This is a genomic window from Pseudomonas entomophila (genome assembly GCF_018417595.1).
GTDB lineage: Bacteria > Pseudomonadota > Gammaproteobacteria > Pseudomonadales > Pseudomonadaceae > Aquipseudomonas > Aquipseudomonas entomophila_C.
Window position 1 is genome coordinate 3,952,672 of the sequence record NZ_CP070982.1, and the last position, 922,746, is coordinate 4,875,417.

Here is a 922,746-nt window from a genome sequence, read left to right on the forward strand (position 1 = left end):
GGGAACTGGGCGTTGAGGAACACCGACTGCAACAGCCAGGCGACCATGGGCATGAACAGGTAAGCCAGCAGCACCGCCCAGCCGACCACGAAGCCGCACCCGGGGCCGAGCAGGCGTTTGGCGTAGTAGTAGGCCGAGCCGGACACCGGGAACAGGCGCGACAGCTTGGCGTAGCTCAGGGCCGACAGCAGCATGGCGCCGGTGGCCAGCAGGAAGGCGCTGGGGGCGATGCCGTCGCTGCGCTCGGAGATCACGCCGAAGATCACCATGGCCAGGCTCGGGCACATGTAGGCCAGGCCGAAGACCGTCAGGGAGGTCAGGGAGAGTTTTGCGGGGGTGGCGTCAGGCATGGGTGGCCTCCTGGCGCGCAGGGGCGATGCCACGGGCCGGGCCGTGAGCGAAATGAGCCATGGGTCATCCTCTTGTGATTGTTCTAGGAAATTGCCCAGCCGGTCTGGCTGCATGGGGGCGCAGGGACGGCGTGCACAGCAAGTTACTCGGGGGATGGCACCGGCTTTGCCGGTGATCGCGGGGCAAGCCCGCGCCTACAAGGTGCAGGGCCAGTATGCGGATCCCGGTGCGGATTCCTATAACGTCGAATGATTAACCCGGGGGTAATGGCGCAGGGGAATCACGGCGCCGGTTGCAGGCTGGCAAGGTCTTCGCCGGCCAAAAACAGCAGCGAGAACAGCTCGGTCTGGGAGTTCACATCCAGCTTGCGGTACACGTTGCGGCGATGGACCTTCACCGTCTCGGCCGACAGCTTGAGCTTGATGGCCGTCTCCTTGTTCGAATGCCCCGACAGGATCAGCCGCACCACATCCAGCTCCCGCGCCGTGAGCACCGACTCCAGCTGCCGCCGTGCTTCGTCGCGCCCCTGGGCCAGGCCCAGCGCGGGCTTGGCCGGTGCGCATTCGGGCAGTTGCTCGAAGTGCAGGCGCTGGCGCAACAGGCCGATCAGCCAGGGGCGCACCAGCTCCAGCTGGGCGATGGCCTGAGCGTCGAAACGTGAGCGCCCGCCCAGCGACAGGCACAGTGTGCGCCCATCGCCCAGGGCCAGGTTGAACTGCACCTCGTCGGCGACCACGTTGTGGGTGAAGTACAGGCGGTAGTAGTCGGTCTGCTGGAACTGCTCCGGGGCCACGTCGGCCAGGCGCACCAGGCCGGTCAGCGGCCGCTCGCGGCTGCTGATGTAGAACGGGTCGAGCAGGTACAGGCCGTTGGCGTACTCGCTCACCAGCGGGTCGATGCCCTCGCGCTCGTAGGGGCTCTGGTCGAAGATCAGCGGCTTGTCGTGGCTGAACAGCAGCGCCACCCAGGTATCCACCTCGACGAAGTCGCCGAGCAGCGTCGCCAGTGTGCGCCAGAAGCTCGGCCGGTCGAGGTGCTCGATGCATTGGCCCACACCCTGGTGCCACGAAAGATCCTGCAGGCTCAAGCCCATGACTACCCCCGGGTTAACCCGTCGAAGTGATTGTTTTGCCAGTGATTGTTTTCATACTTGCACCACCCTTCGCAAATGTCACTCGCCCGCGGAAGGGTCGGGCCCAGCGAGACGGATTGCCCATGAAGATCGAAGTGGTACAGACGACAACCCGCGACGGCGACACCGCCCACAACCTGCGTGGCATCCTCGAGGCCCTGGCCCAGTGCGCGCCGGACACCGATATCCTGCTGTTCCCCGAGTCGCACCTGACCGGTTTTCTCACAGCAGATGACGTCGGCATGCTGTCCGAAGCCATCGACGGCGATGCCGTGCAGGCAGTGGTCGCGGCAGCGCGCCAGCGTAATGTCGCGGTGGTTTTGGGGCTGTACGAGAACAACGGCGGCACCTTCTACAACACCACCCTGTTCATCGCCCCCGAAGGCATCCTGCTCACCTACCGCAAGACCCACCTGTGGTTGCCGGAGCACGGCATCGTCGTGCCGGGCGACCGCTTCGCCACCGTCGAATGGCGCGGCGTGCGCCTGGGCCTGTTGATCTGCTACGACAGCGAATTCCCCGAGACGGCGCGGGCACTGAAGGCCCTGGGCGCGCAGTTGATGCTGATCACCGATGGCCTGGCCGAACCGGAGGATCATGTGCACCGGGTGTCGGTGATGGCCCGGGCGATGGAGAACCAGGTGTTCGCCGTGGTCGCCAACCGCGTGGGCGAAGGGCCGGATGGCTGCGTGTTCGTGGGGGCGAGCCTGGCGGTGGACCCGTATGGCCAAACGCTGTTCGAGGCCGGGCGTGGCGAGTCGCGGCATAGCGTGACCCTGGACCTGTCACTGATCGGCAAGGCCCGCGCCTTCCATGACTACAGCGCCAACCAGCGCATCCAGTTGCCGGGTGAGCGGATCGAGCATGCCAACGGGGTGCGGGAGTTGATCATCGGCTAGCCATCGGTATTGATGACCCTAGGCTTATCCCGGGTTACTCCCGGCCAGTAATTATTGGCCGGGAGTAACCCTGTCCAAACCCCGCCCCTGACAGCTGCAGCACACGCAACCACTGATCAGCGGCTGGTCGGGATCGCCCTCAAGAAAAGTCACCCTGACCTCCATTCCCTTCCGAGGCGGCGTGCTCTCGCAATGCCAGTCGGAGACCAACCGCAGCCAGCAACTGCGCGTGTCGCCCACTCGTTCTTCGCGATCCCACGGGAACTCGACCTTGACCCTGGCCAGGCGCCGATCACTGCGCACCGCCTCGTCCTCCACGGCAACGACCACCGCCGTCTGGTTGCCGGGCACCTGGGGCTTCCTGTGAGCCAACGGCGGACGATAGCTCGCGTGCCACGCATACCCCGTGAAGCGGTTACGGTAACCCTGAAAAAAATCGCCTTCGTTGCCAGTGACGAGGTGTTCACCGGACAACTGTGGCTGCCGCCCTTCATGGACAACCTGGGTCAGCAACCAGGGAGCATTCCACGCGCTGTGCGGATGGCCCGTGATTTCCAGCACATGACCACTGGCCAAGCGGGGCTGGTCGCTGTGCCCTTCCGTTCGGCGACAAGCCGCATGATGACGCTCCATCAGGTGCTTGATCACCGGCGCGTCGGCGACGCTGTCGGGCGCTTGCCTGTAGGTGGTCGGGATGCCACTTCTGGTAAAGGCCGACTGATGATCGCCCAGTACCAGCACATGCCCCCGCGCACTGTGTTGAAAGTGGAAGTGGATACCCTCCTCTTCGCACAGGCGCTGGACAAAATGCAGGTCGGTTTCGTCGTACTGGGTGCAGATATCGCGCGCACGGTAGTTCGCCCGCAGCTCAAGCCGATAAGCGCCGCCCACTATCCCGTGCTCTTCCAATATCAAGGCAACGATTTCCGGTGCCGACAGGCGTTGATAGATCCGTTGGTTGATGCGATGGCGCAGGTAGGACAACTGCGGCACCAGGGCCAACTTGTAGCGTGGCGCATCACCGCATTGGGCAACGTGGTAGACGCGCCCGTGCACACCGTTGCCCTCGGTGTCGAAGGCCAGGAAAGCCTCGCGGTCGATCAGGCTGTCGAGGTCCAGGTCAGCCGGTTCGCCGACCAGTTCCACATTGAAGAAGTACGGCCTGCTGATGGCCTCTTCACCGCTGAACGCGAGTACGTGAAGGCCATGTTCGACACCGTCGATGGTCAAGCTGAAATGGGTCTGCCGGGTTGGGTTGAACATCCGCTGTTCCCTCTCTACATAAGCCAAGGATGAGGCGCACGAAGCCACCGCCTCCATGAACACGGAGGCAGGCACCGGGCTGCAGGCGAAACGTCAGGTCAGGTCAAACGCCACTTTTCACTTTGGTCCAGACCCGGGTGCGGATTCGTTCGAGTTTCAACGGCAGGGGCTCGAGTGGAATCAGCGTGGCGACCGTCTTCTTGTCGGGATAGATCCAGGGGTTGTCCCGCAGCGCCTGTTCGACGAACTGGGTGGCGTCCTTGTTGGCGTTGGGGTACAGCGTGTGGTTCGAGGTCTTGGCGATCACTTCCGGGCGCATCATGTAGTTGATGAACGCCAGGCCCTCCTTGGGGTGGGGCGCATCTTTAAGCAACACCAGGTTTTCCGACCACACCAGCGCGCCTTCGCGAGGCAGGCTGTAGGTGATGCGGCGCCCGGTGTTGTTCTTCTCGTTGATCGCCTGCGCGGCCAGGGCGCCGTTGGCCCAACCGACCACCGCGCAGATATTGCCGTCGGCCATGTCGGTGTCGATGCGCGACGAGTCGAAATACAGCACGTACGGGCGGATTTTCATCAGCAGGTCTTGCGCCTTCTGGTAATCCGCCGGGTTGCTGCTGTTGCTGGGCAGCCCCAGGTAGTTCAAGGCGATCGAGATGATCTCGCTGGGCGAGTCGAGCATCGCCACGCCGCACGCCTTCAGCTTGCTGATGTTCTCTTCCTTGAAGATCAGGTCCCAGCTGTTCACCGGCGCCTGATCACCCAAGGCCGCCTTGACCTTGTCGATGTCGTAGCCAATGCCGGTGGTGCCCCACAGGTAGGGCACCGCGTAGCGATTGCCGGGGTCGTTGACCGCCAGCTGGGCGAGGATGTCCGGGTCGATATGGGCGAGGTTGCCCAGTTGCGCACGGTCCAACGGCTGCAGCACGCCCGCCGCGATCAGCGTGGGCAGCACATTGGAAGTGGCCACCACCACGTCATACCCGGTGCGCCCGGCCATGACCTTGCTCTGCATGATGTCGGCGCTGTCGAATGCGTCCATGTGCACGCGGGTGCCGGTTTCCTGCTCGAAGGCCTTCGGGGTCTCCGGCGCCAGCAGCCCGAACCAGTTGTACAGGTGCACGCCAGGCTCGGCGGCCGCCACCGAGGTGCTGATCGCCGCGCAGAGCAGCGAGGCCGAAAAAAGGGTTCGCAAACGTGACGTTCTCATGCAACATCCTTGTCCAGACGATTGTTGTCTCATGGCCATCCCAAGCCTTGGCACCGACTATACCGGGCACACCCGGAGAGTAAATACCTCGAAATACTTACCTCTGGCCTACGCATCCTTAACCCAAAAGGGGTAGAAAATGCCGTTCGACCTCCATGGACTGGCGTGGCACCGAACCATCGGCAAGCTGATCATGCAACTGAACCGGCCGGAGTTCTGGAGTTCGCTGGTACGGGTGTTGAATGAATACGTGCAGATCGATAATTGGGTGGTGTTGATTTTCGGCAGCCAGCACGTGGAAGTGGTGAGCCTGCCTGAAGTGGCGGACGCAGAAGAAGTGGATGCGTTCATCCATCGCTATGTGACGGAGCTGTATCTGCTGGACCCGTTCTACATCGCCAATCGAGAAAACCCCCAGAGCGGTTTCTTCCACCTGCTGGATATCGCGCCGGAGTACTTTCTCGAGACCGAGTACTACCACCAGTACTTTGCCCAGTACATCTCGGTGGATGAAGCGCAGTACAACGTGCAGCTCGACGCCGACAGGACGCTGTGCATTTCCATTGGTAGCAAGGTGCGCTTCAGCCAAGAGCAAATCACCATTCTCGACATCATCAAGCCCTGGGTCACGGCCTTGATGCACCAGCGCATGTGCTTTGAAAGCGATGCCGAGAAAAGCCTTGCCGAGCCACCGCCCCGGCAAGAAACGCTGGCCCAGCTGGGTGCGCAGTTGACGACGCGGGAAAGCGATGTGCTCAGGCTGCTGTTGAGCGGTTTCTCCAACAAGGAGATAGCGGGCAAGCTGGCGCTCTCGGCGGAAACGATCAAGGTTCACCGCCGCAATATCTACGCCAAGCTGAATATCAAGTCGCAGTCTGAGTTGTTTACCCGGTTCTTCATGCCCCGCGCCTACCCGACAGCCCCTTGACCACGATGTACAGCAACGGCCCGATCGATACGAATACTGCCGTCAGCAGCAGGTAGGGCAATACAGCAACCAGGGAAGCACTGGCCAATCCTGACCTGGCACAACGCCTACGTGGCTTGCCCGCCCCACCCGCACTGGCGGCGGACATGCCGCAGTCACCTGTGGTGCTGACCCGCGTGCGCGCCGGTGCGGGTGAGTTGCGCTTCCTGTCCACCTTCACCACCTTCGGCATGCCGCTGGACATCACGGTGGCTTCGCTGCGGATCGAGCACCTGATACCCGCCGACGGCGAAACGTGGCGAACGATGACGGCGGCATATGATGAATACCTGGCTCGGCATCACCCGCGTTGACTCAGGCCAAGAATGATGGCGTTTAGCCACAAAATCCTTCCTCCGACAGTGCCTAACCGCTAAGCTCCCGCGCGCCGGCCGTACGCTAGCCGGTGTAATCAGGACGACCTAACTGCTCAGGAGCCCCCATGACCGTTCTCAAAGCCACTGTCGCCGCCCTCACCCTCGCTTCGCTGGTGGGCTGTGCGACCAATCGTTCCGAAGTGGACGTCACCGGCCCAACGCCGCTAGCCATGGGAGCCGGCCAAGGCCAGCTGGTATACATCAGCGCCGTGGATGAGCGGGTGTTCCAGATCGACCCACGCCAGGCCGATATCCCCTCCCTGAAAAACGATGAAATCACCGACACCCGCATCACCGAACGCGCCATCGGCCGTAAGCGCAACGGTTTCGGCAAGGGCTTGGGCGATGTGGTGCTGCCTTCGGGCCGAACCGTATCGCAACTGGTCGGCAACGCCGTGGCCACGGCCTACCAGCAAGCGGGCTACCAGGTAGTGAGCACGCCCACGCCGAATGCCGCGGCGGTGAATGTGCACATCATCGAATACTGGTCGTGGTTCTCGCCCGGTGCCTTCACCGTGGCGGTCAACAACAAGGCCCAGCTGAAGATCGACCACCCGGGCGCGGCGCCGCTGAAGGTGGTGACAGAGGCACGGGACAGCATGCAGGTGGCAACGGACAGCGACTGGAAGAAGATCAACGAACAAGGCCTGAGCGCCATCGTGACCGAAACCGGTAAGCAACTGGGCAAAGCCAAGCCATAAACCCATGGCGAACATGCGGCGCATCCAGCCACCTCTGGCTGGATGATCCGCAGCCCCCAGCCCGGTGACGTTGAGCGCATCGAAAGCGAGCTCACCCGGCCCCCCCATCCGCAGACCAACAAAACGCGCCTGTTGCTCGAGTGCACCTTGGCATCGACCTGCTCGAAGGCTGCGTTCATGTGAGGCCATGGGAGTTGTCGCGCCACGGGGCTTAAAGCACCGAACCGCCTTGGGTCCGCAAGTAGCACACAGCTAGCTTGCCCTCTGTTGTACGATCGTCGCCTCGATAACAGGAGGTTGCGATGAGCCAAGGCGACGGAATGCGGGTGATCGTGGTGGGTGCCGGCATTGTCGGCGCGTCAATCGCCTACCACCTGGCCCGCAAAGGGGCACGGGTTACGGTGGTGGAAGCCAGCGAGATCGCCTCGGGCGTGACCGGCCGCTCGTTCGCCTGGATCAACACCTGCGCTGCCGGGCCCGAAGCCATCGCGCCGCTGCGCAATGCCGCGATCGATGACTACCGCCGTCTCGAGCGCGAGCTGCCTGGCCTGGTCGTGCGCTGGACGGGCTCGCTGTGCTACGCGCAGCCTTCCCTTGCTGAGCCGGACACCTCGTCCACAGTGGTGGTTTCCCGGCAACGGATCCGCGACCTGGAGCCCAACCTCCGGCATCCGCCCGAGCAGGCCATGCATGCGCCACAGGAAGGCGCGTTGGACGCCGTGGCCGCCACCCATGCATTGATCGCAGGCGCCAAGGCCCATGGCGCCACGGTGCTGACGCAGACCCAGGTGCTCGGTATGAGGTTCGACGGCGGCACCCTGTCGGGCGTGAACACCTCCCAAGGCCCCCTGGCAGCCGATCGGGTGGTGCTGGCTGCCGGCAATGGCTGCGCGACGCTGGCAGGTGCGCTGGGGGTGCCACTTGCCATCGGGCCCTCTCCTGCCCTCTTCATCCGCTACCGCGCCCGGCCCGGGCTGGTGCGCGGCATCATTTCGAACGCGGCCATGGAAGTCAGGCAAGGGGCGGAAGGTTGGCTGTTGGCGGCCGAGGATTATCTGGGCGATGGCCCGGAGCATCAGCCAGAGGTGGTGGCACGGCGCACGGCCGAGGCCATTTGCGGCGAACTCGAAGGCGTGGGCGCTCTTGAACTTGAAACGGCATGTGTTGGCTGGCGACCGATGCCTGAAAACGGTATTCCGCTGATTGGCGATGTGCCCGGGGTGTCGGGGGTTTACCTATGCGTGATGCACCCGGGCGTGACGCTGGCGGCGGTGGTGGGCAGGCTGGTCAGCGAAGAGATTGTCGATGGCAAGACACATACCCACCTGGTGCCTTGCCGTCCGGTGTAACGCATGCGCGCCTTGGGAGGGTGTCAGAAATTTTGTGTTCGGGCATAACATGAGTAAGAGGTGCATGTATGCCAACCAAAAAGAAACCCTTGCGTGACCTGCCCACAATCCCCAAAGAGCTGCTGGAGCAGTTCGGTGAGGGCCTGATGACTGCAGAAGCTATCGAGGATGCCTCCGCGGCGTTCAAGAAGGCCCTGATCGAACGCGCTCTGCATGCCGAGCTTGGCCACCACCTGGGCTATCCGCCAGGCGCGCAGCGCCCAGAGGATGAAACCAACCAGCGTAACGGCAAGAGTGGCAAGACGGTTTTAACGGGGGATGGCCCGCTGCGGCTGGAAATTCCTCGCGATCGAGACGGCAGTTTTTCGCCCATTCTGATCCCCAAGCACGAGCGGCGGTACACCGGTTTCGATGACAAGATCATCGCCATGTACGCCCGTGGAATGACGGTCAGAGAGATCCGAGCCTTTTTGTCCGAGCAGTATGGAACAGAGGTCTCACCCGACTTCATCAGCTCTGTGACAGACGAGGTCATGGATGAGATTGGCGCGTGGCAACAGCGGCCACTGGAGCCGATGTACCCGGTCATTTTCTTCGATGCACTGCGGGTGAAGATCCGCGAAGAGGGCCTGGTGCGCAACAAGGCCATTTACCTGGCCCTGGGCGTCCTCCCCGACGGGACGCGGGATATCCTGGGCATCTGGATTGAGAACACCGAGGGCGCGAAGTTTTGGATGAAGGTCTTTAACGATCTCAAGACGCGCGGTGTCGAAGATGTGCTGATTGCCGTGACCGATGGCCTCAAAGGTATGCCAGAGGCTCTCAGGGCCGTGTTTCCAGAGACGACGTTGCAAACGTGCATCGTGCACCTGATCCGCAACAGCCTCGACTTCGCGGCCTGGGACAAGCGGCGGGCTCTGGCCAAGGAGCTGAAGCCGATTTACCAAGCCATCAATGCCGAAGCGGCTGAGCAAGCACTCGATGAGTTTGAGAACGGACCGTGGGGCGAGAAATATCCAACGGTGGTGGCTGCCTGGAGACGCGCCTGGGATCGAGTGATTCCATTTTTCGTCTTCCCACCGGCCATCAGAAAGGTGATTTACACCACCAACGCCATCGAGAGCATCAACGCCCAGCTACGCAAGGTCATCAAGACTCGCGGGCATTTCCCGAATGATGACGCAGCGACCAAACTGATTTGGCTGGGATTGCGCAACATAACAGCCAATTGGGGAAAACCGGCCCATGATTGGAAAAGCGCGATGAATCAATTTGCGATTCTGTACGGAGATCGGTTCATCAGGCCGACCTGGTGAAATCAAGGCCTGCCTGGCGGCAGGCCGTTACCGGCCCGCACACAAAAAAACTGACACTCCCCTAAATGAAGGAAACTTCCAGCACTACCGATATTCAATAAACACAATTGGCACTTTTGCTCCGACACGATCTGGCCACCACCCCGATAGGCGTGTACTCTCTTGCCCACTCGTATTGCCGTGGCTGCTGAACCCGGTTAACCACGAGAAATCACCCATGGAACGATCACGCGCCTGGCGACGCGCCCAGGCCCGCAAGCATGCTGAATACTTCGCGGTACGCCCGCTGGTGTTCAAGCCGGAAAAAAACTGGAAGCTGCTCTACACCCGCGCCTCGAAGCTGGCGAGGGCACGCCAGCTCGGCTTCAGCTACCCCATCCGCACCACTCGCCAACTGTTGGACCAAGCGTGACCAACCTCCTGTTCATCTGCAGCCGCAACCAGTGGCGCAGCCCCACCGCCGAGATGATCTGGCGCCGTCGCCCGGGCTTTGACGCCCGGTCGGCGGGTACCAGCCCGAATGCGCGCAAGCCTGTCAGCCCAGCGGACATTCGCTGGGCCGACGTCATCCTGGTGATGGAGCGCAAACACCAGCAACGCTTGCTGGCCCAGTTCGCACGCTTGCTCGAACACAAACGGCTGCATGTGCTCGACATCCCCGACGACTACCACTACATGGACCCTGAGCTTGTGCTCATCCTGGAAGCCGCAGTGGCACCGCACCTGGCGCAGGAACCGTAGCCACCGCTCAGAACACCACCGAGCGGCGATGCTCGGCCGTCGCCACCACCCTCCCACGCTTGAGTACCGCCAACCGCGCCGGCAGGTCGAGGATCACATCGCTGACGCGCTGGGTATCCACCAGCACCAGGTCCGCATCCTTGCCCACGGCCAGCCCATGGTCGCGCAAGCCCAAGGCCCTGGCCGGGTTCGTCGTGAGCATCGCCAACACCGTGGCCTGGTCATCCGCCCCGCCCAGGTGGCAGGCGGGGATGGCCAGTTGCGCGATGTTCAGCAGGTCACCCGTGCCATAGGGGGTGAATGCGTTGCGGATGTTGTTGGTGGCCAGGCACACGTTCACTCCGCCATCGCGCAAGGCTCGCACCGGTGTCAGGGTGCGGCGCACGTTGTGGCTGTCGCCACGGGCGCCCAGGTGCAGGTCGGTGGCCGGCAGGCACATCACGCTGATACCGGCCTCGCGCAGCAGCGCAACGATACGCGCCTGCCGCTCGGGCTCGACCGCTGCCAGGCTGGTCAGGTGGCCGACGCACACCCGCCCCTGGTAACCCTCGGCGAGGGTCCGGCGGGCCACGTATTCGATGGTCATCTGCTCGGCGTCATCGGCGAAGTCCTGGTGCAGGTCGATGCCCTTGTCGTAGCGCCTGGCCAGGTCGAAGACGAAATCGATGTGTTCGAGGGGCGATACATCGTTGTAGGGAATGCCGCCGACCACATCGGCGCCCTTCTCCATCGCCTCGACCATCATCGCCTTCATGCCGGGCAACTTGAGGATGCCTTCCTGGGGGAAGGCGACCACCTGGATATCGATGACATCGCGGAATGTTTCACGCAGCTCCAGCACCACATCCAGGCCAGTGAAACCCTGGGCGGGGTCGAACTCGGCGTGGGCGCGTACATGGGTGGTGCCGGCCTGCACCAGTGCACGCAACACCTGGGTCGAGCGCGCGCGGATGTCTTCGCGGGTGAGTGTGGGCTTGAGCTCGGCGGTGACGGCGATCGCTTCTTTCAAGGTGCCGGAGCGGTTGGCCTTGCGCTGCATGACGTTGGCTTTTTCAAGGTGCAGGTGGCCTTCGACGAAACCTGGGATCAGGACGTTACCGTTGCCTTGGATTTCCTGGGTGGCCGTTGCGGTGATCGTCGGGGCGATTTCAGTGATCTTGCCGTTGTGCACGGCCACATCCATCAAGGGTTTTGCATCGTCGATGCGGACATTTCTGATGATCAGGTCCATGCCGTCGTTTCTCCTCATCAGGCATTGCAGCCCGCTCTCATGGAACAAACCGTAAGTCATTGATTTAGCTGGACCCTGTGGGAGCGGCCTTGCGTCGCGAAAGGGGCGCGCAGCGGCCCCAGATTACGAGCCCCCATCGAAATTGCTGGGGGCTGCTGCGCAGCCCTTTCGCGACGCAAGGCCGCTCCCACAGGGGACAGTTCCCTGCGTGACAGCGTGACCAAAGGACTGAGCGATCTCCTACAAGGATCAATAGCGTCCGAGGGCATGGCCCGGCCACCCTGTGGTGGTCGGGCCATGTCCCTACGAGCGAATCAGAACGGCTTGGTCGGCAGGTACTTGCCATCCAGGGTGATCACGGCGCGGGAACCGCCTTCCGGATCGTCGACCTTCTTCACGTCCAGCTTGAAGTTGATGGCGCTGATGATGCCGTCACCGAACTTCTCGTGGACCAGCGCCTTGAGCGTGGTGCCGTACACCTGCAGCATCTCGTAGAAGCGGTAGATGGTCGGGTCGGTCGGTATGCCGCCTTCGATGCTGCCGCGCAGCGGAATGGTCTGCAGCAGGGCGATGCCGTCGGCGTCGAGGCCGAGCTTGTCGCCCACCACCTGGGCGGCACTGGCCGGCAGCGGGTGCTGGCCCAGCAGCGCGGCGGTGACGAAAGCTTCGGACAGGCCGGTGCCCTCGGTGATCTGGGCGAACGACAGGTCCTTGCGGGCCTTGGCCAGGAGGATGGCTTCGCTCAGGGCAAGGCGGGCGTTCTGGCTGATTTGCGACTGGATCATGGGGTGTCTCCTTGGGTTGAAAAACGGGTTCAGGCAACGTGCCGGGAAGGTTGGGAAACAGCACGGACTTCAGGGTTGTCCGCCAGGGATACGAACTGGCCGGTGCGCCCGTCGAAGGCGTCGATGCGGCCGCTCTCGATGTCGTAGATCCAGCCGTGCAGGGCCACGCGGCCCTCTTCCAGGGCCAGGCGCACCGAGGGGTGGGTTTGAATGTTGGCCAGCTGGGCGATCACGTTCTCGCGCACCATGGCCTCGACCTTGGCGTGGGGGGTTTGATGCTGGCGGGCTTCGTTCACCACCCGGGCCGAATCGGCGTAGCGCAGCCAGCCGGCCACGGCGGGCATGTGGTCCAGGCACTTGCAGGTGGCGATGGCGGTCATGGCGCCGCAGTCGGAGTGGCCACAGATGACGATGTCGGCCACTTGCAACGCGGCGACGGCGTACTCGACCGAGGCCGACACCCCGCCGGGTTCAGGGCCGTAGGACGGCACGATGTTGCCGGCGTTGCGGATGACGAACAGGTCGCCCGGTTCGCGCTGGGTGACCAGTTCGGGCACCAGGCGGCTGTCGGAGCAGGAGATGAACAGCGCCCGTGGGCTTTGCTGGGTGGCCAGGTCCTTGAACAGCTTGACCCGCTCAGGGAAGGCGTCGCGCTGGAACTTCAGGAAGCCGTCGATGATGTCTTGCATGGCTGATGCCTCAGTGTCGCGGTGTGTGAGGCAAAGGTTAGGCGGCGCGTTACATAAGGTAAAAGTCTCATTTATGATGTATGCCATCAGATTATCTTATGGAGCGTGAAATGCTCGCCCGGCACATCCAGTACTTTCTCGCAGTCGCGCAACACCACAGCTTCACCCGGGCGGCGGCAGCCCTGCACGTCTCCCAGCCCGCGCTTTCACAGCAGGTCAGGCAACTGGAGGAAAGCCTCGGGGCACAGCTGTTCGATCGCTCGGGGCGTGCGACACGGCTGACCGATGCCGGCGAGGTCTATCTGCGCTATGCGAAACGGGCCTCGCAGGAACTGCAGGAGGCCAGGCGCGCGATCCATGACGTGAGTGACCTCAGCCGCGGCTCATTGCGAGTGGCGGTGACGCCAACCTTTACCCGCTATCTGGTCGGCCCCCTGGTCGAGGCCTTCCACAGCCGATACCCGAATATCACCCTGAACTTGCGCGAAATCGCCCAGGAACGCATTGAGGAACTGCTGTTGGCGGACGAACTGGATGTCGGTATCGCTTTCGACGAGCTCCACGCCCAGGACATCGACACCTACCCGCTGCTGGTCGAAACCCTGGCGCTGGTGGTCGGCAGCCGGCACCCGTTGGCCCATGCGAGGGCCATCGGGCCGCAGGCTTTGAACGATGAGTCGATGATCCTGCTCAGCGCCGAATTCGCCACCCGCGAGCAGATCGAGCGCTACTGCCGACAACACGGCATACGCCCGCAGGTACGGATGGAGGCCAACGCCATCGGCGCGGTGATCGAGGTGGTGCGCAGGACGACGCTGTCGACCTTGCTGCCTGCCACCCTCGCCCTGGCGCATGACGACCTGGCCGCCATCGCCCTCGATCCGTTGCGCCTGCAACGCACGGCCGTGCTCATGCAGCGCAGGGGTGTCTACCAGACGGCGGCGGCGCAGGCCTTCCTGGCGCTGGCCAAGGAGGTGGCCGCGCAGTTGGAACGCAGCTGAGGCTCAGCTCAACTGCGCAATCAGCACCGCATTGGTGTAGATCAGGCTGCCATCGCTGGCCCGATGCCCGACCAGGTGGAACTGGCCACGCGCGTCGTTGCTCAGGTAGACGCGCAGACGGCAGTCGGACAGCGGGCCGTAGCCTTCGGGCAAGACCAGGTTCAGCGTGTCCATGTCGACATCCACCATCGCTTCGGGCTCGTGGCTTTGCTGCAGGCGCTCTTCGGCCTGCTCCAACGCCGTGTGGGCCGAGCCCTGGATGTCGAAGTGGATATCGCCCACCGGGGTGGATCGGCGATCGCCATTGCTTTTGCACCAGCCTTCGATCGTCAGGGTACTCATGGCCAATCCTCGTTTGATCACTGTCAAAGGGGTTGACTTCAGCGCTCCCGGAATCGTTCCAACTGGCTTCAGGGTGGCCTCATACGCCTACCGCCAATGCGCGCGCCATCTCCCTGGCCTGCACCCGAAGCGCCTGACAGAACGGTTCCAGCACCGCCGACGCCGGGCGCAGTTCAGGTCGGATCAGCATCACCTGATACGGCACCGACAGACTCAATCGCCGCATGGGCAGCCCGCCCTGCCCTGCCTCCAGCCCGCTCAGCGGGTTGATGATTGCCACGCCCAGCCCCTGGCGGACCATGGCGCATACCGAGGCGGCGCTGGTGGTTTCGATTACCGTGCGCCGGTTCACCCCAGCCTCGCGGAAGTGCCGGTCCAGCTGTTGCCGGTAGCTGTCCAGGCTGGCCAGGTTGATGAAGTCGATCTCATGGAAGTCGTGCAGCTCGAGCACCGGCTTGGCCAGCAACGGATGATGCTCGGGCAACACGCAGACCATGTCGGCACTGAACAGCAGTTCCCCGACCGCGCCCCTTGGCACCTGCGCGGTTTCGGTCAGGCCGAAGTCGTGCTGCTGGGCCACCAGTGATTCTTCCAGCAGCGGCGATTCCTGCGCGGTGATGCTCACGCTCACGCCCGGGTGTTGCTGGTGGAACGCCTTGCAGGCCTTGGGCAGCAGGGTTTGCGAGAACAGCGGCAGGCAGGTGATGGCCAGCCGGCCCTGTTCGAAATTGCGGATGGCCTGGGCGAAACGGTCGATGCGTTCCAGGCCGACGAAGGCCCGATCGACTTCCTCGATCAGCAGCAGGGCTTGGGCCGTGGCTACCAGCCGCCCGCCTTCGCGCTCGAACAAGGTCAGGCCGGTGACCTGCTCCATGCGCGCCAGCTCGCGGCTGACGGTGGGCTGCGAGGTGAACAGCAGGCGGGCGGCGCCGGTGACGCTGCCGGCGGCCATGATGGCGCGGAACACTTCGATGTGGCGGATGGTGAGTTTCATGAAGGTACGCAGGCTCTCTGGGGGCTCGCAGTCACTTGTGGGGCAAGTGACAGGGGAATGGCACCGGCATAGCCGGTGTTCGCGGGTAAACCCGCTCCTACAGGGATAGCGATGTATATCAGATATGAATCGAGATAAGAAAAATAGCTATTTTTCTGGATCAAGTAACTCCCTCACCATCGGTGTATCCATTACAAGGAACACCACCATGACCACCACCCTCCTGGCCCAGGCCGTCCGCCAGCACGGCTCCCCGCTGTGGGCCTACGACGCCCAGACCCTCCACCAGCGTATCGACCAGCTCCTGCAGCACTTCGACACGGTGCGTTTCGCGCAGAAGGCCAACCCCAACCTGCACGTCCTGCGCCTGATGCGCGAGCGTGGCCTGGTGCTCGATGCCGTGTCGCTGGGCGAGATGGAGCGGGCCTTCGCGGCCGGGGCAGTGGTGGACGGCGAACCGGCCGGCGTCGTGCTGACCTGCGACGTGCTGGACCAACCGACCCTGGCGCGGGTGGTCGACACGAAGATCGAGGTGAACGCCGGCTCCATCGATATGCTCCGCCAGCTGGGTGAGCGTTCCCCCGGGCACCGCGTATGGCTGCGTATCAACCCCGGTTTCGGCCACGGCCACAGCCGCAAGACCAACACCGGTGGCGAGAACAGCAAGCACGGTATCTGGCACGAGCAGTTGCCCGAGGCGCTGGCCTGCGTGAAGCAGTTCGGCTTGCACCTGGTGGGCGTGCACATGCATATCGGTTCGGGGGTCGACTACCAGCACCTGGAACAGGTGGCCGGCGCCATGGTCGGGCTGATCGGCAAGCTGGGCATGGACATCGAAGCCTTCTCCATCGGCGGTGGGTTGTCCACGCCCTACCGCAGCGACGACCAGCCGGTGGACCTGCAACGCTACGCCCGCACCTGGGCGGTGGCGCGGGCGGAGATCGAAGCGATGCTCGGCCATGCCGTGCGCATGGAGATCGAGCCGGGCCGCTACCTGGTGGCGGAGTCGGGCTACCTGGTGGCCGAGGTGCGCGCTGTCAAGCAGATGGGCGGCAAGCACTACATCCTGGTCGATGCGGGCTTCAACGACCTGATGCGCCCGGCCATGTATGGGGCGTATCACCGCATGAGTCTGTTCGATGCCGTGGGCCGGCCAGTGAGTCGCCCGCTACAACCGACCGTGGTGGCCGGGCCGCTGTGCGAGTCAGGCGATGTCTTCACCCAGAACGATGAAGAACTGACGCCTCAGGAGCTGCCCCAGGCCAAGGTAGGCGACCTGCTGGTGATTCACGATGCGGGGGCTTATGGCGCGTCCATGTCCTCGAACTACAACAGCCGGCCGCTGTTGCCTGAGTTTCTGGTCGAGAACGACAGCTTGCGCATGATCCGTCGACGGCAGACCGTGCAAGAGCTGCTGGCCCTGGAGCTGGATCTGTAAGGCTGGCTCCTAGGTAGAGGGTGCCACCAGCCGGTACCCCACGCCTGCCTCGGTGATGATGTACCTGGGCGCCGTGGGGTCATCCCCCAGCTTCTGGCGCAAATGCCCCACCACGATCCGCAGGTAGTGGGTGTCATCCACATGGGTTGGCCCCCAGATATCCTTGAGCAACTGCTGCTGGGTGATCACCCGCCCCGGGTGCCCGGCCAGCTGCGCCAGCAGCGCATATTCCTTGCGCGTCAGCGCGACTTCGACGCCCTCCAGCGTCACCTTGCGGAAGGCGAAATCCACCACCAGCGGCCCGAAGCTCGCGGCAGACGTCGCGCTGCCGACCTGCGGCGCCTGGCGCAGCAAGGCCCGCACCCGGGCCAGGAACTCCTGGATGCCGAACGGCTTGGTCACATAGTCGTTGGCCCCGCCATCCAGCGCATCGACCTTCTGCACCTCGCTGGCACGCACCGACAACACCATCACCGGCACCGTGCTCCACTCGCGCAGCTCGCGCAGCACCTGCTGGCCGTCCATGTCCGGCAAGCCCAGGTCGAGCACCACCAGGTCGGGTTTGTTCAGGGCAGCCTGGGCCAGGCCTTCAGTGCCGGTGGCGGCCTCTAGCACCTTGTAGCCTTGAGATGCCAGGCTTATACGCAGGAACTTGCGGATCTGCGGCTCGTCATCGATGACCAGCAGGGTAGCGGCTTGGCTCATGGGGCTTCACTTTCGCTGTCGGGTTGAGTGGGCAGCGGCAAGCATAGAGTGATGCAGGTGCCGTGGCCATCGAGGCCGTCGCCGACCAGGATGCGCCCGCCATGGGCGCCGATCATGCCCTGGCAGATCGCCAGGCCCAGGCCGGTGCCCTGCCCGCCCCGATCGCCGCGGGCGGCGGTGTAGAACATGTCGAAGATCTTCTCGCGCTCGTCCTGGGGGATGCCGGGGCCTTCGTCGGCGACGGCGAAGCACAGTTGCTCGTCGCGCACCGAAACCTGCAGCTCAAGACGGCCCTGTGGTGGCGAGAAGCGGGCGGCGTTCTCCAGCACGTTGATCAGTGCCTGCTCGATCAACGCCGCATGCACGAACAGCAGCGGCAGCTCGGGCGGGACTTCGGTATGCACGCGCAAAGGCGCCAGCACCACGCGCAGGCGGTTGAGGGCGCTGCCGACGATATCGGCCGGAGCCACCCAATCGCGAGCCAGCTTGAGCGTGCCGTGGCCCAGGCGGGTCATGTCCAGCAGGTTCTGGATATAGCGGTCCAGGCGCTCGGCCTCGTTGCGGGTGCCTTCGAGCAGTTCGCGGCGGTCGTCCGGGGGGATGGCGTCGCCCAGGGCCAGCAGGCTGTCGATGCTGCCGCGCATGGAAGTCAGCGGCGTGCGCAGGTCGTGGGACACCGAGGCGAGCAAGGCGCTGCGCAACTGCTCGGTCTCGCCGTGCAGGCGCGCCGCTTCCAGCTGCTCGCCCAGGCGGGCGCGGGCCAGGGCCTGGGCCAGGGGTTGCGCCAGGGCCATGAGCAGGCGACGCCGCTGGGCGCTCAACGGTTCGCCGTTGCGTGGGCGTATGCCGAGCAGCGCCAGGGGCTGCTCTTCCACGGCCAGCGGCCACCACCACCAACGACCGTGGGGCAAGGTGTCGCTGCCGAAGCCGGCGGCCTGGCCGTGTTGCCAGGCCCATTCGGCGGCGGCGCGTTCATTGTCGGTGAAGGCGTGACTGCCACCACTGGCGACTTGCAGCAGGCCGTCGGTGCTGCGCTCCATCAGGCACACCTGCACGTCCTGCCAGCCATCCATGTGCTGGCCGGCGGCGCTGAACACGGCCTGGCGGTCAGTGGCTACCGTGAGGCGGCGCGACAGGTCGAGCAACTGGTTGGTCTGCGCCTGGGTTTCGCGCAGGGCCTGCAGCTGGCGGCGCTGGCGGGCGGCGAGGTTGCCGGTGAGCGCGGCCATCAACAGGAAGAACACCAGGGTCAGCACGTCCTCTTCGCGCTGGATGGCGAAGGAGAAGTTCGGCGGGATGAACAGGAAGTCGTAGGTGAGGAACGACAGCGCCGCGCAGGCCAGCGCCGGGCCCAGGCTGCTGCGCACCGCCACCAGCAGCACGGCGGCGAGGAACACCAGGGAGATGTTGGGCAATGCCAGTACGCTCGACACCGCCCAGGCGAGGCCTGCGGCCAGCACCGTGGCGACCAGCGCCAGCAGGTAGTGGCGCCATACCCACACGCGCTGGACCGCCGCCCGGGCCGGTTGCGGCTGGGCGTCGCGGTCGAGCACGTTGATTTCCAGGCCGTGGCTCTCGCGCAGCAGGCGGGCGGCGACGCCGGCACCAAAGAAGCGCCGGCGCAGCAGATCGCGGGACTGGCCCACCAGTACCAGGCTGGCGCGGCGTTCGGCGGCATGCTGGATCAGCGTGCGCGCCACTTCGCCGGCGCGCAACAACACCACCTCACCGCCAAGGCGCTCGGCCAGTTGCTGGGCGGCCTGCAGGCGATGGCGGGCGGTTTCGTCGCGCAAGCGGCCGTTGTCGACATGGACAACGCTCCACGGCAGATGACGGCGCTGGGCGACACGGCTGGCATGGCGCACCAGCCGCTCGGCCTGGTCGTCGCCATCGATGCCCACCAGCAGGCGACCGCGCAGGGCCGGCGCTTCCTGGCCGCGCTGGCGGTAGCCGCTGGCAAGGTCCGCATCCACCTGGGCGGCGGCGGTCTGCATGGCCAGCTCGCGCAGGGCGGTAAGGTTGGTCTGGGAGAAATAGGCCTCGATGGCCGCCCTCGCCTGCTCGGGCACATAGACCTTGCCCTCGCGCAGGCGCTCGAGCAGTTCGCGCGGCGGCAGGTCGATCAGCACCAGCTCGAACGCCTCTTGCAGCACCCAGTCCGGCAGCGTCTCGCGCACCAGCACGCCGGTGATATCGCGCACTTTGTCGTTGAGGCTTTCCAGGTGCTGGACGTTGACCGTGGTGTACACGTCGATACCAGCGGCGAGCAACTCCTGCACGTCCTGCCAGCGTTTGGCGTGGCGGCTGCCAGGGGCGTTGGTGTGGGCCAGTTCGTCGACCAGCACCAGCGGCGGCGTGGCCTTGAGCAGGCCGTCGAGGTCCATTTCCTCGAGCATCACGCCGCGGTATTCGCTGCGCAGCAGCGGTTGCTGGGTCAGGCCACCGAGCAAGGCCTCGGTCTCGGCGCGGCCATGGGTTTCGACCACCCCGGCCACCACGCGCACGCCCTGGCGTTGCTGGGCATGGGCGGCTTGCAGCATGGAGAAGGTCTTGCCGACCCCGGGCGCGGCGCCGAGGAACACCTTGAGCCTGCCCCGGCCTTCCCGGGGCAGGCCGGCCAACAGCGCGTCGGCGCGGGCGGAGTCACTCATGTTTCATCCTTCACAAGTAGCGAATCTGGGCCTGCTGCGCAGGCCATCGCGGGGGGGGGCGCCCCCCCCCCCCGGGGGGGGGGGGCCCGGGGGGGGGGGGGGGGCGGGGTCGCAAAGCGACCCCCGGCATCAATGGCTCGGTGCGAGGTGCTCAAGCGCCTGGTTCAGCGCCAGCACATTGACCACCGGCGGCCCGATCAGTGGACGCAGGGTGGCGTCATTCACCAGCACTTGCAAGCGCTCCTGCGCGACCTGTCGCGCCGCCGCCACACGCGGCAGCTGGTAGGCGATCGCCTCGGGCGGCAGGTGCGGGTCCAGGCCGCTGCCGGAAGTGGTCAACAGCGCCTGGGGCACCGGCCCCAACTGCGCCTGATACTGCGCGGCAGCATCGCCCTTGACCCGCTCGGCCAGCGCCGGGTTGCTCGGCGCCAGGTTGCTCGCGCCGCTGGCCACGGTGGCATAGGCGCCCGCCGAAGGCCGCGCCTGGAACCAGGCGTCGCCCTTGAATTCCTGGGCGATCAGCGCCGAACCGCGCACCTCGCCCCGGTCATCGCGCACCAGGCTGCCATTGGCCTGCTCAGGGAAGGCGACCTGGGCAATGCCGGTCACCGCCAGGGGGTACAGCGCGCCGGTGACCACGGTCATCAGCAGGACCAGGCTCAGGGCCGGGCGTACATAAGCAGTCATGTCAGTCTCTCCTCAGACCAGGTGCAGCACGTTGAGCAGCATGTCGATCAGCTTGATCCCGGCGAACGGCACGATGATGCCGCCCAGGCCGTAGATCAGCAGGTTGCGCCGCAGCAGGTGGGCGGCACTGGCGGCTTGCACCCGCACCCCGCGCAGGGCCAGGGGGATCAGCACGATGATGATCAGCGCGTTGAACACGATGGCCGAAAGGATCGCGCTCTGCGGGCTGGCCAGGTGCATCAGGTTGAGCACGCCCAGCTGCGGGTAGATGGCGGCGAACAGCGCCGGCAGGATGGCGAAGTACTTGGCCACGTCGTTGGCGATGGAGAAAGTGGTCAGCGCGCCACGGGTCACCAGCAGTTCCTTGCCCACCTGCACCACGTCCAGCAGTTTGGTCGGGTCGCTGTCCAGGTCGACCATGTTGGCCGCCTCGCGGGCAGCCTGGGTGCCGTCGTTCATGGCCATGCCCACGTCGGCCTGGGCCAGCGCCGGGGCGTCGTTGGCGCCGTCGCCGCACATTGCGACCAGGCGGCCGTCGTTCTGCTCCTGGCGGATGCGCGCCAGCTTCTTCTCCGGGGTGGCTTCGGCGAGCACGTCGTCCACGCCGGCCTCGGCGGCGATGGCGGCGGCAGTCAGCGGGTTGTCGCCGGTGACCATCACGGTGCGGATGCCGAGCTTGCGCAGTTCGGCGAAACGCTCGCGGATGCCGGGCTTGACCACGTCCTTGAGGTGGATCACGCCAAGCAGGCGCTTGTCGACGCACACCAGCAGCGGCGTGCCACCGCTCTGGGCGATGCGTTCCACTTCACGGGCCAGGGCGGCGGGCAGCTCCAGGCGTTGCAGGCCGCAGAAGGCCAGCACCGCATCAACGGCGCCCTTGCGGTAGCGACGCTGCTGGAAGTCGATACCCGACAGGCGAGTCTCGGCACTGAAGGGGATGGCTTCGTACTGGGTGCTCGACGGCTCGTCGAAGTCGTGCAACTGGCGCAGGTACTCGACGATCGACTTGCCTTCGGCGGTGTCATCGGCCAGCGAGGCGAGCAAGGCGCCCTCCCCCAGCTCCTTGGCGGTCACGCCCGAGGCTGCGTGCAGGGCGCTGCAGCGGCGGTTGCCGAAAGTGATGGTGCCGGTCTTGTCGAGCATCAGAGTGTGCACGTCACCGGCAGCCTCCACCGCACGACCGGAACGGGCGATCACGTTGAGGCGTACCAGGCGGTCCATGCCGGCGATGCCAATGGCCGAGAGCAGGCCGCCGATGGTGGTGGGGATCAGTGTCACCAACAGCGCGGCGAGGAAGATCAGCGGCAACTCACCACCGGCGAAGCGGGCGAACGGCTGCAGCGTGACCACCACGATCAGGAAGATCAGGGTGAGGCCGATCAGCAGGATGTCCAGGGCGATTTCGTTGGGGGTTTTCTGCCGCTTGGCGCCTTCGACCAGGGCGATCATGCGGTCCAGGGTCGACTCACCTGGGTTGCTGGTGATGCGGATCAGCAACCAGTCGGAGACCAACCGGGTGTTACCGGTGACGGCCGAGCGGTCGCCGCCGGACTCGCGGATCACCGGCGCGGACTCGCCGGTAATGGCGGCTTCGTTGACGGCGGCGATGCCCTCGAGCACTTCGCCGTCACCGGGGATCATCTCGCCAGCCACGACGCGCACCACATCGTCTTTGCGCAGTTTGGTGGCAGCGACGGTTTCGAAGCTGCCATCGCTCTTGCGACGTTTGGCGGTCAAGCCCTGGCTACCCGCCTTGAGGCTGTCGGCGCGGGCCTTGCCACGGCCTTCGGCCAGGGCTTCGGCGAAGTTGGCGAACAGCACGGTGAACCACAGCCAGACGGCGATCTGCACCGCCACGCCGATGCTCACGCCGCTGCCGGGGGCGAAGCACAGCACGGTGGTCAGCACGGCGGTGAGGGCCACCACCAACATCACCGGCGAGCGCTTGAGCTGGCGCGGGTCGAGCTTGACGAAAGCCTGCACCAGGGCCGGGCGCCACAGGGCGGCGAAGCGGGTCTGGTCCTTGGCGCTCTGGCGCGCCTTCACTTCAGGAATGGGCATGTTCATGGTGTATTCCTCAGAAACCCAGGCTCAGGTGTTCGGCGATCGGCCCGAGGGCCAGGGTCGGCAGGAAGGTCAGGCCACCGACCAGCAGGATGGTCACCAGCAGCAGCGTGGTGAACAGCGGGCCGTGGGTGGGGAAGCTGTTGAGGCCTTGCGGCGCGCTCTTCTTCGCCGCCAGGCTGCCTGCCAGGGCCAGCACCGGCAGGATGTAGCCGAAGCGGCCGATGAGCATGGCCAGGCCGATCATCACGTTGTGGAACGTGGTGTTGGCGCCGAAGCCGGCGAAGGCCGAGCCGTTGTTGGCGGTGCCGGAGGTGTAGGCGTACAGCAACTGGCTGAAACCGTGGGCACCGGGGTTGGTCACCGCGCCGGCCGGCCCAGGCAGGCTGGCGGCGATGGCACCGAGGATCAGCACACCCACCGGCATCACCAGCAGGGTGGCCACCAGCAACTGCACTTCACGGGCCTGGAGCTTCTTGCCCAGGTATTCCGGGGTGCGGCCGATCATCAGGCCGGCCAGGAACACGGCGATCAGCACGAACAGCAGCATGCCGTACAGGCCGGCGCCGACACCGCCGAAAATCACCTCACCCAGCATCATGTTGACCATCGCCACCATGCCGGTCAGCGGGTTGAGGCTGTCGTGCATGGCGTTGACCGAACCGTTGGAGGCGGAGGTGGTGGTCACCGTCCACAGCACGGAACCGGTGGTGCCGAAGCGGCTCTCCTTGCCTTCCAGTGGCGCGCTTTGCTGCACCTGGGCGCTTTCCAAGGCTGGGTTGGGCTGGTGTTCCGACCACAGCGCGGTACTGCCGCCGATCAGGAACAGCGCCAGCATGCAGGCGATGATTGCGCGGCTCTGGCGCAGGTCCTTCACGTAATGGCCAAAGGTGAACACCAGGGCCACCGGGATCAGGATGATCGAAGCCACCTCGAACAGGTTGCTCCAGGCCGTGGGGTTCTCGAACGGGTGCGCCGAGTTGACGCCGAAGAAGCCGCCACCGTTGGTGCCCAACTGCTTGATGGCGATCTGGCTGGCGGCCGGGCCGAGCGGGATGGTCTGGTCGGTGCCTTGCAGGGTCACGGCGTGGACGTAGTCGGCGAAGGTCTGTGGCACACCCTGCCACACCAGCAGCAGCGCCAGTACCAGGCAAAGCGGCAGCAGGCCATAGAGGGTGGCGCGGGTCAGGTCGACCCAGAAGTTGCCCAGGGTGCCGGCCGAGCGGCGGGCGATACCGCGGCTCAAGGCGACCAGCACGGCCAGGCCGGTGGCGGCGCTGACGAAGTTCTGCACGGTCAGGCCGATCATCTGGGTCAGGTAGCTGACCGAGGCCTCACCGCTGTAGGACTGCCAGTTGGTGTTGGTCATGAAGCTGACCGCGGTGTTGAACGCCAGCGACCACTCCTGGCCGGGCAGGTGCTGCGGGTTGAGCGGCAGCGAGCCTTGCAGCTGCAATACGGCGAACAGCAGCAGGAAGCCGGCCAGGTTGAAGGCCAGCAGGGCCAGGGTGTACTGCTTCCAGTTCTGCTCCTGGTCGGCGTTCACGCCTGACAGGCGATAGCAGCCCCGCTCCACCGGGCCGAGGATCGGCGACAGCCAGGTACGCTGGCCTTCCATCACCTTGTAGTAGAAGCGCCCGAGCCATGGCGCCGGCAGCAGCACGATGGCGAAGAACGCCAGCAGCAACAGGTAATCGTAACTGTGCATGGTCGCCCCTTAGCCGCGATCGGCGCGCAGCAGCGCCACCAGCAGGTAAACCGCCAACGCCACCGCCAGAAGCAGTGACAGCCCGTCGAGCATGTACATGAGTGAATCTCCCCTGATTGCGGCGTGAGGGCCGCTTTGGGGAAATTGTCCGAGCGTGGGGCGTAAAGGGGCGAGACCAGGGGTGGGGCCGGGGCATAAAGAATGCGTAAAGATCAGGTATTGCGGTGCCTGTACCGGCCTGTTCGCCGGCAAGCCGGCTCCTGCGGGGTGAACAATGCAGGAGCCGGCTTGCCGGCGAACCGGACTTCAATGCTGCGGCGATTGCTGCCCGGAGTTGCGGCTCCAGTCCAGCAGCAGGCTGTACCCCACCGCCAGCAAGGTCGGCCCGATGAACAGCCCGATAAAGCCGAATGCGATCAGGCCGCCGAACACCCCCAGCAGCACGATCACCAGCGGCAGGTTGCCACCCCGGCTGATGAGATAAGGCTTGAGCACGTTGTCCACGCCACTGATGACGAAGGTGCCCCAGATGCCCAGGAACACCGCCATGCCATAGTCGCCCTTCGATACCAGCCACGCCGTGGCCGGTATCCAGGCCAGCGGCGGCCCCATGGGGATCAGGCTGAGCATGAAGGTCACCAGGCCCAGCACGATGGCTCCCGGCACGCCGGCGATCAGGAAGCCGATCAGCGCCAGCAGCGCTTGCGCGGCGGCGGTACCGATCACGCCGTTGACCACCCGCTGCACGGTACCGGCGACCAGGTCGACGTAGTATTCGGCGCGCTCACCCACCAGCCGGTGCAGCAGCCGGTGCACGAACGCCGCCAGGCGCGGGCCGTCGCGGTAGAAGAAGAACACGAACACCAGGCTGAGCGTGAGCTCCAGCACCCCACTGCCGATCTGCGCGCTGCGCGCCAGCAACCAGTTGCCCACCTGGCCGAGATACGGCTTGGCGGAGGCCAGCAAGGCCGCCCCCTGCTGGTCGAGGGACTCCCACCAGCTGACCAGGCGCCCGCCGACGAAGGGAATGCTGCCCACCCACGCCGGCGCGTCAGGCAGGCCGTCGACCTGCACGTCACGCACAAAGGCGGTAGCGTCGCGAATATGGTCGGCCAGGTTGAAGCCCAGCCACACCAGCGGCAACGCGACCAGCAGGATCCACACCGTGGTCAGCAGGCTCGCGGCCAGCGTCTCGCGCCCGCCGAGCAGGCGGGTGAGCAGGCGCATCAACGGCCAGCTGGCGAAGGCGAGAATCGCGCCCCACAGCAATGCCGAGATGAACGGGGCCATCACCCACAGCGCCGCGCCAAGCAGCGCGAGCAGCAGGATCTGGATCAACAGGCGGTCATTGTTGGCCATGGCGCTCACTCAACGGATCAGTTCCAGGTGCAAGCCTTCGGTCGGTGCATCGCCCACTTCCAGCCGGGCGCTGCGCACGCCGGCCTGGACCAACTGCTCGCGCCAGGCCTCGGCGCCACTGCCGCTGAGGCTGGCGCGTAGCGTGCTGTCGAGGTTGAGGCTGCGCGCCAGCAAGGCGGCCCAGGTGGCCTGGGGCTTGGCCAGGTCAGGGTAGTCGAGTTTGCCGGTGTCGCGCAGTTCGCGCAGCACCGTGGCGGGGGTGGGCAGCAGTTCGCCCAGCGGGCTGGCGGCGACGAATTCCTCGACATGCAGGTAGGCGCGGCGGTTGCCGCGGGTCACGCTGTACAGCGCCACCAATGTATCGGCTTCTTCAGCGGAGCGGCGCAGGAGGATGAACGCCTGCTGTTCGTCGCCCCCATTGAGACGGGCATTGGCGAACACGTCGTTGGCCCACAGGCTGGCCTCGCCGCAGTCGCGCCCCTGGCACCAGAACAGTGGATAGCCGCCGTCGTGCTGCAGCGCTTCGCGGGCACTGGTGAAAGCCTCGCGGGCGCTGCGCTCGACCGGCAGTTCATAGGTGACCGAACTGACCTGGCCGCGGCTTTCGACCTTGTCATCTACTCGCAGGCGGCCGCTGATCTTGCGTAGCGGGCCCATCGGGTAGACCCGCTCCTGCTCCACGGCTGGGCGTTGGTCGACCACTTTGGCATCGACGGGGACTGGCAGGTTACCCGCAAACAGCAGCGGGCTGACGGCGGCGAGGCAGGCGGCGAGGGCGCCGCGAATGAAAACAGGCGCGCTCATCGGCCGCCCTCGCGGGGGCCGGGGCAAAGCGCGTGAATGTCTGGCAAGTACATGGTTGTCTCCCTTTCAACCCGTCAAGCCTCGACACTTGCCTGGTGCAAGTCAAGGAATGCCAAAGAAGCGATTGAAACAGTCTGCGACAAGGGTCGCGCCCTCGGCGTCGTTCAGGTGCAGGTGATGCCCGCCTGGCAGGGTCGCCTGCTCGAAGGGTAGCTGCTCCAGAAGCTCCGTGTGGCGCGCCAGCATGCCGTCGGCCGCGACCACCAGGCAGGCCGGGCAGGCGACGCGCTGGACGAAGGCCATGGCCTGGGCCTGGTTCAGGCGTGTTGGCGAGGGCAGCGTCAGGCGGCTGTCACTGCGCCAGCTGTAACCGCCGGGCACCGGCATCAGCCCGCGCTGGGCCAGCAGTTCGGCGGCCTCGCGGCTGACCGCGACCATGCCTTTCATGCGCGCCTCGACACCCTCCTCCAGGGTCGCGTACACCATCTTGCGCTTGCCCTCCAGGCGCAATTGCGCCTGCAACGCCATCCCCAGGCGCTCGGCGGCGTCCTGCTCGGCAATCGTGGGCGGAATGACACCGTCGATGAGCGCGAGATGGCTGATACGCTCTGGCAAGGCCCCGGCCAGTTGCACCGAGATGATCGCGCCCAGCGAGTGGCCGAGCAGGCCGAAACGCTGCCAGCCCAGCTGTTCGGCGACCCGCAGCACGTCATGGGCATAGTCGGCCAGGGCGTAGCCGGCGCCGATTGGGCGATGTTCCGAGTAACCGTGCCCGGCCAAGTCCAGGGCGACGATGCGCAACCCTTTCAATTGCGGCGCCAGGCGGGCGAAGCTGTTGGCGTTGTCCAGCCAGCCATGCAGGGCGATCACCGGCAGGCCATCGGCCGGCCCGAACAGGTGCGCGGCCAGCTCGATATGACCGAGCGCCAGGCGCACTTCCTCGACTTGCGCGCTCATGGCTGCTGGCTCCAGCGGTCGAACAGGCCCTTGATCAGGCTCGCGGTGTCACAGGGGCGCTCCAACGGGAACATGTGCCCGCCCGGCAGGCTGTGGTACTCGCCCTTGGCCATGGTGCGTACCGCCAGCCCATGGTGCTTGCGGATCACCCGGCTCTGGGCGCCGCGCACCATGGCCAGCGGCACCTGTAACTGGCGGGGTGGCGCCGGGCTGACGTGGGGGATGCTGCGGTAGATGCTGATCTCGGTGGCGGGGTCGAAACGCAGGCGCAGGCCGCCCTCGGTACTCACCAGGCCGTGTTCGAGATACGCCTCGAGGCATTCAGGGTCGAAATGGCGGAACAGGGTCTTGCCCGAGAAATACCGGCGAGCGCTGTCCCGGTCGGGAAACGCCTCACGTCGCCCCAACGTACGCCCGGCCGGGGTGATGCGGTCGATGAAACCCAGGCGTTTGGCTGCCTGGATGAGCCATTCGTCGACACGGGTCAGCACCGGTGAGTCGAGCATCACCACCCCCCGGTAGTACTCAGGATGGCGCAGCGCCGCATGCAAGTGCAGCACGCCACCCAGCGAGTGCCCGACACCCCAGACCGGGGCTGGCTGTTGCTCCAGATGGTGGAGCAGTTCATCGACCAGGCTCTGCCAGTTCTCGTTCACCGGAAAGCGTGGGTCATGGGCATGCTGCGCCAGGTGCCGAACTTCGTAGTCCGGTGCCAGCGCGGCGAACAGCTTGCCGTAGGTGGCCGACGGGAAGCCGTTGGCGTGGGCGAAGAAGATCTGCTGCGACATGGCCGCCTGCTCTGCACGGTGAAGGTTGGGCCATTGTCGACAATGGTGCCGGTTGCCGGCAACGTCCGGAAAGGTCATCGCCAAGGGCGATCAGGTCATTCAGAACTCGCCGAAGCTCTGCATCGAGCGGCGCAGGCAGGCTTGCACGTAGGCCAGTTGCTGCTTCAGGGCATCACGCGCGAGGCGCTTGTCCTGGGCCCCCAGGCCCAGTCTGCGCAAGGCCAGGCAGCTGCTTTGCAGCAGGTGCGCCATGCGGATGCTGGCATCCTGCAGGCGCCGCAGGTCTTCTTCACCCTCGAACATCGAACCCTGATCGACGCCCCGTGCCTTACGCACCTTGCCCATCAACTGGTAGAGCTTGGCATCGGCCGACTCACGCAAAAGGCTGTATTCGGCAAAATCCAGCACGCTGTCCCGCTGCACCTTTTCCAGTGTGGGCTGCAGATCAACCGAACACACCAGCTCCAGCCTTCGGCCTTTCATCCCACACTCCCGGGTCTTGCCGCACGTTCACATCCTGGCGACGACCCTAGCAAGCGCTCGGAGCGCGCAACAACTGGCAAAAATGCCAGTTGCCGGCATCACATTGGATGATGAAGCCCACGCAGGGTCATCAGCCCTGCCAGCGGCCAGTCGCCTTCCAGCTCAGCCAGGCAGGCAGTGCTCATGGGCGCAGGCTGCTGATGGCCGTGCTCGAGCAGACTGACCAGAGTGCCCACCAGCGGCTGGTGGCTGACCAGCAGGACATGTTCGAGGCCCAGCCGCTCGATTTCACCTATCACCGCCTGTGCATCGCTGTCCGGAGTGAGCCATGGCTCGGTGCGCACCGGCTCGGCGAATCCAAGGCTCTCGTGCACCAGGGCCGCGGTCTGTTGCGCCCGCACGTAGGGGCTGGCGATGATCGCCTGCAACGGCTGGCCCAGCAGCCGGGCGGCGCTGCGTAGCACCTGCTCGCGACCATGGGCGGTCAGGCACCGCTCGGCATCGCTGTTCGCGCGAGGTTCGGCCTCGCCATGGCGCAGTACCCAAAGCTTCACAGCTTGGGTTCCTCGTCACGCACCGGGTGCGGTGCCGGGGCCACGGCGTGGGGCGCTTCACCTTCAGGCGCACGCGGCGCCGGCCAGTCGGCGAACGGCCAGGGCTTGCTGTCGGTGTGGAAGCTGCCGAAACGGCCGATCTGCGCCAGGTACTGGCTGAGGCTGTCGCCGAAATTCATCAGGCTGGCGCTGGGGGCGCCGTAGATCAGCCGGTAGATCAGCTGGACCAGCACCAGGCCGCCCAACAGCAGTTCGGCCAACTGCCAGACCACCAGGAACACCAACATCCACAGCACTCGCAGGATGATCGATTCGCGCTGGGCGCGCTCCGGGGTATCGTTCATAGGTCGCTCCTTCAATCAATTGAAACCACTGGTGGAAATGAAATCGACATCGGTCTTGGGCTCGGCGCGCATCAGGTGCTCAATCACCTGGTTGAGCGTGCGGCCCTCGAACAGGATGGCGTGCAGGCCCGCCACCAGCGGCATGTACACCTGCACTTCCTGGGCCTTGGCCTTGAGCACCTTCAGCGTGTTGACCCCTTCGGCCACCTCGCCCAAACGGCTGACCGCCTCCTCGAGGGTCAGGCCCTGGCCCAGGGCATGGCCGACCTGATAGTTGCGGCTCTTGGGCGAGGAACAGGTGACGATCAGGTCACCGACACCGGCCAGGCCCAGGAAGGTCATGGGGTTGGCACCTTGGCTCACGGCGAAGCGGGTCATCTCCGCCAGGGCACGGGTGATCAGCATGCTTTTCGTGTTCTCACCCATCCCCAGCGCCACAGCCATGCCGGCGATGATGGCGTAGACGTTCTTCAGCGCGCCGCCCAGCTCGACACCGAAGCGATCGGCGCTGGCATAGACACGGAACGTGCGGCCATGCAGCACTTCCTGCACCTGCCTGCACAGTGCTTCGTCCTCGCTGGCCACCACGGTGGCGGTCAGCGCATGCTCGGCGATTTCGCGTGCCAGGTTGGGGCCCGACAGCACACCGATACGTGCCTCGGGCGCGATCTCTTCGAGGATCTGGCTCATCAGCTTGAAGGTGTGCGCCTCGATACCTTTCGTGAGGCTGACCAGGCCCTTGCCGCGCAGCAGCTCGGCGTGGGGCGCCAGCACGCTGCGCAAGGCGCTGGAAGGCAAGGCGACGAAGATCAGTTCGCAGCCCTGTAGCGTGGCGAGCAGGTCGTTGACCGGCTGTACGCCTTCATGCAGGCGGATACCCTTGAGATAGCGCGGATTCTCGCGATTGACGCGCATCGCCTCGGCCTGGGCCGGGTCGCGCATCCACTGGTGAACCGGATGGCCGTTCTCCGCCAGCAGGTTCGCCACGGCAGTGCCAAAGCTGCCGCCTCCAAGAACTGCAACAGGTTGCTGTTCAGTCATATCCAATCCGTTAACCAATAAAGTAAAGGGCGACCTGCGCATTATACGGGGCACATGCGACAGAACCAGTGTCGCGTCGCAAGGCGTGGGAGCGGGCTTGCCGCGCGATGCGGCAATTCGCCAGCCGTCGATCACTGGCAAAAGCCACGCGGTCGGTTAACATGCCTGATTCATCTCTGAAACAAGGCCGTTTCGTGTTCCCTGGCACGCCCCCTTACCCACGCCTGTTGCTGCTGACCGCCCTGCTCGGCGGCCCGGCCATGGCCGACGATCTGTTCATCGACAACCAGGACCTGCCCCAGGTTCTGACCGCAACACGCCTCAAGCAATCCCCGGCGGCGGTGCCGGGCAGCATGACCGTGCTCGACAGCGCGCTGATCCGCGCCAGTGGTGCCCGTGATATCCCCGAGCTGCTGCGCCTGGTCCCCGGCATGATGATCGGCTACGGCGCCGGCAACCAGCCGACGGTCAACTACCACGGCAGCAACGTCAGCGACGCCCGGCGCATGCAGGTGCTGATCGACGGCCGCTCGGTGTACCGCGCGGGCCTGGCCACGGTGGACTGGAGCGACATCCCCGTGGCCATGGAAGACATCGAGCGCATCGAAGTGTTCCGTGGCCCCAACACGGTCAGCTACGGTGCCAACGCGCTGATGGCGGTGGTCAACATCCTCACCCGCAACCCCGCCGACAGCCATGGCACCCGCGTGAAAATGACCCGGGGCCAGGATGGCATCAACGACTACTACGCCAGCCAGGGCTTTGGCTGGGACAGTGGCGACCTGCGCTTGTCGCTGTCGGGCCAGCAGGACGACGGCTTCGACGAAGACCAGTTCGGCCGCGACTACCGCGACAGCCGCCGGGCCAACCGCATCAACATCAATGCCGTGCACAGCCTGGCACCGAACCAGACGCTGGATTGGCAGCTGGCGGCGAAGGAAGGCAGCAACCAGCGGCCGTATACCTATCAACCGGTGTTCGGCAACTACCGGGCCGGCAACAATGCCGACGTCAACGCCAAGGACTATGCCGGCTCGGTGCGCTGGAACATTGACTTTGACCCGGAGCACAGCCTGTACATCCAAGGCTCGGCCCAGCACTTCGACCGCCAACAGGTGTGGGGGGCCTGCGATGCCGCCATCGCCTTCAGCCCGGAGCTGACCCAGATGTGGCGACTGGACCCCAACTTCACGGAAAAGGTCGCACGCAACCTGCACACCGGCAACCTGCCCACCACCAGCGACCCGACGCTCGCCACGCTGATGGGCCAAGTGCGGGACCAGTGGTCCAACGGCGGTCGCAACACCATCTGCGGCGACGTCGACCAGAGCACCCGCGAGACCCGCTACGACCTGGAGATCCAGGACACCCTGAGCCTGACCGACAGCCTGCGCCTGGTCAGCGGCCTGAACTACCGCTATGACCGCGCCGACTCGCAGACCTACTTCAACGGCAGCCTCGATGACCAGACCTGGCGCCTGTTCGGCCAGCTCGAATGGCGCGCCGACGAACACTGGATCCTCCAGGGCGGGGCGATGTACGAGCACTCCCAGCTGTCGGGCAACTCGCTCACCCCACGGGTCGCGGTGAACTACCTGATCACACCGCGCCACGGTTTGCGCGCGGTGTACTCCGAGGCGATCCGCTCGCCGGACATGTTCGAGAACAATGTCAACTGGAGCTACACGGTCAAGAACCTCACCCCCAACCTCTACGGCCTGCAAAACGGCGAATACTTCGTCAAGACCCGTGGCCCCGGCAACCTGGACCAGGAACGCATGCGCTCGCGCGAACTGGGCTACAACGGCAATTTCACCGACCTCGACCTGAGCATGGACGTGAAGCTGTTCTACGACGAGATCACCGGGATGATCAGCGAGCCGTTGAAGAACAACCAGTTCATCGCCAGCAACGCCAACAAGGCACGCTTCACCGGCAGCGAAGCGCAGTTCGACTGGCGCGCCACCCAGCGCGACCGCCTGCGCGTCACCTACGCCTACGTCGATGCCTGGGCCAGCAACCCCAACGACCGGCGCCTGAGCGCACGCAACAGCGGCTCGGCCGGCTGGCTGCGCGAATGGGGTCAGGGTTGGTCCAGCGCGCTGTTCTATTACGGCGACGACGCACTCAACCAGTACCGCTACGAGCGTGTCGACCTGCGTCTGGCCAAGCGCTTCAAGGTCCAGGGCAGCAACCTGGAGCTGGCTGCCCTTTGGCAACAGCGCCTGGATGACGAGCCGGTCACGCTGGAGCAGAACCGCTACGACAGTCGCCACCGCCTGAGCGTCAGCGCGGAGCTGGAGTTCTGATGATCGGCTTGCTGCGCTTGCTGCTGCTCTGCCTGCTGCCACTGGGGTCGCTGTCCGCCAGCGAGATCCTGCTGGTGGGCGCGGAAGATCAGCCTGGCATCCGCAGCTTTGCCGCGGCCCTGGAAAAGCGCCGGCCGCAGGACCAGGTACGCTTCCAGACCGTGGCACAGGTGCCACGCCCAGGCCAATTGAAGGGCGACACCCGGCTGATCCTGCTTGACGGCTCGGCACTGGAGTGGCGCCTGGGTGAAAGCGCCGGGCCGCCTGCGCTGGCCCTGCGGGTCAGCCGGGTTCAGGCCGAACAACGCCTGGGAGCCTCACGCCCGGCATTCCTCAGCCTGCTGTGGAGCGATCCGCCGCTGTCGCGGCAACTGCGCCTGGCCCGATACCTGTTGCCGCAAGCGCAGCGGGTCGGTGTGCTGTACGGTGAACACAGCCGCTTCCTGCTCGATGAGCTGCGCCAGGCCGCCTCGGCGCAAGGGTTGGAGATCGTCGCCCAAGACTGGCCCGACCTGCGCGACAGTCGCCCGCTGCAGCACCTGCTGGGCAACAGCGATGTCCTGCTCGGGCTCGACGACCCTGAACTCTACAATTCAAAATCCGCGAAGAACGTGCTGCTCAGCAGCTATGCACGGCAGATGGCCTTGATCGGCCCCAATGTAGGCTTCGTGCGCGCCGGCGCCCTGGCCAGCACCTTCAGCGACCAGGATGACTGGTTGACCGTGCTCGGGCACCTGCTCGACCAACCGCCGGCCCGCTGGCCGCGCAGCCTCTACCCCACCCACTTCGGCGTCAGCGGCAACCAGCAGGTCGCCCGCGCCCTTGGCCTGGAAGCGATCGACCCGGACGCCGCCGCCCTGGCCGTGGCCGAAGGAGAAACCACGCCATGAGCAAACGCCTGAGCTGGGACATTCATACCCGCACCCAGATCATCAGCTTGGGCCCTGCCCTGCTGCTCACCTTGCTGCTGATCAGCTTCTTTACCTTTGTGCGCATCCAGGATTTGCGCCAGGAGCTCAACCACACCGGGCAACTGATCGCCAACCAGTTGGCCCCTGCCTCCGAATATGGGGTGATCTCGGGCAACAACGAAGTGCTCGACAGCCTGATGCGCGCCACCCTGAGCATCCCCCATGTGCGCTTCCTCGAAGTGCAGGACAGCCGCAATCACATCCTGGTGTACGTGGAACAGCCGGATGAAAGCCTCAATCGCGCGCAACGGGTGGAGGTGTTCCAGGCCCCCATCCGCCTGCAGCAGATTCGCCTGGACAACGACTTCCTGCTAGGCAAGGCACCACCACCGACCATCGGTGATGATTACCTGGGACGGGTGATCGTCGGGATGTCCGATGACGCCTTCAGTCAACGCCAGCAGGAAATCGTGATCAAGGCCGCGATCCTGGCGCTGTTCGCGCTGTTGTTCACCTTCCTGCTCGCCCGGCGCCTGGCCATGAGCCTGTCGAAGCCGATCAGCGACATGGGGCACGCGGTACGGGCGATCCAGCAGGGTGACTTCAATGCGCCGCTGCCGGTGGTCGACGACAGCGAACTGGGCCACCTGGCGCGGCACATCAACAACCTTGCCAGCGCCCTGGACCAGGCCGCCCACGAACAACAACAAGCCATGGGCCAGTTGATCCAGGCCCGCGAGGAAGCCGAGCAGGCCAACCGCGCCAAGTCGGACTTCCTGGCCATGATGAGTCATGAGCTGCGCACGCCCATGAACGGCGTGCTGGGCATGCTGCAACTGCTTGAGACCACCCAGCTTACCAGCGAGCAGACCGAATACACCGCGGTCGCCAGCGAGTCCACCGGGCACCTGCTCAAGGTGATCAACGACATCCTGGACTTCTCGCGGATCGAGCGCACCACGCTGGAGCTCGAACATATCGACTTCAACCTGGCCGAGCTGATCAGCAGCAGCGTCCAGTCGTTCCAGCACACCGCCCAGCAACGCGGCCTGGACCTGCACCTGCAACTGCCAGCGGGCATCGACCACCTGCAGGTGGTGGGTGACCCGACGCGAATCCGCCAGATCCTGCTGAACCTTGTAGGCAACGCCCTTAAGTTCACGGAGCGTGGCGAAGTGGCGGTGGAGGCCCGCTGGCAAGTACTCGACCGCCAGTTGCTGTGGTTTACCTGCACCGTGCGCGACACCGGCATCGGCATCGACAGCAATCGCCTGGAAATGATGTTCGTCGCCTTCCAGCAGGCCGACAGTTCGATCTCGCGGCGCTATGGCGGCACCGGCCTGGGCCTGTCGATCGCCCGCACCCTGGCCGAGCGCATGGGCGGCCAGTTGCGCGGCGAAAGTCGCGAAGGGCTTGGCTCTACGTTCACCCTGGAAATGCCATTGGCGCTGGCCGCCGTGCCGGCCAGCCTGCTGCCCGGCGCGGTGCTGGATGCGCCCTGCGGCATTGCAGGTGGACGGATCCTGCTGGTGGAGGACAATCCGGTCAATCAGAGCGTCATCGAAGCCATGTTGCGCAGCCTGGGCTACGAGGTCAGCCTGGCCATCGATGGCGCCCAGGCGGTCGAGCAGGTAGGCCAGCAACGTTTTGTCGCAGTACTGATGGATTGCCGCCTGCCGCACGTGGATGGCTACGAGGCGACCCGGCGCATCCGCCTGTTACCGCAACATGCCGACCTGCCGATCATCGCCCTGACTGCCAGCGCCCAGCAGGGCGACCGCGAACGTTGCCTGGCGGCGGGCATGAACGATTACCTGAGCAAGCCGTTCAAACGCACCGACCTGCAGCGCATCCTGCGTCGCTGGTTGCCCGGTCAGACAGCCGCGACTGGCGATAAATGCTAAAGTGCGGCAGTCTTAGGGACTGGACAGGACCGCCGCTGGGCCTGAAAATAACATTTCAGTGCACACCTGTACTCTTTTTGCCAGGTGCGCTGTGACTTTCACCACAACGCAATAGTCTACCTGTAGGCTGCCGCCTCGAATGCAAAGCGCTTCGGGCCGGCCGGGAAGATTCATCCCCTGCCACAGGGGGTTATTGAGGAGCTCGCATGACCAAACAAAACGCCTTTACCCGGGAAGACCTGCTGCGCTGCAGTCGCGGTGAGCTGTTCGGCCCCGGTAACGCGCAACTGCCCGCCCCGAACATGCTGATGGTCGATCGCATCACTCACATCAGCGAGGAAGGCGGCAAGTTCGGCAAAGGTGAATTGGTCGCCGAGCTGGATATCAATCCGGACCTGTGGTTCTTCGCCTGCCACTTCGAAGGCGACCCGGTGATGCCGGGCTGCCTGGGCCTTGACGCCATGTGGCAGTTGGTCGGTTTCTTCCTCGGCTGGCAAGGCCTGCCGGGCCGTGGCCGGGCGCTGGGTTCGGGCGAAGTGAAATTCTTCGGCCAGGTACTACCCTCCGCCAAGAAAGTCACCTACAACATTCACATCAAGCGCGTCCTGAAGGGCAAGCTGAACATGGCCATCGCCGATGGCTCGGTCAGCGTCGACGGTCGCGAGATCTACACCGCCGAAGGCCTGCGGGTCGGCGTGTTCACCTCCACTGACAATTTCTAAGGGTTATTCGCATGCGCCGCGTCGTGATCACTGGTCTGGGCATCGTATCGTGCCTGGGCAATGACAAAGCTACCGTCACCGAAAACCTGCGCAACAGCCGTCCGGGTATCCGTTACAACCCGGAATACAAGGAAATGGGGCTGCGTAGCCAGGTTTCCGGCTCCATCGACCTGAATCTGGAAGAGCTGATCGACCGCAAGGTCTATCGCTTCGTCGGCCACGCCGCCGCCTACGCGTATCTCGCCATGCAGGACGCGATCAAGGACGCCGGCCTGACCGAAGAGCAGATCTCCAACCCACGGACCGGCCTGGTCGCCGGTTCCGGTGGCGCCTCCACGCTGAACCAGATGGAAGCCCTGGACACCCTGCGCGAGAAAGGCGTCAAGCGTGTCGGCCCGTACCGTGTCACCCGCACCATGGGCAGCACCGTGTCGGCGTGCCTGGCCACCCCGTTCAAGATCAAGGGCATCAACTACTCGATTTCGTCGGCCTGTGCCACTTCCGCACACTGCATCGGCACCGCCCTGGAGCAGATCCAGTGGGGCAAGCAGGACATCGTCTTCGCCGGTGGCGGCGAAGAAGAGCACTGGAGCCAGTCGTTCCTGTTCGACGCCATGGGCGCCCTGTCGACCAAGCGCAACGAAACCCCGGAGCTGGCCTCGCGCGCCTACGACGCCGACCGTGATGGCTTCGTCATCGCCGGCGGCGGCGGCATGGTGGTGGTCGAGGAGCTGGAACACGCCCTGGCCCGTGGCGCCAAGATCTATGCCGAGATCGTCGGCTACGGCGCAACCTCCGACGGCTACGACATGGTCGCACCAAGCGGCGAAGGCGCGATCCGTTGCATGCAGCAGGCGCTGTCCACCGTCGACACCCCGATCGACTACCTGAACACCCACGGCACCTCCACGCCCGTCGGCGACGTCGCTGAGATGAAAGGCGTGCGTGAAGTGTTCGGCGACAAGGCACCGAAGATCAGCTCGACCAAGAGCCTCTCGGGCCACTCGCTGGGCGCCGCGGGCGTGCACGAGGCGATCTACTGCCTGCTGATGATGGAAAACAACTTCATCGCCGGCTCCGCCAACATCGACGAGCTGGACCCGGAAGTGGCCGACCTGCCGATCGTGCGCAAGACCGAAGACGCCAAGCTCACCACCGTGATGAGCAACAGCTTCGGCTTCGGTGGCACCAACGCCACCCTGGTGCTCAAGCGCTGGGAAGGCAAGTGATCGGTTGACCCGCTGAACAAAAACGCCCGGACTTGAGTCCGGGCGTTTTTGTTTTTGCCATCAGACAATGCAATGGTCTCTGCAGGAGCGGCACAAGGCCGCTCCTACACCGAGAACCGCTGCACCAGGGTGTTGAGGTCCACCGCCAGCCGCGACAGCGCCTGGCTGGCCGCCGAGGTCTCCTCGGCCCCCGCCGACGATTGGTGCGCCAGGTCACGGATGGTGGTCAGGTTGCGGTCCACCTCCCGCGCCACCTGAGCCTGTTGCTCCGACGCGCTGGCGATCACCAGGTTGCGCTCGTTGATCTGGCCGATGGCGCCAGCAATGGCCTCCAGCGCCGCTCCCGCCGCATGGGCGCCGTCGAGCGTAGAGCGGGCCTGGGCATCGCTCTGCTGCATTCCCTGCACCGCACGTTCGGCGCCACCACGAATGGCAACGATCATCTGTTCTATTTCATGGGTGGAGGTCTGCGTGCGGTGAGCCAGCGCGCGCACTTCGTCAGCGACCACGGCGAACCCGCGCCCGGCCTCGCCGGCCCGGGCCGCTTCGATGGCCGCATTGAGCGCCAACAGGTTGGTCTGCTCGGCGATCGAGCCGATCACATCCAGCACCTTGCTGATGTCGTGTACTTGCTGAGCCAGCCGACCGACCTCCTCGGCATTGCCCGCCACGCCACTGGCCAGCGTCTCGATGGCGATCACTGTCGCCTGGACCTGCTGGCGCCCCTCCCGGGCGATGCGATCGGATGCCTGGGACGCCTCGGACGTCGCCACGGCATTGCTGGCCACCTCCTCCACCGCGGCAGTCATCTGGTTGACGGCAGTCGCCGCCTGCTCGATCTCCTGGCTCTGCTGCTGCAAGCCACGCGTGGCATCTTCGGTCACCGCGCTGAGTTCCTCGGACGCCGAGGCCAGTTGGCTGGCCGAATCGGAAATCTGCCCGATGGTACTGCGCAGGCTTTGTTGCATGCTCTTGAGCGCTGCCAGCAGCCGCGCGGGCTCGTCATCCCCCTGCACGACGATCTGTGGCGTAAGGTCACCCGTGGCCACTGTCTCGGCCACCTGCAGCGATTGCCCCAGCGGGCGCACGATACTGCGGGTCAGGGCCAGGGCCAGCACCACCGTGAGGGTCAGGGCAATCACCAGCAGCACCCCGACCCAGACCTTCGCACCGTTGTACACCGCCTCGGCGAGGTCGGTGGCGGTGTTGGCATGGTGGTTGTTCAGCTCGATCAGCTCGTTGAGCGCCGCGGTCATCTGGTCGGCGATCTGGTTGATCTCGCCATTGACCAGTGTGGCCGCCGCGTCGATACGGCCTTCGGTGGCCAACTGCACCACCTGGCCCTGCAGGGTCATGTATTGGCGCTCCAGCCCCTGGTAGCGGTCGAACAGCGCACGCTCTTCAGGCAGCACGATCAACGCGTCGTAACGCTGCTGAGCCTGCACCAGACCGGTCTTGATCTCGTCGATGCGGGCACGGTTCTGCTGTTGCGCGACCGGGTCGGTGTTGACCAGCAGCCTCAGGGTGAGGGCACGGATACGCAGCATGTCCTGGGTCATCCGGCCGACCGAGATCACGCTGGGCAGCCAGTTGTCGTCCACCTGCTCGGACTGCTGGCGCATGCTGGTCATCTGCTGCAGCGCGAAACCGCCCAGCGCCACCACCAGCAAAGCCATCAGGCCAAAGCCCAGGCCCGCGCGGGGGGCGATGTTCAAGCGTCTAAGGCTCATTCCAGGCTCCTTCCCGAAGTGTGTAGATCCGTCGCCTATAGAAGGTATCGGGCCGCCGTGAATTTGCGTAAGACAAAAACGCGATATCAAAGCGCCATATCACGTGTATTCGCACTATTTTGTGACTTTTTGCTGCACTGCAAGGAAATTGCCCAACAACTTGCCACTCAGAGGTGCCGCAGGCCATACAGCGCTCACCAGAGGTTCAGTGCCTACCTGTGAACCGTTATGCTTGGAGCACCCTCCCCTCGCCGTTCGGAGTTTCTTCATGAGCAGCCCCTTGGTCATCCGTCCACGCGCCGAATCGGTCGAGGGCCAGCCGATCCTGCGCCCGTTACCAGCGGCTCAATGCCGTAGCGTCGGCCCGTTCGTATTCTTCGACCATATGCTCGAGACCGAATACGCCCCCGGCAGCGGCATGGATATTCGCCAGCACCCGCACATCGGCCTGTCGACCCTCACCTATCTGTTCGAGGGCGAGATCCAGCACAAGGACAGCCTGGGGTCGGACCAGCGCGTTCGACCGGGCGAAGTCAGCTGGATGACTGCGGGCGCCGGCGTGGCTCATGTGGAGCGCACGCCCGCCGACGTGCTGCGCAAGGGCTCGCGCCTGCATGGGCTGCAGGTCTGGTTGGCCTCGCCCCGCGAGCACGAGCAGGGTATGCCGAGCTACAGCCATCATCCGGCGGCGAGCCTGCCGGTCAGTGACAGCCTCGGCGTGCAGATCCGCATGATTGCCGGCAATGGTTTTTGCCTGGAGTCGCCAGTACCGGTGCTCTCCCCTACCCTGTATGCCCACGTGCACATGCAATCGGCCACGACGCTGGTGGTGCCCGACGAACATGTGCAGCGAGCACTGTATCTGCTGGACGGTGAGCTGCTCATGAACGGCGAGCAGGTCGAAGCCTGCAGCATGATCGTACTGCCGGAAGGGGAAGAGGTGACGCTGTATGCCGAGGAAGAATGCCAGATGGTGCTGATTGGCGGCGCGCCGCTGGATGGGCCGCGGCGGATGAACTGGAATTTTGTGGCCAGTGATGCGCAGCTGATCGAGCGAGCGCGGGCCAAGTGGGCTGCGGGGGATTGGCCGACGGTGCCGGGGGAAACTTCCAGAATCGAGTTGCCTCGCTGAATTGGGGCTGCGTTGCAGCCCTTTCGCGGCACAAGGCCGCTCCTACAGAAATACGCGTCCCCCTGTAGGAGCGGCCTTGTGCCGCGAAAGGGCCGCAAAGCGGCCCCTTGCGGTATCAGCGCTGGAACACTTCCTTGAGCAGGTTATGCATCGCGCGGAATGCCCGCTCCGATGTGCGTCGGTCGTACTGCATCTTGCCCGGCACGTTGGCATTCGGGTCGGTGAACGAGTGCACCGCACCGCCGTAGCTGAGCAACTGCCAGTCGACTTTGGCGGCGTTCATCTCCTCCTCGAAGGCCGGTAGCTGCTCTTTGGGCACCAGCGGGTCGGAGGCGCCATGAAGGACCAGCACCGAACCCTTGATGCGCTTGGCATCCTCCGGGTTTGGCGTGTCCAGGGTGCCATGGAATGAAACCGCAGCCTTCAGGTCAGCACCGGTGCGGGCCAGCTCCAGAGCACAACAGCCGCCGAAGCAGAAGCCGAAGGTAGCCACCTTGCCGGGCTCCAGCAAAGCCTTCGACTGCCCCACCAGTTGCGCCAGCGCCTCCTGCATGCGCTTGCGCAGTTCGCCGCGGTCGTTCTTCAGCGGCATCATCGCCGCGCCTGCCTCGTCAGCATTGGAGGGGCGCACCGACTGCCCGTAGAGGTCGGCGATCAGCACCACATAGCCTTGCTCGGCTACTTCCTTGGCGATACGTTCGGCACCCTCGCCGATACCCATCCAGTTCGGCGCCATCACCAGGCCCGGCTGCGGCAGCGCGCCCGGGGCGTAGACCAGGCGGCTTTCATAAGCCTTGCCAGACAGGTGATAGACCAGCGACTCGACGATGACCTTGCTCATTCAGCTCTCCTTGGGCTTGCACGGGAAAACATGAGGCCTGATTTTGCACAAGACCTGTAGGAGCGGGTTTACCCGCGAACACCGGCGAAGCCGGTGCCATGCACCGTAGCGCAGGCTTCGCGGGTAAACCCGCTCCCACAGGAAACAGACAAACCCCCTCAATAAAAAAAAGCCCGCCGAAGCGGGCTTTGTTTGCATCAACTCAAGCAGACAGCTCGACCAACAGCTTGTTCAGCCGACGAACGTAGGCTGCCGGGTCCTTCAGGCTGTCACCGGCCGCCAGCGCCGCCTGGTCGAACAGGATATGCGAAAGCTCCGCGAAGCGGTCTTCGCTCTGCTCGCCATCGAGTTTCTCGATCAGCGGGTGGGTCGGGTTGAACTCGAAGATCGGCTTCGAATCCGGCACCTTCTGCCCGCTGGCCTCAAGGATCTGACGCATCTGCAGGCCCAGGTCCTGCTCGCCGATGGCCAGGATCGCCGGGGAGTCGGTCAGACGGTGCGACACGCGCACTTCAGCGACGCTGTCACCCAGTGCGCCCTTCAGGCGCTCGACGAGGCCCTCTTTGTCCTTGGCGACTTCTTCCTGGGCTTTCTTGTCCTCTTCAGAATCCAGCTTGCCCAGGTCCAGGTCGCCACGGGCGACATCGACGAAAGCCTTGCCATCGAACTCGTTGAGGTAGCTCATCAGCCACTCGTCGATGCGGTCGGTCAGCAGCAGCACTTCGATGCCTTTCTTGCGGAAGACTTCCAGGTGCGGGCTGTTCTTGACCTGGGCATGGGATTCGCCCGTCAGGAAGTAGATCTTGTCCTGGCCTTCCTTGGCGCGCGCCAGGTAGTCGGCCAGGGCGACGCTCTGCTCGCCGCTGTCGTCCTGGGTGGAGGCGAAGCGCAGCAGGCCGGCAATCTTCTCCTTGTTGGCGAAGTCTTCGGCCGGGCCTTCTTTCATGACTTGGCCGAAGTTCTTCCAGAAGCCCTTGTATTCCTCGGGCTTGTCCTTCGCCAGCTTCTCCAGCATGTCCAGCACACGCTTGGTCAGCGCATTCTTCATCGAGTCGATGATCGGGTCTTTTTGCAGGATCTCGCGGGAGACGTTCAGCGACAGGTCGTTGGAATCGACAACACCCTTGATGAAGCGCAGGTACAGCGGCAGGAACGACTCGGCCTGGTCCATGATGAACACACGCTGCACATACAGCTTCAGACCACGTGGTGCTTCGCGCTGGTACAGGTCGAACGGCGCACGGGCCGGCACGTACAGCAACGAGCTGTACTCAAGCTTGCCTTCGACCTTGTTGTGGCTCCAGGACAGCGGGTTCTCGAAGTCATGGCCGATGTGCTTGTAGAACTCCTGGTACTCCTCGTCCTTCACTTCGGTGCGCGGACGGGTCCACAGGGCGCTGGCGCGGTTGACGGTTTCCCACTCCTGCGCCGGCTGCTCCTCGCCTTCGGCGGCCGCAGGCTGCTCCTTCGGCAGTTCGATCGGCAGGGCGATGTGGTCGGAGTACTTCTTGACGATGTTGCGCAGGCGCCAGCCATCGGCGAACTCGTCCTCGCCCTTTTTCAGGTGCAGGACGATGCGGGTACCGCGCTCTGGCTTGTCGACGGTGGCGACTTCGAACTCGCCCTCGCCTTTCGACGACCAGTGCACGCCCTCAGCAGCCGGCAGGCCGGCGCGACGGCTGAACACGTCGACCTTGTCGGCGACGATGAACGCGGAGTAGAAGCCCACGCCGAACTGGCCGATCAGGTGCGAATCCTTCTTCTGGTCACCGGTGAGGTTCTTCATGAAGTCGGCGGTGCCGGACTTGGCGATGGTGCCCAGGTGCGCGATGACGTCTTCGCGGCTCATGCCGATGCCGTTATCCTCGAGGGTCACGGTATTGGCGGCCTTGTCGAAGCTCACGCGAATCTTCAGCTCGGCGTCGCCTTCGAGCAGCTCGGGCTTGGCCAGGGCCTCGAAGCGCAGCTTGTCGGCGGCGTCGGAGGCGTTGGAGATCAGCTCGCGCAGGAAGATCTCCTTGTTCGAATACAGGGAATGGATCATGAGGTGCAGCAGTTGCTTCACCTCGGTCTGGAAGCCCAGGGTTTCTTTTTGAGTCTCCACACTCATGGTCTTCAAACTCCAATCTGTTGGTTGGTGACGCCTGGCGGACAAAAAAGGCCTGCTTTCAATGGCGGATGACCAGCAGATGGGGGCATGGCCGACTATTTCAAGGGCTTTTCAGGTTCTATCTTGAAATGCGCCCGCGCCGTGGCGATGGGGGCCTCGCGATCCCCCTGCCAGGCGGTGATGGCGACATTGGTCACGCGTCGGCCCTGGCGCCACAACTGGCACTGGGCATAGGTGTCGCGAAAGTGCCCGGCACGCAGGTAGTCGATGGAGAAATCGATGATCTTGGGAATGCTTGCGCTTTCGCTGTAGATCAACAGGTACAGCGCCGCGGACAGCTCCATGAAACCGGCGATCACGCCACCATGAATGGCCGGCAGCAACGGGTTGCCGATGTTGTCCGGGTTGGCCGGCAGGCGGAACAACAGGTCGTCGCCCTGGCGCTCGCACTCGATGCCGATCAACCCGGCATAGGGAATCAGCGCCAGCAAGGGCCGGTAGTCGCCGCGCGCATGGGCGGCGTTCAATTGCTGGCGGACGTCTGCGGGGATCATTCGCGCGGCTCCTTCAGGCTGTTGCCGAACCGAATGCCACCCTTGACCTCCGCCCCCAGGCGCATGAAGGTGCCGACCACCTGGCAAATGGGTTGATCAGGGTCGTCCTGGTAGGCGCTGCCACGGGTGAAGATCACATCGCGGGTGACCCGATAGCACTGGGCGTGGCCATAGATGTCCTTGCCCGCTTCGGCCGGGTGCATGTAGTCGATGCGCAGGTCCAGGGTCGGGCACACCTCGAAGCGCGGCAGCGCGCACAGGGTGGCCATGCCGCAGGTGGTGTCCATCAGGGTGGTCAAGGCGCCCCCATGCACCGCCCCGGTCTGCGGGTTGCCGACAATGGCCGGCGACCAGGGCAGCACCAGGGTCATGCCCTGCGCGTCGGCATGGTGCACGCGCATCTGCAGTAACTGGCAATGTTTCAAGGCTGAGAGAAAACGCTCGGCCATTGCCGTCAATGGGGTCTCGTTCATTGTCCACCGCTGCATAAATTCGGTAAAAAGTCTATATAGGTCGGGCAGTTATATATCTGTAACCTTTGTGGAACTTATTCACCCGGGGTGAACTCGAAGGAACAAGTAAAGTTATTCCACCCAGGAGATACACCCCATGCGTAAACCTTTTGCTTTTGCTCTGATGCTGGCCGCTGCCATGGGCCTGGCTGCTTGCGACAAGGCGAGCGAAGACAAAGCCCAGGACGCACAGCAACACGCCGAGCAAGCCCAGGAAAAAATGGGCGAAGCTCAGGATAAGATGAACGAAGCCGCCAAGGAAAACGCCGAAGCCGCCAAAGATCAGGCCGAAGCGCAGCAGAAGGCCGCCGAGGAAGCCGCTCCGGCCGCGCCAACTGCTCCAGCCGAGCCGGCCAAGCAGTAATCGACCAGAACGGAAAAACCCGACTCACGTCGGGTTTTTTTATGCCTGTCACTTTTGCTTGAAACGTTTCAGTTGGGCGCCCCCGAAGTTTCCCTGGGCAACTCGGTGGGGACATTTTCCGTTGGCGTGAACACCATGACTTCCAGCACATGGGAATGGAATTCGCGGCGATAAAGAATAAACACCACGGCCACGCTCATGACCATGAACAACCAGGGGCTGATGAACCAGCACAACATGACCATGCCGAAGTAATAGGAACGCAGCCCAAGGTTGAACTGGTTGGCCGCCAGCGATAGCACCCGCGCCGCTCGCGAGGCGAATGCCCTGCGCTCCTGCTCGCTGACCTGACGTTCGCCGATCATCGGCGCCGACCCTACCAGCACCGCGGCGAAGTTGTATTGGCGCATGCACCAGCTGAAGGTAAAGAAGGCATAGACGAAGACCATCGCCAGGCACAGCAGCTTGATCTCCGACATGCCCTGGGAGGCCTGCTGCACCAACGGCAGGTCGGCCAGCAGCGACAAGGCGCGATCGGACGCTCCGAGCACGGTGAGAATGCCGGCCAGGATGATCAGCGTGCTGGAGGCGAAGAACGAGGCATTGCGCTCGAGGTTGCCGATCACGCTGGCATCGGCGATGCGGTTGTCGCGCAGCAGCATGCGGCGCATCCAGTCCTCGCGGTACAGGTGCAGCACGCTGGCCAGGCAGGCCGTGTCGCGGCCCTTCCAGATGGCGTAGCGGGTGTAGCCACCCCAGCAGATGGCGAACCACAACGCGGCCAGCAGGTTGCCCAGGTTGTTTTGGATGAAGGTCATGCAAGCATCCCATAGAAAGAGAAACAGACCGGTTTTCGACGCCTGGTAGCGGTAAAAGACACGCTATCGAATAAAAATCGCAGGGCAAGCCTGCGGCAGTATCGCTACAGGCAACAAAAAACCCCGCTCCTTCACGGAAGCGGGGTTTCGATATCCACCAGTGGCGGACGCCCTTCGGCTTGTGGCCGGCGCCCACCCTTCGGGCTTCAATCCATCAAGCCAGCGCCTCGCGCGGCTTGCCGAGCATGCGGTCGCAGACCACGGCCAGGCCCAGGGTGATGACCGAAGGCACCAGCCAGGCCAGGCCCTGATCGCTCAGCGGCAGGTGGGCCATGGCGTCCGGCAGCATGTGCGCCAGGCTGCTGCCCTTGATGGCGTCGACCATGCCGAACACCAGCGACACCAGCATGACCGGGGCCAGGATACGCACTGGCGAATTCCACAGGTCCTTGACGAAGCTCAAGCCCACCACCACGATGCATGGCGGGTAGATGGCCGTCAGCACAGGGATCGAGAACATGATCAGCTTGGTCAGGCCAAGGTTGGAGATCAGCAGCGAGAAGCCGGCGAGGATCACCACCAGGGCACGGTACGACAGCGGCAGGATCTGGCTGAAGTACTCGGCGCAAGCACAGGTCAGACCGACCGCAGTCACCAGGCAAGCCAACGCGATCAGCACGGCGAGGAAACCACTGCCGAGCGAGCCGAAAGTATGCTGCACGTAGGCATGCAACACCGCGGCACCGTTGGTGGCGCCCATGGCGATTTCATGGCTGCCAGCCCCCAGGCGGAACAGGCTGACATACACCAGGGCCAGGCCGACACCGGCGATCAGGCCGGCGATGATGGCGTAGCGGGTGATCAGCTTCGGCGACTCCACGCCACGCGAGCGGATGGCGTTGACGATGACGATACCGAAGACCAGCGCACCCAAGGTGTCCATGGTCAGGTAGCCATTGATGAAGCCTTGCGAGAACGGCGCAGCAACATACTGCGGCTGGGCCTCGCCGATGGTACCGGCAGGCAGCGCGAAGGCGGCGATACCCAGCACGGCCAGGGCGATGATCTTCAGCGGCGCGAGGAAGCGGCCAACGGTATCGAGCAACTTGCCCGGATACATCGACACTGCCAGCACCACCAGGAAGTAGACCAGGCTGTAGATGAACAACGCCAGCGGGCTCTCACCCGTCAGCGGCGCCACGCCCACTTCGAACGAGACGGTCGCGGTGCGCGGGGTGGCGAACAGCGGGCCGACCGAGAGGTAGCACACGGCTGCCAGCAGGCCACCGAAGAACTTGCCGATCGGGCTGCTCAGGGCGTCCATGCCGCCACCGACCTTGGCCAGGGCGACCACGGTGATGACCGGCAGGCCCACGGCGGTGACCAGGAAGCCAAGCGCGGCCATCCACACGTGCGGACCGGATTGCAGGCCGACGATGGGCGGGAAGATGATGTTGCCGGCGCCTACGAAAAGCGCAAACGTCATAAAGCCAAGCGCCAGGATATCCTGGCCTTTTAACACTTTCATTTAAGGAAATACCACACTGCTGAAATCGGGAGTCGGAAGGGATTTCCCACAGGATTAAGGGAAATGCTGCCCGGCTTGGTGAGCCAGACCCGTTTAGCGTGTCGTTCCCTTTTGGGGTACGGGCACAGAGTGAACGCGTAGCCTACCTGTTTTACCCGACAAACGCACTGGCACAGTGCTGCTTGTCCGATGTGCGTATGTGTTTGTCGTCTGGTTGAACGTGTTGGACGAGAATTTATTGCTCATTTGGGTAGATGTCTGGTTGAAAACCCTGATAGCAGTGATCGGATATTCCGAAACCGCCGAGCCGCTCCTACAACAACGACAAAGGCCACCCGAAGGTGGCCTTTGTGCGCGTGGGGGGTACTACGTGTTACTTACTTCTTGACTTCCCAGCCAGTCAGCTCGGCCAGGGCCTTGCCGATGTCAGCCAGGGAACGCACGGTTTTCACACCAGCGTCCTGCAGGGCGGCGAACTTCTCGTCCGCAGTGCCCTTGCCACCAGAGATGATGGCGCCAGCGTGGCCCATGCGCTTGCCCGCAGGTGCGGTAACACCGGCGATGTAAGAGACGACAGGCTTGGTCACGTTGGCCTTGATGTAGGCCGCGGCTTCTTCTTCAGCGGAACCGCCGATCTCACCGATCATGACGATCGCTTCGGTCTTCGGGTCTTCCTGGAACAGCTTCAGGATGTCGATGAAGTTGGAGCCCGGGATCGGGTCACCGCCGATGCCGACGCAGGTCGACTGGCCGAAACCGGCGTCGGTGGTCTGCTTCACAGCTTCGTAAGTGAGGGTGCCGGAACGCGAAACGATACCGACCTTGCCTGGCAGGTGGATGTGACCTGGCATGATGCCGATCTTGCACTCGCCCGGAGTGATGACACCTGGGCAGTTAGGGCCGATGAGCGTTACACCCAGCTCGTCGCACTTGACCTTGGCGTCCAGCATGTCGAGGGTAGGGATACCCTCGGTGATGCAGACGATCAGCTTGATGCCACCGAAGGCGGCTTCCAGGATGGAGTCCTTGCAGAAAGGAGCCGGTACGTAGATGACCGACGCGTCAGCGCCGGTGGCTTCCACGGCTTCTTTCACGGTGTTGAACACCGGCAGGCCCAGGTGGGTGGTGCCACCCTTGCCTGGGGTGACGCCGCCGACCATCTTGGTGCCGTAGGCGATGGCTTGTTCGGAGTGGAAAGTACCCTGCGAGCCGGTGAAGCCCTGGCAGATGACTTTGGTGTCTTTATTGATCAGGACGCTCATTACTTGCCCTCCGCAGCTTTGACAACTTGTTGAGCAGCGTCGGTCAGGCTGGTTGCCGCAATGATGTTCAAACCGCTTTCTGCCAGTACTTTAGCGCCCAGTTCGGCGTTGTTGCCTTCGAGGCGAACGACGACCGGTACTTTGACGCCGACTTCTTTCACTGCACCGATGATGCCTTCGGCAATCATGTCGCAGCGAACGATGCCGCCGAAGATGTTGACCAGGACGGCCGCGACATTGCTGTCGGACAGAATGATCTTGAACGCTTCGGTAACGCGCTCTTTGGTAGCGCCGCCGCCGACGTCGAGGAAGTTGGCTGGCTTGCCGCCGTGCAGGTTGACGATGTCCATGGTACCCATGGCCAGGCCGGCACCATTGACCATGCAGCCGATGTTGCCTTCCAGCGCCACGTAGTTCAGTTCGAACTTGGCGGCGTGGGCTTCACGGGCGTCGTCCTGCGACGGGTCGTGGAAGGTCTTCAGCTTCGGTTGACGGTACATGGCGTTGGCGTCGATGTTGATCTTGGCATCGAGGCAGTGCAGGTCGCCGTCAGCCTTGATCACCAGCGGGTTCACTTCCAGCAGGGCCAGATCGTGATCCTTGAACAGCTTGGCCAGGCCTACGAAGATCTTGGCGAACTGTTGCACTTGCTTGCCTTCCAGACCCAGCTGGAACGCCAGTTCACGACCTTGGAACGGCTGAGCGCCGACCAGCGGATCGATGGTGGCCTTGAGGATCTTCTCAGGAGTCTCGTGAGCGACTTTCTCGATGTCCACGCCACCTTCGGTGGAAGCCATGAACACGATGCGGCGGCTCGAACGGTCCACTACAGCGCCCAGGTACAGCTCTTTGGCGATGTCAGTGCAGGATTCGACCAGGATCTTGGAAACTGGCTGACCATTGGCGTCGGTCTGGTAGGTTACCAGGTTCTTGCCCAGCCACTGTGCAGCGAACGCCTTGGCGTCTTCCTTGCTGCGAACCAGCTTTACGCCGCCCGCTTTGCCGCGACCACCGGCGTGGACCTGGGCTTTGACGACCCACTCCGAACCGCCGATCTTGTCGCAGGCTTCTGCCGCTTGCTCAGGGGTATCGACTGCGAAACCCTTGGAAACTGGCAGGCCGTATTCAGCGAACAGCTGCTTACCCTGATACTCGTGAAGATTCATGCTTTTTACCGTCTTCGTTAGGTACTGCGCTTCGGCGCTGCGCCATTACTGGCGCCGCACCACCTGTGACCGTTGACCCCGGGTTTTCCCGTGTGATCCGGTCCGGCGGACGTTCCGCGGTGAGTCTTGCACGCAAGACCCACGACGGGCAGCCCGCCGTGGTTTCTTATAATTAACGCTTCTTACGGTTGGCGACGTGAATGGCACCGCCATTCACCGCCAGCGCTGCTTCATGCAGCGCTTCGGACAGGGTCGGATGGCTGAAGACCATCATGCCCAGGTCCTCGGCACTGGTGCCGAATTCCATTGCGATCGCGCCCTGCTGCACCAGCTCCGCAGCCGATGGGCCGATCACGTGAACACCCAGTACGCGGTCGGTCTTGGCGTCGGCGATGACCTTGACGAAACCGCCGGTATCGTTGGCTGCCATCGCACGGCCGCTGGCCGCGAACGGGAAGGTGCCCACGTTAACCTCAACGCCTTCGGCTTTCAACGCCTGTTCGGTCTTGCCGACCCACGCGATTTCCGGGTGGGTGTAGATGACCGACGGGATCAGGTCGTAGTTCATCTGGGCTTTGTGGCCCTTGATGCGCTCGACGACCATGATGCCCTCTTCCGAGGCCTTGTGCGCCAGCATCATGCCGCGCACCACGTCACCGATGGCGTAGACGCCCGGTACGCTGGTAGCGCAGTGATCGTCGACGAAGATGTAGCCGCGCTCGTCGATGGTCACGCCGCTGTCGGCGGCCAGCAGGTCGGTGGTCACCGGACGACGGCCGACCGCGACGATCAGCTTGTCGAAGGTGATCTTCTGCTCGCCTTCGGCGTTGGTGTAGGTGACTTCGACTTCGTTGCCGTTGACTTTCGAGCCGGTGACGCGAGCGCCCAGCTTGATGTCCAGGCCTTGCTTGGTCAGGGTTTTCTGGGCTTCTTTCGACACGGCGGTGTCGGCAGCCATCAGGAAGGTGTCCAGGGCTTCCAGGACAGTGACTTCGGCACCCAGGCGAGCCCAGACCGAACCCAGCTCCAGGCCGATCACGCCAGCGCCGATGACGCCCAGGCGCTTGGGAACCGATTGGAATTCCAGGGCGCCGGTGGAGTCGACGATGACGTTCTGGTCGACCGGAGCCGGCGGAATGTCGATCGGACGCGAGCCGGAGGCCAGGATCACGTTCTCGGCTTCGATGATTTCAGTGGTGCCGTCAGCCTTGGTGACTTCGACCTTCTTGCCGGCCAGCAGCTTGCCGTGGCCCTGGATCGAAGTGACGCCGTTGGCCTTGAACAGGGTGGCGACGCCACCGGTCAGGTTCTTGACGATGCCAGCCTTGCGGCCGACCATCGCGGCAACGTCCATCTTCACTTCGCCAGTGGAGATGCCGTGCACGTTGAAGCTCTCTTTGGCTTCCTTGTACTTCCAGGAGCTGTCCAGCAGAGCCTTGGAAGGAATGCAACCCACGTTCAGGCAGGTACCGCCCAGGGCCAGCTTGCCCTCGGCGTCGGTGTATTTCTCGATGCAGGCGGTGCTGAAGCCGAGCTGTGCGGCCTTGATCGCGGCCACGTAGCCGCCAGGACCTGCACCAATCACTACCACGTCGAATTTCTGGGTCATAAAAGATTCCTTTTTAGCTTCAAGCAGCAAGCTGCAAGCTGCAAGACGAGCACGCTTCTACTTGAAGCTTGCCGCTTGCAGCTTGCAACTGAGCGTTAGATGTCCAGCAGCAGGCGAGACGGATCTTCCAGCAGGTTCTTGATAGTTACCAGGAAGGTTACCGCTTCCTTGCCGTCGATCAGGCGGTGGTCGTAGGACAGCGCGAGATACATCATCGGGCGGATCACCACTTGGCCATTGATGGCCATCGGGCGCTGGATGATGTTGTGCATGCCCAGGATCGCGGCCTGCGGCGGGTTGACGATCGGGGTCGACATCATCGAGCCGAAGGTACCACCGTTGGTGATGGTGAAGGTACCGCCAGTCATCTCTTCGATGGCCAGCTTGCCGTCACGGGCCTTCTTGCCGAAGGTGGCGATGCCGTTCTCGATCTCGGCCAGCGACATCGATTCGGCGTTGCGCAGTACCGGAACCACCAGGCCGCGGTCGCTGGAAACAGCGACGCCGACGTCAGCGAAACCGTGGTAGACGATGTCGTTGCCGTCGATCGAGGCGTTGACCGCCGGGAAGCGCTTCAGCGCTTCAGTAGCCGCCTTGACGAAGAACGACATGAAGCCCAGGCGCACGCCGTTGTGGGTCTTCTCGAACAGGTCCTTGTACTTCGAACGCAGGGCCATGACTTCGGTCATGTCGACTTCGTTGAAGGTGGTCAGCATGGCCATGTTCGACTGTGCTTCGACCAGACGCTCGGCGATCTTGGCGCGCAAGCGGGTCATCGGTACGCGCTTCTCGGTGCGGTCGCCAGCGGCAACGACAACCGGAGCAGCGGCGGCAGCGGCAGGCTTGGCGGCTGGAGCCGGGGCCGACTTTTTATTGGAGACAGCGGCAACCACGTCTTCCTTGGTGATACGACCGCCTTTGCCGGTGCCGGCAACGGTAGCCAGGTCGATACCGTTCTCTTCAGCCAGCTTGCGCGCGGCTGGAGCGGCGACCGGGTCGTCTTCGCCAGCGTCGGCGGCAGCGGCAGCCGGAGCAGCAGCGGCCGCAGCGGCCGGAGCGGCTGCGGTGGCAGCACCACCTTCAACGATCGAGCCCAGGACTTCGTCGGACAGGACGGTGTCGCCCTCGCCCTTGACGATGGCGCCCAGCACGCCGTCGGCGGTGGCCAGGACTTCCAGGACGACCTTGTCGGTCTCGATGTCGACGATCAGCTCGTCACGCTTGACGGCGTCGCCCGGCTGCTTGTGCCAGGTGGCAACGGTGCCATCGGCAACCGATTCCGGGAAGGTTGGGGCTTTGATCTCGATAGCCATTATCTGTGTTTCCTTAAATTCGGTTTCAGGTGCGCGAAAGCGTTAGACAGTGAACGCGTCTTGCAGCAGTTTTTCCTGCTGTTCGGCGTGCTTCGATGCGTAACCACAGGCAGGCGCGGCGGAAGCGTCGCGGCCGGCGTATTCCAGGACCAGCGCCTTGTTGTGGCGGCCCAGGATACGGCGCATGTGGTGCTGGCTGCTGTACCAGGCACCCTGGTTCATCGGCTCTTCCTGACACCAGACCGCATGCTTGAGGTTGGTGTAAGGGGCGAGGATTTCGACCAGGTCGTCCTCAGGGAACGGATACAGCTGCTCGATACGCACGATGGCGATGTCTTCGCGGCCTTCGGCACGGCGTTTTTCCAGCAGGTCGTAGTAGACCTTGCCGCTGGCCAGCACCAGGCGCTCGACCTTGGCCGGATCGAGGGTGTCGATTTCCGGGATCACGGTCTGGAACGAGCCTTCGGCCAGGTCTTCCAAGGTCGAGATGGCCAGCTTGTGGCGCAGCAGCGATTTCGGTGTCAGCACGATCAGCGGCTTGCGCAGCGGACGGATGACCTGACGACGCAGCAGGTGGTAGATCTGTGCCGGGGTGGTCGGTACGCAAACCTGGATGTTGTGCTCGGCGCACAGCTGCAGGTAGCGCTCCAGGCGCGCGGACGAGTGCTCAGGGCCCTGGCCTTCGTAGCCGTGCGGCAGCAGCATGGTCAGCCCGCACAGACGGCCCCACTTGTGCTCGCCACTGGTGATGAACTGGTCGATCACTACTTGCGCACCGTTGGCGAAGTCGCCGAACTGGGCTTCCCAGATCACCAGCGCGTTCGGCGTGGTGGTCGAGTAGCCGTATTCGAAGGCCAGCACGGCTTCTTCCGAGAGGAAGGAGTCGTACAGCTCGAACTTCGGTTGGCCCGGGAACAGGTTCTGCAGCGGGATGTAGGTGCTGGCGTCCTTCTGGTTGTGCAGCACCGCGTGACGGTGCGAGAAGGTGCCACGGCCGATGTCCTGGCCGGTCATGCGGATCGGGTGACCTTCGAACTGCAGCGTGGCGTAGGCCATGGTCTCCGCGTAGCCCCAGTTGATCGGCAAGCCACCGGCCTGCATCTTCTGGCGGTCTTCGTAGATCTTCGCCACCTGGCGCTGGACGACGAAGCCTTCCGGCAGTTCCAGCAGCTTGGCCGACAGGTCCTGAAGGGTCTTGAGGTCGAAGCGGGTGTCGTGACGCGCGGTCCAGGCATGGCCCAGGTACGGACGCCAGTCGACGAACAGCTCGCGGTTGGGTTCCTTGACCAGGCTCTTCACTACGTGCAGGCCGTTGTCCAGCGCGTTGCGGTACTCGTCGATCTTGGCCTGGGCGCGCTCGGCATCGATGCGGCCGGCCTGGATCAGCGCGTCGGCGTACAGTTCACGGGTGGTGCGCTGCTTGCTGATCTGCTGGTACATCAGTGGCTGGGTGCCGTTGGGTTCGTCGGCCTCGTTGTGGCCGCGACGACGGTAGCAGACCAGGTCGATGACCACGTCACGCTTGAACTGCATGCGGTAGTCGACGGCCAGCTGAGTGACGAACAGCACCGCTTCCGGATCGTCGCCGTTCACGTGCAGGATCGGCGCCTGGATCATCTTGGCAACGTCGGTGGCGTACTCGGTGGAACGCGAGTCCAGCGGGTTGCTGATGGTGAAACCAACCTGGTTGTTGATCACGATGTGCACGGTACCGCCGGTCTTGAAACCGCGGGTCTGCGACATCTGGAAGGTTTCCATGACCACGCCCTGGCCGGCGAACGCAGCATCACCGTGGATCGAGATCGGCAGGACCTTGTCACCCACGGTGTCGTTGCGACGGTCCTGACGGGCGCGAACCGAACCTTCCACCACTGGCGAGACGATTTCCAGGTGAGAGGGGTTGAACGCCATGGCCAGGTGGACTTCGCCACCGGGGGTCATCACGTTGGAGGAGAAGCCCTGGTGATACTTCACGTCACCGGAGCCCAGCTCGTTCATCTTCTTGCCTTCGAACTCGTCGAACAGCTCGCGCGGGTTCTTGCCGAAGGTGTTGACGAGCACGTTCAGGCGGCCACGGTGGGCCATGCCGATCACGACTTCCTTGGTGCCGTAGGAGCCGGAACGCTGGATCATTTCGTCCAGCATCGGGATCAGGCTTTCGCCACCCTCGAGGCCGAAGCGCTTGGTGCCCGGGTACTTGGTGCCCAGGTACTTCTCCAGGCCCTCACCGGCCGTGACGCGCTCGAGCAGATGGGTCTGCACATCGGCGGAGAATTCCGGACGACCACGTACGCTTTCCAGGCGCTGCTGGAACCAGCTGCGCTGCTCGGAATCGACGATGTGGGTGAACTCGGCGCCAATGGTGCGACAATATGTCTTCTGCAGCGCTTCGAAGATTTCGCGTAGGCTCGCTTCCTCTTTGCCGATGAACAGGTCGCCGGCACGGAAGGTCGTATCAAGATCGGCATTGGTCAAGCCGTAGTGATTGATCGACAGGTCTACGGGCGCAGGACGCTGCCACAACCCCAACGGGTCGAGCTTGGCAGCCTGATGGCCGCGCATACGATAGGCCTGGATCAGTCGCAGCACTTCAACCTGCTTCTTCTCGTGTTCACTGCTCACGCTCCCGGCGGAAACCGGTTGGGCGCGGCGCTGGTTCTTTGCCAGCAGTACGAAATGGTCGCGGATCGTCGAGTGCGATACATCGGTAGCGGTGCTGCCGTCGGCGGGCAACTTCTGGAAGTAAGTGCGCCACTCTTCTGGCACAGCGTTAGGGTCGTGCAGGTAGAGCTCATAAAGCTCTTCCACATATGCAGCGTTACCACCTGAAAGGTGGGCGCTATCCCACATGCGCTGCATCACGCTTTCTTGCATGCTTGGTCACCCTCGGTTAGGGGACTGATCGGCGAGAGCCACAGCAAACCTGGAAAAGTCCGAACACAGCGACTGAACCACGCCACCTGGATCCTGCTGATTTTCCGGGTACCAGCCCGGAAGCCCCTGCTGGTCTCATATCTTCATAGGTAATGAGCGCGGGCTTTGTGGGCCCTTGCTCGGGTTTACCTCAGTGCGGGCGCGGCGCCCGCACCGAGGTTTACTGCAGGTACAACGTTTGAATCAGGTGCCGCTTTGCAGCAGCATGTTACGTACGTGGCCGATCGCCTTGGTCGGGTTCAGACCCTTCGGGCAGACGTTCACGCAGTTCATGATCCCGCGGCAGCGGAATACGCTGAACGGGTCATCCAGGGACGCCAGGCGCTCCTGGGTCTTGGTGTCACGGCTGTCGGCCAGGAAGCGATAGGCCTGCAGCAGGGCGGCGGGGCCCAGGAACTTGTCCGGGTTCCACCAGAACGATGGGCAGGAAGTCGAGCAGCAGGCGCACAGGATGCACTCGTACAGACCGTCCAGCTTGTCGCGATCTTCCGGCGACTGCAGACGCTCGATGGCCGGGGCCGGGGTGTCGTTCTGCAGGAACGGCTTCACCTTCTCGTACTGCTTGTAGAAGATGCTCATATCGACGACCAGGTCACGGATAACCGGCAGACCTGGCAGCGGGCGCAGGATCAACTTGTTACCTTTTACGACAGCGGACAGCGGCGTGATGCACGCCAGGCCGTTCTTGCCGTTGATGTTCATGCCGTCGGAACCGCACACGCCTTCACGGCAGGAGCGACGGTACGAGAAGCCCTCGTCCTGCTCCTTGATCAGCGCCAGCACGTCCAGGACCATCAGATCCTTGCCGCCGGTGTCGACCTGGAAGGTCTGCATCTTGGGGGCCGAATCGGTGTCCGGGTTGTAACGATAAACTTCGACTTGCAACATAGCGGCCACCCTTAGTAAGTCCGGACTTTTGGTTCGAAGGCAGGAACTGTCTTCGGCGCAAAGTTGACGCCACGCTTGGCGACGCGCTTCTCACCCGGGTAGTACAGGGTGTGGCACAGCCAGTTCTCGTCGTCACGGTCTTCGAAGTCTTCACGGGCGTGCGCGCCGCGGGATTCTTTACGGGCTTCAGCGGCAATCGCGGTCGCTTCGGCGACTTCCAGCAGGTTCTGCAGCTCCAGCGCTTCGATACGCGCGGTGTTGAAGGCCTGGGACTTGTCGTTGATCTTGACGTTGGCGATGCGGTCACGCAGGCCGGCCAGCTGCTCGATACCCTTCTGCATGTATTCGCCGGTACGGAATACACCGAAGTAGTTCTGCATGCAGCTCTGCAGCTCGCGCTTGAGGCTGGCGACGTCTTCGCCGGTGGTGCGCTCGTTGAGCTTGTTCAGGCGGTTCAGGGCCACTTCGACGTCGGTGTCGCTGGCGTCGCGGTACTCGACGCCGTCGCTCAGCGCCTTCTCCAGGTGCAGGCCGGCGGCACGGCCGAAGACCACCAGGTCGAGCAGCGAGTTGCCGCCCAGGCGGTTGGCACCGTGGACCGATACGCACGCCACTTCACCCACGGCGAACAGACCCGGGATGATGTGGTCGTTGCCTTCGGCGTCCATGGTGATGGCCTGGCCATGAATGTTGGTGGCAACGCCGCCCATCATGTAGTGGCAGGTCGGGATGACCGGTACCGGCGCGACCACTGGGTCGACGTGGGCGAAGGTCTTCGACAGCTCGCAGATACCTGGCAGGCGGCTGTGCAGCACTTCCTCGCCCAGGTGGTCCAGCTTCAGCAGTACGTGGTCCTTGTTCGGGCCCACGCCGTTGCCGGCGATGATCTCTTTGACCATGGAACGGGCAACCACGTCGCGGCCGGCCAGGTCTTTCGCGTTTGGCGCGTAACGCTCCATGAAGCGCTCGCCATGGGCGTTGATCAGGTAGCCACCCTCACCGCGGCAGCCCTCGGTAACCAGTACACCGGCGCCGGCGATACCGGTCGGGTGGAACTGCCACATCTCGATGTCCTGCACCGGCACGCCGGCACGCAGGGCCATGCCGACACCGTCGCCGGTGTTGATCAGGGCGTTGGTGGTGGAGGCGTAGATACGGCCGGCACCGCCAGTGGCCAGTACGGTGGCCTTCGACTTGATGTACATGGTTTCGCCGGTTTCGATGCAGATCGCGATCACACCGACGAAGGCGCCGTCCTGGTTCTTCACCAGGTCAACGGCGTAGTACTCGTTGAGGAAGGTGGTGCCTGCCTTCAGGTTGCCCTGGTACAGGGTGTGCAGCAGCGCGTGACCGGTACGGTCGGAGGCTGCGCAGGTACGGGCGGCCTGGCCACCTTTACCGAAGTCCTTGGACTGGCCACCGAACGGACGCTGGTAGATACGGCCGGTTTCGGTACGCGAGAACGGCAGGCCCATGTGGTCCAGCTCGAAGACCGCGGCCGGGCCTTCCTGACACATGTATTCGATAGCGTCCTGGTCACCGATGTAGTCGGAACCCTTGACGGTATCGTACATGTGCCAGCGCCAGTCGTCGTTCGGGTCGGCCGAAGCGATGGCGCAGGTGATGCCGCCCTGGGCGGAAACGGTGTGCGAACGGGTCGGGAACACCTTGGTGACTACGGCAGTCTTGTGGCCGCCTTGAGCCAGTTGCAGCGCTGCGCGCATGCCTGCCCCGCCGCCACCGATGATGATGGCGTCGAAGGAAATGGTTGGAATGTTAGCCATGAATCAGATACCCCAGAGAATCTGCACACCCCAGACGAAGTAAGCGAACATCGCTACGCCGCATACCGCCTGGAACAGGAAACGAATCGCAGTCGCCGACTTGCCGAACGACATCGGCGTCAGGTAGTCGGTGGCAATGGTCCACATGCCGACCCAGGCGTGGGCGCCCAGGGCAACGAGGGCCAGCAGACTGAAGATACGCATCGCGTTGTTGGAGAACAGGCCGTGCCACTGGGCATAGTCGATGCCCGGGTGTGCGGCGAGGTAGCCGATCAGGAAAATGAAGTAAGCCGCGAGAACGACCGCCGAGACGCGCTGCGCCATCCAGTCGTAGAGGCCCGAACGCGAGAGGTTCGTGACGTTAGTTACCATACCCAAACTCCTGCCAGAACGATCAGCACCACGGAGATGACGATCACGATTTTCGAGCCCAGCTTGCCGCCTTCCAGCGTCTCACCGATGCCCATGTCCATGATCAGGTGGCGCACACCTGCCACGAGGTGATACAGCAGGCCGGACAGCAGGCCCCAGGTCACCAGTTTGGCCAGCGGACTGGTCAGACACGCCTTCACCTCGGCAAAGCCTTCCTCGCTACCCAGCGACTTGCCCAATGCGTACAGCATGATGGCAAGGCCGAGGAACAGGATGACGCCGGAGATACGGTGAAGAATGGACGTGTACGCGGTGATCGGGAGTTTGATGGTCCTTAGGTCTAGGTTTACAGGTCGTTGGCTTTTCACGGCTTTTTTCACACTGAAGAGCCCCTAGCTAACAGGGCAAAGTTGTTGGTAAGTGTACTGGTCAGGTACCCACCACCCAGGAGAGCGACGACACCCAGCAGGACGGGCTTGAAAGCCCCTGGGAGTCGGCTGCCGAGTATAGACAGTTAGGCTGCTCATGACAACGTGAGGGACTCGCCCGAATAGCGCATTGCCTTTAATGAACAAAAGGCGTAAACGGGCGGGAATTTCGCGAAAAACCAGGCTCCAGAGGGCGTTTCAACCAGCCTTTAGGCAAATTGACATTCGAATTTATCCCTCTATAGTGGTGCGGGCCCTGCGTGGGGGGTCTGTCTGATGATTTCAAGCATTAATAGGAGGCCACATGGCTGACAAAAAAGCGCAGTTGGTCATCGAGGGCAATGCCCCCGTCGAGCTGCCCATTTTAACCGGCACCGTTGGTCCCGATGTTATCGACGTCCGCGGGTTGGGGGCATCCGGCCACTTCACCTTCGACCCTGGCTTCATGGCGACCGCCTCGTGCGAGTCGAAGATCACCTACATCGACGGTGACAAGGGCATCCTGCTGCATCGCGGCTACCCCATCGAGCAACTGGCCGAACAATCGGACTACCTCGAAACCTGTTATCTGCTGCTGAACGGCGAACTCCCCAACGCCGAACAGAAAGCGCAGTTCGTCAGCACCGTGAAGAACCACACCATGGTTCACGAGCAGCTGAAATCCTTCTTCAACGGCTTCCGTCGCGATGCTCACCCGATGGCGGTGATGTGCGGCGTGGTTGGCGCCCTGTCGGCGTTCTATCACGACTCGCTGGACATCAACAACGCGCAGCACCGCGAGATCTCCGCCGTGCGCCTGGTCGCGAAAATGCCGACCCTGGCGGCGATGGTCTACAAGTACTCCATGGGCCAGCCCATGATGTACCCGCGCAACGACCTGTCGTACGCGGAAAACTTCCTGCACATGATGTTCAACACCCCGTGCGAGATCAAACCGATCAGCCCGGTGCTGGCCAAGGCGATGGACCGGATCTTCATCCTCCACGCCGACCACGAGCAGAACGCCTCCACCTCCACCGTGCGCCTGGCCGGCTCCTCGGGTGCCAACCCGTTCGCCTGTATCGCCGCCGGTATCGCCGCACTGTGGGGCCCGGCCCACGGCGGCGCGAACGAAGCCGTGCTGACCATGCTCGATGAAATTGGCGATGTCTCGAACATCGACAAGTACATCGCCAAGGCCAAGGACAAGAACGACCCGTTCAAGCTCATGGGCTTCGGTCACCGCGTGTACAAGAACCGCGACCCGCGCGCCACCGTGATGAAGAAGACCTGCGACGAAGTGCTGGGCGAGCTGGGCATCAAGAACGACCCGCAGCTCGAACTGGCCATGCGCCTGGAAGAGATCGCCCTCACCGACCCTTACTTCATCGAGCGCTCGCTGTACCCGAACGTCGACTTCTACTCGGGCATCATCCTCAAGGCCATCGGCATTCCGACCAGCATGTTCACTGTGATCTTCGCCCTGGCACGTACCGTGGGCTGGATCTCGCACTGGAAAGAAATGCTCTCCGGCCCGTACAAGATCGGCCGCCCGCGCCAGCTGTACACCGGTTACGAGCAGCGTGACATCGTCGAGCTGAAGGACCGCAAGTAAGCTTTACAAGCCGAACGCAAAAAGGCTGCCCCAGGGCAGCCTTTTTTGTTTCTGCGTCGCCAGTACCGACCCTTTCGCGGGCATGCGTAGCCCCTGTGGGAGCGGGCTTGCCCGCGAAAGGGCCAGATCCGCCGGCTACTACTTCTCGGCCTTCGCGCGCAACGCTTTGAGGGTGTTGAACGGCGCCTCCACCACGAACTTGTTGGCCACCATCGCCGGCACGCTGCCACCCGGCTCGGTGTGCACCTGGTAGATCACCTCGGTACTGTCACCCTTGGGCACCAGCTTCCAGAAGCCCTGCACCCGGGCCACGCGCACGAAACCATCGGTCTCGGGCAGGTACTTTGGCTGCTCCTCGAGCTTGCGCGTGAGGCTGCCATCAGCCTCCTGAACGGTGGTCACGTGCAGAATCGAGTCACGCGGTGTCACCGGCCACGGCGTGTTGAACTGGGTGTAGGTCCAGCTCTGGTCGCCCTCCTGCTTGAGCAGCTTCTGCGACTTGCACTCGTGAATCCAGGCACAGGCCCCCGCCACATCCTCCTGCAGCGCCCTGACCTTGGCCAGCGGCGCCTTGATCACGGTCACGCCTTGGTAGGCCTTGTACTGCGAGCCCGGCACTTCGCTCAGCGATACCTTGATGCCCTCCTCGTCCTTGGCCACCTTCCAGTTCTCGGCCCAGGCCGTCGGCGCCAGCAGGACACCCATGCCACATAGCAGTGCGATACGCTTGATCGATCTCATCATCTTGTTCCTTGTTGTCGAAGATCCAACCTGTCACGCCGCCGTCATCTGCTCCAGCCACCCGATGATGCGGATGGCGTCGTCACGATCATTGCCACAGATATCCACTTCCGCCTTGAAGCCGCCACACACCTTGGGCCGTTCGGGCCTGCCGAACAGCTCGCACAGGTTTTCGACATTCAAGTGCAGGCAGCGCTCACCCGCCGGCTTGCCTTCTGGCATACCGGGGATCGGCGAACTGATGGACGGGGCGATGCAGCAGGCACCACAGCCCTCGCGGCATTTCATGACAACAGGACTCCCAGGAGCAAAACGGGACGAACGTCCCTGGATACTAACCGCTCAAACATACGTTTGAAATTGCCGAACGGATGAATTCACCCGTGACCCGGCAGTCAGTTGCGAAATTCAAAATCGATTGCGGCACCTTCCACGTCATGGCGCGCATCGTTGCGAAGCTGCAATTGCATTTCGTTGCTGATCAACCGGCCATTGAGCTGGAACGGGCTGTCGTCGGACTCTGGCTTGGTCGGGAACATGGACGGCAATAACGCCTTGCGTGGCGGCGGCACATCACCGACATCCGGCTTGAGATGCCGAACCATGTCGGCCGGCAGGCTCAAGTCCAGCTTGGGCACAGCCAGAGGCTTGGCCACGGCCTTGCTGGCTGGCTTCGCCTTCGCTTTGGGCCTGGACTTCACAGCAGCTTTTGCCGGCTTGGCGGCCTTGCCTGTCGCAGCCTGCGCCTTGGCCGCAGGCTCCGCAGCCTGGGCCACGCCCACTGACAACCAGGGCACTGCACAGCACAGGATGAGGGCAAACGGTCGAAGCGCTTTCATAGGTACCGGGAACAGGCTGGAAAAGCGCGTATGCTCCCTGTTCCACGCGCGTCTGACAAGCCTACAAAAGTGAGGCCGTTGACTCCCTGCACAATTGACTGGCCAGCAACCCCAATGCAACCACCGCACGCTCGGCCTCTTTGTTCCACGGGAAGCCGCAATTGAGACGAATACAGTGATTGAACTGCTCGGTGTTGCTGAAGATCAGGCCTGGCGCAATGCTGATTCCCTGCTCCAGCGCTCGAACATGCAGTTCTTGCGTATTGACCCGCCCAGGCAGACTCACCCAGAGAATGAAACCACCTGTTGGTCGAGTCATCTGCGTACCTTCCGGGAAGTGCTGCTGCACAGCCAACTGGTAGGCACTCAGGTTCTTGCGGTATTCCTGGCGAATGAAACGCAGGTGGCGATCATAGCCACCGTTCTCCAGATACGCCGCCACGCCCATCTGGGTCACGCTGCACGCCGAATGCGTAGTGAAGGTCTGCAAGCGCTGAATTTCGTCCTGGTATCGCCCAGCAATCATCCAGCCAACCCGCACACCCGGTGAAAGGGTCTTGGAAAAACTCGAACAGTAGATCACCCGGTCCAGGCGATCGAACGCCTTGAGGGCCTTGGTGCGCCCTTGCTCGAACATCAACTCGCCATAGATATCGTCTTCGACGATCTGGATATCGAAGTCTGACGCCAGGCGCAGCAGTTGCTTCTGACGCTCTTCCGGAATGGTGCCACCCAGAGGATTACTGAGGCGAGCGGTCAGGACCAATGCCTTGATCGACCATTGGTTGGCCGCCAGTTGCAAAGCCTCGAGGCTGATACCCGTGGATGGGTCGCTTGGGATCTCGATGACCTTCAATCCCAGCAGGTCGGCAAGCTGCAACAGCCCATAGTAGGTTGGTGATTCCGCAGCGATCAGATCACCTGGTCGGGTCAGCACTCGCAACGACATCTGCAAGGCATCGACACAGCCGTGAGTGACCACCACTTCACGCGGGTCGACCAACACACCGGCGTCGCGCATGCGTATCGCGATCTGCCGACGCAATGGTTCGAAACCTGGGCTGAACATGTAGCTGAAAGCACGCGGACTATGAAACCGGGTGACTTTGGCCAATTGCTGGTGCAGGGCGCGCACCGGCAGGTAGTCCACATGGGGAACCGCCGCACCGAAGGGAAACACGCCATCACGACGCGCCTCGACCAGAACCTGCTGGATGATGCTGGCGCGTGTGACCAGCCCCGGGCGTTCGACCCGGGCGATATCCGGAGTCTGGGCAGTCAACGCCGGGGTCTGGTGCACGTAGTAGCCCGACTGCGGCCGCGCCCGGATCAGGCCCTGGTCCTCGAGGTTGGCATAAGCCTGCAGCACAGTGGCATGGCTGACATTCAGCTGCGCGCTCATCTTGCGCACCGAGGGCACGCGCTCGCCGGGCTGGTAGACACCACGCCGGATATCATCGGCCAGTTGCTGGGCAATGCGCTGGTACAGCAGCAGGTTGGTCATGGCGTGTTCTCGAAGCGCGGACGGGATCATTGTTCTTGTGCGACTCACTGCGGAGCCAGAATACCGTAACAGTTGAGAAGTGTACTGGGGCAGATCGGAGAATAGTCAACAATACAGTTGCGTGACAGTGAAAAAGTGAGCGACTGCATCGAAGCGCCGACGAACGCGCAAAATGGCTTTGGCTTTGGCTTTGGCTTTGGCTTTGGCTTTGGCTTTGGCTTTGGCTTTGGCTTTGGCTTTGGCTTTGGCTTTGGCGATCAGGATGTTAGCCACACCGTCAGCTAGCGACAGCTGCGCCAGCCCAGGCGCCGCCCGTAACTTCGCGACTTCAGGAGGCTGAGCGCAGGCGTCTGGAGGGCCAGGTGCGCAGCACCCTTCGGCGTAGCCGAAGGCGCGAGATGTAGACTTGCGCAGCAAGTCGTAGGCCGCGCGGGCCCGGAAGGCGCCGGAGCGAAGGGACCCGGAGCGTAGCGGAGGGCCGTATGAATGGAGCGCAGCGTTTTTTGGTTACTTTTTGTCGCGTTTGACAAAAAGTGACCCGCCGTAAGGGCGGAAAGGTGACTTCGAGTCGCTATCGCAAATGGATATGCACACAGCTGTAGAGACCTATTAAGTTTTGACTTTGACTTTGACTTTCAGAGTATTGGCCTTGAAATTCGTGAGCATATCCATTCACGATGGCGGCGCTGACTCACCTTTTCGCCCTTACGGCGACCTTCTTTTGCACGCGGGCAAAAGAAGGCAAAAACCGCTGGCTCCGTTCATACGACCCCTGCGCTTCGCTCCGGGGTTCCCTCACTCCGGCCTTGCTCCCGCGTGGACGCACTGAAGGGCCATCCATGGCCCATCAGTGCTCGACGGGCATCCATGCCCGTCGCCCCGCTACGCAAGTCCTACGTTCGGCCTCCTGAAGTCGCATTTGGCGGCGCCTGAACTATCGCGCACTTAGAAGCAAGATCAAGATCAAGATCAAGATCAAGATCAAAGAAATTGAAGTTAGTTGGCAGACTGGTAGTTATCTATTGGTCATTCCGGCCCATTCGTAGGCAAGCCCGCTCCCACAGGGCGCATACAAACCCCGTGGGAGCGGGCTTGCCCGCGAATGAAAAGCCTGGGTTCAGCGCGCCGGCGCGAGCTTGCCCTTGTCATCGGAGAAGACGATCTCGACCCGACGGTTCTGCGCCCTGCCCCGCTCCGAGGCATTGGCCTCCACCGGGTACTGGTCGCCATACCCCTCAACCTGGATACGCTTCTCGTCGACCCCCAGGTCGACCAGCATGTCGGCAACCGACTGAGCACGATCACGGGACAGCTTGAGATTATCTTCCGGGTTGCCAGTGCTGTCGGTGTAACCCTCGATACGCACCACCCGGCGCGGATTGAGTTGCAGGAACTGCACCAGCTTGAGCACAGTACGGCTGGCAGAGTTCTTCAGATCCGCCTCCCCTGTGTCGAACAGCACATCCCCAAGGGTCATCACCAGGCCACGATCAGTCTGCTCGGACGCCAACGCAACAATCTGCGCCTCGACCCATTTACCCTGCTGCTGAACACTGGCGAGCTTGGCTTCGCGCAAGCCCAACTGCAAGCGCTGACGCTCGAGGTCGAGCTTGGCCAGGCGTTCCTGGTTGAGCGCCAGCTTGGCATGCTCACCGGCAATTTCGCTGTAGCGCTGGCTCAGATAGGCATAATGACGCACGTCGCTGCCCGTGCCGATATAGCCGGCCAGGCGCTCCGCACGCCCCAGCGACTCACCTGCGCGAATCACATCGCGCGGCGCGCTGCGCAGCACATTGGAATCGTCCTTGACCTTCTGGAACGCCGTGCTGGCGTCATCCAGCGCCGACTCGCTGCGCTGGCTGGCGCAGCCCTGCAATCCGACCAGCGCCAGCAAAGCCAGCGCCGCCATGGGTTTGAGACGATTCATGGCTGCACCTCCAGCTGCTTGCGCAAACGCTTGATCCGCGACTGCAGCACCTGCAACTGCTCCTCGCTCTTCTGGGTCAGCACACGAGCCTCGGCCAGGCGCGCGTCCAGCTCGGCCTGCTCGGCACGCATGCGCGCATCACGATAGCTCTCGGTGGCCATGTTGGCCTTGGCACGGGCCAGCTTGTCTTCGGCCAGTTTGTACTCCGGCACTTGCTCGGTGGCGCCGACGGCCTTGGCCTGCTCCAATGCCTGCTCAGAGAGGCGCAGCTGTTCATGGGGCGCCGGGTCGTTGGCGCAGCCGGCCAGGCCGAACACGACCAGGGCAAGAATAAGAGGTTGGATTCTCACGCAATCTTCCTACTGTTTAGGGGCGTCCAGCGGCGCCTGCATCTGCGCTTTCCAGCGCTCGACATTGCGCTGCAGCACGGCCTCGGTCGCCCCGGAGATCGGCAATTCTGTCAGTTTTTTTGCCAGTTGTCCGCGCAACCAACTGTCGTTGCAAGCCGAGTTGTGCGACACCGCCAGGTAAAGGCCTGGGCGGTCCACCGGCAGCCCCCGGGCGACCAGGTCATTACCCACCCCCAGGCTCTGGGCCATGGCCATGCCGGAGTATCGCCCCGCCAGCACATAGTCGACCTGGCCAAGCACCAGTTTCTGGAATGCCTGCGTGAGGTTCTGCGCCGGCTCCAGCCTCAGCTGGGTCTTGGCAAACGCTTCGAATGCCGGCGTCAACCGAGCCTTTTCCGACAGACTTCCCTGGTAGCGGGCCAGATCCGCCGGCCCCTCGAACGCAAGCGTCGCGTCATGCCGGGTCCATACCAGGTACTCGTTGAGCTGCAGCGCCGGGTGGATATAGTCCAATGCAGTCAGCTGGGCGACCTGCATGGGGGTGTCGAGCAGCAGGTCCATGCGCCCACTGCGCACCTCCTCCAGCGCCTGGTCACGCCGACCGGCATGCAGCACCTCCACCTTCACCCCCAACTCGCTCGCCGCCTGGCGCAGCAGGTCGACGTTGGCGCCAATCAGGTGCTTCGGATCGTTCGGGTCCTGCCAGGAATAGGGCGGCGCATCCGGGCTGCCCGTGGCCACCAGCCGCTCGCATTTGCCCACCGCCCACACCGAGGTCGACAGCAGTGCCAGCGCACAGGCCAGCATCCCCTTGCTCGAGCGCAACGCCATGCAACACTCCTTGCATCCATAAAAAAAGCCCGGCCCTCAACAAGAGGGCCGGGCTTCTTTATAAGTGAAGCCGCCGGATCAGACCAGCTTTTCCAACTCCGGAACCGCTTCGAACAGGTCGGCAACCAGGCCGTAGTCGGCCACCTGGAAGATCGGTGCCTCCTCGTCCTTGTTGATCGCAACGATCACTTTCGAGTCCTTCATACCGGCCAAGTGCTGGATTGCGCCGGAGATACCGACGGCGATGTACAGCTGCGGCGCAACGATCTTGCCGGTCTGGCCGACCTGCATGTCGTTCGGCACGAAGCCTGCGTCGACTGCGGCGCGCGAGGCACCGACGGCGGCGCCGAGCTTGTCGGCCAGGGCGTACAGGTGCTTGAAGTTGTCACCGTTGCCCATGCCGCGACCGCCGGAAACGACGATCTTGGCGGCGGTCAGCTCAGGGCGATCGGACTTGGCCAGCTCTTCGTTGACGAAGGCCGACTTGCCGGCGTCATGAGCGGCAGCGACCGCTTCGACGGCGGCCGAGCCACCTTCGGCGGCCACGGCATCGAAGCCGGTGGTACGCACGGTGATGACCTTGACCGCGGCGCTCGATTGCACGGTGGCAATGGCGTTACCGGCGTAGATCGGGCGCTTGAAGGTGTCGGCGGATTCGACCGAGATGATCTCGGAAATCTGGTCGACGTCCAGCAGCGCGGCAACACGCGGCAGGATGTTCTTGCCGTTGGTGGTGGCCGGAGCCAGCACGTGGCTGTAACCCTTGGCCAGCTCGGTTACCAGCGGCGCGACGTTTTCCGGCAGGGCGTGGGCGTAGGCAGCGTTGTCCGCGACCAGCACCTTGGCCACGCCGGCGATCTTGGCGGCGGATTCGGCGACGCCACCGACGTTCTGGCCAGCGACCAGCACGTGCACATCACCACCAATCTTGGCGGCGGCAGCGACAGTGTTCAGGGTGGCCGGGGCTACGGCACCGTTTTCGTGTTCAGCGACAACCAGGATAGTCATTTAGATTACCTTCGCTTCGTTCTTCAGCTTCTCGACCAGTTCGGCCACCGACTTGACCTTGATACCCGCGCTGCGGGCGGCAGGCGCTTCGACCTTGAGGGTCTTGCTGGTGGAGGCGAGGGAAACGCCCAGCGCATCTGGAGTAACGGTCTCCAGCGGCTTCTTCTTGGCCTTCATGATGTTCGGCAGCGACGCGTAGCGTGGCTCGTTCAGGCGCAGGTCGGTGGTGACGATGGCTGGCAGGTTCAACGCAACGGTCTGCAGGCCGCCATCGATTTCACGGGTGACGTTGACCTTGTCGCCGGCGACTTCGACCTTGGAGGCGAAGGTGCCTTGGGCGTAGCCGGTCAGCGCGGCCAACATCTGGCCGGTCTGGTTGTTGTCACTGTCGATGGCTTGCTTGCCGAGGATGACCAGCTGCGGCTGCTCTTTATCGACAACGGCTTTCAGCGCCTTGGCCACGGCCAGGGAGCTCAGCTCATCAGTGGCTTCGACCAGGATGGCGCGGTCGGCGCCCAGGGCCAGGGCGGTACGCAGTTGTTCCTGCGCGGCGGTCGGCCCGATGCTGACGACGACGATTTCGCTCGCCACGCCCTTTTCTTTCAGGCGGACGGCTTCTTCCACGGCGATTTCGCAGAAGGGGTTCATGGACATCTTGACGTTTGCAAGGTCAACGCCGGAGTTGTCCGCCTTGACGCGAACCTTGACGTTGTAGTCGACCACTCGTTTGACAGCTACAAGAACCTTCATGGATTCCTCGTTACTCTCCGGTGAAAAGAAGATCGCCTGGGGGCTGCCCGGCGAATGCGCGTGGGTACAAGGGCACCTCTAAAAACGTTCCGGGGCGGGAAAATTTCAAGTGACCGATCAGTCCTGTCACGACCTTGGATTCGAAAACCCTCGGGTCATTTTCTGTCGTGGCGTGTAGACTCCACTACAAAGCCTGATTCGGCCCGCAAACCCTGCTCCACGCCTGGTCTTTAGGGGTGCACCTGCGCCCGACGGTCAGCCTACGGCGAGCGTAAAAGCGCTCGTATCTTGACCGTAACACCCAATCCGGTCAATACGGCAAATTGGCCACCCTCCAGCCGCGTACCTTTGATTTTACTGGGCTCCGGCAAATTCAAACAAACGTTTGTATTGGACCCGTCAAGTGGTGTAGATATAATGCGCGGCCAAGACAAGACGGTGTAGTCCGTCATCCACGAAGCTACAGCAGCCGCACGCCGTGCATGACCGTCAAGCACCCATAAGACAAGCAACAGCGATGAGCCTTGAGTAGGAGAGAACCAGTGGAACGCGAATACATGGAATTCGACGTGGTCATCGTCGGCGCAGGCCCGGCCGGCCTGTCCGCCGCCTGCCGCCTGAAGCAGAAGGCCGCCGAAGCCGGTAGCGAGATCAGCGTCTGCGTGGTCGAGAAAGGCTCCGAAGTCGGCGCCCACATCCTCTCCGGCGCGGTGTTCGAGCCCCGCGCCCTGAACGAGCTGTTCCCCGACTGGAAGGAACTCGGCGCGCCGCTGAACACCGAAGTTAAGCGCGACGACATCTATGTGCTCAAGGATGCCGGCAGCTCGACCAAGGTCCCCGACCTGTTCGTGCCCAAGACCATGCACAACCAGGGCAACTACATCATCTCCCTGGGTAACCTGTGCCGCTGGCTGGCCCAGCAGGCCGAGAACCTGGGCGTGGAGATCTACCCGGGTTTCGCCGCGCAAGAGGCGCTGTTCGATGAAAACGGCGTGGTCCGCGGCATCGTGACCGGCGACCTGGGCGTCGACCGCGAAGGCCACCCGAAGGATGGCCTGTACACCCCGGGCATGGAACTGCGTGCCAAGTACACCCTGTTCGCCGAAGGTTGCCGCGGCCATATCGGCAAGCAGCTGATCAAGCGCTTCGACCTGGACAACGAATCCGACGTCCAGCACTACGGCATTGGCCTCAAGGAAATCTGGGAAATCGACCCGGCCAAGCACGAGCAAGGCCTGGTGGTGCACACCGCTGGCTGGCCGCTGGATGTGATGAGCAAGGACAACACCGGTGGTTCGTTCCTCTATCACCTGGAGAATAACCAGGTGGTGGTCGGCCTGATCGTCGACCTCTCGTACGCCAACCCGTACCTCTCGCCGTTCGACGAGTTCCAGCGCCTGAAGCACCACCCGGTGATGGCCCAGTACCTCGAAGGCGGCAAGCGCATCAGCTACGGCGCCCGCGCCATCTGCAAGGGCGGCTTCAACTCGCTGCCGAAGATGGTGTTCAATGGCGGCGCGCTGATCGGCTGCGACCTGGGCACCCTGAACTTCGCCAAGATCAAGGGCAGCCACACCGCGATGAAGTCCGGCATGCTCGCGGCCGAAGCCGTGGCCGATGCGCTGATCGCCGGCAGCGAGGGCGGTGATCAACTGAACGGCTATGTCAGTGCGTTCAAGGCCAGCTGGCTGCACGAGGAACTGTTCGCCAGCCGCAATTTCGGCCCGGCCATGCACAAGTTCGGCCCGCTGCTGGGCGCTGCGTTCAACTACGTCGACCAGAACTGGTTCGGCGGCAAGCTGCCGTTCACCCTGCACGACACCAAGCCGGACTACGCTTGCCTCAAGCTCGCCGCCGACTCGCAGAAGATCGACTACCCGAAACCAGACGGCAAGCTCAGCTTCGACAAGCTCAGCTCGGTGTTCCTCTCCAGCACCAACCATGAAGAGGAACAACCCTGCCACCTGAAGCTGACCGACCCGAACATCCCGATCGCCAGCAACCTGCCGCTGTACGACGAACCGGCGCAGCGCTACTGCCCGGCCGGCGTGTACGAGGTGGTCACCCAGGAAGACGGCAACAAGCGCTTCCAGATCAACGCGCAAAACTGCGTGCACTGCAAGACCTGCGACATCAAGGACCCGGCCCAGAACATCACCTGGGTCACCCCTGAAGGCGCCGGAGGGCCGAACTACCCGAACATGTAAGCCCTGCCCTTGCGGCAAGAAAAAGCCCCCTGGCCATGAGGCCCGGGGGCTTTTTCGTGTCTGCCTCAATGCACTACAGCCATTAACAACTCATTTGTCACCACACAAGATCGGCATCGGTTCGGCACCAGACATCAGCGACTCCCGGCGCCCGAAATAGAGGGCCGTAAACAGCCCCACCACGCCCATTGCCAGACAAAAACCGACACACACCCACGGGCTCCACGGCATCAGTGCAATCAACACCAGCGGCGTAATGCTCGCCCACAGCGCATAGGCGACGTTATAGGTGAAGGATATTCCCGACACCCGGATTTCAGCCGGGAACAACCCGACCATCACCGACGGCACCACCCCCACCACGCCACAGGACAACCCAGCCAGGGCATAGGCCAGCCAGATCACGCCCCACTGCCCCACCAGGCTGGCATAGAGCGCACCAACGCCCAGCGGCAGCAGCAAGCTGTAGATCATCAGCGCACGCCAGGCGCCGATACGGTCGACCAGCAAACCGGCCAGCACGCAACCGATATTGAGAAAGACGATGCCCACGCTGCTTAAGGCGAAAGTGTGCCCAGCGCTCATGCCGAAACGCTGCTGCATCACCGTGGGCGTGATCACCACCAGCACCACCACCGCCGACGTCAGCACGCAAGTGAGCAGTGCCGCGGGAATCAAGGACCGGCGATGCTCGCCCAGCACCGTGCGTAACGGGAACGCCACCGGACGCGCCTGACGCTCGCGCAGGGCCAGGAACACCGGTGTCTCGCTGAGCCAGCGGCGCAGCCAGACACCGATCACACCGAACACGCCCCCCAGCAGGAACGGATAACGCCAGGCGTAATCGAGAATCTCCTGGGGCGTGTAGAGCTGCGCCAGCAAGGTTGCGGTCAGCGCCCCGAGCAGGTAGCCGAAGGTCAACCCGGCTTGCAGGAAGCCCAGCGCATAGCCACGCCGCCCAGCCGGAGCATGCTCGGCAACGAAGGTCCAGGCGCTGGGCACCTCGCCGCCCACGGCGGCCCCCTGGAGAATACGCAGGGCCAGCAGGATCAGCGGCGCGGCGTAGCCGATGTCGGCGTAGGTCGGCATCACGCCGATCAGCAGGCAGGGCAGCGCCATCATCAGGATGCTCAGGCTGAACACCCGCTTGCGCCCCAGGTGGTCGGCGAAGTGGGCCATCAGGATCCCGCCCAGCGGCCGCGCCAGGTAGCCCGTGACGAAGATCCCGAAGCTCTGCAGCAGGCGTAGCCACTCCGGCATCTCGGGCGGGAAGAACAGCTGGCTGAGGGTCAGGGCGAAGAACACGAAGATGATGAAATCGTAGATTTCCAGGGCGCCGCCCAGCGCCGCCAGGCCCAAGGTCCGGTGGTCGCCGCGGCTGAACCGGGGCGCGCGGGCGGTATCGATGGCAGTCATGGCAGGTTCCGCAACTTGGCAAAAGGCCAGAGGATAGCAAATGCCGAGGACGCGGGACCGCTTACGGGCTCAAGAAGAGCGGCTGAACACCGTCTGGGCGAAGTTCATCCGTCGCTTGGGGTAACCATTGCCGCCGGCCAGGCTCGGCGGCAATGGTATCTCACCGACCTTCAGCGGCATGTCGATGATCGCCATGAACGTCTCCATGGCCTGGTTGTCGGGCACCCCGGGCAGACTGACGCTCACGGCCTGGCGCTCGCCCACCGGCACGGCCGGGATCTTCAGCTTCAGGGAGTGGTAGAGCAAGGCATGCTGGATCTGCGCGCTGACCCGGCAGAAACGCGCCAGGTCGACTCCCGCGTGGCTGGCCAGCTCGATGTTGCCGACCAGCAGGTTGAACGGCTGCAGGGCACTGTGCACCAGACGCTGCAGGTCGTCGAAGCTCTCCACCGGGGCAATGCGGTAGTAGCCCAGGCCATTGAGCAGTTTTTCCAGCTGCAGCCGCTGGTCGGGGTGCTCATCCGCGATGAGGATGCGCAAGGTCTTGTTCGGCATCGTCCGGGCCCAGGCAGCAAGGTTATGAATGAGGCTCCATGACCGAACTGCGCCCGTGAAGGCAAACGTCAGGCGCAGCGCCTGAGCGGGGTCTTTATTGATAGTTGTCTTGAAACATCCAGAAATCAAGTTGCCACTACAGGAAATTTTCACCCGCGCTTCACGGGGTATTCAGGATTCCCAGAGGCGCATGCGCACGCGGCAGTGCTTCATGGCATTGACGATGTGCTTTTCCACCAGGCTGCGGGAAATGCCCAGGCGCTCGGCGATCTGCTGATGGGACAGGCCGTCGATCTTGCGCAGCAGGAAACTGTCGCGGCATTGCGCGCTCAACTCATTCAGGGCGCGCTGCATCAAGGCCATGCGCTGGTCGAGTTGCATGCCCTGTACCGGGGCCGGGCTGTGCCAGCGCTCGTCACTGTCGAGTATTTCCAGCGGCTCGGCCTGGCGGACCTGGTGCCGGCGATGACGATCGACCACCAGGTTCAGGGCCGTGCGGTAGAGAAAAGCGCGCGGATGTTCGATCTGCTCGCCTTCGCTACGCTCCAGCACCCGCAGGTAAGCGTCATGGGCGACATCCTCCGCAGCCTGGCGATTGCCCAGGCGTGCGGAAAGGAAACTCACCAATTCGCGATAGTAATGTTCCACGACGGCACCTGGCGTTCCCCCGCACACGCACTGACCTGCAGGGCGCGGGTCTGGATGATATCAGCGTGCGATCTTACAAATTATAATTATTCTCAGCAACACAGAGTTCAGCCACTACCGCCGTTAAATCGCCCTGCCTGGCATTCGTTTAACTGGCACCCCCGGGAACGCGCCCTGCCGTCCTCGGCCACTCCCTCCGGCTGGAAGTCCGCATGACTCGCACATCCAATACTCGCCGCCTGGCCTATGCCACACTGGGCCTGCTTGGCCTGGGCAGCCTGCTGGCCTGGAAGGCCCTGCCCTTCGGCGGCGCCACCGTCAGCACCGTGCCGGTGACCCGCGCCGACATCGAGAGCAGCATCACGGCATTGGGCACCCTGCAACCCATGCGCTATGTCGATGTCGGCGCCCAGGCGTCCGGACAGATCCGCAAGTTGCATGCGCAAGCCGGCGATGAAGTGCGTCAGGGCCAACTGCTGGTCGAGATAGACCCCTCCACCCAGCAGGCCAAGCTGGATGCCGGGCGTTTCTCGATCGAAAACCTCAAGGCCCAGCTCGCCGAGCAACGCGCCCAGTTCGTCCTCGCCCAGCAGCAGTATCAGCGCCAGCACGACCTGGCCGCCGCTGGCGCCACGCGCCAGGAAGACCTGCAGGCAGCCCAGGCCCAACTGAAAGTGACCCAGGCGCGTATCGACATGTACCAGGCCCAGATCCGTCAGGCCCAAGCCAGCCTGCGCAGCGACGAGGCGGAGTTGGGCTACACCCGTATCTACGCCCCCATGGACGGTACCGTGGTGGCGGTGGATGCCCGCGAGGGGCAAACCCTCAATGCCCAGCAGCAGACACCGTTGATCCTGCGCATAGCCAAACTGTCGCCGATGACCGTCTGGGCCCAGGTCTCCGAGGCGGACATCGGCAAGGTCAAACCCGGCATGACCGCCTACTTCACCACCCTGGCCGGTGGCAAGCGGCGCTGGAGCAGCACCGTCAGGCAGATCCTGCCGATCCCGCCCAAGCCACTGGAGCAGTCCGGCCAGGGCAGCGGCAGCCCGGCCAGCGCCACGGCCGGCACCAGCGCCAGCAAGGTGGTGCAATACACCGTGCTGCTGGATGTCGAGAACCCCGACGGCGCCCTGATGGCCGAGATGACCACCCAGGTGTTCTTCGTCGCCGGCCAGGCCAGCCAGGTGCTCAGCGCCCCGCTGGCGGCGCTCGACGAAACGCCCGGCAGCGAGCTGCGCCTGGCCCAGGTGCTCAACGCTGATGGCAAGGTCGAGGCGCGCCAGGTGCGCACCGGGCTGAGCGACCGGTTGCGCGTGCAGATCCTCGACGGCCTGCGCGAAGGCGAACGCCTGATCATCGGCGCGCCTATCGCCAGCGGAGGCTGACATGGGCGCGCCCCTGATCGAGCTGTGCGATATCCGCAAGGCGTACGGCGGTATCGATTCGCCCAAGGTGGAAGTGCTGCGCGGCATCAGCCTGAGCATCCACCCGGGCGAATTCGTCGCCATCGTCGGCGCCTCGGGCTCCGGCAAGTCCACGCTGATGAACATCCTCGGCTGCCTCGACCGCCCCACGTCCGGCAGCTACCGTTTCGCCGGCCGCGATGTGGCGGAACTGGACAGCGACGAACTGGCCTGGCTGCGCCGCGAGGCGTTCGGTTTCGTGTTCCAGGGCTACCACTTGATCCCTTCGGGCTCGGCCCAGGAGAACGTCGAGATGCCGGCGATCTATGCCGGCACGCCGCCCGCCGAGCGCCACGCCCGTGCCCTTGCCCTGCTCGACCGCCTGGGCCTGGCCAGTCGCACTGGCAACCGTCCGCACCAGCTTTCCGGCGGCCAGCAACAACGCGTGTCGATTGCCCGGGCCTTGATGAATGGCGGCCATATCATTCTTGCCGACGAACCCACCGGCGCCCTGGACAGCCATAGCGGGGCCGAGGTCATGGCCCTGCTCGACGAACTGGCCAGCCAGGGCCATGTGATCATCCTCATCACCCACGACCGTGAAGTGGCGGCGCGCGCGCAACGCATCATCGAGATCCGCGACGGCCTGATGGTCAGCGATTCGGCCGCCGCGCAACCTTCGCCGGCACAACCCGAACAACTGCAAGCCAATGACCTGCGCCAGCGCCTGGACCGCGGCGCCATCCTCAAGGGCGCCTGGAAAGGCGAGATGTTCGAGGCCCTGCAGGCGGCCTGGCGGGTCATGTGGATCAACCGCTTCCGTACTGCCCTGACGCTGCTCGGCATCATCATCGGCGTGGCTTCGGTGGTGGTCATGCTGGCAGTGGGTGAAGGCAGCAAGCGTCAGGTGATGGCGCAGATGGCGGCGTTCGGCTCCAACATCCTCTACCTCAACGGCAAACGTGCCACCGCCCAGGAACCCGGCGGCATCGTCACCCTCGACGATGTCGCGGCGATCGGCGAACTGCCGCAAGTGCTGCATGTCATGCCGGTGATCGGCGGCCAGTTGATGGTACGCCAGGGCAACAGTAGCCAGAGGTTCTATGTCGGCGGCAACAACACCTGGTTCCCCGCCATTTTCAATTGGCCGGTGGTCGAAGGCACATTCTTCAGCGAAGCCGACGAAGCCAGCGGCGCCGCGGTGGCCGTGATCGGTCAGAAGGTGCGCAGCAAGATGTTCGGCGAAGGCAGCAACCCGCTGGGGCAATACCTGCTGATTGGCAACGTGCCCTTCCAGGTGGTCGGTGTCCTCGCGGCCAAGGGCGCCAGCTCCGGCAGCGAGGACAGCGACGAGCGCATCGTCGTGCCCTACTCCGCCGCATCCATTCGCCTGTTTGGCAGCCAAGACCCGGAGTACGTGGCCATCGCCGCCATCGACTCGCGCCGGGTGAACGATACCGAGGCCGCCATCGACCGCCTGCTGCGCCAGCGCCACCAGGGCAAGCACGATTTCGAACTGACCAACGACGCCGCGCTGATCCAGGCCGAGGCCCGCACCCAGAACAGCCTGTCGCTGATGCTCGGGGCGATCGCCGCGATCTCGCTGCTGGTCGGCGGCATCGGGGTGATGAACATCATGCTCATGACCGTGCGCGAACGCACCCGCGAGATCGGCATCCGCATGGCCACCGGCGCCCGCCAGCGCGACATCCTGCGCCAGTTCCTCACCGAGGCGGTGATGCTGTCGATGGTCGGCGGCGTCACCGGCATCGGCATCGCCCTGCTGGTCGGCGGCGGCTTGCTGCTGGCCGATATCGCCGTGGCCTTCGCCCTGCCCGCCATCCTCGGCGCCTTCGCCTGCGCGGTGATCACCGGCGTGGTGTTCGGCTTCATGCCGGCGCGCAAGGCCGCCCGCCTCGACCCGGTCAAAGCCCTTACCAGCGAATAACCCATGACAATCCCCAGCCGTATCAGCCTGTTGAGCCTCAGCCTTTGCCTCGCCGCCTGCAGTACCCCGCCGCCACCTGCGGCGGGCATCGACGCACCACCCACCTGGCAAGGCATGACCGACCCGGCGCAGCCCTTGCCGGACCCGCAATGGTGGCAGGCGTTCGCCAGTACCGAGCTGGATCGCCTGGTCGAGCGTGCCCGTCAGAACAGCCACGACCTTGCCGCCGCGGCGGCACGGGTGCGCCAGGCCCAGGCCAGCGCAGTGATCGCCGGGGCGCCCTTGATGCCCGAAGTGAAGTCCGGCCTGGATGGCTCCCGCCAGCGCTTGCTGCGCGGCGAAGGCAACGACCAGCTCGATGCCAGCAGCCGCGAACGCACGAGTACCTCATTCGGCGTCCGCCTGAGTGCCAGTTACGAAATCGATTTCTGGGGTGGTCTGCGCGCCACCCGTGACAGTGCCCTGCGCAGTCTGGACGCCAGCCGCTTCGATCGCCAGGTCGTCGAGCTGACCCTGAGCGGTGCCGTAGCCGACAGCTACTTGCAGGGTTTGGCCCTGGAAGAGCAACTGCGTATTGCCCGCCTGAACCTGGAAAACGCCAAGGATGTGCTCGGGCTGGTGGAAGCCCGTGAGCGCTCAGGCTCGGCCACGCGCCTGGAGTTGGCTCAGCAACGTAGCCTGGTAGCCGCTCAAGAGCGACAGCTACCCCTGCTCGAACAGCGCCGACAGGACAACCGCGTCTCCCTGGCCACGCTGCTGGGCGATCCGGTGCAAGCCCTGCCCGCCAGCAACGAGACAATCGACGCACTGCGCTGGCCCGGCATCGGCAGCGGCGTACCCAGCGAGCTGCTCGGACGGCGCCCGGACATCGCCGCCGCCGAGTCGCGCCTGGCGGCGGCCAGCGCCAACGTCCAGGTGGCCAGGGCCGCCATGCTGCCGCGCCTGGTGCTGGGGGCGACGCTGGGCAGTGGCGCGCGAACCTTCGCCAATCTTGGCGACAGCCCCTATTACACCCTCACCGCCGGGCTCACCGCGCCCATTTTCAACAATCGCCGACTGAGCGCAGCCCGGGACCTGGCCCGCGCCGAACAGCAAGAGCTGCTGGAGAATTACCGGGCCAGCATCCTGGCGGGTTTCGCCGATGTGGAAAAGGCCCTGAACGCCATCAGTGGCGTGGAACGCCAGCGCCAATGGCAAGACCAGGAAGTGGAACAGGCGCGCCTGGCCTTCGACCTGGCGCAGCAACGCTATGCAGCCGGGGCCGAGACCCTGCTGACGGTCCTCGAGACCCAGCGCGCGCTGTACCTGGCGCAGGACCAGCAGGCGCAACTGCGCCTGGCGCGATTGCAGGGGAGCGTGGCGTTGTACAAGGCGCTGGGGGGCGGGTGGCAAGTGCCGAAGGCTTGAAAGCCTGGCAGTGATCCTCTGCCGGAGCGGGCTTACCCGCCAAGAATACGACGCGGTGCATGGCACCGGCCATGCCGGTGTTCGCGGGTAAACCCGCTCCCACAGGCACTGCGCCAATTTCGGAATCAGTACTGTCCCTGTAGGCGCCGGGCCGGCACAGTCAATACGGCACAGCTCGAACAGCGTCAGCGGCCTGAAGGCCGCCCTCAGGAAACAATGTTCTTCAACGACAGGTGCCGCGCATACCACGGCCGCTGCGGCACCTTGCGCAGGAAGCCGTCGATCTTGTCGTCCTCGCCAAAGGTGATACGCAAAGCCAGCTTCATGGTCTCGACGTCCATCTCCACCGACTTGCCCGGGCGCGTGCCGGGCTGGGTGCTGCAGCCATGGGTGTCCGGCCCCAGCCAGGGGTCGTCGACCTCCACCCAGCGCCCCAGCGCGAACCAGGGCACGCCGTTGACGTCCTGCCTGCGCACCTGGCCGGGATGGTAGCGCTCGTGAGCACGGAACCAGTCGTCGATGCGGTCGTCGATCCAGCCATGGAAACCCCAGAACACCGGGTTGACGTGAGACGAGAACGGGTCGCCCAGGAAGTCATTCTCAGGCTCGAACCAGCGCGCGGCGAAGTCCGCCTGATCGCGGGCGAACGGCACGGGCGCGGCATTGTTCGGGTCGCGCGGCACCGACGCCCAGCACATGTGCAACCAGTCGTGCAGGGTCATCTCCAGCTCCGAACCGAAGGCCCCCAATGACAGCTTCGACAGGTACACCGGGTCCTGGTACTGCGACTCCCAGACCTGGAAGTTGCCGCAAAAAGTCTCGCTGGCCTTGATTGCCGACACCCACTGGCCATAGGCATCGTCACCCGGCGCCTGCCAGGCCGGCGGCACGCAATAGCCATCGTGGTTGTCGTGGTAACGGGCAAAGCCTTGGCGATCGAACTCGACGTTCGGTTGCGGCAGCGGAAAGCGCGGCCAGGAAGGCAAATCCTGCAAGGTACGCGCGTACATCAGCATGTGCCGGTGCATGAACAGGAAGTCGATGCCGGAACCGTTGCGGTGCTTGCGCGGGCCACGGGCGTCACGTTCGCGATCCCTTGGGCCGGGCTGCCAGCCCAGGCCGCGCAGGGCATTCTGTTTCTGCTCCGACAGGCGATGCCATTTGTCCCGGGTCGCGTGCCACAGCTGGTGGAACAGACGGTGTTCGGCGCCAATCACCCAGGCCTGCATCTGCGGGGTATAGACGAGCCGCTCGCGGGCCTCGGGAAACAGGCGCTTGACCGCGACGAAACGGTTGTCCAACAGGGGCATGGTCAGCGGGCGGTCCAGGCGCTGCAGGCGCCCGCTCAAGGTGCCCGTGCCCGCGTTGGCGAAACGGCCCCACACCTCGTCCAGGCTGGCCACGCATTCGTAGACCGAGCGGCCGCGCGTGTCGACCAGGCGCCAGCGCACTTCACGCGAACTGGCGCCGACCAGGTCGCCCAGCACGCGGTAGGCGGGTTCCCCGTCACCACGCAAACGCTCACCGGTATCGACGTAACCGCGCAAGCCACGCCCCTTGGTGGCCACATCGAAAAACACCTCCAGGCCCTCGGCGGGCAACCCCTCCATGCCGGCGTCGACGCCTTCGAGGCGCAGGTCCCAGACGCCACGCAACCGATCCGCCAGCACCTGGCCGGAATAATCGGCCAGCTCGACGCTCGCCTCACCGGGTGTGACGATGTCGTCCTCCGGGTCATGGGTCAGCTTCTTGTGCGCGTAGTAGGCAGCCGTGCCGGTGGCGCCCGCCACGGCCAGGCCCGCGATGAATCCTCGTCGAGAAATTGTCATTGCGCCTCAGTCCATTCCCGCCATGCTGCGGTGTCTATCCAAGCTAGGACGTAGGCTGGGGCTGAAAATTTAGCGCCCGCCGGGCAAGCCTAATTCAAGCCCGCGCGGACTCGTCTGATCAGTACCCCCTACCAACAGAGGTACGACCATGACCTCCCTGCTCTCCCGGTTGATTCGCCCCACCAAGGCGACCCCCTACCGGATCTTCGATATCGACGTGAAAGCCATCGAGCCGCTGAGCCCTTCAATGTGCCGTTTCGTCTTCGGCGGCCCGGAGGTGGCGCACATGCACACCCTGGCCCCGGACCAGCGCATCAAATTGTTCTTCCCAACGCCCGCCGGGCAACCGCCACGCCTGCCCAAGGACGGCCAATGGCAGCAGGCGCGTCGCGACCTTGCCCCTCAGGACACACCCCCCATGCGCACCTACACCATCCGCGACCTGCGCCGTGAAGCCTGCGAGGTGGACGTGGATTTCGTGCTGCATGGCGTGAACGGGCCGGCGTCGGCCTGGGCGACCCGGGCCAAGGTCGGCGACCGGCTGCAGATGGTCGCGCCGAACCTGGCCTATACCGAAGATCCGGGGGGTTACGAATGGAAGCCACCACGCAGCGCCCAACGTATCCTGCTGATTGGCGACGAAACCGCCCTGCCGGCCATCGCCGGCATCCTCGAGCACCTGGCGCAGGACGCCGCCGACCTGCCCGTGGAAGCGTTCATCGAGGTGCCCCTGGAAGAGGACTGCCTTGCCCTGCGACACAGCCCCGCCACTCGCCTGCACTGGCTACCCCGGGACCTGCTGCGCTGCGCGCACGGCCACGGCATGCAGCATGCCGTGCGTGAACTGGCCAGCCTGCCCGTCATCCGCGCCAGCGCATCGGTGGAACTGGAGGATGTGGACATCGACCAGCGCATACTCTGGGAACTGGCGAGTGGCGAGAGTGGCGACTTCTACGCCTGGGTCGCCGGCGAGTCGGCGACGGTGATGGACATTCGTCGGTTCCTGATCAAGGAGCGCGGGCTACCCCGAGAAAACCTGACATTGATGGGCTACTGGCGCGACGGCCGCACATTCGATTGATGCGCCGCTTCCTGTAGGGGCCAGCTTGCTGGCTCCTACAGGGTGGGGTGCGCGGCGTCAGTTGACCGCGGCGGCCACGGCCTCGGCGAATCGCCCGGCGACCTCGTCGATCTGCTCGGCACTGATGATCAGCGGCGGCAGGAAACGCACCACCGCGCCATGCCGGCCGCCCAACTCGAGAATCAAACCACGGCGCAGGCATTCACGCTGCACCTTGGGCGCCAGGACCCGGCAAGCCGGTGGATGGCCCAGGGCATCGACCTCGCCCTCCGGGTCGACCAGCTCGACACCCAGCATCAACCCACGCCCACGGATATCCCCCAACTGCGAGTAATCCCGCTGCAGACGCAGCAGGTGCCCACGCAGGCGCTGCCCCATGGCTTCGGCATGCTCGCAGAGGCGGTGTTCGACCAGGTAGCCCATCACTGCCGACCCCGCCGCCATGGCCATCTGGTTACCCCGGAAAGTACCCGCATGGGCACCCGGCGACCATTTATCGAGCCAGTCGCGGTAGACCATCACCGCCAGCGGCAGGCTGCCACCGATGGCCTTGGACAAGGTGACCACATCCGGCACGATCCCGGCGTGCTCGAAGGCAAACATCTTGCCGGTACGGGCGAAACCGCTCTGAATCTCGTCGACGATCAGCGCCACGCCGGCCTGCTCGGTGATCCGACGCAGGCCACGCAGCCACTCGATGTCGGCCGGGATCACCCCGCCCTCGCCCTGCACCACCTCGACGATCACCGCCGCCGGCAAGGCCACGCCGGCCTCAGGGTCATTCAGCAGGTTCTCCAGGTAGTGCAGGTTGGCGCGCACGCCAGCCTCGCCACCCAGGCCGAACGGGCAACGGTAGTCGTAGGGGTAAGGCAGGAACTGCACGCCATTGCTCAGCAGCGCACCCAGCGGCTTCTTCGGCCCCAGGCTGCCCATCAGGCTCAGGGCGCCCTGGGTCATGCCGTGGTAGCCGCCCTGGAACGCCAGTACCGTGCTGCGCCCGGTGGCGGTGCGCACCAGCTTGAGCGCCGCTTCCACGGCATCGGTGCCGGTGGGGCCGCAGAACTGGATCTTCGCCTCGCGGCGCAGCGCCTCGGGCAGCAGGCCGAACAGGTCCTGGACGAACTGATCCTTGACCGGCGTGGTCAGGTCCAGCGTGTGCAGGGGCAGCTCATCGGCCAGCACGCGCTGGATTGCCTCGACCACTACGGGATGGTTGTGGCCCAAGGCCAGGGTGCCGGCACCCGCCAGGCAGTCGATGAACTGCCGGCCCTCGACATCCTCCACGTGAATGCCACGGGCACGCTTGAGCGCCAGCGGGATGCGTCGCGGGTAGCTGCGGGCGTTGGACTCTTGTTGCTGCTGGCGCAGCAGCAGCGGCGAGTCCGCGAATTCGTACAGGGCCTGCGGCGCACAGGCCGGCAGCGCCTGGGCAAGGCTGGAAACGGTCGACATCGGAAAAGTCCTCGCAAGCAAGCGAAAGTGCCCGCCACGCGCCCTGTAACCGGATGTGTGTCGGGTGGTCATCGCTTGGAAAACGCTTCAGCGAGGGAAGGATTTAGCGGCTGGTGTGGTATTTGTGATGGCTGCGCAGCGCTGACTCAACAATCATGCCAAGCCCGCTCCCACGAACTTTTCCTGGCCAGAGCCATGCATGCACACTCAAGCGCCCGAACGCGCTGGCACCTGCAACCTCACCCGCAAACCATCGGCCTGGCTGTCGAAACGCAGGCTTCCCGCACAACGTTGGACGATCGCCTGGACAATCGCCAACCCCAACCCACACCCACCACTCTGGCCATTGCGCCAGAAGCGCTCGGTCAGGTGCTGCAGGTCCTCCTGCGCAATCCCCGGCCCATGGTCGCGCACCAGGAAGTCCACCTGCCCGTCCAGTGCCTGCACCTCCAGCTCCACCGCCGCATCACCACCATGGCGCAGGGCGTTGTCCAGCAGGTTGCGCAAGGCCGCCACCGCCAGTGGCGCCGGCATCCCGAGGTAGACCTTGGCGGCATCCTCCGGCAAGCGCAGGAGGATGCGCCGGTTGTCGCCCCCACCGGCATCCTGGATCGCCTGTAGCGCCACTTGCTCGGCGCTGCACTGCACGCCGTCGTCGAACGACAGGCTGCCCTCGACGCGCGCCAACATCAGCAACTGCTCCAGCGTACGGTGCATCCGGTCAGTGCCCTGCTCGGCATGCTCCAAGGCCTGCTCGCGCACCGCGCCGTCGGTCATCCGCGCCACCTGCAGGTGGGTCTTGATCGCGGTCAGCGGGCTGCGCAGCTCGTGAGCGGCGTCGTCGGTGAGCCGGCGCTCGCGCTCGATGGTCTGGGCGATACGCAGAAACAGCTGGTTCTGGGTATCGAGCAACGGTTGCAGCTCGCTGGGCAGGCCGGCCACCTGCAACGGCTCGACACTGTCGGCGCGCCGCCTGCGCAAGGCGTCGCGCATGCGGTTGAGCGGTTCGAGGCCCTTGCCCAGGCCGATCCACAGCAACCCCAGGCTACCCAGCAGCGCCATCAGCACCGGCGCCGACGCCGCCAGCAGGATCGACTGGTTCAGCGCCTCGCGCTCCTGGTGGCGGTCGGCAGTGGTGATACGCACATCGCCATGGTTGTAGGTGAAAGTGCGCCACGAGGCACCGTCGATGGTCTGGTCGCGGAAGCCGCTGCGCTGGTCGTCCATCGTGCCGTCATGCTTGTGGTTGCTGGCCAGGATCTCGCCGCGCAGCGAGCTCACCTGGCAGGCCATGCCATCCGGCACGCTGAACTGGTCCGCGGAGAAGTGCGCGTCCTGCCCCTTGGCCGTCAATGGCTGCGGCAACTGGTCGATCAGTCCGGCGACCATGCGTGCCGACGCCACCAGGCGCTGATCGAGGGAGAACATCATCTGCTGACGCAGGTCGCGCAGCATCCACGCCGCCGCCAGCACCCAGATGACGATGAAGGCGCTACCCAGGATCAGCGACAGGCGAACGCGCAAGCTCACGACGACGCCTCCTGCGGCGCCTGCGCCGGCCCCAGGCGATAGCCCAGGCCACGCACGGTCTCGACAATGCCGTTGCCCAGCTTGCGGCGCAGATGGTGGATATGCACGTTGAGGGCGTTGCTTTCGACCTCGTCGCTGAAGCCGTACACGCAATCTTTCAACTGCTCACTGGACAACACCCGCCCCGGGTTCTGCAGCAGCGCCTGGAGCAACGCCTGCTCGCGACGCGACAAGTCCACCGGCGCGCCGGCCAGGGTCGCTACACAGCTGCTCGGGTCGTAGCACAGCGGCCCATGCTCGATCACGTTGACCGCCCGCCCCGCCACCCGCCGCAGCAGGGTGTGCAGGCGCGCCGCCAGTTCGCGCAGGTCGAACGGTTTGAGCAGGTAATCGTCGGCTCCCGCCTGCAAGCCATCGACCCGGTCGGTGACCGCGTCGCGCGCGGTCAGCACCAGCACCGGCAGCGTTTCGCCCTGCTGGCGCAGGCGGCGCAACAGTTTCAGGCCATCTTCGTCGGGCAGCCCCAGGTCGAGGATCATCACGTCGAACTGCGCAGCCTGGAGCATCTGCCGCGCCTGCGACGCGCTCGCCACCCGGTCCACGGTCAGGCCCTGGGCCGAGAGCCCGGCGCAGATGCCGCTGGCGATCAGGTCGTCGTCCTCGCAGAGCAGAACGTGCATGGGGAAGTCTCCTGGGGTGGGGAAGCTGGCATTGCACAGGATGGTGATTAAGGGGGGATTATGACCCTTGGCGCGGGTTTCGTCGTGGGGTGCCGTATTGGCGGGCTGTAGCCTTGCAGCACTGTTGGGATCGAGCGCCGCTACGCGCCGCATCGCGGATGAATCCGCTCCTACACACAGGGCATGATTGTCCGCCTTGTTGGCACGACGCTATATTTCGAGCTGGCAACCCTGGCCTGTAGGAGCGGATTCATCCGCGATGCGCCGCACAGCGGCGCTCAATCTCAACCGCGCTACAACCCCTTCGTCGAGCCCCTCGCAAGCACCAGGCTCAAGGCTGGAAATGATCAAATGAACGATACCTACCAAGGCAGCTGCCTGTGCACGGCGGTACGCTATGAATTGCAGACCGCGCCAAAGGCGGTCAGCCATTGCCATTGCAGCCAGTGCCGCAAGGGACATGGTGCGCTGTTCGCCACTTACGGCAGCGTGCCTCGCGGTGCACTGCGAATACTGGAAGGGGCTGACTGCCTCACCGAATACCCCTCTTCCGAATCGGTACTGCGCACCTTCTGCGCACGATGCGGCTCATCCTTGTTCTGGTCGCGCTCACAGGGCGAGTTCACCGACTGGGTTTCCATCGCGTTGGCTACGCTCGATACGCCCTTCACCCCAGAAAAGCACAAACACATTCATCTCGACTCAGCGGTTCACTGGTACCCACACACCTGAGTGCAAATCACCGGACAAGGATGAACGACATGGTTTCGCTGACCCACGCGCGCGTATTGGACATCGCACTGGAAAACGCCACCAATCGCGCATTGCTCGCGCTGCTGCCCACACTGGACCTGCCCAACTGCATGCTAACGGCAGGCTGCCTGTTCCAGACGTTCTGGAACGTCCGCTCGGGCCGAGCGGCCGAATGGGGCATCAAGGACTACGACATCGCCTATTTCGATGAAGACCTGTCGTGGGAAGCCGAGGACCGGGTGATCGCCCGGGTGCGTGACGCTTGCGAGCACCTTGGGGTCAATGTGGAAGTGCGCAACCAGGCCAGGGTTCATCTCTGGTATGAAGCCAAGTTCGGGGCGCACTATCCGCCGTTGCAGTCGGTGACCGAGGGGATAGACCGCTACCTCATCTGCTCCACTTGCCTGGGCGTGGAAGTCGGCACGGGTGAGCTGTACAGCACCTATGGCCTCGAAGACCTGCAAGACGACGTGCTGAGAATGAATGCCCGGAACCCGCAGCCGGTGCTGTTCAGGCGCAAGGCCGACAGCTATCGGGAGCGGTGGCCTTGGTTGAAGGTCGCTGGCTAGGCGAGTGCCTGGTGTAGATGGGCCAGCGCTCGCTGAAAGACTGGGTGACAGTCCGCGTAGGGCAACTGATCGAGTGGAGCCCAGAAAAACTCGAACACGTGGCCATGGTCGTCCAGGGTCTGGTGAGACCAATGCTCAGGCAGTGCCGCTTGCACCTGGCACAGGTGGAACGACCAGACCTGATCAAGGTGTCCGGATGCCCAGCAACCCAAGTCATCCTTGATCGTTGCGCCATGGATACCCGACTCCTCCGCCAATTCGCGCAAAGCCGCCTCACGCGGTGCTTCGCCCTGTTCGATGGTGCCTTTCACCAGCTGCACCCCGGCCAAGGGGTGGCGAAACAGAAGGATTAGCGGCTGCGGCGTGGATGAGAGCACTACGGCACAGGCCTTGGCTGGCAGCATGGCGATGTCCTTTTCGGGGATGACGGCTGGTTATCTTACCGTTGCAGGCCGTAGCGAAGACTCCCCACGTGAAGTGACCACGGTTTAAGTGGCGAAAATCAGATTTCACCGCTTCCTTGTAGTCCATTTCCCAAACATACTGCTGCGGCCTTTTTTCCGTTGCGACCTCCCAGGCAGGGCTCTAGTCTCGGCGAGTCGCTGGTGTTCAGCGACCGGCTTTGACAGGCCGCGACGGTATTAAGCATGCGGCTAGCCCTTGATGGCGGCTGTACGTGCGGGCACGCTCGCGTGCGCCGGAACTTTGCTTATTCCGCCGGTCTGTCAACCCGCGTACAGCTGCCACCCTTCTGTTTGACAGCAGACAGGTGGCAGCCCTCAAAGGAATAAGAAGATGCTAAAGATCGTCCCCGATCCACCCCACAACCACCACTCCCTCGAAGACACCATCATCCGGGCCACGGAGTACGCTCTCTGCGCGCAGACCGTGGCGCATCAGGCTGTTCTGCTGCATCCCAAGTCGCCCGTGTCGATTCTGGTCATGGCCGCGATGCATGAAATGGAGGCGCTGCGGGTGCTGCTCGAATCGGCGTTGATTCAGGTGCAGATGCCGCAGGTGGAGCCTCGCACGTTGCATTAAGGTGTTAGCCATAGGTTGCCTGGGCTGGCCTCATCGCCGGCAAGCCGGCTCCCACAGGGGATCGGCGTGGCTGCGCGGCAGATGCTGTGTAGCTGATTGCTGGACTACCTGCTCGCCCAGGCACCGATCATTTCAGGGAGATTGAGCCATGAGCACAGACGACACCACGCCCCACACCACCGTGGGCAAGACCAAGTTCTACCAGGGTGAAAAGCATACCGACCCGCTGTTCTGCATCGAACCCGGCATCCCTTGCCAGCACGCACGGGAACAGGCTTCGGAATTGATGGGCTGCGTGTGCGACCTGACCATCACCGGGATCATGGAGGAAAAGCCTCAGCTGATCTGGGCATCGTATTACCTGAGCGCGCTGGCCAAGGCGCTGATGGATGATGCGGAGTTGGGGATGAAGCATTAAGGCGTTGTTTTTTCGAGGCGTTTGACGAAAGGGTTGCAGCGCCTGGGAGATCGAGCGCCGCCCGCGCGGCGCATCGCGGATGAATCCGCTCCTACATCGGTTGCAACGTGCCGCATCTGTCAGGCCATAGTTGCCTGCCTTGGCGCCAGCCGAAAAATCGCGTCGTACAAACAAGGCGAACAACCATGGCCTATCAGGCATAGGCACGTTGCAACAAATGTAGGAGCGGATTCATCCGCGATGCGCCGCGCGGGCGGCGCTCGATCTTGAATGCGGTGCATGGCTACCGCCCTGCACCTGGCTGCCAACACACGATCAAAAACACTTCACCCCCGGCCGGCACCTTAATCGCCAATCGGACCGGACGAATCCCACCATGCTTGGTAAACTGGCGCCCATCAACCTATCCATCGCCTGCCAGCGGGACCCGCCGCCTGGCTTCGCTGAGTTCGTGCCCCAGACATATGCAATCTCAAGCCGCTTCCTCCTTGCGCCCCGAGCCATCCCGCCGCTTCAGCGTTGCGCCGATGATGGATTGGGCGGGTACTTCTATCAGCCTTTGATTTCCGCGTAATCTCTAGCGCCATAAATCCATCCGTACCAATTTTTTACCAACCAAATCTTTTGACGACAGTCATAAAAGCCCCAGTGTCGCCTTGGCTCTGCTAGACACTCTATGCTGCATCGATCACGGCCTGGCGAGTTCGATCCTTCATGGTAGCCGGCACAAAAGACATCGCTTTTTGATCGGCCGGTCAATCAAACATCATGGGTCGAAAGCTCATATCCAGGCCTGCGGTGGTTTTTGGCGTGTGCCGATGGCGCACATGCAGGGCACTGTGCCACTATTCGGGTAACGAATGAAGAAGAGGTCTGTGATGAAGCTCTCTGGAATCCGTATCAGAAATTATCGAACCATTGCCAATGAGCAGACGGTGGATTTGAGTCGTGGAATGACTTTAGTGGGGCCAAACAACGCTGGTAAAACTAATATTTTAACAGCTATAAAAATGTTGTTTACCGGCTATGAAAACGTACATGCCTATTCCCGAGAGCATGATCTTACCTTCGGTGAACGTTCCGGACAAACAAGCCTCGTGGGTGTCTTCACCGGCGACAGTGCCGGTAAAGATAAGGCGATTTATGACTTACTCGCCGAACTGAAAGGAATGCTACAAGCGGAGGGAGCTGCAGAATACGTCAACGACAACGAGATCCACCTCTACCTTACCTTCACTACAACTTCCAATCCATCATATCGATTCTTCCCCAACTCCAAACGCCCTACGGATGCCAGTGGCAAATCTGCTTTCTCACGCAAAGAACGGGATCTAGTGCAAAAGCTATTAGCCAGCTTTGTATGCCATTATGTTCCATCAAACAAGTCATTTGAAAATATTTATCAAGAACCTCTCACCCCCTTCATCAAAAAACACGTTTCCAAATCACTAGAAAACAAAGTTAAAGAAATCGAAAACAGTTTGGCAACCACCGCCTCCAGCTTGACATCAGCGCTCAAAGACTGTGGACTTCCGGATATTTCCGTTCGTTTCGACATGCCCAACAAAGCTCTCACAGACTTACTAAGCGGCTTCGAGTTTAAACTGCGCGACCCCAATGAAACATCTGTATTCAAAAAAGGAGTTGGCATTCAGTCAACAGCAATTTTGTCTTCATTCGACTGGATCACTCAGCAAGAAGTAGATGGCGGACTGGAGGTTATCTGGCTCATTGAAGAGCCTGAGGCATTTTTACACCCCACACTCAATACTGTCTGCAAACGACTCTTAGCGAGACTGCAATCCAGAAGCCTTGTAGTTATCACCACACACTCACTTAGTTTCGTCCCGCAAAACCCGGCCCTTACGGCGGGCGTGACACGGTCCGACGGTAACAAATCATTGATTTCCAAATATAAAACCTATAGAGAATCAACTGAAGCCATCCGCAAGTCCATCGGCGTAAAATTCTCAGACTTCTTCAATCTTGGCCAATTAAATGTACTACTGGAAGGTCCTTCAGACAGGGAGTACCTTGAATGGATCTTGAAAATACTGGACCCAGCCGACTACCCTCTATCTCATCTACGGTCAAGTGAATGCCATTATTTAGACTATGGCGGCGTAACTCACTTAGCTGGATTTCTTCGGGCCACCTGGGAGTTCATCAGAAGTGAGACCTGTGTAGTATCTGTCTTTGACGGGGATCCTGCGGGAGAGCGGGAGCGAAGAAACTTACAACAGTATTTTGGCCAGAAAGATATCCCATTCCAGCCGAACGACGACTTCATATCTGTACGCAAGGGCTTTCCAATCGAGGCTTTGTTCCCAGACAGCTGGATCAGCAAATGTAAAACAGCCCATCCAAATTGGTTCTCTGACTTCTCAGTAGATGTTTCAGGCGAGCTGGAAGCCTTCGAATTAAAAGACGGCTCCAAAAAGAGCTTTGCGGCATTCGTAAAGGATTTGGCCAATAAAGCCGAGAACTTAGAATGGGCTAAAAGATGGATCGACGTCTGCAACGCCCTCGATAACGCCTTAAGAAATAAAAAGATCAAACTTTCACTAAGTGAGGGAGCAATAGAACTAGCTGACCTTACTGAGGACACAGAGCCGCTGAACGAGAATGATATCGACATCGATGCCGCGAAGAATACTGAACCCGTTGCGATCGCCTAGTTTCGGCCGAGCCTTCGACGCTGCCATTTAGCCTAGGGGGATGAATTTTAAACCATGCGCGATAATCATATTCATTATAACCATAGCAGCCGACATAATAATGGACATCGAATCTTTTCAGCAATGCCTGACCTACATAAAATCCAACAATGCAGCAAAACCTATAATTGAGACATTGCTCCCTTACGGGAGTGCGCTAGCAGGAGTTATTATTGGCTTTTTATTAAATCAAACGCGAGATTGGTGGAAAGATCGAAACTCGCTAAAAAATAAGAAAAAATGCATTAGCGAAGACGTCCATCGAGCTCGGCACTCAATGCAGCTTGCCATCAAAGAATGCGTCAGCATTTTAAACATTCTTATCATAAAAAAACTTCCTTCCGGCCACAATTTTCCGACAGGTTTCAAAACCCCTTTGCTAGAGGAATACTTTCCAGCCATTGCGCACACATACAGCGTTCAAGACAGATACTTTTTGAAAGAACTCGACACACACACCAACCACCTAGAGCGTCTTACAAAAGAATTATCACCAGACAAAGGCGTCTTCGGTTTTTCCCTTACCACCTTAGAAATCCTAAACACTTGTGCAACTATGATAGGGATGTGCGACCTTTTACTAGGCGAGCAAAATCGAGACAACTTACCTGCCCTACTAACATCGCTCGGGCATAATAATGATGACTTATTAGTCATTGAGATAATGTCTGAAAATGCCGAACAAAATAACGACAAACTCAAACTCTAATAACCAGCTCGTTTCTGTTGGGACCACAGTTTAAAAGATGGCTGGGCATACAATGGTGTGCGACTCGCCCCAATTCTGCGCCAGTCGCCGCGAGCGTTCAGCTCGCGGATACGATCCAAAGTTGGTCGACCCGCGTCGTGTAGGACTGACTCATCATCTCCCGACGCATCCCCCAATAGGGGGTGCGGGGGACGCTCCCTGCCCGCACCGTTCCCCTGCCATACCGGTCGTTGATCTCATCAAGCACCGACATCAGCCGGCAACTAGTCACCGGCTGGGTCACCGCGAACAGGTCGTCGGTGAACTCACCAGGCTGCCGCAGATCGAGTAGCAACACCTCGGCCTTGCTGTATCGGTAACCGGACTGGTAGACACGCTCCACAGCCTCAGTTGCCGCCCGAGTCAGTAGCAAGGTGTCGTTGGTGGGATACGGCAGGTCGACCAGCGCACCTTTGGCAAAGTGCAGCTCGTTAGGGTTGAACATGCCGGTGCGGATCGACACTCGCATCCGCTTGCACAACGAGCCCTGGGCTCGCAGCTTTTCGGCTGCCCTGCCCGTGTAGGTGGCCACTGCCTGCTTGATCGGCGTCAGCTCCGTCAGGCGCTTGCCGAACATCCGGCTGCAGCAGATCTCCTGCTTCGGTGGATCTGCCTCATCCAGTTCAAGGCATGGCGTGCCGGCAAGTTCACGGGCGGTCTTCTCTACCACCACACTGAACTTGTCGCGCAGCATCCTCGGATCAGCCTTGGCCAGCTCCATCGCCGTGCGAATGCCCATGGCTTCCAGGTGCGCCGTCATCCGCCGGCCGATGCCCCACACCTCTTTCACCTCGGTGTTACGCAGCACCCAGTCGCGCTTGAAGTCATCTGTGATGTCGACCACACCGCCAGTCTGCGCCTGCAAGCGCTTTGCGGTGTGGTTGGCGAGCTTCGCCAGGGTTTTGGTGCGGGCGATCCCGACACCAACAGGAATGCCCGTGCAGCGCAGTACTTTGGCGCGCACATCCCGGCCGAGCTGGGAGAGGCTGCCCGTCATGCCGGTGAGATCGGCGAAGCACTCATCGATCGAATAGACCTCGGCCGCCGGCACCATCGATTCGATCAGTGACATGACCCGCTCGCTCATGTCGCCATACAGCGCGTAGTTCGACGAGAAGGCCACAATGCCATGCCGGCGAAGTTTTTCCTTCGCCTGAAAGTAGGGCTCCCCCATCCTCACGAACGGCTTCGCATCGTACGACCTGGCGATCACACAGCCGTCTGAATATCTGAATGACACTAACAGTTAGCGCCCTGTAAATCATTGATTTATAGATAAATTATCTATCTAACAGTTTTTAAGATTTTAGTATCGACGATACCGTCTAGGTGACGCGCTCGAAGGAATAAGAGCTCGCGCAATGTTTCTACAGGTGGGTAGCAGACGCCTGCCAACCCGCGTCCCTGTCGCACGGATCATTCTTCACCATCTCTAGAGAAATGCCCGCCCAAGCAACGTTCACATATGCAGGCGCCTCGAAATCGGCTTCAATAGCATTGATGGCTCAATGCTACCCGCACTGTAAGTAGAAAAAACAGCCAAACTCGAAAGCTTGCAACTCTAAATGGATGATTTGAAGTGAATAAGACTTACCCAAAAGGATCGGAATGGCGCAAATGGGATCTTCACGTGCACACCCCTGCCTCTGTGCTCAGAAATGAATTTGGCCAAGACTGGGACAGATATGTAACCGAACTCTTCACGCGAGCTATTGCATCCGGAGTTAGCGCAATTGGTGTTACCGATTATTATCTACCAGAAGGGTACAAGATTCTTAGACAGAATTATTTAGACAACCCTGAAAAGATGCAGGAACTTTTTGATACCCAAACTCTTCTTGCCATTAACGAAATCAAAGTATTTCCCAATATAGAGTTCCGAATTAACAAATTGGTTATTGGCAAAGAAGCCGATCTTTCCTGGAATCGAAAGGTCAACTACCACGTTCTATTATCCGATGAAATACCTGTAGAAAAAATTGAAAGCGATTTCATTTCGCAGATCCAGATTTTTTTCAATGCTACCGTTGGCAGCCAAATTGAGCGCCGTCCACTTACAAGATCTAATCTTGAAGAACTGGGTCAGCGTTTGATTGCAGAACACCCACCATTCGCAACAAGTGGTAGCGCATTATTCGTTGGAATGATGTGCGCATCTGTAGATGAAGATGAAATTTCGAGACTTCTTAATCAGAATGCTTTTTTTAGAGAAAGGTACCTGACAGCTCTTCCGTGCGACGAAGACCTTAGCGATGTCAACTGGAACTCACAGGGACACAATTTACGCAAAAACCTTATAAAACAGGCCCACTTCATATTTTCGTCAAATCAAAAAACCGCAGCATTCTTTCTTGGCGGCAAAGAAAAAACTTCCTTCATAAAAGAGTTTGGAGCAATTAAAGCTTGTTTATGGGGCTCCGACGCACATAAATGGGATGAGCTATTCAACCCCGCCAAAAATAGACATACATGGATCAAAGGTGATTTAACTTTTTCAGGCTTAAAACAGGTGATTTACGATCCTAGCTCAAGGGTTGCGATACAAGAGCTCTCACCGCAGCAAAAAAGCCCGTACCAGACCATTGAAAAAGTTCGCTTCATAAACAATGGACAGCAAAAGCTATTTAACGAGGAATGGCAAGAACTCAATCCGGATCTGAATACGATAATAGGAGGGAAATCTTCCGGCAAATCTTTATTACTCTATCATATTGCCAAAGCGGTAAATGCAGAAGAAGTTGACAGTAAAATACAGTTAGCTAAGGCGTCGACTTACACGGGATTACCGTCTCTTGACTTTGAAGTGCACTGGTCTAACGGCGATGTTAGCCGGCTTTCAGAAACCTCAGAAAAAAAGCCCATAACATATATACCTCAGCTCTATATTAACCATCTCGCCGAGGAAGATGGAAGATCCCAGCTCAACACGCTAGTGCAGGACATACTTCTACAAAACTCAACATTTCAACATTTTTCTGAAAACCAAGAAAGAAAAATAGTTACAACCAACAAAGATATAAATCAAAAGATCGACTCTTTTTTTGAGCTTAGAGCCAAGTACAGCTCTCTAAATAAGGAGGCAGAGGCAATTGGAACGCGACCTGCTATTACGGCCGAGATTGAAAGATTGCAAACTGAAATTAAAACTTTGCGCGAAAAATCCGGCTTCTCCGATTTAGAGGAGCAGAAATACAAGCGTCTTTCGACTCGCAAATCAAGCCTTGATAAGCGGGAAGCTATTATTTCCAAAATTGAGACTGGGTGTCAGCAGATAACCGCTTCTGTCACGAGTAGATTTAATGCCCAAATCGAAACCCTTAAAGACTCAATACTTGCTGATATAGATCTGCCAAGCGAGTCAACCTTTGCAAGCAATGCCCTGGACTCTTTAGAGCGAAAACTATTGTGCACAGTTGAAAACTTTAAGCAAGAACTATCTCACAGCATTCAAAACACACCAGCATTAAATATAAAAATAGCAACTGAATCCCGCGAGATCGACAAAGCGCTTCAACCTCTTTTAATTAAAATTACTGACCAAGCAACACTTGACCTTGCAACCAAAAAGCTAAAAGCAGAGGAAGCAAAGCTAAAACAGCTAGATGATATTGCCGAGAAACAAACATCAATAAAAACACAAGGGTTAGATTGCAAGCAAGAGCTAACCAATCTATACACCCAACTTATACAAACCTATTACGATTATGCTAAAGAAACCTCAAAGCCGGATTATCAATTTGAAGACGACATTGCGGTATCAGCAGAAGTCATGCTGAACGAGGATAAATTCAACGAGTTCTCCCTGCTATTTGATCGGCGCGGTAATATGAGCACTTTATTAGGTGATCTGCTACTACCCACGGGCGAGCTAAACTTCAATATCGAAACCCATGCAGAACGCATCACAAATACACACTCTACCTATATCAAAAAGATCAATATTCCCGCGACTCGCAAAGGCATAGAAGACATTGAAGTAATTAGAAAGCTTTATAGCGATTGCTTTTATATAAACTATGTTGTTCATTATAAAAGCGATGATATCGCAACCATGTCACCAGGCAAACGTGGATTGGTGCTATTAAATTTGATTTTACACTTAAGCAACGCATCACATCCAATTCTTATCGACCAACCAGAAGATAACTTAGATAACAGAACTATTTACGACCAACTGAAAGATTTTATCAGGCAGAAAAAAAGAAAACGCCAAATAATTATGGTCACTCACAACGCGAACCTAGTGGTAGCAGCTGATGCGGAGTGCGTAATTGTAGCGAACCAAGCAGGCCAACAATCGGATACCACTGTAGACAACTATCGATTCGAATATTTCAGTGGAAGCTTAGAGTGCTCTTATGAGGCACCGCTGACAGGCGGCCCATTGAGATCTCAGGGCATCCGCCAGCATGTATGCGAGATCCTTGAAGGCGGAGTTACGGCCTTCAAGGAACGGGAACTAAAGTATGGCTTTAAAATTTAGCTATTATCAAATAAGGCGTGAAGAATTTTTCTTTAGCTTTGTCTGATCGCAGATCTGTTAAGTTGATTTAACAAACGAAAAAAATAAAAAGGAAGGACAACACTCTCAATCAGGGGCCTTTCCGTTAGGGGGCCCTGACTTCGGTACCTCTTTACAAGCGGGTCACTTCACACACGTAGGCCTGGCAGGCCTTCAGCGCGATCACTGCTCAATCACCTTCATCGGTGATGGCGACAATTCGCCGAGCATGCGCTGGGTCAAGTTGGGCGCATACGGCTCCATCCACCAAGCCTCCGGTGTCGGCAGGCGTTCGCACCCCACTGTCATCACCCGAGGCGGCAACGGTTCCGGCATCGAGTAGGACTGACAACCGCAGATCAGCAGTAGCCAGCCGGTCGCGCAGGCGACACTGCGCGCTGAAACATCATTGATTTCCTCCCAAGACGCTCACTCGCCTCTGGCGAAAATCAGACTTAACCGCTTCCTTGTAGTCCATTTCCCAAACATACTGCTGCCGCCTTTTTTCCGTTGCGGTCGCCCTGGTGGGGCTCTAGTCTCGGCCTGTCGTTGCACATCAACGATACAGCTTTGACAGGCTGTGACGGCAAATTGCATGCAGCTAAACCTTTATGGCAGCTGTACGTGCGGGCACGCTTGCGTGCGCCGGAACTTTGCAATTTCCGCCGGTCTGTCAACCCACGTACAGCTGCCACCCTACCGTTTGACAGCAGGCAGGTGGCCGCACCACCAAAGGGAAGTTGCTATGTTAAAGATCGTCCCCGATCCACCCCACAACCACCACTCCCTCGAAGACACCATCATTCAGGCCACGGAGTACGCCCTGTGCGCGCAGACCGTGGCGCATCAGGCTGTTCTACTGCATCCCAAGTCGCCCGTGTCGATTCTGGTCATGGCCGCGATGCATGAAATGGAGGCGCTGCGAGTGCTGCTCGAATCGGCGTTGATTCAGGTGCAGATACCGCAGGTGGAGCCTCGCACGTTGCATTAAGCCGGTATGTCGTGAGTTGCCTGGCGGGCCCTGTTCGCCGGCAAGCCGGCTCCAACAAGGGGCGCGAATCGCCTGTAGGAGCCGGCTTGCCGGCGAATGGGCCAGGCCAGGCACCCAGCACTTCAGGGAGATTGAGTCATGAGCACAGACGACACCACGCCCCACACCACCGTGGGCAAGACCAAGTTCTACCAGGGTGAAAAGCATACCGACCCGCTGTTCTGCATCGAACCCGGCATCCCTTGCCAGCACGCACGGGAACAGGCTTCGGAGTTGATGGGCTGCGTGTGCGACCTGACCATCACCGGGATCATGGAGGACAAGCCTCAGCTGATCTGGGCATCGTATTACCTCAGCGCGCTGGCCAAGGCGCTGATGGATGATGCGGAGTTGGGGATGAAGCATTAAGGCGTTGTTTTTTCGAGGTGTTTGACGAAAGGGTTGCAGCGCCTGGGAGATCGAGCGCCGCCCGCGCGGCGCATCGCGGATGAATCCGCTCCTACATCGGTTGCAACGTGCCGCATCTGTCAGGCCATAGTTGCCTGCCTTGGCGCCAGCCGAAAAATCGCGTCGTACAAACAAGGCGAACAACCATGGCCTATCAGGCATAGGCACGTTGCAACAAATGTAGGAGCGGATTCATCCGCGATGCGCCGCGCGGGCGGCGCTCGATCTTGAATGCGGTGCATGGCTACCGCCCTGCACCTGGCTGCCAACACACGATCAAAAACACTTCCCCCCCGGCCGGCACCTTAATCGCCAATCGGACCGGACGAATCCCACCATGCTTGGTAAACTGGCGCCCATCAACCTATCCATCGCCTGCCAGCGGGACCCGCCGCCTGGCTTCGCTGAGTTCGTGCCCCAGACATATGCAATCTCAAGCCGCTTCCTCCTTGCGCCCCGAGCCATCCCGCCGCTTCAGCGTTGCGCCGATGATGGATTGGACAGACCGCCACTGCCGCTTCTTCCTGCGTCTGCTCTCCAAACACGCCCTGCTCTACACCGAGATGGTCACCACCGGCGCCCTGCTGCACAACGACGCCCACCGTTTCCTGCGCCACGACGACAGCGAGCACCCGCTGGCCCTGCAACTGGGTGGCAGCGTGCCAGCGGACCTGGCGGCCTGCGCGCGCATGGCTGAAGAAGCCGGCTACGATGAGGTCAACCTCAACGTCGGCTGCCCCAGCGACCGGGTGCAGAACAACATGATCGGCGCCTGCCTGATGGGCCACCCGGCGCTGGTGGCCGATTGCGTCAAGGCGATGCAGGACGCCGTGAGCATTCCGGTGACGGTCAAGCACCGCATCGGCATCAACGGCCGCGACAGCTACGCCGAACTGTGCGACTTCGTCGGCCAGGTGCGCGACGCGGGCTGTCGCAGCTTCACCGTGCATGCGCGCATCGCCATTCTCGAAGGGCTGTCGCCCAAGGAGAACCGCGAGATCCCACCACTGCGCTATGACGTGGCGGCGCAACTGAAGACGGACTTCCCGGACCTGGAGCTGGTGCTCAATGGCGGGATCAAGACCCTCGAGGAGTGCCGCACGCACCTGGAAACCTTCGATGGCGTGATGCTGGGGCGCGAGGCGTATCACAACCCCTACCTGCTGGCCGAGGTCGACCAGCAGTTGTTCGGCAGCAGCGAGCCGGTGATCAGCCGCGCCGAAGCGATGGCCAAGCTGCGCCCGTATATCGTCGCGCATATGGAAAGCGGCGGCGCTATGCATCACATTACCCGGCATATCCTTGGCCTGGGCCAGGGCTTCCCAGGTGCTCGGCGCTTCCGTCAGCTGTTGTCGGCGGACATCCACAAGACCGACACGCCGTTGGCAGTGCTGGACCAGGCCGCAGAGCTGCTGCAGGGGCGCTGAGCCTGGCCCCTACCGGTGCAATACCGACTTGAGGCAGGCGCAGGCCCTGTAGGAGCGGGTTTACCCGCGAATACGGTGGTGCGGCCACCGACGTATTCGCGGGTAAACCCGCTCCTACAGGGGCCAGTAAACTCAGTGCCTGTGTGTGTCCATCGAGCATTGGGTGACCTCGCGGGGAACCTGCGCCGCGCATTCGACTCGAACCCTCACCTTCCACGCAGCCCCACACGCGTCAGGCCCGTTGCCGGGCCGCCGGGGCTCGGGTAATGTCGAGTCATTGCACAGGACAGAGCACGCCCATGACCTCCAAGCTGGAACAACTCAAGCAGTTCACCACCGTGGTCGCCGACACCGGCGACCTGGACGCCATCACCCGCCTCAAGCCGGTCGACGCCACCACCAACCCGTCGCTGCTGCTCAAGGCCGCCGCCATCCCGGGCTACGCCGACCTGCTCAAGCAGGTCAAGGCCGATAGCAAAGGCAATGTCGACCTAGCCTGCGACAAGTTCGCGGTGGCGGTGGGTGCGGGCATTCTCAAGGCTATTCCTGGCCGGATTTCCACCGAAGTGGATGCGCGCCTGTCGTTCGACGAACCGGCGCTGCTGAAAAAAGCCCGCCAACTGATCGAGCTGTACGAAGCCGCTGGGATCAAGCGCGATCGCGTACTGATCAAGCTGGCCTCCACCTGGGAAGGCATCCGCGCCGCCGAGAAGCTGGAAAAGGAAGGCATCCAGACCAACCTCACCCTGCTGTTCTCCTTCGCCCAGGCCCAGGCCTGCGCCGATGCCGGGGTGTTCCTGATCTCGCCATTCGTAGGGCGTATCTACGACTGGTACAAGAAGAGCACCGGCAAGGACTACGTCGGCGCCGAAGACCCGGGCGTGCAGTCGGTCACGCGCATCTACGACTACTACAAGACCAACGGCTACAACACCGTGGTCATGGGCGCGAGCTTCCGCAACATCGGCCAGATCGAACAACTGGCCGGCTGCGACCGCCTGACCATCAGCCCCGAGCTGCTGGTGCAGCTGTCTGACGACCAGGGCGAATTGCCACGCATCCTCAAGCCGGGCAATGCCGGTGAAGCCAAGCAACAGTTGAACGAAAACCAGTTCCGCTGGGCGATGAACGAGGACGCCATGGCCACCGAGAAGCTGGCCGAGGGTATTCGCCAGTTCGCTCGGGACCAGGAGAAACTCGAAGCCTTGATGGCCGACAAAGCCTGATACATATTTGGGTTGATCGACGGGCGGTAAATGCAGAGCATTTCCCGCCCGTTTTCCGTTGGGGTGGCCAATGACGCCACACCCAATAAAGCCGAGCCTTAGATGACTCTCAGTGCCACCCTCCCTCTTGTCCTCGCCGGCCCCGTACTTCGCCGCCTGGAACCCCAGCGCCTGGCCATCTGGCTGGTGGGCTCGCAACCGTTGCGCCCAGAATTCATCCTCGAACATGAGGGCATCATCGCCAATATAGGCATTGAAGTGATCCCAGTCGGCACGCACGCCTTCATCCACCTGCTGGATATCCACTTCGACAACCCACTGCCCAGCAACACAACCCTCGAATACGACCTGCGCCTGGACAACGGCCAAGGTATCGCCGACTGGGCAGCGCACCTTCTCTACCCCGGCGCCAGCCGCCCCAGCTTCGTGCTGCGCGACCGCCTCGACCAACTGCTCCACGGGTCCTGCCGCAAACCCCATCACCCGGCCGCCGACGGCCTGCTCTGCGCCGACCGCCTGCTTTTGGCGGGACCGCGCCCCGAAGAGCGCCCGGCCCTGCTGCTGATGACCGGCGACCAGGTCTACGCTGATGACGTTGCCGGCCCCATGCTGCGTGCCATCCACGCGCTGATCGAGCGCCTGGGCCTGTCCGACGAGACGTTGGATGGCGCCTTGGTAGACAGTGGTGCCGCGCTCTACCGCCATCCGGCCTGTTATTACCACCGCGCCGACCTGCTGCCGGCCCAGGAAAGCAACGAAACCCTGCGTGAACGCTTCTTCGGCGGCAAGCGCAAGCCGATCTTCTCCTCCAGCAACGCCGACAACCACCTGGTGACCTTCGCCGAAGTCATGGCCATGTACCTACTGGTCTGGTCGCCCGTACCTTGGGCGCTGGTGCATTTGGACATGCCGCCCGGCCTGACCGACAAGCACCAGGCCCGCTATTGCGATGAGCTGCCGCCGATCGAGGCTTTCCGCGGAGGGCTCGGACAGGTGGCACGCGTAATGGCCCACCTGCCCTGCCTGATGATCTTCGACGACCACGACATCACCGACGACTGGAACCTGTCGGCGCAATGGGAACAGACGGCCTACGTCCACCCGTTCTCCCGGCGTATCATTGGCAACGCGCTGCTGGGTTACCTGCTGTGCCAGGGCTGGGGCAACGACCCGGATGGCTGCGCAGCGCTGGTCGGGCGGTGCCGGCAGTTGGACGAGGCGCGGGACGAACTGATCGGCGAACTGCTGCGCTTCCAGGGCTGGCAATACGCGCTGCCCACGGAGCCGCCACTGCTGGTACTGGACACGCGTACCCGGCGCTGGCGCAGCGAAAACAGCCTGCAGAAGCCCTCCGGCCTGCTCGACTGGGAAGCCCTGTGCGAACTGCAACAGGCGCTGCTGGACCACCCTTCGGCGATCATTGTGTCACCGGCACCAATCTTTGGGGTCAAGCTGATCGAGACCGTGCAGCGCGTCTTCAGCGCGCTGGGCTACCCGCTGCTGGTGGATGCCGAGAACTGGATGGCCCATCGCGGCGCGGCGCAGGTCATCCTCAATATTTTCCGCCACTCGCGCACGCCGGGGCATTACGTGATCCTCTCCGGGGACGTGCATTACTCGTTTGTCTATGAGGTGCTGATCCGCCATCGCCAGCGCAGCCCGCACCTCTGGCAGGTGACCAGCAGCGGCATCAAGAACGAGTTTCCCCGTCGCCTGCTGGATGTGCTGGATCGGCTCAACCGCTGGCTGTACGCACCACGCTCGCCACTCAACTGGTTCACCCAGCGTCGGCAGATGGAGGTGGTGCCGCGCACGCCCAGCCATAGCAAGGCGGGTGAGCGCCTGTGGAACAGCGCGGGGCTGGGGTGGGTGTTCTTCGATGGAGAGGGACGGCCGGAACGGGTGTATCAGCTGAATGCCGATGGGCGTGAGACAACCGAGTTTGCTCGGTGATTGTGCGCTGATGACTAGGGCTTGCATGGCACTACTGGGCCAATCGCGGGTAAACCCGCTCCTACAGGATTTTTACCGGCCTGTAGAGCGGCGTAATACGCGCAAATTGCAAAGGTCAGGAACGCTCTAGCGCGCTCACCAGGTCATGGAAGGCTTCGCGGTTGGAGTCGTTCAGCCCCATCAGGATCTTGTGCGCCTCCAGCACCTTGGAGCGCACCACGTTCTCGTCCTGATCTTGCGATGGCAGGTCGGTCAGGCACTCCGGGCAGGGTATCGGGCGGTCGACGATGTTGAACACCTGGTCGAAACCCATCGACTGCAGCAACCGGGAAATGTCCGGGTTGGTGGTGACCACGGTCGGCAGCAGGCCGACCTTCTGCCGGGACAGGATCGACAGCTTGGCCAGCAGGCCCAGCGTGGTGCTGTCGATGCTTTCGGTCTCTGTCAGGTCGATGACGATGGCCGAGAAGTTCAGCGCGGTGAAAATCTTCTCAATCGTCGCATCCAGCGCCGAACACAGGGTCAGGCGCACTTCACCGACAAATTTCAGAACGAAGGTCCCGCTCTGTTCGGCGAACTGGATTCTACCGGTACTCATTCAAGGTTCCTGCTCAACACCAATAGGGCGATATCATCCGGCATCTCCCCAAGCGTAGCCAATTCGAAACGTTGGCGCAGCCCTTCCAGGCTGCCCCCTGCTTCCTTGACGATCTCCGGCAAGGACGCTTCCTTATCTTTGAGTGTGCCCCCCGGCAAAAGGTCCAGAATGCCATCGGACATCAGGGTGAGGCTGAACTGCGGTGGTAGCTCCAGCACCTGGTCCTGGTAACTGGCCTCGTCAAACAGCCCCACCGGCAGGCCGCGGCCTTCCAGATAGCGGGCCTGGCCTGGGGTGTACAGCACCGGCAACGGCAAATGGCCGCCAACGCTGTAGGTGAGCAGGCCGGTGTCCTCGTCGATGACGCCACCGACCATGGTCACATGCTTGCCCAGCTTGCAGTTGATCAGCCCACGGTTGATGTGGCTGAGTACCTGCGAAGGCTTGAACTCGCGCATCTTGCCGCTGCGCTTGATTTCGAACAGCAGGCGCGTGGTCATGAACTTGAGCAGAACGGTAACGAACGCCGAGGATGCACCATGGCCGGACACGTCCGCCAGGTAGAAGGCGATGCGCCGCTCATCCACGCGGAAGTAGTCGGCAAAATCACCCGACAGGTACAACGATGGGATGATCTGGTGCTCGAACGCGTACTCACCGGCCTTCCAGGGGCTTTCCGGCAGCATGTTCATCTGCACCTGGCGCCCGGCATTCTGGTCCTCCTGCAGCAGGTGCAAGCTGGCTTCGAGTTCTCGGTTGGCCGCCTCGAGTTTGTCACGATAGCGCTGGTTCTCAAGTACCAGGCGCGAACGGTCGAGCGCGCGGCGCACCGAATGCTCCAGCACGGCCAGGTCTTCCAGGGGCTTGATCAGGTAGTCCGCGGCGCCAAGGCGCAAGGCTTCCACCGCGTCGCTCATGACACCGGCACCGGACACCACGATCACCGGCAACTGCGGCGCGCGCTCGCTGACCCGGCGGATAAGCTCGAGGCCGCCCATCTGCGGCATGCGCAGATCGCAGATCACGAGGTCGGGCTGGTGTTCTTCGAAGACCTGGAGCCCCTGCTGGCCGTTGGCGGCCTGGAGGACGCTGAAACCGCTGTCTTCCAGATAGGCGGCGAGGCTGGCACGGACCACGTCGTCGTCATCGATGATCAGCAGCGTTGCACTGGTTTTCTGCATGTGGGCGAACGGCGCCAGATTTGGGTTGGCGTAGCGGCTGCGGATACCCCGTCAGACACTACTGGAATGCTCTCTAGCCACTCTCTATTTGAGTTGTAGGACAAGAAGACTGGTCCGGCAAATAGCAGAGGTGCCCTGTAAGGCGCTGACGGTACTCCCATCCGCCTGGCGTTTCAAGCGTGGGAAGGTAGACTTCCCTGCACTTTACAGGGCAAATCACCTGGCGTTATAAGAAAGCCGACCCGTGCGATCCGATGAAAGGAAGCAGCCATGTCCCAGCCCCCCGTGAACTACAGCGAAAAACGCGATTTCATCCGCATGCGCATCGACACCGAGGTCAGCCTGCTGCATGCCGGCCAGGTGATCGCCGCCGTTTGCCTCGACCTGTCCAGCAGCGGCATGCAGGTGCAGGCCCCGCAGCGGTTCCAGGTGGGCGATTGCCTCGAGGTGCGCATCGACTCCGACCACCCTGCACTCAAGGGCCTGCATGCCAGCACCGAGGTGGTGTGGATCGCCGACCAGCCTGGCGGCGAGCAGAAGCTCGGCCTGCGCATCCTGGCCATGCACTGACCTCGACTGTGTCACAGGATGAAAAAAGGCGACCCGAAGGTCGCCTTTTTCACATCCAGCCGAATCAGAAGTCGTCTTCGACCGCACCGTCCTTGACCTTGAACTCGCGGTTCTGCAGGTAGGCGTTGCGCAGGAAGATGTACTTGTCACCCTGGATCAGCTTTTCAGCCTGCAGCAGGCTGGCGCGGGTGTCGATCACGTCCAGGGCGAAGATCGAGTTGCGCGTGGGTACGTGGTCGATGTAACGGTAGGGTTCGGTGTAGGTGTCCGGGTACTTGGCCAAGCCGTCACGCACGGTGCTCGGCCCCAGCAGCGGGATGACCACATACGGGCCGCTGGGTACGCCCCAGTAACCGAGGGTCTGGCCGAAGTCCTCGTCATTGCGCTGCAGGCCCATCTTGGTGCCGACGTCGAAGAAGCCGCCGAGGCCGAAGGTGGTGTTGACGATCAGGCGCGCGGTGTCGACACCGGCGGCATGCGGCTTGAGCTGCAGCACGTCGTTGGCCAGGTTGGTGACATCACCCAGGTTGCGGAAGATGTTGTGGATGCCGTCCTCGAGGAACTGCGGCGTCACAGCCTGGTAACCCTTGGCCAGCGGCTTGAGGGCATAGGTGTCCAGTGCATCGTTGAACTTGAAGATCGGTCGGTTGACCGCCTCCCAAGGGTCTTCCTCTGTGGCCGCCTGAGTAGCCGCCACAGGCGCCAGCAACAAGCTGGCGCAGACACAGGCCTGGGTGATTCGCTCGATCACTCCGGCACCGATCCTACGCATAGATGTTTCTCCATCTGATTTCACGGCGGCAACGGCCTTTGGCGCGCTGCTGAACAAGACGCCAGTATAATGGCTTGCTGGCTTAGGGATAGTCTTACATATCTCTGTCAAGATTTTGTGAACAAGTGTCACCGTCATCGGGTGGTAATAAAGCCGGGATAGCCTGCGGACTATTTCAGGGAAGTTGCCATGCAAGACGCCCCCGCCTTCACCGCCGTGTTGTTCGGATTGCGCGGCTGCCTGGTCCAGAGTTCGGATGGCAACCACTTGCCCGCGCCCGGCGCACTGGACTCCCTCGAGCGCCTGCGTAAACAGCAAGTACCTTGCATCTGGCTCGACGAGCTCAATGCCGCTCAAGGCCGGCAGCTCACCCGCGTACTCCCCGACTGGTTGCCTGGCCATGCGGTCAACGGGGGCACCTGGCCGGCGCCCGACGCTTGCTGGCAAGCGCTGATGGCCCTGGAAAGCCAACGGCTGGAAGGTTGCGTTCTGGTCAGCGGCGAACCGCTGTTGCTGCAATCGGCGCTCAACGCAGGCCTGTGGACTGTCGGCCTGGCGGCTTGCAGCCCTTCGTGCGACCTGAGCTCCAGCCAATGGCAGGGTATGACGCGGAAAGAACAGGAACTGGCCCGCGGCAAGGCCACCCTCGCACTGTTCGGCATGGGTGTGCATTCAGTCATCGACCACCTTGAGGCGCTCGACACCTGCCTGGCTGATATCGCCCAACGCCGGCACAAGGGCGAGAAACCCTGATACGCCACAGTTGATGCGAGTCATGCAAAGCACCGGCAGGTGGATTACGCTAGAAGGCAGGCAAGAACCTTTGGCGCTTCACCGAGGTCCATGCCTTGCCAAGCCATTGATGGAGTATGAACAATGCCTGCCCGCGAACTGCAAGAGCAACTCGATAGCCTGCGCGAGCAACTGGACCGCAATCCACCGCTCTCGCTGGAAGAGCGCGACCACCTGCACGAACTGATGCAGCAGATCGAAGCCCAGATCAAGCTCGAAGAAGCCACCCAGGACAACAACGTCGTCGATGGCGTGAACCTGGCCATCGAACGCTTCGAAGCCGAACACCCCGACCTGACCGCCACCCTGCGCAGCATTGTCAATTCGCTGCACAGCATGGGTATATGAACCCCTGCAACACCATCGGGGCCGTAACTCGGCCCCAATTGCCTTATGTCCTACTGACGAACCAGGCGCAGGTTCTCAGGGCTGATCACCCGGGTGCTGCGGTAGGGGTTGATGTCCAACCCGCCACGCCGTACATAGCGCGCATATACCGTCAAGTATTCCGGTTGCAGCAGCTTTTTCAGGTCCAGGTAGATGCGCTCCACGCACTGCTCGTGGAAATCAGCGTGCTGACGGAAGCTGATCAGATAAGTCAAAAGGCTGGCATGGTCCAGCGCGCGCCCCTTGTACTCGACCACCACGCTACCCCAGTCCGGCTGGCCGGTGACCGGGCAATTGGACTTGAGCAAGTGGCTGTGGACCGTCTCTTCCACCACGCGCTCGGTCGAGCAACGCAGCAGCTCGGGTTTTGGCTGCTCGTAGTTATCGATTGCCACGTCCAGCGCGTCGATGCACTGCCCCGGCAAGGCGGTGACACCTTGAGCCTCGATATCGGCCAGGGTGCTGACCTTGACCGCCACCGGCTTGCCCGCAGCGGTGGAAAGATCCTTCACCAGGCACGCCTGCAACTGAGCCACCGACTCGAACTTCGTCTGGTTCAGCGAGTTGAGGTACAGCTTGAACGACTTGGACTCGATGATGTTCGGCGAATCGCACGGGATGGCGAATTCACCAATGGCCACCACCGGCTTGCCCGATGGCAGCAGCCAGGACAGCTCGAAGCAGTTCCAGTAATCCACGCCCTGCCAGGGCAAGGCGTCACCGCTGACACCCAACTCGGCCCACTTGGCCAGGCGTGGAATCGGGAACAGCAGCGAGGGCGTGTAGGTGGCGATATATTCGCTGGACTTGCCCAGCGGAGAGTGTTCGGCGGCGGGATGCATGGAAACTGACCTGAGGGTTCGAAATTGCCCCTAGTCTACCGGTTTTGCACCCCGCCTTGGGGCTCTTGTCACTCGATGGTCAGCGGCCCGACCATACCGGCCTGGTAGTGACCGGGTACGTTGCAGGCAAACTCGATGGGGGCAGACTTGCGGAAGGTCCAGGTCAGCTCGGCGCGCTGCCCAGGCTGGACCAGCACGGTGTTGCCTGCCCCATGGCCATGCCCCCCCATGTTCATCTGGCTGTGATCCATCTGACCATGGTCCATGCCCTCATGGTTCATGCCTGTGGTGAACATCTTGCCCTGCATGGCCACCATCTCCTTCTGGTGCTCGGCATGCATGGCCTTGTCACCCAGATTGAACTCGTGGGGCAGCTTACCTTCGTTGATCAGCACGAAACGCACGGTTTCGCCGGCCTTGACCTTCAGGCTCTTGGGCTCGAAGGCGATGTCCTTGAGCACCACCTCGACGGTGCGGCTGGCCTTGGCCGCTGGAGCCGGCTCACCGAAGGCGAAGTTCTTCGACTCGTCGGCGAAGGTGGGCAGGCTGAACAGCGCGAGCGCGGCAGCGACAAACAGGTGTTTCATGAGTGGCTCCGAAAGGTGCGGGGAGAATATGGCCATTCTCGAAAAGGCTGGCTGGCAGCTGGCTGACGAGGAGATTACAACTTTGTCAGCTTCGGCGAGGCGGCGGATCGTCACGTATGATTTCAGGCATCGCCCTTGTAGGGGCGGGCTCACCCGCGAATGCTGCCGTGAATGCTCCTGCGTTTTCGCGGATGAATCCGCTCCTACAAGGCTCGCGTGAACCTCTGGAACTGTGAAAGCCCATGAAACTACTGATCGTCGAAGACCAGGCCAAGACCGGCCAATACTTGCGCCAGGGCCTGAGCGAGGCCGGTTTCGCCACGGAACTGGCCACCGACGGCGATACGGGCCAGCACCTGGCACTGACCGGTGACCACGACCTGCTGATCCTCGACGTGATGCTGCCGGGGCGCAACGGCTGGCAGATTCTCCAGGCCGTGCGCCAGGCCGGCCTGGACACGCCCGTGCTGTTTCTCACCGCCCGCGACGCCGTCGAGGACCGCGTGCATGGCCTGGAGCTGGGTGCCGACGACTACCTGGTCAAACCCTTCGCCTTTTCCGAACTGCTGGCACGGGTGCGCAGCCTGCTGCGCCGCGGCGCCAACGCCAGCCAGGACACCAGCCTGGCGCTCGCCGACCTGCGCCTGGACCTGATCCGCCGCCGCGCCGAGCGCACCGGCCAGCGCATCGACCTGACCGCCAAGGAATTCGCCCTGCTGGAACTGTTATTGCGTCGCCAGGGCGAAGTACTGCCCAAGTCGCTGATCGCCTCGCAAGTGTGGGACATGAACTTCGACAGCGATACCAACGTGATCGAAGTAGCCATCCGCCGCCTGCGCCTGAAGATCGACGACAACCATCCGACCAAGTTGATTCATACAGTGCGTGGCATGGGTTACGTGCTCGAGGAGCGTCAGGATTGATGCGCCGCCTGTCCCTCGGCGGCCGCCTGGCCCTGCTGTTCGCCGCCTGTACCGCCACCGTGTCGCTGAGCGCCGGCCTGCTGTTCAACCGCGCCAGCGAACGCCACTTCATCGAGCTCGACCAGCAACTGCTCAGTGGCCGCCTGTCACTGATGCGCAGCCTGCTCGATGGCATCACCAGCCCAGGGCAGTTGGGCACGCGCCTGCCTGAACTGCGCAACGAACTCAGCCACCAGTCCGACCTGGCCCTGCGTGTACGTGGCGTCGATGGCAGCACTTGGTTCGACAGCCGTATCGACCTGCCGGACGACCCGCGTCAATTCGGCCTGGCTACCCTGCACGCGGGCGGCGTCGACTATCGCAGCCTGAGCGTCCCGCTCAGCGAAAACCAACCTGGGTCACCGCAGCTCACCCTGTTCCTCGACATCACCCACCATCAACACTTCCTCCAGGGCATGCAGCGCCTGATCTGGCTCACCGTTGGCTTGTCTGCCGTGGCCACCGCGCTGCTGGGCGCCTGGGCCGCACGCCGGGGGCTGAAGCCACTGCGACGGATGGGCAAGGTCGCCGCCAGTGTCAACGCCCGCTCGCTGACCACCCGCCTGCCGGTGGCGCAGATGCCCGAGGAACTGGCGGAGCTGGCCAGCACGGTCAATGCCATGCTGCAGCGCCTGGACGACGCCTTCCAGCGCCTGTCGGCGTTTTCCGCCGATATCGCCCACGAGCTGCGCACACCGCTGTCCAACCTGCTCACCCACACCCAGGTCACCCTCACCCGCCCGCGCAGCCTCGAGGAATACCGCGAGGCCCTGCATGGCAACCTGGAGGAACTGCAGTGGATGGCCCAGTTGGTCAACGACATGCTTTACCTGGCCAAGGCCGACCACGGCCTGCTGATGCCCAATCGCCAGCCACTGGACCTGGCCGTGGAGGTCGATGCGCTGCTGGAATATTACGCACCGCTGGCCGAGGACGCCGAGGTGCGGCTGTCGCGCCAGGGCGAGGCGCATACCGAAGGGGATCGGCACATGCTGCGCCGGGCGCTTTCCAACCTGCTGGACAATGCCTTGCGCTTCACGCCGGCCGGTGGCGAGATCCACGTGACACTGGAACAAGGATTGCGCATCAGTGTGGCCAACACCGGGCCGGCCATTGCCCCGCATCTCATGGAGCGACTGTTCGACCGATTCTATCGGGCAGATCCGGCTCGCCAGAAAGGCAGCAGCGAACATGCCGGACTGGGGCTGGCGATCACCCGCTCGATCGTGCAGGCGCACGGAGGACGTATTCGGGCGGAAAGTGAAAGTGGGTGGACGCGCTTTGTGATCGACATTCCCCAGGATCACTGAAAGCCATCGCGGGGCAAGCCCGCGCCCACGCCAGCCCCCGTTATCAGGATTTTGGCGTGGGAGCGGGCTTGCCCCGCGATTGCGATCAGAAGCGTTACTCGTAGCGCAGGGCCATCGCCGGCTCGATCTGCGAGGCCCGATAGGCCGGGTAGATGGTTGCCAGGAAGCTCATCACCAACCCCGCCACGCAGATGATCGCCACATCGCCCCACTGCAATTCGGACGGCAAGCTGCTGATGAAGTAGATGTCGGACGTGAAGATGTGCTGGCCACTGACCCGCTCGATCCAGCCGACGATGGCGCTGACGTTGAACGCCGCGATCACCCCCAATACGCCGCCGATCAGCGTACCGACGATACCGATCAGGCTACCCTGGACCATGAACGTGCCCATGATCTGCGCCGGCGTGGCGCCGATGGTGCGCAGGATGGCGATGTCCGCACCCTTGTCGTTCACCACCATCACCAGGGTGGCGATGATGTTGAACGCCGCCACCGCGATGATCATCAGCAGCAGCAGGCCGATCATGGTCTTTTCCATCTTCATGGCGCTGAACAGGCTGCCCTGGGTGTGCGACCAGTCATCGGCGCGGTAGCCCTCGCCCAGGCCGGCGGCGATGGCCTTCGACACCTGTGGCGCGGCATACAGGTCTTGCAGCTTCAGGCGCACGCCCTGCACCTGGCCCGGCGCCCAGCGCTGCATCTCGCCAGCATCGGCGACATGGATATAGGCCTGAGAGCCATCCAGCTCGGCACCGACCTTGAAGATGCCGACCACAGTCAAACGCTGCATGCGTGGGGTGATGCCGCCTGGTTCCTTGCTGATCTCGGGGACGATCAGGGTCAACTTGTCGCCAGTGTTCAGCCGGAAGCGCCGGGCCGTCAGCTCGCCGATGACCACGCCGTACTCGCCAGGCACCAGGTCCTGCAAGCTACCTTGGACGATATGCTGGGTGACGATTGAAACCTTGCCCTCTTCGGCCGGGTCGATACCCGCCACCTGGATCGGCTGCATGGCGCCTTTATACGACAGCATGCCCTCCAGCTCGGTGAGCGGCGCGGCGGCGATCACCGCCGGGTTGCCCTCGGCGGCGCTGGCCACCTTGCGCCAGTCGTCCAGCGGCTGCACGCCGAGGATGCTGGCATGGGGCACCAGGCCCAGCACGCGCGAGCTCATCTCGCGCTGGAAGCCGTTCATCACCGACAGCACCACGATCATCGCCAGCACGCCAAGCGACAGGCCGATCATCGAGGTCATGGAGATGAACGAGATGAAGTGGTTGCGGCGCTTGGCACGGGTGTAGCGAGCACCGATGAACAAGGGCAAGGGTCTGAACATGGACGGCAACACCTAAGAAGAAAGTGAACCGGGGCGCGCTTCACGGCGCCCCGCGCAAGCGACTCAGATCGCCACCAGGTGCCCGTCTTCCAGACGCAGCACACGGTCCATCTGGCGCGCCAGGTTGAGGTCGTGGGTGACCACCAGGAACGCAGTCTGCGAGTGGCTGGACAGCTCCCGCATCAGTTCCTGGATGCCCTGGGCGGTGTGGTGGTCGAGGTTGCCAGTGGGCTCGTCGAGCATCACCAGGCCCGGGCGGTTGACCAGAGCGCGGGCGATGGCCACGCGCTGACGCTCACCGCCGGACAGTTCGGCTGGCTTGTGATTCAGGCGGTGGCCCAGGCCGACCCGCTTGAGCAGCGCCTCGGCGCGCTCGCGGGCCTCTGGAATAGGTGTCTTGCCGATCAGCAGGGGCATGCAGGCGTTCTCCAGGGCGGTGAACTCCGGCAGCAGGTGGTGGAACTGGTAGACGAAGCCCAGCGCGCGGTTGCGCAGCAGCCCACGCGCCCGCTCGCCCAGCGCCGACAACTCTTCACCGGCCAGCCAGACGCTGCCTTGGGTTGGTGTATCGAGGCCACCCAGCAGGTTGAGCAAGGTACTCTTGCCCGAGCCGGAGCTGCCGACGATGGCCACCCGCTCGCCCGGTTGCAGCTCCAGGTTCAAGCCGGACAGCACCTGCACCGATTCCGGGCCCTCTTCGTAGCTCTTGCCCAGGTTGCGGCAACTCAACACGGCTTTATCACTCATGCGCGACTCACTCATAACGTAGCGCCTCTGCAGGCTGGGTGCGCGAGGCGCGCCAGGCCGGGTACAGGGTGGCGAAGAAACTCAGGACCAGCGCCGCGCCGCAGACCATCCACACGTCCTGGGCCTGGAGCTGCGAGGGCAGGTAATCGATGAAATACACATCGGCGTTGAGGAACTTGTGCCCGATCAACGTCTCGATGCCGGCGATCGCCGCACTCACGTTGAGCGCGCCGAAAATGCCCAGCACCGCGCCGACCAGGGTGCCGACCACACCGATCACCGTGCCCTGGACCATGAAGATGGCCATGATCTGCGCGGGGGTCGCGCCCAGGGTGCGGAGGATGGCGATGTCGCCACGCTTGTCGTTGACCACCATCACCAGGGTGGAAATGATGTTGAACGCCGCCACCGCCACGATCAGCAGCAACAGCAGGCCAATCATGGATTTCTCCATGCGGATCGCCTGGTACAGGTTGCCGTGGGTGCGGGTCCAGTCACGTGGATAGAACTGCTGCTCGCCCAGCTGCTGGGCGATGTCCCAGGCCGCGCGCGGCGCCTGGAACAGGTCGTCGAACTTCAGGCGCAGGCCCTGGACTTGATCCGCTTTCCAGCGGTGCAGGCGCGACAGGTCGGAGAGGTTGGTCAACCCAAGATAGCCGTCGATCTCGCCGGCACCGACGTGGAAGGTGCCGACCACGGTGAAGCGCTTCATGCGCGGGAACATGCCGGCCGGGGTGACGCTCACCTCGGGGGCGACGAAGGTCAGCTTGTCGCCGATGCCCACGCCCAGCTTCTGCGCGGCCTTGTCGCCGATCATGATGCCCCACTCGCCCGGCGCCAGCTTGTCGAGGCTGCCTTCGAGCACGAACTTGTCGATGATCGACACCTCGCGCTCACGGGCCGGGTCGACGCCGTTGAGCAGCACCTTCTGCACCTTGCCCTCGTGCGTCAGCAAACCCTGCATCTGGGTGAATGGCGCGACCGCCAGCACCTGCGGATTCTGCTTTACTTTAGAGGCAAGGGCCTGCCAGTCATCGATGGGCTGGCCGGTTTCCAGGGTGGCATGAGGGATCATCCCCAGCACGCGGGTACGCATCTCGTGGTCGAAACCGTTCATCACCGAGAGCACCACGATCATCACCACCACGCCCAGGGCGAGGCCGATCATCGAGGTGAGCGAAATGAACGAGACGAAGTGATTGCGACGCTTGGCACGGGTGTAGCGCGTACCAATGAATACGAAAAGAGGTCTGAACATGTCGGGGCTTGTTCGGATGAAAGGGAACGTCCTTGTGGCGAGGCGCCTACGGCGGCTTTACACTCGGACAACCGCCGTAACCTTGGGTTCGCCATGACGACATTAGACGAAGAAGATCGCCGCGAATACTACCGCATCGAAGATCGGATCGCACTTCAAATCAGCCCCCTTAGCGCGGCCGAAGCCCTTGAAACAGAACTGTTGCAAGATGATTCACCGTTGTTCAACCTGCTCAGCGAACTGCACCTGTCCGACTTCGAGTCGCAGCACCTGCTGCGCCAGTTGAGCGAGAAGGACCGCACCCTGGCCGCGTTCCTGCGCGCCCAGAACAAACGCCTCGACCTGCTCAGCGCGGTCGTCGCGCAAACATTGATTGGCGAGATCGGCCAGCCACAACCGGTGATCATCTCCGAGGGTGGCATCGAGTTCGCCCAGGCGCAGAAAATCGCCCCGGGCACCCGCGTGAAAGTGAAGATGGTGCTGATGCCCCGCGCTCACGGCCTGCTGCTGCGTGGCCGGGTCACCCACTGCGACCGGCGCCCCGACGGCGACTACGAGGTCGGCACCGAATTCATCGACATGACCGACGCCCAGCGCCAACTGCTGGCCCGCTACATCCTGCAGCGCCAACAGCAGCAACGGCGCCAGGCCCTGGAACAGAACGACCCCGCCTCCTGAGCCTCACCCTCTGATTTGAAGGAACGAACGTGACCCTTATCTACGGCCACCGCGGCGCCAAGGGCGAAGCGCCCGAGAATACCCTGAACAGCTTCCGCCAGTGCCTGTCGCACGGCGTGAACCGCTGCGAACTCGACCTGCACCTGTCGGCCGACAACGAGCTGATGGTCATCCACGACCCGACCCTCAAGCGCACCACCGGCCGACGCGGCAAGGTGGCCGAGCGCACCGCGGATGAACTGGTCAGCTACGACGCACGCAAGGGCGGCCCGGGGCATGTGCAGCCCTGCCCTATCCCACGCCTTGAGGAACTGTTCGAGAAATGCGCCTTCGAGCACTGGCAGCTGGAGGTCAAGAGCGCCTCGCGCACCCGCGCCGCCAGCACCGTGCTGGCAATCCGCGAACTGGCCCAGCAATACGGCCTGCTGGACAAGGTCACCATCACCTCCAGCTCACGGGAAGTGCTGGGTGCCGCCCTGGAGCTGGTGCCGGATGTCGCCCGCGGCCTGGTCGCCGAATACGCCTGGCTCGACCCACTGAAAGTGGCGCAGAACTATGAGTGCCAGATGCTGGTGCTGAACTGGACACTGTGCACCCCCGAGCGCCTGATCAAGGCGCAGCGCCAGGGGCTGCACGTGTCGGTGTGGACGGTCAACGAGCCGGCACTGATGCGCCGGCTCGCCGACTTTGGCGTGGACAGCCTGATTACAGACTTTCCCGGTTTGGCCAAGACCACCCTCGGGCAGGGCTGAAATCGGTCTCCCCGACCGGCTCAGGCCACCGGTCGGAGCCGCTCAAAAAAGCCGGTTCAAACCATCATAGGCAGCTACCCGATAGGCTTCGGCCATGGTCGGGTAGTTGAACGTGGTGTTGACGAAGTACTTCAGGTTGTTCTGCTCACCCGGCTGGTTCATGATCGCCTGGCCGATGTGGACGATCTCCGAGGCCTGGTAACCAAAGCAGTGCACGCCCAGGATCTCCAGGGTTTCGCGGTGGAACAGGATCTTCAGCATACCCTGCGGCTCGCCGGCGATCTGCGCCCGCGCCATGCTCTTGAAGAAGGCCTTGCCCACTTCGTATGGCACCTTGGCTTGCGTCAGTTCCTGCTCGTTCTTGCCGATCGAGCTGATCTCCGGAATGGTGTAGATGCCGGTGGGCACGTCATCGACGAAGCGCCAGCTGCCGTTGTCGACGATGCTGCCGGCCGCCGAGCGACCCTGGTCGTGGGCAGCACTGGCCAGGCTCGGCCAGCCGATCACGTCACCGGCACCGTAGATGTTCGGCACGCTGGTGCGGTAGGCCTGGTCCACTTCGATCTGGCCACGGCTGTTGACCTTGATGCCAATGTTCTCCAGGCCCAGCTTGTCGGTGTTGCCGGTACGGCCATTGCACCACAGCAGGGCGTCGGCCTTGATCTTCTTGCCCGATTTCAGGTGCAGCACCACACCGTTGTCCAGCCCCTCGACCCGCTCGTACTCCTCGTTGTGGCGCACGGTGATGTTGTTGTTGCTGAAGTGGTAGCTCAGCGCCTGGGAGATCTCCGAATCCAGGAAGCTCAGCAACTGGCCGCGGTTGTCGACAAGCTCCACCAGCACGCCCAGGCCACTGAAGATCGAGGCATATTCGCAACCGATCACCCCAGCACCGTAGACGATCAGCTTGCGTGGAGTGTGGCTGAGGCTGAGGATGGTGTCGCTGTCGTAGACGCGCGGGTGGTGGAAGTCGATGTCGGCCGGGCGATACGGGCGCGAACCGGTGGCGATGATGATGTGCTTGGCCACCAGTTTTTCGACCACGCCGTTGGGGCAGACCACTTCGACGGTCTGCTCGTCGGCGAAGCTGCCGGTGCCGAAGAACACGTCGACCCGGTTGCGCGCGTAGTAGCCGGTACGCGAGGCGACCTGCTTGCTGATGACCTTCTCGGCGCTCTTGAGCACGTCGGGGAAGGAGAACCAGCGCGGCTCACCGATGGCGCGGAACATCGGGTTGGTGTTGAACTGCATGATCTGCCGCACCGAGTGACGCAGTGCCTTGGACGGGATGGTGCCAAGATGGGTGCAGTTGCCGCCAACCTGGCGACGGCTGTCGACCATCGCCACCTTGCGCCCTGCTTTGGCGGCGTTCATTGCCGCGCCTTCTCCGGCCGGGCCGGAACCCAGCACCACTACGTCGTAGTTGTAGACAGCCATGCGTACTCCTTCAGAACTGGCCCGCCGGCCGGATGGCCGCGGGGCGCGATCATGTCGCCGGGGCGCCATGAGAAAATTCGGGTGCAGTCTAATCAAGCGTGAACGCCGCGCACATTAACCCTTGGTCGCGTCGTAGGCCACTGTTGCCTGCACTACATGTGGTTTCACCGGGTCCGTGGTGGCGATCATCCGTGCCTTGCCTTTCATTCGCCTTTCAACGCCCTGTCGAACGCAGGCGTGGAACGGGAGACGAAGCCACCTTCGGCCCGGGTCACCAGCACCGCTGCCAGATCATGGGCGACGGCGAAGTCCCAGCCGCGCTCTGGCCCGAGGATCAGCAGCAACGTCGAGTAACCGTCTGCCTGGAGCGCTGAAACGTCGAGCACCGTCACTGCCGCCAGGTCATGTTCGACCGGGCGCCCCAGACGGGCATCGAAGGTGTGCGAATAGCGCCGGCCATTGTCCTCGAAATAGTGGCGATAGTCACCCGAGGTCGACACCGCCAGCCCCTGCACCGGAATGACCTGGCGGGCGATCTGGCGATCCTCGCGCGGCAGTTCCAGCGCCACTCGCCAGGGACTGCCGTCGGGCTTGCGGCCGACCGCCTTGAGTTCGCCGGTGGCTTCGGCCAGGAAGCTGTCGATGCCCATGGCCAGCAGGCGTTCGGCGATCAGGTCGACGGCATGGCCGGCGGCGATGCTGTTGAAGTCCAACTCGACCGGGGCGTCCTTGCACAGTGTGCCCGCCTCTATGCGTAAATGCTGGTAGCCCACCCGCTGGCGGGCGCGGGCCAGCGCCCGGGGTTCCGGCACCTGCATCTCCCGCGACTGCGGCCCGAAGCCCCAGAGATCGAGCAGCGGCTCGACGGTAAGGTCGTATGCCCCCTGGCTCTGCTCGGCGAGCAGTTGGCCGAAGGTGACCAGTTCGCGCAGGTCATTGTCGATGGGCAGGCACTGGTTGGCCGGCAGTTGGTTGAAGTGGCTGACGGTGGAGTCGCCGCGATAGGTGGAGTAATGCGCATCGATGGTCTGGAGGATACTCTCGACCGCAGCTTGCACCTGCTCGGGCGCGGGGCCACCAGGCTGGCGGACGTACTGGATGCTGTAGCTGCTGCCCATGGTCGGGCCGCCGAAGCGCTCGAGGGTGGGGCCTTGGTCGCAGGCGGCGAGGATCATGAAGGTGAACAGGAGAACCGTACGCAAATTCGAGTTCTCGGCTGGCTGCACCGACCTCTTCGCGGGTATACCCGCGAAGAGGCCGGCACAGGCAACACAATGGCCGGACAAAAAAACGGGAACCCGAAGGTTCCCGTTTCTTCAACACATTACAAGCGAATCAGCGTGGAAACGCTGGCGGGTTCACACCGGCCATCTCTTCCATCACGCGAACGACCTGGCAGCTGTAGCCGAACTCGTTGTCGTACCAGACATACAGGACGACACGGTTGTCGTTGCAGATGGTCGCCTCGGCGTCGACCACACCGGCGTGGCGCGAACCCACGAAGTCGGTCGAAACCACTTCCTGGGAGCTGACGTAGTCGATCTGCTTGTGCAGTTCCGAGTGCATGGCGGTCTGGCGCAGGTACTCGTTGATTTCGTCGCGGTTGGTGGCCTTTTCCAGGTTCAGGTTGAGAATGGCCATCGACACGTTCGGTGTCGGTACGCGGATCGCGTTGCCGGTCAACTTGCCCTTGAGCACTGGCAGTGCCTTGGCGGCGGCGGTGGCAGCACCGGTCTCGGTGATGACCATGTTCAATGGCGCGGCGCGGCCACGACGGCTGCCCTTGTGGAAGTTGTCGATCAGGTTCTGGTCGTTGGTGAACGAGTGAACGGTTTCGACGTGGCCGTTGATGATGCCGTACTTGTCGTTGACAGCCTTGAGCACCGGCACGATGGCGTTGGTGGTGCAGGAGGCGGCCGAGACGATCTTGTCGTCGGCGGTGATGTCACCGTGGTTGATGCCGTGCACGATGTTCTTCAGCGCGCCCTTGCCAGGTGCGGTGAGGATCACGCGGGCGGCGCCTGGGCAGGCCAGGTGCTGGCCGAGGCCGTCGGCGTCACGCCATACACCGGTGTTGTCGACGATCAGGGCATCGTTGATGCCGTACTGGGTGTAGTCGACTTCGCTCGGGCTCTTGGCGTAGATCACCTGGATCAGGTTGCCATTGGCGGTGATGGTGTTGTTTGCCTCGTCGATGACGATGGTGCCGTCGAACGGACCGTGTACCGAGTCACGACGCAGCAGGCTGGCGCGCTTGGTCAGGTCGTTCTCGGCACCCTTGCGCACGACGATGGCGCGCAGGCGCAGGCCGTCGCCACCACCGGTCTTCTCGATCAGGATGCGCGCCAGCAGGCGGCCGATGCGGCCGAAGCCGTACAGGACGACGTCGGTGCCCTTGCGTGCGGAAGCGTTCTGCTGACCCACCACGTCGGCCAGTTCGTCACGGACGAACTGTTCAGCGCTGCGGCCATTGCCTTCGGCCTTGAACTTGTTGGCCAGCTTGCCCAGGTCGACCGAAGCGGCGCCCAGTTTCAGCTCGCTCATGGCTTTGAGCAGGGGGAACGTCTCGTGGACGGACAGCTCGGTCTCGTCGGCCTGGCGGTGACGGGCAAAGCGGTGGGCTTTGAGAATCGAGATAACCGAACGGTTGATCAGGCTGCGGCCATAGATCGAGCTCACCACGTTGTTGTTGCGGTAGAGCTGACCGATAAGCGGGATCATCGCTTCAGCCAGGGCTTCACGGTCGATCCACTCACCAAGACACTGGTCGGGCTTCTGAGTCACGGTAACCTTCCACATGTAGGGGAACAAAAAAGGGGCTACATTATGACGCCCCTCGGCGTATCGGGCAATGAGCGCCTGTCGTCGACCGCAACACCCGTCGCCCTGCCCTTTCGAGCCTGACAGCGAGCCCGGTCACCGGTACAATCGACCTCTTTGCCGCAACGCTTGGAGCCCGATCTCCCGTGTCAGTTCTGCGCCTTCCGCACATGTCGGCCACGGCCGGCAAACAAACCTGGGGCAACCTGCCCGGTGCCGCCTTGAGCCTGGCCATCGCCGAGGCCGCCAGCACCGCCGGTCGCTTCACCCTGCTGCTGACCGCCGACAGCCAAGCCGCCGACCGCCTGGAACAGGAGCTGCGCTTCTTTGCGCCGGAGCTGCCGGTGCTGCCCTTCCCCGATTGGGAAACCCTGCCCTACGACCTGTTCTCGCCGCACCAGGACATCATCTCCCAGCGCATCGCCAGCCTCTACCGGCTGCCGGAGCTCGACCACGGCATTCTTGTAGTGCCGGTCACCACCGCCCTGCACCGCCTCGCCCCCACGCGCTTCCTGCTGGGCGGCAGCCTGGTGCTGGACGTGGGGCAGAAAATCGATGTCGAGCAGATGCGCACACGCCTGGAAGCCAGCGGCTACCGCTGTGTCGACACCGTCTACGAGCATGGCGAGTTCGCCGTGCGTGGCGCATTGATCGACCTGTACCCGATGGGCAGCAAGCAGCCCTACCGCATCGACCTGTTCGACGACGAGATCGAGACGCTGCGCACCTTCGACCCGGAAACACAACGTTCGATCGACAAGGTCGAATCGGTGCGCCTGCTGCCGGCGCGCGAGTTCCCCATGCAGAAGGACGAGGTGACCCGCTTCAAGGCCCGCTTCCGCGAGCGCTTCGATGTCGACTTCCGCCGCAGCGCGATCTTCCAGGACCTGACCAGCGGCATCATCCCGGCCGGCATCGAGTACTACCTGCCGTTGTTCTTCGAGGAAACCGCAACACTGTTCGACTACCTGCCGGCGGACACCCAGGTGTTCTCGCTGCCTGGCGTCGAACAGGCGGCCGAACACTTCTGGAACGACGTGCGCGGGCGCTACGAAGAGCGCCGCGGCGACCTGACTCGCCCGCTGTTGCCGCCCGCCGAACTGTTCCTCCCGGTCGAGGACTGCTTCGCCCGCCTGAAGCAATGGCCACGGGTAGTGGTCAGCAGCGAAGACCTCGATCCCGGCGTCGGCCGCGAGCGCTTCCCGGCCCGCGCCCTGCCCAATCTGGCCATCGAGGCCAAGGCCAACCAGCCGCTGGCGGAGCTGGCGAACTTCCTTGACCAGTTCTCCGGCCGCGTGCTGTTCACGGCAGAATCGGCGGGCCGGCGCGAAGTGCTGCTGGAGCTGCTCGAACGCCTGAAGCTGCGCCCGCAGACCGTCGACGGCTGGGCCGATTTCGTCACCGGAAAAGAGCGCCTGGCGATCACCATCGCTCCGCTCGACGACGGCCTGCTGCTGGACGACCCGGCCATCGCTCTGGTCGCCGAAAGCCCATTGTTCGGCCAGCGCGTGATGCAGCGCCGTCGCCGCGAAAAACGCGGCGAGGCGGCCAACGACGCAGTGATCAAGAACCTCACCGAACTGCGTGAAGGCGCGCCGGTGGTGCATATCGACCACGGCGTGGGTCGCTATCTGGGCCTGGCGACACTGGAGATCGATGGCCAGGCCGCCGAATTCCTCACCCTCGAGTACGCCGAGGGCGCCAAACTCTACGTGCCGGTGGCCAACCTGCACTTGATCGCCCGCTACACCGGCAGCGACGATGCCCTGGCGCCACTGCACCGGCTGGGCTCCGAAGCCTGGCAGAAAGCCAAGCGCAAGGCCGCCGAGCAAGTGCGCGACGTGGCCGCCGAACTGCTCGACATCTACGCCCGCCGCGCCGCGCGCAAAGGCTATGCATTCGCCGACCCGGCCGCCGACTACGCCACCTTCAGCGCCGGCTTCCCGTTCGAAGAGACGCCCGACCAGCAGGCGGCCATCGAAGCAGTGCGGGCCGACATGCTCGCCGGCCAGCCCATGGACCGCCTGGTCTGCGGCGACGTCGGCTTCGGCAAGACCGAAGTGGCCATGCGCGCTGCGTTCATCGCTGTGCACAGCGGCCGCCAGGTGGCGGTGCTGGTGCCCACCACGCTGCTCGCCCAGCAGCACTACAACAGCTTCCGCGACCGCTTCGCCGACTGGCCGGTGACCGTCGAGGTGATGAGCCGTTTCAAGTCAGCCAAGGAAGTCGCCACCGCGGCGGCGGAGCTGGCCGAAGGCAAGATCGACATTCTCATCGGTACCCACAAGCTGCTGCAGGACGATGTGCGCTTCAAGGACCTGGGCCTGGCCATCATCGACGAGGAACACCGCTTCGGTGTGCGTCAGAAGGAACAGCTCAAAGCCCTGCGCAGCGAAGTGGACATCCTCACCCTGACCGCGACCCCTATCCCGCGCACGCTGAACATGGCGGTGTCGGGCATGCGCGACCTGTCGATCATCGCCACGCCCCCGGCGCGACGCCTGTCGGTGCGTACCTTCGTCATGGAGCAGAACAAGAGCACCGTCAAGGAAGCACTGCTGCGCGAGCTGTTGCGCGGCGGCCAGGTGTACTACCTGCACAACGACGTCAAGACCATCGAGAAATGCGCCGCCGAGCTTGCCGAACTGGTGCCCGAGGCCCGCATCGGCATCGGCCACGGGCAGATGCGCGAACGCGAGCTCGAACAGGTGATGAGCGACTTCTACCACAAGCGCTTCAACGTGCTGATCGCCTCGACCATCATCGAGACCGGCATCGACGTGCCCAGCGCCAACACCATCGTCATCGAGCGCGCCGACAAGTTCGGCCTGGCGCAACTACACCAGTTGCGCGGCCGGGTCGGCCGTAGCCACCACCAAGCTTATGCCTACCTGCTGACACCGCCGCGCCAGCAGATCAGCGCCGACGCCGAAAAGCGCCTGGAGGCCATCGCCAACACCCAGGACCTCGGCGCAGGCTTTGTCCTGGCCACCAACGACCTGGAAATCCGCGGCGCCGGCGAACTGCTCGGCGAAGGCCAGAGCGGGCAGATCCAGGCAGTGGGTTTCACCCTGTACATGGAAATGCTCGAGCGTGCGGTCAAGGCCATCCGCAAGGGCAACCAACCCAACCTCGAGCAACCGCTCGGTGGCGGCCCGGAGATCAACCTGCGCCTGCCGGCACTGATCCCCGAGGACTACCTGCCCGACGTGCATGCGCGCCTGATCCTCTACAAACGCATTGCTTCCGCAGCCGATGAAGACGGCCTCAAGGACCTGCAGGTGGAGATGATCGACCGCTTCGGCCTGCTGCCGGAACCAACCAAGAACCTGATGCGCCTGACCTCGCTCAAGCTGCTGGCGGAAAAGCTCGGCATCAAGAAAGTCGACGCCGGCCCCAACGGCGGCAAGCTCGAGTTCGAGGCCGAAACCCCGGTCGACCCGCTGACCTTGATCAAGCTGATCCAGGGCCAGCCCAAACGCTACAAGTTCGAAGGCGCGACCCAGTTCCGCTTCCTCGTGCCGATGGAGCGCCCGGACGAACGTTTCAACACACTCGAAGCGCTGTTCGAGCGCCTGACCCCACAAACAAACTAAGGAAGCTCCATGCGTGCCATTCGTAGCCTGACCCTGTTGCTGGCGCTGCTCGCGCCAGCCGCGTTCGCCGCAGGCCCCTATCAGGTCGAAATGATCCTCGTACGGCAGAACGCCGTACCGGCCGTGACCAGCCCATTCGCCCCGGAAAACTGGAGCAACGGTGCCCCGCGCCTGGAAAAAGCCGCCGAACGCCCAACGGCGCTGGATGACGAGATCACCCGCCTGCAGGCTACCCCGAGCTACACCGTGCTGCTGCACAAGGCCTGGCAACAGGACGGTGACAAGATCGCCCTGGGCGCTGGCGAAGAACAGTTCGGCCACTTCCCCATCGAAGGCAACTTGAGTATCGGCGAAGACCGCTTCATCAGTGTCGAAGCCAACCTCTGGGTCAACGAACTGGACGGCAATGGCAGCGTACTGCGCAGCGAGCAGTTCAAGCAGAGCAACAGCAACATGAAGGCCGGGCAACTGACCTTCCTCGATGGCGGGCACCTGGCCGTGCTGCTCAAGGTCACACCTGCCGGCATGCGCAAGATGCCGCTGCCGGACCCGGAGATGATGGAGCAGTGAGGTGAGCGACGGTGATGTGCTGCAATTGCTCAGGGAGCATCCCGACTGGGTTGACCACATCGATGCCGGTGCCCTGACCCGCGGACGCGCCTATGCCGCCCAGGGCCACTCCCGGACCCTGTCACTGCACGGCAATACCGCCGAGGCGATCTGCCAGGGTTCGGGAGGCCAGCGCTACCACCAAACCATCCACCTGATACTCAACGGCGCCGACCTGCGCGTGTTCGGAAAATGCAGCTGCCCCGTCGGCATCAATTGCAAACACTGCATGGCGGCGCTGTTCCACCTGCTGGACAACGCAAGCGATCTGCAAGCGCCGCTGCCCCAGGAGCAGGCTGCACTGTCCTTGCCACCCGATCTCGACCAATGGGTCGAGGCACTCGAGGCGCCAGCCCTTCCCACCGCTCACCGTGAACCGGTGCGCAAAGGCCCAGCCATTTACTTTCGAATCCAGAGCGACCACGAGCATTACCGACTGGAAGCCGTCAAAGGCACCCGGCAAGCGGACGGCAACTTGAAATTCAGCCGGGTGACAGCGCTGCCCGAACTGATCTACTACACCCCACGCTACGTCACGGAAGATGATGTTCGACTGCTGCGCCTGATCGATACCTGTAGCCGGGGGGCACTCCCCGTGGTGAAACTGGAGGGCAAACAAGGCGCGGAACTGCTGGGCTACGCCCTGGCCAGCGGCAAGCTGCTGTACGAGCAGGAACAAACACCCCTGGTTTGCGGGCCAGCTCTGCATGCTGAGTTCCGCTGGGTCAGGCTGGACAGCGGCAGTTACCAAGGCGCTTGGCACCATGAAGGCCAGGTTGCGCTGCAGGTAGTCCCCACCGACCCGTTGTTCTATGTGGACCCACGCAATCATCACCTCGGCAAGTTGCTGCACGACCTCGACCCCTTCATTGCCCACCAGCTTGCGCGGGCGCCCCTGGTACCCGAACACCTGATTGTCCCCTTGAGTCATCGATTGAACGCCTTGAACCGCCAAGTCCCCACCCCAACCGCCGTCAGCAGCGAGCAGATCGAAAGCATCGCCCCCCGCGGGCGACTGACCCTCGGCAGCCTCGAGTTCAGCGCCTACACGCCCAAGACCGGGCGCATGCAGCGCCAGATGCAGCACCGCGCCGCCCTGTCGTTCGACTACGACGGCCTGCGTGCCAGCAGCAGTGACGACAAACCACTGACGCGCCTGGTGGGCAGCACCAGCCAGCGCATCCGCCGCCAGCCCCAGGCTGAACAGGCGCTGCGCAAGGTGCTGCGCGACTTCGGCTTCAAGCCCGCCACCCGCCAGAGCAAGGCCCTGCCCGACAGCGCTGGCGAGATGCACCAGCTACCCGATGACGAAGCCTGGCTGCGCTTCGCCCGCGAAGGCCTGCCGCGCCTTCGCGACGCAGGCTGGACAATCGACGTGCACCGCGACTTCGCCTTCAACCTGCACGAGGTCGATGACTGGTACGCCACCATCGAGGAGGCGCCGGGGCACGAATGGTTCGACCTGGAGCTGGGCATCGTCGTCGATGGCCAACGCCACAGCCTGCTGCCCATCGTCCTGCAATTGCTGCGCGCCAGCCCGGAGCTGCTGCGCCCCAGCGAGCTGGCCCGGCGCAGCGACGACGAGCACCTGCTGATCGACCTCAACCGCGCTCGCCAGGACAGCCCGGCGCTGCGCGTCGCCCTGCCCTATGGCCGTATCAAGGCTGTGATGAACACCCTCGGCGAGCTCTATCTGCATGAAGACGCCGTCGGCCCCAGCCTGCGCCTGGAGCGCGCCGACGCCGCGCGCCTGAACGACATCGAACACCTGCCCCTGCAGTGGGAAGGCGGCACCCATGTTCGCGACCTCGGCCGACGCCTGCGTGACGCCCGCGACCTGCAGGTCGCCCCGCCCACAGGCCTGAACGCCACGCTGCGCCCCTACCAGCAACAAGGCCTGAACTGGCTGCAGGCCCTGCGTGAAATGGGCACCGGCGGCATCCTCGGCGATGACATGGGCCTAGGCAAGACCCTGCAGACCCTCGCCCACCTGCTGCTGGAAAAACAGGCCGGACGCCTGACCAGCCCGGCATTGGCCGTGATGCCCACCAGCCTGGTGCCCAACTGGCTCGACGAAGCCCAGCGCTTCGCCCCCGACCTGCGCGTATTGGCCCTGCACGGGCCGGGACGCAGCAAGCACTTCGCGGCACTGGGCGAATACGACCTGGTGCTGACCACCTACGCCCTCGCCCCCCGCGACCTCGAACACCTCAAGGCGCAGCCCTGGCACCTGCTGGTGCTGGACGAGGCGCAGAACATCAAGAGCAGCACCAGCAAGGCCGCCCAGGCCGTGCGCGAGCTGCAGGCCAACCAGCGTCTGTGCCTGACCGGCACGCCCATGGAAAACAACCTGGGCGAGCTGTGGTCGATCTTCCACTTCCTGATGCCCGGCTGGCTGGGTGACAGCAAGCGCTTCACCCAGGACTACCGCACCCCGATCGAGCGCCATGGCGATACGGAACGCATGGCCCATCTGGCCAGCCGTATCCGCCCGTTCCTGCTGCGCCGCACCAAGGAGCAGGTGGCGACCGAGCTGCCGGCCAAGACCGAGATGATCCATTGGGTGGAGCTCAGCGACGCACAACGCGACACTTATGAGGCGGTGCGGGTGGCGATGGACAAGAAGGTCCGCGAAGAGATCGCGCGCAGCGGCGCGGCACGCAGCCAGATCGTCATCCTCGACGCCCTGCTCAAGCTGCGCCAGGTCTGCTGTGACCTGCGCCTGGTCAAGGGTACCGAGATCAAGGGCACATTCGCCGACAAGGGCAAGCTTGGCAGCCTGCTGGAGATGCTCGAAGAACTGCTGAGCGAGGGGCGCAAGGTGCTGCTGTTCTCGCAGTTCACCTCGATGCTGGCGCTGATCGAGTTCGAGCTGGAGAAGCGCGGCATCCGCTACAGCCTGCTGACCGGCGACACCCGCGACCGTCGCGCGCCGGTGCAGCAGTTCCAGAATGGCGAAAGCGATGTGTTCCTGATCAGCCTCAAGGCGGGAGGCACCGGCCTGAACCTGACCGCCGCCGACACCGTCATCCACTACGACCCCTGGTGGAACCCGGCCAGCGAGAACCAGGCCACCGACCGTGCCTACCGCATCGGCCAGGACAAGCCTGTGTTCGTGTTCAAGCTGATCACCCGGGGCACGGTGGAAGAGAAGATCCAGCTGCTGCAACAGGAGAAGGCGGCACTGGCCGCCGGCTTGCTCGATGGCGGGCAGACTGGGCAGTGGAGGATGGGGGACGAGGAGATCGAAGCGCTGTTCGCGCCGTTGCCGGGCAAGCGCGGGCGCTAGAGCGCGATGCTGGCCTCTTCGCGGGTACGCCCGCCGGAGGCCAGAGAGGCATACCTCAGATCAATCGATCAACTGCGCATCCTTCAACGCCCCCAGCGCCTCCAGCCAGCGCGGCTGCTGGCGGTAGTCGGTACGGGCGAAGCCCTGCCCGCGCATCCGCGCGATCCGCGGCGACGGCTTGACCTTCATGCGCTGCGCCGCGCTCAGCGCCAGCTCCGCCGCAGCCCGGTCGTTGCACACCAGGCCCATGTCGCAACCGGCGCTCAACGCCGCCTCGATGCGGCTGGCGGCATCCCCCACCACATGGGCGCCGGCCATGGACAGGTCATCGCTGAAGATCACCCCGTCGAAGCCCAGCTCGCCGCGCAGGATTTCCTGCAACCAGCGACGGGAGAAACCGGCCGGCTGGTTGTCGACCTGCGGGTAGATGACATGGGCCGGCATCACCGCCGCCAGCTGGCCACTCAAGCGCGTGAACGGCACCAGGTCGGCCACGCGCAGCTGCTCAAGGCTGCGCTCATCCACCGGGATGGCCACATGGGAGTCGGCCTCGGCCCAGCCGTGCCCCGGAAAATGCTTACCGCAGGCCGCCATGCCAGCAGCGTTCATGCCACGAATGAAGGCACCCGCCAGCTGCGTGGCACGCTCGGGATCACCTTCGAAGGCACGGCTGCCAACCACCGCGCTGCGCTGGTGGTCGAGATCCAGCACCGGGGCGAAACTCAGGTCCAGGCCGACCGCCAGCACCTCGGTCGCCATCAGCCAGCCGCATTGCTCGGCCAGGTACTCGGCATTGGCGTTGTCGGCGATCGCGCGCATGGCCGGCAGGCGCACGAAGCCCTCGCGCAGGCGCTGCACCCGCCCACCTTCCTGATCGACGGCGAGGATGAGGTCGGGGCGAATGGCACGGATCGACGCGCACAGCTCGCGCACCTGGCGCGGGCTGTCGATGTTGCGGGCAAAGATGATCAGGCCGGCCACTTCGGGCTGGCGCAACAGGTGCCGGTCTTCGGCAGTCAGCCATTTACCGGCGATGTCCACCATCAGAGAGCCTTGCAGGCTGACAGTCATAGCGAGTCCTTCATTGAAGATCCAGGGAGGCCCAGTGCGGGCAGGCAGCCTCGTCAATCCGCACACGGCAGCCGGCCGGCACGCGATCGAACAGGTCAAGCAGGTCGGTGTTGCGCAGGCGCACACAACCATGGGACAGCGGGATACCCATAGGTTCAGTGTCGGGTGTGCCATGCAGGTAGATGTAGCGGCGGAAGGTGTCGACTTCACCGAGGCGGTTGATGCCCAGCTCGCAGCCACCGAGCCAGAGAATGCGGCTGAGGATCCAGTCGCGCCCCGGATACTGCGCGTGCAGTGCCGGCGACCAGACTTCGCCGGTCCAGCGTCGCCCGCAAAGGACCGCGCCCCTCGGCAGGCCCGCGCCAATCTTCGCACGCACCCGGTGCAGGCCTCGCGGCGTGCAACCGGAGCCGCTCAGTTCCCCCGCACCATTGCGCGCCGAAGAGATCGGCAGGCGCAAATGCAGCGTCCCATGGCTAAAGCCATAGAGGCACTGGTCGGCGAGGGATATGTGCAGGAAATCGAGGTCGAGCATGGGCGCTAGCTTAGCCGAAGCGCCCTCCTGCGCCCAGTGTCAGGCCTTGGCGGATGCGCCGCTCTTGCTTCGCGGCCGCAGTTGCGCGGCGGACATGGCCTCGTCGGTAACCCCCGTGTCGGCACGCATGCCGGCAGCCAGGAACGGCACCATCAGGCGCATGACCTGCTCGATCGAGGTATTGATACCGAAATCGGTTTCGGCGATGGCGCGCAGGGCCTTGATCCCGGACATGCTGAATGCCGCGGCCCCCAGCATGAAGTGCACGCGCCAGAACAACTCCAGCGGAGGGATGCGCGGGGCGGCTTCGTGGACCAGCAGCATGTAGCGGCGGAACACCTTGCCGTACATGTCCTCCAGGTAGCGGCGCAAGTGGCCCTGGCTCTGGCTGAATGCCAACCCCAGCAGGCGCATGAAGATGGACAGGTCGTTGTTGCTGCGCGGCTGTACGGCGAGCGCCTGCTCGACCAGCATTTCCAGCAACTCTTCGAGCGAAGCCTTCTGCTGCGCCTGGCGGCGATCCAGTTCACGCTCGAGGCTGGCGCAGAAAGGGCCGAGAAAACGCGAGAAGACTGCCTGGATCAGGGCCTTCTTCGAGCCGAAGTGATAGTTCACCGCCGCCAGGTTGACCCCAGCCTTGCTGGTGATCAGCCGCAACGAGGTTTCCGCGAACCCGCGCTCCGCGAACAGCTGCTCCGCCGCATCGAGGATACGTTCGACGGTTTCCGACTGGGCCATGACTACTCCACCTGACAAACAGTTGTTTGAAACATACGTTTCAGGCCTGCCGATGTCAAGGCTCGGTGACCGGGCGGTCGCCATTTAAAAGCGCCAAGCCGCAAGCTGCAAGCGACAAGATGCGCCCGACGCACACTGCTTCTTGCAGCTTGTAGCTTGCAGCTGGCTTCTTACTGTATATAATCCCAGTCACTGTATAAAAAGACAGAGCCCTCGCCCATGCTGAAACTGACGCCACGCCAAGCCGAGATTCTGGCTTTCATCAAACGCTGCCTCGAAGACAACGGCTTCCCCCCGACCCGCGCGGAGATCGCCCAGGAGCTGGGCTTCAAGTCGCCCAACGCCGCCGAGGAACACCTCAAGGCCCTGGCGCGCAAGGGTGCCATCGAGATGACCCCCGGCGCCTCGCGCGGCATTCGCATCCCCGGCCTCGAAGCAAAGGCCGAGGACAACGGCCTCCCCATCATTGGCCGGGTCGCTGCCGGCGCACCGATCCTCGCCGAACAGCACATCGAGGAATCCTGCAATATCAACCCGGCCTTCTTCCATCCGCGCGCCGACTACCTTCTTCGTGTGCACGGCATGAGCATGAAGGACATCGGCATCTTCGACGGCGACCTGCTGGCCGTGCACACCACCCGCGAAGCCCGCAACGGCCAGGTGGTCGTGGCCCGCATCGGCGACGAAGTCACCGTCAAGCGCTTCAAGCGTGAAGGCAGCAAGGTCTGGCTGATTGCCGAAAACCCCGAATTCGCCCCCATCGAAGTCGACCTGAAGGAACAGGAGCTGGTGATCGAGGGCTTGAGCGTCGGCGTACTTCGCCGCTGAACCAGGAGGCGTCATGCAGCCGTTCATCCAAGCTCCCCTGCAAGCCCAGTTGCCGCTGTTCGAGGCCTTTCTTGCCCAGCCGGTACTACCAGGCCTCAAGGCCAGTGAACAGCCACGCAAGAGCTCCCAGCCCGAACTGTTCAGTGAACTGGCGTTGCGTGGCGCGCCTGGGCACTGCCAGAGCCTGTTGGCCCCCGTCCTGCGGGAGCTCAGCGAGGAAGACGAAACCCGCTGGCTGACCCTCATCGCGCCACCCGGCAACGTCACCCAGGCCTGGCTGCGCGAGGCAGGCCTGAACCGTGAACGCATTCTGCTGTTGCAGCCCGGTGGCAACCAGAGCGCCCTGCAGCTCGCCTGCGAGGCATTGCGACTAGGGCGTAGCCATACGGTCGTCAGCTGGCTGGGTAACCTCAACAACAGCACCCGACAGCAATTGCTGCGCGCCGCCGTCACCGGAAACGCACAAAGCCTGAACATCCGCCTCGGCTGATGTTCAGGCTTTGCCTGTCAAACGCTTGCCAGCGGGTCAATGAAGAACCCGCGCCCCCTCGTCACGCTCGAAGTCGCCCTCGACCAGCTTGCCGGCCATCTGCACACCCACACTGAGCATGGCCTTGGCCACTTCCACATGCTGTCCTTGCAGAAATGCCTTGGCATCCTCGGAGAAATCCAGGGTTACCAGGGAACCCTCATCCTCGGCACGGCGCAGCTCGATCCGGCCATCAGGCAACTCGACAATTTCTAGGAAGGACGTTGACATATAGGGCCTGCTTTTCACGAAAGGCCGGCATTGTACCAGCCATGGATGCTGTCAGCACTCACTCAGCGCGTCGCGGAATCGTCTCACCAGGTCTTTCAAGTTCTGCCGCCAGGCCTCCAGCTCCTCGCGGGAAAGCACCAAGGGCTCGGCCTCATCGAGATTGACAGCCTGGATCAGCGGCTGGGTGACGTCGGTCTTGGCCATTTTCTTCGCGACCGGCGGTCGGAACAATTCGGCATAAGTTGCAAGCAAACGTGCCAGCCAGGTTTCCGATTGCCGCGCCAGCTCCAGCATCTCGGCCATTTCCGGAATCGCCACGCTACGCAGTGTTTCGTCATTGAGCAGCAGCTCGGCCTGCGCGGCCGACGCCTGGGGCAGGCGATAGAAACCAGCGATTTCGTGGCACAACCCCAGCAAAGCGCCATACAGGTGGAACAATGCCGCTTCACGCTCGGCCTGGACCAAGCCCTGAGCATTCATCGCCCCACTTGCCTCAGCCTTGGCCATGGATTCCAGTGCAAGGCCTGCGAAGAACAGTTTCTGATTGGTGCGGGTGTAGAGTTCCTGGGCCATTTTCGATGACCTCCCATGGGCAGCAAGGCGATAACCCAGTGTCGGGGAAAGCCCGGCCTTCCCGCAAGCACAAACGAATTGGGGCCGCGAAGCGGCCCCAATACAGGCGTGATCGATCAGCGCTTGTCTTCGACCTTCCACGCCTTGCCGTCGAAGAACGCTTTCCAGCCGGTCGGCTTGCCGTCAACCTCGGACTGCACGTACTGCTCCTTGGTCTTGCGGCTATAGCGAATCACCGCTGGACGGCCATCAGGGTCTTTCTGCGGTGCGTCGCAGAGGAAGTGATACTTAGGATCGATCTCGTGCTTGTGCGGCACAATCTCCAGCACCAACGGCGCGCGGGTCTCGCGGTTTTTCGGGAACTGGCTGGCGGCCAGGAACAGCCCCGAGGCACCATCACGCAGCACGTATGTGTCATCGACCTTCTCGCACTTGAGCTCCGGCATGTCCACCTTGTCCATCTTCGGTGGCGCCGCCTCGCCGCTCTTGAGCAACTTGCGGGTGTTCTTGCAGGTCGCGTTGGTGCAGCCGAAGAACTTGCCGAAACGGCCGGTCTTGAGCTGCATCTCGCTGCCGCACTTGTCGCACTCCAGGCTCGGCCCTTCATAGCCCTTGATGCGGTAGCTGCCCTCTTCGATCTCGTAACCTGCACAATCCGGGTTGTTGCCACAGATATGCAGCTTGCGCTTCTCGTCGAGCAGGTAGGCGTCCATCGCCGTCGCACAGATCGGGCAGCGGTGCTTGCCACGCAGCACCAGCGACTCGGACTCACCCTCGTCGTCGGCAGCGATTTCATCGCCCGGCACCAGGTTGACGGTCGCCTTGCAGCGCTCCTTGGGTGGCAGGCTGTAGCCAGAGCAACCGAGGAATACGCCCGTGGACGCGGTGCGGATCATCATTGGCCGCCCGCACTCCTTGCAGGCGATGTTGGTCAAGGTCGGCTGGTTGGCACGCATGCCGTTTTCAGCGGACTCAGCCGTCAGCAGCTTCTTGCTGAAGTCGCCATAGAATTCGTCGAGGACGTTCTTCCAGTCACGCTCGCCCTGAGCCACGTCGTCGAGGTTTTCTTCCATGCCGGCGGTGAAGCCGTAGTCCATCAGGTTGGCGAAGCTTTCGGACAGACGCTCGGTAACGATATCGCCCATCTTCTCGGAGTAGAAACGGCGATTGTGCAGCGTGACGTAGCCACGGTCCTGGATGGTGGAAATGATCGCCGCGTAGGTCGATGGGCGGCCGATGCCGCGCTTTTCCATTTCCTTGACCAGGCTGGCCTCGGTGAAGCGTGCCGGCGGCTTGGTGAAGTGCTGGCTGGGGTCGAGCTGGATCAGCTTGAGCGCTTCGCCCTGGGCCATTTCCGGCAGCACATCATCTTCGCCCGGTTTGCTCTGCTGTGGCAGCACACGGGTGTAACCGTCAAACTTCAGAATGCGGCCTTTGGCGCGCAGCTCGAAATCGCCGGCCGCCACGGTGACACTGGTGGACAGGTACTGCGCCGGCGGCATCTGGCAGGCCAGGAACTGGCGCCAGATCAGCTCGTACAGGCGCTCGGCGTCGCGCTCCATGCCACTGAGTTTGGTTGGGTGGGTGTTGACGTCGGATGGGCGGATCGCCTCGTGCGCCTCCTGGGCGCCTTCCTTGCTGCCGTACACCACGGGAGCGTCCGGCAGGTATTGCTTGCCGAACTCGTTCTCGATGTAGCTGCGCGCCATCTCCACCGCGTCGGTCGACAGGTTGGTCGAGTCGGTACGCATGTAGGTGATGTAGCCCGCTTCGTAGAGACGCTGGGCCATCATCATGGTCTTCTTCACACCGAAGCCCAGGCGGTTGCTCGCAGCCTGCTGCAGCGTCGAGGTGATGAACGGCGCCGACGGCTTGCTGCTGGTCGGACGGTCTTCGCGCTTGACCACGCTGTAGCTGGACGCCTTGAGCTTCTCCAGCGCCGCCATGGCCTGGGCTTCGTTGAGCGGCTTGAAGGCTTCACCCTTCTCACGCGCCACTTCGAAACGCACCTTGGCATTCTTGGCGGTGCCCAGGTCGGCGTGGACTTCCCAGTATTCTTCCGGGTTGAACGCACGGATCTCGCGCTCACGCTCGACCACCAGCTTCACCGCCACCGACTGCACACGGCCTGCGGACAAGCCACGGGCGATCTTGGCCCACAGCAGCGGCGAAACCATGTAGCCGACCACGCGGTCAAGGAAACGGCGCGCCTGCTGGGCATTGACCCGATCGATATCGAGGTCGCCCGGCTGGGAGAAGGCCTCCTGGATGGCTTTCTTGGTGATTTCGTTGAACACCACGCGCTTGTAGCGGCTGTCGTCGCCGCCGATGGCTTCGCGCAGGTGCCAGGCAATGGCTTCCCCTTCGCGATCCAAGTCGGTTGCGAGATAGATGGTGTCGGCATCCTTGGCCAGGCGGCGCAGCTCGTCGATGACCTTCTCCTTGCCGGGAAGGATCTCGTACTTGGCTTTCCAGCCAGCCTCCGGGTCGACCCCCATGCGCGCCACCAGCTGACGACGGGCCTTCTCCTTGGGCGACAGGGCCGGCGCCTCACCCGCGGCCTTGCCGCGCTTGGCCGCCGGTTCCTTGCTCGCGCTGGCGGAACCGCTGGTGGGGAGGTCGCGGATATGGCCGATACTCGACTTCACCACGTACTGGTTGCCCAGGTACTTGTTGATGGTCTTGGCCTTGGCCGGGGATTCCACAATGACCAGCGATTTGCCCATGGATCGGAGTATTCCTGAATCTGAAGATGAAAAACGCGTCAGGTGCCAGACGCGGCACCGCTATATATAGTGGCAAAAGAGTGAGGTCAAGCGCGGACGCTTACTCGCCTGCCTGGGCCAACAGCCCGGACAACCCTTCTTCGGCCTTGACCAAAGCAAAGCGTGGCACCTGCTCGCCGTCAACCTCGACCGACTCGAGGAACATCGAAAGAGGGCGAACCCAGAGCCCGAACTCACCGTACAGGGCCTGGTAGAACACCACCCACTCTTCGCTTTCGGAGTGGCGCGCGGCGCCGAACACACGATACTCAGGCCCTTTGTAGTGCCGGTACACACCGGGTTGTATCTGCATGTCACTCAGCCTCTTGAACAAATCCTGTAAAAAACAAAAACCGGGGCACATGGCCCCGGCTGCTGGCTTGCAACGCGATCAGACGCGTTCGAAGACAGTGGTGATGCCTTGACCGAGGCCGACGCACATGGTGGCAACGCCGAGCGTGCCGCCATTCTGCTTCATGACGTTGAGCAGGGTGCCGGAAATCCGCGCACCGGAGCAACCGAACGGGTGGCCCAGGGCGATGGCGCCGCCGTGCAGGTTAACCTTCTCATCCATCTTGTCGAGCACTTTCAGATCTTTCAGCACGGGCAGGGCCTGTGCGGCGAAGGCTTCGTTGAGCTCGATGAAGTCGATGTCAGCCATCGTCAGGCCGGCGCGCTTGAGGGCTTTCTGCGTCGAAGGCACCGGGCCGTAGCCCATGATCGCCGGGTCGACACCCGCAACAGCCATCGAGCGGATGACCGCCAGCGGCTGGATCCCCAGGTCCATGGCGCGCTGGCCGGACATGACGATCATGCACGAGGCGCCGTCGGTGATCTGCGAAGAGGTACCCGCCGTCACGGTGCCGCCTTTCGGGTTGAACGCAGGCTTGAGCGACGCCAGGCCTTCGAGGGTGGTTTCCGGGCGAATGGTTTCGTCGAAGTCGAAGACCTTCAGGAAGCCGTTCTCGTCATACCCCTGCATCGGGATGATCTCGTCCTTGAACTTGCCTTCGACCGTCGCCTTGTGGGCGAGCTGGTGCGAACGCACACCGAACAGATCCTGTTGCTCACGGGTGATGCCGTGCATCTTACCGAGCATTTCAGCGGTGAGGCCCATCATCCCGGAGGCCTTGGCAGCGTGCAAGGACAGGTGCGGGTTGGGGTCGACGCCGTGCATCATGCTGACGTGGCCCATGTGCTCGACACCACCGATAACGAACACGTCGCCGTTGCCGGTCATGATCGCCTGGGCGGCGGTGTGCAGCGCGCTCATCGACGAGCCGCACAGGCGGCTGACGGTTTGCGCGGCGGAGGTATGCGGGATCGGGGTCATCAACGACGCCATGCGGGCGATGTTCCAACCCTGCTCCATGGTCTGGTTGACGCAGCCCCAGATCACGTCCTCGACTTCTTTCGGGTCGATCTTGTCGTTGCGCTCCAGCAGCTTGCTGATCAGGTGCGCGGACATGTCTTCGGCGCGGGTGTTGCGGTGCATGCCACCCTTGGAGCGGCCCATTGGCGTGCGACCGAAGTCGACAATCACCACGTCTCTTGGATTCAGGCTCATATCAATAATCTCGCTCTAGCTCGTTGGGCGCTCAGTTGAAGAAGCGCTGGCCGTTCTTGGCCATTTCGCGCAGCTTCGCCGTGGCGTGGTACAGCGGCCCCAGGTCGGCGTACTTGTCGGCCAGTGCGACGAACTCGGCGACCCCGATCGAATCGATGTAGCGCAGCGCGCCACCGCGGAAGGGAGGGAAACCGATGCCGTAGACCAGGCCCATGTCGGCTTCGGCGGCGGTCTCGACGATGCCGTCTTCCAGGCAGCGCACGGTTTCCAGGCACAGCGGGACCATCATCCAGTTGATGATGTCTTCGTCGCTGACTTCACGCTGTTCGAAGATGATCGGCTTGAGCACGTCGAGCACGCTGGCGTCGGCGACTTTTTTCGGTTTGCCGCGCTTGTCGGTCTCGTAGGCGTAGAAGCCCTTGCCGTTCTTCTGGCCCAGGCGGTTGGCCTCATACAGGGCGTCGACGGCGGAGCGGCGATCATCCTTCATGCGGTCCGGGAAGCCCTCGGCCATCACGTCGCGACCATGGTGGCCGGTGTCGATGCCGACCACGTCCATCAGGTAGGCCGGGCCCATTGGCCAGCCGAACTTTTCCATGACCTTGTCGATGCGCACGAAGTCGACGCCTGCGCTGACCAGCTTGGCGAAACCGCCGAAGTACGGGAACAGCACGCGGTTGACCAGGAAGCCCGGGCAGTCGTTGACCACGATCGGGTTCTTGCCCATTTTCTTCGCGTAGGCCACGGTGGTGGCGACCGCCACTTCACTGGACTTCTCGCCACGAATGACTTCGACCAGCGGCATCATGTGCACCGGGTTGAAGAAGTGCATGCCGACGAAGTTCTCAGGGCGCTTGAGCGCCTTGGCCAGCAGGTTGATGGAGATGGTCGAGGTGTTGGAGGCGAGGATCGCGTCTTCCTTCACCTGCCCTTCCACTTCCGCCAGCACGGCCTGCTTGACCTTCGGGTTTTCGACCACGGCTTCGACAACGATGTCGACATTGCCGAAATCGCCGTAGGACAGGGTCGGGCGAATGGCGTTGAGCGCCTCGGCCATCTTCGCCGGGGTCAGGCGACCTTTCTCGACGCGCTTGCCGAGCAGCTTGGAGGCTTCGTTCAGGCCCAGCTGGATGGCTTCCTCGCGGATATCCTTCATCAGGATCGGGGTGCCCTTGACCGCCGACTGATAGGCGATGCCGCCACCCATGATACCGGCGCCGAGCACGGCGGCCTGCTTCACGTCGTGGGCGATTTCGTCATGAGCCTTGGCCTTGCGCTTGAGCTCCTGGTCGTTCAGGAACAGGCCGATCAGGCTTTCGGCTACCGAAGTACGGGCCAGCTTGGCGAAGCCGGCGGCCTCGACTTCCAGAGCCTTGTCGCGACCGAAGTTGGCGGCTTTCTGGATGGTCTTGATGGCTTCGACCGGCGCCGGGTAGTTCGGGCCGGCCTGGCCGGCAACGAAGCCCTTGGCGGTCTCGAAGGCCATCATCTGTTCGATGGCGTTGAGCTTGAGCTTCTCGAGCTTGGGCTGGCGCTTGGCCTTGTGGTCCAGCTCGCCGCTGATGGCGCGCTTGATCAGGTCCAGGGCACCGGCCTGCAGCAGTTCAGGGGCGACCACTGCGTCGACGGCGCCGACTTTCAGCGCGTCTTCGGCGCGGTTCTCTTTACCGGCAGCGATCCACTCGATGGCGTTGTCCGAGCCGATCAGGCGCGGCAGACGCACGGTACCGCCGAAACCTGGGTAGATGCCCAGCTTGACTTCCGGCAGGCCGATCTTGGCGCTGCTGGACATGATCCGGTAGTCGGCCGCCAGGCACATCTCCAGGCCACCGCCCAGGGCGATGCCATTGATGGCGGCGACGGTTGGTACTTCGAGGTCTTCGAAGTCGCTGAAAATGCGGTTGGCTTCCAGGTTGCCGGCGACCAGTTCGGCCTCGGGCAGCTTGAAGTTGTCGACGAACTCGGTGATGTCGGCGCCGACGATGAACACGTCCTTGCCGCTGCTGACGATCACGCCCTTGACCGAAGCGTCGGCCTTGATGGCGTCCACTGCCTGACGCAGCTCGTTCAGGGTGAGGCGGTTGAACTTGTTGACGGACTCACCCTTGAGGTCGAACTTCAGTTCGACGATGCCGCTTTCAAGAGCCTTAACCGTGATGGCTTTACCTTCGTAAATCATCAACTGATCTCCACGATATGGAAGCTGAACTGTACACGCCGATCGCTGACGCAAGGTCCGGTCTGCCGGTCCCTCGCCACAGGCACACCCGTCGGCGCGCTAATCGGGATTCTGTAAGAGCCGTCTGACATACAAACGCTCAATTCATACGCCCGTTTGATTCGGGTGTGCACACATTCTCCGAAAAGAACGGCGTTGTCAAATGCTCGCGCACACCGTGAAAACGCGACTTTCCGGTCACTCTCCACTGGCGGCGGGTGAAACATGATGACAGTGATCGCCGACCATTCATGTCAGCGATAAACCATCCTTGAGCGACGAACCCTACTTTTTCCAAACGCGCCACCAACGGCAGCTACACTGGAGCTGCACACTTCAGTTCCGGCCTGCCTGGCCCTTTTCTGCCGAGCAGAAACGACAACGGGGCGCGTACGAGCATCACTGCTCGTACGCGCCCCGTTGTCGTCACGACCGGTCAGGCGAGGGTTTCGAGTGCGTGGGCAATATCCTGCAATACAGATTTGTCGCCACGCTCGCTCCAGTACAACGCGATCATGCGGCTGTCAGCCTCGAGTTTGTAGACAGTCTCCGGCAAGCGGACCAGGACCTCGAGGTGGTGCGGATCCGCGCAAGGCTCACGCCACTGGTTCCACCAGATGCCCGGGGTGATCTGCCAGTAGCACCAGCTGTCTTCATGCCCCTTGCGGCGCGCCCGGTGGTACTGCGGGCACGGGCTGGGGGGTTCCTGCTCCAGCCAGTGCGGCCACTGTTGCGGCGCCAGTTGCATGGCCAGCCCCATGCGCCGCCCTTCCAGGCGCAGGTTCATCTGCTCGCTTTGCTTGCGCGAAGGGCGCAACCAGGCGAGCGGGCTGAGCACCACCGCAAGGATTGACACCACCAGCCATACCGTCATATCTGTAGACCTTATAAAGCGTTGCAAATGAGCGGGTTAGTCAGGATTCACGGAAGACCCGCGCGAAAGCGACCATACTTCTTCTATCGCGATTGTCAGGAGTCATGCTCATGTCCTACGAACACCTTCTGGTCGCCGTCGACCTGACCGAAGAATGCGACCCGGTGATCAAGCGCGCCAAGGCCATTGCCCTGGCCAGCGGCGCCAAGGTCTCGCTGGTGCACATCGTCGAGCCCATGGCCATGGCCTTTGGTGGCGATGTGCCAATGGACCTCTCGCAGCTGCAACAGCAGCAGTTCGACCAGGCCAAGGAGCGCATGGACCGCCTGTTCAACAAGTACCCGGATATCAACCGTGGCGATTCGCACCTGGTCTATGGCCAGCCGCGCCAGGAGATCCATCAACTGGCCAAGGATCAGAAGTGCGACCTGATCGTGGTCGGCAGCCATGGCCGCCATGGTTTGGCGCTACTGCTGGGCTCCACCGCCAATGACGTGCTGCATGGCGCGCCTTGCGATGTGCTGGCAGTACGCCTGCTGAAGAAAGAATAAGCATCGCCGACCTGTTCGCCGGCAAGCCGACTCCTACACATATCCCGTAAGAGCCGGCTTGCCGGCGAACTGGCCGATAACATGACTCAGCCTTCGAGCTCGGCCCAACGCTCCACCAGCGTATCCAGTTCGCCCTGCAGCGTCTCAAGCTTGGCCAGCACCGCCGAAGTCTCGCCGATCGGGCGCTGATAGAAGCCCGAAGCATTGATCTCTTCCTGCACCGTGGCCATCTTCTGCTCTACCGCATCGATCTGCCCAGGCAGCGCTTCCAGCTCACGCTGCAGCTTGTAGCTGAGCTTCTTCTTGCTGGCATCGGCGGCTGGCGCGGCGGCCGGCGCAGGCGCCTGCTGCTCCACTTGCTTTTCCACCACGGCGCTGTTGAGCTCGGACTTGCCGCCCTTGCTCTCGGTCACCCCCAGCAGCTTCGGCGAACCACCCTGGCGGATCCAGTCCTCGTAACCACCGACGTACTCGCGTACTCGCCCTTCACCCTCGAATACCAAGGTGCTGGTGACCACGTTGTCGAGGAAGGCACGGTCGTGGCTGACCATCAGCACGGTGCCCTTGTAGTTCGACAGCACCTCCTCGAGCAGTTCGAGGGTTTCCACGTCCAGGTCGTTGGTCGGCTCGTCCAGCACCAGCAGGTTGGCCGGCTTGCTGAACAGCTTGGCCAGCAACAGGCGCGCACGCTCACCACCCGACAGCGCCTTGACCGGCGTGCGGGCACGCTGGGGGCTGAACAGGAAGTCGCCGAGGTAACTGAGCACGTGGCGGTTCTGGCCATCGATCTCGATGAAATCGCGACCTTCGGCCAGGTTGTCGATAACGGTCTTTTCCAGGTCGAGCTGGTGGCGCATCTGGTCGAAGTAGGCGACTTCCAGCTTGGTGCCACGCTCGACCTTGCCGGACGTCGGTTCCAGGTCACCCAGCATCAGCTTGAGCAGGGTGGTCTTGCCGGTACCGTTGGCACCGAGCAGGCCGATACGGTCCTCGCGCTGCAGCACCATGGAGAAGTCCTTGACCAGTTTCGGGCCATCCTTGTGCGCGAAACTGACGTCCTCCAGCACCATCACCTGCTTGCCGGACTTGTCCGCCACCTCGATCAGGATATTGGCCTTGCCCTGGCGCTCACGGCGCTCGCCGCGCTCCACGCGCAATGCCTTGAGCGCACGCACGCGCCCTTCGTTACGGGTGCGGCGGGCCTTGATGCCCTGGCGGATCCACACTTCTTCCTGCGCCAGACGCTTGTCGAACAGCGCGTTGGCGGTCGCTTCGGCGGCCAGCTCGGCTTCCTTGTGCACCAGGAAGCTGGCGTAGTCGCCGTTCCAGTCGATCAGCCCGCCGCGATCCAGTTCGAGAATGCGCGTGGCCAGGTTCTGCAGGAACGAACGGTCGTGGGTGATGAACAGCACGGCGCCGTTGAAGCCACTCAAAGCTTCTTCAAGCCAGGCGATGGCACCGATGTCCAGGTGGTTGGTTGGCTCGTCGAGCAGCAGCAGGTCGGGCTCGGACACCAACGCCTGGGCCAGCAGCACACGGCGTCGCCAGCCACCGGACAGCTCGGCAAGGGTCTTGTCGGCGGGCAACTGCAGGCGGCTCAAGGTGCTTTCGACCACCTGCTGCAGGCGCCAACCGTCACGCGCCTCCAGCTCATGCTGGACGTGCATCAGCTTGTCGAGGTCGTCATCGCCCTGGATGTTCTGGCTCAGGTGATGGTATTCAGCCAGCAGCTCGCCGACTCCATCCAGGCCAGCAGCGACCACATCGAACACGCTGCGTTCGTCGGCCACCGGCAGCTCCTGCGGCAGCTCGCCGATCTTCAGGCCCGGGGCGCGCCAGATCTCGCCATCGTCAGGCTTCTGCTCGCCCTTGACCAGGCGCAGCATGCTCGACTTGCCCGTGCCGTTGCGGCCGATGATGCACACCCGCTCGCCACGGGCGATCTGCCAGGACACTTTGTCCAACAGCGGCATGGCGCCGAAGGCGAGGGACACATCGCTGAATTTGAGCAGGGTCATGATCATCTCCAAAAACCGGGCGCGCATTCTACCTGACTTGCCCCCTCGCGGCATCAGGCAAGTCGCCACGGGCGGCACGACGTCGGATAACAACTCGATACAAGCACAGTGCTTTCACCCGCTGCCGGCAAACGGCTAAGCTAGGCAGTAATACCCAACAGTGCTGGCTTCGCCGTCACTCTCTTATGGTTCAACTGCCCGGACGTATCATGCGCAGCCGCCTGTTACAACTTGCTTCCTGCCTGCTGCTCGCCGCCACCACCGCGAGTGCCGCACAGGCCGTCGACATCACCCAACAGCGCCAGTACTACGACGAGGCCAAGCGCGCCCTGGCCAAGGGCGACAAAGGCCCTTACCTGCGCTATGCCCAGGCACTGCGCGACTACCCGCTCACACCTTATCTGACCTACGACGAGCTTACCGCCCGCCTGAAGACCGCCAGCAACGAGGAGATCGAAGGTTTCCTCGCCGCCCACGGCGACCTGCCCCAGGCCAACTGGATGAAGCTGCGCTGGTTGCGCTGGCTGGCCGAGCGCGGCGAGTGGAACACCTTCGTCAAATACTACGATCCCAAGCTCAACTTCACCGAACTGGACTGCCTCAACGGCCAGTACCAACTGACCCACGGCCTGCGCGCGGAAGGCTTCGCCACCGCCGACAAGCTATGGAACGTCGGCAAGTCGCAACCGGCCACCTGCGACACGTTGTTCGGCATGTGGGCCGCCGAAGGCCAACTGACCGAGGCTAAACGCTGGCAACGCTTGAAACTTGCCGCCCAGGCGCGCAACTATGGGTTGGCCAACCAACTGGCGAAGACGCTCACCACCCTCACCTCCCAAGGCAAGCTGCTGATCGATGTGGCACAAAAGCCTGAACTGCTGAACCAACCATCGCGCTTCACCCCCGTCAACGAGGCCATGTCCGACGTGGTCAGCCTCGGCCTGCGCCGTCTGGCCCGCCAGGATCCGGACCAGGCCATGGCGCTGCTCGACGACTATGCCCAGCGCATGCACTTCTCCCGCGACGAGAAAGTCGCCATCGCCAACGAGATCGGCCTGACCCTCGCGCGCCGCTACGACCCACGCGCGCTTGACCTGATGACCCGCTACGACCCAGAGCTTCGCGACAACACCGTCAGCGAATGGCGCCTGCGCCTGTTGTTGCGCCTGGGTCGCTGGGAAGACGCCTACGAGCTGACCAAGCGCCTGCCCCAGGACCTGGCCAGCAGCAACCGCTGGAAATACTGGCAGGCCCGTAGCCTGGAGCTGGCGCAACCGAACAACCCGCAGATCCCGTTGCTGTACAAGACCGTGGCCCGCGAGCGCGACTTCTATGGCTTTCTGGCCGCCGACCGGGCGCAGACCCCCTACCAGTTGAACAACAAGCCGCTGGTGCTCAGCCAGCAGCTGATCAACAAGGTCCGCAACACGCCCGGCGTACGCCGCGCCCTGGAGTTCCACGCCCGTGGCCAGGTAGTCGAGGGGCGCCGCGAGTGGTACCACGTCAGCCGCCACTTCAACCGCGACGAGATGGTGGCCCAGGCCCGCCTGGCCTACGAGATGCGCTGGTACTTCCCGGCCATCCGCACCATCAGCCAGGCCCAATACTGGGATGACCTGGACATCCGTTTCCCGATGGCCCACCGCGACACCCTGGTGCGCGAAGCGAAGGTCCGCGGCCTGCATTCGAGCTGGGTGTTCGCCATCACCCGCCAGGAGAGCGCCTTCATGGAGGACGCCCGCTCCAGCGTAGGCGCAAGCGGCCTGATGCAACTGATGCCGGCCACCGCCAAAGAGACTGCGCGCAAGTTCAGCATCCCACTGGCGTCGCCGGCCCAGGTGTTCAACCCGGACAAGAACATCCAGCTCGGCGCCGCCTACCTGAGCCAGGTGCACAGCCAGTTCAACGGCAACCGCGTGTTGGCCTCGGCCGCCTACAACGCCGGCCCGGGCCGGGTACGCCAGTGGCTCAAGGGCGCCAAGCACTTGAGCTTCGACGTATGGGTCGAGTCGATTCCGTTCGACGAGACACGCCAGTACGTGCAGAACGTGCTGTCGTATTCGGTCATCTATGGGCAGAAGCTCAATTCACCGCAGCCGCTGGTGGATTGGCATGAGCGGTATTTCGACGATATGTGACCAGGCCACCGATCAGTTGATTTGGCAAGACCCCTGTAGGAGCGGCTTTAGCCGCGATCACCCGCGAAGCGGGTGCCAGGCACCGCGGTGTCCGCATCGCGGCTGAAGCCGCCCCTACAAGTACGGCGCAGATCTACTCGATGACCTGAACACTCATCCCCACCTTTAGCTCACCCTCGCCGTCCACCGCCAGGTTCTGGCCGAACAGCACATCCCCTTCCCGCTCGCGGAAAGTCTTCAGAGTGGTCAAGGGTTCGCGGTCCGGGCTGCGCTCCCCGGTATCCGGGTCCAGCGTGGTCAGGATGCAGCGTACGCTGGGCTTGAGCACACGGAAGGCCATGTCGCCGATGCGGATACGCTTCCAACCGTCTTCGGCGAAAGCCTCTGCACCCTCGACAACAAGGTTCGGCCGAAAACGCAGCATTTCCATGGGCCGCCCGACGCGCCGACTCAGCTCATCGAGCGAAGCCTGGCCGATCAGCAACAGGGGAAAACCATCGGGAAAGGCCGCACGGTCGCTGTTCAAGCCGTAACCGCTGGGCAGGTAGCGTGCCCGCTGTTCGGGGCAATGCACCAGGCGCACCGACTTGCCAAGCACCTCGCTCAACCAAGCGGCGGCGGCATCACCGGCATCGGGCACGCGCAAGGTGTCACGCCAGATCGTTACGCCACGCAAGGTGTCATCAGAAGCCGGCTGCGCCACCTGCAACGGCGCAAGCCCGGCCGTCTCGAGCCGTAACCCGCCATCCACCGCGTGAAGAGCCCTGACCTGGCCAAGCCGCGGCCAGGCGCGCTGGGTGAGGAAGCGGCCGTTTTCCGCTTCCACCACCATCCAGCGCCGATCGCCCTCCAACCCCAGGTTACCAACGGGTGAAGCCTGCAGGCTCTGCGCCTGCGCCGACTTCACCGGATAGCGATACAACGCACTGAGAATCATCCTTGCCTGCCTTGCGCCCGTTAAAAAACCAAGCTTATACCGGACGGCGCAGGCGTGCAGGCATCAGGCCGAGACGTTGTCCATGCTCAAGCGCTGGCGCACTACATCCACCAGCCGGTCAGGCTGGAACTTGGAGAGGAAGTTGTCACAACCGACCTTCTTCACCATGGACTCGTTGAAGCTGCCCGACAACGAGGTATGCAGCACCACATACAGGCCGCGCAGGCGTGGGTCACTGCGGATCTCGGTGGTCAGGCGATAGCCGTCCATCTCGGGCATTTCGGCGTCGGTGAAAATCATCAGCAGCTTTTCACAAACGTTCTCACCCGCGTCGGCCCACCCCTTGAGCAGGCGCAAGGCCTTGAGGCCATCACTGGCCACATGCAGCTTGACGCCCAGTTGCGACAGGGTGTCGCGCAACTGCGCCAGGGCCACGCTGGAGTCGTCCACCAGCAGCACCTCGCGGCCGCGGGCGCGTGCCAGCACCGGATCGTCCAGCTTGTCACGGGAAACCTTGGCGCTGTAGGGGACGATCTCGGCCAGCACCTTTTCCACGTCGATGATTTCGACCAGCTTCTCGTCGACCTTGGTGATCGCGGTGAGGTAATGCTGACGACCGGCACTGGTCGGCGGCGGCATGATCGATTCCCAGTTCATGTTGACGATACGGTCGACCCCCCCCACCAGGAACGCCTGCACCGAGCGGTTGTACTCGGTCACGATGATGGTGCTGTCGGGGCTGGGCTGCAGCGGGCGCATGCCGATGGCCTGGGAAAGATCGATCACCGGCAGGGTCTGGCCGCGCAGATTGACCACGCCACAGACGAAGGAGTGCCGCTGTGGCATCAGGGTCAGCTTCGGCAGCTGCAGCACTTCCTGGACCTTGAACACGTTGATGGCGAACAGCTGCCGACCCGCCAGGCGGAACATGAGGATTTCCAGGCGGTTCTCACCTACCAGTTGCGTGCGTTGGTCTACCGTGTCGAGAATGCCGGCCATGTGGACAACCCCCTGGCTTGAGTCGGGAAAAATGATTGCATCCACCTTGTATCGGCGGATACTCGCGTAGCTTGACCCCCGGTGGAAAAAGCTGCGCAGGGCGATTGATATCACTTTACCATCATGCTTTACTGCTGCCACACCTGCCGCTCTGCTACTCCCTCATCGAACGAGCCAGTCGAAACCACATCAGGGAAACCCCTAGTGGCAATCGGGTGCAACCTGATGTTCGCAATATCCATTAGCCATTAATGTGACGCCATTCTCAATGCATGAACGGAGTCAGGCTTTTGCTAGCGATCGTCTCGGTGTGGCCAACCCTTGCCCCGGCCCTGCACGCTGGAGCGTCATGATGGACAGCACGCCCCAGAACAGCACAGCCTTGCAGGACTTTTTGCTGGATGCGCAAGACCTGCTCACGAAGTCCCAGGAATGCCTGCAGCACCTGGAGCTGATCGACAATGACCCGGATGCCTGCCAATGCCTGGGTGAGACGCTCGACCTCCTGGCCCGTCGAGCTGGCCTGCTCGGATTGCTGGAAATCGCCCACTACACTCGCACCCTGCAACAATTGCTCGCGCCAGCGTGTAGTCAACGACACCTGCGTGGCGAAGCCCTGCCCGCACTGGATGCCTGCCTGACTCTGCTGGCCTGGCAACTGGAGCTGGTCGACCCACGCACAGGCCGGTTGGGCCTGGACATGCAAGAACAGCACCTGCTACTCACTGAACTGGCCACCTCACTGGGGCAGCCGGCCACGCAACTGTGCGAACCGTGCCAGGAAGTCGGTCGTTTCTGCAGCCACCCACCTACGCAAGAATTCGGTAGTGACGGCATCGGCGCCACATCGGATTGCGAACACTGAAGATCCGAACGAGCGACAACTTGGTGTCATTCACAAACAACTTGTAAAAGTTTCACGAGTATCCCCAAGTGCTTTTAGCAGGGCGCACGCTTAGTTGCTTTCAAGGAGAGGAGCAGCAAACGGTACTGGCACTATGCTAGTTGCACCTTCGACACCCGCACTCGGCGCCAGCCCAGAAAATCAGAGGTTTCAAGCAGTTGCACCGCCCGCGACCAAACCCGACCAAAGTGTTAACATGCGCACATTCGAACATGCGCACCGTGGATAATGGGCGATTGAACGCGTGCTCGGCGCTTGATTGAGAGCGGCACGCCAAACCTCTGGCCAGACCTGTGCAATGCCCACCAACAGCAATAATTCAGTGGCTCCCCTCTCTATGCTTCCACGCTTGAAGATCCTCCAGCGTAGCCGCTCCAGAGCTGTCCTGCTCCGATGGGCGACTTCGCTGCTGTGCGTGGTCTCGCTCATGGCGAACCTGCTGTGCTATCTCCGCGGCCAGCCACTGTCGGCCGAACTGCTGCTGTTGCAATTGGCGGCGATGATCGGTGTGGGTTGGCATTTGCGTCACTGGGCACGCTCCATCAGTTTGCGCCCCGCCGAACTGGCCGACCGCATGCTCAAGGTGCAGGAAAGCGAACGGCAACGCCTGAGCCGTGAATTGCACGACGACATCGGCCAACTGCTGACCGCCGCCAAACTTCAAGTCGACTGGCTTCACCGCCGCGTGCCAGCCGAGCTGCAAGCTCACTGCGGCACCTTGCGCAGCACCTTGGACCATACGCTGAGCAACGTGCGCGACGTTTCCGCCATTCTCAACCCCCGGCAACTGGCCAGTCTGGGCCTTGAAGCCAGCCTGCGCGCCCATCTGCTGCGCACCCTGGAAAACTGCGACGTGCACTGGAGCCTTGAGTGCAATCAGCGCCTGGGCGGCATCAGTGAAGACGTGGCAATGGCGGCCTTCCGCATTACACAAGAAGCCGTGACCAACATCCTGCGCCACGCCAACGCCCGCAACCTGATCATTCGCCTGCAACGCACGTCAGCCGGACTCGCCCTGACCATCCAGGACGACGGTCGCGGCTTCGTGCCTGCGCCAGACCCCGCCGAAGCCGGGCAGCGCGGCATGGCCGGGATGCTCGAGCGCGCGACCGCGCTGCAAGGCAGCCTGACTATTTCCAGCCGGCCCGACGAGGGCACCCAGATCAACGCTCTGTTCCCATGGCCGCCCCGCAGCCAGGAACGCGCCAGGACCCCCACCGCCAATGACCTGTAGATTGCTTCTGGTGGACGACCACTCCCTGATTCGCGCTGGCGTCCGCTCGCTGGTATCGGATATCCCCGGATATGCCGTGATCGGCGAGGCCGAGGATGGCAACCAGCTCCTCGACCATGTACTGCGCCTGAACCCCGATATCGTCCTGCTCGACATTTCCATGCGCTCGACCAGCGGGCTCGATGCACTTACGCAACTGCGCGCAAACGGTTGCACCTGCAAGGTCCTGATCCTGTCGATGCACACCGACCCGGACCTGATCATGCGCGCGCTTGAGAGTGGCGCCCATGGCTACCTGCTCAAGGACACCACTGGCAGCGAGTTGGAGCAGGCCCTGACGGCGCTGCGTAATGACGAGCGCTACCTCAGCCCGGCGATCGCCCACACCGTGATCAACCAAGCCCTGATACGCGCACAAAGTGGCAACGACTACCGCCAGCACCTGACCGCGCGCCAGCTGGAAATCCTGCGCCTGATCGTGCGCGGCAAGTCCACACGGGAGATCGCCGGCGGCCTGGGGCTGTCGATCAAGACGGTGGAAACCCACCGCTCGCAGATCATGAAGCGCCTGCAGATCTACGACGTGGCAGGCCTCGTGCTGTTCGCCGTGCGCGAGCGGATCATCAGCCTGGACGACTGAGCAATGGCGAGCCTGCGGGCAAATGCAGGCGCAAGGCCTTGGGCAGCGCCTCGAAACGCAGGCTGTCGGCTTGCAGCGGCTCGCCATCGAGATTGATATCCAGCCCCTGCGAGCACTTGATTTCGACCCACGGAAGCCGCGCCCGCACGAACAACTCCTCGCCCGCCAGCAAACCGCGCAAGGTCCCTACCACTTCCTGTGGCGCGGGAAGAATGCCGATATCCAACAGACCGTCATCGGCCTTGGCATCCGGGCACAGGACGTGCCCGCCGCCCGCCTGCCGGCCATTGCCGATCCCCAGCGCCAGCAATGCTCCCTGCCAATGGAACCCTGGCCCCTGCAGCGTCACCGAGGCCGCCTGCAACTCACTGAAGCGCGACAGCCCCATGAACAGGTAAGCTGCAGCCCCAAGCACCTTTTTCAGGTCTTCGGAGGTATTGGCCGTGACCTGGCTGCCGAATCCGCCGGTCGCCATGTTCAGGAACAACTGATCCCCCACCCGCCCCAGGTCGATGGATTGTGCCGGCGCCTCCAGCAAAGCCAGGGCCGCGGCGGGCTCGAGCGGCACCCCAGCGGCCCTGGCGAAGTCATTGGCAGTGCCAAGCGGCAGCAGTGCCAGGCTGGCCTGGGTACGGGCAAACCCCATGGCTTCAGCCACATCGCGCAGGGTGCCGTCGCCACCACCGGCCACCAGCCGACCATAGCCTTGCTCCAGCGCCTCATCCACCAGGCGCCGGGCATCGCCGGCCTCCCAGGTGAGGCGCACGTCCAGCCCCCAGCCACGCTCGCGCAACTGGCCGACCGCGGCGCGCACCTCGTCGTTGGTGGCCTGCTTGCCATGCAGGATCAGCATTGCCTTGCGTTCGCCCATCATCGTGCTCCATGAACAGACCTGTGGTTATCTCGACCACTGCAATTCGAAAATGACTCCTCGGTGCCAGCAAAACGATCAGGCGCCCTGCAATTGCCATTGAAAGCCTCACGCATTGAGTGCATCATCCGACAAATATTTGGCCTTCACGGATGATGCCGCTCATAAAAGTCATTAAATTGACTTTCTGCTGCCAGATGCCTGACAGGTCGTGTTTCATTCATCGCGCTGCCCCTCAGCGCCTGATTTCGAGGCTTTGACTATGAGCGTACTGATCCCTTGCATCATTGCCGGCGGCGCCGGCACCCGATTGTGGCCGGTCTCCCGCGAGGCGATGCCCAAACCTTTCATGCGCCTGCCAGACGGCGTCAGCCTGCTGCAGAACACGTTCAACCGCGCCAGCCGCCTGCCCGGCGTGGAGCGCGTGCTGACGGTAACCAACCGAGAGATGTTCTTCCGCACCCAGGACGAATACCGCCAGGTCAACCAACAGCGACTCGCCCTCGACTTCATTCTCGAACCGTTCGGCCGCAACACGGCGCCAGCGATTGCCGCCGCTGCCGTACAGTGCGCGCGCCTGTATGGCGAGGACAGCCTGCTGCTGGTACTGCCCGCCGATCACTTGGTCGAGGACCAGGCGGCGTTCGAGGTCGCCGTCGCGCAGGCGCGCAGGTTGGCCGAGCAGGGTTGGTTGACCACGTTCGGGCTACAGCCGACCCGGGCCGAAACCGGTTTCGGCTACATCGAGCGAGGCCAGGCCATCGATGGCGATGGTTATCGGGTCGCGCGCTTCGTCGAGAAACCCGACGGCGCCACCGCCGAAACCTACGTACAGGGCGGCCGTCACCTGTGGAACGCCGGCATGTTCTGCCTGCGCGCGGGCAGCCTGCTGGACGCGCTGCGTCAACATGCCCCGCACGTGCTGCAGCCTGTCGACGAATGCCTGGGGCAGAGCGCGTTCAAGGAGGGCGCGGGCCAATGGCAAGTGGAACTCGACCCAGTCAGTTTCGAACAGGCGCCGGATATCTCGATCGACCACGCCCTGATGGAGCCCTCCACCCAAGTAGCCGTGGTGCCCTGCGACATCGGCTGGAGCGATATTGGTTGCTGGGAAGCCGTGCGCGAACTGCACCCCGCCGACGACCAGGGCAACCACTGCAACGGCGAGACCGTGCTGCACGACGTCAGCAACTGCTACATCGATTCGCCCCGCCGGCTGGTCGGCGCCGTGGGCCTGGACAACCTGATCGTCATCGACACCCCCGATGCCCTGCTGATCGCCGACGCCGCGCGCAGCCAGGAGGTCAAGGTGATCGCCCAGCAACTCAAGAAAAAGGGCCATGACGCCTATCGCCTGCACCGCTCGGTGAACCGCCCCTGGGGCCTGTACACCGTGCTCGAGGAAGGCGCCAGGTTCAAAATCAAGCGCATCATGGTGCGCCCGGGCGAATCGCTGTCGCTGCAGATGCACCACCACCGCAGCGAGCACTGGATCGTGGTCAGCGGCATGGCCTGCGTGACCAATGGCGAGGACGAATTCCTGCTCGACACCAACGAGTCGACCTTCATCAAGCCTGGCCGCACGCACCGCCTGACCAACCCCGGCGTCATCGACCTGGTGATGATCGAGGTGCAAAGCGGCGAGTACCTGGGCGAAGACGACATCGTGCGCTTTACTGATATCTATGGACGCGCCCCGGCAGCCGCTCTCGGTTGACTGCCCTCGGGCGCGTTTTTTCTTCCAGGGCCATCAACGAGGAATCGGGGCCATGCGCATACTCTGGACACTGCCCTACCTGCCCTGGCCCACCACCAGCGGCAGCAAGACCCGGCAATACCATCTGCTGCGCGCACTGGCACAGCGTGGTCACCGGATCACCTTGCTGGTGCAGTCGAAAATTCCGCTGGGCGAGGCCGCGCGCGAAGCCCTGGAACCCTGGCTGGAACGCCTGATCGTGCTACCCAGACGCCCCGTGCACAGTCCGTTGAACCTGCTCGCCTCGCCCATCATCGACTACCCCATGCGGGCGATCATCAATGGCCTCGCACCCTGCCTGCGCCACCGATTCGAGCAACTGCTGGACGAGCCCTGGGACGTGGTGCAGATCGAACACAGCTACAGTTTCCAACCCTTCGAGAAAGCCCTGCAGGCGCGTGGACTACCCTTCATGCTCAGCGAACACACCCTCGAATCGGTGATGGGCGCTGTCCGCCATGACCGCCTGCCCCTGTGGTTGCGTCCACTCAACGCTTTCGATCGCTGGCGCTACCGGCGCTGGGAGCAACGTGTGCTGCGCCAGCCCAGCGAGGTGGTGGCGGTCAACCCCCACGATGCCAACCTGATCGGACAGATCAGCGGGCGCCCGGTCAATGTGGTGGTCAGCGGTGTGGACTGCGACCACTACCAGGACATTCGCCCGGCGCTGCACAGCCAACGCCTGTTGTTCGTCGGCAATTTCGAATACGGCGCCAATCTCGAAGCGATCGAGTGGGCGCTGGAGGAGATCCTGCCCCAGGTCTGGCTGAGCAACCCGGCGGTGCGCCTGGCCATCGCCGGGCACGCCTTGCCCGCCAGCTGGAAACTGCACTGGAACGACCCGCGCATCGAGTGGGTCGGCTACCGACCCGACCTGCGTGAACTGCAACGGCGCTCGGCACTGTTCTTCGCCCCGCTGCGCCATGCGGGCGGCTCCAAGGTGAAGATTCTCGAAGCCATGGCCGCCGGCCTGCCGGTGATCACCACCAGCAGCGGCGTGTCAGGGCTGGCGGTCAACAATGGCGAACACTACCTGGGCAGCGACGACAGCGGCCAACTGGCACTGCTGGTCACCCAACTGCTCAACCAACCCTGGCGCATGTCCCAGTTGGGCGAGGCGGGTCGTCATTTCACCCGCCAACGCCATGACTGGAGCGTCGCCGCGCAGCAACTGGAAAACGTGCACATGCGTCTGACCCAGCAGGCCACAGCCGGCACGACGGCCCTTGGTGGGGCTAGCCCAGCAACTCGTTGAAGGGGATGAATGGCACCGGATCCCCTTGGCGCGGCGTACTGCCCTCGCGGACTTCCACCACGCCCTCGGCCCAGGCGGCACTGCGCAGCACGCCTGAACTCTGATTCTTGTAGATGCGTACGCGGCCATCCTCGATACGCGCCCGCAGGTATTCCCGGCGAGTGCCCGGCCGGGGCCAGTCGAAACCAGCCGGCACGCTGAAGCGCAGCGGCGTGACATCGGCTACACCCTGACGGCGCAGCAAATAAGGGCGGGTCAGCAACCCGAAGGTGACCAGGGTCGATGCCGGATTGCCCGGCAAGCCAATGACCGGAACGCCCTGGTAATGCCCGAAGGTGAGCGGCTTGCCCGGCTTGATCGCCAGCTTCCACAACGCCAGCTCACCGGCCTCGCGCAGGGCCATGCCCAGGTAGTCGGCCTCCCCGACCGAAACGCCACCGGTGGAAAGGATCAGGTCGACATCGCCGAGGCCGGCCAGGCACTGGCGGGTGCGCACCAGGTCATCGGCAAGGATGCCAGCATCCAGCACTTCACAACCCAGGCGCTGCAACCAGCTGACCAGCAGCCTGCGGTTGCTGTTGTAGATCTGCCCCGGACCAAGCGGCAGACCAGGCTCGACCAGTTCATCACCCGTCGACAGCACGGCCACCCGTGGGCGGCGCACCACTTCGAGCCGGGCGAAACCGAGGGTGGCGGCCAACCCCAACTGGATCGGCCCCAGCCGGGTACCGGCGCTCATCACCTGCTCGCCGGCACGGGTTTCCTGCCCCTTGGGGCGCACATTCTGTTCGACGGCCAACGACTCGAGAAAGCGCACCCGACCATCCCCGAGCACCTCGGTGTTTTCCTGCATCTCGACGCAGTCGGCCCCCTCGGGCAACGGCGCCCCCGTGAAGATCCGTGCGCAGGTACCCGGCTGCAGCGGTGCCGGCGCATGGCCGGCGAAGATCCGCTGGCTGACCGGCAGCGGCTCGCCCTGCCAGTCCGCGAGGCGCAGGGCATAACCATCCATGGCGCTGTTCGGCCAGGGCGGGAGGTCCAGCCCAGCCACCAGCGCCTGGGCCAACACCCGGCCTTCGGCAACCGCGAGGTCGACCATTTCGGTCTGCCGGATCGGCGCGGCCTCGGCCAACGCCAGCAAACGTTCCAGCGCCTCCTCCACCGGCATCAGTGGCCGGGCCTGCCTGGCCTCAGCCACGGCTGTCGCAGGCCGCTGCCTGCTTCAGGTGAGGCACGAAGTTGCACGGACGATGACGCGCGTCGAGCTGCTCGGCCAGGATGCCGTCCCAACCGGTGCGCACTGCATTGGTCGAACCCGGCAGGCAGCACACCAGGGTGCCGTTGGCCAAGCCGGCAAGGGCGCGGGACTGGATGGTGGAAGTGCCGATATCGGCCACCGAGATCTGCCGGAACAGCTCGCCGAAGCCTTCCACCTGCTTGTCCAGCAGACAAGCCACGGCTTCCGGCGTGCTGTCGCGGCCGGTAAACCCGGTGCCGCCGGTGATCAGCACCACCTGGACCTGTTCGTCGGCGATCCAGGTGGCGACCTGGGCGCGGATCTTGTACAGGTCGTCCTTGAGCAGCATGCGCGCGGCGAGCTGGTGACCAGCCGCGGTGAGGCGGTCGACGAACAGCTGGCCGGAGGTATCAGTGTCGAAGGTGCGGGTGTCGCTGACCGTCAGCACGGCAATGTTCAGCGCCACGAAAGGGGTATCTGCCTTGGCTTTCATGAGGGTACGTCGCAGGGAACAGGGATGTGCGCTGTTATATCACACGCCGGCCCCGCCGTTGCTCTTGGTCAATCCCGGTGCGATGGCGCTATGCTGCACTGTTCAAGGAACTTGCGTGGACGCCCTGCGTCTTAATGTCATCTAGCACCCTCGCACTGGAGATACACGATGATCCAACGGACCCTTCCCGCCTTCCTGCTCGCCCTGGGCCTCGGCGCCCTTGCCGGCTGCGCTTCGCCCACCGTCATCACCCTGAACGATGGCCGCGAGATCCAGGCGGTGGATACCCCCAGCTACGATGAAGACTCCGGTTTCTACGAGTTCGAACAGCTCGATGGCAAACGCACCCGTATCAACAAGGACCAGGTCCGTACCGTCAAGGATCTGTGATCGGCACGGCTTTTTCACATAACCCCTTTTTGCAACAAGGGGTTGCGTGAGAAAAAGCGATGCAGTACGATTTTGGCCATCGGAGTGTAGCGCAGCCAGGTAGCGCGTCTCGTTCGGGACGAGAAGGCCGCAGGTTCGAATCCTGTCTCTCCGACCAAATCTCGTCAAAAAACCCGCCTCGAGCGGGTTTTTTGTTGCCTGCACAAAAACACGATTGCGTAGGAGCCGGCTTGCCGGCTCCTACGACGTGTCAGAGGGCCGTGTCTGGCAATACCGGCACGTACAGCAGCTGCAGGCGCGCACTGCTCCACTCGCGGGTCTTGTTGGTCAGCTCGAGGTCGTTGTTGAGCTTGCGCCCATAGGTTGGCACGATCTCTTTGAGCTTCGCCTGCCACTCTGGCGTCTTGATCCGATCCTTGAAGGTCTTCTCCAGCACGCTCAGCATGATCGGCGCGGCGGTCGAGGCACCTGGCGAGGCACCCAGCAGCGCGGCAATGCTGCCGTCCTGGGCCGCCACCACTTCGGTACCGAACTGCAGCACGCCGCCGTGCTCAGGGTCCTTCTTGATCACCTGAACGCGCTGCCCGGCCTGAAGCAGTTTCCAGTCTTCGTTCTTGGCGTTGGGGAAGTACTCGCGCAGCGCCGCCATGCGGTCGTCGAAGCTGAGCATCAACTGGCCCATCAGGTAGGTGCTCAGGTCGATGTTGTCGATGCCGGCATGCATCATCGGGCTGATGTTGTGGCTGTTCAGCGAGGCGAACATGTCCAGCAGCGAGCCGTTCTTCAGGTACTTGGTGGAGAAGGTCGCGAACGGGCCGAACAGCAGCACCTCCTTGCCATCGATCACCCGGGTATCGAGGTGCGGCACCGACATCGGTGGCGCGCCGACCGAAGCCTTGCCGTACAGCTTGGCCTTGTGACGGGCAACCAGGTCCGGGTTGTCGGTCATCAGGAACTGGCCACCCACCGGGAAGCCGGCGTAGCCTTCGGCTTCCGGGATACCGGACTGCTGCAGCAGCTTGAGCGCGCCGCCTCCGGCACCGATGAACACGAACTTGGCCTTGACCACAGTCTGCTTGCCACCGTTGGCCAGGTCGGCCACCACCACGTTCCAGCTACCGTCCTGGTTGCGCACGATATCGCGCACCTCATGGCCCAGGTGCAGCTTGACGTTGGGATTGCGGGTCATCGAGGCGAACAACTGGCGGGTGATCTCGCCAAAGTTCACGTCGGTGCCGATCGCCATGTGGGTGGCGGCGACCTTCTGCTCCGGGTCACGCCCTTCCATCACCAGCGGCACCCACTTGCGGATCTGTTCGTGGTCCTCGGAGATCTCCATGCCACGGAACAGCGAGCTGTGGCGCAGGGCTTCGACGCGCTTGTGCAGGAAGGCGACATTCTCGTCACCCCAGACGAAGCTCATGTGCGGCACGTTGTTGATGAACGAACGCGGGTTGTTCAGCACGCCCTTTTCGACCTGGTAGGCCCAGAACTGCTTGGACACTTCGAACTGCTCGTTGACGTTGACCGCCTTGCTGATATCGATACCGCCATCGGCACCGACACTGGTGTAGTTCAGCTCGCAGAAGGCCGAGTGCCCGGTGCCGGCGTTGTTCCAGGCGTTGGAGCTTTCCTCGGCGACCCGGTCCATGCGCTCGTAGACGTCGACGGTCCAGTTCGGTTCCAGCTCGGTGAGGTAAGTCCCCAGGCTCGCGCTCATGATGCCACCGCCAATCAGCAGGACATCGACGGTCTTTTCCGGCTCCGAGGGCTTGGAGCAGCCGATGACGCCCAGGCACAGGAGCGTCAGCAGGAGTTTTTTCATTAGCTCAATCCAATTGAAGTGAAGGACTGGCAGTCGTTGCCCCCGGTGTGCACGCCCGGATGTTGTTGTTCTGGTTCGCAGGAGTCTTGCGGGATCGGGGCACGATCGCCTGGGCCGTGGCCCGGGGCGCCGTAAAGCAGGGAGTGTGCCAGGTGTGGCGGGGCCAGCATCCACGCGGCAAGCAAGCTGCGCACAGGCCCAAGCGATGGCGACAATCCGCCACACACCTGAGTATCTGGCGGATTCCCCACTCCCAGTAGGCGCCAGCCTTGCTGGCGCCTACTGGGACGATGGGTCAGCGGGTCAGGCGCGCGGTCACTTCACCCAGTTGCCCCGACAAACCATGCAGGTGCTGCCCAGCCTGCTCGGTGTGCTGTACCGCCTCCTGGTTGGCGGTGGCGATACGGGTGATCTCGACCAGGTTGCGGGAGATGTCCTCGGCGACGCTGGTCTGCTCCTCGGCGGCCGTGGCGATCTGCCGGTTCATGTCGCGGATCGCCTCCACTGCGGTGGTGATGCGCTGCAGCATCTGCCCGGCCTGCTGCACCTGCTCGGCACCCTCCTCGCTGCGCTGCTGGCCGCTTTCGATGGCCTTGACCGCCTCGAGCGCGCCGGACTGCACGGCCTCGATGATCTGGTGGATTTCGGCGATCGACGCCGCGGTGCGCTGGGCCAGGCTGCGCACTTCGTCGGCGACCACCGCGAAGCCGCGCCCGGCCTCGCCGGCGCGGGCGGCCTCGATGGCGGCGTTGAGTGCCAGCAGGTTGGTCTGCTCGGCGATGCCACGGATCACCTCGAGCACCTTGCCGATACGCATGCTGTCATTCTCCAGGTGGCGGATCACTGCAGCCGTGCCAGCAATCTCGCGGTTGACCAGGGCAATGATATCGATGGTCTGCTGCATCACCCGATCACCCGCCTGGGCGCTGTGGTCGGCATCGTCCGCGGCGCGTGCCGCTTCAGCGGCATGACGGGCCACTTCCTGGGCTGTGGCAGACATTTCGTGCATGGCGGTGGCGACCTGGTCGGTGCGCTGGAACTGGTCCTGGGTACCGTGGGCCATATCGCCGGCAATATTGCGCAGCCGGCCGCTGGCGCTCTCCAGCTCTTCGGCGTTGCCTTTGAGCCGGCCGACGGTGTCGGCGAGGAAATCACGCAGGGTGTTGGCCGCCAGCGCCAGCCGCCCCAGTTCGTCTTCGCGGTTGCTTTGCACCCGAGCGCCGAAACGGCCCTGGCTGAGCTGGGCGACGTAGTCGATGAGCTGGCGGATCGGCTCGACCAGGCTGCGGTTGACCAGCCACAGGCTGAACAGCCCCACCAGCACCGCCGAGGCCAACATCACCAGCACACCCAGCCACACCGTGCGCTCGGCGCTGGCGCTGATGGTGCTCGCACGGCTACCGGCATCGGCCCGCAGCTGCTCGACCAGCGCGCTCATCTGGTCACTGGTGGCCCGGTCCACGCCCTTGACCGCCAGATCGCCTGCCACGGGGTCGCCACCGGCGGCGAGGAAGGCCTGACGCCCTTTTTCGTAGGCCGCGCCCAACTGACGATGGCTATCCTTGAGTTGCTCCAGGCGCCCCTTGAGCGCCGGATCGCCATTAATGATCAGTTGCCCCAGCAATTGCTGCACCTGCTGCTCCCGCGCCTGGAACTGCTGCCAGTACTTGTCCAGCTCGGCCGGCTGGCGGCCGCGCAACAGCACGTTCTTCCATTCCTGCACCTGGATCTTGAACTGCAGGTTGGCTTCGTCGATCAGTTGCGAGGCACGCAACGGCCCGTCGACCAGCTCGGCGTAGCCGCGCACGCTGGAGGACAGGAACTGGAAGCACACCAGCGCGATCAGCAGGATCGCCACCAGGCTGCCGCCAAGCAGGGAGAGAATTTGCACTCTGAGGGATTTGCGCAACATTGCGGATCTCGGAACAAGGAAGTAGGGAAACGGCACACGCGAGCGCTGCCGGCAGAGACATCCTTGTCCTCGTTCTCGGGCCAAAAAAAAGCCGCCATCGGTCGATAGCAGCCAGGTCGAGCACTTACGCAACAGCTGATCCGGATAGTCTCAGGCAATTGCTACAGAAATGTTACAAATTCGCGACAAGCTCACCGACCACTGAATTGCAGCGCTGCCAGCCGAGCATACAGCGGGCTGTCTTCGAGCAATTGCCGGTGTGTACCGAAGGCGACCAGACGGCCCTTGTCGATCACCGCGATACGGTCGGCATATTGCACCGTGGCCAGGCGATGGGCAATGACCAGCGTGGTGCGCCCGACCATCAGTCGCGGCAGTGCCTGCTGGATCAGGTGTTCGCTTTGCGCATCGAGGGCACTCGTAGCCTCATCCAGCAGCAGGACCGGCGCATTCACCAGCAACGCCCGGGCAATCGCCAGGCGCTGGCGCTGCCCTCCGGACAGGCCGCCACCGCCCTCGCCCAGCGGCGTCTGGTAGCCCTGGGGCAGTTGCACGATGAATTCGTGGGCATGGGCACTGCGTGCCGCAGCTTCGACGTCGGCGAGGCTGGCTTCGGGCCGACCGTAACGGATATTGGCCTCCACCGTGCCGCGGAACAGCGCCGGTTGCTGGGCCACCAGGGCGAACTGGGCACGCAGGTCGGCAGGCGGCAATGAATTGATTGACTGGCCGTCGAGCAGGATGCTGCCAGACTGCGGGTCATAAAAGCGCAGCAGCAGGTCGAACAGCGTCGACTTGCCAGCACCAGATGGCCCCACCAGAGCCACCGTCTGCCCTGGCTGGACATGCAGGCTCAAGCCATCGACCGCCGCAATCGAAGGGCGTGATGGATAGGCGAAACGTACATCGCACAGCTCGATATCACCGCGGGCACGCCCACCAGTCAGCGGGGCGACTTGTACCGGCGCCTGGATCGCACTCTGAGCAGCCAACAGCTCGGCAATGCGTTCGGCGGCACCGGCCGCACGCTGCAACTCTCCGATCACCTCGCTCAAGGTACCGAAGGCACTGCCGACGATCAGGCTGTAGAACACGAACGCAGCCAGTTCACCGCCGGAGATCCGCCCGGCGATCACATCCATGCCGCCCACCCAGAGCATGACCCCCACCGCGCCGAGCACCAGCACGATCACCAGGGTGATCAGCCAGGCACGCTGGGCGATCCGCCGCCGTGCCACGGCGAACGCCGCCTCCACGGTTTCGGCGAACAACAGGCGGTCACGCGCTTCATGGTTGTAGGCTTGCACCGTCTTGATCTGGCCCAGGGTTTCGGCGACATAGCTGCCGACATCGGCAACCCGGTCCTGGCTCTGGCGCGACAGGCTGCGCACCCGGCGGCCGAACAGCAGGATCGGCGCCAGCACCAGCGGCAGGGCCAGCACCACGATGCTGGTGAGCTTGGGGTTGGTCACGAACAGCAACAGCACACCCCCGACAACCATCAAGGCATTGCGCAGGAACATCGACAGCGAAGAGCCGATCACCGACTGCAGCAGCGTGGTGTCGGCAGTCAACCGTGACTGGATCTCCGAGCTGCGATTGTCTTCGAAGAACCCGGGGTGCAGACCGACCAGGTGATCGAACACCGCGCGACGGATATCGGCGACGCAGCGCTCGCCTATCCAGGACACCAGATAGAAGCGAGCGAAGGTGCCGACCGCCAGCGCCATCACCAGCAGCAGGAACAAACCGATGGTCTGGTTGAGCTGGTGGGGCGAGCGGGTCATGAAGCCCTGGTCGACCAACAACCGAATACCCTGCCCCATCGACAAGGTGATGCCGGCGGTGACCACCAGCGCCAGCAAGGCCAGCAGGGCCTGGCGACGGTATGGGCGGATGAATTGCCAACCCAGGTGCAGGGCACGGCGTTGGCGGGAAGAAATCGGTTCAGGCATGACGACCGTCGTTCGGCACAGGTGAACGCCTAGACTACCACTCGTCCGCCTGGCGGGAACGCCTGGAAACCGGTGGCATCGCATCACTGGTAGGTGAAGCGGTCACTCGACAGGACACTAGATGGAATCGTTCTAACGTGTCACTGGAGCTTTGCCGTGGTTTCTGTTGGACTGTCCTGGCCGTGATATCCAAGGAACTGTCACAGGTTTTTCACGGCACGGACAGTATCCTGAGCTTGAACCTGAAGAGGAGACAGGACATGAGCTTGCAGCACCGCAACGAGACCCCGAAGGCGCAGAAACCATCGCAACCCCAGGTGTGCGGTTCGGTCATCGATGCCCAGGGCCGCGAAATCCCGATTACCGAGCAGATGATCCAGAAGGCGTGCCAGGATCTTGAACAAAGCCGGGTCGAGAAAGTCCGCAAGGGCTGAAAGCCAGAACAAGAATTCACTGCAACCCGGCGCATGCGCCGGGTTTTTGTTGAGTCGTATGGTATGCACCGGTCTTTGTAGGAGCGGCTTCAGCCGCGATCACCGGCGCAGCCGGTGCCGAACACCGCGTCGCTTGCTTCGCGGCTGAAGCCGCTCCTACAGGGATCACGCTACACAGACCAGCTCCGCCCCCAGTGCACTGACCATCTGCGCCAGTTGTGGTGCCTCGCCGCGCAAACCTACCGCCAGCCCTTCGATCTCCCGCCGCACCGGATAATGCTTGCGCAGCAGGTCGAATGCCGCACGCTGTTCAGCCACGTCATCGCTCAGGCTGCGGCGGAAATCGGCATCGTCGCGGCGCGGGTCGTACACCGCACGGCACAGGGTGGCCAGCGCCCAGGCCGGCTCTGCGTTCATATCCAGTTCGATGCGCGCCAGCGAATGGGCCGGCAGCAGGTCGGCCAGGCGCACCTGCTCGTGCTCACCGCGCCAGCGGCAGAACGCCTGGTAGATCTGCGCCGTGCCACGTTGCTTGCCATCCAGGCTGTAGCCGGCGATGTGCGGGGTGGCCAGGGTGCACAGGTCGGCCAGCTGCAGGTCCACCTGCGGCTCGCCTTCCCAGACATCGAGCACCGCATGCACGTCCTCGCGGTCGAGCAGCAGCTCGCGCAAGGCCACGTTGTCCACCACAGGGCCGCGGCTGGCGTTGATCAGCCAGGCACCGGGGCGCAGGCTTGCCAACCTTTGCTGGTCGAGCAGGTGCCAGGTCGGATGTTCGCCACCGCGCTGCAGCGGCGTGTGCAGGCTGATCACGTCGCACTGCGCAAGGATCGTCTCGAGGTTGACGAATTCGCCCGCTTCACTGGCTTCGCGTACCGGGTCGCAGACCAGCACTTTCCAGCCCAGGCCATGCAGCACCCGCACCAGGCGCCCCCCCACCTCGCCCGCGCCCACCACGCCATAGACGCGCTGGTTCAGGTCGACGCCCTCGAGTTCGGCCAGGGTCAGCAGGCTGCCCAGCACGTAGTCGACCACGCCGCGGGCGTTGCATCCCGGGGCACTGCTCCAGTGGATGCCGGTGGCGGCAAAGTAGTCGAGGTCCAGGTGGTCGGTGCCGATGGTGCAGGTGCCGACGAAGCGCACCTTGCTGCCTTCGAGCAGTTGCCGGTCGACACGGGTCACCGAACGCACCAGCAGCACGTCGGCGTCCTTGACGCTGGCGGCATCGATGGCGCGCCCAGGATAACGGCGGATCTCGCCGAACCCGGCGAAGAAGGCATCGAGCAGCGGGATATTCTCGTCGGCAACTATCAGCATGGCGCTCTCCTTTCAGGGGAGCGCAGTGTAGCGCGATCGCGCGGGGCTCAGTCGGCCTTCTTGCGGATCCAGTACAGGTAGGTGCCGGCCTCTTCCTGCTGGGACAGCAGTTCGTGGCCGAGGAAGACGCAGAACTTGGGAATGTCGCGGCGGGTCGACGGGTCGGTGGCAATCACCTTGAGCACGCCGCCGGCCGCCAGTTCGCGCACATGCTTGTGCAGCATCATCACCGGCTCCGGGCAGTTGAGGCCGGTGGCGTCGAGAGTCGCGTCGTGGGTCAGGTCGGTCATGGGGGGCTCCGCTAAATGAAAGGCATTGTGGCGCATCGCCGGATGGACTCCAAGCCCACCTGCCGGCTCTCATGGATTTGGCACGATCTCACGACCTTTGTAGGAGCGGCTTGAGCCGCGATGCAGGCGACGTGTTGCCTGGTACCCGCTTCGCGGTTGATCGCGGCTGAAGCCGCTCCTACACAGAGGGCCCTGCTCCCTCCGCTCAGCGTGGCTTCAGGTCCAGCCGACGCAGGTGGCAGGTCACTTCCTCGCGGTCGTGGTACAGCTGCTTGCAGGCGATCGACACCTTGACCTTGCGTTCCTTGAACCCGGCCTCGATACGGTCGAGCAACTTGCGCACTTCTGCATGGCGCTGTTTCATCGGCAACTTGAGGTTGACCACCGCCTCTCGACACAACCCCTCGCCCAGCCAGGTCTCGATCAGCGACGCAGTGCGCGCGGGTTTCTCGACGATATCGCAGACCATCCAGTCCACCGTCTGCTTCGGCTTCCAGGTGAAACCGTCGGCCATCAGGTGCGTCACCAGGCCGGTGTCCATCAGGCTCTCGGCCATGGGGCCGTTGTCGATGGCGGTCACCAGCATCCCGCGCCTGACCAGTTGGTAGGTCCAACCACCGGGCGAGGCGCCCAGGTCGACACCGGTCATGTCATCGTTCAGGCGCTGGTCCCACTGGTCACGCGGGATGAACTGGTGCCAGGCCTCTTCGAGCTTGAGGGTCGAGCGGCTGGGGGCCTCGCGGGGGAACTTCAGGCGCGGGATACCCATCGGCCACAAGGCCGAATTGTCTACCTCGGCCAAGCCCAGAAACACACGCCGGCCACTGATGAACGTCAGCAACAAGCGTGGACGTCGGGCGTCATCGACCAGCCGGCCAGCTTTCTCCAGCGCCTTGCGCAATGGCACCTCGAACTTGCGGCAGAAGGTCGACAGTTCCTTGCCTTCGTTGCTGTCGAGCACTTCCAGCCACAGGCTTCCGCACACCGGCAGGTCGGCCAGGTGCTCCAGCAATACGCTGATGCGGTCTGTCTCCGGTAGTTCGACGAATGCCCCCCTCGCCCACTGGCGCGGGAAGATCAGCTGGGCAAAGCGCAGCTCATGCATCAGTCGATCCGCGCCGCCGGGCTCGGTGCAGACGAATTCGGCGCAGGCACTCTGCGGCTTGCCCTTGGCATAGCCGGCCACCCCAAGCTGGGCGGCAAGTTCGCTGATTTCGGCACAGACCTCGCCCTCGAAGCCGGGCCGGCAATGCATGAACAGGGTATTCATTTCTCACTCCACATCGCTGGCGCAGGCGGCGCCAGGGCGGCGAATGATAAAGGAAGATCGGAACCGACGACATGCCCCATCGGTCCAGAAAAAAGGCAGGCCCGGCAAACGGGTCTAACCTGACTGTTCAGCCAGGTCCGTGCCGTGCGGACCGATCCACAGCGGTGACACCGGCGAGCAACCTGTATCGGCCGGGCACCGGAGCACCAAGGAGTTGTAGATGCCCTCGCTCGACAGCCTGAAAACCCTCAAGACACTCGACGTGGCAGGCCACGCCTACCACTATTTCAGCCTCGCCGAGGCCGCCCGCCAGTTGGGTGACCTGCAGCGCCTGCCCATGTCGTTGAAAGTGCTGCTGGAAAACCTGCTGCGCTGGGAGGACGGCAAGACCGTCACCGGCGACGACCTGCGCGCCCTGACCGAGTGGCTGGCTGAACGCCGCTCGGATCGCGAGATCCAGTACCGCCCGGCGCGGGTATTGATGCAGGACTTCACCGGCGTGCCCGCGGTGGTCGATCTGGCCGCCATGCGCGCCGCCATGGCCAAGGCCGGTGGCGACCCGCAGCGCATCAACCCGCTGTCGCCGGTGGACCTGGTGATCGACCACTCGGTGATGGTCGACCGCTACGCCAGCCCCAGCGCCTTCGCCCAGAACGTCGACATCGAGATGCAGCGCAACGGCGAACGCTATGCCTTCCTGCGCTGGGGCCAGAGCGCCTTCGCCAACTTCCGCGTGGTGCCGCCGGGCACCGGTATCTGCCACCAGGTCAACCTGGAGTACCTGGGCCGCACGGTCTGGACCGACGAGCAGGACGGGCGCACCTACGCTTTCCCCGACACCCTGGTCGGTACTGACTCGCACACCACCATGATCAACGGCCTGGGCGTGCTCGGCTGGGGCGTGGGCGGCATCGAGGCCGAGGCGGCCATGCTTGGCCAACCGGTATCGATGCTGATCCCCGAGGTGATCGGTTTCAAGCTGACGGGCAAGCTGCGCGAAGGCATCACCGCCACCGACCTGGTGCTCACGGTCACGCAGATGCTGCGCAAGAAGGGTGTGGTGGGCAAGTTCGTCGAGTTCTACGGCGATGGCCTGGCCGACCTGCCACTGGCCGACCGCGCCACCATCGCCAACATGGCCCCGGAGTACGGCGCCACCTGTGGCTTCTTCCCGGTCGACCAGGTGACCCTGGACTACCTGCGCCTGTCCGGGCGCCCGGAAGCGACCGTGCAACTGGTCGAGGCCTATTGCAAGGCGCAGGGGCTGTGGCGCCTGCCTGGCCAGGAACCACTGTTCACCGACACGCTCGCCCTGGACATGCATGAAGTGGAAGCCAGCCTGGCCGGGCCCAAGCGCCCGCAGGACCGGGTGGCACTGGGCCAGGTCAGTCAGGCCTTCGACCACTTCATCGAGCTGCAACCCAAGCCTCTGGCCAAGGAGGTCGGCCGCCTGGAAAGCGAAGGCGGCGGTGGCGTGGCGGTGGGCAATGCCGACCAGGCCGGCGAAATCGACTACGTTCACGGCGGCCAGACCCACACCCTGCGCGATGGCGCCGTGGTGATCGCCGCGATTACCTCATGCACCAACACCTCCAACCCCAGTGTGATGATGGCCGCCGGCCTGGTGGCGAAGAAAGCCGTGGAAAAGGGTCTGCAGCGCAAACCCTGGGTCAAGAGTTCCCTCGCGCCGGGCTCGAAGGTGGTCACCGACTACTTCAAGGCCGCAGGCCTCACGCCCTACCTCGACCAGCTCGGCTTCGACCTGGTCGGCTATGGCTGCACGACCTGCATCGGCAACTCCGGGCCACTGGACGATGCCATCGAGAAAGCCATCGGCAGCGCCGACCTGACTGTCGCCTCGGTGCTGTCGGGCAACCGCAACTTCGAGGGGCGCGTGCATCCGTTGGTCAAGACCAACTGGCTGGCCTCCCCGCCCCTGGTGGTCGCCTACGCGCTGGCGGGCAGCGTGCGCGTGGACTTGACCCGGGACGCCCTGGGCACCGGCAAGGACGGCAAGCCTGTGTACCTGCGCGATATCTGGCCCAGCCAGCAGGAGATCGCCGAGGCGGTCGCCAATGTCGACACCCGCATGTTCCACAAGGAGTATGCCGAGGTGTTCGCCGGCGACGCCCAGTGGCAGGCCATCGCAGTGCCCAAGGCCGCCACCTATGCCTGGCAGGATGACTCCACCTACATCCAGCATCCGCCATTCTTCGACGACATCGGCGGCCCGCTGCCGGAAGTCCGCGACATCCAGGGCGCGCGCATCCTCGCCCTGCTGGGTGACTCGGTCACCACCGACCATATCTCCCCGGCCGGCAACATCAAGGCCGACAGCCCGGCCGGGCGCTACCTGCGCGATCAGGACGTGGAGCCGCGTGATTTCAACTCCTACGGCTCGCGGCGCGGCAACCACCAAGTGATGATGCGCGGCACCTTCGCCAACATCCGCATCCGCAACGAGATGCTGGGCGGCGAGGAAGGCGGCAATACCCTGTACGTGCCAAGCGGCGAGAAACTGTCGATCTATGATGCCGCCATGCGCTACCAGCGGGATGGCACGCCACTGGTGGTGATCGCCGGGCAGGAGTACGGCACCGGATCGAGCCGCGACTGGGCGGCCAAAGGCACCAACCTGCTGGGGGTCAAGGCCGTGCTGGCGGAAAGTTTCGAGCGTATTCACCGCTCGAACCTGGTGGGCATGGGTGTGCTGCCGTTGCAGTTCAAGGCCGGGAACGACCGCAAACGACTCGGCCTGACCGGCAAGGAGCGCATCGATGTACTGGGCCTCTCAGGTGCGCAGATTCGCCCCGGCATGGACCTGCCCGTGCGCATCACCCGAGAGGATGGCCAAACGGTCCAAGTCGAGGTGCTGTGCCGGATCGACACACTGAATGAAGTGGAGTACTTCAAGTCGGGAGGGATTCTGCACTACGTGCTGCGGCAATTGATCGCGGGGTGAAGGGCGATAGCCTTGCTGTGATCTTGAGATCGAGCGCCGCCCGTGCGGCGCATCGCGGATGAATCCGCTCCTACAGGAGCGGATTCATCCGCGATAGCGATAGCAAGTGCCCTGAAGGCGCTCAGGTGAGTCCAACCCTCCACGGACTCACCGGCACAAGGAACTCCAATGCCCCTTCTCCACTGGATCGCCCTGCTCCTGCTCGGCCTCGGCTACACCCTCGCACTGACCTTCGCCAGCCTGGGCCTTGCCGCCCTGCCCGCCTTGCTCGCCCTGTTGTGCAGCGCCTTGCTGGCACGTCGGCGGGTACGCTGGCAGCAAACCCTTGGCCACGCCCTGTTCGTCGCCCTCGCCGTCGCCCTGGCGCTGCACTGGCTACCGGGTTTCAACGGTGCCAGGGTGATCGACAAAGTCGTGCTCAGCGAAGGCGCCATTCCCTTCTCGATGTACCTGAACCTGGACAAGCCGCTGATCGGCGTCTGGCTGTTGCTGGCCTGCCCGTGGTTGGTGATGCTGCGCACACGCGGCTTGGTTGCGAGCCTTGGTGTGATCCTGCCGCTGACGCTGCTCGCTTGCCTGGGTGGCGCCTGGTCGCTGGGCCTGGTCGCCTGGGCACCCAAGTGGCCAGACCAGGCCTGGCTGTGGCTGCTGAACAACCTGCTGCTGGTCAGCCTGACCGAGGAATTGTTGTTCCGCGGCTACATTCAAGGCGGCCTGCAACGTCTGTTCAAGCATGAGGGCCTGGCGCTGATCGCCGCCGCGCTGTTGTTCGGCCTGGCGCACCTGGGTGGTGGCTGGCAGTGGTTCTACCTGGCCAGCCTGGCCGGGGTGGGGTATGGTCTGGCCTATCGCCATGGCGGGCTGACCGCGGCGGTGCTGTGCCATGTTGCTGTCAACCTGGTGCATTTCGCCGGTTTCACCTACCCGATGCTGGCCCCGAGCTGAGCAATCGGTCATGATCCGACCCAGTCGTCACAATCTATAAAGAAAACTGCAATATTGGCAGCAAGTTACGCGATCATGCCGGCTTCGCTACAGCAGCCGCGGCACCGCCACCTTGCGCCAGGTCAATGGCAGTTAAATATTCATTCAATAAAACCAGAGGCTTGCCGATACCCGTCGAAAGCCTTGCGGATTGAACAGCCAATGCGTAACAACCAGCCGATTACCCAGAGAGAACGGACTTTCCCTGCCCAGCAGCGGTTGATCTCCACCACCAACGCCAAAGGCGTGATCACCTACTGCAACGACGCGTTCATCGAGATCAGCGGTTTTTCCCGCGAGGAACTGATGGGCGCGCCGCACAACCTGGTTCGCCACCCCGATGTGCCGCCGGCCGTGTTCGCCCATATGTGGCAGACCCTCAAACAGGGACTGCCGTGGATGGGTATCGTCAAGAACCGCTGCAAGTCGGGCGATCACTACTGGGTGAACGCCTACGTCACCCCAGTGTTCGACAGCAACCAGGTGGTCGGCTACGAGTCGGTGCGGGTCAAGCCCACCGCCGAACAAATCCGCCGCGCCGAAGCGCTGTACCAACGCATCAACCAGGGCAAGTCGGCCATCCCGAAACGCGACAAATGGCTACCGGTGCTGCAGGACTGGCTGCCGTTCATCCTCATCAGCCAGGTCGGTTTCCTGATCGGCAACTGGCTGGGCCACTCCTGGGGCTTCGCCCTGGCGGCCGGCCTGTCGGTCCCCCTGGGCCTGCTCGGCCTTAGCTGGCAGCAACGCGGCCTCAAGCGCCTGCTGCGCCTGGCCGAGCAGACCACCTCCGACCCGCTGATCGCGCAGATGTACACCGACAGCCGCGGTGTCCAGGCCCGCCTGGAAATGGCCATGCTCAGCCAGGACGCACGGATGAAGACCTGCCTGACCCGCCTGCAGGACAGTGCCGAGCAACTGAGCGACCAGGCTCGCCAGTCCGACGCCCTCGCCCACCAGAGCTCCTCGGGCCTGGAGCGCCAACGCGTGGAAACCGAGCAAGTGGCCGCCGCGGTCAATCAGATGGCCGCCACCACGCAAGAAGTGGCCAACCATGTGCAGCGCACCGCCGACGCCACGCAAGAAGCCAATCGCCTGACCAGCCAAGGCCGCCATATCGCCGGCGAGACGCGCGATGCGATTGAACGGCTGTCCGCCGCCGTGGGCGAGACCGGCCTGACCGTCACGCAACTGGCCAAGGATAGCGACGAGATCGGTGGCGTGGTCGATGTGATCAAAGGCATCGCCGACCAGACCAACCTGCTGGCACTCAACGCCGCTATCGAGGCTGCCCGTGCCGGCGAGATGGGCCGGGGCTTCGCGGTCGTCGCCGACGAAGTCCGCCAGCTTGCCCAACGCACCGCCGAGTCCACCGGGCAGATTCACGGCCTGATCGCCAAGCTGCAGCAGACCGCCAACAACGCGGTGCAGACCATGGAGACCGGTCACCGCCAGGCCCAGGAAGGCGTCGAGCGCGTGATGGAGGCCGACCAGGCCCTGGTGGGCATCAGCGAAGCGGTGGCCAACATCACCGACATGGCCACCCAGATCGCCGCTGCCACCGAGGAACAGACTGCGGTGGCCGAAGAGATCAGCCGCAACATCAGCACCATCGCCGACCTGGCCGACCAGACCGCCGGCCAGGCCCAGCGTTCGGCGCTGCTCAGCGAAGAGCTGACCAGTACCGCGGGCACACAATACTCGCTGGTGGAACGCTTCAACCGCTAGACAACAGACGGCGCCCCAAGGGGCGCCGTCTGCTTTACCACGCCAGGCTCAGCCTGCTCTCGAAATACCGCTCCTCGCCACTCAACGGATCCTTGAAACGCAGGCTGTGTGCCAGCAGCTTCAGCGGCCGCGTGTAATCGTCCTGCTCGTTGGCCAGTTGCGGATAGAACGGGTCGTTGCAGATAGCCGCGCCCAGTGAAGCCATGTGCACCCGCAGTTGGTGGGTCTTGCCCGTCACTGGCGACAGGCCATAGCGCCACAGTTCGCCCTGTTTCTCCAGCACGCAGGCGTGGGTTTCGCTGTTATCGGCCCCCTCGACCTCATGCATGCGGAAGAACGGCTCGCCATGCACCAGGCGGCTGCGGTGCACCAGGGGAAACTCATGCTGCGGCATGGCCGCGGCAATCGCTTGATAGTGCTTGTCGATTCGCCGCTCCGGGAACAGGCGCTGGTAGGCGCCACGGCTCTGCGGGTTGGCGGAGAACAACACCAGACCGGCCGTGTGCCGATCGATGCGGTGCAGGGGAACCAGGTGCGGGTTGTCCAGGCGGCGGATCAGGCGGCGCAACAGCGTCTGCTCGACATATTCGCCGGTGGGTGTCACCGGCAGGAAATGCGGTTTGTCCGCGACCACCAGATGCTCGTCCACATGCAGGATCTCTTCCTGCACTGGAATCGGTTTCTCGTTGGGCACCTCGCGGAAGTAATGCAGACGCAAGCCCTGGCGATAGGGAAGCTCGGCGGTGATCGCGCGGCCTTCACTGTCCAGCACCCGGCCACGGGCAAAGCGATCAAGCCACTGCTCGCGGGAAATACCTTTGAAGTGATCGCACAGGCAATCCAGCACCGTCGCCCAGCGACCTGGAGGCAGGCATACGGTGCTGGCTTGCTGGAGGGCGGGGTTGAAAGGCGTGGTCATCGGCGGGCTCGCATCACAGGGGGGAGCATTATCCCCTAGCCCACGCGCCTCAACCAGCCTCGCTGGCCGGCTCACAGCGCGCCTTCAACCAACGCAGCACCTGCACGGCGTCCCAGCGCCCCGGGTCATAGAGGGCATAGCTCAGGCCCTGGTAGCCCACGACATCCAGCGGGCGATGAAAGCCCGCACGTTGGAACAACGCCTCGATTTCGGCGAAGCAGGTGTTGAAGTGAACCTTGCCGAAAGGGGTCTGGTCATCGGTGACGATGCCATCGAGGCGCAATTCCAGCACAGCGTCACGCACACGCTCAGGGGACATGTGATTGATGCTGTACTTGAGTTGCTCGACATTGAGCATGGCTTCACCTCGATACTGTATTTATATACAGCATACGAAGCGAATCACCCTACCGTCAATCAGCGGCTCAACGCAGGAACGCCACCACCTGTTCGGCATCGAACGGCCAGCCCAGCTCTGCGCCGCTGTCACAGCGGCGCAGCACTGGAATCAGCAGGCCGTACCGCTCGAACAGCGCCTCGCTATCCGCGATGTCGACCAACTCGACCATCAGGCCATGCTCGACGAACGGCATCAGCATGGCTTCCGCCACTTCACAGAGGTGGCACCCGAGGGTACCGAACAATTGGCATTCAGGGAGCATGAATGGGCCCGAAAATCATCTTCAAGGATGCTTATTCTAGGTCCAGACCCTGCAACCTGCACCTGTGCCAGATCAATCCTGGCTGGTCGCGCCAATGCGGTGCAGCGACAGGTCGGCGCCCTGGAACTCCTGCTCATGGCTGAGGCGCAGGCCATGCAGCGCCTTGATCAGCCCGTACACGACAAAACCGCCGACCAAGGCCACCACGACACCGCCCAGGCTGCCCAGCAACTGGCTCACCAGGCTGACACCGCCCAACCCGCCCAGCGCCGCCTGCCCGAACACGCCACAGGCGATTCCGCCCCAGACGCCACACAGGCCATGCAGCGGCCACACACCCAGCACATCGTCGATCTTCCAGCGATTCTGTGCCGCGGTGAAGCACCAGACGAACAGGCCACCCGCCACCAGGCCGACCACCAGCGCCCCCACCGGGTGCATCAGGTCGGAACCAGCGCAAACCGCCACCAGCCCGGCCAGCGGGCCGTTATGCAGGAAGCCCGGGTCATTGCGCCCTGCCAGCAAGGCCGACAAGGTGCCGCCCACCATCGCCATCAACGAATTGATCGCCACCAGCCCGCTCACGCCCTGCAGGGTCTGCGCGCTCATGACGTTGAAGCCGAACCAGCCAATGATCAGGATCCAGGAGCCCAGCGCCAGGAACGGGATGCTCGACGGCGCGAAGGCCACCAGCCGGCCATCGCGATAACGACCGCGACGCGCACCCAGCAGGATGACCGCCGCCAAGGCCAGCCACCCACCCATGGCATGCACCACCACGGACCCGGCGAAGTCATGGAACGGTGCGCCGAAGCGTGCCTGCAGCCATGCCTGGATACCCAGGTTGCCATTCCACACCACCCCTTCGAAGAACGGATAGATGAACGCCACGATCAACGCGGTCGCGCACAACTGCGGTATGAAGCGTGCCCGCTCGGCAATCCCACCCGAGATGATCGCCGGGATCGCCGCGGCGAAGGTCAGCAGGAAGAAGCACTTGACCAAGGCGTAACCCTGGTCGCGGGCCAGCTCGGCCGCCGGCTGCAGGAAGCTCACGCCATAGGCGATCCAGTAGCCGATGAAGAAGTACACCAGTGCCGAGATGGCGAAATCACTGAGAATCTTCGACAAGGCGTTGACCTGGTTCTTGTGGCGCACCGTACCGACCTCGAGGAAGGCGAAGCCGGCATGCATGGCCAGGACCAGGATCGCGCCCATGAGGATGAACAAGGTGTTCGAGCCATGGACCAGGGAGTCCATCGCGCTGTGCATGTTTTCCATGAAGTGGCAGACCTGCAAAAAGGCACCAGGACAGTTCAAGAACCGGCATCCCTGCACCTGATCGGTGCCAGGCCCCTGCTCCATTTCAGTGAACGTGCGGGTGCCTGCGTGGTTTTTTCTTGGGTTTGTCGTGGATTGGGTTAAGGTTTGTCGGTGTCCGCGCGGCTGGCGCACGCTTTCAGCGCAGGCGCCGGCAGACACGCCCCGATTGATAGCAAGGGCCGTACCAGTCCCTGCCACTGAACCTTCCGCGCGCGCCATTACTCGAAATAGCCATACACACCCATAGGGAGAGGCCCTCCATGGCCAGCAAATCGGCAAAGACTGCACAAGACATACTGATGGCTGACTTCCAGGCCCTGGTCCGCGACACCGAAAAGCTGCTCGCCGACACCGCCAACCTGGCGGGTGACCAGGCCGATGAACTGCGCGAGCAGATTCACGAGCGCCTGACACAGGCCCGCGAAACCTTGCAACTGACCCAGGACTCGGTACGCCAGCGCGGCCAGGCCGCCCTCGGCAGTGCCGAGCAGTATGTACAGGAAAACCCCTGGCAGGCCATTGGCATCGCCGCTGGTGTCGGCTTGCTGATCGGCCTGCTGGCCAAGCGCTGAGAGGTGCCCATGGACAACGACGGCAACGGCGCCGCCACCTCCGGCAGACGCCTGGGTGCGGCGGTGCTGGGTTTGCTGCACAGCCATATCGAGCTGTTCGGCATCGAGTTGCAGGAACAGAAGGCTCGCACACTGAGCCTGCTGCTGTTCGCCGGGCTTGCGCTGGTCTTCGCCCTGCTGCTGCTGACCGCCCTGTCCGGGCTGGTGCTGGTGCTGCTGTGGGACAGCTATCGCCTGGCCGGGATCATCGGACTGTGCGTGTTCTATGGCCTTGCCGCGCTGTACTGCGGCTTGCGCCTGAAAGCCGCAGTGTTCGACGAATCGTCACCGTTCAGCGCCACGCTCGACGAGTTGGCCAAGGACAGGGAGCGCCTGCTGCCATGAACCTGCCTGAAATACCTGATACCCGAAACCCACGTGAACTGCGCAAGGCGTTGCTGCGCCTGCGCATGGAAATGCACCGCCAACAGATTCGCCACGAATCCACCCAGTTGCTCGAACCGGTGCGTCGACTGCGCGGCATGGGCAATTCATTCGGCGAGGGCCTGGGCGTGCGGCATGGCTCGCTGTGGGGCCTGGCCGCTGTCGTGGCGCTGGGTTTCCTCACGGGCAAAGGGGTGCGCAGTGGCAACTTGAAGCGCCTGCTGCGCCTGAGCTCCATCCTGGCACCGCTGATCCGCCTGTTCCTGAGTAACGGCCAACGCCCCTGATTGCTGCGTGCCCGTGCTTGCACGGGCGCGCCAGACACTGGAAGCTATGCCGACTCAACGACGGGAGAACAAGCCTTGGACTGGCACACCCTGCTGACCCGCGAACGCCTGGGCAAGGCCCTCGGCAGCTCTGAAGAACTGGGCCGCAGCCCCTTCCACAAGGACCACGACCGGGTCATCTTCTCTGGCGCCTTCCGCCGCCTGGGGCGCAAGACCCAGGTGCATCCGGTCACCAGCAACGATCACATCCACACCCGCCTGACCCATTCGCTGGAAGTGAGCTGCGTCGGCCGCTCGCTGGGCATGCGCGTGGGCGAGACCCTGCGCGACAGGCTGCCAGACTGGTGCGAACCCAACGACCTGGGGATGATCGTGCAGTCTTCCTGCCTGGCCCACGACATTGGCAACCCTCCATTTGGCCACTCCGGCGAAGACGCCATACGCCACTGGTTCCAGCAAGCGGCCAGACGTGGCTGGCTGGACGACATGACGGATGACGAACGTGCCGACTTCCTGAATTTCGAAGGCAACGCCCAAGGTTTTCGCGTCCTCACCCAACTCGAATACCACCAATTCGATGGTGGCATGCGCCTGACATACGCCACCCTAGGCGCCTATCTCAAGTACCCCTGGACCGCTCGCCACGCCGATGCCCTGGGCTACAAAAAACACAAGTTCGGCTGCTACCAGAGCGAGCTGCCGCTGCTCGAGCAGATCGCAGGCAAGCTTGGCCTGCCTCAGCTCGAACACCAGCGCTGGGCCCGCCATCCCTTGGTCTACCTGATGGAGGCGGCCGACGATATCTGCTACGCCTTGATCGACCTTGAGGACGGCCTGGAAATGGACCTGTTGCAGTACGCCGAAGTCGAGGCGCTGCTGCTCGACCTGGTCGGTGACGACCTGCCGGAAACCTATCGTCAGCTCGGGCCAGGAGCATCGCGCCGGCGCAAGCTGGCAATCCTGCGGGGCAAGGCGATCGAACACCTGACCAATGCCGCCGCCCTCGCCTTCGTCGAACAGCAGGATGCCTTGCTTGCCGGACGACTACCGGGCGACCTGGTCGAACACATGCACGGCCCGGCCCAGCGTTGCGTACTGCAAGCCAAGGACATGGCCCGCAAGAAGATCTTTCAGGACAAGCGCAAGACGCTTCAGGAGATCGGCGCCTACACCACCCTGGAAATCCTCCTCAATACCTTCTGCAGTGCCGCCCTGGAACAGCACGGCGGACGCACGCCTTCGTTCAAGAGCCAGCGCGTGCTTGACCTGATCGGCAACAACGCACCCGATCCGCACGGTACCTTGCACGACGCTTACCTGCGCATGCTCGACTTCATCGCTGGCATGACCGATGGCTATGCCAGCGAAATGGCCAGCGAGATGACCGGACGCTCCAGCCCGACATAACGGACATGCAGCAGTGATGACGGCGTAGGCCGTCAATCACTGAGTTAATCTGTAAGAAACTTCTTACTTCCTGGCGACAGTTCAAAACACAATTTTAATTTTTCGCAAAAATATCCAGAAATTCGAGCGACGAGCCACTCAATCTCCACACGCCCTGTAGCAAGATATCGATTTAGCTGTAAGCAATTTCCTATATATAGTTTTCTAACTAACCTTCCCTGCCCGCCGACATTCATCTGAGCTAATGTGCCGACTGTTTTCGTCACGCCGCATGGAATATTTGATATGCACTCAGTATTTATTGTCGACGACCACCCGGTAATCCGCCTGGCTATCCGGATGTTGCTGGAAAATCAGAATTACACGGTGGTTGGCGAATCGGACAATGGCGTCGATGCCATACAGATGATTCGCGAAACACGCCCGGACCTGGTAATCCTGGACATCAGCCTACCCAAGCTCGACGGCCTGGAAATGCTGTCCCGCCTACAGACCATGGCCATCCCCCTCAAGGTTCTGGTACTGACCGCGCAATCGCCAGCGCTGTTCGCGATCCGTTGCATGCACTCGGGTGCAGCCGGTTACGTCTGCAAACAGGAAGACCTGAGCGAGTTGCTCAGTGCCATAAAGGCGGTGCTTTCCGGCTATAACTACTTCCCCAGCCAGGCACTCAATCCGGCCCAGGTAGATCGAGGGCAGGAGCTGGAACTGTTCCGCCAGGTGAACGACCGGGAGCTGATGGTCTTGCAACTCTTCGCGCAGGGCAGAAGCAACAAGGAGATTGCCAAGGGTATGTTCCTCAGCAACAAGACCGTCAGCACCTACAAAAAGCGCCTTATGCACAAACTGCGCGCAAACACGCTGGTGGAACTGATCGACATCGCCAAACGCAACGCGTTAGTCTGAGGTCACGATGTGGAGGTACATTGCGACATCCCTGCTCTGCCTGAGCCTCGGCACCCCCCTGCAGGGTGCCTGCGTATCCAATTACCCAGGCCAGACATACACCCTGCTCAGCCGCGCTTCACCGACATCGGCCCAACCCACGCTCACCCCGGCCCAACGTGATTGGCTCACTACCCGTCAGGAACTGGTCCTGGGAACATCGGCACCGGATTATCCACCGTTCGACATTGCCACCCGCGGCAATGAGTACCAGGGGCTCACCGCAGACTACGCTGGCGTGATCGGCAACGCCCTCGGCCTGCCGGTCCGTGTGCAACGCTTCCCCAGTCGGGCCGCAGCGGTCGCCGCCTTGAAGAATGGCCAGATCGACCTGCTGGGAAGCGCCAATGGCTACGAAGCCTCGACGCAAGGCCTGGCCCTGTCACGGCCCTATGCCATCGACCAACCGGTGCTGGTGACCCGCGAAGACGAGACACGCGCACTGGATACAGGCCTGGACGGCATGCGCCTGAGCATGCTCTACCACTACCTGCCATCCGAAGAAATCAACGCCACCTACCCCCAGGCCGAGCTCCTGACCTTCGAGTCGTCCACCCAGGCGCTGAACGCGGTAGCCTTCGAGCAAGCCGACGTGTTCATCGGCGACACCGTGTCCACTCACTACCTGATCAGTCGCGGCCACCTGCCACGCCTGCGCATGGCCAACTTTGGCAAGCACGAGGCCGTAGGATTCAGTTTTGCCTTGCGCGACAACGACAGGATGCTGCTGACGTTGGTCGATGCTGCGCTGGAAGCCCAGTCAAACAGTACACGAAACGACATCTTCAAACGCTGGAGCGCCAGCAGTGGCAGCTTGCTGACCGACCGCAAGCTGCAATTGTCGCCCCGGGAGGACCAGTGGTTGCGCGAGCATCCGGTGATGCGGGTGGTGGTCAACGATACCGCTGCCCCCCTGACCTTTTTCGACAGCAACGACCGCCTGCGCGGTATCGTCGCCGATCTGCTTGAGCTCATTCGACTGCGTACCGGCCTGCGCTTCGAGATCCAGCGTGCCAGTGGCGACGGCGACATGATCGAGCAACTTGAATCGGGCCGTACCGACATCATCGCCACCCATTCCACCGATTCGCGTCGCACCAACGCATTGCAGGTCAGCAGGCCCTACCTGGAAAGTGCCTATGTGCTGGTCGGTCGTAGCGGAGCCGATCAACCCAGCTCACTGAAGCTGCTCAAGGGCAAGCGCGTAGCCGTCCCTCGCGACAGCAGCGTGGCAGCCCTACTGACCACCCGCCACCCGCAGGTTCGCCAGGTTGCAACGGAGAGCGCCTACTACGCCATGGCGCTGCTCAGCAGCGGTGCCGTGGATGCGGTGATCGCCACCCTGATCGATGCCAACCACATGGTGGCGACCGGCAGTGACCTGGTTATCCGCAGCACGGTCGGCACGGAACCGGCTACCTTCTCGATGGCAACTACCGCCCAGGCCAGTGAGTTGGCGTCGATACTCGACAAGGCGCTACTGAGCATATCTCCAGAAGAGCTCGGGGTGATCAACAGCCGTTGGAAGGACCACGGCGTGCGCGATGACACCTACTGGCGCCATTACCGCAAGATCATCGTGCAAGTGGTCGGTGTCATCGGCATGCTATTGGTACTTGCGCTGATCTGGAACGCACGCCTGCGCCGCCAGATCAAGCAACGCCAACGTGCGGAACGAGCCCTGAACGACCAACTGGAGTTCATGGGCGCCTTGCTCAACGGCACCCCCCACCCAATGTATGTACGCGACCACGAAGGTCGCTTGCAGAGTTGCAACGACAGCTACCTGCAAGCGGTTGGTGCCAGCCCCGAGCAGGTCATCGGCAAGCGCCTGGAGGATACCCCGTTCTGCGATTGTGACTACACCCAGCAGATACAGGACGAGTACCAACGCGTCATGGCGCAGGGCAAACCGCTGATCATGGACCGTCCCTTGCGCCTGAAAGACCAGGAACTGACGATCTATCACTGGATCCTTCCCTATCGCGACTCGCTGGGCGAAATGCAAGGCATCATCGGCGGTTGGATCGACATCAGCGAACGCCGCAACCTGGTCCAGGACCTGCGCCTGGCCAAACAGCAAGCAGATGACGCGAACCGCGCCAAGAGCACTTTCCTCGCCACCATCAGCCATGAGATCCGCACACCGATGAACGCGTTGATCGGTATGCTGGAGCTGGCCCTGCGCCGCGCAGAGCAGGGCCAGCTCGATCGACCTGCCTTGGAAATCGCCCACCATTCGGCCCAGGACCTGCTCGGCCTCATCGGCGATATCCTGGATATCGCTCGCATCGAATCCGGCCACCTGAGCCTCGCGCCTGAACCCGTCGACCTGGCCATGCTGATCGAGTCCGTCGGCCGGGTATTCGACGGCCTGGCCCGCCACAAAGGCCTGGCATTGAAGGTGGCCATCACCGACGCGGCGCGTTGTCATGTGATGCTTGATCCACTGCGTTTCAAGCAGGTGCTGTCGAACCTGGTCAGCAACGCGATCAAATTCACCGAGCAGGGGCAGGTGCGCATCAGCGCGAAACTGCGCAACGACAACGAACGGATGGCCCCCACCCTTGACCTGGAGGTGCGTGACAGCGGAATCGGCATCCACGAGGAAGACATGCAGCGACTGTTCATGCCCTTCGCCCAGGCCAATCCCTACAGTGATGGCGCCCGGGCCGGCACCGGACTGGGGCTGGTCATCAGTCGCAACCTGTGCGCGATGATGGGGGGCGACCTGAGCCTGCAAAGCCTGCAAGGTGTGGGAACGCGCGTACGCCTCACCATGCCCCTGCAATGTGTGGCCCCCGCAGAACCGCTCCCCCGCATGGCCACGGACATCGTACAGCCGGATGCACGCCTGAAGACCCTGGTGATCGACGACCATCCCGCCAACTTGCTGCTCATGGCACAACAGTTGAGCTATCTGGGGCTGCGCCAGGAGAGCGCGCGCGATGGTCGCGAAGGGTTGCGCAAGTGGCGTGAAGGCTGTTTCGATGTCTTGATCGTCGACTGCAACATGCCGGGCATGAATGGTTATGAACTGGCCCGGACAGTGCGCGCCGAAGAGCACCTGCACGGCCGCCCGCGCTGCACCATGCTCGGCTACACCGCCAACGCCCAACCTGAAGTGCGCCAGCAATGCCTGGATGCAGGCATGGATGACTGCCTGCTCAAACCCATCGGCCTGCAACTGCTCGGCCAACGCCTTGCGAGCATCGCTCGCCACGGCAGGCCGTGCAATGGTTGTGACGAGCCCGGGCATCGCTTCGACCTGGACGGCCTGAGCGCCATCGTCGGCGACAACGCCAACGACCGCGACCGTATACTGAGCACCTTGTACCAGAGCCTGCAGCAAGACCTGATCACACTGATGGCAATCGACCCACGGCAACAGGCGGATGAACTGGCGGCCCAGGCACACAAGATCCTCAGCGCGGCGAGGATGCTGGATGCGAGATCGTTGATTCAGGCATGCGAAGCGCTCGAGGAACCTGGTTTGTCCCAGCACGAGCTGAAAGTACGCCGTCAGGCATTGGCACGGCATATGCGCCGTGTGGAGAAAGCCCTGGCCAGGCAATTGTGCAACCTGGCCGAGGCGGAGTAAGCGGCACAGCGACTGTGCCGCCCACCGATCACGATGCCGGGTTGATCGGCTTTTCCGGGTACCAGGCGTCCAGCAGCGGGCTGACTTCGATGTTGGTCAGTTCGCTGCGGCCTTTGAGCCAGGCTTCGACAGCGGCGCGCTGTTCTTCGGTGACCGAGCCACGCTCGGCCTTGCAGACCAGACCGAAATCGTCGCCGCCGACATAGTCCAGGCCATTTGCATCCATGGCTTCAGCCAGGAAGGCGTCGAGGAAGGCATCGATGGCTTCATCGGACAGGTCTTCCTTGAAACCCAGGTTCAGTTCGAAACCCAGCTCCTGGAATTCGTCCACGCACAGTTTCTTGCGCAGGCGACGGGAACGGTTGGTAGCCATGAAACAATCCTCTCAAGTAATTACGCGCGGCACTTTACCAGTTTCCAGCGCCCAGCGGCGCTTTTCCGTCGAATACAGCCCATCGACGCTACGCTTGGGGCATAATGCGCACTCTATTCGTCCTGGGGCCATCATTTTCTTACAGCCCCGTTACCCTTTTCCCTCGTGCAGGGTTCATACCTTTATGATCAAGACGCTCCGCCCACTGCTGCTCGCCAGCGTGTTGCTGCCCCTGGCATTCCCCAGCCAGGCCGCCGCCGTCAACACCACCCTCCCGCCCAAGGTGCAACAGGCACTCAAAACAAACAAACTGCAGGACTCGGCGCTGTCGCTGGTGTTGCTGCCACTGGATGGCCCCGGCACGGCCACGGTTTTCAACGCCGACGTCTCGGTCAACCCGGCCTCGACCATGAAGTTGATCACCACCTACGCCGCACTGGAGCTGCTGGGCCCGACCTACCAGTGGAAGACCGAGTTCTATACCGATGGCACCCTGAGCAACGGCGTGCTCAACGGCAACCTGTACCTCAAGGGCGGCGGCGATCCCAAGCTGAACATGGAGAAACTCTGGCTGCTGATGCGTGACCTGCGGGCCAACGGTGTGCGCACGGTGACCGGTGACCTGGTCCTGGACCGTAGCCACTTCGTGCAGCCCAACCTGCCACAGTTCGATGATGACGGCGGTGATATCAACAAGCCGTTCCTGGTCAAGCCCGACTCACTGCTGGTCAACCTCAAGGCGCTGCGCTTTGTGGCCCGCAATGACGGTGGCAAAGTGGTGGTGTCGGTCGAGCCACCGATCGCCAGCATTCGCATCGACAACCAGGTCAAGGCAGTGGCCGGCAAGCAATGCACGGGAGATGTGCGCTACAACCCGGTGACACAAGCGGACGGCGTCAGCGTGACCGTTACCGGTCAGTTGGCTGACGGTTGCAACTCGCAGACGTACCTGTCGCTGCTGGATCACCCGACCTACGCCGCAGGTGCCGTGCGCGCCATCTGGAACGAACTGGGCGGCACCATTCAGGGCCGCGACCGCTTCGAGGACGTCCCCAAATCCGCCCGCCTGCTGGCCCGTGCTTTCTCGCCAGACCTGGTCGAAGTCATCCGCGACATCAACAAATACAGCAACAACACCATGGCGCAGCAGTTGTTCCTCAGCATCGGCGCGCAGTTCCGCACCGACGCCGATGGCGATGATGCACGGGCCGCCCAACGCGTGGTGCGCCAGTGGCTGGCCAAAAAAGGCATCACCGCGCCCCACCTGGTGATGGAGAACGGTTCGGGCCTGTCCCGCGCCGAACGCGTCAGCACCCGCGAAATGGCCGCACTGCTGCAGGCCGCCTGGAAGAGCCCCTACGCTGCCGAGTTCATCAGTTCGATGCCGCTGGTGGGCATGGACGGCACCATGCGTAAACGCCTGAAGCGCACGGCCATGAGCGGCGAAGGACATATCAAGACCGGCACGCTCAATACCGTACGGGCAATTGCCGGGTTCAGCCGCGACAGCAACGGCCACACCTGGGCGGTGGCAGCCATCCTCAACGACCCCAAGCCATGGGGCGCTTCGCAGGTGCTTGACCAGGTATTGCTGGACCTCTACCGACAGCCGAAGGTCGGCAATGGCACCGTGGGCGTCATGCCCTGATGCCCACCTGCCCCCACGAAGCGCCTTGCGCGCTCGTGGGGCGTGCTCGATCGCGTTTCAGATAAAGACCTGACCGCGCAGGTACAGGGCGCCCCGCCCGCTGATGATCACCCGTCCGTTCCCTGGCACCTCGCATTGCAACTGCCCCTTGCGCGCCCCACCCTGTTCGCAGCGCAAGCTGGCCTTGCCCAGGCGCTCCGACCAGTAAGGCGCCAGCGACGTGTGCGCCGACCCGGTAACCGGATCCTCGTTGACCCCCACCCGCGGCCCGAACCAGCGCGTGACGAAATCGAACCCGCGCCCTGGCGCCGTCACCGCGATCCCGCGCACATCGAACGCCGACAACGCGACGAAATCCGGCTTGAGTGGATCGATTAGCGCCGCTTCGTCGATCACCAGCACATAGTCGTCTGTGCGATACAACGCACGGGCGCTATCCAGGCCCAATGCCGCCAGCAAACCTTCGGGGATATCCACCGCTACCGGCTGCTTGGCGGGGAAGTCCATGGCCAGCAGACCATCGGCCTCACGGCTGACCCTGAGCTCACCGCTACGGGTATTGAAACGCAGCACTTCGGCCTGCTCACCCAACTGCTCGAACAACACCCAGGCAGCCGCCAACGTCGCATGCCCACACAAGTCGACCTCGACAGCCGGGGTGAACCAACGCAGGTCGAATGCTTCGCCGTTGCGCACGAAGTAGGCGGTCTCGGACAGGTTGTTCTCTTCGGCGATGCGCTGCAGCACGTCATCCGGCAGCCACTGCTGCAAGGGAATCACTGCCGCTGGGTTGCCGCCGAACGGCTCGGAGGAAAACGCATCGACCTGGAAAATCTCGAGTTGCATGCAACGACTCCTTTCAAGCCCGACACAACGCCGGGTGGGTATCGGAAAACGGCTTATCCACGCACAGGGGTCAGCACCGGCTCGCCCGCGAAGAACGCCTGCAGATTGCGCAGGACCAGGGCCACGGTATCACGGGCCGCCTCAGGGGACTGACCCGCGACGTGCGGGGTCAGCACGGTGTTACCCAAGGCCTTGAGTGCATCAGGCACGGCGGGTTCGTCGTCGAAGACGTCCAGCGCGGCGCCAGCGAGCCGGCCCTGGCGCAAAGCGCTGACCAAAGCGTCGGTGTCCACCACGCTGGCACGGGCGATATTGACCAGGTAACCCTCGGCGCCCAATGCCTCGAGCACCTGGGTATCGACCAGGTGGCGAGTTCCGTTGCCGCCAGGGGTAGCGACCACCAGAACATCCACCGCGTCGGCCAAGTGCAGTGGGCTGTCGTACCAGGTGTAGGGTACATCCGCACGCGGGGTGCGGCTGTGGTAGCTGACACTCATGTCGAAGCCAAGGGCGGCACGCCGGGCAATCGCCTGGCCCACCGCGCCAAGGCCGATGATCCCCATGCGCTTGCCGCTGACCGAGGGGCTGATCACCCTATTCCACTCACCGCGGCGGGTGCTGGCATCGGCGCGGGGAATATCGCGCAGCAGCGCCAGCAACAGGGCCATGGCATGGTCGGCGACAGGGCCGGCGTTGGCACCTGCGCCATTGGTGACGGTGATACCCCGGGCTGCGGCGGCGGCCAGGTCGACTTGCTCGTAACCGGCGCCGATCACGCAGATGATCCTGAGGTTGACCAGCGTATTGATCTCGTCAGCAGTCAGGCCCAGCGGACCACGGGTCAGTACGGCGTCGATCTCATGGGCATGGCGGACGATGGCCGCAGCGCGCATCTGCGGTGATGGCGCACGAATCAGCCGGTAGCCGGCCTGCTCCAGCAGGGGAAGGTAATCATCAACGGTTTCCACCAGGACCAGGACTGTCTTGCTCATGCCACCTCCGGCTCAATGCGAAGGGGCATTATGCGCGGGCAGCGCAAGATGGGCTATCCATGCGTGGCCGCGCCCGTCGAGCGAAACCTATTGGGCGAACGCGCGCCCCAGGCCACCCGGCACACCACTGCTGTCGGTCTCCTGCCAGGGCCCATTAGGGCTCAACGACCAGCTCCAACCGTTGTTCCAGCGGTAGTAAGTGCGCTGGCGGTAGAAGGTGTTGGGTTGTTTCTCCAGCACGTACACGCCCATCTTCGGGTCCCAATGGCTGGCACCACCAGGTGGTGGCGCAAAGCTGGCCGAAGTGCGCGGCATGGGTTTGGGCGTCGCAGCCGGCTGGCTCGGCTTGCTGCCCGGCAAGGGCTTGGCCGCCGGCCCTTTGTGCGCGGGCGTGGACTCGATCGGCGGTAGCGATTGCCGCTCGCCTGGCTGATGCACCGTACACGCGGAAAGACCCAGGGCCAGGGTGATCAGGGTCAGGCGGACGGTGCTGTTCATGAGGCTGCTCTCTTATGAGTCGGGGCTGTCGATAATCAGGTGCTGGGGTACTCGCGTATTGGTGGGCAGGGGCGCCCCCTGGGCTTTCCATTCACCACGGGTAGGAACACCGGCGCGCGAGACCCGGGCAACCAATTGGACTTCGGCAAAGTCCGACAGTTTCATTTGCGGCATCATCGCATCGGCATCCGACAGTTCCACCTCGATGGGCAACTGCGCCACCGTGACACGCTTGGCGGCCAAGGGCATGGGCGGGCCATTGCTGGCCCGGGCGAAGATGAACACCGTGTCATCCGGGCGCACCTTGTCCTTGAGCGCCGCAGCCAGTTCGACCCGCACTTTCAGACGCGCCGCCTCGGCCACCTTGCCACCTGAGGCCTTCAGTTTGTCCGCAGCGCGGTCGATACCGCCCTGCAACGCGGCGCGCGAGGCGTCGCCTTCCGGCAATTGAGCCAGCAGGCGTTGCCAGAAATCGATGGCCTCCTGATAGCGCTCGCCCTCGAAGGCGGCGATACCTCGCAGGCCAAGGCTGGTGACCTCCCTTGGGTCGGCCTTGAGCGCTTCGTCGGTCAATGCCAGCAGCTGTGCGTTCCATTGCTTGTCGGCTGCGAAGTACAACGCCTGGGCCCATTGCCCGAGCAGCTCGGGCTGACGCCCGGCCAGGGCCACGGCACGCTCGAAGGCCTTGGCGGCATCCGCCGGGCGCTGATCGGCCATGTACGCCCGACCGAGGAAGTACAACCCTTCGGCGGAGTCCGGCTGGGCCTTCACGGCACGTTCCAGGCGCGCCGTCATTTCCTGCATCGATTGCGGCGCGCTGGCGAATTCCTGGGTCAGCTCGACCTTGTCGGCGGCGCCGAAGTGCAGGTACAGCCCCAGCGCCATGACTGGCACCAGCACCGATGCCAGCAGCGGGACAGCCTTGCCCAGATGGCCTTGAACGGATGCGTCGTTGCGCTCGGTGTCGGCCAGCAGTTCGCGGGCCGCCTCGTCACGGCCCCTGGCCAGTTGCCCGGCATCGAGCACACCCGCCTGCTGCTGGGCTGCCAGTTCGGCGACCCGCTCTTCATAGAGCGCCACATTGAGTGCGGTACGGTCCTGTTCGGCCTGCTGGCGGCGACGGCCGCGCAGGATGGGAATCAACAGGAATGCCAGGGCGGCGAGCAGCAACAGGCCCGCGCTGAGCCAGAATTCAGTCATGGTTGGTTTCTTTTTCCAGCAGTTTGGCGAGACGCTCGCGTTCAGCGGCGGACAGTTCGGGTGTGCCGGCCACGGCCTGGTTGCGGCGGCGGCGGACGATCACCGCCAGCACCACGAAACCACCGGCCAACAGGATGCCCGGACCGAACCACAGCAGCCAGGTACGCCCGCTGAGCGCCGGTTTGTAGCGCACGAAGTCGCCATAGCGGTCGACCATGAAGTCGACGATCTGCGGATTGCTCTTGCCCTCGCCGAGCATACGGAAGATCTCGCGGCGCAGGTCGGCGGCGATCGGCGCGTTGGAGTCGGCGATGTCCTGGTTCTGGCACTTGGGGCAGCGCAGCTCCTTGGTCAGTTGCTGGTACCGCTCACGCTCGGCTTCGTCGCGAAACTGATAGGTGTCGATGGCCGCCTTGGCCACGCCGGCCAGGCTCATGCCCAGCACGGCGGCTGCGAGCCAGCGCTTCATGGCCGGGCCTCGTCGACCAGGCTTTGGTACAGCGGCGCCAGCTGTTCGCGCCAGACCGTGGCGTCGACCACGCCCACGTGCTTGTAGCGGATGATGCCTTTCGCGTCGACCAGGAAGGTTTCCGGCGCGCCGTACACACCCAGGTCCAGGCCCAGCGAGCCTTGCGGGTCGGCGATGTTCAGCTGGTAGGGGTTGTGGAACTCGGCCAGCCATTTCAATGCGGCGGCGTTGTCGTCCTTGTAGTTGACGCCGTGGATCACCACGCCCTGCTCGGCCAGCTGGTTGAGGTAAGGGTGTTCGACCTTGCACGACGGGCACCAGGTACCCCACACATTGACCAGCGCCGGGCGGCCGCTCAGGTCAGCTTGAGTGAGCGTGCGGTCACCTTGCACGGTACCCAGGGAGAAGGCCGGGAACGGCTTGCCGATCATCGCCGAGGGCAACTCGTCGGGCTTGAGGAACAACCCCTTGTAGAGAAAGACCGCCACCAGCAGGAACACCGCCAATGGCACTACCATGATCCAACGCTTCATGCAGTCGCTCCAGACACACCCAGTACATCACGCACCCGGGCTTTGACCTTGACGCGGTAGCGCCGGTCGAGGGCCGCCAGGAAACCGCCCAGCGCGGTCAACAGACCACCCAGCCAGATCCAGCGGACATAGGGTTTGATATGCACCCGCACCGCCCAGGCGCCGTTTTCCAGCGGCTCGCCCAGGGCGACATACAGGTCGCGGGTGAAGCCGGCGTCGATACCGGCCTCGGTCATCATCGATTGCTGCACGGTGTACAGCCGTTTTTCCGGGTGCAGCACGGTCACTTCGCGACCGTCGCGCGAGACACGAACAGTGCCCTTGTCGGAGATGAAATTCGGCCCCTCGAAGTGCTTCGCACCTTCGAACAGGAAGTGGTAGCCACCCAGCTCGACGGCCTCGCCCGGCGCCATGCGCAGGTCGCGCTCGGCGCTGTTGTTGCTCGACAGCACCACCCCCAGGGCGCATACCGCCAGGCCCAGGTGCGCCAGGTGCATACCCCAATAGCTGCGATTGAGACCGGCCAGGCCCTTGACCAGGCCCTTGTGGCGGGTCTTGTCGAGGATGTCGCGCACACCGCTGAGCACCACCCACGCAGCCAGGGCGAACACGCTCAGGATCGGCCAGTCGAAGTCATCGACGATCAACCCGGCAACCGGCGCCAGCACCGCGCTGCCGACCAGCACCGGGGTCATCATGCTCGCAAGCCATTTGCCCGGGGTGTCCTTCCAGCGCACCACTACGCCCACGCCGAGCACCAGCATCAGCAACGCCATCAACGGCAGGAACAGCGCATTGAAGTACGGCGGCCCCACCGACAGCTTGGCGCCGGTCAGAGCATCGAGCACCAGCGGATACAGGGTACCCAGCAGGATCGTCGACGCCGCCACCACCAGCACCAGGTTGTTGGCCAGCAGCAGGGTTTCACGGGACCACAGGGCGAAGCCGACCTGGCTCTTGACCACTGGCGCGCGCAGGGCGAACAGCGTCAGCGAGCCACCGACCACGAACAGCAGGAAGAACAGGATGAAGATGCCCCGCGACGGGTCGGCGGCAAAAGCGTGCACCGAGGTCAGCACCCCGGAGCGCACCAGGAAGGTGCCCAGCAGGCTCAGGGAGAACGCGGCGATGGCCAGCAGCACGGTCCAGCTCTTGAACACACCACGTTTCTCGGTGACCGCCAGCGAGTGGATCAGCGCCGTGCCCACCAGCCAGGGCATGAACGAGGCATTTTCCACCGGGTCCCAGAACCACCAGCCGCCCCAGCCCAGCTCGTAGTAGGCCCACCACGAACCCAGGGTGATGCCCACGCCGAGAAACGCCCAGGCAACGATGGTCCAGGGCCTCGACCAGCGCGCCCAAGCGGCGTCGAGACGACCGCCCAACAAGGCGGCAATGGCGAAGGCGAAGGCCACCGAGAAGCCCACATAGCCCATGTACAGCATCGGCGGGTGGACGATCAGGCCGAAGTCCTGCAACAGCGGGTTGAGGTCGCGACCATCACCCGGAACCTGCGGCAGCAGGCGCGAGAACGGGTTGGAGGTGATGATCAGGAAGCTCAGGAAACCCACGCTGATCATGCCCATCACCGCCAGCACCCGGGCCAGCATCACCTGCGGCAGCTGGCGCGAGAACACCGAGACGGCGAAGGTCCAGCCACCGAGGATCAGTGCCCACAACAGCAGCGAGCCTTCGTGGGCGCCCCACACCGCGCTGAACTTGTAGTACCAGGGCAAGGCGCTGTTGGAGTTGCTGGCAACATACTGCACCGAGAAGTTGTCGGTCATGAAGGCATGTGTGAGGCAGGCGAAGGCGAAAGCGAGGAAGGCGAACTGCCCCCAGGCAGCCGGACGCGCCAGGCTCATCCACAGCGAATCGCCACGCCAGGCGCCCAGCAACGGTACCGTGGCTTGCACGGCGGCGAAGCAGATGGCCAGGATCATCGACAGCTGGCCCAGTTCAGGAATGACCAATGCCGCGTTCATGGCTTGCCTCCTGCGTCGCTGGCGGCCTGGCCGCTTTCCTTGAGCGCCTTGGAGACTTCGGGCGGCATGTATTTCTCATCGTGCTTGGCCAGGACTTCATCCGCTACCACCACGCCGTCGGCATTGAGCTTGCCGAGGGCGACGATGCCCTGCCCTTCGCGGAACAGGTCGGGGAGAATGCCACGGTAGGTGATCGGCACCGACTTGGTGTAGTCGGTGACCACGAAGCGCACGTCCAGCGAGTCTGCCGAGCGCTGCACCGAGCCTTTCTCGACCATGCCGCCGGCACGAATGCGGGTATCCAGCGGCGCTTCGCCGTTGGCGATTTGTGTCGGGGTGTAGAACAGGTTGATGTTCTGCTGCAGGGCGCTCAGGGCGAAGCCCACGGCCACGCCGACACCAACCAGCAGGCCGAGGATAAGGAACAGACGTTTCTTGCGCTGCGGATTCACGGTTTGCTCTCCCGGCGCAGACGGCGCGCCTCTTCTTGCAGGTAGCGACGGCGAGCCAGCAGTGGCGCGGCGACATTGAGCGCCAGCACCGCCAGGCAGATGCCGTAGGCCGACCACACGTACAGGCCATGGTGGCCCATGGCGAGGAAATCACTGAAGGAGGCGAAGCTCATCGCGCAGTCTCCCGACCCAGGCTATTTATCACTTCCTCCCTGACCCAACTGGCACGCGCCTCGCGCTTGAGCACTTCAAGACGCATGCGCAGCAGCAGCACGGCGCCGAAGAAGCAGTAGAAACCCAGCGCCGTGAGCAGCAGCGGCAGCCACATCTCCACCGGCATGGCGGGTTTTTCAGTGAGGGTGAAGGTGGCGCCCTGGTGCAGGGTATTCCACCACTCCACCGAGTACTTGATGATCGGAATGTTGACCACCCCGACGATGGCCAACACCGCGCAGGCCTTGGCCGCACTGTCACGATTGCTGATGGCCTGGCCCAGGGCGATGATGCCGAAGTACAGGAACAGCAGGATGAGCATGGAGGTCAGGCGCGCATCCCAGACCCACCAGCTGCCCCAGGTGGGCTTGCCCCAGATCGCGCCGGTGACCAGCGCCACCGCGGTCATCCAGGCACCAATCGGTGCCGCGCACTGCAAGGCGACATCGGCCAGTTTCATCTTCCACACCAGGCCCACCACCCCGGCCACCGCCAGCAGCACATAGCAGGACTGCGCCAGCATCGCCGCCGGGACGTGGATATAGATGATGCGGAAGCTGTCGCCCTGCTGGTAGTCCTGGGGGGCGAAGGCCAAGCCCCAGGTGATGCCGACCAGCAGCAACAGGATGGCAGCCACGGTCAGCCAGGGCAGCATGCGGCCGCTGATGGCATAGAACCATTTGGGGGAGCCCAGTTTGTGGAACCACGTCCAACTCATTTTCATCAGGGTACATCCAGGGTATTGGCCGGGCTGCGGTGCCCGGGACTCGTTATTCGCCAACGCTGATCTTCAGGCCGGCCGCGATCGCAAAGGGTGCCAATGTCACAGCCAAGGCAGTCAGGCTGGCGAGCCAGAGCAGATGGCCGGTCGCCGGCATATTCTGCAACGCGGCCTGCAACGCGCCACTGCCCAGGATCAATACAGGGATATACAACGGCAGAATCAGCAACGCCAGCAGCAAACCGCCGCGCTTGAGACCGACCGTCAGCGCGGCGCCCACCGCGCCCAGCAAGCTCAGCACCGGCGTGCCCAGCAGCAGCGAAGCCAGCAGGACCGGCAGGCAGCTGGCGGGCAGGCCGAGCATCAGCGCCAGCAATGGCGCCAACAATACCAGCGCCAGACCGGAAAAGATCCAGTGCGCCAGTACCTTGGCCAGCACCAGCATGGCCAGTGGGTGCGGTGACAGCACCCACTGCTCCAGCGAACCATCCTCGAAATCGCTGCGGAACAACCCGTCCAACGACAGCAGCACAGCCAGCAATGCCGCGACCCAGACCAGTCCTGGAGACAAGGTTTGCAACAATTGCGTCTCGGGACCGACCGCCAGCGGGAACAAAGCGACGACGATGGCGAAGAACACCAGCGGATTGGCCAGCTCCGCAGGACGGCGGAACAGCAGGCGCGCCTCGCGGCGCAGCAGAAGAAGGAATACGCTCATGCCGCCCACTGCCCCAGGTTCAGTTCGCGGTAGCCGGACGGCTTGCGCTCGAGGGTGTGGTGGGTGGTCAGCACCACGGTACCACCCTGCTCGCAATGCGCCGCCAGGTGCGTCTCGAGCTGCGCCACACCCTGTTTGTCGAGGGCGGTGAAGGGCTCGTCGAGAATCCACAGCGGTGGGCTGTCCAGGTGCAGGCGGGCCAGGGCGACACGCCGTTGCTGGCCGGCCGACAGGGTGTGACAAGGCACATCTTCGAAACCACGCAGGCCGACAGCCTCCAGGGCGCGCCAGATGGCGTCTGGGCTGGCCGGCTGGTGCAGGGCGCAGAGCCAGGCGAGGTTTTCCTCGGCGGTGAGCAGGTCCTTGATCCCCGCGGCGTGCCCGATCCACAGCAGGATGCTGGCCAGCGCATGACGCTGTTCAGCCAGGGGCCGGCCATTGAACAGGATGCGCCCGGCGGTCGGCTGCATCAGCCCGGCCAGCAAGCGCAGCAAGCTGGTCTTGCCGCTGCCGTTGGGGCCGGCAATCTGAAGCATGTCGCCAGGGCGAAGCTCGAAGTCCAGGTGCTCGAACAACAGTCGCCAGTCGCGCTCGCAGGCCAGGCCCACGGCTTGGAGGTGAAGGGTCACGGTTATGCCTTATGCGGTTGGGCTCATGTCCGGTGTCGCCTGCTTCGCGGGTAAACCCGCTCCTACAGGGATCATGCCGAACCTGTAGGAGCGGGTTTACCCGCGAAGCAGGCGACACTGATCATGAACCTTGTGTCTCAAGTGCCCCTGCTCGCTGCCGTTATACTGGCAGTGGCAGGCGGCGGGCATTATTGCACGCACTGCCCCGCTGCCAAGAGGGCTGGTCCGACAGGTTGTATACAATCATGACTGAAATCAATAGTCTCGGCGCACAAACTGCGCTAGCCCCCCAGGCGACCAAGGCCGCGATGACCGGCGAGCTGCTGCGCCTGCTGCAACCGCAGCCCGGCTTGCTGGCCCAAGGCGAGACAGCGCGCGCCGAGGTCATGTCGATGCGCCAGGTCGGCCCGGACTTCCAGATGTTGCTGCGCCTCACCCAGGCCAACGGCAACCAGACCCAGTTGCAGGCCAGTGCCGGTCAGCCCCTGCCCCCGGGCAGCCAGATCACGGTCAGCCAGACCGAGAGCAACCGCCTGGCGGTCATGGTGCAACAGGTCAATGCCAACAACATCGCCACCCTAACCCGCCTTGATACCAACCAGGTCCCGGTCGGCACACTGCTGCAGGGCAAGGTCCTGACCAGCCAGGCACTGCCACAGAATGCAGGCGAGATCGCCACCTTCCGCTCGCTGGTGAGCCTGCTCAACAGTAGCCAGGCGGGCGCCACCCTGACCATCGACAGCCCACGTCCGCTGCCTGTCGGCAGCCTGCTGAGCGCGTTGGTGCAAGGTGACCAGTCGTTGCGTTTTGTTCCTCTCAGTGGCCGTCAGGATCAATTGGCCATCGCCCAGCAACTGTTGACCCAGCAGGGCCGGCAAGCCTCACTGCCAAGCCTGCTCAACGCCCTGCAGCAAATCGCCACCTCGGACGATGCCGGAACGCAGTTGCGCGCCAGTGCCGAGCGGCTGCTGGCCAGCTTGCCCGATGCCCGCCAGCTGGGCGATGCGAAAAACCTCGCCCAAGCCTTGAACGACAGTGGCGCCTTCCTCGAGGCCAAGCTGTTGGGCGGCCAGGCCAGCGGTGTGACACCGGACCTGAAGGCGCAATTGGTCAGGTTGGTCGCGCAGCTGACCAACCCGATCACCGGCCAATCGCTCCCCCCCGCGCTGACCAGCACCCTGGCCCTGGCGTCGCCCGGTCTCGTCCGAAGCGCCCTGGGCATGCTTGGCCAGGTGACTCCACGCCAGCTACCCGGCGCCTTCCCCCTGCCCTCGCGCCTGCTGCAGAGCCTGGAAAACGAAGGCGACCTGCAGCAGTTGCTGCGCCTGGCCGCCGCCGCTGTATCGCGCTTGCAAAGCCACGCGCTGTCCAGCCTGCAGCAGTCCGGCCCGCTGGAGAACGGCAACCAGCAGACTACCTGGCAAACCGAAATCCCCATTCGCCACGGCCAGGAGTTCATCCCCCTGCAGGTAAAGCTGCAGCGCGAGGAAACACCCGAGCAGCAAGCGGATCGCGAACCAGAAGGTCGTGATCCACTTGAGGCCATGTGGCGCATCGAACTGGCTTTCGACCTGTCTCCGCTCGGCCCCGTGCAGGTCCAGGCACAACTGCTGCAAGGGCGGCTGTCGGGACAACTGTGGGCGGAACAGGAGCAGACTGCGCGCCTGATCGACAGCCAGCTCGGCACGCTACGCGAACGGCTGCTGGCGCGCGGCCTGGATGTCGGCGACCTGGAGTGCCGCCCTGGCACTCCGCCACAAGGCCCACGCACACGCCTGGAACAACGCTGGGTGGACGAAACCGCATGACCTACCAACATCCCCGTCAGGCCATTGCCCTGAGCTACGACGGCCAGCAGGCCCCGACCCTGAGTGCCAAGGGTGACGACGAACTGGCCGAAGCCATTCTTGCCCTGGCCCGTGAACATGAAGTGCCGATCTACGAGAACGCCGAGTTGGTGCGCTTGCTGGCAAGGCTGGAACTGGGCGAGCAGATTCCCGAGGCGTTGTACCTGACCATCGCCGAGATCATCGCCTTCGCCTGGCAACTGCGCGGCAAGGTGCCCGTGGGCTTCGGCGACGAGCCCCCCACCGAGCGCGATATCACTCCCCACCTGCCAGGCCTGCCTTACCGCGACTGATACCGGGCGGTAGCCCGTTGCCGCTGGTGCTCAGGCCGCATCGTTCATGGTGATGACCCATTTCCTTCCTGGGTCACCACCATGAACGCCCGTTACGTCAGCACTGCCGGTGTGCGCTATGTCAGCGACCACCTCAAGGACTTCCCGCGCCCCGACCGCGCCGCGGCCACGGCCATCCGCGACTGGGCCGCTCGCCGCGGCCAACCCCTCGACCCCGACCGCACCGATGTAGTCGTGCTGCACCATCAATGGCGCAACGGCGTTGGCGAGGTTGGGGTCGTGGTACAAAAAATGACGCTCACCCAGGCAGTGCTGGCCAACTGGCAGGGCGAGTCGAGCAACAACCTGCTCGACGCGGCCGTGGGCAGGCCCTGGGCGGGGAGTTTTCCTGACAGCCAACGCATCACCCTGGTCGACCGGCTTGATCCACCGGGCCTGTCCTACAACGGTAGCGGCTACATCACCTACAACGGCCTGTTCCGCCAGACCGTCCCCAGCGAATACAGCGCCCGAACGCATGTAGCGTTGGCCGCGGAAGACTTCCAGCATTTCATCTGGGAGCTCGACTTCCACAGCACCTACAAGGCCATGCTGGACAACTACTGGCGTAAGCGTGCGGCGAGCCATCGGCTGGCGACGAAGATCGCCTTCATCACCGCCTGCAATCGCCAGGTCGCCGAAGGCAGCCTCGACGACCAGGCGCGTCGGCTCGCCTGGCGCGCGGCGGGACTGGAACAGGCTCCCCAACCACTGCAGATGCGCTTTCTGAACATCTATGGCTATGCCGCCACCGACCTGCTGCAGATCAGTGACCCCGCAAGCGGCCTGACCCTGCTCTACATCCCGGGCAATGCCGCCCCGCTGCATAGTTTCGCCAGCCCCACCGCGCTGCAGGACTGGGTCGCCAGCCAGTGCCGCAACCCCGATACCCGCGCGGCCTTGCAACAGCACTTCGCCCTGGCCGATATGCCCGACGGCCTCGACTTCAGCGGCCTGGCCACCGCGCTGGACGGGCTTGGCGCGTACCCCGCCCTCAACCACTTGTCCAGCAACCGGCCAGGGTTCACCGCCGAAGGCGTTTGGCATCCGCACACCTACGTCAACTACAAGCCCGACCAGTACAGCCCGCTGATCGAGGGCGAACTGTTCCTGGCCCTGACCCATCAGCAACGCAAGCGCAGCTACGAAGACGCCGATTACCGCATCACCGGTAATGGCGAAGTGACCAAGGCCCGCTGGCGCGGCTACCTGAACTCGGCGATCAACCTGCTCGCGCCGCTGGCCATCGTCGTGCCGGAACTGGCGCCGATCTTTGCCGTGGGCGGCATCGCCCAGTTCGGCCTGGGCCTCGATCAGGCGATCAATGGTCACGGCCAGCAGGAGCGCGCCGCAGGCGTGGACACTGCTACCTTCGGGCTGCTCAACGCCCTGCCGCTGGCACATGCAGGCCTGAACCGCAGCTCGGCGCTGTTTCGGGCCAAAAATGAAGGGTTCGTGATGCCCCAGGAGGTCAATGGACACCTGGGGTATCCGCTGAGCCCCGTTTCACCGCCGCATCTGCCTGTCGACGAGGTCGCGCCTTACTTCCATATCCCCGACGCCATTCCAGCAATGCCGGGGGCCGATGCAGCCACCTACGAAGCCATCAACCGAGTGCCCCGCTACGATGGAACGCCCGACTTGCTAACGGCCTCTGTGGATGGCTACAACGCCGAGATGGTCTACGACCTGGAGAGCGACAGCTTCATATTCGAGGGGGACCTCAACGAAGTCGACCCACTCCATTACATCCCACAGGCCGGCAGGCGCGACCTGCTGCCAGTGAATCTGCGCAACCGGGTCGTCACCGACCCTATGCGCATGGCTACCCTGCGCGCACTCGGTGTGGACCTGCATCTGCCCGTGGCGATACCTGATGTGCCAACAAGCGGTATCAGTCCGGTTCCACGGCAATTTCTCGGCCTCTGGGTAGGCGACAAGGTCATCGACTCGCCATTGCTGACCAACCTGGGCAATAACGCCGAACGCCTGAACGGCACCACGTACAACCTGCGCCTTTACCTCTCCAAGGCCAACGCTGACGCTTACGCCGAAAACCTGCGCCTGCTGGGCATCCATGCACCAGGCATCCAGGTGCTGCCCCTGGAAGAACAAGCATGGTTCATCCGTTTGCGCGACGGCCCATACCATGCCCAGTATCAAGCCGCGATTGTCGGCGGCAATTTCTCGTCGGCCTCGGACGTTCTGCGTTATCCGCTGCTGCACAGTGAGGGCGGCATCTACATCGACGTGGACGACAGCCTGCTGGCCGTGGGTGAACATCCCTATGTCGCCGCGGGCCAACCGCTCGGCGCCCCGGGCGAAGCCATCGAACAGGTCGATTTGAGCACCAGCAACGACGGGTTGCTGCTGTTCCCACCAATGTCCAACGAAAAGCTCGGCATGAACTGGCAGTTCAATACCAGCGTAATCGGCAGCCATGCCGGCAACCCGACATTGCTGGCGATCAGCGAGGAAATGCATAGCCGCTATCTTGCCGAACCGGGCTTCTATGACCGCCAGCCCAGCCTGCGGCAAGACCCGCAGGGCTTCTATCGCTATGCCGCCAACCTCAACCGCCTCACCGGCCCCGGACTGCTGACCGACGTAGTCGATCAATACCTGCCGGCGCTGAAGCTCCTGAGGCAAATCATCAACCTGTACCAGATGCCCCGCATCAACGCGGGCCTTTACGTGGATATGGATCGCTTTCGGGCAGCCTCGCGGCAACTACTGCCGTTCAACCGCCTGGTGCGCGTCGGTGGCAATCACTCATGGGCCAAGCCCTGAGGCACAGGGGCCACTCACGCGATCGCGCGACCAAGCATTGGGATGCGCAATCAAAGTCGACAACGAACATTCGTGGTTGAAATCCTGACGAAAACCGGGCGACTTGCGTCGCCCGGTTCATCACTCACCGCGATGCAGCTTGCTCATCAGTTGCGCCTCGGCCTGGGTCAACCCGCAGGTCTGGGTCAGCTCCTCGACGCTTGCCCCCATCCCCACCAGCTTGGCCGCCTGGGTGAAGGTGACGCTGTTGGGGTCACGTTGCTCCAGTTGCTGGAGCTTCTCGGGCAGCGGCGCGACCACCGCGCGCAACTCATGGATGGCTTCGCCCATGCGCACGGTACCGTTCTGGTAGTCGTCCAGGCGCTTGGCCAGGTCCTTGATGCGCTGGTCGCGCAGGGCGTCGCCCTGGGCCTGCTGGGCGGCCAGCTCACGCTGGCGCTTGCTGTAGTTGAGGAAGAACCACAGGCTCAGCGCCCAGAGCAGCGCCAGGAAGATGACAGCAACCTCGAAGATCAACTCAGATGTTCTCCAGCTCGGACCACTCTTCCTCGGTCATCATCTTGTCCAGCTCGACCAGGATCAGCAGCTCGCCATTCTTGTTGCACACACCCTGGATGAACTTGGCCGACTCTTCGTTACCAACGTTCGGCGCGGTCTCGATCTCCGACTGACGCAGGTAGACCACTTCAGCGACGCTGTCGACGAGGATGCCGACCACCTGCTTGTCCGCCTCGATGATGACGATGCGGGTGTTGTCGGTGACTTCGGTGGACATCAGGCCGAAACGCTGGCGGGTGTCGATCACCGTCACCACGTTGCCGCGCAGGTTGATGATGCCCAGCACGTAGCTGGGGGCGCCCGGAACCGGGGCGATCTCCGTGTAGCGCAGGACTTCCTGCACTTGCATGACATTGATGCCGTAGGACTCGTTGTCCAGACGGAAGGTTACCCACTGCAGGATCGGATCTTCGGAACCTTGTGCAGACGACTTTTTCATTCCCCTAGCCCTCTAAACCCGCCATCGGCGGTGTGCTCTGTATTGCCGCGGCAGTAGCGGCGTTGATTCAGTTGTGTTTGGTGTTCATCTGCTTGACGGCGCCGCTGGCGATCAGTTCGGCCAGCGCGGCGACATCCAGCAGCGCGCACATGTGCTCGATCACCGTGCCGGCCAGCCAAGGGCGTTGGCCACGCTGGCTGCGCCACTTGATCTCGTTCGGGTCCAGGCGCAGGGAGCGGCTGACCTGATGCACGGCCAGCCCCCATTCGTAGCCCTGGACGGAAATCACGTATTGCAGCCCCTGGCGAAAATCATCGCGGTAACGGTCGGGCATGACCCAGCGTGCGGTATCCAGCACCTTCAGGTTGCCGGCCTGGCAGCTGAGGATGCCAAGGAACCAGTCCGGCTGGCCGAACAATGGCGTCAGCTCCTGGCCGGCCAGGCTGTAGATCGAGCCCAGGCACACCAGCGGCACCGCCAGGGTGAGCCCGGCCACATCGAACAGCAGGCATTCGAACGGCTCGGCCGCCCAGTCCGGGCGACCATCGACCGTGGCGGGCGGCACCGGTGCCGCTGGCGCAGGCAAGTGGACATCGACCAGCGGCGCGACGGGCTCGGCGGCGGGCACTTCGGTCAGGACCGGGATGCTGGCCTCGGCCACTACCTCAGTGTCGACCACACTGACGACCGGCTCAGGCACTGGCTGTACCGGTGGCAGCACGGTAGGCAGCACCTTGGCCTGGGGCTCGGCGAACGGCCGTGCCGCCACCGGCGCCGGGCTGGCGTGGCGCTTGGCATCCAGGGCCTGCTCTTCGCGGACCGCGGCCTCGAACTCGTCGCTGGGGGCCTCATCCGCCTCACCTGCCTCGTCTGCCGTCACGGCTTCAGGCGATTCGGGCAGGTCGAGGGTCTCGGTAGCCTCCTGCAACAGGCCGTCGAGGTAGGACTGCAGGGCCAGTTGCGGCTTGCTGGTGATGTGCGGTGCCGAGTTCATCAAGCCACCTGCAGCGCGGAACGGTAAGTGAGCAGATGCTTGAGCAAAGCCCGGTAGGCGACCACACCACGGCTCTTGCCGTCGAACTGCGACGGTGTGACACCGTTGCGGCTGGCGTCACGCAGGCGCGTATCGACCGGAATGTAGCCCTGCCAGACCTGGTCGCCGTAGGTGTCGCGCAGCACCTTGAGGGTGCCCAGCGAAGCCTGGGTTCGGCGGTCGAACAGGGTCGGGACGATCTGGTATGGCAAGGCTTGCTTGCGCGAGCGGTTGACCATGGCCAAAGTACCGACCATGCGCTCCAGGCCCTTGACCGCGAGAAATTCGGTCTGCACCGGGATCACCAACTGCTGGCTGGCGGCCAGGGCGTTGACCATCAACACACCCAGCAAGGGCGGGCTGTCGATCAGGGCGAAGTCGAAATCCTGCCACAACTGCGCCAGACTCTTGGCGATCACCAGGCCCAAGCCACTCTGGCCTGGCGACTGGCGCTCCAGCACGGCCAGCGCGGTGCTCGACGGCAGCAGCGAGATGCGCTCGTCGCTGGTGGGCAGCAGCAGCTGGCCCGGCAAGCCCTCGGGCACCGTGCCCTTGTGCAGGAACAGGTCGTAGCAGCTGTGCTCGAGCGCGTCGGGGTTGTGCCCGAAGTAGCTGGTCATCGAACCGTGCGGGTCGAGGTCGACAACGACCACGCGCTTGCCCGCCTCGGCCAGCAGGCCAGCGAGGGCGATGGTGGTGGTGGTCTTGCCGACGCCACCCTTTTGATTGGCTACTGCCCAGACTCTCATCGTGCGTTGCTTCCTCCCGGTATGGCCGACAGCCTTGCCGGGAACGGTGTGAAATTCAATGACGGGGTTTTGACGGATTCAGCCCCCGGTCGACGGTGCTGGCGTGGCTGGTGCACTTTGTGTGCCAGCCCGGCGCATGGCGGCATCGGGGGTGGCATTGGCGCTGCCGCTGCCGGTCAGGCTGCGGCGCACCTCGAGGTTGCGCGAGATCACCAGCACCACGCGGCGGTTGCGCGCGCGGCCATCAGCGGTGTCGTTGCCGGCCACCGGCTGGTACTCGCCGTAGCCCACCGAAGCCATGCGCGCCGGGTTGACCCCTTCCATCGCCAGCAGGCGAACGATGCTCGCCGCCCGCGCCGACGACAGTTCCCAGTTGGTCGGGTACTGCGCGGTACGGATCGGCAGGTTGTCGGTGAAGCCCTCGACGTGCACCGGGTTGGCGAACGGCTTGAGAATCTTCGCCACCTTCTCGATGATCTCGAAGGCCACGTCGCTGGGCATGGCGTCGGCGCTGGCGAACAGCAGCGAGGAGTTGAGTTCGATCTCCACCCACAACTCGTTGCCGCGCACGGTCATCTGGTTGGACTTGATCAGGTCGCCGAACGCGTCGCGGACATCGTCGGTGATGGTCTTCAGCGGGTCGACGCTGGTTTGCGCCAGGCCCGCGTCGGTCTGCTCGCTATCCTTGATCAGCGGCTCGGCCGGCTTGACGCTCAGCGGTCGCTCGTCACCGATGGGGATCGGCTTCATACTGCGCTCAGGGTCGTTGAACACGCCGATCAGCGCCTGGGAGATCTGCTTGTACTTGCCCTCGTTGATCGACGAGATCGAGTACATGACCACGAAAAAGGCGAACAGCAAGGTAATGAAGTCGGCGTACGACACCAGCCAACGCTCGTGGTTCTCGTGCTCTTCGGTTTTACGACGGCGGGCCATGGCTTACTCCATGAAGCCTTGCAGCTTCAGCTCGATCGAGCGCGGGTTCTCGCCTTCGGCGATCGACAGCAGGCCTTCGAGCAGCATCTCACGGTAACGCGACTGGCGCAGGGTGACCGCCTTGAGCTTGTTGGCGATCGGCAACAGGATCAGGTTGGCGCTGGCCACACCGTAGATGGTGGCGACGAAGGCCACGGCGATGCCGTTGCCCAGCTGCGAAGGGTCGGCCAGGTTGCCCATCACATGGATCAGGCCCATCACCGCACCGATGATACCGATGGTCGGCGCATAGCCGCCCATGCTCTCGAACACCTTGGCCGCCTGGATGTCTCGGGCTTCCTGGGTCAGGAAGTCGACTTCGAGGATGCTGCGGATGGCTTCCGGCTCGGCACCGTCCACCAGCAGTTGCAGGCCCTTGCGCGCATACGGATCAGGCTCGGCATCGGCGACGCCTTCCAGGCCCAGCAGGCCTTCCTTGCGCGCCGTCAGGCTCCAGTTCACCACGCGGTCGATGCCGCCGGCGAGGTCGACCCGTGGCGGGAAGAAGATCCAGCGCACGATCTGCAGCGCGCGCTTGAACGACGACAGCGGCGACTGCAGCAACGCCGCGGCCAGTGTGCCGCCCAGCACGATCAGGGCTGCCGGGCCGTTGATCAAGGCACCGGCGTGGCCACCCTCGAGGAAGTTGCCGCCGACGATGGCGACGAACGCGAGGATCAGGCCGATCAGGCTCAAGACATCCATCAGACGCACGCCTCGACCAGGTGCTTGCCGATCTCGTCCAGGCTGTACACGGCATCGGCCAGGTTGGCCTTGACGATGGCCATGGGCATGCCATAGATCACGCAGCTGGCTTCATCCTGTGCCCACACGGTGCTGCCGCCCTGCTTGAGCAGGCGCGCGCCTTCGCGGCCATCGGCGCCCATGCCGGTGAGGACCACCGACAGCACCTTGTCGCCATAGGATTTGGCGGCGGAACCGAAAGTGATGTCGACACAAGGTTTGTAGTTCAGGCGCTCGTCACCCGGCAGGATCTTCACCGTGCCACGGCCGTCGACCATCATCTGCTTGCCACCCGGGGCCAGCAGCGCCAGGCCTGGGCGCAACACGTCGCCGTCCTCGGCCTCCTTGACGCTGATCTTGCACAGCTTGTCCAGGCGCTCGGCGAAGGCCTTGGTGAAAGCCGCTGGCATGTGCTGGATGAGCACGATCGGCGCCGGGAAGCCGGCGGGCAGTTGGGTGAGCACGCGTTGCAGCGCCACCGGGCCACCGGTGGACGTGCCGATGGCGACCAGCTTGTACGGCTTGCGCTTGGGCGCCGGCGAATGCGCGGCGGCCGGGGCTGCGGCACGGGCCGGGACGGCAGCGCGCACAGGGGCGCTGCTGCTGAAACTGCTGGCCGGGGCATGGCTGCTGGCCGGTGCCGGCGCGGCGGCGGGCGCCGGGCTGGAATAGGCACTGAAGCGACGGTTGCTGCGGGAAATGGTGTGAACCTTTTCACACAGCAGCTGCTTGACCTTCTCCGGATTGCGCGAGATATCCTCGAAGTTCTTCGGCAGGTAGTCGACCGCGCCGGCATCCAGGGCGTCGAGGGTGACGCGGGCGCCTTCGTGGGTCAGCGAGGAGAACATCAGGACCGGCGTCGGGCAGCGTTGCATGATGTGCCGCACCGCGGTGATGCCATCCATCATGGGCATTTCATAGTCCATGGTGATGACATCGGGTTTGAGCGCCAGCGCCTGGTCGATCGCTTCCTTGCCGTTGGTCGCGGTACCCACGACCTGGATCGTCGGGTCCGCCGAGAGAATTTCCGAGACACGGCGGCGGAAGAAACCGGAATCATCCACCACCAGGACCTTGACTGCCATAAACACTCCATTAGGTGGCGCACCCGCCAGGGCGCGCCACCGAAATCAAATACGCCGGGCGGCGTAACGCTTGAGCATGCTCGGAACGTCGAGGATCAGCGCGATACGACCGTCGCCGGTGATGGTCGCGCCGGACATGCCTGGCGTGCCCTGCAGCATCTTGCCCAACGGTTTGATCACTACTTCTTCCTGGCCGACCAGTTGGTCGACCACGAAACCGATGCGCTGGGTGCCGACCGACAGGATCACCACGTGACCTTCATGCTGCTCTTCGTGCTCGTGGTCCTGGACCAGCCAGCGCTTGAGGTAGAACAGCGGCAGCGCCTTGTCGCGCACGATCACCACTTCCTGGCCGTCGACCACATTGGTGCGCGACAGGTCGAGGTGGAAGATCTCGTTGACGTTGACCAGCGGGAAGGCGAACGCCTGGTTGGCCAGCATCACCATCAGCGTCGGCATGATCGCCAGGGTCAGCGGCACCTTGATGACGATCTTCGAGCCCTGGCCCTTGGCCGAGAAGATGTTGATCGAGCCGTTGAGTTGCGAGATCTTGGTCTTCACCACGTCCATGCCCACGCCGCGGCCGGACACGTCGGAAATCTCGGTCTTGGTCGAGAAGCCCGGGGCGAAGATCAGGTTGTAGCAGTCCGACTCGCTCAGGCGGTCGGCCGCATCCTTGTCCATCAGGCCCTTTTCCACGGCCTTGGCGCGCAGGATGCTCGGGTCCATGCCCTTGCCGTCGTCGGAGATCGACAGCAGGATATGGTCGCCTTCCTGTTCGGCGGACAGCACCACCCGGCCCATGCGCGACTTGCCCGAAGCTTCGCGCTCGTCCGGCATCTCGACGCCATGGTCGACGGCGTTGCGCACCAAGTGCACCAACGGGTCGGCCAGCGCCTCGACCAGGTTCTTGTCCAGGTCGGTCTCTTCGCCGACCAGCTCCAGGTTGATCTCTTTCTTCAACTGGCGGGCCAGGTCGCGAACCAGGCGCGGGAAGCGCCCGAAGACCTTCTTGATCGGCTGCATGCGGGTCTTCATGACCGCGGTCTGCAGGTCGGCGGTGACCACGTCGAGGTTGGACACAGCCTTGGACATGGCTTCGTCGCCGCTGTTGAGCCCCAGGCGCACCAGGCGGTTACGCACCAGCACCAGTTCGCCGACCATGTTCATGATCTCGTCCAGGCGCGCGGTATCGACCCGCACCGTGGTTTCCGCTTCGCTGGCACCGTGCTTTTCGGCGGCGGGTGCGGCGGCACGGGCTGGGGCGGCTGGCGCGGCCGGGGCGGCCGGCTTGGCGGCAGCAGCAGGGGCTGCAACCGGCGCCGGCTTGGCCACAGGCTTGGCTTCCACCTTAGTGGCGGCAGGCGCGGCTATGGTAGCGGCAGGCGCTTCACTGGCGACGGCGTCGCCCGAGAATTTGCCCTTGCCGTGCAACTGGTCCAGCAACGCTTCGAATTCGTGTTCGCTGATGTCATCGCTGGCCGGCGCGGCCGAAGCCGCAGGCGCGGCGGCAGCCGGCAAGGCGTCCACGGCGAAGGTGCCCTTGCCGTGCAACTGGTCGAGCAGCGACTCGAATTCGTCGTCGGTGATTTCGTCGCTGGCAGGTGCAGCGGCAGGCGCAGGCGCGCTCGACGCGGCTTCCGCCGAGAACTGGCCCTTGCCATGCAACTGGTCGAGCAGCGACTCGAACTCGGCGTCAGTGATCTCGTCACCGCCGGTACCGACCGCTTCGCCCTGCAGTTGCTCATGGACCTCGGCTTGCGCCTTGACCGCATCGAGCGAGTCGAGCAGTTGCTCGAATTCGGTGTCGGTGATGTCCGGCTCGGCTTCGGCTTGCGGGGCGGCCTCGACGACCGGCGCCGGGGCGGGCGCGCCACCTGGCTCGGCCAGGCGCGACAGTGCCGCCAGCAGTTCCGGCGTGGCCGGGGTGATGTCCGAACGCTCGCGGACCTGGCTGAACATGCTGTTGACCGTGTCGAGGGCCTCGAGCACCACGTCCATCAGTTCCGCGTCGACCCGGCGCTCACCTTTGCGCAGGATGTCGAACACGTTCTCGGCGATATGGCAGCACTCCACCAGCTCGTTGAGCTGAAGGAAGCCGGCGCCCCCTTTTACAGTGTGGAAACCGCGGAAAATCGCATTGAGCAGGTCCGCGTCATCGGGCCGGCTTTCCAGCTCGACCAGTTGCTCGGACAGTAGCTCGAGGATTTCGCCGGCTTCTACCAGGAAATCCTGAAGGATTTCTTCATCGGCGCCGAAGCTCATTAAACGTGCTCCTTAAAAACCCAGGCTGGATAGCAGATCGTCGACATCGTCCTGACCGGACACGACGTCTTCACGCTTATCGGCATGAATCTGCGGACCTTCACCCCGAGTCGGATGTTTTTCTTGATCTTTTTCAGCACGCAGCTGCTGGTGGTCATGTTCGATACCGGCAAAGCGGTCGACCTGGCTTGCCATCAGCACGAGCTTGAGCAGATTGCTTTCGACTTCGGTGACCAGCGTGGTCACCCGCTTGATCACCTGCCCGGTCAGGTCTTGATAGTCCTGGGCCAGCAGAATGTCGTTGAGGTGGCCGGCGACCTTGCGATTGCCTTCGGCGCTGTGCGTCAGGAAACTGTCGACGCGCTTGACCAGCTCACGGAATTCCGGCGCCGCCACCTCGCGGCGCATGAAGCGTTGCCAGTCGGCGGACAGGTCCTGGGCCTCGCTCGCGAGGTCGTTGAGCACGGGCGTGCTCTCCTCCACCAGGTCCATGGTGCGGTTGGCCGCGCCCTCGGTGAGGCGCACCACGTAGGAGAGGCGCTCGGTGGCATCGGTGATCTGCGAGACTTCCTCGGCCTGCGGCATGGCCGGGTCGATCTGGAAGCTGACGATCGCACTGTGCAGTTCACGGGTGAGCTTGCCGACTTCCTGATACAGGCCACGGTCGCGGGTCTGGTTCAGCTGGTGAATCAGCTGCACCGCCTCGCCGAACCGGCCGCGCTCGAGGCTCTCGACCAGTTCCTGGGCATGCTTCTTCAGGGTTGATTCGAACTCACCCAGAGAGTTGTTCTGTGACTCCATGGCGCCCCCTGACGTGACTCAGCCGTTGACGCGTTCGAAGATCTTCTCGATCTTTTCTTTGAGCACCTGGGCGGTGAATGGCTTGACCACATAGCCGTTGACCCCGGCCTGGGCCGCTTCGATGATCTGGTCGCGCTTGGCTTCGGCGGTCACCATCAGCACCGGCATCCCCTTGAGGCGGTCGTGTGCCCGCACCTTGCGCAGCAGGTCGATACCGGACATGCCCGGCATGTTCCAGTCGGTCACCAGGAAGTCGTAGTGACCGTTCTCCAGCATCGGCAGCGCCGTGGTGCCATCGTCGGCCTCCTCGGTGTTGGTGAAGCCCAGGTCACGCAACAGGTTCTTGATGATCCGCCGCATCGTCGAAAAGTCGTCAACGATGAGGATTTTCATGTCTTTGTTCAATTAGACCTCCAAGCAGTCTTAAACGCGCTCGGCGCCGAGCGCGCAGTCAATCAATTCGGCACCACAAAAAAAACGACTGCATCGAACCTGGGTTCAACGCGCCCGCCACTCACCCAACCGGCTGCGCAGACGTGCCGCACACTGGCTGTGCAACTGGCTGACACGCGACTCGCTGACCCCCAGCACCTCGCCGATTTCCTTGAGGTTCAGCTCTTCGTCGTAGTACAGCGCCAGGACCAGGCGCTCGCGCTCCGGCAGGTTGGCGATCGCATCGGCCAGGGCGGACTGGAAGCGCTCGTCCTCCAGGTCCCGCGATGGCTCCAGCTGGCCGCTGGCTCCGTCCTCGTGCAGCCCTTCGTGTTCGCCGTCCTGCAGCAGGTCGTCGAAACTGAACAGGCGGCTGCCCAAGGTGTCATTCAGAATCCCGTAGTAATCATCGAGACTCAATTGGAGTTCGGCAGCAACCTCGTGATCTTTAGCGTCGCGACCGGTTCTTGCTTCAACCGAGCGAATTGCGTCACTGACCATGCGCGTGTTGCGGTGCACCGAGCGTGGTGCCCAGTCCCCCTTGCGCACCTCGTCGAGCATGGCGCCGCGGATGCGGATACCGGCATAGGTTTCGAAGCTCGCGCCCTTGCTGGCGTCGTATTTGTTGGCGACTTCCAGCAAGCCGATCATGCCGGCCTGGATCAGGTCCTCGACCTGCACGTTGGCCGGCAGGCGTGCCAGCAGGTGGTAGGCGATGCGCTTGACCAGCGGCGCGTAGCGTTCGACCAGCTCGTACTGGGCGTCTTTCGCCGCCTTGCTGTACATCTTGAAACCGCTCGCGTTCATAGCACTGGCCCCGCGCTGGTGGGCTGCACCAGACGCTCGACGAAAAACTCCAGGTGTCCGCGCGGGTTGGCAGGCAGCGGCCAGCTATCGACCTTCTGCGCAATGGCCTTGAAGGCCAGCGCGCACTTGGACCGTGGGAAGGCCTCGTAGACCGCCCGCTGCTTCTGCACCGCCTTGCGCACACATTCGTCGTAAGGCACGGCGCCGACGTATTGTAGGGCGACGTCGAGGAAGCGATCCGTGACCTTGGTCAATTTGGCAAACAGGTTGCGCCCTTCCTGCGGGCTCTGCGCCATGTTGGCCAGCACGCGGAAACGATTCATGCCGTAATCGCGGTTGAGCAGTTTGATCAGGGCGTAGGCGTCGGTGATCGAGGTAGGCTCGTCGCAGACCACCAGCAGCACTTCCTGCGCGGCGCGGACAAAACTGACTACCGAGTCACCAATACCCGCAGCGGTGTCGATCACCAGCACGTCGAGGTTGTCGCCGATCTCGCTGAACGCCTGGATCAGGCCAGCATGCTGGGCCGGCGCCAGGTGCACCATGCTCTGGGTGCCGGAAGCGGCCGGCACGATGCGCACACCGCCCGGCCCCTGCAGCAGCACGTCGCGCAGCTCGCAGCGCCCTTCGATGACGTCGGCCAGGGTGTGCTTGGGCGTCAGGCCCAGCAGAACGTCGACATTGGCCAGGCCCAGGTCGGCGTCCAGCAGCATGACCCGACGGCCGAGTTCGGCCAGTGCCAGGGACAGGTTCACTGAAACGTTAGTCTTGCCGACGCCACCTTTGCCACCGGTCACGGCGATCACCTGTACGGGATGCATGCTACCCATGTCTGTTCTTTACCTTGTCTCGCTTGGACCCAGGCCACATGAGGGGCTGAACGCTCAAGGCCACGGACAGGCCGGGCAACCCCATGATGTAGGTACGTTGCACAGTATTCACCCTCAACCCGCTCGCTTGCCGGGGTTGTGGTAGAGATCAGCGAACATGTCGGCCATGGCCTCTTCGCTGGGCTCGTCCTGCATCTGTACGCTTACCGCGCGGCTCACCAGCTGGTGCTTGCGCGGCAATTGCAGGTCGTCAGGAATGCGCGGCCCGTCGGTCAGGTAGGCCACCGGCAATTCATGACTGATGGCCAGGCTCAGCACTTCGCCGAGGCAAGCCGTTTCATCGAGCTTGGTCAGGATGCAACCGGCCAGGCCGCAGCGCTTGTAGCTGTGGTAGGCGGCGGTGAGCACCTGCTTCTGGCTGGTGGTTGCCAGCACCAGGTAGTTCTTGGCGGCGATGCCGCGCCCGGCCAGTGTCTCCAGCTGCATGCGCAGCGCCGGGTCGCTGGCCTGCAGGCCAGCGGTGTCGATCAGCACCACGCGCTTGCGCAGCAGGGGTTCGAGGGCCTGGGCCAGCGACTCGCCCGGGTCGACGTAGGTGACCGGCACGTTGAGGATGCGCCCAAGGGTCTTGAGCTGCTCCTGGGCACCGATGCGATAGCTGTCCATGCTGACCAGCGCCAGGTTGTTCGCGCCGTACTTGAGTACATAGCGGGCGGCCAGCTTGGCCAGCGTGGTGGTCTTGCCCATGCCGGCCGGGCCGACCATGGCGATCACCCCGCCCTCCTCGATCGGCTCGATCTCGGGCACGTCGATCATCCGCGCCAGGTGCGCCAGGACCATGCGCCAGGCTTGGCGCGGTTCTTCGATTTCCGCCGTGAGCTCGAGCAGTTCGCGCGCCAGGCCACCGGACAGGCCCAGGCGCTGCAAGCGACGCCAGAGATTGGCCTGTTGTGGCTTGCTGCCTTGCAGCTGGCTCCAGGCCAGCGAGCCGAGTTGCACTTCAAGCAGCTCGCGCAGGCCGGTCAGCTCGAAGCGCATGGCGTCGAACAGGCGCGGGTCCACCGCCGGCTGCGCGGGCGCGGCGACTGGCGCCGGCTCATCGACATGAGGCTCGACCAGCGGCTCGGAGGCCGTCAGCGACTGGCCGGCGAACAGCTGGCGATTACCCTCGCCCAGCTCACTGCGGTCATTGATTTGCGCCTGGGCGGTGACGATGCGCGACTGCGTCTTGCGCAACTCGTCCTCGAGCTCGGCGTTGGGTACGCGGGGGGCCAGGGCGGACAGCTTGTAGTCCAGCGCGGCCGTCAACTCGACACCGCCAGCGATGCGCCGGTTGCCGATGATGGCGGCGTCGGAGCCGAGCTCATCCCGGACCAGCTTCATGGCCTGACGCATATCGGCGGCGAAAAAACGCTTAACTTGCATAACCCACTACCTCAGCCATTTGGGCCCACGGTGGCAACGATGGTGACTTGCTTGTTGTCAGGTATTTCCTGATACGCCAAAACATGCAAATTCGGTACAGCCAGGCGGCCGAAGCGCGACAGCATGGCCCGGATCGGGCCGGCCACCAGGAGGATGGCCGGCTGGCCCTGCATTTCCTGACGCTGGGCTGCCTCGATCAACGAACGCTGAAGCTTTTCGGCCATGCTGGGTTCAAGAAGAACACCATCTTCCTGACCCTGCCCGGCCCTTTGCAGACTATTGAGCAAGATCTGTTCCAACCTTGGCTCAAGGGTGATCACAGGCAGCTCGGACTCAACGCCGACAATGCTTTGCACGATGGCGCGACACAATCCGACCCGCACCACCGCCACCAGCGCGGCGGTATCTTGACTCTTCGCTGCGTTGTTGGCGATGGCTTCGGCAATGCTGCGGATGTCACGCACCGGCACTTGCTCGGCAAGCAACGCCTGCAGGACCTTGAGCAGGCCCGACAAGGAAATGACACCCGGCACCACCTCTTCAGCCAGTTTCGGCGAGACCTTGGCCAGCACCTGCAGCAGCTGCTGGACTTCCTCGTGGCCGATCAGCTCATGGCAGTGCTTCTGCAGGATCTGGTTCAAGTGCGTGGCGACCACCGTGCTGGCATCCACCACCGTATAGCCCAGCGACTGCGCCTGCGCACGCTGGGCGATATCGATCCATACCGCTTCCAGGCCGAACGCCGGATCGCGGGCGGCAATACCGTTGAGGGAACCGAACACCTGCCCGGGGTTGATCGCCAGCTCGCGGTCGGGGTAGATCTCCGCCTCGGCGAGGATCACCCCCATCAGCGTCAGCCGATAGGCGCTGGGTTGCAAGTCGAGGTTGTCGCGGATGTGCACGGTGGGCATGAGGAAGCCCAGGTCTTGCGAAAGCTTCTTGCGCACCCCTTTGATTCGCGCCAGCAATTGGCCACCCTGGTTGCGGTCGACCAGCGGAATCAAGCGATAGCCCACTTCCAGGCCGATCATGTCGATGGGGGTGACGTCATCCCAGCCCAGCTCCTTGGTTTCCAGCGCGCGCTGCGGCGATGGCAGCAAGTCTTGCTGACGCTGAAGCTCCTGAGCGGCCTCGACCTTGGCCTTCTGCTGCTTCTTCCACACCAGGTAGGCGCCACCGGCAGCCAGCAGGCCAAGGCTGAGGAAGGCAATGTGCGGCATGCCCGGCACCAGGCCCATGACGATCATCAGGCCGGCGGACACCGCCAGGGCCTTGGGCGAATCGAACATCTGCCGGTTGATCAGCTTGCCCATGTCCTCGGAGCCCGAGGCACGGGTGACCATGATCGCGGCGGCGGTGGACAGCAGCAGTGATGGCAATTGCGCCACCAAACCGTCACCGATGGTCAACAGGGCGTAGACCTTGCCGGCATCGGCAAAGGACATGTTGTGCTGCAGCATGCCGATGAGCATGCCGCCGATGAGGTTGATGAACAGGATCAGCAGGCCGGCGATGGCGTCGCCACGGACGAACTTGCTGGCACCGTCCATCGAGCCGTAGAACTCGGCTTCCTGGGCGACTTCGGCACGGCGGGCCTTGGCCTGGGCCTGGTCGATCAGGCCGGCGTTGAGGTCGGCGTCGATGGCCATCTGCTTGCCGGGCATGGCGTCGAGGGTGAAGCGCGCGCTCACTTCAGAGATACGCCCGGCACCCTTGGTCACGACCACGAAGTTGATGATCATGAGGATGGCGAACACCACCGCACCCACGACATAGTTGCCGCCGATCACCACCTCGCCGAAGGCCTGGATCACCTTGCCCGCGGCGCCATGGCCTTCCTGGCCGTGGAGCATCACCACGCGGGTGGAGGCGACGTTCAGCGCCAGGCGCAGCAGCGTGGCGACCAGCAGGATGGTGGGGAAGGCGGCGAAGTCGAGCGGGCGCAGGGCGTAGACGCAGACCAGCAGGACCACGATCGACAGGGCGATGTTGAAGGTGAAGAAGACGTCGAGCAGGAACGGCGGGATCGGCAACATCATCATTGCCAGCATCACCAGCAGCAGCAGCGGCACGCCGAGGTTGCCCCGGCCGAGACCGGCCAGGTTGTTGCGGGCGTTGCTGATTAACTGAGTGCGATCCACCGCGAGTCCTCTTCAAGCAAAAACTTTGACGCCTGCGTGGCGCCTGGCGCTGCCTTTGCAAGAAGCCTTCCAACTTTTTTGGGGGTGGGGATATTTTGCGGGCGGGGGGCTTGGAGTCGGGTGTTGGCGGCCAGGAGCCAGGCGATGTTTTTGCAGGGATCTTGAGATCGAGCGCCGCCCGCGCGGCGCATCGCGGATGAATCCGCTCCTACATCGGTTGCAACGTGCCTATGCCTGACTGGCCATGGTTGCCTGCCCGGTGTGTACGACGCGGTTTATCGACCGCCTGTAGGAGCGGATTCATCCGCGATGCACCGCGCAGGCGGTGCCCGAGCCGGCCAACCTCAGCTATCGCGCCGCAAATCCTCGGGAATCGGCAGATCTTTCTTCAACGGCTCCGGCGCCTTGCCCTTGCCCGCCCGGTACTGGCGAATCTGGAACACATAGGCTAACACCTGCGCCACCGCCAGGTACAACCCCGCCGGAATCTCCTCTTCCAGCTCGGTGGAATAGTAGATAGCCCGCGCCAGCGCCGGCGACTCGAGGATCTGCACCTTGTGCTCGACCCCAATCTCACGCATCTTCAGCGCCAGGAAGTCGGTCCCCTTGGCCAGCAGCAACGGCGCCGCCCCACCCTTCTCCGGGTCGTACTGCAACGCCACCGCATAGTGCGTCGGGTTGGTGATGATCACGTCGGCCTCGGGCACCGCCGCCATCATGCGACGCTGCGAAGCCTCCCGCTGCAGCTGGCGAATACGCTGCTTCACTTCAGGCTTGCCTTCGGAGTCCTTGTACTCGTCACGCACTTCCTGCTTGGTCATCTTCAGTTTCTTGTGCGCCTGCCAAAGCTGGAACGGTACGTCCGCCGCTGCAATCAACAGCAAACCGGCCGCCATCCACAAGGCACTCCAGCCCACCACCTGCACGGCATGGATGACCGCCTGCTCCAGAGGCTCGTTGGCAATCGACAGCAAGGCCTGGCGGTCACTGGCCAGGACCACCAGCGCAACCACCAGGATGACCAGGAACTTGGCGACGGCCTTGAGCAGTTCGGTCAGCGCATGCAGGGAAAACATGCGCTTGATCCCCGACAACGGGTTCATCCGGCTGAACTTGGGCTGCAGCAGGCTACCCGAAAACAGGAAACCACCCAGGGCGATGGGCGCGACAAAGGAAATCACGAACAGCAGGATCATCACCGGCTGCAGCGACCAGATCGCCATCTTCCCCGACGCCAGCAGGAACGCGCCCATGCTGCGTTCGTCCACGATCACCTCACGGGTGAGGGTGAAGTTGGTACGCATCAGCGTCATCAACGTTTCGGCCATCTGCCCACCGAACGCCAGCAGCCCGCCAGCACCCGCAAGCGTCACCGCCACCGTGTTCAGCTCCTTGGACCGGGCGATCTCACCTTTCTCGCGGGCGTCGCGCTTGCGCTTGTCGGTGGGCTCTTCCGTCTTGTCCTGACCGCTTTCGCTCTCCGCCATGCTCAGCGCGCTCGTGCCAGTTCACGCAGCCACTGCAGCGCTTCGCTGGCCAGTGCCTGGTAATGGGAAAGAATATCGGCCAGGCCGACCCAGAAGATGCCGAGCCCCAGCACCAGGGTCAGCGGGAAACCGATGGAAAAGATGTTCAACTGCGGCGCCGCCCGCGTCATCACGCCAAACGCGACGTTGACCACCAGCAGCGCGGCGATCGCCGGCAGGATCAGCAGCAGCCCCGCCCCCAGCACCCAGCTCAGGCGCCCGGCCATCTCCCAGAAATGATTGACCACCAGCGCATTGCCCACCGGTAGGGTGGTGAAGCTCTCAGTGAGGATCTCGAATGCCACCAGGTGGCCGTTCATCACCAGGAACAGCACGCTCACCAGCATGGTCATGAACTGGCTGACCACCGCGACGTTGACGCCGTTGGCCGGGTCGACCATCGACGCGAAGGCCATGCCCATCTGCACCGCGACGATCTGACCCGCCACCACGAAGGCCTGGAACAGCAACTGCAGGGAGAAACCGAACAACGCACCGACGATGATCTGCTCCCCGCACAGCAGCACACCGCGCAGGCTCAGCGGGTCGATCTCGGGAAGCGGCGGCAGGCCCGGCACGATCACCACGGTGATGGCCACGGCGGCATACAGGCGCACCCGCGCCGGCAGCATTTTTGTGCCGAAGATCGGCATGGTCATCAACAACGCCGTCACCCTGAACAACGGCAGGATGAAGGTGGCGACCCAGGTACCGATCTGCGTGTCGGTCAGTTCGAGCATCGCAGCATCAACCGATCAGCTGTGGAATGCTGGTGTACAAGCCGATGAAGTACTCCATGAACTTCTGCACCAGCCACGGCCCGGCGACGATCAGTGTGATCAGCATCACCAGCAGGCGCGGCAGGAAGCTCAGGGTCTGCTCGTTGATCTGGGTGGCGGCCTGGAACATGGCCACCACCAGGCCCACCAGCAAGCTCGGCACAACCAGCACGGCCACCATCAGGGTGGTCAGCCACAAGGCGTTGCGGAACAGGTCGACTGCAACTTCAGGTGTCATGCAAAACCCTCCTGGATGGCGTCAGACGCCACCGAAACTGCCGGCCAGGGTGCCCATGATCAGCGCCCAGCCATCGACCAGCACGAACAGCATGATCTTGAACGGCAACGAGATGATCAGCGGCGACAGCATCATCATACCCATCGCCATCAGCACACTGGCGACCACCATGTCGATGATCAGGAACGGGATGAAGATCATGAAGCCGATCTGGAACGCGGTCTTGAGCTCCGAGGTGACGAACGCCGGCACCAGGATGGTCAGCGGCACCTGGTCGGGCCCGGCGATGTCGGTGCGCTTGGACAGGCGCATGAACAGGTCGAGGTCGCTCTGCCGGGTCTGCGCCAGCATGAAGTCCTTGAGCGGCCCCTGGGCCTTGTCGATGGCCTGCTGGGCCGTCATCTGCTCGGCCAGGTAAGGCTGGATGGCATCCTTGTTCACCCGCTCGAAGACCGGCGCCATGATGAACATGGTCAGGAACAGCGCCATGCCCGTGAGCACCTGGTTCGACGGCGTCTGCTGCAGGCCCAGGGCCTGGCGCAGGATGGAGAAGACGATGATGATCCGGGTGAAGCTGGTCATCAGGATGACGAACGCCGGAATGAAGCTCAGCGCCGTCATGATCAGCAGGATCTGCAGGCTGACCGAGTACTCCTGCTGCCCGTCCGCGCCACTGGACAAGGTGATGGCCGGAATCGACAGCGGGTCGGCGGCCAGGGCCAGCGGCGCGGCCAGCAGCAGCGCCAGGGTCAACAGCATGCGCAGGGCGCCCATCATCACTTCTTGTCCTTATGATCCTTGCCCATCAGCTCGAGCAGCCGCTGGGCGAATTCCGGCGCTGCCTGGCGCGCGCCGGCGGGCACCTCGACCGGCTCGGCGAGCACGTGCAAGGCTTCGATGCTGCCGGGGGTATGGCCGATCAGGATCTGCTCCTTGCCGACCTGCACCAGCAACAGCCGGTCACGCGGGCCGATGGCACGGCTGCCGACGATCTCGATCACCGGCGCGCCGCGCTGCGCGGTACCCTGCATGCGCCGCAGCAGCCAGGCCAGGAAGAAGATCAGGCCGACCACCAGCAACAGGCCGAAGACCATCTGCGCCAACTGCCCGCTCACGCTGCCCGAGGGCGCTGCCGGCACCACCGGGGTGGCGGGCTCGGCGGCGATCACCGCCTCGCTGGCCAGCAGTGCAGCGAAGGCCGTGGCGGCCCGCACCATGCCCTTCACTCAGCGCAGCTTCTTGATACGTTCGCTGGGGCTGATCACGTCGGTCAGGCGAATGCCGAACTTCTCGTTGACCACCACCACCTCGCCGTGGGCGATCAGGGTGCCGTTGACCAGCACGTCCAGCGGCTCGCCGGCCAGGCGGTCGAGCTCGATCACCGAGCCCTGGTTGAGCTGCAGCAGGTTGCGGATGTTGATCTCGGTACTGCCCACTTCCATGGAGATGCTCACCGGAATATCCAGGATCACATCCAGATTGGGGCCTTCGAGACTGACGTTCTCGTTGAGCTTGGGCGAGCTTGCGAACTCTTCCATCGGCAGGCGATCACCACCGACGTGACCGGCGTCACCACCCAGCAGGGCATCGATATCGGCCTGCCCGGCATCGCCGGTTTCTTCGAGGGCCGCAGCCCACTCATCGGCCAGGGCCTGTTCCTCGGGGGAGCTGATCTCGTTTTCGTTAGCCATGATTTCCTCGACAACCTTTCAATACGTTTAGAGCGACCGACGCGCCATCAGCGGCGTTCGATCGGGTCGATGATCTGCAGCGCCAGGGTGCCCTTGTGCGAACCCAGTCGCGCCTTGAACGCCGGCACACCGTTGGCCCGCAGGACCAGGTGCTCGGGCAGCTCCACCGGGATCACGTCACCCGGCTGCATGTGCAGGATGTCGCGCAGCTTGAGCTGGCGACGGGCAACGGTGGCCGACATCGGCACCGCGACGTCCAGCACGTCCTCGCGCAGGGCCTTGACCCAGCGCTCGTCCTGGTCGTCCAGGTCGGACTGGAAACCGGCATCGAGCATCTCGCGCACCGGCTCGATCATCGAGTACGGCATGGTCACGTGCAGGTCGCCGCCACCACCATCGAGCTCGATGTGGAACGTGGAGACCACCACCGCTTCGCTGGGGCCGACGATGTTGGCCATGGCCGGGTTGACCTCGGAGTTGATGTACTCGAAGTTGACCGGCATGATCGCCTGCCACGCCTCCTTGAGGTCGACGAAGCACTGGTCCAGCACCATGCGTACCACGCGCAACTCGGTGGGAGTGAACTCACGCCCTTCGATCTTGGCGTGGCGGCCGTCGCCACCGAAGAAATTGTCCACCAGCTTGAACACCAGCTTGGCGTCGAGGATGAACAGCGCGGTACCGCGCAACGGCTTGATCTTGACCAGGTTGAGGCTGGTGGGCACGTACAGCGAGTGCACGTACTCGCCGAACTTCATCACCTGCACGCCGCCCACGGCCACATCCGCGGAGCGGCGCAGCAGGTTGAACATGCTGATGCGGGTGTAGCGGGCAAAGCGCTCGTTGATCATTTCCAGGGTCGGCATGCGACCCCGCACGATACGGTCCTGACTGGTCAGGTCGTAGCTCTTGATGCTGCCGGGCTCGCCAGCGCTCTCGGTTTGTACCAGACCATCGTCCACCCCATGCAGCAGGGCGTCGATCTCATCCTGGGACAGCAGGTCCTGCACGGCCATCTATGTGCTCCTACTGCAATACGAAATTGGTGAACAGCAGCTGGTCGACGACCGGCCTGCCGACTTCTTTCTGCGCCACTTCCTGAACCACCGCGGTGGCTTTCTGACGCAGCATCTCCTGCCCGACCGGGCTGCTGGCGAGGGTGTCGAAGCCCTGCCCGGAGAACATCATGACCAGGTTGTTACGGATGACCGGCATGTGCACCTTCAACGCTTCCAGGTCTGCCTGGCTACGTCCCTGCATGGTGATGCTCACCTGCATGTAGCGCTGGCGCCCGTTCTGGTTGAAGTTGACCACGAAGGCCGGCGCCAGGGGTTCATAGATCGCCGCCGCCTTGGCGTTGGCCTGGGCCGGATCCACGGCGGGCGCCGACTCGCTCTTGTGCATGAAGAACCAGGTCGCGCCCACCGACAGGCCGACCGCCAGCAGCAAGGCCAGCACCAGCAGCAGGATCAGCTTGAGTTTGCCTTTAGTGGCGGGGTCTTTCACTGCGTCGCTCTTCGCCATGCCAATAATCCGTCGTCCAACAGGGTTTCTAAGTAGGATGACGTGGCTTGAGCAAGTGTTATGCCAGATTTGTCTGCAGGAGCGGCTTTAGCCGCGATCACCCGCACAGCGGGTGTCGGGCACCGCAGCGGCTGCATCGCGGCTGAAGCCGCTCCTACACAGAAGCCCCCTGGCGGGATCAGGCGTAGTAGTCGACCACGCTGTCGCCGATGACGACCTGCTGCTCCACCGGACGGGCGGCGTCGGCCAGCTCACCTGGCTCACCCTCACCGCGCTGGGCGCGACGGGCCGCGACGCCAGAGAGGTTTGAACCCTCCTGCTGCGCCTGCTGCTGTTGCTGCTGACCGCGGGACTGGTCGGCGACACTGACATCAGGCTGGGCCAACCCCTGCTGGGTGAACAATTCGCGCAAACGGTGGGCCTGGCTGTCCAGGGCATCGCGCACGCCCGCGTGACCACTGATGAAGTGGATCTGGGTGGGCTGGTCCGCCGCCACATTGACGCGGATATCCAGGCGCCCGAGCTCGGCAGGCTCAAGCTGGATATCGGCCGACTTGAGGTTCTGGCTGGACAGGTACATGACCCGGTTCACCAGCCCTTCGGCCCAGGCACCCTGGTTCATCTGCAAGGGTTGCTGCAACGGGCTCGGCGTGACAGGCACGGCGTTGGCCGTCTTCGGCGTGGCCGCCTGGGTGAGGCTGGCCAGGCGATTGGCGAAGTCATCCACCCGCGTGTCGCTGCTGGCACTCTTGAGATCCTTGAGGCCGTCGTCGAGCAAGCCGGCAAAGCCTTTTTCACCACGCTCGGATCGACCCGACTCGGCCTCGACCTTCTCGGTCAGGTTCGCCAAGGTATTGACGGGTGCCTGATTGGTTTCCGCCGGCTGCTGACCCTGGTCGGCGCGAGCGCTGCCGGCATGCGCGGAGGTGGTACCGCGCGCCTGGGCATTCTGCTCGAGCGCCAGGCGCAACGTCGGCATATCGGCCAACGGGTCGCCCTCCGGATCGAACGCCGCCTGCGCGGGCGGCTCCTCGACCACAGGGCTTGGGACTGCCGCAGGAGCAGGCGGCAATGGCGGCTGGACCGCAGCCTGCAGCACCGGCGCAACCGCCTCGGCCTGGGCCTGCAACAACTGGGCGCCAGGCTGGGCGTCGGTCACCTGCCCGGCAACCAGGCTGGCATCCAGGAGCGCGGAAGCACCGCTGTCAGCAGCCTCGTCGCTGCCATCGGCAACGGGCGGCTTGTCCGTGGCGGGCAACTTCTTGCCGCCATCGGCAACCGCAGGCGCGGCATTGCCATCCTTGTTGCCGCTGGAGGCGTCGACTTTATCCTTGGGTTTGGCTTGCCCCGAAGCGCCGGGGGAAACCTTGTCATCGCGTGCCGGGGCCGTGTCACGCCCCTGCCGGGCCATGACCTGATCGAAGCCCGCGCCTTGGTCACCCGCCGCCTGCAGCGGTTTGTCGGCCACACTGGCGGCCGGACGCGCTGCCTTGCCCAGAAGGCCGGCTTGCAACAATGGATTGGATGCGACAGGCATTGAAAAGTCTCCGCGCCAGAAACATGAAAATTACGTCCAGGCAAAGACAAGCAAAACTCGCGCCAGCTTTCCTAACCCGCGGAAATCCGTTGTCGCTCGCTGCGATAGAAGCGCTGCACCTCCAGGTATTCCCGGTCGATGCGATTGATCAGGTCTTCGATACCGTACAGCGGCACCTGACGAACGCGATCCTCCAGTTGCTGGCAGAGCGCGGCCAGGCCCACGGCCCCCATGTTGCTGCTGCTGCCCTTGAAGCTGTGTGCCGCCATCCCGAGCTCAGCGGCGTCCTTGGCTTCATGCAGCTGGTTGAGACGTCGCTCGGAGTCCTCGAGGAAGGTTTCCAGCAATTGCGGGTAGCCGTCCTCCATGACCTCCCGAAGGTCATTGAGCACCTTGTGATCGATCTGCACGTCCACCACTTGCTCACTCCTTGATCAAGCTTGCAAACACCTCGGCCCGAGGTTCATTCCCGGACCAACCTTTGACTCACCACTCGAACTCCACCCGCGCCAGACACCCGCCTTCGAGCCACTGAGCACGACAGCCCAGGCGGCGGACCAGGCTCAACCCTCGCCCGCTGAACCCCTGCTCGACCGGTGCCTGCGCCAGCACCCGCCCCACATCGAACCCCGCGCCGCTGTCGCGAACCTCGATCCTCAGATGCCCACCCTCACCGCGCGGCTCCACCAAGAAGGCGATTTCGACAAAACCCTCGATGTCGTCCGCCAGGCGCTGGCCACGTTGACGATAGTACTCGGAGAAGCCCTGCGCGTCGCGCTTGAGGCTTGAGTCCAAGCCCAGCACACCGTGCTCCAGGGCATTGGAATACAACTCGCTCAACACGCTGTGCAGCATCCCGCTGACAGGCCGCAGGCCATGTATTTCCTGCAAGAGCTGCACCAGGTAAGGCACCGGATTGAACCGCCTGAGGCTCTCGCCACGCAACGTGAAGTTCAATGCCCACTCCAGCGGGCTAGAGCGCCCGCTGTCGGAATAGACCACGGCCTGCGGCACGACGTCCACAGGCGCCAGCATGCGGATATCGCACAGGCTGATGTCATCCCGGGTCTGGCCACCGAAACGTTCCAGCGCCTGCATGACCTCATCGAACAGCTGGGCGGGCTGGCGGTTTGCAGCCAGCACCTGGCGCAGTCGCCCCACCCCGAACAGGCACTCCCGCGCGTCACCGCTGTCGATCACGCCGTCAGACAGCAGGAACAGGCGCTCCCCCACCGCCAGCGGCATGACCTCGGTGGCGTCGTCGAACTGATCAGGCGCCAGGATCCCCAGGGGCAGATGGCGCGAAGGCAAAACCGCCAGCACCTCACCCTGCGCCGAAAGCCGGTAGCCATCCGGCATCCCGCCATTCCAGAGCTCCACCGTCCCACGCTGGAAGCTCAAGTTGAGCAACAGCGCGCAGCAGAACATGTCCACCGGCAGGATGCGCTTGAGCTTGGCGTTCATCTCGCGCAGCGTCTCGACCAGGCCGTAGCCCTTGGCCGTCATGCCATAGAAGACTTCCGCCAGGGGCATGGCGCCGACGGCGGCCGGCAGGCCGTGCCCGGTGAAGTCCCCCAGCAGGACGTGCATATCGCCGGACGGGGTGAAGGCGGCCAGCAGCAGGTCGCCGTTGAACAACGCATAAGGCGACTGCAGGTAGCGGATGTTCGATGCATTGAGGCAGCCAGAGTGCGCGACCTTGTCGAACACGGCCTTGGCCACCCGCTGCTCGTTGAGCAGATGATGGTGATGGCGGGTGATCTGGTCGCGCTGCTCCAGCACCACGGCCTGCAACCGGCGCAAGCGGTCCATGGCACGAATCTTGGCACCCAGGATCACCGCGCTGTAGGGCTTGGCCATGAAGTCGTCGCCCCCGGCCTCCAGGCAGCGCACCAGCCCCTCTTCCTCATTGAGCGACGTGAGGAAGATGATCGGCACCAACGCCTCGCCCGCCAGTGCCTTGATCTGCCGCGCCGCCTCGAAGCCATCCATCACCGGCATCAGCGCATCCAGCAACACCAATTGCGGCCGCTGTGCGGCAAACACCGCCACCGCCTGCTCGCCGTTCTCCGCCGTGATGACCTCATGCCCCTGGCGCCGCACGATCTGCGCCAGCAGCATGCGGTCCGCAGCGCCGTCCTCGGCGATCAGCACGGTCAACGCCTGTTCGGCAGGCATGACGGCATTCAACTGATGTCGAACAGCTTATCGAAATTGGAGATGGCCAGGATCTTGCGAACGTCAGGGCTGGCGTGGACCACGCGGATATCCGGCTCACCCCCCCCGACATGGTCACGCAGCAACAGCAGCATGCCCAACGCAGAGCTGTCCAGATAGGTGGCCTCTTTCAGGTCGACGATCACCGAGTCCGGCTGGCGACGCTCGTAGGCGTCCCTGAATTCCTGATGCTTGCCGAAATCGAAACGACCCTTGACCTTGATCGTCAGCTGTTTCCCGTCCTGTGAAAAATCAGTCTCGACTGCCATGCCAGCGATTCCTTCGTTGATGGCGGATGCAACATCTGAAGGTTTAGCAGCCAGCCCGGTACCCCGCAAGCCGAGAGGCCGGCTCCTACAGGTGGGTCTGGCGCGGCAGGCGCTGGGAAAGTTCGTCGAGCAGGCGCTGCTCGCGCTTGTCCTCGGCCCGCCGGGCCTCGTCGAGGTAGCGCTGTACCAGCTTGCGCAGCCCTTCCACCCGGGCATAGGCCTGCTGCCAGGTGTTGCGCGCATTATTGAGGTTGTTCTGGTGCCAGGTCAGGCTCTGGCGCTGCTGGGTCATCGCGGTTTCCAACTGAGCGAGGAAACGCTGGTAGTTCAGCAGCCAGCTGCCGTCGACTCCCTGCCCGCCGCGGCTGATCCACTGCATCTGATAGGCTTCGCGGAAACTCTCAAGCTCCGCCAGCTTGACCTGGGCGTCACTGACCAGCCGCTGGAAATGCCCCACTCGCTGGGCAGCCTTGCGCTCGGCCTCTTCGGCCATCTCCACCACCGGCACCAGGCGTGCGGCGCGACTTGGCTGGGCCATGATCTATCAGCCCGCCGGCGGCACGAAGATCGCGCCCAGCTCTTCGCGGCTCTGGGCCAGGCCGACATTCTCGTCCAAGCCCTGGCGCAGGAAATCCACCAGCTTGGGCTGCAGGGCGATGGCCAGGTCGGTCTCCACGTCACCGCCGGCGACATACGCGCCGACACTGATCAGGTCGCGGCTCTGCGACAGGCGCGACCACAGCTGCTTGAACTTCTGTGCCTGGCGCAGGTGGTCGGGGTCGACCACCTGGGGCATGACCCGGCTGATGGACGCTTCGATATCGATGGCCGGGTAGTGCCCTTCCTCGGCCAGGCGCCGCGACAGCACGAAGTGGCCGTCGAGCACGCCCCGCGCCGAGTCGGCGATCGGGTCCTGCTGGTCGTCGCCTTCGGACAGCACGGTATAGAACGCCGTGATCGACCCGCCACCCGGCTCGCCGTTACCCGCCCGCTCCACCAGCTTGGGCAGTTTGGCGAACACTGAAGGCGGATAACCACGGGTGGCGGGCGGCTCGCCGATGGCCAGGGCGATCTCGCGCTGGGCCTGGGCGAAACGGGTCAGGGAGTCCATCAGCAACAGGACATTCTTGCCCTTGTCGCGAAAATACTCGGCAATCCGCGTGCAGTACATTGCCGCGCGCAGCCGCATCAACGGAGCGTCGTCCGCAGGCGACGCGACCACCACCGAACGCTTGAGCCCCTCTTCACCGAGAATATGCTCGATGAATTCCTTCACTTCGCGACCACGCTCACCGATCAGCCCGACGACGATGATCTCGGCCTCGGTGAAGCGGGTCATCATGCCCAGCAGCACCGACTTGCCGACACCGGTGCCGGCGAACAGACCAAGACGCTGGCCACGCCCGACCGTCAGCAAGCCATTGATGCTGCGAATACCGACATCCAGTGGCTGGCTGATGGGGTCGCGATTGAGCGGATTGATGACCGGGCCATCCATCGGCACCCAGTCCTCGGCCTTCATCCCACCCTTGCCATCCAGGGCCCGGCCGGCGCCGTCGAGCACCCGCCCGAGCATGCTCATGCCCATGGGCAGGCGACCACTGTCATCCAGCGGCACCACCCGGGCACCCGGGGCCAGGCCGGCGATGCTGCCGACCGGCATGAGGAACACCTTGTCACCGGAGAAGCCCATCACTTCGGCCTCGACCTGCACCGGGTGATAGCTGTCGTCGTTGATCACCAGGCAGCGGCTGCCCACCGCCGCACGCAGGCCCTCGGCCTCCAGGGTCAGCCCGACCATGCGCAGCAGGCGGCCTTCGACCACCGGCTGGTCCGGCAAGCGTATGGCGTCGGCGTAACCCTCGAGGCGCTTGCCGAAGCTGGTGCGGTCAAGGCGCATCAGCGGCTCCCGGCTGGTCCTCGAACTCGATGGCGATATCCGGCGCGGCAGGATGCAGCGAATGGTCGTGGGACTGGTCGAACAGCTGCGCCACGGCCTTCTCGATTCGCGTCTCCATGGTCGCGTCGATACGGCTGTGGGCAGTCTCGATGCGGCAACCTCCCGGCAACAGCGCCTCGTCCTCGAGCAGCTTCCAGTTTTCCTCGTGGCGCTCGCGCAGGGCCTTGGCCAGCTCGAAATCCTGGGGGTTGAGATGGATGCGGATGTTGTCGGCGCCCATGGGCAGCAGCTTCAAGGCTTCGCGCAGGACATGGGTGATGTGGCTGGAGTCGGTGCGCAGCTCGCGGCCGATGACCTGGCGCGCCATGTGCGCCACCAGTTGCACCATGCCTTTCTCGATCTGGGTATCCTGCTCGGCGATCGGTTCGAGCAGGTGGCCCATGAGCTGCTCCAGGCTCGCCAGCTTCGCCGCCAGGGCGACTTCGGCCTCCTGGCGCACCTTCAGCTGGGTGCTATGGAAACCTTCGCGCTCACCGGTGGCGAAACCTTCGTTATAGGCCTCCTGACGGATGGCTTCGAGTTCTTCGAGGGTCAGTGGCTGGACTTCGTCCAGCGGCACTTCCTCGATTTCCTCTTCGACGACCTCGGGCTCAGGTTCGGGTACCGGCTCAGGCTCGGGGTCGAAGCTGGGCAACGCCCAGACGTCGACACCCTCGAGGTCGCGGGCGCGGATCAGGTCGCTGGGGTGTTCGGTGGTAGACATGTTTTCAGGTACTCAAAAGCCATCTGCAACCAACGCGCCCCTGTAGGAGCGGCCTTGTGCCGCGAAAGGGCTGCAAAGCAGCCCCGGCAATTCTGCGGTGACATCAAGATCGCGGGGACGATGCGCAGCCCTATCGCGGCACAAGGCCGCTCCTACAAGGACCGCTTCGCCCCGCAGGTCAGATCATTTCCTCGGCGCCCTTGCCGCCAAGCACGATCTCGCCGGCCTCGGCCATGCGTCGGGCGATGGTGAGGATTTCCTTCTGCGCCGTTTCCACGTCGCTGACCCGCACCGGCCCTTTCGCCTCCAGGTCGTCGCGCAGCAGTTCCGAGGCACGCTTGGACATGTTCTTGAAGATCTTGTCCTTGACCTTCTCGTCGGCGCCCTTGAGCGACACCACCAGCACGTCGGAGGATACTTCGCGCAGCAGCGCCTGGATACCGCGGTCATCGACGTCGGCCAGGTTGTTGAAGACGAACATCAGGTCTTCGATCTGCTCCGACAGGTCGCTGTCGATCTCGCGGATCGCGTCCATCAGCGCACCTTCCACCGAGCTGTCGAGGAAGTTCATGATGTCGGCGGCGCGCTTGATGCCACCCAGGGTTGTGCGCGCGGCGTTGGAGTTGCCGGAGAACTGCTTCTCGAGGATCTGGTTGAGTTCCTTGAGCGCCGCCGGCTGCACGGTATTGAGCGACGAGACGCGCAGGACGATGTCCAGGCGCACCTTGTGGTCGAAATTGCTCAGCACTTCACCGGCCTGGTCGGGGTCGAGGTAGGCGACCACGATGGCCTGGATCTGCGGGTGCTCGTAGCGGATGACGTCGGCCACGGCACGCGGCTCCATCCACTTGAGGCTGTCCAGGCCGCTGGTGTTGCCACCCAGCAGGATGCGGTCGATCAGGCCGTTGGCCTTGTCCTCGCCGAGCGCCTGGTTGAGCATCTTGCGAATGTAGCCGTCGGAGCCGACGCCCAGGCTGGTCTGGTCGCCGACGATCTCGACGAACTCGCTCATGACCTGCTCGACCTGCTCGCGATGGACGTTGCCCATCTGCGCCATGGCCACACCGACCCGCTGCACCTCCTTGGGCCCCATGTGGCGCAACACCTGCGCGGCATCGGTCTCGCCGAGCGAGAGCAGGAGAATGGCCGCCTTGTCGACGCGGCTCAGCTTGGCGGTAATGGCTCGATTGTCACTCATCGGCGTTGATCCACTCTTTCACGACCTGGGCCACGCGACCCGGGTCTTCGGCCACCAGGCCCTTGATTGCGTTGAGCTGTGCCTCGTAACCCTCGCTCGGGCTCGGCAACAGAATGCTTGTCGGGCCACCCAGGCTGACGCGGTCGTTGGCCAGTTCGCCATCCAGACCGATCATGCCGCCCAGCTCCATGTCGCTGTCCGTGGCGGCTTGCTTGCCGCCACCTGTGATATTGGTGAGCACCGGACGCAGCACGCCGAACACCAGCACCAGGATGAACAGCACGCCCAGCACTTGCTTGACGATGTCCCAGAACCATGGCTGCGAGTAGAACGGAATGTCGACCAGCTCGTCGCCACGGTCGGCGGCGAACGGCACGTTGATCACGGTCACGCTGTCGCCACGGCTGGCATCGAAGCCCACGGCGTCCTGCACCAGGCGGGTGAAGCGCGCCAGGTCTTCGGCACCCCACGGGGTGCGGGTGGCTTCGCCGCTGGCGGCGTCGAGCTTGACCTGGTCGTCCACCACCACGGCCACCGACAGGCGGGTCAGGCGACCCTGCTGCTGGCGGGTGTGGCTGATGGAGCGGTCCAGCTCGAAGTTCTTGGTGCTCTGCTGGCGCTTGTCGCTCGGGTAAGGCGCGAGCATCGGCTGGCCGGTGGCCGGGTCCATGATCTGCTGGCCGTTGGAATCCACCAGTGGCTGGCCAGGCTGGATGGCACCTGCAGGGGTCGCGGGCGCACGGGCGTTCTCAGGCGCGGAGGCGCCGGCCGGCGGCTGGTTGCTCAGGGCACCGGGCACACCTTGCGGGCCCTGGCTGCTGGAGCGCTGCTCGTTGACCGACTGCTCGCTGCGCAGCGCCGGCTGGTCAGGGTTGAATTGCTCGGAGGTAGACTCGACGGCGCTGAAGTCGACGTCGGCCGACACTTCGGCCTTGTAGCGGTCATTGCCCAGCACCGGCTGCAGGATGTTATGCACGCGCTGGGTGAGCAGGCCTTCCATGCGACGGCTGTAGTCGAACTGCTTGCCGGCCATGGTCAGGGCGGTGTCTTGCAACTGGTCGGAGAGCAGGTTGCCCTTCTGGTCGACCACGGTCACCTGCGACTTGTCCAGCTCCGGAACGCTGGTGGCCACGAGGTTGACGATGGCCATGACCTGGCCGGCTTCCAGGGCGCGACCAGGGTACAGCTCGACCAGCACCGAGGCACTTGGCTTGCGCTCGTCACGGACGAACACCGAGCTTTTCGGGATCGCCAGGTGCACGCGCGCGGCCTTGACATTGTTCAGGCTGGAAACGGTGCGGGCCAGCTCGCCTTCAAGGCTGCGGCGGTAACGGGTGGCTTCCATGAACTGGCTGGTGCCCAGCCCCTGCTCTTTATCCAGCAGCTCGAAACCGACGTTGCCGTCGCTCGGCGCCACACCGGCGGCGGCCAGCTTCAGGCGCGCACGGGAGAGGTCGTCGGCCTTGACCAGCAGGGCACCGGAGTTCGGTTCCACGTGATAGGGGATGTCGGCGGAGGCAAGCGTGTCCATCACTTGCTTGGTGTCCATGCCCGCAAGGCTGCCGTACAGCGGCCGGTAGTCCGGCTGCTGCGACCAGAGCACCACGGCAAAACCGATGGCCACGCTGGCGGCCAGGCCGACCAGCAGGCCAACCTGCCGCAGCATGGGCATCTGCGAGATGTTTTCCAGGAACGCCATGCCGAACAGCGGCGGCTTGGCTGCTGGCGGGCCACTTTTGGCGGGGGCGTTATCGACGACTGCTTCGGCCATGACTCACTCTCGCCCTTATACCGGCATCTGCATGATGTCCTGGTACGCCTGTACCAGCTTGTTGCGCACCTGGGTCAATGCCTGGAACGACACGGAGGCTTTCTGCGAAGCGATCATGACGTCAGTCAGGTCGACACCGCTCTTGCCGATCTCGAAGGCGTTGGCCAGCTGGCTGGAGGCCTGCTGGGTTTCGTGGACCTTGCCAATCGCCTGGCCGAGCATGTCGGCGAAACTGCTCTGCCCCGGCGCCAGTTCGGGCGCGGCAGCGGTCTTGGGCGTGGACATGGCTTCGGCCTTCATGGCGCGCATGTCCATCATCAGACGATTGAATTCAACACCTTGGGTCATGGACTTCTCTCTCCGGCAGCCGCATTTTTTTGACACTCATGCAGCGAATAGGCTGGGACTAGCAAGAGGAGTGCCAGCCCGCCCGTCATACATTCAAAACAGTTGATCAGCCGAACAGGCTGGCCTCCACATCGAGCCCCGCGTCGCGCATTTGCGCCAGCTTGTAGCGCAAGGTGCGCGGACTGATGCCCAAACGCTCGGCAGCTTCCTTGCGACGGCCGCGCTCGGCGCGCAAGGTGTCGATGATCATCTGGTATTCGTGGCGACGCATGTCGTCGCCCAGGCCCATGGACTCAACCGCGCTATCCTCGACCACTGGCGTGGCCCTGGCTGGAGCCGACAATGGAATGACGCCGGCCAGACAGAAATCCGCCGCCTCGATCACCCCACCCTGCTGCAGGATCAGTGCCCGCTGCAAGGCGTTGTCCAACTCGCGCACATTGCCCGGCCAGGCGTGCGCCTGCAGGCAAGCCCGGGCATCGGCCGACAGTCGTACCGGCGCATGCCTCATCTTGCCGACATGGCGTGCCAGCAGGCGCTCGGCCAGCGGCAGGATGTCGCCCGGACGCTCGCGCAGGGCGCGCCAGGCCAGCGGGAACACCGACAGGCGATAGTAGAGGTCTTCACGGAAACGCCCAGCCGCCACCTCGCCAAGCAGATCGCGGTTGGTGGTGGCCAGTACCCGGATATCCAGGGCGATCGGCTTGCGTCCACCGACCCGTTCCACTTCGCGCTCCTGCAACACCCGCAACAGCTTGGCTTGCAGCGCCAACGGCATTTCGGAAATCTCGTCGAGCAACAAGGTGCCGCCATCGGCCTGCTCGAACTTGCCGGCCTGCGCGGCAATGGCGCCCGTGAAGGCCCCCTTCTCATGACCGAACAGCGTGGCTTCGAGCATGTTGTCGGGGATCGCCGCGCAGTTGATCGCCACGAACGGCGCCGTCGCCCGTGGCGACTGCTGATGAATGAAGCGCGCCAGCACCTCCTTGCCGGTCCCCGACTCACCCGAGATCAACACGGTGGAGTCGCTGCGCGCGACCCGCGCCGCCAAGTCGAGCAATTGCAGGCTGGCCGGCTCGCAGGCGACGGGCCCCTCTTCCTCGCCCACCTCGAGATGACCCGCCGCGTGTCGCTCCACCAGACTGATCAGCGCCTTGGGCTCGAACGGCTTGACCAGGTAGTCGACCGCCCCCTGGCGCATGGCCTCGACCGCCCGCTCCACCGCGGCATGGGCCGTCATCAGCAGCACCGGAAGCTGTGGATGGTGGCGCCCCAGTTGCGCCAGCAACTGATGACCATCCATGCCCGGCATGTTCACATCACTGACCACCAGGCTGAACGGTTCGCGCGCGACCGCCTGCAACGCCTCCTCGGCCGAACCCACGGCAAGATGGGCGAAGCCGCCGATCTCCAGGGTGTCCGCCAGCGCCTGGCGCAAGGTACGGTCGTCCTCGACCAGGAGCACCTTGATATCCATCATTGCGCCCCCTTCGAGGCAGCAGCGATCAATGGCAGGATCACCTGGGCGCAGGTACCGCGCCCCGGCCTCGAACGCAGCCGCAAGGTGCCTTGGTGGGCACGCACCACAGCCTGGACCACCGCCAGGCCCAACCCGGTACCCGTCGACTTGGTGGTGAGGAATGGCTCGCCCAGCCGCGACAGGAGCTCGGCATCGATGCCGCTGCCGGCATCACTGACGCACAAGTGCAGGTACTGGTCGCGCCGGTAGAGGTGAACCTTGAGCCGCACCGCCCCTTCGCTGGCCTGCACGGCGTTATCGATCAGGTTGAGCAAGGCGCCCACCAGGGTGTCGCGATTGCACAACAACTCGCCAAGGTGCACATCGCATTGCCAGCGCACCGACTGCCCCTGGACATGGACCTGCGCAGCCTGCTGCAGCGCCTGGAACAACGCCTTGGGGGTCAGCCGATCGCTCAGCGGCAGCTCGCCACGGGCAAACACCAGCATGTCGCGCACCTGGTGCTCCAGTTCGTGCAGGCGCTCCTTCAGGCTCCCCGCAAAGCGCTGCCGGGTATCGTCCGACAAGGTTTTTTCGCTGTCGGCCAGATGACCGGCATAGAGCATCGCCGCCGACAATGGAGTACGGATCTGGTGCGCCAGCGAGGCCACCATGCGGCCGAGCGACGACAGGCGCTCATGGCGCGAGAGTTGGTCTTGCAGGCGACGGGTCTCGGTGAGGTCGGTCAGCAGCACCAACTGCCCGGGCTCGGCATCCAGCGAGCGCGTGGCGATCGACAGGCGGCGACCGTCACGCAGCGATACCTCATGGCCGTCATCCTTGCGCGGCGCGAAGCTGCGCGCGATCACCTGGCGCCAGAGTTCACCAACCAACGGCTCGCCCAGCAAGTCGCACGCAGCAGGGTTGGCCTCGCGCACATAGCCCTGCGCATCGATCACGATCACCCCGCCCGGCAGCAGGTCCAGCAGGTTCTGCAAACGATTGGCCACCCGCTCCTTCTCGCCCAGCTCCGCCATGCGCTGGGCACTGACCACCGCCAGCTCACCCTTGAGCTCACTGACGCGCGCCTCGAGCATGCTGTACGACTCGCTGAGCTGGGAAGAAACCTGATTGAACAGGGCGAACGCCTGCTCAAGACCCTGTCGGCTTTCCTGCTCGACCGGGGTGCGCCCCTGCGGATCGGGGACTCGGGACATGTGGGCGGCCTGGGGCATCGTGCTCTCTCGCGTGGCTGACCGTCAAAAACGGTGTATTGCCAGCGATATAGCAATACGCGTGCCGGAGGTGGCGAGAGACAACCGGGGAGCATTCGCAGAGACGGCCGCGAGACCGCTGATCATGGGGCTTTGCACCCCTTCGAAAGGTAGGGACATTACATCCGCGGGGCTGTCCATAGCCCTCGACGGATACCGCAGGCGTCAATCCTCCGCCTGTTCCTCGCCACCTTGACGGCTCATGCCGTACTTGCGCATCTTCTCCACCAGTGTGGTGCGGCGGATACGCAACCGCTCCGCGGCCCGGGCAACGATGCCATTGGCGTCATCCAGCGCCTGCTGGATCAGCCCCTGCTCAAGGCCACCGAGATAGTCCTTCAGGTCGAGCCCCTCCGGCGGCAGCATGGCATGGCTGGCGAAGTTCGGCGTGTTACCGTTGATCGCCACGCGCTCCTCGAGATCGCTGCGCAGGCTGTCTACCAATTGCTCGTCCTCGTCATCGACGTAGCGGAATTTCTTCGGAAGCTCCGACACGCCGATCACCCCGTAAGGGTGCATGATCGCCATGCGCTCGACCAGGTTGGCCAGCTCACGCACGTTGCCCGGCCAACCATGCCGGCACAGCGACATGATCGCCGCCGAATTGAAGCGGATCGAACCACGCTTCTCGTGCTCCATGCGCGAGATCAGCTCGTTCATCAGCAGCGGGATATCCTCGACACGCTCGCGCAGGGGCGCCATCTCGATGGGGAAGACATTCAACCGGTAGTAGAGGTCTTCGCGGAAGGTCCCATCCTCGATCATGCTCTCGAGGTTCTTGTGGGTCGCGGCGATGATGCGCACATCGATGCTCTGGGTTTTGTTGCTGCCCACCCGCTCGAAGGTACGCTCTTGCAGCACGCGCAGCAGCTTGACCTGCATCGGTAGCGGCATGTCGCCGATCTCGTCGAGGAACAGCGTGCCGCCGTTGGCCAGCTCGAAACGCCCGGCGCGGCTGGTGATCGCCCCGGTGAACGCGCCCTTCTCGTGGCCGAACAGCTCGCTCTCGAGCAACTCCGCCGGGATCGCCCCGCAGTTGACCGGCACGAACGGCGCCTCGCGACGCTTGGAGTGGTAGTGCAGGTTGCGCGCCACCACCTCCTTGCCAGTACCGGACTCACCCAGTATCAGCACGCTGGCGTCGGTATCGGCCACTTGCTGCATCATCTGCCGTACATGCTGGATGGCACGGCTGGTGCCCACCAGGCTGCGGAACAGGTTGGGCTCGCGTTGACGCCCCCGCTCACGGGCCTGGTCGTACATCTCGCGATAGACCTGGGCACGGTGTAGCGAGTCAAGCAACTGGCTGTAGCTTGGGGGCATTTCGAGGTTGGAGAGCACCCGACGACGCAGGTCTTCGGGGAACTCGGCAGAAGAAATTTCACCCAAAAGCAGAACCGGAAGGAACTCATCCCACCCAGCCACTGTCTTAAGGAGCCCCAGCACACTGGCTGGAGCATTCACGGTACCGATCAGTACGCACAACACTTCACGGCTCGAGCTCAACGACTCGACGGCTTGCTGCCAGTCCTGACTGGAACAGGACAGGTTTTCTTCGCCGAGGAAGTTCAGCACCACTGCCAGATCGCGGCGGCGGGCGCTGTCGTCATCGATCAGGAGGATTTTGGTTTCACGCCACATGCAATAGCAACTTCCCTAGTCATATCGGCGCCCTGAGGGCATGCTCGAGATCATTCCGACTGAATGGTCAGTGTTCGGACGTCTGAAATTCGAAAACAGCCACTAGTAAAGTCAAAAAACCGCACACAGTCAAATTTATGGCGCGCTGGTTTTTACATCATCTGTGGTCAAGAGAACAGATGGTATACCTTTGCGGCATTTTCCGCCTGACGGATCTGCGTCATCTCGTCGACTATTGATTGACGCTCGCCACTTGCAATCTCGATCAGTTGCCGATAAACCCCCAGCAACTGCTCCAGGCTGCCGCGCACCTCATCTTCGTTGATCGCCGCCTCCGCCACGATATCCTCGACGCAGACACGGCACTCCAGATCGAGCTCGCCGATGGCATCCCAGTCACGACTGGCCAGCGCGGCCAGCAAGGCCTCGCGGGTCTGTTCGATACGCTCGACTACCTCGCTCATGACATCTCTCCCGATTCAGGGCGTCGGCTGTTGATCGCCGATCGCATCCCAGCCTTCCTTGACGGTGATCAGCAGGCGCGCCACTTCATCGATGATCGCCGGATCGCTCTTTACGTTCGCCTCGACCAGACGGCGGCTCATGTAGGTGTACAGGTTGTCCAGGTCCGCCAGGCTGTCGGCATGGTTTTCCAGGTCCAGCCCTTCACGCAGGCCGCCGATGATATCGATGGCCTTGCCGATCAGAATGCCGCGCTGGGCAATGTCATTGCGCGCGATCGCGCCCTTGGCCTGGGCCAGGCGGTCAAGGCCGCCCTGCATGAGCATCTGCACCAGGCGGTGCGGGCTGGCCTCGGACGTCTGCGCCGCGCCATTGACTTTCTGGTACTGCCGAAGGGCCAACATCGGGTTCATGGATCTACCTCGTTGCAGCGAAAAAGGTGCATATACCCCTGTATCGCCGTCACGTCAAAAAACTTTAGCCGTCAAACGATGAAGCCCGGGGCACCTGTTCGGTGCCGCCGGGCTTCTGTCACCAGCGATCGATTACTTCTTCGCCTGGGCGTTGATCGCCTCGAAGATGGAAACGATCTGCTCGCCCTGCTTCTTCACCTTCGCCAGCGCCGCATCCAGGGCCGCGTACTTCTTGGTCAGCGACTCGGTCAGGGTCGCAGTGCGACGATCCAGGGCCGCCTGCTGGTCGAGCAGGCTCTTGGCCGCCTTGTCGAGGTTGCTCTTGCGCGAATCCAGCGACCCACCCGTCGAGTTGTACGGGTCGATAGCCTTGTTCATGCGCTCGAACAAGCCGTTGGTGCCGGTGAACAGCTGTTGAATATCCGGGCCGAGCTTCTTGTCGTTCAATGCCGTGGAGAACTTGGTGCTGTTGAACTCCAGCGTACCGTCCTTCTGGGTGTTGATACCCAGCTGGCTCAGCGTGGTCAGCCTGTCGCCGTTACCGACTTCGGCCAGCACCTTGCGCACATCACCCAGCAACGAACGGGTGGTCGGGTCGCCAGTCAACGGACCGAGGCTGGTCACTTTGCCACCGGAGTCCTTGGTCGGCGTGGTCAACGCCGAGACCGCCTTTTGCAGCGTGTTGTAGGCATCGACGAACGACTGCACCGACTTGCGCAGCCCATCGTTGTCCAGCGCCACGGTCACCTTGGTCCCGGTAGTCGCCCCAGCGGGGGTGGCGCCGGTGAGTTCCAGGGTCAGGCCGCTGATCGCGTTGTCGACCGTATTCTTGGGGCTGGTCAGCTTCAGACCGTCGATCGTGAACTCGGCGTCCTGCGCTTTGGCAGAGATGTAACCGGCACCAGAACCGGCGATCGGCTGAGTACCATCGATGGCCAGTTCAGGGATACCGCTCACGGAAATATCGCTGCCAGCGCCGGTGGTGGTGGAGCCGAACACCAGGCGCGAACCACCCGCCTCATTGATGATGTTGGCGGTGATGCCCTTGGCGCTCATTTCCTTGTTGATCTGGTCACGCACGCTCTGCAGCGTGGCACCGCTGGCAACGGTGATCTTGTAGTCCTTGCCGCCCTGGCTGATGGTCATCTCACCGGCACTGATCGCCGAAGAGGCACCGCCGGCGAACTGCTGGCTGGCGACCTTGGAAGAGGTGGCAAGCTTGTCGACCTTGATATCGTAGGTGCCAGGCACCGCGGTATTGCCCGACTTGATCTTGACCACATTTTCATTCGCGGAGGTACCCGCGAAGGCGTTGAAGGAGGGAGCATCCTTGTCGTTGAGCTTCTTCATGGCATCCTGGAATGCCGTCAACGCGCTACGCAGGGAGCCGATACCCGAGAGCATCGCCGAGTTGTTGCTCGACTGCCGGGCAATCTGATTGGACTTGGCCGAGGTGTCGGCCTTCACCAACACATCGACAATCTTGCCAATCTCGAGCCCGTAGCCCTGGCCCGTGCTTGGAATAATGGGGCTTGCCATGCTGTTGTCCCTCTCATCAACGCGTCAGCCCCACTCCTGCAAGGCTGACATGATTCACATCATTGGGTGTTCGCCGCCGGTCAGACCTTGGCGTCGAACAGAACACTTTTGACATCGCTGAGGCTGTGGGCGATACGCAGGGCTTCTTCCGAAGGAAGTTGCCGGATCAACTCACCGGTCTCGCTGGCGATGACTTTGACCACGATCTTGCCAGATTCTTCGTCAGTGACGAACTCCAGATTGCGTCGGGTCTCTTTCAGGAATTTCTCGATCTCCGAGACGGCGTCCTTGACCTTGTCGGTGGCATTCACCTTGACCGGGTCTTTTTTCTGCTCGCCATCCGGGGAAACCTCGGTCGACCGGGTAACCGGTTTCTCGGCAACCTGCTCGGCCGTACGTGCGGCCGGGTAGGACAGGTTCAGCTTGAGGCTCATGTCCATGTCTACCACCTCACAATGAAAAGGCGGGGAAGCGCCCGAAGGGCACTCCCCCGCCGCAAGCTACAAGGCAGATTAGCCCAGCAGCTTCAGGACTGCCGATGGCAGCTGGTTGGCTTGAGCCAGAACCGAGGTCGAAGCTTGCTGCAGGGTCTGCTGCTTGGTCAGCTGGGCAGTTTCAGCAGCGAAGTCGGTGTCCTGTACACGGCCACGAGCGGCTTCGGCGTTCTCGTTGATGTTCTGCAGGTTGTTGATGGTGCTGGTCAGACGGTTCTGGTTGGCACCCAGGTCGGCACGGGTGGCGTTGATCGCGTCCAGAGCGCTACCGATAGCGTCCATGGCGGCGCTGAAGGTGGCTTCGGCGGCGGTGCTGTTGGCACCGGTGATGCTCTTGCCAGCCAGGGCGGTCAGGGCAGCGCCTGCACCGGTGGTCTTCATGGCAGCGCTGAGGGTGATGGTGATCTGGTTGGCGGTACCGGTGTTGGAACCAACCTGGAAGGTCATGGCGCCAGCGGAACCGTCCAGCAGGTTCTTGCCGTTCAGCTGGGTGCTGTCAGCGATACGGTCGATCTCTTTCAGCATCGACTGGAACTCTTTGTCCAGAGCGTCACGGTCGGTCTGGCTGTTGGAGTCGTTTCGCGATTGCAGGGCCAGTTCGCGCATACGCTGCAGGATGTTGGTCTGCTCTTGCATCGCGCCTTCAGCGGTCTGGGCGATGGAGATACCGTCGTTGGCGTTCTTGATAGCCATGGTCTGACCGCGGATCTGCGAGGTCATGCGGGTAGCGATCTGCAGGCCGGCGGCGTCGTCTTTGGCGCTGTTGATTTTCAGGCCGGAGGACAGACGGGTCATCGAAGTGCTCAGTGCGTCGGAAGCACGGTTCAGGTTCTTCTGAACGCCCAGAGAGGTGGTGTTGGTGTTTACAGTCAAAGCCATGACGAATTCCTCGTTGGATTGGGTACTACGGCTTCCGGCCTTGGCAATTCGCCGGTTATGTGGCCTAGAGAACCTTCGTAATGGTTATCGTCGTCGGGGCAGTTTGCTTTAGCGCCTTTTGCGAATTTTTTTACTGGCACCCTGCCACCTCAATGAAATCAAGGCTTTGACGCCAGAAATCCACCACCCGAAAGGCCTTGCGGTAGAGCGGCCAACCTCTGGATCACAGGCACAAAAAAAGCGCCGGCCGGTTTCCGGCGGGCGCTTTCTCTTATAGCGGCACAGGTCAGTCGGTGCGCTCGATGATCGCCGAACCCCACGACAGGCCGACGCCGAAGCCACTGAGCGCCACACGCTTGTGCTGCGAGCCGAGCACGTGTTTCTCCAACAACAGCGGGATGCTCGACGACACGGTATTGCCGGTTTCGAGCATGTCCTTGACGAATTTCGCCCGGTGCGCACCGTCATCGAATCGCTGGGAGACGGCGTCGACGATCGCCGCGCTGCCCTGGTGCAGGCAGAACAGGTCCACCTCCTCGGCCCGCAGTTGGCTGACATCGAGCAACTGCTGCAGGTGCGCAGGCACCTTGACCAGGGCGAAGTTGTAGACCTGACGGCCGTTCATGAAGAACTTGCCACCGGTGGTGCGCAGGTGTTCGGCACCGGCACCATCGCTGCCGAACAGCGACTTGCCCAACTGCCAGGCAGCGCCCTCGCCCATCCAGGTCGCGGTGGCGGCATCGCCGAACAACATGGTGGTGTTGCGATCCTCAGGGTCGACGATCTTCGAATAGGGGTCGGCGGTGATCAACAGTCCATTCTTGAGACCAGCGGCCTCCATGAACCCCTTCATCGCATATAGACCATAAACATAGCCGGAGCAGCCCAGCGAGATATCGAAAGCGGCGACAGCGGTCGACAGCCCCAGCTTGTGCTGGACGATCGCCGCAGTGTGCGGCAGGCCTTCGGCGTCACCATTCTGGGTGACGACGATCACCACATCGATGGACGCAGGATCAAACGCCGGATTGATAGCGAACAATGCCCGGGCGGCTGCGACACTCAGGTCGGAGGTTTCCTGCGCCCCCTCCTTGCGCGGCAAGAAGGTCGAACCGATCTTGCCGAAGATGAAATCCTGGTCCTTGCCGAACTTCGCACCCTGGGCGTAGTTGTCGACACCCTCTACAGGTACGTAACTGGCGATGCTTTTGATGCCAATCATTGTGGCTTCCCGATGGATATGGCGAAAATTCACGGGCGTTACGACAAGGCCACAGGCCCTGCATGTCGCGTCGACGTGGCCGCCCGCTGATTCAATAGATTAGAGATGCACGTTTCGACTGCCAAGTCACGCCATCATGCATCGCACAGCATCGGGTCGACAAATCTTCTCGTCCGATCACCCAGGCGCCCTCCACCCTGAGCACAGGGCAAAGCTCCGCACATTCCAGGCACATATCTTGCCTGCTCAGGAGTGCTCAGGAGACTTGCTCTGAGCAACGATACAACGCCCTGCCCCGTGGCAGGGCCGTCATCAATAATGAAGGACACCCCAATGAAGGTCTGCCACACCTATCGAGAAAACCTATACCAGCTGCTCGGTGCGATCTTTCAAGTCATGGACAAACGTCCGGTTGTCGCTGAACTGGGAGTACTTCGTGGTGAAAATGCACTGAAGATCCACTCAGCCCTAGCGCCGGAAAAGATGGTGCTGATCGATAGCTGGAGCAAGGCCGCCAATGACGCCTACAGCCCCTTCGACGATCTGCCACCCTGGGTCGTGCCTGTCGACACCTATGATTACTACTATGGCGGCTCGCTGCATGATCAGCTGACCTGGGACAGGCTCTACGAGGAGTGCCAGGCGCGATTCGCGCAACTGCCCGAGGTGACAATTATCCGCTCCGAAACCATCGGCGCCATCGACAAGGTCCGACAGGAAACTGACATCGACAAGTTCGACTTGGTGTATATCGACGCCAATCACCAGTACGAATACATCCTGCGCGACCTGATGTACTACCAGGACCTGGTGGCCGAAGACGGTTTCATCATGCTCAACGATTGCTGCCACAGCCCTAACGGAATCAAGCAGAACCTGGGCGTGCTCGAAGCCCTGGGCAGCTTCCTCAAGCGTTCGGACTTCATCCCGGTCGCCATGACCAACACCGACTGGTCGGATGTGATCCTGGTTCGCAAGAACTCCATGCTTGTCCAACTGATGGACATGGCCCTGAGCAACTCGGACGTCCCTTACGTCGAAATCCCCTACCAATTGATCACCGCGGCACGCGTGGTCTACGGAAACCAGCGGCACAACATCAGCTTCACCTGAGGCAGCCCCCGCAAAAAGACAAAGGCGCTCCACGGAGCGCCTTTGTCGTTGACTGCCTGAAACCCTCGCGCTGCCGATCAGTCCGCCAGCCAGGCGCGGCGCCAGCCCTCCAGCCGCTGCCCTTCGAGCAACCAGTCGCTGCGCACAATGGCTTGCTGAGCATCACCCAGCGCCGCAGAAGCATCAAGGTCCTCCAGGTGCAGGCGGATCGCATGGACCCAGTCGACAGCCTGGTTGCCCACCCGCGACAACGGCAAGACATCCCCCCCGGCAAAGCCGGCAACCCGACTGCAGATGACCGCCTGGCCGCATGCCGCGTGCTGGAGCACGCGTATATCGCCGGAACATGCATTGACCAAGGTTTCAGCCATGGGCACCAGGGCAATGTCCAGATCCAGGGCTGCCAGATTGCCCCCCAGGTACTGCACATCCGTGACAGGATGATGCTCTTTCAGGTACGGTCGCAGGGCTGCCGGGCAATCACCCAGAACCACCCAGTCGACTTCAGCGGCCAACATGGGGACAACCTCGGCAAGCAAGTACGCATCATGACAGCCCATCCAGCCCACGCGCGGCCTTTGCCCTGCACGACGCTTCCCTTGCAGGCGCCCCCACGAAGCAGGCAACACATTTTCAAGCACCCGGATATCATCATGCCGCCCCTGCACCAGCTCAGCCAGCGCGGCGGTAGCAACCAGTACCCTGTCGGCCTGCATCATGCCGAAATGCATACGCCGCAGCAGATCTTCGCCAGCCCCCGATCCACCTTCGTAGACCTGTGGGTAACAGTCCAGGTCGTAGACCTTGAATGCCTGTGAAAAAGCACGCAAGCGACGCAACGTCAACAAACCGGCATCAGCCAATGGGCGCTGCAACACGATGCTTGAAGGCTTGAAGCGCTCGATCTCCACCAGCGACGGCACTCCGGCGATCACCGCACCATCAATATGCCCTGCGTCGCGCAAAGTCTCCATCGGACCGAGCAGGCGCGAGTGCACCGCCCCCTCCTGATCGGCTGCGCAGGCAAGCACGCCAGGTACCACCCCCTGCAATGGCCGCCAGCTCATATCGCACCCTTGAACAGCAAATTCCTCGCCAGCACTCAGCGAGAAATTGACGTTATATGCCGGGTCACTGGCCAATTGAGGCAACCAGCGCGCATACAGTGCATCTTCCTGATCGTCACTGGCCGGCGCGTCCTGCGAAGCATCCAGCAAAAGCCGGGTATGCGGCGTCCAGACATTCAGGTAACCGGCTTGTAGCAGCCTGAGGCACAGGTCCACCGCCACCCAGCGGGAAAACAGCGGATCGGTGTCGAAGCCTCCAAGCTCGATGAACAGCGAGCGACGTACCATCAGGCACTCACCGCCGACCGCCGAACAATTCTGCTCCAATCCGAGCCGCCCCATGTAACCGGAGTCCTGCGCCGACCGACCCGCGAAGGCGCGCCCGACTTCACCCCCAAGCCCCAACACCAGGGCCGCTTGGCGCACAGTGCCGTCCAGGGTCAGCAGCTTGCAACCAACGCCCCCCACCTCTGGGCGCTGTGCATGGTTGAGCAACACTTGCAGCCAATCGCCATCGACGACGACGGTGCCGACATCCAGCCATAGCAGGTATTCACCCCTGGCCTCCTCCACGGCCGCATTGCACATTTGCGCACGGACGTAACCAGGCTCGAAGCGCAGTATCCTGAATCGTCCCTCCCCCATCTGCCCGACCATCGCAAGCCAATCGAGCAACAAGGGATCATCACTGCCCGGCTCGACCAGCAACACCTCATAGTCGCCATAGGCGGTCTGCGCCAACAAGCTTTCGAGGCAGCGCTGGAAGTGCAACAGTTGCCCCTCGAGAAAAAGGACGATACTGATCGACGCCGGTCGCTGGTGCGCATAGTCGATACGGTAGCGCCCCGGCGCCGTTGCCAAAGGCAGCGTCTGCGCGGCGACAAATCCACGGTCTTGCAAATGCGCGTCGATCACTGCGCATTCATCGGTGCATGCCTGCAGCCGCAGGGCATTGCCAATCAGTAACGGCTCACTGACATGCCCCACACACCCGAGCCCCCGCGCACTGATCAAGCGCAGCTGGTAATCAAGCTCGAAAGCTCGGCCGACCGCCTGATTGAAGCCACCGAGCTCGCGCCAGGCATCGCATCGGTACAACCAATGCCGCGACAGATAACCAGGGAAGGCCAGCAACATGTCCAGGTTCAGGTCGGGGCGCAACGCACTATCGACCACCCCCTGCTCCTGACGCACGGCCTCATCCGCATAGACAGCCACGCACTCCATGGGGGCTCGGGTCAACTCCAGTGCAATCTGCAACAAACCACTGGCGGTGAACTCGCTGCCAGCGTCCACCAGCATGAACCAATCGCCGCACCCACTTGCCAGGCTGGTGTCGATTGCCGCAACTGACCGGTCGGGATCACAATGCGCCCACCTGACGCCGTCCCGCCGAGGGCTCTCCCCCCCCAACACGCAAACCTGCACACCAGGACACAGACTGCGATCCAGGCTGTCCAGGGTGATCTCCAGCGCCACGGGATCACCGTGATCGACCACCAGTACGACAATACGCACATCTGCAGCATCGGCCAGCCGGCCTTCGATCACCTTCATCTGCTGCGGCCGAGGATAACGCTGTCGCAGCCAATCTCGCATTCCCAGCTGGTTGCCCACCGCCTCGCGGCGAGCCGCCGCCTGGGTCTTCTCGATGAATACCTCCAACTGGCCCCAGAACGGCGCCGTTCGTTCGACGTAGCGTTGCAATGCGCCATCCACGCCGGCCTGTGCATGGGCCAGCGCATCCTCGCGATCCATCATTGCGAAACCTGCGCTACCGACGAAGCTGGCATCGAGGAAGGCCTGGTCAATGCCATGCCCGGGAATAAAGATGACCGGACACCCACAGAGCACCGCAATCACGCAAGTCATCGACCATTCATGGGTGTACATCACCTGCGCGCGCTGAAGCAACTGCGCCAATTCCGGCAGCGTCAGGGCATTGGCCATGCTCAGCAGGCGAATATCCTCAGGCAGTTGCGAGTAGTCGATAGCGTCGAGGGGAAAGCGATTCTGGTACAGGTAGCGACCTTCACGCCGAGCGTGCGACCGCCCGGCACAGAACAGGTCGATATCGATGGTAGGCAAGCACAGCAAGTCACCATTCGGGCGGCCGTGATCTTCGGCAATCAGTTTTCCCGAGTAGAACAACAGATCGCTGGGAGCGGCCTCCATGCTCCGACCATTGATGAAGCCCTCAAAGTTCAACAGGAAACGGGCCACGACAGAACTGCCGAACGGATTGCCTGTTGTAACTTCCGGATAGACTGCGATTGGCACCCGACCCGCAAGGGCGTGACGCTGGCTGGCCGCGTCGTCAAGCAGTGGCGTCTTCAACTCCGGGTTCACCACCGTGCCACCCAGAATGTAGGCTTCCCGTCCATTCAGGTTGAGCAAGTGGCACAGGTAATGAAGCGAGGCGATCCCCGACGAGGTCTCCCGGTAATCCGGCGCCATGATGTAGTACGGGTGCTCCGGCCGGGCATACATCAACCGCAGACACTTCATGGCCTGCTCCAGGCCAGCGCCGGCCTGTACGGAAATCGACATGGGGTGAAAACTCCAGAAATCAGCTGAACACTCGCCGAGCGGAGGCAGTCACGCCTGCCGCGCACCTGCGAAGAATTGGAAGATAGCGGCACAGACCTGCGCGACCTGGCGGATGCTCATATCGGAGTAGAGCGGCAGACGAAGCAGGCATGCGGAAACCTCCTGCGTGACGGACAGCTCTCCGACACTGCGCGCATAGCGCAATCCAGCGGGCGAGTCATGCAGGGGTACATAGTGGAACACGGCGTAGATGCCCCGCTCGCGGAGAAACTCGATCAGTTCACCGCGCTCTTGGTTACTGCGCATCAGCAGATAGAAGATATGCGCGTTGGCCGGCTTGCCGCCCTGGGTACGGGGCAAGGTGAAATAACCATCCACCTCCAGGGGCGCCAACTGGTGAAAATACGATTCGTACAACGCCCGACGATGCGTATTGATGCTTTCCCCCTGCTCCAGCTGCGCATAGAGGAAAGCAGCCGTCAACTCGCTGGGAAGGAAGGACGAGCCCACATCGACCCAGGTGTACTTACTCACCTCACCACGGGAAAAGGCTTTGCGGTTGGTGCCTTTCTGCCAGACTATTTCAGCTCGCTCGATCAACTTGGGGTCATTGATCAGCAGTGCGCCACCCTCACCGCTGATCACGTTCTTCGTTTCGTGAAAACTCAGGCAGCCCAGGTGGCCTATGGTCCCCAGCGCGCGGGTTTTCTCACGGGCGAGAATCGCCTGGGCAGCATCCTCGATGAGGATCAGGCCATGCTTGTCGCACAACCGCAACAAGGCGTCCATATCACAGGGTTGCCCCGCGTAATGCACCGCGACAATTGCCTTGGTCTTCTCGGTGATAGCCGACTCCACCAGGCGCTCGTCCAGGTTCAGCGTATCCTTTCGCACATCCACGAAAACCGGCACCGCGCCGCGCAGAACGAAGGCGTTGGCCGTTGACACGAAGGTGAACGAAGGCATGATGACTTCGTCCCCCGGCCCGATTTCGGCCAGGATCGCAGCCATCTCGAGGGCTGACGTGCACGAGTGCGTCAACAGCGCCTTGGGGCACCCCAGATTGACCTCCAGCCATTCCTGGCACAAGCGCGTGAATTGCCCATCGCCAGCAATACCGCCGTTCATCACCGCCTGCGCAATGTAGAACAACTCTTTGCCAACGACGAAGGGCTTATTGAAAGGAATGATCTGCTTGCTCACGTTCGTGTCTCCGGCGCTCAGGCTTCAGGCAAAGTCCGACAAGGAAAGATAACCACCCAACAACGCATCCAAGAAATCCACCTGAATGGTCTGCTTGAGCTCATGCTTGTCGAAGAAGGCACGCGCACGCTGGTAGTAGTACTGCTCCAGGGCCTGGTCAGCGTCGGTATGCCCGGCATCGAAACCATGCTGCGACAACGCCGAGCATTTCACCGCCGCATACTTGCGACAGCACGCCTCAACCGACTGATCGAGCCACGCGCTACGTTGGGGGCGGGTGAACTCGAAATACGCCTTGGCAGGTGCAGAGATCGGCTTGTCCAACAGCAATGCGGCCAGGTTGTCAGCCAGCCATGGCGCAAAATGGTAGCCATCCCTGCGGGTTCCGGAGGCGATGAAGGTGTTGTCGTTGAGCTGGCCGATAACCGGATAGCCATCCAAGCTCAGCGGGCGATAGCCGAAGTTGTAGCGAATGAACCCACTGGTACGGTGCAGGTGGTTGACCTGGTTGATGGCACCATTTATCAGCGCCGCCACCGACTCGGCCCGCGGGTAGTGTTCGTCAGCGGTTGTCACAAGGTTGGTCGCCCCGACGACGAACTGATCGTCCTGGTAAGGCGCATGGTAGATACCACAAGCGCCACCACGATTGGGGGTGCGCAGCACATAGCGACCCTTGATACCAGGGTTTTTCAGTACCACCGTGGCACCGACGCCGTTGATCACCCGTATGCAGCCTTCCTCGCCCCACAGCCGCGTGGCCATGCTGCCATTGGCCAGCACGACGCGTTCGGCCCCCAGCACTCGCCCATCTTCCAGGGTCACGCCACGGGTGCGGCCGTTGATCTTGTCCAGTGACTTCACGACACCATCGACAAAACGCACACCGCGTTTCTCCAGTGTCGCCTGCAGGGCATGGATCACACCATCCGGATTGAGCACACCCTCGCGCGGCAAGAACAGCGCCTGGCGCGTGCGATAGTTGGCCCCAGGCACATAGGCCGGTTCCAGATGCGGGTCAACACGCTCATAAGGCTCGGAGAATTCGTCAAGGTAACCGGCGATCGCATCGAATGCGTCATCCTCGAAACGGTTGGATGCATTGTTGTTCACCACTACCGTGCCTAGACGATAGTGTTCGGCAGGTATCTCGAACTCTTCGACAAAGTTCTCCCAAAGACGGGCTGAAGCCTGGCTCAACTCGAACTTCAGACGGTCACGTGGATGATCGAGTGCGCCAGGCTCAAGCTCGGCGAAGGAATTGAGCATGGCCGCCGCAGCCATGGATGCGCTGTAGGGACGCGCGGCCGGCCCGACCACCTGGATGCGCTCTCCTGGAACGCTACGCGACAGACCTGCGGCGATAGCCAGGGCGACCATGCCATTACCAACAATCAGAAACATGGTGCGCTCCTTACAGCAGCTTGACGATGCACAGGGATGGATAGGTTTCCGAGCGCTTGATCTCGTGACGCACCTTCCCCAGCACCTGGGCGACATAGGCATAGCCCTCGCCCGGCAGGAAATCGCGCTGCAGCTGGAAGAACACCAGCAATGACCCAGGCACGCAGCGCGGCAGAATCTGTTCCAGGGCGAACCGGGTCGGCCCCTCCAGGTTCATGTCGAAGAACGCGAGGGCCACCAGCAGGTTGCGTTGCTGCTCGATGAACGCTGGCAAGGTGTCCTTGATGTCCCCCTCCACCACCTGATGCCCGCCCGGCACCTGAGGCAAGGCATTGATGCCTTCATGCAGGGCCAGCAGGTGTCGCAGGTAATCCGCATAGCCATTGCCAGTGTCGTAGCAACCGTCCTGGAAATGCGCATTGGTGACTTGCCCGTCGCCAGCATGGGATTTGTAACCGGCGAAGGTATCGAAGGCGGCGATCCGGCGTTGTTTGTTGAACGGCTCGAAAATTGCCCGAAGGTTTTCACAAAGTACGGCGTTCTGCCCACGCCACGTACCAAAGTCCAGCACAGAACCAGGTAACCGGACGATCTCGCGATAGAGATCGGAAATCGCCAGCATCCGCGCCAACGATGCAGAACGGATAAACAAGCCAAGATTACGTTCTTTCTCGGCATCATCCAGCGGTGAATTGCTGAAAGCCTGCCAGAGCTGCTCACGTGCCTCGAGCTGGCTATCGCTGGACTGTGTGACGGAAGTGGAACCTTTTTTGAGCATGGTGTTCTCCAGGCAAGAGAGTGATAGGACAGTTCGTCAAGAAGCCTTGCGCACGAGCAAGGTGAACTCGTACAGACCGTAGTCATGCAAGAGTGCCACCTCTCTGGAGTAGGTTCTTTTGCACAGATCAAAATAGAAACAGGGATCACCGTAATACAGGTAATCGCGCATGAAGGGAGGGTCCGAGTACGAGGTGAGGCAGTTGAAGGCAAAGCCCTTGCGACTACAGGCATCCATGGCATGCAGCACATCGGCGATGTAGGCCTCCCAAACGTCGCGGGCGGTACCCTGGCACACATTGAAAATGCCACTGGCCACTGCATAGTCCGCCTGTCGCGATGCGCGCTGAGCTACTTCGAAACGCACCACATCGTCATCCGGATGCTGCTGCCTGGCCGCGGCGATCATCTGCTCGGACACATCGTAGCCATGGTAGTCCACCGCCAGGCCGCGCTCGCGAAGCCAGGTCAGCAGCGCGCCATAACCACAGCCGACATCAATCAGGCTGAACCCCTCTCGCTGCTCGTCGACGGGTACCAGTTTCAGCAACTGGGCAAAACGCTGCTGCTGGGAGGTGCTGCCATTCCAGTCAACGCCCTCGGGGGTTGCACCGTGCGCAAGCACACGCGACGAGTAGTAATCCGCCACACCTTGCAAGAGGTCTGTAGTCATGGATGCCGCTCCAGAAAGTTTGATGCTTCGCTACCGGTGTTGAACAACAGATCGACGACACTGACCGCATGTTCGAACGCGCCGAACAACTGTGGATATTCTGGATAACCCGCATAACTCATGTACGAGACGTCAAGACCGGCGGCGGCGAACGCCGCTTCATCCAGGTAGCTGCTGGCTGCCGGACCCGATAGATACTCAGTGGCGCCCAAGGCCTGGCACAGGTGTATCAGCCTCTCGTTCTTACCCGCTTCGCTACGCCCGAGGTGCTCGGAGCGATACAGCGGTGTGTGGATGTTGAGCAACGCGCACAGCCCGGTGATGAATAGCTGATTGATGGCCGACAGGTCGGCAAGCTCGGCGGCTTGCTCGTAGAGGGTGCGAACCGGAAGCTCCATCTGATTGAAACAGGCCGCTCGTCGGTAGTTCATCTCGATTGTCTTCCAGTGCCTGGCCGCCCAATCCGGCTCACTGACCTGCACCTCATTGATCAACTGCTCGTATCGCCCCCGGTTTTTTACCGGTACGCTCAACCAGTGCTCTCCCTGAGCCGTTTTGATCTTGTTGCGATTACGCCAGTCGCGCCGGGTGTACTGGACATCGTCATAAAGAACAAACGCGTCGACACTGCGAATCAAATCGAAGTAGCCCTTCCAAGGGATATAGTTCGATTGCACCACCGCCACTTTCTTTTGCATCGCGGATCCCATAAGCACAGCGCAGGTATTGCCCCGCCTGTCAATAAATCGCCACCGGGCATGAAAAAGCCGGGCTTGTAACCCGGCTTTTGCAAATCCCGCGCCAGCTCCCGCAAAAGCGCTGGTCAAACGGCCATGAAGGGTCCTGGGTAGCTGTTGTGCGTCGGAGGACGACGCAGCCCGAGGCAGTGACGGCGAAATTCCGCGCCCACGAGAATCATGCTATCGCAGGAGCGGCATGGCCGACGGGCAAGATGCCAAGAGTGCCTGAGCGCCCGCCCGATGAAGGACGTGACGCTCAATCGGCGTGCCAATCAAGCCAACTGTTGGATCCAGGTGATGGACGACGGGCCGGCATCGTCGGACAGGTGATCCAGCGCCTTGCGACCATGGAAGACACCAGGCCACTGAGCATCCAGCACGTAGGCAGCTTCACCGTCCAGCGCTGGCAGATCAGTGACGAGCAACTGCGCGCGGGGCGTCCAGACCACCATCAATCCTGCCTGGGCTACAGCCAAGCTCAAGCCGATACCGACATCTCCAACAAGCGGCAGCCCCCCCACATGCTTGACAGTTTCACGGCTCACCATCAGACAGCCATCGGATACCGCGGCACAGCTGCGCACGGAAAGTGGCCAGCGTGCCTTGGTGGCATCCTCGAGCGACAGACGCTGCCAGGGTGCATGCACCCTGGGGCCGGCCAGCAATTCGAAACCTGCATGGGAAAGTGTTCCGTCAAGCGCCCACAGACCGGCACCGACAACCCCAATTTCAGGCCTCTGCGCCTCGTTCAGCAGCGACTCGATCCACGCTGGCGTGATCACCTGGCAGTTCGTCGACAATAACACCAGGTAATCACCGCGAGCCTCGTTGGCTGCCAACCCAAGCAGTTGCTGCCGGGTAGCACCCGCCTCGCCGATCACGACCCGCAGGCGGCTGCCAAACACCTGGAACGCCTCGGCCTGGGCAGCCGCAGACTGCTCGGGAAGAGCCAGCAAAACCTCATAGCGCGGATAGCGGGTCCGCTGGAAAAGATCGGTAATCCATGCCGGATCGAACTCACCCGCAAGCACGATACTCACCAACGGTGTGGCGCTATGGCGGAAATTGATCGCCAGTCCTCCCGCCCCCTGATCACTTATCTGGGCGCGATAGCCCAGCTGGGTGAGGTGGCGATTGAGAGTCTTGCGCGCCTCATCGGTGAATGCCGCGCACGGTTGCTGGCTGACCACCAGGTAGTCGTCCATGTGCGCCAGGCTGGCGACACCGCGATGCTCGACCAGGCGCAGCAACAGGTCATACTCCATGGCCTGCAGGGTAGCGCCATCATATCCCTCCAGCTCGAGCACAGCCTGGCGTCGCACCAGCCAGTGGCGGGCCATCAACCCCGGCTGACTACGCAGCAGGTCCAGATCACTGCCCGGTCGACGCACAGCGAACAGGCGCCCTTCGTCGTCACGCTGGACTTCGTCGGCGGCGATGGCCTGGCAGGCCGGCGCCTGGCCCAGTTCGACCGACAGGCGCAGCAAGCCGCCGGCCAGCAGCACGTCGCCCGCCTCGAGCAACATCAGCCACTCGCTCGGCAATTGCCGCACGACCTGGTTCAGGTGCGTTGCCCAGTTGCTTGCGGTGACCTGGATAAAATGCAGAGTATCGCGCGGCGTGGTGATCGCCGGCGGCTTGCCCGCCTTGAGCACGACCAGCTTGAAATTGCGCACGCCACTGGCCAGCAGGCTGTCGAACGTCGCCTGCAGGGCCATGTTGTCGTTTTCCAGGTCAAGCACGACGAAGGCGATCTGCGGCGCCGGGTGGCTGGCCAGATGGCCCAGCACTCGTTGGCGCGCGGCTTGGTCCGGCGTGGCCGCATCGATCGCGGCGAGCACGCGACCCGATGGAGTCTTGCCCAACTGGTCGCGTGTTTCGATACCGGGCACCTCGATCAGGCGGGCTATCCAGTCGCGCAGTTCCCGGGCCTGATTGGCGTTATCGGCGGCGGTCAGCGTCGACACAAGGCGCTGGCACACCTCGAAATTGAACAGCCCCAGGCTCATTGCCTGCCAGTAACGCATCTGCAGCGTCTCTTCAGTGTCGTTGGGGTGCACCATCAACAGGTCGCGCTGGCGAACCCAAGTGCCCTCCATTGCATGCTGATGGCGCTCGCCGGTCGGCCAGGCATGGCAAAAGAATTCCAGCTCGGTCAGGCGTTCGAACAGCGGGCCATTGTAGTAAGGCATTTGCACGCACTGGCGTGGCTCGAACACGCGCTGCGGATCGTCGCTGATGCTTTTCCACGGCGAGGTGAACAGCAACGGCAGCGCCCCTTGGCTCCAGGTTTCGCGCACGAAGCGATTGAGCGCGGTGAAGCCGTCGTCACTGGCAAAGGCCCCCTGCTGCTCGCCATCCCACTGGCGCAGAATCCGCACCACCTGCACCAGGCGCTCTTCGCGGTCGGCCTGGGTCAGGGTGTCGGACACCGCCTCGCAGACCACGTCGGTCTGGTCGAGGTGGGCGACCTCGCCCTGCAGCAGGATGGCGCAGGCCAAGGCCACACGCCATCCCGCAGGGTCCAGGCCTTGCGGCAACCCGGCCAGCGCCGCCTGCAGGGTCGAGACACGCAGCACCGCGCGCCAGGCCTGCTGTTCGGCGCTGGCGTAATGGCGCAGGCGCTCCAGCGCACCCTGCCCGGCCTGCGCGGCGAACGGCGTGCCAACCTGGTGATAGCTCAGCTCACCGTTGCCGACCGTATAGGCCAGGGCATGCCCCTGCGCGGCTAAGGCCTGCGGCTGGGCCTTCAGGCAGCGGGCGGCGTTGTCCAGCGCTGCCGCCAGGACGAAGTCGGCATCCAGGGCCAGGCACACGAACGGCGTGCCGATCTGCGCCACGGCCGACAGCAGGCGCTCGCCCAGTTGGGCGCCCGACTCGCTGCCCTGCACCGGCTCCAGGCCAAGGCAAGGCACACCGGCCTGGCGATAGTAGTGGAGCGCGCGGGCGCGGTGATCTGCCTGGTCATGCCCCAGCAGGACAACGGTCACTTCGTTACGCGAGCCGATTGCAGTTTCGGTCATAAGGCACCTGTTCAGATTGTCGGTTTCAGTCAGCCAGCCAGGCGTTGGCCCAGTGCTGCAGATGGTGTTCGTTCAATACGTAGTCGCGCAGCACGGCTTCGCGCAGCGCATCCCCCTGGCGGTAGCTGGCCAGCGGATCGCTCAGGTGCATGCGGATCGCCTCCAGCCATTGCTCGGTGGTGTTTTCGCGCACCCGGGTGCACGGCAGGTAGCCGGCATAGGCCTTGGTGTCGGTGCAAATCACCGGGAAACCGCACGCCCCGTACTCGAGCAGGCGCAGGTTGCTCTTGCAGTCGTTGAACAGGTTCTGCTCCAGCGGCGCCAGCGCCAGGTCGAGGTTGAGGCTGGCCAGCTTGCGCGGGTAATCGGTGAACGAGATGCCCGCATGGAACTCCTTGACGTAGGGCCGCAGGATCTCCGGGCACATGCCGAAGAACACCCAGTCGACCTCCCCGGCCAGGGTCTTGATCACTTCCAGCAGCAGCTCCAGGTCACCGCGGTGGCTGGTGCCCCCCGCCCAGCCGACCCGTGGCCGCGCGCTGCTCTGGCGCTGGCTGACCAGCCCCGTCCACAACGGCGCGGCGAGCATGTTGGGCACCACGCGGATGTCCTGGTGCATGCTCGACAGGGCGTCGGCCAACGGCTCGGTGGACACCACCACCCGGTCGCACAGGGAAATGGCGCGGCCGACCAGTTCACGTATGTTGCTCGGCATGTTGCGCGCGTGGTCGTTCTTCTTCGGTGGCTCGATGATGTAGTCATCCAGCTCGTAGATGCGCCGCGCGTTGGAGAAACGTTTGTACTGCTCGATATCCTTGACGTTCGCCGGCGTGTAGCGGCACTGCAGGATCATCACGTCGGGCTTTTCCCGCTCGAGCTCGACCAGCCCCGGGGCGCTGAAGTCGATTCGCCCCTGGATCCATCCCCCCTGCTCCAGGTCGGTGAACGGCTGAACCACACGATATTGCCCGGTCGCGTTGGTGCTGCTGGGCAGCGCCAGTACCGACGGCATGGCGCGGGCGATGAACGGGTCCCAGCCACCACGCAGGCCTGGCTCGAAATTGAAGTTCGGCAGTTTCAGGCTGAGGTGGCGGTTGTAGGCCGGGTCGAGCGCGATCCACGCCATCCAGCGCTCGTGCAGCAGGTCGCGGTCTGCTTGCAGGTCCGGCTTCGTGGCCTGCTCGACCGGGGGCGCCGGCAAGCGGGCCACCCGCGAGAACGGCGTCCACACCGAGAGGTAGCCCGCCGTGCGCGCGCGCAGGCACAGGTCGGCATCGAACAGCGAGCCTTGCAGGTTGGCCGCGTCCAGCCCACCCAGCTCGGCGAACAGGTCACGCCGCACCAGCAGGCAGTCGAGGCTCAGCGCGCTCCAGTTCTGCACCAGGCGCAGGCGATTCATGTAGCCATCCGCGCTCGTCGCACAACCGAGGAACGGGCTGCCTGCCGTCCCTTGCATGCCCAGCACCAGGCCGGCGGAAACGATCGTGCCTTTGTCGTCGAACAGCTTGGGGCCAACCAAGCCGACCTCCGGACGCTGCCCCAGGTGCATCAGCTCGGCGAGCCACTGGTCGTCGAACAGCACGCAGCCGGCATCCAGCAGCAGCAGGTAGTCGCCACGGGCCTGCAGGCTGCCTTCGTTGAGGCTCTGGGCCAGCCCCTGGGCGGCCACCTCGACCACTCGCAGTTGATCGCTGCCCAACCCTTGCAACCCGGCCAGCCAGCCACGCACCTCGGCCGGAGTGTCGGCACTGGCGATCAGCAGCACCTCGAAGTCACGGTACGCCGTGCTCGCGAGCAGCGACTCGACGCAGCGTGTCAGCACCGCCAGGTCGGCACCGGCATGGATGAGGATCGACACACCGGCGGCCTGCGCATGGTGATAGGTGACCCGGGTCATCATGCTGCCTTCGATGCCGGCCACTTCGGCCTCCACGCCCAGGCGCCGCAGGTGGGCCTCCACCACACGCGGTGCCTGGGCGTGCCCACTCGGCTCGGCGAGCCAGTCGGCGTAGCTGCACTGGCACTGCACGAGCACTTCGGCGATATGGTCCACCACCTGCAGGCCATGGGCCTCGACCAGCCGCCACAGCAGATCGTGGGGCGCCAGGCCGTCGAAACCCACGTCGAAACCACCCAGCTCGCGCAACGCCGCGCACTTGAACGCCAGCAAGCGGCCGACGTAGGGCAGGCTGCGCATCAGGTCGAGGTTGAAGTCCGGCTTGAAGATCGGCGCCGAGGGCGCGAGGTTGTCGTTGCTGCCCTCATCGAGGTACAGGCACAGGCCCTCGCCCCGCAGCGCCATGCGCTCGGCCATGATCACCAGGGCGTGGGTGTGCAGGCGATCCCCCGCCTGCAACAGGAACAGCCAATCAGCCTGGCCATCAGCGACAAGCCACTGGTTGAGCAGGTCGAAACCGGCGCCGCGACGCGTCAGGTAGCGCACGTTGTCCCGCACCACCGGCTCGAAGCCCTCGGGCACGAGCACCAGGATGCAGCGGGCCGGGAAGGATTGCTGGGCGAGGCTGTCCAGGGTGACGCGCAAGGCCTTTTCATCGCCGTCCCGGCAGGACACCACCGCCGCGATGCGCGGCTGGCTGGGCCATTGTTCGATGCGCTTGGGCAGCAGGCGCTCCTGCCCCGCAGACAGGCGACGGTACTCCAGCCACTCGGCGTACAGCTCGTCGAAACTCAGGCTGAGGGTGCCGACCTGCTGGTTGAAGTTGGCCATCTGCGCGGTGAACAGTCGGCGAAGATCGAGTTCGTCCCATTTCTGCCCCGGGTCGGCGACGTAGTCGGCCAACGGCAGGTAGCGTACCCAGCCCTCGGCCGGCGCGGCCTCGCCGGTACGCCCCTGGAGCATCTGCAGCAGCCAGTCGGTCTCGGCATCGAACACCTTGACCATGCTGCTCTGGTGGCTCAGGCGCCCTGGGTGCACGCGCTCCAGGCTCAACACCTGGTCCAGGCTGCACAAGTGCCCGCGGCGCAGCAGGCAGGCGTAGAGCGCCAGGTCCAGGCGTGCGGCAAACCCCTGCCCCTCCTGTACCAGGGTCGGCAAGTACGCCTCGACCTGCGCGCGACGCAGCAGTGCGTGGCTGAGCCCACCGAACAGATTGACGCCGTTGTCGGAGATACCTTCCAGCAAGTCGTTGCCGTTGAGCACCGCACTGCACATGGAGATGACGAAGTTCAGCGAGCGCGACGGCAACAGGACGTCATCGGCGGCGCACAGCAGACGCTGGCAGATGACCATGCTGACCTGCGGCAAGTCGCCCAGCATCGCGGCCTGCTGGCTGATGCACGCTCCGAACAGCGTGTCGTCGTCACAGAGGAACTTGATGAACTCGCCGGACGACTGCTCCAGGCACGCCAGCAGGTTGCGGGCAAACCCTTGCCGCACCGGGTTGCGCACGTAACGCACAGGCACCGTGGTGGCGGCACGCAGTTCGTCGCAGATCGCCTCGACCTGCGCATCCGGGCTGTCGTCGCAGACGATGACCTCCAGGCTCGCGTAGTCCTGGGCAATCGCGCTGGCCAGCGTGCTGCGGAAGAATTCGGGGTTGTACGCAGGGATGGCGATACTGACGAGGGGTTGGGCGCTCACGGGTACTCACTCAAAGCAATTGATCGATGCCGCCTGGCTCGCCCCTGCCCCGGTCCGGCATCCTGCCATGGCCGGTGCCATGGCCGAGCCGCCTCGCCTACCAGCAGGGAGCGAGGCGACCCTTGCGGGTGATCACCCCGCTTGGCACGGCATCGTGAATCAGATGTAGTTGACCAGCGACAGGCCGGCGATCTTGGCGTAGGACTGCATGGAGGCCTGGAGCATGTTGGTCTGCATCTGCAGGCGCAACATCACGGTCGCCGGGTCGACTTCGCGGATCGAGCTCTGGGTCTTGGTGTTCTCGGTACCCAACGCCTCGTTGGTCTCGGCCTGGATGTCCAAGGCCTGGCCACGGCCACCGATGGCGCTGATCGACGAGGTCACCTGGTTGGTCGCACTGGCGACGTTGCCGATTGCTGAGTCCAGCGAGGCCAGGAAGTTCTGGCGAGCTGCCGGGTCCTTGTCCATCGGCACCGACAGCGCGGTGCGCAGCTGGCTGATGGTCTGCAGGATGTTCTGGGTCTGGTGGGTGTCCACCTGGACGCCGAACGAGTCGCCCGCGGCCGGCGCGCCGGACAGCTGGAAGCTCACCCCGGATGCCGTGGCCGTGGTGCCGGACAGCGTGCCGGTGGAGATCGGCCGGCTGTTGGCCGACATCGGCGCCGAGTACAGCTCGAAGTCGGTCGGGCTGGTGAACTTGAGCACCGCGCCACCGCCCGGGAACGAGGCGTTGTATTGGGTCTGGTTGGTGATGCTGGCGCCGCTGACCTGGGTCGACGAGCTGTTGCCCGGGCTGCGGCTGCCGGTAATGGTGTCAGGCTTGGACCCCAGCGAGAACGAGTGGCCGGCGATGGCGGCGTCCGGGTTGGCTTCGTCGCCCGGTTTGAAATCGATCTTCAGACGCAGGTCGACGCCACGGAAGGAAATCGAGGTGTTCACGCCTTTCGGGTCGAAGTTACCGCCCTGGCTGGCCTCCAGCGTCACGTCGTTGCCACTGGCGTCGAGGATCTTGTACTGGGTGCTGCTGGTGAACTGGACACTGTACGGCTCGCCACTGCGGAAGCGGTCGTTGTAGGCGACACTGCCGGACACCTGGCCATTGGACAGGCTGACACGGCCATCGTCCACGGCGGGCGAAGTGAGCTTGGTCTGGCTGCGGCTGGTGTTCAGTGCCTGCTCGAACGCGTCGTAGCCGGTCTCGTTGGCCGCCAGGCTGAGCATGTCACCCACCTGCAGTTTCAGCTGGCTCTGGTCGCCCTGGTAGCTGTAGGAACCATCACTGTTGCGCACATACGGCTGGGTATCGCCCTTGGAGCCGGAGAACAGGTACTTGCCGTTCTCGTCCTTGCTGTTCATCAACGAGAACAGCTGCTCTTCCAGCGCCGCCAGCTCGGAGGCGTTGGCCTTGCGGTCGGCGTCGGTGAAGCCGGCGTTGCCGGAGGTAACCGCCAGCTCGTTGACCCGCTGCATCACGGCGCCGATCGCGTTGAGCGTGCTTTCGCTGGTGCCCAGGGCGTTGCGCACGTTGGTGATGTTGCCCTTGTACTGGTCGAGCATGTTCTGCTGCTGCTCGAGCTGCAGCAGGCGCGCGGCCCCCACCGGATCGTCGGCGGCGGTACGCACGCGGATGCCGTCGCTGGACTGCTCCTGGCTCTTGACTGTGTTGGCGAGGCCGCGCTGGTAGTTGGCGCTGCTGCTGTTGTAGAACTGCGAAGTGGAGATGCGCATGATCTACGGCTCCTTAAAGACTGTTGATCAAAGTGGCGAAGGTTTCCTGGGCCGCCTTGATGATCTGCGACGACGCGGTGTAGTACTGCTGGAACTTGACCAGGTTGCCGACCTCTTCGTCGACCGACACACCGGACGCGGTATTGCGGCTGTTCAACGCCGAGGATTGCAGGGCATTGGTGGCATCGGCGTCCATGGTGGCCTGGGAGGCCTTGCCACCGACATTCGACACCAGCTTGGCGTAGGCATCGGTCATGCTGATGCCCTTGCCGTCGGCACCCACCTCGACCGTGGACTTGGTCTGCAGGCCGATCACCGATTGAGCGTTGCGGTTGTCCGCCGAGCCGGAACCGGTCAACGAGACGGTGAAGCTGTCACCGTTCTTCGGTGCGCCGGCAATGTCCATCTCGAAATTGAATTTCTTCTGGACGCCAGCGCCGTCATTGATCGGGTTGCCGCTGCCATCGACCATTGGCACGGACAGCTGCAGCTTGTTGTTCTGGCCGGGAATGATGGTGCCGCTGCCGATGTTGTTGCCCTGGGCGTCGTACATCGTGTAGGCCTGGGGCGACGTCTCGTTGCCGAACACCAGCTTGACCGGGGTCGAGTACTTCAGGCCAGTCTGCAGCTCGCTGCGCTGGGCAGCGTTGTAGATGTCCAGCTTGGACGTCAGCGTGGGCTGGGTGATTTGCCCCGTGCCCTTGTTACCCGAACCGCTGACGGCGGTCAGGGGTGCGGCGAATGCCAGGCGCTTGGGGTCGGTGAGCGTCGATTCGATGGTCCCGGCGGCGTTGCGCGTCGGGGTGATCTTGAAGCTGTCGCCGACACTGGGGGCGCCGCCATTGAGCGCCAGGCTGAAACCATCGATCACCGGCGGTGGGTTGGTGCTGAGGTCGAAGTTGCCCATGTCGGTGCCGTCAGGCAGCCGACGCACGTTGTAGCCGGTGGCGCTGGTGAAGGTCACCTGGTAGTCGTTGGTCGACAGCTTGCCGGTGTCCTTGATGGTCACGTTGAGGTTGCCGGTGGCCGGGTTGTTGCCCAGCTTGGGCACGCTGCGCTCGCTGATGGCCTTGGCACTGTTGATGTCGCCGAACAGCAGCGCACCGAACTCACCGTTCTTGTCGATACCCTGGGCCAGCTGGCTGTTGATGGCGTCGGACACCACCAGGGCCACCCGCCCCAGTTCGTTCAGGGCCGGGTCGAGGGTGTCCTTGCGGTAGCGGATCAGGCCGCCCATCTCGCCACCGGTGGCGCTGTTGGTGATGTCCATCTTGGTGCTGCCGCGGTTGAGCACCAGGCTCATGCGCGTCGGGTCAGTCGGGCTGGGCGCCGTTTCCAACGTCTGTGTGCCGGTACCCAGCACCAGCGACTGGCCGTTCTTCAGGTAGATGTCGTAGTTGCCTTCACGCTCGACCACGTCCACGCCGATCAGCTTGTTCAACTCGCGCACCGCACCGTCGCGCTGGTCCAGCAGGTCGTTGGGCTGGCCGGTGATGGCGCTCATCTTCACGATCTGCTGGTTGTAGTCAGCGATGGTGGAAGTGAGCTTGTTCACCTGGTCGGCGATCGACTTCATGTTCGAATTGATGTTGCTGTTCTGCTGGTTCATCTGCGCCGACAAGGCGTTGAAGCGCTTGGCGAGGGTCTGCGCGCTGGTCAGCAGCAACTGGCGGGAAGCATCTTCGGTGGGCTTGGCCGAAGCGTCCTGGGCGGCGGTGAAGAAGCTCTTCAACGCGGCGGTGATGCCGGTATCGTTACCGTACAGGGCCTTGTCCAGCGGCGTGACCTGGTCGAGATACGAGGAGGCATCGGCGGACAGCGAGGTGGTGGTACGCAGCTGGTTCTCGAGGAACGAGTTGTACACCCGGCGCACGTCGGCCAGCGTGGTGCCAGTGCCGATGAACACCTGGCCGGTCTGTTGGCTACCCTTGGTCTTCTGGACGATCTGCTGGCGAGAGTAGCTTTCGACATCGGCGTTGGCGATGTTGTTACCCAGGGTGTACATCCCGGACTGGGCGGCACCCAGGCCCGACATACCGATATTGATCAAACTCGCCATGGTTCCCTGCCCTTAAAGTTGCGTGGTGGTACCGAGCATTGCGTAGCTCTGTTCCGACTTCATCTGTCTTGCGATCTGCGAGATCTTGCTGGCGTAGTTCGGGTCGGTGGCATAACCGGCCTTCTGCAGCTCTCGCACGAATTGTTCTGGTTTATCGGCAGCCTTCACCGCATCTTGATAGCGCGAATTGTTCTGCAACAGGCTGACCAGGTCGTGGAAGCTGTCCTGGTAACTGTCGTAGGAGCGGAACGCCGCCGTCTCCTTGACGAACTGGCCGTTGCGGAACTCGCTGGTGATCGCCCGCGCCTCGCCGCCCTGCCAGCTGCCGGTGGCCTTGATGCCGAACAGGTTGTGGCTGCTGCTGCCATCGGGGTTGCGCATGACCGACTTGCCCCAGCCGGTTTCCAGCGCGGCCTGGGCCACGAGGTAGCGCGGGTCGATACCGATGCGCTTGGCAGCCTGCTCGGCCATCGGCAGCATGGTGGCGACGAAGGCATCGCTGTCGGCGAAGGCTTTTTTCGGTGCCAACGGCGGCTGCGCGCGACCGAGGATCTGCAGCTTGGCGTCCGGCGCGGCGAACGTGCGCGCCGGCGCCCAGTCACGCATGGCCACGCCACCGGCCGGAATATCGGCGCGGCGCGGCAAGGCGCTGTTGGTGGTCGACGCGGCACTGCCGGCGGACGGCACGATGCCGGCCAGCAAGCGATCGGTGAGTTTGCCCGGCAAGGCCAGGCGGCGCGAATTCAGCGCGGCCACATCGTTGCGCGTGGCAGCATCCTCGGCGGCGCGCTCCGGCGCCGCCACCTTCGAGGCCCACAGCGCCGGCGCCGCCCCCTCGATACGCGGGAACGGGCTGGTGTTGGGGTGCACGGCCTTGTTCTTCGACAGCTGGCGCACCAGCACGTCCTGCAGGCCGATACCACCCCCCTCGCGGGACATGCTCACGGCCAGCTGCTGGTCGTACATGTCGCGGTACTGCTTGACCGTGTCGCTGTTCATCGGGTCGTCTTCGGAGGCCATCACATCGGTGGCCTTGCGCGACGCCTTGAGCATCTCGCTGACGAACAGCGACTCGAACTCCTTGGCCACCTTGCGCACGTTGGCGTCGCTGTCGCGATCACCGTACTTGAGCGAGCTCAGGCGACTGAGGTCGGTGTAGGCACCGCTGTCGGCGGGCGTGGACACCAGGCTCTTCGAATTCATCCGTGGCGTCCTCAGATCACGATCAGGTCGGCTTGCAACGCGCCGGCCTGCTTCAGGGCTTCGAGAATCGCCATCAGGTCGCTCGGCGCCGCGCCGACCTGGTTCACCGCGCGCACGATCTCATCCAGCGTGGTGCCCGGGCCGAACTTGAACATCGGCTTGGCTTCCTGCTGGGCGTTGACCCGCGAGCGCGGCACCACGGCGGTCTGGCCATTGGAGAACGGCCCCGGCTGGCTGACGATCGGGTCTTCGGTGATGGTCACGGTCAGGCTGCCGTGGGTGACCGCCGCCGGCGACACCTTGACGTTCTGGCCGATGACGATGGTGCCGGTGCGCGAGTTGATGATGACCTTGGCCACCGCCTGGCCCGGATCGATCTCCAGGTTCTCGAGGATCGACAGGTAGTCGACGCGCTGGCTCGGGTCCATCGGCGCGGTGACCCGCACCGAACCACCGTCGACCGCCTGGGCCACACCAGGACCGAGCAGCTCGTTGACCTTGTCGACGATGCGCTTGGCGGTGGTGAAATCCGGGCGATTGAGGTTGAGGGTGAGGCTGTTGCCCTGGTTGAAGCCGCTTGGTACCGCGCGCTCGACGGAAGCACCGCCTGGGATACGACCGGCCGACGGAACGTTGACGGTGATCTTCGAACCGTCGCGGCCCTCGGCGTCGAAGCCGCCGACCACCAGGTTGCCCTGGGCGATCGCATAGACGTTGCCGTCGATACCCTTGAGCGGGGTCATCAGCAGGCTGCCGCCGCGCAGGCTCTTGGAGTTGCCGATCGACGACACGGTGATGTCGACCACCTGGCCCGGCTTGGCGAACGGCGGCAGGTCGGCATGCACCGACACCGCGGCGACGTTCTTCAGCTGCACATTGCCAGACCCCGGCGGCACCTTGATGCCGAACTGCGAGAGCATGTTGTTGAAGGTCTGCAGGGTGAACGGCGTCTGGGTGGTCTGGTCACCCGTGCCGTTGAGCCCCACCACCAGGCCGTAGCCGATCAGCTGGTTGGCGCGCACGCCGGAAATGCTGGCGATATCCTTCAAGCGCTCGGCGTGGGCACCGAACGCGCAGGACATCAGGAGTGTCGCGGCAATCAACCGCCTAGCGTTGAACATGGTCATCCGTACTCAGAAGGGCCAGAGCGGGCTGATGAAGAAACGGTCCAGCCAACCGGGCTGGCTGGCATCGGCGAACGAGCCGGTGCCCGAATAGGTGATGCGCGCGTCGGCCACACGGGTGGACGGCACGGTGTTGTCGGTGGCGATGTCGTCGGCGCGAACCAGGCCGGCGATGCGCACCAGCTCCTCGCCGGTGTTCAGGGTCATCCACTTCTCGCCGCGCACGGCGATGATGCCGTTGGGCAGCACTTCAGCCACGGTGACGGTGATCGAGCCGGTCAGGGTGTTGCCCTGGGTGGCCTTGCTGTCGCCCTTGGTGGTGCGGTCGCCGCTGTAGCCGGCCTCCAGCGACAGGTCGCCGCTGCCGAACGGGTTGTTGGTGTTCGGAGAACTACCGAACAGCGAAGTCAGGCCGATGTCGGCCTTGCTGTTCTTCTGGATCTGCGAGCCGGCGTTCTTGCTGGCCGAGGTCCGCTCGTTGAGGGTGATGGTGATGATGTCACCGACCCGGAACGCCTTGCGGTCGGTGTACAGGCTCTGCTCGAAACCAGCCTGGTAGATCGAACCGTTGTTGGCCGCTGCCGGCAGCGGGGTGCGCGGCAGGACCGGCGCGTAGTACGGATCGTTGGGCTTGGGCGTCGGCGCGACGCAACCGGCCAGCAACACCGCTCCCCCCAGGGCGAAAACGGACAACGAATGTTTCATGACGCTTACCTCACGGTGGAACAGGCGCTGCAACAGCGAGCGGATGGTCAGTGGCCCGCGCCAGGCGGGCCACCCGGGCTTACAGCTGCTGGGTGACGAACGACAGCATCTTGTCGGCGGCGGAGATGACCTTGGAGTTCATCTCGTAGGCACGCTGGGTGGTGATCATGTTCACCAGCTCTTCCACGGTGCTGACGTTGGAGTTTTCCAAGGTCTTCTGCAGGGTCAGACCAAAGCCGTTCAGGCCTGGGGTGCCGACCTGCGGCGCGCCACTGGCGGCGGTCTCGAGGAACAGGTTGTTGCCAATCGCCTGCAGGCCGGCCGGGTTGATGAAGTCGGCGGTCTGGATGTTGCCGATGACCTGGGCGGCCGGGTTGCCGGCAGTGGTGATCGACACGGTGCCGTCCTGGCCGACGGTGAAGGTCTGCGCCTCTGGCGGCACGACGATGGCCGGTTCCAGGGCGAAGCCGTTGGCGGTGACGATCTGGCCGTCGGAGTTCAGGTGGAAGGTACCGTCACGGGTGTACGAGACGGTGCCGTCCGGCTGCAGGATCTGGAAGAAGCCACGACCGTTGACCGCCATGTCCAACGGGTTCTCGGTGTTCTGCAGGCCGCCGGTCTGGAAGTTTTTCTGGGTGCCGACGACACGCACACCGGTACCGACCTGCAGGCCCGAAGGCAGCTCGCTGTCCTGGGTGGACTGCGCGCCAGGCTGGCGCTTGATCTGGTACAGGAGGTCCTGGAACTCGGCGCGATCACGCTTGAAGCCGGTGGTCGAGACGTTGGCCAGGTTGTTCGAGATGACCGTCAGGTTGGTGTCCTGGGCGGACAGGCCGGTTTTAGCGACCCAAAGAGCCGGAAGCATTTAGTGTTCTCCTCGTGCGCCTGTTTTACGGCACCCGTTCAAATGTGATTAGCCGATTTGCAAAACCCGAGCCATGGCTTGATCGCCTTCCTCGGCCGCTTTCATCATCTTGACGTGCAACTCGAACTGGCGGGACAGCGCCAGCACCGAAGTCATTTCTTCCACGGCGTTGACGTTGCTGCCTTCCAGGAAGCCCGACACCACGCGCACGTTGACATCGGCGTCGGCCGGCTGGCCGTTCTTGGTGTGGATCAGCCCGTCCGGGCCCTTGACCATGTTCTTGATGTCGGGGTTGACCAGCTTGATGCGGTCGACCTCGGCCATCACCCGCGGGTCCTCGCCCATGGCGCGGATGCTGATGGTGCCGTCGTCACCCACCTCGACCTTCTGCTCCGGCGGAATCGCGATCGGGCCACCGTTGCCCATCACCGCCATGCCATTGCCGGCGCGCAGCACGCCCAGGGCGTCAATGTTCAGGCTGCCGGTGCGCACGTAAGCTTCGCTGCCGTCCGGGGCCTGCACGGCCATGAAGCCATCGCCGGTGACTGCCACGTCCAGCTCGCGGCCGGTCTCGACCATGGGGCCGGCACTGAAGTCGGTGGCCGGGCGCTCGCTCATGGCAAACGCACGCGCCGGAAAGCTGTCGCCGAACACCGGCATCGAACGCGCCTGCTCGAGGTCGCGCTGGAAACCGTTGGTGGAAACGTTCGCCAGGTTGTTGGCGTGGGCCTTCTGCGCCAGCGCGTTCTGGCTGGCGCCGGTCATGGCCACGTAAAGCATCTTGTCCACAGTCATCCTCCGCTGCACGGGCGGTCGATTGCCGCTCGCCGTGGCTTTGCGGTGCTTGGAGCAAGTTTCGCGCCAAGTGCTGCAGAAATGACAAAGGCCCCGTGTTTGCGGGGCCTTTGCTGAAACAGCCGCCGCGCGAGAGACAAAATCTCGGCGGCGGACTGCCGTCAACGGCAAGGGCTGGCCGCCCCGCCGTCATCGATCGTCACTTCGCTGTCAGGTGATGGTGAAGGTGTCTCCGTTGTTGGTCTGGAACGACTCGATGGTGTTGGCGCCGGCATACCAGTCGACCAGTTTGACCCCCGAGTCGACCTTGCCGGTTTCCCAGTTGGCCTTGGTGAACAGGTAGGCATCGTCGCCCAGGCGGCTGAGCACGACATCGCTGAAGGTTTCGAATTTCTTCAGGATGACCTTGTCGGTGCCGACGGTGCCCGTGTCCTGGATCGAGACCTGCGCCCAGGAGTCGACGGTGTAGGTGTCGCCACCCTCGCCGCCATCGCCAAAGCCGGCAGCATTCATGGCCAGTTGATCCGCGCCGGCACCACCGAACAGCTTGTAGCCGACGCCATTGCCCGCCAGGCGGTCATTGCCATCATCCCCATAAGCCGTACCTCTTGCGGTCAGGATGAAGTCGTTGCCCGCATCGCCATGATGGATGCCGCCGAGGTCGTTGCCGCCACCATAGATGGTGTCATCGCCATCGCCGCCATTGATGATGTCGGCCTGGGCGATCAGATGGGTATCGGTGCGGGCGAACGTGCCGAAATCGCCATAATAGATCCCGTCACCATAGAGGAAGTCGTTACCCGCGCCACCATTGATGACGTCATTGCCCTCGGCACCGAAGATCGTGTTAGCGCCAACGTCCCCATTGAGCACATCGTCGTAGGCCGAACCCGCCAGCCCTTCGATACCGACCAGCACATCACCTTCGGCGTCGCCGCCGGTATTGACACCCGTGGCGAGGTTGACCGACACGCCGGCCGAGCTGTTGACATACCAGGCGAAGTCCTTGCCCGCGCCGCCATTGATGCTGTCGGCACCGGCACCGCCCACGAAGTTTTCGTCGCGCGAGGTGCCGATCAGGGTGTCGTTGAAGGCCGAGCCTTCGAAGCTCTCGATGTTGAGGTAGGTGTCAGCGCCCGTTGCATTGAGGTTCAGGGTGATGCCAGCACCTTCGCTGGCGAACGTCAACAGATCGACACCCCCTGCGCCATCGATGTAGTTGGCGTCGTCGTTGACGACAAACACATCACTGGCACCTGAGCCAGAGAAGCGCTCGATGCTGTCGAACGTATCGCCCGCCGCCACACCGGTATGCACCCCGGTCTTGAAGTTCAGGGTAACGCCCATCGCACTGTCGCCGTACGACACAGTATCCAGGCCCGCACCACCAATGAAGCGGTCGGCGCCACCAGCTCCCGCATAGAACGTGTCATTGCCAACACCACCGGTGATGATGTTGTCGCTGGCACTGTCATAGGCCACGAAGTTGCCGGTGCCCAGGTAGGTCAGCGCCTCGACTTCGTTGGTCAGGCGGTAGCTGCCCAGGGTGGTGCGCACTTCGTCGTAGCCGCCACCCGCCTCCTCGAACACCGTCGCATTGCCATTGATGAAATACACATCATCACCCGCCCCACCACGAAACGCCGTGGCAGCGGATGCAGTGGTGAAGGTATCGGCGAACGCCGTACCGGTCACCGTGGCAAAGCCGGTGAATACATCACCCTGGGCATCGCCACCGACGCCAGTGCCACGGCCGGTGTTATCGACGTTGATGGTGATCGCCTGGGCGGATGTCGAGTAGTCCAAGGTATCAGCGCCACCGCCCCCTTCGAAGAGGTGCGCGGTGCCGTCGCTCACGAAGACATCGGCAAAGGTCGAGCCCCTGAAGACTTCGATGCTGTCGAAGGTATCGCCCGCGGCAATGCCGCCATGCACGCCGGTCTTGAAGTTCAAGGTGACCCCGGCCCCGCCAGTGGCATCGCCGTACGAAACGGTGTCGTTGCCCGCGCCGCCGACGAAGCGGTCCGCGCCCGCGCCACCGTACAGCGTGTCGCTGCCGACGCCACCGGTGATGACGTTGTCGCTGGCGTTGCCATAGCCGACGAAGTTGCCCGACCCCTGATAAGTCAAGACTTCGACATCGCTGGTCAGGCGATAGCTGGCCAAGGTCGTGCGCACTTCGTCGTAGCCACCACCCGCGGCCTCGATCACTGTCGCGTTTGCATTGAGGTAGTAGATGTCGTTGCCTTCACCACCGCGCAGCGAAGTGGTGGCCGCCCAGGTGGTAAAGGTGTCGTCGAATGTCGAACCGGCAACAGTGGCAATGCCGGTGAACACGTCCCCTGCGGCATCGCCGCCGACACCGGTACCGCGCCCGGCATTGTCAACCGTGATGGCAATGGCCTGGCCGGAGCCCGAGTAGTCCAGCGTGTCCGCACCGCCGCCACCTTCGAAGGTGTGGGCAGTGGCGTCACTGATGAAGGTGTCGGCAGCGGCCGAGCCACGGAACACCTCGATCCCTTCGAAGGTGTCCCCGGAGGCGATTCCAGCGTGTTGACCGGTCTTGAAATCAAGGGTGATGCCTGTGCCGCTATCGGCATAAGACACCGTGTCGACCCCCGCACCACCGACGAAGCGGTCGCCACCAGCGCCACCGAACAGCAGGTCGTTGCCGGCGCCACCGGTAATCACGTTGGCGCTGGCATTGCCGTAGCCGGTGAAGCTGCCACTGCCGATATAGGTCAGCGCCTCGACTTCATTGGTCAGGCGATAACTGGCCAAGGTCGTGCGCACTTCATCGTAGCCGCCACCGACCTGCTCGAGCACGCTCGCGTTGCCATGCAGGATGTACACATCGTCACCGGCGCCACCTTGCAGGTAGGACGAAGTCGACGACGTGAAGGTGTCGTTCTGCGACGACCCCATCACCGTGGTGATGCCCGTGAACACATCGCCCTGGGCGTCACCGCCCACGCCCGTGCCACGGTTGGCGCTGTCGATGGTGACGGTGATCGCTTGCGCGGAGCCCGAATAGTCCAGCACATCGAGGCCGCCGCCACCTTCGAAGGTGTGCGCCGTGGCATCGCTGACGAAACGGTCGGCCGCAGCCGTGCCACGGAACACCTCGATGCCCTCGAAGGTGTCACCCGCCGCGAAGCCGGTGTGCACGCCGCTCTTGAAGTCGAGGGTGATGCCCGTGCTGCTGTCGGCATAGGACACGGTGTCGATCCCCGCGCCACCGACGAAGCGGTCGCCGCCGTCACCACCGAGCAGCAGGTCGTTGCCGGCACCGCCAGTGATCACGTTGGCGCTGGCGTTGCCGTAGCCGGTGAAGTTGCCGGTACCAACGAAAGTCAGCGCCTCGACGTCATTGGTCAGGCGATAGGTGGCCTGGTTGGTGCGTACTTCGTCGTAGCCGCCACCGGCCAGCTCGTATACGCCCACGCCACCGTACACGTAGTACACATCGTCACCCATGCCGCCCTGCAGCGTGAGCGAGGCTGTCGAGGTCAGGGTGTCGTTGAGCGCCGTACCGATCACCGTGGAAATACCGGTGAACACGTCGCCCTGGGCATCGCCGCCCACGCCCGTGCCACGGCCGAGGTTGTCGATGGTGATGTTGACCGCTTGCGCGGAGCCCGAGTAGTCCAGCACATCGAGGCCGCCGCCACCTTCGAAGGTGTGCGCCGTGGCATCGCTGACGAAACGGTCGCCCACGGCCGTGCCACGGAAGACTTCGACACCCTCGAAAGTGTCACCCGCCGCAATCCCGGTGTGCTGGCCGGTCTTGAAGTCGAGGGTGATGCCGGTGCTGCTGTCGGCATAGGATACGGTGTCGACCCCCGCGCCACCGACGAAGCGATCGCCACCGGCACCGCCGAACAGCAGGTCGTTGCCGGCACCACCAGTGATCACGTTGGCGCTGGCGTTGCCATAGCCGGTGAAGTTGCCGGTACCAACGAAAGTCAGCGCCTCGACTTCGTTGGTCAGGCGATAGGTGGTCTGGTTGGTGCGTACCTCGTCATAGCCGCCACCGGCCAGTTCGTACACAGCCGCGCCACCGTACAGGTAGTACACATCGTCGCCCGCGCCACCCTGCAGGGTGAGCGAGGCCGTCGAGGTCAAGGTGTCGTTCAACGCCGAGCCCATCACCGTGGTGAAGCCGGTGAACACATCGCCCTGGGCATCGCCACCCACACCGGTGCCCCGACCGAGGTTGTCGATGGTGATGCTGACCGCCTGCGCGGAGCCCGAGTAGTCCAGCACATCGAGGCCGCCGCCACCTTCGAAGGTGTGCGCCGTGGCATCGCTGACGAAACGGTCGCCCACGGCCGTGCCACGGAAGACTTCGATACCCTCGAAGGTGTCACCCGCCGCAATCCCGCTGTGCTGGCCGGTCTTGAAGTCGAGGGTGATGCCGGTGCTGCTGTCGGCATAGGATACGGTGTCGACCCCCGCGCCACCGACGAAGCGATCGCCACCGGCACCGCCGAACAGCAGGTCGTTGCCGGCACCACCAGTGATCACGTTGGCGCTGGCGTTGCCGTAGCCGGTGAAGTTGCCAGTGCCGACGAAAGTCAGCGCCTCGACTTCGCTGGTCAGGCGATAGGTGGTCTGGTTGGTGCGTACCTCGTCATAGCCGCCACCGGCCAGTTCGTACACAGCCGCGCCACCGTACAGGTAGTACACATCGTCGCCCGCGCCACCCTGCAGGGTGAGCGAGGCCGTCGAGGTCAAGGTGTCGTTCAACGCCGAGCCCATCACCGTGGTGAAGCCGGTGAACACATCGCCCTGGGCATCGCCACCCACACCGGTGCCACGGCCGAGGTTGTCGATGGTGATGCTGACCGCCTGCGCGGAGCCCGAATAGTCCAGCACATCGAGGCCGCCGCCACCTTCGAAGGTGTGCGCCGTGGCATCGCTGACGAAACGGTCGCCCACGGCCGTGCCACGGAAGACTTCGACACCCTCGAAAGTGTCACCCGCCGCAATCCCGGTGTGCTGGCCGGTCTTGAAGTCGAGGGTGATGCCGGTGCTGCTGTCGGCATAGGATACGGTATCGACACCGGCACCACCGACGAAGCGATCGCCACCGGCACCGCCGAACAGCAGGTCGTTGCCGGCGCCACCGGTGATCACGTTATCGCTGGCGTTGCCGTAGCCGGTGAAGTTGCCGGTGCCAACGAAAGTCAGCGCCTCGACCTCATTGGTCAGGCGATAGGTGATCTGGTTGGTGCGCACCTCGTCGTAGCCGCCACCGGCCAACTCGTACACACCCGCATTGCCATACACGTAGTACACGTCGTTACCCGCACCACCCTGCAACGTAAGCGAGGCCGACGAGGTGAACGTGTCGTTGAGCGTCGAACCGATCACCGTGGAGATACCGGTGAACACGTCGCCCTGGGCATCGCCGCCAACACCGGTGCCACGACCGGTGTTGTCGATGGTGATGTTGACCGCCTGCGCGGAGCCCGAGTAGTCCAGCACATCAAGGCCGCCGCCACCCTCGAAGGTGTGCGCCGTGGCATCGCTGACAAAGCGGTCACCCACGGCCGTGCCGCGGAAGACCTCGATGCCTTCGAAGGTGTCGCCAGCGGCGAACCCGGTATGCACACCGGTCTTGAAATCAAGCGTGATGCCCGTGGTCGAGTCGGCATAGGACACCGTGTCGATCCCCGCCCCACCGATCAGTCGGTCGGCGCCATCACCACCGAACAGCGTATCGTTACCCGCCCCACCATCGATCACATCGTTGCCGGCGCGCCCATATATCTGGTCATCCGCGGCGGTACCAACCAGGTTGTCGGCCCCTGCGGTTCCTTGAATAACAGCCATCGCAACTCCTTCCTTGCTCCAATATTGAACGTCCCTGTGCTGACGCCAATCCTTCGATGGCGCTCACCCTTCCCTGAATGCCCGTTGCGCGTGGTCGCCTACTGGCTTGAGCAGATAGGACAGCACGGTGCGACGACCCGTCTGGATCATCGACTCCACCGGCATGCCCGGCACCAGCGTGAGGCCGTCGAGCTTGCGCTGCTCGGCCTTGTCGATATGTATACCGGCGCGGTAGTAGCCGAGCCCGGTCTGCGGGTCGCTCACCAGGTCGGCGGAAAGCCGCACCACCCGCCCCATGACTTCCGGGGTGGTGGCGCGATTGAAGGCACTGAAGCGCAGCAAGGCGTCCTGGCCGAGCATCACCTGGTCGATGTCCTGCGGGCTGACCCGCGCCTCGACCAGCAGCTCGTCATCAATCGGCACGATCTGCATCAGGGTTTCGGCCGGCGAGATCACGCCGCCCACGGTATGCACGGCCAGTTGCTGGACGCGCCCGGCACTGGGCGCCAGCACATCGACGCGCTTGAGCTGGTCGGCGGCGGCAACCTCACGCTCCACCCACTCCCCTTGCCGGGCCATGAGGTCGCGCAGCTCTTCGGAAACCTGCTCGCGGAAGCGTTGATCGACCTGCAGCAATTCCAGCTGGGTCTCGGCAATGCGTGCGCGGGCTTCGGCAATGGAGGCGATCAACTGGCCGCGCTCGCCCTGCAGGCGGGCGATGCCGCGCGCCAGGGCGTTGACCCGATCGAGGGTCATCAGGCCTTTTTTCTGCAGCGTCTTGACCGCCTGGTACTCCTCGTCGATCAGACGGATCTCCTCGGCTTTGGTACGCTGCTGCAGGTCGTGGCCGCCAATGGTCTGCTTGAGCTGCTCGATGCGCTCGCGCAGTTGCGACTTCTGCCCCTCGCGGGACTGCCGGCGATCGGCAAACAGCTGCCGCTCGCTGGCCATGACCGCCTGCACTTGTTCATCCGCTTGGCGCGACACCAGGCGCGCAGGCATCTCCACCTGCGTCTTGCCGTCACGCTCGGCCTCCAGCCTGGCCTGGCGCGCCAACGCCTGGTCCAGCGCCTTGGCAACGATGGCATGGCTGGCCTCCTGCACGGTGGCGTCCAGGCGCACCAGCACCTCGCCCGCCTGCACCGCCTGCCCCTCGCTTACCAGCAACTGCGCGACCACACCGCCATTGGGGTGTTGCACCTTCTTCACGCTGTCCTGCACGGCAACCATGCCCGGCGCGATGACCGCCCCGGCCAGTTCGGTGACGGCCGACCAAACCAGAGAGCCACCCAGCAGCACCACGACCACTGCGGCGCCCACCCAGAGGTGATTGCGCAACGACCCCAACAGCTGCTTTTCGTTATCGACAGCCTTCATGCCTGCGCCCCTCCCTTCACGGCCACCGGCCGCGCCAGCACCGTGTCCCGCGGCCCAAAGGCGGCCTGGGTGCCCTGCTCCAGCACCAGCACCTGGTCCATTACCGACAGCAACCCCGAGCGATGGGCGATGGCAACCACCACGCCACCGCGCGCCTTGACCCCCTGGATCGCCCGCGCAAGCGCTCGCTCGCCCTCGGCATCGAGGTTGGCATTGGGCTCGTCGAGCACCACCAGGAAGGGGTCGCCATACAACGCCCGGGCCAGGCCGACACGCTGACGTTGCCCGGCAGACAGGTTGGCGCCACCAGCACCGATCGGCGTGTCGTAGCCTTGCGGCAGTTGCAGGATCAGTTCATGCACACCGGCTTGCCGTGCGGCCGAGACAATGGCTGCGGCGTCGGCATCAGGGTCCAGGCGTGCGATGTTCTGCGCCACGGTCGCCTCGAACAGGTCGACGCTCTGCGGCAGGTAACCGGTCTGCGCCGCCCGCGTGGCATCCGGCCACAAGGTCAGCGCGGCGCCATCCATGCACACCTGGCCACGCGCCGTCGGCCAGGCCCCCACCAGCGCCCGTGCCAATGACGACTTGCCCGAAGCGCTCGGCCCGACCACGGCCATGGCACTACCGGCGGCCAGCGTGAAGTTGATGTTGTTCAATACCAGGCGCTGCCCACCAGGCGGCGCGACGCACAAGCCATCCACCTGCACCTGATGCCGCGCTGCCGGCAGCGCGGTCTTTTCGGCAGGCGCCGGGAAAAGCGACAGCACCTCTCGCAGTTGCTGCCAGGCCAGCCGCGCCGACACCAGGCTGCGCCAGGTACCGATGATCTGCTCGGCCGGCGCCAGTGTGCGGGCGACGATGATCGAGGCCGCCACGATGGCACCGCCACTGAGGTCGCCCTGGATCACCAGCCAGGCCCCCACGCCCAGCGACGCCGACTGCACCAGCTGGCGCAAGGCCTTGGTGATGCCACCGTAGAAACCACTCACGTCGGCGCTGCGCCGTTGCAAGGTGGCGTAGTGCGCCTGCAAGCCCTGCCAGCGCTCAGTGGCGCGCCCGGTCATGCCCATCGCGGCGAGCACCTCGGCACCGCCGTGGCCCTGCTGGGCCAAACGATTGCGCTGGCTTGCAAGCTCGGCAGCATCACGCATGTCCTGGCGGGTACCGCGATCGGTGAGCCAGGTCAGCAGCACCATCAGCACGATCATGCCCAACGCCAGCAACCCAAGGGAGGGATGGATATAGAAGCTGACCGCCAGGTACACCGGCATCCAGGGCAAATCGAAGAAGGCCATGAGACCAGGGCCTGCGATGAAAGCGCGGATCTGCTCCAGCTCATGGGCAGGCTTGAGCGGGTCATGACGCATGACGATCTTCAGCGGCGCCCCGGCGATGGCCCGGAACACTTGCGCCGACAGCGCGCTGTCGACAGACGCAGCCACCCGCGACATGACCCGGGCACGAATGATGTCGACCAGCGCGAACACCACGTAGACACCCAGCACCAGCAACCCCAGTGCCACCAGCGTGGGCAGGCTGCGGCTGGGGATGACCCGGTCGTAGACTTCGAGCATGAACAAGGGGCCGACCAACGCCAACAGGTTGATCACACCCGAGAACAGGGCCGCTCCGATCAAGCCCTTTTTCAAAGCCACGGACAGCCGTTCCGGCAGCACGCGTGCGCCAGCATCCTTACTGCTTTTCAAGTGTTCCGATCCTTGGAAGAGAAGCGTTGCGAGACACGCAAACGAATGGGTATGTCGCGGATCATACCCGAAGGAAATGCAGCAATCGATGGCCTCACGCCATCATTTTTTGCCTTGCGTCAAAGCTCCCGGCAGGCGGCATTGTCGAAGGGCCCGGCAAAGCGTTTCCAGCCATCACCCGGCGACCATTGCGAGCAGACCAGGCGCCCATCGGCCTGGCTTTCCCAACGCCACCAGGGCGCCATGGCGGCCTGGGCCTGGAGCAGGCAGAACGCCGCGGCGGCAGCGACGATCAGTGTTTTCATGAGCCAACCCTCAAAGACGACGAACCCCTTCGCGAGAAAGGGGTTCGTGTGGTTACGCGTAGCGCGGCGACCGGCCAGCGACCATCAGGTCATCTGGATGATGGTCTGCATGATGGTGCTTTCGGTGGAGATGGTCTTGGCGTTGGCCTGGTAGTTGCTCTGCGCCTTGATCAGCTCGACCAGCTCCTGGGTCAGGTTGACGTTGGACGCTTCCAGCGAGTTGGACTCGACGCTGCCCAGGGTGCCGGTCTTCGGCGCATCGATGCCCGGGATACCCGAAGCGAACGACTCTTTCCAGCGGGTGCCGCCGATCTGCTGCAGGCCCTGCGGGTTGGCGAAGCTGGCGATGGCGACCTGGCCGATGGCGCGGGACTGCTGGTTGCTGAAGCTGGCGAACATCACGCCGGTGGAGTCGATCGACAGGTTCGACAGGATACCGGTGGCGTAGCCGTCCTGGGACTGCGACATACGCGCGGTCTCGGTGTTGTAGGAGGTGGTGCTGTTCATCGACAGACGCATGCCATCGGCGTTGCCGACTGCGCCATTCGATCCCCAGTTGCCGGCGGAGTCCTTGGCGGCTGGCACCCAGCCTTTCATGGTGAAGATGTTGTTGGTGACGCTCCAGTCGAACTGCCCCGCCGGAGTGGTCGGCACACCGGTGGAGGCCGCCGTCATCGACTGCACGCTGCCATCAGGATTGAAGGTGATGGTGCCGGTCAGCGGCGTGGTGCCGGCAGGTGCGGCGGCACCCGGGGTGAACGGGTTGCGGCCGTCGACCAGAGAGTACACGGTCCACTGGTTGGTACCGGTCTTGCGGTAGAACTGCTCCATGACATGCTCGTTACCCTGGCTGTCGTACACCTTGGTCGGGAACGACTTGGTATAGGTGCTCTGGTCAGCCGGGTCGAACGGCTTGTTCGGCACCATTACTGGCGGCGTGCTGTTGTCCAGAACCTGCAGCGGGATATCGAGGGCCGACGAGTTCAGGTTGATGCCCTGGTCGACGAGGGTGGTGGCCTTGGGTGCCAGCGCCGAGGTGTCGATCTTAAGGTCGGTCAGCACGCCTTTCTGGATCTTGCCGTTGGCATCGGCGGCATAGCCCTGCAGGCGCATGCCGTCGGAGGTGACGACAAAGTTGTCCTTGTTGGTCTGGAACGCACCGGCACGGGTGTAGCTCAGCGAGCCGTTGTCGGACAGGACGAAGAAGCCCTGACCCTGGATACCCATGTCCAGCACGTTGCCGGTGTTGTTCACGTCACCCTGGCCGAACTGCTGCGACACGTTGGCCAGGCGCACGCCGTTGCCGACCTGGTTCTTGCCCACGCCCAGGCGGTTGGCGCCGGCGTAGACGTCGGCGAATTCGGCACGCGACGACTTGAAGCCGTTGGTGTTGACGTTGGCGATGTTGTTGCCGGTGACATCCAGTTGCTTGTTGGCTGCGTAAAGACCGCTAAGGCCGATATTGAAAGACATGTGTTCGCTCCTTCTGCCGTTCTAGCGGCCTTAGATTCCGATGGTTTGTACTTTGGAGATACCCAGCTTGCCGATCCCGGCAAGGTTGAGCATCATCTCGCCGCCGTTCTGGAAGCTGACGCTGTTCACCGTGGCCGGCAGCAGCGTGTACATGGTCGCCGCCTTGCCATCGACCATGGTGGTGGCGGTGAAGGTGTAGTTGCCCGGGCTGAGCTTCTCGCCCTTGTCGTTGGTGCCGTCCCAGATGAAGTCGGCGTTGCCCTTCTTCTGCTCGCCCAACTGGATGGTCTTGACCACGTTGCCATCCTTGTCCTTGATGGTGACCTTGCCCTCGGTGATGTTCTGCGGCACGACCACCTGGCCGGTGAAGCTCTTGGTGGTGTCGACCATGGCCTTCTCGTTCTGCACGATCACCGAGCGCCCGACCAGGGACGAGGCCTGCAGCGCCTGGGACGAGCCCATGCCGCTGATGATCGAGTTGACCGAGCTGTTGAGGGTCTGGATACCCTCCAGGCTGCTGAACTGCGCCAGCTGGGCCACGAACTCGCCGTTGTCCTGGGGATCCAGCGGGTTCTGGTGCTTCATCTGGGTGACCAGCAGCTGCAGGAACGCATCCTTGCCCAGGGCGTTCTTGTCGGTCTTCTCGGTGGTGGGCTTCTTGGTCGTGCCGTCGCTGACGCCCGAGTTCTTCAGGACATCATTGAGGTTCACGCCAGTTGTGCTTTCGACTGCCATGGTCCGGTATCCTTATCACTGACCCAGGGTCAGCACTTTCTGCATCATGGTCTTGGCGGTGTTCATCAGCTCGGCGTTGGTCTGGAACGCACGACTGGCGGAGATCATGTCAGCCATCTCCTCGACCACGTTGACATTGGGGTAGTAGACGTAGCCATCCTTGTTCGCTGCCGGATGGTTCGGCTCGTAGCGCGCCTCGAGGTTGCTCTGGTCCTCGATGATGCCCTTGACCTGCACACCCTGCCCCGCCTCGCCCTGGTCTTCGAACAGCGACTGGCCGACGCCGCCCTGGGCCTGCTGGAAGGTGGTGGCGAACACCGGGTGACGGGCGCGGTAGGTCTGGTCGAGGCTCGACGAGACGGTCTCGGCGTTGGCGATGTTCGAGGCAACGGTGTTCAGGCGCGTGTTCTGCGCGCTCATGCCGCTACCGGCGATATTGAAGACACTGGCAAGGGACATGGTCACTCTCCGCGCAGGGCTGCGACCAGCCCTTTGAATTTACTGTTGAGCAGGGTGAAGCTGGCCTGGAAGCCGACGGCGTTCTCGGCGTAGTTCGACTGCTCCATCTGGGCATCCACGGTGTTCTGGTCGATCGACGGCTGCATCGGCGTACGGTACTGCAGCGTGTCGTCGGCCATCGCCAGGCCTTCGGCCTCGATGTGACGGCTGTTGGTACGGTCGAGGGCGATGCGCCCCTTCTGCTGCTTGTCCGCCTCGGCGGCGAGCACCGACGAGAAGTCCATGTCACGCGCCTTGTAGTTGGGCGTGTCGGCGTTGGCGATGTTATTGGCCAGCACCTCGGCGCGCTGGGCGCGGAAGCCCAATGCCTTTTCGTGGATGCCGAGCGCTTTGTCGAAGCTGATGCTCATGTCGGGGAAACCTTCGAAGGTTGACCAGAATTTCGTTGGCAAAGCTTTAGCAAGGGTTGTGCCAACCAATAAATCCCCGATAAATACTGGCCTCTCGCCCTTTCTGTCGCCCGGCAGCTGCCAGAAAAGCGGCAAAGTGCTTCCGCCTCGTGGGGCGCGAGCGGCAAATGACAGGCGGCAAAAGCGGCAAATCAAAAAATTGACGTCAATAGAAGTGTCAATGTGCCACTACCTGGGATAGGATTCGCTCCCCGCGCAGAGGCGTGCCCGAAGGCCACTCCCGAGAGGATTGCAGACCTCCCGTCACGCATGGATGCGCGCCGCTTCCCAAGACGATTTCCAAGGAACGAAAACGTGCCTGCGCCCACCTTCCGCAAGACCCTGCTGGCCCTGACCATCGGCGCCAGCCCTCTGCCTGCCTTGGCAGTACCCGCCCCCCAGACCATCGTCCTGACGGATGCCGGCTATAGCAGCCAGCACCAGACCTACGGCGACGATCTCACATTCACCGGGAGTTCCACCGACATCTTCCGCACCGCCATCGACCTGGTCGATGCCAAGGTGCAGGGTGACCTGGCGTTCGATAGCGCGATCAACGCCAACAAAGGCAACACCTTCGGTTCGAAGAGCGGGGTCGACGGCATCCGTATTGCCGACAGCGAACTCAACGGCTACTTCTATAACCGCGGCATCGTGAAGACCACCAGCGCGCAAGGCTCCGCCCTGAAGATCAGCGCGACCGTGCTCGACGGCGACCTGGTCAACGAAGGACTGCTGCAGGCAGGCGGTGATATGACCTCGGGGCCTTTCGCCCCACCGAAGGCCGCCATCGACTTGAGCACTCACAATGGCGGTCGCACGGTCATCAATGGCGACCTGATCAATGCCAATGGCGCGCGCATCGTCAGCAACGGCACGCAATCGCGCGGTATCGACCTCGCTGGCGCGAGCCTTGAAGGGCGGGTCATCAACAATGGCGAAATCAATGTCGTCGGCCCCAGCGCAATCGGTATCGATGCCACCACCGGCAGCGTCCTGGCCGGCGTGACCAACACCGGCCTGCTGTACATCGGGGCGCAGGAATCGATCGGCATCAACCTGGACGGCACCACCCTGGTCGGCGGCATCGGCAACCATGTGGTCAACACCGGAAGGATCACTGCCGGCAACATCGCGATCAAGGTCGGCAATGTCGCCTATGACGGGCCGGGCCTGCAGCCGCAATACAAGGCCAACGGCGACCTGAACATCTTCAACAGCGGCCGGATCTGGTCCAGGGTGGCTGTCGATGCCACCACCAGCAACCGCCCGGTAGAGCTGATCATGCGCGAGGGCAGCGATATCCTGGGCGACCTCAATGGCCTGGCCAACATCGAAGTCGAGGGTAATGCCAGTTATGGCGCCTACTACCCCTCTCAGGGCAACATCCGCTTGCGCGATGGCGGCTGGCTCGAGGTCGGCAGCGCCGACGAGCCTCCGATCACCTTCAACCTGGACAGCCAACAGATTAACCTCGAAGGCAACCTGCGGGTTGCTGACCACTCTTCGCTGGGCCTGTACCTGAGCGAGGAGAGCAACCCAGCCCTGCCCGTGCTCAAGGTCAGCGGTATTGCCGAGTTCGGCCAGGATGCACGAATCGCGCTGGCCCCCGAGAGCGAAGACTACCTGCCCACTGGCGGGCGCTATCTGCTGCTCGAGGCCGGGCAGGTCCAGGTGCTCGACGCCAGCGGCCAGGCCGTAGACCCCAACGGCAAGCCCAAGGTGGTCAGCACATCGGCGCTGCTGAACGTGCGCACCAGCACCCTGGAAGACAATAAGGTCTATGTCGAGGTCAACACCAAGTCGGAACAGGCCATCGACCAGATGGTCCAGGAACAAGGCGGCGACAACAACGCCCAGCATGCCCTGAACGGGCTAACCGGTTCCGGCCTGCTGGCGCTATTGAGCAAGGACGACCCACTGCTGCGCATCGCCTCGCAAGCCGACGAAGCACAACTGACCAGACTGGCCGAGCAACTGGCCCCGGACGTCAGCGACGGCGCCCGCCAGGCCGCCACCGCCAGCCAGCGCCTGATCACCAACATCACCCTCAACCGCACCAGCGGCCTGCGCGGGGTCGCCTCGGGCGACACGCTCAAGGACACCGGCGTGTGGGTGCAGACCCTGTACAGCGACGCCACCCAGCAACGCCGCGACGGCATCGCCGGCTACAACGCCTACAGCCGCGGCATCGCCGTCGGTGCCGACGGCAAGCTCGACGACCAGTTGACCCTGGGCGTGGCGTACAGCTTCATCAATACCGACGTCAACGGCAAAAGCGGCAGCAAGACCGACGTCGAGGGCCACGCCTTCACCCTGTACGGCGGCTATGAGCTGGGCAACTACTTCGTCGACGGCAACCTCACCTACGGCTTCAACGACAACGAAGGCAAGCGCGACATCGCCAGCACCCGCGCCAAGTCCGACTACGACAGCAAGCAACTGGGCCTGAACCTGATCGCCGGCTACACCTGGCAGGCCAGCTCGCAATGGCTGGTCGAACCGCGCCTGGCCGCGCGCTACAACCGCGTCGACATCGATGGCTACAAGGAGAAAGGCTCGTCCGCCGCACTGAAGCTCGAAGACCAGCGCTACGAAGCCATCGAGCTGGGCGCCGGCGTGCGCCTGGCAGGTAGCTATGCCCTGGGTGCCGGCACCCTGGAACCGCAGTTCAAGCTGATGACCTATCACGACTTCGCCGCCGACAAGGTGCAGAACACCTCGACCTTCCTGGTGGGCGGCACACCGTTCGTGACCAACGGCGCCAGCACCGCGCGCAACAGCTACGAGGCCGGCGTGGGCGCCGACTACAAGCTGGGCGCGGTCACCGTCGGGTTGAACTACGACTACGTCGGCAAGTCAGGCTTCGATGCCGACGTGTTCTCGGCCAAGGTGCGCTACGACTTCTGAACCCATTGATGCAACGCCCCCTCTGTAGGAGCGGCTTCAGCCGCGATCACCCGCGAAGCGGGTGCCAGGCACCGCGTCGCCCGCATCGCGGCTAAAGCCGTTCCTACAGGCGAACCACCCGATTGGCCAATAAAAAAGGCCGGTATCGCGAGATACCGGCCTTTTTTTGCCTCATCCAGCCTTACTTGGCCTGGTAGATGATGCCCGGGCTGCACTGCACCATCTGGTAATGGTCCGGCAACCCGTTGAGCGCCTCGGAGGCACCCAGGAACAGGTACCCGCCCGGTTTCAGCGTGCTGTGAATACGCATCAGGATGTCCTTCTTGACCTGGGCCGAGAAGTAGATCAGCACGTTGCGGCAGAACACGATGTCGAACTTGCCCAGCGGCGCGTAGCTGTCGAGCAGGTTATAGGAGCGGAACTCGACGCGGCTGCGGATCGGCGGCTTGATCGCCCAGCGCCCAGGCCCCTTGGTGTCGAAGTAGCGCTGCAGGCGCTCCTGGGACAAGCCGCGGGCAATGGCCAGGCTGTCGTACTCGCCGGTCTTGCAGTTGTTGAGCATGGCACCGGAAAGGTCAGTGGCGACGATCTGCGCGCCCATCTTCAGCTGGCCGAGGTTGGTGCGCTCGAACTCATCGATCGACATCGAGATCGAATACGGCTCCTGCCCCGACGAACAGGCCGCCGACCAGATGCGCAGGCGCTGGCCCGGGTTGTTCTTGATGAACTCCGGGATCACCTTGTTCTTGAGCACTTCGAACGGATAGGTGTCGCGGAACCACAGCGTCTCGTTGGTGGTCATGGCATCGACCACCTGTTCGCGCAGGCCGCCCCGTGGCTGCGCCTGGATGCGCTGCACCAGCTCGCCAAGGGACTTGATGCCCTGCTGCTCCATCAGCTTGTTGAGACGGCTGGAGACCAGGTACTGCTTATTCTCGCCCAGCAGGATGCCACAGGCTTTCTCCAGGAAGACCCGGAACTGTTCGAAATCCAAATTACCCGTAGACAATGCTGCCGCCTCTTTCTAAATCGCTAGCGCCGGGGACAGGCCCCGGCCGTTTCAATGGGACGCCTTGATCCGGTCGACCACGCGCTGAGCGAGATCATCCGGCCTGAACTTGGCCAGGAAGTCATCGGCACCGACCTTCTTGACCATCGCCTGGTTGAATACCCCGGACAACGAAGTATGCAGGCAGATGTGCAGCTTTTGCATGCGCGGATCGCTGCGAATCTCAGCGGTCAGGGTATAGCCGTCCATCTCTGGCATTTCAATATCCGAGATCATCATGAGGAACTCATCCTCCGGACGCTTGCCCTCGTCCACCAGCTTACGCAGGTAGTCCAGGGCCTGGCGACCGTCGTTGAGCGCCACCACCTCGACCCCCACGGTCTGCAGGCAACGGCTGACCTGCTTGCGCGCCACCGACGAGTCGTCGACGGTCAGCACCCGCAGCATCACGGCCTTGTCCTGCACCTCGGCATCCACCACCCCCGCCGACACCGACTCGGACGACGGTGCCACTTCCGCCAGCACCTTCTCCACATCGATGATCTCGACCATGCGATTGTCGACCCGGGTCACAGCGGTGAGGTAGTGATCACGCCCGGTGCCCTTGGGTGGCGGGTGGATCTCTTCCCAGTTCATGTTGACGATGCGTTCGACCGAGTGCACCAGGAAGCCCTGGGTCTTGGTGTTGTACTCGGTGATGATCACGAAACTGTTGCGCGTTTCTTCCTGCAGCCCTGGCAGCCCGGTCGCCATCGACAGGTCCAGGATCGGGATGGTCGCCCCGCGAATATTGGCCACGCCGCGCACCACTGGGTGGGACCTGGGCAGCAGCGTCAGTTCCGGACACTGCAGCACTTCCCGGACCTTGAACACATTGATGCCGTAGAGCTGTTCGCCATTGAGGCGAAACAACAGCAGCTCCAGGCGATTCTGCCCCACCAGTTGCGTGCGCTGGTTGACCGAATCCATCACTCCAGCCATGCCAGTCTCCTTCAACGATTGCCTGTTTACCAAGTCGGCACGGGCTTTGCTTTTTTGAGCGTCATGTACACGAAAACGACATTTTTCCGACGACTGACGCACCTGCTGACCGGCTCGCTCGCCGCGATGTGCCTGCTGGCACCCGGCGTTCGCACGCTGGCGGATGCGTTTACCTTGCCTGAACAGCTTATCGGTGTCACCCAGGGGTTTCTTGAATTCACCGTAGAGGATTATCTGGCAACCACCCAGACCCAGGGCCGCTACGACATTCAGGTCAACACCCTCGACCCGCGCCTGCGCATGCCATTGTGCAGCCAACAGCTGGACGCTTCACTGGAGAGCCCGACACCGCTGGGGCGGGTCACGGTCAAGGTGCGTTGCGACGGCACCGCGCCCTGGACGGTATTCGTGCCGGCCCAAGTACGCCTGCTACGCGAAGTCGTGGTGATGACCCGCCCGCTCAAGCGTGAAAGCGTGATCGACCAGGGCGATGTCGCCCTGCGCGAGCGCGACGTGGGCACCCTGACGCAAGGTTACCTCACCCAGCTGGAACAGGCCGTGGGCATGAAGCTGGTGCGCCCCACCGTGCTCGACCAGGTGCTCACCCAGCAGCACATGGAGCAGGCCGATGTGATCCGCAAGGGCGACCAGGTGGTGATCGTCGCCCGCAGTGGCGGCCTCAGCGTGCGCATGCCCGGCGAAGCGCTGGACAGGGGCGGCTTGGAAGCGCAGATCCGGGTGCGCAACCTGAACTCCAAGCGGGTGGTCAAGGCGCGGGTGACCGGCCCCGGCCAGGTCGAGGTGGCCATGTAGGGGAAAAGGGCGACAGGAAGACGACAGAAAGCTGGCGGTGAGTAGGCACTCCCCCTAAACTGTGTCGGAAATCGGGTTACGCAAGCCAACTGACCGGCGGTGATGCATTCCTGCCTAAAGTTTCTTTCGGGTTGGCCGAAAACCAGGCATGCGTCCAAATACCCAGAGGTTCTGATCATGGTCATCGACTTCAGTCGTTTGAATAATTCTCCGTCCGTCACGGGCGGCGTGCGTGGCAATGCCGCGGCCGGCCAGGCTGACAAGGCCGGCGCCGCAAACGTCGCGCCCAAACAGGCCAATGCCAGCGGAGAAGCGGTACACCTCAGCCAAGAGGCACAGCAGTTGCAGAAGATCAGCGACAAGCTGCGCGATCAGCCGGCAGTCAACAGCGCCCGCGTGGCCGAGTTGAAACAGGCGATCGCCGACGGCAGCTACAAGGTCGATGCCGGCCGGGTCGCCAGCAAACTGCTCGATTTCGAAGCCCAGCGCTGACCTCCAGGCGCGCTGACTTCAAGGACGCAACAAGCCAAGAGTTAGCCATGCACGACATCACTCTGCTGCAATTGATCGAAGATGACATCGCACCCACGCAGGAACTGCTCGACCTTCTACAAAAGGAAGCGGTGGCCCTGCATGGCCGGGAAATGGGAATGCTGGAACAGATCCTGGCCCGCAAGCAGTCGTTGATCGTGTTGCTCGAGCAGCAGGGCCTGCGGCGCAACCAGCTGCTCGCCAGCCTCGGCCTCACCGCCGACCGCGCCGGTGTGCAGGCGGTGGCCGCACAGTCGCCCAACGGCGAGATCATCCTGCAACAACTCGATGTGCTCACCCAGTTGATGGATGCCTGCCAGAAGGTCAACGAGACCAATGGCCGGATCATCCAGGTACAGCAGTACGCCACGGCCAACCAGATCAGAATCCTCATGGGCGGCGATTCTCCGTCGCTCTACGACAGCCGTGGCACCACTTCGCCAATGGACAGGCCCCAGGCGCTTGGTCAGGTGTGATTAGTTCTATCAAGGCACGGAACATACTGGCAAAATGCCGTTACTTGCGTGTGTCGTTTTTGCCTGGAGATTGATAACCCGTGTTCAATGAATCCGATGCTCCCCAGCCGCCAAAGGTGCTCACCACGCCTCTGGAGATTGCGGCCAACCTGCGCCAGCTGCTGGAGAGCCACGACCCGCTGATCATCAGCTTCCACGAGCGCAGCCAGCGGTTCCAGAGCTACGTGGTGCACGTCGACCGGGACAGCAACGCCCTGGCGCTGGACGAAATGATCCCGCGCGACGGCGAAAAATACATCGAGAACGGCGAACCGTTCCGCGTCGAAGGCTTCCACGACGGTGTACGCATCGCCTGGGAATGCAACACCCCGCTGACCGTCAGCGCAATCGACGGTCACCGCTGCTACCGCGGCCCGCTGCCTGAAGAAGTCACCTACCACCAGCGCCGCAGTGCCTTCCGCGCCGCCTTGAAGCTTTCGCAACTGGTCGACATCGTCCTCGACGGCACCCACCTCAAGGGCAATGGCGCCCTGCGCGGCAAGCTGCTGGACATCTCCGCCACCGGTTGCAAGCTGCGCTTCGACGGCAATGTCGAAGATCGCCTGCAACTGGGCCAGGTCTACGAACGCTTCAAGGCCGGCAACCCGCTGGGCCTGAGCGACACCATGGTCGAGCTGCGCCACTTGCATTTCGAGGAGCGCATCAACACCACCTTCGCCGGTGTGCGCTTCCACAACCTCAATGGCCAGGCGCAGCGCAAGATCGAAAGCTTCGTGTACCAATTGCAGCGCGAGGCGCGGCGCTTCGATAAAGACGACTATTGATCGGCCGCTGAACGCAGAAACGCCACCCATCGGGTGGCGTTTTCATTTGCCCAGACCTCTGTAGGAACGGCTTTAGCCGCGATACAGGCGATGCGGTATCTGGCACCCGCTTCGCGGGTGATCGCGGCTGAAGCCGCTCCTACACCGAACCCTTGTCATCCTCTTCGGTATCTTCTGCCGCCACCGGCGCCTGCATCACCTCCTGCACCGTCTGCTCGTCGACCCGTGGATCGAGCGCCGCCGACAACGGCGAACCCGCCGCCGGCATGGCCACGTGCCCCAGCGGCGCGTCCTGCACCTGGTGCAACCCGGTGACCGCCTTGGGCCGGATACGCCAGACCAGCACCAGGGCAAAGAACAGGAAGAAGGCATACAGCATCTGCGGCCCCAGCAGCTTCATCAGCACCCCGGCCACCAAAGGCCCGATACAGGCCCCCACGCCGTAGGTGACCAGCAGCATGGCCGTGAGCGATACCCGTCGCTCGCTCTCCACATGGTCGTTGGAAAAGGCCACTGCCAGCGGATACAGGCAGAACTGCAACAGCGAAATGACGAAACCGATGGCAAACAACAGCTCCAACGGCACGCCTGGCAGGATCGCCAAGGGCGCCGAGGCCAGCGCCAGGCCAATGGCCGCGCCACGGATCAATACCGCGCGGTCATATCGGTCGGACAGCCAACCCAGCGGCCACTGCACCACCAACCCGGCAAAGATGCAGCTACCCATGAACAAGCCGATCTGCTCGGTGCTCAGCCCCTGGTTGGCTGCATACAACGGTGCCAGACCGTAGAAAGAACCCACGATAAGGCCCGAGCCAAGCACCGTGGACAGCGATTGCGGCACCCGCTTGATGAAGAACTTCGGTTCCATCGGTGCCGGGCGCAAGGGCGCGGGGTGGATGCGCCGGGTCATCGCCACCGGCACCAGGCACAGGGCGAAGCACATGGCCACCAGCATCAGCAGCTCCGGCCCCAGCTGCGGGTGCACGACGAGAATCAGCTGACCGAGCACCAACCCCAGATACGAGGCGATCATGTAGCCGCTGAATACCGCGCCACGGTGCTTGGCATCGGCCTGCTCGTTGAGCCAGCTCTCGATGACCATGTACTGGCACATCATCCCCAGGCCAACGATCATCCGCAGCCCGACCCAGGCCGGCAGCCAACTGGTCAGGCCATGCCCGAGCACCGCCGCGCCAACGATGCCGGCACAGGTGGCATAGGCACGGATATGCCCGACCCGACCGATCAACCGGTGCCCTACCTTGCCACCGACTGCCAGGCCGAAGTAGTTGGCCGCCATCAGCGCGCCGACCCACAGGCTGTCGACATGGTCCGCGGCCAGGCGCAGCGCCAGGTAGGTGCTGAGCAAGCCCGAGCCGATCAACATCATCAGGGCGGCAAAGTACAGCGACTGAAACGGCTTCCAGATGTTTCGCATACGTCCCGTCAAGCTCCTTGATCAGGTGGCGTTGGGTTGCAGCCAAGCATAAGGGCAAATCCGTCGCGACGCAGGCCCCCGGCGGTGAAAGTGGCCGCCGGGGGCGCATCCAGAGAGGGTCGTGTCGCGCTCAGGCCTGTGCCGCCAGCACGCGCCGCTCCCAGGGTGTGATCTCGTCGAAGAAATCGGTCAGCTCCAGGGTCTTGGTGGCGATGTAGCCTTCGATGAACTCCCGGCCGAACAATTCCCGCGCCAGCTCACTGCGCTTGAGGCGCTCCAACGCCGCATGCAAGGTGCAAGGCAGGCTCAGGTGCTCTGGCACCTCGAACTCACCCTGGATCGCCGCTGCCGGAGCGATCTGCCGCTCGATGCCATGCAAGCCCGCAGCCAGGCTGGCGGCGATGGCCAGGTAAGGGTTGGCGTCAGCGCCCGGCAAACGGTTCTCGACCCGTCGCGCCGCCGGCGAACTGGCCGGAATGCGCAACCCGGCCGCACGGTTGTCCTCGGACCAGCAGGCATTGTTGGGCGATGCGTAGGGGTGACACAGGCGCTGGTAAGAGTTGACGTTCGGCGCGAAGAGCACGGTGAAGTCGGCCAGGCACGCCTGCAAGCCGCCGATGAAATGGTGGAAGGTGTCGGTCGCCCTGCCCTGCTCGTCGCTGAACACATTGCGCCCGGTGGCGATGTCCACCAGGCTCTGGTGAATGTGCATCGAGCTGCCGGGGGTATGCGCCAGCGGCTTGGCCATGCACACCACGGTCAGCCCGTGACGCAGCGCCACCTCCTTGAGCAGGTGCTTGAACAGGAAGGTCTGGTCGGCCAGCAGCAGCGGGTCGCCGTGCAGCAGGTTGATCTCGAACTGGCTGACACCCATCTCGTGCATGAAGGTGTCGCGCGGCAGGCCCAACGCCGCCATACAGCGGTAGACCTCGTTGAAGAAGGGACGCAGACCATTGTTGGAACTGACGCTGAAGGCCGAGTGGCCCATTTCCCGGCGACCGTCCTTGCCCAGCGGCGGCTGGAAGGGCTGGCTCGGGTCGTGGTTCGGTGCGAAGACGAAGAACTCCAGCTCGGTGGCTACCACAGGCACCAACCCACGCTCGGCGTATCGGGCGATCACTGCCTTGAGCTGGCCGCGGCTGGACAGGCCAGACGGCGTGCCATCGAGTTCCACCGCGTCACAAATGGCCAGGGCGCGAGGCTCATCGCTCCAAGGCAGGCGATGAACCTGCTCAGGATCGGCCACCAGCGCCAGGTCACCGTCATCACTGCCGTAGAACCGCGCCGGTGGGTAACCACCCATGATGCACTGCAGCAGCACACCGCGCGCCATCTGCAGGCGGCGGCCCTCGAGAAAGCCTTCGGCGGTCATCACCTTGCCGCGTGGAACGCCATTGAGGTCCGGGGTGACACATTCGATCTCGTCGATGCCCTTCAGGTGCTCTGCCTGGTTGCGCGGGCCTTCGGTCGTCATGACGCTGTCCTTCTTGTTGTTTTCGCATGCCGGGAATGGCGACGAGCACAACATAGGCCTGGGGTGTTTAAAATATCAAGCACCCCGATTCCGTGGCGCACTATGCGCGGGTAAACCCGCGAAAGGGCCAGCCCAGGTTATTGCTCACGCAATGTCATGCCATTGGCCGGCAACGGTAATGCGGTCTTGTAACGCACCTGTTTCAAGGCAAAGCTGGAACGAATGTTGGCCACCCCCGGCAAGCGCGTCAGGTAATCGAGAAACCGCTCCAGCGCCTGGATGCTCGGCAGCAACACCCGCAGCAGGTAGTCCGGGTCGCCGGTCATCAGGTAGCACTCCATCACCTCCGGACGCTCGGCAATCTCCTCCTCGAAACGGTGCAGCGACTGCTCCACCTGCTTCTCCAGGCTGACATGGATGAACACATTCACGTCCAGCCCCAGCACCTCGGGCGCCAGCAACGTCACCTGCTGGCGGATCACCCCCAGCTCCTCCATGGCCTTGACCCGGTTGAAGCAGGGTGTGGGCGAGAGATTGACCGAACGCGCCAGCTCAGCGTTGGTGATCCGCGCGTTTTCCTGAAGGTTGTTGAGGATGCCGATATCGGTGCGATCCAGTTTGCGCATGAGACAAATTCACCTGGTTTTTGTGTTTATACGGAATGTTTATCTGCGCCGCCGAATAAACGCAACGAACTTGAGAGAAAAATTCTCCCGCCGTCCCCCTATGATGTAAAAGACGCTGACTTACCAGTCACAAGCCGGTACTCAGCGGCGGCCGCTTCAAAGCTCACAAAAACAACATTCGAGCGAGCGTAAAAAGCATGAACGAGTACGCCCCCCTGCGTCTGCATGTGCCCGAGCCTACAGGCCGGCCAGGCTGCCAGACCGATTTCTCCTACCTGCGCCTGAACGACGCGGGTCAAGTCCGCAAGCCCCCGATCGATGTCGAACCCGCCGATACCGCCGACCTCTCCGGCAGCCTCGTGCGCGTGCTCGACGAGCACGGCAATGCTGTCGGCCCCTGGGCCGAGGGCATCGCCCCCGAGGTGCTGCGCCAAGGCATGCGCGCCATGCTCAAGACGCGCATCTTCGACAGCCGCATGGTGGTCGCCCAGCGCCAGAAGAAAATGTCCTTCTACATGCAGAGCCTGGGCGAGGAGGCCATCGGCAGCGGCCAGGCCCTGGCCCTGAACCGCACCGACATGTGCTTCCCCACCTACCGCCAGCAGAGCATCCTGATGGCCCGCGAGGTGTCGCTGGTGGAGATGATCTGCCAGTTGCTGTCCAACACCCGCGACCCGCTCAAGGGCCGCCAGCTGCCGATCATGTACTCGGTGCGCGAGGCCGGTTTCTTCACCATCAGCGGCAACCTGGCCACCCAGTTCGTCCAGGCGGTCGGCTGGGCCATGGCCTCGGCGATCAAGGGCGACACGAAAATCGCTTCAGCGTGGATCGGCGACGGCGCCACCGCCGAGTCCGACTTCCACACCGCCCTGACCTTCGCCCACGTCTACCGCGCGCCGGTGATCCTCAACGTGGTCAACAACCAGTGGGCGATCTCCACCTTCCAGGCCATCGCCGGGGGCGAATCGACCACCTTCGCCGGCCGTGGCGTGGGTTGCGGCATCGCCTCGCTGCGGGTGGACGGCAACGACTTCATCGCGGTCTACGCCGCCTCGCGCTGGGCCGCCGAACGCGCCCGCCGCGGCCTGGGCCCGACGCTGATCGAGTGGGTCACCTACCGCGCCGGCCCGCACTCGACCTCGGACGACCCATCGAAGTACCGCCCCGCCGACGACTGGAGCCACTTCCCGCTGGGCGACCCGATCGCGCGCCTGAAGCAGCACCTGATCAAGGCCGGCCACTGGTCCGAAGAAGAGCACCAGGCGGTCAGCGCCGAGCTTGAGGCCGAGGTGATCAAGGCGCAGAAGGACGCCGAGCAGTTCGGTACCCTGAGCAATGGCCATATCCCCAGCGCCGCCTCGATGTTCGAGGATGTGTACAAGGAAATGCCCGACCACCTGCGCCGTCAGCGCCAGGAACTGGGGGTCTGAGATGAACGATCACAACAACAGCATCCATCTGGAAAACGCCATGTCCACCACCACCATGACCATGATCCAGGCCCTGCGCTCGGCCATGGATGTCATGCTCGAGCGCGATGACAACGTGGTGGTCTATGGCCAGGACGTTGGCTACTTCGGCGGTGTGTTCCGCTGTACCGAAGGCCTGCAGACCAAATACGGCAAGTCGCGCGTGTTCGACGCGCCGATCTCCGAGAGCGGCATCGTCGGCACCGCCGTGGGCATGGGCGCCTACGGCCTGCGCCCGGTGGTCGAGATCCAGTTCGCCGACTACTTCTACCCCGCCTCCGACCAGATCGTCTCGGAGATGGCCCGCCTGCGTTATCGCTCGGCCGGCGAGTTCATCTCCCCGCTCACGCTACGCATGCCTTGCGGTGGCGGTATCTATGGCGGCCAGACCCACAGCCAGAGCCCGGAGGCGATGTTCACCCAGGTCTGCGGCCTGCGCACCGTGATGCCCTCCAACCCTTACGACGCCAAGGGCCTGCTGATCGCCTCTATCGAATGCGACGACCCGGTGATCTTCCTCGAACCCAAGCGCCTCTACAACGGCCCGTTCGACGGCCATCACGACCGCCCGGTAACGCCGTGGTCCAAGCACCCGCACAGCGCCGTGCCGGATGGCTACTACAACGTGCCGCTGGACAAGGCGGCGATCACCCGCCCCGGCAATGACGTCACCGTGCTGACCTACGGCACCACCGTGTATGTCTCGCAGGTGGCCGCCGAAGAGTCCGGCGTCGACGCCGAGGTCATCGACCTGCGCAGCCTCTGGCCGCTGGACCTGGAGACCATCGTCGCGTCGGTGAAGAAGACCGGCCGCTGCGTGGTCGTGCACGAGGCCACCCGCACCTGCGGTTTCGGCGCCGAACTGGTGTCGCTGGTCCAGGAGCACTGCTTCCATCACCTCGAAGCGCCGATCGAGCGCGTCACCGGTTGGGACACCCCCTACCCCCACGCACAGGAATGGGCCTACTTCCCCGGCCCTTCGCGGGTAGGCGCGGCATTGAAACGGGTCATGGAGGTCTGAATGGGCACGCACGTCATCAAGATGCCGGACATCGGCGAAGGCATCGCGCAGGTCGAGTTGGTGGAATGGTTCGTCAAGGTCGGCGATGTGATCGCCGAGGACCAGGTGGTGGCCGATGTCATGACCGACAAGGCCACCGTGGAAATCCCTTCGCCGGTCAGCGGCAAGGTGCTGGCCCTGGGCGGCCAGCCAGGTGAAGTGATGGCGGTCGGCAGCGAGCTGATCCGCATCGAGGTCGAAGGCAGCGGCAACCATGTCGACACGCCTCAGGCCAAGCCGGCCGAGCCGGCACCCGCGCCGGTCAAGGCCGAAACCAAGCCCGAGGCGCGCCTTGAACCGCAGCCCTCGGCAAGCGCGAATCACACCGCCGCGCCCATCGTGCCACGCGAGGCCCACGACAAACCGCTGGCCTCCCCCGCCGTGCGCAAGCGTGCCCTGGATGCCGGCATCGAGCTGCGCTATGTGCATGGCAGCGGCCCGGCCGGGCGCATCCTGCACGAAGACCTCGACGCCTTCATCAGCAAGCCGCAGACCAGCGCCGGCCAGGCGCCAGGCGGTTATGGCAAGCGCACCGACAGCGAACAGGTGCCGGTGATCGGCCTGCGCCGCAAGATCGCCCAGCGCATGCAGGACGCCAAGCGCCGTGTCGCCCACTTCAGCTACGTCGAGGAAATCGACGTCACCAACCTGGAAGCCCTGCGCCAGCAGCTCAACGCCAAGCATGGCGAGAGCCGCGGCAAGCTGACCCTGCTGCCGTTCCTAGTACGCGCCATGGTCGTCGCCCTGCGCGACTTCCCGCAGATCAACGCCACCTACGATGACGAAGCCCAGGTCATCACCCGCCACGGCGCGGTGCATGTGGGCATCGCCACGCAAGGTGACAACGGCCTGATGGTGCCGGTGCTGCGCCACGCCGAAGCCGGCAGCCTGTGGAGCAACGCCAGCGAGATCGCCCGCGTCGCCCATGCCGCGCGCAACAACAAGGCCACCCGTGAAGAGCTGTCCGGTTCGACTATCACCCTGACCAGCCTTGGCGCGCTGGGTGGCATCGTCAGCACCCCGGTGGTCAATACCCCGGAAGTGGCGATCGTTGGTGTCAACCGCATGGTCGAACGGCCGGTGGTGATCGACGGCCAGATCGTCGTGCGCAAGATGATGAACCTGTCCAGCTCGTTCGACCACCGCGTGGTCGACGGCATGGACGCCGCCCTGTTCATCCAGGCCGTGCGCGGCCTGCTGGAACAACCCGCCTGCCTGTTCGTGGAGTGATCATGCAACCGATTATCAACACCACCCTGCTGATCATCGGCGGCGGCCCCGGCGGCTACGTGGCCGCCATCCGCGCCGGGCAACTGGGCATTCCCACCGTGCTGGTCGAAGGCCAGGCGCTGGGCGGCACCTGCCTGAACATCGGCTGCATCCCCTCCAAGGCGCTGATCCATGTGGCCGAGCAGTTCCACCAGGCCAGCCGCTTCACCGAACCGTCGCCGCTGGGTATCAGCGTGGCCTCGCCACGCCTGGACATCACCCGCAGCGTCGAGTGGAAGGACGGCATCGTCGACCGCCTCACCAGCGGTGTCGCCGCCCTGTTGAAGAAACACGGCGTGAAGGTGATCCACGGCTGGGCGAATATCCTCGACGGCAAGAGCGTCGAAGTCGATGGCCAACGCATCCAGTGCGAACACCTGCTGCTGGCCACAGGTTCCAGCAGCGTCGAACTGCCAATGCTGCCGATCGGCGGGCCGATCATCTCGTCCACCGAAGCCCTGGCGCCCAAGGCACTGCCCCAGCACCTGGTGGTGGTCGGCGGTGGCTATATCGGCCTGGAGCTGGGCATTGCCTACCGCAAGCTCGGCGCCAAGGTCAGCGTGGTGGAGGCACGCGAGCGCATCCTACCTACCTACGACGCCGAACTCACCGCGCCGGTGGCGGACTCGATCAAGAAGCTTGGTATTGCGCTGTACCTGGGGCACAGCGTCGAGGGCTATACCGACGGCTGCCTGCTGGCCAGCGATGACCAGGGCGGGCAGCTGCGCCTGGAGGCCGACCAGGTACTGGTGGCCGTGGGCCGCCGCCCACGCACCAAAGGCTTCGGCCTGGAAGGCCTGGACCTGAAGATGAACGGCGCCGCCATCGCCATCGACGAGCGTTGCCAGACCAGCATGCGCAACGTCTGGGCCATCGGCGACGTGGCCGGCGAACCGATGCTGGCGCACCGGGCCATGGCCCAGGGCGAGATGGTCGCCGAGATCATTGCCGGCAAGACGCGGCGTTTCGAGCCCAGCGCCATCGCCGCCGTGTGTTTCACCGACCCGGAAGTAGTGGTGGTCGGCCAGACCCCGGAGCAGGCCAGCCAACAGGGCGTGGACTGTCTGGTCGCGCAATTCCCCTTCGCCGCCAACGGCCGGGCCATGAGCCTTGAGTCGAAAAGTGGTTTCGTACGCGTGGTGGCCCGCCGTGACAACCATCTGATCCTGGGTTGGCAGGCCGTGGGTGTGGCGGTCTCGGAGCTGTCCACCGCCTTTGCCCAATCGCTGGAAATGGGCGCGCGCCTGGAAGACATCGCCGGCACCATCCACGCCCACCCAACCCTGGGCGAAGCCGTGCAGGAGGCCGCACTGCGCGCCCTCGGCCATGCCCTGCACATCTAGACACTGAAGCGGCCCTGGCCGATTTTGCCCGCCGCGCCGCCAGGCGCAGCGGGCACTTTTTATTCGGCGACGTCGTTCTTGCCTGCCGCCTTGGCCCGGTACAGCGCCTGGTCGGCGCGGGCCAGCAAGGCATGCGGGTTTTCCCCTTCCTGCCACTGCACCACGCCGTAGCTCAGGGTCAGCCGGTGTTTGCCCACAGGCTGTAGCCGGTTCATGACCTGGCGAATGCGCAGCGCGGCTTCCCGCGCCTCGCCCAAGCCGGCCTGGGGCAGCATCACCACGAACTCGTCTCCGCCCCAGCGCGCCAGCAGATCCTGGGGGCGCAGGCTGTGCTGGATGCGTTCGCACACGTCGACCAGCACTGCGTCGCCACAGGCATGCCCGTAGAGGTCGTTGATCGGTTTGAAGTCATCCAGGTCCATGGCGATCAGCGCCAACGGCTCGCGGAAGCGCTGGGCACGCTCGCAGGCCTGTTGCAGGGTCTTTTCCAGGCGATAGCGGTTGGCGGTGCGAGTCAAGGCATCTCGCTCGGCCAGCTCACGGTTCTCGTCCAGCTGACGCTGCAACTGCTGGTTGACCCAGGACAGCTCACGAGTGCGCTCGGCCACCTGGCTTTCAAGCGACTGGTTGCGCTGCTGAAGTTCGCCGACCAGGCGCTTGCCTGCATCGATATTGCGATGTGCGCCCAACATGCGTGCCACCGAGCCATCCGCGTTGCGGGCAATGACATGGCCACTGTCCTCGACCCACAGGTAGCTGCCATCCTGGCAGCGGCAGCGGTATTCGATGCAGTAGCGTTCGCTGTGTTGATTGATATAGGCCTCGAAATGGGCCATGACCTTGGGATAGTCCTCCGGGTGGATCACGCTCTCCCAGGTCAACACCGAATTGGCCATGGAATGGTTGGGGTAACCCAGCATCGCGTACCAGCCCGGATTGCGGTAGACATAGCCACTGTTGGCATCCCAATCCCAGATGCCATCGCTGATCAGATCGAACAAGGTGTGCAACTGTTGCTCACTGAAGCCGGGCGGTACCGGCCCGGGTGCTTGACTGTGACTCATGGACGCTCTCCTTTTCACCCAGCAACTGCGCCCCGGTCAAGAAGCTGCCGACATGCCTCGTGATTGCCGCTGTCGGCAATCACGTGCCTCTCGTGGGCAAGCATATTCCCGGCAGCCGAGCACCGGAATAGCCCAGGCGGCCTATTTCACTCGTCTGCCCGCACTGGCACAGCTTTTGCCACTTTCGTCGCGCTGTTTCGAACAATCCAAGGAGGAGACATGCTGATCACCCCAACCGGCCTGGGCTGGCAGCCCGCCGTGCAACCCCAGAACCGCACCGGCAGCGAACAGGCGCCGGTCGCCTTCATGCCATCGTTTCAGGTCGCGGCAACCGGCAACGCCACGGCGCAACAGAACAGCCAAGGCAGTGCTTCGCAGCAGAACGCCGAAGACAACCGCAAGGAAGCCTTCGCCAAGCTCATGGTCATGCTGCAGAACCCGGACGTTGCCGCCCGTCAGCAGGCCAGCGTCGGTAAGCAGGAGGGATCCACTGCCGTACAGGACTTCCGCGACTACATGGCCAAGTCGCCAGCGGAGAAGATCAAGGAGAAGTTCCTCCAGGAGATGGGCCTGACGGAGGATGAATACAACGCGCTGCCCCCGGAACAGAAGGCGAGGATCGATGAACAGATCGCCCGACGCATCCAGGACGACGTAAAAGAGAAAGCCCAGGCCAAGCTTGAGCAGCAGGCGCTTCGGGCCCAGGTTACGGGCAACCTGAACGGCGAACTGGCCGCTACCCCACCCCGCCCGCGGGATGATGAGAAGCTGAAAACAGCCGAACTCTGAGTGCCTGATCGTGGCCCGCCGCCAGGCGGGCCGCATCGTTCAATAGAAGCGCTTCGGGTCGCCCGACTCGAGCAAGCTTGCCAACTGTGTCAGGGCAAAGCGCAATTCCTCCTGGCTGGTGGGTGACATCAGCACCACCCTCACCCCCCGCGGATCCCCGCTGCGCTCCACTTGGAATTGGCTGCCGCTCATGACGATCACGCCATTGGCCCGGGCCAGCAAGGCGAACTCGTCGCTGCGCCACTGTTCCGGCAGGTTCAGCCAGACGTGGTAACCATGGGGTTGGCTGCGCAGCACGCCCGCACCGAACACTTCGCTGGCAATCGCCTGGCGTTCGGCGGCTTCTGCCCGGTGCATGCGGATCAACTGGCTGTCGAGGCCTTCGCCGATGACATGGCTGGCCAGCTGCGCAGTCAGCGGAGACGGCATCCATACCGTGCTGCGCACCATGGAGGTCAAGCGGGACAGCAGCTTCGGCGGGCTGTACAGGTAGCCGATGCGCAGGGCCGGCAGCACCGACTTGGACAGGCTGGTGAGGTAGATCGAGCGATCCGGGGCGAAGGTGCTCAGTGGCCGGGTGTCAGCGTCGGTGGCCAGGAAGCCGTAGATGTCATCGTCGAGCAGCAGGAAGTCGAACTCTTCGGCCAACGCGGCAATCTGCGCCCGCCGGGCGTTGGACATGATCGCGGTGGTCGGGTTCTGGCAGGTGGCCACACAGATCAGCATCGCCGGTTTCTCGCGCTGGCAGATTTCGCGCAGGGCGTCGGGGATGATCCCCTCCTCGTCCATGGGAACACCACGCAAGCGCCGGCCAAGCCCATGGGCAACCGAAATGATGCCCGGGTAGCACAGCGACTCGCACAGCACCAGGTCGCCGGCCTCGGTCAGGGCACTGATTGCCACCATCAGACCGTGCTGGGCACCACTGGTGATGACCACCTGTTGCCACTGCGCACCCGGCAGCCAGTGTCGCAGCCACTGGGCGCCGGCTTCACGGTGCAGGGGATGGCCGCCATCGGGGGTGTAGTCGAGTGCCTGGTCAAGGTGGCTGGCGTTGGCCAGTTCGACCAACGCGTTGCGCAGCCAGTACTGCAAGGTCTGGCCGTAGGGCTTGATGATCGACAGGTCGAGTTCTTCGGCTCGTGGCGAACCTGCCGTGGTGAACAGTGGCCGTTGCACGGGCTTGGTGGCGGAACGCTCGTCGGCCTTGTCGCTGATCCGGTCGAGCACGTAGGTGCCACGACCCACTTCGCCTTGCGCCAGCCCTCGGCGCGAGGCCTCGATGTAGGCACGGCTGATGGTGCCGGGGGTCACGTCCAGGGCGGCGGCCAGCTCACGCAGGGTTGGCAGGCGCTCCCCGCGCTTGAGCGTCCCGCTGGCGATGTCCCGGGCCAGCGCATCGGCGATGGACAGGTACATTGGCTGGTTGCTTTCGCTGATCTGAGGAACCCACATGAGACGGCTACCGAGTGGTAAATGATTGTATTTTGATCATATCACATGACTTGAGTCGATCCATTAAGCGATTCAAATTGTATCCAACGTGTGTGATGAGGCTCACATTGGGTCATTCAGAGCCCTCTCGGAGCCGACGTTTTCAAGGTGTTCGTCGGTAGTCTTTCAGTGCTCTCCAGATCGAGCGCCGCCCGCGCGGCGCATCGCGGATGAATCCGCTCCTACATCTGTTGCAACGTGCCGCACCTGTGAGGCCATGGTTGCCAGCCTTGGCGCATGGCGTGAGCCGGGCGGGGCGAACAACCGTGGCCTATCTGTCATGGCCACGTTGCAACGAATGTAGGAGCGGATTCATCCGCGATGCGCCGCGCGGGCGGCGCTCGACCTGATAAACGCTACAAGGCTTTCGACCTACACCCGCCCACTAAAACGCGAGATTTTGCATTGAGCCTATTGAAACAAATCAATGCATCGATATAGAGTCAATTGCATTCGACTCAATCGAATCAATCATCTCTGACCCACCAATCCGGACGCACCATGGACACCATCAGAAAGGACTTTTCACTCTCAGCGCTGGTCGCCGGCCTCATCGCGGTGATCATCTCCTACGCCGGCCCCTTGATCATTGTGTTCCAGGCCGCCCACCAGGCGCAGCTGAGCAACGAGGTCACCGCCTCGTGGATCTGGGCGATTTCCATCGGCAGCGGCCTGACCGGCCTGCTGCTCAGCTGGAAACTGCGGGTGCCCGTGATCACCGCCTGGTCGACCCCCGGCGCCGCCCTGCTGGTGTCGATGCTGCCGACCGTGTCCCTGGCACAGGCGGTCGGCGCCTATATCGTCGCCTCGCTGCTGATTACCGTGGTCGCATTGAGCGGCGCTTTCGATCGCCTCATGAACCGCCTGCCCAAGGCCATCGCCGCCGCCATGCTGGCCGGTATCCTGTTCCGCTTCGGCGCCGAGCTGTTCAGCTCGATTCGCGTCCAGCCGCTGCTGGTGCTGTCGATGCTGGTGGCCTACCTGGTGTTCAAGCGCCTTTCGCCACGCTACGCGATCCTGTCGGTGCTGATCGTCGGCTGTGCGCTGGCCGCCGGGCTGGGCCAACTGAACACCCAGGCGCTGGTGCTGGAGATGACCGTGCCGGTCTGGACAACCCCGGAGTGGAACTGGCACGCCATCGTCAACATCGGGCTGCCACTGGCCCTGGTGTCGCTCACCGGCCAGTCGGTACCTGGGATTGCCGTGCTGCGCACCTCCGGCTACCAGACCCCGGCCCGGCCGATCGTGTCGGTCACCGCCATCGGTTCGTTGCTGATGGCGCCCTTCGCTTGCCACGGCGTCAACCTGGCAGCGATCACCGCCGCCATCTGCACCGGCCGTGAAGCCCATGAAAACCCGGACAAGCGCTATATCGCCGGGATTGCCTGCGGCGCCATCTACCTGCTGATGGGCACCTTCGGCGCAACCCTGGCCTCGGTGTTCTCCGCGCTGCCCAAAGAACTGATCGCCGCCCTCGCCGGCCTTGCCCTGTTCGGCGCCATCGCCAACGGCCTCACCGGCGCAATGGCCGACGAGAAGCAGCGCGAACCTGCGCTGATCACCTTCCTGGTCACCGCGTCGGGAATGAGCTTCCTCGGCCTCGCCGCCGCCTTCTGGGGGCTGATCTTCGGCCTCGTCGCCTACTTCGCCCTGGGCTACAGCCGCCCGAGCAAGGCCAGCCAACACCAGGAGGCGCGCGCATCATGAGCCAGAGCTTCGATTTCGTGGTCATCGGGGGTGGTATCGCCGGTGTCTCGGTAGCCTACCAACTGGCCGAACATGGCCGTGTCTGCCTGCTCGAACGGGAACGCCAACTGGCCTACCACACCACCGGGCGATCGGCGGCCATCTCCATGGAAAGCTACGGTAATCAGCACATCCGTGCACTGACCTGCGCTTCCCGAGGCTTCTTCGAAGCACCACCGGCCGGACTGGCGAGCACACCGTTGTGGTCACCTCGCGGCGCACTGATCGTCGCCACCCACGAGCGCGAGGCGCAGCTGCGCCATCGCTTCGAGGCAGTACGCCAGCATGTGCCCGACGCACGCTGGGCGGATGCCGAGCAAGTGATGGCACTCGCGCCCTATCTGGCCCCTGGGCGCTGGAGCGCCGGCCTCCACGAACCCGGCGCCTTCGACCTCGATGTACACGCCATCCATGGCGCCTACCTGACCGGCCTGCGCCAGCGTGGCGGCGAGGTACGTCGCGACTGCGAGCTGTTCGGTGCCCAGCACCGGGATGGGTTGTGGCGCCTGCTTTGCGGTGATGGCAGCACCTTGCACGCCCGACTGATCGTCAATGCCGCCGGCAGCTGGGCGGACACCTGCGCCGAGCGTTGCGAAGTGCCGGCGATCGGCTTGCAGGCCCTGCGCCGTACCGTGCTGGTCGTCGACCCCCATTGCGAAGTACACAACACCCCCTATCTGGGCACCTTGGACGAGGACATCTTCATCAAGCCCGAGGCCGGCCGCCTGATCGTCTCCCCCTGTGACGAGACGCCTTCCGCGCCCTGCGACGCGCAGCCCGAGGAACTGGACCTGGCCATCACCCTCGATCGCCTGGAACAGGCCACCCAGTTGCGCCCCAAGCGCATCGTCAACCGATGGGCCGGCTTGCGCAACTTCGTTGCCGATCGCACCCCGGTGGTCGGCACCGACCCACGACAACCCGCCTTCGTCTGGCTCGCCGCCCTCGGCGGCTATGGCATCCAGACCGCACCGGCGCTGTCGCGCCTGTGCTGCCACAGCGCGCTTGGCCTGCCCATGCCGGCAGACCTCGCCGAATGCGGCCTCGACTATGCGCCGTTCTCACCCGAGCGCTGCCGCACCGCGACCTTCGCCACGCGCCGCGTGACCGAGGTCGCCCAGTTGCACTGATCCACCCACACAAAAACAAATGCCATCACAAGGAGTGAACACCATGCAAAGCACCGCCCACGCCCAGGCCAGCCAAGCCCAGCCCTTCCTCACCGACGACAACGTCATCTACACCGACCAGGCGCCCTTCCCCCTGGGCACCTACTCCCAGGCCATCCGCGTCGGCGACACCGTGTACCTCTCCGCGCAAACACCGGTCGAACCCAACTCCAACGAAGTACTGGCCAAGGACTTCGAAGGCCAGCTGCGCCAGACCCTGGACAACCTCAAGGCCATGACCGAGGCCAGCGGTGGCAGCCTGGCCAATGTGGTCAAGGTCACGGCCTTCATCACCGACCTCAGCGAGTTCCCCACCCTCAACCGGGTGATGGAAGCCTATTTCAGCAAGCCCTACCCGGCACGCACCACCGCCGGTGCCAGTGCCCTGGCCCGCGGCACCCTGGTGGCGATCGACGCGATCATGGCACTGCCACCGCGCTGACCCGTGCCTGCGGCGCCGTCACGCAGACGGCGCCGCCCCCCCTTTCCCCTTCTTCTGCGCGAGGACACGCAATGGACCGCCTTTGCACGCCCTTCGTTTTGCAATGCATCACCTGCGGCACCCGCTACGCGCCGTACCAGGTCGAATACTTCTGCCCTCATTGCCGCACCGACGGCGCCCTCGACACCCTCTACGACTACGACAGCGTGCGCCGGGAATGCGACCGCGACGGGTTGGCGGCCCAGGCCGGGCTGGGCATGTGGCGTTACCGCGCGCTGCTGCCGCTGGGCAGCGAGCGCTATGTGCCACGACTGCTGGTCGGCAGCACACCACTGTATGAACGCCCGGGCCTGCTCGAGCCCGGCAGCGGCATGAAAGTCTGGGTCAAGGACGAGTCCCGCCAGCCCACCGGCTCGCTGAAGGACCGCGCCAGCGCCCTGGCGGTGGCCCTGGCCCTGGAAAGCGGCGCCAGTACGGTTGCGGTAGCCAGCACCGGCAACGCCGCCTCCGCCCTCGCCGGCATGAGCGCGGAGCGCGGCCTGCGCAATGTGATCTTCATCCCGCGTACCACCCCACGGGAAAAACTGGCGCAGATGATCGGCTACGGTGCCGAAGTGATCCTGGTCGACGGCGCTTATGACGAAGCCTTCGAACAATGTCGCAACGCCTGCGAGAGCAATGGCTGGTACAACCGCACCACCGGCATCAACTCGTACATGACCGAAGGCAAGAAGACCGTTGCCTTCGAGATCTGCGAACAGCTGGACTGGCAAGTGCCCGACCTGGTCTTCGTGCCGGTCGGCAACGGCTGCATCCTCGGCGCGGTGCACAAAGGCTTCCAGGATTTGCTCAAGCTTGGCTGGATCGAACGCATGCCACGGCTGATGGGTGTCCAGGCACGGGAAAGCAACTTCATGTACCGCGCCTGGTCCAGCGGCCTTCCCCTCGAGCAAGTCGAAAAACGCGCTCCGACAAGCCTGGCCAGCAGCATCAACGTGGCCTTCCCACGCGATCGCCTCAAGGCATTGCGCGCGGTACGCGACAGCGAAGGCGAATTCCTTTGTGTCGACGACACGGCGATTGTCCAGGCTGCCTCGCGCCTGGCAGCTCGCACCGGGATCTTTCCTGAAGCCGGCGCCGCCAGCAGTTACGCCGGCCTGCTGCAGTACGCCGAACAACACCCGCACAGTCGCGAAAGCGCGGTGCTGCTAATTACCGGCAGTGGCCTGAAGGACACCTCGATCTACCTACCCTCCACCCATACCGCCTCCTCTGCCGCTGCCCGTCAGGCGCCGGCAACCGCCATTGCCTCTTGAAGGGAACACCATGAACCTGGAAACCTGTGACGCCAACATTGCCCGACTGATTTCCCGCGAACGCTTCCGCCAGGAAATCCATATCGAACTGATCGCCTCGGAGAACTACGTGAGCCGCGCGGTGCTCGAAGCCCAAGGCTCGGTGCTGACCAACAAATATGCCGAAGGCTACCCGGGCCGGCGCTACTACGGCGGCTGCCAGGTGGTCGACGAAATCGAGTCGCTGGCCATCGAACGCGCCTGCGCGCTGTTCGGCGCCGAGTACGCCAACGTCCAACCCCACTCCGGCTCTCAGGCCAACCAGGCGGCGATGCTGGCCCTGCTGCAACCGGGAGACACCCTGCTCGGCATGGCCCTGGCCGATGGCGGCCACCTCACCCATGGGGCCAAGGTGAACTTCTCCGGCAAGTGGTTCAACGCCGTGACCTACGGCGTCAACCCCGAGAGCGAAACCCTCGACTACGAACAACTCGAGCGCCTTGCCCGCACGCACCGCCCGAAGTTGATCATCGCCGGGGCTTCGGCCTATGCGCGACATATCGACTTTGCTCGCTTCCGTGCCCTGTGCGACGAGGTCGGTGCCTACCTGATGGTCGACATGGCCCACTATGCCGGCCTGGTCGCCGCCGGGCTCTACCCGTCGCCAGTGCCCTACGCCGACATCGTCACCTCCACCACCCACAAGACCCTGCGCGGCCCCCGTGGCGGGTTGATCCTGGCACGCCAGGAGCATGCCGCCGCGCTCGACAAGGCGATCTTCCCGATGTACCAGGGCGGCCCGTTGATGCATGCGATCGCCGCCAAGGCCGTGGCTTTCCACGAAGCCAACACAGAGGACTTCCGACGCTATCAGGCGCAAGTGATCGAGAACGCCAGGGGCATGGCCCAGGTACTCACCGAACGTGGCCTGCGCATCGTTTCCGACGGTACCGACTGCCACATGTTCCTGGTCGACCTGCAACCTCTGGGGCTCACCGGCAAGGCCGCCGAGGCACTGCTGGAAAGCGCGCGCATCACCCTCAACAAGAACGCCATCCCCAACGATCCACAGGCCCCGACAATCACCAGCGGCATCCGCATCGGCACCCCGGCCATCACTACCCGTGGCATGGGGCTCGACCAGGCCAGGTTGCTTGCACAGCTGATCGCCGACCTGCTGCACGCGCCGGACGACACAGAAGTGCACAGCGAGGTGTGCCGTCAGGTGGACCGGTTGTGCGAGGCGTATCCCGTGTATCGCTGATATCCGACCGCAGCCGACTCCGCGCCATGGCTCAAACGGCCAGGGGTCGGTTGTATCGTTTTAGAGATGGGGATGGATCGGATGGTGTCCCAGGCAGGATTTGAACCTGCAACCTTCCCCTTAGGAGGGGGATGCTCTATCCAATTGAGCTACTGAGACCCTGAAGCCGGCAACGAACGCTGCGCGGTAGAGACGGCGAGCATGTTAACCAGCATGTAGCCATTTGTCATGCCTCAATCGGGCAATTTGCACGTCAGATTTTTCGCGGGCAATTGGCCGAGCGCGCCGTGCTCACCCAGCAATCTCAGCAACGCTTCGACGACACTGGATAATGAAGCCGAATTATCCAGCACATGGACTGAAGCATCATAAGCCTGCATACCCGCACTGCGTGCCAACCGCTGCTCGATCTCCTCGTGGCTTTCCCGGCCACGGGCCAGGAGCCTCTCACGCAGCACCTGCGGCGAAACAGCCAGCCCCACTGCCAGCAAGTCGGGATAACGCTCACGCGCTTGCGCCAGGTATCCCCGCGAGCCATTGACCAACACCGACAGCCCCTGGTCAAGCCAGTCATCCACCTGGATCGGAATCCCATAAGAAAGCCCGTTGGCCTGCCACGACAGGGCGAATTCACCGGCCTGGCGCATCGCTTCAAAGCGTGCCGCGCTCACACCGACAGCGGCCTCACCTTTCGCCTCGGCCGAGCGGGTTATCACCCGCCGGGCAATTTCAACACCTTGCGCAAGCAGTTGCTCGCGCGCGGCATCGATGAGGGAATCTTTCCCAGAGCCGGACGGTCCTATCAGGAAGATCAAACGCCCCCTTGAGGACGGTGTGCCGCTTGCGTCATATTGCATAGCCACTATGCTCAATGTGAGGGGAACCCGTGCATTCTAGGTTTTTTCCCTGACCTTTGTCGCCATTTACCAGATTTTGGCGACAAAGGTCTGACACCTTGGCGGTCCGATAAATGTGAAACTTTTCAAACCAGTGCTCATTTCTGATAATTGGTACTGGCAAAACGCCTTTATCCGGATCACTATTTGTCACAGAATTGACGCCAAGGAAACGGCGACCATGAGGCAAGATGAAGACCCAAAATCACATCACGGTTGAACATTTTGTCGTCGCCGCGGTCGTACTTCCACCGTGCGGCCAATTTGAGAACCGCTTCCCCTGAACCAGAACAACCGGTCAATTTATATGCGCCCAATGAAACAGGCTATTTATTCGAGCCGCACCGCTGACAAGTTCGTCGTCCGCCTGCCAGACGGTATGCGTGAGCGCATTGCCGAGGTAGCGCGCAACCACCACCGCAGCATGAACTCCGAAATCATCGCACGCCTGGAGCAGAGCCTTATCCAGGAAGGTGCGCTGGGTGACGAGCTGAGCATGCGCCTGGACAGCCCAGAGCTCAGCCTGCACGAACGCGAACTGCTGCAGCGCTTCCGCCAACTTTCTCATCGCCAGCAAAACGCGCTGGTCGCCCTCATCGCTCACGATGTGGAAATGGCCGCCGACGCGTCCTGATAGCGATCTTCCCGCCGCACACAAAAAAGCCAGCGCAAGCTGGCTTTTTTGTGTGCGGAACAATCCATGCTCCATTGATTTCGCGCGATCTCCGCAGGAGCGGCTTCAGCCGCGAACACCCGCGAAGCGGGTGCCACACACCGCAGCGCCTGCATCGCGGCTAAAGCCGCCCCTACAGCAGGAACAGCGTCGCCAACCCCAGGAAGATGAAGAACCCGCCGCTGTCGGTCACGGCGGTGATCATCACGCTCGAACCCATGGCCGGATCACGCCCCAGACGCGTCAAGGTCATCGGGATCAGCACGCCCATCAAAGCCGCAAGCAACAGGTTCAGAGTCATGGCGGCCGTCATTACCAGGCCTAGCGACCAACTGCCGTACAGCCAGAAGGCCACGACACCGATCACCCCACCCCAGATGAGGCCATTGAGCAGCGAAACCGCAAGCTCCTTGCGCATCAGGCGGCTGGTGTTGCCCGGCGATACCTGGTCGAGGGCCATCGCCCGCACGATCATGGTGATGGTCTGGTTACCCGAGTTGCCGCCGATACCGGCAACGATCGGCATCAACGCCGCCAGTGCCACGAGTTTCTCGATCGACCCCTCGAACAACCCGATCACCCGCGAGGCCACGAATGCCGTGATCAGGTTGATGGCCAGCCAGGCCCAGCGGTTACGCAGCGAACGCCAGACGGACGCGAAGATATCTTCCTCTTCGCGCAGACCCGCCATGTTGAGCACTTCGCTCTCGCTTTCCTCACGGATCAGGTCAACCATCTCATCGATGGTCAGGCGGCCGATCAGTCGCTCGCCTTTATCCACCACCGGAGCGGAAACCAGGTCATAACGCTCGAAAGCCAGGGCGGCGTCGTAGGCATCTTCCTCAGGGTGGAAGACCACAGGGTCATTGGCCATGACCTCCGCGACCTTCTTGTCCGGGTCGTTGACCAGCAACCGCTTGATCGGCAGCACACCCTTGAGCTTGCCGTCATAATCCACCACGAACAGCTTGTCGGTGTGCCCCGGCAGCTCCTTGAGCCGACGCAGGTAGCGCAGCACCACTTCAAGGCTGACGTCTTCGCGGATGGTGACCATCTCGAAGTCCATCAACGCACCGACCTGCTCCTCGTCGTAGCTCAGGGCCGAACGCACGCGTTCGCGCTGCTGGGCATCGAGGCTTTCCATCAGCTCGTGAACGACATCACGCGGCAGCTCGGGCGCCAGGTCAGCCAGCTCGTCGGCGTCCATCTCCTTGGCGGCAGCCAGCAGCTCGTGATCGTCCATGTCGGCGATCAGGGTCTGGCGGACAGCGTCGGAAACTTCGAGGAGGATGTCGCCGTCACGGTCGGAGCGCACCAGCTGCCAGACCGTCAGGCGATCTTCCAGCGGCAGCGCTTCGAGAATGTAGGCAATGTCGGCGGGGTGCAGGTCGTCGAGTTTGCGCTGCAGTTCGACGAGATTCTGGCGGTGGACGAGGTTTTCCACCAGGTCGTGATGGTGACCTTCCTGACGGTGCGTCAGGTCCTCGACCACCCGCTGGCGCTGCAGCAGTTCGATCACCTGGGCCAGGCGATCCTGCAGGCTCTCTTGGGCTTTCTTTACTTCGACTTCGGTCATAGGCGAACTCCACTCCCAGCAGCGGAGCACGCCGGGAGAATCAATCGGTCAGATCTTTCTGTATGAATCTTGTTAGCGAGTAACTACTGGGTAAGTCCATGGTGGGATTCCACAAGCCCCGGCGGGGCTGACGGGCGCAATCATACACTGTGTAAGCTGTCGGATCGCTTAAATTTTTGGCCAGAACAATCGTTTGCGAGCCAAAGCTGTGACAACGCTCGAAGCCAACAGTGCGACGGTGGGTCGGGCGGAAAAAGCACATCGCATTCAGTGCCCCGAACAATTCGCGACTGACCTCGACCTGCAGGAGCCAGCCTTGCTGGCAAACCACGCGACGCGAGACCTCTACAGAAAAGCGTAGATGCACATCTGCGACAATTCAGCGCGCCAGAAAAACAAAAAGCCCGCTCTAATGAGCGGGCTTCTTGATGTATGGCGGACTCAGGAGGATTCGAACCTCCGACCGCTCGGTTCGTAGCCGAGTACTCTATCCAGCTGAGCTATGAGTCCGTGGGGTAGTTTTAGACCAGGTTACCACTGGTGGGTTGAAGTAGCCTTGCAAGCAAAGCCATTTCAAAAATGGCGGACTCAGGAGGATTCGAACCTCCGACCGCTCGGTTCGTAGCCGAGTACTCTATCCAGCTGAGCTATGAGTCCGTGGGGTAGTTTTAGACCAGGTTACCACTGGTTGATTGAAGCAGCCTTGTAAGCAAAGCCATTTCAAAAATGGCGGACTCAGGAGGATTCGAACCTCCGACCGCTCGGTTCGTAGCCGAGTACTCTATCCAGCTGAGCTATGAGTCCGTGGGGTAGTTTTAGACCAGGTTACCACTGGTTGATTGAAGCAGCCTTGTAAGCAAAGCCATTTCAAAAATGGCGGACTCAGGAGGATTCGAACCTCCGACCGCTCGGTTCGTAGCCGAGTACTCTATCCAGCTGAGCTATGAGTCCGTGGGGTAGTTTTAGACCAGGTTACCACTGGTTGATTGAAGCAGCCTTGTAAGCAAAGCCACTTCAAAAGTGGCGGACTCAGGAGGATTCGAACCTCCGACCGCTCGGTTCGTAGCCGAGTACTCTATCCAGCTGAGCTATGAGTCCGTGTCTTGCTGCGCATTTCAAGCCGCCTGAACACTACATCCGTTCAAAGCGCCCTGAGCGAATAATGGCGGTGAAGGGGGGATTCGAACCCCCGATACCCTTATGAGGTATACTCCCTTAGCAGGGGAGCGCCTTCGGCCACTCGGCCACCTCACCGCAACACGAGGCGAATATTAAACACACCCTTCCTCGTTTGCAACCCTTTTTTTGAAAAAAACTTCAAAAAAATTAAAGGCTTGGCTCCTCGTCCTTCTCTTTCTTGATCCGCAGGTAGATTTCCTCGCGGTGAACAGCCACTTCTTTAGGCGCGCTAACGCCAATACGCACCTGATTGCCTTTGACACCCAGGACCGTCACGGTGATCTCACCGTCACCAATGATCAGGCTCTCGGCGCACCGACGAGTCAGAATCAGCATAGTTTTCTCCTCACTTGAATCTTCAGGGACAACAGTCTTTGTTTACAGGGCCTGGCCGGGGACGACGGCATGGGCCCGGGACAACTGCCGGCGGCGCCTGGACAGGGACACCACCAGCGGGCAGAAACGCGAAGGGCGCGGCAAGCCGCGCCCCTCCAGGCAGCGCCTTACTCGCCCTGTCGGGCAGGTGCATCGAGTTCGAACGCGGTGTGCAGCGCGCGAACAGCCAGCTCCAGGTACTTCTCTTCGATCACCACCGAGACCTTGATCTCGGAGGTGGAGATCATCTGGATATTGATGCTCTCCTTCGCCAGGGCCTCGAACATACGGCTGGCAACGCCCGCGTGGGAGCGCATGCCAACACCGACGATCGACACCTTGGCAATCTTGGTGTCGCCGATCACTTCACGCGCGCCGATTTCACGGGCGGTGTTCTCCAGCACGGCCAGCGCCTTCTCGTACTCGTTGCGGTGCACGGTGAAGGTGAAGTCGGTGGTGTTATCGTGCGAGACGTTCTGCACGATCATGTCCACTTCGATGTTCGCGGCGCTGATCGGGCCGAGGATCTTGAAGGCGACGCCTGGGGTGTCCGGGACGCCACGAATGGTCAGCTTGGCTTCATCACGGTTGAAGGCGATACCGGAAATGATCGGCTGTTCCATGGATTCCTCTTCATCGATGGTAATGAGGGTACCCGGACCCTCCTTGAAGCTGTGCAGCACGCGCAGCGGGACGTTGTACTTGCCGGCGAACTCCACCGAGCGGATCTGCAGCACCTTGGAGCCGAGGCTGGCCATTTCCAGCATCTCCTCGAAGGTGATCTTCTCCAGGCGCTGGGCCTGGGGCACGACACGCGGGTCGGTGGTGTAGACGCCATCGACATCGGTGTAGATCTGGCATTCGTCGGCCTTCAGGGCCGCCGCCAGTGCCACCCCGGTGGTATCGGAACCGCCACGACCGAGGGTGGTGATGTTGCCATGCTCGTCGACACCCTGGAAACCGGCGACCACCACCACACGCCCGGCCTTGAGGTCGGCGCGGATCTTCTGGTCGTCGATCTGCAGGATGCGCGCCTTGTTGTGCGCGCTGTCGGTGAGGATGCGCACCTGGTTGCCGGTGTACGACACCGCCGGCACGCCACGCTTCATCAGGGCCATCGACAACAGGGCGATGGTGACCTGCTCGCCGGTCGAGACAATCACATCCAGCTCGCGCGGCTCCGGCTGATCGGTGATCTGCTTGGCCAGGTCGATCAGGCGATTGGTTTCCCCGCTCATGGCCGACAGCACAACCACCAGGTCGGTGCCTTGCTCACGGAATTTCTTGACCTTGTCGGCAACCTGCTCGATCCGCTCGATGGAACCGACAGAGGTGCCGCCAAATTTCTGTACGATCAACGCCATTTCAAAGGTGCCTCAGCCCTCAAGGGCCCCAAAAAACAATCCAACATGAAGAGGCCGGTGACTAGACCACCGGCCCCTTCATCTCAAAGTCCCTGCTCGGCGAACGGCACGGCGAGGGCCAGGGCCTGGTCCAGCGCGGCGACGTCGACGCCACCACCCTGGGCCATGTCCGGACGACCACCACCCTTGCCACCTACCACCGCGGCAGCTTGTTTCATCAGGTCGCCAGCCTTGAGTTGGCCGGAGAGGTCCTTGGTCACGCCAGCCACCAGCACGACCTTGCCCTCATGCTCGCTGCCCAGCAGGATCACTGCGTGGCCGAGCTTGTTCTTCAGTTGATCGACGAGCGCCAGCAGGGCCTTGCCGTCCTGCCCATCCAGGCGGGCGGCGAGAACCTTGGCACCCTTGACCTCAACGGCCGCATTGGAGAGATCGTCCCCGGCGGCGCTGGCGGCCTTGGCCTGCAGCTGCTCGAGCTGCTTTTCCAGCTGGCGGTTGCGCTCGAGCACAGCCGACAGCTTGTCGATCAGGTTGTCGCGATTGCCCTTGACCAGCTGCGCGGCTTCCTTGACCTGCTCTTCGGCAGCGTTCAGGTAGGCCAGCGCGGCGGCGCCGGTGATCGCTTCGATACGGCGCACGCCAGAAGCCACGCCACCTTCGCTGATGATCTTGAACAGGCTGATGTCGCCGGTGCGCTTGGCGTGAATGCCGCCGCACAGCTCGACGGAGAAGTCACCGCCCATGCTCAGCACGCGCACGGTGTCGCCATACTTCTCACCGAACAACGCCATGGCGCCTTTGGCCTTGGCGGTTTCGATATCGGTCAGCTCGGTCTTCACCTCGGTGTTGCGGCGCACTTCGCGATTGACGATGTCTTCCAGGGCCTTGATCTGCTCTGGCTTGACCGCCTCGAAGTGACTGAAGTCGAAACGCAGGCGCTGGCTGTCGACCAGCGAGCCTTTCTGCTGCACATGCTCGCCCAGCACCTGACGCAGCGCTTCGTGCAGCAGGTGGGTGGCGGAGTGGTTCAGCGAGGTGGCGTGCTGCACGTCTGCATCGACGCGGGCATCAACCGTGGCGCCGACAGTCAGCATGCCGCTGGCGATCACGCCGTGGTGCAGGAATGCGCCACCGGTCTTGGTGGTGTCGCGCACATCGAAGCGCGCTGCGCCAGCCTGGAGGTAGCCGGAGTCACCCACCTGGCCACCGGACTCGGCATAGAACGGGGTGCGATCAAGCACAACCACGCCCTCCTCGCCTTCTGCCAGTCGCTCGACCGGCTGGCCGTCCTTGTACAGGGCGATGACCTTGCCCTGGCCTTCGGTAGCGTCATAGCCGAGGAAGTCGGTGGCGGTGTCGACCTTGACCAGGCTGTTGTAGTCCATGCCGAAGGCGCTGGCGGAACGGGCTCGCTCACGCTGGGCCTCCATCTCGCGCTCGAAGCCGGCTTCGTCGATGGTCAGCTCGCGCTCGCGGGCGATATCGGCGGTCAGGTCCATGGGGAAGCCATAGGTGTCGTAAAGCTTGAACACCACGTCGCCCGGCACGACCTTACCCTGCAACTGGGCCAGGTCCTGCTCGAGGATACGCAGCCCTTGCTCCAGCGTCTTGGCGAACTGTTCTTCCTCGGTCTTGAGCACGCGCTCGATATGGGCCTGCTGGCCTTTGAGCTCAGGGAAGGCTTCGCCCATTTCCGTGACCAGCGCGGCGACGATCTTGTGGAAGAAACTGCCCTTGGCGCCGAGCTTGTTGCCGTGACGGCAGGCGCGGCGAATGATGCGGCGCAGCACATAGCCACGGCCTTCGTTCGAGGGCAGCACGCCGTCAGCGATCAGGAAGCCGCAGGAACGGATGTGGTCGGCGACCACTTTCAGCGACGGTTGCTCGTCGTTGCTGCAGCCGATGGCATTGGCGGCAGCGGCCAACAGGCTCTGGAACAGGTCGATCTCGTAGTTCGAGTGCACGTGCTGCATCACCGCACTGATGCGCTCCAAGCCCATGCCGGTGTCCACCGACGGGGCGGGCAGCGGGTGCAGGACGCCGTCGGCGGTGCGATTGAACTGCATGAAGACGTTGTTCCAGATCTCGATGTAGCGGTCACCGTCTTCCTCAGGCGAGCCGGGTGGGCCGCCCCAGATATCGGCGCCGTGGTCGTAGAAGATCTCGGTGCATGGGCCACATGGGCCGGTGTCGCCCATGGTCCAGAAGTTGTCGGAGGCGTACGGGGCGCCCTTGTTGTCACCGATGCGCACCATGCGCTCGGCCGGCACGCCGACTTCCTTGGTCCAGATGTCGTAGGCCTCGTCGTCGCTGGCGTAGACGGTGACCCACAGCTTCTCTTTCGGCAGGTTCAGCCACTTCTCGGAAGTGAGGAAGGTCCAGGCGAAGGTGATGGCGTCGCGCTTGAAATAGTCGCCGAAGCTGAAGTTGCCCAGCATCTCGAAGAAGGTGTGGTGACGGGCGGTGTAGCCGACGTTTTCCAGGTCGTTGTGCTTGCCACCGGCGCGCACGCACTTCTGGCTGCTCACGGCACGGGTGTAGGCGCGCTTTTCCTGGCCGAGGAAGCAGTCCTTGAACTGGTTCATGCCGGCGTTGGTGAACAACAAGGTCGGGTCATTGCCCGGGATCAGGGAGCTGGAGGCGACACGAGTATGTCCCTGCTCTTCGAAGAAGCGGAGGAAGGCTTCACGGATTTCTGCGCTTTTCATAGGTTCTTCCACGGAAACGGCGGCCACACGTCGAATCGACGAAACGACGGCAAAGGGCGCCATTATATCCAGCCTGAGCGACGGATGCAGTGGGTTTATAAGAGGAAACCATCAATCCGGGATGAAATGACCTTCATTTCCGGTGTCCGTGCCCCCGGCGCGGGATTGATTTAAGTAGTGCCTGCGCAGGCGCCTGCGCTCCGAGAATGGCCACACCATTTACCCGAAGACGGAGCACGCATGCCCAGCACTGACAGAATCAAGATCGGCACGGCCGCTGATGCCATTCACACCACCCGCGCCATTCCCTATGAGGACGCGATCCTCAGCGTGGAAACACTGCCATCGCCACCGATCGCGGCCAGCCCGTGCATATTGATTACGCTCAAGGCGTCCAGCGTCAAGCTGAGCATTCATCGCGGTGAGGACGGCGTGTCCCTGAGCATGCCGGCCGCCTACTACTTCATTACCCTGCACAAGCGGGAGGACGTGCAGGTGCGCACGGGTGACGGCGATGACACACTAGAGCTCAGCGCGGAAAACGACAGCGTGATCGCGATACAAACCGGTGCTGGCAACGATGTCATTCACGGCCATACAGGCACAAATGGCAATATTGTCGTCGATGCTGGTGCAGGCAACGACTACATGGAAGTGTCAGGCTCCGGTATCGCGACACTGTACGGTGGCAGCGGTAACGACGTGATGCAGGCCAACACCTCCCAAGCCAGCCTGTTCGCAGGCGAAGGGGATGACATCCTCGAAAGCCACGGCGCCTCGATCATCAGCGCACCAAGCGGCAGAAACCGCATCACCTGCAAGATGGGTGGCGACCAGGTCTACAGCAACGCGGATTCCCAGATCATCGCAATCAGTGGTGGCGTCGCCTTGCCCACTGCGGGCGCGCATGCCGGCTACCAGGCGATCAGTATCGATGGCGATATCACCTATCACAACCGCGTGAGCGATCTACTCGCGCTGCTGGCCACAACCAAGGCCGGCAACAGCCTACTGACAAGCCTCGATGCCAGCGGCGCCCAAATCACCATCAGGGAGATCGGTTCGCTGGACAACGCCTACTATGAGCCCGACGACATTCACCTCGACCCCTCCGTTCGCGGCATCGATCAAGCAGGCAACAGGCAACTGGCCGGCAGCATCGGCTTCAACCCCCTCACGCAAAAACCCAACACACCCGCTGCGGTAATCCTGTTTCACGAACTCTGCCACGCCTGGAACTACGCCAATGGCACGGTCTTGCCAGACCATGAAAACCAGGTCACAGGATTACCAACGGCGGACAGCTTCGATTTCGATGGCGACCCCAATACCCCGCCGACCAATACCAACCCCGATCCGTTCAACGAAAACGCCTTGCGCCACGAGCTCGGCCTGCCAAGGCGCAATACCTACTGACCGGTCATCGATCACTCACACCAGCTGACGCCCATCATTGGGCACCACCAGAATCCCCGCCCTTAGGCCATTCTTGACCTTGGGGTTGGGGAAGATGATCCGCGCGCCCTCCTCCTCGACCACCCAGCGCGTCTCGGCCAGGTCTTCGGCGAGCAGATAGCCCTTGCTCAACTCGGAGAAGTTTTCGATGTCCGCCGGCAGGTGCAGGTGGAAGCTGTCGCTGTGCTTGATGATCTCGCGCGCGACGCTGAACAGCTTGAGCCCATCCAGGGACTGCTCGGTGTTCGGCTCGGAATCTTCGATCAGCTGGATCAGACGGTTCTCGAGTTTGTCGAGATTGACCTCGTCGTTCTGCCCGAACGGGCGAGCCTTACCCAGTTCCAGAGTGAAGGCTTCGGCATCCAACTGCTCGTAGGTGAAAGCACTGAAGGTGATCGACGACTTGCTCTGCAGCAATACCGCCTCCATTCCGGCCGCAGCCAGGCGAGCCAACTCGCGACGGGAGTGCTTGCGACCTTCCTTGTACGGATAAAGCGCGAACTGCTCGATCCTCGACCCGCGAATGGCGGTATGCAGGTCGTAGTGCAGGCGGGTGCGCTTGGGCTTGCTGAAGAATACCCGGGCGAACTGTTCGAGCTCCGCGGCGCGCAAAGCCTCGAAGCCACTGGAGAGTTCGTGGCGACCATTGAACAGGCGGTTGATGTCCTGCTCGATGAAACGCTCGCCCTTGCGGATCGCCGCCGGGTTGCCGAACAGGAACAGCACCCGGGCACGGGGCTTGATCTTGCCGTTGGCAATACCGTGCAGCAACCGCTCGAGCAGTTCGATCGGCGCTGTCTCGTTGCCATGGATACCTGCCGACAGCAGCAGGTCGCGCTCGCAATCATCGCCTTCGGGCGGGCGCACTTCCAGCGCGCCCTCCCCCAGCCAGCGCAGACGCACGCCCCTGGTGGTCACTTGGGTCTTCTCGGCCGGTTCGTGACCGGTCAGGGTCAGCTCAAGCAGTTTGCCAAGGGCAAGCATAGGCGCTTCCTTAGTGGTGGTGGCCGCAGTCCGGGCCATGGACGTGGTCGTCGTCACCGGCAACGTCGGCCGGCTCCATTTCCAGCTGCAGGCTGACCAGGTTGGTGGCCATCGGGCGCAGCAGCAGGTTGGCGTACTCGGTGTCGTCTTCCTCGACATCGACGCCGATCAGCAGCTGCCCACGGCCGTCCTGCTGGATCCACACTTCCTTGCCTTGCCAGACCACGGCAAAGCGGGTGCACGAGGTTTCCAGCTGGGTGCCGTCTTCATCTTCCAGGATCAGGCGCAGGGCGTCGGACATTGCAATTTCTCTCTATCAAGGTTGGCGTTGGAACGGATAGACCGAACCCAGTTTCAGAATTTGGGTCAGTTCATCCAGTGCCGTACGGCATTCAACCAACAGCTGCGGGTCGGCCAGGTCCGCCTCGCCAAGGCGATCGCGGTAGTGCTTGTCGACCCACTGCACCAGGGTGTCGTACAGCGAGGCGGTCATGATAACGCCTGGATTGACCGCCGCCAGCTCCGATTCCTTCAGCGCCACGCGCAAACGCAGGCAAGCCGGGCCGCCACCGTTCTGCATGCTCTGCTTGAGGTCGAACACCTTGACCTCCTTCACCGGGCCGCCCTGGCTGGTCAGCTGGCCCAGGTAGGCCCAGACACGCTCGTTGTTGCGGCACTCTTCCGGCACCACCAGCAGCATCGAACCATCCTCGCGGCTAAGCAGCTGGCTGTTGAACAGGTAGGAACGCACCGCGTCCTCCACCGTCACCGCTGCGCGTGGTACGCAGATGCCCTTGAAGTTGCCACCCTTGCTGGCCAGTTTAGCCTGCAGTTGCCCCAGCACCGCATCGGTCTCGAGGAAGGCGTCCTCGTGGTAGAACAGCACCTCGCCGTTGCCCACCGCGATCACGTCGTTGTGGAACACGCCCTGGTCGATCACCGCCGGGTTCTGTTGAGCGTAGACCACGCCGCCATCGCTCAGCCCGTGCAGCCGAGCGACAGCCTGTGAAGCCTCCAGGGTCTGGCGCGCTGGATACTTCTGTGGCGCAGGGTAACGGCTGTCGAAAGCGCTGCGGCCATAGACGAAGAACTCGACACCAGCCTCGCCGTAGGCGCGGCAGAAACGGGTGTGGTTGGCCGCGCCTTCGTCACCGAACTGCGCCACGGCTGGCAGCGCTTCATGGTGGGCGAAGACCTTGTCATCGCTGAACATGGCACTGAGCACACGGCTGGTGGTCGGGTGCTCGATGCTGCGATGGTACTTGCAGTTGAGGTTGGCGGCGGTGAAATGCACGCGACCGTCGGCCGTGTCGGCACTCGGGCTGACGGTGGCGGCGTTGGCCACCCACATGCTCGACGCCGAGCAACTGGCAACCAGCAGCGGCATGGCCTCTTTCGCGGCGCGCTGGATCACTTCGGCATCGCTGCCGGTGAAGCCCAGGCGGCGCAGCGCGGCGATGTCCGGACGCTCCTGCGGGGCCAGCACGCCCTGCTTGAAGCCCATTTCCATCAATGCCTTCATCTTCGCCAGGCCCTGGCGCGCGGCCTCACGCGGGTTGGACCCCTGCTGGCTGTTGCTCTGCGAGGCTACGTTGCCGTACGACAGGCCGCCGTAGTTGTGGGTCGGCCCCACCAGGCCATCAAAATTCACTTCAAAGGATTTCATCGGCAAGGCTCCGAGACCTGTTGTTATAGGGTGACGCCCGGCGTCAGGGTCGCCGGCAGTGCAAGGCTCGCGGTCTCCAGCGAAGCCACGGGGTAGGCGCAGTAGTCCGCCGCATAGTAGGCGCTGGCGCGGTGGTTGCCGCTGGCGCCGACGCCACCGAACGGCGCGCTGCTGGCGGCGCCGGTCAGCTGCTTGTTCCAGTTGACGATGCCGGCGCGGCTGCGCAGCCAGAAGTGCTGGTAGCGGGCATTGGAGTCCGACAGCAGGCCGGCGGCCAGGCCGTACTGAGTGTTGTTGGCTTCCTCGATCGCCGCGTCGAAATCGGCATAGCGGATCACTTGCAGCAACGGGCCGAAGAATTCTTCGTCAGGGCGCCCCGCCACAGTGGTGACATCGATGATGCCAGGCGTGAGCAAGGCGGCCCCGGCTTGCGGCTGGGTCATTTCCAGCAGCGCCACGGCACCCTTGCCGATCAGCTCGGCCTGGGCCGCCAACAGCGCTTGAGCAGCTTGCAGCGAGATCACCGAGCCCATGAACGGCGCGGGCTGCTGGTCGAATGCGCCGACACTGATGCCGCGGCTGACCTCGACCAGGCGCTGGATGAGCGAATCACCCCACGCACCCTGCGGTACCAGCAGGCGGCGGGCACAGGTGCAGCGCTGGCCGGCGGAGATGAAGGCCGACTGGATGATGGTGTAGACCGCGGCGTCCAGGTCCTTGACCTCGTCGACCACCAGCGGGTTGTTGCCGCCCATTTCCAGAGCGAGGATTTTGTCCGGGCGACCGGCGAATTGTTGGTGCAGCAGGTTGCCCGTGCGGCTGGAGCCGGTGAAGAACAATCCGTCGATGCCCGGGTTGGCGGCCAGCGCCACGCCGGTTTCGCGGGCGCCTTGAACCAGGTTGAGCACACCGGCCGGCAGGCCGGCTTCGACCCAGCACTTGACCGTCAGCTCGGCGACCTTCGGTGTCAGCTCGCTGGGTTTGAAGACCACGCAATTGCCGGCCAGCAACGCCGGAACGATATGACCATTGGGCAGGTGGCCGGGGAAGTTGTACGGGCCGAACACCGCGACCACGCCATGGGGCTTGTGGCGCAGCACAGCGGTAGCATCCGCCAGCGGGCCGCTCTTCTCGCCGGTGCGCTCACGGTAGCTCTGCACCGAGATGGCGACCTTGTTGATCATGCTGGTCACTTCAGTGGCCGACTCCCACAGTGGCTTGCCAGTTTCCTCACCGATGCAGCGCGCCAGCTCCTCGGCACGCGCCTTGAGCTTGTCGGCAAAGGCCTCCAACACACTGACGCGCGCCTCCAGACTCAACGATGCCCAGGCGGGGAACGCCTGGCGGGCAGCCTGAACGGCAGCCTCGACCTGGGCGGCATCGGCACCCTGCCCCTCCCAGATCACTGCCTGGGTGACAGGGTTGAGCGATTGCAGGGCTTCGCCCTGGCCGGCCAGCCACTGGCCTGCGATGTAATGCGTGGTCATTTATTGAGCCTCCCGGCCGGCGGACAGCGGTACCGCGCGCACATTGTCGCCGGCACCCAGGCGCAAGCGCTTGGCGGTTTGCGGGTCGACCACCAGGGTGCCGGCCGCCAGGCGTGCGGGCGCTGCGGTAATACGGCAGTCTTCGCGCTTGCGGTTATGGATGATGTAGGGGGTGGCGTCGTCGCCCGGCGTACCCACGGCCAGCACCAGGGTCTCGCTGTCGCGCACGGCGCGGATCTTCGAGGTCTCGCACTCGATGGCCGGGCCTGCGTCGAAAATGTCGACGTAACCCTGGTAATTGAAGCCTTCGCGCTTGAGCATGGCCAACGCAGGCTCGGTGTCGGTGTGCACACGGCCGATCACATCACGCGCAGCTTGCGACAGGAAGCAGGTGTACAGAGGGAACCTGGGCATCAGCTCGGCGATGAACGACTTGTTGCCCACACCAGTTAGATAGTCGGCCTGGCTGAACTCCATCTTGAAGAAGTGCCGCCCCAGGCTTTCCCAGAACGGCGAACGGCCCTGGTCATCAGACATGCCGCGCATCTCGGCGATGATCTTGTTGCCGAACAGTTCGGGGAACTCGGCGATGAACAGCATGCGCGCTTTCGACAGCAGACGGCCGTTGAGGCCCGTGCGGTGATCACCGCGCAGGAACAGCGAGCACAGTTCGGAGTTGCCGGTCAGGTCGTTGGCCAGGAACAGCGTGGGGATCTCGCGGTAGATATTCAGCTCCTGCGAGGCACTGACGGTCAGCCCGACCCGGTAGTTGTACCAGGGCTCACGCAGGCCGACGGCACCGGCGATGGCACTGATGCCGACCACCAGGCCCTCGTCGTTCTCCAGCACGAACAGGTAGTCGGTGTCGCCGCGCTCGGCTTCGCCACGGAAGCTTTTCTCGGCCCAGCCGACCCGCTGGCCGAGGCGTTCCTCGTTGGCGGGAAGCGTGGTCAGCCCGGTGGTGCCGGTGCTGCGGGCCAACTCGATCAGCGCGGGTAAATCGCTGCTGCGTACAGGACGAACGATCATGCTATCTCCTTGTGCGGCGGTCTGTGCCCGCCGCGAAACTCTCTGTTCCGGCGTATCAGACCGCGACCAGGCGCACGCTGGCGCCCTCGCCGACACCCAGGGCCTCGGCGGCTTCGCTGTTCAGGCTGACCGGTTTGCCCGGCACCCAGTCCAGCTCCAGCAACACCGCGCGATAATCCTGCAACTGGCCATTGCACACCAGGTAGGGGCGCCCGCCTTTGATCGGGGCGTCGTCGAGCTTGACCGGCACCACGCGGCTCTGGGCGATGGAGCGAATGCCCGAAGTGCGTGCATGCAAGGTTGGCCCGCCGTCGAAGATGTCGATGTAGTGCTCGGTCTCGAAGCCTTCGCGCATGAGGATGTCGAAGGTGATCTGCGCACGCGGGTGGACCTGGCCCATGGCCTCCTGCGCCGCATCGGGCAGCAGCGGCACGTAGATCGGGTAGTGCGGCATCAGCTCGGCGAGGAAGGTGCGGCTCTTCAAGCCGCACAGGCGCTCGGCGTCGGCATAGTTGAGGTCGAAGAAGTTGCGGCCGATGGCATCCCAGAACGGCGACTCGCCTTGCTCGTCGCTGTAGCCGACGATTTCGGTCACCACCGACTCGGCGAAACGCTCGGGGTGGGCGGCCATGAACAGCAGGCGCCCACGGGAATTCAGCTCGGCGAAGGCACTGCTGACCAGTTCCGGCACCACATAAAAGCTGGTCAGCAGGCTGTTGCCGGTCAGGTCGTGGCACAACGACAAGACGTGGATCTTGTTGTGTATCTTCAGCTCGCGCGAGGCGTGCACGAAGGTCTCGTTGCGGAAGCTGTAGAACGGCTCGGAGTAACCGGCCGAGGCGACAATGGCCGAGCAGCCGACCAGCTTGCCGGTGGCGCTGTCCTCGAGCACGAAGAAGTAGCTCTCCTCGCCATTGAAACTGACTTCGGCGGCGAAGGAGGTTTCCGACGCGGCGATCTTGTCGCCCAGGCGGCCGGCATCGTCCGGCAGCGAGGTGACACCAATGGGGCTGTCGGCAGCCATGCGCTGCACTTCGTTCAGATCCGCCATTTGCGCGGGGCGCATCACCAGCATGGTGTCACTCCTTTCGGGAAAGCGTGCCGATCACATCGGCACGGAAAAACGGCGGGCACGCGCCACTACCTGCAAGCAGGTGCCCGCACTGGAATTCAGGTATCGCCGGCCCCGCTCAGGGCCGGCGAACGGACCGAGGGCTCAGCCCTGGGTCAGTTTGCGCACGGCGCGCTCGAAGCGATTCAGGCCTTCGTCGATGTCGGCATCTTCGACCACCAGGCTGGGGGCGAAGCGCACCACGTCCGGGCCGGCCTGCAGGACCATCACGCCTTCTTTTTCGGCGGCGTTGAGGATGTCCTTGGCCTTGCCTTTCCAGGCCTCGCTCAGTACGCAACCGATCAACAAACCAACGCCGCGCACCAGGGTGAACAGGCCGGTTTCCTGCCCGATCTTCTCCAGGCGGGTCTTGAAGCGCTCATGCTTCGCTTTGATACCTGCCAGGGTTTCCGGGGTATTGACCACGTCCAGCACGGCGCAGGCCACGGCGCAGCCCAGGGGGTTGCCGCCGTAAGTGGTGCCGTGGGTACCGACTGCCAGGTGCTTGGCGATGTCGGTGGTGGTCAGCATGGCGCCAATCGGGAAGCCGCCGCCCAGGCTCTTGGCGCTGGTCAGGATGTCCGGCGTCACGCCGTAGTGCTGGTAGGCGTACAGCGAGCCGGTGCGGCCGACGCCGGTCTGCACTTCGTCGAAGATCAGCAGGGCGTTGTGCTCGTCGCACAGCTTGCGCGCGCCTTCGAGGTAGGTTTTGTCAGCCGGGACGACACCGCTCTCGCCCTGGATCGGTTCGATGACCACGGCGCAGGTCTTGTCGGAAATTTGCGCCTTGAGCGCCTCCAGGTCGTTGTACGGGACGTGGCTGATGCCAGTGATCTTCGGGCCGAAACCATCGGAGTACTTCGGCTGGCCACCGACGCTGACGGTGAACAGGGTTCGACCGTGGAAGCTGTTCACCGTCGCAATGATTTCGTGCTTCTCGGGGCCGAAACGGTCGTGGGCGACACGACGGGCCAGCTTGAAAGCGGCCTCGTTGGATTCAGCACCGGAGTTGCAGAAGAAAGCCCGCTCGGCGAAGGTCGCATCCACCAGCTTGTGCGCCAGGCGCAGGGCCGGTTCATTGGTGAAAACGTTGGAGACGTGCCAAAGCGTATTGGCCTGCTCGGTCAACGCCTTGACCAGCGCCGGATGGCAGTGACCCAGAGCGTTCACGGCGATACCGCCGGCGAAGTCGATCAGCTCGCGACCCGACTGATCCCAGACGCGGGAGCCCTCGCCGCGCACGGGAATGAACGCCGCGGGGGAGTAGTTCGGCACCATGACCTGGTCGAAATCGGCACGTTGCACCGGGGCTTGCTCAACGGACATCTGAGTCTCCTGAAGAGGAACGCTGGCCTGGAAGTGGCGAGCGATGAGGGGATTGTAAGGACTGATTGGCGCCTGTCCTTGCTGCCAGGCGACAACTTGTTACAGCGCAAAACCCAGTTTTGGCAAGGTTTTCGGCAATGCGACAAACAGTGTCGCAATAGCGCAGTGTACGGGAGAGAGGAGGCTGGGTGAACGGCTGTTCACACGACAGGGGAAGGCTCGCGGATGCAGGGCGCCGCCCGCGCGGCGCATCGCGGATAAATCCGCTCCTACATCCGTCGCAACGTGCCGCACCTGTCAACCGAGGGACAGGCGGGGCGACAGCAGCACCAACCGATAAATCGCGCCGATGGTTTATCTACCATGGCCACGTTGCAACAAGTGTAGGAGCGGATTTATCCGCGATGCGCCGCGCCGACGGCGCTCGATCCACCCCCCCCGCAAAACCCCAGGCACACACCCCGAAGATCAACCGCGCTCGGCCGGCGCTGAACTCAGCTCGAACGGGCTGCTGCTGCGCCGCTGGTTGCGGTCTTCACGGGGCGTTGCGCCAAAGAAGTTGCGGTACGCACTGGAGAAGTGCGGCCCGGAGGAGAACCCGCACGATAGCCCGATCTGGATGATCGACTTGCTGGTCTGCATCAACATCTGCCGCGCCTTGTTCAGGCGCAGTTCCAGGTAGTACTGGCTGGGAACGCGATTGAGGTACTGCTTGAAGATTCGTTCCAACTGGCGACGGGACACGCACACATGCTGGGCGATCTCGTCGGTGGTCAGCGGCTCTTCGATATTGGCCTCCATCAGCAGCACCGCCTGGGTGAGCTTCGGATGACTGGAGCCCAGGCGATTCTGCAGGGGAATGCGCTGGCGCTCGCCACCTTCGCGAATGCGTTCGACCACCAGCTCTTCCGACACCGCCCCCGCCAGCTCCGCGCCATGATCGCGCGCCAGCACCGCCAGTAGCAGGTCGGTCACCGCCATGCCGCCGCAAGCGGTCAGCCGATCCCGATCCCAGTCGAACAGGTGGCTGGTGGCGATCACCTTGGGGAAGCGCTCGGCGAAATCATCCTGCCAGCGCCAGTGCACCGCCGCTCGGTAACCGTCGAGCAAGCCCAGCGCCGCCAACGGATACACGCCCGCAGACAGGCCACCGATCATGCAGCCACTGCGCGCCAGTTGCTTGAGCGCGCTCGACAGCGCCGAACCGATGGCAGCGGGCGGCTCATCGGCCAGCAGGAACAGCTTGTGACACCCCTCCAGACGACCATTCCAGGGCTCGCCCGGCAAGCGCCAAGCGCCCTCCTGACCCACTTCGGCCTGGAGAAACGCCAGCTCGTAGACCACATCCGGATGCACCCGCTGGGCCACCTGCAACACCTCTTCAGCCAATGCGAGCGTCAGCGGCCGGGTGCTGGGCCAGATGAGAAATCCGATTCGCTGGGTGGTCATAGGGCGTGGTCCGAAACCTGGGAAGGAGGGGTCGCGCTTGTGGCGCCGAGGCACGCTGCGTGCGTTGCGCAGCATGCCCCATTCTGGTGCAAAAGTGCAGCGATTACTTCAGGCTGCCGGAGAGGAACTGCTTGAGCCGTTCCGACTGCGGATTGACCAGCACTTCACGTGGGCAACCACGTTCTTCCACCAAACCTTTGTGCAGGAACACCAGCTGGTTGGACACCTCGCGGGCAAAGCCCATCTCGTGGGTGACCACGACCATGGTGCGACCTTCCTGGGCCAGCGACTGCATGACCTTGAGCACATCACCCACCAGCTCCGGGTCCAGCGCCGAAGTGGGTTCGTCGAACAACATCACCTCAGGCTCCATGGCCAGGGCCCGGGCAATGGCCACGCGCTGCTGCTCGCCACCGGACATGTGGCCTGGGAAGGCGTCCTTGCGATGGGCCACGCCAACCTTGGCCAGGTAATGTTCGGCCTTCTCCAGCGCTTCTTTCTTGTTCACGCCCAGCACATGCACCGGCGCCTCGATGACGTTCTCCAGCGCAGTCATGTGCGACCACAGGTTGAAGTGCTGGAACACCATCGACAGGCGCGAGCGCATGCGCTGCAGCTGCTTCGGGTCGGCAGCCTTGAGCGCGCCGTCCTTGCCCGCCACCAGTTTGAGCTCTTCGTTGTTGAGCAGGATCTTGCCCGCGTGCGGCTGCTCCAGCAGGTTGATGCAGCGCAGGAAGGTGGATTTGCCCGAGCCGCTGGAGCCGATGATGCTGATCACGTCGCCTGCCTTGGCTTCGAGGGAGACGCCCTTGAGCACCTCATGGCTGCCGTAGCGCTTGTGCAGGTCTTGGATTTGGAGTTTGTACATGCTGTCGGATCTCACAGAGCGGTCAGTGCTTGCGCGGCGCCAGGTAGCCGAGCCAGCGGCGTTCGGCCATCTTGAACAGGCGCACGAGGATGAAGGTCAGGCACAGGTAGAACACGCCCGCCGTGATGTAGGCCTCGAAAGGCAGGTAGAACTGGGCGTTGACCGTGCGCGCGGCGCCGGTGATGTCGATCAGGGTGACGATCGACGCCAGGCTGGTGGTCTGCAGCATCATGATCACTTCGTTGCTGTACTGCGGCAGCGCGCGGCGCAGCGCGGAAGGCAACAGGATGCGGCGGTACATCTTCATGCGTGACATACCGATGGCCTTGGCCGCCTCGATCTCGCCATGGGGCGTGGCCTTGAGGCTGCCTGCGATGATCTCGGCAGTATAGGCGCTGGTGTTGATGGCGAAGGCCAGGCAGGCGCAGAAGGTCGCGCTGGACAGCCATGGCCACAGGAAGCTTTCGCGTACTGCCTCGAACTGGGCCAGGCCGTAGTAGATCAGGAACAGCTGCACCAGCATCGGCGTGCCGCGGATCACGTAGGTATACAGCCAGGCGGTCATGTTCACCAGCGGCTGCTTCGACACCCGCATCAGGCCCAGCGGGATGGCCGCCAGCAGGCCGAAGAACAGCGACAGCGCCAGCAGCTTGAGGGTGGTCAGCAAGCCGCCGAGGTACAGCGGCATGGCATCCCAGATGACGTTGTAGTCGAAGATCATAGTTCAGCCGCCTTGACGCCCACCGAGTAGCGCTTCTCGAGATACCGCAACGCCAGCAGCGAGACACTGGTGAGCACCAGGTACAACGCCGCCACCGCCAGGAAGAAGGTGAAGGGTTCGCGGGTGGCATCCGCCGCCTGCTTGGCCTTGAACATCATGTCCTGCAGGCCGACCACCGAGATCAACGCGGTCGCCTTGGTCAACACCAGCCAGTTGTTGGTGAAACCCGGGATCGCCAGGCGGATCATCTGCGGCACCATGATGCGGAAGAACACCTGAACGCCGCTCATGCCGTAGGCCGCGCCCGCCTCGGCCTGCCCCTTGGGGATCCCCAGGAAAGCGCCGCGGAAGGTTTCCGACAGGTAGGCACCAAAGATGAAGCCGAGGGTGCCGATACCGGCGACCAGCGGGTTCAGGTCGATGTAGTCGTCATAGCCGAGCAGCGGCGCCACCCGGTTGAGGAGGTCCTGGCCGCCGTAGAAGATCAGCAGGATCAACACCAGGTCGGGGATGCCACGGATCACCGTGGAGTACAGGTCACCCAGCCAGGCCAGCCAGCGTACCGGCGACAAACGCAGCGCCACACCGACAAGGCCGAGGACGATGGCCAGGGCCATCGACGACAAGGCGAGCTGCAGCGTCAGCCACGCCCCGTCGAGGATGACTGCCCCATAGCCTTTCAACATGATTCGGATTCCTCAGGGCTTGGGAATGAAAAATGGTGCAAACCTCAGAGATTCTGCTGTTTGCACCATTGCACAGGTGAAACTCGACGGCTTAGTTCGAATCCGGGCCGTAGATGTCGAAATTGAAGTACTTGGCTTCGATCTGCTTGTACTTGCCGTTCTTGCGGATAGCGTCGATGGCCGCATTGATACGGTCGGCGTTTTCCTTGTCGCCCTTGCGTACGGCGATACCAATACCGTCACCGAAGTACTTGGAGTCGGTGAATGCCGGGCCGACGAAGGCGAAGCCCTTGCCGGCGTCGGTTTTCAGGAAGCCGTCTTCCAGCAGGGTGGCATCGGCCACGGTACCGTCCAGACGGCCAGCGGCGACGTCCAGGTAGATTTCGTTCTGGGTGCCGTAAGGCACGACGGTGGCACCTTGCGCGGCCAACACTTCCTTGGCGAAGCGGTCGTGGATCGAACCGCGCTGCACACCGATCTTCTTGCCCTTCAGCTCAGTCAGGCCCTCGCTCACGGTAGTACCTTCCTTCATGACCAGACGAGCCGGGGTCAGGTAGTAGCGCTTGCTGAAGTCAACCGATTTCTTGCGATCGTCAGTGATCGACATGGACGACAGGATGGCGTCGATCTTGCGCACTTTCAGCGCCGGGATCAGGCCGTCGAACTCTTGCTCGACCCAAGTGCACTTGGCTTTCATCTCTTCGCACAGGGCGTTGCCGATGTCGTAGTCGAAGCCGGCGATGCTGCCGTCGGGTTGCTTGAAGGCGAACGGTGGGTAGGCGGCTTCGATACCGATCTTCAACGGTTTCTCATCGGCGTGCGATACCAGGGAAAACACGGAAAGCGCCAGGGCGCCAAGCAGTGCGAGCTTCTTCATCAGGTAACTCCATCGGTACGGGGCAATACAAGGCAGTTGTAACGGCTGCCCGATATGCGAATGGGTACAACGCGAGCCGCGCAGGGTTCGACCAAGGTCGCAGACCACGAGCGAGTGAATGGCATTTTAGCGACAGCCCGGTAGTCGATATTTCTTCAAAGCGACAACTAGTTACAGAAGCGCCAGGAACCGCGGCGGGCGATATTGACAGCTCCTGCGGATTATGCAAGAGCAAAAAGAAAAATAACCTATACCCCAAGCAATAAGCGGGCCCATTATTGGCAAACCCTTGTATCTCGGCAAGTGCAGCATGCCGCGATGCACGAAATGCTCGCAGAAACGCACCAGAATCGCACATGAATGTTCCCGCAAGCCCCGCTTTCGCGCACACGCGGTGACAGCCACGGTTACCGATGAATGTCGGAGTAACAGTCTATTCAGTAAAGCAAAAACCCCGCCGGTTGCCCTGCGGGGTTTTCTGATCAACGAATCGCGGGGCAAGCCCGCTCCCACGAAGGCGCACAAAAACTCGTGGAAGCGGGCTTGCCCCGCGCTGGATTGCGCCTGATATCAGGCCGATGCCAGGTTCATCGCCTTGTGGGTGTCGATCAGGTGCTGCACCACACCTGGGTCGGCCAGCGTGGAGATATCACCCAGTGCATCGTACTCGGCCGTGGCGATCTTGCGCAGGATGCGGCGCATGATCTTGCCCGAGCGGGTCTTCGGCAAACCGGGCGCCCACTGGATCACGTCCGGCGAGGCGATCGGACCGATCTCCTTGCGCACCCAGTTCTTCAGCTCCAGACGCAGTTGCTCGCTCGGTTCTTCACCGGCATTGAGGGTGACGTAGACATAGATGCCCTGCCCCTTGATGTCGTGCGGCACGCCCACCACCGCTGCCTCGGCGACTTTCGCGTGCGCCACCATGGCGCTCTCGATCTCGGCGGTCCCCATGCGGTGCCCGGACACATTGAGTACGTCGTCCACGCGGCCGGTGATCCAGTAGTAGCCGTCTTCATCGCGGCGGGCACCGTCACCAGTGAAGTACATGCCACGGAAGGTCTTGAAGTAGGTGTCGACGAAACGGTCGTGGTCGCCGTACAGCGAACGCGACTGACCCGGCCACGAGTCGAGGATCACCAGGTTGCCCTCGGCGGCACCTTCGATCAGGTTGCCCAGGTTGTCCACCAGCGCCGGCACCACACCGAAGAACGGACGGGTCGCCGAGCCCGGCTTCAGCGCGGTGGCGCCCGGCAGCGGGCTGATCAGCACGCCGCCGGTCTCGGTCTGCCACCAGGTATCGACGATCGGGCAGCGCTCCTTGCCGACAGTCTTGTAATACCAGTTCCAGGCCTCGGGGTTGATCGGCTCGCCCACCGAGCCCAGCAGGCGCAGGCTGGAACCATCGGCACCCGCCACCGCCGCCTCGCCTTCGGCCATCATGGCGCGGATGGCAGTCGGTGCGGTGTAGAGGATATTGACCTTGTGCTTGTCGACGATCTTCGACACACGGGTGATGTCCGGGTAGTTCGGCACCCCCTCGAACAGCAGCGTGGTGGCGCCATTGGCCAGCGGACCGTAGACGATATAGCTGTGCCCGGTGACCCAGCCCACGTCGGCGGTGCACCAGTAGACCTCGCCCGGACGGTAGTCGAACACACGCTCATGGGTCAGCGCGGCATAGACCAGGTAGCCGCCGGTGGTGTGCAGCACCCCTTTCGGCTTACCGGTCGAGCCGGAGGTATAAAGGATGAACAGCGCCTCCTCGGCGCCCATCTCTTTCGGCGCGCAGTGGCTGGAGGCGACCTTCATCAGGTCTTCGTACCAGATGTCGCGGTGCTGGTGCCAGGCAATGTCGCCACCGGTGCGCTTGCACACGATGATCTTCTGCACGCTGCTGGTTTCAGGGTTGGTCAGGGCCAGGTCGACGTTGGCCTTGAGCGGGGTGCGACGACCGCCGCGCACACCTTCGTCAGCGGTGATCACCACTTTCGACTTGCAGTCGATGATGCGCCCGGCCAGTGCTTCCGGCGAGAAGCCACCGAACACCACCGAGTGGATCGCACCGATGCGGGCACAGGCCAGCATGGCGACCACCGCCTCGGGGATCATCGGCATATAGATGGTCACCACGTCGCCACGGTGCACGTCCTGGCCACGCAGGGCGTTGGCGAACTTGCAGACCTGCTCGTGGAGCTCGCGGTAGGTGATATTGCGGTGTTCGGAAGGGTCGTCACCTTCCCAGATGATGGCGACCTGGTCACCGCGCTCGGCGAGGTGGCGATCCAGGCAGTTGTAGGAAACGTTCAGAGTGCCGTCGGCGAACCACTTGATATCGACATGGTGGTCGTCGAACGAGGTCTGCTTGACCTTGGTGAAGGGCTTGATCCAGTCCAGACGCTGGGCCTGCTCGCGCCAGAAGCCGTCCGGGTTGATCACCGATTGCTGGTACATGGCCTTGTAGGTGGCCTCGTCGGTCAGGGTACTGGCCGCAACCTCGGGACGAACGGGATACAGTGGAGCCGCACTCATCTGTGTTACCTCGGTGTAATAGTTGTTTTTGTATGGAACCGTTTGTAACTGTACCAGAGCGGCAAAGACCATTCGACGTTGGTAGTAACGTGACGGACGGAAAACCTACCTTTCTACCGCGACCGCTCTAACCCGCGGCACTGCGCCTTCCAAGCAGTGGAACCGGGCAGCTTTCCAGGGGATTGTTACAGATTCTGTCAAAAGACTTTATCAAAACCCCCTCTGTTTCAGCCGTGGGCACGCTCCTAGAATTCTCCTCGCCAGCAACGGCAACGCGATTAACTTGGTAACAGCCCCCACGAAGGCAACGTTAATCCGCACCTCATCCTGATAGTTGAAACTTGTTGTACTCGCGGCGCCATAAGCGCCGCGTGCCCCCTCACGACCTTAGACAGGTAAATAGAAAATGAAAGCTTTACTGGTATTGGCACTTGGCGGTTTTTGCGGCGCGGCGTTGGCCGGCGAAGCAAAAGATGTCGAGCAGATTCCGGTTGAACAGTACAGTTACTCGCAACACCTGGACATCGCCCGTGTTCTTTCCATGAGCGAAGTGCCCAATGTCTGCGAAGTGGTGCCCGCCCGCATGACCTATGAAGACTCCAAGGGCCAGAAGCACATTCTCGAATACCGCGTGATGGGGAACGGCTGCTCCAACGGCTGACCCGATGAAACAGGGCCCCTTCGGGGCCCTTTCGCGGTTTAACCCGCGAAGGCTTGTCGCCTCAAACTTTCAAAACTAATCCACTGACTTGCCCAGCGCATAATCCCGCAACTTGTTGGCAATTGTCGTGTGCGACACCCCCAATCTTTTCCCCAGCGCCCGGCTACTTGGAAACTCGCTCATCAAACTTTCCAACACCGCCTTTTCAAATCGCCCGACAATCTGCGAAAGGTCGCCATCCAGGGAGAACTCCCCCAACGGCTGGCGCGCACCATAGTCCGGCAAACGAATATGTTCGCTCTTAACCACTCCGCCCTCGCACAGTGAAACAGCCTGGAACAACACGTTCTCCAGTTGGCGCACATTACCCGGCCAGTGGTACTGGCTGAGCTTGTCCATCGCCGAGGACGCCAAATGCGGCATCGGGCAGCCGATCTGCCGACTGGCCTGGTCGAGGAAATGCTGCACCAGCCCTTCCAGGCCATCCATGCATTCGCGCAGCGGTGGAATGTGCAGCGAAAGCACGTTGAGGCGATGGTAGAGGTCCTGGCGAAACTCGCCACGGGCACACAACTCGGACAGGTCGACCTGGGTCGCGCAGATCACCCGCACATCCAGGTACACCTCCTCGTCGCTACCCACCCTTCGGAAACAACCATCCTGCAGGAAGCGCAGCAACTTGACCTGCAACCGCGGGCTCATCTCCCCCACCCCATCGAGGAACAGCGTGCCACCCGCCGTCAGCTCCAGCAGCCCGAGCTTGCCCTCCGCCCGCGCCCCTTCGAAGGCCCCCGGCCCATAGCCGAACAGCTCGGTCTCGGCCATCGACTCCGGCAGGCCGGCGCAGTTGAGCGCCATCAGCGGCGCCTGGCCACGAGGGCTGGCCAGGTGGCAGGCACGCGCCAGCAGCTCCTTGCCGGTACCCGTCTCCCCCTCGATCAGCAACGGCGCATCCAACGGCGCCATGCGCCGCGCCTCGCGCACCACCGCCGCCATCACCCGCGAACTCTGGAAGATGCTGTCGAACCCGCGCAGCTCCTGCTTGCGCACGTTGTAGATGCGTTCACCGATGCGGTCGGCGCGATGCAAGGTGAGCACGGCGCCAGCCAAGGCCTCGCTTTCGTCATGCTCGGACTGCAGCGGCGCGATATCGGCCAGGAACACATCGCCCTTGACCTTGATGCGCAAACCGTTGATTCGCGACTTGTTGGCCCGCACCAGCTCCGGCAAGTCGAAATCCTCGACGTAGCGCGACAGCGGAATACCCGGCACCTCGTCCACCCGCACCCCGAGCAACTGCGCCGCGCCACGGTTGGCGGCGACGATGCTGCCGCCCATGTCGATCGACAGCACAGGGAAATCCAACGCCCCCAGCAACGCATTGAGCTCCATGTGGCGCCGCTCGCTGGGCATCAACCCCACGCGCTTGACCCCGAACACCCCGGCGATCGACTCGAACTTCGGCCGCAACGCCTGGAACTGCAGGTTGATCAGGTTCGGGCAATGCAGGTAGATGGCGTTGCCATGATCGCCCCCCACCTCGCCGCGCAACACGTTGATGCCGTACTCCACCAGCAGGTTGAGGATGTCCCGCAGGATGCCGATGCGGTTCTGGCAATGCACTTTGATACGCATGAATGCTCTCGAAGCGGCCAGGTTTTTCCTTGGCACGCAGAAAAGTCGTAAAGATAAGCTGACAAAAACAGGAGAAAGGCCAGCTCGATGCCCGTGATTTTCCGGCACCACGGTCATTTTGTAAAATTATCGTTACAAAACCAGGATGAGCGGCTGGCGAAAACCTCCTGGCCACCCCGTGCAAAGCGGCGAATGTAGGGATATCTCTAAAGGTATGTCCTGCACATAACAAGAAAGCCCTCACCAGGAGAGCCACATGAAACAGACGCAATACGTGGCACGCGAGCCCGATGCGCACGGTTTTATCGACTACCCGCAACAAGAGCATGCGGTGTGGAATACCCTGATCACCCGCCAGCTGAAAGTGATCGAAGGCCGGGCGTGCCAGGAGTACCTGGACGGCATCGAGCAGCTCAAGCTGCCCCATGACCGCATCCCCCAGCTCGGCGAAGTCAACAAGGTGCTCGGCGCCACCACCGGTTGGCAGGTCGCCCGCGTACCGGCACTGATCCCCTTCCAGACCTTCTTCGAACTGCTGGCCAGCAAGCGCTTCCCGGTCGCCACCTTCATCCGCACCCCGGAAGAGCTGGACTACCTGCAGGAGCCCGACATCTTCCACGAGATCTTCGGCCACTGCCCGCTGCTGACCAACCCCTTCTTCGCCGAGTTCACCCACACCTACGGCAAGCTGGGCCTGGCGGCGACCAAGGAACAACGCGTCTACCTCGCACGCCTGTACTGGATGACCATCGAGTTCGGCCTGATGGAGACCGCGCAAGGTCGCAAGATCTACGGCGGCGGCATCCTCTCCTCGCCGAAAGAGACCGTCTACAGCCTGTCCAACGAGCCTGAGCACCAGGCCTTCGACCCGATCGAAGCCATGCGCACGCCGTACCGCATCGATATCCTGCAGCCCCTGTACTTCGTCCTGCCGAACATGAAGCGCCTGTTCGACCTGGCCCACGAAGACATCATGGCCATGGTCCACCAGGCCATGCAGCTGGGCCTGCACGCACCGAAGTTTCCACCCAAGGTCGCTGCCTGAGCGCCCCTGTCGATAACAACTCAAATCGGAAAACACCCATGAATGCCTTGAACCAAGCCCACTGCGAAGCCTGCCGCGCCGATGCCCCGAAAGTCTCCGACGATGAACTGGCGGAACTGATCCTGCAGATCCCGGACTGGAACATCGAAGTCCGCGACGGCCACATGGAGCTCGAGCGCGTATTCCTGTTCAAGAACTTCAAGCACGCCCTGGCCTTCACCAACGCCATCGGTGAAATCGCCGAAGCCGAAGGCCACCACCCGGGCCTGCTGACCGAGTGGGGCAAGGTCACCGTGACCTGGTGGAGCCATTCGATCAAGGGCCTGCACCGCAACGACTTCATCATGTGCGCGCGCACCGACGAGGTCGCCAAAACTGCTGAAGGGCGCAAGTGATGCACTTCGCGGCCATCGATCGGGTCCCTGGCGACCCGATCCTGGGGCTGATGGAGGCCTACGCCCGCGACGCCAACCCAGCGAAGTTCGATTTGGGCGTCGGTGTGTTCAAGGATGCCCAGGGTCTGACGCCGATCCCTGCCGCGGTCAAGCAGGCCGAGCAGCGCCTGGTCGAAGCACAGGCCACCAAGAGCTACGTCGGCGGCCATGGTGACGCGACGTTCGGACGCCTGGTCAGCGAGCTGGTGCTGGGCAGCGCTTCGCCGTTGCTGGCCAGCCAGCGCGCTGGCGCCACCCAGACCCCTGGCGGCACCGGCGCCCTGCGCCTGGCGGCGGAGTTCATCGCCCACTGCCTGCCCGGCCGCGGGGTCTGGCTGAGCGACCCGACCTGGCCAATCCACGAGACGATCTTCGCCGGCGCCGGGCTCAAGGTGTCCCACTACCCCTATGTGGGCAAGGACAACCGCCTGAACGTCGCCGGCATGCTCGCCGCACTGGAGCGAGCACCGGAAGGCGACGTGGTGCTGCTGCACGCCTGCTGCCACAACCCGACCGGTTTCGACCTGGGCCAGGACGACTGGCGGGCGGTGCTCGACATCGTCAAGCGGCGCAACCTGCTGCCACTGATCGACTTCGCCTACCAGGGCTTCGGTGACGGCCTGGAGGAAGACGCCTGGGCGGTGCGCCTGTTTGCCAGCGAACTGCCGGAACTGCTGATCACCAGCTCGTGCTCGAAGAACTTCGGCCTGTACCGCGACCGCACCGGCGCCCTGCTGGTGTGCAGCCACGACGCGGAAAAACTGCTGGATGTGCGCAGCCAACTGGCGTTTCTTGCACGCAACCTGTGGTCGACGCCGCCGGATCATGGCGCGGCGGTGGTCGCCGAGATTCTCGGCGACCCAGCGCTAAAAGCACTGTGGGTCGAGGAAGTGAACGCCATGCGCCAACGCATCGCCGAGCTTCGCGAAGGCCTGGTGAAGGCACTGGCCCCCCATGGCCTGGCCGAGCGCTTCGCGCACATCGCCGCGCAACGCGGGATGTTCTCCTACACCGGGCTCAACCCCGAGCAAGTGCGCCTGTTGCGCGAGAAACACAGCGTGTACATGGTCGGCACAGGCCGGGCGAACATCGCCGGGGCCGACGCGCAACGCCTGGAGCAGTTGGCAGCAGCCATCGCCGACGCCTGCCGCTGATATCGCGGTATCTGTAGGGGCGGCTTCAGCCGCGAAGCCAGCGACGCGGAGCCAGCCCCGGCGTTGCCGGGGTTCGCGGCTAAAGCCGCTCCTACAGGGGTTTGCGCTGGCCACATCAACGCTGACGATGCGCTGATCGCCCACAAAACCGACCAACGCCCGGCAAAAATCCCAAACTGTCATCCAGACTGCGGTATCCTGCCCCCGCTTTTCGAAGCCACACGCGCACCAACGCGCCGCCTTTTCACTCACACTTGCGAGGAACGACGAGATGCATGAGATCCCGAATCTTCCCTTCCCAAGCCTGAACCCCGAAGAGCAATCCGTTGCCGCCCACGCCGAACCGACGCCCGCCGTCGACCAGGACGGTAACGATCAATCCAGCGCCGACCAGGAATAATCGCGCACCCCACCCGACTGTGTGAAAACGGCTGACCTGCGGGATCACCCCGTCATCGCGTTTTCACACCGTCAAGAGCCCTCAGGGTGCGATAACCCCATACCGCCCTGCCCCAATTTGAATCAACAGACTGATACCTCCCATATAGGAGGCCACATGCCTTTTGATTCCTCTCTCTCGCGCGCTACCACCCTACACGACGGGCACTCCGCCGATCAGCGCCTTGCCAGCACCACACTATCCCAAAACCAGATACCGCCCATCGGCAGCGCGTCAGCACCTGGCCACAACGCCATCAGTGCGCCGCTCACCCCAACACAACTGTTGGAAAAGATCCAAGCACATGTGACGACCAGGCCCTCGACGGATGAAGACCTGGACAACAGCATCCTGTCACCGGCCCCCGCGCTTGTCGCCGACGATCTGGACATTCCGCTGAGCGCCCCACTCGACGCGTACGACCCTATCAGGGCCGTTCACCTCACCCTCAACTACCTGCTGGACGGCAACACGCGATTTCCCGAAGACCCACGCTCAACCTTTGTGAACCTGATGGACCTTTACGGCGACACGAAGACCTACGCATTGGTTGCCGCAGTCCTGGACGTCGAGCCGGACACCCTGACACCCCGCCAGATCCACGATTTTTTTGCTCGTATCGCCTGGGTCAATGAATCCTCGCTCAAAACGCCGGCCGCAAGAAAGCAGTTCGATGAATTGCTGTTTGGCGAAAAGCCCTTGAGTGCCGAAGCCGCTCGACTGGGCAAGGATGAGTTCTCCGAACTGGGCGAACTGCTGACTGGGGTGCCCGACACCTTGCAGATATGGATGCTGCAGTTCAAACGCGCAGAACGCCGAGACACCGCCAGCGATTGGCTTGCGCATTGCCCGGCTGAAAACCTGCTGAAAGACCTGACAGCATACGAATTGAATCCAGCCCAGACGGCCTTGACGGCCTTGACCATTACGCTCAAGGAAGTACTGCCCACCAAAACTGAGTACGAAGACAACGCACTGATACTTTCGCGAAACCTGCAGCTGACCCAGCCGATGATGAACCTTCGTGTCAGGGTACTTCCTGCTGCGTCGCAGGTTCCGGCCTGGGCGGATGAAGATCGTTCTCGCGATGACAACCCACCTGTTGAATGGAGCAAGGCCCAGACCCAGGACCTGGGGGCCCGCCTGCTCCGCAAAGTGGTACTGCATGCACTGGACGCAAGCACTGAAGCCTGGGTGCCGCTGACCCTCGACATTGCCCAACGCGCCCAGGGCATGCAGGCCTTTTCCTTTGCGAACAAACTGAAGCAGGTGCACCCGGCATTGAGTGCGACAGATTGCCTGCGCCTAGCCTCGTTGCTATTGCCACCAACGCCAGCAGCGGTAGCCCCTTCCCCGCTCGCCCCCTTGCCCGACAGCCGAGCCCTGATTGAAACGCTCCCTGCCTTCAGCGACTGGTGCACACACACCCTCATTGATGACTTGTTCACGAACGCGGGCTGCGAACTGCTCTGCGAGGTCAAACAGGGCGAACGTCACTTGCTGATGCCAGCCTCGCAAACCTGGCAAGTGATGATGCGATCATCACAGTTTGCAGATGTTTTCCGGCCTCTGCTCGCCCGGGCAGGCTGGTATGGCACCTCGTCTGGAGAGTCCGCATCACCGCGCGCGACACAGGCGCTGGCGAGCAGAGCAATCGTCGATCACTTCCTGGGGCCTCGTACACCGACAGATCGATCAGTGGCCGAGGACTTCCACGATCACTGGGTGACCGAGTACAGCCATCTGGAACTGCGCGCGAAAGTAAGCGACAACATTCGCGCTCGCAATCCCGATATATCCCCCGCAGCATTGAGCTTGCTTGAATACTTGCTACTCCGGGAGATGGCACCTGAGCTGCTGATCACCGACACACCCGACTGGCTCTACTATGGCCGCTCCCTGCAAAGCCTCGCCCTGATGCACGGCGCCAGATTGCTTGAAGCCATCTTGCCTGGCGCCTGCAGCAGGGCAACCTATGACAAGGTCATCACCCTGGCGAGTGATTTGAGCAGCGTCGATGAGGAACAGTTGCAGCGTCAATGGAGCAGCACCCTGATCTTGCCAGCCTTGCGCTATGCCAAAGCCCATGGCGCCTTGCCAGACTTCACGGGCAACGACATCAGACAAGCCACCCTGCAGCAGATGAACAGTGCCGTGCAATTTGTCACTACCGAGCAGCAGGCATTTGCGCAAGATGCACAACAAATCGCCATGACGCCTCCGGACCGAAAGATCTTGGCGGAGCAGCAATTGGCCGAAGCGGGCGTCGACAAGCAGTACTGGGACAAGTCCATTGACGACCCATGGACCTGGGGCCACCTGAGCGGCCTTGGCCTTGTCAAATCGAGCAGCTACACCTGGCATCACACCATCGCCACACCAGGGTTCATGAGTGACGTTGGCGAGCCAAGCCAGAAACCTGTCATCGAAAATCTCACGCAACTGATCATGACAGAGGATGTTTATCTCGATGGCAAAAGCACCGTGCCACAGCTGTATGACCAGGCCTTCGAGGCCTTCAAGATCGACTGGGAGGCTGCCCACGCACGGTTGATCAAGCGGCTGTTCATGGAATTGCCGCAAGCCTTGCGCACTCAACTCCATACATCCACATGCGAAGTGAGCCTAGTGTCCTTTAACGGTGACATCGGTACCCAAGGCCTGTTCATTCGCTGCCAATCCGGCGACCACCGTGACGACTTCGATAGCCATGTAGTCATCTGGGAGCACTATTTCGAACTCTGCCCTGGCGCAGGCGCACTACGTCCCTGCAACCAGCACTTCGAGTACGACATCCCACCGAACGTCCCCCCCAGCAACCCGATAGCCCAGGAAATGCTCAAAGCCGCGAACAGAGACTTCAAGCGCAAGAGCCGTTTGATCCCGAAGGCCCGCATGGACAGTGACGCCTACCTCAATGGCACTCCGTCCCGCTCGGGCAATCAGTTGCAAACGCCACGCAATGGCACGCTGATTCCAGCCTCGCACTGGGTGTACGCCAACCAGGCGAGCGAAGATGACTTCTTCCAGACCCTGGCCAGCACGGCAACCACCCACCTGTACGCGTCCACCCTTGCGAAATTCAAGGCCGACCACACACACACCACTCCCTGGGAAGAACTGGTCAACCTGGAAAAACAAATTGAGGATTTCCTTGCCCGTACGCTACTGCCCTTCTATGGCTGCATTGCCGACCTGGTCAAGGGCGATCACTCCACCGGCGTGATCATTGGCTGTGTGCTGGATGCCGTCGGCGTCCTGATACCCGCAGGCAAGTTCATCGCTTCGAGCCTGACGCTGATTCGCGATGCCGCCAACCTTACCCTGCGGGCGGCTTGCGAAGTCATGAGCAGCGCCGTCAGCGACTTGCTCAGCCACTTGGCACAACAAAGCCCGGTTCTTATCTACCGCGACATTGGCCGCGGTATCCGCTGGCTCTCCGTCAAATCCTGGGAAAAAATGGCACAACCTGCGCTGCGCTGGCTGCATGACCTGCGCGGCGCCCCGCAACTGCTGCACATGACCGAAGAAGGCACCTACGCCATTACCCGGGAAGCGTTGAGCGAGTCGGGGCATGCTTTCGAGCAGGGCGAACTGGCACGGGTGGGCAATAGTGAACACACATTGGTGCGCAATCTGGGCACCGCCGATGATTCCAGCTTCAAACTGCTCGACCCGCACGACAACCTGCCCTATGGGCCACGACTGATCAGTGAAGGAACACCGCAGGAACCCAAGCTCACGCCCCTGAAAAGCCTGGGATCAATCAGCCCTGACCACTACCCGCCCCTAATCGCCGGCATCGTCGGCGAGGACGGGAAGCTGAGCCTGGCCATCGACGATACCTGTAACTTGCGGGTCCGCGCCAAGGGCGACGGGCACTACGAAATCCAAGTCGATGAGCACCACTATCATCTCGACACCAATGCTCACGACCCCTCCCTGACCAAGCTGTCAAACACGCCTGTCAGCACGCTGGACGAGATCACCCCCGAGGAAGTGCTCTGCCGTCTGAAGCGTGACTTGGAAGAGTCCAGTTGCACCCCCTTCACCAAGCTGGTCAGCCTGCCGGCCGAACGCATTCGTGCAAGCCAGCCCAACCCACTCACTCGCGGCCAGGAAATCAGCCAGGCGTTCGAAGCCAGGGAGTACCACCTGGAGCGGCGAAGCACCGTCGCCACCGAGCAAGTTCCCGTCCGGTCGTTCGACCTGCTGGTGCACGAAGGTAAATTCTGCAAATGGGACCACGCCCCGATTAAAGGGACACGCCCCGTCAAGTTCACCCAGGACAAGCAACTACTGGCACTGAGCGTGGATGAGCGCACCCAGCTAGGGCTGCCCGAAAAACCCACCTACCAATCGCAAATCTCCGGGCGCATGTCCAACAAACGACACTTCGGCTTGCTACCTGACACCAGCGGCACACAAGCCAAGATCATCAACCCTGAGGTACCGGTGATAGAACTGGAGCAGGTCTGCAATGAGGTAATGGACAAGCGCATGCTGCGCGGGATCAAGATGGAATGGAACGCGGAACGGCAGATCTATGTAGAGGTAGACAATGGGAGGTTCTACAAGACCCTACAAGGCCCGGACGAGCTGACCTTTACCCCGGTAACCGATGCCGCCGAGATCGACGAGTACCTGCGCCTTTCCAACCAATACCGCTTCGTGGCCGAACGGCCCTATGCCGCCATAGACCGAGACAATATCGCCAAGCTGCTCTATGCCACGCTGGTGGAAAAGCGCGAACCAGGGTTGCAGGCCTGGCTTGCGAGCGCCCCCGCCAACAAGGACTACGCGACCTATGCTCGATGGTGTGTCGACAACAATGAACGCAATGAGATGCTGCACTATGCCGAGAACATCCTCTCAGGGGAGCGTCCGCAAACCAGCCTGGTAGAAGAAACGAGAAGCCTGATTCCTGACTGGAGGCTCATCGGCCAACGCAACCTCGCCGACAAACGCTCCACCGTCCAGGTCCTGACCGAATTACTCCCGATCCAAGGCAAGGAAGGCAGTTGGGTGCCGCTGACCACCGCCAACATCGACCAACAGGATGTCGCCAGGATGATCTCGGCGCAGATGAACAACAGCAACCTGGCGTTCGCCTCAGTGCTCACCAAGGATGGACGGAAATTCGTCTACTACGCATTGGCGGGTGGAGAGCGGGCAAAGAATCTGCACCTCAAACCCTATCGACCGGGACATCCCACCCAGCAGATTGGCGACACCACCTTTGTCGATGCCAGGGCCTTGATGAGTGACCGGGCCCCCGACCCAAGCATCACCAGCCTACCGGTCATCAGGCATTCGGGCAGGGTGTCGATCCGCCCCTTCTATCGCTACCTGGACTCCGAACGGCTGATCGCGACCCTTCTCAAGGAACAGCACCCGAGCAACAGCATTTACTCCATTCATGTGTTTACCCGCATGGACACCTGCCGATCCTGCGGAGGGGTAGTGCTGCCTCAACTGGCGCTCAACTACACCGATGCCGACTTCTGGGTGACCTACCTGGAGGAGTACCGCCACTGATCCCTCAGCCGGACAGGTGACGACACCCGTCCAGCACGCCATCTCGGCTCACGCTTCACCCACAGCCTGGACCGAGATGGCTATGATGGCGCAACATTCGCTGCCCCGGACTGGCCCCCGCATGCCCGAACACTCCCCATCGTCACTTGCGATCACTCTCCAGGTGGTCTCCATCGTCCTCTTCACCTTCATCGGCTACCTGAACATCGGCATCCCCCTGGCCGTGCTGCCCGGCTATGTGCACAACGACCTGGGTTTCAGCGCCGTGATCGCAGGGCTGGTGATCAGCGTGCAGTACCTGGCCACCCTGCTCAGCCGCCCCACCGCCAGCCGCATCATCGACAACCTCGGCAGCAAGAAGGCGGTCATGTACGGCCTGTTCGGTTGCGGCCTGAGCGGGGTGTTCATGCTGGCCTGCAGCTTCCTGACACATCTGCCCTGGCTAAGCCTGACCTGCCTGTTCATCGGCCGCCTGGTGCTGGGCAGCGCCGAAAGCCTGGTGGGCTCGGGCTCCATCGGCTGGGGCATTGGCCGGGTCGGCTCGCAGAACACCGCCAAGGTGATTTCCTGGAACGGCATCGCCAGCTATGGCGCGCTGGCCATCGGCGCACCTCTGGGGGTGCTGATGGTCAAGCACCTTGGGCTGTGGAGCATGGGCGCGAGCATCATCCTGCTGGGCGTGGCCGGCCTGCTGCTGGCCTGGCCAAAGCATGCCGCACCGGTGGTCGCCGGCGTGCGCCTGCCATTCCTGCGGGTGCTGGGCAAGGTGTTCCCCCATGGTTGCGGGCTGGCCCTGGGCTCGATCGGCTTCGGCACCATCGCCACCTTCATCACGCTGTACTACGCCAGCCGCGACTGGCCCAACGCCGCGTTGACCCTGAGCCTGTTCGGTGCCAGCTTCATCTGTGCACGCTTGCTGTTCGGCAACCTGATCAATCGCATCGGCGGTTTTCGCGTGGCGATTGCTTGCCTGTCCGTCGAGACACTGGGGTTGCTGATGCTGTGGCTCGCGACCAGCGCCGAAATGGCCCTGGCCGGCGCGGCGTTGAGCGGGTTCGGCTTCTCGCTGGTGTTCCCGGCACTGGGCGTGGAGGCCGTCAACCAGGTATCAGCGGCCAACCGCGGCGCAGCGGTTGGTGCCTATTCGCTGTTCATCGACCTGTCGCTGGGGATCACCGGGCCGCTGGTGGGCGCAGTGGCGGCAGGGTTCGGATTCGCCTCGATGTTTCTGTTCGCGGCGGCGGCAGCGGCATGCGGGCTGGTGCTGAGCTGTTATCTGTACCGACAAGCTCGACTGCAACGGGGACGATAACAGCCAGGGGCGCCTGGCGCCCCTTGTGCCGCGAAAGGGCTGCAAAGCAGCCCCCCTGTGGTCAGCGCTGCGCGTACTGCAGCACCACCTCCAGCGGATGGCGCAGCTGCTTTTCGGTCATGCGCTTGACCTGGCTGCGGCACGAGTACCCGGTGGCCAATGCCTCACCCTGCTTGTCCAGCTTGGTCGCCCAGGACTGCTCGAAGATGGTCCTCGAGGTATCCTGGTTACGCGCTTCGTGCCCATAAGTACCAGACATGCCGCAGCAACCGGTGGCCTCGGTGACCAACTTCAGTCCAAGGCGGGCGAACACCTGCTCCCACTGCTTCGTGCTGGCCGGCACATTCGTCTTCTCGGTGCAGTGAGCCATCAGGCGGAAACTGTCGGCCTGGGCCGGCGCCTGCTCAGGCAGCACGCTCATCAACCACTCCTGTGGCAGCAGCACAGCCGGGCACTCCACGCCATCGACCTTCTGGTACTCCTGGCGGTAGACCAGGGTCATCGCCGGATCCAGCCCCACCAGCGGTACGCCGCAGTCGGCAAGCGCCTTGAGCTGGGTAGCGTTGCGAACCGCCGCCTTGGCGAAGGCGCCGAGGAAACCCTGCACGTGCAGCGGTTTGCCATTGGCGCTGTAGGGCGCCAGGAACACCTTGTGCCCCAGGCGATGGGCCAGCTCGATGAACGAGGCCAGCAACGGCGTCTCGAAGTAGCGGGTGAAGGCATCCTGCACCAGCACGATACTGCGCTCGCGCTGGGCCGGGGTCAGCTCGCGCAGGGCTGGCACACTGGCCACCTGAACGCGGCAACGGGTCAGGGTGGACTGGAAGTTGAAGCGGCTGATCAGTGGGCTGTCGACCATGCCGACCTTGTCCGCCAGCAGCCTGCTCACCCACTTCGAACCCATCACCGCGTTGTACAGGCCCGGCGCATGGGCCAGGTATGGGATGGTGAACTCCAGCGAGCCGATCAGGTAATCGCGCAGCGGACGCTGGTAGCGGCCGTGGTACAACTCGAGGAAGCGCGAACGGAAGTCCGGCACATTGACCTTGATCGGACACTGCCCCGCGCAGGACTTGCACGCCAGGCAGCCCGCCATGGCGTCGTACACCTCATGGGAGAAGTCTGCCTGCCCCTGCTGGCGCGCACGGCTGTTGCGCAGTCGCGCCGGCAGCCCCTTGAACCAGGACGCCTTGCGCTGGGCGGCGGCGAGCACGTCGATGTTCGCTTCGCCCTGCAGGCGCAGCCATTCGCGGATCAGCGAGGCGCGGCCCTTCGGTGAATGCTGGCGCTCGCGGGTGGCCTTCCACGACGGGCACATGGCGTCGTTGGGGTCGTAGTTGTAGCAGGCGCCATTACCGTTGCAGTGCACGGCACTGCCGAAGCTTTGCCAGACCCGCTCGTCGATCGTCCGGTCCAGGTCGCCGCGCAGAGGTGCGCCATCCACCGGCGTCAGGCCTTCGGCACTGTCCGGCGGGGTGCAGATCTTGCCAGGGTTGAGCTGGTTGTGCGGGTCGAACGCGCCTTTCAGACGCTGCAATGCCGGGTACAGCTCGCCGAAATACGCCGGTACATACTCGGAGCGCAGGCCCTTGCCGTGCTCGCCCCAGAGCAGGCCACCGTAGCGCTGGGTCAGCGCTGCCACGGCATCGGAGATCGGCTTGACCAGCGCGGCCTGGGCCGGATCCTTCATGTCCAGCGCCGGGCGCACATGCAACACGCCCGCATCGACGTGGCCGAACATGCCGTACGCCAAGCCATGACCGTCGAGCAGGGCACGGAAGTCGGCAATGTAGTCGGCCAGTTGCTCCGGTGGCACGGCGGTGTCCTCGACGAACGGTTGCGGGCGTACCTCACCCTCGACGTTGCCCAGCAGGCCCACCGAACGCTTGCGCATGGTGTAGACCTTGGTCACCGCTTCCGCCCCCTCCGCCAAGGTATGCCCCAGGCGCTCGACACTGGTGTCGCGCTGCAGGTGTTCGACGAACGCTTCGACCCGCGCATTGACCTCGGCCGGGTCGTCGCCGCAGAACTCCACCAGGTTGATACCCAGGGTCGGGCGCTCGGCGTCGGCCGGGAAATACTCGGCGACGCTGTGCCAGACGATATCCTTCATCGCCAGCATCAACACCTTGGAGTCGACGGTCTCGATCGACAGCGGCTTGTGCGCCATCAACGCATTGGCGTCGCGCAGGGCGTCCATGAAACTGATGTAGCGCACGTTGACCAGCACTGCATACTTCGGGATCGGCAGCACATTGAGCTTGGCCTCGACCACGTAGCCCAGCGAGCCTTCGGCACCACAGAGCACGCTGTTGAGGTTGAAGCGGCCCTGCTCGTCGCGCAGGTGCGCCAGGTCGTAGCCGGTCAGGCAGCGGTTGAGCTTGGGGAAGGTGCTTTCAATCAGTTCGGCCTGGCTTTCCTGGATTTCCCGGGCCATGCGATACACCTCGCCGACCCGGCCAGGCGCGGCGCAGGCCTGCTCCAGCGCCACGTCGTCGATCGGCAGGCTGTGCAAGCGTTCGCCACCGAGCAGCACGCTGTGCAGCTCGAGCACGTGGTCGCGGGTCTTGCCGTAGGTGCAGCTGCCCTGGCCACTGGCATCGGTGTTGATCATGCCGCCGACGGTGGCGCGGTTTGAAGTGGACAGCTCCGGGGCGAAGAACAGGCCGTGGGGCTTGAGCGCGGCGTTGAGCTGGTCCTTGACCACGCCCGCCTGGACCCGCACCCAGCGCTCCTCGACATTGATCTCGAGGATGGTGTTCATGTGCCGCGACAGGTCGACGACGATGCCGTCGGTCAACGACTGGCCGTTGGTGCCGGTGCCGCCGCCACGCGGGGTCAGCTTGATGCCGCGAAAACGTGGCTCGGCCATCAACGTGGCGACGCGCGCCACATCGTCGGCATCTTGCGGGAACACCGCCGCCTGGGGCAGGCGCTGGTAGATGGAGTTGTCGGTGGCCAGCACCGTACGGGTGCCGTAGTCGGCGCTGATCTGGCCACGGAAGCCGCTGTTTTTCAGGGCTTCGAGGAATTCAGGGTATTGGGCGGCGGGCGCACGGGGCGGCAGCTGGGCGATCATCGAAGGATGCCTCGTTGATATCGGGCTAATTCACGGAAATCTTGTCACTCCGGCATGAATGAGTCATGGGAGGATTTCGAATGTGCCAATGTTCCTGTAGTTTCGCGCCAGGGGCAAACGGATATTCCTGCCGCTATCGATGAGCTTTATGAATGAATTACCGCCACCTCACCCCTTCGATGTCGCTGCTGCTGGCTTTCGAAGCCGCCGCCCGGCATGAAAGCTATACCCGCGCCGCCGCCGAACTGTCGCTGACCCAGAGCGCGGTGAGCCGCCAGGTGCAGGCACTGGAACAACAGCTGGGGCTCACGCTGTTCCGCCGCGAGGGGCGCCAGGTGCAACTGACCGATGTCGGCCGCCTGTACCAGCGCGAACTGAGTGAGGCGCTGGGGCGAATCCGCAGCGCCACCCTCCAGGCCCTGGCCTATCAGTCCGGCGTCGGCACCCTGCGCCTGGCAACCCTGCCGACCTTCGGCTCGAAATGGCTGCTGCCACGCCTGCACGCCTTCTACAGCGCGCATCCGGGGATGCTGGTGCACATTCATTCACGCATCGAGGCAATCAACTTCGACACCAGCGAGATCGACGCCGCCATCGGCGTGGCCACCCATGACCTGCCTGGGCTGATCTGCCACCGCTTGCACGCCGAGGAACTGGTGGTGATCCTGCCGCCGGACAGTGCGCGCGACGAGCCATGCTGGAGCCCGGCGCGAATCAGCGAAGAGGTACTGCTCAATGTGGCCAACAACCCACACGCCTGGGGCGAATGGTTCTCCCACCACGCCCTGCCGCACCGCTCGATGCGCCTGGGGCCAAGCTTCGAGCTGACCTCGCACCTGATCCAGGCGGTGCGCGCGGGGATCGGCATCGGGCTGGTGCCGCGAATCCTGGTGGAGGAAGAACTGGCCAGTGGCGAACTGTTCAGCCCCGGCACCCCATTTGCCAGCCAGCGCAGTTACTACCTGATCTACCCACCAAGGAATGAGGCGCTGCCCTCGTTGCGAGCGTTTCGCGGCTGGTTGCTCGAACAGATCTGACCGCTCAGCTACCTGGGCCGGCCTGTTCGCGGGTAAACCCGCTCCCACAGGGACTGCATCGACCTTGGTATGAGCGGTGCACCTGTAGGAGCCGGCCTTGCCGGTGAATGGGTCAGCTGCTCCACAGGCTATGTGCTGCACCGTGGATCACACTTCACCTGTGGGAGCGGGTTTACCCGCGAAAAGGCCGGCGCAGACAACAAAAAACCCGACGCCAGTCGCCTGGCATCGGGTTTTCTCGAAGCACCTCAGCGCTTACTTGGCCACGCTACCCGCAGCACCGTTGGCCTGCGCCCCACGCTTGCTCTTGAGCACGTAGAACACATACATCACCACCAGCCATACCGGCATCGCGTATACCGATACCTGGATGCCAGGAATCTGCAGCATGATGCCCAGGATCAGCACCACGAACGCCAGCACCAGGTAGTTGCCGTACGGGTACCACAGCGCCTTGAACAGCGGCTTCTGGCCGGTGCGGTCGAGGTGCTGGCGGAACTTCAGGTGCGAGTAGCTGATCATCGCCCAGTTGATCACCAGGGTCGCCACCACCAGCGACATCAGCAGTTCCAGGGCATTCTGCGGCATCAGGTAGTTGAGCAACACCGCGATCAGCGTCACCGCCGCCGACACCAGGATCGAACGCACCGGCACGCCGCGGCGGTCAACCTTGGCCAGGGCTGCCGGGGCATCACCCTGCTCGGCCATGCCCAGCAGCATGCGGGCGTTGCAGTAGGTGCCGCTGTTGTACACCGACAGCGCTGCGGTCAGGACCACGAAGTTCAGCAGGTGCGCGGCCACGTCGCTCCCCAGCAGCGAGAACACCTGGACGAACGGGCTGCTGCCGTAGCTGCCACCGGAAGCGTCGATGCTGGCCACCAGGCTGTCCCACGGGGTCAGCGACAGCAACACCACCAGGGCGCCTACATAGAAGATCAGAATGCGGTAGATGACCTGATTGATCGCCTTGGGGATCACGGTCTTCGGCTTGTCGGCCTCGGCAGCGGTGAAGCCGAGCATTTCCAGGCCACCAAAGGAGAACATGATGAAGGCCAGGGCCATCACCAGCCCGCTGACACCGTGCGGGAAGAAGCCACCATGGGCCCACAGGTTGGTCACCGACGCTTCAGGGCCGCCACTGCCACTGGTCAGCAGGTAGGCGCCCAGGCCGATCATGCCGACGATGGCGGCGACCTTGATGATCGCGAACCAGAACTCGGCCTCGCCGAAGATCTTCACGTTCATCAGGTTGATGGCGTTGATCAGCAGGAAGAACGCCGCCGCGGTCACCCAGGTCGGGATCTCCGGCCACCAGTAGTGGACGTACTTGCCGACCGCCGAAAGCTCCGACATACCCACCAGGATGTACAGCACCCAGCAGTTCCAGCCCGACAGGAAGCCGGCGAAACCGCCCCAGTACTTGTGCGCGAAGTGGCTGAAGGAGCCGGCCACCGGCTCCTCGACGATCATCTCGCCGAGCTGGCGCATGATCATGAAGGCAATGAAGCCGCAGATGGCGTAGCCGAGGATCATCGACGGGCCGGCGGACTTCATCACGCCGGCCGAGCCCAGGAACAACCCGGTGCCGATGGCGCCGCCCAGGGCGATCAGTTGGATATGGCGGTTCTTCAAGCCACGCTTGAGTTCGCCGGACTGTGAGTTATGTCCACTCATGAACGAAGTCACCTGCTTGTTTTTATCTGTGACGGAATCGGACCCACCGCACTCGTGGCGCAGCGGAATGGGCAAGGTGGTTACCTTGGGTTCTTGGACGGGTCGCTCGCGAAAGCGCGGGTCAACCGGGTGTCAGCAAGAGTGCGCGGTACGCAAGGGAGTCACAGGTAAAACGCGGCGCATTGTATACCCCTGCAAACGCGCAGGCGTCAACGCGTTGCGTCGTTTCCTGATGAAAAAACGCACCGGTCCTGGGGTGAAGGCCTGAAAAGGCGGAGTGATCGGCGTACATGGCGCCTCCGTTTTGTTGTTTTGGTGCCTGGCGGTCCTGCCTGGCTTTGCACACGGCAATGGCGCTATCTCAGCGGTTGGGCGGGGGATTTGGAAGGGGGAGAACCGGGGCTTGGAGGTTCTGCGGCGAGGGTCGTGGAAAATTTTTGTTACGCAGTGCGAAAAAAATCGGGCAGGCCGGGTTATACGGGCATTTTTGTATAAATTTCTTTACAGGGTGGTTTGAAAACTTTCCACTTGCCAGGAAATTTTCAGTGCATTCAGGAACTTGGGCCGCTTTGCGGCCATTCGCCGGCAAGCCAGCTACAGGGGAAGCGGTTCCGGCAGGCACAAAAAAGCCAGCCCGAAGGCTGGCTCTTTCGTTACCAGGCTGAATCAGCCGCGTGGTTTGCCACGACCACGACCGGCAGGCTTGTCGCCCTCAGGGCGGGCCGGACGCTTGCGCATCTCGCTTGGGCGCTCGGCCACCGCGCTACCGCGGCTGCTCTTGCGCGGCGCCGAGTCTTCGCGCGCCGTACGTGCCGGGCGCTCGCCCTGGCCTTCCTGGGCGGGACGCAGGGTACGTACACGCTCACCACGCCCCAGCGGACGGGTCGACTTGCGCTGCAGGCGCTCGAGCTTATCCTTGGCCTTGAGCTTCATCTCCGGCAGCGCCACTGGCTGCAGGCCGACTTCAGCGGCCAGGATGTCGATCTCGCCCTGGCTCATTTCGCGCCAGCGGCCCATCGGCAGGTCGGAGTTGAGGAACACCGGGCCGAAACGCACGCGCTTCAGGCGGCTGACCACCACGCCTTGCGACTCCCACAGGCGGCGCACTTCGCGGTTGCGGCCTTCCATCACCACGCAGTGGTACCAGTGGTTGAAGCCTTCACCACCCGGTGCCTTCTGGATGTCGGTGAACTTGGCCGGGCCGTCTTCGAGCATCACACCAGCCTTGAGGCGATCGACCATGTCGTCGTCGACCTCGCCACGCACACGCACGGCGTACTCGCGGTCCATTTCGTAGGAGGGGTGCATCAGGCGGTTGGCCAGCTCACCGTCGGTGGTGAACAGCAGCAGACCGGTGGTGTTGATGTCCAGGCGGCCGATGTTGATCCAGCGGCCCTCTTTCGGGCGCGGCAGGCGGTCGAACACGGTCGGGCGGCCTTCCGGGTCGTCACGGGTGCAGATCTCGCCGTCAGGCTTGTTGTACATGATCACGCGGCGGGTCGCCTCGGCGGCCTCGACACGCTTGATCAGCTTGCCATCGACGGTGATGGCGTCGTGCAGGTCGACGCGCAGGCCCAGGGTGGCCTCGACGCCGTTGACCTTGATGCGGCCCTGGCTGATCCAGGCCTCGACGTCACGACGCGAGCCGACGCCGATGCGGGCCAGCACTTTCTGCAGTTTTTCGCCGGATGGCGGAGTGGGTTGTTGGTCTTGCAGGTCTTTGTCATTCATCTGGGCACCTCCCGGTGTAGTAGTGAAAGCGGGCGCGCATCATACGCGGAACGCACTGGAGAGTAGAGCGTTTTGTGGGGGCGGAAGTGTTTTTCTGCCAAATGGCCTTTTGTGGCCTGGGCCGGCCTCTTCGCGGGCAAGCCCGCTCCCGCAGGGACAACGCCACCACCCTGTGGGAGCGGGTTTACCCGCGAAAGGGCAGGTACCGCCAGCAGAAGAGTCAGGGCTGCAACTTGTCCTCTTCCTGCTCCGAGGCCTCAGGCTCTTCTTCGCGCAAATCATCGAAATCGGTCTTGAGCCCCTCTTCCATCGCATCCAGCTCCACCAGCAGCGAACGGAAACTGGTCTCTTCCTTCGGCTCCACCTCTGCACCCTCCTCAACCAGGCTGGCATCGGCCAGGGCCTGCAGGTGCGCCGGCACCGGGGCTTCGTCCGGGTCGAGCAGCGGCTCGGGCTCCAGCTCGCGCAACTCGGCCAGCGCCGGCAGCTCGTCGAGGCTCTTGAGGTTGAAGTGATCCAGGAACGCCTTGGTGGTGGCAAACATCGCCGGGCGCCCCGGCACCTCGCGATAACCGACGATGCGGATCCACTCTCGTTCCATGAGCGTCTTGATGATGTTGCTGTTCACCGCCACGCCCCGCACATCCTCGATCTCGCCGCGGGTGATGGGCTGGCGGTAGGCGATCAGCGCCATGGTTTCGAGCAGCGCGCGGGAGTAGCGCTGCGGGCGCTCCTCCCACAGGCGGCCGACCCAGGGGGCGTAGTCTTCGCGAATCTGCAGGCGATAGCCGCTGGCCACCTCCTTGAGCTCGAAGGCGCGGCCATTGCACGATTTGCCCAGCACCTCCAGGGCCTTCTTGAAGACAGCCGGCGCTGGGCGCTCCGCCTCTTCGAACAGTTCGTACAGGCGCTCGAGGGATTGTGGCTTGCCCGAGGCGAGCAGGAAGGCCTCGATCAGCGAAGCCAGTTCGCGGGGTTCATTCAGGTTCATCGGTAGTCGTCAGGTCACTCTGCCCGGGCACGGACGTGGATCGGGGCGAAAGGCTCATTTTGCACCAGTTCGATCAAGGATTCCTTCACCAGCTCGAGAATCGCCATGAAGGTGACCACCACGCCGAGCTTGCCCTCCTCGCGGGTGAACAGCTCGACAAACGGCACGAAGGCGCCGCCCTTGAGGCGCTCCAGCACTTCACTCATGCGCTCGCGGGTGGACAGGGTCTCGCGGGTGATCTGGTGGCTTTCGAACAGGTCGTTGCGGCGCATGACCTCGGCCATGGACAGCAGGATCTCCTCCAGCGCGACCTCGGGCAGCAGCTTGCGCGCCTTGGCCTGGGGTGCCTCCAGGCGCGGCACCAGCACCTCGCGGCCGACCCGTGGCAATTCGTCGATCCCCTCGGCGGCAGCCTTGAAGCGTTCGTACTCCTGCAGACGACGGATCAGCTCGGCGCGCGGGTCGCCCTCCTCTTCTTCCACCTCGCTGGAGCGTGGCAGCAGCATGCGCGACTTGATCTCGGCGAGCATGGCGGCCATCACCAGGTACTCGGCGGCCAGTTCCAGGCGCACGCTTTTCATCAGCTCGACATAGCTCATGTACTGCCGGGTGATTTCCGCCACCGGGATGTCGAGGATGTCGACGTTCTGCTTGCGGATCAGGTACAGCAACAGGTCCAGCGGGCCTTCGAAGGCTTCGAGGAAGACTTCCAGGGCGTCCGGCGGGATGTACAGGTCGACCGGCATCTCGGTCAGGGCTTCGCCGTAGACCAGGGCCAGTTGCAGCTGGAACGGCGCTTCCGCCTCGATGGCCGGCGCCTCGGGCGCTTCCACCTGGCTCACGCGTTGGCCAGGAACGGCGTGGGGTCGCCGCAACCTTCGCGGATCAACGCAGGTTCGTCGCCGGACAGGTCGATGACAGTGGATGCCTTGAGGTCACCGAAGCCGCCATCGATGATCAGGTCGACGTGATGCTCCAGGCGCTGGCGGATCTCGTAAGGGTCGGTCATCGGCTCTTCGTCGCCCGGCAGGATCAGGCTCACGCTCATCAATGGCTCACCGAGCTCCTCGAGCAAGGCCAGGACGATGGGGTTGGAGGGTACGCGCAGGCCAATGGTGCGGCGTTTTTCGTGCATCAGCAGGCGCGGCACTTCACGGGTGGCATTGAGGATGAAGGTGTAGGGGCCTGGAATGTGCGCCTTGAGCAGACGGAAGGTCGCAGTGTCGATCTTGGCGAAGGTGCCCATCTGCGAGAGGTCGCAGCACAGCAGGGTGAAATTGTGGTTCTTGTCCAACTGACGCAGGCGGCGAACGCGCTCGATGGCGTTCTTGTCGCCAATCTGGCAGCCCATCGCATAGGCCGAGTCGGTCGGGTAGACCACGACCCCACCCTTGCGGATGATCTCGACAGCCTGCTTGATCAGGCGCGCCTGCGGGTTCTCCGCATGAATCTGGAAAAATTGGCTCACGAAGTCGTCCTGTTCATACCGCCATAGGCTGTTCATGTCGGAATCGGCGCCACAGGGGTGGCAGGTCCTCGGGCAAGGGCCGGTAGGCACCGATCTCGCCCCAGGTGCCAGGGCCGTGGAAATCGCTGCCGGCACTCGCCAGCAGGCCGAACTCACGGGTGAGGATGGACATCGTCCCCACCTGCTCGGGCGGCATCATCCCATTGACCACTTCCAGTGCCTGCCCGCCTGCCTGAATATAGTCGGCAATCAGCCGTCTGCGCTTGCTGCGTGTCAGTTCGTAATGCATGGGATGGGCCAGGCTCACCCAGGCATTGGACTGGCGTAGAGTGGCTACGGTTTCCTCCAGCGTTGGCCAGTGCAGCTTGACGTCGCCCAGCTTGCCGGCGCCCAGCCACTTGCGGAAGGCTTCGCCACGGTCCTTGACGAAGCCGGCGCGCACCATGAATTCGGCGAAGTGCGGACGCGCCGGGGCGTTGCCGCTGTCGCCCAGCTCCTGCTGCACGGCCCGCGCGCCTTCCAGTGCGCCGGGCATACCCTTGGCCGCCAGCTTGCGATCGATCTCTTCGGCGCGCAGCCAGCGGCCACGGTGCAGGTTGTCGATGGCTTCGAGCAAGGGTGGCGCATCCAACGGGAAATCATAGCCCAGCACATGAATGGTCGCGCCGCCCCAGGTGCACGACAGTTCGACACCGCTGACCCACTGCATGCCTTGTTCGGCGCACGCCTGGCGCGCCTCGGGCAGGCCTTCGAGGGTGTCGTGGTCGGTGAGCGAGAGAGTCCGCACCCCATGCTCGTGGGCCCGGGCGACCAGCGCCGTGGGCGACAGGGCGCCGTCGGAGGCCGTGCTGTGACAGTGCAGATCAACATTCATGGAGGAGCGCTTTCGCCGGAATCGATGTTTGTTATTATGCCGTCACATCCCGCTTCTGGCTGCCACTGTGAAACAATTCATCGATTTCATCCCGCTGCTGCTGTTCTTCATCGTCTACAAGCTGGACCCGCGCCCGGTCGAATTCGCCGGCCACGGCTTCGAGTTCGGCGGGATCTACAGCGCCACCGCCATGCTGATCGTCAGCTCCGTGGTGGTCTACGGCGCGCTGTTCCTGCGCCATGGCAAGCTGGAAAAGGGCCAGTTGCTCACCCTGGTCGCCTGCCTGGTGTTCGGCGGCCTGACGCTTGCCTTCCACAGCGAAACCTTCCTCAAGTGGAAGGCGCCGGTGGTCAACTGGTTGTTCGCCCTGGCCTTCACCGGCAGCCATTTCATCGGCGACCGGGTGCTGATCAAACGCATCATGGGTCACGCCCTGACACTTCCCGAAACAGTCTGGAACCGCCTGAACGTGGCGTGGATAGGCTTCTTTCTCGTGTGCGGCGCTGCCAACCTGTTCGTCGCCTTCACCTTCCAGGACTTCTGGGTCGACTTCAAGGTGTTCGGCAGCCTGGGCATGACCGTGATCTTCCTGGTGGCCCAGGGTGTCTACCTGTCGCGCCACCTGCACGACACCGACCCCTCCACCTCCAAACCCAAGGACTGACATGCTCTACGCCATCATCGCCAGCGACGTCGAAAATTCCCTGGAAAAACGCCTGGCCGCCCGCCCCGCCCACATCGAGCGCCTGCAACAGCTCAAGGCCGAAGGCCGCGTGGTCCTGGCCGGGCCACACCCGGCCATCGACAGCAACGACCCGGGCGCCGCCGGCTTCAGCGGCAGCCTGATCGTCGCCGAGTTCGATTCGCTGGCCGTCGCCCAGGCCTGGGCCGACCAGGATCCGTACATCGCCGCGGGCGTCTACGACAAAGTCGTGGTCAAGCCGTTCAAGCAAGTCCTGCCCTGATCTGCAACCGCGCCGTCCTCTTCGCGGGTAAACCCGCTCCCACTGGCTCCTCACACCTCTGTGGGAGCGGGTTTACCCGCGAATGGCGCTAACGCTCTACAGCCTCATCTAATCCGACAACCAGCCGACAACCTCCTGAACCGATACGAATCAGGAGTTCCAATGCGTCAAGGTCCGATGTCCCTGCTGCTTTGCCTGTCACTGCTGTCCCCTCTCGCCGTGGCCGAGCAGCCGCTGTCGCTGGAAGCCGGGGCGCGGATCACCGAGCTGCAGCAGCGCCTGGAAGAAAGCGAGCAGCAACGCAATGCGTTGAACCAGCAATTGCAGAACCAGGACAGCACGCGCGAAAGCGCCCAACTGACCCGCCTGCGCCAGGATAACCAGCGCCTGAAGCAGGCCATCAAGGAACTGCAGGCCGGCGCCAGCCTGCCCCAGCGCCTGCTCACCGACCAGCAGCAATGGTTCCTGATCGGCTCGGTCGTTGCACTGTTGTCGGCAGTCTGCGGTATCTTAGCCAGCGGCGGACACAGAAGACGCCGTCAATGGTTGAATTGAGTGGAACATGAGCGAGCTGTTACTGATTGATGATGACCAGGAACTGTGCGAGCTGCTCGGCAGCTGGCTGACCCAGGAAGGGTTTGCGGTACGTGCCTGCCACGATGGCCAGAGCGCGCGCCAGGCCCTGGCCACCCAAGCCCCGGCGGCGGTGGTGCTGGATGTCATGCTGCCTGATGGCAGCGGCCTGGAACTGCTCAAGCAGCTGCGCAGTGAACATACCGACTTGCCAGTGCTGATGCTTTCGGCCCGCGGCGAACCGCTGGACCGCATCCTGGGCCTGGAGCTGGGCGCCGATGACTACCTGGCCAAACCCTGCGACCCCCGCGAGCTCACCGCACGCCTGCGCGCGGTGCTGCGCCGCAGCCACCCCAGCGCCCCCAGCAGCCAGGTCGAAGTCGGTGACCTGGCCTTCAGCACGGTGCGCGGCGTGGTCAGCATCGACGGCCGCGAGATGACCCTCACACTCTCCGAGAGTCGCATCCTCGAAGCCCTGCTGCGCCAGCCCGGCGAACCGCTGGACAAGCAGGAGCTGGCGCAGATCGGCCTGGGCCGCAAGCTGACCCTCTACGACCGCAGCCTGGACATGCACGTCAGCAACCTGCGCAAGAAGATCGGCCCGCACCCCGACGGCCGCCCACGCATTGTTGCCCTGCGCAGCCGCGGCTACTACTACAGCCTCTGATCACTGTAGGAGCGGCTTCAGCCGCGATCACCCGCGAAGCGGGTGGCCAGGCGCCGTGGTGCCTGCATCGCGGCTAAAGCCGCTCCTACACACCGTTTTTCATCTTTACCCAGCCTTTACCCTCGCCTGACCGCCCTTGACCTTGCTTTCCCTAGACTGGGCTCATCCGGTAACCACCGGCCCCTGAAAGGAGAGATACCATGCGCAAGACCCTTATCGCCCTGATGTTCGCCGCCGCCCTGCCGACCGTGGCCATGGCCATGCCTGAAGGCGGCCCGCGTCACGACGGCCCGCATCATCGCGGTGACGCGCCTTTCGCCCAACTGGACCTGAGCCGCGACCAACGCCAGCAGATCGGCAAACTGATGGGCGAGCAGATGCAACAGCGCCGCGACATCACCGAGCGCTACATCAACAAGCTGCCCGCCGCCGACCAGAAGGCCATGAAGGACGAGATCAAGGCCAGCCACGACAAGACCGAAGGCCAGATCCGCGGCCTGCTCAAGCCCGATCAGCAGAAGAAGTTCGACGAACTGCAGAAGGAACGCGCCGCGCGCAAGGCCGAATGGCAGGAATTCCAGGCCTGGAAAGCTGAAAAAGCCACCAAGGCCCAGTAAGCTGTCCCCCCGCAGCCCGGCCCGCGACAGTGCGGGCCGGGCTTTGCTCGCTTCATGGAGGTGCTTGTCTTGCGTTCACTGTTCTGGCGCATCCTGGCCAGCTTCTGGCTGGCCATCACCCTGGTCGCCGGCCTGTCGATCCTGCTCGGCCATATGCTCAACCAGGATGCCTGGATCCTCAGCCGCCACCCGGGCCTGAACAACCTGGCCAGTCACTGGGCCCAGCACTATGAACAGGAAGGCCTGGAGTCTTCCCAGCGCTTTCTGGAGCGGCGCAAGCAACGCTACCGGATCGACGTCCAGGTACTCGACGACAGCGGCGACGCCGTGGTACCCGGCACCTTCCCGCGTCGCGCCGCCGCCTTCGAAGCGCGCCAGCACAACGACGAACGCCGCCTGCCCTGGCGCCGCCTGACCGAGGAATACACCAGCCCCAGCAGCGGCGAAACCTACCTGCTGATCTACCGCATCCCCCACCCCGAGCTGGCCGCCTGGCATCGCGAGAGCCTGATCTGGCCGCTCAGCGCCCTGGGGATAGCCCTGGTGGTGCTGACCCTGTTCAGCCTGCTGGTCACCCTGTCGATCACCCGCCCGCTCAGCCGCCTGCGCGGCGCCGTGCACGACCTGGGGCAGGCCAGTTACCAGCAGAACAGCTTGGCCCGCCTGGCTGTGCGCCGTGACGAGTTCGGCGTGCTGGCCAACGATTTCAACAAGATGGGCGCCCGCCTGCAGAGCCTGATCGGCAGCCAGCGCCAGTTGCTGCGCGATGTCTCCCACGAGCTGCGCTCACCGCTGGCGCGCCTGCGCATCGCCCTGGCCCTGGCGGAGCGCGCCGACCCCGAGCAGCGCCAGGCCCTGTGGCCGCGCCTGACCCGCGAATGTGACCGGCTGGAGGACCTGATCAGCGAAATACTTGTGCTGGCCCGGGTCGATGCCGAGCAGGCCCATGCCGAACCCGTGGATCTCAACGCCCTGCTGGGCAGCGTGCGCAAGGATGCCCAGCTCAGCGCACCGGAGCAGGAAGTGAAGCTGGAGGCACAACCGGGCCTGGTGCTGCAGGGGTGGCCGACCTTGATCGAGCGGGCGCTGGACAACCTGCTGCGCAATGCCCTGCGGTTCAATCCGGCGGGGCAGCCGATCGAGATTCGCGCGAGCCGCGAGCAGGAACGGATCGTGTTGAGCGTGCGTGATCATGGGCCCGGCGTGGCGGTGGAACACCTGGCGCAATTGGGGGAACCGTTCTTCCGCGCTCCGGGACAGGATGCGCCGGGGCATGGGTTGGGGTTGGCGATTGCACGCAAGGCGGCCGAGCGCCATGGTGGAACGCTGACGGTAGGGAACCACCCGCAGGGCGGCTTCATCGCGACACTGGAGTTTCCCTGCGACATCAGCGTTGGCTGATCGATCCCGGGCTGCCGCGAAAGGGCCGCAAAGCGGCCCCAGTGCTCACTCGCCCCAGGCGCTGACGTACTGGGCGGTCTCCAGGGCCGGTGCCGTGCGCGGCTCACCAATCGGCGTACCCACATACAGGTAGCCAATTACTTCCTCGTTCGCCTCCAGCCCCAAGCCCTTGTGCACATGGGCATCGAAGGCCATGTCGCCGGTACGCCACACCGCACCGATGCCTTGGGCATGCGCCGCGATCAGGATGCCATGGGCGGCGCAGCCGGCGGCCAGGCGTTGTTCGATCTTCGGCACCTTGAAATGGTCCTGCAACCGGGCGACCACCACGATCAGCAACGGCGCGCGCAGCGGCATCGCCCGGGCCTTGTCCAGCGCGGCCTGGCTAGCATCGCCCTTGGCCTGCACCGCTTCGGCGAACAGCTCGCCGAGTTTCTCCCGCCCCTGGCCTTCGATGGTCAGGAAGCGCCAGGGACGCAGCTGGCCATGGTCCGGTGCGCGCAGCGCAGCCTGGAACAGCGCCTCGCGCTGGGCGGCATTGGGCGCGGGGTCGGTCAGGCGTGGCACGGAAACACGGTTGAGCAATGCGTCGAGAGCCTCCATCGGCTACCCTCCTGGCAAGTTGAAAGTGCGGCCATTCTCAAGCTGCAAGCTGCAAGCTGCAAGCCACAAGAAAAACAGCCTGTGCACGCCTCATTGGTGCTTGGCGCTTGCAGCTTGCAACTTGCCGCTTAAAATGGCGCCCTTTCCGTTGCGAGTCAGGGCAGATCACATGGCATTGCCGACCTTAAGGATCATTGGTTTCATCATCGGCATCTTCCTGATCACCCTGGCGGTGAGCATGGTCGTGCCCATGGCGACCCTGGTGGTCTTCGAGCGCACCGGCGACATGACGTCGTTCCTCTGGTCGAGCCTGATCACCTTCGTCGCCGGCCTGGGCCTGGTCATGCCCGGGCGCCCCGAGCATGTGCACCTTCGCCCCCGTGACATGTACCTGCTGACCGTCAGCAGCTGGCTGGTGGTCTGCGTGTTCGCCGCCCTGCCGTTCCTGCTGACGCAACACATCAGCTACACCGACGCCTTCTTCGAAAGCATGTCCGGCATCACCGCCACCGGCGCCACCGTGCTCAGCGGGCTGGACAGCATGTCGCCGGGCATCCTCATGTGGCGCTCGATGCTGCACTGGCTGGGCGGCATCGGCTTCATCGGCATGGCGGTGGCGATCCTGCCGTTGCTGCGCATCGGTGGCATGCGCCTGTTCCAGACCGAATCCTCCGACCGCTCGGAGAAGGTCATGCCGCGCTCGCACATGGTCGCCAAGTCGATCGTGGCGGTATACGTCGGTATCACCGTGTTCGGCAGCCTGGCCTTCTGGTGGGCGGGCATGAGCCCGTTCGACGCGATCAACCATGCCATGTCGGCGATCTCCACCGGCGGTTTCTCGACGTCCGACCAATCCCTGGCCAAGTGGGACATCCCGGCCGTGCACTGGGTCGCGGTGGTGGTGATGATCCTTGGCAGCCTGCCGTTCACCCTGTACGTGGCCACCCTGCGTGGGCACCGCAAGGCGCTGATCAAGGACCAGCAGGTGCAGGGCCTGCTCGCCATGCTGGTGGCCACTTGGCTGGTCCTCGGAACCTGGTACTGGGCGACCACCGACCTGCACTGGCTCGACGCCCTTCGCCATGTGGCGCTGAACGTCACCTCGGTGGTCACCACCACCGGCTTCGCCCTGGGCGACTACAGCATGTGGGGCAACTTCTCGCTGATGCTGTTCTTCTATCTCGGCTTTGTCGGTGGCTGCTCTGGTTCCACCGCGGGCGGCATCAAGATCTTCCGCTTCCAGGTCGCCTACATCCTGCTCAAGGCCAACCTCAACCAGTTGATCCATCCGCGCGCGGTGATCAAGCAGAAGTACAACGGCCACCGCCTCGACGAAGAGATCGTGCGTTCGATCCTGACCTTCTCGTTCTTCTTCGCCATCACCATCTGCATCATCGCCCTGCTGCTGTCGCTGCTGGGCGTGGACTGGATGACCGCGCTGACCGGCGCCGCCGGCACGGTCTCGGGCGTGGGCCCCGGGCTGGGCGAGGTGATCGGGCCGGCCGGCAACTATGCCAGCCTGCCGGACGCCGCCAAGTGGATCCTTTCCGTAGGCATGCTGCTCGGCCGCCTGGAGATCATCACGGTGCTGGTGTTGTGCATGCCGGCGTTCTGGCGTCACTGATCACCAGGCGCGCGCGGTACTCGCTCGGGGTGGCGTCGAACCAGCGGCGGAACGCCCGGTAGAAGTTGCTCGGGTCGGCGAACCCCAACAGGTAGGCGGTTTCCAGCAAGGTCGTGCCCGGCTGGGCGAGGTACTGCTCGGCCAGCTCCCGGCGGGTGTCGTCGAGCAGGGTCTGGAAACTGGTGCCCTCGTCCTGCAGGCGACGCTGCAAAGTGCGCTGCGACAGGTGCAGAGCCTGCGCCACGGTTTCACGCTTGGGTTCGCCCTGGGGCAGTATGCGGCACAACACCTGGCGCACCCGATGGGTCACGCGGCTCTCCGAGAAGCGCGCCAGATACTCGCCGGCGAACCGGTCATGCAACACCGCCATCGCTTCGTTGGCCGTGGGCAGCGGCGCCTCCATGTCGGCGCGCTCGAACACCAGCGCATCGTGGGGCGCGCCGAATACCAGCGGCGCGTGGAACGCCACCTTGTACGGCTCGACATCGCGCGGTTGCGCCCCTTGGATAAGCACCCGGCGTGGCTGGATCGGCCGCCCGCTCAGCCAGGTGCTGAGCGCCAGTGCACAAGCCAGTGAAGCTTCGGCGCTATGGCGGGTCGGCGGCAGGTGATCGCCATGTACCGTCAGCACCAGCGCGTAGCCTTCAGGCCCCAGACGAAAACTCAGATCGGAGCTTTCCGCGATGATCCGCTGATACCGCACCAGGCGCTCGAAACCTTCGGCCAGGGTGCGGCTGGACATGAGTGCATAGCCCACCACATGAAAGGAGGCCGGCCGCACCACCCTGGCCATGTTCAGGCCGATGGCTTCGTTGCCGGACAACTCGACCGCCAACTGCCACAGGCGCGTCATGGCATCTTGGGGAAAACGCGCATCGGGGTCGTCCAGCGCACTGAAATCCAACCCCAGTTGTTTGAACATGGCCCGGCAATCGAGCCCTTCCAGCTCAAGCGCCTTGACGATCCCTGATGCCCAACTGGCTGACGTGGTTCTCTCACTCATGACAGGCTTCTTGTGCTGACCGCTCCTGCGGTGAACCGAAAGGATACTCAATTGGCGCTCATTGTCACTGGCCGGGGCCATCAGTGACTCTAGACTCGATTCAGGCTCCACGCCGTGTATGCTGTAAGGCATCCGCGACTTCCGGAGCACCGCCATGACCAGCACCGCGCAGTTCCGTACTTTTGCCGAGTTCTACCCCTACTATCTCGGTGAGCACAGCAATGCCGCCTGCCGGCGCCTGCACTTCATCGGCACCAGCCTGGTGATCGCCCTGCTCGCCTACACCCTAGCCAGCGGCAAATGGCTGTTGCTGCTGGCCGTGCCGCTGGCCGGCTACGGCTTTGCCTGGGTCGGCCATTTCTTCTTCGAGAAAAATCGCCCGGCCACCTTCACCCACCCCTGGTACAGCCTGGTGGGCGACTTCGCCATGTTCCGCGACATACTGCTGGGGCGCATCAGCCTCTGATCGGCCCGCTGGGCCAGGTTCGCGTCCCGCCTGGCCACTGTCAAAGCCCGAGGCTTGGCCAACACTGGCGGCATACTCGGCAGCAGTGGCGCTCAGGTAATGAACAAACAAGCGAGCTTCAACCACATGCGCGACGGCACGGCCCAGGACTGGGCAATCATCGCCGACGACTTCCGCGCCTTTTCCCGCCAGCTACCACAACGCATCCTGGCCCACTTGCGCTTGCTGGACGGTGATTTCGGCGGTTTCCCCATCGATCGCCTGAGCCACTCGCTGCAGACCGCCACCCGCGCCTACCGTGATGGGCGCGACGAGGAGTACGTGGTCTGCGCCCTGCTCCACGACATCGGCGACACCCTGGGCAGCTACAACCATCCGGATATCGCCGCGGCGATCCTCAAGCCTTTCGTCAGCGCCGAGAACCTGTGGATGGTCGAGAAGCACGGGATCTTCCAGGGCTACTACTTTTTCCACCACCTGGGCATGGATCGGCATCTGCGCGAGCAGTTCAGCGAGCACCCGCAGTATCAGCGGACCATTGAATTCTGTGCCCGCTATGACGCAGCGGCATTCGACCCGGACTACGAAAGCCTGCCGCTTGCGTTCTTCGAACCGATGCTGGAGAGGGTGTTCGCCCAGCCACGGCAGTCGGTCTACAAGGCAGCCCTGTAGGAGCGGCTTTAGCCGCGATACGGACATCACGGTATCTGGCACCTGCTTCGCAGGTGATCGCGGCTGAAGCCGCTCCTACAGAGGCAGGATCAAGCCGGCTCGCTCAGCGACGCCAACTGCGCCTGGGCCTCGGCAAACCGATACAGCTCGATCTGCCCGTCCCAGTGCTCGATCAGCGCCGTGCAGGACTCCACCCAATCGCCACAGTTGAGATACTCCACCTCCCCCACCCGGCGAATCTCGGCATGGTGGATATGCCCGCACACCACCCCCTGGAAGCCTCGCCGGGTGCATTCATGGGCAATCGCATCCTCGAAGTCGCTGATGAAGTTCACCGCGCCCTTGACCTTGTGCTTGAGGTAGGCCGATAGCGACCAGTAACCGTAGCCGTAGCGGGCCCGCCAATGATTGAGCCAGCGATTCAAGACCAAAGTGAACTCGTAGGCCCGGTCACCGAGGAACGCCAGCCAGCGGTGGTAACGGGTGATCACGTCGAACTGGTCGCCATGCACCACCAGCAGGCGCCGGCCATCCGCAGTCAGGTGCTCGGCCTCGTCCACCAGCTGGATATTGCCGAGGATCAGCTTGGAGTAACGCCGCAGGAACTCGTCATGGTTGCCGGTGACATAGATCACCTCGGTGCCGCGCTTGCTCATGGTCAGCAGCCGGCGGATGACGTTGGTGTGGGCTTGCGGCCAGTAGATGCCGCCGCGCAGCTTCCAGCCATCGATGATGTCGCCGACCAGATAGATGCGATCGGCCTGGTAGCCCTTGAGAAAGCTCGACAAGTGCTCGGCCTGGCAATCCCGGGTGCCCAGGTGCACATCGGAGATCCACAGGGTGCGCACACGCTGCTTGCGTGACGGGCGGGCGAGTTCGGCATGGGTCATGGGCAGGCTCCGGCACTGTTTGCTGGAGACTGGCAGGCCGGCATGACAGGCCGGTGGCAGTCCCATGACCATCCTGCGTGGGGCCTGGCACTGGGTGTACACTGCCCACCTGCCCTCGAGGAAATCCCCCATGAGCACCGGCTCGCTGCTTTCGCTGCGCCACTATCGCCACGACCTGATCGCCCACAGCCACGACCATCCGCAGCTGGTGTTTGGTCTGGGTGGTCGCCTGAACTTCGAGGTACAGGGCCGTGGCGCACAGCTGGAGCGCCAGGACCTGATGGTGGTGCCGGCCGGCGCGCATCACACCTGCGGCAGCCCCAGTGGCAGCCATTGCCTGGTGCTGGACGTGCCGGATGAGCACTGGCTCGGTGAACACCTGGGCAGCCACGCCGACAACAGTCGCCGCCTGCTCGACCGCCCCGGCGCCCTGACCCTGGACAATCGTCAGCAACAACTGGTGGATTGGCTGGCGAGCAGCCCGGTGGATGATCCACTGATCGCTCGCCAGGGTGCCGTCCTGCTGCTGGCCAGCTTGACGCCGCAGGCCTGTGCGCCAGTGATCGCCAGCAAGCGCCTGCCCTACGCCGCCTTCGACGCGCATATCGAACGCCATGCCGCCCACCCGCTGCAGGTTGCAGACCTGGCACGGCTGGCCGGGCTGTCCAGCGCGCGGCTGCATGCGCGGTTTGCCAGCGAGTGCGGCATGACCCCGATGGATTACATTCGCCAGCGGCGGCTGCTCATGGCTCGACGGTTGCTGCGCGAGACGGCGCTGCCAGTGGGCGAGATCGCGGCGCGGGTGGGGTATGGCTCGCAGAGCGCGTTCAGTGCGGCAATGCTGCGCGCCTTCGGCAACTCCCCGCTGGCCTTGCGCCGAGAGTCTGGCGACAACTGACGCGAGGCGCGCGACAGACATGGGCAGTCCGGGCTTTTACACTGAGCCAACATCTTTACTGCCTTTCCCGGCCTCTTCGCGGGTAAACCCGCTCCCACAGGCCTATGCGAAACCTGTGGGAGCGGGTTTACCCGCGAAGAGGCCGGAACAGGCGTTTGCGCATACAAAGGACCACCATGAACCACCGCACCGCCCTCGGCGCCCTGCACATCGGCGCGCTGTTCTTCGGCCTGACAGGCGTCTTCGGCAAGCTGGCTGCCAGTGCCAGCCCCGCGATCATCGTCTTCGGCCGCGCCGCCTTCGCCGTGCTCGCCCTGGGCCTGTTCGCCGGCCTCGCCCGCCAGGCCTGGCAACCGCTCAGGGGGCGCGACCTGCGCCGCCTGCTGCTCGGTGGCGTGCTGCTGGCGGGGCACTGGGTGAGTTTCTTCATCGCGGTCAAGGTCGGTGGCGTGGCCATCGCCACGCTCGGCTTCGCCAGCTTCCCGGCCTTCACCGTCATCCTCGAGGGCCTGTTGTTCCGCGAGCGCATCCGGCGCAACGAAGCGTTGCTGGTACTGCTGGTGAGCATCGGCCTGGTGCTGGTCACGCCTGCGTTCGACCTGGCCAGCGAAGCCACCGGTGGGTTGCTCTGGGCTTTGCTCTCGGGCCTGCTGTTCTCGCTGCTGTCACTCACCAACCGGGCGGGTTCCGGGCGCCTGCCCGCCGTGCAGGCGGCGCTGTGGCAGAACCTGGTGGTGACCCTGTGCCTGCTGCCGGTGGCCATCCCTGGCCTCGCGGCCGTGGCCCCCATGGACTGGCTGTGGATCGCCCTGCTGGGCATCTTCTGCACGGGGGTGGCCCACAGCCTGTTCGTCGCCAGCCTGGCAGTGATCAAGGCGCGCACGGCGGCGGTGGTGTTCGGCATGGAACCGGTCTATGGCATCGCCGTGGCCTGGGCAGTGTTCGCCGAGACGCCGACCCCGAGCATGCTCGCCGGTGGCGCGCTGATCATCTTTGCCATCGTGCTGTCCAGCCGCCTGAGTGCCGAGCAGCCGGTGAAACAGCGGCCACTCACCGAAGGCGCCTGATCAGCGATCGTTGTGGCCCAGGTCGCGTTGCGGGTCGATCTGGTCCCGTACCCGCTGCTTGAGCACCTTGGCCTCGGGGAAGCCGCCATCGGCCTTGCGCTCCCAGATCTGCACGCCGTCGCAGGTGATGCGGAAGATCCCGCCGGTGCCTGGCTCAAGCGCTACCCGCCCGAGATCGTCGCTGAAGGTGCTGAGCAGCTCCTGGGCCAGCCAGGCGGCACGCAGCAACCATTGGCACTGGGTGCAGTAAGTGATGACAATTTCCGGCTTGGCAGTCGCCATGTGACATATCTCCAGGGAGGGGGCCGCTTATACTAGCGGTCTTTGCCCCCTGGTTTGAGACTCACGATGCGCCGCCTGCTGTTCTGCCTTTTGCTGACGCTCACCTCCCTCACCGTGCTGGCCGCCGAACAGGCCCGGCCGAAAATCGGCCTGGTGCTGTCTGGTGGTGCTGCCCGCGGCATTGCCCACATCGGCGTGCTCAAGGCCCTGGAAGAACAAGGGGTGCGCATCGATGCCATCGCCGGCACCAGCATGGGCGCGGTGGTCGGCGGACTGTACGCCTCCGGCTACAGTGTCGAGGAGCTGGAAAAGCTGGCGACCACCCTGGACTGGCAACAAGCACTGTCGGACGCGCCGCCGCGCAAGGACGTGCCCTTTCGCCGCAAGCAGGACGACCGCGACTTTCTCGTGAAGCAGAAGCTGAGCTTTCGCGACGACGGCAGCCTGGGCCTGCCGCTGGGCGTGATCCAGGGCCAGAACCTGGCACTGCTGCTGGAAAGCAAGCTGGCCCATACGGCCGACATCCGCGACTTCGACAAACTGCCCATCCCCTTCCGCGCGGTGGCCACCGACATCGCCAGCGGCGAGAAGGTGGTGTTCCGCCGCGGCCACCTGCCGAGGGTGATACGCGCCAGCATGTCGATCCCCGCGGTGTTCGCCCCGGTGGAGCTCGACGGGCGTCTGCTGGTGGATGGTGGCATGACCGACAACATCCCGCTGGATGTGGTGCGCGAAATGGGCGTGGACCTGGCCATCGTCGTCGATATCGGCACCCCGCTGCGCAACCGCAAGCAGCTGGCCACGGTGGTCGATGTGCTCAACCAGTCGATCACCCTGATGACCCGGCGCAACTCCGAAGAACAACTGGCCAGCCTGCGCCGCGAAGACATTCTGGTGCAACCGTCACTGGCGAGCTTCGGCGTCACCGATTTCGGCCGTGCCCATGACATGATCGATGCCGGCTACCGCGCCACCGTCGCACTGGCGCCACGCCTGGCCGGGCTGCGCCAGCCCGAGGCCGACAGCAACCTGGCGATGGCCCGTTCGCCCCGCCAGCGCACCCCGGTCATCACCGCGATCAAGGTGGAGAACGATTCCAAGGTCAGCGACGACGTGATCCGCTACTACATCCGCCAGCCTATCGGCGAGCCGCTGGAGCTCGACCGCCTGCAGACCGACATGGGCACCCTGTACGGGCTGGACTACTTCGACCAGGTGCAATACCGCGTGGTGCACAAAGGCGACGACAACACCCTGGTGATCAATGCTCGCGGTCGACGCGGTGGCACCGACTACCTGCGCCTGGGCCTGAACCTGTCCGACGACCTGCGTGGCGACAGCGCTTTCAACCTGGGGGCCAGCTACCGGGTCAACGGCATCAACCGCCTTGGCGCCGAATGGTTGACCCGCGCCCAGATCGGCGACCAGCAGGAGTTGTATACCGAGTTCTATCAGCCGCTGGATGTCGGTTCGCGCTACTTCATTGCGCCCTACCTCGACTTCGGCTCGCAGAACGTCGAGGCCACCCTCGACAACGACCCGGTCGCCGAGTACCGCCTGGAGCGCTATGGGTTCGGCCTCAATGTCGGGCGGCAGATCGGCACCTATGGCGAGGTGCGCCTGGGCGTGGGCAAGGCCTGGGGCGAGGCCGACGTTCGCATCGGCGACCAGGACCTGCCCAAAGTCAGCTTCGACGAAGGGTTCTATGAGCTCAAGTATTCCTTCGACACCTTCGACAACGTCTACTTCCCCCACAGCGGCGAGGACATTGGCCTGACGGTGCGCAAGTACGACAAGGCGCTGGACTCGGACCAGAGCTACCGACAGTGGCTGTTCAACCTGGACAAAGCGTTCAGCAGCGGACCGAACACCCTGGTGCTGGGGGGCAAGTACGGGCGCACGCTGGATGAAGCCGAGGTGGTCACCTCGAGCTTCGTGTTCGGTGGCGCGCGGCAGCTGTCGGGCTTTCGCCAGGACTCGGTCTCCGGGCAGAACATGAGCTTGCTGCGCATGGTCTACTACCGCCGCCTGACGCCGCGCGCCTATCTGCCGCTGGACTTCCCGCTGTATATCGGCGGGTCACTGGAGCGTGGGCGGGCGTGGAACAACGACAACGAGTTCGACAGCGGCTACATCAATGCGGCGAGTGTGTTCCTGGGACTGGAAACGCCGCTGGGGCCGTTGAACCTGAGTTATGGGGCCAACAATGCCCATGAGCGGGCGGTATACCTGAACCTGGGGCATACCTTCTGAGCTGCAAGCTTGCAGCTTGTGGCTTGTGGCAGTCAGGACTTTTCGAGGTTACCGAGGATCTTCGCATGCACCCGCATGCACACTTCCAGGTCAGCCTCGTCGACCCCGGTGAACAGCTCGGCGCGCAAGGCGTTGGCGATGGTCTCGATCTGGTCGATCAGCGGCTTGGCCGGCGGGCACAGCAGGATCTTCTTGGCACGGCGGTCTTCCATCACCGCCTGGCGGCGCACCAGGCCCTGGCCTTCCAGGCTGTCCAGCAGGCGGGCCAGGGTCGGGCCTTCGACGCCGACACTCTGGGCCAGCTCACGCTGGGTGGGGGCCTCGTCGAAACGCGCCAGGTGCAGCAGCACCAGCCAACGCGCCTGGGAGAGGTTGAGCCCGGCCAGGCGGCGGTCCAGTTCGGCGCGCCAACCCCGGGACATCTGGGCCAGCTGCATGCCGAAGCGGTGTTGGTTGTCGGTCAGGGGCATAAGCAACTCATTGAATAGAACTAATTATTAGTCAGCTAACCATGCCCCGGCCGATCAGGCAACATTCAGCCGAGTGGAAACGTCGGATAATCCGACCGGGGCATGACAAAGGTCAGCAAATGGCGTAAATGCCGGCTATCAGAGCCCGAACTCCACCGCCAACGCCGCCCTGACGCAATACAAGACACCTTCCGGCACCCGCGCGCCGAACAGCGGCGCCACGGCAGAAACCGGTGGCAGCTCGCCCTCGCCATCGAGGAAGGCATCCTGCACTTCCATCATCAGGTCTTCCGGCAGATCCAGCGCCTGCTCCAGGCCCAGCTCCTGGCGGCCGATGGCTTCGGCAAGCAGGCTGTAGACATTCTTCTCGCTGCAATTGAGCTGCCCGGCGATCTGCGCTGGGGTCATGCCGGCGCGGGCCAGGCTGACCAGCTCGTGGCGCAGGTCCAGCACCACCTTGGGCGCCTCCTCCGTGCCACCACTGCCATTGAGCACTTCGAGGAACGCCTGGCCGTAGCGCTCCAGCTTGCGCGCGCCGACGCCGCTGACCTGGGCCATGTCGCTGAGGCTGGTGGGCATGCTGCGCAGCATCTCCAGCAGGGTCGAGTCGGGGAAGATGACGTAGGGCGGCACGCTGTGCTCCTCGGCCAGCTTGCGCCGCAGGGTGCGCAACGCCTCCCACAGCTCGCGCTCCTCGGCGCGCACCAGCTGGCTGGCCGGGCTGCCGCCACTGCCGCCGGAGGCCTTGGCCACCGTCTGCGGCTTGAGGTCGCGGCGCAGCTGCAGCGTCACTTCGCCACGCAGCAGCGGCCGGCAGCTGTCGGACAGGCGCAGGCCGCCGTAGCCTTCCAGGTCGATATCCACCAGGCCGCGCGCCACCAGCTGGCGAAACAGCGAGCGCCACTCCGCCTCGGCCAACGGCTTGCCGACACCGAATACCGACAGTTTCTCGTGACCGAAATTGCGCACCTTCTCGGTGTCCTTGCCCAGCAGCACATCGACCAGGTGGCCCACGCCATAACGCTGGCCGGTGCGGAACACAGTCGACAAGGCCTGGCGCGCAGGCTCGGTGGCATCCCAGGTCTGCACCTGGTCGACGCAGTTGTCGCAATGGCCGCAGGGCTGCTCCAGCACTTCATCGAAGTAGGCCAGCAGCGACTGGCGGCGGCAGCGGGTTTCCTCGCACAGGGCCAGCATGGCGTCGAGCTTGTGCTGCTCGATGCGTTTGTGGCGCTCGTCGCCCTCGGAATTTTGCAGCATCTGCTTGAGCATCACCATGTCCTGCAGGCCGTAGGCCATCCAGGCGTCCGACGGCAGGCCGTCACGGCCGGCACGGCCGGTTTCCTGGTAATAGGCCTCGAGCGATTTGGGCAGGTCGAGGTGGGCGACGAAGCGCACGTTGGGCTTGTCGATGCCCATGCCGAAGGCGATGGTGGCGACCATGATCAAGCCTTCCTCGTTGAGGAAGCGATGCTGGTTGGCCGCACGGGTCTCGGCGGCCAGGCCCGCGTGATACGGCAGCGCCGGGAAGCCCTGGTCGCAAAGAAACGCGGCGGTCTCGTCGACCTTCTTGCGCGACAGGCAGTAGACAATGCCGGCGTTGCCGCGTCGTTCGCCGAGAAACGCCATCAACTGCTTGCGCGGCGACTCCTTGGGCACGATGCGGTAGAAGATGTTCGGCCGGTCGAAGCTCGACAGGAAGCGCTCGGCGCCCTGCAGGTGCAGGCGCTGGACGATCTCCTCGCGGGTACGCATGTCGGCGGTGGCGGTCAGGGCGATGCGCGGCACATGGGGGAACAGCTCGGCGAGCTGGCCCAGTTGCAGGTATTCCGGGCGGAAGTCGTGGCCCCATTGCGAAACACAGTGGGCTTCGTCGATGGCGAACAGGGCAATGTCGAGGCCACGCAGGAATTCCAGCATGCGCGGCTGCACCAGGCGCTCCGGCGCCAGGTAGAGCATCTTCACCTCGCCACGGCGCAGGCGCCCGGCCAGGTCGCGCTGCTGCTCGGCGCTGAGGGTGGAGTTCAGCGCGGCGGCGGCCACGCCCAGCTCGTCGAGGGTGGCGACCTGGTCGTCCATCAGCGCGATCAGCGGTGATACCACCACCGTCAAGCCCGGGCGCAGCAAGCCCGGCACCTGGAAGCACAGCGACTTGCCGCCGCCGGTGGGCATCAGCACCAGGGCGTCGCCGCCCCCTGCCACACATTCGATGATCGCAGCCTGGCGCCCGCGGAAACTGTCGTAACCGAAGACATCCTTGAGGACGCGCTGAGCCTGTTCGAGCATTTGCCACTCCAAAATCGCCGTACCAACCCCGAGTCAGGCTGGACGATAAATCCACCGCGCGCGCAGCGAATGCGTAAGCGGTTTTTGCCGGATGGCGCGAAAACGCCGGCCAGCACGAAAAAGCGCGAAGTATACCCGACTGCCACGTCACCCGGCATGCCCCGGTGACAGACGTTCCCTTTGCCCCCCAAGCGCCGCAAGGTGCTAGAATTCACCATCGTTTATTCCCCAAGGTAGCCCTGTAATGTCCTTCGCCGAGCAACTGACCCGCCTGCAAGCCTTCCTCGACGCCGATGAGCTGCACGAAGAAGCGCTGGACTACGTCGCCGCACACGGCTACCTGACCGCGCTGTCGATCTGCTCGGAGGAAGTTCCAGAACGCGAATGGATCGACGCGCTGTTCGCCGAAGAGCCGCACTACACCAGCGATGCCCAGCGCACCGAGATCGAAGCCACCCTGGTCGCGCTCAAGGGCCACATCGCCCGCCAGCTGGCCAGCGACGAGGAATTCGACCTGCCCTGCGACCTGGACCTGACCGACGAGCCGGACGATTCCGACCTGCGCGGCTGGTGCATCGGCTTCATGGAGGGCGTGTTCCTGCGTGAAGAGGCCTGGTTCGAGAACGCCGAGGAAGAAGTCAGCGAGATGCTGCTCCCGATCATGGTCGGTTCCGGCCTGTTCGACGAGCAGCCGGAGTTCGAGGACATCGCCAAGAACGCCAACCTGCAGGACGACATGATCGTGCAGATCCCCGAGGCGCTGAGTGCGCTGTTCCTGCTGCTGCATGCCCCGGACGAGAAACCTGCCCTGCTCAAGCCGCGCCACCACTGATCGACGTGGTGCGCTACCTGCTGCTGGCCATCGGCTGGCTCAGTGTCGCGCTGGGGGTGGCGGGGATCTTCCTGCCGGTGTTGCCCACCACCCCATTCCTGCTGCTGGCCGCGGCCTGCTTTGCCCGCAGCTCGCCGCGCTTCCATGATTGGCTGGTCAACCACCCCAGGCTTGGCCCATGGATTCGCGACTACCTCAGTGGCGAAGGCATTCCGCTCAAGGGCAAGGTCTACGCCATCGGCCTGATGTGGGCGAGCATCAGCCTGTCGTGCTATCTAGTGCCGCTGTTCTGGGCGCGTGCGTTCATGCTGACCAGCGCGGTGCTGGTCAGCGCCTGGATTCTCAAGCAGAAGACGCTGCACCGGCCGGGCTGAGCACTAAACCTGCGGGGGACGCCCCAACTTGCCGGACTGTGCTGTCCCACAGGATCCCTGCAACCACTCTCACACTGTATCCACCTTCAACGAATGGTCATTGAGCATGCCGTTGATGATGGTCGCCGTGTCATGTCCCGAGGCGACCACCCCGCCCGCTCCGGCCGTCACCCCATAATGCTGCGCCAGGTCGACCCCGGCCAGGTCGATGGTCTGGGTCGGCGCCGCGCCGGCGACACTGCTGACCTCGATGGTCGAGACCACATTGCTGCCGGTGCCGCTGACCTTGAAGTGCAGGTAGTCGTCCAGCGAGGCGCTGCTGGCGTTCTCGCCCTGCAACAGCTGTGACAGGTCAAGGCGATCACTGCCCGGGGTAAAGTCGGTCACGGTGTCATGACCGCTGTCCCCCTTCTGCCAGACGAATGTGTCGTTGCCGCTGCCACCGGTCAGCGTGTCGTCCCCCGGCCCACCAACCAGCGTGTCATTGCCGCCCCCACCCTTGAGCACATCGTTGCCCGCGCCACCGTTGAGCACATTGTCGCCGTCGTTGCCGATCAGCGTGTCGTTGTACTCCGAGCCAATCAGGTTCTCGATGCTGGCCAGGGTGTCCACACCAGCCCCCTGGGTGTTCTGCGGGCCGGCCTGCCCCAGGTCCACCACCACGCCAGCCCCGGCCTTGGCGAAGCTGACCGTGTCGCTGCCCAGGCCACCGTCCAGCAAGTCGTTGCCCGGCCCCGCGATCAGCAGGTCGTTGCCCTCTCCCCCGTACAAATGATCATTGCCGGTTCCCGCCACCAGCACATCATTGCCAGCGCCACCGTTCAGGGTGTTGTCGCCGCCCCCTGCCAGCAGCACATCATCACCTGCCGTACCGTCGAGCACATGGCCGGGCTGGTAGGTGATATCGACGTTACCGGTGGCCGTGCCGCCGTGACCGTCGCTGACGGTGTAGGTGTCATGCAGCACATCGTTGACCGCGTTGCTGTAGTCCACCACCAGGCTCAGCTTGTAGTTCTCGGCGGCCTTGCTGTTACCCGAGGCGTTGTCGGTGTTGACCAGGTGGATGCTGTACACCCCATCATGGGCGGCGGTGAAGCTGCCGCCATCGGCGATGCCCTGGTAGCTGCCACCGGCCTCCTTCCACTCCATCATCAGGTTGCCGGCGGGGCGGTCATGGTCGAGGGTGAGGGTTTCGCCCTTGCGCAAGGTGACGGTCAGCGTGTCCTCATCGTTGGCATTGCTGTTGCTGATCATGCCGAGGTAGCCCGCCACCACCAGCGCCGCGGTCATGGTCCCGGACAGGCTGGTGAACTCGCTGCGCGCCAGGTCGCGGAACTGGTTCTCGGCCTTGTTGGGCGTGCCGTCGAACTGAAGGGTCTGGGCCTGGGCGCCGGCGGTGAAGCCTGCGCCCTTGTCGGCGAAGCCGGTGTTGAACGAGGTAGGCGCAGCGCTCAACCGGTCATGGTCGGCATCGCTGTCGTTGGCCAGCAATGCTTCAACCGGCACGCTGAGCGTGGCGCCACTGATGTTGGTGATGATGTGATCGGGGGCGGCCACAGGTGCGGCATTGCCGTTGATGTTCACGGTCAGCGTGGCGCTGCTGGTGTCCCCGTCGTTGTCACTGGCGGTGAAGGTGAACTTCTCCACCTGGCCGGCACCGCCGTCCTTCGGCGGCGTGTAGGTGAATTCGCCGGTATCCATGTTCACCTGCAAGGTGCCACCGAGGCTGGTCTTGATGCCGAGGCTGTTGCCGACCGTGTCGAACACAGCCTTGTCCACGCCGCCGCTGGCGGCATAGCCCCCCTGCCCGGCATTGGCCTTTGGATCGTAGGTGTAGCTGGTGCCGTCCACCACCAGTGCCTTGATGAAACCGCCATCGGCGCCGAAGTCGCCACCGCTGATGAGGCTGCCGGTGATGGGCGCCCCCTGCACGGTGCCGGAAAGCACCGCACCCAGTTGGTTGAGGTCGGTGACCACCACCGCGTTGGTGTCGGTGTGGCTGCTGCCATCATAGGCCAGCGGGTCGAGGTTGCCGGCATTCACGCCACTGCCCATGCCGACGGCGAAGGACTTGATGCCATTGTCGTCGAGGAAGGTTTCCCAGGTGGTTTCGCGGACAGCGGTGATCGAGTGACCACCGCTGGGCTCGCCGTCCGAGAAGAAGTAGCTGACATTCTGCGCCCCCACCAGCTTGCCCGAGCTGACGAAGGCTTCCTGGGCCTTGGTTGCAGCCGAGTCGTAGTAGGTCGAGCCACCCGCCGTGAGCCCGGCGATCAGGCTCTTGGCCTCGCCGATCGAGACCCACACCGGGGTCTGCATCGTCGCGCCAGTGGAGAAGGTGACGATCTGCACCTTGATCTCACCCATGTCATCGTACTTGTCGAGCAAGGTGTTGATGGCCTGCTTGGCCAGCTCCAGGCGTGTCAGGCCGGGGACGCCAGACCCCGTGTTCATGCTGCTGGAGACGTCGATCACCAGCAGGATGTTGGAGTCCACCTGGCCCGGGGTGATGCTGCGCACCGCGCTTTCGGCCTTCGGCACGTCGTCGACGATGTTGATGGCGATCGTGCTGGTGACGCTGTTGCCCAGCGCATCGGTAGCCTTGTAAGTGAACTGTTCGATGACCGTATTGGCACCGTCGTTCGCACCACCCGGCGTTTTCGGCGCCGAGGTCAGGGTATAGGTGTAGGAGCCGTCGGCATTCAACTGGATCTGGCCATATTGACCCGTGGCGTTACCCACCAGGCTATAGGTCAGGGCGCCAAATCCGCCGCTGACCGAGCCCACCAGGCTGCCGGAAGCGGTTTCGCCGCTGGAACCCGGCTCGCTGCCGGTCACGCTGCCAGCTGCCAGGTCGTTGCCATCCTTGTGCAAGTCCAGTGCCTTTTCGTAGACCGTGACGTCGCTGTCCTGGCTGGCGACCAGTTGGCTGTTCTGCACGCTGATACGGATGACGGCGGTGCTCTCGTCACCATCGGCATCACGGAGGGTGTAGACGAAACTGTCGGCGGCCCATGGCGGCAACACGCTGTCGGGGTTGGCGTGGTAGGTGGCGTTGCCCTGGGCATCGAGGGTCAGGTAGCCGTACAGCCCGGTGATCGGCTCGCCCAGATGGCCACTGGCCGAGGTCGAAGTGTCGTGGCCGAAACGCACACCCACCACGTACTGGCCATCGCCGCGCACATCGGCGCCGATCACATCGTTGGCCAGTACATTGCCGCTGATGTTGCCGCCCTGCTGCACACCGGCGAAATCGTTCTGCGCCCTGGGCACATCGTCGACGATGCTGATGACGATGGTGCTGGTGGAGGTATTGCCCAGCGAATCCTTCACCTGGTAGGTGAAGCTTTCAGTCACGGTGTTCGGGCCGTCGTTCACGTGATTGGGCGAGTTCGGTGCCGACGTCAGGGTGTAGGTGTAGGAGCCATCTGCGTTCAACTGGATCTGACCGAATTGGCCCAAGGCATTGCCTACCAGGCTGTAGGTCAAGCCCCCCAAGCCACCGCTGACCGATCCCACGAGCGAACCGGAGGCGGTTTCCGCAGTGGAACCGGGCTCACTGCCGGTGATATGGCCTGCCGCCAGGTCACTGCCATCCTTGTACAGGTCGAGGGCCTTCTCGAAGACCTTGACCTCATCGTCGACCGTGGCCAGCAACTTGCTGTCCTGCACGTTGATGGTGATGGTGGTGGTGCTTTCGTCGCCATCGGCATCGCGGATGGTGTAGACGAAGTGGTCGGTGGCCCACGGTGGCAGCACGCTGTTGGGGTTGGCGTGGTAGGTGCCATTGCCCTGGGCGTCGAGGGTCAGGTAGCCGTACAGGCCCTGGATCGGGTCGCCGACATGGCCGATGGCGGAGGTCGAGGTGTCGTGGCCGAAGCGCACACCGACCACATACTGGCCGTCACCGCGGCCATCGGCGCCGATCACATCGTTGGCCAGTACATTGCCGCTGACGCTGCCGCCCTGGCTGACGTCGGCGAAGTCGCAATGGGCCTTGGGCACATCGTCGACGATGCTGATGACGATGGTGCTGGTGGTGGCGTTGCCGAGCGAATCCTTCACTTGATAGGTGAAGCTTTCGGTCACGATGTTCGGGCCGTCATTCACATGATTGGGCGAGTTCGGTGCCGATGTCAGGGTATAGGTGTACGAGCCGTCCGCATTCAGCTGGATCTGACCGTATTGCCCTACCGCATTGCCGACCAGGCTGTAGGTCAAGGTGCCCACACCGCCGCTGACCGAGCCAGCCAGCGAGCCGGATGCCGTTTCTGCGGTTGAACCAGGATTGCTGCCGGTGACCGTGCCCGCAGCCAGGTCATTGCCATCCTTGCTCAGGTCGAGGGCTTTCTCGAAAACCTTCACTTCGTCGTCGACACCCGCCAGCAACTTGCTGTCTTGCACGTTGATGGTAATGGTGGCGGTGCTCTCGTCACCGTCGGCGTCACGGATGGTGTAGACGAAGGTGTCGCTGGCCCACTGCGGCAGATCCTGGTTGACGTAGGCGTGGTAGGTGCCCATGCCCTGGGCATCGAGGACCAGGTAACCGTACAGGCCCTGGATCTGCTCGCCCACGTGCCCGCTGGCCGAAGTCGAGGTGTCGTGCCCGACGCGCACGCCGACCACGTACTGGCCATCACTGCGGCCATCGGCGCCGATCACATCGTTGGCCAGCACATTGCCGCTGACACTGCCGCCTTCGGTGACATCGGCGAAGTCGCAATGCGCCCTGGGCACATCGTCGACGATGCTCACATCGAGGGTGCCGCTGGCGCTGCTGCCATCGGTATCCACGGCACTGACGGCGAACTGCTCGAGCAGGCTGTTGGCGCCCTGGCCGGTGGCATGGCCCTCGTTGTCCAGCAACTGGTAGGTGTAGCTCACCACGCCGGTCGCCGGATCATAGCCGGTGATGGTCAGGGTGTTGCCCAATGGTGTGGTGATCGACTGTGGGAAACCTGCGGGAGCGCCGCCACTCACCACTGTGATACCCGCCACGGTCAGGGTCTGCAGGCCGTCGAGGGCGGTCACGCTGAACGTGCCGCCCTGGGTCAACGCGCCTGGGTTGGGGGCACTGCCATCGGAGAGGTTTTTCTCGTAGACCTTCAGCTCGCCACCTTCCACACCGAGGCCACCCAGGGTCACCGGGTCATTGAGGTTGGTGACGTTGAGGGTCAGGGTCGCCGTGCTGGTGTCGCCGTCGGCATCCTTCAGCGTGTAGGTGAATTGCTCCACGCCGTTGCCGCCGCCGTGCAGGTTCTTGAAGTCGGCGTCGTCGGGGTTGAGGGTGTAGGTGTAGGAACCGTCCGCCGCCAGCACCAGGGTGCCGTAGGTGCCGACGAAGGTACCGGCCACGACTGGGCCACTGGGAATGCGGTCGGCGCCCTGGATATCGTTGCCCAGCACATTGCCGCTCAGTTCCAGATGCTGTTCGGTGGCGGTCACCGGGTTGTTGTCGTTCACCGCCTTGGGCGCATCGTCGACGATGTTCACGTCCAGGGTGCCGTTGGCGCTGCTGCCGTCGGTGTCGGTGGCCGTGACGGTGAAATGCTCGCTGAGCCCATTGGCATCCGAGGCTGCGTGCAAGGTGTAGCTGTAGCTGACCACGCCGGTCGCCGGGTTGTAGCCGGTGATGGTCAGGGTGTTGCCCAGTGCCGTGGTGATCGACTGCGGGAAGCCCGCCACCACACCACCGCCAACCACGCTGATGCCGCCCACGCTGAGGGTCTGCAGGCCATCCGGCGCGGTAAGCGTGAACGTGCCGCTCTGGGTCAGCGCGCCTGGGTTCGGTGCGCTGCCGTCGGCGAGGTGCTTCTCGAACACCGTCAGTTCGCCGCCCTCCACACCCAGGCCACCGAGGGTCACCGGGTCGTTGAGGTTACCGACGTTGAGGGTCAGGACCGCTGTGCTGGTATCGCCATCGGCGTCCTTCAGCGTGTAGGTGAATTGCTCCACGCCGTTGCCGCCGCCGTGCAGGTTCTTGAAGTCGGTGTCGCCGGGGTTGAGGGTGTAGGTGTAGGAACCGTCCGCCGCCAGCACCAGGGTGCCGTAGGTACCGACGAAGGTACCGGCCACGACCGGGCCACTGGGGATGCGGTCGGCGCCCTGGATATCATTGCCCAGCACATTGCCGCTCAGTTCCAGATGCTGTTCGGTGGCGGTCACCGGGTTGCTGTCGTCCACTGCCTTGGGGGCGTCGTCACGAATGATCACATCCAGGGAGCCGCTGGCGACATCGCCGTCGGTATCGCTAGCCAGTACGGGGAAGTGCTCACCGACCGTTGCATCGCCATTCGGGTGCTGCTCGGCACCTGTCAGGGTGTAGCTGTAGCTGACCACACCGGTCGCCGGGTTGTAGCCGGTGGTGGTGAGCAGGTTGCCGAGCCCGGTCACGATCGAGTGACCCACACCGGTCACGCTGCCTGCGGTGACCACATTGATGCCGCCGACACTGAGGTTGAACACACCATCCGGCGCCACGACGGTGAAACTGCCGGACTGGGTCAGTGCCGCCGGATGGCTCGTCGAGCCCTGGGGCAGATTGGCTTCGTTCAGGGACAGTTCACCTGGCTGGGCGTTCAAGCCATTGAGCGTGACGGGCTTGTCCACCACCTCGGGAACGGGGGTGGGTGACGCAGCGACTACCGGCGCCCCCTCATCATTGTGCGGGTCCTGTTCGCCAAGGTAACGGTTGTCCAGTTCGGGGATGCCATTGAATCCCGCTGTGGGAAAACCGATGTTGGGATCGACCCGTGCCGCCACTTCGGTCAGCAGCACGAAACTGTGCCCGCCCCCCAGTTCGCCATTGAAGGCACCATGGTGCCCACCCGCCGCTGGCGCTTCGCCTTCCTTGGTCGGGTCGGCCCCTGCGGCAATGGCCCGTTGCATCCGCTCGACATCACTGAGCAGTGCATCGCTGGGCGCCGTATTCGGTGCATGGGCAGGTTGCGAGTGGCTGGCCAACAGCTCCGGGCTCAGTGCCAGGCTGCTGTCGCGCCCGAGGGTCAACAAACCGCCGTTCTGCAAACGCACGGCCACCGCGCCGGCGGCCCCCGTTTCCAGCTGTTCGCCGGCGAACAGGCGATCGCCCTCCACCACCAGCCGACGATGGCCATCACCCTCCACTGCGAATACCTGGCCGACGACCTTGCTGACCACACCGAGTAACTTAGCCATGAGCGCACGCCTCCCCTGCCGATGGGTTTCTCGCAGTCCAAGGCTGGCGGGTCATGCATGCAACGCCCGACGCACATGGCAGCCGGATCGTTGCTGTCACGTGCGTGGGTAATCACGCTCCCTGTGACGACTTCCGCGATAGCGGTACTGGACAATGGCCATCATTCGATGCCAAATTTTTGTCGCCAAATTCCGCTTTCGCCTTCCTCCCCTGCTTCCTTAGCTGCAAAAAATATGGATCTTTCTCCGAGGCCCGAAAAACGCCTGTCCCAGCCGGTTCCCGTAACCACTTGAAGGAAACAATGTCGCGAATTCCTTAGACCGCATAAGTTTTTTTTCGCATATATCTTATGAAAATTTCTTCTTAGCTCGCCTTATAAATGTTCTTAGCTCTGTTGTTACAAACCTGAAACGGTTTGATTCTTATATTTCGTCATTTTATTGGCGATCGCAGGACATTTTTTGAGACCAGGGAGAAGTACCCCATGCGCGTTTTAACCCCCATCACCAGTGCGATTTTGTTGGCCATGGCGTGTGCCAACACTCAGGCGATGTCGATTACCGAGGCCGTCCAGAGCGCCGTGGACCAGCATCCTGAAATCAGTGCCAGCCGCAACAGCCGACTGTCCGCCGACGAGGATGTGAAATTCGCCCGCGGGGGGTACTACCCGACCGTCGACCTGGTGGCCGGGTATGGCCGGCAGCGTTCGGACAACACCAATACCCGTGGTTTCAATGCCGACGGCACGCGCAACCACAACAAGGAAACACTGAACTACACCCAGTCCGAACTGCGCCTGCGGCAGATGCTGTTCGACGGCTTCAACACCGCCAACGAAGTCGGCCGCACCGAGGCGGTCGCCACATCGCGCGCCTACTACACCCAGGCCACCGCCGAAACCGTGGCGCTGCGTGCCATCGAGGTCTACCTCGAAGTGCTCAAGCGCCGCGAACTGGTGACCCTGGCCAAGAACAACCTGCAGGCGCACCTGCGGGTCAACGACCAGATCGGCCTGCGCAGCGAGCGCGGCGTGGGCAGCACCGCCGACCTCGACCAGTCCCGCGCCCGTCGCGCCCTGGCCGAGAACAACCTGGACACCGCCGAGGTCGACCTGGCCGATGCCGAAGCCAACTTCTTCAGTGTGATCGGGCGCATGCCCGACGAACTGGAAGCCCCGGCCACCATCAAGGGCGAAGTCCCGACCGACCTGCAGGGCGCGCGCCAGGGCATGCTGGAGAACAACCCCTACCTCAAGTCGGCCCAGGCCGATGTGCAGTCGGCCGAGCAACAATACGAAGTGGCCAAGTCGCCCTTCTACCCGCGCCTCGACGCAGTGCTGGCCACCGGCGCCAACAACAACATCGGCGGCCAGAAAGGGCACGACAACAACGACTGGCAGGCCGGCGTCGAGCTCAGCTACAACCTGTTCCGCGGCGGCAGCGACAAGGCCCGCCTGCAATCCGACGCGCACAAGATCAACCAGGCCATGGACATCCGCAACAATGCCCTGCGCGAGCTGAACGAAAACCTCAGCCTGGCCTGGAACGCCATGAACAATGCGCGCAAGCAGCTACCTAGCGCGCGCGAATACGCCGAGACCACCCAACGCGTGCGCGCCGCCTACCAGGACCAGTTCGGCCTGGGCCAGCGCACCCTGCTCGATGTGCTCGACAGCGAAAACGAGCTGTACAACGCCAACCGGCGCTACACCGAAGTGCGCTACACCGAAGAGTTCTCCATGTACCGCCTGCTGGCCAACATGGGTGAGCTGCTGAGCAAGCAGCGCATCTCGTTGCCGCCGGAAGCCATTGCCAAGACCGAAGTGCGCAACGAGGCGAGGTTGCCCGACATGCGTTGAGGTCCGCCGCACCAGGCTGCCCGCCAGCGTCCAACGCGACAGGAGTAGGCCATCGTGACCAGTATGCAAAGCGCGCAACCGCGCCTGGATGTGGATGATCCGTTGCTCGATGGCCTGCTGATCCTGTGCAAGCTGCACGGCTGCCCCGCCAGCCGCGCCAGCCTGTGCAGTGGCCTGCCGCTGGCCGACCAGCGCCTGGGCCTGGCCCTGCTGCCGCGCGCGGCCGCCAAGGCCGGGTTGCAGGCACGGGTGCTGCACCGCGAGCTGGACGCCATTTCGGCGCTCAACCTGCCGGTCTTGCTGATGCTCAACGACGGCCGCAGTGCGGTGCTGCAACGTTGGGGCGACAACGGCCGGGCGCTGCTGCTGCCCTGCGAGGCCGAAGGCGGCGAGCAGTGGGTCGAGCGCGAGGCGCTGGCCGAGGCCTACAGCGGCCAGGCCCTGTTCGCCCGTCCGCGTCATTCTCTGGAGGAGGTGCGCGCCCCGCTGCTACCGCGGGTCAACGCCTGGTTCCGCGATACCCTGCGCCACTCCCGCTGGCTGTATGGCGATGCCCTGCTGGCCAGCCTGCTGATCAACCTGCTGGGGCTGATGGTGCCCCTGTTCGTGATGCAGACCTACGACCGCGTGGTGCCCAACCAGGCACTGTCGACCCTGTGGGTGCTGGTCGCCGGCCTGTTCATCGGCACCGCTTTCGAACTGGTGCTGCGCATGGTCCGCGCCCACCTGCTCGACCAGGCCGGCAAGAAAACCGACCTGATCCTCTCCGCCACCCTGTTCGAACGCATCACCGGCATGAGCATGAAAGCCCGCCCCGCCACCATCGGTGGCTTCGCGCAAAGCATCCATGACTTCCAGGGCCTGCGCGAATTCCTCACCGCGGTCACCCTGACCAGCATCATCGACCTGCCCTTCGTCGCCCTGATGCTGCTGGTGATCGGCCTGCTCGGTGGCTGGCTGGTGTTGATCCCGTTGATCGCCTTCCCGGTGGCCATGGGCCTGGCGCTGTTCATCCAGGTGCGCCTGCGCGACACCGTGCAGAAGAGCCTGAGCCTGGGCGCCGTGCGCCAGGCCCTGCTGATCGAGACCCTCGGCGGCCTGGAAACCCTCAAGGCCTGCGGCGCCGAAAGCGAGCGCCAGTACCAGTGGGAGCACACCAACGGCGCCATCGCCCGCCTCGATGCCCACGCCCGCAACCTGTCAGCCCTGGCCAGCAACGGCACACTGTTCATCCAGCAGTTCTGCGGCATGGCCACCATCGTCGCCGGGGTGTACAGCATCATTGCCGGCAACCTGAGTGTCGGCGCCCTGGTCGCCAGCTACATGCTCGGCAGCCGTGTGCTCGCGCCGCTCGGGCAGATCGCCGGGCTGATCACCCGCTACCAGCAGGCACAACTGACCATGCGCAGTACCGACGCGCTGATGAGCCTGCCCCAGGAACGCCAACCTGAACACCAGGCGCTGGATCACACCACGCTGCAGGGCGGCGTGAGCATCAGCCACGCCACCTTCCGCTATGCCGGGCAAGCCGCCCCGGCGCTCAATGACGTCAACTGCGTGCTCAAGCCTGGCGAACGCATCGGCATCATCGGCCGCAGCGGCTCGGGCAAGAGCACCCTGGCGCGGCTGCTGATGGGCTTCCACCACCCCGACGAAGGCCAGGTGCTGCTGGACAACCTCGACCTGCGCCAGCTGGACATCGCCGACCTGCGCAACCAGCTGGGCTACGTGGCCCACGACCTGCCGCTGCTGGCCGGCAGCCTGCGCGACAACCTCACCCTGGGCGCGCGCCATGTCAGTGATGCGCGCATGCTCGAGGTGGCCGAGCTGACCGGCGTCAGCGAACTGGCCCGCCAGCACCCGCAAGGCTTCGACCGCCCGGTGGGCGAGCGTGGCCAACTGCTTTCCGGCGGCCAGCGCCAGGCGGTGCTGCTGGCCCGGGCACTGCTGCTGGAGCCACCAATCCTGATTCTCGACGAGCCCACCAGCCACATGGACAACAGCAGTGAAGAGCAACTGCGCCAGCGCCTGCTCGCCTGGGTGCCGGGCAAGACCCTGCTGCTGGTCACCCACCGCACCTCGATGCTCAGCCTGGTGGATCGGTTGCTGGTGCTGGACAACGGCAAGATCGTTGCCGACGGGCCGAAGGACGCGGTGATCGATGCGTTGCGCAAAGGCCGTATCGGCGCCGCACTGTAAGACTTTCAGACAGTTTGGCCGCTGTGGGAACGGGCTTGCCCGCGAATGCGTCGGTGAATCCAACATGGCTTTCGCGGGCAAGCCCGCTCCCACAGGGCTCCGCGTTGACCCCATCAATGGAGGTAGGGCATGCCCATCATCCACAGCATACGCAGCTACCTCCGTGGCACCGACAAGCGCGCCGAACGCGACTACATGCCGGAACTGGCCGGCGCCACCCTGCAGGATTCACCGAGCCTGTCACGCCTGACCGTGTGGCTGACCGCGATCCTGCTATTGGTGGCGCTGGCCTGGGCCCACTTCGCGGTGCTCGACGAAGTCACCGTCGGCGAGGGCAAGGCCATCCCCTCGAGCAAGGTGCAGGTGATACAGAACCTCGAGGGCGGCATCGTCACCGAGATCTTCGTGCGCGAGGGACAGATGGTGGACAAGGGCGCCACCCTGCTGCGCCTGGACGACACCCGTTTCAAGTCGAACAAAGGCGAAAGCGAAGCCGACCGCTACGCCCTCACCGCCCAGGTCGAGCGCCTGTCGGCGGAGTCCGAAGGCCGCCCCTTCACGCTGTCGGATGAAGTACGTGCCAAGGCACCGCAAGTGGCCGAGGACGAAGCCGCCCTGTACGACTCGCGCCAGCGCCGCCTGGCCAGCGAGAAACAGACCCTCAACGAGCAACTGCGGCAGAAGACCCAGGAACTCGCCGAGTTCCGCTCCAAGGTCGATCAATACCGTTCTGCCTTGGGCCTGCTGCAGCAGGAGCTGGACATGTCCTCGCCGCTGGTGGGCAAAGGCGCCATCTCACCGGTGGAGATCCTGCGCCTCAAGCAACGCACCGTCGAAGCCCGCGGCCAGCTCAACGCCACCAGCCTGGCGATCCCCCGCGCCGAAGCCGCGGTGGCGGAGATCAGGAGCAAGATCCAGGAAGCCGACGCCGGCTTTCGCTCCGACGCCGCCAAGGAACTCAATGACAAGCGCACGGAGCTTTCGAAGATCACCGCCACCAGCATCGCCATCGACGACCGGGTCAACCGCACCACCGTGGTGTCGCCGGTGCGCGGCATCGTCAAGCTGCTCAAGGTCAATACCATCGGCGGGGTGGTGCAGCCCGGCAGCGACCTGGTGGAGATCGTGCCGATCGAGGATAACCTGCTGATCGAAGCCAAGGTGCGGCCGCAGGATGTGGCCTTCCTGCACCCGGGGCAAACGGCGATGGTCAAGTTCAGCGCCTATGACTACACCATCTACGGCGGGCTCAAAGCCAAGCTGGAGCTGATCGGCGCCGACACAGTCACCGATGACAAGGGCAATGCGTTCTACCTGATCCAGGTGCGTACGGAGAAAAACCATCTGGGTGGGGATAACAAGCCGCTGCTGATCATCCCGGGGATGGTGGCCACGGTGGATATCATCACCGGGCAGAAGAGCGTGCTGGATTACCTGTTGAAGCCGGTGTTGAAAGCACGAACAGAGGCGTTGCGGGAGCGGTAGTTGCCTGTAGGAGCGGCTTCAGCCGCGATGCAGGCGGCGCGGTTCCTGGCACCCGCTGCGCGGGTGATCGCGGCTGAAGCCGCTCCTACAGGTCATGGGCGGGCCTGGCGCTCAGCCCTGCCCATGATTCCGTTGAAACGTCTCGGCCCCCATGGCTTCGATCTGCCCCTCGATCAACGCCTCGAACGGCTGGAGCAAGGCATCGAACGACACAGGCGCCTCCAGCACGTTCAACGCCTGCACCACCGCCTCCAGCGTCGACAGGGCGCCCGGCTCCGGTGCCTTGCGCAAGCGGTAGCGCGATGGCGGGACGTCGCCCAGCGTCACCCGCGGCAGCGCCTCCAGCAGCGGGTTCAGGTACAGCATCTTGCGCGCCTTGCGCCAGGTGCCATCGGGGACGATCAGCAGCAGCGGCAGATCGTCATCGTTTCCATAAGCCTGCAAGACTTCGGCCCTCTCGCCAGGGAACAGCAGCACCGGTCGATAGCCCGGCGTGGCCAGCAAATCCTGCAGGTCGTCGAACACCTCGCCGACTCGCAGTTGCGCATTGGCCAGGCCAAGGGCCGCCAGCCGTGCAGTGTTGAGGGCATGCGAGGTTTCGCTGGGATGCTGCAAGACGACCACCCGGGTGCGGCTGTCGAGGTGCGGGATCAGTGGGCAGAGGCAATGGGCGAGCGGGCGCTGGCAGCGCTCGCAGCGAGGTCTGGACATGAGGGGCTCCTTCGGGCGCGTAGTTTGCCACAGGGTTGCGGTGAGGCTGCAACCTGAGGCTGACGCAGCCCATCGCCAGCAAGCGGGCTCCTCGGCAGGAGCCGGCTTGCCGGCGAACAGGCCTCAACGATTGAACCGCTCCGCCAGGCTGTGCAGGTATTCCGCCATACGCTCCAGGTCCTGGCTGATCTCGGCGCCCTGCTTGGCCTGCCCGGCACTTTCATCGCACAGGTGGGCGATGCGCACGATCTGCTGGTTGATATCTTCGGCCACATGGCTCTGCTGCTCGGACGCCGTGGCCATCTGCTGGCTCATGCCGGTGATGCGGCTGACCGCCTGGGCAATGCCGGCCAGCGCCTCCTGCACGGCCTCGACACTGTGCACACTGTCCTGGGAGATCTGCTGGCCACGGCTGGCACTGGCCACCGCACGGTCGGCGCCGCTGCGCAGGCTGGCAATGATGTGATGGATCTCCTCGGTCGAAGTACGGGTGCGCTGGGCCAGCGAGCGGACCTCGTCGGCGACCACCGCGAAGCCCCGGCCCTGCTCGCCAGCCCGCGCCGCCTCGATGGCGGCATTGAGCGCCAGCAGGTTGGTCTGCTCGGCAATCGAGGTGATCACATCCACCACGCCGCCGATCGACTGGGTCTGCTCGGCCAGCGCATTGACCGCCTGGCCGATATCGCCGACCGCCTCGCGCATGCTGCCCATCGCCCGCAGGCTCTGCTCGGCCAGCTCGCTACCCTGCTGGGCGAGGTGATCGGCGTCGCTGGCGGCATGGGCCGTACTCTGCACATTGTGGGTAACCTGCTGGATGGTCGCGGCCATCTGCGCGATGGCCGTGGCCGACTGGTCAGTCTCGCTGCGCTGGCGGTCGAGCATCTGCGCCTGGGCACCGGACAGGTCCGAGGACTGCGCGGCCCGTGACTTGACCCCGACCCCGGCATCCACCAAGCGCGTCAGCGCGGTCTGCAGGCGCGCCTCTTCGCTGATGATGGCCAGGTCGAGCTGGCCCTGCAGGCCGGGGTTGTCACTGTAGGTCAGGGCCACCAGCGGGCTGGTGAACGCCTTGGGGTGCTCTTCGAGCGTGCGGCGGATGGCCTGGTTCTGCCGGTGCTCGACCAGGTACCAGGCCGCCAGCAGGCTGGCCATCAGCACCCCGAGCGCCGCGTACGCGGGCAGCCAGAGATAGGCGGCGGCCGACAGCAGGCCAGCGCCGATCAGCGGCCAGCCATGCCCGACGCCGTGGCCCAGGCGGGCCGCCAGAGGCACCGGAGACCGGCCGGCGCGCAAGCGCGCATAAAGATTCTCGGCGCGACGGATCTGCTCACGGGTCGGCACCGAGCGCACCGACTCGTAGCCGCTGATGCGGCCATTCTCGTAGATCGCCGTGACATAGGCGCTGACCCAATAGAAATCACCGTTCTTGGCGCGGTTCTTGACCACGCCCATCCAGGGCTTGCCTTGCTTGATGGTGTCCCACATATGGCCGAAGACCGCCGGCGGCATGTCGGGATGACGCACCAGGTTGTGTGGCTGGCCCACCAGTTCGTCGTAGGTGAAACCGCTGATGGCCACGAATGCGTCGTTGCAGTAGGTGATGCGGCTGTTCAGGTCGGTGGTGGAAATCAGCCGCTGGTGTTGGGGGAAGGTTCTTTCGTGCTCAGTGACGGGCAAATTCATGCGCATCGTTGGCGGTCCCTTGCTTATCCAGATGAATGGAAAAATCATCAAAGCAAGTAGATGTTTAGCAGAAGGCCATCACGTCAGCGGTCAAGTTTTGTAGGAAATTTACTCAACCTGACAGAATGTGCTGAACAGGGCCTGGGTCAGCCTACGTTGAGCTGGCTCTTGAGCAGGTCGCGGAACGTCTGGATCAAGGGTTCCCGGCTACGACCACGGCGGATGATCAGGGAAAACGGCGCCTGGTAACCAAAGGTGGCCGGCGACAATACGCGCAGGTCGCCTTTGTCGACCCAGGCCTGGGCATAGTGCTCGGGCAGGTAGCCGATGTAGGCGCCGGAGAGAATCAGAATCAGCTGCGCTTCCATACTCTCCACCGTTGCCGCGCTGTGCTTGAAGCCATGCCGGGCCAGTTCGGCCTGGCTCCAGTAACCACGCCCGACCATGCGTTGCTGGGTGATCACCGGCTCGGGAATGCGCCGTTCGGCGAACAGCGGGTGGCGGCTGCTGCAGTACAGCCAGTGCTGCTCGCGGTACAACGGCTGGTAGACCAGGCCGCTCATGCGCGAGGAAAAGGCGCCGATGGCCAGGTCCAGGCGGTTGTCCTGCACCCCCAGTTGCAACTCGTAGGGGCTGGAAACCGACAGATGCAAGTGCACCGCCGGGTGCTCCTGGCTATAGGCGCCGATGGCTTCGGCCAACGGCAGGGCGCGGTCGCCGACAGTGGAGTCGATCACCCCCAGGTTCAGGGTGCCGCGCAGCTCCCCCTTGAGCGCCGCCGCGTATTGTTCGAAGCCGTCCAGCTCGCCCAGCAGGCGCAGTGTTTCCTGGTGGAACAGTTCGCCCTTGCTGGTCAGGCTGAAGCCGCCCCGGCCGCGGTGGCAGAGCACGATGCCCAGGGCGCTTTCCAGCTGGCTCATGTAGGTGCTGATGGCCGAGGTCGACAGGTTGAGGTCGCGCTGGGCGTTGGCGAACCCCTGGTGGCGCACCACGCTGGCGAAGATGCGCAGCAGTTTCAGGTCGGGCAGCGATGAGGCCATGGGGCGATGGGTCCGCGGGCTGGAAATGGCCAGAGTCTAACCCGCCTGCACGCCGATAGTTCAGAAATTCCTGAAGTAAGTATTTGTCGGTAGCGATTCTTCCCGGGCACTACCTTGCGCAGACTGCGGCGAAATGTCCCTGTCCGCCGAGATGACCCGATCATTCAGGCGCGCGGTGGCACAGGTTCGAACAAACAGAACAATCGACCGACTGATGAGGCCCACCGTGGACAAGATTCTCCACCAACCACTGGGCGGCAACGAAATGCCGCGTTTCGGCGGCATCGCCACCATGCTTCGCCTGCCCCACCTGCAAAGCGCCGCGGGCCTGGATGCCGCCTTCATCGGCGTGCCCCTGGACATCGGCACCTCGCTGCGCTCGGGCACCCGCTTCGGCCCGCGGCAGATCCGCGCCGAGTCGGTGATGATCCGCCCGTACAACATGGCCACCGGCGCCGCCCCGTTCGACTCGCTGTCGGTGGCCGACATCGGTGACGTAGCGATCAACACCTTCAACCTGCTCGACGCGGTGCGCATCATCGAGCAAGCCTACGACGAGATCGTCGAGCACAATGTCATCCCGCTGACCCTGGGTGGCGACCACACCATCACCCTGCCGATCCTGCGTGCCCTGCACAAGAAGCACGGCAAGATCGGCCTGGTGCACATCGATGCCCACGCCGACGTCAACGACCACATGTTCGGCGAGAAGATCGCCCACGGCACCACCTTCCGCCGCGCGGTGGAAGAAGGCCTGCTCGATTGCGACCGCGTGGTGCAGATCGGCCTGCGCGCCCAGGGCTATACCGCCGACGACTTCAACTGGAGCCGCCGCCAGGGCTTCCGTGTGGTGCAGGCCGAAGAGTGCTGGCACAAGTCGCTGGAACCGCTGATGGCCGAAGTGCGTGAAAAAGTCGGGGGCGGCCCGGTGTACCTGTCGTTCGACATCGACGGCATCGACCCGGCCTGGGCGCCTGGCACCGGTACCCCGGAGATCGGCGGCTTGACCACCATCCAGGCGATGGAGATCATCCGCGGCTGCCACGGCCTGGACCTGATCGGCTGTGACCTGGTCGAAGTCTCCCCACCCTACGACACCACCGGCAACACCTCGTTGCTGGGTGCCAACCTGTTGTTCGAAATGCTCTGCGTGCTGCCAGGCGTGGTGCGTCGTTAAGGCGGCCCCCCCTGTAGGAGCGGCTTCAGCCGCGATCACCCGCAAAGCGGGTGCCACACACCGTGGTGCCTGCTTCGCGGCTGAAGCCGCTCCTACAGGTTAGTGACAGGCGCCCTAAAAGTTTGACCCCGGCAGGAGCCATTCGGGAGGGCCATAGAGGCCCGCCAACACACGACAGGACCGCCGGGCGCCTTGCACCGTCCGGACGGCCGATCTCGCCATAATAAAGATAATCGGGAGACCCCCAATGGCCTTGGACATCATCGTTGTACTGATCTATGCCGTCGGCATGCTCGGGCTTGGCTGGTACGGCATGCGCCGGGCGAAGACCCATGAGGACTACCTGGTGGCCGGGCGCAACCTCGGCCCGACCCTGTACATGGGCACCATGGCCACCACCGTGCTCGGCGGCGCCTCCACGGTCGGTACCGTGCGCCTGGGCTATGTCCACGGCATCTCCGGCTTCTGGCTGTGCGCCGCGCTGGGCCTGGGGATCATCGCCCTCAACCTGTTCCTCGCCAAACCCCTGCTGCGCCTGAAGATCTTCACCGTGACGCAAGTGCTGGAGCGCCGCTACAACCCCATGGCGCGCCAGGCCAGCGCGGCGATCATGCTCGCCTACGCACTGATGATCGGCGTCACCTCGACCCTGGCCATGGGCACCGTGCTGCAGGTGCTGCTCGACGTGCCGTTCTGGATGGCGCTGCTGTTCGGCGGCGGCGTGGTGGTGGTGTACTCGACCATCGGCGGCATGTGGTCGCTGACCCTGACCGACATCGTCCAGTTCATCATCAAGACCGTGGGCCTGATGTTCATCCTGCTGCCGGTGTGCCTGTACAAGGCCGGTGGCTGGGACACCCTGGTGGCCAAGCTGCCGGCGGCCAGCTTCAGCTGGACCACCATCGGCTGGGACACCATCATCACCTACTTCCTGATCTACTTCTTCGGCATCCTGATCGGCCAGGACATCTGGCAGCGGGTGTTCACCGCCCGTGACGAGAAGGTCTGCCAGCGCGCCGGCACCACCGCGGGTATCTATTGCGTGCTGTACGGCCTGGCCTGCGCCATGATCGGCATGGCCGCCCACGTGCTGATGCCGGACCTGGCCAACCCGAACAACGCCTTCGCCGAAATGATCAAGGGCCAGCTGCCTGAAGGTATCCGTGGCCTGCTGATGGCCGCCGCCCTGGCCGCGATGATGTCCACCGCCAGCGCCGGCCTGCTGGCCGCCTCGACCACCCTGACCGAAGACCTGCTGCCCAAGCTGCGCGGCGGCAAGCAGTCGAGCCTGGGCGTCAACCGCCTGTTCACCCTGCTCACCGGCCTGGTGGTGCTGGGCATTGCCCTGGCGGTGAACGATGTGATCAGCGCCCTGACCCTGGCCTACAACCTGCTGGTCGGCGGCATGCTGATCCCGCTGATGGGGGCGATCTTCTGGAAGCGCGCCACCACCGCCGGCGCCATCGCCAGCATGTCGCTGGGCTTCGCCACTGCGCTGTTCTTCATGTTCAAGGATGGCCTGGACGCCAACTCGCCGATCTACTACAGCCTGGCCGTCGGCCTGGTGAGCTTCGTGGTGGTCAGCCTGGCCTCGCGCAAGCCGGTGACGGCCGTCAACCTCGCCTGACGTGCTCGCCGGCTTGCCGGCGAAGCAGAAACGCAAAAGGCCGCCGCATCGTGCAGATGCGGCGGCCTTTTGCCTGGTTTCAGCGGCGACGCGGCTGGCGCTTGCGCTGTTCTTCGTCGGTTGGAATCGGCACCGGCTGCAGCGGTGGCGGGAGCAAGCCCAGGGCGACGGCGAGGTCGTGGAGCCAGTTATACATGCGTTGGTTCATAATGCCCCCTTGACGGGTCAGCCTCACGGTCAATCGATTCTGCGATGCTTCATACAGATCATAGACCTATGTCCTGTACTGCGCATGCCTACGATCTTACAGATATGGGCGATTTTGACCCGAATCAAGCGGACGCCGCAGCATCCGACGGCCGGTCAATCGTTTCGCTTTGTTGCAAATCGATCCACGCTTGCAGATTGGCACCGCGCATGCCCTGGCGCCACATCAACCAGGTCACGGCGTGATCGAAGGGTGCCTGCAACCGATGCACGCGCACCCGGTCACGCCCGGGCAGGCTGTCGAGCATCGATTGCGCCATCAGCGCCACGCCCGCCCCCGCGATCACACACGCCAGCATGCTCTGGTACGACTCGATTTCCATCACCCGGCCCATGGGCGTGTGGGCATGGGCGTACCAGGCTTCCAGGCGCATGCGGTACGAGCAGCCCTGGCGGAAGGTGAATACCGCCTTGCCGGCGACATCCTTGGCAGTGTGCACTGGCGGATGCTCGGGGCTGGTGATCAGCACCAGCGTCTCGTCGCACAGCGGTATGCCATCCAAGCCCGCCAGGTTGAGCGGGCCGTCCACCAACGCCGCGTCCATCCGGTGGCTCAGCACGCCTTCCAACAGTTCGCCGCTGGGCGCCGCCTGGACTTGCAGGTTCACCTGCGGATACGCCTGATGGTAGCGCGCCAGCAGCGCCGGCAAGTGGATAGCCGCCGTGCTGTACATGGTGCCGAGCACGAAGTCCCCCGCCGGCTGACCGCCTTGCACCGCGGCCATCGCCTCGTCGCGCAGGTTGGCCAGGCGGTTGGCGTAGTCCAGCAGCACCTTGCCGGCCGGCGACAGCTGCAGGCGTTGGCGTTCGCGCAGGAACAGCTCCACCCCCAGTTGCTCTTCGAGCTGGCGCAGGCGCGTGGACAGGTTCGACGGCACCCGGTGCAGGCGCTCGGCGGCGCGGGTGACCGAACCTTCTTCGGCCACGGCCTGGAAGATGCGCAGTTGGCTGAACTCCATAACCTTCTCCAAAACAGAATAACTTGATCATCATTATTCAATTTTATTGAAAGTCAATGCGCCCTACCCTGCCACCCATCGCATCCCTTCGTGCAGGAGACTTTCCATGTCGCCCCTCGTGCAACTGCTGGCCAGCGCCGTGGCGCTGATGATGGCCATGGGCATCGGCCGCTTCGCCCTCACCCCGCAACTGCCCCGGCTGATCGCCGAGGGCCAGTTCGACCTGACGGCCGGTGGCCTGATCGCCGCGGCCAACTACCTCGGCTACTTCCTCGGCGCGGTGGACGCCATGTTCGCCCGCCAGCCGGCCCAGGTGCGCCTGCGCCTGCACGGCGGCCTGTGGCTGTGCGTGCTGCTGACCCTGGCCTCATGGGCCGCCGATAGTTTCTGGAGTCACCTGCTGTTGCGCTTCGGCACGGGAGTGGCCAGTGCCTGGGTACTGGTGATGATCGCCAGCCTCAGCCAGCAGTTGGCCAGTGCCCATGGCCAGCAGCGCCTCGGTGCCCTGGTGTTCGCCGGGCCGGGCGTGGGTATCGCGGTGACAGGCGTCCTGGCCTTGGCTGCGCACCTGCTCGGGCTTAACTCGGCGGCCCTGTGGCTGGTGTATGGTGTCGCCGCGCTGGTGATGCTGCTGGCGGTGCTGCCGTGGCTGCCAAAGGCAATGGAGCCTGCCACCGCTGCCACCGTCGACAGTGGTCAGCGGCGCGTTACCGGCATCGGGCGCCTGGGCCTGGTCTATGCGCTCTACGGGATTGGTTACATCCTGCCGGCCACCTTCCTGTCGCAGATGGCCAGCCAGCAGTTTCAAGGACAATGGCTGGCCGACCTGTTCTGGCCCGCGTTCGGGTTGGCATCGGCGCTGGGGGTGCTGTTGGTCAGCCTGCGTCGCCCGGGGCGGACTTCAGGCTGGCTGACGGCAACCCTGTGGCTGCAAGGATTGGGCGTACTTGCCTGCCTGCTGGGCGGCGGTGTCGGCCTGGCTTTGGGGGTACTGCTGTGCGGTGGCCCATTCCTGGCTTGCATGCAGTTGGTGATGCAGCGCTCGCGGGAATTGGCGCCCCATGCCACGCAGCGCAATGCCGGGCTGTTGACTGCGTGCTTTGCCCTGGGGCAATTGAGCGGGCCGTTGCTTGCGGCCTTGAGCAACCACTACAGCGCCAGCCTGCAGCCTGCATTGATGTTGGCGGCTGCAGGGTTGACCGTGGCGGGCATGCTGGTCATCACGGGAAACCGCAGTTTGCAGGGCTGCCCACCGGGAACCCGAATGGCCTGACAGGGAAAGCCCTGACTGCAAAAGGTAGAAACCATTTGCGGCCTTTCCCGCTGTATTTTATAAACTACATTCACCCGATGAAAACCATCGAATCCAGCAGTTTCAGGCGTTGGCTGATCGGGCTTCGGGATACCACGGCAAGGGCCAGAATCGTCGCTCGAACCAACCGGCTCAAGGAAGGGCTGGCGGGTGACGTTTCACCGGTCGGCCATGGCATGAGTGAGCTGAGAGTCCATTATGGCCCAGGCTATCGGGTGTACTTTCACCAATGCGGCGATACCTTGATCATCCTGCTTTGCGGCGGCGACAAAGGCAGCCAGCAGCGGGACATCAAGGCAGCCCGGCAGATCCTGCAGTCGTGGAGGATGCAAAATGACTGAAACGTTCCATGAGTTCGACGCCGCTGCCTATCTGACTTCCCCGGAAGCTATCGCGCAGTTCATGACCGATGCATTAGAGACAGGGGATGCAGCCTACGTGGCAAAAGCCGTGGGCGTGGTAGCTCGGGCCAAGGGCATGAGTGAACTGGCAAAGGAAACAGGCCTGTCTCGCGAACAGCTTTACCGCTCGTTCAGTGAACACGGCAATCCAACGCTCAAGTCATTCCTGACTGTAATGAAAGCGCTGGGAATTGACATGGCTGCCAGACCTCACCTGGTCCAGCAAGGCGTGGGCTGACCGACAAACGAATTACCTTGCCGGTCCCTTGGCGGCTAATGCCACTCAAGGGCCGGCACTTGCTTCTATCCTGTCATCCCACCAGCTTGCGCAACTGCTGCCGCACCCACGCCTCGGCGCTGACCATGACTACTCCGAGCAATACCATCACCGCGCCGATCACGAAGTTCAGGCTCAACGGCTCATCCAGCAACAGCACGCCGAAAGTCACGCCGAACAACGGTGTAATGAATGAGAACACCGCCAGGTTCGACGCCAGGTACTTGCGCAGCAACCAGAACCAGGTCAGGTAACTCAGGAAGGACACCACGATCCCCTGGAACAGCACACTGCCCACCGCCAGCGGGGTCAGCGAGAAATCGGCGATCTGCCCGCTGATCAGGGCGATCAGCACCAAGCCGACAAACCCCACCGCCAACTGATAGAACAAGGTCAAGGTCACCGGTGCCTCGGACAATCGCGAGCCACGCACCACCACCGTGGTCGCGCCCCAGGCCAACCCCGCCAGGATCGCCAGGCCATCGCCCAGCAACATGCGGCCATCGAGCTGATCGAGGGAAATACCGCCAGCGAACGCCAGGGCGATCCCGCCGAACGCCAGCAGGATGCCCAGCCACTGCAACAGCCGCAGCCGCTCGCTGGGCATCATGAAATGCAACCCGAGCGCTGTGAAGATCGGCGCGGTGTAGAGGAATACCGACATATGCGCCGCCGAGGTCAGTTTCAGCCCCTCGGCGATGAACAGGAACTCCAGGCCGAACAAGCCACCGGCCAGCAACCCGGCGCGCCAGGTTGTGCCGACCTGCCCCCAGCCACCCTTGAAGCAGACCAGCAGCCCCACCAGCAAGGCGGCTATGCCATTGCGAAACGCCGCCTGCATCACCGGGGCGATATCCACGGCGGCGGACTTGATCAACACTTGCTGGCAGCCCCAGACCAGGCACAGCCCCAGCATGACCTGGAAGGCGAAGGCGTCGGGGTTCTTGCGGGCCACCGTCATGGGCGCCCCCTTTGCAGATTGAACGACATGGCAAGGCTCGGCAGTAGGAATGGATCCTGATTATCAGACGCCAAGCCTTGTCGATACCAGCCTAAAATGCCCCGCCTGCAATTCGTGCGGTGGGTCCGTCTGCTTGTCCAGCACCTGCCACGGGTGCTCACCACAAAACGTGCAAAAGGGGAACCTTTTGCATTTGGAGACCGTACACCTAGGCATTGGCGCCGGAACCACTCACAGATTGTCATTTGTCCTGTAGAGGAGGACCGCTTTCGACCCAAAGCTGCCTCCGTGACAGGCGGCAAAGAGCCAAGGTGCCATTGCAGCGCACTCTGACGTGGCTCAGGCGCTGAGGCTGGCAAACGTGAAGCCAGTAATTGACTTCACTTTGCGGAATCGGCATATCTGCCCTTTAAGTGCGATTGAGGATTATCTGACAATGGTGCGTGTGGATGGAAACCAAATAACTGACTGGCCAACATTTCACAGTGTTTTCGCGGAAAAGTTCGGTTTCCCTAGCTTCTACGGCGGCAATATGGAAGCTTGGATCGATTGTCTTTCCTATCTTGATGACCCGGCCGCAGAGATGACGTCCATCCACGTTCAGCGCGGGCAGACGCTTTCACTGGTCATCGACAATGCTCAAGAGTTCAAGCGCCGCTGCCCATTGCAATTCGAAGCGCTGGTGGAATGCGCAGCTTTTGTAAACTGGCGGATTGCGGTTGCAGGCGGCACTCCGCTTCTGGGGCTAGCTTTCAGCGTCTAAAGGCTCGCCCGCAACCATGGAGGGGATGAATCGCCCCTGGTTTCGTAGACACCTCCAAGCCTCATAATGAGGCCCAACTAGGAGGTGCCATGAGTCGTCAGCGTTACCCTGAAGAATTCAAGATCGAAGCGGTCAAGCAAGTGACCGAAAAAGGCAAACCTGTCGCCGATGTCGCTCAGCGCCTAGGCATGTCCGTGCACAGCCTTTACGCCTGGATCAAGGTCTACAGCAAGCCCCAAGAGCAGCTTCAGCAAGACGATGATCAGCAGGCCGAACTGCGCAAGCTGCGCGCTGAACTCAAGCGCGTGACGGAAGAGCGAGACATCTTAAAGAAGGCCGCAGCGTACTTTGCCAAGGAGTGCGGCTGAAGTACGCCTTCATCAAGAAGCACTCGACGGATTACCCGGTGCGGCGCCTTTGCCAAACCCTTAAGGTGCATTCCAGCGGCTACTACGCCTGGTTGGCCGAGCCTCAATCTGCCCGAGCAAAAGAAGATCATCGTCTGCTTGGCTTGATCAAGCAGGCCTGGTTAGAAAGCGGAGGTGTGTACGGCTACCGCAAAATTCATGATGACCTGCGTGAGCTGGGAGAGACATGCGGGCGAAATCGAGTCGGTTGTTTGATGCAGGCAGAGGGGTTGCGTTCGCAAATGGGCTATCGCCGTCGTCCTGGGTTTTATGGCGGAAAGCCAACCGCTGCCTCGCCTAACCACCTTGCGCGGCAGTTCAAGGTCAGTGAGCCGAACAAGGTCTGGGTGACAGACATCACTTACATCCGCACCTATGAAGGATGGCTGTACCTGGCGGTAGTGCTGGATCTGTTTTCCCGCCAAGTGATTGGCTGGTCAATGAAGCCCAGGATGTGCAGCGACCTGGCGATCGACGCAATGTTGATGGCCGTATGGCGACGCAAGCCACAGCAGCAAGTGATGATTCACTCAGACCAAGGCAGTCAATTCAGTAGCTCAGATTGGCAAAGCTTCCTTAAGGCCAACAATGTGATCAGCAGCATGAGCCGGCGGGGAAACTGTCATGACAATGCCGTAGCTGAGAGCTTTTTCCAGCTTTTGAAGCGGGAGCGGATTCGACGAAAGACCTACGCGACACGTGACGAAGCCCGGAGTGATATTTTCGATTACATCGAGATGTTCTATAACCCAAAACGTCGACACAGCAGTGCTATGCAGCTGTCTCCAATAGAGTATGAGAAACGCTATCTTCTGAGCTTGGAGAGTGTCTACGAAACCAGGGGCGATTCAGCAGATGCTCGATGCCCTGATCGCTCGAGGGTGTCAGAAATTTTGTGTTCGGGCATAACATGAGTAAGAGGTGCATGTATGCCAACCAAAAAGAAACCCTTGCGTGACCTGCCCAAAATCCCCAAAGAGCTGCTGGAGCAGTTCGGTGAGGGCCTAATGACCGCAGAAGCTATCGAGGATGCCTCCGCGGCGTTCAAGAAGGCCCTGATCGAACGCGCTCTGCATGCCGAGCTTGGCCACCACCTGGGCTATCCGCCGGGCGCGCAGCGCCCAGAGGATGAAACCAACCAGCGTAACGGCAAGAGTGGCAAGACGGTTTTAACGGGGGATGGCCCGCTGCGGCTGGAAATTCCTCGCGATCGAGACGGCAGTTTTTCGCCCATTCTGATCCCCAAGCACGAGCGGCGGTACACCGGTTTCGATGACAAGATCATCGCCATGTACGCCCGTGGAATGACGGTCAGAGAGATCCGAGCCTTTTTGTCCGAGCAGTATGGAACAGAGGTCTCACCCGACTTCATCAGCTCTGTGACAGACGAGGTCATGGACGAGATTGGCGCGTGGCAACAGCGGCCACTGGAGCCGATGTACCCGGTCATTTTCTTCGATGCACTGCGGGTGAAGATCCGCGAAGAGGGCCTGGTGCGCAACAAGGCCATTTACCTGGCCCTGGGCGTCCTCCCCGACGGGACGCGGGATATCCTGGGCATCTGGATCGAGAACACCGAGGGCGCGAAGTTTTGGATGAAGGTCTTTAACGATCTCAAGACGCGCGGTGTCGAAGATGTGCTGATTGCCGTGACCGATGGCCTCAAAGGTATGCCAGAGGCTCTCAGTGCCGTGTTTCCAGAGACGACGTTGCAAACGTGCATCGTGCACCTGATCCGCAACAGCCTCGACTTCGCGGCCTGGGACAAGCGGCGGGCTCTGGCCAAGGAGCTGAAGCCGATTTACCAAGCCATTAATGCTGAAGCGGCTGAGCAAGCACTCGATGAGTTTGAGAACGGGCCGTGGGGCGAGAAATATCCAACGGTGGTGGCTGCCTGGAGACGCGCCTGGGATCGAGTGATTCCATTTTTCGTCTTCCCACCGGCCATCAGAAAGGTGATTTACACCACCAACGCCATCGAGAGCATCAACGCCCAGCTACGCAAGGTCATCAAGACTCGCGGGCATTTCCCGAATGATGACGCAGCGACCAAACTGATTTGGTTGGGATTGCGCAACATAACAGCCAATTGGGGAAAACCGGCCCATGATTGGAAAAGCGCGATGAATCAATTTGCGATTCTGTACGGAGATCGGTTCATCAGGCCGACCTGGTGAAATCAAGGCCTGCCTGGCGGCAGGCCGTTACCGGCCCGCACACAAAAAAACTGACACTCCCGATCGCTCAGGCCACGACCAAAGCGAGCAGCGAAGGAAGGGAGATTTTGCAGCAAGCAGATAAAACAACACCGGCACGAGGCCGGCGTTAGATAAATAATCCTATTGATTAGGATTGGTAATCATCAAACTCCCAGGAAAATACCTTCCCCAGCTTTATCACGATAGCTTCCCAGCTATCCCCCTCGCAGCGATTCACATACTCATGAATCAATCCATTAATAGTCGAAAAATCATATTCCCGAACAATTAATAGGCCTCTCCCCCAACGAGGCTCCCACATTGTCTCTTCTAACCACTTTGGATTGCAGATGAAAAGCTCAAAATCATCTGCCCCTTGCGTACAATCAAGCCCAATTCGAATACGAAGACTTAAAGAAAAGCTGTCTAGATTCTCGGGAACGTAGGTCTCGACATCAAAAATATCATTAGAAATACCTTTTACAACAGCACGCATCATTCCTCCTAGTCAGCCACATTCAGATGGCCGTTACTTACTTTTACGCGCTGGCCTGTTGCCGGATTGATTTTGTATGTTTCAAAATTGGCCTGCACGCCTGTCGTTGCAAAAGATGAATCTTTGGATGTTGGCGGCCTATATACACGAGTGCCGTCCGCGCTAATAAAACCAAGCCCGTCACTTGTTTTTGTTGCACCATCTCCAACCCAAATTTTACCCAATTTATTAGCTTCGAAAGATGTACCTTGACCTATAGAGAAGTTCGGATTTTTCGTTCCGCTGCCGTTCACAGCCGCAGCTAATCTTGAGTCCTGAGCCGCAATATTGCTCAGGTTTTTTTGTATCAGTTGATCCTTCAGCTTTGGATACAAGGCCGCATTTTCAGCGCCGGAGCTAGCAGCTCCACCTTTTGCACCATTGGCACTATTCCCTGTGATATCACATGGCCCACCAGTATTGTGTACCCACGTGCGCAATTCACCCACATAGAACGTATGCCCCACATCCACCGTCAGGTTATACGTCTTCCCAACCGATTTGTAGAGCCGTGCCGAAACCACGCGGATCGACGTGCCTTCACCCTCGCCATCCGCCAGCGACTGCAGCAGGTCCCCAGGCCTGAGCTCCCCCATCGGCACGAAGTCATGCTTGGCCGGTACATAGAAGGGGTGGCTCGGCGTCACCAGTAGTGTCTCGGACCTGTCTTTGCCGTCGGAATGGATGTTTTCCAGGGTCAGACGGTAGATCGGCTGGTCATTGCGCACGTGGGTCGCTGTAATCGCCGCAGCAAACGGCTTGCCGCCACGCTCTGGCTTGCTCCACACCACGTCGCCAACCTTGAGCGTTTCGATCGCACGGTCGCCATCAGGGGTCGCCACCTGCGTACCGGCTGCGAAACAGCGCGGACATGGCGGCACCTTCGCCCCCTCGCCCGGGCCGACCTTGCCACCTCCAGCCTTGCCATTACCGGCCCCGCTCGCGGCAACCCCACCACGGCCACCGGCCATGATGGCCAGTGCCCCGGTCGTGCCAAGTTCGGTGATCAACGTGGCCTTTTCCTGGATCGTCAACTGCCGGCCGACCGCACGATCAAGCCAGGAGGTCTCCGTGGACCACTGCCCAAGCTTCGACTGCTCAGCCGGTGTCAGCCAGCCCTCCTTGACGAACTTGGCAAAGAGCAGTTGCTTGTCAGACACGAACAGCCCACCGGTGCCAGCCGGGTTCATCGACGGCACCATGTGTTGCCCTGGGTTGCCGTTGAGCAAACCGACCGTGTCGTAGCCCGTATTCTTGAAGAAGGCGATCAGTTCCTTGGCGACCGGGCTGTCGATCGCGACCGCACTGTCGGCCACGGCCTGAGAGCACTCGCGAGTGCCGCAAGCGTTCATCGCCTTCGCTCGGGCAATGGAGAGGCCTTCGTAGCGATCCAGGATGTCCTGGATCTTGGCGCCGGTGCACTGGTGGGTGGCGCGGCATTCCTTCAATTCACCCAGCATGCGCTCAGCGGTGGGGTGATCGAGGTTGTTGTACTGGGTAGCGTTCTGCGCCACCCAACCTGCCACCTGCTGACCTTTCTCATCTGCCCCCAGGCCTGCCGCTACCGTCAAGCCCAGCAACTGTGAGGTCATGCTCAGCAACTGCGCATGCGTATCCCCAGGGAAAATTCGCTCTCCAACCGTGGCGACAAAGGCTTCGTTCGCCCCCGCCGCGATGGCGCCTGAGCGGAAATCACCGCCTGCGGCCTCGGCTAGCAACCCGCCGACAAGGGCATGCGCCGCGGTCTTGGTTGGCAGGCCTGCGAAGTTCAGCTGATCGCCCAGTTGCTTGTAGATCGCGGCCGCCAGCGCATTGCCGACAAAGTTCTTGCCTGCATCGCTGAGGTTGCGCCCCAGGTGGCCACCCTCCAGCGCGGACTTGGCCACTGCACCTACCACTGCCTGGGAGCCTGTATAACCGGCAAATTTGCCGAGGCCGGAGAGCGTGCCCAGGTTAAAGCCAAAGGTGGGTTTACTCAGGTTCTCGGCTGAAATGCCGAATGCGTCATTGAGGTAGCCTGAGGTGATTCCCGCAGTAATCGCGCCGACGGCATACCCTTTGAGGTTGTCGGACGAAGTGACCTCCTTCAACACCGCGCCCAAGTCGCCACGGTTGTTGATGGCGCTGACTGCACTGGTACTGGCCATGGAGGTCAGGCCCGCCGTCACCATCGCATTGCCCCAGCCAGCAGCAACAAAGGTTCCGGTTGACGCGCCAACGGTGGAGATGCCGCCTGCCGCCATGACCGTGCCACTGCCTGCGGAGCCCGCGCCAGCGAAGGCGGTACCGACTGCGCTACTTGCCGCACCGGCGGTAAGCACCGTGACGATGATGATGATCGCCAGCATGGCCCCCTGGCCAAGCCCAGAGTGGCTGTACTTGTAGCTGTCGTGAACCTCCTGGACGCGGCGCCAATCCACATCGCCGCGCTTCTCGGCTTCCTTGAGCCATGCCAGCTGAGGGTCAGCCTGGACCATCGCGTCGATGGTCTGAGCCACGGACTGTTGATCGATATGCTTGAGGTCGACCTTCACGCCATCAGCGGCCTTGAGCACCATCTCGCCATTGGCCAGTAATTGGCTCTGGCGTAGTGTCTCATCGGTACTGCCCTTGCCTTTTGCACTGTTCCAGGCCAGGCTGCTGCTGCTCTTGGCGTGGCTCTCCTGATGCAGGTCCTTCACCCCTTCGAAGGCGATCTCCCCGCCACTCTCCAAAGTCAGGTCCTTGCCACTCTCCAGCTTGGCCGCCTGGTAGCGCTGGTCACCGCCGCTCTGCAGCGTCAGGTCGCCTCCCGTGGTGATCTCGCTGCCGACGTGGCGCACGTCGGTCACTTCGTCGCGCTGGGTCTTCTTCTTGCCCCAGCTGCCCTTGCTCTTCTTGTCGTACAGCGAATAGTCGCTGTCGGTCTCGGCCAGCAGTTCGATATCGCCGCCGGCATAGAGATAGGCAGCATCACCGGCAGTGACGCTGCTGGACACCAGCTTCATGTCCTCACCGGTCCTCAGCGACACATCGCCACCCGCGATCAGCTGGGTGCCCACCTGGCGGACATGATCCTCCTGGATCGTCAGTTTCTTGCTCTTGGAGTAGAAGTGGTCCTCGTCGGCGGCGGAGGCCAGGGTCATGTCGCCCACCGCGTCGATGGCGATATCGCGCTTGGCCTCGATTTCACCGGCAATAGCGGCGAAGTCCCGGCCAGCCTTCAGGGTGACGTCACGGCCCGCACCCAGTTGCGAAACGGACTGGCGCACGGTGCCATTGAGCTGCCGGCCATTCTTCTCCAAGTGGTCGGCGCGTTCGGTCGCGCTGATCACAATATCGCGGCCGGTACTGACATTCAGGTCACGGCCGGCCTGCAGGACCGACCCGCCATTGAGCAGGTCGCGGCCGACATTCACCAGCAGGTCGTTACCGGCCTCGATGCGCGCGGCGCTGTCGAGGTAGTCGCTCTGCTGCTGATAGACACCGTAGTCATGCGTGATGCGCGTACGGTCGCGCTGGTTGATGAGATCGCCACTGAGGGTCGTCACGCTGACGTCGCGCCCGGTGATGATGCCACCCGCGTGGTTGACCATGTTGTTGCCCGCCAGCAGGTCGAGACGACCGCCCGACTCGATCAGGCCGGCGTTTTCCAGGTCGTTGCCCACCACCGCGGACAGGCCCCGCGTGGCGTGCAGGGTGCCGACGTTGTCGAGGTTGCGGCCGGCGAGCAGTTGCATGTCCTGGCCGGCGATCAGCGCGCCGTCCGGGCCCAGGCGGTTGTTGGCGTGGGCCAGGTACAGCACCGGCGCCAGGACTTTCTCGCCGCCGAACTCGCGCTCTTCGAGCCAGACGATGTCATGGGTCAGCGCCGCGACCTGGGCCGAGGTCAGGCCGACACCCAGGCTCAGGTTGAGCTCGGTCTTGCTGCGCACGGCATTGTCCATCAGCTGCTTGTACAACTGCTCGCCTGAGGTCTGGCCATCGATGAACTGCTGGCCGGTGCGCGCCACCACCGCCTGCTGGATCAGGCGCTGCTCGTAGAAGCCGTCACCGAGGCGCTTCCAGCTCTTGTCCGGGTCGTAACCCAGGTTGCCGAGCAGGTAGTCGGAGCTCATGAACTGCTTGAGTTCGGTCAGCACCGGGTTGGTTTCGATCAGGTACTTGTGCGGCTGGCTGGTGTACTGGGTGTCCGGCATGCGCGTGATACCAGGGACCTGCGGCGGCGTGCCGACCAGCGGCTCGCTGCCACGCCCCTGCGTGGCGTCCACGGCCGTGCCGACGGGGGCGTAGACGCCAATGGCGCTGGCCTTGCCCGCAGGCGCCGAGCCCAGGTGGGCAACGCGCTCGATCTGCTGCTCGCTCAGCGTGGAGGTGGTGGCGTCCAGCGCCTGCAGCGAGCCCGAATGGCTGCCGGCCAGCGCCTGGCGCTGGGTAACGGCCAGGCTGGCGTTGCCCAGCGTCCATTGCGGCGCCAGGCCATTAGCCGTGTTGTTGCCTTGCCCACTCAGGCGAAACAGGCCGTTCTGGCCGACCGGCAGGCTGAAGCCCGGCAGCGCCGTCGGATCGACCTGCTTGTGCGCCAGGTCGGGCGGCAGCTGGGCATTGAGCCGGACCACCGTCGGCGGCGTGGCACTGGAAACCTGGGTATTGAACGCTTTGTTGCTGAGGCTCGAGGATGAGTGCTGCACCACTACGTTGTTGATGTCATAGGTGGCGTTGAGCTTCGCCATCCCGCCCGCCTGGATGATCGCGGGGGCGATGAACTGGCCATCGTTCTGGAGGGTGGACTCCTTGTCCCGGTCGTAGAAATACGCCACGTCGAACTTTGCGAGCAACGCCTTGAAGGCCGCCTCGTCGAAGGGGCCGGATTGCGGGTGGGCCTGGTTGTAGGCATCCACCTCGGCAATCAGTTGATTGAAGTATCTGCTCGGGATCTTCGAACCGGCGCCGATCTCTCTCTTGGACGTGCCAGAACTGGATCGAGTCCCTTCGTTGGTGATGGTGCCGGCCGTCAGGGTGAGATCATTACCTGCAGAAACGACACTGCGTGAGTTGCTGAAGGTGCCACCGTTGAAGTCCAGGTCATGGCCAGCCACCAGCGTGGCCATGGGCGAGTCTTCGTGGACAACGGTCGACTCCGTCTTGTAGACGAATACCGGCCCTCTCACCCATCCCGAGCTGCCACAGTGCTGGACGCACCAGATGGTCATGTAGCCGCCGGTGATGGACTCGGTCGCACGGAACTTGTTGCGCTCGTTGACGAAACTGGACGCTTGCAGGTCGATGTCGACACCCGCCTCGATGGTACCCGAGCTGTTCAGCACCTTGGCTGCGGCGCTGCCTGGGGCGACGCCGGCCACCAGCAGGTTGCCCAGGCTGTAGACATCCGCGTAGCGGTTGGTGAAATCACCGGCACGGATGGCCATGTCGCGGCCACTGAACAGGAAGCCGCGGCTGCCATCGGCAGCCTGCTCGTTGAGCACCGTGTCGGCCGTCAACACCAGGTCACGGGACGCGGCGATGGCGCCATGGTTGGTGATGCCAGCCGCGCGCAGCGTCAGGTCGGAGGCTGCGGACAGACGCCCCTCATTGATTAGTTGGCCGGCGATATCGATCCCGACATTGCCGCCGCCAGCGATGCTGCCGGCCCTGCCCAGGTTCATCTGTGCCGCGGACAGGGTCATGTCGGCCAGGCTGGCCAGGCGGCCGTCGCCAGAGTAGCGCCCACTCAGCGTCAGGCTGAAGCTGCCATCGCTGGCGATCAGCCCATCGTTGTGCCAGTTGCCACCGCTGCCGATCAGCGCATTCGTCGCCAGCAGTTGCCCACTGGCGGTCTGGTTGAAAGTGCCGACATTGAGCTTGAGCGTGCCGGCCTGCAGCACACTGCTGTTGGTCCAGCTGTCGGCGTTGAGGGTCAACGTGCCGCGGGTCGACAGCCTGCCGCCCGCCGCCATCACCTGCTGGCTGCTGATGCCAAAGTCGCCGAGGCCTACATGCAGGATCGTGCCATTGGCGTTGAGCAGGTCACCGGCCGCCAACGCAAGATTGCGGTTGGCGGTTTCCAGCTTGCCGTCACGGTTGTCGAGCACCCCGCCGATCTGGAAACGGCTGGTGTCGGCACCGCCCAGGGCACGAAGCTGGCCCTGCCGGTTGTCCAGGCTCGCCGCGGTAATGTCAAGGGTGCTGGCGCTTTCGATGATGCCGCCGCGGTTGTCCAGGGCGCCGCTCAGCACCATCTCGATGCGTTGGCCGAGCATCTCGCCACGCGCGTCCCCACCGTTGCGCAGGCTGGCGCCATCAAGCTTGAGCAGGCCGCCGGCAGAGAGAGCACCGTCGCGGTTGTCCAGCTCCCCGGTGCGGATCAGCGCATCACCGCTGGTCGCGGCCATCCGCCCACCGTGGTTGTCCAGCATGGCGCTCTGCAGGTCGAGGCTCAAGGCCTGGATGGTGCCGCGCTGGCCATTGGCATCACTGCCGTTGCGCAACACGCCAGTGGTGCGCACGCCGAGCGACTGCTTGAGGCTGGCCAGGATGCCACCACGGTTGTCGATGCTGGCGGCCGCCACATCGAGCGCACCGTCCTGGGCGATCAGCTTGCCGCCCTGGTTATCGACGTCGGCCGTGGTCTGGACGTTGATCGCGCCCTTGGCCTGGACGGTACCCTTGCTGTTGCCAAGGCTCGCCGCTTGCAGGCTCACGTCGCCCTGCTGGCTGTAGATCAGGCCGTCGCCCGCATTGCTCAACACCCCTGTGCTGTTGACCACAAGCTGGCCATTGGCGGCCAGGGTGCCGCGCAGGCTGTTGTCGACGCGGGTGGCGATCAGCTTGAGCAGGCCCTGGCTGGCGACCTGGCCACCCTGGTTGTCGATCAGGCTGGCGCGCTGGACCAGCAACGCCTTGCCGCTGTACAGCTTGCCCCGCTGATTGAGCAGGTCGCCCAGCAGGTCGAGGCTGAGGGCATCCTCGGTGGCCAGGCTGCCGTCGCTGTTGTCCAGGCTCGCACCGGTCAGGCTCAGCGCCTGGCGGGACGCCACGCGCCCACCGCGGTTGTCGAGGGACTGGGTGTCGATGTCGAGGCGCTCGCCCGCGTCGATCAAGCCACCGTCGCGGTTGTCCAGAGTACCGCCGACCGTCAAATGCTGAGCCCCCGCACTGGACAACACGCCCTTGGCGCTGTTGTCCAGGCTGGCCGCCGTCACGTCCAGGCGTTGCTGGGCGACCAGGGCACCGCCAGCACTGTTGCGCAAGGCGCCGGTGACGTCAGCCTGCACGGCGCCGAAACGGCTCGACAGGGTGCCCTGCTGGCGGTTGTCGAGGCTCTGGCCGATCACCTTCAGCCCCTGCCAGCCGGATATCAAGCCACCTTGGTTGTCGATGACGCCACTGTTCAGGGTCAGCTTCTGTTCACTGATCAGCTTGCCGCCACGGTTGTCCACCCCAGTCGCGTCGAACCGCAACCCCTGGGCGGTGGAGAGCTCGCCCGCCTGGTTGTCGAGCATCCCCAGGTGGTCGAGGGTCAACTGGCCGGCGGTACTGATCAAGCCCTTGCCGTTATCGAGGCTAGCGCCCCCCAGGTCCAGGGCGATGGCACTGCCGAGCAGCTTGCCGCCCTGGTTGTCGAGGCCCAGGCTAGCCAGGGTCAACGCGTCCCTGGCCTCGACCAGGCCACGGTTGCGCAGCAGGCCATCGACGGTCAGGGTCATGCCGCTCTGGCTGTTCAGGGTACCGCCGCTGTTGTCCAGCACGCCGGCGTGGACCTCCAGCGAATGGGCGCCGATCAGGCCTTTGAGGTTGTCCAAGCGCTGGCTCACGCGCAGCAGCAGGCCCTGGTTGCCGAGCAGGCGGCCATCGTTGTTGTCCAGTTGCTCGGCAGTCAGGGTGAAGGCCTGGTCGCTGGAGATCTCACCCGCCTGGTTGGCCACCGTCTTGAGGTTGTCCAGCACCAGCAAGGGGGCATTGATCAAGCCGCCGCGGTTGTCCAGGTGGCCGTGGCCCAGGTCGAGGTGGACCGATCGGTCGCTGAACAGCTTGCCGCCTTGCTGGTCGAGGCCGGTGATGGTGGCCGTGAGGTCTTCGTGGCTGCCCACACGACCGCCGTCGCGGTTGTCCAGCTGCCCGGCCTGGACCACCAGCGTGCTGTCGCCACCGATGCTGCCCTGGCGACTGTTGTCCAGGTGCCCGGTGGTCAGGCGCAGCGCGCCCTTGCCGGACAGTACGCCCTTGTCGGTGTTGTCGAAGCTGGCACTGGTGAGGGTGATGCCGCTGTCGCTCAGCAGCTTGCCGCCTTTGTTGCTCAGGTCATCCTCGGTGGTCAGCCGCAAGCTGCCTGCGCTGGTCAGAGTGCCCGTGTCGTTGTCCAGCCGCAGTGCCTTCAACGTCAGCTGGCCCTCGGCGCTGATCAGGCCCAGCCGGTTGAGTGCCGCGCCGGTCAGGGTCAGCGCCAGGTCCTGCTGGCTGGCCAGGTGGCCACCGTCGTTGTCCAGCGTCTGGCCGGTCAGGGTCAGGCCGGTCTGGGCCTCGATACGCCCATCGCGGCGATTGAGCAGTTGCTGCAGGGCCAGGGTCAGCCCGGTGCCGACAACCAGTTGCCCGCCGTCGCTGTTTTCCAGCTGTGTGCCGGTCACGCTGACGGCAGCCTTGCCAGAAATTTCGCCACCACGGTTGTCGACCTGGTCGACATCCAGGGTCATCGTCCCATTGCTGCCGAGCAGGCCCGCCTCGCGATTGTCCAGCTGGGTGCCCTTGATCCGTAGTTGCTCCAGGCCGACCAGCGAGCCTGCGGCATTCACCAGGGTGTCCGCTTCGATCTGCAAGTAACCCTTGCCGGAAATCTTGCCCTTGGCATTGTCCAGGGTCTTGGCACTCAGGTGGCCCGAAGTATCGCCAACCAGCGTGCCCTGGCGGTTGTCCAGGCGCTGGTCGATAGTCAGAACCAGGCTGGCACGGCTGCTGGCGATACCCTCGTGGTTGTCCAGGCTGGCGGCCTGCAGGTCGAGACCCTTGGCCGAAATCAGGCCCTTGGTGTTGGCCACTGCCTGGGCGATACGCACGATCAGTGCCTGTTCGCTGAGCAGCCGGCCTTGTTGGTTGTCCAACGACGTGGCCGCCAGGGTGAAGCCTTGCGGGCTGGTTATTTCACCGTGCTGGTTATCCACCTTGCCGAGGTTGTTCAGCACCAGGGTCGGCGCTTTGACCAGGCCATGGTTGGTCAACGTGCCCTGGCCGAGGTCAAGGGTGATCGAGGTCTTGCTCAGCAGGCGCCCCGCCTGCTGGTCGAGGCCGCTGGCGGTGAGGACCATTGCGCCATCGCTGTCGATACGGCTGTCGCGGCCGGCGTTTCTGACCTGGCCGGCCTTGATGGTCAAGCGGTCGTTGCCAACGACATGCCCGTTGTCACGGTTGTCCAGCGCGCCGGTGACGATGTCGATCGCGCCTTGGCTGCCGATCTCGCCAGCGCGGTTGTCCAGGCTCGCGCTGCGCAGGTCGAGGGTGCCATCAGCGGTGACCGAACCTCGCAGGTTACCGACCTCGCCCGTGGTGGCCAGGGTCAGCGTCCCGGCGCTGGTCAGCTCGCCGTCGGTGTTGTCGAGACTGGCGGCGCCAATATCCAGGTCACCCTCGCTGGTCAGCAGGCCCTTGCCGTTGCTCAGCGCCTGGCCCAGGCGCAGGCGAGCCCCCTGCTCGCCGGAAAGACGCCCGTCACGGTTATCCAGGGTCTGGCCGTCGAGGGTCAGTTGCCCTTTGCCACGCAGCAGGCCCTGGGCCCGGTTGATGACCTCAGCCACCGTGAGCGTCAGCGCCGTGTCGGCCAGTACCTGCCCAGCGCTGTTGTCCAGATGCTCACCGGTGAGGCTGAGCGCCTTGGCCGTGGACAGTTCCCCACCGCGGTTGTCGACGTTGCCCACGGTCAGGCGCATGCCCTGCCCGGCGCCCACCACGGCCCCCTGGCGGTTGACCAGCGAGCTGCCGCGCAGGGTCAGCTCGCCGTCGGCGGATAGCTTGCCGCCAAGCTGCTCCACGCGCGCGACCCGGCCATCGAGATCACCACCACTGGTCAGGCTGCCACCGCTGTTGTTCAGGTGTGCGGCCACAAGCGTCAGGTTGCCCCGCGCGCCGAATATACCGAGCTGGTTGAGCAGTTCGTTGCCGTTGTAGCGCACCCAGGCCTGGCCACTGACCAGGCCCTGATCGCGGTTGTCGAGGTTGTCGACCGTCAGTGTCAGCGCACCGGTCGCCTCGATCTTGCCGCCGCGGTTGTCCCAGTGCTGGCCCTCAAGGGTCAGCAGGTCCTTACCCACCAGCCGGCCACCACGATTGTCCACCCGCCCCGCCTCGATGCGGGTGGCGCCCAGGCCGCTTGCCAGGCCCTGGCCCTGGTTATCCAGCAGCCCGGTGATCCCGGTGGTCAACGTGCCATCGCTGAGCAGCTTTCCTTGTTCGCGGTTGTCAAGGCTGGCGGCCTTGAGCGTCAGCACCTTGCCCGCAGCCAGGGTGCCCTGGCGATTGTCCACGGCCTGCGTGATGGCCAGATCCAGCGTCTGGCCACGGGCAAGGCCACCCTGGCTGTTGTCCAGCACCTGGGCGGTCAGCTCGAGCGTGCCCTGGCTGTCGATCCGGCCGGCCCGGTTGTCGATCAGCCCCTGGCTGGTGACAGTGATGCCCCGGTTGGCCAGGACCCGCCCATTGCGGTTGTCCAGGCTGCCCAGGTTGAGCGCCAGGGCATCGAGGCCGGACAACTCGCCCGACTGGTTGTCAAGCAGCGCCCAGGTGGCACTCAGCGCCCCTTGGCTGGTGACCTTGCCACCGTCACCGTTGAACAGCTGGCCACCACCGAGGGTCATGCGCCCATCCGCGATAACCTTGCCTTGTTGGCGGTTATCCAGCGTTACGGCCTTGATATTGACGTCGCGCCCGGCGCTGAGGCTGCCACCCTGGTTGTTCAGCCGGTCAGCGCTGGTCAGGGTCAGGTCGCGGCTGGCGATCAGGCGCTGGTTGTGATTGTCCACCGCGCCCGCGTCGATCTTCAGGTCGGCGTCAGCCGCACGGCTGCCGTCAGCCCTGATACCCGCCTGGACCCCTCCCAGGTTGCTCAACTGGCCGCTGGCGTCAAGTCGCACCTGGCCCACGGCGGTCAAACCCGCCCGGTTGACCAGGTCGGCACGGCTATCCATTTGCAACGTTTGCCCGGCATGCACCGGCCCCTGCGCATCGATACCAGCCGCCTGTACCCGAACATCGCCAGCGGCGCTGGCCTGGGCCATGCTCAGCTGGCCATTGGCGTCCAATTGGATGTCGCCACCACTGGCGATCATCCGCCCGTCGAGCCGCACGCCGACGCCGGCCTCGGTGCCCACCAACCTGACCGCACCGGCATACATGCCGCCCAATGCGCTGGAGTCGATTGCCAGGGTCGGTTTCACGCTGCCGTCATCCTGACGTGCCGTGGCCGTCAATGTGCGCGCATCGACATCGTTGCGCCCGGCGACGATGGCCAGGTTGCGGGCCTGGATCTCGGCGTTGATCTTCGTGCTGCGGGCAATCAGCTCGAAGCTGTCGACGTTGCTGGCGTTGACCCCCGCCCCTTCAATGGCGATATGGCCCTGATCGACCTGGTAGCGACTCAACTGGCCGTTCTCGATCACCGGTTTGCCGGTGGTCAGGGTAGCCTGTGGCGTGTTGATGAAACCGCAACCATCGCAGGCGATGCCGTGGGCGTTGGCGACGATGACCTTGGCCGATTGCCCGGCCACTTCGGTGTAGCCGCGCAGCTGGCTGGCATTGGCGCCATTGACTTCGTTGATGATGGTGCTGGCCGCCTGGCCCTGCAGGTTCGGGTTGCCGAGGATGATGCCACCCAGTTGCGTGGCTTGCGTGCGCGCGGTGGCGTTGTTGAGGATCAGCCCCTGCTGGCCGACGTTGTAGTCGCTGAACTGGTTGTGCGACAGCCCGCTGCCGTTGGGCGTGGCGATGTTGACGATCGGCACGCCGTTGCCCGCCTGCCCCAGGCTGGTGCCCGCCCCGCTGACCGCGATGCCCTCGGCGGCCTGCGCCCACAACGGCTGCCAGAACATGACGTTGGCCAGCAGGAACGCCAGGCCGCGCTTGGGCAACCCGCAGAAATGCGCGCGGGGCTGAATTTCAGCCGAGCGTTGGCGGGCCAGGAAGGCGAACAGGCGAACGTCCATGTCAGGTCTCGTGGGTCAGGCGGTCAAATGAAGAGGTCGAGGCGGAAATACACCGGGCGTTCCTTTTCAGGCAGCGCATCGGGGCGTTCCAGGCTGTGGGCGAAGGTCACGCTGGCGGCCAGGTGCTGGCCACGGGCGAACAGCTCCAGCGAATGGCTGCTGGCGCGGCCGTGGTACTCGCCGTTGTAGCGGTCGTTGCTGATCACGCCCAGGTCGTAGCCCAGGCCCAGGCCGTACTCGGCCAGCATCGGCTGCAACACCGGCCAGTTCACCGGGCGGGTCCAGCGCAGGTCGCTGCGCCAGTAGCCGCCGCTGTCCCCGGACAACGACTGGTCCTTCAGCCCGCGCACCGACGACAGCCCGCCGAGGCTGATGCGTTGCGGGCTGAACAGCACGTCCTCGCTGCGCTGGCCGGTGGCCAGGCTGCTGAAACTCAGGCGCTCGCCCAGCACCTCGAAACCCTGCACATAGCTGAGCGTGGCGCTGTACTTGCGGTAGCGCGCCACCGGCTGGCCCGGGCGCGGGTGACCGTTGTCCTGGGCGTCGAAGGCGCCGATGCCTTCCTGCGTGCCCAGGTCGAGGTTGACGAAGGCATTGCCCAGGCGCCGGCCATGGTTGATGCCGAACTGTGCTTCGCTCAGGCGATTGCTGCTGGCCGCCAGGCGGCTGTCCTCGATGTAGTTGTTGGTGCGCAGGTGGGCGATGCCGGCATTGAGCGAGGTCTTGCTGGTGGCGTCGCGGTGCACCACGCGCTCGGCGCGCAGCTGGTGGTTCTGGCTGTCGCCGGTCTGTTTGAAGGCGAAGAGGTTGGCCTGGGCCAGGGAGCGGTACTCGCTTTCGCTGTAGCTGTAGGTGAAGTTCCACCAGCCCCAGGGCAGGTTGTAGTACAGCACGCCATTCTTCGAGCCCAGAGTGTGGTCGCTGACCACGTCATGGCCACCGCGCAGCACCAGCTGGTCGGCCAGGCCCAATGGGCTGTCCCATTCCAGGCCGAGGTTGAGCATCTGCTCGCCGGTGCTGCGCTGGCCTTCGTTGTTGCGCGAGAGCGAGGCGCGCCACGGCTTCTGCGGGGTATTGCGCACCAGCACCTTGCTGCCGCCGACAGCCTTGCCCGGGGTCAGCTCCATTTGCGCCTTGTTCGACGGCAGGCGGTTGAGCTGGTCGACCATCTGCTCGATCTCGCGCAGGTTCAAGCGCTCGCCGGTGCCGCCGGGGAACGTCATGGCCAGTTCATGATCGCTCAGGCCACTGCCGGCATCGGGACGCAGCCCTTCCAGGCGCCCTTCCACCACCAGCACCTGCAGATGGCCGGCGGACAGGTCCTGCTGCGGCAGGTAGGCGCGGCTGGTGACCAGGCCGCGGTCGAGGTAGTGGTCGGTGATGGCTTTGAGCAAGGCGTTGAGTTGGGTGACGCCCAGGCACTGGCCAATGAATGGCTTGAGCAAGGCGTCGCGCTCCGCAGCGGACAGGCTGTCGGCGCCCTTGAGTTCGATGGTGCGGATGGTGAAGCAGCGGGTGTCGGCCGCCGGTTGCGCTTCGCTGGGTTCGGCGGCATTGCCGGGCAAGGTGCGCAGCTCGTCGAGGCGCCGTTGCTGCTCCTGCAGTAGCCGGTCCTGGCGGTCGCGAATCAGGTCCTGGTCGCCGGGAGACGCCGCCCAAGCCGGATTCACGCTCAGCATTGCCCACAAGGCAAGGTAGGCCGTTCGGTGAGAAAAATGGAGACTTACGGACATGACTGGGCATCGAGCAAAATGGTGCGCGATGTTATTTTGCCATCACTGCAGTGTCAAATTAATATCGCCAAATTATTGGACGCCGAAAACTACAGGACCACCCGCCACTCGGGCCGTCGGTCGACCAAGCCGAACGCTCTCCCCGCCCCGCACCTCCACAGCACATACCCATTGCCGGAGATCGGAAGAATGAAAGCACTGCTATCCACTGCTTGTGCAGCCTGCCTGCTAGGTGCCCTGCCCGTCTGGGCCTGCACCCCGGAAGAGGCCAGGCAGAAAAGGGAGGAGCTTGCCGGGCTGGTGAGTCAACTGACCGAACAGAACCCGCAGAAGGCCAAGGAAATCAATGACGAGCTCCAGGGTATGAAGCTCGATACGGCCAGCAAGGACTTGCCAGACAAGTGCCAGCTGATCGACAAGCGCATCCAGGAACTCAAGGCCGCGAAAAGCAGGACCTGAGATCAGCGCCGCTGTTGCGCCAGCATGTACTGGCGCAGCAGCTGGTTGATGCGGGTCTGATAGCCCGCGCCCTGCTCCTTGAACCAGGCCAGTACATCGGCATCCAGGCGCATCGTCACGGTCTGCTTGGCGGGCACCCGCAGCTCGGCGCGGCGGAAGAAGTCATCATCGAGTTCGGGAATGTCCGAGGTGTCGACAGGTGTGTGGTCAATGCTTGCGGATGGTTTCGACATAGCGCGTTACCTCGCGTCGGGTGGCTCTTCGGGCAGAGATGATGCGGATCACATCCCCTTGCCTTTCGGTGTAGGCGACCACGCTGACCCACGCGTTGATCCAGCCCATGCTGATCCAGCGTGCCTCTTCGTAGTCGAACCGTTCATCGCGCAGCGCCAGCATCGGGTGCCGGAACATCTCGGGCACATCGTTGAAGTCGATACCGTGCTTGCGGATGTTGAGCAGGTTCTTCTCTTCGTCCCAGTCAAACGCCATGGGACACCTTGTATTTACAGCTGTACATACGCTACGCCCTCCTGGCTGAACATGCCAGAGGAGTATCGGGGTCAGCCGGTTAATTGCATGGGCTCGGGAGCAGTTTGGGAAATGGGCTACAAACACCTGGGGAAGGTGTGAATCAACCCGCCATCATTGCGATGGCGGGTTTGTCGCAAGCGTGGCTTACTCAGCTGCAGGCTTGCGCTTTTTCAGCGGCGCCAGGCCGTCGGCGCTGGCCAACGGGGCCTTGGCCTTCGGCTTGGCGGCCGGCTTGCGCTTGGCGGCGGCTTTCTTGTCGGCGCCAGTCTTCTTCTCGACCTTTTTCTTCTTGGTGCCGGCTGCCTTGCCCGACGCCTTGACCTTTTTCGGCCCGCTGTAGGTGCCCTTGACCTCTTTGATGACGCGGCGCTCGAACTGCTGCTTGAGGTAGCGCTCGATGCTCGACATCAAGTTCCAGTCGTTGTGGGTGATCAGCGAGATCGCCAGGCCTTCGCCACCGGCGCGGCCGGTACGGCCGATGCGGTGCACGTACTCGTCACCGCTGCGCGGCATGTCGAAGTTGATCACCAGGTCCAGGCCATCGATATCCAGGCCACGGGCGGCTACGTCGGTGGCTACCAGCACCTTGGAGCCGCCATCCTTGAAACGATCGATGGCCAGCTTGCGGTCTTTCTGGTCCTTCTCGCCGTGCAGGACGAAGGCTTTGACTTCTTTCGCCACCAGGTGGCCGTAGATGCGATCGGCCAACGCCCGGGTGTTGGTGAAGATGATCGCTTTCTGGTAGGTCTCGTTGGCCAGCAGCCACTGCACGATCTGCTCTTTGTGCTGGTCGTGGTCGGCAGTGATGATCTGCTGGCGGGTGCCTTCGGCCAGTTGCGAGACGCTGTTGAGCATCAGGTGCTCAGGGTCCTTCAGCACCTTGCCGATGATGTCGCGCAGGGCCGCGCCACCGGTAGTGGCGGAGAACAGCAGGGTCTGCTCGCGGTTCTCGCACTCCTTGCACAGGCGCTCCATGTCTTCGGCGAAGCCCATGTCGAGCATGCGGTCGGCTTCGTCGAGGATCAGCACCTTCACGTGGGAAAGGTCGAGGTTGCCGGCATTGAGCTGTTCGAGCAGGCGGCCCGGGGTGCCGATCAGCACGTCCGGCACCTTGCGCAGCATCGCGGCCTGTTCCTTGAAGTCTTCACCGCCAGTCACCAGCCCGGACTTGATGTAGGTGAACTGGGAGAACAGTTGCACCTGCTTGAGGGTTTGCTGGGCCAGCTCGCGGGTGGGCAGCAGGATCAGCGCGCGGATTTCCACCCGTGGGCCGCTCAGGTCGACCAGGCGGTTGAGCAGGGGCAGGACAAAGGCCGCCGTCTTGCCGCTGCCGGTCTGCGCCGTCACCCGCAGGTCACGCCCTTGCAACGCCAGGGGAATGGCCGCTGCCTGCACCGGCGTCGGCTCGACAAATTTCAGCTCGGCCACGGCTTTGAGCAGGCGTTCGTGCAGGGCGAATTGGGAAAACACGGCGTAACCTCGGGCAAGTGCGAAAAATTCAAGTTGCATAGGGTAACGTTTTCCTTCGTCGGAGCCGAACTTCTTTTGGTAACTTTGCCCCGATTGGCACTCTAAAGCCCCTTCGTACCGCTATACAGACCGCTTTCACACCCATGGACATCCAACGCATCTGGCACGACACCCTCGACCTCTGGGGGACCCTCGACCAACATCCACTGCTGCATGCCGCGCTCGGGCTGGGGGTGCTGCTGCTCGCCTCGCTGCTGGTCGGCCGCCTGGCCCGCTTCCTGGTCCTGCATGCCAGCCGCCTGCTGGCCCGCCAGCCCGCGCTCCGGTGGCTCGACGACCTGCGCCAGAACAAGGTGTTCCACCGCCTGGCCCAGACCACCCCTTCGCTGGTGATCCAGTTCGGCCTGAAACTGGTGCCGGAGCTCTCCGACACCGCCCAGCACTTCCTCGGCAACTTCGCCCTGGCCTTCACCCTGCTGTTCATGACCATGGCCCTGTCGTGCCTGCTCGATGCCCTGCTGGACATCTATGCCCGCACCGAGCATGCCCGCACCCGCTCGATCAAGGGCTATGTGCAACTGGCCAAGATGATGCTGTGGATCTTCGCCGCCATCGTGATCGTCGCCACGCTCATCGACCGCTCGCCACTGTTGCTGCTGTCGGGCCTGGGCGCCATGTCGGCGGTGCTGCTATTGGTATACAAGGACACGCTGCTGTCATTCGTCGCCAGCGTGCAGCTCACCAGCAACGACATGCTGCATGTGGGCGACTGGATCGAGATGCCCCAGGTCGGCGCCGACGGCGATGTGGTGGACATCACCTTGCACACGGTCAAGGTGCAGAACTTCGACAAGACCATCGTCTCCATCCCCACCTGGCGCCTGATGAGCGAGTCGTTCCGCAACTACCGGGGCATGCAGCAGTCGGGCGGGCGGCGCATCAAGCGCAGCCTGTTCATCGACGCCGCCGGGGTGCGCTTCCTCACGCCGGAAGAGGAGCAACGGCTGAGCCAGGTACGCCTGCTCGGCGACTACCTGGCGCAGAAGCGCCAGGAGCTGCACAGCTGGAACGAGGCCCTGGGCCCGGTGGCGGAGCTGGCCGCCAACCGGCGCAAGCTGACCAACATCGGCACCTTCCGTGCCTTCGCCCTCGCCTACCTGAAGAACCACCCCAATGTGCACGCCGGCATGACCTGCATGGTCCGGCAGATGCAGACCACCGCCGAAGGCGTGCCACTGGAAATCTACTGCTTCACCACCACCACGGCGTGGGCCGAGTACGAGCGCATCCAGGGCGATATCTTCGACTACCTGCTGGCGGTGCTGCCGGAATTTGGGCTGAGCCTTTACCAGCAACCTAGCGGCAACGACATGCGCATCGGGTTGGCTGGCCGGTATCAAATCGAGCAGGAACCCAGCACGTTCAGTAACGCCTGAGGCAACTTTCACCCAGCGGTGGGAGCAACAGGGCTGTGTTGACGGCCCTGGTCCATTCGCCGGCCTCGCCGGCGAATATCGACTCACATACCAATAAAAATTTCGCCTGGCTCACTGCAAAGCAGTCATTAGAAACAAACAGTTACAACTATTTCAGAATTATTAAACGCCAGCCTTCGGCAAATACGAATACCCACCCCGCCCCGCATCTCCTACCCTGCAGCCAGCACACCGAACCGCGCCACGCGGCGTTCGGCCAGGATTCGACACAAGGACTGCGAGCAAGCGATGCGTCAGGACATCTCCCTGGAAAAACTCGACGAACCGGATGGCACCGACCAGGCCACCCGCCGCAAGGCCCTGGCCGCGGGCAGCCTCGCCCACGGCGTGCACGACGGCCTCACCGATGTGATCTATGTACTGCTGCCGATCTGGCAGGCGGCCTTCGGCCTCAGCTATGCCCAGGTCGGCCTGCTGCGCGGCGCCTATGCAGGGATGATGGCCGGCTTCCAGTTGCTGGCCAGCCGGGGCGCACGTAAATGGGGCCGGCAGGCCCTGCTGGTCAGGGGCACCGCCCTGGCCGGTTTCGCCTACCTGCTGGCCGCGCAGGCCACCGATATCACCCTGCTGTTGCTGGCCTTGATGATCGGCGGCCTGGGGGCCAGCACCCAGCACCCCCTGGCCTCGGCGCTGGTCTCGGATGCCTATGACGGCAGTGGCCGGGTCAAGCAGGCCCTGGCCCAGTACAACTTCGCCGGCGATATCGGCAAGGCCATCATCCCGGGGCTCACCGGTTTGGCGCTGGTGTACATCTCCTGGCAGACCAACGCCACCCTGCTCGGTGTGCTCGGCATCGCCGCCGCCTTCGCCCTGTGGCTGCTGATGCCCAGGACCCAGGCTCACGACAAGGCCGGCAAGAAAGCCGGCAACACTGACCAGGCCGGCAGCACCTCGGGCCTGATGGCGCTGATCGCCACCGGCACCCTCGACAGCGGCGTGCGCATGGGTTTCCTGACCTTCCTGCCGTTCCTGCTGCAAAGCAAGGGCGCGAGCACCGAGCACATCGGCCTGGCACTGTCCCTGCTGTTCATCGGCGGCGCCTTCGGCAAGCTGTTCTGCGGCTACCTCGGCGCACGCCTGGGGCCGGTGCGCACGGTGATCTGCACCGAACTGCTCACCGCCCTGCTGATCCTGCTGGCGCTGGTGCTGCCCTACGGCGCACTGATGCTGGTCATGCCGCTGATCGGCGTGGCCCTGAACGGCACCTCGTCGGTGCTCGGAGGCCTGGTGCCGGACTTCGCCCCACGGGACCGTCGCGACCGGGTATTCGCCTGGTTCTACACCGGCACCGTCGGCGGCGGCGCCCTGGCCCCGGTGCTGATCGGCGCGATCTCCGACCAGGCCGGGGTGAATGAAGGGCTGGTGGTGCTGGCCTGTGTGCTGATGCTGACCCTGCCCCTGTGCCTGGTCACCTATAACGGCATGAAGGGCCTGGCACGACGCTGAGCAGGACGCCCGCGGATCCCCCACAACAAGGATGTGAACCATGACCTACGAACTCTCGGAGCGCGCTGGCCGCATCGGCGCGCCCGGCACCTCGAGCATGCGCAGCAAAGCCAACGCCCTGCGCGACGCCGGCATCAAGGTGATCAACTTCGCGGCCGGCGAGCTGGCCACGGACGCAGCGCCTGACATGCGCAGCGGCGCCATCGCCGCGGTGCACGAGCAGTGGAACCGCTATACCCCGCCACTGGGCAACCCGCGCCTGCGCCAAGCCCTGGCCAACAGTGTCAGCCAGCGCCTGGGCGTCACCTACGGCGCCGACGAGATCGCCGTGTCCAGCGGTGCCAAGCAAGCGCTGTACAACAGCGCGATGGTACTGCTCAATCCTGGCGACGAAGTACTCATTCCACGCCCCTACTGGGAGACCTTCCCCACCCAGGTCGAACTGGCAGGCGCAAGCCCGGTGTTCATCGACACCCGGGCCGACCGGTACACGCTGCGCGGCGCGGCGGTGAAAGCCGCCCTGTCGCCACGCAGCAAGGCGATCATCATCAATACCCCGAACAACCCCACCGGGGTGGTCTATTCGCCCCAGGAACTGCTCGCCATCGGTGAGCTGGCCCTGGAGCGCAAGCTCTGGGTCATCTTCGACGAGTGCTATCGCGGCCTGCTGCGCGGCGGCCAGCAACACCACAACATCGTCAGCCTGCTGCCCGAGCTCAAGGGGTCGACCATCGTCATCGACTCGTTCTCCAAGAGCCAGGCCGTGACCGGCTGGCGGCTGGGCTATGCCTGCGCGCCCAAGGCGGTGGTCACGGCGATGCACAACCTGCAAGCGCACACCACCTCCAACCCCAGCAGCCTGGCCCAGTACGCCGCGCTGACCGCCCTGGATGGCGAGGGCGGGCAGCGCTTCGCCGCCGACATCAACGCCCAGCTCGACCGCCAGCTGGCCACGGCCACCGCCCTGCTCGGCCAGCTCGAAGGGATCCGTTTCGCCCCGCCCCAGGGTGCTTTCTACCTGTACCTGGACATCGGCGACCTGCTGGGCAAGCACTACCAGGGCCACCCCCTGCGCGACGCCAGCCACCTGTGCGAGCTGCTGCTGACCGAGGCGCGCATCGCCCTGGTGCCCGGCTGCAGCAATGGCGACCCTCGCGCCGTACGGCTCTCCTACTCGGTGAGCGAGGACGACCTGGTCGAGGGCCTGGGCCGCTTCGCCACCTTCATCGCATCACTTGCCTGAACCCGGCCTTTCCACCCAACCGCGAGATCATGACATGAAGAAAACGGATTTCATGCTGTCATTCGTTGACCAGGCGCTGACCGATGTCCAGGACAAACGGCTGGCCAGCGCCCTGAGAAAGGGCTTCGACGTTCACGACGACCTGCTCGGCGACTACCTGGACACCTACCAGCGCATCACCTCGCAGCCCTGGTCGCGCGACAGCCTGTGCACTTTCTTCTGCGGCTGGCGCAGCCCGGATGGCGCGGCCCACGCGGTGTCCAGCATCATCGTGCGGCTGCTGCAGGAGTCCGAGGCACTCGACGATGACCAGGGCCGCCTGCGCCTGCTGGAAGCCGCGCGCCACTGCGGCGAGATCATCGTCGAGGACATCGGCCTGGGCGAGATGCACGGCCACCCGCACCACTCCAAGCTGTATGCGCGCATGGCCACGGCCATCTGCGGCTCGGACGACTGGCGCCTGCAGGACCGCTACCTGAACCCGGTGACCAAGGAGTTCTCCAGCTGGGTCGGCAGCAAGCGCCCGCTCGCCCCGCAACTGGTGGAAGCCATCGAAATGATGGCGATGACCGAGCTGTTCAACACCGGTGAATACAACGTGATGACGCCGCTGTGGAAAGACTGGCTGAAGCAGGTGCAAGGCAAGCCCGCAGGCGAGGCGCACCGTATCGCCACCTTCCTCAGCGTGCATTGTGGCGCGGTCGAGGCCCAGCACTTCTTCCATGCCACCAGCGCCCTGGAGCTCTATTGCCAGGCCACGGCGCAGGCGCTCGACTACGCGCGGATCGAAGCATTGTCGCGCGAATACGTGCAACGCGCCTGCGAACACCTGCACAAGATGGAGTCGGTCCTGGCCGTCTGACACCCCCTGATCAAGGAAGTGGCCCCATGAACATCGTGAATCCCGATTCGCGCATCGACCTGCGCCAACTGTTCCATGACAAACCCTGCCTGCGCGTACTGGAAGCGCACAGCCCGATATCGGCCATGCTGGCCAAGAGCGTGCGCCTGGAGGCGCGCGGCGCCAGCTTGGGCTACGACGCCATCTGGTCCAGTTCGCTGACCGACTCGACCCAGCGCTGCCTGCCGGACATCGAGATCCTTTCGCCCAGCGACCGCCTCGAACGGCTCAACGAGATCCTCGGGGTGTGCGACCTGCCGCTGATCTACGACGCCGACACCGGCGGCAAGGTCGAGCACTTCGCCATCCATGTGCAATGGCTGGCGCGCGCCGGTGTCTCGGCGATCGTCATCGAAGACAAGTGCGGCTTGAAGAAGAACTCCCTGCTGGGCCTCTCGGTGCACCAGGAGCAGGAGACGGTGGAGCACTTCTGCGAAAAGATCAGGGCCGGCACGCAACACCGCCCCGGTGACCGGATGATGATCTTCGCCCGCTGCGAGAGCCTGATCCTGGAAAAAGGCCTGGAGGATGCCCTGGCCCGCTGCAGCGCCTACACCGAGGCCGGTGCCGATGGCATCATGATCCACAGCCGCAAGCGCAGTGGCGAGGAAATCCTCGAGTTCGCCCGGCGCTTCAAGCACCGCCACCCCGCCACGCCGCTGATCTGCGTGCCCACCAGCTACCCGCAACTGACGTTCTCGTGCCTGGCCGATGCGGGCTTCAACGCGGTGATCTACGCCAACCACATGTTGCGCGGCGCCTACTCGGCCATGCGCCAGGTGGCCACCAGCATCCTGGAGAACGACCGCGCCTACGAGATCGAGCCGGCCTGCATGCCCATCGACGAGATCCTCAGCCTGGTGCCGGGGACCCGCTGAGCCACTTGCCGATGCCGGACGCAGCCGCCCGGCATCGGCGAGCGCCTCCTCAGGCAGCGCTCAGGTAGGAGAGCAATTCGGTGACATGGCGGGGCATGCTGTCGCAGTGCCTGACCAGCATCATGTGATCCTGCCGCGCCCAGGCTTCCTCAAGGGGCCGCGTCACCAGCGCGCAGCAGCGCAGGTAGCGCTGCACCGCCGCGTCCGACGCGACACCGATGCCCACACCCTCGGCGACCATCCGGCAGAACGCTTCGCCCGTGGATACCTTGATCCTGAACTGCGCCTCGCTGCCATCGTCCCGTGCCTGCTCCTCGATCAGCCGGCCCAGGGCGGTATCGCCGCACAGGCCCACCTGCGGGTGTCGCAGCACATCGCGCAGGCGTAGGGTCGCGGTATTGGCCAGCGGATGGCGCCGTGGCAGCACCACCACATAGTTGAGCACCGGCATGGCGATCGAGGCGCAGCCTTCCACCGGCACGCTGCCGGCCACCACGCCCATATCGACGGCCCCTTCCCGCACGCCCCGCACGATCTCCCCCGGGTTGCGCGCCTGCAGGTCGATGGCGATATGCGCATGCTCTGCCAGGTAGCGCACCAGCCGCTGCTGGGTGGACTCGAAGGCGGTGAAGCCGTCGACGTACATGCGCATGCTGGCCACATCCTGTTCCTCGTGCCGCTCGAACTCGGCCTTGAGTACCTCCAGCTGGCCGAGGATCTTGCGCGCATGGACCAGCAGCCGCCTGCCCGCCGCCGTCAGCACCAGGCCCTTGCTCTGGCGAAGGAACAGTCCCTCGCCCAGTTCGCCTTCCATCGACTTGATGCGCATGCTCGCCGCGCCGGGTGACAGGCAGGCGCGCCGGGCGCCCTGGGTCAGGCTGGGCGACTCGGCAATCTTTATGAACAGCTTCAGATCAGTCAGGTCAAGGTTCACGGTCTCTTCCTTGTATTGTTGTTCACGTCCATTGCAAGACTGGCGATCTTGAGGTCACCTGCGCCTATCTTGCCCCTGGCCTGCTCCGTGGGCCAACCCTGGCGCCGGAAAAGACGAAGGCGCCCACTGGGGGCGCCTTCAATGTGATGCTTGGTCGATCAGCGCGACGATATCGCTCCAGGTATTGGCGCGCGCTGGCCACCCAAGCGGCTCAGCCACACCGACGCCAGGATGATCGATCCTCCAATGGCCAGGCGCCCCAGCGGTTCGTCCTGGTTCCAGATCAGCAGGTTCAGCAACAGCCCCACCGGCACATGCAGGTTGTTCATCACCGCCAAGGTGCCACCGGACACCAGGCAGGCACCCTTGTTCCACCAGTACAACCCCAGCGCGGTCGGGCACAGGCCGAGGAACAGCAGCACCAGCCATTGGGTGTTGGTACTCGGCAGGTGCTGGGCGTTGCCGAACAGCAGGAAGGCCGGCAGCACCACGATCAGCGCGCCCAGGTAGAAGTAGCCGAAGCGCCGGTAATGCGGCAGGTTGCTGGGGTGGCGGGCGACCAGATGGCGGTACAGCACTTGGCCGGCGGCGTAGGTGAAGTTGGCCAGTTGCAGCAGCAGGAAGCCCATGAAGAACTCGCCCGAGATGGTGTCGAAGCGGATCACCGCCGCGCCGGCCACCGCCACCAGCGCGGCGAGCAGCGCCCACGGGTTGAAGCGCCGATTCAAGGCGTCCTCGATCAGCGTGACGTGCAAGGGGGTGAGGATGGTGAACAGCAGCACCTCGGGCACGGTGAGCACGCGGAAGCTCAGGTACAGGCAGACGTAGGTGATGCCGTACTGTAGCGCGCCGATCAACAGCATCGAACGCAGGAAGCGCGGTTCGACCTGGCGCCAGCGGGTCAGCGGCAGGAACACCAGGCCGGCCAGCACCACCCGGGCGAGCACGGCGAAGTAGCTGTCGACATGGCCGGCCAGGTATTCGCCGATCAGGTTGAAGGAGAACGCCTGGATCAGCGCGACGATTATCAGGTAGCCCATGGTTGGCCCTCGTGGATCAAGGCGGGGACCTTAGCGGGTTGGGCCCGGGCAGTTCAACCATGGAGATTGTGCGTGTGTTCGCCGGCAAGCCAGCTCCTACAGGGGGCGTGCCGGCAAACCATGAAAAAGCCCGGCCATCGATTGGCCGGGCAGGCACACCCAAAGGAGCAACAAGGTGTCAGGTTGGGAATTCGTCGCGGATCAGGCCACCGCGGCCAGCTTGGCCTTGGCCTGGTTCAGCCCCTTCTCGTGGAACTCGCCGCTCATGTTCAGGCCTTCGGCGTGGATGAAGTCGACGTCATGGATGCCGATGAAGGCCATCACCTGGCGCAGGTAGGGTTCCTGGTGGTCACTGCTGGCGCCGGCATGGATGCCTCCACGGGCGGTCAGGACGATGGCGCGCTTGCCGTTCAACAGGCCTTGCGGGCCGGTCGGGGTGTACTTGAAGGTGATGCCGGCGCGCAGCACGTGGTCCAGCCAGGCCTTGAGGGTGCTGGGGATGGTGAAGTTGTACATCGGCGCGGCCATCACCAGCACGTCGGCAGCCAGCAGTTCGTCGGTCAGGGCGTTGGAGCGGGCCAGGGCATCCACCTCGGCGGCGCTGCGCTGATCTTCTGGCTTCATCCAGCCGCCCAGCAGGTCGGCGTCCAGGTGCGGCACCGGGTTCACCGCCAGGTCACGCACGGTGATCTCGTCCGCCGGGTGCGCCGCCTGCCACTGCTGGATGAAATCGCGGGTCAGTTGACGGGAAACGGAATCCTGCTGGCGGGCGCTGCTTTCGATGATCAGTACGCGGGACATGGGGTGCCTCCATCGGCGGTAAGGGGTGGCGATTCGATGGAGGTGAGATTAAGGGTTGACCTATCGATAAAAAAGCGTAAAAAGTGGGATCAATCTATCGATTAATCCGTTTATTCCGCTTTGCAGTCCAGCAGGATGCGCAGCTTGATGATCTGCCGGTTGAACTTGGCGGTCACATCCACGCTCTTGCCGGCCGGCACGTTGACCCTGCGCACCCGTGGCGCCTCGGGGCCGTTGCGGAACATGACCTTGCAGGCCGCCGGCACCTGCCCGTAGTTGTTCAGGGTGATGGCACCGATGTCGTAGGCCGTGTCATAGGCGGTGTAGTCGACCTTGACCCCGGTCAGCTCCTTCTCCACGTCGATGGGGTAAGCCATGGCGGTGAAGGGCAGGCACAACAGCAAAGCCGCACAACATTTCTTCATACGGGCGCTCTCCTTGAGAAGAGCGCAGCTTAGGACAACAGGAGCCCTAGATGAAAGCGCCGCGCGTAACCCTGGATCAGTGGCGGACCCTGCAGGCGGTGGTCGACCATGGCGGGTTCGCCCAGGCCGCCGAGGCCCTGCACCGCTCGCAGTCGTCGGTGAGCTACACCGTGGCGCGGATGCAGGAGCAGCTGGGCGTGCCGCTGCTGCGCATCGATGGGCGCAAGGCGGTGCTGACCGAAGCTGGCAACGTGCTGCTGCGCCGCTCGCGGCAGTTGGTCAAGCAGGCCAGCCAGCTGGAAGACCTGGCCCACCACATGGAGCAGGGCTGGGAAGCCGAGGTGCGCCTGGTGGTCGACGCCGCCTACCCCAGCGCTCGTCTGGTGCGCGCCCTGGCCGCCTTCATGCCGCAGAGCCGTGGTTGCCGGGTGCGGCTGCGTGAAGAGGTGTTGTCCGGGGTCGAAGAGGTGCTGCACGAAGGCATCGCAGATCTCGCCATCAGCAGCTTCAACATCGGCGGCTACCTGGGCACCGAGCTGAGCCCGGTGGAGTTCATCGCCGTCGCCCACCCCGAACACGCCCTGCACCGCACCGGCCGCGAGATCACCTTCCAGGACCTGGAAAGCCAGCTGCAGGTGGTGATCCGCGACTCTGGCCGCGCGCAACCCCGTGACGTCGGCTGGCTGGGCGCCGAGCAGCGCTGGACGGTAGGCAGCCTGGGCACCGCCGCCACCTTCGTCAGCAGCGGCCTGGGCTTTGCCTGGCTCCCCCGGCACATGATCGAGCGCGAGCTGCGCGAAGGCGTGCTCAAGCCCTTGCCGCTGGACCAGGGTGGCAGCCGCCATCCACTGTTCTACCTTTATTCGAGCAAGGAAAAGACCCTGGGTCCGGCCACGCAGATCCTCATCGAGTTGCTGCGCAACTTCGATACCGCGCCCCTGGACGTGCCCTTCGCTGCCCCCCCGCAAGCCTGAGAGGACCGCGCCCATGGCCTGTTTCGAACATGACGGTTGCCTGCTGCACTACGAGGAACATGGCCAGGGCGAGCCCCTGGTGCTGCTGCACGGCCTGGGCTCGAGCAGCCAGGACTGGGAGCTGCAGGTGCCCGAGTTCAGCCGCCACTACCGGGTGATCCTCATGGATATCCGTGGCCATGGCCAATCCGCCAAGCCGCGACGCGGCTACCGGATCAAGACCTTCAGCGAAGACCTGCTGGCCCTGCTCAAGCACCTGGGCACCGGCCCGGTGCATTTCGTCGGGCTGTCGATGGGGGGCATGGTCGGCTTCCAGTTCGCCGTCGACCACCCCGACTGGCTGCGCAGCCTGTGCATCGTCAACAGCGCCCCGCAGGTCAAGCGCCGCACCCGCAGCGACTGGATCTGGTGGCTCAAGCGCTGGGGCCTGGCGCGCCTGCTCAGCGTCGAGACGGTGGGCAAGGGCCTGGCCCAGCGGCTGTTCCCCAAGCCCGGGCAAAGCGAACTGCGGCGCAAGATGGCCGAACGCTGGGCACGCAACGACAAGCGCGCCTACCTCAAGAGCTTCGACGCCATCGTCGACTGGGGCGTGCAGGAACGCATCGGCCAGATCCGTTGTCCGACGCTGGTGATCGCCGCCGACCACGATTACACCCCGGTACAACTCAAGGCGCGTTATGTTGCCCTGATGCCCAACGCCAGGCTGGCGGTGATCGACGATTCACGGCACGCTACACCCCTCGATCAACCCGAGGTCTTCAACCTCACCCTGCTGCAGTTCCTCGCAGCCGCCTCCACCTCTCAAGGATCTTTGAGCCCATGCTGAAAAAACTTCTGCTCACCGCCTGCTCGGTCGCCTTCGCCACCAGCGTCATGGCCTCCGACAAGACCCCGCACGTTGAGCTGGTCACCAGCTTTGGCAAAATCGAGATCGAGCTGAACGCTGAAAAAGCACCGATCAGCACGAAGAACTTCCTCCAGTACGTCGACAGCGGCTTCTACAACAACACCATCTTCCACCGCGTGATCCCGGGCTTCATGGTCCAGGGTGGCGGCTTCACCGACCAGATGGTGCAGAAGAACACCAAGGACCCGATCCGCAACGAAGCCAGCAACGGCCTGCAGAACACCCGTGGCACCCTGTCCATGGCCCGTACCTCCGACCCGAACTCGGCCACCAGCCAGTTCTTCATCAACGTCGCCGACAACGACTTCCTCAACCCGGGCCGCGACCGTGGCTACGCGGTGTTCGGCAAAGTCACCAAGGGCATGGAAGTGGTCGACCAGATCGTCAACTCGCCGACCACCGTCAAGAAAGGCATGCGCGATGTCCCGGCGGACCCGGTGTACATCAAGTCGGCCAAACGCATCGACTGACCACGCGCCGCACAGGGACGTGGGTCGGGTCACACAGGAGTCTTGTCACCCATGCTGTACCGTCGTTTCGAGCAACTGATCGACATCTTCCGCGAGGCGCCCACCGAGGCGCCTCCCGGCCAGGTCTGGCCGTTCTACCTGTACTACCTGCGCCAGGTGTGGCCGAGCTTTCTCGCCCTGCTGATCGTCGGCCTGGTCGCCTCGCTGATCGAGGTAGCCATGTTCAGCTACCTGAGCCGGATCATCGACCTGGCCCAGGGCACCCCAAACGTCAATTTCTTCAGTGAGCACAGCGGTGAGCTGCTCTGGATGCTCGTGGTCATCCTGCTGCTGCGGCCGTTGTTCTTCGGTTTGCACGACCTGCTGGTGCACCAGACCATCAGCCCAGGCATGACCAGCCTGATCCGCTGGCAGAACCACAACTACGTGCTCAAGCAGAGCCTGAACTTCTTCCAGAGCGACTTCGCCGGGCGCATTGCCCAGCGCATCATGCAAACCGGCAACTCCCTGCGCGACTCGGCGGTGCAGGCGGTGGACGCGCTCTGGCACGTGCTGATCTACGCCATCAGCTCGCTGGTGCTGTTCGCCGAGGCCGACTGGCGGCTGATGCTGCCGCTGCTGGTGTGGATCGCCTGCTACATCGCCTCGCTCTACTACTTCGTGCCGCGGGTCAAGGAGCGCTCGGTGATCTCCTCCGACGCCCGCTCCAAGCTGATGGGGCGCATCGTCGACGGCTACACCAACATCGCCACGCTCAAGCTGTTCGCCCACACCGACCACGAACGCCAGTACGCCCGCGAGGCGATCAGCGAGCAGACCGAAAAAACCCAACTGGCCTCGCGGGTGGTCACCAGCATGGATGTGGTCATCACTTCGCTGAACGGCCTGCTGGTGGTCAGCACCACCGGCCTGGCACTGTGGCTGTGGAGCCAGTCGCTGATCAGCGTCGGCGCCATCGCCCTGGCCACCGGCCTGGTGATCCGCATCGTCAACATGTCGGGCTGGATCATGTGGGTGGTCAACGGCATCTTCGAGAACATCGGCATGGTCCAGGACGGCCTGCAGACCATCGCCCAACCGGTCACGGTCAGCGACAAGCCCGACGCGCCGGCGCTGAAGGTCAGCCGTGGCGGGGTACGCTTCGACCATGTCGACTTCCACTACGGCAAGGGCAGCAAGGTGATCGACGCGTTGAACCTGGACATCCGCCCCGGCGAGAAGATCGGCCTGATCGGCCCGTCCGGCGCCGGCAAGTCGACCCTGGTCAACCTGCTGCTGCGCCTGTACGACATCGACAGCGGGCGCATCCTCATCGACGGCCAGGACATCGCCGAGGTCAACCAGGCCAGCCTGCGTGCGCAGATCGGCATGATCACCCAGGACACCTCGCTGCTGCACCGTTCGATCCGCGACAACCTGCTGTACGGCCGCCCCGGCGCCAGCGATGAAGAGGTCTGGGAAGCGGTGCGCCGGGCGCGGGCGGACGAGTTCATCCCGCAGCTGTCCGATGCCCAGGGCCGCACCGGTTTCGACGCTCATGTCGGCGAGCGCGGCGTGAAACTCTCCGGTGGCCAGCGCCAGCGCATCGCCATTGCCCGGGTGCTGCTGAAGAACGCGCCAATCCTGGTGATGGACGAAGCCACCTCGGCGCTGGACTCGGAGGTCGAGGCCGCTATCCAGGAGAGCCTGGAGACGCTGATGCAGGGCAAGACCGTGATCGCCATCGCCCACCGCCTGTCGACCATCGCCCGCATGGACCGGCTGATCGTGCTGGACAAGGGGCATATCGTCGAGAGCGGCAGCCACAGCGAACTGCTGGCCCAGCGCGGGTTGTACGCGCGGTTGTGGCACCACCAGACCGGTGGGTTCGTCGGCGTCGATTGACATCTGTTTCCGTCTGCAGCGGCCTTTTCGCGGGCAAACCCGCTCCTACAGGTTTTCCGCCCCCCCCTGTGGGAGCGGGTTCACCCGCGAAAGGGCCGGAATAGACAGCCATCAATCCCGACGGTAAGGCAACATCCCCCGCGCCTCCTCGGCATAGGCCCGCACCCCCACCCGCTCCTGCCCGAGAAAATCCTCCACCGCCCGCCGCAACCCCGGATGCCGCAGGTAATGCCACGACCGCGTGATCACCGGCTCGAAGCCGCGAATCAGCTTGTGCTCACCCTGTGCCCCCGCATCGAAGCGCTGCAGCCCTTCGGCGATGGCGAAATCCATCCCCTGGTAGAAGCAGGTTTCGAAATGCAGCCGGTCGAACTCGTCCAGGCAGCCCCAGTAGCGCCCGTAAAGGCTGTCGCCGCCTAGCAGGCTCAAGGCCATGGCCACGTCCCGCCCGTTCTGCCGGGCGATCACCACGCGGATCGCCTCAGGCATGCGTTCGGCGACCAGGCTGAAGAACGCCCGGGTCAGGTAAGGCACGCGACGGCGCACGGCATAGGTGTTGGCATAGCAGAGGTAGACGAAATCCCACTGCGCCTCGCTCAGCTCATCACCCTTGTACCAGGCGAATTCGATCCCCTGCCCCGCCACTTGCTCGCGCTCCTTGCGCATCTGCTTGCGCTTGCGCGAGCTGAGCGTGTCGAGGAAGTCCTGGAAATCCCGGTAGCCACGGTTGCGCCAGTGAAACTGGCAGCCCAGGCGCTCCATCCAGCCCGGCAGGCTGGCGATGCTGTCGTCCAGGGCCGCGTCCGTGAAGTTGATGTGTGCACCGGACAACCCGCCCTGCTCCAGATACTCCGGGATCGCCTGCAACAACAGCAGGCCATCGGCAGGGTCGCCCGCCAGCAGCCGTGGCCCGCTCACCGGGCTGAACGGCACGGCCCCCAGCAGCTTGGGGTAGTAGGCGATGCCCGCGCGCTCGCAGGCATCGGCCCAACCCTGGTCGAACACGTATTCACCGAAGGAGTGCCACTTGCGGTAGGCCGGCAGCAGCGCACGCACCTCGCCATCGCGCTCCAGCACCAGGTGCTCGGCGGCCCAACCGGTGTCGGGCACCACGCTGGCGCTGTCCTCCATGGCCGTGAGGAAGGCATGGCGCAGGAACGGCTGGCCATCCGGCACCAGCGCGTCCCAGGTGGTCGCCGGCAGGTCGCGCAGGTGGGCAAGGCTGTGGAGGCTGGTCACATCGGCAACTCGCAGGACAAAGAACGCCAGTATTGCCAAACCGACCGTGACACTCAAATGACGGCCCGTTTACTTCACAACAGTGCCACTGTTTAGACATTATTCTGTCATTCCCCCCCGCAATACTTGCGCCTGTTTTCCGGAACCCCAGAACCTGTCTATTCAGGCCTTTTCCGAAGACATGCCAACTTGGGGGCGGGCGCTTGAGCCTCCCCACTTTTTCCAACAGGGAGAACCTTATGCGTCTTGTTTCTACACTTACCGGAGTGAGCCTCACCGGCATGATGCTGGCTCTGAGTACTCCGGCCAGTGCTGCTGTCGACGCCAAGCTGCTCGAAATGCTCCGCGCCAATGGCTCGATCAACCAGGCGCAGTACAACGAACTGCAAGGCGACCTGGCAAAGGAAACCAAGGAAAAGGCCGACCAGAAAGCCCAGTCCGAGCGCCTGAGCTCCTTCGAACAGAAAGTGGCATGGGCCGCCAAGACCCAGATCAAGGGTGACGTGCGCCTGCGTTACGAAGACGTCAACGTCGACAACCCCATCGCCCGCAGCGGCAACCAGGACCGCGAGCGCGTTCGTGCCCGTGTCGGCTTCTACAGCGAGATCAACCCGCAGGTCGACGCCGGTGTGCGCGTGGCCACCGGCAGCAGCGCCGACGCCCGCTCCACCAACCAGAGCCTGGATAACTACTTCGAGAAGAAATCGCTGTGGGTCGACCTGGCCTACCTCGACTGGCACCCGACTGCCATCCCCAACCTGCACCTGATCGGCGGCAAGATGAACCAGCCCTGGGTGAGCATGGGCGACATCATCTGGGACAGCGACATCAACCCGGAAGGTGTGGCGGTCACCTACAAGACCAACCTGGGCGGCGCCGAACTGTTCGGTAGCGCCGGCCACTACAACCTGAAAGATAACGTCGACGGCGACGGCGTGCAGTTCAAGCACGACGCCCAGCTGTACCACGGCCAGTTGGGCGCCAAGTTCAACGCGGCCGACACCGTCAAGCTTACCGTGGGCGGCAGCATCTACGGCTACGACAATGACAAGGAGTCCGCGGCGCTGCGCTCGCTGGGCAACACCACCAACGAGTTCAACCTGGTGGAAGGCTTCGGTCAGCTGGACTTCACCGGCTTCGCCATCCCACTGTCGGCCTATGGCCAGTTCGTCAAGAACACCGAGAGCACCGACGGCAAGGACAAGGCCTGGCTGGCCGGCCTGAAGACCAAGCTGGGCGCCTGGAGCCTGGACTACAACTACCGCGACGTGCAGCGCAACGCCGTGGTCAGCCTGTTCACCGACTCCGACTTCGGCAACGGCTTCACCGGCTCACGTGGCCACAAGTTCAAGGTTGGCTACGAGATCGACAAGAACTTCACCGTCGGTGGCGCCTACCTGATGGCCAAGACCGACTACTCCAACCTGCCGAACAGCGATGCCGACGTCGACACGCTGCAGGTGGACCTGGAAGCCAAGTTCTAAGCAGTCGCGCCCCTGCGTCGCTCAGGCGGGAAATGCCGACCCCATCCGGTATTTCCCGCTTTTTTTCTGCAGAATCGTACGGGGCTGCTTTGCAGCCCTTTCGCGGCACAAGGCCGCTCCTACAGGGGAACGCGAACCTCTGTAGGAGCGGCCTTGTGCCGCGAAAGGGCCGCAGAGCGGCCCCAGCATTCTCCGATCAGCGCTTGCGCAGCACCACACTACCGATCGAATACCCCGCACCAAACGAGCTCAGCACACCCAGCGAGCCCTTGGCCAGGTCATCCTGGTACAGGTGGAAGGCAATCACCGACCCCGCCGAACTGGTGTTGGCATAGCGGTCGAGAATCACCGGCGCATCTTCCTCCGCCACTTCACGCCCCAGCAGCTTCTTGACGATCAGGTGGTTCATGCTCAGGTTCGCCTGGTGCAGCCAGAAGCGCTTGACGTCCGAAGGTTGCAGGTCGTTCTCGGCCAGGTGCTGGCCGATCAGCTCGGCGACCATCGGGCAGACTTCCTTGAACACCTTGCGGCCTTCCTGCACGAACAGCTTGTCCTGCGCGCCGATGCCCTCTTCCGCGGCACGGTTGAGGAAGCCGAAGTTGTTGCGGATGTTGTTGGAGAACGCGGTCAGCAGCTTGGTGCTGACGATGTCGAACTGGTGCTTCGAGGTGGCCAGGTCGGCACGCTCGACCAGCACGGCGGTGGCCGCGTCGCCGAAGATGAAGTGGCTGTCGCGGTCACGGAAGTTCAGGTGGCCGGTGCAGATTTCCGGGTTGACCACCAGTACCGCGCGGGCCTGGCCCAGCTGCACGCTGTTGGCGGCAGTCTGGATGCCGAAGGTGGCCGAGGAGCAGGCCACGTTCATGTCGAAGGCGAAACCCTGGATGCCCAGCGCCTGCTGCACTTCGATGGCGATGGCCGGGTATGGGCGCTGCAGGTTGGAGCAGGCGACGATCACCCCGTCGACATCGGCGGCGCTACGGCCGGCACGTTCCAGCGCCTGGCGGGCGGCGGCCACGCCCATCTCGCAGAGGATCGACTGCTCGTCGTTGCTGCGCTCCGGCAGGCGCGGCTTCATGCGCTGCGGGTCGAGGATGCCGGCCTTGTCCATGACGAAGCGGCTCTTGATGCCCGAGGCCTTCTCGATGAAGGCCGCGTCGGACAGCGGCGCCGCCACGACCTCGCCACGCTCGATGGCGGCGGCGTTTTCAGTGTTGAACTGCTGCGCCCAGGTGTTGAAGGAGGCCACCAGTTCTTCGTTGGAAATGCTCTGGGCCGGGGTGTACAGGCCGGTGCCGCTGATCACGACGTTGTGCACGGTCGTTCCTCTGGTCTGGGGCCGGCGCCGGAAGGGCGCAGGCCAAAAATTGGGGTTCGATACTGGCACCTTGGTACCAATTTGCAATCGTAATAATCCGTATTGGCGAGGGCTTTGCCCTCGATCGCGGGTAAACCCGCTCCTACAGGGACACCACCGACTTCAGAATCGGCAATAAACCTGTAGGGGCTGGCTTGCCAGCGAATGGGCCGCAATGCGGCCGCAAATTCCTGCAAGTGTGCCACAAATCAGCGAGGTTAGGCTTCCACCAGACTCCACTGCTTGCTCAGGCGCTTGTCGGAAACCGGCACCTTGGTGCCCAACTGCTGACCGAACAACGACACCCGGTATTCCTCCAGCAACCAACGGTACAAGGTCAGTTGCTCGTCACGCTTGCCCTCCTGGGCATGCTTGTCGGCCCGGGCCTTGTACTGCGCCCAGCAATTGGCCAGTTCGCCGCTCCATACCCGGTCCTTTTGCACCTGCGAACCCAGCTTCTCCAGGCGCAGTTCCACCGCCTTGAGATAACGCGGCAACTCCTTGAACCAGGCGCCCGGCGTCTCACGTACGAAGCCTGGATATACCAGATTGGCCAGTTGTTGCTTGATATCGTTGAGCGCCACCGCCTGGGTCAGGTCGATCTTGCCCTTGAAGCGCTTCTGCAAACCATGCCACAGCTTCAGCACCTCCAGCGTCTGGCGCGCCAGGCGCTCGGCATGCTCGGCCCAGTTGCCACGCTTGCGTTCGGCCAGCGAAGCGAGGCCTGCGCCGTCGCGCGGCAACGGGTCTTCGCCTTCGAGCACACAGCTGTCGAGGCTGGCCAGCAGGATGTCCTCCACCAGCGCCTCGACCCGGCCCAGCTCGCGGTACAGCAAGCCCAGCTCGGTCAGCCCTGGCAGCTTGCCGCGCAGGAACTTGGCCGGCTCCGCCAGCTGCTGCAGCAACAGGCGCTGCAAGGCGCGGCGGTGCTGGAATTCAGCTTCGGCCTGGGTCGAGAAGCGCCCTTCGCGCACCGTGCCGTTATCCTCGACCAGCGCCGGGTACACGGTCATCGACAGCCCGGCGATCTTCTGCTGGGCGGTCTGCGCCACTTGCGAGAACGCCTTGGCCTGCACCGGCTGCTCGGCCTTCTCGTTACGCGGCAGGGCCAAGGCGGCCTGGCTGGCGGCGGCGAAGCGCGCGGTCAGCTCGGCCAGGTCGCGGCCTTCGCCCAGGAACTTGCCCTGGGCGTCGACCACCTCGATGTTCATGCGCAGGTGCCCCTCGACCAGGCTGGCGGCTTCGGCCCAGGCCTCGTCGGACACCCGTGCCCCGGTCATGCGCAACAACTCATGGCCCAGCGCCTGGGGCAGCGCGCCCTGCCCGAAGGCCAGGCGCGACAAGGCCGCCTTGACGAAGTCGGGCACCGGCACGAAGTTCTTGCGCAGGGCCTTGGGCAGGTTGCGCACCAGGGCGATGCACTTGGCCTCCAGCAAGCCCGGCACCAGCCACTCCAGGCGTTCGCCCGGCAGGTTCGGCAGCAGTGGCGCCGGCACCCGCACGGTGACGCCGTCACGTGGATGGTTCGGTTCGAAGTGGTAGCTCAGCGACAGGCGCAGCTCGCCCACCTGCAGGTGGTCCGGGTACTGCGCGGCGGTGACTTCACTGGCCTCGCGGGCCAGCACGTCTTCCTCGCGCATGATCAGCAGGTTCGGGTCCTTCTGGCTGGTCATCCGGTACCAGCTGTCGAAGGTCGCGGTCTGGTGGATCTCTTCCGGCAAACGCGCTTCATAGAAGGCGTACAGCGTCTCTTCGTCGGCGAGGATGTCCCGTCGGCGGGCCTTGGCCTCCAGTTCGTCCAGCTGTTCGAGCAGGCGCTTGTTGGCCGCCAGGCACTTGGCCCGCGACTGGATCTCGCCGCCGACCAGGCCCTCGCGGATGAACAGCTCGCGGGAAGTGGCCGGGTCGATCGGGCCGAAGTGCACGGGCCTGCGGCCGACAATGATCAACCCGTACAGGGTGATCTGCTCGTAAGCCACCACCTGGCCACGCTTCTTCTCCCAGTGCGGTTCGAAGTGGTTCTTCTTGATCAGGTGGGTGGCCAGTGGCTCGATCCAGTCCGGCTCGATCTTGGCCACCATGCGCGCATACAGCTTGGTGGTTTCCACCAGTTCAGCAGTCATCACCCACTGTGGGCGCTTGCGGCCGATGCCGGACGACGGGTGAATCCAGAAGCGGCGCTGGCGCGCGCCCTGGTAGTCGCCCTCTTCGGCCTTGTGGCCAATCTGGCTGAGCAGGCCGCTGAGGATGGCCTTGTGCATGCGCGGGTAGTCGCACGGCTCTTTGTTCACCGTCAACTGCAGGTCACGGCAGATCAGCGCCAATTGACGATGGGCATCGCGCCATTCGCGCAGGCGCAGGTAGTTAAGGAAATTCTTCCGGCACCAGTTGCGCAGCGGGCTGGCGGTCAGCGCCTGGCGCTGCTCCTCGAAACCGCGCCACAGGTTGACCAGCGCGGCGAAGTCGGAATCGACGTCCTTCCACTGCGCATGGGCCTGGTCGGCGGCCTGTTGGCGCTCCGGTGGTCGCTCGCGCGGGTCCTGCACCGACAGGGCGCTGGCAACGATCAGCACTTCCTGCAAGCTGCCCTGGCGTGCGCCTTCGAGCAGCATGCGGCCCATCCGTGGGTCGATCGGCAGGCGCGCCAGTTGCCGCCCCAGCGGCGTGAGCTGGTTCTCGCGGTTGACCGCCGACAGCTCCTGCAGCAGGTTGAAACCGTCGCTGATGGCCTTGCCATCCGGCGGCTCGATGAACGGGAAGGCATCGATGGCGCCCAGGCGTAGGTGCAGCATCTGCAGGATCACTGCGGCCAGGTTGGTGCGCAGGATCTCCGGGTCGGTGAACGCCGGCCGGCCGTTGAAATCCTCTTCGCTGTACAAGCGGATGCAGATACCCGGCTCGACCCGGCCGCAACGACCTTTACGCTGGTTGGCGCTGGCCTGGGACACCGCCTCGATCGGCAGGCGCTGGACCTTGGCACGGTAGCTGTAGCGGCTGATACGCGCGGTGCCGCTGTCGATCACGTAGCGGATGCCCGGCACGGTCAGCGAAGTCTCGGCGACGTTGGTCGCCAGCACCACGCGCCGGCCGCTATGCGATTGGAAGATCTTTTGTTGCTCGGCCGGGGTCAGGCGCGCATACAGCGGCAGGATCTCGGTGTGGCGCAGCTGGGCCTTGCGCAGGATCTCGGCGGCATCGCGGATCTCGCGTTCACCCGGCAGGAACACCAGCACGTCGCCTGGGCCCTTGCCCTGGCTGCGCTCGTGGTGGGCGATCTCGTCGAGGCTGGCGAGGATCGCCTGGTCGACGGTGAGGTCGTCCTCGACCTGGTTGCCCTCCTCGTCCTGCTCGCTGGTCAGCGGGCGGTACCAGATGTCCACCGGGTAGGTGCGGCCCGACACTTCGATGATGGGCGCGCCGTCGAAGTGCTGGGAGAAGCGCTCCAGGTCGATGGTCGCCGAAGTGATGATCAGCTTCAGGTCCGGCCGACGGTGCAGCAGGGTCTTGAGGTAACCGAGCAGGAAGTCGATGTTCAGGCTGCGCTCGTGGGCTTCGTCGACGATGATCGTGTCGTAGCGCTCGAGGAAGCGGTCGTGCTGGGTCTCGGCCAGCAGGATGCCATCGGTCATCAGCTTGACCAGGGTGTTCGAATCGCTCTGGTCCTCGAAGCGCACCTGGTAGCCGACCAACGCTCCCAGCGGTGTGCCCAGCTCTTCCGCAACCCGCGCCGCCACGCTGCGCGCGGCAATCCGCCGGGGCTGGGTGTGGGCGATCAAACCATGGCTGCCACGGCCCAGTTCCAGGCAGATCTTGGGTAGCTGGGTGGTCTTGCCCGAACCGGTCTCGCCGGCGATCACCAGCACCTGGTGCTCGGCCAGGGCCTTCTTGATCTCGTCGCGCTTGGCGGCGATGGGCAGGCTGTCGTCGTAGCGGATGGTCGGCACGCTCTGCTGGCGCGCGGTGACCTGGGCGCAGGAGGCCTGGACCTTTTCCACCCACTGCGCGAGCTTGCCCTCGTCGGGGCGCTTGCGCAGCTCATGCAGTTGCCGCCGCAGGCGATGGCGGTCGGCGATCATGGCGTGGTCGAGGTTTTGCAGCAGCTGGTCGATGGCGTGGTCTGTCATGGGGCTTTTTAATGATGCAGGTGAGGCCTGCTTTTTCATGATCGGCATTCGTAAGGGGTGGGATTGTCGCAGATTTGCCAGCCAGATGCTGCCTGCACCGGCCCCTTCGCGGGTAAACCCGCTCCTACAGGGCCCACGCCAAACCTGATTTTCACCGTAAACCTGTAGGAGCCAGCTTTGCTGGCGATGCCCGGCAAAGCCGGGCCAGGGGCACTGGGTGATCTAATGCTGGCAAGCCCCTGTGGGAGCGGGTTTACCTGCGAAGGGGCCGGCATCAATGTTTAGCCGATAACGGAATGAACGTCGCCATTCACTGCTTTAATCAACGTTACGCCCCGTGTGAGTATCCAGAGCATGCTCCCCGACCCGATCATCGCCCGCCCGCTGTCCCGCCCTTCGCAAACGAAGGCCAGGGCCCGTGCCGGCGAAAATCCGCTGGTCCACATCATTCTCGCCTTCTGGGCCCTGTGGCACTGCCGCCACGCGCGCCCACCGGATACTTCGCTCAAGCACCCCTGACCCAACCCGGCCAAAAAAGGCCGATTGACTCAGCCTGACCGCTCGCCTGCGCGGCGGTCGTGCCTGCCCATGAGCGAACCCACCATGCACTTTGCACCTGTAGAGCAAGCCCGACGATTCCTGGCCGACAACCCCGATATCGACCTGATCGAACTGTTCATCCTCGACGCCAACGGCGTGCCCCGCGGCAAGCTGCTGCACCGCGACGAACTGCTGGCCGTGTTCGACACCGGCCGCCCGCTGCCCAGCACGATCCTCGGTCTGACCCTCAACGGCGATGACGTGGAAAACTCCGGCCTGGTGTGGGATGTCGGCGATATCGACTGCCGCGCCTACCCATTGGAGGGCAGCCTGGTGCGCCTGCCCTGGCGCCGGGTACCAACCGCCGCCGTGCAGGTCAGCATGCACCCCAGCGAAGGCCTGCCAGCCAGCATCGCCGACCCGCGCCATGTGTTGATCCACACCATCGACGCGCTCAAGGCCGACGGTTATCACCCGGTCATGGCCTGCGAGCTGGAGTTCTACCTGCTCGACCAGCAACGCGACGCCCAGGGCCGGCCGCAGCCGGCGCTGGACAACGACGGCGGCCGCCCACGCACCACCCAGGTGTATGGCCTGCGCGAGCTGGAGCAGATCGAGCCGTTCCTCGCCGACCTCTACGCGGCCTGCAAGGCCCAGGGCATTCCCGCCCGCACCGCCATCTCGGAGTACGCGCCCGGCCAGGTGGAAATCACCCTGGAACACGGCGACGCGCTCGAAGCCATGGACCAGGCCGTGCGCTACAAGCGCCTGGTCAAGGGCGTGGCCAACGCCCACGGCATGCAGGCCTGCTTCATGGCCAAGCCGTTCGCCCAGCTGGCCGGCACCGGCATGCACATGCACCTGAGCCTGGCCGACGCCGCGGGCAACAACCTGTTCGCCAGCGAAGACAAGGCCGGCACGCCGCTGCTGCGCCAGGCGGTGGCCGGCATGCTGCGCCACCTGCGCGAATCGCTGCTGCTGTTCTGCCCCAACGCCAACTCGTTCCGCCGTTTCCAGGCCAACAGCTATGCGCCGCTGGCGCCGACCTGGGGCGTGGACAACCGCACGGTCAGCCTGCGCGTGCCCGGCGGCCCGGCCAACAGCCGGCATATCGAGCACCGCATCTGCGGCGCCGACGCCAACCCCTACCTGGCCGCCGCCGCGATCCTCGCCGCCACCCACCAGGGCATCCGCGAGCAGCTCGACCCCGGCGCGCCGGTAGAAGGCAACGGTTATGCCCAGGCCACCGAACACCTGCCCACCGACTGGCTCACCGCCCTCGACGCCCTGGAGCGTTCGAGCTGGGCCCGCGAAGCGCTGGGCGAGGCATTCCTCGGCGTATACCTGAAGGTCAAGCGCGCCGAGTACCGCCAGTTCATGGCCGAGGTCGGCGAGCAGGACTGGCGCTGGTACCTGCACCAGGCCTGATGCCCACGAGATTACAAGAAGGAACAACCATGAACGCAGCAGTGAACAACGGCGCGGCCCAGCGCGCGCCGTCCTATTACAGCGCCACCCTCAACGACATGACCGAGTACCCCACGCTCAAGGGCACGGTACAAGTGGACGTGGCGATCATCGGCGGCGGCTTCACCGGCGTCGCCACCGCCGTGGAACTGGCCGAGCGCGGCCTGAAGGTGGCCATCGTCGAGACCAACCGCATCGGCTGGGGCGCCAGTGGGCGCAACGGCGGCCAGGTCACCGGCAGCCTGTCGGGCGACGAAGCCATGCGCACGCAGATGCGCGACCGGCTCGGCAGCGAGGTGGACGATTTCATCTGGCACCTGCGCTGGCGCGGCCACCAGATCATCGAGCAGCGTGTCGAGCGCTACGGCATCGCCTGCGACCTCAAGCGCGGCCACCTGCACGCGGCGATGAAGCCGTCGCACCTGAACGAACTGCGCGCCTTCGAGGCCGAGGCCCAGCGCCGCGGCATGGGCGACCAGGTACAGCTGCTCGACCGCAGCGCCATGCAGCGCCACCTGCAGAGCCCGCTGTACCTCGGCGCGCTGAAGAACCGCCGCAACCTGCACCTGCACCCGCTCAACCTGTGCCTGGGCGAGGCCCGCGCCGCCCATGGCCTGGGGGCGCTGGTGTTCGAGCATTCAGAAGTATTGGAGATCGTCCACGGCCCACGCCCGGCCGTGGTCACCGCCCAAGGGCGCATCGAGGCACGCCAGGTGATGCTGGCCGGCGACGTGTACCACAAGCTGGAAAAGCGCCAGCTCAAGGGCAAGATCTTCCCGGCCATGGGCGGCATCGTCACCACCGCGCCGCTGGGCGAACTGGCCGAGCAGATCAACCCCCAGGACCTGGCGGTGTACGATTGCCGCTTCGTCCTCGACTACTACCGCCTGACCGCCGACAAGCGCCTGCTGTTCGGTGGCGGCGCCAACTATTCCGGGCGTGATTCGCGGGATATCGAAGCCGAGCTGCGCCCGTGCATCGAGCGCACCTTCCCGGCGCTCAAGGGCGTGCCGATCGAGTTCCAGTGGAGCTGCGCCATGGGCATCGTGGTCAACCGCATCCCGCAGCTGGGCAAGCTGTCGGACAACGTCTGGTATTGCCAGGGCTATTCCGGGCACGGCATCGCCACCAGCCACATCATGGGCGAGATCATGGCCGAGGCGCTGACCGGGACGCTGGAGAAGTTCGACACCTTCGCGGCGTGCAAGCACATCAAGGTGCCGATGGGGGACTTGCTGGGGAATCCGCTGCTGGCGGCGGGGATGTGGTACTACCAGATGCTCGAGAAACTGCGCTGAGTCTTAACCCTACACAACCTCTCTGTGGGAGCGGCCTTGCGTCGCGAAAGGGGTGCGAAGCACCCCCATCGATTGATGCGTTGTCGCTGATATCCTGGGGCCGCTTCGCGACCCTTTCGCGACACAAGGCCGCTCCTACACCGATTGCGCAGGCTGCGGATCAGGCGATCTTCTTCAGGCCCTGCTTCTTCAGTTCTTCGTCACGCAGCTCGCGGCGCAGGATCTTGCCGACGTTGGTGGTCGGCAGCGCATCGCGGAACTCGATGTAGCGCGGCACCTTGTAGCCGGTGACGTTGGCGCGCATGTGCTCCATCACCTGCTCCTTGGTCAGGGTCATGCCCGGCTTGACCACGATGAACACCTTGATCACCTCGCCGGACTTCTCGTCCGGCACACCGATGGCCGCGCTCTGCAGCACGCCCGGCAAGGCGGCGAGCACATCTTCGAGCTCGTTGGGGTACACGTTGAAGCCCGAGACCAGGATCATGTCCTTCTTGCGGTCGACGATGCGCATGTAGCCATCCGGCTGGATCAGGGCGATGTCGCCGGTCTTCAGCCAGCCATCGCTGTCAAGAATTTCGGCGGTGGCCTCTTCGCGCTGCCAGTAGCCTTTCATGACCTGCGGGCCTTTCACGCACAGCTCGCCCACTTCGCCCAGGGGCAGTTCCTGGCCGTTGTCGTCGATGATCTTGCACAGGGTGGAGGGCACCGGAATACCGATGGTGCCGACCTGGTTGGCATCGGACGGGTTGACCGCCGCCACCGGGCTGGTCTCGGTCATGCCATAGCCTTCGCAGATGGCGCAGCCGGTCACGGCTTTCCAGCGTTCGGCCACGCTCAGTTGCAGGGCCATGCCGCCGGACAGGGTGATCTTCAGCGCCGAGAAGTCCAGGTTGCGGAACGCCTCGTTGTTGCACAGGGCAACGAACAGCGTGTTCAGGCCGACGAAGCCGCTGAACTTCCACTTGCCCAGTTCCTTGACCATGGCCGGCAGGTCGCGCGGGTTGCTGATCAGGATGTTGTGGTTGCCGATCAGCATCATCGCCATGCAATGGAAGGTGAAGGCATAGATGTGGTACAGCGGCAGCGGGGTGATGAGGATCTCGCAGCCTTCGTGCAGGTTCGAGCCCATCAGCGCGCGGCACTGCAGCATGTTGGCGACCAGGTTGCGGTGGCTGAGCATCGCGCCCTTGGCCACGCCGGTGGTGCCGCCGGTGTACTGCAGCACGGCCACGTCGTTGGGCTGCGGGTTGGCCTCGGTGACCGCCCCGCCCTTGCCCAGCGCCAGGGCGTCGTTGAAGCGCACGGCGCCCGGCAGGTTGTAGGCCGGCACCATTTTCTTCACGTACTTGATGACGCTGTTGATCAGCAGGCGCTTCAGAGGTGGCAACAGGTCGGCCACTTCGGTGACAATGACGTGTTTGACCTGGGTCTTGGGCACCACCTTTTCCGCCAAGTGCGCCATGTTCGCCAGGCACACCAAGGCTTTGGCACCGGAGTCGTTGAACTGGTGCTCCAGCTCCCGCGCGGTGTACAGCGGGTTGGTGTTGACCACGATCAGGCCGGCGCGCATGGCACCGAACACGGCGACCGGGTATTGCAGGACGTTTGGTAGCTGCACGGCGATACGATCGCCGGGCTTGAGGTCGGTGTGCTGCTGCAGCCAGGCGGCGAAGGCACCGGACAGCGCGTACAGCTCGCCGTAAGTGATGGTCTTGCCCAGGTTGCTAAAGGCTGGTTTGTCGGCAAAGCGTTGGCAGGATTGCTTGAGTACCGCCTGGATATTGGGGAATTCGTCAGGATTGATTTCCGCCGTGACCCCGGCTGGGTATTTATCCTTCCAAAAATGTTCGATCATGGAAGCCCGCTCCTTCAGCAACAGCGAATTCGGTATGCGTCGATGCGCTTATTATTGATATGGGATGACGGTTCATTGCAAACCGGATCATCTGAAAGCGCGCCGAGAGTAACAGCTTTGCCAGGGGTCGCCTAGAGGCCAGGACAGGCCGAATGGTCACAAAAATGACTCAATGAACAATACAGGTCATTTTTAGAGTAATTATCCAAAATGTCGCAATAACGGCTGAAAAGGCCGAGATAGAGCAGCCAGAACCGCTACAGGAATCTGTGTGAGCGGGTTCACTCGCGAATACGGTAGTGAACCGACCCACCCATTCGCGGGTAAACCCGCTCCTACAGGAAGCGCACCGGCCCGTTCGCCGGCAAGCCGGCTCCTACATTGAATCGCGCCGGGCGCCACATCTGTTCAACCTCACGCGATATCACGCAACTCGCGCCGCAGGATCTTGCCCACCGGCGTCATGGGCAGCGATTCGCGCACGACAATCTGCTTGGGTACCTTGTACCCCGTGAAGTTGGCCTTGCAGTAAGCCTTGAGCTCATCGACATCGACCCCGCCCTCACGCGCCACCACGAACAACTTCACCGCCTCCCCCGAACGCTCGTCCGGCACGCCGATGGCCGCGCAGTTGGCCACTTGCGGGTGGTTCATCACCACGTCCTCGATCTCGTTGGGGTACACGTTGAAGCCGGAGACGATGATCATGTCTTTCTTGCGGTCGACGATGCGGGTGAAGCCGTCCGGGTCGATGATCGCGATATCGCCGGTCTTGAACCAGCCGTCAGCGTCCAGCGCCTGGGCGGTGGCTTCCGGCTGCTGCCAGTAGCCCTTCATCACCTGCGGCCCTTTGATGCACAGCTCGCCCCGCTCGCCCAACGCCTGCTCGATGCCGGCGTCGTCGATCACCTTGAACGCAGTGTTCGGTACCGGCATGCCCACGGTACCCAGGCGCGCCAACTGACCGTAGGGGTTGGTACTGGCCACCGGCGAGGTTTCGGTGAGGCCGTAGCCCTCGACGATGCGGCAACCGGTCAGTGCCTCCCAACGTTCGGCGGTGGCCTTGACCAGGGCGGTGCCGCCCGAGTTGGTGACCTTCAAGGCGGAGAAGTCGAGCGACTTGAAGCCTGGGTTGTCCATCAGCGCGACGAACAGGGTGTTCAACCCCAGCAGCGCCGAGAAGCGCCACTTGCCCAGCTCCTTGATGAAGCCCGGGATATCCCGCGGGTTGGTGATCAGCACGTTGTGGTTGCCGGTGACCATCATGCACATGCAGTTCGCGGTGAAGGCATAGATGTGGTACAGCGGCAGCGGCGCGATCATCACCTCCTGCCCTTCCTTGATCAGCGGCTGGCCATCAGCGCCGCGCTGGCAGAAGCAGGCCAGGACCTGGAGCATGTTGGCGACCAGGTTGCCGTGGGTGAGCATCGCGCCCTTGGCCAGGCCCGTGGTGCCGCCGGTGTACTGCAGCACGGCGACGTCGTCGAGCGCCTGCGATACCGGCTTGTGCCCAAGCCCGCGCCCCTTGTGCAGCACCTGCTTGAACGACACCGCCTGGGGCAGGTGATAAGCCGGCACCATCTTCTTCACCTTGTCGACCACGGTGTTGATCAGCCAGCCCTTGAGCGCGGGCAGCATGTCGCCCATCTTCGCCTCGATCAGGTATTCGATGCCGGTGTCGTGCAGCACTTCCTGCACGCGCTTGCCGAACATGTTCAGGTACACCAGGGCGCGGGCGCCAGAGTCCTTGAACTGGTGGCGCATCTCGCGCTCGGTGTACAGCGGGTTGGTGTTGACCACGATCAGCCCGGCGCGCATGGCACCGAACACGGCGATGGGGTATTGCAGGACGTTGGGCATCTGCACCGCGATGCGGTCGCCCGGCACCAGCTCGGTGTGCTGCTGCAACCAGGCGGCGAAGGCCGCGGAGTAGCGGTCGAGCTCGGCGTAGCTGAGGGTCACCCCCAGGTTGCTGAACGCCGGGCGGTCGGCGAAACGCTTGCAGGAGCGCTCGAAGACATCGACGACAGACTTGTAAGCATTCATGTCAATGGTGGAAGGCACGCCCGCCGGGCGCTTGTCGTTCCAGAAATCGGCTTGCATTTATTGTTGTTCCTCTGCCGGGACCGTCCCTGACCTGATCGCCGGGTGGCAAAAAGGCGTTCTGCCGACGTTAGCAGCAATGTCGAAGGTGGCAAATACGCCAAGTGCCGCCATTAACATTGTGAATCTTATTTCTGCCCTTCCTGCAATCTGGCCCTTTGCGCATACACTGTGTGGTCAACCTCAGCGCGCAAGGACCCGCCATGCCCCACGACGCCTTCTGGCTCCCCGCCAGCGAGCATTGCAGCCTGTATGTGCACCAGTGGCTGCCGAGCAAACCGGTCAAGGCCGTGGTGTTGCTGGCCCATGGCATGGCCGAGCACGCGGCGCGCTACCAGCGCCTGGGCCACGCCCTGAACGACGCGGGCTACGCCCTGTTCGCCCACGACCAGCGCGGCCATGGGCGCACCGCCGAGCTGGGCAGCCTGGGCCTGTTCGCCAGCCATAATGGCTGGAATGCCGTGGTCAACGACCTGGGCCTGCTGGCCCAGCACATCGGCCAGCAGTTCCCCGGCACGCCGCTGTTCCTGTTTGGCCACAGCATGGGCAGCTACATCGCCCAGGCCTACCTGCTGCACCACAGCGCCAGCCTGCAGGGGGCGATCCTCAGTGGCTCCAACTTCCAGCCCGTGGCGCTGTACCGCGCCGCGCGCCTGATCGCCCGGCTCGAAACCTGGCGCCAGGGCCCGCTGGGCAAGAGCGCGCTGATCGACTGGCTGTCGTTCGGCTCGTTCAACAAGGCGTTCAAGCCCAACCGCACCGCCTTCGACTGGCTCAGCCGCGACGCGGCCGAGGTGGACAAGTACGTCGCCGACCCGCTGTGCGGCTATCGCTGCAGCAACCAGCTGTGGCTCGACCTGCTGCAGGGCCTGGCGCAGATCAGCCAGAAGAAGAACCTCGCGCAGATCGACCCGAACCTGCCGATCTTGGTGTTGGGCGGCGAATGTGATCCGGTGAGTGCCGGCAAGCGTCTCACCCTTTTGGCCGATGCCCTGCGCGCGACCGGCAACCGCCATGTGCAGTTGCGCGTCTACCCGGGCGCCCGGCACGAAGTGCTCAATGAAACCCATCGCGACGAGGTCACCGCCGACATCATCGGCTGGCTGGAGCAGGCGCTGGCCCTTGGCCGCCCTGCCCGCAGTGAATGATAGGCCCCCTCGTCCACCGCTCAAGGAAGCCCCGATGACCCAGGTCACCAACACGCCTTACGAAGCCCTCGAAGTCGGCCAGAAAGCCGAATACAAGAAGTCCGTCGAAGAGCGCGACATTCAGCTGTTCGCCGCGATGTCCGGTGACCACAACCCGGTGCACCTGGACGCCGAGTTCGCCGCCAAGAGCATGTTCCGCGAGCGCATCGCCCACGGCATGTTCAGCGGCGCGCTGATCAGCGCCGCGGTGGCCTGCACCCTGCCGGGCCCCGGCACCATCTACCTGGGGCAGCAGATGAGCTTCCAGAAGCCGGTGAAGATCGGCGACACCCTGACCGTGCGCCTGGAAATTCTCGAGAAGCTGCCCAAGTTCAAGGTGCGCATCGCCACCAACGTCTACAACCAGAACGACGAGCTGGTGGTCGAGGGCGAGGCCGAGATCCTGGCGCCACGCAAGCAGCAGACCGTCGAGCTGGTGAGCCCGCCGAATTTCGTCGCTAGCTGAGCGGCTACCCCTGCCTGTCAAGGGTGTTCGACGGAAGCGTTTCAGTGCCCTGTAGATCGAGCGCCGCCTGCGCGGCGCATCGCGGCTGAAGCCGCTCCTACATTCTGGCCCCATCCACCTGTAGGAGCGGATTCATCCGCGATGCGCCGCGCCAGCGGCGCTCAATCTCAAGAACGCCACAAGGCAATCGCTCTACCCCGACCACTACTCCAACAATTTCCCACCAGACCTTGGCTCATGCGCCCAGCTCCCGCAGGCGCCGCTCGATATGCCGCCGCTCCGGCCCCTGGCGGGCCAACGCCAGGGCCTGGCGCCAGGCGCCGCGGGCCTGTTCGACATGGCCCAACTGCCGATGCAGCTCCGCCCGCGCGGCATGGGCCAGGTGGTAGTCGCCCAGCTCCCCCCGCTCGAGAATCGCCTCCACTGCCCGCAGCCCCACCGCCGCGCCATCGCGCCTGGCCAGCGCGGCCGCCCAGTTCAGCTCCACCACCGGCGACGGCCAGTGGCGCAGCAACAGCTCGTACAACCCGACGATCTCCGCCCAGTCCGTCGCCTCGGCGCTTGGAGCCTCGGCGTGCAGCGCGGCAATCGCCGCCTGCACGCTGTACGGGCCGATTTCTCGGCCACGCAGAGCCTGGCGCACCAGCTGGCAACCTTCCTCGATCTGCGCGCGATCCCACAGGCCACGGTCCTGCTCATCGAGCACCACCAGCTCACCCTCGTCGTCGCTGCGCGCATGCTGGCGCGACGCCTGCAGCAACATCAGCGCCAGCAGGCCGAGCACTTCCGCGTCCGGCAGCAACTGCGCCAGCAGGCGCCCCAGGCGGATCGCCTCGTCGGTCAGCTCGCGGGTGACCACATCCTCCCCCGACGACGCCGAATAGCCCTCGTTGAACACCAGGTAGATCACCCGCAACACGCTCTCCAGGCGCTCGGGCAGCTCGGCCAGCGCCGGCACCTGGTACGGGATCTTCGCATCGCGAATCTTCGCCTTGGCCCGCACGATGCGCTGGGCGATGGTGGCCGGGCTCTGCAGGAAGGCGCGGGCGATCTGCTCGGTGGTCAGGTCGCAGACTTCACGCAGCGTCAGCGGCACCTGGGCATCGGCCGCCAGTGCCGGGTGGCAGCAGGTGAAGATCAAGCGCAGGCGGTCGTCGGCCAGCAGCTCCTCTTCGCCCGGGTCCTGGACCTCGCCTTCGAGCAGCATGATCAGGTCGGCCTGTGAACGGTCGAAACGGGCGCGCCGACGCAAGGCGTCGATGGCCTTGAAGCGCCCGGTGGAGACCAGCCAGGCGCGCGGGTTGTCGGGGATGCCGTCGCGCTGCCAACGTTCCACGGCGATGAAGAAGGCATCGTGCATGGCCTCCTCGGCCAGGTCGAAATCGCCCAGCAGGCGGATCAGCGTGGCCAGGATGCGCCGCGACTCCTGGCGGTAGACGGTCTCGACCTGCCGGCGAACCTGTTCAGTGGGGGTCATCAGTCCGGCATCCGCTGGGTCACCACCTCCACCAGGCGGTCCAGGCTTTCTCCCCAGCCCTGGTGGAAGCCCATTTCCTCATGGGCGCGGCAGTCGGCGGCGTTCCAGTGCCAGGCGCGGGCGGTGTAGCGGGTCTTGCCCTGCTCGTCGTCGAAGCTGACCACCGCGGTCATGAAGGCCTTGTCGGAGGGCAGCCAGCCAGGGCGGAAGGCATCGGTGAACACCAGCCGGTGCGGCGCATGGATTTCCAGGAACACGCCCTGGTGGGGGTACTCGGTACCGTCGGGGGCGCGCATGAGGGTGCGGAACAACCCGCCCGGCCATAACTGCATCTCGCATTCCGGGGTGGTCATGCCATGGGGGCCCCACCACTGCATCAGCCACTCCGGCTCGGTCCAGGCGCGGAACACCTTGGCGGGCGGGGCGTCGATCAGGCGGCTGATGGCCAGCTCATGCTGGGGTTGTGCCGGTTGTACCAGAGTCATTGTTGTCGTTCTCCATCCGGTTCAGGGTTGCAGTTCGCGCACCGGCCGCACCTCGACGCTGCCGACCCGCGCCGCCGGGATGCCCTTGGCGATGTTCAGCGCCTCGTTGAGGTCGCGGGCGTCGACCAGGTAGAAGCCGGCCAGCTGCTCTTTCGTCTCGGCAAAGGGGCCGTCGGTCAGGCTCATGCGGCCACCGCGCACGCGCACCGTGGTGGCGGTTTGCACGGGCTTGAGCGCCTCGGCGGCGAGCATCCGCCCGGAGCCCTGGATGGACTCGGCGTAGGCCATGCATTCGGCGTCTTCGGGGCTGTCGGGCAGGCTGTGCAGCAACCCCTCGTCACAATAGACCAGGCACAGGTATTTCATGATCGTCTCCAGGGTGAGGTGGCGATAGGCGGTCGACGGCGTTCAGGGTTTGAGATCGAACAGCGCTTTTTGCGTTTCCATGTCGAACGGCGCCGACCAGTGCTCATGGATCACCTGCCACTGCCCGGCATTGCGCCGGTAGCCCACGGTGACGCGCATGAAGCCGCACTGGCTTTCGTCGTCCGCCGGGCCGCAGCGGTTGAGCCAGTGGGCCAGGCCCAGGTCGCCGTCGGCATGCACGGCCAGTTGCGCCACCTCGAACACCATGGGGCCGGTGCAGTAGCCCATGCACATTTCCCAGTGCGCTCGGTAGGCGGCCTTGCCCTTGAATTGCAGGGCCTGGATGGCGTCGAAGGCGAGGATGTCGTCGGCGTAGGGGGCGACGATGCGCGCCACGTCGCGCTCGCGCACGGCCTCGATCCAACCTGCGATCAACTGGCGAATTTCGTTTTCGGCTGCGGTGTTCATCGGTGTTTTCTCCGAAGCATCTTCAGCAAGTGGTGCCGGGGCATTCCGGCGCCTTCAACACTGGTCGAACGGGAAAACGGCAAATCGACAACTGCCCGCGATTTTTCAGTCGAGGGGCGCGACCGGCTTGAGGAAGTACACCACCCGCTCGGTCTCGGCAAAGCCCAGGGCCGCGTGCATATGCTGGCTACCAAGGTTGTCCAGCGCGGCGTCCGAGGCCAGTTCGCGGCAGCCTTTGCCGGCCGCCCAGCGTTCGACGGCCGCGATCAGCTGGCGGGCGATGCCCTGGCCGCGCCGGGCCGGCTCGACGAAGATGCCTTCGAGGTACGCCACCGGCGACGTATTGCTGCCATTGACGTAGTCATGGCGCACCGACGCCTCGGCCAGCCCTAGCGCCCCGCCCTGCTCGTCGTACGCCAACAGGGCCACGAAGGTATCGGGGCGGAGGGCAATATCGGCCATTTCCGCCAGGTGCTCGGCCGCCGCGCTGTCGGGCCAGAGGGCACTGCGCAGGTGCAGCCAGGCCGGGGTGGTCGGGTCGGTGCAAGGGTGGATCATGATCGCTCCAGGGGAATCCAGATTTCCATCAGGGCTTGCGGGGCCGTCGGGACCAAACCACCTCATCACTATCACCGCAATAAACCAAAGTCTTCTTAGTTGAGTCAAGCAACCAAAACACGTACCCAGTAGTTTGACCAAGTATTAACTGCAAATCACCCGACGACTCAAACCTCCAAACATGCCACCCACCATCAAAAACCATCAAATATACAAAGTCTTCTTTCTGATCTATTATTTTTCTCCAAAAATTCGCATCATAAAAACTACCCGCCTCGCTCAAGCAGTTTGGATCAAGCCCACGATCACCTCTATAGAAAGTCTTTCTTATATGATTCAAGAACCCATCCAACTCCAAACCAGTAAAATGCATAGCTTCAATAGAATTACCCAGCAATTCTTCCTCGATCTCACTTTGCAAGTAACCCATTTTATTTTTCTCTCCCCTTCTCATCCTGAACACGCTTACTACTCGCCGAAACCTCTTTTACCAGGATGCGCCTCACTTGCTTCCAGCCTTGTCCCGCCTCCCAGGCATTTGACATTCAACATGAGAATTCACTGACCCGCCTTTCTATCAACTAGAATAGATTCACCAACAGTCACTCCCACTCCTTCATTTGAATCATCTGAAATCTCAAACCCTACAAAGACAAGACCTCTCATTCCACCTCCTCAAACTCAGCCTTAGCACTCCCGCCCCACGAACAGCTTCACTCCACACTTCCTTTAGCCACTTACAAAATACAACCAAACTTCAACCGGCACTCTAATTTCCCAAACCCTTCATATCTCGGTCAACACGCCCCTCCTCCAACACAATCACTCGACTCGCGACCAATGCACACAATCACTATCCCCGAAATACACCAGTACGCGTCTTGTAGCATCAAGCAGCCAAAATCTAAACGCCGTAGTTTCGTTTATCAAAAGCTGTAGACCTTCCTTGCTCTCAAACTTCCAGGCATGCCATTTTTCATCCACCACCAACAAATACACAAACTCTTCAGACTGCTTAGATATGCCTCTCCAGAAATTTTCATCATAATACCTACAAGCCCTCTGCATATAAAGCGAATCAAGATTCCCGCAACCACCATAAAAATTCAAATCTAAATAATTTAGCAAACCTCGCAACCCCACCTCTTCAATCCGCTCAGCCTTAATCGAATTAGCCTTAATTTCTTCTTCAATTTCAATCTTTAAATACTCCACATCATCGCCCCTTCTCAGTGGATATTTTACCCCTGCTCACATGGCCTCTCTGCACAAGTATGTGACCTCTCACACCACCCGCGCGCGCCCGTTTACCGGCGGTTTCTTCATGCAGAAAATGATTACCCCCTTCATCCAACCTATATCCACACAAGCTCTCCACCAAAACACATCCGACCTGACAAAAATTGACAACCACTCCAACTAGAACATCAGAGCAAACACCGCATAACCTTCTAAAGCTCATGCCTTACATCATCAAAATCTTCATAGAGCTTCACCAACCTATTACAGGCAGCCATTATCGCCACCCTTTCAGATCCAACACTTTCAGAGCGGACGTTTTTTTCACACCAATCACGGATATAAAAAGCCCCAACAGACATGGAACAAACGACGTACTCACCCATATAACCAAATGACATCTCAACCCCTTTGCCACTCAAATACGCTGGGACATTTTCCGGATCCTCATCACACCCCAGATAAACCCCAGACATACCTACACTTACTCCCTTGAAGCTCAAGAGAGACTCAAGCAGATCTCCAATGCAACCATTCACACCAAATCCAGAACAAAGAAAAACACCCAAAAGGCAATCTTTAGGAGTTTCATTCTTAACAAGGACAGTCATACCACCGTAAAGCCCCACCAACTTATCACAAGATTTACTTACCCTCTCCTTTTCCACGAGCACATTAGCATCACACCACTCCTTTATGAATTTAGCACCTTCAACCATAGAGCAAACAACATACCTATCCATATACTCAAACGACATATCAAAACCCTCAATATCCAGATAATCTGGAATACTGAGAGGATCACTATCACACCCAAGATAGACACCTGCCATTTCCAACCCAACACACTTTAAGTCCAGAAGCCCATCGAGCAAAACACCTATAAAACTCCGACACTCCAAGCTACTCGTCACTTCAAAAACATCCATACAAGCTTTCATTACCTTCTCATCGTTAGCGCCAATCATATTACCCCCTTCAAATACCCATTGACCCCACCCGCCAATCCAATCGGATCCGGCGTCAGATACCACCCGGTGTAATGCAGCCCGGTTTCTTCATCGTAGTACTGCCCCTGAAACCGCAGGGGTTGTCGATGTGGTCCACGTCCAGGCGCAGGACATGGCCGTAGGCGCGGTAGCGCGCCAAACAGCGAACGCGCCCGCTGCTCGATGTCATAACCTGTGGTCGAGGTGGTAGTGCAGGGTTTCGGCGGGACCATCACCGTCGCGCAAAAACATTGCTATGTAGCGGAAGCCACCATCCCGTCTACGGAGCTGCTCGACAGACCTGGGAGTACCCCTGCGAGCAGGGACTTACCCTTCTCCAGATTGCCCCTGCAAGCCCCAGATCTAACTTAACTATTTCAATAATAGATCCCTTATGTATGCACTGCGAACCCCACCTCCGATCCAAAAATCCCTCACAGCATTTATAACCTCTGAATCCGCACGAAGCGCAGAGTAGGCTTTCTCATGCAGAAAATGATTAGCCCCCTCATCCAACATATATCCATTCAAGCTCTCCACCAAAATACATCCGACAGCAGCCCTAACCATCCAAGACTCCTTACACTCCTCAAGAATATGAATCGCCGGAGAAATCAACGAAACATCCGCCAATATAATCTCCCAATCCTCCCCCATTTCCTCAATAGGAAGACCTAGCAACTCAGAAACCCGCACACATACATCTAGCGGTGCACCGTAGTAGGTCATCAAGGCATCTCCCCTGGAAAAGCCGTTATCATTCGCCCTAACCCATTCCTAACTATTGTCACTTTAAACACTGGTGAAAATGTCCCATCTGGATTAACTAACCTAGCGGGCACATGACTTGGAAGATCCACAACAACTTTCCCAACCCCCGGTACAGAATCAACAAATTCCGCCGCAGCAAAGTCATCCAGCCATTGCCCATTCGCTCTATTCATTTTCTCAGCTCTACTCTTAAGAAAACGTGTATTCTCCTTCCCATGACGAGTAAATGCATGCCCGTATTTACTTCCATCATACGGATCAATAGGGGCGCGAACATCATCCGTACGGTGTGCTTTTTCGAGAATTGTGCACGACTCTTCTCCAGGGCAATTACTTAACCCCAACGGATCCACCCACCCCGTCGGATTCACACCATACAAATACCCATTGACCCCACCCGCCAATCCAATCGGATCCGGCGTTAGATACCGCCCTGTCTGTGGGTTGTAATAACGGTGTCGGTTGTAATGCAGCCCGGTTTCTTCATCGTAGTACTGCCCCTGGAACCGCAAGGGGTTGTCGATGTGGTCCACGTCCAGGCGCAGGACATGGCCGTAGGCGCGGTAGCGCGCCGACCAGCGAACGCGCCCGCTGCTCGAGGTCAGCTCCTGGGGCGTGCCGAGGTGGTCGAGGTGGTAGTGCAGGGTTTCGGCGGGGCCGTCGCCGTCGCGCAGCAACATCACCATGGGGCGGAAGCCGCCGGGCTCGTAGACGTAGCTGCGCCAGCGGCCCTGGCAGTGCTCGGCCAACAGGCGCTCGCCCTGCCAGATGAACGTAGTGACGGTGTCGCCGACGGCCTTGGACACGCGGCGGCCGAAAGCGTCGTAGCGATAGCGGGCCTGGCGGCCGTCGGGCAGGTCGACGCAGGCCAGGCGGTGCTGGCTGTCGTAGTGATAATGGGTGACCAGCTGCTGGCCATGGCCGCGGCGCTCGCTCACCTGGTTGCCGAAGCGGTCGTAGTCGTAGTGGCTGTCGCCGTGCATCAGCAGGCGGTTGGCCTCGACCCGCACATCGCGCGGGTCGCCGTGCAGGCCGCTCTGGGCCAGGAGGTTGCCGGCGGGGTCGTGGACGAAGTACTCGGCCAGTTCGCCGCGCACGGCGGTCAGGCGGTCCAGGGGGTCGTACTGGTAGGTGCGGGTGCCGCGGCGGGTGTCTTCCAGGCGGGTGAGGTTGCCGCTGTCGTCGTAGTGGTAACGCCGCAGGAACACCGAGCCTTCCTTGCGATCGACCCGCTGGGCCAGCAGGCGGCCCTGGCCGTCGTACTGGAACTGGCTGAGCAGGTCGCCCTGCTGACGGGCCACTTCGCGGCCGTGCTGGGTGCGATGGGCCGTCAGGCGCTGGCCGTCGAGGTCGATGGCCTGCAGGTGGTCGCCGGGCTGGTAGCGGTAGTCCAGGCGGCTGCCGTCGGGCAGCCGGCAGTGGCTGACCCGGCCCATGGCGTCGTAGCCATAGTGCAGGGTCGCCCAGCCCTGGTGCTCGGTCACCAGGCGGTCGCACAGGTCATACGTGTAGGCCAGCGGCCAGTGACCGTCATCTACCTGCACCAGGCGGCCGAGGGCGTCATAGCTGTGCTCGACCTGTTGCCCGTCGGGCAGGGTCTTGACCAGCAGACGGCCCTGTTTGTCCCGGGTGTAGCGGGTCAGCCACGGCTCGCCGGTCTCGCCGTGCTCGGCCTTTTCCAGCAACTGGCCGTTGAGGTCGTAGCGGTAGCGGGTGACTTGCCCGTCGAAGCCGGTCTCCTCGGCGAGCAGGCCGTTGGGGTGGTAGGCCAGGCGGTAGTGTTCGCCGCGGGCGTTGACCACCTCCGACAGCTGCAGCTGGGGATTGTCGTAGCGGTAGCTGAGAAAGCTGCCATCGGGGTCGATGCGCCGGGACGGCAGGTGCAGACCGTCGTCGTACTCGAAGCGGGTCACCCGCCCCAGTTCGTCACGCTGGGCGGTCACCCGGCCATAGGCGTTGTATTCGTAACGGCGCACGCCGCCGCCGGGCAGCGACACCTCGCTGACGCGCCCGGCCAGGTCCCACTTGTACTGGGTGACCGCGGCGTTCTCGCGCTGGCGCATCACCAGGCGACCCAGGGCGTCGTAGCGGTAACGCCGCGAGCCGCCGCCCGGCAGGGTTTCACTGACCAGCTGCCCGGCAGCGCTCCAGCCCAGCTCGTGCAGGCTGCCGTCGGCCTGGCGGATACCGACCAGGCGCCCCTGCGTATCGTAGAGGTAACCGGTGACCTGCCCGCACGGGTCGGTCTGGCGGATCACATCGCCCTGGGCATTGCGCTGGTACAACCAGCGCGCCTGCCCACGGCGCACTTCGCAGACATGGCCGTCGCGGTAGTGGTAGTGGGTCGCTTCGCCGTCTTCGGGCTGCACCGACAGCAAGTGCCCGGCTTCGTCATAGCTGTAGACGGTTTCGGCGCCCAGCGGATTGCGCTCAGCTACCAGGCGGCCGTGGTCGTCGTAGGTCTTGTGGTGCTCGGCGCCGTCGGCGTCGACCTGGCGCACCAGCCGGGCCTTGTCGTCGTGCTGGAACACCTGCTGGCTGCCGTCGGCGTTGTGCACCGTGACGGCGCCCTGCCCGTCCCACTGGTAGCGCGCCTCCAGGCCCGGCACGCTGGACCAGTGGCGCACGCAGCGGGCCTGCTTGCCTTCGCCCTCCCATTCCCAGTAGAACGCCGCGCCGCCGGCCAGCAGCCGCTCGAGGATGACGTTGGCGGCGTCGTAGCGGTAGCGCTCGCGCTCGTCCAGGCCGTTGCCTGCCTCGATCAGTTGCCCGGCGTCGTTGTAGTGGTAGCTGGCCAGGGTCGCCACGCGCACCCAGGGCGACTGCTCGCGCCCCTTCGCATCCAGCAGCGGCTGGCGCACCTGCAGCTCCAGCGCCACCAGGCGGCTGCCCTGGTACGCCAGGTACAGGCGGTTGCCGGCGCCGTTGTCGACGTGTTCCAGGCGGCCGGCGCGGTCATGGCCGAGGGTGAGCCGATTGTCGTAGGCGTCGCTCAGGGCGACCAGGCGGCCATCGATGAAATGCAGGTAGCGCGGGCGCTCGCCGGCTTCGGCGATCACCAGCTCGCCCTCGGCCTCACCGAGGAAGATCGCCGCGTTGCTCAGGCTGTTGCAGATGAATGGGCGGCGGCTGTCGGGCATCGGGAAGCGGGTGCGGCGGTTCTCGTGGTCGCACCACACCACGCCCTGGCCGTCGGCCTGCAGCTGGTGGCACAGGCTGTGGCTCCAGCCGGGGCCCAGGCCGTGGTCGATCTCGGCCGCGCTGGTGCGGTACATCCGCACCCAGGCCAGCGGCAGCACGCCGAACAGCTCGGCATCCTGCAGCGTGAGCAGCTCCTCGCCGGTGACCATCGACACCGGGCAACGGTTGGTGACGGTCTCGTCGGCGCGCTGGGCGGGCTTGTCGCTGGGGGTGCGGGGCTGGCTGGGGGCGTCGGGCAGGTCCGCTTCCGGCTCTACCCGCAGCGCCGCCTGGCGCTTGCCACGCACCACCGAGACGGCGTCGTCCACCACCATGTCGAGGTCTTGCGGGGCGCTCTTGATGGCCAGCGGTACCTTGGCGGCGCTGTTGACCTCGACGCTGCCGCCCGTCAGCAGCGGCTTGGCCAGGCGGGCATGGGCCGCCAGGGCGTGGTCGCGGCTGAGGTCGATCAACCGTTGCAGGCTGCCGAGCAGGTCGCTGGCAACGCCGCCCGCATGCTTGAGGCCCTTGGCGGTCAGCCGGAACGCCAGGCCCAGGCCACCGGACAGCACGTCCAGCAACAGGCCGGCGTTGAGCATGGCGAAAGCCTGGGCCTGCCATTCGGGCGGGGTCAGGGCCAGCCACTGCAGGATCGCGGTGGCGTAGAAGAACATCAGCAGCTCGTCGTGGAGCATCAGGTTGGCGGTGTGCAGCAGGCTGGCCGCCTGGGCCTTGAGCTTCTGGAAGTCCGCCTCGCTGATGTGCTGCAACAGCTTGTCGCGGGCGCCATCGAGGTTGAACAGCAGCTTGACCAGGGTCTTGAGGTCGTCGAGCAGGTTCATCAACACGCTGCTGACGCCCTTGTACATCGCCGCGTTGATGTCCTTCAGGCGTTGCAAGGAGCCCACCGGCGGCATGCGGTCCCAGTGCGGGCCGATGCGCTCGGCCCACTCGCTGTCCAGCCAGCCCTTGAGCTGGTCGAGCAGACCGTCGTAGGAGCCGTGCAGCGCCTCGATCTCGGCCGGGCCGACCTTGGGGTGGAACAACAATGTGTAGCGGCGGTTGGCGTGGCAGCCGCTGATGGTCGCCCTGCCCTGCTCGTCGAGCTGGCCCTCGAAGCGCTGCGGGGCCTGGCCTGGCGGCACCTGCTCCACCAGCGCGTAGGGCGTGCCGCCGATGGGCACGAAGGCCAGGCTCTCGAAGCGGTGCACGATGTTCAGCACGCCATTGGCCGGGCAGTTGGCGTAGCCAGTGATCGTGCGCGCCCCCAGCCCCTTGGCCTGGCGCAGCACCTCGTTGCCCTCGCTGTCGGTGAAGCGCAGCTCCTGCTCCAGGTTCAGCGCCCAGCCCAGCCACAGGCTGTCCTGCAACTTTTCGAAAGTGGCCAGGCTGTGCTGGCGGAAATGGGTGATCCGCGCCGGGCCGTCGGGCTTGCGGGCGTCGAGGTTGTCGTAGAGGAACTTGGCGTAGATCAGGAGGCTCATGGGGTGATGTCCTTGTTCACGTGCGCCAGCAGCCGTTCCATGGCTGGCGTGTCGAGCGGGGCACCCAGGGCCAGGCGCTCGACCTTGCAGCGCAGGGTGGCCTCGGGGAGGGCGAAGTAGAGATCGGGGTGGACCTCGCGCAGCCATTGCATGAGGTTGTCGATGACCGGGCCGGGGTCGCGCCGGTGCAGGTGCTCGAGCAGTTCGGCGCTGACCGGCCACCAGGGGAATGGCTCGATGTTCAGGCGCGCGGCCTGGCGCAACGAGCGCGCCTGGCCGTTGCTCCAGACCCGGCTGAACACCGGCAGCAACGTGGGCGAACCGGCCTGCTCGTGGTCGAGCAGGGCCAGCAGTTGGTGGCCGTCCCACAGGCGCAGGAACACCGCAGTGCCGTCCGGCAGCTTCACCTGGGTCAGGCTGCGCAGGTACTCGAACACCTGCGCGGGCGGGTGCGACGACACCGCCAGCCAGCCCCAGTCGCGGCAACCGGCGGTGCCGCACCAGGCGAGGAACTCGCCCTGGGGCGCGGCCTCCACCAGGTAGGGCATGGCTTCGAGCCAGCCGGCGTAGGGGGTGCCTTTCCACAACGGCAGGGGTACCTGAAAACCGTCGTGTCGGCGGTAAGCCGCCAGCGCGTCGGCCTCGCTGACGCTGCCGAACACCACGTACAGACGTTCGCCATCGGCCAGGGGATTGGCCGCGAGCCAGGCTTCGGGGGTGAGGGTTTCACAGGTCACAGGCGCCCTCCTTGCACCGCTCGCACTCTTCGCAGAACGCGGCGTTGCGGCGGAAGGTATCGAGCTGCGCCTGGGTCAGCGGCCGGCCTGCCACGGCCTGCTCGGCCTGGGCGGTGGCGCCCGGAAGCAGGGGCATGGCCGGGGTGCCACCAGCGACCTGGCCGTCTGAGTCGACATAGAGCCCTTTGCCAAACGTCACCCCATTGGCATCGACCCGCACAAAACCACCACCAGCGCGCAGTACCACCTCGCTGCCGGCATCGAGCACCAGCCGCCTGCCGGCTGACAGGTGGACCTCCTGCCCGGCCTCGACCAGCAACGCCTGGCCCAGCTTCATGTGCCGGGAGTTGGCGATACTCAGGTGATCGTCACCACGCAACTCGGTCTTGCGGTCGCCATGCACGGTGCGATGTTGCTGGGCGTGGTACTCGCTGTGGACGTCGCCCTGCACGGTGTCGTGGCGCTCGTTGCGGACCTGAACGCGCTGGTCGTGGCCGACGCTCTGTTCCCAGTCGCGCTGGGCATGAATGAAGATCTGCTCCTGCCCCTGGCGGTCCTCGATGCGCAGTTCGTTGCTGCCCTCGGCCCCCGGCGAGCTGGCCGTCTTGAACACGCTGCGGGTCTTGTTGGCGGGCAGTTCCAGGGGCGGCAGGTGAGCGGCGTTGTACAGGCAGCCGGCGACCACTGGCCGGTCAGGGTCGCCGTCGAGGAACGCCACCAGCACCTCCATGCCGACCCGGGGAATGACCAGGCTGCCGTAGCCGTTGCCCGCCCAGTTGCTGGCCACACGCAGCCAGCAGCTGGTCTTTTCGTCGCGCTGGCCGTCGCGGTCCCAGTGGAACTGCACCTTGATCCTGCCGAGGGCGTCGCAGTGGATCTCTTCACCTGCCGGGCCGGTCACCCTGGCGGTCTGGGCGCCGTGGATGCGTGGCCGCTGGCCGGGTGCCGGTGGCCGATAGGGAGTACCCCAGGGCAGCGCCTTGAACTGGTTGCGATAGCCCTGCCAGGTCGCCGCCCCGCCTTCGCCGCCAGCCTCTTCCAGGACTTGTGGCTGATGGCCTTCGTGGCTGACCTCGGCCAGGAGCCACAGGGCGTTCCAGGCATCGCGGGGGTGCGCTTCGAGGGTGAAGAAATGGCCACTGCGCAGGGCCGGCTGGTCGCTGTTGCCCTCGGCTTGCAGGTAGTCGGCCCTAAGGCTTTCGAGGGCCCGCTGGCTCACGTGGCGAGCGCCTTCGCGGTCGGTGAAGTCCCCGGGAAACCCGTAGTCCTCGACGTCCGGCTGGGGCACGGGCAGTTCGGGTTGATGTGCGCCGTGCAGCAGCAGGTTGGGCTTTTCGAAGTCGTAACCGCGTCGGCTGGCCCTGGCGGTGCGGGCCGCCACCCGCGCGCCGAAGCGGTTGACCACCGGCTGGTCCCGGGCCTGGCCACTGTCGGGGGCGAAGCGGGTCGGCCGGGCCAGGCGCGGGAAGGCGCTCTGGTCGTCGCCGAACACCAGCAGGTGGCCGTCGGGGCTGTGCTCGAAATGGTAGTGCAGCCCCTCCTCCGCGCACAGCCGCTGGATGAACGCCAGGTCGGTCTCGTCGTACTGGGTGCAATAGTCGCGCTTGAGGTAGACCGTGGGGCCAAGCTGGAATCGGTAGGCGTCGGCGAGGATGCCGTGGGCCTTGAGCACCGCGGCGATGATCTGCGGCACGGTTTGCTGCTGGAAGATGCGCAGGTCGCGGTTGTGCTCGAGGTAGGCCAGGCGCGGGACCAGCTCCAGCCGGTAGTGGGTCAGCCGGGCGCCGGTGTCGCCCTGGGAGACGCAGGCGATCTGCCCGTGGATGCACTGGCCGTCGCCGCCGATCTGCAAGGTCGCCAGTTTGTGCAGCAGGTGTTCCAGGTCGATGGCCGGGTCTTCGCTGACCAGTTCGACACTGAACAGGTAAGGCGTGCCAAGCGCCTCCTTGCCGGTGAAACGCAATACTTGCAAGTCCGTTTGAACACCGTGGACCTGCAAGCTGAATCGGGGCTGATCTCCTGATCCGAACATTCGCCATCCTTATGCCAGGTACGCTCACGGCGCCGCACCCACACGAAAGTGCAAGTACGGGGCGCGTTGAAGCCGTTGAGAAGTACCCGAAGCATAAGGCAATGAAAGTGCGCAACTTTTGCGCAACCACACACAAGCAAATGATTTAAAAAGAGAAACTCGAATTTATTTCAATTTATTTTTATATTAAATATCGACAAATAATTACCCGCACAAAACAATCAATAAGACGCTTCCCAATACAAAGTAGGAGGCGCCTTACAAACCTAAAAATATCTAAACAAAATTATAAACAAGATAACGCGAAAATTCGCACCACACATCCGCATCGAACATTCAAATAGATGCAGCGAGGATGAATTCGCGATAACCGGAGACAATCACATACACCGCGAAATAGCAGAAAATGGCCGCCGACAGCAGGTAGGACCACGTCAGCAGCCGATCACCGAGCAGGCGCCCGCCATGGCTGGCGATGCCGCACAGCGACAGGCACCAGACCAGCCCGGCGGCGAAGAAGCCCCCCAGGAACAACCCCGCGTCGAGCAGGCTGCCACCACCGGACCTGGAGATCAGCACCCCACCCACCGCCGCGAACCAGAGGATGGCGCTGGGCGAGGACATGGCCAGGAAGATCCCACGCAGGAACTCGCGCCAGCCCGACTCCACCACCACCTCGCCCCGCGACGCCAGGTGCCCGCCGCGCCAGGCCGCCAGCAGCATCTTCAGGGCGAACCACACCAGCAGCGCCGAGCCGCCCAGCCACAGGGTCCAGCGCACGCTTTCGAACTGCAGCAGCACGGTCATGCCGGCCAGCGCGGCAATCGCGTAGACCAGGTCGCCGACACAGGTGCCCAGGCCCAGCCAGAACCCCTGGAGGAAGCCGCGCTGCATGGCCAGGGTGATCATGGCGATATTGGCAATGCCAATATCCAGGCAAAGGGACAGGCTGAGCAGGAAACCGTTGGAGAAGGGCATGCAAGACTCGTGTGGGTACTGGGTTGATGGTGCGCCACAATAGCCATGCCGACGAATGGCGCCAACCCTGTCAGGCCATCGCGGCCTGCTCGAAGACTTCGTCAGCCCATTGATTCAGGCTCTTTCCCGCCGCCCTCGCCGCAATGCTGGCGGCGGCATGGACTTCAGGGCGAATACGCAGCATGACCTTGCCGGAAGCCGGTTTTTCCGGGGTGATGCCCTGCTCTGCACAGTCGGCCAGGTAGTCATCAAGTGCCTCGCGGAATGCCTCATGCAGCTCGGGAACCGAGCTTGCGTGGAAGCTGATGATGTCGCGCAGGCCAAGCACGCGGCCAACGAAGATATCGTCGCGCTCGTCGTACTCGACACGTGCGGCATAGCCCTTGTAACGCATGCAACTCATGGTCGGACTCCTGCCCGCAACAGGAACTCGCGGGCTTCTTCAATCTGATATCGCCTGGCCTCCTTGCCAGGGTGTGGACGATGGCATCGCCAGAACTGGCCACTGAGCTGGATCTTGACCCTGGAGCCTTGCCGTTCGAGTACCTGGCCACCCAGGTACAACACCAATGCTTCGATCTCGGCAAATGGCAGAGAAGCAGTAGTCGGCGTTCTGAAGATGCTGTCCAGAATTTTGCGATATCGAGTGTTCATCGGGAAATGCTATCAAAATAAGATAGCACTTTTTCCATGACATTCATTCAGGATTTTTCATCCCCCGCCAACACCTGCGCATACCGCCCCCGGTCCACATTCGCTCCGCTGAGCACCACCGCGACACGCTTGCCGGCCTGGCGCTCGCGCTCCTGCAGCAACGCCGCCAAGGCTGCGGCGCCGGCCCCTTCGGCCGTGTTGTGAGTGGCTTCGTGGTACAGCCGCATGGCGGCCGCGATCTCACGGTCATCCACCCGCACGATGCGTGCGGCATTTTCGCGAACCAGGGCGAAGGCCTCCGGATGGGGCACGCGGCAGGCCATGCCGTCGGCGAAGGTGTCCGCAGTGGCCGTGGTGACGATACGCCCCAGCTCGAAACTCTGGGCATAGGCGTCCGCAGCACTGGAGACCACGCCGACGATCTCGGTGTCCAGCCCCAGCAGGTTGCGCGCCTGGATAAGCCCGCAGATGCCCGAGCCCATGCCGATCGGCACGTACACGCAATCCAGCCCGCTCACTGCCTCGAACAGTTCCAGGGCGTAGGTAGCCACGCCGCGCACCAGTTCCGGGTGGAACGACGGCACCATCGCATAGCCACGGGCCTCGGCGATCCTCGCCGCTTCCTCCCGCGCCACGTCGAAGTCGACGCCATGTTCCACCAGCTCGGCGCCCAGTGCGCGCATGGCGGCGTTCTTCTCGCGGGAGTTGCCTTGCGGTACCACGATCACCAGCGGCAGGCCGGCCTGGCGCGCCGCCAGGGCCATGCTCTGGCCGTGGTTGCCCCGGGTCGCGGTAACCAACCCGCGCGGCACCTGGCCGCTGGCCAGCAACGCACGCACGTAGACCAGGCCACCGCGCACCTTGAAGGCACCGGTGGGCGCATGGTTCTCGTGCTTGACCCACACCTGGCAACCCAACCGCTCGGCCAGCAGCGGCCAGGCGTGCTGCGGGGTCGGTGGCACATGCTGGTGGACGAACGTGGCGGCTTCGCGCAGGGCGGGCAGGTCGAACATGGCGGGCATCCTTCATCGGTTGGGGTTGAACCGATGCTAAGCGCCGGGCATTGTATGGGTCCAAAGTTATATTGCATGGGTAGCAATTTCGTGTGGACGCCCCTCCTGCAAGACGACGGCAAGCCCCGGTACCTGGCGCTGGTCGAAGCCATCGCCGACGCCATCGAGCGCGGCGAACTCACGGTCGGCCAGCGCCTGCCACCGCAACGACGCCTGGCCTGGGCCCTGGGGCTCAACCCCAGCACCACCCAGCAGGCCTACCGCGAAGCGGCGGCGCGCCACCTGGTTTCCGGCGAGGTGGGCCGTGGCACCTATGTGCTGGCGGGGAGCAAGGAGGCGACGCTGTTCCGCCTCAAGCAGCCTGATCACCAGCATCCGCTGATCGACCTGTCGACCAACGTGCCCGTGGCCGATCCGCACAATCGCGACCTGGAGCACAGCCTGCGCGGCTTGCTCGAACAGGGTGAAACCGCCCTGCTCGACCATTACCTGGGGCCTGAGCAACTGATGCTGGGGCGGATCCAGGGCGCCCGCTGGCTGGCCAATCGCGGCCTGGACCTGGCACCTGAGGAGGTGATGCTCTGCGGCGGTGCCCAGCAGGCGCTGACCCTCGTGCTGCAGTCGTTGTGCCAAGCGGGTGAGCCGGTGATGGTCGAGGCGCTGACCGCACCGGGCATCAAGGCCGCCTGCCGCCAATTGCGCCTGCCGGTGCATGGCGTGGCCCTGGACGACCAGGGTCTGCGCCCGGATGAACTGGACCGTGTCGCTCGGGCCAGTGGTGCGAGGATACTGGTGACCACCCCAACCCTGCACAACCCCACCGGCACCTGCATGGACGAAGCTCGGCGCCAGGCGCTGGCGGACGTCGCCAGGCGTCATGAGCTACTGGTGATCGAAGATGATGTGTATGGCGCATTGACCGATCGGCCGCCGCTCTACCCGTTGCTCGAAGGCCGAGGCGTACTGATCACCAGCCTGTCCAAGACCGTGGCCGCCGGCCTGCGCCTGGGATGGATCGCGGCCCAACCGGCGTTGCTGGAGCAGATCGACCCTTACGCCCAGGCCAGCCACTGGTCGGTATCACCCTTGAACCTGCGTATCGCCTGCCAGTGGATCGCCGACGGCACCGCCGCCCGGCGCCTGGCGTGGCAGCGGGAAGAACTTGGCGAACGCTGGCGCCTGGCCCGGGCGCTGCTGGGGGATGCGCTACCGATCGCCGGCGTGCCCTCGCCCCATGCCTGGCTGGCCACGCCAGAAGACGCCGAGAAAGTGGTTGCCCGGTGTCGGGCGCAAGGGGTGGAGATCGTGCCGGCCAGCGTGTTCGCGGTGGGCACGGACAGCGTGCGGGCAGTGCGGGTCAGCCTGTCGGCGGCGCACAGCCGGGCGCAGTTGAAGCAGGGGCTGGAGCTCGTGGGAGCAACTGTCTTGCAGGGAGCTCGGGATTGATACCTGCCCCTGTGGGAGCGGCCTTGTGTCGCGAAAGGGCCGCAAAGCGGCCCCGGCGACCTTTAAGCCAACACTGGAATCTGGGGCTGCTACGCAGCCCTTTCGCGACACAAGGCCGCTCCCACAGGGATTGCACAAGGCTCGAGGTTAACTCGCTCCCAAGAACCTTTTTTGTACGGCTCAATTCAACCGGCAACCCTCGCCCAGGGCGCGGTACTGGAGGGTGTGCACCTGCCCCTGATGGTCCTCGTAGGTCATGGTGGCCGGCACCACTTCGCACACGTTGGGGATGGTCGACAAGCTGATCACGCGCTTGATGTCGAGGTTGGTGGAATAGTCGTACTGCTCGACTGCGGGTTGGGTGGCTGCGGTCTTGGCCTGGTCCGCGTAGGCGAACGAGGATATACCGACCAATGCAAGAATCAGTAAGGCTTTCATGGATATCGACCTTGATGGCTATCAAGCTGATCGCGTGACTTCTGATGCCGTCAATGGCGCGGAGAAGTTGTCATCGACTGCTGGGATGACACGAAGTACCGATCCCGCTTTATCGTACTGCCGGGGGGATGAGGGAAAGTCTACTCCCCGTCCGGAATAGTTGAACCCTTATGTCGGATATTCACCCTTGTCGGATTTGCAACAATCTGCGACAAAGCACGGCCTAAAGTTCAGGTGCCTGTTCTGGCACATTCGCCGGCAAGCCGGCCCCTATGGTGAGAACACTTTTGACCACGCTGACCTGCATGCACCTTCCACAGTTGCAACGCCGCCTGCTGGAGCACTTCTATCGCCAGCACGGCTCGCGCATGCGCGCCAGCGGCGAGGGGGAGCTGTGGGTGGCCCGTGCCGATGAAATCGTGGGAGGGATGAGCCTGCAGGCTGTGGCACAAGGGCACTGGCTTACCGGCCTGTTCGTCGCGCCACAGTGGCGTGGGCGGCAGGTCGCGTCACGCCTGGTCGAAGCGGCCTTGACGGCGCACCCGGGCCCGACCTGGCTGTTCTGCCATCCAGACCTGGAGGCGTTCTACCAGCGCCTGGGCTTCACGCCCACCAGCGACCTGCCCGAAGCCCTGGCCTCGCGCCTGGCCCGCTATCAGCGCAACAAGCCACTGCTGGCGATGGCGCGGGGTCAGTCCTCGGCCACATCCAGACCGGGGAACAGCACCTCGGTGTAGCCGAACTTGCTGAAGTCCTGAATACGCGAGGGGTACAAACGGCCGATCAGGTGATCGCACTCATGCTGCACCACCCGCGCATGGAAGCCATCGGCAAAGCGGTCGATCGGGTTGCCGTCGGGGTCGACGCCGGTATAGCTGATGTGCTTGTAGCGCGGCACCACGCCACGCAGCCCCGGCACCGAGAGGCAGCCCTCCCAACCATCCTCGACCTCGGTGGACATCGGCGTGATCACCGGGTTGAGCAGGATGGTCCGCGGCACGGCTTCGGCATCCGGGTAGCGTTCGCTGCGCTCGAAGCCGAAGATCACCAGTTGCAGGTCGATGCCGATCTGCGGCGCGGCCAGGCCCACGCCACCGACGTGGGCCATGGTTTCGAACATGTCGTCGATCAGCTGGCGCAATTCCGGGCTGCCCAGCATGTGCTCGGGGACCGGCGGGGCGATGCGCAGCAGGCGTTCATCGCCCATCTTGAGAATGTCACGGATCATCAGGTATTCGGCTCGCGGGTTTGAGGGGCGTGTTCCACGGGGTGTTCATGGCCAAGCACGGTGATGGTATCCCGGTGCTGGTCGCCCGCGAAGTCCTTCTCGCCCGGGTTCTTGCCTTCGGCCGACAGGTGCTCGATCACCGCGTTCATCTCCGCCCCCAACAGCAGCACGGCGGCGGAAATGTAGAAGTACAGCAACAGCACGATGATCGCACCGATGCTGCCGTACATGGCGTTGTAGTCGGCGAACGTCTTCACGTAGTAGGCAAAGCCCAGGGAGGCGACGATCCACACCACCACCGCCAGCACCGAGCCAGGGGTGATGAAGCGGAATTTCTGCTTCACATCGGGCATGACGTAGTAGATCAAGGCCACCGCTACCATCATCAGGATGATGATCGCCGGCCAGCGCAGGATGGTCCACACCACGACCACCGCCTCTTCCAGCCCCACCTGCGAGGCGATCCATTCCATGACCTGCGGCCCCAGCACCATCAGCGCGGCCGCCGCCAGCAACATGCCGGCGATGCCGACGGTGTAGATGATCGACAAGGGGAAGCGCTTCCACACCGGCCGCCCTTCGGCCACATCGTAGGCGGCGTTCATCGCGCTCATCATCAGGCGCACGCCGGCCGAGGCCGTCCACAGGGCGATCACGATACCCACCGAGAGCAAGCCGCCCTTCGATTGCTGCAACTGGTCGATCACCGGGTTGACCTGCTCCAGGGCCTGGGGCGGCAGCACCAGTTCGGACTGCAGGCGCAGCCAGGAGAAGAAGTCCGGCAGGTGCAGGAAACCGATCAGGGCGATCAGGAACAGCAGGAAGGGGAACAGCGAGAACAGCATCTGGTAGGCCAGCGCGCTGGCATAGGTGGACATTTCGTCATCGAGGAATTCCTTGACGGTGCGCACCAGCACGCGGTGCAGGGGCAAACCGCGCAGCTCAGGGAAAATCATAGCGTCTCCTTTCGCCGCTTGATCGTCGTGGCAATACGGACAAGTCTAATAGACCGCGCCGCAGCTGTGACTACTCAACGCCAAATGCAAGAAAACGGCTACAAGCAAGAACACAAAACCGTAGGGGCCAGCCTTGCTGGCTCCTACGGGAAGTCTAAATCACCGGTTGATCAAGGCTTCTTCACCGCATCCTTGACCTTGCCCACCGCCTGCTGCGCTTCGCCCTTGATTTCCTGGGCCTTGCCTTCGGCGCGCAACCGGTCGTTGCCGGTGACCTTGCCAACGCCCTGCTTGATGTTGCCCACGGCCTCGTTGGCCAGCCCTTTCGCTTTGTCTTTGGTACCGCTCATGGGAGAACTCCTTGCGGGAAAGACACGGGAAATCGTGTCGACAACAGATCGACCCGCGGGCTTGCGCCAGAGTTTCAAATTGTTTGAACAGGGCCTGCCGAATGGCGAACAGTGGGCATTCGCGGTACTGGCCCTTTCGCCGGCAAAGCCGGCTTCCTGCAGGTTCGGCGCTTGCCGCGCCCCGCGCCACCCAGCACAATGGCAGGCCTTTCTAGCGTCAACCCGCAGGAACCTGCATGAAACTCGACAAACCCACCGCCATCGCCCGCCGCAACGCGGCGCTGACCCGGCCGGTGCTCGACCGCGACAACACCCTGTTCGCCATCCTCGACAAGAAGCGCAACCTGTGGTGGTTCGAAGTGCCGGTGGCACTGCTGCGCAAGGGCCAGCCCGACTGGGTCAACCTGTTGCTGCATACCCCGGAAACCGACGAGTTGCAGCACCTGAAGGTGCCGGTCAACTTCCTGCGCGCGCATCAGGAGCAGATGGAAGTGCGCCACCCCGGCAAGCGCCGCTCCACCATCAGCCTGGCCCTGAGCGCCGACCGCGACTCGCTGCTGCGCGACACCCGCCCGGGCGGCGAGCAACTGGATTTCCGGACCTTCGTGCAGGCCTGATCAGGCCCGCTCGATGCGATCGTCATGGATGACGATCCGGCCCTGCTTGAACAGTGCGCCGATCGCCTTCTTGAAGTTGCCCTTGCTGACATTGAACATCTGGCTGATCACCGCCGGGTCGCTCTTGTCGCACACCGGCAGCACGCCACCAGCGGCTTCCAGGCGCTGCATGATCTGCTCGTGCAGGGTGTCGGCCAGCGCCTCGCCGACCGGTTGCAGGCTCAGGGCGATCTTGCCGTCATGGCGCACTTCCTTGATGAAGCCCTTCTCGTGCATGCCCGAACGCAGGAACTTGAACACTTCGTTCTTGTGGATCAGGCCCCAGTGGCGGTTGTTGATGATCGCCTTGAACCCCATCGGCGTCTCGCCGGCCACCAGCAGCTCGACCGGCTGGCCGGCCTTGTAGTCCACCGGGGTGCGATCCAGGTAGCGGTCCAGCTTGGCGGTGGCGGTGATGCGCCGGGTGCGTTTGTCGAGGTAGGCGTGAACCACGCAGTAGTCGCCGATCTTCAGCGGCCTGGACTCTTCCGAGTACGGCATCAGCAGGTCCTTCGAGAGGCCCCAGTCGAGGAAGATGCCTGCGCCGTTGATGTCCTTGACCTTGAGGCTGGCGAACTCGCCCACCTGCATTTTCGGCTTCTCGGTGGTGGCGATCAGCTGGTCTTCGCTGTCGAGGTAGATGAACACGTTGAGCCAGTCGTCGAGTTCGAGCTCGGCGTCCTTGGGGAAGTAACGCCGTGGCAGCAGGATTTCGCCGTCGGCGCCGCCGTCCAGGTACAGGCCGAACTCCACATGTTTCACGATTTGCAAACTGTTGTAACGCCCAAGCAGAGCCATTTCCGAAGATCCTCAAGACAAGGCGGCTATTCTAACACCTGACCCGCCCGGCCGCCCGAGCGTCCATTCGCCGGAGCCGCCGCGCGCCCCTTGCGTCCCAGCCCTGCAGGGATCCGCCATGCTCAAGCGCCTGCTCATCGCCGTTGCCCTCGCCCTCACCCTGGCGGCGTGCAATCGTATCGACGTGGCCTATCGCAACCTCGACCACCTGGTACCCTGGTCGCTGGGCGACTATCTGGACATGAACCGCGAGCAGAAGCGTTTGCTCGACGAACGGCTCAAGGAACAGCTGGCCTGGCACTGCCGCACGCAGCTGCCCGGCTATCTCGACTGGCTCGACCAGGTGCGCTCGATGGTCGCCAACGACGCGGTGACCGATGACGCCTTGCAACAGCGCGCGCGGGAGGCGCGCCAGGCCATTGGCCGGGTTGCCGTGGCCATCACCCCGTCGGCCACCGAACTGTTGCGCGGTATGAACGACGAGCAGGTGGCCGAAATGCGCCAGGCGTTTCGCGCCGACATCGCCAAACGCCAGAAAGCCTACGCCGACACGCCGCTGGTCAAGCAGATCGAGCAGCGCGCCACGCGCATGCAAAAGCGCCTGGAGCCCTGGCTGGGCGAACTCAGCAGCGAACAGCACCAGCGGGTGATGCGCTGGTCCCAGGCTCTGGGGGACCAGAACCGCCAGTGGATTAAAAACCGCGCCCACTGGCAGCAGCAACTGGTGCTGGCGCTCAACCAGCGTGCCGACGCCAGTTTCGAGCCGCGCCTGGCGCAGTTGCTGCAGCGCAAGGAGAGCCTGTGGACGCCGGAGTATCGCCAGGCGTTCCAGAGCAGCGAACAAGAGGCGCGCAGCCTGCTGGTGGACCTGATGAAACAGAGCAGCCCAGCGCAGCGTCAGTACCTGCAACAGCAACTGGGCAAGGTGCGGGCGGATTTCAGTGAAATGAAGTGCCTGAAGCGTTGAGCAAGACTTCTGTAGGAGCGGCTTTAGCCGCGATCACCCGCGAAGCGGGTGCCAGACACCGCGTTGCCTGCATCGCGGCTAAAGCCGCTCCTACAAGGAATCCCCCGCTCTCAGCGCCCCCTGCGCCGATACGGAAACACATCAATCACTTTCCCGGCGCGAATGGCCTCCTGCAATTCCTTCCAGTAATCGGCGTCATACAGCTCCCCATGCAAACGGCTGAACAACCGCCGTTGGCCGATATCGGCGAACAGGAACGGCGGGAACTCCTCGGGAAACACATCGTGCGGCCCGATCGAATACCACGGTTCCCCCGACATCTCGTCCTCGGGGTAGCGCGGCGGCGGGATATGCCGGAAGTTGACCTCCGTAAGAAAGCTGATTTCGTCATAGTCGTAGAACACCACCCGGCCATGGCGGGTGACACCGAAGTTCTTCAGCAGCATGTCGCCCGGGAAGATGTTCGCCGCCGCCAGTTGCTTGATGGCCAGCCCGTAGTCCTCCAGCGCCTCCAGCACCTGGCCCTCGCTGGCATGCTCCAGGTACAGGTTGAGCGGGGTCATGCGCCGTTCGGTCCAGCAGTGGCGGATCAGCACCGTGTCGCCTTCCAGGCTCACCGTCGAGGGGGCTACCTCCAGCAGCTCGGCCAGGCATTCGGGGTCGAACTTGCCCTGCGGGAAGCGGAAATCGGCGAACTCCTGGGTATCGGCCATGCGCCCGACACGGTCGACGCTTTTCACCAGCCGGTACTTCTCGATCACCGTGGCGCGGTCGACGGTCTTCGACGGCGAGAAGCGGTCCTTGATGACCTTGAACACGGTGTTGAAGCCCGGCAGGGTGAACACACTCATGACCATGCCACGCACGCCAGGGGCCATGACGAAGCGGTCATCGCTGTTGGCCAGGTGGTTGATCAGGGCGCGGTAGAACTCCGACTTGCCGTGCTTGTAGAAACCGATCGAGGTGTACAGCTCGGCGATGTGCTTGCCCGGCAGGATGCGCTTGAGGAAATTGACGAACTCACCCGGCACCGGCACGTCGACCATGAAGTACGAGCGGGTGAAGGAGAAGATGATCGACACTTCGGCTTCGTCGGTGATCAGCGCGTCCGCCTCGATCCCGTGCCCTTCGCGGTGCAGCAGCGGGATCACCAGCGGCCACTGCTCGTCGGGGGTGTACAGGCGCCCGACCAGATAGGCGCCCTTGTTGCGGTAGAGCACTGGGGTGAACAACTCGATCTTTAGCTGCGGGTCTTTGCAGACCCAGTCGGGCAGGCATTCGCGCAACTGTTCCTCAAGGCGTGACAGGTCGGCCTCCAGGTTGCCATAGGGCACGTCGAACGCGTAGTCGGCGAAGATCGCCCGCAACAGCCCCTTGAGCCCGTCCGTCAGCGCATAGGTACGCGTCTGCGCCGCACGTTCATGGCCGCGCATCGAGGGCCGGGTGGTGTGGATGAACATGCAGCCATCGCTGATCTGGTCATGGCTGAACAGGCTGCAGAACAGCGAGTTGTACCAGGTCTCCGACAACTCATCGTCCAGGCGCGGGTCGATCAGGCGGATATAGGCGTTCTTGACCAGCGGCCACTGCTCGACGTCCAGCAGCGTCTGCGCCTCGAACCCTTTGCGCAGCCAGCCGTTGGCCTCGGCGACCTTCTCTTCGTACAGGTTGATGCGTGCCGCCGCCGCGTGCTGGATGTCCTGCCACTGCGCCTGCTCGAAGCGCTCGCGGGCACCGAGGGTGATGCGGCGAAAATGCTCGCGGTAGTCATCGAAACCGTCGAGGATCACGCGGGCGATCTCGGCGGCGGGCCAGGGTTGGGTCATGCGGAGCCTCCGGTGCAGGGTGCAGCGCTGAGCTTAGCCCATTCCATTCACCGGCAAACCAGCCCCCACAATCCAGCAGGAGCCGGCTTGCCGGCGAACAGCCTCCCCCGTTTACACAGCAAGAAAGCACAAGAATCCGGCCCATCCCCTGACGTACACTCGCGCCCCTGCCCTACCGCCGGAGATAACCGTGAGCCCCACCGCCCTAGCCCGCCTGCTGACCCTCGCCGCCGTCTGGGGGGCGAGCTTCCTGTTCATGCGCATCATCGCCCCCGAGCTCGGCACGGTGCCGACGGCGTTCTTCCGGGTGTCCATCGCTTGCCTGGGGCTGGTGGCGATCCTCGCCGCGGCACGGGTGCGCTGGGACTTCCAGGGCAAGCTGGGAGCCTGCCTGGTGCTGGGGATGATCAACTCGGGGATCCCGGCAACCTTCTATTCGGTGGCCGCACAGGTGCTGCCGGCCGGTTACTCGGCGATCTTCAACGCCACCACGCCATTGATGGGGGTGCTGATCGGTGCCTTGTTCTTCCACGAGGCGATGACCCTGCCCAAGCTGTGCGGGATCTTCCTCGGCCTGTTCGGCGTGGGCATCCTCAGCGGCGCCGGCCCGGTGGCGCTGGACATGGCCCTGGTGCAGGGCGCCCTGGCGTGCCTGGCGGCGACCACCTGCTATGGCTTCGCGGGCTTTCTCGCCCGGCGCTGGGTCGCCGGGCTGGACAGCCGGCTGTCGGCGCTGGGCAGCATGCTGGGGGCCACGCTGCTGCTCAGCCCGCTGTTCGCCTGGAGCGCACTGACCCAGCCACCGGCCAGCTGGGGTGGTTGGGAGGTGTGGTTGTCGCTGCTGGGGCTGGGGCTGTTGTGCACGGCATTCGCCTACATCCTGTACTTCCGCCTGCTGGCCGAAATCGGGCCGGTCAAGGCCAGTACCGTGACCTTCCTGATCCCGGTGTTCGGGGTGCTGTGGGGGGCGTGGCTGCTGGATGAGCCACTGTCGATGGCGCATCTGTATGGCGGGGTGTTGATTGGCGCGGCGCTCTGGCTGGTGTTGAAACCTGCCAGAGCGTGACAGGCCTTGCTGGCGAATGCAGCTGCGTTCGCCGGCAAGGCTGGCCCCTACAGGGTTACGCCGCGGCTGCGCGTAGCGCCGGCTTGCGGAATACGAACAACAGCCCGACCACGATCAGCCCCATCCCCAGCAGGCTCAATGGTGCCAGGCGGTTACCGAAGATGAAGAAGTCCATCACCGCGGTCACCGCCGGCACCAGGTAGAACAGGCTGGTGACGTTGACCAGGTTGCCCTTGGCGATCAGCCGGTACAGCAGCAGGGTCGCCAGTAGCGATACCACCAGCCCCATCCACAGCAGCGCGCCAATGAAACTCATGTTCCATTCGACGTGCAATGCCTGGAACGGCGCGAACACCGCGCATAGCGCGAAGCCGGCCAGGTACTGCAACGGCAAGGTCCCCATGGGGTTGTCGGTGATGCGCTTCTGCAGGATCGAACCCAGGGTCATGCTGGCCAGCGCCAGCAAGGCGAACAGCATGCCGACGAGCGAGACGCCGCCCAGGTTGATGCCCTGGTAGACCACCATCACCAACCCGGCCAACCCGAGCCCCAGCCCGAACAGGCGGGTGAGGGAGCGCTGGCGCTCCATCAGGACCACGGTGAGGATCGGCTGCACGCCCATGACCGTGGCCATGACGCCAGGGGTGACATGGGTATTCAACGCCAGCAGGTAGAAGATCTGGTAGGCACCGAGCAGCACGCCCCCCGTGCCCAGGGCACGCAGGATCGCGCCCCGGCTGCGCGGCCAGCGCAAGCCGAGCATCGGGCTGATCAGCAGCAGACCACAGAGCGCCAGCGCCGAGCGCAACAGCAGGAAGGCGAACGGGCTGGCCTGGGCCAGGCCAAGCTTGGAGACGATCGCCCCGCTGCTCCACAGCAGGACGAACAGGCTGGTGGTGGCCGCCGAGGCCACGGATGCTTTGGATAAGACAGACATGTATTGCCACCTGTATACGGGCAAATGAGCCGTACGGAGGGCCTATCGCATAGGGGATGGCCGACCGTGTTCAGTAGGGTGCGCGTGCGGTGGGGAGACGGCCAGCGGCCGGTCAGCCCAGCACCACGACTGCGCGAGTGGGCGGAGCTACGCCGCCTACAACGCCACTGACAGGTGGTGGGTAGTGACTGATCATGGCCGGCTGCTGGCTGCCACGCACGACCACGCCCGCGACAGGCGCGAGAACGTAAGCGGTGGTGGAAGGGATGGCTGGCATGAACAGGTCTTCTGGGAAGTGAATGTTTCGGAATATAGCGGTGGAATCATCGCGGGGCAAGCCCGCTCCCACGAGGAGCGAGCCTGCCCATGCGATTCAGAACAACCAACGATACAGCGCGTAGGCGACCACCACCGCCAGTACCGGCCGCAGCACGCGGTAGGCCTTGGGGTTGGCGCGCTTGAACTGCTTGACGCGGGTGCTGATGACATTGCTGAAGCGCTTGCTCCAGGCGTAGGCCTGGTTGATCCCGCCGACACGTTCGTCATCGGTGTTCTGCGGCGCGGTGGCGCGGCCGAGGAAGGCGCTGACCTTGCGGTTGATGCGGGTCATCAGCGGGCTGTTGAGCGGGCGCTCAACGTCGCAGAAGAGGATCACGCGGGTGACCTCGGTCTCGTTCTTGACCCAGTGCACGAAGGTTTCGTCGAACATCACGTCCTCGCCGTCACGCCAGGCATACGGCTGGCCGTCGACGTAGATGCGGCAGTTGTCCGAGTTGGGGGTGGACAAACCCAGGTGGTAACGCAGGGAGCCGGCGAACGGGTCGCGGTGCGGGTTCAGGTGGCTGCCGCCGGGCAGCAGGGCGAACATCGCGCCCTTGACGTTGGGGATGCCGCTGACCAGTTCGACGGTCTTCGGGCAGAGCGCTTCGGCCGACGGCAGCGGCTTGTCGTACCACTTCAGGTAGAAGCGCTTCCAGCCCTTCTTGAAGAAGGAGCCGAAACCGGCGTCGTTGTCTTTCTCCGCGGCGCGGATGTACCCCTCGTCGAACAGGCGCATGGCCTCCTCGCGGATCACCTCCCAGTTATCCTTGAGCACGTCCAGCTCCGGGAAGCGCTGGCGGTCCAGGTAGGGTTTGGAGGGCACGCCGGAGAACAGGTACATCAGGCTGTTGTAGGGGGCGAACAGCGCCGAATGGTTGACGAACTGGCGCAGCACCGGCAGGCGCGCCTTGCCGCGCAGGTGCACGAACAGCACACTGGCGAAGAACACCAGCAGGACACCTGCCTTGGCGACAAAGGATAAGGTCATGCAACACTCCTTGGAGGGGAAATCTGGCCATCCCCGGATAGCCGGACATCATAAACCCATCCTGCCCGGGTAAAAACAACCGGGGCAGGATCGCAGTGTTAAGGATTGTGCAATAAAGATGCGCATCCGGTATTGCGCCGGATCAGAGGTGCGGCGGATTTGGGGGCGCGTTGCGCCCCATCGCCGGCAGGCCGGCTCCTACAGGTCAGCGGCCTACTGCTGGTTTTCCTGTTCGGTGAACATGTCGCTGAACAGCATGCTCGACAGGTAGCGCTCGCCCGAGTCCGGCAGGATCACCACGATGGTCTTGCCCTGCATCTCGGGTTTCTCGGCCAGGCGCACCGCCGCCGCCATCGCCGCGCCGCAGGAGATGCCGCAGAGGATGCCCTCCTCCTGCATCAGGCGGATGGCCATGGCCTTGGACTCCTCCTCGGTGACGGTCTCGACCTGGTCGACGATCGACAGGTCGAGGTTCTTCGGCACGAAGCCGGCGCCGATGCCCTGGATCTTGTGCGGGGCGGGCTTGAGCTCTTCGCCGGCCAGGGTCTGGCTGATCAGCGGCGAGTTAACCGGCTCCACCGCCACCGACAGGATCGACTTGCCCTGGGTGTGCTTGATGTAGCGCGACACACCGGTGATGGTACCGCCGGTACCAACACCGGCCACCAGCACGTCGACCGCGCCATCGGTGTCGTTCCAGATTTCCGGGCCGGTGGTCTTCTCGTGGATGGCCGGGTTGGCCGGGTTGTCGAACTGGCCCGGCAGGAAGTGCTGGGCCGGGTCCGAGGCGACGATCTCGTTGGCTTTCTCGATGGCGCCCTTCATGCCCTTGGCCTTGTCCGTCAGCACCAGCTCGGCGCCCAGCGCTTTCAAGACCTTGCGCCGCTCCAGGCTCATCGAGTCCGGCATGGTCAGCACCAGCCGGTAGCCACGGGCGGCGGCGACGAAGGCCAGGCCGATGCCGGTGTTGCCCGAGGTGGGTTCGACGATGGTCATGCCCGGCTTGAGCTTGCCGCTGCTCTCGGCGTCCCAGATCATGCTGGCGCCGATCCGGCACTTCACCGAATAGCCCGGGTTGCGCCCCTCGATCTTGGCCAGGATGGTCACCCCGCGCGGGGCGATGCGGTTGATCTGCACCAGCGGCGTGTTGCCGATGGAGTGGGCATTGTCGGCGTAGATTCGGCTCATGGCAGCGGTCCCTTGAATGCATGGACGGGCGGATGGACCTTCAAGGGTAAGCCTGCCTTGCAGGGGCGTAAAGCCCGCTCCAGAACGTGGGGTGACGGACCATTCAGGGACTGAATACCCGGTCTGCGTTTGCAGGCGCCGGGTGCGGGGTTATAGTCGCTGACAAATGACAAACATGTGTTGTCCGGGCCGGCCCATTCGAGGGTAAACCCGCCCCCACAGGTTCGGCACAACCCTCAAGGGTAGTGCTGTACCCGCGAATGGGCCGGCACCGACACCCCACAGAGGATGGCTACATGAAGTTCGAAGGCACCCGCGACTACGTCGCCACAGACGACCTGAAGCTGGCGGTCAACGCGGCCATCACCCTGGAGCGCCCGCTGCTGGTCAAGGGCGAGCCCGGCACCGGCAAGACCATGCTCGCCGAGCAACTGGCCGCCTCCTTCGGTGCCCGCCTGATCACCTGGCACATCAAGTCGACCACCAAGGCCCACCAGGGCCTGTACGAGTACGACGCGGTCAGCCGCCTGCGCGATTCGCAGTTGGGCGTGGACAAGGTCCACGACGTGCGCAACTACCTGAAGAAGGGCAAGCTGTGGGAGGCCTTCGAGGCCGACGAGCGGGTGATCCTGCTGATCGACGAGATCGACAAGGCCGACATCGAGTTCCCCAACGACCTGTTGCAGGAACTCGACAAGATGGAGTTCTACGTCTACGAGATCGACGAAACGATCAAGGCCAGGCAGCGCCCGATCATCATCATCACCTCCAACAACGAGAAAGAGCTGCCCGACGCCTTCCTGCGCCGCTGCTTCTTCCACTACATCGCCTTCCCCGACCGCGCCACGCTGCAGCAGATCGTCGACGTGCACTACCCGAACATCAGCCAGTCGCTGGTCAGCGAGGCGCTGGATGTGTTCTTCGACGTGCGCAAGGTCCCGGGCCTGAAGAAAAAACCGTCCACCTCCGAGCTGGTCGACTGGCTCAAGCTGCTGATGGCCGACAACATCGGCGAAGCGGTGCTGCGCGAACGCGACCCGACCAAGGCCATCCCGCCGCTGGCCGGCGCCCTGGTCAAGAACGAACAGGACGTGCAGCTGCTCGAGCGCCTGGCCTTCATGAGCCGGCGCGGCAACCGCTGACAGGAGCCGGGCCATGCTGCTCAACCTGTTCAATGAAATGCGCGCGGCCAAGGTGCCGGTATCGGTGCGCGAGCTGCTCGACCTGCACCATGCCTTGCAGAAGGGCGTGGTGTTCGCCGACATGGACGCGTTCTATTACCTCGCCCGGGCCATCCTGGTGAAGGACGAGCGCCATTTCGACAAGTTCGACCGGGCATTCGCCGCCTACTTCAAGGGCCTGGAGAACCTCGACCGGCATATCGAGGCCTTGATCCCCGACGAATGGCTGCGCAAGGAATTCGAACGCTCGCTGACCGACGAGGAGCGCGCGCAGATCCAGTCCCTGGGTGGCCTGGACAAGCTGATCGAGGAGTTCAAGAAGCGCCTCGAGGAGCAGAAGGAACGGCACGCCGGTGGCAACAAATGGATTGGCACCGGTGGCACCAGCCCGTTCGGTTCAGGCGGTTTCAACCCCGAGGGCATCCGCGTCGGCGAGGCCGGCAAGCGCCAGGGCAAGGCCGTGAAGGTGTGGGACCAGCGCGAGTACAAGAACCTCGACGACCAGGTCGAGCTGGGCACCCGCAACATCAAGCTGGCGCTGCGCCGCCTGCGCAAGTTCGCCCGCGAGGGTGCCGCCGAAGAGCTCGACATCGACGGCACCATCGACCATACCGCACGCGATGCCGGGCTGCTGAACATCCAGATGCGCCCCGAGCGGCGCAACACGGTGAAACTGCTGTTGCTGTTCGACATCGGCGGTTCGATGGATGCCCACGTCAAGGTGTGCGAGGAGCTGTTCTCGGCCTGCAAGACCGAGTTCAAGCACCTGGAGTACTACTACTTCCACAACTTCATCTACGAGTCGGTGTGGAAGAACAACATGCGCCGCACCTCCGAGCGCTTCGCCACCTTCGACCTGCTGCACAAGTACGGCGACGACTACAAGGTGGTGTTCGTTGGTGACGCGGCCATGGCGCCCTACGAGATCACCCAGCCGGGTGGCAGCGTCGAGCACTGGAACGAAGAGGCCGGGTATGTGTGGATGCAGCGCTTCATGGAGAAATTCAGGAAAATCATCTGGATCAACCCGTACCCGAAGCAGGCCTGGGACTACACCGCCTCGACCCACCTGGTGCGGGACCTGATCGAGGACAGGATGTTTCCGCTGACCTTGCAGGGGCTGGAAGACGGGATGCGTTACCTGTCCAAATAGATCAGCGGTACCTTCTTCGCGGGTAAACCCGCTCCCACAGGGTACGGTGTAATCCTGGCGGGAGCGGGTTTACCCGCGAAAGGGCCGGCAGCCTCACCGCCAATGTTGCAGATAGACCTGCTGATCCCGCCACGCCTCATCTTGCACCACCGCCTTGAAGCGCACCGCCCCCCCCGGCATGCACTGTGCCAACCGTGCCAACGCCAACGGCGTCAATGCTCCCAGCCTTGGATAGCCACCAATGGTCTGCCGGTCATTGAGCAACACGATCGGCTGCCCATCGGGCGGCACCTGCACCGCGCCCAATGGAATTCCCTCGGAGATCATCGGCACGCCCTGGTACACCAACTGCGGCCCGAGCAGACGGATACCCATGCGGTCGCCCCGGCTGTCCAGCGTCCAGTCACGGTTGAACACCTCGAACAGGCTGGTGCCGCTGAAGTCGCCGATCTGCGCGCCCATGACCAAATCCAGCACGGGCTTGTCCGCATACACCGGGCGTAGTGTTTCCGGCACTTCACGCAGCACTGGCAAACCCGGCCCAAAAGCCAGCACTTGCCCCTTGTTCAGCGCCCTGCCCTGCCCATCGATGCCACCCAGTTCTTCACGTACCACGGTGGCACAACTGCCCAGCACTGCCTCGCCCTGGAAGCCGCCCGGCGCCGCCAGGTAAGCGCGCACGCCGTGCCGTGGCTGGCGCAGGCTCAGGCATTGGCCCTTGCCCAGGCGGAAACTGCGCCATGGCGCCAGCGGCTGGTCGTCGATGCGGGCGTCCAGGTCGGCACCGGCCAGCGCCAGTACGCAATCCTGCTCGGCCACGACGGTGAAACCACCCAGGGCAACCTCGACCACTGCACTGTCCAGGGCATTGTCGAGCAGCCAGTTGGCCCAACGCATCGCCACCCAATCCAATGCCCCGCCCTGGGTCACGCCCAGGTGCCGCACACCAAAACGCCCGGCATCCTGCAACAGGCACAACGCCGTGCTGGCCTCGATCCTCAACTGGCTCATGCCTGGGCCTCCAGCGGGCTGTCGTCACCGCCCAGGTTGATGAATTGCGCATGCTCGACCGCCACGAAGCGCACCCGGTCGCCGGGCTGCAACAGGCTGTTCCCCTTCCTGTCGAACAAGCGCACCGGAGTGCGCCCGATCAAATTCCAGCCGCCCGGAGACACGGCCGGGTAGGCGGCAGTCTGGCGCTCGGCAATACCGACGCTGCCCGCCGCCACGCGCTTGCGTGGCGTGCTCAGCCGCGGCGTGGCGAGGCGCTCGTCGACCAGGCCCATGAAGCCGAAACCGGGCGCGAAGCCCAGGGCGAACACGGGGTAGTCACGCCCACTGTGCAGGCGGATCACCTCGGCTTCGCTCAGGCCTTCACGGGCTGCCAATACCGGCAGTTCCGGGCCGACACTGGCGTGGTACCACACCGGAATTTCGTGTCGACGCCCAGTATCGCCGGCGTCCGGCTGCAAGCCTTCAAGCGCTTGCAGGATCAGCCCGCGCGCCTCACTCGGCGCCAGCTCGAACTGAACCATCAATGTGGTGTAGGACGGCACCAGGTCGATCAAACACTCGCCGAACGCCGCCCGCAGGCGCTGGCTGGCGGCGAGGATCCACGGCATGTTGGCTTCGTCGATGCTGTCGAACAGCCGCACCATCAAACTGTCGATGGCGACCACTTCGAGACGTGCCTTCATGGTTGCCCCAAAGCATCGAGCGCCTGGCGAATCTGGCGCACCGCAGCCACGGAGCTGTCGTTGTCACCGTGGACACACAACGTGCGGGCCTGCAGACGCACGGCACTGCCATCGTCGGCCACCAGCATTTCGCCACGGGCCAGGCGCACGGCCTGCTCGACCACCAAGGCCGGGTCGTGATGCACCGCGCCGGGCAGGCGCCGTGACACCAGGTGCCCGCTGGCGGTATAGGCCCGGTCGGCGAACGCCTCGAACCAAAGCGGCACACCGACCTCATCGCCCAAGGCCTGGGCCGCACTGTCATCGGCGGTGGCCATCAACATCAACGGCAGGCTGGTGTCGTAGGCCGCCACGGCTTCGAGCACCGCGCGCAGCTTCTGCGGGTCGGCCATCATGTCGTTGTACAGCGCGCCATGGGGCTTGACGTAGGCCACCCGCCCCCCGAGCACCTTGCAGATGCCGTCCAGCGCGCCGATCTGGTAGTGCAGCAAGTCTCGGATTTCGTCGCTGCTGCACGCCATGGAGCGGCGCCCGAAGCCGACCAGGTCCGGGTAGGCCGGATGGGCGCCGATGGTCACACCGTGCTCAAGTGCCAGGGCCACGGTGCGGCGCATGGTGCCGGGATCGCCGGCATGGTAGCCGCAGGCGATGTTGGCGCAGTCGATGTAAGGCATCACCTCGGCATCCAGGCCCATGCGCCAGCTGCCAAAGCTTTCACCCATGTCGCAATTGAGTAGCAGGCGTTTCACCTGGCGGACTCCCGTATCGATGTTCATGTGGCCTACCTTAACGCGCCTGGAGTTCTTTGCCGCGGGTTTCCGGCAGGCTCAGCGCCGCCAGGATCACCACGCCGTAGGAGACTGCGGCAAACGCGCCGATACCCAGCCCCAGCGGCACTTTCTCGCCCATCAGGCCGATCAGCAAGGGGAACAGCGCGGCGATGACCTTGCCGATGTTGTAGCAGAAGCCCTGGCCCGAACCGCGGATGCGGGTGGGGAACAGCTCGGTGAGAAACGACCCCATGCCACTGAAGATGCCCGAGGCGAAGAAGCCCAGCGGGAACCCCAGCCACAGCATCACGCCATCGCTGACCGGTACCTGCGTGTACAGCAGCACGATGACGAACGAGCCCACGGCGAACAGGATGAAGTTCTTGCGCCGCCCCAACAGGTCGCTGAGGTAGGCGCTGACCACATAGCCGATATAGGAGCCGACGATCACCATGGCCAGGTAGCCCCCGGTGCCCAGCACGCTCAGGCCACGCTCGTTCTTGAGGAAGGTCGGCAGCCACGAGGTGATGGCGTAGTAGCCACCCAGCGCACCGGTGGTCAGCAGCGAGGCGCGCACGGTGATCCAGAGCATGCCCGGGGCGAAGATCTCGTAGAAGTGAGAAGGTGCCTCGGCGGTTTCGGCGGCCTTGGCTTGGCGATACACCTCCGGGTCCTTGACCAGGCGGCGGACGAAGATCACGAAGATCGCCGGCAGCAAGCCCAGCAGGAACAGCGCGCGCCAGGCCTGTTCGGCCGGCAGCCAGGAGAACAGCAGCGCATAGAGGATCGCCGTCAGGCCCCAACCAATGGCCCAGCCCGATTGCACCATGCCCACCGCCTTGCCACGGTCCTGGGCGCGGATCACCTCGCCGATCAGCACCGCGCCGGCGGTCCACTCGCCACCGAAGCCGAAGCCCATCAGGGTACGGGCGATCAGCAGTTGTTCGTAGTTCTGGGCGAAGCCGCAGAGGAAGGTGAAGAAGGCGAACCACAGCACCGTCAGTTGCAAGGTGCGCACCCGGCCGATGCGGTCGGAGAGGATACCGGCGACCCAGCCGCCCAGGGCCGAGGCGATCAAAGTGCTGGTGTGGATCAGCCCGGCCTCGGCAGTGGTGATGCCCCAGAGCATGATCAGCGTGGGGATGACGAAGCTGAGCATCTGGGTGTCCATGCCGTCCAGGCCGTAGCCGATCTTGCAGCTCCAGAAGGTGCGTCGTTGCTGGGAGTCGATGTCGCGGTACCAGGCGAAGGGGCCGCTCGAAGAACGGGCGGGGGCCTGCTGCTGCACGCCGGTCGGGTTCATGGATGCCTCGGCTTGTTGGTATTGTTTTATGGGCGACGTCGGGCGTCGCGGCCTGCGTATCATGTTCGAAGGCCGCGCCACCTGCGTCCAACGAGAAAAACCGCCGGTCTGGAACAAGAAAAACTGATCATGAACCTACGTTTCCTCGAAACCTTCGTCTGGGTCGCCCGGCTCAAGAGCTTTCGCCTCACCGCCGAGAAGCTGTTCACCACCCAGGCCTCGGTGTCCAGCCGCATCGCCGCCCTGGAGGCCGACCTGGGCGTGAAACTGCTGCTGCGCGACTCGCGTGGAGTCAGCCTGACGCCCGAGGGCGGCAAGGTGCTGGAATACGCCGAGCGCATGCTGGAGACGGCCAAGGCGATGAAGCAGTCGCTGGACAGCGACCGGGCCAAGACCGGACGCATCCGCCTGGGGGTGATGGACACGGTGATCCATACCTGGATGAGCGCCCTGGTGGCAGAGCTGACCGAGCGCTACCCGCAAGTGGAGATCGAACTGGTGGCCGACACCGCGCTGAACCTGCGCGAGCAGCTGCAGAAGGGCTTTCTCGACGTGATCCTGCAGACCGACCTGCTGCGCGAGCAGTCCATCCGCAGCCTGGACCTGGCGCGCTACCCGATGGGCTGGATCATCGCCGCCGGCTCGCCGCACCATCGTACTTACGCCTCACTGGCAGAGTTGGCCCGCGAGCGGATCGTAACGTTCTCGAAGAACTCGCGGCCGCATCAGGAGGTGCTCAGCCTGCTGCAAGGCGCCGGGGCCGAGGCGCCGCGGTTGAACTGCGTGAACTCGGTGGCGGCCATCACCCGGCTGCTGCGTGACGGCTTTGGTATCGGCGCCCTGCCGCCGGCACTGGTGGATGGCGAGTTGAGCCGGGGCGAGCTGGTGTTGCTGGAAGGCTTGCAACCGCCACCGAGCCTGGAGCTGGTGGTGGCCTGGCAGACCGGGGTGGCATTGGTGGACGAAGTGGTGAGCGTGTGCCGCCAGGTGCTGGAGCGCTATGCGAGGGATGTGGGCGGGCAGCGAATCGTGCTGGTCTGAAAGACCCATTCGTCGGCAAAGCCGGCTCCTACAGGTTGAGCGCGGCTCTTGCTGGCGAATGGACCGCAAGGCGGCCTCTAGCGCCAGCTCTCTTTCACCACCTTGCGCCGCCCGCCGAGAATCACCCAGCCCACCAGCAACAACAGACTCTCGACCACGAACGCCAGCACGAACCCGGCGCCGATCCCCCAGCCAATCGCCTCTGGCACCAGCAGGATCTGATAGCCATAGCCCTTGAGCGTCTCCTCGCGCAGCGCAGGTTCCGGTTGCACCAGCACATGCCAGGTGCGGCTCACCCACGAGCCCTGCAACGCCTGCCACTCGTGTTCGAGCAGTTGATTGCGGATCAACAGGCTCTCGATGCTGTTGGCATCGCTGTTGAACACCGGATCGTCACTGCTGCGGTAGTGCCGCACCAACGCCTGTAGATCGCCATTGAAAAACCGTTGGGCGGTCTGACGGAAACCGTCGAGCGCCTGGCGCGATTCGAACAGGTGTGCCTCGACGCGCTGGCTGTAGTCCTTGACCAGCCCCGGGACCTGGATCCCGGCCAGCAGCCCGAAAGTGAACAACAGCAAGCGCAAGTAGCTTCTGAACATGCGGGACGTCCTTAGCTCTGCCCGTGGGCGACGCACTCGCCGTGGCGCCACAGGGCCCATTGGCCCGGCTCATAGCGGTGCCAGGTCTCGTTTTCAGTCAGGGCCTCGGTGGCGATCACCGTGACCACATCATTGGGGGTGGTCTCGGTGTGGAAATCGACGATCAGGTCGACATCCTTCAACCGGGCGGCACCGAACGGCGCGCGGCGGGTGATGTGCACCAGCTTGGTGGAGCAGAAGCAGAACAGCCAGTCGCCGTCGCTGAGCAGGCAGTTGAACACGCCCTTGCCGCGGTACTCGGCGCACGCCTCGACCAGCACCGGCAGCAACTGTTCGATCTCGACCGGTTCGGGGAAGGTGGCGCGCACACGGTTGAGCAAGTCGCAGAACGCCGCTTCGCTGTCGGTGTCGCCGACTGGCCAGTAGAACGTGCGCTGGCCACTGAACTCTCCCAACTGGCCGTTGTGCGCGAAGCACCAGTTGCGCCCCCACAGTTCGCGCACGAACGGGTGGGTGTTGGACAGGCAGACCTTGCCGACGTTGGCCTGGCGAATATGGCCGATGACCACTTCGCTCTTGATCGGGTAGCGTTGCACCAGGTTCGCCACCTCCGACTCGCTGCTCGCAGCCGGGTCCTGGAACAGGCGCAGACCGCGCCCTTCGTAGAAGCCGATGCCCCAGCCATCGCGGTGCGGGCCGGTACGCCCGCCGCGCTGCATCAGGCCGGTGAAGCTGAAGACGATGTCGGTGGGGACGTTGGCGCTCATGCCCAGCAGTTCGCACATGTTCGCGGCTCCTGGCTTACAGACGGGGTTCGACGCGGCCCTGGCCTGGGCCGGAGCGACGCACGGGCGCGGGGGCCGGGTCGTCGCGGTAACGGTCACGGCGGTCAGCGGCCACCGGGGCCTCGACGCTCACCTCATCATCTTCCTTTGCTTGACGCTGGGCAGCGGCCTCCTTCGCGGCGCGGCGCTCGCGTGCGCGTTTTTCCAGCGGCCAGCGGATCAGCACGAAAACGATGTACAGGGCGAAGGCGATCATGCCGTACATGGCCAGGTCGGCGGCGGCGCGCAACTCGTTGTTGCCCACCTTGAACGCCACATCCAGCGCGCCGATGGCGATGGCCGGGGCGAAGCTGTCCTTGACCGGGTCGACGATGGTGGGGGTGAACAGCAGGACGGCGACCAGCACCCGCAGCGGCTCGCGCAGCCAGCGCCACATCCAGTTGGTGAGCTTGAAGGCCACCAGCAGGCAGCCCAGGGCGGCAACGGCGTACAGGCCCCAGGCCAGCGTATAGTCGTGTTCGGTCATGGTGTTGGTGCATGCCAGGCAAAGAGACGCCTATGATAAACACTTTTACCGGCGCAGTGAGCCTGTCAGGGCCCTTTCGCGGGTAAACCCGCTCCCACAGGGATATCGCATGCACCTGTAGGAGCGGATTTATCCGCGAAGAGGCCAGCAGCCCCAACCAAGAGATCCCCAATGCCCAACGCCCCCCGCCCCCCCATTGCCCGCCCGGCCGAAGGCGACGACCCCTACGCCTGGCTGCAAGACCGCGACGCCCCCGAAGTGCTGGCCTACCTGAACGCAGAAAACGCCTACCAGCAAGCCTGCCTGGCCGACCAGGCGACGCTGCGCGAACAGCTGTTCGAAGAGATCAAGGGCCGCATCCAGGAAACCGACCTGTCGCTGCCTTCCCCTTGGGGCCCTTACCTCTACTACACCCGCACCACCGCCGGCGACGAATACCCGCGCCACTATCGCTGCCCACGCCCAACTGACGACAGCAACACGGTCGACGAAAGCCGCGAAGAGCTGCTGCTCGACCCCAACGCCCTGGCCAACGGTGGTTTCCTCGCCCTCGGCGCATTCAATGTCAGCCCCGACCACCGCCTGCTGGCCTACAGCCTCGACACCAGTGGCGACGAGGTCTACACCCTGTACGTCAAGGACCTGGCCAGCGGCGCGCTGACCACCCTGCCCTTCGACGACTGCGACGGCAGCATGACCTGGGCCAACGACAGCCAGACGCTGTTCTTCACCGAGCTGGACGACACCCATCGCCCCTGGCGCCTGCGCCGCCACACCCTGGGCGAGGCCGGCGCGACCACGGTGTTCGAGGAGCCCGACGGGCGTTTCTTCCTGCACTGCTACCGCGCCAGCTCCGAACGCCAGCTGGTGCTGCTGCTCAACAGCAAGACCACCAGCGAGGCCTGGGTGCTCGATGCCGCCACGCCGCTGGCCGCGTTCACCTGCCTGGCGCCACGGGTCGAAGGCCATGAGTACTACCCCGACCACGGCCAGCTCGACGGCCAGTGGCGCTGGTTCATCCGCAGCAACCAGGACGGTATCAACTTCGCCCTGTTCCAGGCGCCGACAGACGGCGTGCCGACCCGCGAGCAGTGGCAGGTACTGGTGGCGCACCGCGACGACATCATGCTCGAAGGCGTCAGCCTGAACGCTGCGGCGCTGTCCCTGAGCCTGCGCGACGGTGGCCTGCCGATCATCGAGGTGCACCCGCAAGGGTTGCCGGCCTACCGTGTCGAGCTGCCGGACGCCGCCTACAGCCTCTATGTGCAGGACAGCCTGGAATTTGCCAGCACGCGCATCCGCCTGCGCTACGAAGCGCTCAACCGTCCGGCCCAGGTGCGCCAGCTGGAACTGGCCACAGGCGCCCAGCAGGTGCTCAAGCAGACCCCGGTGCTGGGCCCGTTCGACGCTGACGACTATGTCAGCCAGCGCCTCTGGGCGGTGGCCAAGGACGGTACGCGGGTGCCGATCAGCCTGGTGCGCCGTCGCGTCGACCTGGACAAGACCGTGCCGCTGTACCTGTACGGCTACGGCGCCTATGGCGAAAGCCTCGACCCATGGTTCTCCCACGCCCGCTTGAGCCTGCTGGAGCGCGGCGTGGCCTTCGCCATCGCCCATGTGCGCGGCGGCGGCGAGCTGGGCGAGGCCTGGTACCGCGCCGGCAAGCAGGAGCACAAGCACAACAGTTTCGGCGATTTCATCGCCTGCGCCGAACACCTGATTGCCGAGGGCATCACCGCCCGCGAACAGCTGGCCATCAGCGGCGGCAGCGCCGGCGGCCTGCTGATGGGCGCGGTACTCAACCTGCGCCCGGAGCTGTTCCGCTGCGCCATCGCCGAAGTGCCGTTCGTCGACGTGCTCAACACCATGCTCGACCCGGACCTTCCACTGACCGTCACCGAGTACGACGAATGGGGCAACCCGGGGGAGCCGGAGGTGTACGCGCGGATCAAGGCCTACGCCCCCTATGAGAACGTCCGCGCCCAGGCCTACCCGGCCATGCTGGTGGTCGCCGGCTACAACGACAGCCGCGTGCAGTACTGGGAGGCGGCCAAGTGGGTGGCGCGCCTGCGCACGCTCAAGACCGACCACAACCTGCTGCTGCTCAAGACCGAGATGGGCGCCGGCCATGGTGGCATGAGCGGGCGCTACCAGGGGCTGCGCGATGTGGCGCTGGAGTATGCGTTCGTCTTCAATGAACTGGGCGTGGTGTAAAACGCGTTTTTCGTTGCCATAGGGATCGGTGACCCAACCCGAAAGCACCACACTCCCCCTGTGGGAAAGGTGCTTTCTCGACATGCGAAGAAGAACAACACATGCCCGACGCCCAGCACCTGAACGCCGAGATCCGCGACATGCTCATGGACTGCGGCCTGTTCGACACCCTGCAGCCCGGCGACTTTCTTGCCGCCGCCGGCTACTTCAGCCTCACCGCCATCGATGCAGGCCAGGCCATCTTCAGCGAAGGCGATGCCGGCACCTTCATGTGCATCCTGCACCGTGGCGTGGTTTCGGTGCGCAAGCGCGACGCCAACGGCGTTCAGGTGGAAATCGCCACCCTGCGCAAGGGCCGGGCCTTCGGTGAGATGGCCGTGCTCGACGGCGAGCGGCGCTCGGCCACCTGCGTGGCGGCCAGCGACTGCCAGTTGCTGACCCTGGGCCGCGACTCGCTGGACAAGATGATCAATGACGCCCCACGCATCGCCGCACGCATCATTCGCGCCCTGGCCGTGGCCTTGTCCAGGCGCCTGCGCATGCAGGACGGCCAGCGCCTGGCGCAACAGATCTAGTCGTCGACCGGTCCCTTCGGTGTTGTTTGTTGCAACCCAGGCAAGGGTTGGTCCTTGGGCGGCCCTGGCTGCGGCATGGGCGGCAGCAGTGGCGCTCCCGGCTGGTTGTCACCTGCCTTGGGCGGCGTGCTGGGCGTGATCTGCGGGTAGGGGGTCGGCGTCGGCGTGCCGGGCGCGCCCGGCACCGGCGTCAAGGGCCGCTGCTGCAAGCCGGCGGCGTCGGCCGTGGGTACTGTGCCGAGCAACAATGCGGCAAGGATCACATGCAACATCTGCAGCCTCCCGTCTGAACCTTCCTACAGACTAAGCCCAATGCCATGTAATTGCCTGTCCGGCCGCCCCACAGGCGCGCTAGACTCGATGGCATAACCGTCATTCGCCTGAATCAGAAGAAAGGTAACACCATGAGCGCCACCTCCGACGCCACCGCCCGCCTCGACCGCATCCTCGCCGACGCCAAGCGCGACAAGGAAATGGGCTACCGCGACAAGGCCCTGAAAATGTACCCCCACGTCTGCGGCCGCTGCGCCCGCGAGTTCTCCGGCAAGCGCCTGTCCGAGCTGACCGTGCACCACCGCGACCACAACCACGACAACAACCCCCAGGACGGTTCGAACTGGGAGCTGCTGTGCCTGTACTGCCACGACAACGAGCACTCGCGCTACACCGACCAGCAGTACTTCGGCGAAGGCTCGCTGAGCTCACCCAAGACCTCCGTGGCCACCCATAACCCGTTTGCCGGGCTGGGCGCGCTGATGAAGAAGGACTGACTGTCGATTCCCGCACCCGCCGCCTCGGCAAGCCCGTATAATCGCGCTCTTTTTTGCGAAGGGCCCCACAGGTGGCGAACAAACGGTACAGCTGCATTGGGTTGTTCAACCCCAAATCGGCGGAGAACGTCGGCTCGGTGATGCGCGCCGCGGGCTGCTACGGCGTCAACTCGGTGTTCTACACCGGCAAGCGCTACGAGCGCGCCCGCGACTTCGTCACCGACACCAAGCGGGTGCACTACGACATCCCGCTGATCGGCATCGACGACCTGCAGCGCATCATTCCCCTGGGTTGCACACCGGTGGCCGTGGAACTGGTGGAAGGTGCCCGGCCGCTGCCGGAGTACACCCACCCCGACCGCGCCATCTACATCTTCGGCCCCGAAGACGGCTCGCTCGATGCCGACGTGCGCGCCTGGTGCGAAGAGACCATCTACATCCCCACCGTGGGTTGCATGAACCTGGCGGCGACGGTCAACGTGGTGCTCTATGACCGCATGGCCAAGGGCCTGAATACCCGCTCGGGGCCCAAGTTCAAGTAATCGGCAGGGATGGCACCGGCTGCGCCGGTGTTCGCCGGCAAGCCGGCCCCGGCAGGGTTGCGTGAAGCGCTGAGTCAGTGCAGCAGCTTGCTCTGCAACACCTCGGACTGGCGCCCCAGCACGTTCTCGGCGATCTGCACGAACTCCTCGGTGCTGACACTGGACAGGCGCATCAGCGCCCGGGCGACGTCGTCCAAAGAGCGTTTGTCCTGGTTGTGAAGACGAATTTCGCGGTCCAGCGCCTGGAGCAGCATCACGCCCCGGGCGACCTGCGCGGCGTCGGCCTTGACACCCTTGAGCTGGGTAACTTTCGCACCCTGCTTATGCCGTAGAGCCTGCAGCGCTTCGTAGCGGTCATCGCTGATGCCACCGGCCCTGCGCAGCAACTCGGTGGCGTAATAGTCGGTGAGGCTTTCACCCAGCCAGTCGCTGCCCTCGCGGTCGTTGATCTGGGCGAACAGCTGCACCAGCTCGCGCAACACCGGGCTGGTGCCATTCTCGTTGATCAATGGGCGGCCGCTGTGCAGGTACAGCGAGTTGTTGCCCCCCAGCGCACCACGCCACATCTCGTCACGGGCGCCGACCAGCAGCAGCTTGGGGGGATTGCGTGGGAACACCGCTTGCAGTTGCGGCCAGACGAAGGTGAGCAAGGTCAGCGTATCCATGCGCCGCATGCCCTGCCCTTGCGGCGCGGCGACGGTCACTTCGGTTTCGCCCAGGCGTGCGCGGCGGCTGCCGAGGTTGCCGGCGAGCATCCAGCCGGTGGGGCGGTCGAACAGGCGCGAGACGTCGTCGATGCGAAACTTCTGCCGACCGATCCGCGGCCAGGCCGTCTCGACACTCTTCCAGCCCGGCGGCAGGTCGAACGCCAGGCGCGCCACCAGCTCGGTACCGTCGTGCTGGTCGAGCCGCGCCGGAGGCACCAGCTGGTCACCACGGAACAGCGCCCAGTGCGGCGTGATGCGCGTTTCATGGGCCGCACCACGCGGCTGCTGGTCGAGCAGCACCCGGTAGCTCAGGCTGGTCTTCCCCGCTGCCGGGCGCCAGATGCCACGACCGCCCTGCACCTGCCACTGGCCGTCGGCCAGGAAATCACTGTAGGCACTGCCGTTACCCAGGTCGAAATCCAGGCTGCGCACCACCGCGCCATCGGCCAGGGTCAGGCGCACCTCGGCCTGGCCACTCTGCGGCAGCAGGCGAACCTGGTAATCGAGGTCGACTTTCTTCGCCCAGGCCTGGGCGCTGGCCAACAGGCCAAGGGCCAACAACAGCGGGTGACGCATACAGAAACTCCTTGTTCCCCAGAGGCGAATAGCGACAAGCCAGGCGGCTCAACCGGCGCGGAAAATCAGGTGGTCTTCCCAGTCGTCTTCATCCACGTCGTTCTCGCTGAGCATGCGCCCAGAGCGGGAGATCCGCTGTTCATGGACCTGCGTGCGATCGCCGCTGACCAGGTGGTGCCAGGCCGGCAGGTCCTGCCCTTCGCTGACCAGGCGGTAACCGCAGGTCGGCGGCAGCCACTTGAACTGGTCGGCCTTGCCCGGAGTGAGCTGGATGCAGTCGGGCACGTGCTTGAAGCGGTTGGGATAGTCACTGCACTGGCAGGTCTGCAGGTCCAGCAGCTTGCAGGCGATGCTGGTGTAGTAGACGCTGTTGTCCTCTTCGTCCTCGAGCTTCTGCAGGCAGCACAGGCCGCAGCCATCACAGAGCGACTCCCATTCCTTGCTGTCGAGCTGGTCGAGGGTCTTGCGCCGCCAGAAGGGCGCGGTGTCAGCGTTCATCACACGTGTTCCTGCAGTCAACTTGAATCCGCGGCGCGCGGCGGCGCCAGTCTAGAGGCTGTCCGGCGGCAACGCCAGACCGCTTGTCAGTGCTCGCCGGACGCAGTAGCGTGCGGAGTTTCCCCCCGTCTCTCGCAGGAGCCCCCATGAGCGCCAACCCTCGCATCGCCGACTACGCCATCAACGAGCAGTTCATCAACCGCTGGTCGCCACGCGCCTTCACCGGCGAGCCGATCAGCCAGGAGACCCTGCTGAGCTTCCTCGAGGCCGCGCGCTGGGCGCCTTCGGCCTACAACTCGCAGCCCTGGCGCTTCCTCTACGCCCGCCGCGACACGCCGAACTGGGCGCGCCACCTGAGCATCCTCAACGAGTTCAACCGCAGCTGGGCGCAGCATGCCTCGGCGCTGGTGCTGATCATCTCCAAGACCACCTTCGCCGCCCCTGGCTCCGATGAGGAAAAGCCCGCCCTGTGGCACACCTTCGATACCGGCTCCGCCTGGGGCCACCTGGCGCTGCAGGCCAGCATCAGCGGCTGGCACACCCACGGCATGGCCGGTTTCGACCAGGAGCTGGCGCGCCGTGAGCTGAAGATCCCCGAGGGGTACGTGCTGCACGCGATGGTGGCGATCGGCAAGCTGGGCGATAAAGCGACCCTGGCCGAAGGGCTGCAAGCCCGTGAAGTCCCGAGCCCGCGCCGGCCACTGAGCGAGCTGGCGGCGGAAGGCGAGTTCAGCCTGTAATTCTCTATCGCCTGGGCCGGCCTTTCGCGGGTAAACCCGTCCCCACAGGGGCAGCACTGCTCTGAAGGTCAGTGATGAACCTGTGGGAGCGGGTTTACCGGCGAAGAGGCCGGTTCGGGTCAATAGCCTCGCTGGAAGTCCACCTCGCCACGCAACCCCTGCCCTGCCTGGTACGCCCGCATATTCTCGACGAACAAGCGCGCCATCGCCGCCGGCGAGGTCGGCGCCGAGCTGTGCCCGGTCAGCAGCAACCCCCAGGCGGTCCAGAACGGGTGGCGCTGGGGCAACGGCTCCTGGCGGCACACGTCGATCACCGCGCCGGCCAGGTGGCCTTGCTTGAGCGCCTCCACCAGGTCGGCATCGACCACCGCCACGCCACGCCCGGCGTTGATGAACAGTGCGCTGGGCTGGAAGCACTTGAACAGCGTCGCGTCGTACAAGTCATGGGTGGACGGCGTATCAGGCAGCAGGTTGAGCACGTAGTCGGCCTGGCCGACCATGCGTGGCAACTGTTCCAGCCCCACCACCTCGACGAACGGCGCCTGTTCGCGGGCGCTGCTGGCCACGCCATACAGCGTCACGCCAAATGGCACGAGGAATTCGGCGACGCGCTGGCCAATGTCTCCGGTACCCACGATCAGCACCCGGCGCCCTTCCAGGGTGCGACCCGGCCGGTCATCCCAGCGGCGCTCCACCTGGCTGACCAGGCGCGACAGCACCTCGCGCTCGTGCACCAGCATGTAGGTGAGCATGTACTCGGCCATCACCTGGCCGAAGATACCCACCGCCCGGGTCAGCCGATAATCACGCGGTAGTCCCTTGGCGAGCAGTGGGGTGATACCGGCCCAGGTCGACTGCAGCCACTGCGGCTTGTGGCCCTGGCGCAACAGGCTCGCCAGCAGGTCCGGCTGGCCCAGCCACACCGGGCAATCGCAGGCCAGGCGCGCCAATTCGGCGGAATCGCCACTGGTCAGGACCTCCAGGTCCGGTGCCGCCTCGCCCAGCAGGCGAGCGTAGTTGGCATGATCCTGTTCAGCGATCAGAACGCGCATGTGAAACACAACCTTGGCAGACAACGAAATGTGGCCCGGCAAGCGGGCCACGACAAGGAAAGGCGCCCCGGTTCAGGCCGGGTCGTTGCGGCGCAGCAACTCTTCGGGCAGGTGCTCGATGTAGTCGTCGTCCGGCGGTGGCATTTGCAGGTGGTAGCCCTGGCTGTCGAGGTTTTCCAGCACTTTCGCGATGTCTTCGCGGGCCAGCTTGCGCTCGGGGCTGAGCACAAGATCGAAAGCGTGCATGGGCGTGCCGAAGAAGGGCAGCAGGCCCTCCGGCACGCGCTCCAGGCCGTCGGCCTTGAGCACGTAGAGGTACATTTCGTTCTTGCGCGGGCTCTTGTAGATCGAACAGATTCGTTTCATTGCTTGTCTCCGGCGCCCGCCAGGTCGTCCAGCAGGGCCTGCCCCATGCGCTCGCGGCGCCAGCCGCGCAGCGACTCGGGCAATTGATAGGGGCCATTGGGGAAGCCGCTCTTGAGCAGCGCTTCGAGGGTCTTCTTGCGCAGCATCAGCTCTGGGACGATCAGCAGGCGCTCACCTTCGGCCTGGCCGATAGCGCGCAGGCGCTTGAGGATACCCGAGGCCTCGATGGGCAGTGGCTCGGGCAGCGGCGCTGGCCACTGGTCCTGCGGCAGGGCGGCAGCACGCTTGATCAGCTGGATAAGGTACTCGCCGTCCTGGCGGATCGTGCGCGGGTGCATCTCCTCGATTCTCCCCAGCGCCGACAAGCTGTCGGGCTGGCTCTTGGCCATGGGCCACAGCGAGTGTTCCTTGAGAATGCGGTTGCGCGGCACATCGCGGCTGCGCGCCTCACGCTCGCGCCAGGCGCACAGCTCGCGCAGCACGGCCAGCTGCTGGCGGCCGAGCTTCCAGGCCAGCTTGACGTCGCGGTACAGCGTCTCGGGCTCGACCTCGCGGCGCAGCGCGGCGACCAGCTCGGCACCGTCGTCCAGCACCCAGGCGTACTTGTCGTCCGACAGTTTCGGACGCAGGGCGCTGAACAACTCGGCCAGGTGCACGGCATCTTCCGCGGCATAGCTGACCTGGGTTTCGGACAACGGGCGCTGCAACCAGTCAGAGCGGGTTTCGCCCTTGGGCAGTTCGAGGTTCAACACCTCTTGCACCAGGCGCGAATAACCCATCGAGAAACCGATGTTCAGGTAGCCGGCGGCCAACTGCGTGTCGAACAGCGGCTGGGGCAGCTTGCCGGTCAGGCGCAACAGCACTTCGAGGTCTTCGCTGCAGGCGTGCAGCACCTTGACCACGCTGCTGTCGTCGAGCAGCTCGGCAAGCGGCTGCCAGTCACTGATCAGCAACGGGTCGATGAGGAAAGCCTGATTACCGTCGCCGATCTGTACCAGGCCGGCTTTCGGGTAGAAGGTGTCGACCCGCATGAATTCGGTGTCGAGCGCGACGAAAGGCAGCTTGCGCCAGCGTTGGCAATGCTCGGCCAGGGTCTGGTCGTCACGGATCCAGTGAATTTCGATGGCCACGAGGCTCTCCCACTTACATTGGCGCGCAGTATATACGGCGCGGACGCTCTGGGTGAAACCTCGCAAGCCACGCCATCCTTGGTGCCGACCGTTGGTACGGTCAGCGGCCGGCTGCCAGCCATGGGCGGCAGCTGGCGAACATGTCCAGCGATTGCTTGTAGACCTCGGTATGCACCTGCAGCAGGCCGAGCATGGAATGGAACAGGTTGTCCTGCGACAGTGGCGCGTCGCGCAGCTTGGCCATGCAGTCGGTATCCAGGCCGAAGTCCTGGGTGTAGCTGTCGGAGAACCAGGCCAGCAGCGGCACGTGCTTCTGTTGATCCGGCGCCATCACATAGGGGGTGCCGTGCAGGAACAGGTTGTACTCGCCCAGCGACTCGCCGTGGTCGGAGAGGTAGATCATCGCGGTGTCGACCTTGTCCTGCTTGCTGCGCAGGGTGTCGATCAGCGAGGACAGGACCTTGTCGGTGTAGGCCAGGGTGTTGTCGTAGCCGTTGATGATCTCTTCACGGCTGCACTGGTTCAGGGCGTTGCTGCGGCACACCGGGGTGAACGGCTCGGCACCGCCGGGGTAGCGCTTGAAATATTCCGGGCCGTGGCTGCCCATCTGGTGCAGCACCAGCACGGTGTCCTTGTCGAGGTTGTCGATCAGCTCGGCCAGGCCCTGCAGCAGGATCTCGTCATGGCATTCGCCATCGGCGCACAGGGCCGGGTCCTTGAGGTTGCTGACATCGATGAACTGCACGCGGTCGCAGGTGCCCTTGCAACCGGACTGGTTGTCACGCCACTGCACGGCCAGGCCGGCGCGCTGGAGGATGTCGAGCAGGCCCTCGCGGTTCTTCGCCACGCTGGCGACGTAATCCTTGCGCCCCATGCCGGAGAACATGCACGGTACCGACACGGCGGTCTCGGTGCCGCAGGAGTGGACATCGGTGAAACTCAGCAGCCCCTGCTCCTTCGCCAGGTTGGGCGTGGTGTCGCGGGCATAGCCGAGCAGGCCGAAGTTCTCCGCCCGGGCACTTTCGCCCACCACCAGCACGGTCAGCGACTTGCGTTCATGCTGCTGCCAGGCCGCATCACGACGGGCATCCTCGCCATAGGCCTGGAACGGGTGCGCGGCGGTGCCGATCTGCTCGCGGACATAGCCGATTGAAGCGCCGACGATATTGCTCGGGGTGAGCATCAGGCGCAGTTCGTGGTGATTGCGAAACAGCGAGGACAGCCCTTGATAGTTGACCAGCGCCACCGACCCCAGCGCCGCCACGCATGCGCCGCTGACCACCAGCTTGCCGAGCAGTTCGCGGTGCCAGGGGCGATAGGCGATGGGGGCTTTCCATACCAGTAGAGAAGGCACAACACCGAGCAGCAGGATGTACAACGCAAACTTGATCGACAGCAGGTCGCGAACTTCCGCGACATTGGTTTCGGCGACATTGCGGAACATGCCCGCGTCGATAAGCACGCCATATTGGTTCATGAAGTAAGCCACGCCCGCGCCACTCATGAACAACAGGATCAATACCGGTTTCAATACATAACGGAAGGCCAACAACGTCAGCACGAGGTTGAACGCGAACAACATCAGCACGGCGAACGCCAGGCTCAACCACAGCCCCACCATGCCGGGCGGCACGATGGATTCGAGGTGTTCCCAGAGAAAGGTGTTCAGGCCGATCAACAGGTAAAGGCTGGCCAGCAGCGTGACCCATTCAGTCCGCAGGGATTTGAATTTCAGCATGGTGTTCGCAGTGAGAGTTGTCAGCGGCCAGCGCACCGGGAAGGCACTCTGGGAAGTTGGCCGAACTCTAGAAAGCGTCGCATCAATTTTTTGTGAAAAAGACGCCAACAATTGGTGGGAAGGCGTCTTTTATCGATTAAACACGTTTCATTCAGCGTTTGTTCAGCCAGGCAGGTGAAGCTTGGCGTAGGGCTGGCGATCGATGTCGAGCACCTCGACGCACAGCTGGATGTCCAGCCCGGCTTCGGCGGGGATGGCTTCATGGAGCACTTCCAACAGGCTGCTGGAGAGTTGCTGCTTGACCTGTTCGGAACGCCCGCTGAGGATCGCCAGGCGCACATGGGCGAAGGCGCGCTCCGCTGGCGCGGTACCGACGCGGTACTGGGCGAAGGCCTGGGCGCGGCTCTTGATATCCAGCTCGTCGGCGAACTGGCCGCTGCCGACCAGTGCTTGGTTCAGGCGCAGGAGCAGTTGGTCGACGTTCAACTGGCGCAGGTTGTCGCTGTATTCCAGGTTCAGGTGAGGCATGGCGCGGGTTCCGGTCGCGGGAGGATGTGCGACAGCCTACCCCAGTCACGCAAAGCGGCAAAGGCGGCTATTCTCATGGTTCAGGCTCGTTTACCAACCCTGAAAGAGGTGAAGAAATGCCAGTACCGCATGATCTGCTCGCTGACCTGCATGTATCCGCCAACCAGTTCCAGGCGCTCATCGACAAAGACCACGCGCTGCATCAATTGCACAAGGAATACAACGCCAAGGACAAGGAAGTGGTGGCCGCCGAAGGCAACGGCACCGCCGACGACAAAGTCAACCTGCTGCGCAAGGAGCGCCTGCTGCTCAAGGACAAGATCGAACGGATCGTCCATCCGCCCAAGTCCTGACTGAGATTCAGAACATTCGCCGGCCTCTTCGCGGGTAAACCCGCTCCCACAGGGCCATCACCGCCATCCAGATCATTGCGGTACCTGTGGGAGCGGGTTCACCCGCGAAAGGGCCGGCAGCCTTCACCTCGAGGCCGAAGCCTTCAAAGCGGTGTCCAGGTCCTCGATCAGGTCGCGGTAATCCTCGATCCCCATCGACAACCGCACCAGGTTCTCGCTGATGCCCATCACGCCCTTCTGCTCAGGGCTGAGCGAATTGTGCGACATGCTCCAGGAATGGTTGATCATGCTCTCCACGCCGCCCAGCGAGTCAGCCAGGACGAAGATCGACAGCGCCTCGACCAGGCGATTGACCGCCGCCCGGTCACCCTTGATGCGCATCGCCACCACCGCACCGCCGGTGCGCATCTGGCGCTTGCTCAGCTCATGCTGCGGGTGGCTTTCCAGGCCGGGGTAGTACACCTGCTCGACCTGCGGGTGATGTTCGAGGAACTGCGCCACGCGCAAGGCGTTGGCGCTCTGTCGCTCCATGCGCACGTCGAGGGTCTTGAGCCCACGCAAGGCCAGGTAGCAGTCGAACGGCCCCTGGATCGCGCCGACCGCCATGCTGATCTTGCGCAACCGCGCCAGCAGTTCTTGGTTGGCCGCCACCACCACACCACCGGTGAGGTCGGAATGGCCGCCGATGTACTTGCTCGCCGAATGCATCACCAGGTCCACGCCCAGGGTGATCGGCTGCTGGTTCCATGGCGAGCAGAAGGTGTTGTCGATGCAGGTCATCACGCCACGGGCGCGGGCCAGGTCGCACACCGCCTTGATGTCCACCAGGTGCAACAGCGGGTTGGTCGGCGACTCGATCCAGATCAGTTGCGTGTCGGGGCGGATCGCCGCGGCCACGGCGTCGATGTCGTTGAGGTCGACGTAAGTGGTGGTCAGGCCCGAGGTACGCCCACGGTAGTCTTCAAGCAGGCGGAAAGTACCGCCGTAGACGCCGTTCATCACCACCACATGGGCGTCCTTGGACAGCAGTTCCAGCACCGTGGCGGTGGCACTTACGCCCGAGGCGCAGGCGACCGCGCCGACGCCCTCCTCCAGTGCGGCGACACAGGTTTCATAGGCGTGCCGGGTCGGGTTGCTGACGCGGCTGTAGGCGTATTCGGGGTTGTCGTCCAGGCCGCGCTTGATGAACGAGCTGGAGGTGACGATGGCCGGGAAGATGGCATTGTCGGCAACGCTGGACTGCTCGCCAGCGTGGATGGTGCGGGTGGCGAAATTGCGCGGCTTGTCGGACATGGTCGGGTCCATTGACTGAGTGGAAAACCACCACTATCTCATATCCGTGGCTGGCAGGCGCCGCCGGGAACGATCATTTCATTCTTGAGAGCGGTCAAGTTCCAATGCATTCGCGCAACCGCTAATCTCTGGAAACTTTTTCCCGATTCGAGCCCCGTCACGCCATGGACAGTTTCGACCAGCACATCCTGACCCTGCTGCAGCGCGACGCCTCGATTTCGCTCAAGGACCTGGCCGAGGCGGTCAACCTGTCGACCACCCCCTGCTGGAAGCGGGTCAAGCGTCTGGAGGAGGAAGGCTACATCCGTGGCCGCGTCGCCCTGCTCGACCCCGAGCGCCTGGGGCTGGGCCTGACCGTGTTCGTCCAGCTCAAGACCCAGCGCCATGACAGTGCCTGGCTGGAGCGGTTCGCGGCGACGGTGACGGCGTTCGAGGAAGTCATGGAGGTGTACCGGATGTCCGGCGACTGGGACTACATGCTGCGGGTAGTGGTGGGCGACATCGCGGCGTACGACCGCTTCTACAAGAAGCTGATCACCAGCACCGACGGGCTGTCGAACATCACTTCGAGCTTTGCCATGGAGCAGATGAAGTACACCACGGCGTATCCGGTGTATCGCTGATCCTGGTGATCGAATCACTTGCGCTGATGTGTAGGAGCGGCTTCAGCCGCGATCACCCGCAAAGCGGGTGGCAGACACCGCAGTGCCTGCATCGCGGCTAAAGCCGCTCCTACAGAGACGGCGATCAGTCAGCGGATGACGCCTGGATCAGGTTCCCGACCTTGGCCTTCTCCAGCTTGATCGCGACGAACTTCGAGGTCGGCGTGTAGGTGCCCTCCCCATAGCTCTCCAGCGGCACCAGCGGATTGGTCTCCGGGTAGTAGGCCGCCGCCTGGCCTTCAGGCACGTCATAGGCCACCAGGCGGAACCCCGACACCCGCCGTTCGCGGCCATCCTCCCACAGCGACACCAGGTCCACCTGCTCACCCGGCTCGAAGCCCAGCCGGCGGATGTCCGCCTCGTTGACGAAGACCACCTCGCGCAGGCCGAACACACCGCGATAGCGGTCATCCAGCCCGTACAACGTGGTGTTGTACTGGTCGTGGGAGCGCAGGGTCTGCAGGATCAGGTCGGGCTTGTCGCCACGGGCCAGCACCTGGGCGTTGACCAGTTGCTCCGGCAATGGGCTGGGCGTGAAACGTGCCTTGCCGGTGGCGGTGCGGAAGTTGCGGTCGGCCGCGTTGTTGCCCAGGTGGAAGCCGCCGGGATGTTGCAGGCGCTCGTTGAATTCGCTGAAGCCCGGAATGACGTCGGCGATCATGCTGCGGATGCGACCGTAGTCGGCAATGGCGTATTCCCAGTCGATCGGCTTGTTGCCGAGAGTAGCCTTGGCCATGCCCGCGACGATCGCCGGCTCCGAACGCAGGTGCGGCGAGCGCGGCTTCAGCTGGCCGTGGGAGATGTGCACCATGCTGAAGGTGTCCTCCACGGTAACGCCTTGCGGGCCTTCGCCCTGGATATCGATCTCGGTGCGTCCCAGGCACGGCAGGATCAACGCATCACGCCCGGTGATCAGATGCGAACGGTTGAGTTTGGTGGCGATATGCACGGTCAGTTCGCAGTTGCGCAGCGCCGCGTGGGTGCGCGGGGTATCCGGAGTGGCCTGGGCGAAGTTGCCGCCCAGCCCGATGAATACCTTGGCCCGCCCCTCTTCCATGGCCTTGATCGCCAGCACCGCATTATGGCCGTGCTCGCGCGGCACCTTGAACCGGAAACGTTTTTCGATGGCGTCGAGCAATTGCGTCTTGGGCTTCTCGTCGATGCCCATGGTGCGGTCGCCCTGCACGTTGCTGTGGCCACGCACCGGCGAAAGGCCCGCGCCTGGCTTGCCGACGTTGCCGCGCAACAACTGCAGGTTGACGATTTCCTGCACGGTCGGCACCGAGTGGCGGTGCTGGGTGACGCCCATGGCCCAGCACATGATCACCCGTTCGGCCTTGCGGTACATGCGCGCGGCCAGCTCGATCTCGGCCTTGCTCAGGCCGGACTGCTCGACGATATGCGCCCAGGGCGTGGCATCGACCACGGCCAGGTAGGCCTCGACACCGCTGGTGTGCTCGGCGATGAAGGCATGGTCGAACACCGCAGGCTCGTTGTTCAGTTGCGCCTCGCGCTCCCACTGCAGGAGGTACTTGGCGATCCCGCGCATCGCCGCCATGTCGCCGCCCAGAGCCGGGCGGAAGTAGGCGGTGTTGGTCGGTTCGGAGCCGTTGCTGAGCATCTCGAACGGGTGCTGCGGGTGCTGGAAACGCTCCAGGCCACGCTCCTTGAGCGGGTTGAAACAGACCACCTGGGCACCGCGCCTGACCGCCTCGCGCAACGGTTCGAGCATGCGCGGATGGTTGGTGCCGGGGTTCTGGCCGATGACGAAGATCGCGTCGGCCAGCGCCAGGTCGTGAAACACCACGGTGCCCTTGCCCACCCCCAGGGTTTCGGCCATGCCCACGCCACTGGCTTCGTGGCACATGTTCGAGCAGTCGGGGAAGTTGTTGGTGCCGTAGGCGCGCACGAACAGCTGGTAGAGGAAGGCGGCTTCGTTGCTGGCCCGGCCGGAAGTGTAGAACTCGGCCTGGTCGGGCGACGCCAGGCCATTGAGGTGCTTGGCGACCAGGGCGAAGGCCTCGTCCCAGCTGGTCTCGACGTAGTGGTCGGTGGCGGCGTCATAGCGCATCGGGTGGGTCAGGCGGCCCTGGTACTCCAGCCAGTAGTCGGTCTGTTCGAGCAGGGCGCTGACGCTGTACTTGGCGAAGAACGCCGGGTCCACCGAGCGCCCGGTGGCTTCCCAGTTGACGGCCTTGGCGCCGTTCTCGCAGAACTTGACCATGTCGCTTTCCGGCGACTCGCCCCAGGCGCAGCCGGGGCAGTCGAAGCCGCCGTTCTGGTTGGTCTTGAGCATGGCCCGCAGGTTCTTGAAGGCGTTCTCGCTGCCCAGCCAGCTCTTGGTCACGCTCTGGAGCGCGCCCCAGCCGGCGGCCGGCCCCTTGTAGTCCCTGATGTGTTCGTCCTGGCTCATGTTCTGTGTGTTCCGCGCGGTGTTTTTTTCAGCCTAAGAACCCACCTCGGGTGCGTCCAATCGAAATAAGTGAAGGCCTGATAAACCGTCTCGATCATGGCACCAAAGCCACGGTTTGCAGGGCTTGGGGCGGTGATAGAGGAGACTGATCGAATGGTCGGGGAAAGCAATTTGACGCCAGAGGACGCAAGTAATAGCTTGAACCTTGTCTGCGGCTTTCGCCGCCCCAACTCCCTTCACTGCCGAGCGCGAACGTGGAAAAGAACCCCCAGGCCCTGGTCGACGGTTTCAACCGCAAAGTCGATTACCTGCGGATGTCGGTTACCGACCGCTGCGACTTCCGCTGCGTCTATTGCATGGCCGAGGACATGCAGTTCCTGCCGCGCCAGCAAATTCTCTCGCTCGAAGAGCTGTACCAGGTCGCCGAGCGTTTCGTCGCCCTGGGTACGCGCAAGATCCGCCTGACCGGTGGCGAGCCGCTGGTGCGCCAGGGCATCGTCGAGTTGTGTGGGCGCATCGCCGCCCTGCCCGGCCTGCGCGAACTGTGCCTGACCAGCAACGGCTCGCAACTGCCACGCTTGGCACAACCGCTGTTCGATGCCGGCGTCTCCAGGCTGAACATCAGCCTCGACAGCCTGGACCCCGACCGCTTCCGTGCCCTCACCCGCACCGGCGACCTCAAGCAGGTGATCGCCGGCATCGACGCCGCGCGCGCCGCCGGTTTTCGCCGCACCAAGCTCAACGCGGTGGTGCTCAAGGGCCGCAACGACGACGAGATCGTCGACCTGGTGCGTTTCGCCATCGACCGCGAGCTGGACATCTCCTTCATCGAAGAAATGCCGCTGGGCGTGATCAGCGAGCATGAGCGTGGGGAATCCTTCTGCTCCAGCGATGATGTGCGCAACCGCCTGGCCGAGCACTTCACCCTGGTCGAATCGGCCGAATCCTCGCAGGGCCCGGCCCGTTACTGGCGCCTGGCCGAAGCCCCCAACACCCGGGTCGGCTTCATTTCGCCCCACAGCCACAACTTCTGCGCCACCTGCAACCGCGTGCGCCTGACGGTCGAAGGCCGCCTGCTGCTGTGCCTGGGCAACGAGCATTCCGTGGACCTCAAGCAGGTCCTGCGCCAGCACCCCGGCGACACCGCGCGCCTGGAGAAGGCCATCCGCGACGCCATGCAGCTCAAGCCCTACCGTCACCACTTCGAAGTGGGCGGCGAGGTGCAGATCCTGCGTTTCATGAACATGACCGGCGGCTGATCGGCCGCCTCTGGAACCGCCTTGATCGTCCACCCACGCCCCGACATGCTGCGCGTGCTGTTCACCCTCAAGGGTTCGATCGTCCAGCGCATCGCCCTGCGCTGCCTGGCGGTGACCCTGCTGGCGGCGCTGATCGTGCTCATCGAGCGCCACTACCCGGCGCTGTTCTACCCGGTCAGCGCCACGCCCTTCACCCTGCTCGGCCTGTCGTTGTCGATCTTCATGAGTTTTCGCAACAACGCCTGCTACGACCGCTGGTGGGAGGGCCGCAAGGCCTGGGGCAGGATGATCATCGAGGTGCGGTCGTTCGTACGCGAAAGCGTGGTGATCGAGGACGACCCGTTGCGCGCGCGGATGTTGCGCAGCCTGTGTGGCTTCGCCCATGCCCTCAACGCGCGGCTGCGCAACGAGGAAGAACTGCCCCTGGCCCGCACTTGGCTGGCCGAGGACGCGCAGGTCACGGCGCACAATGTCTGCGATGGCATCCTGCGCGACATCGGCGCGCAGTGCTCACGGCTGGCAAAGGAGAGTGCGATCAGCGAGTTCCGCTACACCGTGCTGGAACAGCGCCTGACCGGTTTGTCGGACGTCCAGGCCACCTGCGAGCGGATCAAGGGCACACCGCTGCCGTTCCCCTACACCCTGCTGCTGCACCGCACCATCTATATCTTCTGCCTGCTGCTGCCGTTCGCCCTGGCCGAACCGCTGGGCTGGCTGGCACCGCTGTTCACCACCATCGTCAGCTACACGTTCTTCGGCCTGGATGCGATCGGCAACGAGCTGGAAGACCCTTTCGGGCGCGATGAGAACGACCTGCCGACCGACGCCATGGTGCGCACCATCGAGCGCGACGTGCTGGCGGCGCTGGGGCATGAGCCGCTGCCGCCGGCGCTGGTGCCGGTGGATCATGTGTTGAGTTGATGCAGCCATTCGCTGTAGGAGCGGCTTTAGCCGCGATTACCCACGGCGAGTAACAGGCACTCCGGTGCCTGCATCGCGGCTAAAGCCGCTCCTACAGAGGTCAGCCGCGGCTCTCGCAGGCCGCGATCGGCTTCAGGTGCGCCACGAAGTTGCACGGCCGGTGCCGCGCATCCAACTGCTCTGCCAGAATCCCTTCCCAGGCCGTACGACAAGCCCCGGTCGAACCCGGCAGGCAGCACACCAGGGTACCGTTGGCCAATCCGGCCAACGCCCGGCTCTGCACGGTCGAAGTGCCGATATCGAGGATCGACAGCGCGCGGAACAATTCGCCAAACCCATCGATACGCTTGTCCAGCAGGCAATCCACCGCTTCGGGCGTGCTGTCGCGACCGGTAAAGCCGGTACCGCCGGTGATCAGTACCACCTGCACCTGCTCGTCGGCGATCCAGGTGGCGACCTGGGCGCGGATCTTGTACAGGTCGTCCTTGAGCAGCACCCGGTCTACCAGGCGGTGGCCGATCTGCACCGAGCGCGTGGCCAGCAGCTCGCCGGAGGTGTCGTTGTCAAACGTACGGGTATCGCTGACGGTCAGCACGGCAATGTTGAGCGGCACGAACACCGCATCCGGTTTCACACTCATGGGTCTGCTCCAGGATGGTCAACGCACCACGTTAGAACCAAGCCCTGGCAGCGTCCAATCGATAGGACGAACCACATGATCAAGGGGCTCTATCACCGCGTGATCAACGCCCTCTATCAAGCGGTCACCATTAAAGATTGGCCAGCCCGCGCGGAGTTGGTTAAGGTCGCGAAACCCGCCCACCCCGCTCGCCAGGCCGCCCCATGGACATCAAGCAGCTCAAGTTCCTCATCGCCCTCGACCAGACCCGCCACTTCGGCCAGGCCGCGGCGCTGTGCCACATCACCCAGCCCACGCTGTCCATGCGCCTGCGCAACCTGGAGGATGAGCTCGACCTGGTGCTGGTCAAGCGCGGCCAACGCTTCGAGGGTTTCACCGAAGCCGGCGAGCGCATCCTGGCCTGGGCCCGCACCCTGCTCGCCGCCCACGACGGGCTGCAGGCCGAGGCCGCCAGTTGCCGCGGCCAGGTGGTCGGCAGCCTGCGCCTGGGCACCGTGCCGCTGGCCAGCTTCAACCCCATGCAACTGCTGATGCCCCTGCGCGCCAAGTACCCCGAGCTGAACTTCCAGCTCTCGTCGCTGAGCTCCGAACAGATCATCGACGGCCTGAGCCGCAACCAGCTCGACCTGGGCATCTGCTACCTCGATCAGGTCAACGCCAGCTTCTTCGAAGTGATCGAGCTGAGCACCACCACCATGGGCCTGCTGCACGACACCCGGCACTTCGGCTTCGACACCGACACGCTGCGCTGGGACGAACTCGGCGAGATCCCCCTCGGCTTGCTGAGCAAGGGCATGCACTACCGCCAGTCCCTGGACTTGAGTTTGCGCAGCCGCGGCCTGGAGCCCAACGCGGTGCTGGAAAGCGACTCGACCTTCCAGCTGATCCAGGCCATCAACGCCGGTGTGTGCTGCGCGATCATGCCACTGGATTGCGGGCTGGAAGAGCTCAGCGAGCACATGCGCATCATCCCCGTGGCCGACGCCAGCATCCACAGCCCGGTCGGCCTGTTGCTGCGCCGCAGCGAACCTCGGTCGGCGATTGCCGAGCAGTGCTTCGACGAGGCTCGCGCACTCTTTCAGGCTTCCTGACCTGCCGTAGCCTGCCGGTACTGCCTGGGGGTGAAACCGGTCAGTTGCTTGAACTGCCGGCTGAACGCGCTGTGGTCGGTGTAGCCGCAACGCAGCGCCACTTCGATGATCGGCAGGTCGCTATGCAGCAACTGGTGGGCGTGTTCCAGCCGAGCCTTGTGAATCATCTGCCGGGGCGTGAGGTGGAACACCCGCTTGCAGTAGCGCTCCAACTGCGCCACCGAGATCCCGGCGAGACGGGTCAATTCATTCATGCTGATCGGCTGGTGGAAGTGCGCGCGGATATGCGCATCCACGGCGGCCAGGCGCTGGTAGGCGGGGTGGGTGTCGGCGGCGGCTTGCAAGTCGATGGAAATGCCCACCAAACCGATGATCCTCCCGCTGGTGTCATGCAACGGGCGCTTGTGGGTCAGGCACCAGCCCGGTTCGCGACTGCCGTACAAGTGCAGTTCCAGTTGATCCTCCAGCACCAGGCCCTGCTCCAGCACACGACGATCCTGCTCGGTGTAGCCAGGGCCGAGCCGTGCCGGGAATACCTCGGCGCTGGTCTTGCCCAGCAAGGGTTGCAACTGCTTGAGGCCGCAGCGCTGGACCAGCGTGCGGTTGGCCAGCACGTAGCGGGCCTGGTCGTCCTTGATGAAGATCGCCGCGTTGGTGATCACGTCGAGCATCGGCAATAGCCAGACCACGCCGTTGAGCAGAGCCTCCAGGGATTCGGGGCGGTGCTGGTCGAGGGTCTGGTACAGGGTTGGCAGTGGGTCAAGTGACATTGAGCAAGGTCTCCGGTGGCAGTACTGGCCCTTTCGCGGGCAAGCCCGCTCCCACAGTTCTCGAAGTCGCCGCGGTACCTGCAGGAGCGGGCTTGCCCGCGAAAGGGCCAGCACTGTCACTGCATCTCTCCAACCCTTTTCAGGCATGAAGTCCAGCCTATCCAGCGCAACCACCCGCCCGCCAGTACTTTCGGCAACTGTGCCGATTTCGTCACCCGCCCTGCAGAAAACCATCAAGAACCGGCGCCCGGATCGGCCCACTCTATGCCCCACGCAAGCCGCCCCTCGACCTACAACAACGCGGCCCGATCAGCCGCATCGTGACATCAGACCTGCCAATCCAAAACCTACAAAAAGGCGCAACCATGTCAGGCAAATTCAAGAAACAGCTGTCATTGCTGGACCTCACCTTCATCGGCCTTGGTGCCATCTTCGGCTCCGGCTGGCTGTTCGCCGCCAGCCACGTCTCGGCCATTGCCGGCCCGGCCGGCATTCTCTCCTGGTTCCTCGGCGGCTTCGCCGTGCTGTTGCTGGGCATCGTCTACTGCGAACTGGGCGCCGCCCTGCCCCGCGCCGGTGGCGTGGTGCGCTACCCGGTGTACTCCCACGGCCCACTGCTGGGCTACCTGATGGGCTTCATCACCCTGATCGCCTTCTCCAGCCTGATCGCCATCGAAGTGGTCGCCTCGCGCCAATACGCCGCGGCCTGGTTTCCCGGGCTGACCAAGGCCGGCTCCAGCGACCCGACGGTGCTCGGCTGGCTGGTGCAGTTCGCCCTGCTGTTGCTGTTCTTCGTGCTCAACTACCGCAGCGTGAAGACCTTCGCCAAGGCCAACAACCTGGTCAGCGTGTTCAAGTTCATCGTGCCGCTGCTGGTGATCGGCGTGCTGTTCACCTTCTTCAAGCCGGAGAACTTCGAGGTCCAGGGCTTCGCGCCGTTCGGCCTGTCCGGCGTGGAGATGGCGGTGTCGGCCGGCGGCATCATCTTCGCCTACCTGGGCCTCACGCCGATCATCTCGGTGGCCAGCGAAGTGAAGAACCCCCAGCGCACCATCCCCATCGCGCTGATTCTCTCGGTGCTGTTGTCCACCGCCATCTACGCGCTGCTGCAACTGGCCTTCCTCGGCAGCATCCCGACCGAAATGCTGGCAAACGGCTGGGCCGGGGTGACCAAGGAACTGGCCCTGCCCTACCGCGACATCGCCCTGGCCCTGGGCGTCGGCTGGCTGGCCTACCTGGTGGTGGCGGACGCGGTGATATCGCCCAGCGGCTGCGGCAACATCTACATGAACGCCACCCCACGGGTGGTCTATGGCTGGGCGCAGACCGGCACCTTCTTCAAGTACTTCACCCGCATCGACGAGCAGTCCGGCATCCCGCGGCCGGCGCTGTGGCTGACCTTCGGCCTGGCGGTGTTCTGGACCTTGCCGTTCCCGTCCTGGGAAGCGCTGATCAACGTGGTGTCGGCCGCCCTGGTGCTGAGCTATGCCGTGGCCCCGGTGTCGGTCGCCGCCCTGCGTCGCAGCGCCCCGGACATGGCCCGGCCGTTCCGGGTCAAGGGCATGGGTGTACTCGGGCCACTGTCGTTCATCATCGCCGCGCCGATCGTCTACTGGTCGGGCTGGAACACCGTGTCGTGGCTGCTGGCCCTGCAGATCGTGATGTTCGTGCTGTACCTGCTGTGCCGCCGGTTCGTGCCCACCGAACACTTGTCGCTGGGCCAGCAGGTGCGCTCGTCGGCGTGGCTGATCGGCTTCTATGCCGTGACCATTTTCCTCTCCTGGCTGGGCAGCTTCGGTGGCCTGGGGGTGATCGGGCACCCGTTCGACACGCTGGTCGTGGCAGCCAGCGCGCTGGGGATCTACTACTGGGGCGCGGCCACTGGCGTGCCGGCGCGGCTGGTACGGCTGGATGGCGACGACGAGAGCGAGGCCGGTGCGCAGCCACAAGCAGCCCATCGCCCTGCAGTCATTGCTTCATGAAACGTGCTGGCCCTGTTCGCCGGCAGGCCGGCTCCTGTAGGAGCGGCTTCAGCCGCGAAAGGGCCCGAACAGACAGCACAAGACATTGCTCTCAATTCCAAATGGACACACTCATGAAACAGGTTCATGTCATCGACTCCCACACCGGCGGCGAACCCACCCGCCTGGTGATGAAAGGTTTCCCGGCGCTCACCGGCCGCAGCATGGCCGAGCAGCGCGACGAGCTGCGCGAGCTGCACGATCACTGGCGCCGCGCCTGCCTGCTGGAACCGCGCGGCAACGATGTGCTGGTCGGCGCGCTGTACTGCCCGCCGGTCTCGGCTGACGCCACCTGCGGGGTGATCTTCTTCAACAACGCCGGCTACCTGAACATGTGCGGCCACGGCACCATCGGCCTGGTCGCCTCGCTGCGGCACCTGGGGCTGATCGAGCCCGGCGTGCACAAGATCGACACGCCGGTCGGCCAGGTCAGCGCCACGCTGCATGACGACGGCTCCGTCACCGTCGGCAATGTACCGGCCTACCGCTACCACCGCCAGGTGGCGGTCGAAGTGCCCGGCCACGGCGTAGTCCACGGCGACATCGCCTGGGGCGGCAACTGGTTCTTCCTGGTCAGCGCACACGGCCAGCGCATCGAACTGGACAACGTCGAAGCCCTCACCGACTACACCTGGGCGTTGCTCAAGGCCCTCGAAGCCCAGGGCATCCACGGTGAGCACGGCGCCCTGATCGACCATGTCGAACTGTTCGCCGACGACGCCCACGCCGACAGCCGCAACTTCGTCATGTGCCCCGGCAAGGCCTACGACCGCTCGCCCTGCGGCACCGGCACCAGCGCCAAGCTGGCGTGCCTGGCCGCCGACGGCAAGCTCACGGAAGGCCAGGTCTGGACCCAGGCCAGCATCACCGGCAGCCAGTTCCAGGGCCGCTACGAACGCGAGGGCGAGCGTATCCGCCCGTTCATCACCGGCCGTGCCCACATGACCGCCGACAGCACCCTGCTGATCGACGAGCAGGATCCATTCGCCTGGGGCATCTGACCCCGTTCATTTCCCACTGAATACCGCCAGGAGTGACAACAATGACCGACAACATCTTCACCGGCACCATGCCCGCCCTGATGACCCCCTGCACCGCCGAGCGCAAGCCGGACTTCGACGCCCTGGTGCGCAAGGGCCGCGAACTGATCGACGCCGGCATGAGCGCGGTGGTGTACTGCGGCTCGATGGGCGACTGGCCGCTGCTGACCGAGGCCGAACGCCAGGAAGGGGTGGCGCGCCTGGTGGCCGCCGGCATCCCGACCATCGTCGGCACCGGCGCGGTGAACACTCGTGAAGCAGTGTCCCATGCCGCCCACGCCGCCAAGGTTGGCGCAGCCGGCCTGATGGTCATCCCCCGGGTACTGTCCCGCGGCGCCTCGCTGATCGCCCAGAAGCATCATTTTTCGGCGATCCTCGCGGCCGCGCCGAAGCTGCCGGCGGTGATCTACAACAGCCCCTACTATGGTTTCGCCACCCGTGCCGACCTGTTCTTCGAACTGCGCCACGCCTACCCCAACCTGATCGGCTTCAAGGAATTCGGCGGCGGCGCCGACCTGCGCTACGCCGCCGAGCACATCACCTCCCAGGATGACGCAGTGACCCTGATGGTCGGCGTCGACACCCAGGTGGTGCATGGTTTCGTCAACTGCAACGCCACCGGCGCCATCACCGGTATCGGTAACGCCCTGCCCCGCGAAGTGCTGCAACTGGTCAGCCTGAGCAAGCGCGCCGCCAAGGGAGACGCCAAGGCCCGGCGCCTGGCCCGGGAGCTGGAGTCGGCGCTGGCGGTGCTGTCGTCGTTCGATGAGGGCTGCGACCTGGTGCTGTACTACAAGCACCTGATGGTGCTCAACGGCGACCGCGAGTACAGCCTGCATTTCAACGAAACCGACGCCCTTACCGATGCCCAGCGCCACTACGCCGAGCAGCAGTACGCGCTGTTCCGCACCTGGTACGCCAACTGGTCGGCCGAGCAGAACCTGGCCTGAGGCATCCCCATAGATTTGGCGTGACCTCTTTAGGGGCGGCTTGAGCCGCGATCACCCGTGACGCGGGTGCCACACACCGCGTTGCCTGCATCGCGGCTAAAGCCGCTCCTACAAGCGCCACAACGCATACACAAAACTGCGAAGGAAGCCCCATGCCCCTTACAGGCAACCTGCTGATCGGCCAGACCAGCGTCCCCGGCAGCCGCGAAGCTATCCGCGCCATCGACCCGGCCACCAACCAGGCACTCGAGCCCGCCTATGCTGGCGCCACCGGCGAACACGTGGCACAAGCCTGCGCCCTGGCCTGGGCTGCATTCGATGAATATCGCGAAACAGCCCTCGAACAACGCGCTCGCTTTCTCGAAACAATTGCCGAGCAGATCGAAGCCCTGGGCGACGCGCTGATCGACCGCGCCAACGCCGAAACCGGCCTGCCCAAGGCTCGCCTGCAAGGCGAACGCGCCCGCACCTGCAATCAGCTGCGCACCTTCGCCCGCGTGGTACGTGCCGGCGAATGGCTCGACGTGCGCATCGACAGTGCCCAACCCGAGCGCCAGCCGCAACCACGCCCGGACCTGCGCCAGCGCCAGGTGGCCCTGGGCCCGGTGGCGGTGTTCGGCGCCAGCAACTTCCCGCTGGCGTTCTCGGTGGCCGGCGGCGACACCGCCTCGGCACTGGCCGCCGGCTGCCCGGTGGTGGTCAAGGCCCATGGCGCCCACCCCGGCACCAGCGAACTGGTCGGCCAGGCCGTGGCCCGGGCGGTCAAACTGAGCGAATTGCCCGAAGGCGTGTTCTCGCTGTTGTACGGCGCTGGCCGTGAAATCGGCATCGCCCTGGTCAGCGACCCCCGTATCAAGGCGGTCGGCTTCACCGGGTCACGCAGTGGCGGTATCGCCCTGTGTCAGGTGGCCCAGGCACGCCCCGAACCGATTCCGGTATATGCCGAAATGAGCTCGATCAACCCCGTGTTCCTCTTCGCCGCCGCCTTGCAGGCCCGCGCCGAGACACTGGCCCAGGGCTTCGTTGCCTCGTTGACCCAGGGTGCCGGCCAGTTCTGTACCAACCCGGGGTTGGCGATCGCCCGCCGAGGCCCCGCGCTTGAGCGATTCATAACGGCCGCCCGCGACCACATCCAACAGACGATGTCACAAACCATGCTCACTCCTGGCATCGCCAGCGCCTATGCAAACGGCGTCGCGGCGTTGAGTACCAACAGCAACGCCCAGGCAGCCGCCTGCGGTCGGCCCGAACAAGGCCCGAATCAGTGCCAGGCGCAGTTGTTCGTCACCCAAGGCCAGGCGTTCCTTAGCGATCCGGCGCTCCAGGCCGAAGTCTTCGGCGCGGCCTCGCTGGTGGTGGTTTGCGACAGTGACGAAGAGATCCGCGAGATCGCCGAGCACCTGGAAGGTCAATTGACGACCACGCTGCAACTGGATGCCGACGACCTGCCCAACGCCCGCACGCTATTGCCCACCCTCGAGCGCAAGGCCGGGCGCATTCTGGTCAACGGCTGGCCGACCGGGGTCGAGGTGTGCGACGCGATGGTCCACGGCGGGCCGTTCCCGGCCACTTCCGATACCCGCGGTACTTCGGTGGGCACTGCGGCGATCCAGCGCTTCCTGCGCCCGGTGTGCTACCAGGACTTCCCCGACGCGCTGCTGCCCGAGGTGTTGAAGCACGGCAACCCTCTGCTCCTGCGCCGGTTGCTCGACGGCAAGCGGGAAGGCTCATGAGCACTACCGATACCGACATCGCCGTGGTCGGCGCCGGCATCGTCGGCGTCGCCTGTGCCCTGCAACTGGCCCGCCAAGGCCAACGGGTACTGCTGGTCGATCGCCAGGCACCCGGCCACGGCGCCTCCTACGGCAACGCCGGGCACCTGGCCACCGAGCAGGTCTTCCCCATCGCTGACCTGTCGATCCTCAAGCGCCTGCCAGCCATGCTGATGGACCCGATGGGGCCGTTGCGCCTGGACTGGAAGTATCTGCCCCAGGCCATCCCCTGGTTCACCCGCCTGCTGCTCAACCTGCGCCCGGCGCCGTTCCAGCGCAGCGTGGCCGGCCTGCGCGCCCTGAACGAGGCCAGCCTCGGCGCCTGGCAGCGCCTGCTCGGCAGCCTCGGGCGCGGCGACCTGCTCCGCGAGGACGGCTCGTTGCTGGTATTCGAACGTCCGGCGTCACGCTCGGCACTCGAGGCCTTGCAGGCACGCCTGCAACAGCAGGCGGTGCCGGTCGACTGCTGGTCGGCGCGAGCAGTACGGCATGCGGCGCCGCAGTTGAGCACACAGATTCAGGGTGGCCTGTTCTTCCCTCGCACCGGACATTTCATCGATCCGTACCGGGTAGTCAACGCATTGTTCGATGCCGCCCAAGCGGCAGGTGTACGGTTTGCCAACCAGGACATCCATAGCGGTCGGCTGCACAGTGATGGCGTAGCCTTGCGCAGCAACCAGGGCGAACTGCAGGCCCGGCAGGTGCTGATCGCCTGTGGCGCCCATTCGGCAAAACTGGTTGAAAACCTGACAGGCACCCGTGTTCCCCTGGACACCGAGCGCGGCTATCACCTGATGCTGCCCAACGAACAGCAGCGGCTACCGTTCGCGGTCACTTCGCTGGAGCGCAAGTTCATCATGACGCCCATGGCCGACGGCCTGCGTCTGGCCGGCACGGTGGAGTTCGCGGGGCTGCACGCGCCGCCGAGCATGCAACGGGCGTGGCAGTTGCACCGGTTGAGTCAAGGTTTGTTCCAGCGAGACCTGGATGCCGAAGGGGCAACGCCGTGGATGGGTTTCAGGCCATCGCTGCCCGACTCCCTACCAGTGATCGACCGAGTGGCGGAGGGCCGGGTGCTGTTGGCGTTCGGGCATCAACACCTGGGGTTGACCCAGGCGGCGGTGACGGCGGAGTGGATTGGACGGTTGGCGCAGGGCCCCCGGGATACACATTTGGACGCGTACAAGGTGGATCGGTTTTGACGGCGCCGGCTCCTACGGGGGCGGGATAATTCCCGTAGGAGCGGCTTTAGCCGCGATGCAGGCAACGTGGTCTCTGGCCACCCGCATTGCGGGTGATCGCGGCTCAAGCCGCTCCTACAGAGGTTGTGCCAAATCATTAGGCCAGTTCAGATTGCCGGCCTCAGCGATAACGCTCAAGCCAGTGGGCGTAAGGCGCCGGCAAGGTCCAGGAGGCCTTGTCCACCCCCAATGCCTTGGCGGCAAAGTACGGCCAATGCGGATCGGCAAGGTGCGCACGCCCCACCGACACCAGGTCGAGCTGATCGGCTTGCAGCGCCCCTTCAGCCAGCTCCGGCGTGCCGAAGCCCCATGCCGAGGTCACCGGAATGCCCGCCTCACGGCGCACGCGCTCGGCGATTGGCCCCATGAACGCCGGCCCCCAGGGAATGTTGGTCTCAGGAATGGTGAAGCCGACGCTGACACTCAGCAGGTCCAGCCCGCCCGCCTTGAAGCGACGCGCCAGCTCGATGGACTCCTCCAGGGTCTGTTCGTCGCGCCCGTCGTACTCCAGCACCCCGAAGCGCGCCGTCAGCGGCAGGTGCTCCGGCCAGACTTCACGCACCGCGGCCAGGGTCTCCAGGAGAAAGCGGCTGCGGTTGTCGAAGCTGCCACCGTAGGCGTCGGTGCGCTGGTTGGAATGCTCGGAGAAGAAGCTCTGGCCCAGGTAGCCATGGGCGAAGTGCAGCTCGATCCACTCGAAGCCTGCGTCACGAGCGCGACGGGCGGCATCGACGAAGTCCTGGCGAACCCGGGCGATGTCATCCAGGGTCATGGCTTGCGGCACCTTCGGCAGGTGCGCGCCAAAGGCGATGGCCGAAGGGGCGATGGTCTGCCAGCCACGGGCATCATCCGCGGCGATATGGTCGTCGCCTTCCCACGGGCGGTTGGCGCTGGCCTTGCGCCCGGCGTGGGCGATCTGGATGCCCGGCACGGAGCCTGCAGCCTTGATCGCCTGCACCACCGGCACGAAGGCCTGGGCGTGGGCGTCGCTCCAGATGCCGGCGCAACCAGGGGTGATGCGCCCTTGCGGCGATACCGCGGTGGCCTCGACCACCACCAGGCCGGCGCCGCCACGGGCCAGGCCCGCCAGGTGCACATGGTGCCATTCGTTGATCAGGCCATCCTCGGCCATGTACTGGCACATCGGCGGGATGGCGATGCGGTTGCGCAGGGTGACGTCCTTGAGGGTGTAGGGCTGGAACAGGGCTGACATGGCAATTCTCCGGGGGAGATTCAATTACGGTAGTTCGATCATATTCGAACTATGGCAATTTATGAAACCCCCGTTATCATGTCGAGCATGCGAGCCTACTCCCACCCCAACCCCGAAGACCTCACCCTCGAGCGCCTGCTCTACGCCCTGAGCGACCCTGTGCGCATGGAAATCGTCCGCCACCTGGCCGGCGTGCCTGAAGCCAGTTGCGGCGAACTCGACGGTGGCCGGCCGAAATCCAGCATGTCCCATCATTTTCGCGTGCTGCGCGAAGCGGGGCTGGTGTATACCCGCAACATCGGCACCACGCATATGAATTCGCTGCGTGGCGAAGAACTCGAGACGCGTTTTCCCGGTTTGCTTGGCAGCATTCTCGGGCAGCGCTGAGGCACACCCGGCCACGCCAATCTCAAGCCTTGCTCGGTTCTCAGGCATAAAAAAACCACGAGGCCGCCAGGGGCGACGCTCGTGGTGGGTGTTGCCGGGCAGGCCCGGCAAACCGTCTGGCCTTACAGCGCCATGTCGTTCGCAGGCTTGCTCTCGACCGGTGCGCTCGGCACAACGGTGGTGCCGACGCTCTGGTCGATCACCGGCGGTTTCTCCAGCTGCAGCACTTCGGCGGTGTAGTTCCACTCTTTCTGGGTGGCGGCGGCCGAATCGTTCAGCTTGGTACCGTAGCTCGGGACGATCTCCTTGATCTTGGCCTGCCACTCAGGGGTGGCGACCTTCTCCTTGAACACGGTTTCCAGCACGTTGAGCATGATCGGCGCGGCGGTCGAGGCACCTGGCGAGGCGCCCAGCAGGCCGGCGATGGTGCGGTCCTGGGAAGCGACGACTTCGGTGCCCAGTTTCAGCACGCCGCCCTTCTCTTCGTCACGCTTGATGATCTGCACGCGCTGGCCGGCCTGCCACAGTTTCCAGTCTTCCTTCTTGGCGTTCGGGAAGTAGGTCTGCAGGGCGGCGAAGCGGTCGTCGTCAGACTGCATCAGCTGGCCGGCGAGGTATTCCACCAGCGGGTACTGGTCGATACCGACGCGCGCCATCGGCCACATGTTGTGGGTGGTGGTGCTGCTCAGCAGATCCAGGTACGAGCCGTTCTTCAGGAACTTGGTCGAGAAGGTGGCAAATGGCCCGAACAGGATCACGCGCTTGCCATCGAGCACGCGGGTATCCAGGTGCGGTACCGACATAGGTGGCGCGCCGGTCGAGGCGATGCCGTAGGCCTTGGCCATGTGCTGCATGGCAACGGTCGGGTTTTCGGTTACCAGGAACGAACCGCCCACCGGGAAGCCTGCGTATTCCTTGGCTTCCGGGATGCCCGACTTCTGCAGCAGCTTCAGCGCGCCGCCGCCGGCACCGATGAACAGGAACTTGGCGTCGGTGGCCGATTCGGTACCGTCCTTCAGGTTCTTGTACTCGACGTGCCAGGAGCCGTCTTCGTTGCGGGTGATGTCCTGCACTTCGCTGGACAGCTTCAGGTCGAAGTTCTCTTTGGTCTTCAGGTGACCGACGAACTGACGGGTGATCTCACCGAAGTTGACGTCGGTGCCGATCGGCGTCCAGGTCACGGCCAGCTTCTGGTTCGGGTCGCGCCCTTCCATCATCAGCGGCACCCACTTGGCGATCTGCGCGTGGTCTTCGGAGTACTGCATCGAACGGAACAGCGGGCTGGCCTGCAGGGCCTCGTAGCGCTGCTTCAGGAACTTGATGTTGTCATCGCCCCAGACGAAGCTCATGTGCGGGGTGGTGTTGATGAACGAGTGCGGGTTCTTCAGCACGCCCTGGCGCACTTGCCAGGCCCAGAACTGACGGGAGATCTGGAACGACTCGTTGATCTCGATGGCCTTGGTGATGTTGACCTTGCCGTCTTTGTCCAGCGGGGTGTAGTTGAGCTCGGCCAGCGCGGAGTGGCCGGTACCGGCGTTGTTCCAGCCGTTGGAGCTTTCTTCGGCGACGCCGTCCATGCGCTCGACCATTTCCATCGACCAGCTTGGTTCCAGCTCGTTGAGCCAGACAGCCAGGGTGGAACTCATGATGCCGCCGCCGACCAGCAGCACGTCGACTTTCTTGGTGTCTGCGGCGTGCGCTTGCATGAAGCTCGCCGCGACTGCCAGACCCAGCAAGGTCTTGCCAGCTTTCTTGAACATTGATCGATTCCAGTCAGTAGAACGGAGGGTGGGCCTGTGGCTGGCCCTGGTTTCCATGTTCTTCAGCGCAGGCTTGTTGTGATCATTGTTCAGCAGCCAGAGAGACATTGGACGCGCCAGCCTTTGGTCGGATTGACCGACAAGGCTGAAACGATTTACGGATTGTAACCGAATTGCCAGCACAAACAAACGCGGGCCGGAGCGTCAATACGACAGGTTGCCACGCGACAAGCCGCCACGCAGGTCGGTGGCGAATCCCATCGTCAGAAAACAAAAACCCCCGGCCAAGTCCTTGGTCGGGGGTCTTGGATCAAGCCGCAATCGGCCTGATCAGGGGTATCCCAGGATTACTGCTGCTGAGGCAGTTTATCGATCGGGCCGCAGCCGCCGATCATCTTGGAGATGGAAACCGATGGGTGGAACAGGTAGTCGTACGAGCAGTTCTTCGGCTGGTTGTAGACTTGGCCAGTGCAACCGGACAGCAGGGCAACGCCCGAAACGACAGCAACAGCAACAGTAGCTTTGATCAGCTTTTTCATAAAAATCCTTTAAGTCCATGATCCACCATCAAGCTGATGGCGCGCGGATCATACGGGAAAAGGATGAAAGTGTGAACGCTGTTAGTACATACGCACTAGTTGTGGATCGTGAACTCATCCATTCTCGGAGCCGAAACCAAGCCTGCTAAATCGTTACAGGCAGCCTTATTGGGCATGAATCGACTCTACTTGCCCTCCTGTAGGCGCGGATTCATCCGCGAAGCAAACACCGCATTTTTTGACGACTGTCGAGGCATATGCACCTGCTTGCCAACGTCAACTAAACCGACCAGAGTTCTACATTCCTATGTTTTGTCTGTACCCTCACCGCCGCCCAGCACACCGCGATGATCCATACCAAACCGCCCGGCCAGGTCATGGCATTGACCGCCGTCCACGAATTCGACAGCGCACGCACTTTGGTCGAGATGGCCTTGAGCCGTGTACAGGCAAGGCATTGATCGCGTCACCCCGCGAACAAGGAGAATCGGCATGAGCAAAGAAAGGCCCACTACCACAATCGGCATCTGAAGTTTTGTCGAAAGCGGTGAAATCAACAACGAACAACCGCTGTTTTGAGTGTCACGCGCTGGACTATGCGCTGGAACAATCCACAATATTGATGACCTGTACCCACACCCTGAGCGATATCGCGCTGACGCACGACCTGAAGAACGCCCCTACATTGTTAGCCGCCGCACACTATCTCACCGGCATGGCCAAAGCACTGTCGCAAGATGTCTCCCACGCAATTACGAACAACCCGTCTGTTTAATGCAAAAAGCCCCGTAGCGCGAACTACGGGGCTCTCCGCAAAGAGGCTGGAAGGGAAACTTGATCCCGTAATCCCATGCATTGAAATCGTTTCAAACTTCATTGCACGCATTCTTTCGAGCGAAAGTGGCGACTCTCTTCAAGGCTCGACAGACACGTAAATAGTAGCACTTAGCCATGTCAACGCCTTGCCTAATAGCCGGTAGTCCATTTCCGAATCGAGTATTCAGGCCCGCCAACGTGTTGCCGCTGGCTGGGTGCTGCTCTAGGCTCTTCCTCGTCGGAGCCCTAGACGAACAGATCATGGTGCTTCAGGAGCTATTCGTAGTGGAGGCCGCAGATGGCTAAAAAAGACACACCAGGCGGTGGGCCGCGAAAACCCTGGGCCAACCATCTTCAGCGGCTTCATGCAGCAGGCATGGGCTTGGGTGGACGTGACAAGCCAGCAGAGTGGGTTGATGCTGCAACCCTAAACGGCCTGACCCGCGAAGAACTCAATGCCAAGTTCGAGACCATCGAGATCAAGATGGATGCTCGGGTAGAAGCCATCGCTTCGAAAATCGACGGTTTTCTCGGCGCCCAGACAGAGCGCGACAAGCGTCTGGATGACACGATCACAGGCGTGCGTCGAGACATTGTTCGGCTAGGGAACCTGAAGCTGAATATCTGGGGCGCCATGCTGACCGCTGTTGCGCTTGGTGTAGCGGTGGCAGCACTGAGCGTGTCGCTTTATCAAACAGGTAAAGGCGACATCCTGCCCCAGTCGTCACCTGCGATCCAGGCACCCGCCTTGGACCACGCTACACCCGACGCGTAGAAACACGTCGCAGCGAGTCTCTCCCTGAGCTTACCCACTTCCGTAAACGACGAAGCCCCCGAAAACTTACGTTTCCGGGGGCTTCGACTACTTCGCGTATGGCGGAGAGATAGGGATTTGAACCCTAGGTACTGTTGCCAGTACAACGGATTTCGAATCCGTCCCGTTCGACCACTCCGGCATCTCTCCAATGGCGCGCATCATACCAGCGTTTTCGTTTCTGGCAAACCTTTTTTGAAAAAAATTCGCGTGGTATCAGGCGCTTGCGTGAACGCGCCGCTTACAGCGGCACGCCCAGGCGTTTGGCAACTTCTTCGTAGGCTTCGATCACGTCGCCCAAGCCCTGGCGGAAGCGGTCCTTGTCCATCTTCTTGCGGGTCTCTTTATCCCACAGGCGGCAGCCGTCCGGGCTGAACTCGTCGCCCAGGACGATCTGGCCGTGGAACACACCGAACTCCAGCTTGAAGTCGACCAGCAAGAGGCCTGCGTCATCGAACAGCTTGCTCAGCACTTCGTTGACTTTCAGCGACAGCTTCTTCATCTCGACCAGCTGCTCGGCGGTGCCCCAGCCGAAGGCGACGACGTGGGATTCGTTGATGAAGGGGTCGCCCTTCTCGTCGTTCTTCAGGAACAGTTCGAAGGTGGACGGCTCCAGCTTGATGCCCTCCTCCACGCCCAGGCGCTTGACCAGGCTGCCGGCGGCATAGTTACGCACCACGCATTCGACCGGGATCATGTCGAGCTTCTTCACCAGGCACTCGTTGTCGCCCAGCAGCTTGTCGAACTGGGTTGGTACGCCGGCTTCTTCAAGCTTCTGCATGATGAAGGCGTTGAACTTGTTGTTCACCATGCCCTTGCGGTCCAGCTGCTCGATGCGCTTGCCGTCGAACGCCGAGGTGTCGTTACGGAACAGCAGGATCAAGCGGTCGGCGTCGTCGGTCTTGTAAACCGATTTGGCCTTGCCGCGGTAGAGTTCGTCGCGTTTTTCCATGATGGGCTCCGCTTGCTTGAGTAGGTGGGCTAGGCGATCTGGCGCCAGTCGAGCCCATGGTCCTGGTTGGCCACCTGGAGCCAGTCCGGGTCGCACCCGAGGGTGTCGACAAAGCACTGGCGGGCCAGATGTGGCAGGTTGTTCTTGCTGCTGAGATGGGCCAGCACCAGGTGCTGCAGGTGCTGCCAGCCCAACTCGGCCACCAGGCTGGCGGCCTGGTGGTTGTTCAAATGTCCCTGGCTGCCGCCGACCCGTAGCTTGAGAAAGTTCGGGTAATGACCGCGGGCCAGCAGGTCACGGCAATGGTTGGCCTCGATCAGCAGTGCGTCCAGCCCTTGATAGCGCGACAACAGGTGGTAGTCGTAGCTGCCCAGGTCGGTGAGCATGCCGAAACGCCGGCGGCCATCGCTGATCACGTACTGCAACGGTTCGTAGGCGTCGTGCTCGACCCGGGTGGCGCTGACCTGCAGGTCACCGACCGTCAGCACATCGCCACAACCGAGAAAACCGGCCACATCCACCGGTTTGCGCAAACCGCGCAACGTGCCTTGGCTCATGTAGACCGGTACATTGTAGCGGCGCGACAGCAACCCTACCCCATGCACGTGGTCGGCATGTTCGTGGGTCACCAGCACCGCGCTCAGTTGCGAGGCCGACACCCCGAGCAGCGCCAGGCGCCGCTCGGTTTCCCGTAGCGAGAAGCCGCAGTCGACCAGGATGAAGGTGTCACCACTGGCGATCAGCGTGCCGTTTCCCTGGCTGCCGCTTCCAAGAACCGCGAAGCGCACTTAGCCCAGGTGGTCCTGGATCGCGCTCAGCACGCGGCGGGCCACATCGGCTGGGGCCACGGTGTTGATGTTCTTCTCGACGGTGACCTGAACGTTCTCGCCCACCTTGCTCAGGCGTACCTGATAACGCTCGGCACGGGCTTCACGCTCTTCCTTGCTTGGTTCGCTGCCGAACAGGCGGCTGAAGAAGCCAGGCTCCTTCTGCTTGTCGTCGGGCTTCTCGGACAGGTTGATGTAGTACAGGCCCAGGCTGCGGTTGATGTCCTCGACGCGCCACTCGCCCTGCTCCAGGGCACGGCCCACGCCGGACCAGGCACGATCGAGATCGGAGCCCAGGTACAGCACCGGGTTGCCGCTGCCGTCCTCGCTCAGGCTGACCTGGCTCGGGGCGTCGAAGTCACGCGCGGCGAGCAGCGACACCGAACCGCCTTTCTCGGCGTTGCGGTTCATGCTGGCGAGCATCTCGTCGACCAGCAGCGCGTCGGCGCCGGTATTGCTGGAGGTGGACGGGAAACTCGGTTCAGCCGTGCTGCCGGCCGGGCGCTCGACGCTGACCACGTACACTTCTGAGGTGTTGCGCTGCACGCCCGGCTCCATGCGCACCCGCACACGGACTTCGCTGTCCGGGCTGCTGGAGGCGCTGGCCAGACGCTGGCCGAGGGAGGCGGACAGCTCGTCGAAACGCTGCCAGGTGGTGCTGAACTCGCCAGTCTGCGGACGCTCTTCGGCGATGCGGAAGCCGTTGTCCTCGAAGAACTGGCGGGTCACCGGCCAGACTTCGGCCGGCGAGCGCTGGGCCAGCACCCAACGGCTGCTACCGCTGCGCTGCAGGCTGAAATCGCTGACTTCGGCGGTGGCCGACAGCGCTTGTGGACGCGGCACTTCGAACTCGCCGGTAGCGCGATCGTCGGCGACGTTACGCGGGATCGGCAGCAGCGGGTCCATGCGCTTGACGTTGCTGGCGTCCGGCGGCAGCTGCATCGGCGCGGTGGGGTGCGCCTGCAGGTAATCGCTGCCGCGGTCGCGGAAATAGCCATCCTCGCCCCACAGCCAGCCACACCCACTGGTGCTGGAGATGATCAGGGCGAGCGTGGAAAGACCAGCCAGTCGCTTCATGCGGTGTACTTCCTCGATTAAACCAGTACGCCGGACTGGCGCAAGGCAGTACGGACTTTTTCGTGACAGCCTTCGCTCAGCCAGGTCAGCGGCAGGCGGATACCTTTGTGCATCAGGCCCATCTCGACGAGCGCCCATTTCACCGGAATCGGGTTGGCCTCGCAGAACAGGTCCTTGTGCAGCGGCATGAGTTTTTCGTTGATTGCGCGGGCCTTCTCGGCATTGCCCTCAAGGGCGGCCTCGCACAGGTCGGCCATTTCGCGCGGGGCGACGTTGGCCGTGACGGAAATATTGCCCTTGCCGCCCATCAGAATGAGCTCGACGGCAGTCGGATCATCGCCGGACAGGACGATGAAGTCCTTGTCGACGCCATCCAGGATGGCCTTGGCGCGCTGCAGGTCGCCGGTGGCTTCCTTGATGCCGATGATGTTCTTGACCTTCGACAGGCGGATCACGGTGTCGGCCTGCATGTCGCAGGAGGTGCGGCCGGGCACGTTGTAGAGGATCTGCGGGATGTCGACGGCTTCGGCGATGTGCTTGAAGTGCTGGTACAGGCCTTCTTGCGTTGGCTTGTTGTAGTACGGCACGACCAGCAGGCAGGCGTCGGCACCGGCATTCTTGGCGTTCTTGGTCAGGTGCACGGCTTCGGCAGTGGAGTTGGCACCGGTACCGGCGATCACCGGGATTGGCTTCTTGCTGTGCTTGACCCGCTCGACCACATGCTTGATGACCAGGATGTGCTCTTCGACATCCAGCGTTGCGGATTCACCGGTGGTGCCGACAGCGACGATCGCGTGGGTGCCATTTTCCAGATGGAAGTCTACAAGTTTGTCGAGGCTGTCCCAATCAAGACGCCCTTGTGCATCCATGGGTGTGACCAATGCCACCATACTGCCCGCAATCATGTAACTGCTCCTGCCGGAAAAAGAGAGCGGTAATGGTACTGGCGCCATCGGCCTTGCACAAGCGAAGCAGGCGGGCGGAGCATTCCCCTTCGCGCCGCTTTTCGCTACCCTTGACCCTTTGATCGTTGCAGCGCGGCCCGCCGGGCCGTCGACAGTGCGCCTCGCCTGCGTCCACAGCCCATTAAACCGGCCGGGGCCCGCTGATAAAGGAGGCTTGCCCCCGTCCTGCATCGACCGCTCATCGCTTTAGGAATGCTGCATGTCCACCCCCACCGTTCGCGAACAATTCCTCGTCATCAGCGCCCTGGGCCCCAACCCCATGGAGCTGGCCAACGTCCTGAGCCGCGCGGCCTTCGACAACCGCTGCGCGGTGGTCACCTCGCGCCTGACCCGTCACGGCGAAACCAGCGCCCTGGTGCTGCAGGTCGGCGGCAGCTGGGATGCCCTGGCGCGCCTGGAGGCCACCCTGCCTGGCCTGGGCAAGAAGCATGGCCTCACGCTGGACGTGGTGCGCAGCGCCGACCAGGAAGTGCGCCCGCAGGCCCTGCCGTACGTCGCCTACGTCAGCGCCGCCTATCGCCCGGACATCATCAACGAGCTGTGCCAGTTCTTCCTCGACCACCGTGTCGAGCTGGAAGCGATGACCTGCGACACCTACCTCGCCCCGCAGACCGGCAGCAGCATGCTCAACGCCCAGTTCACCGTGATCCTGCCGGCCGGCACCCAGATCAGCTGGCTGCGCGACCAGTTCCTCGACTTCGCCGACGCCCTGAACCTGGATGCGCTGATCGAACCGTGGCGCCCACAGAACCCTGTGTAAGGAAGCTCCCATGGCCGTAGCACTCGACCAACCCGTTGCCGATTTCCACGCCCAGGCCACCAGTGGCCAGGCTGTCAGCCTCGCCGCGCTCAAGGGCCAGCAGGTGGTGCTGTACTTCTACCCCAAGGACAGCACTCCGGGCTGCACCACCGAGGGCCAGGGCTTCCGCGACCAGTACGCGGCGTTCCAGGCGGCCAACACCGTGGTGTTCGGCGTGTCGCGCGATGGCATCAAGTCGCACGAGAACTTCAAGGCCAAGCAGGCCTTCCCCTTCGAACTGATCAGCGACAAGGACGAGGCGCTGTGCCAGCTGTTCGACGTGATCAAGCTGAAGAAACTGTATGGCAAGGAATACATGGGCGTCGACCGCAGCACCTTCCTGATCGACAAGGACGGTGTGCTGCGTCAGGAATGGCGTGGGGTGAAGGTGCCCGGGCATGTGGATGCCGTGCTGGCGGCGGCCGAGGCCCTGGACAAGGCCTGAAGTCGACAGCGGCCTCTTCGCGGGTAAACCCGCGCCCACAGGGATATCACTGAACCTGTGGGAGCGGGTTTACCCGCGAGGAAGACACCTCATTTCTAAAGCATCGGCGCGACCGACGACTCCTGCCGCGGCCAGGCATCCAGCACGGCCTTGAACAACGTCGCCAGCGGGATCGCGAAGAAGATCCCCCAGAAGCCCCATAAGCCACCGAACAACAGCACCGCGCAAATGATCGCCACCGGGTGCAGGCTCACGGCCTCGGAGAACAGCAACGGCACCAGCACGTTGCCATCGAGCGCCTGGATGATCGCGTACACCGCCATCAGGTAGATGAACTGGTCGCCCCAGCCCCACTGGAACAGCGCGATCAGCGTCACCGGCACGGTCACCACCACCGCCCCCACGTAGGGCACCACCACCGACAACCCCACCAGCAGCGCCAGCAAGGCCGCGTAGTTGAGCCCCAGGCTGATGAAGGCGATGTAGGTGGCGATGCCGCAGATCAGGATCTCGATGCCCTTGCCACGGATGTAGTTGGCGATCTGCCGGTTCATTTCCACCCCCACCCGATTGAGCAGCGTGCGCTGGCGCGGCAGGTAGCCGCTGACCCAGCGGCCGATCAACTCGCGGTCCTTGAGGAAGAAGAACACCAGGATCGGTACCAGCACCAGGTAGATCATGGCGTTGACCAGCAGCGGCAGGCTCGACAACGAAAAGGTCAGCGCCCATTGGCCGAACTTGCCGATCTCGCCCCGCACCGACTCGATGGCCCGCAGTACCTGCTCGTCAGACACCAGGTGCGGGTAGCGCTCCGGCAGCAACAGCAGCAGCGACTGCCATTTGCCGAGCATGCCCGGCAATTCGTTGAACAAGGTGATCAACTGATGCCAGAGCAGCGGCACCAGCACCAGCATGAACACCGCCAGGGCGCCCATGAACAGGGTGAACACCAGCCAAACCGCCAACCGGCTCGGCACCTTCAGCCGCTCCAGGGCGTTGACCAGCCCTTGCATCAGGAACGCCAGGACCATGCCCGCCAGCACCGGCGCGAGCATGCCGCCCAACGTGAGCACCACGGTGAAGGCCAGGAACAGCAGGACCGCCAGCACCACCGCCTCCTCGTCGGAGAAGTAGCGCTGCATCCAGTCGCGTAGCACTTTGAACATTGACGATCCTTGGAAAAGACTCAGGCCTTGCGCAGCCAGTAGGTGTATACCCCGGCTTCGGCCGTTTCGCGCAACAGCGTATGACCGGCAAGCTGGGCGAAAGTGCGGAAATCGCGCTGCGAACCGGCATCGGTGGCGATCACCTTGAGCACCGCGCCGCTGGCCAGGCGGTTGAGTTCCATCTTGGCCTTGAGCAGCGGCAGGGGGCAATTCAGCCCGCTGGCGTCGAGTTCGGCGTCGCAGGTCGGGGTGTCGCTCATCAGGCATGTCTCCGGGGCGGGGCAGAAAAGTCCCGTAGGATAGCGCCACTGGTCGGCATCGCGCGACCCGGCTACAGTAAGCCTTTTGACCGACGCGAGCTTCTGCATGAATCTACTGCGCCCCACCCTGTTGACGCTGGCCTGCCTGATGGCCCTGCCCGGCCACGCCGACGACCTGCCGTCACTGGGCGATGCCAGCTCCGCGATCGTTTCGCCGCAGCAGGAACACCAGCTCGGTCGCGCCTGGCTGAGCCTGTTGCGGGGCCAGGTCAACCAGCTGAACGACCCGCAGCTCAAGGACTACGTCGAAACCACCGTGTACAAGCTGGCCGAGACCAGCCAGGTACAGGACCGCCGCCTCGAGTTCATCCTCATCGACAGCAAGGAACTCAACGCCTTCGCCGCGCCCGGCGGCATCATCGGGGTCAACGGCGGCCTGTTCCTCAACGCCCAGACCGAAGGCGAGTATGCCTCGGTACTGGCCCACGAACTGGCGCACTTGTCGCAACGCCACTTCGCCCGGGGCGTCGAAGCCCAGCAACGCATGCAACTCCCCATGATGGCCGCGCTGCTGGCGGGCATCGTGCTGGCCGCCGGCGGCGGTGGCGATGCCGGTATCGGCGTCATCGCCGGCACCCAGGCCGCGGCGATCCAGGAGCAACGGCGCTTCTCCCGGCAGAACGAGCAGGAGGCCGACCGCATTGGCATCCTCAACCTGGAAAAGGCCGGCTACGACCCGCGCAACATGCCCAACATGTTCGAGCGCCTGGCCCGCCAGTACCGCTATGACGCCAAGCCACCGGAATTCCTCCTGACCCACCCGGTCACCGAATCGCGTATCGCCGACACCCGCAACCGCGCCGAACAGGCCCGCAAGGACGGTACCGAGGATACCCTGCGCTACCAACTGATCCGCGCCCGCGTGGCACTCACCTACGAAGGCACCCCCGGCCTGGCTGCCAAGCGTTTCCGCGCCCAGCTCGACGAGAACCCGCAGATGGATGCGGCGCGCTATGGCCTGGCCCTGGCGCAGATCAAGGGTGGCCAGCTCAATGAAGCACGGGAAAACCTCAAGCCGCTGCTGATAAAGGCGCCCAACGACATCACCTACAACCTGGCGCAGATCGACCTGGATATCACCAACAACCGCCTGGCCGACGCCCAGCAACGCGCCCAGCGCCTGCAGGGGCTGTATCCGGGCAACTATCCGTTGAAACAGGTGCGCGCCGACCTGCTGATCAAGCAGGGCAAGCCGTCAGAAGCGGAAAAGGTGCTGGACGACCTGGTCAAGAGCCGACCGGACGATCCGGATGTGTGGTACGACGTTGCCGAAGTGCGCGGCCTGTCGGGCAACACCATCGGCCTGCACCGCGCCCGTGCCGAGTACTTCACCTTGGTCGGCGACTTCGACCAGGCAATCCAGCAGCTCGACTACGCCAAACGCCGCGCCGGCAGCAACTTCCCGCTGGCCTCGCAGATCGACCAGCGCCAGCGCGAGATCATGGAGCAGCAGCGGATGGTCAAAGAGATGATGGGGCGCTAGGTTCCGGCACTGACCCTCCAGCAGGAGCGGCTTTAGCCGCGATCACCCGCGAAGCGGGTAACAGAAACCGCGGTGCCTGCATCGCGGCTAAAGCCGCTCCTACAGAGGCAACAGTCCAGCGATCGCCGGCAAATTGCGTCAGGCGTTACCGGACAACTTCAAGCGCGCTGCCTGGGTGAAATCCAGCATGCGGTTCAACGGCTTGATCGCCTTGGGGATCAGCGCCGGCTCGACGAAGATCTCGTTGCTGCCCTGGCGCAGGCAATCCAACACCCGCTCCAGCGTGTTCATGGCCATCCACGGGCAGTGCGCGCAGCTACGGCACGTCGCGCCGTTACCGGCGGTCGGCGCCTCGACGAATTCCTTATCCGGGCACAACTGCTGCATCTTGTAGAAGATGCCGCGGTCGGTGGCGACGATGAAGGTCTTGTTGGGCAGGGTCTGCGCCGCCTTGATCAACTGGCTGGTGGAACCCACCGCGTCGGCCAGGTCGATCACCGCTTCCGGAGACTCCGGGTGCACCAGGATCGCCGCGTCCGGGTACAGCGCCTTCATGTCGGCCAGTTGGCGCGACTTGAACTCTTCGTGGACGATGCAGGCACCGTCCCACAGCAGCATGTCGGCACCGGTCTGCTTCTGGATGTAGCGGCCCAGGTGCTGGTCCGGGCCCCAGATGATGGTTTCGCCGTTGTCCATCAGGCTTTCGACGATTTCCAGCGCGCAGCTGGAGGTCACAACCCAGTCGGCCCGCGCCTTCACCGCGGCGGAGGTGTTGGCGTAGACCACCACGGTGCGCTCGGGATGCTGGTCACAGAAGGCGGAAAAGGCTTCCACCGGGCAGCCCAGGTCGAGGGAACAGGTCGCCTCGAGGGTGGGCATCAGCACGCGCTTTTCCGGGGTGAGGATTTTCGCGGTCTCGCCCATGAAACGCACGCCGGCCACCACCACGGTCTCGGCCGGATGATTCTTGCCGAAACGGGCCATTTCCAGTGAGTCGGACACGCAACCGCCCGTTTCCTCGGCCAGTGCCTGGATTACCGGATCGCAGTAGTAGTGGGCGACCAGCACGGCGTTCTGCCGCTTCAGCTCCGCGGCGATAGCCGCACGGTAATCGGCTTCCTGCTCGGGCGTCAGCGGATTGGGCTGCTTGGCGTCAAGATGGGCCTGAACCAACAGGCGTTCGGAAATCTGGGTCATGATCGCTGGACCTGCGGGGCGCGTGGGCGCGTCAGTCGAGTGTATCACCCGGCCCTGGCAGATCGGCTAACGGTGCCGGACGGCCAGCGTCACGGCCCCTCTGCGGGCGCGGATTATTATCGGACGCGAAGGCTACAGGCAATCGGGGCGATGCAAAAGGGGTTTTTGCGCAGGCCAGCAGGGCGACCGGCGTTGCGCCGATCACGGGGCAAGCCCGCTCCCACGGCGGGTGAGCGGGCTGCACCTGCGAGATCAGCCTTGCGGCGACAGCGCTGCCAGGTGAGCGCTGATCAGCATGGCGAACTCTTCGACGGTCATCTTCTTGCCGTTGAAGTCGACCATGCCATCGGCGTACTGCAGGCTGGCCACCACATCGCTGCCTTGCACCGTGGCCATGCCGCTCTGCACGGCCATCATGCCGACCATTTCACCGGCCTGGCCGGACTGCTGGGCAATGGCCTGGGCATCGGTTTCGCCTTCGAGCAGTGCCTGCAAGGTAGCCAGGTCACCGATCATCGGCTTGGACACGCTCAGCTTGCCATGCAGCTGCGAAATCAGCTGCTTGCCCAACTGGTCCGGCGGCAGGTCGAAGGAGCTTGGGTTGGCGAAGTCCATCGACAGGCTGAAGCGGCTTTCGCCATTGGCGGTCTTGAACGCCAGGCTCTCCAGCGCCAGCTGAGGCTTGCCGGCGAGCATCTTCTGCAAGTCACCCTGGACCTTGGCCTGCTCTTCAGGAGTCATGTCGAAGGACGGCATGGCCTCACCCTCGGCGGCGGCCTGCTGGACCTCCGGCAGCTTGGTCTGGTACCACTCCATCAGCGCCTGCATGGCCGGGATGTCGATGGACTTCATGGTGAAGACCATCTCGCCGCTGCCCACCTTGCGTCCGGCGTAGCTGATGTCGGCGACCTTGTACTCCAGGCGGCCGGACAGTTTATCCTTCGCATCGCCCTCGGCGTTGTACAGGTTGTTCTGCTGCAGCCCTTTGAGCACCAGCACTTCCTGCTTCGGCCCGCTGGTGATCTGGGCGTCGCCCAGGGCCATGTCGAGGTTGCCGACGTAGATCATGTCGTGGTCGGTCTCGGTGAGCTTGCCACCGATCTTGAAGCCGTTGAGCAGGATCTTCACCGGTGCCTGCTGCTCGTCGGCGAAGTTCAGCTCCAGGCGCTCGGCATTGCCGTGGACGGTGACGGCTTTGCCGTCACGATCGCTGCCCATCAGCAGCTGCAGGCCGGAGAAGTCCAGGACCTTGTCGCCGTCCTGCTCGAGCTTGACCGGGGCCAGGCGGATGTCGCTGTCGATGCCGCCGTCATAGCCCAGGCTGACCTGCGCAGTGACCGGTGCCTTGTCGCCAGTGGCGGTGAACCAGCCAGCGGTGAAGTCATCCTTCTCCAGTGCGCTGTTGCTGGTGGCCATCACCGGCATCAGCTTGAACGCCTTGACCCGCGACCAGGGGAACGGGCCGTGCTCGATCTGGTCGACCACGCCAACGTCGAAGTTGAGCGCCTCGGCTTCGCCGAGCTGCACGTTCTGGGCCTTGAGGCGGTAGTGCGCGGTGCTGGTGAAGAAGTGCTGCTCCAGCGAGGCCAGCTCGATGGTCATGCTGCCGCCGTTGCCGGCCAGGGCCTTCTTGAGCTCTTCGTTACCGCGCGCGACGGAGCGTTCCAGCTCCGCCGGCAGCTGCTTGCCGGTGTACCAGGCGCCAGCGGTGGTTGCGGCGGCGATGGCGACGGCCAGGCCGCAGAGGATGCCTACTGATTTCTTCATGAATAGAACCGATTGCTGTCCATAGGAGGGCGAATACGCGGCCCAGGGAGGTGACCGCGCAAGGGTGCAAGAATATCACCGACAGCCCGGGAACGCGGTGCTTTCACCGGGTTTTCTCTCTGGAAGGGCTACGCCCGAAATGCAAGAACGGGACTGTGCGACCTGTGGGAGCGGGCTTGCCCGCGAGCAGGATGCTGAGGCAACCGACGCTTTCGCGGGCAAGCCCGCTCCCACAGGAAGAAAACTCGCATAGCGATTGTAAATTTTTACGAACACCGAAATCGACTTACGCTCCCTGAAACGACAAAAACAAAGCAAAACGCGACCAAAAAACCCGATACCAATAAGGGTCATCTATCCCTTTGTCATGTTTAACTTGACACCCGATCCCCCATCGTTTTTATTTCCCCCACCTTGCACGCGCCCCACTCACAAAGAAGAAAAAAGCGCCGCCATGATGCCCAATCGCCCCAACCCCCAAGCGCCGCCGTCCTCGTCCCGGCGCTGCCTGCCCTGATACCCGCGCCCACCCCGCGCACTCCCTCGCTCCAACATAAAAGGTGAACAACATGGAGCCTGTCCGCTCGACCTTGCCGTGCCCGCCGCACGCCGTGCCCGTTGCCCAGGATCAGGAGAGCCGCCCGCATGCAGCCTGACCACAGCGCACCCGGCAACGGCCAGTTCCGCAAATCCCTGCGCCTCTGGCATGTGGTGATCATCGGCCTGGCCTACCTCACGCCGATGACCGTGTTCGATACCTTCGGCATCGTCTCGGGTATCACCGCAGGCCATGTGCCCAGCGCCTACATCCTGGCGCTGCTGGGCATCCTGTTCACCGCAGTGAGCTATGGCACCCTGGTGCGACGCTTCCCGCAATCCGGCTCGGCCTACACCTACACCCAGCGCGCCATCAACCCGCACGTGGGCTTCCTGGTCGGCTGGTCGTCGCTGCTGGATTACCTGCTGCTGCCCATGGTCAATGCACTGCTGGCCAAGCTCTACCTGTCGGCGATGTTCCCCGAGGTGCCGGGTTGGGTGTGGGTGACCGGGTTCGTCACCCTGATCAGCCTGATCAACATGCGCAGCGTCAACCTGGTGGCGCATTTCAACCTGCTGTTCGTTGTCGTGCAGGTGGCGATCATTGCCGTGTTCCTCTACCTCTGCTGGCGCGGCCTGGGCCACGGCGAAGGGCTGGGCACCGCCTGGAGCCTGGTGCCGTTCGCCGATGACCAGACCCAGTTCGCCGCGCTGGCCGCCGGCGCGACCATCCTGTGCTTCTCGTTCCTGGGCTTCGACGCGGTGACTTGCCTGTCGGAAGAGACCCGCAACCCAGGCAAGACCATCCCCCGGGCGATCTTCCTCACCGCCCTGATCGGCGGTGCGGTGTTCATCCTGGTGTCGTACTTCATCCAGGCCTACTTCCCAACCATGGCGCGCTTCCACGACCAGGAAGCGGCCCTGCCGGAAATCGCCCTGTACGTCGGCGGCAAGCTGTTCCAGTCGGTGTTCATCGCCTGCACGGTGATCAACACCATCGCCTCGGGCCTGGCCTCGCAGACCAGCGTCTCGCGCCTGCTGTACGTGATGGGCCGTGACAACGTGATCCCCGCCAGCGTGTTCGCCCGCCTGCATTCGCGCTACAAGACCCCGGTGATGAACATCGCAGTGGTCGGCCTGATCTCGCTGTCGGCGATCTTCTTCGACCTGGTCACCGCCACCTCGATCATCAACTTCGGCGCCCTGGTGGCGTTCAGCTTCGTCAACCTGTCGGTGATCAACCACTGCTATATCCGCGAGGGCCAGAACAAGGGCCTGACGAACAACCTCAAGTATCTGGTGGCGCCGACGATAGGCTTCTGCATCATCGTCTCGCTGTGGCTGGACCTGAACCAGAACTCGCTGCTGTTCGGCGGGATCTGGGCCGCGCTCGGGGTGCTGTACCTGGCCTGGCTGACCAAGGCTTTCCGGGTCGCACCGCCCAACTACGTCGCTGAATGACACCCGCCCACGACAACGCCCGCGCCTGACCGCGGGCGTTGTGCTTGAACCAAAAGGAACGTCACCATGCCGCTGCGTCGCCTCTCCATCCAGTGGAAGATCACCTTGCTGGCCGGCCTGTGCCTGCTGGCCATCGTCGCTCTGCTGGTCGCCACCTCGCTCACCCAGGCCAGGCGCAGCGCGGCGCTGGTCAGCCAGGCCAACGCCGAGATGCTCGAGCACAGCGCGCGCCTGCGCCTGCAAGCCCACGCCGAGACCCAGGCCCTGCGCATCCAGCGCTACTTCATGGATGCCTACCAGTACGGCAACGGCTTCGCCCGGCTGGTACAGGTGCTCAAGGCACGCGGTGACGTCGACTTGCGCGCGGCACTGACCGCCCAGGCCCGCAACGCCCTGGCGGGCAACCCTGACCTGACCGGCCTGTATCTGGTCTTCGAACCCAATGCCCTGGACCACCAGGACAACCGTTTCGTCGCCCAGGCCGACCAGGGCAGCAACGACAGCGGACGCTTCTCGCTGTACTGGTCACAATCGAGCCCTGGCGCGCTGCAGGCGGAAGCCATGCCCGAGTCGATGCTGGCCGACACCACGGTCGGCGCCAACGGCTCCCCTTACAATCGCTGGCTGACCTGCCCGCAGCAGAGCGCCAAGGCTTGCGTGCTCGACCCGTATTTCGACGAGGTCAACGGCCGCCAGGTGCTGATGACCAGCATCGCCCTGCCACTGCTCGAAGGCGGCAAGGTGGTCGGCGTGGTCGGCCTGGACATTGGCCTGGACAATTTGCAGCAACTGAGCCTGGATGGCCGCAAGGAACTGTTCGACGGCCAGGGCCAGGTCAGCATCGTCAGCCCTGCCGGGTTGCTGGCCGGCAATAGCCGTGATGCCAGCAAGCTGGCCAAGCCCCTGGAGCAGACCGTGGCCGACGGCCTGCTGCGCGTCGCCCGACCGTTCACCCCGATTCCCGACGCCGCGCCCTGGCAGGTGCTGCTGGAGCTGCCCGAGCAGGTACTGCAGGCACCGGCGGTGGCCCTGAACCAGCGCCTGGACGCCCACAACCAGAGCGCCAACCTCAGCAGCCTGTTGATCGGCCTGGGCGCGGCGGTCGTGGGCCTGCTGTTGGTGTGGCTGACCGCCCGCGGCGTGACCCGGCCGATCCTCGCCGTGGCTGCGCGGCTGAAGGATATCGCCAGTGGCGAAGGCGACCTGACGCGCCGCCTGGACTATGCCCGCGACGACGAACTGGGCCAGTTGACCGGCTGGTTCAACCGTTTCCTCGACAAGCTCCAGCCGGTGATCGCCCAGGTCAAGGGCTCGCTGCAGGAAGCCCGCGGCACCGCCGATCAATCGGCGGTCATCGCCAGCCAGACCAGCGCCGGCATGCAGCAACAGCACCGCGAGATCGAACAGGTGGCCACCGCCGCCAACGAGATGAGCGCCACCGCCCAGGACGTTGCCCACAATGCCTCGCAAGCCGCCCAGGCCGCCCGCGGTGCCGACCAGGCCGCCCGCGAAGGGCTGGCGCTGGTCGACGCCAACCGCCAGGCCATTGGCCGGCTGGCCAACGGCATGGACACCGCGATGCAGGAGGCACGCGCACTGGAAAGCCGCAGCGAGCAGATCGGTTCGGTGCTGGAGGTGATCCGCGCCATCGCCGAGCAGACCAACCTGCTGGCCCTCAATGCCGCCATCGAGGCAGCCCGCGCCGGCGAGGCCGGGCGTGGTTTTGCCGTGGTCGCCGACGAGGTGCGCAACCTGGCGCAGCGCACCCAGGTGTCGGTGGAAGAGATCCGCCAGGTGATCGAAGGCCTGCAGCAGGGCACCCGGGATGTGGTCGAGGCCATGCACGGCGGCCAGCGCCAAGCCCAGGACAGCGCCACGCAGATGGAACAGACCCTGCCCGCCCTGCAGCGAATCGGCGAGGCGGTGGCGGTGATCACCGACATGAACCTGCAGATTGCTTCAGCGGCCGAGGAGCAGAGCGCGGTGGCCGAAGAGGTGAACCGCAACGTGGCCGGGATCCGCGATGTGACCGAGTCGCTGTCGGGGCAAGCCGACGAGTCGGCGCGGATCAGCCAGGCCTTGAACCGCCTGGCCAACCAGCAGCAGGCGCTGATGGAGCAGTTCCGGGTGTAAGCCGACACCCATGGTACACCCCTGTAGGAGCGGCTTCAGCCGCGATCACCCGCACAGCGGGTGCCAGACGCCGCGTCGCCTGCATCGCGGCTGAAGCCGCTCCTACAGGGTCGGCGCCCCTCCAAGACTTTCATGTCGCGTTGACGTTCTTTTCACGTTGCCTGCATTAGCGTCGCCCCCCTTACCCGCCGCTCGCCGGATCCGGCAATTTCAGGTTCATCGAGGCATACGTGTCGACTTCTTCTACCTCCACCCGCAAACGCATGGACTGGGCCGGCCTGGGTTGGCTGCTGCTGTTCTTCTGGTACTTCTCCGGCGTGACCCAGGCCCTGCTGCTGTTCAGCGGCACCACCGGCTTCGCCGGCTTTCGCGACGCTTTCATCCTCAGCAGCCTGTGGCTCGCCCCGGTTCTGCTGCTGCCGCGCCTGACCCGCCCGCTGTCCGCGCTGATCGGGTTGGTGCTGTGGGCTTCGTCGCTGGTGGGCCTGAGCTACTTCGGCATCTATCACCAGGAGTTTTCGCAGAGCGTCATCTTCGTGATGTTCGAATCGAACACCGCTGAAGCCAGCGAATACTTCAGCCAGTACTTCAGTGTCACCCTGTGCCTGGCGCTGCTGCTCTACACGGTCGTCGCCGTGTTGCTGTGGCGACGCATCCGCCCAGTCACCCTGCCCCTGAGCACCCGCCTGCCGCTGGTCGTCGCACTGCTGGCCGCGATCCTGGTCTACCCCTTCTACAAACAGATGGTCACCCAGGAACGCTCGTTCGCCGATGCCCGGGAAAAGGTCGAACAACGCATGGAACCTGCCGTGCCTTGGCAACTGGTGGTCGGTTACCGACAGTACCGCCAGCAACTGGACAACATGCAGGAACTGCTTGACCAGAACGCCGCGCTGCCGCCGCTGCAAGGCCTCAAGGACAGCAACGGCGACACGCCGCGCACCCTGGTGCTGGTACTGGGCGAGTCCACCACCCGCGAGCACATGCACCTGTATGGCTACAACCGCGACACCACGCCCAACCTCGATGCCCTGGCCGCCAGCGACAAGGGCCTGACGGTGTTCCGCAACGTCGTCTCGCCGCGCCCCTACACCATCGAGGTGATGCAGCAGATCCTGACCTTCGGCGACGAGGAGCACCCTGATCGCTTCCTCACCGACCCGTCGCTGATCAACCTGATGAAACAGGCGGGCTACAAGACCTTCTGGATCACCAACCAACAGACCATGACCAAGCGCAACACCATGCTCACCACCTTCTCCCAGCAGACGGACGAGCCGGTGTACCTGAACAACCAGCGCAACCAGAATGCCAGCCAGTACGACGACGTGGTGCTGCCCCCCTTTGAGAAGGCCTTGCAGGACCCGGCGCCGAAGAAGCTCATCATTGTCCACTTGCTCGGCACGCACATGGACTACCGCTACCGCTACCCGGCGCAGTACGAGCACTTCAAGGACAACCAGGGGGCGCCTGCGGCGCTGACGCCCGACCAGGTGGAGACCTACAACTTCTACGACAACGCGGTGCGCTACAACGACTTCGTGGTGTCGAACCTGATCAAGCGCTATTCGGCGAGCACCCCGAATGGCTTCCTGCTGTACCTGTCCGACCATGGCGAGGACGTCTACAGCTCCGGCAACCACGACCGCCTGGGCCGCAACGAAGGCGATCCGACCCGGCCGATGTACACCATTCCGTTCCTGCTCTGGACCTCACCGAGCTGGCAGGCCAGCCACCCACGCGACCTGCAAGCGGCGGCCGCACGCCCTTACAGCAGCGCGCACCTGATCCATACGCTGTCCGACCTGGCCGGCCTCAGCTACGACCTTTACGAGCCCACCAAGAGCGTGGTCAGCGATCAGTTCGTCGCCACACCGCGCTGGATCGGCAACCCTTACGCGAAAAATGGCCTGCATGACTTCGATAAGTTGCCCACCGGCAAGGCCGACAAACAGCAGACAGTCAGCAGTGACACGCCCAAGCCGGGCAAGATCTGAGCACGAAGCAGACCACGCGGTGCCTGGCACCGGCCTTGCCGGTGTTCGCCAGCAAGGCTGGCCCCTACAAGGATGGCGCCATGCCTGCCATCAAGGCGTGGTGATTGCCTGGCGCTTGCCCGCATAGTCGAGGAAGGCGTCCAGGTCGCCACTGCTGAGCATCCGCGCCACCGCCTTCACCTCATCGACCGGCCAGTCCCACCAGGCTGCCTCGAGCAGCGCTTGGCGCACGGGCTCGTCGAAGCGCCAGCGGATGAACTTGCATGGGTTGCCCCCCACCACCGCGTAGGGCGGTACGTCGCGCGTGACCATGGCACCGGCGGCAACGATCGCGCCATGGCCGATGGTGACCCCGGAGAGAATCATCGCATTGGTGCAGATCCAGCAGTCGCTGCCAATCACCACATCGCCCTTGCTCGGCGCATAGTCCTTGATATCGTCCAGGCCATCGATCATGGCCGGGAACGGGTAGGTGGTCAGCCAGTCGGTGCGATGCTCACCGCCCAGCAAGACCTGCACCCCTGCGGCAATCGAGGTGTAGTTGCCGATACGCAGCACCGCATCGTCACCGAACTCGGTGACCACCGGCGTGCCATAGCTACCAACGCCCACGCTGCCACGGGGGTAGCTCAAGCGGATCTTCTCCGCTGCCCGGTCGAGTTTGTCCATGGCGCGCAGACGCTTGCGCTCCCGGCGATTGATCAGTTTCTGCCAGAGATTCAAGAAAGGTATCCAGGGGCGAAGTTGGAAAGAGTCATCAACGGTGGAACAACAGGCGCTTGATACGCCTGAATGTAGTCTTGTTGTAATGGCGCAGCGGAATGCCCCGCAGCAGTTCCCAGGCGTAGCCCTTGTCCGACACCACCGCGTACTTCAGGGCCTTGTGGACCAGCACCGAACGCCCCCAGGCGTAGGCCGGGTGCTCGCGATACGGGGCGATGGTCTTGAGGTCGGCCTCGAGCAGCACCTTGAACTTTCGCGACAGGTTGTTGGGGTGGCGCCGATAACGCGTGACACATACCGGAAGCTCGTGGATTTCGTAGCCCTGCGACGCGATGCGCAGGGTCATCTGGAAGTCCTGGACCTTGATCGACGGGTCATAGAATTTCGCCGCCCGCATCGCCTCCATGCGGTACAACGAAGCCGGTGCACCGATCACCACGGCATCGCGCAGGATCTGCTCGAAACTGAAGGTCTTGATCTCGCTGCGTTGCTGCACCTTGATGTCACGGCCTTCCGTGTCCATGTAGGTGATCAGCGCACCCACGCACCCAACTTGCGGGTGCTCGTCCAGATAACGGGCGCGCACGCTGAGCGAGTGTGGCAGCATGATGTCGTCCAGGTCCGGCGTCGACACATAGACGCCACGGGCATGGGCAAGCCCGGTGTTGAGTGCGCCGCTGACGCCCTGGTTGGCTTGGGTGAGGAGCGTGAAGTTGTAGGTTTTCTGCAACTCGCGCAGCATTTCCACGCTGCGGTCGCTCGAGCCATCATCGACGATGATGACTTCGAAGTTCGGGTAGTCCTGGGCAAAGATACTCTGCAGGGCTTCCTGCAGGTACTTCTCGGCGTTGTAGCAGGGTGCCACGACGGAGATCAGCGGGGGCTGGGTCTCGCGGTGGTGCTCGCTTCCATGTGTCATTGATCTGAGGCGCCTCTGGCCGCGGTGGAATGGCCTCCCGACGGGCAACATGACAGTGTTGCGCCGGGCCAACGAGATTATACGCGATCAGATAGTGAACACGACAAAGCCGGCATATGCAATGCCGCCCACGGACATCCGGCCTGCGGGGGAAGATCGTCACTGCCCCAGTTGCCCCAGGTCCGCCGCCAACTGCAGCCTTGCGGTATACCATTCGACCACCGAACTGACCCGGCGCTGTTGCGCGCTCGCCAGGTCGTTCTGCGCATTCAGCAGCTCGATGATGCTCCCGACTCCGGCCTTGTAGCGCCCCAGTGCCACCCGATACGACTGGCTGGCGCTGTCGACCAGGCGCCGACTGATGGCCAGGGCCTGGGTGCGCGCCTCCAGGGCCTGGCGGCTGCGCCACACACTCAGGGCAATGCTGCGCTCGGCTTGCTGCAAGTCTTGCTCGCGCGCACCCGCTTCATACTCAGCGGCGCGGGTCCGGCGTCGGGCGAGGAAACCGTCGAAAATGGGCACGGTGACTTGCAGACCCACCGTCCAGGTCTCGATCTGCTGGCGCGAAGCCACCTGTTCCACCGGCGTATCGTCGTGCCGATAACTGCTGTACAAGGCGATCTTCGGGCGCCCCTGGGCGCGTTCCGCATCAGCCTTGGCCAGGCTCGACGACCATTCGGCGCGTGCCTTCGCCACGGACGGATGGTTGAGCCTGGCCTGCTCCATCAGGGCATCGACGCCGGCCATGAAGGCCGCCTCCTGCCCCTCGGGCTCATTCAGGGCCTCGAGTCGCAGCGGCGTGGACGGCGAAAGGCTGAGCGCACTGGCAAGCACCCCCTGGGCCGTGGCCAGGTCCCCCTCGGCCAGCACCCGTTCGAGCCTGGCCTGTTCGTAGGTGGTCTGCGCCTGCAAACGGTCAGCCTGCTCGCCCGCGCCAGCCTGGTGCTTTGCGGTCGTCACCTTGAGGCTGTCGGCGGCCAGCGCCTCGATACTGCGCCGCGCTTCGAGCAACGCGCCATTGGCCTGCACCTGATAGAACGCCTTGCTGGTGTCGAGCACCACCTGCTGGATCTTCGCCACCCGGCTGCTGCTCGCTGCATTGAGCAGTTGCCGGGCACTTTCCACCTTGGCTTGGCGCAGGCCGAAGTCGTACAGCACCCAGTTGAGGTTCACGCCATAGCTGCTGGTACGCGCATCCAGTGTCGAGTTGGCGTCGGAGAAGCCCTCGTAACGGGTCTTGCGGTTGGCCCTGCCAGTGCTGGCGACGCCCTGCAGCGTCGGCCAGTAGGCAGATTGCTCGGCCTCCATGCCGGCCTGGCTGCTCAGCTGCGTGCGCCACGCCGCCTCGATTTCAGGGTCGGCGCACAGGGCCATGGCCACCGCCCGCGACAGCCCCAGCGCCTCGCCCGACCGCAAAGGCCCGGGGCACGCCTGCAATGACGCCCCGGCGGCCAGGCACGGCAGGCTCGACAGCGCCAGCACTGCGGCCAAGCGACGCCCCGGGCTCATGGCGCGGCGTCTTGCCGAGGACCATTGCCGGCCAACCGACCGTTGACCAAGACCACCACGCGCTGGGCCGAACGTATGGTGTCTGGTCGATGGGCAACGATCACCCGGGTGATGTTCAACGTTTGCAGGGCCTGGTTGACCGCGTTCTCACGCTGGATGTCCAGGTGACTGGTGGCTTCGTCGAGAAACAGCAACCGTGGCTTGCGATAGAGCGCACGCGCCAGCAGGATGCGTTGCTTCTGCCCACCCGACAGCACCGTGCCCATGTCCCCGACCAGGGTGTTGTAGGCCATCGGCATGCGCACGATATCCTCATGCACCGCGGCCAGCCGGGCGCATTGCTCGACCCAGTCCTGGTCGACGTCACTGGCGAAGAAGCTGATGTTGTCGCCGATCGAGCCGGCGAACAGCACGTCGTCCTGCAGCACTGTGGCGCTGATACTCCGCAGCCGGTCGAGGTTGTTCGCATCCACCGGTTCACCGTCCAGCAGCACCTGCCCCTCGACCGGTGGCAGGACGCCAAGCATGACATTGAGCAAGGTGGTCTTGCCGCACCCGGACGGCCCGACAATGGCCAGCGACTCGCCCGGTTCGACGGTCAGCGAGAGACCATCGAGCACCCAGGGCTCATGGTCCGAATAACGAAACCGCAACTGACGCACTTCCAGCCGCGGCACCGGGCCATCCGGTGGCACATCCACCAGCCCTCCCCGCCCCTCGGCCTGCTGCAGCACGATGTCTGCCAGGCGCTCGCCATGCAGGCGCAACATCACCACATCCACCAGCTTGTCGATCAGCCCCGCCACCCGGCCATTGAACTGGTCCTTGTAGGCATTGAAGGCGATCAACATGCCGGCGCTGAACACGCCTTCGATCACCTGCCTGGCACCCAGCCAGATCACCAGCAGTGTCACTGTGCCGAACAGCAAACCGTTGAACGCGCGATACAACAATTGCAATTTCTGCGGGCGCAGCCCCGCGTTGATCTCGTCCACCAACAGGCCGCCCCAGACCGTGGCGCGCTGCTCCTGGCGAGCGAACAGCTTGAGCGTGCGCACCCCGCGCATGGTTTCCAGGAAGTAGCTCTGCTGCCGGGCGGCACGCACTAGCTCCTCCTCGCTGGCCCGCCGCAATGGACCGAACCAGGCCCAGCGCGCCAACGCATAGAGCAGCATGGCAGCGACAGCGATCAAGGCCAGCGGCGGGCTGTAGAGGAACATCAAGGCCAGGGTGACCAGCGTCATCACCCCGTCGAGCAAGGCCTCGATGAACGACGTGGTCAGGGTGCGCTGGATCGCCTTGAGCGAGCCGAAGCGCGAGACGATATCGCCCAGGTGGCGGCGCTCGAAGTAAGCCACCGGCAAACGCACCAGATGGTTGAACACATTGATCTGCCACTGGCTGCCCAGCAGTGTGCCGAGGTACATCAGCGCCCAGGACCGCGCCAGCGACAGGGCCTGCTGGGCCACCAGCAACAGGCCGAAACCGAGTGCCAGCACCGCCAGCAGGTCGCGGTCGGCGCTGACCAGCACCTTGTCGATCACCGTCTGCAGAAAGAACGGCGTGAGGATCATGCACACCTCCAGCGCCGCGCCCAACGCCAGCACATGCCCCAGCACCCCGCCAAAACCCTGCACCCGGCCGAGCAAACGCCGCAGCGGCAACGGGGTCTTCGTCTCGCCGGGCTGGAAATCATCGTGTGGCCACAGCTCGAGGGCGACGCCGGTAAAGGCCTCGGACACCGCCTGGCGGGTCAGCCGGCAAACGCCACGCGCCGGGTCATGCAGTGTCACCCAACGGGGACCGACTTCCTTGAGCACCACGAAGTGGTTGAAGTTCCAGTGCAGGATGCAGGGCAGCTTGAGCTGCTCCAGCGCCTCCAGCTCCAGGCGCAATGGCCGGCTGGCCAGGCCCAACTGCGCCGCCATGGTCATCAGTTGCTTGAGGGTCGCCCCCTTCATCGAGGGCGACAGCTTCTGACGCAGCGACGGCAAGTCGTGAACCTGCCCGTGGAAGGCTGCGATCATCGCCAGGCAGGCCTGGCCGCATTCGGCCGCCTCGACCTGGAGGATGACCGGCAACTTGCGGCCGACGCCAAAATTCAAGGATTGGGCGATGCTCACAGTCGTTTTCCTATGCCGCGCAGCGGTTCGAGCAGCCATTCATAGAGCGGCAGGTTTTCCAGCATGATGTCGGCGTCCAGTTGCATCCCCGAACGCAGGCGCTCTTCGCGCCCGCGGGCGAACAGGCTCTGCCGCTCCAGGGTGACCCGCACCCGGTACAACGGCCCCTGCTCACGCAACGCTTCGGAAGCCGCGCCCACAGTCATGATTTCATCGGCGGGCAACGCACTGCGCGACACCGAGGCCACGGTCCCCCGGGCCAGGCCGAAATGTTGGTAGGGATAAGCCTGATAGCGCAGCATCACCGCGTGGCCGGGCCGCACGAAACCGGCCGAGCGACTGGGCACGTACAGTTCGGCGTAGAGTTGGCTGTTCCGAGGCACCAGGCTGAACAGGGGGCGGCTGACGTCGGCGCGGGCACCGTTGACCACGCCGATGGCGGTCACCTCCCCGGCGGCCGGCGCGGTGATGACGATCTGCCGCTTGACCTCGCTTTCCAGCAGGCTGCTCTGGCTCTCCAGCAATCGGCGGTCGAGGTCCGCCAGTTGTTTTGTCTGGTTGAAGGGCAGTTCGGCAAGCTCGGCGCGCAGGGCAGCGCTGTCGTTGCGCAGGGCCAACAGCGAGCGGTTCAGCTCCTCGGCCCGCAAGCGCACTTCGAGCACCGCATCCTGCTTGGCTTGCAGCAGATCGCGGGAAACGAAGTCCTGGCGCTGCAATTGCGCATAGCGTTCGGCGATACCCTGGGCCAGGGCCAGCCGTTGAGTGGTCAGGGCAATCTGCGCGGCAACCTTGTCCTGCTCGCCCTGCAGCATCGCCAGGCGCCGCTGCTTGCCCTCGCGCTCCTGCTGATGCAGCACCTTGGTTTCGGTGATTTCGTCGGCCAGGCTGCTGTTGCGGCGCTGGATCAGGCGGCTGATGGCGACCTGGTTCGCATCGGCATCGCCGTTGTGGGTGTCGCTGACCAGGGTCAGCAATGCCGCCCCCGCCTGGACCTGCTGGCCCTCGCTGACCGCCAGGTCCTGGACCACGCCCGTCTGAGGTGCGTAGACCTTGACCAGCCCCCCTTCAGGCACCAGCACACCCGTGACGGCCTCACGCCGGGTGTAGCTGGCAAGGCCGAGGAACAGCGCCAGCAGGATGCAGAACAGCACCGCGCCGGCGCCCGCCAGCCGCAACGACGGCGGTGAAACCAGCACCACACTGCCCAGCTCCTTGTCCCTGCCTGCGTGCAGCGCTTCCTTTCGAAATAGCATTCCCTGACCACGATTCCGGCAAACCTGTACCGCCAGCCTAAACAGGCATAAACCCGTCGGCACTAGTACAGGTGGACTATTGCGCGAAGTTCATGGAGATCGGCTGGAGGGCACCACGACAGTGGCATCGCGACATTAGGTCACCCGTGCTATTGCCGGAAACAGGCGGGGCGGGAAGTATTTCGCCATGCCCTGGACCACAGGGCGTGTATCAGACGGAACAACACCAACGAGAAAGAGGAAGCTCTCAATGAACACCGAACAGGAAACCCTCCGCACCCTCAGCAGCGACGAACTGGACCAGGTCAGCGGCGGCTTCTCGGTCGAGGCCTTTGGCTACCATGTCGGCGCCGACGTCGTGAACTATGGCCAGGGCGACATCCTGCATGTCAGCTGGGGCTCGGGCGGCTCATACAACTTCAAGGAGTTCCAGCTGTGCGCGCAGTGACTGGCGGCCGCCGTACACTCGCCTGAAACGCCATCGCCAGAGGCTCGACAGCCTTGGGCGGGCTGGGCGGTGAAAACGAAAAACCCCGCTCCATTGCTGGAAGCGGGGTTTTTCATACTGCATATGGTGGGTCGTGTAGGATTCGAACCTACGACCAATTGGTTAAAAGCCAACTGCTCTACCAACTGAGCTAACGACCCGTTGGATGGCGCGTATATTACTGATTTCTCAGAGGAAATCAACACCCCATCCGAAATTTTTCAAAAATACCGGGTCGGGTCCTCTACACCGGCAGCCTTGAAGCCATCGGCACGCAGGCGGCAGCTGTCGCACTTGCCACAGGCACGTCCCTCGTCATCGGCCTGGTAGCAGGACACGGTGAGGCTATAGTCCACGCCCTGGGCGATGCCAGCCTGGACGATCTGGGCCTTGCTCAAGTTCTGCAAGGGCGCCTGGATACGAAAGCCCTGCCCTTCGACACCCGCCTTGGTGGCCAGGTTGGCCATGCGCTCGAAGGCTTCGACGAACTCAGGGCGGCAGTCCGGGTAGCCGGAGTAGTCGACCGCATTCACGCCGATGAAGATGTCGCGGGCTTCGAGCACTTCCGCCCAGCCCAACGCCAGCGAAAGAAACACGGTATTGCGCGCTGGCACGTAAGTCACCGGAATGCCCTCACCCGGCGCCTCAGGCACATCGATGCTGCTGTCGGTCAGGGCCGAGCCACCAATGCCGTTGAGGTTCAGGCCGATCACCTTGTGCTCGACAACACCCAGGTCGCGGGCGACCCGGGCCGCGGCATCGAGCTCGGCACGATGCCGCTGGCCGTAGTCGAAGCTCATGGTGTAGCAGGCATAGCCTTCGGCCTTGGCCAAAGCCACCACGGTGGCCGAGTCCAGGCCACCGGAAAGCAGGATTACCGCGCGTTTTTCAGTCATGTCTTTTCTCTCAGCGTCCGGGTTCGTCGTTCCACAACAGCTTGTGCAGCTGCATCTGGAAACGCACGGGCAGGTTGTCGGCGACGATCCAGTCGGCCAGGTCGGTGGCGCTCACCTGATGATGGCTGGGCGAAAACAGCACTTCGCCCGCCCGCTCGGCCAGGTTGAACTGAATCAGCTTGGAGACCGCCCAGTCGTAGTCCTCACGGGAACAGATGACGAACTTGACCTGATCGTTGCGGGTCAGCAGTTCGATGTTCTCGTAGCGGTTACGGTGCGACTCCTCGGAACCAGGGGTCTTGAGGTCGACCACGCGGCTTACCCGGGTATCGGTGCCGGCGATGTCGAGGGCGCCACTGGTTTCCAGCGACACCTCGTAGCCCGCATCGCACAAGCGCTGCAACAGTGGCAAGGCGTTGGGCTGGGCCAGCGGCTCGCCCCCGGTGACACAGACGTAGCGTGGCTTGAAGCCGGCCACCTGCTCGAGAATCGAATCGAGGGTACGCACAGTGCCGCCACTGAAGGCGTAGGCGCTGTCGCAGTACTGACAACGCAGGGGGCAACCGGTGAGGCGCACGAATACCGTGGGCAGCCCAGCCGTTCGCGTTTCACCCTGCAACGAGTAAAAGACTTCGGTGATGCGTAATGTGTCTTGCATGATCGCCACGGGCGTGACAGCTGAACAGGCTGTCCGCCTCCGTCAGGCACTGTCGCGGACTCGACATGGCGTTATCCGCGGCAGCGTGTTTACAAAAAATGGGGTACGGATTCTAACGAAAAAACCCGCGACAGGCGCGGGTTTCTTTCGATACGTATTGCTCAGAGCTTTTGCAGGTCGCGTTGCGCCAGTTGCGCGGCGGAGGTGCCGGGGTACTGGGTGATGACCTGTTGCAGGATGCCCTTGACCTTGTCGGTGTGGCCCATGCGGCGCTCGACGTCGGCCAGCTTGTAAAGCGAGTCCGGCACCTTGCTGTGCTGCGGATACAGCTGGCTGACCTTGGCGAAGGCCTGGCCGGCGCCCTGCAGGTCGCCCTTGGCGAGGTTGACTTCGCCGAGCCAGTACTGGGCGTTGCCGGCGTACTGGCTGTTGGGGTACTTGCGCAGGAAGGCAGCGAAGGCCTGGCTGGCCTTGTCGAAGTCCTTCTGCTTGATCAGGTCGAAAGCAGCTTCGTAGAACAGCTTCTCTTTCGCCGGATCGCCCGGCTCGCCACTGGCGGCCGGTGGCTGCGCGGCGCTTGCGCCGGCGGCGGCACCCGTGGCGGCGTTGACGGCCCCACCGGTGGAAGAATTGTCAGGAGTCGCGGCAGGTGCGGCACCGCTGCCGATGCGGCGGTCGAGATCCTGGTAGCGCTCGAGGTTTTCCTGCTTCATGCGCGACACATCGTTTTGCAGCTCTTCGATGATGCCTTGCTGGCGGGAAAGTTGGTCCTGCATCTGTTGCAGCTGCATGAACAGCTGGCCGTTTGCAGAAGCAGGGGCCGAAGCCCCTGCTCCGGCATAGGCGCCGCTCGTGCCATAACCCGCAGGTGGATAGCCACCCGCGTTGTCATCTACTACGGGAACTGCAGCCCACGCCGAGAAGGGCAGGCTGAGTGCGAGGACGGTCAAAGCACGACGGCACATACGCATAGGAACTTACTTACGCAGTTCTACGCGACGGTTTTGAGCCCAGGACTGCTCGTCGTTACCGGTAGCAACTGGACGCTCTTCGCCGTAGGATACCAGTTCCAGCTGAGCAGGGGAAACGCCCTGCAGAACCAGGTAGCGTTGAACGGCCTTGGCACGACGCTCACCCAGAGCCATGTTGTACTCGCGGGTGCCGCGCTCGTCGGTGTTGCCTTCCAGAACAACGCGGTTGCCGTTGGACTTCAGGTCCTTGGCGTGAACGTCCAGAGCGCGCATGGCTTCTGGCTTCAGGTCCGAGCTGTCGTATTCGAAGTAGAAGGTGGTGATTGCGCGCAGGGCGGCTTCTTCGCTCAGGGAACCGTCAACAGCGCCAGTGTTGGCACCGTAGCCAGCGTTCGGATCAACAGCGCCTTCACCAGCGTTGTCACCGCCTTTCGAGGAGCAACCTACAGCTACAGCCATGGCCAGAGCCAGCGCAGCGAATTTACCAAACTTCAGCATTTCCATCGTGAAACTCCTAATGAAACCCCAGTGTGTTAAGCAAAAGTATTACGCCGCAATCAGTTCAGGTAAGGGGACCAGGACGGTTCTCTGACTTCACCTTGAGCGGTAGGAAGTGGGAGCCTCACGCGGCCATTAAGCGACACGAGCATCAAGACTCCCCGGCCCTGCTGGCGGGTGGCGTAGATTAGCATGGTGCCGTTTGGCGCAACAGTGGGAGACTCATCAAGACTGGTCTCGGTGAGAATCTTTACACTTCCGCGTTGCAAGTCCTGGGCCGCCACCTTGAAGTTGGTGAAGCCCTGCTGGCGATGGATCATCACCAAGGTCTTTTCATCCGCCGACAGTTTCGGGTTGGCGTTGTAGTTACCGACGAAAGTTACACGCTCGGCACCACCACCGCTGACCGACTGCTTGTAGATCTGCGGCTTGCCGCCACGGTCGGAGGTGAAATACAGGGTGTTGCCATCCTTGCCCCAGAACGGCTCGGTATTGATACCCGGGCCCGCGGTGACACGGCTGATCTGGCGCGAGGCCACGTTCATCACATAGATGTCCGGGTTGCCGTCCTTGGACAGCACGAACGCCAGGCGGGTACCGTCAGGCGACCAGGCCGGCGCGCCGTTCAGGCCTTCGAAGTTGGTGACCTGTTCGCGGCGACCGGTGTCGATATGCTGGACGAAGATGCGCGGGCGCTTCTGTTCGAACGAGACATAGGCGATCCGTTTGCCATCCGGCGCGAAGCGTGGCGACAGGATCGGCTCGCGCGACTGCAGCAGGGTCACTGCACGAGCGCCGTCGTAGTCCGAACGCTGCAGGGTGTAGCGGGTGTTGTTGGTCGAGAAACGTTCGGCGGTCACGTACAGCATGCGGGTGGAGAAAGCACCCTTGATGCCGGTTAGTTTCTCGAACGACTGGTCGGCGATGTAGTGGGCCATGTCACGCAGCTGATCGACGCCACCTGCAACGCTACCGGTCAGCACTTGCTGCTCGGTGGCGACGTTGAACAGGGCGTAGCTCACCTGCAGGCGACCACCGGACGGCACGATGCTGCCGACCATCACGTACTGCGCGCCCAGCGCTTTCCAGTCGCGGAAGATCACTTCGCTGGCCTGGGTTGGCAGGCTGATCATGTTCTGCCGCGGGATCGGCCCGTAGTAACCGGAGTTACGCAGGTCGTTGCTGATGATGTCAGCCATGTCTTCCGGCAGCACGCTGCCGCCCTGCACACCGAACGGCACTACCGCGATGGGGGTGGCCCGGTCGCTACCGCTGGTGACCAGGATGTTCTTTTCCTCTGCCATGGCCATGCCTGCCACGCAGCAGAGCAAGACCAGGAGTCCTCTCAGACGTTTAATCACAACGCTAGATCCTCAGGTGTAAATGTCATCTTGAATGAACGATACGGATTGAAATCGCTCGGCTTCAAGCCCTGCATCTCGGTCAACCGACCAATGTTCTTCACTGCGGCCACGGCCGAGCTGTCGAACGGGCCGTCGCCACTGGACTTGGCCACGCTCACATTGGTGACGGTGCCGTCCGGCAACATGTTGATCTGCAGAACTACCGTCATGCCCTTGCGCGCAGATGGCGGACGCGCCCAGCCCTCGGCCGCGCGCATGCGGATCAGGTCGTCGAAGTCGCCGGCCACCTGGTCACCCTGCTCGTCGGCCAGCGCCTGCTGCCGCTCGGTGGTGTCGGACAACAGCTCGGCCAATGCCTGGGCTTTCTTGTCTTCCGCCGCCTTGCGGGCCGCTTCCTGTGCCTTTTTCTTCTGGGCGTCTGCAGCGGCCTTTTTCTTGGCCTCTTCAGCTGCCTTTTTCTTCGCTTCCTCGGCTGCCGCTTTCTTCTTGGCGTCCTCGGCGGCTTTTTTCTTCGCGTCTTCGGCGGCTTTCTTCTTCGCCTCTTCCGCGGCCTCTTTCTTGGCTTCCTCTTCGGCCTGCTTCTTGGCCTCTTCCTCAGCCTTCTTCTTGGCGATGTCGGCCTGCTGCTTTTCAGCGGCCTTCTTCGCTTCTTCGGCTTTCTTCGCCTCAGCGGCTTTCTTCTGCTCGACGGCCTTGGCGGCTTCCTCAGCCTTCTTCGCTTCGGCGGCCTCGCGGGCTTCCTCAGCTTTTTGAGCGGCGTCGGCTTTCTTTTGTTCCGCGGCCTTCACGGCCTCCTGCTCGATCTTCTTCTGCTCCAGCTGCTCGACCTCGGTCTGGCGCGAAGCGGTTTTCTTCGCTTCCCCGGCAATCTTCTGATTGGTCTGGGTGGTCGCCTGGCTCTTCGACTTGAGCTGATAAAGCGTGGCCTGGACGATGGGTTTGGACGGCGGCAGCTCGGGCGTCATGGCAAAACTGACGAACAGCATGCCGAACACCAGCACGTGCAGGCCAATGGCCCAGACACTGGGCCAGAAGTAGCTTTCCGAGGCGGATGGCTCTCGCTGCTGCATCAGGGCGCCTCGGTAATCAGGCCAACGTTACCGACACCGGCCTTCTGCAACCCGCCCATGGCGCCCATGACCGCGCCATAGTCGACAGCCTTGTCGCCACGAATGAAGACCTGGGTCTGTTTGCCCTGGTCGCGACCGGCGGCGATGATCTTTGTCACCGCACCGGTCATTTCCGGCAGGGTCATGGCCTTGTCCATCTGCTTGTCGGTGTCGACTTCGCTACCGAGGTTCCAGTAGTAAGTCTTGTCGGCCTTGATCGAGATAGTCAGAACCTGGACGTTGTTGTCCTGCGGCAGGGCTTCGCTGGAAACCTTGGGCAGATCCACCTTCACGCCCTGGTTGAGCATGGGGGCGGTCACCATGAAGATGACCAGCAGCACCAACATCACGTCGATGTAGGGCACCACGTTCATCTCGGCGACCGGCTTGCGTTTGTGGCGAACTCGGGCCATGGGTTTCTACCTGATCACTCTTCGCTGGTGTGTACTTTACGGTGCAGGATCGCCTGGAACTCATCGGCGAAGGTGTAGTAGCGGCCGATCAGTACTTCACTGCGCGCGGCAAAGCGGTTGTAGGCGATGACCGCCGGAATCGCGGCGAACAGGCCGATCGCGGTGGCGACCAGGGCCTCGGCAATGCCGGGGGCGACGGTGGCCAGGGTGGCCTGCTGGGCGCTGGCCAGGCCGCGGAAGGAGTTCATGATGCCCCAGACGGTACCGAACAAGCCGATGTACGGGCTGGTGGAACCGACGGTGGCGAGGAACGGCAGGCTCTGCTCGAGCTTTTCTTCCTCACGGGAGATGGCGACGCGCATGGCACGGCCGACACCTTCCATCACCGCGTCAGGGTCGACACCTGGCTGCTGGCGCAGGCGCGAGAACTCCTTGAAGCCGGCGCGGAACACCTGCTCGACACCCGAGTCCGGATCCGGGTTGCTGCCCGCCTGGCGATACAGCTTCGACAGGTCGATGCCCGACCAGAAGCGCTCTTCGAAGGCGTCCAGCGCACGACGACCGGCGCGCAGCATGGTGCTGCGCTGGAAGATCATGATCCAGGACGTTACCGAGGCGGCCACCAGGGTGAGCATTACCAGCTGAACCACGACACTGGCATTGGCGACCAGGCTCCACATGGAGGTATGGTCGACGACGTTTGCTTCCACGCTTATTCTCCTGCGTTGGATTGAGTACCCGCACCATCCGCCAGGAACGCGTCGCGCAGCGCTGGGGGAATGGCCCGGGGTTTGAAGGTGTCGGCACGCACGGCGGCCACCAGGAACTGCCCCTCGCAGAGCAGCGTTGCATCCTTTTCCCGCCAGACCTGCTGCACGAAGCGCAGGCTGGCGCGATTCAATTCAAGTACTTGCGCGGTTACCCGCAGTTCATCGTCCAGCCGCGCCGGCGCGTGGTAGCGCGCTTCGCTGGAATGGACCACGAACAGGAGGTTGTCACCGGCCAGCTGCGCCTGGGAGAAGCCCAGGTGACGCAGACGCTCGGTGCGCGCACGCTCCATGAACTTGAGGTAGTTGACGTAATACACCACGCCACCCGCGTCGGTATCCTCGTAATAGACGCGACAGCGGTGTGCGAACGGTTCCAGCCCATTTTGCGCGCGCATACTCTAGTGCTTACTCCCGTGCTTGCCAATCCGCCCCGGCAACTGTTTTTGCATCGATAATGTCGTATTGCCAGCGAGCGTATGGCATGCCAGCGGTAGGACCATGGAAATCCCGATTCGATCTGTCATTCGTCGTCCTGGGCGGCATATTCGCCACCCTCGCAAAAGCGCCCGGGGATATTCAGGCCGAAATGCAGGTAGGCATGCCGGGTGACCACGCGGCCCCGCGGGGTGCGCATGATGTAGCCCTGCTGGATCAGATAGGGCTCGAGCACGTCCTCGATGGTGTGGCGCTCTTCGCCGATCGCTGCGGCAATGTTATCGAGCCCCACCGGACCGCCGTCGAACTTCTCGATCATGGTCAGCAGCAGGCGCCGGTCGGAGTGATCGAAGCCACGCTCGTCGACATCCAGCAGGTTCAGCGCCATGTCGGCGACCGCTTTGGTGATCTCGCCCTTGCCACGTACTTCGGCGTAGTCGCGGACCCGACGCAGCAGGCGATTGGCGATCCGTGGCGTGCCCCGCGCCCGGCGGGCGATCTCGAAAGCGCCCTTGTCGTCCATTGGCAGCCCGAGAATACCAGCCGAACGGCTGACAATGGTGGCCAGGTCCTGGTTGCTGTAGAACTCCAGCCGCTGGACGATACCGAAACGATCGCGCAGTGGGTTGGTCAGCATGCCGGCACGGGTGGTGGCGCCGACCAGGGTGAACGGCGGCAGGTCGAGCTTGATCGAGCGCGCAGCCGGGCCTTCGCCGATCATGATGTCCAGCTGGAAGTCCTCCATCGCCGGATAGAGCACCTCCTCGACCACCGGCGACAACCGGTGGATCTCGTCGATGAACAGCACGTCATGGGGCTCGAGGTTGGTCAGCATCGCCGCCAGGTCGCCCGGGCGCTCGAGGATCGGGCCGGAGGTGCTCTTGACCGACACGCCCATCTCCTGGGCGATGATGTTGGCCAGGGTGGTCTTGCCCAGACCCGGCGGGCCGAAGATCAAGGTGTGATCAAGGGACTCATTGCGACCGCGCGCGGCCTGGATGAACAGCGCCATCTGCTCGCGCACCACCGGCTGGCCGATGTACTCCTCCAGCCGCAGCGGGCGGATCGCACGGTCCTGGACCTCTTCACGGTCGCGGCCACTGGCGGCGATCAGGCGGTCGGTCTCGATCACTTGGTAATCATCCCTTTAAGGCTGCGACGAATCAGCTCCTCGCTGCTCAGGCCGGCCTTGTCCTTGATCGCGGCGATCGCCTTGCTCGCTTCCTGGGGTTTGTAGCCCAGGGAGACCAGGGCACTGACCGCATCGGCCTCTGCCGAGGACTCACTGGCCACCGGCAGAGGGCCGTCGGAAACCAGGGTGAACATCGCCGGGGAGGTTTCCCACGCCTTGAAGCGGTCCTTGAGTTCGACCAGCAGGCGCTCGGCGGTTTTCTTGCCGACACCGGGCACACGCACCAGCACCGAGGCGTCCTGGGCCTGCACGCAGCGCACCAGCTCATCCACTTCCAGGCCGGACATCAGCGCCAGCGCCAGCTTTGGCCCTACGCCATTCAGGCGGATGAGTTCGCGAAACAGCTCGCGCTCGCGCTTTTCCGCGAAACCATAGAGCAGGTGGGCGTCTTCACGTACAACCAGGTGGGTGTGTACGGTCACTGGCTCGCCGACCTTGGGCAGGCGGTACAGGGTGGTCATCGGCACTTCCAGCTCGTAGCCCACGCCATTCACGTCGATAATCAAGTGCGGCGGCTGTTTCTCCGCCAGGGTGCCGCGCAAACGTCCAATCACGTTCCGATCCTTCCTCTCGGGCGCCGGTCGAAAACCGGACCACCCTATCAGCAAATGCGCCAGGTGAGGGTGCCACCCGGACAAAATGTGTATCAGCGCATGAAGCGGTTACAGACGCAAGCGCCCGCCGCGCCGCCGCGCAGTCGCCAGCCCATGGGGAATCAGGCTGGAACGGGTGTGGGCATGGCAAAGGGCGATGGCCAAGGCGTCGGAGGCGTCGATCTGCGGCTTTTGCGTCAGCTTGAGCAGGTGCATCACCATCATCATCACCTGCTCTTTGTTGGCGCCACCGGTGCCGGCCACGGCCTGCTTGACCTGGCTGGCCGTGTATTCGGCGATTTCCAGGCCGGCCTCGGCGGCGGCGACGATCGCCGCGCCACGCGCCTGGCCGAGCTTGAGCGCCGAATCCGCGTTGCGCGCCATGAACACCCGCTCGATGCCCATGGTCACGGGGCCGTGCTGGCGGATGATTTCGCTCACGCCACGGAAGACGATCTGCAGACGCTCATGCAGCTCACCGCCGCCGGTACGGATGCAGCCCGAAGCCACATATTCGCACCCACGGGCAGTTTGGCGGACAACGCCGAAGCCAGTGATGCGCGAACCGGGGTCGATACCAAGAATCAGAGTCATAACGCCTGCGATACAAGTGCAATCTTTACCGGCCTATTCGCGGGCAAGCCCGCTCCCACAGGTTCCCACCACTCCTCAGAGCAGCGACTCGCCTGGGGGAGCGGGCTTGCCCGCGAAAAGGCCGTCTAGGTTAACGACAACCTTAGCCCAGCGCTTCCATGATCTCGTCGGAGATCTGCGCGTTGGAATAGACGTTCTGCACGTCATCCAGGTCCTCGAGCATATCGATCAACTTGAGCACCTTCTCGGCGCCCTCCTGATCCAGCTCGGCACTGGTGGTCGGCTGCATGACGATTTCAGCGTCAGAAGCCTTGAAGCCGGCCTCTTCCAGCGCATTACGCACGGCATAGAAGCTGTTGAACGAGGTGAACACATCAAAGGAGCCGTCGTCGTTGCTCACCACATCGTCGGCGCCGGCCTCCAGAGCCGCATCCATCAGGGCATCTTCTTCCACCTTCAATTCGGCGGCGAAGCTGATCTGCCCCTTGCGCTCGAACAGGTAGGCCACCGAGCCGTCGGTGCCCAGGTTACCGCCGCATTTGGAAAAAGCGTGGCGAACAGCCGCTGCGGTACGGTTACGGTTGTCGGTCATGGCTTCGACCATGATTGCCACGCCGCCTGGGCCGTAACCTTCATAGCTCAGCTCTTCGACGTTGTCGCTTTCATTGGTGCCAGCACCGCGGGCCACAGCGCGATCGATAATGTCGCGGCTCATGTTCGCGCCCAGGGCCTTGTCCAGGGCCAGGCGCAGACGCGGGTTGGAGGCCGGATCAGCGCCACCCTGCTTGGCGGCGACGGTCAGCTCGCGGATCCACTTGGTGAAGATCTTGCCTCTCTTGGCATCCTGGCGTTCTTTGCGGTGCTTGATGTTCGCCCACTTGGAATGACCGGCCATAACGACTCCAAATCCTTGTAACAGAAACAGGTTCCGCCCCGAAGGGCGGAACACGAAAAATCCTGCGCATCAGCGCGGGGGCACCCCGCTACCAGGGTGCCCCGGTCGATCACTCGACCTTGGTCTGCTCACGCAGACGGATGTGCAGCTCACGCAGCGCCTTGGCGTCGACCAGGCCAGGGGCCTGGGTCATGACGCACGCGGCGCTCTGGGTTTTCGGGAAGGCAATCACTTCACGAATCGACTGGGCGCCGGTCATCAGCATGACCAGGCGATCCAGGCCGAAGGCCAGGCCACCGTGAGGCGGTGCGCCGAACTTCAGGGCGTCGAGCAGGAAGCCGAACTTCTCTTCCTGTTCCGCCGCCTCGATGCCCAGCAGGCGGAAGACCGCTTGCTGCATCTCTTTGCGGTGGATACGGATCGAACCACCACCCAGCTCGGTGCCGTTCAGCACCATGTCGTAGGCACGGGACAGCGCGGTGGCCGGGTTGGCCTCGAGCTCTTCGGGGGTGCACTTGGGGGCGGTGAACGGGTGGTGCAGCGCGGTGAAGCTGCCGTCTTCGTTCTCTTCGAACATCGGGAAGTCGACGACCCACATCGGCGCCCACTCGCAGGTCAGCAGCTCGAAGTCGTGGCCCAGGCGGATACGCAGCGCGCCCAGGGCCTCGCTGACAACCTTGAACTTGTCGGCACCGAAGAACACGATGTCGCCGTCGACCGCGCCAACGCGGTCGAGGATGTTGTTGAGGTTGGCTTCCGGGATGTTCTTGACAATCGGCGACTGCAGGCCTTCGACGCCTTTGGCGCGCTCGTTGACCTTGATGTACGCCAGGCCCTTGGCACCGTAGATGCCGACGAACTTGGTGTACTCGTCGATCTTGCTGCGCGGCATGCTGGCGCCGCCTGGCAGGCGCAGGGCGGTGACGCGGCACTTCGGATCGTTGGCCGGGCCGGCGAAGACCTTGAAGTCGACATCCTTCAGCTGGTCGGCGACGTCGACCAGCTCCAGCGGAATACGCAGGTCTGGCTTGTCGGAACCGTAGCGGCGCATGGCTTCTTCGAAAGTCATGTGCGGGAATTCGCCGAACTCCAGGTCCAGCACTTCCTTGAACAGCTTGCGGATCATGCTTTCGGTCAGGCCCATGATCTCGGACTCATCGAGGAAGCTGGTCTCGATGTCGATCTGGGTGAATTCCGGCTGGCGGTCGGCGCGCAGGTCTTCGTCGCGGAAGCATTTGGCGATCTGGTAGTAGCGATCGAAGCCGGCCACCATCAGCAACTGTTTGAACAGCTGCGGCGACTGCGGCAGGGCGAAGAAGCTGCCCGCGTGAGTGCGGCTCGGTACCAGGTAGTCGCGCGCGCCTTCAGGGGTGGCACGGGTGAGGATTGGTGTCTCGACGTCGAGGAAGCCGTTCTCGTCGAGGAAGCGACGGATGCTGCTGGTGATGCGCGAGCGCAGGCGCAGCTTGTCGGCCATTTCCGGGCGACGCAGGTCGATGAAGCGATAACGCAGACGGGTTTCCTCGCCGACGTCGGAGTATTCATTCAGTGGGAACGGCGGAGTTTCCGCTTCGTTGAGCACATTCAGCTGGTAGCCGAGGATCTCGATGGCACCGGAGGCCATATTCGTATTCACCGCGCCTTCGGGGCGCTTGCGTACCTTGCCGGTGATCTGCACGACGTATTCGCTGCGCACGCGGTCGGCGGCGGCGAAGGTTTCGGCGCGATCCGGGTCGAACACGACCTGGGCCATGCCTTCGCGGTCACGGATGTCGAGGAAGATCACCCCGCCGTGGTCGCGGCGACGATGGACCCAGCCGCAAAGGGTGACTTCCTGGCCGTCCAGGCTCTCGTTCAGTTGGCCGCAATAATGGCTGCGCATCATGATGGTGGTTTCGCTTCTCGTGATTCGTGTGTTCGGTGGAGGTCTTGGCCGCCCAAGGGGCTAATACTGCAAGACCTGGCGGGTGCAATTCAACTCAGTCGGCCTTGTCGCCGCCTGCCAGATTCTTCTTGGCCCCAGTCTTGAAGTCGGTCTCGTACCAGCCGTTGCCGCTCAGGCGGAAGCCGGGGACCGACAGCAGCTTCTTCAATGCCGGCGCCTGGCACGCCGGGCAATCGGTCAACGGCGCGGCACTGATCTTCTGCAGCACCTCCATCCGGTGCTCGCAGGATGCACATTGATAGTCGTAAAGGGGCATGGTGTCTCTCGTCAACCACATCGCAGGCTGCCCAGGGCAGCAAAGAGCGGGATTATATATGGTTAAGCAGAGCCGTGCAGCCCGCCTGGCGATCAGTGCGTATCCGCAGCATCCTGCAGCCAGGCCACGCAGATGACCCGAACCAGGCCACTGAAATTCCGCACCCCGCCGTGGCGCAGGTGCACCTCACGGTCCACATAGGACAGCACCGTACTGACCGAACAGCGGTTGGCCGCTGCGATCCGCTCCAGGATCCGCCAATAGACGGCTTCAAGCCGCAGGCAGGTGGCAAAGCCATTGAGCCGCACCGAACGCGAGACCGGCCCGGCCTGGGCCATGTCGAAATCTGCCTTGAACGGATCGATGCAGGGTCGAACCGAGCCCCTCCCCTGCCTCGAACCTTTGCCCATACCGCATATCAGATTACCCATCGCTTCGCTCCATCGCCACGAAATCACGCCCTGCCGCTCATGCGACAGGGCTCCTTTGCGAGCCAATGAAACGCGTTCAGACCTCTGCGTAGCAGCGGCAAAGCCTTCCCCTCAAACGAACAGGCCCGGCAACACGAAGGTTGCCGGGCCTGCTTTCAACGGTCTTGCGAGACCTGGGCGACACTCATTTGCCGTCGAGCAACACGCGCAACATCCAGGCGGTCTTTTCGTGCACCTGCATGCGCTGGGTGAGCAGGTCGGCGGTCGGCTCGTCGCTGACCTTGTCCACCACCGGGAAAATGCTCCGCGCGGTGCGCACCACCGCCTCCTGCCCCTGGACCAGCTGGCGGATCATCTCATCGGCCGGCGGCACCCCTTCCTCCTCCTTGATCGAGGAGTGACGGGCATAGAAGGCATAGGAGCCGGGCGCCGGGAACCCCAGGGCGCGAATGCGCTCGGCGATGGAGTCGACGGCCAGGGCCAGCTCGTTGTACTGCTCCTCGAACATCAAGTGCAGGGTACGGAACGCGGGGCCGGTGACGTTCCAGTGGAAGTTGTGGGTCTTCAGATAAAGCACATACGTGTCCGACAACAACCGGGACAGCCCTTCGACGATGGATTTGCGATCTTCTTCACTGATACCGATATCGATTGCCATGAAGCTCCCCTTTCCATAAGGCTTGATTGATCAAGCGGGCCTCGGAACTGTACCAAGAGATGCGCGCCACTGCCTCACGGTTTGAGAAGCCTGCGCCTTTGCTGTTAAATAGGCAGGGTGCCACCCGTGCGGATCGTCAATGCCGGGTGCATAGGCTGGCCCGCCACGTTTTCGCGCCTACACCACACGCGCACCGTGCAGCCAGCTCATCCTGTGATCGGCCTTATCAATGTGAGCCAAACCAAATGTTCAAGATCGTCCATCTGGTGACGGGCGTGGCTGCCTTGCTGCTATCGCTCATACCCAGCCTCAGAACCGACGCGACACCCTTCCTGCAACAACCCGAAGCGGTCTACCTGGCACTGCTCGGCCTGCTCAACCTGATCCTCGCCCCGGCACTGCCGCTGTACTACAAGGGCATGCGCCAGCAGCTGCAACTGGCTGCCAGCCTCCTGCTGGTGCTGGCGGTCATCCTGCAGACCATCACCCTGCTGGCCCGCCCGGAGCTTGGCAACCTGGCAGCACTGGCCTGCGCCATGCTCGCCACCGCCCTGCACCTGGCAGCCGGCTTCGCCCGCGGCGTGCGCAAGGCCCGCAGCCAGGGCACTGCGCTGGAGGCCGGCAAGCGTGATACCGGCACGGTGAAATGGTTCAACACGTCGAAAGGCTTTGGATTCATCTCCCGCGACTCGGGTGATGACATCTTCGTGCACTTTCGCGCCATCCGTGGCGAAGGCCACCGCGTACTGGTCGAGGGCCAGCGCGTGGAGTTCTCGGTGATGCACCGCGACAAGGGCCTGCAAGCCGAAGACGTGGTCGCGGTCTCGCGCCGCTGACCATGCACCTCCGCCGCCCTCAGTAATGAGGCGGTGGAGGCTCCTCCCCGCCGCCGGCGTACTGGCCGACCATCTCTTCGTAGCGCTTGATCAACTCGGCCACCTGCAACTGCAGGCGCTCGATCACTCGACTCTGCTCCACCACCTCGTCATTGAGTGCCTGGATGGTGTCATCCTGGAACGCCTGGCGGGTTTCCAGCTCGACGATGCGCATTTCCAGTGACATTGCTCAGGCCTCCTTGAAGCTATCGCCAAGCAACACACTCACCCGCTGGCGAATGCCCTCCACCTGTTCCGGCGTGTAGTCGACAGCCGGCACCTTGCCCCACACCGGCGCAGGCCAGGCAGCATCACCATGGCGGCGAACGATGACATGCATGTGCAACTGGCTGACCACGTTGCCCAGCGTCGCGATGTTCATCTTGTCAGCGGCGAACGCGTCCTTCAGGGCCTCGGCCAGGGCGGTGGTTTCCTCCCACAGCTGGCGCTGGTCAGCCTCGTCGAGCTCGAACAGCTCGCTGACATCGGCGCGACGCGGCACGAGGATGAACCAGGGGTAGTTGGCATCCTTGCTCAGCAGCAGGCGGCACAGCGGCAAATCGCCCAGCACCAGGGAATCCTGCTGCAGGCGCGAATCGAGGGTGAACACGGCAAACCTCCTTAACAAGGCGAATCGGCCCACGACAACCGGCGGGCACAGAGGCGCAAGGATACCTTGCTTCCTCTGCCGCCACACGGCCGAACACCAACCTGAAGCACTCGCGCACGCTTTTGGAACACCAGAGGCCATGTCGAAGCACGACCGCGGTAACACTTCGCTACTTTTCGCACCAGAATGATGCCACCCCTCCCGCCACCACCACACATTCGTCACATAAAACAGGCAGGATCAACAGTTGTCGGTAACACCTTGACTTTCAAGGCAGCTTTGCCACGAAGCAAGGTGCATTTCAATGGCACCCCGGCGCGCAGGGAAACCCCCGTGTTTGCGGAGGTTTCAGCCGTGCCCACCAGGCGAATGTGAAAATTTCATCAACCGTTCGTAATTTTGAGCACGCTTGTTGCATTCACTCGACGCCAAGTCGGCACGACACCTGCATTGCCGGTGTACGCGACAAATAACAACAGCGGATTTGGAATTACCAGGGAGTTTCACAAGCACTACTTTGTGTTTACACATTAATGACGGCTTGGAAACAGCGCTGGCGTTGTACGCCCCCTTAAACCGGGACGTGATTTGCGACAGGGACATAACCATGAGCGACAAGGCCATAAAGTTACCGAAAGGTTGATTACAGCCATATCGCCAAGAATAGTCAGCGTGATATACATTTTCGCCGACATAACAAGAAAGAGCTGCCCCTATAACTAGAACACCCGGGCGCAGCGGTACTCTTCCTAAAAACCAAAGGAGCAAATCACGATGCGCGTGATGAAGTGGAGCATGATCGCCCTGGCCGTAGCGGCAGGGACCTCGCAGCTGGCTGTCGCCTCTTCGCAGGATGAATCCAAAGGCTTCGTCGAAGACAGCAAGCTGAACGTCAAGACCCGGATGCTGTATTTCAGCCGTGACTTCCGCAACGCCCCGGCTGACTCCAAAAGCCGCGTAGAAGAAACCGGCCTCGGTTTCCACGGCACCTTTGAATCCGGCTTCACCCAAGGCACCGTCGGTGTCGGTGCCGACGCCATCGGCCTGCTCGGCGTCAAACTCGACAGCGGCAAAGGCCGCGCGGGCACTGGCCTGTTCCCCACCGGCTCCGACGGTCGCTCGGAAGACGACTACTCGAAGGGCTATGGTGCGGTCAAATTCCGCGTTTCGGACACCGTCCTGAAATATGGCGGCCAGTACACCGCAATGCCGGTGTTCGCCACCGACGACAGCCGCCTGCTGCCAGAAGTTGCCGAAGGCTTCCTGCTGACCAGCAAGGAAATCAAGGGCCTGGAACTGAACGCCGGCCACTTCACCCGCCTCGACGCCCAGGCAGCCAGCTACAAAGACAGTATCGGCGGCCTCAACAGCGCACGCCAGAAACGCCCTGGCCTGACCGAGGCAAACGTCTTCGGCGGCACCTATGCCATTACTGATGGCCTGAGCACCAGCCTGTACTACTCGCGCGTGGAAGATCACTTCCGCAAGTGGTACGGCAACGTGAACTGGGCACTGCCGATCAGCGACAAGCAAGGCCTGGTGTTCGACTTCAACATCTATGACACCAAGTCCATCGGTGAAAACCGCACGGGCGCCTTTGTCACCAAAGCCGATGGCACCAATGAACTCGACAACGTTGCAGCCAGCCTCTCGGCCGCCTACAACATTGGCGCCCACACCTTCACTTTGGCTTACCAGAAAGTCAGCGGTGACGGCGACTACGCCTATGGCGTCGACGGCGGCGGCACCGTGTTCCTGGCCAACTCCATCGCCCGCTCCGACTTCAACGCCGAAGACGAGAAGTCCTGGCAGGCCCGCTACGACCTGAACTTCGCCGAATACGGCGTCCCAGGCCTGACCTTCATGACCCGTTACGCCCGCGGTACCGGCGCCACGACCCAGACCACCGACAACGGCAAGGAATGGGAACGCGACATCGACGTCAAGTACGTCCTGCAAAGCGGCCCGGCCAAGGACCTGAGCCTGCGCGTACGCCAGGCCACCTACCGCTCCTCCGATGGCGTCTACTACGGCTCCAACTCGATCGACGAACTGCGCCTGATCGTCGAGTACCCGCTGAGCATCCTGTAAGCCGTTGCTTACATCGCTTCGCAAATGAAGAAGCCCGGCGATCGCCGGGCTTTTTCTTGGCTGACAGAACCGCACGACTGCTGCATTCTGTACGCTTTCGTTTCGCCCCCGTACAATGCGGGGTCATTTCACATTCAGGCAATCGACACGGCTCACCATGCGCACCAGTCAATATTTGCTCGCGACACAAAAGGAAACCCCGGCAGATGCAGTGGTCATCAGCCACCAGCTCATGCTGCGCGCCGGCATGATCCGCAAGCTGGCCTCTGGCCTGTACACCTGGCTGCCGATGGGCCTGCGGGTCATGCGCAAGGTCGAAGCCGTGGTCCGCGAGGAAATGAACGCCGCCGGCGCCCTCGAAGTGCTGATGCCGAGCATCCAGCCCGCGGAGCTTTGGCAGGAGTCCGGCCGCTGGGAACAGTACGGCCCTGAACTGCTGCGCCTGAAGGATCGCCACGACCGCGACTTCTGCGTCGGCCCCACGCACGAAGAGGTCATCACCGACCTGGCGCGCAACGAGCTGTCCAGCTATAAACAGCTGCCGCTGAACATGTACCAGATCCAGACCAAGTTCCGTGACGAAATCCGTCCGCGCTTCGGCCTGATGCGCGGCCGCGAGTTCATCATGAAGGACGCCTACTCCTTCCATGCCGACCAGGCTTCCCTGCAGGAAACCTACGACCGCATGCACCTGGCCTACAGCAACATCTTCACCCGCCTGGGCCTGGACTTCCGTCCCGTGCAAGCCGACACCGGCTCCATCGGCGGCAGCTACTCCCACGAATTCCATGTGCTCGCCTCCTCGGGCGAGGACGACGTGATCTTCAGCGACACCTCCGACTACGCCGCCAACATCGAGAAGGCCGAGGCCATTCCACGGGAAACCGTACGCCCTGCCCCGACCGAAGAACTGCGCCTGGTCGATACCCCGAACGCCAAGACCATCGCCGAACTGGTGGAAAACTTCGGCCTGGCGATCGAAAAGACCGTCAAGACCCTGATCGTGCACGGCGCCGAGGAAGGCAAGCTGGTCGCCCTGATCGTCCGTGGCGACCACGAGCTCAACGAGATCAAGGCCGCCAAGCTGGAACAGGTCGCCGACCCGCTGGTCATGGCCTCCGACGCTGAACTGCGCGCCGCGATCGGTGCCGGTGCCGGTTCCCTCGGCCCACTGAACCTGCCGCTGGAATGCATCATCGACCGTTCGGTCGCCCTGATGAGCGACTTCGGCATTGGCGCCAACATCGACGACAAGCACTACTTCGGCGTGAACTGGGAGCGCGACCTGCCGGTTCCACAGGTTGCCGACCTGCGCAACGTGGTCGAAGGCGACCCGAGCCCGGATGGCCAGGGCACCCTGGTAATCAAGCGCGGCATCGAAGTGGGTCACATCTTCCAGCTCGGCACCAAGTACAGCGAGGCACTGAAGTGCCAGGTGCTGGGTGAGAATGGCAAGCCGGTCGTGCTGTCGATGGGTTGCTACGGTATCGGTGTGTCCCGCGTGGTCGCGGCTGCCATCGAGCAGAGCTACGACGACAAAGGCATCATCTGGAACGACGCCCTGGCACCGTTCCAGATTGCCCTGGTGCCGCTGCGCTACGAAACCGATGTGGTACGCGAAGCCACCGACAAGCTCTACCATGAACTGACCGCCGCCGGCTTCGAAGTGCTGCTGGACGACCGCGACAAGAAGACCAGCCCCGGCATCAAGTTCGCCGACATGGAACTGATCGGCATCCCGCACCGCATTGTTGTCAGTGACCGCGGCCTGGCCGACGGCAATCTGGAATACAAGCACCGCACCGAATCGGAAGCCCAGGCGTTGCCACTCAATGACGTGCTGGCCTTCCTTCAGGCCCGTATCCGCCGCTGATAACCCGTTGCGCGAGTGAACATGTCCAAGCGAAGTACCTACACCCTGGGGGGCGCCGCACTGTGCGGCGCCCTGCTCCTCGGCGGCTGCGCCAACCAGATGTCCCAGCGCAGCGACCACGAGGAGCGTGTCGAGCGCAAACTGCTCGAACACAGCCTGCAAATCGATGTCGGTGAGCCCAAGGTGATGGAGCTTCCGCAGCGGCGTGTACGCATTCACGAACAGAAGCGCTTCGAGGTCACCGAGTACGAGGTGACCCGCCGTTACGACCGCTACACGCCCTACCAGCCCTGGCGGGAGATCTACGAGATCCCGCTGGGTGCGGTGGCGGTGGTTGCCGGCGTCGGCGCCAATGTGGTCAACGTGTTTGCCCTGGGCAACCTGCCGGACAGCGTCACCCATGACTGGCTGAGCTATGGCGTGGCCGGGATCAACCCGTTCATGAACGCACCCTCCAACGGCCGCGCCCAACAGAACCTGGCAGGCATCAGCGAAGTCGAGAAGGGCAAGCACGAGGAGCTCGTCAACCTGCCCTGGAGCGAGCGCCTGGTGGAAGTCAAGGCCGGCAAGCTGAGCCATGAGCTGACCACCGACAGGAACGGCGTACTGCGCCTGAACCTGCTGGACAGTCCGTTCTCCGAGCAGAATCTCAACCACATCGGCACCCTGCACCTGCAGGTGGTCGACGAGGACAATGGCGTGCGTGGCGATGCCAGCCTGCTGGTCAGTGGCAACCTGCGCAACAAACTGCTCGAGGCCCACGACCTGATCTTCGACGACCTGGAGGACGACGATGTCGGCCAATGGGTTCATCGGGTCAAACGCCTGTCGGAGCTGGGCCTGGAGGAAGAGGCCAGCGAACTGGAGCAGAGCCTGATCGAGCTGACCCGCAACGATCCGGAACTGCAGCAAGAGTTCGTGCAATCCCTGACCAAGGCGACCGGGCGATTGGTTGCCGACCCAGGCGCGCAGTAACACGAGAAGGGCTGCCTTGCAGCCCTTTCTTTATATGTCCCCGAACAACTCCAGTTGCTCATGCGCACCGCGCAGATCACGCAACCTCACCCCCACCCCCAACAACCGTACCGGCTTGCCACCACGGGCGAACGCCTGGCTGAGCAACTGTCGATAACTCTCCAGATCCCTCCCCGCCCCCGCCTGCTCCATCGTGGTCTGGCTGAAATCATGAAACTTGACCTTGACGAAGGGCTTGTCGGGCCGATAGCTGCTGTCCATGCGCGCGATTCGCTCGTTCAGGCTGGAAAGCAGGTCTGGCAGCTTCTCAAGGCAACTGTTCAGGTCGGGCAGGTCATGGTCGTAGGTATTCTCGACACTGACCGATTGCCGCCGGCTGTCGTTCTGCACCGCACGCTCGTCAATCCCTCGCGCCAGGCCCCATAGCCGCTCGCCAAAACTGCCGAACTCGCGAACCAGCGCCAGCCTCGGCCAGTCGCGCAACGACAGGCACGTGTCGATCCCCAGCCGTGAGAGCTTGTCCGCTGTTACCTTGCCGACCCCATGCAACCGCGCAACCGGCAATTGCGCAACGAACTCCTCGACCTGATCCGGGGTAATGACGAACAGACCGTCGGGCTTGCGCCAGTCACTGGCAATCTTGGCCAGGAACTTGTTCGGCGCCACGCCAGCGGAAACCGTGATGTGCAGTTGCCGGGCCACCCTTCGACGGATGTCTTCGGCAATACGCGTGGCGCTGCCGGCGAACCACTGGCTGTCGGTGACATCCAGATAGGCTTCGTCCAGCGACAACGGCTCGATCAGATCGGTGTAGTCCCGGAAAATCGTGTGAATCTCCCGCGAGGCTTCGCGGTAGGCCTCGAATCGCGGCTTGACGATCTCCAGGTCCGGGCACAGTTTCAAGGCATGTCCGGAGGCCATCGCCGAGCGCACGCCATAGGCCCGCGCCTCGTAGTTGCAGGTGGCAATCACTCCACGCTGCCCCGGCTGCCCGCCCACCGCCATCGGCCGACCGGCAAGGCGCGGGTCGTCGCGCATTTCGATGGCGGCGTAAAAACAGTCACAGTCGATATGAATGATCTTGCGCAGGGACATGGATGACAGCCAGCACTGTAAATTCATACAGATGTTACCTTAGCCGCCACCCCACGAGACAGCCCGTAAGTGACAATCGGCCTGAAAGCCCCGCCTGGTCTGGCCCGCAAGCCGATTCAAAGCGCTAAGGGTTTGAACGAAAAAGGTTTTTCTGAAATTAATGCTTGACACAGGGAAACAAATCCGTAGAATTCGATTTCACAGGCGCGGGATGGAGCAGCCTGGTAGCTCGTCGGGCTCATAACCCGAAGGTCGTCGGTTCAAATCCGGCTCCCGCAACCAGATTCAAGAAAAGGCCACTGTTTCGACAGTGGCCTTTTTTATTGCCTCTCGAAAACATTCGAAAAACCACGCAAAATCAAAGATTAACGTTTGACATCCTATCGAAAGCCCGTAGAATGCGCACCTCTGACGCGGGATGGAGCAGCCTGGTAGCTCGTCGGGCTCATAACCCGAAGGTCGTCGGTTCAAATCCGGCTCCCGCAACCAGATTCAGAAAAAAGGCCACTGTTTCGACAGTGGCCTTTTTTATTGCCTCTCGAAAGCCATTCGAAAAAACTACACCAAATCAAAGATTAACGTTTGACATCCCATCGAAAGCCCGTAGAATGCGCACCTCTAACGCGGGATGGAGCAGCCTGGTAGCTCGTCGGGCTCATAACCCGAAGGTCGTCGGTTCAAATCCGGCTCCCGCAACCATATTCGTCAGAACAAGCCCCGCCTATCGAAAGATAGCGCGGGGCTTGTTGCATCTGCCCCACCCTCTTTTCCTCGCGCTGCGCAGGCGCTATCTTCGCCAGCCCCAGCTCGCATGGCGTTGCGCCACCTTCCGCGCAGCTGAATGAACTATCTTTAACTATCCTGAAACAGATTAACGACCCGGCCCGGAGTAATATCTGGACACGTTTTCCAAAGGGACTTTCACTTGGCCGTACCTTGCCCCCACCTCGCGCTGACCGCACGGGGTAATCCATGACCGCCCCCACCCCCGACACCCAGGCACCGCTGACGGCGGCCCTGCCGACGGCTGCCCATCGCTTGCCCTGGCTGGAGCGCCTGAGCAAGTATCGCCAGCCACTCGGGCTGGCGGTGACCCTGCTGTTGTTCGCCATGGGCCTGATCGCCTGTCGTCACCTGCTGAGCGAACTGGACATCTACGCGTTGCACGACGCCATGCTCAGCGTGCCGACGCATTCGCTGGCAGGGGCATTGCTGGCCACCTTGGTCGGCTTCGTGATTTTGCTGGGTTATGAGTGGTCCGCCAGCCGCTACGCTGCCGTGCAACTGCCGGCGCGCACGTTGGTCCTGGGTGGTTTCAGCGCCTTCGCCATCGGTAATGCCATCGGTCTGTCGATGCTCTCGGGCGGCTCGGTGCGCTACCGGTTGTACGCCCGCCAAGGGTTAGGCGCCGCAGAAGTCGCGCGCATGACCGTGTTCGCCAGCCTGTCGCTGGGTTGCGCATTGCCCCCCCTGGCGGCGCTGGCGACCCTGAGCGACCTGTCGGCGGCAGCGACTGCCTTGCGCTTGCCCGCACCGTTGCTCGGTGGGATCGCCGTGGCTGTCCTGGCCGCAACCACGGCCCTGGTCATTGGCCTGTATCGCCGTCGCCTACCCGAACAACCCTTGGCGCACAGCCTGCTGGTGCAATTCGGTCGCCGTACGCTGCGCCTGCCCAACGGTCGCCTGGCGGCATTACAGCTGCTGATCACTGCACTGGATGTTGCCGCCGCGGCCACCGTGCTTTATATGCTGCTACCGGAAGCACCGCCCTTTGGGGCCTTCGTGCTGGTCTACCTGCTCGCCCTCGCCGCCGGGGTACTCAGCCATGTGCCGGGTGGCGTCGGGGTGTTCGAGGCGATCCTGCTGGCCGCCTTCGCCAACCAGTTGGGCGCAGCACCACTGGCTGCGGCACTGCTGCTCTACCGCCTGATCTACGTGGTCCTGCCGCTACTGGTAGCTTGCGTGCTGTTGCTGGCCAACGAAGCCCGTCGCCTGCTGTTCGCCCAGCAAGCGCTCCGCGCCGCCTCCGGCCTGGCCGCACCGGTACTGGCGATCCTGGTGTTCCTCTCCGGCGTGGTGCTGCTGTTCTCCGGCGCCACGCCAGAGATCGACAGCCGCCTGGAACACATGGGCTTCCTCATTCCGCACCGCCTGATCGACGCCTCGCACTTCGGCGCCAGCCTGATCGGGGTGCTTTGCCTGCTCCTCGCCCAAGGCCTGCGCCGGCGCCTGTCGGCCGCCTGGCTGCTGACCACCGTGCTGCTGCTGGTCGGCGCCGTGCTGTCGCTGCTGAAGGGCTTCGACTGGGAAGAAGCCTCGCTGATGTGCTTCACCGCCGCCCTGCTCGCGCTGTTCCGCCGCTCGTTCTATCGCCCGAGCCGCCTGCTGGAGCTGCCCTTCTCGCCGGTGTACCTGGTGGCCAGCGCCTGCGTGGTCGGTGCTTCGATATGGCTGCTGCTGTTCGCCTACCAGGATGTGCCCTACACCCACAAGCTGTGGTGGCAGTTCACGCTGGACGCCGATGCACCTCGCGGCCTGCGCGCCGCGCTGGGCAGCGCCGTGCTGCTGGTGATCGTCTCGCTCACCTGGCTGCTGCGCACCGCCCGGCCAGTGATCCACCTGCCCAATGACGAAGAGCTGCAACGGGCCAACCGCGTCCTGCTGGCCTCCGACCAGCCCGACGGCGGCCTGGCCCTGACTGGCGACAAGGCGCTGTTGTTCCACCCCAGCGACAACGCCTTCCTCATGTACGCCCGCCGTGGCCGCAGCCTGGTGGCGCTGTACGACCCGATCGGCCCGGCCCAGGAACGCGCCGAGATGATCTGGCAGTTCCGCGACCTGTGCGACCTGCATCATGCCCGCCCGGTGTTCTACCAGGTGCGCGCGGAGAACCTGCCGTTCTACATGGACATCGGCTTGACCGCGATCAAGCTGGGCGAAGAGGCACGGGTCGATCTGCGTCGTTTCGACATCGATGCCAAGGGCAAAGAGATGAAGGACCTGCGCTACACCTGGAACCGCGGTGGGCGCGACGGCCTCAGCCTGGAGATCCACGAGCCTGGCCATGCACCGCTGGCGGAGCTCAAGGAAATCTCCGACGCCTGGCTCACCGGCAAGAATGTGCGCGAGAAGGGTTTTTCCCTCGGCCGCTTCAGCCCCGAGTACCTGCAGCACTTCCGCATCGCCCTGATCCGCTTCCAGGGCCGCCCGGTGGCCTTCGCCAACCTGCTGGAAACCCACAGCAACGAGCTGGCCAGCCTGGACCTGATGCGCGCCCACCCTGAGGCGCCGAAGCTGACCATGGAATTCATGATGGTTGGCCTGATCCTTCACTACAAGAGCCATGACTATGGCCGTTTCAGCCTGGGGATGGTCCCCCTCTCCGGCTTGCAGCCGCGCCGCGGCGCACCCTTGACCCAGCGCCTGGGTTCGATGGTGTTCCAGCGCGGCGAACAGCTCTACAACTTCCAGGGCCTGCGGCGCTTCAAGGACAAGTTCCAGCCGGACTGGGAACCCCGCTACATGGCAGTGCCGGCCGGGCTGGACCCGCTGGTGGCACTGGCCGATACCGCCGCCCTGATCGCTGGTGGCCTGACTGGATTGGTGAAACGTTGATGATCCGACGCTATTGGTTGTATGTACTGATTCCCCTGGTCCTGGCCGCCCTGGCCGGTGGCACGGCCTTCTGGCTGTGGACCCGCCCAGCGCCCGAGGTTCGCCTGGAGCAGCTGACCCTGAAGGACGGCAGCAGCCTGACCCGTGCCACACCCGGCGTGCGTGCCAAGGCCCGGGTCGCCATCGGCGTGCCCCAGGAACAGGCCCTGAGCGACAAGCAGCTGCTCGACCTGAGCCAGGCCGGTGAAGCCCAGCTGGTGCAAGTGATCCTGCCACCGGCCGACTGCACAAAACAGCAGGCCGCCATGGACGAGGCCATCACCCAGCTGGCCGACAAACCCACCCTGGTCGCCGGCATCGGCCCAGGCGCCGCCCAGGCCTGGCGCTGGCTGGCCGCACAGAGCGACGACAAGGCCCGTGCCATTTCGGTGGACTTCACCGTCGAGCAGCCGGGTTGCCAGGCCGCCCTGCCCAAATCCGCCGCCCATGGCCACTGGAACGTGGCCTGGAACGATAACCCGGACGACGCCAGCGCCGCCTTCGTGCGTGACCAGGCCAACGCCGAAACCAGCATTGCCGACTACGACATCCACCTGCCGCAGGTGCTCAAGGCCCAGTTGACCCAGGCCCTGGTCGGCCAGGACGGCAATGCCCTGGCCATCCCGGTGGTGGAAGTTCCGGCCGGCCAGACCACCGACACCGTGACCCTGTTCCTTTCCGGCGACGGCGGCTGGCGCGACCTGGACCGCGACGTGGCCGGCGAGATGGCCAAGCTCGGCTTCCCGGTGGTGGGTATCGACACCCTGCGCTACTACTGGCAGCACAAGACACCGGAACAGAGCGCCGCCGACCTGTCCGAGCTGATGCAGCACTATCGCCAGAAATGGGGCACCAAGCGCTTCGTGCTGACCGGCTATTCGTTCGGTGCCGACGTGCTGCCGGCCATCTACAACCGCCTCTCCGCAGAAGACCAGAAGCGCATCGACGCCGTGATCCTGTTGGCGTTCGCCCGCAGCGGCAGCTTCGAGATCGAAGTCGAGGGCTGGTTGGGCAAAGAGGGCCAGGAAGCCCCGACCGGGCCGGAAATGGCCAAGCTGCCTGCATCGAAAGTCGTGTGCATCTACGGTGTGGAAGAGACCGACGAAAGCGGCTGCACCGACAAGACCGCCGTGGGCGAGCGCATGAAGCTGCCAGGCGGCCATCACTTCGATGAGAACTATCCGGCACTGGCCAAGCGCCTGATCGACGAGATCGAGACGCGCCAGGGGAAGTCCAGCGTCGCTGAAAAGTGACATGAAAAAGGGGCCGCATCAGCGGCCCCTTTTATTTACCCTTGTTCACCTGTAGAAGCCGGCCTTGCCGGCGAACCGCCCTCAGATTTCGACCTGGGTCCCCAGTTCGATCACCCGGTTCAACGGCAGGTTGAAGAACCTCAGGTTGCCGTTGGCGTTCTTCAGCAGGAACGCGAACAGGTTCCCCCGCCACCGCGACATCCCTTCAAGACGCGACGCGATCACCGTCTCGCGGCTGAGGAAGTAGGTGGTTCGCATCGGGCTGAAGTCCAGATCGTCCAAATGGCACAGTTTCAGTGCCGCCGGCACGTCCGGCTCGTCCATGAACCCGAAGTGCAACAGCACCCGGAAGAACCCGTCACCATAGGCTTCGACCTCGAACCGCTCGTGTTCCGGCACCCGTGGCCGATCCTCGCTGACCACCGTCAGCAGCACCACCTGGCTGTGCAGCACCTGGTTATGCAACATGTTGTGCAGCAACGCGTGAGGCACGGCATCGGCCCGGGCGGTGAGGAACACGGCCGTCCCCTCGACCCGGTGCGGCGGCTGCACCCGGATGCTGCTGATAAAGACCGGCAGCGGCAAAGCCCCTTCGTCGATACGGTCGACGAGAATCTGCTTGCCCCGCTTCCAGGTACTCATCAGCACGAACAGCACGATCCCCGCCAAGACAGGGAAGGCACCGCCCTGGACGATCTTCGGCACGTTGGCGGCGAAGAACAGCCCGTCGACCAGCAGGAAGCCCACCAGCAACGGCACCGCCAGCACCGGTGGCCACTTCCACAGCAGCAGCATGACCGCCGACACCAGGATCGTGGTCATCAGCATCGTGCCGGTCACCGCCACGCCATAGGCGGCGGCCAGGGCGCCGGAGGATTCGAAACCGATCACCAGCAGCACCACGCCAACCATCAGCGTCCAGTTCACCGCGCCGATGTAGATCTGCCCCTGCTCGTCGCTCGAGGTGTGCTGGATCTGCATGCGCGGCACATAGCCCAGCTGGATGGCCTGGCGGGTCAGGGAGAAGGCCCCGGAAATAACCGCCTGTGAGGCGATCACCGTGGCCATGGTGGCCAGGCCGACCAGCGGCAACAACGCCCAGCTAGGCGCCAGCAGGTAGAACGGGTTGCGCGCGGCCTCCGGATTCTGCAGCAGGATCGCGCCCTGACCAAAGTAGTTGAGCACCAGGGCCGGCAGCACCAAGGCAAACCAGGCGCGGGCGATCGGCTTGCGACCGAAATGCCCCATGTCGGCGTACAGCGCCTCGGCACCGGTCAGCGCCAGCACCACCGCACCGAGAATGGCCACGCCCATGCCTGGGTGGACAATGAAGAAGTTCAGCGCCCAGCCCGGATTGAAGGCCTTGAGCACTTCCGGGCTCTGCGAGATGCCGTGCACACCCAGCGCCCCCAACACCACGAACCAGGTGACCATGATCGGGCCGAACAGCTTGCCGATCTTCTCGGTGCCATGCTTCTGCACCAGGAACAGCGCCACCAGCACCACCAGCGAGATCGGTACCACCCAGTGGTCGATGCCCTCGAAGGCCAGGCCCATGCCCTCCACCGCCGACAGCACCGACACCGCCGGTGTGATCATGCTGTCGCCGTAGAACAGCGAGGCGCCGACCAGGCCGCAGCCGACCATCAGCGCCCGCAGCTTCGGATACTCCGCCGTCGCCCGCCGCGCCAGCGCGGTAAGCGCCATGGTGCCGCCCTCGCCCTGGTTGTCGGCACGCAGGATGAACATCACGTATTTGAACGACACCACCCACAGCAGCGACCACAGGATCAGCGACAGGATGCCCAGCACCCCGTCGTGGTTGACCTGCACGCCATAGCCACCGGTAAAGACCTCTTTGAGGGTGTACAACGGGCTGGTGCCGATATCGCCATAGACCACCCCGACCGCTGCCACGAGCAGGCCCAGCGACCGCGCCGCCCCCTGCTTGCCCTCGTGCCCGCCCTCGGCGTGACTGCTTGCCTGAACCATCGACCACTCCCGAGAAGGCCCTAACAGACCAATAGAATCCTCACCCACGCCAGGGCATGCCAGCCACCCGGACGCAACGGCGCGAAGCATAGCGCAGCGTTCGTCGCTTTTCTGCTGGTAAAGCAACCTTGTGCTCGCTAGAATTGCGCACTTTTTGATCAGAGGCGCCCAGAGCGCCCTCCAGGATCGCCCCCGTTACCGGCCGGGCGACCTGTATTCAATACCGAGGTTAGCCATGTCCACCACTCCCGCCACCCCGAAGGTCGGCTTCGTCAGCCTGGGCTGCCCCAAGGCCCTGGTCGATTCCGAACGCATCCTGACCCAGCTGCGCATGGAGGGCTACGAAGTCGTGCCCACCTACGAAGACGCCGACGTGGTGGTGGTCAACACCTGCGGTTTCATCGACAGCGCCAAGGCCGAGTCGCTGGAAGTGATCGGCGAGGCGATCAAGGAGAACGGCAAGGTCATCGTCACCGGCTGCATGGGGGTCGAGGAAGGCAGCATCCGTGACGTACACCCGAGCGTGCTGTCGGTCACCGGCCCGCAGCAATACGAGCAGGTGGTCAACGCCGTGCATGAGGTGGTGCCGCCACGCCAGGACCACAACCCGCTGATCGACCTGGTGCCGCCACAGGGCGTCAAGCTGACCCCGCGCCACTACGCCTACCTCAAGATTTCCGAAGGCTGCAACCACAGCTGCAGCTTCTGCATCATCCCGTCGATGCGCGGCAAGCTGGTCAGCCGCCCGGTCGGTGAGGTGCTGAGCGAGGCCGAGCGCCTGGTCAAGGCCGGCGTCAAGGAGATCCTGGTGATCTCCCAGGACACCAGCGCCTATGGTGTCGACGTCAAGTACAAGACCGACTTCTGGAACGGCCGCCCGGTCAAGACCCGCATGCTCGAGCTGTGCGAGGCCCTGAGCAGCCTGGGCGCCTGGGTGCGCCTGCACTATGTCTACCCGTACCCGAACGTCGACGACGTGATCCCGTTGATGGCCGCCGGCAAGATCCTGCCGTACCTGGACATCCCGTTCCAGCACGCCAGCCCCAAGGTGCTCAAGTCGATGAAGCGCCCGGCCTTCGAAGACCGCACCCTGGCGCGCATCAAGCACTGGCGCGAACAGTGCCCGGAGCTGGTGATCCGTTCGACCTTCATCGTCGGTTTCCCCGGCGAAACCGAGGAAGACTTCCAGTACCTGCTCGACTGGCTGACCGAAGCCCAGCTCGACCGCGTCGGCTGCTTCCAGTATTCGCCCGTCGAAGGCGCACCGGCCAACGACCTGGGCCTGGAAGAAGTGCCGGATGACGTCAAACAGGAGCGTTGGGACCGCTTCATGGCCCATCAGCAGGCGATCAGCGCCGCGCGCCTGCAGCAGCGCATCGGCAAGGAGATCGAAGTACTGATCGATGAAGTCGAGGAGCAGGGCTCGGTCGGCCGCAGCTTCTTCGACGCGCCGGAGATCGACGGCAGCGTGTTCATCGATGGCGACCATGGCTTCAAGCCAGGCGACAAGATCCGTTGCCGCATCGTCGATGCCGATGAGTACGACATGTGGGCCGAGCCCATCTGAACGATGCCCAGCTGAAGATACCCCGCCTACTGGCGGGGTATTTATTTGCATCTATGTTTTCCTCAATGGCCCTGAGGATCATCGGATGTCGCCCACCGTCACGCTGCAGACGCCCCGCCTGAGCGACTACCCCGAGCTGGTCCGGGTCTGGGAGGCCTCGGTCCGCGCCACCCACGACTTCCTGCCGGATGGCTACATCGTGTTGCTGCGCGAACACGTGCTCTGCAAATACCTCGATGCCGTGATGCTGGTCTGCTGCAAGGACAGCCATCGGCGCATCCTCGGTTTTGCCGGCGTGGCCAACGGCCGCGTCGACATGCTGTTCGTCGCGCCCGAGTACCGTGGCCAGGGTATCGGCCGGCGCCTGCTGCGGCATGCGGTAAACGAACTCAACGCCGAGCGGCTGGACGTCAACGAACAAAACCCACAAGCCTTGGGCTTCTACCTGCACGAAGGCTTCGAGGTGTATGGCCGCTCGGAAACAGACGGCCTTGGACAGCCTTACCCCCTACTGCATATGAGGCTTGTTCGTACAACCCCCTAGGACCTCCACCAACGAAACCGTCTCCCCTCTCCTAAAAGGCGGAAATGACATCGATTTGCAGCCGCGGAGCTGCGCGGGCAGGTACAATGGAGGCTTTCCCTGCCTCGTGAAACCCTTGTCCATGTCCGAACCCATTCGCCTTTCCAAACGCCTCATCGAACAGCTTGGCTGCTCCCGCCGAGAGGCCGAACTGTACATAGAAGGCGGTTGGGTCACGGTCGATGGCGTGGTGGTCGAGCAACCGCAGTTCAAGGTCGCCGACCAGCGCGTCGAACTGTTGCCCGGCGCCCGCGCCGAAACCCTGGAGCCTGTGACGCTACTGCTCAACCAGCAGGCGGGCCAGGACACGGCAGCCGCCCAGGCCAGCCTGAGCATGGCCAGCCTCAGTGATGCACACCGCGAAGGCGTGCGCCCGCTCCACGGGCATTTTGCCCGCCAGGCGTGCGTCGCCCCGCTGCTACCTGGTGCCACCGGCCTGCAGCTGTTCACCCAGGACTGGCGGGTCACCCGCAAGCTCGACGCCGACCTGCGCCGCATGGAGCAGGAATACATCGTCCAGGTGAGCGGCGAAGCCAAGCCCGGCGCGCTGGAACGCCTTGCCCGCGGCGTCGAGCGCAAGGGCGTGGAACTGCCACGGGCCAAGGCCAGCTGGCAGAACGAACAGCACCTGCGCATGGTCCTGAAGAACCCGCAACCGGGGCTGATCGAGCAACTGTGCGAGACCGCCGGCCTGAAGGTCCTGGCCATGCGCCGCATCCGCCTGGGCGGCGTGTCGATGGGCAAGCTGCCATCGGGGCAGTGGCGCTATCTAGCCGCCACCGAACGTTTCTAGCCTCACCGCCGCGCAATGACTGGCGCGGCACCTGAACAGGATTCGCTGCAATGAACCACAACGATGTACTGCGCAGCCTGCGCTACATGCTCAAGGCCAACGACCAGAAGATGGCCGAGATCATCAAGCTCTCCGGCCTGGAGGTCACCGCCGAGGCCATCGCCGGCTACGTGAAGAAGGAAGAAGAACCGGGCTTCGTGCGCTGCCCGGAAAAAGTCATGGCGCATTTTCTCGACGGCCTGGTGATCCACCGCCGCGGGCGTGACGACAGCCGTGCGCCGCAGCCCGTCGAAGTGCCGGTGACCAACAACACCGTACTGAAGAAACTGCGGGTGGCATTTGAATTGAAGGAAGACGACCTGCACGCGGTGCTCAAGTCGGTGAACTTCCCAGTCTCGAAACCCGAGCTCAGCGCCCTGTTCCGCAAGGTCGGCCATGACAACTACCGCCCCTGCGGCGACCAGTTGCTGCGCAACTTCCTCAAGGGCCTGACGCTTCGCGTGCGCGGCTGACGGGCGATGCAGCATACGGTCTCGCCGGTCGGCATCGTCCACTCCTGTTTCAAGGAGAAGTTCGCCATTCCGCGCCAACCACAACTGGCACCTGCTGCTCGTGGCGTGCTGGAACTGTTGCCGCCGTTCGACAATGGCGATGCGGTGGCGGGCCTGGAACAGGTCAGCCATGTCTGGCTGTTGTTTCTCTTCCATGAAGCGCTGGAGGAAAAGCCACGGCTGAAAGTGCGACCGCCCCGCCTGGGGGGCAACAAGAGCATGGGGGTGTTTGCCACCCGGGCCACCCACCGCCCCAACGGCATCGGGCAGTCGGTGGTCCGCCTGGAAGGCATCGAGCCTGGGCGTTTGCTGCTATCGGGTATCGACCTGCTGGATGGCACGCCGGTGCTGGATATCAAGCCGTATGTGCCCTACGCGGACAGCATTGCCGGCGCGAGCAACCTGATGGCCAGCGATGCACCAGAGGCGATCATCGTCGAATGGAGCGAAAGCGCCCTGCCCCAAGCCCATGAGCAGGCACAACGCCTGCAAGAACCACTGGTGGAACTGATCGAGCAGTGCCTGGCACAGGACCCTCGACCGGCCTATCAAGTGCCACCGGCGGAACGGGTATATGGGGTGAAGTTCTGGGATGTGCAGGTCAGGTGGCATTACCCACAACCGGATCGGATCCGGGTGTTGGAAGTGGTCCGGGAAGGCTGAAGCCATCTGTTCGCCGGCAAGCCGGCACTCCAAGGACTGCTGCGGCACCTGTATGGCAACCGCGATCTCGCAGGCATAAAAAAACGCAGGCCCAGGCCTGCGTTTTGCGTTTACCGCGATCGCCTTACTTCTCGACGAACGCACGCTCGATCAGGTAGTCACCCGGCTCGCGCATGCGCGGGGAGATCTTCAGGCCGAAGCTGTCGAGCACTTCGCTGGTCTCGTCGAGCATGCTCGGGCTGCCGCAGATCATGGCGCGATCGTCCTGCGGGTTGATCGGTGGCAGGCCGATGTCGCTGAACAGCTTGCCGCTGCGCATCAGGTCGGTCAGGCGGCCCTGATTCTCGAAGGGTTCGCGGGTCACGGTCGGGTAGTAGATCAGCTTGTCGCGCACGGACTCGCCGAAGAACTCGTTCTGCGGCAGGTGCTCGGTGATGAACTCGCGGTAGGCGACTTCGTTCACGTAGCGCACACCGTGGACCAGGATCACTTTCTCGAAGCGTTCGTAGGTTTCCGGGTCCTGGATGACGCTCATGAACGGCGCCAGGCCGGTGCCGGTGCTCAGCAGGTACAGGTGCTTGCCCGGGTTCAGGTCGTCGAGCACCAGGGTACCGGTGGGTTTCTTGCTGATGATGATCTCGTCGCCTTCCTTCAGGTGCTGCAGCTGGGAGGTCAGCGGGCCGTCCGGCACCTTGATGCTGAAGAACTCCAGGTGCTCTTCCCAGTTCGGCGAGGCGATCGAATAGGCGCGCATGAGCGGACGGCCGCTGTCCTGCTGCAGGCCGATCATCACGAACTGACCGTTCTCGAAGCGCAGGCCCGGGTCGCGGGTGCACTTGAAGCTGAACAGGGTGTCGTTCCAGTGGTGCACACTGAGGACACGTTCGTGGTTCATGTTGCTCATCTAAGGGGCTCCTGAAGAAAGACGCGGCGCGCGCAAGACGCGCAGTTGCGCGATAGTTTAGGGGCAGCGACAATATCTGTTAACTGAATTATCAAGATATGTGTTATCGGTTATATAGATATGCGATTCACACTCCGTCAACTCCAGGTCTTCGTCGCCGTCGCCCAGCACCAGAGCGTGTCCCGGGCCGCCGGCGTGCTGGCCTTGTCGCAATCGGCCGCCAGCACCTCTATCACCGAGCTGGAGCGGCAATCCAGCTGCCAGCTGTTCGACCGCGCAGGCAAGCGCCTGAGCCTGAACGCCCTGGGCCACCAACTGCTGCCCCAGGCCGTCGCCCTGCTCGACCAGGCCAAGGAAATCGAGGACCTGCTCAACGGCAAGTCGGGGTTTGGCTCGTTGGCGGTCGGCGCCACCCTGACCATCGGCAATTACCTGGCCACCTTGCTGATCGGCAGCTTCATGCAGGTGCACCCGGAAAGCCAGGTCAAGCTGCACGTGCAGAACACCGCACATATCGTGCATCAGGTTGCCCACTACGAAATTGACCTGGGTCTAATCGAAGGCGACTGCAACCACCCCGACCTCGAAGTGCGGCCTTGGGTAGAGGATGAACTGGTGGTGTTCTGCGCCCCGCAGCATCCACTGGCCAAGGTAGGCCACGCCGATATGGAGCAATTGGCCAACGAGGCGTGGATCCTTCGTGAACAGGGCTCGGGCACCCGCTTGACCTTCGACCAAGCCATGCGCCATCACCGCGCCAACCTGAACATCCGCCTGGAGCTGGAGCACACCGAAGCGATCAAGCGCGCGGTCGAGTCTGGCCTGGGGATTGGTTGCATCTCGCGCCTGGCGCTGCGTGACGCCTTCCGACGCGGCAGCCTGGTGCCGGTGGAAACCCCGGCACTGGACCTGTTGCGGCAGTTCTACTTCATCTGGCACAAGCAGAAGTACCAGACCTCAGCCATGCGTGAGTTTCTTGAACTGTGTCGCAGCTTCACAGCAGGCGTACGGCGCAGTGACGAAATCGTCCTGCCGCCGATCGCCTGAGCGCTAGCCCAACAGGATCACGCCCCAGACCACGGCCACCATGCTCATGGCCACCAGTTGCGCAGCGCTGCCCATATCCTTGGCGTTCTTCGACAAGGGGTGGCGCTCCAGGGAGATGCGGTCGATGGCCGCCTCGACGGCGGAGTTCAACAACTCCACGATCAGCCCCAGCAAGCACACGGCAATGAGGATGGCCCGCTCAACGCGGCTGACCGGCAGCCAGAAGGCCGTCGGGATCAGCAGTACATTGAGCAGTACCAGCTGGCGGAAGGCGGCCTCGCCCTTGAAGGCGGTGCGCAGGCCGTCCAGCGAGTAGCCGGCGGCGTTGAAAATGCGTTTGAGGCCGGTCTGGCCCTTGAATGGCGACATGGGTGCGTCACTTCACCGTTGAAAGGCCTGAAGGCTAGTTCAGTTCGAGTCAAAAAAGCGTGAACGTTCGGGCACTTAGCTGCCCGAAACCGATTCAAGTTGTTGCAGCAGCAACGCCGCCTGGGTTCGCGTGCGCACACCCAGCTTGCGGAAAATCGCCGTCACGTGAGCCTTGATGGTCGCCTCCGAGACATTCAGTTCGTAGGCGATCTGCTTGTTCAACAGGCCCTCACAGACCATGGTCAGTACACGGAACTGTTGGGGCGTGAGGCTTGCCAGGCCTTCGCTGGCGGCCTTGGCTTCGGCTGAAACGTCGACCTTTTCGAATGCCTGCGGCGGCCACCAGACATCACCGTCAAGCACATTGCGCACCGCTTCCTGGATCTTGCTCAGCTCGCTGGACTTGGGGATGAAACCACTGGCGCCGAACTCGCGGGACTTCACCACGACCGCCGCCTCTTCCTGGGCCGAGACCATCACCACAGGGATCTGCGGGTACTGCCCGCGCAACAGGACCAGGCCAGAGAAACCATAGGCGCCGGGCATGTTCAGGTCCAGCAGGACCAGGTCCCAGTCGGCTTTCTCGGTCAGACTGGTTTCCAGTTCGGCGATGCTCGCCACTTCGACCAGACGCACATCCGGGCCCAGACCGAGGGTAACGGCCTGGCGCAGTGCGCTACGGAACAGCGGGTGGTCATCGGCAATCAGGATTTCGTATGTGGCCATCGATCTAGGGATCCTGTTCTGTGCCAGGCGCGGGGGTACGGAATACGCCTGGCGGGCAACTCAAGGCACGAGCGGCAAGTCCGCCGGCCGGGATGGCACAGCGAAGTCCGGGGTAACGGCTGCTTCGTCATGCCTGAAGCGGCGCCAAGGATGCCGAGCACGCCCCGGGTGGTCAAGCCAATTGCCCGGTCGCCCCCGCCTACCCTGGCTGCCAGCCCGGACAGTATGTACCAATCCGTCGCGCCTGCCCCTTGGACTATAGGAAGGTATGCAAACGCCGATGTACCTCATCCTGCTCGTCCAGCGGCAGGCGGCGCTTGCCGCTGAGGTAGTGCAGGCTGAACACATCCAGGTAGGCGTCCAGGGCCTGGGAGGCCTGATTGTCGCCGGCCAGGTCCAGGCACATGGCCGCCACTTCCGCAGTGCAGAAGTGGTCATCGCGCTTGGAGCGGCGCAGGCGATAGCGCGACATCTGCTCGGCCTCCAGGCTCAGCACCGGGAAACGGTCCAGGTAGGGGCTCTTGCGGAACATCTTGCGCGCTTCGGTCCAGGTGGCGTCGAGCAGGATAAACAACGGCCGTTTGCCCGGCTGGCGCACGACTTCGTTGACCACCCGCTCTTCGGCCACGAACTCGCCGGGAAAGACAATGTACGGCTGCCACTGGGGGTGCTCCAGCAATGCCAGCAGCCCTTCGTCCACCGACGTGCGCAGCCAACCAAAGGCCGAGGTATCCTCGATCAGGTCGGCGATCAGCCAGCCGGTATTGGTCGGTTTCAACGGCTCGGTGTCGTGCATCAGCAGGCACACGCCGGACTCGGCCTGCACCCGCGGTTTCCAGGCGCACAGGCAATGGCTGGCGATCACCCGGCAATCCGGGCAACGCTCGGCCCGGGAACCACGGGCGACAAAGGGTTTGATGCTGCGCGCCAGGCGCTCGGCGCGCAGCCGCGCTACCGCGTGGCTCATGGCTGCAGACCTGGGTATTGGAAGAGGACGAACACGGGTACGACTCGACGGGTAACAAGGCCCCAGTCTACCAGACGGTGTGTCATTTGCCGTGCAGGCGTGCCGAGGGGTCCTTTATAATCACACGCTTTGGCGGCCGGGAAACCCTGCGGTTCCATGGAACGCCGCCCGCCGGCGCAGGTCAAAGCGCCAGTCATCGAACCAGGAGAGATCCATGCTGCGTGTTATTGCCCCGACCCTGAGCCTGCTGCTCGCCCTGCCTCTGGCTGCCCAGGCGGCGTCCAAGCAGGAATACGAGCTGACCCAAATGCTGGAGAAGGTCGCCAAGGAAAGCAGCGTCGGTACCCCACGGGCCATCAACGAAGACATCCTCGACCAGGGTTACACTGTCGAGAAGGGCAAGGCCCTGGTCAATCACCTGAGCGTGCGCGAGAGCCATGCAGAACGCATGCGCGCCAACCCGCAGCAGGTTCGCAGCCAACTCGGCGACAGTGTCTGCCGCAACAATGGCTACCGCCAGCTGATGTCCAAGGGCGCGGTGCTGGTCTACCGCTTTACCGTCTACAAGACCAATCAACCGGTCATGGACCAGGCCTTCGATGCCGCCAGCTGTGCAGCAGGTAACAAGAAGAAGTGATTCAGGCGGTCTGATCACTGTGGCTGGCGCGTAGCGGCTCCTCATCGGCACGCAGCTCCGCCAGCAACGCCTGCACATAGCGCGAATGAGGCTCGGCCCCCTGCAGACGGCGCAGGCACTCACCCTCCAGGCTCAGATGATGAGCCCGGGCTTCCCGCGCCAGGCACTGCAACAGTTGCCCATCCACCTCGATCACCAGCCGATGCATACCGCACCTCCCCGCATCGCGTGCAACAGCCCCTCCAGTAAACCAAAGCCTCTACCGGGTGGACTGCAAGCCGACCGACGGCCTGTTCACGTCCGGGGCGGCACGAAGCCATGCCAGCGTCTAGATTGAAAGCGAGTACCCCACAACGACAACAAGATGGACTTGCCACTGCAACATGGCCTTGAAGGCCTACTGCAATGCCCGAGGCGCACACTCGGGCCACAGCAGCCAGCGACACACGCAGTGTCGCGGCCGGGACACGGTCATCGACCCGGTCAGAGGTTTTGCTGCAGAAGGAGACGTTGAATGCCCTACCAAACGAACGAACGCCTGTTCAACCATTTCAGGGACAACGGTATCGACCTGAGCCACATCGACACACAGTTGCAACTGGTCGCGCCGAACAGCCCCAACCTGCCGCTGTACCGTGACATGATGCTGACCATCCTGCGCATGGCCCACGATGACAGTAACCGCTGGAATGCCAAGATCACCCTGCAGGCCCTGCGCGAACTCGATCATTCATTCCGCACGCTGGAACGCTACAAAGGGCGGCGCAAGGTTACCGTGTTCGGCTCGGCACGCACCCCGCTCGAACACCCGATGTATGCCCTGGCCCGTGAACTGGGAGCAACCCTGGCGCGCTCGGACCTGATGGTCATCACCGGCGCCGGGGGCGGCATCATGGCCGCTGCCCATGAAGGCGCGGGCACCGAACACAGCCTGGGGTTCAACATCACCCTGCCCTTCGAACAACACGCCAACGCCACGGTCGACGGTACCGACAAGCTGCTGCCGTTCCATTTCTTCTTCATTCGCAAGCTGTTCTTCGTCAAGGAAGCCGACGCCCTGGTGCTGTGCCCAGGTGGGTTCGGCACCCTCGACGAAGCCCTTGAAGTGCTCACGCTCATCCAGACCGGCAAGAGCCCACTGGTGCCCGTGGTGCTGCTGGACTCGCCCGGTGGCAGCTTCTGGCGAGACTGTCTTGATTTCATCAGCAAACAGCTGGAAGAGAACCGCTACATCCTGCCCAGCGACCTGAAGCTGCTGCGCCTGGTGCACAGCGCCGATGAGGCGGTGGAGGAAATCAATCAGTTCTACAGCAACTACCACTCCAGCCGCTGGCTGAAGAACCAGTTCGTGATTCGCATGCTCCATCGCCTGAGCGAAGGGGCGCTACACGACATTGAGGAGGGGTTCGCCGACTTGCGCCTGAGCGGCAGGTTCCATCAGCAAGCGGACAGTGGCGCCGAGCATGAGGAAGGTAATTTCAGCCACCTGACGCGGCTGACTTTCGCCTTCAACGGACGCGACCAGGGGCGCCTGCGTGAGCTGGTGGACTTCATCAACCTGCCGGAGAACTGGGCCAAGCCCCAACCCATGCACACCACCCAGCGAGCACGGGAAGCCCTGAAAGTCAGCTGAACGCAAAAAGGCCCGCAGGGCTGCCCGGTCAAGGGCAGCCCTGCGGGCCTTCAGTCGTAGAGGTCGCGGCCGCTGAGCAGGCGCCCGATCATCTCCATGGAAAAACCACGGTAGGCGAGAAAGCGGGTCTGCTGTGCGCGGCCGCGCGGGTCTTGCGGGCGTTGCCCGGCGAACTTGCGCTGCCAGACGTCCTCCAGCCGGGCTGCCCAGTCCACCTCGCTTTCGCGCAGTGCCTGGTCGATATCACCACGGTCTAGGCCACGCTGGCCGAGCTCCTCGCGAATACGCGCGGGGCCATAACCAGCACTGGAACGATAACGGATGAAACTTTCGAGATAGCGGGCTTCGCTGAGCAGCCCTTCTTCGGCAAGCTGATCGAGCGCTGGCTCAATCAGCTCATCCGGTGCGCCACGCTGACGCAACTTGCGGGTCAGCTCGACGCGACCATGCTCGCGTCTGGCGAGCAGGTCCATGGCGGTCCGCCGAACGGCGACGGGGGTGTCGAGTACGGTGGACATGGGGCAGATCAATAACCGGCGTCGGCGTCAGCCATGTCGTCGGCATCGGCTTCGGCGGCAGCTGCCTTGGCGGCTGCGGCTACGGCGCCAGAGGTCAGCAGCTTCTCGCGGATCTGCTTCTCGATCTCGCCGCCAATAGCCGGGTTCTCTTGCAGGTACTTGGCGGCGTTGGCTTTGCCCTGACCGATCTTGTTGCCCTGGTAGCTGTACCAGGCACCGGACTTTTCCACCAGGCCTTGAGCCACGCCCAGGTCGATGATCTCGCCGTTGCGGTAGATACCCTTGCCATAGAGGATCTGGAACTCGGCCTGGCGGAACGGTGGCGAGACCTTGTTCTTGACGATCTTGACGCGGGTTTCGCTGCCGACCACCTCGTCGCCTTCCTTGACCGCGCCGGTACGGCGGATGTCCAGGCGCACCGAGGCGTAGAACTTCAGGGCGTTACCGCCGGTGGTGGTTTCCGGGCTGCCGAACATCACGCCGATCTTCATGCGGATCTGGTTGATGAAGATGACCAGGCAGTTGGCGTTCTTGATATTGCCGGTGATCTTGCGCAGGGCCTGGGACATCAGGCGGGCCTGCAGGCCGACGTGCATGTCGCCCATCTCGCCTTCGATCTCGGCCTTCGGTACCAGTGCGGCTACGGAGTCGACGATGATCACGTCGACCGCGTTCGAGCGCACCAGCATGTCGGTGATTTCCAGGGCCTGTTCGCCGGTGTCCGGCTGGGAGACCAGCAGGTCGTCGACGTTGACGCCCAGCTTGCCGGCGTATTCAGGGTCGAGGGCGTGTTCGGCGTCGACGAAGGCGCAGGTGGCGCCGTTCTTCTGGGCTTCGGCGATGACCGACAGCGTCAGCGTGGTTTTACCGGAGGATTCCGGGCCGTAGATCTCGACGATACGGCCCTTGGGCAGGCCGCCGATGCCGAGGGCGATGTCCAGGCCCAGGGAACCGGTGGAGATGGCGGGGATGGCCTGGCGCTCGTGATCGCCCATGCGCATGACGGCGCCCTTGCCGAATTGGCGTTCGATTTGACCCAGGGCCGCAGCCAAGGCGCGCTTCTTGTTGTCGTCCATTGAAATCCTCACGTGATCGACTTGGCCCTGACGGCCGGAACAACTGTATAAGTAGCCAGTATTATTCCACAGGGATTCGTTTCCGCAAACCCCCACCGGGCGATTTACTCCGCGCCAAGCTGTAACAAGCCGTCTAGCGCGGCGATCACCGTCTGTCGGCGCACCGCTTCGCGGTCGCCGTCGAAGTGGCGGCGCTTGCTGATCACGCGCCCGCCGTCGGCCCAGGCCAGCCATACGGTGCCCACCGGCTTGGCCGGCGAGCCGCCGTCGGGCCCGGCCACGCCGCTGACCGCCACGGCGAAGCGCGCGCCACTGGCCGCCTGGGCACCACGCACCATCGCTTCGACCACTTCCTGGCTGACTGCGCCCACCTGGGCGAACAACGGTTCGGGCACCCCCAGTTGACGGGTCTTCTGGGTGTTGGAGTAGGTGACATAGCCGGCTTCGAACCAAGCCGAGCTGCCAGGGATACGAGTGATGGCCTCGGCGATGCCGCCGCCGGTGCAGGATTCGGCGGTGCTCACCTGGGCGTTCAAGCGACGCAGGTGTTCGCCCAGGCGGGTGGAAAGCGCAGTGATCGGGTCCATATTCTAGCTCCTGGCAAGACTGCGCCCTACCCTACCACCCTTCACGGCGCCAGTGCGCGGACATAGGCCTGGCAGGCGCGCAGGGCGATCAGTCCGCGGTCGCCGTCGTCGGTGATGGCGATAATTCGTCGAGCATGCGCCGGCTCAAGTCGGGCGCGTACGGCACCATGATCCACGCCGCCGGGGGCGGTGGTGGCAGGCACTGCGGCGCAGCCGGTGTCGCGCTCGACCAGGACCGACAACCGAAGATCGGCAGTAGCAAGGCGATCACGCAGGCGAGCCTGAGTTTGTTGGGCATCGGAAAGCTCCTGGTAATGACGGGTTTCATCGTTGTGCAGGCGTTGCTCGAGCGCCTGGCGCCGGTCGCGCTCGGCAAGCAATTGCTCATTGAGCGCCTCGACCTGCTCGACCTTCTGCTGTGCCTGCAGCGCCTCGGACTCGGCCAGCATGCGCTCGTAGCGCCAGCCCTGGACCTGCCAGGCCAGCGCCGCACTGGACAGCACCAGCACGGCATACACGCCCAGTTGCAGGCGGCTCAACACAGCACCTCGCGCGCCCGGTCCCAGAGCTCGACACGGTCGGCCAAGCCGTTCAGGCCACCATTGATATGGCGCGTGATGCGGTTGAACTCGCCGCGGTCGGCCAAGGCATTGAGCCCCCGCGAATGCCAGAACCAGGCTGCCGATTCGCAGGCCCAGCGCGGCTGCTCGAGCATCTGCGGTTGGGCCAGCAGACGCTCGTCACCGAACAGTGCCCGGCTACAGGCCTGGTAGTTGTTGCGCCCGGTCACCTGGATCAGGCCGCGCCCGCAGTAGAGCTGGCCATCGCCGTCGGCCTCCGGTGTGTTGCCCAGGCGCAAGGCCAGGCTGCCGGTGTCATAGCGTGCCAGGTAGCGGTCGCCACCAAGCTCTTTGACATAGCGCAGTTGGCCGGACTCGTGCCCGACCTGGGCGAGAAACGCGGCAACACGCTTGGGGTGGTCGATTTCCCAATGCTCCATGGCCTCGTTCAGCGCTGGCAGGAAAGTCGTGGCGCACTGGCCGGCCAGCGGATAGATCTGTTTGAGCTGCTGTTCAGTGAGCGGCATCGGTATGTTCTCCATTGCAGTCTGATCGAACGGCGGCCAGTGCCGCCAACGGCTCGCTCACAGGCGATGGCTCGAAGCGCGTGGCTTTCACATGATTCAAGGTGCGGCAACGGCCGCACTTGATCTGGAGCTCGGAAGCGGGGGTGATGCGGGCCAGTAGCTTTCGACACTGGCCGCAGCGCAAGTCGATGAACATAGAGAAGATCCTGACAAGCTGATTTCACATTCAAAGGGTGGGAAAGGGCGACTTTCCGAAGTAACGCCTTCATTGCGGCCGACTATATGAAAGCGCCCACGCCAACCGGCACCGGGAAACCTTCTCCATGCACCCGGTGGCACCCGCGCTCAGGCCTTCAATGCTCCGGCGCGCCTGGGCGCTGCCCCCTCGGCCTTGGCCTTGCCCTGGCGCCCGCCGTTGCACTGCACCGTGGTGCGCCAGCCGCTGCTGGTGAACACCTGTTCCACCGACTCGACCAGATACGCTCCGTCTAGCCCGGCGAGAAAGCCGGTGATCTCCACGCTGCGCTCGGCGAACAGGTCGGTGCGCCCGGGCATGTCCAGGCGCACAGAGGCCGTGTCGCGATTGAAGCTGGCCAGGCGCGCCTTGGCGGCCTGTTCGGCGGCCGCACGGTTGGGGTACAGGTGGCGGTCGGTATGCACCGGTTGCAGGCCCTGCGGTGCGTCACCATTGTCCAGTTCGACGACGTTAAGCTTGCCGGTCGCCGGGTCCTGGTGGCGGGTGCGCACCGCCTTGTGGGTACTTTTGTCGGCCAGGCGGAACTGCCACTGGCTGACGTCCTTGCGGGCGATGGTCACCACACCCAACGCCTTGCCGCTGGCGCTCTGCCCGCCTTGGCGCGGCAACACCAGCAACTGGCCATCGGCAAGCTTGGCGGTGCAGTCGTTCTGCCGGGCCAGGCGGGTGATGAAGTTGAAATCCGACTCACTGTACTGGTCGACCCGCGGCAGCTTGACCGTCACCGGGCAGACCGCCTGCCAACCATTGCGCGCACCGATCTCGGCGACGATGCGTTGCAGCGTCGCCCCTTCCCAGCTACCGCTGCGGATGGTCTTGCCGGTACCGCGCAGGTCACTGGCCTTGCCGCGAATGACCAGGGTGTCGGGTGGCCCCGACAATTCGACCTCATCGACGGTGTAGCGCCCCAGCCGCGTCAGCGGCTGGCCGGCGTACCCCAGATGAACCTGCAGCACGGCGCCGCGGGCGGGCAGCGCCAGGGCGCCGTCGCGGGCATCGATGCGCAGCTCGAAGTCGTCCGACTCCATGCCGGGCTTGTCGGTGGTGCGCAGCAGCAACAGGCGGTCGTTGATCAGCGCGGTGATGTCCTTGCCGTCGGCCTCGATGCGGAAGATCGGTTGCATGGTTCAGGCTCCTCGCCGGTCAGTCCCACAGTTGCACGGTATTCGCGGCCACCACGGCCAGCGCCGGCAACACGATGCGCACCCCGGCGCGAAACGGCTGGGCCTCGTCCGCCAGGCCCTGGTTGGCCTCGAGCACCGCTTCGACCGAGCCATCGAGGTGGCCGTAGTAGTGCTGGCAGAGCGTGTCGAGCACATCGCCCTCAGACGTTGTACAAATCCTGGCCATAGCTCACGAACTCCAGTGAAAACCCTTGTTTGCGCGGGATGCCGCCGGCCAGCAGGGCGCCCTGCTCTTCCTCGATGCTGGTCAGGCACCAGGTGCCGAGTACCTCGCCGTAGCCGGTGGTCAGCGACAGCGGCGACAGCTGGCGGCCGATGCTGCGCAGTGTCTGCAACTGGCCGAGGCCGCCCTTGAAGCCGGGGAAGATCGCCCCGCGAATGCTGATGGTCTCCTCGCCCAAGCTCACCGCCTGTTGCGCAGTGTCGCGGCTCAGCCGCTCCTGGCCGGCCCAGCGGAAGCGGGTCTGCCGGCGCAGCTGGTCGAAGGCGGCGGTGTCGAGGTTGAAGTAGTACGGTGCGGCGCCCGCCTTGAGTGGTTGCAGCACCAGCAGGTGCGGGAACGGCTTGACCGCTTCGGCGGCAGGGGTCGCTTCGGGCGCGAAGCCCAGTGTCGACAACACGCCGTTGACGGTCGAGCGCACCGCCCCGACCACGCGACCGATCGCTGCGCCAGCCTTGGCGGCGTGGGCGGCGAAGCCGTCGATGCGATCACGCACCTGACGCACCACGGCCACCGCCTGGTCGTACTTGGCCACCACCTTGGCGACCCGGGCCTGGGCGTTGGTGATTGCGCGCATGGTGCGCTGCAGCTTGGCACCGATGATCGGCCCGACCACCGGCAACCCTTCCAGTTCGCCCACCGCCCCTTGTATATGGCCGATCGCGTCGTTCATGGGATCGAGCATGGCGTCGGCACGCCGACGCCCCGCTTCTCCCGCCTTGACCAGGGCGTGCAGCGTGGCTTGCAGCTGCTCCAGGTAGGTCATGGGTCCTCCTTAAAGTGCGATATGTGGGGTGTCGGCCAGTTGTACCGAGCGGGCCTGGCGCATCAGCTCTTCCAACTGGCGACGGGCGATGGCCTCCAGTTGCTGGAGCACGGACGGGTCGTCCAGGCTGTTGCTGAAGGTGACCGGCATGTTGGCGGTGAAGGTGAATTGCTGGTTGATCGGGGCTGGTGAAGCCGGGACCGGTGTTGGTTGCAAGGCGGCGGGCTGCGCGATGGGAACAGGTGATGCAGCCGAAGCGCTGGTATTGTCGACTGGAGCAGTCCGTGCCATGGACTTCTCCCCGCGTTGTGTTCCCTCATCCTTGCCGGGGCCCGATACCAACGTTTTACCCAACCAGCCACCAACGCTTTCCCCACCCATGCTACCGAGCACACCGCCGATGAGCCCGCCAATGGCGGTACCGATGACCGGCACTACCGAGCCAATCGCGGCACCGGCCGCAGCGCCGGCCAGGGTACCGCCCAGTCCACCGACGGCACTGCCATAACCTTCCGCCTTGGCTTGCGGCGTGGCATCACTGGCGTAGGTCTCGGCTATCTGCAAGGCGGAGTCCAGCGCCGCACCTCCAGGCACGCGCTTGAGCAGCCCCCTGGCCAACGGAAGACGTGAACTGACTGCCTTGAGAGGAGCGATCGATGACAGCGCCGATACGGCACTGCTTGCGCTTTCCACGGCAGTCGAACCGTTCGATACGGGCCCGGATGTGAGTGAAAAGCCATTGCCGTTCACCGAAGGAAGTGCCCGTATCGCCTGCCCCAACGCCGAAGAGGCCGTTGGCATTACGCCGCTGGCACTTCCTGCCGTTTGGTCTCCGGAATTAGGAGCCGCGGTAGTCGTCCCTGCCCGTCCGCCCAACGCCGAGGCAGTCGCGTCCGGCCCTTGATTGGGGGCTGGCGCCTCTTCGACCTCCTCGACTTCTTCTTCCTCTTCTTCCTCTTCTTCCTCTTCTTCCTCTTCTTCCTCTTCGATGTCTTCATCTACCGCATTGGATTGAAGCGGCTTCTGGGTGGCCCCGATACCAACGTGCGTCCCTGCACTCAGCTCAGAACGACTTGCAGAGGTGGCGGAAGCTCTGGTACCTGAAGCGCCAGCATCCTCTTGCGTGGGCTTACCGCTGAACAGCTTCAAGGTCTCGGTGCCGACGGCACCTCCGACCGCCTCGCCGAGCATGCCTCCGAACAGGCTGCCCATCTCCTTGCCCCATTTGTTGCCTTTACGACCGAACAGAGCACCAAGAGCTGCACCGGCAAGTGAGCCGCCCATCTCGCCAAAGGCAGCACCGATGCCCTGGGCTTTTTCCTCCGCCGTTCCACTGCCGGCAAGAATGCGGCCGGATTTGACGGCAGCAGTCACCGCACCTACACCCGTTTTCTCTTTGACCGTCTCCCAAGCCTCTTGCCTTGCCTCAGGTGACTTTTTCGCCCGACGGACGATCACCGTGCCAGCACCTCCCACCGCACCGATGGCGGCGCCAGCCACTGCAAGACCTTTCAGCGCAGATTCAGTAGTGCTCTCAAACGGCACCTTGCCAGAGAACATTTCAGGGTCGCCTGGCGGCTCTCCCTCTGGCCTGGCTGGCCTGCGCACCGATGCCCGTACCGCAGCCTCCCATTGATCGGGTGGCAGGAACGCCTGTGAGTCGATTACCTGACCGCCGTTAGGCCGGCCAGGCACGGAAATCTGCTGTGGCACTCGCCAGTCTTGTTGCAAGGCACCGAGGCCCGTGGTCCTCGATGCAGCCCCCAGCTCGACCTTGCCCAACGCCCCATAAAGCCGCAGCAAGCGCTCGAGTTCATCACCCTCTCGGCGCAACTGTTCGACCTGCCCATCTCGTGAGCGTGCGTCACTCGAGGGGGCCGCCGAATCCAGGACAGCGTTGGAGTTCGCCGTGCCCTCTGGTGCAATGACCTGCGATCCTTGCCTTCCAGGCTCGTCACCAGCACCTTCTATTGGCATCGGCCAGCCTAATGTTTGATCCGGCGCAAATTGCAGGGGATACGATTCGAACGCAGCCCCTACCACCGGAACGACAGTGACGCCGAGGGTGAACACTTGTGTGTTCGCCATAGGTTCCTCCTTGTCACTCCGCCAGCCACCAGACCATGTCGCTGTACGACATGGTCATGATTTCGCTCGCGGAAAAGTTCAGCTCCTTGGCCAGCCGCCTGGCGGCGGCCTTCTGCCGGGCGGGGTCAAAGCTCGTCGTCCTGCACCAGGCGAAAATAGCCCGTCTGCAGGCGGCTGTAGTCCTTCAGGGCCAGGCCCTCGAGGTCCTTGACGCCGACTTCGGCGAGCGAGGCGAACAGGTTCAGTTCGCGCTGCTCGTCGTCGCTCGTACCACCGGCCTGGGCATTGCGGATGTCACGCACGGTGGGGGCGCGCAGCGACAGGCTGTCGACCTGCACGCCGTTGGCCTCGCTGGGGCGCGATAGGCGCACGGTCACGCGCTCGGCGGTGACGGTCAGCCATTGCGGAAGCTTTTTCGCTTGAGCCATCGAGTGTTCTCCTTAAAGACCCAGGGCAGCGCGCTGGGCGGCCAGTTGGTCGACGCCGTCGATCACCCGCTTCATGCCCAGGGCATCGATTTCGTAGACCAGGCGGCCGTCGACTTCGAGCTTGTAGTAGGTGACGGCGACGCTGTGCTTGATCTCGGCCTTGTCGCCGGATTTCCAGTCGCCCATGTCGATCTCTTTCAGCGCGCCACGCAGGGTGACGATCACCGGGTTGATCTTGCCTTTCAGGCCCTTGAAGGCGCCGCGGAAGGTGCCGTTGAAGGCGGTGCCGTCGGCCAGGCCGAAGAACTTCAGCGACTCGCGGCGCACGCCGGTGGTGGTGAAGGCGGCTTCCTGTTTTTCCATGCCCTGGTCCATCTCGACCGGCATGTCCATGCCACCGGGGCGGTGCTCTTCCATCTTCAGGGTGAGCTTGGGCAGGGTCAGGCTGGGGACATCGCCCTGGAAGCTGACGCCATCGACGAACAGGTTCAGGTTGGCCAGGGTTTCGGGAATCATTGCCATGTAAATGTGCTCCTTAAGCAGCGGTATCGAGGACTTCGGTCAGCCACTGGTTGGTGACTTCGACGCGGAAATTGGGGTTTTCGGCAGGCGGCACATCGGTGAAGCGGATGTTCCAGTACACCTTGCCCTGCTCCAGCTGGCTGGCGGTGTTCAGCTCCGGGTCGGCGAAGACTTCGAAGTTGATGATCGCGCCCTGGTTCTTCAGGTCGCGCATGAAGGCCTGCAGGCCCTCGGTGACGTCCTTGACGTAGGTGGCGGTGATGGAGCGGTCCACGGCCCATTTGTGGCCGTAGAGGATCGCGTCCATGACGATGTCCATGGTGCGCACGCGGGTGACGAAGGCCCATTTCGGGTCGCTCGACAGGGTGCGGTTGCCCCACAGGCGGAAGCCGTCATCGCGGATGATGGTGGCGATGTTGGCGTTGTTCAGCAGGTTGGCGCGGCAGGTGTCGTCGCCATCGAGGAACTCCACCGCGCGGGTGGTACCGGTGATGCCGACGAACTCCTTGTTCGAAGGCGACGCCCAGAAGCCGTACTCGCGGTCGGTGTAGGCGAACAGGCCGGCGACCCAGGCCGAGCCTGGCGCGTCGACGGTGGCCTCGGCGGCGTTGTCCCAGTAGCGCACGCCCGGGTCGACCAGGAAGGCGCGCTTGGCACCGAAGTGCTTGGCGTAGGCGATGGCCGCTTCATCGGTGCTGTTCGGGCCGTCGATGATGGCGATGGCGCGCAGCTTGTCGGCCAGGGCCACCAGCGCGGTGCCCACGGCTTGGGTGGCGCTGTGCTTGGGCGCCACCAGCAGGCGTGGTTGGGCGTTGAAACGGCTCTTGCCGTCGAGCAGCGCCTGCAGGCCGGTGCGCTTGCCGTCGGCCAGCACGTTGCCGATGATCGCCGCGGTCTGCTCGGCGCCGTCTTCGAGCTTGGCCACGCCGCAGGCGACGATGACCGCCTTGGCGCGGCTGTAGATGGCACGGCAGGCCTTGGTGATCGCCGCGTCCTGGCCGAACGCCGCGACCGCTTCGCGCTCGCTGGTGATCAGGATCAGGTCGTTGGCCTTGGCGGTGACGCCCGGGCCTTCGGTGAAGGTGTCGACCAGGCCGATGATCGAGGACGACGGCAGTGCGATGCTGCGCGCGCCGGTGTCGACGTTGGTCACGGTGACGCCGTGGAAAAAGCCACTCATAAAGTCTCCTAATATAAAAATGCCCCGTAAGACGGGGCTAAGATTGGGTCCAGCTTTAAACGAAACGCCCTAAGGGATAGGGCGCTATGGAAGGTATCGGGACAGCCAGGTCGGGACGGGAGGACGATGCTCGATCAATGGAAAGTCGCCGGACTCAGGCCAGTTGCGTAGAGCTCGGCGATAAGCCTGCAACTCTGTATAGTGAGCGGCGATGAGCGAAGTTTCAGTGCTAGCCTCCACCTCATCGCGATGGCGTGCGACCAAGCCATCAGTCACCGCAAGTTGCCAATCACGCCACTCTCGCTCGGCCGATGCTAATGCCCCTGCAATTGCTGTAGGTTTCGAAATTATCGGAATACCATTGCGGTCAGGTATCAGTACCTTACCTTCATTCGACGCCGAAACCAGAGCTGAATACTCTTGCGCGCTCAGTTCTACCGCATCAGCCGGAATAGCTTTACCATTTATTTCGGACACATAGAGTCCGCCAGTTTTTGCCGAATAGAAATACATCCTCTCTCCTACTTGCCAATGGCAAACCAATGGATGGTCTGTTGACTTCCACTAATTGCAGGCACCGCGCTTTCGATCCGTATTGTGGAGGTGTTCAAATACCCAGCCCCACAGCGACCAGCTACGCCACCAAGGCCATAGATATAAGAACAAACAACCGCAAGCCCTTGGTTGGGGAAGGTAACTGGAAGAGTGACATCAAGTGTCCCATTTGCGGAAACCACGGCAACACCCCACTGTTGAATTAACCCATTTGGACTTTTAGCCCAACCATTCATCGTAAGTTGTGTACTGAAGTCCGCGGTATTTGAAAGTCCACCGGCAATTACCGCGTAGGTATGATCAGCATTGCAAATCAGCATCAAGGGCGGTTCATTTGAGCGGATTGTGAGCGCGTCGTATGAACGGGAACCGATGGCGATATAACCATTGGGCAATGCTGGTTTATGTACAGTAATTGTGCCGTTTCCCGACCCCACAGAGATGCAGAACACAGACCCTATTGGAATCCCTGACGATGGGAGCACCACGCTGCCACTCCAAGTCTGGGCGCCACCGCCGTCCATGTAGAGCATTCGCCCAACCTGGGCCAGGGTCAGGGTTGAGCCCGAAGGGCAGGTTGTGGAATTGGAAGGGAACGTCAGCCCCAATTCCTTGACGAACTGCGTAGTCGCCAAACGAGTCGAGATATCCTCTCTCTCAGGTGTCGGAGCAGCCGGGCGACCAGTCAGCAGAGGACTATCCTGCGGTGCTTTCAACGCCAATATCGAGTCCAACTGAGTCTTGGTGTAGACATCGGTCAACCCATACCCAGCGACGGTAGTAGGGTTCGTGGCCGCGATGACCCGCCCATACTTGTCGACCGTTACGCTGCGATACAGTCCGGGCACAACACCGCTGCGGCCAAACGCCATTTCGTAGTCCTGGGCACTGACCCCCAGGGTGATCGGCCCATCACTGACCAACTGCCAGGCACCGTCGCCGTTGACCGTACCCTTCTCGACCAGCACTAGCAGACCTGGCGTAACCTTGGCATCGGTGTCGCCATCGCTGCTGCGCGTCCATGCACCTGCGGCTACTTGGTACAAGCCATTGTCCTTGGCCGCCAACTGGTTCTTCACCAGCACGCGAGCGCCTGCCAAGAGCGCGACACCGTCGATGGTCTGCAACCCACTCAGGGTAATGGGCCCGGTGGTAGCCACCTGTACCGAATGCTTGAAATCCTGCTTGGCCAGTTCCTCGGTAACCCACTCGCGAGTCGCCAGTACCACGGCTGGGTCGATCTTCAGCTGGACGTTGCTGGCGCTACTGACCACCAGGTTCATACGCACCACTTGTGTGCGCCCAGAACCCTGGCTGAGCAACGGTTTGTAAGTGGGTGCGCAGTTGGCCACGGCGATCATGTCACCATCGGCGTCATACAACGCGATCTCGCGGATCCACTTGCCGCCCACGTCCGCCGGGATGACCTGCTCGGCCACGATGATCGCGCTGTTCTTGTCGTCCACCTTCAGCTGGTTCAACGGCGCCCGGCGCCATTCGTTGATCAGGCTGGTCTGGGTGGCATTGGGGGTCGGATCGGCGCCATTGGCGTCGCCCACGCCCATCTGGGTGATTTTCCACGGGATGCCCAAGGCATCCGCGTTGGCCTGCTTCGCCGCGCCCACGTTGGTGAGGATGGCGTAGAACTGTGAATTCTGGTCAACCATGTGCAATGTCCAAGGTATCGATTGTGTGTTCCCGGCCGCCGCGGCCGATGGCACCACTGACGATCAGGTCAGGAGGTGCCGGCGGGTAGACGTCGAGTTCGTCGCCGTCCTGCAGCGCGCAGCCGAAATAGAGACCGCCACGGCTTTCGAGGCTGATCACCAGCCCCGTCATGTGGCGGCTGACCGGCCGGGCGTCGTCGATCAACGACGACAGTTCGTTGTAGGTTTCCTCGCTGATGCCGGTGTCGGTCACCCCAACCTTCAGGGCAAACGTCCCCGGCACTCCGGCAGGCTTGGCCTGCCACCATTCCTGCACCTCGATCAGGTAGCCGAACGGCTCGACCACCCGCCTGAGGGCGCCGAGGGTGCCCTTGTGGGCATGGACGAAGAACGCCGAGCGGATCACCGAGCGCTTGATCGCCTCGCTCCAGCTGTCGTCCCAGCGGTCCACCGACCAGGCCCAGGCCAGCTGGTAGAGCAGGTGCGCCGGGCAGGTGTCGGGGTTGTAGAGGGTGCGCAGGCCGGCCTTGAGGTCTTCGTCGGCGGCCACTTCCAGGGCGCGCTCCAACGGCGTGCGGTTGAGCGGCAGAAGGCTGTGCATGTCAGCCTCCGCGCTTGAGGTCGATGCCGGTGCACCAGGCCGCCTGGGCCTTGCTCGGGCGGATGTCATTCCAGCCGATCAGCTCGACCCGGCTGACGCCGTCGATGTGCAACTGGGCGTCGATGCCGGAGCGAGCGACTTCAAGGCCGAGCCTGCGCCGTGGGTTGATCCAGGCTTGCAGGCGGCGCCGGCACTCGCCGAGGACCGTCTCGTACTCCGGGCCGTTGTCGGCCATGTGCAACACGGCCTCGACGCGGTAGGGCAGCACCTCGGCGCTGCGCACGTTGACCCGGTCGGCGACCGGGCGGATGTCGTCGTCGTTGAGGTAGGTTTGCACCTGCGCCAGCAGCTCGGGGCTGGCAACGCCATTGCCGTCCAGGCTCAGCACGGTGATGTCCACCACGGCAGGCGACGGGCTCTCGGCGGTCGCGTCAGCGACCCGGCCCGAGGCGTTGCGGGCGTGGAGGATGTAGCTGTTGCGCGGGCCGGCGGTGGTCAGGCCTTCGTAGACCAGTTGCACCCGCTCGCGCAGGGCATCGTCGGACTCGAGGATGGCCTCGGTCGGCGGGATCGTGCTCGGGTCGGCGGCCTGGATCACCAGGCGTTGCAGGTTGACGTTGGCGGCCAGTTGGTCAAGGTCACGGCCTTCGGCATAAGCCAGCAGCAGCGCCTTGGCGGCATCGTTGATGCGCGCCCGGTTGAGCAGCTTGCGGTAGGCACCGACTTCCAGCAGCTTGGTGACCGGGTCGCTTTCCAGGTTGGCGTTCCAGCCATCGCCCAGCTGGGCGCGGAAGCTGGCCAGATCCTCCTGGTACAGCGCCTCGAAATCGAGGTCTTCGAGCAGTTGCGGAGCCGGCAGTTTCGACAGGTCGACCTGGCTCATACGGTCACCTCCACCAGGGCGTCGTCGCCCAGGTAGCGGCCACTCAAGGCCAGGCTGACCTGGCCGTCGAGCACGGCCACGACCTTGACCCGGTCGAGCTTCAGGCGCGGTTCCCAGCGCCCGAGGGCGCGGGCCACTTCGGCCTGCACCGCGCTCTTCCAGCCTTCGTTGACGGGCAGGTCGACGTAGCGGCGCAACTGGCTGCCGTACTCGGGGCGCATGCGCCGGCTGCCCAGCGGGGTGGTGAGGATGTCCTCGATGGATTGGCGCAGGTGGGCGATGCCCGTCAGGGGCTGGCCGGTGCGGCGGTCCAGGCCGATCATGGGGCACCTCCTGCCGCAGGCGCACCCCGTGCTTGGGTATGCATGGCGTTCTCCTGATATGAAAGAGCCCGCAGGCGCGGGCTCAGTGCTTGTGATTGGCGGTGTTGCCGGCGGTATCGATGATCCGCCCGCCGCCATTGATGTCGCCGCTGACCAGCAGCGGGCCATTGACCGTGACCTTGCCGGTCAGGGTGATGGTCGTGGCATCGAGGGTGATGGCGCCGTCGTTGACCACCAGGGTGCTGGCACCAACCTTGATGGTCGCGTTGCCGCTGGGCAGCTGGATGTCGTAGCGCTTGGCCTGCCAGTCGTAAGCCAACGAGCCACCGTCGTCGAAGCGCCAGACCTCCACGTGATCGCGGTTGTCCGGCGCGGCGCCAGCATTGCCATAGAGGCCCGGCACGAAGGTGCCCTGGGCCGGCTCGCCACTGGGGCTGACCAGCACGCCCTGCTCGCCCAGGCTCGGTGCCCGCCAGTGGCGCGCCTTGCCGGCGGCCTGGCTGTGCCAGCGCACCCAGGCGCTGGTCCAATCGCCGTCGGAGACCCGGACGCGGGCGGCGGCGAGGTCTACCGCCACTACCGAGCAAGGGATCACCAGGCTGGCCAGCATGCGGTCGTGCATCGCCGTGGCGTAGCTCATATCAAGTCCTCCGGGGCCAGATAATTGTCCTGGTTGCCAGGCCCGGTATCGGGGTCGAAGCCCAGTACCAGGCTGCCCGGCGGCTGGTCGGGCCATTGCCAGTGGGGCTCGCCCAACAGCACGGGCTGCTCCCAGGTCACCTTCCAGAGCGCGCCTTGGTACTGGGCCTGGACGTTGCGAACTGCCTCGACGAAGTCCAGGCCCCACAACTGCTGGCGCAACAGGTCCATCAATTGCGCGGCCAGCTCAATGCCTTGCAGCCGAGCATCGGTGTTGCTCGTATCCGGTGTGATGATCGCCTCGAAGGTGACCACCAGCACCGAGCGCCCATCGCGGGGCGCGGCGTCGGCGACCATGCTGACGATGCCGTGGCGCAGGGACGGCAGCGCCGGGTTGCCTGCCACGCCCCGGTCGGCATCGACCGTGGCCAGGTCAGGCATCGCCTTGCGGATGGACGCCGTCAAGGTCGCCTGCAAGGTAGAAAGTTCACTCATGCCGCCCCCTTGCAACCCGCTTCGGGCTGTCGAATACAGCGGCTGAACATCGAGCCATTGGCTTCCTCCGGGCAAAAAAATACCGCCTGGCGGCGGTCGTTCACTTAGGTGGATGGGCACTATGCCGGGCGCCGTGGGCGGTGCTGCTGGTCGGGGAAGCCCTCGGCGCCGTCCTTCCATGCCCGCAGGGCAATCCGGTAGGCGCGCCAGTCGGCGGTGGTCATGCCAGGGATGGCGGTCGGGTCGTTGTCATCGAGCATCAGCAGCTGATCGGCGACCAATTGCATTTGATCGGCGACCCACAGCCCCTCCTCGCCCTTGCGCACTGCCAATGCCTGAGCCTCGACGAAAGCCTGGTACTCGTCATCGGAAAGCCTGACGAACCCCTCCTGAAGATGCAGGCCCAGAGTGTCTTCGTTGTAGGCGTAAATGTTTTCGGTGGTGGGGTCCTTGTAAAAAAACATATGGATTCACCTTAGCTCGTTGAAAAAGACCAGGTTGGCAGTGCCGTTGGCCGCGGCAACCGAATAGGCCGCCCCCGGGGGAACCACGCAGGTGGCCGTATTGATGTACGCACCGGCAACACCCGCGTACTGGCCATGGATCGGGACGCCATTGACGTACAGGATGGCGGTGGTATTGATGCTGCTGGCCGGGCCGAACAGCGCCGAAACCTGGATGGGCCTGCCGGTGTCATTCGTGTAGTTGACACCTGCGGCACGGGCTGCAGTCATGTTCTGCCATGTCTGCCCCAGCCACGACGGCGTGGTGTTGGCCCAGGCGCGCCAGGTACTCCCGACGAGGAAGCGAACCGCTGCTTCATAGCCGGTGACGGAGTACGCGACCTGAATGGCCTCGACGCTGCCCGCTCGGCCCAGGTGCAACACCGCACCGTAGGCGATGCCTGGTGGACGATTGAGGGTGTCGTTGTTGAACCTGTAGGCGCCGCCCTTCCCTACCAGTCCATTGAGGTCGGGGACTGTCTGTGTGTCGGCCCCGATACCGTGGTCACCCACCTTGAGCGCGCGACCCAGTGTTGTATCGAAAGTGCTGGTCGTCAGATTGGCCGCCGCCGCCGTACCAAGGTTGCTTGCGTTGGCGTGGACGGTCCACGCGGTCCAACTCGAACTGTTGACGTTGTACGCCCGTGTCGCGGACTTGCCGCTTACGACCTCGATGGCGAGTTGGGTTACGAATCCGCCCACGTTCGCCGAGGTGTGGATGAACGGGTAGGTGATGCCTGGAGGCAGATGCGCCGCTGCGCCGCTGAGCGCCGACCACCAACCGGGACCGGTAGCGTCATTGCAATCCAGGACATTACGCGTTGCCGCCAACGGGCCGGTCAGGCCGGTGTTGTCCAACACGGCGAAGTTGGCATTGATACGGGAAAAAGCCGTGCGAGCGTCGTCACCGTCAATACCGCTCGGTGGCGTGCCCAGTTTTACGGGATCGAGAGCCATGCAGCCTCCTTGTTGCCAGTCAGGTTGGCCTGGGCCAACAAAATAGGTCTATTCCTCATCGCGGCTCTCCGGCTTCGGATACTTTTCCTTCACTCGCTTGATGCTCGAGTAAAAGGCGTCGACAACCGGAAGTTGCCCGCTGTCCATTGCATGCCACAACGCGTCGAGCTGGTCCGCCATCGAGGGATAGTCGGCGGCGCGCAGCACCCGGTGGTCTGACCTATGCGATATCTTCATGTATGAACCTCGCGTCCATGTAAGGCCATTGGCTGACGACGATCTCGTACCGTGCCGGGTAGTCGAACTCGACCTCGATGACCGGTGAGTCATCGGCGGTGTACTCGACCCCATCGATGGCAATCCTGGCCCCCTCAGGAACACCCTGCAGGGAATGTCCGTCGAAGGTGACCGTCATCTCAGGACGATCGACCACCTCGCGATCCTTGACATAACGGCGCACGTCATCGGTGTCGGTGTGTTCGGGTAGGTAAAGGCAGCCAGGGTAGTGCCTGGCCGCAGCCATCGGGTCCGGCCAGGCGATCACCCGCAGGATCTGGCCGGTCGTCTTGTCGTAATCGACGATCTTGATCGTTGAAAGCAGCATCAGCGCTGTACCTCGAGAACGGTGATGGAGCGGTTGTCGCAACTCATGGACAACCCTGTCATCGCGCTGCCATTGGGGGCGGAGAACTGCAGCCGCAGCTCGTTGTAGCCGCCATACCCGGTCAGCAGGGCCGTGGTATTGAAGCTGGAGTTGGGGCTCATGGCCGGATCGCGGCCCGCTGAGCTGCAACGCCCCTGCAGCCAGACCGCGCCATTGAGCAACACCCGCCAGAAGCACCAGCCTGTCGACATCATCCCTACCTGGGCTGAAAACGTGCAGAGCTTCTCCCAGCCATTGCTGGTAAAACCAAGCGCCTGCACCTCGACCCAATTGGGCGAGCCGTGGTTGGGCGGGCTGTTGATCTGGGCGGCGGTGTAAGCCGAGTAAGGCAAGGTGACCGAGCGCCCGGCAATCTTGAGCGTGCTCACCGACAGGTCGGTGATCTTGCCGGTGTTGACCGACAGGTCCGCGATCTTGCCGGTGGTGACAGACAAGTCCGCGATCTTCGCCTGGGTGATCGCTGCATCGGTGATCTGAGCGTTACCGATGCTGGCGGTACCGATGATCGCGTTGTTCATGAAGACCTGGCCGTTGTTGACCGCGAACACCGACTTCGGCGCGCCCCCCGGCTGATGCATCACCGCGAACCGATCAGCCAGGAACAGCACCTGGGACTGCATCCCATCAGGCGTATTCTCGACACCGATCCCCATGCCGGCGCTGTAGTAGCGCCCGTTCGCATCCACGCCAACCTTGATGCTGCGGGTCGCCCGTACATCACCGCCCAATTTGACCAGGGCTTCGGACGTGTCCTCTACAACGGCCTTGGTTTCGCCCACCCGAGCGGTCAAGGTCTGGTTGTCACGCGCCAGTGCCGATACATCGTCGGTCAGTGCGTCCACCGTACGGTTGACATGGGCGAGGTTACCATCGACCTGGGCCTTGACTTCGGTTACCTGCCTTGCGATCGCCCTGTCGCCCTCGCTGAGCGCGGCATACACCGACCAGGCCCCGGCATGGGCGCCGGTTTCTCCGGCGCGCCAGCCACCCGTGGTGCCGGCCATCGATGGGCTTACTGCGCTTTCAACACCCAGTACACGGCTGGCCATGGACGTGAGTTCGCCGTTGATCTCCTCGACACTGGTCTGCACGCCATCGACGCGCACGGCCAGCGCCTTCACCTGGTCGCCCAGGGAGACATAGGCTCCCATGTTTTCCCAGTAAGTGGCGTTGGCGACGGGCGTCCCTGCCGGCACATCGCCCTTGGCCCGATACAGCTTGCCTTCATGCTTGACCAGCGACCCGGCCAGATAGACCGTATCGGCTTTCCAGTCCGGTGCGCCAGCCAGGTCGGAGAGTTGCGTGGACAACGCGTTGAGCTGGCCTTGCAAGGCGGCATCTGCAGCCTTGAACCGCTCGCTCACCGAACCTGGGCCATCGCCACTGACCTTGCCGATCTCGCTCAGTAGCTGCTTGCCCAGGTGGCTCTCGCTGATCTTGCCGTCCAGGTACTCGAGCACCGCCGAAGCATCCGCGCTCGACTGGCCGTAGACCCATTCGGACCATGGGCCGATGTTGCCGGTACGGTCCACCAGCCGCGCACGGAAGTAACGCACCACCGCCGCGGCCATGCCCGAGTGCAGGTAGGTTGAAGTCGGGTAGGCGAACCGGCCAAGCGCGATCGGATTCTGCCCGGTGCTTTCGGACGCCATCTCGATCTGTGTGTACGCCGTATCCTCGGCGCCCTCGGGGAAGCCCCACGCCAATCGAATGGCGAAGATTTCCGATACTGGCCGCAGGAACGCCACCGCAGGCGGGGCGCCTTCCTTGCCCTTGAGCGCGGTCAACATGGACAAGCGCCAGATCGAGGTGATCTCGCTCACGCTGATCGAGCGCACCCGGGCCAGATAGGCGCCAGCATAGATACCGACGACATCGACACTGGTGGCCCCGGTGCGCGGCAGGCTGATCCAGTTGCCGTCATCCTTGCGCCATTCCACCTCGTAAGCCACCGCGCCGGAAACCGCCGGCCAGGTGATGGTCAGGGTACTGACCGCCAGGCCCTGGCTGATGGCATGGCTGCTGGAGAGGCTGACGCTGGCCGGAGGCGGCACGAGGTTGATCGGCGTGACGCTGATCGGCCGCTCCTGCAGGCGCGCACCGGTGTCGATGTGGTCGAACTTGCTCGGGTCATACTGCACCGCGTTGATTTCGTAGATACCTGGTTCAGGGCGCGAAACACTGGTGACGCGGTACAGTGGGATGGCCAGCTCCGGCGCATCCAGGGCCCAAACCAGCTCGGCACGCGGCTTGCGGGAGTACGCGGTGGTGAGGGTTATCCGCCGCCCGACGACCGCCTCGATGGTGCGCCCTTCGCAGGTGCCATCCGGCAGGTTGAGAATCAACCGGTCCCCAGGCTTGGCCTGGGTGTCGCGATCCAGGGTGACCTGCCGGGCAAAGCCTGTGACGAGGCGTCCGCCGACCGGGCGACCGGCCAGCAGTTCGTCGGCCACCGGGATGACGTAGCCGGGCAAGGGAATACGCCCGTCCATACCGACCCGGAAGCTGATGCCGCGGTCGCGCGAGTTGGTCAGCAGCGCCCATTTTCCGCGGCGCTGCGCTTCGGACTCGCGGGTACAGCCAATGGCACTGAGTTCCAGCGGGTTGTCGCCGTAGCGGCGCAACAGCTTGTCGTCGGCGACCACGGTGACATCGGTGTCGTAGTTGTTCAGTGGGTTGTCGTAGCTGACCAGCACACGGCTGTAGCGGCTGCGCTCGGAACCACTGGAATAGATGAACTTGCCGTCGACCACGTTGGCGCGGGTGTAGGCAAAGTCGAAATCGGTTGCCCGAGGCATGTCGGCCAGGCTGTACAGCTGGCCCTGGGCCCAGTAGGTCATGCCGCGGTAGATGCCGGCGATGTCGCGCAGCAGTGACCAGGCCTCGGCCTTGCCCTGCAGGTTGAGGTTGCAGGTGAAGCGCGGCTCCTGGCCACCCCGGCCATCGGGCACCAGCTGGTCGCAGTACTGGGCGATCCGGTACAGCTCCCACTTGTCGACCATCCACGGCTTGATCCGCCGGCCCAAACCAAAGCGATCGTTGGTGGTGATGCCGTAGGTGACCCAGGCCGGGTTGTCGGTCCAGGCCTGCTTGAAGGTACCGTCCCAGACGCCCACGTAGCGGCGGGTCTCAGGATCGTAGTTGCTCGGCACCGGCCATTTGCGCCCCTTGCACTCGACCGTCACCGCCGGGATGTTGCGGAACTGCTCGGCGGAGAACTCCACGTACAGCAATGCGGTGTTGGGGTAGCGCAGTTTGGCGTCGATGACCTCGGTGATGCCGGCGATCTGCATGGTGTCGGCGATCTTGCCGGTGCTCTGGTTGGGCGTCAGGCGGCGTACGCGCAGGCTCCAACCGTGCTCGGCCTTGGGCAGGTCGATACGCCGGGTGCGCTCGTAGGTGCTGGTGCTCTTGCCATGCACGGCATCCTTGAGCACCTCCACGTAGGCACCACCATCGGTGGCCACATCCACGGCGTATTCGATGCGGTAGCCGTTGACGTTGCCGGCGCTGTCCATGGCCTGCAACGCGGGCCAGGCGAAGCGCAGGCGTACCGCCGACAGGCGGGTGTCGTCGAGCGCGCGCACCCAGGGCTTGTCATGGCGCAACTCCACGCCCTGGGTGATTTCGTTGTCCACCGACGGGATACCGGGAATGTGCGGCTGCTCAAGCGAACCTGGGCGCCACTCCCACTTGACCCCCGGGAAGTTGTAGCTGCCATTGGCATCCATCAGCGGCGTGCCGTCCAGATAGATGTCCTGGGCGCTCGGTGTACCGGCGAATTCTCCCTCACCGACGGCGATGAGCATCTTGGCGATGGCGACGGAGCGCAGGCTGTCGGGGGCCTCGACCGGTGCCTTTGGCTGTTTCTGACCACCTTTGCGACCGGTGATCACGGGTCTGTTGGTTTCGCCCATGGGTTCCTCCAGGCGTAAAAAAACCGCCTTCATGGCGGTTTGCTGTGCACCGGCGGCATCACGCCAAGGTGTCGATTCGCTCACGGGCCTCGGCACGTTGGCGGGTGATTTCCTCGGGGATGACCTTGCCGGTTTCAAGCAGGCGCACCACGTACCAGTCCGTATCCTGCAACAGGCGAACATCTTCGGCCCGGCGGCTGTTGCGCATGGCCTCGTCCTGCCGCGCCTGTTGCGCCTCGGCCGTCAAGGCCTGGCTGAAATCAATGTTCATCGCGGCAGCGCTCCTCACTCATCGGTGTCTCGTAGGGTGGCAACGCGACGGGGCCGTCCTCGGTCACCTCCAGGGCTTCGGGAAAGCGCGTGGCCCGTGGCGCATGCATCCCATGGGGCAGCATCAGGGTCAGGTGCAGGCGCCCCTCGATGCGACGCACATCGCCCATGAACCACGGCGCGGCGATGGCTTCGCTGGGCAGCAAGGCGCCTTCGCCCAGGGCGCGAAAATCAAACGCCTCGCCATTGAGCGTGAGCACGTCCCCCTCGACCGAAAGCGCCAGTGGCTGGTCGTGACGGACCGGAACCAGATTGATGATCATCAGCGCCACCTCCCCGTGGCCATGTAGTGGAAGACCACGCCCGCAGCCACCGCGTAGCGGTAGGTCCAGGAGCGAAACACCATGCCGCTGGTGGTGATCGTCATATAGGTGCCATTCATGTTGACCAGACCAACGTCAGCCTGAGAGCCCGTCCCCGCAGCCGAAGCCATCGCAGAGGCGACCACCTTTGGCGCCTGGGCAAAAGTCGCGGCGAACACCACGTTCACAGCGGCTTCGGCATTCAGGGCAGCTGCCGGCAACACGCAACTCCCCGTACACAGCAGGGTGCCATCGGCGAATTTGGTGTAATTTCCATTGGCGTTGCTGCCGGACTCGATGATCCCGCCCGACGCGACACCGGACACCGCGCCGAGGATGTTCTGGCTGGTGTACACGCGGGCAAAGGCTGGCGGAACGGTAGAATTCTTGCTGATCGAGCGGTAGAACAGTTCGTTGGTCGACACCCCCATCGCCAGCTGGGTGCTCCACTGCGGGTCGGCGTGCCACAAGGTCTCGAGCACGCTCAGCGCGCCACCTGGTTCACCCGGCCCCTGGTAGTAACCATAAAAGCCGGAGTGCAGCTTTTGGGTGTCGATACCAGGGCCACCGATGTTGCCACCGCCAGGCAGGGTCTTGCCGCCTTGGCTGGAGGTACTGATCCAGTGCCCCCAGGCGTTGTTGTTGGGGTTGAAGGTACGCACGGCCCGATCGCCGTAGACGATGTCGACCGCCTCCTGAAGGATCGCGCCGTATTCAGTGGTGCTGACCCGCAACACCACGTAGGTCAGGCCCGGGGGGCGGTTGCTGGCGATACCGGAGGTCGCCAGCCACAGACCCGGCGCCAGCGCCAGGTTGCAGTCCTGGATAGCGCGATTGCCGGCGACAGGCCCACTGACCCCCATGGCATCCAGGGCCTTGAAATTGTCATTGATCCGGGTAAACGCCGTGCGTGCGCTGTCGCCATCCACGGCACTGGGCGGTGTGCCCAGGTTCACTTGCTGCATGGGCATGTCGCCTCCTGGATAACTGGACTCACAACCGATCCTCGGCATAGATCGCCGCGCTGATGATCGCCCCGCCCCACCGCCGTTTGCCCACGCACAAGGCCACCGGGTTGCCGGAAGCCGTCGTGTTGCGGGCACTGCCGAAGGCGTAGCCGGGAGTGTTTTCCGGCCCGGCGCTCATGTTCAGGCCCTTGGGCTGCGGGCTGAGCAGTTGCATCACGCCGCCCATGGCCATGGAGAACCCCACGGTGGCCATGGTGCCCCAGCCTCCGGCGGTGAACGGCAGCGATGAACCATTGGTAGCGATCGCCGCCACGGCGATCAGGACGACACCGATGATGGTCTGCAGGCCCCCAGCGCGCTTGCTGCCGGCAACCACTGGCACGATGCGGATCTCGTCACGGGCCTGGAAATCCAGTTCGGCCTCGCCGACATTGCGCTTGTCGCTATAGACGGCGAACTCCAGACCGCGAGAACTGGCGTTCGCCAGAAAGCGCTCGAACCCCGGCAGCTGTACACACAACGCCTTGATCGCTTCACGTGGGGTACGCACCGCCAGTTCGAACGCCTTGCCGAACTGGCGCAATTGGCCGCTGAGCCTGATTGTGGTCAGCGGTGGATGAATGATGGCAGCTGACATTGCAACTCCTTCTGCTGGGAGCGACCGCCTCGAGGTCGCGGAAACAAGAAAGCCGGCCGCCTGTGCTCAGTCCGCCGCAGCGGCATCGCGATGGCGCAGGATCAGGCGTGTGCGATCCAACCAGGGACCACCGAAGACGATGACCTCCGACGGTCGGCCATAAAGGTGATGCAGCAGGAACGGCCCAGCCCCACAGGGGGACCACGGCTCGCCCGGCAGGCGTGAGTCATGGCCGAGAAAGATCCCCGCATGGTTGGGGTGGGCCGTGCGCCCGATGGCCATGACGACCAGATCGCCGTGGCGAGGCGCATCTACCCTGACGAACCCGGCATCGGCATAGGCCTGTTCATACAGGCTTGGCCCTTGCGGGTCCTCCCACCAGCCATCCTCGCGGGCATAGGCGGGAAACGTCAGGCCCCACTCGCGGCGGTACCAGTCGGCGCAGACCTGCCAGCAGTCCCACAGCCCATGCACGAACGGCCGGCCGAGCAAAGGCGTGTCCCCCTTGGGCAGCACAGTGCGCAGGTCACCCTCGGGCCAGGACAGGATGTGCCAGGGCAAGCCGGTGGCCTCGCACATCGCCAGGTCGCGGCTGGACGGCCGGCTGCTGGCGTCGGGGTGCGAGTGCACCACCGCCACGATCTCGCCCAGGTCTTCCGCCGCCGCATAGTCGCGCGGGTCGATGCGGAACTCTTCGCCAGGGTCGGAGGCGGTGTTGCGACAGCGTTGGTAATCGAGCCCTCCCGCCCGGTCGATGACCAGGCCGCAGGCTTCGCGTGGGTAGTCGGCGGCCGCATGGCAGCGGATCGCCTCGAGCAGGTGCGGCTGCATGATTCAGTTCCGGGCAATCAGCGAAACGGCCGGGAAGCCGCCATGGGGCAGTTCCGCCGCTTCGCCGAATCGCAGCTTGCAGGACGTCAGCCCACCCTTGCAGCGATCCTTCGCCGGGTCGTCCACCGGGCGGTCCTCGTCGTCGAACAGCCGGTTGCCGGTGTAGCCGCAGTTGGGGCCACGGTAGCCATTGGTCATCGCCCAATGGCAGTAGGTGGTCATCTGCCGCCCTGGCAAGCCATGGCTGTCGATCTCGCCAGGGGACGACAGTTCCCACTGCACCTGTTCATCGTCTTCCTGGGTCTTTTGGTCGAGGAACCAGATTTCCAGCGCTTCCTGGGTCGGATCCGCCTGGGCGTTGCCTGCGGCGAAATTACGCGCATCCAGGTACTGGCCCAGCGTCTGGCGCACGGTCAGCTTGAACTTGAGCAGGTCCTCGAAGGCCAGGCACAAGGCGGTGACACGACCGTCGACGTTGCCGGCACTGAACTTCGGACGGGTAGCCCGACCGTTGCTGTTGGCGCCGATGCCCTCGATCTGCACCGGCCAGGCCGCATACTCCTGGCCCTGCCACCAGATCGAGCGGGCGGGTAAGGTTGCCGCCTCACCCGCCGCAGCCACCTCGCCAGGCTCATGGGCGATGGCGTGGCCGTGGAACCGCAAGGTGTCGGCCCCGAACTCGCTGCCGTCGATCTCGAACAGGGTGATTTCCGCGCCCGGCTCGAGGGTCTGGATGTCAGTGATCAATGCCATGCTTGAAGGCCTCCGGGGTCATGGGTGGAACGCCTGCTCGAAGGTGGCGCTGAGGCTGTACAGGCCACCGCCCTTGGCGGTCGGCTGGTAGCCCTTGCAACGGAACAGCCCCGGCTCGCCCAACGGCGCGGTCCAGCGGAACGCCCGGCTGCCCGCGTGGCGGTCGAGGAAGGTGGCGATGGCGCGAATCTTCGCCTCGTCGCCGAGGAACACCAGCGGCCAGGATTGGCTGCGGTTGTTGAGGCCATCGCCTACCGCCTGCTGATAACCATCGCCGAACTGCACCGTGCGCACGCGGTACTCGACGGTGCCGGTGGGCTCGGTCCTGGGGGTCCAGGTAAAGGTTTCCATGAATGTTCTCCTTGTTCAGCGGCCGTGGATCGCGGCCCAGATCTGCCCACCAGGCATCAGCTCGCGGGAAATCTGCTCGCTGGCGCCCTGGCGGGCGGCACCGGCGTAGGCGTTGGCCAGGCGCTGAGTATTGGCCTCGCCAGGTGCGGCATTGCCGCCTGGGGCCGCCACGTTGATGGTCTGCTGGATCACCACTTCGCTGCTATGGCTGGTACCCGAGCTGCCGCCCAGGGCACGCACGCCCAAGGAGCCGTCGACGCCGCGAGTCAGTGGCATGATCGCTTCGGGGCCTGCTTCGCCGAACAGGGCCATTGGCGCCAGGGTCGGACCGGTGGCGACGCTGTTGGTGAAGGCGCCACCCTTGGCGAATTTCAGATTGCTGACATCAAGCTGGGGGGTGAAGGTGGCACTGCTGCCGCCGACGGACATCGTGGTCGGCGTTGGTGTCGAGCCACTGCCGAGCCACGACCCGACCAGGTTCATGCCGAACCCGAACAGGCTGCTCAAGGCCTTCGAAGCCGCAGTCTTGGCCGCCAACGCAGCCATGTCGGCGAGTACCGACTTGGCGAAGTCCGAAAACGAGAACTTGCCGGTGGTGGCGAAAGTCTGCACCGCGTTGCCCATACGGTCGAAGACGCTGGTAAACACCGCCTGCGACTGCGCCGCGACGTTGCTGGACTTGTCCAGGTACTCGTCCCAGGCCGCAGACGCGCCGACCATCCAGTCGCCACGCGCCTGGTTCATCATCTCGTAGTCGTTGAGTACCTGGTTGGTCATGTCGGTATGACCAGCGCGCATGGCCTCCAGCTGTTGTTGGTAGCTTTCACTATCGGCGCCCGATGGATTGGCCTGTTCGAACTGGGTCCGGGCGGTGTAGTAAGCCTCGTCGACCTGGTTGAGCTTGTCTGCCAGCGCGCCCTGGCGCGCGCCCATGCCCATCTTCGCCACCGCGAGCTCGGTGGCATTGTGCTGGGCACGCAATGCATCGCTGTAGGGCCTGACGGGATCCGCCTGCTGGGCTTGCGCCCAATCCGGTGGCTGGTAGGCCGCCTGGAAACGATCAAGCGCCTTTTTCGAAATGTTCAAGCTCGAATCGGCAACGGCGCCCGTGCTCTTGAGATACTGCTTGTTGAAAGCCTCGACGTTCTTCTGCATCTCGCGCAGGGTGCGGTCACTCAGGGCCGAGGCCCTGGACAGTGCCCGTTCGAGGCTGGAGAGATCGATCGACGGGCTGAAACTGGCAATGCTGGTTGCCATGGGCCTACTCCCTGATCATTGAGAAACCCGCCGGAGCGGGCTTCGTGAAGAAGGTGGTGCCGATCATCAGCACCACTGCTGCATGGCACTCTCGAGCGACACCCCCTGGCGCCGCGCGTGAGGCATGAAATCGATCAACTCGGCGCTACCACCGACCTGGTGGTTGGCCTGCAGCGCCAGCATGGCGATGCTGGCCTCCAGCCGGCGACCGCCGTGCAATGAGCCGTGGCGCTGGATGTACTGCGCCCAGGCCCGGGCTTCTGCGTAGCTCAGCCGTTCCTTGGCTTCGCTGATCGTGCGGCCGCCGATGCCGTTGAGCACCAGTTCGTGCCAGAACTCATCGGCGGCCGTCAGTTCTTTGCCGGGGCGTTACCGGTGCCGTTGACTTCGTTGATGGCATTGAGCAACAGGAAACCCAGCGACGGTTCGAGGTTGAAGGCGTCCTCGACACCCAGTGCCTCCTCGCCCTCCTCGCCAAGGCTGATCGACGCGGCGAGGTAGTGGGCATTGCGGCTGTGAGACGATTCCTGTTCGGCGAACAGGCGCTCGATCACGCCGAACGAATGACGGCGCACATGCACCACCAGGGTCTGCGCGACCATCTCGCCGCCCTGCGGATCAGGCCGGTTCCAGACGATTTCCTTGCGCACTTTCTGGCTGTCGACGATGCCGCCCAGAGCCTTGAGTTGATGGATATTCATTCAGGTTCCCCGGCTCAGGCCTTTTTCACCCAGGTGGAGCCGCCGGTGCGCTGGATGCTCACCGAGGTGGTGACCACCGCGTTGAGCGCGAAGTTGAACGGGAAGTCGGCCACATAACCTTCGAAGGCGAACCAGGTACGGGTGGCCGGCAACTCGAAGTCGTCGCCCTTGCTGTTGACGGTCGGTGCCACGTCCTTGCCGTCGGACCAGCCCACCACCCACTTGACGGTGGTGCTGCCCTTGGCTTCGGAGAGCTGGTGCAGGCGGATGTGGCTGGCGTTGGTCGGATCGGCGTTGAGACCGAGGGTTGCTGTGCCCGGGGTGCGCAGGCCTTTCTTGTAGGTGCGTTCGGCGGCATCGAGGGTGGTGTCCTCGATCTGCTCGGCGGGCGCGCCGCCCGGTTCGAACGAGGTCACGTGCTCGACTTCCAGCACGCTGAACGGGCCGGTGCCGGAGACCGGTGGGACCAGTGCGTAGATCTGGGTGCCTTGGGTAAGAATCGACATGGGGTGTTCTCCTTGAACATGATGAAAGCCGCCGCGGGGAATCCCGGACGGTCGGGTGCTTCGGGTGTTGCGTTGCAGGGGACGATCAGGCTGGCCTGGAGCCGTCCAGGTAAGGAGGCGCGTCCGGGTCCGGCTCGCGGCTCTTCAGGTAGGCCACCAGTTGCTCGTTGCTCAGGGCCAACCGTTCGATCGACTGGCCCAGGGCAGTCTGTACGGAGGCCTGGTTGCGCAAGGCAGCCAGCAGTTCGTCAAGTTGTGCTTCGTTCATGCTTCGCTCCTCGCTCAATGCCCACGGTCATCGGCGTCCGCGCCGCTGACCGGTTGCTCGATGCCCAGGCGGCGCAGTGCCCAGCGCTCATAAAGGCCGATGGCGACATCGGCACCAGCCATGGCCGTCAGGCAGCCAAAGGCACTGGCACTCCAGATCGACATGCCGCTGGCATACAACAGCATGACCGTCGAGACACCGCAGACCATGCAGGCCCCGGAGCGCAGCGCCAGGCGCCTCAACAGCCCCCAGCCCCTGGCCCCGGCCTTGTCGGCCCGCCACATCTCGCCGGAAAGACCGCCCAGCAATGCCAGGACGATCACCAGCCAGAGCGGCATCTCCAGCAACGTCTGTTGCTCGTTCGTCACTGTCCTGTCTCCTGTGTGATGCCCGCCAGCGGCATGCCGGCGAGCGTTGTTTGTCGTATGACTCGGCATTCCAAAAAGCCCGCGTCGCAGGCTCTTCAGTAATGCGTTGTCGAACCGCCGGCCACGACTGGTGACACCGTGCGGTTCCGCTTCAAATTAGTGACTCCGACCGCGGCCGCCTGCCCGCCGGATAACTGATCGTGGTGCTTTACGCTGCACACCCGGGCCAGTTGCCAACCCTCTGAACAGTCGAGGCCTGTTCATCGCTGCCTGTGTAACAACCGGTTGCTGACCGGCTTGAGACACAGGTTATGCATCCGTGCATATGCAGTCAATGCATTTTGCAAAATATTTATGCATTGGATTTTGCTGAAATGCATGCGGGCTTTATCCTGCCTGGCGTGTAGGGCTTTTCTGCAGGCGAAAAAAAACCCGCCGAGGCGGGTTTTCGTTGGCTGGGGATGGGATCAGCGGGCGTACATGCCCCACCAGAAGACATGACCCAGCAGGCTGATCTGCTCTTCCTGCATTTGCTGGAAGCTGTAGTCCTCGTCGGGATGCTCATCACGGTTGAAGCTGCGCAGACGAATGCCGGTGGGTAGGCGATAGACCTGCTTCACCCGCAGCTGGCCATTGTGATTGATGGCGTAGAGGTCACCATCGATGATGTCGCCAATGGTGCACTTGCCGGTGTTGACCCCGACCGTGGCGCCATCGCGCAGCACCGGCAACATACTGTTGCCTCGCACCGTCACGCATTTGGCATGGTCGAACTGAACGCCGTTGTGCCGCAAGCTGCGCTTGCCGAAGCGCAAGCGGGCGTTCTCGCTCTCCTCGATGACGAATCTTCCTGATCCTGCTGCCAATTCGACCTCACGAAGAAAAGGAACGGACACCTCGTCGTCCTCGACGGGTGTTTCATCGTCCCACAGGCTGATATCGCTCAGCGCCGCATGTGCCGGCGTAAGCAGTGCCGCTTCACGCGACTCGCCCAGCTCCGCGCGGCCGCGCAGTTGGTCGGTGCTCACGCCGAAATACTCGGCGATTTTCGACACGTGCTTGTCCGACGGGTCGACGATCTTCTCGCTGAGAATCCGCGACAGGGTGGATTGAGGGACGCCCGTGCGCCGATGCAGCTCTGTCGGGGACAGGCCATGGCGATCGAGCAGGGCTCTGAGTACGGAGGCTACGTTGCGTTTTTGCATAGCGTGCATAATGCAGCCGTGACGCCTGAAATGCAATGGCGTCATGCAGCGGTGAACCCGTATCGACCGCTCACCTGCCAGACTGCGCAGATTTGCCCCACCCATCCGCCCTGCGCCGGGTGCAAAAAGCCTGTACTATTAGCGGTTTCGAAGTTTGCCACCAGACCACCCGCTGTAAGGCCCTGAATGTCTGATCTCTCCGCACACACCCCGATGATGCAGCAGTACTGGAAGCTGAAGCACCAGCACCCGGACCAGCTGATGTTCTACCGCATGGGCGACTTCTACGAGATCTTCTACGAAGATGCGAAGAAGGCCGCGAAACTGCTGGATATCACCCTGACCGCCCGCGGCCAGTCGGCGGGCCAGTCGATCCCCATGTGCGGGATTCCGTTCCACTCGCTGGAAGGCTACCTGGCCAAGCTGGTCAAGCTCGGCGAGTCGGTGGTGATCTGCGAGCAGATCGGCGACCCGGCCACCAGCAAGGGCCCGGTGGAGCGCCAGGTGGTGCGTATCATCACCCCGGGTACGATCAGCGACGAGGCGCTGCTCGACGAGCGCCGCGACAACCTGATCGCCGCCCTGCTCGGTGACGAGCGCCTGTTCGGCCTGGCGGTGCTGGACATCACCAGCGGCAACTTCACCGTGCAGGAGATCAAGGGCTGGGAAAACCTGCTCGCCGAGCTCGAACGCATCAACCCGGTGGAGCTGCTGATCCCCGACGACTGGCCGCAAGGGCTGCCTGCGGAGAAGCGCCCCGGCGCCCGTCGCCGCGCGCCCTGGGACTTCGACCGCGACACGGCGCGCAAGAGCCTGTGCCAGCAGTTCGCCACGCAAGATCTCAAGGGCTTCGGCTGCGACAAGCTCACGCTGGCCATCGGCGCTGCGGGCTGCCTGCTGGGCTACGCCAAAGAAACCCAACGCACCGCCCTGCCCCACCTGCGCAGCCTGCGCCACGAGCGCATGGACGACACGGTCATCCTCGACGCCGCCAGCCGCCGCAACCTGGAGCTGGACATCAACCTGGCCGGTGGTCGCGACAACACCCTGCAATCGGTCATCGACCGTTGCCAGACCGCCATGGCCAGCCGCCTGCTGACCCGCTGGCTGAACCGCCCGCTGCGCGACCTGAAAGTGCTCAAGGCACGCCAGGATTCGATCCGCTGCCTGCTCGACGGCTACCGCTTCGAAAAGCTGCAACCGCAGCTCAAGGAGATCGGCGACATCGAGCGCATCCTCGCGCGTATCGGCCTGCGCAACGCCCGCCCACGCGACCTGGCGCGCCTGCGCGACGCACTCGGCGCGCTGCCCGAACTGCAGAACGCCATGGCCGAGCTGGAGGCGCCGCACCTGGCGCGCCTGGCCGCCATCACCGGCACCTATCCCGAACTGGCCGGGCTGCTGGAACGGGCGATCATCGATAACCCGCCGGCGGTGATCCGCGACGGCGGCGTACTCAAGAGCGGCTACGACAGCGAGCTCGACGAGCTGCTGGCCATGAGCGAGAACGCCGGCCAGTTCCTCATCGACCTGGAAGCACGCGAGAAAGCCCGCACCGGCCTGGCCAACCTCAAGGTTGGCTACAACCGCGTGCATGGCTACTACATCGAGCTGCCGACCAAGCAAGCTGAGCAGGCACCCGGCGACTACATCCGCCGCCAGACGCTCAAGGGCGCCGAACGCTTCATCACCCCGGAGCTCAAGGCTTTCGAGGACAAGGCACTGTCGGCCAAGAGCCGCGCGCTGGCCCGCGAGAAGATGCTCTACGACGCACTGCTCGAGACCCTGATCGGCCACCTGGCACCGCTGCAGGACAGCGCCGCGGCCCTGGCCGAGCTGGACGTGCTGAGCAACCTGGCCGAGCGTGCGCTCAACCTCGACCTGAACTGCCCAAGCTTCGTCGACGAGCCTTGCCTGCGTATCGAGCAGGGTCGCCACCCGGTGGTCGAGCAAGTGCTGACCACACCATTCGTGGCCAACGACCTGGGCCTGGACAACAGCACGCGCATGCTGATCATCACCGGCCCGAACATGGGCGGTAAATCGACCTACATGCGCCAGACCGCACTGATCGTGCTGATGGCCCACATCGGCAGCTTCGTGCCCGCCGCCCGCTGCGAGCTGTCGCTGGTCGACCGCATCTTCACCCGTATCGGCTCCAGCGACGACCTGGCCGGCGGGCGCTCGACCTTCATGGTCGAGATGAGCGAGACCGCCAACATCCTGCACAACGCCACCGACCGCAGCCTGGTGCTGATGGACGAGGTCGGCCGCGGCACCAGTACCTTCGACGGCCTGTCGCTGGCCTGGGCCGCCGCCGAGCGCCTGGCCCAGCTGCGCGCCTACACGCTGTTCGCCACCCACTATTTCGAGCTGACCGTGCTGCCGGAGAGTGAACCGCTGGTGGCCAACGTGCACCTGAACGCCACCGAACACAATGAGCGCATCGTCTTCCTGCACCACGTACTGCCGGGCCCCGCCAGCCAGAGCTACGGCCTGGCCGTCGCGCAACTGGCCGGTGTGCCGGCGGTGGTGATCCAGCGTGCCCGCGAACACCTCGGCCGGCTGGAAACCACCAGTCTGCCCCATGAAACGCCGATTGCCAGCAAGAGCAAAGGCGAGCCTGACGTGCCGCACCAGAGCGACCTGTTCGCCAGCCTGCCACACCCGGCCATCGAGAAGCTGGGCAAGCTGGACCTGGACGACATGACGCCGCGCCAAGCTATCGAAACGCTATATCAACTAAAAAACCTGTTATAACGGCCAACCGCGCAAGCTGGTAGAATCCGGCGCGGTTCGCGAGCGCTGCAGGTTATTAGCCTGGCCTGCAGCCACAACCGTGAACCGCGCTGCCCTGGAAGGAAGGGCAAGCTGCCGTCGCCTGAGGAGAGAACTAGAAATGACCTTCGTCGTCACCGACAACTGCATCAAATGCAAGTACACCGACTGCGTGGAAGTCTGTCCGGTGGACTGCTTCTACGAAGGCCCGAACTTCCTGGTCATTCACCCGGATGAGTGCATCGACTGCGCGCTGTGCGAGCCTGAGTGCCCGGCCCAGGCCATTTTCTCGGAAGACGAAGTGCCTGCCGGCATGGAGAACTTCATCGAGCTGAACGCCGAGCTGGCGGAGATCTGGCCGAACATCACCGAGAAGAAAGACGCCCTGCCGGACGCCGAAGAGTGGGATGGCAAGGCTGGCAAGATTGCTGATCTGGAACGCTGATAGCGTCCCGATGCGAAAAAGGCCCGCAACGGGCCTTTTTTCATTTCCAACGGGCAAAAAAAGGGGCGGTTTGACCCGCCCACATTTTTTCCGTAGTCCCTGTTTGTCCCAATCATCATCCTGATGAATCGCATCCGGCGATGTCCTTGGCCTCCATCCTTGAAAGCCTGTGTCAGTCCGTAGACACAGTTCGAATACTAGCGATTCCAGCGCGCCGGACAAGCAGCAAATCTCTCAATAAGTTTCCCTCGACACATCTTTCAATGAAAATAAAGTTCTTATATTTCAATAAGATAGAAAAAGTACGGCACTGAAAACGACTTTGATTTACTGCCCCTTGCAGCGATCGCTTACAACACCTGTAAGCGAATGCTTACACGCAAAGTAACAGAGGTAGCCAGGGAAACATTTCAATCGCATCAACGAAAACGCCCCGAGTCATCGGGGCGTTCTGCTTGCCGCGTCAACCGCTACTGGAACAGCGACTCGCTCGACAGGCCGTTCTTCTCGAGGATCTCGCGCAGGCGCTTGAGCCCCTCGACCTGGATCTGCCGCACCCGCTCACGGGTCAGGCCGATTTCCAGCCCCACATCTTCCAACGTGCTGCTTTCATGACCACGCAACCCGAAGCGGCGCACCACGACTTCACGCTGCTTGTCGGTCAACTCACCCAGCCACTGATCGATGCTTTGTGACAGATCGTCGTCCTGCAGCAGTTCGCAAGGGTCGGTGGGGCGGTCATCGGTGAGCGTGTCCAGCAGCGTCTTGTCGGAGTCTGGCCCAAGCGAGACATCCACCGAAGACACCCGCTCGTTGAGCCCGAGCATGCGCTTGACCTCGGCAACCGGCTTCTCCAGCAGGCTGGCGATTTCTTCAGGGGACGGCTCGTGATCGAGCTTCTGCGTAAGCTCGCGGGCAGCGCGTAGATAGACGTTGAGCTCCTTGACCACATGGATGGGCAGGCGGATCGTGCGGGTCTGGTTCATGATCGCCCGCTCGATGGTCTGGCGGATCCACCAGGTGGCATAGGTCGAGAAGCGGAAACCGCGCTCGGGGTCGAACTTCTCCACTGCTCGGATCAGGCCCAGGTTGCCCTCCTCGATCAGGTCGAGCAGCGACAGGCCACGATTGACGTACCGCCGAGCGATCTTGACCACCAGACGCAGGTTGCTCTCGATCATGCGCTTGCGACCCGCAGGATCGCCTTTTTGCGACAGGCGCGCGAAATGCACCTCTTCCTCCGGCGACAGCAGAGGCGAGAAGCCGATTTCATTCAGATACAGTTGAGTCGCATCGAGCGCCCGGCTGTAATCGATGTACTTGTGCTGCTTGAGCGATGCGCCTTGTTTCGACTTGGTCCGAACCGACGGTACAGCAGGTTCGTCTGACACCACATCCGTTTCCAAAACGATGCCTGTCTCCATCAGAAGCAGATCATCGTCGATGTCAAACTCCGGCACTTCTTTACTGAGAGCCATTGTTATAGTCCTTTGCTGAGTTCGAACTCAGACTCGAGCGTCACCTTTCCCTGGTAGCGCTGGAGCCTGTCCCCTCTACATCCAAGGAACAGGCCGGGACAATGATCAACGGCGTGGCAGGAACTGGAGAGGATCGACGGGTTTGCCCTGGCGGCGAATCTCGAAATGCAGCTTCACCCGATCAGTGCCCGTGGACCCCATTTCTGCGATCGTCTGCCCTGCCTTGACCTGCTGCCCCTCCCGAACCAAAAGCCTGCGGTTGTGACCGTAGGCACTGACGTAGGTATCGCTGTGCTTGATGATGACCAGTTCGCCGTAGCCCCTCAAGCCACTACCGGCGTAAACCACCGCACCATCAGACGCAGCAAAAACAGGCTGTCCCAAATCACCGGCGATATCAATGCCTTTATTCAAACTACCGTTTGAAGCGAATTTTCCAATCAGCACACCGTTGGCCGGCCACGCCCAACCGCCCACGGCGCGCTCTGCGGCGGGCACCTGGGCAACCGTTTGCGAGGTGGAGGATGGCGGCGTGGTCGTGGTTTTTCCGTTTTCGGCAGGCGGCACGGTGGTAGTGACCGGGCGGCGGATGACGGTGGTCTTGCTCGACGACGATGGACTGGTCACCACCGTGGTGGTGCCACCCGAGGCGCTACTGAAGCGGATCGGCTGACCGGGGCGGATGGTGTAGGGGGCGGGAATATTGTTGCGCGCCGCGAGCTCCTTGTAGTCCCAGCCATAACGGAAGGCGATGGAGAACAGGGTGTCACCCGGCTTGACGATGTATTGCCCCGAGGTCACGGCCGCGCGCTTGGGTGGCGCGTTGTTGCGGTCGACCACACGCGCGCCGCTCGATCCGGTGCTGGAGCAGCCGGCCAACAGGGTCCCCATGGCCAACGCAATCACCAGAAGCTTCAAACCCGATCGATCCTTGCGCTGCCGAATGACTGTGTGACCCACCCGCGCTCCCCTCATGGTGCCTTTTAACGAAAAAATGAAATGCAATATTGTTGCAATTATAACCGAGCCTCCACGCTAGAGGTGACCCGGTTTGAACACGGCACCCAACGGGCGCCACGCCAGATAGACCGAAGCCAGGCACAGGAATTCGCTGGCGGCGTAAATATTCCCGTGGCCGCCTCAGGCGAGCGGGCCGTTGAGCAACGGCACGAAGCGCACCGCGCCCAGCACGCGCCGGGAAAAACCTTGCTCTTCCCGGACGATCAGCATCAGTTGCTGGGTTTCCCCTGCCGGCCCGACCGGAATCACCATGCGCCCACCCGGAGCCAGCTGGTCCAGCAGCGCCTGGGGGACTTCCGGCGCCACCGCGGTGACGATGATGCCGTTGTAGGGCGCCAGCGCAGGCCAGCCTTCGCAACCATCGCCCCAACGGAACACCACGTTGCGCAAGTTGAGCTCCACCAGGCGCTCCTTGGCACGGTCTTGCAGGACCTTGATACGCTCCACCGAGAACACCCGCTCCACCAGTTGCGCGAGGATCGCGGTCTGGTAGCCGGAGCCGGTGCCGATCTCCAGCACCTTGTCCAGGGGGCCCGCCTCGAGCAACAGCTCGCTCATGTGGGCGACCATGAAGGGCTGCGAGATGGTCTGGTTGTGGCCGATCGGTAGCGCTGTGTCTTCGTAGGCGCGATGCGCCAGGGCCTCGTCGACGAACAGGTGACGTGGCGTTTTGCGAATGACCTCGAGCACCTTGGCGTTCGACACGCCCTCTTCATACAGGCGCTGGATCAACCGCTCCCGCGTGCGCTGGGAGGTCATGCCAATGCCGCGGCGCATCAGATCGTCCTGTTCACGCATCAGAGCACGCCCTCCAGCCAGCCGTCGAAGCGCTCGAAGGCATCATTGAAGGTGCGATCCAGCTGCAGCGGGGTGATCGAGACGTAACCTTGCATCACCGCATGGAAATCGGTGCCCGGCCCGCCATCCTCGGCATCACCGGCCACGGCGATCCAGTAACCTTCCTTGCCCCGTGGGTTGACCACCTTGGTGGGTGCCGCCGCGCGTGCGCGATGGCCCAGGCGGGTGAGCTGGATACCGCGGATGTGCTCCAGCGGCAAGTTGGGGATGTTGATGTTCAATACTGTGCGCGGTGGCAGCTCCAGGCGCGATTGCGCCTCGACCAGCCGGCGGGCGATGTAGGCGGCGGTGGGCAGGTTGTCCGGCAGCCGCGAGAGCAACGAGAACGCCAGTGAAGTACCGCCGAGGAAGCGGCCTTCGAGCGCGGCGGCGACCGTGCCGGAGTACAGCACGTCATCGCCCAGGTTGGCGCCCAGGTTGATGCCCGACACCACCATGTCAGGGGTGTGCTCGAGCAGGCCGTTGAGCCCCAGGTGCACACAGTCGGTGGGGGTGCCGTTGAGGCTGATGAAGCCGTTGGCCAACGTCTGCGGGTGCAGTGGCCGGTCCAACGTCAGCGAGCTGCCGGCACCGCTCTTGTCTTGATCCGGGGCAATCACCACGCACTCGGCATGGTCCGCCAGCGCTGCGTGCAGCGCGGCGATGCCGGGTGCGGTAACACCGTCGTCATTCGAAATCAGAATACGCATGGGCTGTCCGTCTGCCCTGCCGGCACCAGATCGACGAGTTCGCGCACCACCACGGTGGCGAAGCATCCGGCCGGAAGGACGAATTCCAGTTGCAGGATATCAGTCTCGGGATAATGCCACGTCAGCCGCCCAATAGGGAGCCGCAGGATGCGCCGTTCGTGATCCATGCCCGCTCGCGCCAGCCATTGGCACAGCTGCGGATGCCGGTCGCCGACTTCGGACTCGAGCGCTTGCGGTGTGCCGCCACCAGGCGCCGCCCCTTCGCCCCACAGCGGGCCGGTGGGGTGCAAGTCCAATATTGCCAGGCGCGGATCGCTGCACTCGGCCTCCCCCGCCGCGAAGAAGCTGCGGCTATCGGTGAAGGCCAGCAGGTCGCCGACCTGGGCATGCTGCCAGGTGCCATCGGCGACACGCGCCGCCAGCACCTGGTTGAACAGGTAGCTGCGCGCGGCGGAGAGCAGCCGTGAGCGGACATTGCGTTGCTCCGGCAGGGCCTGGCGCGCCGCCCAGTCCTGGGCGTCGTGGACATTGCCGCCGCCGTGGCCGAAGCGCTGGGCACCGAAGTAGTTGGGCACACCGTGCTGCTTGAGCTGCTCAAGACGTGCGTCGAGCGCCGGGTGCTCGGCTTTCAGCCCGGTCAGGCGCAGCGTGAAACCATTGGCCGAGTGCGCGCCGCGTTGCAGCTTGCGCTGGTGGCGCACCTGCTTGAGCACGCGCAAGGTTTCGTCTTCGGCGCGGGACAGGTCCGGGTCGGCCTTGCCAGGCAGATGCAGGCTGAACCACTGCCGGGTCAGGGCCTGGCGATCCTTCAGGCCGGCATAGCTGATCGAGCGCACCGGCACACCGGCGGCACGGGCCAGGCGGCGGGCGGCTTCCTCGGTGTTGAGGTCGCGCTTCTCGACCCACAGCCACAGGTGCTCGCCCTGGCCGGACAGCGGAATGTCGAGGACTTCATCGACCTGGAAATCTTCGGCGACCGCCTTGAGCACGGCGGTACCCAACACCTCGCCCGAGGCGCGCGGCCCCAGCAGTTCCAATTCGGTCATGCTGGCAGCAACAGGGCCACCGCATGCACGGCGATGCCCTCCTCGCGACCGGTGAAGCCCAGTTTCTCTTCGGTGGTGGCCTTGACGTTGACCTGGTCGAGCTCGACCTGCAGGTCGGCGGCAATCTGCTGGCGCATGGTTTCGATATGCGGGGCCATTTTCGGCGCCTGGGCGACGATGGTGGCGTCGATGTTGCCGACTTTCCAACCCTTGTCGCGGACGATACCGACCACATGACGCAGCAACGCGCGGCTGTCGGCGCCCTTGAACTGTGGGTCGGTGTCGGGGAAATGCTTGCCGATGTCGCCCAGCGCCGCGGCACCGAGCAGGGCGTCGCTCAGGGCGTGCAGCAGCACGTCGCCGTCGGAATGGGCCAGCAGGCCGTATTTGTGGGGGATACGCACCCCGCCCAGGGTAATGAAATCACCGTCGCAGAAGCGGTGGACATCGTAGCCGTGGCCAATACGCATAGAAAAACGCCCTGATTGAGTCAGGGCGTGATTCTACCTTCATTTGGAGCTGCAAGCTGCAATCTAAACCCGCCCCAACGCCACCGCATGATGGCGCAGATGCTCATCGATGAAGCTGGCGATGAAGTAGTAGCTGTGGTCGTAGCCCGGCTGCAGGCGCAGGGTCAGCCGATGCCCGCCCTTGCGCGCTGCCTGTTCCAGCGCCTGTGGCTTGAGCTGCTTGTCCAGGAAGTCGTCACGATCACCCTGGTCCACCAGCAGCGGCGGACACTCACCTGCCTCGGCCAGCAGCACACTGGCATCCCACTCGCGCCAGCGCGAGCGGTCTTCACCCAGGTAACGGGAAAACGCCTTCTCGCCCCACGGGCAATCCATCGGGTTGCTGATCGGCGAGAAGGCCGACACCGAACGATAACGCCCAGGGTTGCGCAAGGCGCAAACCAGCGCGCCATGCCCGCCCATGGAGTGACCGCTGATACTACGCTGGTCGGAGGCCGGGAAGTGCGCCTCGATCAGCGCCGGCAGCTCCTGCACCACATAGTCGTGCATGCGGTAGTGCTGCGCCCAGGGCTGCTGGGTGGCGTTGAGATAGAACCCGGCACCCAGGCCGAAATCCCATGCGCCGTCCGGATCACCCGGCACCTGCTCGCCCCGCGGGCTGGTGTCCGGCGCGACGATGATCAGCCCAAGCTCGGCGGCCAGGCGCTGGGCGCCGGCCTTCTGCATGAAATTCTCGTCGGTGCAGGTCAGGCCGCTGAGCCAGTACAGCACCGGCAGCCTCTCCCCCTGCTCGGCCTGGGGCGGCAGGTAGACGGCGAACACCATGTCGCAGCCCAGCACCTTCGAGTTGTGCCGGTAACGCTTGTGCCAGCCGCCGAAGCTTTTCTGGCAAGAGATGTTTTCCAGCGTCATGGCAAGGGCCTCAGAAGTGGATCACGCTGCGGATGCTCTTGCCCTCGTGCATCAGGTCGAAGGCCTTGTTGATGTCCTCCAGGCCCATGGTGTGGGTGATGAAGGTGTCCAGCGGGATCTCGCCCTTCTCGGACATCTCGACATAGCTGGGCAGCTCGCTGCGCCCACGCACGCCCCCGAAGGCCGAGCCGCGCCACACACGCCCGGTCACCAGCTGGAACGGACGGGTGGCGATTTCCTGGCCGGCACCGGCCACGCCGATGATCACCGACTCGCCCCAGCCCTTGTGGCAGCACTCCAGCGCCGCGCGCATCAGCTGCACGTTGCCGATGCACTCGAAGGAGAAGTCCACGCCACCGTCGGTGAGATCAACAATGACTTCCTGGATCGGGCGGTCGTAGTCCTTCGGGTTGACGCAGTCGGTGGCCCCCAGTTGGCGGGCGATCTCGAACTTGGCCGGGTTGATATCGATGGCGATGATGCGCGAGGCCTTGGCCTTCACCGCGCCGATCACCGCCGACAGGCCGATGCCGCCCAGGCCGAAGATGGCCACGGTGTCTCCCGGCTTGACCTTGGCGGTGTTGAGCACCGCGCCGATACCGGTGGTCACGCCGCAACCGAGCAGGCAGACCTTCTCCAGCGGAGCCTCTTTCTGGATCTTGGCCACGGAGATTTCCGGCAGCACGGTGTACTCGGAGAAGGTCGAGGTGCCCATGTAGTGGAACAGCTGCTGGCCTTTGTAGCTGAAACGGGTGGTGCCATCGGGCATCAGGCCCTTGCCTTGAGTTGCGCGGATGGCCTGGCACAGGTTGGTCTTGCCGGAGCGGCAGAATTTGCATTGGCCGCATTCCGGGGTGTACAGCGGGATCACGTGATCGCCGACCGCCACCGAAGTCACGCCCTCGCCGATCGCCTCGACGATCGCCCCGCCCTCATGGCCGAGGATCGACGGGAAGATGCCTTCCGGGTCGGCGCCGGAGAGGGTGTAGGCGTCGGTGTGGCACACGCCGGAGGCCACGACGCGCAGCAGCACCTCGCCAGCCTTGGGCATGGCCACGTCCACTTCGACGATTTCCAGGGGTTTCTTGGCCTCGAAGGCTACAGCGGCGCGGGACTTGATCATCAATGGTCTCCAGACAGAGTGTCGATTCGTGTCTCGCAGTGTAATTCACCTTGATTTGATGAATAATCTGGCCACTTACAAAACATTATTGCCACACAGGGATAATCAATGAGCAGCCGCTGGGAAGGCATCGACGAATTCGTGGCCGTGGCCGAGTCGGGCCAGTTCACCGCCGCCGCCGAGCGCCTTGGGGTTTCCTCATCACATATCAGCCGGCAGATCGCGCGCCTGGAAGAGCGTCTGCAGACCCGACTGCTGTATCGCAGTACACGGCGGGTGACCCTGAGCGAGGCTGGCCAGACCTTCCTGCAGCATTGCCAGCGCCTGCAGGATGGCCGTGAGGAAGCGCTGCGCGCCATGGGCGACCTGGCCAGTGAACCCAAGGGGCTGCTGCGCATGACGTGCGCCGTGGCCTATGGCGAGCGCTTCATCGTGCCTCTGGTGACGCGCTTCATGGCGTTGTACCCGCAATTGCGGATCGAGGTGGAGCTGAGCAACCGTACGCTGGACCTGTTGCATGAGGGCATGGACCTGGCCATTCGCCTGGGCCGCCTGCAGGATTCGCGGCTGGTAGCGACACGCCTGGCGCCACGGCGCATGTACCTGTGCGCCTCGCCAGCCTATCTGGAACGCTACGGGCGGCCCCACAGCCTGTCGGAGCTGGCGCGGCACAATTGCCTGGTCGGCAGTTCCGACCTGTGGGCGCTGCAGCAGGATGGTCGCGAGATCAGCCAACGGGTGCAGGGCAATTGGCGCTGCAACAGTGGGCAGGCGGTGCTGGATGCGGCGTTGCAGGGGATGGGGTTGTGCCAGTTGCCCGACTATTACGTGCTGGAGCATCTGAACACGGGGGCATTGGTGTCGTTGCTGGAGGGGCACCAGCCACCGAACACGGCGGTGTGGGCACTGTATCCGCAGCAGCGGCACCTGTCGCCGAAGGTGCGCAGGCTGGTGGATTACCTGAAGGAGGGGTTGGCGCAATTGCCCGAATATCGCACCACGCCTTTGTACAAGCGGCTTTAGCCGCGATGCCGGCAACGCGATTCTGGCACCCGCTTCGCGGGTGATCGCGGCTGAAGCCGCTCCTACAGGGGCGGAGCCAGATCGGTGCTCAGCGGCGGCCGGACCAACGCTGGCGCAACCACTCCAGGTCTTCCGGCCGGGTCACCTTGATGTTGTCACTGCGCCCTTCGACCAGGCGCGGCGCATGGCCGGCCCATTCGATGGCGGAGGATTCGTCAGTGACGGCCACGTCTGACACCAGGCACTCGGCCAGGGCCCGGTGCAGCATGCCGAGCCGGAACATCTGCGGCGTATAGGCCTGCCAGATGGTGCTGCGATCGACAGTGGCGGCCACACGGCCATCGGCGCCGGCACGCTTGAGCGTGTCCCGCGCTGGCACCGCCAGCAATCCACCTACAGGATCATCAGCAAGCTCGGACAGCAACTTGTCCAGATCGCTACGTGCCAGGTTGGGGCGCGCCGCATCGTGCACCAGCACCCAGTCATCATCCGACGCCCCTTGGGCGTGCAGCAGCAACAAGGCATTGAGCACCGAGTCGGCCCGCTCGCGGCCACCCGCCGCGCGTTGAATGCGCGGATCGCTGGCACAACGCAGGCCAGGCCAGTACGGATCGTCTTTGGTAATGCTGACCACCACGCCCTTGAGCGCGGGGTGGTCGAGGAAACAGTCGAGGCTATGCTCGAGGATGGTCTGCCCGCCCAGTTGCAGATACTGCTTGGGGCGGTCGGCAGCCATGCGGGCACCCACACCCGCGGCGGGAATCACGGCCCAGAAGGCCGGCAGTACGTTTGTCATTTCTGCGGCAACTGGTAGAGGGTTTCCCCCTCCTTGACCATCCCCAGTTCATGACGAGCCCGTTCTTCCACGGTCTCCATACCTTTCTTCAACTCCAGGACTTCAGCGTCAAGCACGCGATTACGCTCCAGCAGCCGTTCGTTCTCCGCATGCTGGTCGGCGATCTGCTGCTTGAGTTCGGTCACTTGCGCCAGGCTGCCATTACCCACCCAGAGGCGGTATTGCAGGCCGCCGAGCAGCAGGAGCAGGACGAGGAACAACCAATAGGGACTGCGCATGAAGATATCCAGGGTAGAAAAGGCCGCCGCAGCGAGCTTCCGATAGCACGAAGCCTGGCCGAGGCCAGGCTTCGTCGACAGAAACCGGTTGGAGACAACCGAACGATCAGAGCGAACGTTCAGCCGGCCCCGGCTGCTGCCTTTTTACCATCTCTTGCTCAGCCGCGAAACTCGGCACGACCGCGATATACGGCCTTGGCGCCCAGTTGCTCTTCGATGCGCAGCAGTTGGTTGTACTTGCTGACGCGGTCGGAACGGCACAGCGAACCGGTCTTGATCTGGCCGGCAGCGGTACCCACGGCCAGGTCGGCGATGGTCGAGTCTTCGGTTTCACCGGAACGGTGCGAGATCACCGCGGTGTAGCCGGCGGCCTTGGCCATCTGGATGGCTTCCAGGGTCTCGGTCAGCGAGCCGATCTGGTTGAACTTGATCAGGATCGAGTTGCCGATGCCCTTCTCGATGCCTTCTTTCAGGATCTTGGTGTTGGTGACGAACAGATCGTCGCCCACCAGCTGGACTTTCTTGCCGATCTTGTCGGTGAGGATTTTCCAGCCAGCCCAGTCGGACTCGTCCAGGCCGTCTTCGATCGAGATGATCGGGAAACGCTCGGTCAGGCCTTTGAGGTAGTCGGCGAAACCTTCGGCGTCGAACGACTTGCCTTCACCGGACAGGTTGTACTTGCCGTCTTCGTAGAATTCAGAGGCCGCGCAGTCCAGGGCCAGGGTGACGTCGGTGCCCAGCTTGTAGCCGGCTTTCTCGACGGCTTCGGCGATGGCGCCCAGGGCGTCTTCGTTGGAGGCCAGGTTCGGCGCGAAGCCACCTTCGTCACCGACGGCGGTGTTCAGGCCACGGGCCTTGAGCACGGCTTTGAGGTGATGGAAGATCTCGGTGCCCATGCGCAAGCCGTCGGAGAAGGTCTTGGCGCCAACCGGCTGCACCATGAACTCCTGGATGTCGACGTTGTTGTCGGCGTGTTCACCGCCGTTGATGATGTTCATCATCGGAACCGGCATCGAGTACTGGCCCGGGGTGCCGTTCAGGTTGGCGATGTGGGCGTACAGTGGCAGGTCCAGGTCCTGGGCGGCGGCCTTGGCGGCGGCCAGCGACACGGCCAGGATGGCGTTGGCGCCCAGCTTGGCCTTGTTCTCGGTACCGTCCAGCTCGATCATGGCGCGGTCCAGGGCTTTCTGGTCAGCCGGGTCCTTGCCCAGCAGCAGGTCGCGGATCGGGCCGTTGATGTTGGCGACGGCCTTCAGCACGCCCTTGCCCAGGTAACGGCTCTTGTCGCCATCACGCAGCTCCAGCGCTTCGCGCGAGCCAGTGGAAGCACCCGACGGCGCGCAGGCGCTGCCGATGATGCCGTTGTCGAGCAGTACATCGGCTTCCACAGTGGGGTTGCCACGCGAATCGAGAACTTCACGACCTTTGATGTCGACGATTTTTGCCATTGTTGTAAGCACTCCAGAATTGACGAAAACAACGCAGCTTTTGGGAATTCTTGCCGTTCACCAGGCGACATGGCACGGGCAGGCCTGGGGAAGGGAGCCCCCTGACCGATAGGTCAGGGGGTGGAACGGGCGGTACTTTACCCGAGAAATGAGCTTTACGCGGTTTCTACCGTCGGAAAACTTTTCACCAGGTCGTCCAATTGCTTCAACTGCGCCAGGAACGGCTCCAGCTTGTCCAGGCGCAGCGCGCATGGACCGTCGCACTTGGCGTTGTCCGGGTCCGGATGGGCTTCGAGGAACAGCCCGGCCAGGCCCTGGCTCATGCCGGCCTTGGCGAGATCCGTGACCTGGGCACGGCGGCCACCGGCGGAGTCGGCGCGACCGCCCGGCGTCTGCAGCGAGTGGGTCACGTCGAAGAACACCGGGTACTCGAACTGCTTCATGATGCCGAAGCCGAGCATGTCCACGACCAGGTTGTTGTAACCGAAGCTCGAACCGCGCTCACACAGGATGAGCTGGTCGTTGCCGGCTTCGACGCACTTGTTGAGGATGTGCTTCATCTCGTGGGGCGCCAGGAACTGCGCCTTCTTGATGTTGATCACAGCGCCGGTCTTGGCCATCGCCACGACCAGGTCGGTCTGGCGCGACAGGAAGGCCGGCAGCTGGATGATGTCGCACACTTGAGCGACCGGCTCGCACTGGTAGGGCTCGTGCACGTCGGTGATCACCGGCACGTTGAAGGTGCGCTTGATCTCCTCGAAGATCTTCAGGCCTTCTTCCATGCCCGGGCCACGGTACGAGTTGACCGACGAACGGTTGGCCTTGTCGAAGCTGGCCTTGAACACGTACGGGATACCGAGTTTCTCGGTCACCCGCACGTACTCCTCGCAGACCTTCAGGGCCAGATCACGGGATTCCAGGACGTTCATGCCGCCGAACAGGACGAACGGCTTGTCGTTGGCGATCTCGATGTTACCGACGCGAATGATCTTCTGAGTCATGGATCAGGCCTTGTTCTTCTGTGCCAGGGCAGCCTTGACGAAACCGCTGAACAGCGGGTGGCCGTCACGTGGCGTGGAGGTGAACTCCGGGTGGAACTGGCAGGCGACGAACCATGGGTGGTCCTTGGACTCGACCACTTCGACCAGCGCACCGTCTTCGGAGCGGCCGGAAACCACCAGGCCGGCGTCGATCAGTTGCGGCAGCAAGTTGTTGTTCACTTCGTAGCGGTGACGGTGACGCTCGGTGATCACGTCCTTGCCATAGCAGTCGTGGACCTTGGAGCCGGCAACGATCTGGCAGTCCTGCGCGCCCAGGCGCATGGTGCCGCCCAGGTCGGAGGCTTCGGTACGGGTTTCGACCGCGCCGGTGGCATCGGCCCACTCGGTGATCAGGCCGACGACCGGGTGGCCGCTGTTGCGGTCGAACTCGGTGGAGTTGGCGTCTTTCCAGCCCATGACGTTACGGGCGAACTCGATCACGGCCACCTGCATACCCAGGCAGATGCCGAGATACGGGACCTTGTTCTCGCGGGCGTATTGCACCGCGGTGATCTTGCCTTCCACGCCGCGCAGGCCGAAACCGCCCGGCACCAGGATGGCGTCGGCGCCTTCCAGCAGGCTGGTACCCTGGTTCTCGATGTCTTCGGAGTCGATGTAGCGCAGGTTGACCTTGGTGCGGTTGGTGATGCCGGCGTGGCTCATCGCTTCGATCAGCGACTTGTACGCGTCCAGCAGCTCCATGTACTTGCCGACCATGGCGATGGTCACTTCCTGCTCAGGGTTGAGCTTGGCGTCGACAACCTTGTCCCACTCGGACAGGTCGGCGCTGTTGCACTGCAGGCCGAAGCGCTCGACGACGAAATCGTCCAGGCCTTGTGCGTGCAGCACGCCAGGAATCTTGTAGATGGTGTCGACGTCTTCCAGCGAAATCACCGCACGCTCTTCGACGTTGGTGAACAGCGCGATCTTGCGGCGCGACGAAGCGTCGACCGGGTGGTCGGAGCGGCAGATCAGCACATCAGGCTGCAGGCCGATGGAGCGCAGCTCCTTGACCGAGTGCTGAGTAGGTTTGGTCTTGGTCTCGCCAGCGGTGGCGATATATGGAACCAGCGTCAGGTGCATCAGCATGGCGCGCTTGGAGCCGACTTCGACGCGCAGCTGGCGGATGGCCTCGAGGAACGGTTGCGACTCGATGTCGCCCACGGTGCCACCGATCTCGACCAGCGCGACGTCGGCGTCACCGGCACCTTTGATGATGCGGCGCTTGATTTCGTCGGTGATGTGCGGGATGACCTGGATGGTCGCGCCCAGGTAGTCGCCACGGCGCTCTTTGCGCAGCACGTGCTCGTAGATGCGGCCGGTGGTGAAGTTGTTGTTCTGGGTCATCGTGGTGCGGATGAACCGCTCGTAGTGGCCCAGGTCGAGGTCGGTCTCGGCGCCGTCGTGGGTGACGAACACTTCACCGTGCTGGAACGGGCTCATGGTGCCCGGGTCGACGTTGATGTACGGGTCCAGCTTGAGCATGGTGACCTTGAGCCCCCGCGCTTCCAGGATGGCCGCCAGGGAAGCCGAGGCAATGCCTTTCCCCAATGAAGAAACAACACCGCCCGTGACGAATATGTAGCGCGTCATGAAAAACCCTAGAAGTCTGCGTTAAGGCGGCATGGGCCGCCGGAGAAAGCGAAGGAAGGCCGAAGCCCCCGATCACCTGCGTCAATCACAGTGCATCTCGAAAAACTGCCGCGTCTGTACAGACCAGGGGTATCCCCGGCATGGAGCTCGCTCGTCATTTTAAGAAATCAGCCCAGCAAAAAACTGCTTGGTAATCGGCAACTCCTGTGTTTTTGCGCAACCCACAGAAGCTGTATCAAGAAGGGAGGGTAGTCTACCCGAATGTACCCTTCAGCTCAAACCTTGCACGTTCGTCGGTGGTTGCCAGTGCAGCTGGCAATCTGCCAATGCCAGCTCGGGCAGGTTGGCCACCGCCAGCAACTGCTCGCCGCGATACAGCAACGGCAGGCGCGAGCGCACGAAGCATGGGACCTGCAGTTCATTGAGCAGGCGCTTGAGATCGCGTCGACCGCGGCCGGGCACCTGCAGGAACTCGCCGCCCTGGCGGTAGCGGATACGCAGGCCATCAGCCGGTAGGCACGAGCGCAGTTGGACACTGCCATTGCCTGGCAGGCGCAACGCTTGCGCGTCATCGAGCCAGGGGTGTTCGCCCGATACCGTGCCCAGCCAATCGCCACTCAGCCACCAGATGCGCCCATGACTGCGGTGCAGTTCGCCGTCGGTCAGGCGCCAGACCGGACGGGCATCGACCGCCGCGTCGCGCAGATCGCTCCAGCCGGCCCAATGGCGAGTGTCAGGCAGGCGGGTGCGCTGGCTGAGCCAGTACTGCAGGGCGTTGCGCTGACGCGCCGGGGTCAACGCGCAGAGCGCATCGAGGCTTAGAGAATCCAACCCTAGCCAGGGCAGCGGCGCATTGTCGCAGGCACTCACCAGGTCGCAGCTGGCCAGCTCGTCCAGCAGACCCAGGGCTTCGCCCAGGTGTTCGGCACTACGCGCCAGGTGGGCTTCGGCCTGCGGCCAGCGACCGCGCAGCAGCGGCAGGACCTCGCCACGGAGGAAGTTGCGGGCAAAGGCCGTGTCGCCATTGGAAGGGTCATCGACCCATACCAGCCCGTGAGCGTCGGCGTAGGCCTGCAACTGCTGGCGCGACAGCCCCAGCATCGGCCGCACCAGGCTGCCCTGCCCCAGCGCCCGATGTTCCGGCATGGCAGACAATCCGCGCAGGCCGGCGCCGCGCAGCAGGCGAAAAAGCAAGGTCTCGGCCTGGTCGTCGCGGTGCTGACCGGTGAACAACACCTCGCCTGCGCCCAGTCGTTTTTCGAAGGCGTCATAGCGGGCATTGCGCGCCGCCTGTTCGAGACTGGCGCCGGAGGCGACCTGGACAGGGACCACATCGAATTCGACCCCCAGAGCAGCACACACCGCTCGGCAGTGATCGGGCCAGGCGTCGGCGGCGGCTTGCAGGCCGTGATGAACATGGAGGGCGCGCAGAGGGGGCGCGGGATGGTGGCGAATGTAGCTGGCGAGCAGGTGCAGGAGGACTGTGGAGTCCAGGCCGCCGGAGAAGGCGACGTACCAGGCGGGGGCTGAAAGCCAGGGGGTGAGTTGAGAGGTCAGGTTGATCATCAGGACCTCACAGGATTCCTGAATGCCGGGAGGCGCTGTGCGCCCCATTCGCGGGCAAGCCCGCCCCCACAGGGACCGCGCAGCCCTCAAGAGCGACGCTATACCTGTGGGGGCGGGCTTGCCCGCGAATGGGCTGCAAAGCAGCCCCGAAGTGCCTCAGAGGCCGTAGCTCATCAGGCGATCGTAACGGCGCTTGAGCAGCGTGTCGTTGTCGAGCTTGCCAAGCATGTCCAACTGCTCGATCAGGTCGGCGCGCACGTTCGCCGCCATCTTCACCGGGTCACGGTGGGCGCCACCCAGCGGTTCCTGGATGACCTTGTCGACGATGTTCAGGCTCTTCAGGCGCTCGGCGGTGATGCCCATGGCTTCAGCCGCGTCGGCGGCCTTGTCCGCGGTCTTCCACAGGATCGAGGCGCAGCCTTCCGGCGAGATCACCGAGTAGGTGGAATACTGCAGCATGTTCAGCTGGTCGCACACACCAATGGCCAGCGCGCCGCCGGAACCACCCTCACCGATCACGGTGGCGATGATTGGCGTTTTCAGGCGCGCCATCACACGCAGGTTCCAGGCGATGGCCTCGCTCTGGTTGCGCTCTTCGGCGTCGATGCCCGGGTAGGCGCCCGGCGTATCGATGAAGGTCAGGATCGGCATCTTGAAGCGCTCGGCCATCTCCATCAGGCGGCAGGCCTTGCGATAACCCTCAGGGCGCGGCATGCCGAAGTTGCGGCGTACCTTCTCGCGCACTTCACGGCCCTTCTGGTGACCGATGACCATGACCGGCTTGTCGTTCAGGCGCGCGGTGCCACCGACGATCGCGGCATCGTCGGAGAAGTGACGGTCGCCGTGCAGCTCTTCGAACTCGGTGAAGATGTGCTCGATGTAGTCGAGAGTGTACGGGCGGCGCGGGTGACGGGCCAGGCGGGCAATCTGCCAACTGGTCAGGTTGCCGAAGATGCTCTCGGTCAGGGTGCTGCTCTTGTCCTGCAGACGGGCAATTTCATCGCTGATGTTCAGCGAGTTGTCGTTACCCACCAGGCGCAGCTCTTCGATCTTGGCTTGCAGGTCGGCAATCGGCTGTTCGAAATCGAGGAAATTCGGGTTCATAGGCTTCCGTCTTGGGTCTACGGCCAGGCGGCCGGCCGGTTGATCCGTGTGGCGCCCTACCTTAAGGGATAGGGCGCATAAAGGTCGAGATTAAAATGCGTCGTTTCAACGGTATTGCAGGAAGACGTTCTCACGCCCGAACTGGTCACGCAGTGCCTGAATCAGGCCATCGGCCGGGTCGATGGACCACTGGTCGCCAAACTGCAGCATGGCCTTGGCGTCGCTGCCGGTGTACTCCAGGGTGATCGGGCAGCCACCGCGATGGCGGTTGATCAGCTCGCCCAGCCAGCTGAGGCGGTCACCCTTGAGTGCCTCGTGGCTGATCTTCAGGCGCAGGCTCTCGGCCAGCTTGGTGCGCGCGTCCTCCATGGTCATCACCGTCTTGACCCGCAGGCGCAGGCCACCGGAGAAGTCGTCGTTGCTCACCTCCCCCTCCACCACCACCATGGCGTCGGTCTGCAACAGGGCCTGGGCAGCCATGAAGGCGTCGGCGAACAGCGAGGCCTCGATGCGCCCGGAGCGGTCGTCGAGGGTGACGAAGCCCATCTTGTCACCCTTCTTGTTCTTCATCACCCGCAGGGCAATGATCATGCCGGCGATGGTCTGGGTGTCGCGCGCAGGCTTGAGGTCGACGATGCGCTGGCGGGCGAAGCGGCGAATCTCGGTTTCGTACTCGTCGATCGGGTGACCGGTGAGATAGAGACCCAGCGTGTCCTTCTCGCCTTTCAGGCGCTCCTTGAGGGTCAGCTCGCGTACCTTGTGGTGATTGGCGTAGACGTCCGAATCTTCCTCGACGAACAGCCCACCGAACAGGTCGACGTGGCCGCTGTCGGCGGTGCGGGCGGTCTGCTCGGCGGACTTCACCGCTTCTTCCAGAGCCGACAACAGCACCGCACGGTTACGGTCGATGTTGGCCTGGTAGGCCTTGATCTCGTCATGGAAGTGCGGGCCCAGCCGGTCGAGCGCGCCACTGCGGATCAAGGCATCGAGGGTGCGCTTGTTGACGCGCTTGAGGTCGATGCGCTCGCAGAAGTCGAACAGGTCCTTGAACGGGCCACCTGCCGCGCGCGCCTCGACGATCGCCTCCACCGGCCCCTCGCCAACGCCCTTGATCGCCCCCAGGCCGTAGACGATGCGACCGTCGTCGTTGACGGTGAACTTGAAGTCGGAGAAGTTCACGTCCGGCGCGTCGAGGCGCAGCTTCATGCTGCGCACTTCCTCGACCAGCACCACCACCTTGTCGGTGTTGTGCATATCCGCCGACAGTACCGCGGCCATGAACGGCGCCGGGTAATGGGTCTTCAGCCAGGCGGTCTGGTATGAGACCAGGCCATAGGCGGCGGAGTGGGATTTGTTGAAGCCATAACCGGCGAACTTCTCCACCAGGTCGAAGATGTTGCCCGCCAGGTCCGCGTCGATATTGTTGGCCACGCAACCTTCGATGAAGCCGCCGCGCTGCTTGGCCATCTCTTCTGGCTTTTTCTTACCCATGGCGCGGCGCAGCATGTCCGCGCCACCGAGCGTGTAGCCCGCCATCACCTGGGCAATCTGCATCACCTGTTCCTGGTACAGGATGATGCCGTAGGTCGGAGCCAGGACCGGTTTGAGCCCCTCGTACTGGTAGTCCGAGTGCGGGTAGGCCAGCTCGGCGCGGCCGTGCTTGCGGTTGATGAAGTCGTCCACCATGCCCGATTGCAGCGGGCCCGGGCGGAACAGTGCCACCAGTGCGATAAGGTCTTCCAGGCAGTCGGGCTTGAGCTTCTTGATCAGCTCCTTCATGCCACGGGATTCGAGCTGGAACACGGCCGTGGTCTCGGCCTTCTGCAACAGCTCGTACGTCTTGCGATCATCCAGCGGGATGAAGTCGATGTTGACGTCGGGCAGATTGTTCTTTTTCTGCTCGCGGTTGATGATCTCCATCGCCCACTTGATGATCGTCAGCGTACGCAGACCAAGGAAGTCGAACTTCACCAGGCCCGCAGCCTCGACGTCATCCTTGTCGAACTGGGTCACCAGGCCGCCGCCCTCTTCGTCACAGGCGATCGGCGAGAAATCGGTGAGCTTGGTCGGCGCGATCACCACGCCACCGGCGTGCTTGCCGGTACCACGGGTGACCCCCTCGAGCTTGAGCGCCATCTCCCAGATCTCGCGGCCGTCCTCGTCACTCTTGAGGAAGTCGCGCAGGATCTCTTCCTGCTCGTAGGCCTTCTCCAGGGTCATGCCCACTTCGAAGGGGATCATTTTCGACAGGCGGTCGGCCAGGCCGTACGACTTGCCCTGCACCCGCGCCACGTCACGCACCACCGCCTTGGCGGCCATGGTGCCGAAGGTGATGATCTGGCTCACCGCATTGCGGCCATAGGCCTCGGCCACGTAGTCGATCACCCGGTCGCGGCCGTCCATGCAGAAGTCGACGTCGAAGTCGGGCATGGAAATACGTTCAGGGTTGAGGAAACGTTCGAACAGCAGGTCGTAGGCCAACGGGTCGAGGTCGGTGATCTTCAGCACGTAGGCCACCAGCGAACCGGCACCCGACCCCCGGCCCGGCCCGACCGGCACGTCGTTGTTCTTGGCCCACTTGATGAAGTCCATGACGATCAGGAAGTAACCGGGGAAGCCCATCTGGATGATGATGTCCAGCTCGAACTTCAGGCGGTCCAGGTAGACCTGGCGCTTCTCTTCGTAGTTCGGTGTGGTCTCTTTTGGCCACAGTACCGCCAGGCGCTCTTCCAGACCTTCGTGGGAGACATGGCGCAGGTAATCGTCGATGCCCATGCCATTGGGCGTGGGGAAATCGGGGAGGAAGTACTTGCCCAGCTGCACGGTGATGTTGCAGCGCTTGGCGATCTCCACGGTGTTGGCGATGGCATCGGGCAGGTCGCTGAACAGTTCGGCCATTTCCTCGGCCGATTTCAAGTACTGCTGGTCGCTGTAGCCACGCGGGCGGCGCGGGTCGTCGAGGGTCCAGCCCTCGCCGATGCATACACGGGTCTCGTGGGCGTCGAAATCCGTCTGCTTGATGAAGCGCACGTCGTTGGTCGCCACCAGCGGCGCAGCGAACTTGTCGGCCAGGGCGACGGCGGCATGCACGTATTCTTCATCGCCGGCGCGGTTGGTGCGCTGCACCTCGACGTAGAAACGATCCGGGAACATGCCCATCCAGTCGCCGAGCAATACTTCGGCTTCAGCCTGGCGACCGGCCATCAAGGCCATGCCGATATCGCCCTCCTTGCCTGCGGACAGGGCGATCAATCCCTCGCTGGCCGGGGCGATCCAGTCGCGCTGGATGATCACCAGGCCGTTGCGCTGGCCCTCGGTCCAACCCCGCGAGATCAGCTCGGTGAGATTGCGGTAGCCCTTGGGGTTCATGGCCAGGAAGCAGATGCGCGACAACGGCGCTTCAGGGTCCGCCCCGGCCAGCCACAGGTCGGCGCCGCAGATCGGCTTGATCCCGGCGCCCATCGCGGTCTTGTAGAACTTCACCAGCGAGCACATGTTGCTCTGGTCGGTGATCGCCACCGCCGGCATGTTCATCCCGGCCAGGGCCTTGGCCAGCGGCTTGATCCGCACCAGGCCGTCGACCAGGGAGAATTCGGAGTGCACGCGAAGGTGAACGAAGGAGACCGACATGGAGGATCCTGTAGCAGAGCTGAACGACAAGGGCGGGATTGTAGCTTAATTGCGCAATGCATTTCGGGGACCCTTCGCGGGTAAACCCGCTCCCACAGGCTCAGCGATATCCCCGTGGGAGCGGGTTTACCCGCGAAGGGCCGCAAAGCGGCCGCAAAGCGGCCGCAATGCATCAGATCAAAGAGCTGGAAAGCCCTTCACGGGCTTCCCACGCGGCTCGAACAGGTGCGAACGAACGCCGATGGATGGGCGTCGGCCCCAACCGGGCCAGTGCCTCGAGGTGCACAGGCGTCGGATACCCCTTGTGCCCGCCGATCCCGTACCCCGGGTAGATCAGCTCGAACTCGCTCATCTCCCGGTCACGGGTAACCTTGGCCAGGATCGAAGCCGCCGCGATCGCCGGTACCTGGGAGTCACCTTTGACCACCGGTGCCGCCGGCACCGCGAGCTTCGGGCAGCGGTTGCCGTCGATCAACGCCAGTTTCGGTGTGACATGCAGCCCTTCGACCGCACGCTGCATGGCCAGCATGGTGGCCTGGAGAATGTTCAGGCGGTCGATCTCCTCGACCTCGGCCCGGGCGATGCAGAAGCTCAGCGCCTTCTCACGGATCTCGTCGAACAATGCGTCGCGCTTGGCCTCGGTGAGTTTCTTCGAATCGTTCAAGCCAAGGATCGGCCGGCGAGGATCGAGAATCACCGCCGCGGTGACCACCGCGCCGCACAGTGGGCCACGGCCCACTTCGTCGACGCCGGCCACCAGCTCTTCGACCAGGTTGAAATCCAGCCCCATCTGCATGTCAACGGTCCTTCAACAGGGCAAGCACTGCGTCAGCCGCCTGGTTGGAGGCGTCGCGGCGCAGCGTGCGGTGAATCTGGTCAAAACTGTCGGTCTGTTGCGAGCCGTCCCCGACCAGTGGCGCCAAAGTCTGCGCCAGGGCTTCACTGGTGGCGGCATCCTGCAGCAACTCCGGCACCAGCATGCGCTGGGCCAGCAGGTTGGGCAGCGACACGTACGGGCTTTTGACCATGCGTTTGAGAATCCAGTAGGTCAGTGGCGCCAAGCGATAGGCCACGACCATGGGGCGCTTGTACAGCATCGCCTCGAGCGTCGCCGTGCCAGAGGCGATCAGCACCGCGTCGCAAGCGGCCAAGGCCTGGTGCGAGCGGCCATCGAGCAGCGTCAGCGGCAGGTCGCGGCCTTCGAGCATCTGTTCGACCTGGGCACGCCGTGCGGCATTGGCGCAGGGCAAGACGAAACGCACGCCCGGCACCATCTCGCGCAAACGCTGCGCGGCGTCCAGGAACAGCGCCCCCAGACGCCCCACTTCGCCACCCCGGCTACCCGGCATGAGGGCGATGACCGGGCCTTCGGCCAGGCCGAGCTCAACACGGGCGGCAGCGCGATCAGCCTCGAGGGGAATGGTGTCGGCCAGGGGGTGACCGACAAAGCGCACCGGAACGCCCTGCTCTTCATAGAAGCGCGCCTCGAAAGGCAACAGGGTGAGCATCAGGTCGCAACCTTCGCGAATCTTCAGCACACGCTTCTGCCGCCAGGCCCAGACCGACGGGCTGACGTAGTGCACGGTCTTGATACCGGCCTGGCGCAGCTTGAGTTCGATGTTGAGGGTGAAGTCGGGGGCGTCGATGCCGATGAACACGTCGGGCTTTTCGTCGATCAGCGTCCGGATCAGTTCCTTGCGCCGCTTGAGCAGCTCGCGCAGGCGCCCGAGCACCTCGACCAGCCCCATGACCGCCAGGCGCTCCATGGGGAAATAGGAGCTCATGCCCTCGGCCTCCATCAATGGGCCACCGACACCGATGAACCGCACGTCAGGGTGGCGCGCCTTGATGGCGCGCATCAGACCGGAACCGAGGATGTCGCCGCTGGCCTCGCCAGCGACCAGCGCAACACAGAGCCGAGCCATGTCAGCGGGTAATGCCGCGGGCGGAATTGGCGATCGACTGGCGGAACAATTCAACCTCGGGGAACTGAGCGACCAGTTCGTCCAGCGCCTTCATCGCCTCTTCGACGGTGAGGCCCTGACGGTAGACGATCTTGTAGGCACGGCGCAGAGCGTGCAGCACTTCATCGCTGAAACCACGGCGACGCAGGCCTTCGAAGTTCATGCTGCGCGCTTCGGCGGGGCTGCCGAAGACCGTGACATAGGCTGGTACATCCTTGCCGATCGCCGTCCCCATGCCAGAGAACGCATGAGCACCGATATGGCAGTACTGGTGCACCAGCGTATAGCCCGACAGGATCGCCCAGTCGCCCACATGCACGTGGCCGGCCAGCGCCGTGTTGTTGACCAGGATGCAGTGGTTGCCGATCACGCTGTCGTGGCCGATATGAGCATAGGCCATGATCAGGTTGTGATCGCCCAGCGTCGTCTCCGAACGGTCCTGGATGGTCCCACGGTGAATGGTGACGCCCTCGCGGATCACGTTGTGATCGCCCATCACCAGGCGCGTCGGTTCCCCCTTGTACTTCATGTCAGGGGTGTCTTCGCCAATCGACGAGAACTGGTAGATCCGGTTGTGCTTGCCGATGCGGGTCGGCCCCTTGAGCACCACATGCGGACCAATGATGGTGCCCTCCCCGATCTCCACGTCGGGGCCTACGATCGACCAGGGGCCGACCTCGACCCCTTCGGCCAGCTTGGCCGAAGGATCGATGATCGCCCGAGGATCAATCGAACTCATAGGGAGCGTTCCGCGCAGGTGATTTCAGCCGAGCAGACCGGCTTGCCGTCGACCAGGGCACGGCACTCGAACTTCCAGATCATGCTTTTACGGCTGAGGAACTTGGCTTCCAGCACCAGCTGGTCGCCCGGCAGCACCGGCTGGCGGAAACGCAGCTTGTCGGAGCCGACGAAGTAGTAGAGGGTGCCGTCGGCCGGTTTGGCGTCGAGCATCTTGAACCCGAGAATACCGGCCGCCTGTGCCATCGCCTCGATGATCAGCACGCCGGGCATGATCGGATGCGCCGGGAAGTGGCCATTGAAGAACGGCTCGTTGATGCTGACATTCTTGTAGGCACGAATGCTTTGGGCCTCGAAGTCCAGCTCCGTCACACGATCCACCAGCAGGAACGGGTAACGGTGAGGCAGGTATTCGCGAATCTCGTTGATGTCCATCATTTCGGGGGGAAGCCTGTAATAAGAATAGGGAGCGCAGGTACCGACCACACGCTCCTTTTGCAGATCCAAAGAGGAGCCAGCCAGCGACTGTGAACGCTCGCTCAGGAATGGGTATCAGCCTTCTGATGTCGGCTGGCCACCTGAGGTCACGGTGTCAACTCGTTTTTCCAGCTGCTGGAGACGCTTGGACATCTCGTCCAGCTGGCGAATGCGCGCGGCGCTCTTGCGCCATTCGGCCAACGGCTGCATGGCCGTACCGGAAGAATAGCCACCCGGTTCGGTAATGGAGCGGGTCACCATGGTCATGCCGGACACGAACACATTGTCGCAGACATCGATATGGCCAACCATGCCGACGCCACCGGCAATCATGCAGTGCTTGCCGATACGGGTGCTACCGGAGATCCCGACGCAAGCCGCCATCGCGGTGTGGTCACCGACCTGCACGTTGTGGGCGATCTGGATCTGGTTGTCGAGCTTGACGCCATCACCGATTCGCGTGTCGGACAACGCGCCACGGTCCACGGCGGTATTCACACCGATTTCCACATCGTCGCCCAACGTCACACCGCCAATCTGGGCGATCTTGCGCCAGACACCTTTCTCGTTGGCAAAGCCGAAGCCCTCGCCACCGATCACTGCGCCGGACTGGATCACCACACGCTTGCCAATGGTGACATCGTGATAAAGCGTGACGCGCGGCGCGAGCCAGCCGCCTTCGCCGATCACGCAGCGGGCACCGATGAAGCAGTTGGCACCGACGGTCACATCGGCGCCGATGCGGGCACCGCTTTCGATCACGACGAACGGACCGATGCTGGCGCTGGCGTCGACCTGCGCATCTTCAGCCACCACGGCGCTGGGATGAATTCCCGCCACAGCCTTGGGCTTTGGATCGAACAGGTGCGAAATGCGCGCATAGGCGAGATAAGGGTCGGCCACGATCAGCGCGTTGCCGGCAAAGCCTTCGGCGTCCTCTGCCTTGAGCAGCACTGCGCTGGCCTGGGAATCGTCCAGGAACTTGCGGTACTGCTTGTTGGCGAGAAAGCTCAACTGCCCGGAACCGGCCTCCTGCAAGGTGGCCAGCCCGGTGATCTGCAGCGCCTCGGGGCCTTTCAGCGTGGCCCCGAGGGCCTCGGCCAGCTGGCCGAGTGTCATGGTCACGGTCATATCAACGCGCTTGGTTCATGCGCTCGATGACTTGGCGGGTGATGTCGTACTGAGGCTTGACATCGATGACCGCGCCGCGCTCGAGCACCAGGTCGAAGCCACCCTTCTTGATCACTTCCTCGACAGCACCGTCAAGCTTGGGCTTGAGCTGCTTGAGCATGTCACGGTCGGCAACGGCCTTGGCTTCGTTCAGCTCCTTCGACTGGAACTGGAAGTCACGGGCCTTCTGCTTGAACTCGAGCTCCAGGCGCTCACGCTCTGGCTGGGGCATCTTGTCGCCGCCCTTGATCAGGCGGTCCTGGATGCCTTTGGCGCTGCTTTCCAGGCCCTTGAGCTTGGTCAGTTGCGGGCCGAATTTTTTCTCGGCGTCGACGGCGTACTTCTTGGCCGCGTCGGATTCGAGCAGGGCCATCTGATAGTTCAGCACGGCAACCTTCATTTCGGCGAAAGCCGGGGTGGCGACCAGCGCAGCGGCCAGGATGGCCAGTTGGGTCAACTTACGCACGATGAACTCCTGGATAAACCGTTGTCGTTAAACCGGGGCCGACCTCAGAAGGTCTGGCCCAGAGAGAATTGGAATACTTGGGTGTCGGCGTCGTCCGGCTTCTTGATCGGCATCGCCAGGCTGAAGCTCAGCGGGCCCAGCGCGGTAATCCAGGTCACGCCCAGACCGACGGAGCTGGCCATGTCCGAGAAACCGACCTTCGCGCAATCAGGCTTGCTGCCGCAGTTGGTGTCGAACACGTTACCCACGTCCCAGAACACGGAAGTGCGCAGCGAACGCTGGTCCTTGACGAACGGCAGCGGGAACAGCAACTCGACACCGCCCTGCACCAGCACGTTGCCACCGAACGGCAGCGGATCCTGGTCCGGGTCGGCGATGGTGCCTGGTTTGCCGCCAGGGTTGCCTTCACCGCGGCTAGGCGTACTGCGTGGTCCGAGGCTGCTGTCCTTGAAGCCACGGACGGAGTTGAAACCACCCGCGTAGTAGTTCTCGTAGAACGGCAGGCCCGAAGTGCCACCGAAACCATCACCATAGCCCAGTTCTGTGTGCAGGCGCAGGGTGTAGTCGTTGTTGATCGGCTTGAACAGCTGGCCGCGATAGTCGAGCTTGTAGAAAGACAGGTCGCTGCCCGGGATGGTGGACTCCAGGGTCAAGCTTTGCGAGTGACCACGGGTTGCCAGCACGCCTTTGTTCAGGGTCGACTCGGACCAGCCGATCGAGGCCTTGAAGTTCAGGAAGTTGTCGCCTTCCTTGTCGACGAAATCGAAGATCTCGTCGACGGTGTACTTGCCGGTCTTGAGCTTGTCCTGCTGTACGGTCAGGCCATAGGTCAGGCGCGAGGTCTCGCTGATCGGGTAGCCGAGGCTGACACCGGCACCCAGGCTGTCGACCGCATAGCTGGCCACGTCGACGTCGAGGTCGTCGTAGTTGGTGCTGCGGTAGAAGGCGTTGTAGCCCAGGCTGACACCGTCGGCGGTGAAGTAGGGGTCGACGAAGCCGAAGTTGTAGCGGGTCTGGTATTGGGAACGGGTCAGGCCGATGGAGACCTTGTTACCGGTACCCAGGAAGTTGGTCTGGCTGATCGAGCCACCCAGGATCAGGCCCGCGCTCTGGGCGAAACCGACGCTGGCGGTGATCGAACCGGAAGCCTGTTCTTCGACGCTGTAGTTGACGTCGACCTGGTCGTCGGTGCCTGGCACCGGCGGGGTCTCGACGTTGACTTCCTTGAAGAAGCCCAGGCGCTCGAGGCGGGTCTTCGACTGGTCGATCAGGTAGGTCGAGGCCCAGCCGCCTTCCATCTGGCGCATCTCGCGACGCAGCACTTCGTCTTCGGTCTTGGTGTTGCCGCGATAGTTGATGCGGTTGACGTAGGCACGCTTGCCCGGATCGACGACGAACATGATGTCGACGGTGTGATCCTGGTCGTTTGGTTGTGGTACGCCGTTGACGTTGGCGAAGGTGTAGCCTTCGTTACCCAGGCGACGGGTGATCAGATCGGACGTGGTGGTCATCACCTTGCGCGAGAACACCTGGCCTGGCTGCACCAGCAGCAGCGACTTGACCTGGTCTTCCGGCACTTTGAGGTCACCGGACAGCTTCACGTCGCGAACGGTGTACTTCTCGCCTTCGTTGATGTTGACGGTGATGTAGACGTGCTTCTTGTCCGGGGTGATCGACACCTGGGTCGAGGCGATGTCCATGTTGATGTAGCCGCGGTCCAGGTAGTAGGAGCGCAGGCGTTCCAGGTCACCGGACAGTTTTTCACGGGCGTACTTGTCGTCGTTCTTGAAGAACGACAGCCAGTTGGTGGTCTTGAGCTCGAACAGCTGCCCCAGCGTTTCGTCGTCGAATACCGTGTTGCCCACCACGTTGATGTGCTGGATCGCGGCCACGGTGCCTTCGTTGATCTTGATCTTCAGGCCGACGCGGTTGCGCGGCTGGGGGACGACTTCGGCGTCGACTTCGGCGGAGTAGCGGCCTTGCGCGACGTACTGGCGCTGCAGTTCGTTACGCACGCCTTCGAGCGTGGCACGCTGGAAGATCTCGCCTTCGGCGAGGCCCGACTGCTTGAGGCCTTTCATCAGGTCTTCGGTGCTGATCGCCTTGTTGCCTTCGATCTCGATGCTCGACACCGACGGGCGCTCGACCACGTTGATGATCAGGACATTGCCGTCGCGGTTCAGCTGGATGTCCTGGAAGAAGCCGGTCTTGAACAGCGAGCGGGTGGAGTCGACCAGGCGGCGATCATCGACCTGGTCGCCGACGTTCAGCGGCAACGCGCCGAACACGCTGCCGGCGGACACCCGCTGCAAGCCGTTGACACGAATATCGGAGATGGTGAAGGACTCGGCGTGAACTTCAGCGATCATCAGTGCGGAGAGCACCGCAGTTAGCAGCAGACGTTTCATGAAGTCCTTTTATTCCAACTGGCAATAAACAACCCGCCGCGATGAGGCGGCAGGTTTCGCGATTGAGCGAAGCTTTTATAGTCGACCCAGATCATTGATCAGGGCGAGCAACATCACCCCGACGACCAAACTGATACCGATCTGGACCCCCCAACCTTGCACCCGATCCGAGAGCGGACGACCGCGCGCCCATTCGATCAGGTAGAACAGCAAATGCCCCCCATCCAGTACCGGGATGGGCAGCAGGTTCAGAACCCCCAGGCTTATGCTCAGATAGGCCAGGAAATTCAGGAAATCCCCAATACCCGACTGGGCTGAAGCGCCCGCCACTTTAGCAATGGTTATCGGTCCGCTCAAGTTTTTTACCGAGAGCTCTCCGAACAGCATTTTCTTCAGCGATTCGAGGGTCAGGACGCTCATGTTCCAAGTACGCGAAAGCCCCTCCCCCACGGCCTCCAACGGCCCGTAGCTGACCTCGCGAAGCATCTGCGCCGGCCACTGCGCCGCCTTGACGCCAGCGCCCAGGTAACCACCGGAAGCTTGGCCTTCGCCCTTGCGCGCCAGGGTGACCGGCACCTCCAGCTGCGCGCCGTCACGCTCGATGCGCAGGCTTACTTTGCTTTCAGGACGGGCACGCACCGCGTCGACCACCTGCTGCCAGTCGCCCAGCGCGGCGCCATCGAGGGCAAGCAGCTTGTCGCCCGTCTTGAGCCCCGCCGCGGCGGCCGGGCCTTTCGGATCGATCTCGGCCAGCACCGGCTCGACCGCCGGGCGCCAAGGGCGCAGCCCCAGGGACTGGATCGGATCGGGCTCATCGACGCCCTTGAGCCAGTGGCTCAGCTGAATCTCGTGCTGACGCTCGACCGTGGCGCCCTCGTCGAGCACACCGACCCGCAAGGTGCCACTCTCACCGAGGCGGCGAACCAATTGCAGATTGACCGCCGACCAACCATTGGTCGGCTTGCCATCGATGGAAACGATTTCCTGCCCGACGCTCAGGCCGGCGGCCGCCGCCAGGCTGCTCGTTTCGACCGCGCCAATGACCGGGCGCACCTGTTGCGTGCCCAGCATGGCGATGAACCAGAAGAACAGGATCGCCAGCAGGAAGTTGGCGATGGGGCCGGCGGCAACGATGGCGATGCGCTGGCGCACCGACTTGCGGTTGAACGATTGCTCGACCAGCGCCGGCGGGACTTCCCCCTCACGCTCGTCGAGCATCTTGACGTAACCGCCCAGCGGGATCGCCGCGACCACGAACTCGGTACCGTGCCGGTCATGCCAGCGCAGCAGCGGCGCACCGAAGCCGACCGAGAAGCGCAGCACCTTGACCCCACAGCGGCGTGCCACCCAGAAGTGACCGAATTCATGGAAGGTGACCAGCACCCCCAGAGCCACCAGGGTGCCGATAATCATGTAGAGCGCAGTCATGTCCTATCTCCGGATGACGTTCGGCGTGGCCGGCCACCGCCGATCAGCGGCCGTGGCGCCTCAACCATTCCCGGGACAGTTCCCGGGCACGCTGGTCGGCGGCGAACACCGCATCCAGCGTGGCGAGCGGTACCACAGGCTCCTGGTCGAGCACCTGTTCGATCATACCCGCGATCTCCGGGAAGCGGATACGCCGCTGGAGAAACGCATCCACCGCCACTTCGTTGGCGGCATTGAGCACGGCGGGCGCACTGTTGCCGGCCTCGGCAGCCTGACGCGCCAGGCGCAGGCAAGGGAAGCGCTGTTCGTCGGGCGCCTGGAAATCCAGACGAGCGATGGCGAACAGGTCCAGCGGCGCGACACCGGAGTCGATGCGCTCGGGCCAGGCCAGGGCGTTGGTGATGGGCGTGCGCATGTCCGGGTTGCCCAGCTGGGCGAGCACCGAGCCATCGACATAATCCACCAGCGAATGGATGACGCTCTGCGGGTGCACCACCACCTCGACCTGGGCAGGCTTGGCGTCGAACAACCAGCAGGCTTCGATCAGCTCCAGCCCCTTGTTCAACATGCTTGCCGAGTCGACCGAGATCTTGCGTCCCATGGACCAGTTGGGGTGGGCGCACGCCTGCTCCGGCGTGACATCCTGCAACGCCGCCACAGGCGTTTCGCGGAACGGGCCACCCGAGGCGGTCAGCAGGATCCGCCGCACACCGACATTGCCCAGCCCGCGGGCGAAGTCAGTGGGCATGCATTGGAAAATCGCGTTGTGCTCGCTGTCGATCGGCAACAGCACCGCACCACTGCGCCGCACCGAATCCATGAACAAGGCGCCGGACATCACCAGCGCTTCCTTGTTGGCCAGCAGCACCTTCTTGCCAGCCTCGACCGCCGCCAGCGTCGGCCGCAGCCCGGCAGCGCCGACAATGGCGGCCATCACGGTATCCACTTCAGACGCTGCCGCCACCTGACAGAGCCCGGCTTCACCCTCGAGAACCTCGGTGGCGCAACCGGCCCGCGCCAAGCCCTCACGCAAGCGCGCAGCGGCGTCCGCGGAGGGAACTACCGCATAGGCAGGCCGATGGCGCTCGCACAAGGCCAGCAACTCGTCGAGACGGGAGTAGCCGCTCAGGGCGAACACCTGGTAGCGATCAGGGTGCCGGGCAATGACATCCAGGGTGCTCAAGCCAATGGAGCCAGTGGCACCCAGCACGGTTATGCGTTGCAGACGGCTCACATCACACCCCACTCGGCAGCCCACAGCAGTACAGCGAACATCGGGATGGCCGCGGTCAGGCTGTCGATGCGATCGAGCACACCACCATGGCCGGGCAGCAGGTTGCTGCTATCCTTGATGCCTTCACGGCGCTTGAACATGCTCTCGGTCAGGTCACCCACCACCGAGGACATCACCACCACGACCGCCCCCAGCAGCCCCAGCAGCAGTTGGCCAACACTCCAGTCGCGTGCCAGACCGACCCCCAGAGTGATCAACAGGCTGACCACCAGGCCGCCGTACACCCCCTCCCAGCTTTTGCCAGGACTGACCTGCGGCGCCAGCTTGCGCTTGCCGAAGGTCCGCCCGGAGAAGTAGGCACCGATATCAGCGGCCCACACCAGCACCATGACCGCCAGGATCAGCCAGTTACCCAGCGGCCAGTGCTTGAGCAGCACCAGACCTTGCCAGGCCGGCAGCAGCACCAGCAGGCCGATGAGCAGGCGACAGGCAGCACTGCTCCACAAATCGTTGCTGCGCGGATAGGTGAGCACCAGCCAGGTGGCCAGGGCCCACCAGATCACCGAAGCTCCCAGCACCCAAGGCGCGAGGTCCGGCATCAGGTAGAGCAGCATCAGCGCCCCGGCGACCACCGCGGCGTATGCGATACGCACGGACTGGGCCACCAGGCCGGCCAGGCGGGCCCATTCCCAGGCGCCCAGCGTGACCACGAAGCCGATGAACAGCGCGAAATCGCCACCATTGAGCAGGAAGAACCCACCCAACGCGACCGGCAGCAGGATCAGCGCAGTAATGATGCGTTGTTTAAGCATTAAGCACGAGCTCCAGCCTCGACCTGCTCGCTGGTCTTACCGAAGCGGCGCTGGCGCGAAGCGAAATCGGCCAGCGCGGTGCGCATGGCCTCGTGTTTGAAGTCCGGCCAGAACAGGTCGGAGAAATACAGCTCGGCATAGGCCAGCTGCCACAGCAGGAAGTTGCTGATGCGGCGCTCGCCACCGGTACGAATGCACAGGTCGGGCAACGGCAGGTCGCCGGTGGCCAGGCATGTCTGCAACAGGTCAGGCGTGATGTCGTCCGGACGCAGGTGGCCGGCCTGAACCTCACGCGCCAGGCGCTGGGCGGCCTGGGCGATATCCCACTGACCGCCGTAGTTGGCGGCGATCTGCAGGATGAAGCGGTTGTTGCCGGCCGTCAGCGCCTCAGCCTCGCGCATGGCCGCCTGCAGTTCCGGATGGAAGCGCGAACGGTCACCAATGATGCGCAGGCTGATGTTGTTCTCGTTGAGGCGCTTGGCTTCACGGCGCAACGCCGAGAAGAACAGCTCCATCAACGCCCCCACCTCTTCCGCCGGACGCTGCCAGTTCTCACTGGAGAAGGCGAACAGGGTCAGCACCTCGACCCCGGACTGGGCACAGACTTCGATAACCGCACGCACGGCATCGACGCCAGCCTTGTGCCCGGCAACGCCGGGCAGAAGGCGCTTCTTCGCCCAGCGATTATTGCCATCCATGATGATCGCGACGTGACGCGGCACCGAGGACGGTGCCGCCAGCTTGGTCTTTTCCATTAAAAAACCTCGGCCTTAGACGGCCAACAGGTCCTTTTCCTTGGCTTTGAACGCAGCGTCGATCTCGGCGACGAACTTGTCGGTCAGCTTCTGGATCTCGTCAGCGGCGCGACGCTCTTCGTCTTCGCTGATCTCCTTGTCCTTGGTCAGCTTCTTCAGGTCGGCCAGGGCATCACGGCGCACGTTGCGCACGGCGACCTTGGCGTCTTCGGCAACAGCGCTGGCCTGCTTGGTGTAACCCTTGCGGGTTTCCTCGGTCAGGGCCGGCATTGGAACGCGGATGGTGGTGCCGGCGCTGGAGGGGTTCAAGCCCAGGTCGGAGGTCAGGATGGCCTTCTCGATGGCGGCGCTCAGGTTCTTGTCATGAGCGACGATCTTCAGGGTGCGAGCGTCCTCGACGGTGATCGCGGCCACCTGGTTCAGCGGCATGTCGCTGCCCCAGGCCGGAACCTTGACGCTGTCCAGGATGCTGGGGTGGGCACGGCCGGTGCGGATGGACGCCAGGTTGCGGCCCAGGGCCTCGATGGACTTGCCCATGCGCTCCTGCGCGTCTTTCTTGATGTCGTTGATCATGCTTGGCCTTCCTCGATCAGAGTACCTTCAGCGCCACCCACCACGATGTTCAGCAGGGCGCCAGGCTTGTTCATGTTGAATACCCGCAATGGCATCTTGTGGTCGCGGCACAGGCAGATTGCGGTCAAGTCCATGACACCGAGCTTGCGATCCAGCACCTCGTCGTAGGTGAGGTGATCGAACTTCTCTGCGTGCGGGTCCTTGAATGGATCGGCAGTGTACACACCGTCGACCTTGGTCGCCTTCAGCACCACATCGGCGTCGATCTCGATCGCGCGCAGGCACGCTGCGGAGTCGGTGGTGAAGAACGGGTTGCCAGTACCGGCGGAGAAAATTACCACATCCCCGGTGTTGAGGTGGCGAATAGCTTTGCGACGATCGTAATGATCGGTGACGCCGACCATGGAAATGGCCGACATGACCAGCGCCGGGATGTTCGAGCGCTCCAGGGCGTCACGCATGGCCAGGCCGTTCATCACGGTGGCCAGCATCCCCATGTGGTCGCCGGTGACGCGATCCATGCCGGCCGCGCTGAGCGCCGCGCCGCGGAACAGGTTGCCACCACCGATCACCAGGCCCACCTGGACACCGATCCCGACCAGCTGGCCGATTTCCAGGGCCATGCGATCCAGCACCTTCGGGTCGATCCCGAAGTCTTCCGAGCCCATCAGGGCCTCGCCGCTAAGTTTGAGCAAAATGCGTTTATAGCGAGGTTGGCGACCACTCACCTGCTGAGCCATTGCGAGTCTCTCCTGCGGCGTACTTTTAGAAAATTCCGTGCGGGCTGTTTGCAGCCTGCTAACTGTAGCGTGGCACTGCTTCAGTGCCAGCAGCCTCGGGCTTTATAAACCCGCGGCCGTTTTGACAAAGAGGCTGCGCGCGTGAGCGGGCAGCCTCTTTGGGGCGACAGACGCGTCTGTCTTACTGCTTGGCGGCAGCTACCTGGGCGGCAACTTCTTCAGCGAAGTTGTCAACCGGCTTCTCGATGCCTTCGCCGACCTTGAAGTAGGTGAAGGAAACGATTTCAGCGCCGGCTTTCTTGGCCAGTTCGCCAACCTTGACTTCCGGGTTCATGACGAAGGCTTGCTCTTTCAGCGAGGCTTCGGCTTTGAACTTGGTGATGCGGCCGTTGATCATGTTCTCAACGATGTTTTCCGGCTTGCCGGCGATCTTGTCGGCGTTCAGCTGCAGGAAGACGTTCTTCTCGCGCTCGATGGCCTCGGCGGAGATTTCCGACGCATCCAGGAACTCTGGGTTCGACGCTGCAACGTGCATGGCGATGTTCTTGGCCAGCTCGACGTCGCCGCCTTTCAGGACAACGACAGCACCGATCTTGTTGCCGTGCAGGTAGGCGCCGACAACGTCGCCCTCTACGCGCACCAGGCGACGGATGTTGACGTTTTCGCCGCACTTGGCAACCAGGGCTTCACGCGCGGATTCGCGCGAGGCGATCAGCGGAGCGGCGTCGGTCAGCTTCTGGGCGAAGGCTTCTTCGATGCTTTCGGCAACGAAGTTCTTGAAGTCGTCTTGCAGGGCCAGGAAGTCGGTCTGCGAGTTCACTTCCAGCAGGACGGCGGCCTTGCCGTCGGTCTTGACGGCGATAGCGCCTTCAGCGGCAACGTTGCCAGCTTTTTTGGCGGCCTTGATGGCGCCCGAGGCACGCATGTCGTCAATGGCTTTCTCGATGTCGCCGCCGGCCTTTTCCAGGGCCTTCTTGCAATCCATCATGCCTTCGCCGGTACGCTCGCGCAGTTCTTTGACCAGCGCCGCAGTAATTGCTGCCATTTCAAAATCCTCTTGGAAAGTTTTTCAACCATTCCACCCGCTCTTCACGGGCGTTAAATTCTGCAAATCCGCTGTTTTTACTTCAGCAAGCCCATGATGCGGGAGCAACGCTGACAGCAGGATTTCAAGGTGGCAAAAAGGGGGCCAAGCCCCCTTTTTGCGTGCCAAGTCAGACGCTAAGCGTCAATTACTCAGCAGCAGGTGCAGCCGCTTCTTCAGCGTAGACTTCGGTGCCGCCAGCAACGTTGTTGCGGCCGCGGATGACGGCGTCAGCCATCGAAGTCATGTACAGCTCGATGGCGCGGATGGCGTCATCGTTACCTGGGATGACGAAGTCAACGCCTTCCGGGCTGCTGTTGGTATCGACAACGCCGATGACCGGGATGCCCAGCTTGTTGGCTTCGGTGATGGCAATGCGCTCGTGGTCGACGTCGATCACGAACAGGGCATCAGGCAGGCCGCCCATGTCCTTGATACCACCCAGGCTGCGATCCAGTTTTTCCAGGTCGCGGGAACGCATCAGGGCTTCTTTCTTGGTCAGCTTGGCGAAAGTGCCGTCTTCGGCCTGGGTTTCCAGGTCGCGCAGACGCTTGATCGAAGCGCGGATGGTCTTGTAGTTGGTCAGCATGCCGCCCAACCAGCGGTGGTCAACGTATGGCGAACCGCAACGAGCAGCTTGCTCGGCGACGATCTTGCCGGCGGAACGCTTGGTGCCGACGAACATGATCTTGTTCTTGCCCTGGGCCAGGCGCTCTACGAACGCCAGGGCGTCGTTGAACATCGGCAGGGTTTTTTCCAGGTTGATGATGTGAATCTTGTTACGCGCGCCGAAAATGTACTTGCCCATTTTCGGGTTCCAGTAACGGGTCTGGTGGCCGAAGTGCACACCGGCCTTCAGCATATCGCGCATGTTGACTTGGGACATGATAGTTCCTTGATAAGTCGGGTTGGGCCTCCACGTATCCCAATGACCAACCCGCATCTCCGAGGAGACCGGGCACCCAGGCCATCGTGTCGACACGTGTGTGGGTTTGAGCTTACGGAGGTCATCCCCCGAAAGCGGCGCATTTTATACCACAGACCACGCACGAACGAAACCCGAATAATGATTCGTCCGTCAGCGGCTTTTGCAGCACCCGGGCTTTAGGGCCAGAATGCCCTCAATAGACCACCGGATCCTCGGGATTATCCCGCCAGATCGCCGCCATGCTCTGGTAGAATCCGGCCTTTCCCGTATCGTTCGCGCCGCACGCGGCGCCGTAGAGAGCCTGTAATGACCGTCACCATCAAGACCGCAGAAGACATCGAGAAGATGCGCGTCGCCGGCCGCCTGGCCGCCGAAGTCCTCGAAATGATCGAGGAACACGTCAAGCCCGGCATCACCACCGAAGAGCTCGACCGCATCTGCCACGACTACATCGTCAACGTCCAGCAGGCCATTCCGGCACCGCTCAACTACAAGGGCTACCCGAAGTCGATCTGCACCTCGATCAACCACGTGGTGTGCCACGGCATCCCCAACGACAAGCCGTTGAAGAAGGGCGACACCCTCAATATCGACATCACCGTGATCAAGGACGGCTACCACGGCGACACCAGCCGCATGTTCCACGTCGGCGAGGTCCCGGAGTGGGCCGCGCGCCTGTCGAAGGTGACGCAGGAGTGCATGTACAAGGCCATCGAGCTGGTCAAGCCGGGCTGCCGCCTGGGCGATATCGGCGAAGTGATCCAGAAGCACGCTGAAAAGAATGGTTTCTCGGTGGTACGCGAGTTCTGCGGCCATGGTATCGGCAAGGTATTCCACGAAGAACCGCAGATCCTGCACTACGGCAGGGCCGGCACCGGCATGGAGCTCAAGGAAGGCATGACCTTCACCATCGAGCCGATGATCAACCAGGGCAAGGCCGATACGAAGGTGCTCGGTGACGGCTGGACCGCCATCACCAAGGACCGCAAGCTCTCGGCCCAGTGGGAGCACACGCTGGTGGTGACCGCCACGGGCTACGAGATCTTCACCCTGCGCAAGGACGACACCATCCCGCGCACCTCGGCCTGACCTTCACTTCACAGGAACGCGACTCGATGCCCCAGGTGGATCCCGAGCTGTTCGACCGCGGCCAGTTCCAGGCGGAACTGGCCCTCAAGGCAAGCCCCATCGCCGCCTTCAAGAAAGCCATCCGCATGGCCGGCGAAGTGCTCGACAAGCGTTTCCGTGACGGCCGCGAGATCCGCCGGCTGATCGAGGATCGCGCCTGGTTCGTCGACAACATCCTGCAGCAGGCCTGGAACCAGTTCGCCTGGGGCAAGCCGGACGGCATCGCCCTGGTGGCGGTGGGCGGCTACGGTCGAGGCGAACTGCACCCTTACTCCGACATCGACCTGCTGATCCTGCTCGACGCCGCCGAGCACGAGCAGTACCGCGACGCCATCGAGCGTTTTCTCACACTACTGTGGGATATCGGCCTGGAAGTAGGCCAGAGCGTGCGCACCGTCGACGAATGCGCCGAACAGGCCCGGGCCGACCTGACGGTCATCACCAACCTGATGGAAAGCCGCACCATCGCCGGCCCCGAACCACTGCGCCAGCGCATGCTAGATGCCACCAGCACCGCGCACATGTGGCCGAGCAAGGAGTTCTTCCTCGCCAAGCGCGCCGAGCTCAAAGCCCGTCACCACAAGTACAACGACACCGAGTACAACCTCGAACCCAACGTCAAGGGTGGCCCGGGCGGCCTGCGCGACATCCAGACGGTGCTATGGGTGGCGCGTCGCCAGTACGGCACACTGAACCTGCACGCCCTGGCTGGCGAGGATTTCCTGCTGGAGAGCGAGAACGAACTGCTGGCCTCGTCCCAAGCCTTCCTCTGGCGCGTGCGCTATGCCCTGCACATGCTCGCCGGGCGCGCCGAGGATCGCCTGCTGTTCGACCACCAGCGCAGCATCGCGACGTTGCTGGGTTACCACGACGAGAACCCCAAGCGCGCCATCGAACAGTTCATGCAGCAGTACTACCGGGTGGTGATGAGCATCAGCCAACTGTGCGACCTGATCATCCAGCATTTCGAGGAAGTGATCCTCGCCAATGATGACAGCGGCACCACCCAACCGCTCAATGCCCGCTTCCGCCTGCATGATGGCTATATAGAGGCGGTGCACCCGAACGTGTTCAGGCGCACGCCGTTCGCCATGCTGGAAATCTTCGTGCTCATGGCCCAGCACCCCGAGATCAAGGGCGTGCGCGCCGACACCGTGCGCCTGCTGCGCGAGCATCGCCACCTGATCGACGACAAGTTCCGCAACGATATCCGCAATACCAGCCTGTTCATCGAGCTGTTCAAATGCGAGATCGGCATCCACCGCAACCTGCGGCGGATGAACCGCTACGGCATCCTCGGCCGCTACCTGCCGGAGTTCGGCCTGATCGTCGGGCAGATGCAACACGACCTGTTCCACATCTATACGGTCGACGCGCACACCCTCAACCTGATCAAGCACCTGCGCAAGCTGCAGTACACGCCGGTGTCGGAGAAATTCCCGCTGGCCAGCAAGCTCATGGGGCGCCTGCCCAAGCCCGAGCTGATCTACCTGGCCGGCCTGTACCATGACATCGGCAAGGGGCGCCAGGGCGATCACTCCGAACTCGGCGCGGTGGATGCCCAGGCGTTCTGCGCCCGCCACCAGTTGCCTGCCTGGGACAGCCGACTGATCGTCTGGCTGGTACTGAACCACCTGGTGATGTCCACCACCGCCCAGCGCAAGGACCTGTCCGACCCGCAGGTGATCAACGATTTCGCCCTGCACGTGGGCGACGAGACACGCCTGGACTACCTCTACGTGCTGACCGTGGCCGATATCAACGCCACCAACCCCAGCCTGTGGAACTCCTGGCGCGCGAGCCTGCTGCGCCAGCTCTACACCGAAACCAAGCGCGCTTTACGCCGGGGCCTGGAAAACCCGTTGGACCGCGAGGAGCAGATTCGCCAGACCCAGAGCGCCGCGCTGGACATATTGGTGCGCGAGGGCACCGACCCGGACGATGTCGAGCAGCTCTGGTCGCAACTGGGCGATGACTACTTTCTCAAGCACAACGCCGCCGATGTGGCCTGGCACAGCGACGCCATCCTCCAGCAGCCCGCCGACAGCGGCCCGCTGGTGCTGATCAAGGAAACCACCCAGCGCGAGTTCGAAGGCGGCACGCAGATTTTCATCTACGCCCCGGACCAGCACGACTTCTTCGCCGTGACCGTGGCCGCCATGGCGCAGCTCAACCTGAACATCCATGACGCCCGCATCATCACCTCCAGCAGCCAGTTCACCCTCGACACCTACATCGTGCTCGACAACGACGGCGGCTCGATCGGCGACAACCCGCAGCGGGTCAAGCAGATCCGCGATGGCCTGACCGAAGCGCTGCGTACCCCCGAGGACTACCCGGCGATCATCCAGCGTCGGGTACCGCGCCAGCTCAAGCACTTCGACTTTCCACCCCAGGTGACCATCCTCAACGATGCCCAGCGCCCGGTGACCATCCTCGAGATCACCGCCCCCGACCGCCCCGGCCTGCTGGCACGGATCGGGCGGATCTTCCTGGAGTTCGACCTGTCGCTGCAGAACGCCAAGATCGCCACCCTTGGTGAACGGGTGGAGGACGTGTTCTTCATCACCGACGCCGATAACCAGCCGCTGTCCGACCCGCAGCTATGCAGCCGCCTGCAGGAGGCCATCGTCCAGCAGTTGCAGGCCGGCCAGGCCAGCGAAGCCAGCCCTTCCCGCATGACCTTTTGACGATTACGAGACCTTGCGCCGATGAACCATGCCTTGACCCAGCTTCAGCCCTACCCGTTCGAGAAACTGCGCGCCCTGCTCGGTAGCGTGAAGCCTGCGGCGGACAAACGCGCCATCGCCCTGTCGATCGGCGAGCCGAAGCACGAATCGCCGGCGTTCGTCGCCAAGGCCTTGGCCGATAACCTCGACAAGCTGGCGGTCTACCCCAGTACCCTCGGCCTGCCCGCCCTGCGCCAGGCCATCGGCCAGTGGTGCGAGCGCCGCTTCAAGGTACCGGCTGGCTGGCTGGATGCCGACCGCCACATCCTGCCGGTGAACGGCACCCGCGAGGCCCTGTTCGCCTTCACCCAGGCCGTGGTCAACCGCGCGGACGATGGCCTGGTGGTCAGCCCCAACCCGTTCTATCAGATCTACGAAGGCGCGGCCCTGCTGGCCGGTGCCACCCCGCACTACCTGCCATGCCTGGAAAACAACGGCTTCAACCCGGACTTCGATGCCGTGCCGGCCGACGTGTGGAAGCGCTGCCAGATCCTGTTCCTCTGCTCCCCGGGCAATCCCACCGGTGCGCTGGTACCGATGCAGACGCTGAAAAAACTGATCGCCCTGGCCGACGAGCACGACTTCGTCATCGCCTCCGATGAGTGCTACAGCGAACTCTACTTCGACGAGGACGCCCCGCCACCGGGCCTGCTCACTGCATGTGCCGAGCTCGGCCGCAGCGACTTCAAGCGCTGCGTGGTGTTCCACAGCCTGTCCAAGCGCTCCAACCTGCCAGGCCTGCGCTCGGGCTTCGTCGCCGGTGACGCCGAGATCATCAAGCCGTTCCTGCTGTACCGCACCTACCATGGCTGCGCCATGCCGGTACAGACTCAGCTGGCCAGCATTGCCGCCTGGCAGGACGAGGCCCATGTGCGCGACAACCGTGACCAGTACCGCGCCAAGTACGATGCGGTACTCGACATCCTGCAGCCGGTACTGGATGTGCAACGCCCCGATGGCAGCTTCTACCTGTGGGCCAAAGTGCCGGGCAACGATGCCGACTTCACCCGCGACCTGTTCGAAGCGCAGCACGTGACCGTGGTGCCGGGCTCGTACCTGTCGCGCGAGGTGGACGGGGTCAATCCAGGGGCCGGGCGCGTACGCATGGCGCTGGTCGCACCGCTGGCCGAATGCATCGAGGCGGCCGAACGAATCCGTGCGTTCCTGAGTCGCTGACAGCGCAGCACTATCTACCGCACACCGGCACGCCAGCAGAGGAAAACTCCGGGTTTTCAACCACGGAGTTTTCCCATGTCTCAACTGATCTTTTCCCACCGCCTGAAGCCTGCCGACCCACAGCTCGCCGAACTGCTGGCACGACTGGAGAATCCCGGCAACGCAGCCACGACCGCCGGCGGCCGACAAAAGCGTGCCTTGGCCATCACCCGTAAGCTCTGGCGCCCCGGCCGCTTACTGAAGGTCTCGTTCCTCGGCAGCCCCGATGACTTCCTGAAGTCGGAAATCTTCAAGACAGCTTCACAATGGCTGCTACGCTCGGGGGCCAACCTGGCAATGGCGCTGACGCGGGATAACGACCCACAGGCACAAATCAGGGTACGCACCGGCAGGTCGCTGCCACGCAATGAGTCCTGCGCCGGAACCGACGCACTGGCCATGCCCGCCGAGACCATGAACCTCAACGTCGAGCCCGGCGATACCGCCTTCGAGCACGTCGTCTTGCACGAGTTCGGCCACGCCCTGGGAGCGGAACACGAACACCAGCACCCCGATGCCAGCATTCCGTGGAATGTCGAGGAGGTTGTGCGCGCGGCCAATGCGGAACAGGGCTGGACGCGCCAGCAGGTGATGGACGAGATGATCGCCAGGCGTGCCGACGTCGGTATCGTGAAGAGCAACTACGATCCAGGCTCGGTCATGCATTATCCGATTCCCCAGGCATTCACCCTCGGGGACTGGGAGGTCGGCCTGAACAGCCGCCTCAGTGACAAGGACCTGGCGTTCATGCGTATCGCCTACCCACATGACTGACGGGGCGTCCCATATCCATATATGGCACGGAGCTCCCGTACCCTTGCAATGCTCTGGTTTCCACATCAACAGGAATCCAGAGCATGACCAACCTGACCAATCACAGCTGCCAGCCTCATTCGGCCCCGTATGAATCGCGCATGGTCGCCCTTGCGCAACACCCGCGTGATCTCACCTCCCCTCAAGGCAACCGGAGAAAGCGTTCCGTGGGCTACTCCGACAAACTCTGGGCGCCAGGCCAAACGCTGCGTATTTCGTTCGTCAATGAACCTGCTGAAACACTGAAGTCAGCCATCATGGCAGCAGCCAACAAGTGGTTGCCGTTCATCAATCTCAAGTTCCAGCTGGTCGAAGACGATCTCTTTGCGGCGGAAATCAAGATCCATACCGGCGGTGATCCCAAGCAGAACTACGCTATGTTCGGCACGGATGCCCTGCGCGCCGCCGATGCCTCGATGGTGCTGGGGATAACCCCCGACATGGACAATTTCGAGTACACGGTCATTCACGAATTTGGCCATGCACTGGGCATGGAGCACGAACACCAGCATCCGGACGCCGATATCCCCTGGGATGTTCCCAAGGTCTACGCGCACTACGCCGCCAAGGGTTACGACCAAGAGACCGTCGATGAGGCGGTGCTGAGCAAGATCACCGTTGGCAACCTCACGAAACAACCGTATGACCGCCATTCGATCATGCATTATCCGGTGGATCAGGCGCTCACCGTGGGTGACTGGGAGGTAGGTATCAATTCTCAGATCAGCGAAAAGGACAAAGCCTTCATGCGCGCGGCTTATCCATACCCTAGCGAGTGATCCTTTCTCACTGCGCCTAACCTGAACAAACACAGGTCTGACTGCCTTTTCCTACGGTCAAGCAATATATACCGCAGGAGCAAAGGGCATTTCCCACATCGTGGAGCCTCCTAAACAATGAGGCTTCTATTATGACCCGTACCCTGATCGCGAACACCCTCCACGAACTTCGCACCACCCTGAAACAAGGCCCGAAAAACCGCGGGGCGATAGGCACCCGCTCGATCGGCCAACAGTCAGCATTCTGGCTGCCCGCCCAAACCCTGCGCATTTCGTTCTGGGGCAACCCGGAAGAAGCCCTCAAGCAAGCGATCCTCGATACGGCAAGTCAATGGTTGGAATACGCCAACCTTGAATTCGAACGGGTGGGGAATAACGACCAGTCAGCTCATATCCGCATCGACTGCAACGTGCCCGAGAATGTGAATCGAAGCTACCTCGGCAGGGAAGCGATGAACATCGAAGGCCCCACGCTGTACTTGGGCGTCAAACCTTCGAACGAAACATTCGAAATGACGGTCCTGCACGAGTTCGGCCATGTACTGGGGTTGAAGCACGAACATCAGCACCCGCAAGCCCATATACCCTGGGACTGGGAAGCCCTGCGCGAGGTCGTCATCGACGGGCTCTCGGAGGAAGAACTTAATCACAGTGATATCGAGGCCATTATTGATAAGGCACTTGACGTCAACTTCCGCCCACTTACCCCTGACGGCCTGATCCTGCTGCACTATGACAAGCTGTCGATCATGCACTACAGCGTCGAACAGGAACTCACCCTTGGTGACTGGGAACTGGACTACAACTGGCACCTCAGTGAAAAGGACAAGCAGTTGGTCGGCATGATCTACCCGGGCCGCTTCGAACACTCGGCTATCTGACCTGCCCCAGGTTCGCCTCACTGAGGTCCAGCTCCCCTAGCACCTGGCGCACCACTTCATCGCCCACCTGATGCTGGCGATGCAGGTTGTACAGTTCCAGGCGCTGGGCCCGCAGCGCACGCAGGCGCAAGCGGCGCTCCAGCAGGTCCATCTGCTCGGCCAGGGCACGGGCCTCGGCGGTATCGTTATAGCTGTCCAGCTCATCCCGATACTCGGCCATCAACCGGGCCTTGAGCTCGATGGCCAAGGTGGCCTGCGCCGCGTCCTGTGGTGCACCGGCATCACTCACCTCCTCCGCCTCGAGGGCATGGATGGCTGCCTCGGCCGTGCGCCGCCAGGCCTCCTGAACCTCCTGGCGCAGGCGTTCGTCCGGGCTCTTGGTTACGCCGCGCAACAAGATCGGCAGGGCGATGACGGCACTGATCAGCGACAGCAGAATCACCCCGGCGGCGATGAAAATCAGCAGGTCACGCTCGGGAAATGCCTTGCCCGCGCCCATCAGCAAGGGCACCGACATCACGCCCGCCAGGGTTACCGCACCGCGCACGCCGCCCAGGGTCAACAACCAGCAGGACCGGGCGGTCGGCATCAGCACCAGCTCGGGCTTGCCGCGCCAGCGCCGCACCACGCCGATCGCCCGCCAGATGCTCTGCACCCAGATGAACCGCAGCAGTACCAGCGCGGCGAAGATCGCCACAACGTCCAGGCAGCGCCAGGCCAGAGTCGGCCAGACCGTCGCCTCGTCACTGACCACCGCCTTGACGATGTCCGGCAGTTGCAGACCAAGCAGCAGGAAGATCAAACCATTGAAGGCAAACTCCAGCAGCGACCAGACGCTGCGGTTGAGCAGCCGGGTGCTGGTCTGGCGTGGCAGCAGGTCAAGCCAGCTCTGCATCATCCCGGCAGCCACCGCCGAGAGAATGCCCGACACACCCAGCCGTTCGGCCAGCACATAGGCGGCGAACGGCAACAACAGCATGAACACCACATGGGTCGCCGGGTCGTCCCAGCCACGGGTGATCATCCACATCCGCAGACGGCCGACCAACCAACTGAGCGCAACCCCCACCGCCAGCCCGCCAAGGGCGACGAGCACGAAGGTGAGGCTGGCTTCGGTCAACGAGAACACGCCGGTGATGGCCGCCACCAAGGCGAACTTGAACGTCACCAGGCCCGAGGCATCATTCATCAATGCCTCTCCCTGCAGCATGTGCATCAACGGCGTGGGCAGACGGTCCTGGGTAATGGCCGACACGGCCACGGCATCGGTGGGCGAGAGCACCGCGGCCAATGCGAAAGCCACGGGCAAAGGAATAGCCGGCAACAGCCAGTGGATGAAGTAACCGGCCCCGACCACGGTGAACAGCACCAACCCCACCGCCAAGGCCACCACCGGTCCGCGGATACGCCACAGTTCACGCTTGGGCATGCGCCAGCCATCGGCAAACAGCAGCGGCGGCAGAAACAGGAACAGGAACAACTCCGGGTCCAGCGCCACATGCAGCCCCAGGGTCGGCCAGGCCAGCAAGGCGCCAGCACCGATCTGCACCAGTGGCAGCGGCAGCGGCACCACCCGGCCCACCAGTTTCGACAGACTCACCAGCATCAGCAGGATAAGGACGGTATAGGCTGACTGCATCGGTGAGCTTCCTGTTTGAACGGAGAATCGACAGCGGGGCACAACAACGCCATTGAAACGATATGTTAGCGGGGAGCGTCTATCGTGGGCCGCTACACGATAGTCGCAGCTCGCCCCTGAATATGTAACACAATGATTCGCGATAAGCTGTGATACACATCGCCCCTGCCTTCGAGCCCGTGGCCGTGGCGCCAACCCCATCGATACCGCATAATCGGCCCCACCCTATCTTCACGGAGTATCGGGCTGCCCGGCGGCCCTGGCATTCAATGGCTTACACTCTCTACGGCATCAAAGCCTGCGACACCATGAAAAAAGCCCGCACCTGGCTTGAAGAAAAGGCCATCGGCTTCGAATTCCACGACTACAAGACCCAAGGCATCGACCGCGACAGCCTGAACCGCTGGTGCACCGAGCACGGCTGGGAAGTCGTGCTGAACCGCGCCGGTACCACCTTCCGCAAGCTCGACGATGCCAGCAAGGCCGATCTCGACCAAGCAAAGGCCGTAGAACTGATGCTCGCCCAGCCGTCGATGATCAAGCGCCCGGTACTGGACCTCGGCGACCGCACGCTCGTCGGCTTCAAGCCCGACCTGTACGCCGCGGCACTGGCCTGAATCCCCGCATTACGCTCCAACCCCCTTTCGCACGAGGTAATCGCATGTCTCAATCCCTGTTCAGCCTGGCCTTCGGTGTCGGCACCCAGAACCGCCAGGGCGCCTGGCTGGAAGTGTTCTACGCGCAGCCGGTGCTCAAGCCGTCGGCCGAGCTGGTCGCCGCCATTGCGCCGATCCTCGGTTACGAAGGCGGCAACCAGGCCATCGCCTTCACCACCGCCCAGGCCGCACAGCTGGCCGACGCGCTCAAAGGTGTCGATAGCGCTCAAGCCGCCTTGCTGACCCGCCTGGCCGAAAGCCACAAGCCACTGGTCGCCACCCTGCTGGCTGAAGACGGCGCCCTGGCTTCCACACCCGAGGCGTACCTCAAGTTGCACCTGCTGTCGCACCGCCTGGTCAAGCCGCACGGTGTCTCGCTGGCCGGCATCTTCCCGCTGCTGCCCAATGTCGCCTGGACCAACCAGGGCGCGGTCGACCTCACAGAACTGGCCGAGCTGCAACTGGAAGCGCGCCTGAAAGGCGAGCTGCTGGAAGTGTTCTCGGTGGACAAGTTCCCGAAGATGACCGACTACGTCGTGCCGGCCGGCGTGCGTATCGCCGACACCGCCCGTGTGCGCCTGGGCGCCTACATCGGCGAAGGCACCACCATCATGCACGAGGGCTTCGTCAACTTTAATGCCGGCACCGAAGGCCCGGGCATGATCGAAGGCCGCGTCTCCGCAGGCGTGTTCGTCGGCAAAGGCTCGGACCTGGGCGGCGGCTGCTCGACCATGGGCACCCTGTCCGGTGGCGGCAACATCGTCATCAAGGTCGGCGAAGGCTGCCTGATCGGCGCCAACGCCGGTATCGGCATCCCGCTGGGCGACCGCAACACCGTGGAAGCTGGCCTGTACATCACCGCCGGCACCAAGGTGAACCTGCTGGACGAGAACAACCAGCTGGTCAAGGTGGTCAAGGCCCGCGACCTGGCCGGCCAGACCGACCTGCTGTTCCGCCGCAACTCGCTCAACGGCGCGGTGGAGTGCAAGACCCACAAATCGGCCATCGAGCTGAACGAGGCGCTGCACGCCCATAACTGAGAACCTGCGAGTTCGAAGTGATAAGATCGGGTCTTGCTCTTACGGGCAGACCCGATTTTTCTTTCCAGGCCCCGCGAACATGTTCCAGCCCTCCCCCTGGCGTGCCGACTTCCCCGCCATCGCCGCCCTGCAACGGCAGCACCAGACCTACCTGGACAGCGCCGCCACCACGCAGAAACCCCAGGCACTGCTTGACGCCCTGAACCATTACTACAGCCATGGCGCAGCCAACGTGCATCGTGCACAACACCTGCCGGGCGCCCTGGCCACCCAGGCGTTCGAAGGCACCCGAGAGAAGGTTGCAGCCTGGCTCAATGCGCCGGACACACGGCAGATCATCTTCACCCACGGCGCCACCTCGGCCCTGAACCTGCTGGCCTATGGCCTGGAGCATCGCTTCGAGGCGGGTGACGAGATTGCCGTCAGTGCGCTGGAACACCATGCCAACCTGCTGCCCTGGCAACAGCTGGCGCATCGGCGCAACCTGCGCCTGGTTATTCTGCCGGTGAACGACCAGGGGTGTGTCGATCTGGAGCAAGCCCTGCAACTGATCGGTCCACGCACCCGTCTGCTTGCGATCAGTCAGTTGTCCAACGTACTGGGCACCTGGCAACCGCTGGCACCGCTGCTGGCACATGCTCGCGCCCAGGGCGCGTTGAGCGTTGTCGATGGTGCCCAGGGTGTGGTTCATGGTCGCCATGATGTGCAGCAGCTGGAGTGCGATTTCTACGTGTTCTCCAGCCACAAGCTCTATGGCCCGGACGGCGTCGGCGTGCTGTACGGCCGCCAACAGGCGCTGGAGCTGCTGCGCCACTGGCAGTTCGGCGGGGAGATGGTCCAGTTGGCCGACTACCAGGGTGCCAGCTTCCGCCCGGCACCGCTGGGCTTCGAGGCGGGTACACCACCAATTGCCGGCGTCATCGGCTTGGGCGCCACCCTGGATTACCTGGCCAGTCTCGACGCCCATGCGGTTGCCGCCCATGAAGCCAGTCTGCATCAGCATCTGTTGCGCGGGCTGGCCGACCGTGACGGAATCCAGGTGCTTGGCTCCCCCCAGGCGGCATTGGCCAGCTTTGTCATCGAGGGCGTGCACAATGCCGACATCGCCCACTTGCTGACCGAACAAGGGATTGCCGTGCGCGCCGGGCATCACTGCGCCATGCCATTGCTCAGGAACCTGGGGCTGGACGGGGCGATTCGTGTGTCCCTCGGACTGTACAGCGACAGCGACGATCTGCAGCGCTTCTTCGAGGCGCTCGACCAAGGCCTGGAGCTGCTGCGATGAATCTTTCGAGCGAGGCCAGCCTGGCGCTGGAAAGCTTCGAGCAGGCTCGGGGCTGGGAGCAGCGGGCACGGTTGCTGATGCAGTGGGGGGATCGGCTGGAGCCACTGGATGACAGTGAGAAGGTCGAGGCCAACAGGGTGCATGGCTGCGAAAGCCTGGTGTGGTTGGCGGCCACGCAGGAGGACGGCCAGTGGCATTTCAAGGCGACCAGCGATGCGCGCCTGTTGCGTGGTTTGCTGGCACTGCTGCTGGTGCGGGTGCAAGGCCTGGCCAGCGATGAGTTGACCGGGGTGGATCTGGGCACCTGGTTTTCTCAACTGGGGCTGGAACGGCAGTTGTCGCCCTCACGCAGCAACGGGTTGCACGCGGTGTTGCTGAAGATGGTCGAGTTGGCGACGTATCGCTAGATCGGTGGTGGATTCATCGCGGGGCAAGCCCGCGCCCACGACGTTCGAAGGAGCAGATCGAGTCGTGGGAGCGGGCTTGCCCCGCGATGGGGTCACTCAACCTTGACCCGCTCCGAAGGCCGCCGCGCCCCAGCCACAAGCTTCTCCACCGCCTTGCTCGCGGCCACCATGCCGAAGGTCGCCGTCACCATCATCACCGCGCCGAACCCGCCCGCGCAGTCCAGCCGCACACCCTCGCCCACGAAACTCTTCTGCAGGCACACACTGCCATCCCCCTTGGGATAACGCAGCTGCTCGCTGGAAAATACGCATGGCACACCATAGTTACGGCTGGTGTTGCGCGAGAAGTTGTAGTCGCGACGCAGGGTCGAGCGCACCCGCGAGGCCAGCGGGTCGTTGAACGTCTTGTTGAGGTCGCCGATCTGGATCTGGGTCGGGTCGATCTGCCCACCCGCACCTCCAGTGGTGACAATGGCGATCTTGCGTCGGCGGCACCAGGCGATCAGCGCGGCCTTGGCCATTACGCTGTCGATGCAGTCGATCACGCAGTCGAGGTTTTCGGTGATGTACTCGACCATGGTGTCGCGGGTAACGAAATCGGCCACCGCGTGCACCGTACACGCCGGGTTGATCGCCCTCAGCCGCTCGGCCATGGCTTCGACCTTGGGCCGCCCGACCTGCCCTTCCAGGGCATGGGCCTGGCGGTTGGTGTTGCTGACGCACACGTCATCGAGGTCGAACAGGGTGATTTCGCCCACGCCACTGCGGGCCAGGGCCTCGGCCGCCCACGAACCGACCCCGCCAATGCCGACGATGGCCACATGGGCCTGGCGCAGGCGTTGCAAGCCTTCATCACCGTACAACCGGGCGACGCCGGCAAAGCGTGGATCTTCTGTGCTCATGGCTCAACCTCGAAAAAATCGGCGCGCATTATATGCCAAGCGGCCTGATCTGGGGTTGCCGTTGGCAAGAGTCCCGCCAAGCCTGCTTTAATGTCCCATCAAGTAAAAAGATATGGACGACAACCGAGCGGCCCCAGAACTTCATCCTCTTTGGCAAATCCAACGCAGTGCCCACTTCGCCAGTGTAGGACTTGCGCCCTGACGGCCCCGCCCCGCGCCACTCTTCGGAACCTCTAACACCTATGTCATCACGCAAATTCGGTCTCAACCTGGTGGTGGTCCTGGCCATCGCCGCGCTGTTCACCGGGTTCTGGGCGCTCATCAACCGCCCGGTGTCCGCCCCTGCCTGGCCGGAGCAGATCTCCGGTTTCTCCTATTCACCGTTCCGCCTGGGCCAGAGCCCACAGAAGGGCCAGTACCCCAGCGAGGACGAGATCCGCCAGGACCTCGAGCAGTTGAACAAACTGACCGACAACATCCGTATCTATACCGTAGAAGGCACCCAGGCCGAAGTACCCCACCTGGCCGAAGAGCTTGGCCTGCGTGTCACCCTGGGGATCTGGATCAGCAACGACCTTGAGCGCAACGAGCGCGAGATCGAAAAGGCCATCGGCCTGGCCAATACCTCGCGCAGCGTCGTGCGGGTAGTGGTGGGTAACGAGGCGCTGTTCCGCAAGGAGGTCACTGCCGAACAGCTGATCGGTTATCTGGACAGGGTCCGTGCCGCAGTCAAGGTACCCGTGACAACCAGCGAGCAGTGGCACATCTGGAAGGAACATCCGGAACTGGCGAAACACGTCGACCTGGTCGCCGCGCATATCCTGCCGTACTGGGAGTTCGTGCCGATGAAGGATTCGGTGCAGTTCGTCCTCGACCGCGCCCGCGACCTGCGCAAACAGTTCCCACGTAAACCGCTGCTGCTGTCCGAGGTTGGCTGGCCCAGCAATGGCCGCATGCGCGGCGGTGCCGACGCCACCCAGGCCGACCAGGCCATCTACTTGCGGACACTGGTCAACACCCTGAACCGCCGGGGCTACAACTATTTCGTCATCGAAGCCTACGACCAGCCCTGGAAAGCCAGCGACGAAGGCTCGGTGGGCGCCTACTGGGGCGTGTTCAACGCCGCGCGCCAGCAGAAATTCAACTTCGAGGGCCCGATCGTGGCGATCCCGCAGTGGCGGGCCCTGGCCGTGGTCTCGGTGGTGCTGGCGATGATCGCCCTGACCGTACTGTTGATCGACGGTTCGGCCTTGCGCCAGCGTGGCCGCACATTCCTGACCTTCATTACCTTCCTGTGTGGTTCGGTGCTGGTGTGGATCGGCTACGACTACAGCCAGCAGTACAGCACCTGGTTCAGCCTCACGGTCGGTGTGCTGCTGGCATTGGGTGCCCTGGGGGTGTTCATCGTGCTCCTGACCGAGGCCCATGAACTGGCCGAGGCGGTATGGACGCACAAGCGGCGCCGGGAGTTCCTGCCAGTGCAGGGCGACAGCGCCTACCGTCCCAAGGTCTCGGTGCACGTGCCGTGCTACAACGAACCACCGGAGATGGTGAAGCAGACCCTCGACGCCCTCGCCGCACTGGATTACCCGGACTACGAAGTGCTGGTGATCGACAACAACACCAAGGACCCGGCCGTGTGGGAGCCACTCAAGGCCCACTGCGAGAAACTCGGCGAGCGCTTCAAGTTCTTCCATGTCGCACCCTTGAAGGGCTTCAAGGGTGGCGCGCTGAACTACCTGATCCCGCATACCGCCAAGGACGTCGAAGTGATCGCGGTGATCGATTCGGACTACTGTGTGGATCGCAACTGGCTCAAGCACATGGTGCCGCACTTCGCCGACCCGAAGATCGCCGTGGTGCAGTCACCGCAGGATTACCGCGACCAGCACGAAAGCGCCTTCAAGAAACTGTGCTACAGCGAGTACAAAGGCTTCTTCCATATCGGCATGGTCACCCGCAACGACCGTGACGCGATCATCCAGCACGGCACCATGACCATGACCCGGCGTACCGTGCTCGAAGAACTGGGTTGGGCCGAGTGGTGCATCTGCGAGGACGCCGAGCTGGGTCTGCGGGTATTCGAGAAAGGCTTGTCGGCCGCCTACGCCCACAACAGCTACGGCAAGGGCCTGATGCCCGACACCTTCATCGACTTCAAGAAGCAGCGCTTCCGCTGGGCCTATGGCGCCATCCAGATCATCAAGCACCACGCCAGCGCCCTGCTGCGCGGCAAGGACAGCGAACTGACCCGCGGCCAGCGCTACCACTTCCTGGCGGGTTGGCTGCCGTGGATCGCCGACGGCATGAACATCTTCTTCACCGTCGGTGCGCTGCTGTGGTCGGCGGCGATGATCATCGTGCCGCACCGGGTCGACCCGCCGCTGATGATGTTCGCCATTCCGCCGCTGGCGCTGTTCTTCTTCAAGGTCGGCAAGATCCTGTTCCTCTACCGCCGCGCGGTGGGGGTGGACTTGAAGGATGCCTTCGCCGCTGCGCTGGCGGGGCTGGCGCTGTCGCACACCATCGCCAAGGCGGTGCTGTACGGGTTCTTCACCAGCAGCATGCCGTTCTTCCGCACACCGAAGAATGCCGACAGCCATGGTGTGCTGGTGGCGATCTCCGAGGCCCGCGAAGAGCTGTTCATCATGTTGATGCTGTGGGGCGCGGCGCTGGGCATCTACCTGGTGCAGGGGCTGCCGAGCGCGGACATGCGCTTCTGGGTGGCGATGCTGCTGGTGCAGTCGTTGCCGTACCTGGCGGCGCTGGTGATGGCGTTGCTTTCGTCGCTGCCAAAGCCTGCGGAAAAGGCCGCCGAACCGCAGCAGGCTTGAGATCGCCGGGGGCGTCTTGCGCCCCTCGTGCCGCGAAAGGGCCGCGACGCGGCCCCACTTCCCCCTGGTTTGATATAAGATAACGCCCCTCTGTTTCCCTCGCCTTGCCTTGCCCCGGAGTCCTGCAATGACGGCCCCAGCCGAGCTTTCGCCTACCCTGCAACTGGCCTGCGACCTGATCCGCCGCCCCTCGGTCACCCCGGTCGACGCCGACTGCCAGACCCAGATGATGAACCGCCTGGGTGCCGTCGGCTTCCAGCTCGAACCCATGCGTTTCGAGGACGTCGACAATTTCTGGGCCACCCATGGCACCCAGGACGGCCCGGTGCTGTGCTTCGCCGGCCACACCGACGTGGTACCGACCGGCCCGGTACAGCAATGGCAGCATGAACCGTTCGAAGCACTGATCGATGCCGACGGCATGCTCTGCGGCCGTGGCGCCGCCGACATGAAGGGCAGCCTGGCTGCGATGGTGGTGGCCAGCGAGCGCTTCGTGCAGGACTACCCCAACCATCGCGGCAAGGTCGCCTTCCTCATCACCAGTGACGAGGAAGGCCCGGCGCACCATGGCACCAAAGCCGTGGTCGAGTTGCTCAAGGCGCGCAACGAGCGCCTGGACTGGTGCATCGTCGGCGAACCCTCCAGCACCACGCTGCTGGGTGACGTGGTCAAGAACGGCCGTCGCGGCTCGCTCGGCGCCAAGCTGACCGTGCGCGGCAAGCAGGGCCACGTGGCCTACCCGCACCTGGCACGCAACCCGATCCACCTGGCCGCCCCGGCCCTGGCCGAACTGGCCGCCGAGCACTGGGACGAAGGCAACGCATTCTTCCCACCGACCAGCTTCCAGATCTCCAACCTCAACTCGGGTACTGGTGCCACCAACGTGGTGCCGGGTGAACTGACGGCGCTGTTCAACTTCCGCTTCTCCACCGAGTCGACCGTCGAAGGGCTTCAGCAACGTGTCGCGGCGATCCTCGACAAGCACCAGCTGGAGTGGTCGATCGACTGGGCGCTGTCCGGCCTGCCGTTCCTCACCGAACCGGGCGATCTGCTAGATGCAGTGTCTTCGAGCATCAAGGCGGTCACCGGCCGCGAAACCCAGCCCTCGACCAGTGGTGGCACCTCCGATGGCCGCTTCATTGCGACCATGGGCACACAGGTGGTCGAACTCGGCCCGGTCAACGCCACCATTCACCAGGTGGACGAGCGCATCCTGGCCAGCGACCTCGACCTGCTGACCGAGATCTACTACCAGGCCCTGGTGCGGTTGCTCGCCTGATGCTCGCCTGCCCCCTCTGCCAGGCGCCCCTGGCGCGGCTCGACAACGGCGTGGCCTGCCCTGCCGGCCACCGCTTCGACCGCGCCCGCCAGGGCTACCTGAACCTGCTGCCCGTGCAGCACAAGAACAGCCGCGACCCAGGCGACAACCAGGCCATGGTCGAGGCACGTCGCGATTTCCTCGACGCCGGCCACTACGCGCCCGTCGCCCGCCGCCTTGCCGAGCTGGCGGCCGAGCGTGCCCCGCAGGCCTGGCTGGACATCGGCTGCGGCGAAGGCTACTACACCGCGCAGATCGCCCAGGCGCTGCCGGCTGCCGACGGCTACGCCCTGGATATTTCCCGCGAGGCGGTCAAGCGTGCCTGCCGCCGCGCCCCGCAGGTGACCTGGATGGTGGCGAGCATGGCCCGCGTACCGATGGGCGACGCCAGCTGCGGCTTCATCGCCAGCGTGTTCAGCCCGCTGGACTGGCAGGAGGCCAAGCGCCTGCTCGCCCCCGGTGGCGGCCTGATGCGGGTCGGACCAACCAGCGGGCACCTGATGGAATTGCGTGAAGTGCTCTACGATGAAGTGCGCCCCTACACCGACGACAAGCACCTGGCATTGATCCCCGACGGCATGGTCCACGCCCACAGCGAAATTCTCGAGTTCCGCCTGAGCCTGGTCGAAGCCAAGGCCCGCGCCGACCTGCTGGCCATGACCCCGCACGGCTGGCGCGCCAGCGCCGAGAAGCGCGCACGGGTGATCGACCAACCCGAGCCGTTCGAGGTCACCGTTTCCATGCGCTATGACTATTTCGTGCGCCAAGACTGAGCACACTGGAGCCCCTGATGCGCCAACCCGATATCGAGATCTACCTCAAGGACGCCGACGTCGATCACAAGCAGATCGCCGACTGGCTGACCCAGGCCCTTGGCCCTTGCAGCGAATGGAAGCAGAAAGGCCAGACCTTCAAGTGCACGGCCGGTAACATTCCGGTCACCTGGTTACCGAAAGCTGTGGGGAAATGGAACAGCCTGTACCTGGAAAGCGACCAGACCCCATGGACCGATGACATCGCCTGCGCCCGCGCGGCCTATGCCGCACTGAACGTGGAAGTACGTTGCGCGCCTGGTAGCTGGGCAGAGGAAGATGGGGAGGAAGATGCCGATCGCTGGATCCGCATCAGCGCCGACGGTGAAGAAGAAATCACCTGGCGCACAAACTAAAGCTACAAGCTCGATTGCATCAGGCTGCAAGCTCCACGGACAGCTTGCAGCTTGAAGCTTACCGCTTGAGGCGGCGGTCAGAGACCAACGACGTCCTCGGCCTGCAAGCCTTTCTGGCCTTGCACCAGGGCGTATTCAACCTGCTGTCCCTCGACCAGGGTGCGATGCCCCTCACCACGGATAGCCCGATAGTGGACGAACACGTCCGCGCCACCTTCGCGCTGAATGAAGCCATAACCCTTGGCATCGTTGAACCACTTCACATTCCCAGTCTCACGAGACGACATCTGAACTACTCCGGTTTTTTATTTTGAAGATCGCCTTGCCGGCCTGGGGTCAGCACCCAGGGCCTTCGCAGCTTGCCCGAATATCCTGCAAGCGGCAGGCCGAGTATATGACACGAAACAAAAAAAATTCATGACGGCACTGATTTTTGCCGATTTTTGCTGAACTTACGCAGATACGGCAGACTATCGGCCTGGAAAACACCGAAACTCTCACCCAGGGCCCACCCCCATGACCCGTTCCCCCCTGCGCCGTCTCATCTTCGGCGCCCTGCGTCGCGTTCTCTACCTGTGGGTGCGCTCCGAAACCATCAACCAGTCCTCGCTGACGCTCAAGCTCGACCGCAGCCGCCCGGTGTTCTACGCCCTTTCCTCACCGTCGCTCACCGACCTGGCCGTGGTGGACCACGAGTGCACCAAGGCAGGGCTGCCGCGCCCGGTGCTGCCGGTGGCCGTCGGCCCGCTGCAGGAACCCGCCGGGTTCTTTTACCTGACCCCCGACCCCGACTGGCTGGGCCGCCAGGACAAACGCGGCGCCCCACCCACCCTCGAACGCTTGGTTGCGGCCATCAGCCAGCACGCCGAGGAAGATGCGCAGATCATCCCGGTCAGCGTGTTCTGGGGCCAGACCCCGGCCAGCGAGTCGAGCCCCTGGAAACTGCTGTTCGCCGACAGCTGGGCGGTCACCGGGCGCCTGCGCCGGCTGCTGAGCGTGTTGATCCTGGGGCGCAAGACGCGTGTGCAGTTCTCCGCCCCCATCCACTTGCGCGAGCTGGTCGACCACAACAAGGGCCATGAACGCACCGTGCGCATGGCCCAGCGGGTGATGCGCGTGCATTTCCGCAACCTGAAGACCGCGGTGATCGGCCCGGACATCTCGCACCGACGCAACCTGGTCAAGGGCCTGGTGCACGACCCACTGGTGCGCCAAGCCATCAGCGACGAAGCCGAGCGCGAAAAGATCCCCTACGCCAAGGCCGAAGCCAAGGCGCTGCACTACGGCAACGAGATCGCCTCGGACTACACCTACACAGCGATCCGCTTCCTCGAAGTGGTGCTCAGCTGGTTCTGGAACAAGATCTACGACGGCATCAAGGTCAACCATATCGAGCAGGTGCAGGGCATCGCCCCGGGCCATGAAGTGATCTACGTGCCCTGCCACCGCAGCCACATCGACTACCTGCTGCTATCCTACCTGCTGTTTCGCAACGGCCTGACGCCGCCGCACATCGCGGCCGGGATCAACCTCAACATGCCGGTGATCGGCGGGTTGCTGCGCCGGGGTGGCGCGTTCTTCATGCGCCGCACCTTCAAGGGCAACCCGCTGTACACGGCGGTGTTCAACGAGTACCTGCACACACTCTTCACCAAGGGTTTCCCGGTGGAGTACTTCGTCGAGGGCGGACGCTCGCGCACCGGGCGCATGCTGCAGCCACGCACCGGCATGCTGGCGATCACCCTGCGCAGCTTCCTGCGCTCCTCGCGTACGCCGATCGTCTTCGTCCCGGTGTACATCGGCTATGAGCGAGTGCTCGAGGGCCGTACCTACCTGGGTGAACTACGCGGCGCGAGCAAGAAGAAAGAATCGATCTTCGACATCTTCAAGGTGATTGGCGCACTCAAGCAGCGCTTCGGCCAGGTCTACGTCAACTTCGGCGAGCCGATCCGCCTCGCAGGCTTCCTCGATGAGCAGCAACCCGGCTGGCGTGAGCAGGAACTCGGCCCGCAATTCCGACCAGCCTGGCTCAACGACACCACCACCCGCCTGGGCGAGACCGTCGCCCGCCACCTGAACGAAGCGGCGGCGATCAACCCGGTCAACCTGGTGGCCCTGGCCTTGCTTTCGACCAGCCGCCTGGCCCTGGACGAGCGCGCCCTGACCCGTGTGCTCGACCTGTACCTGGCCTTGCTGCGCCAAGTGCCCTATTCGCCGCACACCACACTGCCCGAAGGTGATGGCCAGGTCCTGATCAAGCATGTACTGGGCATGGACCTGCTGGCCGAGCAGAAGGACGCGATGGGCCGCATCCTCTACCTGGACGAAGCCAACGCGGTGCTGATGACCTACTACCGCAACAACGTCCTGCACATTTTCGCCCTGCCAGGGCTGCTGGCGAGCTTCTTCCTCAGCAGTTCGCGCATGAGCCGCGATCTGTTGGGCCAGTATGTGCGGGCGCTGTACCCCTACCTGCAGGCCGAGCTGTTCCTGCGCTGGACGCCCGAACAGCTGGACGAGGTGATCGACCAGTGGCTGGCGGCGCTGGTCAGCCAGGGCCTGCTGCGCCAGGAAAACGACATCTACATGCGCCCGGCCCCCAGCTCGCGGCAGTTCGTTCTGTTGACCCTGCTGGCCCGCACCATCACCCAGACCTTGCAGCGCTTCTACATGGCCACCTCGCTGCTGCTCAACAGCGGCCAGCACACGCTGAGCGCCGAGGAGCTGGAAGAGTTGTGCGTGATGATGGCCCAGCGCCTGTCGATCCTGCATGGCCTGAATGCGCCGGAATTCTTCGACAAGACCCTGTTCCGCCACTTCATCCAGACCCTGGTGCGCGAGGGTGTGCTGCAACCCGATGGCGAGGGCAAGCTGGGTTACCACGACAAGCTCGCAGAGCTGGCCGAGGGCGTGGCCAAGCGGGTGTTGTCGGCGGAGCTGCGCCTGTCCATCCGCCAGGTGGCGCTGCACCGGGATGAGCCGCAGGAAAACCCTGAAGCCTGACACTTAGGATTCGCAGTTTGTAGGAGCGCTCCACGAGGAGCGCTTCCTCAATCTGCCTCTCCAGCAGAAACAACTTCCCTCTGATCGTAACCCCGCCTGTTTCCCACAATGGTATCCGACACCAGCTACCGGTGTTATCCACCTACCGTGCTTGAAACAGGAACACTACATGCCAAATGAAAACATCATCGAACTGCATGGTTCGATCGATCTCGTCGACATTCCCGAATTCGATGCAACGCCGGTTCGCGTGCTTGTGGTGGTGACCCACCCCGGCATCATTCCCCGCTCCGAATGGCTGGCATCCTGTGTCCAGCAGTACAGCGGCGCCCCGATTCCCTACCAGTTGCACCTCGACAAGCGCACTTTCGCAGCCGGGGAGGCATTGGAACTTGAAGCGGTTCTGATCGCAGGCTGGGGGGAAGGCTCCGAAAAGGTACGTGTCACACTGCCGCTGGCCCTCGATCACGCCACCATTCGCGTCGAACAGGACATCACGCTCGCCGGCTCTGAAACGGGCGCCCAGCGAATGGCGGCCCCCAGCTTCAAGCAGATCACTGGCAGTGTACTGGCCGCGAACATCGAGGATTTGTCCGGTCATCAACTGTTCGCCGATTTGTATGAAGTACGTCTGAACGATGACGGGCAGAAGGTCTTCAACCAGATCTCCGAGAATGTCTACCAGATGCGTGACCTCAATGCTCCGTTCTCGCTGTACTACGACCAGCAGGTGCTGGTGAGCGATGGCGTCAGCCACGACCTGAACTTCATGCTGCAGGCCCCCTCGGGCAACTTCGTTGCCGGCCGCAACCTGCGCAACATCGATCTCGACACATTGGAAGCCGGCATGCAGGTCGAGCTGCGCAACGCCAGGTTTTGATCGCTTCACGGCAAGATCGCCCCTGGCGATGAATTTCCGCTAAAGTCCTTGGGTTGGCCACAAGCCGGCCCAAGGATTTTGGAGATTCCATGAAAAAGCTCGTCCTGCTGTGTTGCGCATCCCTGCTCGCAGCCTGCTCCAACCATGCCCCGTCCAACCAGGCCAGCCTGGACGGCGAAGTCTTCTACCTGCAGCGCATTGCCCTGCCACCGACCGCCACCTTGAGCGTCGCCCTCCAGGATGTATCGCTGATGGACGCCCCGGCGGTGACCCTGGCCCGCCAGGCCGGCCCGGTCAAAGGCAACGTGCCGCTGCCCTTCCACCTGAAGTATGACCCCGCCCAGGTCAAACCTGGCCATCGCTACGCGCTCAGCGCACGCATCGAGCTGGACGGCAAGCTGCTGTTCATCAACACCGAACACCATGGTGTGCTGCTTGATGGCAGCGACCCGCAACCTGTCCGCATCAAGGTCGACCCGGTCCGCTGAACCCGCTCCATTCTGTCTATAAGGAAAGCCCCATGATTCGCACCTCCCTGCGCTTCACCACCCTGTGCGCCGGCCTGCTGCTGTCGGCCAGCGCCCTGGCCCTGTCGCTCGGCGACCTGTCCCAGAGCGATGCCTCCGGCGGCCTGAAGGACGCGCTCACCCAAGGCGCACAGATCGCCGTCAAACAGTTGAGTTCGCCGGGCGGCTTCAGCAACAACCCCGATGTGCGCATCGAGCTGCCCGGCAACCTCGGCAAGGCAGCCAAAGCCATGAAGATGTTCGGCAAGGGTGACCAGGTCGAGGCCCTTGAAACCAGCATGAACAAGGCCGCCGAAGCCGCCGTGCCACAGGCCCAGGCGATTCTGGTAGACGCCGTGAAGAAGATGACCGTGACCGATGCCAAGGGCATCCTCAGCGGCGGTCAGGACTCGGCTACCCAGTACCTGAACAAGAGCAGCCGCGAGCAGATCCGCGCCAAGTTCCTGCCGATCGTCAAGCAGGCCACCGACAAGGTCGGCCTGGCCCAGCAGTACAACAGCTTTGCCGGGCAGGCCAAAGGCCTGGGGCTGATCAAGGATGACGCCAACATCGAGAACTACGTGACCGAGAAAGCCCTGGATGGGCTGTTCGAGATGATCGCCAAGCAGGAAGAAAGCATTCGCCAGAACCCGGCCCAGGCGGCGACCAGCCTTGCCAAGAAAGTATTTGGCGCGCTCTGAGCTTCGACGCTCCCACAGGTTGTCGCCCACACGATACCTGTAGGAGCGGCTTTAGCCGCGAATCAAACATCGCGGTGCCTGGCACCGGCTGCGCCGGTGTTCGCGGCTGAAGCCGCTCCTACACGATCAACGCTGTACCAGTAGGAGCCCCGATCTTCAGCCCTTCTTCACCCTGAACCACGCCGCATACAACGCCGGCAGGAACAGCAGCGTCAGCACCGTGGCCACGATCAACCCACCCATGATCGCCACCGCCATCGGCCCGTAGAACACGCTGCGCGACAACGGAATCATTGCCAGCACCGCCGCCAGCGCGGTCAGCACGATGGGCCGGAAGCGTCGAACCGTGGCCTCGATGATCGCCTGCCAGCGGTCCAGTCCCGCCGCGATATCCTGTTCGATCTGGTCCACCAGAATCACCGAGTTACGCATGATCATCCCCGCCAGGGCGATGGTGCCGAGCATGGCGACGAAACCGAACGGCTGGCGGAATACCAGCAGGAACAAGGTGACGCCGATCAAGCCCAGGGGCGCGGTGAGGAACACCATGAACATCCGCGAGAAGCTGCGCAGCTGGATCATCAGCAAACTCAGCACCACCACGATGAACAGCGGCATGCCGGCGTTCACCGAGCGCTGGCCGCGTTCGGAGTCTTCCACGGTGCCGCCCACTTCCAGCAGGTAACCGTCAGGCAGCTCGTCCTTCACCTGCTGCAAGGTTGGCAGGATCTGCTTGACCAACGTGGCCGGCTGCTCCTTGTCGTAGATGTCGGCACGCACGGTGACCGTCGGCAGGCGATTGCGGTGCCAGATGATACCTTCCTCGAAACCGTATTCCAGGGTGGCCACCTGCGACAACGCCACGCTCTGGCCATTGTCGGTGGGCAAGGCCAGGCTTCCCAGGCTGCCCAGCTCGCGACGCTCCTCCGGGGTGCCGCGCAGCAGGATCTCGATCAGTTCGTTGTCCTCGCGGTACTGGCTGACGTTGCTGCCCGTCAGCGAGCTTTGCAGAAAACTCGACAACTGCGCGGTACTCACGCCCAGGGCGCGGGCACGGTCCTGGTCGATGTCCAGGTAGACCGCCTTGCTCGGCTCCTCCCAGTCCAGGTGCACGTTGACCACGTGAGGGTTCTCGCGCACCTTTGCCGCCACTTCACGGGCCAATGCCCGGACTTTCTCGATATGCTCGCCGGTCACACGGAACTGCACCGGGTAACCCACGGGCGGGCCGTTCTCCAGGCGCGTGACCCGCGAACGCAGGTCGGGGAACTGCTCGTCCAGCGTACTGATCAGCCAGCTGCGCAGGCGCTCACGGTCTTCCAGCGACTTGGCCAGCACCACGAACTGAGCGAAGCTCGCCGCGGGCAGTTGCTGGTCCAGGGGCAGATAGAAGCGTGGCGAGCCGGTACCGACATAGGCGACATAGTTGTCGATGCCGTCCTGTTGCTTGAGCAGCACTTCCAGTTGCTTGACGCGTTCGGCGGTGTTGTTGAGCGAGGCGCCCTCGGCCAGCTTCAGGTCGATCATCAGCTCCGGACGCCCGGAAGCCGGGAAGAACTGCTGGGGCACGAAACGGAACAGCAGGATGCTGCCGACGAAGGCCGCGATGGTGAGCAGGATCACCGTCTTGCGTCGCCGCACGCACCACTCCACCATCCGCCGCACACGCTGGTAGAACGGTGTGGCATAAGGGTCCGGCGCATGCCCGTCGCTGCCGTGGCGCGCCGCGTGCAGCTTGGCCAGGTCAGGTAGCAGGCGTTCACCCAGATACGGTACGAAGACCACCGCCGCCACCCATGATGTCAGCAAGGCGATGGTCACCACCTGGAAGATCGACCGGGTGTATTCGCCGGTGCTCGAGGCCGCCGTGGCGATCGGCAGGAAGCCCGCTGCGGTGATCAGGGTGCCGGTCAGCATCGGGAACGCCGTGCTCGACCAGGCGTAGCTGGCCGCCTTGAGCCGGTCGTACCCTTGCTCCATCTTGATCGCCATCATCTCCACCGCGATGATCGCGTCGTCCACCAGCAAACCCAGCGCCAGCACCAGCGCGCCCAACGAGATCTTGTGCAGGCCGATGCCGAAGTAATGCATGCTGGCGAAGGTCATCGCCAGCACCAGCGGGATTGCCAGGGCGACCACCAGGCCCGTGCGCAGGCCCAGGGAGAAGAAGCTCACCAGCAGGACGATGACCAGGGCCTCGACCAACACCTGGACGAACTCGCCGACACCGGCCTTGACCGCCGCCGGCTGGTCGGAGACCTTGCGCAACTCCATGCCTGCCGGCAGGCCCTGGGCCAGGCGGGCGAACTCGCCTTCCAGCGCCTTGCCCAACACCAGGATATCGCCGCCATCCTTCATCGAGACTGCTAGCCCGATGGCGTCCTCGCCCATGAAGCGCATGCGTGGCGCGGGCGGGTCGTTGAAACCGCGTTGCACCTCGGCGACATCGCCGATGCGGAAGGTGCGATCACCGACACGAATGGGGAACTGGCGGATCTGCTCGACGCTGTCGAAACGCCCGCTGACACGCAGCTGCAAACGCTCGCTCGAGGTTTCGAAGAAGCCTGCGGTACTGACCGCGTTCTGTTCACGCAACGCCTGCTGCACCGCCGCGAGCGGAACGCCCAGGGTGGCGAGCTTGACGTTGGACAGCTCGATCCAGATTTTCTCGTCCTGCAGGCCGATCAACTCGACCTTGCCCACGTCCTTGACGCGCTGCAGCTGGATCTGGATACGGTCGGCGTAATCCTTGAGCACCGCATAGTCGAAGCCGGAGCCGGTCAGGGCGTAGATGTTGCCGAAGGTGGTGCCGAATTCATCGTTGAAGAAGGGCCCCTGGATCTCCGGCGGCAATGTGTGGCGAATGTCCGCGACCTTCTTGCGGATCTGGTACCAGAGCTCGGGGATGTCCTTGGAATGCAGCGAATCGCGGGCCATGAAGGTGACCTGGGACTCGCCAGGGCGGGAGAACGAGACGATCCTCTCGTACTCGCCGGTTTCCATCAGCTTCTTCTCGATACGCTCGGTGACCTGGCGCGAGACCTCCTCGGCGGTCGCACCCGGCCACAAGGTACGGATGACCATGGCCTTGAAGGTGAACGGCGGATCCTCGCTCTGCCCAAGCTTGGTGTAGGACATGGCCCCGATCGCGGCCAGCAGGATCATCAGGAACAGCACGATCTGGCGATTGCGCAGCGCCCAGGCGGAAAGGTTGAAACCCATCGGGACTTACTCCTTGGTCGCCAGGTTCACTTCACGGTTGCTGCGGTCCACCGGGCGCACTTGCTGCCCCTCTCGCAACACATGGCCACCCGCGGCCACCACCCAGTCGCTGGCTTGCAAGCCTTCGAGCACCGGCACGCTGTCGGCCCCATAGGCACCCAGGCGGACCGCGGCACGCTCCAGGCGATTATCCTTGCCGACCCGCCACACATAGGCCTGCCCGGCTTCGGCGGTGACCGCCGACAGCGGCACGGCAAGCGGCGCCTGCTCGGTGTGGGCAATGAACACACGGGCACTCTGGCCCAGTTCGGCGGGTGTGTTGCTGGAGGTGAAGGCGATGCGTGCGGCGAAGGTACGCGACCGCGGATCGGCCGCTGGCGACAGTTCACGGATACGCCCTTCGAAACGCTGGTTGGGGTGCGACCACAGTTCCACGCTCACAGTCTGCCCGACACTGAATCGGGCGAATTGCTGCTCAGGCAAGCCGATCGCCACCTCACGCTCACCATCGGCGGCCAGGGTGAACACGGTCTGACCCGCGGCGACCACCTGCCCCACTTCGACTTGACGCTTGGCGATCACGCCGGCCTGAGGCGCGCGCAACACCGCGTAATCAGCCTGGTTGCCAGCAACCTCGAATTCGGCCTTGGCTTGTTTCAAGCGTGCAAGACCCGCGCGGTAGAGGTTTTCGGCGTTGTCGAACTGCGAACGGCTGACCATCTGCCGCTCCAGCAGCTTCTGGTAACGGTCGCGCTCGGCGCGCACCAGCGCCAGGTTGGCCTCGGCCGCAGCCAGTTGGGCACGGTTAGCCTCCAGCTGAAGACGTACGTCCTGGGGGTCGAGCTCGGCCAGGGCCTGTTCGGCCTTGACCCGCTGCCCCTCTTCCACCAGGCGCTTGTTCACCTTGCCGCCGATGCGGAAGGCCAGTTCGGGCTCAAAACGCGCCCGCACTTCACCGGGGTAGCTGTCGGCCGAAGCGCCAGCGGGTAGGGGCTGCACCACCAGCGCCGGGCGCGGGGCCGAGGGCGGCGCGGCCTGCTGGCCACAGGCGGTGAGCAGCACGAGGGCAGCGGGCAGGACGAGGGACAACGCACGACGCAACATGATGGAGGACCTTTGGCAGAGGGCGCATCGAATATTTATACTGACGGGTATATTAAGTCAGGGAATCGGGTCGGGGAAGCAGGCTACTGACAGAAAAAGCGGAATAACGCGGCGACGCGCGTTGCAGCCGGATGGCCCTCGACCCGGTAAGATGGTTGGTTTCAGAACAGATGCGGATTCCCATGTCCAACGACGCACCCATCGGCCCAGGCCGGCCCAAGGACCTGGCCAAGCGCGAGGCCATCCTCGAAGCCGCCAAGTCGCTGTTTCTCAGCCTTGGCTATGCCAACACCAGCATGGATGCGGTCGCTGCGGCGGCAGGTGTTTCAAAACTCACGGTCTACAGCCATTTCACCGACAAGCAGACCTTGTTCGGCGCTGCAGTCATGGCGACCTGCCAGACCCAACTGCCCGACCTGATCTTCGAGTACCCCGACGGGGTGGCGCTGGAGGACGTGCTGCTGAATATCGCGCGGGGGTTCCAGGCGCTGATCAGTTCGGACGAGTCGGTCAAGCTCAGCCGGCTGATTTTTGCCTTGGGGAGCCAGGACCCGGGGTTCGGGCGGTACTTCTACGAGGCGGGGCCGAAACGGGTGCTGGCCGGGATGGAGGCGCTGCTGCGTTGTGTCGGCCAGCGGGGGCTGTTGCGCATCGACAACCCGCTGCGGGCGGCGGAGCATTTCTTCTGCCTGGTCAAGGGCGCGCCGGATTATCGGTTATTGCTGGGGTGTGCGCCGGCGTTGACGGGGGATGAGGTGGAGGTGCATGTGCGGGAGGTGGTGGGGTTGTTCATTCGGGCTTATGGGGGGTAGGCTCTCAGCTCTCAGCTCTCAGCTCTCAGCTCTCAGCTCTCAGCTCTCAGCTCTCAGCTCTCAGCTCTCAGCTCTCAGCTCTCAGCGTGATGGTCTTCAGTTTTTTGAGCATATCCATTGGCGATGGAGACGCCGATTCACCTTTCCGCCCTTACGGCGGGTTACTTTGGTCTTGGCCAAAGTAACCAAAGCCGTTCGCTCCATCATCCGTCCCGCTCACAGCGGGATCCCCTCATGCCTTTGTTGCTCCCGTGGGTACCGCGCTGAACGCCCCATCCTGGGGCGCAGCGCTCGACGGCCATCCATGCCCGTCGCCCCACTACGCAAGAACTCCGCTCGGCCTCCTGAAGTCGCAATGGGCGGCGTCTGAACTACCGCGCATCAAGATCAAAAGCCGGGCGAGGCGCTACGCGCTCGCAGAAGCAAAGAGCAAAGAGCAAAGAGCAAAGAGCAAAGAGCAAGAAAGTTTGATAGCTATGTAACGCCGTGATGGACGTGTCGCTTGTGCGATTGGTTCGCCGGCTTTGCCGGCGAATGCGTACTCAAGGCCATAAATAAACAACTAGCGACAGCTGCGCCCGTCTAGGCGCCGCCCGTAACTTCGCGACTTCAGGAGGCTGAGCGCAGGCGTCTGGAGGGCCAGGTGCGCAGCACCCTTCGGCGTAGCCGAAGGCGCGAGATGTAGACTTGCGCAGCAAGTCGTAGGCCGCGCGGGCCTGGAAGGCGCCGGAGCGAAGGGACCCGGAGCGCAGCGGAGGGCCGTATGATGGAGCGCACGGCTTTGGTTACTTTGGCCACGACCAAAGTAACCCGCCGTAAGGGCGGAAAGGTGACTCTGCGTCTACATAGCAAACGGATATGCTCACACACGCCAGAACAACCAACTAACCAACTAACAGGAAATCACCGCGCTTCCATATGCGCAATCATCAACTGCACACTCTCATTCCCCCGAAACTCATTTACATCCAGCTTGTAGGCCAACTCAACCCACCGCACAGTTGGATTAGGCCAAACCTCCCGATCCACCCCAAAGGCAATCCCATCCAGCGTCACCGCCCCACACTCGCTCTTGAGCACAACCTTGAGATGCCGCTCCCCCACGACCCGCTGCGAGACCAACTGAAACACCCCATGGAACAACGGTTCAGGGAAGTGCTGCCCCCAAGGCCCCGCATTACGCAAGGCCCGCGCCAGCTCCAGGTGAAACTCCTCGACCGCCAACGAGCCATCCGACAACAACCGCCCCGTCAGGTCCTCTTCACGCAACTGCCGCCGGACCTCCGCATCGAAGGCCTCGGCAAATGCCGGGAAGTTGTCGGCAGGCAGCGACAAACCCGCCGCCATTGCATGCCCGCCAAACTTGCTGATCAACGACGGATATCGTGCCGCCACCGCATCCAGCGCATCGCGAATGTGGAAGCCCGCCACCGACCGCGCCGAGCCCTTGAGCATCCCCTCCCCCGCATCGGCAAAGGCGATGGTCGGGCGGTGGTAACGCTCCTTCAGGCGCGACGCCAGAATCCCGATCACCCCCTGGTGCCAGTCAGCGTCGAACAGGCAAAGCCCATAGGGCATGGACCCCACCGGCAGCTCCTTGAGCTGGGCCAGCGCCTCACGCTGCATGCCCTGCTCGATGGACTTGCGGTCCTGGTTCAGGCCATCCAGCTCCTGAGCCATATCCAGCGCCAGCGCGGCGTCGTCGCACAGCAGGCACTCGATGCCCAGGCTCATGTCGTCCAACCGGCCGGCGGCGTTGAGCCGGGGGCCAAGAATGAACCCCAGGTCGGTGGAGGTGATACGCCGATGGTCACGTCGGGCCACCTCGAGGATGGCCTTGAGCCCAGGCCGCGCACGGCCAGCGCGGATACGCTCGAGCCCCTGGTGCACCAGGATGCGGTTGTTGGCGTCCAGCGGTACCACGTCGGCGACACTGCCCAGGGCGACCAGGTCGAGCAGTTCACCGATATTCGGCTGAGCCTGTGTTTCGTAGCGTCCGAGGCTGCGCAGGCGTGCGCGCAGGGCCATCAGCACATAGAAGATCACCCCGACACCCGCCAGCGACTTGCTCGGAAACTCGCAACCGGGCTGGTTCGGGTTGACGATGGCATCGGCATCCGGCAACTGTTCGCCAGGCAAGTGGTGGTCGGTGACCAGTACCTTCAACCCAGCAGCCTTGGCGGCCGCCACACCATCAACACTGGAAATGCCGTTATCCACGGTGATCAATAGCTGCGGCTGACGCTCCAGCGCAACCTGGACGATCTCGGGCGTCAGACCGTAGCCATACTCGAAACGGTTGGGCACCAGATAGTCGACATGGGCCGCACCCAGCAGACGCAGGCCCAACACGCCGACCGTGCTGGCGGTGGCACCGTCGGCATCGAAGTCGCCGACGATGAGAATCCGCTGGCGCTGGTCGAGGGCCTCGACCAACAGGTCCACCGCCGCTTCGATGCCCTTGAGCCGCTGGAACGGCAACAACCGCGCCAGGCTCTTGTCCAGCTCAGCCTCGGACGCCACCCCACGGGCGGCGTACAGGCGGGTCAGCAAGGGCGGCAGGTTACCCAGGAACGGCAGGGTCGACGGCAGGGGACGAGGTTCGATACGCATGGGGCCTTCGGCAATCAGATAAAGGGCAGGTCAGCCGCGCTCGCCGAGCAGCCACTCGAGCTGCACTTCGTGCTGGCCACGGTCGTCGGTGACGAACACCGTGCCTTCACTGATCATCACATCCCACTTGATGGTCCGCGGCATATCGGTGGCCAGGGTTTCCAGCACCTCCTGCGGTACCGCAGCGATGCTCAGGTTCTTCAGGCCCTTGACCGCATCGACCACCTTGTTCTGCCACACCCGCAGGCTGCCATAAGCCAGCAGGCTGGTGCGCTCGGTGCGACGCGAGCACCAGGTCAGGCGCTCGGCGTCGGGCTGGCCGACTTCGATCCAGTGCAGGATGCGGTCATCCAGGCTCTTTTCCCACAATGCCGCTTCGTCGACGTCCGACAGGCCACGGCCGAACGACAACTGCTCGTTGTACCACAGGGCATAGGCCAGCAGACGCACGGCCATGCGCTCCTCGGTCTCCGAGGGGTGACGGGCGATGGTCTGGCGAACGCTTTCGTACACGCCGCGGTCGAGGTCGGTCAGATTCAGTTCGAACTTGTAGGTGGTGGACGGCTGGGCCATGGGCGATGGGCTTCTTGCGGGGAGAAAAGTCGCACAGTCTAACTGATCCTGGGCGGCAGCGGGATGCGTGACGTTCCTGGCCCGGCTTTGCTGGCGAATGGGCCGGCACAGGCAACACAGAGCCATCGCCCAAGCCTTCCCCTTGCGGCCATCAAACACCGATGGCACAGACACATTTCTTGTATCCCGCGACAGTACCTGCCGCAGCCGAGCTGTGATACAACCTGCCCTCACGCCCATTCGTCAGGATGCCCCATGCCCACGCCCAGCAAACCCCTCGCCGGCCTGAAAGTCATCGAGCTCGGTACCCTGATCGCCGGCCCCTTCGCTTCGCGCATCTGTGCCGAGTTCGGCGCCGAAGTGATCAAGGTGGAGTCGCCGGATGGCGGCGACCCGTTGCGCAAATGGCGCAAGCTGTACGAGGGCACGTCGCTGTGGTGGTTCGTGCAGGCGCGCAACAAGCAATCGCTGACGCTGAACCTCAAACACCCCGAAGGCCTCGAGGTGCTCAAACGCCTGCTGGCCGAGGCCGATATCCTGATCGAGAACTTCCGCCCCGGCGTGCTGGAGAAGCTCGGGCTGGGCTGGGAGGTGTTGCATGCGCTCAACCCGCGCCTGGTGATGGTGCGCCTGTCGGGCTTCGGCCAGACCGGCCCGATGAAAGACCAGCCAGGCTTCGGCGCGGTGGGCGAATCGATGGGCGGGCTGCGCTACATCACCGGCTTCGAGGACCGCCCCCCGGTACGCACCGGGATCTCCATCGGTGACTCGATCGCCGCCCTGTGGGGCGTGATCGGCGCGCTGATGGCCCTGCGTCATCGCGAAGTCAATGGCGGCCAGGGCCAGGTGGTGGACGTGGCGCTGTACGAAGCGATCTTCGCCATGATGGAAAGCATGGTCCCGGAGTTCGACGTGTTCGGTTTCATCCGCGAGCGCACCGGCAACATCATGCCGGGCATCACCCCCTCTTCCATCCACACCACGCTGGACGGCCGCCATGTGCAGATCGGCGCGAATGGCGACGCGATCTTCAAACGCTTCATGCAGGCCATCGGCCGCGACGACCTGGCCAACGACGCCACGCTGGCCAGCAACGATGGCCGCGATGCGCGCCGTGACGAGCTGTACGGGGTGATCGACCGCTGGGCCTGCAGCCTGCCGCTGGCCGACGTGATGCAGGCACTCAATGCGGCCGAAGTGCCGGCCAGCCGCATCTATTCGGCCGAGGACATGTTCAACGACCCGCAGTACCTGGCCCGCGAGATGTTCCTCCAGGCCCGGCTGCCGGATGGCAAGCCATTCAAGATGCCCGGCATCGTACCCAAGCTTTCCGACACGCCCGGTTCCACCGAGTGGGTCGGCCCGGCCCTCGGCGAACACAATGCCGCAGTACTTGCCAGCCTGGGCTACGACGCGGCGGCGATTGCCCGCCTGCGCGAAGCCGGCGCGGTCTGACCGACTGCTGCATGCGCCTCGGTTGCTTGCCCACGCTGTGCTGCCTGGTACTGGCCCTGCTTGCAGGACCAGCGGCTCAGGCCAAGGAACGCCTGCTCTGGCTGGTGCGGGACCTACCGCCATTCACCATTTTCGAAGGGGCTGCCAAAGGCCAGGGTGTGATCGACCAGTTGTTGCCAATGCTGATCGCGCAAATGCCCGAGTACGACCACAGCATTGTCCGGGTCAACCGCGCCCGGGGCCTGCAGATGCTCCAGGAGCCCAGTTTCACCTGCGACCCGACCCTGCTCTGGACACCGGAGCGTGAGAAGTACGTGCATTTCTCACTCGCCTCGCTGGGCGTGCTCAGCAGCGGGCTGGTCGTGCGCCGGCAGGACGAGGCGCTGCTTGCACCCTTCCTGGACGAGCAACAGGTCGACCTGAAACGGTTGCTGAACCAGACCCAGCTCAAGCTCGGCATCGTCGCCGAGCGCAGCTACAGCGTCCAGGTGGACGAAATCCTCCGGCAATTGCCCGACAGCGCCTTCAGCCGCCACTATGGCAACGACGCCACCGCCAGCCTGTTGCAGATGCAACAGTTGGGGCGCCTGCAACTGGTACTGGGCTACTGGCCCGAAATGCGCTACCTGATCCAGCAGCAAGGCGGCTCGCTGGACGACTACCGCTTCCACCCGATCCAGGGGGTGAACCGCTACCAGTTCCTCCATGTGGGTTGCTCGGACACCCCCCTGGGGCGCGAAGCCATCGCCCATGTCGACCAGTTGCTGCCCGAACTGCGCCGCGACACATTGCCCGGGCTGTATGCCCGCTGGCTGGACCCTGAGCTGCAGACGGACTACCTCGAACAGGCCCGGCACTTTTTCGACGATCTACCACCGCGTTAGCCAGGCAAAAAGAAACCCCGGCCGCTGGGGAAGACGACCGGGGTCAAGCGAAAGTCCTCAGGGACTTGCGGCGGTAGCCTGGCAATACCGGAGCAAAGCACCACCAGACCACCCTTGATCATTCTGACGGGACACTCAGGCAAAGGTTCCCTGGCGTTCCTGACGATGTTGCAAGGCAGCGATCACACAAGGCTGCAGGCGGCCCTCGGCGATCTGCAGGTCACGGTGCAGGCCGTCGACCAGATCGACCAGCAGCTGTTGTTCGACCAACTGTCGCGCGCACACCTGACGCCGCACTGTCTCGACACCTTGTTCGTCATAGAGGGTCAGTTGGCGATTACCGCTGGCGTCGAGGGCGCCGAGCGAGGCGCGATAAGGGGTCAGAGCGTCGTTGAGCAGCCTGCAGATTCTTTCCATCCGGATCACTCGCTGGGTGGTGGATATGGAGGAACTGACCATCGGACCTGGCGGAAAGTTCTTCACTTCAGGCCCTTCCCGACGAGCATGCAAGGTGAATATGACAGTTCAGCCAGCCTGCCCCAACCCATCGTCGGGTGAGCCTTGCAGGCGCTTGAGCGCAGCGTCCAGCACGCTGGTCGACAGAGGCCAGGGCAGCTCTGCAATGACTTTCAGTCCCCTCTTGCGGGCCTCGCTGGCCAGATCCGCCCCCCGGTCATCGGCTTGCCCGACGAACAGCAAGGCACCTGGCTCTGGCGCACGCCCAAGATGATCGATCAACGCCTGCCCGGTGCGCCTGGGCATGCCATGGTCAAGTACCAGTACATCCAGAGGGCTTGCCTGGGCGAGGCTGGCCTTGGTGGCGGACAGGCGATCATGCAGGCGTACGTTGAACACCCCAAGAGCATTGAAGGCCTGGTGCAGGAGGATCTGGTGGGAGGGACGGACCTGATGGATGAGGACATGAAGCCTGCGCATGTGCTTCTCCTGTTCGCGGCTGCCAGCTCGGATGGGCGCTCACTCTAGGTAGGCTTCCAGCTCCCAGATATAGGAAAAAACTGAAAAACACTTGGGATTGGTCCCTAAAAAGAAAAACCGCCCAAAGGGCGGTTTTCTCACTGAGCGGATGACGCTTACAGCGGCTTGCCACGATTACCGTGCTGACTGACGAAGGCCTGGACAGTCTTCAGGTCGTTGGCCAGCACTGTGCAGCGCTCCTCGCGGCTGAACAGGTCGCCGAGATGCGCGGGCAGCTCGAGGGCCTTGCCCACGCCGGCCTTTTCCACCGCTTCGGGGAACTTGACCGGGTGCGCCGTGCCGAGCACCACCATGGGCGTGTCCAGGTTGCGACGGCATTCACGGGCAGCCTTGACGCCGATCGCGGTGTGCGGGTCGAGCACTTCACCGGTGCTCTTGAACACTTCGGCGATGGTCTCGCAGGTCTGCTCATCGGTGACGGCCAGCGAGTCGAACAACTTGCGGGCTTCGGTCCAACGGTCTGCCTCGACGCTGAAACCGCCGCCTTGCTTGAAGGTGTCCATCAACGCGGCAACAGCGGTGCCGTTGCGGCCGTGCAGGTCGAACAGCAGGCGCTCGAAGTTCGACGAGACCATGATGTCCATCGACGGCGACAGTGTCGGGTGCAGGGCGTCCTTGACGTACTGGTTGCCGCTCATGAAGCGGTGCAGGATGTCGTTGCGGTTGGTCGCCACCACCAGCTGGCTGATCGGCAGGCCCATGTTGCGCGCCAGGTAACCGGCGAAGATGTCGCCGAAGTTGCCGGTCGGTACCGAGAACGCCACCGAACGGGCCGGGCCACCCAACTGCAGGGCTGCATGGAAGTAGTAGACGATCTGGGCCATGATCCGTGCCCAGTTGATCGAGTTGACCGCCACCAGGCGGGTGCCCTTGAGGAACGACTGGTCGGCGAAGCTGGCCTTGACCATCTCCTGGCAGTCGTCGAAGTTGCCCTCGATGGCAATGTTGTGGATGTTGTCACCGAGGATGGTGGTCATCTGCCGGCGCTGCACCTCCGACACGCGCTGGTGCGGGTGCAGGATGAAGATGTCGACGTTGTCGCAACGGCGGCAACCTTCGATGGCGGCCGAACCGGTATCACCGCTGGTGGCGCCAACGATCACCACGCGTTCGCCACGCTTGACCAGCACATGGTCGAGCAGGCGGCCGAGCAGTTGCAGGGCAAAGTCCTTGAATGCCAGGGTCGGGCCGTGGAACAGTTCCATGACCCACTCGTTGCCGTTCAGTTGGCGCAGCGGCGCCACGGCGGCATGGGCGAAGTTGCCGTAGGTTTCTTCCAGGATTTTCTTGAAGTCGGCGTCGGCGATGCAGCCGTCGACGAACGGGCGCATCACCCGGAAGGCCAGCTCGTGGTACGGCAGGCCGGCCCAGGAGGCAATTTCTTCCTGGGTGAAGCGTGGCAGGTTCTCGGGAACGTACAGGCCGCCATCGCTGGCCAGGCCAGCCAGCAGGACGTCTTCGAAGTTCAGGGCCGGAGCCTGGCCGCGGGTACTGATATAGCGCATATGCAAACCTTCGGTGCTGGGCGCGGGCCACCGTGGCGGCCCGCCGCTGAATTAATTGAGCTGTTCGACGCGGATGCGCACGACCTTGCCGACCACGTCCTGGAGCGCTTCCAGGGCGACGATGGCGTCGTCGATGCGCTGCTCGACCACTCGGTGCGTAAGCAGGATCATCGGCACCAGGCCATCCTGCTCCTCGGCTTCCTTCTGCATGATCGACTCGATGTTGATGCCGCGTTCCGAGAGGATGCTCGCGACCTGGGCGAGCACGCCCGGGTGGTCCTTGGCCTGGATGCGCAGGTAGTAGGCACTTTCGCAGGCTTCGATCGGCAGGATCGGGTGGGCCGACAGCGCGTCCGGCTGGAAGGCCAGGTGCGGCACGCGGTTCTCCGGGTCGGAGGTCATGGCGCGGACCACATCGACCAGGTCGGCGACCACCGACGAAGCGGTCGGCTCCATGCCGGCTCCAGCGCCGTAGTAGAGCGTGGAGCCCGCGGCATCGCCATTGACCATCACAGCGTTCATCACGCCATTGACGTTGGCGATCAGGCGATCGTTGGGGATCAGCGTCGGGTGCACGCGCAGCTCGATGCCGGCGCTGGTGCGACGGGCAACACCCAGGTGCTTGATGCGATAGCCCAGGGCCTCGGCGTAGTTGACATCAGCAGTGGTCAGCTGGGTGATGCCTTCGGTGTAGGCCTTGTCGAACTGCAGCGGGATACCAAAGGCGATGGACGCCAGGATGGTCAGCTTGTGCGCGGCGTCGATGCCTTCGACGTCGAAGGTCGGGTCGGCTTCTGCGTATCCCAACGCCTGGGCTTCGGCCAGCACGTCGGGGAACGCGCGGCCCTTGTCGCGCATCTCGGTGAGGATGAAGTTGCCAGTGCCGTTGATGATCCCGGCCAGCCAGTTGATGCGGTTGGCCGACAGGCCTTCGCGGATCGCCTTGATCACCGGGATGCCACCGGCCACCGCGGCCTCGAAGGCGACGATGACGCCCTTCTCGCGGGCCTTGGCGAAGATCTCGTTGCCGTGCACGGCGATCAGCGCCTTGTTGGCGGTGACCACGTGCTTGCCATTGTCGATGGCCTTGAGCACCAGGTCGCGGGCGATGGTGTAGCCACCGATCAGCTCGATGACGATATCGATCTCGGGGTTGCTCGCCACTTCGAACACGTCAGCGGTAATGGGGGTACCGGTAATCTGGCAATTCGGGTTCTGCGAGCGCATGGCAATCTGTGCCACTTCAATACCGCGCCCGGCACGGCGGGCGATCTCCTCGGCGTTGCGCTGAAGTACATTGAAGGTTCCGCCACCGACGGTCCCCAACCCACAGATGCCTACTTTGACCGGTTTCACTGTGAACTCCCCATTGAACGGCCGGCACCTGCGCCGACCGTGAAACATGCCGTCACCCCATGACGACGGCGTACTGAATGATTTACTTAGTTGCTTGCTGCTGGCCGGCCAGGGCCAGCTTGGCCACCTGCGGCGCCGGCTGGTAGCCCGGGATCACCTGGCCGCTCTCGAGCACGATGGCCGGCGTGCCGTTGACACCGATCGACTGGCCCAGGGCGAATTGCTTGCCCACCGGGTTGGTGCACTTGGCGGCCTTGATCTCTTTGCCGTCGACCATCTTGTCCAGCGCCGCGCGGCGGTCGCTCGAGCACCAGACCGCCTGCAGCTGCTCGTCACCCGGCGAACCCAGGCCCTGGCGCGGGAAGGCGACGTAGCGCACTTCGATGCCACGACGGTTGAGTTCGGGCACTTCGGCGTGCAGCTTGTGGCAGTACGGGCAGGTGGTGTCGGTGAACACGGTGATGTGCGACTTGGTCTCGCCCTTGGCCGGGTAGACGATCATCTCGCCGGCCGGGATGCCGTTGATGAGCTTGGCGATACCCTGGCGCTCGGTCTTCTCGGTGAGGTTGACCGGCTTGCCGTCCTGGATCTGGAACAGGTAGCCCTGCATCACGAACTGGCCGTCGGCGCTGGCGTACAGCACGCGGCCGCCCTGCAGCTTGACTTCGTAGAGGCCGCTTAGCGGGCTGCTGGCGACGCTCTCGACCGGTACTTCCAGTTCGAGGTTCTGCAACGACTTGCGGATCGCCTGCTCGGCGCCGGCAGTCGTCTCGGTGGCCGCGGCGGCGGCAAAGGTGCTGGCCAGCGCCAGGGCGGCGGCGGCGAAAATCTGGGTCACGCGCATGGGAACTCCTGAGGGCGGACGGGGCCGGAGGGGCGTCGCCCGCGCCTTGAACGCGGCGAACGGTCGGCCCTTGCAACAAACCGTCCAAGCCTACCACAACAGACCGGCGCAGTAGGGGTCCTCAGGCACCGGTCGGCGGAACATGAATATCATTCATCCACGCGGGTGGTGCTGGGCGTGCAGCTGCTGCAGACGCGCCTTGGCCACGTGGGTGTAGATCTGCGTGGTGGAGAGGTCGCTGTGCCCCAGCAGCATCTGCACCACGCGCAGGTCGGCGCCGTGGTTGAGCAGGTGGGTGGCGAACGCGTGGCGCAAGGTGTGCGGCGACAGCGGCTTGTCGATGCCCGCCACCCGCGCGTGGTGCTTGATCCGGTGCCAGAAGGTCTGCCGGGTCATCTGCTCGCCGCGCAGGCTGGGGAACAGCACATCGCTGGGCCGGCCGTTGAGCAGGTCGGTTCGGCCATCTCGCAGGTAGCGTTCGAGCCACAGCACAGCCTCCTCGCCCATCGGCACCAGGCGCTCCTTGCTGCCCTTGCCCATCACCCGCAACACGCCCTGGCGCAGGTTGACCTGGTCCAGCGCCAGGCTGACCAGCTCGGTCACCCGCAGCCCGCAGGCGTAGAGTACTTCGAGCATGGCCCGGTCACGCTGGCCGATGGCCTCGCCCAGGTCGGGGGCCTTGAGCAAGGCTTCGACGTCGGCTTCCGACAGGGATTTGGGCAAAGGACGACCAAGTTGCGGCATATCAACCTGCAACGTCGGGTCGACGGCGATCATCCGCTCGCGCAATAGATAGCGGTAGAACCCCCGCACACCGGAGAGAAACCGTGCGGTCGAACGGGGCTTGTAGGCCTGGTCAAAACGCCAGGCCAGATGGTCGAGGATCAACTCGCGACCGGCGTCGGGCAGCGCCACGCCATGCTCCTGAAGCCAGCCATTGAACAGCGCCAGGTCGCTTCGATATGAGGTGCGGGTGTTGTCGGACAGGCCCTTCTCCAACCAAAGGGCATCGAGGAACTGGTCGATCAGGGGGTGGTCTAGGGCTGGCATGCAGACTCGGTGGCAAACGGCGAAATGGCGCTTAGTCTTTCACAACAAGGCATGCAGAGGGAGCCCGCATGAACGAACAACAGATTCTTTTGAGTGTCGGCGGCATAGGCGCGGCCGCGCTGCTCTGCCAATGGCTGGCCTGGCGCCTCAAGCTGCCGGCGATTCTGTTCCTGCTGCTGTGCGGCATTCTCGCCGGGCCCGTATTGGGGTGGCTGCAGCCCCAGGCGTTGTTCGGCCCACTGTTGATGCCATTGGTGTCGCTGGCCGTGGCGCTGATCCTGTTCGAAGGCAGCCTCACCCTGCACCTGTCGCAATGGCGCGAGATCGGCAGCGTGGTTCACCGCCTGGTCACCGTCGGTGCGCTGAGCACCTGGCTGGTGATCGCCCTGGCCACCCATTGGCTACTGGGTTTCGACTGGCCCCTGGCGATCCTGTTCGGCACCCTGACCCTGGTTACCGGCCCCACGGTGATCGTGCCCATGCTGCGGGTGGTGCGGCCCAAGGCGGCCATCGCCAACATCCTGCGCTGGGAAGGCATTGTCATCGACCCGATCGGCGCGCTGCTGGCGGTGGTGGTCTACAGCTTCATCATCGCCAGCGCCGCCGGTGACGGCGTGAGCCAGAGCCTGTTGACCTTCGCCGGGGTGATTGCCTGCGGCAGCGCCTTGGGCGTTGCCGGTGGATGGCTGCTTGGGCAGGTCATGCGTGAGCAGTGGCTGCCGGAATACCTGCACAACCTGGCTTCGCTGGCGGCGGTGCTGGGCATCTTCATCGCCGCCAACCAGATCGTCCATGAATCCGGCCTGCTGGCGGTCACGGTGATGGGCATGTGGCTGGCCAACATGCCCGGCGTGGATGTGCGGCAGATCCTGCACTTCAAGGAGAATCTCAGCGTGCTGCTGATCTCCGGGCTGTTCATCCTCCTGGCCGCGCGGCTCGATCTGCATGCCTTGCTGGGCCTGGGCCCGGCGGTGCTGGCACTGCTGCTGGTGATCCAGCTGCTGGCGCGGCCGCTGAACGTGTGGCTGTCGACCCTGGGCTCGCCATTGCACTGGCGGGAGCGCGCGCTACTGGCCTGGATTGCGCCACGGGGTATCGTCGCCGCGGCGGTGTCGGCCATCTTCGCCATCCGCCTGGACGAGGCCGGCCACGAGGGCGCGCTGCTGCTGGTGCCGCTGACCTTCGCCGTGATCATCGGCACCGTGGTGCTGCAGAGCGCGACGGCCAGGCCCCTGGCGCGCCTGCTCAAGGTGGCGGAGCCAGCGCCGAGCGGGTTCCTCGTCGTGGGTGCCAACCCACCCGCGCGGGCCATCGCCAAAGCCCTGCAACAACTGGGCTGCCGGGTGCTGCTGACCGATTCGAGCTGGGAAAACATCCGTGCCGCGCGCATGGAGAACCTGCCCACCTACTTCGGCAACCCGGCCTCACAACACGCCGACGCCCACTTGGATCTGGTCGGCCTTGGCCACCTGCTCGGTTTGTCACCGGCAGGCGAGCTCAATGCGCTGGCCTGCGCGCGTTTTCGTCATGATTTCGGCCACGGCCGGCTGTTCGTACTGGCCAGTGGTCTTGAGAAGCAACGCAGTGACAAGCACCGGGCCAGCGAGGAGCACCGCGGGCATCTGCTCGGATCCAGCCCGATGACCTATGCGCAACTGGCAAAGCGGCTGCATCAGGGGGCCGAGCTGTACAGCACCACGCTGACCGAGGCATTTACCTGGGCGGACTACCAGCAATTGCATGGTGAACGCGCGACATTGCTGTTCGCCCGCGACAGCCAAGGCTGGGTGCATGTGGCCAGCCCGGAGGATCCGCTCAAGCCGCAACCGGGGTGGACGCTGGTGGCGCTGGTGGAACCAGAACTGACCGAAGTCCGTACGCATTGACCTGTAGGAGCGGCTTTAGCCGCGATGCGGGCATCGCGGTGCCTGGCACCCGCTTTGCAGGTGATCGCGGCTAAAGCCGCTCCCACACAGGTCATTCCAAATCAATGTGGCGACGATCAGCCCTGCGGCAGCACCGGCACCGGGCGTTTGTCCTCGTCGATGGCGACGAAGCTGAATACGCCATGAATGGCCCGCTCTCGGCCATCGAGATACATGTTCTCGACGAACACATCCACCTGCACCTGCAGGCTGGTGTTGCCGACCTTGACCACGCTGCCCACCAGCTCGACGATCGAGCCCGCCGGAATCGGGTGCTTGAAGTCGATGCGGTCGGTGGATACGGTCACCAGCGGCAAGCGGCAGAAACGGGTAGCGGCGATGAACGACACTTCGTCCATCCACGCCAGGGCAGTGCCGCCGAACAGGGTGTTGTGGTGGTTGGTGGTGTTGGGGAACACCGCCTTGGTCACGCGGGTCACCGACAGCTCGGTGCGGCGCTGGATTTCCTGGTCTCGACTGGTCATCTTCGGGTCACATCGCAAGGGCAGATTTCAGAAAGCAAAAAAGCAGCCCGAAGGCTGCTTTTTTCTCGCAAGGCGGCCTAGGCCGCCAGGCAAACTGTACTCAGGACAGTTTTTCCTTGATGCGAGCGGCTTTGCCGGACAGGTCGCGCAGGTAGTACAGCTTGGCTTTACGCACGTCACCACGACGTTTCACGGCCAGGCTGTCGATCTGCGGGCTGTAAGTCTGGAAGGTACGCTCTACGCCAACGCCGCTGGAGATCTTGCGCACGGTGAAGGCGCTGTTCAGACCGCGGTTACGCTTGGCGATGACGACGCCTTCGAACGCCTGCAGACGCGAGCGGTCGCCTTCCTTCACTTTAACCTGGACGACAACGGTGTCGCCTGGTGCAAAGGTCGGGATCTCTTTGCTCATCTGCTCGGCTTCGAGCTGCTGGATGATCTTGTTGGTCATGCTGTGCTCCTAAGATGGATAACTCGATCCACCATCGATACGTTAACTATCGTCCCGCTCGCGGAGGTATTCCTCGAGCAGCTTCTTCTCTTCTCCAGAAAGCGAGCGACTTTCCAGAAGATCGGCGCGTCGTTCGAAGGTCCTACCAAGGGACTGCTTCATCCGCCAACGCCGGATATGTGCATGGTTGCCACTTAGCAACACGTCGGGAACACGCTGATCCGCATACACCTCAGGTCGGGTGTAGTGCGGGCAATCCAGCAGACCGTCGGTGAAAGAGTCTTCCTCCGCCGAGTCCACATGCCCTAAAGCTCCGGGCAGCAGCCGTGTAACCGCATCGATCAGTACCATGGCCGGCAGCTCGCCACCGGAAAGCACATAGTCGCCAATCGACCACTCCTCATCGACATGAGCCTCGATAAAGCGCTCGTCGATGCCTTCATAACGACCGGCGATCAGGATCAACGACTCCTGTTCGGCCAGGCCTTTGACCGCCTGCTGAGTCAGCTTGCGGCCTTGTGGCGAGAGGTAGATCACCTTCGCCGCAGCTCCGGTCGCCTGCCTGGCACTGGCCAGGGCGTCTTCCAGAGGCTTGATCTTCATCACCATGCCCGGACCACCGCCAAACGGCCGATCATCCACCGTGTGGTGACGATCTGTGGTGTAGTCCCGCGGGTTCCAGCAGGTCACTTGCAGCAACCCCTGTTTCACCGCGCGGCTGGTAATGCCGTACTCCGTGATGGCCGAGAACATCTCGGGGAACAACGTGACGACTTCTACGCGAAGGGTATCCATCGTTTAGAAATCCGCGTCCCATTCAACGCGCATCACACCGGCTTCCAGGTCGACTGCCAGCACACATTGCCCGGTATAGGGCAACAGACGCTCGCGATCATCCAGGCTGCCTGCGCAAGGCTTGACCACCAATACATCGTTCGCGCCGGTCTCCAACAGGTGATCGATCTTGCCGAACAGGTGTTCGTCCTGATTGATGACCTTCAGGCCCACCAACTGGTACCAGTAGTACTCGTCGGTTGCCAGGTTGGGCAAAAGGCTTCGCGAAATGCAGATTTCATGACCACTCAGAAGACGGGCTTCATCACGATCATCGAGGCCTTTGAGCTTCACGACCAGGCCCTTCTGGGAGCCACGACCGCTGACCAGCTCGACCTGTTTTACCTTGCCTTCGTGCCGAAGCGTCCAGCGCGGGTAATCCAACAGGTTTTCAATCGGATCGGTAAAGGAATACACCTTCACCTCGCCGCGAACGCCGTGAACCGAAAAAATCTTGCCAACGACGATGAGGTCGTCAGCCTTTTCTGGCGTCGCGTTCATACTGCTCAGGCTGCAGCCTTGGCAGCTTCCTTCAGCAGCTGAGCAACGCGCTCAGACGGCTGTGCGCCCTGGCTCAGCCAGTAGGTGACGCGCTCTTGGTTGACCGACAGCTTGACTTCGGCGCCCGATGCGATCGGGTTGAAGAAGCCAACGCGCTCAACGAAACGGCCGTCACGGGCGTTACGCGAGTTGGTCACGGTCAGGTGGTAGAATGGGCGCTTTTTCGAGCCGCCACGGGCCAGACGAATGGTTACCATGTGAACATCGTTCCTATAGTCGGTGCTGCAAAACTGAATGCCCAATGGGCACACGGGTGCCCAAAAGGCCGCATATTCTCGGGGAATACACGGACATTTGCAAATGCCTTTTTCGGCGAGCACATGCTCGCCCGCTCAGTTCTGCCGGTTTAGCCGCTGTGTTGCGGCCGTTATCCCGCCGAAGCGGGGTCTGGAGAGCTGCCGCGCTTGCTATATAAAGCAGGGCAGCCCGCCGGATTCGATTACATTTTTGGCATGCCACCACCTGGCAGCATCCCGCCAAGGCCACGCATCATCTTGGCCATGCCGCCTTTGGCGGAGAATTTCTTCATCATCTTCTGCATCTGCTTGTGCTGCTTGATCAAGCGGCCGATGTCCTGCACCTGGGTGCCGGAACCGAGGGCGATGCGGCGCTTGCGCGAACCGCTGATCAGGTCGGGGTCGCGACGCTCGGCCGGGGTCATGGAGTTGATGATCGCCTCCATCTGCTTGAACTGTTTCTCCGCCGCGCCCTGGGCGTTGCCCATCTGCGAAAGGTTCACGCCACCGATGCTGGGCAGCTTGTCCATCAGGCCGCCGAGGCCGCCCATGTTTTTCATCTGCTGCAGCTGGTCGCGGAAGTCTTCGAGGTCGAAGCCCTTGCCCTTCTTCAGTTTCTTGGCGAGTTTGTCGGCCTTGGCCTTGTCGATGTTCTGCTCGGCCTGCTCGATCAGGCTGAGCACATCACCCATGCCGAGAATGCGCGAGGCGATACGGTCGGGGTGGAACGGCTCCAGGGCTTCGGTCTTCTCGCCCATGCCGATGAACTTGATCGGTTTGCCGGTGATGGCCCGCACCGACAGGGCGGCACCGCCACGGGCGTCACCGTCGACCTTGGTCAGCACCACGCCGGTCAGCGGCAGGGCATCACCAAAGGCCTTGGCGGTGTTGGCGGCGTCCTGGCCGGTCATGGCGTCGACCACGAACAGCGTTTCGATCGGCTTGACCGCGGCGTGCAGGGCCTTGATCTCGTCCATCATGTCGGCATCGACATGCAGGCGGCCGGCGGTGTCGACGATGACCACGTCGATGAACTTGAGCTTGGCTTCGCGGATCGCCGCCTCGGCGATGGCCACCGGCTTCTGGCTGATGTCGGACGGGAAGAAGGTCACGCCGATGTCGTTGGCGAGGGTTTCGAGCTGCTTGATCGCCGCCGGACGGTAGACGTCGGCCGACACCACCATCACGCTCTTCTTCTTGCGCTCTTTCAGGTGGCGCGCCAGCTTGCCGGCGGTGGTGGTCTTGCCGGCACCTTGCAGGCCAGCCATCAGCACCACGGCGGGGGGCGCGGCGTTGAGCGTCAGCTCTTCGTTGGCCGCGCCCATCAGGCTTTCCAGTTCAGCCTGGACGATCTTGACGAAGGCCTGGCCTGGCGTGAGGCTGCGCGACACTTCGGTGCCGACCGCGCGCTCCTTGATGCTGTTGACGAAATCCTTGACCACCGGCAGGGCGACGTCGGCCTCGAGCAGGGCCATGCGCACTTCGCGCAGCGTGTCCTTGATGTTGTCTTCGGTCAGCTTGGCCTTGCCGGTGACATGGCGCAGCGTCTGTGACAGGCGGTCGGTCAGGTTTTCGAACATGGTGATCCTTTCAGGCCCAGTGAAGCCGAGGTTTTTCAGGCGCCCAGGTGAACAGGTACACGCGCTGGGCACAGCAAGGCGGCGATTATAGCGAAGAGCGACGGCGGCGCACACCTTGGCGCAGACCCTCTGGATATTCGGCGGTCATTCCGGCCCTTTCGCGGGTAAACCCGCTCCCACAGGGGTGCACGGATACTTGTGGGAACGGGTTTACCCGCGAAGAGGCCAGCATGGCCCTTCAGTCTTCCTAGAGCGACGCGTTCTATGCCAAACTCCGTCCCTTTAGGGCTTGCCTGCCAGGACTTATGCTCTCTTCACCCAGCCTCATCCCCAATCTGCTCGCCGCCTTCCTTTATGTGGCCGCGACCGTCTTCCAGGCCACCGGCCTGGCCCGTGGCGCCCGTGCCGACAAACGGCTGCTAGGCCTGCTCGGTACATTGGCAGTGCTCGCCCAGGGCGGCGCGCTGTTCTTCCAGCTGATCACACCACTGGGCCTGAGCCTCGACTTCTTCAGTGCCGCCAGCCTGATCGCCGTGGCGGTGATCGCCCTTACGCTGGTCGCCTGCCTGAGCATTCCGGTGGAAAACCTGCTGGTCCTGCTGTTCCCGCTCGGCGCGGTGACGGCCCTGCTGGCCCAGTTCGCCCCGCCCGGCACGGTACCGCTGATCAACGAGGAACCGGGCATACTGGCGCACATCCTGCTGTCGATCCTGGCCTACGGTCTGTTCACCATCGCCGTGTTCCAGGCCCTCCTGCTGTTGCTGCAGGACCACCAGCTGAAGAACAAGCACCCGTCCGGGCTGATCCGCAACTTCCCACCGCTGCAAACGATGGAGAGCCTGCTGTTCGGTTTCCTCTGGGCCGGCTGGGGCCTGCTTTCGCTGTCGCTGATCTCCGGCTGGTTGTTCCTCGACAACCTGTTCGCCCAGCACCTGGTGCACAAGACCCTGCTGGCCTGCGTGGCCTGGATCGTCTTCAGCGTACTGCTGTGGGGCCGCACCCGCCTGGGCTGGCGCGGCCACAAGGCGATCCGCTGGACCCTCGCCGGTTTCTGCCTGCTGATGCTGGCCTATTTCGGCAGCAAGCTGGTCCGCGAATTCATCCTGCATATCTGACGGCCGCCCATGGACACCCTGCCGTACGCCCCGCTGCTCGGCACACTCGCACTGGCACTGCTGTGGTCGGCGCTGTTCACTGCCGTGGACGCCGCCCGCCAGCAACTCAACGGCCAGGCTGAACCGACGCTGCCGGCCCAGGCCCTGGTGCTTGGCGCCAGCCTCGGCAAACTGCTGGTGCTGGGCCTGGCCTGCCTGATCGGCCAGCGCCACAACGGTGAGCATGGCTTCTGGCTCGCCGGCCTGGGCGCCACGCTCATGCTGCTGGTGCTGGCCGAATACCTGCCGCGGCGCCTGGCCCGGCGCAACCCGCAAGCCTTCCTCAGCCTCGGGGCCAGCCTGCTCAAGCTGCCGCTGGCCACCCTGCAGCCCTTGGGCTGCCTGCTCGACGGCTGCGCCAAGCTGGTTCTGCGCCCGTTTCGCATCCAGCCCACCGCCGTGGCGCTGCACCCCCAGGAGCACGACGACTTCGACGAGGACCCGGCCCACGACCCAGCCCGCAATGGGCTGCTCCAAGGCTTGCAGGCGCTGGACAAGGTCACCGTCAACGACATCCTGGTGCCACGCAACGAAGTGGACGGCATCAACCTCGATGACCCCATCGAGCAGATCATCGAACAACTGATCGTCAGCCGGCATACCCGCCTGCCGGTCTACCACAACGACATAAACCAGGTCGAAGCGGTGCTCAACACCAAGCTGATCAGCCACCTGCTGCCCCGCGCCGAGCTCAGCTTCGAAAAACTCCAGGCCGCCTGCTACGAGCCCTACTTCGTCCCTGAGAGCACCCCGTTGCAGATGCAGTTGCTGAACTTCCACAAGCAGCAGCGGCGCCTGGGCGTGGTGGTGGACGAGTACGGCGAAGTGCTGGGCATCGTCACCCTGGAAGACATCCTCGAGGAAATCGTCGGCGAGTTCGAGGACGAACATGGCCTCGACAACCCCCATGTACACCCTCAGCCCGATGGCACCTTCGTCATCGAAGGCACGGCGTCACTGCGTGAAATCAACCGCACCCTGGGCTGGCACCTGCCTTCCGACGGCGGACCGAAGACCCTCAACGGCCTGGTCACCGAAGCGCTGGAGAGCATTCCGGAAAGCGCTGTATGCCTGAAGATCGGCCGTTATCGGCTGGAGATCCTCGAAACCGAGGACAATTGCGCCAGCAAGGTACTGGTCTGGACCGTGACCCGATAGCTATACTCGGGTCACGCTTACCCAGCCCTGCCGTCCCGCCTGCTACCCGCACCCGGCGCCTTACGGCCAGTCCGCACCACTGACACGCCCCGCGGTCCTGCTTCAACACCCCGAACAGTGCCCGCTCCCCGCCTCTATCCCCTGGGCTATCGTCAGTCGGGCGACCAACAACAATACGCTCCGGCTCCCGTGTGCCCGCCACATGGGCCGTGCCCCATGGAGCATGACTGTCAGGGACCTTCGCATGACTACCAGCAGCACCTACGCCGAACCGGCTTCGGCGACCCCGGCCAACTCCCCGGCCCGGGTGGCCACCGCCAGCTTCATCGGCACCGCCATCGAATTCTACGATTTCTACGTCTACGCCACCGCCGCCGCCCTGGTGATCGGGCCGGTGTTCTTCCCGTCCGGCTCCGGCACCGCGCAGATGCTCGCGGCGTTTCTCACCTTTGGTATCGCCTTCCTCGCCCGGCCACTGGGGTCGGCACTGTTTGGCCACTTCGGCGACCGTATCGGGCGCAAGTCGACGCTGGTCGCCTCGTTGCTGCTGATGGGCGTGTCCACCACGCTGATCGGCGTGCTGCCGGGCTATGACAGCATCGGCGTGTGGGCGCCGATCCTGCTTTGCCTGCTGCGCTTCGGCCAGGGCCTGGGGCTGGGCGGCGAATGGGGTGGCGCGGCGCTGCTGGCCACCGAGAACGCCCCACCGGGCAAGCGCGCCTGGTTCGGCATGTTCCCGCAGCTCGGCCCATCGATCGGCTTCCTGGCCGCCAACGGCCTGTTCCTCACCCTGGCCCTGGTGCTCAGCGACGAACAATTCCGCGAATGGGGCTGGCGCATTCCGTTCCTGCTCAGCGCCGCCCTCGTGCTGGTCGGCCTGTACGTGCGCCTGAAGCTGGAGGAAAGCCCGGTATTCGCCAAGGCCGTCGCCCGCCACGAGCGGGTGAAGATGCCGGTGGTCGACCTGTTCGCTCGCTACTGGCTACCAACCCTGCTCGGGGCCGCGGCGATGGTGGTGTGCTACGCACTGTTCTACATTTCCACGGTGTTCTCGCTCAGCTATGGCGTGACCACGCTGGGCTACAGCCGTGAGACTTTCCTGGGGTTGCTGTGCTTCGCCGTGGTGTTCATGGCCCTGGCCACGCCACTGTCGGCCTGGCTGAGCGACCGCTTCGGGCGCAAGCCGGTGCTGATCGTCGGCGGCCTGCTGGCCATTGCCTCGGGCTTCACCATGGAGCCGCTGCTGACCTCGGGGTCGACCACGGGCGTGGCGCTGTTCCTGGCCATCGAGCTGTTCCTGATGGGGGTGACCTTCGCGCCGATGGGGGCGCTGCTGCCAGAGCTGTTCCCGACCCATGTGCGTTACACCGGTGCTTCGGCGGCGTACAACCTGGGCGGCATCGTCGGTGCCTCGGCGGCACCGTTCTTTGCCCAGAAGCTGGTGAGCATGGGGGGATTGAGCTGGGTGGGGGGGTATGTGTCGGTGGCGGCGGTGATCAGCCTGATGGCCGTTTTGTGCCTGAAAGAGACACGCGATACAGCGCTTTGAACCCTTGGGGCTGCTTTGCAGCCCTTTCGCGGCACAAGGCCGCTCCTACAGGGATTGCGTACCTCCTGTAGGAGCGGCCTGTGCCGCGAAAGGGGCGCAGAGCGCCCCCAGCAATCTCAGATCAAAACTCGACCTTGACCGCCTGCGATGCACGGGTCGCCTTGGCACGAGCGGCCTCGACCGACTCGTCACGCGCCAGGCACACGCCCATGCGGCGGGTGCCATTGATCTCCGGCTTGCCGAACAGGCGGATGGCGGTATCCGGCTCGCTCAAGGCCGCACCGAGGTTGGCGAAACTGGTCTGCTGCGACTGGCCTTCCGGCAGGATCACCGCCGAAGCCGAAGGACCGAACTGGCGCACCACCGGGATCGGCAGGCCGAGAATGGCGCGGGCATGCAGGGCGAACTGCGACAGGTCCTGAGAAATCAGGGTCACCAGGCCGGTGTCGTGCGGGCGAGGCGAAACCTCGCTGAACCACACCTGATCACCCTTGACGAACAACTCCACGCCGAACAGACCACGGCCGCCCAGTGCATCGGTGACCGCCTGGGCCACGCGCTGCGACTCGGCCAGCGCTTTCGCGCTCATGGCCTGGGGCTGCCAGGACTCCTGATAGTCGCCCTTCTCCTGACGGTGGCCAACCGGCTCGAGGAAGGTGGTGCCACCCACATGGCGCACGGTCAGCAGGGTGATTTCATACTCGAAGTCGATGAAGCCCTCGATGATCACCCGGCCCTTGCCGGCACGACCGCCTTCCTGGGCATAATCCCAGGCCTTCTGCAGATCGTCGGCGCTGCGCAGCAGGCTCTGGCCCTTGCCAGAAGAGCTCATCACCGGCTTGACCACGCACGGGTAGCCCAGGTCGGCGACCGCCTTGCTGTAGTCCTCGAAGGTGTCGGCGAAGTGGTAGGGCGAGGTTGGCAGGTCCAGCTCTTCGGCGGCCAGGCGGCGGATGCCTTCGCGGTTCATGGTCAGCTGGGTGGCGCGGGCGGTGGGGACGACGTTGAAACCTTCGTTCTCCAACTCCACCAGGGTGGCGGTGGCGATGGCCTCGATCTCGGGGACGATGTAATGCGGTTTCTCCGCCTCGATCACCGCACGCAGGGCCACGCCGTCGAGCATGTTGATCACGTGGCTGCGGTGTGCGACCTGCATGGCCGGGGCATTGGCATAGCGGTCAACGGCGATCACCTCGACCCCCAGGCGCTGCAACTCGATCACCACTTCCTTGCCCAGCTCGCCGCAGCCGCACAGCAGTACACGGGTCGCGCTCGGCGACAATGGGGTTCCGATACGGGTCATTTCAGGTCCTCGAAGGCGTCCGGGGCCGCGCCACGCTGGCTGCCGCCCGCTGAAAAATGGACCGGTATTCTACATCAGGACGCGGCGATCGCGCGCCGTGCCCGCCAGGCCATGATCAGCCACACCGCTGTCACCCCAGCGAACTTCGAGGCCAGTGCCGTGCCGATCACCGCCGGTGTCAGCGCACCGATCATGCCGAAGAAGATGAAGGTGTCCACCGGGATGCTCAGGGCCGAGCTCAGCCACAAGCGATCACGCAGGGGGCGGCGGGTGACGCTGAACACCAGCCAGTCGATCAGTTCGGAGACGAAGAATGCGGTGGCGCTGGCCAGGGCGATGGCCGGCTCCGACGTGGCATAGGACAGCACCAGCGCCACCAGCATCGCCAGCAACGCGCCATGGCCGTAGCGGGTCTGCACCATGTCGCGCAGGATGAACACCAGGCCGCCCCAGGCGGACCAGATCACGTCCAGGTGTGGCGCGCTGGAGAAGGCGTAGTTGATCAGCACCACGCTGCTGATGTAGGCGATTAGATAGAACATGATCTGCGTGTTTGGTGGGCCAGCCGCACAGAGTACTTGAATTTGGAGTCAGCGCCAGACTCTTCGCGGGTAAACCCGCTCCCACAGGTTCGGCGGTGAACCTGTGGGAGCGGGTTGAACGAAGCCGGAAAGGTTCACAAGCCGATGATCAGCCCAGCAGCGACCGCCCGCTCATGGCAAAGCTTGAGGACCGCGCGGCGCTCCTGATTGTCCATCCGCCCCCAGCGGGTGATTTCGGCCACCGTGCGCTGGCAGCCGGTGCAGATGTCCTGCTCGTCCAGCGCGCAGACGCTGACACAGGGCGAGGCCACTGGTTTTTCGTCACTCATCGTCAACTACCAGGTCGCGGGCATAGCGCTGGGCGTTGTGCACGTAATGGGCGGCGCTGGCCTCGAGCATGCGTTTCTGCTGCTCGCTCAGCTCGCGCACCACCTTGCCTGGCGAGCCCATCACCAGCGAACCGTCGGGGATTTCCTTGCCTTCCGGGATCAGCGCATTGGCGCCGATGATGCAATGCTTGCCGATGCGCGCGCCGTTGAGGATCACCGCATTGATGCCGATCAGGCTGTAATCGCCCACCGTGCACCCATGCAGCATGGCATTGTGGCCGATGGTCACGCCCTTGCCGATGTTCAGCGGCGAGCCCATGTCGGTGTGCATCACCGTGCCATCCTGGACGTTGCTGTCCTCGCCGATGTCGATCAACTCGTTGTCACCGCGCAGCACCGCACCGAACCACACACTGGCACGGGCTTGCAGGCGCACCCTGCCGATCAGGGTGGCGTTGGGCGCGGCCCAGCTGCTGGGATGGGTCTCGACCCGCAGGTCGCCCAGGCGGTATTTCATGTCTCGCTCCTCACGGTTGGACACAGGTGACGGGGTGGGCCCCGTTCAGTTCTGGATGAAACGTTCCGGCGGCTGGTGCAGGCTGATGCCGGCATCGAACAGCACATTGACCAGCTCGACGATCATGATCGCCGACAACCCCCAGATCTTGTAGTCGCCGTAACGGTAGCTGGGCACGTACCAGCTGCGGCCCTGGTAGTCGATGCGATGGGTGTGCTCGCGCGGATCCTGGCGGAAGAATGCCAGCGGCACGCTGAACACGGCGGCGATTTCCGCATCGTTGGCACGGTACTCGACGTAATCGGGGATCAGGCCGACGAACGGTGTCACCTTCAGCCCATGCAACGAGATCAGCGGGCTGAGCGGGCCGAGCACCTCGACCAGGCCGGGGGGCAGGCCGATTTCCTCCTCGGCTTCGCGCAGGGCAGTGAATACCAGGTCCGGGTCTTCCGGATCGCGCCGGCCGCCGGGGAAGGCCACTTCACCACCGTGGGTGGAAAGCCCCTTGGCGCGGAGTGTCAGCACCAGCTCCGGCTCTTCGCCACGGGTGATGGGCAGCAGCACCGCCGCTTCGGGAAAACGGCGGTCCGTCTCCAGTGACGCGGGGGTATGGTTGCTCATTCGGCGAAGAAGCTCGTCCAGCATTACGCACTCTCGATTCCAAGGCCTGCCGTGCATGATGCACCAAAGCCGCGAGGCACCCAAGCCCCGCCCGCGGTCGGCTTGCGGTGGCCAGGTCGGGCGCGCCAAGATAGCCCGACCACACAGGAATGAAAGCATGAAATTCTGCAGCGCGTGCGGCCAGCCGGTCACCCAACGCATCCCCGAAGGCGACAGCCGCCCGCGGTATGTCTGCGACCATTGCCAGACCATCCACTACCAGAACCCCAACATCGTCGCCGGGGTGCTGCCCACCTGGGGCAGCCAGGTGCTGCTGTGCCGGCGCGCCATCGAGCCGCGCCGGGGCTTCTGGACCTTGCCCGCCGGTTTCATGGAGAACGGCGAAACCCTCGACCAGGCCGCTCGTCGCGAAACCATCGAGGAAGCCTGCGCCCGGGTGGGTGAAACCTCCCTGTACCAACTGTTCGACCTGCCGCACATCAACCAGGTGCACGTGTTCTTCCGCGCCGAGCTTACGGACCTGGATTTCGCCGTGGGCGTCGAGAGCCTGGAGGTGCGGTTGTTCGAGGAACATGAGATCCCATGGAGCGAGCTGGCTTTCCGGACCGTCACACGCACACTAGAATGCTACTATCGCGACCGCATCAGGCAGCTCTACCCGATTGGCCATGAATACCTGCCGCCGATGAACGTCTCGTCGTCCACCACCTAAGTCTCAGGGATACGGTTTCATGCGCTGGTTGCTTGCCCTCTTCTGCCTCAGTGTCGCCTCGGTGTCGCAGGCTGCCTTCACCGAAACCATCATTCGCAAGCCGCCGTCGGCCGTACAACCTGCCGCGACCGTCCCCCAGGGCCCCATGATCGACAAGGTGCTGGTGCTCAAGTCCGAGCGCCGTTTGCAACTGATCAGCCGCGGCGAACCGCTCAAGACCTACCGCATCTCACTAGGCAAGCAGCCCAAGGGCGCCAAGGAGCGCGAAGGTGACAAGAAGACTCCCGAAGGCCTGTACTGGCTGGACTGGCGCAAGGTCAGCGACCGCTACAACCTGGCCATGCACATCTCCTATCCGAACATCACCGATGCCGCCAAGGCCCGGCGAGACGGAGTGGCGGCCGGCAGCATGATCATGATCCACGGCACGCCGATCAACGAGGAGTACCCGGAGTGGTACTTCCACACCCTCGACTGGACCGAAGGCTGCATCGCCATGCGCAACGACGACATGCGCGAGGTGTGGAGCATGGTCAAGGACGGCACCATGATCGAGATCCGGCCCTGAGCCCGACGCTCTCCATTGATAGCTTGCCCTCCCTGTGGGAGCGGGTTTACCCGCGAATGCGGTAGTGAATCCAGCGACATATTCGCGGGTAAACCCGCTCCTACAGGTATCGCGCGCGCCTCAAGATCAGCTGCAACTCTGCCCCTACCACCTGACTTCCCGCTGCCCTTGCAACACTTCGGCGCCCAGCCACTGCACACCGCGCAGCACCGGTGTCAGCCCCGCATCGGGCTGCACGTCGATTGTCACCTGGGCCCGCCGCGCCAACAGATCAGCGTCCACTGCCAATCGATGCTGCCCGTCCTCGGCCAGAAGGCCTGAGACGCGCCAGCCATCCGCGCAGTCCATCTCGATACCGCCCTGCCCCAGCCCCAACGACCACGGTTCGACCAGCGCCAGGTCATTCACCTCGATCCGCCCCTGCGCCTCACGACATCGCCCGCCGCTTCCTTGCAGATGCAGCGCGCCTTGCCACTGCCCGGCCAGGCGATACCCTTGAGCGACACTGGGCTGGGCCCCCAAAGCCTCGACCTCGGCTTGCCAGTGCCAGGGCCAGCCACTGGCATGCAAGCGCCATCCCTGCCCCTGGAACCCCATCCATACCTGCGCGTCCCGGCGCCACGGTCGCAGCTCCCAACGCAAGGGGCCAACCGCCCCCAGGCGCATCGCTTGCCCTTGCCACAGGCTCCCCATCACGCCCTCCGCCGGCAGCCCGCTCATCCATGCCAGCCAAGCCGCAGGCAGCTCGACCAGCACGCTCAGGCAGAACACCAGCCCCAGCCAGGCCCCCGCACGCCGGCTCAAGGCTGCACCTGCACATCGAAGTGCAGCCCGTCGCCCTCTCGCGACAACCCCCACTGCACCAACCGAGCGCCCTCCGTGCGAAGCATCTGTAGCCAGTCCTGCAGGGCCTGGGCATCGCCGACCTTGCCCCGCACCTGCCAACCGTCATCCTGCGCCTGGACTTCGAGCAACGCGACTTGCCGGGCCTGGGCCGACTGGCGCAGGCGCTCAAGGCTCAGTGTCGGCCCGCTTCGCATCCCGACCACCGATTCGGCCAAGACGCGCCATTGCGCCAGCTCCCGCCAATAACCGAGCCCTTCACGAAACACCAGGAAGCACGCCAGCAACGCAATCAACAGCCAGGCCAGCAGCATCCGCCGTCGATGCAACCATTCGCCGCTCATGTGGCCACCTCCAGGTCGAACACCACGTGACGGGCGCCCTCCTCGACTTGTACCTGGGCACCTGCGGCCGTCGCCATTTCCTGCCAGGGTGGAATCGCTCCGTCTCCTTCCAGCGCCAGGCGCCAATACCGACCATCGAAACGCACGGCCTGCAACCGCCAGCCAGGGTTCGCCTGCAGCCAGGCCTGCAACTGCGCCTGCAACCCGTCCAGCTGACGCAGACGCAGTTGCTCTTCGCCGTGACTGTCACGCAAGCGCTTGAGCGCCTGGGCCGCCTGACGTGGCGTGGCCTGCGGGCCGGTCACGGCCAGCACCTGCTCACGATAGGCCTGAGCCTGGCGCCATTGCTGGGCCAGCCAGAGCCCCCCCCAGGTGACAACCAATGCCATGCAGGCCAGGGCGAGCCGTCGCTGTACCGGCGCCAGCCGGGGAAACTGGCGTGGGCTTCGCGCCTCGAACAAACCAGGCAGGCCCTCCAATGGCGCCAGCGCCTTGGGCCAGTCTCCCTCCACCAAACACCGCGCACCTGCCGGCCAAACCATGGTGGGCACCTGGCCGAGTGAGTCGGGCCAGGCCAGCCAATGGACACGCCCCTCGGCCCCCTTTCCAAAATGCAACAGCCTTTCGCCGCGCCGCCATTGCCAGCACTCCCCCGTTTCAGGTTCGGGCAGCAACTGGAACTCCCCCCAACAACGCTCGACAGGCAACGACCATTCGACGCACTGCGCACGCCATTCAAGCAACCGCTGCCGGGCCACCACCAAAAGCCGCAGTTGACCCGGGGACCGGCCGATACAGGCACAATCCACTTCGTCCGCCCCCTGCAACAGCCGGTCCTCCAGCAACAGCGGCCACTCCTCGCGCTTGAGCCCAGGCGGCGCGGCCAGCTGGAAGTGACTGCAATGCTCACCCGGAACAATCAAGGCGACCCGCGCCGACAGGCCCGCAGGCGGCATGCCCTGCCCCTGACGCGTGGCGACGCCCTGCTCCACCAGCATCCAGTCCCACACCGGGCCCGGACGCAGCAACAGCCATGGCCGCAGCGGCGTTCGGCGCCGCCACTCACGTTTCACGAGCGCCCCCAGGGCAGCACGAAGGTACAGGCATAAGGCGCTCCATCACGCACGAACTCCAGGCGCACACCCCGCCCGGGGTGCGTCGGTTGATCGGAAGGCCAGGCCAGCCACTGGCCGGACTGGTGGTAAAGCAGGCTCATCGCACTGACCCGCTCCAGCCGTTCGCGCAACACCCAGTGCGGGGCGGCGGCGGCATACAGGTCGGCGGAGGTTTCCACCAGCAACTGCTGCTCACGCGGTGCGAAACGCAGGCGCTGACGTTGCAGGCGCGCACCGCCTTCGGCCTGCGGCCACGCCGCGGCAGCCACCCAGAGCAGTTGCTGGCGATCGGGCTGCCAATCGAGCCAGCGCACCGGCAAGGGCAGACGTTGTTCATATACGCGGCGCAGCACCGGGCTGTCGAAGCGCCGCTCAAGCGCCAGGCAGAAGTCCACCACCTGGGTTTCCCGCTGCGGCTGATCGAGCCGCTCACGCACCCTCAGCCAGCCATTGACCAGCGCCGCCAGCAGCAAGCCCAGCAACGCGGTCAACGCCAAAGCCACCATCAGTTCGATCAGGCTCATGCCCGCCTGCCTTCGCCTCATGGACGCTCCAGGAACACGGTGTACTGCCCCAGTGGCAGGCGCTGATCCCGGTCGGCATACAACAGCAGTTCACCGCGGCGAAGGTCACGCACACCTGTGCGCCGCAACTGCAAGCGCCAATGGCAGACCTGGGCACCCTGTGCCAGCTCGCCAGCGCCCTGATTGGTCGCAGGCCAGTACTGCTCGACGACGAACCGCGCCTGCAACTCACGCGCGCAGAGCACGCCAAGTCGATGCTGCTGCACCGTGTCCTGCACCGCCAGGCGCTGGCGCAGGACCTGGCTGGTGATCACCGCCAACAGGGCGGCGATCGCCAGCGCGACGCTCACTTCAAGCAGCGTGAAACCCTGTTGCCTGCACTTCATTGGGCGCGGCTCACCTGCAGACGGCCGTCACGGCCCCAGTACCAGCCCTGGCTGCCATCGGCCCAATGCCAACGCACACTGCCGGGCCGGGCCCAACCGTCGGGGGTGAACACCAGCACCGGCGCCGGGCTGCTCGGCCAGTCTGGGCGCAGGCCCTTGGGCCACTCGCCCAGGGCGACCGGCTCGACCGTCCAGCGTCCACGCTCCTGGCGCACGAACTCCGGGTGCTGGCCGTTCCAGCGCAGGCCACGCAACTGCCCGGCATGACGCGCCAGCTCGCCCTGGGCCACGGTGGCAGTCGCCAAACGCTCCAGCGCCTGCTCGACACCGGCATTGCCGCTGTCGAGCCAGGCCACGGCCAGGCTGCTCATCAACCCGGCGATGGCCAGCACCACCAGCAGTTCGAGCAGACTGAAACCACCCTGGCGACGCACGTCACAGCGCCCAGTTGCCCAGGTCGGCATCCAGCCCTTCGCCGCCCGGCATGCCATCGGCGCCCAGCGAATACACATCGACCCGGCCATGTTCACCGGGCATGCGGTACTGGTACGGCGTGCCCCACGGATCTTCCGGCAGGCGGCGGATATAGCCATCGCTGCGCCAGCTGCGCGGCAGCGGCTCCTGGGTGGGTTTCTTCGCCAGCGCGGCCAGGCCCTGTTCGTTGCTGGGGAAACGCAGGTTGTCCAGGCGGTACATGTCCAGCGCCTGCTCCAGGGTGGCCAGGTCGGCCATCACCTTCTGCTTCATCGCCTTGTCCTGGTTGCCCAGCACGCTGGGCGCGACCACGGCGATCAGCAGGCCGATGATGAAGATCACCACCATGATCTCCATCAAGGTGAAGCCACCCTGGCGCTTGTGTCGTTGCTGCATCGAAGTTCTCCTTGTCACAGTTGCAATCCCTGGTTGAGCTGCATGATCGGCAGCAGTACCGCCAGCACGATGAACAGCACCACGCCGCCCATCACCAGGATCATCAGCGGCTCGAACAACGCCATCGCGGTGTCCACCTGGCGGGCGAAGCCGCGCTCCTGGTCATCGGCCACCCGTTCGAGCATCTCGGCCAGGGTGCCGCTGGCTTCGCCGCTGCCGACCATGTTCACCAGCAGTGGCGGAAACTGGCCGGTACCGTCCAGCGCCCGGTGCAGGCTGGTGCCGCCCTGCACCTGCAGGCGCGCCTGCGCCATCGCCACGCGGATACGCCGGTTGCCGACCGTCTCGGTGGCCACCTGCAATGCTTCGAGCAGGGCCACGCCGCTGCCGCAGAGGATCGCCAGGCTGCGCGCCAGCCGCGCGCTCTCCAGCACCTGCAGTACCTGGCCGATGCGCGGCAGGCGCAGCAGCAGGTCGTCGCGGCGCAGGCACCAGTGGGGCTTGCGCAGCAGCCAGACGGCGAACAGCGTCAGCGTGAGCGCCAGCACCAACAGGTATGGGCCGGCATGAACCAGCCCCTGGCTGAGGCCGATCAGCAATGAAGTGATGAAGGGCAGGCTCTGCCCGGAATGGGCGAATTGTTCGGTGAGCTTGGGCACCACGAAGGTCATCAGGCCGACCACCACCGCCAGCGACACGCCCATCAGCACCGCCGGGTAGATCAGCGCGGTGCGTGCCTTGTGGCGCTGGCGTTGCACCTGCTCGAGGTGATCGGCCAGGCGCGCCAGCACCTGCCCCAGTCGCCCCGAGCGCTCGCCGGCCTCGACCAGCGCGCAGTAAAGCCCGGTAAAAGGCGCACCCTGGCGCGCCAGGCTGCGGGCCAAGCCGAGTCCTTCGGCAAGCGACCCACGCAGGGCCACCAGCACGGCATGCAAGGCCGGTTGACGCAGTTGCCGTTCCAGGGTGGCCAAGGCATCGACCAAGGGGATACCGGCACCGATCAGGGTCGCCAGCTGGCGAGTCAGCTCGCACAACTGGGCACGGTTCAGGCGCTGGCGCCGTGGCTGGGCCTGGCCGGCTTCATGACGCTGCAGGTGCCGGGCGAACAACCCCCGCTCGCGCAGCAACTGGCGCGCATGGCGCTCGCTGTCGGCCTGTACGCTGGCCTTGTGCGCCTTGCCGGCGAGGTCCACGGCTTGGTAGCGATAAGTCGGCATAGGTCAGCCCTGCACCACGCGCAACACTTCAGCGAGACTGGTCTGCCCCTGCGCCAGGCAGTCGGCGGCCATCGCCACCAGGCTCTGCCGACGGCCAACCAGGTAGGCCTGCATGGCCAGTTCGCTCTGGCCGTCGTAGAGCAGTGCCACCAGCCCGTCGTCCAGCTCGATGAATTCGTACAACCCCAGGCGCCCGACATAGCCGCCGCCCTGGCAATGTTCGCAGCCCACCGGGTGGTAGGTTTCGGTCAGTTCCGGCCACAGCTCGCGCTCCGCGCTGTGCAGCGGCCGCGCCACCGCGCAGGCGCACAGCCGCCGCACCAGGCGCTGGGCCAGCACCCCGCGCAGGCACGAGGCGATCAGGAACGGCTCGACCCCCATGTCGCGCAGGCGGGTCACCGCCCCCACGGCGCTGTTGGTGTGCAGCGTCGACAGCACCAGGTGCCCGGTGAGGCTGGCCTGCACGGCGATCTGCGCGGTCTCCTGGTCGCGGATCTCACCCAGCATGATCACGTCCGGGTCCTGGCGCAGGATGGCCCGCAGGCCACTGGCGAAGGTCAAGCCGGCCCGCGGGTTGATGGCGGTCTGGCCGATGCCGGCGATGGCGTATTCGACCGGGTCCTCGACGGTGAGGATGTTGCGGCTGCCGTCGTTGAGGCTGTTGAGGCTGGCGTACAGGGTGGTGGTCTTGCCCGAGCCGGTGGGGCCGGTGGACAGCACGATGCCGTTGGGCCGCGCCAGGCAGCCGCGCAGGCCGCGCAACACCGCGGCGGGCATGCCCAGGTTGTCCAGCGCCAGCAGGCTGGCCTGCTTGTCGAGCACGCGCATAACCACCCGTTCGCCGTGGATGCCGGGCAGGGTCGAGACGCGCACGTCCACCTCGCGCCCGGCTGCGCGCAGGGTGATGCGGCCGTCCTGGGGCTGGCGCTTTTCAGCGATGTCCAGGCGGGCCATCACCTTGATCCGCGACACCAGCATCGCCGACAGCGCCCGTGGCGGGCGCAGCACTTCGCGCAGATGACCGTCGACCCGCAGGCGCACCACCAGGCTCTGTTCGAAGGTTTCGATATGGATATCCGAAGCGCGCAAGCGCAAGGCCTGGCCGAACAGGCCGTTGATCAGGCGGATCACCGGGGCTTCGTCGTCGCTTTCCAGCAGGTCCTCGATGCGCGGCATCTCGCTCATCAGGCTGTCGAGGTCGACCTGTTCGCCGATGCCCTCGATCAACGCTTCGGTCGTCGCCTCGCCGGCCTGGTAGAGCTGACCGAGGCACTCGTCGAACTGGGCGTCGTCGAGGTGTTCCAGAGCACTTGGCTGGCCATGGGCCCGCAACAGCTCCTGGAGCTGGTCGCTGTCGGCGTCGCTGCGCAGCCACAACTGCCAACCGCCTTCGCAAGGAGCCATGGCCAGGCCTGTCTGGCGCGCCAGGCGATAGGGCAGCATCACCAGTCTCCCCCTTCGAGCCGCGCGCGGCTGGCCGGGAACGCCTGCAACAATGGCATGCCTTCGGCCAGGGCCGGCAGCTTGAGCGATGTGCCCTGTTGCAAGCTCTGGTATTTCTGCTGGCTGAGCCCGGCGAGGCTCTCGCCGTCGCGCAGGATGCGCGGGCGGATGAACACCATCAGGTTCTGCTTGGTGCCCTTGCTGGCGTCGGAACGGAACAGCCGGCCCAGGCCGGGAATATCGCCGAGTAACGGCACACGCTGGTTGCTGGTGCTCCGCTCGTCGCTGATCAGCCCACCGAGGATTACCAGGCCGTTATCCTCGACCATGACCTTGGTCTTGATCTCGCGCTTGTTGGTGATCACATCGCTGGCGGCGCGGGACTCGGCAATCGACGACACCTCCTGGACGATGTCCAGGCGCACGCTGTTGTCGACATTGACCTGCGGCTTGATGCGCAGCTTCACCCCCACTTCCTTGCGCTCGATGGTCTGGTAGGGGTTGGCGTTGTTCTGGGTGACGGAACCGGTGACGAAGGGTACTTCCTGCCCCACCAGGATCGACGCCTCGGCGTTGTCGAGGGTCAGCAGGGTCGGGGTGGACAGCAGGTTGAAGCCGCTCTTGCCCTTGAGCGCGTTGACCAGCATGGCGAAGTTGAAGCCGCCGCCGAAGTGCCCAAAACCGGCCGTGGCGCCGGTGGTCGCCGACAGCAGCTTGCCGAGCTTCTCGTTGTCGCCGCTGCTGGCCGCGCCGGCGATATTGGCGATGTTCACCCCGTTGCTGCCGAAGTTGACGATGCCCGCGCCGAACTTTTCGTCGGCGAACAGCCATTGCACGCCCAGCTCCTGGGCGCTGCTGTCGGACACTTCGGCGATGATCGCCTCGACCACCACCTGCGCCCGACGGATATCCAACTGCTCGACGATGCTGCGGTAGGCGGCCAGCTCGCTGTCGGGGCCGACCATGACCACGGCGTTGGTGCCTTCTTCATATTCGAGGCGGATGCCGGAATCGCTGGCCGCCTGCAACGGCTTGTCCTTGCCCTCGCCCTCGCCGCCCTCGGCCGGCACCGCGCCCGACTGGCCCAGCCCACGCAGCACCTTGACCACCTCGGCGGCATTGGCGTGGCGCAGGTACATCACCTGGGTATTGCTGCTGCGCAGGTTGTCACTGGGCCGGTCCAACTGGGCGAGCAAGGCGCGCACACGCTCGCGGCTGTCGGCACTGCCCCTCACCAGCAAGGCGTTGCTGCGCGGGTCGGCGACCACCTGGGCGCTGTCGGCGCCCTGCTCGCGGGCCAGCAAGCGGGTCACCAGCCCCGCCGTGTCGGCGGCGCTGGCATGTTTGAGCGGCATCACCTGCAACGGCTCGTCACTGACCTGGTCGAGCTGGCGCAGCAGGCTGTCGATGCGCTCGAGGTTGCTACGCCAGTCGGTGACTACCAGCAGGTTGGCGGCTGGGTATGGCGTGATCACCCCAACCCGCGGGTCGATCAGCGGCTTGAGGATGTTGAGCATCTGCTCGCTGGCGGCATTGCGCACGTTGAACACCCGAGTGGCCACGCCATCGCTGCCTTCGGACTTCTTGCCGGGCCGCTCCACCGGCACCGGTTCCAGGCGCGCGGCCTGGTCGGGGACGATCTTCACGCTGCCGTTGGGCAGGTCCACCGTGGCGAAACCCTGGGCGCGCAGCTGTGCCAGGAAGATGTCGTAGATGGCATCGGCATCATGGCGATCGACCGTGCGCACGGTGACCTTGCCCTGCACCCGCGGGTCGACGATGAAGGTGGTGCCGGTGATACGCGACACACTGTCGATGAACTCGCCCAGCTCGGTGTCGACGAAGTTCACCTCATACAGCGGCGTGCCGTCGTCGGCGAACACTTCCGGCTCTTCGGCCCAGGACAGGGACAGGGACAGGGTCAGCAACCCGGCCAGGCAGTACCGTACGATCATCATTCATCCTTGGCGCTTGAAGCCGGTCACGGCGGGGCGTGGCGGCCAGGGCAGGCGCTCGCGCCGCCCGTGGTTGTCGAAAATCAGGCCTTGCGCGTCGATATCCTGCAGCACGATGCCCGGCGCCAGGCGCTGGCCGCGGCCCAGGGTGCGCACCTGCTCACCGTGGCGCAGCACCACCACGCTGGCCGACAGAGGCTGGGCCTTGAGCCCCCCCAGGTAATACAGGGGCAAGCGAGTCAGCGGAATCACGCCATCATCGACCGGTGCCTGCCAATGTCCCACCAGCAAGCCTGGCAGCGGCATCTCGATCTGCTGCACGGCCTGGACCGGTTGCGGTTGCTGGCTGAGCAGCAGCACGCATTGCGCCGCCAACCAGCCGGCGAGGGTCAGCAACAGGCCGGTGACGATGCGCTGCGTACCGATCACACCGCCTCCTGACGCGGGTGCCAGCCGGGGTGGCCCTGCACGTAGCGCACGTCAGGCAGTTGCAACGGTGCCAGTTGCCAGCCCGGCGCCCGCCGCGCCAACCAAGCCTCGACGGTTTGCCACAACGGCACGCCCGCCTGGGCATCGACGTGCAGACCGAAGGTCCGGCACAGCCCCTGCACGGGTTCGAACCCGGCGACTCGCTTGCCGGTCGGGCTGTAGTTCACTTGCCAGGCGTGGTTCTGCCAGCGGGGCAGGTCCTGGCTGTTGTCCAGCAGCAGCGGGTCGCCGAACAGCTGCTCGGCGGCGTTTTCCAGGACCTGCTCGACAGGTTGCGCCGGCACCTCGAGCACCGGCGCGGGGTAACCGCCGGTCAGGCTGATCAGGTGTTCGCGGGTGATGGACTCACCGGCCTGCACAGGAAAGTCGTAGCGCAGGCCGGGCAGCAGCACCGGCATGCTCGAACCGTCGGCCAGGGCCTGGTGCAACAGGTTGTCCCAGCTACCGCCACGGGTATCGCGACGCCACAGCGCTTGCGGCGCCCGGGCCAGTGGTTGGTCGAGCCAGGCAGCATGGCCGCTGCGCTGTTGCTGCAACACGCCCCGCAACTGAGCCGCCCGGGCCAGGGTGCCAGACGGGAGGCTTTGCTCGAACGCAGGGAAGAACCGGGCGTCGAACTGCCATTGCCCACCCGCCTGCCGGCAACGCAGGCGAAACGCGCCACTGGCCCGGCACCCGGCGAACAGCACCGGCACCCGCCGCCCACTGGCCTGGGTGGCCTGCACCGGCGCAGGCCACAGATCCTGACCCCGGGCGCACAGCAGCACGTCGATTTCCGGGATTCGCTCAGCCAGCCACAGGCCCGGCCCACTGCCGACATCGGCCAGGGCCACCACCAGGTCGCCTTCGCGACGGGCCTGCTGGAAGCTGGGCAACAACGACTGGTACCACTGTTTGAGGGAGGCCTTCTGGTCCTGGGCGTAGGGGTCGGTGACGCCGACCACCGCCACGCGCACGCCGCCGCGCGGGAACACGTGCACACCTGAGACACCCAGCGCCTTGGCCTGCTCGCTGGCCAGGCCCGCGCCCAGGGTAATAGCGGAAGACTGCCGATACAGCGCCGCACTGCGCTGGGGCCAGAGCACCCGCTCGTCACTGCTGACACGCGCCTCGCTACCCAGCAGCTGGCTGCCCTGCACGCCACTCTCGCCCTGGGTGAGGTAGGCCAGGCCACTACCATTCCAACACTGACCGTTCTCCAGGGTCAGGCAGTGTTCGGCACCGGCTTCGCCACGCAACTGTTCAAGCAGCGCCGCCAGCACTGCATAGCCCCCCAAACGAGCTTGCGCGGCCTGGCTGGCATCGAGCAACGGCGCCAGCTCCGGCTGTGCGGCACGGGCATTCGGGCCGCTCATCCACGGCGCGCGCCCCAAATGGCTCACCGGGCCCAGGCGGGTCGCCGGGACCACAGCCTGGCCCGGCAGGCGGGCATCCAGCGTGTCGGCTACGTACAGCAGGTCCACTGACCGCTCACCGCCAGCACCGGGCAGCGGCAGCGCGGAACAGGCGCCGAGCAGCGGTGCCAGCGCACCGATGCCCATCCAGCCGATCACCTCACGCCTGCCCATGTTGCTTGCCATCGACCCCGCCATCCTTATCCGAGTACACGTTGGGTCCCGGATAGTGCGGCGTTCTCGTGACAGTTTAATGGCAGAAAAGCGCTGTTAATTCCAAAGCATTATTTATTCAACGCTATTTAAGAACCGTCCGTTTTAACGGCACGTAACATTTCTGCAAATCAATCATCATACTTACGCCCTAAAGTCGCTGTTTCCTCCCACTCAGCCAACATAAGGACACCCTGATGAGTCGAGAATCCGGCGACAACCTGGACCGTAACCCGAGCGACAACCTGCCGATGGCCAGCGTCATGGACGCCTACCTGAGCCGTCGGAGCGTGGTGCGCGGCAGCCTCGGTGCGGCCATTGCGATGATCGCCGGCGCAGGCCTCGGCGGCTGCTTCGACAGCGGCGGCGGCTCCAGCCATGACGACCCGGTCAGCGAACCACCGGTGACCACCCCGGATCCGAAGCCGGAAAAACCCAAGCTCAAGCTCGGCTTCAATTCCATCGCAGGTTCGCGCACCGACGCCTGCGTGGTCGCCGCTGGCTACAGCGCCTATGTGCTGGCGCCCTGGGGCACGCCGATCAACAGCAACGGCAACCCGTGGAAGTCCGACGGCAGCAACACCTCCACCGACCAGGCCAACGCCATGGGCATGCACCATGACGGCATGCACTTCTTCCCCATCAACGGCAGCTCCGACGACGGCTTGCTGGCGATCAACTTCGAATACATCGACACCGCGGCGCTGCACCCGGCCGGCCCGACCACCGACGCCAGCGGCAAGCGCCCGGCCGAGGAAGTGCGCAAGGAGATCAATGCCCACGGTGCCGGCGTGGTGCGCCTGACCAAGGTCAACGGCCGCTGGCAGGTGATCCAGAACGACCCGCTCAACCGCCGCTTCACCACCGCCTCGCTGATGAACATCGCCGGCCCCCTGCGTGGCACCGACCACGTCAAGACCAAGTTCTCGCCCACCGGCACCCAGTGCCGCGGCACCAACAACAACTGCGGCAACGGCTACACCCCATGGGGCACCTACCTGACCTGCGAGGAGAACTGGCCCGGTATCTTCGTCAACAAGGGCACCCGCCCGGCCAATCAGACCCGCATCGGCGTGGGCAGCTCCAGCGGCCAGTACAAGTGGGAGAGCGCGGCGGGCGACGCCAGTGAAGTGGCCGACGAGTTCGCCCGCTTCAACATCACCCCGACCGGCGCCGGCGCCACCAGCGACTACCGCAACGAAGCCAGCACCTACGGCTACATCGTCGAGATCGACCCCTACAACAGTGCCACACTGGCAGTGAAGCGCACCGCCCTCGGCCGCTTCCGCCACGAAGGCTGCTGCCCCGGCCTGCCGGTGGCGGGCAAGCCGCTGGTCTGGTACACCGGCGACGACTCCAACAACGAATACCTCTACAAGTTCGTCTCCGACGCGGTCTGGGACCCGGCCGACGCCAGCCCCGCCGACCGCCTGGCCACCGGCGCCAAGTACATGGACAAGGGCAAGCTCTACGTGGCGCGTTTCAACGCCGACGGCAAGGGCGTTTGGCTGCTGCTAGACGTCGCCACCGCGACCACCAACGGCAGCACCCTGGGCGCCCTGTTCGGCGACCTGCCGGGGATCATCCTCAACACCCGTGGCGCCGCCGACGCCGTGGGCGCGACGCCCATGGACCGCCCCGAGTGGACCGCCGTCAACCCGCTCAACGGCGATGTCTACCTCACCCTCACCAACAACAGCGCGCGCACCGCCGCCAAGGTCGATGCCGCCAACCCGCGCGGCCCGAACCGCCACGGCCATATCATCCGCTGGCACGACAGCGACGATCACAAGAGCTTCACCTGGGACATCTTCGTGTTCGGCGCCAACGCCGCCGGCGCTCCGGACATCAACCGCTCCGGCCTGACCGAACTGAACCAGTTCGCCAGCCCCGACGGCATGAGCTTCGATAGCCGTGGCGTACTGTGGTTCGAGACCGACAACGGCGAAACCACCCTGACCAACTACACCAACGACCAGCTGCTGGCGGTGATCCCCACCGACCTGCTCGACGCCACGGGCAAGCAGGTCCCGATCAACGCCACCAACCAGGCCGACCTGCGGCGCTTCTTCGTCGGCCCCAACGGCTGCGAAGTGACCGGTATCACCTTCACCCCGGACAACAAGACGTTGTTCATCAACATCCAGCACCCGGACAACTGGCCCTACACCGACAAGGCCACCGACACCACCCCAGCCGGCAGCACGGTGCGCCCTCGGGCCGCGACCGTGGTGATCCAGCGCAACGACGGCGGCGAGATCGGCACCGCCTGACCACGTTGATCGAGGGGCGCCCCGCGCCCCTTTCAGCCACATGACCCGCCCATTACAGATCGGTTATCTGCGCGGATTCGCTCGCCACATGTCGTAACATCGCAGCCCTTGACCCTGATGCAGCTACAGGGTTGAGAATCGCCGCCTTTCTTCCGACCGAGCCCGACCATGCGCCTACTGATCATCGAGGACGAACCCCGTACCGCCGACTACCTGCAGCAAGGGCTGCGCGAAAACGGCTACGTGGTCGACTGCGCCCACACCGGCACCGACGGCCTGCACCTGGCCCGCCAGCAGCCCTACGACCTGGTGATCCTCGACGTCAACCTGCCCGAACTCGACGGCTGGGGCGTGCTGCAGCGCCTGCGCGCCGAATCGTCCACACGGATCATGATGCTCACCGCCCACGGCCGCCTGGCCGACCGGGTCAAGGGCCTGGACCTGGGCGCCGACGACTACCTGCTCAAGCCTTTCGAATTCCCCGAACTGCTGGCACGCATCCGCAGCCTGCTGCGACGCAACGACCAGCACCTGCAACCCAGCACCCTGAAAGTCGCCGACCTGGAACTCGACCCCGGCCGCCATCGCGCCTGGCGCGGTGGCCAGCGCATCGACCTGACCGCCAAGGAGTTCGCCCTGCTGCACCTGCTGATGCGCCAGAGCGGCGAGGTGCTGTCGCGCACCCAGATCATCTCGCTGGTGTGGGACATGAACTTCGATTGCGACACCAACGTGGTCGAGGTGTCGATCCGTCGTCTGCGGGCGAAGATCGATGACCCCTTCGAGGACAAGCTGATCCACACCCTGCGCGGTGTCGGCTATGTGCTCGAGGCCCGGCCTTGAAACGCGCCAGCCTGTCCCTGCGCCTGGGCCTGACCGTCACTCTGCTGGGCGCGGCGCTGGTCCTGCTGCTGGCCTGCCTGGCGGTGTTCGCCCTCGACCACGAACTGGACAGCCGCGCGCGCAAGGACCTGGCGCGCAAGATGCTGCAGGTCGAGCACAACCTGCGGGTCGACCTGCGCAGCGACGACCTGGGCAGCCGCGCCCACCCGCTGCTCGACCTGGTCATGGGGCATGACAACCTCAGCCTCAGCGTGATGGCCGTCGATGCGCGCCACCCGGCCCTGATCAGCCTCGGCCCGGCTTTGCAGTCACAGCATCTGCTGGCGCTGGACGCCGACGCCCGGCTGACCTTCCATGAATGGCGAAATGACGACGGCAACCAGATGCTCACCGCCAGCAGCTTGATGCGACTGCGCGATGACACCCCGGTCAAGGTGCTGATGTCGCTCAACCGCGACGACGACAATGCGCTACTGCAGGCCTACCTCAATTCCACCCTGCTGGCCCTGCCCTTGCTGCTGCTGTTGATCGGCATCGCCGCCTGGAAGCTGGTGCAACGAGGCTTGCGCCCCCTGCGGCACTTCCGTCGCATCGCCGGCCAGGTCTCGGCCCAGGACTTGGGTCATCGCCTGCCCGATAGTGACCTGCCCGTGGAACTGGCCGACCTGGCCCGGGCGATCAATGTCATGCTCGACCGCCTCGACCAGGGGGTGCGCCAGTTATCACAGTTTTCCGACGACCTGGCCCATGAACTGCGCACCCCGATCGGCAACCTGATGGGCAAGGCCCAGGTGACACTGGCCCGCGAGCGCGATGGCGAGCGCTACCGCGAGGCGCTGGAAGACAGCGTCGAGGAGCTCACCCGGCTCAACCGCATCATCAACGACATGCTGTTCCTCGCCCAGGTCAGCCAGCCGCAGACGCAGGTAGCGCTGCTGCCCGTGGCGCTGGCCGACGAAGTGTTGCGGGTGAGCGAGTTGTTTGCATTCAGTGCCGAGCTCAAGGGCATCACCCTGGAACGCCAGGGTTGGGGCACGGCCCTGGTCGACCGCCTGATGTTCCAGCGGGCACTGTCAAACCTGCTGAGCAATGCCCTGCGCCACAGCCCGGACGGTCAGCCGGTGGTCGTGGGCATCGAGCGGCGGGGGAATGAAGTGGCGGTCTGGGTGGAGAACCAGGGGCTGGGGATCGCCGAGGCGCATCAGCCGCATCTGTTCGAGCGCTTCTACAGGGTGGGGGCCGGTCGTTCGCGGCTGGAAGGCGGGACCGGGCTGGGGCTGGCTATCGTCAAATCGATCATGCAGTTGCATGGGGGGCGAGTTGAAGTGTGCAGCCAGGCCGAAGGGCCGACCCGCTTCACCTTGGTATTCCAGGCAGAGTGATGCACAGGCAGTGCTGGCCTCTTCGCGGGTATTGCACATGCCCTAAGGGCGGCAAGATCCCTGTGGGAGCGGGTTTACCCGCGAAGAGGCTGGCCTGGGCAAGCAATTATTAACGCGAAGCCGCGACGATCAGCGCCTTCATCTCCGCCACCGCCGCCTTGAAACCGACGAACAGCGCGTGAGCCACCAGCGCATGGCCGATGTTCAGCTCGTTGATACCCTTGATCGCAGCTACCGCCTCGACGTTGTGATAATGCAGGCCATGCCCGGCATTGACGATCAAGCCCTGCCCCACGCCAAACGCAACGCCATCGACAATACGCTGAAGTTCTTCGGCCACCTCGGTCGGGGCCTCGGCATCGGCATAACGCCCGGTGTGCAACTCGACGGCCGGGGCACCGACACGATGCGAAGCCTCGATCTGCCGTTCGTCGGCATCGATGAACAGCGACACTTCAGCGCCGGTGCGCGACAGGCGCTCGACCGCCGCCTTGATCCGCGCCTCCTGGCCAGCCACGTCCAGGCCACCCTCGGTGGTCAGCTCCTGGCGGGTTTCCGGCACCAGGCAGATATGCGCCGGGCGAATCTTCTCGGCGAAGAGCATCATCTCTTCGGTGACGCCCATCTCGAAGTTCATGCGGGTCTGCAGCACGTCCTTGAGCAGCAGCACATCACGCTCCTGGATGTGTCGACGGTCCTCGCGCAGGTGCACGGTGATGCCGTCGGCACCCGCTTCCTCGGCGTCCAGCGCGGCTTTGACCGGGTCCGGATAGCGGGTGCCCCGGGCCTGGCGCAGGGTCGCCACGTGGTCGATGTTGACACCGAGAAGCATGCGGTTGCTGTGAGTCACGAAAGGGCTCTCCTGAAGATTGAGGCCCACAGCATACGTCGTGCTCAGCGCTTGCGAAACAGCTCCCGGCTGACCAACGGCTTTGTGCCCAGGTGCACCGCCAACGCCTGGCGCATCAGGCGCTTGGCCGCCAGCAAGGCGCCCGGCGCGTCCCAGTCGGCCTCGGCCAGCGCCAGCAGCTCGCTACCCTTGAACAATCCGGGCTGGAACAGCTCGACCCGCTCCAGGCCGGCGTCCACCCGCAGGCGGTAGAGGCCGTCGGCAACCACCGCCGCGTCGTTGACGTCCCGGCTCAGGGAGAAGGCGTACCCCAGCTCATCCAGCAGGCGCCATTCGAACGAGCGCAGCAACGGCTCCAGCGGCCGCCCGGCCGCCAGGGCCTGCAAGGTCAGGGTGTAGTGTTCGAACAGCGCGGGATACGGCGCTTCCGCCGGCAGCAGACGCATCAGCAGCTCGTTGAGGTACAGCCCGCTGAACAGCGCGTCGCCATGCAGCCAGGCGGCGATACCGGTGCTGTCGAGGCGCCCGACGTTTTTCAGCTCGCCACGCCCGCGCAGTTCGACTTCAAGCGGCACGAATGGCCTGACCAGGCTGCCGCCCTTGCCCCGCGCCCGACGCAGCACCGCCCGCACCCGGCCTTGCGGAGTGATGAAGTCCACCAGCGCGCTGGTTTCCTTGTAGGCGCGGCTGTGCAGTACGAAGGCGGGTTGCGGGGCTGGTTGTTCCATGACGATCTCTGAACCCAGGATTGACGCAGCCACTGTAGGAGCGGCCTTCAGCCGCGAAAGGGCTGCCCGGCAGCCCCAGGATCTCGACTGCTACGTGGATCCTGGGGCCGCTTCGCGCCCCTATCGCGGCTGAAGGCCGCTCCTACAGAGAAAGTGCGTGGGCTTACAGGTCGCCGTAACCCAGCGAACGCAGGGCACGTTCGTCGTCGGACCAGCCGCCTTTGACCTTGACCCAGAGGTTGAGCATCACCTTGGAGTCGAACAGCACTTCCATGTCCTTGCGCGCCTCGGAACCGATGCGCTTGATGCGCTCGCCCTTGTCGCCAATGATGATCTTCTTCTGGCCGTCGCGTTCGACGAGGATCAGCGCATGGATGTGCAGCACATGGCCCTGCTGCTTGAACTCTTCGATTTCCACGGTGATCTGGTACGGCAGCTCCGCCCCCAGCTGGCGCATGATCTTTTCGCGTACCAGCTCCGCCGCGAGGAAGCGGCTGCTGCGGTCGGTGATCTGGTCTTCAGGGAAGAAGTGATCGTTTTCCGGCAGGTGCTTGGCGATCTGCGCTTCCAGCGCATCGAGGTTGTGCCCCTGCTGCGCGGAAATCGGCATCACTTCAGCATTCGGCAGTTGTTCCTGCAGCCACTGAAGGTGCGGGATCAGCTCGGCTTTCTCTTCCATGCGGTCGGTCTTGTTGACCGCGATGATCAGCGGGCCGGTCACGTACTGCACCCTCTCCAGCACAAGCTGGTCCTCATCGGTCCAGCGGGTGCGGTCGACCACGAAGATCACCACGTCGACGTCTTTCAGCGCCGCCGAGGCGTTGCGGTTCATGTAGCGGTTGAGCGCCTTGTCATTCGCTTTGTGCATGCCGGGGGTGTCGACGTAGATCGCCTGCACGTCACCCTCGGTCTTGATACCGAGCATGTTGTGACGGGTGGTCTGCGGCTTGCGCGAGGTGATCGCCAGCTTCTGTCCGAGGATGTGGTTGAGCAGCGTCGACTTGCCGACGTTGGGGCGGCCGACAATGGCGACGTAGCCGCAACGGGTCGAAGTGTTCTCAGTCATTGCCATTCTCCACGCCCAGGGCGATCAGTGCGGCGGCGGCGGCGACTTGCTCGGCGATACGCCGGCTCACGCCCTGCCCACGGCTTTTCTTGTTCAGCAGAACCACTTCGCATTCGACGAAGAAGGTCCGGCAGTGCGGTTCGCCCTGGATGTCCACCACTTCGTAACGCGGCAGCTCGCAGGCACGCGACTGCAGGAACTCCTGCAGGCGGGTCTTGGGGTCTTTGTTGGTGTCGACCAGGGTGAGGCCGTCGAACTCGTCGGTCAGCCAGGCCAGGATGCGCTCGCGCGCAGTCTGCATGTCGGCATCCTGGTAGATCGCACCGATCAGGGCTTCCAGGGCGTCGGCCAGGATCGACTCGCGGCGGAAACCGCCACTCTTGAGCTCACCCGAGCCCAGGCGCAGGTAGTCGCCCAGGTCGAAGCCGCGAGCCAGGCGCGCCAGCGTCTCGCCTTTGACCAGGCGTGCGCGCAGGCGCGACAGCTGGCCCTCACGGGCTTGGGGGAAGCGCTCGAACAGCGCCTCGCCGACCACGAAGTTGAGGATGGCATCGCCGAGGAATTCCAGGCGCTCGTTGTTGCGCCCGGCATAGCTGCGATGGGTCAGGGCCAGCAGCATCTGGTCCTGGTTCTTGAAGGTATAGCCGAGCTTGCGCTCCAGGCGGTCAAGGGAAGCGCTCATGGGGCCACCCCTGCAATGTTCAACGCGTTGTTCAAATCAACATCCTGAAAGACGGTGTGGCTGTGATCTGACGCCGGAAACGGCGAAATCTCTCGCTCCCTGAGAACACAGCCTATGTCAGAAATGCAATCGGCGCCGTCCATGGACAGCGCCGTCGATGCTCAATGGATCAGGCCGGCCCGCGACAGGTTCGGGAGATGGCTCAGTTTCGGTTCCGGCCAGCTCATCCAGACCGCGAACGCCTTGCCGACGATGTTCCGATCCGGAACCATGCCAAGCAGTTCCTTTGGAATGTTCGGGTCATCCCAGTAACGGCTGTCGTTGGAGTTGTCGCGGTTGTCACCCATCATGAAGTAGTGACCGGCCGGCACGGTCCATTGCTGGTCCGCAGGCATGCGGTAACGGGTCATTTCCTTGCGGATCAGGTGCTCGGCTTCACCGAGTTTCTCCTTGTACAGCTCGGCGCTGCCCAGGGTGCCCGGCTCGCTGCCGACCAGCTGTTCGGCGATCGGCTGGCCGTTGACGAACAGGCGCTTGTCGCTGGTGTAGCGAATCTGATCGCCCGGCAAGCCGACCACACGCTTGATGTAGTTGACGTTCGGGTCGGTCGGGTAGCGGAACACCATCACATCCCCGCGCTGCGGATCCCCCACTTCGATGACCTTCTTGTCGATCACCGGCAGGCGAATGCCGTAGGAGAACTTGTTCACCAGGATGAAGTCGCCCACTTCCAGCGTCGGTTTCATCGAACCCGACGGGATCTGGAACGGCTCGACCAGGAACGAGCGCAACACCAGCACGATGAACAGCACCGGGAAGAACGACTTGCCGTATTCAACCAGCAAGGGCTCCTTGTTCAGGCGTTCGACCACGGCCAGCTCGGGCTGGCTGACGCTGCCCTGGTAGTTGGTGATCGCCGCCCGCCGGCGCGGGGCCAGGAACAGCAGGTCGATCAGACCCAACAGGCCACAGACGGCGACGGCGATGACAAGCAACAGCGGGAAATTTAGCGACATAGGACCTAGCTATCCAACCTGAGCACGGCGAGGAAGGCTTCCTGTGGAATCTCCACGTTACCCACCTGTTTCATGCGTTTCTTACCGGCCTTCTGCTTCTCCAGCAGCTTCTTCTTACGGCTGACGTCGCCACCGTAGCACTTGGCCAGTACGTTCTTTCTGAGCGCCTTGACGGTTGTCCGCGCGATGATCTGGCCGCCAATGGCTGCCTGGATCGCCACATCGAACATCTGCCGAGGGATCAGTTCCTTCATCTTTTCGGTCAACGCACGGCCTTTGTAGGCGGCGTTGTCGCGGTGCACGATCAGGGCCAGGGCATCGACCTTGTCACCGTTGATCAGCACGTCCAGCTTGACCAGGTTGGCCGACTGGTAGCGATCGAAATGATAGTCCAGCGAAGCGTAGCCGCGGCTGGTCGATTTCAGGCGGTCGAAGAAGTCCAGGACCACTTCGTTCATGGGTAGGTCGTAGCGCACCTGCACCTGGCTGCCGAGGAACTGCATGTCGCGCTGCACGCCACGCTTCTCGATGCACAGGGTGATGACGTTGCCCAGGTGCTCCTGCGGCACCAGGATGGTCGCAGTGACGATCGGCTCGCGGAAATCGTTGACCGCCGAGACGTCCGGCAGCTTCGACGGGTTGTCGACGGTGATGGTCTCGCCGGTCTTGAGCTCGAGCTCGTAGATCACGCTCGGGGCGGTGGTGATCAGGTCCAGGTCGTATTCGCGCTCCAGGCGCTCCTGGATGATCTCCATGTGCAGCATGCCGAGGAAGCCGCAGCGGAAGCCGAAGCCCAGGGCGTCGGAGCTCTCCGGCATGTATTGCAGCGACGAGTCGTTCAGCGTGAGTTTCTGCAGGGCGTCGCGGAAATCTTCGAAGTCGTCGGAGCTGACCGGGAACAGGCCGGCATAGACCTGCGGCTGGATCTTCTTGAAGCCTGGCAGCACTTCGACTTCGGGCGTGCTCGACAGGGTCAGGGTGTCACCCACTGGCGCGCCGTGAATATCCTTGATGCTGGCGATGATGAAGCCTACTTCGCCGGCTTTCAGATCAGCGGTTTGCGTGTGTTTCGGGGTGAACACACCGACGCTGTCGACCAGGTGCACCTTGCCGGTGGACTTGACCAGGATCTTGTCACCCTTCTTGACGCGGCCCTGGCGCACGCGCACCAGCGAGACCACGCCCAGGTAGTTGTCGAACCAGGAGTCGATGATCAGCGCCTGCAACGGCGCGTCGATCTCACCTTCTGGCGCGGGAATGGTCTGTACCAGGCGCTCGAGCACCTCGTCGACGCCCATGCCGCTCTTGGCGCTGCAGGCCACGGCGTCGGTGGCGTCGATGCCGATGATTTTCTCGATCTCGTCCTTGACGCGGTCCGGGTCGGCCTGGGGCAGGTCCATCTTGTTCAGCACGGGCATGACTTCCAGGCCCTGCTCGATGGCGGTGTAGCAGTTGGCGACCGACTGGGCCTCGACGCCTTGACCGGCGTCCACCACCAGCAGCGCGCCCTCGCAGGCGGCCAGCGAACGCGAGACTTCGTAGGTGAAGTCGACGTGGCCGGGGGTGTCGATGAAGTTCAGCTGGTAAGTCTTACCATCCTGCGCCTTGTAGTGCAGCGTGACACTGTGGGCCTTGATGGTGATCCCGCGTTCGCGCTCCAGGTCCATGGAATCGAGGACCTGGGCTTCCATTTCGCGCGCCGTCAGGCCACCGCACATCTGGATGAAACGGTCGGCCAGCGTCGACTTGCCATGGTCGATGTGGGCGATGATGGAGAAATTGCGGATATGACTCAAATCACTCACGGGTCAACACTCGAAAAGGCTGCGAGCCGGACGCCCGCCGAAAAATAGCCGGGAATTGTACCTCAAGCTGCGGGGATATGGGAGATTCCTGATCGGCTGCCATCCCTGTCGTGCAATCCACTGTGGGAGCGGGCTTGCCCGCTAAAGCGCCAGCAGGCGCGACGCGACCTGCCGGTAGAACGCCTTCGCGGGCAAGCCCGCTCCGACAGGGAATTGTGAAATATTATGAAAAAGGGCAGCCGAAGCTGCCCTTTTCCTACTTCAGAACCCGCTTATTCAGCCAGTTTGAAGGTAATGAAGCTCGCACGCCCCTGGCGCAGCACGCGCATGGACACCGAACGGTTCTTCGGCAGTTCCTTGGCGATCTCGGTGAACTGCTTGGCCGAGGCGATGGCCTGGTTGTTCAGGTGGCTGATGACATCGCCCGGACGCAGGCCGATCAGTGCCGCCGGGCCATCCTGGACTTCCTTGATGACCACGCCGCCCTTGAGCTCCAGCGCCTTCTTCTGCTCGGCGCTCAGGTCGGCCACGGACACCCCCAGACGGTTGCTGCTGCGCTCGGCGCTGCCGTCGGCACCCAGGCCCGCACCGATGTCGGCGTCATCTTCCGGCAACGCGCCGATGGTGATGTCGAGGTTCTGGCGCTTGCCGTTGCGGATGATCTCAAGCTTGGCCTTCTCGCCATCCTTGAGGCTGCCGACCAGGTGCGGCAGGTCGGCGGACATGACGATCGGCTGGCCGTTCATGCTCAGGATCACATCACCCACCTGCAGGCCGCCCTTGGCTGCCGGGCCGTTTTCCAGGACCTGGGCCACCAGGGCGCCGGCCGGCTTGTCCAGGCCGAACGATTCGGCGAGATCCTTGTTGACCTCCTGGATCACCACGCCCAGCCAGCCGCGGCTGACCTTGCCGTCTTTCTTCAGCTGGTTCGACACGTCGATCGCCACATCGATCGGGATGGCGAACGACAGGCCCATGAAGCCACCGGAACGGGTGAAGATCTGCGAGTTGATACCCACCACCTCGCCCTTCATGTTGAACAGCGGGCCACCGGAGTTGCCCGGGTTGATGGCCACGTCGGTCTGGATGAACGGTACGTAGGTGTCGTTGGGCAGGGTACGGCCCTTGGCGCTGACGATACCCTTGGTCACCGAGTGGTCGAAGCCGAACGGCGAACCGATGGCCAGCACCCACTCACCCACTTTCAGCTTCTCGGAGTCACCCAGCTTGACGGTCGGCAGGTTCTTGCCCTCGACCTTGAGCAAGGCCACGTCGGTGCGCGGGTCGGTGCCGACCAGTTTGGCTTGCAACTCACTGCGGTCGGACAGGCGGACAATGATTTCGTCGGCGTCGGCGACCACGTGGTTGTTGGTCAGCACGTAGCCGTCGTCGGAGATGATGAAGCCCGAGCCCAGCGACTGCGCCTCGCGCTGGCGGTCGCCACGGGGCGAGCGCGGTTGCTGCGGCATGTTGCGCTCGAAGAACTCGCGGAACATCGGCGGCAGCCCTTCGAGGTCGGGCATCTGCCCGGCGGCGACGCGGCGGTCCGGCAGCTTCTGCTTGGTACTGATGTTGACCACCGCCGGTGAGGCCTGCTCGACCAGGGTGGTGAAGTCCGGCAGGGACTCCTCGGCCTGGGCGCAGAGCACCTGGCCGAGCATGAGCACGGCGGCGAACATCGAGAGATAGGTTTTCAAGCGTGGTATTGACATACGGCTCCCGTCACAACGAGCGTAGTTAGCAGTAAGGTCCCTGCAGAAGCAGGAAAGGCCAGACTCCGAGAAGCCTGACCTATAGAAAATTTGCGCCTGGATTGCAAATGACAATGCTTTAATTTCATGTCAGCTCTGTGTAACAAGAGCTGTCAGAAGGCGCGCCGTCATTGACGCGCCTGGGCATCCTGGGCCCGCATCGACAAGGCGACACGCTCGGCGGTGCCCAGAGGGATCTCGCCGACCACGGTGACCATCACCTTGCCCTTGGGCGTGGTCAGCCGACGTGATACCGCCACGGTCGGCCCGAGCTGCGTACGGATATCGTTACCGCCACTTTCGCTGATCGGTTCGAGGAACACCGAGAAGCGTGCCAGCCCATCGTCATACATCAAGCTGCTGACCGTACTCTTGTTTTGCGGATCGCGACGCACGGCACTGCTGATCAGTTCAAAACCTGGTGGCAGCCAGTCGGAACGCCAGCCGGCAACCGCCTCTGATGCAGTGGTCGCAACACGCTCCACAGGCTTGCACGCCGCGCTGGCGCTGAGGTCGGCATCGGTTGGTTGATCGTCGGTATCCAGGCGGGTCATCTGGAAGCGCTCGAGCAACTGGCCCTTGTCGCTGAGCATCAACGAACGCAGGGGCAGGCCGGTGCGTCGGTCCAGGTGCAGCTCGAAGGCGTATCGGTGCTGGTCGCGCGGAGTGAGCGTCACGATCACCGCGTCGCGGCCGGCGACGCGGGACTTGCCGGCCACGCTCAGGTCATACCAGCCCATCAGTTTCAAAGGATCGAGTACACGCGGCGCGGAGTCGGGCGGTGAACCCACTCCGCTGGCCAAAGCGCCGCTGACACATTGCACCTTGCCATCGACCCGAACGATTTCCTGGGCAGCGCCATCGAGCTGCAACAACCGCTCACTGACCTTGCCGTCGCGGACGCGATGCCAGATATCGTGGGTGGAGAAGCTGCCATTGCGTTCGTAGACGAAGGCGCCCTGGTAACTCTGCTCTTGTTCAGCTCGTGCCAGCCTGTTCAACCACTCGCTCGCCTCAGGCGAAGAGTTGGCCGCCAGGGCCTGTACCGTGAGACTGCTGCCGAGCAGCAGCGACAGGAGAGGTAGCGCGCGCATGATCCTCCTTACTTAACGGTTTTCCAGGCTGGCGGCGCGGGCGTAAGGGAGTGCGGTTTCATTACCCTTGAGTGCCGATTCCTGGGCATGCTGGCGCAGATAGCCTGGCAGGCGCTGATCCCAGCCGGCCTGGTTCTGCAGGACACCGTTGGCCATCGGGCCGGTCGGTTGTTCGCTGCTTTCACTATAGCCTGCCAGAACAGCCGGGCCTTGCGTCTGAGGCATGCTCAGGCCTTGCTGTACAGGCTGCTGTGCAGCCAGTTCGGCACCGGTGATCTCGTCCTGGTTGTAGAAGCGTACGCCTGCCAGCACCGCGACGGTTACCGAAGCGGCCACGGCCAGGCGGCCGATGCTGCGCCACGGGCCTTGCTTGACCTTCACTGGCACGGCCTCGTCGGCCAGCGCCGCGGACACTGCCGAGGCGATATCCAGCTTGGGCAGCAGCAGTTCCTTGTGCATCGCCGCGCGAGCGACTTGATAACGCGACCAGGTGGCGCGGGTTTCGGCATCGTCCGCGGCGTTCAGCACGCGACGCAGTTCAAGCTCGTCCGCTTCGTTATCCATCACCGCGGACAGCGATTCCTGCAAAGCTTCACGACTCATGGCGGTTCCTCTCTTGGCTGTCGCCGCTGTCTCAGGATTCCTGCAACAACGGTTGCAGGGCTTTATCTATGGCCTCCCGAGCGCGAAAAATTCGAGAGCGCACGGTACCCACCGGACATTGCATGACACTGGCAATGTCTTCGTAACTCAGACCATCGAACTCGCGCAGTGTCAGTGCCGTGCGCAAATCTTCCGGCAGTTGCTGGATGGTGCGATGGACAGTGCCTTCGATTTCATCCCGCAACAACGAGCGCTCTGGGGACTCGAGATCCTTGAGACCATGATCGCCGTCGTAAAACTCCGCATCCTCGGAGCTCACATCGCTGTCAGGTGGCCGTCTTCCACGGGACACCAGATAGTTCTTCGCCGTGTTGATGGCGATGCGGTACAGCCAGGTATAGAACGCACTGTCACCGCGAAAATTACCGAGCGCCCGGTATGCCTTGATGAAGGCTTCCTGCGCCACGTCTTGCGCTTCATGGGTGTCGTGGACGAAACGCACGATCAACCCGAGAATCTTGTGCTGGTACTTCAACACCAACAGATCGAACGCTCGCCTGTCGCCGCGCTGCACGCGCTCGACAAGCTGCTGATCCTCTTCCTGGGTTAGCATGAACACTCCTCAATGAACTCGAAGGAGCGTTGCAACAGCCATCGTTCAGGCTTGCATACATAGACTCGGGCTTTGCGCAAAAGTTCTCCCCTCCAAGCAAGTTTCCTGCGGCCCTCGGTCGGCTCGCACGAAAGACGCGGCGCGGTCACGGCCGGCTGCGTCGATAATCTGGTTTCATACACGCAGGTGTCAGCCCGGGATAGAGCTGCCGCCGTGCGTCGCCGCGACAAAATGTGGCGTGCGGGCAGCCTTCATAGGATTTGCGGCACCGCCGGAAAGTTCCCCAGAACGTCGCCATTGCTCCGCAAGCGCCATTGGAAATCAGGCACCCGGGGCTGCTATAAAGGCATCCCCGGCCAGGTTTCACGATAGTTTCACAATGCCATCTGCGCTCGACTATTGTGCCGTGCCCCCTCCAAAGATTACTAGTGTCCCGACATGAGCAAACAATTCCAACATGATGTCCTGGTGATCGGTAGTGGTGCCGCCGGTCTCAGCCTGGCACTGAACCTCCCTGGCCACCTGCGCATCGCCGTGCTGAGCAAGGGCGACCTGGCCAACGGTTCGACCTTCTGGGCTCAGGGCGGTGTCGCCGCAGTGCTCGACGACACCGACACCGTGCAATCCCATGTCGAAGACACCCTCAACGCCGGGGGCGGCCTGTGCCACGAGGACGCGGTGCGCTTCACCGTCGAGCACAGCCGCGAAGCCATTCAATGGTTGATCGAGCAAGGCGTGCCGTTCACCCGCGACGAACACTACAGCGTCGACGACGGTGGATTCGAGTTCCACCTGACCCGCGAGGGCGGCCACAGTCACCGGCGCATCATCCATGCCGCCGACGCCACCGGCGCGGCCATTTTCACCACCCTGCTGGAACAGGCGCGCCAGCGCTCGAACATCGACCTGCTCGAACAACGCGTGGCCGTCGACTTGATCACCGAGCGTCGCCTGGGCCTGGAAGGCGAACGTTGCCTGGGCGCTTATGTACTGGACCGCAACACTGGCGAAGTCGACACCTTCGGTGCGCGCTTCACCGTGCTGGCCACAGGCGGCGCGGCCAAGGTCTACCTCTATACCAGCAACCCCGACGGCGCTTGCGGCGATGGCATCGCCATGGCCTGGCGCGCTGGCTGCCGGGTGGCGAACCTGGAGTTCAACCAGTTCCACCCGACCTGCCTGTACCACCCGCAGGCCAAGAGCTTCCTGATCACCGAAGCCCTGCGCGGCGAAGGCGCCCTGCTGCGCCTGCCCAACGGCGAGCGGTTCATGCCGCGCTTCGACCCCCGTGAAGAACTGGCGCCCCGGGATATCGTCGCCCGCGCCATCGACCATGAAATGAAACGCCTGGGTGTGGACTGCGTGTACCTGGACATCAGCCACAAGCCTGCCGACTTCATCAAGAGCCACTTCCCCACCGTCTACGAGCGCTGCCTCACCTTCGGTATCGACATCACCCGCCAACCAATCCCGGTGGTGCCTGCGGCGCACTACACCTGCGGCGGAGTCATGGTCGATGACCGTGGCCACACTGATGTACCTGGCCTGTACGCCATCGGCGAGACCAGTTTCACCGGCCTGCACGGCGCCAACCGCATGGCCAGCAACTCGCTGCTCGAGTGTTTCGTCTACGGTCGCGCCGCCGCCACCGACATCGTGGCCCACCTGGAACAGGTCGCCATGCCCCGCGCCCTGCCCTGCTGGGATGCCAGCCAGGTCACTGACTCGGATGAAGACGTGATCATCGCGCACAACTGGGACGAGCTGCGGCGCTTCATGTGGGACTACGTGGGGATCGTGCGCACCAGCAAGCGCCTGCAGCGCGCCGAGCACCGGGTACGCATGCTGCTGGACGAGATCGACGAGTTCTACAGCAACTACAAGGTCAGCCGCGACCTGATCGAGCTGCGCAACCTGGCACAGGTGGCCGAGCTGATGATTCGTTCGGCGATGCAGCGCAAGGAGAGCCGTGGGCTGCATTACACGCTGGATTATCCGGGAATGCTGCCTGAGGCCAGGGACACGATCCTCAGCCCGGCCGCGGGCTGAGGCGTTGCCGGTGAGACCACCTGCGCCGGCTGAACTTCAGGCGCACTCTCAGGCGGCGATGCTCGTCAGGGGCAAGCGCGTCCTTGGCAACACACTGGCCTTGCCCCAACCATCGCCCCTGGCGCACAAAACGCAACACCACCAATCCCGGTAACGCCACGCTATCGCGACATAGCCGCACCGGCTGCCAGCCTCGGGCCCGGCAATACAGCCGCCAGCCTTGTGCGTCGCGGCGCAGGCCGGTGATGGCTTCAGGATGAGTAAGCAGGATCCGGCGGGGAATGACCCAGAATGCGTGGGCCAGCAAGGCAATCAGCAAAAGGCCGCAAAGCCAGGCGGGTATCGCAACAACGGCAAGCGTGATGATCGCCAGCGCCAGGCTGGCGAGGTAGGCCGTCAGCAGGCGACCAGAGCCCTGCCAACGGCACTCGAAGCTGTCACTTGGGCTGGACACGGTCCAGGATGATGCGGACCATGCGCTGCAGCTCCGGGTCTTCCGACTCGCTGCGCTCCATGAACCAGCCGAACATGTCCTGGTCTTCGCAGGTCAGCAGCCGACGGTACAGTGCGCGGTCATCTTCGCTCAGGCTTGAATAGACTTCCTGGGTGAAGGGGACCAGCAGCACGTCCAGTTCCAGCATGCCGCGGCGGCTGTGCCAGAAAAGCCGGTTGAGTTCAGTTTGTTCGACCATGGGGCCCTCCTCGAATGGTCGCGCAGTATACCGCGCAGCGGACGAAGCGACACAGGGCGTTGGTCTAGTCACCTACCTATTTTGTTACTGGCGTTCTATGATGGCCGCCAGTCTTTAGCTACCGCGATGACCATGGCCGATTCCGTTTTCTTCTGTACGCTCACTCACGAAGGCATCCTCGCAGTCCGCGGCTCCGACGCCGGCAAGTTCCTGCAAGGCCAACTGACCTGCAACCTCAACTACCTCAGCGATGACCACGCGGGCCTCGGCGCGCGGTGCATGGTCAAGGGTCGCATGCAGTCGAGCTTCCGCATTCTTCCCGAAGGCAATGGCTACCTGCTGGCCATGGCCAGCGAACTGCTCGACATGCAATTGGCCGACCTGAAGAAGTACGCGGTATTCTCCAAGGCCACCCTGACCGACGAAAGCGCGGCCTGGGTGCGCTTTGGCCTGCAGCAGGGTAGCAGCGCACTTCAGGCGCTGGGGCTGGCGGTTTCAGGTGAAGCCGGCGCGACCGTTCGCCATGAAGGCCTGATCGCCGTGACCGCCTCCAACGATCGTGTGGAGCTGTGGGTGCCCGCCGACCAGGCCGCCAACGTTCGCGAGAAACTCGCGGCGCTGCTGCCCGAGGGCAATCTCAACGACTGGCTGCTGGGCCAGGTCCGCGCCGGTATCGGCCAGGTCATGGGCCCCACCCGCGAACTGTTCATCCCACAGATGATCAACCTGCAGGCGGTCGATGGCGTGAGCTTCAAGAAAGGCTGCTACACCGGCCAGGAAATCGTCGCGCGCATGCAATACCTGGGCAAGCTCAAGCGTCGCCAGTACCGCCTTGCGCTCGACGAGACAGCGGTACCCGCGCCGGGCGCCGAGATCTTCTCGCCCACCCACGGCTCGTCGGTCGGCGAGGTGGTGTTCGGTGCCAGCACCGGCAACGCCGTCGAACTGCTGGCTGTGCTCAGCGCCGACGCGGTGGCCGATGACAACCTGCACCTGGGCAGCCTGGAAGGCCCGCGCCTGACGTTGCTCGACCTGCCTTACGAACTGGACCGCGACCGGGAAATCCAGCGCTGACCAGCCCGCCCCGCCGACCGGGCGGGGCCGCACCACCTTTGCAGTAGAGAAGTCCATGAACAAGCTGGCCGAGATGGTCCAAGCGCAATTGCTCGCAGCCATCGACAACGACGACCTGGTCCTGCCGACGCTTCCGGAAGTCGCCCTGAGCATCCGCGAAGCCGCCGAAGACAGCGAGATCAGCGTGTCCGCCCTGAGCAAGGTGATCGGCCGCGACGCTGCGCTGTCGGCGCGCCTGATCAAGGTGGTCAACAGCCCGCTGCTGCGCGCCGCCGTCGAAGTCACCGACCTGCACACCGCGATCACCCGTTTGGGTATCAACTACAGCTGCAACCTGGCCATCGGCCTGGTGATCGAGCAGATCTTCCATGCCCGTTCGCCGGCGGTCGAGCAGAAGCTGCGGGATATCTGGGCCAACAGCCTGGAAGTGGCAGGCATCAGCTATGAACTGTGCCGGCGATACACGCAACTGAAGCCCGACCAGGCCACCCTCGGCGGCCTGGTGCACCAGATCGGCGCGCTGCCCGTGCTGATCTATGCCGAAGAGCATAACGAACTGATTTCCGACCCGGTGTGCCTGCATTACGTGATCGAACAGATCCAGCCGGCGCTGGGCGACAAGATCCTCAGTGCCTGGGAGTTTCCCGAACAACTGGTCAAGCTGCCCAGCGAGATCCAGGACCTGGACCGGCGCACCGACACCCTGGACTACATCGATGTGGTGCAGATCGCTCGCTGCATCAGCCAGCGTGGGCGTATCCGACCGCTGGCGGCCCTGCCCGCCTACCGGCACCTGGGGCTGCCGTTCGGTACCGAGCTGGATATGGAAGAGTTGCTGGACGCGCGCAGCATGCTGCGTTGACCCGGCTCGCCTGTAGGAGCAGCTTTGGCCGCGATGCTGGCGCCGCGGGATTTGGCACCCGCTTCGCGGGTGATCGCGGCTGAAGCTGCTCCTACAGAGATCGCAGCGTCAATCGGCGATGAAACTTACCCGCACTTTCAAACCGCCTCGCTCGCCGTCATGCAGGCTGATCTGCGCCAAGTGCGCACGGCAGATCTCGCCGACGATGGCCAGCCCCAGGCCACTGCCCTGGGCACTGCGCCGATAGAAGCGCTCGAACACCCGCTCACGCTCCCCCTCGGGAATCCCCGGCCCATCGTCCTCGACTTCAAGCACGGCCGGCGCCAGCACCCGCAGGATCACGTCGCCGCCCGGCGGCGTGTGGGCCAGGGCATTGTCCACCAGGTTGCTGAGCAGCTCGTTGAGCAAGGTCGGCTCGCCCTTGAGCCACACCGGCGCCTCGGCCTCCAGCGCCAGGGACACGCCTCGGGCGTGGGCCAACGGCGCCATGGCCATGCCCAGCTCCCGGGCCAGCTGGCTCAGGTCCAGACGCTGGGCGCCACCCTCGGCGATCGCCCGCGCGCCGTTTTCCACCCGCGCCAACGACAGCAGCTGGTTGGCCAGGTGGGTCAGGCGATCGGTACCCTGGGCTGCGGCCTCCAGCGTCTTGCGCCATTCGTCGGGCTCTTTTGATCGCAAGCCCAGTTCGACCCGAGCCTTGAGCGCCGCCAACGGTGTGCGCAACTCATGGGCGGCGTCGGCGATGAACTGCGCCTGGCGCTCGAACTGCCCACGCAGGCGCTCGGTGAAATGGTTGAGCGCGCGCACCAGTGGCCCCAGTTCACGCTGCACCTGCACCACCGGCAGCGCGCGCAGATCATCCGGCTGGCGCTCCTCCACCGCGCCCCGCAGCCGCTCCAGCGGGCGCAACGCCGCGCTGACCGCGAACCACACCATCACCAGCGCGCCCAGCGCCAGCATTCCCAGGCGCAGCAAGGTATCGGCCATCAGGCCACGGGCCATGCGCACCCGCGCCTCTTCGGTCTCGGCCACGCGGATCTCGGCCATGCCGTTCATGTTCGGCTCGCTCACCGGCTTGAGCAGGCTGACCACGCGCACGTCCTGGCCGAGGTAGGTGGCATTGTAGAAACGCGCCAGGGCCGGGTAGTCGTCGGTGCGGGGGGTGCCCGAAGGTGGTGCGGGCAGGTTCTCGTAGCCGGAGATCAGCTTCTGGTGGATATCCAGTACCTGGTAGTAGATGCGCCCGGCGCTGTCGTAGGCGAAGGTGTCCAGGGCCACATAGGGCACATCGGCGCTGAGGGTGCCGTCGCGCTGCGAAAGGCCGGCGGCGATGGTTCGCGCCGAGGCCAGCAAGGTGCGGTCGTAGGCGGTGTCGGCAGCCTCGCGACCGTTCCAGTAGGCGCTCAGGCCGCTGGCCAGCATCAGCACCACCAGCAGCAGCGCCAGGTTGCCCAGCAGGCGCCCGCGCAGGCTGACGTTGTCACGCATCGCGATGCTCGAGCAGGTAGCCCAGGCCGCGGAAGGTGACAATGGCCACCGGATGGCCGTCGAGTTTCTTGCGCAGGCGGTGGATGTAGATCTCGATAGCGTCGGGGCTGGCTTCTTCGTCCAGGCCGAACACCTGGGCGGCCAGCTGCTCCTTGCTCATCACCCGGCCGGGCCGGGCGATCAACGCCTCGAGCACGCTTTGTTCGCGTTGAGTCAAAGTCAGCGGCTCATCGCCCAGGGTGAAACGGCGGGTGTCGAGGTCGTAGACCAGCGGCCCGCAGCGCTGCTGGCGCTCGCCGCCGAGCACGCTACGGCGCAGCAGCGCCTTGACCCGTGCCTCCAGCTCGGTCAGTTCGAACGGTTTGGCCAGGTAGTCGTCGGCGCCCAGGTTCAGGCCGTGGACCCGGTCCTTCACATCACTGCGCGCGGTGAGCATCAGCACCGGCAGGGTCTTGCCGCGCCCGCGCAGGCGCGCCAGCACCTCGAAACCGTCCAGGCGCGGCAGGCCGACATCGAGCACGGCCACGGCATAGTCCTCGCTGGCCAAGGCCAGGTCGGCGGCCACGCCGTCGTGCAGCACATCCACGGTCAGGCCCTGGCTCTTCAGAGCCTGGGCCACGCTTTCAGCCAGTTGCAGGTGGTCTTCGACCAGCAGCACACGCATCGGATTCTCCCAGCTCGGGTGGGTCGTTTGGCGCGGAGTGTACCGCCGTGAGGGGGCCTGTGAAGCCCTCGCAAGAAACCTTTCACGCTGAAAGGTTAGCGAAAGGTTGGTTACCTAGCATCGCACCACGGTCGCCCCGCGCGCCGCAAAAAGCACCAGCAAGGTGCAACACATAAGAACAATAAATGGAGTCACCGACGATGCTGTCCATGCAGCCGCAGGCGTTCGCGCCTACCCGTTCGCTCGCCGCCCGCCCGTCCGCCCTCGCCAGCGCCTTCGCCCTTGCCGGGGTCGCGCCCCTGAGCCAGGCCGCCTTCTTCGAAGACAGCACGGCCACCTTCGAAACCCGCAACATGTACTTCAACCGCGATTTCCGCGACGGCACCAGCGCGCAGCAATCCAAGCGCGACGAATGGGCCCAGGGCTTCATGCTCAACTTCGAGTCCGGCTACACCGAAGGCACGGTGGGCTTCGGCCTGGACGCGCTGGGCATGGTCGGGGTCAAGCTCGACTCCAGCAAGGACCGCACGGGCACCGGCCTGCTGCCCACCCATGACGACGGCAAGGCGGCCGACGAGTACGCCAAGCTGGGGCTCACCGGCAAGGTGAAAGTGTCGAAGACCGAACTGAAGATCGGCACCCTGATCCCCGAACTGCCCACGCTGCAGCCCAACGACGGGCGCATCCTGCCGCAAACCTTCGAAGGCGGCCTGCTCACGTCGAACGAGATCAAGGGCCTGACCTTCACTGGCGGGCGCGTGGACAAGGCCAAGGACCGCGACGACACCAACTGGGAAGACCTGGCGCTGAACAACAAGAACGGCCGCTTCGGCGGCAGCTTCAGCGCCGACAACCTCGACCTGGGCGGCGTCGACTACAAGTTCACCGACCGCATCACCGGCAGCTACCACTTCGCCCAGCTCGAAGACATCTACCGCCAGCACTTCATCGGCATGGTCGCCACCCAGCCCTGGGGCCCGGGCACCTTCGGCGCCGACCTGCGCCTGGCTGTCAGCGACGACGCCGGCGCCGCCAAGGCCGGGCGCATCGACAACACTACCTTCAACGGCATGCTCAGCTATGGACTTGGCGGGCACAAGGTCAGCGCCGCCTGGCAGCAGCTGTCCGGCGACAGCGCCTTCCCCTATGTCGATGGCGCCGACCCCTACCTGGTCAACTTCGTCCAGATCAACGACTTCGCCGGTGCCGACGAACGCTCCTGGCAAGTGCGCTACGACTACAACTTCGCCGCCCTCGGTATCCCCGGGCTGACCTTCATGACCCGCTACATCAACGGCGACAACGTCAGCCGCGCCGATGGCAGCGAGGGCAAGGAGTGGGAGCGCAACACCGAATTCAAGTACGTGGTACAAAGCGGCCCGTTGAAAAACGTCGCCGTGCGCCTGCGCAACGCCACCTTCCGCTCCAACTTCACCCGCGACGCGGACGAAGTGCGGCTGCTGGTGAGCTACAGCGTGGCGCTGTGGTAAGTGGTAAGCGGTAACCCATAACAACAATGCTCATGGAGTTAGACGATGACTTTTTCACTGCGCCGCCTCGTCCTCGCCACCGGTTGCCTGCTGCTCGCCGGCAACGCCCTGGCAGGTGAACCGAAACGCCCCGAATGCATCGCCCCGGCCTCGCCCGGTGGCGGTTTCGACCTGACCTGCAAGCTGGTGCAAAGCGCCCTGGTCAACGAGAAGATCCTCAGCAAACCCATGCGCGTGACCTACATGCCCGGTGGTGTCGGCGCGGTGGCCTACAACGCCGTGGTCGCCCAGCGCCCGGCCGACGCCGGCACGCTGGTGGCCTGGTCCAGCGGCTCGCTGCTGAACCTGGCCCAGGGCAAGTTCGGCCGCTTCGACGAGAACGCGGTGAAATGGCTGGCAGCGGTGGGTACCAGCTACGGTGCCATCGCGGTGAAGAGCGATTCGCCCTACAAGACCCTCGACGACCTGGTCGCGGCCTTGAAGAAGGACCCGAGCAAAGTGGTGATCGGCTCCGGCGGCACCGTGGGCAGCCAGGACTGGATGCAGACCGCGCTGATCGCCAAGGCCGCCGGCATCAACCCGCGCGACCTGCGCTACGTGGCCCTGGAAGGCGGCGGCGAGATCGCCACCGCGCTGCTGGGCGGGCATATCCAGGTGGGTTCCACCGACATCTCCGACTCCATGCCGCATATCCAGAGCGGCAACATGCGCATCCTCGCGGTGTTCTCCGAAAAGCGCCTGGACGAGCCGGAGATGAAAGACATCCCCACCGCCAAGGAGCAGGGCTACGACATCGTCTGGCCGGTGGTGCGCGGTTTCTACCTGGGGCCGAAGGTCAGCGACGAGGACTACGCCTGGTGGAAGGCCTCGTTCGACAAGCTGCTGGCCTCGGACGACTTCGCCAAGCTGCGTGACCAGCGCGAGCTGTTCCCGTTCGCCATGACCGGCGAAGAGCTGGACGGCTATGTGAAGAAGCAAGTGGCGGACTACAAGGCGCTGGCCCGTGAGTTCGGGCTGATCCAGTAACCCAGGCCGCCACCCGATCCTTGTAGGAGCGGATTCATCCGCGATACAGGCACCCCGGTACATGGCCAGGGCCGCGCCCTGGATCGCGGGTAAACCCGCTCCTACAGGTTTCGCGTCGTTATCTCGACAGAGGATTCCCCGATGATCCTGCAACGCCTCTTCGCCCTGGCCCTGCTGGCGCTGTGCGCCGTGCTGGCCGTGATGGCCTGGCCCTACCAGGCCGCCTTCTCCTACGAACCGGTGGGCCCGCGCGCCTACCCGCTGCTGATGCTCGGCCTGATGAGCCTGGGCCTTTTGTACCTGGCCATCCGCCCCACGCCCATCGTGCGCAAGGACGACGAACCCGAACTGGACCGCGAAACGCTGATCAAGATCAGCGCCTGCGTCGGCCTGCTGATCGTCTTCGCCAGCACCTTCGAAGCCCTGGGCTTCATCCTCAGCGCCATCCTCGTCGGCGTGCCCATGGCCCGCCTGTACGGCGGCCGCTGGCGGCACAGCGCCCTCGTCGTCGTCGGCATGAGCCTGTTCCTCTACTGGCTGTTCGACCGCGTAATGGACGTGCCCCTGCCCCTCGGCCTGCTCGACGTACTGGAGAACTGACACATGGATACCTTGAGCTACCTGGGCCAGGGCTTCGGCGTCGCCCTGAGCCCGTACAACCTGGTCACCGCCCTCACCGGCACCCTGATCGGTACCGTGGTCGGCCTGCTGCCGGGCCTGGGCCCGATCAACGGTGTGGCGCTGCTGATCCCCATCGCCTTTGCCCTGGGTTTGCCGCCGGAGTCGGCGCTGATCCTGCTGGCCGCCGTGTACCTGGGCTGCGAATACGGCGGGCGCATCAGCTCGATCCTGCTGAACATCCCCGGCGAAGCCTCCACCGTGATGACCACCCTCGACGGCTACCCCATGGCCCGCCAGGGCCTGGCCGGCGTGGCCCTGTCGCTGTCGGCCTGGAGTTCGTTCATCGGCGCCTTCATCGCCACCTGCGGCATGGTGCTGTTCGCCCCGCTGCTGGCGAAATGGGCGATCGCCTTCGGCCCGGCGGAATACTTCGTGCTGATGGTGTTCGCCATCGTCGCCCTGGGCGGCATGGCCGGTGACAAGCCGCTGAAGACCTTCATCGCCGCGCTGATCGGCCTGTTCCTGTCGGCGGTGGGTATCGACGCCAACAGCGGCGTGTACCGCTTCACCGGCGACAGCGTGCACCTGGCCGACGGCATTCAGTTCGTGGTGCTGGTGCTGGGCCTGTTCTCCATCAGCGAAATCCTGTTGCTGCTGGAGAAGACCCACCACGGCCACATCGCGGTCAAGGCCACCGGGCGCATGCTGTTCAACTTCAAGGAAGCGGCCTCGGTGTTCTTCGTCAACATCCGCTGCGGCTTGCTGGGCTTCTTCATGGGCGTGCTGCCCGGTGCCGGCGCGACCCTGGCCAGTGCCGTGGCCTACATGACCGAAAAACGCCTGGCCGGTGACAAAGGCAAGTTCGGCAAGGGCGACGCCCGTGGCCTGGCCGCGCCGGAAACCGCCATCGGCGCCTCCTGCTGCGGCGCCCTGGTGCCGATGCTGACCCTTGGCGTACCCGGCTCGGGCACCACTGCGGTGATGATCGGCGCGCTGACGTTGTACAACATCACCCCGGGCCCACTGCTGTTCGAACAGCAGCCGGACATCGTCTGGGGCCTGATCGCCTCGCTGTTCATCGCCAACCTGATGCTGATCATCCTCAACGTGCCGATGATTCGCGTGTTCACCCGCATCCTCGCCGTGCCGAACTGGGCGCTGGTGCCGGTGATCGCGATCATTACCGCGATTGGCGTGTACGCCGTGCATGCCACCACTTTCGACCTGTTCCTGATGGTCGGCATCGGCATCATGGGCTACATCCTGCGCAAGCTGGACTTCCCGCTGTCGCCGATCCTGCTCGGGTTCATCCTTGGCGGGTTGATGGAGCAGAACCTGCGCCGCGCGCTGTCGATCTCCAACGGCGAGCTGGGCATCCTCTGGTCGAGCCCGATCAGCATGGGCGTGTGGGTGCTGGTGGTGTGCATGCTGAGCCTGCCGCTGCTGCGCATCTGGCGCAAACGTGCCCTGCAACGCCGGGCCATGGCCGATGCCTGACCGGTCGTTGCCGCTGTTCTGGGCCACGGGGTTGGTCGGCCTTGCGGGCGGGTTTCTCGCCAGCCAGGTCGGCTGGCCCTTGCCGTGGATGGTCGGCTCGCTGCTGGCGATCATCCTGGTGCGCTGCCTGACGCCCTGGCAGCTCAGCGAAATCCCCAACGGCCGCAAGTGCGGCCAGTGGATCATCGGTATCGGCATCGGCCTGCACTTCACCCCGGCGGTGATCGAGCAGGTCGCCGATCACTTTGCGCTGATCTTCTTCGGCGCGCTGTTCACCACGCTGTCCAGCGTGATCAGCGTGTGGTTGCTGCGGCGCACCGGCGAGGACCGCGCCACGGCGTTCTTCGCCAGCATGCCGGGTGGTTCGGGGGAGATGGTCAACCTCGGTGCGCGCAACGGGGCGGTGCTCAGCCAGGTGGCGGCGGCGCAGAGCCTGCGGGTGCTGGCGGTGGTGCTGTGCGTGCCGGCGCTGTTCAAGTTCCTGCTGGGCGATGGCGTGCCGCTGAATCATGCCGGTAGTGTCAGCTGGGGCTGGCTGGCGTTGATCGCGCCGCTGGGCGTGGTCGTGGCGCTGATCTGGCAACGCCTGCGCCAACCCAATCCGTGGCTGTTCGGGCCGTTACTGGTGGCCGCCACGGTGAGCCTTGCCGGCAATCTACAGATTGGCTTGCCCAACGGCGCCAGCCAGATCGGCCAATGGCTGATCGGCAGCGGCCTGGCCTGCCACTTCAACCGGGCGTTCTTCCGCCGCGCGCCGTCGTTCCTCGGGCGCACCTTGCTGGCCACGGGGTTGTGCATGCTGATCGCCGCAGGCGCGGCGTGGGCGTTGAGCCTGCTGACGCACCTGGACCTGCGTTCGCTGACCTTGGGGATGATGCCGGGCGGCATCGCGGAGATGAGCCTGACGGCGGAGACGTTGCAACTGTCGGTGCCGTTGGTGACCGCGTTGCAGGTGATGCGGCTGTTGTTCGTGCTGTTTCTGGCGGAGCCGTTGTTTCGGCGTTGGAATGCGGGTAGCGACTGAGCAAATTGAACAACTGGTATTTTTGCTAGTTTCACTGTTCAGAACCGAGGCGTTGAATGGGAGCTCCTCTGGCGCGTAGGAGTGCACTTAATGGCCATGGTTCCGTTGACCGACCTGGAAGCCCTCATTTCACTGGTAATACAGAGTCACCAGCCCAAGCCGTGCATGGTGCTGATCCACTCCGACCAATGCCCACCCTGCATGGCGCTTCATCCGAAGCTATCAGAATTGGCCAGTGACATGGAGGAATACGCGTTCTACGCATTCAACGTGGATACTTGCGCCCCCCCCTGGATGGACTACGTGCTGACCTTACTGTTCAAGGAGTGGGACGTGAAGTACCTGCCTACACAGGTACTTCTCGCCACCGGCAGAGCGCGCAAGGTCATCTTCACCACGAATCTGGACACCATCAAGAACGAGCTTGTTGCTCTCGATGGCATGTGTGCACAGACCCCGCTTCAGAAGTTGTAACGCATACCCACACTGATACTGTAAGGCAGTTCGATGTTCTTGCCGTTGCTGTACTCCACATCGGCATGCACACGGAACTGCCTGGACAGCGCCAGCGACACCCCGGCACCCAGCTCGGCACGCGAACCGGACAGGTCATTGTTGAACACGTTGTTGTTGACCTGTACCTGGTTGCGCTGGGCGAACTCGTGGGCGAAGGCACCTTTCACGTAAGGCTGGACCATGGCCCCGCCATCGAGCGGGATGGTCTTGCCGACGGTGGTACCCACCTTGCCCAGCAACGACTTGGCCATGTCGCCTTCGGCGCGCAGGCCGTTGTCGAAGGTGTAGTCCTTGCCAGCGACGGCGGCGGTGGCCACCTGGACGAAGGGCTCGATGAAGTAACCGTCGTTGAGCTTGATGTGCTTGCCCGCTTCCACCGACGCGCTCACACCGTGGGTGTCGTAGTCGCCCTTGCTGCGGGTGTGGTCGCTCATGCCGACCTTAGCGTTGTTCTGGTAGCGGTTGTACTTGAGCACGGTGTCGACGTAAAAGCCGGTCTCGCGGTCCAGCCAGGTGGCGTAGCCGCCCACGTAGTAGCTGTCGACGGAACCGGAAGTGCCGTAGTCGAGGTTCAGGTCCGAACGGCTGCTACCCGCCAGCACGCCCACCAGCCAGTCGCTGTCGGACAACTGCATATCGGCGCCCAGGCTCAGGCCGCGCTGGTTTTGCTGGTAACCCGCGCCCAGGGAAGCGCCGCTGACGTTGTACTGGTTGCCGTAGGCACGCATCCACACACCAGCGTTGCGCCCTTCGCTGTAGCGCAGTTCGCCCATGCGGCTGCGCAGCGAGCTGAGTTCGCCATAAGCCACGGTGATCGGGGTGTTGAACAGCGCCATGGCGGCCATGGTGATCGGCGCGACGGTGCGAGTTTCGCGGTTCAGCACCCAGTCGTTGCCGTCCTGCGACAGTTCGTAGGAGTAGGCGCCCACATCGACCGGTCGGTCTTCGTACAGGCGAAACTGCGCGCCGCCGTCGGCGGTCTGGACCAGGCGCAACGATTCAACGCTCGCTTCCTGACCACTGCTGGCCACCTGCAGCTTGTGCGTGCCCTCGGATGTGCCGGTGATGATCAGCTGGTCGCCGTTGCCGGTGACAAAATCGCTGTCCATGACGAAGGTGCCATTGCCGGAAAGGTTAGCCACCGTCAGGTTGTGGAAGCGGCCTGGGTCGCCAAAGGTGACCTGCCCTCCGTGCATAACCAGATCACCGACAGTGCTGTCGTCATTCAGCGTCCAGTGGCTACGGTCACCGAGCGTGGCACTGTTCACATTGTGCAAGGCTCCCAGCAACTGCGCGCCGTTCTGCAGATCCAGGGTGGCACTTCCCCCCTGCATCACAACCACGTCGCCTGTCATCTGTCCTTGTTCCAGCAACAGATCGAAGGTACCGGTAGACCCGACGTCGACGTTGCCGGTCAGCGAGGAGCGAGTGAAGTTCGCGTGGGTGGTACCAGCGGACTGGATGTTGCCGGTCATGGCCGAATCGGTGAACGTTAGGTCGAGCGTGCCGTTGTGCGCAGTCGTGGCATTGCCGTGCAAGGTCGAGCCAGCGAAGGTCACCGTCGAAGTACCCGAGCTATCGATATCACCTTTCAACGAAGAACGGGTGAAGTTGACCAGGGTCTCGCCTGCGGACTGGATGTTGCCGGTCATTTCCGAGTCGACAAGCGTAAGGTCGAGCGTGCCGTTCTGCGCAGTCGTGGCATTGCCGTTCAAGGTCGAGACATTGAGGGTGACCGTCGAAGTACCTGTGCTTTCGATATCGCCATTCAACGAAGAACGGACCAGGTTTGCCTGGGTGATGCCCGCAGACTTGATGCTGCCGGTCATCGTCGAGTCCTGAAACGCCAGGTCGAGTTTGCCGGTAGCGCTGGTAACAGCATCACCGTTCAGGGTCGAGTTGCTGAAGTCGATGGTCGAAGTACCGGCATTGTCGATCCCGCCAGTGAGGGTGGAGGCATCGACGCGTACATTTGCCGTGCCCTGCTGGCGTACCTGCAAGGCAGTGCCGTTGCCGCCCGTCAGGCTGGAGCCATTGAGCACCTCCAGCGTCGCGACGCTCCCTTGACCGATCACGATGGCCGGGCCGGCGACTCCGGACACGTGGCTGCTGTCCAAGGTCAACTGGGGCGCATTGTTGGTGGTGCTTTCGGCCAGCATCTGCACGCCTGCGGTCTGCCCGGTGATGCGGCTACCACCCTCGACCCGCGCCGTGCCGCCCAGCAGCCGCAAGCCTGGGCCGACCCTGCCGGTCACCTGGGTGTTGCGCAACAAAAGTTGACTGCCAGCCGTGGCCTGGGCACCGATACCTGCGCTGATCTGGCTGTCACTCACGCTGGCGGTCGATTGGCCGAAGCTGCGCGCCAGCAACAGGCCCATGCCATTACCGGAGTTGACGATGTTCGCGTTGGCAATGGTGGCTGTGCCGTCGAGCAAGCCGATGGCATTGCCAGAGGTCACTGAAACGACGCCGCTGGTCATGTTCAGTGTCGACTGGTTCATCTGCAGGGCCTGGGTCTGCGCACCGTTGACGTTCAAGGTGGAGTTGGCGCTGGCGTTGTAGAAAGTGATGGGGGTAGTGGCGTCGATGGTCAACGTTTCGCCCACCAGATTGCGGGCGGTGGCGTGGCCGGAGTAGGCCGCGAGTGTCAACAGGGCGATGACGCCCGTAAGCGAAAATGTAAGACGATTACAGGTACTGACGTTCGGCATTCTGGACCTCTCGGTTCAATCGCAATGGATGCGCAGAAAGCTGGGTACTGCCCGCCAGCCTCACTGCAAGGTCAAGAAGGCTAATGGGGAGAGAAACTTTGCCGTATAGGAAAACTCAACAACGCAATACAGACTTTTCAACAACCAGGGCGGTCAGCGCCCGCCCTGGTTGCCTTGCCTCATACCCGCCGAGGGCGACCGGTGCCCCAAAAGGCGCAGTAGCCTTCATTGCTGCCATTGACCGCGTAACGCACCATGACCGCGTTCGACATGTCGACCACACCGGTTTCACGCTGGACCGTGAAGCTACTGAGGAACGAACCTGTCAGCGGCCCACGAGGCACAGGGCTGCCTGCGGGGAAAATGATGTCGCTGAAAGGCACCACCAAGGTGATCGTGCCTGAGCTTGTGACACTGCCGCTGACTTCGACAGGCGCCTGGTACGGAGCGGTGCCCGTTGCGTTGGCGGCATACTGCAACTGGACGGTGACACGCTCGCCGATGTTCAGTGTCGGTTCGTTGATCAACAGTTGAATGCCGTTCCAGGGTTGGGAGTTGCAGTTGAGGATGTTGGTGGTGGCAACAGGCGAGCCCGCAGGCCGGTTTTCCCTTGCACCATGGCCGGTGACTGGGTTGACCGCGTCCGGCCTGTCGACGTTCAAGTAACGCACGAAGGACGTCAGCGTGACGACTGCGGCGACGGTGACGGGTGTTACCGGGGAAAGTAAGGCGTTGTCTTCGAACTCGGAGCCAGCTGGCGGATAGACCTCGAAGTAGGCATCCTTCAGTCCATTCCCGTGGCGCGCGATCGTTGCCCATGGCAGCTCGACATTGATGGTCGATCCTTCAACGGGTGGATTCGGAAGCTCGATCGGAGGCACCGCGATGACCTCCTCGGCAGTCTCTCCGGATCGATAGAAGATTCGGACCCTGCTACCCGCCTCCGCACCCGGGTAGGTGGTAAAGACAATGGTCGCTGGCAGATTGAAATCTTCTGGTCGAATCCTGTTATCCACCGGATTGGCACCACCACCCCGCACCACGAGCTGGCCCAGCAGAGGGTTAGGACTGCCATCGTCCGGAACCGGAATCGGCTCCACGGTCCGCAGGTCCACCGCCACGACTGCGGGGGGGGATTGTAGCGGGGTCACTTCACCTCGGGACCATTCATAGGTCACCGACAAGTCATAGTTGGCCTGCCCATTTGGCTGGGCCAGGTTGCTCCACGTCGCGACCACCGTCCGAGGCGCCGTGCCATAGGTGATGGGAGACAGCCTTTGCGGACCAGAAGGCGTTTGCAGGATCACCACCAGACGATCATTGGGCTGCGCAGAGACGATGTCCGGAATCTGGATGGTCAGCCCAGCTCTCGCCACATCGCGATTGACCCGCGCGGCCTGCAGGATCGGGGCAGGCAAGACCGTGGGCACATCCTCCAGCTGAATATTCACCACAAGGCTGCCAGACTCCGCCGACTCCCACCCCGTACGATCGCGCAGCTTGAACCTGACTTGCTTGGTGCCCGCTCCCCAACCTTCGACGATGGTGTTGCTCAAGTCGATCGTCTGCACCAGGTCGCCGCCGACCGGATAGATGTCGATGGGCGCCAGCTCAACGCCATTGACGTTGATCACGATCTGGTCAGCAGGCCATTTCCCTGAATAATCCGAAAGTGGGAAGGAGATGATCGAGTACCTCCGCAGGTAGTCAAGATCGATCACCGCACCTTCCGGAAGATTGGCCGGCCGACCCAGGGCACGGGGCTGAACGCCGCGGGAAGGGGGAAACTGGTCAACATAGAGGCGTTTAGGTGCAGAAAATATTTCGTTACCAATTTCGCTGTGACCCAGCGAATAGAGCCAATCAACGGGACCCTCTGGCAACTGAGGCAAAAACAAGGGGTCGAGTGATACACTGATAGGGCCTCCCCCTCCACCTCCCACATCGAAAGGCAACGCCAGCGCCTCTATACTGACCTTTACAGGAGTGGCAATTGTATTGCCAAACTGATCTTGTCGATATTCCATTCGCCATAGATAGATCAGGTCGTATGTATCAGGGTAATCGGCAGGATTATGAGGTGCGGGCAGCGTGGACGGCCACGCCGGGATTAGCAAGCTCACATAATTATTGCGGTCGTCCGTAACTTCAAAGTTTTCACGTTTAACCGTGATTCCGCGCCCATCTCCATTGTCATCCAGAACTCTGTCAGGATCAAAAGTGAAGTCCGCACTGCTCGCAATAGAGCTGTCATTGGAAGAAGTCATGACGCCATCGGGCGCTGACTCTTCCGCTTTCTTTTTGGACTCTTCCGCTTTCTTTTTGGACTCTTCCGCTTTCTTTTTGTAAGCAGCCAGCGCCTGGTCATTTTTTTTTGAAAGTTCCAGAAGCTCTTCTTTCGTTCTTACTGGACTCGGTGTCGTAGCCCCAGGCGCGAAAGTTTCTCCAGACACCGTGCTGTTTTTTTCAAAGCTGGTCATAGCATTCTCCTGAAAATTGAAAAATCAACTACAAACGGCTTCACTGCAGCCGGAATACCTGCGCATCACCTATTGACGCTCCCTGAACTCGCACCCCATGGTGCTGGCGAAGATAAAGTCGACGGATACTTTGAGCGGGTGCGAAAAGCCCACGCCACCGTCGTTCTTCTCGACGTCGTACCAAACCCTCACCAGGCCTTCTTTCCTGAAGTTTCCAAACTGATCGTGAAGTGCCTGCCGCACAGGCCCCAGGAACAAGCGCAGGGCTTGGTTTGCTCGGGTAACTGGCACGGGGGCGGCAAACTGCTCCTCACCAACCGCAACAAACTCTGGAGGCTCTGGAGGCTCTTTTTCTATTTTTCGATACAACTGCCAACGCAAGCGAACTTGTTCCCCTACATTCAGCCCGGCACTCGGGGGCACATCGAACGGTATGTCAGCAGCCTGGGGAATAGGCTTGGAGATGGCTTTGTACAAAGAGGCGCAACTGAGGTTGCCAAAGAAGTTGACATAGGGCTCGACATACGCCGGCTGCGGATACGTCGCTACCCACGCCACCGTGACCGTGGTGACCGGAGAGCGCTGCCGGTTGACGCCGTTGCTGGTCCAGTAATGCACCGGAACCCGGCCACTGCTGTCCTTGACCTGATCGTAGGGAATGAGCGGAAAAGTGATCGTCCGGTTTCCTTGCTCACCCGCCTGTACCACATAGGTCGAAACGGGAAGCTGCGAGCCATTCCAATGCAATTCCAACTGTTGTCCCGACTCAGGCTGCGCGTAGAGCAGCACTTCCACCCTCACGCCCTGATTGATATCCGGAGTCCCCAGGTGATTGTCTCCCGTGCGCCCCTTGACCACGACGGGCGCCAGCAGCGGGTTCTCAGGCCCGGGGCCCTCCGGGTCGGGGCCTGCGACGCGCAAGTCGACCCTGACCTGGATACCAGTCGTTTCCTGCGAACCGCCATGGCGGCTGCTGGTGTAGTACACGCTTGCCAGAACAGACCCGACAAAGCCCTGAGCCGTGATATCCGCCCAGGGTACCTCCACAGGCACGGGCCATTGCTGGACGTCCCCCACCGTGACGGCCCGCAATGGCCGGGTGTTCCAGTACCCCTGCAGCACATCGCCACGCTGCGCCTCTTCGATCCTGGGGATCTCCACCCACACAGGAGTACGGGCGTCCTGCAGGTCCAGCAGCCCATCGTTGGCCAGCGGCACCTGGGGAAGCGGAAGCACGACGGGCACGGGCAACAGCACTGTTACATCGAGTGAAGGTGAAGGAACCCCCACATTGCCACAGCGGTCCAACAACCTGCAGACCACCCGAAACTTGCCATTGCTCAATTTCGCAGCGGGCACTTCGACCAAGAATGGATTTTGCTGTTTGTTATCAGCATTGACGGTAACTTCGAACAAGGGATTAAATGGCAGGTTCGTTGTGCCCGGCGTACTCGAATCGAGCATGAACAGCTGCACTTTGTCTTCAAGATGGATGTCGGGCCAGCGGTCAAGCTTGAAGATCGCCTTGTTTCCATTCTGGTCCAGATACGCCTGATCGATGAGCGTTACATTGTCTCCGCGCAACGGGCAAGGGCGGCCAATGTTGGGAGCCACCTGGTCTATCCGGATCCTGGTCTCAGGAGATGGCTCTCGGTTGAAGATCTCCTCGACCCAAACTTCAAACTTGAGCGTGCCCTCACCAGGGACAAGTTTTGACGCCGGCACACTCAGATCGACCGGGAAAAACCGTTCACCGTTTTCATCTTCTTCAACACTGGGCGTCATATCCCAGTGAACGACTTCGCCTACCGCTCTGTCGTTCCAGAACGGCTGGAACCCCAGCCGAGGGCTCTCATAACCGTCCGCGATCAACTGCCGGTACTCGCTTTCGTAGTCAGCCCAGACCTTTACCCGAAAAGGCAACGCAATGATCTGCCTTTCAAGGGGCAGTGTGAGGGCACCCTCCTCGTCATCGAGCAACCGCAGCACACCCACCGGCACAGGGGCAGCGAGAAAGACTTCGCCGGGCTCTGGAGAGAGGATGGAGCCCTTGCCTTTAGCCTTCACCAGTCTCGACATTTTCAAACCCCTGAAATTTGCAGCCCCTGCACTGCAAGGGCTGTATGGCTTCTATGGGGCTGAATCTAGCGCTGACGGAAACTCCGCGAAACTGGCAAAAATACTAGGTGCGACAGTACTACAACGGTGGCAACGACCAATCGATCGGCGCCATCCCATGCTGCTGCAAGAAGCCATTGGCCCGGCTGAAATGCCCACAGCCGAAGAACCCGCGATACGCCGACAACGGTGACGGATGCACCGACTTGAGCACCAGGTGGCGGGTGCCGTCGATCAGCTTCTGCTTGCTCTGGGCATGGGCGCCCCACAACAGGAACACCACGTTCGGGCACTGCTCGCTGACCACCTGGATGATCCGGTCGGTGAAGAATTCCCAGCCCTTTTTCGCGTGGGACGCGGCGTTGGCGCGCTGCACGGTCATGGTGGTGTTGAGCAGCAGCACGCCCTGCTCGGCCCAGCTCTGCAGGTAGCCGTGGTTGGGGATGGGCAGGTTGAGGTCGCGCTGCAGCTCCTTGTAGATATTCACCAGCGAGGGCGGCGTCGGGATGCCGGGCTGCACCGAGAAGCACAGGCCATGGGCCTGGCCCGGCCCGTGGTAGGGGTCCTGGCCGAGGATCACCACCTTGACCTGGTCCAGCGGCGTGGAGTTCAGCGCGTTGAAGATCAGTGGCCCGGGCGGGTAGATCTCCTTGCCGGCGGCGTACTCCTGGCGCAAGAACTCGCGCAGCTGGTGCATGTAGGGCTGGTCGAACTCGGCGCGCAGCGCGGCTTTCCAGCTGGGCTCGAGCTTGATGCGATCGTCGTCGGTCATGGGGGCATCCAATAGCAAAGTGGCGCGACACTAGGAAAGCCGCGCCGGCTTGTCAATCGATCCGACCGGCGACCGGCAGCCACGGCGCGACGGGCCATACTGAGGGGATGACTTGCGCGAGGTTGCCCATGGCCATTCACTGCGAGGTACTCACCGGCGCCGACGGCGCCCGCATCGGCATCGCCACGCTCGATGCGCCCAAGGCGCTCAATGCCCTGACCCTGCCGATGATCGAGGTGCTCGACGAGCACTTGCAGGAATGGGCACAGGACCCGGGCATCGTTTGCGTCGTACTACGCGGTAACGGGCCCAAGGCCTTCTGCGCCGGTGGCGATGTGCGCGCGCTGGCCCAGGCCTGCCGCGAGCATCCCGGCAGCGTGCCGCCGCTGGCGGCCACCTTCTTCGCCCACGAATACCGCCTGGACCATCGCCTGCACACCTACCCCAAGCCGCTGCTGTGCTGGGGCCATGGCCATGTGCTGGGCGGCGGCATGGGGTTGTTGCAGGGCGCAGGCGTGCGCATCGTCACCCCCAGCAGCCGCCTGGCCATGCCGGAAATCAGCATTGGGTTGTATCCGGATGTCGGCGCCAGCTGGTTCCTTGCCAGGCTGCCGGGCAAGCTGGGGTTGTTCCTGGGTTTGACCGGCGCGCCGATCAATGCCCGCGATGCCCTGGACCTGGGGCTGGCCGACCGCTTCTTTGGCGAGCATCAGCAGGACGCGTTGATCGAAGAGCTGCTGCAACTGAACTGGCAGGAGCAGACCGCATTGCAGCTGAACAGCCTGCTCAAGGCCGAACAGCACCGCGCCTGCGCCGAATTGCCCGAGGGGCAGTGGTTGGCGCGGCGGGCGGTGATCGATGAAGTACTCGACGTGGCCGACCCGGTGGCGGCCTGGCGTGCGCTCAGTGGCCTGGCCCGGCATGCCGACCCGCTGCTGGCGGCGGCGGGCCAGCGCCTGCACGAAGGTTGCCCGCTGACCGCGCACCTGGTGTGGGAACAGATTCGCCGCGCGCGTTACCTGTCGTTGGCCCAGGTGTTCCAGATGGAATACACCCTGAGCCTGAACTGCTGCCGTCATCCGGAGTTCAGCGAGGGGGTGCGGGCGCGGTTGCTGGACAAGGACAACACGCCGCACTGGCATTGGCCGGATGTGGCGCAGGTGCCGGCGGCGGTGGTCGAGGCGCACTTCACCAAGGTGTGGGAGGGGCGCCATCCGTTGGCGGACCTGGGGTGAACGGTACCGGCCCCATGACAAGGTAGGAGCTTCAGCCGCGAACACCCGCGCAGAGGGTGCCGAACACCATGTTGCCTGCATCGCGGCTAAAGCCGCTCCTACAGCGATCCCCCGTGCAGCGGGTGCCGGACACCACGTTGCCTGCATCGCGGCTGAAGCCGCTCCTACAGAGGACCCAACTCCCGGTACCAGAATCAACGATCACCGCTGCCAACTGCGATCCCCTCCCCGCCCGCCATCCGGGCGCCGGTCATGGTCCCCGCGCCCATTGGAATGCCAACGGTCCCCCTGGCCCCCACGGTTGTCATTGCGGTAATCGTTGCGCTCACGATCCCGCCCATAGTCATAGCGCTGGCGGTTGCCATAGTCGTACCGCGGGTTGCCCTGCCAGCGCGGCTGCATGCCGGGCGGCGGATATGGGCGGTACTGCGGCACCGGCGCCGGGCGGTAGTAACGCGGTGCGGGCTGGTAGTAGTAACGCGGTTGCGGTGCCACGTAGTAGCGGTCTTGACGGTAATAGCCCGGGTACACGTAGCGATCGGTGGTGTAGTAGTCGCTGCGGTAATAGCCGTCGCGCTCGTAGTAAGGCGCGCAGGCGGATGTCAGCAGTCCCAACAGGACAACGAGCAGGATGCGTGGGTACATGGCGGCCTCCTGGACCGCGAAAGGGCCCGGCACAGCGGCGCTGGCGGGCGTCGACGACAATGCGTCGGTCGACACTGCATCAGACAGCGGCGCCGGGGTTCAGTGCCATTTCAGCAACAATTTGAAACAGGCCGTATACCCCTTAAAAACATGCAGTCATTTTTCGGTCATCTCACTAGAATGTGGCCACCGGCACACCTCTCGGGAAGATCATGCCTTCACCGTCCGCCCTGTTCTCGCAACGCTCGCTGATCCTCACCCTGCTGCTGTTGCTGGCCTGCGGCTTCCTGGCCACCTCGCTGCTGAGCTACTACGCCTCGCGCGGGGCAATCCGCGATGGCATCGTCAATACCGAGCTGCCGCTGACCTCCGACACCGTCTACTCGGAAATCCAGAAAGACCTGATCCGCCCGGTGCTGATCTCGTCGATGATGGCCCAGGACACCTTCCTGCGTGACTGGGCACTGGGCGGCGAGCAGGATACCCGGCGCATCACCCGCTTCCTCGGCGAGGTGATGGGCACCCAGGACACCTGCACCAGCTTCTTCGTCTCCGACCGCAGCCTCACCTACTACCAGGCCAAGGGCGTGCTCAAGCAGGTCAGGCCCGACAGCTGGCGCGACGCCTGGTACTTCCGCCTGCGCCAAACCAGCAAACCCTACGAGATCAACGTCGACCTGGACATGGCCAACCAGGACAAGCTCACGGTGTTCATCAACCACCGGGTGCTCGACTATCAGCAGCGCTTCATCGGCGCCGTCGGCGTGGGGCTGAGCGTGGAGTCGGTGGTGCGCCTGATCGACGACTATCAACGCCGTTACCAGCGCGCGGTGCTGTTCGCCGATGGCCAGGGCAAGGTGCTGCTGACCGGCTCCGACGGTGGCCCCCATGGCCTGCGCGCCGGCCAGCAACTGAGCGACAGCAACCAGTGGCAAGACCTGCTCGCGCACCTGCCGGCACCCGCCGAAGGCAGCCACGAGTACCACGACAACGATGGGCACAGCCACTTCCTCAATGTGCGCCTGCTGCCGGAGCTGGGCTGGTACCTACTGGTGGACAAGCGCGAGAGCGGCGCCCTGGACCGCATTCGCCAGTCGCTGTACCTGAACCTGGCGATCTGCGCGATGATCACCCTGGTGGTGCTGTCGTTGCTCAACGCCATGATCAAGCGCCACCAGGACAACGCCGCCGCGCTGGCCACCCTCGACAGCCTCACCGGCCTGCCCAACCGCCGCAGCTTCGACCTGCTGGCTGGCCAGGCGCTGGTCGAGGCCCAGCGCGACAGCGCGCCGCTGGTCGCCCTCTTGATTGACCTTGACCACTTCAAGGCGCTCAACGACACCCACGGCCACCTGGCCGGCGACGAAGTGCTGCGCCAGTTCGCCACTGTGCTGCAGGGCAGCCTGCGCCAGTCCGATATACTCTGCCGCTGGGGCGGCGAGGAGTTCGTCGTGCTGCTGCGTGAAGCCCACGGGCGCCAGGCTATCGAGGTGGCGGAGAAGATCCGCCGGCGCACCGAGCAACTGATCTTCAGCTACAACGAACAACCGCTGCGCCTGACCGCCAGCATCGGCTTGTCCAGCCTGCTGCGCGAAGACACCCTGCACAGCCTGCTGACCCGCGCCGACCATGCCCTTTATCGTGCCAAGCAGAGCGGCCGCAACCGCGTCTGCAGCGAACTGCCCGGAACCGACCATGACTGACCCCCAGCGCTGCCCCGCCTGCGGCGCCACCAACCAATGCGGCCTGGCCGACCCGCGCAGCGCGACACAGGGATGCTGGTGCTTCAACGTGAGCATCGACCCGGCCATCCTCGAGGCGCTGCCGGCCGAGCTGCGCGACAAAGCCTGCCTGTGCCCGCGCTGCGCGGCAGTGGACGAACAACTCAAGGCAGCGCGAACACCTGTGATCCGCTAGACTGCGCGCCGATTTCCCACGACCTTCCTGCCATGCGCCTCGACCGATTCCTCGGCAACCTGCCCTGCTACAACCGCCAGCAAGTGCGCCTGCTGCTGGCGAGCAAGCGCGTGCGCGTTGACGGCGAGGTGGCAAGCGATCCGTTGCATGAAGTGCGCGAGTTCAGTCGTGTCGAGGTGGATGACCAAGTCGTGCAGGCCGGGTGCCCCGCCCGCTACCTGATGCTGCACAAACCTGCCGGCTGTGTCAGCGCCACCAGCGACCCGCTGCACCCCACGGTGCTCGACCTGCTGCCGGCCGAATTGCGTGACGACCTGCATATCGCCGGGCGCCTGGACTACAACACCACCGGCCTGATGATCCTGACCAACGACGGGCAGTGGTCGCGGCGCCTGACCCAGCCGCAGACCAAGCTGCCAAAGGTGTACCTCGTGCAGACAGAGGACGAGATCGGCGCGCATTATGTCGACAAGTTCCACGAAGGGTTCTACTTCGCCTTCGAAGACCTCACCACCCTGCCCGCCCAACTGGACATCCTCGGGCCCCGCGAGGCCAGGCTGACAATCGTCGAAGGGCGATATCACCAGGTAAAGCGGATGTTCGGGTATTTCCAGAACAAGGTGGTGGGGTTGCATCGGGAGCGTATGGGCGCTATCGCGCTGGACCTGCGGCTGGCACCGGGTGAGTACAGGGAACTCTCGCCCGAAGAGATCAGTACAGTCTGTAGGAGCGGCTTCAGCCGCGATGAAGACACCTCGGATGGCACCCGCTTCGCGGGTGATCGCGGTTAAAACCGCTCCTACAGAGGTCGTATCAGGCAAATGGGTCAAGTCTTGCCCGTGAAGCAGGCGGCACCGCCACACGACCGCCGAGCCCCCCCGAGTCACATTTTTCCCCGAACGGCACTTGCGCGATCCGCGCCCCGCTGCTTGAATCGAATCGTCAGTCTGCAAGTGACCAGCAAGTCACACCGCAGGTCGGACGCCCTTTGCCGGCCACCCAGTGCCTCGATGCCCTGGGGCACGGCAAATCGCCCGCTACAACAATACCGTCGACACACGCGTCAAGGATCGACACAAGGGCCTACCGGTTTCTCTTCCAGGCAAATGCCTACCTGTCATAAAGAACGTGCACCCTAGGTGACGCGAATACCCTTTTTGCGCCAGGAGTCGATGACATGAGGCCAGAAATCGCTGTACTTGATATCCAAGGGCAGTACCGGGTTTACACGGAGTTCCATCGCGCGCAAGGCGCCGAGAAGACGATCATCCTGATCAATGGCTCGCTGGCCACCACGGCATCCTTCGCCCAGACGGTGCGCAACCTGCACCCGCAGTTCAACGTGGTGCTCTACGACCAGCCCTACGCGGGCAAATCAAAGCCCCACAACCGCCAGGAGCGCCTGATCACCAAGGAGACCGAGGCGCACATCCTCCTCGAACTGATCGAGCACTTCCAGGCCGACCATGTGCTGTCGTTCTCCTGGGGCGGCGCCTGCACGCTGCTGGCGCTGGCGCACCAGCCGCGGCGGGTGAGGAAGGCCATCGTCAGTTCGTTCTCGCCGGTGATCAACGCACCGATGCGTGACTACCTGGATCGCGGTTGCCAGTACCTGGCCGCCTGCGACCGCTACCAGGTGGGCAACCTGGTCAACGACACCATCGGCAAGTACCTGCCGTCGCTGTTCAAGCGTTTCAACTATCGGCATGTCAGCAGCCTGGACAGCCACGAGTACGCGCAGATGCACTTCCACATCAACCAGGTGCTCGACCACGACCTGGAGCGGGCGCTGAAGGCGGCGCGCAACATCGACATCCCGGTGCTGTTCATCAACGGTGACCGCGACGAGTACACCACGGTCGAGGATGCCCGCCAGTTCGCCCGGCATGTGGGGCAGAGCCACTTCAGCGTGATCCGCGAGGCCGGCCACTTCCTCGACATGGAGCACAAGGGCGCCTGCGAGGATACCCGCTCGGCCATGCTCGGTTTCCTCAAGCCGACCGTGCGCGAGGCCCGTCATCGCCACACACCGGTGCACGCACAGCATGCACTGGCCATCTGAGCGCATCGGCGTCCTGTGGGCCCTACTACCCGCGGGCTACAGGTCGCCGACAGGCTTTTTTATAACCATGGGCTTCTAATACGGAGGGAGTTATGGTAAAAACTCAGGCGCAAACGCGGGTATAGTTTAGTGGCAAAACGAAAGCTTCCCAAGCTTTAGTTGAGGGTTCGATTCCCTCTACCCGCTCCACATCGCATTCCCCGCATGGCGTTCCGGTAACGTCATCGCTGTCAAAAGGAGCCTCGGCTCCTTTTTTCGTTTCTGCGGCTTTCCTTGATCTGGCCCATGGCCAAACCCGTGTCGATTGGCTTGAATGCGCAACGGCTTCAGGTGCATAACCGCCTAAGCTTGTTGAAACATATCGAAGGGACCGCGCATGTTTCTCTCCCGCTGGCTACCGGGCCTGGCCAACCTGTTGCACTACCGCCGCGAGTGGCTCCATGCCGACCTGCAGGCCGGCCTTTCCGTGGCCGCGATCCAGATCCCCATCGCCATCGCCTATGCGCAGATCGTCGGCCTGCCGCCGCAGTACGGCTTGTACGCCTGCGTGCTGCCGATGATCGTCTATGCCCTGATCGGCAGCTCGCGCCAGCTGATGGTCGGCCCCGACGCGGCCACCTGCGCCATGATCGGCGGCGCGGTGGCGCCCCTGGCCATGGGTGACCCGCATCGCATCGCCGAGTTGTCGGTGATCGTCACCGTGCTGGTGGGGGCGATGCTGATCGCCGCCGGGGTAGCGCGGGCCGGGTTCATCGCCAGTTTCTTCTCGCGGCCGATCCTGATCGGCTACCTCAACGGCATCGGCCTGAGCCTGATTGCCGGGCAGCTGTCGAAAGTGGTGGGGTTCAAGATCGAAGGCGACGGGTTCATCCTCAGCTTGCTCAACCTGCTCCAGCGCCTGGGCGAGATCCACTGGCCGAGCCTGGCCATCGGCCTCGCCGGGCTGGGCCTGCTGATCGGGCTACCACGCCGCTTCCCACGCCTGCCGGCCGCGCTGGTGACTGTGGTGGTGTTCACCGCGCTGGCCGGCCTGTTCGGCCTGGACCGCCTGGGCGTGGCGATCCTCGGCCCGGTACCGGCGGGCATCCCGGAGCTCGCCTGGCCACAGAGCAACCTGGCGGAAACCAAGAGCCTGCTGCGCGATGCCCTGGGTATCGCCACCATCAGTTTCTGCAGCGCCATGCTCACCGCCCGCAGCTTCGCCGCCCGGCACGGCTATGCCATCAACGCCAACCATGAGTTCGTCGCCCTGGGGGTGAGCAACCTGGCCGCAGGTGTGTCCCAGGGCTTCGCCATCAGTGGCGCCGACTCGCGCACTGCAGTCAATGACATGGTTGGCGGCAAGAGCCAGCTGGTGGGGATCATCGCCGCGCTGGTGATCGCCCTGATCCTGCTGTTCTTCACCGCGCCCATGGCCTGGATCCCCCAGCCCGCGCTGGGCGCCGTGCTGTTGATGGCCGGCTGGGGGCTGATCGACGTGAGGTCGCTCAAGAGCATCCGCCGGCTCAGCCGCTTCGAGTTCTGGTTGTGCCTGCTGACCACGGTCGGCGTGCTCGGTCTGGGGGTGCTGCCGGGCATCGTGTTCGCCGTGACCCTGGCCATCCTGCGCCTGCTCTACAGCATCTACCAGCCCACCGACGCCGTGCTCGGCTGGTTGCCCGGCGTCGACGGCCAGGTCGACGTGCGCCAGCACAAGGACGCCCGCACCCTGCCGGGTTTGGTGGTGTATCGCTTCGACGACGCAATCCTGTTCTTCAACGCCGACTACTTCAAGATGCGCCTGCTCGAGGCCGTGCAAGGCGAACAAAGTGTGCAAGTGGTGCTGTTCGACGCCGAGGCGGTGACCAGCATCGATGTCAGCGGCATCGCCGCCCTGCGCGAAGTGCGCGACACCCTCGCCGCCCAGGGTATTCACTTCGCCATTGCCCGCGCACGCGGCGCCTTCCTGCGCATGCTGGTGCGCTCGGGCATGGCACGGGAGATGGAGGACAAGCTGCTGTTCGGTTCGGTGCGGGCGGGGATCAGGGCGTATCGGGTGTGGCGAAACAGGAATCGGCAGGTGCCGTCCAAAGATTGAGGGAAAGGGACTACGGCATTGCCAGAGGTGAATGATGTCGTCGCAGCAGTGCCTTCGATAGCCTTGCTATCCCGTGCTCTTGCCACGGTCCACCTTTTCTCCAGTAGCGTTGTTACAACATCGACTACGCCAATGGCGCACCACCTGCTATGCTCTTCAGCGAAACGGTCATCTTCACCAAACGCGTAAAGGAACTGCTCGACGATGAGACTTACCGGCTGCTGCAGGTTCGTCTCTTGATTGCCCCGGATGCAGGTGACCTCATCGAGGGCACCGGTGGCTTGCGAAAGCTCCGTATCGCAGCGAACGGGCATGGAAAACGAGGTGGCGCCCGGGTCATCTACTACCACTTCAACGCTGCAGCGCAAATCGCCATGCTCTACATCTACCCCAAGAACGAGCAACAGGACTTGTCCACCGAACAGCGCAAGGCACTGAAAGCCGTCATCGAACACTGGAGACACCCATGAGCCGATTTTTCGAAGAGCTGATGCAAAGCGTTGAACAGATGGATGAAATCATCCAGGGGCAACGCCAGCCTTCCCGCCAGTTCGAAATCGATGCGCTTCAGGTCCGCAACATTCGCAAGCGCACCGGCCTGTCCCAAGTACGCTTCGCCGAGATGATCGACGTGCAGGTCGCCACGTTACGCAACTGGGAACAGGGGCGTCGTGAGCCCACCGGCCCCGCCAAGGCATTGCTTCGGGCACTGCACAATGACCCCGAGCATGTGCTCAAGGCTCTTGCTCACTGAAGGCCCGGGCGTTCCGGGCCTGCAATTTACTTCCCGCCTCAGGCCTGCGGGTAGCTGCAACCGACGTACAGGTCGCGATCCTTGTCTTCCGTCGAAACCACGCGCAACGTGCCCTTGCTCTCCAGCACTCGCTGGTAGTCGACATAACCGTCGGTATCGAGCGTCTTCTTCAGCTTGAGCGCACTGGCCAGCTTGGCGGCATCGGCCAGGGGCGCGGTGCTGCTGCTCTGCAGGTAGAAGCTGAAGCGGTCGGTCATCACCAGGGTGGCGGACGACACACCATTGATGCTCAAGGCCGGCGTAACCTGCCAGGCGGCGCCGCCCCAGGGGCTGTGCGCCTCATCCTTGGTGAAGGTCAGTTGCTCGGCATCGACCAACTGGTTGAAGGCCTCCACCTGCTGCGCGCTGGCCTCGCACTTGGCCAGCGCCGTGAACAGGGCGACCTGGGCCGAATCGGCAGCCGAGGCGGAAAACGCGGCCAGGCAGCCGGCCAGGGTGAGGTAACGAAGCGATCCTTTCATGAGAACTTCCTTGCTCAGTTGAACGTGCATTGGTTGAACGACAGGTAATCACTGCCGGAGGTGAATTGCAGTACGCATTCGGCGTCGAACTTCTGGCCCGGGTGCAGCGCTTTCATCTGCTCGTCCTGGGCACTGTCGGCCCCGCGCAGGCGGGCCAGTTCGTAGCCATCGTCATCGCCGGCGGCGAGTATCGGCGCGCCCTTGAGATTGGTCGACACACCCAGTGCCACCGCGGTGATCTGCACCGGCTGGTTCAGCTCCTCCATGCTCAGCGTGGAGTAGCCCTTCTGCTCATAGCTCTGGTACAGCGTGGCAATATCCTGGGCATCGGCGCCCGGGGCAAACAACAGGCTGCAGGCTAGCACAGCCAAGATCCTGGATTTCACACTAGCTCCTTGTGACGGGTCTCCAGCGTGGGCCGCTGGAGACCGGCACTTTGCCATTAGTGAAGACCGGGCACCATCAGGGTCTCCCTGATCCAGCTACTTCGGCACGCAGGCCCGGGGCTGCGCCCGGGTACCGCGGCCGATCAAGCTGATCAAGCCGCAGGGCAGGCTGCCGCGCCACTGCAGGTAGTCGTGCCCCGCCGGATACTCCGCCTGCTCCACCGCATACCCCTTGGCCAGCAGCACATCGCGCAGGTGGCGATTGGTGTCGAGGATCCTCGGGCCTTCGAACAACCCGGCCTGGAGGTAGAAGCGCAGCGCCTTGCGCGGTGCCTTGACGTACTCGCGGGTCAACCAACCCGGCTCCTCGCCCTCCTGCGCCCACCAGTACGAACCTGACATGCTCAGCACATTGCCGAACCACTGCGGATGCTTCAAGCCCATGTACGCCGAAGCCAGGCCACCGTAGCTGGAGCCGGCGACCACGGTGCGCGAGGACGATGCCGACAGGCCCTGCTGGCGCGCCCAAGGCATCAGTTCCTCGGCCATGAAACGGGCGAACAACGGGTTCGGTGGCAGTTCCTGCTGGCGACTGAGGTCGCTGGGGTTGGCGACGATGATCGCGGCCGTCGGCGGGATCAGGCCGTCGGCGATCAAGTTGTCGAGGATCGTCGGCGTCGGTACCTGGCGGGTGTAGGCGTGGGCGTCGAACAGCACCAACAGGCCCTGGTCGGCCTTGCCAGGACGCCAGCCGGCCGGTCGGTACAGGTAGATATCCCGTTCGTTGCCCAGCAATCGGCTGGCCAGGCGCTTGCGCTCCAGGCTGCCTCGCGTCACGCCCTCGCGAACCGCGACCCAGGGTTGTGGCGCGGCGTCCGGCAGTTCCAGGCTGGAGCGCGACAACCACGGATCACCGCTGCCATCAGCAAAAGTGTTCGGGTTGAGCGGGTCGCGTCGGGTGGTGGCGAGAATCACCCGGCGATCATCCGAAGCTGGCACATCGGCAGCCATCTGGTAGCTCAGGCGGGCGCTGGCCGGCACCTCGAAGCTGCGGTACCAGACATCACTCTGGCCCAGGCGTAGAAGCGACTCATGGTTGCCCGTGGGTGCGCCGAACATCCGCACGTTGTCGCGCGCGCCGCGCCACAGGAAGGTGACCAGGCGCTGGCCGGGGTGGTCGGGGATCGCTTCGACAAGTGGCGTGCCTTCAACGCTTCGGGCCTTCCAGAACGCATCGGTGGTCTCGCCTTTTGCCAATTCTTCCGACAGCGTGCGCAAGATCGGGCTGGCCAGTATTACAGGGCTTTTCCGTTGCTCGGCGACCGGCAGCACCTGATCCAGGCGCAGGCTGAAACGTTCGTCGGGGCGGATCGCCAGCGCTTCGCCACGCACCCGGTAATGGCCATCCTGCCCGGCCACGAAGATGAACTCACGCGGCTGGTCCAGGCCATCGACCAACAGACGCAAGGGTTTCCCCTGGGTATCGAGCAGGCGCAGGCTGACATCGCCGTCGAGGCGCCCTCTCACCAGGTCGCCGGCCTTCAGCGACAACTGCCAGGCCGGCGAGCTCGTCGCACCGGCCTGCCCGTTCACGGCCTTGCCGGGTTCCAGGCGCGGTTCATCGGCGGCCATGGCCGCCCCGGACCAGGCGGCCAGCAGCACCAGGCCACGGGTCAATCGCAGCATGCCCACCTCAGAAGTCGACGCTGGCGGAGAGCTTGAGGGTGCGCGGCTCGCTGACGGTGGCGTAACCGTCGTTGAACACGCCGGCCCAGTAGGCGCGGTTCTCGACGTTCTCCAGGCTGGCGCGCAGGGTCACGTCCTTGCTCAGCACCTTGGTGGCATAGCGCGCACCGAGGTCGTAGCGGGTCCACTGTGGGATCTTGAGTTGGTTGGCGCTGTCGAGGTACTGCGAGCTGCTGTGGATGCCCAGGGCAGTCAGGGTCAGGCCATCGACCCAGGGCAGGTCCCACTCGGCGCCCAGGTTGGCCGACCAGGCCGGCACGCCGCGGGCGGTGTTGCCGTCCATGGCGCCGTTGGCCGTCTTGGTCAGCACGGCACGGGTATAGGTCACGCCGCCCAGCAGGCGCACTTCGGGCGTGACTTCGCCGAACATCGTCCACTCCACGCCGCGGTTGCGCTGCTCGCCGTCGTCATTGTAACGGTTGCTGGTCTTGTCGTAGATCATGCTCGGCTTTTCGATCTGGAACAGCGCCAGGGTGTGGGTGAAGTCGCCCAGGTCCCACTTCACGCCCGCCTCCATCTGCTTGGCGACATACGGGGCGAACTGTTCGTTGTAGTTGGCGGCCTTCACGTCGGTGACCATGCCACCCTGGGTCAGGCCCTCGATATAGTTGGCGTACAGCGACACCGGCGCATCCCAGGGCTTGAGCACGATACCCACGGCGGGGGTCACCTTGCGCTCGTCGTAGGATGGGGTGCTCATTTTCTGTCGCACGCGCTGGGCGCGGGCACCCAGGGTGAGCAGCACGCGATCATCGACGAAGCCCAGGGTGTCGGCCACGGCGAAGCTGGAGAGCGTGTTGTCGCCGGTCTTGACGCTGCTGCCGTGATCACCGGCGATGATCGCCTTGCCGGGGTGGTAGATGTTGGTGGTATAGCCCTTGCCGGTGACGGTCGGCGCGCGGCCGATGTCCTGGTGCAGCAGCGTGGTGCTGAGTACCAGTTGGTGGCTGACCGGCCCGGTCATGAAATTGCCGCGCAGGCCGGCCTCGGTGGACAGGCTGTGGGTGTAGCCCGCCTGGTTGTAAGTCTCGCCCGTGGCGGTGCCATCCGGCTTGGTGACGATCACCCGGGTGCCGTTGAGGAAACCGTCGTAGCGGGTGCGTGCGCCACCCACGCTGGCGTAGGCCGTCCAGCTGTCGTCGAACTGGTACTCGCCATGCAGCGTCACCGCCTTGCTGACCTGCTTGGCATTGATGCCTTCGAGGATGTTGGTGTCGGGCTTGGGCGCCTTGGTCACGGAACCCAGCTTGCTGAAGCCGGCCATCATCGGGCTGCCGTTGTCCATTTTCTCGTGGCTTTCGTAGGCGTCCAGCGCCAGCTTGAAGTCATCCCCCCGGTAGTCCAGGGCAAGCGCTGCCAAGGTGCGGTCCTTGGACTGCTCATCGACGCCGGTGTCGCCGCTGCCGTACACACCGTTGAAGCGGACACCGAAACGGTTGTCGGCGAAACGGCGGCTGACATCGATGTGTTCGGCCAGGTAGCCATCGGAGACATAGCTGGTGGTCAGGCGGGTCAGCGCTGCGTCACCGGCACGCTTGGGCACCAGATTGACCACCCCGCCCACACCGCCATTGGGCGCCATGCCGCTGAGCAACGCGCCTGGCCCTTTGAGCACTTCGACCCGTTCGAGAAATTCGGTTGGCACATGGCCATCCGGCGCCAGGCCGTACAGGCCATTCATCGCCAGTTCCGTGGAGTCCAGCGCATAGCCACGAATCATGAAGTTCTCGTAGGTATGCCCTTCACCGGTGCTGAAGCGGATCGACGGGTCGTTGCGCAGTACCGCGCCGACCGTGCCGCTCTGCTGGTTCTCGATGGTCTTGGCGGTGTAGGCGCTGACGCTGAACGGGGTGTCCATGATGTCGCGGTTGCCCAGCAAGCCGATGCGCGCGCCTCGGGCGACCTGGCCACCGCTGTAGCTCTCCGGCAGGTCGCTGTTGAACCCACTGGCATTGACCGTGGTGGCGCCCAGCGTCAGCGCGCCATCCTCGCCACCGCTGCCCAGGATGATCACGCCGTTCTCTTCCACCGCCACCAGGTCGCTGCCCGCCAGCACCTGGCGCAGGGCCTGCAACACCGTGTAGCGCCCTTGCAGCGCCGGGGCGCCACGCCCGGTCAGCAAACGGCTGTCAGCGGCAATCGCCACGCCAGACTCATGGGCCAGTGCATGCACCGTGGCTTCCAGCGACTGGCTCGGCAGGTCCAGCGTCAGCGGCAGGCTGTCGGCCTGGGCCGCATGGGCCGCCAGCAGGCCGGCGCACGCCAGGGCCAGGCGCCGCAGGGTGCCGGGGAAGCGGGTGGAGGGAAGCGACATGATCGGTCCTTGCAGAAGGTGGGTTCACAGCTGATGACGCGACAGCCGCGCATTACCCCTCAAAGAAAATTCGGCACATGAAAACGGGGATCAACGCTGCACGATCAGGCGTTGCCCGCCCTGCTCCACCAACCGTACCGGCAGCACACGTGGCAGTGCTTCGAGCAACACCTCGGGCTGGTCGCTGGGGAAACTGCCGGTCAGGCGCAAGACGCTGGCGCCGGGGTCGAGGGCCACCGGGCGCGTCACATAGGCATTGAGCTCGCCGATCACTTCGCTCAAGGGCTGGTCGGTGAACGACCACCAGCCACGCTGCCAATGCGCCAGGTCGGGACCGAACGCGCCACCGGCGCGCAATGTGCCCAATTGGCCCTGGCCATCCAGGCAGATGCGCTCGCCGGCCTGAAGGGTCTGCTCGCCACCCTTCAGGCCACGCACCTGTACCCGCCCCCTGGCGACGGCCACTTGCACCCGGTCGCCCCGGTCACTGACGGTGAAGGCCGTACCCAGCACCTGCACCAGCCCGAGCCGGGTACTGACCAGGAACGGTCGCCACAACTCATGGGCGACATCGAAGAAGGCATTGCCATGCAGCAGCATGACCTGGCGCTCACCATGGTCGAAACGCACCCGCAGGTTGCTTTCGGCGGCCACCAGCAACTGGCTGCCATCGGGCAAGGTCAGTGAACGTGGTGCTTCGGCGTGTGCGGTCAGCAGGTCGTATTGGAAGGGTGCGGTGCGCTTGAACATCCAGCCCAACCAGCCACCGGCGCCGAGCACCAATGCCAAGGCGCCCCCCTGGCGCAACAGCCGTCGACGACCGGCATCGCATGTTTGCGGCTGGACCGCCGCACGCAGCTGCGGGGTCAAGCGATGGACCATCTGCCAGCGCTGCTCGGCCTCCCGCCAGGCGCGTTCGTGTTCGTCACTCCTGCCGCGCCAACGTTGCGCCTGGTCGCCCAACTGGCGCACCCGCTCGGGGTCGTCGCCCTGCAAGGCGGCCAGGTAGACCAGGGCCTGCTGGACCTTGCGCGCAGAGGCCGGCTCAAGCATCACGCACGCTCATACGCAGTTCGGAAAGGTCGAACACCGCCCTTGCGATATGCAGCTCCACCGATTTCGCCGACAGCCCAAGCGCCTCGCACACCTCCCGGTGGCTGTGGCCATGCAGGCGCACGCGCACGAACACCTCGCGGCGCAGGCGCGGCATGCGCTCGATCCGCGCTATCAGCTGTTGCAACTGCTCGCGGGCGATCATGATGTCTTCCACGCTGGGCGTCAGCAGCGGCGCCCTCGCCAGCCAGTCCTCCAGCGCGGCCAGTTCAGTGCTGCGCCGCCGATATTGATCGATGCACAGATTGCGCGCGGCCTGGAACAGCAAGGCACGGGCATTGACCACCGGGGCGTTGAGCGCATGGGCATAGGCCTGGGCGAAACTGGACTGGGCAATGTCGGCGGCATCGTCGGGATTGCGCAGACGCCCGCAGAGGTAGCGGCGCAGGTCGCTGTAGTGGGCGAGCAGGTCGTCGACGACGGCCTGGAGGGCCGGATGGGTGTTCCAAGGCGCGGAAAGGGAGGTCATTGCACGGGACTGTGACAAGGCTCGTTAATAGGAATTCCTATCATTCTCACACATGTCATTCAGCCATCGCCAGTCTCGCACGGCACGGCTCGCCTTGTAGGAGCCAGCCTTGCTGGCTCCTACGGAAGGGACCGCCAACAGTGCGGTCCACTTCAGATCAATAGCCCAACGTGCCCAGCAACTGATCTTCCTTGCCGACCGATCGGCCATAGAAACGCATCAGCTCACCCGCACGGTTGGTGAAGATACCGTCCACCCCCGCCTTCATGGCCTTCTCGAAGTCCACTTTTTCGTCGAGGGTGTAGACGTGCACCAGCATGCCGCGCTCATGGGTTGCCTGGTTCATCCACGGCTGGATCAGGTCGGAATAGCTCTGCTCACCCAGATGCGTGCGCACCGCCGAAGGGCCGGTGCCGATGGCGCCACCTTCCTTGGCATAACCGAGCCAGCGCTCGAACTCGGCGCGGTCCTTGGGCTGCTGGCGTGCGTAGAAGGCCGACTTGTCCTGTTCACCCGACTCGGCGAAATCCTGCCCCGAGGCCGGCTCGACACTGCCCTTGGCCACCCACAACAGGAGGATCTTCGGCACTTGCGGCATGGCCTCGTGCAGCAGCTTGAGGCTGTTGCGGTCGAAGGTCTGCAGCACCACCTTGCCCGGCTTGTCCAGCCAGCCTCGCGCCTCGAGGCGCTTCTTCAGGTCCTGTTCGATCCCTGGGAACTGGGCCGGCTCCTTGGTCTCGATGTACAGGCCTGGGTGGCGCTTGGGATCCGCCTCGGCGATATCGATCACTTCATCCAGGGTGAGGATGCGCTGTTGCTTGAAGTGCTCCCGGGCACGCTCGGGGTAGGCCTTGTTGAACCAGCTGCCGGCATCCAGCGACTTGAGTTCCGCGAGGGTGAAGGCGCTCACCGGGCTGTTCTTGCGCTCGGGGAAGCGCTCGGCGACGTCACTGGTGCGCAGCAGCACATCATCGTGGACCACTACCAGCACGCCATCGCGGGTGCGCTGAAGGTCCATTTCCAGGTAGTCGGCACCCAGTTCACGGGCCAGTTGGTAGGCGGGCGTGGTGGATTCGGGGGCGTCGAACGAGGCGCCGCGGTGGGCGATCACCGCTGGTTGCGGGATACCCTGGGCACGGGCAAGCGCCTGGCCATCGACGGCCTGGGCAGCCCCCGTGGCCAGCAGGGTGGTCAGGCCAAGGGCCTGGATGAGGGTCTTGTGCATTGAAGTAGTCCTTTGTCTGTCTGTACCGACCCCTTACGGGCAAGCCCGCTGTCTACAGGTGGTTGCAGGGGCCGGTGGATTCCTGCAGGCCGCAAGCCTCGCACACTCTGCATGACATGCTAAAGTCCCCGCGTTTTCCGCCACACCCAACGGACCGCCCATGCCCGCACTCGACGCCCACCTGCCCGCCTGGGCCGACCTCAACCAACGCCATCCGTGCAGCGCCCTGCTGCTGGGCAACGGCGCCAGCCGCGCACTGTGGAAGCCGTTTGGCTATTTCTCGCTGTTCGAGGAGGCCCAGCGCGTGCGGCACAAAGCATTGGGGGTGAGTGACCAGGCGCTGTTCAAGGCCCTGGGCAGCGAACTGTTCGAGCCGCTGCTCAGTGCCCTGAACACCACGGTGCGGGCCAACGCCGCGCTGGCGATCAGTTCCACCGCGCCGCTGAACCGCTACTACTCGATCAAGGAAGCATTGATCCACGCGGTGCGTGCCGTGCATCTGCCCTGGCCGTTGCTCGGCGCGGCGACCCGCAAGGCGATCAACCAGGCCCTGCGCCAATACCAGAGCGTCTACACCAGCAACTACGACCTGATCCTGCCGTGGGCCATCGCCGAAGCCCCGGAAGGCTTCGCCGATCTGTTCGACGAACAAGGCTTCTTCGATGTGCGTCGCACCGGTGGCGAAGGCATCCGTGTGATGCACCTGCACGGCGGCATGCACTTGCTCAAGCTCCCCGACGGCAGCACCCGCCGGCGCAGCGCCGAACAAGCCGAACTGCTCGAAGGTTTCGCCGTCAACATTCCCGGTGAAGTGCCGCTGTTCGTCAACGAAAGCCGTAGCGACGACAAGCTGCGAGCGATCCGCAACTCCGACTACCTGGCCTGGTGCCTGGGCCAGTTAGCCCGCGAGCACGAAGGGGTGTGCCTGTTCGGACAGCACCTGGACAGCAGTGACCAGCACCTGCTCGATGCGCTGCGCCACGCCAGGCCGAAGCACCTGGCGATTGCCATTCGCCCCTTGAGCGAAGCGTCGATCATCAACCAGAAGCAGCATTTCATCGATCGTTTCGCCGACCTTGACGATGTTTCACTGCATTTCTTCGACGCTTCCACCCACCCGTTGGGCCTTGCCGAGCTGGCCATCAGCGTGCCGGACAGCCACAACCGTCGGCGCTGAAATCAGCGCTTGGGCAACATTTTGCAAATGTAAATAATTATCGATAAGATCCACGCCTTTCCCACGCCAGCCTCGGAAAGCGTGCATGCAGCACCCCAAGCCCGACCCCGCCGCCCAGGAAACCTGCCGTGGTTTCTACGCTGACATCCTGCACTTCCTGCGCAAGCGCATGGACAATGCCAGCGATGCCGCGGACATGACCCAGGATGTGTTCGCCCAGTGGCTGGGCTACCGCGACCGTGCCAAGGTGCAGCAGCCACGGGCCTTCCTGTTCCAGGTCGCGCGCAATCTGCTCAGCGACCACTGGCGCCGGCAGAAAGTCCGCCACGCGGTGCTGGAGGATGACGCCCCCACCGATGAGCTGGCCACCCCCGGCAACGAGCCGCTTGACCATGCCCAGCAGCAACAGCGGCTGAATCAATTGCGCCAAGTGCTCGCGCAACTCTCGCCGCGACGTCGAGAAGCCCTTATGCTGCACCGCTTCGAAGGCCTGACCCAGGCCCAGATCGCCGAACGCATGAACATTTCCGTCAGCATGGTCGAGAAGCACATCGCCGCCGCCCTGCTGCAGTGCAAGCAACGCCTGGACAGTGACACCGGCACGGAGCAGCTTCCATGACCCCCCTCGACGAACTCGACCCGCGCCCCATCGACGCCCAGGCGGCCAGCTGGTTCAGCCGCAACCGCAACGCCCCATCGCGGGATCAGCGCAAGGCGTTCGCCCAGTGGATGCAGACCCCCGAGCACGCCCGCGCCTACCGTCAATTCGAGCAACTGTGGGACGACCTCGCCGCCCTCAAGCACGCCAGCCGGCCAGTGCCCCTGCCAGTGCGTCGCGTCCCTCGCTGGCGCCCGGCACTGGCGGCGGCGGCCGCTGTGTTGGCCACGGTGCTGGTGGGCAACCTGGGCGCCGGCAGCGAAACCTACAGCGAGCGCTTGGCTGCCAGCCCCGAGATGCGCAGCCTGCGCCTACCGGACGGCAGCCAGTTGTATGTCAATGCCCAGACCCGCCTGCGCCTGGAGTTCACCGCCGAACGCCGGCTGATCCACCTCGACCATGGCCAGCTGTACATCGAGGTGGCGCCCGACAAGGAGCGCCCGCTGTTCGTCGATGCCGGCAGCGCCCGCGTGCGCGTCGTGGGCACCGGCTTCGACCTGCGCCGTGGCGACCGGGAACTGGTGGTCGGCGTCGCCCATGGCCAGGTGGCCTTCGAGACCCCAGGCGAGCGCCAACCGCCGCTGCTGCTCGGCGCCCACCAGGGCGCTACCTACGATCAGGCACGGGGCACCCTGGTACGCCATGAACTGGGCGAACAGCCGGTGGCCGACTGGCGCGAGGGCCATGTGAGCTTTCGCAACCGCGAGCTGGCCAGCCTGATCGACGAGCTTGGCCTGTACCGCCAGCAGCCGGTGTTGCTCGCCGACCCGGCACTGGGCCGCTACAAGGTGTCCGGCAACCTCGACGTGCATGATCCGGATGCCCTGCTCAATGCGCTCCCGGCATTGCTGCCAGTCAAGACCACCCTGTTGGCGGACGGTCGCCTGCGCATCGAACGACGCTGAAAACCATAATTTGAGAATTTTTATCATTCGCAGGTGAGGAAGTTTCGCAACGCCACGTCTTCCTCCTCGCCTGCCGCGTGACGGCGGGCCTTTTTCCGGCCTTTTGCCGTTTGGGGGAATCCATGTTGTCCGCGTTGCGTCCGTTGCACTGCCTGCCTGCCCGACCCACCCTGCTCGCCCTGTGCCTGGCCATGAGCCTGGCCGCCGAGGCGGCCCCGGTGGCCTTCGACCTGCCTGCCCAGCCACTGGCCCATTCGCTGAGCCAGCTGGCGCAGCAGGCCAAGGTCCAGCTGCTGTTCGACGAGGCCTTGCTCGGCAAGGCCCAGGCCCCGGCACTGAAAGGCGACTTCGAAGCCGAGGCGGCCATCAGCCGCCTGCTCGTGGGCAGCCGTTTCAGCGTGGTGCGCATGGGCAGCACCTACGTCGTGCGCCTGCGCGAGGATGACCCGAGCGCCGACAACAGCATCCAGCTGGGCGCCTTGAGCATCGTCGGCGATGGCCAGCAGGTCGACCCAGGCAACGTCGGGCGCTCGACCCTGGACCAGGAGCAGATCGACCGTTACCAACCAAGCAACATCCCCAGCGTCCTGGCCACCCTGCCCGGGGTGAACATGGGCGGATCGGCCAAGCCCGGTGGCCAGACCATCAACATCTGGGGCCTGGGCGACGCCGAGGACGTACCAATGACCGTCGATGGCGCACCCAAGAGCGGCTTCGAGCGCTACCAGCAGGGCACGATTTTCATCGAGCCGGAGCTGATCAAGCACATCGAGGTGGAGAAAGGCCCGCACTCGGTCAAGACCGGCAATGGCGGCTTCGGTGGCAGCGTCAACATGGAAACCAAGGATGCCGGCGACCTGTTGCAGGAAGGCCGCAACAGCGGCGCGATGCTCAAGTACGGCTATGCCAGCAACGATCACCAGCAAATCTACAGCTCGGCGTTGTTCGGCCGCACCGATGACGGGCGCATCGACGGCCTGGTCTATTACACCAAGCGCGACGGCGGCAACCTGAAGATGGCCGACAGCCTGCCGGACCCGACCAACCAGTGGCCGGTCAACCCCCAGCGCGTGCCCTACAGCGCCCTGGACCTGGACGGCGCGCTGCTCAAGACCAACATCCACTTCACCGACGAACACAGCCTGGGGCTGTCCTGGTCGCGTTCCGAGAGCGAACGCTGGACCACCTTCGCCTCCACCGCCTTCCCGGCGCCGCCAAACGCGGCGGACATCAAGAAGTATGGCTACGACGGCGCGCTCAAGCGCTTCCTGGCCAACCGCACGACCATCGACACCACCTGGTCGGCCACCTACAAGTACCAGCCCATCGAGAACCCTTGGGTCGACTTGCAGGTGAAGTACTCCGAATCCGATACCCGGCAGACCGACGAGCGTGACGCCACCGCGTTCTTCCAGCCAGCCACGGGCGGGCGCAAGATGGACACCGAGTACAAGGACCGCATGCTCGATGTGAAGAACACCAGCACCTTCCTCACCGGCCCCCTGGAGCACGCGCTCACGGCCGGCGTGCAGGTGCGCCGCCACGACCGCGACACGCAGATGTGGATGCCCGGCAAGACCTATGAAGTGCCCAAGTACAACTACGGCAACTTCCAGCCCTACTTCATGCCCAGCGGCCAGGTCGACAGCCAGGGCTATTACCTGCAGGACGCCATCACCCTGGGCGACCTGACCATCACCCCGTCGCTGCGCTATGACCATGTCACCAACGAGGGCAAGCCCAACGACGCCCCTTACTACAACAACCCTGCGGCCGGCCACGACTACAGCGACAAGACCTACAGCGGCTGGTCGCCACGCCTGTCGCTGTTCTGGAAGGTGACTGAACAGACCGCACTGTTCGCCGACTACAGCAAGACCTGGCGCGCCCCGGTGCTCGACGAGCAGTACGAGGTACAAGGCCTGGGCAGCCGTACCTCGACCAGCCGCGACCTCGACCCGGAACGCATCACCGGCATCCGCGTGGGCAGCATCAGCAACTTCGCCAACGTGTTCACCCAGGGCGACAGCGCCCAGGTGCGCACCATGTTGTTCCGCAACAAGATCACCGACGAGATCTTCAAGGCCACCGGCGTCGGTTGCCAGCAACAGTTGGTGACTGGCGGCACCATCGCCAATACCTGCGGCGGCGGCCTGATGGGCAACTACCGCAACATCGGCGACGTGGTCTACAAAGGCTTCGAGGTCGAGACGTTCTACGACTCGACCTACCTGTTCGGCGCAGTATCCTATTCGTGGATGGAAGGTCGCCACGAAGGTGCCTACACCAACCCCTGGGGGCCGGATGTGTGGGCCAAGGATGTCCCGGCACCGAAGTGGATCACCACACTGGGGGTGAAGATCCCGGCCTGGGATGCCCGCGTGGGCTGGACCGCCCAGTTCGTCGGTGCCACGAACCACCTGCCCAGCGACAAGTACTTCGAGGGCCCGGCCAGTGCGTTGGGTGACCGCTACTACGACAATTTTGGGAATGAGAAGTACGAGATCCATGGCTTGTTCGCCAACTGGAAGCCACAGCAGGCTTACCTGAAAGGCACCGAGGTGAACCTGACGGTCGACAACCTGTTCAACAAGGCCATCCGGCCCGAGCTGTCCGGAGAGAACGCCTACACCGTCGGGCGCAACGCCAAGATCAGTGTCACGCGATTCTTCTGAAGATGTCGGCCTGGGGTGACGCAATGGAATGCATCGCCCACCCGCTCAACATTCCCCCTCACCACATACCCGCTCGTGCGCCGCGGCGACGTTCAGCCGCATCGCCGCCAGGGCCAGGTCGATGACGTCCTGGGCCACCGCGTAGGTGCCTCGCGCCTGCATCCAGCAAAGGATATCGGCCAGGTGCCAGATCGAGACCGTGCCTTCGTGTACCGGCGCCGGAAAACTGTGGGGATGGGTGAGCATGAGCTTGCGCATGTTCTGCCGGGAAACCCCCACCAGTTGCGCCACATCGGTCAGCCCCACCAGATCGGGGGCGGCCTCGATCAACCGGGCTTGCGGGGCAACCCGCCGGACATCCGCCAAGGCGCTGTGAAGGGCGTCCTTCGCGCACCCGGCCTGCCGGGTGAAGAACAAGGCCATCCTGCCGGGCAGGCCAGTCCCCACGACGGCGTCATCACAGCCAGCCTCCCCCAGCTGCTCGACCAACGCATCGACATCCTCAGCATCGGCCAGTTGGTATTTGAGGGTGAATTCGTATTCCATCGTCATGGCTCCACGCGCCTTCGCGACTTGAGGTTCATACCCCTCGACGTGCAGTTGTCCACGACCCTGCGCAACTGGCGGGCAAAGGTGCCTGGGTTTCGGGGCGTGTTCCAGACACTGGTGATGCAGAACTCACCGCAACGGCATTCGAGATCGTTGTTGGGGCAGTAGATCCGCCCCCAGCAATGGCCACCGCCCACCACGACTCTCCATCCCTGCGCCTCGGCGTGCTTCAGGGTCTGCTCGATTTCCTTGCTGGGGTGGGTGGGGCGGGCCATCGATTGCGCTCCAGTATGGACAGGGGAGGAAGGTTGTCAAGCGACAACCAAAAGACACCGACGGGCGTCCTCCCGATCCAGCCTAGGATCTGCGGCGCGCGCAAAAGCCTCATCCCTTCAGCTTCGGAAGAGGCCTATGCGAAATAGGGAAATTGCGTAAATAGGGGGCAGCGTTACCACAACTTCCGATACGGGCAATTGCCTATCCGGCAATCAACCCGTCTGCCCGCAACAAGGTTTCCAGGCAATGCTCCCGGACCCCATAGAACGCCTTGAGCTGGCCGATCTTCTCCAGCAGCGCGCTGTTGTCCTGTGGCTGTCGACGCTTGACCGCGAGGATCATCTTGTTCTTGTTGGTGTGCTCCAACGAAATGAACTCGAAGACCTTGGTCTCGTAGCCACAGGCCTCGAGGTACAGCGCACGCAGGCTGTCGGTGAGCATCTCGGCCTGCTGCCCCAGGTGCAGGCCGTACTGCAGCATCGGCTGCAACAGGCCTGGGCTGTGCAGTTGCGGACGGATCTGCTTGTGACAGCACGGCGAGCACATGATGATCGCGGCGTTGCAACGGATACCGGTGTGGATGGCGTAGTCGGTGGCGATATCGCAGGCATGCAGGGCAATCATCACCTCGATGGCATCGGGCACCACGCTGCGCACGTCGCCACATTCGAACACCAGCCCCGGGTGCTCCAGTCGCGCGGCCGCCGCGTTGCACAACTCGACCATGTCCTGACGCAGCTCGACGCCGGTGACCTGCGCTTCACGCCCAAGGGTGTTGCGCAGGTAGTCGTGCATGGCGAAGGTCAGGTACCCTTTGCCCGAGCCGAAATCGGCGACCCGCAAGGGTTGCTCCACGGTCACGGGTGCGCTGCTGAGGGCGTGGTCGAAGACTTCGATGAACTTGTTGATCTGCTTCCACTTGCGTGACATCGAGGGGATCAGCGCGCCTTGCGCATCGGTCACCCCCAGGTCGCGCAGGAACGGCCGCGACAGTTCCAGGTAGCGCTTCTTCTCCCGATCATGCCCGCCCGCAGGCGCCTCGCGCGGAGCCTGCTGGGCCAGGTGGCGGCGCAGCATCGGCTTGCCCTTCTTGCTGAACTCCAGTTGCACTTCGCCGGCAGCGGTAAACAGGTGGGCATTGCGAAAATGCTCGGGCAACAGATCAGCCACCAGCGCCAGGGCTTGCCCCAGCGGCAGGTTGCGGGTGATGTCGCGGGTCTGGTGGCGGTAGACCAGTTGCAGGTTCATCTCACCCTTGATCTGCACCGGTTTGGCGATGATCCGCTGCAACGTCTGGTCGGCGCCGACATGGCGCGCCAGCACCAGCTTGCCGAGGCTGCCATTGGCCAGGGCGTCGGCCAGAAGGTCGAGAAACTGAGCGCGCGCGTCCGGCGCGGCGGGGGCGGAGGAAGGGAAAGACATGGAAACGGGTGCCTCGGAATGCGGGGGCGCTTTGCGCAATGGCGCACATTCTACGCGATGCAGGTCCCCCGCGAACCCCTGAGGAGAGCCGGCGACGGCCATGCCGCGCCAGCCTCGATATCGACACTGAACCTGCAGGAGCCGGCTTTGCCGGCGAAAGCGCCACTGCAGCCAGCACAGGGCGTTGTGCTGTGCGCTCAGTCGAGAATCACCAACCGATTGGGCAGTTCGTTACGCGCATGGGTCGGCGGCACATGCTCGCTGAGCAATTCACCGCAGGCCTCGATGCACTCGACGAAGCCCTGCAATGTTCGCCCCTGGCGCACCTGTTCGGTGAAGCGGGCGACGATGACCTCGCGCGCCTGCTCGGGCAGGTGCCGGGCGATTCCCTCGTCGACCAGGATCTCGACATGCCGCTCGGCTTCGCTGACGAAGATCAGCACCCCGGTGGCACCTGCGGTGCGCTGCAGGTTGAGTTCGAGAAACTGCTGGCGGGCCAACCCCGAGGCGCGCCGGCGGCGCAGCACGGCAGGCACCACCCAGGCAGACAACCGCGGATGACGCAACAGCAGGCACAGGCTGATGAAGGTCAGCATCTGCGCCAGCAACAGGCCATTAACCCCGATCCCCCCCAACCACAGGTGCAGCAGCCCGGGGACCAGCAACGCCAACAGGGCGGCCCAGAGCAATGGCAGATAGGGGAAGTCGTCGGCGCGGCGGGCCAGCACGGTCACAAGCTCGGCGTCGGTGCGCCGTTCGGCGCGGGCGATCGCCTCGGCGATCTGGCGCTGTTCGTATTCGGTCATGCCATCGTCTCTCGAGCGTTCTTATCGTTGTTATCCCGGCATCGGGGTGGCGAGAGTGTATCTCAACAAAGGCCTCATATAAGGCATAATCCGCGGCTGCGTCGGATCATGGACGAATGATCCCTAAAACCGCCACTGGACACTACGACAACAGGCGTACGAATAGTCTCGGCCTTTCGCCTCACTCAACAACGGAATTGATGATGAAACTGTCTTTGCTGGGCCTGGCCATGGGCCTTGCCAGTCAGGCGGCCCTTGCCGCCACCCCCGCCCCGCCCCTGCAGGACAAGCAGGCCTTCATCGACCATCTGATCGGCCAGATGACCGAAGCCGAGAAGATCGGCCAGTTGCGCCTGATCAGCATCGGCCCCGAAATGCCCCGCGAGAAGATCCGCGAGGAGATCGCCGCCGGGCGTATCGGCGGCACCTTCAACTCGCGCACCGCCCCCGAGAACCGGCCGATGCAGGACGCCGCCATGCGCAGCCGCCTGAAGATCCCGATGTTCTTCGCCTACGACACTATCCACGGTGAACGCACCATCTTCCCGATCGGCCTGGGCCTGGCCTCGTCCTGGGACATGGACGCCATCGCCAAGGTCGGCCGCACCTCGGCCATCGAGGCTGCCGCCGACTCGCTGGACATGACCTTCGCGCCGATGGTCGACATCGCCCGCGACCCGCGCTGGGGCCGCACCAGCGAAGGCTTCGGCGAAGACACCTACCTGACCTCGAAGATCGGCCAGGTGATGGTCAAGTCGTTCCAGGGCTCGAGCCCAGCCAACGCCGACAGCATCATGGCCATCGTCAAGCACTTCGCCCTGTACGGCGCGGTGGAAGGCGGACGCGACTACAACACGGTCGATATGAGCCTCACGAAGATGTACAACGACTACCTCCCGCCCTACCGCGCCGCGCTCGACGCTGGTGCCGGCGGGGTGATGGTGGCGCTGAACTCGATCAATGGCGTGCCGGCCACCTCCAACACCTGGCTGATGAATGACCTGCTGCGCAAGGAGTGGGGCTTCAAGGGCGTGACCATCAGCGACCACGGCGCCATCCAGGAGCTGATCCGCCATGGCGTCGCCCGCGACGGCCGTGAGGCGGCCAAGCTGGCGATCAAGGCCGGCATCGACATGAGCATGAACGACACCCTCTACGGCGAAGAGCTGCCGGGGCTGCTGAAGTCCGGCGAAGTCAGCCAGGCCGAACTGGACCAGGCAGTGCGTGAAGTGCTGGGCGCCAAGTACGACATGGGACTGTTCAAAGACCCCTATGTGCGCATTCCCAAGGCCGAAACCGACCTGAAGGACTACTACGCCGACGACCGCCTGCACCGTGCCACCGCTCGCGACGTGGCACGCCGTGGCCTGGTGCTGCTGGAGAACCGCGAGCAGACACTGCCACTGAAAAAATCCGGCACCATCGCCCTGGTCGGCCCCCTGGCCGATGCGCCGATCGACATGATGGGCAGCTGGGCCGCCGACGGTAAACCGCATCACTCGGTCACCGTGCGCGAGGGCCTGCGCCGTGCCGTCGAAGGCAAAGCCCAGCTGGTCTACGCCAAGGGTTCGAACGTGACCGGCGACAAAGCCATGTTCGACTACCTGAACTTCCTCAACTTCGACGCCCCGGAAATCGTCGACGACCCACGCCCGGCCGCAGTCTTGATCGACGAAGCGGTCAAGGCCGCGAAACAGTCGGACGTGGTGGTCGCCGTGGTCGGCGAGTCCCGTGGCATGTCCCATGAATCGTCGAGCCGCACCACCCTGGAAATCCCGGCGGTGCAACGCGACCTGATCAAGGCGCTGAAGGCCACCGGCAAACCGCTGGTGCTGGTACTGATGAACGGCCGCCCGCTGTCGATCGCCTGGGAACGCGAGCAGGCCGATGCCCTCCTCGAAACCTGGTTCAGCGGTACCGAAGGCGGCAACGCCATCGCCGACGTGCTGTTCGGCGACTACAACCCGTCCGGTCGCCTGGCCATCACCTTCCCGCGCTCGGTCGGGCAGATCCCCATGTACTACAACCACATGCGCATCGGCCGTCCGTACACGCCAGGCAAGCCGGGCAACTACACCTCGCAGTACTTCGAGGAACCCAACGGCCCGCTGTACCCGTTCGGCTACGGCCTGAGCTACACCAGCTTCGACCTGTCGGGCCTGGCACTGTCGCAGAAGGCACTCAAGCGCGGTGGCAGCCTGCAGGCCAAGGTGACGGTGAAGAACACCGGCAAGCGCGATGGCGAGACCGTGGTGCAGCTGTACATCCAGGATGAAAGCGCCTCGATGAGCCGCCCGGTCAAGGAGCTGAAGAACTTCCAGAAACTGATGCTCAAGGCCGGCGAGTCACGAACCTTGACCTTCGACATCAACGAAGAAGACCTGAAGTTCTACAATGGCCAGCTGCAGCGGGTGGCCGAGCCGGGGCAATTCAATGTCCAGGTCGGCCTCGATTCGCAAGCGGTGCAGCAGCAGAGCTTCGAGCTGCGTTAAGCAGGTCCGGCCCTTTCGCGGGCAAGCCCGCTCCCACAGGCTTTGGCACTTTCCCTGTGGGAGCGGGCTTGCCCGCGAAAGGGCCAGTACAGACACTCAAGATTCGACAGACCACCACTGCCCCACACCAGGATCCGCCCCATGCCCTCATCCTTCCGCGCCCTGCGCCTGGGTCTGATCATCCTGCTGATCCTGGTCGGCACCTCCCTCAGCGCCGGTTGGGCCATGCACCAGGCCAAGCGCCAGGCACTGGAAACCGACGCCCGTCGGGCCAGCCAGCAACTGGGCTTGTACGCCAATGCCCTGCACACATTGATCGAACGCTACCGCGCGCTGCCCGCCGTGCTGGCGCTGGACCCGGAGTTGGTCGACGCCCTGCGCGGCCCGGTCACCGAGCAGGTGCAGGACGCTCTGAACCGCAAGCTCGAACGCATCAACGGCGCCGCCAACTCCTCGACCCTGGAGCTGCTCGACCGCACAGGCCTGGCCATCGCGGCCAGCAACTGGCGCCTGCCGACCACCTACGTCGGCTCCAACTACGGTTTCCGCCCTTACTTCAAACAGACCCGCAGCCAGGGCAGCGGCCGCTTCTACGCGGTCGGCGTGACCAGCGGCGTGCCGGGTTACTTCCTGTCCAGCGCGGTGAACGACGAGCATGGCCGCTTCCTCGGGGCCATGGTGGTCAAGCTGGAGTTCCCCGAACTCGAACGCGAATGGCGTCAGGGCAGCGACATCCTGCTGGTCAGCGACGCCCGCGGCATCACCTTCATCGCCAACCAGGAAGGTTGGCGCTATCGCGAGTTGCAGCCGCTGAGCGGCGCCGATCGCGCCGAACTGGCCGAGACCCGCCAGTATGACAAACAACCCCTGGTCCCCCTGCAACACCAGGCCCTGACCCGCTTCACCGACAGCAGCCACCTGGCCCGTGTGCAGGGCCCGGATGGCAACGCCGAGTACCTCTGGGAAAGCCTGCCACTGGAGGCCGAAGGCTGGACCTTGCACCTGCTGCGCAAGCCGCAGGTGGCCGAGGACGGTCGCAACGCCGCCCTGGCCGCCGCCGCGATCTGGCTGAGCCTGGTGTTCGCCGCGCTGTTCGTCAGCCAGCGCCTGCGCCTGGCCCGCCTGCGCCAGCGCAGCCGCGAGGAGCTCAAGCGCCAGGTCGAGGAGCGCACCCGCGAGCTGCGCACCGCCCAGGAGGGCCTGGTGCAATCGGCCAAACTGGCGGCGCTGGGGCAGATGTCCGCCGCCCTCGCCCACGAGATCAACCAGCCGCTGACCACCCAGCGCATGCAACTCGAAACCCTGCGTCTGCTGCTCGACCAGGGCCGTCACGAACAGGCCCGCCTGGCCCTGGAGCCACTGGAGCAGATGCTGACGCGCATGGCCGCGCTTACCGGGCACCTGAAGACCTTCGCCCGCAACAGCCCCGGCGGCCTGCGCGAACGCCTGGACCTGGCCACCGTGGTCGACCAGGCCCTGCACCTGCTGGAGGCACGCATTCGCGCCGAGGACGTCGAGGTGGCCCTGTACCTGGCGCGCCCGGCCTGGGTGCGCGGTGATGCGATTCGCCTGGAGCAAGTACTGATCAATCTGCTGCGCAATGCCCTCGACGCCATGGTCGACAAGCGTTACAAACGCCTGGAGATCCGCATCGAGGTCGACGCGGGGTTGTGGCGGCTGAGCGTGCTCGATTCCGGCGGCGGCATCCGTGACGCCGACCTGGCCAAGGTGTTCGACCCATTCTTCACCACCAAGCCGGTGGGCGAAGGCCTGGGCCTGGGCCTGGCGATCTCCTATGGCATCGTCATCGATGCCGGCGGCAGCCTGCAGGTCGAGAACCTGCCGGGCGGCGCGCGCTTCAGCCTCACCCTGCCCCGCGACCTGGAGCCTGTATGTTGAATTCCGTGATCGTCGTCGACGACGAAGCCAGCATCCGCACCGCCGTGGACCAGTGGCTGAGCCTGTCGGGTTTCAATGTGCAACTGTTCGCCCGTGGCGAGGACTGCCTGGCACAGCTGCCCAAGCACTTCCCCGGGGTGATCCTCAGCGATGTGCGCATGCCCGGGCTGTCCGGCCTGCAACTGCTCGAGCGGCTGCAGGCCGAGGACCCCGACCTGCCGGTGATCTTGCTGACCGGCCACGGCGATGTGCCCATGGCGGTGGAGGCCATGCGCAACGGCGCCTACGACTTTCTGGAAAAACCTTTCACCCCCCAGCACCTGATGGGCAGCCTGCGTCGCGCCCTGGAAAAGCGCCAGCTGGTGCTGGAGAACCGCCGCCTGCACGAACAGGCCGACCTGCGGGGCAAACTGGAGATGACCCTGCTGGGCATGTCCCAGGGCTTGCAGCAATTGCGCCGACAGGTGCTGGACCTGGCGAGCCTGCCGGTCAACGTGCTGATCCGTGGCGAAACCGGTAGCGGCAAGGAGCGCGTGGCCCGCTGCCTGCACGACTTCGGCCCGCGCGCCGACAAGCCGTTCGTCGCGCTCAATTGCGCGGCGATTCCCGAAACCTTGTTCGAGGCCGAGCTGTTCGGCCATGAAAGCGGCGCCTTCACCGGTGCCCAGGGCAAGCGCATCGGCAAGCTGGAGTACGCCAACGGCGGCACGGTGTTCCTCGACGAGATCGAAAGCATGCCACTGGCTCAGCAAGCCAAGCTGCTCAGGGTGATCCAGGAGCAGAAGCTCGAGCGGCTTGGCGCCAACCAGAGCATCGCCGTCGACCTGCGCATCATTGCCGCGACCAAGCCCGACCTGCTTGAAGAAGCCCGCGCCGGACGCTTCCGCGAAGACCTGGCCTATCGACTGAATGTCGCCGAACTGCGCCTGGCGCCCTTGCGTGAACGACGCGAGGATATCCCCCTGCTGTTCGAGCATTTCGCCCGTGCCACCGCTGAGCGCCTGGGGCGTAGCGCACCACCGCTGGGCGGTGCGCAGCTTGCGCAGCTGCTGACCCATGATTGGCCGGGCAATGTGCGCGAACTGGCCAATGCCGCCGAGCGCCATGCGTTGGGGTTGGGCTCGCCGAATCTGGACGAAAGCGCTGCAGGCCAGTCACTGGCCGACCAGATGGAAGCGTTCGAGGCACAATGCCTGCGGGCATCGCTGCGCCTGCACAAGGGCGAGATCAAGGGCGTGATGGAAGCCTTGCAGCTACCGCGGCGAACGCTGAACGAGAAGATGCAACGGCACGGGCTGGTGCGAGAAGATTTCATAACGCGCGAATGAGCGGAAATCCGCCTACCATCGACCACCAATGAGCAAGAATCCGCTTATTTCTACAGGCACGACCGGTATCGTCATGAAGCCCTTGGCCGGCAACGCCGACTCCTACAGAGATCGCATCAGGCCAGGTGTTACGCGCCCTCTGTAGGAGCCAGCCTTGCTGGCGAACAGCCCCTGCACCGCAAATGGGCGTGTGCGCCCCCCTTTGGCACACCTCCTGCAAAACCCTTCTCAAGCTGCGCCTCGAGCGCGCTCCACAAAAACAACGAGAAGGTATCCCTGATGGATAACGCCAGCACTCTGCCCACCGGGGCGGCCGTTACCCCCGCCGTGGAAAAATCCACCGCCAGCCGCCTCAAATCGATCTTCAGTGGTTCCATCGGCAACATGGTCGAATGGTACGACTGGTACGTCTACGCCGCATTCTCGCTGTACTTCGCCAAGGCCTTCTTCCCCGCCGGCGACACCACCGCCCAACTGCTCAATACCGCCGCGATCTTCGCCGTGGGCTTCCTCATGCGCCCGATCGGTGGCTGGCTGATGGGCCTGTATGCCGACCGCAAGGGCCGCAAGGCAGCGTTGATGGCTTCGGTACTGCTGATGTGCGCTGGCTCGCTGGTGATCGCGCTCACCCCAGGCTATGAAACCATCGGCGTCGCCGCCCCTGTCCTGCTGGTCGTCGCCCGCCTGATGCAGGGCCTGTCGGTCGGTGGCGAGTACGGCACCTCGGCCACCTATCTCAGCGAGATGGCCAGCAAGGAACGCCGTGGCTTCTTCTCCAGCTTCCAGTACGTGACCCTGATCTCCGGCCAGCTCATTGCCCTGGCGGTGCTGATCATCCTGCAACAGACGCTCACCACCGAGCAGCTGTATGCCTGGGGCTGGCGTGTGCCGTTCGTGATCGGCGCGCTGTGCGCGGTGGTTGCCCTGTACCTGCGTCGCGGCATGGAAGAGACCGCCTCCTTCACCAAGAAAGAGAAGTCCAAAGAAAGCCTGATGCGCACCCTGCTGCGTCATCCCAAGGAGCTGATGACCGTGGTCGGCCTGACCATGGGCGGCACCCTGGCCTTCTACACCTACACCACGTACATGCAGAAGTACCTGGTCAACACCGTGGGCATGAGCATCAGCGACTCGACCACCATCTCGGCGGCCACGCTGTTCCTGTTCATGTGCCTGCAACCGATCATCGGCGGCCTGTCGGACAAGATCGGTCGGCGCCCGATCCTGATCGCCTTCGGCGTGCTGGGCACCCTGTTCACCGTGCCGATCCTCAGCACCCTGCACACCGTGCAAACCTGGTGGGGCGCGTTCTTCCTGATCATGGCCGCGCTGATCATCGTCAGCGGCTACACCTCGATCAACGCCGTGGTGAAGGCCGAGCTGTTCCCCACCGAGATCCGTGCCCTGGGTGTCGGCCTGCCCTACGCGCTGACCGTGTCGATCTTCGGCGGCACCGCCGAGTACGTGGCCCTGTGGTTCAAGAGCAACGGCATGGAGACCGGCTTCTACTGGTATGTCACCGGCTGCATCGCTTGCTCGCTGCTGGTGTACGCGACCATGAAGGACACCAAGCAGCATTCGCGGATCACCACGGACTGACCTTCGTTCGCTGAAAGACGAAAAGGGGCGCCCCGTTCGACGGAGCGCCCCTTTTTCATTGGATGCCGGCTTGAACTCAGGACATCTCCACCACACGTTGTGGCTCGCGACGCTGGTAATGCGTGGCCATCAGCACCAGCACCAGCAGCACGCCACCCAGCACCAGCGAAGAGCCGACAGTACCGAAGTCCAGCCCACCCTTCTCGTGCGACTTGGTCAGCACATCGCCCAGGGTCGCGCCGAACGGGCGGGTCAATACGAAGGCGATCCAGAACAGCACCACGCCGGAAATCTTCGTCCAGTAGCGGGCCGCGGCCACCACCGCGATTGCCGAGCCGATCAGCAGCGCGCCACCGGCAAAGCCCAGCCCGGAGTCATCGGCCAGGTAATCACCCAATGCGGTACCCAGGGTGTTGGAGAACAGGATCGCCACCCAGTAGAACAGCTCGCCGCCACGGTTCTTGATGCGGGTGACATCCAGCGGATTGCCGCTCAGGCGCCAGAGGGCGAAGGTCGCCAGCAGGATACCGATCAGTACTGCGGAGCCCGTGGCGTAACCCAGGCCCAAGGTGCGGTCCATGAAGTCGGACATGGTGGTGCCGGCAGTGCTGGTGGAGAGAATCACCAGCCAGTACAGCATGGGGTGGTAGCGGCGCGAGTAGAGCTGGGTGGCCAGGGTGACCAGGAACACACTGATCAGCAGCAACGAGCTCATGGCATAGCCGATATCGAGGGTCATCGACAGCAGGTCGCCCGCTGTCTCGCCGAGGGTGGTGGCGCAGATCTTCATGACCCAGAAGGCCAGGGTGATTTGCGGGAGTTTGTTCATTGTTTGCCGCTCCGGGATTTGAGTGCGGCGGATGGTGATTGAGCTTGTCTGAAAAATCGGTTGGCGCTGTATGAAAAATCCGTTTGCTCGTCCCAAGACATCACAAGACCTGCCTCTTAACTTGCCATTAATCCACTCCCAACACCCTTGGTGTGGCTACTGAAGCAGCCTCACGGCGCTTGGCAACCGAAACCGCGCTACAAGCCCTGCCGCGTTCTCTGCTGGACGAATAGCGCAGAAACAAATCGAATAATTCGATTTTATTGCGTTGTTTTTTGCGCTTTTTAATCAGATTTATTGGCGTAGCATTGAACCCATAGAAACAACAACCCCCGACGATTCAACTGGAGCAACCACCATGAAAAACAAACTGATCCTCACCCTCGCCCTTTCTGTCATCGCAACTGGCGCCTTCGCCGAAGATGGCTTCGAACGCACCAACGCCCACGGCTTCGCAGCCGTGCAAAGCCAGGCAGGCACCTATGCAGAAGATGGTTTCGACCGCACCAACGGCCAACGCTTCACCGAAGACGGCTTCGACCGCACCAACGGCCAGCGCTTCGCCGAAGACGGCTTCGACCGCACCAATGGCCAGCGCTTCACCGAAGACGGCTTCGACCGCACCAATGGCCAGCGCTTTGCCGAAGATGGCTTCGACCGCACCAACGGCCACCGCATCAGCTGATCACTGATGCGTGCAACCAGCCCGGCTTCGGCCGGGCTTGATCATTTTCAGCCAGGCAAAGCCTTGGCACACTAGGCGCCTCGTTCCCACACAGGAAGGGCCTCGCGGCCTTGCGCAGATGTACTATTACGAACCCGCCAAAGGCCACGGCCTGCCCCACGATCCGTTCAATGCCATCGTCGGCCCCCGGCCCATCGGCTGGATCTCCAGCCACGACCGCGAAGGCCGCCTGAACCTGGCGCCCTACAGCTTCTTCAACGCCTTCAACTACATTCCGCCGATCATCGGTTTCTGCAGCGTCGGGCGCAAAGACAGCCTGAACAACATCGAACAGACCGGCGAATTCGTCTGGAACCTCGCCACCCGCCCGCTGGCCGAGCAGATGAACCAGAGCTGCGCCGCGGTGGCGGCGGATGTCGATGAGTTTGTGCTGAGCGGCCTGACGCCAGTTGCGTCGAACGTGGTCAAGGTGCCGCGCGTGGGCGAAAGCCCGGTGAGCTTCGAGTGCAAGGTGAGCCAGATCGTGCAACTCAAACGTGCCGACCAGGAACTCGTGCCCAGCTGGCTGATCCTGGGTGAAGTGGTGGCCGTGCATATTGCCGAGCACCTGCTCAAGGAGGGTATCTACGATACCGCCGCCGCCGAGCCGATCCTGCGTGGTGGCGGCCCGGCGGACTACTTCGCGCTGGGCGAGCTGTTCAAGATGGCCCGCCCGCAGGCCTGATCAGAAGATCAGTTCGCCTTCCTCACCAACGCCCCGCAGGCGTTCGAGCTCTGCACAGGCTGCCTCGTCGGCGGCCATCGCCGACTTGAACACCTGCCCGTCGAGAACCTTGTGGAAGCGCGGCGCGCCGCCCATGTTCAGGGCCTTCACGGCAATCGCCGCGTGATAGCCGCCGCCCTCCACCGGGACCATCGCCGAAACCGCTTCGAAGTGGGGGAATTCTCTACGTGCCATGCTGCACTCCGCCTGATTGTTCAAGGGACGGCATTCTACACGCCCAGCCACCGCCGCTCCTCCTGTGGAGGCCCAACCCAGAACTCTGTAGGGGCGGCTTCAGCCGCGATACAGGCGTCGCGGTGCCTGGTACCCGCTTCGCGGGTAATCGCGGCTGAAGCCGCTTCTACAAAGGTCGCACCAGGTCAATGGGGCAAATTTCGCTCAACAAGATCCAGCTTGCCGGTGACCCCGTCCCCGACACTCAGGCAAACGTGTGCAAGTCCAGGCTGCTGACCACACGCTCCTGCACCAGCTCGCCGAATACGTCCAGCGTGGGCGACGCGAAATATCCGCTCATCGCCCGCTCGTCACTCCAGCTGCCACTGAGCAGCCACAGGTCGGCATCGACCTGCGAGCGCTGCACACTGAAGCTCAAACAGCCCGGCGCCCGCAACGAAGGCTCCAGCAGATCGCGCAGACGCACGCCAAGCTCCGCCGAACGACCGTTGCTGGCGCGGATGAAAGCCAGGTGTGTAACCGGTTGTTGTTGGGTCATGAACGATCTCCTTGAGCTGCTGCGGACGGGACGAACCAGGCTGCCAAGCTTAGGGGCTGGCCCGCGCGCGTCGTTAGGCCGATACTGCCGAGCGCTTGCCTGATCCTGCAGCGCGGCAGGATCAGGCAAGCGACGTGCAGCTTTCGTCTAGCGTCCGTCCTTGCCCAAACCTATGCTGCCACGGTCAGCAGAGGAAACCCGTCATGACCACCTCCCCGCCCCTAGATCCCGTCCTGGAACAACAACGCCAGGAGCTGGCCGGGCTGATCCAGCGCCACGCCCAAGGCCCGCACGGGCCGGTATCGGCGATCGAAGACCTGTACCTGACCCGCTACGAAGAAGACGTGCGCGGCATGCCCGCGCTGGCGCAACCGGCCCTGTGCATCCTGGCCCAGGGCAGCAAGACCTTGTTCCTCGGCGATGAGCGCTACACCTACGATCCGCTGCACTACATGGTGGTCTCGGTCACCCTGCCCATCACCGGCGCGATTCTGCAAGCCAGCCCACAAACCCCCTGCCTGGGCCTGAGGCTGGATATCGACCCGGCCCAGATCAGCCAGCTGATCGCCGAGAGCGGACCGATGCTGGTGCCCAACCAGTCGGCGGCCCGTGGCCTGTTCGTGGAGAAAAGCGACCCGCAATTGCTCGATACGTTGTTGCGGTTGTTGCGCCTGCTCGATTCGCCGAGGGACATCGCAATCCTTGCGCCATTGGTGCGCCGCGAACTGATGTACCGGGTACTGCGCGGCCCGCAAGGCTGGCGCCTGTGTGAAATCGCCCTGTCCAACAGCCAGACGCACAGGGTTTGCCAGGCCATTGCCTGGCTCAACCGGCATTACCAGGAACCGCTGCGCATCGAAGACCTGGCGCGCGAGGTGAACCTCAGCATCTCGACCCTGCATCACCGCTTCAAGGCGGTGACCTCGATGAGCCCGTTGCAGTACCAGAAGCAGTTGCGCCTGCAGGAGGCGCGACGGCTGATGCTCAATGACGGGCTGGAGGCTGCGGTGGCGGGCTATCGGGTAGGCTATGAAAGCCCTTCGCAGTTCAGCCGGGAGTACAGCCGCCTGTACGGCGCTCCACCGATTCGCGATGTGGCGCGCTTGCGCGCCAGCGCAGGTTGACTTCATCGGCAGCCGGCTCTTCGTAGGAGCCGGCTTGCCGGCGAATCGCAGGCGCAGCCTTTGCAGCAATCATCAGCCCTGCACCGCCCGCTGCCACTCACCCTGGTCCACCTGGATCAATGTCGGCCCCTTGCGCTCCACTGCCCGGCCCAATGCAGCCTGCAACTGCGCCACATCGGCGACGTTCTCCGCCTCTGCCCCCAACGCCCGCGCCACCCCGATGAAATCCGGCGTGTGGATATCCACACCGACCGGTTCGATGGCCCGGTTGACCATGTATTTCTTGATTTCCTCGTACCCCTGGTTGTTCCACAGCAGCACGATCAGCGGCACCTGGGCCTCCACCGCGCTGGCCAGTTCCGGCAGGGTGAACTGCAAGCCCCCATCGCCGATCAGGCAGACCGAAGGTGCGCGTTTGGCAGGCACCTCGCTACTGCCCAGCCACGCCCCCATGGCTGCCGGCAAGGCATAACCGAGCGTGCCGTAGCCAGTGGAAGCATTGAACCAGCGACGCGGCCGGGCCATGTCCAGGGTCAGGTTGCCGGTGTACACCGGCTGAGTCGAATCCCCCACCAGGATGGCCTCGGGCAATGCCTCCAGGATGCTGGTCAACAGACGTGTCTGGCTCAGGGTCGGTTGGTCCCAGGTCGCGGCATTGTCCTGGCGCAGGCGAGCGGCGCGGGCTGCCCCCCAACTGGCGTCACGCGGTGGTTGCGCCTGCAATTGCAGTGCAACCAGCAGGGCCTCGGTCGCTTGCTCGGCATCGGCGACCAGCGCCAGCTCCGGCAGGTAGTTGCGTACCGTCTGGTCAGGGTCGATATCGATACGCAGCAAGCTGCCTGGAATTTCGAAACCGCCCTTGAAGGTCACGTCGTAATCGGTCTCGGCCAGCTCGGTGCCGATGGCCAGCACCACATCGGCCTCGGCGACCAGCGCGCGGGTGGCCGAAAGGGTCTGGGTCGAGCCTATCTGCAATGGATGCTGTGCCGGCAACAGGCCCTTGGCGTTGATGGTCAACGCCACCGGTGCCTGAAGATGCTCTGCCAGCAAGAGGAGTGCGTCGCCTGCCGCCAGGGCACCGCCCCCGGCAAGAATCAGCGGGCGGCGCGCCTTGGCCAGGCGCGTCGCCATCTGCTGCACGGCCAGCGGCGCTGCGCCGGCTCGGGCGGTGCGCACCGGGCGACCTGGCAACAGGTGATCGGCTGGCTCGACCAGCACGTCCAGCGGAATCTCGATATGCACCGGCCTTGGCCGCGCACCGTCGAACACGGCGAAGGCGCGGGCCATCACCTGGGGCAGGTCGTCGGCGCTCATCAGCGTCTGCGAGAACGCCGCCACGCCAGCCACCAGGGCGGACTGGTTGGGCAACTCATGCAGCTTGCCGCGCCCGCCACCGAGCTGGTCGCGGGACTGCACGCTGGAAATGACCAGCATGGGAATCGAGTCGGCGTAGGCCTGGCCCATGGCGGTGGTGATGTTGGTCATGCCCGGGCCGGTGATGATGAAGCACACCCCCGGCTTGCCACGGGTACGCGCGTAGCCGTCGGCCATGAACCCGGCGCCCTGCTCGTGGCGTGGGGTGACATGGCGGATCGAAGACGCCGCCAGCCCACGGTAGAGCTCCACGGTATGCACGCCAGGAATGCCGAAGACATGGTCCACACCATAGCCTTCGAGGAGTTTGACCAGCACTTCGCCACAGGTTGCCATCGCCGAATACCCTATTCTTGTTGAAAACGGTGTTCATGGAACCAAGCGGCGGCTACCGCCACAATGCAAAAAAACACATACTAGCCATGACCTCATCTCATGGCTTATCACGATGAAACGCCTTCCCCCCCTCCCCGCCTTGCATACCTTCCTGGTCACCGCGCAGCACTGCAATTTCACCCGTGCCGCGCAGCAGTTGCATATCACCCAGGGAGCGGTCAGCCGGCAGATCGCCGGTTTGGAAGAGCATCTGGGCTACTCCCTGTTCCAGCGCCAGGCCCGTGGCCTGGCCCTGACGCGCGAAGGCCAGGACTGGCTGCCCCGGGTGCAGCAGGTCTTCGCCCTGATCGAGCAAGGTGTACGCGAGGTGGGCGGGCGCAGCACGACATTGCAACTCAAGGCCCCCACCTGCGTAATGCGCTGGCTGTTGCCGCGCCTGATGGAATGGCAGGCCCTGCGCCCGGACGTACCGGTAGAGCTGACCACCACGGTGCAGCATGGCGTGGACTTTCGCCGGGAAGGTTTCGACGCGGCGGTGGTCTATGGCGCCGAGCCCAATCATGGGCTGCAGGTACGCAAGCTGTTCGACGAGCAGCTCACGCCGGTCTGCGCGCCCTCACTGTCGAACGCCCCCTTGCACCTGCAGGATCTGGCGAGGCACATGCTGCTGCACCCGTCGCGGGACGAGCATGACTGGCGGCTGTGGTTGCAGGCGGCGGGTGCCACATTCGAGCCTGTGGGGCCGAAGCAGCATTTCGAGACGCTGGACATGGCGATGGCCATGGCTTGGCAAGGGACGGGGATCGCCATCGGCGATTTCTCGCTGATTGGCGACGACCTGCAAGCCGGGCGGTTGTGCATGCCGTTTGGGCTTAAGGTGAGGACCGGGAAAGGGTATTACCTGGTGAGCCCGTCGAAGACCATGCCGGCGGGGTTGGTCGAACTGATCGAGTGGCTCCAGGAACGCGCCCGATCATGACATCGATCGCGGGGCAAGCCCGCTCCCACGTTACTCTGCGTGGGAGTGGGCTTGCCCCGCGATGCAGACGACTCAATAGCCGACGGTGAACCGCGCCCGCGAATGCGCTGGTTTCTCCAACTCGTCAATCATCGCGATCGCATAGTCGGCAAAGGTGATCCAGCTCTTGCCATCGGCGCCGATCAGCAGGTGATCCTTGCCCAGCTTGTAATGCCCGGTGCGCTCACCCTCGACGAACTCCGCCGATGGTGAGAGGAAGGTCCAGTCCAGCGACGGCTCCTGGCGCAACGTGTCGAGGAAACGCACCCCAGCAGTGGCCTCGGCCTTGTAGGCCTCGGGGAAGTCCGGGCTGTCGATCACCCGGTGCCCGGAAGGCAGCAGCAGGCTACCGGCACCGCCCACCACCAGCAGGCGCTTCACCCCGGCGCGCTTGACCGGCTCGATGATGGCGTGGGGTTCGATCGTGGAGAAGTGCGCCGCGCTCAACACCGCGTCACAACCGCTCGCCGCAGCCTGCAGGGCAGCACTGTCCTTGGCATCCAGCGCCTTGACGGTCACACCTTCACGGCCTTGCAGCTTCGACGGATCCCGGGCGATGGCCACCACCTCATGGCCGCGACGCCGCGCCTCTTCCAGCAACTGGCTGCCTGCGCGCCCGGTGGCGCCGATGATTGCAATCTTGCTCATGGGAAACACTCCAGCAGGTTGATTAGGGGTTACCACTGCATCTCGCCCTTGGCGACCTTGGCACCCAATTCCAGGGAGCTGTCTTCACCAAGGTTCGGGTAGCGCTGCTTCATTGCCGCGATCAGGGCGTCGGCGTTGGTTGCCTTGGCCGCCTCGGCATCGAAGTCACGAATGTAGCCGGCGGTGAAGCGCACCGCTTCCAGCGAGCGGCTGCTGTCACCCAGGTAGTGACCCGGGATGACGGTACGCGGCGCCAGCTTCTCGATGTTGGCCAAAGTGTTCAGCCAGTCGGTGTGGGATTGCGCGCTCTGGGTGTCGGCCATCCACACGTGGATGTGCTCCGATACCACCACGCCACCGACCACTGCCTTGATCGAGGGAATCCAGACGAAGCTGCGGTCCGGCTGCGGGCCGTCCAGGCCAACGACTTCCAGTGCCTGGCCTTCCAGCTCCAGGCGATTGCCGTCGAGGACCTGTGGCAATACCAGCTTCGCCGGCTTGTCGGTGCCCATCTGCGGGCCCCAGTAGGCCAGCTTGCCCTCCATGGTCTTGCGAATGTGCTCGACGGTCGCGGCCGAAGCGACCACCCGGGCCTTGGGGAACGCCTGGGTGACAGTGTCCAGGCCGAAATAGTAGTCCGGGTCGCCATGGCTGATGTAGATGGTGGTCAGCTGCTTGCCGCTCTTGCGCAGGCGTTCCACCACCTGTTCGGCCTGGCCCTTGCCGAACTGGGCATCGACCAGAATGGCGTCGCGGGCACCACTGACGATCACCGACGAGACCGGGAACAGCGCTTCATGGCCAGGGTTGTACACGTCGAGCTTGAGCGGTTCGGCGGCGATCGCCTGGCCGGCAAGGGCGGCAAGGCCCAGGAGCAGACCACGCAGGGGGGTGAACAGAGACATTGGCAATTCCTGTGTGCGAGTTGATGACGGCAAGCTTAGTTGCCCGAACCAATACAAAAAATGCGATGCTTCGACATAGTTTGTTTCTAAAATCGGACAGATCATGGACCGCCTCAACGCCATGCGCGTATTCGTCACCGTCGTCGACCTGGGTAGCCAGTCGGCGGCGGCAGATCATCTGGAGCTATCACGGCCGGTGGTGTCGCGCTACCTGGCAGAGCTGGAAGACTGGGTCGGCGCGCGACTTATGCAGCGCACCACCCGCAAGCTCAGCCTGACTGCTGCTGGACTCGAGACGCTGCCACGCTGTCGCCAGATGCTGGAGCTGGCCGGCGACCTGCAGAACGCCGTGCGCCAGCCGGACGATGCCCCACGGGGCGAGTTGCGTATCAGCGTCAGCACCTCGTTCGGCCAGGCCCAACTGGTGGAAGCGCTGGCCGCCTACGTCAAGCGCTACCCTGGTGTGAAGGTGGAGTTGCAGATGCTCGACCGTACCGTCAACCTGGTGGATGAACGTATCGACCTGGCGATCCGCACCAGCAACGATATCGACCCCAACCTGATCGCCCGACGCCTGAGCGTGTGCCGTTCAGTGGTCTGCGCCTCACCGGCCTACCTGCGCGAGCACGGCACGCCACTGCGGGTCGAGGAACTGAGCGGGCATAACTGCCTGACCCATGCCTACTTCGGCCATAGCCTCTGGCATTTCGAAGTGAATGGGCAAAGTGTCACGGTACCGGTGCAAGGCAACATCAGCGCCAACGAAGCCATGACCCTGCAGAAGGCCGCCCTGGCCAGTGCCGGCATCGCCATGCTGCCGACCTACCAGGCGGCCCCGGCACTGCGCAGTGGCGAGCTGGTGCGCTTGCTGCCCGAGGCGCGGCCACGGGAACTGACCCTCAATGCGGTGTACACCTCGCGCAAGCACATGCCGGCGACGCTGCGCAGCATGCTGGATTTCCTGGCACAGCGGTTCGGCGATGAACCGGAGTGGGATCAGGGGTTGGGGGTTTGACGCCGACCCTTTCAAGATGTTCGACGGAATAAATGCAGCGCCTGTTAGACCGAGCGCCGCCTGCGCGGCGCATCGCGGATAAATCCGCTCCTACGTCTATTGCAACGTACCGCGCCTGTGAGGCCATGGTTGCCTGCCTTGGCGCAAGGCTTGAGACAGGTGGGGCAGCGACAGAGGTAGCCGAAAACCAACCATGGCCACATTGCAACGAATGTAGGAGCGGATTTATCCGCGATGCGCCGCGCAGGCGGCGCTCGATCTCATGCGCACTGCAAAACCAGCACAGTTACGTGGATCGGCCACACCACGCTTGTCATTCCTCGACGCTCATGTACTCCTTCGCCCAGCGAATGTAGTCCTCGGGCTGGGTGTAGGTGTGCGAGAGTTCGGTGGCGTTCAGGCTATCGGATTTATGCTGCAGGCCACGCTGCAGGCGCAGGCAGTCGTAGGTGGCCTTGATCGCGGCGAAATAGGCGGCATGGCCATCGACCACGACACGCACGCCCAGGCGCGCCAGGCGCTCGTCGTCACGCAGGTTCGGGTTGGCGTAGGTTACCAGCATCAGCGGCACGCTCAGGTGCTCGGCGATCTGCTCCAGTTGCTCGAAATCCTTCACCCCGACCATGCAGATACCATCGGCACCGGCCTTCTGGTAGCTCTGGGTGCGGACAATGATTTCCTCGGTGCTCAGCACGCCGGCATTGGTTCGGGCAATGATCGCCAGCGCGCTGTCCACGCGCGCCTCCAGCGCCGCGCGGATCTTGCCCACGCCCTCCTCCACCGAAATCAGGTCGGTGGACTTGCGCCCGAACTGGGCTGGCAACAGCGTATCCTCGATGGTCAACCCGGCAACGCCAGCGCGTTCCAGCTCAATGACCGTACGCATCACATTGAGCGCATTGCCATAGCCATGGTCGGCGTCGGCGAGCACCGGCAACTGGGCGACGCGGCCAATACGGGTGGCTTGCTCGACGAATTCGCTGAGGGTGATCAGGGCAAAGTCAGGCGCGGCCAGCACCTGCAACGAGGCGACCGAGCCACCGAGGATACCGACTTCGAACCCCAGGTCCGCGGCAATGCGCGCGGACATCGGGTCGAAGACCGATGCGGTGTGATAGCACGAACCTGACGCGAGCAGTTCGCGGAAGGCAAAACGCAGATCGTGGTGGGAAGCCTTGGGCATGATCACTCCGCTTGCAATGAGAAATGGTGAACGGCTGACAACCGACCCCTGTATCGGGTCTACCTGACTGTTCCAACCGTCGCCATCAGGGCGGTCATGCTCGACATGCAGGCAGAGGAATAGAAGGTGTGGACATACAGCGACGCGAAACCCTGTGGCAAATTGCTGCACCACACTGGTGCAAGCCCCGGATTTCAGCCTCTGCGGCCCTGCCACGATATCACGCGCCCATGCAGCTCTGGATGAATGTGCCAATGCCGATCTTGCATAGGGGATGCATGTAGTACATAGGAAGCTACCTAACTCAGGTTACAATCAGACCACTTCAAACCGGCAATACCACCCCAACAAGGTACTCCCGTGACTGCCGCCCTGCCCCCCACCGTCCTGCGCAGTGTCCTGACCGCCCTGATGCTGGCGATCTTCCTCGGCGCCCTCGACCAGACCATCGTCGCCGTGTCCCTGCCGGCCATTTCCGCGCAGTTCGACGATGTCGGCCTGCTGGCCTGGGTCATCTCCGGCTACATGGTGGCCATGACCATCGCTGTGCCGATCTACGGCAAGCTCGGCGACCTGTACGGTCGGCGCCGGATGATCCTCACCGGCACCGCGCTGTTCACCCTGGCCTCGGTGGCCTGTGGCCTGGCCCAGGACATGCCGCAGCTGGTCATGGCGCGGGTGCTCCAGGGCATCGGCGCCGGCGGCATGGTGTCGGTGAGCCAGGCGATCATCGGCGACTTCGTGCCACCGCGCGAACGTGGCCGCTACCAGGGCTATTTCAGCAGCATGTACGCCCTGGCCAGCGTCGCCGGGCCGGTGCTGGGCGGCTGGTTGACCGAATACCTGTCGTGGCGCTGGGTGTTCTGGATCAACCTGCCGCTGGGGCTGGTGGCCCTGTGGGTGATCCATCGCGCCCTGGATGGCCTGTCGGTGAAACGCCGCGAAGCGCAGGTGGACTACCTGGGCGCGGTGTTGATGATCATAGGGCTGGGCAGCCTGTTGCTGGGCATCACCCTGGTCGGCCAGGGGCATGCCTGGTCGTCGACGCAAGTATTGGCACTGCTGGGCTGCGCGCTGCTCGGGTTGCTGGTGTTCGTGGCCCACGAGCGGCGCTGCGGCGAACCGCTGCTCCCCATGACGCTATTCGACAACCGGGTCGCGGTGCTGTGCTGGTGCGTGATCTTCTTCGCCAGCTTCCAGTCGATTTCGCTGACCATGCTGATGCCGCTGCGCTTTCAGGGCATCACCGGCGCCGGCGCCGACATCGCAGCGCTGCACCTGTTGCCCCTGGCCATGGGGTTGCCGATTGGCGCTTTCACCGGCGGGCGCATGACCAGCCGCACCGGACGCTACAAACCACAGATCCTGACCGGCGCCCTGCTGATGCCAGTGACCATCGCCGCCATGGCCCTGACACCACCACAGTCGAGCCTGTTGAGCGCGCTGTTCATGTTGCTGACCGGAATTGCCTGCGGGCTGCAGTTCCCCACTTCACTGGTGGGCACGCAGAACTCGGTGGCCATGAAGGATATCGGCGTGGCCACCAGCACCACCAACCTGTTCCGCTCGCTGGGCGGGGCGATGGGCGTGGCGTGCATGTCCAGCCTGTTGTTGGCGCTGCTGCACCAGGGTGGGTTCGAGATGCTGGGCAACCCGCTGCTGGGCAGCCTCAAGGCCGGTGAAGCGGACCCTGCGACCCAGGCCCGGCTGCTGGAAACGTTCAGGCATCTGTTGCTGGCGAGCGCGGGCGCCTCGCTGATTGGCCTGCTTGCGGCACTGGCATTGCCAGACAGGCAATTGCGCGGCCATTGAGCCCCCGCAAAAACCTGTAGGAGCCAGCCTTGCTGGCTCCTACAGGGGCACGCGTAATGTCTGCTTAAGGGTGAGGAGAAACACTTCCTCACAATCATTCACAAAGTGTTATTTGCGCAGGCCTGGGCTCAGGCGCAGCATATCCAGCCCGGTGTCGACCCATTTTTCAACATCGTGCAGCAGGTCGAAGCTGTCCGGCAGCAACAACCAGCGCCCGATCAGGCCATCGACATAAGCAAAGATGGCCACCGCACCACGCTCGATATCGAGGTCGGCAGGCAACTGCTCGCGGCGCACGGCGTTGGCCAGCGCCAGGGCCACGCTCTCATGGCAGTCCAGCACCGCACCCTGGCGCTGCTGGCGAATCTCACACATGTCGTCGGTGAACTCGCACTTGTGATGCAGAATTTCATTGATACGCCGGGTCCGCGCATCGAGCACCAGCTCGTTGAACACTTGCAGCAGCAGCTTGCGCATGCAGCCAAGCGGGTCAAGTTCATCCTCGCTTTCACTGGCCCGGGCCAGGTGGTCGTGTGTTTCGTGCAGGCTGTCGAGCAATGCCTGCACCAGTTCAGCCTTGTTGCTGAAATGCCAGTAGATCGCGCCACGGGTCACGCCCGCCAGCTCGGCGATATCGGCCAGGGTGGTGCGCGCGACCCCGCGCTTGTAGAAGGCCTTTTCCGCCGCCTCGATGATCTGGGCACGGGTTTCCTGGGCTTCTTCTTTGGTACGACGGACCATGGCAGCACAACCTCATCAGGCCCCGCGCGCTCGCATGGCGGGCGGGAATCGGGCCGGGGCTGGCTTTTTCAGGGCAGCTCCCGGGAATCTTCGAGCGATCCGCGGCGGTAAGTTTGCTTCCACTCGCGGTATTTACAAACAAGCATGAATGTAAGTATATTCGGTAGCAAGCTATTTATCCACCGGATAGCGTTTTTCCTACAAGACTCTTCCACTATATTCTTGAGCTCCCCTGCTCCTGCGACCCGAGGATCCTCATGCAATTCAAGCCAGCCGTAACCGCCCTGGTTTCCGCCGTGGCCCTGGCAACCCTGCTCAGTGGCTGTAAGAAAGAGGAAGCCGCGCCAGCGCCACAGGCTCCTCAGGTCGGCGTCGTGACCGTGCAACCGCAAGCCTTCACCCTGACCTCGGAACTGCCGGGGCGCACCAGCGCCTACCGCGTGGCCGAAGTCCGTCCGCAGGTGAACGGCATCATTCTCAAGCGCCTGTTCAAGGAAGGCACCGACGTGAAGGAAGGGCAGCAGCTCTACCAGATCGACCCGGCCGTCTACGAGGCCACCCTGGCCAACGCCCAGGCCAACCTCCAGGCTACCCGCTCGCTGGCCGAGCGCTACAAGCAACTGATCGACGAGCAAGCCGTCTCCAAGCAGGAGTACGACGACGCCAATGCCAAACGATTGCAGGCTGAAGCGTCGCTCAAGAGCGCGCAGATCGACCTGCGCTACACCAAGGTGCTGGCCCCGATCAGCGGCCGCATCGGTCGTTCCTCGGTCACCGAAGGCGCCCTGGTGAACAATGGCCAGACCAACGCCATGGCCACCATCCAGCAGCTCGACCCGATCTACGTCGACGTCACCCAGTCCACCGCCGAGCTGCTCAAGCTGCGTCGTGACCTGGAAGGCGGCCAACTGCAGAAGGCCGGCGACAACGCCGCCCAGGTACAGCTGGTGCTGGAAGACGGCAGCCTGTTCAAGCAACAGGGTCGCCTGGAGTTCTCCGAAGTCGCGGTCGACGAGACCACCGGCTCCGTCACCCTGCGCGCCATCTTCCCCAACCCCGACCACACCCTGCTGCCCGGCATGTTCGTCCATGCGCGGCTCAAGGCCGGGGTCAACGCCAACGCCATCCTTGCCCCGCAACAGGGCGTGACCCGCGACCTCAAGGGCGCGCCGACCGCGCTGGTGGTCAACCAGGAGAACAAGGTCGAACTGCGCCAGCTCAAGGCCAGCCGCACCCTGGGCAGCGACTGGCTGATCGAGGAAGGCCTGAACCCGGGCGACCGCCTGATCACCGAAGGGCTGCAGTTCGTGCGCCCGGGCGTCGAGGTCAAGGTCAGCGAAGCCACCAACGTCAAGAAGCCGGCCGGCCCTGCTCAGGCCAACACGGCGAAAGCAGACGCCAAAGCGGAGTAAACCATGTCGAAGTTCTTTATCGATCGCCCGATCTTTGCCTGGGTGATCGCCCTGGTGATCATGCTGGTCGGCGCCTTGTCGATCCTGAAGCTGCCGATCAACCAGTACCCGAGCATCGCCCCGCCGGCCATCGCCATCTCCGTCACTTATCCTGGCGCCTCGGCGCAGACGGTGCAGGACACCGTGGTGCAGGTGATCGAGCAACAGCTCAACGGTATCGACAACCTGCGTTATGTGTCGTCGGAAAGCAACTCCGACGGCAGCATGACCATCACCGCCACCTTCGAGCAGGGCACCAACTCCGACACCGCGCAGGTCCAGGTTCAGAACAAGCTGAACCTGGCCACCCCGCTGCTGCCGCAGGAAGTACAGCAGCAAGGTATCCGCGTCACCAAGGCCGTGAAGAACTTCCTGCTGGTGATCGGCCTGGTGTCCGAAGACGGCAGCATGAGCAAGGACGACCTGGCCAACTACATCGTCTCCAACATGCAGGACCCGATTTCGCGGACCGCTGGCGTGGGTGACTTCCAGGTGTTCGGTGCGCAATACGCCATGCGTATCTGGCTGGATCCGGCCAAGCTGAACAAGTTCCAGCTGACCCCGGTCGACGTGCGCACCGCCGTGGCCGCGCAGAACGTCCAGGTCTCGTCCGGCCAGCTCGGCGGCCTGCCGGCACTGCCCGGTACCCAGCTCAACGCCACCATCATCGGCAAGACCCGCCTGCAGACCGCCGAGCAGTTCGAGAAGATCCTGCTCAAGGTCAACAACGACGGCTCCCAGGTACGCCTGGGCGATGTCGCCACGGTCGGCCTGGGCGGCGAGAACTACGCCATCAGCGCCCAGTACAACGGCATGCCGGCCTCGGGCCTGGCGGTCAAGCTGGCCACCGGCGCCAACGCCCTGGACACCGCCAAGGCGCTGCGCACGACCATCAGCGACCTGGAGCCGTTCTTCCCACCGGGCGTGAAAGCCGTATTCCCGTATGACACCACCCCAGTGGTCACCGAGTCGATCAGCGGGGTGATTCACACCCTGATCGAGGCCGTGGTCCTGGTGTTCCTGGTGATGTACCTGTTCCTGCAGAACTTCCGCGCCACCATCATCACCACCATGACCGTGCCGGTGGTACTGCTGGGTACCTTCGGCATCCTCGCCGCCGCGGGCTTCAGCATCAACACCCTGACCATGTTCGCCATGGTCCTGGCCATCGGCTTGCTGGTGGACGACGCCATCGTCGTGGTGGAGAACGTCGAGCGGGTCATGTCCGAGGAAGGGTTGCCGCCCAAGGAAGCGACCAAGCGTTCCATGGAACAGATCCAGGGCGCGCTGGTCGGTATCGCCCTGGTGCTGTCGGCGGTACTGCTGCCAATGGCCTTCTTCGGCGGCTCCACCGGTGTGATCTATCGCCAGTTCTCCATCACCATCGTCTCGGCCATGGGCCTGTCGGTGCTGGTGGCGCTGATCTTCACCCCGGCCCTGTGCGCCACCATGCTCAAGCCGCTGAAGAAGGGCGAGCACCATGTGGCCAAGCGTGGCTTCTTCGGCTGGTTCAACCGTAACTTCGACCGCAGTGTTGTCGGCTACGAGCGCAGCGTCGGCGCGATCTTGCGCAACAAGATCCCGTTCCTGCTGGCCTACGCCCTGATCGTGGTCGGCATGATCTGGCTGTTCGCCCGTATCCCCACCGCGTTCCTGCCGGAAGAAGACCAGGGCGTGCTGTTCGCCCAGGTGCAGACCCCGGCCGGTTCCAGTGCCGAGCGCACGCAAGTGGTGGTCGACCAGATGCGCGAGTACCTGCTCGACAAGGAAGCCGACACCGTGGCATCGGTGTTCACCGTCAACGGCTTCAACTTCGCCGGCCGTGGCCAGAGTTCGGGCATGGCGTTCATCATGCTCAAGCCTTGGGACGAGCGCTCGAAGGAGAACAGTGTGTTCGCCCTCGCCCAGCGCGCGCAGATGCATTTCTTCAGCTTCCGCGACGCGATGGTGTTCGCCTTCGCCCCGCCGGCGGTACTCGAACTGGGTAACGCCACCGGCTTCGACGTGTTCCTCCAGGACCGCGCCGGCGTCGGCCACGCGAAACTGATGGAAGCGCGCAACCAGTTCCTGGCCAAGGCCGCGCAGAGCAAGATCCTCAGCGCTGTTCGCCCGAACGGCCTGAACGACGAGCCGCAGTACCAGCTGACCATCGACGACGAACGCGCCAGTGCCCTGGGCGTGACCATCGCCGACATCAACAACACCCTGTCGATCGCCCTGGGTGGCAGCTACGTCAACGACTTCATCGACCGTGGTCGGGTCAAGAAGGTGTACATCCAGGGCGAGCCGAACTCGCGGATGAGCCCGGAAGACCTGCAGAAGTGGTACGTGCGCAATGGCAAGGGCGAGATGGTGCCGTTCTCCTCCTTCGCCAAAGGCGAATGGAGCTACGGCTCGCCCAAGCTGTCGCGCTACAACGGCGTGGAAGCGGTCGAGATCCTCGGCACCCCGGCCCCGGGCTACAGTACCGGCGAGGCCATGGCCGAAGTCGAGCGCATCGCCGGCGAGCTGCCAACCGGCATCGGCTACTCCTGGACCGGCATGTCCTATGAGGAAAAACTCTCCGGCTCGCAGATGCCGGCGCTGTTCGCCCTCTCGGTGCTGTTCGTGTTCCTGTGCCTGGCGGCCCTGTACGAAAGCTGGTCGATTCCGATCGCGGTGGTGCTGGTAGTGCCATTGGGTATCATCGGTGCCCTGCTCGCCACCAGCCTGCGCGGTTTGTCCAACGACGTGTACTTCCTGGTCGGCCTGCTGACCACGATCGGCCTGGCGGCGAAGAACGCCATCCTGATCGTCGAGTTCGCCAAGGAACTGCACGAGCAAGGCCGCAGCCTGTACGACGCGGCGATCGAGGCGTGCCGCATGCGTCTGCGCCCCATCATCATGACCTCGCTGGCGTTCATCCTCGGCGTGGTACCGTTGACCATCGCCAGCGGCGCCGGCGCGGGCAGCCAGCACGCCATCGGCACCGGTGTGATCGGCGGCATGATCAGTGCGACCGTGCTTGCAATCTTCTGGGTACCGCTATTCTTCGTCGCAGTGTCGTCGCTGTTCGGCAGCAAAGAACCGAAAGCGCACGCCACCCCTGAAACTCCACGTTATGAGGCTGGGCAATGACCAAGTCTTTGTTGTCCCTGGCGGTAACCGCCTTCATTCTCGGCGGCTGCTCGCTGATCCCCGACTACCAGGCGCCTGAGGCGCCGGTGGCCGCGCAGTGGCCGCAAGGCCCCGCGTACTCGCCGACCGAATCGGCCAACGTCGCCGCCGCCGAGCAGGGCTGGCGCCAGTTCTTCCACGACCCGGCGCTGCAGCAGCTGATTCAGTCGTCGCTGGAAAACAACCGCGACCTGCGTGTCGCGGCGCTGAACATCGATGCCTACCGCGCGCAATACCGCATCCAGCGCGCCGACCTGTTCCCGGCGGTATCGGCCAATGGCAGCGGTAGCCGCCAGCGGGTGCCGGCGAACATGTCGCAGACCGGCGAAGCGAACATCACCAGCCAGTATTCGGCCACCCTGGGTGTCAGCTCTTACGAGCTGGACCTGTTCGGTCGCGTGCGCAGCCTGACGGAACAGGCCCTGGAGACCTACCTCTCCAGCGAGCAGGCGCGCCGCTCCACGCAGATCAGCCTGGTGGCCAGCGTGGCCAACGCCTATTACACCTGGCAAGCCGACCAGGCGCTGCTCAAGCTGACCGAAGAAACGCTCAAGACGTACGAAGAGAGCTACAACCTGACCCGCCGCAGCAATGAGGTGGGCGTGGCTTCGGCCCTGGACCTGAGCCAGGCCCGTACCGCGGTCGAAGGCGCGCGGGTCAAGCTGTCGCAGTACCAGCGCCTGGTCGCCCAGGACCTGAACAGCCTGACCGTGCTGGTGGGCACTGGCGTGCCGGCCAGCCTGCCGAAACCGCTGGAGCTCAACGCCGACCAACTGGCCGAAGTGCCGGCCGGCCTGCCGTCCGACATCCTCCAGCGTCGTCCGGACATCCAGGAGGCCGAACACCTGCTCAAGGCCGCCAACGCCAATATCGGCGCCGCCCGCGCGGCGTTCTTCCCGAGCATCAGCCTGACCGCCAACGCCGGTACCCTGAGCCCGGACATGGGCGGGCTGTTCAAGGGTGGTTCGGGCACCTGGCTGTTCCAGCCGCAGATCAACCTGCCGATCTTCAACGCCGGCAGCCTGAAGGCGAGCCTGGACTACTCGAAGATCCAGAAGGACATCAACGTCGCCAAGTACGAAAAGACCATCCAGACCGCCTTCCAGGAAGTCGCCGATGGCCTGGCCGCACGCAAGACGTTCGAAGAGCAGCTGCAGGCGCAACGCGACCTGGTGGCGGCGAACCAGGACTACTACCGCCTGGCCGAGCGCCGCTACCGCATCGGTATCGACAGCAACCTGACCTTCCTCGACGCCCAGCGCAACCTGTTCAGTGCCCAGCAGGCGCTGATCAGCGACCGCCTGTCGCAGCTGGTCAGCGAGGTCAACCTGTACAAGGCCCTCGGTGGCGGCTGGTACGAACAGACCCAGCAACAGGCTTCGATCCAGACACCAAAAGGCTGATTGGCCTGGTAACAGCATCAAGCCCACCCTCGCGGTGGGCTTTTTGTTTTCAGCTGCCCCGCGATAGGGCCTGCGTACATTACGTTCGATAATCGCCCGGTTCCGCTTGAGGCGAATTGCCTCACCCCCGCCCTGCCCCGCACCATCGCCCTCGCAACGTTGCACAGCTCTCACAAATGAAGCCAGGCCCTGCGGCCCGCACCCGCAGCGCCCCAGCTCGCCCAATAAAAACAAGAGACCCAAGCGATGAGCACTTTGCACCCCGCACGCCAGCTGTTGCCCGGCCTGTTGGCCCTGTCCTGCGCCGTCCCCACCCTGGCCGCCGAAGGCGGATTCGTGGAAGACGCCAAGGCCAGCCTCAACCTGCGCAACTTCTACATCAACCGCAACTTCGTCGACCCGGCCAACCCCCAGGGCAAGGCCGAGGAATGGACCCAAAGCTTCATCCTCGACGCCCGCTCCGGCTTCACCCAGGGCACCGTCGGCTTCGGCGTGGACGTGCTGGGGCTGTATTCGCTCAAGCTCGATGGCGGCAAGGGCACGGCCGGTACCCATCTGCTGCCCGTGCATGACGACGGTCGCCCGGCGGATGATTTCGGCCGGCTGGGCGTGGCGCTCAAGACTCGCCTGTCACAGACCGAACTGAAGGTCGGCGAATGGATGCCGGTGCTGCCGATCCTGCGCTCCGACGATGGCCGCTCGTTGCCACAGACCTTCCGTGGTGGCCAGCTCACTTCACGGGAGCTCGACGGCCTGACCCTCTACGCCGGCCAGTTCCGCGGCAACAGCCCGCGCAACGACGCGAGCATGGAAGACATGTTCATGCAGGGCCGCGCCGACATCACCTCCGACCGCTTCAACTTTGCCGGTGGCGAATACACCTTCAACGACAAACGCACGATGCTCGGCCTGTGGAACGCCCAGCTCAAGGATATCTACCGCCAGCAGTACGTGAACCTGGTGCACAGCCAGCCCCTGGGCGAGTGGACCCTCGGCGCCAACCTCGGCTACTTCCTGGGCAAGGAGGACGGCAGCGCCCGCGCCGGCGACCTGGACAACCGCACCGCCTCGGCCATGCTCTCGGCGCGCTACAAAGGGCATACCTTCTATCTCGGCCTGCAGAAGGTCAGCGGCGACGATGCCTGGATGCGGGTCAACGGCACCAGCGGCGGCACCCTCGCCAACGACAGCTACAACGCCAGTTTCGACAACGCCCAGGAGCGCTCGTGGCAGCTGCGCCATGATTTCAACTTCGTCACGGTCGGGATTCCCGGGCTGACCTTGATGAACCGCTATATCAAGGGCGACAACGTGCACACCCGTACGGTGGACGACGGCAGGGAGTGGGCACGGGAAACGGAGCTGGCCTACGTAGTGCAGTCCGGGACCTTCAAGGACCTGTCGGTGAAGTGGCGCAACTCGACCATGCGCCGGGATTTCAGTACCAATGCGTTCGATGAGAACCGGGTGATCGTGAGTTATCCGTTGAATCTGATGTAGCCGGCTCTGGCCCTTTCGCGGGTAAACCCGCTCCCACGGGGATATCGCTGAACCTGTGGGAGCGGGTTTACCCGCGAAAGGGCCGGCAGCCCTAAAAAGAACAAAAAAGAATATATAAATCAAATAACATTCTTTGACGCTATATAAGACAACCCGCTAAAACCGAGCCCTGATCTCCGCACCCGAGCCCGAGCATGGACCTCCGCCAACTGCGCTATTTCATCGCCCTCACCGAATACCGCAGTTTCGTCCGCGCCGCCGAAGCCATGGGCATCACTCAACCGGCCTTCAGCCGTGCCATCCAGAACCTCGAGCAAACCCTCGGCTGCAGCCTGGTCGATCGCGGCAACAAGGCCCTGCCGCCCACCCCGGAAGGCCAGGTGGTGCTGCAACACGCCCGACGCCTGGTGCAGGGCGCGGCTCAGCTGAACAACGAAGTGCTGCAAATGACCAAGCTCGATGCCGGCGAGCTGCATTTCGGCAGTGGCCCCGCGCTGGCCGTGCACCTGGTGCCACAAGCGTTGCAGCACTTCATCGAGCATCATCCGGGAATCCGCACAGCCTTGGTGGTCGATAATGCCGAACGCCTTGGCCAAGCATTGCGCCGCGAACAGATCGAGTTCTTCGTCGATGACATTCGCCCATTCGAAGCCGACCCAAACTTCCACACCGAATCACTGAAACCACGGCCCGGCCTGTTCTTCTGCCGCCCCGAACACCCTTTGCTGGCCAAGGACAGCCTGTCGACCAACGACCTGTTCGCCTACCCGCTGGCCAGTGCCCTGCTCGCGCCCGGTGTGCGCAAACGCCTGGCCAACCTCAGCGGGCGCAGCGACTTCACCCCGCACTTGCAGACCGAGCACCTGGCGGTGCTGCGCAGCGTAGTGCTGGCCAGCGATGCGATCGGCACCGCCAGCGAGGAGGCCGTCAGCGAGGACCTGGCCGCTGGCCGCCTGGTGCGCCTGCATTGGCGCAACCTGCCCCCGGGGCTGGAAGTGTTGAGCGTACGCTGCGGGGTGATCAGCCGCAGTGGCTATCGCCTGTCACCCGCCGCCCGGGCGATGATCGATACGCTGGTCAGCCTGGATGCTGCGCCATCGCCCGCAGGCGCGGCGCATCGAGAATCTCCACCTCGCCGTAGCCCAGGCGCACAACGCCGGCCTGTTCGAGGCTCCTGAGGATCTGGTTGATGGTCTGGCGCGACAGCGAAAGCATCAGTGCCAACTGCTCCTGGGAAAGCTGCAGGCGCCACTGCGGCACATCCCGCTCGCCATAGCCCTCGGCGATCTGCAACAGCCGGTGAGCCAGGCGCGGCGCTGCCGCCAGCAAGCTCTGCTGCTCCAGGGCAACGAACACCCAGCGCAATTTGTGGCTCATCAGCAGGGCCAGCTCGCGCCAGTGCCGGGGCTCGCGGTCGAGCCATTGCAGCAAGGGGGCCTGGGGTATCCATAGCAGCCGTGTCGCGCCTTCGGCGAAGGCGTCGTGGGTGCGCGGCTGGCCATCGAACAGGCTGATCTCGCCAAACCAGTTGGGCGCCTCGACCAGGGTCAACAACGCCTCCTTACCCTCACTGCTGACCGCCCCCACGCGCATTGCGCCGTCGAGCACCGCGTACAGGCCGCAGGGCGCGTCGCCACGCTGGAACAGGCACTGCCCGGGTGCCAGCTCGCGAAACCGGGCCAAGGCCAGCAGGCTATCCTGAACATGTGCGGGCAACTGCCGGAACCACTGGCCGTGCAACAGCTGGGGACGTGGATCGTGCATGACACCTCGCAAACGGACTCTGTCGGCCAGGCGACAGACGACGATGGATGATCGGGGCAAGCTGGCGTAACCCCGAACGGAGGAACAACAATGAAAAGCCTCGTCGAACACCTGAGTCAATACGCGGCCTATCACCGCGACCCACGCAACATCGCCACCCATTTCATCGGCATCCCGCTGATCGTGCTGGCAGTAAGCATCCTGCTGTCGCGGCCCGGCTGGGACGTGGGCGGCCTCTGGTTGTCGCCGGCCCTGCTACTGGCAACCTGGTCGGTGTGGTTCTACCTGCGCCTGGACACACGCTTCGGCCTGGTGATGGGGCTGCTGCTGGGCCTGTGCCTGTGGGCCGGCCAGGCATTGGCGGTACAGGCCACCGGGTTGTGGCTGAGCGCCGGCCTGGGCGCATTCGTACTGGGCTGGGTCATCCAGTTCGTCGGGCACTGGTATGAAGGGCGCAAGCCAGCGTTCGTCGACGACCTCAGCGGTTTGATCATCGGACCGCTGTTCGTGGTGGCGGAGCTGGCCTTCATGGTCGGCTTGTGCGGCGACTTGAAACGCGCCGTGGAAGCCAATGCCGGACCGGTGGCGGTGCGCCAGAAGAAAGCAGCGATCTGACACCTGCGGGCCGCTGCGCGGCCCTCCCCTTCGTCTACCATTGAAACCTGCCAACCACCGCCCCATCTAAGCACCATAGCCATTCACGCAGGTGCCCCATGAGCGACCAGCAGGATTTCCCGGAACGCCCCGACGAACACAGCGAAGTCGAACACCTCGATCCAGCGGCCAGCACCGGCCACCACCTCGCCCTGCCCGGCCAGCAACTGCCGGACAAGGTCTACGTGATCCCGATCCACAACCGCCCGTTCTTCCCCGCGCAAGTGTTGCCGGTGATCGTCAACGAAGAGCCCTGGGCCGAAACCCTCGACCTGGTGGCCAACACCCCGCACCGCTCGTTGGCGCTGTTCTTCATGGACACCCCGCCGGAAGACCACCGCCACTTCGACACCAAGGCGCTGCCTGAGTACGGCACCCTGGTAAAGGTGCACCACGCCAGCCGCGAAGGCGGCAAGCTGCAGTTCGTCGCCCAGGGCCTGACCCGGGTGCGCATCCGCACCTGGCTCAAGCACCATCGCCCGCCGTACCTGGTCGAGGTCGAATACCCGCGTCAGCCGGCCGAGCCCACCGACGAGGTGAAGGCCTACGGCATGGCGCTGATCAACGCGATCAAGGAACTGCTGCCGCTCAACCCGCTGTACAGCGAAGAGCTGAAGAACTACCTCAACCGCTTCAGCCCCAACGACCCCTCGCCGCTGACCGACTTCGCCGCCGCGCTGACCTCCGCCACCGGCAACCAGTTGCAGGAAGTGCTCGACTGCGTGCCCATGCTCAAGCGCATGGAAAAGGTCCTGCCGATGCTGCGCAAGGAGGTCGAGGTCGCCCGGCTGCAGAACGAGATTTCCGCTGAAGTGAACCGACAGATCGGCGAGCACCAGCGCGAGTTCTTCCTGAAAGAACAGCTCAAGGTCATCCAGCAGGAGCTGGGCCTGACCAAGGACGACCGCAGCGCCGACCTCGAGCAATTCCAGCAACGCCTTGAAGGCAAGACATTGCCCGAGCAGGCGCAAAAGCGCATCGACGAAGAGATGGGCAAACTGGCCATCCTCGAGACCGGCTCGCCGGAATATGCCGTGACCCGCAACTACCTGGAATGGGCCACCGCCCTGCCCTGGGGTATCCAGGGCAAGGACAAGCTCGACCTCAAGCACGCCCGCAAGGTGCTCGACCGCCACCACGCCGGCCTCGACGACATCAAGGAGCGCATCCTCGAGTTCCTCGCCGTCGGTGCCTGGAAAGGCGAGATCAGCGGCTCCATCGTGCTGCTGGTCGGCCCGCCCGGGGTGGGCAAGACCAGCATCGGTAGATCCATCGCCGAATCCCTGGGTCGGCCGTTCTATCGCTTCAGTGTCGGTGGCATGCGCGACGAGGCGGAGATCAAGGGCCACCGCCGCACCTACATCGGCGCCCAGCCCGGCAAGCTGGTGCAGGCGCTGAAGGAGGTCGAGGTGATGAACCCGGTGATCATGCTCGACGAAATCGACAAGATGGGCCAGAGCTACCAGGGCGATCCGGCCTCGGCGCTGTTGGAGACCCTGGACCCGGAGCAGAACGTCGACTTCCTCGACCACTACCTGGACCTGCGCCTGGACCTGTCCAAGGTGCTGTTCGTCTGCACCGCCAACACCCTCGACTCGATCCCCGGCCCCCTGCTCGATCGCATGGAAGTGATCCGCCTGTCCGGCTACATCACCGAAGAGAAGCTGGCGATCGCCAAGCGCCACCTGTGGCCCAAGCAGTTGGAGAAGGCCGGGGTCTCGAAAAACAGCTTGAGCATCAGTGACAGCGCCCTGCGCATGGTGATCGAGGGTTATGCCCGCGAGGCCGGCGTGCGCCAGTTGGAGAAACAGCTGGGCAAGCTGGTGCGCAAGTCGGTGGTCAAGCTGCTGGAAAACCCTGAGGCGAAAATCAAGATCGGCACCAAGGACCTCGAACCCGCCCTGGGCATGCCGGTGTTCCGCAGCGAGCAGGTGCTGGCCGGCAAGGGCGTCATCACTGGCCTGGCCTGGACCAGCATGGGCGGCGCTACCCTGCCGATCGAGGCCACCTCCATCCACACCCTCAACCGTGGCCTCAAGCTCACTGGCCAGTTGGGTGATGTGATGAAGGAATCGGCAGAAATCGCCTACAGCTATGTCAGCTCGAACCTTAAGCAGTTTGGCGGCACGCCGGGCTATTTCAATGAAGCCTTCATCCACCTGCACGTGCCCGAGGGCGCGACACCGAAAGACGGCCCCAGCGCCGGGGTCACCATGGCCAGCGCCCTGCTGTCGCTGGCCCGTGACCAGGTGCCGAAAAAAGGCGTGGCCATGACCGGCGAGCTGACCCTGACCGGCCAGGTGCTGCCGATTGGCGGGGTGCGCGAGAAGGTGATCGCCGCGCGGCGGCAGAAGATCTTCGAACTGATCCTGCCGGATGCCAATCGCGGGGACTTCGAGGAGCTGCCGGCGTACCTGAAGGAAGGGTTGACCGTACACTTCGCCAAGCGCTTCGCCGACGTGGCGAAAGTGTTGTTCTGACGCTGTGCGGGCTTGTTCGCCGGCAAGACGGCTGCTCATTAGGCGCCGGCTTGCCGGCGAGCAAGCCCGCACAAACGTCCACCTTCTTCGGTTATCCTCAGGCAACTTCAGCCTCAGGAGCCAACATGACCACCCTTCGTCTGCTCGTCCCCCTGGGCCTTGCGCTGCTCACCGCCTGCGCCCAGCACCCGCAACGCACCGTCGAACTGGACGCCGAGAGCGAATGCCCCCAGCGCCTGCAGGTCGGCCAAGGCATGACCCTGACCCTGCCCGGCAACCCCACCACCGGCTACCGCTGGCTGGTGCAGAACCCGGCCTCGGGCATCCTGCGCAGCCTCGGTCCTGAGGTATACAACGCCTCTGAAGCGTCGGGTGTCGTCGGCAGTGGCGGCCTTTCCACCTGGCGTTTCCAGGCCAAGGCCCCCGGGGAGGCTCACCTGATCCTGGTCTACCAGCAGCCCTGGGCCCCGGAAGTCCCCCCGGTGCAGACCTTCGATTGCGCCATCAAGGTCAAGTGAGGTCGCGGCGCCGGTCAGCCAGGCATGCAAGCTCGCCACGGTTTGGCTAGAATGCCGCCCCTCTGGATTGCAAGCCGCCTGGACCCACCGTGAGCAAAGAACCCGACCGCCTATTCGCCCAACCCCTGGAGCAGGTGCCCGACTTCGTCTTCAACGAAGACGTGGTGCAAGTGTTCCCGGACATGATCAAGCGCTCGGTGCCCGGTTACCCGACCATCGTCGAGAACCTGGGTGTGCTGGCCGCGCGCTTCGCCCAGCCACATTCCGCGCTATACGACCTGGGCGCCTCCCTGGGCGCGGTCAGCCAGTCGCTGCGCCGCCATGTGCGCAGCGACGGCTGCCGGGTGATCGCGGTGGACAATTCTGCGGCCATGGTCGAGCGCTGCCGCCAGTACCTCACCGCCCAGGACTCGATGTTCCAGGAGTTGCTACCGGTGCAGGTGCTGGAAGCCGATATCCTCACGCTGCCCCTCGAACCTGCCTCGGTGGTGGCGATGAACTTCACCCTGCAGTTCATCGCCCCCGAGCAACGCCTGGCGCTGCTCGGCCGCATCCGTCAGGCCTTGCTGCCGGGCGGTGCGCTGATTCTTTCGGAAAAATTACGTTTCGCCGACGACCAGGAACAGCAACTGCTCAACGAACTGCACCTGGACTTCAAGCGTGCCAATGGCTACAGCGAACTGGAAATCGCCCAGAAACGCAGTGCCATCGAGAACGTGATGAAACCCGACACCCTGGAGACCCACAAGGAGCGCCTGCGCGCCGCCGGCTTCAGCAAGGTCGTGCCGTGGTTCCAATGCCTCAACTTCGCCTCGCTGATAGCCCTGCCATGATCGATCTGTCCCCTCTCGTCCGCCGCCTGGCGGGCACGCCCCTCGCCACCTGGTCCCAAGGCCTGCAGGCACAACTGGAAGCCAAGCTGGAGAAAGGCCACGGCGATCTGGATCGCTGGCGCGGCGCCCTGGAGTCGCTTCCACAGCTGACACCAAGCCAAGTCGACCTCGTCGACGGCCTGCGCCTGGACTGCGACTGCGACGACGCCACCCGCGCACAGATGCATCAAGCGCTGATGGGCCTGTCGCCTTGGCGCAAGGGGCCGTTCGACCTGTTCGGCGTGCATGTGGACACCGAATGGCGCTCTGACTGGAAATGGTCACGGGTCGGCCCGCACCTGGACCTGAAGGGCAAACGCGTGCTCGACGTGGGTTGCGGCAACGGCTACTACCAATGGCGCATGCTCGGCGCCGGGGCCGACATGGTCATCGGCGTCGACCCCAACTGGCTGTTCTTCTGCCAGTTCCAGGCGGTGCAGCAGTACCTGCCCGACCTGCCAGCCTGGCACCTGCCGTTCGCCCTGGAAGACCTGCCGGCCAACCTCGAAGGCTTCGACACCGTGTTTTCGATGGGCGTGTTCTACCACCGTCGCTCGCCCATCGAACACTTGCTGGCGCTCAAGGACTGCCTGGTCAAGGGCGGCGAACTGGTGCTGGAGACCCTGGTGATCGAGGGCGACGAGAACCAGGTGCTGGTGCCGGAAGACCGTTACGCGCAGATGCGCAACGTCTGGTTCCTGCCCTCGGTGCCGGCGCTGGAGCGCTGGTTGCGCCGGGCCGGTTTCAGTGATGTGCGCTGCGTCGATGTCAGCGTCACCTCGGTCGAGGAGCAGCGCAGCACCGAGTGGATGCGCTACCAGTCGCTGGGCGACTTCCTCGACCCGAACGACCACGGCAAGACCGTCGAAGGCCTGCCGGCACCGCGCCGCGCCACGCTGCTGGCGCGCAAATAAAAAAGGCGCCCATCTGGGCGCCCGAATCCACCTGCGGCGAGGAGCTGACGCGGCGCAGGTGTGTGGTACTCAATCCTTGGCCAGCTCGCGGGCCTTCTCCTCGGCCTTGCGCTCACGCTCCACCACCGCCTCTTGCTTGTCGCCGTACAGGCGTTGCTGGTCCTGGCGGAAGGCTTCCCAGAACTGCCTGGAGCGCTCCGCGCCACCCTCGGCGTAGACACTGGCGCTGCCCAGGGCGAGGGTCGCCAGCAGCAGGTATTTAGTCAGGTTCATCGTGCTTGCCTCGTGATAACCGTATCGACAGGGCCATCCTAGCGAGGCGCAGCTAACGCCAAGGTGAGGCGGACATTACAGTGTTGAAAGGCCGGCTGATGCCCATCGACCTGATATGGCCGCTCCTACAGGGAAACCGCAGGCTCGCGCCCTCGCACCCGCACCTGCTGCGCGGGCACCCGCGCATGCCATTGCACCACGCCCAGTGCCTCGACCTGGAACTGACTGCGCAGCGTGCGCCCTTGCTCCTCGAACGACAGCTGCAACAGGAAATACCCGCTGTTGAGCAACAGGCCCTCGCTCAGCCGGGCGAACGTCTCGTCGTCCACCGCGCCCAGTGCCTGGCGCAATGCGCCAGCATCCACATAGCCGGCGGCAGGTCGGCCGGTGATGATGCGGCTGAGCAACGAACGCGAGAATCGCCCCTCGTATAGCGCTTCCAGCAAGGGCAGGTGTTCAAGCCCCAGCGCATTGGCATTGAGCCGCCAGCCCGTGGTAAACGGCAACGCACAGAGCATCGGGTAGCGCGCCTGACGGCTGGCATCGTGCTCCAGCAGCAGGTTCAGCTCGCTGCTGTCGGCCATCGGTTGGTTGGCTGCCAGTCGTGGGGGCTGCTGGCGCAGGTACTGGGCGCTTTCAGCCCCTTGCAGGCGGGCGTCGCTGTCGCTGTCGAGCCAGTCCGCCAGACCGTCGATTAGGCGATCGGCAGCCATGTCGTCCCCCAACAGGTGACGCAACTGACGCTCGGCACGCTCGCCATCCTCGCCCAGCAACGCGTTGACGTTGAAGCAGGTGTGCTGGTCGATCACCCGCAACTGCGCCTTGCCGGTGCCAAAGTCGTAGTCCAGTGGCTGCCCGCGCAGCGCCTGCCAGAACAACGGGCTGGCGCGCCAGGCCGGATCGCGCAGGGCCTGCGAGGCGTAGGCCAGCCCCGCCTGCTCCATGGCCCGCACCTGCACGCGCTGGTGCAGCAGGCGCACGTCATCGACCTGGCGCCGGCCATCCTCCACCAGCCACGCCAGCCCCCCGGCGAGCATCGCCAGCACCACCAGCACCATCAGCAATGCCGCGCCCCGTTGTCGCCTGGCTGCCATCCTTGCTTCCCTGTTGGTTCCCGAGAGGGCCAGTGAACACCGTGGTTGTTTCAGTCAGATGGCAGCAACACGACCGTCACGCCCGCGTCATCTGCGAAAGGCAGGATTGCGCTTTCGTTTTTTCATCGACCTGACAGGAGTGGTCTTACATGGGTGGCATCGGAATCTGGCAACTGGTGATCGTGCTGTTGATCGCCTTTCTGCTGTTCGGCAGCAAGCGTCTCAAAGGGCTGGGCAGCGATGTTGGCGAAGCGATCCAGGGCTTTCGCAAGTCCATGGGCGGTGAAGCCGAGGGCAATCCTGCGGTGCAGCAGCCACCATTGAGCAACCAGCAGGCCCCGCAATCCTCGCACCCGGATCGGTAGGCGCCAGCCTTGCTGGCGATGCCCGGCATGGCCGGGCCCGATCACCAGCAAGGCCAGACAGCGGCCTCCACAGAAGTCGGTGTTGCAATCAAGGGCTACGATTCAACCGCTGACTCCATGTCATCGATCAACGCCTTGGCCATGGCGCTCAGAATCCGCGCCGAACTGCCGGCCAGCAGATCGCCTTCCATCTCGGCCTCGCACGTCAGGTGGCGGATGCAGCCGAGCAATACTGACAACTCGCTGAAGGCATCCTGGAAGGGAACGCCCGGTTCGACCTTGAACAGGTCCATGCAGGTGGTGCGGCCTGCGGTATGGCCCCTGGTCATGGGTGCACCTCCGGCCTGTGTTCGAGCAAGGCGCAGGCGAGTTGCCCGAGGTAGTCGCTGGCGGTGAACAGGCGGTCGCGGTAGTCGCTGGGCTCGGTCTTGAAATAGACATCGAGTACGTCGGAAATGGCGGTGGCTACCTCGACGGCGGCGGCCATCGCCTCCTCGCGGGTGAGTGTGGGGCGGATGGTGATGAAGGGGGCGATGCGGGGTGGGTCGGGGACGATTTTTTTCATCATGAAGTTCCTTTCGTGGGTGACAGGAACCGCCACTTGATCGTTCTCACATGATTTGGGTGGCAGCCATGCGCGGAGTGAGAACCCGGCCACGAAGGAAAACCGGTCAGGACGAACCTGCCCGCGCACGGCTGCCATAGCAGAGCGGCGATCTTCGTGGAGCGGGTTCTCACACCCGGTCACCAAATATGGCGACCCGGTGAAGTTATCCCTGGGGCATTTCCCCGACAACGCAGCGGCTTCCGACAGGTGCGTAGGATAGTTCCCAAGCATTCAAGGCTGAAGCATTTGGTTTCAGGTTCGGAAATGTCTGACAGAAGAATGTGGGGCTGCGGGGTGTTCGTCGTTAGAAATTCTGCGCCTATGAGACCGAGCGCCGCTCACGCGGCGCTCGGTCTCATGGACGCCACCTCTACGCAGACCTCCACCAGCAGACCAGTGGTATTGACCTGGTATTGAAGTGGTATTAACTTTCACTCCACAACAATACCGGACACCTCCGTCATGCGCCCTCTCACCGCCCTGCGCCCCGACGACAGCGCCGCCACCCCGCTCTACCTGCAGCTGGCGCGCAACCTCGAACAGGCCATCCACGCCGGCCAGTGGAGCGCCGACCAGGCCCTGCCCTCCGAGCGCACCCTGAGCGAAACCCTCGACATCTCCCGCGTCACCGCGCGCAAGGCCCTCGAAGTACTGCTCGAGCAAGGCCTGATCCGCCGCATCCAGGGCTCCGGCACCTTCATCACCCCACGCCTGGAACAGCCGCTCTCGCGCCTGTCGAGCTTCAGCGAAATGCTGCGCATGAAAGGCTTCGCGCCCAGCTCCCAATGGCTTGAACGTAGCATCGGCAGCCCAAGCAGCGACGAACTGATCCGCCTGAGCCTGTCACCCACCGACCAAGTCGCCCGCCTCAAGCGCCTGCGCAAGGCCGACGACATCGTCATGGCGGTGGAGGTCAGCACCCTGCCCGCCCGCCTGCTGGGCGACCCCCAGGCCATCGGCGACTCGCTCTACCAACACCTCGACCAACTCGGCCGCCCGGTGGTCCGGGCGCTGCAGCACATCCGCGCGATCAACGCCAGCGACGAACTGGCCGCCCAGGTCGGCATCGCGCCGGGCACCGCCATGCTGCTGATGACCCGTATCGGCTACCTCGACGACAACACCCCCATCGAGCTGACCGACACCTACTGCCGCAACGACTACTACGACTTCGTCGCTGAACTGCGGCGCTGACCGGAGCCTCCATGGACATTGCCAACATCCTCACCCCCGACGGCTGGGTGCGCGGCCACCTGCACCTTCGCGACGGCCGCATCCAGGCCATCGAAGGCACCCCGTGCGATCCGCAGGACAACGACCTGCCCTACCTGCTGCCCGGTTTCATCGACCTGCACGTGCACGGCGGTGGCGGCAGCGACATCATGCAGGGTGGCGAGGCGTTCGCCACCATCGCCCGCACCCACCAGCGCTTCGGTACCACCTCGCTGCTGGCCACCACCATGACCGCGCCCCGCGAAGAACTGACCAAAGTACTGGCCCAGCTGGGCGAGCACCTGCGCCAGCCACGCCACGGCGCGCGCATCCTCGGCGTGCACCTGGAAGGCCCGTACATCAACCCGGGCAAGCTTGGCGCGCAACCGAACTTCGCCCACCAGGCCCTGCTCGACGAGGTCGAACACTACCTGGCGCTGGCGCCGATCAAGGTCATCACCATCGCCCCCGAGATCGCCGGCCACCTGCCACTGATCCAGGCCCTGAGCGCACGCGGCATCCGCCTGCAACTCGGTCACACCCTGGGCAGCTACGAGGAAGGCGTCGCCGCGCTGGAGGCCGGGGCCACCAGCTTCACTCATCTGTACAACGCCATGAGCCCGCTGCACCACCGCGAGCCGGGCATCGTCGGCGCGGCCCTGGCCCACGCCCGCTACGCCGAGCTGATCCCCGACCTGCTGCACGTGCACCCCGGCGCCATGAAAGTGGCCCTGCGCGCGATCCCGTGCCTGTACTGCGTGACCGACTCCACCGCCGCCGCCGGCATGCCCGATGGCGAATACCGCCTGGGCAGCCACACCGTGACCAAGTGCCTGGGTGGCGTGCGCCTGCCCGACGGCACCCTGGCCGGCAGCACCCTGACCATGGACCAGGCCCTGCGCAACCTGGTGAAGATCGGCCTGCCCCTGGCCGAGGCATCCGACCGCCTGTCGCGCTTCCCCGCCGACTACCTCGGCATCACCGACCGTGGCCGCCTGCAACCAGGCGCCTGGGCCGACGCGGTGCTGCTCGACCGCCAACTGAACCTGACCGCCGTGATGACCGAAGGAGAACCAGCATGAGTTCAAGGATGCTCGAAGAGGCGCGCGCCGGCGCCGATGTCGTGGAGCGACAGCTGGGCGCGCTGGCCCCGCGCCTGGCCGCGTTGACCGAACACCTGCGCCGGCTCGACCCACAAGTGGCGCTGACCGTGGCCCGGGGCAGCTCCGACCATGCCGCCAGCTACTTCGCCTACATCGCCATGCAACAGCTGGGGTTGCCGGTGGCTTCGCTGCCAATGTCGGTGGTCACCTTGCAGCAGGCCCCGCTGCGCGTGCGCGGCCAGGTGGCATTGGGCTTCTCGCAATCGGGGCAGAGCCCGGACCTGGTCGAGAGCCTGCGTCGCCTGGGCCAGCACGGGGCAACCACGGTGTCGCTGGTCAATGCCGGAGGCTCGCCGCTGGAGCATGCCTGCCAGCACCACTTGCCGCTGGGCGCGGGGCCGGAACTGTCGGTCGCAGCGACCAAGAGCTTCGTCGCCACCCTGAGCGCCAGCGCGCAACTGGTCGCCCACTGGGGTAAAGACCAGGCCCTGCTGCAAGCCTGCCAAGCCCTGCCCGGGCAACTGCGCGAGGCTGCGAACCTGGACTGGAGCGCGGCCATCGACGGCCTGCAAGGCAGCGAGCGGCTGATGGTGATCGGCCGTGGCGCCGGCTTCGCCATCGCCCAGGAGGCCGCGCTCAAGTTCAAGGAAACCTCGGTGATCCAGGCCGAAGCCTTCAGCAGCGCCGAGGTGCGCCACGGGCCAATGGCCTTGATCGACGCGCACTACCCGCTGCTGGTGTTCGCCCCCCGGGGTGTCGAGCAGGCCGGGCTGCTGCAGCTGGCCGCCGACATGCGCCAGCGCGGCGCACAGGTATTGCTGGCAGCGCCTGCGGATATCGCCGACCGCGACCTGACCCTGGCCTGCGCCGAGCACCCCGCGCTCGACCCGCTGCTGGCGATCCAGAGCTTCTACATCATGGCCGCCGGGCTTGCCGAAGCCCGTGGCCTGGACCCCGACCAGCCACGCCACCTGAGCAAAGTGACGTGTACGCAATGACGCCGCGAGGATCCGCGCATGTCCAACAATAACAAGATCACCCTCCATGCCCCGCTTGCCGGCCCGCAGGTGGCCCTGGAGCAGGTCCCCGACCCGGTGTTCGCCAGTGGCACCCTCGGCGCCGGCGTCGCCATCGACCCGCTCAACGATTGCCTGCACGCGCCCTGCGCGGGTGAAGTGGTGCACCTGGCGCGCACCGGTCACGCCCTGACCCTGCGTGCGGCCAATGGCGCGGAAATTCTCCTGCACATCGGCGTGGACACCGTGCAACTGCTGGGGCGCGGCTTCGAGCCCCAGGTCGCGCTCGGCGCACGGGTCGAACAGGGCCAGCCGCTGATCCGCTTCGACCTGGACCTGGTGGCCCAGCACTGCACCAGCCTGGTCACCGTGATGCTGGTCGGCAACGGCCAGGACTTCACCCTGGAAACGCTGGACGCCCGCTGCAGCGAACTGGGCGCGCCACTGCTGACGATCAGCAGCAAGACCCAGCGGGTGATACTCGATACCGCAGCCGCCAGCGAACAGGCCAACGGCCGTGCCAAGGTGGCCCACCAGGGCGGCCTGCATGCGCGCCCTGCGGCGTTGCTGCGCCAGACCGCCCAGGGTTACCAGAGCCGCGTGGAACTGCACTTCCAGGACCGCCATGCCGCCCTCGACAGCCTGGTCGCCGTCATGGGGCTGGGGGTCGGTGAAGGCGACGAGGTCGAAGTCCGCAGCACGGGCCCGGATGCCGAAGCCGCCTTGCAGGCCGTGCTCCAGGCACTGTGCACGCCCACGGTTGGTGAGCGGCACGCACCCGCGCCAGTGGTGGCCCACGCACCGACCAGTACGCAGCCCGGCATGCTGGCAGGCGTCAGCGCCTCACCTGGCCTGGCCCTCGGCCCGCTGGCACGCCTGGATGGCATCAGCCTGCCGCCCGACAGCGGCAATAATGTCCCCGACGAACAACACCAGGCCCTGAACGACGCGCTGGCCGAGGTGCGCACCGCCATCGACCGCGACTGGCGCCACCTGCCCCGTGGCCAGGAAGACGCCGCCGCGATTCTCGAGGCACACCTGGCCCTGCTCGACGACCCGGCCCTGCTCGACGCCACGCGTCAGTACATCGACGAAGGCGTGGCCGCCAGCCATGCCTGGAGCCGCGCCATCGATGCCCAGTGCCAGGTCCTGCGCAGCCTCGGCAACCCGCTGCTGGCCGAGCGCGCCAACGACCTGCACGACCTGCAGCAACGCGTGCTGCGCGCCCTGCTCGGGGAAACCCGCGAGCTGCGTCTACCCCCGTCGGCCATCGTCGTCGCCCATGAGCTCACCCCATCGGATCTGCTGCTACTGGCCCGCCACGATGTCGCCGGCCTGTGCATGGCCGCCGGTGGCGCCACCTCCCACGTCGCCATCCTGGCCCGCGCCCGCGGCCTGCCATGCCTGGTCGCGCTCGGCGAAACGCTGCTGGAGCTGGCACCCGGCACCCCCCTGGTACTCGATGCCGACAACGGCCGCCTGGAAACCCGCGCCGACGCTTCACGCCTGGCCGAAGTGCGCCAGCGTTGCCAGCAGCGCCACGAACAGCGCCAGCGCCAGCAGGCCGCCGCCCATGAAAGCGCGCGCACCCGTGACGGCCGCCTGATCGAAGTGGCCGCCAACGTCGCCAGCGCCGACGAAGCTGCCCAGGCCCTGGCCCTGGGCGCCGACGGCATCGGCCTGCTGCGCAGCGAGTTCCTGTTCGTCGACCGCCACACCGCCCCCGACCAGACCGAACAGCACAGCGCTTATCAAGCCGTGCTCGATGCCATGGCCGAGCGCCCGGTGATCATCCGCACCATCGACGTGGGCGGCGACAAGCAGCTCGACTACCTGCCGCTGCCGGTCGAGGCCAACCCGGTGCTCGGCCTGCGCGGTATCCGCCTCGGCCAGGTGCGCCCGGAACTGCTCGACGAGCAACTGCGGGCCCTGCTCCAGGTGAGCCCGCAACGCCGCTGCCGGATCATGCTGCCCATGGTCACCGAGGTCGACGAACTGGTCGCCATCCGCCAACGCCTCGACCGGCTTGCCACCGAACTGGGCGTGACCGAGCGCGCCGAACTGGGGGTGATGATCGAAGTGCCGGCCGCGGCCCTGCTGGCCGAGCGCCTGGCCGAGCACGCCGACTTCTTCTCCATCGGCACCAACGACCTGTCGCAATACACCCTGGCCATGGACCGTGACCATGCCGGCCTGGCAGCCCGTGTCGACGCCCTGCACCCGGCGCTGCTGCGCCTGATCGAGCTCACTTGCCAGGGCGCGGCCAAACACGGTCGCTGGGTGGGCGTGTGCGGCGCATTGGCCTCCGACCCGCTGGCCACGCCCGTGCTGGTGGGGTTGGGCGTGGCCGAGCTGTCGGTCAGCGCGCCACAGATCGGCGAAATCAAGGCCATCGTCCGCCAGCTCGACGCCAATGAATGCCGTCGTTTCAGCCAGGGCCTGCTGGCCCTCTCCAGTGCCGGCGCGGTACGCCAGGCCTGCCGGGACTTCAGCGCCCGGCCCCAGGCCCAACACACGGCCCCCGTGGCCCTACAACAATAATCGGAGCGCACCATGTACCAGCATTTCATACAGGGCCTGCAACGGCTCGGCCGCGCCTTGATGCTGCCCATCGCCATCCTGCCCATTGCCGGCCTGTTGCTGCGCCTGGGCGACACCGACCTGCTCGACATCGCCCTGGTGCACGACGCCGGCCAGGCGATCTTCGCCAACCTGGCGCTGATCTTCGCCGTCGGCATCGCCGTGGGCTTTGCTCGCGACAACAACGGCACCGCCGGCCTGGCCGGCGCCATCGGCTACCTGGTGCTGGTGGCGACGCTGAAGGTGATCGACCCGAAGATCGACATGGGCATGCTCGCCGGCATCCTCTGCGGCTTGCTCGGTGGCGGTCTGTACAACCGCTTCAAGGATATCCAGCTGCCGGACTACCTGGCGTTCTTCGGCGGCCGGCGTTTCGTGCCGATCGCCACCGGCCTGTCGGCGGTGGCCCTGGGGCTGCTGTTCGGGTTGATCTGGCCGCCGATCCAGAACGGTATCAACGGCCTCGGCCAGCTGATGCTGGAAAGCGGCAGTATCGGCGCATTCTTCTTCGGCGTGCTCAACCGGCTGCTGATCATCACCGGCCTGCACCACATCCTCAACAACCTGGTGTGGTTCGTCTTCGGCAGTTTCCAGGGCGTGACCGGCCCGGCAGTGACCGGCGACCTGGCGCGCTACTTCGCCGGCGACCCCAACGCAGGCCAGTTCATGGCTGGCATGTTCCCGATGATGATCTTCGGCCTGCCCGCCGCCTGCCTGGCCATGTACCGCCATGCCCTGCCCGACCGACGCAAGCTGATCGGCGGCGTGCTGTTGTCGATGGCACTCACTTCAGCCCTGACTGGCGTAACCGAACCCATCGAATTCGCCTTCATGTTTCTGGCACCCCTGCTGTACGTGATCCATGCACTGCTGACGGGGCTGTCGATGGCGATCTGCGACCTGTTGGGGATCCGCCTGGGCTTCACCTTCTCCGGTGGCGCCATCGACATGGCCCTGGGCTGGGGGCGCTCCACCCATGGCTGGCTGGTGTTCCCCGTAGGCTTGCTGTACGGATTCGTCTACTACTTCGTGTTCGACTTCTGCATTCGCCGTTTCGACCTGAAGACACCCGGTCGCGAAGAGCAGCCCGCCACTGAAAGCGCGGCCGATATCGAAGGTTCTCGCGCCCGACGCTTCATTGACGCCCTCGGTGGTGCCGCCAACCTGAAGGGGGTGGATGCCTGCACCACCCGCCTGCGCCTGGTGCTGGTCGATCGCAACCTGGCAAACGACCAGGCGCTGAAAACGCTCGGCGCCATGGCCGTGGTCCGCCCTGGCAGCGGCGGCAGCCTGCAAGTGGTGGTGGGACCGATGGCCGACGCAGTGGCGGATGAGATTCGCGGCGAACTGCCTCATGCCCGGGCGACCGTGACCACAATCGAGCGCGCAGGTGCCGACGTTGCTCCGGATGTACCCACGGATGCGTGGCTGCAGGCATTGGGTGGGCGCGACAACCTCGGCAAGGTGGAGTGCGTGGCGCATAGCCGGGTAAGGGTGCAGCTCAAGGATAACACCAGGGTGCAACGTGAACGCCTCATGGCACTGGGTTGCCAAGGCATCAGCCCACAGCCAGGCGGCGTCTGGCATCTGCTGATGGGGCCACAAGCGCAGGCCCTGAGCCTGGCCCTGCAGCGCTGACCAACATCCGTGAATGAGGGCAGACGGCTCGTCAGGTACTCGACCCGGCAGCCTCTGCCCTCCCGCTCCAGTGTAAGAAAACTCAGCACTTGGCCCCCGTACATTCGACGCCCAGCAAAACATCGGCCCTATACGACGGTAGGGCACTGGTTCCATATTTGTTTACCGCCTTCAGATGCTCAACCTGAGCGTCCCATTCATTGACAAGGGACGCCCCATGAACGACATGGAAATACCCTCCGTGCTGGAAAGCACGTTCGCCCTGGAACAACTCACCCATATCGCCAACGACATGGACGAACATCAGTTCACGCTCCTGTTCAAACCCATCTTTGGCGTCGACGTATCCGATTCGATCTATCTGGACATCTGGCAGGCACTGCGTGACGGCATGCTCGAAGGGCCCGCCCACGCAGTGGTCGAGCGCGACGAGGCATTTCGCACCGCCCGTTACGACAACGAGCAAGACACCTTGCTGGTCAACCGCGACGTCATCGAGCAGGCCCTGAACGAGCCGAACACTTCCCCTGGACTGCTACTGGCGTTGATCGGAGGATTCGGTCAATACCTGGCGGATCAGATTCACGCGAAGCGCTTCGCCGCAGGTGAAACCGACTCTCCCGAAGTGGATCCTGAGGATGCCAAGGAAGCCGGCTCGAAATATGCGAGCCTGATGGCATTCCTGGACAGCTCCCCAACAGACGGCATGGTATTCGCCCACTACACCCGCGAGGATCTGTCTGCGCCGCTGGCCCTGGACCTGAGCGATACGCCAGAGCTCGAGGAAATTCTTCCCGAAACCCCTCTCACCATTGAGCCACGCTTCGGCGCAGGCGAAGGCGGCCACGAGACGATCGAACGCGTTCTCGAAGAGGTCGGCTTCGACGAAACGGAAATCAAGTCCATCTATTTCGGCAACTGGCTGCGCGATCATTCGCAGCTGGTCGACCCCAAGTTGGTCAGGGCCGAAGATGCGCCGAGGAATTTCCCGAACCAGGTTTCCCGGCGCGCGCTCACCGCCATCGTCGATATCCTGGCGGCCAAGGAATTCCGTAATCAACACGAAGACGGTGAAGAACAGGGCGACTTCCAGGTATCACCTGAAATCCTCGGTGTCTATAAAGCCTCCGAGCACATCGACAACCCGACCAACCACGATGAGTCACCTGTCGACCCGACAGAAATCGATCCAGACTTCGAGATGTCGGTGCTACCAGGCACGGAGCCGACGCAGGTTTACCCCACGACTTCGATGAAGGTGTACATCGACAAGCCGGTGCTCCACATGAACTCGAAGATCTGGGAAGCCGCCAGGGAAGGCAAGACCGCCATCGGCATGCGCGCCTTCGGTGAAGCGCTGCATGTGCTCGAAGACTACTTTGCGCACTCCAACTTCGTGGAGTTGAGCCTGCACAAGCTGGGGCGCACCCAGGTGCTGCCCTGGACGACGGAAGTCGAATGCAAACATGGCCTGCCGGTGGTCACCGGCCTGTTCTCCGGAACAGACATTCTCGGCAGCCTGGCCGAGCCGCTGGGCAAGGTGCTGTTCCCCGATAAATACCCTGCCTTCAGGGAGATCACCCCTGGCTACCGCAGTACCTCCGAGCAAATTCTGCTGATTCTGCTCGGCGAACTGGAAAACCCGACCTGGCTCAAAGCCTTCGAGAAGCTCTTGGCATTGCGCGACCGATATGCCGAAAACCCTCTGTTCCGGTTCGTCCGGCGCGCAACCTGGGCCTTGCTGCTGCCGCTGAACCTGGTTCGCTATTACGGCCGCGAGCTCTTCCAGGATATATTCCAGTGGCTGGGGGACCGGGTCGGCGAGGAACAGACGAGGTCGGGCATGAATCCCAACACCGATGCAAGCGTCGACGCCACTCACTCCCAATTGTCCAAGGATCACGACTCACATCCGTTCTACGACCTGGCGATCGAGATGGCGCGTCATGCCGTCAAGCAGGTTGGCGCAGAAATGTTCAGGTTCTGGAACGGCGAGGTCGATTACCCGCCGGTGGAGCAGGCCAGTGCTTTCATCTGCCACCCCTATGATTCAAGCTGGCAGGACAGCCTTGTGACCGAGTGGCTGGAACAGCATGAAGACAAGATTGAGGCGGCCAGTGCCTTCGACAGCTTGAAAGAAATCTACGAAACGCACATCGATACCCTCTTCGAAAAACTCAGGGCATTGGATGTGAACGCGATGCACACGACCTGACGGCAGGGTGCTGAAAAGCGACAGGGTGGGCTTACGCCCACCCTGTCGAGTGCTCACCGGGTAACAGAACGCGCTCAGAAATCCAGCAACCGCCAGACTTCGTAAGCCGGCGTCTGGTACGGATGACTCCGCTTGAGCGCGGCAACGACCTGAGCGATCAAGTCGTCCGCCACCACCAGCTCCACCTTCCACTCCTCGACCACCTCGACCTGACCAGCCTGCCCAATGTACGGCTGGCTGCCGTCCAATGGGCGGAACTGGCCCTGGCCGAGTACTTGCCAGGCGCAGTGGTCATAGTCGCCGATACGCCCACCGCCAGCGGCGAACACTGCGGCCTTGACCACCTCGACATGACTGTCGGGAACGAAGAAGGCGAGCTTGTACACCTTTAGTTAACCCAGACGCGCGCGTTACGGAACATGCGCATCAGGGCCGCGTCTTCCTGCCACTCATCCGGGCGCCAGGAGTTCTGCACGGCACGGAACATACGCTCCGGGTGCGGCATCATGATGGTCACGCGGCCGTCGCGGCTGGTGAGGCCGGTGATCCCGCGCGGCGAGCCGTTCGGGTTGGCTGGATACGCCTCGGTGACCTTGCCATGGTTGTCGACGTAACGCAGTGCGACGCAGCCGGACAGGTCGGCTTGCAGCAACGCTTCCTCGCTGGCGAACTCGGCATGGCCTTCGCCGTGGGCGATGGCGATCGGCATGCGCGAACCGGCCATGCCCTGCAGGAAGATCGAGTTGGACTTCTGCACCTCGACCATGGCCACGCGCGCCTCGAACTGCTCCGAGCGGTTGCGCACGAAGTGCGGCCAGTACTCGGTGCCCGGGATCAGCTCATGCAGGTTGGACATCATCTGGCAACCGTTGCACACGCCCAGGGCGAAGCTGTCGGTACGCTCGAAGAAGGCCTGGAAAGTGTCGCGGGCACGGGCGTTGAACAGCGCCGACTTGGCCCAGCCTTCGCCGGCACCCAGCACGTCGCCGTAGGAGAAGCCGCCGCAGGCCACCAGGCCCTTGAACGCTTCGAAGTCGACACGGCCAGACAGGATATCGCTCATGTGCACATCGACCGCAGCGAAGCCTGCGCGGTCGAAGGCGGCAGCCATCTCGACCTGGCCATTGACGCCCTGCTCGCGCAGGATCGCCACTTGCGGGCGCACACCTTTCTTGATGTACGGCGCGGCGATGTCGTCGTTGACGTCGTAGCCGAGCTTGACCGACAGGCCTGGGTTGTCTTCTTCCAGCAGCGCGTCGAATTCCTGGTCGGCGCAGTCGGCGTTGTCGCGCAGGCGCTGGACCTGGTAACTGGTCTCGGCCCACTGGCGCTGCAGCAGGCGACGCTCGCCCTTGAACAGTTCTTCGCCTTCGAACTTGACCAGGACTTCACCGTTGTTGATCGGTTGGCCGATCACCGCGACGCAATCCTCGCCCAGGCCCGCGGCGCTGAACTGCGCCAGTACGTCCGGGGTGGAGTCCTGGCGCACCTGGATCACCGCACCCAGCTCTTCGTTGAAGAGGATGGCGGCAATCTTTTCGCGCTTGCTGGTCAGGGTGTTCAGTTCCAGCTCCAGGCCGCAGTGGCCGGCAAAGGCCATTTCCAGCACGGTGGTCATCAGGCCGCCGTCGGAACGGTCGTGGTAGGCCAGCAGGTGGCCGTCGGCGTTCAGCCCCTGGATCACGGCGAAGAAGGCCTTGAGGTCTTCGGCATCGTCGACGTCCGGCGCCTTTGTTGCCAGCTTGCCGTGGGTCTGGGCGAGGATCGAGGCGCCCATGCGGTTCTGGCCGCGGCCCAGGTCGATCAGGATCAGGTCGGTTTCGCCCTTGTCCATGCGCAGTTGCGGGGTCAGGGTCTTGCGGATGTCGGTGACCGGGGCGAAGCCGGTGATGATCAGCGACATCGGCGAGGTGACGCTCTTCTCGACGCCCGCTTCGCTCCACTTGGTTTTCATCGACATCGAGTCTTTGCCGACCGGGATGGTGATGCCCAGCTCAGGGCACAGTTCCATGCCGACGGCCTTGACGGTGTCGTACAGGCGGGCATCTTCACCCGGGTGACCGGCGGCGGACATCCAGTTGGCCGACAGCTTGATGTCGGACAGCTTGTCGATGCGCGAGGCGGCCAGGTTGGTCAAGGTTTCGCCGATCGCCATGCGGCCGGAGGCCGGCGCGTCGAGCAGGGCCAGCGGCGTGCGCTCGCCCATGGCCATGGCCTCGCCGGTGTAGACGTCGAAGCTGGTGGCGGTGACGGCGCAGTCGGCCACCGGTACCTGCCACGGGCCGACCATCTGGTCGCGGGCCACGAGGCCGGTGATTGTGCGGTCGCCGATGGTGATCAGGAAGCTCTTGCTGGCCACGGCCGGGTGGCGCAGGACGCGCTCGACCGAGTCCTTGAGCTCCAGGGTGCTTGGGTCGAATTCATCGCCCAGCTCCGCTTCGCGGGTGACCGAACGGTGCATGCGCGGCGGCTTGCCCAACAGCACGTCCAGCGGCATGTCCACCGGGGTGTTGTCGAAGTGGCTGTCGGTGACGGTCAGGTGCTTCTCTTCGGTGGCCTCGCCCACGACCGCGAACGGGCAGCGCTCGCGCTCGCAGATGGCCTGGAAACGCTCGAAGTCTTCAGAGCTGACCGCCAGCACGTAGCGCTCCTGGGATTCGTTGCTCCAGATCTCGTGGGGGGCCATGCCCGGCTCGTCGTTGGGCACGTTGCGCAGTTCGAAGCGACCGCCACGGCCACCGTCATTGACCAGCTCCGGGAAGGCGTTGGAGATACCGCCGGCACCGACGTCGTGGATGAAGGCGATCGGGTTCTTGTCACCCAACTGCCAGCAACGGTCGATGACCTCCTGGCAGCGGCGTTCCATTTCCGGGTTCTCGCGCTGTACCGAGGCGAAGTCCAGGTCGGCGGAGCTGGCGCCGGTGGCCACCGACGAGGCGGCGCCGCCGCCCAGGCCGATCAGCATGGCCGGGCCGCCGAGCACGATCAGCTTGGCGCCGACGGTGATCTCGCCTTTCTGTACATGGTCTTCACGGATGTTGCCCATGCCACCGGCGAGCATGATTGGTTTGTGGTAACCGCGGACTTCTTCACCGTGCGGGGTGTTGATGCCCTGCTCGAAGGTGCGGAAGTAACCGGTCAGGGCCGGGCGGCCGAATTCGTTGTTGAACGCGGCGCCGCCCAGCGGGCCTTCGATCATGATGTCGAGGGCGTCGACGATACGCTCGGGCTTGCCGTACGGCTTCTCCCAAGGCTGCTCGAAGCCTGGGATACGCAGGTTCGAGACGGTGAAGCCAGTCAGGCCGGCTTTTGGCTTGGCGCCACGCCCGGTGGCGCCTTCGTCGCGGATCTCGCCGCCGGAGCCGGTGGAGGCGCCGGAGAACGGGGCGATGGCGGTCGGGTGGTTGTGCGTCTCGACCTTCATCAGGATGTGCACCGGCTCCTGCACCGCGCCGTACTGACGGGTCTCAGGGTTCGGGAAGAAGCGGCCGGCGACGCTACCGACGATGACCGAGGCGTTGTCCTTGTACGCGGACAGCACGCCTTCGCTGTGCATCTGGTAGGTGTTCTTGATCATGCCGAACAGGCTCTTCTCCTGCGCCTGGCCGTCGATATCCCAGCTGGCGTTGAAGATCTTGTGGCGGCAGTGCTCGGAGTTGGCCTGGGCGAACATCATCAGCTCGATGTCGTTCGGGTTGCGCTTGAGGCCCTGGAAGGCGTTGACGAGATAGTCGATCTCGTCTTCGGCCAGGGCCAGGCCCAGGTCGATGTTGGCTTGCGCCAGGGCCGCGCGGCCACCGGCCAGGATGTCCACCGAGGTCATCGGTTTTGGCTGGGCGTGGCTGAACAGGTCGGCGGCATCTTCCAGCTTGCCCAGCACGCGCTGGGTCATGCGGTCGTGCAGCTCGGTGGCGATGGCTTGAGCGTCGGTTTCACTGAGGTTGCCGGCAACGTAGTAGGCGATGCCGCGCTCCAGGCGCTGGATCGACTGCAGGCCGCAGTTGTGGGCGATGTCGCTGGCCTTGCTCGCCCAGGGCGAGATGGTGCCCAGGCGCGGCACCACCAGGAACAGGCGGCCGGTCGGCTCCTGCACCGGCACGCTCGGCCCGTACTTGAGCAGACGGCCCAGCACCTGCTGCTGGTCGGCGGTCAGCTCGCCGTCAACGTCGGCAAAGTGGGCGAATTCGGCATACAAACCAGTAACAGCGGGGACTTTCTGGCTCAGTTGCTCGAGTAATTTACCGTGGCGAAAGGCAGAAAGGGCAGGAGCGCCGCGCAGGATCAACATCGTCGGGACAGCCTCAGAAAGGGGTGTGCTTAGAGGCCGTGCATTCTAGCCTAATTCTCAGGCTTTCGGCACCCGCTCTAGCCCAATGCTGCCGGGCGGTGGAACCGGACTTCGGGGTCAGAAAAATCCTCCTCTCCTGCGCCTCGATACCCCGCACGAGCCGGCTTGCCGGCGAACAGCGGCCGCCAGAGCACATCGCCGCGCTACCAGACAACCCACATATTGTCGAGATATGGTGCAACCGGCCGTTTGCGTATACTGCACCTTATGTTCGCCCACACTGCTTTTCGCCAGCGTTGCGCCAGATGGCTCTTCGCAACCGGACTCTTCCTGATGCTCGGTGCCTGCGTTGAAAAACCCAGCACCCTCGAGCGCGTCAAGGAGGATGGCGTGCTGCGCGTGATAACCCGCAACAGCCCGGCCACCTACTTCCAGGACCGCAACGGCGAAACCGGTTTCGAATATGAACTGGTCAAACGTTTCGCCGACGACCTGGGCGTGAAGCTGCAGATCGAGACCGCCGACAACCTCGACGAACTGTTCGATCAGCTGGGCAAGCCCTCCGGCCCGGTGCTGGCGGCCGCAGGCCTGGTCAGCAGCGAGCGGCGCGCCGCTCAAGCCAGGTTCTCCCACCCGTATCTCGAAGTCACGCCACAGGTCATCTACCGCAACGGCCGCTCCCGCCCCACCGACGCAAAAGGCCTGGTAGGCAAGAAGATCATGGTGCTCAAGGGCAGCAGCCACGCCGACCAGCTCGCCGAACTGAAAAAACAGTACCCTGGGCTGCAATACGAAGAATCCGACGCCGTCGAAGTGGTCGACCTGCTGCGCATGGTCGACGAAGGCCAGATCGACCTGACCCTGGTCGACTCCAACGAACTGGCGATGAACCAGGTCTACTTCCCCAACGTACGCGTGGCCTTCGACCTGGGCGACACCCGCGACCAGCGCTGGGCCGTGGCCGCCGGCGACGACAACAGCCTGCTCAACGAGATCAACGAGTTTCTCGACAAGTCGCAGAAGAACGGCACCCTGCAACGCCTGAAAGACCGCTACTACGGGCATGTCGATGTGCTCGGCTATGTCGGCGCCTATACCTTCGCCCAGCACCTGCAGCAGCGCCTGCCCAAGTATGAAAAGCACTTCAAGGCCACATCGAAAGTCGAACAGGTCGACTGGCGCCTGCTGGCGGCCATCGGTTACCAGGAATCGATGTGGCAGCCGGAAGTCACCTCCAAGACCGGCGTACGCGGCCTGATGATGCTCACCCAGCGCACCGCGCAAGCCATGGGCGTATCGAACCGGCTCGACCCCAAGCAGAGCATCCAGGGCGGCGCCAAGTATTTCATGGTGGTCAAGGACCAGCTCGACGACAGTATCAAGGAGCCGGACCGCACCTGGTTCGCCCTGGCCGCCTACAACGTCGGCAGCGGCCACCTGGAAGACGCCCGCACCCTGGCCAAGCGCGAAGGCCTGAACCCGAACAAGTGGCTGGACGTGAAGAAGATGCTGCCACGGCTGTCGCAGAAGCAGTGGTACAGCAAAACGAAGTATGGATACGCCCGTGGCGGCGAGCCGGTGCATTTCGTGGCCAACATCCGCCGCTACTACGACATCCTCACCTGGGTGACGCAACCGCAGCTCGAAGGCCAGGTGGCCGAGGGCAACCTGCATGTGCCGGGTGTCAACAAGGACAAGCCGGCGGAGCAGTCGCCGCAGATGTAACTGCGTCGATGCCTTGTAGGAGCGGCTTCAGCCGCGATCATCCGTAAGGCGCCGCGTTGCCTGCATCGCGGCTGAAGCCGCTCCTACAGAGGCGCTACGACTTCGCCCGCCGCGCCTTGAAGAACTCGCTCAGGATCGCCCCACATTCCTCCGCCAGCACCCCACCCTCGAACATCACCCGATGGTTGAGGAATCCCTGGCTGAAGAACTGCCCCTGGCTCTGCACGATACCCGCCTTGGGCTCCAGCGCCCCGTACACCACCCGCGCCACCCGCGAATGGACGATCAGCCCCGCACACATGCTGCACGGTTCCAGCGTCACATAAAGCGTGCTGCCCGGTAACCTGTAGTTGCTGGCGGATTTAGCCGCGGCGCGAATCGCCACCATCTCAGCATGTGCGCTGGGGTCGCTGTCGATGATCGGCCGATTGAAACCCTGGCCGATCACCTGGCCATGCTGCACCAGCACCGCCCCCACCGGCACCTCGCCCAGGGCCGCGCCTTGCGCCGCCAGTTCGAGGGCCAGGCGCATGAACTCCTGGTCGCGGCTGCGATCGATGATCTGCGGGCGCATCAGACCACCGCGATCGCGGCCATCAGGCCGGTTTCCATATGGTCGATGACATGGCAGTGGAACATCCAGGTGCCAGGGTTATCCGCCACCAGCGCCACTTGGGCGCGCTCGTTCTTGCCCAGCAGGTAGGTGTCAGTGAACCAGGGCTCGACGATCTTGCGACGATTGGAGGCGATCACCTTGAAACTCATGCCATGCAGGTGGATCGGGTGCTGGTATTGGGTCATGTTCTTCAGTTCGAAGATGTAGCTCTTGCCCTTCTGCAGCGTGGCGATCGGCCGGTCGGCACAGGTCTTGTCGGTAATATCCCAGGCCTGGCCGTTGATCTGCCACAGGCTTGGCGGCTTACCATTGTCGGTGTTCACCGAGACCTTGCCGACCCATTCGAAATTGAAGTTGAGCTTCTCGGCGTTTTCCAGGTCTGGCTCGGCCACCGGGTTGGCCGGCAAGGCCTTCGGCCAGTCGCCCGGTGCCTCGCTGCTGGCCACCGAACGCAGGGTGCCCAGGCGCACGAAACCATCACGCAGGGAGACTTCCTCACCCGCCTGGGGAATGCGAATGGCCAGGCAGATGCGCATGCCCGGGCCGAGCCAGTACTCGTCCTCCAGCGGGCGCGGGGTGATCGGGTTGCCGTCGAGGGCGTAGATCATCGCCTCGCAGTTGCCCTTGAGGTTGAGCCGGTAGGTCCAGGTGTTGTCCAGGTTCAGCAGACGCACCCGCACCACTTGCCCCGCCGGCAGCTCGGTGACCGAGTCGGCCTGGCCGTTGATGGTGATCAGTCGCCCGGCCGTGCCGTTGCGCGCTGCCTCGCGGGGTACGCTGAAAGGCATCCAGGCGCCCTGCTCGTCCACATGCCAGTTCTTCAGGCTCAAGGTGCGCTCATGCTTGAAGCCGGTCGGTTCGCGCTCCTCGACGATCAGCGGGCCGACCAGGCCGCGGCCCAGCTCCTCGGAGCTGCTGACATGCGGGTGGTACCAATAGCTGCCGGCGTCCGGCACCTTGAACTTGTAGTCGAAGTATTCGCCCGGCTTGACCGGCAACTGCGAGACATAGGGCACGCCGTCCATTTCCAGCGGCAGGCGGATGCCATGCCAGTGGATGGTGGTTTCCACCGGCAGGTGGTTGATGAAGCGCACCCGCAGCCAGGTGCCCTGGCGCACGCGCAACTCGGTGCCCGGCGCAGACGGGCCAAAGGCCCAGGCCTCGGTCTTGAAGCCCGGCACCAGCTCGACGTCCAGCGGTGCGGCGATCAGTTCGTAGTCGTGCCCGGCGTTGTCGTCCTCGACCTTGCCCAGCCAGTAGCGCGCCGCGCCGCCGGCGCCCAGGCCTACCACCACGAGGCCGGTCAGGCCCTTGAGCATTTGTCGACGGGAAAAGGACATCGGTGCGGGTACCTCATTCTGCGCAATCAGTCTGCCAGCGGGCCTGGCAATGAAGGGCGAATACGATACACCTGCATTTGCGAAATATTAAGTGAAGTCTTGTCGCAGGATTGTCATTGCCGGAGCCGTGTGGCGCCAAACCTGCAGGAGCCGGCTTTGCCGGCGAATACCGGCAAAGCCGGTGCCAAGGAACGCGGTCTCGGCTGCAAGCGGTATTGCAGTTCGCCCAGGGAACAGGGAAAGTCCGAATGCTGGCAAGTTCACGCCTGCCCAGACAATCGAACGGGGGATACATGAAGGAACATCAGTACGCCGTCACCGTGAACTGGACCGGAAACACCGGCTCCGGCACTTCCAGCTACACCACCTACCAACGCAACTTCGATGTCCAGGCACCGGGCAAACCAACACTTTCCGGCTCGGCCGACCCGGCGTTTCGGGGTGACCCTGCCCGCTGGACCCCCGAAGACATGCTGCTGGCCTCCCTGTCGGCCTGCCACAAGCTCTGGTACCTGCACCTGTGCGCGGTGAACGGCGTGCAGGTCCTGGCGTACGTCGACCACCCCGAGGGGCGCATGCTCGAGGGAAATGCCGAGCACAAGGGGCGCTTCATCGATGTCCTGCTGCGCCCGCAGGTGCTCGTAAGCCCGGATTCGGACAGGCAACTGGCCCTGCGCCTGCATGACGATGCCCACCACGAATGCTTCATCGCCAACTCGGTGAACTTCCCGGTCCGCTGCGAGGCAGTGATCCAGCGCAAGGCCTGAGCCCGCCCGGATACGACAAGGGCGCCTTGCGGCGCCCTTGTGGCTCAACTCATTCCCACTCGATGGTGGCCGGCGGCTTGCTCGACACGTCGTAGGTGACGCGGGAGATGCCGTCGATTTCGTTGATGATACGGCCACTGACGGTTTCCAGCAGCTCGTACGGCAGGTGCGCCCAGCGCGCGGTCATGAAGTCCACGGTCTCGACGGCACGCAGGGCCACGACCCAGGCGTAGCGACGGCCGTCGCCGACGACACCGACCGACTTGACCGGCTGGAACACCACGAACGCCTGGCTGGTCTTGTGGTACCAGTCGGCCTTGCGCAGCTCTTCGATGAAGATATGGTCGGCGCGACGCAGGATGTCGGCGTACTCCTTCTTCACTTCACCGAGGATACGCACGCCCAGGCCCGGGCCCGGGAACGGGTGACGGTAGACCATGTCGTACGGCAGGCCCAGCTCCAGGCCGATCTTGCGCACTTCGTCCTTGAACAGTTCACGCAGCGGCTCGACCAGCTTGAGGTTCATTTCCTCCGGCAGGCCACCGACGTTGTGGTGCGACTTGATCACGTGGGCCTTGCCGCTCTTGGCGCCAGCCGACTCGATCACGTCGGGGTAGATGGTGCCCTGGGCGAGGAACTGGATGTTCTCCAGCTTGCTGGCTTCGGCGTCGAACACGTCGATGAAGGTGCGGCCGATGATCTTGCGCTTCTTCTCCGGGTCGGCTTCGCCTTCCAGGTTGTCGAGGAACTGCTTTTCAGCGTCGGCGCGGATCACCTTGACGCCCATGTTCTCCTTGAACATGGCCATCACCTGGTCACCTTCGTGCAGGCGCAGCAGGCCGTTGTCGACGAACACGCAGGTCAGCTGGTCGCCGATGGCGCGGTGCAGCAGCGCGGCAACCACGGACGAGTCGACACCGCCGGAGAGGCCCAGCAGGACATTGGCCGAACCGACCTGCTCGCGCACCTGGGCGATAGCGTCTTCGACGATGTTCGACGGGGTCCACAGCGCTTCGCAGCCGCAGATGTCCTGGACGAAGCGCGACAGGATGCGACCGCCTTGCTTGGTGTGGGTCACTTCCGGGTGGAACTGCACGCCGTAGTAGCCCAGGGCGTCGTCGTACATGCCGGCGATCGGGCAGCTCGGGGTGCTGGCCAGCACGCTGAAGTTGCCTGGCATCTGGGTGACTTTGTCGCCGTGGCTCATCCACACGTCCAGGCCCAGCACGCCGTCATCGTCGACGTGGTCTTCGATGCCATCGAGCAGGCGGCTCTTGCCGACCACGTCGACGCGGGCGTAGCCGAACTCGCGCAGGTCGGAACCTTCGACCTTGCCGCCCATCTGCTCGGCCATGGTCTGCATGCCGTAGCAGATGCCCAACACCGGGACCTTCAGGTCGAACACGGCCTGCGGGGCGCGCGGGCTGTTGGCTTCGTGGACCGACTCGGGGCCACCGGCCAGGATGATGCCGCGCGGGTTGAATTCGCGGATCGCTTCATCGTCCATGTCGAACGGGTGCAGCTCGCAGTACACGCCGATTTCGCGCACGCGGCGGGCGATCAGCTGGGTGTACTGGGAACCGAAATCGAGGATCAGGATGCGGTGAGCGTGAATGTCGAGGGCCATGACTCAATCTCGTCAGTGGAAATCGGAAACGACACGGGGCTGTCGTGACAGCCCCGCTTGCTATTGCTGGAAGCCTCAGCCTACGCGGTAGTTAGGGGCTTCTTTGGTGATCTGCACGTCATGCACGTGGGATTCGGCCATGCCGGCACCGGTGATGCGCACGAACTCCGGCTTGGTGCGCATCTCTTCGATGGTCGCGCTGCCGGTGTAGCCCATGGACGAACGCAGGCCGCCCATCAGCTGGTGGATGATCGCCGCCAGGGCGCCTTTGTATGGGACGCGGCCTTCGATGCCTTCCGGCACCAGCTTCTCGGCGCCGGCCGAGGAATCCTGGAAGTAGCGGTCGGAGGAACCTTGCGCCTGTGCCATGGCACCCAGCGAACCCATGCCGCGGTAAGCCTTGTACGAACGGCCCTGGAACAGCTCGACTTCACCCGGGGCTTCTTCTGTACCGGCGAACATCGAACCCATCATCACGCACGAGGCGCCGGCGACGATGGCCTTGGACAGGTCACCCGAGAAACGGATGCCGCCGTCGGCGATCAGTGGCACGCCGGTGCCTTCCAGTGCGGCGGCGACGTTGGCGATGGCGCTGATCTGCGGCACGCCGACACCGGCGACGATGCGGGTGGTGCAGATCGAGCCAGGGCCGATACCGACCTTGACCGCGTCGGCGCCGGCTTCAGCCAGGGCCTTGGCAGCAGCGCCGGTGGCAATGTTGCCGCCGATCACCTGCACTTGCGGGTAGTTCTCTTTCACCCAGCGAACGCGGTCGATCACGCCTTTGGAGTGACCGTGGGCGGTATCGACCACCACCACGTCAACGCCGGCGGCGACCAGCGCCGCAACGCGCTCGCCGGTGTCCTTGCCGGTGCCGACCGCGGCGCCGACGCGCAGGCGACCCTGGTCGTCCTTGCTGGCCAGCGGGTAGGCCTTGGCCTTCTCGATGTCCTTGACCGTCATCATGCCCTTGAGGGCGAACTTGTCGTCGACGATCAGGACTTTTTCCAGGCGGTGCTTGTGCAGCAGCTCGCGGACTTCGTTCTTGTCGGCGCCTTCGCGGACGGTGACCAGACGCTCTTTGGGGGTCATCACGTCGCGGACCTTGGCGTCCAGGCGGGTTTCGAAGCGCACGTCACGGGAGGTGACGATGCCCACCAGGTCGCCGTTCTCCAGCACCGGAACACCGGAGATGTTGTTCAGGCGGGTCAGGTCGAACAGGTCGCGCACGGTGGCGTCGGCCTCGATGGTGATCGGGTCCTTGACCACGCCAGCCTCGAACTTCTTGACCTTGCGCACTTCGCCGGCCTGCTGTTCGATGGTCATGTTCTTGTGGATGATGCCGATGCCGCCTTCCTGGGCCATGGCAATGGCCAGGCGCGCTTCGGTCACGGTATCCATTGCGGCGGAAACCAGGGGAATGTTCAGCTCGATGCCACGAGTCAAACGTGTCTTGAGACTGACTTCATTGGGCAGTACCTCGGAATAGCCGGGTACAAGGAGGATATCGTCGAAGGTCAGGGCTTCTTGGCTGATACGCAGCATCGCGGGGGCTCCCGGGAGGGAAAAATGGAAGCGCGCCATTATACCCATCCATGGCGCGCCGCTCAATGCAAAATAAGGGCCTTCGGTCAGGCCTGTGGCACTTTTACCTGCACCACGGCCACCGGCTGGTCGAGCCAGTCGGCGAAGCTGTCGAGGAAGGCCTGGGTGAAGCCCGCCTCGCCCCAGTTGTTGAAGATGAACCCGAGATTGGAAAAGGCACATGGCTGCAGGTAAATAAAGCCATTGATGTCGTCTTCGAAGCCACACAGCGGGCAGGTGAAGTTGTCGCTCACCCCTGGCATCCACTCCTCCAGGCTCTCGAACAGTGGCTCACCGACTTCGCGGCGGCACTCCGGGCAGCCGGCCTCTTCGAGAAAGCCCTCGGTGGGGGTATAGATGCAGCGCTTGAGCATCACTTCCAGGCCGTTGACCTGCTCACCAAGCGGCAGCTTCTGCGGATGCAAGGCCACCTTGCGCGCACCTTCGGCCAGGGCATGACCCATGCGGTTGCCGGTGCGGCCGCACGTGCTCAACTGCTCCTCGACGATCTTCTCGCGAACCAACCAGCGCAGGATGGCCCGGGCACGGGCTTCGTGAACCGGCACGGTAGACAGCTTGGGGACAATGATGCTTTGGGTGTTCATGAACGAAACGAGCCTGCGGACAGCGATAATCGCGCAATTCTACCGCCTGCTCAGGCGCTCAGGTAGCGACCGATCAGCGCCAGGCCGCTGGCCAGCACCAGCCAGGTGATCAGCCGCACGAAAGCCTCGCGAGACAGTTTCAGGGTCAGCCGGCGCCCCAGCCAGGTACCTGCAAACATCACCGGTAACAGGCAGGCGGCCAGAAGCAGCAGGCTGGCATCGGCATACACCCCGGCGATCATGAACAGCGACAAGCGCACCACCGTGCTGCAACTGATCAACGCGACCTGGGTGGCCCGCACCTGCTCCTTCACCTCCAACCGGGCGCTCAGGTAGATCGCATACAAAAAGCCACCACTGCCGAACAGCGCGCCGAACAACCCACCGACCGTGCCCATGGGCACCGCCCAGGCGCCCGACAAGCTCGCCGGCCGTACCTTCACCGCCAGCCCGTAGACCGCATAGGCCGTGACGAACAGCCCCATCAGCAACAACAGGACATCCGACTTCAGGTGCAGCAGGAACACCACGCCCAACGTGCAGCCCACGGCCATGAAGGGCAACAGACGCAGCAACTCGCCGCGCACCACATCCCGCCGGGACGGCAGCAGATTACCCAAGGAAGCGACGAAATCCAGCAGGACCAGCAGCGGCACGATCCGCGACAACGGCATGAAGTGAATCAATACGGGGCCAGCGACCAGCGCGGTTCCGAAGCCGGCAATGCCGAAGACGATATAGGCCACGGCCACGCCAAGCAGGATTGGCAGCCAGTCGAGGCCGGAGAACGACAGTTGGGCAAGCATTGCAACGACTCCTGGGAAGACACCTGCAGGTTAGCCAGTCGCCAGCCATGCCGACTAATATACCTTTACGCCGCAAGCCATCTCGAAAAGGCATGACATGACTTCGATCCGCCAACTGCGCTACTTCGTCGAAATCGCCGAGAGCGGCAGCTTCAGTGCTGCTGCCGAGCGGCTGTACATCGCCCAGTCGGCCCTGAGCCGACAGATCAAGGAGCTTGAACAGCAGTTGGCAACGCCCCTGTTCGAGCGCACCGCCCGCCAGCCACGGCTGACCGCTGCCGGGCTGGCATTTTTCGACCGGGCGCGGCACTTGCTGGCAGACCTGGACAAGGCCGAGCGCCTGGCCCGGGAAATCGGCCAGGGCCTGCGCGGCAGCCTGCGCCTGAACCACTCCAGCACCGTACCCTTGACAGGGCAACTGCTCGAACGCCTCGGCGGTTACCTGGACGACAACCCGGGCGTGTCTCTGGAAATCGCCCAGCAATCCTCGGAAGCGCAACTGGAAGATATCGCCAAGGGGCGCCTGGAGATCGGCCTGCTGCGCCTGCCCGTGCTGCGCCAGCATGAAGGCGTTGAGTTGCACGCCTTGTTCGATGAGCCGTTGCTGCTCGCGGTGGCCACCCAACATTCACTGGCATCCGCAGCCTGCGTGAAGTTGGAGCAACTGCGTGAAGAGCGCTTCATCTCCATTCCCCATCGGCAACGGGGCGGCCTGAGCTATCTGTCTGCGTCGCTGTGCATGAACGCCGGATTCTTCCCCCAGGCCGCGCAGGTAGTGTCGCGCAAGACCACGCAGCTGCAGCTGATCCAGGCGGGGTTCGGGGTGGCGTTGCTGCCGGCGAGCATGCGCGAGATCGCGCCGGCGTCGGTCTGCTTCGTGCCACTGGCCGAAGCTTGCCAGAGCACCGTGGCGCTGGCCTGCCGACGGGATGCCGGGGATCTGGTGCGACAGTTCGTGACGGCGATGTGCAACTGAATACCCTTTCGCCAGCAAGGCTGGCGCCTACGGTGGACAGGGGAGCGAACTGCGTAACGGACGAACACAGACAACCCGGTCCATGTCCTTTATGATGCCCGCCATGATCAAAGACCCCTTCGAACGACTCGGCCTGGACCGCGAGGTCCTCACCGTCAGCCAGCTCAACGGCCGCGCCCGCGTGCTGCTGGAGGACGTGTTCCGCAGCGTCTGGGTGGAAGGCGAGATATCCAACCTCGCCCGCCCGGCCTCCGGGCACATGTACTTCACCCTCAAGGACAGCGGCGCGCAGATCCGTTGCGCGCTGTTCCGGCAGAACGCACTGCGCGTGCGCCAGGCCCTGCGCGACGGCCTGGCGGTACGGGTACGCGGCAAGGTTTCGTTGTTCGAAGGCCGCGGCGACTACCAGCTGATCCTCGATACCGTCGAGCCGGCCGGCGACGGCGCCCTGCGCCTGGCCTTCGAAGCCCTGAAGGAGAAGCTTGGCGCCGAAGGGCTGTTCAGCACCGAACGCAAGCTGCCACTGCCCGCCCATCCGCAGCGCATTGGCATCATCACCTCGCCCACCGGCGCGGTGATTCGCGACATCATCAGTGTGTTCCGCCGCCGTGCGCCGCAGGTCGAACTGAACCTGATCCCCACCGCCGTCCAAGGCCGCGAAGCCATCAACCAAATCGTCCGCGCCCTGCAGATGGCCGACCGGCAGGGCTTCGACGCGCTGATCCTGGCCCGAGGCGGCGGTTCGCTGGAAGACCTCTGGTGCTTCAACGAAGAAGCCGTGGCCCGCGCCGTGGCCGCCTGTGTCACACCGATCGTCAGCGCCGTGGGCCATGAGACCGACGTGTCGATCAGCGACTTTGTCGCCGATGTGCGCGCCCCCACGCCGTCCGCCGCCGCCGAACTGCTCGCCCCCGACAGCAGTGGCCTGCAGCAACGCCTGGACAGCCTGCAGCGGCGCCTGTTGCTGCGCATGCAGAGCCGTCTTGCCCATGATCGCCTGCGGGTCGAGGGCCTGGCCCGACGCCTGCGCCACCCCGGCGAGCGCCTGCGCCAGCAGGCACAGCGCCTGGACGACCTGGACATGCGCCTGCGCCGCGCCTTCGCGCTCAACATGAACCAGCGCCACGAACGCCTCGGCCGCCTCGACACGCGCCTGGCTGCCCAGCATCCGGGGCGCAGCCTGAAACTGTTGAAACAGCGCCTCGACAGCCTGGCCGAACGCCTGCCCCGGGCCATGCGCGACGTGCTCAAGGATCGCCGCCAACGCTTCCAGACGCAGTTGCAGACCTTGCAGGTGGTCAGCCCGCTGGCCACCCTCGCCCGTGGCTACAGCATCCTGCTCGATGAGCACGGCCAGGCCATCCGCAGCGCCGCCCAGACCCACAACGGCCAGCGCCTGACCGCCCGCCTCAACGAAGGCGAGCTCAAGGTGCGGGTCGAGGACAACCACCAGACCCCGGTCACCCTCTCGCTACTGGACTGACACATGCCCCGCCTGCTCGCCCCCCTGCTCGCCCTCGCCCTGCTGCTGCCACTTGCCGCGGCCCAGGCCAGCTACATCACCCGCACCCTCGACAAGCCGGTGCCCGGCGGTGTGGCCGTGGTCAACCTGGGGCCATCCGCCAGCGCGCCGACCGCACGCTTCGACGGCAAGCCGGTGCTGGTGGTCAAGGAGCAGGACAACTGGCTGGCCATCGTCGGCATCCCGCTGCCCCAGAAGCCGGGCGCCGCCGCGCTCACCCAGGACGGGCGCAACATTCCCTTCAGCGTGGGCAGCAAGAAGTACCCCGAGCAGCACATCACCCTGAAGAACAAGCGCCAGGTCAACCCTGAGCCCCAGGACCTCAAGCGCATCGACCGCGAACTGGCCGAGCAGATCAAGGCCTATCGCAGCTTCAGCCCGGCCGTGCCCAGCAACCTGATCCTCGACAAACCAGTCAACGGCCCGCTGTCGAGCAAGTTCGGCGTGCGCCGGTTCTTCAATGGCGAGGAGCGCAACCCCCATGCCGGCCTGGATTTCGCCGTGCCCGCAGGCACGCCGATCAAGACCCCGGCCAACGGCAAGGTAATCCTGGTAGGTGACTACTTCTTCAATGGCAACACGGTGTTCGTCGACCACGGCCAGGGGTTCATCAGCATGTTCTGCCACATGTCGAAGATCGACGTGAAACCAGGGCAGGTGCTGCGCCGTGGCGAGGTGGTCGGACGCGTGGGTTCGACCGGGCGAGCGACTGGGCCGCACATGCACTGGAACGTCAGCCTGAACGATGCGCGAGTCGATCCGGCGATTTTCATTGGCGCGTTCCAACCCTGAGACCGAGTCGTACCCTTCGCGGGTAAACCCGCTCCCACAGCCTTCAAACGCCTGTAGGAGCGGGTTTACCCGCGAAGAAGACAGCACAGGCCAATCGGTTTGCGCGTTCAAATAATCCAGCGCAATACAGAAAGCACAAAACCAACAAAGCAGCCATAAAATCTCGCCTTTTATGCTTTTTTAAGCATTCCTCTCAATTTTTCCGCAATGCTTGCCATCCCCCAACCCACTGGTTAGGGTTGAGCACATGAACATCTTCAGCACCCTGCTCCGACAACACCGCAGCCTCTGCCTGGTCAGCGCCCGACTACCAGGGTGAATCGCGTCGCCTCGCCTTTTTCTCTCGTTTTCGTTTGGCAGGCCCGATCACGGCCGCACATAAAAGGATTGCTTCCATGACCATGCTCAAAGACCCATCGAAGAAATACCGCGCGTTCCCGACCATCGACCTGCCCGACCGTACCTGGCCGTCGAAGGCCATCACCCAGGCCCCGATCTGGTGCAGTTCCGACTTGCGTGATGGCAACCAGTCGCTGATCGAGCCGATGGACTCGGAGAAGAAGCTGCGCTTCTGGAAGACCCTGGTGCAGGTGGGCGTGAAGGAAATCGAAGCCTCGTTCCCGTCGGCCTCGCAGACCGACTTCGACTTCGTGCGCACCCTGATCGAAGACGGCCACATCCCGGATGACACCACCATCCAGGTGCTCACCCAAGCCCGTGAAGACCTGATCGCCCGCACCTTCGAATCCCTGCGCGGTGCCAAGAAGGCCATCGTCCATCTGTACAACGCCACCTGCCCGTCGTTCCGCCGCATCGTCTTCAACCAGGACAAGCAGGGCGTGAAGGATATCGCGGTCAATGCCGCCAAGCTGTTCGTCAAGTACGCCGCCCAGCAGCCGGACACTCACTGGACCTTCCAGTACTCGCCGGAAACCTTCAGCGCCACCGAGCTGGAGTTCGCCAAAGAGGTGTGCGACGCGGTGATCGAGGTGTGGAACCCAACCCCCGAGCACAAGATCATCCTCAACCTGCCGGCCACCGTCGAAGTCGCCACCCCCAACGTCTACGCCGACCAGATCGAATGGTTCTGCCGCAACGTCAACCGTCGCGACAGCGTGATCATCAGCCTGCACACCCATAACGACCGTGGCACCGGCATCGCCGCCACCGAGCTGGGCCTGATGGCCGGCGCCGACCGCGCCGAAGGCTGCCTGTTCGGCAACGGCGAACGTACCGGCAACGTCGACCTGGTCACCCTGGCGCTGAACCTCTACACCCAGGGCATCGACCCGCAGCTGGACTTCTCCGACATCGACGGCGTGCGCAAGGTCGTCGAGGAATGCAACCAACTGCCGGTGCACCCACGCCACCCGTATGTCGGCGACCTGGTCCACACCGCGTTCTCCGGCTCGCACCAGGACGCCATCCGCAAGGGCTTCGCCAAGCAGCAGGAAGGCGAACTGTGGGAAGTGCCGTACCTGCCGATCGACCCGGCCGACATCGGCCGCAGCTACGAGGCGGTGATCCGCGTCAACAGCCAGTCGGGCAAGGGCGGCATCACCTACCTGCTCGAGCAGGAATACGGCATCAGCCTGCCGCGCCGCATGCAGATCGAATTCAGCCAAGTCGTGCAGGGCGAGACCGACCGCCTCGGCCTGGAAATGACCGCCGAGCAGATCTACAAGCTGCTGCAGAAGGAATACCTGCAAGCCAACGCGCCGTACGCGCTGGTGAGCCACCGCCTGCAAGAGGAGAACGGCAGCAGCCATGTGCAGGTGGAAGTCTCCGGTGAAGGCGAAACCACCCTGCACTGGCACGGCAAGGGCAACGGCGCCCTCGAAGCACTGGTGGCTGGCCTGCCGGTCAATGTGGAGATCATGGACTACAACGAACACGCCATCGGTGCCGGCACCAATGCCAAGGCGGCGGCCTACATCGAACTGCGCGTGGCCGGTGGTCGCCCGGTGCATGGCGTGGGGATCGACGAGAACATCACCACCGCCAGCTTCAAGGCGCTGTTCAGTGCGCTGAACAGGTCGCTGAGCCAGCAGCAGGCGAAAGCGGCGTAAGCCATCGCAGAAACCCGAAGCCCGCATCCATGATGCGGGCTTTTTTATTGCCTGTGCCGGCCTCATCGCGGATGAATCCGCTCCTACGGGCCTGGAGGAGCGGATTCATCCGCGATGAGGCCGGCACAAACGACAGGCAAAAAAAGGGGCGCCGACCAAGCGCCCCACAAGCCGTGTAGCACACAACGAAATATTTCAGTCCAGCAGCGCCATCGCCTCGGCGCTGCACGCTTCGATCCGCGCCCAGTCGCCGTTCTTGATCCAGCTGCTGTCGAGCATCCAGGTGCCGCCCACGCACATCACATTGGGCAGGGCCATGTAGTTGCGCACGTTGGCCGGGTTCACCCCGCCGGTCGGGCAGAAGCGAATGTCGCCGAACGGGCCGGCGAACGCTTTGATCGCCGCCACGCCACCGCTGATCTCGGCCGGGAACAGCTTGAAGCGGCGGTACCCCAAGGCGTAGCCCATCATGATCTCGGACGGGGTGCTGATACCGGGCAGCAGCGGAATGTCGCTTTCCACGCCGGCCTCGAGGATGTCCTGGGTGATGCCCGGGGTGACGACAAACTGTGCGCCCGCAGCCTCGACGGCGGCGAACATGCCGCGGTCGAGCACGGTACCGGCGCCAACGCACAACTCAGGGCGCTGCTCGCGCAGCACCTGGATGGCCTTCAGGCCATGCTGCGAGCGCAGGGTCACTTCCAGGGTACGGATGCCGCCAGCGGCCAGGGCGTCGGCCAGGGGCAGGATGTCTTCCTCACGGGCGATGGTGATCACCGGCAGGATGCGCGCCTGGTCGCAGATCGCGTCGATCCGCGCGGCTTTGTCGGCCATCGAGAGCAAAGGCTGTGGGCGTTCGAGGGTGGTCATGACAGTAGATCCTTGGCTCATGGGCACCAGTAGATGTCCAGGGGGTCGTGAAGAAAGGCGCGAATCGGCATTTCGGTAGGGTCTTCGGCCGCCAGGGCGGCACGCAGGGTGGCAAGCTTGCCCGCGCCTTGCACGGACAGGGCGGTGAAGCCGGCGCTGGCCAGCAACGCGCGGGTCATGCTCAGGCGCTGGTGCGGCACGCTGGGCGCCAACATCGCCAGGCAACGGCGCCCACCGACCTTGGCCAGGCCCTGGCGCAGGTTGGGGCTGGCCGGGAACAGCGACGCCGTGTGGCCATCGTCACCCATGCCCAGCACCAGCACGTCGATAGGCGGCAGGTCGGCGAGCACCTGATCGGCCTGCTCTGCGGCGGCCTCCAAGGTCACGGCGCTCTGGTACAAGCCGATAAAGCGCGCCTTTTTCGCCGCGCCCTTGAACAGGTGGCGGGCTAGCAGGCCGGCATTGCTGTCGTCGTGCGCCACCGGTACCCAGCGTTCGTCCGCCAGGCTCACGGTGATCTTCGACCAGTCCAGCGCCTCTGCGGCCAGCTTCTCGAGAAACGGCACCGGGCTGCGACCACCGGACAGCACCACGCAGGCCTGGCCCTTGCTGTCTATGGCCTGGCGCAGGCGCTCGGCCACATCATGGGCGAGGGTCGCCGCCAGGGTTTTCGCATCCACCAACTGATGCGCCTTCACCGTCGCCGGCAGTTGCAGTTCAGATATCGCCATACCAGGCCCTCCCATCGCGTGTGATCAGTGCAATCGAGCTCATCGGCCCCCAGGAACCCGCCGCGTAAGGCTTGGGCGCATCGCCGCTGGCTTTCCAGCCGGCGATCAGCTGGTCGCACCATTTCCAGGCATATTCGATCTCGTCCTTGCGCACGAACAGATTCTGGTTGCCGCGCATCACTTCCAGCAGCAGGCGCTCGTAAGCGTCCGGAATCCGCGCGCTGCGCCAGGTGTCGGAGAAATTCAGTTGCAGCGGGCCGCTGCGCAGCTGCATGCCCTTGTCCAGGCCCTGCTCCTTGGTCATCACCCGCAGCGAGATACCTTCGTCCGGTTGCAGGCGGATGATCAGCTTGTTGCCGATCTGCAGGCGTTGCTCCGGGGCGAAGATGTAGTGCGGGGTTTCCTTGAAGTGGATGACGATCTGCGACAGCTTCTGCGGCATGCGCTTGCCGGTGCGCAGGTAGAACGGCACCCCCGACCAGCGCCAGTTGCGGATGTCGGCGCGCAGGGCGACGAAGGTCTCGGTGTCGCTCTGGGCGTTGGCGTTGTCTTCTTCCAGGTAGCCAGGCACCGGCTTGCCATCGCTGTAGCCGGCGATGTACTGGCCGCGCACCACACGGGTGCTCAAGCCCTCGCCGGTGATCGGCGCCAGCGCCTTGAGCACCTTGACCTTCTCGTCGCGGATACTGTCGGCCGACAGGTCGCTGGGCGGGTCCATGGCGATCAGGCAGAGCAGTTGCAGCAGGTGGTTCTGGATCATGTCGCGCAGCTGGCCGGCCTTGTCGAAGTAGCCCCAGCGGCCTTCGATGCCGACTTTCTCAGCAACGGTGATCTCCACGTGGGAGATGGAATTCTGGTTCCACTGGGTTTCGAACAGGCTGTTGGCGAAACGCAGGGCGATCAGGTTCTGGACCGTCTCTTTACCGAGGTAGTGGTCGATGCGGTAGACACGGTTTTCCGGGAAGAAGCGCGCCACCGCGTCGTTGACCCGGCGCGAAGACTCCAGGTCGTGGCCGATGGGCTTCTCCAGCACCACCCGGGTGCGCCCGGCAAGGCCTGCCTTGTCGAGGTTTTCGCAGATGGCGCCGTAGACGGCCGCGGCCGTGGCGAAATAGGCGATCAGCGGCAGCTCAGCCGGCGCCTGCTCGGCCAGGGCCTGGTAGCCCTCGGGCTGGGCGAAATCCAGATGCAGGTAACTCAGGCGCCCGAGAAAGCGCTCAAGCGCAGCAGCGTCGATTTCCGCCTCAGGCACGTGACGACGCAAGTGCGCCTCGATGGTGCCCAGGTGCTCCAGCGCGGTGCCCGGCTCACGGGCCAGGGCCAGCAGGCGGGTGTCCGGGTGCAGGAGGTCGGCGCAGTCGAGCTGGTAGAGCGCGGGAAACAGCTTGCGCAATGCCAGGTCGCCGAGGGCGCCGAAGAGGGCAAAGGTGCAAGGTTCGACACTGATCGCAGCCATGATGTTGGTTCTTTTATAAAGTTGAGCTAGGAATACCGCTTTCAACCCTGCTTTTCAAGGGCTAATGTAGTAAAAACCACAACATTAAACACATCCATTACAGACAAGTGGTGTGACAACCCCACCGCCAGTAGGATACACAACACTGCAAAAAGCCTGCTGTCGCGCCAGCCGGCTGTCTCTGAGCCCCAAAGGACACACCATGGACCGCGTGCGAAACCTCCTGGAACAGATCCAGGGCCGCCTGGACGAGCTGAACAAGGCCGAACGCAAAGTCGCCGAAGTCATCCTGCTCAACCCGCAACAAGCCACCCGCTTCAGCATCGCCGCCCTGGCCCAGGCGGCCAAGGTCAGCGAACCGACCGTCAACCGCTTCTGCCGCTCGTTTGGTGTCAGCGGCTACCCGGAGCTCAAGCTGCAACTGGCCCAGAGCCTGGCCAGCGGCGCCGCCTACGTCAGCCGGGCGGTGGAGGCCGACGACGACCCGGCCGCCTACACCCAGAAGATCTTCGGCAGCGCCATCGCCTCGCTGGACAGCGCCTGCCAGGCGCTCGACCCGCAGCAGGTCAGCCGCGCCGTGGACATGATGATCCAGGCCCGGCAGATCCACTTCTTCGGCCTGGGGGCTTCCGCCCCGGTGGCCCTCGATGCGCAACACAAGTTCTTCCGCTTCAACCTCGCCGTGTCGGCCCATGCCGACGTGTTGATGCAACGCATGCTGGCCTCGGTGGCGCACACCGGCGACCTGTTCGTGATCATCTCCTACACCGGGCGCACCCGCGAACTGGTCGAGGTGGCACGCCTGGCCCGGGAAAACGGCGCCTCGGTGCTGGGCCTGACCGCCGCCGGCTCGCCGCTGGCCCAGGCCTGCAGCCTGAGCCTGCATATCCCGCTGCCGGAGGACACCGACATCTACATGCCGATGACCTCGCGGATCATCCAGCTCACCGTGCTCGACGTGCTCGCCACCGGCATGACCCTGCGCCGCGGCGTGGACTTCCAGCCGCACCTGCGCAAGATCAAGGAAAGCCTCAACGCCAGCCGCTACCCGATCGAGGACGACGACCTCAGCTGAGCCGGTGCGCCTGCAGCCGCAGGTGAGCACGCTCGCCCGGCGCCAGGCTCAGGCCCTCGCCACTGCCGCTGGTGGCCTCGACGCAGACGAAGCCTTGGCATTCGCGCCCGGTCACGCCCATCAGTGGGCGGCTGCCCGGGTGCCAGACCACGGTGTCGTCACTGTCGCCGGTGTCGATGCACAGCTCGCGCTGCCAGGCCGGGTCCTGCAACTGCACCTTGGGCGTGCCCGGGTAGACCTTCTGGCAACCGCCCTTGAGCTTCAGCGCGCCGTCTTCGCGGCAGGCCTGGCGATTGAGACGGTCGTAGCCTTCGATATCCTCGAGCCCAGACAGCGCTACCTTCGATACGTCGCTGATACGCCAGTAGGCCAGCAGCGCATGGCTCAGTTGGCAGGGTTCGCTGTCCTGGTGTTCGGTGCTCAGGCTCAGTTCCATGCTTGCGCCCAGCCGGGCATGCAGGTCGACTTGCCAGTCGCACAAGTCCAGGCGCCACTTGAGCGTCACACCCTCTTCGTCCTCGCGGCTGTCCACCAGCTTCCAATCCAGCAATCGCGCCCAGCCATGGGCCGGCCACAGGTCTTCGCTGGGGTGGCGGCCATACCAGGGCCAGCACACCGGCACGCCGCCACGGATGGCGCCGACCTGCGGCCACTGCTCGGCGCACCACAGCCAGGGCTTTTCGCCGGCCGGCTGGAAGTGCAGCAATTGCGCGCCCTGGCGGCTGAACACTGCCTGGCAGCGTGGATGGTCGATGATCAGTACATCGCGCTGCTGGTAACGCTCCCACTCGAAGGTCGGCCTGGGCCGTTGCGACGTGAAGAAGCGATGTAGCGGATGTTCAGGCATGGTTCCAAGCTCTTTTGTTGTTCGAGATAGCGCTGTCTCGACCTGTACCCGCTAACCACTGCAGACCAGTGGTTAGCGGAGGGCCGAAAATGGATGGCGTAAATTTACAACAATTTTTCTCAGAATGACGACTGAATCTTCAACCCTGCGACCAGCGCGTTGTCCACCTCGTCGACACCGCCCGGGCTCTTGATGTATTGCAGGTTGGGCCGTACGGTCAGCCAGTTGGTGACGTGGAAGCCGTAATAGAGCTCGGCGTTGTACTCGGTGCGCTGCAGCGGCACGAAGCCAGGGTTGTCGTAGTCGTTGATGCCGGATTGGGCGTTGAGCAGCTCGGCGCGTTTCTTCACGTCGTCGTTGACATGGATGCGGGCGATACCGAAGCCGATATCGTCCTTGGGCCGGGCGTCGAAGGCACCCTTGTAGACCAACCCAACCTGCTGGTAGTTGTCGACCACGTTGGTGGCCTTGTCATGCACGGTGAAGTTGGCGAACAGGCTAAGGCCACGGTTGATGTCGCCGGCGTGGGCGGTCACCTGCTGCTGCGCCACCACCCACCAGCCATGCTTGCTGGAGTGCGACTTGAAGGCCGCGCCCGTCAGCGCCTGCGGGTTGCCGTTGATGTCGTCGTACACATCGTCGGCCTTGGCGGTGCTGTAGTAGTAGCCCAGGCGGTACTCGCCCGGCAGGCCGTTGACCTTCGGCGACCAGACCGCCTCCACCGGCAGGATCGCGCCCTTGGTGCCGCTGCCGCTGAGCTTGAAGCCGTTGCCGATTTCCAGGTTCGAGGGGTTCTGCTCGTAGGCACCGACCTGGACGAAGAATTCCGGGGTGATGTTGTACTTCACCCGCAGCGCCCACTGGCTGACCGGCCAGTTGTACCAGATGCCGCCCACCCAGTTGCCCACCTGCGAGCCGCAGAAGGCCAGGTTCTGGAAGTCGCAGGGGAAGCTGTTGAAGTCCTCGCCTTCGCCGAAGCGGCCGAATTTCACGTCCAGCGCGCCGTCGAAGTACTTCTGCTTGATCCACATCTGGGTCAGGCGCCAGGTCTGGCCACGGCCCCAGACTTCCTGCACCGAGCTGAACTGCCCGGCGCGCGGGTCGCTGATGCGGTCGTTGGACAGGTTGCGGCCACTGCGCTCGGTGATCGCCAGCTTGAACTCGGTATCTTTCCAGCCGAGGATTTTCTCCAGGTCCAGATGCGCGCCCAGGGCGAACTGGTCGCTGTAGCGCGCGGTCTTGTCGTCGTTGTAGCCGCCGTGCAGGTTGCCGGCCACCTCGCCGACGTAGTCGAGGGTGAAGTCGTAGCCCTTCTCCAGCAGCTCGGTGCGGGTGCCGCCCCAGTCGCCGGTCATCCATTTCGATTCCGACGAGAAAGCCTCGGCAGCCTGGGCCCCGCTGCTGCCGACCACGGCCAGCAGCGCCAGCGAACCCAGGGTCCTGATGCGATTGCGATGTTCCATCCCTTTGCGTCCTCTTTTCTTGTTATTAACAGAACGAATTAACGGCCTTTGAAACGCGTCACGTTGTCCTTTACAGCGGTGGTGGCCAGGTCGAGGCGTTCGCCGCTGGTGGCGTCGAACAGCAGCACCCGCGCCGGGTCGAACTGCAGGTTGAGGCTGTCGCCTACCCGGCACGCCACATCCGGCGCCAGGCGGCAGCAGACCTTGGTCTGGTTGAGGGTGACGAACACCAGCAGGTCCGGGCCGGTGGGTTCGGTGACCTGCACCTCGGCGCGGATGCCCGGCAGGCCATTGCCCTGCTCCGCCCCCAGCGCAATCTGCTCCGGGCGCACGCCGAGGATGATCTCGCGCCCTTCCAGCTCGTCGGCCGCCACGCCCAGCGGCAGCTCGCAGCGCGCCTGGCCGCTGTCGAGCAGCGCCAGCACGCGACCGTCCTGTTTCGTCAGGCGCACCGGGATGAAGTTCATCGGCGGCGAACCAATGAAGCTGGCGACGAACAGGTTGGCCGGGTCGTTGTAGATCTGCTGCGGCGTACCAAACTGCTGGATGATGCCGTCCTTCATCACCGCCACCTTGTCGCCCAGGGTCATGGCCTCGATCTGGTCATGGGTGACATACACCGTGGTGGTCTTCAGGCGCTGGTGCATCAGCTTGATCTCGGTGCGCATCTCCACCCGCAGCTTGGCGTCGAGGTTCGACAGCGGCTCGTCGAACAGGTAGATCTTCGGCCGCCGCGCCAGGGCCCGGCCCATGGCCACGCGCTGCTGCTGGCCGCCTGACAGCTGGCCGGGCTTGCGCTCGAGCAGGTGCTCGATCTGCAGCAGCTTGGCGACCCGCGCCACTTCCTCGTCGATGGCCGCCTGGGGCATCTTGCGGATTTTCAGGCCGAAGGCGATGTTGTCGCGCACGTTCATGGTTGGGTATAGCGCGTAGGACTGGAACACCATGGCGATGTCGCGATCCTTCGGGCTCATGCCGCTGACGTCCTCGTCGTCGATGAGGATCGCCCCGCCGCTGATGCTCTCCAGGCCGGCGATGCAGTTCATCAGCGTCGACTTGCCGCAGCCCGAGGGGCCGACCAGGATCAGGAACTCGCCGTCCTTGATCGCCAGCTGGATATCCTTGAGCGTGTCGGGCAGGCCCGCGCCGTAGGTCTTGTTCACGTTACGCAGTTCGAGTGTTGCCATGACTTACCCCTTGACCGCGCCGGCGGTCAGCCCGCGCACGAAATACTTGCCCGCCACCACGTAGACCAGCAGCGTCGGCAGCCCGGCGATCATCGCCGCGGCCATGTCGACGTTGTATTCCTTGGCCCCGGTGCTGGTGTTGACCAGGTTGTTCAGGGCCACGGTGATCGGTTGCGAGTCGCCACTGGAGAACACCACGCCGAACAGGAAGTCGTTCCAGATCTGGGTGAACTGCCAGATCAGGCAGACCATGATGATCGGCGTCGACATCGGCAGGATGATCCGCCCGAAGATGGTGAAGAACCCGGCGCCGTCCAGGCGCGCAGCCTTGACCAGCGCCTCGGGGATGCTCACGTAGTAGTTGCGGAAGAACAGCGTGGTGAAGGCCAGGCCATACACCACGTGCACCAGCACCAGGCCACCGGTGGTGCTGGCCAGGCCCAGCTTGCCGAGGGTGAACGAGGCCGGCAGCAGTACGGTCTGGAACGGCAGGAAGCAACCGAACAACAGCAGCCCGAAGAACAGCTGCGAGCCACGGAAGCGCCACATCGACAGCACATAGCCGTTGAGCGCGCCGATGGTGGTGGAGATCAGCACGGCCGGCACGGTGATCAGGATCGAGTTGACGAAATAACCGCTGACCGTGGCCCAGGCCTTGGCCCAGCCGATACCGGTGAACACCGTCGGCCAGCTCAGCAGGTTGCCGGTGCTGATGTCTTCCGGGGTCTTGAAGCTGGTCAGCAGCATCACCACCAGCGGCACCAGGTACAGCAGCACGGCCAGCAGCAGCACGCCGTGGATGGCGATGCGGCTGATGCTCAGTGCAGGTTTGTCGGTAAGGCTAGTCATGACGCTTGCCCCGCAGTTCCGAGTACAGGTAGGGAACGATGATCGCCAGCACGGCGCCGAGCATCAGGATCGCGCTGGCCGAACCCATGCCCATCTGCCCGCGGCTGAAGGTGAACGCGTACATGAACATCGCCGGCAGGTCCGAGGAGTAGCCCGGCCCTCCTGCGGTCATGGCCGCGACCAGGTCGAAGCTCTTGATGGCGATGTGCGCCAGGATCATCAGCGAACTGAAGAACACCGGCCGCAGGCTGGGCAGCACCACCGTCCAGTAGATGCGCGGCAGGCTGGCGCCATCGAGCTGGGCGGCGCGGATGATCGACGGGTCGACCCCGCGCAGGCCGGCCAGGAACATCGCCATGATGAAGCCCGAGGCCTGCCACACGGCGGCGATCACCAGGCAATAGACGACCCGGTCGGGGTCGATCAGCCAGTCCAGGCGAAACCCTTCCCAGCCCCAGTCACGCAGCAGCTTGTCCAGGCCCATGCCAGGGTTGAGCAGCCACTTCCAGGCGGTACCGGTGACGATCATCGACAGGGCCATGGGGTACAGGTAGATGGTGCGGATAAAACCTTCACGGCGGATGCGCTGGTCGAGCAGCACGGCCAGGAATACGCCGATGACCAGGGTCACGCCGATGAACAGGCCACCGAACAGCAGCAGGTTCTTGCTCGCCACCCACCAGCGGTCGTTGTCGAACAACCGGGCGTACTGCGCCAGCCCCGCCCATTTGTAGGTGGGCAGGAAGGTGGAGGTGGTGAACGAGAGGACGAAGGTCCACAGGATGTAACCGTAGAAGCCCACCAGGACGATGAACATGCTGGGGGCCAGCACCAGTTTGGGTAGCCAGCGCTGCAGCGCGTCCAGGGGGGAGGCCCGCAAGCGGGCGGTTGCTGTGATCATGGTTCAGATCTCGTTTCGAAAACGACACATGGCCCTGTAGGAGCGGCTTTAGCCGCGATCACCCGCGAAGCGGGTGAACGGACACCACGTTGCCTGCATCGCGGCTGTAGCGGCTCCTACTGAGCCGCCTTCACCGCCGCGTAGAGCTTCTTCGCCGCATCGGCCGGATCAGCCTTGGGGTCGTTGATGTAGTTGGTCACCACATCGAAGAACGCCCCCTGCACGGCCAGCGTGGTCGCCATGTTGTGCGCCATGCTCGGCTGCAGCCCACCGGACTTGGCGTCCGCCAGGAAGTCCTTGGCCGAAGCCTGGGCACAGGCGTCGAAGCCGTACTTGTTCATGTCGGCGAGCATGTCGTTGCGCACCGGGATCGAGCCCTTGTTGGTGCTGAACACCTTCTGGAAGTCCTCGCCCAGGACCTTCCTGGCGATGTCCTGTTGCCCGGCCGCAGTACCTTTGTCCTTCTGCTTGAACACCACCAGCGAGTCGATGTTGTAGAGGAACGCCTGGGCAGTGCCAGGGAAGGCCACGCACTGGTAGTCCTTGCCGGCGGTTTTTTTCGCCAGGGTCCATTCGCTCTTGGCCCAGTCGCCCATGATCTGCATGCCGGCCTTGCCGTTGATGACCTTGGCGGCTTCAAGGTTCCAGTCCTGGCCCTTGCCGTCGGCATCCATGTAGGTGGCGACCTTCTTCAGCTCGGTCAGCGCCTTGACCATCTCGGGGCCGGTCAGGGCGTCCTTGTCGAGTTCGACCAGGGCTTTCTTGTAGCCATCGACACCCATCACCGAGAGCACCACGCTCTCGAACACGGTGCTGTCCTGCCACGGCTGGCCACCGTGGGCGAGCGGGATGAAACCGGCGGCCTTGAGCTTGTCGCCGGCGGCATAGAACTCATCGAGGGTGGTCGGTGCCTTGTCGATGCCGGCCTTCTTGAACACCTCGGGGTTGATCCACAGCCAGTTGATGCGGTGGATGTTCACCGGTACGGCCACATAGTCGCCGTCGTACTTCACGGTGTCGGCGACTTTCTTGTCGAGCAGGCTGTCCCAATTCCCTGCCTTGGCCACCTCCTTCAGGACATCGGGATCCAGCAGCCCGGTGGCGGCCCAGTCCTGGATGTCCGGCCCTTTGATCTGGGCAACGGCAGGTGGGTTGCCGGCCACGGCGCGGCTCTTGAGCACGGTCATCGCGGTAGCGCCGCCACCACCGGCCACGGCGCCGTCCTTCCAGGTGAAGCCATCTTTCTCGACCTGGGCCTTGAGCACATCGACGGCGGCCTTTTCACCACCGGAGGTCCACCAATGGACGACTTCCACGTTGCCTTTGGCGTCGGCGGCATGGGCACTGAGGGAATAGAGGGAGGCGAGGGAAATCGCGGCGGCGAGACGAAGCGTCGAATTCATGGGAATACCTTTCTTGTTGTTATGCGTGGCAAGACGGTCGCTTGCTTTGCATCGAGTGTAAGGATCTCGCGCCCCACCTCAGGTAACGAACGGATGCGCGATTGTCATCATCTGGTTACAAAGCCAGCGCCGTGGCCAAACTAGGTGCCAACGGCAGGCGTGGCAGCAGCAGGGCCTGGTAGGCGTGATAAAGGTCCGGCTTGCCGCCCCAGATACGGGCACTGGGCCGGTTGCTCGGATCGAGTTCGTGGTGCCAACTGCCATGGGCGCGGTCGATGAAGTGTTCGCCGATGAAATCCCAGAAGCAGCGATACCAGCGCTCGTACTGCGCCTCGCCCGTGCACCGCAGCAACGCGGCGGCGGTGGCGCAGGCTTCGGCATGCACCCAGTGCAGGCGCTCGCGCACCACCGGCCGGTTGCGCCAGTCCAGGGTGTAGACCAGGCCCGGTGCGCCATCGACCTGCCAGGCATGGCGGCAGGCGCTGTCGAACAGGCCCTTGGCGGCGTTCGCCAGGCCCTTCGATACAAGCAGGTCGGCCTGCTGGCGGGCGGCTTCCAGGTGCAGGAGCAGGCGGGCCCACTCGAAGGCATGGCCGGGCGTGGTGCCATAGGGACGGAAGCCGTCGGCGGGGTTGTCGCGGTTGTAGTCCGGCAGGGCCTGCCAGTGCTGGTCGAAATGCTCGGTGACACGCAGGCCATCGATCGAGGACTGACTGAGGATGAGCCTGTCAACGATCCTCTGGGCGCGCTCCAGCCACAGCGAGTGGCCGGTCACGTCGGCCAGGGCGAGGAACGCCTCGACGCCATGCATGTTGCTGTTGGCGCCGCGGTAGGCCTCCGGCTGCTGCCAGTCGCGAGCGAAGGTTTCGCACAGGGCGCCCTCCTCCTCGCGCCAGAAACGCTGCTCGATGATTTCGATCGCAGTGTCCAGCAACGCCTGGGCGCTTCTGGCCCCGGCCACCACCGCCGAGCTGGCGGCCAGGGCGACGAAGGCATGCAGGTAAGCAGCCTTGTCGCTGCCGCGCTGGCCTTGCGGATGGGAGAACCAGCCGCCGAAGTCGGCGTCGCGCAATGGCCCTTGCAGTGCGGCGACGCCGTGCTCGACCAGCCCCAGGCAGCCTGGCACACCCTGGATATGCGCCAGGGCGAAGCTGTGGGTCATGCGCGCGGTGGTCAGCGTTTCGGCGATGGCGCAACGGGGCAGGCGCCCTTCATCGTCGAGGTTGCCGAAGCCTTCGGGCAAGCGCGAGGCCTTGGCGAAGTCGAGAAGGCGCAGGGCTTCTGTCGCAAGCCAGGCGTGATGGATCGGGGAATCGAGCCAGCGGTGGGTCATGGGACATGCCTTCCTTGTTGTTGTCAGCGGATTCTAGCCAGCCGTCCTGGCTGGCATGTCACGAAGGCCCGCCGATTTGTCACCGGATGGTGACCTGCAGGAGCGGCTTCAGCCGCGATCACCCGCAAAGCGGGTGCAAGGCACCGCGGTGCCTGCATCGCGGCTGAAGCCGCTCCTACAGGGAATTGCGCAAATCTTCCTCAATCGGCGGTACGGGGCAGGCACAAGGTTACCCGCAACCCACCCTCGCGCAGGTTCAGCAGGCTCACTTCCCCGCCATGGCTATGGGCAATATTGCGCGCGATCCCCAACCCCAGCCCATAGCCTTGTTGTTGCCCAGCCAGGCGAAAATGCGGCTCGAACACCTGCTCCAGGCGCTGCTCAGGCACCCCCGGTCCCTGGTCATCGACTTGCAGTACGAAACTCTCGGCGCTGTCGAGAATCCGCAGGTGCGCCCGCTCGCCATACTTGATGGCATTGTCGATCAGGTTCCCGATACAGCGACGCAGGGCCAGCGACTTGCCCGGATAAGGTGACAAGGCCCTGCCTTCGACGGTGATGCGACCATCGCCTACGTAGGGTTCGGCAAGCATCTCGAGCACCTGGTTGAGATCGATCGGTTCGATGTTCTCGTGGATATCGGTGTCCTTGACGCATTGCAGCGCGCCCTTGACCAGCAGTTCCAGCTCGTCCAGGTCGCGATTGAACTTGGCCTGCACCTGCTCATCCTCCAGCAACTCGACCCGCAGGCGCAGGCGCGTGATCGGCGTACGCAGGTCATGGGACACGGCGCTGAACAACTGGGCGCGCTCGGTCAGGTAACGGCTGATGCGCTCGCGCATGCTGTTGAACGCGCGCCCCACTTCGACCACCTCGCTGCCGCCACCCTCCGCCACTGGCGCCACGTCCGCGCCCAGCGACATTTCCCGCGCGGCCCGCGCCAGGCGCTTGAGCGGTCGGCTCTGCCAGTGCACCAGCAAACCGATGAACAACAGCAGCATGGCCGTGGTAAGGGCGATGAAACCGATCTGCTGGCGCGGCAGGCGTTCGGCTTCGAGGCTGGTATAGGGCTCAGGCAGCAACGAGGCGATATACAACCACTCGCCTTCGTCCAGGCGGATCTGAGTGACCAGCACCGGCGGATTGAGCGGTTCGAGCGTCAGCGAGTAATGCGCCCATGAGCGCGGCAGTTCATCGAGCTTCAGCCCGCTGTTGAAGATACGCAGGTCGTCCGGGCTGACGAAGGCCACGGAGATTTCCATCTGCTGCCCCAGGCGCTCGTGCAACACCTGCTGGAAAACGTCGATCACCGCCTGCTTGCGCGGGGTGACCGGCAACACCGGCATCTCCAGTGGCTTGACGTTGAGCGAAACGAAGAAGCGTGTGCCGCCCATGCTGCGCAACTGATCGAGGACCATGGGCCGGTAGCCCACCGGCAGCGAGCGGAAGTAGCTGACACTGGCGCTCATCGAATGGGCCAGGCTGCTGGCGCTGGCACGCAGGCCCTGCAACTGACTGGCGCGCAGCTGCGCCACCCAGATCAGGCTCGACAGCCCTTGGGCCAGCAGCACCACCAGCAACGTGAGCAGCAGCATGCGCCCCAGCAGCGAGCGTGGCAGCAGGCGCCAGCGCCGCTCGCTAGGCCGGGCAGACATGGGCCGCCAAAAGGTAGCCGCTGCCGCGCACGGTGCGGATCAATCGCGGGGGTTTCTCGGTGTCGCGCAGGCGCTGCCGCAGGCGGCTCACCGCCATGTCGACGATGCGGTCCAGGGGCATCGGCTCGCGGCCCCGGGTGGCGTTGCCGATGGTGTCGCGGTCAAGGATCTGTTGCGGGTGGTCGAGGAACAGCTTGAGCAGGGCGAAGTCGGCACCGGACAGGATCACCTCCTCGCCGTCGCGGTGGAACAGACGGTGGCTGACCATGTCCAGGCGCCAGTCGTCGAAGGCCAGCACCGCGCTGGCCGGCCCGGCCTGGCCGAACTCGGCGCGGCGCAACAAGGCTTTGATCCGTGCCTGCAATTCCCGCGGACTGAAGGGTTTGCCGAGGTAGTCGTCGGCACCCAGCTCCAGGCCGATGACCCGGTCCGCTTCGTCGGAGCTGGCGGTGAGCATGATGATCGGCACCCGAGACAGGCGCGGGTGCTGGCGCACCCAGCGGCACAGGCTGAAGCCGTCCTCGTCGGGTAGCATCACGTCGAGGATCACCAGGTCGCAGGGGCTGCTGTCCAGCGCACGGCGAAAGCCCTGGCCGTCGGCTTCGGCGTGCACCTGGAAGCCGGAGCGGGCGAGGTAGGTCTGCAGCAGTTCACGGATGTCCTGGTCGTCATCGACCATCAGGATCGATTTGCCGGCAGTGGTCACAATGGTCCTTCCTCTTGTCAGCGCAGATCTTCATGTCTGCTGTGCGGGGCCTGTGGGAGCGGGTTTACCCGCGAATGCCGTGGTTGCCTTAGCGACGCTTTCGCGGGTAAACCCGCTCCCACAACTCAGTGGTCCAGATCCTGTTGCAAGGCCACCCCCGCCCCCAGCAACCCGGAAAACTCCGCCGTTACCAGCCACACCGGCACCCCGGCGAAATACCCGCTCATGCAGCCCTTGTCGGCAAAACTCGCGGCAAAGCCACTGCCCAGGAACAGCTTGGCAAACCGCGGAATCACCCCGCCAACGATATAGACCCCACCTCGAGCCCCCAGGGTGAGCACATTGTTGCCCGCCACCCGCCCGAGGAACCGGCAGAACTGCTCGATCACCGCCAACGCCCGAGGCTCGCCGGCCAGGGCCGCGTCGGTGATCTGCGCCGGTGTCTTGTGCGTCGGCGTGGCACCCTCGAGCGCGCAGATGGCCTGGTACAAACGCACCAGCCCACCACCACTGAGCACGGTCTCGGCACTGACATGGCCGATCTGCCGGTGAATTTCCTGATGGATCGCCGCCTCGCGGGCATTGCCCACCGGCAGGTCGACATGCCCGCCCTCCCCCGGCAACGCCAACCAATGCTCGCCCAGGCGCAACAGGCTGCCCACACCCAGGCCAGTGCCGGGCCCGATCACCAGCGCCGGGCGCGACGGGTCGGCCTGGCCGGCGCAGACCTCGCGGAACTCACCGTCGCGCAGCCGGGTCATGCCCAGGGCCATGGCGGAGAAATCGTTGATCAGCAGCAGGCGCTCGACCTGCAGCGTCTGGCAGAAAGCGCTGCGGCTCAAGCGCCAATGATTGTTGGTGAAGCGGAATTCGTCGCCATCCACCGGCCCGGCCACCGCCAGGCACACCGCCGCCAGGCCGCCACGAGCGATGCCCTGGCTTAAGAGGTAGGCCTCGATGGCCTGCTCAGGGCTGGTGAAGTCGGCGGTCGCCAGCACCTGGACCGCCTGCAGCTCATTGTCCCGCCACAAGGCGAAACGTGCATTGGTACCGCCGATATCGCCGACCAGCAGGGCCTTCATTCAAGGTGCTCCAGAGCCGAAGTGAAGGCGCTCGCGCCCTTTTCGGCCGAACTGAACGCCACGCGCATGAAGCCGAACAGCTCGCGCCCGCAGCCCAGGTCGTTGCCCTTGGGCGCTTCGGGCAGTTCACGGCTGGCCAGTTCCTCGGCCGACACCATGATCCGCAGCGTGCCTTCGACACCATCGACCCGCACGATATCACCATCGCGCACCCGCGCCAGCGGGCCACCGTCGAAAGCCTCGGGGCACACATGGATGGCCGCCGGGATCTTGCCCGAGGCACCGGACATGCGCCCGTCGGTGACCAGCGCCACCTTGTAGCCCCGGTCCTGCAACACGCCGAGGAAGGGGGTGAGCTTGTGCAGTTCGGGCATGCCGTTGCAGCGTGGTCCCTGGAAGCGCACCACGGCGACGAAGTCTCGCTCCAGCTCGCCGGCCTTGAATGCATCGGCCAGGGATTGCTGGTCGTGGAACACCCTCGCCGGCGCCTCCACCACCTGGTGCTCGCGCGCCACGGCGGACACCTTCATCACGCCACGGCCCAGGTTGCCCTCCATCACCCGCAGGCCGCCTTCCGGCGAGAACGGCCGCGCCACCGGGCGCAGGATGCTCTCGTCCAGGCTATCCTTCGGCCCCTCGCGCCAGACCAGCTGGCCATCCTCGAGGAACGGCTCCTGGGTGTAGCGGCGCAGGCCATGCCCGGCCACGGTGTTGACGTCCTCGTGCAGCAGGCCCGCGTCGAGCAGTTCGCGGATGAGGAAAGCCATGCCGCCCGAGGCCTGGAAATGGTTGATGTCGGCCTTGCCGTTCGGATAGACGTGGGACAGGGTCGGCACCACTTCGGAGAGGTCCGCCATGTCCTGCCAGGTCAGCTGGATGCCAGCGGCCTGGGCGATGGCCGGAATATGCAGGGTGTGGTTGGTCGAGCCGCCGGTGGCGTGCAGGGCGACGATCGAGTTGACCAGCGCCTTCTCGTCGACGATCTGGCCGATCGGCATGAAGTTGCCGCTGGCCTTGGTCATGCGCGTGACCTGCCGCGCAGCCTCGGCGGTGAGGGCGTCGCGCAGCGGCGTGTAAGGGTTGACGAACGAGGCGCCGGGCAGGTGCAGGCCCATCACTTCCATCACCAGCTGGTTGGTGTTGGCGGTGCCGTAGAAGGTGCAGGTGCCCGGGCCGTGGTAGCTCTTCATCTCCGACTCGAGCAGTTGCTCGCGGGTGGCCTTGCCCTCGGCGTAGCGCTGGCGCACGTCGGCCTTCTCCTTGTTGGAGATCCCCGAGACCATCGGCCCACCTGGCACGAAGACGGTTGGCAAATGGCCGAAGCGCAGCGCGCCCATCATCAGGCCGGGGACGATCTTGTCGCAGATGCCCAGCATCAGCGCGGCGTCGAACATGTTGTGCGACAGGGCGATGGCGGTGGACATGGCGATCACCTCGCGGCTGGCAATGGCCAGCTCCATGCCTGGCTCACCCTGGGTGACGCCATCGCACATGGCCGGCACGCCACCGGCGAACTGGCCCACCGAGCCGATGTCGCGCAAGGCCTGCTTGATCTGTTCGGGGAAGTGTTGATACGGCTGGTGCGCCGAGAGCATGTCGTTGTACGCCGAGACGATGGCCACGTTGGCGGCGTTCATCAGACGCAGGGTCTGCTTGTCCTCACCGCCGCAACCGGCCACGCCATGGGCGAAGTTGGCGCACTGCAGGCTGGCGCGCATGGGTCCGTCACTGGCCGCGCCGCGGATCAGCTCAAGGTAGCGTTCACGGGTGCGGCGGCTGCGGGCGATCAGCCGTTCGGTGACCTCAAGGATGCGCGGGTGCATGTACTGGACTCCAGGCTAACGGTAAGGGCGGTCTCACCGGGCATTTTCCCTCCAAACGATTGCGGCCTAGGCTCTAGAGAGAGGTGCCTGGCGTGTTCGAAGAGGGGCTGACCCGACCACTCGTTGTATGTTTAAACAAAATACTGCCAGCAAAAAGGCTTGTTTTCTATCACTCGATGAATAATCTTGTAATTCCAACAACAAAACCGTTTCAGTGAAGCTACTCTTTGTGCCACAGGCTTCACCTGACTGCCAGAGGTAACGCCATGACCCTTCGCATCGCCATCAACGGCTTCGGTCGCATCGGACGCAACATCCTGCGTGCACTCTACACGCACGGCTACCGTCAGGACCTGCAGGTCGTCGCCATCAACGACCTGGGCGACAGCGCGATGAACGCCCACCTGCTCAAGTTCGACAGTGTCCACGGCACCTTCGACGCCACGGTCGAATCCGACCATGAAAGCCTCACCGTCAACGGCGACCGCATCGCCGTCAGTGCCATCCGCAACCCCGCCGAGCTGCCCTGGAAAGCCCTGGCCGTCGACGTGGTGTTCGAATGCACCGGGCTGTTCACCGAGCGCGCCAAGGCTGCCGCGCACCTGGCCGCGGGGGCCAGCAAGGTGATCGTCAGCGCGCCGGCCAAGGGCGCCGACGCCACCGTGGTGTACGGGGTCAACCACGACGTGCTGCGCGCCTCGCACCAGGTCATCTCCAACGCCTCCTGCACCACCAACTGCCTGGCGCCGATCGCCCAGGTGCTGCACCGCGAGTTCGGCATCGAGCAGGGGTTGATGACCACCATCCACGCCTACACCAACGACCAGGTGCTCACCGACGTCTACCACACCGACCCGTACCGCGCGCGCTCGGCCACCCAGTCGATGATCCCGAGCAAGACCGGCGCCGCCGAGGCCGTGGGCCTGGTGCTGCCGGAGCTGGCCGGCAAGCTGACGGGCATGGCGGTACGGGTGCCGGTGATCAACGTGTCGCTGGTCGACCTCACCGTCAACCTCAAGCGCGAGGTGACGGCCGAGGAGGTGAACCAGGTGTTCCTCGAAGCCAGCCGCCACTCCCGCGTGCTGGGCTATAACGCCCTGCCGCTGGTGTCGTGCGATTTCAACCACAACCCGCTGTCGTCGATCTTCGACGCCAACCACACCCGCGCCAATGGCCGCATGCTCAAGGTGCTGGCCTGGTACGACAACGAGTGGGGCTTCTCCAACCGCATGCTGGACAACTGCCTGGCGTTGTTCAACGCGAAGTAACCCTCGACCCCAAGGCCGCGCTGAACCTGTAGGAGCGGCTTCAGCCGCGATCACCCGCAAGGCGGGTACCAGACACCGCGATGCCTGCATCGCGGCTGAAGCCGCTCCTACAGCGCCCTGTGCGACATCCCCAGTCTTTACCTCCTCATGACATTTCCCCACTTGACCTGAAGCATGGATGATACGCATTATCATTCACCCCAAAGCGGTCAGGTTTCCCCGTGAGTCAGTCCCGGTTCAACTCAGTCTTCCTCAACCAGCGCCTCACCCTGCTGCGCACCCTGCAGCGCATGGTGGGCAACCCCAGCACCGCCGAGGATTTGCTGCAGGAAACCTACCTGCGGGTTACCCGCGCCCTGGGCGAACGTCCCATCGAGCACCTGGAACCCTTTGTCTTCCAGACCGCCCGCAACCTCGCCCTGGACCATCTGCGCGCCCGCCGGGTACAGGCCCGCACGCTGATCGACGATGTCCCCGACCAGGTCCTGCACAACGTCGCCGCCCCCGCAGGCAGCAGTGAAGATGCCGCCCATGCCGAGCAGTTGCTCAAGCACCTGAGTGTCAGCCTCGGCCAGTTGACCGAGCGCCAGCAGCGCATCTTCATCCTCAGCCGCCTGCACGGCGCCAGCTACCTGGAGATCGCCGAGCAACTGGACGTCTCGGCCAGCACGGTGCAGAAAGAACTGAAACTGATCATGGCCATCTGCATGGGCGTGGCCGACCGGCACCAGTGACAGCACCGCTCGCCAGGCCACCCGCGCAAAGCCCTTGCCATGTATCGGGTCTGCACTGATCATGCGCAAAAAAGCCCGCCGCAAGGACCCTCCGTGACCCACCAGCCCTCCCCTCGCCCGACCACCGCCGCGCCTGACGCCCGCGCCCGTGCCCGCGCAGAGGCGATGGACTGGCTGATCCGCCTGCAGTGTGCCGACGAAAGCGACACCCAGGCCTTCGAGCTGTGGCTCGGTGCCGAGCCGGAAAACGCCGAGGCTTACGTTGAGGCCGAGGCGCTGTGGAACGGCGCGCCGCTGCGCCAGGCCGCCGGCCAGTTGCACCAACAGCGCCGCCGCACCGTCGGCGGGCGCCTGCGCCGCCATTGGAAGCCCCTGGCCACCGCCGCCATGCTGCTGGTCGGGTTGTTCACTTTCGGCAACCTGCCGGTGCGCCTGCTCGCCGACCACCTGACCGTGGTCGGCGAGCGCCAGCGCCTGCAATTGGACGATGGCGCCAGGGTCTTGCTCAACACCAACTCGGCCTTCGCCAGTGATGTACGCGACGGGCGCCAGGTGGCCCGCCTGCTGCAGGGCGAGGCGTACTTCCAGGTGTCCGATGGCGGCCAGCCCGCACTGGAAGTGCAGGCCGGTCCGTTGCGCGCCAGCGTGCGCGACACCGACTTCGCCGTGCGTTATCTCGACGGCCAGGCCCAGGTACGCGTGCAACGCGGCGATGTCGACTTGCAGGCGGCCAGCGACCAGCGCATCCGCCTCAGCGCCGGCGACAGCATCAGCGTCGGCCCCGACGGCTTCGGCCAGCGCCAGCGCCCGGACCTGCGCAAGGAGCTGGCCTGGATCGAGGGGCGCCTGGTGTTCGAGAACTGCCCACTGAGCCAGGTGCTGGCCGAAGTGCGCCGCTACTACCCCGGCTGGATCATCAACCACAACGAACGCCTCGAACAGGTCGCCGTCACCGGCAACTACCGCCTCGACCAACCCCTGGAAACCCTGCGCGCCCTCGCCCATATCACCTCGGCGCAGCTGCACGAATACCCCGCGCTGGTGATTCTCAACTGACCTGAAAGTTTTTTTACGCGATCGCCCTCCCTCGCCCGTCTCGTTATAGCCAATACGATTGATTCTCGTTCCAAAACGAGAACAGCCACTGCCTATAACCCTTCGCGCGACAGGGAGCGCTTTCGATGTCCACTGGTCAAACCCGCCCGTCCTCCATTTCCCGTCGTCGGGGGCAGCTGTCGCTGCTGACCCTGGCCCTGCTCGCCAGCGGCGCCATCAGCCTGCCGACGCTGGCCGCCGAGCCGGCCCAAGCCAGTAGCCCGCGCATGGGCGACTACCGTTTCGCCATCGCCCAGCAGCCGCTGGTGTCGGCCGTCAACGCGTTCAGCCAGGTAACCGGCTGGCAGGTTGGGTTCAGCGCGGAGCTGGCCGAGGGCGTGGCGTCGCCGGGCGTACAGGGCTCGCTGGCGCCGGAGGCGGCGCTGCAACGTCTGCTGCGCGGCACCAGCCTGAGTTACCGCAAGATCGGCAACGGCAATGTGGTGCTCGAACGCCAGGCGGCCGGCAATGCCATCGCCCTGCAACAGGTAACCGTCAGTGCCACACGCAGTGCCCAGGACGTCAGCCAGGTGCCGAGCACCGTCAGTGTGCACACCCGCGAGCAGCTCGATCGGCAGAACGTCAACGACATCAAGGAACTGGTGCGCTACGAACCGGGCGTCTCGGTTGGTGGTGTCGGCCAGCGCAGCGGCCTGAACGGCTACAACATCCGCGGCATCGACGGCGAACGCATCCTCACCCAGGTCGATGGCGTGTCGATCCCCGACAGCTTCTTCTACGGCCCCTACGCCCAGACCCAACGCAACTACGTCGACCCGGAGATCGTCAAGCGCGTGGAGATCCTCCGTGGCCCAGCTTCGGTGCTGTACGGCAGCAACGCCATCGGTGGCGCGGTGAGCTACTTCACCCTCGACCCCGATGACATCATCAAACCTGGCCAGGACGTCGGCGCACGCCTGAAGACCGGCTACAGCTCCGCCGACGAAAGCTGGCTGACCTCCGCCACCGTCGCCGGTCGCCAGGGCGACTTCGACGGTTTGCTGCACCTGAGCCAGCGCAATGGCCACGAGACCGAATCCTACGGCGAGCACGGCGGCACCGGCCTGGACCGCAGCGAAGCCAACCCCGAGGACGTGCGCACCACCAACGTACTGGCCAAGCTCGGCTGGAACTACGCCGACGACGCGCGCCTGGGTTTCACCTATGAGCACTACAAGGATGACCGTGACCAGAACATCCTCAGCGCTGTGGGCGGCCCGTTCATTCCGGGCCGTGGTGCCTCGAACATGTACCGCATGCGCCAGGGCAACGATACCGTCACCCGCGAGCGCTTCGGCATCAACCACGAATTCGGCCTCGACAGCCTGGTCGCCGACCACGTGAAGTGGAGCCTGAACTACCAGATCGCCAAGACCGACCAGCGCACCGACGAGCTGTACTTCGCCAGCGGCCGCCAGGTGTTCCGCGACCGCCAGACCACCTACAAGGACCGCCAGTGGGTGTTCGACGGCCAGTTCGACAAGGCCTTCAGCATCGGTGCCACCGAGCACCTGCTGACCTACGGCACCACCCTCAAGCATGAGAAGGTCACCGGTTCGCGCAGCGGCACCGGCACCTGCCTGAACGTGGGTGGCAGCTGCCGTGGCATCGGCCAGAACAGCCCGAGCGATGGCCAGGTGCTGGTCAGCGACTTCCCGGACCCGACCGTGAACACCTACAGCCTGTTCGCCCAGGATGAAATCCGCTGGAACAACTGGACCTTCCTGCCGGGTGCGCGCTATGACTACACCCGCATGGAGCCGAAGATGACCGCCGAGTTCCTGCGCGGTATCCAGGGCACCGGCGCGGCGCCGGGCAGCATCGACGACTCGGACAAGAAGTGGCACCGCGTCTCGCCCAAGTTCGGCGTCACCTATGCCTTCAACGACAACTACACCTGGTACGGCCAGTACGCCGAAGGCTTCCGCACCCCGACCGCCAAGGCCATGTACGGACGCTTCGACAACCCGACCCTCGGCTACAGCGTCGAGCCCAACCCGAACCTGGAACCGGAGAAGAGCAAGAGCTACGAGACCGGCCTACGCGGCAACTTCGAGGCCGGCAACTTCGACGTGGCGGTGTTCTACAACAAGTACCGCGACTTCATCAACGAGGACGCCGTGCAGTCGGCCAACCTCGGTTCGACCTTCCAGGCCAACAACATCAAGCACGCCACCATCAAGGGCGCCGAGTTCAAGGGGCGCCTGAACCTCGACCACTTCGGCGCCGCGCAAGGCCTGTACACCCAGGGTTCGCTGGCCTACGCCCGTGGCCGCAACGACGATACCGGCCAGCCGCTGAACAGCGTCAACCCGCTGACTGCGGTGCTGGGCCTGGGCTATGAGCAGCAGAATTACGGCGGGTTGGTCAGTTGGACCCTGGTCAAGCGCAAGGACCGTGTCGACGACACCACTTTCTTCGCCCCCGATGGCGCCAGCAAGCAGTTCCGCACCCCGGGCTACGGCGTGCTGGACCTGACCGGCTACTACAAGGTGACCGACGACATCACCGTCAATGCCGGGCTGTACAACCTGACCGACAAGAAGTACTGGCAATGGGATGACGTGCGTGGCTACGACGCGCTGGGCGAAGCAGGCGTGACCCAACCGGCCAACCTCGATCGCCTGACCATGCCGGGGCGCAACTTCGCCATCAACCTGGTGTGGGATATCTGATGGGCTGAAATCGTCGGCTGCATCGCGGTTGTAGGAGCGGCTTCGGCCGCGATGCAGGCACCACATACGTGACACCCGCTTCGTGGGTGATCGCGGCTGAAGCCGCTCCTACACAGACCGCACCCAATCAATGCGCGACGCCCTGACGTCGACTCATGAGAATGATTTCACTTCGCAGGTGAGGTTTTTTTACTGTCCCGCGTCTTCTGTTTCGTCTTGTCACTAGACGCCCCATTTTCCAAGGATGCCCCATGAACGCCCCTTCCTCCGAGCGCGCCGCCCTGCGCTCCCAGCGCCTCAACCAGATCACCCACGCCCCGCACACCGAGCTGGATGCCCTGGTCAAGTCGCACAAGCCGTTCGACACCCGCGAGAGCTTCGCCCGCTTCGTGGTCGCCCAGTACCTGTTCCAGTCCGAACTGCAGGCGCTGTACAACGACCCGCAACTGATCGCCATCGTCCCCGACCTGGCCGAGCGCTGCCGCGCCGAGCAAGCGCGCCTGGACCTGGCCGACCTCGACACCGAAGTCCCCGCCCCGGTCGCCGGTGCCCTGCAGTCGCCAAGCCTGGGTGAGGCCATGGGCTGGATCTTCGTCTCCGAAGGCTCCAAACTGGGCGCCGCGTTCCTGATCAAGCGTGCCGTGGCCCTCGAGCTGTCCGACAGCTTCGGTGCCCGTCACCTGGGCGAACCGGCCGGTGGCCGCGCCGAAGGCTGGAAGCAGTTCACCCGCATCCTCGACGGCCTGGCGCTGTCGGCTGAAGAGGAGGCCGCCGCCGAACGTGGCGCGGTCGCCGCCTTCGAGCGCTTCACCGAACTGCTCAAGCACGCCTACGCGACCGACGCCGCCCTGGCCTGACACGCTTTACCCGGCCGCCCTCGGGCGGCCACACCGTTGCCGTGAGACCATGACCCGAATCGCCCGCTCGAAACTGTCCCGCCTGCTGTACGCGATCCTGGCCTATGTCAGCCTGGGGATCGGCCTGGTCGCGATCGTCATCCCCGGCCTGCCCACCACCGAGTTCATCCTCCTCGCCGCCTGGGCCGCCACCCGCAGCTCGCCGCGACTTTCGGCATGGCTGGAGAACCACCGCCTGTTCGGCCCGATCCTGTACAACTGGCGCAACGGCAAGGTGATCCAGCGCCGGGCGAAAGTCAGCGCCACGGTAAGCATGCTGCTGTGCGCGGGGCTGATGCTGACCTTCCTCGACCACCGCTGGCCGGTGTTCCTCGCCATCGGCGGCATGACCCTCGGCAACCTGTGGATCTGGTCGCGCCCTGAGCGCCCGATCACACCCGCTGCCGTCGAACTGCAACGCTGAGCATTTGCGCCCCGGCGCAGGATGTACTGCAATTGGATCCACGAAGGAGGATCCTGCATGCAGCCTTTGCTCGAGACCATCGCCCATTCCCTGACCCTCGATCCTGCCGCCGTGCGCTGGCAAGGTATCGGTACCCTGCCTTCCGCGTTCGCCGTGACCGGCCTGGCCTCGGCCAGCATCGCCGCCGCTGGCCTGGCCCTGGCCAACCTGCTGCAAGGCCAGCGGGACAGCTGCCCGCTGGTCCGCGTCGACCGGCGCCTGGCCTCCTTCTGGTTCGCCACCAGCCTGCGCCCCCGTGGCTGGGAGCCACCGCCCCTGTGGGATGCCATCGCTGGCGACTACCCGGCTCGTGACGGCTGGATTCGCCTGCACACCAATGCCGCGCACCACCGCGCCGCCGCCTTGAGCGTACTTGGCCCGGTATCCAATCGCGCCGATGTGACCCGACGCGTGGCGCAGTGGGACGCTGACGAACTGGAAGCCGCCGTGGTCGAGGCCGGTGGCTGCGCGGCGCGGATGCGCGGTTGGCTGGAATGGTGCGAACACCCCCAGGGCCGGGCCGTGAACGCGGAATCGCTGATCCTGCGCGAAACCTTCGCCGGACCGTGTCAGCCCTGGCACGGCAGCGAGGCCAGGCCGCTGGCCGGCATCAAGGTGCTGGACCTCACCCGCATCCTCGCCGGCCCCATTGCCACCCGGCTGCTGGCGGGGTTTGGCGCCGACGTGCTGCGTATCGACCCACCCGGCTGGGAGGAGCCAGCTGTCGCCGCCGAAGTGACCCTCGGCAAGCGCTGTGCTCGCCTGGACCTGCACACCCCCGGGGGCCGTCGCATACTCGAGCAACTGCTGACCGAGGCCGATGTGCTGGTCCACGGTTATCGCGCCGACGCGCTGGAGCGCCTCGGCCTGGGCGCCGAGCGGCGCCGCCAGTTGAACCCCGGGCTGGTCGACGTGAGCTTGAATGCCTATGGCTGGAGCGGCCCCTGGAAGGACCGCCGCGGTTTCGACAGCCTGGTGCAGATGAGCAGCGGCATCGCTCGCGCCGGCATGCGCTGGCAGCAGGCGGACCGACCGGTGCCACTGCCGGTGCAGGCACTGGACCACGGAACGGGGTACCTGATGGCCGCCGAAACGATTCGAGCCTTGGGCGAGCGGCTGCGTAACGGCCAGGGCTGCCGCTCGCGGCTGTCGCTGGCGCGTACGGCCAAGCTGCTGGTGGAGCACGGGACGATGGACGAGGACCTGCCCCTGGCACCGGAGTCGGCCGACGATCACGACCCGCATACCGAGCGCACACCCTGGGGTGACGCGCAACGGATCAAAGGGCCGCTGAAAGTGGGGGACGCTCAGTTGAGCTGGGCCTTGGGCGCCTGTGAACTCGGCTCTTCCAAGGCCAACTGGTAACGCTTTTCGTAGGCGCCAGCCTTGCTGGCGAATGCAAGGCGCAGCCTTGCCCGGTACACCGAGGTGCGCCCTTCGCCAGCAAGGCTGGCTCCTACAGGCTCAGCAGCCCGGAATAGAGTGCGTACGCGGCCAATCCCGCACCGACCAGTACCGCCGCGAATATCAGCTTCTCCCAGGCGGTGAACAACACCTGCCCCTGCTCGCGCTTGGCATGGGCGAACAGGATCACCCCCGGCGCGTACAGCAGCGCCGACAGCAGCACGTACTTGAGCCCGCCGGCATACAGCAGCCACACTGCATACAACAACGCGATCACCGCCACCAGCAGGTCCTTGCGCCGCAACCCGGCCTGCCCTTCGTAGCTCTCCCCTCGAAGCGCCAGCAACACCGCGTAGGCCGCCGACCAGAAGTACGGCACCAGGATCATCGACGACGCCAGGTAGATCAGGCTGGTGTAGGTGCCCGCCGAGAACAGGGTGATCAGCAGGAAGCCCTGGATCATCACGTTGGTCAGCCACAGGGCATTGGCCGGCACATGGTTCTGGTTCTCCCGCGCCAGGAAGCGCGGCATGGTCTTGTCGCGGGCGGTGGCGAACAGGATCTCGGCGCACAGCAGCGCCCACGACAGCAGCGCCCCCAGTAGCGAAACCGCCAACCCGATGCTGATCAACAGCGCGCCCCAGGGGCCGACGATATGCTCCAGCACCGAAGCCAGCGAAGGGTTCTGCAACCCCGCCAGCTCAGGCTGGGTCATCACCCCCAACGACAGCACGTTGACCAGCACCAACAATGCCAGCACCCCGAGAAAGCCCACCACCGTCGCCTTGCCCACGTCCGAACGGTGCAACGCACGCCCGGAATAGACGCTGGCACCCTCGATACCAATGAACACGAACACCGTCACCAGCATCATGTTGCGCACCTGCTCGAGCACGCTGCCGAACTTCGGGTTGCTCAGCCCCCAGATGTCGCGGGTGAAGATGTCGGCGCGAAAGGCAAAGGCGGCGATGACGATGAACATCAGCAACGGCACCACCTTGGCCACGGTGGTCACCTGGTTGATGAACGCCGCTTCCCTGATGCCGCGCAGCACCAGGAAATGCACGGCCCACAACAGCAGCGAGGCACAGCCGATGGCCACCGGCGTGTTGCCTTCGCCGAACACCGGGAAATAGAAGCCCAAGGTGCTGAACAGCAGCACGAAATAACCGACGTTGCCCAACCAGGCGCTGATCCAGTAGCCCCAGGCCGAAGAGAAGCCCATGTAGTCGCCGAAGCCGGCCTTGGCGTAGGCATACACCCCGGAATCCAGCTCCGGCTTGCGGTTGGCCAGGGTCTGGAACACGAACGCCAGGGCCAGCATGCCCACCGCGGTGATGCTCCAGCCGATCAGCACGGCCCCCACGTCGGCGCGCGCGGCCATGTTCTGCGGCAACGAGAAGATCCCGCCACCGATCATCGAGCCGACCACCAGCGCGATGAGCGCGCCAAGGCGCAGTTTCTGTCCCGGTTCGCTCATGGGGTTCCTCGTGCGCGGGCGCGCGTAAACGTATTTACCAACATCATTGTTACAAGTTTTTTATCAAAACGAGCCATTAACCCTATAGCACTCATAACCGGAATGTCTATGGCATCCCCCTCATAAAAATCACAGTTGTCGGATACTTCACGCGCCGTCTAAACCTGTCGCTAATTACTGTGAAAAATTTGCGAAAACCCTAAAACGGTCTAACTTCACAGTTCGCAGGCGAAACGGAGCGTTTGCTCCAGAAGGACATGGAGGTGCCAGCGCACAAGGCCTGCGTCAGAGCTGTCGGCATCCTCCAGGAGGCGCATGAGGGATTTTTCTGATCTTCATGCGGGCATGAACTGATCTAAGTCAGCGAATGATCCAGGCGTCAGATTTATTCTGAGGTCAACTTTCTCCTGGTACGGAGTCGTTAAATGTCTGATTCTCCCGGAAAACTAAAACTCGGTGCACTTGTTGCACTTGTCGTCGGCTCGATGATTGGCGGCGGGATCTTCTCGTTGCCGCAGAACATGGCCGCCAGCGCCGGCGTTGGGGCCGTGCTGATCGGTTGGGCCATCACCGCGGTGGGCATGCTCACCCTCGCCTTCGTCTTCCAGACCCTCGCCAACCGCAAACCTGACCTCGACGGCGGGGTGTACGCCTACGCCAAGGCCGGCTTCGGCGACTACATGGGCTTCTCTTCCGCCTGGGGCTACTGGATCAGTGCCTGGCTCGGCAACGTCGGCTACTTCGTGCTGCTGTTCAGCACCCTGGGGTACTTCTTCCCGGTGTTCGGTGAAGGCAACACCCCGGCGGCGGTGATCGGCGCGTCGATCCTGCTGTGGGCGGTGCACTTCCTGGTGCTGCGCGGCATCAAGGAAGCGGCGTTCATCAACCTGGTCACCACCGTGGCCAAGGTCGTGCCACTGGCGCTGTTCGCCCTGATCTGCCTGTTCGCCTTCAAGCTCGATGTGTTCACTGCGGATATCTGGGCCCTTGGCACGCCAGAGCTTGGCAGCGTGATGAACCAGGTGCGCAACATGATGCTGGTCACCGTGTGGGTGTTCATCGGCATCGAGGGCGCGAGCATCTTCTCCTCCCGTGCGGAAAAACGCTCCGACGTGGGCAAGGCCACGGTCATCGGCTTCGTCACCGTGCTGCTGTTCCTGGTGCTGGTCAACGTGCTGTCGCTGGGCGTGATGACCCAGCCGGAACTGGCCAAGCTGCAGAACCCGTCGATGGCGGCCGTACTTGAACACGTGGTCGGCCATTGGGGCGCGGTACTGATCAGCGTCGGTTTGATCATCTCGCTGCTGGGGGCGCTGCTGTCGTGGGTGCTGCTGTGCGCCGAGATCATGTTCGCCGCCGCGAAAGACCACACCATGCCGGAGTTCCTGCGCCGCGAGAACCAGAACCATGTGCCGGCCAACGCCCTGTGGCTGACCAACGCCATGGTGCAGATATTCCTGGTCATCACCTTGTTCTCCAACAGCACCTACCTGTCGCTGATCTACCTCGCCACCTCGATGATCCTGGTGCCTTACCTGTGGTCGGCGGCCTACGCGGTACTGCTGGCGGTGCGCAGCGAAACCTACGAACAGGCCCTGGCCGAACGCAAGAAAGACCTGATCATCGGCGGCATCGCCCTGCTCTACGCGATCTGGCTGCTGTACGCCGGCGGCGTGAAATACCTGCTGCTCTCGGCCCTGCTCTATGCCCCTGGCGCGATCCTGTTCGCCAAGGCCAAGCGCGAGGTCGGCCAACCGATCTTCACCAACGTGGAAAAACTGATCTTCGCCGCCGTGGTCGCGGGCGCCCTGGTGGCGGCCTACGGCCTGTACGACGGCTTCCTGACGCTCTGAACCACGACTTCGCTTTACAGGAGGATTCACCATGTCCACTGAGAAACAGCAATACGGCGTTCATTCCGAAGCCGGCAAACTGCGCAAAGTGATGGTCTGCAGCCCGGGCCTGGCGCACAAGCGCCTGACCCCGAGCAACTGCGACGAACTGCTGTTCGACGACGTGATCTGGGTCGACCAGGCCAAGCGCGACCATTTCGACTTCGTCACCAAGATGCGCGAGCGCGGCGTCGACGTGCTGGAAATGCACAACCTGCTGACCGACATCGTCCAGCAACCCGAAGCGCTGAAGTGGATTCTCGACCGCAAGATCACCTCCGACACCGTCGGCGTCGGCCTCACCAACGAAGTGCGCAGCTGGCTCGAAGGGCTGGACCCACGCCACCTGGCCGAATTCCTGATTGGCGGCGTGGCCGGCCAGGACCTGCCGGAAAGCGAAGGTGCCAGCGTGGTCAAGATGTACAACGACTACCTCGGCCACTCCAGCTTCATCCTGCCGCCGCTGCCCAACACCCAGTTCACCCGCGACACCACCTGCTGGATCTACGGCGGCGTGACACTGAACCCGATGTACTGGCCGGCGCGACGCCAGGAAACCCTGCTGACCACCGCCATCTACAAGTTCCACAAGGAGTTCACCGAAAAAGGCGAATTCCAGGTCTGGTACGGCGACCCGGACAAGGACCACGGCAACGCCACCCTCGAGGGCGGCGACGTGATGCCGATCGGTAAAGGCATCGTGCTGATCGGCATGGGCGAGCGCACCTCGCGCCAGGCCATCGGCCAGCTGGCACAGAACCTGTTCGCCAAGGGCGCGGTGGAGAAAGTCATCGTCGCCGGCCTGCCGAAGTCCCGCGCCGCGATGCACCTGGACACCGTGTTCAGTTTCTGCGACCGCGACCTGGTCACGGTCTTCCCGGAAGTGGTGAAAGAGATCGTGCCGTTCATCATCCGCCCCGACGAGAGCAAGCCTTACGGCATGGACGTGCGTCGCGAGAACAAGTCGTTCATCGAGGTGGTCGGCGAGCAGTTGGGGGTCAAGCTGCGCGTGGTCGAAACCGGCGGCAACAGCTTCGCCGCCGAGCGCGAACAGTGGGATGACGGCAACAACGTGGTGGCCGTCGAGCCCGGCGTGGTCATTGGCTACGACCGCAACACCTACACCAACACCCTGCTGCGCAAGGCCGGGATCGAGGTCATCACCATCAGCGCCGGCGAACTGGGCCGCGGCCGCGGCGGCGGCCATTGCATGACCTGCCCCATCATCCGCGACCCCATCGACTACTAAACGTCCATCCCCCGGCCGCACCTACCCGGTGCCGGCCGGGCCGATCACCGAATCCAAGGAGAACCGCCATGGCGTTCAACATCCACAACCGCAACCTGCTCAGCCTCGAACACCACAGCACCCGCGAGCTGCGTTACCTGCTGGACCTGTCCCGCGACCTCAAGCGCGCCAAGTACACCGGTACCGAGCAGCAGCACCTGAAGGGCAACAACATCGCCCTGATCTTCGAGAAGACCTCCACTCGCACCCGCTGCGCCTTCGAAGTCGCCGCCTATGACCAGGGCGCCAACGTCACCTACATCGACCCCAACTCCTCGCAGATCGGCCACAAGGAGAGCATGAAGGACACCGCCCGCGTGCTCGGGCGCATGTACGACGCCATCGAGTACCGGGGCTTCAAGCAGGAGATCGTCGAGGAGCTGGCCAAGTTCGCCGGCGTACCGGTGTTCAACGGCCTGACCGACGAATACCACCCGACCCAGATGATCGCCGACGTGCTGACCATGCGCGAGCACAGCGACAAGCCGCTGCACGACATCAGCTACGCCTACCTGGGCGATGCCCGCAACAACATGGGCAACTCGCTGCTGCTGATCGGCGCCAAGCTCGGCATGGACGTGCGTATCGCCGCGCCCAAGGCCCTGTGGCCCCACGACGACCTGGTCGAGCGCTGCCATAAATACGCCGAGGAAAGCGGCGCGCGCATCACCCTGACCGAAGACCCGAAAGCTGCGGTCAAGGGCGTGGACTTCGTCCACACCGACGTCTGGGTGTCGATGGGCGAGCCGATCGAAGCCTGGGGCGAGCGCATCAAGCTGCTCAAGCCCTACCAGGTGAACAAGGAACTGATGAAGGCCACCGGCAACCCGCGTTCCAAGTTCATGCACTGCCTGCCGGCGTTCCACAACTCCGAAACAAAGGTCGGCAAGCAGATCGCCGAGCAGTACCCGGACCTGGCCAACGGCATCGAAGTGACCGATGACGTGTTCGAGTCGCCGGCCTGCATCGCCTTCGAGCAGGCGGAAAACCGCATGCACACGATCAAGGCGATCCTGGTGTCGACCCTGGCTGACCTGTAAGCCTCTACCGCTTTCCTGAGGCTTGCACTGTACCTGTGGGAGCGGGCTTGCCCGCTCCCACAGGGGCCCCTGCAACCCTTACAGCGGCGTTTCACTCTCTTTCGATAAAGGACATTCCCCATGCGTATCGTTGTTGCATTGGGCGGCAACGCCCTGCTGCGCCGCGGCGAGCCGATGACCGCCGACAACCAGCGCGCCAATATCCGCACCGCCACCGAGCAGATCGCCAAGATCCACCCCGGCAACGAGCTGGTCATCGCCCACGGCAACGGCCCGCAGGTCGGCCTGCTGTCGCTGCAGGGGCTGTCGTACAAGCCGGACGAAGCCTATCCGCTGGACGTGCTCGGTGCCGAGACCGAAGGCATGATCGGCTACATGATCGAACAGGAGCTGGGCAACCTGCTGGCCTTCGATGTGCCATTCGCCACCCTGCTCACGCAAGTCGAAGTGGACGCCAACGACCCGGCATTCAAGGACCCGACCAAGTTCATCGGCCCCGTCTACGCCAAGGACGAGGCCGAGCGCCTGGCCAAGGAGAAAGGCTGGGTGGTCAAGCCCGACGGCGACAAGTACCGCCGCGTGGTGGCCAGCCCGAAACCCAAGCGCATCTTCGAGATCCGCCCGATCAAGTGGCTGCTGGAGAAGAGCAGCATCGTGATCTGCGCCGGCGGCGGCGGCATCCCCACCCTGTATGACGAGAACCGCAAGCTCAAGGGCATCGAGGCGGTGATCGACAAGGACCTGTGCTCGGCGCTGCTGGCCGAACAGCTGGACGCCGACCTGCTGATCATCGCCACCGACGTCGACGCGGCGTACATCGACTGGGGCAAGCCGACCCAGAAAGCCATTGCCCAGGCGCACCCGGACGAGCTTGAACGGCTGGGCTTCGCCGCCGGTTCCATGGGGCCGAAGGTCCAGGCCGCCTGCGATTTCGCCCGCCACACCGGCAAGGTGGCGGTGATCAGCTCGCTGGAAAACATCGAGGACATCGTCAAGGGTACCGCCGGCACTCGGGTTTCCACGCAGAAGCCCGGTATCAGCTACCGTTGAATGCAGTTGGCGGGTGCCTGGCACCCGCCGTTTTCAACCTTCCGGAGGATTCCGCCATGGCCCAGTACGCGCCCGGTCATGTACACATTGAGCGCACCGCGCTGAACACGAACGACCACAGCTACGACCTCAATATCGAATACGAGGCGGCAACCGATCCCAAGGAAGGCAGAGGTATCCAGTTCCGCATGCACGGCCACATCGAGGGCAAGACCGTCGATGAGAAATTCTTCCTGGCCAAGGACCAGGTGCTGCCGAGCTTTCTGATGCAGTTGAGCCGCAAGGCCCAGTCGTACCTGCCGCCACCGAAGAAGTTCGAGAACCTCGGCTCGCCGCACAAGCTGTATGACTATATGTTCGAAGACATTCGCACCAAGTTGGATGTGAAATCGGGCGACCCGATCAAACCTGAACACCTCGAGTGACTTCTGGGGCTGCTACGCAGCCCTTTCGCGACACAAGGCCGCTCCCACAGGTAAAACGCCGTATCTAAAAGCGGTGAGATACCTGTGGGAGCGGCCTTGCGTCGCGAAAGGGGCGCAACGCGCCCCCGGCAATGTTGGGCTAGCCCCGGCTCCCAAGGCATACTACGGCCTCCCTCGGCCATAATTGCCCCCCATGCGCATCCACGTCAGCTTCATCGACCGCGTCGGCATCACCCAGGAAGTCCTGGCCCTGCTCGGCGCCCGCAACCTGAACCTCGATGCCGTGGAGATGGTCCCGCCGAACGTCTACATCGACGCCCCCACCCTCAGTCCCGCCGTGCTCGAAGAGCTGCACGACGCCCTGTTCGAAGTGCGCGGCGTGCAGTCGGTGGAGGTGGTCGACATCCTCCCCGGCCAACGCCGCCACCTGCAGCTCGACGCCCTGCTCGCCGCCATGAGCGACCCGGTGCTGGCCGTGGACAGCGCCGGCAAGGTGCTGCTGGCCAACCCCGCGCTGATCGCCCTGTGCGGCCGCGAATCGGCCGGGCGCTCGGTGGGCGAGCTGTTCGGCGACCCCGACCTGCTGCAAGCGTTGCTGGACAACAACTTCCACCTGCCCATGCGCGAGATGCAGCTCAACGGCCAGAGCCTGCTGCTCGACGCCACGCCGATCACCCACGCCGGCGGCCTGCTGACGCTGTACCCGCCCAACCGCATGGGCGAGCGGTTGTCGGCCTTGCACCATGATCACGCCGAAGGCTTCGACGCCATGCTCGGCGACTCCCCGGCCATCCGCACCCTCAAGGCCCGCGCCCTGCGTGTGGCCACCCTCGACGCACCGCTGCTGGTGCATGGCGAGACCGGCACCGGCAAGGAGCTGGTGGCCCGCGCCTGCCATGCCATCAGTAGCCGCCACGCCGCGCCGTTCCTGGCACTCAACTGCGCGGCGCTGCCCGAGAGCCTGGCCGAGAGCGAGCTGTTCGGCTATGCCCCCGGCGCCTTCACCGGCGCGCAACGTGGCGGCAAGCCCGGGCTGATGGAGCTGGCCAACCAGGGCACGGTGTTCCTCGACGAAATCGGCGAGATGTCGCCCTACCTGCAAGCCAAGCTGCTACGTTTTCTCAGCGACGGCAGCTTCCGCCGCGTGGGTGGCGACCGTGAAGTGAAGGTGGACGTGCGCATCATCAGCGCCACCCACCGCGACCTGGAGCGCATGGTCGCCGAAGGCACCTTCCGCGAAGACCTGTTCTACCGCCTCAACGTGCTCAACCTGCAAGTGCCGCCGCTGCGCGATCGCGGCCAGGACATCCTGTCCCTGGCGCAGTACTTCATGCAGCAGGCCTGCACCCAGATCCAGCGCCCACCCTGCCGCCTGGCCCCGGCCACTCACCCGGCGCTGCTGGGCAACCCCTGGCCGGGCAACGTGCGTCAGTTGCAGAACGTGATCTTCCGCGCCGCAGCCATCTGCGAGAGCAACGTGGTGGACATCGGCGACCTGGACATCGCCGGCACCTCGGTGGCCCGTGGGCAGGATGGCGAGGTGGCGAGCCTGGAACAGGCGGTGGGGGATTTCGAGCGGGAGTTGCTGCAGCGCTTGTACGCCAGCTATCCCTCGACAAGGCAGCTGGCCGGGCGGTTGCAGACCTCGCATACGGCGATTGCCCAGCGCCTGCGCAAGTACGGCATCCCCAGCAAGGCCTGACACTGTAGGAGCGGCTTCAGCCGCGATCACCGGCGATGCGGGTGCCACACACCGTGGTGCCTGCATCGCGGCTGAAGCCGCTCCTACAATGGGCGCGACGGCGCGATGGCCAGGACCGGCTACGCTGAAGGCACCCTGCCATCAACCTGCGCAGGGGATTCGACATGGACAGGGAGGGACACCATGGCACAGGCGCTGCTGGTCAAGATTCGCGGGAGCTTGAGCGACGGACACAGGCAGGGGCTGGCCGCCGCGGTCGGCGCGCCGGACATGGAAGCGATCCTGACGCTTCCCGCCCAACCCGGGATCACCGGCGCGGCAGGCGTGGCGGGCGCACAGGGATCGACCTGGTACCGTGCACCCTTGCCACCCACGAGCAACCCCTGGGACGCCGCCCATGCCATGCTGGCCCACGGCGCGGGTTTTGCCGCCACCGGCAGCACGCAAATCGAGTTCGTCGAACCGGACATCGAGCAAGCCTGGTTCACCGAGTCGCCAGCGCCTGCGAGCGCGCTGGCCGCAGCGGCATGCACCTTTCACCCTCAGGACAAGTCAGGCCAGAAGGCCGTGGTAAAGGATGACAACCAGTGGCACCTCGAAGACCGCTTCTCGCAGCTGGGCACTGCACGGAGCAAGGTCGCCGAGGACCAGCAGCAAGCCATCAGGATCGCGCACCTGGACACCGGCTACGACCCGAACCACGCCTCCCTGCCCCTGCACCTCGACAAGCAGAACCAACGGAATTTCCGCGATAGCGATCACCCCAACGACGCCACCGATCGCACACCGGATGGCTGGACGGCCGTGCGCAACCAGGGCCATGGCCATGCCACGCTGAGCCTCCTGGCCGGCAACGAAGTCAACAACCCCGCCATCGCGCAAGGCTTTTCCGGCTTCGTCGGCGGCGCGCCATACGCCACCGTCATTCCCATCCGCATCGCCGACTGGGTCGTGCGCTTCTCGACCGGCAGCATGGTCCAGGGCTTCCAGTACGCGGTGCAACAGAAGGTGCACATCCTGTCGATGAGCATGGGCGGCCTGTCCTCCCGCGCCCTCGCCGATGCGGTCAACCTGGCCTACGAACACGGCGTGTTCATGGTCACCGCAGCAGGCAACAACTACGCCTGGGCACCGACACCCGGCTCGATCGTGTTCCCCGCCCGCTTCAAGCGCGTGCTCGCGGCCTGCGGGGTGATGGCCAACGGGCGCGCCTACGCCGGCCTCAGCCCGGGTACCATGCAAGGCAACTATGGGCCGGCGTCGAAGATGCAGACGGCAATGGGCGCCTTCACCCCCAACGTGCCCTGGGCCGAGTTCGGCTGCGGCAACCTGGTCAGCATGGATGGCGCGGGCACCTCCTCGGCCACGCCGCAACTGGCAGCCGCCGCCGCGCTGTGGATGGCCAGCCACCAAGCGCAACTTGCCAGCTATCCAGAACCCTGGATGCGCGTCGAAGCGACTCGCGCGGCCCTGTTCGGATCGGCCATGAAAACCACTGGTGCCATGGACGCGGAGGAAACCCTCGAGAAAATCGGACGGGGCGTGCTGCAGGCGAACGCGGCACTTGGCATTGCTCCACCGGCCAAGGACGTGCTCGTGAAGACCTCACCGGCAGAGCCCAGCTGGAGCTGGCTCAACCTGATCACCGGTGCTGGCGGCGCCTCGCTCGCCCCGGACCAGGCTTCAGCGGTCGAGCAGATGCTTGCGCTCGAATTGACGCAAATGGCGCAGCGCCATCGCGCAGTGGACGAGGCGCTGCCCGACGGCGAAAGCGGCGCTGATGTGCCAGCGGCCTTGCTCAATCGCTACCTTGAGGCGGCACTCGACTCCGGCAATCCTTCAGCGCCTCTGAAAGCCTTCCTCGAGAAGCACCTGGGCCGGCCCCAAGGCGCCCCTGCCACGGGCCCCGTCACGGTAGCCGAGGGCCCACGCATCGCACGCAAGACCAAGCAACTCCCCACCCCGCCACGGCGCCTGCGCGTCTATGCGCTTGACCCGTCCATCGCCAAGCGGCTGGATTCCGTCGAGATCAACGAGACCATCATCAATGTCCCCTGGGAAAAACTCGAACCCGGACCGGTGGGCGAATACCTCGAGATCGTCGACATCGACCCCGCCTCCGACCGCCTCTACGACCCGGTGGACCTGAACGAGCCGAAGCTGCTGGCCCAGGATGGCTGGCCCCCCTCGGAAGGCAACCCGGCCTTCCACCAGCAGATGGTCTACGCGGTGGCGATGAAGACCATCAGGAACTTCGAGGAAGCCCTGGGCCGGCGTGTGCTCTGGGCTTCGCGCAAGGTCGCGGGCACCGGCGGGCTAAGTGAGCCGCACTACGAGTACCACAGCGTGCGCAGGCTGCGGATCTACCCCCACGCACTGCGCACCGAGAACGCCTACTACAGCCCCGACAAGGTGGCGCTGCTGTTCGGCTACTTCCAGTCCACCTCGACGGCGACCGCCGCCACCCCTGGCGGCAGCATGGTGTTTGCCTGCCTGTCCAGCGACATCATCGCCCACGAGATGTCCCACGCCCTGCTCGATGGCCTGCACCGCAGCTTCCAGGATGCCTCCAACCCGGATGTGCCAGCGTTTCACGAGGCATTCGCCGATATCGTCGCGCTGTTCCAGCACTTCTCGATCCCCGAGCTGGTGCGTTTCCAGGTGCGCCAGGCCCGTGGCCGGCTGGATGCGGCGAAACTGCTGGGCTCCCTGGCCCAGCAGTTCGGCGAAGGGACCAACCGCGGCGGGCCACTGCGCGACTACCTCGCCAAAGGCAACAAGCCCAGCTACCCCGACGAGCTGGAGGTGCACGCACGGGGCTCGATCCTCGTCTCGGCGGTCTATGAAGCGTTCCTCAGCATCGTCGACCGGCGCACGGCGGACCTGGTCCGCATCGCCACCAACGGCAGCGGGCTACTGCCCAGGGGCGCGCTGCTCCCCGACCTGGTCGAACGGCTGACCGAAGAAACCTGCAAGACCGCCCGCCATGTGCTGCGCATCTGCATCCGTGCGCTGGACTACTGCCCCGCCGTCGATATCACCTTCGGTGAGTACCTGCGCGCACTGATCACCGCCGATATCGATCTGGTGGCCGTCGACCGGTTCCACTACCGCGTCGCCTTCATGGACGCCTTCCGCAAGCGCAACCTGCTGCCAGCGGATGTGCGCACTGTCTCGGAAGAGTCCCTGGCCTGGGGCACGCTGGTCGATACACAGCCGAAATGGCTGAACGCGCTGGTCAAGGACCTCGACTTTGGCTGGGACCTCAAGCTCGATCGGGAGGCGATCCATAGTCTCAACGAAACCAACCGCAAGATGCTGTGGGATCGCCTCTCCAAGCTCCTCGGACGCCACCCTGAACTGTACCCGGCATTCGGCCTGCTGCCCGATGTGCCGAAGTACACGGAGGACGGAGAGATCGTGAAACAGGCGGCCACCGGCCAGACCAATTTCTCGGTTACCAGCGTGCGCCCCGCACGCCGTGTCGCCCCCGATGGCAGCTTGTTCACCGAGGTGGTGGCAACGATCATGCAGCGCCGGCGCGTGCCGGTGGACCCGAGTGACCCGCAAGGGCCACAGATGTGGTTCCGCGGTGGCGTGACGCTGATCATCGACCCACGCCGCAACCACTGCGAAATCCGCTACGCCATCGTCAAGAACTGCGGCAGCGAGAGCCGCCTCGCCCGACAGCGGCAGAGCGCCTCGGGCAGTGGCTTCGGCGCGCTGCAAGCCCTCTACTTCGCGGACACCCCGAGCGAGCCGTTCGCGCTTCTGCACACCCACAACGGGGAGTTCGGCCATGCCCACTGACCAGCCAGGCTTCACCATCCGCCACTACTGCCAGGGCATTGGCGACTGCCACCTGCTGCGCTTCGGCAAAGCCGATGGCGGCACCTGCTGGATGCTCATCGATTGCGGGATCCACACGGCCATCAAGGGGGGCTCGCAGATCATCGACGACATCGTCGACGACATCTACCAACAGACCGGCGGCAAGCTCGACATCCTGGTGCTGACCCACGAACATACCGACCACATCAGCGCCTTCCGCGAGTCCTCCAACCGGTTTTCACGCTTCAGCGTCGGCGAGGTGTGGATGGCCTGGACCGAATCCCCCAGCGATCCCCAGGCCCGGCAACTGGACAGGTTCAAGCAGCAGGCCCTGAGCGCGCTGTCCGGCGCCAGCCGGCAGTTGCATGGCGCGAACGCGGCAGGCAGCAGCGCGTTGCGCGACGGCCTCGACCAGCTCCTGGCCTTCAGCTTCGGCGCCCAGGGTGAGACCGTTCGCGCCATGCGCGACGCCGCCGCCAAGCTGGGCAAGGCAGGCGTCAGGTACCTCGAACCCACGGTCGCCCCCCTCGACATGCCCGGCGTACCCGCGGTCCGGGTATATGTCCTGGCCCCCTCGCGAAACGCCGACTACCTCGACATCATCGACCGTGTCGGTGAGCGCTACCCGATGGCCAACAGCCTGCAAGGCCTGCGCACTGCCGAATCGCTCTCGAATGCGTTTCGCGCGGCGGCATCGGGCAGCGGCTTCACCGACCCGACGGCGCCCTTCGACGCCAGCCAGGGCACGCCACTGAGCGAACTGACGCGCCCAGGCAAGACGTTCGCGGCAGACCCCATCGGCCGTTTCGCCTATGCGCACTACTACGGCCCGAGCGACCGCTCCGACCTGCTGGACACGGGTAAATCCGCGAAGACCGTCGATGCAAGCGCGACCGACCAGGCCTGGCGCCGGATCGACCTCGACTGGCTGAGCGGCGCGGGCACGCTGGCGATGCAACTCGACAACAAGATCAACAACACCAGCCTGGTCCTCGCCTTCGAGATCGTGGCGACCGGGCGCGTGGTCCTGTTCGCCGCCGACGCGCAGATCGGCAACTGGCTGAGCTGGCAGGATGCGGCCTGGAAGATGCCCGACGGGACGACCGTGACCGGCCCCGACCTGCTGAAGCGCACGGTCTACTACAAAGTGGGCCACCACGGCAGCGAGAACGCGACGGCAAAGGCCAAGGGGCTCGAACTGATGACCAGCGAGGACCTGGCGGCCTTCATCCCCACCAACGCGCAGGATGCGGGCACGGTGCGCTGGGGCCGAATGCCGTTCCCATCATTGCTGGCGGCCCTCGACACCCAGTGCCACCAGCGGGTCGTACGTGCCGACGACGCGCAACTCTTGAATGGAACAGCGCCCTTCCAGGCGCCTTCCGGCTCAATCCAGGCACTTCGGGTGGGCAGCGTCGGCCAGGGCAACGACCAGCGGCGCACCTGGATCGAGTTCGACGTGGCTTAGCCGTATCGATTTCAATCCAGTGTAATTAAATCATTCCGCAACGATTCAGATGCGTCTACGCAAGGGTTTGATCCTCCAGCGCTTTCGAATCGTTATCCATGCGTATCGATTTCGTTCCACGCAGACGGACCGCATTTCGAACAAACAACCTAACCATCTGATTTATAAAGATATTTATAGTCTGGCCGCATTATTGCTAAGGGAATTCCAACCTTAAGAGCGTGGCCCAACCACGCCCAACGCCCCCTGCTTCCCGAGGAATTCCCATGAGCGAGTTGCGTTTCACCGAAGATCACGAATGGCTGCGTGTCGAAACTGATGGCAGCGTCACCGTAGGCATCACCGCCTACGCCCAGAACGCCCTCGGCGACGTGGTCTATGTGCAACTGCCGGAACTGCAGCAGTATGAAAAGGGCGCCGAAGCCTCCACCGTGGAATCGGTCAAAGCCGCCAGCGGCGTGTACATGCCGCTGGCCGGTGAAGTGGTCGCGGTCAACGAAGGCCTGAACGACAGCCCCGAGCTGGTCAACGAAGACCCGCTGGGCGAAGGCTGGTTCTTCCGTTTCAAACCCGCCGACATGAACGAAGTAAGCGCCCTGCTCGACCAGGACGCCTACGACCGCCTGCTCAAAGCCAACGACGACGCCTGAGGTACCGCACCATGACCATCAACCTCGGCACCGCCAACGAATTCATCGCCCGTCACATCGGCCCGCGCGCCGCTGACGAGCAGGCCATGCTCAACGCGCTGGGCTTCGACTCGCTGGAAGCGATGACCGCCGCCGTCATCCCCGACAGCATCAAGGGCACCAGCGTGCTCGGCAGCGAAGACGGCCAGAGCGAGGCCGACGCCCTCGCCGCGCTGAAAGCCATCGCCGGCAAGAACCAGCTGTTCAAGAGCTACATCGGCCAGGGTTACTACAACACCCACACCCCGGCGCCGATCCTGCGCAACCTTCTGGAAAACCCGGCCTGGTACACCGCCTACACCCCGTACCAGCCCGAGATTTCCCAAGGCCGCCTGGAAGCGCTGCTGAACTTCCAGACCCTGATCAGCGACCTCACCGGCCTGCCGATCGCCAACGCCTCGCTGCTCGACGAAGCCACCGCCGCCGCCGAAGCCATGACCTTCTGCAAGCGCCTGTCGAAGAACAAGGCCAGCCACGCCTTCTTCGCCTCGGTGCACTGCCACCCGCAGACCCTCGACGTGCTGCGCACCCGCGCCGAACCCCTGGGCATCGAAGTAGTGGTGGGCGACGAGCGTGAACTGGGCGAGGTCAGCGCCTTCTTCGGCGCCCTGCTGCAATACCCGGCCAGCAACGGCGACGTGTTCGACTACCGCGAGGTGGTGCAGCGCTTCCACGCCGCCGGCGCCCTGGTGGCCGTGGCCGCCGACCTGCTGGCCCTGACCCTGCTCACTCCGCCAGGCGAGTTCGACGCCGACGTGGCCATCGGCAGCGCCCAGCGCTTTGGTGTGCCGCTGGGCTTCGGTGGCCCGCACGCGGCCTACTTCGCCACCCGCGACGCGTTCAAGCGCGACATGCCGGGCCGCCTGGTCGGTGTGTCGATCGACCGCTTCGGCAAGAGCGCCCTGCGCCTGGCCATGCAGACCCGCGAGCAGCACATCCGCCGCGAGAAGGCCACCAGCAACATCTGCACCGCCCAGGTGCTGCTGGCCAACATCGCCAGCATGTACGCCGTGTACCACGGCCCGGCCGGCCTCAAGCGCATCGCCGAACGCACCCACGCGCTGACCGCGATTCTTGCCACCGGCCTGACCAAGCTGGGCATTAAAGTGGTCACCGGCGACTTCTTCGACACCCTGACCCTGGCCACCGGCAGCGCCACCAGCGCCCTGCACGGCAAGGCCCGCGCCCAGGGCATCAACCTGCGCCAGGTCGACGCCGCCCACCTGGGCCTGTCGCTGGACGAGACCAGCAGCCAGGCCGATGTCGAGGCCCTGTGGCAGCTGTTCGCCGAAGGCCAGGCCACCCCGGACTTCACCGCCCTGGCCGCGACCGTCGCCGCGCGCCTGCCGGCCGCCCTGCTGCGCCAGTCGGCCATCCTCGAGCACCCGGTGTTCAACCGCTACCACAGCGAAACCGAGCTGATGCGCTACCTGCGCCGCCTGGCCGACAAGGACCTGGCGCTGGACCGCAGCATGATCCCGCTGGGCTCGTGCACCATGAAGCTCAACGCCGCCAGCGAGATGATCCCGGTGACCTGGGCCGAGTTCGGCAACCTGCACCCGTTCGCCCCGGCCGAGCAGAGCCAGGGCTACCTGCAGATGACCACCGAGCTGGAAGCCATGCTCTGCGCCGCCACCGGCTATGACGCCGTGTCGCTGCAACCGAACGCCGGTTCCCAGGGCGAGTACGCAGGCCTCTTGGCGATCCGCGCCTACCACCGCAGCCGCGGCGACAGCCACCGCGACATCTGCCTGATCCCGTCCTCGGCCCACGGCACCAACCCCGCCACCGCGCACATGGCCGGCATGCGCGTGGTGGTCACCGCCTGCGACGCCCGCGGCAACGTCGACATCGACGACCTGCGCGCCAAGGCCATCGAACACCGCGAGCGCCTGGCGGCGATCATGATCACCTACCCGTCGACCCACGGCGTGTTCGAGGAAGCCATCGGCGAGATCTGCGCGATCATCCACGGCAACGGCGGCCAGGTGTACATCGACGGCGCCAACATGAACGCCATGGTCGGCCTGTGCGCCCCGGGCAAGTTCGGCGGCGACGTCTCGCACCTGAACCTGCACAAGACCTTCTGCATCCCCCACGGCGGTGGCGGCCCGGGCGTCGGCCCGATCGGCGTCAAATCGCACCTGGCGCCGTTCCTGCCTGGCCACGCCGCGCTGGAAAACACCCAGGGCGCGGTCTGCGCCGCGCCGTTCGGCAGCGCCAGCATCCTGCCGATCACCTGGATGTACATTCGCATGATGGGGGGTGCGGGCTTGAAGCGCGCCTCGCAGATGGCGATCCTCAACGCCAACTACATCGCCCGCCGCCTGGAAGAGCACTATCCTGTGCTGTACACCGGTGGCAACGGCCTGGTGGCGCATGAATGCATCCTCGACCTGCGCCCGCTCAAGGATACCAGCGGCATCAGCGTCGACGACGTGGCCAAGCGGCTGATCGACTTCGGCTTCCACGCCCCGACCATGTCCTTCCCGGTGGCCGGCACGCTGATGATCGAACCGACCGAAAGCGAGTCCAAAGAAGAACTGGACCGCTTCTGCGACGCCATGATCCAGATCCGCGAAGAGATTCGCGCCGTCGAGAATGGCAGCCTGGACAAGGACGACAACCCGCTGAAAAACGCCCCGCACACTGCGGCGGAGCTGGCCGGCGAGTGGACCCACGGTTACAGCCGCGAGCAAGCGGTCTATCCGCTGCCAAGCCTGGTGGAAGGCAAGTACTGGCCGCCGGTGGGCCGGGTCGACAACGTGTACGGCGACCGCAACCTGGTCTGCGCCTGCCCGTCGATCGAGAGCTATCAGGACGTCTGATGGCCCTCAGGCCTGCCCATCCCCGTGAGGCGGGCCTCGGCTCCTGTGGGAGCGGGTTTACTTGCGAATGCGACAGTGAATTCACTGATGCATTCGCGGGTAAACCCGCTCCCACAGGGTCACCATCAACCTCAAGCGCCGGTTAGGAGGTCAGCATGTCCCTGAGCGTCTTCGACCTGTTCAAGATCGGCATCGGCCCCTCCAGCTCCCACACGGTCGGCCCGATGCGCGCCGCCGCGCGCTTCGCCGAAGGGCTACGCCGTGACGGCCTGCTGGCCAGCACGGTCAGCGTCAAGGCCGAGCTGTACGGCTCGCTGGGTGCCACTGGCAAAGGCCACGGCAGCGACAAGGCCGTGCTGCTGGGCCTCGAAGGCGAACACCCCGATACCGTCGACACCGAATCCATCCCCGCCCGCCTGCAGGCGATCCGCGACAGCGGCCACCTGTGCCTGCTCGGCGAGCACGATATCGTCTTCGTCGAGAAGCAACACCTGGCGATGATCCGCAAGCCGCTGGCCTACCACCCCAACGGCATGATCTTCCGCGCCTTCGACCAGGCCGGGTTGCAGATCCGCAGCCGCGAGTACTACTCGGTGGGCGGCGGCTTCGTGGTCGACGAGGACGCGGCGGGCCATGACCGCATCGTCGAGGACAGCACCGTGCTGCCCTACCCGTTCAAGACCGGCAAGGAACTGCTCGGCCACTGCACCGCGCAGCACCTGTCGTTCAGCCAGGTGATGCTGGCCAACGAAGCCGCCTGGCGCCCGGAGGCCGAGACCCGCGCCGGCCTGCTGCGCATCTGGCAGGTGATGCAGGACTGCGTCGAAGCCGGTTGCCGGCATGAGGGCATCCTGCCCGGCGGGCTCAAGGTCAAGCGCCGGGCGCCGGCGTTGTATCGCCAGCTCAGCCGTCATCCGGAGGCGAGCTTGCGCGATGCGCTGTCGGTGCTCGACTGGGTCAACCTCTATGCCCTGGCGGTGAACGAGGAAAACGCCTACGGCGGCCGCGTGGTCACCGCGCCGACCAACGGCGCGGCCGGCATCGTCCCGGCGGTACTGCACTACTACATGCGCTTCGTCCCCGGCGCCAACGAGGACGGCGTGGTGCGCTTCCTGCTCACCGCCGCGGCCATCGGCATCCTCTACAAGGAAAACGCCTCGATCTCAGGTGCCGAGGTCGGCTGCCAGGGTGAGGTGGGCGTGGCCTGCTCGATGGCCGCCGGCGCATTGTGCGAAGTGATGGGCGGCACCCCACAGCAAGTGGAGAACGCCGCCGAGATCGGCATGGAACACAACCTGGGCCTGACCTGCGACCCCATCGGCGGGCTGGTCCAGGTTCCCTGCATCGAGCGCAACGCCATGGGCTCGGTGAAGGCGATCAACGCGGTGCGCATGGCCCTGCGCGGCGACGGGCAGCACTACGTCTCCCTCGACAAGGTCATCCGCACCATGCGCCAGACCGGCGCCGACATGAAAAGCAAATACAAGGAGACCGCCCGCGGCGGTCTGGCCGTCAACATCATCGAATGTTGACCCGAATGAAAAACGAGGAGTCACCGATGTCCGAAACACTGCACAAGACCCCGCTGCACGCCCTGCACCTGGAACTGGGCGCGCGCATGGTGCCGTTCGCCGGCTACGACATGCCCGTGCAGTACCCGCTGGGCGTGCTCAAGGAGCACCTGCATACCCGCGAGCAGGCCGGCCTGTTCGATGTCTCGCACATGGGCCAGATCATCCTGCGCGGCAGCGATGCCGCCCGCGCCCTGGAAACGCTGGTACCGGTCGATATCGTCGATCTGCCGGTGGGCATGCAGCGCTATGCCATGTTCACCAATGAGCAAGGCGGCATCCTCGACGACCTGATGGTCGCCAACCTGGGTGACGACACCCTGTTCCTGGTGGTCAACGCCGCCTGCAAGGACCAGGACCTGGCGCACCTGCGCAAGCATATCGGCGATCGCTGCGAGATCCAGCCGCTGTTCGAAGCCCGTGCCCTGCTCGCCCTGCAAGGCCCGGCGGCGGTCAAGGTGCTGGAGCGCCTGGCGCCGGAAGTGGCCGGCATGACCTTCATGCAGTTCCGCCCGATCAGCCTGCTGGGCAACGACTGCTTCGTCAGCCGCTCGGGCTATACCGGCGAGGACGGCTACGAAATCTCGGTGCCGGCCGCCGCCGCCGAAGCCCTGGCCCGTCGCCTGCTGGCCGAGCCCGAAGTGCAGCCGATCGGCCTGGGCGCCCGCGACTCGCTGCGCCTGGAAGCCGGGCTGTGCCTGTACGGCCACGATATGGACACCACCACCACCCCGATCGAAGCCAGCCTGCTGTGGGCCATCTCCAAGGTGCGCCGCGCCGATGGCACGCGCGCTGGCGGCTTCCCTGGCGCCGACACCGTGTTCGCCCAGCAACAGGCTGGCGTGGCGCGCAAGCGGGTCGGCCTGCTGCCCCAGGAACGCACGCCTGTGCGTGAGGGCGCGCAGATCGTCGACCAGGCGGGCAAGGTGGTCGGCGAAGTGTGCAGCGGCGGCTTCGGCCCGACGCTCGGCGCCCCTGTCGCGATGGGCTATGTCGATAGCGAACATGCGGCCCTCGACACGGCATTGTTTGCCGTCGTCCGTGGCAAGCAAGTTGCCCTTAAAGTCAGCAAAATGCCTTTCGTGGCACAGCGTTACTACCGTGGCTGAATGAGGGGTTTGGACAGGTTCGACATATTCGTTTTCGAACCTGTCCAATAACTTCTGAACATAGCGCCAGGCCAGGCGCCACGCCGTTTCCGACAAATCGTTCGGTTATCGGGAAAAGCCTGATTTCCACCCGCCGGAAGGGCTTGTTTTTCGCTCAGGAGTTGGCGTAGAGTCACTGCACTGTGTTTGCATGGGTCGCAACAGTTCGTGACCTGGGCCAGTAGCCGCAATCCGCTACAACCCGTTCGACGTCTCTTACTTTCCTGCAACCCAGCCCAGTAATCTTTCACGTACAAACGTGTGAAAGAAACTGTCATCAAAATTCAAGTTTCATAGGAAATAAGACAATGGCTGAGCGTCAGAACGGTACCGTCAAGTGGTTCAATGACGAGAAAGGTTACGGCTTCATCACCCCAGAAAGCGGTCCGGATCTGTTCGTCCACTTCCGCGCTATCCAAGGCAACGGCTTCAAGAGCCTGAAAGAAGGCCAGAAAGTGACCTTCGTTGCTGTGCAAGGCCAGAAGGGCATGCAAGCCGACGAAGTCATTCCACAGCAGTGATCTGACTTCCACAAAAAAGCCCCTGTGTTGACCCACAGGGGCTTTTTTGTGCGCGCAATTCCATAGAATGGACCTTTGCCATCTGGAGCCGTCCTGCATGTCCAAGCCTCTGCTCAACCCTCAGGGTGATTTCCCACCGGTCGGCCTGGGTCGGCGCCTGGCCGCCATGTTCTACGACTTCCTGCTGTGCACCGCCCTGCTGATTGTCACTGCCGGACTCTACAAGATGATCCAGATGGCGATCATCGGCGAAGCGCGCATGCGTGAGCTGACCGAGGCCGGCGCGCTGGATGGCGACCCATTGTTGTCGACGATCCTGCTGTTTGCCCTGTTCGGCTTCTTCGCCAAGTTCTGGACCCACGGCGGCCAGACCCTGGGCATGCAGGTGTGGGGCATGCGCGTACAGAACGCCGACGGCAGCGCCATCAGCCTGTGGCAGGCGCTGCTGCGCTTCGTGGTGTCGATCGCCTCCTGGCTGTGCCTGGGGCTGGGGTTCTTCTGGTCGCTGATCGACAAGCGCCAGCGCAGCTGGCACGACATCTATTCCGAAACGCAGCTGGTGCGCCTGCCCAAGCGTAAAAAATAACTCGCATGGAACCTCACGCAACTTGTTGCCTTGGCGGGACCCTGTGGGAGCGGCTTCAGCCGCGAACACCGGCTTGGCCGGTGCCATTCACCGCGCCGCCTGCTTCGCGGCTAAAGCCGCTCCCACAGAGGGCAGCGCTCCTTTCTCGGGCACAAAAAAGCCGACCCTGGGGTCGGCTTCTTGTTTGGCGGATCAACCCGCCCGGCGCATCAACCACAAACCGGCCAACGCACAGATACCAGCAGGTATTACCACCGCCAGCAACGGCGGGAAGCCGAACACCTGGCTCGACGGCCCAAGCAGGTCGCCGGCGATGCGGAACACGAAGCCCACCAGCACACCGGTGAACACGCGCTGACCCAGGGTCACCGAACGCAGCGGCCCGAAGATGAAGGAAATCGCCATCAGCACCAGCGCCGCGGTCACCGCCGGCTGCAGGACCTTGGTCCAGAACGCCAGCCAGTAGCGGGAATTGTTCAGGCCCTGGTCGGACAGGTAGTGGATGTAGTCCCACAGCCCGGTGATCGACAGCGACTCCGGTGCCAGCACCACGGTATTGAGCAGTTCCGGGGTCACCGACACGTCCCAGACTTCTTCGGGCGCATTGACCACTTCGGTGTGGTCGCCACGGAAGTAGGTGGTGGCCACGTCGTTCAGCACCCACTTGCCGTCCTGGTACTGCGCCCGGCGAGCGAAGCTCGAGGTCTGGATCTTGCGCTCCTCATCGAAGCGATAGCGGGTCACCCCCAGCAGCAGACCGTTGGGCTGCACCGAGTTGATGTGCACGAACTCCTCGCCCTGGCGGTGCCACATACCCCGCTTGGAGCTTTGTGCCTCGCCACCGCCCTGGGCCAGCGAACGGTCGGCCTGGGCCTTGTTCTCGGTCACCGGAGCGACATACTCGCCGATCAGCACACCGACCAGCATCAGCACCAGCATGGGTTTCATCACCGCCCAGACAATGCGGCCGATCGATACGCCAGCGGCGCGCATGATGGTCAGCTCGCTGCTGCTGGCCAGGCTGCCCAGGCCGATCAGGCAGCCGATCAGCGCGGCCATCGGCAGCATGTCGTAGAGCCGGCGCGGCGCGGTCAGCAGCACGTAGCTGCCGGCGTCCATCACCGTGTAGGTGTCGCTCAGGTCGCTCATCTCGTCGATGAAGGCGAACAGCGAGGCAAGGCCCAGGATGATGCCCAGCACGGCCAGAATGGCCAGCAGCACGCTCTGGCCGATGTAGCGGTCCAGTTTAACCACGGGCCACCTCCGCACGGCGAGCGGCACGCTTGAGACGCAGCGGCTCCCAGTACATCAGCCCCAGGCCAATGAGCAGGAACAGGCCATGGACCCACCAGATACCCAGCGAGATAGGCAGTTTGCCCTTCTCCAGGGCGCCACGCACGGAAATCAGCATCGTCAGATAGGCCATGTACAGGAGAATCGCCGGCAGCAGCTTGAGGAAGCGGCCCTGGCGCGGGTTGACGCGGGACAGCGGCACCGCCAGGAGCGTCACGACGAACACCAGCAGCGGCAGCGACAGGCGCCACTGCAGCTCGGCGCGTTCGCGAACGCCCGGGTTGCCGAACAGCTCGGAGGTCGGGATCGCCTCGCGCTCGGTCACCTCTTCGGCGACCTCCGGCTTGGGCAGCAGCACGCCGTAGGTGTCGTACTTGATCGCCCGGTAGTCGGCCTGGCCCGGGTTGCCGTCATAGCGGTAGCCGTTCTGCAGCACGAGATAGCGGTTGCCGTCGGCCTGCACTTCCTGGTGACCCTTCTCGGCGACCAGCACCGATGGCGCGCGGTCCTTGGTTTTATCCTGGTTGAAGCGCTTCTCGGAGATGAACACCCCGGCCAGGTTGATGCGGTCGTCGGACAGCTGCTCGGTGTAGGTGACCCGCGAGCCGTCACGCAGGGTCTGGAAGCGGCCCGGCACCAGGGTGTCGAACTCGGTGAGCGCGTCCTGCTGGGCAATGATCTTCTGCACCTGGGCCACGCCCAGGGGCGCCAGGCTCAGGCTCAGCCAGGCCACCAGCAGGGCGACCAGCGCCGCCGGCGCCAGGGTCATCGCCAGCAGGCGCTGCTGGCTCATGCCGGTGGCCGATAGTACGGTCATCTCGCTTTCGAGATACAACCGACCATAGGCGAGCAGGATGCCGAGGAACAGCCCCAGGGGCAGGATCAGTTGCAGGAAGCCCGGCAGGCGGAAGCCCATGATCATGAACAGCACGCCCGGATCGAGCACGCCCTGGGCCGCCTGGGCCAGGTATTTGATGAAGCGCCCGCTCATGATGATCACCAGCAGCACGGCGCTGACGGCGCTCAAGGTCACCAGGACCTCGCGGGACAGATAACGAAAGACGATCAAACCAGACACTCCTGGGTTGTCAGGGGCGGAAAGCCAAACGAACGATTCGGACAGCCAAGACCCATGCCGGTTCGCCGGGGCGAACCTCCATGTAAAGTGCGCGCATTATCCTGTGATTGACGGCGCCTGTCACTTGGCCGCGCATGACGCCGCATGACGGGGTTGTCATCGAGGTCGCGGCAGGCTCAAACTGGCAGCTTTTCCGCTGGCTGGCATCGGCCGCCAGCCGCATTATCCGAGCGCCTGCGAAAGACAGCGCCCACTGACAGATCATTCGGGGACCCCAGACATGGAATTGGTTGTAAAAAGCGTAGCCGCTGTATCCGTCAAGACCGCGACACTGGTTGTACCGGTCGGTGAAGGGCGCAAGCTCGGCGCCACTGCAAAGGCCGTCGACCTGGCCAGCGAGGGCGCCATCAGCACCGTGCTCAAGCGCGGCGACCTGGCCGGCAAGCCGGGCCAGACCCTGCTGCTGCACAGCGTGTCGGGCCTGAAAGCCGAGCGCGTGCTGCTGGTGGGTAGCGGCAAGGACGAGGCACTCGGTGACCGCGCCTGGCGCAAGCTGGCCGCCAGCGTCGCCGGCGTGCTCAAGGGCCTGGGCGGCAGCGACGCGGTGCTGGCCCTGGACGACATCGCCGTGACCGGCCGTGAAGGCCACTATGGCAAGTTCCGCCTGCTGGCCGAAACCCTGCTCGACAGCGACTATGTGTTCGACCGCTACAAGAGCCAGAAAGCAGAACCGCGCGCCCTGAAGAAGATCACCCTGCTGGCTGACAAGGCAGGCCTTGCCGAAGCCGAACGCGCCGTGAAGCACGCCAGCGCCATCGCCACCGGCATGGCCTTCACCCGCGACCTGGGCAACCTGCCGCCGAACGTCTGCCACCCAAGCTTCCTGGCTGAACAGGCCAAGGGCCTGGGCAAGGCGCACAAAGGCCTCAAGGTCGACGTGCTGGACGAGAAGAAGATCAAGGAACTGGGCATGGGCGCGTTCTACGCCGTGGGCCAGGGCAGCGACCAGCCACCACGCCTGATCGTGCTCAACTACCAGGGCGGCAAGAAGAGCGACAAACCGTTCGTGCTGGTGGGCAAGGGCATCACCTTCGACACCGGCGGCATCAGCCTCAAGCCCGGTGCCGGCATGGACGAGATGAAGTACGACATGTGCGGTGCCGCCAGCGTGTTCGGCACCCTGCGCGCCGTGCTCGAACTGCAACTGCCGATCAACCTGGTGTGCCTGCTGGCCTGCGCCGAGAACATGCCGAGCGGTGGCGCCACCCGCCCGGGCGATATCGTCACCACCATGAGCGGGCAGACCGTCGAGATCCTCAACACCGACGCCGAAGGCCGCCTGGTGCTGTGCGACACCCTCACCTACGCCGAGCGCTTCAAGCCCCAGGCGGTGATCGACATCGCCACCCTGACCGGCGCCTGCATCGTCGCCCTGGGCAGCCACACCTCCGGCCTGATGGGCAACAACGACGAGCTGCTCGGCCAACTGCTGGACGCCGGCAAGCGCGCCGACGACCGCGCCTGGCAGCTGCCGCTGTTCGACGAGTACCAGGAGCAACTGGACAGCCCGTTCGCCGACATCGCCAACATCGGCGGCCCGAAGGCCGGCACCATCACCGCTGGCTGCTTCCTGTCGCGCTTCGCCAAGGCTTACAACTGGGCACACCTGGACATCGCCGGCACCGCCTGGATCAGCGGCGGCAAGGACAAAGGCGCCTCGGGCCGTCCGGTCCCGCTGCTGACTCAGTACCTGCTGGACCGCGCTGGCGCCTGATGCCCCACGCCGGTGGCGCCCTGGCGTCACCGGCCGGCAGACCGAACCATGAGCCAAGTCGATTTCTACATCCTGCCCACCGACTCGCTGTCGGCGCGGCTGGATTTCGCCTGCAAACTCTGCGAGAAGGCCTGGCGCCTGGGGCACCGGGTCTACCTGCACTGCCAGGACGAGGCCCAGCGCCTCGAACTGGATGAACGCCTGTGGCGGTTCAAGGGCGAGGCCTTCATCCCCCACGACCACGCCGAGGCGCACAAGGATGCCAGCGTGGCCCTTGGGCTCGGCAACGACGCCGGTGAACACCGCGACCTGCTGATCAACCTGGGCGGCGACGTCCCCGGGTTCGTCGGCCAGTTCGAACGGGTCGCCGAGATCGTCGTCGAGGAACCGGCCATCCGCCTGGCCGCACGCGAGCGATTCCGTTTCTACCGCGAACAGGGCTATGCTCTGCAAGACCACCGCTTACAGCGACTTTGACGACGATGGACAAGCAGCTGACCAGCCTCACCCATTCCGCCCACCTGCTCGACGATCTCGAATCGATCCGCGAGCTGCTGGGAGACGCCAACCTGCAACCGCCGCTGCTGACCGAGACGGTGGAGCAGATCCCCCTGTTGCTCGACGAGCCCGCCGCTGCCGCGCCGCCGGTCGTCGAGGCCGCGCCAGCGCCTGCGCCCGAGGAGGATGCCCAGGCCCGCCGCCAGGACACCCTGCTGCACCTGGACAGCGAACTGCGCGCCGCCGCGCAGTTGATCATGCAGGACGTGATCAACGACTTCACCCCGCACATCGAGACCGAGATCAAACGCCGCCTCGATGCGCGGCTGGAGCGTTTGCTCAAGCGCTCCGAGTAAAACCCGCCCCTGCGGTGCGTCCTTCGCGGGTAAACCCGCGAAAGGGCCATCGACTGCTACTGCGTCGCCCACTCCTCCATCGCGTCTTGCAGCTTGTCGCTTGAAACTCGCGGCTCCGTTATACTTCCCGGCTTTCCCGAATTAATGCCTAAGGGTCCCGCCGCGCATGGATAAGACCTACCAGCCGCACGCCATCGAAACTTCCTGGTACAACACCTGGGAGTCCGAGAACTATTTCGCCCCACAAGGTGCTGGCGACTCGTACACCATCATGATCCCGCCGCCGAACGTGACCGGCAGCCTGCACATGGGTCACGGTTTCAACAACGCGATCATGGACGCGCTGATCCGCTTCCGCCGCATGCAGGGTCGCGACACCCTGTGGCAGCCGGGCACCGACCACGCCGGCATCGCCACCCAGATGCTGGTGGAGCGCCAGCTCGAGGCGAAAGGCCAGAACCGCCATGACCTGGGCCGCGACAAGTTCCTGGAAAAGGTCTGGGAGTGGAAGGATCAGTCCGGCGGCAACATCAGCCGCCAGATCCGCCGCCTGGGCTCGTCGGTGGATTGGAGCCGCGAGCGCTTCACCATGGACGACGGCCTGTCCGAAGCGGTCAAGGAAGCCTTCGTGCGCCTGCACGAGGATGGCCTGATCTACCGCGGCAAGCGCCTGGTCAACTGGGACACCAAACTGCACACGGCGATTTCCGACCTCGAAGTGGAGAACCACGACGAGAAGGGCCACCTGTGGAACCTGCGCTACCCACTGGCCGACGGCGCCAAGACCGCCGAAGGCAAGGACCACCTGGTGGTCGCCACCACCCGTCCGGAAACCCTGCTCGGTGACGTCGCCGTCGCGGTCAACCCGAGCGACGAGCGCTACCAGGCACTGATCGGCAAGTTCGTCGAACTGCCACTGGTCGGCCGCCGCATCCCGATCGTCGCCGACGACTACTGCGACCCCGAGTTCGGCACCGGCTGCGTGAAGATCACCCCGGCCCACGACTTCAACGACTATGAAGTCGGCAAGCGCCACAACCTGCCGCTGCTCAATATCTTCGACAAGAATGCCACCGTGCTCGCCGCCGTGCAGGCGTTCAACCTCGACGGCAGTGTCAACGAGAACATCGACACTTCGCTGCCGGCCCAGTACGCCGGCCTCGACCGCTTCGTCGCGCGCAAGCAGATGGTCGCGGACCTGGACGCGCAAGGCTTGCTGGTCAGCATCGACGACCATGCCCTGAAAGTTCCGAAAGGCGACCGTTCCGGCACCGTCATCGAGCCGTGGCTGACCGACCAGTGGTACGTCTCCACCAAGCCGCTGGCCGAACCTGCCATCGCCGCCGTGGAAGACGGCCGCATCCAGTTCGTACCGAAACAGTACGAGAACATGTATTTCTCCTGGATGCGCGATATCCAGGATTGGTGCATCAGCCGCCAGCTGTGGTGGGGCCACCGCATCCCGGCCTGGTACGACGAAGCCGGCCAGGTCTATGTCGGCCGCGACGAAGCCGAAGTGCGCGCCAAGCACCAGCTGGGCGCCGAGGTGAAACTGCGCCAGGACGACGACGTGCTCGACACCTGGTTCAGCTCGGGCCTGTGGACTTTCTCCACCCTCGGCTGGCCGGAACAGACCGAGTTCCTGAAGAAGTTCCACTCCACCGACGTGCTGGTCACCGGCTTCGACATCATCTTCTTCTGGGTCGCCCGGATGATCATGCTGACGATGCACCTGATCAAGAACGAGGACGGCACCCCGCAGGTACCGTTCAAGACCGTCTACGTGCACGGCCTGGTGCGCGACGGCCAGGGCCAGAAGATGTCCAAGTCGAAGGGCAACGTCCTCGACCCGCTGGACATCGTCGACGGCATCACCCTCGACGCCCTGCTGGAAAAACGCACCAGCGGCATGATGCAACCGAAGCTGGCCGAGAAGATCGCCAAGCAGACCAAGGCCGAGTTCCCGGAAGGCATCGCCAGCTACGGCACCGACGCCCTGCGCTTCACCTTCTGCTCGCTGGCCTCCACCGGCCGCGACATCAAGTTCGACATGGGCCGCGTCGAAGGCTACCGCAACTTCTGCAACAAGATCTGGAACGCCGCCCGCTACGTGCTGGACAAGGGCGAGGACTGCGGCCAGAACGGCGAGGCCTACGAGCTGTCGCTGGCCGACCGCTGGATCATCTCGCAGCTGCAGCGTACCGAAGCCGAAGTGACCCGCCAGCTCGAGCAGTTCCGCTTCGACCTGGCCAGCCAGGCGCTGTACGAGTTCATCTGGAACCAGTACTGCGACTGGTACCTGGAGCTCTCCAAACCCGTGCTGTGGGACGAGAACGCCCCGGTCGAACGTGCCCGTGGCACCCGCCGCACCCTGGTGCGCGTGCTGGAAGTCGCCCTGCGCCTGGCCCACCCGTTCATGCCGTTCATCACCGAAGAGATCTGGCAGCGCATCGCGCCGCTGGCCGGCATCCAAGGCAAGACCATCATGCTGCAGCCGTGGCCTGAAGCGAACGAAAGCCGCATCGACGCCGCCGCCGAAGGCGACATCGAGTGGCTCAAGGAGCTGATGGTCGGCCTGCGCAACATCCGCGCCGAAATGAACATCGGCCCGGGCAAGCCGCTGCCGCTGTTCCTGAAGAACGCCAACGCCGACGACCAGCGTCGCCTGCAGGAAAACGAAGCCCTGCTGAAGAAACTGGCCAAGGTCGAGTCGTTCACCGTGCTGGGCGAGCAGGATGAGGCGCCGTTGTCGGCCACCGCGCTGGTGGGTGATCTGCAGGTGCTGGTACCCATGGCCGGCCTGATCGACAAGGACGCGGAGCTGGCGCGCCTGAGCAAAGAGATCCAGCGCCTGCAGGGCGAAGTCCAGCGCGTCGGTGGCAAGCTGTCCAACGCCGCCTTCGTCGACAAGGCCCCGCCTGCGGTGATCGAGAAGGAACGTGCCAAGCTGGCCGAGTCGGAGCAGGCCCTGGCCAACTTCACCGAGCAGCATGCGCGGATCGCTGCGCTGTAATCATTTACATCGCTGACTGACCGGCGAGGGCTTCGCCCTCGATCGCGACACAAGGCCGCTCCCACAGGACGACGCCATACCCAAAGGCGCCTTTATCCTGTGGGAGCGGCCTTGTGTCGCGATAGGGCCGCACAGCGGCCCCATCCAGCCAGCGACGCTTTATCGGAGTCATCCATGACCCAGGACAAACCCACCCTGCACCCACGCAACCGCCACCAGGGCCGCTACGACTTCCCCGCGCTGATCAAGGCGCACCCGGATCTCGCCCGCTTCACCATCACCAACCCCTACGGCAAGCCCAGCATCGACTTCGCCAACCCCGAAGCCGTGCGGGTGTTCAACCGTGCCCTGCTCAAGGCCCAGTACGGCATCCAGCACTGGGACATCCCGGCAGACTACCTGTGCCCGCCGATCCCCGGCCGCGCCGACTACATCCACGTGCTGGCCGACCTGCTGGCCGAGGACAACGCCGCCGAGGTGCCTCGCGGCGCCCAGGTGCGGGCCCTGGACATCGGTGTCGGCGCCAACTGCATCTACCCCCTGCTGGGCCACAGCGACTACCGCTGGCGCTTCGTCGGTTCGGACATCGACACCACCGCCCTGGCCTCGGCCAAGGCCATCGTCCAGGCCAACAAGCTCGACAAGGCTATCGGCCTGCGTCAGCAACTCCAGCCCAAGCATATCCTCGCCGGGCTCCTGCTGGCGGACGAGCGCTTCGACGTGACCTTGTGCAATCCGCCCTTCCACGCCTCGCGCGAAGAAGCCACCCGTGGTAGTCAGCGCAAATGGAAGAACCTCGGCAAGCAGGATCCCAAGCGCAAGTTGCCGGTGCTGAATTTTGGCGGGCAGAACAACGAGCTGTGGTGCGAAGGTGGCGAGATTCGCTTCGTCAGCCAACTGGTCGGCGAAAGCGCGCAATACGCCGAACAGGTGCTGTGGTTCACCAGCCTGGTATCGAAGGCCAGCAACCTGCCGGGCATAGAGGCCGCCTTGAAGAAGGCCGGCGTGAAAGCCCTGCGCATCGTCGAGATGGGCCAGGGCCAGAAGCAGAGCCGGATGGTCGCCTGGAGCTTCCACGACGACGCGGCCCGCCAGGCATGGCACGCCCGGCGTAAATCACAGGCATGAAAAAACCGCGCCCGGGCAAGCCGGGCGCGGTTTCGTCAACGCATCAACAATTACTTGTTGATCGAGTCGGTCAGCACTTTGGCAGGAACGAACTTGACGACTTTCTTGGCAGCGATTTCGATGGCGGCGCCAGTCGAAGGGTTGCGGCCGGTACGGGCAGGACGCTCGGTGACTTTCAGCTTGCCGATGCCTGGCAGGGTGATTTCAGCGCCGTTTTCCAGTTGGTCGGCGACGATCTGGCCCAGTTGCTCCAGGGCAGCGCGCGCGGTGGTTTTCGGCGCGTCGATGGATTCGGCGATATCGGCAATCAGTTGGTCTTTGGTCAGTGCCATGTTGATGTTCCTTCCCTATCAAATTCAGTGGTTGTGCAGCGTGCTTGGTCGGTGGTCGGGCCAGCCCGGGACAATCCAGAGGCCGCGTCGATCGCGTATGTAGATGCGCAAATCGGCGTTTGGTTCGACACCCCGCAAACGTGCTGCCAGCAATGCGCCACACAAGGGGCGCAAGACCGCGCAAAGCTACCACAGGAATCGATAAATATCCGCTGTCGACATTGATTTTGTGCAGGTTTTTCGGGGGTTTTCGGAAAAATCGCAAAAAAATGAACAAAAAACGAACAACCGGCATTTCCGCCAACATCTGGCCACTGCATCACCCCTGCCCTGAGGTAAACTGAACGCCTTTTGCAGCGCGGCTTTCCCCCGCCCACACCACCGAGATTTCCATGCCAATCCGTCATTGCATCGTTCACCTGATCGACAAGAAGCCCGATGGCAGCCCCGCCGTGCTCCATGCCCGCGACAGCGAACTGGCAGCGTCCGACGCCATCGAAAACCTCCTGGCCGACCTCAACGACAGCTACAACGCCAAGCAAGGCAAAGCCTGGGGCTTCTTCCACGGCGAATCCGGCGCCTACCCGTTCAGTGGCTGGCTCAAGCAGTACCTGGACGAGGAAAAGGACTTCGCTACCTTCAGTCGGGTCGCCGTCGAGCACCTGCAGAAGCTGATGGAGGAATCCAACCTGTCCACCGGCGGCCATGTGCTGTTCGCCCACTACCAGCAAGGTATGACCGAGTACCTGGCCATTGCCCTGCTGCACCACAGCGAAGGCGTGGCGGTGAACGCCGAGCTCGACGTCACCCCGTCGCGCCACCTCGACCTTGGCCAGTTGCATCTGGCGGCGAGGGTCAACCTGTCCGAGTGGAAGAACAACCAGAACTCGAAGCAGTACATCTCGTTCATCAAGGGCAAGAACGGCAAGAAGGTCTCGGACTACTTCCGCGATTTCATCGGCTGCCAGGAAGGGGTCGATGGCCCGGGCGAAACCCGCACCTTGCTCAAGGCGTTCAGCGACTTCGTCGAAAAAGAGGACCTTCCGGAAGAGTCCGCCCGGGAGAAGACCCAGACGCTGGTCGACTACGCCACCACCCAGACCAAGCTGGGCGAGCCGGTGACGCTCGAGGAGCTGTCCAGCCTGATCGACGAGGACCGCCCCGAGGCGTTCTACGACCACATCCGCAACAGCGACTACGGGCTGTCGCCGGAGATCCCGGCAGACAAACGCACCCTCAACCAGTTCCGCCGATTCACCGGGCGCGCCGAAGGCCTGTCGATCAGCTTCGAGGCGCATTTGCTGGGCTCGAAGGTGGAGTATGACGAGGAGGCCGGCACGCTGGTGATCAAAGGCCTGCCAACCCAGCTGATCGACCAGCTGAAACGGCGCAAGGACTGATTACACCTGTGGGCGCGGCTTTAGCCGCGAACACCGGCGACGCCGGTGCCATCCACCCCGTCGCCTGCATCGTGGCTGAAGCCACTCCTACAGGGTGATGCATGCACTGGCGTAGGAGGCAACCAAGGCCTCCTTCGCCGATTTGCGCAGCTTCTTCACCAACCGCTCCTGGCGCAAGGCCTCGCCTTTGTCCGGCCACTGCTCCACATAGACCAGTGCCTGCGCCGGGCTGGTCTTGAAGTACCGAGCCCCCTGGCCCTTCTGATGCTTGATGAAACGCCGCCGCGGATCGTCACTGATACCGCAGTACAGCGAACCATTGGCAGCCCGTACCAGGTACACGTACCAGGGCTTGCACTCGGGGGTCATGGGTGTCTCGCTCACGGCTCGATTCGATACAGCTGAAGATGGCCGTCAGCTTACCCGCTCAACGAGCCTGCTGGAATGCGCGCAAGCCTTTGAACGCTTGCTGGCGCACCTTGTTCTGCAGCATCGGCGTCCAGCCCAGCAGCACGCCGGGCATGCCCAGAGCCTGGCGCGACCAGCGCCACAGGTCGAAACTGTCGTCATGCTGGCAGATCAGCCCGTCACGGATCACGAAACGCGCCTGGATGTCGTTGACCACCACACGGCCAGTCTGGCTGAACAGATAGGTCGCGACCCAATGCGCGCCGTCGCCGCGGACATTGTCGAAGGTCAGGGTGAAGTCCTTGGCGCGGGAGGTGAGCATGCGCCACATGTCTCCGGCATCCTGGCCACGCAGGGTGCCGAAGACCGGGTCGCTGAAGACGATATCGTCGCTGTAGCAGGCCACCATGGCCTCGGCGTCCAGGCGCTGGAAGGCCTGGTAGAAACGGGTGATCAGGGCGCTGTTGGCGTCGCTCATGGGCCGGTCCGTACTGGGTCGAAAACCGCACGATAATCCCTGCCCAGCCATGGCGCCATCTCCATTTGCGCCATGAATGGTGGGCAGGCCCGCTTCAGAGTTTCTCGCTGACGGCCCCGACATGCAGCGCCCGCCCAGCGCCAAGCCCGAACAGGATCGCTCCCGCCCCCAGCACCGTGAAGATCCACCCCACCGCGTTCCAGCCTCCCGTGAAGTCATGCACCAGCCCCACGGCGAACGGCCCCATCGACGCCAACGTATACCCCACCCCTTGGGCCATGCTCGACAGGTTGGCAGCCACGTGAGCATCCTTCGAGCGCAGCACGATCAAGGTCAGCGCCAGGGCGAAGGTACCGCCCTGCCCCAGCCCGAGTACCACCGCCCAGCCCCACAGCCCTTCGACGGGTGCGTAAAGGCAGCCGAACAACCCCGCGAGGGTCACCAGCATCACCACCACGATGGCCAGGCGCTGATCCCTGCCACGGGTCGCCAGCCAGGGCGCGCTCAATGAGCTCGCCAGTTGCACGATCACCGAGCCGGACAAGACCAGCCCGGCTTCGGTGGGGCTCAAGCCGCGCCCGATCAGGATCGACGGCAACCAGCCGAACACGATATAGGCCAGCGACGATTGCAGCCCCATGTACAGGGTCACCTGCCAGGCCAGCGGATCACGCCACAGGCCACGTACGCGATAGGCCACCTTGTGCAGGCCATGGCCCTGGCGGGCCTGGGGCAGCCACATCAGCATCGCCAGCAGCGCGGGCAACATCCAGACACCCAGGCCCATGGCCCAACTGCCGTCAAAGTGCTGCGCCAGCGGCACGGTCGCCCCCGCTGCCATGGCCGCCCCCAGGCACAAGGCCATGGTGTAGACCCCCGTCAGGGTGCCCGCATGCCGTGGGAAATCGCGTTTGACGATGCCCGGCAGCAAGACGCCGATGATGCCGATGCTCGCCCCCGCCATCAGGCTGCCGAGGAATACGCCGCTCACCCCGAGTGTGCTGCGCACGAGGATGCCCAGTGCCAGGGTGAGGAGAATGCCGAAGATCACCCGCTCACTGCCGAATCGGCGCGCCAGGATTGGCGCCAGCGGCGCGAACAGCCCCAGGCACAGCACGGGCAGCGTGGTCAGCAGGCCGGCCTGGGAGGCATTGAGCCCCAGCCCTTCGGCGACCTGGCCAAGCACCGGCGCCATGCTCGACAGCGCCGGGCGCAGGTTCAGCGCCACCAGCACCAGCCCGAGCAACAGCAGCCAGGGGCGGTGTACCGCTGCCGGCTGCTGCTGGACCTGCTCGTCATCGGCTTCGGCGTCGATCAGCAACTCGTCGAGTTCCGCTTCGCGGGGGTGAGTGTTACGGGTCTGTTGCATGACCAATTCCCTGTCAGGATTCGATGAGGGTCCGGCTCAGGCGCTTGGCCCGCTGCGGATCGCGTTGCTCGATGGCGTCGAGAATGTCCCAGTGCAGGTCGAGCACGGCCTGGCTGCGGGGGACGTCCCCCATGTTGTGCTGCAGGGTTGCGGCCACCACACCGGAGAAATAGCGGTACAGCTCGCTGAGTGCCGGGTTGTGGGCGGCGTCGACCAGGCGTTGATGGAACACCAGGTCGCAGGCGACGTAGGTGTCCAGGTCGCCGTGAAAATGGCCCGCGCTGTGCTGCAGGGCCTGGCGCAGCTCACGCAGGTCTTGGTCACTGCGACGCTGGGCGGCCAAGGCGATGGCTTCGGCCTCGAGGATGTGGCGGGTCTCGCGGGCATGCTCGAGGGTGCAGTTGGACATGGCCTGGACGGCCTGCAGCGGGTCCTGGGCCGTGCGCAGGTAACTGCCGTCGCCCTGGCGGATCTCCACCAGGCCGCTGAAGGCCAGGACGCGCATGGCTTCGCGGACGGTATTGCGGCTGATGCCGAGGTCGCTGGCCAGCTCGGGTTCGGTGGGCAGGCGCTGGCCTACCGACCAGGTGCCCTTGGCGATGCGATCGCGGAGTTGGTCGACGGCTTGCTCGACCAGGGAGCGTTTGATCAAGGGGGACATGCATTACGTCCAATCATCGGATGAATTTATCGCGACGGTGGACGATAGCGGGTTTGGGGGCGTTGACGCAAGGATTCGGGTTCAGGGTTGAGGTGGACGTTTGATTGCAGAAGTGCGGTGTTCTTGAAACCGAGCGCCGCCTGCGCGGCGCATCGCGGATGAATCCGCTCCTACAGGCGGGTAGCGCCATTCGGGAAATCAAGTCGGACAAACAGGAAGGACAACCACGGCCTATCAGGCAGGGTCACGTTGCAACGTAGGAGCGGATTCATCCGCGATGCGCCGCGCGGGCGGCGCTCGATCTCACAGGCGCTGCAACGCTTGCGTCGAACAACCTGAAAACCCCTGACGCCCGCATCCAGCAGGACCTCAGCCGAACGGCCGCAGCCCCTGCCTCATCCCAAACAGAAACAACAGCAAATCATGGTCCGGCTCGACCCGCGCCTGCCCGGGCTTGACCACCACCCGCGGCAACGGACAAGCCCCACCCACCTCGGCCTTGCTGAACACCATCGGCCTGGGTTGCTCCCAGGCAGCCGCGGCCACCGTGGTGACCCCCAGCGCCCCGATGAAAAACAAAGCTCGAGCGATTTCTAGTTTCATTGCTCTAACCCTTTGACAGCGCTGCCAAACGCCATCTGGTAAAAATAGAGCAGGCTGCGCCACTCCGCCTCGTTCAACGACGAATGGCGACGTAGCTGACGCAAGTCGTTGTACGCCGCACGCTGGCAACGGATACGCCGCCGGCACTTCTCAAGGTCGAGCAGCGCCACCTCGACACGGGCCTGTTCACCCTCGCCGATCACCTTCACGAACACATGCTTGCCGTACAGGCAGCCATGCTGCCAATGCCCCAGGTGCATGCGCGCCAGGTTGTCAGCCAGGTCCTTGAGCATGCGCTCATGCACCGCTTGTGGATACCGCTCGCGGGCGCCGCCGGCATGCCAGGCGTCGAGCTCGACGAAACCATCCAGGGCCTCGCTGACCAGCAAGGCCCGCCACTGATGATCGGCATCACGCTCGGCGCCGGCGTAGACGATCCGGGGCACGCGCACACCCAGTTGCTCGAAACTGTTCAGTGCGTCGAGTTCACGCAAGACCGTGGGCCGACCAAACGGATGCAGCAGGCTCCGGTAGATATGGCCAACCTGACGCTTGGCATATAGCGTCTGCCCAGCTTCCGTGGACAACCGCTGCACACCACTCTCGCCGCCGCGCCGCTGGTTGGGTTCCTCGACCCATTCCCCTTGCTGCTGCCAGTAATAATCGAACTGTCTGCTCTCACTCTGGACCACTGCCATCAATACCTACCCTTTGCGCAATACATACACTCGCCACATGGCATAGAACGGCAGGAAGTCGAGTCGTTCCTGAATTCTGAATCCAGCTGAAACAAATTCTTCTTCTACTGTAGCCGCTGGTAACACAAACCGGTTCTGGTAGCTGTCCTGCTCCGCCCGCTGGCTGCGCCGTGCTTCCAGCTTTCTGCGCCGCCATGCCTTGAAGTTGCCATCCACCCACAGCGACAAGATTACGCTATCGCGGCTAACCCTTTGAAATTCAGAAAGAATAGTCTGCCGATGAGCAGGATCGCCGATATGGTGGAACAAGCGCATGCAGAAGATGCTGTCCACCGAATTGTCCGGCAGATCAATAGCGAAAGCCGATGTTTGCAAAGGCCGTACCCGTGCCACCACCTCTGGCGGTTGCGCCGCACAAGCTGTCTCGATCATCGCCGCAGAATTATCGGCGCCGATGATCACGCGGTTGGGTTTTTCCGCCAGCAAAGGCCAGAAGCGCCCGGCACCGCAAGGCAGGTCCAGGACCAGCCCAGGCTCTCCCGCCAGGGTCAAGGCACGGCGGGCCAGTTGTTCATCACGCTGGTGCGACAAACGGCGGGCCAGGCCATCCTGGTGCTTGCGGAAATACTCCTGGGCATGATCCCGATCGTACTTGTCGGAAAATTCGAGTTTGATAGGGCTTCGCATAAGGCATCTCCTGACTCCAATGCGCCCACCTTAGGTAGGCAAGCGTTGGCGTCAGGTCATGCTGATGTGAAAAATCTGTCAGTGTAAAACGCAGATGTTACAAGAAGTTAATCAGTGATCGATGCCTGTTCGCCGCCATCCATCTCCAGATTCGCCGTTTTCCCTTGGCTCAGGTCCACCTGGAAACGGCAGCCATGGGGCAGCGTCGTCGTCAGGGTGACCCGCCAACCCTGGTCATCGCAGATGCGCTGGACCAGCGACAGACCCAACCCCAGCCCCTCGCCGCGACGCTCGTCGCCACGCACGAACGGCCGGAACATCGCTTCGCGCTGCTCCTCGGGAATCCCCACGCCGCTGTCCTCGACACTGAAGCCTGCGGGCTCGAGGCTCAGGCGAATGTAGCCACTGTCGGTGTAGTGGGCGGCGTTGCGCAACAGGTTACCCATCACCGATTGCAGGAACGTGGCGTTGTACAACACCTGGCTGGCACCGGCGCGGCCATCGTAGTGCAGTGCCAGGCCCTTCTGCTCGATGGTGTCGCGCCATACGCCGGTCAGGTCATCGGCGACTTCACGCAGGGTCGCACGGGACGCCACCGCACCTTCATCACGCTGGGCACGGGCAAGCATGAGGAAGGTCTTGACCAATTCGCGCATCTCTTCCGTGGCCCGGGCGATTCGCTCGACCTGGCTGCGCGAACGGCTGTCCAGGTTCGGGTTCTCCATCAACAGCTCACAGGAGGTGGCCAGCACCATCAGCGGTGTACGCAGTTCGTGGCTGACATCACTGGTGAACAACCGCTCGCGAGTCAATGCATCGCGCAGGCGCCCCAGGGTGTCGTCGAACGCCACCGCCAACTGGCCGACCTCGTCCGCGGCGTAGTCCGGCGCCAAGGGTGGCGCCAACCCGAGCAACTGGTCACGATGGCGGACCTGACGGGCCAAGCGAATCACTGGCGCCATCACCCGGCGGGCCAGCAACCAACCGAGGATCACCGCCAGCGCCAGGCTGAGCACGAAACCCACCACCACCACCGCGAACAGGACCCGCTCGCGTTCCTCGAAATCGCTCTGGTCCTGCAGCAATACATAACGGCGACCATCGACGATTTCGACCATGGCGTGGTACGACAGCTGGTCGCGGAACACTTCATGGAAACCCGCATCGAGGTGACGCAGGTCCTTGGGCAACTCGAAGTCATCGCGGCCGCCGCTGAAGTAGAACAACTGGTCCGGGCGTGGCCGGTGGCTCCAATCGCTGACGCTGTCCATGCGCAGCAGGCGCTGCAGGTCACCGCCGAGCACCGACGAGATCAAACGCTCCTCGACCAGGTGGACGGTGGCGACGATACCGAACGCGAATGCCCCGGCCACCAGCGCGCTCATCAAGGCGAAAGCGATGATGATGCGTTGAGCAAGGCTCTGCTTAAACTCCATCGCGGCCCTCGGCGAGGCGATAGCCGACGCCATGGACGGTATGCAGCAGGGCTTTCTCGAACGGTTTGTCGATCACCTGGCGCAACTGGTGGACATGGCTGCGCAGGCTGTCGCTGTCCGGGCAGTCATCACCCCACAGGGCTTCCTCCAGCACTTCGCGGCGCAACACGTGGGGGCTTTTCTGCATCAACACGGCCAGCAGCTTCAGGCCAACAGGGTTGAGCTTGAGCAGGCGGCCCTGGCGGGTGACCTCCAGCGTATCGAGGTCGTAGCTCAGGTCGGCGACCTGCAGCGTGCGCCGGCCGCCCCCTTGGGCACGGCGCAGCACCGCTTCGATGCGCGCGGCCAACTCGGACAGGGCGAACGGCTTGAGCAGATAATCGTCGGCGCCGGAGCGGAACCCTTGCAGGCGGTCGTCCAGCTGATCGCGGGCGGTGAGCATGATCACCGGGGTATCGCGGCGCGCATCCTCGCGCAGGCGCTTGCACAGTGTGTAGCCATCGATGCCCGGGAGCATGATGTCGAGCACGATCAGGTCGTAGTGTTCGGTGGCGGCCAGGTGCAGGCCGGAAAGACCGTCCTGGGCGCAGTCGACGGTATAACCCTTCATACCGAGGTAGTCGGCCAGGTTGGCCAGGATATCGCGGTTGTCTTCAACCAAAAGAATGCGCATCGGGTTCTCCTGTGCGGCGCTTCGCTCGCGGCGCGGCAGGCGCAGCTTAAGGCCATCGCCCGCGTCGTACCAGCCCTGCGGAGAAATCGCCGAACTTGACAGATTTTTCACTGATCCTTCACGGACACAGGATAGCGGGCGCCCGACAATGCCCGGTCTTTTTCAGTCCTCTGGAGCTGTCATGCCGGAAACCCTCCGCCCTCGCCCGATCAACCCGTGGCTATACCTGGGCATCCCCTTCATCACGGCCGTGGCCCTGATCCTGCTCGAATGGACCTCGCTGGACCTGGACGTGGCTGACCTGTTCTTCGACCAGGCCGCCGGCGAATTCATCGGCCGTCACAGCTATCTGCTGGAGACCGTGCTGCACGACCGAGTCAAGCAAGGGGTAATCGCTTTCGGGTTGATCGCCGTGGCCGGGTTCGCCGCGAGCTACTTCTGGAAGCGGCTGTTCGGCTGGCGCCGTGAACTGGGCTGCCTGGTGCTGGCACTGGGGCTGTCGACGGCCTTTGTCACGCCCTTGAAGAAAGTAACCCAGGTGCAGTGCCCCTGGAGCCTGACCCAGTACGGCGGCAAGGAAACCTACAGCAAGCTGCTGGAGCCGCGCCCGCCCACCGACAAACCCGGGCTGTGCTGGCCGGGTGGCCATGCAGCGACCGGTTTCTGCCTGTTCGGCCTGTTCTTCATGCTGCGTGATCGGCGTCCGCGCCTGGCACGGGCGGCATTTGCACTGGCGTTCGTGGCCGGCTCGGTATTGTCGGTCGGGCGGATGATGCAGGGGGCGCACTTTTTGTCGCACAACGTGTGGACGGCGGTGTTCTGCTGGTTGATCGGGCTGGGGTCGTATTACCTGGTGCTGTATCGCCGGGGTGTGGCGGTTGCGGCAGCACCTCAGAACAGCGTTGCCTGATCGCGGATGAATCCGCTCCTACAGGGGCGGATTCTTCCGCGATGGGTTGGACGCCAACAAAAAGCCCCGCACTAGGCGGGGCTTTTTTTGTAGCAGGGGTCAGGGTGGCTTACATCATGCCGCCCATGCCACCCATGCCGCCCATGTCAGGCATGCCGGCAGCTGGCTTGTCTTCCGGCAGGTCGGCAACCATGGCTTCGGTGGTGATCATCAGACCGCCGATCGAAGCTGCGGCTTGCAGGGCCGAACGGGTGACCTTGGCTGGGTCCAGGATGCCCATCTCGATCATGTCGCCGTACTCGCCGGTGGCGGCGTTGTAACCGAAGTTGCCCGCACCTTGCTTGACCTTGTCAGCGACAACGCTTGGCTCGTCGCCGGCGTTGGCAGTGATCTGGCGCAGCGGCGCTTCGACGGCGCGACGCAGCAGGGCGATACCGACGTTCTGCTCTTCGTTGTCGCCTTTGAGGTCGGCAATGGCAGCCAGGGCGCGAACCAGGGCCACACCACCGCCAGGCACCACGCCTTCTTCGACGGCTGCGCGGGTGGCGTGCAGGGCGTCTTCAACGCGGGCTTTCTTCTCTTTCATCTCGACTTCGGTGCCAGCACCGACCTTGATCACCGCAACACCGCCAGCCAGTTTGGCCAGACGCTCTTGCAGCTTCTCACGGTCGTAGTCCGAAGAGGTTTCTTCGATCTGGGCACGGATCTGCTTGACGCGTGCTTCGATGTCGCCGTCGGCGCCAGCGCCGTCGATGATGGTGGTGTTTTCCTTGGACAGGATGACGCGCTTGGCGTTACCCAGGTGCTCCAGGGTGGCGGTTTCCAGGGACAGGCCGATTTCCTCGGAGATGACCTGGCCGCCGGTCAGGGTGGCGATGTCCTGCAGCATGGCCTTGCGGCGGTCGCCGAAGCCAGGTGCCTTGACCGCTGCGACCTTGACGATGCCGCGCATGTTGTTCACGACCAGGGTCGCCAGGGCTTCGCCTTCGACGTCTTCGGCAACGATCAGCAGCGGACGACCGGCTTTGGCAACGGCTTCCAGAACGGGCAGCAGTTCGCGGATGTTGGAGATCTTCTTGTCGACCAGCAGCAGCAGCGGGCCTTCCAGCTCGGCAACCATGGTGTCCGGCTTGTTGACGAAGTACGGCGACAGGTAGCCGCGGTCGAACTGCATGCCTTCTACGACGGACAGTTCGTTTTCCAGGCCCGAGCCTTCTTCAACGGTGATCACGCCTTCTTTACCGACTTTTTCCATGGCTTCGGCGATGATTTCACCGATGGAATTGTCGGAGTTGGCGGAGATGGTGCCTACCTGGGCGATGGCCTTGGAGTCGGCGCATGGCTTGGACAGGTTCTTCAGCTCGGCGACGATGGCGGCGGTAGCCTTGTCGATGCCGCGCTTCAGGTCCATCGGGTTCATGCCGGCAGCGACGGCTTTCAGGCCTTCGTTGACGATGGCCTGGGCCAGGACGGTAGCGGTGGTGGTGCCGTCACCGGCAGCGTCGTTGGCCTTGGATGCAACTTCCTTGACCAGCTGGGCGCCCATGTTTTCGAAGGCGTCTTTCAGCTCGATCTCTTTGGCGACGGAAACGCCGTCTTTGGTGATGGTCGGCGCGCCGAAGCTCTTGGCCAGGACCACGTTACGGCCTTTCGGGCCCAGGGTCGCTTTTACCGCGTCAGCCAGAACGTTGACACCAACCAGCATTTTCTTACGGGCGGAATCGCCGAATTTTACGTCTTTAGCAGCCATGATCGTTTAATCCTTGAAATTCTTTGGAATAACGGGAAGTCGGGGGGAAATCAGCCTTCGATGACGGCCAGGATTTCGTTCTCGGCCATGACCAGCAGGTCTTCGCCATCGACTTTCACGGTGTTGCTGCCCGAGTAAGGGCCGAAAACCACTTTGTCACCCACTTTCACGGCCAGCGCGCGTACTTCGCCGTTGTCCAGGATGCGACCGGTGCCAACAGCAACGACTTCGCCGCGGTTTGGTTTTTCAGCGGCCGAACCCGGCAGGACGATACCGCCAGCGGTTTTCGATTCTTCTTCGCTGCGACGGATGACGACGCGGTCATGCAGAGGACGAAGCTTCATTGTCGATCTCTCCCAAATTGTGGTTTTCATCGGCCGGTGTCAGCACCGGCGGGTTGATTCGGTCCGGCGTTGCCGGTCAGGGCCCGCATTTCGCGAACCCTGTGTGTCATGCCCGGTGAACTCACCGGAAACCTTGCGGTGACCACTACATGAGGTCGCCGGGTTCAATTACAAGGCTTTGAAAACAAATTTTTTTCACGCCGTTTCAGTGACGGGATTTCACCCGCCCATTCGCGGGCAAGCCCGCTCCCACAGGGGCAGTGAGATACCTATGGGAGCGGGCTTGCCCACGAATGACTTTTACTTGTCGCGACGCTCGTACTCACCCTCGATCACGTTCGGGCGATGGCCGCCATCGCGCGGCTGGGCCTGGAACGGGTCATCCTGGAACGCACGCTGGCGCAGGGTTTGCTCTTCGGCACGGCGGCGCAGCTTGCCGGCCACCAGGCGGCGGGTGAACGGCAACAGGCACAGCACCCCCAGCACGTCGCTGATGAAGCCTGGCAGCAGCAGCAGGCCACCACCGACAGCCAGCATCAGCCCCTGGAACATGTCCTCGGCGGGCAGTTCGCCGCGCTGCAGGCTTTCACGGGCACGCAGAGCGGTGGCCAGGCCGGCCACGCGCATCACCAACACGCCCAGGGCGGAACCGGCGATGATCAGCAGCAGCGCCGGGAAGAAACCGATGGCGGCGCTGACCTTGACGAAGACGAACAGCTCCAGCACCGGAAAAATCAGAAACAGCAATAGAAAAGCACGCATCAAGCATTCCTCGACGGAAGAGAATCTTCCTATTAGGCCTTCAGATGGATGCGTGCCCTCGCGTTTTCAACCCTCGCCTTCATCCGCTACCGGCCATTGGTCGGCGCGGGCCAGCTGCACCAGGGCTTCGCGCACTTGTGTCGGGGTGTTGCAAGTGTTTGGGAAGGCCAACCAGTAGATACCCTGACCGATACGCAGATGCATGCCTTCGCTATCGATACCCACCATGTGCGCCGAATGCGGTAACCCCGCCAGTTCCACATAATGTGCGATAGCGTTGGCATGGTCACTGTTCATGTGCCCGATCATGCTTTCTTCGACCTGCCCAGCGAAGGGATTGGCCAGGGTGACCTGGTCGAGCCAGTGGATCGCCCCGAAGCCGCCAATGTAGCGATGACGCACCGGTTGCAGCACCCAGAAATCGAAATCGTGGGCCTTGTGGTAGTTGGCCGACTCGGGGAAGTACCGGTAGTAGCGTGCCGCCGCCGCTTCGATGGCCGCCTCGTCGGTCAGCTTGCGCGCTTCGGCCATGACCGTCAGGCGACCGACCGCCTGGACATCCTCGGCGTCACGCTCCCCCACCAGCAGCGAACACTTGGGGTCTTTCTGCAAGTTGTGGGTGTGCTGGGCGATACGGCTGATGAGGATCAGCGGATGCCCCTGGGCATCCAGGCAGTACGGAACCACGGAACCGAAGGGGTAGCCGGGCATGGATTTGGAGTGGGTCGAGAGCACGCCGCGGTATTCCTTGAGCAGCAGTTCCCGGGCGGGGCGAAGGGCGTTGGTACTCACTGGCGTAGGCTCCTGGCAGTGATTCGATGGATGACAAGATAAGCATTATCACCCTCCCCTGCCACTGGGGCTGTCATGTAGGAACGGCTTCAGCCGCGATGCGGGCAACGCGGTGCCTGGCCCCCGCTTTGCGGGTGATCGCGGCTAAAGCCGCTCCTACAGGCGTCGTGTCAGATCAATGGGAGAGGTGTTTCGTCCAGGGTGGGCGGAAAACTACCAGGTAACGCCGAACCCAGCGGTATAGCGCGTCTTGTCCAGATCACTGTCCCGAGTGCCCTTGATCAGGTCCTTCTCGGCCTTGAGGTTGAGCGAAGCCCATTCGGTGACCTTGTAGCGCAGGCCCATCTCGGCATCCAGCGCGTAGTCGGCAACGGTCCCCAGCGGCTTGCCGAACTCGCCGTTGGTGAAGAACTCCACCCGCTTGCCGATCAGGTAGCGGTTGTAGTCCCACTTCACGGCGGCGGAATAGAAGTTATCCTTGCCACCGTCGCGGTATTCGAAATCGGTGCGGTTGATCAGCGACCCCAGGGAGAACGCACCCAGTTCGTCGTCCCAGAACTGATAACCCGGGCCGGTACCGACGGTGCGCTGGCGGGCGAGGTCCTCGATCTGGTCACGCTTGTACTCCAGGCGCCCTTGCCAGAACCACTTGTCGGTGATGAAGCGGTCCAGGGCGTACTCGGCGCTCCAGTTGTTGGTGGTGGTGACTTCGTCCTTGGTCTCGCGGTTGTACTCGCCTTCGGCATGGTGCCGCCAGCGGCCATGGCGGGCGGTGGTCTTGAAGCTGACGTCGTAGTCGTCGCTGTTGGTTTCGGCGCGCTTGTAGTCCATCGCCACGTCGACATTGCCTTTCCACAGGAAGTCCTCGACCAGCGGCCGTGGCTTCATGATCTGCTCGATACTGGCCAGCTCGACGGTCCTGGGCGCCTCACCGTTGGCCAGGGTCACCTTGCCGGGTTCCGCGGCCTTGAGCGACTTGGCTTTCTCACCACTGTAGGCGTCCTGCTTGACCAGCAGTTCCTGGTCGCTTTCCAGCGTCTTGACCTGCTTCCAGTCCAGGGCGATCGAGCCGCCGTAAGGCGTCTCCAGCAACAGCTTGCCGCCGTCGAAGACCTTGATCTTGCCGCTGAGCCGGTCTCCGTTCTTCATCCACACGGTATCGGCGAGCGCCGGGGCGCAGAGGGAGGCGGCGATGAGGCACAGCAAGGTTCTAGAATACATAAGCGGACTACAGGTTCGATTTGGCGAAAAAAGCCGGGCATTATCCGGATCGACACGACTTGAGCAAGGACAGACCGAGGTCATGCCGACGAGTTCAATTCTCATTACCCACCGCCGTTCATCCGTTTTCATCCACAGGTCAGGAGTCGTCTGATGCCCAGCGACACACCCCTCAGCCACGAAAATGCCGAGGCCCGACGAACGGCCCTGTATTCGGTGTTGGGGCAAGTCCCACCGGGCAAGGTGGTCAGCTATGGCCAACTCGCCGAGCTGGCGGGGCTTGGCCGCGCGGCGCGCTGGGTCGGTCGCACCCTCGGGCAACTGCCCGCCGACACCCGCCTGCCTTGGCATCGGGTGCTGGGTGCTGGCGGGCGCTTGAGCCTGGCCCTGGGCACGCCATCTGGCGACGAACAACGCGCCCGATTGCGCGCAGAAGGCGTCAACCTGACCAATAATCGTGTGGATATGGCGCGCCATGGCTGGCGCCCGATGGAGCACAGCGGTTAGAGTGCGCGCTTTGTTTTCGCTAACTTGAGGCAGATGTTGGCCCATGCCCCGTAAAACCTGGCGCGCTGCGCTCGCTGCCTATGCCAGCCCGTCAACCTTGGTGCTTTTGCTGCTCGGATTCGCCGCCGGCCTGCCCTACATGCTGGTCTTCTCGACGCTGTCGGTGTGGTTGCGCGAGGCGGGCGTGGCCCGCGAGACCATCGGCTATGCCAGCCTGATCGGCCTGGCCTATGCGTTCAAGTGGGTGTGGTCGCCCCTGCTCGACCAGTGGCGCTTGCCGCTGCTCGGCGGCATGGGCCGTCGTCGCTCCTGGCTGCTGCTGTCGCAGGGGCTGGTGGTGGTGGGTTTGATCGGCATGGGCTTCTGCGACCCGCAAAAGCACCTGTCGTGGCTGATCGCTCTCGCCGTGCTGGTGGCTTTCGCCTCGGCCACCCAGGACATCGCCGTCGACGCCTACCGCCTGGAGATCGCCGACGACCAACGCCAGGCTGCCCTCGCCGCCAGCTACATGGCCGGCTACCGGGTTGCCGCGTTGCTGGCCACCGCCGGCGCGCTGTTCTTCGCCGAATGGTTCGGTTCCACAGGCTTCAGCTACCTGCACCAGGCCTGGACCGGCACCTACGTGCTGTTCGGCGTGCTGATGCTACCCGCACTGTTCACCACCCTGGTGATGCGCGAGCCAGCGGTGCCGCTGCGCACCCAACTGTCGGCCGCGCGTTACGGGCTGATGCACCAGCTGGTGTCGGTGTTCGTGCTGATCATCCTGCTGGTCTCGGTACCCGCCAGCTTCACCCAGATGTACAACACCGACTGGGCCAGCGTGGTGTTCGGCGACTCCAGCATGCTTGACCTGCTGCTCGAGGACCGCGCCTTCCTGCGCCTGATCCTCTACGCACTGCTGACCTGGCTGTGCCTGTCGTCGATGGGCCGTCGCGGCCTGGCGCCGGTGCTCACGCCGGTCAACGACTTCATCACCCGCTATCGTTGGCAGGCCCTGCTGCTGCTCGGGCTGATCGCCACCTACCGCATGTCCGACACGGTGATGGGCGTGATGGCCAACGTGTTCTACATCGACATGGGCTTCACCAAGGACCAGATCGCCAGCGTCAGCAAGATCTTTGGCCTGATCATGACCCTGGTCGGCGCCGGCGTCGGCGGCCTGCTGATCGTGCGCTTCGGCATCCTGCCGATCCTGTTCATCGGCGGTGCGGCCTCGGCGGCCACCAACATCCTGTTCCTGATGCTGGCCGACATGGGCCCGAATCTGGAAATGCTGGTGGTGACCATCTCGCTGGACAACTTCAGTTCCGGGCTGGCTACCTCGGCGTTCGTCGCCTACCTGTCGAGCCTGACCAACCTGAAGTTCTCGGCCACGCAGTACGCCCTGCTCAGCTCGATCATGCTGCTGTTGCCGCGCCTGATCGGCGGCTATTCAGGGGTGATGGTGGAGAAGTTCGGCTATCACGATTTCTTCCTGATCACCGCGCTTCTGGGCGTGCCGACGCTGGTGCTGATCGCCCTGCACTGGCGCCAGGAGATCGGGCGGGGAAAGCAGGCACCGGTCCAGAGCCCCGCAGCTGAACAAAGCTGATCGAAGGGGGCCATGCCCCCTTTTCGCCGGCAAGCCGGCGAACCAGGCCAACTCACTTATCGCGCGACAGCCTCTTCCCCAGGCCGCCGGCCCACCACGAACCACAGCGGCCACAGCGCCAGGGCGCCCGCCACGCCCGCGCCCAGGGCAAAGTGCATCAAGCTCGCCCCCGCCCCGAGCATCGCCAGCACCGCGCCGCCCAGCCCCAGCAAGGCGATGGTGATCATCCCCAGCATCGCCGATACCAGGCCCTTGCTCTGTTCGCTGGAGAACAGCGTCATGCGGTACAGCACCGCGTTGGCCACACCCAGGCCGAGGGCATACAGCGACATCCCGGCCACCACGCTGGGTACCGTCGGCCAGAGCCAGGTCGCCAGGAGCATCAGGCCGAGGCCCGCCAGGTAAGGCAGGAGCGCACCCCGCACCAGTGCAGGCAGCGGATAGCGATCGGCAATACGGTTGATGATCAGGTTGCCCAGGATCAGCCCGCCGAACACCGGCAGCTGCCACAAGGCGTATTCCATCCTGCTCAGGCCCTCGTCGGTGATCAGCAGCACCGGCGACAGGCCGATCCAGCCGATCAGCGGCAGGCCCACCAGCCCCAGCGCCGCGCTGCCGGCAACAAAGCGGCGGTTGGTCAGCAGCTGGCCGTAGCCGGCCAGCAAAGGCAGCAGGTGGATCGGCGTGAACGGCAGGCGCGAGCCGTCGCGGCGCTCCACCCCCAGGGTTTCAGGCATCAGCCGGTACAGCAGTACCCAGCACAACACCGCGCCTGCGGCAAACGCGACGAACAGCCAGCGCCAGTCCAGCCACTCCAGCAGCAAGGTACCGACCAATGGCCCCAGCAGTGGCGACAACAGGGCGATGTTGGCCAGCAGGGCCATCATGCGCACCGCGTCGGCCTCGCTGAATGCCTCGTTCAACGCCGGGTAGCTGACCGTGACCACGAAGCCCAGGCCGATGCCTTGCAGCAGGCGCAGCAAGTTGAACAGGCCGATATCGTTCGCCCAGAAGGTCGCCAGGCAGGCCACCCCGAAGAGCACGCACCCCGACAACAGCAAGGGCCGTCGGCCAAAGCGGTCGGACAGCGGGCCGATCAGCCATTGCAGGACCACGCCGCCCAGCAGGTACAGGTTCAGGGCGTGGGGAATGTATTGAGGGCTGGCCTTGAGGTCGTCGACCACCACCGGCATGGCGGGCATGACCGCGTCGCTGGCCAGGTAGGTCAGCAACTCGAACAGCGCCAGGGTCAGGCCGAACAGCAAGGCGCGCAGGGGGGTGATGTACAGCAGAGGTTTCATGATGGCTATCAGGTGTGAACAGTGGAGTCAGGGTATATGCCAGATCTGGCGGGCGGTTGGCTGTGAACAAATGTAATGGCCTGAAAAGCAGCGCGGGGCAAGCCCGCTCCCACGATGTCGGTGGGAGCGGGCTTGCCCCGCGCTGGAAAACGACGCGGTGTTACTGGACAGCGGCTTCCTGCACCACGCGAATCACCCGCTGCGGGAACGGAATGTCGATCCCTTCGGCCTTGAGCCGGTCGCGGGCATGTTCGTTGAGCATGAACAACACGTCCCAGTAATCCGGGGTCTTGACCCAAATACGCAGCGACACAGTGATAGAGCTGTCGCCCAGCGTCGATACCACCGCCTGCGGTGCCGGGTCCTGCAGCACACGCGGGTCCTGGGCCAATTCCAGCAGCACGTTGCGCGCCTTCTGCAGGTCGGCGTCATAATCCACACCCACGTCGAACACGACCTTGCGGGTCGGCTGGCGGTTGGCGTTGATGATGATGCCGTTGGACAGGCTGCCGTTGGGCAGGATCACGGTCTTGTTGTCACCGGTGCGCACCACGGTGTGGAAGATCTGGATACTGTCCACGGTGCCCGCGATACCCTGGGCCTCGATCCAGTCGCCGATGCGGAACGGGCGGAATATGAGGATGAGCACGCCACCCGCAAAGTTCGCCAGGCTGCCCTGCAAAGCCAAAGCGAAGGTCAGACCGGCGGCACCGATAGCGGCGACGAACGATGTGGTCGCGATGCCGATCATCGATGCCACGCTGACAACCAGCAGCACCTTCAGCGTGATATTCGCCAGCGTGCTGATAAACCCCTGCAAGGCTTGGTCAGTGCTGCGCATACCCACCAACTTGCCCAGGCGCGCGCTGACCTTGTTGACGAACCACCAGCCGATCGCCAGCGTCAGCAGCGCCAGCAACACGCGGCTGCCATATTCCACGATCAACGGAATCCAGGTCTGCGATTGACGAACCAACTGATCGACTTCAGCGTTCAAATCCATATTTTTCTCCTGATGCCGAGCGGCACGTGCACAGTGAAGCAGGTCGCTAAACGAAAGCGGCCCGGGACCCGATGGACATCACTACGCCATCAAGGTTCCGGGCCGGCGCGATCAATCGCGGAAGTTGTTGAACTGCAGCGGCATGTCGAATTCCTTGGTGCGCAGCAGAGCGATGGCTTCCTGCAGGTCGTCACGCTTCTTGCCGGTCACACGCACCTGCTCGCCCTGGATGGCGGCCTGCACCTTGAGCTTGCCGTCCTTGATGGTGGCGACGATCTTCTTGGCCAGGTCCTTGTCGATGCCTTCGCGGAATTTGGCTTCTTGCTTCTTTTCCTTGCCCGAAGCATAGGGGTCCTTGGTTTCCAGGCACTTGACGTCGATCTTGCGCTTGACCAGCGCCAGGCGCAGGATTTCCAGCATCGCTTCGAGCTGGAACTCCTCTTCGGCGGTCAGCAGCACGGTCTGCTCTTTGTCCTTGAACTCGAAGGTGCCCTTGCCCTTGAGGTCGTAGCGGCGATCGAGATCCTTGATGGCGTTGTCGACAGCGTTCTGCACTTCGTGCTTGTCCAGTTCCGATACCACGTCGAACGAAGGCATGGGTGTTCTCCAGAAAAGAAAGCGCGCTCGTCTGAAGATGGAGCGCGTCGGGTTTGATGGTTAAAATGCGGACTCATTATAACGGGTTGCGAAACGCAGATGAGCAGCACCTGGCACATTCTCGGCGCCGGTAGCCTCGGCAGCCTCTGGGCCTGCCGCCTGGCCCGCGCCGGCAAGGCGGTCCGCCTGATCCTGCGCGATCCGCAGCGTTTGGCCGCCTATCAAGCCGCAGGCGGGCTCACCCTGGTCGAACAGGAAAATGCCAGCCATTACGCGATTCCCGCCGAGACCGGCGATGCACCTGGCCCGATCCATCGCCTGCTGGTCGCCTGCAAGGCCTACGACGCCGCACCCGCCGTGGCGCGCCTGGCCCCGCGGCTGGCCGAAGGGGCGCACGTCGTGCTGTTGCAGAACGGCCTGGGCAGCCAGGACGAGGTGGCCGACCAAGCCCCCCATGCCCGTTGCATCTTCGCCTCCAGCACCGAGGGTGCATTCCGTGAATCCGACTGGCAGGTGCGTTTTGCCGGCCAGGGTTTCAACTGGCTGGGCGACCCCGGCAACCCCGCCACACCGAATTGGTGGGATGACTTGGGCGATGCCGGGATCCCGGCCGAGTGGACCGTCGACATTCTCCCCCGCCTGTGGCGCAAGCTTGCGCTCAACTGTGCGATCAACCCGCTCACCGTGCTGCACGACTGCCAGAACGGCGGCCTGCTCGGCCACCTGGCCGAAGTCGACCAGCTGTGCGACGAGCTGGCCGAACTGCTGCGTCGCTGCGGCCAGCCCAACGCCGCCGACGACCTGCTCGAGGAAGTGCAACGGGTCATTCTCGCCACCGCGGCCAACTACTCTTCCATGTACCAGGATGTCCGCCATGGCCGGCGCACCGAAGTCCACTACCTGCTCGGCCATGCCTGCCGCGCCGCTGAGCGCCATGGCGCGGCCGTACCCCGGCTGGAACGCCTGCACCAGCGCCTGGTCGATAGCCTGAAGGCCCGCGGCCTGCCCAGCGCCTGATGCCAACCACCCAACGGAGATGGAAACCGCCTTGTCCATGACCCTGCGCCAACGCCTGGACAACCTCCCGGTCGGGCAGAAACTGCTGGCGGCCTTGCTGGTGCTGCTGGTCACCATCCTGCTGGTGGCCAACCTGGCGTTCATCAGTGCCGCCTACTGGATCACCCAGGACAGCATGGCGCCGCAGGCCCTGCAGACCATCGGCAAGCTGGTGTCCAACCCGCAGCTGTCCTCGCAGGCCGGGGACTCGCCAGACACCGCAAACGCACTGCTCAAGGAACTCGACAGCTACTCGCAGCTGCGCGCCGCGGCCATCTATGCCAGTGATGGCCGCCTGCTTGCACAGCTTCAGCACGGCGACACGCTCACCCTGCCCAAGCGCTTTCGCAACATCGACGGCTGGCGGCTCATGGAGTTTCGCAGTACCCAGCTGATCCGCCTGCCCCGCGACGGCGGCCCGCCCGCGCACCTGCTGCTGGTGGCCAGCAGCGAACTGCCCACCGCGTTCTATACCGGCACCCTGTCGGCCAGCCTGGCCATCCTGGTGTTCAGCGTGCTGCTGTGGCTGGTCATCGCCCGCCAGATCAAGCGCCTGATCACCCTGCCGATCAACCGCCTCGAGGAGCTGACGCGCCAGGTCACCCGCGAAGAGAGCTACGCCCTGCGCGCCAAGCGTGGCAATGACGACGAGATCGGCAGCCTGGCCGAGGCGTTCAACACCATGCTCTCGCGCATCGAAGCTCGCGAGCAGCAGCTCAAGCGCACCCGTGACGAATTCCAGTCAGCCTACGACCAGGCCCAGGGCCTGGCCGAGGAAACCCGCCATACCAACCGCAAGCTGGAGCTGGAAGTCCAGGTGCGCAGCAAGATCGAGAAAAAGCTCACGGGTTTCCAGAACTACCTCAACAGCATCATCGACTCCATGCCCTCGGCACTGATCGCCCTCGACGAGCAGCTCTATGTCACCCAATGGAACCATGAAGCCACGGTGCTTTCCGGCACCCCCCTGGACGAAGCGCTGAACCAGCCGATCTTCCTCGCCTTCGAGCCCCTCAAGCCGTTCCTGCCGCAACTGAAGGAGAGCGTGGAGAAACACCGGGTGGCGAAGATCGAACGGATCACCTGGCCCAAGGACGAAGACCTGCGCCACTACGCCCTGACCTTCTACCCGCTGACCGGCGGCGGCGGACGCGGCGTGGTGATCCGTATCGACGACATCACCCAGCGCCTGTCCCTGGAAGAGATGATGGTGCAGTCGGAGAAGATGCTCTCGGTCGGCGGGCTGGCCGCGGGCATGGCCCACGAGATCAACAACCCGCTGGGGGCGATCCTGCACAACGTGCAGAACATCCGCAGACGCCTGTCACCGGAGCTTGCGCGCAACCAGGAACAGGCCGCCGAACTGGGTATCGACCTGCCAAGCGTGAACCGCTACCTGGACAGCCGCGAAGTGCCGCAACTGCTCGATGGCATCCAGCAGGCCGGCGCGCGGGCGGCGAAGATCGTCACCCACATGCTCAGCTTCAGCCGCCGCAGCAACCGCCAGCTGGTGCCCTGCGAGCTGCCGGCGCTGATCGACCAGGCGGTGGAGATCGCCAGCAACGACTTCGACCTGACCATCGGTTTCGACTTCAAGGGCCAGGCCATCGTCCGCCAGTTCGACCCGACACTCGGGCCGGTGCCCTGCACCGCCAACGAGCTCGAACAGGTGCTGCTCAACCTGCTGAAGAACGCCGCCCAGGCCATCCACCAGCGCCCGCAGCCCAGCGAGCCCGGGCGGATCATCCTGCGCACCCGGCTCAACCCGCCGTGGGCGGAAATCCAGGTCGAGGACAACGGCATCGGCATGCCCGAGGCGGTGCGCAAGCGCACCTTCGAACCCTTCTTCACCACCAAGGAGATCGGCCAGGGCACGGGGCTGGGGCTGTCGGTCTCTTACTTCATCATCACCAACAACCACAAGGGGCAGATGGAGGTGCAGTCCACACCCGGCCAGGGCACCTGCTTCACCCTACGCCTACCCCTCGGCCAGCCGGCCGCCAGCAAGACGGAGGCATGACATGGGCTATCGCCTGTCGAAGATCTACACCCGCACCGGGGACAAAGGTGAAACAGGACTGGGCGATGGCCGCCGGGTGCCCAAGGACCATCCCCGCATCGAGGCGATCGGCGAGGTGGACAGCCTCAACAGCCAGCTGGGGGTGCTGCTGGCGGGGCTGTCCGACGCGGGTCTGGCTGAGGTGTTCGAGGTACTGGCGCCCTGCCAGCACCGTTTGTTCGACCTCGGGGGCGAGCTGGCGATGCCCAGTTATCAGGCACTGAATGTCGTGGAAGTCGAACGACTGGAAGCGGCCATCGATTTATGGAACGCAGAATTGGGGCCGCTGAAGAACTTCATCCTGCCCAGTGGTTCGGCGCTGGTGGCCCAGGCCCATGTGTGCCGAAGCCAGGCGCGGGCCGCGGAACGGCGCTGCCAGCAGTTGAATGCCGTGGAGCCGTTGGAGGGCGTCGGGTTGGCGTACATCAACCGGCTGTCGGACCTGCTGTTCGTGGCGGCGCGGATCATCGGCCGCCGACAAGGGGTGGCCGAAGTGCTGTGGCAGCCCGCCGGAAAACCATAAGCCTGGAGCCTGTGGGAGCGGGTTTACCCGCGAACAAGGGCGAGGCCCTTGCCATTCACCGCGGTGGCTGATTCGCGGGTAAACCCGCTCCCACAGCCAGGCATGGCTTCAGGCTACAGGCCAGAACGCCCGGATACCGGCAACACCCTGGGCACCAACCTCCCAGGCCTGCTCTCGCTCACCCGGCCCAACACCGCCCAGCAGGAAGACCGGGTGACTGAACTCGGTGATCAACCGCTGCGCCTCACCCCACCCCAGCGGCGTGGCATCGGGATGTGTCTGGGTCGCCTGCACTGGCGACAGGGTGACGAAGTCCACCCCCATCTGCTCGGCCAGCGCCAGCTCCTCGGCGTTGTGGCAGGATGCCGCCAGCCAGCGTTCCTTCGGGAACGGCCGGCCCTTCGCGGCATACTTGCGCAACTGCGCGGCGGTCAGGTGCCAACCCGCCGACGGGAAGTCGCCCAGCCACTCCAACGGCCCCTTGAGCATCAGTTGTGCCTTGCCCGCACACAGCCCGACCGCGTCCACCGCGACATCGCGGTACTTGGGGTCGTACATGTCGGGGGCGCGCAGCTGGATCAGCCTGATCCCGCTGGCCACCGCCTTCTGGATGCCCTTGAGCAGCTGCGGCACCTCCAGGCCATCCGGCGTGATCAGGTACTGATCAGGCAGGCGCGCCGCGGCGACGATGGGCTTGTTGGCCTCGGGGAACTCGTACTGGCCCAGGTCACGCGGCGCTACCCAGGCCAGCGGCTGGCCCTCGGCACCATGGGGTTCTCCGGTGAAGGCGTCAACTTCGCGCACATCCAGCAGCACCTGCTTGTCCGGATAGTCGTGGCTGACCTTGATCAACGGCCGTGAACGCGTGACCTCGATACCCAGCTCCTCGCGCAACTCGCGGGCCAGCGCCGCCTCGACGCCCTCGCCGTCCTCGACCTTGCCACCCGGGAACTCCCACAGGCCGCCCTGGTGTTGCGTGTCAGCGCGACGGGCGATGAGGATACGGCCGTCAGTGCCACGAATGACCGCGGCAACCACATGAATCCGCTTCACCCTTCACGCTCCGCCAGGCCAGCCGTCTGCCAAGCCTGGAACGCAGGCCATTGATAGATGGTTTCGATGTAGGCGGCCGCCGCGGCCGGTACTTCGACACGGTAGGTACGCAGGCGTACGGCCACCGGGGCGAAGAAGGCATCGGCCAGGGTCGGCCGGCCGAACAGGAACGAGCCGCTGTCCTTGGCCACCAGGCGGCATTCGTTCCACAAGGCAACGATGCGGTCGATATCGACCTGCACGTCCAGTGGCACCTCATCCAGCGCCTGGTCGCGCGACAGGTCGAAAGGCATCGCGCCGCGCAAGGCGAAGAAGCCGCTGTGCATCTGCGCGCAGGCCGAACGGGCCTGGGCACGGGCGGCAACATCCTCGGGCCAGAGCCTGGCCTCGGGGTATTGCTCGTTGAGGAATTCGGCGATGGCCAGGGAGTCGGCGATCACGCCATGCTCGGTCTTGAGCAAGGGCACCTTGCCAGTGGCCGAGAACGCGAGGAGGCGCTGGCGGGTGTCTGGCTGGTTGAGCTTGACCAGGGTTTCTTCGTAGGGGGCGCCGGCCAGTTCGAGGGCCAGGGCGCCGCGTAGCGACCAGGAGGAATACAACTTGTCGCCGATGATCAGGTGGTAGCTCATGAAGCTGCTCCATCAGGTTCGGATACGAGGGGCTGCTGCACAGCCTTCGCCGGCAAGCAGGCCCCTACAGAACCTGTGGGAGCGGGCTTGCCCGCGAAAGGGCTGTCAATCAGGTACGGTATTCAGCGTTGATCTTCACGTACTCGTGGGACAGGTCGGTGGTCCAGATGGTTTCGCTGCACTGGCCACGGCCCAGCTCGATGCGGATGGTGATCTCTTCCTGGGCCATCACCGCCGAGCCCTGCTCCTCGGTATAGCTCGGGCTGCGGCCGCCTTTGCTCGCGATGCAGACGTTGTCCAGGTACACGTCGATCAGGCTGACATCCAGCGCCGGCACACCGGCACGACCGACAGCGGCGAGGATGCGACCCCAGTTGGGGTCGGAGGCGAACAGCGCGGTCTTGATCAGCGGCGAGTGCGCCACGGCGTAGCCGACGTCCAGGCATTCCTGGTGATTGCCGCCGCCGTTGACCTGCACGGTGACGAACTTGGTCGCGCCCTCACCGTCACGGACGATGGCCTGGGCCACTTCCATGCACACCTCGAACACCGCCTTCTTCAGCGCTTCGAACAACGCACCGCTGGCCTCGGTAACCTCAGGCACGTCGGCCTTGCCGGTGGCGATCAGCATGCAGCAATCGTTGGTCGAGGTGTCGCCGTCGATGGTGATGCGGTTGAACGACTTGTTGGCACCGTCGAGCATCAGGTCCTTGAGCACCGCAGGTGCGACCTTGGCGTCGGTGGCGATGTAACCCAGCATGGTGGCCATGTTCGGGCGGATCATGCCGGCACCCTTGCTGATGCCAGTGACGGTGATGGTCTTGCCATCGAACTGGAACTGACGGCTGGCGCCCTTGGGCAGGGTGTCGGTGGTCATGATGCCGGTGGCGGCTTCGGCCCAGTGGTTCTCGGACAGATTGTCCAGGGCGGCCTGCAGCGCGCCTTCGATCTTCTCGACCGGCAGCGGCTCGCCAATCACGCCGGTGGAGAACGGCAGCACCGATTCAGCGGGCACGCCGGCCAGCTCGGCGAGTTTGGCGCAAGTACGCTCGGCCGCGGCCAGGCCTGGCGCGCCGGTACCGGCGTTGGCATTACCCGTGTTGGTCAGCAGGTAGCGCACGGTGCCCTGCACGCGCTGCTTGGAGAGGATCACCGGGGCGGCGCAGAAGGCGTTCAGGGTGAACACGCCAGCGACGCTGGAGCCTTCGGCACAGCGCATCACCACCACGTCCTTGCGCCCGGGGCGCTTGATGCCCGCCGAGGCGATACCGAGTTCGAAACCGGGAACCGGGTGCAGGGTGGGCAGGGGACCAAGACCAACAGCCATTAGAGCGCTCCTATGGAAAACAAGGGATGTGACGACGTCGGACGATCTTAATGTCGGCCGGTTACCTGAGGGAAGAGCGGGGGCCGCTGCGCAGCCCTTCGCGGCACAAGGCCGCTCCTGCAGGGGCTGCGTGGCTCTTGAGCCAAGCGCTGTACCTGTGGGAGCGGCCTTGTGTCGCGAAAGGGCCGCAACGCGGCCCCTCGGATGTCACGTGGGGTCGATTACTCGATCTGACCGTGGCAATGCTTGAACTTCTTGCCCGAACCGCACCAGCACGGCTCGTTGCGGCCCAGCTTCTGGTCATTGCGCACAGGCGCCGTGGCGACGGCGACTTCGGCGCCCTCCTCGCTGGCCTGCAGGTCGCTCTCCATGCCTGGTGCGGCGGCGTGCTGGAACTGCATGCGGCTGGCCAGCTCCTCGGCTTCGCGGCGCAGGCGGGCTTCCTCTTCTGCCGGGTCCTCGCGGCGTACCTGGACGTGCGACAGCACGCGGATGGTGTCGCGCTTGATAGACTCCAGCAGTTCCTGGAACAGGGTGAACGACTCGCGCTTGTACTCCTGTTTCGGGTTCTTCTGCGCATAGCCGCGCAGGTGGATACCGTGGCGCAGGTGGTCCATGGTCGACAGGTGGTCTTTCCACAGGTCGTCCAGTACGCGCAGCAGGATCTGCTTCTCGAAGGTACGCAGCGCGTCCTCGCCAGCCTGGTCCTCTTTCTCGTTGTAGGCGCTGGTGATCTCGTTCAGCAGCTTCTCGCGCAGGGTTTCCTCGTAGAGCTTGTCGTCCTCGTCGAGCCACTGCTGGATCGGCAGTTTCATGGCGAAGTCGCTGGCCAGCGAAGCCTCCAGGCCTGCCACGTCCCACTGCTCAGGCAGAGATTGCGGCGGAATGTGCTGGCTGATGGTGGCGTCGAGTACTTCCTGGCGGAACTCGGCGATGGTGTCGCCGATGTTCTGGGCCGCCAGCAGGCTGTTGCGCATGTGGTAGATCACCTTGCGCTGTTCGTTGGCCACGTCATCGTATTCGAGCAGCTGTTTACGAATGTCGAAGTTGCGGCCTTCGACCTTGCGCTGCGCTTTTTCGATGGCGTTGGTCACCATGCGGTGCTCGATCGCCTCGCCGGACTGCATGCCCAGCGCCTTCATGAAGTTCTTCACCCGGTCGGAGGCGAAGATACGCATCAGGCTGTCTTCCAGCGACAGGTAGAAGCGGCTGGAACCGGCATCGCCCTGACGGCCGGCACGGCCACGCAGCTGGTTGTCGATACGACGGGACTCATGGCGCTCGGAAGCGATCACGTGCAGGCCACCGGCCTCCAGCACCTGCTGGTGACGTTTCTGCCAGTCGGCCTTGATCTGCGCGATCTGCTCAGGGGTCGGATTGTCCAGGGCGGCTACTTCGGCTTCCCAGTTACCGCCCAGCAGGATGTCGGTACCACGGCCGGCCATGTTGGTAGCGATGGTCAGCGCGCCCGGCGCGCCGGCCTGGGCGATGATCTCGGCTTCCTTCTCGTGGTACTTGGCGTTCAGTACCTTGTGGTCGATCCCCTCCTTCTTGAGCAGGTTGGACATGTGCTCGGAGGTTTCGATGGTTGCGGTACCGACCAGCACTGGACGGCCCAGGGCCATGCTTTCCTTGATGTCGGTGATGATCGCTGCGTACTTCTCATCGGCGGTCAGGTACACCAGGTCGTTGAAGTCCTTGCGGGCCAACGGCTTGTTCGGTGGGATGACCATCACGTTGAGGTTGTAGATCTGGGCGAACTCGAACGCCTCGGTGTCGGCGGTACCGGTCATGCCCGACAGCTTCGTATAGAGGCGGAAGTAGTTCTGGAAGGTGGTCGAAGCCAGGGTCTGGCTTTCGGCCTGGATGTTCAGGTTTTCCTTCGCCTCGATGGCCTGGTGCAGGCCTTCGGACAGGCGGCGGCCCGGCATGGTGCGGCCGGTGTGCTCGTCGATCAGGAGAATCTGGCCGTCCTGGACGATGTACTCGACGTTGCGGTGGAACAGTTTGTGCGCGCGCAGGCCGGCGTAGACGTGGGTCAGCAGGCCCAGGTTGTGCGCCGAGTACAGGCTCTCGCCTTCGGCCAGCAGGCCCGACTGCGTCAGCATGTCCTCGATGAACTGGTGGCCGGCCTCGTTCAGTTCGACCTGGCGGCTCTTCTCGTCGATGGTGTAGTGGCCTTCTTGAGTTACCTGGCCTTCGACTTCCTCGATGTGCTGGGTGAGGCGCGGGATCAGGCGGTTGATCTCGATGTACAGCTTGGAGCTGTCCTCGGCCTGGCCGGAGATGATCAGCGGGGTACGCGCTTCGTCGATGAGGATGGAGTCGACTTCGTCGATCACCGCGAAGTTGAGCTCGCGCTGGAACTTCTCGTCCTGGCTGAACGCCATGTTGTCGCGCAGGTAGTCGAAACCGAATTCGTTGTTGGTGCCGTAGGTGATGTCGGCGGCGTAGGCGGCGCGCTTCTCTTCAGGCGGCTGGAAGGCCGAGACGATGCCCACGGTCAGGCCGAGGAATTCGTAGAGCGGGCGCATCCAGTTGGCGTCGCGGCGGGCCAGGTAGTCGTTCACCGTGACCACGTGCACGCCCTTGCCGGACAGCGCGTTCAGGTAGACGGCCAGGGTACCGACCAAGGTCTTGCCTTCACCGGTGCGCATTTCTGCGATCATGCCTTCGTGCAAGGTCATGCCGCCGATCAGCTGGACATCGAAGTGGCGCATGCCCATCACGCGCTTGCCGGCCTCGCGGGCCACGGCGAAGGCTTCAGGCAACAGCTGGTCCAGTGATTCGCCTTTGGCCAGGCGCTCCTTGAACTCTGCGGTCTTGCCCCGCAGCTGCTCGTCGGAGAGGGCCACCATCTTCTCTTCGAGAGCATTGACGGCGCTTACCGTCTTGAGCATGCGTTTGATTTCACGCTCGTTCTTGCTTCCAAAAAGTTTTTTTAACAAAGGCGCAAACATATCGGCAGGATCTTCCACACGTAGGGATGGAGGGCGGCCCCATGAGTCGCCCGTGCAGCCCTGAGGCCGCATGCGAACGAGCATTCTACCCGGAAACGATGGTGAGGAAAGTGGTGGATTTCCACGATGCTGGCACAGCGCTTTTAGGGGGCCTGACTAACATAGGGGCTTTTCGCGCAAGTTCAAGGTGCGGGAAGATGAAACGTATCGAGAATGACTTGCATCAATATCCAAGCTCTGCCGGTGTCTGTGCGGGCCCTTTCGCCGGCAAAGCCGACTCCTACGGGTACGGCGCCGATTTTGAGATAGCACAGCCTTCCCGCGAAGAGGCCAGCACAAGGGCATCTGTTAGACTGTCGATCTTGTCACCACCTGCGCACTCCCATGGCCTACAAACCCTCCCCTGCCCGCCCTCCCGCCGCCCTGCTGCGCCAGGCCCGCCCGCTGCGCCTGCTGCTCAACCAGGCCGAACGCCTGGAGCACCTGCAGCGTCTGCTGGAAAGCCAGTTGCAGCCGGCCGCCCGCGAGCACTGCCATGTGGCGTCCTGGAAAGAGGGTACTTTGTTGCTGGTGGTTACCGACGGCCACTGGGCGACCCGCCTGCGCTACCAGCAAAAGCGCCTGCAGCGCCAGTTGCAGGCCATGGAGGCCTTCGCCAACCTGTCACGCATCCTGTTCAAGGTGCAACCGCCCTTGGTGCCTGCCAAGCGTGGAGGCCAAGGGCCGGAGCTGTCGGAGCATGCCGCCGAAAGCATCCGCGGATCGGCTGACGGCATCAGTGATCCGAAGTTGCGGGCGGCACTGGAGCGGCTGGCAGCGCACGCACAGGCCAAAGGTTGACCCTGTAGGAGCGGCTTCAGCCGCGAAGCAAGCGACACGATGCATGGCACCGGCTATAGCCGGTGTTCGCGGCTAAAGCCGCTCCTACAAGTCTGCGTGAATCAACGAGTGGTTGGCAGCCTGCGGCCAATAAAAAAGGCCACCCGAAGGTGGCCTCAATCACTAGAGAGAGTGTTCGAACTTACACGGCCGCAACAGGGCGCATGTACGAGATCGGTGCCGTGCTGGCATCTTCGAAAAACACCACTTCCCAGGCATCTGTTTCTGCGATCAACTTGCGCAGCAACTGATTGTTCAACGAATGGCCGGACTTGTAGCCCTTGAACTCGCCGATCAGGCTGTTGCCCAGCAGGTAGAGATCACCAATGGCATCGAGGATCTTGTGCTTGACGAATTCGTCTTCGGAGCGAAGGCCGTCTTCGTTGAGCACGCCAGTCTCATCGACGACAATGGCGTTCTCGACGCTGCCGCCGAGCGCAAGGTTGTGCTTGCGCAGGTACTCGATGTCACGCATGAACCCGAAGGTCCGCGCGCGGCTGACTTCTTTCACGAACGAGGTGCTGGAGAAGTCTACAGACGCGCTCTGGGTCTGGCCCTTGAGGACCGGGTGATCGAAGTCGATCTCGAAGCTCACCTTGAACCCGTCGAACGGCAGGAAAGTGGCGCGCTTGTCGCCGTCTTCCACTGTCACTTCGCGCAGGATGCGGATGAACTTCTTCGGTGCGTCCTGTTCTTCCAGGCCGGCCGATTGGATCAGGAATACGAAGGGTCCGGCGCTGCCATCCATGATCGGCACTTCCGAGGCGGAGAGCTCGACGTAGGCGTTATCGATGCCCAGGCCCGCCATGGCGGAGAGCAGGTGCTCGACCGTATCGACCTTGACGTCACCGTTGACCAGCGTGGTGGACATGGTGGTCTCACCGACGTTGGCCGCGCGCGCCGGGATCTCCACGACGGGAGAAAGGTCGGCGCGACGGAAGACGATGCCGGTATCGACAGGCGCAGGCTTGAGGGTCAGGTAGACCTTCTCCCCGGAGTGCAGGCCGACGCCCGTGGCACGGATGGTATTCTTCAGGGTGCGTTGTCTAATCATGGCATTGGCCGCTTCAGCGCAAATTGCGAACAGGTATCAACAAAGGCTGGGGATGATAACAGACCCGGCCTTTGCTGAACACCAATCACCCTAATACCCCTGATAAATTCCATCAATCGGCCTGACGACGCAGGAACGCCGGGATATCCAGGTAGTCCAGATCATCCTGAGGGTTGAGTTTAGCTGCCGCCGCTGCACCCGCGTGCGCCTGGTTGCGCATCACGGTCGGACGCTCCAGGTCACGGTAGTTCACCGCCGACTGCTCCTGGCGAACCGGGGCCGGGTTGGAGGCCTCGTACACCTGCTGAGCGGTCTGCAGAGTGTTGTCGACCACCTTGACCGGCTTCTCGATGCGCGCGCCCAGGCCAGTGGCCACAACGGTCACGTGCAGTTCGTCGCGCATGTCCGGATCGATCACGGTGCCGACCTTGACCATCGCGTGGTCGGAAGCGAAGGCCTCGATGATGCTACCCACGTCGGAGTACTCACCCAGCGACAGGTCCGGGCCTGCGGTGATGTTCACCAGGATGCCGCGGGCACCCTGCAGGTTGACGTCTTCGAGCAGCGGGTTGCGGATCGCCGCCTCGGTGGCCTCGCGGGCACGGTTCGGGCCGCTGGCGCAGCCGGTACCCATCATCGCCATGCCCATCTCGCCCATCACGGTGCGCACGTCGGCGAAGTCGACGTTGATCATGCCCGGGCGCTTGATGATGTCGGAGATGCCGCGCACGGCACCGGCCAGTACATCGTCAGCCTTGGCGAAGGCGGACAGCAGGCTTGCATCCTTGCCCAGGATGGTCAGCAGCTTCTCGTTGGGGATGGTGATCAGCGAGTCGACGCTCTCGGCCAGCATGCGGATGCCTTCGTCGGCGATCTGCATGCGCTTGCGGCCCTCGAACGGGAACGGACGAGTCACCACCGCGACGGTGAGGATGCCCATCTCCTTCGCCACTTCGGCGATGATCGGCGCTGCACCGGTACCGGTACCACCACCCATGCCAGTGGTGATGAACACCATGTTGGTGCCCTGCAGCACTTCGGCGATGCGTTCACGGTCTTCCAGCGCGGCCTGGCGGCCGACTTCCGGATTGGCGCCAGCGCCCAGGCCCTTGGTCACGCCGGTACCCAGTTGCAGGATGGTGCGCGCACCAATGTTTTTCAGCGCCTGGGCATCAGTGTTGGCGCAGATGAACTCCACACCTTCAATGTTGCTCTTGACCATGTGGTTGACTGCGTTGCCGCCGCCACCACCGACGCCGATCACCTTGATGACCGGACTTTGCGGGACGTTGTCTACGAGCTCGAACATTTTCCCTCTCCTTACAGTTCTCTAGTTGTTGCGCCTACCACTACTGCTTTGAAACTTAGAAGTTGCCCTGGACCCAACGCTTGAGTCGTTCAAGCACCGGGGCCTTCGGTTCATCGCCATAGCTGTTGTTGCTGCTGTTGCTGATACCGGTCAGGGACGGGTCCTCGGACTGCTTCTGCAGACCGTAGGTGAGCAGGCCCACACCGGTGGAATAGATCGGGTTGCGCACCACGTCGCTCAGCCCCCGAACGCTGTGCGGCACGCCCAGGCGCACCGGCATGTGGAAGATCTCTTCGGCCAGTTCCACGGCGCCTTCCATCTTCGCGGTGCCGCCGGTGAGGACGATGCCGGCCGGCACCAGGTCCTCGAAGCCGCTGCGACGCAGCTCGGCCTGGATCAGGGTGAACAGCTCGTCGTAACGCGGCTCCACCACTTCAGCCAGGGCCTGGCGCGACAGCTCGCGCGGCGGGCGGTCGCCGACGCTCGGCACTTTGATCGTCTCGCCGGCACCGGCCAGCTTGGCCAGGGCGCAGGCATAGCGAATCTTGATTTCCTCGGCGTACTGCGTGGGGGTGCGCAGGGCCATGGCGATGTCGTTGGTGACCTGGTCGCCGGCGATCGGGATCACCGCGGTGTGGCGGATCGCACCTTCAGTGAAGATGGCGATGTCGGTGGTGCCGCCACCGATGTCCACCAGGCACACGCCCAGCTCTTTCTCGTCGTCGGTCAGCACCGAGTAGGCCGAGGCCAGCTGCTCGAGGATGATGTCGTCGATTTCCAGGCCGCAGCGGCGTACGCACTTCTCGATGTTCTGCGCGGCGTTGACCGCGCAGGTGACCACGTGGACCTTGGCTTCCAGACGCACGCCCGACATGCCCAGTGGCTCGCGCACGCCTTCCTGGTTGTCGATCACGTAGTCCTGCGGCAGGGTGTGCAGCACCCGCTGGTCGGCCGGGATGGCCACGGCCTGGGCGGCGTCAAGCACGCGCTCGAGGTCGGCGGTGCTGACTTCGCGGTCGCGGATAGCGACGATACCGTGGGAGTTCAGGCTGCGGATGTGATTGCCGGCCACGCCGACGAACGCCGAGTGGATACGGCAGCCGGCCATCAGCTGGGCCTCTTCCACGGCGCGCTGGATCGACTGCACGGTCGACTCGATGTTCACCACCACGCCCTTCTTCAGGCCGCGCGATGGATGGGTGCCGATGCCCACGATCTCCAGGGTGCCGTCCTCGCCGACCTCACCCACCAGCGCCACCACCTTGGAGGTGCCGATGTCCAGCCCGACGATCATTTTGCCGCTATGCGCGTTTGCCATGGTCCTGCCTCTCTCTAATTCTTCGCAACGGCGGGTTGGGCCGTCGTCGGTGCATTCGGTTCCCGCCAGCCAACGGCAAGTCCATTGGCGTAACGCAGATCGATGCGGGCGATATTGGTGATCTGGTCTTTAAGCGTTTTGTCGTAAATGGCAATGAAACGGCGCATCTTCTCCACCAGATGGTCGCGCCCCAACAGCAGCTCGATACCCGGCCCGGCGCTGCCCGCACCGGTGGTCAGGAACCAGCTGCCTCGCTCGCGCAGCTCCAGGCGAGCGATGGAAAAGCCCATGGGGCGCAGCATCTGGCTCAATACCTGATACTGCTGCATGACTTGTTGCTGAGCGCGCTGCGGCCCGAACAGCTGCGGCAGGTGCTCGTAGTTGGCCAGCTCGCGCGGGGTGAAAGCCTGGCCCTGGTTATTGAGCAAGGCCTCGTCGCCCCAGCGTGCCACCGGCAACTGTTCTTCCAGACGAATCACCACCTCGTCCGGCCAGACCCGACGCACTTCGGCGTGGGCGATCCATGGCATCTGTTCCAGTTCCACACGCATCGCCGCCAGGTCGACGGTGAAGAAGCTTGCCGCCACGTAGGGGGCGATCCGTTGCTGCACCGCCTGCTGGCTGATGTAGCTGAGGTCGCCCTGCACGGCGATCTTGGTGATCGGGCGATCGGCGTAAGGCATCAGGCGAATGGCGCCTTCGTAGGCGCCAAAGCCCGCCGCCACCAGCAGCACCGGCCACAGCAGGCGCTTGAAGCCACCAAAACTCGGGCGAGGCAGGCGCGCCGATACGGGCTCGTCGGCCACCAGTCGGCTGGCGCCACGCGGCACCGGCTTGCTACGGCCGGTAACGGGTTGCTGCTGACGTACCATCGCGCCTTGCATGGGGGTTAACCTCGCGTCGCTACGCTGTCGGCGAGGATCGCCAGCACCAACTGCTGGAAGTCCAGGCCGGCCGCGCGGGCCGCCATGGGCACCAGGCTATGGTCGGTCATGCCGGGTGCGGTGTTGACTTCGAGCAGCCAGAACCGGCCCTGCTCGTCCTGCATCACGTCCAGCCGGCCCCAACCCTCGATGCCGATGGCATCGCAGGCGCGCGCGGTCAGGTCGATCAGCTCTTGCTCCTTGACACTGTCCAGGCCACACGGGATGCGGTACTGGGTGTCATTGGCG

821 protein-coding genes, 14 tRNA genes and 11 pseudogenes (2 of these 846 cut by a window edge) are annotated in these 922,746 nt (G+C 63.9%); 312 read left to right on the forward strand and 534 right to left on the reverse strand.

Annotated elements, in window-relative coordinates; genetic code table 11:
• Together JYG34_RS17095 and JYG34_RS17100 are read right to left on the reverse strand one after the other, a co-directional pair.
• Positions 1–350 carry the start of an APC family permease gene (locus tag JYG34_RS17095; protein WP_213657555.1) on the reverse strand. It extends 967 nt beyond the left edge of the window, so only the first 350 of its 1,317 coding nucleotides appear in the window; the start codon lies at positions 348–350; its stop codon lies off the left edge, out of view.
• A gap of 281 nt (positions 351–631) precedes the next feature.
• Positions 632–1,444, reverse strand: coding sequence for a LuxR C-terminal-related transcriptional regulator (locus JYG34_RS17100; RefSeq protein WP_213657556.1), 813 nt, complete (start codon positions 1,442–1,444; stop codon positions 632–634).
• Between the two features lie 122 nt (positions 1,445–1,566).
• Here JYG34_RS17100 and JYG34_RS17105 point away from each other — a divergent pair, with 122 nt between their 5' ends.
• Entirely contained in the window at positions 1,567–2,382 is an 816-nt protein-coding gene (locus JYG34_RS17105; RefSeq protein WP_213657557.1) for a carbon-nitrogen hydrolase family protein, read from the forward strand.
• A 51-nt stretch (positions 2,383–2,433) separates the two neighbouring features.
• Here JYG34_RS17105 and JYG34_RS17110 read toward each other — a convergent pair whose 3' ends face one another.
• Positions 2,434–3,645: a contractile injection system protein, VgrG/Pvc8 family gene (locus JYG34_RS17110; protein WP_213657558.1), complete on the reverse strand. Its 1,212-nt coding sequence runs from the start codon at positions 3,643–3,645 to the stop codon at positions 2,434–2,436.
• Between the two features lie 103 nt (positions 3,646–3,748).
• Positions 3,749–4,852 carry a polyamine ABC transporter substrate-binding protein gene (locus JYG34_RS17115; RefSeq protein WP_213657559.1) on the reverse strand — a complete coding sequence of 368 codons (1,104 nt, stop codon included), beginning with the start codon at positions 4,850–4,852 and terminating at the stop codon, positions 3,749–3,751.
• A gap of 139 nt (positions 4,853–4,991) precedes the next feature.
• Here JYG34_RS17115 and JYG34_RS17120 point away from each other — a divergent pair, with 139 nt between their 5' ends.
• Entirely contained in the window at positions 4,992–5,780 is a 789-nt protein-coding gene (locus JYG34_RS17120; RefSeq protein ID WP_213657560.1) for a helix-turn-helix transcriptional regulator, read from the forward strand.
• Here the strand turns inward: JYG34_RS17120 and JYG34_RS26355 are convergent.
• A pseudogene (locus tag JYG34_RS26355) lies at positions 5,749–5,856 on the reverse strand (DUF2834 domain-containing protein); the annotation flags it as partial. The gene JYG34_RS17120 and the pseudogene JYG34_RS26355 overlap by 32 nt on opposite strands.
• Here JYG34_RS26355 and JYG34_RS17125 point away from each other — a divergent pair.
• The 6 genes and pseudogenes from JYG34_RS17125 to JYG34_RS17150 form a co-directional block, all read left to right on the forward strand.
• Positions 5,846–6,133 (forward strand): annotated as a pseudogene (locus tag JYG34_RS17125) (helix-turn-helix domain-containing protein); the annotation flags it as partial. The pseudogenes JYG34_RS26355 and JYG34_RS17125 sit on opposite strands and share 11 nt — an antisense overlap.
• 128 nt (positions 6,134–6,261) lie before the next feature.
• A complete protein-coding gene (locus tag JYG34_RS17130) occupies positions 6,262–6,897 on the forward strand; it encodes a flagellar biosynthesis protein (protein WP_213657562.1) in 636 nt (211 codons plus the stop codon).
• A gap of 302 nt (positions 6,898–7,199) precedes the next feature.
• Positions 7,200–8,246 (forward strand): NAD(P)/FAD-dependent oxidoreductase, encoded by a 1,047-nt coding sequence (locus JYG34_RS17135; protein ID WP_213657563.1) that lies wholly within the window; start codon positions 7,200–7,202, stop codon positions 8,244–8,246.
• Between the two features lie 68 nt (positions 8,247–8,314).
• Positions 8,315–9,562 carry an IS256 family transposase gene (locus tag JYG34_RS17140; RefSeq protein ID WP_213657564.1) on the forward strand — a complete coding sequence of 416 codons (1,248 nt, stop codon included), beginning with the start codon at positions 8,315–8,317 and terminating at the stop codon, positions 9,560–9,562.
• A gap of 217 nt (positions 9,563–9,779) precedes the next feature.
• Positions 9,780–9,974, forward strand: a complete 195-nt coding sequence (locus tag JYG34_RS17145; RefSeq protein WP_213657565.1) for a hypothetical protein — start codon at positions 9,780–9,782, stop codon at positions 9,972–9,974.
• Positions 9,971–10,303, forward strand: a complete 333-nt coding sequence (locus JYG34_RS17150; RefSeq protein WP_213657566.1) for a low molecular weight protein tyrosine phosphatase family protein — start codon at positions 9,971–9,973, stop codon at positions 10,301–10,303. Before JYG34_RS17145 ends, JYG34_RS17150 begins: the two co-directional genes overlap by 4 nt.
• A gap of 7 nt (positions 10,304–10,310) precedes the next feature.
• Here the strand turns inward: JYG34_RS17150 and JYG34_RS17155 are convergent, their stop codons facing one another.
• From JYG34_RS17155 to JYG34_RS17165, 3 genes are all read right to left on the reverse strand, one after another.
• Positions 10,311–11,534: an amidohydrolase family protein gene (locus JYG34_RS17155; RefSeq protein WP_213657567.1), complete on the reverse strand. Its 1,224-nt coding sequence runs from the start codon at positions 11,532–11,534 to the stop codon at positions 10,311–10,313.
• A 314-nt stretch (positions 11,535–11,848) separates the two neighbouring features.
• Positions 11,849–12,319, reverse strand: a complete 471-nt coding sequence (gene cynS, locus JYG34_RS17160; protein WP_213657568.1) for a cyanase — start codon at positions 12,317–12,319, stop codon at positions 11,849–11,851.
• A 29-nt stretch (positions 12,320–12,348) separates the two neighbouring features.
• A complete protein-coding gene (locus tag JYG34_RS17165; protein WP_213657569.1) occupies positions 12,349–13,008 on the reverse strand; it encodes a carbonic anhydrase in 660 nt (219 codons plus the stop codon).
• Positions 13,009–13,118: 110 nt separating this feature from the next.
• On the opposite strand from JYG34_RS17165, the gene cynR reads away from it, so the two are divergent.
• The gene (gene cynR / locus JYG34_RS17170; protein ID WP_213657570.1) at positions 13,119–14,009 is read left to right on the forward strand and encodes a transcriptional regulator CynR; all 891 of its coding nucleotides are present in this window, start codon (positions 13,119–13,121) and stop codon (positions 14,007–14,009) included.
• Between the two features lie 3 nt (positions 14,010–14,012).
• Here cynR and JYG34_RS17175 read toward each other — a convergent pair whose 3' ends face one another.
• Positions 14,013–14,351: a hypothetical protein gene (locus JYG34_RS17175; RefSeq protein ID WP_213657571.1), complete on the reverse strand. Its 339-nt coding sequence runs from the start codon at positions 14,349–14,351 to the stop codon at positions 14,013–14,015.
• Between the two features lie 79 nt (positions 14,352–14,430).
• Positions 14,431–15,345 carry a LysR family transcriptional regulator gene (locus JYG34_RS17180; RefSeq protein WP_213657572.1) on the reverse strand — a complete coding sequence of 305 codons (915 nt, stop codon included), beginning with the start codon at positions 15,343–15,345 and terminating at the stop codon, positions 14,431–14,433.
• Between the two features lie 208 nt (positions 15,346–15,553).
• On the opposite strand from JYG34_RS17180, the gene lysA reads away from it, so the two are divergent.
• A complete protein-coding gene (gene lysA / locus JYG34_RS17185; protein ID WP_213657573.1) occupies positions 15,554–16,783 on the forward strand; it encodes a diaminopimelate decarboxylase in 1,230 nt (409 codons plus the stop codon).
• A 9-nt stretch (positions 16,784–16,792) separates the two neighbouring features.
• Here lysA and JYG34_RS17190 read toward each other — a convergent pair whose 3' ends face one another.
• The 14 genes from JYG34_RS17190 to JYG34_RS17255 all read right to left on the reverse strand — a co-directional run bounded on the left by JYG34_RS17190 (position 16,793) and on the right by JYG34_RS17255 (position 30,928).
• Complete coding sequence (locus JYG34_RS17190; protein ID WP_213657574.1) at positions 16,793–17,488, reverse strand: response regulator; 696 nt, start codon at positions 17,486–17,488, stop codon at positions 16,793–16,795.
• Entirely contained in the window at positions 17,485–20,139 is a 2,655-nt protein-coding gene (locus tag JYG34_RS17195; protein WP_213657575.1) for a sensor histidine kinase, read from the reverse strand. The genes JYG34_RS17190 and JYG34_RS17195 overlap by 4 nt, the downstream gene beginning before the upstream one ends.
• 129 nt (positions 20,140–20,268) lie before the next feature.
• On the reverse strand, positions 20,269–20,826 hold the full coding sequence (kdpC, locus tag JYG34_RS17200) for a potassium-transporting ATPase subunit KdpC (RefSeq protein ID WP_213657576.1): 558 nt from the start codon (positions 20,824–20,826) through the stop codon (positions 20,269–20,271).
• Positions 20,827–20,838: 12 nt separating this feature from the next.
• Complete coding sequence (kdpB, locus tag JYG34_RS17205; protein WP_213657577.1) at positions 20,839–22,893, reverse strand: potassium-transporting ATPase subunit KdpB; 2,055 nt, start codon at positions 22,891–22,893, stop codon at positions 20,839–20,841.
• 10 nt (positions 22,894–22,903) lie between these two features.
• A complete protein-coding gene (kdpA, locus tag JYG34_RS17210) occupies positions 22,904–24,598 on the reverse strand; it encodes a potassium-transporting ATPase subunit KdpA (RefSeq protein ID WP_213657578.1) in 1,695 nt (564 codons plus the stop codon).
• 9 nt (positions 24,599–24,607) lie between these two features.
• Complete coding sequence (gene kdpF / locus JYG34_RS17215; protein ID WP_011534724.1) at positions 24,608–24,697, reverse strand: K(+)-transporting ATPase subunit F; 90 nt, start codon at positions 24,695–24,697, stop codon at positions 24,608–24,610.
• A gap of 207 nt (positions 24,698–24,904) precedes the next feature.
• Positions 24,905–25,957: an AI-2E family transporter gene (locus JYG34_RS17220; RefSeq protein ID WP_213657579.1), complete on the reverse strand. Its 1,053-nt coding sequence runs from the start codon at positions 25,955–25,957 to the stop codon at positions 24,905–24,907.
• 9 nt (positions 25,958–25,966) lie between these two features.
• Positions 25,967–26,761, reverse strand: a complete 795-nt coding sequence (locus JYG34_RS17225; RefSeq protein ID WP_213657580.1) for a DUF4892 domain-containing protein — start codon at positions 26,759–26,761, stop codon at positions 25,967–25,969.
• Positions 26,762–26,863: 102 nt separating this feature from the next.
• Positions 26,864–27,718 carry an alpha/beta fold hydrolase gene (locus tag JYG34_RS17230; RefSeq protein ID WP_213657581.1) on the reverse strand — a complete coding sequence of 285 codons (855 nt, stop codon included), beginning with the start codon at positions 27,716–27,718 and terminating at the stop codon, positions 26,864–26,866.
• Positions 27,715–28,506 carry an alpha/beta fold hydrolase gene (locus JYG34_RS17235; RefSeq protein WP_213657582.1) on the reverse strand — a complete coding sequence of 264 codons (792 nt, stop codon included), beginning with the start codon at positions 28,504–28,506 and terminating at the stop codon, positions 27,715–27,717. Before JYG34_RS17235 ends, JYG34_RS17230 begins: the two co-directional genes overlap by 4 nt.
• 99 nt (positions 28,507–28,605) lie before the next feature.
• On the reverse strand, positions 28,606–28,989 hold the full coding sequence (locus JYG34_RS17240) for a hypothetical protein (RefSeq protein WP_213657583.1): 384 nt from the start codon (positions 28,987–28,989) through the stop codon (positions 28,606–28,608).
• A 98-nt stretch (positions 28,990–29,087) separates the two neighbouring features.
• Positions 29,088–29,543: a phosphohistidine phosphatase SixA gene (sixA, locus tag JYG34_RS17245; protein WP_213657584.1), complete on the reverse strand. Its 456-nt coding sequence runs from the start codon at positions 29,541–29,543 to the stop codon at positions 29,088–29,090.
• Positions 29,540–29,887 (reverse strand): DUF4389 domain-containing protein, encoded by a 348-nt coding sequence (locus tag JYG34_RS17250; RefSeq protein WP_213657585.1) that lies wholly within the window; start codon positions 29,885–29,887, stop codon positions 29,540–29,542. Before JYG34_RS17250 ends, sixA begins: the two co-directional genes overlap by 4 nt.
• Before the next feature lie 15 nt (positions 29,888–29,902).
• The gene (locus JYG34_RS17255) at positions 29,903–30,928 is read right to left on the reverse strand and encodes an NAD(P)H-dependent glycerol-3-phosphate dehydrogenase (protein WP_213657586.1); all 1,026 of its coding nucleotides are present in this window, start codon (positions 30,926–30,928) and stop codon (positions 29,903–29,905) included.
• Positions 30,929–31,089: 161 nt separating this feature from the next.
• On the opposite strand from JYG34_RS17255, the gene JYG34_RS17260 reads away from it, so the two are divergent.
• The 5 genes from JYG34_RS17260 to fabB all read left to right on the forward strand — a co-directional run bounded on the left by JYG34_RS17260 (position 31,090) and on the right by fabB (position 38,003).
• Positions 31,090–33,237 (forward strand): TonB-dependent receptor plug domain-containing protein, encoded by a 2,148-nt coding sequence (locus JYG34_RS17260; RefSeq protein WP_213657587.1) that lies wholly within the window; start codon positions 31,090–31,092, stop codon positions 33,235–33,237.
• Positions 33,237–34,127, forward strand: a complete 891-nt coding sequence (locus JYG34_RS17265) for an ABC transporter substrate-binding protein (RefSeq protein ID WP_213657588.1) — start codon at positions 33,237–33,239, stop codon at positions 34,125–34,127. The genes JYG34_RS17260 and JYG34_RS17265 overlap by 1 nt, the downstream gene beginning before the upstream one ends.
• Complete coding sequence (locus JYG34_RS17270) at positions 34,124–36,052, forward strand: response regulator (protein WP_213657589.1); 1,929 nt, start codon at positions 34,124–34,126, stop codon at positions 36,050–36,052. Before JYG34_RS17265 ends, JYG34_RS17270 begins: the two co-directional genes overlap by 4 nt.
• 206 nt (positions 36,053–36,258) lie before the next feature.
• Entirely contained in the window at positions 36,259–36,774 is a 516-nt protein-coding gene (fabA, locus tag JYG34_RS17275) for a 3-hydroxyacyl-[acyl-carrier-protein] dehydratase FabA (RefSeq protein WP_011534736.1), read from the forward strand.
• 11 nt (positions 36,775–36,785) lie between these two features.
• Positions 36,786–38,003, forward strand: coding sequence for a beta-ketoacyl-ACP synthase I (fabB, locus tag JYG34_RS17280; protein WP_054884044.1), 1,218 nt, complete (start codon positions 36,786–36,788; stop codon positions 38,001–38,003).
• A gap of 104 nt (positions 38,004–38,107) precedes the next feature.
• Here the strand turns inward: fabB and JYG34_RS26695 are convergent, their stop codons facing one another.
• Positions 38,108–38,971, reverse strand: a complete 864-nt coding sequence (locus JYG34_RS26695; RefSeq protein WP_434011739.1) for a methyl-accepting chemotaxis protein — start codon at positions 38,969–38,971, stop codon at positions 38,108–38,110.
• A pseudogene (locus JYG34_RS26700) lies at positions 38,966–39,733 on the reverse strand (MCP four helix bundle domain-containing protein); the annotation flags it as partial. The pseudogene JYG34_RS26700 and the gene JYG34_RS26695, both read right to left, overlap by 6 nt.
• Before the next feature lie 268 nt (positions 39,734–40,001).
• Here JYG34_RS26700 and JYG34_RS17290 point away from each other — a divergent pair.
• Positions 40,002–40,865: a pirin family protein gene (locus JYG34_RS17290; protein ID WP_213657591.1), complete on the forward strand. Its 864-nt coding sequence runs from the start codon at positions 40,002–40,004 to the stop codon at positions 40,863–40,865.
• A 115-nt stretch (positions 40,866–40,980) separates the two neighbouring features.
• On the opposite strand, the gene JYG34_RS17295 is transcribed toward JYG34_RS17290, so the two are convergent.
• The 4 genes from JYG34_RS17295 to JYG34_RS17310 form a co-directional block, all read right to left on the reverse strand.
• Positions 40,981–41,706 (reverse strand): dienelactone hydrolase family protein, encoded by a 726-nt coding sequence (locus JYG34_RS17295; protein WP_213657592.1) that lies wholly within the window; start codon positions 41,704–41,706, stop codon positions 40,981–40,983.
• A 202-nt stretch (positions 41,707–41,908) separates the two neighbouring features.
• Positions 41,909–43,816: a molecular chaperone HtpG gene (gene htpG, locus JYG34_RS17300; protein ID WP_213657593.1), complete on the reverse strand. Its 1,908-nt coding sequence runs from the start codon at positions 43,814–43,816 to the stop codon at positions 41,909–41,911.
• A gap of 95 nt (positions 43,817–43,911) precedes the next feature.
• Positions 43,912–44,370 carry a PaaI family thioesterase gene (locus JYG34_RS17305; RefSeq protein WP_213657594.1) on the reverse strand — a complete coding sequence of 153 codons (459 nt, stop codon included), beginning with the start codon at positions 44,368–44,370 and terminating at the stop codon, positions 43,912–43,914.
• Positions 44,367–44,843 carry a PaaI family thioesterase gene (locus tag JYG34_RS17310; protein WP_213657595.1) on the reverse strand — a complete coding sequence of 159 codons (477 nt, stop codon included), beginning with the start codon at positions 44,841–44,843 and terminating at the stop codon, positions 44,367–44,369. The genes JYG34_RS17305 and JYG34_RS17310 overlap by 4 nt, the downstream gene beginning before the upstream one ends.
• 136 nt (positions 44,844–44,979) lie before the next feature.
• On the opposite strand from JYG34_RS17310, the gene JYG34_RS17315 reads away from it, so the two are divergent.
• The gene (locus tag JYG34_RS17315; protein ID WP_011534745.1) at positions 44,980–45,246 is read left to right on the forward strand and encodes a hypothetical protein; all 267 of its coding nucleotides are present in this window, start codon (positions 44,980–44,982) and stop codon (positions 45,244–45,246) included.
• A gap of 68 nt (positions 45,247–45,314) precedes the next feature.
• Here the strand turns inward: JYG34_RS17315 and JYG34_RS17320 are convergent, their stop codons facing one another.
• The 11 genes from JYG34_RS17320 to sdhC all read right to left on the reverse strand — a co-directional run bounded on the left by JYG34_RS17320 (position 45,315) and on the right by sdhC (position 59,300).
• Positions 45,315–46,064 (reverse strand): DUF599 domain-containing protein, encoded by a 750-nt coding sequence (locus JYG34_RS17320; RefSeq protein ID WP_213657596.1) that lies wholly within the window; start codon positions 46,062–46,064, stop codon positions 45,315–45,317.
• Between the two features lie 214 nt (positions 46,065–46,278).
• A complete protein-coding gene (gene brnQ, locus JYG34_RS17325) occupies positions 46,279–47,592 on the reverse strand; it encodes a branched-chain amino acid transport system II carrier protein (RefSeq protein ID WP_213657597.1) in 1,314 nt (437 codons plus the stop codon).
• A 377-nt stretch (positions 47,593–47,969) separates the two neighbouring features.
• The gene (gene sucD, locus JYG34_RS17330) at positions 47,970–48,854 is read right to left on the reverse strand and encodes a succinate--CoA ligase subunit alpha (protein ID WP_004376004.1); all 885 of its coding nucleotides are present in this window, start codon (positions 48,852–48,854) and stop codon (positions 47,970–47,972) included.
• A complete protein-coding gene (gene sucC, locus JYG34_RS17335) occupies positions 48,854–50,020 on the reverse strand; it encodes an ADP-forming succinate--CoA ligase subunit beta (protein ID WP_011534748.1) in 1,167 nt (388 codons plus the stop codon). The genes sucD and sucC overlap by 1 nt, the downstream gene beginning before the upstream one ends.
• 172 nt (positions 50,021–50,192) lie before the next feature.
• Positions 50,193–51,629, reverse strand: a complete 1,437-nt coding sequence (lpdA, locus tag JYG34_RS17340; RefSeq protein ID WP_011534749.1) for a dihydrolipoyl dehydrogenase — start codon at positions 51,627–51,629, stop codon at positions 50,193–50,195.
• A 95-nt stretch (positions 51,630–51,724) separates the two neighbouring features.
• Positions 51,725–52,942: a 2-oxoglutarate dehydrogenase complex dihydrolipoyllysine-residue succinyltransferase gene (gene odhB, locus JYG34_RS17345; RefSeq protein WP_213657598.1), complete on the reverse strand. Its 1,218-nt coding sequence runs from the start codon at positions 52,940–52,942 to the stop codon at positions 51,725–51,727.
• 42 nt (positions 52,943–52,984) lie between these two features.
• Entirely contained in the window at positions 52,985–55,816 is a 2,832-nt protein-coding gene (locus tag JYG34_RS17350; RefSeq protein ID WP_213657599.1) for a 2-oxoglutarate dehydrogenase E1 component, read from the reverse strand.
• 243 nt (positions 55,817–56,059) lie between these two features.
• Positions 56,060–56,764 (reverse strand): succinate dehydrogenase iron-sulfur subunit, encoded by a 705-nt coding sequence (locus tag JYG34_RS17355; protein WP_011534752.1) that lies wholly within the window; start codon positions 56,762–56,764, stop codon positions 56,060–56,062.
• An 11-nt stretch (positions 56,765–56,775) separates the two neighbouring features.
• Positions 56,776–58,548 (reverse strand): succinate dehydrogenase flavoprotein subunit, encoded by a 1,773-nt coding sequence (gene sdhA, locus JYG34_RS17360; RefSeq protein ID WP_011534753.1) that lies wholly within the window; start codon positions 58,546–58,548, stop codon positions 56,776–56,778.
• Positions 58,549–58,551: 3 nt separating this feature from the next.
• On the reverse strand, positions 58,552–58,920 hold the full coding sequence (sdhD, locus tag JYG34_RS17365; RefSeq protein ID WP_011534754.1) for a succinate dehydrogenase, hydrophobic membrane anchor protein: 369 nt from the start codon (positions 58,918–58,920) through the stop codon (positions 58,552–58,554).
• Positions 58,914–59,300 carry a succinate dehydrogenase, cytochrome b556 subunit gene (sdhC, locus tag JYG34_RS17370; protein ID WP_011534755.1) on the reverse strand — a complete coding sequence of 129 codons (387 nt, stop codon included), beginning with the start codon at positions 59,298–59,300 and terminating at the stop codon, positions 58,914–58,916. The genes sdhD and sdhC overlap by 7 nt, the downstream gene beginning before the upstream one ends.
• Positions 59,301–59,652: 352 nt before the next feature.
• Between sdhC and gltA the strand changes: the two genes are divergently transcribed.
• Positions 59,653–60,942, forward strand: a complete 1,290-nt coding sequence (gltA, locus tag JYG34_RS17375; RefSeq protein ID WP_011534756.1) for a citrate synthase — start codon at positions 59,653–59,655, stop codon at positions 60,940–60,942.
• Positions 60,943–61,080: 138 nt separating this feature from the next.
• On the opposite strand, the gene JYG34_RS17380 is transcribed toward gltA, so the two are convergent.
• The 4 genes from JYG34_RS17380 to JYG34_RS17395 form a co-directional block, all read right to left on the reverse strand.
• Positions 61,081–61,683, reverse strand: a complete 603-nt coding sequence (locus tag JYG34_RS17380) for an START domain-containing protein (RefSeq protein WP_213657600.1) — start codon at positions 61,681–61,683, stop codon at positions 61,081–61,083.
• 33 nt (positions 61,684–61,716) lie between these two features.
• Positions 61,717–61,971 (reverse strand): YkgJ family cysteine cluster protein, encoded by a 255-nt coding sequence (locus JYG34_RS17385; protein WP_213657601.1) that lies wholly within the window; start codon positions 61,969–61,971, stop codon positions 61,717–61,719.
• A 107-nt stretch (positions 61,972–62,078) separates the two neighbouring features.
• Positions 62,079–62,522 carry a hypothetical protein gene (locus tag JYG34_RS17390; RefSeq protein WP_213657602.1) on the reverse strand — a complete coding sequence of 148 codons (444 nt, stop codon included), beginning with the start codon at positions 62,520–62,522 and terminating at the stop codon, positions 62,079–62,081.
• A 61-nt stretch (positions 62,523–62,583) separates the two neighbouring features.
• Positions 62,584–64,026 carry a PLP-dependent aminotransferase family protein gene (locus JYG34_RS17395; RefSeq protein WP_213657603.1) on the reverse strand — a complete coding sequence of 481 codons (1,443 nt, stop codon included), beginning with the start codon at positions 64,024–64,026 and terminating at the stop codon, positions 62,584–62,586.
• Positions 64,027–64,143: 117 nt separating this feature from the next.
• On the opposite strand from JYG34_RS17395, the gene JYG34_RS26465 reads away from it, so the two are divergent.
• Positions 64,144–64,311, forward strand: coding sequence for a hypothetical protein (locus JYG34_RS26465; protein WP_283811765.1), 168 nt, complete (start codon positions 64,144–64,146; stop codon positions 64,309–64,311).
• Between the two features lie 832 nt (positions 64,312–65,143).
• Here JYG34_RS26465 and JYG34_RS17405 read toward each other — a convergent pair.
• The 5 genes from JYG34_RS17405 to JYG34_RS17425 form a co-directional block, all read right to left on the reverse strand.
• On the reverse strand, positions 65,144–65,953 hold the full coding sequence (locus JYG34_RS17405) for an OmpA family protein (RefSeq protein ID WP_213657604.1): 810 nt from the start codon (positions 65,951–65,953) through the stop codon (positions 65,144–65,146).
• A complete protein-coding gene (locus tag JYG34_RS17410) occupies positions 65,950–66,303 on the reverse strand; it encodes a DUF4398 domain-containing protein (protein ID WP_213657605.1) in 354 nt (117 codons plus the stop codon). Before JYG34_RS17410 ends, JYG34_RS17405 begins: the two co-directional genes overlap by 4 nt.
• A 9-nt stretch (positions 66,304–66,312) precedes the next feature.
• Positions 66,313–67,134 carry a substrate-binding periplasmic protein gene (locus tag JYG34_RS17415; protein WP_213657606.1) on the reverse strand — a complete coding sequence of 274 codons (822 nt, stop codon included), beginning with the start codon at positions 67,132–67,134 and terminating at the stop codon, positions 66,313–66,315.
• Between the two features lie 78 nt (positions 67,135–67,212).
• Positions 67,213–68,142, reverse strand: a complete 930-nt coding sequence (locus tag JYG34_RS17420; protein ID WP_213657607.1) for an electron transfer flavoprotein subunit alpha/FixB family protein — start codon at positions 68,140–68,142, stop codon at positions 67,213–67,215.
• Complete coding sequence (locus JYG34_RS17425; RefSeq protein WP_213657608.1) at positions 68,143–68,892, reverse strand: electron transfer flavoprotein subunit beta/FixA family protein; 750 nt, start codon at positions 68,890–68,892, stop codon at positions 68,143–68,145.
• A 542-nt stretch (positions 68,893–69,434) separates the two neighbouring features.
• Between JYG34_RS17425 and JYG34_RS17430 the strand changes: the two genes are divergently transcribed.
• Positions 69,435–71,099 carry an electron transfer flavoprotein-ubiquinone oxidoreductase gene (locus JYG34_RS17430; RefSeq protein WP_213657609.1) on the forward strand — a complete coding sequence of 555 codons (1,665 nt, stop codon included), beginning with the start codon at positions 69,435–69,437 and terminating at the stop codon, positions 71,097–71,099.
• A 90-nt stretch (positions 71,100–71,189) separates the two neighbouring features.
• Here JYG34_RS17430 and JYG34_RS17435 read toward each other — a convergent pair whose 3' ends face one another.
• The 3 genes from JYG34_RS17435 to JYG34_RS17445 form a co-directional block, all read right to left on the reverse strand.
• On the reverse strand, positions 71,190–72,515 hold the full coding sequence (locus tag JYG34_RS17435) for an MFS transporter (protein ID WP_213657610.1): 1,326 nt from the start codon (positions 72,513–72,515) through the stop codon (positions 71,190–71,192).
• Between the two features lie 69 nt (positions 72,516–72,584).
• Positions 72,585–73,070, reverse strand: a complete 486-nt coding sequence (locus JYG34_RS17440; protein WP_213657611.1) for a histidine kinase — start codon at positions 73,068–73,070, stop codon at positions 72,585–72,587.
• Between the two features lie 171 nt (positions 73,071–73,241).
• Positions 73,242–73,718: a sigma-70 family RNA polymerase sigma factor gene (locus JYG34_RS17445; RefSeq protein WP_213657612.1), complete on the reverse strand. Its 477-nt coding sequence runs from the start codon at positions 73,716–73,718 to the stop codon at positions 73,242–73,244.
• Between the two features lie 212 nt (positions 73,719–73,930).
• Here JYG34_RS17445 and JYG34_RS17450 point away from each other — a divergent pair, with 212 nt between their 5' ends.
• Genes JYG34_RS17450 through JYG34_RS17460 form a run of 3 tightly spaced genes read left to right on the forward strand, consistent with a single transcriptional unit; the run spans position 73,931 to position 78,479 of the window.
• Positions 73,931–75,106, forward strand: coding sequence for an efflux RND transporter periplasmic adaptor subunit (locus JYG34_RS17450; protein ID WP_213657613.1), 1,176 nt, complete (start codon positions 73,931–73,933; stop codon positions 75,104–75,106).
• A 1-nt stretch (position 75,107) separates the two neighbouring features.
• Positions 75,108–77,072 (forward strand): MacB family efflux pump subunit, encoded by a 1,965-nt coding sequence (locus JYG34_RS17455; RefSeq protein ID WP_213657614.1) that lies wholly within the window; start codon positions 75,108–75,110, stop codon positions 77,070–77,072.
• A 3-nt stretch (positions 77,073–77,075) separates the two neighbouring features.
• Positions 77,076–78,479 (forward strand): efflux transporter outer membrane subunit, encoded by a 1,404-nt coding sequence (locus JYG34_RS17460; RefSeq protein ID WP_213657615.1) that lies wholly within the window; start codon positions 77,076–77,078, stop codon positions 78,477–78,479.
• A 206-nt stretch (positions 78,480–78,685) separates the two neighbouring features.
• On the opposite strand, the gene pvdP is transcribed toward JYG34_RS17460, so the two are convergent.
• On the reverse strand, positions 78,686–80,308 hold the full coding sequence (pvdP, locus tag JYG34_RS17465) for a pyoverdine maturation tyrosinase PvdP (RefSeq protein WP_213657616.1): 1,623 nt from the start codon (positions 80,306–80,308) through the stop codon (positions 78,686–78,688).
• Between the two features lie 148 nt (positions 80,309–80,456).
• On the opposite strand from pvdP, the gene JYG34_RS17470 reads away from it, so the two are divergent.
• Positions 80,457–81,389 carry a siderophore-interacting protein gene (locus tag JYG34_RS17470; protein ID WP_213657617.1) on the forward strand — a complete coding sequence of 311 codons (933 nt, stop codon included), beginning with the start codon at positions 80,457–80,459 and terminating at the stop codon, positions 81,387–81,389.
• Positions 81,390–81,446: 57 nt separating this feature from the next.
• Here the strand turns inward: JYG34_RS17470 and JYG34_RS17475 are convergent, their stop codons facing one another.
• From JYG34_RS17475 to JYG34_RS17485, 3 genes are all read right to left on the reverse strand, one after another.
• The gene (locus tag JYG34_RS17475; protein WP_213657618.1) at positions 81,447–82,841 is read right to left on the reverse strand and encodes an aspartate aminotransferase family protein; all 1,395 of its coding nucleotides are present in this window, start codon (positions 82,839–82,841) and stop codon (positions 81,447–81,449) included.
• A gap of 207 nt (positions 82,842–83,048) precedes the next feature.
• Positions 83,049–84,371, reverse strand: a complete 1,323-nt coding sequence (locus JYG34_RS17480; protein ID WP_011534776.1) for an ATP-binding protein — start codon at positions 84,369–84,371, stop codon at positions 83,049–83,051.
• Positions 84,368–85,051, reverse strand: coding sequence for a response regulator (locus JYG34_RS17485; protein ID WP_213657619.1), 684 nt, complete (start codon positions 85,049–85,051; stop codon positions 84,368–84,370). Before JYG34_RS17485 ends, JYG34_RS17480 begins: the two co-directional genes overlap by 4 nt.
• A gap of 351 nt (positions 85,052–85,402) precedes the next feature.
• Here JYG34_RS17485 and JYG34_RS17490 point away from each other — a divergent pair, with 351 nt between their 5' ends.
• Together JYG34_RS17490 and JYG34_RS17495 are read left to right on the forward strand one after the other, a co-directional pair.
• The gene (locus tag JYG34_RS17490) at positions 85,403–85,783 is read left to right on the forward strand and encodes a GFA family protein (protein ID WP_213661209.1); all 381 of its coding nucleotides are present in this window, start codon (positions 85,403–85,405) and stop codon (positions 85,781–85,783) included.
• A 29-nt stretch (positions 85,784–85,812) separates the two neighbouring features.
• Positions 85,813–86,373, forward strand: coding sequence for a nucleotidyltransferase family protein (locus JYG34_RS17495; RefSeq protein ID WP_213657620.1), 561 nt, complete (start codon positions 85,813–85,815; stop codon positions 86,371–86,373).
• Here the strand turns inward: JYG34_RS17495 and JYG34_RS17500 are convergent.
• The gene (locus JYG34_RS17500) at positions 86,370–86,777 is read right to left on the reverse strand and encodes an NUDIX hydrolase (RefSeq protein ID WP_213657621.1); all 408 of its coding nucleotides are present in this window, start codon (positions 86,775–86,777) and stop codon (positions 86,370–86,372) included. The two genes, JYG34_RS17495 and JYG34_RS17500, sit on opposite strands and share 4 nt — an antisense overlap.
• Before the next feature lie 391 nt (positions 86,778–87,168).
• On the opposite strand from JYG34_RS17500, the gene JYG34_RS17505 reads away from it, so the two are divergent.
• From JYG34_RS17505 to JYG34_RS17520, 4 genes are all read left to right on the forward strand, one after another.
• Positions 87,169–87,414, forward strand: a complete 246-nt coding sequence (locus tag JYG34_RS17505; protein WP_213657622.1) for a hypothetical protein — start codon at positions 87,169–87,171, stop codon at positions 87,412–87,414.
• A 148-nt stretch (positions 87,415–87,562) separates the two neighbouring features.
• Positions 87,563–87,832: a DUF3077 domain-containing protein gene (locus JYG34_RS17510; protein WP_011534690.1), complete on the forward strand. Its 270-nt coding sequence runs from the start codon at positions 87,563–87,565 to the stop codon at positions 87,830–87,832.
• Between the two features lie 878 nt (positions 87,833–88,710).
• Positions 88,711–90,510 (forward strand): ATP-dependent nuclease, encoded by a 1,800-nt coding sequence (locus tag JYG34_RS17515; RefSeq protein WP_213657623.1) that lies wholly within the window; start codon positions 88,711–88,713, stop codon positions 90,508–90,510.
• A gap of 100 nt (positions 90,511–90,610) precedes the next feature.
• Positions 90,611–91,258: a hypothetical protein gene (locus tag JYG34_RS17520; RefSeq protein WP_213657624.1), complete on the forward strand. Its 648-nt coding sequence runs from the start codon at positions 90,611–90,613 to the stop codon at positions 91,256–91,258.
• A gap of 97 nt (positions 91,259–91,355) precedes the next feature.
• On the opposite strand, the pseudogene JYG34_RS17525 reads toward JYG34_RS17520, so the two are convergent.
• A pseudogene (locus tag JYG34_RS17525) lies at positions 91,356–92,522 on the reverse strand (DUF4113 domain-containing protein); the annotation flags it as partial.
• A gap of 354 nt (positions 92,523–92,876) precedes the next feature.
• On the opposite strand from JYG34_RS17525, the gene JYG34_RS17530 reads away from it, so the two are divergent.
• Positions 92,877–95,780, forward strand: a complete 2,904-nt coding sequence (locus JYG34_RS17530) for a TrlF family AAA-like ATPase (RefSeq protein WP_213657625.1) — start codon at positions 92,877–92,879, stop codon at positions 95,778–95,780.
• Positions 95,781–95,988: 208 nt separating this feature from the next.
• On the opposite strand, the pseudogene JYG34_RS26360 reads toward JYG34_RS17530, so the two are convergent.
• Positions 95,989–96,221: pseudogene (locus JYG34_RS26360) on the reverse strand (lysis protein); the annotation flags it as partial.
• 322 nt (positions 96,222–96,543) lie between these two features.
• Between JYG34_RS26360 and JYG34_RS17535 the strand changes: the two are divergent.
• The 5 genes from JYG34_RS17535 to JYG34_RS17555 all read left to right on the forward strand — a co-directional run bounded on the left by JYG34_RS17535 (position 96,544) and on the right by JYG34_RS17555 (position 101,842).
• Positions 96,544–96,789: a hypothetical protein gene (locus JYG34_RS17535; RefSeq protein WP_213657626.1), complete on the forward strand. Its 246-nt coding sequence runs from the start codon at positions 96,544–96,546 to the stop codon at positions 96,787–96,789.
• Positions 96,790–96,927: 138 nt separating this feature from the next.
• A complete protein-coding gene (locus JYG34_RS17540; RefSeq protein ID WP_011534789.1) occupies positions 96,928–97,197 on the forward strand; it encodes a DUF3077 domain-containing protein in 270 nt (89 codons plus the stop codon).
• A gap of 464 nt (positions 97,198–97,661) precedes the next feature.
• Positions 97,662–98,663 (forward strand): tRNA dihydrouridine(20/20a) synthase DusA, encoded by a 1,002-nt coding sequence (gene dusA / locus JYG34_RS17545; protein ID WP_213657627.1) that lies wholly within the window; start codon positions 97,662–97,664, stop codon positions 98,661–98,663.
• 299 nt (positions 98,664–98,962) lie between these two features.
• The gene (gene tal / locus JYG34_RS17550) at positions 98,963–99,889 is read left to right on the forward strand and encodes a transaldolase (RefSeq protein ID WP_213657628.1); all 927 of its coding nucleotides are present in this window, start codon (positions 98,963–98,965) and stop codon (positions 99,887–99,889) included.
• Between the two features lie 102 nt (positions 99,890–99,991).
• Positions 99,992–101,842, forward strand: a complete 1,851-nt coding sequence (locus JYG34_RS17555; RefSeq protein WP_213657629.1) for an alkaline phosphatase D family protein — start codon at positions 99,992–99,994, stop codon at positions 101,840–101,842.
• A gap of 115 nt (positions 101,843–101,957) precedes the next feature.
• Here the strand turns inward: JYG34_RS17555 and rssC are convergent, their stop codons facing one another.
• Both rssC and rssB read right to left on the reverse strand, forming a co-directional pair.
• Positions 101,958–102,440, reverse strand: a complete 483-nt coding sequence (gene rssC / locus JYG34_RS17560; RefSeq protein WP_011534794.1) for an anti-sigma factor antagonist RssC — start codon at positions 102,438–102,440, stop codon at positions 101,958–101,960.
• Positions 102,437–103,621 (reverse strand): two-component system response regulator RssB, encoded by a 1,185-nt coding sequence (gene rssB / locus JYG34_RS17565; protein WP_213657630.1) that lies wholly within the window; start codon positions 103,619–103,621, stop codon positions 102,437–102,439. The genes rssC and rssB overlap by 4 nt, the downstream gene beginning before the upstream one ends.
• Positions 103,622–103,891: 270 nt before the next feature.
• Here rssB and JYG34_RS17570 point away from each other — a divergent pair, with 270 nt between their 5' ends.
• Entirely contained in the window at positions 103,892–104,191 is a 300-nt protein-coding gene (locus JYG34_RS17570) for a PilZ domain-containing protein (RefSeq protein ID WP_213657631.1), read from the forward strand.
• 64 nt (positions 104,192–104,255) lie between these two features.
• Here the strand turns inward: JYG34_RS17570 and JYG34_RS17575 are convergent, their stop codons facing one another.
• On the reverse strand, positions 104,256–104,963 hold the full coding sequence (locus JYG34_RS17575) for an MlaA family lipoprotein (protein ID WP_213657632.1): 708 nt from the start codon (positions 104,961–104,963) through the stop codon (positions 104,256–104,258).
• Between the two features lie 189 nt (positions 104,964–105,152).
• Between JYG34_RS17575 and JYG34_RS17580 the strand changes: the two genes are divergently transcribed.
• Both JYG34_RS17580 and JYG34_RS17585 read left to right on the forward strand, forming a co-directional pair.
• Positions 105,153–105,716: a phosphonoacetaldehyde phosphonohydrolase-related protein gene (locus JYG34_RS17580; RefSeq protein WP_213657633.1), complete on the forward strand. Its 564-nt coding sequence runs from the start codon at positions 105,153–105,155 to the stop codon at positions 105,714–105,716.
• A gap of 123 nt (positions 105,717–105,839) precedes the next feature.
• Positions 105,840–106,103, forward strand: coding sequence for a DUF4404 family protein (locus JYG34_RS17585; RefSeq protein WP_213657634.1), 264 nt, complete (start codon positions 105,840–105,842; stop codon positions 106,101–106,103).
• Between the two features lie 50 nt (positions 106,104–106,153).
• Here the strand turns inward: JYG34_RS17585 and queF are convergent, their stop codons facing one another.
• Both queF and JYG34_RS17595 read right to left on the reverse strand, forming a co-directional pair.
• Positions 106,154–106,984 (reverse strand): NADPH-dependent 7-cyano-7-deazaguanine reductase QueF, encoded by an 831-nt coding sequence (gene queF, locus JYG34_RS17590; RefSeq protein ID WP_213657635.1) that lies wholly within the window; start codon positions 106,982–106,984, stop codon positions 106,154–106,156.
• A gap of 68 nt (positions 106,985–107,052) precedes the next feature.
• On the reverse strand, positions 107,053–107,571 hold the full coding sequence (locus tag JYG34_RS17595; protein ID WP_213657636.1) for a cupredoxin domain-containing protein: 519 nt from the start codon (positions 107,569–107,571) through the stop codon (positions 107,053–107,055).
• 242 nt (positions 107,572–107,813) lie between these two features.
• On the opposite strand from JYG34_RS17595, the gene JYG34_RS17600 reads away from it, so the two are divergent.
• Positions 107,814–108,494 carry a heavy metal response regulator transcription factor gene (locus JYG34_RS17600; protein WP_213657637.1) on the forward strand — a complete coding sequence of 227 codons (681 nt, stop codon included), beginning with the start codon at positions 107,814–107,816 and terminating at the stop codon, positions 108,492–108,494.
• Positions 108,494–109,843 carry a heavy metal sensor histidine kinase gene (locus JYG34_RS17605; protein ID WP_283811766.1) on the forward strand — a complete coding sequence of 450 codons (1,350 nt, stop codon included), beginning with the start codon at positions 108,494–108,496 and terminating at the stop codon, positions 109,841–109,843. Before JYG34_RS17600 ends, JYG34_RS17605 begins: the two co-directional genes overlap by 1 nt.
• Before the next feature lie 94 nt (positions 109,844–109,937).
• Here JYG34_RS17605 and JYG34_RS17610 read toward each other — a convergent pair whose 3' ends face one another.
• From JYG34_RS17610 to JYG34_RS17620, 3 genes are all read right to left on the reverse strand, one after another.
• Entirely contained in the window at positions 109,938–111,182 is a 1,245-nt protein-coding gene (locus tag JYG34_RS17610) for a lipoprotein-releasing ABC transporter permease subunit (RefSeq protein ID WP_213657639.1), read from the reverse strand.
• Positions 111,183–111,245: 63 nt separating this feature from the next.
• On the reverse strand, positions 111,246–111,929 hold the full coding sequence (gene lolD / locus JYG34_RS17615) for a lipoprotein-releasing ABC transporter ATP-binding protein LolD (RefSeq protein ID WP_213657640.1): 684 nt from the start codon (positions 111,927–111,929) through the stop codon (positions 111,246–111,248).
• 7 nt (positions 111,930–111,936) lie between these two features.
• Positions 111,937–113,187 carry a lipoprotein-releasing ABC transporter permease subunit gene (locus JYG34_RS17620; protein ID WP_213657641.1) on the reverse strand — a complete coding sequence of 417 codons (1,251 nt, stop codon included), beginning with the start codon at positions 113,185–113,187 and terminating at the stop codon, positions 111,937–111,939.
• A 93-nt stretch (positions 113,188–113,280) separates the two neighbouring features.
• Here JYG34_RS17620 and JYG34_RS17625 point away from each other — a divergent pair, with 93 nt between their 5' ends.
• Positions 113,281–113,865, forward strand: coding sequence for a PilZ domain-containing protein (locus tag JYG34_RS17625; RefSeq protein WP_213657642.1), 585 nt, complete (start codon positions 113,281–113,283; stop codon positions 113,863–113,865).
• 29 nt (positions 113,866–113,894) lie between these two features.
• The gene (locus JYG34_RS17630; protein WP_213657643.1) at positions 113,895–114,617 is read left to right on the forward strand and encodes a glycerophosphodiester phosphodiesterase; all 723 of its coding nucleotides are present in this window, start codon (positions 113,895–113,897) and stop codon (positions 114,615–114,617) included.
• Between the two features lie 42 nt (positions 114,618–114,659).
• Here JYG34_RS17630 and sthA read toward each other — a convergent pair whose 3' ends face one another.
• From sthA to JYG34_RS17645, 3 genes are all read right to left on the reverse strand, one after another.
• A complete protein-coding gene (gene sthA, locus JYG34_RS17635) occupies positions 114,660–116,054 on the reverse strand; it encodes a Si-specific NAD(P)(+) transhydrogenase (protein WP_213657644.1) in 1,395 nt (464 codons plus the stop codon).
• A 203-nt stretch (positions 116,055–116,257) separates the two neighbouring features.
• Positions 116,258–117,256: an FAD:protein FMN transferase gene (locus JYG34_RS17640; RefSeq protein WP_213657645.1), complete on the reverse strand. Its 999-nt coding sequence runs from the start codon at positions 117,254–117,256 to the stop codon at positions 116,258–116,260.
• Between the two features lie 133 nt (positions 117,257–117,389).
• Positions 117,390–118,853, reverse strand: coding sequence for a glyceraldehyde-3-phosphate dehydrogenase (locus tag JYG34_RS17645; RefSeq protein ID WP_213657646.1), 1,464 nt, complete (start codon positions 118,851–118,853; stop codon positions 117,390–117,392).
• Between the two features lie 167 nt (positions 118,854–119,020).
• Here JYG34_RS17645 and mfd point away from each other — a divergent pair, with 167 nt between their 5' ends.
• The 3 genes from mfd to JYG34_RS17660 are packed head-to-tail and all read left to right on the forward strand — an operon-like array spanning position 119,021 to position 126,368.
• Entirely contained in the window at positions 119,021–122,470 is a 3,450-nt protein-coding gene (gene mfd / locus JYG34_RS17650; protein WP_213657647.1) for a transcription-repair coupling factor, read from the forward strand.
• A gap of 9 nt (positions 122,471–122,479) precedes the next feature.
• Positions 122,480–123,040: a CsiV family protein gene (locus JYG34_RS17655; RefSeq protein WP_213657648.1), complete on the forward strand. Its 561-nt coding sequence runs from the start codon at positions 122,480–122,482 to the stop codon at positions 123,038–123,040.
• A 1-nt stretch (position 123,041) separates the two neighbouring features.
• Positions 123,042–126,368 (forward strand): DEAD/DEAH box helicase, encoded by a 3,327-nt coding sequence (locus tag JYG34_RS17660; protein WP_213657649.1) that lies wholly within the window; start codon positions 123,042–123,044, stop codon positions 126,366–126,368.
• Positions 126,369–126,428: 60 nt separating this feature from the next.
• Here JYG34_RS17660 and nagZ read toward each other — a convergent pair whose 3' ends face one another.
• The 3 genes from nagZ to JYG34_RS17675 are packed head-to-tail and all read right to left on the reverse strand — an operon-like array spanning position 126,429 to position 128,712.
• On the reverse strand, positions 126,429–127,427 hold the full coding sequence (gene nagZ / locus JYG34_RS17665) for a beta-N-acetylhexosaminidase (RefSeq protein WP_213661211.1): 999 nt from the start codon (positions 127,425–127,427) through the stop codon (positions 126,429–126,431).
• 22 nt (positions 127,428–127,449) lie between these two features.
• A complete protein-coding gene (locus JYG34_RS17670; protein WP_213657650.1) occupies positions 127,450–127,974 on the reverse strand; it encodes a L,D-transpeptidase in 525 nt (174 codons plus the stop codon).
• Positions 127,975–128,013: 39 nt separating this feature from the next.
• A complete protein-coding gene (locus JYG34_RS17675) occupies positions 128,014–128,712 on the reverse strand; it encodes a TetR/AcrR family transcriptional regulator (protein ID WP_213657651.1) in 699 nt (232 codons plus the stop codon).
• Positions 128,713–128,931: 219 nt separating this feature from the next.
• Between JYG34_RS17675 and lexA the strand changes: the two genes are divergently transcribed.
• Together lexA and sulA are read left to right on the forward strand one after the other, a co-directional pair.
• Complete coding sequence (gene lexA / locus JYG34_RS17680) at positions 128,932–129,540, forward strand: transcriptional repressor LexA (RefSeq protein ID WP_213657652.1); 609 nt, start codon at positions 128,932–128,934, stop codon at positions 129,538–129,540.
• Positions 129,541–129,553: 13 nt separating this feature from the next.
• On the forward strand, positions 129,554–130,030 hold the full coding sequence (gene sulA / locus JYG34_RS17685; protein WP_213657653.1) for an SOS-induced cell division inhibitor SulA: 477 nt from the start codon (positions 129,554–129,556) through the stop codon (positions 130,028–130,030).
• Positions 130,031–130,066: 36 nt separating this feature from the next.
• Here sulA and JYG34_RS17690 read toward each other — a convergent pair whose 3' ends face one another.
• The 7 genes from JYG34_RS17690 to JYG34_RS17720 all read right to left on the reverse strand — a co-directional run bounded on the left by JYG34_RS17690 (position 130,067) and on the right by JYG34_RS17720 (position 138,297).
• Entirely contained in the window at positions 130,067–130,300 is a 234-nt protein-coding gene (locus JYG34_RS17690; RefSeq protein WP_213657654.1) for a hypothetical protein, read from the reverse strand.
• Positions 130,301–130,351: 51 nt separating this feature from the next.
• Complete coding sequence (locus JYG34_RS17695) at positions 130,352–130,873, reverse strand: DUF6586 family protein (RefSeq protein WP_213657655.1); 522 nt, start codon at positions 130,871–130,873, stop codon at positions 130,352–130,354.
• 116 nt (positions 130,874–130,989) lie between these two features.
• Positions 130,990–133,599 (reverse strand): type I DNA topoisomerase, encoded by a 2,610-nt coding sequence (gene topA / locus JYG34_RS17700; protein WP_213657656.1) that lies wholly within the window; start codon positions 133,597–133,599, stop codon positions 130,990–130,992.
• 100 nt (positions 133,600–133,699) lie between these two features.
• Positions 133,700–133,951, reverse strand: a complete 252-nt coding sequence (locus JYG34_RS17705; protein ID WP_213657657.1) for a DUF1653 domain-containing protein — start codon at positions 133,949–133,951, stop codon at positions 133,700–133,702.
• A 78-nt stretch (positions 133,952–134,029) separates the two neighbouring features.
• The gene (gene fadA, locus JYG34_RS17710; RefSeq protein WP_011534824.1) at positions 134,030–135,205 is read right to left on the reverse strand and encodes an acetyl-CoA C-acyltransferase FadA; all 1,176 of its coding nucleotides are present in this window, start codon (positions 135,203–135,205) and stop codon (positions 134,030–134,032) included.
• A gap of 31 nt (positions 135,206–135,236) precedes the next feature.
• Entirely contained in the window at positions 135,237–137,384 is a 2,148-nt protein-coding gene (gene fadB / locus JYG34_RS17715; protein WP_213657658.1) for a fatty acid oxidation complex subunit alpha FadB, read from the reverse strand.
• Positions 137,385–137,859: 475 nt separating this feature from the next.
• Positions 137,860–138,297 (reverse strand): hypothetical protein, encoded by a 438-nt coding sequence (locus JYG34_RS17720; protein ID WP_213657659.1) that lies wholly within the window; start codon positions 138,295–138,297, stop codon positions 137,860–137,862.
• A gap of 110 nt (positions 138,298–138,407) precedes the next feature.
• On the opposite strand from JYG34_RS17720, the gene JYG34_RS17725 reads away from it, so the two are divergent.
• A complete protein-coding gene (locus tag JYG34_RS17725; protein WP_213657660.1) occupies positions 138,408–138,848 on the forward strand; it encodes a universal stress protein in 441 nt (146 codons plus the stop codon).
• A gap of 86 nt (positions 138,849–138,934) precedes the next feature.
• On the opposite strand, the gene JYG34_RS17730 is transcribed toward JYG34_RS17725, so the two are convergent.
• Positions 138,935–140,866, reverse strand: coding sequence for an ATP-binding cassette domain-containing protein (locus JYG34_RS17730; protein ID WP_213657661.1), 1,932 nt, complete (start codon positions 140,864–140,866; stop codon positions 138,935–138,937).
• Positions 140,867–141,075: 209 nt separating this feature from the next.
• Between JYG34_RS17730 and JYG34_RS17735 the strand changes: the two genes are divergently transcribed.
• Complete coding sequence (locus JYG34_RS17735; RefSeq protein ID WP_213657662.1) at positions 141,076–143,004, forward strand: transglycosylase SLT domain-containing protein; 1,929 nt, start codon at positions 141,076–141,078, stop codon at positions 143,002–143,004.
• A gap of 133 nt (positions 143,005–143,137) precedes the next feature.
• Here JYG34_RS17735 and JYG34_RS17740 read toward each other — a convergent pair whose 3' ends face one another.
• Both JYG34_RS17740 and JYG34_RS17745 read right to left on the reverse strand, forming a co-directional pair.
• Positions 143,138–143,941 carry an MOSC domain-containing protein gene (locus tag JYG34_RS17740; protein WP_213657663.1) on the reverse strand — a complete coding sequence of 268 codons (804 nt, stop codon included), beginning with the start codon at positions 143,939–143,941 and terminating at the stop codon, positions 143,138–143,140.
• A 63-nt stretch (positions 143,942–144,004) separates the two neighbouring features.
• The gene (locus JYG34_RS17745) at positions 144,005–144,940 is read right to left on the reverse strand and encodes a chemotaxis protein CheV (RefSeq protein ID WP_011534831.1); all 936 of its coding nucleotides are present in this window, start codon (positions 144,938–144,940) and stop codon (positions 144,005–144,007) included.
• A 352-nt stretch (positions 144,941–145,292) separates the two neighbouring features.
• Here JYG34_RS17745 and JYG34_RS17750 point away from each other — a divergent pair, with 352 nt between their 5' ends.
• The 3 genes from JYG34_RS17750 to JYG34_RS17760 all read left to right on the forward strand — a co-directional run bounded on the left by JYG34_RS17750 (position 145,293) and on the right by JYG34_RS17760 (position 147,718).
• The gene (locus tag JYG34_RS17750; RefSeq protein ID WP_213657664.1) at positions 145,293–145,805 is read left to right on the forward strand and encodes a histidine kinase; all 513 of its coding nucleotides are present in this window, start codon (positions 145,293–145,295) and stop codon (positions 145,803–145,805) included.
• A 376-nt stretch (positions 145,806–146,181) separates the two neighbouring features.
• Positions 146,182–147,078, forward strand: a complete 897-nt coding sequence (locus tag JYG34_RS17755; protein ID WP_213657665.1) for a sensor histidine kinase — start codon at positions 146,182–146,184, stop codon at positions 147,076–147,078.
• A complete protein-coding gene (locus JYG34_RS17760; protein WP_011534835.1) occupies positions 147,068–147,718 on the forward strand; it encodes a response regulator in 651 nt (216 codons plus the stop codon). Before JYG34_RS17755 ends, JYG34_RS17760 begins: the two co-directional genes overlap by 11 nt.
• Here JYG34_RS17760 and yegS read toward each other — a convergent pair.
• Positions 147,702–148,589, reverse strand: a complete 888-nt coding sequence (gene yegS, locus JYG34_RS17765; RefSeq protein ID WP_213657666.1) for a lipid kinase YegS — start codon at positions 148,587–148,589, stop codon at positions 147,702–147,704. The two genes, JYG34_RS17760 and yegS, sit on opposite strands and share 17 nt — an antisense overlap.
• 262 nt (positions 148,590–148,851) lie before the next feature.
• On the opposite strand from yegS, the gene JYG34_RS17770 reads away from it, so the two are divergent.
• Both JYG34_RS17770 and JYG34_RS17775 read left to right on the forward strand, forming a co-directional pair.
• Positions 148,852–150,306 carry a mannose-1-phosphate guanylyltransferase/mannose-6-phosphate isomerase gene (locus tag JYG34_RS17770; protein WP_213657667.1) on the forward strand — a complete coding sequence of 485 codons (1,455 nt, stop codon included), beginning with the start codon at positions 148,852–148,854 and terminating at the stop codon, positions 150,304–150,306.
• A gap of 52 nt (positions 150,307–150,358) precedes the next feature.
• Positions 150,359–151,600: a glycosyltransferase family 4 protein gene (locus JYG34_RS17775; protein WP_213657668.1), complete on the forward strand. Its 1,242-nt coding sequence runs from the start codon at positions 150,359–150,361 to the stop codon at positions 151,598–151,600.
• Here the strand turns inward: JYG34_RS17775 and JYG34_RS17780 are convergent.
• Together JYG34_RS17780 and moaB (JYG34_RS17785) are read right to left on the reverse strand one after the other, a co-directional pair.
• The gene (locus JYG34_RS17780) at positions 151,581–152,768 is read right to left on the reverse strand and encodes a molybdopterin molybdotransferase MoeA (RefSeq protein ID WP_213661212.1); all 1,188 of its coding nucleotides are present in this window, start codon (positions 152,766–152,768) and stop codon (positions 151,581–151,583) included. The two genes, JYG34_RS17775 and JYG34_RS17780, sit on opposite strands and share 20 nt — an antisense overlap.
• Positions 152,769–152,790: 22 nt before the next feature.
• Positions 152,791–153,330: a molybdenum cofactor biosynthesis protein B gene (gene moaB, locus JYG34_RS17785; protein WP_213657669.1), complete on the reverse strand. Its 540-nt coding sequence runs from the start codon at positions 153,328–153,330 to the stop codon at positions 152,791–152,793.
• Between the two features lie 168 nt (positions 153,331–153,498).
• On the opposite strand from moaB (JYG34_RS17785), the gene JYG34_RS17790 reads away from it, so the two are divergent.
• Complete coding sequence (locus JYG34_RS17790) at positions 153,499–153,720, forward strand: YgdI/YgdR family lipoprotein (RefSeq protein ID WP_213657670.1); 222 nt, start codon at positions 153,499–153,501, stop codon at positions 153,718–153,720.
• Between the two features lie 80 nt (positions 153,721–153,800).
• Positions 153,801–153,877 (forward strand) — tRNA-Pro (locus tag JYG34_RS17795).
• A gap of 93 nt (positions 153,878–153,970) precedes the next feature.
• Here the strand turns inward: JYG34_RS17795 and mqo (JYG34_RS17800) are convergent.
• The 4 genes and pseudogenes from mqo (JYG34_RS17800) to JYG34_RS17810 all read right to left on the reverse strand — a co-directional run bounded on the left by mqo (JYG34_RS17800) (position 153,971) and on the right by JYG34_RS17810 (position 159,412).
• A complete protein-coding gene (gene mqo, locus JYG34_RS17800) occupies positions 153,971–155,545 on the reverse strand; it encodes a malate dehydrogenase (quinone) (RefSeq protein ID WP_213657671.1) in 1,575 nt (524 codons plus the stop codon).
• 295 nt (positions 155,546–155,840) lie between these two features.
• Positions 155,841–156,608 carry a methyl-accepting chemotaxis protein gene (locus JYG34_RS26705; RefSeq protein WP_434011742.1) on the reverse strand — a complete coding sequence of 256 codons (768 nt, stop codon included), beginning with the start codon at positions 156,606–156,608 and terminating at the stop codon, positions 155,841–155,843.
• Positions 156,609–156,773: 165 nt separating this feature from the next.
• A pseudogene (locus JYG34_RS26710) lies at positions 156,774–157,457 on the reverse strand (methyl-accepting chemotaxis protein); the annotation flags it as partial.
• Between the two features lie 191 nt (positions 157,458–157,648).
• On the reverse strand, positions 157,649–159,412 hold the full coding sequence (locus JYG34_RS17810; RefSeq protein WP_213657673.1) for an ABC transporter transmembrane domain-containing protein: 1,764 nt from the start codon (positions 159,410–159,412) through the stop codon (positions 157,649–157,651).
• Positions 159,413–159,672: 260 nt separating this feature from the next.
• On the opposite strand from JYG34_RS17810, the gene JYG34_RS17815 reads away from it, so the two are divergent.
• Complete coding sequence (locus tag JYG34_RS17815) at positions 159,673–159,846, forward strand: PA1571 family protein (RefSeq protein ID WP_213657674.1); 174 nt, start codon at positions 159,673–159,675, stop codon at positions 159,844–159,846.
• A gap of 165 nt (positions 159,847–160,011) precedes the next feature.
• Here the strand turns inward: JYG34_RS17815 and pdxB are convergent, their stop codons facing one another.
• From pdxB to rlmM, 3 genes are all read right to left on the reverse strand, one after another.
• Positions 160,012–161,163, reverse strand: coding sequence for a 4-phosphoerythronate dehydrogenase PdxB (gene pdxB, locus JYG34_RS17820; RefSeq protein ID WP_213657675.1), 1,152 nt, complete (start codon positions 161,161–161,163; stop codon positions 160,012–160,014).
• Between the two features lie 47 nt (positions 161,164–161,210).
• Positions 161,211–161,444, reverse strand: coding sequence for a sulfurtransferase TusA (tusA, locus tag JYG34_RS17825; RefSeq protein ID WP_213661213.1), 234 nt, complete (start codon positions 161,442–161,444; stop codon positions 161,211–161,213).
• Positions 161,445–161,658: 214 nt separating this feature from the next.
• Entirely contained in the window at positions 161,659–162,723 is a 1,065-nt protein-coding gene (gene rlmM / locus JYG34_RS17830; protein WP_213657676.1) for a 23S rRNA (cytidine(2498)-2'-O)-methyltransferase RlmM, read from the reverse strand.
• A 220-nt stretch (positions 162,724–162,943) separates the two neighbouring features.
• Here rlmM and acnA point away from each other — a divergent pair, with 220 nt between their 5' ends.
• The 3 genes from acnA to JYG34_RS17845 all read left to right on the forward strand — a co-directional run bounded on the left by acnA (position 162,944) and on the right by JYG34_RS17845 (position 168,397).
• The gene (gene acnA / locus JYG34_RS17835) at positions 162,944–165,685 is read left to right on the forward strand and encodes an aconitate hydratase AcnA (RefSeq protein ID WP_213657677.1); all 2,742 of its coding nucleotides are present in this window, start codon (positions 162,944–162,946) and stop codon (positions 165,683–165,685) included.
• 168 nt (positions 165,686–165,853) lie between these two features.
• Positions 165,854–166,630, forward strand: a complete 777-nt coding sequence (locus JYG34_RS17840; RefSeq protein ID WP_213657678.1) for a CPBP family intramembrane glutamic endopeptidase — start codon at positions 165,854–165,856, stop codon at positions 166,628–166,630.
• Positions 166,631–166,831: 201 nt separating this feature from the next.
• Positions 166,832–168,397 (forward strand): methyl-accepting chemotaxis protein, encoded by a 1,566-nt coding sequence (locus tag JYG34_RS17845; protein ID WP_213657679.1) that lies wholly within the window; start codon positions 166,832–166,834, stop codon positions 168,395–168,397.
• 34 nt (positions 168,398–168,431) lie between these two features.
• Here the strand turns inward: JYG34_RS17845 and JYG34_RS17850 are convergent, their stop codons facing one another.
• From JYG34_RS17850 to JYG34_RS17865, 4 genes are all read right to left on the reverse strand, one after another.
• Positions 168,432–169,316: a pseudouridine synthase gene (locus JYG34_RS17850; protein WP_213657680.1), complete on the reverse strand. Its 885-nt coding sequence runs from the start codon at positions 169,314–169,316 to the stop codon at positions 168,432–168,434.
• Between the two features lie 49 nt (positions 169,317–169,365).
• A complete protein-coding gene (locus JYG34_RS17855; protein WP_011534853.1) occupies positions 169,366–169,674 on the reverse strand; it encodes a hypothetical protein in 309 nt (102 codons plus the stop codon).
• A gap of 67 nt (positions 169,675–169,741) precedes the next feature.
• Positions 169,742–169,978: a glutaredoxin family protein gene (locus JYG34_RS17860; protein WP_011534854.1), complete on the reverse strand. Its 237-nt coding sequence runs from the start codon at positions 169,976–169,978 to the stop codon at positions 169,742–169,744.
• A gap of 72 nt (positions 169,979–170,050) precedes the next feature.
• Positions 170,051–171,259, reverse strand: coding sequence for an ammonium transporter (locus tag JYG34_RS17865; RefSeq protein ID WP_213657681.1), 1,209 nt, complete (start codon positions 171,257–171,259; stop codon positions 170,051–170,053).
• 302 nt (positions 171,260–171,561) lie between these two features.
• Between JYG34_RS17865 and JYG34_RS17870 the strand changes: the two genes are divergently transcribed.
• The 6 genes from JYG34_RS17870 (at position 171,562) to JYG34_RS17895 (ending at position 178,536) form a co-directional block, all read left to right on the forward strand.
• Positions 171,562–171,873: a DUF883 family protein gene (locus JYG34_RS17870; protein WP_153785158.1), complete on the forward strand. Its 312-nt coding sequence runs from the start codon at positions 171,562–171,564 to the stop codon at positions 171,871–171,873.
• A gap of 9 nt (positions 171,874–171,882) precedes the next feature.
• Positions 171,883–172,257 (forward strand): phage holin family protein, encoded by a 375-nt coding sequence (locus JYG34_RS17875; RefSeq protein WP_213657682.1) that lies wholly within the window; start codon positions 171,883–171,885, stop codon positions 172,255–172,257.
• A complete protein-coding gene (locus JYG34_RS17880) occupies positions 172,254–172,583 on the forward strand; it encodes a hypothetical protein (protein WP_213657683.1) in 330 nt (109 codons plus the stop codon). The genes JYG34_RS17875 and JYG34_RS17880 overlap by 4 nt, the downstream gene beginning before the upstream one ends.
• 75 nt (positions 172,584–172,658) lie before the next feature.
• Positions 172,659–173,990 (forward strand): deoxyguanosinetriphosphate triphosphohydrolase, encoded by a 1,332-nt coding sequence (locus tag JYG34_RS17885; RefSeq protein ID WP_213657684.1) that lies wholly within the window; start codon positions 172,659–172,661, stop codon positions 173,988–173,990.
• Between the two features lie 285 nt (positions 173,991–174,275).
• Positions 174,276–174,896, forward strand: a complete 621-nt coding sequence (locus tag JYG34_RS17890) for a response regulator transcription factor (protein ID WP_213657685.1) — start codon at positions 174,276–174,278, stop codon at positions 174,894–174,896.
• Between the two features lie 7 nt (positions 174,897–174,903).
• Positions 174,904–178,536, forward strand: a complete 3,633-nt coding sequence (locus JYG34_RS17895; RefSeq protein WP_213657686.1) for a transporter substrate-binding domain-containing protein — start codon at positions 174,904–174,906, stop codon at positions 178,534–178,536.
• A gap of 28 nt (positions 178,537–178,564) precedes the next feature.
• Here JYG34_RS17895 and JYG34_RS17900 read toward each other — a convergent pair whose 3' ends face one another.
• Positions 178,565–178,909, reverse strand: coding sequence for a YggL family protein (locus JYG34_RS17900; protein ID WP_213657687.1), 345 nt, complete (start codon positions 178,907–178,909; stop codon positions 178,565–178,567).
• A gap of 184 nt (positions 178,910–179,093) precedes the next feature.
• On the opposite strand from JYG34_RS17900, the gene dacB reads away from it, so the two are divergent.
• Positions 179,094–180,557: a D-alanyl-D-alanine carboxypeptidase/D-alanyl-D-alanine endopeptidase gene (dacB, locus tag JYG34_RS17905; protein ID WP_213657688.1), complete on the forward strand. Its 1,464-nt coding sequence runs from the start codon at positions 179,094–179,096 to the stop codon at positions 180,555–180,557.
• A 57-nt stretch (positions 180,558–180,614) separates the two neighbouring features.
• Here dacB and JYG34_RS17910 read toward each other — a convergent pair whose 3' ends face one another.
• The 12 genes from JYG34_RS17910 to ccmA form a co-directional block, all read right to left on the reverse strand.
• Positions 180,615–181,403 (reverse strand): PhzF family phenazine biosynthesis protein, encoded by a 789-nt coding sequence (locus JYG34_RS17910; protein ID WP_213657689.1) that lies wholly within the window; start codon positions 181,401–181,403, stop codon positions 180,615–180,617.
• A 53-nt stretch (positions 181,404–181,456) separates the two neighbouring features.
• Positions 181,457–182,395: a 2-hydroxyacid dehydrogenase gene (locus JYG34_RS17915; RefSeq protein ID WP_213657690.1), complete on the reverse strand. Its 939-nt coding sequence runs from the start codon at positions 182,393–182,395 to the stop codon at positions 181,457–181,459.
• 87 nt (positions 182,396–182,482) lie between these two features.
• A complete protein-coding gene (locus JYG34_RS17920; protein ID WP_213657691.1) occupies positions 182,483–182,893 on the reverse strand; it encodes a hypothetical protein in 411 nt (136 codons plus the stop codon).
• A gap of 12 nt (positions 182,894–182,905) precedes the next feature.
• Positions 182,906–184,093, reverse strand: coding sequence for a c-type cytochrome biogenesis protein CcmI (ccmI, locus tag JYG34_RS17925; RefSeq protein ID WP_213657692.1), 1,188 nt, complete (start codon positions 184,091–184,093; stop codon positions 182,906–182,908).
• The gene (locus tag JYG34_RS17930; protein WP_213657693.1) at positions 184,086–184,562 is read right to left on the reverse strand and encodes a cytochrome c-type biogenesis protein; all 477 of its coding nucleotides are present in this window, start codon (positions 184,560–184,562) and stop codon (positions 184,086–184,088) included. The genes ccmI and JYG34_RS17930 overlap by 8 nt, the downstream gene beginning before the upstream one ends.
• Entirely contained in the window at positions 184,559–185,095 is a 537-nt protein-coding gene (locus JYG34_RS17935; protein WP_213657694.1) for a DsbE family thiol:disulfide interchange protein, read from the reverse strand. The genes JYG34_RS17930 and JYG34_RS17935 overlap by 4 nt, the downstream gene beginning before the upstream one ends.
• On the reverse strand, positions 185,092–187,080 hold the full coding sequence (locus JYG34_RS17940; RefSeq protein WP_213657695.1) for a heme lyase CcmF/NrfE family subunit: 1,989 nt from the start codon (positions 187,078–187,080) through the stop codon (positions 185,092–185,094). Before JYG34_RS17940 ends, JYG34_RS17935 begins: the two co-directional genes overlap by 4 nt.
• Positions 187,077–187,532: a cytochrome c maturation protein CcmE gene (gene ccmE / locus JYG34_RS17945; RefSeq protein ID WP_213657696.1), complete on the reverse strand. Its 456-nt coding sequence runs from the start codon at positions 187,530–187,532 to the stop codon at positions 187,077–187,079. The genes JYG34_RS17940 and ccmE overlap by 4 nt, the downstream gene beginning before the upstream one ends.
• A complete protein-coding gene (gene ccmD, locus JYG34_RS17950; protein ID WP_011534872.1) occupies positions 187,529–187,705 on the reverse strand; it encodes a heme exporter protein CcmD in 177 nt (58 codons plus the stop codon). The genes ccmE and ccmD overlap by 4 nt, the downstream gene beginning before the upstream one ends.
• Entirely contained in the window at positions 187,702–188,469 is a 768-nt protein-coding gene (locus JYG34_RS17955) for a heme ABC transporter permease (protein WP_213657697.1), read from the reverse strand. The genes ccmD and JYG34_RS17955 overlap by 4 nt, the downstream gene beginning before the upstream one ends.
• A 46-nt stretch (positions 188,470–188,515) precedes the next feature.
• Positions 188,516–189,184 (reverse strand): heme exporter protein CcmB, encoded by a 669-nt coding sequence (gene ccmB / locus JYG34_RS17960; RefSeq protein WP_134693825.1) that lies wholly within the window; start codon positions 189,182–189,184, stop codon positions 188,516–188,518.
• Entirely contained in the window at positions 189,181–189,813 is a 633-nt protein-coding gene (gene ccmA, locus JYG34_RS17965) for a cytochrome c biogenesis heme-transporting ATPase CcmA (protein ID WP_213657698.1), read from the reverse strand. Before ccmA ends, ccmB begins: the two co-directional genes overlap by 4 nt.
• Positions 189,814–190,058: 245 nt before the next feature.
• Between ccmA and JYG34_RS17970 the strand changes: the two genes are divergently transcribed.
• The 3 genes from JYG34_RS17970 to JYG34_RS17980 all read left to right on the forward strand — a co-directional run bounded on the left by JYG34_RS17970 (position 190,059) and on the right by JYG34_RS17980 (position 194,782).
• Complete coding sequence (locus JYG34_RS17970) at positions 190,059–191,621, forward strand: flagellar hook-length control protein FliK (RefSeq protein WP_213657699.1); 1,563 nt, start codon at positions 190,059–190,061, stop codon at positions 191,619–191,621.
• Positions 191,618–191,953 carry an EscU/YscU/HrcU family type III secretion system export apparatus switch protein gene (locus JYG34_RS17975; RefSeq protein ID WP_213657700.1) on the forward strand — a complete coding sequence of 112 codons (336 nt, stop codon included), beginning with the start codon at positions 191,618–191,620 and terminating at the stop codon, positions 191,951–191,953. Before JYG34_RS17970 ends, JYG34_RS17975 begins: the two co-directional genes overlap by 4 nt.
• Positions 191,954–192,034: 81 nt before the next feature.
• Complete coding sequence (locus JYG34_RS17980; protein WP_213657701.1) at positions 192,035–194,782, forward strand: dermonecrotic toxin domain-containing protein; 2,748 nt, start codon at positions 192,035–192,037, stop codon at positions 194,780–194,782.
• 120 nt (positions 194,783–194,902) lie between these two features.
• Here JYG34_RS17980 and JYG34_RS17985 read toward each other — a convergent pair whose 3' ends face one another.
• The 41 genes from JYG34_RS17985 to JYG34_RS18185 form a co-directional block, all read right to left on the reverse strand.
• Positions 194,903–195,298: a DUF2802 domain-containing protein gene (locus JYG34_RS17985; RefSeq protein WP_213657702.1), complete on the reverse strand. Its 396-nt coding sequence runs from the start codon at positions 195,296–195,298 to the stop codon at positions 194,903–194,905.
• A 1-nt stretch (position 195,299) separates the two neighbouring features.
• Positions 195,300–195,779, reverse strand: a complete 480-nt coding sequence (locus tag JYG34_RS17990; RefSeq protein ID WP_213657703.1) for a chemotaxis protein CheW — start codon at positions 195,777–195,779, stop codon at positions 195,300–195,302.
• Between the two features lie 67 nt (positions 195,780–195,846).
• Complete coding sequence (locus JYG34_RS17995) at positions 195,847–196,773, reverse strand: CheW domain-containing protein (protein ID WP_213657704.1); 927 nt, start codon at positions 196,771–196,773, stop codon at positions 195,847–195,849.
• Complete coding sequence (locus JYG34_RS18000) at positions 196,773–197,561, reverse strand: ParA family protein (protein ID WP_011534882.1); 789 nt, start codon at positions 197,559–197,561, stop codon at positions 196,773–196,775. The genes JYG34_RS17995 and JYG34_RS18000 overlap by 1 nt, the downstream gene beginning before the upstream one ends.
• Positions 197,562–197,639: 78 nt before the next feature.
• Positions 197,640–198,497: a flagellar motor protein MotD gene (gene motD, locus JYG34_RS18005; protein WP_213657705.1), complete on the reverse strand. Its 858-nt coding sequence runs from the start codon at positions 198,495–198,497 to the stop codon at positions 197,640–197,642.
• Between the two features lie 3 nt (positions 198,498–198,500).
• A complete protein-coding gene (locus JYG34_RS18010; RefSeq protein WP_011534884.1) occupies positions 198,501–199,241 on the reverse strand; it encodes a flagellar motor protein in 741 nt (246 codons plus the stop codon).
• Positions 199,241–200,365 carry a protein-glutamate methylesterase/protein-glutamine glutaminase gene (locus tag JYG34_RS18015; RefSeq protein WP_213657706.1) on the reverse strand — a complete coding sequence of 375 codons (1,125 nt, stop codon included), beginning with the start codon at positions 200,363–200,365 and terminating at the stop codon, positions 199,241–199,243. Before JYG34_RS18015 ends, JYG34_RS18010 begins: the two co-directional genes overlap by 1 nt.
• A gap of 45 nt (positions 200,366–200,410) precedes the next feature.
• Entirely contained in the window at positions 200,411–202,630 is a 2,220-nt protein-coding gene (locus JYG34_RS18020; RefSeq protein ID WP_213657707.1) for a chemotaxis protein CheA, read from the reverse strand.
• A 12-nt stretch (positions 202,631–202,642) separates the two neighbouring features.
• The gene (locus JYG34_RS18025) at positions 202,643–203,431 is read right to left on the reverse strand and encodes a protein phosphatase CheZ (RefSeq protein WP_011534887.1); all 789 of its coding nucleotides are present in this window, start codon (positions 203,429–203,431) and stop codon (positions 202,643–202,645) included.
• Positions 203,432–203,449: 18 nt separating this feature from the next.
• Complete coding sequence (locus tag JYG34_RS18030; protein ID WP_011534888.1) at positions 203,450–203,824, reverse strand: chemotaxis response regulator CheY; 375 nt, start codon at positions 203,822–203,824, stop codon at positions 203,450–203,452.
• 105 nt (positions 203,825–203,929) lie between these two features.
• Positions 203,930–204,670 carry an RNA polymerase sigma factor FliA gene (fliA, locus tag JYG34_RS18035; RefSeq protein ID WP_011534889.1) on the reverse strand — a complete coding sequence of 247 codons (741 nt, stop codon included), beginning with the start codon at positions 204,668–204,670 and terminating at the stop codon, positions 203,930–203,932.
• Positions 204,667–205,500, reverse strand: coding sequence for a flagellar synthesis regulator FleN (gene fleN, locus JYG34_RS18040; protein ID WP_011534890.1), 834 nt, complete (start codon positions 205,498–205,500; stop codon positions 204,667–204,669). The genes fliA and fleN overlap by 4 nt, the downstream gene beginning before the upstream one ends.
• A gap of 114 nt (positions 205,501–205,614) precedes the next feature.
• Complete coding sequence (gene flhF, locus JYG34_RS18045; protein WP_213657708.1) at positions 205,615–206,925, reverse strand: flagellar biosynthesis protein FlhF; 1,311 nt, start codon at positions 206,923–206,925, stop codon at positions 205,615–205,617.
• An 11-nt stretch (positions 206,926–206,936) separates the two neighbouring features.
• Positions 206,937–209,066: a flagellar biosynthesis protein FlhA gene (flhA, locus tag JYG34_RS18050; protein ID WP_213657709.1), complete on the reverse strand. Its 2,130-nt coding sequence runs from the start codon at positions 209,064–209,066 to the stop codon at positions 206,937–206,939.
• 344 nt (positions 209,067–209,410) lie between these two features.
• Positions 209,411–210,553, reverse strand: coding sequence for a flagellar biosynthesis protein FlhB (gene flhB / locus JYG34_RS18055; RefSeq protein ID WP_213657710.1), 1,143 nt, complete (start codon positions 210,551–210,553; stop codon positions 209,411–209,413).
• Positions 210,554–210,555: 2 nt separating this feature from the next.
• The gene (gene fliR, locus JYG34_RS18060) at positions 210,556–211,332 is read right to left on the reverse strand and encodes a flagellar biosynthetic protein FliR (RefSeq protein ID WP_011534894.1); all 777 of its coding nucleotides are present in this window, start codon (positions 211,330–211,332) and stop codon (positions 210,556–210,558) included.
• Between the two features lie 7 nt (positions 211,333–211,339).
• Positions 211,340–211,609, reverse strand: coding sequence for a flagellar biosynthesis protein FliQ (fliQ, locus tag JYG34_RS18065; RefSeq protein ID WP_011534895.1), 270 nt, complete (start codon positions 211,607–211,609; stop codon positions 211,340–211,342).
• A 21-nt stretch (positions 211,610–211,630) separates the two neighbouring features.
• Entirely contained in the window at positions 211,631–212,383 is a 753-nt protein-coding gene (gene fliP / locus JYG34_RS18070) for a flagellar type III secretion system pore protein FliP (RefSeq protein ID WP_213661214.1), read from the reverse strand.
• Positions 212,384–212,385: 2 nt separating this feature from the next.
• Entirely contained in the window at positions 212,386–212,835 is a 450-nt protein-coding gene (gene fliO, locus JYG34_RS18075) for a flagellar biosynthetic protein FliO (protein ID WP_213657711.1), read from the reverse strand.
• Complete coding sequence (gene fliN / locus JYG34_RS18080; RefSeq protein ID WP_213657712.1) at positions 212,836–213,300, reverse strand: flagellar motor switch protein FliN; 465 nt, start codon at positions 213,298–213,300, stop codon at positions 212,836–212,838.
• Positions 213,301–213,347: 47 nt separating this feature from the next.
• A complete protein-coding gene (gene fliM, locus JYG34_RS18085) occupies positions 213,348–214,316 on the reverse strand; it encodes a flagellar motor switch protein FliM (protein WP_011534899.1) in 969 nt (322 codons plus the stop codon).
• A 10-nt stretch (positions 214,317–214,326) separates the two neighbouring features.
• Positions 214,327–214,824, reverse strand: a complete 498-nt coding sequence (gene fliL / locus JYG34_RS18090) for a flagellar basal body-associated protein FliL (protein WP_213657713.1) — start codon at positions 214,822–214,824, stop codon at positions 214,327–214,329.
• Between the two features lie 178 nt (positions 214,825–215,002).
• Positions 215,003–216,361 carry a flagellar hook-length control protein FliK gene (locus JYG34_RS18095; protein ID WP_213657714.1) on the reverse strand — a complete coding sequence of 453 codons (1,359 nt, stop codon included), beginning with the start codon at positions 216,359–216,361 and terminating at the stop codon, positions 215,003–215,005.
• A gap of 71 nt (positions 216,362–216,432) precedes the next feature.
• Positions 216,433–216,780, reverse strand: a complete 348-nt coding sequence (locus JYG34_RS18100; protein ID WP_283811767.1) for an Hpt domain-containing protein — start codon at positions 216,778–216,780, stop codon at positions 216,433–216,435.
• 67 nt (positions 216,781–216,847) lie between these two features.
• Complete coding sequence (locus JYG34_RS18105) at positions 216,848–218,539, reverse strand: fused response regulator/phosphatase (RefSeq protein WP_213657715.1); 1,692 nt, start codon at positions 218,537–218,539, stop codon at positions 216,848–216,850.
• Between the two features lie 8 nt (positions 218,540–218,547).
• Positions 218,548–218,847 carry an STAS domain-containing protein gene (locus JYG34_RS18110; RefSeq protein ID WP_213657716.1) on the reverse strand — a complete coding sequence of 100 codons (300 nt, stop codon included), beginning with the start codon at positions 218,845–218,847 and terminating at the stop codon, positions 218,548–218,550.
• Between the two features lie 85 nt (positions 218,848–218,932).
• Positions 218,933–219,385: a flagellar export protein FliJ gene (fliJ, locus tag JYG34_RS18115; RefSeq protein ID WP_213657717.1), complete on the reverse strand. Its 453-nt coding sequence runs from the start codon at positions 219,383–219,385 to the stop codon at positions 218,933–218,935.
• A gap of 6 nt (positions 219,386–219,391) precedes the next feature.
• Positions 219,392–220,747 carry a flagellar protein export ATPase FliI gene (gene fliI, locus JYG34_RS18120; protein WP_213657718.1) on the reverse strand — a complete coding sequence of 452 codons (1,356 nt, stop codon included), beginning with the start codon at positions 220,745–220,747 and terminating at the stop codon, positions 219,392–219,394.
• A complete protein-coding gene (gene fliH / locus JYG34_RS18125) occupies positions 220,737–221,510 on the reverse strand; it encodes a flagellar assembly protein FliH (protein ID WP_213657719.1) in 774 nt (257 codons plus the stop codon). Before fliH ends, fliI begins: the two co-directional genes overlap by 11 nt.
• A 178-nt stretch (positions 221,511–221,688) precedes the next feature.
• Entirely contained in the window at positions 221,689–222,708 is a 1,020-nt protein-coding gene (gene fliG, locus JYG34_RS18130; RefSeq protein WP_213657720.1) for a flagellar motor switch protein FliG, read from the reverse strand.
• Positions 222,701–224,479 carry a flagellar basal-body MS-ring/collar protein FliF gene (fliF, locus tag JYG34_RS18135; protein WP_213657721.1) on the reverse strand — a complete coding sequence of 593 codons (1,779 nt, stop codon included), beginning with the start codon at positions 224,477–224,479 and terminating at the stop codon, positions 222,701–222,703. Before fliF ends, fliG begins: the two co-directional genes overlap by 8 nt.
• Before the next feature lie 15 nt (positions 224,480–224,494).
• Positions 224,495–224,827, reverse strand: a complete 333-nt coding sequence (gene fliE / locus JYG34_RS18140) for a flagellar hook-basal body complex protein FliE (protein ID WP_213657722.1) — start codon at positions 224,825–224,827, stop codon at positions 224,495–224,497.
• A gap of 106 nt (positions 224,828–224,933) precedes the next feature.
• Positions 224,934–226,304 carry a sigma-54-dependent transcriptional regulator gene (locus JYG34_RS18145; protein ID WP_213661216.1) on the reverse strand — a complete coding sequence of 457 codons (1,371 nt, stop codon included), beginning with the start codon at positions 226,302–226,304 and terminating at the stop codon, positions 224,934–224,936.
• A complete protein-coding gene (locus JYG34_RS18150; protein WP_434011135.1) occupies positions 226,304–227,521 on the reverse strand; it encodes a sensor histidine kinase in 1,218 nt (405 codons plus the stop codon). Before JYG34_RS18150 ends, JYG34_RS18145 begins: the two co-directional genes overlap by 1 nt.
• A gap of 204 nt (positions 227,522–227,725) precedes the next feature.
• On the reverse strand, positions 227,726–229,201 hold the full coding sequence (gene fleQ, locus JYG34_RS18155; protein ID WP_213657724.1) for a transcriptional regulator FleQ: 1,476 nt from the start codon (positions 229,199–229,201) through the stop codon (positions 227,726–227,728).
• A gap of 167 nt (positions 229,202–229,368) precedes the next feature.
• Positions 229,369–229,665: a flagellar protein FliT gene (locus JYG34_RS18160; RefSeq protein ID WP_213657725.1), complete on the reverse strand. Its 297-nt coding sequence runs from the start codon at positions 229,663–229,665 to the stop codon at positions 229,369–229,371.
• Between the two features lie 15 nt (positions 229,666–229,680).
• Positions 229,681–230,076 carry a flagellar export chaperone FliS gene (gene fliS, locus JYG34_RS18165; protein WP_213657726.1) on the reverse strand — a complete coding sequence of 132 codons (396 nt, stop codon included), beginning with the start codon at positions 230,074–230,076 and terminating at the stop codon, positions 229,681–229,683.
• A 132-nt stretch (positions 230,077–230,208) separates the two neighbouring features.
• Entirely contained in the window at positions 230,209–231,615 is a 1,407-nt protein-coding gene (fliD, locus tag JYG34_RS18170) for a flagellar filament capping protein FliD (protein ID WP_213657727.1), read from the reverse strand.
• Positions 231,616–231,695: 80 nt separating this feature from the next.
• The gene (locus JYG34_RS18175; protein ID WP_011534917.1) at positions 231,696–232,055 is read right to left on the reverse strand and encodes a flagellar protein FlaG; all 360 of its coding nucleotides are present in this window, start codon (positions 232,053–232,055) and stop codon (positions 231,696–231,698) included.
• A gap of 72 nt (positions 232,056–232,127) precedes the next feature.
• Positions 232,128–232,988 carry a flagellin domain-containing protein gene (locus JYG34_RS18180; protein ID WP_213657728.1) on the reverse strand — a complete coding sequence of 287 codons (861 nt, stop codon included), beginning with the start codon at positions 232,986–232,988 and terminating at the stop codon, positions 232,128–232,130.
• A 286-nt stretch (positions 232,989–233,274) separates the two neighbouring features.
• Entirely contained in the window at positions 233,275–234,210 is a 936-nt protein-coding gene (locus tag JYG34_RS18185; protein WP_213657729.1) for a ketoacyl-ACP synthase III, read from the reverse strand.
• A gap of 333 nt (positions 234,211–234,543) precedes the next feature.
• On the opposite strand from JYG34_RS18185, the gene JYG34_RS18190 reads away from it, so the two are divergent.
• Complete coding sequence (locus tag JYG34_RS18190; protein WP_213657730.1) at positions 234,544–235,323, forward strand: class I SAM-dependent methyltransferase; 780 nt, start codon at positions 234,544–234,546, stop codon at positions 235,321–235,323.
• Positions 235,324–235,400: 77 nt separating this feature from the next.
• On the opposite strand, the gene JYG34_RS18195 is transcribed toward JYG34_RS18190, so the two are convergent.
• The 23 genes from JYG34_RS18195 to flgB form a co-directional block, all read right to left on the reverse strand.
• Positions 235,401–238,940, reverse strand: coding sequence for a glycosyltransferase (locus JYG34_RS18195; protein ID WP_213657731.1), 3,540 nt, complete (start codon positions 238,938–238,940; stop codon positions 235,401–235,403).
• Between the two features lie 48 nt (positions 238,941–238,988).
• Positions 238,989–240,143, reverse strand: a complete 1,155-nt coding sequence (rffA, locus tag JYG34_RS18200; protein WP_213657732.1) for a dTDP-4-amino-4,6-dideoxygalactose transaminase — start codon at positions 240,141–240,143, stop codon at positions 238,989–238,991.
• 24 nt (positions 240,144–240,167) lie between these two features.
• Entirely contained in the window at positions 240,168–241,547 is a 1,380-nt protein-coding gene (locus JYG34_RS18205; RefSeq protein WP_213657733.1) for an NAD(P)/FAD-dependent oxidoreductase, read from the reverse strand.
• Between the two features lie 10 nt (positions 241,548–241,557).
• Positions 241,558–242,325 (reverse strand): dTDP-6-deoxy-L-hexose 3-O-methyltransferase, encoded by a 768-nt coding sequence (locus JYG34_RS18210; protein ID WP_213657734.1) that lies wholly within the window; start codon positions 242,323–242,325, stop codon positions 241,558–241,560.
• A 36-nt stretch (positions 242,326–242,361) separates the two neighbouring features.
• Positions 242,362–242,997, reverse strand: coding sequence for a class I SAM-dependent methyltransferase (locus tag JYG34_RS18215; protein ID WP_213657735.1), 636 nt, complete (start codon positions 242,995–242,997; stop codon positions 242,362–242,364).
• Positions 242,994–243,695, reverse strand: a complete 702-nt coding sequence (locus JYG34_RS18220) for a WbqC family protein (protein WP_213657736.1) — start codon at positions 243,693–243,695, stop codon at positions 242,994–242,996. The genes JYG34_RS18215 and JYG34_RS18220 overlap by 4 nt, the downstream gene beginning before the upstream one ends.
• 314 nt (positions 243,696–244,009) lie before the next feature.
• Positions 244,010–246,760 carry a glycosyl transferase gene (locus JYG34_RS18225; RefSeq protein ID WP_213657737.1) on the reverse strand — a complete coding sequence of 917 codons (2,751 nt, stop codon included), beginning with the start codon at positions 246,758–246,760 and terminating at the stop codon, positions 244,010–244,012.
• 25 nt (positions 246,761–246,785) lie between these two features.
• Complete coding sequence (locus tag JYG34_RS18230) at positions 246,786–250,361, reverse strand: glycosyltransferase (protein ID WP_213657738.1); 3,576 nt, start codon at positions 250,359–250,361, stop codon at positions 246,786–246,788.
• 159 nt (positions 250,362–250,520) lie between these two features.
• Positions 250,521–252,089 carry a flagellar hook-associated protein 3 gene (locus JYG34_RS18235; protein WP_213657739.1) on the reverse strand — a complete coding sequence of 523 codons (1,569 nt, stop codon included), beginning with the start codon at positions 252,087–252,089 and terminating at the stop codon, positions 250,521–250,523.
• A gap of 13 nt (positions 252,090–252,102) precedes the next feature.
• Positions 252,103–254,148: a flagellar hook-associated protein FlgK gene (flgK, locus tag JYG34_RS18240; RefSeq protein WP_213657740.1), complete on the reverse strand. Its 2,046-nt coding sequence runs from the start codon at positions 254,146–254,148 to the stop codon at positions 252,103–252,105.
• A gap of 12 nt (positions 254,149–254,160) precedes the next feature.
• On the reverse strand, positions 254,161–255,351 hold the full coding sequence (gene flgJ / locus JYG34_RS18245; protein ID WP_213657741.1) for a flagellar assembly peptidoglycan hydrolase FlgJ: 1,191 nt from the start codon (positions 255,349–255,351) through the stop codon (positions 254,161–254,163).
• Positions 255,352–255,362: 11 nt separating this feature from the next.
• Complete coding sequence (locus JYG34_RS18250) at positions 255,363–256,472, reverse strand: flagellar basal body P-ring protein FlgI (protein WP_011534926.1); 1,110 nt, start codon at positions 256,470–256,472, stop codon at positions 255,363–255,365.
• Between the two features lie 12 nt (positions 256,473–256,484).
• The gene (flgH, locus tag JYG34_RS18255) at positions 256,485–257,180 is read right to left on the reverse strand and encodes a flagellar basal body L-ring protein FlgH (protein WP_213657742.1); all 696 of its coding nucleotides are present in this window, start codon (positions 257,178–257,180) and stop codon (positions 256,485–256,487) included.
• Positions 257,181–257,259: 79 nt separating this feature from the next.
• Positions 257,260–258,045 carry a flagellar basal-body rod protein FlgG gene (gene flgG / locus JYG34_RS18260; protein WP_213657743.1) on the reverse strand — a complete coding sequence of 262 codons (786 nt, stop codon included), beginning with the start codon at positions 258,043–258,045 and terminating at the stop codon, positions 257,260–257,262.
• 48 nt (positions 258,046–258,093) lie between these two features.
• Positions 258,094–258,834, reverse strand: coding sequence for a flagellar basal-body rod protein FlgF (flgF, locus tag JYG34_RS18265; RefSeq protein WP_213657744.1), 741 nt, complete (start codon positions 258,832–258,834; stop codon positions 258,094–258,096).
• Between the two features lie 216 nt (positions 258,835–259,050).
• Positions 259,051–264,678: a calcium-binding protein gene (locus JYG34_RS26365; protein WP_283811768.1), complete on the reverse strand. Its 5,628-nt coding sequence runs from the start codon at positions 264,676–264,678 to the stop codon at positions 259,051–259,053.
• 63 nt (positions 264,679–264,741) lie between these two features.
• Positions 264,742–266,055 (reverse strand): HlyD family type I secretion periplasmic adaptor subunit, encoded by a 1,314-nt coding sequence (locus tag JYG34_RS18295; protein ID WP_213657745.1) that lies wholly within the window; start codon positions 266,053–266,055, stop codon positions 264,742–264,744.
• Entirely contained in the window at positions 266,052–267,764 is a 1,713-nt protein-coding gene (locus JYG34_RS18300) for a type I secretion system permease/ATPase (RefSeq protein ID WP_283811769.1), read from the reverse strand. Before JYG34_RS18300 ends, JYG34_RS18295 begins: the two co-directional genes overlap by 4 nt.
• A 119-nt stretch (positions 267,765–267,883) precedes the next feature.
• Positions 267,884–268,069, reverse strand: a complete 186-nt coding sequence (locus JYG34_RS18305; RefSeq protein ID WP_213657746.1) for a hypothetical protein — start codon at positions 268,067–268,069, stop codon at positions 267,884–267,886.
• Positions 268,070–268,153: 84 nt separating this feature from the next.
• A complete protein-coding gene (gene flgE / locus JYG34_RS18310) occupies positions 268,154–269,542 on the reverse strand; it encodes a flagellar hook protein FlgE (protein ID WP_213657747.1) in 1,389 nt (462 codons plus the stop codon).
• Positions 269,543–269,572: 30 nt separating this feature from the next.
• Positions 269,573–270,277 carry a flagellar hook assembly protein FlgD gene (gene flgD / locus JYG34_RS18315; protein ID WP_213657748.1) on the reverse strand — a complete coding sequence of 235 codons (705 nt, stop codon included), beginning with the start codon at positions 270,275–270,277 and terminating at the stop codon, positions 269,573–269,575.
• A 15-nt stretch (positions 270,278–270,292) separates the two neighbouring features.
• Positions 270,293–270,736 (reverse strand): flagellar basal body rod protein FlgC, encoded by a 444-nt coding sequence (gene flgC / locus JYG34_RS18320; protein ID WP_011534933.1) that lies wholly within the window; start codon positions 270,734–270,736, stop codon positions 270,293–270,295.
• 2 nt (positions 270,737–270,738) lie between these two features.
• Positions 270,739–271,146, reverse strand: a complete 408-nt coding sequence (gene flgB / locus JYG34_RS18325) for a flagellar basal body rod protein FlgB (protein ID WP_011534934.1) — start codon at positions 271,144–271,146, stop codon at positions 270,739–270,741.
• A 354-nt stretch (positions 271,147–271,500) separates the two neighbouring features.
• On the opposite strand from flgB, the gene JYG34_RS18330 reads away from it, so the two are divergent.
• Entirely contained in the window at positions 271,501–274,095 is a 2,595-nt protein-coding gene (locus JYG34_RS18330) for an autotransporter outer membrane beta-barrel domain-containing protein (RefSeq protein ID WP_249746180.1), read from the forward strand.
• A 181-nt stretch (positions 274,096–274,276) separates the two neighbouring features.
• Here JYG34_RS18330 and cheR read toward each other — a convergent pair whose 3' ends face one another.
• Both cheR and JYG34_RS18340 read right to left on the reverse strand, forming a co-directional pair.
• A complete protein-coding gene (cheR, locus tag JYG34_RS18335; protein WP_011534936.1) occupies positions 274,277–275,104 on the reverse strand; it encodes a protein-glutamate O-methyltransferase CheR in 828 nt (275 codons plus the stop codon).
• A 51-nt stretch (positions 275,105–275,155) separates the two neighbouring features.
• Positions 275,156–276,085 (reverse strand): chemotaxis protein CheV, encoded by a 930-nt coding sequence (locus tag JYG34_RS18340; protein WP_213657750.1) that lies wholly within the window; start codon positions 276,083–276,085, stop codon positions 275,156–275,158.
• A 63-nt stretch (positions 276,086–276,148) separates the two neighbouring features.
• Between JYG34_RS18340 and flgA the strand changes: the two genes are divergently transcribed.
• From flgA to JYG34_RS18360, 4 genes are all read left to right on the forward strand, one after another.
• Positions 276,149–276,898: a flagellar basal body P-ring formation chaperone FlgA gene (gene flgA, locus JYG34_RS18345; RefSeq protein WP_213657751.1), complete on the forward strand. Its 750-nt coding sequence runs from the start codon at positions 276,149–276,151 to the stop codon at positions 276,896–276,898.
• 177 nt (positions 276,899–277,075) lie between these two features.
• Positions 277,076–277,390, forward strand: coding sequence for a flagellar biosynthesis anti-sigma factor FlgM (gene flgM / locus JYG34_RS18350; protein WP_213657752.1), 315 nt, complete (start codon positions 277,076–277,078; stop codon positions 277,388–277,390).
• A gap of 47 nt (positions 277,391–277,437) precedes the next feature.
• The gene (locus tag JYG34_RS18355; protein WP_213657753.1) at positions 277,438–277,905 is read left to right on the forward strand and encodes a flagella synthesis protein FlgN; all 468 of its coding nucleotides are present in this window, start codon (positions 277,438–277,440) and stop codon (positions 277,903–277,905) included.
• Positions 277,906–277,985: 80 nt separating this feature from the next.
• Positions 277,986–278,729 (forward strand): flagellar brake protein, encoded by a 744-nt coding sequence (locus JYG34_RS18360; RefSeq protein ID WP_213657754.1) that lies wholly within the window; start codon positions 277,986–277,988, stop codon positions 278,727–278,729.
• A 139-nt stretch (positions 278,730–278,868) separates the two neighbouring features.
• Here JYG34_RS18360 and JYG34_RS18365 read toward each other — a convergent pair whose 3' ends face one another.
• The 3 genes from JYG34_RS18365 to bkdR all read right to left on the reverse strand — a co-directional run bounded on the left by JYG34_RS18365 (position 278,869) and on the right by bkdR (position 282,270).
• Positions 278,869–280,170 (reverse strand): MFS transporter, encoded by a 1,302-nt coding sequence (locus tag JYG34_RS18365; protein WP_213657755.1) that lies wholly within the window; start codon positions 280,168–280,170, stop codon positions 278,869–278,871.
• Positions 280,171–280,300: 130 nt separating this feature from the next.
• Positions 280,301–281,542 (reverse strand): glutamine synthetase family protein, encoded by a 1,242-nt coding sequence (locus JYG34_RS18370; protein ID WP_213661219.1) that lies wholly within the window; start codon positions 281,540–281,542, stop codon positions 280,301–280,303.
• A 239-nt stretch (positions 281,543–281,781) separates the two neighbouring features.
• Positions 281,782–282,270 (reverse strand): Bkd operon transcriptional regulator BkdR, encoded by a 489-nt coding sequence (bkdR, locus tag JYG34_RS18375; protein ID WP_213657756.1) that lies wholly within the window; start codon positions 282,268–282,270, stop codon positions 281,782–281,784.
• 197 nt (positions 282,271–282,467) lie between these two features.
• Between bkdR and JYG34_RS18380 the strand changes: the two genes are divergently transcribed.
• The 4 genes from JYG34_RS18380 to lpdA (JYG34_RS18395) are packed head-to-tail and all read left to right on the forward strand — an operon-like array spanning position 282,468 to position 287,411.
• Positions 282,468–283,700, forward strand: a complete 1,233-nt coding sequence (locus tag JYG34_RS18380; protein ID WP_213657757.1) for a 3-methyl-2-oxobutanoate dehydrogenase (2-methylpropanoyl-transferring) subunit alpha — start codon at positions 282,468–282,470, stop codon at positions 283,698–283,700.
• 1 nt (position 283,701) lies between these two features.
• Complete coding sequence (locus JYG34_RS18385; RefSeq protein WP_104445054.1) at positions 283,702–284,760, forward strand: alpha-ketoacid dehydrogenase subunit beta; 1,059 nt, start codon at positions 283,702–283,704, stop codon at positions 284,758–284,760.
• Positions 284,761–286,029, forward strand: a complete 1,269-nt coding sequence (locus tag JYG34_RS18390; RefSeq protein WP_213657758.1) for a dihydrolipoamide acetyltransferase family protein — start codon at positions 284,761–284,763, stop codon at positions 286,027–286,029. It abuts the gene before it with no gap.
• 2 nt (positions 286,030–286,031) lie between these two features.
• Positions 286,032–287,411, forward strand: coding sequence for a dihydrolipoyl dehydrogenase (lpdA, locus tag JYG34_RS18395; RefSeq protein ID WP_213657759.1), 1,380 nt, complete (start codon positions 286,032–286,034; stop codon positions 287,409–287,411).
• A 59-nt stretch (positions 287,412–287,470) separates the two neighbouring features.
• Here the strand turns inward: lpdA (JYG34_RS18395) and JYG34_RS18400 are convergent, their stop codons facing one another.
• On the reverse strand, positions 287,471–288,475 hold the full coding sequence (locus JYG34_RS18400) for a sensor domain-containing diguanylate cyclase (protein WP_213657760.1): 1,005 nt from the start codon (positions 288,473–288,475) through the stop codon (positions 287,471–287,473).
• Positions 288,476–288,694: 219 nt separating this feature from the next.
• Between JYG34_RS18400 and JYG34_RS18405 the strand changes: the two genes are divergently transcribed.
• On the forward strand, positions 288,695–289,264 hold the full coding sequence (locus JYG34_RS18405; RefSeq protein ID WP_213657761.1) for a hypothetical protein: 570 nt from the start codon (positions 288,695–288,697) through the stop codon (positions 289,262–289,264).
• A gap of 39 nt (positions 289,265–289,303) precedes the next feature.
• On the opposite strand, the gene JYG34_RS18410 is transcribed toward JYG34_RS18405, so the two are convergent.
• Positions 289,304–290,719 carry a PLP-dependent aminotransferase family protein gene (locus JYG34_RS18410; RefSeq protein ID WP_213657762.1) on the reverse strand — a complete coding sequence of 472 codons (1,416 nt, stop codon included), beginning with the start codon at positions 290,717–290,719 and terminating at the stop codon, positions 289,304–289,306.
• Between the two features lie 540 nt (positions 290,720–291,259).
• On the opposite strand from JYG34_RS18410, the gene JYG34_RS18415 reads away from it, so the two are divergent.
• The 5 genes from JYG34_RS18415 (at position 291,260) to glyA (ending at position 296,674) form a co-directional block, all read left to right on the forward strand.
• On the forward strand, positions 291,260–292,465 hold the full coding sequence (locus JYG34_RS18415) for a benzoate/H(+) symporter BenE family transporter (RefSeq protein ID WP_213657763.1): 1,206 nt from the start codon (positions 291,260–291,262) through the stop codon (positions 292,463–292,465).
• A complete protein-coding gene (locus JYG34_RS18420; protein ID WP_213657764.1) occupies positions 292,462–293,634 on the forward strand; it encodes an NAD(P)/FAD-dependent oxidoreductase in 1,173 nt (390 codons plus the stop codon). Before JYG34_RS18415 ends, JYG34_RS18420 begins: the two co-directional genes overlap by 4 nt.
• Positions 293,635–293,677: 43 nt before the next feature.
• Entirely contained in the window at positions 293,678–294,115 is a 438-nt protein-coding gene (locus JYG34_RS18425) for a Rid family detoxifying hydrolase (RefSeq protein WP_213657765.1), read from the forward strand.
• Positions 294,116–294,186: 71 nt separating this feature from the next.
• Positions 294,187–295,431, forward strand: coding sequence for a threonine synthase (gene thrC, locus JYG34_RS18430; protein WP_213657766.1), 1,245 nt, complete (start codon positions 294,187–294,189; stop codon positions 295,429–295,431).
• A gap of 10 nt (positions 295,432–295,441) precedes the next feature.
• Entirely contained in the window at positions 295,442–296,674 is a 1,233-nt protein-coding gene (gene glyA, locus JYG34_RS18435) for a serine hydroxymethyltransferase (RefSeq protein ID WP_213657767.1), read from the forward strand.
• Positions 296,675–296,756: 82 nt separating this feature from the next.
• Here glyA and JYG34_RS18440 read toward each other — a convergent pair.
• Positions 296,757–296,833, reverse strand: a tRNA-Arg gene (locus JYG34_RS18440).
• A gap of 74 nt (positions 296,834–296,907) precedes the next feature.
• Positions 296,908–297,531, reverse strand: a complete 624-nt coding sequence (gene phnN, locus JYG34_RS18445) for a phosphonate metabolism protein/1,5-bisphosphokinase (PRPP-forming) PhnN (RefSeq protein ID WP_213657768.1) — start codon at positions 297,529–297,531, stop codon at positions 296,908–296,910.
• A gap of 346 nt (positions 297,532–297,877) precedes the next feature.
• Here phnN and JYG34_RS18450 point away from each other — a divergent pair, with 346 nt between their 5' ends.
• Positions 297,878–298,204 (forward strand): Arc family DNA-binding protein, encoded by a 327-nt coding sequence (locus JYG34_RS18450; RefSeq protein ID WP_003254499.1) that lies wholly within the window; start codon positions 297,878–297,880, stop codon positions 298,202–298,204.
• A 172-nt stretch (positions 298,205–298,376) separates the two neighbouring features.
• Here the strand turns inward: JYG34_RS18450 and mgtE are convergent, their stop codons facing one another.
• The 10 genes from mgtE to alaS all read right to left on the reverse strand — a co-directional run bounded on the left by mgtE (position 298,377) and on the right by alaS (position 305,445).
• Positions 298,377–299,819: a magnesium transporter gene (gene mgtE, locus JYG34_RS18455; RefSeq protein WP_213657769.1), complete on the reverse strand. Its 1,443-nt coding sequence runs from the start codon at positions 299,817–299,819 to the stop codon at positions 298,377–298,379.
• Positions 299,820–300,252: 433 nt separating this feature from the next.
• Positions 300,253–300,329 (reverse strand) — tRNA-Arg (locus JYG34_RS18460).
• A gap of 70 nt (positions 300,330–300,399) precedes the next feature.
• Positions 300,400–300,476, reverse strand: a tRNA-Arg gene (locus JYG34_RS18465).
• Positions 300,477–300,546: 70 nt separating this feature from the next.
• A tRNA-Arg gene (locus tag JYG34_RS18470) sits at positions 300,547–300,623 on the reverse strand.
• Between the two features lie 70 nt (positions 300,624–300,693).
• A tRNA-Arg gene (locus JYG34_RS18475) sits at positions 300,694–300,770 on the reverse strand.
• A gap of 70 nt (positions 300,771–300,840) precedes the next feature.
• Positions 300,841–300,917 (reverse strand) — tRNA-Arg (locus JYG34_RS18480).
• 65 nt (positions 300,918–300,982) lie between these two features.
• Positions 300,983–301,073, reverse strand: a tRNA-Ser gene (locus JYG34_RS18485).
• A gap of 72 nt (positions 301,074–301,145) precedes the next feature.
• Positions 301,146–301,334: a carbon storage regulator CsrA gene (csrA, locus tag JYG34_RS18490; RefSeq protein ID WP_003254503.1), complete on the reverse strand. Its 189-nt coding sequence runs from the start codon at positions 301,332–301,334 to the stop codon at positions 301,146–301,148.
• 167 nt (positions 301,335–301,501) lie between these two features.
• A complete protein-coding gene (locus tag JYG34_RS18495; RefSeq protein ID WP_011534958.1) occupies positions 301,502–302,737 on the reverse strand; it encodes an aspartate kinase in 1,236 nt (411 codons plus the stop codon).
• Between the two features lie 83 nt (positions 302,738–302,820).
• The gene (gene alaS / locus JYG34_RS18500; protein ID WP_213657770.1) at positions 302,821–305,445 is read right to left on the reverse strand and encodes an alanine--tRNA ligase; all 2,625 of its coding nucleotides are present in this window, start codon (positions 305,443–305,445) and stop codon (positions 302,821–302,823) included.
• A gap of 240 nt (positions 305,446–305,685) precedes the next feature.
• Between alaS and JYG34_RS18505 the strand changes: the two genes are divergently transcribed.
• A complete protein-coding gene (locus JYG34_RS18505) occupies positions 305,686–306,861 on the forward strand; it encodes a M91 family zinc metallopeptidase (RefSeq protein ID WP_213657771.1) in 1,176 nt (391 codons plus the stop codon).
• Between the two features lie 15 nt (positions 306,862–306,876).
• Here JYG34_RS18505 and astE read toward each other — a convergent pair whose 3' ends face one another.
• The 13 genes from astE to acs form a co-directional block, all read right to left on the reverse strand.
• The gene (gene astE / locus JYG34_RS18510) at positions 306,877–307,884 is read right to left on the reverse strand and encodes a succinylglutamate desuccinylase (protein ID WP_213657772.1); all 1,008 of its coding nucleotides are present in this window, start codon (positions 307,882–307,884) and stop codon (positions 306,877–306,879) included.
• A 10-nt stretch (positions 307,885–307,894) separates the two neighbouring features.
• A complete protein-coding gene (locus tag JYG34_RS18515) occupies positions 307,895–308,185 on the reverse strand; it encodes a hypothetical protein (RefSeq protein ID WP_011534960.1) in 291 nt (96 codons plus the stop codon).
• Between the two features lie 15 nt (positions 308,186–308,200).
• Complete coding sequence (gene astB / locus JYG34_RS18520) at positions 308,201–309,550, reverse strand: N-succinylarginine dihydrolase (protein ID WP_213657773.1); 1,350 nt, start codon at positions 309,548–309,550, stop codon at positions 308,201–308,203.
• 23 nt (positions 309,551–309,573) lie between these two features.
• Complete coding sequence (astD, locus tag JYG34_RS18525; RefSeq protein ID WP_213657774.1) at positions 309,574–311,037, reverse strand: succinylglutamate-semialdehyde dehydrogenase; 1,464 nt, start codon at positions 311,035–311,037, stop codon at positions 309,574–309,576.
• Positions 311,038–312,066 (reverse strand): arginine N-succinyltransferase, encoded by a 1,029-nt coding sequence (gene astA, locus JYG34_RS18530; RefSeq protein ID WP_213657775.1) that lies wholly within the window; start codon positions 312,064–312,066, stop codon positions 311,038–311,040.
• Between the two features lie 55 nt (positions 312,067–312,121).
• The gene (gene aruF, locus JYG34_RS18535; RefSeq protein WP_213657776.1) at positions 312,122–313,141 is read right to left on the reverse strand and encodes an arginine/ornithine succinyltransferase subunit alpha; all 1,020 of its coding nucleotides are present in this window, start codon (positions 313,139–313,141) and stop codon (positions 312,122–312,124) included.
• A 141-nt stretch (positions 313,142–313,282) separates the two neighbouring features.
• Positions 313,283–314,503 carry an aspartate aminotransferase family protein gene (locus tag JYG34_RS18540; protein WP_213657777.1) on the reverse strand — a complete coding sequence of 407 codons (1,221 nt, stop codon included), beginning with the start codon at positions 314,501–314,503 and terminating at the stop codon, positions 313,283–313,285.
• Positions 314,504–314,971: 468 nt separating this feature from the next.
• Positions 314,972–315,952, reverse strand: coding sequence for a transcriptional regulator ArgR (gene argR, locus JYG34_RS18545; RefSeq protein WP_213657778.1), 981 nt, complete (start codon positions 315,950–315,952; stop codon positions 314,972–314,974).
• A gap of 103 nt (positions 315,953–316,055) precedes the next feature.
• Positions 316,056–316,820 carry an ABC transporter ATP-binding protein gene (locus JYG34_RS18550; protein ID WP_011534967.1) on the reverse strand — a complete coding sequence of 255 codons (765 nt, stop codon included), beginning with the start codon at positions 316,818–316,820 and terminating at the stop codon, positions 316,056–316,058.
• A gap of 22 nt (positions 316,821–316,842) precedes the next feature.
• A complete protein-coding gene (locus JYG34_RS18555; RefSeq protein ID WP_213657779.1) occupies positions 316,843–317,541 on the reverse strand; it encodes an ABC transporter permease in 699 nt (232 codons plus the stop codon).
• Positions 317,538–318,227 (reverse strand): ABC transporter permease, encoded by a 690-nt coding sequence (locus JYG34_RS18560; RefSeq protein WP_011534969.1) that lies wholly within the window; start codon positions 318,225–318,227, stop codon positions 317,538–317,540. Before JYG34_RS18560 ends, JYG34_RS18555 begins: the two co-directional genes overlap by 4 nt.
• Positions 318,228–318,318: 91 nt before the next feature.
• Positions 318,319–319,104, reverse strand: coding sequence for an ABC transporter substrate-binding protein (locus tag JYG34_RS18565; protein ID WP_213657780.1), 786 nt, complete (start codon positions 319,102–319,104; stop codon positions 318,319–318,321).
• 570 nt (positions 319,105–319,674) lie between these two features.
• On the reverse strand, positions 319,675–321,636 hold the full coding sequence (acs, locus tag JYG34_RS18570; RefSeq protein WP_213657781.1) for an acetate--CoA ligase: 1,962 nt from the start codon (positions 321,634–321,636) through the stop codon (positions 319,675–319,677).
• 406 nt (positions 321,637–322,042) lie between these two features.
• On the opposite strand from acs, the gene JYG34_RS18575 reads away from it, so the two are divergent.
• Positions 322,043–322,297, forward strand: a complete 255-nt coding sequence (locus JYG34_RS18575) for a DUF2790 domain-containing protein (RefSeq protein WP_011534972.1) — start codon at positions 322,043–322,045, stop codon at positions 322,295–322,297.
• Between the two features lie 75 nt (positions 322,298–322,372).
• On the opposite strand, the gene JYG34_RS18580 is transcribed toward JYG34_RS18575, so the two are convergent.
• Positions 322,373–323,932, reverse strand: coding sequence for a sigma-54-dependent transcriptional regulator (locus JYG34_RS18580; protein ID WP_213657782.1), 1,560 nt, complete (start codon positions 323,930–323,932; stop codon positions 322,373–322,375).
• Between the two features lie 256 nt (positions 323,933–324,188).
• On the opposite strand from JYG34_RS18580, the gene phhA reads away from it, so the two are divergent.
• From phhA to JYG34_RS18605, 6 genes are all read left to right on the forward strand, one after another.
• The gene (phhA, locus tag JYG34_RS18585) at positions 324,189–324,977 is read left to right on the forward strand and encodes a phenylalanine 4-monooxygenase (protein ID WP_011534974.1); all 789 of its coding nucleotides are present in this window, start codon (positions 324,189–324,191) and stop codon (positions 324,975–324,977) included.
• 38 nt (positions 324,978–325,015) lie between these two features.
• On the forward strand, positions 325,016–325,372 hold the full coding sequence (locus JYG34_RS18590) for a 4a-hydroxytetrahydrobiopterin dehydratase (protein ID WP_011534975.1): 357 nt from the start codon (positions 325,016–325,018) through the stop codon (positions 325,370–325,372).
• A complete protein-coding gene (locus JYG34_RS18595; protein WP_213657783.1) occupies positions 325,369–326,565 on the forward strand; it encodes an amino acid aminotransferase in 1,197 nt (398 codons plus the stop codon). Before JYG34_RS18590 ends, JYG34_RS18595 begins: the two co-directional genes overlap by 4 nt.
• 271 nt (positions 326,566–326,836) lie before the next feature.
• A complete protein-coding gene (locus JYG34_RS26470; protein WP_283811770.1) occupies positions 326,837–326,965 on the forward strand; it encodes a hypothetical protein in 129 nt (42 codons plus the stop codon).
• A gap of 156 nt (positions 326,966–327,121) precedes the next feature.
• Entirely contained in the window at positions 327,122–332,542 is a 5,421-nt protein-coding gene (locus tag JYG34_RS18600; RefSeq protein WP_213657784.1) for a deaminase domain-containing protein, read from the forward strand.
• Positions 332,543–332,663: 121 nt separating this feature from the next.
• Complete coding sequence (locus JYG34_RS18605; protein ID WP_213657785.1) at positions 332,664–333,854, forward strand: MFS transporter; 1,191 nt, start codon at positions 332,664–332,666, stop codon at positions 333,852–333,854.
• 61 nt (positions 333,855–333,915) lie between these two features.
• Here JYG34_RS18605 and ydiJ read toward each other — a convergent pair whose 3' ends face one another.
• Entirely contained in the window at positions 333,916–336,933 is a 3,018-nt protein-coding gene (gene ydiJ / locus JYG34_RS18610; RefSeq protein WP_213657786.1) for a D-2-hydroxyglutarate dehydrogenase YdiJ, read from the reverse strand.
• Between the two features lie 152 nt (positions 336,934–337,085).
• On the opposite strand from ydiJ, the gene JYG34_RS18615 reads away from it, so the two are divergent.
• The gene (locus JYG34_RS18615; protein ID WP_213657787.1) at positions 337,086–337,970 is read left to right on the forward strand and encodes a LysR substrate-binding domain-containing protein; all 885 of its coding nucleotides are present in this window, start codon (positions 337,086–337,088) and stop codon (positions 337,968–337,970) included.
• A gap of 255 nt (positions 337,971–338,225) precedes the next feature.
• Here JYG34_RS18615 and JYG34_RS18620 read toward each other — a convergent pair whose 3' ends face one another.
• From JYG34_RS18620 to JYG34_RS18645, 6 genes are all read right to left on the reverse strand, one after another.
• On the reverse strand, positions 338,226–339,644 hold the full coding sequence (locus tag JYG34_RS18620) for an amino acid permease (RefSeq protein ID WP_213657788.1): 1,419 nt from the start codon (positions 339,642–339,644) through the stop codon (positions 338,226–338,228).
• 666 nt (positions 339,645–340,310) lie between these two features.
• Positions 340,311–341,375, reverse strand: coding sequence for a 23S rRNA pseudouridine(2605) synthase RluB (gene rluB / locus JYG34_RS18625; protein WP_213657789.1), 1,065 nt, complete (start codon positions 341,373–341,375; stop codon positions 340,311–340,313).
• Positions 341,376–341,595: 220 nt separating this feature from the next.
• Positions 341,596–342,366 (reverse strand): SMC-Scp complex subunit ScpB, encoded by a 771-nt coding sequence (gene scpB / locus JYG34_RS18630; RefSeq protein WP_213657790.1) that lies wholly within the window; start codon positions 342,364–342,366, stop codon positions 341,596–341,598.
• Between the two features lie 14 nt (positions 342,367–342,380).
• Positions 342,381–343,079, reverse strand: coding sequence for a segregation and condensation protein A (locus JYG34_RS18635; RefSeq protein WP_213661220.1), 699 nt, complete (start codon positions 343,077–343,079; stop codon positions 342,381–342,383).
• Between the two features lie 125 nt (positions 343,080–343,204).
• On the reverse strand, positions 343,205–343,834 hold the full coding sequence (locus JYG34_RS18640) for an L-threonylcarbamoyladenylate synthase (RefSeq protein ID WP_044488858.1): 630 nt from the start codon (positions 343,832–343,834) through the stop codon (positions 343,205–343,207).
• A 13-nt stretch (positions 343,835–343,847) separates the two neighbouring features.
• On the reverse strand, positions 343,848–344,708 hold the full coding sequence (locus tag JYG34_RS18645) for a PHP domain-containing protein (protein WP_213657791.1): 861 nt from the start codon (positions 344,706–344,708) through the stop codon (positions 343,848–343,850).
• 67 nt (positions 344,709–344,775) lie between these two features.
• On the opposite strand from JYG34_RS18645, the gene JYG34_RS18650 reads away from it, so the two are divergent.
• From JYG34_RS18650 to JYG34_RS18675, 6 genes are all read left to right on the forward strand, one after another.
• Positions 344,776–345,372: a septation protein A gene (locus JYG34_RS18650; RefSeq protein ID WP_213657792.1), complete on the forward strand. Its 597-nt coding sequence runs from the start codon at positions 344,776–344,778 to the stop codon at positions 345,370–345,372.
• A gap of 1 nt (position 345,373) precedes the next feature.
• The gene (locus JYG34_RS18655; RefSeq protein WP_213657793.1) at positions 345,374–345,673 is read left to right on the forward strand and encodes a YciI family protein; all 300 of its coding nucleotides are present in this window, start codon (positions 345,374–345,376) and stop codon (positions 345,671–345,673) included.
• A 162-nt stretch (positions 345,674–345,835) separates the two neighbouring features.
• A complete protein-coding gene (locus JYG34_RS18660; RefSeq protein ID WP_213657794.1) occupies positions 345,836–346,228 on the forward strand; it encodes a translation initiation factor 2 in 393 nt (130 codons plus the stop codon).
• A gap of 7 nt (positions 346,229–346,235) precedes the next feature.
• Positions 346,236–346,913, forward strand: coding sequence for a response regulator transcription factor (locus JYG34_RS18665; RefSeq protein ID WP_213657795.1), 678 nt, complete (start codon positions 346,236–346,238; stop codon positions 346,911–346,913).
• 200 nt (positions 346,914–347,113) lie between these two features.
• The gene (locus JYG34_RS18670) at positions 347,114–347,530 is read left to right on the forward strand and encodes a Spy/CpxP family protein refolding chaperone (RefSeq protein WP_213657796.1); all 417 of its coding nucleotides are present in this window, start codon (positions 347,114–347,116) and stop codon (positions 347,528–347,530) included.
• 54 nt (positions 347,531–347,584) lie between these two features.
• A complete protein-coding gene (locus tag JYG34_RS18675) occupies positions 347,585–348,931 on the forward strand; it encodes a sensor histidine kinase (protein ID WP_213657797.1) in 1,347 nt (448 codons plus the stop codon).
• A 45-nt stretch (positions 348,932–348,976) separates the two neighbouring features.
• On the opposite strand, the gene JYG34_RS18680 is transcribed toward JYG34_RS18675, so the two are convergent.
• The gene (locus JYG34_RS18680; RefSeq protein WP_213657798.1) at positions 348,977–349,534 is read right to left on the reverse strand and encodes an NAD(P)H nitroreductase; all 558 of its coding nucleotides are present in this window, start codon (positions 349,532–349,534) and stop codon (positions 348,977–348,979) included.
• A gap of 169 nt (positions 349,535–349,703) precedes the next feature.
• Here JYG34_RS18680 and JYG34_RS18685 point away from each other — a divergent pair, with 169 nt between their 5' ends.
• Entirely contained in the window at positions 349,704–351,158 is a 1,455-nt protein-coding gene (locus JYG34_RS18685) for a TrkH family potassium uptake protein (RefSeq protein WP_213657799.1), read from the forward strand.
• Here JYG34_RS18685 and JYG34_RS18690 read toward each other — a convergent pair.
• Positions 351,115–352,161, reverse strand: coding sequence for an AraC family transcriptional regulator (locus tag JYG34_RS18690; RefSeq protein WP_213657800.1), 1,047 nt, complete (start codon positions 352,159–352,161; stop codon positions 351,115–351,117). The genes JYG34_RS18685 and JYG34_RS18690 overlap by 44 nt on opposite strands.
• Before the next feature lie 154 nt (positions 352,162–352,315).
• On the opposite strand from JYG34_RS18690, the gene JYG34_RS18695 reads away from it, so the two are divergent.
• Positions 352,316–352,627, forward strand: a complete 312-nt coding sequence (locus JYG34_RS18695) for a DUF962 domain-containing protein (RefSeq protein WP_213657801.1) — start codon at positions 352,316–352,318, stop codon at positions 352,625–352,627.
• Positions 352,628–352,726: 99 nt separating this feature from the next.
• The gene (locus JYG34_RS18700) at positions 352,727–353,299 is read left to right on the forward strand and encodes an HD domain-containing protein (protein WP_213657802.1); all 573 of its coding nucleotides are present in this window, start codon (positions 352,727–352,729) and stop codon (positions 353,297–353,299) included.
• Between the two features lie 89 nt (positions 353,300–353,388).
• Here the strand turns inward: JYG34_RS18700 and JYG34_RS18705 are convergent, their stop codons facing one another.
• The gene (locus tag JYG34_RS18705; protein WP_213657803.1) at positions 353,389–354,189 is read right to left on the reverse strand and encodes a UDP-2,3-diacylglucosamine diphosphatase; all 801 of its coding nucleotides are present in this window, start codon (positions 354,187–354,189) and stop codon (positions 353,389–353,391) included.
• Positions 354,190–354,319: 130 nt separating this feature from the next.
• Between JYG34_RS18705 and JYG34_RS18710 the strand changes: the two genes are divergently transcribed.
• Positions 354,320–355,087 (forward strand): AraC family transcriptional regulator, encoded by a 768-nt coding sequence (locus JYG34_RS18710; RefSeq protein ID WP_213657804.1) that lies wholly within the window; start codon positions 354,320–354,322, stop codon positions 355,085–355,087.
• A 176-nt stretch (positions 355,088–355,263) separates the two neighbouring features.
• Complete coding sequence (locus tag JYG34_RS18715) at positions 355,264–356,154, forward strand: DMT family transporter (protein ID WP_213657805.1); 891 nt, start codon at positions 355,264–355,266, stop codon at positions 356,152–356,154.
• On the opposite strand, the gene JYG34_RS18720 is transcribed toward JYG34_RS18715, so the two are convergent.
• Positions 356,155–356,436: a SelT/SelW/SelH family protein gene (locus tag JYG34_RS18720; RefSeq protein ID WP_011535001.1), complete on the reverse strand. Its 282-nt coding sequence runs from the start codon at positions 356,434–356,436 to the stop codon at positions 356,155–356,157.
• A gap of 66 nt (positions 356,437–356,502) precedes the next feature.
• On the opposite strand from JYG34_RS18720, the gene JYG34_RS18725 reads away from it, so the two are divergent.
• Complete coding sequence (locus JYG34_RS18725) at positions 356,503–358,689, forward strand: patatin-like phospholipase family protein (protein WP_213657806.1); 2,187 nt, start codon at positions 356,503–356,505, stop codon at positions 358,687–358,689.
• A 32-nt stretch (positions 358,690–358,721) separates the two neighbouring features.
• Here the strand turns inward: JYG34_RS18725 and JYG34_RS18730 are convergent, their stop codons facing one another.
• Both JYG34_RS18730 and recQ read right to left on the reverse strand, forming a co-directional pair.
• Positions 358,722–359,159: a MarR family transcriptional regulator gene (locus JYG34_RS18730; RefSeq protein ID WP_213657807.1), complete on the reverse strand. Its 438-nt coding sequence runs from the start codon at positions 359,157–359,159 to the stop codon at positions 358,722–358,724.
• Positions 359,160–359,297: 138 nt separating this feature from the next.
• Positions 359,298–361,445 carry a DNA helicase RecQ gene (gene recQ / locus JYG34_RS18735; RefSeq protein ID WP_213657808.1) on the reverse strand — a complete coding sequence of 716 codons (2,148 nt, stop codon included), beginning with the start codon at positions 361,443–361,445 and terminating at the stop codon, positions 359,298–359,300.
• A gap of 244 nt (positions 361,446–361,689) precedes the next feature.
• On the opposite strand from recQ, the gene JYG34_RS18740 reads away from it, so the two are divergent.
• Positions 361,690–362,277: a YecA family protein gene (locus tag JYG34_RS18740; protein ID WP_011535005.1), complete on the forward strand. Its 588-nt coding sequence runs from the start codon at positions 361,690–361,692 to the stop codon at positions 362,275–362,277.
• An 8-nt stretch (positions 362,278–362,285) separates the two neighbouring features.
• Positions 362,286–362,651, forward strand: a complete 366-nt coding sequence (locus tag JYG34_RS18745; protein ID WP_213657809.1) for a YbaN family protein — start codon at positions 362,286–362,288, stop codon at positions 362,649–362,651.
• Positions 362,652–362,720: 69 nt separating this feature from the next.
• Here the strand turns inward: JYG34_RS18745 and JYG34_RS18750 are convergent, their stop codons facing one another.
• Entirely contained in the window at positions 362,721–369,827 is a 7,107-nt protein-coding gene (locus JYG34_RS18750) for a retention module-containing protein (protein ID WP_213657810.1), read from the reverse strand.
• Between the two features lie 485 nt (positions 369,828–370,312).
• On the opposite strand from JYG34_RS18750, the gene JYG34_RS18755 reads away from it, so the two are divergent.
• The 3 genes from JYG34_RS18755 to JYG34_RS18765 all read left to right on the forward strand — a co-directional run bounded on the left by JYG34_RS18755 (position 370,313) and on the right by JYG34_RS18765 (position 375,370).
• Positions 370,313–371,686 carry a TolC family outer membrane protein gene (locus JYG34_RS18755; RefSeq protein WP_011535008.1) on the forward strand — a complete coding sequence of 458 codons (1,374 nt, stop codon included), beginning with the start codon at positions 370,313–370,315 and terminating at the stop codon, positions 371,684–371,686.
• Between the two features lie 63 nt (positions 371,687–371,749).
• Positions 371,750–373,885 carry a type I secretion system permease/ATPase gene (locus JYG34_RS18760; RefSeq protein WP_213661221.1) on the forward strand — a complete coding sequence of 712 codons (2,136 nt, stop codon included), beginning with the start codon at positions 371,750–371,752 and terminating at the stop codon, positions 373,883–373,885.
• A 129-nt stretch (positions 373,886–374,014) separates the two neighbouring features.
• Complete coding sequence (locus JYG34_RS18765; protein ID WP_213657811.1) at positions 374,015–375,370, forward strand: HlyD family type I secretion periplasmic adaptor subunit; 1,356 nt, start codon at positions 374,015–374,017, stop codon at positions 375,368–375,370.
• Between the two features lie 111 nt (positions 375,371–375,481).
• Here the strand turns inward: JYG34_RS18765 and JYG34_RS18770 are convergent, their stop codons facing one another.
• The 4 genes and pseudogenes from JYG34_RS18770 to JYG34_RS18780 form a co-directional block, all read right to left on the reverse strand.
• Positions 375,482–376,081 carry a tRNA-uridine aminocarboxypropyltransferase gene (locus tag JYG34_RS18770; protein ID WP_213657812.1) on the reverse strand — a complete coding sequence of 200 codons (600 nt, stop codon included), beginning with the start codon at positions 376,079–376,081 and terminating at the stop codon, positions 375,482–375,484.
• 123 nt (positions 376,082–376,204) lie between these two features.
• Positions 376,205–377,233, reverse strand: coding sequence for a methyl-accepting chemotaxis protein (locus tag JYG34_RS18775; protein ID WP_373694299.1), 1,029 nt, complete (start codon positions 377,231–377,233; stop codon positions 376,205–376,207).
• A 234-nt stretch (positions 377,234–377,467) separates the two neighbouring features.
• Positions 377,468–377,812, reverse strand: a pseudogene (locus tag JYG34_RS26715) (PAS domain-containing protein); the annotation flags it as partial.
• A gap of 98 nt (positions 377,813–377,910) precedes the next feature.
• On the reverse strand, positions 377,911–378,804 hold the full coding sequence (locus JYG34_RS18780) for a LysR family transcriptional regulator (protein ID WP_213657813.1): 894 nt from the start codon (positions 378,802–378,804) through the stop codon (positions 377,911–377,913).
• A gap of 226 nt (positions 378,805–379,030) precedes the next feature.
• Here JYG34_RS18780 and speB point away from each other — a divergent pair, with 226 nt between their 5' ends.
• On the forward strand, positions 379,031–379,981 hold the full coding sequence (gene speB / locus JYG34_RS18785) for an agmatinase (protein WP_213657814.1): 951 nt from the start codon (positions 379,031–379,033) through the stop codon (positions 379,979–379,981).
• A 247-nt stretch (positions 379,982–380,228) separates the two neighbouring features.
• Complete coding sequence (locus JYG34_RS18790) at positions 380,229–381,608, forward strand: sodium:solute symporter (RefSeq protein ID WP_213657815.1); 1,380 nt, start codon at positions 380,229–380,231, stop codon at positions 381,606–381,608.
• Positions 381,609–381,687: 79 nt separating this feature from the next.
• Here the strand turns inward: JYG34_RS18790 and JYG34_RS26475 are convergent, their stop codons facing one another.
• Both JYG34_RS26475 and ptrR read right to left on the reverse strand, forming a co-directional pair.
• Complete coding sequence (locus JYG34_RS26475; RefSeq protein ID WP_256660254.1) at positions 381,688–381,816, reverse strand: PA1414 family protein; 129 nt, start codon at positions 381,814–381,816, stop codon at positions 381,688–381,690.
• Positions 381,817–381,940: 124 nt separating this feature from the next.
• On the reverse strand, positions 381,941–382,834 hold the full coding sequence (ptrR, locus tag JYG34_RS18795; RefSeq protein ID WP_213657816.1) for a putrescine utilization regulator PtrR: 894 nt from the start codon (positions 382,832–382,834) through the stop codon (positions 381,941–381,943).
• Positions 382,835–382,940: 106 nt separating this feature from the next.
• Here ptrR and JYG34_RS18800 point away from each other — a divergent pair, with 106 nt between their 5' ends.
• The 3 genes from JYG34_RS18800 to JYG34_RS18810 all read left to right on the forward strand — a co-directional run bounded on the left by JYG34_RS18800 (position 382,941) and on the right by JYG34_RS18810 (position 384,785).
• Positions 382,941–384,107: an MFS transporter gene (locus tag JYG34_RS18800; RefSeq protein ID WP_213657817.1), complete on the forward strand. Its 1,167-nt coding sequence runs from the start codon at positions 382,941–382,943 to the stop codon at positions 384,105–384,107.
• Positions 384,108–384,184: 77 nt separating this feature from the next.
• Positions 384,185–384,487 carry a type II toxin-antitoxin system RelE/ParE family toxin gene (locus JYG34_RS18805; RefSeq protein ID WP_213657818.1) on the forward strand — a complete coding sequence of 101 codons (303 nt, stop codon included), beginning with the start codon at positions 384,185–384,187 and terminating at the stop codon, positions 384,485–384,487.
• The gene (locus JYG34_RS18810; RefSeq protein WP_011535020.1) at positions 384,480–384,785 is read left to right on the forward strand and encodes an addiction module antidote protein; all 306 of its coding nucleotides are present in this window, start codon (positions 384,480–384,482) and stop codon (positions 384,783–384,785) included. Before JYG34_RS18805 ends, JYG34_RS18810 begins: the two co-directional genes overlap by 8 nt.
• Positions 384,786–384,858: 73 nt before the next feature.
• Here the strand turns inward: JYG34_RS18810 and JYG34_RS18815 are convergent, their stop codons facing one another.
• Positions 384,859–385,785 (reverse strand): DMT family transporter, encoded by a 927-nt coding sequence (locus JYG34_RS18815; RefSeq protein WP_011535021.1) that lies wholly within the window; start codon positions 385,783–385,785, stop codon positions 384,859–384,861.
• A gap of 334 nt (positions 385,786–386,119) precedes the next feature.
• Between JYG34_RS18815 and JYG34_RS18820 the strand changes: the two genes are divergently transcribed.
• The 3 genes and pseudogenes from JYG34_RS18820 (at position 386,120) to JYG34_RS18830 (ending at position 389,132) form a co-directional block, all read left to right on the forward strand.
• Complete coding sequence (locus JYG34_RS18820; RefSeq protein WP_249746181.1) at positions 386,120–386,548, forward strand: barstar family protein; 429 nt, start codon at positions 386,120–386,122, stop codon at positions 386,546–386,548.
• Positions 386,549–386,637: 89 nt separating this feature from the next.
• Positions 386,638–387,785, forward strand: a pseudogene (locus tag JYG34_RS18825) (IS3 family transposase); the annotation flags it as partial.
• Between the two features lie 99 nt (positions 387,786–387,884).
• Positions 387,885–389,132 (forward strand): IS256 family transposase, encoded by a 1,248-nt coding sequence (locus JYG34_RS18830; protein ID WP_213657248.1) that lies wholly within the window; start codon positions 387,885–387,887, stop codon positions 389,130–389,132.
• Positions 389,133–389,301: 169 nt separating this feature from the next.
• On the opposite strand, the gene JYG34_RS18835 is transcribed toward JYG34_RS18830, so the two are convergent.
• The 3 genes from JYG34_RS18835 to JYG34_RS18845 are packed head-to-tail and all read right to left on the reverse strand — an operon-like array spanning position 389,302 to position 403,534.
• Complete coding sequence (locus JYG34_RS18835; protein ID WP_213657819.1) at positions 389,302–389,649, reverse strand: immunity 8 family protein; 348 nt, start codon at positions 389,647–389,649, stop codon at positions 389,302–389,304.
• A gap of 8 nt (positions 389,650–389,657) precedes the next feature.
• Positions 389,658–401,855 (reverse strand): DUF637 domain-containing protein, encoded by a 12,198-nt coding sequence (locus tag JYG34_RS18840; protein ID WP_213657820.1) that lies wholly within the window; start codon positions 401,853–401,855, stop codon positions 389,658–389,660.
• A gap of 23 nt (positions 401,856–401,878) precedes the next feature.
• Positions 401,879–403,534 carry a ShlB/FhaC/HecB family hemolysin secretion/activation protein gene (locus JYG34_RS18845; protein WP_249746182.1) on the reverse strand — a complete coding sequence of 552 codons (1,656 nt, stop codon included), beginning with the start codon at positions 403,532–403,534 and terminating at the stop codon, positions 401,879–401,881.
• A gap of 243 nt (positions 403,535–403,777) precedes the next feature.
• Here JYG34_RS18845 and JYG34_RS18850 point away from each other — a divergent pair, with 243 nt between their 5' ends.
• A complete protein-coding gene (locus JYG34_RS18850) occupies positions 403,778–404,047 on the forward strand; it encodes a hypothetical protein (protein WP_213661223.1) in 270 nt (89 codons plus the stop codon).
• A gap of 2 nt (positions 404,048–404,049) precedes the next feature.
• Here the strand turns inward: JYG34_RS18850 and JYG34_RS18855 are convergent, their stop codons facing one another.
• From JYG34_RS18855 to JYG34_RS18865, 3 genes are all read right to left on the reverse strand, one after another.
• Entirely contained in the window at positions 404,050–404,280 is a 231-nt protein-coding gene (locus JYG34_RS18855; RefSeq protein ID WP_213657822.1) for a BrnA antitoxin family protein, read from the reverse strand.
• Entirely contained in the window at positions 404,255–404,536 is a 282-nt protein-coding gene (locus JYG34_RS18860) for a BrnT family toxin (protein ID WP_213657823.1), read from the reverse strand. The genes JYG34_RS18855 and JYG34_RS18860 overlap by 26 nt, the downstream gene beginning before the upstream one ends.
• 186 nt (positions 404,537–404,722) lie before the next feature.
• Positions 404,723–406,048: a DEAD/DEAH box helicase gene (locus tag JYG34_RS18865; protein ID WP_434011751.1), complete on the reverse strand. Its 1,326-nt coding sequence runs from the start codon at positions 406,046–406,048 to the stop codon at positions 404,723–404,725.
• Between the two features lie 143 nt (positions 406,049–406,191).
• Here JYG34_RS18865 and JYG34_RS18870 point away from each other — a divergent pair, with 143 nt between their 5' ends.
• The 5 genes from JYG34_RS18870 (at position 406,192) to aepX (ending at position 412,012) form a co-directional block, all read left to right on the forward strand.
• On the forward strand, positions 406,192–407,484 hold the full coding sequence (locus tag JYG34_RS18870) for a mechanosensitive ion channel family protein (protein ID WP_213657825.1): 1,293 nt from the start codon (positions 406,192–406,194) through the stop codon (positions 407,482–407,484).
• A gap of 288 nt (positions 407,485–407,772) precedes the next feature.
• Positions 407,773–408,990, forward strand: coding sequence for an MFS transporter (locus JYG34_RS18875; RefSeq protein WP_213657826.1), 1,218 nt, complete (start codon positions 407,773–407,775; stop codon positions 408,988–408,990).
• Positions 408,991–409,030: 40 nt separating this feature from the next.
• Positions 409,031–410,233, forward strand: coding sequence for a pyridoxal phosphate-dependent aminotransferase (locus JYG34_RS18880; protein ID WP_213657827.1), 1,203 nt, complete (start codon positions 409,031–409,033; stop codon positions 410,231–410,233).
• Positions 410,234–410,267: 34 nt separating this feature from the next.
• Positions 410,268–411,095 carry a hypothetical protein gene (locus tag JYG34_RS18885; protein WP_213657828.1) on the forward strand — a complete coding sequence of 276 codons (828 nt, stop codon included), beginning with the start codon at positions 410,268–410,270 and terminating at the stop codon, positions 411,093–411,095.
• A gap of 26 nt (positions 411,096–411,121) precedes the next feature.
• Positions 411,122–412,012 carry a phosphoenolpyruvate mutase gene (gene aepX / locus JYG34_RS18890; RefSeq protein ID WP_213657829.1) on the forward strand — a complete coding sequence of 297 codons (891 nt, stop codon included), beginning with the start codon at positions 411,122–411,124 and terminating at the stop codon, positions 412,010–412,012.
• Positions 412,013–412,061: 49 nt separating this feature from the next.
• On the opposite strand, the gene JYG34_RS18895 is transcribed toward aepX, so the two are convergent.
• The 4 genes from JYG34_RS18895 to JYG34_RS18910 all read right to left on the reverse strand — a co-directional run bounded on the left by JYG34_RS18895 (position 412,062) and on the right by JYG34_RS18910 (position 415,212).
• On the reverse strand, positions 412,062–412,946 hold the full coding sequence (locus JYG34_RS18895; protein WP_213657830.1) for a LysR family transcriptional regulator: 885 nt from the start codon (positions 412,944–412,946) through the stop codon (positions 412,062–412,064).
• A 158-nt stretch (positions 412,947–413,104) separates the two neighbouring features.
• Positions 413,105–413,986, reverse strand: coding sequence for a carboxylate/amino acid/amine transporter (locus JYG34_RS18900; protein WP_213657831.1), 882 nt, complete (start codon positions 413,984–413,986; stop codon positions 413,105–413,107).
• Between the two features lie 201 nt (positions 413,987–414,187).
• Entirely contained in the window at positions 414,188–414,787 is a 600-nt protein-coding gene (locus JYG34_RS18905; protein WP_213657832.1) for an FMN-dependent NADH-azoreductase, read from the reverse strand.
• Positions 414,788–414,897: 110 nt separating this feature from the next.
• The gene (locus tag JYG34_RS18910) at positions 414,898–415,212 is read right to left on the reverse strand and encodes a 3-phosphoglycerate kinase (RefSeq protein ID WP_011535039.1); all 315 of its coding nucleotides are present in this window, start codon (positions 415,210–415,212) and stop codon (positions 414,898–414,900) included.
• A gap of 50 nt (positions 415,213–415,262) precedes the next feature.
• On the opposite strand from JYG34_RS18910, the gene JYG34_RS18915 reads away from it, so the two are divergent.
• From JYG34_RS18915 to JYG34_RS18930, 4 genes are read left to right on the forward strand one after another with little or no spacing between them, the layout of a single operon-like run.
• A complete protein-coding gene (locus tag JYG34_RS18915) occupies positions 415,263–416,186 on the forward strand; it encodes a LysR family transcriptional regulator (RefSeq protein ID WP_213657833.1) in 924 nt (307 codons plus the stop codon).
• Positions 416,187–416,199: 13 nt separating this feature from the next.
• Entirely contained in the window at positions 416,200–417,012 is an 813-nt protein-coding gene (locus tag JYG34_RS18920) for an alpha/beta fold hydrolase (RefSeq protein ID WP_213657834.1), read from the forward strand.
• Positions 417,006–417,563, forward strand: a complete 558-nt coding sequence (locus JYG34_RS18925; protein WP_213657835.1) for a peptidylprolyl isomerase — start codon at positions 417,006–417,008, stop codon at positions 417,561–417,563. The genes JYG34_RS18920 and JYG34_RS18925 overlap by 7 nt, the downstream gene beginning before the upstream one ends.
• Positions 417,564–417,614: 51 nt before the next feature.
• Entirely contained in the window at positions 417,615–419,447 is a 1,833-nt protein-coding gene (locus tag JYG34_RS18930) for an ABC transporter ATP-binding protein (RefSeq protein ID WP_213657836.1), read from the forward strand.
• Between the two features lie 111 nt (positions 419,448–419,558).
• On the opposite strand, the gene JYG34_RS18935 is transcribed toward JYG34_RS18930, so the two are convergent.
• Entirely contained in the window at positions 419,559–420,686 is a 1,128-nt protein-coding gene (locus tag JYG34_RS18935) for a GNAT family N-acetyltransferase (protein WP_213657837.1), read from the reverse strand.
• Positions 420,687–420,925: 239 nt separating this feature from the next.
• On the opposite strand from JYG34_RS18935, the gene JYG34_RS18940 reads away from it, so the two are divergent.
• Positions 420,926–422,170, forward strand: coding sequence for a putative porin (locus JYG34_RS18940; protein ID WP_213657838.1), 1,245 nt, complete (start codon positions 420,926–420,928; stop codon positions 422,168–422,170).
• Between the two features lie 196 nt (positions 422,171–422,366).
• On the opposite strand, the gene JYG34_RS18945 is transcribed toward JYG34_RS18940, so the two are convergent.
• Complete coding sequence (locus JYG34_RS18945; protein WP_011535046.1) at positions 422,367–423,488, reverse strand: beta-ketoacyl-ACP synthase III; 1,122 nt, start codon at positions 423,486–423,488, stop codon at positions 422,367–422,369.
• A 257-nt stretch (positions 423,489–423,745) separates the two neighbouring features.
• The gene (gene hrpA / locus JYG34_RS18950; RefSeq protein WP_213657839.1) at positions 423,746–427,651 is read right to left on the reverse strand and encodes an ATP-dependent RNA helicase HrpA; all 3,906 of its coding nucleotides are present in this window, start codon (positions 427,649–427,651) and stop codon (positions 423,746–423,748) included.
• 339 nt (positions 427,652–427,990) lie between these two features.
• Here hrpA and JYG34_RS18955 point away from each other — a divergent pair, with 339 nt between their 5' ends.
• The 3 genes from JYG34_RS18955 (at position 427,991) to JYG34_RS18965 (ending at position 430,956) form a co-directional block, all read left to right on the forward strand.
• Complete coding sequence (locus tag JYG34_RS18955) at positions 427,991–428,170, forward strand: hypothetical protein (RefSeq protein WP_213661259.1); 180 nt, start codon at positions 427,991–427,993, stop codon at positions 428,168–428,170.
• 84 nt (positions 428,171–428,254) lie between these two features.
• A complete protein-coding gene (locus JYG34_RS18960) occupies positions 428,255–429,619 on the forward strand; it encodes a glutamine synthetase family protein (RefSeq protein ID WP_213661224.1) in 1,365 nt (454 codons plus the stop codon).
• 29 nt (positions 429,620–429,648) lie between these two features.
• Positions 429,649–430,956 carry an NAD(P)/FAD-dependent oxidoreductase gene (locus JYG34_RS18965; RefSeq protein WP_213657840.1) on the forward strand — a complete coding sequence of 436 codons (1,308 nt, stop codon included), beginning with the start codon at positions 429,649–429,651 and terminating at the stop codon, positions 430,954–430,956.
• 160 nt (positions 430,957–431,116) lie between these two features.
• Here the strand turns inward: JYG34_RS18965 and fadD1 are convergent, their stop codons facing one another.
• Positions 431,117–432,814: a long-chain-fatty-acid--CoA ligase FadD1 gene (gene fadD1 / locus JYG34_RS18970; RefSeq protein WP_213657841.1), complete on the reverse strand. Its 1,698-nt coding sequence runs from the start codon at positions 432,812–432,814 to the stop codon at positions 431,117–431,119.
• Between the two features lie 414 nt (positions 432,815–433,228).
• Positions 433,229–434,917 (reverse strand): long-chain-fatty-acid--CoA ligase FadD2, encoded by a 1,689-nt coding sequence (gene fadD2, locus JYG34_RS18975; RefSeq protein ID WP_213657842.1) that lies wholly within the window; start codon positions 434,915–434,917, stop codon positions 433,229–433,231.
• A 203-nt stretch (positions 434,918–435,120) separates the two neighbouring features.
• On the opposite strand from fadD2, the gene JYG34_RS18980 reads away from it, so the two are divergent.
• On the forward strand, positions 435,121–436,065 hold the full coding sequence (locus JYG34_RS18980) for an alpha/beta hydrolase (RefSeq protein ID WP_213657843.1): 945 nt from the start codon (positions 435,121–435,123) through the stop codon (positions 436,063–436,065).
• Between the two features lie 34 nt (positions 436,066–436,099).
• Positions 436,100–436,570 carry a MaoC family dehydratase gene (locus JYG34_RS18985; RefSeq protein WP_213657844.1) on the forward strand — a complete coding sequence of 157 codons (471 nt, stop codon included), beginning with the start codon at positions 436,100–436,102 and terminating at the stop codon, positions 436,568–436,570.
• 235 nt (positions 436,571–436,805) lie between these two features.
• On the opposite strand, the gene JYG34_RS18990 is transcribed toward JYG34_RS18985, so the two are convergent.
• The 16 genes and pseudogenes from JYG34_RS18990 to JYG34_RS19060 form a co-directional block, all read right to left on the reverse strand.
• Positions 436,806–438,047: an RNA polymerase sigma factor gene (locus tag JYG34_RS18990; protein ID WP_213657845.1), complete on the reverse strand. Its 1,242-nt coding sequence runs from the start codon at positions 438,045–438,047 to the stop codon at positions 436,806–436,808.
• Positions 438,047–438,532: an SRPBCC family protein gene (locus tag JYG34_RS18995; protein WP_213657846.1), complete on the reverse strand. Its 486-nt coding sequence runs from the start codon at positions 438,530–438,532 to the stop codon at positions 438,047–438,049. The genes JYG34_RS18990 and JYG34_RS18995 overlap by 1 nt, the downstream gene beginning before the upstream one ends.
• Before the next feature lie 21 nt (positions 438,533–438,553).
• The gene (locus JYG34_RS19000; protein ID WP_011535057.1) at positions 438,554–438,898 is read right to left on the reverse strand and encodes a YciI family protein; all 345 of its coding nucleotides are present in this window, start codon (positions 438,896–438,898) and stop codon (positions 438,554–438,556) included.
• 42 nt (positions 438,899–438,940) lie between these two features.
• On the reverse strand, positions 438,941–439,366 hold the full coding sequence (locus tag JYG34_RS19005) for a YybH family protein (protein WP_011535058.1): 426 nt from the start codon (positions 439,364–439,366) through the stop codon (positions 438,941–438,943).
• A gap of 105 nt (positions 439,367–439,471) precedes the next feature.
• Positions 439,472–439,924, reverse strand: coding sequence for an aminoglycoside 6'-N-acetyltransferase (gene aac(6'), locus JYG34_RS19010; RefSeq protein ID WP_213657847.1), 453 nt, complete (start codon positions 439,922–439,924; stop codon positions 439,472–439,474).
• A 28-nt stretch (positions 439,925–439,952) separates the two neighbouring features.
• Positions 439,953–440,354 carry a hypothetical protein gene (locus JYG34_RS19015; protein WP_213657848.1) on the reverse strand — a complete coding sequence of 134 codons (402 nt, stop codon included), beginning with the start codon at positions 440,352–440,354 and terminating at the stop codon, positions 439,953–439,955.
• A gap of 392 nt (positions 440,355–440,746) precedes the next feature.
• Positions 440,747–441,139 (reverse strand): hypothetical protein, encoded by a 393-nt coding sequence (locus JYG34_RS19020; protein ID WP_213657849.1) that lies wholly within the window; start codon positions 441,137–441,139, stop codon positions 440,747–440,749.
• Between the two features lie 236 nt (positions 441,140–441,375).
• Positions 441,376–442,131 (reverse strand): hypothetical protein, encoded by a 756-nt coding sequence (locus JYG34_RS19025; RefSeq protein WP_213657850.1) that lies wholly within the window; start codon positions 442,129–442,131, stop codon positions 441,376–441,378.
• A gap of 14 nt (positions 442,132–442,145) precedes the next feature.
• Positions 442,146–442,351 (reverse strand): annotated as a pseudogene (locus JYG34_RS26720) (RHS repeat-associated core domain-containing protein); the annotation flags it as partial.
• Positions 442,352–442,524: 173 nt separating this feature from the next.
• Positions 442,525–442,881 carry a hypothetical protein gene (locus tag JYG34_RS19030; protein ID WP_213657851.1) on the reverse strand — a complete coding sequence of 119 codons (357 nt, stop codon included), beginning with the start codon at positions 442,879–442,881 and terminating at the stop codon, positions 442,525–442,527.
• Positions 442,881–447,587, reverse strand: a complete 4,707-nt coding sequence (locus JYG34_RS19035; protein WP_249746183.1) for an RHS repeat-associated core domain-containing protein — start codon at positions 447,585–447,587, stop codon at positions 442,881–442,883. The genes JYG34_RS19030 and JYG34_RS19035 overlap by 1 nt, the downstream gene beginning before the upstream one ends.
• Complete coding sequence (locus JYG34_RS19040; protein ID WP_213657852.1) at positions 447,584–448,324, reverse strand: DUF4123 domain-containing protein; 741 nt, start codon at positions 448,322–448,324, stop codon at positions 447,584–447,586. Before JYG34_RS19040 ends, JYG34_RS19035 begins: the two co-directional genes overlap by 4 nt.
• A complete protein-coding gene (tssI, locus tag JYG34_RS19045; protein ID WP_213657853.1) occupies positions 448,314–450,356 on the reverse strand; it encodes a type VI secretion system tip protein TssI/VgrG in 2,043 nt (680 codons plus the stop codon). The genes JYG34_RS19040 and tssI overlap by 11 nt, the downstream gene beginning before the upstream one ends.
• A gap of 336 nt (positions 450,357–450,692) precedes the next feature.
• Positions 450,693–451,334 (reverse strand): LysE family translocator, encoded by a 642-nt coding sequence (locus JYG34_RS19050; RefSeq protein ID WP_213657854.1) that lies wholly within the window; start codon positions 451,332–451,334, stop codon positions 450,693–450,695.
• Positions 451,335–451,404: 70 nt separating this feature from the next.
• Positions 451,405–451,737 carry a type II toxin-antitoxin system HicB family antitoxin gene (locus tag JYG34_RS19055; RefSeq protein ID WP_213657855.1) on the reverse strand — a complete coding sequence of 111 codons (333 nt, stop codon included), beginning with the start codon at positions 451,735–451,737 and terminating at the stop codon, positions 451,405–451,407.
• A gap of 298 nt (positions 451,738–452,035) precedes the next feature.
• Positions 452,036–453,001 carry a threonine dehydratase gene (locus JYG34_RS19060; RefSeq protein ID WP_011535070.1) on the reverse strand — a complete coding sequence of 322 codons (966 nt, stop codon included), beginning with the start codon at positions 452,999–453,001 and terminating at the stop codon, positions 452,036–452,038.
• 75 nt (positions 453,002–453,076) lie between these two features.
• On the opposite strand from JYG34_RS19060, the gene JYG34_RS19065 reads away from it, so the two are divergent.
• Positions 453,077–454,447: a PLP-dependent aminotransferase family protein gene (locus JYG34_RS19065; RefSeq protein ID WP_213657856.1), complete on the forward strand. Its 1,371-nt coding sequence runs from the start codon at positions 453,077–453,079 to the stop codon at positions 454,445–454,447.
• A gap of 180 nt (positions 454,448–454,627) precedes the next feature.
• Here JYG34_RS19065 and JYG34_RS19070 read toward each other — a convergent pair whose 3' ends face one another.
• Complete coding sequence (locus tag JYG34_RS19070; RefSeq protein WP_213657857.1) at positions 454,628–454,885, reverse strand: DUF2790 domain-containing protein; 258 nt, start codon at positions 454,883–454,885, stop codon at positions 454,628–454,630.
• Between the two features lie 368 nt (positions 454,886–455,253).
• Between JYG34_RS19070 and JYG34_RS19075 the strand changes: the two genes are divergently transcribed.
• Complete coding sequence (locus JYG34_RS19075) at positions 455,254–455,622, forward strand: GNAT family N-acetyltransferase (RefSeq protein ID WP_249746297.1); 369 nt, start codon at positions 455,254–455,256, stop codon at positions 455,620–455,622.
• Here JYG34_RS19075 and def read toward each other — a convergent pair.
• The 3 genes from def to JYG34_RS19090 all read right to left on the reverse strand — a co-directional run bounded on the left by def (position 455,577) and on the right by JYG34_RS19090 (position 457,419).
• On the reverse strand, positions 455,577–456,113 hold the full coding sequence (gene def, locus JYG34_RS19080) for a peptide deformylase (protein ID WP_213657858.1): 537 nt from the start codon (positions 456,111–456,113) through the stop codon (positions 455,577–455,579). The genes JYG34_RS19075 and def overlap by 46 nt on opposite strands.
• Positions 456,113–457,069, reverse strand: a complete 957-nt coding sequence (locus tag JYG34_RS19085) for a YihY/virulence factor BrkB family protein (RefSeq protein WP_213657859.1) — start codon at positions 457,067–457,069, stop codon at positions 456,113–456,115. The genes def and JYG34_RS19085 overlap by 1 nt, the downstream gene beginning before the upstream one ends.
• 170 nt (positions 457,070–457,239) lie before the next feature.
• Entirely contained in the window at positions 457,240–457,419 is a 180-nt protein-coding gene (locus JYG34_RS19090) for a CsbD family protein (RefSeq protein WP_011535076.1), read from the reverse strand.
• Between the two features lie 236 nt (positions 457,420–457,655).
• Here JYG34_RS19090 and JYG34_RS19095 point away from each other — a divergent pair, with 236 nt between their 5' ends.
• Entirely contained in the window at positions 457,656–458,036 is a 381-nt protein-coding gene (locus JYG34_RS19095; RefSeq protein WP_213657860.1) for a hypothetical protein, read from the forward strand.
• Here the strand turns inward: JYG34_RS19095 and JYG34_RS19100 are convergent, their stop codons facing one another.
• Positions 458,037–458,873 (reverse strand): CvfB family protein, encoded by an 837-nt coding sequence (locus tag JYG34_RS19100; RefSeq protein ID WP_213657861.1) that lies wholly within the window; start codon positions 458,871–458,873, stop codon positions 458,037–458,039.
• A gap of 118 nt (positions 458,874–458,991) precedes the next feature.
• On the opposite strand from JYG34_RS19100, the gene JYG34_RS19105 reads away from it, so the two are divergent.
• Positions 458,992–459,840, forward strand: coding sequence for a DUF6279 family lipoprotein (locus JYG34_RS19105; protein ID WP_213657862.1), 849 nt, complete (start codon positions 458,992–458,994; stop codon positions 459,838–459,840).
• 110 nt (positions 459,841–459,950) lie between these two features.
• Here the strand turns inward: JYG34_RS19105 and aceK are convergent, their stop codons facing one another.
• Positions 459,951–461,666, reverse strand: coding sequence for a bifunctional isocitrate dehydrogenase kinase/phosphatase (gene aceK, locus JYG34_RS19110; RefSeq protein WP_213657863.1), 1,716 nt, complete (start codon positions 461,664–461,666; stop codon positions 459,951–459,953).
• A 190-nt stretch (positions 461,667–461,856) separates the two neighbouring features.
• Here aceK and JYG34_RS19115 point away from each other — a divergent pair, with 190 nt between their 5' ends.
• Complete coding sequence (locus JYG34_RS19115; protein WP_213657864.1) at positions 461,857–462,732, forward strand: DMT family transporter; 876 nt, start codon at positions 461,857–461,859, stop codon at positions 462,730–462,732.
• 55 nt (positions 462,733–462,787) lie between these two features.
• On the opposite strand, the gene JYG34_RS19120 is transcribed toward JYG34_RS19115, so the two are convergent.
• The 4 genes from JYG34_RS19120 to cysK all read right to left on the reverse strand — a co-directional run bounded on the left by JYG34_RS19120 (position 462,788) and on the right by cysK (position 466,166).
• Positions 462,788–463,669 (reverse strand): DMT family transporter, encoded by an 882-nt coding sequence (locus JYG34_RS19120; protein WP_213657865.1) that lies wholly within the window; start codon positions 463,667–463,669, stop codon positions 462,788–462,790.
• A 112-nt stretch (positions 463,670–463,781) separates the two neighbouring features.
• Entirely contained in the window at positions 463,782–463,946 is a 165-nt protein-coding gene (locus tag JYG34_RS19125; protein WP_167535663.1) for a hypothetical protein, read from the reverse strand.
• Between the two features lie 96 nt (positions 463,947–464,042).
• Positions 464,043–464,978 (reverse strand): aspartyl/asparaginyl beta-hydroxylase domain-containing protein, encoded by a 936-nt coding sequence (locus JYG34_RS19130; protein WP_213657866.1) that lies wholly within the window; start codon positions 464,976–464,978, stop codon positions 464,043–464,045.
• 213 nt (positions 464,979–465,191) lie between these two features.
• Entirely contained in the window at positions 465,192–466,166 is a 975-nt protein-coding gene (cysK, locus tag JYG34_RS19135; RefSeq protein ID WP_213657867.1) for a cysteine synthase A, read from the reverse strand.
• 296 nt (positions 466,167–466,462) lie between these two features.
• Between cysK and JYG34_RS19140 the strand changes: the two genes are divergently transcribed.
• A complete protein-coding gene (locus tag JYG34_RS19140; protein WP_186661141.1) occupies positions 466,463–467,308 on the forward strand; it encodes an AAA family ATPase in 846 nt (281 codons plus the stop codon).
• A 13-nt stretch (positions 467,309–467,321) separates the two neighbouring features.
• Positions 467,322–468,500: a vWA domain-containing protein gene (locus JYG34_RS19145; protein WP_011535086.1), complete on the forward strand. Its 1,179-nt coding sequence runs from the start codon at positions 467,322–467,324 to the stop codon at positions 468,498–468,500.
• Between the two features lie 93 nt (positions 468,501–468,593).
• Here JYG34_RS19145 and JYG34_RS19150 read toward each other — a convergent pair whose 3' ends face one another.
• The 4 genes from JYG34_RS19150 to JYG34_RS19165 are packed head-to-tail and all read right to left on the reverse strand — an operon-like array spanning position 468,594 to position 472,270.
• Complete coding sequence (locus JYG34_RS19150; protein ID WP_213657868.1) at positions 468,594–469,511, reverse strand: biotin-dependent carboxyltransferase family protein; 918 nt, start codon at positions 469,509–469,511, stop codon at positions 468,594–468,596.
• Positions 469,508–470,197, reverse strand: coding sequence for a 5-oxoprolinase subunit PxpB (gene pxpB, locus JYG34_RS19155; protein WP_213657869.1), 690 nt, complete (start codon positions 470,195–470,197; stop codon positions 469,508–469,510). The genes JYG34_RS19150 and pxpB overlap by 4 nt, the downstream gene beginning before the upstream one ends.
• Positions 470,194–470,973: a 5-oxoprolinase subunit PxpA gene (locus tag JYG34_RS19160; RefSeq protein WP_213657870.1), complete on the reverse strand. Its 780-nt coding sequence runs from the start codon at positions 470,971–470,973 to the stop codon at positions 470,194–470,196. The genes pxpB and JYG34_RS19160 overlap by 4 nt, the downstream gene beginning before the upstream one ends.
• A gap of 10 nt (positions 470,974–470,983) precedes the next feature.
• The gene (locus tag JYG34_RS19165; protein WP_213657871.1) at positions 470,984–472,270 is read right to left on the reverse strand and encodes an MFS transporter; all 1,287 of its coding nucleotides are present in this window, start codon (positions 472,268–472,270) and stop codon (positions 470,984–470,986) included.
• 129 nt (positions 472,271–472,399) lie between these two features.
• On the opposite strand from JYG34_RS19165, the gene JYG34_RS19170 reads away from it, so the two are divergent.
• A complete protein-coding gene (locus JYG34_RS19170) occupies positions 472,400–473,311 on the forward strand; it encodes a LysR family transcriptional regulator (protein WP_213657872.1) in 912 nt (303 codons plus the stop codon).
• A gap of 77 nt (positions 473,312–473,388) precedes the next feature.
• Here JYG34_RS19170 and JYG34_RS19175 read toward each other — a convergent pair whose 3' ends face one another.
• From JYG34_RS19175 to JYG34_RS19185, 3 genes are read right to left on the reverse strand one after another with little or no spacing between them, the layout of a single operon-like run.
• A complete protein-coding gene (locus JYG34_RS19175; protein WP_213657873.1) occupies positions 473,389–473,910 on the reverse strand; it encodes a DUF2937 family protein in 522 nt (173 codons plus the stop codon).
• Between the two features lie 11 nt (positions 473,911–473,921).
• Complete coding sequence (locus JYG34_RS19180) at positions 473,922–474,695, reverse strand: class II glutamine amidotransferase (protein WP_213657874.1); 774 nt, start codon at positions 474,693–474,695, stop codon at positions 473,922–473,924.
• Between the two features lie 16 nt (positions 474,696–474,711).
• Complete coding sequence (locus JYG34_RS19185) at positions 474,712–475,221, reverse strand: MFS transporter (protein WP_213657875.1); 510 nt, start codon at positions 475,219–475,221, stop codon at positions 474,712–474,714.
• Positions 475,222–475,392: 171 nt separating this feature from the next.
• Here JYG34_RS19185 and JYG34_RS19190 point away from each other — a divergent pair, with 171 nt between their 5' ends.
• Together JYG34_RS19190 and JYG34_RS19195 are read left to right on the forward strand one after the other, a co-directional pair.
• On the forward strand, positions 475,393–477,435 hold the full coding sequence (locus JYG34_RS19190; RefSeq protein ID WP_213657876.1) for a S9 family peptidase: 2,043 nt from the start codon (positions 475,393–475,395) through the stop codon (positions 477,433–477,435).
• Between the two features lie 101 nt (positions 477,436–477,536).
• On the forward strand, positions 477,537–478,010 hold the full coding sequence (locus JYG34_RS19195) for a cyclic nucleotide-binding domain-containing protein (protein WP_213657877.1): 474 nt from the start codon (positions 477,537–477,539) through the stop codon (positions 478,008–478,010).
• Here the strand turns inward: JYG34_RS19195 and JYG34_RS19200 are convergent.
• Complete coding sequence (locus JYG34_RS19200; protein WP_213657878.1) at positions 478,007–478,282, reverse strand: hypothetical protein; 276 nt, start codon at positions 478,280–478,282, stop codon at positions 478,007–478,009. The two genes, JYG34_RS19195 and JYG34_RS19200, sit on opposite strands and share 4 nt — an antisense overlap.
• 132 nt (positions 478,283–478,414) lie before the next feature.
• Here JYG34_RS19200 and JYG34_RS19205 point away from each other — a divergent pair, with 132 nt between their 5' ends.
• Entirely contained in the window at positions 478,415–478,780 is a 366-nt protein-coding gene (locus JYG34_RS19205) for a YajD family HNH nuclease (protein WP_213657879.1), read from the forward strand.
• 71 nt (positions 478,781–478,851) lie between these two features.
• The gene (locus JYG34_RS19210; protein WP_213657880.1) at positions 478,852–479,322 is read left to right on the forward strand and encodes an RNA methyltransferase; all 471 of its coding nucleotides are present in this window, start codon (positions 478,852–478,854) and stop codon (positions 479,320–479,322) included.
• Positions 479,323–479,396: 74 nt separating this feature from the next.
• Here JYG34_RS19210 and JYG34_RS19215 read toward each other — a convergent pair whose 3' ends face one another.
• Positions 479,397–480,605, reverse strand: a complete 1,209-nt coding sequence (locus JYG34_RS19215; RefSeq protein WP_213657881.1) for a hypothetical protein — start codon at positions 480,603–480,605, stop codon at positions 479,397–479,399.
• Between the two features lie 48 nt (positions 480,606–480,653).
• Entirely contained in the window at positions 480,654–481,103 is a 450-nt protein-coding gene (locus tag JYG34_RS19220) for a YcgN family cysteine cluster protein (RefSeq protein WP_011535101.1), read from the reverse strand.
• A gap of 146 nt (positions 481,104–481,249) precedes the next feature.
• Between JYG34_RS19220 and JYG34_RS19225 the strand changes: the two genes are divergently transcribed.
• Positions 481,250–481,843, forward strand: coding sequence for a nitroreductase family protein (locus JYG34_RS19225; protein WP_213657882.1), 594 nt, complete (start codon positions 481,250–481,252; stop codon positions 481,841–481,843).
• A gap of 119 nt (positions 481,844–481,962) precedes the next feature.
• On the opposite strand, the gene JYG34_RS19230 is transcribed toward JYG34_RS19225, so the two are convergent.
• The 5 genes from JYG34_RS19230 to JYG34_RS19250 all read right to left on the reverse strand — a co-directional run bounded on the left by JYG34_RS19230 (position 481,963) and on the right by JYG34_RS19250 (position 486,657).
• Positions 481,963–482,895: a D-2-hydroxyacid dehydrogenase gene (locus JYG34_RS19230; RefSeq protein WP_213657883.1), complete on the reverse strand. Its 933-nt coding sequence runs from the start codon at positions 482,893–482,895 to the stop codon at positions 481,963–481,965.
• A 72-nt stretch (positions 482,896–482,967) separates the two neighbouring features.
• Entirely contained in the window at positions 482,968–483,261 is a 294-nt protein-coding gene (locus tag JYG34_RS19235) for a YcgL domain-containing protein (RefSeq protein ID WP_213657884.1), read from the reverse strand.
• Complete coding sequence (gene rnd, locus JYG34_RS19240) at positions 483,258–484,391, reverse strand: ribonuclease D (RefSeq protein ID WP_213657885.1); 1,134 nt, start codon at positions 484,389–484,391, stop codon at positions 483,258–483,260. Before rnd ends, JYG34_RS19235 begins: the two co-directional genes overlap by 4 nt.
• Before the next feature lie 100 nt (positions 484,392–484,491).
• The gene (locus tag JYG34_RS19245; protein WP_213657886.1) at positions 484,492–486,129 is read right to left on the reverse strand and encodes a phosphoethanolamine transferase; all 1,638 of its coding nucleotides are present in this window, start codon (positions 486,127–486,129) and stop codon (positions 484,492–484,494) included.
• A 162-nt stretch (positions 486,130–486,291) separates the two neighbouring features.
• On the reverse strand, positions 486,292–486,657 hold the full coding sequence (locus JYG34_RS19250; RefSeq protein ID WP_213657887.1) for a 5-carboxymethyl-2-hydroxymuconate Delta-isomerase: 366 nt from the start codon (positions 486,655–486,657) through the stop codon (positions 486,292–486,294).
• Between the two features lie 116 nt (positions 486,658–486,773).
• On the opposite strand from JYG34_RS19250, the gene JYG34_RS19255 reads away from it, so the two are divergent.
• Positions 486,774–487,010, forward strand: a complete 237-nt coding sequence (locus tag JYG34_RS19255) for a DUF465 domain-containing protein (RefSeq protein ID WP_213657888.1) — start codon at positions 486,774–486,776, stop codon at positions 487,008–487,010.
• 123 nt (positions 487,011–487,133) lie between these two features.
• On the opposite strand, the gene JYG34_RS19260 is transcribed toward JYG34_RS19255, so the two are convergent.
• On the reverse strand, positions 487,134–488,315 hold the full coding sequence (locus JYG34_RS19260; RefSeq protein WP_213657889.1) for a trans-sulfuration enzyme family protein: 1,182 nt from the start codon (positions 488,313–488,315) through the stop codon (positions 487,134–487,136).
• Positions 488,316–488,467: 152 nt separating this feature from the next.
• On the opposite strand from JYG34_RS19260, the gene JYG34_RS19265 reads away from it, so the two are divergent.
• Entirely contained in the window at positions 488,468–488,926 is a 459-nt protein-coding gene (locus tag JYG34_RS19265) for an Lrp/AsnC family transcriptional regulator (RefSeq protein ID WP_213657890.1), read from the forward strand.
• Between the two features lie 124 nt (positions 488,927–489,050).
• Here the strand turns inward: JYG34_RS19265 and JYG34_RS19270 are convergent, their stop codons facing one another.
• The gene (locus tag JYG34_RS19270; protein WP_213657891.1) at positions 489,051–491,378 is read right to left on the reverse strand and encodes an FdhF/YdeP family oxidoreductase; all 2,328 of its coding nucleotides are present in this window, start codon (positions 491,376–491,378) and stop codon (positions 489,051–489,053) included.
• A gap of 254 nt (positions 491,379–491,632) precedes the next feature.
• On the opposite strand from JYG34_RS19270, the gene moaA reads away from it, so the two are divergent.
• The gene (moaA, locus tag JYG34_RS19275; RefSeq protein ID WP_213657892.1) at positions 491,633–492,637 is read left to right on the forward strand and encodes a GTP 3',8-cyclase MoaA; all 1,005 of its coding nucleotides are present in this window, start codon (positions 491,633–491,635) and stop codon (positions 492,635–492,637) included.
• Between the two features lie 21 nt (positions 492,638–492,658).
• The gene (locus JYG34_RS19280) at positions 492,659–493,558 is read left to right on the forward strand and encodes a bestrophin family protein (RefSeq protein ID WP_213657893.1); all 900 of its coding nucleotides are present in this window, start codon (positions 492,659–492,661) and stop codon (positions 493,556–493,558) included.
• Between the two features lie 100 nt (positions 493,559–493,658).
• Here the strand turns inward: JYG34_RS19280 and moaB (JYG34_RS19285) are convergent, their stop codons facing one another.
• A complete protein-coding gene (moaB, locus tag JYG34_RS19285; RefSeq protein WP_011535114.1) occupies positions 493,659–494,198 on the reverse strand; it encodes a molybdenum cofactor biosynthesis protein B in 540 nt (179 codons plus the stop codon).
• A gap of 203 nt (positions 494,199–494,401) precedes the next feature.
• On the opposite strand from moaB (JYG34_RS19285), the gene JYG34_RS19290 reads away from it, so the two are divergent.
• Complete coding sequence (locus tag JYG34_RS19290; RefSeq protein ID WP_213657894.1) at positions 494,402–495,289, forward strand: LysR family transcriptional regulator; 888 nt, start codon at positions 494,402–494,404, stop codon at positions 495,287–495,289.
• Here the strand turns inward: JYG34_RS19290 and JYG34_RS19295 are convergent.
• Positions 495,277–496,059 (reverse strand): AraC family transcriptional regulator, encoded by a 783-nt coding sequence (locus JYG34_RS19295; RefSeq protein WP_213657895.1) that lies wholly within the window; start codon positions 496,057–496,059, stop codon positions 495,277–495,279. The two genes, JYG34_RS19290 and JYG34_RS19295, sit on opposite strands and share 13 nt — an antisense overlap.
• 365 nt (positions 496,060–496,424) lie before the next feature.
• Here JYG34_RS19295 and JYG34_RS19300 point away from each other — a divergent pair, with 365 nt between their 5' ends.
• The 5 genes from JYG34_RS19300 to JYG34_RS19320 all read left to right on the forward strand — a co-directional run bounded on the left by JYG34_RS19300 (position 496,425) and on the right by JYG34_RS19320 (position 503,044).
• Positions 496,425–498,041: an APC family permease gene (locus tag JYG34_RS19300; RefSeq protein ID WP_213657896.1), complete on the forward strand. Its 1,617-nt coding sequence runs from the start codon at positions 496,425–496,427 to the stop codon at positions 498,039–498,041.
• A 113-nt stretch (positions 498,042–498,154) separates the two neighbouring features.
• A complete protein-coding gene (locus tag JYG34_RS19305; RefSeq protein ID WP_213657897.1) occupies positions 498,155–499,081 on the forward strand; it encodes a 4-hydroxyproline epimerase in 927 nt (308 codons plus the stop codon).
• A gap of 41 nt (positions 499,082–499,122) precedes the next feature.
• On the forward strand, positions 499,123–500,070 hold the full coding sequence (locus tag JYG34_RS19310; protein WP_213657898.1) for a dihydrodipicolinate synthase family protein: 948 nt from the start codon (positions 499,123–499,125) through the stop codon (positions 500,068–500,070).
• A gap of 152 nt (positions 500,071–500,222) precedes the next feature.
• Positions 500,223–501,803: an aldehyde dehydrogenase (NADP(+)) gene (locus JYG34_RS19315; RefSeq protein ID WP_213657899.1), complete on the forward strand. Its 1,581-nt coding sequence runs from the start codon at positions 500,223–500,225 to the stop codon at positions 501,801–501,803.
• Positions 501,800–503,044, forward strand: coding sequence for an NAD(P)/FAD-dependent oxidoreductase (locus JYG34_RS19320; protein ID WP_213657900.1), 1,245 nt, complete (start codon positions 501,800–501,802; stop codon positions 503,042–503,044). Before JYG34_RS19315 ends, JYG34_RS19320 begins: the two co-directional genes overlap by 4 nt.
• Positions 503,045–503,204: 160 nt before the next feature.
• Here the strand turns inward: JYG34_RS19320 and xenA are convergent, their stop codons facing one another.
• Positions 503,205–504,296, reverse strand: a complete 1,092-nt coding sequence (xenA, locus tag JYG34_RS19325) for a xenobiotic reductase XenA (RefSeq protein WP_213657901.1) — start codon at positions 504,294–504,296, stop codon at positions 503,205–503,207.
• A gap of 51 nt (positions 504,297–504,347) precedes the next feature.
• Between xenA and JYG34_RS19330 the strand changes: the two genes are divergently transcribed.
• Complete coding sequence (locus JYG34_RS19330) at positions 504,348–504,683, forward strand: ArsR/SmtB family transcription factor (RefSeq protein WP_213657902.1); 336 nt, start codon at positions 504,348–504,350, stop codon at positions 504,681–504,683.
• A gap of 122 nt (positions 504,684–504,805) precedes the next feature.
• On the opposite strand, the gene mqo (JYG34_RS19335) is transcribed toward JYG34_RS19330, so the two are convergent.
• Positions 504,806–506,443: a malate dehydrogenase (quinone) gene (mqo, locus tag JYG34_RS19335; RefSeq protein WP_213657903.1), complete on the reverse strand. Its 1,638-nt coding sequence runs from the start codon at positions 506,441–506,443 to the stop codon at positions 504,806–504,808.
• A gap of 347 nt (positions 506,444–506,790) precedes the next feature.
• Positions 506,791–506,982, reverse strand: coding sequence for a DUF4223 family protein (locus JYG34_RS19340; RefSeq protein WP_011535125.1), 192 nt, complete (start codon positions 506,980–506,982; stop codon positions 506,791–506,793).
• A gap of 547 nt (positions 506,983–507,529) precedes the next feature.
• On the opposite strand from JYG34_RS19340, the gene JYG34_RS26725 reads away from it, so the two are divergent.
• On the forward strand, positions 507,530–507,757 hold the full coding sequence (locus tag JYG34_RS26725; protein ID WP_434011754.1) for a DUF3077 domain-containing protein: 228 nt from the start codon (positions 507,530–507,532) through the stop codon (positions 507,755–507,757).
• 339 nt (positions 507,758–508,096) lie between these two features.
• Complete coding sequence (locus tag JYG34_RS19350; RefSeq protein WP_213657905.1) at positions 508,097–508,573, forward strand: hypothetical protein; 477 nt, start codon at positions 508,097–508,099, stop codon at positions 508,571–508,573.
• 99 nt (positions 508,574–508,672) lie between these two features.
• On the opposite strand, the gene JYG34_RS19355 is transcribed toward JYG34_RS19350, so the two are convergent.
• From JYG34_RS19355 to dapA, 5 genes are all read right to left on the reverse strand, one after another.
• A tRNA-Ser gene (locus tag JYG34_RS19355) sits at positions 508,673–508,762 on the reverse strand.
• Between the two features lie 91 nt (positions 508,763–508,853).
• Positions 508,854–509,564, reverse strand: a complete 711-nt coding sequence (purC, locus tag JYG34_RS19360; protein WP_011535129.1) for a phosphoribosylaminoimidazolesuccinocarboxamide synthase — start codon at positions 509,562–509,564, stop codon at positions 508,854–508,856.
• A 29-nt stretch (positions 509,565–509,593) separates the two neighbouring features.
• The gene (locus JYG34_RS19365; RefSeq protein WP_213657906.1) at positions 509,594–510,352 is read right to left on the reverse strand and encodes an MBL fold metallo-hydrolase; all 759 of its coding nucleotides are present in this window, start codon (positions 510,350–510,352) and stop codon (positions 509,594–509,596) included.
• On the reverse strand, positions 510,353–511,468 hold the full coding sequence (gene bamC / locus JYG34_RS19370) for an outer membrane protein assembly factor BamC (RefSeq protein ID WP_213657907.1): 1,116 nt from the start codon (positions 511,466–511,468) through the stop codon (positions 510,353–510,355).
• Positions 511,469–511,485: 17 nt separating this feature from the next.
• Positions 511,486–512,373 carry a 4-hydroxy-tetrahydrodipicolinate synthase gene (gene dapA, locus JYG34_RS19375; protein ID WP_213657908.1) on the reverse strand — a complete coding sequence of 296 codons (888 nt, stop codon included), beginning with the start codon at positions 512,371–512,373 and terminating at the stop codon, positions 511,486–511,488.
• 259 nt (positions 512,374–512,632) lie between these two features.
• Here dapA and JYG34_RS19380 point away from each other — a divergent pair, with 259 nt between their 5' ends.
• Positions 512,633–513,193, forward strand: coding sequence for a glycine cleavage system protein R (locus JYG34_RS19380; RefSeq protein WP_011535133.1), 561 nt, complete (start codon positions 512,633–512,635; stop codon positions 513,191–513,193).
• Positions 513,194–513,203: 10 nt separating this feature from the next.
• Positions 513,204–513,677, forward strand: coding sequence for a peroxiredoxin (locus tag JYG34_RS19385; RefSeq protein ID WP_213657909.1), 474 nt, complete (start codon positions 513,204–513,206; stop codon positions 513,675–513,677).
• 95 nt (positions 513,678–513,772) lie between these two features.
• Here JYG34_RS19385 and JYG34_RS19390 read toward each other — a convergent pair whose 3' ends face one another.
• Entirely contained in the window at positions 513,773–514,843 is a 1,071-nt protein-coding gene (locus JYG34_RS19390; RefSeq protein WP_213657910.1) for an AI-2E family transporter, read from the reverse strand.
• Positions 514,844–514,863: 20 nt separating this feature from the next.
• The gene (locus tag JYG34_RS19395; protein ID WP_011535136.1) at positions 514,864–515,103 is read right to left on the reverse strand and encodes a sulfurtransferase TusA family protein; all 240 of its coding nucleotides are present in this window, start codon (positions 515,101–515,103) and stop codon (positions 514,864–514,866) included.
• A gap of 106 nt (positions 515,104–515,209) precedes the next feature.
• Here JYG34_RS19395 and JYG34_RS19400 point away from each other — a divergent pair, with 106 nt between their 5' ends.
• Complete coding sequence (locus JYG34_RS19400; protein WP_213657911.1) at positions 515,210–516,646, forward strand: M48 family metalloprotease; 1,437 nt, start codon at positions 515,210–515,212, stop codon at positions 516,644–516,646.
• 138 nt (positions 516,647–516,784) lie between these two features.
• On the opposite strand, the gene nadA is transcribed toward JYG34_RS19400, so the two are convergent.
• Both nadA and JYG34_RS19410 read right to left on the reverse strand, forming a co-directional pair.
• Entirely contained in the window at positions 516,785–517,843 is a 1,059-nt protein-coding gene (nadA, locus tag JYG34_RS19405) for a quinolinate synthase NadA (protein WP_213657912.1), read from the reverse strand.
• Between the two features lie 252 nt (positions 517,844–518,095).
• Positions 518,096–519,610, reverse strand: coding sequence for a YdgA family protein (locus JYG34_RS19410; protein ID WP_213657913.1), 1,515 nt, complete (start codon positions 519,608–519,610; stop codon positions 518,096–518,098).
• A gap of 645 nt (positions 519,611–520,255) precedes the next feature.
• Between JYG34_RS19410 and JYG34_RS19415 the strand changes: the two genes are divergently transcribed.
• The 4 genes and pseudogenes from JYG34_RS19415 (at position 520,256) to JYG34_RS19425 (ending at position 525,738) form a co-directional block, all read left to right on the forward strand.
• Positions 520,256–521,608: an APC family permease gene (locus JYG34_RS19415; protein WP_213657914.1), complete on the forward strand. Its 1,353-nt coding sequence runs from the start codon at positions 520,256–520,258 to the stop codon at positions 521,606–521,608.
• 285 nt (positions 521,609–521,893) lie between these two features.
• Positions 521,894–522,883, forward strand: a pseudogene (locus JYG34_RS26730) (PDC sensor domain-containing protein); the annotation flags it as partial.
• 102 nt (positions 522,884–522,985) lie between these two features.
• Positions 522,986–523,741, forward strand: a complete 756-nt coding sequence (locus tag JYG34_RS26735; RefSeq protein WP_434011756.1) for a methyl-accepting chemotaxis protein — start codon at positions 522,986–522,988, stop codon at positions 523,739–523,741.
• A gap of 230 nt (positions 523,742–523,971) precedes the next feature.
• Positions 523,972–525,738, forward strand: a complete 1,767-nt coding sequence (locus JYG34_RS19425; RefSeq protein ID WP_213657916.1) for a phosphoethanolamine transferase CptA — start codon at positions 523,972–523,974, stop codon at positions 525,736–525,738.
• Positions 525,739–525,828: 90 nt separating this feature from the next.
• Here JYG34_RS19425 and JYG34_RS19430 read toward each other — a convergent pair whose 3' ends face one another.
• From JYG34_RS19430 to JYG34_RS19450, 5 genes are all read right to left on the reverse strand, one after another.
• Entirely contained in the window at positions 525,829–526,407 is a 579-nt protein-coding gene (locus JYG34_RS19430; protein ID WP_213661226.1) for a CatB-related O-acetyltransferase, read from the reverse strand.
• Between the two features lie 88 nt (positions 526,408–526,495).
• The gene (locus JYG34_RS19435; RefSeq protein ID WP_213657917.1) at positions 526,496–527,380 is read right to left on the reverse strand and encodes a glycosyltransferase family 2 protein; all 885 of its coding nucleotides are present in this window, start codon (positions 527,378–527,380) and stop codon (positions 526,496–526,498) included.
• Positions 527,381–527,539: 159 nt separating this feature from the next.
• Positions 527,540–528,889 (reverse strand): TolC family protein, encoded by a 1,350-nt coding sequence (locus tag JYG34_RS19440; protein ID WP_213657918.1) that lies wholly within the window; start codon positions 528,887–528,889, stop codon positions 527,540–527,542.
• On the reverse strand, positions 528,886–531,012 hold the full coding sequence (locus JYG34_RS19445; RefSeq protein ID WP_213657919.1) for a peptidase domain-containing ABC transporter: 2,127 nt from the start codon (positions 531,010–531,012) through the stop codon (positions 528,886–528,888). The genes JYG34_RS19440 and JYG34_RS19445 overlap by 4 nt, the downstream gene beginning before the upstream one ends.
• A complete protein-coding gene (locus tag JYG34_RS19450) occupies positions 531,009–532,265 on the reverse strand; it encodes an HlyD family secretion protein (protein WP_213657920.1) in 1,257 nt (418 codons plus the stop codon). Before JYG34_RS19450 ends, JYG34_RS19445 begins: the two co-directional genes overlap by 4 nt.
• 250 nt (positions 532,266–532,515) lie before the next feature.
• On the opposite strand from JYG34_RS19450, the gene JYG34_RS19455 reads away from it, so the two are divergent.
• Complete coding sequence (locus JYG34_RS19455) at positions 532,516–532,713, forward strand: hypothetical protein (RefSeq protein WP_213657921.1); 198 nt, start codon at positions 532,516–532,518, stop codon at positions 532,711–532,713.
• 124 nt (positions 532,714–532,837) lie between these two features.
• Here JYG34_RS19455 and JYG34_RS19460 read toward each other — a convergent pair.
• The 18 genes from JYG34_RS19460 to JYG34_RS19545 all read right to left on the reverse strand — a co-directional run bounded on the left by JYG34_RS19460 (position 532,838) and on the right by JYG34_RS19545 (position 546,430).
• Positions 532,838–532,913, reverse strand: a tRNA-Lys gene (locus JYG34_RS19460).
• A gap of 60 nt (positions 532,914–532,973) precedes the next feature.
• On the reverse strand, positions 532,974–533,648 hold the full coding sequence (gene queC, locus JYG34_RS19465) for a 7-cyano-7-deazaguanine synthase QueC (RefSeq protein WP_213657922.1): 675 nt from the start codon (positions 533,646–533,648) through the stop codon (positions 532,974–532,976).
• Positions 533,649–533,658: 10 nt separating this feature from the next.
• A complete protein-coding gene (queE, locus tag JYG34_RS19470; protein WP_213657923.1) occupies positions 533,659–534,306 on the reverse strand; it encodes a 7-carboxy-7-deazaguanine synthase QueE in 648 nt (215 codons plus the stop codon).
• Between the two features lie 161 nt (positions 534,307–534,467).
• A complete protein-coding gene (gene ybgF / locus JYG34_RS19475) occupies positions 534,468–535,277 on the reverse strand; it encodes a tol-pal system protein YbgF (protein WP_213657924.1) in 810 nt (269 codons plus the stop codon).
• Between the two features lie 6 nt (positions 535,278–535,283).
• On the reverse strand, positions 535,284–535,781 hold the full coding sequence (gene pal / locus JYG34_RS19480; protein ID WP_008090230.1) for a peptidoglycan-associated lipoprotein Pal: 498 nt from the start codon (positions 535,779–535,781) through the stop codon (positions 535,284–535,286).
• Between the two features lie 53 nt (positions 535,782–535,834).
• Positions 535,835–537,085: a Tol-Pal system beta propeller repeat protein TolB gene (tolB, locus tag JYG34_RS19485; protein ID WP_240063862.1), complete on the reverse strand. Its 1,251-nt coding sequence runs from the start codon at positions 537,083–537,085 to the stop codon at positions 535,835–535,837.
• Positions 537,086–537,132: 47 nt separating this feature from the next.
• Positions 537,133–538,209, reverse strand: coding sequence for a cell envelope integrity protein TolA (gene tolA / locus JYG34_RS19490; protein ID WP_213657926.1), 1,077 nt, complete (start codon positions 538,207–538,209; stop codon positions 537,133–537,135).
• Complete coding sequence (tolR, locus tag JYG34_RS19495) at positions 538,209–538,661, reverse strand: protein TolR (RefSeq protein WP_011535155.1); 453 nt, start codon at positions 538,659–538,661, stop codon at positions 538,209–538,211. The genes tolA and tolR overlap by 1 nt, the downstream gene beginning before the upstream one ends.
• A 14-nt stretch (positions 538,662–538,675) precedes the next feature.
• Positions 538,676–539,371, reverse strand: a complete 696-nt coding sequence (tolQ, locus tag JYG34_RS19500) for a protein TolQ (protein WP_011535156.1) — start codon at positions 539,369–539,371, stop codon at positions 538,676–538,678.
• Positions 539,372–539,373: 2 nt separating this feature from the next.
• Complete coding sequence (ybgC, locus tag JYG34_RS19505) at positions 539,374–539,826, reverse strand: tol-pal system-associated acyl-CoA thioesterase (RefSeq protein WP_213657927.1); 453 nt, start codon at positions 539,824–539,826, stop codon at positions 539,374–539,376.
• A gap of 125 nt (positions 539,827–539,951) precedes the next feature.
• Positions 539,952–540,998, reverse strand: coding sequence for a Holliday junction branch migration DNA helicase RuvB (ruvB, locus tag JYG34_RS19510; RefSeq protein ID WP_213657928.1), 1,047 nt, complete (start codon positions 540,996–540,998; stop codon positions 539,952–539,954).
• Complete coding sequence (gene ruvA, locus JYG34_RS19515) at positions 540,995–541,612, reverse strand: Holliday junction branch migration protein RuvA (protein WP_027919956.1); 618 nt, start codon at positions 541,610–541,612, stop codon at positions 540,995–540,997. Before ruvA ends, ruvB begins: the two co-directional genes overlap by 4 nt.
• A 108-nt stretch (positions 541,613–541,720) precedes the next feature.
• Positions 541,721–542,245: a crossover junction endodeoxyribonuclease RuvC gene (ruvC, locus tag JYG34_RS19520; protein WP_213657929.1), complete on the reverse strand. Its 525-nt coding sequence runs from the start codon at positions 542,243–542,245 to the stop codon at positions 541,721–541,723.
• Between the two features lie 142 nt (positions 542,246–542,387).
• Entirely contained in the window at positions 542,388–543,140 is a 753-nt protein-coding gene (locus tag JYG34_RS19525) for a YebC/PmpR family DNA-binding transcriptional regulator (RefSeq protein WP_213657930.1), read from the reverse strand.
• A 109-nt stretch (positions 543,141–543,249) separates the two neighbouring features.
• The gene (gene aspS, locus JYG34_RS19530) at positions 543,250–545,025 is read right to left on the reverse strand and encodes an aspartate--tRNA ligase (protein WP_213657931.1); all 1,776 of its coding nucleotides are present in this window, start codon (positions 545,023–545,025) and stop codon (positions 543,250–543,252) included.
• Between the two features lie 94 nt (positions 545,026–545,119).
• Entirely contained in the window at positions 545,120–545,341 is a 222-nt protein-coding gene (locus JYG34_RS19535; protein WP_003254776.1) for an FmdB family zinc ribbon protein, read from the reverse strand.
• Between the two features lie 92 nt (positions 545,342–545,433).
• Complete coding sequence (locus JYG34_RS19540) at positions 545,434–545,751, reverse strand: ribbon-helix-helix domain-containing protein (RefSeq protein ID WP_213661227.1); 318 nt, start codon at positions 545,749–545,751, stop codon at positions 545,434–545,436.
• A 205-nt stretch (positions 545,752–545,956) separates the two neighbouring features.
• Entirely contained in the window at positions 545,957–546,430 is a 474-nt protein-coding gene (locus JYG34_RS19545; protein ID WP_011535164.1) for a Dps family protein, read from the reverse strand.
• A gap of 245 nt (positions 546,431–546,675) precedes the next feature.
• On the opposite strand from JYG34_RS19545, the gene JYG34_RS26480 reads away from it, so the two are divergent.
• Positions 546,676–547,266, forward strand: a complete 591-nt coding sequence (locus JYG34_RS26480; RefSeq protein WP_283811773.1) for a cold shock domain-containing protein — start codon at positions 546,676–546,678, stop codon at positions 547,264–547,266.
• Positions 547,267–547,285: 19 nt separating this feature from the next.
• On the opposite strand, the gene JYG34_RS19555 is transcribed toward JYG34_RS26480, so the two are convergent.
• Positions 547,286–547,492: a SlyX family protein gene (locus tag JYG34_RS19555; protein ID WP_011535166.1), complete on the reverse strand. Its 207-nt coding sequence runs from the start codon at positions 547,490–547,492 to the stop codon at positions 547,286–547,288.
• 3 nt (positions 547,493–547,495) lie between these two features.
• Complete coding sequence (locus tag JYG34_RS19560; protein ID WP_213657932.1) at positions 547,496–547,915, reverse strand: HIT family protein; 420 nt, start codon at positions 547,913–547,915, stop codon at positions 547,496–547,498.
• A gap of 774 nt (positions 547,916–548,689) precedes the next feature.
• Here JYG34_RS19560 and JYG34_RS19565 point away from each other — a divergent pair.
• From JYG34_RS19565 to JYG34_RS19575, 3 genes are all read left to right on the forward strand, one after another.
• Positions 548,690–550,006: an OprD family porin gene (locus tag JYG34_RS19565; RefSeq protein ID WP_213657933.1), complete on the forward strand. Its 1,317-nt coding sequence runs from the start codon at positions 548,690–548,692 to the stop codon at positions 550,004–550,006.
• Between the two features lie 157 nt (positions 550,007–550,163).
• Positions 550,164–551,879: a proline--tRNA ligase gene (locus JYG34_RS19570; RefSeq protein WP_213657934.1), complete on the forward strand. Its 1,716-nt coding sequence runs from the start codon at positions 550,164–550,166 to the stop codon at positions 551,877–551,879.
• 21 nt (positions 551,880–551,900) lie between these two features.
• The gene (locus JYG34_RS19575) at positions 551,901–552,854 is read left to right on the forward strand and encodes a hypothetical protein (protein ID WP_213657935.1); all 954 of its coding nucleotides are present in this window, start codon (positions 551,901–551,903) and stop codon (positions 552,852–552,854) included.
• A gap of 30 nt (positions 552,855–552,884) precedes the next feature.
• On the opposite strand, the gene dinB is transcribed toward JYG34_RS19575, so the two are convergent.
• Complete coding sequence (gene dinB, locus JYG34_RS19580; RefSeq protein ID WP_213661229.1) at positions 552,885–553,943, reverse strand: DNA polymerase IV; 1,059 nt, start codon at positions 553,941–553,943, stop codon at positions 552,885–552,887.
• Between the two features lie 211 nt (positions 553,944–554,154).
• Here dinB and JYG34_RS19585 point away from each other — a divergent pair.
• From JYG34_RS19585 to JYG34_RS19605, 5 genes are all read left to right on the forward strand, one after another.
• Positions 554,155–554,231: transfer RNA gene (locus JYG34_RS19585), tRNA-Met, on the forward strand.
• Between the two features lie 130 nt (positions 554,232–554,361).
• A tRNA-Met gene (locus JYG34_RS19590) sits at positions 554,362–554,438 on the forward strand.
• Between the two features lie 133 nt (positions 554,439–554,571).
• Positions 554,572–554,648, forward strand: a tRNA-Met gene (locus JYG34_RS19595).
• A 273-nt stretch (positions 554,649–554,921) separates the two neighbouring features.
• A complete protein-coding gene (mprF, locus tag JYG34_RS19600) occupies positions 554,922–557,564 on the forward strand; it encodes a bifunctional lysylphosphatidylglycerol flippase/synthetase MprF (protein ID WP_213657936.1) in 2,643 nt (880 codons plus the stop codon).
• Positions 557,564–558,856 carry a virulence factor family protein gene (locus JYG34_RS19605; RefSeq protein WP_213657937.1) on the forward strand — a complete coding sequence of 431 codons (1,293 nt, stop codon included), beginning with the start codon at positions 557,564–557,566 and terminating at the stop codon, positions 558,854–558,856. The genes mprF and JYG34_RS19605 overlap by 1 nt, the downstream gene beginning before the upstream one ends.
• Positions 558,857–558,937: 81 nt before the next feature.
• Here the strand turns inward: JYG34_RS19605 and JYG34_RS19610 are convergent, their stop codons facing one another.
• Positions 558,938–560,848: a potassium transporter Kup gene (locus tag JYG34_RS19610; protein WP_213657938.1), complete on the reverse strand. Its 1,911-nt coding sequence runs from the start codon at positions 560,846–560,848 to the stop codon at positions 558,938–558,940.
• 235 nt (positions 560,849–561,083) lie between these two features.
• Here JYG34_RS19610 and rimO point away from each other — a divergent pair, with 235 nt between their 5' ends.
• From rimO to tsaA, 5 genes are all read left to right on the forward strand, one after another.
• Complete coding sequence (gene rimO, locus JYG34_RS19615; RefSeq protein WP_213657939.1) at positions 561,084–562,415, forward strand: 30S ribosomal protein S12 methylthiotransferase RimO; 1,332 nt, start codon at positions 561,084–561,086, stop codon at positions 562,413–562,415.
• Between the two features lie 85 nt (positions 562,416–562,500).
• Positions 562,501–562,959 carry a GNAT family N-acetyltransferase gene (locus JYG34_RS19620; protein ID WP_213657940.1) on the forward strand — a complete coding sequence of 153 codons (459 nt, stop codon included), beginning with the start codon at positions 562,501–562,503 and terminating at the stop codon, positions 562,957–562,959.
• Positions 562,960–563,080: 121 nt separating this feature from the next.
• Positions 563,081–563,791 (forward strand): rRNA pseudouridine synthase, encoded by a 711-nt coding sequence (locus tag JYG34_RS19625; RefSeq protein WP_213657941.1) that lies wholly within the window; start codon positions 563,081–563,083, stop codon positions 563,789–563,791.
• A gap of 50 nt (positions 563,792–563,841) precedes the next feature.
• The gene (locus JYG34_RS19630) at positions 563,842–564,303 is read left to right on the forward strand and encodes a DUF1456 family protein (protein ID WP_213657942.1); all 462 of its coding nucleotides are present in this window, start codon (positions 563,842–563,844) and stop codon (positions 564,301–564,303) included.
• Between the two features lie 6 nt (positions 564,304–564,309).
• Complete coding sequence (tsaA, locus tag JYG34_RS19635; RefSeq protein WP_213657943.1) at positions 564,310–565,005, forward strand: tRNA (N6-threonylcarbamoyladenosine(37)-N6)-methyltransferase TrmO; 696 nt, start codon at positions 564,310–564,312, stop codon at positions 565,003–565,005.
• 124 nt (positions 565,006–565,129) lie between these two features.
• On the opposite strand, the gene fpr is transcribed toward tsaA, so the two are convergent.
• A complete protein-coding gene (fpr, locus tag JYG34_RS19640; protein ID WP_011535180.1) occupies positions 565,130–565,909 on the reverse strand; it encodes a ferredoxin-NADP reductase in 780 nt (259 codons plus the stop codon).
• 120 nt (positions 565,910–566,029) lie between these two features.
• Between fpr and JYG34_RS19645 the strand changes: the two genes are divergently transcribed.
• Positions 566,030–566,956, forward strand: a complete 927-nt coding sequence (locus tag JYG34_RS19645) for a LysR family transcriptional regulator (RefSeq protein ID WP_213657944.1) — start codon at positions 566,030–566,032, stop codon at positions 566,954–566,956.
• Positions 566,957–566,959: 3 nt separating this feature from the next.
• Here JYG34_RS19645 and JYG34_RS19650 read toward each other — a convergent pair whose 3' ends face one another.
• The 3 genes from JYG34_RS19650 to JYG34_RS19660 all read right to left on the reverse strand — a co-directional run bounded on the left by JYG34_RS19650 (position 566,960) and on the right by JYG34_RS19660 (position 569,018).
• Positions 566,960–567,325 carry a diacylglycerol kinase gene (locus JYG34_RS19650; RefSeq protein ID WP_011535182.1) on the reverse strand — a complete coding sequence of 122 codons (366 nt, stop codon included), beginning with the start codon at positions 567,323–567,325 and terminating at the stop codon, positions 566,960–566,962.
• Positions 567,326–567,400: 75 nt separating this feature from the next.
• A complete protein-coding gene (erdR, locus tag JYG34_RS19655; RefSeq protein WP_213657945.1) occupies positions 567,401–568,051 on the reverse strand; it encodes a response regulator transcription factor ErdR in 651 nt (216 codons plus the stop codon).
• 256 nt (positions 568,052–568,307) lie between these two features.
• Positions 568,308–569,018: a tRNA-uridine aminocarboxypropyltransferase gene (locus JYG34_RS19660; RefSeq protein ID WP_213657946.1), complete on the reverse strand. Its 711-nt coding sequence runs from the start codon at positions 569,016–569,018 to the stop codon at positions 568,308–568,310.
• A 214-nt stretch (positions 569,019–569,232) separates the two neighbouring features.
• Here JYG34_RS19660 and JYG34_RS19665 point away from each other — a divergent pair, with 214 nt between their 5' ends.
• Positions 569,233–569,655, forward strand: coding sequence for a quorum-sensing-regulated virulence factor family protein (locus JYG34_RS19665; protein ID WP_213657947.1), 423 nt, complete (start codon positions 569,233–569,235; stop codon positions 569,653–569,655).
• A 1-nt stretch (position 569,656) separates the two neighbouring features.
• On the opposite strand, the gene JYG34_RS19670 is transcribed toward JYG34_RS19665, so the two are convergent.
• The gene (locus JYG34_RS19670) at positions 569,657–569,863 is read right to left on the reverse strand and encodes a hypothetical protein (RefSeq protein WP_213657948.1); all 207 of its coding nucleotides are present in this window, start codon (positions 569,861–569,863) and stop codon (positions 569,657–569,659) included.
• A gap of 306 nt (positions 569,864–570,169) precedes the next feature.
• On the opposite strand from JYG34_RS19670, the gene JYG34_RS19675 reads away from it, so the two are divergent.
• Entirely contained in the window at positions 570,170–571,288 is a 1,119-nt protein-coding gene (locus JYG34_RS19675) for an LOG family protein (RefSeq protein WP_213657949.1), read from the forward strand.
• Between the two features lie 50 nt (positions 571,289–571,338).
• Here JYG34_RS19675 and recX read toward each other — a convergent pair whose 3' ends face one another.
• The 39 genes from recX to JYG34_RS19870 all read right to left on the reverse strand — a co-directional run bounded on the left by recX (position 571,339) and on the right by JYG34_RS19870 (position 600,890).
• Positions 571,339–571,806 carry a recombination regulator RecX gene (gene recX, locus JYG34_RS19680; protein ID WP_213657950.1) on the reverse strand — a complete coding sequence of 156 codons (468 nt, stop codon included), beginning with the start codon at positions 571,804–571,806 and terminating at the stop codon, positions 571,339–571,341.
• A gap of 8 nt (positions 571,807–571,814) precedes the next feature.
• Positions 571,815–572,882 carry a recombinase RecA gene (gene recA, locus JYG34_RS19685; protein ID WP_213657951.1) on the reverse strand — a complete coding sequence of 356 codons (1,068 nt, stop codon included), beginning with the start codon at positions 572,880–572,882 and terminating at the stop codon, positions 571,815–571,817.
• A 104-nt stretch (positions 572,883–572,986) separates the two neighbouring features.
• The gene (locus JYG34_RS19690; RefSeq protein WP_213657952.1) at positions 572,987–573,469 is read right to left on the reverse strand and encodes a CinA family protein; all 483 of its coding nucleotides are present in this window, start codon (positions 573,467–573,469) and stop codon (positions 572,987–572,989) included.
• A 41-nt stretch (positions 573,470–573,510) separates the two neighbouring features.
• Entirely contained in the window at positions 573,511–574,011 is a 501-nt protein-coding gene (locus tag JYG34_RS19695; RefSeq protein WP_213657953.1) for a lysis system i-spanin subunit Rz, read from the reverse strand.
• Positions 574,005–574,556, reverse strand: coding sequence for a glycoside hydrolase family 19 protein (locus JYG34_RS19700; protein ID WP_213657954.1), 552 nt, complete (start codon positions 574,554–574,556; stop codon positions 574,005–574,007). Before JYG34_RS19700 ends, JYG34_RS19695 begins: the two co-directional genes overlap by 7 nt.
• On the reverse strand, positions 574,543–574,752 hold the full coding sequence (locus tag JYG34_RS19705; RefSeq protein ID WP_213657955.1) for a zinc finger domain-containing protein: 210 nt from the start codon (positions 574,750–574,752) through the stop codon (positions 574,543–574,545). Before JYG34_RS19705 ends, JYG34_RS19700 begins: the two co-directional genes overlap by 14 nt.
• 149 nt (positions 574,753–574,901) lie before the next feature.
• Entirely contained in the window at positions 574,902–575,936 is a 1,035-nt protein-coding gene (locus JYG34_RS19710; RefSeq protein WP_213657956.1) for a phage late control D family protein, read from the reverse strand.
• Between the two features lie 19 nt (positions 575,937–575,955).
• Complete coding sequence (locus JYG34_RS19715) at positions 575,956–576,162, reverse strand: tail protein X (protein ID WP_213657957.1); 207 nt, start codon at positions 576,160–576,162, stop codon at positions 575,956–575,958.
• A complete protein-coding gene (locus tag JYG34_RS19720) occupies positions 576,137–576,982 on the reverse strand; it encodes a phage tail protein (RefSeq protein WP_213657958.1) in 846 nt (281 codons plus the stop codon). The genes JYG34_RS19715 and JYG34_RS19720 overlap by 26 nt, the downstream gene beginning before the upstream one ends.
• A 9-nt stretch (positions 576,983–576,991) precedes the next feature.
• Positions 576,992–579,070 carry a hypothetical protein gene (locus tag JYG34_RS19725; RefSeq protein WP_213657959.1) on the reverse strand — a complete coding sequence of 693 codons (2,079 nt, stop codon included), beginning with the start codon at positions 579,068–579,070 and terminating at the stop codon, positions 576,992–576,994.
• Positions 579,071–579,195: 125 nt separating this feature from the next.
• Positions 579,196–579,498, reverse strand: a complete 303-nt coding sequence (locus tag JYG34_RS19730) for a phage tail assembly protein (protein ID WP_213657960.1) — start codon at positions 579,496–579,498, stop codon at positions 579,196–579,198.
• Between the two features lie 12 nt (positions 579,499–579,510).
• Complete coding sequence (locus JYG34_RS19735) at positions 579,511–580,020, reverse strand: phage major tail tube protein (RefSeq protein ID WP_213657961.1); 510 nt, start codon at positions 580,018–580,020, stop codon at positions 579,511–579,513.
• A gap of 13 nt (positions 580,021–580,033) precedes the next feature.
• Positions 580,034–581,200 carry a phage tail sheath subtilisin-like domain-containing protein gene (locus JYG34_RS19740; RefSeq protein WP_213657962.1) on the reverse strand — a complete coding sequence of 389 codons (1,167 nt, stop codon included), beginning with the start codon at positions 581,198–581,200 and terminating at the stop codon, positions 580,034–580,036.
• An 84-nt stretch (positions 581,201–581,284) separates the two neighbouring features.
• Positions 581,285–581,713, reverse strand: coding sequence for a phage tail assembly chaperone (locus tag JYG34_RS19745; RefSeq protein ID WP_213657963.1), 429 nt, complete (start codon positions 581,711–581,713; stop codon positions 581,285–581,287).
• An 8-nt stretch (positions 581,714–581,721) separates the two neighbouring features.
• The gene (locus JYG34_RS19750; RefSeq protein ID WP_213657964.1) at positions 581,722–583,422 is read right to left on the reverse strand and encodes a phage tail protein; all 1,701 of its coding nucleotides are present in this window, start codon (positions 583,420–583,422) and stop codon (positions 581,722–581,724) included.
• A complete protein-coding gene (locus JYG34_RS19755) occupies positions 583,415–584,023 on the reverse strand; it encodes a phage tail protein I (RefSeq protein ID WP_213657965.1) in 609 nt (202 codons plus the stop codon). Before JYG34_RS19755 ends, JYG34_RS19750 begins: the two co-directional genes overlap by 8 nt.
• A gap of 1 nt (position 584,024) precedes the next feature.
• Positions 584,025–584,906: a baseplate assembly protein gene (locus JYG34_RS19760; RefSeq protein WP_213657966.1), complete on the reverse strand. Its 882-nt coding sequence runs from the start codon at positions 584,904–584,906 to the stop codon at positions 584,025–584,027.
• The gene (locus tag JYG34_RS19765; RefSeq protein ID WP_011535222.1) at positions 584,903–585,229 is read right to left on the reverse strand and encodes a GPW/gp25 family protein; all 327 of its coding nucleotides are present in this window, start codon (positions 585,227–585,229) and stop codon (positions 584,903–584,905) included. Before JYG34_RS19765 ends, JYG34_RS19760 begins: the two co-directional genes overlap by 4 nt.
• Positions 585,230–585,311: 82 nt before the next feature.
• On the reverse strand, positions 585,312–585,869 hold the full coding sequence (locus JYG34_RS19770) for a phage baseplate assembly protein V (RefSeq protein WP_213657967.1): 558 nt from the start codon (positions 585,867–585,869) through the stop codon (positions 585,312–585,314).
• Positions 585,866–586,363: a hypothetical protein gene (locus JYG34_RS19775; protein ID WP_213657968.1), complete on the reverse strand. Its 498-nt coding sequence runs from the start codon at positions 586,361–586,363 to the stop codon at positions 585,866–585,868. Before JYG34_RS19775 ends, JYG34_RS19770 begins: the two co-directional genes overlap by 4 nt.
• 119 nt (positions 586,364–586,482) lie before the next feature.
• Complete coding sequence (locus tag JYG34_RS19780; protein ID WP_213657969.1) at positions 586,483–586,827, reverse strand: hypothetical protein; 345 nt, start codon at positions 586,825–586,827, stop codon at positions 586,483–586,485.
• A 6-nt stretch (positions 586,828–586,833) separates the two neighbouring features.
• On the reverse strand, positions 586,834–587,823 hold the full coding sequence (locus JYG34_RS19785; protein ID WP_213657970.1) for a hypothetical protein: 990 nt from the start codon (positions 587,821–587,823) through the stop codon (positions 586,834–586,836).
• Between the two features lie 48 nt (positions 587,824–587,871).
• Positions 587,872–588,060 (reverse strand): hypothetical protein, encoded by a 189-nt coding sequence (locus JYG34_RS19790; RefSeq protein WP_213657971.1) that lies wholly within the window; start codon positions 588,058–588,060, stop codon positions 587,872–587,874.
• Positions 588,044–588,427 (reverse strand): hypothetical protein, encoded by a 384-nt coding sequence (locus JYG34_RS19795; protein ID WP_213657972.1) that lies wholly within the window; start codon positions 588,425–588,427, stop codon positions 588,044–588,046. The genes JYG34_RS19790 and JYG34_RS19795 overlap by 17 nt, the downstream gene beginning before the upstream one ends.
• Entirely contained in the window at positions 588,427–592,404 is a 3,978-nt protein-coding gene (gpJ, locus tag JYG34_RS19800; RefSeq protein WP_213657973.1) for a TipJ family phage tail tip protein, read from the reverse strand. The genes JYG34_RS19795 and gpJ overlap by 1 nt, the downstream gene beginning before the upstream one ends.
• A gap of 58 nt (positions 592,405–592,462) precedes the next feature.
• Complete coding sequence (locus JYG34_RS19805; RefSeq protein ID WP_249746184.1) at positions 592,463–592,675, reverse strand: hypothetical protein; 213 nt, start codon at positions 592,673–592,675, stop codon at positions 592,463–592,465.
• The gene (locus JYG34_RS19810; protein WP_213657974.1) at positions 592,665–592,997 is read right to left on the reverse strand and encodes a hypothetical protein; all 333 of its coding nucleotides are present in this window, start codon (positions 592,995–592,997) and stop codon (positions 592,665–592,667) included. Before JYG34_RS19810 ends, JYG34_RS19805 begins: the two co-directional genes overlap by 11 nt.
• Complete coding sequence (locus tag JYG34_RS19815) at positions 592,997–594,007, reverse strand: hypothetical protein (RefSeq protein WP_213657975.1); 1,011 nt, start codon at positions 594,005–594,007, stop codon at positions 592,997–592,999. Before JYG34_RS19815 ends, JYG34_RS19810 begins: the two co-directional genes overlap by 1 nt.
• 22 nt (positions 594,008–594,029) lie before the next feature.
• A complete protein-coding gene (locus tag JYG34_RS19820) occupies positions 594,030–594,641 on the reverse strand; it encodes a tail assembly protein (protein WP_213657976.1) in 612 nt (203 codons plus the stop codon).
• Between the two features lie 66 nt (positions 594,642–594,707).
• On the reverse strand, positions 594,708–595,472 hold the full coding sequence (locus JYG34_RS19825; protein ID WP_213657977.1) for a C40 family peptidase: 765 nt from the start codon (positions 595,470–595,472) through the stop codon (positions 594,708–594,710).
• Between the two features lie 3 nt (positions 595,473–595,475).
• Complete coding sequence (locus JYG34_RS19830) at positions 595,476–596,225, reverse strand: phage minor tail protein L (RefSeq protein WP_213657978.1); 750 nt, start codon at positions 596,223–596,225, stop codon at positions 595,476–595,478.
• A gap of 18 nt (positions 596,226–596,243) precedes the next feature.
• A complete protein-coding gene (locus JYG34_RS19835; protein WP_011535238.1) occupies positions 596,244–596,576 on the reverse strand; it encodes a phage tail protein in 333 nt (110 codons plus the stop codon).
• A gap of 15 nt (positions 596,577–596,591) precedes the next feature.
• Positions 596,592–597,833, reverse strand: coding sequence for a phage tail tape measure protein (locus tag JYG34_RS19840; protein WP_213657979.1), 1,242 nt, complete (start codon positions 597,831–597,833; stop codon positions 596,592–596,594).
• 66 nt (positions 597,834–597,899) lie between these two features.
• Positions 597,900–598,154 (reverse strand): hypothetical protein, encoded by a 255-nt coding sequence (locus JYG34_RS19845; protein WP_213657980.1) that lies wholly within the window; start codon positions 598,152–598,154, stop codon positions 597,900–597,902.
• A gap of 29 nt (positions 598,155–598,183) precedes the next feature.
• Positions 598,184–598,534 (reverse strand): phage tail assembly chaperone family protein, TAC, encoded by a 351-nt coding sequence (locus JYG34_RS19850; RefSeq protein WP_213657981.1) that lies wholly within the window; start codon positions 598,532–598,534, stop codon positions 598,184–598,186.
• 14 nt (positions 598,535–598,548) lie between these two features.
• A complete protein-coding gene (locus tag JYG34_RS19855; RefSeq protein ID WP_213657982.1) occupies positions 598,549–599,040 on the reverse strand; it encodes a phage tail tube protein in 492 nt (163 codons plus the stop codon).
• An 85-nt stretch (positions 599,041–599,125) separates the two neighbouring features.
• Positions 599,126–599,308, reverse strand: coding sequence for a hypothetical protein (locus tag JYG34_RS19860; protein ID WP_011535243.1), 183 nt, complete (start codon positions 599,306–599,308; stop codon positions 599,126–599,128).
• Positions 599,309–599,322: 14 nt separating this feature from the next.
• Positions 599,323–599,676, reverse strand: coding sequence for a phage holin family protein (locus tag JYG34_RS19865; protein WP_011535244.1), 354 nt, complete (start codon positions 599,674–599,676; stop codon positions 599,323–599,325).
• Positions 599,677–600,143: 467 nt separating this feature from the next.
• Positions 600,144–600,890, reverse strand: coding sequence for a LexA family transcriptional regulator (locus JYG34_RS19870; protein WP_213661231.1), 747 nt, complete (start codon positions 600,888–600,890; stop codon positions 600,144–600,146).
• A gap of 177 nt (positions 600,891–601,067) precedes the next feature.
• Between JYG34_RS19870 and mutS the strand changes: the two genes are divergently transcribed.
• Both mutS and fdxA read left to right on the forward strand, forming a co-directional pair.
• Positions 601,068–603,641: a DNA mismatch repair protein MutS gene (gene mutS / locus JYG34_RS19875; RefSeq protein ID WP_213657983.1), complete on the forward strand. Its 2,574-nt coding sequence runs from the start codon at positions 601,068–601,070 to the stop codon at positions 603,639–603,641.
• A gap of 139 nt (positions 603,642–603,780) precedes the next feature.
• Positions 603,781–604,104, forward strand: a complete 324-nt coding sequence (gene fdxA, locus JYG34_RS19880; RefSeq protein WP_213657984.1) for a ferredoxin FdxA — start codon at positions 603,781–603,783, stop codon at positions 604,102–604,104.
• Positions 604,105–604,574: 470 nt separating this feature from the next.
• Here the strand turns inward: fdxA and rpoS are convergent, their stop codons facing one another.
• The 8 genes from rpoS to JYG34_RS19920 form a co-directional block, all read right to left on the reverse strand.
• Positions 604,575–605,582: an RNA polymerase sigma factor RpoS gene (gene rpoS / locus JYG34_RS19885; RefSeq protein WP_011535249.1), complete on the reverse strand. Its 1,008-nt coding sequence runs from the start codon at positions 605,580–605,582 to the stop codon at positions 604,575–604,577.
• A 105-nt stretch (positions 605,583–605,687) separates the two neighbouring features.
• Positions 605,688–606,542 carry a peptidoglycan DD-metalloendopeptidase family protein gene (locus JYG34_RS19890; protein ID WP_213657985.1) on the reverse strand — a complete coding sequence of 285 codons (855 nt, stop codon included), beginning with the start codon at positions 606,540–606,542 and terminating at the stop codon, positions 605,688–605,690.
• Between the two features lie 180 nt (positions 606,543–606,722).
• Positions 606,723–607,361: a protein-L-isoaspartate(D-aspartate) O-methyltransferase gene (locus tag JYG34_RS19895; protein ID WP_162042960.1), complete on the reverse strand. Its 639-nt coding sequence runs from the start codon at positions 607,359–607,361 to the stop codon at positions 606,723–606,725.
• Between the two features lie 38 nt (positions 607,362–607,399).
• The gene (gene surE / locus JYG34_RS19900; RefSeq protein WP_011535252.1) at positions 607,400–608,149 is read right to left on the reverse strand and encodes a 5'/3'-nucleotidase SurE; all 750 of its coding nucleotides are present in this window, start codon (positions 608,147–608,149) and stop codon (positions 607,400–607,402) included.
• Positions 608,137–609,195: a tRNA pseudouridine(13) synthase TruD gene (gene truD / locus JYG34_RS19905; RefSeq protein WP_213657986.1), complete on the reverse strand. Its 1,059-nt coding sequence runs from the start codon at positions 609,193–609,195 to the stop codon at positions 608,137–608,139. Before truD ends, surE begins: the two co-directional genes overlap by 13 nt.
• On the reverse strand, positions 609,192–609,665 hold the full coding sequence (gene ispF / locus JYG34_RS19910; protein WP_213657987.1) for a 2-C-methyl-D-erythritol 2,4-cyclodiphosphate synthase: 474 nt from the start codon (positions 609,663–609,665) through the stop codon (positions 609,192–609,194). Before ispF ends, truD begins: the two co-directional genes overlap by 4 nt.
• 63 nt (positions 609,666–609,728) lie before the next feature.
• Positions 609,729–610,577: an S-formylglutathione hydrolase gene (gene fghA / locus JYG34_RS19915; RefSeq protein WP_213657988.1), complete on the reverse strand. Its 849-nt coding sequence runs from the start codon at positions 610,575–610,577 to the stop codon at positions 609,729–609,731.
• Between the two features lie 10 nt (positions 610,578–610,587).
• Entirely contained in the window at positions 610,588–611,700 is a 1,113-nt protein-coding gene (locus tag JYG34_RS19920; protein WP_213657989.1) for an S-(hydroxymethyl)glutathione dehydrogenase/class III alcohol dehydrogenase, read from the reverse strand.
• Between the two features lie 108 nt (positions 611,701–611,808).
• On the opposite strand from JYG34_RS19920, the gene JYG34_RS19925 reads away from it, so the two are divergent.
• Positions 611,809–612,723 carry a LysR substrate-binding domain-containing protein gene (locus tag JYG34_RS19925; RefSeq protein ID WP_213657990.1) on the forward strand — a complete coding sequence of 305 codons (915 nt, stop codon included), beginning with the start codon at positions 611,809–611,811 and terminating at the stop codon, positions 612,721–612,723.
• Between the two features lie 88 nt (positions 612,724–612,811).
• Here JYG34_RS19925 and ispD read toward each other — a convergent pair whose 3' ends face one another.
• The 23 genes from ispD to rpsB form a co-directional block, all read right to left on the reverse strand.
• Complete coding sequence (gene ispD / locus JYG34_RS19930) at positions 612,812–613,519, reverse strand: 2-C-methyl-D-erythritol 4-phosphate cytidylyltransferase (RefSeq protein ID WP_213657991.1); 708 nt, start codon at positions 613,517–613,519, stop codon at positions 612,812–612,814.
• Complete coding sequence (gene ftsB, locus JYG34_RS19935) at positions 613,516–613,797, reverse strand: cell division protein FtsB (protein ID WP_011535259.1); 282 nt, start codon at positions 613,795–613,797, stop codon at positions 613,516–613,518. Before ftsB ends, ispD begins: the two co-directional genes overlap by 4 nt.
• A 158-nt stretch (positions 613,798–613,955) precedes the next feature.
• Complete coding sequence (gene eno / locus JYG34_RS19940) at positions 613,956–615,245, reverse strand: phosphopyruvate hydratase (RefSeq protein ID WP_213657992.1); 1,290 nt, start codon at positions 615,243–615,245, stop codon at positions 613,956–613,958.
• A gap of 155 nt (positions 615,246–615,400) precedes the next feature.
• Entirely contained in the window at positions 615,401–616,246 is an 846-nt protein-coding gene (gene kdsA / locus JYG34_RS19945; RefSeq protein WP_213657993.1) for a 3-deoxy-8-phosphooctulonate synthase, read from the reverse strand.
• 3 nt (positions 616,247–616,249) lie between these two features.
• Entirely contained in the window at positions 616,250–617,878 is a 1,629-nt protein-coding gene (locus JYG34_RS19950) for a CTP synthase (protein WP_213657994.1), read from the reverse strand.
• A gap of 270 nt (positions 617,879–618,148) precedes the next feature.
• Complete coding sequence (gene tilS / locus JYG34_RS19955; protein ID WP_213657995.1) at positions 618,149–619,444, reverse strand: tRNA lysidine(34) synthetase TilS; 1,296 nt, start codon at positions 619,442–619,444, stop codon at positions 618,149–618,151.
• Between the two features lie 156 nt (positions 619,445–619,600).
• On the reverse strand, positions 619,601–620,548 hold the full coding sequence (locus tag JYG34_RS19960) for an acetyl-CoA carboxylase carboxyltransferase subunit alpha (protein ID WP_213657996.1): 948 nt from the start codon (positions 620,546–620,548) through the stop codon (positions 619,601–619,603).
• A gap of 105 nt (positions 620,549–620,653) precedes the next feature.
• Positions 620,654–624,178: a DNA polymerase III subunit alpha gene (gene dnaE, locus JYG34_RS19965; RefSeq protein WP_213657997.1), complete on the reverse strand. Its 3,525-nt coding sequence runs from the start codon at positions 624,176–624,178 to the stop codon at positions 620,654–620,656.
• 172 nt (positions 624,179–624,350) lie between these two features.
• Positions 624,351–624,974: a ribonuclease HII gene (rnhB, locus tag JYG34_RS19970; RefSeq protein ID WP_213657998.1), complete on the reverse strand. Its 624-nt coding sequence runs from the start codon at positions 624,972–624,974 to the stop codon at positions 624,351–624,353.
• A 1-nt stretch (position 624,975) separates the two neighbouring features.
• Positions 624,976–626,103 carry a lipid-A-disaccharide synthase gene (gene lpxB, locus JYG34_RS19975; protein ID WP_213657999.1) on the reverse strand — a complete coding sequence of 376 codons (1,128 nt, stop codon included), beginning with the start codon at positions 626,101–626,103 and terminating at the stop codon, positions 624,976–624,978.
• A gap of 1 nt (position 626,104) precedes the next feature.
• A complete protein-coding gene (lpxA, locus tag JYG34_RS19980; protein WP_213658000.1) occupies positions 626,105–626,881 on the reverse strand; it encodes an acyl-ACP--UDP-N-acetylglucosamine O-acyltransferase in 777 nt (258 codons plus the stop codon).
• A complete protein-coding gene (gene fabZ / locus JYG34_RS19985; RefSeq protein ID WP_011535269.1) occupies positions 626,878–627,318 on the reverse strand; it encodes a 3-hydroxyacyl-ACP dehydratase FabZ in 441 nt (146 codons plus the stop codon). Before fabZ ends, lpxA begins: the two co-directional genes overlap by 4 nt.
• A gap of 114 nt (positions 627,319–627,432) precedes the next feature.
• Entirely contained in the window at positions 627,433–628,488 is a 1,056-nt protein-coding gene (lpxD, locus tag JYG34_RS19990; RefSeq protein WP_213658001.1) for a UDP-3-O-(3-hydroxymyristoyl)glucosamine N-acyltransferase, read from the reverse strand.
• A 1-nt stretch (position 628,489) separates the two neighbouring features.
• Positions 628,490–628,993, reverse strand: coding sequence for an OmpH family outer membrane protein (locus JYG34_RS19995; protein ID WP_011535271.1), 504 nt, complete (start codon positions 628,991–628,993; stop codon positions 628,490–628,492).
• 44 nt (positions 628,994–629,037) lie between these two features.
• Complete coding sequence (bamA, locus tag JYG34_RS20000; protein ID WP_213658002.1) at positions 629,038–631,401, reverse strand: outer membrane protein assembly factor BamA; 2,364 nt, start codon at positions 631,399–631,401, stop codon at positions 629,038–629,040.
• A gap of 75 nt (positions 631,402–631,476) precedes the next feature.
• Positions 631,477–632,829, reverse strand: a complete 1,353-nt coding sequence (gene rseP / locus JYG34_RS20005) for a sigma E protease regulator RseP (RefSeq protein WP_213658003.1) — start codon at positions 632,827–632,829, stop codon at positions 631,477–631,479.
• 43 nt (positions 632,830–632,872) lie between these two features.
• Positions 632,873–634,063 (reverse strand): 1-deoxy-D-xylulose-5-phosphate reductoisomerase, encoded by a 1,191-nt coding sequence (gene ispC, locus JYG34_RS20010; protein ID WP_213658004.1) that lies wholly within the window; start codon positions 634,061–634,063, stop codon positions 632,873–632,875.
• On the reverse strand, positions 634,060–634,875 hold the full coding sequence (locus tag JYG34_RS20015; protein WP_213658005.1) for a phosphatidate cytidylyltransferase: 816 nt from the start codon (positions 634,873–634,875) through the stop codon (positions 634,060–634,062). The genes ispC and JYG34_RS20015 overlap by 4 nt, the downstream gene beginning before the upstream one ends.
• Positions 634,875–635,630 (reverse strand): polyprenyl diphosphate synthase, encoded by a 756-nt coding sequence (uppS, locus tag JYG34_RS20020; RefSeq protein WP_213658006.1) that lies wholly within the window; start codon positions 635,628–635,630, stop codon positions 634,875–634,877. The genes JYG34_RS20015 and uppS overlap by 1 nt, the downstream gene beginning before the upstream one ends.
• Positions 635,631–635,645: 15 nt before the next feature.
• Positions 635,646–636,203 carry a ribosome recycling factor gene (gene frr / locus JYG34_RS20025; RefSeq protein WP_213658007.1) on the reverse strand — a complete coding sequence of 186 codons (558 nt, stop codon included), beginning with the start codon at positions 636,201–636,203 and terminating at the stop codon, positions 635,646–635,648.
• Positions 636,200–636,943, reverse strand: coding sequence for a UMP kinase (pyrH, locus tag JYG34_RS20030; RefSeq protein ID WP_011535278.1), 744 nt, complete (start codon positions 636,941–636,943; stop codon positions 636,200–636,202). The genes frr and pyrH overlap by 4 nt, the downstream gene beginning before the upstream one ends.
• A gap of 181 nt (positions 636,944–637,124) precedes the next feature.
• Entirely contained in the window at positions 637,125–637,988 is an 864-nt protein-coding gene (gene tsf, locus JYG34_RS20035; protein ID WP_011535279.1) for a translation elongation factor Ts, read from the reverse strand.
• A 187-nt stretch (positions 637,989–638,175) separates the two neighbouring features.
• Positions 638,176–638,913: a 30S ribosomal protein S2 gene (gene rpsB, locus JYG34_RS20040; RefSeq protein WP_011535280.1), complete on the reverse strand. Its 738-nt coding sequence runs from the start codon at positions 638,911–638,913 to the stop codon at positions 638,176–638,178.
• Positions 638,914–639,261: 348 nt separating this feature from the next.
• Here rpsB and map point away from each other — a divergent pair, with 348 nt between their 5' ends.
• The 6 genes from map (at position 639,262) to JYG34_RS20070 (ending at position 646,500) form a co-directional block, all read left to right on the forward strand.
• Entirely contained in the window at positions 639,262–640,044 is a 783-nt protein-coding gene (gene map / locus JYG34_RS20045; protein ID WP_213658008.1) for a type I methionyl aminopeptidase, read from the forward strand.
• Between the two features lie 26 nt (positions 640,045–640,070).
• Positions 640,071–642,773: a [protein-PII] uridylyltransferase gene (locus tag JYG34_RS20050; protein ID WP_213658009.1), complete on the forward strand. Its 2,703-nt coding sequence runs from the start codon at positions 640,071–640,073 to the stop codon at positions 642,771–642,773.
• Between the two features lie 21 nt (positions 642,774–642,794).
• Positions 642,795–643,988 carry a succinyldiaminopimelate transaminase gene (gene dapC / locus JYG34_RS20055; RefSeq protein ID WP_213658010.1) on the forward strand — a complete coding sequence of 398 codons (1,194 nt, stop codon included), beginning with the start codon at positions 642,795–642,797 and terminating at the stop codon, positions 643,986–643,988.
• A gap of 75 nt (positions 643,989–644,063) precedes the next feature.
• Positions 644,064–644,801, forward strand: coding sequence for a M12 family metallopeptidase (locus tag JYG34_RS20060; protein ID WP_213658011.1), 738 nt, complete (start codon positions 644,064–644,066; stop codon positions 644,799–644,801).
• An 83-nt stretch (positions 644,802–644,884) separates the two neighbouring features.
• Positions 644,885–645,619 carry a M12 family metallopeptidase gene (locus JYG34_RS20065; protein WP_213658012.1) on the forward strand — a complete coding sequence of 245 codons (735 nt, stop codon included), beginning with the start codon at positions 644,885–644,887 and terminating at the stop codon, positions 645,617–645,619.
• 131 nt (positions 645,620–645,750) lie between these two features.
• Positions 645,751–646,500 (forward strand): peptidase M12, encoded by a 750-nt coding sequence (locus JYG34_RS20070; RefSeq protein WP_213658013.1) that lies wholly within the window; start codon positions 645,751–645,753, stop codon positions 646,498–646,500.
• Here the strand turns inward: JYG34_RS20070 and JYG34_RS20075 are convergent.
• Positions 646,493–648,139, reverse strand: a complete 1,647-nt coding sequence (locus tag JYG34_RS20075; RefSeq protein WP_213658014.1) for a Na+/H+ antiporter — start codon at positions 648,137–648,139, stop codon at positions 646,493–646,495. The two genes, JYG34_RS20070 and JYG34_RS20075, sit on opposite strands and share 8 nt — an antisense overlap.
• 269 nt (positions 648,140–648,408) lie before the next feature.
• On the opposite strand from JYG34_RS20075, the gene JYG34_RS20080 reads away from it, so the two are divergent.
• The 4 genes from JYG34_RS20080 to JYG34_RS20095 all read left to right on the forward strand — a co-directional run bounded on the left by JYG34_RS20080 (position 648,409) and on the right by JYG34_RS20095 (position 651,527).
• Entirely contained in the window at positions 648,409–648,756 is a 348-nt protein-coding gene (locus tag JYG34_RS20080) for an ArsC family reductase (RefSeq protein ID WP_011535286.1), read from the forward strand.
• 44 nt (positions 648,757–648,800) lie between these two features.
• Positions 648,801–649,835 carry a 2,3,4,5-tetrahydropyridine-2,6-dicarboxylate N-succinyltransferase gene (gene dapD / locus JYG34_RS20085; protein ID WP_213658015.1) on the forward strand — a complete coding sequence of 345 codons (1,035 nt, stop codon included), beginning with the start codon at positions 648,801–648,803 and terminating at the stop codon, positions 649,833–649,835.
• Positions 649,836–649,914: 79 nt separating this feature from the next.
• Positions 649,915–651,120: a cysteine desulfurase gene (locus JYG34_RS20090; RefSeq protein ID WP_213658016.1), complete on the forward strand. Its 1,206-nt coding sequence runs from the start codon at positions 649,915–649,917 to the stop codon at positions 651,118–651,120.
• Positions 651,117–651,527: a SufE family protein gene (locus JYG34_RS20095; RefSeq protein WP_213658017.1), complete on the forward strand. Its 411-nt coding sequence runs from the start codon at positions 651,117–651,119 to the stop codon at positions 651,525–651,527. Before JYG34_RS20090 ends, JYG34_RS20095 begins: the two co-directional genes overlap by 4 nt.
• 92 nt (positions 651,528–651,619) lie before the next feature.
• Here JYG34_RS20095 and tcdA read toward each other — a convergent pair whose 3' ends face one another.
• A complete protein-coding gene (gene tcdA, locus JYG34_RS20100) occupies positions 651,620–652,429 on the reverse strand; it encodes a tRNA cyclic N6-threonylcarbamoyladenosine(37) synthase TcdA (protein WP_213658018.1) in 810 nt (269 codons plus the stop codon).
• A gap of 242 nt (positions 652,430–652,671) precedes the next feature.
• Here tcdA and JYG34_RS20105 point away from each other — a divergent pair, with 242 nt between their 5' ends.
• The 4 genes from JYG34_RS20105 to JYG34_RS20120 all read left to right on the forward strand — a co-directional run bounded on the left by JYG34_RS20105 (position 652,672) and on the right by JYG34_RS20120 (position 657,749).
• The gene (locus tag JYG34_RS20105; RefSeq protein ID WP_213658019.1) at positions 652,672–655,263 is read left to right on the forward strand and encodes a glycosyltransferase; all 2,592 of its coding nucleotides are present in this window, start codon (positions 652,672–652,674) and stop codon (positions 655,261–655,263) included.
• Between the two features lie 127 nt (positions 655,264–655,390).
• Complete coding sequence (dapE, locus tag JYG34_RS20110; protein ID WP_213658020.1) at positions 655,391–656,542, forward strand: succinyl-diaminopimelate desuccinylase; 1,152 nt, start codon at positions 655,391–655,393, stop codon at positions 656,540–656,542.
• Complete coding sequence (locus tag JYG34_RS20115) at positions 656,542–657,354, forward strand: putative RNA methyltransferase (protein ID WP_213658021.1); 813 nt, start codon at positions 656,542–656,544, stop codon at positions 657,352–657,354. The genes dapE and JYG34_RS20115 overlap by 1 nt, the downstream gene beginning before the upstream one ends.
• A gap of 17 nt (positions 657,355–657,371) precedes the next feature.
• Entirely contained in the window at positions 657,372–657,749 is a 378-nt protein-coding gene (locus JYG34_RS20120) for a hypothetical protein (protein WP_213658022.1), read from the forward strand.
• A 77-nt stretch (positions 657,750–657,826) separates the two neighbouring features.
• Here the strand turns inward: JYG34_RS20120 and JYG34_RS20125 are convergent, their stop codons facing one another.
• Positions 657,827–658,036: a cold-shock protein gene (locus tag JYG34_RS20125; RefSeq protein ID WP_011535295.1), complete on the reverse strand. Its 210-nt coding sequence runs from the start codon at positions 658,034–658,036 to the stop codon at positions 657,827–657,829.
• A 229-nt stretch (positions 658,037–658,265) separates the two neighbouring features.
• Between JYG34_RS20125 and plsB the strand changes: the two genes are divergently transcribed.
• From plsB to JYG34_RS20145, 4 genes are all read left to right on the forward strand, one after another.
• Entirely contained in the window at positions 658,266–660,752 is a 2,487-nt protein-coding gene (plsB, locus tag JYG34_RS20130; RefSeq protein ID WP_213658023.1) for a glycerol-3-phosphate 1-O-acyltransferase PlsB, read from the forward strand.
• Positions 660,753–660,921: 169 nt separating this feature from the next.
• The gene (locus JYG34_RS20135; RefSeq protein ID WP_213658024.1) at positions 660,922–661,632 is read left to right on the forward strand and encodes a hypothetical protein; all 711 of its coding nucleotides are present in this window, start codon (positions 660,922–660,924) and stop codon (positions 661,630–661,632) included.
• Between the two features lie 89 nt (positions 661,633–661,721).
• A complete protein-coding gene (locus JYG34_RS20140) occupies positions 661,722–662,120 on the forward strand; it encodes a YbaY family lipoprotein (protein ID WP_213658025.1) in 399 nt (132 codons plus the stop codon).
• A 32-nt stretch (positions 662,121–662,152) separates the two neighbouring features.
• Positions 662,153–662,839: a DUF4197 domain-containing protein gene (locus tag JYG34_RS20145; protein WP_011535299.1), complete on the forward strand. Its 687-nt coding sequence runs from the start codon at positions 662,153–662,155 to the stop codon at positions 662,837–662,839.
• Positions 662,840–662,995: 156 nt separating this feature from the next.
• Here JYG34_RS20145 and JYG34_RS20150 read toward each other — a convergent pair whose 3' ends face one another.
• Together JYG34_RS20150 and JYG34_RS20155 are read right to left on the reverse strand one after the other, a co-directional pair.
• Positions 662,996–666,061: an efflux RND transporter permease subunit gene (locus JYG34_RS20150; RefSeq protein ID WP_213658026.1), complete on the reverse strand. Its 3,066-nt coding sequence runs from the start codon at positions 666,059–666,061 to the stop codon at positions 662,996–662,998.
• A 6-nt stretch (positions 666,062–666,067) separates the two neighbouring features.
• Positions 666,068–667,165, reverse strand: a complete 1,098-nt coding sequence (locus JYG34_RS20155) for an efflux RND transporter periplasmic adaptor subunit (RefSeq protein ID WP_213658027.1) — start codon at positions 667,163–667,165, stop codon at positions 666,068–666,070.
• A gap of 170 nt (positions 667,166–667,335) precedes the next feature.
• Between JYG34_RS20155 and JYG34_RS20160 the strand changes: the two genes are divergently transcribed.
• Entirely contained in the window at positions 667,336–667,977 is a 642-nt protein-coding gene (locus tag JYG34_RS20160) for a TetR/AcrR family transcriptional regulator (protein ID WP_283811774.1), read from the forward strand.
• A 903-nt stretch (positions 667,978–668,880) separates the two neighbouring features.
• On the opposite strand, the gene recJ is transcribed toward JYG34_RS20160, so the two are convergent.
• A complete protein-coding gene (recJ, locus tag JYG34_RS20165) occupies positions 668,881–670,590 on the reverse strand; it encodes a single-stranded-DNA-specific exonuclease RecJ (RefSeq protein WP_213658029.1) in 1,710 nt (569 codons plus the stop codon).
• Positions 670,591–670,620: 30 nt separating this feature from the next.
• Positions 670,621–671,163 (reverse strand): YaeQ family protein, encoded by a 543-nt coding sequence (locus JYG34_RS20170; protein WP_011535304.1) that lies wholly within the window; start codon positions 671,161–671,163, stop codon positions 670,621–670,623.
• A gap of 255 nt (positions 671,164–671,418) precedes the next feature.
• On the opposite strand from JYG34_RS20170, the gene JYG34_RS20175 reads away from it, so the two are divergent.
• Both JYG34_RS20175 and JYG34_RS20180 read left to right on the forward strand, forming a co-directional pair.
• The gene (locus JYG34_RS20175) at positions 671,419–672,618 is read left to right on the forward strand and encodes a CaiB/BaiF CoA transferase family protein (RefSeq protein WP_213658030.1); all 1,200 of its coding nucleotides are present in this window, start codon (positions 671,419–671,421) and stop codon (positions 672,616–672,618) included.
• An 11-nt stretch (positions 672,619–672,629) separates the two neighbouring features.
• Positions 672,630–673,502, forward strand: coding sequence for a TIGR02285 family protein (locus JYG34_RS20180; RefSeq protein WP_213658031.1), 873 nt, complete (start codon positions 672,630–672,632; stop codon positions 673,500–673,502).
• A gap of 135 nt (positions 673,503–673,637) precedes the next feature.
• Here JYG34_RS20180 and JYG34_RS20185 read toward each other — a convergent pair whose 3' ends face one another.
• The 6 genes from JYG34_RS20185 to xerD form a co-directional block, all read right to left on the reverse strand.
• Positions 673,638–673,919, reverse strand: coding sequence for a DUF3509 domain-containing protein (locus JYG34_RS20185; protein ID WP_213658032.1), 282 nt, complete (start codon positions 673,917–673,919; stop codon positions 673,638–673,640).
• A 108-nt stretch (positions 673,920–674,027) separates the two neighbouring features.
• Positions 674,028–674,438, reverse strand: coding sequence for a histidine kinase (locus JYG34_RS20190; RefSeq protein ID WP_213658033.1), 411 nt, complete (start codon positions 674,436–674,438; stop codon positions 674,028–674,030).
• 155 nt (positions 674,439–674,593) lie between these two features.
• Positions 674,594–676,003, reverse strand: coding sequence for a threonine synthase (gene thrC, locus JYG34_RS20195; protein ID WP_213658034.1), 1,410 nt, complete (start codon positions 676,001–676,003; stop codon positions 674,594–674,596).
• A gap of 51 nt (positions 676,004–676,054) precedes the next feature.
• Entirely contained in the window at positions 676,055–677,359 is a 1,305-nt protein-coding gene (locus JYG34_RS20200; protein ID WP_213658035.1) for a homoserine dehydrogenase, read from the reverse strand.
• A gap of 82 nt (positions 677,360–677,441) precedes the next feature.
• Positions 677,442–678,203, reverse strand: a complete 762-nt coding sequence (locus JYG34_RS20205; RefSeq protein WP_213658036.1) for a DsbC family protein — start codon at positions 678,201–678,203, stop codon at positions 677,442–677,444.
• Positions 678,204–678,356: 153 nt separating this feature from the next.
• On the reverse strand, positions 678,357–679,253 hold the full coding sequence (gene xerD, locus JYG34_RS20210; RefSeq protein ID WP_213658037.1) for a site-specific tyrosine recombinase XerD: 897 nt from the start codon (positions 679,251–679,253) through the stop codon (positions 678,357–678,359).
• Between the two features lie 68 nt (positions 679,254–679,321).
• Between xerD and JYG34_RS20215 the strand changes: the two genes are divergently transcribed.
• Positions 679,322–681,139: a cation:proton antiporter gene (locus JYG34_RS20215; protein ID WP_213658038.1), complete on the forward strand. Its 1,818-nt coding sequence runs from the start codon at positions 679,322–679,324 to the stop codon at positions 681,137–681,139.
• Positions 681,140–681,255: 116 nt separating this feature from the next.
• Here JYG34_RS20215 and JYG34_RS20220 read toward each other — a convergent pair whose 3' ends face one another.
• The 6 genes from JYG34_RS20220 to ffh all read right to left on the reverse strand — a co-directional run bounded on the left by JYG34_RS20220 (position 681,256) and on the right by ffh (position 685,325).
• The gene (locus JYG34_RS20220; RefSeq protein WP_213658039.1) at positions 681,256–681,663 is read right to left on the reverse strand and encodes an acyl-CoA thioesterase; all 408 of its coding nucleotides are present in this window, start codon (positions 681,661–681,663) and stop codon (positions 681,256–681,258) included.
• Between the two features lie 100 nt (positions 681,664–681,763).
• A complete protein-coding gene (gene rplS, locus JYG34_RS20225) occupies positions 681,764–682,114 on the reverse strand; it encodes a 50S ribosomal protein L19 (RefSeq protein ID WP_011535315.1) in 351 nt (116 codons plus the stop codon).
• Between the two features lie 42 nt (positions 682,115–682,156).
• On the reverse strand, positions 682,157–682,909 hold the full coding sequence (gene trmD / locus JYG34_RS20230) for a tRNA (guanosine(37)-N1)-methyltransferase TrmD (RefSeq protein WP_011535316.1): 753 nt from the start codon (positions 682,907–682,909) through the stop codon (positions 682,157–682,159).
• Between the two features lie 3 nt (positions 682,910–682,912).
• Positions 682,913–683,449: a ribosome maturation factor RimM gene (gene rimM, locus JYG34_RS20235; RefSeq protein ID WP_011535317.1), complete on the reverse strand. Its 537-nt coding sequence runs from the start codon at positions 683,447–683,449 to the stop codon at positions 682,913–682,915.
• A gap of 5 nt (positions 683,450–683,454) precedes the next feature.
• Positions 683,455–683,706 carry a 30S ribosomal protein S16 gene (gene rpsP / locus JYG34_RS20240; RefSeq protein WP_011535318.1) on the reverse strand — a complete coding sequence of 84 codons (252 nt, stop codon included), beginning with the start codon at positions 683,704–683,706 and terminating at the stop codon, positions 683,455–683,457.
• Between the two features lie 242 nt (positions 683,707–683,948).
• The gene (ffh, locus tag JYG34_RS20245) at positions 683,949–685,325 is read right to left on the reverse strand and encodes a signal recognition particle protein (protein WP_194791678.1); all 1,377 of its coding nucleotides are present in this window, start codon (positions 685,323–685,325) and stop codon (positions 683,949–683,951) included.
• Between the two features lie 305 nt (positions 685,326–685,630).
• On the opposite strand from ffh, the gene JYG34_RS20250 reads away from it, so the two are divergent.
• The 3 genes from JYG34_RS20250 (at position 685,631) to JYG34_RS20260 (ending at position 689,186) form a co-directional block, all read left to right on the forward strand.
• Positions 685,631–686,440: a cytochrome C assembly family protein gene (locus tag JYG34_RS20250; RefSeq protein WP_213658040.1), complete on the forward strand. Its 810-nt coding sequence runs from the start codon at positions 685,631–685,633 to the stop codon at positions 686,438–686,440.
• A 9-nt stretch (positions 686,441–686,449) separates the two neighbouring features.
• Positions 686,450–687,637 (forward strand): transporter associated domain-containing protein, encoded by a 1,188-nt coding sequence (locus JYG34_RS20255; RefSeq protein WP_213658041.1) that lies wholly within the window; start codon positions 686,450–686,452, stop codon positions 687,635–687,637.
• Between the two features lie 244 nt (positions 687,638–687,881).
• On the forward strand, positions 687,882–689,186 hold the full coding sequence (locus tag JYG34_RS20260) for an MFS transporter (protein WP_213658042.1): 1,305 nt from the start codon (positions 687,882–687,884) through the stop codon (positions 689,184–689,186).
• Between the two features lie 121 nt (positions 689,187–689,307).
• Here JYG34_RS20260 and purT read toward each other — a convergent pair whose 3' ends face one another.
• From purT to JYG34_RS20285, 5 genes are all read right to left on the reverse strand, one after another.
• On the reverse strand, positions 689,308–690,489 hold the full coding sequence (gene purT / locus JYG34_RS20265; RefSeq protein WP_213658043.1) for a formate-dependent phosphoribosylglycinamide formyltransferase: 1,182 nt from the start codon (positions 690,487–690,489) through the stop codon (positions 689,308–689,310).
• Positions 690,490–690,563: 74 nt separating this feature from the next.
• Positions 690,564–691,031, reverse strand: a complete 468-nt coding sequence (locus tag JYG34_RS20270; RefSeq protein ID WP_011535324.1) for a VUT family protein — start codon at positions 691,029–691,031, stop codon at positions 690,564–690,566.
• 134 nt (positions 691,032–691,165) lie between these two features.
• Entirely contained in the window at positions 691,166–691,360 is a 195-nt protein-coding gene (locus JYG34_RS20275) for a DUF1289 domain-containing protein (RefSeq protein ID WP_213658044.1), read from the reverse strand.
• Positions 691,353–691,877 (reverse strand): gamma carbonic anhydrase family protein, encoded by a 525-nt coding sequence (locus JYG34_RS20280; protein ID WP_213658045.1) that lies wholly within the window; start codon positions 691,875–691,877, stop codon positions 691,353–691,355. Before JYG34_RS20280 ends, JYG34_RS20275 begins: the two co-directional genes overlap by 8 nt.
• Before the next feature lie 45 nt (positions 691,878–691,922).
• Entirely contained in the window at positions 691,923–692,522 is a 600-nt protein-coding gene (locus JYG34_RS20285) for a CoA pyrophosphatase (RefSeq protein ID WP_011535327.1), read from the reverse strand.
• A gap of 133 nt (positions 692,523–692,655) precedes the next feature.
• Between JYG34_RS20285 and JYG34_RS20290 the strand changes: the two genes are divergently transcribed.
• The gene (locus JYG34_RS20290; protein WP_213658046.1) at positions 692,656–693,210 is read left to right on the forward strand and encodes an NUDIX hydrolase; all 555 of its coding nucleotides are present in this window, start codon (positions 692,656–692,658) and stop codon (positions 693,208–693,210) included.
• Positions 693,211–693,229: 19 nt separating this feature from the next.
• Positions 693,230–693,778, forward strand: coding sequence for a L,D-transpeptidase family protein (locus tag JYG34_RS20295; RefSeq protein ID WP_213658047.1), 549 nt, complete (start codon positions 693,230–693,232; stop codon positions 693,776–693,778).
• Positions 693,779–693,922: 144 nt separating this feature from the next.
• On the opposite strand, the gene JYG34_RS20300 is transcribed toward JYG34_RS20295, so the two are convergent.
• From JYG34_RS20300 to JYG34_RS20355, 12 genes are read right to left on the reverse strand one after another with little or no spacing between them, the layout of a single operon-like run.
• Positions 693,923–694,582 (reverse strand): general secretion pathway protein GspN, encoded by a 660-nt coding sequence (locus JYG34_RS20300; RefSeq protein WP_213658048.1) that lies wholly within the window; start codon positions 694,580–694,582, stop codon positions 693,923–693,925.
• Positions 694,579–694,965: a type II secretion system protein GspM gene (gene gspM, locus JYG34_RS20305; RefSeq protein WP_213658049.1), complete on the reverse strand. Its 387-nt coding sequence runs from the start codon at positions 694,963–694,965 to the stop codon at positions 694,579–694,581. The genes JYG34_RS20300 and gspM overlap by 4 nt, the downstream gene beginning before the upstream one ends.
• Entirely contained in the window at positions 694,962–696,038 is a 1,077-nt protein-coding gene (locus tag JYG34_RS20310; protein WP_213658050.1) for a GspL/Epsl periplasmic domain-containing protein, read from the reverse strand. The genes gspM and JYG34_RS20310 overlap by 4 nt, the downstream gene beginning before the upstream one ends.
• Positions 696,035–696,625, reverse strand: a complete 591-nt coding sequence (locus tag JYG34_RS20315; RefSeq protein ID WP_213658051.1) for a prepilin-type N-terminal cleavage/methylation domain-containing protein — start codon at positions 696,623–696,625, stop codon at positions 696,035–696,037. The genes JYG34_RS20310 and JYG34_RS20315 overlap by 4 nt, the downstream gene beginning before the upstream one ends.
• The gene (locus tag JYG34_RS20320) at positions 696,622–696,990 is read right to left on the reverse strand and encodes a type II secretion system protein GspI (protein ID WP_213658052.1); all 369 of its coding nucleotides are present in this window, start codon (positions 696,988–696,990) and stop codon (positions 696,622–696,624) included. The genes JYG34_RS20315 and JYG34_RS20320 overlap by 4 nt, the downstream gene beginning before the upstream one ends.
• Positions 696,987–697,424, reverse strand: a complete 438-nt coding sequence (gene gspH / locus JYG34_RS20325; RefSeq protein ID WP_213661232.1) for a type II secretion system minor pseudopilin GspH — start codon at positions 697,422–697,424, stop codon at positions 696,987–696,989. The genes JYG34_RS20320 and gspH overlap by 4 nt, the downstream gene beginning before the upstream one ends.
• 1 nt (position 697,425) lies before the next feature.
• The gene (gene gspG, locus JYG34_RS20330; RefSeq protein WP_213658053.1) at positions 697,426–697,860 is read right to left on the reverse strand and encodes a type II secretion system major pseudopilin GspG; all 435 of its coding nucleotides are present in this window, start codon (positions 697,858–697,860) and stop codon (positions 697,426–697,428) included.
• Between the two features lie 14 nt (positions 697,861–697,874).
• Complete coding sequence (gene gspF / locus JYG34_RS20335) at positions 697,875–699,077, reverse strand: type II secretion system inner membrane protein GspF (protein WP_213658054.1); 1,203 nt, start codon at positions 699,075–699,077, stop codon at positions 697,875–697,877.
• Between the two features lie 3 nt (positions 699,078–699,080).
• A complete protein-coding gene (locus tag JYG34_RS20340; protein WP_213658055.1) occupies positions 699,081–700,520 on the reverse strand; it encodes a GspE/PulE family protein in 1,440 nt (479 codons plus the stop codon).
• Positions 700,520–702,457 (reverse strand): type II secretion system secretin GspD, encoded by a 1,938-nt coding sequence (gspD, locus tag JYG34_RS20345; protein ID WP_434011764.1) that lies wholly within the window; start codon positions 702,455–702,457, stop codon positions 700,520–700,522. Before gspD ends, JYG34_RS20340 begins: the two co-directional genes overlap by 1 nt.
• A gap of 21 nt (positions 702,458–702,478) precedes the next feature.
• Positions 702,479–702,904, reverse strand: a complete 426-nt coding sequence (locus tag JYG34_RS20350; protein ID WP_213658057.1) for a pilus assembly protein PilZ — start codon at positions 702,902–702,904, stop codon at positions 702,479–702,481.
• Positions 702,901–704,544 (reverse strand): lipoprotein UxpA, encoded by a 1,644-nt coding sequence (locus tag JYG34_RS20355; protein WP_213658058.1) that lies wholly within the window; start codon positions 704,542–704,544, stop codon positions 702,901–702,903. Before JYG34_RS20355 ends, JYG34_RS20350 begins: the two co-directional genes overlap by 4 nt.
• 224 nt (positions 704,545–704,768) lie before the next feature.
• On the opposite strand from JYG34_RS20355, the gene JYG34_RS20360 reads away from it, so the two are divergent.
• The 3 genes from JYG34_RS20360 (at position 704,769) to JYG34_RS20370 (ending at position 709,069) form a co-directional block, all read left to right on the forward strand.
• Positions 704,769–706,844: a PhoX family protein gene (locus JYG34_RS20360; protein ID WP_213658059.1), complete on the forward strand. Its 2,076-nt coding sequence runs from the start codon at positions 704,769–704,771 to the stop codon at positions 706,842–706,844.
• A 168-nt stretch (positions 706,845–707,012) separates the two neighbouring features.
• Entirely contained in the window at positions 707,013–707,687 is a 675-nt protein-coding gene (locus JYG34_RS20365; protein ID WP_011535343.1) for a heavy metal response regulator transcription factor, read from the forward strand.
• A complete protein-coding gene (locus JYG34_RS20370; protein WP_213658060.1) occupies positions 707,684–709,069 on the forward strand; it encodes a heavy metal sensor histidine kinase in 1,386 nt (461 codons plus the stop codon). Before JYG34_RS20365 ends, JYG34_RS20370 begins: the two co-directional genes overlap by 4 nt.
• Before the next feature lie 109 nt (positions 709,070–709,178).
• Here JYG34_RS20370 and pdxJ read toward each other — a convergent pair whose 3' ends face one another.
• From pdxJ to rpoE, 10 genes are all read right to left on the reverse strand, one after another.
• Positions 709,179–709,901 carry a pyridoxine 5'-phosphate synthase gene (gene pdxJ, locus JYG34_RS20375; protein WP_434011766.1) on the reverse strand — a complete coding sequence of 241 codons (723 nt, stop codon included), beginning with the start codon at positions 709,899–709,901 and terminating at the stop codon, positions 709,179–709,181.
• Positions 709,902–709,963: 62 nt separating this feature from the next.
• Complete coding sequence (gene recO / locus JYG34_RS20380) at positions 709,964–710,647, reverse strand: DNA repair protein RecO (protein ID WP_213658062.1); 684 nt, start codon at positions 710,645–710,647, stop codon at positions 709,964–709,966.
• 163 nt (positions 710,648–710,810) lie between these two features.
• The gene (gene era / locus JYG34_RS20385) at positions 710,811–711,713 is read right to left on the reverse strand and encodes a GTPase Era (protein ID WP_011535347.1); all 903 of its coding nucleotides are present in this window, start codon (positions 711,711–711,713) and stop codon (positions 710,811–710,813) included.
• Positions 711,706–712,395 (reverse strand): ribonuclease III, encoded by a 690-nt coding sequence (rnc, locus tag JYG34_RS20390; protein ID WP_011535348.1) that lies wholly within the window; start codon positions 712,393–712,395, stop codon positions 711,706–711,708. Before rnc ends, era begins: the two co-directional genes overlap by 8 nt.
• A gap of 161 nt (positions 712,396–712,556) precedes the next feature.
• On the reverse strand, positions 712,557–713,411 hold the full coding sequence (gene lepB, locus JYG34_RS20395) for a signal peptidase I (RefSeq protein WP_213658063.1): 855 nt from the start codon (positions 713,409–713,411) through the stop codon (positions 712,557–712,559).
• Positions 713,412–713,416: 5 nt separating this feature from the next.
• Positions 713,417–715,216 (reverse strand): translation elongation factor 4, encoded by a 1,800-nt coding sequence (gene lepA / locus JYG34_RS20400; RefSeq protein ID WP_050703987.1) that lies wholly within the window; start codon positions 715,214–715,216, stop codon positions 713,417–713,419.
• 272 nt (positions 715,217–715,488) lie between these two features.
• Entirely contained in the window at positions 715,489–716,895 is a 1,407-nt protein-coding gene (locus JYG34_RS20405; protein WP_434011768.1) for a DegQ family serine endoprotease, read from the reverse strand.
• A 200-nt stretch (positions 716,896–717,095) separates the two neighbouring features.
• Entirely contained in the window at positions 717,096–718,061 is a 966-nt protein-coding gene (locus JYG34_RS20410; RefSeq protein WP_213658065.1) for a MucB/RseB C-terminal domain-containing protein, read from the reverse strand.
• 12 nt (positions 718,062–718,073) lie between these two features.
• On the reverse strand, positions 718,074–718,664 hold the full coding sequence (locus tag JYG34_RS20415) for a sigma-E factor negative regulatory protein (protein WP_011535353.1): 591 nt from the start codon (positions 718,662–718,664) through the stop codon (positions 718,074–718,076).
• A gap of 31 nt (positions 718,665–718,695) precedes the next feature.
• A complete protein-coding gene (rpoE, locus tag JYG34_RS20420; RefSeq protein WP_011535354.1) occupies positions 718,696–719,277 on the reverse strand; it encodes an RNA polymerase sigma factor RpoE in 582 nt (193 codons plus the stop codon).
• Between the two features lie 438 nt (positions 719,278–719,715).
• Here rpoE and nadB point away from each other — a divergent pair, with 438 nt between their 5' ends.
• Positions 719,716–721,326, forward strand: coding sequence for an L-aspartate oxidase (nadB, locus tag JYG34_RS20425; RefSeq protein ID WP_213658066.1), 1,611 nt, complete (start codon positions 719,716–719,718; stop codon positions 721,324–721,326).
• Here the strand turns inward: nadB and JYG34_RS20430 are convergent.
• Positions 721,307–721,780 carry a protein YgfX gene (locus tag JYG34_RS20430; protein WP_213658067.1) on the reverse strand — a complete coding sequence of 158 codons (474 nt, stop codon included), beginning with the start codon at positions 721,778–721,780 and terminating at the stop codon, positions 721,307–721,309. The genes nadB and JYG34_RS20430 overlap by 20 nt on opposite strands.
• Positions 721,764–722,018: a succinate dehydrogenase assembly factor 2 gene (locus JYG34_RS20435; RefSeq protein ID WP_213658068.1), complete on the reverse strand. Its 255-nt coding sequence runs from the start codon at positions 722,016–722,018 to the stop codon at positions 721,764–721,766. Before JYG34_RS20435 ends, JYG34_RS20430 begins: the two co-directional genes overlap by 17 nt.
• A 132-nt stretch (positions 722,019–722,150) precedes the next feature.
• Here JYG34_RS20435 and JYG34_RS20440 point away from each other — a divergent pair, with 132 nt between their 5' ends.
• Together JYG34_RS20440 and JYG34_RS20445 are read left to right on the forward strand one after the other, a co-directional pair.
• Positions 722,151–723,092, forward strand: a complete 942-nt coding sequence (locus tag JYG34_RS20440) for a YgfZ/GcvT domain-containing protein (protein WP_213658069.1) — start codon at positions 722,151–722,153, stop codon at positions 723,090–723,092.
• 55 nt (positions 723,093–723,147) lie between these two features.
• A complete protein-coding gene (locus tag JYG34_RS20445) occupies positions 723,148–723,954 on the forward strand; it encodes an HDOD domain-containing protein (RefSeq protein ID WP_213658070.1) in 807 nt (268 codons plus the stop codon).
• Positions 723,955–724,062: 108 nt separating this feature from the next.
• On the opposite strand, the gene JYG34_RS20450 is transcribed toward JYG34_RS20445, so the two are convergent.
• Both JYG34_RS20450 and JYG34_RS20455 read right to left on the reverse strand, forming a co-directional pair.
• Positions 724,063–725,442, reverse strand: a complete 1,380-nt coding sequence (locus JYG34_RS20450; protein WP_213658071.1) for a sensor histidine kinase — start codon at positions 725,440–725,442, stop codon at positions 724,063–724,065.
• Positions 725,435–726,106 (reverse strand): response regulator, encoded by a 672-nt coding sequence (locus JYG34_RS20455; protein ID WP_011535361.1) that lies wholly within the window; start codon positions 726,104–726,106, stop codon positions 725,435–725,437. The genes JYG34_RS20450 and JYG34_RS20455 overlap by 8 nt, the downstream gene beginning before the upstream one ends.
• 200 nt (positions 726,107–726,306) lie before the next feature.
• On the opposite strand from JYG34_RS20455, the gene JYG34_RS20460 reads away from it, so the two are divergent.
• From JYG34_RS20460 to JYG34_RS20485, 6 genes are all read left to right on the forward strand, one after another.
• The gene (locus JYG34_RS20460; protein ID WP_213658072.1) at positions 726,307–727,596 is read left to right on the forward strand and encodes an OprD family porin; all 1,290 of its coding nucleotides are present in this window, start codon (positions 726,307–726,309) and stop codon (positions 727,594–727,596) included.
• Between the two features lie 45 nt (positions 727,597–727,641).
• Entirely contained in the window at positions 727,642–728,622 is a 981-nt protein-coding gene (locus JYG34_RS20465; RefSeq protein WP_011535363.1) for a Bug family tripartite tricarboxylate transporter substrate binding protein, read from the forward strand.
• 141 nt (positions 728,623–728,763) lie between these two features.
• Positions 728,764–729,222, forward strand: a complete 459-nt coding sequence (locus JYG34_RS20470) for a tripartite tricarboxylate transporter TctB family protein (protein ID WP_213658073.1) — start codon at positions 728,764–728,766, stop codon at positions 729,220–729,222.
• 3 nt (positions 729,223–729,225) lie between these two features.
• Positions 729,226–730,740, forward strand: coding sequence for a tripartite tricarboxylate transporter permease (locus JYG34_RS20475; protein ID WP_213658074.1), 1,515 nt, complete (start codon positions 729,226–729,228; stop codon positions 730,738–730,740).
• Positions 730,733–731,764: an AbrB family transcriptional regulator gene (locus JYG34_RS20480; protein ID WP_213658075.1), complete on the forward strand. Its 1,032-nt coding sequence runs from the start codon at positions 730,733–730,735 to the stop codon at positions 731,762–731,764. The genes JYG34_RS20475 and JYG34_RS20480 overlap by 8 nt, the downstream gene beginning before the upstream one ends.
• A gap of 90 nt (positions 731,765–731,854) precedes the next feature.
• Complete coding sequence (locus JYG34_RS20485) at positions 731,855–732,238, forward strand: thioredoxin family protein (RefSeq protein WP_213658076.1); 384 nt, start codon at positions 731,855–731,857, stop codon at positions 732,236–732,238.
• Here JYG34_RS20485 and JYG34_RS20490 read toward each other — a convergent pair.
• The 4 genes from JYG34_RS20490 to ung all read right to left on the reverse strand — a co-directional run bounded on the left by JYG34_RS20490 (position 732,226) and on the right by ung (position 740,361).
• A complete protein-coding gene (locus JYG34_RS20490; RefSeq protein ID WP_213658077.1) occupies positions 732,226–734,991 on the reverse strand; it encodes an autotransporter outer membrane beta-barrel domain-containing protein in 2,766 nt (921 codons plus the stop codon). The genes JYG34_RS20485 and JYG34_RS20490 overlap by 13 nt on opposite strands.
• 179 nt (positions 734,992–735,170) lie before the next feature.
• Entirely contained in the window at positions 735,171–737,471 is a 2,301-nt protein-coding gene (locus tag JYG34_RS20495) for a hypothetical protein (protein ID WP_213658078.1), read from the reverse strand.
• 69 nt (positions 737,472–737,540) lie between these two features.
• On the reverse strand, positions 737,541–739,550 hold the full coding sequence (locus tag JYG34_RS20500; protein WP_213658079.1) for a hypothetical protein: 2,010 nt from the start codon (positions 739,548–739,550) through the stop codon (positions 737,541–737,543).
• 118 nt (positions 739,551–739,668) lie between these two features.
• Positions 739,669–740,361 (reverse strand): uracil-DNA glycosylase, encoded by a 693-nt coding sequence (ung, locus tag JYG34_RS20505; protein WP_213658080.1) that lies wholly within the window; start codon positions 740,359–740,361, stop codon positions 739,669–739,671.
• A gap of 128 nt (positions 740,362–740,489) precedes the next feature.
• Here ung and JYG34_RS20510 point away from each other — a divergent pair, with 128 nt between their 5' ends.
• A complete protein-coding gene (locus JYG34_RS20510) occupies positions 740,490–741,596 on the forward strand; it encodes an enoyl-CoA hydratase/isomerase family protein (RefSeq protein WP_213658081.1) in 1,107 nt (368 codons plus the stop codon).
• Between the two features lie 201 nt (positions 741,597–741,797).
• Here JYG34_RS20510 and JYG34_RS20515 read toward each other — a convergent pair whose 3' ends face one another.
• Positions 741,798–742,241: a hypothetical protein gene (locus JYG34_RS20515; RefSeq protein WP_213658082.1), complete on the reverse strand. Its 444-nt coding sequence runs from the start codon at positions 742,239–742,241 to the stop codon at positions 741,798–741,800.
• Between the two features lie 212 nt (positions 742,242–742,453).
• Here JYG34_RS20515 and JYG34_RS20520 point away from each other — a divergent pair, with 212 nt between their 5' ends.
• From JYG34_RS20520 to nadS, 8 genes and pseudogenes are all read left to right on the forward strand, one after another.
• Positions 742,454–743,944, forward strand: coding sequence for a sensor domain-containing diguanylate cyclase (locus tag JYG34_RS20520; RefSeq protein WP_213658083.1), 1,491 nt, complete (start codon positions 742,454–742,456; stop codon positions 743,942–743,944).
• The gene (locus JYG34_RS20525; RefSeq protein WP_213658084.1) at positions 743,937–744,158 is read left to right on the forward strand and encodes a cysteine-rich CWC family protein; all 222 of its coding nucleotides are present in this window, start codon (positions 743,937–743,939) and stop codon (positions 744,156–744,158) included. The genes JYG34_RS20520 and JYG34_RS20525 overlap by 8 nt, the downstream gene beginning before the upstream one ends.
• A gap of 32 nt (positions 744,159–744,190) precedes the next feature.
• Positions 744,191–744,880, forward strand: a pseudogene (locus JYG34_RS20530) (pseudouridine synthase); the annotation flags it as partial.
• Between the two features lie 455 nt (positions 744,881–745,335).
• A complete protein-coding gene (locus tag JYG34_RS20535) occupies positions 745,336–746,220 on the forward strand; it encodes an alpha/beta fold hydrolase (protein WP_213658086.1) in 885 nt (294 codons plus the stop codon).
• A 115-nt stretch (positions 746,221–746,335) separates the two neighbouring features.
• Positions 746,336–746,409, forward strand: a tRNA-Gly gene (locus tag JYG34_RS20540).
• A gap of 187 nt (positions 746,410–746,596) precedes the next feature.
• The gene (locus tag JYG34_RS20545) at positions 746,597–748,297 is read left to right on the forward strand and encodes a SulP family inorganic anion transporter (RefSeq protein ID WP_213658087.1); all 1,701 of its coding nucleotides are present in this window, start codon (positions 746,597–746,599) and stop codon (positions 748,295–748,297) included.
• Between the two features lie 149 nt (positions 748,298–748,446).
• A complete protein-coding gene (locus JYG34_RS20550; protein WP_213658088.1) occupies positions 748,447–748,767 on the forward strand; it encodes a type II toxin-antitoxin system RelE/ParE family toxin in 321 nt (106 codons plus the stop codon).
• Positions 748,764–749,051 carry a NadS family protein gene (gene nadS / locus JYG34_RS20555; RefSeq protein WP_213658089.1) on the forward strand — a complete coding sequence of 96 codons (288 nt, stop codon included), beginning with the start codon at positions 748,764–748,766 and terminating at the stop codon, positions 749,049–749,051. The genes JYG34_RS20550 and nadS overlap by 4 nt, the downstream gene beginning before the upstream one ends.
• 38 nt (positions 749,052–749,089) lie before the next feature.
• Here nadS and JYG34_RS20560 read toward each other — a convergent pair whose 3' ends face one another.
• From JYG34_RS20560 to JYG34_RS20590, 7 genes are all read right to left on the reverse strand, one after another.
• Positions 749,090–749,572, reverse strand: coding sequence for a hypothetical protein (locus JYG34_RS20560; protein WP_213658090.1), 483 nt, complete (start codon positions 749,570–749,572; stop codon positions 749,090–749,092).
• A 14-nt stretch (positions 749,573–749,586) separates the two neighbouring features.
• Positions 749,587–749,958 carry a hypothetical protein gene (locus tag JYG34_RS20565; RefSeq protein WP_249746185.1) on the reverse strand — a complete coding sequence of 124 codons (372 nt, stop codon included), beginning with the start codon at positions 749,956–749,958 and terminating at the stop codon, positions 749,587–749,589.
• A 96-nt stretch (positions 749,959–750,054) separates the two neighbouring features.
• Positions 750,055–751,644: an alpha/beta hydrolase gene (locus JYG34_RS20570; protein ID WP_249746186.1), complete on the reverse strand. Its 1,590-nt coding sequence runs from the start codon at positions 751,642–751,644 to the stop codon at positions 750,055–750,057.
• A gap of 7 nt (positions 751,645–751,651) precedes the next feature.
• Entirely contained in the window at positions 751,652–754,018 is a 2,367-nt protein-coding gene (locus JYG34_RS20575; RefSeq protein ID WP_213658092.1) for a TonB-dependent receptor, read from the reverse strand.
• A gap of 90 nt (positions 754,019–754,108) precedes the next feature.
• The gene (locus JYG34_RS20580; protein WP_213658093.1) at positions 754,109–755,071 is read right to left on the reverse strand and encodes a FecR family protein; all 963 of its coding nucleotides are present in this window, start codon (positions 755,069–755,071) and stop codon (positions 754,109–754,111) included.
• Positions 755,064–755,600 carry an RNA polymerase sigma factor gene (locus tag JYG34_RS20585; protein ID WP_213658094.1) on the reverse strand — a complete coding sequence of 179 codons (537 nt, stop codon included), beginning with the start codon at positions 755,598–755,600 and terminating at the stop codon, positions 755,064–755,066. The genes JYG34_RS20580 and JYG34_RS20585 overlap by 8 nt, the downstream gene beginning before the upstream one ends.
• A gap of 157 nt (positions 755,601–755,757) precedes the next feature.
• The gene (locus tag JYG34_RS20590) at positions 755,758–756,825 is read right to left on the reverse strand and encodes a glycerophosphodiester phosphodiesterase family protein (protein WP_011535387.1); all 1,068 of its coding nucleotides are present in this window, start codon (positions 756,823–756,825) and stop codon (positions 755,758–755,760) included.
• A gap of 160 nt (positions 756,826–756,985) precedes the next feature.
• Here JYG34_RS20590 and JYG34_RS20595 point away from each other — a divergent pair, with 160 nt between their 5' ends.
• The 4 genes from JYG34_RS20595 to JYG34_RS20610 all read left to right on the forward strand — a co-directional run bounded on the left by JYG34_RS20595 (position 756,986) and on the right by JYG34_RS20610 (position 762,240).
• Positions 756,986–758,002, forward strand: a complete 1,017-nt coding sequence (locus JYG34_RS20595) for a DUF4917 family protein (protein ID WP_213658095.1) — start codon at positions 756,986–756,988, stop codon at positions 758,000–758,002.
• A gap of 85 nt (positions 758,003–758,087) precedes the next feature.
• Positions 758,088–758,621 carry an RNA polymerase sigma factor gene (locus JYG34_RS20600; RefSeq protein WP_213658096.1) on the forward strand — a complete coding sequence of 178 codons (534 nt, stop codon included), beginning with the start codon at positions 758,088–758,090 and terminating at the stop codon, positions 758,619–758,621.
• Positions 758,618–759,565: a FecR family protein gene (locus JYG34_RS20605; protein WP_213658097.1), complete on the forward strand. Its 948-nt coding sequence runs from the start codon at positions 758,618–758,620 to the stop codon at positions 759,563–759,565. Before JYG34_RS20600 ends, JYG34_RS20605 begins: the two co-directional genes overlap by 4 nt.
• 122 nt (positions 759,566–759,687) lie before the next feature.
• On the forward strand, positions 759,688–762,240 hold the full coding sequence (locus tag JYG34_RS20610; RefSeq protein ID WP_213658098.1) for a TonB-dependent receptor: 2,553 nt from the start codon (positions 759,688–759,690) through the stop codon (positions 762,238–762,240).
• Between the two features lie 45 nt (positions 762,241–762,285).
• Here the strand turns inward: JYG34_RS20610 and JYG34_RS20615 are convergent, their stop codons facing one another.
• The 4 genes from JYG34_RS20615 to JYG34_RS20630 form a co-directional block, all read right to left on the reverse strand.
• Positions 762,286–762,786, reverse strand: coding sequence for a helix-turn-helix transcriptional regulator (locus JYG34_RS20615; protein ID WP_213658099.1), 501 nt, complete (start codon positions 762,784–762,786; stop codon positions 762,286–762,288).
• 2 nt (positions 762,787–762,788) lie between these two features.
• On the reverse strand, positions 762,789–763,064 hold the full coding sequence (locus JYG34_RS20620) for a hypothetical protein (protein ID WP_213658100.1): 276 nt from the start codon (positions 763,062–763,064) through the stop codon (positions 762,789–762,791).
• A gap of 202 nt (positions 763,065–763,266) precedes the next feature.
• Positions 763,267–764,487: a class I SAM-dependent methyltransferase gene (locus JYG34_RS20625; protein WP_213658101.1), complete on the reverse strand. Its 1,221-nt coding sequence runs from the start codon at positions 764,485–764,487 to the stop codon at positions 763,267–763,269.
• A 197-nt stretch (positions 764,488–764,684) separates the two neighbouring features.
• Complete coding sequence (locus JYG34_RS20630; RefSeq protein WP_213658102.1) at positions 764,685–765,293, reverse strand: TPM domain-containing protein; 609 nt, start codon at positions 765,291–765,293, stop codon at positions 764,685–764,687.
• A gap of 200 nt (positions 765,294–765,493) precedes the next feature.
• Between JYG34_RS20630 and bglX the strand changes: the two genes are divergently transcribed.
• From bglX to JYG34_RS20650, 4 genes are all read left to right on the forward strand, one after another.
• The gene (gene bglX / locus JYG34_RS20635) at positions 765,494–767,785 is read left to right on the forward strand and encodes a beta-glucosidase BglX (RefSeq protein WP_213658103.1); all 2,292 of its coding nucleotides are present in this window, start codon (positions 765,494–765,496) and stop codon (positions 767,783–767,785) included.
• Between the two features lie 141 nt (positions 767,786–767,926).
• Positions 767,927–769,684: an ATP-binding protein gene (locus JYG34_RS20640; RefSeq protein WP_213658104.1), complete on the forward strand. Its 1,758-nt coding sequence runs from the start codon at positions 767,927–767,929 to the stop codon at positions 769,682–769,684.
• A complete protein-coding gene (locus tag JYG34_RS20645) occupies positions 769,678–771,012 on the forward strand; it encodes a sigma-54-dependent transcriptional regulator (protein WP_213658105.1) in 1,335 nt (444 codons plus the stop codon). The genes JYG34_RS20640 and JYG34_RS20645 overlap by 7 nt, the downstream gene beginning before the upstream one ends.
• A 279-nt stretch (positions 771,013–771,291) precedes the next feature.
• The gene (locus JYG34_RS20650) at positions 771,292–772,611 is read left to right on the forward strand and encodes an MFS transporter (RefSeq protein WP_213658106.1); all 1,320 of its coding nucleotides are present in this window, start codon (positions 771,292–771,294) and stop codon (positions 772,609–772,611) included.
• Positions 772,612–772,687: 76 nt separating this feature from the next.
• On the opposite strand, the gene JYG34_RS20655 is transcribed toward JYG34_RS20650, so the two are convergent.
• Positions 772,688–773,440, reverse strand: a complete 753-nt coding sequence (locus JYG34_RS20655; protein WP_213658107.1) for a COG4705 family protein — start codon at positions 773,438–773,440, stop codon at positions 772,688–772,690.
• A 358-nt stretch (positions 773,441–773,798) separates the two neighbouring features.
• Here JYG34_RS20655 and JYG34_RS20660 point away from each other — a divergent pair, with 358 nt between their 5' ends.
• Together JYG34_RS20660 and JYG34_RS20665 are read left to right on the forward strand one after the other, a co-directional pair.
• Complete coding sequence (locus tag JYG34_RS20660; protein ID WP_213658108.1) at positions 773,799–774,125, forward strand: hypothetical protein; 327 nt, start codon at positions 773,799–773,801, stop codon at positions 774,123–774,125.
• A 118-nt stretch (positions 774,126–774,243) separates the two neighbouring features.
• Positions 774,244–774,849 (forward strand): flavin reductase family protein, encoded by a 606-nt coding sequence (locus JYG34_RS20665; protein WP_213658109.1) that lies wholly within the window; start codon positions 774,244–774,246, stop codon positions 774,847–774,849.
• Here JYG34_RS20665 and JYG34_RS20670 read toward each other — a convergent pair whose 3' ends face one another.
• A complete protein-coding gene (locus tag JYG34_RS20670) occupies positions 774,850–775,083 on the reverse strand; it encodes a hypothetical protein (protein ID WP_213658110.1) in 234 nt (77 codons plus the stop codon).
• 244 nt (positions 775,084–775,327) lie between these two features.
• On the reverse strand, positions 775,328–775,621 hold the full coding sequence (locus tag JYG34_RS20675; protein WP_011535405.1) for a putative quinol monooxygenase: 294 nt from the start codon (positions 775,619–775,621) through the stop codon (positions 775,328–775,330).
• Between the two features lie 203 nt (positions 775,622–775,824).
• Between JYG34_RS20675 and JYG34_RS20680 the strand changes: the two genes are divergently transcribed.
• A complete protein-coding gene (locus JYG34_RS20680; protein ID WP_213658111.1) occupies positions 775,825–776,745 on the forward strand; it encodes an AraC family transcriptional regulator in 921 nt (306 codons plus the stop codon).
• A 72-nt stretch (positions 776,746–776,817) separates the two neighbouring features.
• Here the strand turns inward: JYG34_RS20680 and JYG34_RS20685 are convergent, their stop codons facing one another.
• Positions 776,818–778,455: a 5-guanidino-2-oxopentanoate decarboxylase gene (locus JYG34_RS20685; protein WP_213658112.1), complete on the reverse strand. Its 1,638-nt coding sequence runs from the start codon at positions 778,453–778,455 to the stop codon at positions 776,818–776,820.
• Between the two features lie 112 nt (positions 778,456–778,567).
• Between JYG34_RS20685 and JYG34_RS20690 the strand changes: the two genes are divergently transcribed.
• A complete protein-coding gene (locus JYG34_RS20690) occupies positions 778,568–779,434 on the forward strand; it encodes a LysR substrate-binding domain-containing protein (protein WP_213658113.1) in 867 nt (288 codons plus the stop codon).
• 72 nt (positions 779,435–779,506) lie between these two features.
• Here the strand turns inward: JYG34_RS20690 and JYG34_RS20695 are convergent, their stop codons facing one another.
• Both JYG34_RS20695 and JYG34_RS20700 read right to left on the reverse strand, forming a co-directional pair.
• Complete coding sequence (locus tag JYG34_RS20695; RefSeq protein WP_213658114.1) at positions 779,507–780,121, reverse strand: NAD(P)-dependent oxidoreductase; 615 nt, start codon at positions 780,119–780,121, stop codon at positions 779,507–779,509.
• 29 nt (positions 780,122–780,150) lie between these two features.
• Positions 780,151–781,026 carry an MBL fold metallo-hydrolase gene (locus tag JYG34_RS20700; RefSeq protein WP_213658115.1) on the reverse strand — a complete coding sequence of 292 codons (876 nt, stop codon included), beginning with the start codon at positions 781,024–781,026 and terminating at the stop codon, positions 780,151–780,153.
• A gap of 103 nt (positions 781,027–781,129) precedes the next feature.
• Here JYG34_RS20700 and JYG34_RS20705 point away from each other — a divergent pair, with 103 nt between their 5' ends.
• The gene (locus JYG34_RS20705) at positions 781,130–782,041 is read left to right on the forward strand and encodes a LysR family transcriptional regulator (RefSeq protein WP_213658116.1); all 912 of its coding nucleotides are present in this window, start codon (positions 781,130–781,132) and stop codon (positions 782,039–782,041) included.
• Between the two features lie 313 nt (positions 782,042–782,354).
• On the opposite strand, the gene JYG34_RS20710 is transcribed toward JYG34_RS20705, so the two are convergent.
• On the reverse strand, positions 782,355–783,224 hold the full coding sequence (locus JYG34_RS20710) for an isocitrate lyase/PEP mutase family protein (protein WP_213658117.1): 870 nt from the start codon (positions 783,222–783,224) through the stop codon (positions 782,355–782,357).
• A gap of 360 nt (positions 783,225–783,584) precedes the next feature.
• On the opposite strand from JYG34_RS20710, the gene JYG34_RS20715 reads away from it, so the two are divergent.
• A complete protein-coding gene (locus JYG34_RS20715) occupies positions 783,585–785,036 on the forward strand; it encodes an MDR family MFS transporter (protein ID WP_213658118.1) in 1,452 nt (483 codons plus the stop codon).
• Between the two features lie 108 nt (positions 785,037–785,144).
• Here the strand turns inward: JYG34_RS20715 and JYG34_RS20720 are convergent, their stop codons facing one another.
• Positions 785,145–785,777: a TetR family transcriptional regulator gene (locus JYG34_RS20720; protein ID WP_213658119.1), complete on the reverse strand. Its 633-nt coding sequence runs from the start codon at positions 785,775–785,777 to the stop codon at positions 785,145–785,147.
• Positions 785,778–786,034: 257 nt separating this feature from the next.
• Here JYG34_RS20720 and ttgA point away from each other — a divergent pair, with 257 nt between their 5' ends.
• From ttgA to JYG34_RS20745, 5 genes are all read left to right on the forward strand, one after another.
• Positions 786,035–787,189 (forward strand): toluene efflux RND transporter periplasmic adaptor subunit TtgA, encoded by a 1,155-nt coding sequence (gene ttgA / locus JYG34_RS20725; protein ID WP_011535416.1) that lies wholly within the window; start codon positions 786,035–786,037, stop codon positions 787,187–787,189.
• 3 nt (positions 787,190–787,192) lie between these two features.
• Entirely contained in the window at positions 787,193–790,345 is a 3,153-nt protein-coding gene (gene ttgB, locus JYG34_RS20730; protein ID WP_213658120.1) for a multidrug efflux RND transporter permease subunit TtgB, read from the forward strand.
• Complete coding sequence (locus tag JYG34_RS20735; protein ID WP_213658121.1) at positions 790,342–791,787, forward strand: AdeC/AdeK/OprM family multidrug efflux complex outer membrane factor; 1,446 nt, start codon at positions 790,342–790,344, stop codon at positions 791,785–791,787. The genes ttgB and JYG34_RS20735 overlap by 4 nt, the downstream gene beginning before the upstream one ends.
• Positions 791,788–792,033: 246 nt before the next feature.
• Positions 792,034–793,287, forward strand: a complete 1,254-nt coding sequence (locus JYG34_RS20740) for an OprD family porin (RefSeq protein ID WP_213658122.1) — start codon at positions 792,034–792,036, stop codon at positions 793,285–793,287.
• A gap of 194 nt (positions 793,288–793,481) precedes the next feature.
• Positions 793,482–794,465, forward strand: a complete 984-nt coding sequence (locus JYG34_RS20745; protein WP_213658123.1) for a LysR family transcriptional regulator — start codon at positions 793,482–793,484, stop codon at positions 794,463–794,465.
• On the opposite strand, the gene JYG34_RS20750 is transcribed toward JYG34_RS20745, so the two are convergent.
• The gene (locus JYG34_RS20750) at positions 794,365–795,051 is read right to left on the reverse strand and encodes a Crp/Fnr family transcriptional regulator (protein WP_213658124.1); all 687 of its coding nucleotides are present in this window, start codon (positions 795,049–795,051) and stop codon (positions 794,365–794,367) included. The genes JYG34_RS20745 and JYG34_RS20750 overlap by 101 nt on opposite strands.
• 90 nt (positions 795,052–795,141) lie before the next feature.
• On the opposite strand from JYG34_RS20750, the gene JYG34_RS20755 reads away from it, so the two are divergent.
• The 5 genes from JYG34_RS20755 to cmoB all read left to right on the forward strand — a co-directional run bounded on the left by JYG34_RS20755 (position 795,142) and on the right by cmoB (position 800,489).
• Positions 795,142–795,666 carry a DUF962 domain-containing protein gene (locus tag JYG34_RS20755; protein ID WP_213658125.1) on the forward strand — a complete coding sequence of 175 codons (525 nt, stop codon included), beginning with the start codon at positions 795,142–795,144 and terminating at the stop codon, positions 795,664–795,666.
• A gap of 98 nt (positions 795,667–795,764) precedes the next feature.
• A complete protein-coding gene (gene lon / locus JYG34_RS20760) occupies positions 795,765–798,185 on the forward strand; it encodes an endopeptidase La (RefSeq protein WP_213658126.1) in 2,421 nt (806 codons plus the stop codon).
• Positions 798,186–798,310: 125 nt separating this feature from the next.
• The gene (locus JYG34_RS20765; RefSeq protein ID WP_213658127.1) at positions 798,311–798,703 is read left to right on the forward strand and encodes a protease inhibitor I42 family protein; all 393 of its coding nucleotides are present in this window, start codon (positions 798,311–798,313) and stop codon (positions 798,701–798,703) included.
• 89 nt (positions 798,704–798,792) lie between these two features.
• On the forward strand, positions 798,793–799,536 hold the full coding sequence (gene cmoA / locus JYG34_RS20770; protein WP_213658128.1) for a carboxy-S-adenosyl-L-methionine synthase CmoA: 744 nt from the start codon (positions 798,793–798,795) through the stop codon (positions 799,534–799,536).
• Positions 799,533–800,489, forward strand: a complete 957-nt coding sequence (gene cmoB / locus JYG34_RS20775; RefSeq protein WP_213658129.1) for a tRNA 5-methoxyuridine(34)/uridine 5-oxyacetic acid(34) synthase CmoB — start codon at positions 799,533–799,535, stop codon at positions 800,487–800,489. Before cmoA ends, cmoB begins: the two co-directional genes overlap by 4 nt.
• A gap of 69 nt (positions 800,490–800,558) precedes the next feature.
• On the opposite strand, the gene JYG34_RS20780 is transcribed toward cmoB, so the two are convergent.
• Positions 800,559–800,762, reverse strand: a complete 204-nt coding sequence (locus tag JYG34_RS20780) for a hypothetical protein (protein WP_213658130.1) — start codon at positions 800,760–800,762, stop codon at positions 800,559–800,561.
• A 125-nt stretch (positions 800,763–800,887) separates the two neighbouring features.
• Complete coding sequence (gspK, locus tag JYG34_RS20785) at positions 800,888–801,856, reverse strand: type II secretion system minor pseudopilin GspK (protein WP_213658131.1); 969 nt, start codon at positions 801,854–801,856, stop codon at positions 800,888–800,890.
• Positions 801,857–802,005: 149 nt separating this feature from the next.
• On the opposite strand from gspK, the gene tatA reads away from it, so the two are divergent.
• A complete protein-coding gene (tatA, locus tag JYG34_RS20790; RefSeq protein WP_213658132.1) occupies positions 802,006–802,221 on the forward strand; it encodes a twin-arginine translocase TatA/TatE family subunit in 216 nt (71 codons plus the stop codon).
• Between the two features lie 95 nt (positions 802,222–802,316).
• Here tatA and JYG34_RS20795 read toward each other — a convergent pair whose 3' ends face one another.
• Both JYG34_RS20795 and JYG34_RS20800 read right to left on the reverse strand, forming a co-directional pair.
• On the reverse strand, positions 802,317–802,550 hold the full coding sequence (locus tag JYG34_RS20795) for a DUF3077 domain-containing protein (RefSeq protein ID WP_240065562.1): 234 nt from the start codon (positions 802,548–802,550) through the stop codon (positions 802,317–802,319).
• Positions 802,547–802,786 carry a hypothetical protein gene (locus tag JYG34_RS20800; RefSeq protein ID WP_213658133.1) on the reverse strand — a complete coding sequence of 80 codons (240 nt, stop codon included), beginning with the start codon at positions 802,784–802,786 and terminating at the stop codon, positions 802,547–802,549. Before JYG34_RS20800 ends, JYG34_RS20795 begins: the two co-directional genes overlap by 4 nt.
• Before the next feature lie 504 nt (positions 802,787–803,290).
• On the opposite strand from JYG34_RS20800, the gene JYG34_RS20805 reads away from it, so the two are divergent.
• The 6 genes from JYG34_RS20805 to JYG34_RS20830 all read left to right on the forward strand — a co-directional run bounded on the left by JYG34_RS20805 (position 803,291) and on the right by JYG34_RS20830 (position 812,592).
• Positions 803,291–804,022: a GntR family transcriptional regulator gene (locus JYG34_RS20805; protein WP_213658134.1), complete on the forward strand. Its 732-nt coding sequence runs from the start codon at positions 803,291–803,293 to the stop codon at positions 804,020–804,022.
• An 11-nt stretch (positions 804,023–804,033) separates the two neighbouring features.
• Complete coding sequence (nagA, locus tag JYG34_RS20810) at positions 804,034–805,122, forward strand: N-acetylglucosamine-6-phosphate deacetylase (RefSeq protein WP_213658135.1); 1,089 nt, start codon at positions 804,034–804,036, stop codon at positions 805,120–805,122.
• Positions 805,119–806,141 carry an SIS domain-containing protein gene (locus tag JYG34_RS20815; RefSeq protein ID WP_249746187.1) on the forward strand — a complete coding sequence of 341 codons (1,023 nt, stop codon included), beginning with the start codon at positions 805,119–805,121 and terminating at the stop codon, positions 806,139–806,141. The genes nagA and JYG34_RS20815 overlap by 4 nt, the downstream gene beginning before the upstream one ends.
• An 18-nt stretch (positions 806,142–806,159) precedes the next feature.
• Positions 806,160–808,700 (forward strand): phosphoenolpyruvate--protein phosphotransferase, encoded by a 2,541-nt coding sequence (gene ptsP, locus JYG34_RS20820; protein ID WP_213658136.1) that lies wholly within the window; start codon positions 806,160–806,162, stop codon positions 808,698–808,700.
• Between the two features lie 12 nt (positions 808,701–808,712).
• Complete coding sequence (nagE, locus tag JYG34_RS20825; RefSeq protein ID WP_213658137.1) at positions 808,713–810,377, forward strand: N-acetylglucosamine-specific PTS transporter subunit IIBC; 1,665 nt, start codon at positions 808,713–808,715, stop codon at positions 810,375–810,377.
• 217 nt (positions 810,378–810,594) lie between these two features.
• Entirely contained in the window at positions 810,595–812,592 is a 1,998-nt protein-coding gene (locus JYG34_RS20830) for an HET-C-related protein (RefSeq protein WP_213658138.1), read from the forward strand.
• A gap of 74 nt (positions 812,593–812,666) precedes the next feature.
• Here the strand turns inward: JYG34_RS20830 and JYG34_RS20835 are convergent, their stop codons facing one another.
• Both JYG34_RS20835 and purL read right to left on the reverse strand, forming a co-directional pair.
• Positions 812,667–812,978, reverse strand: coding sequence for an NGG1p interacting factor NIF3 (locus JYG34_RS20835; protein WP_213658139.1), 312 nt, complete (start codon positions 812,976–812,978; stop codon positions 812,667–812,669).
• A 2-nt stretch (positions 812,979–812,980) separates the two neighbouring features.
• Positions 812,981–816,880: a phosphoribosylformylglycinamidine synthase gene (gene purL / locus JYG34_RS20840; RefSeq protein WP_213658140.1), complete on the reverse strand. Its 3,900-nt coding sequence runs from the start codon at positions 816,878–816,880 to the stop codon at positions 812,981–812,983.
• Between the two features lie 267 nt (positions 816,881–817,147).
• Here purL and mltF point away from each other — a divergent pair, with 267 nt between their 5' ends.
• Entirely contained in the window at positions 817,148–818,605 is a 1,458-nt protein-coding gene (mltF, locus tag JYG34_RS20845; protein ID WP_213658141.1) for a membrane-bound lytic murein transglycosylase MltF, read from the forward strand.
• A gap of 94 nt (positions 818,606–818,699) precedes the next feature.
• On the opposite strand, the gene tadA is transcribed toward mltF, so the two are convergent.
• On the reverse strand, positions 818,700–819,179 hold the full coding sequence (tadA, locus tag JYG34_RS20850; RefSeq protein ID WP_213658142.1) for a tRNA adenosine(34) deaminase TadA: 480 nt from the start codon (positions 819,177–819,179) through the stop codon (positions 818,700–818,702).
• A complete protein-coding gene (locus JYG34_RS20855) occupies positions 819,179–820,561 on the reverse strand; it encodes a multicopper oxidase family protein (RefSeq protein ID WP_213658143.1) in 1,383 nt (460 codons plus the stop codon). The genes tadA and JYG34_RS20855 overlap by 1 nt, the downstream gene beginning before the upstream one ends.
• Positions 820,562–820,854: 293 nt before the next feature.
• Here JYG34_RS20855 and JYG34_RS20860 point away from each other — a divergent pair, with 293 nt between their 5' ends.
• The gene (locus JYG34_RS20860; RefSeq protein ID WP_213658144.1) at positions 820,855–821,328 is read left to right on the forward strand and encodes an OsmC family protein; all 474 of its coding nucleotides are present in this window, start codon (positions 820,855–820,857) and stop codon (positions 821,326–821,328) included.
• Positions 821,329–821,377: 49 nt separating this feature from the next.
• Here JYG34_RS20860 and guaA read toward each other — a convergent pair whose 3' ends face one another.
• The 4 genes from guaA to JYG34_RS20880 all read right to left on the reverse strand — a co-directional run bounded on the left by guaA (position 821,378) and on the right by JYG34_RS20880 (position 825,950).
• A complete protein-coding gene (gene guaA / locus JYG34_RS20865; RefSeq protein WP_213658145.1) occupies positions 821,378–822,955 on the reverse strand; it encodes a glutamine-hydrolyzing GMP synthase in 1,578 nt (525 codons plus the stop codon).
• A 75-nt stretch (positions 822,956–823,030) separates the two neighbouring features.
• Positions 823,031–824,500 carry an IMP dehydrogenase gene (guaB, locus tag JYG34_RS20870; RefSeq protein ID WP_213658146.1) on the reverse strand — a complete coding sequence of 490 codons (1,470 nt, stop codon included), beginning with the start codon at positions 824,498–824,500 and terminating at the stop codon, positions 823,031–823,033.
• 86 nt (positions 824,501–824,586) lie between these two features.
• Positions 824,587–825,144: a sugar ABC transporter ATPase gene (locus tag JYG34_RS20875; RefSeq protein ID WP_213658147.1), complete on the reverse strand. Its 558-nt coding sequence runs from the start codon at positions 825,142–825,144 to the stop codon at positions 824,587–824,589.
• 50 nt (positions 825,145–825,194) lie between these two features.
• Positions 825,195–825,950 carry a sulfite exporter TauE/SafE family protein gene (locus JYG34_RS20880; RefSeq protein ID WP_213658148.1) on the reverse strand — a complete coding sequence of 252 codons (756 nt, stop codon included), beginning with the start codon at positions 825,948–825,950 and terminating at the stop codon, positions 825,195–825,197.
• 97 nt (positions 825,951–826,047) lie between these two features.
• Here JYG34_RS20880 and JYG34_RS20885 point away from each other — a divergent pair, with 97 nt between their 5' ends.
• The 4 genes from JYG34_RS20885 to leuA all read left to right on the forward strand — a co-directional run bounded on the left by JYG34_RS20885 (position 826,048) and on the right by leuA (position 831,309).
• Positions 826,048–826,926 (forward strand): LysR family transcriptional regulator, encoded by an 879-nt coding sequence (locus JYG34_RS20885; protein ID WP_213658149.1) that lies wholly within the window; start codon positions 826,048–826,050, stop codon positions 826,924–826,926.
• 103 nt (positions 826,927–827,029) lie between these two features.
• Positions 827,030–828,409 carry an exodeoxyribonuclease VII large subunit gene (xseA, locus tag JYG34_RS20890; protein ID WP_213658150.1) on the forward strand — a complete coding sequence of 460 codons (1,380 nt, stop codon included), beginning with the start codon at positions 827,030–827,032 and terminating at the stop codon, positions 828,407–828,409.
• 3 nt (positions 828,410–828,412) lie between these two features.
• Complete coding sequence (locus JYG34_RS20895; protein ID WP_213658151.1) at positions 828,413–829,240, forward strand: M23 family metallopeptidase; 828 nt, start codon at positions 828,413–828,415, stop codon at positions 829,238–829,240.
• 395 nt (positions 829,241–829,635) lie between these two features.
• Positions 829,636–831,309, forward strand: coding sequence for a 2-isopropylmalate synthase (leuA, locus tag JYG34_RS20900; protein WP_213658152.1), 1,674 nt, complete (start codon positions 829,636–829,638; stop codon positions 831,307–831,309).
• Between the two features lie 195 nt (positions 831,310–831,504).
• Here leuA and JYG34_RS20905 read toward each other — a convergent pair whose 3' ends face one another.
• From JYG34_RS20905 to zwf, 3 genes are read right to left on the reverse strand one after another with little or no spacing between them, the layout of a single operon-like run.
• Entirely contained in the window at positions 831,505–832,179 is a 675-nt protein-coding gene (locus JYG34_RS20905) for a bifunctional 4-hydroxy-2-oxoglutarate aldolase/2-dehydro-3-deoxy-phosphogluconate aldolase (protein WP_011535458.1), read from the reverse strand.
• 17 nt (positions 832,180–832,196) lie between these two features.
• Positions 832,197–832,910, reverse strand: coding sequence for a 6-phosphogluconolactonase (pgl, locus tag JYG34_RS20910; RefSeq protein ID WP_213658153.1), 714 nt, complete (start codon positions 832,908–832,910; stop codon positions 832,197–832,199).
• Positions 832,897–834,366, reverse strand: a complete 1,470-nt coding sequence (gene zwf / locus JYG34_RS20915; RefSeq protein WP_213658154.1) for a glucose-6-phosphate dehydrogenase — start codon at positions 834,364–834,366, stop codon at positions 832,897–832,899. The genes pgl and zwf overlap by 14 nt, the downstream gene beginning before the upstream one ends.
• 211 nt (positions 834,367–834,577) lie before the next feature.
• On the opposite strand from zwf, the gene hexR reads away from it, so the two are divergent.
• Positions 834,578–835,441 carry a DNA-binding transcriptional regulator HexR gene (gene hexR / locus JYG34_RS20920; protein ID WP_181427842.1) on the forward strand — a complete coding sequence of 288 codons (864 nt, stop codon included), beginning with the start codon at positions 834,578–834,580 and terminating at the stop codon, positions 835,439–835,441.
• On the opposite strand, the gene JYG34_RS20925 is transcribed toward hexR, so the two are convergent.
• The 11 genes from JYG34_RS20925 to edd form a co-directional block, all read right to left on the reverse strand.
• On the reverse strand, positions 835,434–836,288 hold the full coding sequence (locus JYG34_RS20925) for a D-hexose-6-phosphate mutarotase (RefSeq protein ID WP_213658155.1): 855 nt from the start codon (positions 836,286–836,288) through the stop codon (positions 835,434–835,436). The two genes, hexR and JYG34_RS20925, sit on opposite strands and share 8 nt — an antisense overlap.
• A 119-nt stretch (positions 836,289–836,407) precedes the next feature.
• Entirely contained in the window at positions 836,408–837,751 is a 1,344-nt protein-coding gene (locus JYG34_RS20930) for a carbohydrate porin (RefSeq protein WP_213658156.1), read from the reverse strand.
• A gap of 38 nt (positions 837,752–837,789) precedes the next feature.
• Positions 837,790–838,938, reverse strand: a complete 1,149-nt coding sequence (locus JYG34_RS20935; protein WP_213658157.1) for an ABC transporter ATP-binding protein — start codon at positions 838,936–838,938, stop codon at positions 837,790–837,792.
• A gap of 3 nt (positions 838,939–838,941) precedes the next feature.
• Positions 838,942–839,787: a carbohydrate ABC transporter permease gene (locus tag JYG34_RS20940; protein ID WP_213658158.1), complete on the reverse strand. Its 846-nt coding sequence runs from the start codon at positions 839,785–839,787 to the stop codon at positions 838,942–838,944.
• Positions 839,780–840,688 carry a carbohydrate ABC transporter permease gene (locus JYG34_RS20945; protein ID WP_213658159.1) on the reverse strand — a complete coding sequence of 303 codons (909 nt, stop codon included), beginning with the start codon at positions 840,686–840,688 and terminating at the stop codon, positions 839,780–839,782. The genes JYG34_RS20940 and JYG34_RS20945 overlap by 8 nt, the downstream gene beginning before the upstream one ends.
• Before the next feature lie 116 nt (positions 840,689–840,804).
• The gene (locus tag JYG34_RS20950) at positions 840,805–842,091 is read right to left on the reverse strand and encodes an ABC transporter substrate-binding protein (protein WP_213658160.1); all 1,287 of its coding nucleotides are present in this window, start codon (positions 842,089–842,091) and stop codon (positions 840,805–840,807) included.
• A gap of 115 nt (positions 842,092–842,206) precedes the next feature.
• Positions 842,207–843,424, reverse strand: coding sequence for an AGE family epimerase/isomerase (locus JYG34_RS20955; RefSeq protein WP_213658161.1), 1,218 nt, complete (start codon positions 843,422–843,424; stop codon positions 842,207–842,209).
• A gap of 200 nt (positions 843,425–843,624) precedes the next feature.
• A complete protein-coding gene (locus JYG34_RS20960; protein WP_249746188.1) occupies positions 843,625–845,079 on the reverse strand; it encodes an ATP-binding protein in 1,455 nt (484 codons plus the stop codon).
• Complete coding sequence (locus tag JYG34_RS20965; RefSeq protein WP_434011771.1) at positions 845,063–845,758, reverse strand: response regulator; 696 nt, start codon at positions 845,756–845,758, stop codon at positions 845,063–845,065. Before JYG34_RS20965 ends, JYG34_RS20960 begins: the two co-directional genes overlap by 17 nt.
• Positions 845,759–845,910: 152 nt before the next feature.
• Complete coding sequence (locus JYG34_RS20970; protein ID WP_213658163.1) at positions 845,911–846,867, reverse strand: glucokinase; 957 nt, start codon at positions 846,865–846,867, stop codon at positions 845,911–845,913.
• The gene (gene edd, locus JYG34_RS20975; RefSeq protein ID WP_213658164.1) at positions 846,864–848,690 is read right to left on the reverse strand and encodes a phosphogluconate dehydratase; all 1,827 of its coding nucleotides are present in this window, start codon (positions 848,688–848,690) and stop codon (positions 846,864–846,866) included. Before edd ends, JYG34_RS20970 begins: the two co-directional genes overlap by 4 nt.
• A 266-nt stretch (positions 848,691–848,956) precedes the next feature.
• Here edd and gap point away from each other — a divergent pair, with 266 nt between their 5' ends.
• The 7 genes from gap (at position 848,957) to JYG34_RS21010 (ending at position 857,186) form a co-directional block, all read left to right on the forward strand.
• Positions 848,957–849,958, forward strand: coding sequence for a type I glyceraldehyde-3-phosphate dehydrogenase (gap, locus tag JYG34_RS20980; RefSeq protein WP_213658165.1), 1,002 nt, complete (start codon positions 848,957–848,959; stop codon positions 849,956–849,958).
• A 221-nt stretch (positions 849,959–850,179) separates the two neighbouring features.
• On the forward strand, positions 850,180–850,692 hold the full coding sequence (locus tag JYG34_RS20985; protein WP_213658166.1) for an RNA polymerase sigma factor: 513 nt from the start codon (positions 850,180–850,182) through the stop codon (positions 850,690–850,692).
• 93 nt (positions 850,693–850,785) lie between these two features.
• Positions 850,786–851,748, forward strand: coding sequence for a FecR family protein (locus JYG34_RS20990; protein WP_213658167.1), 963 nt, complete (start codon positions 850,786–850,788; stop codon positions 851,746–851,748).
• Between the two features lie 125 nt (positions 851,749–851,873).
• On the forward strand, positions 851,874–854,462 hold the full coding sequence (locus tag JYG34_RS20995) for a TonB-dependent receptor (protein ID WP_213658168.1): 2,589 nt from the start codon (positions 851,874–851,876) through the stop codon (positions 854,460–854,462).
• A gap of 251 nt (positions 854,463–854,713) precedes the next feature.
• Positions 854,714–855,319: a biliverdin-producing heme oxygenase gene (locus JYG34_RS21000; protein ID WP_213658169.1), complete on the forward strand. Its 606-nt coding sequence runs from the start codon at positions 854,714–854,716 to the stop codon at positions 855,317–855,319.
• A gap of 49 nt (positions 855,320–855,368) precedes the next feature.
• A complete protein-coding gene (locus JYG34_RS21005) occupies positions 855,369–855,782 on the forward strand; it encodes a YbaN family protein (RefSeq protein ID WP_213658170.1) in 414 nt (137 codons plus the stop codon).
• 57 nt (positions 855,783–855,839) lie between these two features.
• Positions 855,840–857,186: a CoA transferase gene (locus JYG34_RS21010; RefSeq protein WP_213658171.1), complete on the forward strand. Its 1,347-nt coding sequence runs from the start codon at positions 855,840–855,842 to the stop codon at positions 857,184–857,186.
• A 91-nt stretch (positions 857,187–857,277) separates the two neighbouring features.
• Here JYG34_RS21010 and arcD (JYG34_RS21015) read toward each other — a convergent pair whose 3' ends face one another.
• Positions 857,278–858,705 carry an arginine-ornithine antiporter gene (gene arcD / locus JYG34_RS21015; RefSeq protein WP_213658172.1) on the reverse strand — a complete coding sequence of 476 codons (1,428 nt, stop codon included), beginning with the start codon at positions 858,703–858,705 and terminating at the stop codon, positions 857,278–857,280.
• Positions 858,706–859,130: 425 nt separating this feature from the next.
• On the opposite strand from arcD (JYG34_RS21015), the gene arcD (JYG34_RS21020) reads away from it, so the two are divergent.
• The 14 genes from arcD (JYG34_RS21020) to JYG34_RS21085 all read left to right on the forward strand — a co-directional run bounded on the left by arcD (JYG34_RS21020) (position 859,131) and on the right by JYG34_RS21085 (position 878,744).
• Entirely contained in the window at positions 859,131–860,558 is a 1,428-nt protein-coding gene (arcD, locus tag JYG34_RS21020; protein WP_213658173.1) for an arginine-ornithine antiporter, read from the forward strand.
• A gap of 31 nt (positions 860,559–860,589) precedes the next feature.
• On the forward strand, positions 860,590–861,846 hold the full coding sequence (gene arcA / locus JYG34_RS21025) for an arginine deiminase (RefSeq protein ID WP_213658174.1): 1,257 nt from the start codon (positions 860,590–860,592) through the stop codon (positions 861,844–861,846).
• Positions 861,847–861,914: 68 nt separating this feature from the next.
• The gene (locus tag JYG34_RS21030) at positions 861,915–862,925 is read left to right on the forward strand and encodes an ornithine carbamoyltransferase (protein WP_011535483.1); all 1,011 of its coding nucleotides are present in this window, start codon (positions 861,915–861,917) and stop codon (positions 862,923–862,925) included.
• 120 nt (positions 862,926–863,045) lie between these two features.
• A complete protein-coding gene (gene arcC, locus JYG34_RS21035; RefSeq protein WP_213658175.1) occupies positions 863,046–863,975 on the forward strand; it encodes a carbamate kinase in 930 nt (309 codons plus the stop codon).
• A gap of 56 nt (positions 863,976–864,031) precedes the next feature.
• On the forward strand, positions 864,032–864,400 hold the full coding sequence (locus tag JYG34_RS21040) for a DUF5064 family protein (protein ID WP_213658176.1): 369 nt from the start codon (positions 864,032–864,034) through the stop codon (positions 864,398–864,400).
• A gap of 193 nt (positions 864,401–864,593) precedes the next feature.
• Entirely contained in the window at positions 864,594–866,102 is a 1,509-nt protein-coding gene (locus JYG34_RS21045) for a sigma-54-dependent transcriptional regulator (RefSeq protein ID WP_213658177.1), read from the forward strand.
• A 183-nt stretch (positions 866,103–866,285) separates the two neighbouring features.
• Positions 866,286–869,912, forward strand: a complete 3,627-nt coding sequence (locus tag JYG34_RS21050) for a S8 family serine peptidase (protein ID WP_213658178.1) — start codon at positions 866,286–866,288, stop codon at positions 869,910–869,912.
• Positions 869,902–871,401 carry an MBL fold metallo-hydrolase gene (locus tag JYG34_RS21055; protein ID WP_213658179.1) on the forward strand — a complete coding sequence of 500 codons (1,500 nt, stop codon included), beginning with the start codon at positions 869,902–869,904 and terminating at the stop codon, positions 871,399–871,401. The genes JYG34_RS21050 and JYG34_RS21055 overlap by 11 nt, the downstream gene beginning before the upstream one ends.
• A 266-nt stretch (positions 871,402–871,667) precedes the next feature.
• Positions 871,668–872,051, forward strand: coding sequence for a glycine cleavage system protein GcvH (gene gcvH / locus JYG34_RS21060; protein ID WP_213658180.1), 384 nt, complete (start codon positions 871,668–871,670; stop codon positions 872,049–872,051).
• Positions 872,052–872,062: 11 nt separating this feature from the next.
• Positions 872,063–874,918: an aminomethyl-transferring glycine dehydrogenase gene (gene gcvP / locus JYG34_RS21065; protein ID WP_213658181.1), complete on the forward strand. Its 2,856-nt coding sequence runs from the start codon at positions 872,063–872,065 to the stop codon at positions 874,916–874,918.
• A gap of 155 nt (positions 874,919–875,073) precedes the next feature.
• Complete coding sequence (locus JYG34_RS21070; protein WP_213658182.1) at positions 875,074–876,450, forward strand: L-serine ammonia-lyase; 1,377 nt, start codon at positions 875,074–875,076, stop codon at positions 876,448–876,450.
• Between the two features lie 26 nt (positions 876,451–876,476).
• Positions 876,477–877,598 carry a glycine cleavage system aminomethyltransferase GcvT gene (gene gcvT / locus JYG34_RS21075; protein WP_213658183.1) on the forward strand — a complete coding sequence of 374 codons (1,122 nt, stop codon included), beginning with the start codon at positions 876,477–876,479 and terminating at the stop codon, positions 877,596–877,598.
• 347 nt (positions 877,599–877,945) lie between these two features.
• Entirely contained in the window at positions 877,946–878,158 is a 213-nt protein-coding gene (locus JYG34_RS21080; RefSeq protein WP_213658184.1) for a cold-shock protein, read from the forward strand.
• A 97-nt stretch (positions 878,159–878,255) separates the two neighbouring features.
• Positions 878,256–878,744, forward strand: a complete 489-nt coding sequence (locus tag JYG34_RS21085) for an RDD family protein (RefSeq protein ID WP_213658185.1) — start codon at positions 878,256–878,258, stop codon at positions 878,742–878,744.
• Positions 878,745–878,936: 192 nt separating this feature from the next.
• Here JYG34_RS21085 and lptG read toward each other — a convergent pair whose 3' ends face one another.
• Together lptG and lptF are read right to left on the reverse strand one after the other, a co-directional pair.
• Complete coding sequence (gene lptG, locus JYG34_RS21090) at positions 878,937–879,998, reverse strand: LPS export ABC transporter permease LptG (RefSeq protein ID WP_213658186.1); 1,062 nt, start codon at positions 879,996–879,998, stop codon at positions 878,937–878,939.
• Positions 879,991–881,106 carry an LPS export ABC transporter permease LptF gene (gene lptF, locus JYG34_RS21095; protein WP_213658187.1) on the reverse strand — a complete coding sequence of 372 codons (1,116 nt, stop codon included), beginning with the start codon at positions 881,104–881,106 and terminating at the stop codon, positions 879,991–879,993. The genes lptG and lptF overlap by 8 nt, the downstream gene beginning before the upstream one ends.
• A 289-nt stretch (positions 881,107–881,395) precedes the next feature.
• Here lptF and JYG34_RS21100 point away from each other — a divergent pair, with 289 nt between their 5' ends.
• The 5 genes from JYG34_RS21100 to rlmF all read left to right on the forward strand — a co-directional run bounded on the left by JYG34_RS21100 (position 881,396) and on the right by rlmF (position 887,884).
• Positions 881,396–882,889 carry a leucyl aminopeptidase gene (locus tag JYG34_RS21100; RefSeq protein WP_213658188.1) on the forward strand — a complete coding sequence of 498 codons (1,494 nt, stop codon included), beginning with the start codon at positions 881,396–881,398 and terminating at the stop codon, positions 882,887–882,889.
• A 48-nt stretch (positions 882,890–882,937) separates the two neighbouring features.
• Positions 882,938–883,366 (forward strand): DNA polymerase III subunit chi, encoded by a 429-nt coding sequence (locus tag JYG34_RS21105; protein ID WP_213658189.1) that lies wholly within the window; start codon positions 882,938–882,940, stop codon positions 883,364–883,366.
• A 5-nt stretch (positions 883,367–883,371) separates the two neighbouring features.
• Positions 883,372–883,743, forward strand: coding sequence for a DNA polymerase III subunit chi (locus JYG34_RS21110; protein WP_213658190.1), 372 nt, complete (start codon positions 883,372–883,374; stop codon positions 883,741–883,743).
• A 166-nt stretch (positions 883,744–883,909) separates the two neighbouring features.
• Positions 883,910–886,756 (forward strand): valine--tRNA ligase, encoded by a 2,847-nt coding sequence (locus tag JYG34_RS21115; RefSeq protein ID WP_213658191.1) that lies wholly within the window; start codon positions 883,910–883,912, stop codon positions 886,754–886,756.
• Positions 886,757–886,930: 174 nt separating this feature from the next.
• Positions 886,931–887,884, forward strand: coding sequence for a 23S rRNA (adenine(1618)-N(6))-methyltransferase RlmF (gene rlmF / locus JYG34_RS21120; RefSeq protein ID WP_213658192.1), 954 nt, complete (start codon positions 886,931–886,933; stop codon positions 887,882–887,884).
• Between the two features lie 50 nt (positions 887,885–887,934).
• On the opposite strand, the gene JYG34_RS21125 is transcribed toward rlmF, so the two are convergent.
• Positions 887,935–888,216, reverse strand: a complete 282-nt coding sequence (locus tag JYG34_RS21125) for an HU family DNA-binding protein (RefSeq protein WP_134691715.1) — start codon at positions 888,214–888,216, stop codon at positions 887,935–887,937.
• Between the two features lie 392 nt (positions 888,217–888,608).
• Between JYG34_RS21125 and yejK the strand changes: the two genes are divergently transcribed.
• Positions 888,609–889,616, forward strand: coding sequence for a nucleoid-associated protein YejK (gene yejK, locus JYG34_RS21130; RefSeq protein ID WP_213658193.1), 1,008 nt, complete (start codon positions 888,609–888,611; stop codon positions 889,614–889,616).
• Positions 889,617–889,703: 87 nt separating this feature from the next.
• On the opposite strand, the gene JYG34_RS21135 is transcribed toward yejK, so the two are convergent.
• The 9 genes from JYG34_RS21135 to colR form a co-directional block, all read right to left on the reverse strand.
• Entirely contained in the window at positions 889,704–889,985 is a 282-nt protein-coding gene (locus tag JYG34_RS21135; protein WP_213661237.1) for a GIY-YIG nuclease family protein, read from the reverse strand.
• A gap of 58 nt (positions 889,986–890,043) precedes the next feature.
• Positions 890,044–890,502 (reverse strand): nuclear transport factor 2 family protein, encoded by a 459-nt coding sequence (locus JYG34_RS21140; RefSeq protein WP_213658194.1) that lies wholly within the window; start codon positions 890,500–890,502, stop codon positions 890,044–890,046.
• A gap of 94 nt (positions 890,503–890,596) precedes the next feature.
• Positions 890,597–891,871 (reverse strand): CynX/NimT family MFS transporter, encoded by a 1,275-nt coding sequence (locus tag JYG34_RS21145; protein WP_213658195.1) that lies wholly within the window; start codon positions 891,869–891,871, stop codon positions 890,597–890,599.
• A gap of 13 nt (positions 891,872–891,884) precedes the next feature.
• Complete coding sequence (locus JYG34_RS21150; protein ID WP_213658196.1) at positions 891,885–892,532, reverse strand: FadR/GntR family transcriptional regulator; 648 nt, start codon at positions 892,530–892,532, stop codon at positions 891,885–891,887.
• A gap of 369 nt (positions 892,533–892,901) precedes the next feature.
• Positions 892,902–893,135 (reverse strand): hypothetical protein, encoded by a 234-nt coding sequence (locus tag JYG34_RS21155; protein ID WP_213658197.1) that lies wholly within the window; start codon positions 893,133–893,135, stop codon positions 892,902–892,904.
• A complete protein-coding gene (locus tag JYG34_RS21160; RefSeq protein ID WP_213658198.1) occupies positions 893,132–893,833 on the reverse strand; it encodes a lipopolysaccharide kinase InaA family protein in 702 nt (233 codons plus the stop codon). The genes JYG34_RS21155 and JYG34_RS21160 overlap by 4 nt, the downstream gene beginning before the upstream one ends.
• A gap of 6 nt (positions 893,834–893,839) precedes the next feature.
• Positions 893,840–894,520, reverse strand: coding sequence for a class I SAM-dependent methyltransferase (locus JYG34_RS21165; RefSeq protein ID WP_213658199.1), 681 nt, complete (start codon positions 894,518–894,520; stop codon positions 893,840–893,842).
• A 107-nt stretch (positions 894,521–894,627) separates the two neighbouring features.
• Positions 894,628–895,956: a sensor histidine kinase gene (locus tag JYG34_RS21170; protein ID WP_213658200.1), complete on the reverse strand. Its 1,329-nt coding sequence runs from the start codon at positions 895,954–895,956 to the stop codon at positions 894,628–894,630.
• Positions 895,946–896,629 (reverse strand): two-component system response regulator ColR, encoded by a 684-nt coding sequence (colR, locus tag JYG34_RS21175; protein WP_213658201.1) that lies wholly within the window; start codon positions 896,627–896,629, stop codon positions 895,946–895,948. The genes JYG34_RS21170 and colR overlap by 11 nt, the downstream gene beginning before the upstream one ends.
• A gap of 181 nt (positions 896,630–896,810) precedes the next feature.
• Here colR and JYG34_RS21180 point away from each other — a divergent pair, with 181 nt between their 5' ends.
• On the forward strand, positions 896,811–897,539 hold the full coding sequence (locus JYG34_RS21180; protein WP_213658202.1) for a phosphatase PAP2 family protein: 729 nt from the start codon (positions 896,811–896,813) through the stop codon (positions 897,537–897,539).
• A gap of 109 nt (positions 897,540–897,648) precedes the next feature.
• Here JYG34_RS21180 and groL read toward each other — a convergent pair whose 3' ends face one another.
• The 5 genes from groL to JYG34_RS21205 all read right to left on the reverse strand — a co-directional run bounded on the left by groL (position 897,649) and on the right by JYG34_RS21205 (position 902,408).
• Positions 897,649–899,289, reverse strand: coding sequence for a chaperonin GroEL (gene groL, locus JYG34_RS21185; RefSeq protein WP_213658203.1), 1,641 nt, complete (start codon positions 899,287–899,289; stop codon positions 897,649–897,651).
• Between the two features lie 50 nt (positions 899,290–899,339).
• On the reverse strand, positions 899,340–899,633 hold the full coding sequence (locus tag JYG34_RS21190; RefSeq protein ID WP_003260750.1) for a co-chaperone GroES: 294 nt from the start codon (positions 899,631–899,633) through the stop codon (positions 899,340–899,342).
• A 300-nt stretch (positions 899,634–899,933) separates the two neighbouring features.
• Positions 899,934–900,395 (reverse strand): FxsA family protein, encoded by a 462-nt coding sequence (locus JYG34_RS21195; protein ID WP_011535515.1) that lies wholly within the window; start codon positions 900,393–900,395, stop codon positions 899,934–899,936.
• 66 nt (positions 900,396–900,461) lie between these two features.
• Positions 900,462–901,187 (reverse strand): HugZ family protein, encoded by a 726-nt coding sequence (locus tag JYG34_RS21200; RefSeq protein WP_213658204.1) that lies wholly within the window; start codon positions 901,185–901,187, stop codon positions 900,462–900,464.
• Between the two features lie 213 nt (positions 901,188–901,400).
• Positions 901,401–902,408 (reverse strand): DUF481 domain-containing protein, encoded by a 1,008-nt coding sequence (locus tag JYG34_RS21205; protein WP_213658205.1) that lies wholly within the window; start codon positions 902,406–902,408, stop codon positions 901,401–901,403.
• A 153-nt stretch (positions 902,409–902,561) separates the two neighbouring features.
• Here JYG34_RS21205 and JYG34_RS21210 point away from each other — a divergent pair, with 153 nt between their 5' ends.
• Both JYG34_RS21210 and JYG34_RS21215 read left to right on the forward strand, forming a co-directional pair.
• Complete coding sequence (locus JYG34_RS21210; protein WP_213658206.1) at positions 902,562–902,915, forward strand: MGMT family protein; 354 nt, start codon at positions 902,562–902,564, stop codon at positions 902,913–902,915.
• A gap of 43 nt (positions 902,916–902,958) precedes the next feature.
• Complete coding sequence (locus tag JYG34_RS21215) at positions 902,959–904,506, forward strand: AmpG family muropeptide MFS transporter (RefSeq protein WP_213658207.1); 1,548 nt, start codon at positions 902,959–902,961, stop codon at positions 904,504–904,506.
• A 56-nt stretch (positions 904,507–904,562) separates the two neighbouring features.
• Here the strand turns inward: JYG34_RS21215 and JYG34_RS21220 are convergent, their stop codons facing one another.
• The 3 genes from JYG34_RS21220 to JYG34_RS21230 form a co-directional block, all read right to left on the reverse strand.
• Entirely contained in the window at positions 904,563–905,807 is a 1,245-nt protein-coding gene (locus JYG34_RS21220) for an MFS transporter (RefSeq protein ID WP_213658208.1), read from the reverse strand.
• 160 nt (positions 905,808–905,967) lie between these two features.
• Positions 905,968–906,810: a mechanosensitive ion channel family protein gene (locus JYG34_RS21225; RefSeq protein ID WP_213658209.1), complete on the reverse strand. Its 843-nt coding sequence runs from the start codon at positions 906,808–906,810 to the stop codon at positions 905,968–905,970.
• 111 nt (positions 906,811–906,921) lie between these two features.
• Complete coding sequence (locus JYG34_RS21230) at positions 906,922–907,407, reverse strand: YajQ family cyclic di-GMP-binding protein (protein WP_011535522.1); 486 nt, start codon at positions 907,405–907,407, stop codon at positions 906,922–906,924.
• Between the two features lie 99 nt (positions 907,408–907,506).
• On the opposite strand from JYG34_RS21230, the gene JYG34_RS21235 reads away from it, so the two are divergent.
• The 3 genes from JYG34_RS21235 to JYG34_RS21245 are packed head-to-tail and all read left to right on the forward strand — an operon-like array spanning position 907,507 to position 911,045.
• Positions 907,507–908,424 (forward strand): putative 2-dehydropantoate 2-reductase, encoded by a 918-nt coding sequence (locus JYG34_RS21235; protein ID WP_213658210.1) that lies wholly within the window; start codon positions 907,507–907,509, stop codon positions 908,422–908,424.
• 37 nt (positions 908,425–908,461) lie between these two features.
• Positions 908,462–910,483 (forward strand): sensor histidine kinase, encoded by a 2,022-nt coding sequence (locus JYG34_RS21240; protein ID WP_213661238.1) that lies wholly within the window; start codon positions 908,462–908,464, stop codon positions 910,481–910,483.
• 1 nt (position 910,484) lies between these two features.
• The gene (locus JYG34_RS21245) at positions 910,485–911,045 is read left to right on the forward strand and encodes a cob(I)yrinic acid a,c-diamide adenosyltransferase (RefSeq protein ID WP_213658211.1); all 561 of its coding nucleotides are present in this window, start codon (positions 910,485–910,487) and stop codon (positions 911,043–911,045) included.
• A 108-nt stretch (positions 911,046–911,153) separates the two neighbouring features.
• Here the strand turns inward: JYG34_RS21245 and JYG34_RS21250 are convergent, their stop codons facing one another.
• From JYG34_RS21250 to secA, 4 genes are all read right to left on the reverse strand, one after another.
• Positions 911,154–912,098 (reverse strand): Nudix family hydrolase, encoded by a 945-nt coding sequence (locus JYG34_RS21250; protein ID WP_213658212.1) that lies wholly within the window; start codon positions 912,096–912,098, stop codon positions 911,154–911,156.
• Positions 912,095–912,727, reverse strand: coding sequence for a glutathione S-transferase family protein (locus tag JYG34_RS21255; RefSeq protein WP_213658213.1), 633 nt, complete (start codon positions 912,725–912,727; stop codon positions 912,095–912,097). The genes JYG34_RS21250 and JYG34_RS21255 overlap by 4 nt, the downstream gene beginning before the upstream one ends.
• Positions 912,728–912,836: 109 nt before the next feature.
• Complete coding sequence (argJ, locus tag JYG34_RS21260) at positions 912,837–914,054, reverse strand: bifunctional glutamate N-acetyltransferase/amino-acid acetyltransferase ArgJ (RefSeq protein WP_213658214.1); 1,218 nt, start codon at positions 914,052–914,054, stop codon at positions 912,837–912,839.
• Between the two features lie 221 nt (positions 914,055–914,275).
• Positions 914,276–917,014, reverse strand: a complete 2,739-nt coding sequence (gene secA / locus JYG34_RS21265; protein WP_213658215.1) for a preprotein translocase subunit SecA — start codon at positions 917,012–917,014, stop codon at positions 914,276–914,278.
• Between the two features lie 384 nt (positions 917,015–917,398).
• Here secA and JYG34_RS21270 point away from each other — a divergent pair, with 384 nt between their 5' ends.
• Entirely contained in the window at positions 917,399–917,854 is a 456-nt protein-coding gene (locus tag JYG34_RS21270; protein ID WP_213658216.1) for a DUF721 domain-containing protein, read from the forward strand.
• Between the two features lie 181 nt (positions 917,855–918,035).
• Here the strand turns inward: JYG34_RS21270 and lpxC are convergent, their stop codons facing one another.
• From lpxC to JYG34_RS21295, 5 genes are all read right to left on the reverse strand, one after another.
• Positions 918,036–918,947, reverse strand: coding sequence for a UDP-3-O-acyl-N-acetylglucosamine deacetylase (lpxC, locus tag JYG34_RS21275; RefSeq protein WP_011535531.1), 912 nt, complete (start codon positions 918,945–918,947; stop codon positions 918,036–918,038).
• A 112-nt stretch (positions 918,948–919,059) separates the two neighbouring features.
• A complete protein-coding gene (gene ftsZ, locus JYG34_RS21280) occupies positions 919,060–920,256 on the reverse strand; it encodes a cell division protein FtsZ (RefSeq protein WP_011535532.1) in 1,197 nt (398 codons plus the stop codon).
• Positions 920,257–920,311: 55 nt separating this feature from the next.
• Complete coding sequence (gene ftsA / locus JYG34_RS21285) at positions 920,312–921,574, reverse strand: cell division protein FtsA (RefSeq protein ID WP_011535533.1); 1,263 nt, start codon at positions 921,572–921,574, stop codon at positions 920,312–920,314.
• Positions 921,575–921,588: 14 nt separating this feature from the next.
• Positions 921,589–922,458: a cell division protein FtsQ/DivIB gene (locus tag JYG34_RS21290; protein ID WP_011535534.1), complete on the reverse strand. Its 870-nt coding sequence runs from the start codon at positions 922,456–922,458 to the stop codon at positions 921,589–921,591.
• Between the two features lie 5 nt (positions 922,459–922,463).
• Positions 922,464–922,746, reverse strand: the 3' end of a protein-coding gene (locus JYG34_RS21295) for a D-alanine--D-alanine ligase (protein ID WP_213658217.1). 674 nt of this gene lie beyond the right edge of the window; the window shows 283 of its 957 coding nt (coding positions 675–957); its start codon lies beyond the right edge, outside the window — the gene reads right to left on this strand; its stop codon occupies positions 922,464–922,466.

Bases quoted from the DNA above. Each gene is read 5' to 3' on its own strand.
- JYG34_RS17100 (WP_213657556.1), bottom strand. From the start codon at position 1,444: ATGGGCTTGAGCCTGCAGGATCTTTCGTGGCACCAGGGTGTGGGCCAA.
- JYG34_RS17105 (WP_213657557.1), top strand. From the start codon at position 1,567: ATGAAGATCGAAGTGGTACAGACGACAACCCGCGACGGCGACACCGCC.
- JYG34_RS17110 (WP_213657558.1), bottom strand. From the start codon at position 3,645: ATGTTCAACCCAACCCGGCAGACCCATTTCAGCTTGACCATCGACGGT.
- JYG34_RS17115 (WP_213657559.1), bottom strand. From the start codon at position 4,852: ATGAGAACGTCACGTTTGCGAACCCTTTTTTCGGCCTCGCTGCTCTGC.
- JYG34_RS17120 (WP_213657560.1), top strand. From the start codon at position 4,992: ATGCCGTTCGACCTCCATGGACTGGCGTGGCACCGAACCATCGGCAAG.
- JYG34_RS17130 (WP_213657562.1), top strand. From the start codon at position 6,262: ATGACCGTTCTCAAAGCCACTGTCGCCGCCCTCACCCTCGCTTCGCTG.
- JYG34_RS17135 (WP_213657563.1), top strand. From the start codon at position 7,200: ATGAGCCAAGGCGACGGAATGCGGGTGATCGTGGTGGGTGCCGGCATT.
- JYG34_RS17140 (WP_213657564.1), top strand. From the start codon at position 8,315: ATGCCAACCAAAAAGAAACCCTTGCGTGACCTGCCCACAATCCCCAAA.
- JYG34_RS17145 (WP_213657565.1), top strand. From the start codon at position 9,780: ATGGAACGATCACGCGCCTGGCGACGCGCCCAGGCCCGCAAGCATGCT.
- JYG34_RS17155 (WP_213657567.1), bottom strand. From the start codon at position 11,534: ATGGACCTGATCATCAGAAATGTCCGCATCGACGATGCAAAACCCTTG.
- cynS (WP_213657568.1), bottom strand. From the start codon at position 12,319: ATGATCCAGTCGCAAATCAGCCAGAACGCCCGCCTTGCCCTGAGCGAA.
- JYG34_RS17165 (WP_213657569.1), bottom strand. From the start codon at position 13,008: ATGCAAGACATCATCGACGGCTTCCTGAAGTTCCAGCGCGACGCCTTC.
- cynR (WP_213657570.1), top strand. From the start codon at position 13,119: ATGCTCGCCCGGCACATCCAGTACTTTCTCGCAGTCGCGCAACACCAC.
- JYG34_RS17175 (WP_213657571.1), bottom strand. From the start codon at position 14,351: ATGAGTACCCTGACGATCGAAGGCTGGTGCAAAAGCAATGGCGATCGC.
- JYG34_RS17180 (WP_213657572.1), bottom strand. From the start codon at position 15,345: ATGAAACTCACCATCCGCCACATCGAAGTGTTCCGCGCCATCATGGCC.
- lysA (WP_213657573.1), top strand. From the start codon at position 15,554: ATGACCACCACCCTCCTGGCCCAGGCCGTCCGCCAGCACGGCTCCCCG.
- JYG34_RS17190 (WP_213657574.1), bottom strand. From the start codon at position 17,488: ATGAGCCAAGCCGCTACCCTGCTGGTCATCGATGACGAGCCGCAGATC.
- JYG34_RS17195 (WP_213657575.1), bottom strand. From the start codon at position 20,139: ATGAGTGACTCCGCCCGCGCCGACGCGCTGTTGGCCGGCCTGCCCCGG.
- kdpC (WP_213657576.1), bottom strand. From the start codon at position 20,826: ATGACTGCTTATGTACGCCCGGCCCTGAGCCTGGTCCTGCTGATGACC.
- kdpB (WP_213657577.1), bottom strand. From the start codon at position 22,893: ATGAACATGCCCATTCCTGAAGTGAAGGCGCGCCAGAGCGCCAAGGAC.
- kdpA (WP_213657578.1), bottom strand. From the start codon at position 24,598: ATGCACAGTTACGATTACCTGTTGCTGCTGGCGTTCTTCGCCATCGTG.
- kdpF (WP_011534724.1), bottom strand. From the start codon at position 24,697: ATGTACATGCTCGACGGGCTGTCACTGCTTCTGGCGGTGGCGTTGGCG.
- JYG34_RS17220 (WP_213657579.1), bottom strand. From the start codon at position 25,957: ATGGCCAACAATGACCGCCTGTTGATCCAGATCCTGCTGCTCGCGCTG.
- JYG34_RS17225 (WP_213657580.1), bottom strand. From the start codon at position 26,761: ATGAGCGCGCCTGTTTTCATTCGCGGCGCCCTCGCCGCCTGCCTCGCC.
- JYG34_RS17230 (WP_213657581.1), bottom strand. From the start codon at position 27,718: ATGAGCGCGCAAGTCGAGGAAGTGCGCCTGGCGCTCGGTCATATCGAG.
- JYG34_RS17235 (WP_213657582.1), bottom strand. From the start codon at position 28,506: ATGTCGCAGCAGATCTTCTTCGCCCACGCCAACGGCTTCCCGTCGGCC.
- JYG34_RS17240 (WP_213657583.1), bottom strand. From the start codon at position 28,989: ATGAAAGGCCGAAGGCTGGAGCTGGTGTGTTCGGTTGATCTGCAGCCC.
- JYG34_RS17250 (WP_213657585.1), bottom strand. From the start codon at position 29,887: ATGAACGATACCCCGGAGCGCGCCCAGCGCGAATCGATCATCCTGCGA.
- JYG34_RS17255 (WP_213657586.1), bottom strand. From the start codon at position 30,928: ATGACTGAACAGCAACCTGTTGCAGTTCTTGGAGGCGGCAGCTTTGGC.
- JYG34_RS17260 (WP_213657587.1), top strand. From the start codon at position 31,090: ATGCCTGATTCATCTCTGAAACAAGGCCGTTTCGTGTTCCCTGGCACG.
- JYG34_RS17265 (WP_213657588.1), top strand. From the start codon at position 33,237: ATGATCGGCTTGCTGCGCTTGCTGCTGCTCTGCCTGCTGCCACTGGGG.
- JYG34_RS17270 (WP_213657589.1), top strand. From the start codon at position 34,124: ATGAGCAAACGCCTGAGCTGGGACATTCATACCCGCACCCAGATCATC.
- fabA (WP_011534736.1), top strand. From the start codon at position 36,259: ATGACCAAACAAAACGCCTTTACCCGGGAAGACCTGCTGCGCTGCAGT.
- fabB (WP_054884044.1), top strand. From the start codon at position 36,786: ATGCGCCGCGTCGTGATCACTGGTCTGGGCATCGTATCGTGCCTGGGC.
- JYG34_RS26695 (WP_434011739.1), bottom strand. From the start codon at position 38,971: ATGCAACAAAGCCTGCGCAGTACCATCGGGCAGATTTCCGATTCGGCC.
- JYG34_RS17290 (WP_213657591.1), top strand. From the start codon at position 40,002: ATGAGCAGCCCCTTGGTCATCCGTCCACGCGCCGAATCGGTCGAGGGC.
- JYG34_RS17295 (WP_213657592.1), bottom strand. From the start codon at position 41,706: ATGAGCAAGGTCATCGTCGAGTCGCTGGTCTATCACCTGTCTGGCAAG.
- htpG (WP_213657593.1), bottom strand. From the start codon at position 43,816: ATGAGTGTGGAGACTCAAAAAGAAACCCTGGGCTTCCAGACCGAGGTG.
- JYG34_RS17305 (WP_213657594.1), bottom strand. From the start codon at position 44,370: ATGATCCCCGCAGACGTCCGCCAGCAATTGAACGCCGCCCATGCGCGC.
- JYG34_RS17310 (WP_213657595.1), bottom strand. From the start codon at position 44,843: ATGAACGAGACCCCATTGACGGCAATGGCCGAGCGTTTTCTCTCAGCC.
- JYG34_RS17315 (WP_011534745.1), top strand. From the start codon at position 44,980: ATGCGTAAACCTTTTGCTTTTGCTCTGATGCTGGCCGCTGCCATGGGC.
- JYG34_RS17320 (WP_213657596.1), bottom strand. From the start codon at position 46,064: ATGACCTTCATCCAAAACAACCTGGGCAACCTGCTGGCCGCGTTGTGG.
- brnQ (WP_213657597.1), bottom strand. From the start codon at position 47,592: ATGAAAGTGTTAAAAGGCCAGGATATCCTGGCGCTTGGCTTTATGACG.
- sucD (WP_004376004.1), bottom strand. From the start codon at position 48,854: ATGAGCGTCCTGATCAATAAAGACACCAAAGTCATCTGCCAGGGCTTC.
- sucC (WP_011534748.1), bottom strand. From the start codon at position 50,020: ATGAATCTTCACGAGTATCAGGGTAAGCAGCTGTTCGCTGAATACGGC.
- lpdA (WP_011534749.1), bottom strand. From the start codon at position 51,629: ATGACCCAGAAATTCGACGTGGTAGTGATTGGTGCAGGTCCTGGCGGC.
- odhB (WP_213657598.1), bottom strand. From the start codon at position 52,942: ATGGCTATCGAGATCAAAGCCCCAACCTTCCCGGAATCGGTTGCCGAT.
- JYG34_RS17350 (WP_213657599.1), bottom strand. From the start codon at position 55,816: ATGCAAGAAAGCGTGATGCAGCGCATGTGGGATAGCGCCCACCTTTCA.
- JYG34_RS17355 (WP_011534752.1), bottom strand. From the start codon at position 56,764: ATGTTGCAAGTCGAAGTTTATCGTTACAACCCGGACACCGATTCGGCC.
- sdhA (WP_011534753.1), bottom strand. From the start codon at position 58,548: ATGGCTAACATTCCAACCATTTCCTTCGACGCCATCATCATCGGTGGC.
- sdhD (WP_011534754.1), bottom strand. From the start codon at position 58,920: ATGGTAACTAACGTCACGAACCTCTCGCGTTCGGGCCTCTACGACTGG.
- gltA (WP_011534756.1), top strand. From the start codon at position 59,653: ATGGCTGACAAAAAAGCGCAGTTGGTCATCGAGGGCAATGCCCCCGTC.
- JYG34_RS17380 (WP_213657600.1), bottom strand. From the start codon at position 61,683: ATGAGATCGATCAAGCGTATCGCACTGCTATGTGGCATGGGTGTCCTG.
- JYG34_RS17385 (WP_213657601.1), bottom strand. From the start codon at position 61,971: ATGAAATGCCGCGAGGGCTGTGGTGCCTGCTGCATCGCCCCGTCCATC.
- JYG34_RS17390 (WP_213657602.1), bottom strand. From the start codon at position 62,522: ATGAAAGCGCTTCGACCGTTTGCCCTCATCCTGTGCTGTGCAGTGCCC.
- JYG34_RS17395 (WP_213657603.1), bottom strand. From the start codon at position 64,026: ATGACCAACCTGCTGCTGTACCAGCGCATTGCCCAGCAACTGGCCGAT.
- JYG34_RS17405 (WP_213657604.1), bottom strand. From the start codon at position 65,953: ATGAATCGTCTCAAACCCATGGCGGCGCTGGCTTTGCTGGCGCTGGTC.
- JYG34_RS17415 (WP_213657606.1), bottom strand. From the start codon at position 67,134: ATGGCGTTGCGCTCGAGCAAGGGGATGCTGGCCTGTGCGCTGGCACTG.
- JYG34_RS17420 (WP_213657607.1), bottom strand. From the start codon at position 68,142: ATGACTATCCTGGTTGTCGCTGAACACGAAAACGGTGCCGTAGCCCCG.
- JYG34_RS17425 (WP_213657608.1), bottom strand. From the start codon at position 68,892: ATGAAGGTTCTTGTAGCTGTCAAACGAGTGGTCGACTACAACGTCAAG.
- JYG34_RS17435 (WP_213657610.1), bottom strand. From the start codon at position 72,515: ATGACTGCCATCGATACCGCCCGCGCGCCCCGGTTCAGCCGCGGCGAC.
- JYG34_RS17440 (WP_213657611.1), bottom strand. From the start codon at position 73,070: ATGCCGAACAAGACCTTGCGCATCCTCATCGCGGATGAGCACCCCGAC.
- JYG34_RS17450 (WP_213657613.1), top strand. From the start codon at position 73,931: ATGACTCGCACATCCAATACTCGCCGCCTGGCCTATGCCACACTGGGC.
- JYG34_RS17455 (WP_213657614.1), top strand. From the start codon at position 75,108: ATGGGCGCGCCCCTGATCGAGCTGTGCGATATCCGCAAGGCGTACGGC.
- JYG34_RS17460 (WP_213657615.1), top strand. From the start codon at position 77,076: ATGACAATCCCCAGCCGTATCAGCCTGTTGAGCCTCAGCCTTTGCCTC.
- pvdP (WP_213657616.1), bottom strand. From the start codon at position 80,308: ATGACAATTTCTCGACGAGGATTCATCGCGGGCCTGGCCGTGGCGGGC.
- JYG34_RS17470 (WP_213657617.1), top strand. From the start codon at position 80,457: ATGACCTCCCTGCTCTCCCGGTTGATTCGCCCCACCAAGGCGACCCCC.
- JYG34_RS17475 (WP_213657618.1), bottom strand. From the start codon at position 82,841: ATGTCGACCGTTTCCAGCCTTGCCCAGGCGCTGCCGGCCTGTGCGCCG.
- JYG34_RS17485 (WP_213657619.1), bottom strand. From the start codon at position 85,051: ATGCACGTTCTGCTCTGCGAGGACGACGACCTGATCGCCAGCGGCATC.
- JYG34_RS17490 (WP_213661209.1), top strand. From the start codon at position 85,403: ATGAACGATACCTACCAAGGCAGCTGCCTGTGCACGGCGGTACGCTAT.
- JYG34_RS17495 (WP_213657620.1), top strand. From the start codon at position 85,813: ATGGTTTCGCTGACCCACGCGCGCGTATTGGACATCGCACTGGAAAAC.
- JYG34_RS17500 (WP_213657621.1), bottom strand. From the start codon at position 86,777: ATGCTGCCAGCCAAGGCCTGTGCCGTAGTGCTCTCATCCACGCCGCAG.
- JYG34_RS17505 (WP_213657622.1), top strand. From the start codon at position 87,169: ATGCTAAAGATCGTCCCCGATCCACCCCACAACCACCACTCCCTCGAA.
- JYG34_RS17510 (WP_011534690.1), top strand. From the start codon at position 87,563: ATGAGCACAGACGACACCACGCCCCACACCACCGTGGGCAAGACCAAG.
- JYG34_RS17515 (WP_213657623.1), top strand. From the start codon at position 88,711: ATGAAGCTCTCTGGAATCCGTATCAGAAATTATCGAACCATTGCCAAT.
- JYG34_RS17520 (WP_213657624.1), top strand. From the start codon at position 90,611: ATGGACATCGAATCTTTTCAGCAATGCCTGACCTACATAAAATCCAAC.
- JYG34_RS17535 (WP_213657626.1), top strand. From the start codon at position 96,544: ATGTTAAAGATCGTCCCCGATCCACCCCACAACCACCACTCCCTCGAA.
- JYG34_RS17540 (WP_011534789.1), top strand. From the start codon at position 96,928: ATGAGCACAGACGACACCACGCCCCACACCACCGTGGGCAAGACCAAG.
- dusA (WP_213657627.1), top strand. From the start codon at position 97,662: ATGCAATCTCAAGCCGCTTCCTCCTTGCGCCCCGAGCCATCCCGCCGC.
- tal (WP_213657628.1), top strand. From the start codon at position 98,963: ATGACCTCCAAGCTGGAACAACTCAAGCAGTTCACCACCGTGGTCGCC.
- JYG34_RS17555 (WP_213657629.1), top strand. From the start codon at position 99,992: ATGACTCTCAGTGCCACCCTCCCTCTTGTCCTCGCCGGCCCCGTACTT.
- rssC (WP_011534794.1), bottom strand. From the start codon at position 102,440: ATGAGTACCGGTAGAATCCAGTTCGCCGAACAGAGCGGGACCTTCGTT.
- rssB (WP_213657630.1), bottom strand. From the start codon at position 103,621: ATGCAGAAAACCAGTGCAACGCTGCTGATCATCGATGACGACGACGTG.
- JYG34_RS17570 (WP_213657631.1), top strand. From the start codon at position 103,892: ATGTCCCAGCCCCCCGTGAACTACAGCGAAAAACGCGATTTCATCCGC.
- JYG34_RS17575 (WP_213657632.1), bottom strand. From the start codon at position 104,963: ATGCGTAGGATCGGTGCCGGAGTGATCGAGCGAATCACCCAGGCCTGT.
- JYG34_RS17580 (WP_213657633.1), top strand. From the start codon at position 105,153: ATGCAAGACGCCCCCGCCTTCACCGCCGTGTTGTTCGGATTGCGCGGC.
- JYG34_RS17585 (WP_213657634.1), top strand. From the start codon at position 105,840: ATGCCTGCCCGCGAACTGCAAGAGCAACTCGATAGCCTGCGCGAGCAA.
- queF (WP_213657635.1), bottom strand. From the start codon at position 106,984: ATGCATCCCGCCGCCGAACACTCTCCGCTGGGCAAGTCCAGCGAATAT.
- JYG34_RS17595 (WP_213657636.1), bottom strand. From the start codon at position 107,571: ATGAAACACCTGTTTGTCGCTGCCGCGCTCGCGCTGTTCAGCCTGCCC.
- JYG34_RS17600 (WP_213657637.1), top strand. From the start codon at position 107,814: ATGAAACTACTGATCGTCGAAGACCAGGCCAAGACCGGCCAATACTTG.
- JYG34_RS17605 (WP_283811766.1), top strand. From the start codon at position 108,494: ATGCGCCGCCTGTCCCTCGGCGGCCGCCTGGCCCTGCTGTTCGCCGCC.
- JYG34_RS17610 (WP_213657639.1), bottom strand. From the start codon at position 111,182: ATGTTCAGACCCTTGCCCTTGTTCATCGGTGCTCGCTACACCCGTGCC.
- lolD (WP_213657640.1), bottom strand. From the start codon at position 111,929: ATGAGTGATAAAGCCGTGTTGAGTTGCCGCAACCTGGGCAAGAGCTAC.
- JYG34_RS17620 (WP_213657641.1), bottom strand. From the start codon at position 113,187: ATGTTCAGACCTCTTTTCGTATTCATTGGTACGCGCTACACCCGTGCC.
- JYG34_RS17625 (WP_213657642.1), top strand. From the start codon at position 113,281: ATGACGACATTAGACGAAGAAGATCGCCGCGAATACTACCGCATCGAA.
- sthA (WP_213657644.1), bottom strand. From the start codon at position 116,054: ATGGCTGTCTACAACTACGACGTAGTGGTGCTGGGTTCCGGCCCGGCC.
- JYG34_RS17645 (WP_213657646.1), bottom strand. From the start codon at position 118,853: ATGTGGAAGGTTACCGTGACTCAGAAGCCCGACCAGTGTCTTGGTGAG.
- JYG34_RS17655 (WP_213657648.1), top strand. From the start codon at position 122,480: ATGCGTGCCATTCGTAGCCTGACCCTGTTGCTGGCGCTGCTCGCGCCA.
- JYG34_RS17670 (WP_213657650.1), bottom strand. From the start codon at position 127,974: ATGCTCGACCTCGATTTCCTGCACATATCCCTCGCCGACCAGTGCCTC.
- JYG34_RS17675 (WP_213657651.1), bottom strand. From the start codon at position 128,712: ATGGCCCAGTCGGAAACCGTCGAACGTATCCTCGATGCGGCGGAGCAG.
- lexA (WP_213657652.1), top strand. From the start codon at position 128,932: ATGCTGAAACTGACGCCACGCCAAGCCGAGATTCTGGCTTTCATCAAA.
- sulA (WP_213657653.1), top strand. From the start codon at position 129,554: ATGCAGCCGTTCATCCAAGCTCCCCTGCAAGCCCAGTTGCCGCTGTTC.
- JYG34_RS17690 (WP_213657654.1), bottom strand. From the start codon at position 130,300: ATGTCAACGTCCTTCCTAGAAATTGTCGAGTTGCCTGATGGCCGGATC.
- JYG34_RS17695 (WP_213657655.1), bottom strand. From the start codon at position 130,873: ATGGCCCAGGAACTCTACACCCGCACCAATCAGAAACTGTTCTTCGCA.
- topA (WP_213657656.1), bottom strand. From the start codon at position 133,599: ATGGGCAAATCGCTGGTCATTGTGGAATCCCCGGCCAAGGCCAAGACC.
- JYG34_RS17705 (WP_213657657.1), bottom strand. From the start codon at position 133,951: ATGCAGATACAACCCGGTGTGTACCGGCACTACAAAGGGCCTGAGTAT.
- fadA (WP_011534824.1), bottom strand. From the start codon at position 135,205: ATGAGCCTGAATCCAAGAGACGTGGTGATTGTCGACTTCGGTCGCACG.
- fadB (WP_213657658.1), bottom strand. From the start codon at position 137,384: ATGATTTACGAAGGTAAAGCCATCACGGTTAAGGCTCTTGAAAGCGGC.
- JYG34_RS17720 (WP_213657659.1), bottom strand. From the start codon at position 138,297: ATGACGGTATGGCTGGTGGTGTCAATCCTTGCGGTGGTGCTCAGCCCG.
- JYG34_RS17725 (WP_213657660.1), top strand. From the start codon at position 138,408: ATGTCCTACGAACACCTTCTGGTCGCCGTCGACCTGACCGAAGAATGC.
- JYG34_RS17730 (WP_213657661.1), bottom strand. From the start codon at position 140,866: ATGACCCTGCTCAAATTCAGCGATGTGTCCCTCGCCTTCGGCGCCATG.
- JYG34_RS17735 (WP_213657662.1), top strand. From the start codon at position 141,076: ATGCGCAGCCGCCTGTTACAACTTGCTTCCTGCCTGCTGCTCGCCGCC.
- JYG34_RS17740 (WP_213657663.1), bottom strand. From the start codon at position 143,941: ATGATTCTCAGTGCGTTGTATCGCTATCCGGTGAAGTCGGCGCAGGCG.
- JYG34_RS17745 (WP_011534831.1), bottom strand. From the start codon at position 144,940: ATGGCCGGCATTCTCGACACGGTAGACCAACGCACGCAACTGGTAGGT.
- JYG34_RS17750 (WP_213657664.1), top strand. From the start codon at position 145,293: ATGGACAGCACGCCCCAGAACAGCACAGCCTTGCAGGACTTTTTGCTG.
- JYG34_RS17755 (WP_213657665.1), top strand. From the start codon at position 146,182: ATGCTTCCACGCTTGAAGATCCTCCAGCGTAGCCGCTCCAGAGCTGTC.
- JYG34_RS17760 (WP_011534835.1), top strand. From the start codon at position 147,068: ATGACCTGTAGATTGCTTCTGGTGGACGACCACTCCCTGATTCGCGCT.
- yegS (WP_213657666.1), bottom strand. From the start codon at position 148,589: ATGGGCGAACGCAAGGCAATGCTGATCCTGCATGGCAAGCAGGCCACC.
- JYG34_RS17770 (WP_213657667.1), top strand. From the start codon at position 148,852: ATGAGCGTACTGATCCCTTGCATCATTGCCGGCGGCGCCGGCACCCGA.
- JYG34_RS17775 (WP_213657668.1), top strand. From the start codon at position 150,359: ATGCGCATACTCTGGACACTGCCCTACCTGCCCTGGCCCACCACCAGC.
- JYG34_RS17780 (WP_213661212.1), bottom strand. From the start codon at position 152,768: ATGCCGGTGGAGGAGGCGCTGGAACGTTTGCTGGCGTTGGCCGAGGCC.
- moaB (WP_213657669.1), bottom strand. From the start codon at position 153,330: ATGAAAGCCAAGGCAGATACCCCTTTCGTGGCGCTGAACATTGCCGTG.
- JYG34_RS17790 (WP_213657670.1), top strand. From the start codon at position 153,499: ATGATCCAACGGACCCTTCCCGCCTTCCTGCTCGCCCTGGGCCTCGGC.
- mqo (WP_213657671.1), bottom strand. From the start codon at position 155,545: ATGAAAAAACTCCTGCTGACGCTCCTGTGCCTGGGCGTCATCGGCTGC.
- JYG34_RS26705 (WP_434011742.1), bottom strand. From the start codon at position 156,608: ATGGCCCACGGTACCCAGGACCAGTTCCAGCGCACCGACCAGGTCGCC.
- JYG34_RS17810 (WP_213657673.1), bottom strand. From the start codon at position 159,412: ATGCCTGAACCGATTTCTTCCCGCCAACGCCGTGCCCTGCACCTGGGT.
- JYG34_RS17815 (WP_213657674.1), top strand. From the start codon at position 159,673: ATGAGCTTGCAGCACCGCAACGAGACCCCGAAGGCGCAGAAACCATCG.
- pdxB (WP_213657675.1), bottom strand. From the start codon at position 161,163: ATGCTGATAGTTGCCGACGAGAATATCCCGCTGCTCGATGCCTTCTTC.
- rlmM (WP_213657676.1), bottom strand. From the start codon at position 162,723: ATGAATACCCTGTTCATGCATTGCCGGCCCGGCTTCGAGGGCGAGGTC.
- acnA (WP_213657677.1), top strand. From the start codon at position 162,944: ATGCCCTCGCTCGACAGCCTGAAAACCCTCAAGACACTCGACGTGGCA.
- JYG34_RS17840 (WP_213657678.1), top strand. From the start codon at position 165,854: ATGCCCCTTCTCCACTGGATCGCCCTGCTCCTGCTCGGCCTCGGCTAC.
- JYG34_RS17845 (WP_213657679.1), top strand. From the start codon at position 166,832: ATGCGTAACAACCAGCCGATTACCCAGAGAGAACGGACTTTCCCTGCC.
- JYG34_RS17850 (WP_213657680.1), bottom strand. From the start codon at position 169,316: ATGACCACGCCTTTCAACCCCGCCCTCCAGCAAGCCAGCACCGTATGC.
- JYG34_RS17855 (WP_011534853.1), bottom strand. From the start codon at position 169,674: ATGCTCAATGTCGAGCAACTCAAGTACAGCATCAATCACATGTCCCCT.
- JYG34_RS17860 (WP_011534854.1), bottom strand. From the start codon at position 169,978: ATGCTCCCTGAATGCCAATTGTTCGGTACCCTCGGGTGCCACCTCTGT.
- JYG34_RS17865 (WP_213657681.1), bottom strand. From the start codon at position 171,259: ATGGAAAACATGCACAGCGCGATGGACTCCCTGGTCCATGGCTCGAAC.
- JYG34_RS17870 (WP_153785158.1), top strand. From the start codon at position 171,562: ATGGCCAGCAAATCGGCAAAGACTGCACAAGACATACTGATGGCTGAC.
- JYG34_RS17875 (WP_213657682.1), top strand. From the start codon at position 171,883: ATGGACAACGACGGCAACGGCGCCGCCACCTCCGGCAGACGCCTGGGT.
- JYG34_RS17880 (WP_213657683.1), top strand. From the start codon at position 172,254: ATGAACCTGCCTGAAATACCTGATACCCGAAACCCACGTGAACTGCGC.
- JYG34_RS17890 (WP_213657685.1), top strand. From the start codon at position 174,276: ATGCACTCAGTATTTATTGTCGACGACCACCCGGTAATCCGCCTGGCT.
- JYG34_RS17895 (WP_213657686.1), top strand. From the start codon at position 174,904: ATGTGGAGGTACATTGCGACATCCCTGCTCTGCCTGAGCCTCGGCACC.
- JYG34_RS17900 (WP_213657687.1), bottom strand. From the start codon at position 178,909: ATGGCTACCAACCGTTCCCGTCGCCTGCGCAAGAAACTGTGCGTGGAC.
- dacB (WP_213657688.1), top strand. From the start codon at position 179,094: ATGATCAAGACGCTCCGCCCACTGCTGCTCGCCAGCGTGTTGCTGCCC.
- JYG34_RS17910 (WP_213657689.1), bottom strand. From the start codon at position 181,403: ATGCAACTCGAGATTTTCCAGGTCGATGCGTTTTCCTCCGAGCCGTTC.
- JYG34_RS17915 (WP_213657690.1), bottom strand. From the start codon at position 182,395: ATGAGCAAGACAGTCCTGGTCCTGGTGGAAACCGTTGATGATTACCTT.
- JYG34_RS17920 (WP_213657691.1), bottom strand. From the start codon at position 182,893: ATGAACAGCACCGTCCGCCTGACCCTGATCACCCTGGCCCTGGGTCTT.
- ccmI (WP_213657692.1), bottom strand. From the start codon at position 184,093: ATGACTGAATTCTGGCTCAGCGCGGGCCTGTTGCTGCTCGCCGCCCTG.
- JYG34_RS17930 (WP_213657693.1), bottom strand. From the start codon at position 184,562: ATGAAGCGCTGGCTCGCAGCCGCCGTGCTGGGCATGAGCCTGGCCGGC.
- JYG34_RS17935 (WP_213657694.1), bottom strand. From the start codon at position 185,095: ATGAAGCGTTGGATCATGGTAGTGCCATTGGCGGTGTTCCTGCTGGTG.
- JYG34_RS17940 (WP_213657695.1), bottom strand. From the start codon at position 187,080: ATGAACGCGGCATTGGTCATTCCTGAACTGGGCCAGCTGTCGATGATC.
- ccmD (WP_011534872.1), bottom strand. From the start codon at position 187,705: ATGAGCTTCGCCTCCTTCAGTGATTTCCTCGCCATGGGCCACCATGGC.
- JYG34_RS17955 (WP_213657697.1), bottom strand. From the start codon at position 188,469: ATGAAAATGAGTTGGACGTGGTTCCACAAACTGGGCTCCCCCAAATGG.
- ccmB (WP_134693825.1), bottom strand. From the start codon at position 189,184: ATGAGCGTATTCCTTCTTCTGCTGCGCCGCGAGGCGCGCCTGCTGTTC.
- JYG34_RS17970 (WP_213657699.1), top strand. From the start codon at position 190,059: ATGACTGAAATCAATAGTCTCGGCGCACAAACTGCGCTAGCCCCCCAG.
- JYG34_RS17975 (WP_213657700.1), top strand. From the start codon at position 191,618: ATGACCTACCAACATCCCCGTCAGGCCATTGCCCTGAGCTACGACGGC.
- JYG34_RS17980 (WP_213657701.1), top strand. From the start codon at position 192,035: ATGAACGCCCGTTACGTCAGCACTGCCGGTGTGCGCTATGTCAGCGAC.
- JYG34_RS17990 (WP_213657703.1), bottom strand. From the start codon at position 195,779: ATGAAAAAGTCGTCTGCACAAGGTTCCGAAGATCCGATCCTGCAGTGG.
- JYG34_RS17995 (WP_213657704.1), bottom strand. From the start codon at position 196,773: ATGAACTCGGCACCGCACATCACCAGCAAGCCGCAACTGGCCCTGCAG.
- JYG34_RS18000 (WP_011534882.1), bottom strand. From the start codon at position 197,561: ATGAGAGTCTGGGCAGTAGCCAATCAAAAGGGTGGCGTCGGCAAGACC.
- motD (WP_213657705.1), bottom strand. From the start codon at position 198,497: ATGGCCCGCCGTCGTAAAACCGAAGAGCACGAGAACCACGAGCGTTGG.
- JYG34_RS18010 (WP_011534884.1), bottom strand. From the start codon at position 199,241: ATGGATGTCTTGAGCCTGATCGGCCTGATCCTCGCGTTCGTCGCCATC.
- JYG34_RS18015 (WP_213657706.1), bottom strand. From the start codon at position 200,365: ATGGCAGTCAAGGTCCTGGTGGTGGATGATTCCGGTTTCTTCCGCCGC.
- JYG34_RS18020 (WP_213657707.1), bottom strand. From the start codon at position 202,630: ATGAGCTTCGGCGCCGATGAAGAAATCCTTCAGGATTTCCTGGTAGAA.
- JYG34_RS18025 (WP_011534887.1), bottom strand. From the start codon at position 203,431: ATGGAGTCACAGAACAACTCTCTGGGTGAGTTCGAATCAACCCTGAAG.
- JYG34_RS18030 (WP_011534888.1), bottom strand. From the start codon at position 203,824: ATGAAAATCCTCATCGTTGACGACTTTTCGACGATGCGGCGGATCATC.
- fliA (WP_011534889.1), bottom strand. From the start codon at position 204,670: ATGAACGCGAGCGGTTTCAAGATGTACAGCAAGGCGGCGAAAGACGCC.
- fleN (WP_011534890.1), bottom strand. From the start codon at position 205,500: ATGGGTAGCATGCATCCCGTACAGGTGATCGCCGTGACCGGTGGCAAA.
- flhF (WP_213657708.1), bottom strand. From the start codon at position 206,925: ATGCAAGTTAAGCGTTTTTTCGCCGCCGATATGCGTCAGGCCATGAAG.
- flhB (WP_213657710.1), bottom strand. From the start codon at position 210,553: ATGGCGGAGAGCGAAAGCGGTCAGGACAAGACGGAAGAGCCCACCGAC.
- fliR (WP_011534894.1), bottom strand. From the start codon at position 211,332: ATGCTCGAACTGACCGACACGCAGATCGGTACCTGGGTCGCCACCTTC.
- fliQ (WP_011534895.1), bottom strand. From the start codon at position 211,609: ATGACACCTGAAGTTGCAGTCGACCTGTTCCGCAACGCCTTGTGGCTG.
- fliP (WP_213661214.1), bottom strand. From the start codon at position 212,383: ATGGGCGCCCTGCGCATGCTGTTGACCCTGGCGCTGCTGCTGGCCGCG.
- fliN (WP_213657712.1), bottom strand. From the start codon at position 213,300: ATGGCTAACGAAAACGAGATCAGCTCCCCCGAGGAACAGGCCCTGGCC.
- fliM (WP_011534899.1), bottom strand. From the start codon at position 214,316: ATGGCCGTGCAGGACCTGCTGTCCCAGGATGAGATCGACGCCCTGCTG.
- fliL (WP_213657713.1), bottom strand. From the start codon at position 214,824: ATGGCGAAGAGCGACGCAGTGAAAGACCCCGCCACTAAAGGCAAACTC.
- JYG34_RS18095 (WP_213657714.1), bottom strand. From the start codon at position 216,361: ATGCCTGTCGCATCCAATCCATTGTTGCAAGCCGGCCTTCTGGGCAAG.
- JYG34_RS18105 (WP_213657715.1), bottom strand. From the start codon at position 218,539: ATGCCTGCCGAACAGGCGTTGACCGTGCTGATCGCCGAGGACGGCGCT.
- JYG34_RS18110 (WP_213657716.1), bottom strand. From the start codon at position 218,847: ATGGCAGTCGAGACTGATTTTTCACAGGACGGGAAACAGCTGACGATC.
- fliJ (WP_213657717.1), bottom strand. From the start codon at position 219,385: ATGGCCCAGCCAAGTCGCGCCGCACGCCTGGTGCCGGTGGTGGAGATG.
- fliI (WP_213657718.1), bottom strand. From the start codon at position 220,747: ATGCGCCTTGACCGCACCAGCTTCGGCAAGCGCCTCGAGGGTTACGCC.
- fliH (WP_213657719.1), bottom strand. From the start codon at position 221,510: ATGTCTACCACCGAACACCCCAGCGACCTGATCCGCGCCCGCGACCTC.
- fliG (WP_213657720.1), bottom strand. From the start codon at position 222,708: ATGAGTGACAATCGAGCCATTACCGCCAAGCTGAGCCGCGTCGACAAG.
- fliF (WP_213657721.1), bottom strand. From the start codon at position 224,479: ATGGCCGAAGCAGTCGTCGATAACGCCCCCGCCAAAAGTGGCCCGCCA.
- fliE (WP_213657722.1), bottom strand. From the start codon at position 224,827: ATGACCCAAGGTGTTGAATTCAATCGTCTGATGATGGACATGCGCGCC.
- JYG34_RS18145 (WP_213661216.1), bottom strand. From the start codon at position 226,304: ATGGATATCAAGGTGCTCCTGGTCGAGGACGACCGTACCTTGCGCCAG.
- JYG34_RS18150 (WP_434011135.1), bottom strand. From the start codon at position 227,521: ATGCCCCAGGCCGCCCACATGTCCCGAGTCCCCGATCCGCAGGGGCGC.
- fleQ (WP_213657724.1), bottom strand. From the start codon at position 229,201: ATGTGGCGTGAAACCAAAATCCTCCTGATCGATGACGACAGCGCCCGC.
- JYG34_RS18160 (WP_213657725.1), bottom strand. From the start codon at position 229,665: ATGAGCGAGGTAGTCGAGCGTATCGAACAGACCCGCGAGGCCTTGCTG.
- fliS (WP_213657726.1), bottom strand. From the start codon at position 230,076: ATGAACCCGATGTTGGCCCTTCGGCAGTACCAGAAAGTCAATGGCGCG.
- fliD (WP_213657727.1), bottom strand. From the start codon at position 231,615: ATGGCAAGCCCCATTATTCCAAGCACGGGCCAGGGCTACGGGCTCGAG.
- JYG34_RS18175 (WP_011534917.1), bottom strand. From the start codon at position 232,055: ATGGACATGAGCCTCAAGCTGAACCTGTCCTACCCGGCCGCACGTACG.
- JYG34_RS18180 (WP_213657728.1), bottom strand. From the start codon at position 232,988: ATGGCTTTGACTGTAAACACCAACACCACCTCTCTGGGCGTTCAGAAG.
- JYG34_RS18185 (WP_213657729.1), bottom strand. From the start codon at position 234,210: ATGATTGGCATCAAAAGCATCGCCAGTTACGTACCTGTAGAGGGTGTC.
- JYG34_RS18190 (WP_213657730.1), top strand. From the start codon at position 234,544: ATGAAGGTCTGCCACACCTATCGAGAAAACCTATACCAGCTGCTCGGT.
- JYG34_RS18195 (WP_213657731.1), bottom strand. From the start codon at position 238,940: ATGTCGATTTCCGTACAGGCCGGCGCTGGCCTGGAGCAGGCCATGAAG.
- JYG34_RS18205 (WP_213657733.1), bottom strand. From the start codon at position 241,547: ATGTTTCTGATTGTTGGTAATGGCATGGTCGCCCTGGCTATCGCCGCA.
- JYG34_RS18210 (WP_213657734.1), bottom strand. From the start codon at position 242,325: ATGCTCAAAAAAGGTTCCACTTCCGTCACACAGTCCAGCGATAGCCAG.
- JYG34_RS18215 (WP_213657735.1), bottom strand. From the start codon at position 242,997: ATGACTACAGACCTCTTGCAAGGTGTGGCGGATTACTACTCGTCGCGT.
- JYG34_RS18220 (WP_213657736.1), bottom strand. From the start codon at position 243,695: ATGCAAAAGAAAGTGGCGGTGGTGCAATCGAACTATATCCCTTGGAAG.
- JYG34_RS18225 (WP_213657737.1), bottom strand. From the start codon at position 246,760: ATGACCGAAACTGCAATCGGCTCGCGTAACGAAGTGACCGTTGTCCTG.
- JYG34_RS18235 (WP_213657739.1), bottom strand. From the start codon at position 252,089: ATGCGCATCTCCACTTCGCAGTTCTACAACAGCAGCAGCGCCAACTAC.
- flgK (WP_213657740.1), bottom strand. From the start codon at position 254,148: ATGGCGAGTTTGATCAATATCGGTATGTCGGGCCTGGGTGCCGCCCAG.
- flgJ (WP_213657741.1), bottom strand. From the start codon at position 255,351: ATGAATTCGAAGAGCCTGGTGTCCACGCCCGCCGACAGCGGTGCCTAC.
- JYG34_RS18250 (WP_011534926.1), bottom strand. From the start codon at position 256,472: ATGTTCAACGCTAGGCGGTTGATTGCCGCGACACTCCTGATGTCCTGC.
- flgH (WP_213657742.1), bottom strand. From the start codon at position 257,180: ATGAAACATTCGTTGTCCGTTTTCGCCCTGGGGGGAGCGGTGTTGCTG.
- flgG (WP_213657743.1), bottom strand. From the start codon at position 258,045: ATGCTTCCGGCTCTTTGGGTCGCTAAAACCGGCCTGTCCGCCCAGGAC.
- JYG34_RS26365 (WP_283811768.1), bottom strand. From the start codon at position 264,678: ATGGCTGTTATTCAAGGAACCGCAGGGGCCGACAACCTGGTTGGTACC.
- JYG34_RS18295 (WP_213657745.1), bottom strand. From the start codon at position 266,055: ATGAAGGCTGTCGATAACGAAAAGCAGCTGTTGGGGTCGTTGCGCAAT.
- JYG34_RS18305 (WP_213657746.1), bottom strand. From the start codon at position 268,069: ATGAAAACACTGATCGTCGCTGCCGCCGCGGCGTTCTGCCTGCTCCAG.
- flgE (WP_213657747.1), bottom strand. From the start codon at position 269,542: ATGTCTTTCAATATCGGCCTTAGCGGTCTTTACGCAGCCAACAAGCAA.
- flgD (WP_213657748.1), bottom strand. From the start codon at position 270,277: ATGGCAGTCGAAAGCACAACTGGCGTGAACCTCAATGATGTCCTGAAG.
- flgC (WP_011534933.1), bottom strand. From the start codon at position 270,736: ATGTCCCTTGCCAGTGTCTTCAATATCGCCGGTAGCGGCATGAGCGCG.
- flgB (WP_011534934.1), bottom strand. From the start codon at position 271,146: ATGAGCATCAGCTTCGACAAAGCGCTCGGCATCCACGAAAAGGCATTG.
- JYG34_RS18340 (WP_213657750.1), bottom strand. From the start codon at position 276,085: ATGGCTGGAGTGATGGATTCGGTCAACCAGCGCACGCAACTGGTGGGG.
- flgA (WP_213657751.1), top strand. From the start codon at position 276,149: ATGTACACGAAAACGACATTTTTCCGACGACTGACGCACCTGCTGACC.
- flgM (WP_213657752.1), top strand. From the start codon at position 277,076: ATGGTCATCGACTTCAGTCGTTTGAATAATTCTCCGTCCGTCACGGGC.
- JYG34_RS18355 (WP_213657753.1), top strand. From the start codon at position 277,438: ATGCACGACATCACTCTGCTGCAATTGATCGAAGATGACATCGCACCC.
- JYG34_RS18365 (WP_213657755.1), bottom strand. From the start codon at position 280,170: ATGCGAAACATCTGGAAGCCGTTTCAGTCGCTGTACTTTGCCGCCCTG.
- JYG34_RS18370 (WP_213661219.1), bottom strand. From the start codon at position 281,542: ATGACCGCCGAAGGCTTTCTCGAGGGCCGCCGCCTGCAGATGGCGCGC.
- bkdR (WP_213657756.1), bottom strand. From the start codon at position 282,270: ATGCGCAAACTGGATCGCACCGATATCGGCATCCTCAACAACCTTCAG.
- JYG34_RS18380 (WP_213657757.1), top strand. From the start codon at position 282,468: ATGAACGAGTACGCCCCCCTGCGTCTGCATGTGCCCGAGCCTACAGGC.
- JYG34_RS18385 (WP_104445054.1), top strand. From the start codon at position 283,702: ATGAACGATCACAACAACAGCATCCATCTGGAAAACGCCATGTCCACC.
- JYG34_RS18390 (WP_213657758.1), top strand. From the start codon at position 284,761: ATGGGCACGCACGTCATCAAGATGCCGGACATCGGCGAAGGCATCGCG.
- lpdA (WP_213657759.1), top strand. From the start codon at position 286,032: ATGCAACCGATTATCAACACCACCCTGCTGATCATCGGCGGCGGCCCC.
- JYG34_RS18400 (WP_213657760.1), bottom strand. From the start codon at position 288,475: ATGAGTCACAGTCAAGCACCCGGGCCGGTACCGCCCGGCTTCAGTGAG.
- JYG34_RS18405 (WP_213657761.1), top strand. From the start codon at position 288,695: ATGCTGATCACCCCAACCGGCCTGGGCTGGCAGCCCGCCGTGCAACCC.
- JYG34_RS18410 (WP_213657762.1), bottom strand. From the start codon at position 290,719: ATGTGGGTTCCTCAGATCAGCGAAAGCAACCAGCCAATGTACCTGTCC.
- JYG34_RS18415 (WP_213657763.1), top strand. From the start codon at position 291,260: ATGGACACCATCAGAAAGGACTTTTCACTCTCAGCGCTGGTCGCCGGC.
- JYG34_RS18420 (WP_213657764.1), top strand. From the start codon at position 292,462: ATGAGCCAGAGCTTCGATTTCGTGGTCATCGGGGGTGGTATCGCCGGT.
- JYG34_RS18425 (WP_213657765.1), top strand. From the start codon at position 293,678: ATGCAAAGCACCGCCCACGCCCAGGCCAGCCAAGCCCAGCCCTTCCTC.
- thrC (WP_213657766.1), top strand. From the start codon at position 294,187: ATGGACCGCCTTTGCACGCCCTTCGTTTTGCAATGCATCACCTGCGGC.
- glyA (WP_213657767.1), top strand. From the start codon at position 295,442: ATGAACCTGGAAACCTGTGACGCCAACATTGCCCGACTGATTTCCCGC.
- phnN (WP_213657768.1), bottom strand. From the start codon at position 297,531: ATGCAATATGACGCAAGCGGCACACCGTCCTCAAGGGGGCGTTTGATC.
- JYG34_RS18450 (WP_003254499.1), top strand. From the start codon at position 297,878: ATGCGCCCAATGAAACAGGCTATTTATTCGAGCCGCACCGCTGACAAG.
- mgtE (WP_213657769.1), bottom strand. From the start codon at position 299,819: ATGACCGAAGTCGAAGTAAAGAAAGCCCAAGAGAGCCTGCAGGATCGC.
- csrA (WP_003254503.1), bottom strand. From the start codon at position 301,334: ATGCTGATTCTGACTCGTCGGTGCGCCGAGAGCCTGATCATTGGTGAC.
- JYG34_RS18495 (WP_011534958.1), bottom strand. From the start codon at position 302,737: ATGGCGTTGATCGTACAGAAATTTGGCGGCACCTCTGTCGGTTCCATC.
- alaS (WP_213657770.1), bottom strand. From the start codon at position 305,445: ATGAAAAGCGCAGAAATCCGTGAAGCCTTCCTCCGCTTCTTCGAAGAG.
- JYG34_RS18505 (WP_213657771.1), top strand. From the start codon at position 305,686: ATGCCCAGCACTGACAGAATCAAGATCGGCACGGCCGCTGATGCCATT.
- astE (WP_213657772.1), bottom strand. From the start codon at position 307,884: ATGCTTGCCCTTGGCAAACTGCTTGAGCTGACCCTGACCGGTCACGAA.
- JYG34_RS18515 (WP_011534960.1), bottom strand. From the start codon at position 308,185: ATGTCCGACGCCCTGCGCCTGATCCTGGAAGATGAAGACGGCACCCAG.
- astB (WP_213657773.1), bottom strand. From the start codon at position 309,550: ATGAAATCCTTTGAAGTGAATTTTGATGGCCTGGTGGGGCCGACCCAC.
- astD (WP_213657774.1), bottom strand. From the start codon at position 311,037: ATGACCACGCATTACATCGCAGGCCAGTGGCTGGCCGGCCAGGGCGAA.
- astA (WP_213657775.1), bottom strand. From the start codon at position 312,066: ATGATCGTTCGTCCTGTACGCAGCAGCGATTTACCCGCGCTGATCGAG.
- aruF (WP_213657776.1), bottom strand. From the start codon at position 313,141: ATGCTGGTGATGCGCCCCGCGCAAATGGCGGATCTGAACGAAGTGCAG.
- JYG34_RS18540 (WP_213657777.1), bottom strand. From the start codon at position 314,503: ATGTCCGTTGAGCAAGCCCCGGTGCAACGTGCCGATTTCGACCAGGTC.
- argR (WP_213657778.1), bottom strand. From the start codon at position 315,952: ATGACCACCCAGCGAATCGGATTTCTCATCTGGCCCAGCACCCGGCCG.
- JYG34_RS18550 (WP_011534967.1), bottom strand. From the start codon at position 316,820: ATGTACAAACTCCAAATCCAAGACCTGCACAAGCGCTACGGCAGCCAT.
- JYG34_RS18555 (WP_213657779.1), bottom strand. From the start codon at position 317,541: ATGATCTTCGACTACAACGTCATCTGGGATGCCATGCCGCTGTACCTC.
- JYG34_RS18560 (WP_011534969.1), bottom strand. From the start codon at position 318,227: ATGTTGAAAGGCTATGGGGCAGTCATCCTCGACGGGGCGTGGCTGACG.
- JYG34_RS18565 (WP_213657780.1), bottom strand. From the start codon at position 319,104: ATGAAGAAGCTCGCACTGCTTGGCGCCCTGGCGCTTTCCGTGTTTTCC.
- acs (WP_213657781.1), bottom strand. From the start codon at position 321,636: ATGAGTGCGGCTCCACTGTATCCCGTTCGTCCCGAGGTTGCGGCCAGT.
- JYG34_RS18575 (WP_011534972.1), top strand. From the start codon at position 322,043: ATGAAAGCTTTACTGGTATTGGCACTTGGCGGTTTTTGCGGCGCGGCG.
- JYG34_RS18580 (WP_213657782.1), bottom strand. From the start codon at position 323,932: ATGCGTATCAAAGTGCATTGCCAGAACCGCATCGGCATCCTGCGGGAC.
- phhA (WP_011534974.1), top strand. From the start codon at position 324,189: ATGAAACAGACGCAATACGTGGCACGCGAGCCCGATGCGCACGGTTTT.
- JYG34_RS18590 (WP_011534975.1), top strand. From the start codon at position 325,016: ATGAATGCCTTGAACCAAGCCCACTGCGAAGCCTGCCGCGCCGATGCC.
- JYG34_RS26470 (WP_283811770.1), top strand. From the start codon at position 326,837: ATGCATGAGATCCCGAATCTTCCCTTCCCAAGCCTGAACCCCGAAGAG.
- JYG34_RS18600 (WP_213657784.1), top strand. From the start codon at position 327,122: ATGCCTTTTGATTCCTCTCTCTCGCGCGCTACCACCCTACACGACGGG.
- JYG34_RS18605 (WP_213657785.1), top strand. From the start codon at position 332,664: ATGCCCGAACACTCCCCATCGTCACTTGCGATCACTCTCCAGGTGGTC.
- ydiJ (WP_213657786.1), bottom strand. From the start codon at position 336,933: ATGATCGCCCAGCTGCCGCCCCGTGCGCCCGCCGCCCAATACCCTGAA.
- JYG34_RS18615 (WP_213657787.1), top strand. From the start codon at position 337,086: ATGAATTACCGCCACCTCACCCCTTCGATGTCGCTGCTGCTGGCTTTC.
- JYG34_RS18620 (WP_213657788.1), bottom strand. From the start codon at position 339,644: ATGAGTGGACATAACTCACAGTCCGGCGAACTCAAGCGTGGCTTGAAG.
- rluB (WP_213657789.1), bottom strand. From the start codon at position 341,375: ATGAATGACAAAGACCTGCAAGACCAACAACCCACTCCGCCATCCGGC.
- scpB (WP_213657790.1), bottom strand. From the start codon at position 342,366: ATGAACCTGAATGAACCCCGCGAACTGGCTTCGCTGATCGAGGCCTTC.
- JYG34_RS18645 (WP_213657791.1), bottom strand. From the start codon at position 344,708: ATGAATGTTGATCTGCACTGTCACAGCACGGCCTCCGACGGCGCCCTG.
- JYG34_RS18655 (WP_213657793.1), top strand. From the start codon at position 345,374: ATGCTCTACGCCATCATCGCCAGCGACGTCGAAAATTCCCTGGAAAAA.
- JYG34_RS18660 (WP_213657794.1), top strand. From the start codon at position 345,836: ATGCGTCAAGGTCCGATGTCCCTGCTGCTTTGCCTGTCACTGCTGTCC.
- JYG34_RS18665 (WP_213657795.1), top strand. From the start codon at position 346,236: ATGAGCGAGCTGTTACTGATTGATGATGACCAGGAACTGTGCGAGCTG.
- JYG34_RS18670 (WP_213657796.1), top strand. From the start codon at position 347,114: ATGCGCAAGACCCTTATCGCCCTGATGTTCGCCGCCGCCCTGCCGACC.
- JYG34_RS18675 (WP_213657797.1), top strand. From the start codon at position 347,585: ATGGAGGTGCTTGTCTTGCGTTCACTGTTCTGGCGCATCCTGGCCAGC.
- JYG34_RS18680 (WP_213657798.1), bottom strand. From the start codon at position 349,534: ATGGAGGCTCTCGACGCATTGCTCAACCGTGTTTCCGTGCCACGCCTG.
- JYG34_RS18685 (WP_213657799.1), top strand. From the start codon at position 349,704: ATGGCATTGCCGACCTTAAGGATCATTGGTTTCATCATCGGCATCTTC.
- JYG34_RS18690 (WP_213657800.1), bottom strand. From the start codon at position 352,161: ATGAGTGAGAGAACCACGTCAGCCAGTTGGGCATCAGGGATCGTCAAG.
- JYG34_RS18695 (WP_213657801.1), top strand. From the start codon at position 352,316: ATGACCAGCACCGCGCAGTTCCGTACTTTTGCCGAGTTCTACCCCTAC.
- JYG34_RS18700 (WP_213657802.1), top strand. From the start codon at position 352,727: ATGAACAAACAAGCGAGCTTCAACCACATGCGCGACGGCACGGCCCAG.
- JYG34_RS18705 (WP_213657803.1), bottom strand. From the start codon at position 354,189: ATGACCCATGCCGAACTCGCCCGCCCGTCACGCAAGCAGCGTGTGCGC.
- JYG34_RS18710 (WP_213657804.1), top strand. From the start codon at position 354,320: ATGAGCACCGGCTCGCTGCTTTCGCTGCGCCACTATCGCCACGACCTG.
- JYG34_RS18715 (WP_213657805.1), top strand. From the start codon at position 355,264: ATGAACCACCGCACCGCCCTCGGCGCCCTGCACATCGGCGCGCTGTTC.
- JYG34_RS18720 (WP_011535001.1), bottom strand. From the start codon at position 356,436: ATGGCGACTGCCAAGCCGGAAATTGTCATCACTTACTGCACCCAGTGC.
- JYG34_RS18725 (WP_213657806.1), top strand. From the start codon at position 356,503: ATGCGCCGCCTGCTGTTCTGCCTTTTGCTGACGCTCACCTCCCTCACC.
- JYG34_RS18730 (WP_213657807.1), bottom strand. From the start codon at position 359,159: ATGCCCCTGACCGACAACCAACACCGCTTCGGCATGCAGCTGGCCCAG.
- recQ (WP_213657808.1), bottom strand. From the start codon at position 361,445: ATGCTCGAACAGGCTCAGCGCGTCCTCAAGGATGTCTTCGGTTACGAC.
- JYG34_RS18740 (WP_011535005.1), top strand. From the start codon at position 361,690: ATGTCCTTCGCCGAGCAACTGACCCGCCTGCAAGCCTTCCTCGACGCC.
- JYG34_RS18750 (WP_213657810.1), bottom strand. From the start codon at position 369,827: ATGGCTAAGTTACTCGGTGTGGTCAGCAAGGTCGTCGGCCAGGTATTC.
- JYG34_RS18755 (WP_011535008.1), top strand. From the start codon at position 370,313: ATGCGCGTTTTAACCCCCATCACCAGTGCGATTTTGTTGGCCATGGCG.
- JYG34_RS18760 (WP_213661221.1), top strand. From the start codon at position 371,750: ATGCAAAGCGCGCAACCGCGCCTGGATGTGGATGATCCGTTGCTCGAT.
- JYG34_RS18765 (WP_213657811.1), top strand. From the start codon at position 374,015: ATGCCCATCATCCACAGCATACGCAGCTACCTCCGTGGCACCGACAAG.
- JYG34_RS18770 (WP_213657812.1), bottom strand. From the start codon at position 376,081: ATGTCCAGACCTCGCTGCGAGCGCTGCCAGCGCCCGCTCGCCCATTGC.
- JYG34_RS18775 (WP_373694299.1), bottom strand. From the start codon at position 377,233: ATGGCCAGCCTGCTGGCGGCCTGGTACCTGGTCGAGCACCGGCAGAAC.
- JYG34_RS18780 (WP_213657813.1), bottom strand. From the start codon at position 378,804: ATGGCCTCATCGCTGCCCGACCTGAAACTGCTGCGCATCTTCGCCAGC.
- JYG34_RS18790 (WP_213657815.1), top strand. From the start codon at position 380,229: ATGGCCTTGGACATCATCGTTGTACTGATCTATGCCGTCGGCATGCTC.
- JYG34_RS26475 (WP_256660254.1), bottom strand. From the start codon at position 381,816: ATGAACCAACGCATGTATAACTGGCTCCACGACCTCGCCGTCGCCCTG.
- ptrR (WP_213657816.1), bottom strand. From the start codon at position 382,834: ATGGAGTTCAGCCAACTGCGCATCTTCCAGGCCGTGGCCGAAGAAGGT.
- JYG34_RS18800 (WP_213657817.1), top strand. From the start codon at position 382,941: ATGTCGCCCCTCGTGCAACTGCTGGCCAGCGCCGTGGCGCTGATGATG.
- JYG34_RS18805 (WP_213657818.1), top strand. From the start codon at position 384,185: ATGAAAACCATCGAATCCAGCAGTTTCAGGCGTTGGCTGATCGGGCTT.
- JYG34_RS18810 (WP_011535020.1), top strand. From the start codon at position 384,480: ATGACTGAAACGTTCCATGAGTTCGACGCCGCTGCCTATCTGACTTCC.
- JYG34_RS18815 (WP_011535021.1), bottom strand. From the start codon at position 385,785: ATGACGGTGGCCCGCAAGAACCCCGACGCCTTCGCCTTCCAGGTCATG.
- JYG34_RS18830 (WP_213657248.1), top strand. From the start codon at position 387,885: ATGCCAACCAAAAAGAAACCCTTGCGTGACCTGCCCAAAATCCCCAAA.
- JYG34_RS18835 (WP_213657819.1), bottom strand. From the start codon at position 389,649: ATGCGTGCTGTTGTAAAAGGTATTTCTAATGATATTTTTGATGTCGAG.
- JYG34_RS18840 (WP_213657820.1), bottom strand. From the start codon at position 401,855: ATGGACGTTCGCCTGTTCGCCTTCCTGGCCCGCCAACGCTCGGCTGAA.
- JYG34_RS18845 (WP_249746182.1), bottom strand. From the start codon at position 403,534: ATGCTGAGCGTGAATCCGGCTTGGGCGGCGTCTCCCGGCGACCAGGAC.
- JYG34_RS18850 (WP_213661223.1), top strand. From the start codon at position 403,778: ATGAAAGCACTGCTATCCACTGCTTGTGCAGCCTGCCTGCTAGGTGCC.
- JYG34_RS18855 (WP_213657822.1), bottom strand. From the start codon at position 404,280: ATGTCGAAACCATCCGCAAGCATTGACCACACACCTGTCGACACCTCG.
- JYG34_RS18860 (WP_213657823.1), bottom strand. From the start codon at position 404,536: ATGGCGTTTGACTGGGACGAAGAGAAGAACCTGCTCAACATCCGCAAG.
- JYG34_RS18870 (WP_213657825.1), top strand. From the start codon at position 406,192: ATGGACATCCAACGCATCTGGCACGACACCCTCGACCTCTGGGGGACC.
- JYG34_RS18875 (WP_213657826.1), top strand. From the start codon at position 407,773: ATGCGTCAGGACATCTCCCTGGAAAAACTCGACGAACCGGATGGCACC.
- JYG34_RS18880 (WP_213657827.1), top strand. From the start codon at position 409,031: ATGACCTACGAACTCTCGGAGCGCGCTGGCCGCATCGGCGCGCCCGGC.
- JYG34_RS18885 (WP_213657828.1), top strand. From the start codon at position 410,268: ATGAAGAAAACGGATTTCATGCTGTCATTCGTTGACCAGGCGCTGACC.
- aepX (WP_213657829.1), top strand. From the start codon at position 411,122: ATGAACATCGTGAATCCCGATTCGCGCATCGACCTGCGCCAACTGTTC.
- JYG34_RS18900 (WP_213657831.1), bottom strand. From the start codon at position 413,986: ATGGGCTACCTGATAATCGTCGCGCTGATCCAGGCGTTCTCCTTCAAC.
- JYG34_RS18905 (WP_213657832.1), bottom strand. From the start codon at position 414,787: ATGTCCCGCGTACTGATCATCGAAAGCAGCGCCCGCCAGCAGGATTCC.
- JYG34_RS18910 (WP_011535039.1), bottom strand. From the start codon at position 415,212: ATGAAGAAATGTTGTGCGGCTTTGCTGTTGTGCCTGCCCTTCACCGCC.
- JYG34_RS18915 (WP_213657833.1), top strand. From the start codon at position 415,263: ATGAAAGCGCCGCGCGTAACCCTGGATCAGTGGCGGACCCTGCAGGCG.
- JYG34_RS18920 (WP_213657834.1), top strand. From the start codon at position 416,200: ATGGCCTGTTTCGAACATGACGGTTGCCTGCTGCACTACGAGGAACAT.
- JYG34_RS18925 (WP_213657835.1), top strand. From the start codon at position 417,006: ATGCTGAAAAAACTTCTGCTCACCGCCTGCTCGGTCGCCTTCGCCACC.
- JYG34_RS18930 (WP_213657836.1), top strand. From the start codon at position 417,615: ATGCTGTACCGTCGTTTCGAGCAACTGATCGACATCTTCCGCGAGGCG.
- JYG34_RS18940 (WP_213657838.1), top strand. From the start codon at position 420,926: ATGCGTCTTGTTTCTACACTTACCGGAGTGAGCCTCACCGGCATGATG.
- hrpA (WP_213657839.1), bottom strand. From the start codon at position 427,651: ATGACAGACCACGCCATCGACCAGCTGCTGCAAAACCTCGACCACGCC.
- JYG34_RS18960 (WP_213661224.1), top strand. From the start codon at position 428,255: ATGCACTTTGCACCTGTAGAGCAAGCCCGACGATTCCTGGCCGACAAC.
- JYG34_RS18965 (WP_213657840.1), top strand. From the start codon at position 429,649: ATGAACGCAGCAGTGAACAACGGCGCGGCCCAGCGCGCGCCGTCCTAT.
- fadD1 (WP_213657841.1), bottom strand. From the start codon at position 432,814: ATGATCGAACATTTTTGGAAGGATAAATACCCAGCCGGGGTCACGGCG.
- fadD2 (WP_213657842.1), bottom strand. From the start codon at position 434,917: ATGCAAGCCGATTTCTGGAACGACAAGCGCCCGGCGGGCGTGCCTTCC.
- JYG34_RS18980 (WP_213657843.1), top strand. From the start codon at position 435,121: ATGCCCCACGACGCCTTCTGGCTCCCCGCCAGCGAGCATTGCAGCCTG.
- JYG34_RS18985 (WP_213657844.1), top strand. From the start codon at position 436,100: ATGACCCAGGTCACCAACACGCCTTACGAAGCCCTCGAAGTCGGCCAG.
- JYG34_RS18990 (WP_213657845.1), bottom strand. From the start codon at position 438,047: ATGACCCCCACTGAACAGGTTCGCCGGCAGGTCGAGACCGTCTACCGC.
- JYG34_RS18995 (WP_213657846.1), bottom strand. From the start codon at position 438,532: ATGACTCTGGTACAACCGGCACAACCCCAGCATGAGCTGGCCATCAGC.
- JYG34_RS19000 (WP_011535057.1), bottom strand. From the start codon at position 438,898: ATGAAATACCTGTGCCTGGTCTATTGTGACGAGGGGTTGCTGCACAGC.
- JYG34_RS19005 (WP_011535058.1), bottom strand. From the start codon at position 439,366: ATGAACACCGCAGCCGAAAACGAAATTCGCCAGTTGATCGCAGGTTGG.
- JYG34_RS19015 (WP_213657848.1), bottom strand. From the start codon at position 440,354: ATGGGTTACTTGCAAAGTGAGATCGAGGAAGAATTGCTGGGTAATTCT.
- JYG34_RS19025 (WP_213657850.1), bottom strand. From the start codon at position 442,131: ATGATTGGCGCTAACGATGAGAAGGTAATGAAAGCTTGTATGGATGTT.
- JYG34_RS19030 (WP_213657851.1), bottom strand. From the start codon at position 442,881: ATGACCTACTACGGTGCACCGCTAGATGTATGTGTGCGGGTTTCTGAG.
- JYG34_RS19035 (WP_249746183.1), bottom strand. From the start codon at position 447,587: ATGAGCCTCCTGATCTACGCCAAGTTCCTCTACGACAACCTCGACGCC.
- tssI (WP_213657853.1), bottom strand. From the start codon at position 450,356: ATGTTCGGATCAGGAGATCAGCCCCGATTCAGCTTGCAGGTCCACGGT.
- JYG34_RS19050 (WP_213657854.1), bottom strand. From the start codon at position 451,334: ATGCCCTTCTCCAACGGTTTCCTGCTCAGCCTGTCCCTTTGCCTGGAT.
- JYG34_RS19055 (WP_213657855.1), bottom strand. From the start codon at position 451,737: ATGAGTTGCATGCGTTACAAGGGCTATGCCGCACGTGTCGAGTACGAC.
- JYG34_RS19060 (WP_011535070.1), bottom strand. From the start codon at position 453,001: ATGTTCGACCTGCCCGCCCTGCGCGAAGCCGCCACGTTCGTCCACCAG.
- JYG34_RS19065 (WP_213657856.1), top strand. From the start codon at position 453,077: ATGGGTAGCAATTTCGTGTGGACGCCCCTCCTGCAAGACGACGGCAAG.
- JYG34_RS19070 (WP_213657857.1), bottom strand. From the start codon at position 454,885: ATGAAAGCCTTACTGATTCTTGCATTGGTCGGTATATCCTCGTTCGCC.
- JYG34_RS19075 (WP_249746297.1), top strand. From the start codon at position 455,254: ATGCGCGCCAGCGGCGAGGGGGAGCTGTGGGTGGCCCGTGCCGATGAA.
- def (WP_213657858.1), bottom strand. From the start codon at position 456,113: ATGATCCGTGACATTCTCAAGATGGGCGATGAACGCCTGCTGCGCATC.
- JYG34_RS19085 (WP_213657859.1), bottom strand. From the start codon at position 457,069: ATGATTTTCCCTGAGCTGCGCGGTTTGCCCCTGCACCGCGTGCTGGTG.
- JYG34_RS19090 (WP_011535076.1), bottom strand. From the start codon at position 457,419: ATGAGCGGTACCAAAGACAAAGCGAAAGGGCTGGCCAACGAGGCCGTG.
- JYG34_RS19095 (WP_213657860.1), top strand. From the start codon at position 457,656: ATGAAACTCGACAAACCCACCGCCATCGCCCGCCGCAACGCGGCGCTG.
- JYG34_RS19100 (WP_213657861.1), bottom strand. From the start codon at position 458,873: ATGGCTCTGCTTGGGCGTTACAACAGTTTGCAAATCGTGAAACATGTG.
- JYG34_RS19105 (WP_213657862.1), top strand. From the start codon at position 458,992: ATGCTCAAGCGCCTGCTCATCGCCGTTGCCCTCGCCCTCACCCTGGCG.
- aceK (WP_213657863.1), bottom strand. From the start codon at position 461,666: ATGACCCAACCCTGGCCCGCCGCCGAGATCGCCCGCGTGATCCTCGAC.
- JYG34_RS19120 (WP_213657865.1), bottom strand. From the start codon at position 463,669: ATGTCTGTCTTATCCAAAGCATCCGTGGCCTCGGCGGCCACCACCAGC.
- JYG34_RS19125 (WP_167535663.1), bottom strand. From the start codon at position 463,946: ATGCCAGCCATCCCTTCCACCACCGCTTACGTTCTCGCGCCTGTCGCG.
- JYG34_RS19130 (WP_213657866.1), bottom strand. From the start codon at position 464,978: ATGACCTTATCCTTTGTCGCCAAGGCAGGTGTCCTGCTGGTGTTCTTC.
- cysK (WP_213657867.1), bottom strand. From the start codon at position 466,166: ATGAGCCGAATCTACGCCGACAATGCCCACTCCATCGGCAACACGCCG.
- JYG34_RS19140 (WP_186661141.1), top strand. From the start codon at position 466,463: ATGAAGTTCGAAGGCACCCGCGACTACGTCGCCACAGACGACCTGAAG.
- JYG34_RS19145 (WP_011535086.1), top strand. From the start codon at position 467,322: ATGCTGCTCAACCTGTTCAATGAAATGCGCGCGGCCAAGGTGCCGGTA.
- JYG34_RS19150 (WP_213657868.1), bottom strand. From the start codon at position 469,511: ATGAGCCAGTTGAGGATCGAGGCCAGCACGGCGTTGTGCCTGTTGCAG.
- pxpB (WP_213657869.1), bottom strand. From the start codon at position 470,197: ATGAAGGCACGTCTCGAAGTGGTCGCCATCGACAGTTTGATGGTGCGG.
- JYG34_RS19160 (WP_213657870.1), bottom strand. From the start codon at position 470,973: ATGAACATCGATACGGGAGTCCGCCAGGTGAAACGCCTGCTACTCAAT.
- JYG34_RS19165 (WP_213657871.1), bottom strand. From the start codon at position 472,270: ATGAACCCGACCGGCGTGCAGCAGCAGGCCCCCGCCCGTTCTTCGAGC.
- JYG34_RS19170 (WP_213657872.1), top strand. From the start codon at position 472,400: ATGAACCTACGTTTCCTCGAAACCTTCGTCTGGGTCGCCCGGCTCAAG.
- JYG34_RS19175 (WP_213657873.1), bottom strand. From the start codon at position 473,910: ATGTTCAGAAGCTACTTGCGCTTGCTGTTGTTCACTTTCGGGCTGCTG.
- JYG34_RS19180 (WP_213657874.1), bottom strand. From the start codon at position 474,695: ATGTGCGAACTGCTGGGCATGAGCGCCAACGTCCCCACCGACATCGTC.
- JYG34_RS19185 (WP_213657875.1), bottom strand. From the start codon at position 475,221: ATGACCGAACACGACTATACGCTGGCCTGGGGCCTGTACGCCGTTGCC.
- JYG34_RS19190 (WP_213657876.1), top strand. From the start codon at position 475,393: ATGCCCAACGCCCCCCGCCCCCCCATTGCCCGCCCGGCCGAAGGCGAC.
- JYG34_RS19195 (WP_213657877.1), top strand. From the start codon at position 477,537: ATGCCCGACGCCCAGCACCTGAACGCCGAGATCCGCGACATGCTCATG.
- JYG34_RS19200 (WP_213657878.1), bottom strand. From the start codon at position 478,282: ATGTTGCATGTGATCCTTGCCGCATTGTTGCTCGGCACAGTACCCACG.
- JYG34_RS19205 (WP_213657879.1), top strand. From the start codon at position 478,415: ATGAGCGCCACCTCCGACGCCACCGCCCGCCTCGACCGCATCCTCGCC.
- JYG34_RS19215 (WP_213657881.1), bottom strand. From the start codon at position 480,605: ATGCGTCACCCGCTGTTGTTGGCCCTTGGCCTGTTGGCCAGCGCCCAG.
- JYG34_RS19220 (WP_011535101.1), bottom strand. From the start codon at position 481,103: ATGAACGCTGACACCGCGCCCTTCTGGCGGCGCAAGACCCTCGACCAG.
- JYG34_RS19225 (WP_213657882.1), top strand. From the start codon at position 481,250: ATGAGCGCCAACCCTCGCATCGCCGACTACGCCATCAACGAGCAGTTC.
- JYG34_RS19230 (WP_213657883.1), bottom strand. From the start codon at position 482,895: ATGCGCGTTCTGATCGCTGAACAGGATCATGCCAACTACGCTCGCCTG.
- JYG34_RS19235 (WP_213657884.1), bottom strand. From the start codon at position 483,261: ATGAAACGAATCTGTTCGATCTACAAGAGCCCGCGCAAGAACGAAATG.
- JYG34_RS19245 (WP_213657886.1), bottom strand. From the start codon at position 486,129: ATGCTGAAATTCAAATCCCTGCGGACTGAATGGGTCACGCTGCTGGCC.
- JYG34_RS19250 (WP_213657887.1), bottom strand. From the start codon at position 486,657: ATGCCTCACCTGAACCTGGAATACAGCGACAACCTGCGCCAGTTGAAC.
- JYG34_RS19255 (WP_213657888.1), top strand. From the start codon at position 486,774: ATGCCAGTACCGCATGATCTGCTCGCTGACCTGCATGTATCCGCCAAC.
- JYG34_RS19260 (WP_213657889.1), bottom strand. From the start codon at position 488,315: ATGGACCCGACCATGTCCGACAAGCCGCGCAATTTCGCCACCCGCACC.
- JYG34_RS19265 (WP_213657890.1), top strand. From the start codon at position 488,468: ATGGACAGTTTCGACCAGCACATCCTGACCCTGCTGCAGCGCGACGCC.
- JYG34_RS19270 (WP_213657891.1), bottom strand. From the start codon at position 491,378: ATGAGCCAGGACGAACACATCAGGGACTACAAGGGGCCGGCCGCCGGC.
- moaB (WP_011535114.1), bottom strand. From the start codon at position 494,198: ATGAGTGTGAAACCGGATGCGGTGTTCGTGCCGCTCAACATTGCCGTG.
- JYG34_RS19290 (WP_213657894.1), top strand. From the start codon at position 494,402: ATGGACATCAAGCAGCTCAAGTTCCTCATCGCCCTCGACCAGACCCGC.
- JYG34_RS19295 (WP_213657895.1), bottom strand. From the start codon at position 496,059: ATGTCACTTGACCCACTGCCAACCCTGTACCAGACCCTCGACCAGCAC.
- JYG34_RS19300 (WP_213657896.1), top strand. From the start codon at position 496,425: ATGTCAGGCAAATTCAAGAAACAGCTGTCATTGCTGGACCTCACCTTC.
- JYG34_RS19305 (WP_213657897.1), top strand. From the start codon at position 498,155: ATGAAACAGGTTCATGTCATCGACTCCCACACCGGCGGCGAACCCACC.
- JYG34_RS19310 (WP_213657898.1), top strand. From the start codon at position 499,123: ATGACCGACAACATCTTCACCGGCACCATGCCCGCCCTGATGACCCCC.
- JYG34_RS19315 (WP_213657899.1), top strand. From the start codon at position 500,223: ATGCCCCTTACAGGCAACCTGCTGATCGGCCAGACCAGCGTCCCCGGC.
- JYG34_RS19320 (WP_213657900.1), top strand. From the start codon at position 501,800: ATGAGCACTACCGATACCGACATCGCCGTGGTCGGCGCCGGCATCGTC.
- xenA (WP_213657901.1), bottom strand. From the start codon at position 504,296: ATGTCAGCCCTGTTCCAGCCCTACACCCTCAAGGACGTCACCCTGCGC.
- JYG34_RS19330 (WP_213657902.1), top strand. From the start codon at position 504,348: ATGGCAATTTATGAAACCCCCGTTATCATGTCGAGCATGCGAGCCTAC.
- mqo (WP_213657903.1), bottom strand. From the start codon at position 506,443: ATGTTCAAGAAAGCTGGCAAGACCTTGCTGGGTCTGGCAGTCGCGGCG.
- JYG34_RS19340 (WP_011535125.1), bottom strand. From the start codon at position 506,982: ATGAAAAAGCTGATCAAAGCTACTGTTGCTGTTGCTGTCGTTTCGGGC.
- JYG34_RS19350 (WP_213657905.1), top strand. From the start codon at position 508,097: ATGGCTAAAAAAGACACACCAGGCGGTGGGCCGCGAAAACCCTGGGCC.
- purC (WP_011535129.1), bottom strand. From the start codon at position 509,564: ATGGAAAAACGCGACGAACTCTACCGCGGCAAGGCCAAATCGGTTTAC.
- bamC (WP_213657907.1), bottom strand. From the start codon at position 511,468: ATGAAGCGACTGGCTGGTCTTTCCACGCTCGCCCTGATCATCTCCAGC.
- dapA (WP_213657908.1), bottom strand. From the start codon at position 512,373: ATGATTGCGGGCAGTATGGTGGCATTGGTCACACCCATGGATGCACAA.
- JYG34_RS19380 (WP_011535133.1), top strand. From the start codon at position 512,633: ATGTCCACCCCCACCGTTCGCGAACAATTCCTCGTCATCAGCGCCCTG.
- JYG34_RS19385 (WP_213657909.1), top strand. From the start codon at position 513,204: ATGGCCGTAGCACTCGACCAACCCGTTGCCGATTTCCACGCCCAGGCC.
- JYG34_RS19390 (WP_213657910.1), bottom strand. From the start codon at position 514,843: ATGTTCAAAGTGCTACGCGACTGGATGCAGCGCTACTTCTCCGACGAG.
- JYG34_RS19395 (WP_011535136.1), bottom strand. From the start codon at position 515,103: ATGAGCGACACCCCGACCTGCGACGCCGAACTCGACGCCAGCGGGCTG.
- JYG34_RS19400 (WP_213657911.1), top strand. From the start codon at position 515,210: ATGAATCTACTGCGCCCCACCCTGTTGACGCTGGCCTGCCTGATGGCC.
- nadA (WP_213657912.1), bottom strand. From the start codon at position 517,843: ATGACCCAGATTTCCGAACGCCTGTTGGTTCAGGCCCATCTTGACGCC.
- JYG34_RS19410 (WP_213657913.1), bottom strand. From the start codon at position 519,610: ATGAAGAAATCAGTAGGCATCCTCTGCGGCCTGGCCGTCGCCATCGCC.
- JYG34_RS19415 (WP_213657914.1), top strand. From the start codon at position 520,256: ATGCAGCCTGACCACAGCGCACCCGGCAACGGCCAGTTCCGCAAATCC.
- JYG34_RS26735 (WP_434011756.1), top strand. From the start codon at position 522,986: ATGCAGCAACAGCACCGCGAGATCGAACAGGTGGCCACCGCCGCCAAC.
- JYG34_RS19430 (WP_213661226.1), bottom strand. From the start codon at position 526,407: ATGGACAAACTCGACCGGGCAGCGGAGAAGATCCGCTTGAGCTACCCC.
- JYG34_RS19435 (WP_213657917.1), bottom strand. From the start codon at position 527,380: ATGACACATGGAAGCGAGCACCACCGCGAGACCCAGCCCCCGCTGATC.
- JYG34_RS19440 (WP_213657918.1), bottom strand. From the start codon at position 528,889: ATGAGCCCGGGGCGTCGCTTGGCCGCAGTGCTGGCGCTGTCGAGCCTG.
- JYG34_RS19450 (WP_213657920.1), bottom strand. From the start codon at position 532,265: ATGCTATTTCGAAAGGAAGCGCTGCACGCAGGCAGGGACAAGGAGCTG.
- JYG34_RS19455 (WP_213657921.1), top strand. From the start codon at position 532,516: ATGAACACCGAACAGGAAACCCTCCGCACCCTCAGCAGCGACGAACTG.
- queC (WP_213657922.1), bottom strand. From the start codon at position 533,648: ATGACTGAAAAACGCGCGGTAATCCTGCTTTCCGGTGGCCTGGACTCG.
- queE (WP_213657923.1), bottom strand. From the start codon at position 534,306: ATGCAAGACACATTACGCATCACCGAAGTCTTTTACTCGTTGCAGGGT.
- ybgF (WP_213657924.1), bottom strand. From the start codon at position 535,277: ATGCGTATGTGCCGTCGTGCTTTGACCGTCCTCGCACTCAGCCTGCCC.
- pal (WP_008090230.1), bottom strand. From the start codon at position 535,781: ATGGAAATGCTGAAGTTTGGTAAATTCGCTGCGCTGGCTCTGGCCATG.
- tolB (WP_240063862.1), bottom strand. From the start codon at position 537,085: ATGGCCATGGCAGAGGAAAAGAACATCCTGGTCACCAGCGGTAGCGAC.
- tolA (WP_213657926.1), bottom strand. From the start codon at position 538,209: ATGCAGCAGCGAGAGCCATCCGCCTCGGAAAGCTACTTCTGGCCCAGT.
- tolR (WP_011535155.1), bottom strand. From the start codon at position 538,661: ATGGCCCGAGTTCGCCACAAACGCAAGCCGGTCGCCGAGATGAACGTG.
- ybgC (WP_213657927.1), bottom strand. From the start codon at position 539,826: ATGCGCGCGCAAAATGGGCTGGAACCGTTCGCACACCGCTGTCGCGTC.
- ruvC (WP_213657929.1), bottom strand. From the start codon at position 542,245: ATGACTCTGATTCTTGGTATCGACCCCGGTTCGCGCATCACTGGCTTC.
- JYG34_RS19525 (WP_213657930.1), bottom strand. From the start codon at position 543,140: ATGGCCGGTCATTCCAAGTGGGCGAACATCAAGCACCGCAAAGAACGC.
- aspS (WP_213657931.1), bottom strand. From the start codon at position 545,025: ATGATGCGCAGCCATTATTGCGGCCAACTGAACGAGAGCCTGGACGGC.
- JYG34_RS19535 (WP_003254776.1), bottom strand. From the start codon at position 545,341: ATGCCCCTTTACGACTATCAATGTGCATCCTGCGAGCACCGGATGGAG.
- JYG34_RS19540 (WP_213661227.1), bottom strand. From the start codon at position 545,751: ATGGGCAAAGGTTCGAGGCAGGGGAGGGGCTCGGTTCGACCCTGCATC.
- JYG34_RS19545 (WP_011535164.1), bottom strand. From the start codon at position 546,430: ATGGCAATCGATATCGGTATCAGTGAAGAAGATCGCAAATCCATCGTC.
- JYG34_RS26480 (WP_283811773.1), top strand. From the start codon at position 546,676: ATGTTCAAGATCGTCCATCTGGTGACGGGCGTGGCTGCCTTGCTGCTA.
- JYG34_RS19555 (WP_011535166.1), bottom strand. From the start codon at position 547,492: ATGTCACTGGAAATGCGCATCGTCGAGCTGGAAACCCGCCAGGCGTTC.
- JYG34_RS19565 (WP_213657933.1), top strand. From the start codon at position 548,690: ATGCGCGTGATGAAGTGGAGCATGATCGCCCTGGCCGTAGCGGCAGGG.
- JYG34_RS19570 (WP_213657934.1), top strand. From the start codon at position 550,164: ATGCGCACCAGTCAATATTTGCTCGCGACACAAAAGGAAACCCCGGCA.
- JYG34_RS19575 (WP_213657935.1), top strand. From the start codon at position 551,901: ATGTCCAAGCGAAGTACCTACACCCTGGGGGGCGCCGCACTGTGCGGC.
- mprF (WP_213657936.1), top strand. From the start codon at position 554,922: ATGACCGCCCCCACCCCCGACACCCAGGCACCGCTGACGGCGGCCCTG.
- JYG34_RS19605 (WP_213657937.1), top strand. From the start codon at position 557,564: ATGATCCGACGCTATTGGTTGTATGTACTGATTCCCCTGGTCCTGGCC.
- JYG34_RS19610 (WP_213657938.1), bottom strand. From the start codon at position 560,848: ATGGTTCAGGCAAGCAGTCACGCCGAGGGCGGGCACGAGGGCAAGCAG.
- rimO (WP_213657939.1), top strand. From the start codon at position 561,084: ATGTCCACCACTCCCGCCACCCCGAAGGTCGGCTTCGTCAGCCTGGGC.
- JYG34_RS19620 (WP_213657940.1), top strand. From the start codon at position 562,501: ATGTCGCCCACCGTCACGCTGCAGACGCCCCGCCTGAGCGACTACCCC.
- JYG34_RS19625 (WP_213657941.1), top strand. From the start codon at position 563,081: ATGTCCGAACCCATTCGCCTTTCCAAACGCCTCATCGAACAGCTTGGC.
- JYG34_RS19630 (WP_213657942.1), top strand. From the start codon at position 563,842: ATGAACCACAACGATGTACTGCGCAGCCTGCGCTACATGCTCAAGGCC.
- tsaA (WP_213657943.1), top strand. From the start codon at position 564,310: ATGCAGCATACGGTCTCGCCGGTCGGCATCGTCCACTCCTGTTTCAAG.
- fpr (WP_011535180.1), bottom strand. From the start codon at position 565,909: ATGAGCAACATGAACCACGAACGTGTCCTCAGTGTGCACCACTGGAAC.
- JYG34_RS19645 (WP_213657944.1), top strand. From the start codon at position 566,030: ATGCGATTCACACTCCGTCAACTCCAGGTCTTCGTCGCCGTCGCCCAG.
- JYG34_RS19650 (WP_011535182.1), bottom strand. From the start codon at position 567,325: ATGTCGCCATTCAAGGGCCAGACCGGCCTCAAACGCATTTTCAACGCC.
- erdR (WP_213657945.1), bottom strand. From the start codon at position 568,051: ATGGCCACATACGAAATCCTGATTGCCGATGACCACCCGCTGTTCCGT.
- JYG34_RS19660 (WP_213657946.1), bottom strand. From the start codon at position 569,018: ATGAGCCACGCGGTAGCGCGGCTGCGCGCCGAGCGCCTGGCGCGCAGC.
- JYG34_RS19665 (WP_213657947.1), top strand. From the start codon at position 569,233: ATGCTGCGTGTTATTGCCCCGACCCTGAGCCTGCTGCTCGCCCTGCCT.
- JYG34_RS19670 (WP_213657948.1), bottom strand. From the start codon at position 569,863: ATGCATCGGCTGGTGATCGAGGTGGATGGGCAACTGTTGCAGTGCCTG.
- JYG34_RS19675 (WP_213657949.1), top strand. From the start codon at position 570,170: ATGCCCTACCAAACGAACGAACGCCTGTTCAACCATTTCAGGGACAAC.
- recX (WP_213657950.1), bottom strand. From the start codon at position 571,806: ATGTCCACCGTACTCGACACCCCCGTCGCCGTTCGGCGGACCGCCATG.
- recA (WP_213657951.1), bottom strand. From the start codon at position 572,882: ATGGACGACAACAAGAAGCGCGCCTTGGCTGCGGCCCTGGGTCAAATC.
- JYG34_RS19690 (WP_213657952.1), bottom strand. From the start codon at position 573,469: ATGGACCCGATCACTGCGCTTTCCACCCGCCTGGGCGAACACCTGCGT.
- JYG34_RS19700 (WP_213657954.1), bottom strand. From the start codon at position 574,556: ATGCCGCTCACTGAACAGCAGCTCAAACAGATCTATCCGCTGGCCGGC.
- JYG34_RS19705 (WP_213657955.1), bottom strand. From the start codon at position 574,752: ATGTTCATCGACTTGCGCTGCGGCCAGTGTCGAAAGCTACTGGCCCGC.
- JYG34_RS19710 (WP_213657956.1), bottom strand. From the start codon at position 575,936: ATGCAACCGATCTTCCGCATCGAGGCCGACGGCAAGGACATCACCGCG.
- JYG34_RS19715 (WP_213657957.1), bottom strand. From the start codon at position 576,162: ATGGCCAGGATTTGTACAACGTCTGAGGGCGATGTGCTCGACACGCTC.
- JYG34_RS19720 (WP_213657958.1), bottom strand. From the start codon at position 576,982: ATGACCTACCTGGAGCAGCTGCAAGCCACGCTGCACGCCCTGGTCAAG.
- JYG34_RS19725 (WP_213657959.1), bottom strand. From the start codon at position 579,070: ATGGCGAACACACAAGTGTTCACCCTCGGCGTCACTGTCGTTCCGGTG.
- JYG34_RS19730 (WP_213657960.1), bottom strand. From the start codon at position 579,498: ATGGCTCAAGCGAAAAAGCTTCCGCAATGGCTGACCGTCACCGCCGAG.
- JYG34_RS19735 (WP_213657961.1), bottom strand. From the start codon at position 580,020: ATGGCAATGATTCCCGAAACCCTGGCCAACCTGAACCTGTTCGTCGAT.
- JYG34_RS19740 (WP_213657962.1), bottom strand. From the start codon at position 581,200: ATGAGTGGCTTTTTCCACGGCGTCACCGTGACCAACGTCGACACCGGC.
- JYG34_RS19745 (WP_213657963.1), bottom strand. From the start codon at position 581,713: ATGTATTTCTATTCGGCAAAAACTGGCGGACTCTATGTGTCCGAAATA.
- JYG34_RS19750 (WP_213657964.1), bottom strand. From the start codon at position 583,422: ATGGTTGACCAGAATTCACAGTTCTACGCCATCCTCACCAACGTGGGC.
- JYG34_RS19755 (WP_213657965.1), bottom strand. From the start codon at position 584,023: ATGCACAGCCTTCTGCCGCTCAACCGCACGCCGTTGGAGCGCGCCCTG.
- JYG34_RS19760 (WP_213657966.1), bottom strand. From the start codon at position 584,906: ATGAGCCAGGTCGACCTGTCGAAACTGCCGGCTCCGCAACTGCTCGAA.
- JYG34_RS19765 (WP_011535222.1), bottom strand. From the start codon at position 585,229: ATGATCGGCCTGGACCGCCGCACCGGCCAGCCCCTGACGGGCATCGCC.
- JYG34_RS19770 (WP_213657967.1), bottom strand. From the start codon at position 585,869: ATGAGCTACGCCACGGCGATGCACGACCGCATGCTGGCCAGCCTGGTG.
- JYG34_RS19775 (WP_213657968.1), bottom strand. From the start codon at position 586,363: ATGAGTGAACTTTCTACCTTGCAGGCGACCTTGACGGCGTCCATCCGC.
- JYG34_RS19780 (WP_213657969.1), bottom strand. From the start codon at position 586,827: ATGTTTTTTTACAAGGACCCCACCACCGAAAACATTTACGCCTACAAC.
- JYG34_RS19785 (WP_213657970.1), bottom strand. From the start codon at position 587,823: ATGGCTCTCGATCCCGTAAAACTGGGCACGCCACCGAGCGGTATTGAC.
- JYG34_RS19790 (WP_213657971.1), bottom strand. From the start codon at position 588,060: ATGAAGATATCGCATAGGTCAGACCACCGGGTGCTGCGCGCCGCCGAC.
- JYG34_RS19795 (WP_213657972.1), bottom strand. From the start codon at position 588,427: ATGCTGCTTTCAACGATCAAGATCGTCGATTACGACAAGACGACCGGC.
- gpJ (WP_213657973.1), bottom strand. From the start codon at position 592,404: ATGGGCGAAACCAACAGACCCGTGATCACCGGTCGCAAAGGTGGTCAG.
- JYG34_RS19805 (WP_249746184.1), bottom strand. From the start codon at position 592,675: ATGAACATTGATTTCAGCCAGGCCTTGACGGCCGAGGCGCAACAGGCG.
- JYG34_RS19810 (WP_213657974.1), bottom strand. From the start codon at position 592,997: ATGATCATCAATCTGGTTCCGGTCCGTCACGACCAGCCACTGGCGCTT.
- JYG34_RS19815 (WP_213657975.1), bottom strand. From the start codon at position 594,007: ATGCCCATGCAGCAAGTGAACCTGGGCACACCGCCCAGTGCCGTGGAT.
- JYG34_RS19820 (WP_213657976.1), bottom strand. From the start codon at position 594,641: ATGTCAGCTGCCATCATTCATCCACCGCTGACCACAATCAGGCTCAGC.
- JYG34_RS19825 (WP_213657977.1), bottom strand. From the start codon at position 595,472: ATGCAGCCGCACCTGCTCGAGGCGATCCGCTGCCATGCGGCCGCCGAC.
- JYG34_RS19830 (WP_213657978.1), bottom strand. From the start codon at position 596,225: ATGGCATTGATCACTGACATCCAGACCCTCGAGCCGGGCGCGGAAATC.
- JYG34_RS19835 (WP_011535238.1), bottom strand. From the start codon at position 596,576: ATGGAAACCTTTACCTGGACCCCCAGGACCGAGCCCACCGGCACCGTC.
- JYG34_RS19840 (WP_213657979.1), bottom strand. From the start codon at position 597,833: ATGGCAACCAGCATTGCCAGTTTCAGCCCGTCGATCGATCTCTCCAGC.
- JYG34_RS19850 (WP_213657981.1), bottom strand. From the start codon at position 598,534: ATGAATATCCATCAACTCAAGGCTCTGGGCGGCATCGTCGACAGCCAG.
- JYG34_RS19855 (WP_213657982.1), bottom strand. From the start codon at position 599,040: ATGTCGATTCTTACCCAAGGCACCCAGATCTACGCACTGGTCCCACCG.
- JYG34_RS19860 (WP_011535243.1), bottom strand. From the start codon at position 599,308: ATGAACGAAGCACAACTTGACGAACTGCTGGCTGCCTTGCGCAACCAG.
- JYG34_RS19870 (WP_213661231.1), bottom strand. From the start codon at position 600,890: ATGCACGCTATGCAAAAACGCAACGTAGCCTCCGTACTCAGAGCCCTG.
- mutS (WP_213657983.1), top strand. From the start codon at position 601,068: ATGTCTGATCTCTCCGCACACACCCCGATGATGCAGCAGTACTGGAAG.
- fdxA (WP_213657984.1), top strand. From the start codon at position 603,781: ATGACCTTCGTCGTCACCGACAACTGCATCAAATGCAAGTACACCGAC.
- rpoS (WP_011535249.1), bottom strand. From the start codon at position 605,582: ATGGCTCTCAGTAAAGAAGTGCCGGAGTTTGACATCGACGATGATCTG.
- JYG34_RS19895 (WP_162042960.1), bottom strand. From the start codon at position 607,361: ATGACCTCCCAGCGCACGCGGGAGCGGTTGATCCAGCGCCTGTATGAA.
- surE (WP_011535252.1), bottom strand. From the start codon at position 608,149: ATGCGTATTCTGATTTCGAATGACGACGGTGTTACCGCACCCGGCATC.
- truD (WP_213657986.1), bottom strand. From the start codon at position 609,195: ATGACCGAATTGGAACTGCTGGGGCCGCGCGCCTCGGGCGAGGTGTTG.
- ispF (WP_213657987.1), bottom strand. From the start codon at position 609,665: ATGCGTATTGGCCACGGCTACGATGTCCACCGCTTCTGCGACGGTGAT.
- fghA (WP_213657988.1), bottom strand. From the start codon at position 610,577: ATGACGCTGGAAAACATCTCTTGCCAGAAAAGCTTCGGCGGCTGGCAC.
- JYG34_RS19920 (WP_213657989.1), bottom strand. From the start codon at position 611,700: ATGATCAAGTCCCGCGCCGCTGTAGCCTTCGAGGCCAAGAAACCCCTG.
- JYG34_RS19925 (WP_213657990.1), top strand. From the start codon at position 611,809: ATGAGCAGCCGCTGGGAAGGCATCGACGAATTCGTGGCCGTGGCCGAG.
- ispD (WP_213657991.1), bottom strand. From the start codon at position 613,519: ATGACAAACGTACTGCCGGCCTTCTGGGCCGTGATTCCCGCCGCGGGT.
- ftsB (WP_011535259.1), bottom strand. From the start codon at position 613,797: ATGCGCAGTCCCTATTGGTTGTTCCTCGTCCTGCTCCTGCTGCTCGGC.
- eno (WP_213657992.1), bottom strand. From the start codon at position 615,245: ATGGCAAAAATCGTCGACATCAAAGGTCGTGAAGTTCTCGATTCGCGT.
- kdsA (WP_213657993.1), bottom strand. From the start codon at position 616,246: ATGACTCAGAAGATCATTCGCGTCGGTAACATCGAGATCGCCAACGAC.
- JYG34_RS19950 (WP_213657994.1), bottom strand. From the start codon at position 617,878: ATGACGCGCTACATATTCGTCACGGGCGGTGTTGTTTCTTCATTGGGG.
- tilS (WP_213657995.1), bottom strand. From the start codon at position 619,444: ATGATCAACCTGACCTCTCAACTCACCCCCTGGCTTTCAGCCCCCGCC.
- JYG34_RS19960 (WP_213657996.1), bottom strand. From the start codon at position 620,548: ATGAACCCGAATTTCCTCGATTTCGAACAGCCGATTGCCGACCTGCAA.
- dnaE (WP_213657997.1), bottom strand. From the start codon at position 624,178: ATGTCGGTCTCCTTCGTTCACCTTCGCGTGCACTCCGAATTCTCCCTG.
- rnhB (WP_213657998.1), bottom strand. From the start codon at position 624,974: ATGCAGATGGGGCTGGATTTCAACCTGGTCGAAGAGCTGGTGGCCGGC.
- lpxB (WP_213657999.1), bottom strand. From the start codon at position 626,103: ATGGCTCGGCTCTGTGTTGCGCTGGTCGCTGGCGAGGCCAGCGGCGAC.
- lpxA (WP_213658000.1), bottom strand. From the start codon at position 626,881: ATGAGTTCGATTGATCCTCGGGCGATCATCGATCCTTCGGCCAAGCTG.
- fabZ (WP_011535269.1), bottom strand. From the start codon at position 627,318: ATGATGGACATCAACGAGATTCGCGAATACCTGCCTCACCGTTACCCG.
- lpxD (WP_213658001.1), bottom strand. From the start codon at position 628,488: ATGACCGTGACCATGACACTCGGCCAGCTGGCCGAGGCCCTCGGGGCC.
- bamA (WP_213658002.1), bottom strand. From the start codon at position 631,401: ATGAAACGTCTGCTGCTAACTGCGGTGCTCTCCGCACTGATGATCGCT.
- rseP (WP_213658003.1), bottom strand. From the start codon at position 632,829: ATGACTGCGCTCTACATGATTATCGGCACCCTGGTGGCTCTGGGGGTG.
- JYG34_RS20015 (WP_213658005.1), bottom strand. From the start codon at position 634,875: ATGCTTAAACAACGCATCATTACTGCGCTGATCCTGCTGCCGGTCGCG.
- uppS (WP_213658006.1), bottom strand. From the start codon at position 635,630: ATGGAAAAGACCAAGCTGGCGGCACCGTCCTCGGTGCCGCGTCACGTC.
- frr (WP_213658007.1), bottom strand. From the start codon at position 636,203: ATGATCAACGACATCAAGAAAGACGCGCAGGAGCGCATGGGCAAGTCC.
- pyrH (WP_011535278.1), bottom strand. From the start codon at position 636,943: ATGGCTCAGCAGGTGAGTGGTCGCCAACCTCGCTATAAACGCATTTTG.
- tsf (WP_011535279.1), bottom strand. From the start codon at position 637,988: ATGGCAGCAATTACTGCGGCGCTGGTCAAAGAACTGCGCGAGCGTACC.
- rpsB (WP_011535280.1), bottom strand. From the start codon at position 638,913: ATGTCCCAAGTCAACATGCGCGATATGCTGAAGGCCGGTGTGCACTTC.
- map (WP_213658008.1), top strand. From the start codon at position 639,262: ATGACCGTCACCATCAAGACCGCAGAAGACATCGAGAAGATGCGCGTC.
- JYG34_RS20050 (WP_213658009.1), top strand. From the start codon at position 640,071: ATGCCCCAGGTGGATCCCGAGCTGTTCGACCGCGGCCAGTTCCAGGCG.
- dapC (WP_213658010.1), top strand. From the start codon at position 642,795: ATGAACCATGCCTTGACCCAGCTTCAGCCCTACCCGTTCGAGAAACTG.
- JYG34_RS20060 (WP_213658011.1), top strand. From the start codon at position 644,064: ATGTCTCAACTGATCTTTTCCCACCGCCTGAAGCCTGCCGACCCACAG.
- JYG34_RS20065 (WP_213658012.1), top strand. From the start codon at position 644,885: ATGACCAACCTGACCAATCACAGCTGCCAGCCTCATTCGGCCCCGTAT.
- JYG34_RS20070 (WP_213658013.1), top strand. From the start codon at position 645,751: ATGACCCGTACCCTGATCGCGAACACCCTCCACGAACTTCGCACCACC.
- JYG34_RS20075 (WP_213658014.1), bottom strand. From the start codon at position 648,139: ATGCAGTCAGCCTATACCGTCCTTATCCTGCTGATGCTGGTGAGTCTG.
- JYG34_RS20080 (WP_011535286.1), top strand. From the start codon at position 648,409: ATGGCTTACACTCTCTACGGCATCAAAGCCTGCGACACCATGAAAAAA.
- dapD (WP_213658015.1), top strand. From the start codon at position 648,801: ATGTCTCAATCCCTGTTCAGCCTGGCCTTCGGTGTCGGCACCCAGAAC.
- JYG34_RS20090 (WP_213658016.1), top strand. From the start codon at position 649,915: ATGTTCCAGCCCTCCCCCTGGCGTGCCGACTTCCCCGCCATCGCCGCC.
- JYG34_RS20095 (WP_213658017.1), top strand. From the start codon at position 651,117: ATGAATCTTTCGAGCGAGGCCAGCCTGGCGCTGGAAAGCTTCGAGCAG.
- tcdA (WP_213658018.1), bottom strand. From the start codon at position 652,429: ATGAGCACAGAAGATCCACGCTTTGCCGGCGTCGCCCGGTTGTACGGT.
- JYG34_RS20105 (WP_213658019.1), top strand. From the start codon at position 652,672: ATGTCATCACGCAAATTCGGTCTCAACCTGGTGGTGGTCCTGGCCATC.
- dapE (WP_213658020.1), top strand. From the start codon at position 655,391: ATGACGGCCCCAGCCGAGCTTTCGCCTACCCTGCAACTGGCCTGCGAC.
- JYG34_RS20115 (WP_213658021.1), top strand. From the start codon at position 656,542: ATGCTCGCCTGCCCCCTCTGCCAGGCGCCCCTGGCGCGGCTCGACAAC.
- JYG34_RS20120 (WP_213658022.1), top strand. From the start codon at position 657,372: ATGCGCCAACCCGATATCGAGATCTACCTCAAGGACGCCGACGTCGAT.
- JYG34_RS20125 (WP_011535295.1), bottom strand. From the start codon at position 658,036: ATGTCGTCTCGTGAGACTGGGAATGTGAAGTGGTTCAACGATGCCAAG.
- plsB (WP_213658023.1), top strand. From the start codon at position 658,266: ATGACCCGTTCCCCCCTGCGCCGTCTCATCTTCGGCGCCCTGCGTCGC.
- JYG34_RS20135 (WP_213658024.1), top strand. From the start codon at position 660,922: ATGCCAAATGAAAACATCATCGAACTGCATGGTTCGATCGATCTCGTC.
- JYG34_RS20140 (WP_213658025.1), top strand. From the start codon at position 661,722: ATGAAAAAGCTCGTCCTGCTGTGTTGCGCATCCCTGCTCGCAGCCTGC.
- JYG34_RS20145 (WP_011535299.1), top strand. From the start codon at position 662,153: ATGATTCGCACCTCCCTGCGCTTCACCACCCTGTGCGCCGGCCTGCTG.
- JYG34_RS20150 (WP_213658026.1), bottom strand. From the start codon at position 666,061: ATGGGTTTCAACCTTTCCGCCTGGGCGCTGCGCAATCGCCAGATCGTG.
- JYG34_RS20155 (WP_213658027.1), bottom strand. From the start codon at position 667,165: ATGTTGCGTCGTGCGTTGTCCCTCGTCCTGCCCGCTGCCCTCGTGCTG.
- JYG34_RS20160 (WP_283811774.1), top strand. From the start codon at position 667,336: ATGCGGATTCCCATGTCCAACGACGCACCCATCGGCCCAGGCCGGCCC.
- recJ (WP_213658029.1), bottom strand. From the start codon at position 670,590: ATGCGTATCGAACCTCGTCCCCTGCCGTCGACCCTGCCGTTCCTGGGT.
- JYG34_RS20170 (WP_011535304.1), bottom strand. From the start codon at position 671,163: ATGGCCCAGCCGTCCACCACCTACAAGTTCGAACTGAATCTGACCGAC.
- JYG34_RS20175 (WP_213658030.1), top strand. From the start codon at position 671,419: ATGCCCACGCCCAGCAAACCCCTCGCCGGCCTGAAAGTCATCGAGCTC.
- JYG34_RS20180 (WP_213658031.1), top strand. From the start codon at position 672,630: ATGCGCCTCGGTTGCTTGCCCACGCTGTGCTGCCTGGTACTGGCCCTG.
- JYG34_RS20185 (WP_213658032.1), bottom strand. From the start codon at position 673,919: ATGGAAAGAATCTGCAGGCTGCTCAACGACGCTCTGACCCCTTATCGC.
- JYG34_RS20190 (WP_213658033.1), bottom strand. From the start codon at position 674,438: ATGCGCAGGCTTCATGTCCTCATCCATCAGGTCCGTCCCTCCCACCAG.
- thrC (WP_213658034.1), bottom strand. From the start codon at position 676,003: ATGCGCTATATCAGTACCCGCGGCCAGGCTCCGGCCCTGAACTTCGAA.
- JYG34_RS20205 (WP_213658036.1), bottom strand. From the start codon at position 678,203: ATGCGCGTGACCCAGATTTTCGCCGCCGCCGCCCTGGCGCTGGCCAGC.
- xerD (WP_213658037.1), bottom strand. From the start codon at position 679,253: ATGCCAGCCCTAGACCACCCCCTGATCGACCAGTTCCTCGATGCCCTT.
- JYG34_RS20215 (WP_213658038.1), top strand. From the start codon at position 679,322: ATGAACGAACAACAGATTCTTTTGAGTGTCGGCGGCATAGGCGCGGCC.
- JYG34_RS20220 (WP_213658039.1), bottom strand. From the start codon at position 681,663: ATGACCAGTCGAGACCAGGAAATCCAGCGCCGCACCGAGCTGTCGGTG.
- rplS (WP_011535315.1), bottom strand. From the start codon at position 682,114: ATGACCAACAAGATCATCCAGCAGCTCGAAGCCGAGCAGATGAGCAAA.
- trmD (WP_011535316.1), bottom strand. From the start codon at position 682,909: ATGGATACCCTTCGCGTAGAAGTCGTCACGTTGTTCCCCGAGATGTTC.
- rimM (WP_011535317.1), bottom strand. From the start codon at position 683,449: ATGAACGCGACGCCAGAAAAGGCTGACGACCTCATCGTCGTTGGCAAG.
- rpsP (WP_011535318.1), bottom strand. From the start codon at position 683,706: ATGGTAACCATTCGTCTGGCCCGTGGCGGCTCGAAAAAGCGCCCATTC.
- ffh (WP_194791678.1), bottom strand. From the start codon at position 685,325: ATGTTCGAAAACCTGACCGACCGCCTGTCACAGACGCTGCGCCATGTC.
- JYG34_RS20250 (WP_213658040.1), top strand. From the start codon at position 685,631: ATGCTCTCTTCACCCAGCCTCATCCCCAATCTGCTCGCCGCCTTCCTT.
- JYG34_RS20255 (WP_213658041.1), top strand. From the start codon at position 686,450: ATGGACACCCTGCCGTACGCCCCGCTGCTCGGCACACTCGCACTGGCA.
- JYG34_RS20260 (WP_213658042.1), top strand. From the start codon at position 687,882: ATGACTACCAGCAGCACCTACGCCGAACCGGCTTCGGCGACCCCGGCC.
- purT (WP_213658043.1), bottom strand. From the start codon at position 690,489: ATGACCCGTATCGGAACCCCATTGTCGCCGAGCGCGACCCGTGTACTG.
- JYG34_RS20270 (WP_011535324.1), bottom strand. From the start codon at position 691,031: ATGTTCTATCTAATCGCCTACATCAGCAGCGTGGTGCTGATCAACTAC.
- JYG34_RS20275 (WP_213658044.1), bottom strand. From the start codon at position 691,360: ATGAGTGACGAAAAACCAGTGGCCTCGCCCTGTGTCAGCGTCTGCGCG.
- JYG34_RS20280 (WP_213658045.1), bottom strand. From the start codon at position 691,877: ATGAAATACCGCCTGGGCGACCTGCGGGTCGAGACCCATCCCAGCAGC.
- JYG34_RS20285 (WP_011535327.1), bottom strand. From the start codon at position 692,522: ATGCTGGACGAGCTTCTTCGCCGAATGAGCAACCATACCCCCGCGTCA.
- JYG34_RS20290 (WP_213658046.1), top strand. From the start codon at position 692,656: ATGAAATTCTGCAGCGCGTGCGGCCAGCCGGTCACCCAACGCATCCCC.
- JYG34_RS20295 (WP_213658047.1), top strand. From the start codon at position 693,230: ATGCGCTGGTTGCTTGCCCTCTTCTGCCTCAGTGTCGCCTCGGTGTCG.
- gspM (WP_213658049.1), bottom strand. From the start codon at position 694,965: ATGAGCGGCGAATGGTTGCATCGACGGCGGATGCTGCTGGCCTGGCTG.
- JYG34_RS20315 (WP_213658051.1), bottom strand. From the start codon at position 696,625: ATGAGGCGAAGGCAGGCGGGCATGAGCCTGATCGAACTGATGGTGGCT.
- JYG34_RS20320 (WP_213658052.1), bottom strand. From the start codon at position 696,990: ATGAAGTGCAGGCAACAGGGTTTCACGCTGCTTGAAGTGAGCGTCGCG.
- gspG (WP_213658053.1), bottom strand. From the start codon at position 697,860: ATGCAGCAACGACACAAGCGCCAGGGTGGCTTCACCTTGATGGAGATC.
- gspF (WP_213658054.1), bottom strand. From the start codon at position 699,077: ATGCCGACTTATCGCTACCAAGCCGTGGACCTCGCCGGCAAGGCGCAC.
- JYG34_RS20340 (WP_213658055.1), bottom strand. From the start codon at position 700,520: ATGCTGCCCTATCGCCTGGCGCGCCAGACAGGCCTGGCCATGGCTCCT.
- JYG34_RS20355 (WP_213658058.1), bottom strand. From the start codon at position 704,544: ATGGCAAGCAACATGGGCAGGCGTGAGGTGATCGGCTGGATGGGCATC.
- JYG34_RS20360 (WP_213658059.1), top strand. From the start codon at position 704,769: ATGAGTCGAGAATCCGGCGACAACCTGGACCGTAACCCGAGCGACAAC.
- JYG34_RS20365 (WP_011535343.1), top strand. From the start codon at position 707,013: ATGCGCCTACTGATCATCGAGGACGAACCCCGTACCGCCGACTACCTG.
- pdxJ (WP_434011766.1), bottom strand. From the start codon at position 709,901: ATGCTTCTCGGTGTCAACATCGACCACGTGGCGACCCTGCGCCAGGCC.
- recO (WP_213658062.1), bottom strand. From the start codon at position 710,647: ATGGAACAACCAGCCCCGCAACCCGCCTTCGTACTGCACAGCCGCGCC.
- era (WP_011535347.1), bottom strand. From the start codon at position 711,713: ATGACTGAGAACACTTCGACCCGTTGCGGCTACGTCGCCATTGTCGGC.
- rnc (WP_011535348.1), bottom strand. From the start codon at position 712,395: ATGAGCGCTTCCCTTGACCGCCTGGAGCGCAAGCTCGGCTATACCTTC.
- lepB (WP_213658063.1), bottom strand. From the start codon at position 713,411: ATGTCGCTAAATTTCCCGCTGTTGCTTGTCATCGCCGTCGCCGTCTGT.
- JYG34_RS20405 (WP_434011768.1), bottom strand. From the start codon at position 716,895: ATGTTCGCCGCCGTGCTCATGCTCGGCCAGGTGCTCTGCGCCCAGGCC.
- JYG34_RS20410 (WP_213658065.1), bottom strand. From the start codon at position 718,061: ATGCGCGCGCTACCTCTCCTGTCGCTGCTGCTCGGCAGCAGTCTCACG.
- JYG34_RS20415 (WP_011535353.1), bottom strand. From the start codon at position 718,664: ATGAGTCGTGAAGCTTTGCAGGAATCGCTGTCCGCGGTGATGGATAAC.
- rpoE (WP_011535354.1), bottom strand. From the start codon at position 719,277: ATGCTAACCCAGGAAGAGGATCAGCAGCTTGTCGAGCGCGTGCAGCGC.
- nadB (WP_213658066.1), top strand. From the start codon at position 719,716: ATGAGCAAACAATTCCAACATGATGTCCTGGTGATCGGTAGTGGTGCC.
- JYG34_RS20435 (WP_213658068.1), bottom strand. From the start codon at position 722,018: ATGGTCGAACAAACTGAACTCAACCGGCTTTTCTGGCACAGCCGCCGC.
- JYG34_RS20440 (WP_213658069.1), top strand. From the start codon at position 722,151: ATGGCCGATTCCGTTTTCTTCTGTACGCTCACTCACGAAGGCATCCTC.
- JYG34_RS20445 (WP_213658070.1), top strand. From the start codon at position 723,148: ATGAACAAGCTGGCCGAGATGGTCCAAGCGCAATTGCTCGCAGCCATC.
- JYG34_RS20450 (WP_213658071.1), bottom strand. From the start codon at position 725,442: ATGCGTGACAACGTCAGCCTGCGCGGGCGCCTGCTGGGCAACCTGGCG.
- JYG34_RS20455 (WP_011535361.1), bottom strand. From the start codon at position 726,106: ATGCGTGTGCTGCTGGTCGAAGACCACCTGCAACTGGCTGAAAGCGTG.
- JYG34_RS20460 (WP_213658072.1), top strand. From the start codon at position 726,307: ATGCTGTCCATGCAGCCGCAGGCGTTCGCGCCTACCCGTTCGCTCGCC.
- JYG34_RS20465 (WP_011535363.1), top strand. From the start codon at position 727,642: ATGACTTTTTCACTGCGCCGCCTCGTCCTCGCCACCGGTTGCCTGCTG.
- JYG34_RS20470 (WP_213658073.1), top strand. From the start codon at position 728,764: ATGATCCTGCAACGCCTCTTCGCCCTGGCCCTGCTGGCGCTGTGCGCC.
- JYG34_RS20475 (WP_213658074.1), top strand. From the start codon at position 729,226: ATGGATACCTTGAGCTACCTGGGCCAGGGCTTCGGCGTCGCCCTGAGC.
- JYG34_RS20480 (WP_213658075.1), top strand. From the start codon at position 730,733: ATGCCTGACCGGTCGTTGCCGCTGTTCTGGGCCACGGGGTTGGTCGGC.
- JYG34_RS20485 (WP_213658076.1), top strand. From the start codon at position 731,855: ATGGCCATGGTTCCGTTGACCGACCTGGAAGCCCTCATTTCACTGGTA.
- JYG34_RS20490 (WP_213658077.1), bottom strand. From the start codon at position 734,991: ATGCCGAACGTCAGTACCTGTAATCGTCTTACATTTTCGCTTACGGGC.
- JYG34_RS20495 (WP_213658078.1), bottom strand. From the start codon at position 737,471: ATGACCAGCTTTGAAAAAAACAGCACGGTGTCTGGAGAAACTTTCGCG.
- JYG34_RS20500 (WP_213658079.1), bottom strand. From the start codon at position 739,550: ATGTCGAGACTGGTGAAGGCTAAAGGCAAGGGCTCCATCCTCTCTCCA.
- ung (WP_213658080.1), bottom strand. From the start codon at position 740,361: ATGACCGACGACGATCGCATCAAGCTCGAGCCCAGCTGGAAAGCCGCG.
- JYG34_RS20510 (WP_213658081.1), top strand. From the start codon at position 740,490: ATGGCCATTCACTGCGAGGTACTCACCGGCGCCGACGGCGCCCGCATC.
- JYG34_RS20515 (WP_213658082.1), bottom strand. From the start codon at position 742,241: ATGTACCCACGCATCCTGCTCGTTGTCCTGTTGGGACTGCTGACATCC.
- JYG34_RS20520 (WP_213658083.1), top strand. From the start codon at position 742,454: ATGCCTTCACCGTCCGCCCTGTTCTCGCAACGCTCGCTGATCCTCACC.
- JYG34_RS20525 (WP_213658084.1), top strand. From the start codon at position 743,937: ATGACTGACCCCCAGCGCTGCCCCGCCTGCGGCGCCACCAACCAATGC.
- JYG34_RS20535 (WP_213658086.1), top strand. From the start codon at position 745,336: ATGAGGCCAGAAATCGCTGTACTTGATATCCAAGGGCAGTACCGGGTT.
- JYG34_RS20545 (WP_213658087.1), top strand. From the start codon at position 746,597: ATGTTTCTCTCCCGCTGGCTACCGGGCCTGGCCAACCTGTTGCACTAC.
- JYG34_RS20550 (WP_213658088.1), top strand. From the start codon at position 748,447: ATGCTCTTCAGCGAAACGGTCATCTTCACCAAACGCGTAAAGGAACTG.
- nadS (WP_213658089.1), top strand. From the start codon at position 748,764: ATGAGCCGATTTTTCGAAGAGCTGATGCAAAGCGTTGAACAGATGGAT.
- JYG34_RS20560 (WP_213658090.1), bottom strand. From the start codon at position 749,572: ATGAAAGGATCGCTTCGTTACCTCACCCTGGCCGGCTGCCTGGCCGCG.
- JYG34_RS20570 (WP_249746186.1), bottom strand. From the start codon at position 751,644: ATGCTGCGATTGACCCGTGGCCTGGTGCTGCTGGCCGCCTGGTCCGGG.
- JYG34_RS20575 (WP_213658092.1), bottom strand. From the start codon at position 754,018: ATGTCGCTTCCCTCCACCCGCTTCCCCGGCACCCTGCGGCGCCTGGCC.
- JYG34_RS20580 (WP_213658093.1), bottom strand. From the start codon at position 755,071: ATGCTTGAGCCGGCCTCTGCGCGCAAGGTCCAGCAGGCCCTGGTCTAC.
- JYG34_RS20585 (WP_213658094.1), bottom strand. From the start codon at position 755,600: ATGACCTCCCTTTCCGCGCCTTGGAACACCCATCCGGCCCTCCAGGCC.
- JYG34_RS20590 (WP_011535387.1), bottom strand. From the start codon at position 756,825: ATGCACAAGACCCTCATCCAGGCCCTTGGCCTGACCACCCTGCTGGCC.
- JYG34_RS20595 (WP_213658095.1), top strand. From the start codon at position 756,986: ATGCCCGCACTCGACGCCCACCTGCCCGCCTGGGCCGACCTCAACCAA.
- JYG34_RS20600 (WP_213658096.1), top strand. From the start codon at position 758,088: ATGCAGCACCCCAAGCCCGACCCCGCCGCCCAGGAAACCTGCCGTGGT.
- JYG34_RS20605 (WP_213658097.1), top strand. From the start codon at position 758,618: ATGACCCCCCTCGACGAACTCGACCCGCGCCCCATCGACGCCCAGGCG.
- JYG34_RS20610 (WP_213658098.1), top strand. From the start codon at position 759,688: ATGTTGTCCGCGTTGCGTCCGTTGCACTGCCTGCCTGCCCGACCCACC.
- JYG34_RS20615 (WP_213658099.1), bottom strand. From the start codon at position 762,786: ATGGAATACGAATTCACCCTCAAATACCAACTGGCCGATGCTGAGGAT.
- JYG34_RS20620 (WP_213658100.1), bottom strand. From the start codon at position 763,064: ATGGCCCGCCCCACCCACCCCAGCAAGGAAATCGAGCAGACCCTGAAG.
- JYG34_RS20625 (WP_213658101.1), bottom strand. From the start codon at position 764,487: ATGTCTTTCCCTTCCTCCGCCCCCGCCGCGCCGGACGCGCGCGCTCAG.
- JYG34_RS20630 (WP_213658102.1), bottom strand. From the start codon at position 765,293: ATGACCGAATACGAACAGCGCCAGATCGCCGAGGCGATCGCCCGCGCC.
- bglX (WP_213658103.1), top strand. From the start codon at position 765,494: ATGATGAAACTGTCTTTGCTGGGCCTGGCCATGGGCCTTGCCAGTCAG.
- JYG34_RS20640 (WP_213658104.1), top strand. From the start codon at position 767,927: ATGCCCTCATCCTTCCGCGCCCTGCGCCTGGGTCTGATCATCCTGCTG.
- JYG34_RS20645 (WP_213658105.1), top strand. From the start codon at position 769,678: ATGTTGAATTCCGTGATCGTCGTCGACGACGAAGCCAGCATCCGCACC.
- JYG34_RS20650 (WP_213658106.1), top strand. From the start codon at position 771,292: ATGGATAACGCCAGCACTCTGCCCACCGGGGCGGCCGTTACCCCCGCC.
- JYG34_RS20655 (WP_213658107.1), bottom strand. From the start codon at position 773,440: ATGAACAAACTCCCGCAAATCACCCTGGCCTTCTGGGTCATGAAGATC.
- JYG34_RS20660 (WP_213658108.1), top strand. From the start codon at position 773,799: ATGAAAAACAAACTGATCCTCACCCTCGCCCTTTCTGTCATCGCAACT.
- JYG34_RS20665 (WP_213658109.1), top strand. From the start codon at position 774,244: ATGTACTATTACGAACCCGCCAAAGGCCACGGCCTGCCCCACGATCCG.
- JYG34_RS20670 (WP_213658110.1), bottom strand. From the start codon at position 775,083: ATGGCACGTAGAGAATTCCCCCACTTCGAAGCGGTTTCGGCGATGGTC.
- JYG34_RS20675 (WP_011535405.1), bottom strand. From the start codon at position 775,621: ATGACCCAACAACAACCGGTTACACACCTGGCTTTCATCCGCGCCAGC.
- JYG34_RS20680 (WP_213658111.1), top strand. From the start codon at position 775,825: ATGACCACCTCCCCGCCCCTAGATCCCGTCCTGGAACAACAACGCCAG.
- JYG34_RS20685 (WP_213658112.1), bottom strand. From the start codon at position 778,455: ATGGCAACCTGTGGCGAAGTGCTGGTCAAACTCCTCGAAGGCTATGGT.
- JYG34_RS20690 (WP_213658113.1), top strand. From the start codon at position 778,568: ATGAAACGCCTTCCCCCCCTCCCCGCCTTGCATACCTTCCTGGTCACC.
- JYG34_RS20695 (WP_213658114.1), bottom strand. From the start codon at position 780,121: ATGAGCAAGATTGCAATCATCGGCGCCACCGGGCGCGCAGGCAGCCAG.
- JYG34_RS20700 (WP_213658115.1), bottom strand. From the start codon at position 781,026: ATGTCTCTGTTCACCCCCCTGCGTGGTCTGCTCCTGGGCCTTGCCGCC.
- JYG34_RS20705 (WP_213658116.1), top strand. From the start codon at position 781,130: ATGGACCGCCTCAACGCCATGCGCGTATTCGTCACCGTCGTCGACCTG.
- JYG34_RS20710 (WP_213658117.1), bottom strand. From the start codon at position 783,224: ATGCCCAAGGCTTCCCACCACGATCTGCGTTTTGCCTTCCGCGAACTG.
- JYG34_RS20720 (WP_213658119.1), bottom strand. From the start codon at position 785,777: ATGGTCCGTCGTACCAAAGAAGAAGCCCAGGAAACCCGTGCCCAGATC.
- ttgA (WP_011535416.1), top strand. From the start codon at position 786,035: ATGCAATTCAAGCCAGCCGTAACCGCCCTGGTTTCCGCCGTGGCCCTG.
- ttgB (WP_213658120.1), top strand. From the start codon at position 787,193: ATGTCGAAGTTCTTTATCGATCGCCCGATCTTTGCCTGGGTGATCGCC.
- JYG34_RS20735 (WP_213658121.1), top strand. From the start codon at position 790,342: ATGACCAAGTCTTTGTTGTCCCTGGCGGTAACCGCCTTCATTCTCGGC.
- JYG34_RS20740 (WP_213658122.1), top strand. From the start codon at position 792,034: ATGAGCACTTTGCACCCCGCACGCCAGCTGTTGCCCGGCCTGTTGGCC.
- JYG34_RS20745 (WP_213658123.1), top strand. From the start codon at position 793,482: ATGGACCTCCGCCAACTGCGCTATTTCATCGCCCTCACCGAATACCGC.
- JYG34_RS20750 (WP_213658124.1), bottom strand. From the start codon at position 795,051: ATGCACGATCCACGTCCCCAGCTGTTGCACGGCCAGTGGTTCCGGCAG.
- JYG34_RS20755 (WP_213658125.1), top strand. From the start codon at position 795,142: ATGAAAAGCCTCGTCGAACACCTGAGTCAATACGCGGCCTATCACCGC.
- lon (WP_213658126.1), top strand. From the start codon at position 795,765: ATGAGCGACCAGCAGGATTTCCCGGAACGCCCCGACGAACACAGCGAA.
- JYG34_RS20765 (WP_213658127.1), top strand. From the start codon at position 798,311: ATGACCACCCTTCGTCTGCTCGTCCCCCTGGGCCTTGCGCTGCTCACC.
- cmoB (WP_213658129.1), top strand. From the start codon at position 799,533: ATGATCGATCTGTCCCCTCTCGTCCGCCGCCTGGCGGGCACGCCCCTC.
- JYG34_RS20780 (WP_213658130.1), bottom strand. From the start codon at position 800,762: ATGAACCTGACTAAATACCTGCTGCTGGCGACCCTCGCCCTGGGCAGC.
- gspK (WP_213658131.1), bottom strand. From the start codon at position 801,856: ATGGCAGCCAGGCGACAACGGGGCGCGGCATTGCTGATGGTGCTGGTG.
- tatA (WP_213658132.1), top strand. From the start codon at position 802,006: ATGGGTGGCATCGGAATCTGGCAACTGGTGATCGTGCTGTTGATCGCC.
- JYG34_RS20795 (WP_240065562.1), bottom strand. From the start codon at position 802,550: ATGACCAGGGGCCATACCGCAGGCCGCACCACCTGCATGGACCTGTTC.
- JYG34_RS20800 (WP_213658133.1), bottom strand. From the start codon at position 802,786: ATGAAAAAAATCGTCCCCGACCCACCCCGCATCGCCCCCTTCATCACC.
- JYG34_RS20805 (WP_213658134.1), top strand. From the start codon at position 803,291: ATGCGCCCTCTCACCGCCCTGCGCCCCGACGACAGCGCCGCCACCCCG.
- nagA (WP_213658135.1), top strand. From the start codon at position 804,034: ATGGACATTGCCAACATCCTCACCCCCGACGGCTGGGTGCGCGGCCAC.
- JYG34_RS20815 (WP_249746187.1), top strand. From the start codon at position 805,119: ATGAGTTCAAGGATGCTCGAAGAGGCGCGCGCCGGCGCCGATGTCGTG.
- ptsP (WP_213658136.1), top strand. From the start codon at position 806,160: ATGTCCAACAATAACAAGATCACCCTCCATGCCCCGCTTGCCGGCCCG.
- nagE (WP_213658137.1), top strand. From the start codon at position 808,713: ATGTACCAGCATTTCATACAGGGCCTGCAACGGCTCGGCCGCGCCTTG.
- JYG34_RS20830 (WP_213658138.1), top strand. From the start codon at position 810,595: ATGAACGACATGGAAATACCCTCCGTGCTGGAAAGCACGTTCGCCCTG.
- purL (WP_213658140.1), bottom strand. From the start codon at position 816,880: ATGTTGATCCTGCGCGGCGCTCCTGCCCTTTCTGCCTTTCGCCACGGT.
- mltF (WP_213658141.1), top strand. From the start codon at position 817,148: ATGTTCGCCCACACTGCTTTTCGCCAGCGTTGCGCCAGATGGCTCTTC.
- tadA (WP_213658142.1), bottom strand. From the start codon at position 819,179: ATGCGCCCGCAGATCATCGATCGCAGCCGCGACCAGGAGTTCATGCGC.
- JYG34_RS20855 (WP_213658143.1), bottom strand. From the start codon at position 820,561: ATGTCCTTTTCCCGTCGACAAATGCTCAAGGGCCTGACCGGCCTCGTG.
- JYG34_RS20860 (WP_213658144.1), top strand. From the start codon at position 820,855: ATGAAGGAACATCAGTACGCCGTCACCGTGAACTGGACCGGAAACACC.
- guaA (WP_213658145.1), bottom strand. From the start codon at position 822,955: ATGGCCCTCGACATTCACGCTCACCGCATCCTGATCCTCGATTTCGGT.
- guaB (WP_213658146.1), bottom strand. From the start codon at position 824,500: ATGCTGCGTATCAGCCAAGAAGCCCTGACCTTCGACGATATCCTCCTT.
- JYG34_RS20875 (WP_213658147.1), bottom strand. From the start codon at position 825,144: ATGAACACCCAAAGCATCATTGTCCCCAAGCTGTCTACCGTGCCGGTT.
- JYG34_RS20880 (WP_213658148.1), bottom strand. From the start codon at position 825,950: ATGCTTGCCCAACTGTCGTTCTCCGGCCTCGACTGGCTGCCAATCCTG.
- JYG34_RS20885 (WP_213658149.1), top strand. From the start codon at position 826,048: ATGACTTCGATCCGCCAACTGCGCTACTTCGTCGAAATCGCCGAGAGC.
- xseA (WP_213658150.1), top strand. From the start codon at position 827,030: ATGATCAAAGACCCCTTCGAACGACTCGGCCTGGACCGCGAGGTCCTC.
- JYG34_RS20895 (WP_213658151.1), top strand. From the start codon at position 828,413: ATGCCCCGCCTGCTCGCCCCCCTGCTCGCCCTCGCCCTGCTGCTGCCA.
- leuA (WP_213658152.1), top strand. From the start codon at position 829,636: ATGACCATGCTCAAAGACCCATCGAAGAAATACCGCGCGTTCCCGACC.
- JYG34_RS20905 (WP_011535458.1), bottom strand. From the start codon at position 832,179: ATGACCACCCTCGAACGCCCACAGCCTTTGCTCTCGATGGCCGACAAA.
- pgl (WP_213658153.1), bottom strand. From the start codon at position 832,910: ATGGCGATATCTGAACTGCAACTGCCGGCGACGGTGAAGGCGCATCAG.
- zwf (WP_213658154.1), bottom strand. From the start codon at position 834,366: ATGGCTGCGATCAGTGTCGAACCTTGCACCTTTGCCCTCTTCGGCGCC.
- JYG34_RS20925 (WP_213658155.1), bottom strand. From the start codon at position 836,288: ATGCCTGAACATCCGCTACATCGCTTCTTCACGTCGCAACGGCCCAGG.
- JYG34_RS20930 (WP_213658156.1), bottom strand. From the start codon at position 837,751: ATGGAACATCGCAATCGCATCAGGACCCTGGGTTCGCTGGCGCTGCTG.
- JYG34_RS20935 (WP_213658157.1), bottom strand. From the start codon at position 838,938: ATGGCAACACTCGAACTGCGTAACGTGAACAAGACCTACGGCGCGGGC.
- JYG34_RS20940 (WP_213658158.1), bottom strand. From the start codon at position 839,787: ATGACTAGCCTTACCGACAAACCTGCACTGAGCATCAGCCGCATCGCC.
- JYG34_RS20945 (WP_213658159.1), bottom strand. From the start codon at position 840,688: ATGATCACAGCAACCGCCCGCTTGCGGGCCTCCCCCCTGGACGCGCTG.
- JYG34_RS20950 (WP_213658160.1), bottom strand. From the start codon at position 842,091: ATGAATTCGACGCTTCGTCTCGCCGCCGCGATTTCCCTCGCCTCCCTC.
- JYG34_RS20955 (WP_213658161.1), bottom strand. From the start codon at position 843,424: ATGACCCACCGCTGGCTCGATTCCCCGATCCATCACGCCTGGCTTGCG.
- JYG34_RS20960 (WP_249746188.1), bottom strand. From the start codon at position 845,079: ATGTCTGCCCGGCCTAGCGAGCGGCGCTGGCGCCTGCTGCCACGCTCG.
- JYG34_RS20965 (WP_434011771.1), bottom strand. From the start codon at position 845,758: ATGGTCGATGACGACCAGGACATCCGTGAACTGCTGCAGACCTACCTC.
- JYG34_RS20970 (WP_213658163.1), bottom strand. From the start codon at position 846,867: ATGAAGGCCCTGCTGGTCGGCGATATCGGCGGTACCAATGCACGTTTC.
- edd (WP_213658164.1), bottom strand. From the start codon at position 848,690: ATGCACCCGCGCATCCTTGAGGTCACCGAACGGCTGATCGCCCGCAGC.
- gap (WP_213658165.1), top strand. From the start codon at position 848,957: ATGACCCTTCGCATCGCCATCAACGGCTTCGGTCGCATCGGACGCAAC.
- JYG34_RS20995 (WP_213658168.1), top strand. From the start codon at position 851,874: ATGTCCACTGGTCAAACCCGCCCGTCCTCCATTTCCCGTCGTCGGGGG.
- JYG34_RS21000 (WP_213658169.1), top strand. From the start codon at position 854,714: ATGAACGCCCCTTCCTCCGAGCGCGCCGCCCTGCGCTCCCAGCGCCTC.
- JYG34_RS21005 (WP_213658170.1), top strand. From the start codon at position 855,369: ATGACCCGAATCGCCCGCTCGAAACTGTCCCGCCTGCTGTACGCGATC.
- JYG34_RS21010 (WP_213658171.1), top strand. From the start codon at position 855,840: ATGCAGCCTTTGCTCGAGACCATCGCCCATTCCCTGACCCTCGATCCT.
- arcD (WP_213658172.1), bottom strand. From the start codon at position 858,705: ATGAGCGAACCGGGACAGAAACTGCGCCTTGGCGCGCTCATCGCGCTG.
- arcD (WP_213658173.1), top strand. From the start codon at position 859,131: ATGTCTGATTCTCCCGGAAAACTAAAACTCGGTGCACTTGTTGCACTT.
- arcA (WP_213658174.1), top strand. From the start codon at position 860,590: ATGTCCACTGAGAAACAGCAATACGGCGTTCATTCCGAAGCCGGCAAA.
- JYG34_RS21030 (WP_011535483.1), top strand. From the start codon at position 861,915: ATGGCGTTCAACATCCACAACCGCAACCTGCTCAGCCTCGAACACCAC.
- arcC (WP_213658175.1), top strand. From the start codon at position 863,046: ATGCGTATCGTTGTTGCATTGGGCGGCAACGCCCTGCTGCGCCGCGGC.
- JYG34_RS21040 (WP_213658176.1), top strand. From the start codon at position 864,032: ATGGCCCAGTACGCGCCCGGTCATGTACACATTGAGCGCACCGCGCTG.
- JYG34_RS21045 (WP_213658177.1), top strand. From the start codon at position 864,594: ATGCGCATCCACGTCAGCTTCATCGACCGCGTCGGCATCACCCAGGAA.
- JYG34_RS21050 (WP_213658178.1), top strand. From the start codon at position 866,286: ATGGCACAGGCGCTGCTGGTCAAGATTCGCGGGAGCTTGAGCGACGGA.
- JYG34_RS21055 (WP_213658179.1), top strand. From the start codon at position 869,902: ATGCCCACTGACCAGCCAGGCTTCACCATCCGCCACTACTGCCAGGGC.
- gcvH (WP_213658180.1), top strand. From the start codon at position 871,668: ATGAGCGAGTTGCGTTTCACCGAAGATCACGAATGGCTGCGTGTCGAA.
- gcvP (WP_213658181.1), top strand. From the start codon at position 872,063: ATGACCATCAACCTCGGCACCGCCAACGAATTCATCGCCCGTCACATC.
- JYG34_RS21070 (WP_213658182.1), top strand. From the start codon at position 875,074: ATGTCCCTGAGCGTCTTCGACCTGTTCAAGATCGGCATCGGCCCCTCC.
- gcvT (WP_213658183.1), top strand. From the start codon at position 876,477: ATGTCCGAAACACTGCACAAGACCCCGCTGCACGCCCTGCACCTGGAA.
- JYG34_RS21080 (WP_213658184.1), top strand. From the start codon at position 877,946: ATGGCTGAGCGTCAGAACGGTACCGTCAAGTGGTTCAATGACGAGAAA.
- JYG34_RS21085 (WP_213658185.1), top strand. From the start codon at position 878,256: ATGTCCAAGCCTCTGCTCAACCCTCAGGGTGATTTCCCACCGGTCGGC.
- JYG34_RS21100 (WP_213658188.1), top strand. From the start codon at position 881,396: ATGGAATTGGTTGTAAAAAGCGTAGCCGCTGTATCCGTCAAGACCGCG.
- JYG34_RS21105 (WP_213658189.1), top strand. From the start codon at position 882,938: ATGAGCCAAGTCGATTTCTACATCCTGCCCACCGACTCGCTGTCGGCG.
- JYG34_RS21110 (WP_213658190.1), top strand. From the start codon at position 883,372: ATGGACAAGCAGCTGACCAGCCTCACCCATTCCGCCCACCTGCTCGAC.
- JYG34_RS21115 (WP_213658191.1), top strand. From the start codon at position 883,910: ATGGATAAGACCTACCAGCCGCACGCCATCGAAACTTCCTGGTACAAC.
- rlmF (WP_213658192.1), top strand. From the start codon at position 886,931: ATGACCCAGGACAAACCCACCCTGCACCCACGCAACCGCCACCAGGGC.
- JYG34_RS21125 (WP_134691715.1), bottom strand. From the start codon at position 888,216: ATGGCACTGACCAAAGACCAACTGATTGCCGATATCGCCGAATCCATC.
- yejK (WP_213658193.1), top strand. From the start codon at position 888,609: ATGCCAATCCGTCATTGCATCGTTCACCTGATCGACAAGAAGCCCGAT.
- JYG34_RS21135 (WP_213661237.1), bottom strand. From the start codon at position 889,985: ATGACCCCCGAGTGCAAGCCCTGGTACGTGTACCTGGTACGGGCTGCC.
- JYG34_RS21140 (WP_213658194.1), bottom strand. From the start codon at position 890,502: ATGAGCGACGCCAACAGCGCCCTGATCACCCGTTTCTACCAGGCCTTC.
- JYG34_RS21145 (WP_213658195.1), bottom strand. From the start codon at position 891,871: ATGCAACAGACCCGTAACACTCACCCCCGCGAAGCGGAACTCGACGAG.
- JYG34_RS21150 (WP_213658196.1), bottom strand. From the start codon at position 892,532: ATGTCCCCCTTGATCAAACGCTCCCTGGTCGAGCAAGCCGTCGACCAA.
- JYG34_RS21155 (WP_213658197.1), bottom strand. From the start codon at position 893,135: ATGAAACTAGAAATCGCTCGAGCTTTGTTTTTCATCGGGGCGCTGGGG.
- JYG34_RS21160 (WP_213658198.1), bottom strand. From the start codon at position 893,833: ATGGCAGTGGTCCAGAGTGAGAGCAGACAGTTCGATTATTACTGGCAG.
- JYG34_RS21165 (WP_213658199.1), bottom strand. From the start codon at position 894,520: ATGCGAAGCCCTATCAAACTCGAATTTTCCGACAAGTACGATCGGGAT.
- JYG34_RS21170 (WP_213658200.1), bottom strand. From the start codon at position 895,956: ATGGAGTTTAAGCAGAGCCTTGCTCAACGCATCATCATCGCTTTCGCC.
- colR (WP_213658201.1), bottom strand. From the start codon at position 896,629: ATGCGCATTCTTTTGGTTGAAGACAACCGCGATATCCTGGCCAACCTG.
- JYG34_RS21180 (WP_213658202.1), top strand. From the start codon at position 896,811: ATGCCGGAAACCCTCCGCCCTCGCCCGATCAACCCGTGGCTATACCTG.
- groL (WP_213658203.1), bottom strand. From the start codon at position 899,289: ATGGCTGCTAAAGACGTAAAATTCGGCGATTCCGCCCGTAAGAAAATG.
- JYG34_RS21190 (WP_003260750.1), bottom strand. From the start codon at position 899,633: ATGAAGCTTCGTCCTCTGCATGACCGCGTCGTCATCCGTCGCAGCGAA.
- JYG34_RS21195 (WP_011535515.1), bottom strand. From the start codon at position 900,395: ATGCGTGCTTTTCTATTGCTGTTTCTGATTTTTCCGGTGCTGGAGCTG.
- JYG34_RS21205 (WP_213658205.1), bottom strand. From the start codon at position 902,408: ATGTATTCTAGAACCTTGCTGTGCCTCATCGCCGCCTCCCTCTGCGCC.
- JYG34_RS21210 (WP_213658206.1), top strand. From the start codon at position 902,562: ATGCCCAGCGACACACCCCTCAGCCACGAAAATGCCGAGGCCCGACGA.
- JYG34_RS21215 (WP_213658207.1), top strand. From the start codon at position 902,959: ATGCCCCGTAAAACCTGGCGCGCTGCGCTCGCTGCCTATGCCAGCCCG.
- JYG34_RS21220 (WP_213658208.1), bottom strand. From the start codon at position 905,807: ATGAAACCTCTGCTGTACATCACCCCCCTGCGCGCCTTGCTGTTCGGC.
- JYG34_RS21225 (WP_213658209.1), bottom strand. From the start codon at position 906,810: ATGGATTTGAACGCTGAAGTCGATCAGTTGGTTCGTCAATCGCAGACC.
- JYG34_RS21230 (WP_011535522.1), bottom strand. From the start codon at position 907,407: ATGCCTTCGTTCGACGTGGTATCGGAACTGGACAAGCACGAAGTGCAG.
- JYG34_RS21235 (WP_213658210.1), top strand. From the start codon at position 907,507: ATGAGCAGCACCTGGCACATTCTCGGCGCCGGTAGCCTCGGCAGCCTC.
- JYG34_RS21240 (WP_213661238.1), top strand. From the start codon at position 908,462: ATGACCCTGCGCCAACGCCTGGACAACCTCCCGGTCGGGCAGAAACTG.
- JYG34_RS21245 (WP_213658211.1), top strand. From the start codon at position 910,485: ATGGGCTATCGCCTGTCGAAGATCTACACCCGCACCGGGGACAAAGGT.
- JYG34_RS21255 (WP_213658213.1), bottom strand. From the start codon at position 912,727: ATGAGCTACCACCTGATCATCGGCGACAAGTTGTATTCCTCCTGGTCG.
- argJ (WP_213658214.1), bottom strand. From the start codon at position 914,054: ATGGCTGTTGGTCTTGGTCCCCTGCCCACCCTGCACCCGGTTCCCGGT.
- secA (WP_213658215.1), bottom strand. From the start codon at position 917,014: ATGTTTGCGCCTTTGTTAAAAAAACTTTTTGGAAGCAAGAACGAGCGT.
- JYG34_RS21270 (WP_213658216.1), top strand. From the start codon at position 917,399: ATGGCCTACAAACCCTCCCCTGCCCGCCCTCCCGCCGCCCTGCTGCGC.
- lpxC (WP_011535531.1), bottom strand. From the start codon at position 918,947: ATGATTAGACAACGCACCCTGAAGAATACCATCCGTGCCACGGGCGTC.
- ftsZ (WP_011535532.1), bottom strand. From the start codon at position 920,256: ATGTTCGAGCTCGTAGACAACGTCCCGCAAAGTCCGGTCATCAAGGTG.
- ftsA (WP_011535533.1), bottom strand. From the start codon at position 921,574: ATGGCAAACGCGCATAGCGGCAAAATGATCGTCGGGCTGGACATCGGC.
- JYG34_RS21290 (WP_011535534.1), bottom strand. From the start codon at position 922,458: ATGCAAGGCGCGATGGTACGTCAGCAGCAACCCGTTACCGGCCGTAGC.